We start from the raw sequence: 702,726 nt of genomic DNA, 5'->3' as shown, positions 1-702,726 counted from the left end.
CCACCACTTGGCTCACCACTTCCCCACCTTGCACGGCCACGGTGGAGGCGCTCATGGCCAGTTGGTTGGCCTGGCGGGCGTTGTCGGCGTTTTGTTTGACGGTGGAGCCCAGTTCTTCCATGCTGGACGCCGTTTCTTCCAGGGCGCTGGCTTGGCTTTCGGTGCGGCCCGAGAGGTCTTGGTTGCCTTGGGCAATTTGGTTGGAGGCGGTGGCCACGCCTTCCGAGCCTTGGCGCACCGAGGAGACCACGCGAATGAGGGCTTGCTGCATGCGTGCCAGCGAGGCCATCACGCTGGTGGTGTCTGTGGCAGAGACGTTCAGGCGTTCGCTCAGGTCACCGTCGGCCACTCGGCCCAGGGCGTCGGAGAGTTCGGAGGGCTCGGCGCCCAGTGCGCCCACCAGGCTTCGGGTGATCAAAGCCCCGGCCACCACGGCCACCACCAAGGACAACACGGCAATGCTGATGAGCAACGTGCGCTGGACGGCATACGACTCCTTGGCCTCGGCCACCAGCTTGCTGGCATTGGCGGTGCTCTGCGCCACGAACCCATCCACGGCGTTGTTCAGGGCCTTGAGCAGCGGTCGGCACTCGTCGTTCATCTTGGCGATGGCGGCCTCGTTCTGCCGGTTCAGGCCCAACTCCACGATGGCCTGGGCCACGGGGCCGTACTTTTGCTCCACCGCATCGATGTCGGCCACCAGGCGCTTGGCCTCGTCGCTCACCCCGGGTTGGGTGGCGATCATCTGCTTGAGTTGTGCCAGGTTCTTTCCGACACCTGCATGGGCCTTGGTCACGGCCTCTTTTTCGGCCTGCAAATCCTCGGGTTTGGTCACCAGCACGATGTTGCGTGCGGCAATGGCCCGGTCATTGACCACGTTCATCAGCTCGTTGGCGGTGGCCAGGCGGGCGTAAATGCCTTCCACAAAATTCTGGAACTCGTCATTGGCAACGCCCAATTGCCGAATGGCCATGCTGCCGATCAGCAGCACCATGGCGGCCAGTACGCCAAACGCCCACGTCAGTTTGGCTCGAACGGTCATGTTTTTCATCTTCATTGTCCCAATGAGTTTGGTTGATTCAACGCAGCATGTTCAGTATGGCCAGCGCCTGCGTATTTCTTTTGTCGATCGTCAACAAGTTTGACTTAAGGCAGGGCTAATGCCAAATCCAATGCCCCACGGATTCAGTGGGATGTAAGTCAACAGTCCAACGCCCTCTCCCCATCGACCAATCCCCCCTCAAGCCCCTCACAGCGAATCGGTTAGGCTAGCCGCCCTGTTTTGCACATTGCCTGATTGGAGACAGCCTTGAGTTCCCACCGCCTCGACAACCTTTCGCCTGCTGAACAGGCCCTGCGTGACGCCGCCTGCGACTACCACCGCAACCCGGTGCGCGGCAAGATCGCCGTCACCCCCACCAAGACCCTGTCCAACCAGCGCGACCTGTCGCTGGCCTACTCACCCGGCGTGGCCTACCCCTGCCTGGAAATTGCCGCAGACCCCTCCAAAGCCGCTGACTACACCAGCCGTGGCAACCTGGTGGCGGTGGTGACGAATGGCACAGCGGTGTTGGGCCTGGGCGACATCGGCCCGCTCGCCGGCAAACCGGTGATGGAAGGCAAGGGCTGCCTGTTCAAGAAATTTGCCGGTGTGGATGTGTTCGACATCGAGCTGGACGAGCGCGACCCCGACAAGCTGGTGGACATCATCGCCAGCCTGGAGCCCACACTGGGCGGCATCAACCTGGAAGACATCAAGGCGCCCGAGTGCTTCTACATCGAAAAGAAGCTGACCGAGCGCATGGGCATTCCCGTGTTCCACGACGACCAGCACGGCACGGCCATCATCTCCAGCGCCGCGCTGCTCAATGGCCTGGAACTGGTGGGCAAACAGATTGGCGACGTCAAGATTGCCGTCAGCGGTGCCGGGGCCGCCGCCCTGGCCTGCCTGGGCGTGATGGTGGGCCTGGGGGCCAACCCCAAGAACATCTACGTGTGTGACAGCAAGGGCGTGATCTACGAAGGCCGCCCCGGCGGTTACGACGAGTCCAAGGCCCGCTTTGCACAGGTGACCGAAGCCCGCACCCTGGCCGACGTGGTCAACGGTGCCGACGTGTTCCTGGGCTGCTCAGCCCCCGGCGTGCTGACCGCCGAGATGATGAAGACCATGGCCCCCAAGCCCATCGTGCTGGCCCTGGCCAACCCCGAGCCGGAAATCCGCCCCGAACTGGCCAAGGCCGTGCGCCCGGACTGCATCATCGCCACCGGCCGTTCGGACTACCCCAACCAGGTGAACAACGTCCTGTGCTTCCCGTACATCTTCCGCGGTGCACTGGACTGCGGGGCCACCAAGATCACCGAGGCCATGAAGCTGGCCTGCGTGCGCCAGATTGCCGACCTGGCCAAGGCCGAAACCAGCGACGAGGTGGCCGCCGCCTACGTGGGCAAGGAGCTGACCTTTGGCCCCGACTACCTGATTCCCACGCCGTTTGACACGCGCCTGATCCTTCGCATCGCCCCCGCCGTGGCCCAGGCTGCGGCAGACAGCGGTGTGGCGGCCCGCCCCATCACCGACATGGACGCCTACCGCGAAAGCCTGTCGCGCTTTGTGACGCAAACCGGCATCCTGATGCGGCCCATCTTCAACATCGCCAAAGCCGCCCCTGCCGACATCAAGCGCGTGGCCTATGCCGACGGCGAAGACGAGCGTGCCCTGCGTGCCGCCCAGATGGCCATCGACGACCACCTGGCCCGCCCCATCCTGATCGGCCGCCCCAGCGTGATTGCCGCCCGCATCGAAAAGGCCGGCCTGCGCATGCGCCTGGGGGTGGACGTGGAAAACGTCAACCCCGAAGACGACCCCCGTTTCCGCCAGTACTGGGAGACCTACCACCAGCTGATGAAGCGCAACGGAGCCAGCCCCGAGGTGGCCAAGGCAGCGGTGCGGCGCTCCAACACCATCATCGGTTCGTTGATGGTCAAGCTGGGCGATGCCGATGCCCTCATCTGCGGTCTGGGGGGGCTGTACACCACCCACCTGGAGCGCATCGACGCCGTGCTGGGCAAAGCACCGGGGGCCAACCTGTTTGCCGCCGTCAACGCACTGATGACCAACAACGGCCCGCTGTTCATCACCGACACCTACGTGAACGAAGACCCCACCGCCGAGCAGCTGGCCGACATTGCATGGATGTCCGCCCAGGAGGTGCAGAAGTTCGGCATCACGCCCAAGGTGGCGTTTTTGTCGCACTCCAGCTTCGGTTCGTCCAAGCGGGCGTCGGCGCGCAAGATGCGTGCGGCGCGCGACCTGTTCGTGGAACGCCACCCCGAGATTGAATGCGACGGCGAGTTGCACGGTGACGCCGCGTTGGACGAAGACATCCGCACCGCCTACAACGCCGACTCCACCCTGAGCGGCTCGGCCAACCTGCTGGTGTGCCCCAACCTGGATGCCGCCAACATCCTCTACAACGTGCTGAAAACCACCACCAGCGGCGGCGTGACCGTGGGCCCGGTGCTGATGGGTGCGGCCGCCACGGCCTACATCCTCACCCCCGCGGCCACGGTGCGGCGTGTGCTGAACATGACCGCCCTGGCCGTGGCCAGCCGGAGCCTGCAACGGCGCAGCCAAGCTGGCATTTAACTTGCTTAGCCCTTTATACCCCTGAGCGCAACCCAACCGCAGGAGCCCTCCATGTCCAAACGCCTTTTTCTCCAGTCTGCCGTGATGGCTGTGGCCCTGGCCACCCTGGGCACCGCCCAGGCACAGAGCAAGTCCATCAAATTCCAGCTGGATTGGCGTTTTGAAGGCCCTGCGGCCTTGTTCCTGCAGTCGGCGGCCAAGGGCTACTACAAGGACGCGGGACTGGACGTGGCCATCGACGCCGGCAACGGCTCGGGCGGCACGGTCACCCGCGTGGCCGCGGGCACCTACGACATGGGTTTTGCCGACATGGCGGCACTCATGGAGTTTCACGCCAACAACCCCGATGCGCCCAACAAGCCCGTGGCCGTGATGATGGTCTACAACAACACCCCGGCCGCGGTGTTGGCGCTCAAGAAGTCGGGCATCAGCAAACCCACCGACCTCAGTGGCAAGAAGCTGGGGGCACCGGTGTTCGACGCCGGGCGCAAGGGGTTCCCCATTTTTGAAAAGGCCAATGGCATCAGCAATGTGGCCTGGACGTCCATGGACCCGCCCCTGCGCGAAACCATGCTGGTGCGCGGCGACATCGATGCCATCACGGGTTTTTCGTTCACCTCGCTGCTCAACCTGGAGGCCCGAGGCGTCAAGGCCGAAGACGTGGTGGTCATGAACTTTGCCGACCACGGCGTGAGGCTGTACGGCAACGTCATCATCGCCTCGCCCAAGCTGCTCAAAGAGAACCCCACGGCCGTTCGGGCCTTCCTGGCTGCATTTGCCAAGGGCGCCAAGGAGGTCATGGCCAACCCTGAAGCCGCCATCGCCACCGTGAAGAACCGCGACGGCATCATCAACGTGCCACTGGAAACCCGGCGGCTGAAACTGGCCATCGACTCGGTGGTGGCCAGCCCCGATGCCCGCAAGGAAGGCTTCGGGCAGATCAACCCCTCCCGCATGGCGCTGATGGCCAGCCAGGTGTCCGACGCCTACAAAACCAAGAGCCGCATCGACGTGAACGCGGTGTGGACCTCGTCGGTGCTGCCCGACGCCAAGGATTTGGACATCCTGCCCAAAGCCAAGAAGTGAGTGGTCATGTCCCACCCCTTGGCCCCCGCTGAACGCCCCTTTGTCGAGTTCAAAAACGTCTGGCTGGCCTACAACGACGAGCTGTGGGCCAAAGGCCTGTTTGCGGTGGAGGACATCAACCTCTCGGTGGCCCAAGGGGAGTTCATTGCCATTGTGGGCCCCTCGGGCTGCGGCAAATCCACCTTCATGAAGCTGACCACCGGCCTCAAACGCCCCAGCAAGGGCTGCATCACGGTCGATGGCCAGCCGGTGGACGGCCCCTTGAAGATCTCGGGCATGGCCTTTCAGGCCCCCTCCCTGCTGCCATGGCGCACCACCCTGGACAACGTGCTGCTGCCCCTGGAAATCGTGGAGCCGCACCGCAGCCAGTTCAAGGCCAAACGCAAAGAATACGAAGCTCGGGCCTCGGCCCTGCTGGCCAGCGTGGGCTTGGCTGGCATGGAGAAAAAGTACCCCTGGCAGCTGTCGGGCGGCATGCAGCAGCGTGCCAGCATTTGCCGGGCCCTGATCCACGAGCCCAAGATGCTGCTGCTGGACGAACCCTTTGGTGCCCTGGACGCTTTCACCCGCGAAGAACTGTGGTGCACCCTGCGCGATTTGCAGGCGGCGCAGAAGTTCAACGTCATCCTGGTCACGCACGATCTGCGCGAAAGTGTGTTTCTGGCCGACACGGTGTATGTGATGAGCAAGGGGCCGGGGCGCTTTGTCGTCAAGCGCCACATCGACCTGCCCCGCCCCCGTGACCTGGAGGTGACCTACACCCCTGAGTTCACCGACATCGTGCACGAGCTGCGCGGCCACATCGGGGCCCTGCGCAAGACCGGGGCCTCCGCCGCCATCACGCAATGACGCCAGGAGCACGGTCTTGAACAAGAAACACATGGAACGCTGGGCCCCTTGGGTGCTGATGCTGTGCACCGTGGTGGTGTGGCAGGTGGTCTGCTCGGCCTTCAACGTGTCCGAGTTCATCTTCCCCAGCCCCTTGCGCATCTGGGAGCAGACGCTGGAACACGGCACCACCATCGCGGGCCATGCGTGGCGCACCTTCTGGGTAACCATGGCGGGGTTTGCCATTGCCATCGGAGTGGGGGTGTTGCTGGGCTTCCTGATCGGCAGCTCGCGCCTGGCCTATGCAGCCCTTTACCCACTGATGACCGCGTTCAACGCGCTGCCCAAGGCGGCCTTCGTGCCCATCCTGGTGGTGTGGTTCGGCATTGGTGTGGGGCCGGCGGTGCTGACGGCCTTCCTCATCAGCTTTTTCCCCATCATGGTCAACATCGCCACCGGGCTGGCCACGCTGGAGCCCGAGCTGGAAGACGTGCTGCGCGTGCTGGGTGCCCGCCGCTGGGACGTGCTGGTCAAGGTGGGGTTGCCACGCTCGCTGCCGTACTTCTACGGCTCCTTGAAGGTGTCCATCACCCTGGCGTTTGTGGGCACCACGGTGTCGGAGATGACCGCAGCCAACGAGGGCATTGGCTACCTGCTGATTTCTGCCGGGTCGTCCATGCAGATGGGCCTGGCCTTCAGCGGCCTGCTGGTGGTGGGCGCCATGGCCATGGCCATGTACGAACTGTTCAGCTTTGTGGAAAAACACACCACGGCCTGGGCACACCGGGGTTCCCACGGCGAATGAGCTGGCACGCCCGCCTTCAGCTGCACTACAGCCAGCGCGGGGGATCGTCCCCGGAACAGCCCTCGCGCACCGTGCTGGACTTTGAGCACGATGGCCCCTTGCGGGTGCTTCAAACCCTGTACCCCGAAGGCCCGCAGGTGTGCCACAACGTGCTGGTCCACCCCCCCGGGGGGCTGGTGGGTGGCGACACGCTGGACATCCATGTCCAGGTGGAACCCCATGCCCACGCGCTGGTGAGCACCCCCGGGGCCACCCGCTTTTACAAGACCGACACCGACTGGGCCACGCAGCGTGTGCACCTGAGCCTGGCCCCTGGCGCACGCCTGGAATGGCTGCCACTGGAGACCTTGGCCTACAACGGTTGCAAGGCCCGCAACCTGCTGAGCTTTGATTTGGCCGAAGGGGCGGAACTCATGGGCTGGGACATCACGGCCCTGGGGCTGCCCGCCACGGGACAGCCTTTTGCCTCGGGCTGCGTGGAACAGCAGCTGAGCTGGCCTAGCCACTGGTTGGAGCAGGCCCGGCTGGACGCCGCCGATGCCCGGCTGATGGACTCGCCCCTGGGCTTGGCAGGGCAACGCTGCCTGGGCACCTTCTGGCTGGCCAGCGGAACCCCATGGACCGCCGCGGAACGCCAACACCTGCTGGACGAGGTGCGGGCCGTGCTGCCCACCACCCTGCACTGCGCCGCCACCAGCCCCCATCCCCACCTGCTGGTGATCCGGTGCCTGGCCCCCATGACCGAGCCCGTGCTGACCGGGTTTCAGGCCGCCTGGAAGGTGTGGCGACACCAGGCCTGGCAGATGACATCCACCCCACCCCGCATCTGGCAGGTGTGACCCCATCAGCCCCAGTGCAGCGCTGATACCATGCCAGGCAATTCGGCATGCGCGGTCTTGGCGTCACAAGCCCACGCGCAGCCCGACAGACCACAAGGTTCGAGACACACATGCAGGTGTTGCACGCACGGATGGCGCGACCCGGGAGATGGACCTGGTTGCTGGGGTTGGTGCTGGCGTTCATGCTGGCACAGGCCCGTGCACAGGAGACGCCAGTCCATCCATCGTCCGCCCCCCATCGCGCGGACCGCCCCTACACCCTGGGTGTGTTTGCGTTTCGCCCCAAGCCGGTCATGCAGGAGCGGTACGGCGAGCTGGGCCGCTACCTGTCCCAGCACCTGGGTGGCGTGCCGGTGCGTGTCCTGCCCATGAGCGACGGAGAGTTGGAAGCCGGACTGGCCCGCCACGAACTGGACTTTGTGCTCACCAACCCCACGCACTACATCAAGCTGCGGGAGACGGGCCAGCTCTCCGGCGCACTGGCCACCGTGGTGGCCAAGCAGGGAGACCGCAGCGTGCACGGCATTGGCGGGGTCATTGTCCGGCGCGCGGACCGCAACGACCTCCAGAGCCTGAACGACCTGAGCCACAAACGCATTGCCATTGCCGGTCGCCACTACCTGGGAACCTTCATGGCCCCCGCCGCAGAGTTGTTGCGCCATGGGGTGGACCTGGACACCATCACCTGGGTGGAAACGCGGCAGCCAGTGGATCAGGTCATTTCCAGCGTGCAAGCGGGTCGGGCCGATGCCGGTTTTGTGCGCACCGGTGTGCTGGAAGACCTGGAGCGGGAAGGCGTGCTCCAACCCGATGAACTCAAGGTGGTTCAGCCCCTGCATCACCCGGGATTCCAGGACCGGGTGTCCACCCGCCTGTATCCGGAGTGGCCGTTTCTGGCCGTGGTGGACGTGGACCGGGACGCCAGCCAGAAGGTGGCCGCGGCCTTGCTGGCCCTGCGCCCTGCCGATGCGGCGGCGCGGGCCGCCGACATCCAGGGGTTCTCCATCCCCGCCGATTACTCATCGGTGGAACAGGCCATGCGTGACCTTCGCATGGAGCCTTTCCACAGCCTGCCCTCCTTGAGCTGGCAGGATGTGTGGCACCGATACCGGGTGTGGATCGTGGGTGTGCTGGCGCTCACCGGGGCAGCCCTGGTTCTGGCCCTGAACCTGCACCTGCAGCGCCGACGGCTGCTGCACACCCAGGCCAGGCTGGCCGCCGAGCACGACAAGCTGCAATCCACCACCAACCGCCTGAACCAGGTGATGGCGTCCAGCCCCGTCATGTTCTACACCTTGCGGGTGCAACGCCACATGACCGAACTCACCTGGTTCAGTGACAACACCCAGCATCTGTTGGGCTACACCGCCGAACAGACGTTTGAACGCACCTGGTGGCGTGCGCATGTGCACCCCGACGACCTGGGGCGCGCCGTTGAAGGCCTGCGGCAACTGCACCTGCTGGGCAACCTGCGCCAAACCTACCGTTTTGCCAACGTGGAAGGCCAGTACCGCTGGTTCGACACCGACGTGCGGCTGCTGCCGGGCACCCAATCAGGTGCCATGGAGGCGCTGGGGGTGTGGCGTGACATCACCAACGAAAAACTGCAACAAGACCAACTGCGCTTGGCCGCCAGCGTGTTTGCCAACAGTTACGACGGCGTCATCATCACCGATGCACAACACCGCATGCTGGACACCAACCCGGCGTTCACCCGCATCACCGGATGGGCCCACGATGCCGTGCAGCAGCGCCCCCTCACGGCGCTGCTGGCCCCGCTCCAAGCCCCCGAAGCCGACCCATGGCCGCCCCTGATCGACACCCTGGCCCGCCACGACCACTGGGCCGGGGAGTTGAGCTTGAAGGGCCCGGGCGACCGGGTGCTCAACTGCGCGGTGTCCATCACCGCCGTGCACAACACCGACCAGCAGATCACCCACCACGTGGTGGTGTTCACCGACATCAGCCACCTCAAGGCCCACCAGGCCGAACTGGACCGATTGGCCCACTACGACGCCCTGACCGGGGTGCCCAACCGCCGCATGCTGCTCGACCGGCTGGCCCAGGCCATCGAGCGGGCCCGGCGCCACCACCATTGGCTGGCCGTGTGTTACCTGGACCTGGACGACTTCAAACCCGTCAACGACCGCCTGGGCCATGCGGTGGGCGACCAGTTGCTCATCCGCATGACGGAGCGGCTGCACAGCGTGCTGCGCGCCCACGACACCCTGGCCCGGCTGGGGGGCGACGAGTTCGTGCTGCTGCTGACCGACATGACCCAGCCCGACGAGTGGCGAGGCATCGTTGACCGGGTGTTGCAGACCGTGCAGCAACCCGTGCAGTTGGATGCCGCCACGGCCCATGTGTCGGCCAGCGTGGGCATCACGGTGTTCCCCGACGATGAATCGGACGGTGATGCCCTGCTGCGCCACGCCGACCAGGCCATGTACCAGGCCAAGCAGGCCGGACGCAACCGGGTGCACCTGTTCGACCGCGCCCTGGACCGCGAGGTGCAGGCACAGCGGGAGCAGCTCTCCCGCCTGAAACAGGCCCTGGCCCAGCAGGAACTGCTGCTGTACTACCAACCCAAGGTGGACCTGGACACGGGCGCCATCGTCGGAGCCGAGGCGCTGATGCGCTGGCAGCACCCCGAGCTGGGCCTGCTGGCACCCGGGGCCTTCTTGTGGCAGGTGGCCGGCAGCGACTTCGAGGTGGAACTGGGCGAATGGGTGGTGCGCACCGCGCTGGCCCAGGTGGCAGCCTGGAAGGCCCAGGCCCTGCCGTTGGATGCCGAGTTCTGCGTCAGCGTCAACCTCAGTGGGCACCAGTTGCTCAAACCCGGGTTTGCCCTGTGGTTGCAGCAAACCCTGGCGCAACACCCGCAGGTGAGCCATGGCGAGCTGGAGCTGGAAATCCTGGAAAGCGCCGCCCTGGCCGACACCCGCCTGGCCGCCCGGGTGATGGCGGAATGCCGCACCTTTGGCGTGCGTTTTGCGCTGGACGACTTTGGCACCGGCTACTCGTCCCTGGCCTACTTCCGCACTCTGCCGGTGGACATGATCAAGATCGACCAGAGTTTTGTGCGCGACATGCTGCAAGACCCGGACGACGCCGGCATTGTGCAAAGCGTGGTGTACCTGGCCCACGCCTTCCACCGCCCCGTGATTGCCGAAGGCGTGGAAACCCTGCAGCACGCCCACGCCCTGCTGCGCCTGGGGTGCCACCTGGCGCAGGGCTATGGCATTGCGCACCCCATGCCCGCCGGGCAGTGGGCGCAGTGGGTGGGCGATTGGAACGAACGCAAGCCCTGGGAGAACTTCCGCCACGGCGTCGGCGGCTGAGCGCTGCGGCTCAACGCAGCGTGCGCCCCCTGGGCATGCTCTGCGTGGGCATGCCAATGTGGTAGCCCTGTACGTAGTCGATGCCCATGCCCTTCAGGGCGTCGTGGATGGCCTGGTTTTCGACAAACTCGGCCACGGTCTGGATGCCGATGTCGCCACACAGGCGCGACAGGTTGTGCACCAGCGCATGGTCGATCTTGGAGTTGAGGATGTTGCGGACAAACGCGCCGTCGATCTTCACGTACTCGAACCGAAGCTCGCGCAGGTAGTGGAAGGAGTTGTAGCCGCTGCCGAAATCGTCCAAGGCAAACGCAAAACCCTTTTCGCGCAGGTTGGCCAGGAACTTGCGCATGTTGGTCATGTCGCCAATGGCGTCCCGCTCCAGGATCTCGAACACCACGCTCTGCGGGGGAATGCCCAGCGCATTGCACAAGTCTTCGGCATACCCCAGCACCCCGCGCCCCTGGATTTCCTGGGCCGACAGGTTGAGGAACAGCTTCATGCCGCCCTGCCCCTGGGCCATGCGGTCCCGCAAAGCCTGGAAGGCCTTGCTGATGATGATGCGGTCCAGCTCCCGGCCCATGCCGTACTTTTCGATGGTTTCGATGAACTGCCCCGCGGGCAACACATCGCCATTGGGCTCCACCAGGCGGGCCAGGGTCTCGCAGGCAAACAGCTCACCCGTTTGGCAATGCACGATGCCGTGGAAATACGGTTGGATGCGGTCTTCCCGCAGCGCCTCGCGCAGCTTTTCCACGTAGTCGCGGGTGTGGCGCACGTTTTTGGCTTGTCCGTCAGGGGCATCCAGCGTGCAGGCACTGTCCTTGCCCATGCCCTTGGCCCGGTACATGGCCACATCGGCCCCGGTGAGCAGGTCTGCCTCGTTGGGCGCATCCAGCGGGTAGGTGGCAATGCCGATGGACACCGTCAGGTGAAAGTGCTTGCCGTCGGGGGCGGTGAACACCCGCTCGCGCAACATGCGCCCCAGGTTGTTGGCCACCACCAGCGCCCCCTCGCGCCCGGTTTCCATCAGCACCACGGCGAACTCGTCCCCGCCGATGCGGGCGGCCAGGTCCCCCTTGCGCAGGTTTTCCCGCAGGATTTCGGCCACGCCACACAGGGCGTCGTCGCCCGTGGGGTGACCGTAGGTGTCGTTGATGTCCTTGAAGTCGTCCAGGTCAAGCATGAGCAGCGAGAACTCGTGCTGGTGCCGCTCGGAACGCCCCGTTTCGTACTCCAGGATGTTGTTGAAGTGCCGCCGGTTGTACAGGCCCGTGAGCGGGTCGTGCATGGAGTAGTACTCCAGCTCGGACAGCGTGCGCGACAGCGCCTTGCTGGAGCCGACCACCATCACCATCACCGACAGGATGGAGCGCACCACGGCCTCCTCCTGCGGGCTGAGTTCACCCGTGGCCACGTAGGCCACACCCAGCAAACCCGCCAGCTTGGGCGTGTGCTCGGGCACCGCCACCGTGATCATGCGCACCGCGTCCATGCGCTCCACCGGCCCGCTGCGGCGAACGGTGAACTCCTCGATGTCCAGCAGCGCGTCGTGCGGCAGGTTGAGGTTGTTCAGCATCTGGCCCGAGAGCATGTCGCGGGCGTTCTTGCGAACCTCGTCGGAGTAGTCGCCCAGGTAATACAGGTAGAGCGACAGCCCATGCTCTTCGGCAAAGGCGATGTAGAAGAAGTTGAACGGGAAGATGTCGTGGAAGTCGCACAGGATTTCCTGCACAAACTCCTTCCACTGCGCCACATGCTCGTGCGACAGGATGATGCGCTCCAGCACCATGCTCTGGCGCTCGAACAGGTCCTTTTCCACCAGCGAGTGCGACAAGTCCTGCAGCGTGTCGTTGAACTCCTGCATGGTGGCGCGCACGTGGTTGCCGTTCAGGTACCACTGGCGCTGGCGCTCGTTGACCAACAGGTCCAGGGTGGCGTCCAGGCGCTCGCAGGTCTGCACCGCCTGCTGCAGGCGCTGGCCCAGGTTGGCCGCGCCGGGGTCTTCGGCCATCCGGCGCAAATCGGCGCTCAGTTCATGGTGGACCTCCCGGACCAAGCCGTTGAGGTTGTTGCCGAAGATGCGGGTGCGCGTCTGGCTTTCCAGCAGGGCCGCCATGCGGTCCATCGTGCGCAGGCGGGCGGTTTCCAGGTGAGGTGGCAGCGCGTCCATCATGAGGCGAACCGCCCGCCGGGCTGCAACAGGTCCACGCCGCAGGGCAAGTCGCGCAGCCAGTCCAGGAACTGGCGCACCGCCTCGCCCCGGAACACCGGGCCGTGCTGGGGCGCAATCATCTGGATGTCCAGGTCGGCAATGGTGTCCAGCCAGCAGCGAATGGCCTTGTTGGAGCACATGTAGCGGCGGTGAAAGCCTTCGATGAAGGGCACATGGCGCTCAAAATCGTCCACAAACGCCTGATCGTCGCCTTCGGGCATCAGGGCCGCGCCGATGTCGCCCGAGAACAGCACCTTGGAGATCGGGTCGTAGACGTTGATCTGCCCCTCGGAGTGCAGGAAATGCGCGGGCACCACCTTCAGGTGGAAGCCGGGGGCCACCTCGCAATCCAGCCCTTCGTCGGGCACACCCACGAACTGCGACATGTCCTTGAGGCCGTAGTGCGGCAAAAACCGCATCCAGATGCGCGAGATGTACACCGGCGCCTTGATCAGCTCCAGCCAGGTGGCCAGGCCGCCCACGATGTCCGGGTCCTGGTGGGACAGGAACACCGCCTGCACCTGGGCGGGCTGCACGTAGCGCAGCATCTCGGCCAGCACCCGGGGCATGACGCCAAAACCGCCCGGGTCCAGCAACACACCGGCCCCCTCGTGGCAGATCAGGTACTGATTGGAGCGGACCCCGCCCTCTTCGCCCTGATCGCTTTCATTGAGCAAGACGAACAGGTGGCCGTCTGCATCGAACAACTTGACGTTGCGCATATCACTGTCCAGCAGCTGTGGTGTTTGAAAAGGGAGGGAACCTCACCCAAATGCCCCCAAATGCAGCAGGGGGAAACGTTTGAGTGTAGAGCACCTGCCGCCCCCACCCTCAGATGGCCACCAGCTGCCGGATGCCCTTGGCTTGCATCTCGCTGCCCGGGCCGCGGGCGATGACTTCGCCGCGCTCCATCACCAGGTACTCGTCGGCCAGTTCTTCGGCAAAGTCGTAATACTGCTCGCACAACACAATGGCCATGCGCTGGCCGTTCAGGCCCACGTCGGCCAGCAGCCGCAGCACGCGGCCAATGTCCTTGATGATGCTGGGCTGTATGCCCTCGGTGGGTTCGTCCAGCACCAGCACTTTGGGCACCGGGGCCAGCGCCCGCGCAATGGCCAGCTGCTGCTGCTGGCCGCCCGACAGGTCGCCGCCGCGGCGGTGCAGCATTTGTTTCAGCACCGGAAACAGCTCGTACAACACCGGCGGCACCGGCGTGCTGCCTGGGCGGTAGGCCAGGCCCATGCGCAGGTTTTCTTCCACGGTGAGGCGGGCAAAAATCTCACGGCCCTGGGGCACGTACCCCATGCCGGCGCGGGCGCGGTCGTAGGGCGTGGCGCGGGCCATGTCGGTGCCGCCCAGCAGCACCTGGCCGGAGCGGATGGGCACCAGGCCCATCAGGCTTTTGAGCAGCGTGGTCTTGCCCACGCCGTTGCGCCCCAGCAGCACGGTGATCTTGCCCGGCGTGGCCGACAGGCTCACCCCACGCAGGATGTGGGAGCCGCCGTAGTACTGGTTGATGTCGCTAACGTCCAACATGGTTTAAAGCCTTTTCAGCCTCTAGCGCTTGTATATGAAGCGCAAGCAGCTATTGTTTTTGAAGTAAAAGCCACCCCCACGGTCAGCGGCCCAAATAGACCTCGATCACCCGTTCATCGGCCTGCACCTGGTCCAGCGTGCCCTCGGCCAGCACCGAGCCGTCGCACAGCACGGTGACCTTTTCGCTGATGGTCTTGATGAAGCCCATGTCGTGCTCCACCACCATGAGGCTGTGTTTGCCCTTGAGGGTGAGGAACAGCTCGGCGGTGCGGGCAGTTTCCTCGTCGGTCATGCCGGCCACGGGTTCGTCCAGCAGCAGCAGTTTGGGGTCTTGCATCAGCAGCATGCCGATTTCCAGCCACTGCTTCTGCCCGTGGCTCAACAGGCCCGCGGGGCGGTTGACCTGGTCGACCAGGTGGATGGTGTGCAGCACCTCGGCCAGGCGGTCCTTCTGGGCGCTGTCCAGGCGGAACACCATGGACGGCCACACACCCTTGTGGGTCTTGAGGGCGAGTTCGAGGTTCTCGAACACGGTGAGGGGCTCGAACACCGTGGGCTTTTGGAACTTGCGGCCAATGCCCATCTGGGCAATGTCGGCCTCGCGGTGGCGCAGCAGGTCGATGGTGGAGCCAAAGAACACGGTGCCACTGTCGGGCCGGGTCTTGCCGGTGATGATGTCCATCATCGTGGTCTTGCCCGCGCCGTTGGGGCCGATGATGCAGCGCAGCTCGCCGGGCGCAATGTCCAGGCTCAGGCCGTTGATGGCCTTGAAGCCGTCGAAGCTGACGTGCACGTCCTCCAGGTACAGGATGCGGCCATGCGTCACATCCACCTCGCCCGGCGTGTGCACGCGGCCAAAACCCGCGCTGCGCCCCCCGGATTCGGTCTGCCCTTGGGTAAGAACAGGCGCTTGCTTGGCCAGGCGCTGGGCACCGGCTTCCATCAGGTCCGGTGTCATGCTTTCGCTCCCTTCAATTTCTTCACCAGCCCCACCACGCCGTTGGGCAGGAACAGCGTCACCGCAATGAACAGTGCGCCCAGGAAATACAGCCAGAACTCGGGCGCGGTGACGGTGAGCCAACTCTTGGCCCCGTTGACCAGGAAAGCCCCCACGACCGGCCCCACCAGGGTGGCGCGACCTCCCACGGCGGCCCAGATGGCAATTTCGATGCTGTTGGCCACGCTCATTTCGCTGGGGTTGATGATGCCCACCTGCGGCACGTACAGCGCCCCAGCCACGCCGCACATCACGGCGGAAATGACCCAGATGGTGAGCTTGTAGGGCAGCGGGTTGTAGCCGCTGAACATGACGCGGCTTTCCGCGTCGCGGATGGCTTGCAGCACCCGCCCGAACTTGCTGGTCACCAGCCAGCGGCCAAACAGCACAAAGCCCAGCAGCGTGCAGCCGGTCAGCACAAACAGCGTCATGCGCATGTTCTGCGTCGCCAAGGGCATGCCCAGGATGCGCTTGAAGTCGGTGAAGCCGTTGTTGCCGCCAAACCCCGTCTCGTTGCGGAAGAACAGCAGCATGGCCGCGAACGTCATGGCCTGGGTGATGATGGAGAAGTACACCCCCTTGATGCGCGAGCGAAAGGCAAAGAAGCCGAACACCAGCGCCACCACACCGGGCACCAGCACCACCAGCGCCAGGGTGGCGGCAAAGCTGTCGCTCAAGGCCCAGTGCCAGGGCAGTTCCTTCCAGTCCAGGAACACCATGAAATCGGGCAGGTCGCTCTGGTAGTTGCCGTCGCGCCCGATCTGGCGCATCAGGTACATGCCCATGGCGTAACCGCCCAGCGCAAAGAACAGGCCGTGGCCCAGGCTCAAGATGCCGGTGTAGCCCCAGATCAGGTCCATGGCCAGCGCGCAGATGGCAAAACACATGATCTTGCCCACCAGCGCCACGCCGTAGTCGCTCAGGTGGAACAGGCTGCCCGCAGGCACCCAAAGGTTGAGGGCGGGGGCCACGGCGCACACCGCGACCAGGGCCACCCCAAAGCCCGCCCAGCCGCTGCGCGACAGCAGCGGCTGGCGTGCAGGCAAAGACACCATCGCATTCATGCTTCCCGTCCCTTCATCGCAAAAATCCCTTGGGGCCGCTTCTGGATGAACACGATGATGAACACCAGCACGGCAATCTTGGCCAGCACGGCGCCGGTCCAGCCCTCCAGCAGCTTGGCGGCCATGCCCAGCCCCAGCGCGGCGTACACCGCCCCGGCCAGCTGGCCCACACCGCCCACCACCACCACCATGAAGGCGTCAACGATGTAGTTCTGCCCCAGGTCCGGCCCCACGTTGCCCACCTGGCTCAGGGCGCAACCGGCCAGCCCGGCAATGCCGCTGCCCAGGGCAAAGGCGTAGGTGTCGATGCGGGCGGTGTTCACGCCCATGCAACTGGCCATGGGGCGGTTCTGCGTGACGCCGCGCACAAACAGGCCCAGCCGGGTGTGGCCAATCAACCAGGCCATGCCCAGCAGCACGGCCCCGGCAAACGCGATGATGACCAGCCGGTTGTAGGGCAGCGTCAGGTTGGCCAGCACCTGCACGCCGCCGCTCATCCAGCTGGGGTTTTCCACGCCCACGTTCTGCGCACCGAACAGGCTGCGCACGGCCTGCATCAGCATGAGGCTGATGCCCCAGGTGGCCAGCAGGGTTTCCAGCGGGCGGCCGTACAAGAAGCGCAGCACGCCACGCTCCAGCGCCGCACCCACCAGGGCCGAGGTGACAAAGGCCACCGGCAACGCGGCCACCAAATACCAATCGAACGCGCCCGGCAGGTAACTGCGAAACAGGCCCTGCACCACGTAGGTGGCGTAGGCACCAATCATCATCAGCTCGCCGTGCGCCATGTTGATCACGCCCATCAACCCGTAGGTGATGGCCAGGCCCAGCGCCACCAGCAGCAGCACCGAGCCCAGGCTGACGCCGGTGAACAACGTGCCCAGCACCTCGCCCAGTTTCAGGCCGTCGGTGATGGTCTTGAGGCTGGCCGACAGGGCGGACTTCACCGCCGGGTCGGTTTCTTGCGACAGGCGCTCGTTCAGCAGCAGCTGGGTGGCGGGGGTTTGGCTGTCGGCCAGCGCCTTGGCGGCGGCCAGGCGTTGGGTGGGGTCGTCGCTGCCCAGTTGGGCGGCGGCCTTGGCCAGCGCCAGCTGGGCCTTGATGGCGGCGTCGGTCTCGGCGGCCAGCGCCTTGTCCAGCAAGGGCAGCAGGGCGGGGTTGGGCTCCTTCAGCAGGGCTGCCACGGCGTCGCGGCGGGTGGCCACGTTGGGGGCCAGCAGCTTGAGGGCGGCCAGCGCGGTGTCCAGCTCGCCGCGCAGGCGGTTGTTGTTCATCACATCTTCGGCATCAGGGGGCACGGCCACGGGCTGGCCCGTCACCGGATCGGCGCCCTGCCCGTCCTTCACCACGAACACCTGCTCGCCCTTGAACTTGACGGCGTCGTCGGCCAGCGCCTGGATGAAGGCGGCGGTTTTGTCGTCAGGCTCGGCGGCCAGGGCCGCGGCGATGGCGGCAATGCGGTCGTCCGCTTCGCCAATTGACATGTTTTTTGCGGCCTCTGCGCTTAATCCATAAGCGTGAGCAGCTACAAAAAGTGAAGCTATCAACATCCCCAGCCGTTTCAGGCCGGGCCAACGCGTGTGCATGTGGTGGTTCCCCGTGGGTGCTTGGTGCGCCGATTCTGGGCAATGCACCAAAAACGGGAAATACGCCGGGTGGCGTATGGGCGGGTGGGCGCTCCAACCCCACTTTGCCCACGGCCCCTTGAGCCACGTGGCACTTGCACAAGCCCACGCCATGCACTTGGCCGATCACCTGTCGCACTTCGAAAGCCGCTAAAGTGGCCGAATGACCCCCTCCACCTCGCCGTCGGCCACCCGTGGTTTCCCTGCGAATTTCCAACCGTTCGCAGGCACGCTGCCCGACTGCGAGCGCTGCGCCCAGGCGGCGGGGCTGGATTTCCAGTTTGACTTTGCCTACCAGCCCATCGTCCGGCTGAGCACCGGCACCGTGTTTGCGCACGAAGCCCTGGTGCGCGGCCCTCAGGGCGAAAGCGCGGCCTCGGTGCTGGCCCACGTGAACCACGACAACCGCTACCGTTTTGACCAGGCCTGCCGCGTCAAAGCCATCAAAGGTGCCAGCGAACTGGGCTTGGCCGAGGCGGTGTCCATCAACTTCCTGCCCAACGCCATCTACCAGCCCGAAACCTGCATACGCACCACCCTGGCCGCGGCGCAGGCCCACGGGTTTCCGCTGGAGCGCATCATTTTTGAAGTGACCGAGGGCGAGCGTGTGGAAGACGGCCCCTGGTTCGCCCAAATCCTGCGGGAGTACAAGCGGCTGGGCTTCAAAACCGCCATCGACGACTTTGGTGCAGGCTACGCGGGCCTGAAGCTGCTGGCCGATTTCCAGCCCGACATCATCAAGATCGACATGGACCTGGTGCGCCATGTGGACCGCCACCCGGCACGCCAGGCCATCGTGTGCAACCTGGTGCGGCTGTGCGCCGACATGGGCATCCAGGTGATTGCCGAAGGCATCGAGACCGTGGCCGAGCGCGACTTCCTGCACCACGCGGGCATTGACCTGATGCAGGGCTACCTGTTTGCCAAACCCGCGTTCAAGGCGGCGGCCACACTTTCAGACGCACTCAGGCCGCCGTCAGCCCAAAGCGTGGCAGCAGCTCGTTGAGGATGTGCAGGCGGTGGATTTGCAGCGCGTCGTGAAAGTGCTTCCAGTCGCTGCTGAGGAAGCTGGCTTGGTAGGGGTAGGTGGCTGACACCACGTCCACCGCCTCGGTGGTGCCCAGGGCCTGGTGCTTCCACGACCCCACGCCCTTGGCCACGTAGCTGGGGCAATCGGTGAAGCCGTACACACCGGCCTTGAAGGCGGCCAGCCACTGGGCGTGGCGGTGGTCGCCGTTTTCGTCGGTGAAGCTGCGCAGGTGCTGGTCCAGTTGGTCAAACGCGGGCTGCGGCAGGGGGTAGTCGTGGGCAAACACCGCCTCACGCTGCTGGGGGTAGTCGCGGTAGCGCTTGAAGCACTGGAACAGCTGGCGCGCCGCCTCGGAAAAGTCGCGGGGGTTGTCGCGCTTGACCGCTTCGCCCAGGCCATTGGTGTACGACCACACCAGGCAGGGCTGGTCGGGAAACGACAGCACGGCCCCGTGCCCCAGGGGCAACACGTCGCCCACCACACGGCCCGCGATGTTGTCCACCACGTCGCCAAACAAGTCTTTCAAGCGCTCACGCAGCCCGTTGGCCCGTTCCGGCTGCGGGGTGCGGATGTTCTTGGCCTGGTTGCGCTTGTGTGGGTAGCCCACAAAACCCTGGTGGGCCCAGGTGTCCACGTACACATGGCTGGCAATGCCCAGGCGGTGCAGCGCGTAGGGGCGGTCTTGTCGGCGCAGCACGTCTTTCATCATTTCCTGGGCCACCGGGCTGTTGGGGCGGGTCACGCAGCGTTCCAGGTACTGCTCGGTGCTGAGGTTCTGCGGCGCGGCGGGCGCGGGCTCGCCGTTGTTGCCGGGCAGAAAGTGGAACGGCAGCCACACCAGGTGGTCGGCCAGGTCGTCCATGTTCTTGTAGTCCAGCATCTTGTGCGCCGAGGCGATGCGGGTGTACTGCGCCCCGTTGTCAAACTGGACGGTGCCGGCGTTGGTGGCGTCATCCACGTACTGGGCGCTGTGGGCAATGGTGGTGGCCTCTGGGGGGCCAAAACCCGCCAAGCGGGCCACCAGGTAAGTCACGGCGTGGTGAAAGTCGATTTGCATGCGGTCCGTCCCTGAAGTTGGTTGACACAAGGGCGGCCCTGCGGCCCGCCCATGCACCCCCGCCTGTCTGGTCGGCTCTGTCGGCCCGGGTGGCGCACCGCACGCATGCTACGGAGCCGGTGCGCGGGCGGCAAGCCTCCCAAACCCGGGGGATGGGTGGGACTGGAAACTATGTTTTTGATAGCTGCTTGCGATTGATTTGAAAGCGGTAGGGTCGGATTTTTCTTGCAAACGTTCCACCCCGTTTGCAAAACGAAACTTGAAACTTCGATTTGCAAGAAAACGGGGGATCCACGGCGGGCACAACACTGAGCTATCTTCACCACCCACCAACAAGCTTGAAGCGGAGGCATGCTTGAAACAACATCCCACGGGCCGCACCCTGGCCGAATTCAAACCACTGACACCGGCTGAGGTCCAGCTGCTTGACGCCTGCAAATCCGGCCTGCCTGCCAACCTTGGGGACAGCCGCCCGTCCGCCGAGTCGCATGCCAACACGGTGCGTGCCGACTTCCTCCGCTTCTTGGTGCTGGGCGGCAGCGACGAAGTGCCCATCCACGAGCGCGGCGTTCAACTGCGTGGGGGATGGGTGACGGGAGCGCTCGACCTGACGGATGCCACCGTACCCACCAGCTTGGCACTCGAACATGCCCACTTTGAAGCCAGCTTGGTGCTGGAACGTACACGGGTGACCGGTGCATTCAACCTGGCTGGCAGCCAGGTCCCCGGTCTGATCGCTGATGGACTCAAATGCCGCGATGACGTTTTTCTGGGCGACTGTTTCGTTGCCACCGGCAAGGTGCGCCTGCTGGGCGCACAGATTGGCGGAGATCTGGGATGCAGTGGCGCGAAACTGGACGGGAAAGGCGATGTCGCGCTGTCAGCCGACAGGGCTGTCATCAACGGCGGCGTGTTTCTGAACGAGGGGTTCACTGCCATCGGCAAGGTTTGCCTGCTGGGCGCGCAGATTGGCGGAGATTTGGCATGCAACGGCGCGAAACTTGACGGGGAAAACGGTGACGCGCTGTCAGCAGGAAAGGCTGTCATCAAAGGCAGCGTGTACTTAAACAACGGGTTCACCGCAACCGGCACGGTTCGCCTGCTGAGCGCACAGATTGGCAGCGTTCTGGAATGCAGTGGTGCGAAACTGGACGGGAAAGACGGTGATGCGCTGTGCGCTGACAGGGCTGTCATCAAAGGCAGCGTGTTTCTGAACAACGGGTTTACCGCCACCGGCAAAGTTCGCCTGCTGGGGGCTCAGATTGACGGAACCTTGAGCTGCGGGGGCGCGAAACTGAACGGGAAAGGCGGCGATGCGCTGTCCGCCGAAAGGGCTGCCATCAAAGGTAGCGTGTTTCTGAACAACGGGTTTACCGCCACCGGCAAAGTTCGCCTGCTGGGGGCTCAGATTGACGGAACCTTGGACTGCGGGGGTGCGAAACTGGACGGGAAAGACGGCGATGCGCTGTCCGCCGAAAGGGCTGCCATCAAAGGTAGCGTGTTTCTGAACAACGGGTTCACCACCACCAGCGCAGTTCGCCTGCTGGGCGCACAGATTGGCGGCAATCTGGCATGCCAAGGTGCCACGTTTCAAAGCAGCAAAGGCCTCTCTTTTGGAGCAGATGGTTTGGTGGTGAACGGCAGCTTCTTTTTCAGAAAGCTGACGCGACCCGCACACCATGTCAGCCTGGCCTCGGCCCGCGTGGGCCGGTTGAATGACGATGCCGACGCCTGGGGTGACGACGTGGTGTTGGACGGGTTTGTCTACGAGCACATTGGCGGCGGGGCCCCCACCGACGCCACCACACGGCTGGCGTGGCTGAACAAGCAACCAGAGGATCACCTCAGTGCCGCCAGCTTCCACCCCCAACCCTGGAGGCAACTGCAACAGGTGTTGCGCAACATGGGACACACCGAAGACGCCCGGCAAGTGGCCATTGCGCTGGAAGACCATTTGCGCGCCACCCACCTGATTGGGCAAACGCCCAAGGCTTGGCCTGGCTGGAAACGAGACCTGTACCGTTCCACCGCCCAAGGCATGCATGCGGCGTTTGGGCACTTGATGGGGTATGGCTACCGCCCCATGCGCCTGGGTGTTTGGATGGTGTGTGTGTGGCTGGTTTGCGCGGCGGTGTATTGGGCGGCGGCCCTGCAAGGGGTGATGGGGCCGAGCAACCCGCTGGTGTTCCAAAAATACCCATGCTGCAAAGACAATTGGTACCTGTGCGAAGACCTGCCCGAGGAGTACACCGGCTTCAGTCCGCTGATGTATTCACTGGATGTGCTGCTGCCGGTGGTGAATTTGCAGCAGGAACAGGACTGGGCCCCCCTGATCCCCACCCCCAAGGCCACCTGGGACGAGGAGCTTTTGGACCACTGGACGTTCAAGCACGTTGTGCGCCTGTTCGTCTGGTTCGAAATCATGTTTGGGTGGGTGGCCAGTTTGCTGCTGGTGGCCGTGCTCTCCGGCCTGACCAAACGCCGCGATGAGTGACCCCGCCGAGCAGGCGTTTTGCCCCCCTCAGCCCCCCGCAGGCGTGTCGATCAGCACCTCCCAGAACGCCGACGGAGCCGCTTGCCAGTGCCAGAAGCTGCACCCCACAAAGCCGTGGGCGTCCACCAGGCGCAGGAACTCCCGGGCGCGTTCTGCGCAGGCCGATGCGGAGGCGCATCCGCCGCCGTCGCCCAGCCACGCAGCGCCCACGGGCACAAACGGCAGGTCAAAGCCCGCATTGGCGGTGATGGCGCGGTCCAGCCGGTTGGCCACGCTGGGGCTGCCGCCGTAGTACACCTGGGGGGTGTTGAACTGCGCGTACTGCGCAAAGGTGGCAAACGGGTAGTTGGGGAAGTTGCTGGGAATGTCGTTGCCGCAAATGGCCAGGCCGCGGTTCTGCTGGCCCAGTTGGTCGGCCAGGCGCTCGGCGTAAGCCTGGGCCACCGTGGGGCCGCCGGTGAAGTAGCCTGCGCCGCCCTCGGCGTCCATGAGCATGCCGTCCAGGTCGAGCGAGGTGGCCAGACCGATCGCGCAATCGGCCTCGGCGGTGGCCTGGGCCACGGTCTTGCCGTAGGGCACCTGCCAGCCCCACACGCTGATGCCTGCGGCCCGCAGCGCGTCGCGCACCTGCACAAAGTCTTGCTGCGCCGCGGGTGTGGCCACGTTGGCAAACGGCTTGGCGGCGTCGGCCACCTTGATCCACACGCCGCTCAGGCCCGCAGCCTTGGCCTTGGCCACCAGGCCCTGAACGCCCAGCTCGGTCTTGAGGACCGGGGCCAGTTGCCAGATGAACATGCATCGGCCCGAAATTTGTTGGGTCATGTGTCGCTCCCTGAGTTGTGGTGGCACAAGCCTACGCCTGTTTCGTGATCGGTGCAGCCCCGACGTCAACGACGTGACGGGGAAAAGCGCGTTTGCAAGCGCCCCCCAGAACCTGACAAAAACGTAATGCTGACGTCATGTTGGCAGCGGCATCCGGCTCCTAAACTGCCGACACAGAGCGATTCAGAGGCAGAGGAGTGGTGACCGTTGTATGGGCTCTGTGCGGTTCATGGGGCTGGGTGGCTTGTGGTTGTGTCGCCCTTCGGCGCCAAGACAGGCGCAGTACCAGCCATGGCCCCATTCACTTTTGTTGCTCCGGGGCGGCAACATGGCATCGAAAGGAAGTTCATCATGCAATCCCGTGCTGTTGGTTTAACCGCATCGCGTCTGGTACTGGCCCTGTCGCTGGCGTTTGTCGGCACCGGTGCATGGGCACAGGACAGCAAGGCCGAAGACCATTCGGCCCACCATCCGGCCGAGGCAACCTCGGCCCCCCAGCCCGCACCCAAGCCCGCGGCCATGGACAAAGGCACGATGGAAAAAATGGGCCAGATGGATGCACAGATGAAGGCCATGCGGGAGATGCACCAGAAGTTCATGGCGGCCAAAACCCCCGAAGAACGCATGGCGCTGATGCCCGAGGCCATGAAGTCCATGCAGGACGCCATGTCCGTGATGGACGGCATGCGCGGTGGCATGGGCATGAAGGGTGGCGCCGACAAGGGCAGCATGATGGGCAAGATGCCCATGGACATGATGGCCCACCACCAGATGATGGAAAAGCGCATGGACATGATGCAGTCCATGATGCAGATGATGATGGACCGGATGCAGGCCCCCACCACCAAGTAGGGTGGTCACCATGGAAAAAAACCCGAACCGTTGCCGGTCCGGGTTTCGCTCTGACTCAACCCCAAATCACTTCTTCTCGGGCTCGTCCTTCTTCTTGTCGTTGCCTTCGATGAAGGGGCTCCAGGGCTGGGCCTTCACGGGGCCGGGGGTCTTCCACACCACGTTGAACTGGCCGTCGGCCTTCACTTCGCCAATGAACACGGGCTTGTGCAGGTGGTGGTTCTTTTCGTCCATCTTGGAGGTGAAGCCACCCGGGGCCTGGAAGGTCTGACCGGCCATGGCGGCGATGACCTTGTCCACGTCGGTGGTCTTGGCCTTTTCCACGGCCTGCTTCCACATGTGAATGCCGATGTAGGTGGCTTCCATGGGGTCGTTGGTCAGCGGCTTGTCCTTGTGGCCGGCAATGCCCTTGGCCTTGGCGTAGTCGCTCCACTTCTTGATGAACTCGGTGTTGGCCGGGTTCTTGATGCTCATGAAGTAGTTCCAGGCGGCCAGGTGGCCCACCAGGGGTTTGGTGTCCACGCCACGCAGTTCTTCTTCACCCACGGAGAAGGCCACCACCGGCACGTCCTTGGCCTTCAGGCCGGCGTTGCCCAGTTCCTTGTAGAAGGGCACGTTGGAGTCACCGTTGATGGTGGAGATCACCGCGGTCTTGCCACCGGCGCTGAACTTCTTGATGTCGGCCACGATGGTCTGGTAATCGCTGTGACCGAAGGGGGTGTACTTTTCGTCGATGTCGCTGTCCTTCACGCCCTTGCTTTTCAGGAAGGCGCGCAGGATCTTGTTGGTGGTGCGGGGGTACACGTAGTCGGTGCCCAGCAGCACAAAACGCTTGGCACCGCCGCCGTCCTTGCTCATCAGGTATTCCACGGCGGGAATGGCCTGCTGGTTGGGCGCGGCACCGGTGTAGAACACGTTTTTGCTGAGTTCTTCACCTTCGTATTGCACGGGGTAGAACAGCAGGCCGTTCATTTCCTCCACCACGGGCAGCACCGACTTGCGGCTCACGCTGGTCCAGCAACCGAAGATGACGGAGACCTTGTCCTGGCCCAGCAGTTGTTTGGTCTTTTCAGCGAACAGGGGCCAGTTGGAGGCCGGGTCCACCACCACGGGCTCCAGCTTCTTGCCCAGCACGCCGCCCTTGGCGTTGATTTCGTCAATGGCCATCAGCACCGTGTCTTTCAGCACGGTCTCGGAAATGGCCATGGTGCCCGACAGGCTGTGCAGCACGCCCACCTTGATGGTGTCGGCGGCGTGGGCGGACAGGCCGGTGGCCGACAGCAGGGCTGCGACGGACAAGGCCTTGAGGGTGAAGCGGCGGGACGCGTTGGAAGAGGCTTGCATGGTGCGGGGCTCCAAGGGTTGGTGAATCGGATGGCTCAATCCTCGGGAAAAGCCGCTGGAGCGTCTGTACGCCGCATGGCGTACTGGGCCGCCTCATACCCACTTCATACGCCGCATGGCGTACATGCCCCGGCTTGCTGGCATGATGCGGGGTTTTGTGACTTCGGGGCCGCCACGCGTTGCCCCCCATGCCATGACCGACAGCGCCTCCGCCCCCACCGATTCCACGCCCGAAACTGCGGCCCTTTCCGTTGCCGTTTCTGCAAGCGTCTCTGCTGCTGATTCCGCCCCCGCCTCCCCAGAGGCGCAGGCCCCAGCCAGCCCCACGCCCCCCGCCGCAGAGCAAGCCCCCCGTGGCCCGCGGCCCCAGGGCCGCCGTGGTGGCCCCCGTCCGGCAGGCCGTGGCCAGGGCAACGGGCGCCCCGCCGGTCCTCGCAACGGTCCCCAAAAGCCCGCCAAGCCCCAGCACCCGGTGCTGGCCCAGCTGGCCGAGCTGTACCCCGCGCTGTTCGGCCCCAAGCTGCTGCCGCTCAAGCGCGGCATCCTGCACGACCTGCTGGCCGCCCACCCCGAGCAACTCACCAAGGACGGCCTGAAGGAAGCCCTGGGCCTGCACACCCGCTCCACCCGCTACCTCACCGCCATGGCCTCGGGCCAGCCCCGCCACGACCTGAGCGGCACCGCGGTGGAAGCCGTGGCCCCCGAGCACCAGCACCACTCGCTGCTGGAGGTGTTCAAACGCAAACACCAGCGCACCGGGCAAGACGTGCGCGCCGAGCTGCGCAGCCGCATGGTGCAGGCCGCCGAAGCCTCCACCCTGGCCCCGCTGGACTACGCCCAACTGGTTCGCACCCGCGACGAAGACGCCAACGCCATCCTGGACGAGGCCATGGCCGACCTGGCCTCCCGCGTGGCCCGCGACCAGGCGCTGCTGCAAGCCTTCGAGGCCAGCGGCAAGACCGTGAACGAGTTTGCCGACATGTACGGCCTCCACCCCATCGAAGCCGCCGCCACACTCAACCGCGCCCGCGCGCGCACCGAAACCCCGCCCGCCACCCCCACCTGAGTGCACACCTGAGTGCACACCCAGGGGCGCGGTGTCTACACTGTGCCCATGAGCGTCAACATCACCTTCCTGGGTGGAGCCGGTACCGTCACCGGCTCCAAGTACCTCGTGCAACACGGAGGGCGGCAACTGCTGGTGGACTGTGGGCTGTTCCAGGGCTACAAACAGCTGCGCCTGCGCAACTGGCGGCCCCTGCCGGTGGAGCCCAACCATGTGGACGCCGTGGTCCTCACCCACGCCCACCTGGACCACAGCGGCTACGTGCCCCTGCTGGTGCGCGAGGGCTTCAAAGGCAAGGTGTGGTGCACCAGCGCCACGCGCGACCTGCTCCAGATCCTGCTGCCCGACAGCGGCCACATCCAGGAAGACGACGCCGCCTTTGCCAACCGCAAGGGCTTTTCCAAACACAACCCGGCCCTGCCGCTGTACACCGAGGACGACGCCCGGCGCAGCCTGAAGCACGTCAAGGCCACCCACTTGCATGAAAGCTTCGAGCCCATTCCCGGCTGGACCGCGCGCTTTCAGGGCGCAGGCCACATCCTGGGCGCCGCCAGCCTGCTGCTGGAGGTGGGCGGGCGGCGCATCCTGTTCTCGGGTGACCTGGGCCGCCCCGACGACGTGCTGATGCTTCCTCCCGAAACCCCGCCGCAGGCCGACACGGTGCTGCTGGAGTCCACCTACGGCGACCGCACCCACCCGGAGGAACACCTGGCCGAGGAACTGCTGCCCGCGCTGTTGCGCGTGGCCAACCGTGGCGGCACCGCCGTGGTGCCGGTGTTTGCCGTGGGCCGGGCACAGGCGCTGCTGCACACGCTGGCGCAACTCAAGGCCCAGGGGGCGCTGCCACGGCACCTGCCCCTCTACCTCGACAGCCCCATGGCCATCCACACCACCGGGCTGTACGGCCAGCACCTGGGCGAACACCGCCTCAGCGCCACCGAATGCCACGCCATGGAACACGCCGCCACCATGACGGCCACGGTGGATGAATCCAAAGCCATTGCCCAGCGCATGGGGCCCAAGGTCATCCTCTCGGCCAGCGGCATGGCCACCGGCGGGCGGGTGCTGCACCACCTGGCCCAGGCCCTGCCCGACCACCGCAACATGGTCATCCTCACCGGCTACCAGGCCCCGGGCACCCGCGGGGCCATCCTCGCGCAAGGCGCCCCCACCCTGCGCATGCACGGGCAAGACATCCCGGTGCGGGCCGAGTGCGTCACCCTGGCCTCGGCCTCGGCGCATGCCGACGCCTCGCAACTGCTGGCCTGGCTGAATGCCATGCCCCACCCACCGCAGCAGGTGTTTGTGGTGCACGGCGACCCGGAAGCGTCCGACCAGCTGCGCCAACGCATCCAGGCCGGCGGGGCCACCACCACCGTGACCGTGCCCGAACACGGTGCCACCTGGGCCGCCTGAGCCACGGCACAGGCACCCCGTCCGCACCGCGCCACCCACACGCTCTCGCCGCAAAACATCAAATTTCATAGCTGCTTGCGCTTTATATATAAGCGCTGGAAGCCAATTTTCCTTGTAAACATGCCTGCTTTGCTGCCCTCCTTCCGCCCCCGCCTGACCCGCCCATCCCTGCCCGCATGGGTGCTGCTGGGCCTGGCCTGCGCCGCCGCCGTGCCCGCGCAGGCCCAGACCTCCGCCAGCGCCACCACCTCAGCGTCCGCCTCATCCGCCCCCGCCGCGCTCAGCGACCGCGCCTGGACCGACTGCCTGCAACGCCTGCAACCCGTGGCCCAGCACAACGGCGTGCGCCCCGACACCTGGAGCCGCCTGCTGGCCGGGGTGCAGCCCGACCCCTCGGTGCTGGACAAACTGGACAACCAGCCCGAGTTCAAAACCCCCATCTGGGACTACATGGCCGCCCTGGTGGACGACGAGCGCGTGGCCGATGGCCGCCAGCGCCTGGCCGACCATGCCGACACCCTCCAGCGTGTGGAGCAAACCTACGGCGTCCCCGCCGCCACCGTGGTGGCGGTGTGGGGCGTGGAGAGCAACTTCGGCCAGGGTTTTGGCCGCTACCCGCTGGTGCAGGCGCTGGGCACGCTCAGTTGTGCGGGCCGCCGCCAAGCGTTCTTCCAGAAAGAACTGTTTGCCACCCTGCGCATTGCCCAGGCGGGCGACGTGGCCCCCGAGGCGCTGGTGGGCTCGTGGGCCGGGGCCTTTGGCCACACCCAGTTCATGCCCACCACCTACGAGCGGCTGGCCGTGGACTTTGACGGCGACGGCCGCCGCGACCTCACCGCCAGCGTGCCCGACGCCCTGGCCTCCACCGCCCACTTCCTCAAGCAAGCGGGCTGGACGCCCGGGCTGGCCTGGGGGGTGGAGGTGGTGTGGCCCCAGGCCAATGCCGCCAGCCTGCAAGGCGAAGGGCGCAAGACCAAACGCAGCGCCGCCACCTGGGCGGAACGCGGGCTGCGCACCGCCGACGGCAGGCCGCTGTCCGCCGTGTTCCCGCCCGACACCCCGCTGGGCCTGATGGCCCCCAAGGGACCACAGGGCGAGGTGGGGCCGTTGTTCCTGGTCAGCCGCAACTTCGACGCCATCTACAGCTACAACGCCGCCGAAAGCTACGGCCTGGCCATTGCCCACCTGGCCGACCGCATGCGCGGAGCCCCCGCCTTTGTCACACCCTGGCCCACCGACGACCTGGGCCTGTCCCGCGCCCAGCGGCGCGAGCTGCAAGCCCTGCTGCAACTGAAGGGCCACGACATCGGCACCATTGACGGCATGCTGGGCGACAAAAGCCGCGCCGCCATCCGGGCCGAACAGACCCGCCTGGGCCACGCGGTCACCGGGCGGGCCGGGCAACGCCTGCTGCAGGCCCTGAACGCCCGCTGACAGCCCCCTGAGCACCCGCAGGCGGCGGGTAAAATTCACAGGTTTGTCATACCGACACATTCCCGTCACGCCCCGACCCGGGCGACGGGCTGCATCACCCCCACTTTTTTCCGGAGCCCACCATGTTGTTTGGGAAGCTGTTGCCCAAAGAAGGCAATTTTTTTGAAATGTTCAACCAACATGCCACCCATGTGGTCGAGGCTGCACATGCCTTCTCGCAACTGGTGGCCAATTACGCAGATTCATCCCTGCGCGACAAACACGGCCAAGACGTGGACCGCGCCGAAAGCGCCGCCGACCGCATCACCATCGAGGTGAACCGCGCCATCCACACCACCTTCATCACCCCGATTGACCGCGAACAGATCCACGGCCTCATCAACACCATGGACGACGTGGTGGACATGATCCAGGACTGCGCCGAAACCATGGCCCTGTACGACGTGCACACCATGACCGAAGCCATGACGCGTCTGACCGAAATCAACGTCAAGTGCGCCGAGCGGGTCAAGAACGCCGTGGGCATGCTGGAAAAAATCGCCGACCCCGCCGTGGCCGAAGCCGCCCTGAAAACCTGCGACGAAATCGACCGCCTCGAATCCGACGCCGACCGCGTGATGCGCACCGCCATGAGCAAGCTGTTCCGCGAAGAGGCCGATGTGCGCGAGCTCATCAAGCTCAAGGCCATTTACGAGCTGCTGGAATCCGTCTCCGACAAGTGCGAGCTGGTGGCCGTGCAGATCGAAGGCATCGTGCTCGAAAACTCCTGATCCGAGGGCACCCATGTCAACCGTTCAGGTCGCTCTCTGGGTGGTGGTGCTGTTGGTCGCGCTGGCGTTGCTGTTCGATTTCATGAACGGCTTCCACGATGCGGCCAACTCCATCGCCACCGTCGTCTCCACCGGCGTGCTCAAACCGGCGCAAGCCGTGGTGTTTGCCGCCTTCTTCAACTTCGTCGCCATCTTCATCTTCAAGCTCAGCGTGGCCGCCACCGTGGGCAAGGGCATCGTGATGCCGGGGGTGGTGGATGTGCATGTGGTCTTCGGGGCCCTGGTGGGCGCCATCAGCTGGAACACCATCACCTGGTACTACGGCATCCCCAGCAGCTCGTCGCACGCGCTCATCGGGGGCATTGTGGGCTCGGTCATTGCCAAGTCGGGCGTGGGCTCGCTGGTGTCGGGCGGTGTGCTGAAAACCGTGGCCTTCATCTTCGTGTCGCCGCTGCTGGGCTTTGTGCTGGGCTCGCTGATGATGGTGGCCGTGGCCTGGATCTTCCGCCGCACCCGCCCGTCCAAGGTGGACCGCTGGTTCCGCCGCCTGCAACTGGTGTCAGCCGGGGCCTACAGCCTGGGCCACGGCGGCAACGACGCGCAAAAGACCATCGGCATCATCTGGATGCTGCTCATCGCCACCGGTTATGCCGAGGCGGGTGATTCCACCCCCCCCACCTGGACCATCATCAGCTGCTACGCGGCCATTGGCCTGGGCACCATGTTCGGGGGGTGGCGCATCGTCAAGACCATGGGCCAGAAGATCACCAAGCTCAAGCCCGTGGGCGGTTTCTGCGCCGAAACCGGCGGGGCCATGACGCTGTTCCTGGCCACGGCACTGGGCATTCCGGTTTCCACCACCCACACCATCACCGGGGCCATTGTGGGCGTGGGCTCCACCCAACGGGCCAGCGCCGTGCGCTGGGGTGTGGCGGGCAACATCGTGTGGGCCTGGATTTTCACCATCCCGGCCAGCGCCTTCGTGGCCGCCGTGGCCTACGGCCTGAGCATGCTGCTGTTCTGATCAGCCGTCGGGCCCCGCGTTGTCATCCGCCGCCGGGCTGTCGTGTTCCACGGCACGCCGCAGCGCCATGGGTTGCCAGTGCCGGGGCTGCTCGTCACGCCAGCAGTGCAGGCGCTCGGGTTGGTCGCTGCGCCAACGGGCGGCACCGCAGTCGGGGGAGGTTCGCCAGGGCACACCCTGGGCCTGGTACCGCGCCAGCACCTCGGGGGCCGGGTGGCCGTAGCGGTTGCGGTAACCCGCCTGCGCCACCACCCAGCGCGGCTGCACCGCCTGCAACAGCGCGGGGCTGGACGAGTGGCGGCTGCCGTGGTGCGGGGCCATCAACAGGTCGGCCTTCAAGTCAGCCGTCAGATCGGCCTTGGCACTGGCGCTTGAATCGCCACGGGGCTCGGCACCCTGGGCCGCCACCTGCCGGGCCACCAGCGCAGCCTCGTGTGCGGCGTCCAGGTCGCCGGTGAGCAGGGCCGCAGCGCCCTGCCCCTGCACGCGCAGCACACACGAGCGGTTGTTGGTGTCGCGCTCCGGCAGGTGCAGATCGGGGCTGGGGTGCAGCCATTCAAAACGCACGCCGTCCTGCGTCCAGCCCTGCCCCGCCCAGCAGGCTTGCCAGTGCGCGGGTGGGCTGGCGGGCCAATCGGCCACGCCCGCCAGGGCCTGGGGGGCAAAACTGGCCCACACCTGCAGCCGGGGCCAGGTGCGCAGCAGCGCAGGGGCACCGCCCACATGATCGGCGTCGCGGTGGCTCAGGACCAGGTGACTGGGCTGTTCGCCCAACGCCGTCAGCAGCGGCAGCAGCACGCGCTGACCGGCATCGCTGCCCGGGCCCCAACGCGGACCGGCGTCGTACAACACGCTGGCATGGGCGGTGCGGATGAGCACCGCGCTGCCCTGCCCCACGTCGGCGGCCAGCAGCTCGAACTGACCCCACGCCGGGCGCGGGGCCTGCCACACAACGGCGGGCAGCAGCGCCAGCAGGCCCAGCACGCGCACGCCCGGCGGCCAGGGCAACACGGCCACCCACGCCCCCAGCACCGCCAGCACGCCCCAGCCCAGCGGCGGCACGGCCCCTTGCACGCTGGCCCCCGGCCAGGTGGACAACCAGCCCAGGCCCGCCATGCCTGCCTCCAACACCCCGGCGGCCAGCGTCCACAGGCCGGACCACAGCACCCCGGCCAGCGCCAGCGGGGTGATGAACAACGTGACCGCCGGAATGGCCACCAGGTTGGCCAGCCAGCCCACCACCGACACCTGCCCGAACAGCAGCAGCGTGAGCGGGGCCAGCACCACGGTGAGGCGGGTCTGGGTGTGCACGCCGTCTTTCACCGCCTGCCAGCGCTGGGTCCATGGGCCTGGTGGGGCGGGCGCATCGAGGCCATCAAGGTCTGACATCGGCAGCATGGGGCGGGTGTCGGCGCTCATCAACACCGCCACTGCACCAAAGCTGAGCCAAAAACCCGCTTGCAGCACCGCCCAGGGGTCCCAGGCCAGCACCGCGGCCAGGGCGGTGAGCATCACCAAAGCCCCGGGCCAGCGCCGCGCACCTTGCCGCAGCAGGGTGGCCACCGCCAGCATCACCAGGGTGCGCTGGGCAGGCACGCCCCAACCGGCAAACGCCGCATAGGCTGCGGCCAGCGCCAACCCGCCCCAGGCCGCAGCGGTGGGCGCCGGGCAGCGCCACAGCAGGCGCACGCCCCAAACGGGTGCCCAACGGGGCAAGGCCCGCCACAGCCGCGCCACGGCCAAGGTCATCAACCACGCCCACAGCGTGATGTGCAGGCCCGACACACTCACCAAATGTCCCACGCCGGTGGCGCGGAACACGTCCCAATCGGCCTGCGCAATGGCGCTTTGGTCGCCCATGACCAGGGCCGACAACACCGCGGCCACCCGCAGGCGATCGGGCGTGGGGGCCTGCGCCGACGGAGGGTGGGCCGCAGCGTCGGGCGGACTGGATGGTTTGGGTGGGTCGGCCAACAGCGTGCGCTGGATGCGGTCGCGCACGGCTTCGCGCAGCGGTTGCAGCCCCCAGCCCGCCGCCTGTAGGCGCTGGGGCGGCGGGTCGGCACGGCCCTGGCGCACCGAGCCGGTGGCGGCCAGGCCCTGCTCCCACATCCACAACTCGCTGTCAAACCCATGCGGGTTGGCCAGCCCGTGGGGGCGGCGCAGGCGCACGCTCAGGCGCCACACCTCGTCGGCATGCGGGCCGGGGGTGGCGCCGGGGTCGGCAGGGGCCTGCGGCTTGGCGGCCACGGGCCAGAACAGCAGCACCCGCTCGGGCGTGGGCGCGCCGGGGGTGAGGATGCGCTGCACGTCCAGCAGCACCCGCCAGCCCAGGGGCGTGGCGGTGGGCACGGCGGCCACACGGCCTTCCAGTTGCAGGGTCTTTCCTTCCCAGGCCGGGGGCAACCACTGGGCCTGTTGCGTCAGTGCACGCTGCCCGGTCAGCCCGGCGGACCCCATCAGCATCAACCCCCAGGTGGCCACCAGCGCCACCCCACCCGGTTGCCAGGGCGCAGGGGAGCGCTGCCTGAAGACTCCCAAAACAAGAGCTGCCAGTGCAATCAGAAAAAGCGCTAGAAGCCAAAAAACCTTGTAAACATCAGCCACCCACAACTGGGGCTGCCACACCACCGCCACCGTGCCCAGCACCCACCCGCACAAGGCCGCAGGCCACAACCAGGCCAGCGGCAGCCCGGCGCGGGAAGCCTGTTTGACCCAGCGATGCGTCATGGCGCAGGACTTGCTACACACAAGACGTTCACAATGTGTTGACCCATTTGTTTCTCCCTCGCAGAAAGTCCCAGGCATGGCCATCCACGTCGCCCTGAACCACGTCACCCATTATTCCTACGACCGGCTGGTGAAGCTCGGCCCCCAGGTGGTGCGTCTGCGCCCTGCGCCGCACAGCCGCACCAAGGTGCTGTCGTACAGCCAACGCATCGAGCCGGGGGAGCACTTCATCAACTGGCAGCAAGACCCGTTTGCCAACTACCAGGCGCGGCTGGTGTTCCCCGAGGCCACGCGCGAGTTCAAGGTCACGGTGGACCTGGTGGTGGAAATGGCGGTGTACAACCCCTTCGACTTCTTCCTGGAGCCGCAGGCCGAGAACTTCCCCTTCGGCTACAGCGCCGACCAGCGCAAGGAACTGGCCCCCTACCTGGCCACCGAGCCGCTGACGCCCCGGGTGCAGGCCTACCTGGACGGCATTTCGCGTGAAAAGCGGCGCACCATCGACTTTCTGGTGGACATCAACCAGCGCCTGCAAGGCGACATTGGCTACACCATCCGCATGGAGCCGGGCGTGCAGACGCCCGAGGAAACGCTGACCCTGCGCACCGGCTCCTGCCGCGACAGTGGTTGGCTGTTGGTGCAGCTGCTGCGCCACATGGGGCTGGCGGCACGGTTTGTGTCGGGCTACCTGATCCAGCTCACGCCTGACGTGAAATCCATCGACGGCCCCAGCGGCCCCGAGGCCGACTTCACCGACCTGCACGCTTGGTGTGAGGTCTTCCTGCCTGGCGCGGGCTGGATCGGGCTGGACCCCACCAGCGGTCTGCTGGCCGGGGAAGGCCACATTCCGCTGGCCTGCACGCCGCAGCCCTCCAGCGCCGCACCCATCGAGGGCGGACTGGACGAGTGCGAGGTGAGCTTTGCCCACCACATGCAGGTCACGCGGGTGTACGAGTCGCCCCGCGTCACCGCGCCCTACTCTGACGCGCAGTGGCAGGCCATCACCGCCCTGGGCGAGACCGTGGACCAGCGCCTGGAGGCTGGCGACGTGCGCCTGACCATGGGGGGTGAACCCACGTTTGTGGCCACCTCCGACCGCGACGCCGCCGAATGGAACACCGATGCCCTGGGCCCCACCAAGCGCGGCTACGCCACCGAGCTGGTGCACCGCCTGCGGGCCGAGTACGGCGACGGCGGCTTCTTGCACCTGGGCCAGGGCAAGTGGTACCCGGGCGAGCAGCTGCCGCGCTGGGCCCTGTCGATCTTCTGGCGGGCCGACGGCCAGCCCACCTGGCACAACCCCGCGCTGTTTGCCGACGAGCGCGACCCGGCCCAGTACACCGCCGACGACGCCCGCCGCTTCACCCAGACGCTGGCGCGCAAGCTGGGCCTGTCCACCCAGTACATCACCCCCGGTTACGAGGACACCTGGTACTACCTGTGGCGCGAACGCAAGCTGCCGGTCAACGTGGACCCGTTCGACTCCAAGCTGGGCGACGAGCTGGAGCGCGTGCGCCTGCGCCGCGTGTTCAGCCAGGGGCTGGAGTCGGTGGTGGGTTATGTGCTGCCCGTCCAGGCCAACCAGGGCCAGGCCAACGCCAAACCGCGCCTGAGCGGCACGGTGTGGACCACCGGCCCCTGGTTCTTCCGCGACGAGCGCATGTACCTCATCCCCGGCGACTCGCCCATGGGCTACCGCCTGCCGCTGGACTCGCTGCCCTGGGTGTCGGCGGCGGACTACCCGTACCACATCGAACAAGACCCCAGCGCCCCGCGCGATGCCCTGCCCGAGGGCACGGCCATCAAGGCGCAATATGCCGGGTTGAACACGGGTGGCACGGCCTATCAGGCCCACACCGTGGGCGGTGGTTTTGCCGAAGGCGGCGTGGTGTCGCTGCAAGGCAGTGCCTATGTGCCAGCAGACCCCAGCCAGGCCCCGCCCGCCCAGGCCTACAACGGCGACGGCATGGGCAACGTGGCCACGCCGGGCCGCCCTGCTGAAGGCCGCTACCCGCAGCGCGGCGAATCGGCCGCCTGGCTCACCCGCACCGCCCTGTGTGTGGAAGCCCGCGACCCCCACCGCGCCAACGGCCCCAAGGCCGAGGTGAAACACGGCGGCAAAACCAGCCACCTGTACGTGTTCATGCCGCCGCTGGCCCGCCTGGAAGACTACCTGGACCTGCTGGCCGCCATCGAGGCCACCGCCGAGAAGCTGGGCGTGAAGGTGGTGCTGGAAGGCTACCCGCCCCCACGCGACCCGCGCCTGAAGATGCTGCAAGTCACCCCCGACCCGGGCGTGATCGAGGTCAACATCCACCCCGCGCACCACTGGGCCGAGCTGGTCGAACACACCGAGTTCCTGTACGACGCGGCCTTCCAGACGCGGCTGTGCGCCGAGAAGTTCATGACCGATGGCCGCCACACCGGCACCGGCGGCGGCAACCACTTCGTGATGGGCGGGGCCACCCCGGCCGACAGCCCCTTCCTGCGCAAACCCGAACTGCTGGGCAGCCTGGTGGCCTACTGGCACAACCACCCGTCCTTGAGCTATTTGTTCAGCGGCCTGTTCATCGGCCCCACCAGCCAGGCCCCCCGCGTGGACGAGGCGCGCAACGACCAGCTGTACGAGCTGGAAATTGCCCTCAACCAGATCGACGCCAACCGCCAGACCTACGGGCAGCAGATGCCACCCTGGATGGTGGACCGCACGCTGCGCAACATCCTGGTGGACGTGACCGGCAACACCCACCGCAGCGAGTTCTGCATCGACAAGCTGTTCTCCCCCGACGGTCCCACGGGCCGCCTGGGCCTGCTGGAGCTGCGCGCCTTTGAAATGCCGCCCCACGCCCGCATGAGCATCGCCCAACAGCTGCTGCTGCGCGCACTGGTGGCCAAGTTCTGGGAGCAACCCTGGCGCGGGCAGCTGAGCCGCTGGGGCACCGAGCTGCACGACCGCTTCCTGCTGCCCACGTTTGTGCGCATGGACTTTGAAGACGTGCTGGCCGACCTGAACCACGCCGGTTTCGCCTTCGACATGGCGTGGTTCGAGCCGCACTTCGAATTCCGCTTCCCGCTGGTGGGCCAGCTGGCCGTGCGCGGCATGGAGCTGACGCTGCGCAACGCGCTGGAGCCCTGGCACGTCATGGGTGAAGAAGGCTCGGTGGGCGGCACCGTGCGTTATGTGGACTCGTCGCTGGAGCGGCTGGAGGTGCATGTGTCCGGCTACAACGACCGCCGCTACGTGGTCACCTGCAATGGCCGCGCCGTGCCCTTGCAGCCCACGGGCGTGGCGGGGCAACACGTGGCCGGGGTGCGCTACAAGGCGTGGAACCCGCCGTCCAGCCTGCACCCCAGCATTGCCGCCCACGGGCCGCTGACCTTCGACATCGTGGACACCTGGAACCACCGCTCCCTGGGCGGCTGCCAGTACCACGTGGCCCACCCGGGCGGGCGCAACTACGACACCTTCCCCATCAACGCCTACGAGGCCGAAAGCCGCCGCCTGGCGCGCTTCTTCCAGATGGGGCACACCCCCGGCACGGTGCAGGTGCCCACGCCGCAGGTGAACCTGGAGTTCCCGTTCACGCTGGACCTGCGCAGCTGACGCGCCCCACGCCTGGCGGCCCAGCCCGGGCCCCAGGCCACCCCCAGCCCACCCGCCCAGTCGCGGGTGCTGGCGGGCGCACTGCTACAACATTAATAGCTGCTTGCGCTTATAAACAAAGCGCTGGACAGGTTTTTTACAATTGAGTGACAATGCACCCAAGCCCACGGCCACTGCCGTCCACAACCCCTGCCCTCCGGTGAACGAACCCGTCTTGCCTCTCTTTCCGCCGCATGCCCCCGCCGACCCGGTGGACCAAGCCCTGGAATGGGCGCACAGCGCCACGCCGGGGCACCTGGACGAGCTGCGCGAGGCCGATGGCCGCATGCGCCCGCACTGGGCATCGTTTTTCCAGAACGTGGGCATGGACGGCATGGGCGAACTCAACCGCCGCGCCCAGAGCCTGGCGCGCCAGATCCGTGACAACGGCGTCACCTACAACGTCTACGCCGACGACCACGGCACCCAACGCCCCTGGTCGCTGGACCTGTTCCCCATGGTGGTGTCGCCCGACTGCTGGGCCACCATCGAAGCTGGGGTGCTGCAACGCACCCGCTTGCTCAATGCCATGCTGGCCGACCTCTACGGCCCGCAGCAGCTGCTGAAAAAAGCCCTGCTGCCCCCGGCCCTGGTGCAAGGCCACCCGGGTTACCTGCGCCCCATGCAGGGCGTGCAGCCCCTGGGCGGCACCTGGCTGAACGTGGCCGCGTTTGACCTGGCCCGCGGCCCCGACGGCCAGTGGCGCGTGGTGTCGCAACGCACCCAGGCCCCCTCGGGGCTGGGCTACCTGCTGGAAAACCGCATCGCCATCGCCCGCCAGTTCCCCAAGGCCTTTGCAGGCATGAAGGTGCAGCGGCTGGCGGCCAGCTACCAGGCGCTGGTCAGCGGCATCCGCGCCATGGCCCCCAACGGACCCAACGCCCGCATTGCCCTGCTGACGCCCGGCCCCTACAACGAAACCTACTTCGAACACGCCTTCCTGGCCCGCTACCTCGGCCTGAGCCTGGTGGAGGGCAGCGACCTGACGGTGCGCGACCAGCGCCTGTACCTCAAGACCCTCACCGGCCTGGAGCCGGTGGACGCCCTCATCAAACGCCTGGACGACGAGTGGCTGGACCCGCTGGAACTGCGCAGCGATTCCGCCCTGGGCGTGCCCGGCCTGCTGCAGGTGGTGCGGGCGGGCAAGCTGCTGCTGGCCAATGCCCCGGGCTCGGCGCTGCTGGAGTCCAACGCCCTGCTGGGCTTTTTGCCCGCCATCTCGCGCGAGCTGCTGGGCCAGGAGCTCATCCTGCAAGCCCTGCCCACCTGGTGGTGCGGCGAACCAGCGGCGCTGCAACGGGTGCTGCCGCAGCTGCGCCACGGCGTCATCAAGCCCACCTACCCCAACTCGCCCTTGCAGACCCTGATGGGCCAGAGCCTGAGCGCCGACACGCTGGACCAGATGACCGGACGCATGGTGCAGCAGCCCGAGGACTACACCGTCCAGAGCTACCTGCCGCTGTCCGAAACCCCCACCTGGAGCGGTGACCAGATCACCCCCCGCGCCGCCATGCTGCGCGTCTACGCCCTGGCCGACGGCCCGCAGAGCTGGCGCGTGCTGCCCGGCGGCCTGGTGCGGCTGGCCCCGCGTGGGCAGCTCATGGCCTCCATGCAGCACGGCGGCAGCAGCGCCGACTGCTGGGTCATGACCGAAGGCGAGGTGGACCGCACCAGCCTGCTGCAAAGCGCCCCCACCACCCTGGCGCTGGCGCAAAGCCGCCGCCCCGTGACCAGCCGCGCCGCCGAAAACCTGTTCTGGCTGGGCCGCTACACCGAACGCGCCGAAAGCACCGTGCGCCTGGCCCAGGTCATCCTGCGCAACCTGCACGACGAAGAACCCTCCACCCGCCCGCTGCAAGCCTGGATGACCCAGCAGGCCCAGGCCCAGGCGCTGGTGTCGGCCCACGTGCCCGGCATGTCCGGTCCCGGGGCGCAGCGCGTGTTCGAGCGCTCGCTCATCGCTGCGCTGGCCGATGCCGATGGGGCCTACAGCGTGGGGTTCAACCTGCGGGCACTGCGCCTGGCCGCCGCCAACGTGCGCGAGCGCCTGAGCCAGGAGCAGCGCCACCTGATCGAGCAGGCCGAACTCAACTTCCTCGACCAATGCGGCGTGCTGGGGGCCGACACCGAATCGGCCGCGCAAGAAGCCCTCAACGCCCTGGAAGAAGCCAGTGAGGCCCTGGCCGGCATCACCGGCGCACAGACCGACCGCATGGTGCGCGACAACGGCTGGCGGTTGCTGTCCATTGGCCGCCACATCGAACGCCTGGCCACCCTGGCCCAGGCCATGCGGCAGGCCTTTGAAACCGGCAGCGTGCTGGACGCAGCGGGCTTTGAGGCCCTGGTGTCGCTGTTCGACAGCACCATCACCTTCCACTCGCACTACCAGCAACGGCGCGACGTGGTGGCCCTGCTGGACCTGCTGCTCATCAACCGCGACAACCCCCGCTCCCTGGCCTGGGTGCTGGACACCCTGCGCTCGCGCCTGCGCAAGCTGGAACAAGGCGACCCCGAATTTGCCCAGCGCCTGTTCGCCGACCTGCCCGACCCCAGCCAATGGGACCTGGCCCACCTGAGCACCCCCGACGCCGAAGGCCAGCATGCCGACCTGCTGGACGTGCTGGCCGCGTGCGAAACCTCGGCCTTCCAGCTGTCCGACGCCCTGAGCCAACAGCACTTCAGCCACGCCGAGCGGGACAACCGCAGCCTGCTGGCCTGAAGTGCCCCCACCCCGGCCCACGCCATGCTGCTGCGCATCGTCCACGACACCACCTACCGCTACGACCCGCCCGTGGTCACGGCCCTGCACCTGGCCCACCTGAGCCCGGTGGACCAACCGGGCCAGACGGTGCAACAGCACCGCCTGAGCATCACCCCGGCCCCCGCCCAGCGCAGCGACCGCGTGGACGCCTTCGGCAACCCCGCCTGCCACTTCACCCTGCCCGGCCCCCATGCCGAGTTGACCGTGCGGGCCGACAGCCTGGTGCACACCACCGTACCCGACACCCTGCCCCCCGGCGAACCCTGGGACACGGTGGCCGACGCCCTGCGCTACCGCGCCGGTGCCCCCTACGACCCTGCGGCTGAATTTGTGTTTGCCTCGCCCTACGTGCCGCGCCACCGCCTGCTGGCCGACTTTGCCCACCCGGTGTTCGAACCCGGCATGCCGCTGCTGGACGCCGCCACGGCGCTGATGCACCGCATCCACACCGAAATGACCTACGCCAGCGGCAGCACGGGCGTCAACACCCCCACGCTGGACGCACTCACCCAGCGCAAAGGCGTGTGCCAGGACTTTGCCCACATCATGATCGGCTGCCTGCGAAGCCTGGGCCTGCCCGCCCGCTACGTCAGCGGTTACATGCTCACGCAGCCGCCCCCGGGCAAACCGCGCCTGATCGGGGCCGACGCCTCCCATGCCTGGGTGCAGGTGTACGACCCCGAGGTGGGCTGGGCCGACTTCGACCCCACCAACGACCTGTGCGGCCTGGGCCGCCCCGCCGAAACCCACGTCACCCTGGCCCTGGGGCGCGACTTCGGCGACGTGTCGCCGCTGCGCGGCGTGATCCAGGGCGGCGGCAGCCCCCGCCTGTCGGTGGCGGTGACGGTGGCCCCGCCGGATGAGTTGGCGGCGGCGTTAAGCCGCTGACGCATCGGCCTGGTAACGGGCCAGCAGCGGAAGCAGCAGCTTTCGCTCTTCCACGGGCAGCTCCAGCAAAGCCTTTTCGCTTTTGCTTTCAAGCAGGGAAATGTAGGCAGCGAACATGCGAATCCAAACTGCCAACATCCTTTTTCCATTGACACTCGTAGACTTGGCGGAAATCAGATTCAACAACAGGGGAATCCACCGCTTACGAGCCTCTCGATCGGTATACATGGATGGATTTAATACACATGCAACAGCATGCGCTGGATACTTCGTGAGCAACAAAACAAAATTACTTTCAGCCTCATCCGACAAATGACACCCCAAATTAAAACAACCCAAATGAACAAACAACGCATTACGATATACATCAATAGCATTTTTCCGATTCACCGCTACCAACCCAACATTAACAGCCACCTCAAAAATAGACGCAAAACCAACCACATCATCTTCAATATATTGACAAAATTCAGGCCAACGCGCCCCCTGCATAAGCATTAATTTTCGAATAATTTCAGACGAAATATTTGATGATTTTGTGACTGCAACTTCTCGATATATTGCAAGCGCTTCATCTTTTCCATTGCATCGTTTCAGCTCAGCACGCTGAGCATTTAGCCTGGGATCAATAACTTGCTTCTTCAAACCTTCCAGCGCTTTTTCCACATAACGCAACTCAAACCCAGAAGACTCCTGTGGGGCATTGAGCCAGTCCTGCAGTTCTGACTCGCTGTACCAGATTTGCAGCATTTCCACAAACAAACCAATGGGCTCGCCGCGTTGTTGCTTGACCTCCATGCACAAGCGCATCAAGGGTTCACACAGTTCGTAGTAACTTTCCCGCCCCTGCTCAATGGCGCGAACGTAACGGCGCTCGCGCAACAATTTCAGCTGACTGGAACAGGTCTGCTGGGTGATGAAGCAGTTTTTGGCAATTTGCTTCACCGGAGCAGCCCCCCGGTAATTCACCAGATACTCCACGATTTTTCGTTGCTGCCCTGAAAGGTCCTTCATGCGGGCCTGGTAGTAGGGCGTGAGTTCGTCCAATGTGTGCATGAAGGCGGGCACCAAGGCGTCCAGCGCCTCTTTGCTCAAGAACTGGGCAAAGATGATGTAAATGCGCGGATTGCCTTCAGCCAAGTGGTGCACCGCGCGGATGCGGGAACGCCCTTCCGGGGTGGCGATGAAATCCGCCAACGCGGTGTCCCCCCGTTCAGTGGCCACCTTGTGGAGCAGTTGCACCACATCCTCAAAGTCGAGTTCCTTGAGCAGTTCAATGTCAAAAAAGCCGTAAAACGCCGACTTTTGCAGGCTCACCCCGGCAAACAGCGCAGGGCTGGTGCAGCACAAAATCAGCTTGTGGTGGTTTTGCAGGAAGGCCCGCAGTGCTTTTTGCCCCTTGTCGCCCAGTTGCTCAAACAAGTCGTCCAGGTTTTCCAGCAGCACCACCAAGCGCTTGTCGCCCAACACCTCCAGCAGCAGGGCCTCGGCTTCACGCTCTGCGGTCTTGAGCGGCATGTCCAAAATTGCCTCGGTGCGCGCCGGAATGTTCAACCCCGGGTGGGTCACGGCCAGCGTGCGCAACAAGCGCATGACCAGTTCAAAAAAGCTGGTCACCCCCCATTCCTCTTCGCGCATCCACGCAATCAGCGCCTTTTCCTGCACCAGCGGGGTTTGCAACAAACGGTGGTGAATAAGGGCAATGAGGTGGGTTTTGCCAATGCCACGCGGCCCCACAAACAAGGCATGGTGGGCGCTGCCACTGCACAAGCTGTCCACGATGTTGTCCACCCCCCGCGCCAACACGGGTTCGCGCTGCACCAGCATGGCCTCCAGCGTGTGGGGCGACATCATGCTGGGGGTGAAGTGGGACAGGTACAGCGCCCGGCCCGTAGCGGTGTTGGCCTCGTCCATGGGGCTTTCAGGGGCTGGCACGGCGGCTTTTTTCATGCTGCGGCTCCTGCAGAGGGTGTTGGCAAACCCCGGTGCCACAGCCACCAACGCTGCACCACCGAGAACTTGAACTGCAAGCAACCGTCTTCGGTTCGCAAAAAGTAGTGGTCTCGCTCCAGCAGACGGGCCAACTCCAGCCATTGCTGTTGGTCTGTGGCCGGATGGCTGGCCTTGGCGCGGTTGATGGCTTCCCTGTGCGTGAGCGGTTGGTCCGCGCTGGCCACCGCATCCAGCAAGGCCAAGGCCTGGTTCCGCTGGCTACCGTAGTAAGACTGGGTGCGCTCTTCGTAGTGCTGCAAGTCCCACGGGTTGTCGGCGGAATGGATGCCTTGGGTGATGACTTGGTCAATGTGCGCCCCCGCCAACGGGGACTGCGAAGGCCCTCCGGCTTTCAACAGGGCGGCCACCAGATGGTGGATGTAGTAGGGAAGGCAGTCCAGGCGGCGGGCGATGGCGTCAAAGTCATCGGGGTTGGCCATGCCCAGTTGGTTGTCGGCAAACAGGCGTTGGAGCAGGCCGCGGGCATCCGCCAGGTCCAGCGGGGGCACTTCCAGCGTAAACATGTCGTTCACGGGGGTGTTGTTGTAGCCCTTGGCCTTGAGCTCGCGCACGATGTGGTGCAAACCAAGGGAGCCGGTGAACACCATGCGCAGCTTGGTTCCCTGGCGTTGGCGCAGTGCACGCAAGGCATCCAGCAGCTCCATGGCGTCTTGGGCATTGGTTTGGGCAATGGCCTGGAGCATCCATGGCAGTTCATCCCACAAGAACACCACACACTTGGCTTTATCTTGCGCCTCAAGGTGGTCAACGGCGTCGCTCAACACCCGCTTCCAATGCTTGGGCGCAATGGTGGGAAGTTTGACGGGCCCCAGCTGCGCAGACCCCATTTGTTCACCCAGGCTTTGCAGCCAGTTGCGAAAGTTGGTTTGTGAATTCAGATGGGGGTACAGGTCCTCCATCACGTTCTGCACAAACTCTGCCGCAGAACGGATGGCCGCCATGTCGCGGTACACCACGATCCAATCCGCAGGTGCCTGGGCCTTGAACTTGTTCAGCACATGCGTCTTGCCCACCCGCCGCTCGGCAACCATGAGCACACTTTGCGCCTCCAGCGTGGTTTTGAGGGACTCGATCAGGGCGTCACGCCCCAGGATGTCGACCAACGCCAGCTGTCCACCGGGAATGGGTTTCATACCGCCTCCAAATACAACGAATTCATTGTACGTTGCTTTCTACGTATTTAATCCAACCCCACCCACCCCTTCAGACGCCCCCCGCCGGAGACTTGACGGTGTCCAGGCAGATGTACGACTGGGTGCTGAGGATGTCGGGGTGGCCGTTGAGTTCGTCCACCAGGAAGCGGGTGAACGCGGCCATGTTGCGGGCGCGCACCTGGGTCAGGAAATCCACGTCTCCGGTGATGCCGTGGCAGGTGACCACCGCGCTGTGGCTTTGCAGCAGGTGCATCACCCGCTCGCGGCTGCCCACCGTGCCTTTGCGGATGGTGATGACCACCCAGGCCGCGATGTCGTACCCCAGGCAGGCGTCGTCAATCAGGGCGGTGTAGCCGCGGATCACCCCGGCGTCTTCCAGCCGACGCACGCGGCGCAGGCACTGCGAGGGGGAGAGCCCCACCTGCGTCGCCAGTTCGAGGTTGCTGACCCGCCCATCGCGGCGCAACGCCGCGATGATCTTGCCGTCGAGGGCATCCAATGCCGTTGAATCCATGGATTTAGAAATTTCGTTGCACACAAGTGCCGCTTTATGCCTCAAATGAAAGCACATTGCGAGGCCGGATGCCTAAGATCAAGCCCTTCACACACCTCTGGGCATCCCCATGACCGTCACCCTCGACACCGAATTTGTGCGGCAGCAGTTCCCCGCATTCCAAGAACCCTCCTTGGCCGGGCAGGCCTTTTTTGACAACGCGGGCGGCTCCTACGCCTGCCAGCAGGTGATAACCCGGCTGACCCGCTACTACCGCGAAACCAAGCTGCAACCCTATGGCGTGCACCCCGCCTCGCAGGCCGCCGGGCAGGCCATGGACAGCGCCCACGAGCGTTTGGCCGCTTACCTGGGCGTGCGCCCGGAAGAAGTGCACCTGGGCCCCTCCACCTCACAGAACACCTACGTGCTGGCCCAGGCGTTTGCCCAGCGCCTGCAACCGGGGGATGAAATCATCGTCACCAACCAGGACCACGAGGCCAACAGCGGCGTGTGGCGACGGCTGGCCCGCCAGGGCATCGTGGTCAAGGAATGGTCCATGGACCCCACCACCGGCCAGCTGCACGTGGCCGCGCTGCAGCCGTTGCTGAGCGCCCGCACCAAGGTGGTGGCGTTCACCCACTGCTCCAACATCCTGGGGCAGATCAACCCGGTGGCCGAGGTGTGTGCCCTGGCACATGCGGTGGGGGCTCGCACCGTGGTGGACGGCGTGTCCTACGCCGGGCACGGTTTCCCGGACGTGCAGGCCCTGGGGGCCGACATCTACCTGTTTTCGCTGTACAAGACCTTTGGCCCCCACCAGGGCCTGATGGTGATTCGGGACGCCACGGCGCAGTACCTGGGCAACCAGGCCCATTACTTCAACGAGGCCCACATCCACAAGTGGTTTGTGCCCGCAGGCCCCGACCATGCCCAGGTGGCCGCCAGCGCCGGGGTGGTGGACTACTTTGACGCGCTGTACGCACACCACTTCCCCCACGGCAGCCCGGGGCAGGCACCCCGCGAGGCCGTGAACGCGCTGATGCAGTCCGCCGAACAACCCCTGCTGCAGACGCTGCTGGACTTTGCCCGGCAAGACCCCCGCGTGCGCCTGTTGGGCCCCGACCGCGCCAGCGAACGCGCGGCCACGGTGTCACTGCTGCCCCTGCGCCACTCGGTGGTGGATGTGGCCCAACGCCTGGCCCAGCACGGCATCATCAGCGGGGCCAGCCACTTCTACGCCGTGCGGCTGTTGGAGGGCCTGGGGCTCAACCCGCAGGCGGGGGTGCTGCGGCTTTCGTTTGTGCACTACACCCAGGCGGCGGAGATGTCGCAGCTGCTTCAGGCGCTGGACGCGGTGCTTTGAAGGTGGACGCGGTTGCGTCCCGCCGCCTTGGCCTGGTAGAGCGCCACGTCGGCCGCGGCGAGCAGATCGGTGGCGCTGCCCCCCGGTAGCCCCGGGTCCATCACGGCCACCCCCAGGCTGATGGTGACATGCCCGGTGGCGACCTCCGGGTGGGGCAAGGCCAAGGCCTCCACACCCTGGCGAATGCGCTCGGCCCAGGCCAGGGCCTGGGCGTCGGAGTGGCCGCTGGCCAGCACCGCAAACTCTTCCCCGCCGATGCGGGCGGCCAGTTCGCCCGCACGCTGGGTGTGTCGGCGCAGCACCTCGGCCAGTTGCTGCAGGCAGGCATCCCCCGCGGGGTGACCCAAGGCATCGTTGTAGGCCTTGAAGAAGTCCACATCCACCAGCACCAGCGCCAGGCTCTGCCCATGGCGGCGTGCGCGGGCCAGCTCCTGCGCCAGCACGGTGTCGAAATGGCGGCGGTTGTAGAGGCCGGTCAGGCCGTCGGTGGTGGACAGGCGGGCCAGTTCGTCGTTGGCCACGGCCAGTTGTTGCAGGCTGCGGCTCAAGCGGCGGTTGATGGACACCACGTACACCACCACGCCCCCACCCACCACCAGCAACAGGCCGCCCCACACCAGCAGGCGGGGCACCCAGGGGGGCAACGGACGTTCATGCCCAAACAGGAAGCCGTCCAGTTTGAAAGCCGCGGGGATCAGCCCGGTGTCGGCAAACACCTCCCCGATGCGTTGCCAGCGTTCAGGGCTCATGTAGCCCATCTCCACCACATCCGACTGGAACAACCCCAACATGGCATGCGCCTCCAACGCCAAGGTCGCCTTGTCCTTGCGAGAGCGGTACTGCTGGACGATGAGGTCCACCATCTCCGACGGATGCTGGTTGGCATGGAGCCACCCCCGCACCAACGCGTCACGCATGGCCGCCACCGCCAGGGGGTGCTGCCGGGCAAACGCCTTGGACGTGAACAGCGTGTCGCCATAGAAGTCGATGCCCAGGTCGCGGGGGTTGAAGATGCGGTAAGGCACGCCAAGCTGCTGCGCCTCCAGCGGCTCGGTGGACACATAGGCCGTCATGGCATCCACCCCGTTGGGGTCCGGGGCCACCAGGCTGCTGACGGTGGCGCTGTGGGGCACCTGGCGCACACGGTCCAGGTTCACGCCCGCCTTCTTGAGGTAGGCGGTCAGCTCGGCCGAATGGGCCTCGGCCATGAGGGTGCGGCCCTCCAGGTCCAACACGCTGCTCAACTTGGGATCGGTCCGCGCCAGGATGACAAAGGGCGAGTGCTGAAAAATGGCGGCCACCGCCACCACCGGACGCCCACGCTGAAAATCGATCAACAGCGAAGAGTTGCCCACGCCAAACTCGGCATCGCCACGGGAAACGATGTCGGCAGGGTCAATGTCCGGTCCGCCCTCCAGCAGTTCCACGTCCAGCCCGGCGTCGCGGAAATACCCTTGGTCCAGCGCGGCGTAAAAGCCTGCAAACTGGTACTGGTGAAACCACTTGAGCTGAACCCGCACCCGCAGCGGTGATTCATCCGCACGAGCAGGCGCGGCCCAGCCCAGGCCGCACACCCAGACCAGCACCGCCACTCCCAACCAATGGCGAAACCGTTTCATCACCCACCCGACCTGAACACACAGAACATGTCGGCAGTGTATGTCCCCATGCCCCGGGGGGGCATGTGTCACCACAAGGCGCAAGTGGTGCTGCCGTGGCACACGCTTTGGCGTGGTTTGAGGAAGCGGGTGTTGAGTGGCACCGTGGTCATGGGGGACGATGTCATGCGACGGCCTCGTACAACGTGACCACACAGGCCCCGCCCAAGCCCAGGTTGTGTTGCAGCGCCAGGCGGGCACCGGGCACCTGACGGGCCTCGGCCTGGCCACGCAGCTGCTGGACCAGTTCGGTGCACTGGGCCAGGCCGGTGGCCCCCAGCGGGTGCCCCTTGCTCAGCAGCCCGCCCGAGGGGTTGGTGACCACGGCACCGCCGTGGGTGTTGTCACCGTCCAGCACAAAACGCTCGGCCCCACCGGGTGGGCACAGGCCCAGGGCCTCGTAGGTGATGAGCTCGTTCTGCGCAAAACAATCGTGCAGTTCCACCACGTCCAGGTCTTGCGGGCCCACCCCGGCCTGCTCGTACACCTTTTGGGCCGCGCTGCGGGCCATGGAAAAACCCACCACCTCGCGCATGTCCCCGGCCTGGAACGTGGTCGAGGTGTCGGTGGTCATGGCCTGGGCCCGGATGCGCACTTGGCTGTTCAGCCCGTGGCGGCGGGCAAAGTCTTCGCTCACCAACACGGCCGCCGCCGCGCCACAGGTGGGCGGGCAGGCCATCAGCCGGGTCATGACGCCCTCCCACAACATGGGCGCGGCCATCACGTCGTCCACGGTGAGTTCCTTGCGCAGCAGGGCCACGGGGTTGCGGGCGGCGTGGCGGCTGGCCTTGGCGCGAATGGCGGCAAAGGTCTCCAGCCGGGTGCCGTGCTGCTGCATGTGGGCCAGCCCGGCCCCGCCAAAGTAGCGGATGGCCAGCGGAATGTCGTCGCGCCCCACCAGCTGGCGGGTGGCGTCGTCAAACGGGTCAAAGGGCGAAGGCCGGTCGGTGAACACGTTGCCCAGCGCCCCGGGGTTCATGTGCTCGAAACCCAGCGCCAGCACACAGTCCGCCGCACCGCTGGCCACGGCCTGACGGGCCAGGAACAGCGCCGTGGAACCGGTGGCGCAGTTGTTGTTGACGTTGACGATGGGAATGCCGCTCATGCCCACGCCGTACAGCGCCCGCTGCCCGGCGGTGGAGTCGCCGTACACATAACCCACATAGGCTTGCTGCAGGTCGATGTAGTCAAGTCCGGCATCGACCAAAGCGGCCCGAACCGCCTGCGCGGCCATGTCGGGATAGGGCGCATGGGCACCGGGCTTGGCAAAAGGTGTCATGCCGACACCGGCAACGCATACGGCAGAGGACATGGGCAGGCCACCTTCACAACAGGATGCTGCATTGTGAATCGGCGCAGACTTGGCTGAAGGAGTCTGCGGCTTAACATGGGCACCCCATGAACATCCGATGTGTCTCACGCTTCATTTTCGCGGCTGCATGGGGGCTGATGGCCTCATTGCCTTTGGCTGCGCAGCCCTTGGTGCACATGGGCTACATCCGCTTGGCACAACCTGACGGTGGAACCACGAGCGTTTTCTATCCCACCTTGGCCGAAGAAAAAGCCGTCAGCCAAGGTCCGTTTCAGCTGTCATGGGCCGCGGATGGCCTGCCCCTGCGGGGCAACGGAAGGCTGATTGTCATTTCCCACGGGTCTGGCGGGTCCCCTTGGGTGCACACCGATCTGGCGCGCGCCCTGGTGCAGCAGGGGTTTGTGGTGGCCCTGCCCCAACATGCTGGCGACAACCACCTCGATCCCTCGGAGCCCGGCCCAGCGAGCTGGAAGCGCCGACCTCACGAGGTGAGCCAAGCCATCGACCAGCTGAAGGCCGCTCCCAGCCTGGCCCCACTGCTGCAACTGGATGCCGTGGGGGTCTTCGGTGGATCGGCGGGTGGACACACCGCACTCACATTGGCGGGAGGAGAGTGGTCGGAGACCCAATTCCGCGACCACTGCCTGCAACACATCGAAAAGGATTTTTCGTCATGTGTCGGGTTCACCACCTTGTTGCGTGACAACTGGCTTGATGGCCTGAAATTGTGGCTCGCCAAACAAATCATCCAATGGCGGTTTGGTGACAGCACTGTTCAAAAGCACACCGATGACCGTGTCCGCTCCGTGGTGGCCATGGTGCCGTTTGCGGCGGATTTTTCACCCGTATCGTTGACCCATCCACGTGTTCCGCTGGGCCTGGTGATCGCCGAACAGGACATCAACCAGGTTCCCGAGTTCCATGTGAAAGCCATACAGACGGCCTGCCACCCACGGTGCGAGGTGCTGACCGATCTGGCAAATGCAGGCCATGGTGCGATGCTGTCCCCACTCCCGCCATTCCAGCCAGGGACCATCGCCCACACGCTGCTGAATGACCCTCCGGCATTCGATCGAACGCGCGAGGTCCCTGAGTTGAACAAAGCCATCGCGTTGTTCTTTGTTCGGACATTGGGCGCAACAACCACTGCAAACTGAGGCCATCCCCCCCACCCCTATGATGGCCGGATGACCGCATCCGCCCTCGCTCCCACCCTGACCGAAGCCATTGGCGCCCTGCTGTTCGCACTGGCCGTGGTGCACACGTTTTCCACCAAGTTCTTCGAGCACCTGGCCCACACCCAGCCCCGGCATGCCGGTCTGTGGCATTGGTTGGGCGAGGTGGAGGTGGTGTTTGGCTTCTGGGCCTTGGTGCTGGCCGTGTTCATGTTTGCCACGGGAGGGCAAAAGCAAGCCCTCGACTACCTGGAAACGCGCAACTTCACCGAGCCGCTGTTTGTGTTTGCCATCATGGTGATTGCGGCCACCCGCCCCATTTTGCAAAGCAGTGCGCGCCTGGTGGAGGCCCTCTCCGCCGCGCTGCCTTTGCCGTCTGGCGTGGCCATGTACTGGGTGGTGCTGGCGGTGGTGCCGTTGATGGGCTCGTTCATCACCGAACCGGCGGCCATGACGCTGGCGGCGCTGATGCTGCGCGACAGCCTGTTGCAGCACGACCTGAGCAACCGGGCGCGTTACGGCACGCTGGGGGTGCTGTTCGTCAACGTGTCCATCGGCGGCACGCTCACGCCCTTTGCCGCCCCGCCGGTGCTGATGGTGGCGGGGGTGTGGCAGTGGGACATGGCCTACATGCTCACGCACTTTGGTTGGAAAGCCGCCCTGGCAGTGGCCGTCAACGCCAGCGCCGCCGCGTGGTGGTTCCGCAAGGAAGTGGCCCGCATGGCCCCCCCTGACGCTGACGGCACGCCGCAGGCCCCGTGGGCGGTGGTGCTGGTGCATGCCGTGTTTCTGGTGGGCGTGGTGGTGTTCAGCCACCACCCAGTGGTGTTCATGGGGCTGTTTCTGTTCTTCATGGGTTTTGCCAGTGCCTACCCCCGCCACCAGGACCCGCTGATCCTGCGCGAGGCGCTGCTGGTGGCTTTTTTCCTGGCCGGGCTGGTGGTGCTGGGTGGGCAGCAGGCCTGGTGGCTCCAGCCCTTGTTGCTGAAGCTGGATGCCAACGCGGTGTTTTTCGGGGCCACGGCGCTCACGGCCATCACCGACAACGCGGCCCTGACCTACCTGGGCTCGCTGGTGGAGGGCCTGAGCGACGAGTTCAAGGTGGCGCTGGTGGCCGGTGCCGTGACGGGCGGCGGCCTGACGGTGATCGCCAACGCCCCCAACCCCGCCGGGGTGGCCATTCTGCGGAGCCGTTTTCACGAGCAGACCATCCACCCCCTGGGCCTGCTGCTGGCCGCCCTGCCCCCCACCCTGGTGGCGATGGCGGCCTTTCGGCTGCTCTGACCTGAGCAAAGCCTTGGCGCAACCATTGCAGCCCTTCGATAATCCCCGCCATGTCTGAACGCGTCATTCCGGTCGTGGACCACCGCATGCAAACCCTGGCGGCCCATGTGCCCCCTGAGGGCATTGCCGCCACCGGGCTGTTGTCCGATGCGCTGGGCCGCCCTTTGCGCGACCTGCGCATCAGCGTCACCGACCGTTGCAACTTCCGCTGCAACTACTGCATGCCCAAGGAGGTGTTCGACAAGGACTACCCCTACCTGCCGCACAGTTCGCTGCTGTCGTTCGAGGAAATCACCCGGGTGGCGCGCAGCTTCGTGGCCCACGGCGTGCAAAAAATCCGCCTCACCGGGGGCGAGCCGCTGCTGCGCAAAAACGTCGAAATCCTGGTGGACATGCTGGCACAGCTGCGCACGCCCGACGGTCAGCCGCTGGACCTCACCCTCACCACCAACGGCAGCCTGCTGAAAAAGAAGGCCCAGGCGCTGAAAGACGCCGGGCTCAACCGCGTGACCGTCAGCCTGGACGGGCTGGACGACGCGGTGTTTCGCCGCATGAACGACGTGGACTTTCCGGTGGCCGATGTGCTCGACGGCCTGGCCTCCGCGCAGGCCGTGGGGCTGGGTGCCGCCGCCGATGGCCGCCCCTCGGGCCTGAAGGTCAACATGGTGGTCAAGCGCGGCACCAACGACGACCAGATCCTGCCCATGGCCCGGCATTTCCGGGGCAGCGGCATCACCCTGCGCTTCATCGAGTACATGGACGTGGGCGCCACCAACGGCTGGCGCATGGACGAAGTGCTGCCCAGCGCCGAGGTGGTGCAGCGCATCCATGCCGAGCTGCCGCTGGTGCCCCTGGACCCGTCGGCCCCGGGCGAAACCGCCGAGCGCTGGGGTTATGCAGGACCCGACGGACAGCACGACCCCGCCCTGGGCGAAATCGGCGTCATCAGCAGCGTGACCCAGGCCTTTTGCGGTGACTGCAACCGCGCCCGCCTGTCCACCGAGGGCAAGCTGTTCCTGTGCCTGTTTGCCACCCAGGGGCACGACCTGCGCGAACTGCTGCGCGGCACCCACACCCACCCAGGCTCGCTGGCCCGCCCCGCCAGCGATGCCGAACTGGCCAGCGCCATTGCCGCCATCTGGCAGGGCCGCAGCGACCGCTACTCGCAACTGCGCGCCAGCCTGCCCCCCGACGTGGCCCAGGTGTCGGGACGGCGCATCGAGATGAGCTACATCGGCGGCTGATTTACTTCTTTATTTGTAGCAAATACATCAAACAAATAAAGCGATGGACATCAAAAACATTGAACAAATTGCAGCCGAACTCCAGGGGTACGACCCGCAAGCGTTGAGTGCCGACGCGGTGGGCGACTTCCTGGCCCGGCTGGTGCAGCCGCTGGGCGCCTGGGACACACCGATCCCTGCCACCGAAACCCTGCCGTTGATGCAGGCCCACCACCGCATCCTGGCGGCGGACATCGTGTCGCCCGTCAGCGTGCCGCCCCACGACAACTCGGCCATGGACGGTTACGCCTTCGACAGCCGGGTGTTCCAGACCCTGGCCCCAGGCCAGCCCCTGGTGCTGCGCCCGGTGGGGCCCACGGCCTTCGCAGGCAAGGCCTGGCAAGGCGAGGTGGACACCGTCAGCCGCCACGAGTGCGTGAAGATCATGACCGGGGCCATCATGCCCGCCGGGCTGGACACGGTGGTGCCGCAGGAGCTGACCCAACCCGGCCCCGACGGCACGGTGACCGTGCCCGCCGGGGTGGTGCAACCCGGTGACAACCGCCGCCTGATGGGCGAAGACCTGATGCAAGGCCGCCCTGCCCTGCACGCCGGACAGCGCCTCACCCCCGCGGCCCTGGGCCTGGCCGCCAGCCTGGGCCTGCCCACCGTGACCGTGTGGCGGCGGCTGAAGGTGGCCTACTTTTCCACGGGTGACGAAATCCTCAGCCTGGGCGAAGCCCCCCGCGAAGGCGCGGTGTACGACAGCAACCGCTACACCGTGTTCGGGCTGCTGCAACGCCTGGGCTGCGAGGTGCTGGATTTGGGCGTGGTCCGGGACGAACCCGGGGCCCTGGAAGCCACCTTCCGCCGGGCGGCGGCCGAGGCCGACGCCATCATCACCAGCGGCGGGGTCAGCGTGGGCGAGGCCGACCACACCAAGGCCGTCATGAAGCAGTTGGCCGCTGCCGACCCCAGCGGCCAGAGCGGCGTGGCCTTCTGGCGCATTGCCATGCGCCCGGGTCGCCCCATGGCCGTGGGCCGCTTTGGCCGCACCGTTCTGTTTGGCCTGCCGGGCAACCCGGTGGCAGTGATGGTCACCTTCCTGGCCTTTGTGCGCCCGGCGCTGCTGCGCATGATGGGTTGCCAAAGCTGCACCCCAGTGATGCTCAAGGCCCGCAGCCTGGAGCCCCTGCGCAAAAAGCCGGGCCGCACCGAATACCAACGCGGCACCGTGTCCACCGCCGCCGACGGCAGCCTGCAGGTGCGCACCACGGGCAACCAGGGCTCGGGGGTGTTGCGCTCCATGGTGGAAGCCAATGGCCTCATCGTGCTGCACCACCACCAAGGCAGCGTGCAGGTGGGCGACGAGGTGGACGTGATGATGTTCGAAGGGGCGCTGGGATGAGCCCCGGCCACACCCGGCCTCCTGACAGCGGCTGGACCCGGCCCCTGGACGACGCCACGCCGTCCAGCGGACTGGACCACTGGCGAGAGGACATGCTGCTGACCATGCTGGGTGTGGCGCTGCCCCTGGGCAGTTTCCTGGTGATGCTGGGCATTGCCGTGGCGCTCTACAAGAACGACCTGGTCATGGTGGTGACCGATGTGGTGGCCTGGGGCCTGTTGCTGGCGCTCCACCACTACCGCCACCTGTCACACCAGGTGCGCGCCAGTGGCGTGGTGCTGCTGGTCGCCGGGGTGGGGGTGTCGTTCATGGTGAGCCGCATCGGGGCCTATGGCCTGCTGTGGCTGTCCGCCGTTCCGGTCATGGCGGCCTTGTTCCTGGGGCGCTGGATGGCGCTGCGCCTGGTGGCCTTGATCGGCTTGGGGGTGTTTGGCTGGGCCTGGTGGGCCGACATCCCCCTGGAAGCCGAACCCCTGGTGGACGAACCCGCGCTGAAGTGGGGCCTGCTGGCCTTCAACTTCATCACCATCAACACCCTCATTGCCGTGTCAGCGGCGGTGTTGCTCAGGCGTTTGGATGCCGCCCTGGGCGAAGCCCGCGCAGCCCAGGAGGCCCACCGCCGATTGGCCGAAAGCGACAACCTCACCGGCTTGCCCAACCGGCGCATGCTGCACGACCAATTGCGCCACACCCTGCTGCGCAGCCGACAGGTGGGCGAAGCATCGGCCGTGCTGTTCATTGACGTGGACAACTTCAAGGACGTGAACGACACCTACGGCCACCTGGAAGGTGACCAGGTGCTCATCCAGGTGGCCCAGCGACTGACGGGCGAGGTGAGCGCCCCTTCCCTGGTGGCTCGCAGCGGAGGAGACGAATTCGTGGTGCTGTTCCGCCCCCCCCAGGACCCGGGGCAGGACATCCGCACCCAGGTGCTGCAGCTGACCCAGCGGCTGCGCCAGTGCTTGGAGCAACCCATGAACCTGGCCGGGGGCATCCACTACCACGTCAACACCTCCATTGGCGTCAGCCTGCTCAACCGGCCCCACATGACGGTGGACGACGTGATGCGCGAAGCCGACACCGCCATGTACCGTGCCAAGGCCCTGGGCCGCAACCAAGTGGCTTTTTTCGAGCCCGCCATGCGCGAAGCGCTGGTGGACCGCATGCAACTGGAACACGACCTGGGGCAGGCCATCCAGACCGGCGGTCTTCACATCGCCGTGCAATCCCAGGTCAATGCGCAGCACCAGGTGGTGGGGGCCGAAGTCCTGGTCCGCTGGACCCACCCCACCCGCGGACCGCTGTCGCCCGCCCGCTTCATCCCGCTGGCCGAACACAGCGGGCTGGTGCTCCCCCTGGGAGACTGGGTGCTGGAGCAAGCCTGCAAACTGGCGCAAGAACTGCAACAACGCGGCGTGACCTGCCCGCTGGCCATCAACATCAGTGCCAAGCAGTTCCACCAGCCAGGGTTCGACCAACACCTGCTGTCGGCCCTGAAACGGCACGGCGTGCCGCCCTCTTCGCTCATGCTGGAGGTGACCGAATCGCTGCTGGTGACCGACCAGACCGACACCATTGCCGCCATGAACCGCCTGGCAGACCAGGGCATCCGCTTCTCCATTGACGACTTCGGCACCGGCTATTCCAGCCTGAGCTACCTGAAAAAGCTGCCCCTGCACGAGCTGAAGATCGACCGCAGCTTTGTGGACGACTTGCCGCACGACGGCAACGACGTGGCCATCGTGGACACCATCCTCTCCATGGCGCGGGTGCTGGGGCTGGAGGTGGTGGCCGAAGGGGTCGAAACCCAAGACCAGGCCGACTTTCTGCTGGCCCACGGTTGCCATGGGCTGCAGGGCTTTTTGTTCAGCCGACCACAGCCCCCCGAGGACTGGCTGGCCAGCCTGCCCACCACGCGCCCAACACCCTGAGCGCCCTCAACACCGTCAACGCCCTCAACGACCTGAAGGCACGCCTTTGTTGGCCAGCTGGTCGGCCCGTTCGTTGCCCGGGTCCCCGGCATGGCCCTTGACCCAATGCCACTCGATGCGATGCCCGCCGCCGGACACCAGGGCATCCAGCTCGCGCCACAGATCGGCGTTCTTGACGGGCTGCTTGGCCGCGGTCACCCAGCCCTTGGCCTTCCAACCGTGAATCCATTCGGTGATGCCCTTGCGCACGTACTCGCTGTCCAGGTGCAGCTTGACCTGGCAGGGGCGTTTGAGGGCCTGGAGGGCCTGGATCACCGCCATCAACTCCATGCGGTTGTTGGTGGTGGCGGACTCACCGCCACACAGCTCTTTCTCGTGGGGACCGGAGCGCATCAGCACGCCCCAGCCACCGGGCCCGGGGTTGCCTTTGCAGGCCCCGTCCGTGTAAATGACAACCTGATTCAAATCTGACTTTCGTTCGAAGAATGGGCCGCCCCCCGTGGAGCCACGCTCACGCGCGGGCCCCGGGCGGCTGAATACGGTTTCCAGGCCGGCCCCAGCAGGCGCATGCCGCGCACACGCTTGACGGCCACCATGGCGTAACCGGCCCCGAGTATCGGCCACCAGCGGCGGCCCCCGCGGTCCATCCATTCGTAACGCTGCAACCAACGCTCCGACTGGACCGCCGGGTGGTACAGGCCAAAACGCACGGTGTCCACCTCCAGGCCCAGCAGCCGCATCCAGTCGCGCAGGCGCCAGTGCCCGATGAACTCGCCCGAGCGGGGCAGGAACAAGGCCCGCTGGGCCAGCCGCTGCAGCCCCAAGCGATCGTACAGGTGGGATCGATGCTGCCTCAGCCCCCACAGGCTGAGCGGGTTGAGGCCGGTGACCACCACCCGCCCTTCCGGGCGCAGCACACGCTCCACCTCCCGCAGCACCTCGTGCGGGTCGGCGCTTTGCTCCAGGGTGTGGGGCAGCACCAGCAGGTCCATGCTGTTCTCGGGCAGCGGCAGCGCGGCCGGGTCGCACACCAGCAGCGCGGGCATGGCCGGGACCACACCGGCCACCGGCATCACCCGCGCCGTGGCGGTGTGGGTGTGCACCATCCAGCGGTGCGGCATGCGGTTGGCGGCCAAGGCGTCCATTTCGGGAACGCCCAACTGGGCGGCGTTGAACCCGAACACATCCGCCAGCAACTCGGCCAGACAGGCTTGCTCCCACGCCAACAAGCGCTGCCCGGGGGCGGTCTGCCACCAATCGTCCAAACCTATAATTTCGCGCTGCATGTGCTGGCTGAACCTTTTGTCGTTCGGCGTATCCAGTGCGCATCATGCCGCAGAGTGCCGCCATGCACCGGGCAACCTCCATCTTCTGTCTGCTTTGCCCATGCAACTTGTCCCCCTGCCCGCATTTGCCGACAACTACATCTGGGTGCTCCACCACCAGGGCGAAGCGGTGGTGGTGGACCCGGGCGATGCATCGGTGGTGTCGGCGTGGCTGGCATCGCAGTCGGTTCGGCTGACCCACATCCTGGTCACCCACCACCATGCCGACCACACGGGCGGCGTGGCCGAGCTGCACAACCAGCACAACGCCACCGTGTGGGCCCCGGCCACCGAATGCCCGCAACTGGCCGCCCAACGTGTGGCCGACGGCCAAACCATGAACCTGCTGGGCCAGCGCTGGCAGGTGCTGGACGTGCCCGGCCACACCGCCGGGCACGTGGCCTACCACTGCACCGGTTCGCCCGGGTGGCTGTTTTGTGGCGACACCTTGTTTTCGGGCGGGTGTGGGCGTTTGTTCGAAGGGTCCCCCTCGCAAATGTGGGCTTCGCTGCAAAAGCTGGCCGCCCTGCCCGATGACACCTTGGTGTGCGCGGCCCACGAGTACACGCTGTCCAACCTGCGTTTTGCGCTGGCCACCGAGCCTGACAACGCCGAACTGGCCCACTGGATGCAACGCTGCCAACAACGGCGCGAAGCGGGCCAACCCACCCTGCCCACCACCGTGGGCACCGAAAACGCCATCAACCCCTTCCTGCGTGCCCATCGGCCTGCCTTGCAGGCCGCGGCACAGGCCTGGGCCCTTCAGCACCCGGAGGTGCTGGCGCGCCACGCCGGGTTGGATGCCCCCACGCGGTCGTTTGCACTGCTGCGTGAATGGAAAAACCTGTTCTGACCATGAATCAATCCTTTGTTGCCCGCGGCCCGTCGGGCACCTGGCGCCTGTGGCTGCTGAGCGTTTGCCTGTGTGGGTTGGCCCTGCTGAGCGGCTGCAACACCCTGCCCACAAACGGCGCTTCTGCGGGGTCCGGCTCGGGCATCCAAGTGGAAGCATCCTCCGGCACCGCGGCCCCGCAAGCGGATCGCAGCACACGCCGCAGCGCGGGTCCACTGTGGCCATCCGACACGCTGCAACCCATTCAACCCGGGTCGGCCTACAGCCTGACGGTGACCTCGCTCACCCCGCCGGCCGACCTCTGGGACCGCATCCGCCGTGGCTTTGCCATGCCCGACCTGGAAGGCGACCTCGTGCGCGACCGGGTGGACTGGTACACCAGCCGCCCCGACGATGTGTTCCGCATGACCGAACGGTCTCGCAAGTACCTCTTCCACATCGTCGAAGAGCTGGAGCGGCGCGACATGCCCACCGAACTGGCCTTGCTGCCCTTCATCGAAAGCGCCTTCAACCCCCAGGCCGTCTCCAGCGCCAAAGCGGCGGGCATGTGGCAGTTCATGCCCGCCACCGGCAAGGACTTTGACCTCAAGCAGAACATCTTCCGCGACGACCGGCGCGACGTGCTGGCCTCCACCCGGGCCGCGCTGGACTACCTGCAGATGCTTCACGACATGTTCAACGACTGGCACCTGGCGCTGGCCGCCTACAACTGGGGCCAGGGCAGCGTGAAAAAGGCCATCGAGCGCAACCAGAAGAAGGGCCTGCCCACCGGGTACGCCGACCTCAACATGCCCATGGAAACGCGCATGTACGTGCCCAAGCTGCAAGCGGTGAAGAACATCATTGCCAGCCCCGCCGAGCACAACGTGCGCCTGCCCCTGATCGAGAACCACCCGTTCTTCGACACCGTGGCGCTGGACCGTGACCTGGACGTGACGCTGGCGGCCCGGCTGGCCGAGCTGGACGAGGAGGACTTCCGCGCCCTCAACCCGTCCATTCACCGCCCGGTCATCCTGGCGGCAGGCACCCCCAACATCCTGCTGCCCTGGGAGAACGCGGCCATTTTCAAACGCAACCTGCAGTTCCACATGGGCCCGCTGGCCACCTGGACCGCCTGGGCCGTGCCCAGCAGCATGCGCACCGCCGACATTGCCAAACGCTTTGACATGCCGGAAAGCGATTTGCGCAGCCTGAACAAAATCCCGCCCGGCATGCTGGTCAAGGCCGGCTCCACCCTGCTGGTGCCCCGGCTGGGCCATGCACAGCAGGAAGTGCCCGAGCAACTGGCGGACAACGCCCGCCTCGATTTCCAGCCCGAAAAGGTGACCCGCAAAATCAGCATCCAGGCCAAGAAGGGCGACACCCTGGAAAGCCTGGCGCGGCGTCACCAGGTCAGCGCCGCCGACCTGGCCAGTTGGAACAAACTCGGCACCAAGACCAGCCTGAAGGCAGGCCAGAACCTGACCCTGCTGAAGGAAGTGCTGCTGGTCGCCGCCACCAAGTCCACCAGCAATGCGGCCAAACCAAACAACAACCGCACGACCGTGGCCCCCAAGCCCAGCCGACAGACGGCTCCTGCCAAGCCCGTGCGAAGCCCGGCCAAGCCCAAGGTGGCGCCCAAAGGCAAGTGAGCTCAGACCCGGAAGCGCTGCTTGGCCTTCAGGGCGTATTCGTTGGTGTAGGTTTCCGCCAGCACCGGGTGCAGGCGCGTGAAGCTGGTGTCCAGCCGCAGCATCGCCAGCAAGGCCGAGGCCGCCGCCGCGTCGGGCATGAGACCATCGGTGGACAGGCCGTCACGCGACTTTTCAAACGCCGCCAGGTACTGCGCCCGATCCGGCCCCAAAGCGGCTTCGGGCAACACACGGGCCAAGTCTGACGGGCCCGCCGTGCGCAGCCATTTGAGCGCCCGGACCACCGCGTGGGCCAGGGCCTGGCACACCGCTTCCTGGTGGGACAGGCTGTGCCGTTGCACACACACCGCCAGCCCGGGCACCGCGCCCCCCAGCACCTCGGTGGTTCCGCGCACCGTGCGGGTGTCGGCCACCAGCCGCACTTCGCCCCGCAGCTCCAGGCCCGACACCAGGGTGGAGTCGAGGCACAGGGCGTCAATGGCACCCTGTCGGTACTGATCCAGCACCTCTTGCGGTTCGGCCAAGGCCAGCACTGGCAGATCGGCCCCCGCCAACCCAGCCAGTTGCAGCGTGCGCTCGATGATCAACTGGCAGGCCAGGTCCGGCGGCACGCCCAGGCGACGCCCGCGAAGTTCCACCCCCGACTTGGCCACCCCCGCCGTCCCTCGGGGTTGCACGGCCAGCACGCGCAAGGGCGCTCGGGTCTGTAGCACCACGGCACACAGTTCAACCCCCCGGGCGCGCTGGGCCAGCACCTGGGTGTATTCAATGGCCGCGGCCTGCACCCGACCGCTCGCCAGGGCCTGGGCCGCCGCCACGTCGGACGCCACCGGCACCCACTGCACGTCCAAGCCCTCGGCGTCCAGGTAGCCCAAGTCACCGGCCAGCTGCAACGGCAGGCCGGCCACGGAGGCGGTGCGGGGCATCGCGATCTTGAGCACCGTTCGCCCCCGCGAATTCGAGGCCGCGGCCCACGTCGGCCCTGGTGCCCCGGCCACCCCTGCGGCCAATGCAGGCACCGCCAGACGCAGCAACGCCCGGCGGCTGAGCTCATCAGCCACCGGGCGAGAACACAAAAGCGTTGCATCGGCAGGCATGCCCCGAGCCTAGCGGGGACCTTGTCACCCAGCATCGGGAACACACCCGAGCGGGTTTCCCCTACGCAAGCGGGAGAACGCCCAACAGGGGCTCAAGCCCCCAGGAACAGAATGCCGATGTTGAGGAGCAAACCCACCGCCCAGGCCACGCTGCGGGGGGTGGGCAAATCGGCCACGTACAGGAAGATGTAGACGATGCGCGTGAACACAAACAGCAGGGCCAGCACATCCAGCTTCAGCTGCGGAGCTTGCAGCTGAAGGGCGATGAGCACCGCCCCGATGAAAAACGGCAGCGCCTCGAAGCTGTTGGCCTGGGCCGCATTGGCGCGGGCGCGCCAGTCGGTCTGACGGGCCAGCCAGGCCCGCGGCTGGTGGTTGTCATAACCACCGTCCTTGGGGGACCGCTTGAACTGGCCCCATTTGGCCAGCACAGCGCAGGCAAAAGGCAACAAGGCGGCCACCAGCACACAGGCGTGGGCCACGGTGAAATGCGGTTGAATCACGGTTCAGGGTCTTTCGAAAGTCGGCGCGTCAGCCCACGGCAGAGCGGCGGTCCACCAGGGCATGGGCGATGGTGCCCAAGTCCACGTACTCCAGCTCGCTGCCCACTGGCACGCCACGCGACAGCCGCGTGATCTGCATGCCGGTGTGCTTGAGCGCCTGGGCAATGATGTGGGCGGTGGACTCGCCCTCGGCCGTGAAGTTGGTGGCCAGGATGAGTTCACTCACCGCCGGAAAACTCACCGGCGGCGTGTCGAGTTCGGCCCCGTGGAGCCGGTCGAACAGGTATTGCAGGCCGATGTCGTGCGGCCCCACGTTGTCCAACGGGCTCAAGCGGCCCATCAGCACAAAAAACAGGCCCTTGTAGGCCCCGGTGCGCTCCAGCGCGGCCTGGTCGGCCGGGGTTTCCACCACGCACAGCTGCTGGCGGTTGCGCGCCGGGTCCAGGCAGGTGCTGCACACCACCTGTTCGGTGAAGGTGTGGCACAGCGCACAGTGGCGCACCGACTCCACCGCATGGCTGAGGGCGGCGGCAATCTGGATCGCCCCCGCCCGGTCGTGCTGCAACAGGTGGTAGGCCATGCGCGCGGCCGTCTTGGCCCCCACGCCGGGCAAGCGGCGCAAAGCGTCGGTCAGCGCATCCAGCGCATGGGCGTCGGCCACAGGGTGGGCTTCAGAACGGGAACTTCATGCCGCCCGGCAGCCCGGGCATGCCTGCGGTGATCTTGCCCATTTTTTCCTGGGAGGTTTCCTCGGCCTTGCGCACGGCGGCGTTGAAGGCGGCGGCCACCAGGTCTTCGAGCATGTCCTTGTCATCGGCCAGCAGCGAGGGGTCGATGGTGACGCGCTTGACGTCGTGCTTGCAGGTCATGACGACCTTGACCAGGCCTGCGCCCGACTCGCCCGTGACCTCGACCAGCCCCAGTTCGTCCTGGGCCTTCTTGAGGTTGTCTTGCATGGCCTGGGCTTGCTTCATCAGGCCGGCGAGCTGTCCTTTGTTGAACATGGAATTCCTTGTGTGTGAATGTGAAATCAGGCGGACAGAGGCCGCAACGTTCCGGGCACGATTTTGCCGCCAAAGTCGCGCATCATTTTTTGCACGAACGGGTCTTGCAGCACCGCCTGCTCGGCCTCGGCCTGCCGCTGTGCGGCGGCCGCGGCCAGACGGCGCGAGGGTGAGTCGCTGACCTTGCCCACCTCCACCACCAGGCGCACCGCATGCCCGTGGCGTTGCAGGGCCTGTTGCAGGCGGTCGCGGGCGTTGGCCTGGTTGAGCGAGGTGTTTTCCACCCGCAGCATCCAGTGTGCGGGGGTGTCGGTGTCGTCGCGGGCCACCAGTTGCGACTGCAAGGCCAACTCCCGCACCAGCGCCCCGATGGTTTCGGCGCGGATCATGTCCTGCACCAACGCAAACCAGAACTCGCCGTCGGCGGTGGCGGCCCCCTGCGGCATGGGCATAGGCATGGGCACGGGAATGGCGGGGGCCTCTGGCTCGGGCAGCTCCCGCACGGGAACCGCTACAACTTCAATAGCTGATCGCGCTTGATCTGAAAGCGCTAGACCCGAATTTTCCTTAAATCCAGAACCCAGCTCTGGGTCCACCTCCGCCGCACGGGCAACCCCCTCCCGCACCGGCAAGGCTGCCAGCGGGGCCACGGGCTGCACCACCGGCAGCGCTTCCAACGGGGGGGCGGCCACGGGTTGCGGCGGGGGGGAGGACGCCGCCACAGACGGCGGCGCGGCGTGAACCTCAGGGGCCACGGCCATTGGAGATGCAACAGGCTCCTCAGGCACCACCGCCACCACAGGCGGTGGCGCAGCGGGGCGCTCAGGCCGCGGGGTGCTGGTTTTCAGGCTTTTTTTTTCCGCTGCGCCGGGTTGGAAGGCCAGCAGGCGCAGCAGCACCATCAGCAAGGCGGCGTATTCGTCGGGGGCCAGGCCCAGTTCGGTGCGTCCGTTCAGGCACAGGTGGTACAGCAGCTGGGTCTGGTCGGGCGGCAACACCTCGGCCAGGCGAAGCACCTCGGGGCCTTCGGGGTCGGACGGGTCGGGTTGCACCGAGGTGAGCTGGGCCACGGCCATGCGTTGCAGCACCTGCGTCATGTCTTCCAGCGTGGAGGCGGCGCTGAAGCCCTGCAGGCGCAGCGCCTCGATGGTCTGCACCACCTGGGCGCCGTCGCTGTGGGCCAGGGCGTCGATCAGGGTGAACACATGGCTGCGGTCCACCGCCCCCAGCATCTGGCGCACGCCCGCTTCGGCCAAGCTGCCACCACCAAAGGCAATGGCCTGGTCGGTCAGGCTCAGGGCGTCGCGCATGGAGCCGCGAGCGGCCCGCGCCAGCAGGCGCAGGGCCGGGGCGTCGGCGGCCACGCCTTCGGCGGCCAGCACCCGGGTGAGGTGTTCGAACACCGTGTCGGGGGCCATGGGCCGCAGGTTGAATTGCAGGCAGCGGCTGAGCACGGTCACCGGCACCTTTTGCGGGTCGGTGGTGGCCAGCACGAACTTGAGGTACTCGGGCGGTTCTTCCAGCGTCTTCAACATGGCGTTGAACGCCGTGTTGGTGAGCATGTGCACCTCGTCGATCATGAAGACCTTGAAGCGTCCCTGCACCGGCTTGTAGACCGCCTGCTCCAGCAGGGCCTGGACCTCGTCCACGCCGCGGTTGCTGGCGGCGTCCAGCTCGGTGTAGTCGACAAACCGGCCACTGTCGATGTCGGTGCACGCGGGGCACACACCGCACGGCGTGGCGGTGATGCCGCCCTGCCCGTCCGGCCCCACGCAGTTGAGCGACTTGGCCAGAATGCGCGACACCGTGGTCTTGCCCACCCCGCGGGTGCCGGTGAACAGGTAGGCGTGGTGCAGCCGCTGCGTGGCCAGGGCATTGCCCAGGGCGGTGACAACGTGCTCCTGCCCGACCATCTCGGCAAAATTCTTGGGGCGGTATTTGCGGGCCAGGACGACGTAAGACATGGGGTGCGATTCTAGGCGGCTACAATTCGGGGTGACGGGCCTTCCCGCATGGTGAAGCGGCCAACCGGGTCAGGTGGGGAACCAAGCAGCCCTAACCGTGAATCCAGTGCCGGGGTCAAGGCTCGTCACCCCCCCTCTTCTCACAGTCCCAGCGACTGCCCCGCCCCCACCAGCACCGCCACGCCCAGCCCGGCAAACATCAGGGCCGCGATGGTGTGCACCAGCTTCATGGGGATCTTGCTGGCCAGCTTGTCCCCCACAAACACCGCCGGCACGTCGGCAATCAGCATGCCCAGGGTGGTGCCCATCACCACCATCACCGGGGCGGCGTAATGGGCCGTCATGGCCACGGTGGCAATTTGGGTTTTGTCGCCCATTTCGGCCAGGAAGAAGGTGACCAGCGTGGCGCCGAACACGCCCAGGCGGCTGGCGATCTGGGTTTCTTCGTCTTCGATCTTGTCGGGGATCAGCGTCCACACGGCCATGGCTATGAACGACAGGCCCAGCACCCAGCGCATCACACTGGGGCTGAGGGACGACACGATCCACGCCCCCAAGGCCCCGGCCAAGCCATGGTTGACGATGGTGGCCGCAAGAATGCCCAGGATGATGGGCAAAGGCTTTTTGAAGCGGGCCGCCAGCAAGAAGGCCAGCAGTTGGGTTTTGTCGCCGATTTCGGCCAAAGCCACCACGCCGGTGGACACAAACAGGGATTCCATGAACACATCCTTGGCCGGTGAACGCAGTTGACCACGGCGCATCCCCGGCCAGAAACGGAGGCGCTGTGGTCAAAGGTCTTGCCAGGTGCAGGGACTGCGGGTGCCATGTCCTACCCAGGACAAGTGTGTTGACACGCGCCACTTCAGCGGATGAAGTGCGGCTACTCCCCAATGACGGGGCGCATGATACCAGCCCTGCGCGGGCGGTCTGTCCTCGGACCTATACTGGTCGGTTCTTTTCCCCAACCCGCCCGGCCATGACGACCGCCACCCGCTCCACCTACGAAGACTTCATGCGCCATGTGCACACGAATGGCGTGTTCAAGGCCGACCGCACCGGCACCGGCACCACCAGCGTGTTCGGGTACCAGATGCGCTTTGACCTGAGCGAGGGCTTTCCGCTGGTCACCACCAAGAAGGTGCACCTGAAAAGCATCATCCTGGAGCTGCTGTGGTTCCTGCGCGGTGACCGCAACGTGAAGTGGCTGCAAGAGCGCGGCTGCACCATCTGGGACGAATGGGCGCGAGAAGATGGTGACCTGGGCCCGGTGTACGGCGTGCAATGGCGCAGCTGGCCCACCCCTGACGGTGGCCACATCGACCAGATGCAGCAGGTGCTGGACACCCTGCGCCGCAACCCGGACAGCCGCCGCATCATCGTCAGCGCCTGGAACGTGGCCGAGCTGGACCAGATGGCCTTGATGCCCTGCCATGCCTTCTTCCAGTTCTACGTGGCCCCCGCCACCGAGCCCGGTGGCCGTGGAAAACTGAGTTGCCAGCTGTACCAGCGCAGCGCCGACATCTTCCTGGGTGTGCCCTTCAACATCGCCAGCTATGCACTGCTGACCCACATGGTGGCCCAGCAGTGCAACCTGGACGTGGGCGACTTCATCTGGACCGGTGGCGACTGCCACATCTACAGCAACCACACCGAACAGGTGGCCCTGCAACTGAGCCGCGAACCCCGCCCCTGGCCCACGCTGCACATCAAGCGCCAGCCCGACAGCCTGTTCGACTACACGCTGGACGATTTCGAGGTGCAAGGCTACGACCCGCACCCGGCCATCAAGGCCCCCGTGGCCGTTTGACCCGCTGATGCTCAGCCGCAAACAACTGCTGGCCCTGGTGGCCCTCACGCTGATGTGGGGCGTCAACTGGCCCATGATGAAGCTGTCGCTTCGCGAGTTGTCGCCGCTGTACTTTCGCGCCATCACCATGACACTGGGCGCCACCTGGCTGTTCTTCTTTTTCCGCGCCCGCGGCTTGCGCATGTGGCCCGAGCGGGCTGAATGGCGCACGGTGGCCACCCTGGCCGTGCCCAACATGCTGGGCTGGCACACCATCTCCATCTTCGGGCTGAAGGAACTCAGCTCGGGCCGGGCCGCGGTGCTGGGCTTCACCATGCCCATCTGGACCGTGCTGCTGGGCGCGGCCTTCTTCGGCCAGAAGCTCAACCGCCGTGTGGTCTGGGCCACGCTGGCGGTGGGCGGGGCCATCGCCCTGCTGCTGGTGCACGAGCTGCAAAACCTGGCCGGGCGTCCGCAAGGCGTGTTGTGGATGGAACTGGCCGCGCTGACCTGGGCGCTGGGTACCCAACTGATGCGCCGCAGCCCCCTGACACTGCCCACCGAGGCCCTGGTGGTGTGGATGATGCTGCTCACCGGCGCCTGCGTGTGGGTGCTGGCCGGGGTGTTCGAACCCTGGCCCCGGTTCCAGTTCAGCCCGGCCATGTGGGGCAGTTTGGTGTTTGGCGTGTTCATCAACTACGGCGTGGCGCAGATCATCTGGTTCAGCCTGGCGCGCAAGCTGCCCCCGGCCACCAGTGCCATGAGCATCATGGCCATCCCCCTGATCGGCACGCTCAGCGCCACCGTCATCGTGGGGGAATGGCCGCATTGGCAGGACTTTGCCGCCGTGGCCCTGGTGATGGTGGCCATTGCCGCGGTGTTGTTGCCGCCGCGTGCCGCCAAAACCTGACCCCTGCCCACCCCAGTGAGCCTGCCATGCGACTGAACCTGATTTATGCCCGCGCCCGCAACGGCGTGATCGGGCGCGACAACACCCTGCCCTGGCACCTGCCCGAAGACCTGGCGCACTTCAAGGCCGCCACGCTGGGCTGCCCGGTGGTCATGGGGCGACGCACCTGGGACTCGCTGCCCCCGCGTTTTCGGCCCCTGCCCGGGCGCATCAACGTGGTGCTGACCCGCAACGCTGATTGGAACGAAAACGGCACCCTGCGCTTTTCAGACCTGGAAAGTGCGCTACAACATTTGAAAGACCAACCCGAGGTCTGGGTGATTGGCGGCGCCCAGGTGTACGCCCAGGCGTTGCCGCTGGCGCAGCGCGTGGTGGTCACCGAAATCGACGCCGACTTTGAAGGCGACGCCTTCGCCCCCACCTTGGGGCCCGGCTGGCACGAGACCGAACGCCACCGTCATGTGGCCGCCTCGGGCCTGGGCTACAGTTTTGTCACTCACTCACGCACACAGGAGTTTTGAATGTCCGGACACGGTTTTCACGTCCACGGTCCCCACGACCACGAACTGGAACACGCCCAACAAGGCGCCCACGGCGGCCATGGCCACGGCGACGATGGCAAAGGCATGACCAACCACATTGCGCTGTTCACCGCCATCCTGGCCACGGTGGGGGCCTTGTACGGCTACATGGGCGGTGCCACCCAGGCCAACGCCGGGCTGTACAAGAACAACGCCGCCATCAAGAAGACCGAAGCCTCCAACCAGTGGAATTACTTCCAGTCCAAGAGCACCAAGCAGTCGCTGGCCGAACTGGCCCGTGACCTGGCCCCCGAGGACAAGAAGGCCACCTACCAGGCCAAGGTGGAGCGCTACGACAAGGAAAAGAACGAGATCAAGGCCGTGGCCGACGGCCTGGAAGCCGAAGCCAAGGAGTGGGACACCAAGTCCGACGAGCAGATGCACCTGCACCACCGCTGGGCCCAGGCCACCACGGTGCTGCAAATCTCGATTGCGCTGGCCGCCATCGCCCTGCTGACCCGCAAACGCTGGCTGGAGTACGCCATGTACGTGGCCGGGGCCGCGGGTGGTGCCGTGGGCGTGCTGGCCATGCTTCACATTTGATAGCTTCTTTCGCTTTCTAAACAAGCGCCAGAGGCACTTTTTTTCTTGAAAACCATGAGACTCGCCACCTGGAACGTCAACTCCCTGGGCGTGCGCCTGCCGCAGGTGCTGGACTGGCTGGCCGCCCAGGCCAGCGGGCCCGGTGCGGTGGACGTGCTGGCCCTGCAAGAGCTCAAGCTCACCGACGACAAGTTCCCGGTGGCGGCCTTCACCGAGGCGGGCTACCACGCCCAGTGGTTCGGCCAGAAAACCTACAACGGCGTGGCCCTGATCAGCCGCGTGCCGTTGGTGGACGGGGTGAAAAACATCCCCGGCTTTGCCGACGAACAGTCGCGCCTGATCACGGCCACCCTGCCTTCGGCGCAGGGTGATGTGCGTGTCATCGGTGGCTACTTCCCCAACGGCCAGGCCCCGGGGTCTGACAAGTTCGCCTACAAGATGCAATGGCTGCAGGCCCTGCACGCCTGGGTGCGCGAGCAACAGGCCCTGTACCCGCGGCTGGTGCTGATGGGTGACTACAACATCACCTTCGACGACCTGGACGTGTGGGACCCCGAAGGCCTGCGCGAAACCATCCACTGCACCACGGAAGAACGCCAGCACCTGCAGGCGCTGATCGGGCTGGGCCTGCACGATGCGGTGCGGCTGTTCCCGCAGCCCGAGCGCAACTACAGCTGGTGGGACTACCGGGACTTTGCCTTCAAGCGCAAGCGCGGCCTGCGCATCGACCACATCCTGGTGTCGGACGCGGTTCGTGCCAGCGCCACCGCCTGCGCGGTGGACGTGGCCCCGCGCAAGAACGAACGCCCCAGCGACCACGCCCCGGTGGTGCTGACGCTGGCCTGATTCAAAATCAATAGCAAGCCTCCACCGCACATCAAGCGGTGGAGGCTTTTTTCACTCCAGATTCAACTCTTGAATCTTGCGGGTGATGGTGTTGCGGCCAATGCCCAGCTTGTGCGCCGCCTCGATGCGGCGGCCCCGGGTGTTGGCCAGCGCGGTCTGGATCAGCCGGGTTTCGAAGCGGCGGGTCAACACGTCCCACACGTCCAGGCGACCCGACTCCAGCAGGCTCTGGGCCTCGGCCTGCAAGCCTTGTTCCCAGCCGTCCAGGGCCGCCCCCCCGCCCACGGTGGCGTGTTCGGGTGCGGCGGTGGCGGTAGGCAGCGGGCTGGCAGCCACCGGCGCGGCCGGGGCCACCGTGTCCGCAGCACCGCTGTCAGACGCCACGGCCAGCACGGGCTCGGCAACCGCAGCCCCCGCCACCACGGGGCGGGACGACAACACCTCGGGCGGCAGGTCCTTTTCTTCAATGACCTGGGCCGGGGCCATCACCGTCAGCCAGTGGCACACGTTTTCCAGCTGGCGCACGTTGCCGGGAAAGTCGAAGGCCGCCATGCGCTGCAGGGCCGCCTCGGAAATGCGCTTGGGCTCCACGTCCAGCTGCTTGGCGCTTTGCACCAGGAAGTGCTTGGTCAGCATGGGCACGTCTTCGCGCCGCTCGCGCAGCGCGGGCAGGCGCAGGCGGATGACGTTGAGGCGGTGGAACAAGTCCTCGCGGAACACGCCTTCCTTGACGCGCTGTTCCAGGTTCTGGTGGGTGGCGGCGATGACGCGCACATTGGCCTTGACGGCGCTGTGCCCGCCCACACGGTAGAAGTGCCCGTCGGACAGCACCCGCAGCAAACGGGTTTGCAAGTCAAACGGCATGTCGCCGATTTCGTCCAGGAACAGCGTGCCGCCCTCGGCCTGCTCGAAGCGGCCACGGCGCATGCTCTGCGCGCCGGTGAACGCGCCGCGCTCGTGACCGAACAGTTCGCTCTCCAGCAGGTCCTTGGGGATGGCTGCGGTGTTGATGGCCACAAACGGCCCCGTGGCGCGCGGCGAATGTTTGTGCAGCGCCCGCGCCACCAGCTCCTTGCCCGAGCCGGATTCGCCAGTGATCATCACCGTCACGTTGCTCTGGCTGAGGCGGCCAATGGCGCGGAACACGTCCTGCATGGCCGGGGCCTGGCCCAGCATTTCGGGCGTGGCGGCCATGCGTTCCTCGGCCACCTCTTCACGTTGGCTTTCCTCCACCGCCCGACGGATCAGCTCCACCGCCTTGGGCAGGTCAAAGGGTTTGGGCAGGTACTCGAAAGCCCCGCCCTGGAAGGCCGACACGGCGCTGTCCAGGTCGGAGAACGCCGTCATGATGATGACGGGCAGCCCGGGCAGCTTCTTCTTCACCTTGTCCAGCAGGTCCAGGCCCGAGCCACCCGGCATGCGGATGTCGCTGACCAGCACCTGCGGGGCCATTTCGTCGTTGTCCTCGTCCAGCGCCGCCAGCACGTCTTGCGGGTTGATGAAGCTGCGGGTGGGCAGGTTCTCGCGCAACAGCGCCTTTTCCAGCACGAAGCGGATGGACTGATCGTCGTCCACGATCCAGATGGGTTTCATGCGCACGTTTCCTTTTGCCTCTTGTTCGATTCAGCCCCGCCCTCAATGCCAAGACCCAGGCACACCGGCCCGAGGGCTGCGTGCGCCGGACTTCAAGGCAGGGGAATCAGGATCTTGAAGTCGGTCCGGCCGGGCTGGCTGTCGCACTCGATCAGGCCATGGTGCTGCTGCACGAAGGTTTGCGCCAACGTCAGCCCCAGGCCAGACCCGCCTTCGCGCCCCGACACCAGGGGATAGAAGATGCGGTCCTTGATCGAGTCCGGCACGCCGGGCCCGTTGTCGATCACATGCAATTCCAGTGCCAACCGATAGCGCTGCTTGCCAAACGTGACCTGACGTGCCACCCGCGAGCGGAAAGTGATGCTCGCATCGCCTTGTGCAATGCGAGCGCCCAGGGCCTGGGCCGCGTTGTGGGCGATGTTGAGCACCGCCTGGATGAGCTGCTCGCGGTCGCCCCGGAACTCGGGCAGCGAGGTGTCATAGTCGCGCACCACGCGCAAGCCCTTGGGAAACTCGGCCAGGATGAGCGAGCGCACCCGCTCGCACACCTCGTGGATGTTGACGTCCCCCACCACATGCGGGCGGCGGTGCGGGGCCAGCAGCCGGTCCACCAGCGTTTGCAGGCGGTCGGCCTCGTGGATGATGACCTGGGTGTACTCGATGAGCTCGCGCGACTCCAGCTCCATTTGCAGCAACTGCGCCGCACCGCGGATGCCGCCGAGCGGGTTCTTGATTTCGTGGGCCAGGTTGCGGATCAACTCCTTGTTGGCCTGTGCCTGGCCAATGAGGCGGTCTTCCCGGTCCTGGCGGGATTGCTGCTCCAGCGGCAGCAGCTCGACGACGACTTCGCCTTCCACCTCGGTCTGCGCCACCACCACGTGCACGGGCAACGGGTCGCGGTGGTGCGAGCGCAGCCAGGCGTCATAGCGCAAGGCGGCAAACTCGTTGACCTTGACGCCTTCCAGCGCATTGGCCAGCTGTGCGGGTTCGGCAAAAAACTGGCTGAGCTGGGCTTCCGCCACGCTGCGGCGGGACAGGCCCAAGGCGTCTTCCAGCGCCGCATTCACGAACAGGATGGCCCCGTTCAAGTCCACCACCGCCACCAGCGTGGCCAACAGGTCCAGGGCATGGAATTTGGAGGCAACGGCCGCCCCCGAGTCAGATTGCGGCATGAACATTCAACGGCTGGCCGTGCCCATGCGTTGCAACTCACGGCGCAGGCCCACCACGTCGGCCTCGGCCCGAACAATGGAGGCCTTCAGCTCCGACACCCGCTCCTGGTAACGGGCCACGTTGCGCAGCTCTTCGCCCCGCTTTTCGGGCTGGCCGTTGTTGTACTCCTGCTGCAACGCGGCCAGCTTGCCCTCGGCCTTCTTGAGTTCGGCTTCGAGGATGGTGCGCGCATCGTTGTCGCGGGCTTTTTGCTGTTGTGGATCCACCCGCGGCTGCTGGTCGTTGGCGGGTGCTGGTTTGGATGCTCCGGCGCGCACAGCGGCCGCAGGCACCACGGTCACCCCGCTGCCTTCGATCAGCTTGCACTCTTTCTTCTGGGCCGGGGTGGGGCTGTTGGTGTACTCGTTGCCACAGCGGTAGATGGCGCTCTGGGCCTGGGCCATGGCGGTCAGGGCACCCAGCCCCAGGCAGGCCCAGCGCAGGCCCTGTTGCACACACGATTGGAGGTAACCCATGCGGTGAAGGCTCATGGAAAAAACTTGCAATGGAAACAATGGGGCAGTATGACGCAAACGGCGGCCACGAATTCCCGCCGCGCACACCCCACACCCGGTGGAAGCGAAAAAAAAGGACGGCGCAAGCCGTCCTTTTTGCGAAGGTCATCCGACCTCGACCTGCATCACAGGCTGTAGTACATGTCGAACTCGACCGGGTGGGGAATGGTGCGGAAGCGGGTCACTTCCTGCATCTTCAGGTCGATGTAGGCGTCCAGCATGCTGTCGGTGAACACACCGCCCTTGGTCAGGAACGCACGGTCCTTGTCCAGGTACTCCAGCGCCTGGTCCAGGCTGTGGCACACGGTGGGCACCAGCTTGTCTTCTTCGGGCGGCAGGTGGTACAGGTCCTTGGTGGCGGCTTCGCCCGGATGGATCTTGTTTTCCACGCCGTCCAGACCGGCCATCAGCAGGGCCGAGAAGCACAGGTAGGGGTTGGCGGAAGGATCGGGGAAGCGAGCCTCGATGCGACGGCCCTTGGGGTTGGCCACGAACGGGATGCGGATGGAAGCGGAACGGTTGCGGCTGGAGTAGGCCAGCTTCACCGGGGCTTCGAAGCCGGGCACCAGGCGCTTGTAGCTGTTGGTGCCGGGGTTGGTGATGGCGTTCAGGGCACGGGCGTGCTTGATGATGCCGCCGATGTAGTACAGGGCGTAGTCGCTCAGGCCGGCGTAGCCGTCACCGGCGAACAGGTTCTTGCCGTCTTTCCACACGGACTGGTGCACGTGCATGCCGGAACCGTTGTCACCGTGGTAGGGCTTGGGCATGAAGGTGGCGGTCTTGCCGTAGGCGTTGGCCACGTTCCAGACCACGTACTTCAGCACTTGGGTCCAGTCGGCGCGCTCAACCAGCGTGCTGAACTTGGTGCCGATTTCGTTTTGACCGGCGCCAGCCACTTCGTGGTGGAACACTTCGACGGGGATGCCCAGGCTTTCCAGGATCAGCACCATCTCGGAACGCATGTCTTGCGTGCTGTCGACCGGAGGCACGGGGAAGTAACCGCCCTTGGTGGTGGGACGGTGGCCGCGGTTGCCGCCTTCCATCTTGGAACCACTGTTCCAGGGGGCTTCGTATTCTTCGATTTCGCTGAACACGCGACCGGGTTCGTTGCTCCAACGCACGCCGTCGAAAATGAAGAATTCGGGTTCGGGACCGAAGTAGGCGGTGTCGCCCAGGCCAGACGCCTTCAGGTAGGCTTCGGCGCGCTTGGCGATGGAGCGGGGGTCACGGTCGTAGGCCTTGCCGTCGCTGGGTTCGACCACGTCACACTGCAGGAACAGGGTGGTTTCTTCGAAGAAGGGGTCGATGTTGGCGGTGCTGGGGTCGGGCATCAGCTGCATGTCGGAGGCTTCAATACCTTTCCAACCTGCCACGGAGGAGCCGTCAAACGCATGGCCAGAGGTGAACTTGTCTTCATCGAAGTGAGACACGGGCACGGTCACGTGCTGCTCTTTGCCACGGGTGTCGGTGAAACGGAAGTCAACGAACTTGACGTCGTTGTCTTTCACCAGTTGCATCACGTCTGCGACGGTCTTGGCCATCAAAATCTCCTAAGGATGACGGGTTGAAAATTCGATAACGGAAAGCATCAAGCAGCTTTTATGCCAGAGGCATGGTTCGGCACATCGACTGAAACCCAAGTATGCCCCAGCATCCATTGCACCAATGGAGTGCCATTTGCACCAAAATGGATTGGCACCAAGATAAGGCGCACTCAACGCACCATTTCGGGGCCCAACGGAACCCCCAACGCCTGCAAACCCTGCATCAGGTCCAGGTAGGCACGATCCGCCGCCGTCACCGGACCTTTGACCCCCAGGTCAATGTGCCGCCCATGTTCCGGGTGATCCACGCTGGGCAGGCTGAACACCTTCACCTCGGGGTGCTGCTGTTCAATGTCTTCCATGAGGGGCGTGAGCGTTGCTTCCAGCGTGCCGTACACCACCACAGATTTCTCCACACGGGCCCCACGCGAAAACCACGGCGCACACCGCTGCTCCAACACCCACTCGACCATGGGCCAGGCCATCACCGGAAACCCGGGCACAAAATGCACCCAGCCACCGGCGTGGCCCTGGCAGGCAAAACCGGGGATCTTGTTGTACGGGTTGGGAATGAGTGAGGCCGATGCGGGGAACATCCCCATCTCCAAGCGCCGCTGGCTGTCGGGGTGTGCCAGGTCGAGCACCGAGCCCTGCTGGGCGGCCATGTCCTGCATGCGCTCGGTGATCAGTGCCTTGGCCTCGGGGTGCAAAACCAAAGGCTGACCCAGTGCCGCCGCTGCGCATTGGCGGGTGTGGTCATCGGGGGTGGCACCGATGCCCCCGAATGAAAACACCCAGTCGCCACTGTCAAACGCCTGGCGAAGGTGCTGGGTGATCCGGGCGGGATCGTCCCCCAGGTTCACGGCGTAGGACAACTGCAATCCGCGGTCTCCCAGCAACTCGATCAACTTGGGCAGGTGTTTGTCCACCCGGCGCCCCGACAGGATTTCGTCACCGATGATGAGCGCACCAAACGTGGGCACAGGGGTTGCAAAGTCGGGCATGGATTCAGGGGGGCGGCAAGCGCCCAGAGTCAGGAGGGGTCACCGCATCAGGGGGCAACAGGGGCGCATCGGGCTCAGACACATCCACATCCACCACGACCGGGTGGACCTCCTGGACGGGACGAACAGTGGCCTCGTTCTGACGCCGCTGTGCCAAAGCCGACAGGCAAAAGTGCACAAACCACAGCGACGAAAACGCGAACACCAGGGTGTAGAGCCAGATGGCCAACGGCACCAGGATGGGCGCCATGGCAATGAACAAGGCCCCCGATGCCCACAACACGCTGGGCAAAGCCCCCAGGTAACCGGTCAGCACGCCCAGGGTCAACAAGGGCAGGCGATGTTGCTCGAACAGGGCACGACGCTCGTCAGCGCTGGCGTGGTCGGCCAAGGCGTCGTAGGCAAACACGCGGTAGGTGAGCCAACCCCAGATCAGTGGAGGCAGCACCATGACCAGCGGGGGAATCAGCCACAGCGGCAGCGATGCCACCATGGCCATCAAGGCCAAAGCGGTGGACACCAGCGACCAGGCCGCACTGCCCAGCCAGGACGCCCCCTTCTTGCGCTCCAAAAGGGGAAAACGGCGCTGCGCCACCAGCTCGACCAGCGCAGGCGTCATCACCAGCGACACCAGCAACAACGACATCACCACGATGACGGGCGTGGCCAGGAACAACACCACCAACGGCGCAAACACGGCCCGCAGCCGCCCCAAACCGACGGAATCCAGCCACCCCAGCGCCAGGGTCAGGAGTTCGCTGGCCTCCAGGCCCTGGGTCACCGCAGACACGGCATCTTCCCAGTAGAAGTAGCCCAGCCCGAAGGACAGCGCCACCATCACCACCAGAGGCAAAAAAGACAGTGCAATGACGCGGGGGTGCAGGCAATACACCACCGAGCGCCAGAAAGCATCAAAGATGAGGCCCATGCAAATCAGCATAACCGATGTGCATGAAGCCCCACCCGGGACCCTCCGCCCTCAGCGTGCGGGCTTGGCCTTCTGGCTCAGGGCGGCCACTTCTTCGGCGGTGAGCCAGCGCCAGGCCCCCACAGGCAAACGATCGTCCAGCACCAGCTCGCCAATGCGGCTGCGGTGCAACCCCTCCACCCGGTTGCTGACCGCGGCCAGCATGCGTTTGACCTGGTGGTATTTGCCCTCGGTCAGGGTGAGTTGCAGGTGACATTCGGCCACCCGCACCGCGGCGGCGGCTTTCACGGGCACCGGGCTGTCGTCCAGCACCACGCCTGCCAGCAGCTTGTCGATTTGCACGTCGGTCACGGGGTGTCGTGTGGTCACCTCGTACACCTTGGGCACGTGGTGCCGAGGGGACGTCAGCCGGTGGATGAACTGGCCGTCATCGCTCAGCAGCAGCAGGCCCGTGGTGTCCTGGTCCAGCCGCCCCACGGCCTGCACGCCCGCCGCGGCACCGCCGCCGCGCTGGCGCAAGGGCGCGGGCAGCAGGGTGTAGATGCTGGGGTACATGCCGGGCTTTTGCGAACACTCGTGCCCCGTGGGCTTGTGCAGCATCAGGTAGGCCCGTTCCACACACGGCCAAGCGGTGCCCTGCACGTCAAACGCGAAGTCGGTGGTTTCAAAGTCGGCCCACGGGTCGAGGACCACCTCGCCCGCCACCCGCACCATGCCCTGCTCGATCAGGCCCGAACACACCCGGCGGGTGCCAAAGCCTTGCGAAAACAGGATGTCGGCCAATGCCCGCTTCATGCTGCGCTCCTTGGGGTGTCGGTGGCCGCCTCGGCCTGCGGTGCCACGTCGGGCATGCGCAGGAAGTGGGTGCGGTAGTGCACCAGTTCGTCGATGGACTCGTGCACATCGGCCAAGGCTGTGTGCATCTGCTTCTTTTTGAAGGCCTTGAACACCTTCGGCTGCCAGCGCTTGGCCAGCTCCTTCAGGGTGCTGACGTCCAGGCAGCGGTAATGGAAATGGGCATCCAGCGCGGGCATGTAGCGCACCAGGAAACGCCGGTCCTGGTGCACGGTGTTGCCGCACAGCGGGGACACGCCCTTGGGCACAAAGCGCCGCACAAAGGCCAGCAGCTCGGCCTCGGCCTCGGCCTCGGTCACCGTGCTGACACGCACCTTTTCGGTCAAGCCGCTGCGGCCATGGGTGCCGCGGTTCCAGGCGTCCATGCCGCCCAGCACTTCGTCGGACTGGTGGATCACCATCACCGGCCCCTCCACCCGCGGGGTCAGGTCCGGCCCGGTGATGACCACGGCCACCTCCAGCAAACGGTCTTTTTCGGGGTCCAGGCCACTCATTTCGCAGTCCAGCCAGACCAGGTTGGCATCGCTCTTGGTCAACCCCGAGGGGTGTGGAGGGTAAGGCTCGTGGGTGTGGCGGCGGGGCGCGGCAAAAGAACTCATCCCCCGATTGTCCATGACGCGCCCGGTAGACTCGCCCCATGTTCGACGCCTCACTGACCTTCTCGCTGGTCTTCTCTGCTGCCTTGTTGCTGTCCACCGCACTGCGCCTGTGGCTGGTGCTCCGGCAGGTCCGCCACGTTCGCCAACACCGCGCCCAGGTGCCTTCGGCCTATGCCGGTCACATCGACCTGGCCGCCCACCACAAGGCGGCGGACTACACCGTGGCCAAGGCCAAGGTGGCGATGGTGGACATCGTGTTCGGGGCGGTGGTGCTGCTGGGTTGGACCCTGCTGGGCGGCTTGGATGCCCTTCAGCAATGGGTGTCTCACACCCTGGCCCCCTGGGTGGCGCCCGGCCTGGGGCAGCAACTGCCCCTGGTGGCGGCCTTTGCCGTGGTGGGCGGGGTGCTGGATGCACCGCTGTCGGCCTGGCAAACCTTCGGGGTGGAAACCCGCTTTGGGTTCAACCGCAGCACCTGGGGCATGTGGCTGGTCGATGGCCTCAAGGGTGTGGCGGTGTCGGCGCTGTTGGGCCTTCCGCTGTTGGCCGCGGTGCTCTGGCTGATGGAGCAGGCGGGCACCCTGTGGTGGCTGTGGGCCTGGGGTGTGTTCATGGGCTTCAACCTGCTGATGATGGTGCTCTACCCCACGCTCATCGCCCCCTTGTTCAACCGCTTCCAGCCCCTGCAAGACATGACGTTGGTTCAGCGGGTGCAGGCCCTGATGGCGCGTTGCGGCTTCAAGGCCAGTGGTTTGTTCGTGATGGATGGCAGCCGCCGCAGCGCCCACGCCAATGCCTATTTCACAGGCCTGGGGCAAGCCAAACGTGTGGTGTTGTACGACACGCTGATGCAGCAGCTCAGCCACGACGAATTGGAGGCGGTGCTGGCCCACGAGCTGGGCCACTTCCACCACAAACACATCGTGCGCCGGGTGGCCTGGGTGGCCTTGGGCACGCTGGCGGCCTTGGCCACGCTGGGGTACGCCTCCGGTCAATCCTGGTTCTACACCGGCCTGGGCGTGCAACCCAACCTGAACAGCACCAACAGCGCCTTGGCCTTGCTGCTGTTCGCCATGGTGGTGCCGGTGTTTTCGCTGTTCCTGGCCCCCCTGTCGTCGACCATGTCCCGCCGCCACGAGTTCGAGGCGGACGCCTACGCGGCAGCGCAGGTGCCGGCCCAGCACCTGCACAGCGCCTTGCTCAAGCTGTACCGGGACAATGCATCCACCCTCACCCCGGACCCGCTGTACGTGGCTTTTCACCACAGCCACCCCCCGGCCAGCCAACGCCTGAGCCGGCTGATGCCCTCTCCCGCCGGAGCCGCCGCATGAAGGGCCGTCATGCGCGCTCGCAGCGACCCGACACCAGCGCTGGAGATCGCCTGGATGGCTTGGTGGTGGCCACCCATGGGCGGCACGTGGTGGTGGAAACACCCGACGGCGAGCGCCGCATCTGCCACCCCCGCGGCAAACGCAACGAGGCGGTGGTGGGGGATCGGGTGTGGTGGATTCCCTCTGCCGACGAAGGCACCATCGAAGCCGTGCAGGCGCGTGAAAACCTGTTCTACCGGCAAGACGAGGTGCGCACCAAGTCGTTCGCGGCCAACCTCGACCAACTGCTGATCCTGGTGGCGGCAGAACCCGAGTTTTCCGAGCGCCAGTTGGCCCGCGCCCTGATTGCCGCCGAAGACGCGGGCATCACCCCGATGATCGGGCTGAACAAGCAGGACCTGACCGAACCGTTTGCTCGCGCCTGGGAGCGCCTGGCCCCTTACCGCGCCATGGGTTATGCCGTGCTGCCGCTCTGGCTCAAACCCGGGACGACGGGTGCTGACAACGCCACCCTGGTCCCGCTGGATCAACGGCTGCAAGGCCATCGCACGCTGGTGCTGGGCCCCTCGGGCGTGGGCAAAAGCACCCTCATCAACCACTGGGTGCCGCATGCACTGGCGCAGACGGGGGAAATCTCCACGGCCCTCAACTCCGGCAAACACACCACCACCAGCACCCTGTGGTACTGGACCGACGCCAGCCACCAGACGGCGTTGATCGACTCACCGGGGTTTCAGGAGTTTGGCCTGCACCACATCCAGGTGCAGCGGCTGGCGTGGCTGATGCCCGACATCCGTGCCCACCTGGGGCAATGCAAGTTCCAGAACTGCACCCACAGGCACGAACCCGGCTGCGGCGTCATTTCTGAAATGAAAAATGCCTCTAGCGCTTTATATATAAGCGCAAACCGCTATCAAATTTATTGCGAGCTGTACGAGGAGCTGGCCCAGATCAAGCACTGGACCTGAACAGACGTGAACGGGACCACAGGTCCCGAGCCATCACCCCAAAACATTGGCCAAGGTCAGCAGCGCCAGGAACAACATCCACAGCACCACACTGCGCCAAACCAGGCCGACCAGGCTGGTCAGGTGGGCCATCTCCGGGGGACGGCAGGTGGTGGAATCCAGCGCGGTCACGTCGCCCAGCTGCACGTTCAGGGCACCCGCAGCCGCGGCCAACACCACCGCATGGTTGGCGTCCTGGCCCGGCGCATGCGGAGCCCTCCAGGCGGCCACGGCCTCCTCGAAATTGCCCACAATGGCAAACGCCATGGCCGAACAACGGGCTGGCCAGTGGTTGATCCACCCCCACACCTGGCGGGCCACATCACACACCCCACCTTGAACCTCCACCGCAGTAAAGCCCGGAGGAGGCAGCTGAAGCACCGATCGGCGGCAGGCGCTGGACACATAGTCGGCCAACCGGAACAGCACCGCCCCCGCAGGCCCCAAACCCAGCACCCAAAACACCACAAACACCACCAGCACGCCCAGCACATGGCGGTGCACGGCCAAGATGGAGTACGACATCACCTCGCGCAACAGTTCCTGCCCGGAGGAAATGTCTTCCACCGGCACACGCCGCCAATGGGCCAATGCCTCACGGGCCTGCAGCTCTTCACCACGATCCAGCGCCCCACGGATTTCGGTGAAATGGTGGCTGAACTGCCGAAATCCCAAGGTCAGGTAGAGGACCAGCACCGCCCAGGCGAAGGTGAGAAACACGCTGTAGGACCACAACAACCAGTGGATGGCCGCGGTGAGCGCCGCAGGCAACGCCACGGCCAAGCTCCACACCAGCACCCCATGCCGCCGTTGCCCGGCATCCAGGCTGTGGCGCAACCAAGCGAACCATTCACGCAGCCCGGAATGCACCACATTGCCATGGGACAAGGGGTGTGCCTGCTCCAGCAACAAGGCAAACAACACGGCAAGAAAACTCATGGGTGGGATGATACCCAGCTGCGCAGCGTCAAACCCTCAGAAACGCGTACAGGTTTCGCAACATGCCTGCCGTGGCACCCCAGATGTAGCGCTCGGCCACACCGTCGTGATAGGGCATGGAGTACCACTCGCGCTGGACCCCCTGCCAGTTCACCCGATGGATGCGGTGATGGGCAGGGTTCATCAGGAAACGCAAGGGAACCTCAAACACCGCCTCCACCTCGTGCGGGTTGGGCACCACGGGGCAATCGGGCGGCAACAACGCCACCACCGGCGTCACCTGGTAGGCACTGCCCGTGGTGTAGACCGGCAGGGTTCCCAAGACGTCCACCACCGCCGGAGGAACCCCCACCTCTTCGTGCGCCTCCCTCAATGCGGTGGCGATGGGGTCCAGATCGCCCGCATCGGACTTCCCCCCCGGGAACGCCACCTGTCCGGAATGCGAACGCAAGTGGGCGGTGCGCTGGGTGAGCAGCACGGTGGGCTCCGGGCGTTGGACCAAGCCCACCAGGACCGCCGCCGGCCGCATGGGCTGGGCACTGAAGCGAGGCTCCCGCGACACATCGGGCTGCCACACAGGAGGCCGCTCAAACCGGGCTCGAAGCGCGTCCGGCATCCAGACCGCGTCTGGCACGACTGGTCCGGGTGGCACCGGATGACCTTCAACCGCACGGGGATCCATCAAAGCAAACTCCTGAAGCACCATGAAAAAAGCCGCTGCAAGCAGCGGCTTTGATGGTCAAGGCAATGACCCCAAGAAGGATCAAGCGCCCAGCTTTTCCTTGATGCGAGCAGACTTGCCGCTGCGCTGACGCAGGTAGTACAGCTTGGCACGACGGACGTCACCGCGACGCTTGACTTCGATCTTGGCGATCAAAGGGCTGTACAGGGGGAACGTACGCTCCACACCTTCGCCGTTGGAAATCTTGCGAACGATGAAGCTGCTGTTCAGACCACGGTTGCGGCGGGCGATGACCACACCTTCGTAGGCTTGCAGACGCTTGCGGTTGCCTTCGATCACGTTCACGCTGACGATCACGGTGTCGCCAGGAGCAAACGCGGGGATTTCCTTGTTCAGGCGAGCAATTTCTTCTTGCTCAAGGGCTTGGATGATGTTCATGGTTTTCACTTCTCGGTTCATGTCCACGCTACACAAGGGGCTTGGATTGCACTGCGTTTGCAGCACTCAAAGCGGCTGGCCAGAGGAACCAAAGCCCGCCATTATAACGGGCCCCAATGCCGCGTGAACAGCCTGCGACGTGGCTTGCAGATGTTTGGCCACGGCCTCGCCAACCCACTGCCCGCTGGACAGGCACGCAGTGAGCAGGTACCCACCGGTGGGCGCCTCCCAATCCAGCATTTCTCCCGCGCAAAAAACACCCGGCCACTGCCGCAGCATCAGCCCCGCATCCAGGGCATCAAACGCCACGCCCCCTGCCGTGCTGATGGCCTCGGCCAACGGACGGGGGCGGGCCAGCGTCACCCTCAAAGCCTTGAGGCTGCTTGACAACAACGCCGCGTCTTTGACGCCGGATTCACCCAGCACCTCGCGGACCAACCCGGCCTTGACGCCTTCCAGCCCCAATCGAGATTTCAAATGGGAGCTGAGGCTGCGACTGCCCCTGGGCGCACACACCGCGTCGCGCACACGCTGCTCAGACCAATCCGGCAGCAAATCCAGCTCAATGGTCACCTGCCCCTGGGCCAACACGGCATCTCGGATCCACGCGGATGCGGCATACACCAAGCTGCCTTCAAGGCCTGTCTGCGTCACCACACACTCGCCTTTGCGCTCAAAAGCCCAAGCCTGCCCCGCGTCGCCGTGCGGGGCTTCCGCCGACACCCGGAGCACCACCCCCTTCAGCGGCTGCCCCGCGAAGCGCTCGGAAAAATGTGCCGACCAGCCCTGGGCCACATCAAAGCCGCAATTGCTGGGCAACAGTGGCGAAAGGGCCACCCCGAGGCTTTGCAATCCGTCGAACCAACGGCCATCCGACCCCAGCTGAGGCCAACTGCCCCCGCCCAACGCCAGCACCACGCTGCGCGCTTTCACGGCTCGGACACCCTCTGGCGCTTGAAACAGCCACTCCTGCCGTTCGTTGCATCCCACCCACCGATGGCGGGTGTGAATGCGGATCGGAGAGCCCTGCACAGGGTGCCTGAGCGCATGCACCCAGGCCCTCAGCAAAGGCGCTGCCTTCATGTCGGTGGGAAAAACCCGACCTGAAGACCCCACAAAGGTGTCAACGCCCAGTTGGCCCGCCCATTCCTGCACCTGTGTGGCACCGAATTGCGCCAACACGGGTGACAAATGCTGGCTCGCTCCCCTGTAACGCGACAAAAAGGCATCCGCAGACTCGGAATGGGTCAGGTTCAGCCCGCCCTTGCCAGCCAACAGGAACTTGCGTCCGACGGAAGGCATGGCCTCCATCAGGTGCACCACATGTCCACGCTCCCCCAACACCTGCGCGGCCATCAACCCCGCAGGCCCACCCCCAATCACCAACACATCGGCGTCCAGAGGGCCGTCGCTGTCACATGTGCTTACGCCTTCGCCACGGGAAAGATTCATTTCTGTCACAATTTCAAGAACAACAAACTTGCGCATGTGCGCACTCACGGAAACCCACCATGGCCAGCGACCTGATCAAACACGTATCCGACGCCTCGTTCAACGCCGATGTCCTCCAGCAACCCGGTGCCGTTCTGGTTGACTTCTGGGCCGAGTGGTGCGGACCTTGCAAAATGATCGCGCCCATCTTGGACGAAGTCGCCTCCACCTACGAGGGCAAGCTGAGCGTGACCAAAATGAACGTGGATGAAAACCGTGCGGTCCCCGCGCAGTATGGCATCCGCGGCATCCCCACCCTGATGGTCTTCAAAGGAGGCCAGCTGGCCGCCACCAAAGTCGGCGCACTGAGCAAAGCCCAACTGACGGCCTTCATCGACCAGCAACTGGCCTGATGGAACCTCCCGGCCATTCCCTGAGAATGGCCGGACGCCAAACTTCTGCACCATCGCGCTCCGCTCCCCCTATAATTCAATTTCGTGCCGTTTTCGACGGCTCAAGGCCCTCAGGCCTGTTCAAGTCCCGGCTTCCGGGCAAATCCCCCTTCTTCTTATTGACTCCCCGCCGGGGTTGCCATGCACCTTTCCGAACTCAAAGCCCTCCATGTGTCCGAAGTGTTCAAGCAGGCCGAAGCGCTTGAAATCGAAAACACAGGGCGCATGCGCAAACAGGAGTTGATGTTTGCCATCATCAAGAAGCGCGCTCGCGCTGGCGAACAGGTGTTTGCCAACGGCGTGCTCGAAGTGCTGCCCGACGGCTTCGGGTTCCTGCGCGACCCGGACACCAGCTACAACGCGTCCACCGACGACATCTACATCTCCCCCAGCCAGATCCGCCGCTTCAACCTGCACACCGGCGACCTGATCGAAGGGGAAGTGCGCACCCCCAAGGACGGTGAGCGTTACTTTGCACTGACCAAACTCGACAAGATCAACGGCTTGCCCCCCGAGGACAACAAGCACAAGATCATGTTCGAAAACCTGACCCCGCTGTTCCCCAACCAGCAAATGAAGCTGGAGCGGGACATCAAGGGCGAAGAGAACATCACCGGGCGGGTGATCGACATCATTGCCCCCATTGGCAAGGGTCAGCGCGCCCTGATCGTGGCGCAACCCAAGTCCGGCAAAACGGTGATGATGCAGCACATCGCCCACGCCATCACCTCCAACTACCCTGACGTGGAGTTGATGGTGCTGCTGGTCGACGAGCGTCCTGAAGAAGTGACCGAAATGCAGCGCACCGTGCGCGGCGAAGTCATTGCCTCCACGTTTGACGAACCTGCCGCCCGCCATGTGCATGTGGCCGAAATGGTCATTGAACGCGCCAAGCGTTTGGTGGAGCTGAAAAAAGACGTGGTGATCCTGCTGGACTCCATCACCCGCCTGGCCCGCGCCTACAACAACGTGCTGCCCTCCTCCGGCAAGGTGTTGACGGGCGGCGTGGACGCCAACGCACTCCAACGACCCAAGCGTTTCTTCGGCGCGGCACGCAAGATCGAAGAAGGCGGCTCGCTCACCATCATCGCCACCGCGCTGATCGACACCGGCAGCCGCATGGACGAAGTGATCTTTGAAGAATTCAAGGGCACCGGCAACTGCGAAATCCACCTGGAGCGGCGCCTGTACGAAAAACGCGTGTTCCCCGCCATCCAGCTCAACCGCAGCGGCACCCGCCGTGAAGAGTTGCTGCTGGCACCGGAAATCCTGCAAAAAACCCGCATCCTGCGCCAATTCATGTACAACATGGATGAAATCGAGGCCATGGAGCTCATGCTCAAGAACATGAAGGCCACGAAGAACAACCACGAGTTCTTTGACATGATGCGCCGCGGGGGTTGACCCGCGCATTCATGCGATAATCGCAAGCTTTGCTGGTGTTCATACGTTGACCCGCAAAGTGTGCCGGGGTGAAAACCCCATTTTTGCGGCAAGTGCCACCCATGCATGGGCTCATCGGCGGCTGTCGCGCCTGAACCAAAGGAACTGAAATGAAAGAGGGCATTCACCCCAACTACCGTGAAGTGTGTTTCCTGGACCTGTCCAACGGGTTCAAGTTTGTGACGCGCTCCTGCGCCAACACCAAGGAAACCATCAAGATGGACGACGGTCGCGATCTGCCGCTGTTCAAGCTGGACACCTCCAGCGAATCCCATCCTTTCTACACCGGCACGCAAAAGAGCGTGGACACCATGGGTGGCCGCGTCGAGAAGTTCCGCAACCGCTTTGCCCGTGGTGCAGCCGCTGCAACCAAGTAAGCACTTCTGCGCTTGCCCCAAAAAGCCGACCTTGTCGGCTTTTTTTTCGCCGTAAAGTCGCGTTCTGTGACGCATTCCCCCCTGCAACATGTCTGAAGCCCGCCTGCCTTCCCCAGCCATCGTCAGTCAAACGGCTGTGGTGCGTCTGCCTCGTTGGGGTCTGTGGCTGCTGTGTCTGGCCTATGTGTTCCCTGGGTTCATCGGACGTGAACCTTGGAAAACCGCTGACGTTCGGTCCTTTGCCGCCATGCAAGAGATTGCAGTGGGAAGAACCAGTGCGTGGCAGCCCCTGTTGGCCGGGGAGCCCGTGGCCGATTTCGCCCCCCTGCCCCACTGGTTGGGGGCTTGGGCCATCCAGATGCTGCCCACGTCGGCTGAGCTGGCCTACCGCCTGCCCTCCTTGCTGGCGCTGGCCTTCACACTGAGCCTCACTTGGCATGCCATCTTCAGGTTTGCCCTGCTGCCGGGCGCACAACCGGTGGCGTTTGCCTTTGGGGGACAGGCCAACCCCATCGATTACGCACGGACGTTGGCGGACTCAGGCTTGCTGGCGTTGATGGCCTGTCTCGGGCTCGCTCAGATCTCCCACGAGGCCAGCCCCGCGGTGTTCTGGATGCTGTCGTTTGCCGGGTTGATGCACACGCTGGCACTCCGCGTCCCCGCAGAAAAAAAACGCCCATGGTATTTGTGGGGACCGCAGTGGCTGATCTGCCTCGTCACGCTGAGTCTGTCGGGTCAGCCCGTTGCAGCCGTGCTGGCGGCCATGGGGTTGCCCGCCATCATGCTGCTGACACGTTGCAACACCCACTTCGGTTCTTCGGAGGGGATGCAAAAGTCCCGACCATGGCTCACTTGGCTCGGAGGCCTGCTCCTGGCCTTGGTGGGCCTCTGGCTGACCCCCACCCTGGGCGCATGGGACGCGCCAGGCAGTGATGCCCATGGCTGGCTGGTGTTCCTCAAACAAATGACTTGGTTCGCCTGGCCTGCATGGCCCCTGGCCGCCTGGGCGTTGTGGCGATGGCGACATCACTGGCAAACCCCCCATGTGCTGCTGCCCAGCGGACTGGTGCTGCTCATCCTGCTGTCCAGCGTGTCGCAAGACGGCTCGGATCGGGTGATGATGTCGGCGCTCCCCCCGCTCGCAGGACTGGCCGCGTTTTCATTGCCAACCCTCAAACGAAGCTTTGGCGCCTGGGTAGATTGGTTCTCGCTGCTGTTTTTCACATTCTGCAGCTTGGCCGTCTGGGTGGTGTGGATCTCCCTCATGACCGGTGTCCCTGCGCAGCCTGCGCTGAACGTGGCCCGACTCGCCCCCGGCTATGTGCCCGAATTTCACACCTGGGCGTTTGTGCCCGCCCTTGCCGCCACCATCGCCTGGACGGCAGTGGTGTATTGGCGAGCCTCTCGACACCCCCCCGCCCTTTGGAAGAGCATGGTCATCCCCGCCACCGGCAGCGTGCTGTGCTGGCTGTTGCTGATGACGCTTTGGCTCCCTCTGCTGGACCACGCCCGCAGTTATGGGGGCTTGGCCCGGCGTTTGGCAGCCAACGTCTCGCCCACGGGATGCGTCATTGCATGGGAGTTACAACCTGCCCAGACGGCTGGCCTGGTCCATCAGGGTCATCTGCGATTGCTGCGGGGAAGCCCGGAATCCAAGGACTGCGAGCATCTGGTCACCCCCCCCAGCCGTGTGTCCGACGCAAGGCTTGCCGCTGAAGGCTGGATGCTGGTCACTCGCGTCAATCGGTTGACCGACAACAAAGAGGGGTTGATGCTGCTGGTTCGTCAGACACCCGGGCAAACCACCCTCGATGGCGAAGCGCCAGAACCTGTCAAAGCGGTCTCACCCGATCAGGCGGAAAACGGAGAGTGAATGTGGACCCGGCCCCCAACTGGCTCTGTATGAGCAGTTGCCCCCCGTGACGCTGGATCACATGTTTGACAATGGCCAAACCCAGTCCGGTTCCACCCGTTTCACGGGACCTGCTGCGGTCCACCCGATAAAAGCGCTCTGTCAAGCGGGGAATGTGCTCCGGTGCCACACCAGGCCCGGTGTCTGACACCCACAACTCCACCTCTCCGCTCTCCAATTGCCGCACCCCGACGGAAATGCTTCCGTGGCCAGGCGTGTAACGCACGGCATTGCCCAGCAGATTGCCGACCGCGCTGGTCAACTCATCCACATTGCCCAGCAACCACACATCGGCCTGCACGTGTTCGGCAAACTGATGCGCCCCTCTGGCCAGCGCGGCAGACAGCCCCTGGGCGTCGACCACACATTTGTCCAACAACTCGCGGGCCGACACCCGGCTTTGCCGGTTGGGTGAGGGACTGCCCTCCAGCTTGGACAAGGTCAGCAAATCACTGACCAGCGACTGCATGCGATTGGCCTGTTGCGCCATCAGCCCCAAATAGCGCTCGCGTTCGTCGGGCGCCAAAGGCAAGGTCTGCAAGGTTTCCACAAAACCGCTGAGCACCGTGAGCGGCGTGCGGATCTCGTGGGACACGTTGGCCACAAAATCGCGCCGCATGGCCTCGGCCTGCTGAACGGCCGTCACGTCACGCGACAGCATCAGCTTGCGGCCATAACCGTACTCGTGCACCCGGATGGCCAGCACCACCGGACGGGACACGCTGCTGCGCCCGCCAGGGATCTGAATCTCCTGGTCGTAACGCCCCCCGTGCAGGTAAGCGGTGAACATCGGTTCACGGATCAGGTTGGTCACGTGCTGCATCAGATCCCGCTCGGGGTTGATGCCCAGTTGATCCGCTGCCGTCTGGTTGCACCACTCAATGCGCTCACGGTGGTCCAGCAAGATCACGCCATTGGGAGAGGTCTGGATGGCCTCCAGAAACTCATGCAACCGGGTGTCGGCATCGTCCACCTCGGATTGCAGCACCTTGCGCGCCTTGCGGAAGCGTTCCACCAACTCACGCCAGGCGTGCGGAACACGCGGTTCGCGGGTGGCTTCCGGGCGTTGCAGCCACTGCATGACACGGTGCAGGTGCCAACCGTCCCACGTCAACCACACACACGCCCCGACGACACACCCCGCACACGCCAGGGCCCAAGACGACTCCAACCAGCCATACGCGGCCCCCAGGGCCATGGCAAACAGCAACTCAGCGTAACGGGCCGTCATGCAATCGCGTCGCCCCTCGCAGGCTGGCTGGGGCGAGACGGCGCCATGGCACTCAGGCGGTAACCGGCTCCTCGCACGGTTTCGATCATGGCCCCGGCATCGCCCAGGGCCTCGCGCAGGCGCTTGATGTGAACGTCCACCGTGCGTTCTTCGATGAACACATGGTCGCCCCACACCCGGTCCAGCAGCATGGCCCGCGAGTGCACCCGTTCGACATTCTTCATGAGGTAGTGCAGCAGCTTGAACTCGGTGGGTCCCACCTTCAACTCTTGCTGCCGGAACGTGACGCGGTACGTGGCGGCATCCAGCCGCAGATCAGCCACCTGCACGGCGTCCTCGGCCAGTTCAGGCGAACGGCGACGCAGCACCGCCCGGATGCGGGCCAGCAACTCCTTGGTGGAGAAGGGTTTGGTGATGTAGTCGTCAGCCCCTGCATCCAGCGCCTGAACCTTGTCGGCCTCGTCGGCCCGGGCCGTGAGCATCAGGATGGGCACTTGTTTGGTCCGTTCCGCCTGCCGCCAAGCTCGCGCCAGCGACGCGCCGCTTTCACCGGGCAACATCCAGTCCAGCAGAATCACGTCCGGAATCTGGGCGTCCACCTCGCGGCGGGCCGCCTCGGCGTCGAACACCAGGGTGGGGGCAAATCCGTTGTGACGCAGGTTGACGGCGATCAGCTCGGCAATGGCCGCCTCGTCTTCGACCACCAGCACTCGGGGCAGTTTTCTCATTGCACCACCGTGTCCATGGCGTTGGGGGCCATGTGGCGCACGTCCGTGCCCTTGGCCACGTAAATGGTGCTTTCGGCGATGTTCTTGGCATGGTCACCCACACGCTCGATGGCCTTGGCCAGGAAGAGCAGGTTGAGGCTGGCCGAAATGGTGCGGGGGTCTTCCATGATGTAGGTCATCAGCTTGCGCAGGAAACCATCGTACTCGTGGTCCAACTGGTCGTCTGCCTTGATGATGGCCAGCGCCGTTTCGGTGTCGAGCCGGGCAAAGGCATCCAGCGAGCGGCGCAGCAAGTCAGACGCCAGGTCAGCCGCCACATGCAGGTCGGAACTGGGCAAGGCCCGGGCCGAGCCGCTTTCGATGATGAGCTTGACCATGCGGGCCATGCGGCTCACCTCGTCTCCCGCCCGCTCCAGGTTGGCCGTGATCTTGGACATGGCCAGCAGCATGCGCAGGTCTCGGGCCGTGGGCTGACGGCGGCCGATGGTGGACGACACGTCGTGGTCGATGTCCACCTCCAGTTGGTTGACCAGCGCCTCGCGCTCCACCACCTGGTCCGCCACTTCGGCGCTGAATTCGGCAAAGGCGTAAATGGCATGGCGCAGCTGCGACTCGACCAACCCGCCCATTTCCATGACCTTGGCCGAAATGTTGTTCAGTTCAGCATCGAACTGGCTTGAAATGTGTTTGTCACCCATGTTGTTCAACCAAACCTTCCTGTGATGTAGTCCTCGGTCTCCGTGCGCTTGGGCTTGAAGAACAGCTCTTCGGTCACCCCCACTTCCATCAACTCGCCCAGGTACATGTAGGCGGTGTAGTCCGAGCAACGGGCTGCCTGCTGCATGTTGTGGGTGACGATGGCGATGGTGTAGTCGGTTTTCAGCTCGTGCACCAGCTCTTCCACCTTGGCGGTGGAAATCGGGTCCAGCGCCGAGGTGGGCTCGTCCAACAGCAGCACCGACGGTTTGACCGCCACGCTGCGCGCAATGCACAAACGCTGTTGCTGACCACCCGACAGGCTCAGGCCGCTTTGGTGCAGCTTGTCTTTCACCTCGGTCCACAGCGCGGCCTTGGTCAGCGCCCATTCCACGCGGTCGTCCATGTCGCTCTTGGACAGCGTTTCGTACAACTTCACCCCGAAGGCGATGTTGTCGTAAATCGTCATGGGAAACGGCGTGGGCTTCTGGAACACCATGCCCACACGGGCACGCAGCAGGTTCAAGTCCTGCTTGGGGTCCAGGATGTTCTGGCCGTACAGGTTGATTTCGCCTTCGGCACGTTGCCCGGGGTACAGGCTGTACATGCGGTTGAAGGTGCGCAGCAGCGTGGACTTGCCGCAGCCCGAGGGGCCGATGAAGGCGGTGACTTTGCGCTCGGGAATGTCGAGGTTGATGTTTTTCAGCCCCTGGAACTTGCCGTAGAAGAAGTTGAGGTTGCGCACCTCGATGGCGTTGGCAGGGGTCGGCTTGGCCGATGCAGAAGCGGTCATGGTCAAGGTCTCTGTGAAAGGTACTGGGGTGTCGTCGTTTGATGGGCGATGTGGCGGTCAACCGCTGGTCTTTTCGCGGAAGAACACCCGCGCCAGCACATTGAGCGCCAGCACCGCCAGCGTGATCAGCAGCGCGCCGCCCCAGGCCATGCGCACCCAGTTGTCATACGGGCTCATGGCAAACTGGAAGATCACCACCGGCAGGTTGGACATGGGGGCGTTCATGTTGGTGCTGAAGAACTGGTTGTTCAGAGCCGTGAACAGCAGCGGTGCCGTTTCACCGCTGATGCGCGCAATGGCCAGCAGCAAACCGGTGATGACACCGCTCTTGGCGGCCCGCAGGGTGACCATGCTGGCCACCTTCCAGCGCGGCGCCCCCAGGGCAAACGCGGCTTCGCGCAGGCTGCCGGGCACCAGGCGCAGCATGTTCTCGGTGGTGCGGACCACCACCGGAATGGCGATCAGCGACAGCGCCATGCTGCCCGCCCAACCCGAAAACGTGCCCAACGGTGCCACCACGATGGCGTAGACGAACAGACCGAGCACGATGGACGGGGCCGACAGCATGATGTCGGTCACGAAGCGGGTGAGTTCAGCGGTCTTGCTCTGGTCACCGTATTCGGCCAGGTACACCCCGGCAAAAATGCCGATGGGTGTGGACACCAGCACCGCAAAGCCCAACATCATCAGGCTGCCGACGATGGCGTTGGCCAAGCCACCGCCCTCCGACCCGGGCGCGGGGGTGGACTGGGTGAACAGGTTCCAGTCCAGCGCCGTGAAGCCGTTGTAGAACAGCACCGCCAAGATCCACAACAACACCACCAACCCCAGGCCCATGGCCCCCATGGACAAGGTCAGGCCGATGGTGTTGGCGCGCTGGCGGCGGTTGTAAAGGGCTTGATTGAAGTTCATACTTTTACAAATTTGATAGCAAAGAATGACGCCAATCAAGCGCCACGGCCTTTTTCAGACCTCAAAATCATGACCTTGGCCAGCGCCAGCACCACAAAGGTGATGACGAACAGCAGGAAGCCCAGGGCAAACAGCGCCGACACATGGAAATCGGCGGCTTCGCCAAACTCGTTGGCCAGGGTCGATGCGATGGACGTGCCGGGTGAAAACAACGAAGTGGGCAAGCGGTTGGCGTTGCCAATGACGAAGGTGACCGCCATGGTCTCGCCCAGGGCACGGCCCAGGCCCAGCATCACCCCACCCACCACACCTTTTTGCGTGTACGGCAGCACCACCTTGCGCACCACCTCCCAGGTGGTGCAACCCAGGCCATAGGCCGACTCGCGCAGGATGGGGGGCACGATTTCAAACACATCGCGCATCACCGCCGCAATGAAAGGCAGCACCATGAACGCCAGGATGATGCCCGCCGCCAAAATGCCGATGCCATTGGTGGCCCCGCCGAACAGTGGTCCGATCAAGGGCATTTGCCCCAGCGTGGACTGCAAGGCCGGTTGCCCGTACTGCGCAAACAGCGGGGCAAAGATGAACAAACCGAACATGCCGTAGATGATGGACGGCACCGCCGCCAGCAGCTCAATGGCCATGCCCAGCGGGCGGCGCAAGGTCACGGGACAGTTTTCGGTGAGGAAGAGTGCAATGCCAAACGCCAGGGGCACCGCGATCAGCAGGGCAATGGCCGCGCTGGCCAGCGTGCCAAAGATGGCAATGGCCGCACCAAACTCCTCGTTGATGATGTCCCACTCCACCCGCCAGATGAAGTGCAGACCAAACTTCTGGAACGTGGGCAGCGCGTTGACAAACAGGGAGCCGATGATGCCCAGAAGCGCCACCAGCACCAGCAGCGAAAACGCCTGCGTGATGCGATGGAAGAAAAAGTCCTGAATCCGCTGACGCCGGGCAATGGTCAGCATGTCGGGGTTGTCGACTTGCGCCGACGCGATGGGCATGTTCATGGGGGTTTCCAGTCGGGTCCCTGCGTTCATGTGCACTCCTGGTCAGGTTGAGCAAAGCCACGGCGCCCAATGTCAGGGGCCGTGGCTCTCAGATTCAGACCTTGAGGGTCACTTGGTGTTGACCTGGGTCCAGACCTTGGCGCGAATCTGGTCGGTCAGGCTGTCGGGCAGGGAAACGTAATCCAGGTCAGCGGCCATTTTCTTGCCGTTCTTGAAGGCCCAGTCAAAAAACTTCAGCACCTCGGCCGCCTCAGCCTTGTTGGCGGGTTCCTTGTACATCAGGATGAACGATGCGGTGCTGATGGGCCAGCTGGCATCGCCCTTGGCGTTGACCATGGACACGCCCATGCCGGGCACGCTGAACCAGTCGGCACCGGCGGCGGCGGCGGCAAAAGTGGCGTCATCAGGGCTGACGTACTTGCCGTTGGCGTTTTGCAGTTGCAAGAAGGTCATGTTGTTCTTCTTGACGTAGGCGTACTCCACGTAACCCAGCGCACCCTTGACGCGGTTGACGTTGGCGGCCACACCCTCGTTGCCCTTGCCACCCACCGACGACGGAGCAGGCCACTTGACGGCGGCACCCTTGCCCACCTTGTCCGCCCACTCTTTGCTGACGGCGCTCAGGTAATCGGTGAAGTTGAAGCTGGTGCCCGAGCCATCGGCGCGGTGCACGATGGTGATGGCCTGGTCAGGCAGGGTCTTGCCGGGGTTCAGGGCCACCAGCTTGGCGTCGTTCCACTTGGTGATGTTGCCCAGGTACATGTCGGCCAGCACCGGGCCGGTCACTTTCAGCTCGCCGGGCTTGAACCCGTCCAGGTTCACCACGGGCACCGTACCACCGATGATGGCGGGGAACTGCACCAGGCCATCCTTGTCCAGTTCTTCACCCTTGAGCGGGGCGTCCGACGCGCCAAAGGCCACGGTCTTGGCGCGAATCTGCTTGATGCCGCCCGACGAACCAATGGATTGGTAGTTCAGGCCCGTGCCGGTGGCGGCCTTGTAGGCTTCGGCCCACTTGGCGTACATGGGGAACGGAAAGGTGGCCCCCGCGCCGGTGATGTCAGCAGCCAACGCAGAAGCGCCAAATGCCAGGGCAGCCACGGAAGCGGCAACGGATTTCAGGAACAAGCGTTTCATCGAAGACCTTTCAGTCGGTTATGAATGGAATGGGGTGGACTGTAGGAAGCTTGTGTGACTGTTTTGTGACAACCATTTGACGCTCCGATCCCCAGGGGTGGCGCGTTGCATGCAGTGCTATGCTCCCGCGCCAAAGGTGGCCCCCTGCCCCAACACTGCCCCAGAACATCGATGAACAACGGCACCCTCCTCGCGGCTGTGGACATGGGCTCCAACAGCTTTCGGCTTGAAATTGGTCGCTTCGACCACGGTCACATCCAGCGGGTCGAGTACCTGAAGGAAATGGTTCGCCAAGGCGGCGGGCTGGGCGAAGACAAGAACCTGTCGGACGTGGCCATGCAACGCGGCTGGGACTGCCTGGCCCGGTTCGCCGAGCGGCTCAAGGGGTTCGACAAGGCCCAGGTCCGGGCCGTGGCCACCCAGACCCTGCGCGAAGCCCGCAACCGCGATGTGTTCATCGAACGGGCGCAGCAGATCCTCGGGTTTCCCATCGAAGTCATTTCCGGGCTGGAAGAAGCCCGCCTGATCTACCAGGGCGTGACCCGCCTGCTGCCCCAGTCCGACGAACGACGGCTGGTGGTGGACGTGGGGGGCCGATCCACCGAACTGATCATGGGCCAAGGCTTCCAGCCCAAGGCCATGGAGTCGTTCCGGCTGGGCAGCGTGTCGTGGTCAGCCCGCTACTTTGCCGACAACCAGTTCACCCCCCAGGCCTTCCAGACCGCGGAAATCGCCGCCAAGGCCGTGCTGGACGAAGCGCTGGACATCTTCCCCCGCAACCTGTGGGACGTGGCCTACGGTTCATCCGGCACGGTGGGGGCCATTGCCGATGCCCTGGCCGCCAACGGACGCGACGGCGACACCATCACCCGCGACAGCCTGGACTGGCTGCTGGAAAAACTGCTCAAGGCCCAAACCGCCGACAACGTGCGGCTGGAGGGCATCAAGGACGACCGCAAGCTGGTCATCGGCGGCGGTCTGTCGGTGCTGCGGGCCATTTTCGATTTGTTCAACATCGAGCACATGGTGGCCGCCCAGGGGGCATTGCGCCAAGGTGCGCTGTACGACCTGATCGACCGCGACAACGACGAAACCGACCTGCGCGAACGCACGGTGCAATGGCTCTCGCAGCGCTTTTCGGTGGATGCCGCCCAGGCGCGGCGGGTCAGCACCGTGGCGTCGGACCTGTTCTTCCAGATGGCCGAACCCAATGCCCACGACGAGCGGCATTCCCGCAAGCTCAACTGGGCGGCGCGGCTGCACGAGCTGGGCGTGCACATCTCCCACGACGACATGCACCACCACGGCGCCTACGTGCTGGAACATGTGGACGCGCCGGGCTTCTCCATGGCCGAGTTGCAGCGCATGAGCCTGCTGGTGCTGGGGCAGCGCGGCAAGTTGCGCAAGATCGAAGCCTGGCTGGCGCAGGACGAACTGCTGGTCAAGCAGCTCATGGCGCTGCGGCTGGCCGTCATCCTGTGCCACGCACGGCGCGATCCCGAGCACCAAGCCATCAGCCTGCAGTTCAAGCCACGGCAGGTGCGTCTGACCGCGCAGCGCGGCTGGGCACAACGCTTCCCTCAATCGGCCTGGCTGATCCAGGAAGAAGCCCTGGCCTGGACCAAGGTGGGCTGGCGGCTTTCGCACAGCCTGGACTGAGCCAGGCCCCGCGGCCCCTGGCCGACGGTCAGTCCTTTCGACCGTAACGGCTCATCAACACGGCCTGGGCCGACACACCGGCCCCCGCTGCCTTGCCCGCTTTCGAGCGCCCACTTTTGCCGCGGCTGACCGTGTCGGGTTGCGCCCGGGCGTAGGTGCCATCGGGTTGCAAGTCCCAGGCATCGAGGTTGTCGGCCAGGTAGAGGTCCAGGCATTCGTCCACCAGCCGCTGCTTCAACACCGGGTCGGTCACGGGCCAGGCCAGCTCCACCCGGCGCAGCATGTTGCGGTTCATCCAGTCGGCGCTGGACAGCCAGAGCTGGTCCTCGTCCCCGATCTGGAAATGGAACACCCGCGAATGCTCCAGCAACCGGCCGATGACCGAGCGCACGCGGATGCGATCGGTCACCCCCGGCACGCCTGCAGGCAGGGTGCATGCCCCGCGAATGATGAGGTCCACCTGCACCCCGCATTGCGAAGCGTGTGCCAACGCGCGGGCCAAGGGCTCGTCGGTCAGCGCATTCATCTTGAGCACGATGCGTGCACGCTGCCCCGCCACCGCGGCCCGGCTGGCCGCCGCAATCCACTCCAACATGGCCTTGTGCAGGTGGAAGGGCGCGATCATGGCCTTGTTGAGCTTGCCCAGCTTGTTCTGGCTGGCCAGGTGCAGGAACACCTGCTCCACGTCTTGCGTCAGGGCCGGGTCGGCCGTCAGGTGGCTGACATCGGTGTACAGCCGGGCCGTGCCCGGGTTGTAGTTGCCGGTGGACAGGTGGGCGTAGCGCACCAACTGCCGCCCCTCACGGCGGGTGACCAGCATCATCTTGGCGTGGGTTTTCAGGCCCACCACCCCGTACACCACCTGGGCCCCCACCGATTCCAGCCGCTCGGCGTAGTTGATGTTGGCTTCCTCGTCGAAGCGGGCTTTCAGCTCCACCACCGCGGTCACTTCCTTGCCGCGGCGCACAGCCTCGCGCAGCAACTCCATCAACTCGGAGCGAGCCCCGGTGCGGTAAATGGTCTGCTTGATGGCCAGCACCTGAGGGTCTTCCACCGCCTCGCGCAGAAAGGCCAGCACGGCGTCAAAGGTTTCGTAGGGCTGGTGGATGAGCACATCGCCCTGCTGCAAGCGCTCGAAAAACGGCTGCCCGGGCACCAACTGGCGGGGCCATGCAGGCCGGTGGGCCTCGAAACGCATGGCGGGTGCATCGATCAGGTCGATGAGCTGGTTGAGCCGCACCAGGTTGACCGGCCCCTGCGCCCGGTACAAGGCAGCCTCCGGCAAACCGAATTGCTGCAACAGGAAGTTGGACAGGAAGGCCGAGCAATCGGCCGACACCTCCAGCCGCACCGCCCGCCCGTAGTGGCGCTGCTGCAAGCCCTTGCGCAAGGCGGTGCGCAGGTTCTTGACCTCTTCCTCATCCACCGCCAAGTCGGAATGGCGGGTGACACGGAACTGCGAAAACTCCGTCACCTGCCGCCCGGGAAACAGGTCCACCAGGTGCGAGCGGATGATGCTGGAGATGGAGATGAACAACTGCTGGCGCGAGTTCTTGGCCGTGGGCATGCGCAGAAACCGAGGCAGGAAACGCGGCACCTTGACGATGGCCACCTCGTTCTCGCGCCCGAAGGCGTCGCGCCCACTCAGGCGCACGATGAAGGTCAGCGACTTGTTGGCCACCTGCGGAAACGGGTGGGCCGGGTCCAGCCCCACCGGAACCAGCAAGGGTTGGACCTCGCGCACAAAGTAGTCCCTCACCCAGCGCTTCTGGGCAGCATTGCGCTCGCCATGGGTCAGCAGCTTGACGCCACGCTTTTCCAGCAAGGGCAGCAGTTCGTCGTTGTAGAGGCGGTATTGCGACGCCACCACCTGGTGCACGCGCTCCGACAACGCGGCAAACGTGGCATCGGTGTAGGCCCCTTTTTGCTCGCCGCTCAGCTGGGCGGCCATGTGGGCGGCGGCACGCACTTCAAAGAACTCGTCCAGGTTGGACGACACGATGCACAGGTAGCGCAAGCGCTCCAGCAAGGGCACGTCGGGCCTGCGGGCCCAGTCCAGCACCCGCTCGTTGAACGACAGGATGCACAGGTCCCGGTCCAGCAAGGTCAGCTTGGCCGGTTCAGGCAGGGCCTGGGCCACTCGGGCCCGCCCCCGTGCGCCTGCCGAGCGGCTCGGGGCCGCTGGGGCATCGACCAGGGCCTGCGCCTGCCCCCCTGAATGGCGCGACGAGGCGGGTGGAGACGAAGGGAGAGAAGAGGGTTCGACGGTCATGGACATGAACAGCGCGGCCATGGGGCCGCTCAGCCGTCATTTTCCATGATGTTTTGAGCCCCTAGCGCTTCATATTGTTTAAATGTTTGCTCTCGGATTGGCAGCAAATCACTGTGCACCCAGAAAGTGCTTGCGGTAGCGGGCGGGCAGGTCCTGGATGCGCATCATCATGGGCAGGTCGGCGGCATTGAAGTCCGGGTCCCAGGCCGGTGCCCCCAGGATGCGTGCACCCAGGCGCAGGTAGCCTTTGATGAGGGCGGGCGGCTCCACGTCCAGGCTGGTGTCCAGGCGCTCCACCGGCAGCGGCAGGCGCGGACGCACGTGGTACTCCACCGAGGCCAGGTGCGTGTCCTTCAGGCGGTGCCAGATGCTGGCCGCTGCGTGGCCCCCACCCACACGGCCCATGGGGCCTTCGTGGTGCATGGGGATGGTGGCGCAACCGATCATGGTGTCCAGGCCGTTGCGCACCATGAAATCGGCCAAGGCCCCCCACAGCGCCATGATGACGCCGCCATGGCGGTGGTCGGCATGCACACAACTGCGGCCCAGTTCCACCATGCGCTCGCGCAGAAAACGCAGGCGGGTCAGGTCGAACTCGGTGTCGCTGTAGAAACTGCCCGCCCGGCGGGCCTGGGTGGGCGTCAGCACGCGGTAGGTGCCGACCACCTGATGGGTGACGGCGTCGCGCACCAGCAGGTGCTCGCAGAAGTCGTCAAACAGGTCGATGTCGTGGCCAGGCACGGGCGTGGGCAGCCGGGCCCCCATTTCCTCCACAAACACCTGGTGGCGCAGCGCCTGCGCCTCCCTCACCTCGTCGAGGTGCCGGGCCCAGGCCACCACCAGTGCAGGTCGTTCTGACGCGCCAGCGGCACCCGACGGCGCTTGCGCCAGGTTGAAACCAACCGATCGATGAAGTGACCCCCGAGGCAACATGTGGGGCGACAGGTCCAGGGTGGGGGTGGGCAGTTCTTTCATGGTGTGTCCTTCTTGGTGTTGCCCGGCATTCTGAAAACGCCGCGTGTCCACTTCGTGGCGAATCCATGAAACCTGCGTGACATCCCCGCCCCTGCGGCCCGACGGCCCGGCGCCACCGCCCCTACCATGCAGGGCATGACCGTCCCCACCCCACCCCTTGCCCAGCCCTCATCCCTTGCGCTGCAAGGCATGCACGTGGTCAGCCTGGCCTTGAACCTCCCAGGCCCCGCCGCGTTGATGCGCCTGCGTGTCCTCGGGGCCCACTGCACCAAGGTCGACCCACCCGCTGGCGATCCCATGGCGCAGTACTGCCCCCCAGCCCACACCGACCTGCACCAGGGCGTGAGCAGCGTGGTGCTGGACCTCAAGGACACCGAGGGGCAGCAGCGGCTGCACCAACTGCTGTCCCACGCCGATGTGCTGCTGACCTCGTTTCGCCCATCTGCGCTGAAAAAACTGGGCCTGTCCTGGGTTGACCTGCACCCCCGATACCCGCGGCTGGTGGTGGTTGACATCGTGGGGGCCCCGGGCGCCCGCGCCGAAGAGCCGGGGCACGACCTCACCTACCAAGCCGACCACGGCCTGGTGACCGATTTGGCGCTGCCCGCCACGCTGTACGCCGACATGGCCGGGGCGCTGTTGACCACCGAAGCCGTGCTGCGTGGCCTGATGCAACGCCAGCAAACGGGATGGGGTCAGCACCTTCAGGTGGCCCTGAGCGACGCGGCCGCCTGGTTGGCCCAGCCCCGCCACTGGGGACTGACCACCCCCGAAGGCGACGTGGGCGGTGGCCATGCGGGTTATCAGGTGTACCCCTGCCAGGACGGCCGGGTGGCCCTGGCGGCGCTGGAGCCCCACTTTGCCCGGCGGCTGTGCCAGGTGGCAGGCCTGCCCGAGAACACCCCCATGCGCAGCGACGACACCCGGCAGGCCTTGGCCCGGTTCTTCGCGTGCCAGAGCAGGGCCCAACTGCAAGCGCTGGCCACCGTGCACGACCTGCCCCTGAGCGTGTTGGCGTGACACAGGCTTGTGTGTGACATCTGTGGTGGGTGTGCGGCAATTTCTGCGCAGAAATCCGCACGGAATGGTCGTGTCGCTGTTCAGGCCGCCGTGCTGCCGCTATCCTTCGGGCTTGGTTCAAATGGGGGTTTTGGGATGAGTACTTTCTTGTTTTTGTGGTTTGCATTCGCGTGTGCCGTGGCCTTTCTGGCCAAGCAGCGCGGGCGCAACCCGTTCGTGTGGCTCATCGTCAGCGCCATCGCCTCACCCATCCTGGGTTTTGTGCTGCTGATGATGATGAAAGACCTGGCCCTGGCCGACGCGCTGGACACCGTCACCCACGACCTGGAGTTGACCCATGTGAAGTGTGTGCACTGCGCCGAATACATCCTGCCCGAGGCCTCGGTGTGCCCCTACTGCCGCAACACCGTCACCCCACAGCCGGAGTTCGTCAAACAGCGCCTGGCCGAAAAAGTGGCCGAAACCCAGGAGATTCAGGCTGGCAAACAGGGCAACTTCATCATCGGCATCGGCATCGTGGTGGGCATTTCGCTCATCGCGTGGTTGTTCACCTTCTTCCGCTGAAGGCGTGGCCCCCACGCAGCCCCCTCTCAGCGGGGCTTGCGCGACCGGCCTGACGCCCCCACCGAAGCACCCCCACCCGGGGTGCTTTTTTTTGCGCCACTCCGTCCCGCACCAGCCCCTGCCGCCGCACCGCCACCCGAGCCTGCCCGCGGCGGCAGCCCCGTGTGCTGGGTGAGCACCCGGCCCGGGGTGGGCGTGCTGTTCTTGCGTCGAGCGCTCTGGTAGCCGCCATCCGTCACCGGCTGGAAGGTGGGAATCAAATGGTGTTTGCCGTTGCCGATGAGGTCGGCACGGCCCATGGCCTTGAGCGCCTCACGCAGCAGCGGCCAGTTGTTGGGGTCGTGGTAGCGCAAAAAGGCCTTGTGCAGGCGGCGGCGCTTTTCGCCGCGCACCACGTCCACCGCCTCGTCGTCCCCCTGCACCTGCCGGTGCACCTTGCGCAGCGTGTTGCGCCCGCTGTGGTACATGGCCGTGGCCGTGGCCATGGGGCTGGGGTAGAAGGTCTGCACCTGGTCGGCCCGAAAACCGTTGCGCTTGAGCCAGACGGCCAAGTTCATCATGTCCTCGTCGCGCGTGCCCGGGTGGGCGGCGATGAAGTACGGGATGAGGAACTGCTTTTTGCCCGCTTCCTCGCTGAACTGGTCGAACATCTGCTTGAAGCGGTCGTAGGTGCCAATGCCCGGCTTCATCATCTTGGTGAGCGGCCCCGCTTCGGTGTGCTCGGGGGCAATCTTGAGGTAGCCGCCCACGTGGTGGCTGACCAGCTCCTTGACGTACTCGGGGCTTTTCACGGCCAGGTCGTAGCGCAGGCCCGAGCCGATGAGGATCTTCTTGACGCCCGGCAGTGCCCTCGCCCGCCGGTACATGTGGATCAGCGGGCCATGGTCGGTGTGCAGGTTCTGGCAGATGCCGGGGTACACGCAGCTGGGCTTGCGGCAGGCGGCCTCGATCTCGGGGCTGCGGCAGCCCAAGCGGTACATGTTGGCCGTGGGGCCGCCCAGGTCGGAAATGACGCCGGTGAAGCCCTGCACCTTGTCGCGGATGTCTTCCACCTCGTGGATGACCGAATCCTCGGAGCGGCTCTGGATGATGCGCCCCTCGTGCTCGGTGATGCTGCAAAACGTGCAGCCCCCGAAGCAGCCGCGCATGATGTTGACGCTGAAGCGGATCATCTCCCACGCCGGGATCTTGGTGGCCCCGTCGTGGCGGCCCTGCTCGTCGGCATAGGCCGGGTGCGGGCTGCGGGCGTAGGGCAGACCGAACACCAGGTCCATCTCGGCGGTGGTGAGGGGGATGGGCGGCGGGTTGATCCACACGTCGCGCGCCGTGGTGCCCTCGCCGTGGGCCTGCACCAGCGCACGGGCGTTGCCGGGGTTGGTTTCCAGGTGCAGCACGCGGTTGGCGTGGGCGTACAGCACCGGGTCGCTTTTCACCTGCTCGTAGCTGGGCAGGCGGATGACGGTGCGCTCCCGCGGCGGCAGGCGCTTGCCGGACACCAACCCTCGGGCCAGCGCGGGGTTGGGCACCAGGGCCACGGGCATGGCCAGTTCGTCCTGCCGGGCGTCGCCGTTGGACTCGCCGGGTTCAGCCGTGGCATCCGCTTCGGAGCGCGTGCAGGTGCTGTCGTTGGCCTTGGCCTGCTCGGCGGTGGTCAGGTAGGGGTTGATGTGGTCTTCCACCCGCCCCGGCTGGTCCACCTCGGTGGAGTCGATCTGGAACCAGCCTTCAGGCGTTTCGCGGCGCACAAAGGCCGTGCCCCGCACGTCGGTGATGGCCTCAACGGGCTGGCGTGCCGCCAGGCGGTGGGCGATTTCGACGATGGCCCGCTCGGCGTTGCCGTACAGCAGCAGGTCGCACTTGGCATCCACCACCACGCTGCGGCGCACCTTGTCGCTCCAGTAGTCGTAGTGGGCAATGCGGCGCAGGCTGCCCTCGATGCCGCCCAGCACGATGGGCACGTCGGGAAAGGCCTCGCGGCAGCGCTGGCTGTAGACGATGGCCGCACGGTCGGGCCGTTTGCCGCCCACGTCGCCCGGGGTGTAGGCGTCGTCGCTGCGGATCTTGCGGTCCGCCGTGTAGCGGTTGATCATGGAATCCATGTTCCCCGCGGTCACGCCCCAGAACAGGTTGGGTTTGCCCAGCGCCCGGAAGGGCTCGGCGCTGGTCCAGTCGGGCTGGGCGATGATGCCCACCCGAAAGCCCTGTTGCTCCAGCATGCGCCCGATCACGGCCATGCCAAAGCTGGGGTGGTCCACGTAGGCGTCGCCCGTCACCAGCACCACGTCGCAACTGTCCCAACCCAGCGCGGTCATTTCCTCCCGGCTCATGGGCAGGAAGGGGGCCGTCCCGAAGCGCTTGGCCCAGTAGGGGCGGTAGCTGCTCAGGGGTTTGGCATCGCGGGGGAATTGCGAAACATCGGTGTAGGCGGACATGCGGGCAGTGTACGGTTTTGACCCTGGGCACAAAGGTGACAGGGCCAATGAGGCGCCCCCTTCAGGCAGCAGGCCTCGGCGTTGACCTCAGGGAGAAATCACCCGTTTGGCCAACCTCAACAACTTGGAACTCAAGGTCAGTTCTGCCCGCTTCACGGGCGCCATGTTGACCTCAAACACCAATCGGCGGTTGTCCGACTCCAGGTAAATCATGGAGTCGGTTTGCTGCCGTTTGTCATCCGTCACGGTCAATGCGGATGTGCCGCTGAGGGTCGCCCAAAGTCGCTCCGCTCGCCTGGGCTCCAACTCACTCAAAAAAACCACTTGGCACTTTTGAGCGTCCTCCGGTTGGTTGAGATACACCACTTGAATGGGTTGGCGCCCCACCGACTTGCCCTGAAGCACCTCCAAGGCTGCGGCGTATTCGTCCTGCCCGAACACACACACATGGAACGGACCCGACAGGGCGCCCGGCCATGAGGTCAGCAGCGCGAAGTTGTACAGGTACGCGGCCTTCATCTCGTACTCGGGAACCGAGCGAAGCCCCTCGGCCATGCCGGTCAACGGCAGGCAGCCCAAGACCAGTCCCCCGAGACCACTGAAAAGGGATGCAACAAGCCGCTTCATTTGAAATCCCGGCCCAGTTGCAGCCAAACGCCGCGTCCTTCACCCGTGATGAAGTCGCTGTACCGGCGATTGAACAGGTTGCGCACCGACACACTGGCCTCCCATCCCGGCACAAGCCGGGAGGAAGACAGCGTCAGATGGGTCACGCTGTACCCACCGACAGCAATGCACGCATCGGTACTCTGCAGCCCAACGCATCGGCGGCTGACGGCCTGGGCCTCCACGCCCCACCGCACCCGGTCGTCCATCCATGGCGCGGAGAAGTTGAGTTTCAACAGATGATGCGGAGACAGGGGAATTTGCCGCCCCCCATCGTCCTTGGCGGTCTGCCACGCATAGCTGACCTTGAGTCGACGTCCGTCAATCCAGTTGTGCTCCCACTCCACGTCCGCCCCAGAGCTGACAATTCTTTGCTGCACCAGCTGGCTCAGGTCCCAATTGACGTAAGAACGGTCACGGGTGCGGTACCCGAACAGCGAGGCCATCAGGCGCGTCCTCGGCCCCAGTTGCTGCTCCCAGACCAGCTCGTTCAGGGTCACCTGCTCGGTCGGCAAGACATACCCTTCGGGCACGACGCCCCATGCGACCGAGCCATAGCTTTCGTAGGGCACAGGCTGTCGATTGGCCTTGCCGGACGACAGTTTGAGCACCGCCCCCTCCCAAGGCCGGTAAATCAACCCCATGCGAGGGCTGAGCGTCTGGCGACCTGTGTCGTGATGGTCCACACGAAGGCCGTAGTTCAGCTGCAGGTTGTCAAGGATGTCGTGGTTGTCGTAGACATAGGCGGCATCGGTCCGATGACGGGTGCGCATGTCATACCCAGCGCCCTCAAAGCGAAGCCGTTGTTCATGATCGTTGCGATGCTCGGTGCCGAACACCCAGGTGTGGCGATCAAACCAGGTGCCCACAAACTTCAGGTCCAGGCCGTACCAGCGCCCACGCGCAAAGTCAGTCCCACCAGGAGAATTCTGGTCAAAAAGGTATTGGCCCACGCTGGCCTGGGCCGACAGCTTCAGGTCAGGCCCCAGACGCCGGTCATGGGTCAAGGTCCAAAAAGCACTTTCGTCAGTCGCCTGCACCTCACCCAGGTTCATGGCACTGGGGTGCCTGGACCAAGAGCCTTCCAGCCCCCACCCTTCGAACGATCCCTTGACAAACAACCGTTGGTTTCGCTCCTTGTCCACCCGGTCGGGATAGCCATCGTAGGTGGTGGCAAACCGACCGCTGTTGCGGTAGGTGGAACCTGAAAGCAGCAAATCGAGGCCATTGTCGAATTGCTTTCCGTAGGTCAGGCGCGTTCGATTCCAATGGTTGGCACCAAACTCTTGGGACACTTGGACGCCACCGACGTCTTTGCCCTTTTTGGTGATGACGTTCACCACCCCAAGGAAGGCGCCATTTCCATGAATGGCCGAACCAGCCCCGGGGATGTATTCCACGCGCTCAATCAGTTCGACATCCAGAACGCCATCGGTGCCGAAATAGGACTGGCCAAACACATTGTCCGACACCCGGAGTCCGTCGATCAGCATGGTGACCCGGCCGGCATAGTCCTTGGAGCCCAAACCCCGGCCAGCCAGGTACGAATACCCGTCGTTGTTGCGCACCATCATGATGCCGCGCATGCTGTTCAGGATGTCGTGGATGGAACGGTAGCCGAGCGCCTTGATGTCATCCGCGGTCACGACACTGACCGCAGAAGCGGCCTCACTCACCTGCTTCACCAGCTTTTTGGCGGTGACGATGTCCGTGTCAAGCAACTGCTCAAACGGAACCTGCGTCAGATCCACCCGCGCCCCCGCCTCGGCCAGTACAACCGACGGGAACAGGCCCAAAAGGAACGCTGACGCAACAAGCCTGGGATGGGTCAACCGCATGAAGCAACGTATTCCACAGCAAATGCAGAAAAAAACGCCTGGGGCCAGGCCACAGGCGCTTTGTTTTTAATAGCTGCTACCGCTTGTAAATAAAGCGGCAGGTGCCAAAAAACCTTACAAAATCAGGCTTTGGCAGCGGCGGCCAAACCGTCGGTGATTTCCTTGTGGGCGGCTTCGATGCCATCCCAGCCTTGCACCTTGACCCACTTGCCGGCTTCCAGGTCCTTGTAGTGCTCGAAGAAGTGGGAGATGTTCTTCAGCACCTGCGGGTTCAGGTCTTCCAGGCTGTTGAGGTGGTCGTAGGCGGGCAGGATTTTCTTGGTGGGCACGGCCAGCAGCTTGGCGTCCACACCGCCTTCGTCTTCCATCTTCAGCATGCCGATGGCACGGCAGGGAATCACCACGCCGGGGGGCAGCGGAAAGGGGGTCAGCACCAGCACGTCCACCGGGTCGCCGTCGCCGGCCACGGTCTGGGGGATGTAACCATAGTTGGCGGGGTAGTGCATGGCCGTGCCCACAAAGCGGTCCACGAACAGCGCGCCGGACTCCTTGTCCACCTCGTACTTGATGGGGTCGGCGTTCTGAGAGATTTCGATGACGACGTTGAACTGCTCAGGGCACTTGGAACCGGGGGTGACGTTGGCAAGAGACATGGTGTTGGAAAGGTTGAGAAGGTGAACCGAAGATTGACGCCGATTTTACTGATGGCAGCCTGACAGCCCGGCGCGAGCGACGCACGGCACCGCAACGGTGCGGACGGTCAGTAAGATGGGCTGCCTTCCATTCAACGCATTGAACTGCATGGTTTCCCTCTTCACGGCCCGCCGCATGCGCTGTCGAGCCTGGTTTTCCCGAGCCACATGGCTTGCCCTGCTGTGGCTGGCGTGCGATCTGGGGGCGGCCCATGCAGCGCCCTACCAAATCCGCGTGGTCGGTGGGCTGGGCAACCTGGATCAGTACCGCAAGTTTGAAGAACCCTTCTGGACCCGCCAGCTGGCCGAACTCACCGATGGGCAAGCCGTGGGCACCATCGTGCCGTTCGACAAGGCCGGCATCCGCAACCACGAAGTGCTGCGACTGATGCAGCTGGGGGTGGTGCCGTTTGCCACCGTGCTGCTCAGTGGCATCGTGGCCACCGAACCCGAACTGGCCGCCATTGACCTGGCGGGGCTCAACCCGGACATGGCATCACTGCAAAAAACCGTGCAGGCCTACCGCCCGCACCTGGAGCGCACCATGCGTGAACGCCATGGCATTGAGGTGCTCGCGCTGTATGTGTACCCGCCCCAGGTCACCTTCTGCACCCAGCCCTTCAAAGGCTTGTCCGACCTGGCCGGGCGGCGGGTGCGCATCAGCAACCCCACGCAAGCGGACCTGATTCGGCCCTTCGGGGCCGTGGCGGTGCAGACGGCGTTTGCGGACATGGTGAGCAGCATCCGGGCCGGCAATGTGGACTGCGCCATCACCGGCGCCATGTCGGGCAATGCCATCGGGCTGCACGAAGTGACCACCCATTTGCACGCCAGCGCCACCACCTGGGGCGTGGCCATGTTCGGGGCCAACCTGGACGCGTGGAGTGCCCTACCGCCCAAAGTCAAAACCACGTTGGCCCGCCAACTGCCACAGTTGGAAAAGGTCATCTGGGCCGATGCCGAACGACAAACCCGCGACGGCGTGGCCTGCAACACCGGACGCAAAGACTGCATGGGCGGCAAACCCGGGCGCATGATCGAAGTGAAAGCCCTCCCCGACGACGAGCTGCGGCTGAGAGAGTCCTTTCGCACCAGCGTGTTGCCCGCTTGGTTGGAACGCTGTGGCAACGCGTGCGTCCCCGTCTGGAACCGGGTGATGGCCCCGGTCACCGGTGTCCACGCGGCCCCCCTGCCCCTCAAGCGCTGAAAGCCCCCCAGGATGCCCACCCCACCGCTGCAATCCTGGCACCGTGTCCGCTGGGCCATCGTGGCGGCGTGCAGTGCGCTGCTGCTCACCATTGCCGCACTGACCCTGTCGTTGATGACGACCAGCCGCGACGCAACCATCAAGACCGGGCAGGAGGAAGTCTCTCAGGTCGTCAACAGCACCGAGACCGAGCTGAACCGGGCCCTGGTGGGCATCGACATGTTCCTGGCCGAAATGGCCCGTTGGCTCGCCCTGGACGCGGCCCCCTCACCAGGTCGGCGCCCTGGGGGCCAAGCCCCTCTCGCCAACCACGCCCGTTCGCTGTTGCCCCGGTTGATGAACGCAACGCTCAACCAGAACCTGATGATCCGGGACCTGGCCGTCGTCAACGACCAGGGGCAAGTGCTGTACGGGGCGCAGAGCAGCACAGCACGGCTGGGGCTTTCGCTGCCCGAGGGCTTCCTCAAGTCGGTGCTGGAGCAGCCCTACCCCACCCTGTTGGTCAGTGCGCCGGTCACCCAGGCCCAGACTTCGGAGCGAGTCCTGTACCTGGCCCGCATGGTTCGACTGGACGATGGCACCAAGCTGGCCTCGGTGGCCGAACTCCACATGGCGGTGCTCACCGCCTTGCTGGATGCCGGACAGCGCCCCCGCCCCCTCACGGTGACGCTGGAACGGGCCAATGGTGAGCTGCTGGCCAGCCACCCCGAAGTGCTGAACCATGACCACCGTCCCCCCGCCCCCCCGCTGGAAACGCTGGACACACAAGGAGAGGCCCAGTTGGTGGCCGGGCGGATTCAGCCTGGGCAACGGTATTGGACCGCCGTGCGCCCCACGCTGTACCCCCAACTGCTGTTGTCCGTCGCAATGCCCGAGCAGGCGCTGATGCAAACCTGGCAACGACAGGAAAGGGACATCGCGGTGGTCGCCATCGGCCTGGCCGTGCTCACCCTGCTGGCGAGCGCCACAAGCTGGCGTTATGTGTCCGGCATCCAGCGGGCGCAGGACGAAGTGGCCCAGTCCAACGAGCGCTTGCGCACCTCCAACGCCCAGTTGGCCCACATGCTGTCTCTGGTGGAAGCGTCCATCGAGGCCACGGCCGATGCGCTGGTGGTGGTGGATCAGCACCAACACATCACCCGCTTCAATTCCGCCTTTCTGCGCATGGCCGGTCTGCAACCCAGCGACCTGCATGCCAACGACGTGGAGAGCTTTCGTCGCAAGTTCTACCCCCAACTGATCAACGCCGAGCAGGTGCTGGCCAACAGCGTGCAAGCGGTGACCGACCCGAACGGGGAAACGCAGGACCTGATCCATTTCAAAGACGGTCGGGTGTACACCCGCCATTCCTTCCCCCAGAGGCTCAACGACCAGACCATTGGGCGGGTGTGGACGTACCACGACATCACCGACCACAAGCGCGCCGAAGAGGCCCTGCGAGCCGAAAGGGCAACCGCCACCGCCGCCCATGCCAGCCTGGCCGCCACCTTGGGCGCCTTGCCCGACCTGCTGTTCGAAATGGACGAAGAAGGTCGCTACCTCGCCTGCCATGCCCGCCGTCCCGAACTGCTGGCTGTTCCTCCCGAACAGCTGCTGCAACACACGGTGGACGAGGTGATGCCGCCCGAGGCGGCCCAACAATCACACGCGGCGCTGGACGAAGCCCTCGAAAGCGGCCACTCCTACGGGCGACTGATCAAGCTTCCGATGGAAGGTGGTGACCGCTGGTTTGAGCTCTCGGTGGCCCTCAAACCTGGCCCTCCCCCCAACCCCCATGCCCCAAACCCCACGGAGACAGCGGGTGGGCGCACATCACTTCACCGGTTTGTGGTGATTTCCCGCGACGTGACCGAACGCAAGCGGGCCGAAGAGGAGCTGCGGCGGGCGGCGCTGGTCTACCAGACCAGCAGCGAGGGCATGGCCGTCATGAATGCCCAGGGAGACATCATCACCATCAACCCGGCGTTCACCCGCATCACCGGGTACACCCTGGACGAGGTCAAGGGGCACAACATCTCGCTGTTGAACTCCGGACGGCAAGGCCCCGAGTTTTACGACGGGCTGTGGCACACGCTCGACCAGAAAGGCCGCTGGCAAGGCGAGCTGTGGAACCGCCGCAAGGACGGTTCGCTGTACGCCGAGGCCCTGTCCATCAACACCATCTTCAACACCGATGGCACGCCCCACCAGCGGGTGGCGCTGTTTTCCGACATCACCCAGCGCAAGACCCACGAGGAGCTGATCTGGAACCAGGCCAACTACGACTCGCTGACCGGCTTGCCCAACCGCCGCATGTTCCGCGAGCACCTGGACCAAAGCCTGGCCACCGCCCGCGACACCGAACAACGCCTGGCCCTGCTGTTCCTGGACCTGGACCGGTTCAAGGAGATCAACGACACCCACGGCCACGATGCCGGGGACTTGCTGCTGCAAACCGCCGCGCAGCGGCTGCGCAGCTGCGTGCGCGAGTCCGACATGGTGGCACGCCTGGGCGGCGACGAGTTCACGCTGGTCATCACCCACTGGCATGACGAACACCGGGTGGAGGAACTGGCCCAGAACCTCATCAAACGACTGGCCGAACCCTTCCACATCGGCAAGGAGACCGAATACCTGTCGGCCAGCGTGGGCATCACCCTGTTCCCCCAGGACGGCGGGGACACCGAAACCCTGCTCAAACACGCCGACCAGGCCATGTACGCGGCCAAACGGCTGGGGCGCAACCGCTGGGAGCGTTTCACCCCAGCCATGCAAGAGGCGGCGCTCATGCGGTCTCGCATCGCCCGCGACCTGCGCACCGCCTTGGCCGATGGCCAGTTCTGGCTGGCTTACCAGCCCATCGTCAACCTGCGCACCGGGCACATCCACAAGGCGGAGGCCCTCATCCGCTGGCAACACCCCATCCATGGCCACATCAGCCCGGCCACCTTCATCCCCATTGCCGAAGAAGCCGGCACCATCCAGGACATCGGGCGCTGGGTGTTCGAAACCGCCGCCCACCAGGTGCAGGCATGGCAGACCAGCCTGCACCCCGACTTCCAGATCAGCGTGAACAAATCCCCGCTCCAGTTCCGGGATACCGCCCAGCGCGGCGAGTTGTGGGCACAGCGGCTGGAACGGATGGACCTGAGCACCCACAGCATCGTGCTGGAAATCACCGAAGGTTTGCTGATGGACGCCTCCGATGCCACCCGCGAGCACCTCCACCAGTTGCACGCCGCCGGGGTCCAGGTGGCACTGGACGACTTCGGCACCGGCTACTCGGCGCTGTCCTACCTGCATGAGTTTGAGCTGGACTACCTGAAGATCGACCAGTCCTTTGTGCGCCACCTGCACGGAGCCAGCAAAGATCTGGCGCTGTGCAAAGCCACCATCGTCATGGCCCATGAGCTGGGCATGAAAGTGGTGGCCGAGGGCATCGAAACCGAAGAACAGCGCCAGTTGCTGCGCCACGCCGGGTGCGACTACGGGCAAGGCTACCTGTTTGCCCGGCCCTTGCCCGCGGCGGAATTCCAGGCCCTGGCGCTGGCGCACAATCGCCTGGCCGACCTCCGGCACCATCGGCTGGGCGTCAGCACAGATTGATAGCAAACATCCCAATCGCCAAAAGCGGTAGCTTTCTTTTTCATTGAAAAAATGTCCAACGTCTACGACCAACTCCAAGCCCTGAACATCACCCTGCCGCCCGTGGCGGTGCCCGCCGCGGCCTATGTGCCCTTTGCGCAAACGGGCAAGACCGTGTTCCTGAGCGGCCACATCGCCAAGAAGGACGGCCAACCCTGGGTCGGTCAGCTGGGTCGCAACATGACCACCGAAGAAGCCAAGGGCGCGGCACGGGCCGTCGCCATCGACCTCATGGGCACACTGCACGCGGCCGCCCAAGCTGCGGGCACCGACCTCAACGGCGTCAAGCGCATTGTCAAAGTGCTCAGCCTGGTCAACTCCACCGGGGACTACACCGAGCAGCACCTGGTGACCAACGGCTGCAGCGAGTTGCTGGGCCAGGTGTTCGGCCCCACGGTGGGCGCCCACGCCCGCAGCGCCTTTGGCGTGGCCCAACTGCCCCTGGGGGCGTGTGTGGAAATCGAGCTGATCGCCGAACTGGCCTGACGCCCGTTCAACCGCCCGCCCCGGGGCTCACCCGCCCTTGCGCGGGCGGATCGCCACCTTGACCGTGCGAGACCGCGAGCCAAAGTAGCGTTGGATGTGTTGGATCAGGCGCGGGTCCAACGCATGGTCTGCCGCCAGCAGCAGCAGGCCCTCGTCGTTGACCAGATCGTTCACCAGCACATCACCGGGATGCAGCTCCAACAGCGCCACCTGCGGGTTGGATTCAGCGGTCCCACCCTTGGCCTCCAGCTGAACCCAGGCATCCACCACGTCAGGGTCGTAGCGGGTGCCTTTGAGGCCCTGTGCGCGGACAATGACCTGCTCCAGCGTCACCGGCTGCTCACTCAGCTGGCCTTGCAACAGGTTGTCCACCTCGTTGGCCAGGGCCAAGATGCGGGCCCCCAGCGGAATGCCCTCGCCGCTGAGCCCGTGCGGAAACCCCCGGCCATCAAAACGCTCGTGGTGGGCTCGGATCAGACGGGCGGCACCCTGGAATTCGGACAAGGGCATCAAGGCCTCTTCGGCCCGGGCCGGGTGCTTGCGGTAGTGCACCAGGTCGTCGGCGTTGAGCAGCCGGATGGGCTTGCGCAGCACGGCGTCGGGCAGGCCCATCTTGCCCAGGTCGTGCAGCAAACCCGCCAGGAACACGTCCTGGCAGTCGGAGGCGGGCAAGCCCATGGCCTGTGCAATGCGGCGGGCCGACGCGGCCACCCGGCGTCCATGCCCGGCCATGGAGCCATCGCGCAACTCCATCAGGCTGGTGAACATGGACACCGTGGCCAGCCAGTTGGCCTTGAGCTTTTCGTTGGCCTGCGCCAGGTCCTGGGTGCGGGCTTGCACCCGTTGCTCCAGTTCGGCGTTCAGGCGCGTGAGGTGCTCGTTCTGCTCACGGGTCAGGGCCTCCAGGCGGGCGCGCTCCAGCAGCAAGAAGCGGTGCTCCATGGCCTGTGCAATCACCAGGGGCAGTTCCACGTCGTTCCAGGGCTTGGAGACAAAACGGTGCACCCGCCCTTCGTTGATGGCGGCAATGGTGGACTGCATGTCCGCATACCCCGTCAGCAAAATGCGCGAGGTGTCGGGCCAAGCCTGGTACACCTTCTGCAACAACGTGGCCCCATCCATTTCGGGCATGCGCATGTCGGACAGCACCACGTCAAAGGGCTGCTGGGCCATGAGCTCCAACGCCTGGGCCCCAGACGAGGCAATGGTCACGTCCCAAGGGTGCCCCCTGAACAAGCGACGCAAGGCCGACAGGATGTTGGGTTCATCGTCCACACACAGCAAGCGCCCGCGAGGCACCGCGGGGGCCTCAGCGGCCGGTGGTGTGGCATCGGAAGCAGAAGGCAGATCGGGTGTCATGGCATGGAAGGGTGTTGAGCCTGAAGCAGCGGCAACCTGATGTGAAACGTGGTGCCCACCCCAGGTTGGCTGTCCACCGTCAGCGTGCCCCCGTGTTTCTGCACGATGCCATACGCGATGGACAAACCCAGCCCGGTGCCCTTGCCCACGGGTTTGGTGGTGAAAAACGGATCGAACACCCGCCCCAGCACCTCAGGCGGCATGCCACAACCGTTGTCCTGCACGTCAATGCAGGCCCATGGCCCCTCAACCCGGGTGCTGACACGGATGGTGCCCCGGCGGTCCGCGGGCATGGCCTGGGCGGCGTTGACCAGCAGGTTCATGAACACCTGGTTGAGCTGCGACAACACACACTCCACCAGGGGCAGCGCGCCATAGTCGCGCACCACGTCGGCGCGGTACTTGATTTCGTTGGCGGCAATGTTCAGGGTGGAGTCCAGGCCCTTGTGGATGTCGGACAGCACAAAATCGGTGTGGTTTTCGGCCCGCGAAAAGTCCTTCAGGTCCTGCACGATCTTCTTGACCCGCGCCGCGCCTTCCAGGCTCTCGTTGATGAGGTTAGGCAGGTCTTCCAGCAAAAAGTCCAGGTCCACCCGCTGGCGCAAATCGGCCAGGCGTTGGCGAACCGCGTCATCGGTCAGGTGGGACTCCGCCTCGCCATAGGCACGCAGCAGCTCGGCCACGTCCTTGGCGTACCCGGCCAGCGAAGACAGGTTGGAATACACATACCCAATGGGGTTGTTGATCTCGTGCGCCACCCCGGCCGACAACTGGCCGATGGAGGCCAGCTTCTCCGCCTGCACCAGTTGCTGGCGGGCATTGATCAGGTCGTGGTTGACCCGCGTCAGCTCGGCATTGCGGGCCACCAGCTCTTCGGTGCGGGCGGCCACCTGCCGCTCCAGCCCCACCTGCGCCTCCATCAGGCGCTGGCGGGCCAGGTTGCGTTCGGTGACGTCTTCCAGCGTCTCGATGGCCCCAATCGCGCGTCCCCGGGCATCACACATCAGCGCCGCGGTGAAGTGCAGCCAACGCCCGTGCGGGCCCAGCGTGGGGAAAAACTTCTCACACTCCATGGCCCCCGGCACCACCGGACTGGGCTGGCAATCGTCCCCATACAGCGCATGGATGCGTGCCATGGGCGACTGGTCCATCTGCAACATCAGGTTGGCCAGGATGGGTCGGGGTTCCGCGTAAAACCCCCGCCACGCCTCATTGGTGCCCACCACCGCATGCGCGGGCACCCCGGTGACCTGGGCGCACGCCCGGTTCCAGTACATCACCCGGTGGTCCACCCCGATCACCAGGGTGGCCACGGGTGCGCCCTCCACCACCTGCTCCAGCAAGGTTTCGGACGCGGCCAGGTCGATGTCGGCCGCCGTGATGGCCCCCACCCCTCGCGAAGCCGCCACCTGCACCGCCAGGTGACACTCGGTGTACGCCTGGGCCGGCGTGTGCCCCGCACGGATGGCCGTGAGCTGGCGCACCATGACCCGGTCATGCGCCACGATGTGCCCCACCAGCCAGTCCACCAGCAATTGCACCAGCGAGGCCACGTTCAAGTCCTCCACCGGCTTGGTTCGCAGGCTGCGGGCCTCCCGTTCGAACGCGCGGTGGGCGGCCACATGCATCAGCTGGTGCCGTCGGTCCACCCGCAGCAGGATCATTTCCTCCTCTTCGTGGGCGAAGTGGGTCTCGGAGTAACTCACCAACTCGTCCAGCAAGGCGCTGATCTCTGCGGGGTGAGAGGCCGCTGAATCCAGCACCTGCAAACGCCCGATCATGTCCACCAGCCGATGGTGCTCCTGGTCAAACACCGGGTGACCCACTTCATACGAAGCATCCCAAACCACCGCCTGCATCCGTTCACTCCTGGTGCGACACGGGCCGCGGCTTGAGCACGTACAAACTACCGGTGGGTTTGGTGCCCACGGTCAGCAACGCGCACTCCACCTGCAGCGCAGGCAACCCCTCGCGGAACATGGTGCACTCCCTCGCCGCCTGCAACTGAGCCAAGGTCGCTGCGTCCAACCACTGGTTGACCTCTGTGCCCAGCACCGGTGCATCGGGACTGCCCAGCAACGCCTCGGCCGCAGCGTTGGAAAACACCACCACGCCATCGATGTCGCAGCCCAGCACCGCCAAGGGCAGGCGATGCAGGATTTCGTGCGCCAGCTTCAGGCTGGCATCGTCGGCCTGCAACCAGCGCCGCTGCTCCTGCACCAGCGCCTCCAGGTGGACGTTGGCCTGGGCCAGCTTGGCGTTGGCCACCTCCAGGTCGCGGCGGAAGCGGCGGTTCTCGTCCTCCAAACGCTTGTACCGGATGGCCCCTGCCACTTGCGAGCGCAACTGCTCGTCTTCCCAAGGCTTGGTGAGGAACTTGTACACCGCCCCTTCGTTGATGGCGGCGGTGACCGACTCCAGCTCGGTGTAGCCCGACAGCACGATGCGCATGGCCTCGGGCCAGCGCGTCTTGACCTGCCGCAGGAACTCCACACCCGTCATGTCGGGCATGCGCTGGTCGGACATGACCAGGTCAAACGATTCATGCTCCAGCAACGCCAGCCCATCGTGGGGGCTGGTCACGGTCTGGATGTGGTACCCATCGACCCGCAGCAGCCGCTTGAGGGCATTGAGGATGTTGGGTTCGTCATCGACCAGCAGCACCCGGGCGGGTGGCTGGGCAACGGAAGAGCTTGCGTCCATGGGTCAACCAATGCCTTTCTGACACCGACACCCCGGCACGCCGTGGCCCAGGGTTCGCGGTCAAATTGATTGTGCCCCGTTTGGCCCGGTCTGAGCAGCTTTGTCCACGCGCTGCACCGCCTGCACACGGAAGCCAAAACTGCCGTCCTTGCCTTTGCGCCCGCGCGCTGCAGCCGCGTTGTTGAGGCTGCGGATCTCCAGCACCTCTTCCCGCGCCTTGCCGCCCCGCCCCGTGCCACTCAGGCGCACGCTGCGGGTGTAGGCCGCGGCGCCGCCCAGGCTGTCCTTGTCGTCCAAAGACAACAGCATCAGGCCCCGACCGCCTTTTTCCTGCACCTTGAGTTCGGCCAACGGGAAGGTGAGGATGCGCCCCGCCGCCGACACGCAGCACACGTGGGTGGCGGCGTCCACCCCGGGGCCTTGCACCAGCGATGGCGCACACACCGTCTCCCCCTCGGCCAAGGTGATGAACGACTTGCCGGCCTTCAGCCGCGACACCATGTGCTCCACCTGCGCCACAAAGCCATAACCCCCGCTGCCCGACAGCAGCAGCGTGGCCTGGGCCGCACCGGCAAAGTAGTGCTGGGGCTGGGTGCCCGCCTCCAACTCGATGAGGGTGGTGATGGGCTGGCCATCGCCCCGCGCACCGGGCAGGCTGGCCACCGGCACGCTGTACACACGCCCGTTGCTGCCGAAGACCACCAGGGTGTCCACCGTGCGGCACTCCCAGGTGCCGTGCAGGCCGTCACCGGCCTTGAAGGCAAACCCCGCCGGGTCGTGGCCATGGCCGGTGCGGGCCCGCACCCAGCCTTTGCTGGACACCACCACGGTCACCGGCTCGTCCACCACCTTGATTTCGGCCACGGCCCGCTTTTCGGCCTGGATGAGGGTGCGACGCGCATCGGCAAAGGCTTTGGCGTCGGCCTCGATCTCGCGGACCATCAGCTTCTTCAGGCTGTCGGGTTTGGCCAAAATCTCGGTCAAATCGGCCTTCTGCGCTTTCAGATCCTGAAGTTCTTGCTCTATTTTCAGGTACTCCAACCGGGCCAATTGGCGCAGGCGGATTTCCAGGATGTCTTCGGCCTGCCGGTCGCTCAGGGCAAAGCGCTCCATCAGCGCGGGCTTGGGCTCGTCGCTGTGGCGGATGATGGCAATCACCTCGTCGATGTGCAGCAGCACAATGTGCCGCCCCTCCAGGATGTGGATGCGGTCCTCCACCTTTTGCAGCCGATGCTGGCTGCGCCGGGTGATGGTGGTCTGGCGGAAGCTGATCCACTCGGTCAGCATCTGGCGCAGCGTTTTCTGCGTGGGCCGCCCATCCAGCCCCACCAGCGTGAGGTTGATGGGGGCCGAGGTTTCCAGGCTGGTGTGGGCCAGCAGCGCGGTGATGAGTTCGCTTTGTTCGATGGCGCGGGTCTTGGGCTCGAACACCAGGCGCACCGGGGCGTCTTTGCTGGATTCGTCGCGCACACCGTCCAGCACCGCCAGCATGCTGGCCTTGAGCTGGGTCTGCTCCTGCGTCAGGGCTTTTTTGCCGGCCTTGACCTTGGGGTTGGTGAGTTCCTCGATTTCCTCCAGCACCTTCTGGCTGCTGACGCCGGGCGGCAGTTCGTTGACCACCAGCTGCCACTGGCCGCGGGCCAGGTCTTCAATGCTCCAGCGCGCCCGCACCTTCAGGCTGCCGCGGCCCGTGCGGTAGGCGTCGGCGATGTCGGCGGCGCTGCTGATGATCTGGCCGCCGCCGGGGTAGTCCGGGCCGGGCAGGATGGCCAGCAACTCGTCCTCGGCCAGCGCCGGGTTTTTCACCAGGGCGATGCAGGCGTCGGCCACCTCGCGCAGGTTGTGGCTGGGGATTTCGGTGGCCAGGCCCACGGCAATGCCGCTGGCGCCGTTGAGCAGCGCAAACGGCAGGCGGGCGGGCAGTTGGGCAGGTTCGGTGGTGGAGCCGTCGTAGTTGGGCTGGAAGTCCACCGTGCCTTCGTCAATCTCGTCCAGCAGCAAGCGGGTGATCTTGGACAACCGGGCCTCGGTGTAGCGCATGGCGGCGGCGCCGTCACCGTCGCGGCTGCCGAAGTTGCCTTGGCCGTCGATCAGCGGGTAGCGCTGGGCAAAGTCCTGCGCCATGCGCACCAGCGCGTCGTAAGCCGCTTGGTCGCCGTGCGGGTGGAAGCGGCCCAGCACATCGCCCACCACGCGGGCGCTTTTGACCGGTTTGGCCGCGGTGTTGCCACCCGGGCCGCTGTAGCCCAGGCCCATGCGCTCCATGCTGTACAGGATGCGGCGCTGCACGGGTTTCTGGCCGTCGCAGATGTCGGGCAGCGCCCGGCCCTTGACCACGCTGAGCGCGTACTCCAGGTAGGCCCGTTGGGCGTAGCTGGCCAGGCTGTCGTCGTCCCCCGGCTGCAACACCACCACCGGCGGTTCGTCCGGGGGCAGGGGCGGCTGCGCCGGGTCTGTGGGCGTGCCGGGGGCCGAAGGCGGTGGGGCGTCGTCGGGGTTGAACAGGTCGGGATCGACAGGATCGGTCATGGTTGGCGGAATGGCGTGTGGCGGTCGCGCAGACGGGCTTGCTGCACCGCCTTGGGCGGCAGCAGGTCGCGGTACAGGCGCAACACGGTTTGAACGTATTGGCGGGTTTCGGGGATGTCGGGCACCTGGCGTCCGGCGCGGTGCACCGCACCCTCGCCCGCGTTGTAGGCGGCCACGATCAGATCCAACCGATCGGGAAACAGCGTGAACAGGCGGGCCAGCACCTTGGCCCCGGTGTGCAGGTTGATGTGCGGGTCAATCAGCAGGTCTTCCACGGCACGGCCCACGGGCACCTTCAGGCCCACTTCCTGCGCCGCAATGGGGGTGATTTGCATCAACCCCACCGCCCCACGGGGGCTGACGGCCTTGGCGTCAAAGCCCGACTCGGCCGCCACCATGGCCTGCAACAGCTCGGGGGCCAGGCCGTGCTGGTGGGCGGCATCGCGCAGGATGTGGCGCACCGCCTTGTAGTGCGGAGACACCTCGAAGTAGCTGAGCGAGCGGGCCTGAGCCTCGCCGCTGTGGAACAGCTCGTAACGCTCGTCAACCTGCTCGGGCGCGAAGTGAGCCACCCCGCGGTCGTCCACAAAACCCCAGACCTGGGCGCACGCGCCCGTGCTGGCGGCGGCCCAGGCCAGCGCCAGCAGCAGACCGGAGGCCCGGCGCAGCGGTGTCAAACGTCGATCTCCACCGAGTCGCCGTGCAGCTCCATCAGCTCGCGGCGGGCGGCGGCCTCCCCCTTGCCCATCAGCTTGGTGATGTGGCTTTCGGTGGCGGCAAAGTCGAAGGGGCCCAGCGCCACCGGCATCAGGCGGCGGGTGTCGGGGTTGAGGGTGGTGTCCCACAGCTGCTCGGCGTTCATTTCGCCCAGGCCTTTGAAGCGGCTGATGGTCCAGCTGCCTTCTTTCACGCCTTCCTTGCGCAACTTGTCCAGCGTGGCCTGCAACTCACCGTCGTCCAGCGCATAGGCTTTGGTGGCGGGCTTCTTGCCCCGGGCCGGGGCGTCCACGCGGAACAGCGGCGGGCGGGCCACAAACACATGCCCGGCCTCGATCAGCTTGGGGAAATGGCGGAAGAACAAGGTGAGCAGCAGCACCTGAATGTGCGAGCCGTCCACGTCGGCGTCAGAGAGGATGCAAATCTTGCCGTAGCGCAGGCCGCTCAAATCGGGGGAATCCATCGGGCCGTGCGGGTCCACGCCGATGGCCACCGAGATGTCGTGGATTTCGGTGTTGGCAAACAGGCGGTCGCGGTCCACCTCCCAGGTGTTGAGCACCTTGCCGCGCAGCGGCAGGATGGCCTGGGTTTCCTTGTCGCGGCCCATTTTGGCGCTGCCCCCGGCCGAGTCGCCCTCCACCAAAAACACCTCGTTGTGGGCGGTGTCGCGGCTTTCGCAGTCGGTCAGCTTGCCGGGCAGCACCGCCACGCCCGAGCCCTTGCGTTTTTCCACCTTCTGCCCGGCCTTCTGGCGGGTTTGCGCGGCCTTGATGGCCAGCTCGGCCAGTTTCTTGCCGTACTCCACATGCTGGTTGAGCCACAGCTCCAGCGCCGGGCGCACGAAGCTGGAGACCAGCCGCACCGCGTCGCGCGAGTTCAGCCGCTCCTTGATCTGGCCCTGGAACTGCGGGTCCAGCACCTTGGCACTCAGCACAAAGCTGGCGCGGGCGAACACGTCTTCGGGCATGAGCTTGACGCCCTTGGGCAGCAGCGCATGCAGCTCGATGAAGCTTTTCACCGCCTGGAACAGGCCGTCGCGCAGGCCGCTTTCGTGTGTGCCGCCCGCCGGGGTGGGAATGAGGTTGACGTAGCTCTCGCGCACCGGCGCGCCTTCTTCGGTGAAGGCCACGGCCCAGGCAGCACCCTCGCCTTCCGAAAAACTCTCGTCGCCCGAGCTGGCCGCGCCCTCGCCTTCGAACAGCGGGATGACGGGCTCGGTGCTCAGCGTCTGCTGCAGGTAGTCGCGCAGGCCGCCCTTGTATTGCCAGGTCTGGGTGTCCTTGGTTTTCTCGTTCACCAGGGTCACGGTGACGCCGGGCATCAGCACCGCCTTGCTGCGCAGCAGGTGGGTCAGCTCGCCCAGGGGCAGCTGGGCCGATTCAAAGTACTTGGCATCCGGCCACACCCGCACCGTGGTGCCTTGCTTGCGGTCGCGGGGAAGCTCGGGGTTGGCGTCGGAGCCCAGGTTGGCGGGGCGGACGGCCAAGGCCTCGGTCACATCGCCCCCGGCAAACACCAGGCGGGCCACCTGCGCTTCGCGGAAGCTGGTGACCTCCATGCGGGTGGACAGGGCGTTGGTCACGCTCACGCCCACGCCGTGCAGGCCGCCGGAGAAGCTGTAGGCCCCGCCCTTGCCCTTGTCGAACTTGCCGCCCGCGTGCAGGCGGGTGAACACCAGCTCGATGACCGGGGCTTTTTCCTCGGGGTGCATGCCAAAGGGGATGCCGCGGCCATCGTCCTCCACGCTGACCGAGCCATCGGCATGCAGCGTGACCTTGATCTTTTTGCCAAAGCCCGCAAGGGCTTCGTCGGCGGCGTTGTCCAACACCTCCTGCACGATGTGCAGGGGGTTGTCGGTGCGGGTGTACATGCCCGGACGTTGCTTGACGGGCTCCAGCCCTTTGAGCACACGGATGGACTGTTCGGAGTATTCGGCAGAGGTGGTGACAGGCGCGGGACGTTCCATGGGCGCGGATTGTAAGAGCCCCGCCTGCGCAAGCTGTACAAAACAACAGCCAACCACGCTGAAACCGTTTCACCCCTGCGCCGCACAGGGTGTTGGCGCTTGGGTACAGTGCACGCCCATGCATACCCCCGCCCCCAAACTGTCCATGGCCCAGGTGCTGGCCTGTGGCGCCGCCATCGTCACCTTGTCCATGGGCGTTCGCCATGGTTTTGGCCTGTGGCTGCAACCCATCACCCAGGCGCAGGGCTGGACGCGGGAGTCCTTCTCGTTCGCCATGGCCATCCAGAACCTGTCGTGGGGCGTGTTTGGCATTTTTGCGGGCATGCTGGCCGACCGTTTCGGGGCGTTTCGCGTGCTGGTGATGGGCGCCGTGCTCTACGCCCTGGGCTTGCTGGGCATGGCCCTGTCACCCACGGTGTGGCTGTTCACCCTGACCACCGGGGTGATGATCGGCGCCGCCCAGGCCGGCACCACCTATGCCGTGGTGTACGGGGTGATTGGCCGCAACGTCGCCCCCGAGCGCCGCTCGTGGGCCATGGGGGTGGCCGCTGCGGCGGGTTCATTCGGGCAGTTCCTGATGGTGCCCACCGAGGGCTGGCTGATCCAGTCGCTGGGCTGGCAACAGGCGCTGATGGCCTTGGCCCTGGCGGCGTTGCTGATCGTGCCCCTGGCCCTGGGCCTGCGCGAGCCCACCGCCCATGCCGCCCAGGCGCACCGTGACCAGACCATTGTGCAAGCGCTGCGCGAGGCGTTTGGCTACCGCAGCTTCCAGTTGCTGATGGCGGGTTACTTTGTCTGTGGTTTCCAGGTGGTGTTCATTGGCGTGCACATGCCCAGCTACCTGAAGGACCATGGGCTGGACCCGCAAGTGGCCAGCATCGCGCTGGCCCTCATCGGGCTGTTCAACGTGTTCGGCACCTACGCCGCGGGGGTGTTGGGCCAACGACTGGCCAAACGGCACATCCTGGCCACCATCTACCTGGCGCGGTCGGCAGCCATCACGGTGTTCCTGCTGGTGCCGCTGACGCCCTGGAGCGTGTACGTGTTTGCCGCCGTCATGGGCGTGCTGTGGCTGTCCACCGTGCCCCCCACCAACGCCGTGGTGGCGCAGGTGTTCGGGGTGGCGCACTTTTCCATGCTGGGCGGCTTTGTGTTCTTCAGCCACCAGATTGGCAGCTTCATGGGCGTGTGGCTGGGCGGCGTGTTGTACGACCGCACCGGCAGCTACGACGTGGTGTGGCTGATCGCCATCGCCCTCGGGGTGTTTGCGGCCCTGGTCAACCTGCCGGTGCGCGAAACCGCCATCGCCCGCGCCCCCGCCAGCCCTCGCCCTCAAACGGCATGACCGATCCCCGCCCGCCTGAACCCCCACGCGCCCCAGCCCGTGTCCCCGCATGGGCAGTGAGGGCAGCGGTGCTGGCCGTGTGCCTGGCGGTGTTTGCCCTGTACCTGCGCCCGGGGTTCCTGCTGACCCTGGCCAACCAGCTTTGGGCATGTTTCTGAGCTTCAAGCCTTTTTGGCACCCAGCGCTTTATAAGAAAGCGCAAGCAGCTATCAATTTAATAGTATGCACCTCCATACCCCCACCCCACCGTCCGAGTGGCTGCTGCGCTGGGCGCACCTGATCCGTCCGGGCGGGCGCGTGCTCGACTTGGCCTGCGGCCACGGGCGGCACGCCCACTGGCTGGCCTCCCAGGGGTTTGCGGTCACAGCCCTGGACCGGGACGCAGCGGCCCTGGCGGCCACCCGCCAGGGCTGGCCCGCCCACGGCCCCGAGGGCACCCTGCTGCAGGCCGACGTGGAAAACGGCCCCTGGCCGCTGCCCGAGGTGTGCCAGCCGGGCACCTGGGACGCCATCGTCATCACCCACTACCTGTGGCGACCGTTGTGGCCCGCGCTGCTGGACAGCCTGGCCCCCGGTGGCGTGTACCTGCACGAAACCTTTGCGCACGGCAACGCGTCGGTGGGCAAGCCCTCGCGGCCCGACTTCCTGCTGCAACCGGGCGAGTTGCTGCAGGCCTGTGCGCCCCTGCGCACCGTGGCCTACGAAGACGGCTTTGCCACCCAGCCGGAGCGCTACCTGCAACGCATCGTGGCCGTGCGCGAGGCGGTGCCCGCCGCCACGCTGATCCAACCGCCGCGCCACCCCCTGAAAGCACCGGGTTGAACCCGGCGCGCCGGGTCATGTCCACACCGTAGAATGGCTCGTTTTTTTCGCATTCCCCAGACCGCTCAACCCATGAAACCCATCACTGGCAGCATCGTCGCCCTGGTCACCCCCATGCTGGAGGACGGCAGCGTCGACTACCCCACCCTGCGCAAGCTGATCGACTGGCACATTGCCGAAGGCACCGACTGCATCGGCGTGGTCGGCACCACGGGCGAATCGCCCACGGTCAATGTGGAAGAGCACTGCGAGATCATCCGCGTGGCCGTCGAGCAGGCCGCCGGGCGTGCACCCATCATGGCCGGCTGCGGGGCCAACTCCACCGCCGAAGCCATCGAGCTGGCCCAGTTCGCCCGCAAAGTCGGTGCCGATTGCCAGCTGCAGGTGGTGCCCTACTACAACAAGCCCACGCAGGAAGGCCAGTACCTGCACTTCAAGGCCATTGCCGAGGCCACGGGCGACCTGCCCATCGTCCTGTACAACGTGCCGGGCCGCAGCGTGGCCGACATGCAGCACGCCACCGTGCTGCGCCTGGCCCAGGTGCCCGGCATCGTCGGCATCAAGGAAGCCACGGGCAACATCGAACGTGCGCAGTGGCTCATCAAGGAAGCACCCAAGGGCTTCGCCATCTATTCGGGTGACGACGCCACCTCCGTGGCCCTGATGCTGTGTGGCGGCCAAGGCAACATCAGCGTGTCCGCCAACATCGCGCCGCGGCTGATGCACGAGATGTGCATGGCCGCCATCGCCGGAGACGCCGCCAAGGCCATGGCCATCCAGTTGGAACTGCTGCCCATCCACAAGCACCTGTTCGTGGAAGCCAACCCCATCCCCGTCAAGTGGGCCATGAGCCGCCTGGGCCTTTGCGGCCCCACCCTGCGCCTGCCCATGACCCCGCTGGAACCGGCCAACGCCCCCGTGGTGGAAAACGCCCTGAAGGCCGTCGGCCTGCTGGCCTGACGCCCGCCCGGCGCCCTCTGCACTCCCCTCCAACCTGTTCAGCCGTCCACCGCGACGCCACCCCCATGAGCAACGTTCAACCTCAGTTGGCTTCGTCCCTGTCCACGCTGGCTCGGCGCAGTGTGGCGCTGGCCTGCCTGGCCAGCGTCGCCGCCTGCTCGACCTTTCAGGACGAAAAGGTGGACTACACCAGCGCCAAACGCACCAATGCGCTGGAAATCCCCCCGGACCTGACCCAACTGAACCGCGACACCCGCTTTGCCGTTCCCGGCACCGTGGTCACCGCCACGGGTTACCAGGCCAGCGTGCCCCAGAACACGGTGGCCACGGCGGCCAGCGAGATTGGCGACGTGCGGATCGAACGCGCGGGCAACGAGCGCTGGCTGGTGGTCAAGCGCCCGGCGGAAAAGCTCTGGCAACCCCTGCGGGACTTCTGGCAGGAAAACGGCTTTGTGCTGGTGGTGGACCAGGAGCGGCTGGGGTTGATCGAAACCGACTGGGCCGAGAACCGCGCCAAGCTGCCCCAGGACTTCATCCGCAACACCCTGGGCAAGCTGCTCGACAGCCTGTACTCCACCGGTGAGCGCGACAAGTTCCGCACCCGGCTTGAACGCAACGCCAACGGCGACACCGAGATCTACATCAGCCACCGCGGCATGATCGAGGTCTACTCCGACAGCCGCAAGGACCAGACCATCTGGCAACCGCGCCCGGCCGATGCTTCTTTGGAAGCCGAATTCCTGCGCCGCCTCATGGTCAAGCTGGGCGTGTCGGAACAAGCGGCCAAAGCACAAGCCAGCTCACCCGCCGCGCCCCCCAAGGCCAAGGTGGTCGCCGAAGGAACCGCCAACGCAGCCGTGGAGCTGGAAGAGAGCTTTGATCGCGCCTGGCGCCGCGTGGGTGTGGCGCTTGACCGCAGCGGATTCACCGTGGAAGACCGCGACCGCACCAAAGGCATCTACTTCGTGCGTTACGTGGAGCCGGTGGCCAACGACAAGGAGCCGGGCTTCTTTGGCAAACTGTTCGGTGCCAGCAAGAACGAAGCCAAACCCGCGCAGTACCGGGTGCAGTTGCAAGGCAGCGACCGTTTGACCCGCGTGACCGTGCTCAACGCCCAAGGCAGCAGCGAAAACTCGGCTTCGGTCCAGCGCATCCTGCAGTTGCTGGCCGCCGACCTTCAATGACCCCTGGCGGGTGTCTCGTTTGACCCCGCCATGAAAAAAGCCGCTGCAAGCAGCGGCTTTTTGTTCAGCTGAACGCCAATCAGGCGATCACTGCTTCTTTTCTTCGGGCTTTTGCTCGGCGGCCGGAGCGGCAGCGGCGGGAGCAGCAGCAGGGGCTTCGGCAGCGGGAGCGGCGGCAGGAGCAGCAGCTGCGGGGGCAGCAGCAGGTGCTTCAGCAGCGGGAGCGGGGGCAGCAGCGGGAGCCGGTGCGGGAGCAGGAGCGGCTTCTTCTTTTTTGCCACAGGCGGTCAGGGCAGCGGCAGCGATCAGGGCAGCCAGCAGAGCAGTTTTGGTCATGTCGTTCGAGTGTGAGTCCAATGGATGGTGACAAGGCTCCCTGCGCAGGGGAGCCAAGCGGTCGAACCGAGCAAGTCGGCTCGCGGGATTCTACTCAAAAACTGACACATTTCTGACTTGTCAAGAGAAAAAACCCTGATCAATTTCCGGGTTTTCGGTCAAAAGTCACAGTCCGAGGGTGGATGCCGGAAACGCGGGTGACGATCGAGCCCACAGCGCATCCAAGGATTGTCCCAGGCGGGTGCGCAAGCCGACGTCATCCCCACACACCACCACCCCGCGCTCCACATCCAGGCGCTGGAAAGCCCAGTCCCCCGACCACATCACCGACGGCGTGTCCGATGCCGCCAGGTGGCGGCAAGCCCTCGCCTCCACCAAGTGGTCCCAGGTCTGACGCCAGGCCACAAAGCGGGGATGGACACGCTGCAAGGTGCGGTAGTCGTGCGCCAGCAACCGCAACCGCCGCCCGCCCGCGGCCCATGCCTGCAGCGCCTCAATCACCCCGCGCTCCCCCAGAGGCCAATCGGCAAAATCGGCGTCACACCACCACCACACCGCCTGGGGTTGTTGCGGGCCATGGGCCAACGCCCAGCGCAGCATCGCATCAAACGACGAGCGCCCTTCCAGGCGACCGTGCGGTGGCAGCGCAGCGTCCGAAGCCCTGGTTTCTGCGTTCATGACTGGTGCAGCCAACCGGCGCAGAGCCACTCCGCCATCAACTCTTGCGCCTGGGCGCTGGCCTTGGCCACCTGGGTGGCCGACAACGCACGTCCATCGGCCAACTGGCGCATCAGGCGGGCATCCGCCCCACCGGCGCGAAAGCTGTCACCGTTGATGTACACGTGGCGGTCGTCGTACATCATGCGGGTGCGCCGATCCAGCTGAACCGCAACCCCAGCCCGCCAGGGCGTTTCGCACTCCTCGAACCACACCTTGGGCTTGGGCTCGGTCATCACCTCGCCCAGCGCACTGGCCAGGGCATCGCGCTCGGACAACATGCGCTCCAAGGCCTCACGGGCGAAGGCTTGCAACGTAGGGGGAATGGCTGCCGGTGTGGTGGTGGCGGGCTGCGCAGCGTCGCGGTACAGCGTGTCGTCTTCGTACACATCGGTCATGCGCAGCAGCAGCTCGCCCGCCAGGGCGGCCCGCTGCGGCACGCGGAACCCAATGGAGTAGGTCATGCAGCCGGTGTCTTCGGCAATGCCGTCGTGGGCCCAACCCGGGGGCAGGTAGAGCATGTCGCCCGGCTCCAGCACATGCTCTTCTTCGGGCTCGAAGTTGGTGAGGATTTTCAGCGGCACATCGGGCTGCAAGGCCGGGTCCTTCTGCCGACCAATGCGCCAACGCCGCCGCCCGGCTGCTTGCAGCAGGAACACGTCGTAACTGTCGAAATGGGGCCCCACCCCGCCCTGCTCGCTGGCCCAGGAAATCATCAGGTCGTCCAGACGGGCATCGGGCACGAAACGGAAGCGATTCATGAGGGCATGAACCCCGTCGTGGTGCAAGTCCACCCCCTGGACCAGCAAGGTCCACCCCGCCTGGCTTTGCGCAGGGAATGCACTTTTGGCAAACGGGCCGTGGCCCAGCGTCCACCCCGGGTCCGCTGCCCCACGGCGCTTGCGCGCCCCCGGTGCGGCCGCGGCCTGGAAGCGGGTCTGTACCACCAAACGGGACTCCACGTCATCGCGCTGCGCCAGCGCAAACAACTCGGCGCGGCTGAGCAGGGGCTGAAACCCGGGCACAGCCTGGCGCACGAGCAAGGGCTTTTTCTGCCAGTACCGACGCATGAACTGGGTGGCCGACAGCCCTCCCAGCAAGGTTTGCGGCACGTCCACCTCAGACGGGGACACACCAGACGGCGCACGGGGGCGGGAAGGGGTGTTGGCTTGGCTCATGGGACAATTGTCCGATGAAAATCTCCGAGCAATGCGTCGTTGCCCTGACCTGGACGCTGAAAGACACCCTGGGCGAAGTGCTGGACACCCTGGACGAACCGGTCGAATTTTTGGTGGGTGGCGAAGACCTCCTGGACAAAATCGAAGCCGCCCTGCAAGGCCACCAAGTCGGTGACGAAATGGAACTGCACCTGGAGCCGGAGCAAGCCTTTGGCGACTACCACGAGCAACTGGTGTTCCTGGAGCCCCGCACCCTGTTCCCTGCCGAGCTGGAAGAAGGCATGGCCTTTGAAGGCCTGCCCCCGGGCTGCAACCCCTCCGCCCCCACCGACCTGCTGTACTTTGTGTCGGAAATCTACCCGGAGCATGTGATCCTGGACGCCAACCACCCCCTGGCGGGCATTGCCATCCGCCTGGACCTGAAGGTGCACGCGGTGCGAGAAGCCTCCGTGGACGAAATCGGCAAGGGCACCCTGGGCACGGGCTTCTTCCGCCTGCAAGGCCCGGCTGACACCGACGCCACAGGCCCTGCCGGTCACCAGCACTTGCACTGAGCGCAGCCCGCCCGCCCCGCCAGGACTTTCCCTGGCGGCAACTCAGGCCACGCCTGTGGAGCCGTAGCCGCCCTCACCGCGCTGGCTGGCACCCTCAAACGACTCCACCAGCTTGAAGCTGGCCTGCACCACCGGCACCACCACCAATTGGGCCAGCCGCTCCATGGGCTGCAGGGTGTAGGGCACGTCGCTGCGGTTCCAGGCACTGACCATCAGCTGCCCCTGGTAATCGCTGTCGATCAGGCCCACCAGGTTGCCCAGCACAATGCCATGTTTGTGCCCCAAGCCTGAGCGCGGCAGGATCATGGCCGCGTAGCCAGGATCTTTGAGGTGGATGGCCATGCCGGTGGGCACCAGCTGCCAGGCGTTGGGCAGCAGGGTCAGCGGCTCCGTCAGGCAGGCCCGCAAGTCCAGCCCCGCGCTGCCCGGCGTGGCATAGGTGGGCAGGTTGTCGCGCAAGCGCTCGTCCAGAAGCTTCAGTTCAATTTGCATGTGCATGACGACAAGTGTGTGAATGACATGCCCCGCGTTGCGCGCATCAAGCAGGCAGCAGGCGGAAGCACAAGATGGCCACCACGGTGGGACCCAAAGCACCCAGGATCAGGCTGAGCGGGGAAATGGCCCCCTCGTGAAACGTGCTCTTCAGAATGGAGGCACCCGCCGGGTTGGGTGCGTTGGCGATGATGGTCAGCCCCCCACCCGTGACCGCTCCGGTCAGCACCGCATACTTGAACTCGGGGGTCAGCCCGTCCACCAGCGAGGCCAAATAAGTCAACGCCGCATTGTCGGTGATGGCGGTCAGCGCCGTGGCTCCGAAGTACACCGTGGTGTCGTTCATCTTCATCAGCAGGGGTTGCAGCCACCACTGCTGCATGCCCCCCAACACCACCAGTCCGCCCAAGAAGAAGGCCACCAGCAAGCCTTCGCGCAGGATCAGGCGATTCTCCTGAAATGCCGGATAGGCCTGGGCCACCCCCATGAACAGGAGGAAGATGGCCACGAATGCCGCGGGGTGGTGGGCAAACACCACGATGCCCACGAGAAACAACACATGCCCCCCCACCATCCAAGCGGGCACACCGCTGTAGGGCGACTGCGTGGCCAGCTTGAAGCGTTTGAGTTCAGTCGCAAACAAAGCCGTCAGCACTGCGGCATTGATGAACACCGCGACGGCGGCCTTCCAGCCCACATGGGTGATCATGTAGGCGATGTCCAGGTTCCATTTGGTGGCGACCATCAGCACCGGCGGCGCAGCAAACGGGGTGAGGGTGCCACCAATGGAAACGTTGACAAACAACACACCCAGCGCACCGTACTGCAATCGGCGCGAGGCCTTGGCAAAAATGGTGTCCTTCATCAACAAGGCCGCCAAGGTCATGGCAGCAGGCTCGGTGATGAAGGAGCCCAACAGAGGCACCACCGACAGCGCCACAAAGAAGAAGGCCATGTTGCGGTTGAGCGGCATGAGCCTGACCACACCCTGCACCGCCATGGACGACACCTGCAACACGGGCTTGCTGGCCGCCACGACCATGATGGCAAACACAAACAGTGGCTCGGTGAAATTGCGGGTGTCGAGGTAGTGAGTGGCCTCCTCAAAACCCAGCATGAAACCCATGGCGACCATGAAGACCATGCCCCAGACACCAAAAACGATCTCCACCTCGGCCAACAGGTGCCACACCCCCGCATGGGCGGGTCGGGTGTGGGCCAGGTGCTCAAAGAACTTGGTGGAAAACGTGTGGATCAGCGCCAGTGCAAACAGCACGGCGGCCACGATCTGAATCGAGGTCGGGTTCAAGCGGTCTCCTTCATCGAAATGGGGCCATGCGGCCCCAGCACCGGCATGTGGCCGGAGAAGCAATCAAAAAGTTTAAAGTAATTTCAGGCTCTAGCGCTTTTTATGATTGGATGTATTGCCATGAAAAACATAGCAAAACATCCACCTCATGTCGCCTCAGGGCTTGCCTTTGCTGGCCTCTTCAAGTGCCTTCATGGGGTCTTCTGGCTCCGAATCATTCGCTTTGCTGGCATCTTCCGCGTTTTCTTCGGGAGCCGGTTCATCCGCCTGCAAGTCGGTCATGTTGTTGAGCATGTTGTCCACGGTGGTCTGATCCACCTGAACCGCCTTCTCCAGGTTGCCCGTCACCAACCCCGGATACGCAATGACCGCGGCCACCATGATGAGCTGCAGCACGATGAAGGCGATGGAGCCCTTGTAGATCTGTGCCGTGGTCACCGCCGGGATGCGCTGTTTGGTCACTGCATCGGTGTAGTCGTTGCGGGCGGCCACGCTGCGCAGGTAGAACAGCGCAAAACCAAACGGCGGGGTGAGGAACGAGGTTTGCAGGTTCATCGCCAGGATGATGCCGAACCAGATCAGGTCAATGCCCATCTTCTCGGCCACTGGGGCCAGCAGCGGGATGACGATGAAGGCGATTTCAAAGAAGTCGATGAACATGCCCAGCACGAACACCAGCACGTTGACCACCAGCAAGAAGCCCAACTGTCCGCCAGGCATCTTGTCGAACAGGTGTTCCACCCAGATGTGGCCATCGGCCGCGTTGAAGGTGAAGCTGAACGCGGTGGAGCCGATCAGGATGAACAGCACAAAAATGGCCAGCTTGGTGGTGTTCTCCATGGCCTGATGCATCAAGCTGAAGCTCAGTCGACCACGGGACCCAGCCATGATGAGTGCACCCAGTGCCCCCATGGCCCCGCCTTCGGTGGGGGTGGCAATGCCCAGGAAAATGGTGCCCAGCACCAGGAAAATCAGCACCAGCGGAGGAATGAGCACAAAGGTGACCTGCTCGGCCAGCCGGGACAGCAAACCGATGCGCAGCACCCGGTTGACGATGGCCAGCGCCAGCGCCAGGAACGACGCCACGGTGATGGACATGATGAGGATTTCATCACCCGCCGCGGGCATTTCTCGTCCGATCCAGGGGCTGATGATGCTGTCATGCACCTGCGACCAGCTGTAGCCAGCGGCTGCACAAACCACCATCAACAGCCCCAAGGAACGGTGACCGCTGGCCCCATTGGGTTCGTTGTAGATCCGTGCCTCCGCAGGCAAAGCAGGCACCCAGTCGGGTTTGACAATGGCCACCACCGCAATGAAGGCCAAGTAAAGCCCCACCAGCAGCAACCCGGGAATCAGACCGCCGGCATACATGTCACCCACCGAGCGGCCCAATTGGTCGGCCAACACGATCAGCACCAGCGAAGGTGGAATGGCCTGCGCCAGTGTGCCCGACGCGGTGATGGTCCCCGTGGCAATGGTGCGGTTGTAGCCATATCGCAGCATGATGGGCAGCGAAATCAAGCCCATGGAAATGACCGCCGCAGCCACCACACCCGTGGTGGCTGCCAGCAGCGCACCCACCAGGATCACGGCCACGGCCAAGCCGCCACGCACCGGACCAAACACCTGACCCACCGTTTCCAACAGGTCTTCGGCCATTCGGCTGCGTTCCAGGATGATGCCCATGAACGTGAAGAATGGGATGGCCAGCAGGGTGTCGTTCTGCATGATGCCGAACACCCGCAGCGGCAGGGCCTGGAACAGGTTGGAGGGGAACAGGTTCAGTTCCATCCCCACAAAACCAAAGAACAGCCCGGTGGCCGCCAAGGCAAATGCCACGGGAAAGCCACTCAGCAGGAACACCAGCAGACCGCTGAACATTAGCGGCACAAAATTGGCAGTGAGAAATTCGATCATGTCAGTTCACCTTGGCGGCAGGCGTTGCACCCGATTGCTGTTCTTCCAGCAGGGCCTGGGCCAGTTTTTCTTCGTCCGATGGCTCCTCATGAGAGAGCGGATCGGGACCCGCACCAGTCAGGAAAGCCAGCCGTTTGATCAACTCGGAGACCGACTGCACGGCCAGCATCACAAACCCCACCGGGATGAGCAGGTACACCGGCCAGCGGACCAGCCCCCCCGCGTTGGAGGACACCTCACCAGAGGTCCAGGCATTGGCAAACACAGGCCAACTGAGCTTGACCATCAAGTAGCACAGCGGGAACACAAACAGCAGGATGCCCGCCACGTCCACGATGTTGCGACCCCGCGCACTGAACTTGCTGGAGACGAAGTCAATGCGCACGTGGGCGTTCTTCAAGAACGCGTAACCCGAGCCCAGCATGAACACTGCGGCAAACAGGTACCACTGGATCTCCAGCATGGCGTTGGAGCTGTTGTTGAAAATCTTGCGAAAAATCGCATTGCCAGCACTGATGAGCGTGGTGGAGAGAATCAGCCACATCATCAGCCGACCCACACGATCCGTGAGTCCGTCAATGAGGCGAGAGAGGTTTAACAACGAGGACATGGAGCCTCCAAGTGAACAAAAAAGTGCGCAGTCTAGAGGGGAAAGGCTGAGAAACGACTGACGACTTGAACACAACCAGGGCACAAAAAAACCCCGCCGGTGCGGGGCTGTTTGTGCGGTCACAGAAACCTTGCGTCAGAGCTTGGCGCTCTGCATGAAACGGTCGAACTGGGCTTCGGTGAAGCGGAACCACAGGTTCTGGTCTTTGCGGAACGCAGCGTAGTCGCTGTAGATTTTTTTCCAGTTGGGGTTCTTGTCACTGAGGTCGCTGTACAGCGCCATGGCTTGTTTGAAGGCCTCGTCCATCACCACTTTGGGGAACGGCAACACCTTGGCACCACCGGCCACCAAGCGCTTGAGTGCAGCTGGGTTGCGGGCGTCGTACATGGCCTGCATGGTGGTGTGGGCGTGGGACGCAGCACACTCCACGATGGCCTTGTTCTCGGGCGACAGGTCGTTGAACGCTTTTTTGTTGATGTAGAAGTCGAGCTGAGCACCACCTTCCCACCAGCCGGGGTAGTAGTAGTTCTTGGCCACTTTGTAGAAGCCCAGCTTTTCGTCGTCGTACGGCCCCACCCATTCGGTGGCGTCGATGGTGCCTTTTTCCAAGGCCTGGTAGATCTCCCCGCCCGGAATGTTCTGCGGCACCCCGCCCATGGCCGAGAACACCTTGCCCGCAAAGCCACCAATGCGCATCTTCATGCCCTTGATGTCGGCCAGGGTCTTGATTTCCTTGCGGTACCAGCCGCCCATCTGGGCCCCCGTGTTGCCGCCAGGGAAGTTGACGATGTTGTACTGGTCGTAGAACTCGCGGAACAGCTTGAGGCCGTTGCCGTCGTAATACCAGGCGGTCAGCTGACGGCTGTTCAGGCCAAAGGGAATGGCCGTGCCCAGGGCAAAGGTGTCGTCCTTGCCAAAGAAGTAGTACGGGGCAGTGTGGGCCATTTCCACCGTGCCCTGCTGCACGCCATCCACCACACCGAACGCGGGCATCAGCTCACCGCCGGGGTGCACCGACACTTCGAACTTGCCGCCCGACATGGCCTTGACCTGCTTGGCAAACACGTCCGCAGCACCAAAAATGGTGTCCAGCGCCTTGGGGAAGCTGGAGGCCAGGCGCCAGCGGATGGCCGCCTGGGCGTGCACGGCAGGGGCTGCACCGGCAGCCAGCACACCGGCGATGCCAGCGTGTTTGATGAGGGAACGACGATCCATAGGGGTTGACTCCGTGGTTATGAAACACATCCGCAACGTCGCTTCGAGGCGGGGTGCGGAGACTGAGCAGTCCGGGTCATTGTAGGAACGCCCCCCGAGCGGAATGCCCGGGTTTTCCCTTGAAGGGAAAGGCCCCTTCAGCTTCCTGCAAGCTTGGAAAAAAGGGCTCAGGTACGCCAGCGTTCAATGGAGGCTTGGATGCCCGCGGCATCCAAGCCCTGCAACGCGAGCAACTTGACCGGGTCGCCATGGTCAATGAACTCATCGGCCAGGCCCAACGACAACACACGCCGTGACAGGCCCAGGGCTTGCAGGGCTTCCAACACAGCGGAACCTGCCCCGCCCATGACACAGCCTTCTTCCAGCGTGACCAGCTCGGCATGGTCTTGGGCCACCTGACGCAACAGCTCCAGGTCCAAGGGTTTGGCCCAGCGCATGTTGACCACCGTGGCGTCCAAGGCCTCGCCCACGGCCAAGGCGGGGGCCAGCAAGGTTCCAAAAGCCAACAACGCGATGGACTTTCCGTGCCGACGCACCTCACCCTTGCCAAACGGCAACGGCTCCAGGTGTGAAGGCACCGCCACACCAGGCCCGGTGCCCCGGGGGTAACGCACCGCCACCGGCTGGTGTTGCTGGTAGGCGGTGGTCAGCAAGGCTCGGCATTCGGCCTCGTCAGCCGGGCAGGCCACCGCCATGTTGGGAATGCAGCGCAAGAAGGCAATGTCGTAAGCCCCCGCATGGGTGGCACCATCGGCCCCCACCAGCCCCGCGCGGTCCAGCGCAAACACCACCGGCAGGTTTTGCAGCGCCACGTCGTGGATGAGTTGGTCGTAGGCCCGCTGCAAGAAGGTGGAGTAAATGGCCACCACGGGTTTGAGACCTTCGCAAGCCAGCCCGCCTGCGAAGGTGACGGCATGCTGCTCGGCAATACCCACGTCGTGGTACCGCTCGGGGAAACGGCGGTGAAACTCCACCATGCCCGAGCCCTCGCGCATGGCGGGGGTGATGCCCACCAAGCGCGGGTCGGCCTCGGCCATGTCGCACAGCCATTGACCAAACACCTGCGTGAAGGTGGGCTGCGACGGTGCGGTGGGCTTGACCAAACCCACGGCGGGGTCGAACTTGCCCGGGCCGTGGTAGGCCACGGGATCGGCCTCGGCCAGCTTGTAACCCTGGCCCTTTTTGGTGACCACGTGCAGGAACTGCGGCCCCTTGAGGTGTTTGAGGTTTTCCAGCGTGGGAATCAGGCTGTCCAGGTCGTGGCCGTCGATGGGGCCCACGTAGTTGAACCCGAACTTCTCGAACAGCGTGGCCGGCACCACCATGCCCTTGGCGTGTTCTTCCAGGCGCTTGGCCAGCTCGAACAGCGGCGGGGCGTTCTTCAGCACCTGCTTGCCCACGTTTTTGGCGGCGGCGTAGAACTGCCCGCTCATCAACTGCGCCAGGTAGCGGTTGAGGGCCCCCACCGGCGGGGAAATGGACATGTCGTTGTCGTTGAGCACCACCAGCAGTTGCAGGTTGTCGTGCACCCCGGCGTTGTTCAGCGCCTCGAAGGCCATGCCCGCGGTCATGGCCCCGTCGCCAATCACGGCAATGGCGTGGCGTTGCTCGCCCTTTTGGTGGGCCGCCACGGCCATGCCCAGCGCCGCCGAGATGGAGGTGGACGAATGCGCCGTGCCAAAGGTGTCGTATTCGCTTTCGTCGCGCTTGGGAAAGCCGCTGATGCCCCCCAACTGCCGCAAGCTGTGCATGCGGTCACGCCGCCCGGTCAGGATCTTGTGCGGGTAGGTCTGGTGCCCCACGTCCCACACGATGCGGTCGTGCGGGGTGTTGAACACATGGTGCAGGGCAATGGTGAGCTCCACCGTGCCCAGGTTGGAGCTGAGGTGCCCGCCGGTTTTGGACACGCTGTCCAGCAGGAAATGGCGCAGCTCAGCGGCCAAGGCCGCCAGCTGAGGGCGGGTGAGCGACCGCAGATCGGCCGGTTGATCGATGGTGTGTAACAAAGCGGTCATGTCAATGGGAGCGTCCGCCCACCAGATCGGCCAATTCGTGCAAGGGCGCCGTGTGGGGCAGGCTGCTTGCATCCAGGCTGGCGTGGGCTCGGGCCAGCGCCTGCGCCGCGTAGGCACGGGCTCCGTCCAGGCCCAGCAGACTGACAAAAGTGGGTTTGTCGTTCAAGGCATCTTTGCCCGCGGTTTTGCCCAGGGTGGCGGTGTCGGCCACCACGTCGAGGATGTCGTCCACCACCTGGAACGCCAGCCCCAACTGCCAACCGTAGTCCGACAGCGCCTGGGCCGCTGAGCCTGACACGCCGCCACAGGCCGCCCCCATGGTCACGCTGGCGTGCAGCAGGGCGCCGGTCTTGAGGCGGTGCATCTGTTCCAGTTGCGTCTGATTGAGTTGCACCCCCACACTGGCCAGGTCAATGGCTTGCCCACCGGCCATGCCGTTGACGCCTGCGGCACACGCCAACTGGCGGCACAGCTGCACCGACAGGTCGGCCGACTGGCTGGCGTCGTCGGGCACCAGCAGCTCGAAGGCCAAGGCCTGCAAGGCATCACCGGCCAACAGGGCCGGTGCTTCGCCAAACTGCACGTGCACGGTGGGTTTGCCCCGGCGCAACACGTCGTTGTCCATGCACGGCAGGTCGTCGTGCACCAAGGAATAAGCGTGAATCAGTTCCACCGCGCAGGCCGCACGCAGCGTGGCCGTGGGGTGGGCACTGCCGCCCGCACGGGCAGCGGCCATGACCAGCAGCGGGCGCAAGCGCTTGCCGCCATCCAGCACGGCATAACGCATGGCCACGCCCAGCTGGGCCGGGCTGTCGGCCAACACCCAGCGCGACAGGGCTTGCTCGACCTCGGTCAGGCATTCGGTCATCCAGCCGCTCATGGCGCGGCCTCCCAGGGGCGGGATTCACCGTTGTCCATCACCTTGATCTGGCTTTCGATGGCCTGCAGCCGCTCTCGGCAGAAGGCCAGCAACTGCGCCCCTCGCTGGTAACGTGTCAGCAGCTGGTCCAGCGGCAACTGGCCGCTGTCGATCTGGCCCACCAGCTGTTCCAGCTCGGCCACGGCCTCCTCATACGTGCGGGGAAGCCCTGGGTCCGTCGGTTCGGCGGAGATGGAACGTGATCGGGTCATGGTGACGCAATGGGCCTGTGGCGGACAAAGAGCGAGATTTTAGGCCGCCCCAACCTTCGGCCAAGCCGCCAGCCCGCCAGCCCCCGGTTGTGCCCAGGGTCAATGGGGCCGGGGTACACTAGCCGCCCCTTTTTCAACCTGTCGGGGTTGCTCCAAGGAACGTTTCTCTTCCACCCTCCCGCGCTCTATCGATCTTCGTGACAGCGCTTACCCTGCCCCTTCATAGGGGGAGTCTTTAGGTCAGGACCTTCATGTCTGATTTGAGTCTTCAGCTTCAGCAGGCCGCAAGCCAACTTCCCGTTTCCAGCTATTTTGACGAGGCGCTGTTCCAGCGCGAGCTGGAGACCATCTTTCAGCGCGGGCCCCGCTACGTGGGGCACACCAACGCCGTTCCCAACCTGGGCGACTATTACGCACTCCCACAGGAAAACGAGGGCCGTGCCCTGATCCGCACCGCCAACGGCGTGGAACTGGTGTCCAACATTTGCCGCCACCGCCAGGCCGTCATGCTCAAGGGCCGTGGCAACCTGGGTGACAACGCCAAGGGCCATGCGGGCGGCAACATCATCTGCCCGCTGCACCGCTGGACCTACAGCGGCGGCTCGGGCCTGAGCAAAGTGGGTGAACTGGTGGGTGCACCCCACTTTGCGCAAGACCCCTGCCTCAACCTCACCCGCTACCCGCTGCGCGAGTGGAACGGCATGCTGTTCGAAGACAACGGCCGCGACATCCAGGCCGACCTGGCCGACATGGGCCCCGCCCACACCCTGAGCTTTGAAGGCATGGTGCTGGGCCATGTGGAACAACACGTCTGCAACTACAACTGGAAGACCTTCATCGAGGTCTACCTGGAGGACTACCACGTCGTGCCCTTCCACCCCGGACTGGGCAACTTCGTGACCTGCGACGACCTGAAGTGGGAATTCAAGCCCGAGTACTCGGTGCAGACCGTGGGCGTGCAGAAAACCCTGGAAGGCACCTTCGGCAGCCCCGTGTACCAGCGCTGGCAGGAGGTGCTGATGAAGTACCGCAACGGCGAACTGCCCGAGCGTGGGGCCGTGTGGCTGACCTACTACCCCCACATCATGGTGGAGTGGTACCCGCACGTGCTGACCGTGTCCACCATGCACCCCATCAGCATCGACAAGACGCTGAACCTGGTGGAGTTCTACTACCCCGAAGACATCGTGGCCTTCGAGCCGGAGTTCATTGAGGCCCAGCGTGCGGCCTACATGGAAACCTGCATCGAGGACGACGAAATTGCCGAACGCATGGACGCGGGCCGCAAGGCCCTGCTGATGCGCGGTGAAAACGAGGTGGGTCCCTACCAAAGCCCCACCGAAGACGGCATGCAGCACTTCCACGAGTGGTACCGCGCCCGCATGGGCCTGTGACCAGGCGACAAGCCCCTGCGGCTTGACCCCACCGAAGACCCGCCAACCGCTCTCCCACCAGCGCTGGCGGTTCTTTCATTTTGATAGCAAAGTGTTCAATCAAAAAAAGCGCTAGAGCACAAAAAAGCTCTCACTCCACATGCAAGCCCTCTGGATGTTGCTGGCCGCCCTGCTGTTTGCCACCATGGGGGTGTGCATCAAGTTCGCCTCGGCGTGGTTCAGCAGCTTTGAAATCGTGTTCTACCGGGGGCTGATCGGCCTGGCCTTCATGGCCGTGGTGATGCGCTGGCGGGGTGTGAGCATCGCCACCCCCGTGCCCATGATGCATTTCTGGCGCAGCGTGGTGGGCACCACGGCGCTGACCACCTGGTTTGTGTCCATTGCCATGCTGCCGCTGGCCACGGCCATGACGCTCAACTACATGAGCAGTGTGTGGATTGCCGCCTTCCTGGTGGGCGGGGCCTTGCTCATGCAAAAGCAAGGCGAAGTGCTGCGCGAACAAGGGCCGCTGATCCTCACCGTGCTGGCCGGTTTTGGTGGCGTGGCCCTGATGCTGCGCCCCACCATGGCCGATGGCCAGCTGTTCGGCGGCCTGCTGGGTCTGGTGTCCGGGGTGTTCTCGGCGCTGGCGTACCTGCAGGTGTCGGCCCTGTCCAAGGCGGGTGAACCGGAAAGCCGCACGGTGTTCTTCTTCTCCGCCGGGGCCACGCTGGTGGGCGCGGTGGGCATGGCCGTGGACGGCCCCCATGCCTGGGACGGCAGCCATGCGCTGTGGCTGGTGCCCATCGGACTCTTGGCGGTGCTGGGCCAGCTGTGCATGACCCGTGCCTACGCCAGCGGGGCCACCCTGCTGGTGGCCAACCTGCAGTACATGGGCATTGTGTTTGCGGGCGTCTACAGCGTGGTGATTTTTGACGACCGCCTGCCCCTGGTGGGCTGGGCGGGCATGGCCCTCATCATCGCCAGCGGCATCCTGGCCACGCTGCTGCGCAACCGCACCGTGCCGCAAGCCCCGCCCGAAGACCACGCCAGCTGACCCTCACCCCCTTTTTTTCTTCAACCAGCCCATCGCCATGCACACCACCCTCATCCAAGCCGCCGACCTGCAAGCCCTGCAACGCAGCGGGGCCGATCTGGCGCTGTTCGACGCCAGTTTTGACCTGTCCAACCCCACCGACGCCAGCCGGATGTTCGAATCGGTGCACATTGCCGGAGCACGCCGGGTGGACCTGGACCGCGACCTGTCCATCCACGGCGGCAGCGTGGCCGCGGGCACGTCGGCATCGGGCGGTCGCCACCCCCTGCCCACCCGCGAAGCCTTTGCCCGTTGGCTGGGCCAACAAGGGGTGCGCCCCAGCACCCAGGTGGTGGTGTACGACCGCAACGGCGTCAACTACGCCGGCCGCCTGTGGTGGATGTTGAAGTGGTGCGGCCACGAGGCCGTGGCGGTGCTGGACGGCGGCCTGCAACACTGGCAGGCCCAGGGAGGAGCCGTGGCCTCGGGCCCCGCAGACGCCCCCACCCCGACCGATGGCCCCTACCCGCTGGCCGCCCCGTTGGCCGAACTGGCCACGTTCGAGCAGGTGCGGGCCGCGGTGGACGCCCCGGGCCGCATGACGGTGGTGGACGCCCGTGGCGGCCCGCGCTACCGCGGCGAGGTGGAGCCGCTGGACCCGGTGGCCGGACACATCCCCGGCGCGCTCAACCGCCCCTTCAGCGAGAACCTGGGGGCCGATGGCCGCTTCAAACCCGCAGCCCAACTGCGCCAGGAGTTTGAAGCGGTGTTGGGCGCCAATGACCCCGCCACCGTGGTGCACCACTGCGGCAGCGGTGTGAGCGCCGTGCCCAACATCCTGGCCATGGAGCTGGCCGGTTGGGGCCGCCGCCCGCTGTACGCCGGCAGCTGGAGCGAGTGGTGCAACACCCCTGGCGCGCCCGTGGCCAAGGGGTGATGGCGGCGAGACTTCAGGCCACGCCGTGGGCCTTGAACCACGCCAGGGCGCGGTTCCAGCCGTCTTCGGCAGCGTCCTTGCGGTAGCTGGGCCGGTAGTCGGCGTGGAAGGCGTGAGGCGCGTCGGGGTAGACCACAAATTGCGAGGCCTTGGCCGCGGCATTGCCCTGGGCCAAGGCGGCTTTCATTTTTTCGACCGTGTCTTGGGCAATGCCGGTGTCGGCCCCGCCGTACAGGCCCAGCACCGGCCCGTGGAGCTGGGCGGCCACGTCCACCGGGTGTTTGGGCGTGAGGTCGGAGGCCGACCCCACCAGGCGGCCATACCAGGCCACCCCGGCCTTGATGCGGGGGTTGTGCGCGGCAAACAGCCAGGTCTGGCGACCACCCCAGCAAAAACCCGTCACCCCCACCCGTGACAGGTCGCCCCCGTTGGCCCCCGCCCAGTCCAGGGCGGCGTCCAAGTCGCCCATGACCTGGGCATCGGGCACCTTGGCAATGACTTCGGCCATCAGCTTGGCAATTTCGCCGTAGCCTTGGGCGTCGCCCTGGCGCACGAACAGCTCAGGGGCAATGGCCAGATAGCCCGCTTTGGCCAAGCGCCGGGCGACGTCGGCAATGTGTTCGTGCACGCCAAAAATCTCGGACAACACCAGCACCACCGGCAAACCGGTCTTGCCTGCCGGGGCCGCACGGTAGGCGGGCATCTTGAAGCCTTTGACGTCGATGCTGACCTCACCCGCCACCAGGCCATCGGCCGAGGTCTTGATGGCCGTCTGGGCCATGATGGGGCTGACCGCCGCCGCGTACCCCACCCCCAAGGCCGCCTTGAGGGCCGTGCGGCGGGTGGCCCCTCCGTCGGCCAGATGGCCAGAGAGCAAGGCCGCTCCATCCTGGAGCAGTTCGGGTCGATTCATGATCATCTCCTGGGTTGTTCATTGCGCCGCCAAGCCGGGGCGCGGCCATGGTAGACCGCGCCGAATAACCCACAGGCGCGTGCGCCCAAAGGGCCGCTCACTCCACCCAAACAGAGCCCGAGAAAGCCACCCAGGCTTGATCAACCCCATTGACGCATCTCTGATACCCTCACCCGTTCAGAAAGCCATCGAAGGGACTGCACATCATGTTCGACAAATTCCGTTTGATTCACCGTGTCTGGGCCATGGTGGTCCTGAGCTGGATCTTGCTGTCGGTGACCATGGGTTACGGCATCCACGGCATGAAGCGGGCCCAGAGTGCGATGGAGCAGGTTCACGACCACCACATGGCAGGCGTGACGGCAGCGGATGCCATGCGGCGTGGCAACCAGCTCAACCGCATGGAAATGCTGCTGATGTTCCAGCACGCCCCCGATTCCCCCCTGCTCGGCGTCCACGGCCACCCCATCACCGCCCACCTGGACAACATCGGCAAGCTCACCGAGCAGAACAACGCGGCCCAGCAGACCCTGGAAAAAATCTCCACCGACCCGCAAGAAAAAGCCCTGCTGGACCAAGCGCTGAGCCAACGCAAAGCGTGGCAGGTGAAGCGGGCTCAGATCATGGACGCCATCAAAGGCGGGGACTTTTCGCCCGCCACCATGAGCTTCACCCTGGTGGCCTTCCGCACCGAAGCCGCCGCGTACGAACAGGCGCTGCAGGCCGTGGCAGACCACCACGACCACCAGGCGCAAGTGGAGGCTGACCAGGCCCGCAGCCGCTACCACACCAGCCTGACGGTGTTCGTGCTGGTGCTGGTGCTGGGTGTGCTGCCCATGACCGGATTCACCCTGCTGACGCTGCGCCGCCTGCGCCTGGGCTTTGACCAAGCCGACACCGCCGCCAATGCCATCGCTGCGGGTGACCTGACCCACCGCATCGACCTCAGCGGGGGTGATGAAATCACCGAACTTCAACGCCAGATGGCGGCCATGCAGGACAACCTGCGCCAGTTGCTGGGCAAGGTGGTGTCGGGGGCCGACGCCATTGCCACCGCCTCGCACCAGGTGGCCACGGGCACCTTCGACCTGGCCGGGCGCACCGAGCAGCAGGCCAGCTCGCTGGAGGAAACCGCGTCGGCCACCGAAGAGCTCAACAGCACCGTCAAGCTCAATGCCGACAACGCCAAGCAGGCCAACGACATGGCCGAATCGGCCTCAGCGGTGGCGGTCAAGGGCGGTCATGTGGTGTCCCAGGTGGTGCACACCATGGACGAGATCAACACCAGTTCGCGCAAGATCGTGGACATCATCGCCGTGATCGACGGCATTGCCTTCCAGACCAACATCCTGGCCCTCAACGCGGCGGTGGAAGCGGCCCGCGCGGGCGAGGCCGGCCGGGGTTTTGCGGTGGTGGCCGCCGAAGTGCGTCAGCTGGCCCAGCGTTCGGGCACCGCGGCACGCGAAATCAAGGCCCTCATCGACGACTCGGTGAGCAAGGTGGACAGCGGCACCCGGCAGGTGGGCGAAGCGGGCCAGACCATGGAGGAAATCGTCTCCAGCATCGAGCGCGTGACGCAGATCATGAAAGACATCGCCTCGTCCAGCAACGAACAGGCCCTGGGCCTGTCGCAAATCAACCAGGCCGTGGCGCTGATGGACAGCGTGACCCAGCAGAACGCGGCCTTGGTGGAGCAGACCTCGGCGGCCTCGGCCTCGCTGCAAGAGCAGGCCCAGGTGCTCAAGCAGGAAGTCAGCGCCTTCAAGCTCTGAGCCACCCGGGCCGGGACGGAGGCCTCAACCCGTCACCAGGTGGCAGGCCACCCAGGCGTCGTTGACCGGGCGCAGCTCGGGCGTCTGCTCGCGGCAGCGCTCGGTGGCCAGCGGGCAGCGCGGGTGGAAGGCGCAGCCGCTGGGCGGGTTGAGCGGGCTGGGCAGCTCGCCCTGGATGGCCAGGCGCACCTTGCGCAACGAGGCGTTGGCCGCCGTGTTCAGCATGGGTGAAGCCGACAGCAGCGCCTGCGTGTAGGGGTGCTGGGGCTGGGCGTACAGCCGACGCTTGTCGCCCCGCTCCACCACCCGCCCCAGGTACATGACCAACACCTCGTCGGCCACGTGCTGCACCACCGCCAGGTTGTGCGAAATGAACACATAGGCCGTGCCCAGCTCCTGCTGCAAGTCCATGAACAGGTTGAGCACCTGGGCCTGGATGGACACGTCCAGCGCCGACGTGGGTTCGTCGGCCACCACCACCGGTGGGCGCAGCATCATGGCCCGGGCAATGGCAATGCGCTGACGCTGCCCGCCCGAGAACATGTGGGGGTAGCGCTGGTCGTGCTCGGGCCGCAGGCCCACGTGGGCCATCATGGCCTGCACCCGCTCGCGCTGCTCGGCCTTGCTCAAAGGGGTGTTGATGGCCAGGGGTTCGGCCAGCTGCTGAGCGATTTTCTGGCGCGGGTTGAGCGAGCCATAGGGGTTCTGGAACACCATCTGCACCTGGGTGCGCAGGTGCTTTTTCTGCTCGGGCGTGGCCTGGGCGGCGTCCACCCCGGCCAGCACCACATGGCCGCTGCTGGGCGGCTCGATCAACGTGAGCTGGCGCGCCAGGGTGGACTTGCCACACCCCGATTCGCCCACCACCGCCAGCGTGCGGCCCGCGGCCAGCTCGAAGCTGACGCCGTTGAGCGCCCGCACGGTGTGGGCCGGGCGCAGCCAGCCGCCTTTGACGCTGTAGTGGCGGTGCAAGTCCTGCACCCGCAGCACCGGTTGGGCCGCGACCGACCCGACATGGACCTCAGCATTCATGCCACAACTCCTGCCGCCTCGCCGGGGGCGTGGGCAAACTCGATGGGGAACAGACAGCGCACCGCCTTGGCCGCGCCGGCCTGCGGCTGGGGCACCAGCGCGGGGGGCTGCTGCCTGCACACGGCCTGCACCCGCGGGCAGCGCGGCGACAGCAGACAGCCCTGGGGCCGGTCGTGCTTGCCGGGCACGATGCCGGGCAAGGCCTTGAGGCGCTGGCCCTGGTTGTGCTCGGGCAGCGACTCCAACAGCGCGTGGGTGTAGGGGTGCATCGGGTGTTCGAACAGCTGGGGCACGGCGTCCTGCTCCACCACCTGCCCGGCGTACATCACCATCACCCGCTGGGCCACTTCGCTGACCACGGCCAGGTCGTGGGTGATCATGACCATGGCCATGCCCTGCTCGCGCTGCAGGCGTTGCAGCAGCGTCATGATCTGGGCCTGGATGGTCACGTCCAGCGCGGTGGTGGGTTCGTCGGCGATCAGCAGCTTGGGGTGGCAGGCCACGGCCATGGCGATCATCACCCGCTGGCTCATGCCGCCCGACAGCTGGTGCGGGTAGGCCTTGAGGCGGGTTTCGGGGGCGGGGATTTCCACCATCTCCAGCAGCTCCACCGAACGGCGGTGCAATGCCGCGCCCCGCAGCCCCAGGTGCACGCGCAGCGACTCCTGGATCTGGTAGCCCACCGTGAAGCTGGGGTTGAGGGCCGTCATCGGGTCCTGGAAGATCATGGCCATGTCCTTGCCCACGATCTGGCGCCGCTGGCGCGGGCTCAGGGTGAGCAAGGGGTGGCCGTCAAAGGTCAGCTCGTCGGCGGTGATGTGGGCGCTTTCGTCCAGCAGGCCCATGAGGGCCATCATGCTGACCGACTTGCCCGAGCCCGACTCGCCCACGATGCCCAGCATTTCACCGGCATCCACGTCCAGGGACACGCCGTCCACCGCCCGGAAGGGATGAGCCCCCCCGCCAAAGCGGACCGACAGATTGCGTATGCGCAACAAACTCATGTGGTGTGCTCCGTGCCGGTCAGGCCATGCGTTGCAGTTTGGGGTCGAGCGCGTCGCGCAGGCCGTCGCCCATCAGGTTGATGGACAGCACCGACAGCAAAATGGCCACACCCGGGAAGGTCAGCGCCCACCAGGCGGACTCCAGGTACTCGCGGGCCGATGCCAGCATGGTGCCCCACTCGGCATCGGGCGGCTGCACGCCCATGCCCAAAAAGCCCAGGGCCGCAATGTCCAGGATGGACGACGAAAAACACAGCGTGGAGTGCACGATGAGCGGGGCCATGCAGTTGGGCAGCACGGTCACGAACATCAAACGCCCCAGCCCGGCCCCGGCCACGCGGGACGAGGTGACGTAGTCCCGCCCCAGCTCGGCCATGGCCGACGCCCGGGCCAGGCGCACATAGCCCGGCAGGCTGACCACCGCAATGGCCAGCACCGCATTGGCCAGCCCCGGACCCAGCACAGCCATGACGGCCACGGCCAGCAGCAGCGAGGGCAGCGCCATCATCACGTCCATCACCCGCATGATCACCGCGCCCAGCCGCTGCGGGAAAAACGCCGCCAGCAGGCCCAGCACCACCCCAGGCAGCATGGCCGCCAGCACCGAGGCACCGGCCACCAGCAGCGACAGACGCCCACCCCAGATCAGGCGGGCCAGCATGTCGCGCCCGGCCTCGTCGGTGCCCAGCCAGTGGGCGGCCACCCCGCCCTCCTGCCAGGCCGGAGGGCGCAGCAGGTGGTCGCGGTACTGCATCAGCGGGTCGTGCGGTGACACCCACGGCGCCAGCACCGCCGCCAGCACCACCACGGCCATGAACACCAGGCCCCACACCGCCCCGCGGTTGCGGCTGAAGCTGTGCACGAATTCGCGCCAGGGCCCGGGGGGCAAAGCGGCCGCAGAACCATTGATAAAATCAGGCTCTACCGCTTTATTTGAAACAACAGTTTGCTCTGTCATGTATAGCACCCCTCAACCATGCCGCACCCGGGGGTTGACCACCCCGTAGAGCACGTCCACCACAAAGTTGGTGAAGATCACCAGCAGCGCCACCAGCAGGATGCCGTTCTGCACCACCGGGTAGTCGCGGCGGCTGATGGCGTCAATCAGCCACTTGCCGATGCCGGGCCACGAAAAGATGGTTTCGGTCAGCACCGCGCCGCCCATCAGCACGCCCACTTGCAGGCCGATGACGGTGATGACCGGCACCAGCGCGTTGCGCAAGGCATGCACCCCCACCACCCGCCACGGCGACAGGCCCTTGGCGCGGGCGGTGCGCACGTAGTCCTCGCGCAGCACCTCCAGCATGGACGAGCGTGTCATGCGTGCAATGACCGCCAGCGGGATGGTGCCCAGCGCCACCGAGGGCAGCACCAGGTGGCGCACGGCGTCCCAGAAGGCCCCGGCGTTGATCTCCGGGTCGGCCCGCTGCGCCAGCCAGGCGTCGATCAGCATGAAGCCGGTGTGCGGCGGCACGTCAAACGCGGTGCCGATGCGGCCCGACACCGGCGTCCAGCCCAGGTGCACCGAGAACACCAGAATCAGCAGCAGGCCCCACCAGAAAATGGGCATGGAATACCCGGTGAGGGCCGCACCCATCACGCCATGGTCCAGCACCGAGCCGCGCTTGACCGCGGCCACCATGCCCGCCGCCAAACCCAGCACCACCGCCAGCAGCATGGCGCACACCGCCAGCTCCAGCGTGGCGGGAAACAGCGCGGTGAACTCGTCCCACACCGAGGTTTTGGTGACCAGCGACAGGCCCAGGTCACCATGGGCCAACTGGCCCAGGTAGTTCAGGTACTGACGCCACAGGGGCTGGTCCAGCCCCAGGTTGGCCAGGGCGGCGGCATGCAGTTCAGGGCTGAGGTTGCGCTCGCCCATCATCACCTCGACCGGATCGCCGGGGATGAGCCGGATGAGTCCGAAGGTGAGCAGGGTCAGCCCCAGCACCGTGGGCAGCAGCAGGCCCAGACGCTTCAACACAAAAGTGAACATGGTTCACACGCTCCACAACAAACAACAAGCCGCCGCCATCGGCAAGATGGCAGCGGCTTGTCGGGAACACCACCGCAGCGGATTACTTCAGCGAGACGTACTTGAACTGGTTCAGGCCAAAGGGAATGACCTGGAAGTTCTGCACTTCCTTGCGGGCAGGCTGGTTGGTCACCGAGTGGGCGATGGTGGACCAGGGCATGTCCTTCTTGAAGATGCCGATGGCTTGGGTGTAGAGCTTGGCGCGCTCGGCTTCGTCACGCACGCCGCGGGCCTTGAGCACCAGGGCGTCAAAGTCCTTGCTGCAGTAGCGGGCGTAGTTGTTGCCGCCCACGGACGAGCAGATCAGCAGCGACAGGAAGTTGTCGGGGCTGGCGAAGTCACCGGTCCAGCCCATCATGCCGGAGTCGTGCTCGCCGTTCTTCATGCGCTTGATGTACTCACCCCACTCGTAGGACACGATCTTGGCCTTGACGCCGATCTTGGCCCAGTCGGACTGGATCATCTCGGCCATCAGCTTGGCGTTGGGGTTGTAGGGGCGCTGCACCGGCATGGCCCACAGGTTCAGCTCGAAACCATCGGGCAGACCGGCCTTGGCCAGCAGCTTCTTGGCTTCTTCGGGGTTGTAGGCGGGGTTCTTCAGGCCCTTGTCGTAGCCGTACAGCGAGGGCGGCATGGGGTTGGTGGCCGACACGGCGTAACCCTGGTACACCGCCTTGATGATGGCGTCGCGGTTGATGGCCATGTCCAGCGCACGGCGCACGTCAGCCGACTTGGTGTGGCCCTTCTCGGTGTTGTAGTTGACGTAACCGATGTTGAAGCCCGGGGCCTCCAGCACCTTCAATGCCGGGTTGGACTTCATGGCTGCCACGTCCGCCGGGGCGGGGTAGACGGAAATCTGGCACTCGTTGGCCTTGAGCTTCTGGAAGCGGACCGACGCGTCCTTGGTGATGGCGAACACCAGGTTGGCCACCTTGGGCAAACCGGCTTCCCAGTAGCTGCCGTTGGCCTTGTAGCGGATCTGCGCATCCTTCTGGTAGCGCACGAAGGTGAAGGGACCGGTGCCCACGGGCAGCTGGTTGATCTGGGCGGCCTTGCCTTCTTGCAGCAGCTTGGCGGTGTACTCGGCCGACTGGATGGAGGCAAACGGCATGGCCACCTTGGCCAGGAAGTCGAAATCGGCGGACTTGAGGTGGAAGGCCACCGTCATGGCGTCCACCTTCTCGACGGCGGCGATGTTGCTGTCCAGCCCGGTGTCGGCGGCATAGGGGAACTGCACCGGGTAGGCCTTGTTGAAGGGGTGGTCCTTGTTGACCATGCGCTCGAACGTGAAGACCACGTCGTCGGCATTGAACTCACGGCTGGGCGTGAAGTACTCGGTGGTGTGGAACTTGACGCCAGGGCGCAGGCGGAAGATCACGGTCTTGCCATCGGGCGACACCGTCCAGCTCTGGGCCAGGCTGGGAATCATCTCGGTGGTGCCAATCTTGAAGTCCACCAGGCGGTTGAACATGGCCTGGTCGGCGGCGTCGAAGGTGGTGCCAGTGGTGAATTGGGCGGTGTCAAAACCCTCGGGGCTGGCTTCGGAACAGTAGACCAGCGTGCCTTTGGCCTGGGCTTGGGCCAGGGCGGGCACTGCCAGAGAGCCCGACACGGCCAAGGCGGCCATCACCGCATGAGACAGAAAACGTTTGCGCATTGAGATCTCCTTACAAAATGGAGTCAAAACAGGGTGCCCAAGGGGCGAAACCCGCAATGTAGCCAGTCGCGCAAACGTTGTCTAACCAATACCTGACCGACAGGAACGTCTATTGACAAACCGCCCGGAAAAGCACTGGCCCCGGCGGCCCTGCCCACGCTCAGTGCGCCTGCTCCCAGGTGGGGCCCACGCCCACCTCGGCCAGCAGTGGCACCTTGAGCGCAGCCACCCCGGCCATGAGGCGGGGCACCTCGGTTTTCACCCAGTCCACCTCGGCCAGCGGCACCTCGAACACCAGTTCGTCATGCACCTGCATGATCATTCGCGTGCCCCGGGCTGGCCCATTTGTGCCCCCATCCAGGGCTTTTTGCACCGCCACCATGCTGAGTTTGATGAGATCGGCCGCCGTGCCCTGCATCGGTGCGTTGATGGCGGCGCGCTCGGCCCCCGCCCGCCGGGGGCCGTTGGGGCTGTTGATTTCGGGCAGCACCAGCCGCCGCCCGAACACGGTTTCCACGTGCCCCTGGGCCTTGGCCTGGGCGCGGGTGTCGTCCATGTACTGCTTGACGCCGGCAAACCGCTCGAAGTAGCGCTGGATGTAGTTCTTGGCCGCGGTGTTGTCGATGGACAACGCTTTGGCCAGGCCAAAACTGCTCATGCCGTAGATCAGGCCGAAGTTGATGGTCTTGGCGTAGCGCCGCTGCTCGGGCGTCACCTGGTCCAGCGCCACCCCGAACACCTCGGCGGCGGTGGCCCGGTGCACGTCCAGCCCGTCGGCAAAGGCCTTGAGCAGCGCCGGGTCGTTGCTGAGATGGGCCATGATGCGCAGCTCGATCTGACTGTAATCGGCGCTGGCGATCACGCAGCCCGGCGGGGCCACGAAGGCCTCGCGCACGCGGCGGCCTTCGGGGGTGCGAACGGGAATGTTCTGCAGGTTGGGGTCGTTGCTGGACAGGCGCCCCGTCACCGCCACCGCCTGGGCGTAGTGGGTGTGTACCCGGCCCGTGCGGGGGTTGGCCAACTGGGCCAGCTTGTCGGTGTAGGTGCCTTTGAGCTTGCTCAAGCTGCGGTGCTCCAGCAGCTTGGCGGGCAGCGGGTAGTCCTCGGCCAGTTTTTCCAGCACCTCCTCGTCGGTGCTGCGGGCACCGGTGGCGGTTTTCTTGACCACCGGCATGCCCAGCTTGTCAAAGAAGATTTCGCCCAGCTGCTTGGGGCTGGCCAGGTTGAAGGGCTGCCCGGCAATGGCGTAGGCGTCCTGCTCCAGCTGCACGATGCGCTGGCCCAGCTCGTGGCTTTGGGCGGCCAGGGTGGGCGCGTCGATCAGCACGCCGTTGCGCTCGATGCGGTACAGCACCTCGCTGCTGGCGATTTCCAGGCGGTAGATGAAGTCCAGCCCGTGCGCCGCGGCATCGGCGCTGGGCGCGGGGCCATTTGCTACATTATTAATAGCTACTTGCGCTTTTTCTGAAAGCGCAATAGCCGATTTTTCCTTGAGAATTTGAGGCCACAACACGCGGTGCACGGCCAGGGTTTGCTCGGCGTCTTCGGCGGCGTATTCAGCGGCCTTGGCCACCTCCACCTGGGCAAACGGAATCTGGTGTGCCCCTTTGCCACACAGGTCTTCGTAGCCGATGCCGTCGCGCCCCAGGTGGCGCAGCGCCAGGCTGGACAGGTTGTGGGGCTTGTGCACCTCCAGCACGTAGCTTTGCAGCATGGTGTCGTGGGTGTAGCCCTGCACTTCTATGCCGTGGTTGGCCAGCACATGCCGGTCGTACTTGATGTGCTGGCCCAGCTTGGGGGCCGCGGGGTTTTCCAGCCAGGGTTTGAGGCGGGCCAGCACCTCGTCGGCGGGCAGTTGCTGCACGCCTTCGCCGCCGGGCTGGGCCACGTCGGGGCCGTTGTGCGCCAGCGGGATGTAGGCGGCGCGCCCGGGCTCCACACACAGGCTGATGCCCACCACCTGGGCCACCATCTCGTCGAGCGAGGTGGTTTCGGTGTCCAGCGCGGTGAGTTCCGCCGCTTCGACGCGGGCCAGCCAGGCGTCGAAGGTGGGCCAGTCGGTCACGGTGTCCACCTTCACGGGCGTGGCTGTGGGTGCGGGGCTGGCTGGCGGCTCGGCCTGGGTGTCTTCCGGCGGTTCGCCAAACAAGTCGCCCGTGCCGCCCGCCGCGGGGGCGGCGTTGGATGCGGTCCCGCTGCGGGCAGGCGCGGTCGGCTTGGCGCGTTCGGTCAGCGAGCGGGCCAGGCCTTTGAAGCCGAACTCGGCATAAAAGTCGGCCAGACCACCGTCGTCCTCGGGCTTCACGGCGATGGCGTCGAGGGCGGGCAGGCCCGGCACATGGCCGTCCAGGTCGCAGTCGGTCTTGATGGTCACCAACTGCCGCCCGGTGGGCAGCCAGTCCAGGGCGTTGCGCAGGTTCTCACCCGCCACGCCCTTGACCTCGCCCGCCCGGGCCACCAGCGCGTCCAGGCTGCCGTATTCCTGCAACCACTTGGCGGCGGTCTTGGGGCCCACCTTGGGCACGCCGGGCACGTTGTCCACGGCGTCGCCCACCAGGGTCTGGAAGTCGATCATCAGCCTTGCGGGCACGCCGAATTCGGCCTCCACCCCGGCCAGGTCGCGGCGCTTGCCGTTCATGGTGTCGATGATGGTGATGCGCTCGGTCACCAGCTGCGCCAGGTCCTTGTCGCCGCTGGAAATCACCACGTCAAAGCCCTGCCGCTCTCCGGCCACCGCGAGGGTGCCAATCACGTCGTCAGCCTCCACCTCGGGCACGTTCAGCACCGTCCAGCCCAGCAGCTGCACCACGCGGTGGATGGGGGCAATCTGCGCCCGCAGGTCATCGGGCATGGGGGCGCGGTGGGCCTTGTAATCGGGGTACAGCGCGTCACGGAAGGTGGGGCCGGAGGCGTCGAACACGCAGGCCACATGCCCGGCAGGCACTTCCTTGCGCAGGCTTTGCAGCATGTTGACCATGCCGCGAATGGCCCCGGTGGGGGCGCTGGAGGGGTCTCCAGCCACAGCCCGCAGGTCGGGCATGGCATGAAAGGCACGGTACAGGTAGCTGGAACCGTCGACCAGCAGCAGGGTTTTCTTCTCGCTCATGCCCGGCATTGTGCGGCAGGCCCTCCTTACAATGTGGCATGCCCCAAGACACCCCTGCCCGCGCGTTGGCCCGCGCCATTCGCCCCGCGCTCATCCTGGCCCTGAGCACCGCCTGCGGCCTGAGCCTGGCACAGACCGCCCCGGCCCCCGCCACACCCGAACTGAGCGCCGAACGCGCCACCCCCAAGGTGGAACACATCGTGGTGGAAGACGGTGGCAGCCGTGTGGAAGAAACCCGCGTGGGCGGGGTGACCCGCCAGATCGAGGTGCAGACCAAGTCCGGCCTGCCCGCCTACCAGATCCAGCCCAGCCAGGTGCAAGGCCCGGCCACCTCGGCATCCGAACGCACAGGTCAACCCGGCGGTGCCGGACGCAGCAGCTGGCGCGTGCTGAGCTTCTGAGCCCCAGCGGTCAGCCCAGCCTTTCACCGTTTCGCCAACGCCAACCGCGTTTTCCTTTCTCCACGCCGCCCTCCCTCTGCCCGGCCACCGCGAGCCGGAGCCACGCGAACACCATGGCCGTCTTCACCCCCGTCACGCCCGCCGACGTCAACCCGCTGATGAACAAGCTGGGGCTGGGCACCGTCACCCACCTTCACGGCATTGTGGGTGGCATTGAAAACACCAACTACTTCGTCACCACCGAGCTGGACGGCTCCCCGACCGAACACGTGCTGACCCTGTTTGAACGCCTGAGCTTCGAACAGCTGCCGTTCTACCTGCACCTGATGAAGCACCTGGCCGGCAAAGGCATCCCGGTGCCCGACCCGGCGGCTGACGGCAAGGGCAACATCCTGCACAAGCTCAAGAACAAACCCACGGCGGTGGTCAACAAGCTGCGCGGCAAAAGCCAGCTGGCTCCCCAAGAGGTGCATTGCGCCGCGGTGGGGGCCATGCTGGCCCGCATGCACCTGGCCGGACAGGACTACGACCGCAGCCAGCCCAACCTGCGCGGCCTGGCCTGGTGGAACGACACCGTGCCCGTGGTGCTGCCGCATCTGGAGCCCGCCCAGGCCGACCTCATCCGCGCCGAACTGGCCTACCAGAACCATGTGGCCGCCAGCCCGACCTACGCCGCCCTGCCCCGCGGCCCGGTCCATGCCGACCTGTTCCGCGACAACGTGATGTTCGAGGGCGAGACCCTCACCGGCTTCTTCGACTTCTACTTTGCCGGGGTGGACACCTTTTTGTTCGACCTGGCCGTGTGCCTGAACGACTGGTGCATTGACCTGCCCACCGGCACCCACGACGCCCCCCGCGCCCAAGCCATGCTGGACGCCTACCAGTCCGAGCGCCCCCTGACCGGGCCGGAGCGCGAACTACTGCCCGCCATGCTGCGGGCCGGGGCCTTGCGCTTTTGGACCTCGCGCCTGTGGGACTGGCACCTGCCCCGCGAAGCCTCCATGCTTCAGCCGCACGACCCCACCCACTTCGAGCGGGTGCTGCGCCAGCGTGTGCAACACGCCGCCGACCACGCGCAATGGATTCGGGGCTGAGCACCGCATGAAACTCAACCGCGTTCCCGCCCTCAGAGGGCTGACCTGGGTCCGCCAAGGCATGCGCACCTTCTGGCGACAACCGCTGGCCATGAGTGGACTGTTCCTGATGTTCATGGGTCTGGTGACGGTGCTCATGTTCGTGCCGGTGGTGGGCAAGGTGCTGGCCCTGGGCCTGGTGCCCGCAGCCACCCTGGGCCTGATGACGGCGGCCCGCCTGTCCGAACAGGGCCGCTTTCCCATGCCCCATGTGTTGGGGGCCGCCTTTGCCGCAGGCCGTGAACGGGCGTTGGCCATGGGGGTGCTGGGGGCCCTGTACGTGGCGGGTGTGTTGCTGATGCTGGGGCTCACGGCCCTGGTCGATGGCGGTCAGTTCGCGCAGGCCTACATGGGCAGCACCGGTCTGGGCGAAGAACAACTCAACGACCCCGCGGTGGAAGCCGCCGCCTGGGTGGGCCTGGCAGGGTACACCCTGCTGTCGGCCCTGTTCTGGCATGCCCCGGCCCTGGTGCACTGGCATGGCGTGGCACCGGTCAAAAGCCTGTTTTTCAGCCTGCTGGGGTGCTGGCAGAACAAGGCCGCCCTGGCGGTGTACATGCTCGGGTGGACCGGGGTGTTCGTCATCGGGGCGGTGCTGATCAGCGTGGTGGTCGCCGCCCTCGGCGAAACCGGCATGGCCGCGGCCCTGGTGTTTCCGGTCATCCTCGTGATGGCGGCCATGTTTTTCTCGTCCATTCACTTCAGTTTTGACGACAGCTTCTTGACAGACCCTGCCGAGTCACCAGAATCGGCGGCCTGACCCTTTTTTGACGTCCCCCATGCACCAACACACCCTTTCTGGCCGCACCGAAACCGAGTTGCTGTGGTTCCAACGCCGACACGCCATGCAAGCCGCGGCCGCTTGGGTGGCCAGTGGCGGATGGCTGAGTGCTCAAGCCCAGCAACGCAGCAACATCGTGGAGCTGGAAGGCGACGCCACCCTCAACGGCAGCAAACTGCACCTGACTCAATCGGTGCAGACGGGCGATGTGGTGGAAACCGGGCCGCAGTCTCGGTTGGTGTTTGTGGTGGGCAATGCGGCCTTCCATGTTCGACAAAACTCCCGACTGGTGGTTGAGCGCGGCAGCAGCCTCAACGTGGTGAGCGTGCTCCGCCTGCTGACGGGTGCGGTGGTCAGCGTGTGGGGGCGAGGCACCCCGCGACGCATCACCACCCCCACCCTGACCGCCGGCATCCGCGGCACCGGGGTCTACACCGAGATTTTTGCCAACCAGGACAACCGCAGCTACCTGTGCAACTGTTACGGCACGGTGGACCTCGCCACCAACGCCGACCGGCGCACATCACAAACGGAATACCACCAGGCCTTCTGGGCCGACCGACGCGAGGAATCCGAAGTGGTGCTGACCCCCGCCAAGGCCATCAACCACACGGACGAAGAACTGGAATTTTTGGCCCGCCTGGTCAACCAGCGCACCGCCTGGCAAATCAGCGGAAAAAAGGGCGACAAGGAGTTGATGGGCTACTGATCCGCCATCCACGCCATCACAAGCGTGGCGGCAAGGTGACACCCAAGGTGTTTTCCCAACCGGATCAACAACCTATCGGCCATAATTTGAGTAGCTTGGCTCGACGCACCCAGAGACAGCATGTATTCACCCCACGGTGCACAAGGAGTACCCCTTTGAAACGATCATTCCTGACAGGTGGCAGCGCAACGCTGCTGATGGTGATGCTTGGCGGGTGTGCTCAGTCTCCCATTCCCGTCTCTGGCAACTTCGACCTGACCGAACAGAAGAAAGTTCGCTCGGCAGGCCATTGGCAAGTGGTTTCGCGCGACGCAGTCAAGGAAACCCTCAAGCTGCTGGACGACGCGGGTGTGGCCAGCAACGCCCGCTTGGCCGTGGTGCCTCCTGAAAAAAGCTCCGGCTTTGACAAGGTCTTCCACGAGATGCTCACCACCGAACTGGTGCGCTCCGGCCGCCGCGTGGCCCTCAGCGCCCAGAACGTGGTTCAGGTCAGCTACACCGTTCAATTGGTCGAACACAAGAGTGCACGCCCCCATTTCATTCCCGGCATCTACACCATGCTGACGGCAGGTGTGGGCGTGGTCTATGGCCTGCGCAACCAACACATCGACACCAAGATGGTGGGTGCACTGGGTGTTGCAGGCATTGCCGACTACGCCGCCAGCGTCAATTCCGGCGGCCCCACCCACACCGAACTGGTGCTGACCACCACGGCTGGCACGCCCGACCAAATCCTGTCGCGCAAGACCGACGTTTACTACATCGAAGACGCGGATGCCTCGCTGTTCAAAACCGCGCCCGAGTTCAAAGCCATGAAGGTGGTGAACCAATGATGCTCCCCACCCTTTCCCGCGTGGTCCTGCCCGTTGCGCTGGCCTGCACCGCCTTGCTGAGCGCCTGTTCCACCAACCAGAACGGCGTTTACACCAAGCCCGAACCCACCTACGAAGAAGCCAAAGCCAGCCCCTTCGTGGCGGCCAACCGCGACGCCATCAACGCGCTGTTGACGGGCATGGACCTGCAAGCCCTGTCCACCACGCCCATGCTGGTGGCCACGGTGGTCAACGTGAACGACCTGCGCAAAACCGCCCCGCTGGGTCGCACCCTGTCTGAGCAGTACGCGTCTTACATGGTGTCTCGCGGCCTGCTGGTCAAGGAACTGAAGCTGCGTGGCGACGTGTTCGTGCGCGAAACCACCGGTGAGCTGATGCTGTCGCGCGAGCTCAAAGACATCGCCAAGGTGCACAACGCGGGGGTGGTGCTTGTGGGCACCTATTCCGCAGCGGCCAACGCCACCTATGTCAGCATCAAGCTGGTCAACACCGAGTCGGGCCAAATCCTCAAGGGCCACGACTACGCCCTGCCCAACAACGCCGACGTGAAGCTGCTGCTGGGCGTCAAGTAAGCCACCAGGCCCTTTGCCTCTCCACAACGCCCCGCTGGCTGGACCACCGGGGCGTTTGTTTTGGCTCCATCACTTCAATAATTCAACTTTTGTTGTAATATTGATGCATGAACGAAACCGATGTTGTCCGCTCACTGGCGGCCCTGGCCCAAGACGTGCGCCTGCGCGTGTTCCGCGCCCTGGTGGTGGCTGGTCCGGATGGGCTGACCCCTGGTGACCTGTCCACCCAACTGAGCGTGCCGCCCAACGCCCTGTCTTTCCACCTGAAGGAGTTGAGCCACGCGGGGCTGGTCAGCCAGGAGCGCCAGGGCCGCAACCTGGTGTACCGCGCCTCGTTCGAACGCATGAACGCCCTGCTGGCCTACCTCACCCAGAACTGCTGCCAAGGCCAGCCTTGCGACGCCAACGCCGCGCCACCGTGCGCCTGTTGAGTCAGCCCCCCACCCTCTTCCCTGCCCCTTTGAAGGAACCTCGCCATGAAACGCTTCCACGTCCACCTGCACGTCACCGACCTGGCCCACAGCATTGCTTTTTATTCCCAGCTGTTTGCGGCTCAACCCACCCGAGTGGAAACCGACTACGCCAAGTGGATGCTGGACGACCCACGCATCAACTTCGCCATTTCCACACGGGGCCAGAAGCCGGGGCTGGACCACCTGGGCTTCCAGGTGGACAACGCAGCCGAGCTGGCCGACCTGAAGGCCCGTGCCCAAACGGCCGACATGGCCTTGCTGGACGAAGGGGCCACCACCTGCTGCTACGCCCGCAGCGAAAAGCACTGGATCACCGACCCCCAAGGCGTGGCGTGGGAGCACTTTCACACGTTGGAAAACATTCCCGTGTTCAATGAACAGCCCGCCCAAGGCGGTTGCTGTGTGCCCGCAGCTGCGGGTGCTGCAGCACCGGCAGCCTCTTGCTGTGCCCCGGCCCAGGCTGCGTCTGGCTGCTGTGGCGGCGGCTCCTCCAAAACGTCTTGCTGCTGAAAGCCTTCCATGACCACACCCCAACCCCTGAACGTGCTGTTTCTGTGCACCCACAACTCGGCCCGCAGCATCCTGGCCGAAGCCCTGCTCAACCACCTGGGCAAGGGCCGCTTCAAGGCCTACTCAGCGGGCAGCAGCCCGCGTGAGAACCAGCAACCCAACCCCTTGGGCTTGCAGGTGCTGCAAACCGCGGCCATTTCCACCGATGGCCTGCACAGCAAAAGCTGGGACGCGTTCTCCGGCCCCGACGCGCCCCACATGGACCTGATCATCACCGTGTGTGACAACGCCGCGGGTGAGGTCTGCCCCGTCTGGCCTGGCCACCCCGCCACGGCCCACTGGGGATATGCCGATCCCTCGGAAGGCACAGGCAGCGATGCCGAGAAGCTGGAGGCGTTTCGCAGCACCCTTTACGCCATGCGCCGCCGCCTGGAGCTGATGCTGAGCCTGCCCGCCGACAAGCTGGAAAAGGCCCTGCTGCAAACCACCGCCCGCGAACTGGCGAAGAGTTGACGCCATGAACCTGTTTGAACGTTACCTCACCCTCTGGGTGTTCCTGTGCATCGTGGCGGGCATTGGGGCCGGGCAACTGGCCCCGGAGCTGTTCCAGGCCGTGGGCCGCATGGAGGTGGCGCAGGTCAACCTGCCGGTGGGGCTGCTGATCTGGGTCATGGTCATCCCCATGCTGGTGAAGGTGGACTTTGGCGCGCTGGGCGAGGTGCGCAAACACGTCAAGGGCATTGGCGTGACGCTGTTCGTCAACTGGCTGGTCAAACCGTTTTCCATGGCGCTGCTGGGCTGGCTGTTCATCCGCCACCTGTTTGCACCGCTGCTGCCCGCCGACCAGTTGGACAGCTACATCGCCGGGCTGATCCTGCTGGCCGCCGCACCTTGCACCGCCATGGTGTTCGTCTGGAGCCGCCTGACCCGGGGTGACCCGCTGTTCACCCTGAGCCAGGTCGCGCTGAACGACAGCATCATGGTGGTGGCGTTTGCGCCGCTGGTGGCGCTGCTGCTGGGGGTGTCGTCCATCACCGTGCCGTGGGCCACGTTGCTGACCTCGGTGGTGCTGTACATCGTCATTCCCGTGGCACTGGCACAGTGGCTGCGCAAGGCGCTGCTGGCACGGGGGCAGGCGGCCTTTGACGCGGCCATGGACCGCATCGGCCCCTGGTCCATCACCGCACTGCTGCTGACGCTGGTGCTGTTGTTCGCCTTCCAGGGCGAAGCCATCCTGAAACAGCCGCTGGTGATTGCGCTGCTGGCCGTGCCCATCCTGATCCAGGTGTTTTTCAACTCGGCGCTGGCCTACTGGCTCAACCGCAAATTGGGCGAGCAGCACAATGTGGCCTGCCCGTCGGCCCTGATCGGGGCCAGCAACTTCTTTGAACTGGCGGTGGCCGCGGCCATCAGCCTGTTCGGCTTTCACTCCGGGGCGGCGCTGGCCACGGTGGTGGGCGTGCTGATCGAGGTGCCGGTGATGCTGCTGGTGGTGGCCATCGTCAACCGCAGCAAGGGCTGGTACGAACGGGGTATCGCTTGATTTGATTCAACTGTTTGCTATTTTTTCATGAGCAAAATCACCATCTACCACAACCCCAAGTGCGGCACCTCGCGCAACGTGTTGGCCCTGATCCGCAACAGCGGCGTCGAGCCCGAGGTGGTTGAATACCTCAAAACCCCGCCCACCCAAGCCCAACTGGCCGACATGGCGGCGGCCAACGGCCAGGGCGTGCGCGGCCTGCTGCGCGAAAAAGGCACGCCCTATGCCGAGCTGGACCTGGGCAACCCGCAATGGACCGATGAGCAGCTGCTGGACTTCATGGTGGCCCAGCCCATCCTGATCAACCGCCCCATCGTGGTCACGCCGCTGGGCACCCGCTTGTGCCGCCCGTCCGAGGCGGTGCTGGACATCCTGCCGCAACCCCAACAGGGTGCGTTTGCCAAGGAAGACGGCGAGCAGGTCATCGATGCCCAAGGCCAGCGCATCCGCTGACGCCAGCCCCTGCCTGATCTCAGCCTGGCGCCAGCACCAGGGTGAGGTGCTCGGCTGGCTGGCACGCCAGTTGGCCGACCGTGAAACCGCCCACGATCTGCTGCAGGACGTGTTCCTCGAGGCCCTGCGGCAAGGCCCGGCGTTTTGTGACGTGAACCACCCTCGGGCCTGGCTGTTCGAGGTGGCACGCAACACCCTGACCGACCACCACCGACGCCAGCCCCCGGTGGACGGCTGGAGCCCCGAACAACTGGACCAGTTGCCCCAGCCGGACGAATCCACCCCGGTGGTGGACCAACTCACCGGCTGCCTCTGCCGGGTGTTGGGCGAACTGGAGGCCACCGATGCCGACATCATCCGCCAGTGCGACCTGCACGGTGTGCGCCAGCAAGACTACGCCACCCAGCACGGCCTGAGCCTGCCCGCCACCAAGGCCCGGTTGCGCCGCGCCCGCGAGCGCTTGCGCGTGGCCATGACGCAGGGTTGCCAGATTCAGGCCTTGCCCGGTGGCGGCGTGAGCGACTTCGTGCCCCGCTGAGCGCCCGCCTGGGGCGCACCTTTGCTCAGGCGGTCCCAGTCTTTCAGCGTCTGCTGCAAGCGGTTCTTGGCGTTGGTGTGGCTGGCCCGGAAGGTGTGGGTCAGGCGTTTTCTCAGCGCTTCGTCCGGAGCCGGTTCGCCCGCTGCCTTCAGGTGATCGATCAACAACATCACCGCCTGGTAGTCGCCCGATTCAACCCCCAAAGCCAGCAGCACCTGAGCACCCAAGGGGTGGGCTTGCGGGTTGGCCCCCAGGCTCAGCATGTGCCGCAACAAGCCCGCCTTGCCGTGCTCGCAGGCCCAGGTGAGCGGGACCAGGCCACCTTCTTGCGCAGCGTTGAAATCGGTCCCTGCTGCCAGACTTGCAGGATCCAGCGGCCAGCCGGAGGCCTTGATCATTTGCTGCTGTTTCCAATCGGTCATGGGGGGCCTGTGTCTGGGTGAGGGAGGCCGATGGTACGCGTCAGCCGCCCTCGGGGAAGAAACCGCGCGACAAAAGGGTGGCGAAGGTGCATCCTTTTGACGCGCACAACGTCTTCAGCACCATGAACACCCCCACGGACTTTCCGGCCCCACCCCTTCCGCAGCGCTGGCACCTGCGGCACCCCACCGCCTTCCTGCTGCTGGCGGCCAGCGTGTGGTGGGGGCTGTATCAAACCCTGGTGCCCACCTCCGAATGGCTGGTGGCCCAACTGCCCGTTGAACGTGACAGCCACCTGGGCGGTGCGTTGCAGTTCTTCTTGTACGACACACCCAAGGTGCTGATGCTGCTGACCGGCGTGGTGTTCGTCATGGGCATGGTTAATAGCTATTTCACGCCCGAGCGCACCCGCGCCCTGCTGGCCGGGCGCAGCGAAGGGCTGGCGAATGTGATGGCGGCCACGCTGGGCATCGTCACCCCGTTTTGCAGTTGCTCGGCGGTGCCGCTGTTCATTGGCTTTGTGCAGGCAGGGGTGCCGCTGGGGGTGACGTTTTCCTTCCTCATCTCGGCCCCCATGGTCAACGAGGTGGCACTGACGCTGCTGTTTGGCATGTTTGGCTGGCAGGTGGCACTGCTGTACCTGGGGCTGGGCCTGAGCGTGGCCATCGTGTCGGGCTGGGTGATTGGCCGTCTGAAGATGGAAGCCCACCTGGAGGATTGGGTGCGCGACATGCCCAGGATGTCCGCCGACTTCGACCCCGGCCAAACCACCTTGGCCGATCGGATGCAGGCCGGGTTTGCCGCGGTGAAAGAGATTGTGGGCAAGGTGTGGCCCTACATCCTGGCGGGCATCGCCATTGGCGCGGGCATCCACGGCTATGCGCCCCAAGACCTGATGGCCAGCTTCATGGGCAAAGAGGCCTGGTGGTCGGTGCCCCTGGCGGTGCTGCTGGGCGTGCCGCTGTACACCAACGCGGCAGGGGTCATTCCCATCGTGCAGGCCTTGCTGGCCAAAGGCGCGGCGCTGGGCACGGTGCTGGCCTTCATGATGAGCGTGATTGCGCTCTCGCTGCCCGAGCTGATCATCCTGCGCAAGGTGCTGAAGCTGCGGCTCATTGCAACCTTTGTGGGCGTGGTGGCCACCGGCATCCTGCTGGTGGGCTTTGTGTTCAACGCCGTGTTGTGACCTCCAGGAGACCGATGGATGCAACGCCGCCCCCTGCTGCTCGCCCCCGGTGGGCACGCCTGCGTGGGCGACACCGGCAACCTGCTGAAGGCCTTGTGACCCACCGCACCCACCTGGAACTGGAGCCAGAGTGAAGCTCAAAATTCAAAGACTTATTGATCTTTACCGCTTTATACACGTCATTGTTTGCTATCGTTTTTAAACATACTGGAGATTGTCATGGACATCAAGGTACTCGGCACTGGCTGCGCCAACTGCAAAAACACCATCGCCCTCATTGACCAGGTGGCGCAGGCCAAGGGGGTGACCGTCCAGTTGGAAAAGGTGGAAGACCTCCGCGCCATCATGGGCTACGGGGTGATGAGCACGCCCGGCGTGGTCGTCGATGGCAAGGTGGTGCACGCCGGTGGCGTGCCCAGCCGCGACAAGATCGAGCAGTGGCTGAGCCATGGCAACGGCTGAGTGGGGGCATCCATGACGGCCTCCCCCACCACCAAGCTGAGCTTCCATGTGGAATCGGTGCGCCTGAGTGCCCATGCCAGCCAGAGCACCTGCAAACAAGCCACCATCACCCTGGACACCGACCTGGCGGGCAACCCCCATGCGTTCAACCCCGCTGAACTGCTGCTGGCCGCGCTGTCGGCTTGCATCATCAAGGGCATCGAGCGCGTGGCCCCCATCTTGAAGTTCGATCTGCGGGGTGTGAGCGTGACGGTGGACGGCGTTCGCCAGGATGTGCCCCCACGCATGGAAAGCATTCGTTACCTGATTGAGGTGGACACCGACGAACCGGACCCGCGGCTCAAGCTGCTCCACGACAACGTGAAGAAATTTGGCACCGTGTTCAACACCGTGGCACCCGGCACCGATTTGCAGGGCGAGCTGCGCCGCGCTCCCCCTGCGGTGGCCCCACCCACCCCTTGAAGCGGGGCGAAGGGCGCACCGGCGGGCGCTCCAACGGTCAGCGCCTGGCGGCCACCTGGGCCAGCACATGGTCGGCCATGTTGCGGGCCAGTTCCTGTTCGGCCACCCACGCGGCGGTCACGCCCTCCTGGCGGAGCAGGTCGGCCTCTTCGTCGCTGCGAGCACGCACCATCACCGACACACCGGGGTTCAGGGTGCGGGCCAACGTCATCACCTGGCGCAAGGCTTCCACCACCTCGCGGTTTTGATCGACCACCACCAGCGGCAACCCCGCCTCCCGCAAGTGCTGCGCCAGGCGCTGCCCCACGCGTCCGTGCCCCACCAGCACCACCGGGCGATTCAGAAGCTCCACGGGGGTGGATGCAGGCAGTTCGGCCAGACGGTCTGCGCGGTCCTGCAGGCGGCGGGCCCAAGCCCAGTGGGCCAGCAGCCAGGTGTGAACCGGCTCGATGGCGGCAAACATCAAGGCGTTGGCCGCGATGGACACCAGGGCAGCCGCCAGCACCAGGCTCTGCCCTTCGGCAGGCAACAGGCCCAGGCCCACGCCCAGACCGGCCAGGATGAACGAGAACTCGCCAATCTGCGCCAGGCTGGCCCCCACCGTCAGCCCGGTGTGCAGCGGGTAGCGGAACAGCAGCACCAGGCCCACGGCGGCCAGCGTCTTGCCCAGCACCACAATGGCCACCACCGCCAGCAGCTTGCCGGGGTGGGTCCAGAGCACCGCGGGGTCGAACAACATGCCCACCGACACAAAGAACAGCACCGCAAAGGCATCGCGCAGCGGCAGGGACTCGTCGGCGGCCCGGTGGCTGAACTCGGACTCGCGCATCATCATCCCGGCGAAGAAGGCCCCCAGCGCAAACGACACGTCGAACAGCTTGGCCGCCCCGAATGCCACCCCCACGGCAATGGCCACCACGCTCAGGGTGAACAGTTCGCGTGAGCCGGTACGGGCCACCAACCACAGCACCTTGGGCAACACGCGCCGCCCCACCAGCAGCATCAACACGATGAAGGCCACCACCTTGGCCAGGGTGATGGCGACCGTGATGCCCAGTCCACCGGCCGGCAACCCCACGCCCGACAACACCCCTGCCAACGCGGGTAGCAACACCAGCACCAGCACCATGACCAGGTCTTCCACCACCAGCCAGCCCACCGCAATCTGGCCGTGGATGGACTTCAGGATGCCCTGTGCCTCCAGCGCCCGCAACAGCACCACGGTGCTGGCCACCGACAGGCACAGCCCAAACACCACCGCGGCGCCCAGGCTCCAGCCCCACGCCTGCGCCAGCACCGTCCCCAGCGCCGTGGCCACGGCAATCTGCACCACCGCGCCGGGCACGGCGATGCGGCGCACCGCCATCAGGTCGTCCATGGAGAAATGCAGGCCCACGCCGAACATCAACAACATGACCCCGATTTCGGCCAGCTGACCCGCCAGACCCACGTCGGCCACAAAACCCGGCGTGGCCGGCCCCACCATCACCCCGGCCAGCAGGTAGCCCACCAGCGGCGGCATCTTCAGGCGCATGGCCAAGTAGCCCAGCACCAGGGCAAGGCCAAAGGCGGCGGCGATGGTGGCGATCAGGCTGACGTCGTGGGGCATGCGGGTGCAGTCCTTTCAGGATGGAACGGAAATGACCCGGGCTTGCGCACCCCGGTGTACCCGGTGGGAGCGCCCCAGCGCACAATGGTTCACCGGCCTGAAACGCTGCTGTCATCAAAAAACATCAGGGTTTACGCTAGCCTCGCCCGATCACCGACTTTCCCCACGGAACCCGCCATGCTCGCCATCAAGAAAGCCCGCAAACTCATCGCCGAAGACCCCACCAGCGCCGCCAGCCAAACCCTGGCCGATTTGGTGGTGGCCTTGGAAGCCCAGAAGGACTTCTCGCTGCATGCCTTGTACGAGCTGGACATGAAGCGTTTTGAGCTGGCGCTGGAGATCCTGAAGGAGTGGCGCCTGGACCGCTACTACGCCAGCAAATTGCGTCTGCTGGACGCCAGCGCCCAGGCCCTGGTGCTGGCACAGGCCGCCCATGCCGAGCCCCCCACAGAGCAGACACCCGGCTGAAAGCCACGCTTCAGGCACTTGTCACGGTCGTTTCACATGGATTCGCAACCATGGGGTTTTTCAACCTCTCCGAGCGAATCGAATGACCACCTCCCACGACACCTCCCGCCGCAACCTCCTGAAAATGCTCTCGGGCATGCCCATGCTGCCCATGGCCAGTACGCTGTCGGCCACCAGTGCGTTGCTGGCCGGTTGTGGCACCCTGACTGGCTGTGGCGGTGGTGACGCCATCACCGTCAGTGGCGTGAGCTTCAGCTCCATGGCGGCACCCACGCTGGCCAACCCTGCGGCCATGGCCACCACCACCGTGGGTTCGACCATGACAGTGAACTTCAGCGACAACACCAAGCTGGACTTCAAGCTGGCCTACCAGCCCTTCTTCATCACCGGCGACCTGGTGCCCAACGGCAAGGGTGGCACCACCCTGGCCGGCGGTTACTACGACATCAACAACCAGCCCATCCTGGACACCACGGTGCCCGGGGCCACCCGCCAGTTCTTCTCCGACTCGCCCGATGGCACCTCGCTGCTGAGCGTGGCCGGGGCCGACAAGGCCAAGCTGGGTGTGAGCGGCAACCCGGTGTTTGCCGTGGTGCAGTTCGAGTACACCACCTGGGCCCAGGACGGCAAGACCGACATGTACGGCAAGCTGCCCTCGCCCATCGCCGTGCTGACCCTGGACCAGAACCCCAACACCGGCAAGCTGACGCTGGTGAAGTACCACAACGTGGACACCTCCGCCGTCAACGGCCTGTGGATCACCTGCGGGGCCAGCCTGTCGCCCTGGGGCACCCACCTGTCCAGCGAAGAGTACGAGCCCGACGCCTTCACCGCCGCCTCCAACGCCCAGCTCAAGGCCTTCAGCAAGAACCTGTACGGGGACGAGACCAAGGCCAACCCCTACCACTATGGCCACCTGCCCGAAGTGACCGTCAATGCCGACGGCACCGGCTCCGTCAAGAAGCACTACTGCATGGGCCGCATCTCCCACGAACTGGTGCAGGTCATGCCCGACCAGCGCACCGTGTTCATGGGCGACGACGCCACCAACAGCGGCTACTTCGTCTTTGTGGCCGACAAGGAAAAAGACCTGTCCGCCGGCACGCTGTACGCCGCCAAGGTGGGCGCGGGCTTCTCGCTGAACCCCGCCGCCAGCCCGGCCCCGCTGACCTGGATCAAGCTGGGTTCGGCCACCAGCGCCGAAATCCGCGCCCTGGTGGACGGCGGCATCAAGGCCTCCGACATCTTCGACCTGCAAGCCGCCGACCCCAAGGACGCCAGCTACACCAAGGTCACCACCAACGGCAAGACCGAGTGGGTCAAGCTCAAGTCCGGCATGGCCAAGGCCGCCGCCTTCCTCGAAACCCACCGCTACGCCGCCTACCTGGGCGCCAGCCTGGGCTTCACCAAGATGGAAGGCACCACCGTCAACATCAAGGACAAGGTGGCCTACTCGGCCCTGCAGAACTGCCAAGACTCCATGGTCAAGGGCGGCAAGGGTTACACCGAAGGCAACGGCATTGCCCTGGACAAGGCCCTCAAGGCCGGTGCCGTGATGGCCCTCAACCTCAAGGGTGGCCAGAAGGACACCGCCGGTGCCGCCATCCACAGCGAATGGATGCCCGCCGACACCAAGGCGCTGCTGGTGGGTGAAGACATCGCCTCGGACGCCCTGGGCAACACCGCCAACCCCAACACCATCGGCAACCCCGACAACCTGAAGTTCTCGGAAAAGATGCGCACGCTGTTCATCGGCGAGGACAGCGGCCAGCACGTCAACAACTTCCTGTGGGCCTACAACGTGGACACCAAGGTGCTGTCGCGCATCATGTCCATCCCCGCCGGGGGTGAATCCACCGGCCTGCACGCCGTGGACGAACTCAACGGCTGGACCTACATCATGAGCAACTTCCAGCACGCAGGCGACTGGGGCAGCATCCACAACACCGTCAAGGCCACGCTGGACCCGTTGATCAAGGCCAACTACAAGAACAAGTTCGGCTCCGCCGTGGGCTACCTGACCGGTGAAGCCACCCAAGTCAAGCTGAGCCGCTGATCCCGCCCGTCACGCGGGGAACCACCCGAGCCGCAGCATCGTCTGCGGCTTTTTCGTCCGGATCGCCCACGTTCCACCGCTTGAAACCTTGTTGTTGATCCACAACGAAACACTGTGTTGCCGTGGAGCGTCACAACGGTTTCATTCAATTTGCTTTCAATCAGTCCACCCGACAGTTGTACGCTGCGGGTGCAGCACGCCGCAGGGCAACTGCTGCACTGAACCCACTCCCTGGAGAACCTACTCATGAACAAGAGCCTCATCGCTCTGGCCGTGCTGGCCGCCTCGTCGGCCGCCATGGCCCAATCCTCATCCTCCGTCACCCTGTACGGTCGCATCGACAACTCGGTGGGCAGCATCAAGGAACTGGGCAAGGGCAGCCAGTCCAAGATGTTCCATGGCGGCAACGGTGGTTTGACCACCTCCCGCTGGGGCCTGCGCGGCACCGAAGACCTGGGCGGCGGCCTCAATGCCGTCTTCAAGCTGGAGCAGCGCGTCAACACCGACACCGGTGAAATCCAGGCTCCCACGTTCAAGGCCGAAACCTCCGTGGGCCTGTCGGGCGGCTTCGGCAAGGTGGTGGCCGGTCGCATGACCACCGTGTACGACGACATCCGTGGCCTTGGCAACAGCAACAACCTGTGGGACTCGGCCTTCACCCCCGCTGCCAACGGCGTGTTCGGCTCCGGTGGTGATTACAGCAGCCGCTTCAACAGCCAGATCCGCTACGACACCCCGGTGATGGGCGGCGTCTACGGCGGCGTGTCTTACGCCTTCGAGCAGACCACGGGCAAGGGTGACAAGCTCGCCGCCCTGATGCTGGGCTACAAAGCCGGTCCCCTGAACGTGGCCCTGGCCTACCAGGACGAAAAGACCAAGGCCAAGTACACCACGCTGGCCGGTGCTTACGACTTTGGCGCGGCCGCCCTGTCGGCCGCCTACAACCACCGCAACGGTGCCACCGATGCCGCTGGCGACGACAACGAGTTCCAGATTGGTGTGAACGTGCCCGTGGGTGCCTTCAAGGTGTCGGCCGGCTATGCCAACAGCAAGACCAAAGTGTCCGGTGCCACCTCGGCCAAGGCCGATGGCTTCGCCCTGGGCGCCACCTACAGCCTGAGCAAGCGCACCACCCTGTACGCGGCCTACCGCACCCACAAGATCAAGAACGCCGTGGGCACCAAGACCGCCGACACGCAGCTGTACGCCGTGGGCATGCGCCACGACTTCTGATGCAACACTGAACGCCCCGCGGCAGCCTCGCCCGCCGCGGGCCACCCTGTTTCTCCAAGGTTGCACAGCCCTCTTGGGGGAGGTTGTGTTTTCCTTTTCAAGCCGTGACACCCGTCACGGCTTTTTTTACGCCTCACTCCACGGGCGTGAGCTTGGCCACCGCCAGCGCCAGCCACTTGACGCCGTGGCGCGGGAAGTTGATCTGAGCCCGGGCATCGGGCCCCGCGCCTTCCAGCGTCAGCACCTTGCCCTCGCCAAACTTGTTGTGGAACACCTTCTGTCCCACGGTGAAATCGGTGCCCCGCCCTTGCTTGGGCTCCAAGGCGGGGGCTGAAGATTCAGAAGAAAACTGACCTCTAGCGCTTGATGTACTTGAACTGTTAGCTCTTGAATAAGAAGCACCATACCCCCGACCTGCCGCGCCACCCGCGGCCCCACCGCCAGACCACCCACCCGCCCCCCCCCCAGCCGCCCAGGCCAGCGGAACCGCCCGGGCGCAGCCCGGCCAGTGCCCCGCCACTCTTGGGGGTGAGCCAGCGCAGGCATTCCTCAGGCAACTCGTCCAGAAAGCGGCTGCGCAGGTTGTAGCGCGTCTGCCCGTGCAGCAGACGGGTTTGCGAATGGGTGATGTACAGGCGCTGGCGGGCGCGGGTGATGGCCACGTACATCAGGCGGCGCTCTTCCTCCAGCCCGGCGCGGTCGGAGGCCGAGTTTTCGTGCGGGAACAGCCCCTCCTCCAGCCCGGTGATGAACACGCAATCGAACTCCAGCCCCTTGGCGGCGTGCACCGTCATCAACTGCACCGCGTCCTGTCCGGCCTGGGCCTGGTTGTCACCCGCCTCCAGCGCGGCGTGGGTGAGGAAGGCCACCAGGGGCGAGAGGGTTTCGCCGGTGTCCTCGGGCAAGGGAACCGGGGTCCCGTCGTCCCAGTTGCCCAGTTCGTCCCACGGGGCCTGTTGGGCTTGTTCGTTGGCCTCGGCCAGCGCGTCTTCGAAACTCAGGCCCTGACTGGCGGGGGACTGGCTCAGGGGTGGCCTCTGGGGCGGTTTTTGCCGCCCCGGGGCGGTGTCTTCCACCGGCAGGGCCACGGCGTCCCGGCCAAAGCCTTCCTGGGTGACAAAGGCTTCGGCGGCGTTGATCAGTTCCTCCAGGTTCTCCACCCGGTCGGCGCCGTCCCGGTCGTTGCGGAAATGCTCCAGCAGGCCCGATTGGTTCAGCACGGTCTGCACGATTTCGCGCAGGGTCTGGCCCTGGGTGGCCTCGCGCATCACGTCCAGCTTGGCCAGGAAGGCCGTGAGCCCGGCCCCCGCCCGCCCGGTGACGGCGCTGACCGCGTCCGACAGGGCGCAGCCGCTGCCGCGGGCCACGTCCTGCAACTGCTCGATGCTGCGCGCCCCGATGCCCCGGGGCGGGAAGTTGACCACGCGCAAGAAGCTGGTGTCGTCGCGCGGGTTCTCCAGCAGCCGCAGGTAGGCCAGGGCGTGCTTGATTTCGGCGCGCTCGAAAAAGCGCAGGCCGCCATACACCTTGTAGGGCACGCCGGCGTTCATCAGCGAGGTTTCCAACGCCCGGCTCTGGGCGTTGCTGCGGTAGAGCACCGCAATCTCCTTGCGGTCCAGCGGCGGGTATCCGCCCAGGCCGCGCACCAGCTGGCGGATTTCGTCCACCACCCAGCGGGCCTCGTCAAAGTCGGTGGGGCTTTCGAACACGCGGATGGGCTCGCCCGCGCCCTGGTCGGTGCGCAGGTTCTTGCCCAGGCGCTGGCTGTTGTGGGCAATGAGGTGGTTGGCCGAGTCCAGGATGTTGCTGTGGCTGCGGTAGTTCTGCTCCAGCTTGACCTGCTGCACCTGGGGAAACTCGCGCAGAAAGTCGGCCATGTTGCCCACCCGTGCGCCGCGGAAGGCGTAGATGCTCTGGTCGTCGTCCCCCACGGCCAGCACCGCGGTCTCGGGGCCCACCAGTTGCTTGAGCCAGGCGTATTGCAGCTTGTTGGTGTCCTGGAACTCGTCGACCAGGATGTGGCGGAAACGGCGCTGGTAATGCTCGCGGATGTCGGCGTGGTCGCGCAGCAGCTCGTAGCTGCGCAGCATCAGCTCGCCAAAGTCCACCACGCCTTCGCGCTGGCACTGGTCTTCGTAGAGCTGGTAGACCTCCACCTTTTTGCGCGTGTCGTCGTCGCGCACGGGCACGTCGGCAGGGCGCATGCCCTCTTCCTTGCACCCGGCAATGAACCACACCAGCTGCTTGGCCGGAAAACGTTCGTCGTCCACGTTGAACTGCTTGCACAGGCGCTTGACAGCGGACAGCTGGTCTTGGGTGTCCAGGATCTGGAAGGTTTGCGGCAGCCCGGCGGGTTTCCAGTGCGCGCGCAGCAGGCGGTTGCACAGGCCGTGGAAGGTGCCCACCCACATGCCGCGCACGTTGACGGGCAGCAGCGCCTGCAAGCGCACCAGCATTTCCTTGGCGGCCTTGTTGGTGAAGGTCACGGCCATCAGCCCGCCCGGGCCCACCATGCCCTGCTGCATCAGCCAGGCCATGCGGGTGGTCAGCACCCGGGTCTTGCCCGAGCCCGCCCCGGCCAGCACCAGCGCATGGGTCTGCCCCAGGGTGACGGCGGCCAGCTGCTCGGGGTTGAGGCCGCGCAACAGCCCCTCCCCATCAGCAGACGGGTGAGCTTGCAAGGGTGACGAGGGCGGGGAAAAAGAAGAAGGGTGGGAAGCCACTGGCGAGTGGCCGTCCTGGGCAGCGTGGGCGGTCATGCGCCGATTGTAGGAAGCCCCCCACCACTCACCACCACCCGGTTGCGGCCACCGGCCTTGGCCTGGTACATGGCCTCGTCGGCCTGCTGGCGCAGCAGCGGCAGGTTGGCGTCTGCCCCCCGCAGGGCGGCCACGCCGATGCTGGCCGTCACTGGCAGCCGCACGCCCCCGCCGATGTCGGGCTGGAGCCCCAGCACCCCCAGGCGCAGGGTTTCGGCCACCTGCTGGGCCCCCGCCAGGTCGGTGTCGGGCAGGAGGATGGCGAATTCCTCCCCACCCACCCGGCCCAGCACATCGGTCTGGCGCAGCTGGGCCGCCACCGCCTGGGCCACGGTGCGCAGCACCACGTCACCGGCGGCATGGCCGTGCTGGTCGTTGATGCGCTTGAAGTGGTCCAGGTCCACGAACAGCATGGCGCAATCCCCACCCTGGCGCTGCGCCAGGCGAATCAGCCGCTCGGCCTGGACCTCGAATGCGCGGGCGTTGAAGACGCCGGTCAGGTGGTCGTGCGAAGCCAGGTCGCGCAAGCGCTGGTTGGACTCGCGCATGCGCTGGTAGTACGACAGCGAGCGGTCCACGTACAGGTGGAAGAACACCGCCAGGTACAGCAAGGCCAGGCTGAGGGTGACCATGGCGGGGCCAGTGTAGGGCCGTGGGTTGAACGGGTTGCCCCACCACAGCAGCAACACGCTCACGCCCGTGGCCAGCGCCCCCACCCGCTGGCCCAACACGATGTAGACCCCCGGCACATTGACCATGAACCACAGCACCCGCAACTCGTCCTGCGGCACCCAGGCCCAGGCGGCCACGTACTCGGCCAGGGCGCAGGCCTGGTAAACCCAGGCCACGGGCATGAACAGGTGCTTGCGGCCACGCAACACCCCCCACAACACCAGAGACACCGTGGCAAACCCGGTCATGAAACCGATGTGCGGCCCTTGCAGCAGGTTGAACCCGGACACCACCCCCAGCAACACCAGCCACGTGACCACGGAGCCGGACAGCATCAGCCAGATCAGCAACCGGTACTGAAATTCGGCGTGCTCCTCGTCCGCGCTGAACCGCGGTGCGCCATACACCCAGCCCAACCCTCGTGTGTGTTTCACCAACGCTTGGCTCCTGTGTCAAACCCAAAACGTCCACTCTACGCCAGCGCACCTGGGCTGCATTGATGAAGATCACCCGGGCCCGGGCCGCTTCAGCCCCCGCCCGATCAGGAAACCCCACCCGAAAGCCAATGTGTATACAATCGCGCACCGGGCCCAAGTTTCTTGCGCCCGGTTTTTTTGTGCCGGGTCCAAGCCAAGCGCTCTTCAATTTTTGTAGCAGCTTGCGCTTTTCCATAAAGCGCCAAGTCCAACTTTGAGCGTGAAACCATGGAAATCTTCGACTACGACAACGTCCTGCTGCTGCCCCGCAAGTGCCGCGTGGAAAGCCGCGCCGAGTGCGATGCCAGCGTGGAACTGGGTGGCCGCCGCTTCCGCCTGCCCGCCGTGCCGGCCAACATGAAAACGGTGGTGGACGAGACCATCTGCACCTGGATGGCGCAGCACGGCTACTTCTACGTGATGCACCGCTTCGACCTGGACAACGTGGCCTTTGTGCGCCGCATGCAGGCGCAGGGTCTGTACGCCTCCATCTCGCTGGGCGTGAAGCAGCCCGACCGCGACACCGTGGACCGCCTGGTGGCCGAAGGCCTGGTGCCCGAGTACATCACCATCGACATTGCCCATGGCCATGCCGACAGCGTGAAGGCCATGATTGGCTACATCAAGGAACACCTGCCCGCCAGCTTTGTCATTGCGGGCAACGTGGGCACGCCCGAGGCGGTGATCGACCTCGAAAACTGGGGGGCGGACGCCACCAAGGTGGGCATCGGTCCCGGCAAGGTGTGCATCACCAAGCTGAAAACCGGCTTTGGCACCGGCGGCTGGCAGCTCAGCGCCGTGAAGTGGTGCTCGCGCGTGGCCACCAAGCCCATCATTGCCGACGGCGGCATCCGCAGCCACGGCGACATTGCCAAGAGCATCCGCTTCGGGGCCACCATGGTCATGGTGGGCTCGCTGTTTGCGGGCCACGAGGAAAGCCCGGGCAAGACGGTGGAAGTGGACGGCCAGCTGTACAAGGAGTACTACGGCTCGGCCAGCGACTTCAACAAGGGCGAATACAAACACGTGGAGGGCAAGCGCATCCTGGAGCCCATCAAGGGCAAGCTGGCGCACACCCTCATCGAAATGGAGCAGGACGTGCAAAGCTCCATCAGCTACAGCGGCGGCAAGAAGCTGATGGACATCCGCAAGGTCAACTACGTCATCCTGGGCGGCGACAACGCGGGTGAACACCTGCTGATGTGAGCCCCCGCTTTCCGCAGCACCCGTCAGGCCGCTCCATGCGGCCTTTTTTTTCGCCCCTGAAAGGCATGGCTCGCCCATCGGTGTATTCTGTATACAGAATCCAAAACACCATGACCGCCCCCCTCACCCGCCTCGACAGCAGCCCCGACCTGGTGGAACAGGTGCACCAGCGCCTGCTGGACGCCATCTGCGCCGGTCAACTGGCCCCGGGCACCCGACTGACGCAGGAAGAGCTGGCCGAGCAACTCTCGGTGTCACGCCAGCCCGTGATCCAGGCCTTGCGCCTGCTCAAGGCCGACGGGCTGGTGCAGGACGCCCCGGGGCTGCACGGCACCAAAGGCCGTGGCGTGCTGGTGGCCCCGCTGGACGCGGGCCTGATCAGGCACATCTACCAAGTGCGCAGCGCCCTGGATGCGCTGGCCGCCCGCCTGGCCGCTGAACGCCGCGTCGTGCTGGACCCGGCGCTGCTGGCCCAAGGCCGCCAGGCGGTGGCGCAAGCCGACGTGGCCGCCATGCTGAAAGCCGACCAGGCATTCCACCGCGCCATTTATGCCGCCAGCGGCAACCCGCTCATCGAGGGCAGCGCCATGCTGCACTGGACCCACATCCGCCGAGCCATGGGCCTGGTGCTGCAACATTCGTCGCTGCGCGCCTCGGTCTGGGACGAGCACGCGGCCATGGCCGACGCCATCGCCCGTGGCGATGTGCACGCCGTGACCCCGCTTGCCGTCCAGCATTGCGAACAGGCCGGTCAGCACCTGTGCGAGCAGATGTCGCACGTGCAGGTCCAGCCCGCCACCCCCCAGGTCAACTCCGTGGTTCCTTGAACCACTTGCACGCGGTCGCCCTGCCCGCGGGGCGACCGCCTTTTTACAAAACAAAATCGGCTCTACCGCTTGATTTGATTGAACAGTTTGCTATGTCTGAAGTAGTCAAAAACACCCCAGCCGACACCGTGGTGGCGGTGCTGGGCATCGGGCTGATGGGCCTGCCCATGGCACGCCGCTTGTGCGAAGCGGGTTACCGGGTGCGGGTGTGGAACCGCAGCCCGGCCAAGGCCCAGGCGCTGGTGGCGCATGGGGCCACCGTGTTCGACCACCCCGCCGATGCCGTGCGAAAGGCCGACGTGGTCATCACCATGCTGCAAGACGGTGCCGCTGTGCACGAGGTGTTGTTCCAGCGCGGCACCATCGACGGCCTGCGCCCGGGCACGCTGGTGGTGGACATGTCCTCCATCCAGCCCCGCGAGGCGCGGGACCACGCCTCGCGCTTGGCCGCTTTGCAGGTGGACTGCCTGGACGCCCCGGTGTCCGGCGGCACGGTGGGGGCCGAGGCGGGCACGCTGGCCATCATGGCCGGGGGCCGCAGCGCCGACTTTGAACGCGCCCGCCCCGTGCTGCAGGTGCTGGGTCGCCCCACCCACGTCGGGCCGCTGGGGGCTGGGCAGTTGGCCAAGCTGGCCAACCAAATGATTGTGGGCATCACCATCGGTGCGGTGGCCGAGGCCCTGCTGTTTGCCGCCCGTGGCGGGGCCGACATGGGCAAGGTGCGCGAGGCCATCACCGGCGGTTTTGCCGACAGCCGCATCCTGCAGGTGCACGGACAGCGCATGGTGGAACGCGACTTTGCCAAGCGCGCCGCCGTGACCGTGCAATTGAAAGACATGCGCAACGCCATGGCCACGGCCCAGGAAACCGGGTTTGACGCCCCCATCACCCAACTGTTTGCCCATCTGTTCGAACAGGCCACCGACCACGGCCTGGGCGACCTGGACCACTCTGCCCTGTTTGTGGAACTGGCCAGCCGCAACGGCATGACCTGAAACCGCCACCGTCCGTCAATGTCGTGGGGCCCCTGTGGGAAACGCCCATGGCGAGCAAGGGTATTTTTGATATGCTGCTCAAGACGTTGGGATGAATGCTGTCTGAACGCAATGCGCAGTGCAGCGCACAGAAAGGTGGACTTTGGCTGAACTGGATCCAGGCATCGCCGACTGTCGGGCTTTGGTGGTGGACGGCAACCCCACATCACGCAGTGTGATCGTGGCGCAGCTGCGTGACTTTGGCCTGGCCCAAGTCCAGCAGGCCAGCCGACCCAACGACGCGCGGCGCATGCTGGAGTTCCGCGAGTTCGACATCGTGTTGTGCGAACAACGCTTCCCCGACAGCAACTACTCGGGCCAAGAGCTGCTGGACGACTTGCGCCGGGCCCAGTTGCTGCCTTTCTCCACCGTGTTCGTGATGCTGACGGGCGAAGCCAGCTACGCCCAGGTGGCCGAAGCCGCCGAATCCGCCCTGGACAGCTACCTGCTCAAACCACACACCGCGGCCACCCTGGGGCAGCGCTTGCTGCACGCCCGCAAGCGCAAGCGCATCCTGGCCCCCATTTTCGAAGCCATTGAACAAAGCGACTTCGAAACCGCCGCCAAGATGTGCCTGGAGCGTTACAACGCTCGCCAGCACTATTGGTTGTACGCCGCCCGCATCGGGGCCGAATTGCTGCTGCGCCTCAACCGGGCCACCGAAGCCCAGCAACTGTTCGAAAGCATCCTGGCCCACAACGCCCTGCCCTGGGCCAAGCTGGGCGTGGCCCGTGCGGAGCTGGAAGAGGGGCACCCCACACAGGCCCTCATGACCCTGGAGGCCCTGTCGGCCGAACAACCGGGTTTTGCCGACGCCTACGACGTGATGGGCCGCATCCACGTGGACCAGGGCAACTTCGAACAAGCGCTCAAGGTGTTTCGCCAAGCCTGCGACGTCACCCCCAGCTCCATCGCCCGGCTGCAAAAGCGGGGCATGCTGGCCTTTTACATGGGCGAAAAGGAAGAAGCCGCCAAGGCGTTGGACCGCGCCACGCTGCTGGGCCTCACGTCCAAGATGTTCGACCACCAGTCGCTCATGCTGCTGACCTTTGCCCGCTACCAGATGCGGGACACGCAGGGCGTCAAGCGCTGCATCGACCAGCTGCAAACTGCCTTGGAGAAACGCGATTACCCGGTCCGGCTCAAGCGCTTCAAGACGGTGGCCGACACCCTGCTGCTGCTGATGAACCGCCAAGTGGCCGCCGTGGTGGCCCAGGTCAAGCAACAGGCCTCCGAACTGAAGTCACCCGACTTTGACGTGGAAGCCGCCTGCAACTTCATCTCGCTGATGACCGAGGTCACCCTGGCCGAGCTGTCGCTCGACCCCACCGTGGGTTGGCTGGAAACCCTGGCCGTGCGCTTCTGTTCCACCCGCAGCGTGACCGAGCTGATGGCCGGGGCCGCCGCACGGCATCCGCCTTTTGTGGAGCTGATGCACCAGGGCCACCAGAAAATTGGCGAGCTGGCCCAACAGTCCATGGCCCACGCCATTGCAGGCAACCCCCGGGCGGCGGTCAAGCTGCTCATCATGCACGGCGGCCAGACCCTCAACACCAAGCTGATGGACATTGCCCGCCTGACCGTGCAGCGCCACCACGCCCGCATCGAAGGGGCCGATGACCTGCAAGACATGGTGCAGACCCTGTTGAACAAATACGCCCCCTCGGCCACCACCCCGCCTCTGGGGCAGGCCAGTGGGCGCAGCGCCGGTGGGCTGTCGCTGCGCACCGCCGCCGAACAAGCCCAGGAACAAGCCGCCGCCGATCAGGCGGCCACCAACGAAACGGCCTGAAGCCGCTGCAACGCGACTTCAGGCCGAAGGGTGTGTGTGCATCAGTACCCCTCCCTCGGGGCACTGAGGTCAATCAACCGCGTGCGGGTGCACGGCGGCGGGGTGCCTCGAAACCGCTGCGCTCGCCTGCGGGCTTGCGGGGGCGGTGATCGGCACCAAAACCACGGCTGTCGCCACGGCCCTCGAAGCGCGAACCGGCAGGACGGCCTTGGCCCTCACCACGGCCTTCGAAACGGCCCTCAAAGCGCCCTTCGGGACGCCCCTCTGCACGGGCACCACCAGCGGCGGGGCGACGATCACCCGACGCGGCATGGTCGCCACCTGCACGCCAACCCTGGTGGGGGGCCTTGTCGGCACGGCCAAACCCGGCAAAGCCGCCGGGGCGGGCGGCACCGCGCTCGTGGTGGTGTGCTGGGCCATGGCCCACGCCGCGGCCATCACCGCGCACGTCGTGGCGGAAATCGGCACGGGGTTCGCCGCGGAAATCGCCACGCGGCTCGCCTCGCGGGGCGCCACGGCCTTCACCACGGAAATCACCGCGACCTTCGCCACGGCCCCCACGGTCGAAACCGCCGCGAGGAGCGCCGCGACCGGCAGGCGGACCACGACGGCCATCGCCCTGACCAAAGAACGAGCTGGGGAAGCGGCCCTTGGGCTCCAAGCCTTCCACCGTGGCCGTTTTCAGCGGCTGCTGGGTGTGGTGCTCGATGTCGGCAATGCGGCGACGGTCGCGGAACTCGGCAAAGGTGATGGCCAGGCCATCGCGACCGGCACGGCCGGTGCGGCCGATGCGGTGGGTGTAGTCCTCGGCCTTCATGGGCAGGCCGAAGTTGAACACGTGGGTGATGGTGGGCACATCAATGCCGCGGGCCGCCACGTCGGTGGCCACCAGGATCTGCACCCGACCATCGCGCAGCGCAGCCAGACGGCGGTTGCGCATGCCTTGGCTCAGGGCACCGTGCAAGGCCACGGCCGAGAAGCCGACTTGCTGCAGGTCCACGGCCAGTTCGTCGCACTCGACCTGGGTGCAGGCAAACACGATGGCCTGGTTGATGGTGGTGTCACGCAGCCAGTGGTCCAGCAGGGCCCGCTTGTGCTGCGGGGTGTCGGCCCAGTACAGGCTTTGGGTGATGTTGGCGTGTTTTTCCTGCGGGGTGGCGATTTCCACCTTCTTCACGTGGGCGCCGTTGTCGTGCATCACGCGCATGGCCAGTTGCTGGATGCGCGGCGCGAAGGTGGCGCTGAACATCATGGTCTGCTGGCGCTGGGCGGTCAGGCGGTTGATTTCGGCCAGGTCATCGGCAAAGCCCAGGTCAAGCATGCGGTCGGCTTCGTCCATCACCAGGAAGCGCACTTCGTTCAGCTTGAGCTGACCGGCACGCTCCAGGTCCAGCAGACGGCCCGGCGTGGCCACCACCAGGTTGGCGTTTTGCAGCTTGGCCACCTGCATCTGATAGGGCATGCCACCCACCACGTTGGCGATGCGCAGGCCGCGGCAGTGGCGCACCAGGTCGATGGCGTCGTTGGCCACCTGCTGAGCCAGTTCGCGGGTGGGGCACACCACCAACGCGCCCGGCACGGCGGGCTTGAAGTTGCGCGGGTCAATGGGGTTCTTGCGACGGGGACGCTTGGGGGCGGCTTCGCCCTTGGCGGCGGCTTCGGCGCAGGCTTTGTCAAACGCCTCTTTTTCGGCCCGGGCTTCTTCGTCCTGCATGGCCAGCAGGGTGTGCAGCACCGGCAGCAGGAAGGCGGCGGTCTTGCCGCTGCCGGTCTGGCTGGACACCATCAGGTCGGCGTAGCCTGAGCCCGTGGCGCCGCTGCGCTGCGAAGGATTCAGGGCAAAGGGGATGGTGGCGTTTTGAACGGCGGTGGGCTCGGTGAAGCCCAGGTCGGCCACCGCTTGCAGCAGCTCGGGCGCCAAACCCAGCAACTCGAAGCCGTTGGGGCCTGCGGGCGCTTCGGTGTCGCTCACGCTGGCGATTTCGGCCGCGGTGGGAATGGAAAAGTCGGCCTCGGGCAGTTCAGCGTCGATGGCAGGAGAAAAATCATTCATGGGTCAAATCCAAGTGCGCCTGTTGGGCGCACAGCATCCGAGCAAAGCGGATGGAAGTCCGAAAGAAAACCACCCCGTGCGCCAGCAAAAAAGGGCACAAAGGTGGACGGCACGCACAGGTCAGACAGACTTGCACGGCCAGAGGGCGGACCGCCGGAGCTTCGTTCGTGGTTCAAAAAACATCAACCACTCAACGAAATCGCACCAGAATCGGCGCCCCCTTGAATGGGGCCATGACGTGGCTCGCGATTGGCTGTTGCTGAACCGGGTCCACTGCGGAAAACCTTGTCACCAAGATTGCCGAAGGCCGGATCAGAAGCCGTAGATGTGAGGTAGATGCACAAAACTGTGCCTTTTGAGCACAGCCCGCTATTCTACATCGGAAGCAGCCCTTCAACATGAAAAACTTGAAACCTTGTCACCCACCCCGGCCCCTTCGCCGGTCTGGCGCGTGTTGGACAGGGAGCCCACCGCACTTCCCCGATTGACGTAACGTCAACGCACGCTAACCTCGCGGGTTTCGACCTTCCCGCAGGAACGCCTTTCATGCCCGGATATTCCGACCCCGGTTTCGACACCCTCACCCTCCACGCCGGGGCCGCCCCGGACCCCGCCACCGGCGCACGCGCCGTGCCCATCCACCTGACCACGTCGTTCGTGTTCGAGTCCAGCGACCAGGCCGCGTCGTTGTTCAACCTGGAGCGCGGCGGCCATGTGTACAGCCGCATCAGCAACCCCACCAACGCCGTGCTGGAGCAGCGCGTGGCGGCGCTGGAAGGCGGCATTGGCGCCCTCACCGTGGCCAGCGGCCAGGCCGCGCTGCACCTGAGCGTGGCCACGCTGATGGGCGCAGGCGGCCACATCGTGGCCAGCACCGCGCTGTACGGCGGCAGCCAGAACCTGCTGCACTACACGCTGCGCCGCTTTGGCATTGAAACCACCTTTGTGCAGCCCGGCGACATCGACGGCTGGAAGGCCGCCGTGCGCCCCAACACCCGGCTGTTTTTTGGCGAAACCGTGGGCAACCCCGGACTGGACGTGCTGGACATCCCCACCGTGGCGCAAATCGCCCACGAGGCCGGGGTGCCGCTGCTGGTGGACAGCACCCTCACCACGCCCTGGCACATGAAGCCGCTGGAGCTGGGGGCAGACTTGGTCTACCACTCGGCCACCAAGTTCCTCAGCGGGCACGGCACGGTGATTGGCGGCGTGGTGGTGGACAGCGGCAGCTTCGACTGGGCCGCGGCCCACGCCAAGACCGGCAAGTTCGAGGAACTGGCCGCACCCTACGACGGGTTTCACGGCATGAACTTCTCGGAAGAAAGCACCGTGGGTGCCTTCCTGCTGCGCGCCCGCCGCGAGGGCCTGCGCGACTTTGGTGCCTGCCTGTCGCCCCACAGCGCCTGGCTGATTCTGCAAGGGCTGGAAACCCTGCCGCTGCGCATGGAACGCCACATGCGCAACACCGAGCGTGTGGTGCAGTTCCTGGCCAGCCACCCGCTGGTGAGCCGCGTGGGCCACCCCCTGCTGGAAAGCCACCCCAGCCACGCCCTGGCCAACAAGCTGTTGCGCCATGGGGCGCTGGGCGCGGGTTCGGTGTTCAGCTTCGACATCCAGGGCAGCCGTGCCCAAGGCCGCGCCTTCATCGAGAACCTGAAGATCTTCAGCCACCTGGCCAACGTGGGCGATTGCCGCAGCCTGGTGATTCACCCCGCCAGCACCACCCACTTCCGCATGAGCGACGAGGCGCTGAAGGGTGCGGGCATTGGCCCCGGCACCATCCGCCTGTCCATCGGGCTGGAAGACGCCGACGACCTGATCGACGACCTCAAACGTGCGCTCAAGGCCGCAGAGAAAGCGGCAGACAAGGCCCCCGCCCCTGCCGCGCCCGCCGCGCCCAGCGCATGACGCCACACGGCCCCATGCACGCCCCCAAGAACACTTCAAAAATCATAGCTGCTTGCGCTTACATAAAAAGCGCCAGAGTCCAATTTCTCTTGTGAACCATGAACATCTCGCTCGGTGACCATTCGCTGTACGCCTACACCGGCGGCAAGCCCTTCAACCCGGCGCAGCCCACGGTGGTCTTCATCCACGGCGTGCTCAACGACCACAGCGTGTGGATCCTGCAAAGCCGCTTTTTCGCCCACCACGGCTGGAACGTGCTGGCCATCGACCAGCCCGGCCATGGCCGCAGCGGCGGCCCGGCCCCGAAAAGCGTGGCGGAAGCTAGCGCCGCCGTGGTGGCGCTGCTGGACGCGCTGGGGGTGAGCCAGGACGGCAAAAAGACGGCCTTGGTGGGCCACAGTTTTGGCTCGCTGATTGCGTTGCACACCGCGGCGCAACTGTCACAAACCGCACCAGACCGCGTGAGCCACCTGGTGATGGTGGGCACGGCGTTTCCCATGCGGGTGTCGCCCGCGCTGCTGGACGCGTCGCTGAATCAGCCGGAAAAGGCCATTGCCATGGTCAACACTTTTTCGCACAGCACGCTCAGCCCCCCACCTTCGGCCCTGGGGCCGGGCACCTGGCTGTACGGCGGCTCTCGGGCGCTGATGCGCCGCGTGCTGGCCAGCAACCCGGCCGAAAACGTGTTCCACACCGGCTTTTCAGCCTGCGACCGCTATGCCGACGGCGAGACCGACATGGCCCAGGTGCGCTGCCCGGTGCAGTTCATTCTGGGTGAACGCGACCAGATGACACCCCCCAAAGCCGCGCACAGCCTGGTCAAGGCCGCCCGGGCCGCGGGACTGAACGTGGACGTGGCCACCGTGCCCGCCGGCCATTCACTCATGACCGAAGCGCCGGAGGAAACCCTGGCGGCCCTGCGGCGGTTCCTGGGGGCCTGAGAGGCTGATCGGCCCCCGCCTCACAACACCCCGTGCAGCAGGGTGTCACGCCACAGGGCGCGGCCCCACAACTTGGACGTGACCGGCCCCTCGGGCAGCAGCAACCGCTCCACCAACGGGGCCAGCGGCGTGTGCAAGGGGTCGGTCAGCAGCACAAAACGCTGCTCGTCCTCGTCCAGCCGCCCCACCCAGTCCAGCGACAGCAGCACCTCCAGCGGCTCTTCCAGCTGCAGGTCGTCCACCTGCAACTGGCGCGACAGGGCTTCCAGCGTCAGGCCATGGCCGTCGGCCTGGCTGCGCCGGGCTTGCAGCGCCCCCACCACCTCCAGCGCCAGCTGGAACGACCAGCCGGGCGTGCCCCCCCGTCGCTTGACCCCCGCCAGCAGGCTGGGCAGGTAGGCGGTGATGACCGCCCCCAGCAGCACGATGACCCACATCAGGTAGATCCACACCAGCAGGATGGGCACCGTGGCAAACGCGCCGTACACCGCCGAGTAGGTGGGCACCTGCGCCACATACCAGCCCAGCAGGCGCTTGGCCAGCTCGATGCCCACGGCCACAAACACCCCGCCCATGGCCGCGTGTTTCCACTTGACGTGGGTGTTGGGCACCTGGCGGTACAGCAGGATCGTGCCAGCGGCCACCAGCACAAACTCCAGCAGATCGAACGCCAGCCGCACGCCCCCGGGCAAGGCCCCCACCAGGCCGCGGTTGGCCGAAATGGCGTACGAGGTCATGGACACGCTGGCCCCCAGCAGCAGCGGCCCCAGCGTCAGCACCGCCCAGTACACCAGCACCCGTTGCGCCAACGGGCGCGAGCGGCGCACGCGCCAGATGTCGTTGAGCTTGCGGTCGATGGTCAGGATCAGCGCCAGCGCCGTGAAGAGCAGCACCGCCGCGCCGGTCCAGCCCAGTTGGCCCGCCTTGCCGGCAAACTGGTTGAGGTAGGTCAGCACCGGCTTGGCGATGGTGTCGGGCACCAGGCTGTCCACCAGCCACTTCTGCAGCCCGGCCTGCATGCGCCCGAACATGGGAAACGCGCTGAAGATGGCCAGACCCACGGTGAACAGCGGCACCAGCGAGATGATGGTGGTGAAGGTCAGGCTGCTGGCGGTCACGCCCAGGCGGTCTTCGCGGAAGCGTTCGCGCAGGGTCAGGGCCGTGGTCAGCCAGGGAAACACCCGCAGCGCAGCCCACAGTTCCCGGGCCTTGTCGCTGGCCCGGCCCACGGCGCGGGGCAACCAGGGAGACTCGGGCGGGGGGTTGAGCAGCTTCATGCCGCTATCATGCCAGCGCCCTGCCACCCCGGCCTTTGCCGAGCACCGTCGTGCTCTGCCGTCTCTGTGGCCCGCTTTGTCCCATGTTGCCCCCTGCCCCGTCCACGCCCCCCGGCGCTTCGCCCCAGCCTTCTTCCGCGCCCCAGCCTGCGCCGCGCCACGCGCCGCCGCCCTCGGTGGGCTGGACCCGCGTGGCCGCGGTGGGCAGCCTGCTGGGCCTGATCGTGCTGGGCTTGGCGTGGGAGCTGTGGCTGGCCCCGGTGCGCCCCGGCGGCAGCTGGCTGGCCATCAAGGTGCTGCCACTGTGCATCCCGCTGACGGGCCTGCTCAAGCACCGCATGTACACCTACCGCTGGCTGAGCCTGCTGGTGTGGATCTACTTCACCGAAGGCGTGGTGCGCGCCTGGAGCGACCGCCCCCCCGGCCAATGGCTGGCCGGGCTGGAAGTTGCGCTGTGCCTGGTGTTGTTTGCCGCCTGTGCGGCCCACGTCAGGCTGCGACTTTTTCAAGCAAAAAATGCATCTAGCGCTTGATTTAAAAGCGCAAGCAGCTATCAAATCATGAGCAACCACCCCACCCCCTTGCTGTCCGAACTGATGCACTGCGTGGGCGTGGCCCATGTGCTCACCCACGACGACCCGGCCACCGACCTGTCGGCCTGGGAGCAGGACTGGCGCAAACGCCAGAAAGGCCGGGCGCTGGCGGTGGTTCGGCCGGGCAGCACCGCCGAGGTGGCGGCGGTGGTCAAGGCCTGTGCGGCGGCAGGCGTGTCCATCGTGCCGCAAGGTGGCAACACCGGCCTGGTGGTGGGCGGCGTGCCCGACCTCAGCGGCACCCAGGTGGTGCTGAGCCTGCAACGCCTGAACCGCATCCGCAGCCTGGACACGGCCAACCTCACGCTGGTGGCCGAAGCCGGTTGCGTGCTGCAAACCGTGCAAGAAGCCGCTGATGCCGCGGGCTTCCTCTTCCCCCTGAGCCTGGCCGCCGAGGGCAGCTGCACCATTGGCGGCAATTTGGCCACCAACGCCGGGGGCACCCAGGTGGTGCGTTACGGCAACGCCCGCGACCTGTGCCTGGGCCTGGAAGTCGTGACCGCCCAGGGCGAGGTGTGGGAGGGCCTGTCCGGCCTGCGCAAGGACAACACCGGCTACGACCTGCGCCACCTGTACCTGGGCAGCGAGGGCACGCTGGGCATCATCACCGCCGCCAGCCTGAAGCTGGTGCCCCGGCCCGCGGCGCAGCTCACGGCCTGGGCCGCGGTGCCCACGCTGGAATCCGCCGTGGCCCTGCTGGGCCTGGCGCACCAGCGGCTGGGCGCGGGCCTCACCGGCTTTGAAACCATGGGCCAGTTTGCCCTGGGCCTGGTGGACAAACACTTCAAACACCTGCGCGTGCCACTGTGGACAGACACGCCCTACTGCGTGCTGCTGGAAAACAGCGACCACGAAAGCGAAGCCCACGCCCGCACCCAGTTCGAAACCTTGCTGGAACACGCCTTTGAACATGGCCTGGTGACCGACGCCGTGGTGGCCGAGAACCTGAGCCAGGCCCACCAGCTGTGGCACATCCGCGAGAGCATTCCGCTGGCCCAGACCGAAGAGGGCCTGAACATCAAACACGACATTTCGGTGCCCATCTCGCGCATCCCGGCCTTTGTGACCCAGGCCACCCAGGCGCTGGAAGCCGCCATTGCGGGCGTGCGCCTCGTCAACTTCGGCCACCTGGGCGATGGCAACCTGCACTTCAACGTGCAGGCCCCCGAGGGGGAAGACCCCGCACGTTTCCTGCGCGAGCGCGAGGACGAGGTCAACCACATCGTTTACGACGCCGTGGCCGCCCACCACGGCAGCATCAGCGCCGAACATGGCATTGGCGGCCTGAAGGTGGACACCCTGCCCCGCTACAAGTCCGCCGTGGCGCTGGACCTGATGGCCCGCATCAAACAGGCGCTGGACCCGCAGGGCACGCTCAACCCCGGGCGGGTGGTGCGCACCCACCGCTGACGCCCTGCCACGCCTTGGCGCGGGCCGCACTGTGGAAACCCACAACCCCCGGTGTGGGTAGCCACACGCCCGGCGGCGTGTTCATTCCCTAGGCTACGGGTCTTTCTCCATGCCTTGAGGTCCCGATGTCCACACCCGCCTCCTCCCGCCGTCCTTTGTACAAATCGCTGTACGCCCAGGTGTTGTTCGCCGTGTCCATCGGCGTGTGCCTGGGGCATTTCTACCCCCAGCTGGGTGCCGACATGAAGCCGCTGGGCGATGGCTTCATCAAGCTCATCAAGATGATCATCGCCCCCATCATCTTCTGCACGGTGGTGGTGGGCATCGCTGGCATGGAGGACATGAAGAAGGTCGGCAAGACGGGCGGCCTGGCCCTGCTGTACTTTGAAGTGGTGAGCACCATTGCGCTGGTGGTGGGCCTGGTCATCGTCAACCTGGTGCAGCCCGGCAGCGGCATGCACGTGGACCCCGCCACGCTGGACACCAAGGGCATTGCCGCCTACACCGCGCCGGGAAAGATGCAAGGCACCGTGGACTTTCTGCTCAACGTGATTCCCACCTCGGTGGTGGACGCGTTTGCCAAGGGCGAGATCCTGCAGGTGCTGCTGTTCTCGGTGCTGTTCGGTTTTGCGCTGCACAAGTTCGGTGGCCGCGGCACGCTGGTGTTTGACTTCATCGAACGCTTTTCGCACGTGTTGTTCGACATCGTGGGCATCATCATGAAGGTGGCCCCCATCGGTGCCTTCGGGGCCATGGCCTTCACCATCGGCAAGTACGGCATCGGGTCGCTGTTCTCGCTGGGCAAGCTGATGGGCACCTTCTACCTGACCTGCCTGGTGTTCATCCTGGTGGTGCTGGGCATCATCAGCCGCCTGCATGGCTTCAGCGTGGTGAAGTTCATCAAGTACATCAAGGAAGAGCTGCTGATCGTGCTGGGTACCTCGTCATCGGAATCGGTGCTGCCCCGCATGATGGAAAAGCTGGAAAACCTGGGTGCCCGCAAATCGGTGGTGGGCCTGGTGATCCCCACCGGCTACTCGTTCAACCTGGACGGCACCTCCATCTACCTGACCATGGCCGCGGTGTTCATCGCCCAGGCCACCGACACGCCCATGACCTTGGTGCAGCAGCTCACGCTGCTGGCGGTGCTGCTGCTCACCTCCAAAGGCGCGGCAGGCATCACCGGCAGCGGGTTCATTGTGCTGGCGGCCACGCTGTCGGCCGTGGGAGGCATCCCGGTGGCGGGTCTGGCGTTGATTTTGGGCATTGACCGCTTCATGTCCGAGGCCCGCGCCCTCACCAACCTCATTGGCAACGGCGTGGCCACCCTGGTGGTGGCCAAATGGACGGGCGACCTCGACATGGAACGTCTGCAAAAAGGCCTGAACCAGGAAACCTGGGAAGAAGCCCAGGAGCCCGAAGTGCTGCTGGACCAGCAACAGACCACCATGGCCACGGGGTCGGCCCGCTGACAGGACTGAGCGCCCAGAAAAAAACCCAACCGCAAGCGGTTGGGTTTTTTTGTGTTTGGTGGAGCTGGGCGGAGTCGAACCGCCGTCCACAAGCCATTTTCGCGTGGTTCTACATGCGTAGTCGTCTGGTTTGGATCTCGTCAGGGACGACGCGCAGCGACACGCTTCGTCCCCAACCAGTTACCTTGAATCTCGCTGACCACCAAGTAACCCGATGGTCAGCCAGTCAATGAAGATTCCCTTGCAGCCGGGAGGCTTTGCAGCCCCCTTGCCCAGCCCACTGACAGGCTGTTGCAAGGCTCACCGGATTAAGCGGCGAGTGCGAAACGTTCGTCGTTTGCAGTTACTTTGTTTTCTGCGGTTTAACGAGGTGACAGAACCTCGGCATGCCCCACTGCGCGTCCGAACCCATGTCGAAACCAGTGCAGCCCCTGAGCCCGACAGTTTAAGCCAGTTCCAGGCATTTCAAGACCCCCAGGGGATCTTTCACCACATGATTGGCCTGCCACACCTGGATGTCGGTCTGCGCCCCCAGGTAGCCGTAACAAGCGGCCACCGTCCGCATGCCCGCGGCGCGTCCAGCCACGATGTCGCGCTCGTCATCGCCCACATACACGCAGTGTGTGGGGTCAACCCCCAGACGCCGTGCGGCTTCCAGCAGCGGTGCCGGGTGCGGCTTGGGATGGGGGGTGGTGTCCCCGCCCACCACCACCTGCGCCCCGCTCAACACCGGCAGCCAACGAACCAGGGGCAAGGTGAAGCGCTCCATCTTGTTGGTCACGATGCCCCAGGGCAGCCCCCGGGCTTGCAGGGCAGCCACCAATTCAGCCACGCCGTCAAACGCCTGGGTGTGGGTGGTCATGCCCAGCTCGTAGTTGCGCAGGAACTCGTCCTTGTGGGTTTCGTAGGCGGCATGCTCCGGGGTCATGTCAAAGGCAATGCCCAACATGCCCCGAGCCCCGGCCCCGGCCATGGGGCGGTAGGCCTCCACACCCAGCGGGGCCAGGCCACGGTCGGTGCGCATCTTGTCGGCGGCAGCCCCCAGGTCAGGGGCGCTGTCGATGAGGGTGCCATCCAGGTCAAACAAGACCGCAGCGGCGGTGCGGCGGCCCGTCATGCTGCAACCGGTCGCCGCGTGGCCACCATGTAGTTGACGGAGGTGTCGGCACTCAGCCAATACCGCCCCGTGAGGGGGTTGTGCTCCAGCCCCTTCATGCCGTCCACCACCAGCCCCGCGGCGCGGCAATGCGCGGTGAGTTCGCTGGGGCGAATCATCTTGCCGTATTCGTGTGTGCCTTTGGGCAGCATGCCCAGCACGTACTCGGCCCCCACAATGGCCAACAGGAACGACTTGGCGTTGCGGTTGATGGTGGAAAAGAACACCCACCCACCGGGCTTGACCAGGCGCTGACACGCCGCGACGACCGATGCGGGATCGGGCACGTGTTCCAGCATTTCCATGCAGGTGACCACATCAAACTGCCCGGCTTGCTCAGACGCCAGCTGTTCGGCACTGACTTCGCGGTAATTGACGTTGGGTGTACCCACTTCCAAGGCATGCAACCGGGCCACGCCCAGCGCCTTGGTGGACAAATCCACCCCCAGCACCTGGGCACCGGCTTTGGCCATGGCATCGGACAGGATGCCGCCGCCACAGCCAATGTCCACCACGTTCAAGCCGTTCAAGGGCACGTGTTGCTGAATCCAACCCAGGCGCAAGGGGTTGATTTGGTGCAGGGGCTTGAATTCGCTGTCCGGGTCCCACCAGCGGTGGGCCAGTTCGGAAAATTTGGCCACTTCAGCCGGATCGACATTGACGGTGTGAGACATGGCGGAATTGTGTCTGTGAGTGAAACGTACAGACAACAAAAAACCGCGCCGAAGCGCGGTTTTTTGTTGCGGTTGCAGACCGATCACTTGTTGGGACGGGTGCCCACCACTTCGATCTCAACGCGGCGGTTCTTGGCGCGACCAGCCTTGGTCTTGTTGTCGGCCACGGGCTGGGCTTCGCCCTTGCCTTCGGTGTAGACGCGGTTCTTTTCGATGCCCTTGGACACCAAGTAGGCCTTGACGGCTTCAGCGCGCTTGACAGACAGCTTCTGGTTGTAACCGTCAGCGCCCACGGAGTCGGTGTGGCCCACGGCGATCACGACTTCCAGGTTGATGCCCTTGACCTTGCCAACCAGATCGTCCAGCTTGGCTTTGCCTTCGGGCTTCAGCACGGCCTTGTCGAAGTCGAAGAAGGCGTCGGCGGCGTAGGTCACCTTGGAAGCGGCGGCAGGTGCAGCAGCGGGAGCGGCGGCGGCAGGAGCAGCAGCGGGAGCAGCAGCAGGCGCAGGAGCGGCAGCGGGTGCTTCAGCAGGCTTGGCCACGATGGCGCCGTCGCAGCCTTGGGCAGCGGTGGCAGGGGTCCAGAAGGCATCACGCCAGCACAGTTCGTTGGTGCCGTTTTTCCACACCAGCTCGTTGGAGCCGTTTTTCCAGTTGTCAACGGTTTGAGCACCGGCGGCCGATGCCAGAACGGCCGACGCGAACAGCACTGCCATTTTGTTCAGTTTTTTCATGGGATTCCTCTGTGTGAAAGCCGCAGACACCTGCGATGGATGATGAGTTCCGTACGTTCCAAGCCTCACCCCGGAACGATGCCATTCATTCTGCCACAAGCCCTGTGCCGCATCGGAACGCCCGGACACAGCGATTTACACAGCTGCAACACAGTCCGCAAACATGTTGCCACCAAGCAACAACCCGTGGTTTGACAGCCTCAGCCAAGTTTGGCAGCCCCCATGGGCCTGGAGCCCCAAAGTCGCCGACTAAAATGGTCGGTTGACCCAACCCGGGACGTCCCCCATGACCCAGTTCGCCAAAGAAACCCTGCCCATCAGCCTCGAAGAGGAGATGCGCCGCTCCTACCTCGATTACGCCATGAGCGTGATCGTGGGACGTGCCCTGCCCGATGCGCGTGATGGCCTGAAGCCCGTCCACCGCCGCGTGCTCTACGCGATGCACGAGCTCAACAACGACTGGAACCGCCCCTACAAGAAGTCGGCCCGCATCGTGGGTGACGTGATCGGTAAGTACCACCCCCACGGCGACACGGCGGTGTACGACACCATCGTGCGCATGGCGCAGGACTTCTCGCTGCGCCACATGCTGGTGGACGGTCAGGGCAACTTCGGCTCGGTGGACGGCGACAACGCCGCGGCCATGCGGTACACCGAAATCCGCATGTCGAAAATCGCCCACGAGATGCTGGCCGACATCGACAAGGAAACCGTCGATTTCGGACCCAACTACGACGGCAGCGAAAAAGAACCTCTGGTGCTGCCCACCCGGCTGCCCAACCTGCTGGTCAACGGATCCGGCGGCATTGCGGTGGGCATGGCCACCAACATTCCCCCGCACAACCTGAACGAGGTGGTGGACGCCTGCCTGCACCTGCTCAAGCACCCGGACGCCACCATCGACGACCTGATGGAGATCATCCCGGCCCCCGACTTCCCCACCGCCGGCATCATCTACGGCATCAATGGCGTGAAGGACGGCTACCGCACGGGCCGTGGCCGGGTGGTGATGCGGGCGCGCTGCCACTTCGAGGACATCGACAAGGGCCAGCGTCAGGCCATCATCGTCGACGAGCTGCCCTACCAGGTCAACAAGAAGACCCTGCAGGAGCGCATGGCCGAGCTGGTGCACGAGAAGAAGATCGAGGGCATCAGCCACATCCAGGACGAGTCCGACAAGTCGGGCATGCGCCTAGTGATCGAACTCAAGCGCGGCGAAGTGCCCGAGGTGGTGCTGAACAACCTGTACAAGCAGACGCAGCTGCAGGACACCTTCGGCATCAACATGGTGGCGCTGATCGATGGCCAGCCCCGCTTGTGCAACCTGAAGGACCTGGTGCAGGTGTTCCTGGAGCACCGCCGCGAAGTGGTGACCCGGCGCACGGTGTTCAACCTGCGCAAGGCCCGCGACCGCGGCCATGTGCTGGAAGGTCTGGCCGTGGCGCTGGCCAACATCGACGAGTTCATCCGCATCATCCGTGAATCGCCCACGCCCCCGGTGGCCAAGGCCGAGCTGATGACCCGCAGCTGGGACAGCAAGCTGGTGCGCGAGATGCTCACCCGCGCCAAGGCCGATGGCGGCGTGGTCAACGCCGACGACTACCGTCCCGAAGGGCTGGAACGCGAATTCGGCATGCAGGCCGATGGCCTGTACCGCCTGAGCGAAACCCAGGCCCAGGAAATCTTGCAGATGCGCCTGCAGCGCCTGACCGGGCTGGAGCAGGACAAGATCGTCGGCGAATACAAGGACGTGATGGCCGAGATCGACGACCTGCTCGACATCCTGGCCAAACCCGAGCGTGTCTCCACCATCATCGGCGACGAACTGGTGGCGGTGAAACAGGAGTTCGGCCAGACCAAACTGGGCGCACGCCGCAGCGAAATCGAGCACAGCGCGCAAGACCTCTCCACCGAAGACCTGATCACCCCCACCGACATGGTGGTGACGCTCAGCCACAGCGGCTACATCAAGAGCCAGCCGCTGAGCGAATACCGCGCCCAGAAGCGCGGTGGCCGCGGCAAGCAGGCCACCGCCACCAAGGAAGACGACTGGATCGACCAGCTCTTCATCGCCAACACGCACGACTACATCCTGTGCTTCAGCAACCGGGGCCGCCTGTACTGGCTCAAGGTGTGGGAAGTGCCCGCCGGCTCACGTGGCTCGCGTGGGCGGCCCATCGTCAACATGTTCCCGCTGCTGGAAGGCGAAAAAATCACCGTGGTGTTGCCGCTCACCGGTGAAATGCGCAAGTTCCCGTCCGACCACTACGTGTTCATGGGCACCAGCATGGGCACCGTCAAGAAGACGGCGCTGGACGAATTCTCCAACCCCCGCAAGGCCGGCATCATCGCCGTCAACCTGGACGAGGGCGACTACCTGATTGGCGCGGCGCTGACGGACGGCCAGCACGACGTGATGCTGTTCTCCGACGGCGGCAAGGCCGTGCGCTTTGACGAAAACGACGTGCGCCCGCTGGGCCGCAACGCCCGCGGCGTGCGCGGCATGATGCTGGACGACGGCCAGAGCGTGATCGCCATGCTGGTGGCCGAGGACGAGCAGCAAAGCGTGCTGACCGCCACCGAAAACGGCTATGGCAAGCGCACCCCCATTGGCGAATACACCCGCCATGGCCGGGGCACCAAGGGCATGATCGCCATCCAGCAGAGCGAGCGCAACGGCAAGGTGGTGGCCGCCACACTGGTGCACGCCGACGACGAAATCATGCTCATCACCGACACCGGTGTGCTGGTGCGCACCCGGGTGGGCGAAATCCGTGAACTGGGCCGGGCCACCCAAGGCGTGACGCTGATTGCGCTGGACGAGGGGGCCAAGCTCAGCGGGCTGCAACGCATCGTCGAAAACGACGCCAACAGCGATGCCGCCCCCGAAGCCGGGGCCGACGGCGAGCCAGGCGCGGACAGTGCCGAGGGCGCATCTGACACCTCCGAAAACTCCTGAATTCGCAGCTGAAAAGCCATACAGAAAAAGCGTTAAAGGCCCATTTGATGCCCAATTTGACACTCCAGCGCCCCTACAACTTTTCGGCCGGGCCTGCGGCCATGCCCGAGTCAGTGCTGGCACAGGCCGCCGCCGAAATGCTGGACTGGCACGGCTGCGGCATGGGCGTCATGGAAATGAGCCACCGGGGCAAGGAATTCATGTCCATTGCCCAGGACGCGCACGACACCCTGCGTGAACTGCTGGCCGTGCCGGACGAGTTCCATGTGCTGTTCATGCAAGGCGGCGGGCTGGGCGAAAACGCCATCGTCCCCATGAACCTGCTGGGCCCAGGCCCGCTGAACCCGCAGGCCACCGTGGACTTCGTCGTCACCGGCAGCTGGAGCCAGAAGTCGGCCAAGGAAGCCCGCCGCTACGGCCAGGTGAACGTGGCCGCCAGCAACGAGGCCCAAGGCCACCTGAGCATTCCAGCGGCGTCCGGCTGGCAGCTGTCGGCCAACGCCCGTTACGTGCACCTGTGCAGCAACGAAACCATCCACGGCGTGGAATTCCAGGAGCTGCCCGACCTCCAGGCCCTGGGCAGCAACGCCCCGCTGGTGGTGGACTGCTCCAGCCACATCGCCTCGCGCAGCATGGACTGGAGCCGCATCGGCCTGGCCTTCGCTGGCGCCCAGAAGAACCTGGGCCCTGCGGGCGTGACCCTGGTGTTCGTGCGTGACGACCTGCTGGACCTGGCGCTGGACATCTGCCCCAGCGCCTTCAACTACAAGACCGTAGCGGCCAACCAGTCCATGTTCAACACCCCGCCCACCTACGGCATCTACATGGCCGGGCTGGTGTTCCAGTGGATCAAGGCCCAGGGCGGCGTGGCCGCCATGGAGGCCCAGGCCATCGCCAAGGCACAGCTGCTGTACGACGCCATCGACCGCTCCAGCCTGTACACCAACCGGGTGGACCCGGCCTGCCGCTCGCGCATGAACGTGCCCTTCTTCCTGAAAGGTGACGACGGTCAGCCGCTGCTGGATGCCGAACACCCGCGCAACGCCGCCTTCCTGGCCGGGGCCAAGGCCCGTGGGCTGTTGCAGATCAAGGGCCACAAGTCGGTGGGTGGCATGCGCGCCAGCATCTACAACGCCATGCCCCTCGAAGGGGTGGCTGCGCTGGTGGACTACCTGCGCCATTTCGAGCAGCACCAGGCCTGACACCATGAACCCCGACACCAACCTGGCCGACCTGCGCCAACAAATCGACAGCATCGACCAGCAGTTGCTTTCCCTGCTCAACCAGCGCGCCAAGGTGGCTGAGAAGGTGGGCGAGGTCAAGCGCCGCGAGGGCACGCCCTTCTTCCGCCCCGACCGGGTGGCCCAGGTCATCCAGAAGATTGAAAACGCCAACCAGGGCCCGCTGCTCAACCAGCATGTGGGGGCCATCTGGCGCGAAATCATGTCGGCCTGCCTGGCCCTGGAAGCGCCGCAACGCGTGGCCGTGCTGGGTCCGCAGGGCACGTTCTGCGAACAGGCGGCCATCGAGTACTTTGGCAGCGCGGCCAACCTGATCTACTGCGCCAACTTCGACGAGGTGTTCCACGCCACCGCCGCAGGCACGGCCCAGTACGGCGTGGTGGGCATGGAAAACTCCACCGAAGGGGTGGTGGCCCGTTCGCTGGACCTGTTTTTGCGCTCGCCCGTGCATGTGGTGGGCGAGGTCAGCCTGCTGGTGCGCCACAACCTGCTGCGCCAGACCAACAGCCTGGACGGCATCGAGGTGGTGCTGGCCCATCCGCAGGCCCTGGCCCAGTGCCAAGGCTGGCTCACCCAGCACCTGCCCAACGCCGAGCGCCGTGCCGTGGCCAGCAATGCCGAGGGTGCCCGCCTGGCTGCCGCCAACCCCACGTGGGCAGGCCTGGCCAGCGAGCGCGCGGCGGCCCAATTCGGGCTGCACATCGTGGCCCACGCCATCCAGGACGAGGCCTACAACCGCACCCGCTTTGCCGTGATCTGCCTGCCGCAGACGCTGGCCACGCCCCCGGTGTCGAGCAAGGACTGCACCAGCCTGGTGGTGTCGGTGCCCAACCGCCCCGGTGCCGTGCACGACCTGCTGGTGCCGCTGAAGAACAACGGGGTGTCCATGACACGCTTTGAGTCGCGCCCCGCCAAGTCGGGCCAGTGGGAGTACTACTTCTACATCGACATCCAGGGCCACATCAGCCAACCCCACGTGGCCGCGGCGTTGAATGAGCTCAAGAGCCTGTGCGCTTTCTACAAGGTGCTGGGCTCCTACCCCACCACCGACTGACCCGCTGCGGAGCACCCCACACCATGTTTGAACAGTTGGGCCTGATCGGCTGCGGCCTGATGGGCGGTTCGTTTGCGCTGGCGCTCAAAAGGGCGGGGCTGGTCAAGCGCGTGGTGGGCTACAGCAAGTCGCCCTCCACCACCGAAAAAGCCCGGCAGATGGGCATCATCGACGTCGAAGCCCCCTCGGCCCTGCAGGCGGTTTCCGGGGCCGACCTGGTGCTGCTGGCCGTGCCCGTGGCCGCCACCGAGCCCACTTTCAAGGCCATCCGCCACCTCATCAAGCCGCACATGCTGCTGATGGACGTGGGCTCCACCAAACGCGACGTGGTGGATGCCGCCCGTCGTGTGCTGGGGCAGAACCTGGGCGGCTTTGTCCCGGCACACCCCATCGCTGGCAAGGAAATGGCGGGCGTGGAACATGCCGACGCCCACCTGTACCACGGCAAGCAGGTCATCCTGACGCCCATCGAACGCACCCTGACGGTCCAGCTGCAAAAGGCCGAAAAGGTCTGGAAGGCCCTGGGCTGCCATGTGCGCATGATGTCACCCGACGCCCACGACGCCGCCTACGCCGCCGTCAGCCACCTGCCCCACCTGCTGGCCTTTGCCTACATGAACGGCATCACCCAGCAGCCCCATGGGGCCGACTACCTGGAGCTGGCCGGACCGGGCTTTCGTGACTTCTCCCGCATTGCCGCCAGCGACCCCCAGGTCTGGCGCGACATCTTCAGCACCAACCGTGACGAACTGCTGAACCAGGCCCGCCATTTCCGGCAAGCCTTGCAGGCGCTGGAAGACGCCATCCAGCAGGGCTCGCCCGAGGCCCTCACCGCCCTGATCGACCAAGCCCGCCTGGCGCGCTCCCACTGGCATCCCGCCAAACACTGACGCCGCCCCACGCCCCCTGCCGCATGTACGCCACCGCATTCCTCGACCTCCCTCCGCTGACCTCTGCCGGAGGCACCGTCACCCTGCCCGGCTCCAAGAGCATTTCCAACCGGGTGCTGCTGTTGGCCGCGTTGTGCGAAGGCACCACCACCGTCCACGACCTGCTCGACTCTGACGACACCCGCGTGATGCTGGCCGCCCTGCGTGACCTGGGCTGCGCGGTGGAAGGCCGCCCAGGCCAGCCCTGGACCATCCAGGGCCTGGGCGGTCGCCTGCCCGTGAAGCAGGCCGACCTGTTCCTGGGCAACGCGGGCACGGCCATGCGCCCACTCACCGCGGCGCTGGCCCTGCTGGCCTCGGTGCACGGCGGAGAATTCATGTTGCGGGGCATCCCCCGCATGCACGAGCGTCCCATTGGCGATCTGGCCGACGCCCTGCGGGGCCTGGGTTGCCCGGTGGAACACACCGGCCAACCGGGCTACCCACCGCTGCGCATTGGCCACGGGCAAGCCGCCACGCTGGCGCTGGACCACCCCATCCGCGTGCGCGGTGACGTGTCCAGCCAGTTCCTGACCGCGCTGCTGCTGGCCCTGCCGCTGGTGGCCACCGAACGTGCCATCCACATCGACGTGGTGGGCGAGCTGATCTCCAAGCCCTACATCGACATCACCCTCAAGCTGCTGGCGCGTTTTGGCGTGCAGGTGGTGCGCGAGGATTGGCGCCGTTTCACCATCCCGGCCGGCAGCGCCTACCGCTCGCCGGGCAGCATCCACGTGGAAGGCGATGCCTCGTCTGCTAGCTATTTCATAGCTCTTGGCGCTTTATCTGAAAGCGCAGGAGGCCAAAAAGGCATCAGAATCCAAGGCGTGGGGGCCGACTCCATCCAGGGCGACATCCGTTTTGCCGAAGCCGCCGCCCAGATGGGGGCCCACATCACCAGCGGCCCCAACTGGCTGCAGGTGGAACGGGGCGCCTGGCCGCTGAAGGCCGTCACCCTGGACTGCAACCACATCCCCGACGCCGCCATGACCCTGGCCGTCATGGCGCTGTACGCTCAAGGCACCACGCGGCTGACCAACATCGCCAGTTGGCGCGTCAAGGAAACCGACCGCATCGCCGCCATGGCCTGCGAGTTGCGCAAGCTGGGGGCCACAGTGGAAGAAGGCCCTGACTTCATCACCGTCACCCCGCCCGCCACGCCCGCCGACTGGCGTGCGGCCAGCATCCACACCTACGACGACCACCGGGTGGCCATGTGCTTCTCGCTGGCGGCCTTCAACCCGGCGGGCGTGCCCGTGCGGATTGAAGACCCCAAGTGCGTGGCCAAAACCTTCCCCGACTATTTCGAGGCGCTGTTCAGCGTGACCCACACCGCGGCGGCGAACATCCCCGTCCTGTGCATCGACGGTCCCACCGCCTCCGGCAAGGGCACGCTGGCCCACGAGGTGGCGCAACGCCTGGGCTATCACGTGCTGGACTCCGGTGCGCTGTACCGGCTGGTGGGCATTGCCGCCCAGCAGGCCGGGCTGTCCACCGAGCCCACGGATTTGGCCGAGGCCAGTCACGCCGAGGCCTTGGCCACGCTGGCCCGCCAGATGGACGTTCGTTTTGCCGGCCAGCGCATCTGGCTGGGCGAGCAAGATGTGACCGACACCGTGCGCAGTGAATGGGCGGGCATGGCGGCCTCGCGCGTGTCGGCCCTGCCCGGCGTGCGCGACGCGCTGCTGCAACTGCAACGCGATTTCCGCCGCCTGCCCGGCCTGGTGGCCGACGGGCGCGACATGGGCACCGTGGTGTTTGCCGACGCCCACCTCAAGGTCTACCTGACCGCCAGCGCCAGCCAGCGCGCCCAGCGCCGCCATCAGCAATTGCTGGAGCGGGGCCAAAAAGCTATACTCCAAGACCTTTTGCAAGCGCTGGAGCAGCGTGATCGGCAGGACCAAACCCGCCAACATGCCCCGCTCAAGCCTGCCGAAGACGCCCGGTTGCTGGACAACTCCGCGCAAACCATCGAGGAATCGGTGGCGCAGGTGTTGGACTGGTGGCAGGGCAAACAGCCGTTCGGTACAGCCTACTGAACCCCACGGCCCCCTGGGCCCAGCCGGACCCGCCGCGTTTTCAAAGCACGCGCAGTCAGGGCTGGTTTCATCAACTGCAACCCCCCGCGGCCCTCTGGTCGCACCCAGCTGCCAACCCTGCGGTCTGATTTTTCCGGGACATCCCGGCTTCACCCTGACCGCAACGCAGCCAAGGAAACTCAATGTCTGAATCTTTTGCCGCCCTGTTTGAAGAATCCCTGAAGCGCGCCGAAATGCGCTCCGGCGAAGTCATCACCGCTGAAGTGGTCCGCATCGACCACAACCACGTGGTGGTCAACGCCGGACTCAAGTCCGAGGCCTATGTGCCCCTGGAAGAGTTCAAGAACGACCAGGGCGAACTGGAAGTGCAAGTCGGTGACTTCGTGTCCGTGGCCATCGACTCCGTCGAAAACGGCTTCGGCGACACCCTGCTGTCGCGCGACAAGGCCAAGCGCCTGGCCTCTTGGATGAGCCTGGAAAAGGCCCTGGAATCCGGCGAATTCGTCACCGGCACCACCTCTGGCAAGGTCAAGGGCGGCCTGACCGTGCTGGTCAACGGCATCCGCGCCTTCCTGCCCGGCTCCCTGGTAGACACCCGTCCCACCAAGGACCTGACCCCCTACGAGAACAAGACCCTGGAATTCAAGGTCATCAAGCTCGACCGCAAGCGCAACAACGTGGTGCTGAGCCGCCGCGCCGTGGTGGAAGCCTCCATGGGCGAAGAGCGCGCCAAGCTGATGGAAACCCTGCGCGAAGGCTCCATCGTGACCGGCGTGGTCAAGAACATCACCGAATACGGTGCGTTCGTGGACCTGGGCGGCATCGACGGCCTGCTGCACATCACCGACATGGCATGGCGCCGTGTGCGTCACCCCTCCGAGGTGGTGGCCGCTGGTCAGGAAATCACCGCCAAGGTTCTGAAGTTCGACACCGAGAAGCACCGCGTTTCCCTGGGTCTGAAGCAGATGGGCGACGACCCCTGGATGGGCGTGGCTCGCCGCTACCCCCAAGGCACCCGCATGTTCGGCAAGATCACCAACATCGCCGACTACGGCGCGTTTGTGGAACTGGAACCCGGCATCGAAGGTCTGGTGCACGTGTCCGAAATGGACTGGACCAACAAGAACGTGGCCCCCAACAAGCTGGTGTCGCTGGGTGACGAAGTCGAAGTCATGGTCCTCGAGATCGACGAAGACAAGCGCCGCATCTCCCTGGGCATGAAGCAGTGCCGTGCCAACCCCTGGCAAGAGTTCGCACAGAACACCAAGCGCGGCGACCGCGTGAAGGGCCCCATCAAGTCCATCACCGACTTCGGCGTGTTCGTGGGTCTGGCTGCCGGCATCGACGGCCTGGTGCACCTGTCCGACCTGTCCTGGAACGAAACCGGCGAAGCCGCCGTTCGCAACTACAAGAAGGGCCAGGAAGTCGAAGCCCTGGTGCTGGCCGTGGACGTGGACCGCGAACGCATCAGCCTGGGCATCAAGCAGCTGGACGCCGACCCCTTCACCACCTTCGTGTCGATCAACGACAAGGGCGCTGTGGTGACCGGCAAGGTCAAGACCGTGGATGCCAAGGGCGCTGAAATCGACCTGGGCGAAGACATCCTGGGCTACCTGCGCGCTTCTGAAATCAGCCGCGACCGCGTTGAAGACGCCCGCAACGTGCTGAAGGAAGGCGACGAAGTCACCGCCGTGGTGGTCAACGTGGATCGCAAGACCCGCAACATCCAGTTGTCCATCAAGGCCAAGGACGCCGCCGACCAGCAAGAAGCCATGGCCAGCCTGAACCAGCAGGCGTCCAGCGCCAACGCTGGCACCACCAGCCTGGGTGCCCTGCTGCGCGCCAAGCTCGACAGCAACAACTGATCGTTTGGGCCGTCAGGGGTCTTTTTCCCCGAGCCTTTTCAGCCCGTCGGCCCTTTCTGTGTTCGCACAGAAGCCCGGCGGGCTTTGTTTTTGTGGGACGATACACCCCATGACACGCAGCGATTTGGTGGAAGCCCTGGCCGAACGATTCGGCCAACTCACACAACGGGATGCCGACATTGCAGTCAAGGCCATCCTGGATGCCATGACCGAAGCCCTGGTGCGCGGTCACCGCATTGAACTCAGGGGGTTTGGCAGCTTCTCGGTCAGCCGACGCCCCCCCCGCCTGGGCCGCAACCCACGTTCGGGTGAACAGGTGGCCGTGCCCGAAAAGCGGGTGCCCCACTTCAAGCCCGGCAAAGCCTTGCGCGAAGCGGTGGACCGGAGTACCCCTTGAAATACTTGGCGTGGCTGCTCAAGGCAGTCATCTTCTTTGTGCTGTTTGCGTTTGCCCTCAACAACCAGGGGGCCGTGACCTTGCACTTCTTTTTCGGCAACCAGTGGCAGGCTCCGCTGGTTCTGGTGGTGCTGACCACCTTTGTGTTGGGGCTGCTGGCCGGCATGCTGGTCATGGTGCCGGTGTGGTTGACAGCCCGCAAACGGGCGGCCCAGCCCCCTGCCGCGACGCCCACACCGGACTTGCCCCCTCTTTGACCGGCTCCCTTTCCCATGGAATTTGACTTCACCTGGGCCCTGCTGGCCCTGCCCGTGGCCTTTGCGCTGGGCTGGCTGGCCTCTCGCCTGGACCTGCGCCAATGGCGAAAAGAGAACCGCCACACGCCCAAGCCGTTCTTTAAGGGGCTGAACCACCTGCTCAACGCCCAGGAAGACGAGGCCATCGACGCCTTCATCCAGGCCGTGCAGCAAGACCCCGAGGCCACCGAGCTCCACTTTGCCCTGGGTAACCTGTTTCGCAACCGGGGGGATTACGACCGCGCGGTGCGGGTCTACGACCACCTGATGCAGCGGGCCGACCTGCCCAAGGTGGACCACGAGCGGGCCTTGCATGCGCTGGCCCAGGTGTTCACCCGCGCCGGCATCCTGGACCGGGCAGAGGCCAGCCTGAAGCAGCTGGCGCAAACCAGTCACCGCGAAGACGCCCTGATCAGTCTGCTGAGCCTGTACGAGCGCACCAGCGAATGGCCCAAGGCCCTGGAGATTGCCCAGGCCCTGCAAGCCGATGGGCGATTGGATTTCCGCGACCGCATGGCGCACTACCTGTGCGAAATGGCCGCCGAGCGGCCCGCTGACGACCTGACCGGCATGGGCCAGCACCTGGACCAGGCCTTGTCGCTGTCCCCGCTGAGTGCCCGGGCCCACCTGGACAAGGCCACCTGGCTGGAACGCCAAGGCCGTGTGGGCGATGCCCTGGACTTGGTGTTGTCCCTGGTGAACCAGGTGCCCAACACCCTGCCGCTGGTGGCCCAACGCCTGGCCGACTGGGCGCGGCTCACCGCCCGCGAAGGCGACATCAAAACGCGCTTGCGCGCCGCACTGGAGGCCGAGCCCAGCCTGGACGTGCTGGAAGCCCTGGCCAGCCTGACCGCAAACGAGGGCGACACCCCCAAAGACCAGCTGTACCTGGCCCACTTGCAACGCGAGCCCTCGCTGGTGGCCGCGCAGGGCTGGCTGCAGCACGTGCATGGCGAGCATTCAGCCACGCCTTTGCCCAAGCCGGTCAGCCAGGCCCTCGCCCGGGCCAGTGCCCCGCTGCGGCGCTACCGCTGCGCCGCCTGCGGGTTCGAGACCAGCCGCCATTTCTGGCAATGCCCCGGCTGCCAGTCATGGGACAGCTACCCCATGCGCCGGGTGGACGAACTCTGATCGGGCTCAGAGCAGCGGCACACCCGTCTTGGACTGGATGTCCTCGCGGGTCACGCCGTCGGCCAGTTCCACCAGCTTCAGGCCCTCGGGCGTCACGTCCATCACACCCAGGTCGGTGATGATGCGGTCCACCACCCCCTTGCCGGTCAGCGGCAGGGTGCATTCGGGCAGGATCTTGAGGTCGATGGTGCCGTCCTTCTTCTTGGCGACGTGCTCCATCAGGACGATGACGCGCTTGACGCCGGCCACCAGGTCCATGGCACCGCCCATGCCCTTGACCATCTTGCCGGGGATCATCCAGTTGGCCAGGTCGCCCTGGGCGGTGACCTGCATGGCCCCCAGGATGGACAGGTTGATCTTGCCGCCGCGGATCATGGCAAAGCTCTCGTGGCTGCCAAAGATGCTGCTGCCCTTGATGGTGGTCACGGTCTGTTTGCCGGCGTTGATCAGGTCAGCGTCCACCTCGTCCTCGTAGGGGAAGGGGCCGATGCCCAGCATCCCGTTTTCGCTTTGCAGCCAGACCTCGATGTGGTCGGGCACGTGGTTGGCCACCAGCGTGGGGATGCCAATCCCCAGGTTCACGTAGAAGCCGTCTTGCAGTTCCTGGGCGGCACGGGCCGCCATCTGGTCTTGGGTCCAGGGCATGTTGAGCTCCTCAATCAAACTTTGCGGTCGCGGGTGGTGCGCTTTTCAATGCGCTTCTCGGGCGTGGGGTTGTGCACGATGCGGTGCACGTAGATGCCGGGCAGGTGCACGTCGTCGGGGGCGATTTGTCCCGTGGGCACGATGCGCTCCACCTCCACGATGCAGACCTTGCCCGCCATGGCCGCCGCCGGGTTGAAGTTGCGCGCCGTCTTGTTGAAGCGCAGGTTGCCGGACATGTCGGCCACGTCGGCCTTGACCAGGGCCACCTCGGGCACCAGGGCGCGCTCCATCACATAGGTTTCGCCGTCGAACTCGCGCAGCTCCTTGCCCTCGGCCACCAGGGTGCCCACGCCGGTCTTGGTGAAAAAGGCCGGGATGCCCGCACCACCGGCGCGCAGCTTCTCGGCCAGCGTGCCCTGGGGCGTGAATTCCAGCTCCAGCTCACCGGCCAGGAACTGGCGCTCGAACTCCTTGTTCTCGCCCACGTAGGAGGAAATCATTTTCTTGATCTGGCGGGTTTCCAGCAGCTTGCCCAGGCCGAAACCGTCCACTCCCGCGTTGTTGGAAATGACCGTCAGGTCCTTCACGCCGCTGTCGCGCAGCGCGTCGATCAGGGCTTCGGGAATGCCACACAGACCGAAACCGCCCACCGCCAGCATCTGGCCATCGCGCACCACGCCTTCCAGCGCAGCCGCGGCATTGGGATAAATCTTGTTCACACGCAACTCCTGAATGAGGGGAAAACACCGAACATCGGAACGCCGCACGATACTACGTATCCGATTACGTAGTTTGTCGTAGAGGTCAACCCGCATGCCCACGGCCAGCCCCACGCCCCCCACACGCGCCGCCACCGCACAGCCCGAGCCCATCGACTACCGCCTGGCCTTCGACCTGGCCCCGGTGGGCATGGTGCTCTCGCGCCACCGCACCATGGTGGACTGCAACCAGGCGGTGTGCGAGATGTTCGGCGCCAGCCGCGACCAACTGGTGGGCCAGAGTTTCCTGATCCTCTACCCCAGCGTGGACGAGTACGAACGCACCGGCCAACGCATCACCCCCATCCTCAACGCGCAAGGCCTGTACAGCGACGACCGGGTGATGCGCCGGGTGGACGGTCGCTTCAAGGGCGAAACCTTCTGGTGCCATGTGACGGGCCGGGCCCTCAACCGCCACGACCCGCACGAGGCGGGCATCTGGACCTTTGAGGACCTGAGTGCCCAGCGCCCCGTCAAGGCCGAACTGACGCCGCGTGAACGCGAGGTGGCCGCCCTGGTGACCGACGGGCTGACCGCCAAAGGCATTGCCAAACAGCTGGGCTTGAGCCACCGCACGGTGGAGATCTACCGCGCCAAGCTGATGCGCAAGTACCAGGCCAGCACCACCGCCGACCTGGTGCGAAAGCTCATGGGCGGGTGAGCTGTTGACACCGACCGTGTTGACGCCGATCGAATCGTGAACAGGCTCTCAGAGTTCGGTGCCCACACGCGAGACCCGAACGTCGATACCGCGCATGGGAATGCCAACCAGTCCGTTTACTGTGAGCCCGTTTTCAGAACGCAGGTGCAGGGCATCATGAATCCATTGAAGGTGAACATGCTGAGCCTGCGAACCTTCGGCCACGGCGATAACCGTGCTGTAGTCACCGCTCTGCAGATGAGGCATATCAAAAGAAAAAGCGACACGCACACAATCGCCAGCCTTCAGGGCATTGGTCTCCGAGAATTGAACCATGCGCGTGTTCTCGCCAAACAAGGCCTGACCAGTCCGGTCTTTGACCATGAAGCCGATCAAGGGACTGACAATGCACCTGTCAACTCCCACCTCAATAACGAGTGACACGGACTCACCCGCGGATACTCCATGCACTTCGATGCCATGGTAGTCTTGAAAGCCCACGCGGCGCACGGTTGCCCCCCCCAATCCAGCGCCGGTGTCCCGCAAGGGCATGGGCGAGAAGTACACCCTGCTGCCCGGGTCAACCCCTTGTACGGCAGGAGGCAGCGGCGCAGGCATATAGAGTCGCTGTTCATCTGTGGACGATTGGCTTGCTGATTCAGCAAGTCGTGTCATTTCAGCCTGACTCGACAGCAAATCGTCAAGATAGTCTTGGCAGACGTCTTTAGTGGGGCCATCCTGGATCACACGCCCTTTCTCTAGCCAGACCACTCGGTTGCACAAGGCCTTAATGGCTTCCGTGTCGTGACTGACCATTAGTACAGTACCCCGTTGCATGAAGCTGCGCAAAAAGCGCATGCATTTCTGCGTAAAGAAAGCATCGCCCACTGCCAGCGCCTCATCCACGACAAGAATGTCTGCATCCACATGTGCAATGACGGCAAAGGCCAGACGCACAGCCATGCCACTCGAATAGGTTTTGACCGGTTGATCCAGAAAATCCCCAATGTCAGCGAACGCAACGATGTCGGCGAAGCGGGTTAGGGTCTGCTCGCGACTGAGCCCCAGAACGCTGGCGTAGAGCAACACGTTTTCACGGCCTGAAAACTCCGGATTGAAGCCAGAGCCCAACTCCAGCAATGCGGCCACACGCCCATGGGCTTCGACAACCCCTTCGGACGGGCTGAGGGTTCCGCACAGCAACTGCAGCAGGGTCGACTTTCCTGATCCGTTGCGGCCGATGATGCCAACAGTCTCCCCTCTTCGCACTGTGAGACTGAGTCCTTGAAGGGCTGTAAACGAACGGTAGCGAGGTGCCAGTTGCCGTTTGGTCAAGGCATTCCACTGATCGATACCAAATTGCCAGAGCCGATCCACTGGCCGCGCATAAATCTGATAACGCTTACCCAGGTCGACCGCGCGAATCACAATTGATTCAGAGGACATCGGCAAATCCTTTGCGGGTCTTCTGAAAGAAGAAAAATCCAAGCCAAGCGACCAAGCCAGCGATCACGGTGTAGGTCGCCAGTCCTTCCCACTGTAGCGGCTGGGCCCAGATCAGGCATCGGCGGGCCTGTTCAATTACAAACGTCAACGGATTGAGTTGCAGCCACGGTTGCAGGTACGCGGGGGCTGCATCCATCGAATAGAACACCGGGGCCAGAAACATGAGTCCGGTACTGGCGAGTGCCGAGATGGATGAGAGGTCGCGCAGAAACACCCCCATGGCCGACAGAAGCCACGCAAGACCGAGAAGCAAAAGCACGAACGGTGCCAGGACCACGGGAAGTTGCAGCACATGCCAAGACAGATCTCCGCCCAAGAGCAACAAGGCGGCGACGAGCACACACAAGTTCAAAAGACACTGGAACAGGCCGGCAAGCAAAGGCACGATAGGAAGCACCTCCAATGGAAACATAACTTTCTTGACGTAACTGGTGTGCTCCGCGATCAGGCCGGGGGCACGGGTGGTGATCTCCGCCATCAGCCCATGCAGACTGATGCCCACAAAGAGCACGATCGCAAACAAGCCTTGGGTGTCCGTACGCCCGCCCCAGCGGGCGTTGAAGACCCCGGAAAAGACCAATGTGTAGACGCCCAGCATGAACAGAGGCGTCAGCAAGGACCACAACACCCCAAGGGCCGAGGCGCGGTACCGTTGACGGATCTCTCGCCAAGTCAGTTGAAGCAGAAGATGGCGATGACGCCAGATCATTTGGACAGCAGCCGCTGGCGAAGTCGGCGGAAAAGCGTGGGGGTTCATGATGGAGCCGGGTATGTGTTGCTATGCACCGAACTGGAGAACAAGCGGTGGGCCAAAAGTCTGCGCTCCGTCACGGAGTCCAGTCTGCGCCAGACAAGGACCTCGTCCAGATCAAAACACAGGGGCCATTGCCCGGCGACAGGGTTGGGCTCATAGTCCAGCGCATCGAACAGAGCGCACCAATGTGCGCCGAAGGCGTTGAACCATTCAATCTTCCAGGCACTGCGCCACTCGTACATCTGTCCACGTCGATTGAATTGGCGGGCCGACGGATCACTGAGTAACAAACGCTCCTCGACCTTCTGCAGGTGATCCACCTCGGAGGCAGCAGCAGCTTGGCTGACCGCAGCCGGGTCCGGACGGAGTCCCATCCATTGGCAGGCTTCGGTCAGTTGCTTTTTTGGTTCGGATTTCCAGTCTTCGAAGCGCAGCCGTTTGAAACTCGACGGACTCTCATCCCTCCAGACCAGCCAACTGCGCAGATGCAGCCAGAGCATGTCGATGTGGGAAATGGGCCCCCCGAAAAATGGCATTTTCAGGAAGACCTCAAATGGCGTCGCCTTGGCAATCTGGCTGTTGCGCAATTGCCGCTGCCACTCAGAGTACAGGGCGTCACGGGGGTCGCGCACGACGAAAATCGTGCGCTGGGTCAGATCGCATTGCCAGGGAAAGCCATGGCTAAACCGGGGCTGCAGTGCCAGATCGAACTCGTGTAGCCGTCCTGTTTGGAGGCTGGCCAGGGTCTGCTGCCACGGGCCGTAACCCGCTACATAGCGGTATTTGCCATCGCCTTGGCGCTCCCATTCAGATCGGGTATCAAAACCCCATAGCTCCCACAAGGGAACACCCAACTCGATCAAGGCATTGGCCAACCACGCCGCGCCACAAGGGAACTGTGGCGACACGATGTTCAGGTTGAAGCACGGGTGGGCCGTCATCCCCGCTCCATTGACTGTTTGAACAGGGTCTTCCACAACCCCAGGGTCTGCGCCAGGAGCAAGGACAAAGAGCCGTCGACGAAGTCTTGCTGCAGGATCAATTCCGCCTGTCTGGGGTATTCTGCAGCGACATCGATACCCACCACATGCAAGGCGGGAGGGCCGCCAGAGTGCCCATACAGAGAGGGTTTGCGCTGTCGCAGCAAATCAAGATCCGCCTGCAAAAAGACCTCGGCATAGGGGGTGGGACCAGCTCGACTCCACGCCTGCACCTCGTGACGCAAGGAAATGGTGGCCACGATGACAGGTATACCTTGAAGTGCAGCCCATCGCGCCATCCGGGCCATGCGCCACGCCCGGTGCAGCCGTTGCTCCGGACGATGGGACGACTGATCTTCTGGTGCCTCAAGCAGTTGACGCATCTCATCCCCGTCCAATACCAGTGGGCGTAGGCCCTCTTCCCTCAGGACGTCGGCAACAGCATGGGCCAGTGTCGATTTGCCGACGCCCGACAGTCCCGTGATCCACAAGATGGGGGCCACCTGCGGGCCCGGTGCTTCAAATTCTGAAGTCATGGCTGAACCCGGATTCAGACAAAGCGGCCTCGATCACGGCAACATCCTGCGGCGAGTCAATCTCAACCCAGCCGCCGGAAACCTCCACACAGGCGATCTTCCGGCCCACCTCGATGAGGTGTTGCAGCAAACTGGTCATGTCCAGGCGATCCACCATGGATTCGCCATGATTGGCGGCCAAACTGGCGAGCAAGGTGCTTATCCATCGCCATCCTGTCGGCGACGTTCTCAACAGCCCCATGTACTGGCCCTGTATGTCATCCAGCGAGGTGGCGCGAAATCCGATACGGGTGAGATATCCCTCCCGGGATTGCAGCACTTCAGCATCATCCAGTGGGTCCGCAAAGCGCCGCCGCCACAACGCCAGCCATTGGGTATCGACCGGCACGGTCAGGTCGGCCTGAGTACCTGTCAGGGCACTGTGGATCGCATCGGTGCCATAGGCACCGTCGCCATAGACCACCAGGGTGGGGGCACGCTCCAACCAATCTGCAGCCAGTTGAAGGCTGCAAACCATGTTGGCCTCATGCCATCGGGGGTTAAAACGCAGATGTGGTGACCAATCTGTCAAGCACTCGGACTGCCAACCAGTCACGATCAGCACACGCTCAATACCGTTCGCTTGCAGCGAGCGCAGAGTCCAACCTAGCAGAGGTTGACCTGCAAGTGGGATCAGGCACTTGGGAAGTGAGTCCGTCTGCTCCCCCATGCGGCTTCCACGGCCTGCTGCCAGTACAACGGCCTGGCGAACCTTGGATGAACTCATATGCGCGCCGTCCAGAGGCGACTGATGTAGGGCACCGCCAACACCTGATTCGAACCCAGCAGCTGTTCAATGCCAGTCAGGATTTCAGCCAGCTTGGTGCCAGCCTGCCGCCGCAACGTCGCGTGGGACTGCCATGCCTCCATCCACGCCAGCGTGCTGACCTCAACCACAAACCGTTCTTCGTCGGCACAGATGTCGTGCCAGCAGCCATGTGCCAGAAGATCAGGCTCTGGCGAATGCCGACGGCGTCCCAGCTCATAGCCCGGCAAATGCGCCCTGATAAGTGCCTCCACCTCGCACTGCAGTGGGTCGTCCAGATCACGGTGGTTCCAGATGGCAAGCCAATGACCGCCCGGCTTGAGAACCCGAGCGCACTCGGCGAGTGCCCGCTGAGCGGGCAACACATTGAAAGATGACCCGAACGCGACCAACTCACAACTCTGGCTTGTGACCGGCAACGCTTCTCCTCGAGCGGCAAGCCAGCGAGCACGACGATCCAGGCCTTTTGAGAAAGCGACCGCGCGCATGCGTTCGTTGGGTTCGAGTGCCGTTAAATCCAGGCCATGATCACACAACAAGGTGGTGAGTTTGCCCGTGCCAGCACCCACCTCGAGAGACGGAGTGCCCCCATGACATCCGATCCGAGACAGTGTGCGCCGGATCAATTCAGAGGAATAGTCGGCCCGCAGATCGTAGGTCTCTGCCAAGTCTGTGTAATCCCATTCAAGGGCATATGTCGATGTCATAGTGTCAAAATCCTCAGAAATCAGCGACTGGGAAAATCTGCCCCAGCCATGATCGGGTCAATTCAGCCCCCCCCTGCGGGCGCTCTGGGTGCCACATCAGGCCCAACCAGGGCAGATGCCGATGGCCCATGGCTTCCGCGCTGCCATCGGGGGCCACCGCGATGGCCTGCCAGCCCTCGGCGACCTCACGAATACCCCAGCGATGCCAGGAGTTCACAACCTTATCCTGAAGTGAAGTCTGCAAGCCATGCACTTGTCCGACGTGCCCATCGACGGGAACAAGTTCTCCGCCTGATTCTTTGTGCAGCATCTGCATGCCACGGCAAACGCCCAAGACCGGCCACCGCTGTCTGCGGGCATGCTGCAACAAGGTCTGTTCCAGCGCGTCCCTGACAGGGGAACTGCCCACGTCCTCACCACCGGTCAAGAGCAGGGCGTTGATCCCCCAGTCGGCCATCCAGCGGAAGGCTCGGTCCGGATCGGAAAAGTTGGGCAACGGGACGAACTGTGCCCATGCGGCGTTCTCGCAGAACCAGTCAGACCACTCGGCATCCAAGGCATCGCGTGCAACGCTTGTCGCACAGCTTGGCAGACGCCGCTGGGTCACCGCGACACGCCAACGTGCTGCCGATACCTGTTTCAGTTCAACCACAAGCCGCCCCCCGCAGGATCGATGGTGGCTTGACGGGCCTTGTGTGCCCTGACCAGCACATGCTCTCCACAACCGATGGCAGCAGCCAGTCCCCTCTCGGCACAACGGATTGCCATGTGGGAGTTGGCCCCCCCCCAGACGGTGATCAATCCAGCGATCTGATGGTTGAACAACCAATCAAAGCCTGGATCAGCCTGACGCAACAAGACAATAGCGTGCCTAAGCTCAGTCGCGGGGTGATCTGCCTGAGGTTCGATCACCAAATGCCCCTTTGCCATTTGCCAGCCTACAAAGTTTGGCAAGGTGTTGAAACTGTCTACCACGTGACGTTGGGCAGGATGCCATAACACCGGGCTCACCACCTGCATGGCCTCGCTGGCGTGGAGAGTTTGTGCCTCTTGCGCCCAGTCATTCCACAGTAGTCTGCGTTGCTGCGGATCCGCCGGGCTTGCCACCAACTGGTCTAGCCTGAGCCAGGAAGCAGCCTCGCGATCGAGACCAATGCCTTGAAATTCAGCGGCGATCAACTCCAAAGCAACAGACAGATCGGCAGTGAAGACATGCTTTGCCCATTCTCTTGCACTGGCCGTGGCCTGTACGAACTCAACCCATTCAGATGCAGTTAAGGGCAGTTCAGTCTCTCGCAACAGCAGTGTCAGAGCACGGTTTTCTTCCCGACTCAGGACAAAGGAGTGATGCTTGGCCTTGACATTGCACTGTCCCACACTGTGACTCGCTGGCACAGGCAGTTGCCTGATATCGAATGAGCTGGGGCGCTGGTACGCATCCCAATCGACTTGTCCCGCCCGAGCAGGTCCAGCGAATCGCTGGCGTGCCGCCCCTTTTACCAAGAGCACCCTGTCGGGGGACAGAGCACCGCGCTGGATGGCAGAACGAAGCTGGGCTTCACCAATGAAGGCAAGACGCGCGAGGGCCGCGAATGCATGACTTCCCAGTCGGCTTCGCTTTAGCCTCATGCGCCAATTGTGCAGATCCGGCGGTGTTATGGACAGTTGACAGATGTGCTCCCAATGCTGTCTAAATGGAGAATCAGCTGCCATGGAAGTCAGACGAATAGTCAAGTGGCCCAGCGCATCCTCCCATTGGTTCCAGGATTTAACACCAAGAACATCAGACCATTGTGCGGATAGATCTGATCGACACATAAAATCACGGGCAGTTCTGTAAATCTCGAATTCCACCTTATCGTGAAGCTCTGGGCGGGCTTTCAGCATCTCGATGAAATGATGAACCAGGCGAGTGCTGAGCTCGACTGGAAGATCGGCGGGCAGCAGAGAATTGGCACTACGACGCACATCGACCATTGGACGACCCAGCCAAACATGCAACAGCGAGATATTCGTCTTGGGGACATTCAAGTAGCCTAGTTCCGCTCGCGACTGCCACCAGACTCCATCTGAAATGAGGTGCTGGAAAAGCGACATCGCGAGCGGTCGTGGGTGCGCCCCCAGCAGTTCTGCAGGATTCCAATCGGACATCAAGGACAGTGCGGTTTGAGGGCCACAGACCTCCGAGCAAGGGTCTGGTTCCAATAGAAAATCCATATTGGGCAATGGCATTTGTCTTGGCTTGTGGCACCACTGTGACTGAACGATGGGACGTACCTGAAGCAAATAAACGAATGGCTTGACCGCTGTAACGTCACACGCTCCGAGAGCAAACTCGATTTCAAGCGGTTGCCCAAGATGGATCGCTTCGATCTCTCGTAACAGCTCCAGCGCCAGACGCACATCGGCTCTGATCTGTTGAAGAGTCTCGGGTTGGTCAACGGCATCGCGCAAGATGGCATGCAGCCGTCCGGTGGATCGCCCGGCAGTCACTGAAGCGCTGTCCCCATCGGAAATTTCAATGCAGTACCAGGGCGCTCCATCATGAATCCGGTGGGTCGAAGCCACGCCGGCCATCACAACATTCTCAACCATACGCTGAACCATTACCTGATCGTTTGGAACACCGGGCAAAGAATGAAACACATCTTCAATGGCAGTTTCCAATCGTTGCATGTCTACATTCAGATGGGTTCTGAAACGTCCTGCCTGCGATGAAAAATCTTGGTCTTCAGATGCCGCATCGCTACGAACGGCTAGCAATCCACCACCTAATTTTTCGCGACATTGGTGTAGAAAATACTGCCGAAACTCTTGCCATTCTTTGAGTGAAACCACCAAGAATTCAGGAATTTCAGCAAGGTAAAGCTGTGACTTCAGCCTGTACAAGCCAGCAGATTTTCCAAATGGACCCTGCGCAGGAAATATGGTATTCAACATGTAGATCGGGCGAATCCAGCGGGCTTCAGCTGCCTATACATCTGACCTCCCACCCTACGGGGCATATCTAACTTAATTCGTGAATAATCTGACAAACCCAGACATCTTGCCTTCCGAACCCAAAGGCGGAACATGCATATTATCTGGAGCACTCCTGATGAGTGTATCCTGAATCCGTGACCCAAAATTGCCAGATCCGGCACATTCGCTTTATTGCATAGATGTCGAGTCTTCGAAATTCTCTGCCATCCCTACGCCAGTTCGGGAGGTACAAACTCCAGATTCTCAAGATAGGTCTTTTTTCCGTCAGCCGTCTGCATAATGGCAGCAACTTTTTTCATGGATAGGGCCGCCTCATCGTCCATGCCCATCGCGTAGAGACATTTCGCCTGATACAGGTGGGAGAACAGGTCATTGTCTTTCTGTTCGCAACGCCGGTCATAGTAGTTCAGCGCGCGGCGATGCATCCCTTCCCGTATATTGACGTTGTTGGCGTAGTTATTGTGGTAATAGGTGCGCTTCCTGATTCGCGATATCTCTTCTCCGGAGATGCCGTTGAGCGCGAACGACCTGATTTCATAGTCGTGATTCCAATAATCAGGCGTATCTTTGATGATTCCATCTCTGCAAAGCAAACGGTAGAACTCAGATCCGGGCAGCGGCGCACAAACCTGAAGGTTGAGCCAGTCGGCCTCCAGGCTCTTGATGTATTCGATGGCGGCATCCAGGAGTTCGCGTGTCTCCCCGTAGTGCCCGATGATCATGCAGGCACAGGTTTCGATGCCCCGATCCCGAATGTAACGCGTTATGCGCTTGGCCTTGACCAAATCACAATTCTTGCCAATCTGCTTTTGTATCTCTTGAGTCCCGCCATCGATGGCGACGTTGCAAGTTGTAACGTTGGCTTGAACCATCAAGTCCACGACTTCCTCACTCAGCGCGCTGACAGCAAGCCCGTTTCGGATCGCAATCTTGATTCCCCTGTTGTCAACAGCCAGCGCCTTAAGCAAATGTAGCGAGCGCTCCGCTTTGGAGATGAACATGTCATCCTCCGGAATGAATCCGGTGACGCCGTACTTGTTTCTGAGCCACTCGATTTCCGCGATAACACGATCCACAGGTCTGTATCGCAGCTTGTTTCCGTAGGCATTGCTGGCAGCACAATAGGTGCACTGATAGGGGCAGCCTCGTGCGGTGACGATCTGGGCAAAGACGTCGCCACGAGAGCCAAGGAATCGAAAAGAATTATTCCCGCGCGTATAGCCTTCGGCGTCGACCAAGTCCCAATCGGGCATCTCGATGTCCTCGAAGTTGAACATCCTACCGATATCGCTTGCGGGTGTGTTCGATTTGGCCAGATCGAAGACACCCGGGATGGTGCACTCCTTACCAGAACCTAGTGCGTTGATCAGGTCGGAAAATGCATATTCACCCTCCCCGCGTACAACATAGTCGGCTAATCCCCCTTGAAGCACATGTTTGTACGCAAACGTTGCATGACCGCCGCCAACGACGATCGTGGCTTCTGGCAGATGTTCCCTGATCACACGGGAAATCTGGACGAAATAGCTCCAGCTTACGGAGAAGTTCAGGGTGATGCCAATCACGTCCGGCTTGAAGTCCGCCAGATGTTGCGTTATGGCGTTCTCGAATAAGGCGGCGTCAGCCAGCACGCGGCGATCCCGGTAGACGATGTCCATCAAGTCCAGCAGCTCAATCTCCCCGGCAAAGCCGCTCTTCTTGAGGTACGCGGAAATGTACATGAGCCCCAGCGGCGCACCCATCGCAATTTCCTCGGTGCCTGCCAGGATGCGTTCTACATGAGAAGGCGCCAAATATGGTGGGTAAACAAAAAGAATCTTAGTCATAATGAAAGTCCTCTGATTTCTATCTTTTTTCTCGATCTATGTCGATCACGTCGCGCCTGTGACCAATTATTCAGATGGAGCGACGCCATCGCTCTTAATCATCAATCATGTAGGTAGACAGCTTATGGTGCCATTGTTGCACAAGGGCTGGCTCGGTGAGATCGCGCCAAGCCAGGACTCGGTTCAAATCAAATGCAGGAACCACGGGGCCGAATCTTGAGGGCGGCGGGTAGCCTAGCGCTCGGTACACAGGTAGCCAATGTCGGCCGAGCGCTTTACTCCAATCTGTTTGCCATGCGATGCGCCACTCCTCTGGCTGCCCCAACCGATGGAACCGTCTGGCGTTTGGGTTCGCGCGCGCTAACTCTCCTTCGATGCGATGCAGGTTGCTCACGTCGGAGGCGGCTGCAGCACGAGCCAGCACGCTTTGGCCGCAGTCAAGCCCCATCCACCGTGTGACCGCTGTGAGCTCGCCGACCGGATCGCGTTTCCAGTCTTCGAATCGAAGCACATACACTTGCCGTGACTCATCCGTTCGCAGCGAAAGCCAGCTTCGCAAGTGCAACCACAGCATGTCGACGATCGATATCGGGCCACCGTAAAAGGGGCTAGCAAGATACTCAGTAAATGGAATCGACGGCGGATACTTTTCGTTGTGCTGTTGCCACTGCCAGATCGAGTACAGCGCGTCGCGCGGATCACGCACCATCAATACAATCTTGGAGCAGGGCTCGAGTTGCCAGGGATACAGATGTGAAAATCGGGGATGAATGTCCCGATGGAACTGAAAAGTTTTTCCGACGCGGAGGCTAGGCAGCGTCTGCCCCCACGGCAAGTGCTGGGCGATGTAACGCGAAACCCCGTTTGAACCATGTTCCCATTCGCCTGCTGTTTCGAAGCTCCACAGATGACGCAGCAACACCTGCATTTCCAGCAACGCATTAGCGAGCCAGGAAGAACCGCAAGGGAACTGGGGGGACACAATATCGACGGTGTAGGGTGCCGAATTAATGCTGGATTGGATTGGGCAAACGTCTGACATTGCCGGGGGTATTCTGGCTTTGTTGATGGGTTGGCGTCTATAGTAAATTCGTTGAATTGTATCGGGGGCTGGCCAAAAACACGGCGCAGTTGGGCTTTGCTGCACAAATCGGTGGACAGCGCTCTGATGTGCTCTTGAAGTGATAGCAAAAAATCCAACAAACCGGTCAAGAGGCAATACAAAACCACGAACTGGCGCGAGTACAACAAGGCCCTCAAAGCCAGAGGTGCGTGGACCGTCTGGCTGAACAAGGACATGCAGTGGTTTGCGCAGCCCACCGGTCAACGAGGCCGCCATCCGACGTTTTCGGATGCAGCCATCCAGTTCTGCCTGGCATCAAATGCCTGCTGGGCTTGGCGCCGCGCCAGACCTCGGGGCTGGTTCAAAGCCTGCTTCGTCTGGCGGACCTGCAATGGCCCGTGCCGGACTGCAGCACGCTGAGCCGTCGTCAAAATAAAGCACCGCATGTCCACTGCCGACAGACCCAGCGCCACGGCTCTGGATTTGCTGGTGGGCAGCACGTGCATCAAATTCCTGGGCGAAGGAGTCGCCCCTGATTTAGTCGCCCCTGATTTATTCATTTCAGGCGCAAACGGCGGTTGATGGTGCGTGTGAAGTTGGTGTCGACCCGGAGCGCGGCACCTGGAGCCAGTTCAGTGACACGTCCATAGCCGAGCACAGGCGCAAGTAAAGGCGCAGCAAGAAGCTCACCCCCTTCTTTGCGATCATGCGCAGCAGCCATTGGATGTTGTAACCCGCGGCGCACAGCACCGCATGCAGCCGGTCACCGGTTTCACCCTTCAAGTGACAGCGGTCCATGCGGTGATCGGCCTTGAGGTGGCCGATGATCGGCTCGATGGCCTGACGCCGCTTGAGCTGCTTCCTGTCTTGCTCGCTGATGCGCTTGGCTTTGCCCCAGTGCACGATGTGCACATCCGGGTTGTCTGCATCCCCCCCCCGGTAGCCCAGGTCCACAAACGCCGTTGATGGCTTGACTCTGCTGTCCTGCATCAGGATGCTCGCCTGCTCCAGTTGCTCGTTCAATGTGTGGCCGTCATACGGGTTGCCGTGGAACGCGCGGGCACCCACGATCAGGTTGTGTTTCAGCGTGCTGGCAATACTCACCTTCACGCCAAACTCGTAGGGTGTCCTGGCCTTGCCTTTGGAGATGCAGTCCACCTCCGGGGCGTGCCAAGCGTAGAGCTTGGGTTGTCCATCGGTGGCTTTGCGTTGGCCGCTCTGGGCAACGATGCGCTGGGCCTTGCTCAGGGTCTGGCCCAGTGCCTCCCGAACGGCAGCTCCGATGGTTTGCTTCAGTTCGATCCCGGCGTCCTTGGCCGCCTCCACCAGCTTGGTGCGTGCCGTCTCCAGCAAACGGCTGTCGGTGGGGTGGGCAATGGCCTTGTGCTGCACGGTGCTGTCCACGATCACGCGGGTGAGCTCCTGCGGCTGGATCAGCTTGAGTTGTACGGCCACATTGAGGGTCTGTGCCAGCAGCTCCTCCACGCCTTCTTCGCCCAGCAACTGGCGGAACTTGACCAGGGTGGTGGCGTCGCAGGGCTGGCGGTCTTCGTAGTACGCGCAGCCTGAGAAGAACTGCCAGCGAGGTGTGTCGGCCCAGCGCGCCACCACGCCCTCGTCGGATTCGTTGAAAGCGTGTTTGAGGTACAGCAGCGAGATCATGGTGCGCAGTGGCACACGTGGGCGCCCGGCGTTGCTGGACACCGCAGCGCGCTGCACTTGTTCACCGAAGAGGTCCAGGTCGGGCATGGCCACACCGGCGCGGCCTTTGCGGCTGAACACCTGGGCCACCCGTGCTTCGATCTCCTGCCAGGGCATGCGCGAAGACAACACGGCCAGCGGGTGGCGCAGGTCGATCATGTGGTCGATGCGTGAGCGAAAGAAATCGTCGGTGGCGGGGCAGGCAAACAGCACGGCAGAACTCCCAGAAAGCAGTGCCTATTGGAAATCAAACTGGGAGTTCTGCCACCACAGAATCACCCGCAAAACCAGCACTCATGCGGGTTCTCGGGGTTCTTCAGGGGTGACTAAGACGCATAGCGCCTCGCCTCCACATTCGCGTCAAGCGCCTTCACTTCGGTTTTGCGGGTACGCATTCACCGGTCATCGACACACTTGAGCAACAAATACACATAGACAGGGAGATACCACCGTGGACATATCAACGGCGTCTAGCCACGTCACTTCCAGCCCATCGCCATTGCTCCCCAGCAATGTGGAGCGCAGTGATTCATCGCTGGCAAGGTTCACAGCCCGTTTGCCGGGCGAGCACTTGGATTTGCCGGACCGCAGCCACCGCGCGCCTGACGACATGGGTGCATCCAGACGCATCGCCACCGCGACACTCGCTGCCGTGAGCACCGCCGCCACCAGCTTGGCAGATTTGCTGGGTAGGTCAGGTCGCACCACCCTGACCAGCGCCGGTGACATTGAGACAGGGAGCCTCCACAGCACGGGGTCGCCACAAACAAGTCTCGAATCAGTACAGCAAGCCAGTGGCCCCCAACGACCTGCAGCCGCAGTCATGGAACGGTTGCAAGCGGCCATCGAAGCTGCGGTGAACCGCACGATTGATGCGGCATCTGCGGCCACCCTGGTCAATGAGCTCAGGCGAGCAGCCCCCGGCAAGGTCATCAACCGCCCGACCACCAATGCCGACCTGATGAAAGGCGTCACCGACGAGAAAGTGGCTGCATGGTATGCAGCACAAGGCATGAATGAAGCCGACGTTCAAGCCTTGCGAAGTGCGGCTTTTCGATCGGGCCTGCCATACCCCACGGGCTCTTTCGTCAACAACGCCATCTTGTTCATTGCTTCGCCTTTTCTGGGTGCCGAAAAAGGCCCCTGGGCTGCTGCAGGGTTGAGCATGGCAGGGGCCGCCGTCGGTGCCCCCATGAACGCGTTTCAGCAAACCGCAGTGGTCAAACTGTGTGAATCCATCCGCGAACATGGCGGTCCGGTCATCGTTCCCGACAAGGCAAACATCAATGCCAAGCACCGCCTCCCCGATTTGGCGAAGAAGCTGGAAAACGACGTCAAGGAGCTTGCCAGCGCCCACGATGCCGTTCATTTGACGATGAACGAGATTGGGATCACACCGGACACACACCTGGAGTCAAAGCTCAAGAGCCTGGAGCCCGCTGCGCTGCAAAAACTGCGCGAACAAGTGGAACAGCTGATCGGTGCCGAAACAAAGCTGTACAGCACACAGCGCGATTTCATGATGACGCAAGGCCACCACGAACTCCAGTGGCAAGCCAATGCGCAACAAGCCATTCCCCGCACCTTGCGCGCCCCGGTGGCGGGCTACACCGGCCTTTTGGCCAAAATCACCACGAATGCACTGGTGTCCCCCACGGTGCAAACGGTCGCCTCCATGGTGCTGACGGCTGGGCAGCATGTGGCCGCAGCCTTCGACGAGCGCAACAAGCAGGAATACAACAACAAGCTCAACCTCATGTACGGCGATTTCTTCACCGCACAGGGCAACGACAAACTCCAAAAAGGTCAACCCATCGAGGCATCAGACATCGATGCCACCAAACTGCGCGGCTTCATCAGCACCCCGGCACAGTCACTGGTCAAGCATGTGTCTGACGAAATCAAGCGGCAAGTCGATGGGCTGGAAACACTGCTCAACGGATCCAATGCGCCTACGCGCTCTGCTGCAGACATCGCCAAAGACCAAGTTGCATTGCAAGCACTGAAAAATGATGCAGAGACGCTCAAAAGCGGCAAACTGACCGACTTGACCCCAGGCGGTCTGGCCGAATCGCTTCTGGTGGCGTCCGACAAGGCCGTGCTGTCGCCACAACTCTGGGCCGACGTCAAGGCCAAATACACGATGCTGGAGTTTTCGGCCCAGACCGGTCAACGGGTTGGGCAAATGTTCCATTTGGGGGTGTTTGGCAGTGCCGCATCTTCGGTCGTTGGCCGAATGACATCAGCGGCCACAGGGGGTGTCAAAAACGCCCCCCTCCACCAGGCGCTTACCGTTCCGGCGGTCTCTGGCTTCATGGCTTATGTTGGCGCCACGAGCCAACACACCGCCATTGCGGTAAAGGACAACCGACGCGAAGCAGCGGCTGACCCGGGCCTCATGTGGCAAATGAAGCGCGGCGTTGAGGGTGGCGTGGAAGAGTACCTGTCAAACCGTGCCGCCACCAATGCCAGCCATGGGGCCAACGAGTTGCTGGCGCAAGACGCCATTGGCAACACGCTGAAGTTTGCAAAAGACGTGCGCGAAGCGCTGGGCGCCTTACCCACACGCTTTGAAGTGCCACTGTCCACGCCCCCTCGCCCCGGCGATGCTTCGACCCCTGGAACCAAAGAAGTGGTCATCAACATTCCAGACTCGATGCGAGAAACGAAAACACCCAGCACCCACGCAGCGTGAGGCCATCGGTTCCGCCGTGAGTTTCATCAAAAACAATAGCTGATTACGCTTTATCCAAAAGCGATAGAACTGATTTTCTTTGACAATCCAACACCCTGCCACGGTCACGCGGCAGGGTGTTGGCGCTTTCGACGGGAAGAAAGAGCACTCCAAAAAAACGAACGGTCGTGCTATTACACGCGAACCACCACTAAAATCCATCGCACTGGCGTCAGCGGCCCTTGGCTGCGCAACGCACACTCCCCCACCAGAACCATCTGAGCGAGCCCATCATGACCCCTGAAGAGATCCTGGCGCAATACGGCCCCCGCGAGGCCATGGAATACGACGTGGTCGTGGTCGGCGGTGGCCCGGGCGGGCTGTCCACTGCCATCCGCCTGAAGCAGCTGGCCGCCGAAAAAGGCACCGACCTCTCGGTGGTCGTCCTCGAAAAAGGCGGTGAACCCGGCGCCCACATCCTGTCGGGCGCGGTGATGGACCCGATTGCGCTGAACGAACTCTTCCCCAACTGGAAAGAGATGGGCGCTCCGCTGCACCAGGAAGTGACGGGCGACGACGTGCTCTTCCTCTCGGAAACCGGCTCCACCCGCACGCCCGACTGGCTGCTGCCGCGCAACTTCCACAACCACGGCTGCTACGTGGTGCGTCTGGGCTTCCTCACCAAGTGGCTGGCCGAGCAGGCCGAAGCCCTGGGCGTGGAGATTTTCCCCGGTTTTGCCGCCGCTGAAGTGCTCTACAACGACGACGGTTCCGTCAAGGGCGTGGCCACCGGCAACATGGGCGTGGGCAAGGACGGCGTGCCCATGGACAGCTTCCAGATCGGCATGGAACTGCATGCCAAGTACACCGTTTTTGCCGAAGGGGCGCGTGGCCACCTGGGCAAGCAGGTGATCGCCAAGTACAAGCTGGACCAGGGCAAGGACCCGCAAGGCTATGCCATCGGCATCAAGGAACTGTGGGAAATCCCCGCCGACAAGGCCAAGCCCGGCCTGGTGGTGCACACCGCCGGTTGGCCCCTGGACGACCACACCTTTGGTGGCGGCTTCCTGTACCACCTGGAAGACAACAAGGTCACGCTGGGCTTTGTGGTGGGTCTGGACTACCAGAACCCCTGGATGAGCCCCTTCGAGGAGATGCAGCGCTGGAAGACGCACCCGGCCATCAAGGCCCACCTGGAGGGCGGCAAGCGCCTGTCCTACGGCGCACGGGCCATCAACAACGGCACGCCCCAGGCGTTACCGAAGCTGGTGTTCCCGGGCGGTGCGCTCATCGGCTGTGACGCGGGCTTCTTGAACGCCGCTCGCATCAAGGGCAGCCACGCGGCCATCAAGAGCGGCATGCTGGCCGCCGAAGCCGCCTACGACGCGGTCGTGGCAGGCCGCCAGCACGACGAGCTGAGCGCCTACCCCGCCGCATTTGAACAAAGCTGGCTGAACCAAGAGCTGCAACAGACGCGCAACTTCAAGAACTGGTTCAAGAAGGGCCCCACCGTGGGCAAGTTGATGACCGGCATCGAACAGTGGCTCATGCCCAAGCTGGGCATAGACACCCCGCCGTGGACCCTGCACCGCGACCAGCCCGACCACCTGTACCTGCGCCCGGCCGCGGAAATGCCGCAGATCAGCTACCCCAAACCCGACGGGGTGATCAGCTTCGACCGGCTCTCCAGCGTGTTCATCAGCAACACCAACCACGAAGAGCAGCAGCCCGCCCACCTCACGCTCAAAGACGCCAGCGTGCCCGTCAAGGTCAACCTGGCCAAGTTCGCGGGCCCCGAAAGCCGCTACTGCCCGGCCGGGGTGTACGAGTTCGTCAACAAGGACGGGGCCGACCAGCTGGTGATCAACGCGCAGAACTGCGTGCACTGCAAGACCTGCGACATCAAGGACCCCACGCAGAACATCGTCTGGGTCACCCCCGAAGGCGGTGGCGGCCCCACCTACGCCGGCATGTGACCGGGTGGGGGCACACCCCGCCCCCAAGGTGACGTCCGACGCCGATTGCGCTATAACCCGCTGGATGCCGACACCGTGTTCGGCAGCTTGCGGGGATTGCCATGATCGGTTCATCCATGTCACTGTCGGTGCTGTCGTCACAGCAACTGCAAGCCCAGCGTGACGCCCAGGCGGCACGCTCCCGGGCCGACCGCCTGCAGGAACTCAGCCGCCAGGCCCAGGACGAGGCCAGCCAGGCCACCGCCCGCTCGGAAGACCTGAACCGACAGTCCCAAACCTCCCGGCAGGACGCCGTCCAGGCCCAGCAGCGGGCAGACAAAACCCCCTCGCGCCAAACGATTCCAGCGCCCGAAGCGGCTGACACGGCCACAGACCCCAACCGACCCCAGTCCAACGGCCAAACCCCTTCCACGGTGCAGCGTGTGGGCCAGGACATCCTGGCGCAAGCCAGCGGCTACACCTCGTCGGCGGCGGCCAAGTCGGCCACCCAGGCCTACCAGCGCGTGCAGGCTGCGGTGAACCTGGCCGCGGCCTCGTCCGTGTCCCCTTCTGCCAACAACGCCACCACCGGCACAACCCTGAGCGCCGTGGTGTAGTTAGAATCCACCCCCGTCAGGAGAGAAACCCGCCGTTCACCATCGAATGCAGCGGGTTCGCCGAAGGCGCAGGAGGCCATCCGGAAACCCCGGTGGCCCTGAACGCTCAGGCAAAAGGACTGGCAACCACCGGCAAGGGCCACCACCCGAACCAGTGTTCCCCCTGGAGAGAGGCTGCACCCGATGCAGCCCACCGAAGGAGCAAGCCCGGCATCGCCCGGGTGAATCTCTCAGGTAAAGCGGACAGAGGGGCAGTGCACGGATCCCCGTGAACCACGTCCCGGACCGAGCCCCCACCAGGGCCGGGCCGGAACCCTCTGCCCCCACAGCCTTTGCGGCCTCTGCCATGTCCGAACACCTCGACGATCTGCTGACCACCCCCTTGCACGCCCTGCACCTGGAACTGGGTGCCCGCATGGTGCCCTTTGCCGGGTACAGCATGCCCGTGCAATACCCCGCTGGCCTGATGGCCGAACACCAACACACACGCAATGCCGCCGGGTTGTTCGACGTGTCGCACATGGGCCAGTTGCGCCTGGTGGGCGCCGACGCCGCCGCTGCGTTCGAAAGCCTGATGCCCGTGGACGTGATCGACCTGCCCGTGGGCAAGCAGCGCTACGGCCTGCTGCTGACCGACGAAGGCACCATCATCGACGACCTGATGTTCTTCCGCGAAGCCGCGGATTCCATCTTTGTCGTGGTCAACGGCGCTTGCAAGGTGGGCGACATCGCCCACATCCAGGCCCAAGTCCAGGGATGGGGTGGCCGCTGCCAGGTCACGCCCCTGCCCGAGCGTGCCCTGCTGGCCCTGCAAGGCCCGCAAGCCGTGACCGCGCTGGCCCGCCTGGTGCCCGGCGTCGAGGCCCTGGTGTTCATGACCGGCGGCAACTTCCAGTGGAACGGGGTGAACCTGTTCATCACCCGCAGCGGCTACACCGGCGAAGACGGTTTTGAGATTTCGGTGCCCAACACCGCCGCCGAAGCCCTGGCCCGCGCCCTGCTGGCCCAAGCCGAGGTCAAGCCCATCGGCCTGGGAGCCCGCAACTCGCTGCGCCTGGAAGCCGGGCTGTGCCTGTACGGCAACGACATCGACGTGACCACCACACCCGTGGAAGCCAGCCTGAACTGGGCCATGCAAAAGGTGCGCCGCAGCGGCGGTGCCCGGGCTGGCGGTTTCCCCGGTGCCGCCACCGTGCTGGGTCAGCTGGATGGCACCGTGCCCGTCACCAAGAAGCGCGTGGGCCTCAAGGCCCTGGACCGCGTGCCGGTGCGCGAACACACCGAGTTGACCGACGCCCAGGGCCAGCACATCGGTGAAGTGACCAGCGGCCTGTTGGGCCCCACCATCAACCAGCCCATCGCCATCGGCTACGTGACACCGGAACATGCGACCATCGGCAGCCGGGTGACCGCCGTGGTCCGCGGCAAGCCCGTGCCCATGGAAGTGGTGGCCACCCCCTTCGTGCCCAACCGCTACCACCGGGGTTGATTTCTTAAACTTTTTTGGCATCCAGCGCTTTATTTGAAAGCGCAAGCAGCTATCTTTTCAGGAGTAAATCATGTCTATCAAGTACACCCCCGACCACGAATGGATCCTGGTGGATGGCGACGTCGCCACCGTGGGCATCACCCACCACGCGCAAGACGCGCTGGGCGACGTGGTGTTTGTCGATCTGCCCGAAGTGGGCAAGGACCTGGCCCAGAAGGACGTGGCCGGTGTGGTCGAGTCCGTCAAGGCCGCGGCTGATGTCTACATGCCCGTCAGCGGCACCATCACCGAAGTGAACGAAGCCCTGCGCGACGACCCCTCGCTGGCCAACAGCGACCCGCTGGGCGCTGGCTGGTTCTTCAAGGTCAAGCTCAGCACCCCCGCCGAACTCGACGCCCTGCTCGACGAAACCGCCTACGCCAAGCTGGCCGCCTGATCTCGCGGCCCGACCGAGACCCTGCCCCATGACCACGCCCCAACAGTCCCTGGCCGCCCTGGAAAACACCAGCGAATTCATTGCCCGTCACATCGGTGTGAGCGAAGCCGACGAACAGCAGATGCTGGCCGTCATCGGCGAAGCCTCGCGCCGTGACCTGATCGACGGCATCGTGCCCCGCAGCATCGCCCGCAGCGCGGGCATGGACCTGCCCGCCCCCCTCACCGAGGCGGCGGCGCTGGCCGAGCTGAAAGCCATTGCGGCCCACAACAAACTGTTCAAGAGCTACATCGGGCAGGGCTACCACGGCACCCACACCCCGGGCGTGATCCTGCGCAACGTGCTGGAAAACCCCGCCTGGTACACCGCCTACACGCCCTACCAGGCCGAAATTTCGCAAGGCCGCATGGAAGCCCTGGTCAACTTCCAGACCATGGTGGCCGACCTGACCGGCATGGACATTGCCAACGCCTCCATGCTGGACGAAGCCACCGCCGCCGCCGAAGCCATGACGCTGGCCAAGCGCTCGGTCAAGGCCAAGGGCGACGTGTTCATCGTCAGCGGCGACTGCCATCCGCAGACCATTGAAGTCATCCAGACCCGCGCCAAGCCGCTGGGCATCACCGTCCAGGTGGTGCGCTCGGCCGATGAATGGCAAGCCGCCATCGCGCAGGACGACTACTTTGCCGCCCTCAACCAGTACCCCGGCTCCAGCGGCTGGCTGGCCGACTGGCAACTGAGCGCCGACCTCATCCACAGCAAGAAGGCCGCCCTCATCCTGGCCGCCGACCTGCTGGCCCTCACCGTGCTGAAAGCCCCGGGCGAAATGGGGGCCGACATCGCCATCGGCACCACCCAGCGCTTTGGCATGCCCATGGGTGCCGGTGGCCCGCACGCGGCCTACATGGCCTGCCGCGACGAGCACAAACGCTCCATGCCCGGCCGTCTGGTGGGCGTGAGCGTGGACGCCCACGGCAACCCCGCCTACCGCCTGGCCCTGCAAACCCGCGAGCAGCACATCCGCCGCGAAAAAGCCACCAGCAACATCTGCACCGCCCAGGTGCTGCCCGCCGTGGTGGCCAGCATGTACGCCGTGTACCACGGCCCCGAGGGCCTGAAGCGCATCGCCCAGCGCGTGGAACGCTACACCGCCATCCTGGCCGCGGGCCTGAAGCAACTGGGCGTCAAGCTGCTGCACGGCACCGCCTTCGACACCCTCACGCTGGATCTGGGCAGCGCCGAAGCCGCCCAGGCCGTCCACGCCAAGGCCGTGGCCGCGGGCATCAACCTGCGCCGCTTCACCGGTGGCCGCGCGGGTTTTGTGGGCATCAGCCTGGACGAAACCACCACCCGCGACGACCTGACCGGCCTGTGGACTCTGTTTGCCGCCCCCGGCGCGGCACTGCCCACGGTGCAGGCCCTGGAAGCCACGGCCACGCCCCTGGTGCCCGAGTCGCTGCGCCGCACCAGCGCCTACCTGACGCACCCGGTGTTCAACAGCTACCACTCGGAAACCGGCATGCTGCGCTACCTGCGCCTGCTGTCCGACAAGGACCTGGCACTGGACCGCAGCATGATCCCGCTGGGCAGCTGCACCATGAAGCTCAACGCCACGGCCGAGATGATCCCCATCACCTGGCCCGAGTTTGCGCAGCCCCACCCCTTTGCCCCCGCCGACCAGCTGGAAGGCTACCGCCTGCTGGACGAGCAGCTGCGCGCCTGGCTGTGCCAGGCCACAGGTTATGCAGGCATCAGCCTGCAGCCCAATGCGGGCAGCCAGGGTGAATACGCCGGTCTGCTGGTCATCAAGGCCTACCACGAAGCGCGGGGCGACGGCCACCGCAACATCTGCCTGATTCCCAGCAGCGCCCACGGCACCAACCCCGCCAGCGCCCAGATGGCCGGCATGACCGTGGTCGTCACCAAGTGCGACGACCAGGGCAACGTGGACCTGGCCGACCTGAAGGCCGCCTGCGAGAAGCACAGCGCCAACCTGGCCGCGGTGATGATCACCTACCCCAGCACCCACGGTGTGTTCGAGACGCAAGTGACCGAACTGTGCGCCCTGGTGCACAGCCACGGGGGCCGCGTGTACGTGGACGGCGCCAACATGAACGCCCTGGTGGGCGTGGCCGCCCCCGGCCAGTTCGGCGGCGACGTGAGCCACCTCAACCTGCACAAGACCTTCTGCATCCCCCACGGCGGTGGCGGTCCCGGTGTGGGCCCCGTGTGTGTGGTGGCCGACTTGGTCCCCTACCTGCCCGGCCACCAGGCCGCTGCGGCGGTGGGTGCCAGCGTGGGAGCCACGCCTGCGGCCACGGCAGTCAGCGCCATTTCAGCCGCCCCTTACGGCAACGCCGCGGTGCTGCCCATCAGCTGGATGTACATCCGCATGATGGGAGCCGATGGCCTGAAGCACGCCACCGAAACCGCCATCCTCAGCGCCAACTACATCAGCAAGCGCCTGGCCCCGCACTACCCCACGCTGTACGCATCGGCCAACGGCCATGTGGCGCACGAGTGCATCCTGGACCTGCGCGGCCTGAAGGAAACCAGCGGCGTCATGGCCGAAGACGTGGCCAAGCGCCTGATGGACTACGGCTTCCACGCCCCCACGCTGAGCTTCCCCGTGGCCAACACCCTGATGGTGGAGCCCACCGAGAGCGAAACCCTGGCCGAGCTGGACCGTTTCATTGACGCCATGATCGCCATCCGCGAAGAAGTGCGCCGCGTCGAGGCCGGTGAGTGGCCGCAGGACAACAACCCGCTCAAGAACGCCCCGCACACCGCCGCCAGCCTGCTGGAGGCCGAGTGGAACCGCCCCTACCCGCGCGAACTGGGGGCATTCCCCCTGGCCAGCCTGAAAGCGGTGAAATACTGGCCGCCCGTGGGCCGGGTGGACAACGTCTACGGCGACCGCAACCTGTTCTGCAGCTGCGTGCCCGTGGGTGAGGAGTGAACATGCCCACTGCCCACACCGCGCCACCCGAACACGCTCAGCAATTTGCCAGCGACAACTACGCTGGCATGTGTGCTGAGGCCATGCACTGGTTGACGCAAGCCAACGCCAACGGCCACCAACCGGCCTACGGCGATGACGTGTGGACCCAGCGGGCCAGCGACCGCATCCGCGACCTGTTCCAGACCGATTGCGACGTGTACTTCGTGTTCAACGGCACGGCGGCCAACTCGCTGGCGCTGGCGTCCATGTGCCAGAGCTACCACTCGGTCATCTGCACGCCGGTGGCGCACATCGAGACCGACGAATGCGGCGGACCCGAGTTCTTCTCCAACGGCTCCAAGCTGCTCATCACCGAGGGCGACAGCCCCGCGGGCAAGCTGGGCAAGCTCACGCCCGACGCCATCGAACAGCTGGTGACCAAGCGCAGCGACATCCACTACCCCAAGCCCAAGGTGGTCAGCATCACGCAGGCCACCGAGCTGGGCACGGTGTACACGGTGGAAGAGGTGCGGGCCATCAGCGCCATTGCCAAGCGCCGCAAGCTCAAGCTGCACATGGACGGTGCCCGGTTTGCCAACGCCGTGGCCACGCTGGGCTGCCACCCCAGCGAAATCACCTGGCGTGCCGGGGTGGACGTGTTGTGTTTCGGCGGCACCAAGAACGGCCTGCCCATTGGTGAGGCGGTGGTGTTTTTCGACCGCGACCTGTCGGAAGACTTTGCCTACCGCGTCAAGCAGGCCGGGCAGCTGGCCTCCAAGATGCGCTTCATCTCCGCCCCCTGGCTGGGCCTGCTGGAAAACAACGTTTGGCTGAACAACGCCGGCCACGCCAACACCATGGCGCAGCGGCTGTACCAGGGCATCCAGGGCGTGCCCGGGGTGAAGGCGGCGCATGCACCGCAAGCCAACTCGGTGTTCATGCACATGCCCCCGGCGGCGGTGCAGGCGCTGTACGCCAAGGGCTGGAAGTTCTACCAGTTCATCGCCGGAGGCGGCTGCCGCCTGATGTGCGCCTGGGACACCACCGAGGTCGCCGTGGACGCCTTCCTGGCCGATTTGCGTGAGGAGTGCGAACGCGTCGCCTGAACGCGACGGATGGACTTTTCCCGCATCGGGAGAGACTGGGGCCCCACCCGGGGCCTCAGCGCCGAAGGAGCAACCGCCCCGGAAACTCTCAGGCACCCAGGACCGATGCGTGGCCCGCCGGGCTCACCACCCGGCACACAACTCTGAAGAGCGGCTGCATCGGGTTCATGCAGTCCACCGCAGGAGCAAGCAGCCCGTCACCCGACGGGCGGCGAATCTCTCAGGTTTCAAACAGAGGGGGTCGTTCTTCCCGCACAGGGTGGGGAGAACGTCTTTCTTGTTTGCGGACCGTTGTCATCACGAGAGAAAAAAGGCCATGTCTTCCTCCCCTGCATCCCGTCAGCATGCCCATTTGGCCGTCATTGGCGGCGGCATCACCGGCGTGACCACCGCCTATGCCCTGGCCCGCCAAGGCCACCGCGTCACCCTGATCGAGCGCCACCGCTACGCCGGCATGGAAACCAGCCATGCCAATGGCGGGCAGCTGTCGGCCTCGAACGCCGAGGTGTGGACCCACCCCAGCACCCTGGTCAAGGGCCTGAAGTGGATGTTCACCCCCGACGCCCCGCTGCTGGTCAACCCCACCCCCACCTGGCACAAGCTGAGCTGGTTTGCCGAGTTCATGGCCGCCATCCCCAAGTACCGCCACAACACGGTGTTCACCGCCCAACTGGCCATTGCCGCGCGGGAACACCTGTTCCAGTGGGCAGCCGATGAGGGCATTGACTTCGACCACCGCCGCCAGGGCATCCTGCACATCTACCGCACCAAGGCCGACTTCGAGCACGCCGGGCGCGTGTCCGAGCTGCTGGCCGCGGGCGGCCTGCCGCGCCGCGCCGTCACGCCCGAGGAAATGCGGGCCATCGAGCCCACGCTGGCCGGGACCTACTTTGGCGGCTACTACACCGAGAGCGACAGCACCGGCGACATCCACAAATACACCCACGGCCTGAGCCTGGCCCTGCCCCGCCACGGCGTGGAGGTGCTGACGGGCTGCGAGGTGCTGGACGTGCGCGCCAACGGTCAGACGGCCAGCGTGCGGCTGCGCCATGCCAGCGCGGACGAACACGCCGCCACCGAGGTGCGCACGTTCGACGGCCTGGTGGTCTGCGCCGGGGTGCGCAGCCGGGCGCTGGCGGCCCAGTTGGGCGACCGGCTCAACGTCTACCCGGTCAAGGGCTATTCCATCACCGTGGACCTGGCCGACCAGGCCAGCCAGCAAGCCGCCCCGCAGGTCAGCCTGCTGGACGACGCCACCAAACTCGTGACCAGCCGCTTGGGGCAAGACCGCTTCCGCGTGGCGGGCACGGCTGAATTCAACGGCCACAACCTGGACATCCGCGCCGACCGCATCCGCCCGCTGGTGGACTGGGTGAACCAGTGCTTCCCCGGTGTGAGCACCCGCCGTGTGGAGCCCTGGGCCGGTCTGCGCCCCATGATGCCCGACATGCTGCCGCGCGTGGGCACTGGCAAATGCCCCAATGTGTTCTACAACACGGGGCACGGCCACCTGGGCTGGACGCTGTCGGCCATCACCGCCCACCAACTGGCCGGGCATGTGGCCGACTGGCAGGCCCGCACGGCCCCGGTGGGCATGGCGCTGCAAGCGGCCCACTGACCCTGTTGCTGCAACCCTTTACACCTCAAACGGAGACACCCCCATGGCCATTTCGGCGTTCGACCTGTTCAAAATCGGCATCGGCCCCAGCAGTTCCCACACCGTGGGCCCCATGCGGGCGGCCCGCCTGTTTGCCCAGGGGCTGGACAGCGCCGGGCTGCTGCCCCGGGTGGCCCGGGTGAGGTGCTGGTTGCATGGCTCGCTGGGGGCCACGGGCAAGGGCCACGGCAGCCACACGGCGGTGATGCTGGGCCTGTGCGGACACGACCCCGAAACCGTGCCCATCGAGGACATTGCGCCGCTGCTGGCCCAGATCCGTGCCCAGCAGCAACTGAACCTGCTGGGGCGACACACCGTGGCCTGGCACGAGGTGGACGACCTGCTGTTCATGCGTGCGCCGCTGGCCTTCCACGCCAACGGCATGCGCCTGGCCGCCTGGGATGCCGAGGACAACCTGCTGTCCGAACGCACCTACTACTCGGTGGGTGGGGGTTTTGTGGTCACCGAAGAAGTGGCCGCCGACGGGGCCAAGCAGAAGGTGATTGCGCCCGACGCCACCCAGCTGCCCATCCCCTTTCGCACCGGCGACGAGTTGCTGCAACGCTGCCGCGAACACGGCCTGAGCATTGCCGGGGTGATGCGGGTGAACGAGCGGCACTGGCGCACCGACGCCGAGGTGCACGCGGGGCTGATGCGCATCTGGGACGTGATGCAGGCCTGCGTGCAACGCGGTTGCGCCACCCCCGGCACGCTGCCCGGGGGCTTCAAGGTGCAGCGGCGCGCCCCGCTGCTGCACCGCGACCTGACCAGCCACCCCGAAAAGGCGCTGATGGACCCGCTGCAGGTGCTGGACTGGGTCAACCTGTACGCCCTGGCCGTGAACGAGGAAAACGCCGCCGGGAGCCGCGTGGTCACCGCGCCCACCAACGGGGCCGCGGGCATCGTGCCCGCGGTGCTGCACTACTACAGCCGCTTTGTGCCCGGGGCCACCGACGCCGGGGTGGTGGACTTTCTGCTCACCGCCGCCGCCATCGGCATTTTGTACAAGGAAAACGCCAGCATCAGCGGGGCCGAGGTGGGCTGCCAGGGCGAGGTGGGCGTGGCCTGCTCCATGGCGGCGGGTGCGCTGTGTGCGGTGCTGGGCGGCACCCCCGAACAGGTGGAAAACGCCGCCGAAATCGGCATGGAGCACCACCTGGGCCTGACCTGCGACCCCGTGGGCGGGCTGGTGCAAATCCCCTGCATCGAGCGCAACGCCATTGCCTCGGTCAAGGCCATCAACGCTGCACGCATGGCGCTGCGCGGCGACGGCACCCACCATGTGAGCCTGGACAAGGTCATCAAGACCATGCGCGAAACCGGGGCCGACATGAAGGTGAAGTACAAGGAAACCTCGCGCGGCGGGCTGGCCGTGAACATCGTGGAGTGCTGAGGTCCCGGCATCTTCAGCTTGCTTGATGCACGTCAAGCAATCGGGCGCATGGAGCCAAGGGAAAACCGATACCCCCACCTAGAATCCCTTCCCCATGAGCCTGGACAGCCTGCGTTCCCGCCCCCGGTGGATGGCACTTTTCAGCAGCATCGTCCTGGTGCTGGCTGCGATGGTGCCCACCGTGTCGCGTGCGCTGGCCGCACCGCCCGGCAACGGCTGGGTGGAGGTGTGTACCGCCACCGGCATGCAATGGGTGCAGACCGAGGCCGAGGCCAGCCCTGAACCCGGCACGCCGCCCGCCAGCGGCACCCTGTCGCTGGACCACTGCCCGCTGTGCCACCTGAGCACCGACAAGGTGTTTGTCCTGCCCCCGGCCCCGGCCACGGGCCTGCTGCTGGACCCTGACACCACGGCCCATGCCGTCCCCGAGTACCACCCGCCCTTTGTCCCCGCGGGCAGACGTTTCCTGCCCCTGCTGCGCGCCCCTCCTGCCGCGGCCTGATCGGCTGCCCGGCGCTGCGTCGGGCCTTCCGGTCCTCCATTCCCCCGTTCCTGCTGACCTGACCGTATCAGGCGTCATCGGCTTCATCGACATGGCCGCCGCTGACCGCGCCTGAACGTCCTTCCACCCCCTGGCGTTGACGCCTGCCTGTCTGCCTGCCGCGCCCCCGGTCGCACGGCGGGGCGGGTGCGTCTGCGCCCCACATCCTTGGGAAACGACTGTGAACCTTCTCGCGAAAAGAACCCTGGTGGCCTCGGCCGTGTCCGTCGCCTGCCTGCCCGCTGCCTGGGCCCAGCACACCGCCAGCCCGGCGGTGCAGACCCTGAACCAGATCACCGTGACCGGCTCCACCATCGACGACCGTTTTGGTGAAGACGTGCGCTCGCCCAGCAGCACCACGGTGATTTCGGGCAAGGACATCGAGGCCCAGCACGCCGAAAACCTGATCGACGTGCTCAAGGCCATCCCCGGCATCACCGCCGACACCCAGGGCGGCGACGAGCTGAAGATCAAGTTCCGCGGGGTGGACAACCAGCGTTACATGGGCGAAAAGCCCGGCGTGGCCATCGTCATCGACGGCGTGCCGGTGTTCGAGCGCACCGGCAAGGTCAACATCGACCTGGACAACATCGAAAGCATCAAGGTCATCAAGGGTGGCGCGTCCTACCTGTTCGGGGAAGATGCGTTGTCGGGCGCCATCATCATCACCACCAAAAAAGGCGCGGGCAACAAGGGCATGGCGGTGGAGATGGACCGCGGAGCCTACGGCTACCAGCGCGACCTGGCCCGCCTGGGCGCGGCGGGAGACCGCTGGTCGGCCCACCTGCAACTGTCGCGCCGCCAGGCCGACGACTGGCACTTCCAGTCCAACTACAAGGCCGAGGCCCTCACCGGCAACGTGCAGTGGATGCCCTCCGACCGCTCGGTGCTGACCTTCGGCTTTGAAAAGGAACAGCGCTTTCGCGACAAACACGGCACCGTCACCGGCGACACCCAGGCCTGGCTGGACCCCAAGGGCACCGAGGGCCGCGACTTTGCGCGCCACTTCGACGTGGACCTGGAGCGCCTGAACCTGACCTATTCCAACGACCTGACCGACACCTCCAACCTGCTGGCCAACGTCTACCAGTTCACCGACCACACGCGGTTCTGGTCGTCGCCACAGAAGTACTCGGCCACCGGGGCCCCGGTCACGGCCAGCGACGCCTATTCCACGCTGAACGACTACCACCAGACCCAGCGCGGCCTGAAGTCCGAATACCGCACCACCGCCGGGGCCACTGCCTTCATGCTGGGCGGGGAAATCAAGCGCAACGAGTACCGCAACCACACCTCGGCCCTCACCACCTACATGCAGGACCTGCGCACGCGCAAGGTCATTCCGGTGGGCACGGTGTTCACCGACGACCTGACCCGCGAAAACGTGGAAGCGCTGTACGGCGAAGTGAAGTGGACCCCCGCCAAGGACTGGGAGCTCACCGGCAACGCCCGCCACGACCGCGTGGGGCTGGACTACGTCAACAACCCGGTGACCACCAACACCGCCCAAACGGACTACGCCCCGCGCCGCTTCAGCGCCAACAGCTACCGCCTGGGCGTGGCCTGGAGCGGGGTGGAGAACACCACCTACTTTGCCAACGTGTCCACCGGCTTTCGGGTGCCCACCGTGGACCAGCTCTACCGCGGCAGCAACGGCCTGAACGGCCGCGTGGACAGCAACCCCAACCTGCGCCCCGAACAGGCCACCAATTTCGAAGTGGGCCAGCGCCGGACCTTCAAGCTGGCCGAGCGTGACGCGTCGTGGCAGGTCACGCTGTTCCAGATCGACCGCAAGGACTTCATCCTGGACACCAACGGCCAGTACGGCAGCAGCCTGGGCAACGTCAACTCGCGTTACGAGAACATTGGCGGGGCCCGCTCGCGCGGGGTGGAACTGGCGCTGAAGTCGTCCTTCACCCCCAGCTGGGACTGGGACCTGGCCTACACCTGGCTGGACTCCTTCTTCACCCGCTACGACCGTTTTGTGCAGACCCGCGGCAACCCCTACGGCAGCCCCTGCGCCGCAGGCAACCCCAACCCCAACTGGGCCAGTTGCTACCGGCTGGTGACCTACAACAACACCGGCAAGAAGGTGCCCCGCACGCCCCCGCATGTGCTCAACCTGCGCACCGCCTGGCACCCCGACGAGCACTGGAAGTTCAGCGCCGAAATGGACCACAAGGCCAGCTCGTGGGCCGACGAAATCAACCAGGAACGCTGGAAGGGCCGCACCCTGTTCAACCTGGGCGTGGACTACAGCCGCAAGCTGCCTGTCTCGTGGGGCAAGGGGGCCAAGCTCACCGCCTTCGTGCGGGTGGACAACGTGTTCAACCGCCGCTACTACACCATTGCCCGCGGCACCAACGACGCCCAAAGCTACGCCACCGGCAAGCAGTACGACGGCCTGTACAACGCCGAAGACCTGTCCATCACCGTCGATCCGGGCCGCGTCTGGCGCGCCGGCATCAGCGTCAAGTTCTGAGCGAGGGCCACCCCATGACCGACCTGAAACCCCTGGTGGAGTACGCCGTGTTTGGCGTGCTGCTGTTGCTCAGCGTGGCCGCCCTGGCCGTGGCGCTGGAGCGCTGGCGCTTTTTCAACGCGGTGGACGCCGGGGCCTACGCCAGCCGCGCCCGGCTGGAGCGCGACCTGACGCAGCGCCTCAACCTCATCAGCACCGTGGCCGCCAACGCGCCCTACATCGGCCTGCTGGGCACGGTGCTGGGCATCATGATGACCTTCCACACCCTGGGCGTGTCCGGGCAGATGGACGTGAAATCCATCATGACCGGCCTGGCCCTGGCCCTCAAGGCCACCGCGGCGGGCATTGGTGCCGCCATCCCCTGCGTCATGCTCAACAACTGGCTGCGTCGCCATGTGGCCGAACGTCTGGCCGACTTCGACGAGGCCCACGGGGGCTGAAAGGAGCACGGCCATGAACGAGATGGACGACATCAACATCGTGCCCCTGGTCGATGTGATGCTGGTGCTGCTGACCATTGTGCTGACCACGGCCACCTTCGTGGTCAACGGGCGCATCCCGGTGGACCTGGCCCAGTCGGCCGCGGCGGCCCCCGCCACCCCCGCCCCGCTGGTGCTGACGCTGACCGAGCACCACGTGCTCTACCTGAACGACCAGCCGGTGACCGACCTGGCCCAGGCCCTGCAAGCCCACCCCACGGCCACCCCCGTGGTGGTGCGGGCCGACGGGCGCACGGCGCTGGCCGAATTCGTGAAGGTGGTGGACCAGGTCAAGCTGCTCCACTTCCCCCACGTCAGCCTGGAAGTGAAACGGCTGTGAGCACGCTGACCCACCCCACCCGCGCCTGCAACCGCGCCTCCAACCGCACCCACAGCGCAGCGGCGACAGCGCTGGGTTGGCGCGACTGGGCCACCTCGGGCGGTGTGCACGGCCTGCTGGTGGCCGCCGCCACCTGGGGCATGGCCCAGGGCTGGACGCCGCCCCCGGCGCACACCCCGCTGGAACTGCCCATGCACTGGGTGGCGCCCCCCGCCGTCCCCGTGATGCCCACCGCGAGCCCCCCGCCGCCACGCCCGCCCGTGCAGCAGGCCCAGCCCACGCCACGGCCCCGCCCCCAGGCCCTGTCCACACCCTCCGCCCCCTCCGCACCCACGCCCCAACCGGCGCAGCCCGCACCCCGGACCGAGGCCGCGCCATCCACGCCGCTCGCCAGCGCCAGCGTGGCCACGGAAAATTCTGAACAAAAAGTGGCCTCTGCGCTTTCAAATAAAGCGCAAACAGCTACAAATTCAGAAGCAACCGAAGCCCCACGCCCTGCCGCTGCCGCCGCCCCCAAGGTGGATTGGCGCGGGCTGCTCAACACCTGGCTGGTCAAGCACAAGACCTACCCGCTGTCGGCGCGGCGCATGCGCCAGGAGGGCACGGTGGTGGTGCAGGCCGCCTTTGCCGCCGACGGCAGCCTGCTGGAGTGCAACGTGGCCGACAGCTCGGGCTTTGCGGCGCTGGACGCCGCCGCCCTGCAGCTGGTGCGCACCGCCGCCCACGCGGCCCTGGCCAGCGCCCCCCCCGGTGACCGGATGACGCTGCGCATCCCCATCGTCTACGAACTGAAGGACACCTGACATGACCCCCCTCCTTGGCCTGGCCTGCGGGCTGGCGCTGCTGCATGGCCTGGCGCTGGCGCAGCCCGCCCAGCCTGTCCGGCCCACCCAAACTCCCACCCCGCGCACCCGCAGCGACGAGTTGTGGCTGAGCGACCAGCCCCCCGCCCGCGGCCGCCCGGGAGCCCACAACGGGGCCTCGCGCAGCGGCCACGGCAGCATGATGGAAGCCATGGGCGATGGCCGCAAACCGCCCGTGCGCCGCCTGTGGCTGCAGCAAGGCAGCAGCCCCGCCCGAGGCAGCGCCGTGCAGGCCAGCGGCCCCGTGCTGCTGCTGGACCCCGGCCTGCAAACCAGCACCGTTCAACCCACGGCCAACGACGACGCCCAGGCCCCCTACGCCGTGGCGTTTGAAACGCCCACCCCGGGCCACTACAACGCCGCCTACGTGCGCCGCAGCACCACACCGCAGGGCGTGCACCTGGTCCAGGTGGCCAAGACGGTGCTGGCCCGCCCCGCGGGGCACGGCACGCGCGGCAACCAGGTGACGCACGTGCGGCGCACCGACGACCGCCTACCGCTGGAGATCGTCCGCGAGCCCGTGCCCGACGAGGGCCTGAACACCCGCCTCACCTATGGCGACGCCCTGGTGTACCAGGTGCTGCGCCAGGGCCAGCCGCTGGCGGGGGCGCAGGTCACGGTCATCACCGGCCAGGGTTGGCGCAACAGCCAGACCACCGACGACGAGGGCAAGGCCCGCTTCACCCTGATCCGCGACTACTTCCCGGCCAACTGGCTGGACTTTGACCGCGCTCACCGCGAACCGCTGCTGACCACCGCCACCTGGCAGCTGGACGAGGCGGGCCAGCACGAGGGCCAGGCCTACACCCAGGTGCGCTACGTGGCCTCGCTGAGCGAGGCCTACGCCCCCTCGGTGCGTGACTACAAGTCCTACGCCTGGGGCCTGGGCGTGAGCCTGGGCGTGGTGGTGCTGACCGGCTCGGCCATCTACCTGTACCGCCGCCGTCGGCTCAAGCCCTACCGCGAGGAGGTGTTCCGTGACTGACGCCGCCCCCACACGGCTGGCGCGGCTGCGCGCTGCCGTCAACCACGTCCACTTCAACCGCTTCCGGTTCTGGTTCCAACTGGCGGCGTTTGTGCTGCTGGTCTATGGCGGGTTTGCCGCCATCGACCTGGGCAACAGCCTGCCCGCCTTCAACTGCGGCTACAACCAGCAAGGCCGCGCCGGGGTGTGTTACCTGCTGCCCTTGCAGCACCAGCTCTCCCGCCCGTGGGCGGTGCTGGTGAGCTGGGCCTTCATGTCCCTGGCCACGGGGTTTGTGTTCTTTGTGCTGTGGTTTGTGGTGCTCAACAAGGGCTGGTGCGGCTTCATCTGCCCGCTGGGCACCTTGCAGGACTGGATCACCCTGCTGCGCCAGCGGCTGGGCTGGCGCGCCAGCGGCTACCGCGAGCAGCAGTTCAAGACCCTCAGCTGGGTGAAGTACGTGCTGCTGGCCTTGACGCTGCTGATTCCGCTGGCCATTGGCGGCGGCCTGCTGTCGCACAACTGGGGGGCACCGTTCTGCCAGGTCTGCCCGGGCCGCATGATCCTGCCGCTGTTCGCGGGCGACTTCTCGCAGTGGCAGATTGACTTTTCCAGCCCCGGGGCCATCGTGCTCACCACGCTGGGCATGGCGTTCACCGGGCTGTTCCTGGTGGGCAGCTTCGTGAAGAAGCGCTTCTTCTGCTTCTTCTGCCCCATGCTGGCCTTGCAGCACCTGGTGTCCAAACCAGCCTTGCTCAAGCTCAAGAAGGACGGCAGCAAGTGCACCCGCTGTGGCGACTGCTACACGGCCTGCGACATGGAGATTCGCCCCATCGCCGACGACGTGACCACCGTGCAAATCATGACGGACGACTGCACGCTGTGCCTCAAGTGCGTGGCCTCGTGCCCCGAGAACGGGGCGCTGCGGCTGGACTTTGCCCGCATCACCATTTTCGAATCCACCGAGCAGGGCTTTGTGCGCCGCATGCGCAAAGGCCTGCCCCCCGGCAACGCCCCGGAGAACACCCCATGAACCACCCCCTTCCCCCCCAAGCCAAGCCGAGCGATGCCCCACCCCCGGCCCAGCCGGTGGCCATGCCGTTCAACCGCGGCAAGCTGGCGCGTGAGGCCGAGCGCACGCTCAACCACATCACCGACGACTTCCTCGACAACCCGAGGGCCATGCAGTACTTCTACGACCTGTTTCGCCGCGTGTTCATCCAGGGCGAAGCGCTGGCGCACACCGGCCCCAAGGTGGGCGTGACCTGCATCCACGTGCCCGAGGAGCTGATCCACGCCGCCGGGGCCACCCCGGTGCGCCTGTGCAGCGGCAGCCACCAGTTCGACCAGGCGGGCGGTGACGCCATGCCCGCCAAATCCTGCCCGCTGGTCAAGGCCACGCTGGGGCGCTTGCAGGCCCCCAAGGCCGTGCCCGACGTGGGCAAGCTGGACCTGATCGTCAACCCCAGCAGCTGCGACCAGAAAACCAAGGCCGCCTCGCTCATGCGCGAACTGGGCTACCCGGTGCTGGACCTGGAGCTGCCCCGCGCCAAGGAAAGCGAGGCCGCGCGCGAGTTCTGGCGCCGCTCGGTGAAAAGCCTGGCCGTGGCGCTGGAAAAGACCACGGGACGCAAGATCACCCGCGCCCGGCTGAAAGCGGCCATGGCGCTCACGCACCGGGCGCAGGCGGCGTTTCGGCAGTTGCACGCCTTTCGCCGCCAGGCCCCGGCGCTGCTGCTGGGCAAGGACGTGTTCCTGGTGACCAACGCCTACTTCTTCGACGACGTGACGCGCTGGACCGAGGCGGTGGAGGCCCTCAACGCCGAGCTGGCCCAGCGGGCGGCCGAGGGCTTCCAGGCGGCCCAGGGCAAGGCCCCGCGCATCCTGTTCACCGGTTCGCCACCCATCTTCCCCAACCTCAAGCTGCCGCTGCTGATCGAGCAGGCCGGGGGCGTGGTGGTGGCCGACGAAACCTGCTCGGCCAACCGCATGCTCTACGACATGACGGCGGTGGACGAGTGGCTCACCAGCCACATGATCGAAAGCCTGGCCGACAAGTACCTCAAGCCCTGCACCTGCCCGGTGTTCACCCGCAACGACGACCGCATCCGCCGCCTGCTGGAACTGGCCCGCAGCTTCCAGGTGGACGGCGTGGTGTACCAGGCGTTTTCGGGCTGCCAGGTCTACGAAATGGAGCAACGCAGCGTGGCCCAGGCGCTGCAGCAGGCGGGCATTCCCATGATTTACGTGGAAACCGACTACAGCCCCGACGACCAGGGTCAGCTGAGCACCCGCATCGAGGCGTTTCTGGAAGCCCTCAAGGCCCGCAAGCGCCAGGCCCGCGCTGCCGCCAGCGCCACAAGCGCAACCACCGCCACCACCAGCACCCCGGCACCAGCCGCCCCCGCCACCGCACAGGAGACCGCATGAGCGCCCCCGCCTACTTCGCCGGCATTGACATCGGCTCGACCGCCATCAAGGTGGCCCTGGTGGACGGCCAGGGCCAGCTGGTGGGCGACCACGTGACCGACTCGGGCAGCCTGTTCCACAAGAACGCCCTGGCCGCCCTGCAGGCGTTGCTGGACCGCCAGGGCGTGCGCCGCGAACACACCCGCTACGTCATGGCCACGGGCTACGGGCGCAAGCTGTTCAAGGAGGCCGACGACTCCATCAGCGAGATCACCGCCAACGCCATCGGGGCGCATGCAGTGGGGCAGCAGCATGGGGGCATACGCACCATCATCAACATCGGCGGGCAGGACTCCAAGGCCATCGAGATCGACGACCACGGCCACGTCGTCAACTTCGCCATGAACGACAAGTGCGCCGCGGGCACGGGCCGCTTCCTGGACGTGGCCGCCCGCAACCTGGAATTGGACCTGGAGGACCTGGGCGACTGCCACTTCCAGGGCACCGGGGCGCCGCTGTCCATCAACAGCACCTGCACGGTGTTTGCCGAGTCGGAAATCATCGGCCTGCTGGCCAGCGGCCACGGCAAGAGCGACATCGTGGCCGGCATCCACTACTCCATTGCCAAACGCACCGCCCGGCTGGCGCGCCGCGTGGGGCTGGAGGGCAAGGTGTACATGGACGGCGGCCCCGCCCTCAACAAGGGGCTGGTGGCGGCCATTGCCGACGAGCTGGAGCGCGAGGTCATCGTGCCCCAATTCCCGCAAACCACCACCGCCTACGGGGCGGCCCTGCTGGCCCGGCAGGAGTACCTGGCCGACCCCGCCCAAGGCTGAACGCCATGCCCACCGACCTTCCGCCCATGATCGTGGGCCTGCCCATGGCGTTTGCCCTGGGGCTGGTGTTTGGCATGGGCCCCTGCCTGCTGAGCTGCCTGCCCTACCTGGGCCCGGTGTTCCTGGGGCTGGGCGACGGCGGCATGCGCCAGAGCTGGCGGGTGCTGCTGCCCCTGTCGCTGGGGCGGCTGTGTGCCTATGGGGCACTGGGCGCGGTGTCGGGCTGGTTCGGGCTGCAGGTGGCCGACCAGATGCACGCCCCCTCGGTCCAGTTGAGCCTGGGCTGCGCCCTCAGCATGGTGGGCTGGGTGCTGTGGCGGCGTGCCGGGCGCGGGGCCTGCGCCGCCCCCCGCCCGGCGGTGCAGCCCATCCGCTGGATGCCCCGGGCCACGCCACAGGCCACCCCCGCCAGCCTGCTGCCGAGCGGGCTGTTCCTGATGGGCCTGGGCATGACGCTCAACCCCTGCGCCCCCTTGGGCGTGGTGCTGTTTTCCGCCGCGGCCAGCGCCAGCGTGCTGGACGGCATGGGGTTGGGGCTGGGCTTTGGGCTGGGGGCCATCACCGTGCCCTCGCTCATCTACGGCGTGGGGGTGGCCTACATGGCCGCCCGGTTGCGCCAGCAACTGGGGCGCTGGCTGCCCTGGCTGGAGCGGGCCAGCGCGGCGTTGCTGTTGCTCACCGGACTGAAGCTGTTGGGGGTGTGGGGCCTGACCATGGGCCTGAATGGCGGAGCCTGAGGGCTAGAATATTTCAAATGTTTTTGGCCTCAACCGCTTTATATACAAGCACATGCAGCTACAATTTTTAGAGTTCACCCCTCATCCCGAAGGCGACACCCACACCACCTGGGAGGCCATGGCCAGCGTGCGTGCGCCGCAGCGCGAGGCCCTGCGGGCCGAACTGCAAGCCCTGTGGGAGGCCCTGCCCCGGTGGCTGGGCGGCTCCGCCGCCCCGCTGGACGACGGCGGCGACTGGGACCTGTGGGTTCAGCTGCAATGGGAGGGCCAAGCCCCCCAAACGCTGGCCTGGCCACCAGGGAATGAGGCCTGGCGGGCGTTTGATGAGGCACCCCGGGCCGAGTGGCTCACCCTCACCGTCACCCTGAGCGTGACCGAGGGCCTGGCCCCGGTGCTGGCGCAGCGCTGGGGAGACTGAAGGCGCAACTGAAGGCCCGACTCACGCCACCCGGAAGCGGGCAATTTCCTCCTGCAGCAACTCGGCGTCTTGCTTCAAGTCCGAGGCGGAGGCCGTGGTCTGCTCCACCACGGCGGCATTCTGCTGGGTGTGCTGGTCCAGGCTCTGGATGGATTCGCTCACCTGGCGCACCCCCACCGCCTGCTCCTTGGCCGAGGCGGCAATGCCGCTCAGGTAGGTGTTGATCTGGCGGGCGTTGTCCACCACGCTGTGCATGGTGTCGCCCGCCCCGCGAACGACTTTGGTGCCATGTTCGATCTGCGCCACGCTCGTGGAGATCAGGTCCTTGATCTCGTGGGCGGCCTGGGCACTGCGTTGGGCCAAGGCCCTCACCTCGCCCGCCACCACCGCAAACCCCCGCCCCTGCTCGCCCGCCCGGGCGGCTTCCACCGCGGCGTTGAGGGCCAGGATGTTGGTCTGGAAGGCAATGCCGTCGATCACCCCGATGATGTCGTGGATCTTGGCCGACGAGGCGTGGATGTCCTGCATGGTCTTGACCACGTCGGCAATCATCTGCCCGCCCTGTTCGGCCACGCGCTCGTTGTCCTGGGCAAACCGGGCAGCCTCCTCGGAGTGTTGTGCCGTTTGGCTGATGATGGAGCCGATCTGTTCTATGGCCGCGGATTGCTGCTCCAGGGCCGCGGCAGACGACTCGGTGCGCGCCGACAGGTCGGTGCTGGCCGTGGCGATGTTGTGGCTGGCGGTGTTCACCTCACCCACCCCCTGCTGGACCTTGGCCACCAGACCCCGCAAGGACTCGTAGAGCCGTTTCATTTCGCGCACCAGCTGGGCCGACTCATCCGAGCCCAGGGGGGCGGGCGGCTCGTGACGCAGGTCGCCCTCGGCCACCTCGCGCATGTGGGCGCTGACCAGCTCCAGGCCGTCCTTGTTGGCACGGTAGAAACCCACAAAGAAGTACACCGACACCATCAACCCCGCCACGGTGGCCAGTGCCGACCAGCCCAGGCGCTGGGTGCGGGCCACGCGCAGGTCATCGATGTAGATGCCCGACCCCACCATCCAGCCCCAGGGTTCAAAACCCTTCACGTAGGACAGCTTTTCCACCGGTTGGTCGCTGCCGGGCTTGGCCCACAGGTAGGGCACAAAACCCGCTCCATGCTGCTTGATCACATTCGCCATCGCCTGGCCAATCAGGAAACCCGTGGGGTCTTTCAGCGTGCTCGTGTCCTTCCCCTCCAGCTTGGGGTTCATGGGGTTCAAGACCACCACGAGCTGCATGTCGTTGATGAGGAAGTACCCAGTTTCGTCGTAGCGCAAGGTTTGGATGGCGCTCTTCGCCAGGGTTTGCGCTTGTGCCCGGTCCATCTGGCCGCTGGACTCCAGGCTGTATGCCCAAGCCAGCACCCCATGGGCCATTTCCACGTGCTGGCGCAAGGTGGCCTGTCGGTCGGCCATGGCGTTGCGCTCTTGCCCCCACAACAGGAAGCCCAGCATCAGCAGCATGGGAAGCAAAAAGGCCAGCAGGATGACCAGCGCCTTCATCCTGAACTTCAAATTGCGCATCAACACAACGGCGGGCGTCCACACGCCATGGGACACCCTCGTTTGCCTCGACACAACGCCTGGATTCATGACAGCACCTTTTCAACAAACCAAATGCCCCTGATGTTAGGAATCGGACAAAAACCCCGATTGACACGAATCAAGAATTGATACTTCGAATGATCGAAAAGTACACACACCTCAACGCAAGTGCAGGTCCAGCACCGGGGCCAAGGCCAGCGGCAGCACGGCCGCGGCCACCACCCACAGCCGGTGGCGTTGCTGGGCCGCAACTTCCAAGGTGGTGTTCACATGACGGCCTGAGCGCAGGTCCAAGGCCGCCCAGGGCTCGTCCAGCAGGGTCAATGCGGCACCGGACGCAAACGCCGCCGCCAGCCGCAGCTTGCGGCGCATGCCCATGGACAAGGCATACAGGGGCTTGTCCAGGTGCTCCACCAGTTGAAACGCCTGCAGGTGATCCTGGGCCTGGGCATCGTCCCAGCCCGGTTGGCGGTGTTGGTGGTGTGCCAGGTAGGCATGGGCGGTCAAACCATCGAGGGTGGTGGCGTCGGGGTCGCACCAGAACACATGGCGAGACCATTCAGCCTCCCCCGGCGTGAGGACCTGGCCCGGCAGGTGCAGGCTCACCGAAGCCCGGGGCACCACGCGCTCGCCCGCCAGCAGGCGCAACAGGGTGGATTTGCCGCAACCATCCGGACCGGTCACGCCCACACAGCCAGCCGGCCACCGAGCCGACAACGGCGCACGCGCCACACCATCGGAACCCATCAGGTCCAGACGCTGCAAAGACAGGGACAGAAAGTCAGAAGAATCGGTCATGGCCGCCGATGCTAGCGCCGCCCGGGTGCCTGTCGTGTGTGCGCAGACAAACTGCGCCCTGCCCTTGCACAATGCCACGGGTGAAACTTGGACATTTTTTTCAACTGGTGGGGCTGTCGGCCCTGTGGGGGGCATCGTTCCTGTTCATCCGGGTGGCCAGCCCCGCGCTGGGGCCGTGGGTGCTGGCGGGTTCCCGGGTGCTGCTGGCCTGCCTCACCCTGGGCCTGTTGCTGCGCTGGCTGCAGCAACGCCCGCCCTGGCCGCATTGGCGACAGCTGGCAGTGCTGGGGGTGGCGGCGGTGGCCCTGCCCTTTGTGCTGTACGCCTGGGCGGCGCTGACGCTGCCCGGCAGCTACATGGCCTTGCTCAACACCACGGCGGTGCTGTTCGGTGCGCTGTCCGCGGCCTGGCTGGGCGACGACCGCCTGACCCTGGCCAAGCTGTCGGGCTGTGTGCTGGGGCTGCTGGGCGTGGGACTGATCGTGCGACTGGGCCCCATGGTCCCCAGCACCCAGGTGCTTCAGGCGGCAGGGGCCAGCCTGCTGGCCGCCGCCTGTTACGGCCTGTGCACCCCCTGGATGAAGCGCACCACGCAACACATGGAGCCCCTCACCATCGCCCTGGGCATGAACCTGGCCGCCGGTGTGGCCCTGTGGCCCATGGCGGTGTGGCATGCACCGTCCGCCCAGTTCTCCACGGGGGTGTTGGCCTCGGTGGCGGTGTTGGGGGTGGGGTCGTCCGGTCTGGCCACCTGGTTGCACCTGCGGGTGATGCGCCATGTGTCGCCGGTGGCGGCCATGAGCCCGGCCTTCATGATTCCGCTGTTCGGGGTGGCCTGGGGCCACTGGGTGCTGGACGAGCCCCTGGGGCCAGGCCTGCTGATGGGTGGCTGCCTCATCCTGCTGGCCACCGCCCTGGTGACCGGCTTCAACCCGTTGCGCCGCCCGCTCGTCCCCGGTGGTGAATGGCCCAAACCTTGAATGCGCAGCCACAGGCCAGCACCGCCGCACCCGAGGCCACCCAGAACACCGAGGACAGGCCCCAGCGGGTGCTGACCCACCCGCCGCCCACGCCCCCCAGCACCCCGGGAATGCCGTAGCCCACCACGGTGTACAGCGCCTGCCCCCGCCCGCGCAGCCGCCCCGGGAAGTGGTGCGACAACAGCGCGATGCACACGGTGTGGTGGGTGGCAAAGGTCACGGCATGCAGCATCTGCGCCAGCACCAACAAGGGCCACACCGTGGCCCAGCCCGCCGTCAAACCCAGCCGAACCGCCGTCAACACCGCCGCCAGCCACAGCCAGGCCGACAGGCTCCAGCGGGGCAACCAGCGCCCCTGAAAGAAAAACCAGGCCACCTCGCACACCACCGACACGGCCCAGAGCGCACCAATGACCGTCTTGCTGTACCCCAGGCTGTCCAAGTACAGCGAAAAGAACACGTAAATGGCGATGTGGGCCAGCACGTGCCAGAACATGGCGGCAAACAGCCAGGCCACCGCGGGCTGGCGCAGCAGTTGCCAGACCTGACCCTTGGGCTCTTCGGTGTGGTGCGGGGCCTCCTTGTGGTCGGGCATCCACCACACGGACACGGTGACCGCCAGCAGCGTGGCCACCGCCCAGGCGGGGAAGGACGCCATGCCCCGCTGCTCGAACCAGGTGCCAGCGGCCATCACCGTGACCAGGAAGCCCAGCGAGCCCCACAGCCGCACACGCCCATACAGCCGGGCATTGAACTGCCCGCCTTGGCTGACCAGGTGGGCCATGGCGGCTTCGCTCATGGGCATCATGGAACTGGTGTGCACAAACATCAGCCCCAGCACCAGCAGCAAGCCGACAAAGCTCAGGTTGAACCACAGCCCCAAGGAGCACAGCAGCGCGGCGGTGGCCCCGTAACGCAGCAGCTTGACGCGCTCACCCGTCCGATCGCTCAGCCAGCCCCAGCCATAGGGCGCAAACAGCCGCGTGCCCGACTGCACCGACGTCAACACGCTGATGGCCAGCAGGCTCAGCCCCTGGTCCTTCAGCCACAAGGGCAGGTAAGGATTGAAAAACCCGATGTGCGCAAAATAACTGGCCGACAACGCGGCAAACGGGGCCAGTTTGGCGCGGTCAAGGGCCAAGGGCGTCAGACCCCCGCCTGCACCTGGGCGGCAATGGGCTCCACCGCCTGGCGCACATCACCACATTGGGCGCGGTGCTGCAACACATGCTCCATGACCACCAGGGCCAGCATGGCCTCGGCAATGGGCGTGGCCCGGATGCCCACACAGGGGTCGTGGCGGCCTTTGGTGATGACCTCGGTGGCGTGGCCTTCCGAGTCGATGGTGTGGCGCGGAATCAGGATGGAGCTGGTGGGCTTGATGGCGATGGACACTTCCAAGTCCTGCCCGCTGCTGATGCCCCCCAGCACGCCCCCGGCGTTGTTGCCCACAAACCCCTGGGGGGTGAGCGAATCGCCATGGGTGCTGCCCTTGGCCGCCACGCAGGCAAAACCCGCGCCGATTTCCACGCCCTTGACGGCGTTGATGCCCATCATGGCGTAGGCAATGTCGGCATCGAGCTTGTCAAACAGCGGTTGCCCCAGGCCCACGGGCATGCCGCGGGCCGTGACCCGCAGGCGGGCACCGCAGGAATCCCCGCTTTTGCGCAAGGCTTCCATGTAGGCCTCCAGCGCCGACACGTCGGCCACCGGGGCAAAAAACGGGTTGTGGGGCACGTGGTCCCAACTCTCGAAGGCAATGGGCAGTTCACCGATCTGCGTCATGCAGCCGTGGAAGGTGGTGCCGTGGGCCTGTGCCAGCCATTTCTTGGCCACCGCACCCGCGGCCACCATGGGCGCGGTGAGGCGGGCCGATGATCGACCGCCACCCCGGGGGTCGCGCACGCCGTATTTGTGCCAGTAAGCGTAGTCGGCATGCCCCGGGCGGAAGGTCTGCAGGATGTCGCCGTAGTCCTTGCTGCGCTGGTCGGTGTTGCGGATCAGCAGGCAGATGGGGGTGCCCGTGGTCTGGCCCTGGTAGACGCCGCTCAGGATCTCCACCGCGTCGGGCTCGTTGCGCTGGGTCACGAACTTGCTGGTGCCGGGGCGGCGGCGGTCCAGGTCGGGCTGGATGTCCACCTCGGACAGGGCCAGCCCCGGGGGGCAACCGTCGATCACGCAGCCGATGGCCGGACCGTGAGACTCGCCAAAATTGGTGACAGAAAACAGATTGCCAAAGGTGTTGCCGCTCATGCCCGTCATTATCCCCGACGGTCTGGCCCGACCGCCGGGGTGGCCTGCATCAGCCGATCAGGCTTGGGCGGGCTGGGCCTCGTCGGGCGCACCGTCCTGGGCAGGCCAGTCGCGGATGTAGGCCTTGAGCATGCGGTTTTCGAAGTTCTGGCTGTCCACCACGGCCTTGGCCACGTCGTAGAAGCTGATCACGCCCATGAGCATGCGGTTGTCCATGACCGGCATGTAGCGGGTGTGCCGCTCCAGCATCATGGGGCGCACCGCTTCCAGCTCGGTTTCGGGGGTGCAGCTCATGGGGTGGTCGTCCATCACCTTGCGCACGGTGTAGCTGCCCACCTGACCACCGTTCTTGGCGATGTGCTGGATCACCTCCCGGAAGGTCAGCATGCCCACCAGCTCGCCATGCTCCATCACGGCCAGGGAGCCGATGTCGAACTGCGCCATGGTCTCCACCGCGTGCACCAGCGCGTCGTCGGGCGTGGTGGTGTACAGGGTTCCGCCTTTGACGCGGAGGATGTCACTGACTTTCATGGAGGCTCCTCGTTCTGGGTCGTTGTTCAGTCATCCAGCAGGGACAGGTCGCGCACCGCGCCCTTGTCCGCCGACATGGCCAGCTTGGCGTAGGCCTTGAGCGCCGCAGACACCTTGCGGGGTCGGGGCTGCGCGGGCTTCCAGCCCTTGGCATCCTGCTCCACGCGGCGGGCGGCCAGCTCGTCGTCGGACAGCAGCACGTCGATGCGCCGGTTGGGAATGTCGATGCGGATGCGGTCGCCATTGCGCACCAGGCCAATGGCCCCGCCCGCTGCCGCCTCAGGCGACACGTGGCCGATGGACAGGCCCGAGGTCCCGCCCGAGAAGCGACCATCGGTCAACAAGGCGCAGGCCTTGCCCAACCCCTTGGACTTGATGTACGAGGTGGGGTACAGCATTTCCTGCATGCCCGGGCCGCCCTTGGGGCCTTCGTAGCGGACGATGACCACATCACCCGCCTTGACCTTGTCGGCCAGGATGTTGGCCACGGCCTCGTCTTGCGATTCGGTCACGTGGGCCGTGCCTTCAAACACCAGCAGGCTGTCGTCCACCCCGGCGGTTTTCACCACGCAACCGTTCTGGGCGATGTTGCCCACCAGCACGGCCAGGCCACCTTCCTTGGAGAAGGCATGGTCGGCCGAGCGGATGCAGCCTTCGCGCCGGTCCAAGTCCAAGCTGGGCCAGCGGGCGTTCTGCGAGAACGCCACTTGCGTGGGAATGCCACCGGGGCCCGCCTGGTAGAAGGTTTTGACCGCCTCGGAGGGGTTGCGGGCAATGTCCCACTGGTCCAGCGCATCCTTCAGGGTGGGGGCGTGCACCGTGGGCACGTCGGTGTGCAGCTTGCCGGCCCGCTCCAGCTCACCCAGGATGGCCATGATGCCACCGGCCCGGTGCACGTCTTCGATGTGGTACTTGTTGGTGTTGGGGGCCACCTTGCACAGCTGCGGCACGATGCGCGACATGCGGTCGATGTCGGCCATGGTGAAGTTGATCTCGGCCTCCTGCGCAATGGCCAGCAGGTGCAGGATGGTGTTGGTGGAGCCGCCCATGGCGATGTCCAGCGCAATGGCGTTCTCGAACGCCTTGAAGCCCACCGAGCGCGGCAGCACCGAGTGGTCGTCGCCCTCGTAGTGGCGCTTGCACAGCTCAACAATCAGGTGCCCTGCCCGCTTGAACAGCTGCTCGCGGTCGGCGTGGGTGGCCACCACCGTGCCATTGCCGGGCAAGGACAGGCCCAGGGCCTCGGTCAGGCAGTTCATGGAGTTGGCGGTGAACATGCCCGAGCACGAACCACAGGTGGGGCAGGCAGAGCGTTCGATCTCGGCCACATCGGCGTCCGACACTTTGCTGTCGGCGGCCATGACCATGGCGTCGATCAGGTCCAGCTTCTTGATCTCGATGGTTTGCGTGCCCGGCACCGCCAGCTTGGCCTTGCCAGCCTCCATGGGGCCACCGGACACAAACACCACCGGGATGTTGAGCCGCATGGCCGCCATGAGCATGCCGGGGGTGATCTTGTCGCAGTTGGAAATGCACACCAGCGCGTCGGCGCAGTGGGCATTGACCATGTACTCCACGCTGTCGGCAATGATGTCGCGGCTGGGCAGTGAATACAGCATGCCGTCATGCCCCATGGCGATGCCATCGTCCACCGCAATGGTGTTGAACTCCTTGGCCACACCGCCCGCAGCCTCGATTTCACGCGCCACCAGCTGCCCCAAATCCTTCAGGTGCACATGGCCGGGAACGAATTGGGTGAACGAGTTGGCAATGGCGATGATGGGCTTGCTGAAGTCGCCATCTTTCATGCCCGTGGCACGCCACAGAGAGCGGGCACCGGCCATGTTGCGTCCGGCAGTGGAGGTTTTGGAACGGTATGCAGGCATTGAGGTGTATCGCTGGCGTTGGTCGAATGGGCGCAAATTATCTCGCACCCACCCCGCCCACAACTGGGGAAAGGAAAAGCCGTCGGGCGGGCACCCTCAACGGGTGCCACATTCATTTTTTACGACGCGGCAGCATCCCCAGCTTTTCGCGCTGACGCTCGATCCGCGCCGCTTTGCGCTGGTTTTCCCGCTCCACGGCTTTGCGCTTGGTGTAACCCGTGGCGTCTGCCCAAGCCCACCAGGCCACCGCCAGCGCGAAGGGCGACAACACCCACCACCAGTCCCACGCCGCCACGGGCCCCATGGACTGCCACTTCATCACCAGGAGGATCAATCCCAAGCCCAAAAACCACATGCACAACTCCTTGTCAAGGCCCGCAACCACGAGTGAAACAAACGGTACGCCGCTGATGAAGATCAACGAAAACCGATAAAATCAGTGTCGGCTTATCAATGCCTGCTCTACACATTCTCAGGAGATTCTCCATGAAACGCGCTCTGATTGTTCTCGCTTCCGCCCTGGCTGTGGCCGCACCTGCCATGGCCGACGAAGCCCTGGCCAAGGCCAACAACTGCCTGGCTTGCCACGCCGTCGACAAGAAGGTGGTGGGTCCCGCCTACAAGGAAGTGGCCAAGAAGTACAACAACGACGCCTCCAAGGCCGACATGCTGGCCCAGAAGATCCTGAAGGGCGGCTCTGGCGTGTACGGCGCCATCCCCATGCCCGCCAACACCAAGGTGTCGGAAGCCGACGCCAAGAAACTGGCCACCTGGGTGCTGAGCCTGAAGTGAAAACGCCCATCGACGGCCTTCTTTGCTGAAGGCCGCGATCCGTTGACAACCCGCCACTGGCGGGTTTTTTCATGGTCTTTTTGGCCTCTAACGCTTATTCCAAAAGCGCGAGCAGCTATGAAAAAAGGGGCACAAGGCCCCTTTTTGATCCCGGATGAAACCGCTCAGTTGTTCTCGGACAACTGGTCCAGGATGGCCGGGTTTTCCAGCGTGGAGGTGTCCTGGGTGATGGCCTCACCCTTGGCGATGGAGCGCAGCAGGCGGCGCATGATCTTGCCGGAGCGGGTCTTGGGCAGGTTGTCACCAAAGCGGATGTCCTTGGGCTTGGCGATGGGACCAATTTCCTTGCCCACATGGTCGCGCAGCTGCTTGGCAATGGCCTTGGCCTCCTCCCCTGTGGGGCGGGGGCGCTTGAGCACCACAAAGGCCACCACGGCTTCGCCGGTGGTGTCGTCGGGGCGCCCCACCACGGCAGCCTCAGCCACCAGTTCGGTGCAGCTCACCAGCGCCGACTCGATTTCCATGGTGCCCATGCGGTGACCCGACACGTTCAGCACATCGTCGATGCGACCGGTGATGGTGAAGTAGCCGGTCTTTTCGTCGCGGATGGCACCGTCGCCAGCCAGGTAGTACTTGCCCTTGAAGTCTTCGGGGTAGTAGCTTTTCTTGAAGCGCTCGGGGTCGCCCCAGATGTTGCGAATCATCGACGGCCACGGGCGCTTGACCACCAGGATGCCACCCTGGCCATTGGGCACGTCCTTGCCGGTCTCGTCCACGATGGCAGCTTGGATGCCCGGGAACGGCAGCGTGCAGGAACCGGGCACCATGGGCGTCACACCGGGCAGCGGGGTGATCATGTGACCGCCAGTCTCGGTTTGCCAGAAGGTGTCGACGATGGGGCAACGGCTGCCGCCCACGTGTTTGTGGTACCACTCCCAGGCGGCGGGGTTGATGGGCTCGCCCACCGAACCCAGCAGGCGCAGGCTGGACAGGTCGTAACTCTTGGGGTGCACCGCATCGCTGGCTTCCGCTGCCTTGATCAGCGAGCGAATGGCCGTGGGGGCGGTGTAGAAGATGCTGACCTTGTGGTCCTGGATCATCTTCCAGAAGCGACCGGCATCCGGGTAGGTGGGAACACCTTCGAACACGATTTCAGTGCCGCCCAGGGCCAGCGGGCCGTAGGTGATGTAGGTGTGGCCGGTGACCCAACCGATGTCGGCCGTGCACCAGAACACGTCATCGCCCTTGAGGTCAAACGTCCACTTGGTGGTGAGGGCTGCGTGCAGCAGGTAGCCACCGGTGCTGTGCTGCACGCCCTTGGGCTTGCCGGTGGAGCCCGACGTGTACAGCAGGAACAGGGGGTGTTCGGCCTCGACCCATTCGGGTTCGCAGGTGATGGGCTGACCGGCGATGGCATCGGCCATCCACACGTCGCGCCCCGCGGCCATGGCGATGTCCGCACCGGAGCGCTTGACCACCAGCACGTTCTGGATGGTTTCGCAACCGCCCAGTGCCAGCGCCTCGTCCACGATGGACTTCAGGGGCAACTGCTTGCCCCCGCGGACCTGATGGTCGGCGGTGATGACCAGCTTGGCCCCGGTGTCCTGGATACGGTCGCGCAGCGACTGTGCCGAGAAACCGCCGAACACCACCGAGTGCGTGGCACCGATGCGAGCGCAAGCCTGCATGGCAGCCACGCCGTCGATGGACATGGCGATGTAGATCACCACGCGGTCACCCTTCTGGATGCCCATGGCCTTGAGCGCATTGGCCATCTGGCTGGTCTTTGCCAGCAGTTCCTTGTAGGTGACCTTGGTGACTTCGCCGCCGTCCGCCTCAAAAATGATGGCGGTCTTGTCGCCCAGACCACGTTCGATGTTGCGGTCCAGGCAGTTGTAGGAAGCGTTCAGCTTGCCGTCGGCAAACCATTTGAAGAAAGGCGCATTGCTTTCGTCCAGCACTTGCGTGAACGGGGTCTGCCAGCTGATGAGCTCACGCGCCTGACGGGCCCAGAAGCCCTCATAGTCGGTCTCGGCCTCTTTGCACAGGGCCTCGTAAGCCGCCATGCCGGACACGGTCGCATGCTTCACGAACTGTTCGCTGGGCTGGTAGATGGGCAGCGCGGTCGCGCCTTCGGTCGCACTCATGTAGTCTCCTCTATGGGTGAATAAGCGGCACCTAATGTGCGGGGGGGCTCTTACAAGGGTCTGACGCTGTCACCGACACAACCCTACAATTCGCCAGCATTGCACAAGCGCCCTCACCCGGCAACCCTCAGACTTGGCATTTGACCCGTCCATGTCCATCCCCACGCCCCAACCACCCCGTCTCCGCGCCCTCCCTCAGCTGATTTTTGCCAGCCGCTGGCTCCAGTTGCCGCTGTACCTGGGCTTGATTGCCGCTCAAGCCGTCTATGTCGTGCACTTCCTGCTGGAACTGCTGCACCTGGTGGAAGCGGCCTTTGGCAGCCAGACTGCCCTGCAAGCCCTGGTGAGCAGCATTGGCTACAAGTCGGATGTTGAAATTCACCACCTGAACGAGACCATCATCATGCTGGTGGTGCTGGCGCTCATCGACGTGGTGATGATCTCCAACCTGCTCATCATGGTCATTGTGGGTGGTTATGAAACCTTCGTGAGCCGCATGGACCTGGACGGACACCCCGATCAACCCGAGTGGCTGAGCCACGTGAATGCGTCGGTGCTCAAGGTCAAGCTGGCCACGGCCATCATCGGCATCTCGTCCATCCACCTGCTCAAAACGTTCATCAACGCTGCCAACTACGACGTCAAGGTGTTGATGTGGCAAACGCTGATCCACATCACCTTCCTGGCCAGTGCCATGGCCATCGCCTACACCGACAAGTTGCTGAACAGCTCGCACGCGTCATCCCAGCACTGAGTTCGCTGTCAGTTCTCCGCAGGGACGGTGCATAGAATCGTCCTGCCTCTTTCCCCGGTTGATTCCCCACGACACACCATGACCGCCATCCGCCAAGCCGACCTGATCGAATCCGTCGCAGCCGCGCTGCAGTACATCAGCTACTACCACCCGGCCGACTACATCGCCCACCTGGCCCGTGCCTACGAGCGCGAACAAAGCCCAGCGGCCAAAGACGCCATGGCGCAAATCCTGACCAACAGCAAGATGAGCGCCATGGGCCACCGCCCCATCTGCCAGGACACCGGCATCGTCAACGTGTTCCTGAAGGTCGGCATGGACGTGCGCTGGGAAGGGTTCAGCGGCAGCCTGGACGATGCCATCAACGAAGGCGTGCGCCAGGGTTACAACCACCCCGACAACATGCTGCGCGCCAGCGTGGTGGCCGACCCGCAGTTCGCCCGCAAGAACACCAAGGACAACACCCCTGCGGTGATCTTCACCGAAATCGTGCCCGGCAACACCGTGGAAGTGACCGTGGCCGCCAAGGGCGGCGGCTCTGAAAACAAGAGCAAGATGGTCATGCTCAACCCCGGCGACAGCGTGGTCGACTGGGTGCTGAAAACCGTGCCCACCATGGGCGCGGGCTGGTGCCCGCCCGGCATGCTGGGCATCGGCATCGGCGGCACCGCCGAGAAAGCGGTGCTGATGGCCAAGGAAAGCCTGATGGACGACCTGGACATGTACGAACTGCAAGCCAAGGCATCCAAAGGCGAAAAACTCTCCCAAGTGGAAGAGCTGCGTCTGGAGCTGTTCGAGAAAGTCAACGCCCTGGGCATTGGCGCCCAAGGCCTGGGTGGCCTGACCACGGTGCTGGACATCAAGATCAAGATGTACCCCACCCATGCCGCATCCAAACCTGTGGCCATGATCCCCAACTGCGCCGCCACCCGCCATGCCCACTTTGTGCTGGATGGCAGCGGCCCCGCCTACATCGACCCGCCCAGCCTGGACCTGTGGCCCAAGGTGGACTGGACGCCCAACACCCAAACCAGCAAACGTGTGGACCTCAACAGCCTCACCAAGGAAGAAGTGGCCAGCTGGAAACCCGGCGACACCCTGCTGCTCAACGGCAAGATGCTCACCGGCCGCGATGCCGCCCACAAGCGCATCCAGGACATGCTGGCCAAGGGTGAGCCCCTACCGGTGGACTTCACCAACCGCGTCATTTACTACGTGGGCCCGGTCGATCCGGTGCGTGACGAAGTGGTTGGCCCCGCAGGCCCCACCACCGCCACCCGCATGGACGGCTTCACCGACATGATGCTGGCCAAGACCGGGCTGATTGCCATGGTGGGCAAGGCCGAACGCGGTCCCGTGGCCATTGAAGCCATCAAGAACCACAAGTCAGCCTACCTGATGGCCGTGGGCGGTGCAGCCTACCTGGTGTCCAAGGCCATCAAGGCCGCCAAGGTGGTCGGGTTTGCCGACCTGGGCATGGAGGCCATTTACGAGTTTGACGTGGTCGACATGCCCGTGACCGTGGCCGTGGATGCGGGTGGCACCAGTGCCCACATCACCGGCCCCGAGCAGTGGCAAAAGCGCATTGCCACCGGCGAGTTCAAAGGCATTGCCATCGGTCAAGCCTGATTCTGAGGCCGCCCGTCGTGCTGTACCGCTTCAAATCCCGTGAAACATCCGACATCGTGATGCTGGCGGCCGATGCGGAGCGGTTGTTGGCCATCCTGGGCAAGACGGCCAAAGCGCCAGGCATCATCACCTGGCCCGAGATGGGGCATTGCCTGGAACTGCTGAAACAAGAGGCTGCACTGGATGCAGCGCAGAGAGATGCGTCTTCCCGCAGCGAGGAAGACGCCTTCGACGAGACTGATGAACGCCCTCCCGCTGACCAGCAAGGGGCACCCAGGTCACGCGTTTCCCTGGCTCAGCGGATCGCCCCCCTGACCCAGGCACTTGAACGCTGCCAGCGCGCCCAAGCGGACCTGATCTGGGACATCTGACGCCCTGCTGCACAGCGGGCGCCGGGTTGTGGATTTGCGTCAGTGCAGGTGGCGAGGCTTGCGCCCACCACCGTGCCCGCCACCGCCCGAACCTTTCGGTGGACGCCCCAGTTGCATGGAGCTGACCAGCGACTGGAACCGATCCGCAAACAGCTTGTCGATGGCCTGAACGACGGGGTCCAGTTCAGAAGCGTCGAAATGCCGCTCCATCATGTGCACAACATCCCGAACCATCATGTCCCGCTGCACCTGAAGGATGGCTGCAGGTGTCGGCCCCACAAAGCACATCATGAAATCATCGCGTGAGTCATCTTGTGCGGCTTCGTCGTCCTCATCGTACTGGGTGTCGTAAAACGACACCTCCAACGGTGCCCCCTCTGCGGCGATGTCGTTCAGGGCCATGCAGGCTTCTTCCATCACCTGACGGAAATCTTCGTCCCCTGTGACGGTCCAGCAAATCTGAAGCAGGTGCTCAGCGGCATTGAAGCGAATGCCCGGCTCTTCTTCGTAGGCACTCCGAGCGGCGGCAGCCAAGGATTTGGCGCCCGCGTACGTCCAAATGGGGCGAAGCGCCTCCTGAACCTGCGCCAGCACCACGTCAGCCCTCAAAGGAACGTCGCCGTGCACATGGATTTCAAATGGCTGCTCGTACATTCAACTCACTCCTGGGTGGTGGAAGTCGTCCACCATTTCGCGGGCCATTGACCATGGTGCCTCGGGCCGGGATCGAACCGGCACGCCGCCTATTCGGCAAGCGGCGGATTTTAAGTCCGCTGTGTCTACCCGTTTCACCACCGAGGCATTGGATGATTGTGGAACAAAAAAGCCCCGACAACAGACGCTGCGGGGCATGAGTCACCAGGGCTTTTTGGAGGCGCGGGCCGGAGTCGAACCGACCTACACGGATTTGCAATCCGGTGCATAACCGCTTTGCTACCGCGCCTTGTGCCTGAGGGCTCAGGTCAATAAAAAGGGAAGCAGAGCTTCCCTTTTCAAGAAAAATGGAGCGGGAAACGAGGCTCGAACTCGCGACCTCAACCTTGGCAAGGTTGCGCTCTACCAACTGAGCTATTCCCGCGTATCAGCGTTTCGCTGAAGCCATGATTATACAACGTTTTTTGTGTTGCAAGCAAGTTTTGAAAAAATCAGTGGGGCCGAACATCCACGGCAGGCACGTCAGAGGTCTTGACCTCGGCTTTGGCAACCACTGTGTCATCGGTCGTCAACGGCACCGGCTGCCGCTCCAGTGCGACTTCCAACACCTTGTCAAACCAGCGCACCGCAACGATGTTCAAGTCTGATTTGACGTTGTCGGGAATTTCAGCCAAGTCTTTGACGTTTTCCTCCGGAATCAACACCGTCTTGATGCCGCCACGAAGGGCCGCCAGCAGCTTCTCCTTCAAGCCCCCAATGGCAGTGATCTCGCCACGAAGGGTGATCTCCCCCGTCATGGCCACATCGCCTTTGACGGCAATGCCCGTGAGGGCCGACACCAATGCTGTGGCCATGGCCGCCCCGGCACTCGGACCGTCCTTGGGTGTTGCGCCATCCGGCACGTGAATGTGGATGTCTCGCTTTTCAAACAGCTCATCCGCAATGCCCAGCACCCGTGCACGGCTGCGAACCACCGTGCGAGCGGCTTCCACGGACTCTTTCATGACATCACCCAGCGAGCCTGTGCGCAGGATGTTCCCCTTACCGGGCATCAATGCTGCTTCGATGGTCAGCAAGTCTCCGCCCACTTCTGTCCACGCCAAGCCAACCACCTGGCCCACTTGGTTCTGCTCCTCTGCCCGTCCATAGGTGTACTTGCGAACACCCAGGTAGTCCGACAAGTTGTCGGCATCCACCTTGACCAGGGGTTTCAGGGTCTTGAGCAACAAGCCTTTGACGACCTTGCGGCAGATTTTGGACACCTCTCGCTCCAGGGAGCGAACACCGGCTTCCCGGGTGTAGTAGCGCACGATGTCCCGCAACGCGGCTTCCGAGACCGACAGTTCTTCAGCCTTGAGTCCGTTGTTGTTCAACTGTTTGGGCAACAGGTACTTGGTGGCAATGCTGACCTTCTCGTCTTCGGTGTAGCCACTCAGACGGATCACTTCCATCCGGTCCAGCAGCGCAGGCGGGATGTTCATCGAATTGGACGTGGCCACAAACATCACGTCGCTCAGATCGAAGTCCACCTCCACGTAATGGTCGCCGAACGTGTGGTTCTGCTCAGGATCCAGCACTTCAAGCAGGGCGCTGGATGGATCGCCTCTGAAATCCGTGCCCATCTTGTCAATTTCATCCAGCAGGAACAGCGGATTGCGAGTCCCCACCTTGGTCAGGCTTTGCAACACTTTGCCCGGCAGTGCCCCGATGTACGTGCGCCGGTGCCCACGAATTTCAGCCTCGTCACGCACACCACCCAGCGCCATGCGCACGTACTTGCGCCCCGTGGCCTTGGCAATCGATTGCCCCAAGGAGGTTTTGCCCACCCCAGGAGGCCCCACTAGACACAAAATGGGTGCCTTCACCTTGTCCACGCGTTGCTGAACCGCAAGGTATTCAAGGATGCGGTCTTTGACCCGCTCCAGCCCATGATGGTCTTGGTTGAGCACGTCCTCGGCCAAAGCCAAGTTGTGTTTGATCTTGGTTTTCTTGGCCCATGGCAAACCCGTCAACACATCGATGTAGTTCCGCACCACCGTGGCCTCGGCCGACATGGGGGACATGAGCTTGAGCTTCTTCAGCTCGCCTTCGGCCTTTTTCCGGGCCTCAGCGGGCATCTTGGCCAGCTTGATGCGCTTCTCGATTTCTTCGAGGTCCGCCCCATCTTCCCCTTCGCCCAGCTCTTTCTGGATGGCCTTGACCTGCTCGTTGAGGTAGAAATCGCGCTGATTCTTCTCCATTTGCCGCTTGACACGACCCCGAATGCGTTTGTCCACCGTGAGGATGTCCACCTCACGCTCCAGCTGGGCAAACAGATTGGTCAGGCGTTCCGTGACCGAGGCAATGTCCAACACCTCTTGTTTGGACTCCAGTTTCAGGGGCAAGTGAGCGGCGATGGTGTCGGCCAACCGCCCCGGGTCGTCGATGCTGGCGATGGAGGTCAGGATCTCGGAGGGGATTTTTTTGTTCAGTTTGACGTACTGATCAAACTGCTGCATCAGCGCTCGACGCAAGGCCTCGATCTCGGTGGAACGGGTCTTGTCGCCCGACTCTCCCTGTGCATCGACAGGGGTGACGGTGGCAGAAAAGTGACTGGTCTGGTCGGCCACAAGGTTCAAGCGGGCGCGCTGGCCACCTTCCACCAGCACCTTGACCGTGCCATCGGGCAATTTGAGCAACTGCAAGATGGTGGCCACACAGCCCATTTCGAACAGGTCTTCGGGGGACGGCTCGTCCTTGGCCGCCGCTTTTTGGGCCACCAGCACGATGCGGCGCTCGGCCTCCATGGCCACCTCCAGCGCCCGAATGCTCTTGGCTCGCCCCACAAACAGGGGAATGACCATGTGCGGGAACACCACCACATCGCGCAATGGCAACAGGGGCAGATCCACTTGGACAGGAGGCAGAGATTTGTTTCCTGACATGATGGTTTCTTTCTCAGGCCTGCTTGGCCTCTTCACGGTATACCAACAATGGCGGCTTGCCCTCGTCAATGGTGGACTCATCCACCACGACCTTCTGCACATTCTCAATGCTGGGCAGGTCGAACATGGTATCGATCAACGCATTTTCCAGAATGGAGCGCAGCCCACGCGCACCCGTTTTACGAGCCAGAGCCTTGCGTGCAATGGCCCGCAACGCGGCAGGACGGATGTCCAACTCGGCACCTTCCAGCGCGATCAGCTTGGCAAACTGTTTGACCACCGCGTTGCGGGGCTGGGTCAGGATGTCAATCAGGGCATCTTCAGTGAGTTCGGTCAGCGTGGCCACCACAGGCAAACGCCCCACCAGCTCAGGGATCAGGCCGAACTTGATCAGGTCTTCGGTCTCGATGTCCTTGAACGCCTCTGAAACGCTGCGCTGCTTCTTGCTGCGCACCGCTGCCCCAAAGCCGATGCCGGACGCTTCCGTCCGGTTTTCAATGATTTTTTCAATGCCTGCAAACGCACCACCACAAATGAACAGGATGTTGGTGGTGTCCACCTGCAGAAAATCCTGGTTGGGGTGTTTGCGCCCCCCCTGTGGCGGAATGGACGCCATGGTCCCCTCCACCAGTTTCAGCAGGGCCTGCTGAACGCCTTCGCCCGACACGTCGCGGGTGATGGATGGGTTGTCCGCCTTTCGGGTGATCTTGTCGATTTCGTCGATGTAAACAATGCCCTGCTGGGCCTTGGCCACATCGTAGTTGCAGGTCTGGAGAAGCTTGGCAATGATGTTTTCCACATCCTCGCCCACGTAACCCGCCTCGGTGAGGGTGGTTGCGTCGGCCATCACAAAGGGCACGTTCAACATGCGTGCCAACGTCTGTGCCAGCAGGGTCTTGCCCGATCCCGTGGGGCCCACCAACAGGATGTTGCTCTTGGCCAGTTCCACGTCGTCCTTGGGAGCCGCATCCTTGTGGCGAAGGCGCTTGTAGTGGTTGTACACCGCCACAGACAGCGCTCGCTTGGCCGAATCCTGACCAATGACGTAGTTGTCCAGGTTCTGCTTGAGTTCGGCGGGCGTGGGCAATCCGTCTTCCGACTTGCCGCCACCCGCCTTCAACGCGGCCACTTCATCACGAACGATGTCGTTGCAAAGGTCAATGCACTCGTCGCAAATGAACACAGAGGGTCCCGCGATGAGCTTTTTCACCTCATGCTGGCTCTTGCCGCAGAAAGAGCAATAGAGGTTTTTTTCTGACGTGGAGCCTTTTTTATCGGCCATCGTTTCATCCTACAAAAGACTAAAGCCCTGACCTGTTTCGGTCAGGGCTGCCATGTGTTCCCAGGACCACCCACACCCAGTGAAGGTGGTGCCTACAAGCCCAGCGTCAGCTCGTCGCCCCACGCTTGGCAATCACCTTGTCCACCAAACCATAGGCTTGGGCTTCAGCCGCGGACATGAAGTAGTCACGCTCGGTATCGCGCTCAATCTTCTCAAGCGGCTGTCCGGTCTGGTCGGCCAGGATCTGGTTCAACTCGCTGCGCAAACGCAGAATTTCGCGAGCATGGATCTCAATGTCCGTGGCCTGACCTTGAGCCCCACCCAGCGGTTGATGGATCATGACCCGCGAACTGGGCAGCGAGAAACGCTTGCCCTTGGCTCCGGCAGCCAACAGGAAAGCCCCCATGCTGGCCGCCATGCCGGTGCACAGGGTGGAGACATCGGGCTTGATGAAGTTCATGGTGTCGTAGATGGCCATGCCCGCGCTCACCGAGCCCCCCGGGGAGTTGATGTAGAGCGAAATGTCCTTGTCAGGGTTTTCGCTTTCCAGGAACAGCAACTGGGCCACCACGAGGTTGGCGGATTGGTCGTTGACCGGCCCCACCAGGAAGATCACCCGCTCCTTCAACAGGCGCGAATAGATGTCGTAGGCGCGTTCACCGCGCCCCGATTGTTCGATCACCATGGGCACCATGCCCAAGGCTTCAATGTCCTTTGCGCTCATCGAAACTCCGAATGTATAGACCGTGTACTGTACCCAAACCCGCGATGCACTCTGAAATGGGGACAAACACCCGATCTGCAAGCTGGGGAACAGAAAAAAGGGCGACCCGAAGATCGCCCTTGATGCTATTTGAGCCCTTTGCCACAGGCACAGGGCCAAGACGGGATCAGCCTTGAGCCATCAACTCTTCAAAACCGATGGACTTGGTGTTGACTTTGACCTTGCTCAGCACGAACTCGGTCACGTTGTTTTCAATCACCACGGCTTCGACTTCGGCCATGCGACGCTGGTCACCGGTGTACCAGCGCACCACGTCGGCAGGCTTTTCGTAGGAAGAGGCCAGCTCTTCGACGTGTGCCTGAATCTGCTCGGGTTTGGCTTCCAGGTTGTTGACCTTGACCAGCTCTGCCAGCACCAGACCGATGCGCACGCGGCGCTCAGCCTGAGGCACAAACATTTCTTCAGGGATGGGAGCGGTGTCGGCGTCCTTCATGCCACGCTGCTTGAGGTCAGCGCGGGCACCTTGAACCAGGCGCTCCACTTCAGCCTGGACGATGGCCTTGGGCAGGTCCAGTTCGGCCTTGGCCACCAGGGCGTCCATCACCGCGGTCTTGTTGCGCGCCTGCAGGCGGAACTTGACTTCGCGCTCCAGGTTCTTGCGGATGTCGGCACGCAGGCCTTCCACCGTGCCGTCGGCAATGCCCAGGGACTTGGCAAATGCCTCGTTCACTTCGGGCAGGTGAGCGGCTTCGATCTTGTGAACGGTGACCAGGAAATCAGCCGTCTTGCCAGCCACGTCCGCGCCGTGGTAGTCGGCAGGGAAGTTCAGGGGGAAGGTCTTGCTTTCTTCCACCTTCATGCCACGCACGGCGTCTTCAAATTCCTTCAGCATCTGGCCTTCGCCCACCAGGAACTGGAAGCCGTTGGCCTTGCCACCCGCGAAAGGTTCGCCGTCGATCTTGCCCTCGAAGTCGATGGTCACGCGGTCGCCGTCCTGGGCAGCGGCGTCCATGGCACGCTGGGCAAAGGTGCGACGCTGCTTGCGCAGGATGTCCACGGTCTTGTCGATGGCTTCTTCGCCCACTTCGGTGCTCAGACGCTCCACCTCGGCTTCCGACAGGTCGCCGATCTTCACTTCGGGATACACCTCGAACACGGCGTCGAACAGCAGTTCGCCGTCGGTGCCGCCTTCCTTCTCGGAGATGCGGGGCGCACCGGCCACGCGCAACTGCGCTTCGTTGGCGGCCACGGCAAACGCCTCACCCACCTTGTCGTTCATGACTTCGTACTGGACGGAGTAGCCATAACGCTGGGCAACCACGTTCATGGGCACTTTGCCCGGACGGAAACCGTCCATCTTGACCTGGCGGGCCAGGCGCTTGAGGCGGGTTTCCACCTCGTTGCTGATCACTTCCATGGGCAGCGAGAGCGTCATCTTGCGCTCGAGCTTCTCCAGGGTTTCAACGGTCACTGCCATAGGGTTCTCCTTGGAATGGATGCAAAAGCCGATTCAGGCCCCGGCCTGAAGGCTGGATTCGTGAACGGGGCTGGTGCGCGGGGGGGGACTCGAACCCCCACACCATTGCTGGCGTCAGGACCTAAACCTGGTGCGTCTACCAATTTCGCCACCCGCGCGGGCACCGTCAACTTGCGTTGGCGTGCACACGCCAAAGCCCAAGGGCTTCAGGTGCACACCATTTTTTCGGTCAACCCGAGATTCTAGCCGCTGACTCGGGCTTCACCCGGAACCAAGCGGCGTACATGGCTGGCAAGGCCAGCAAGGTGAGCGCCGTGGCCACGATCAACCCCCCCATGATGGCCACGGCCATGGGGCCCCAGAACACGCTGCGCGAGAGGGGAATCATGGCCAGCACCGCGGCTGCAGCGGTCAGCACGATGGGGCGCATGCGGCGCACAGCCGACTCCACAATCGCGTCCCAAGCGGGGATGCCCCGCGCACGCTCCTGCTCAATCTGATCGATCAGGATGACCGAGTTGCGCATGATCATGCCCATCAAGGCAATCACCCCCAGCAAGGCCACAAAACCAAAGGGACGGTTCAAGGCCAGCAGGGCTCCGGCCACACCGGCCATGCCCAATGGCCCTGTGAGGAACACCAGCATGGCTCGGCTGAAGCTGTGCAGCTGCAACATCAGCAAGGTGAAGGTGATGAACAGCATCAGCGGCATGCCCGCGGCAATGGACGACGAGCCTTTGCTGCTTTCTTCCACCGCACCGGCCACCTGGATGTCGTAACCCACCAGGCCCTGCTCTCGCCACTGCTGCTTGAGCTGATTCAGCCCCGGCAGCAGCTCGGTCGTGACGGTGGCCCCCTGCAAGCCTTCCACCACGTCGGACTGAACCGTGATGGCGTACTCGCGCCCCTCGCGCCACATCACCCCATGCTCCCAGCCGAACACCGGACGGGCGATCTGCATCAGCGGGATGCTCTTGCCACTGGCGGTGGGCAGGTAGGCGTTGCCCAGATCGCTGATGGCGTCGCGCTCGTCCAGCGGCTGGCGCAGCACGATGTCGATCAACTTGTCGCCATCGCGGTACTGCCCCACCGTCACCCCGCTGAGGATGGTGCGAGCCGCCTGGGCAATGGACTGGCTGGTAACCCCCAGTGCGCGGGCCTTGGCCTGATCCACCTCCAGCCGCAGGGTCTTGACCGACTCGTTCCAGTTGTCGTTGACGCCACGGGTGTTGGGGCTCTGGCGCATGTGCGCCTTCACGGCGTCGGCCAGACCCCGCAGCACAGTGGGGTCGCTGCCCACCACCCGGAACTGCACCGGATACGGCACCGGCGGCCCGTTGGGCAGCAGCTTGACGCGGCCCCGCACCTCGGGAAACTCCGCGGCCAGCAAGGCGGGCAGGGACTTGCGCAGCACCTCCCTCACCTGCAGATCCTGGGCCACCAGGATCATTTGAGACACGTTGGTCTGCGGAAACACCTGATCCAGCGGCAGGTAGAACCGGGGCACGCCCGACCCCACCCAGGTGCTGACCATTTGCACCCCCTTCTCCGACGCCAGACGGGCTTCCACCCGGCGGGTGACGGCCTCGTTCTCGGCCAGGCTGGTGCCTTCGGGGAACCACACATCCACCAGGATTTCGGGGCGGTTGGAGTCGGGAAAGAACTGCTGCTGCACCTTGGTCATCCCCACCAGGCCCAGCGCAAAAATCAGCACCGTGGCCCCGATGGTGAGCCAGCGGTGCTTCACACAGGCATTCACCAGGGCGCGGAAACGCAGGTAAAACGGGCCGTCGAACACCTCGTGACTCTCACCCAGGTTGGGTTTGACCTTGAGCAAGGTCACCCCCAGGTAGGGCACGAACACCACCGCCGCAAACCACGAAACGATGAGCGCAATCACCGTCACCGCAAAGATGGCAAAGGTGTACTCCCCCACCGACGACTGCGCCAGGCCGATGGGCAGGAAACCGGTGGCCGTGACGAGGGTGCCCGTGAGCATGGGCATGGCCGTGGCGTCCCAGGTGAAGGTGGCGGCGCGGAACATGGTGTAGCCCTCCTCCAGCTTGCGCACCATCATCTCGACGGCAATGATGGCGTCGTCCACCAGCAGGCCCAGCGCGATGATGAGCGAGCCCAGCGAGATCTTGTGCAACCCGATGCCCCAGTAGTGCATGCACAAAAAGGTGACCGCCAGCACCAGCGGGATGGTGATGAACACCACCAACCCGGGCCGCACATCCAGCGTGTAGCGGCGCCAGCCTGTGCCGTGGGGACTCTTGTGCAGGCCCAGCGACAAAAAGCTCACGCCCAGCACGATCACCACAGCCTCGATCAGCACCTTCACGAACTCATTCACCGAGCGGGTCACCGCTGCTGGCTGGTCCTGCACCTGCGCCAGCGACACACCCGCGGGCAAGTCCCGCTCGATGCGATCGGTGGCCACTTTGAGCGCCTTGCCCAGGGCCACGATGTCGCCTCCCTTGGTCATGGAAATGCCCAGCGCAATCACCTCCTGCCCCTGGTGGCGCACTTTGACCTGAGGTGGGTCGATCAGCCCCAGGCGCACATCGGCCAAGTCCGACAGGCGCATCTGCACCCCATTGGCGGCCCGGATGGGCATGGCCTTGAGCTGCTCCACCGAGTTGAAGGCCCCGGTCACCCGCACCTGCACCACGTCCAGCGGCGACTGCACCGCCCCCGCCGACTCCACGGCGTTCTGCTGACCCAGTTGCACCAGCACGGCGTTCATGTCCAGGCCCAAGGCCGCCAGACGGCGCTGGGACACCTCGATGTAGAGCTTTTCGTCCTGCACACCGAACAGCTCGACCTTGTTGACGTCCTTCACCGCCAGCAGGCGCTGGCGCACGTCGTCGGCCATGCGCTTGAGCTCCGGGGCGGTGTAACCCGGCCCTTGCAGCGCGTAGATGACGCCGAACACGTCCCCGAACTCATCGTTGTAGAACGGCCCCAGCACCCCTTGCGGCAAGGTGGAGCGCATGTCGCCGATCTTCTTGCGCACCGTGTACCAGGTCTGGCTCACGTCCGTGGGTTTGGTGCTGTCCTTCACCTGGAAGATGATGAGCGCCTCACCCGGCTTGGAGTAGCTGCGGATCTTGTCGGCGTAGGCCACCTCTTGCAGCGTTTTTTCCAGCTTGTCGGTCACCTGCTCGGCCACCTGCTGGGCCGTGGCCCCCGGCCAATAGGTTCGCACCACCATGGCCCGGAAAGTGAAAGGCGGGTCTTCGTCCTGCCCCAGCTGAAAGTACGACGCGATGCCCAGAAGCATCAGCACCACCATCAGGTAGCGCGTCAGCGGCTGGTGCTCCAGCGCCCAGCGCGACAGGTTGAAACCCGATGCGGGGGCCTGGGGTGCAGGAGAGGGGCTCATGGCTGCCCTTTCTGGGCAGACGCCGCGACTTCAGAATTTCCTGATTTGATAGCAGAAACACCTTCATTTGAAAGCGAAATACCCTGTTTTGATGCTTGCTTTTCGCGGTACACCACCACCTTTTGGCCCTCGGCCAGCACGTGCACACCGGCCACCACCACCTGCTCGCCCCCTTTGAGGCCCGAGGCAATCACCGCCTGGTTGCCATCGGCCGTGGCCACCACCACGGGCTGAGCCTTGACGGTGCTGCTGGCCGCGTCAAACACCCACACCGCCGACCCCTGCCCCTGGGCCCACAAGGCACTGGTGGGCAGTTTCAGGGGAACGGAGGCCACGGCAACGGCCCCCGCGGGCCGGGCCCAGCGAACATAGGCGGTGGCCCCCAATGGCGCTTCGGCAGCCCCGCCATCCAACGCCAACTTCACGGCAAAGGTGCGCGTGGCGGGATCGGCGGCGGCGGCCACTTCACGCACCGTGCCCTGGCGCTCCTGGTCGGACGCCCACAAGCGAACCACCGCCCGCGTGCCCACCTGGACACCGGCCAACTGGTGCTCGGGCAAGGCCACCACCACATCGCGCGGGCCGTCGTAGGCCACGCGCACCACCGGGGTGCCCGCCGCCAGCACCTGGCCAGGTTCGGCCTCCACGGCCACCACCACGCCCGATTTGTCGGCCTTCAGGGTGGCGTGGTCCTTCTGGTTGACCTGTCCCTGGTTCTGCGCCATGGCCTGGTCCAGCGACGCTTGCGCTGACTTGAGGGCGGCTTCACGGCGCTCCAGCTCCGCCCCGCTGATGAAGTTCTGCGCCTTCAGTTCGGCGTAGCGTTTCAGGTCTGCCGCGGCCAGATCCCGCTGCGTGCGGGCGGCTTGCACCTGCGCCTGGGCGGCGTTCGCCGCCAGCAGGTAGTCGGACGCGTCCAGCTGTGCCAGCACCTGTCCCGCCTGAACCCGTTGCCCCACCTCCACCGACCGCGCCAGCAGCTTGCCCGCCACCCGGAAGCCCAAGCGTGCTTCGCTGCGGGCACGCACGTCCCCGGCGTACTCGTGCTCAAACACCATCGGCTGTGGCCCCACGGTCATCAGCTTGACCGCCCGAACAGGCTCGGGCGCCGGTTCGGTTTTGGCACAGGCGGCCACCAGAACCACGGCCAAAACCAAACCTCCAACATGAAACAGACGGGGGATGCCCATGGGTGCAGTCTCCAAAATCGAATCCAAACGCCAGTTAATGACCAACTGGTCAGCAATTGGAACACAAACCCCAAAGGCCCCACAAGCGGGCAGCGACAATCTCCCCATGCAAACCGGTGTGGACCATGACGAAAACTTCCCCGTGGCCTCGTGGCTGTGCCCACCGCACCTGCGCCCGGTGATTGCCGCCATCTACCACTTCGCCCGCACCGCCGACGACCTGGCCGATGAAGGCGATGCCCTCCCCGCCCAGCGCCTGGCCGACTTGGCGGCCTACCGCCAGTGGCTGCACTGGGCCACGTTGCCGGGCGACCCACCCCCACCCAACTTGGGCCACGGGCTCAGCCCCTCGGCCCAGCGTTGGCCGGCCTTGTTCCAGACGCTGCGCGTGCACCTGCGCCAATGGGCCCTGCCCCCGCTGCACCTGCATGCGCTGCTCGACGCCTTTGAGCAGGACGTGCACCGCACCGCCCACCAACAGCCCTACGCCAGCGTGGACGAGCTGTTGGCCTATTGCGAAAAGTCGGCCAACCCCGTGGGCCGCCTGCTGCTGCACTTGTACGGCGTGACCGATCCCGCCCGCCTGGCACAAAGCGACGACATCTGCTCGGCGCTGCAACTCATCAACTTCTGGCAGGACATCAGCGTGGACTGGCCCCGCCAGCGGCATTACCTGCCCACCGACGTGCTGCAACATCACGGGCTGACACTGGCGGACTTTGCCCCCACCGCCGATGCACCCGTCCCCCGCACGGCAGCCTGCCGCGTCGCCGTGGCCGAGCTGGTGCAGGATGCCGTGGCGCGCATGCACCGCGGTGCCCCCCTGGCGGTGCACCTGCCCGGGCGCGTGGGCTGGGAGCTGCGGCTGGTGGTGCAAGGCGGCCTGCGCATTGCCGAACGCATTGCCGAGCTCAACCACCAAACCTGGCTGCACCGCCCCACCCTGCAAAAGACCGACCTGCTGCGGCTGCTGTGGCGGGCGGCGCGCATGCCACAAGGCCCGGCTGCATCCCCAAGGCTGGGGGATCGGTAAACTCGCCAGCCGCTCCAGCCCTCCTTCGCATGACCCCCCAGCAATACGTCCAACAAAAAGCCGTTGCCTCGGGCAGCAGCTTTTATTACGCCTTCCTGTTCCTGCCCGCGGCCCGGCGCGAAGCCATCACGGCCTTCTACGCCTTTTGCCGCGAGGTGGACGACGTGGTGGACGACGCCACCGACCTCAGCGTGGCCGCGCAGAAGCTGGCCTGGTGGCACGGCGAGGTTCGCCAGGCCTTTGCAGGCCAGCCCAGCCACCCGGTCATGCAGGCCCTGATGCCACACACTGCCACCTTCGGCATCACGGAGGCACCACTGCAGGCCATCATCGACGGCTGCCAGATGGACCTGGAGCAAACCCGTTACCTCGACTACCCGGGCCTGCAACGCTACTGCCACCTGGTGGCCGGTGTGGTGGGTGAGGTGTCGGCCCGCATTTTTGGCCAGACAGACCCCGACACCACCCGCTACGCCCACACGCTGGGCCTGGCGTTCCAGCTCACCAACATCATCCGCGACGTGGGTGAAGACGCCTTGCGGGGCCGCATCTACCTGCCGGTGAACGAGCTGCAACGGTTTGAGGTGAAGGCCAACGACATCCTCCAGCGCCAGCATTCCGAGCGCTTCGAGGCGCTGATGCGCTTCCAGACCGAACGTGCCCACGCCCTGTACGACCAGGCCTTTGCGCTGCTGCCCGCGGCCGACCGCCGCGCCCAGAAGCCCGGGCTGATGATGGCCAGCATCTACCGCACGCTGCTGCGCGAAATCGAGGCCGAGCGCTTCCAGGTGCTGCACCAGCGGGTGGCCCTCACGCCCCTGCGCAAGCTGTGGCTGGCCTGGAAGGTGCAAGCCCTGGGCCGGATGTGAACCCCTCGGCGCTCCAAGTGGCCGTGGTGGGTGGCGGCTGGGCCGGTCTGGCCGCGGCGGTGCGCGCCACGTTGGACGGCCATCGCGTCACGGTGTTCGAAGCCAGCCGACACTGGGGCGGGCGGGCCCGAACCGTGCAGGTGGACACCCCGCAAGGCCCCCTGGTCTTGGACAACGGCCAACACATCCTCATTGGGGCCTACACCTGCACCCTGGACCTGATGCGCCGGGTGGGGGCCGACCCCGACACCCTGCTGCTGCGCCTGCCACTGACGCTGCTCAACCCCCAGGGGGAGGGCCTGAAGCTGCCCGACTGGCCCGCGCCGTTGGACATGCTGGCCGGGGTGCTGGGTGCCCGCGGCTGGCGGCTGAGCGACAAACTGGCCCTGCTGGCCACCGCAGCACGGTGGCGCTGGCAGGGCTTTGATTGCCAAGCCTCCACCACCGTGGCGCAGCTGTGCCACGGCCTGCCCGAGCGCCTGATGCGCGGCTTCATCGACCCCCTGTGCGTGTCCGCCCTCAACACCCCCGCCGCCGACGCCAGTGGCCAGGTGTTCTTGCGGGTGCTGAAAGATGCGCTGTTCGCCGGTACCGGAGGCTCCAACCTGCTGCTGCCGCGGGTACCCCTGGGGACGCTGTGGCCCGAACCGGCCACCCAGTGGTTGACCGGGCAGGGAGCGCGACTCCACCTGGGCCAGCGCGTCACCGACGTGAAGCGCCAGGGCGACCGCTGGTGCCTGCACGGCCAGGTGTTTGACCGGGTGATCTGGTCAAATTCAACAAAAAATACGGCTCTACCGCTTTATTTGAAAGCGCAAGCAGCTATCAATTCAGAAGCAACCATCGCACCAGCGTGGCGGTACGAAGCCATTGCCACGGTGTACGCACAAGGCCCGGCTGACCACACCCGGTTGGCGCAGCCCATGCTGTCGCTGGCCGACAGCCCGCAACACCCAGCCCAGTTTGTGTTTGACCGCGGCCAGCTGGGCGGCCCGGCAGGCTTGCTGGCCTTCGTGGTGAGTGCCGCACACGGCAGCGCCGCCGACCTGCAGGCCCGCGTGGAGCAACAGGCCCACGCGCAGTTGGGGTTGACGGTGCAGCCGGTGCAAACCATCGTGGAAAAACACGCCACCTTTGCCTGCACCCCGGCACTGGCCCGCCCGCCCATGCGGCTGGCCCCCGGCCTGCTGCGGGCCGGTGACGATGTGGATGGCCCCTACCCCGCCACGCTGGAAGGGGCCATGCGCAGCGGCTGGGACGCCGCCGCGGCCCTGCTCACCCCTTGAACGCCCCCATCTGAGGGCTTTGCGCTTTCACCGCCAGCACCGCCAACCGCTGGACGCTCCCGACGCTGACTTCGTGCGGACGCAAGCGAAGCATGTTGTGAACCGCCTTCACGCCATCCAGCGCCTGCACACAGCGGGTGGCACCGTCTTTCTGGTACTGCCACTGCACCTCGCCGCTCAGGTGCACACATCCGTCGACCCAACGGACCTGGACCCGGTCGGGCTGGATGGCATAGCCGTCTTGCATGGCCCACAGCGCAGAGGCTTCGAAGTCCCCTTCAGACCTCGGCGGTGCCGTCAGGGGTCCAGACTTCACGGGGCGAGACGACTGGACAGGCGGGTCAATGGACTGTGCGGCGGTCGAGGCACGAAGCAACAGGCACGGGTTGGTTTTCATGGACAAGCTCCACAGACGTGATGAGGATGAGGACGCAGCCCACGGGGGCTGCACACCCAGATTACGTTGGGGACCTTGGCCGCTCTGTGCGGCAGACCACGTGGCGCCCGTGTCGTGCGCAACCGGTCACGCGGAAGGCCACTTCTCCGACATGACCTGTTCGTAAAACGCCAGGTCCTGCGCGTGACACGGGCACGAGGTGGCCTGCAACCCCGGGCGGTCCACAATGACCATGTGGCCCCGGCTGTGGCGGATCAGGTGACGTTTCTGAAAAGCCCCGGCCAGCATCGTCACGCTGGCGCGGCGCACGCCCATGACCCGTGCCAAGCCTTCGTGGGTCACCTCCAGGTCGGGCACGCGCATGCGGTCCTGGCACATCAGCAGCAGCCTGGCCAAGCGCTGCTCCAAGGCGTGGAACTGCCCGCAGGCCGCCAGCGCACCCATTTGCTCCAGTTGGATGTACAGGAAGCGAACCATCAGGACACTCAAGAACCGGCTGTGCAGGCATTGCCGCCGCAGCACCGCCAGCGGGATGCGCCAGGCCTGCCCGGCACCGGTCACCACGGCGTCGAAGGCGGAAGCGGTCACGCCCAGGGCGCTGCTGGCCCCCAGCACCCCTTCAAAGCCGATTTGCCCCACTTCGAAGGCGCGTGCCGCGGGTTGGGTGGTGAGCAGAGAAATCATGCAGTTGGTCGGAAAGTAGGCATGGGCCAACCCCTGCCCGGCCCGCACCAGCACCTGGGCACCGTCCAGTTCCACCAGCTCGGCATGGTCGAGCAGCAACGAGCGCTCGGCCTGCTGGAGTTTGGCCAGCAGGCGGTTGGCAAGGGCTTGGTCGATGCTGGGTGTCCAGTGTGGGTTGGCGGGGTCTGCCAAGCCATTCTGGGTGTCTGCACAAGCGGTTTCTGTCTGTTGCCGCACACACGGCTGGCGCTCCGGTGTCACGCGTTGGCGACACCGTCAAGGACCGCTCGGGTGCGGAGGTAAAAGCCCAGTTCATTGATGGTGACCAGGCTTCGGTTGGAGACAAAGGTCTTGTCGATCGCCGCCAGTTGACTGCGGGCCTGCGCCACCTGCCCCTGCAGCGCGGCCACATAGCCCAGCACCGCCCAGGGGAAGGGGTCGTAACGTCCGGTTTCCCAGCCCGGGGAATGGGCGTTCAGGTAGGCCCAACCAGCTGCAAACTGCGGGGCCAGTTCGGTCACGCCAAACGCCTGTGCGTAGACCTGGCAGGTGGTGTCGGGGTAGAACGCGGTGCCCGGTTGACGGCTTGCGTCACTGGCCACAAAGGCTTGGGGCTGGGCCTGGAACAGCAGGTTCTGAATGCCCTTGGCGGTGTTGGTCGCCAGCAGGTCGTGGTAGTTGGCGTCCCGGATTTCGCTGCGCGAGCGCAGCACGGCGGCAAAGTCGCGCAGGCCCCGGTAGCCCTCGCAGTTGTCCATCAGGTAGCCAATGGCGTTGGTCTGGCTGCGGGGTGCCTGGAACACCGCCGTCAAACCCGAGGGCTTGGCCGTGAGCGCCAGGTTGCGGTAGGCCATGGTTTTCAGCTGGGCTTTGTGCGCTTCCCACCAGGTCCAGTTGCCACTGGCCACCACGTAGCGCGACGCCAGCGACAGGAAGGTGGCGGCGTAGGCGTCATCGGAGTCAGAGGGCACCTTTTTGAACACCGTTGGGTTGGCCCGCCCGTAGGGCAGGTCGATGTCGGCAATGCTGCCATTGGGCTCCAGGTTGGCCAGGTACAGGTCCAGGTAGGTGCGGATGTGGGTGTCCAGCTCGGCAGGCGACAGCAAGCGCACCAGCGGCATGAGGCCCAGGTTCACAAAGTACCAGTTCAGCTTGCCGTTGGGGGCAAGTTCGTACCCGCCCTTGTACGGTCCCGACGGAATGCGCAACGCTTTGATTTCGGCCAGGGCATCGATGCCCCCGTCGGATGGGGGTGGCACACAGGTGACCTGAGCCACCGCGTTGGCACCCGTGGACAAACCCCAGGCCAGAGCAGGCGCTCCCAAAAGCCATTGGCGACGTTGCATACAAACCCTTGAGGTTGGCACGGAACCAGCGGTGCCCAAAAGGAGCACGCCGATCCGCTGATGCCGCACTGCACAGCCATCGGGAAAGCAGGCATCCCGAAGGCCAAGCCGTTGCGGCAGGCCGGATTCTCAAGACCTTGTGGCGGTTTATGCGTTTGCGTACGGTGCCGTACAGACAGGATGGGAATGGGGGTGAATGCGCCTCCTCAGGTGGTGGCCGACAACGGGGCCTTGCTGGCGGCCCAGGCGTACAGGGCCACAAAAACCATCATGTCGAACAGCGCCCCGAAACACAGGTAGAGCGTGGGCATGAACACCACCGACAGGTGCTGCAACACCACCAGGTGAACCAGCGCCTGCTGCGGAACCATGACGGCGAAGTACGCCCAGATCAGCACCGTGTGCCACAGCTTGGTGCCCAGCCCCAGGTTCAGCGCGTAGTAGCCCAGCCCCAGGAGCACCGGGATGGCCAGCATCAGCGTGTAGCCCACCTCCAGCACATTGACCACATGACCGAGCACCCCGTGGGGAAACGGGATGGGGACCCAGACAAAGTAGACCAACGACAAGGTTTGCACCACACACCCCGTGCGGATCAGGTACTTGATGGGCAACCACGCCCCACGCATGAACAGGGTGCCGATCCACGCCAACACCGTGATGGCCAAGCCCAGCCACAGCCCTTGGTCCACCGACAGGCCCACCCCGGGGGCGTCGGCCTGCCACACCAACCCCATCTGATCGCTCCGCTCCATGGCGGACGCCACACGCAAGGGCAAGTCCATTCGCTCCGCCCACCACAGCACATAGGCGCGCCAGAACCCGAACAGGGCGGTGTGCGTGCTGTACAAACCTGCGATCAGCAGTGCAGGCAACGCCACCATGTGGAGCAGCAGCCCTGGCCGCGCCACCACATGGCGGATGGCGCGGTGGGGTTTGGTGGCCAGGTGCGCACAGGGCGAGGCCGCCAGGGTGCGGCGAGCGGCTTCAAACGCGACCTCCCGCTCGTGGCTGGAGGGCAATGACGACGCGGGTTGGGTGGGGAACACAGACGACATGGCGGCCCCACTCGGTCACTGGAAACTGTGAAAAAACGCCACCGTCAAGCCATTGCGGCTGTAGTACGGGTTGCGGTAGTGCTCCAGGCTCAGCTGCACACCGCCTTGGGGCGTCACCCAATGCTTCCACATGAGCCCGGTCTGGTGGCTTCTGATGTTGACCAGCGCCGCCTGCGCTGCAATGGACTGGTAGCCCTCCCCCCCCCAGCCGTGGCGCAGGGTGAACAGGTCATGGCGGGCGCGGCCATAGGTGGCGGCCACAAAGCGCTGCTGGGTGTTGATCTGGCCCGGGTTGCTGCGGTTGAGCCGCAAACCGGCTTCGACCACCCAGGGCTGCTCGAAGTACCAGACACCGCCCAGGCTGAGCGAACGGTCGATGTGACCATCAGGGGCCCGGTAATACCCCAGCCCCACCGAGGTGACGAAGTTCTGAGCGGGGAGCCACTTCTTGTACACCGCCGCGTCTGCACGCACACGTGGCAGGTAGAACGCACCATCGCCCGCCCCCACCGACAGGCTTGTGTACCAATCCGGGCTCAGGGTGATGGTGTCGCCCACCCCCAAAAACAGGCCCGCTTGGCCAAACTCCCGCTTGGCGGCCAACTCCACCTGCCACACATGGGCACCCATCTCGTACACGCCGTTGAGCCGCACGTCGCGCCAATGGCCGTAGCCGTTGCTCAACTGGTGCCCGCCCACGCTGACGGTCACCTCGTTCAACGGCGCAGCCGTTGGGGGACTCGGGGGTTCCCCCGCCCATGTGGACGGGGCATCGGGCGCCCTGTCCTGCGCCCAAAGGGCCAGTGGGGCAAACATCGCCAGCCCACCGACGGCGAGACACCGGACGAAAAGGCATGGACGTTGCGAACTCAGTCGGACTGTGGAGCACATGGGGTTCATGGTGGGACCTCAAACGGTTGCAGTTGTGAAAGGCACCGGATGGGCGGACACGTGCACCGGAGGCGTCCCAGCCACGGTCGGCGCTTGCACCTGCGCCCACGGCCCCCCCGCCAGCGTGGTGGCAATGCGCTGAGCGGAATGCCCGTCGCCGAACGGGCTGCGCACCAGTTGCATGGCGCGGTAGGCCGCGCCATGGGTCAGCAGCGTGGTGGCGTGACGGTGAATGCCGTCCACATCGGTTCCCACCAGAACGGCCCCACCGGCCTGCACCAGCTCCTGGCGTTCGGTGCTGTGGCGGGCAATCAGCACCGGTTTGCCAAAGGCCGAGGCTTCCTCCTGGATACCGCCCGAATCGGTCAGCGCAAAGTGGCAGCGCAACAGCAGCGCGATCAACACCGGGTAGCCCAGCGGCTCGGTCAGGCAGATGCGCACGCGGACCGATGCCGGCAGGCTGTCCAGCACCGCCTCCACATCGGCCCGCACCGCCGGGTTGGGGTGCACGGGCCACACGGCCACCACATCGGGGTGCTGGGCCAGCGTGTTGGCCAGCGCCTGCGCAATGTGGCGGATGGGCTGCCCCCAGTTCTCGCGCCGATGGGCCGTCACCAGCACCAGGCGCTGGGTGAGGTGCCGGTGCATGAACCCCCTCAAGTCGGCGGGGCAGGTGGTCATCAGATCAAAATCCGCGCGGCTGATGCGCCCACTGGTCCACTGCGCCGCGTCGATCACGGTGTTGCCCACCTCCACGATCCGGTCCGCCGCCACCCCTTCGGTGCGCAGGTTGTGGGTGCACTGTGGGGTGGGGGTGAAGTGCCAGTGGGCCAACTGGGCGATCAACTGGCGGTTTTTTTCTTCGGGAAACGGTTCTCGCTCGCCCGTGCGCAACCCTGCCTCGATGTGGGCCACCGGCACATCGTTGTAGTAGCCCACCAACGCCCCCACCAGCGCGGAGCTGGTGTCACCCTGCACCAGCAGCACATCGGGCCGCAGGGTGTGCATGGCCTGCTCGATGCCGTTCATCAACGCCACCGACAGGTGCGCCAGCGACGGGGACTGGCGCTGCAAATCGATGCGGATGTCTGGCGGCATGCCGAAGAAGGTGTAGAGCTCGTCGGCCACGGCCCCGTGCTGGCCCGTGTGCAGCACCCGCACGTTGTGCCCATGGGCTTTGAGTCGGCGGTAGACCGGGGCCATCTTGATGATCTCGGGACGGGTGCCGATGCAAAACAGGTGCGTCTTGGGAAACATGAAGGACCTCTTGTGGATGGAGAACAAGAAAAAAAACGGCCAGCCCCCTCGTCACGCCAGGTGAGCGTGTTGGCGGGGCTCACTGGCATGCCACCCCCGGTGCGGCCGCCGCCACCCGGTGATGCAGCAACACCTGGCGGGCCACTTCGTCGGTGACGATCCAGTGCGAACTGCCCCGCGCTGCCGCGGTTTCGCGCAACCAGCACCCCGCCGATGTGGTGTCCTGGAACTTCAGTGCAATCAAGGCCACCAGGCCCCAGGCAAAGTCGGTGCGGGACTGCGCCAACCAGTTGCCCCGGTGGCGCTGCATCCATCGGCGGTAGTGCGCCCTTGGGTCGAGGTGGTGCAGCTTGAAATCGAACAGCAACGGGTACAGCTGCGTCACCTGCGCCGGGTAGAAGGCATCGGGCATGGCCTTTTGCTCGGGCTGGGTGGACACCAGAAACTGCTGCGCCGGGGCATCCCAGAACGCCCGGTGGATGTCCTGCGCCAAGCGGCTGTGGGCCGCCGTCGGCGCACAAGGCGGTTTGCACGGGGACTGGTACGACAAGACCTCCAAGTTGTCCATGAACAGGCCGTGCTGGTACACGGGCGACACCATGTAGATGCCGCGCACGGGGTCCCGCAACGCCGCCAGCGCCACGCCACTGGCCCGGTGGCTGGCCATCCAGCGTGGGTTGGCGGCCAACTCGGTGGGCATGGTGTCAAGCAGGCGCAGCCACAGGGCCAGCAGGGTGTCGTCCGCATCGGCGGTTTTGCAGGGGGCCCACACGGGGCCTGCCCGGCAGAAGCGATCAAACGTGGCGTCGGGCTTTTGCCGCAGCACCAGCCAGTTGGCCCAAGGCTGGGCATAGGGGCCAATGTCCAGCCCGAACTCACGCGCCAGCAGCAGCGCTTGCAGGGTGAAATACGGGTCCACGGTGTCACCCTGGTGTTGCACGCTGATGGCGCCATCGGCACCGGCATACCCCGTCAACACCAGCGGGCCAGCGGGCGCAGCGGCCCGAGCCCACGCACACAGCGCCAGCGAACACAGCGCCGCGGCAACCCGTCCAAGCACTCGGCGGCTCAAGCGGCCCATACCACCCCCCCTTCGCGCGCCCAGACGGTGCCATGTGCCATGGCGCCCGCTTCGGCCATGATGCTTTCGGCACTGACCGTGGTGGGCGCGTCGGGCAAACCCAGCCGGACCTGAACCCCCAACAGGATGACCGACTCCGACACCACCGGCCCCAGCACCCAGGCGTGCTCCAGCAGTTGGAGCTGCTGTTCGCTGCACAGGGCCCCGTGCACCCGCGCCCGCTCGCCCATGACCACGCCGCCATGGGCTTTGACATCGCCAAAAATTTCGGTGCCCGCCCCGATGGACAGCCGCCCGGTCACGACCAGCGACCCGTGGTAGCGGTGAAAACGCGGCAACTTGCAGTTGCCCCGCACCAGGGTGAGGATGGGTGTTTGCTGCAAGGCCCCGTCCAGCTGGTTGAACCCCGCGTCGATGAGGGGCTTGGGCGCACGCGCTGGGGGAGGCGTCGCAGCCACCCCCATGCGGATCAGGGGCGCTTGAAGGCGCTCGAAACAGCACCCGGTCTCCAGCTCCAGCGAGGTGGACGACGACAAACGCCGCCAGGCGGTGCAGTCCCGCCCCAGGTGCACCACCCCATCGCCATGCGCCCACTCGCGGACCTCCGACCCCGGCGCCAGGCGGATGGACCCCAGCGCCAGCAAGGCCCCGAACTGGCTGCGCACCGTGGCCTCCATGTCGCCATGGACAAACAGCGTGGCCGCGCCTTCAATGGCCCGCCGAGGCTTCACCGTGGTCAGACACACCACGGGGCGCAGCACCTGGCTCCAGTCCATGGTGTCCAGGTCATCGGGGGCAAAGTCGAACACGTCGGTGAAAGAGGCCAAGTCACCCGACAAGCGCCCCATCACTGCGGCCCTGAACTGGTCGGAGAAGTGGTCGATGTCGCTGGTGTAGTTGGGCAGGACCTGCAAGGGCTCCGTGTCCGTGGGGTGTCGCCATTCGGCCCACGCGGGGCGGAACGCCACCCCCAGCAAGCCCAAAGAAATAAGGATAAAAAACACCTCTGTCACTTGTATTTGGTTCATTCGATGCTCGGCTTTCTGTAGCGAACTGTTTTTTCCCACACCATGTCGCGCCGCCACAAACGGTCCATGAACAAATCCCAGACGGACACCGAGATGGCCACCAGGCTCACCACAAAGCCCAGCAGGCTGAAAGGCAGCAGACGCAGCCGGTTGCGCTTGCCGTCCAACAGCACCGCCACCGCAATTTCATGGAAGGCCGCAAAGTTGCCCAAGGTGCCGTAGGCCATGAGGGCGAACACGGAAATGAGCTGCGTGAGCAAGTCCCCGGCGTTGAAGAAGTACAGGCCGATGGCCAGCAGCCAGCCCAGCAGCAGCACGGGCGGCAGCACAAACACGAACAGCAGCAACAGGCCGTCCAGACGTTCACGCCAGCTCAGGAACGGGCTGGAGGCAAACCGGTAACCGTGGCGCAGCATCACTTGGTTGTGCCCCTTGGCCCAGCGCTTGACCTGCTTGATGCGCACGGACCAGTCCTCGGGCACTTCTTCGTAACACTCCGAGCGGTTGGTGTAGACCGTCTTCCAGCCGCTGAGCAGCAGGCGGTAGGTGATGTCGGTGTCCTCGGCCAGCGTGTCGTCGTGCCAGCCCCCCACGGCGGCCACGGCAGACAGTCGAACGCCCCCCACCGTGCCGCCGTACTGGGGCACCAGCCGCAGGTTCATGCGGGCCTGTTGATCGACTTGGTAGCCCCCCGCACGCTCCAGGTCGAGCATGCGCGTGAGCAGATTGGCCCCGGTGTTGAGGGGCACCACCCGCCCCATCACCGCCCCCACCTCGGGGTCGAAAAACGGGGCCACCAGTTGCTTGAGCAGGCCCCGACCCGGCATGTAATCGGCATCGAAGATGATGGCGATGTCGCCCTGCACATGCTGCAAGGCGTCTTTCAGCGCTGCCGCCTTGCCTGACTTGCCCGTGGTGCGGTGGAACGGGATGATGCGCCCGGGGTAACGGGCGCTCCACGCGTCGATGATGGCCCGGGTGCCGTCGCTGGAGCGGTCGTTGACCGGCACGATCTTCAACTGCGGCGGCGGGTAGTTGGAGTTGAGCAGCGCCTGCAAACAGCCCGCAATCACCTTTTCTTCGTTGTGCGCGGCGATGAACACCGTGATCAAGGGCCAGGTGGCCTGGTCGATGTCCAGGTAGGGGTGCCGTTGCCGACCCAGCAGGCGGTTGAGGGTCAGCACACCATGGCGAACCGCGTACACCGCCATCACCGCAATCACGGCGAACAACAGGGCCGCCACGGTGGACAAGGCGTGGTAGGCCCACGGCCCGGGCTGCCAGATGGGGGTGAGGTTCACATCCACAGCACATGCTCCCGGTTTTGTGCAGGCCTGCGGCCAGCCCGGGGGGGTTCACCCCAGGGCCGCGGCAAGGCCACCACCAGCACCAGGTAGCTGGCCACCCGATGGGCATGCAACAACGCCATGAGCTGCTGTTCGGCTTCGGCATCCGCCATCTGCCAGAAACACAGGGCCTGCGGTCGCCCTCGTCGAGAAGCCATCAGGACCTTCAAGTAGCGGATGGCACCGTAGGGCTTGCAGGTGGCCACCAGCTCGGTGGTCAGCGACTGCACGTCGGTGCATGCCTGCAGCCGTTTCTGTGACAAGTTCATGGCATTGCCTTGCGAGTTGAACCTCCCCCGGGTCACCAGGGTGCCGCGTGGCCCGTCGCATCCATCCCGGAAGCCGACCACGTGGACCGGACTTTGGAGGCCCGGCCCCGCCCCGTCCGTACGCCCCCGCACAGACCGTGAGTGCCCTTGCGCCTACAAACAGGCTCCATCCACCGGGAGCCCCCATGTCACAGGTCACACCCCAAGCCCCACGCTGGTACACCGCAAGCGCCGGTCGCACCGCCGACGTGTCCATCCCAGAACAATCCGCGCTGCAAAGTCACCTGGCGCTGTGCCGAATGCGGCACAGCCACCTGGCCATCCTGGGCAGTGGGGCGTCGACCATGCAAGGTTGGATGGCCACCCGGTTTGCGACGGTGACCCTGGCGTTGACCCTGTTGATCGTGGGCGGGCTGTGGCTGAGCTGAGGCATGCAAGCCCCCCACCGCTGGCGCCTCTGGACCGGGTGGAGCCCCAAGCTGGCGCCTGTGCTGGAGCGGACCCATGGCCTTGCCAGTGCGCCCATCCGGTCTGAAATCTTTGGCCTGGAGCGGTTTGCGCAGCACGGCATCAGCCTGGGACAAACCCACCATGCCGCCAAAGCGGTGTTCGGGCAGGCCACGTTTTATCCACGCCTGCGCCACAACATCCGCTTTCTGCAATCCGCCCATCGCTACATTGCCGAGCAAATCCACGAGGGCCATGGCCTCTCCCCTGCCGCCGACTGGCTGGTTGACAACTTCCATGTCATCGAAGACCAGTTGCGGGAAATACATGCAGGCCTGCCACGCCGCTTCTACCGCAGCCTGCCCGTTCTGCAACAAGAGCCCCTGGCGGGGCTGCCCCGCATCTACGGGGTGGCGTGGGCCTTTGTGGCGCACACCGACAGCGCCTTCGACGAAGCGCTGCTGGTCCACTTCCTGCAGGCGTACCAAACCCAGCGCGAACTGACGCAGGCCGAGTTGTGGGCCCTGCCCACCACCTTGCGGGTGGTGCTGGTGGAAAACCTGCGCCGCCTGGCCGACCGGCTGGCCGCGCACAAGGCGGCCAGCCTGTTGGCCCAGCACCATGCAGACCAGGGAGAGCGCATCGACCTGGACGCGATCCAGCGCACCGTGAGCGCGCTGGCGTTGCGGGGCGTGGAGCGGGTGTTCACCGCCCAGTTGGCCCAAGCCCTGGCGGGGCGACGAACCCTGGACCCTGGCTCGGCCCTGGCCCGGACCCGGTTGTGGCTGCAGGGACAGCTGCCGGACTTGGCCACAGCCCAGGCGCAACAACATGCCGATCAGGCCGCCGACAACCTCAGCATGGGCAATGCCGTCACCTCGCTGCGGTTGATGGGCTCCACCGACTGGCCCGACATCGTCACCCGCACCAGCCTGGTCATGCAAACGCTGCTGGCCTCCCCCGTGTTTTCGGCGGAAGATTTCGCCACACGGGACCACACCCTGCACGCCATCGAACGCCTGTCGGCCCGCTGCGCACAGGACGAATCGGCCGTGGCGGCCCGCCTGATGAACCACATGCAGGCCCACACCGGCCCCGAGGCCCTGGCCCAACACTGGCTCCATGGCCCCGGACGCGCCACGTTGGATGCCGAGCTGGGGCTGGATCGGCGGGCGGCGGGGGCGCTGCACACCCTGCGCACCCTCTCCCGCCTGCCCACCTACCTGCTCGCACTCCTGCTGGGAAGCGCCACCCTGGTGTGGATCACCCAGTCAAGCGCCCCGGCCCTGAACATGCTGGCCTGGGCCTTGTTGTGGTTCCCTGCTTCGGAAACCGTGGTGGCCGTGGTCAACCGCCTCGTCAGCGAGTCGGTGAAACCCACGCACTTGCCGCGTTATGAACTGGCACAGGGCATCCCGCCCGAGCAGCGCGTGCTGGTGGTCGTGCCCGCCCTGCTCAGCGATGCCGCCACCATCACCCAACTGGTGCACCGCCTGCACCTTCACCACCTGGCCAACCCCGAGGCCCATGCCCAGTTTGCCCTGTTGAGCGACTGGACCGACGCCGACCGTCCCAGCATGCCCACCGACGCGGACCTGCTGGCCACAGCCCAAAAGGCCATTGCAGAGCTGAACCGGCAACACCCGCCTTCAGATGTCGGCGGTTTCTCCCGCTTCCTGTTGCTGCACAGGGCTCGCAGCCCCTGTGAAACGCAGCAAAACTGGATGGGCTGGGAACGAAAGCGCGGCAAGCTCGAACAGCTGATGGCCACCCTGGCCACCGGTGCCCCCTCGCCCTTTCTGGCCCTGGGGGCCCTGAGCACCCCCGCACCGGGCGTCCGTCACCTCCTTACCTTGGACAGCGACACCCAGTTGCCCCCCGGCCAACTGCGGGCCTTGGTCGGGGTGGCGGCTCACCCACAAAACCACCCGCGGCTGGACAGCAGCGGGCGGCGTGTGGTGGCCGGGTACACCCTGCTGCAACCCCGTGTGCGGCCCCCCTTGCCCTCGCGAACGGAGAACACCCTCTACCACTGGCTGTTTGCCGGGGTGGGCGGGATCGACCCCTACAGCGCCATGTCGTCCGACGTCTACCAGGACCTGTTTGCCGAGGGCAGCTTCCACGGCAAGGGCTTGATCCATGTGGCCGCCGCGCACGCGGTGTTGGGCCGCGGGCGGCTGCCTGCGGAGCAGATCCTGAGCCACGATCTGCTGGAAGGGGCCTTGGCCCGCTGTGCCGTGCTCAGCGACGTCACCCTCATCGAGTCCGATCCCTCTCAGCCCGACGTGGCCAGTGAGCGCCTTCACCGCTGGACCCGGGGCGATTGGCAGCTGCTGCCCTTTGTGGTTTGGCCCAGCCGCTGGCCCATGGCGGGGATCAACCGCTGGAAGTTGATCGACAACCTTCGGCGATCGCTGTGGGTGCCGGCATCGGCGTTGTTGCTGCTGCTGTCCATGGTCGGCATCGGTGCCACACCACAGGCCACATTGGCCCTGGTGCTGTCGGCCCATTGGGCAGGCCCGGTGCTGGCCGCCGCGGCCGACTGGGTGCCTGCACAGGGCAGTTTTTCCTGGCGGCGGTGGTACGGACAGGCTGCGTTGGACATGACCCGGGCGTTGGCCGGGGGCCTGTGGCAGCTGAGTCAATTGCTGGTGCAGGCCCTGCGCCACACCGATGCGGTGGTCCGCACCCTGCACAGGCTGGCCATCAGTCGCCAGCAGCTGCTGGCCTGGCAGACCGCCGCCAGCCTGAGCACACCCACCGTCGGCCCCCAGATGGCCCGCCGGGTGCAACACCTGGCCCCTGCGGGTCTGGCCTTGGGCCTGTTGGCGGGCCTGTGGTGGATGCAGGCCCCGCTGGCATGGCCCGTGGTGAGCGTGCTGCTGGCCTGGGGGGCCGCGCCCGCGTTGTCGTGGGCCGCAGGCCAAAGGTTGCCGCGCCGCGCCACCCCCCTCAGCCCGGACGATCAGCGCACCCTGCACGGGGTGGCGCGGGACACATGGCGACTGTTCGAACGCACCGTGGACGCCAGCAGCCACCACCTGCCGCCGGACAACCTGCAAACCTCGCCAGTGGACATGGTGGCCACCCGCACCTCGCCCACCAACGTGGGGCTGTACCTGCTGAGTGCCGTGTGCGCCCGCCAATTTGGCTGGCTGGGCACGCAAGACCTGCTGGACCGGCTGGAGGCCACCTTGGCCACCCTCGACACCCTGACGCGCCACCGCGGCCACTTCATGAACTGGACGGACACCCACACCCTCCAGCCGCTGTACCCGCGCTATGTGTCCACCGTGGACAGTGGCAACCTCAGTGCCCACCTGCTCGCCACCGCCCAGGCCTGCCGCGAATGGGCCAAAGCCCCGTTCGACCCCAGACCCGGCGCTCAAGCCCTGCAGCGGTGCCATGCCCGGCTGCAACCGCCCGCTGCGCCCCGTTCGGGAGACGCACGGGCCCGATTGCAAGCGGACCTGCAAAGCACGCTGTCGTCGGCGCAGCGCGATGTCCTGGCCAGCCAAACGCCGGACGGTTCGGCGCGCGCATCCCAGCGGCTGAACGACGTGGCCAGCCACCTGGAGACACTGGCGTGGGCCCCCGACTACACATTTCTGTACCACCCCAAAAGGCACCTGTTCCACATCGGGTACCGGGTGGAAGAGCAGGCCTTGGACAGCGCCTTCTACGACCTGCTGGCCTCCGAGTCGCGCATGACCAGCCTGCTGGCCATCGCCAAAGGCGATGTCCCCGTCATCCATTGGGCGGCCCTGGGGCGGCCCTGCTTTGCGGTGGGCATGCGGGCCGGATTGCGCTCGTGGTCGGGGTCCATGTTCGAGTACCTCATGCCCGGCCTGATCCTGTCAGAGCCCCGTGGCAGCGCATTGCGTGAGGCGGGCCAGGCCGCCGTGACCGAGCAGGTGGCGTTCGTGCGCCACCTTCACATGCCCTGGGGCATGTCCGAGTGTGGTTACGCGGAGCGCGACACCTCCCTGGCCTACCAGTACGCGCCGCAAGGTGTGCCTCGCCTGGCCTTGCGCCGCACACCGGCCGCCGAACGGGTGGTGGCCCCCTATGCCACCGCGCTGGCCGCACAGGTGAACGCCCCGCTGGCCTGCGCCAACCTGCATGCGTTGGAAGCGCTGGCCGCCCGGGGGCCGTACGGCTTTTGCGAGGCGCTGGACTTCACCCCATCCCGCCAGACCGGTGGCAGACAGGTCATGCGTGTGCAAACGCACATGGCCCATCACCAAGGCATGACCATCGTGGCCTTGGCCAACGTGCTGCTGGAACAGGTGGCCCAGCGCTGGGGCATGGGCCATCCGGCCCTGGAGGCGGTGCAGTCACTGCTGCACGAGCGTGCCCCCCGCCAGGTGCCCGTGCTCCGGGCCCCGCCGCCCGGGCTGCCCGCGGCGGCGTCGCTTCGCCGACCGGCGGATCACACCCAATGGCTGGCACCGGGAGAAAGCGCCGTCCCCCCCACGCTGCTGCTCTCCAATGGACGCTACAGCCTGGGCTTGAGGCCCAATGGGGCCGGGCACAGCCGGTGGGGCGACACCGACATTCACCGCTGCCGCGACGATGTCCTTCGCGACACGTGGGGCCAGTTTCTGTACGTGCGCACCGATGCCACCCCGGGGCCTCGTTCGCTGACCCTGCACCCCGCACCAGACCCTCAGGCAACGTACCAATGTGAGTTTCACGCAGACCGTGTTCAGTTTTCCGCCCAGTGGCCTCACATGCGCGCCCAGGTCAGCGTGTGGATCAGCCCGGAAGACGACATCGAACTGCGCCGCGTGCTGCTGTGCAACACGGGCGATCAGGCCTTGGCGCTGGACTTGATGGCCGCGTTCGACGTGACGCTGACCTCCCGCCGGGCCGACGAAGCCCACCCCGCGTTTTCCAACCTGTTTGTGCAGGCCCACTGGCATGCAGCCACCCAGGCCTTGGTGTTTCAACGCACCCCCCGGCTGACCACCGAAAACCCCATGCATTGCGCCCACTTCGTGGCCCACACGGAGGGAGAAGTCCTGGGTGTGCAGCACCAGACGGACCGCCAGCTTTGGCTGGGGCGCAACCATGCGCCCAGTGGCCCCCAGTGCATCCTCCAGACGGCCTCACAGGCGTCAGGCCCGTTGACCACCGGGCTGGACCCGGTGTCGGTGCTGTCGGTGCGGGTGCGGGTGCCGCCGGGTGGGCAAGTGGTGGTCACGTTCGGCACCGCGGCCACCGACCACCACGCCACCTTGCTGGCCGTGTTGGACAAATACCGGCAACCCAGTTCGGTGGAGCGTTCCTCGGTGATGTCCGCCACGTTGGCGGACATCCGATCTGGCCCGCACCCCATGCGACCCGACTTCTGGCCCGTGCTGCAAACGCTGGTCACGGCGCTGCTGTTCACCTTGCCCAAACAAGCGTCCAACGCAGCCCCCGGACCCACCTGCGACCGCCGCCAGCTGTGGCCGTTGGCCCTGTCCGGTGACCAGCCCTTGCTGCTGGTGGAGATTTCCGTGCTGCAAGGGCTGGGTTTGCTGCGCACGTTGCTGCAAGTGCTTCGCGGTTGGGCCCGCTGTGGGCTGGCTTGCGACGTGGTGATTCTGAGCAGCGAGGCCCACTCGTACCACATGCCCTTGCACCTGGAACTGATGGCCCTGCGTGAAAGCTACATGGCGGACCAACGCGCCATGCCCTTGGGGTCGTCGACCCACTTGCACCTGCACCGCGCGCAAGACCTCACGGAAGGACAGCTGACCACCCTGGACGGTCTGGCCCGCATTCGCCTGCAAGCGGATGGCCGCCCCCTGCGCCACCATGTGCTGGCCTGGCTGGCGTGGCAGCGCGACAGCCGCCTGCCCGCCTTCGAAGGTCCAGGCCACTGGCCGGGCAGCGTGCCGGTCCGCATCCCCGCCAATCGCCCCGCCCTCCCCCCATCCACCTGCACCGGCCAGTTTGCCGATGGCGGTCGCAGCTTCACATTTGAAACAAGCGCTGACGGTCGCCCCGCGCGGCCCTGGGTGAACGTGCTGGCCAACCCGGAGTTTGGGGCCCTGGTGTCCGAGGCCGGGGGCGGCCACACCTGGGCACGCAACAGCCGCCTGCACCAGCTGACCCCCTGGGCCAACGACCCTGTGGCCGACCCACCTGGCGAGTGGTTGGTGCTGCAAGATCGGCGCAGCCAGGCGGTGTGGAGCCTGAGCCCCAGTGCCTGGGGCGATCCCCACGTGGCTTACCGAGTGTCCCACGGCATGGGCACCACCCGGGTGACACACCGGCGTGGGGATCTGGCCGTGAGCGTGGTGTGGTGTGTGGACCGCTTGGCCGCCGTCAAACATGTCCGCATCGAGCTGACCAACCACGGCGCCACGCGCCAACACCTGCGGCTGCTGGGCATGGTCGAGTGGCAAATGGGCGAGCACCGCACCGACCGTGCCACCACCGTCACCTCGCGAGCCCACCCCGCCACCGTGCTGCTGTGCACGCAGGCGGAAGAAGCCGCTGGCTTCGGCGGGAACACCGCGTTCTTTGCCATGCCCACCCCCGACGGCCCGCCCTTGCCAGAAACCGACCGCCCCGAGTGGACGTGCGACCGACGGGAGTTTGTGGATTCGCAAGGGCACATGGTGCTGCCCCATCGCCTGGGTGAGCACAGCGGATGGGGGCTGGACCCGTGTGCCGCCTGGGCGCGACGCCTCACGCTGCATCCCGGGCAACAGGTGAGCCAGGTGTTCCTCCTGGGCCACGCCACCACCCCGGCCGCAGCGGCAGCACTGGCCACACAAGCCCTGTTGAACCCGCCCACCGAGCGCGAACGGGCCACATCCAACGCGTGGGCGGATCTGCTGGGCACCTGCCAGGTGCAAACACCGGACCCGCTGTTTGACGCCCTGCTGAACCACTGGCTGCTGTACCAGACCGTGTCGTGCCGCTTGTGGGCCAAAGCTGGGTACTACCAGGCGGGTGGGGCCAGCGGGTTCCGCGACCAGTTGCAAGATGCCATGGCCCTCGCCTGGGCGCGCCCCGACATGCTGCGCGCGCAGATCCTGCTGGCCGCCTCACGCCAGTTCGAGGCGGGAGACGTGCAGCACTGGTGGCACAGCCCGGGCGGGGCCGGCGTGCGCACCCACTTCTCCGACGACCTGCTGTGGCTGCCGTTCGCCATCCACCATCACCAGCGCACCACGGGGGATGCCAGCTTGCTGGACGAGGCCGTCCCTTTCCTGCAGGGAGCCCCCATCCCCGAGGGGGCCGAGGACAGCTACACCACCCCCGTGGCCGGTGACACCCCCGCCAGCGTGTACGAGCATGCGGCACGGGCGTTGGACCACAGCCTGGGCACCGGAGCCCATGGCCTGCCCCTCATGGGAACGGGCGACTGGAACGACGGGATGAACCGCGTGGGCCATGGGGGCCGGGGCGAATCGGTGTGGCTGGCCTGGTTCTTGTGCGCCATCACCCCCGACTGGGTGACACTGGCCCGGAGCCGGGGGGACACCGCCAGGGCGGAGCGATGGGCACGGGCCCTGGTCGGCTGGCACGAAGCGCTGAACGGTGTCGAACCCCACGCACCGGACAGCGATGCCAGGGAGGGTGCCTGGGATGGGGCCTGGTACAAGCGGGCCTACTTTGACGACGGCAGTCCATTGGGGTCACACACCCAGCCCGAAGCCCGCATCGACCTGCTGGCTCAGGCCTGGGCCGTTTTGTCGGATGCAGCGCCGCCGCAGCGTCAACTGACGGCCATGACCAGCGCAGACAGGCTGTTGGTCAACCCGTCGTTCGGGCTCGTGCAGTTGTTGGCGCCACCGCTGGTCACGGCCCGACCTGACGCCGGGTACATCCAGGCCTACCCGCCGGGGGTGCGGGAAAACGGCGGCCAATACACCCACGCCGCGGTCTGGGCCCTGATGGCCAGTGCACAACTGGCACGCGAACAGGGGAGCGATGCCGAAACGCCGTACCGCTACTTCACGTACCTCAGCCCCGCCCACCGGGCTGCACACCCGGTTTGGGGTGCCACCTATGGCCTGGAGCCCTACGTGGCCGCGGGTGACGTGTACAGCCACCCCCCCTATGTGGGCCGAGGGGGCTGGAGCTGGTACACCGGCGCGGCGGGCTGGATGCACAGAGCGGGGGTGGAGTCCATCCTGGGCCTGCATTGGCAGGCGGACACCTTGCGACTGGAGCCCTGCCTGCCCAGCCATTGGCCACGTGCGCAGCTGACCCTGGTGCGAGACGCCCGCCGCCTGGTCTTCACCCTGCTGCGGGGCTCGCCAGCCGACGTCCATCAGGCACTCGCCGCAGGGCAGGCCCAATTGCTGTGGCCGGGCCAGCCCCTCGCGTGGGCGCCATTGACCGGTGAGCATCACTTTGTGGTTCCGCTGACACCGCCTGGCCGGTGACCCCCTTGCCCCATCACACAGAAACGGGGGCGACAACCGGGAAACGATGTGTACGGTAACGCACAGTTCTTCCAGCCAAACCACGTACAGTGAGCGGCAGACCCTCTCGCCACAACACGGGTCAGAGGACGGATCTGCCAAAGGAGGGAAACACATGAAACTGGCCCACGACCCCAGAGCCAACGATCTGCTCGCTTCACTGCCGGAGACCGATTGGGAACGCTGGCATTCGCAGCTGGAAAAAGTCGAGCTCAAGCTGGGGCAGGCGTTGTACGAGTCCGGCACCACCATGCACCATGTGTATTTCCCGACCAACGCCATCGTGTCCTTGCTGTACGTGATGGAAGATGGTTCGTCCGCCGAAATCGCCGTGGTCGGGCATGAAGGGGTGGTGGGCATTTCCATCTTCATGGGGGGCGGCTCCACCCCCAGTCGCGCCGTGGTGCAAAGCGCAGGGTGGGGCTTTCGCATGCGGTCGGCGGTGATCAAAGACGAGTTCGACCGTTCCAGCCCGGTCATGCACCTGATGCTGCGCTACACGCAGGCGCTCATCACCCAAATGGCCCAAACGGCCGTTTGCAACCGCCACCACAGCCTGGACCAGCAACTGTGCCGCTGGCTGCTTCTGAGCCTGGACCGCCTGACCGGCAACGAACTGGTCATGACACAGGAGCTGATTGCCAACATGCTGGGGGTGCGTCGGGAGGGGGTGACCGAAGGGGCCTTGAAACTCCAGAAAGCCGGCCTGATCAGCTATGCACGCGGGCACATCCATGTGCTCGACCGGGCGGGCCTGGAGCGGCGCACGTGCGAATGTTATGCCGTGGTCAAGAAGGAGTACGACCGCTTGCTGCCCCCCACCGAGGCGGTGTGACACGCGGGCTCCATGCGCCTTTCGCAGGGCATGCGTGCGCTGACAGACAGTCGAACGTTGGACACAAGGTTCCAATGGCTCCAGACGCAGCGCAACACCCCACCACAAGGAGCTCCCATGTCCCTCGGCAACATCCTGTTGATCGTCCTCATCCTGATGCTGGTGGGCGCACTCCCCACGTGGCCACACAGCAACCAGTGGGGCTATTGGCCCAGTGGCAGCATCGGCATTCTTCTGATCGTGCTCTTGGTTCTGGTTGTCTCAGGTCGGTTGTGAAACCCCGCACCCGCGGCGTTGTGAGAGTGCCAGATGAAGCACGACCATCCCCATGAAACGGGCCGTTTGTGGGTGCCACAAAGCCCCGAGGACAGCCCAACCACCCAAAGCCTGAAGGACTGCCTGCTCCGTTGCGAGCTCCTCCAGGCACAAGTGCTGACCGCACAGACCGCCCTGGCTGCCGTCCACCGGGAACTGGAGGGCACCCGCGCTGGCGAGCGCCGTGCACACCACCTGGCCATGCACGACGGTCTCACCCACTTGCCCAACCAAAGGCACTTCATGGCGCGTCTGACCCAAGTGCTGGCGGCCTGGGACGCACCCTCGCCCAAGGACACATCGGACATCCCCGCCCCTTGTGTGGTGTTCCTGGACCTGGATGGCTTCAAGAACGTGAACGACCAGCACGGACACGTGGTTGGCGACAGCCTGCTCAAGGCCGTGGCCACCCGGCTGTTGGCCGCGGTGCGGGCGGGCGATGTCGTTGCGCGTGTGGGTGGAGATGAGTTTGCATGCCTGCTGGAAGGCACTCAGACCGATCAGCAGCTGGCGCTGCTGGCTCACAAAATCCATGACAAGCTGGCCAGCCCGGTCACGTTGCCGTTGACGGGTGGCGGATGGGTCAAGCTGCGGGTGACCCCCAGCATTGGGCTGGCCCGTTGCCCCCAGGACGGCACGTCGCCGACGGCGCTGCTGGCCGCCGCCGACAGGGCCATGTACCAGGCCAAACGGGAACGCAGCCAGGTGGCCTTTGCCTCAGCCCTGCGGGACTGACCCTGGCGCGGCAAGCCCCCCTCAATGGGGCCTGTCTCCCCGGCGGCCCACCCAGTTCAGCACCACCACGGCCAGGGCACCCAGGGCCGCGGCCATCAATACCGCTTTCAGTGGCTGGGTTCGAACATATGCCGCGGTGCAGTCATTGGCGTGCTGCATCCTTTGGCGAACCTGCTGCGCGGTGTCCTGGACCGCATGCACCCCCTGCCGCGACAGATCCGCCACCTGTTCCGTCAAGTGCACAACCGAACGCTCAGCCGCTTGAAGGGCATGGGCCACAGGCGCTGTGTCAGCGTTGGATGTGGGGGGCGCAGGCAAAGGGGTGTGCGTGGTGGTCATGGTGGACTCGCTGATTCGGTGGAAGAACAAGGGGAATGGGCAGTGTCAGGGTCGGTGGAATGGGTGTCTGTTTGCTGACGCACAGACCCCGGACACGCGAGCCTCTAAGGTCACCCTACCCCGTCCAGATGTTCACGGGGACATTCCCTTCCTCCACTGAAAGCAACCCATGACCACCACTTCATTCCGCTCCATCGCACACCGTTCGCCCAGCAGCGCGGCCCTGTCGGTGATTGCGTTGACCTTCACGTTGTGGATGGCAGGCTGCTCGGGCATGACCCACCAGGAAAAGTCCACCGCGGTGGGCGCGGGGGTGGGTGCCATTGGGGGTGCCATCCTCACCGGCGGGAGCACCGCAGGCACCCTGGGCGGTGCCGCGGTGGGCGGTGTCATCGGGCACGAGGTTGACAAGCCCAAGTGAGGGCTCAGGGGCGCACGGCAATCTCGTTCTTCACGGCTTTGACGCCCTTGACCTCCCAGGTCAGCTTCTCGGCGGTGTTTCGCTCGTTGGTGCTTTTGGCAAATCCGGAAAGCATCACCGTGCCATTGAGCGTTTCCACGCTGATGGCGGTGCCGTCCACAAACCGGTTGTCAAAGAAGCGGCTCTTCACACGGGTGGTGATGCCACTGTCGTCGAGGTAGACCCCCATGGTTTCCTGCCCACGCTGCACGGCACAGCCCGACGCCAGCAGCAGCACGCCACTGGCCGCAGCAAGCAACAGGGTTTGCAGACCCTTGCGACGCACGCCACCGGGGTTGGACAGGGGAGCCGAAACATGGAACTGGATGTGGGTCATGAAAACTCTCCTTGAAGCGGATGGCCTGCCGGGACGGCAGCACAGATCCCCCAACCCAATGTAGGCAGCCCACACGCGCGGGTCTGTGCGCCCTCGCACAGACCCGCGCTGCCAGCCGTTCCACGATGAACGACCCACACACGGAGGATTCCATGCTCTACCGATTCAAGTCGCAGGCGGCGGCCGAACTCATCATGTTGCACAACGACGGCGAGGAAGTGCTGCGTCTTCTGGGCAAGGACATCACGCCCAAAGGGGTGATCACCGTCGCACAGATGCCCAACGCCATTCACGCCCTCCAAAAGGCCATGCAACCCTCGGAGACTCCGGAAGCCTCGTCGCAGCCGGAGACGGAAATTCGCCTGCTGGACGACACCGAAGACGCCGTCTCTCTGGCCCAGCGCTTGCGCCCCATGCTGGCACTTCTGCACGCCAGTGTCGCGGCGGGTCAGGACGTGGTGTGGGGTGTTTGACGCGGCGCTGAGTGTGTGCCACAGCACCGACAGGACGCGGCGGATGGCTCAGGCTCAACTCCCATCAACGGAGTCCCAACATGTCCATCCCCCACGCCAGCACCCGCCCAGCGCCCACCCCCCATGGCGACGCACCCCACCGACCCGTCCTCCAAAGGGGATGGCGGGGACTGTGGATCGTCACGCCAGCCTTGATCTGGGCCTGCGCCAGCAAGGTGCCCATCCCCTCCGAACCGCTGGCCATGGCCCAAGCCGCCGTGACCAGTGCGGCCAGCGCCGGTGCGGCAGAGTGGGCCCCGACTGAACTTCAGCTTGCCCGCGACAAGCTCTCACGGGCCAAAGTGGCGGCCACTGAGGAGCACAACCTGTATGCGACCCACCTCGCTCGAGAGTCGCATGCGGACGCCAACTTGGCGGAGGTGAAGGCGCGCAGCCTCAAGGCACAAAAAACAGCGGGGGAGCTGGGCGAAGGCAACCGCGTGCTGCGTGACGAGTTGCAGCGCTCTGTCAAACCATGAAAGCCCCTCCGCGCAACGCGCTCCCACTCCAAGGAATCACCATGCATGCCCGTACCCCATCCATCTGTTCCCTCACCCTGGCCCTGCTCGGGGTGTCCCTTCTGTCGGCCTGCAGCAGTGTGCCGACACCCAATGCGCAACTGGGCCAGGCCAAGGCCGATTACCAGGGTGCCGCGGCGGACCCACGGACCACTCGCTTGGCGGCCACCGAGCTGAAACGGGCTCAGGACGCACTGAATGAGGCCCAAGCGGCGTGGGACCGACAGGACACACCGGAAGACGTCAATCACCTGGCCTACCTGGCCCGGCAGCGTGTCGCCATTGCCCGAGAAACGGTGGCCTTGCGCAGCGCGGAACAAACAGCCGCCTCCACCGGTGCCACCCGCGCCAACATCCAGCTGGAGGCACGCACCCAGGAGGCCGATGCCGCACAGCGAAAGACGGATCAAGCGCTGGCCGAGGCCACTGCCGCCAAGCAACAGTCCGACAGGGTCCAGGCCCAGAACCAGGCGCTGCAAGAACGCCTGCGCGAACTCAACGCCCAACCCAGCCCCCGAGGTCTGGTGCTGACGCTGGGCGACGTGTTGTTTGACATTGACAAGGCACAGCTCAAGCCCGCGGGGCTGCGCCTGGTCCGCCAGCTCTCCATGGTGTTGACCGATTACCCGCAGCGACAGGTGCTGATCGAAGGGTTCACCGACAACACGGGCTCCACGGAACACAACTTGGGCCTGTCGGGGCAACGTGCCAACGCCGTGCGCACCGCGCTGTTGGGCGAAGGCATTTCAGCGGCGCGGGTGAGCACCCAAAGCCACGGCGAGGCCCGCCCCGTGGGCGACAACAACAGCGCCGATGGACGCCAGCTGAACCGCCGTGTGGAGATCGTGCTGTCTGACGAGCGTGGCCTGATTTCCGGACGCTGAGGCCCACGGCGCCCGTCTGGGCACCCGCCGTCAAACCTGCGATTTGAAGTAGCTGAACGAGTGCACGAACGCATCGCGCACCTTCTCCATCTCCGTCACCATCGCATCCCAGCGGTCTTCGCCGACGGATTTCAACTCTTCCATCTTGGCCCGGGCGTGAGCCGACTGCTCGCGCAGCTGCTCCATGTCCTTCTGGTAACTGGCACGCATGCTGGCTTGTGCTTCTGTCGCTGTGTTGCCCAGGCGTTCCATGCGGGCGTTGAGCTCGTCAAGCTGGGTTTTCATTTTTTCGATGTAGGCATCTCGGGTGGTCATGGATCGCACTCCTGGTGGTGGTTGGGTTCATTGGGGATCCACAGACTAGGCCCCCCGTCACACGCCGTCTGTGCGCCATCCCACCCGGACAGCGGCCCGGCGGTGCCACGTGGTGCCGCGGCAGGCACTTGTGGCTTGCGGGCGTGCCAACGCCCATGAGCGTTCGACAACGCACAGACCCCCGGCGGAGATCCGCCTAAGGTGGACTTCGGTCCCCACGGATCGGCCCGCAAGGCCGACAGCCTCACCCGTTGGGGGCCCGACCTTCCCTCCACCTTCGTCAGGAGAACCCATGACATCCAACTACGTCACTCGCGACAACTACGGCATGTACGCCCACAGCAGCAACGGGCCCGGCCCGACGCTGATGGGGGCTGACACGCTGCTGGGCAACGACGTCTGCAACAAGGACGGCGACAACCTGGGGGACATCAAGGAACTGATGATCGACATGACCTCCGGCAAGGTGGCCTATGCGGTGCTGTCTTTCGGTGGGCTGCTGGGCATGGGGAACAAGCTGTTTGCCGTGCCGTGGGAAGCACTGACGCTGGACACCCTCAACAAGCGATTCACCCTCAACGTCTCCAAAGATGCGCTCAAGGAAGCCCCAGGCTTCAGCAAGGAGCACTGGCCATCGATGTCGGACGCGACCTGGGCCGGTGGCGTGCACAAGTTCTACGGCACGCCGTACACCACAGCGCAATGAACATGCACACGCGCTGCAACCACCCCTTTCTCACCCTGAAAACGGAACCCATCATGAACAAAGAACAGTTGAAAGGTGCCCTCAAGGACGCCGCAGGCAAGGTCCAGGAGCAGGCCGGCAAAGTCACCGGCAGCGCGGAACAGCAGCGCAAGGGCCTGCACAAGCAGGTCGAGGGCAAGGCGCAGAAGGCCGTCGGCGATGTGAAGGAAATGGCCAAGGACATGGCCCACAAGTAGCCAACCCCTGGAGAGTGCCCCGGGGCCGCTGCCTGCATGGGCAGTCGCGGCCACGGGGCACGTTCATTGGTAGCCGACGCCCATCACGTAGTTGCGCAACAGTGCCTCCTGGTGGTTGCCTGCGGCCAGCAGCACACGCAGCCCATCGCGGGCATTCACAACCCCCAGCAAGGTGCCTTGCGCATTGACCAGCAGCACATGGATGAGGCCGCGCTGGTGCATCATGGTCATCACGTCAGACAGCAGGTCCTCGGGCGCACAGACCACAAACTCACGGGTCATCACGTCACCCGCCAACGTGGTGAAGAAATCGGACAGCCCCCAGCCCAGGCGCTGGATCAGCACGGTCTCGGTGAGGGTGCCCAGGGGTGCACCCGCCCCATTGCAAACCACCACCACGCTGATTTGGGCACTCGAGAGCAGTTCCGCCACTTCCGCCAGCACGCTGGTGACCGACACCGTGTGCAACCGTGAGCGGGCCACCGCCTCCATGCTGCCCACCAACAAGGGGGCCACGGTGCGGGCTTCCACCGCGAACACGGAGGGGCTTTCAGCCCCCAGCTCGGGCGGGTTCTGCTGGGGCGATGCGTCGGTCATTCGAAGGCATGGGAGGTTGCTGCTTGCGCACACGGTTGCTGGCGGCATGACGGTTCCTTGGAAGATGGAAGCCAAATGGTGCGGCCCCACGGCTTGAGCGTCTGTGCCCGAACCCACACAGCACGGCAACACCCCCCAGCTGGCCCACCCCCGCTCAGCCCGCCGCCCCGCCAGGGCTTGCCGGAAAGGTTCATCGCCCCAGGATCATTTCTTCCACTTCCCGTGCGCCTTGGGCGTAGAGCACGGCTTCGTCCGGGGCCAGCTCCTGCAGCAAACGCAGAAGCTCCCCGGCGTGAACCCGTTCCTCGTCTGCGATGTCCCGCAGCACCTGGGTCGCCAGCGGGTGGGCCGAGGCCTCGGCCAGCTGCACATACATCTGTGTGGCTTCGTATTCAGCGGCCACCAAAAAACGCACGGCGCGGATGAGCTCCGGCGCGCTGAGCGTGCGGCCCAGGGCCAAGCCTGAAAAGGCGGTTCCGAAGTCGGGCATCTGAAAGCTCCTGGTTGATGGAAAACATCCGCCCCACGGGGCCGGGTGAAACAAACCCATGCATCACTATTATTTTTATAGCTGCTAGCGCTTTTAAATAAAGCGCTAGGCATCAATTTTTCATAAATTTCAAACAAGCCTGCCCAGGCCCTCTGGCGCAGAGGGGCCCAGCATCCGCTCGGGGCGGACCCAGGCGTCAAACTGCGCCGCGGTGACCATGCCCAACGCCAACGCGGCCTCGCGCAAGCTGGTTTGGTGGGCTTGGGCATGTCCGACGATCTGCGCGGCGCGGTCGTAGCCCACGTGGGGAACCAGGGCGGTGACCAGCATCAGCGAGCTTTGCAACAGCGCATTCACCCGCTCCACATTGACCACCAAGCCCGACACGCAATGCCGCGCAAAGCTGCGCATGGCATCGGCCAGCAGGCGCTGGCTGTCCAGCGTGTTCAGGGCGATCAGGGGCTTGTAGGCGTTCAGTTCGAACTGCCCCTGACTGGCCGCCAGGCCCAGGGCCACGTCGTGCCCCATGACCTGGGCGCACACCATGGTCAGGGCCTCCACCTGGGTGGGATTGACCTTGCCGGGCATGATGGAACTGCCGGGCTCGTTGGGGGGCAGTGTCAACTCCCCCAAACCCGCCCGCGGCCCGCTGCCCATCAGGCGGATGTCGTTGGCCATCTTGGTCAAGGCGATGGCCAGCATCCGCAGCGCACCGTGAAACGCCACCAAGGCCTCGTGGCCGGCCATGGCGGCAAGCAGGTTGTCGGCCTGACGCAAGGGCAAATCCAGCCGCCACGCCAGCTTGGCGACCACCCGGGGCCCGAACTCGGGGTGGGTGTTGAGGCCCGTGCCGACCGCCGAGCCCCCGATGGCCAGTGCAAGCACACCTTCCAAGGCCGTCAGCAGGCTGTGTCGGCACAGCACCAACTGGGCACCATAGCCCCCCAGCTCCTGCCCCAGCGTGACGGGGGTGGCATCTTGCAGATGGGTGCGTCCCGTCTTGATCACCGGGGCAAAGGCCATGGCCTTGGCCGCCAGAGCCCTCAGCAGTTCGTCCAGCGCGGGCAACAGCGTGGCGCGGGCGTTCAGGCCCACCGCCAGGTGCATGGCGCTGGGAAACACGTCGTTGGACGACTGCCCCAGGTTCACATCGTCATGGGGGTGGACCGTGGTGCCCGCGAGCGCCCCCTGCGCCAGGGACTGGGTGGCCAAGGCGGCAATCACCTCGTTGACGTTCATGTGGCTTTGGGTGCCCGAACCGGTCTGCCAGACCGACAGGGGAAACTCGGCATCAAACTCGCCCGCGGCCACCCGCTCGGCAGCGCGTGCAATGGCCCCGGCCAACGCTGGCGGTTGCTGGTGCAGATCCTCGTGGACGCAGGCGGCCGCCCATTTGAGCCAGGCCATTGCGTGAATGATGTCCAAAGGCATGCGCTGTTCGCCAATGGCAAAAAACCGCAGGCTGCGCGCGGTGTGAGCCCCCCACAGCACGCCCGCAGGCAGGCTGACCGAGCCCCAGCCGTCGGCCGCCATGCGTTCCAGGGGAGGCACCGCGCTCGATGCAACAGTCTGTTCGGGTGGCAGGATATTCATGGGCATCCATGCTCGTGCCCAGGTTTCACACCGTCTGTTCGGCTCCGCACGGTGAGCCACGGGCTGCTGGCGCACCATCTCGGCACGATCTCCATCGCCTCGGTCGCGTTCACCTCAAACGCCTTGCCATGCCATGGATCCAACACAGGATGGACACCCCATGAACAACGCCATTCACCGCTTCAGCGATTTGTTTTCGCAGCTGGGGTTGCCCAACGACCCCGAGAGCATCGCCAACTTCCTGGCCGGAAACCATGGCATGGCCAACGGCATGCGGCTGCCTGAAGTCCCGTACTGGAATGTGGCGCAGGCCCAGTTTCTGAGCGAATCGCTGCTCCAGGACGCCGACTGGACCGACTGGGTGGACCGCCTCAGTCAGGCGCTGCAACACCGACCGTATTCCCCCATGGCTCCAGGGTCTGAAAACTGACCCCATCGGCAGACGAGGACCTCCCGGCACAGGGATCAGCGCCTGCTGTTCGCCCCTCTCCCGGTGCTTCGCAGGCCCTTTGCGGCGAAGGCACTCAGGCGAAGACCCCATTTCTTGTCACCCCCCAGAAAGCACCCATGAAAAACGCCCTTCTTGTCAGCGCCCTGCTCACCGCAGGCAGCCTAGCCCCCCTCGGGATGGCACAGGCCCAGGTGGCCGGTTCCACCACCACCGCCATCACCGTGACCGAGGCCACGCAGGTGGCCATGGGCTGGAGCGTGAAGAAGTCATTGATGGGCAAAACGATCTACAACGACGCAGGCGAAAAAATCGGCAAGGTCAGGGACCTGATCATTGACCCCGAGCGCAACGTGTCGTTCGTGATCGTGGGCGCCGGTGGGTTCATCGGCATCGGCAGTCACGACGTGGCCATTCCGGTCCAGCAGGTTCAAAACCGCAATGGCAAGCTGACCATTCCCGCGGCCACCAAAGGTTCCATCAAGGCCATGCCTGCTTTCAACTACAGCGACGACACGGCTCAGCGTGATCGGTTCATCGCCGACGTGGAGCGCGACATGGCCCGCGCCCGCAGCAAGTTGACCGAACTGAAACAACGGGCAGGGACTGCAACCGCCGAAGCCAAAGGCGCGATCGAGCAGGACATGGACCAACTGCAAATGGACCTGAACAGCACGCAGGAAAAACTCGATGACCTGAAGCAATCGGGTGCGGCGCGCTGGCACGACTTCGAATCGGCCGTGAACACCGCCCTCGCCAAATTGCGCAGGAAACTGGATGCGGTTTGAAGCCTTGGTTCGTGCCTGGCATGGAGGGTCAGGCCGCACGGCGAACGAAGCAAACCGAGTGAGGCCTCGTCTTCAGGCAAAAAAAATGGACCCTTACGGGTCCACTTTTTCTTTACCTGGCGGAGTGAGAGGGATTCGAACCCTCGATGAGGCTCTACACCCCATACTCCCTTAGCAGGGGAGCACCTTCGGCCACTCGGTCATCACTCCGGGAAACCAATATTATGCCTCAATCTGGCGACGTTTTTTTCTGACCACCCACACCCGTGGCATCGGGCACGTATTTCAGACCATCCCCCACCCGACACACCCGGCCCTGGGCCACCCTCAGCTCCAGGCGATGGCCTCGGGTGGTGGCCGCCAGCACCTGCTTCATCAACTGATCCAACTGCGCGGCAGACGGTCCCTTGGCCGAACAGCGTCGCAACCACAGGCGCAGGGCATTGGCCAATCGGTCCGAAGGCAAGGCCTGCAATGCCCGGAGTCTGGGGGGCTCCCCCGCCGCCAGCAAGTCGTCCGCCGCCAACGCGTCCAGCAGGCGACTGGCCTGGGCGCAATGCCTTGCCGTGCGAGACACCGTCTGGGCCATGGACGGAAACACCTCCCGCAGCACGGGCAGCACCTGCAACCGAATCCGGTTGCGGGTGAAACGCAAATCGGCATTGGTCGGGTCGACGATGTGAGGCAACCCGTGGGCTTCCACATGCGACTTCAGCGCAGCCCCCGGCAATGCCAGCCAGGGCCGGCCAAACCGCACGCCGTCCAACACCCAGCTCGACGGCATGGCGGCCAGCCCGGGCACACCAGCGCCACGGGACAGGGCCAGCAACAGGGTTTCCAACTGGTCGTCGGCATGGTGGGCCATCCACACCCCCGAGGCATTCAAGTCGCGAGCGGCTTCGGTCAATGCGGTGTAGCGATGCTCTCGCGCCACCGCTTCCACGCTGTCACCGGGTGACACCCGCACACACGGGCGCACCACCCGCAAAGGCAGCCCCCAGGCTGAGCACACCTGTTGGCAATGGCGCTCAAAATCGGCCGCTGCCGCCTGAAGCCCATGGTTGATGTGCACCGCGTGCACTGCACCGGGCCAGCACCGCTGTGCCACATGGAGCAAGGCCGTGGAGTCGGCCCCACCACTGAACGCCACCACCAAGGGGTGCAAGGCGGAGGGCGGGGCGGACTGCAGCACCACCCACTGCCGGGCCGCCAACACCAGGGGTTCGGTCACGGCAAGGCCCGGGAACTGCCAAGCGGCAGTGAAAAAGCGGCTCGGCTCAGCGGGCAGCCCGCTCGGCCTTGGTGTCCCCAAAACGGCCGTAGGACTGCAACCGTGCGTAGCGCCGGTCCAGCAGTTCCTTGGGTTTGAGGTCGGCCACCTGACGCCAGGCATCGCCCAACGCACGTTTGAGGTAGGCGGCCATCTGCTTGTGGTCGCGGTGGGCACCACCCACAGGCTCATTGACGATTTTGTCGATCAGCCCCAGCGCTTTCAGCCGATGGGCGGTGATGCCCAGGGCCTCAGCCGCGTCTTCGGCGCGGTCGCTGGTCTTCCACAAGATGGAAGCACAACCCTCGGGGCTGATGACCGAGTACACCGAGTACTGCAGCATCAGCACCTGGTCAGCCACGGAAATGGCCAGGGCACCGCCCGAGCCACCTTCACCGATGATGGTGCTGATGATGGGCACTTCCAGCTGGGCCATCTCAAAGATGTTGCGGCCAATGGCCTCCGACTGACCACGCTCTTCCGCATCCATGCCCGGGTAGGCGCCCGGGGTGTCCACGAAGGTGAACACCGGCAACTGGAATTTCTCGGCCAGCTTCATCAGGCGCAGGGCCTTGCGGTAACCCTCGGGCTTGGTCATGCCGAAGTTGCGCAACGTGCGCTCCTTGGTGTCTCGCCCCTTCTGGTGACCGACAACCATGCACGGCTGTCCGTTGAAGCGGGCCAGCCCGCCCACGATGCTCAGGTCGTCGGCAAAGTGGCGGTCGCCGTGCAACTCCACGAAGTGCGTGAAGATGTCGCGCACGTAGTCCAGCGTGTAGGGACGGTCCGCATGGCGGGCAATCTTGGTGATTTGCCAGGGACTCAGGTCACTGTAGATGTCTTTGGTGAGCTGCTGACTCTTTTTGGCCAACTGGTCGATTTCGGTCGAAATATCAACCGCCGACTCGGTTTGCACGTAACGCAGTTCTTCGATCTTGGATTCCAGTTCGGCAATGGGTTGCTCGAAATCCAGATAGGTTTTTTTCGCCAAGGTGTTGCTCCTTCGGTGGGGCGGGCGGTTGCTGAACGAAGGCTCAGAACCGCAGGAAGGCTGTGCTCAATACGTGACAGCCACCGGATCCAACGAGCGCCAAATATACCAAGTGGCCACCGTGCAGTACGGAGCCCACCCGGCGGCCACTTCTCGGATGTCGCTGCGGCTGACCGGCTCGCCCGAAAAATAGGCTTGGCTGACACCGTTGATCAGCCCCGCGTCGTCCAGCGGCAGCACGTTGGGTCGCATGAGGTGAAAAATCAGGAACATCTCCGCCGTCCAGCGACCAATGCCCCGAATGGCCACCAGCTCCTGGATGATGTCCTCGTCGGACATGTCGGGCCAATGGTCCACGTTCAAGCGCCCGGGCGAGGAAAAGTGCAGCGCCAAATCCACCAGGTATTCGACCTTGCGGGCGCTCAAGCCCGCCAGCCGCATGTCGTCCACCTTCAGGCGCAACAGGGCCTGGGGGGTCATGGTGTCGCACAACTGCTCGAAGCGGTTCCACACCGATTGAGCGGCCTTGGTGGAAATCTGCTGACCCACGATGCTGCGAGACAGGGTGGTGAAGGCATCGCCCCGGGTTTGCAACACCGTGCTGCCGTGCTGGGCCACCAGCTTTTTCATCACCCGGTCCTTGCGGGACAGGTGGCGGCAGGCCTCCGTCCAATAGGCCGGACCACCGGCCAGGGCCACGCCGGTCATTGACGCTCCCAGGTGGTGCCCGCAGGGCCATCCTTGAGCACCACACCTTGGGCGAGCAGCGTCTGGCGAATCTGGTCGGCCTTGGCGAAGTCCCGGGAGGCCTTGGCCTCGGCACGATCGGCAATCAAGGCCTGAATGGCCGCTTCATCCAACCCCGCCCCGGCCTGCAAAAACTGGTGTGGAGGCTGCTGCAACAGCCCCAACACCCCTCCCAGGGCCCGCAATTGGGCCGCCAGCTCGGGCGAACGCGTGCGGTTGACCTCCGACGCCAGCTCGAACAGCACGGCCACCGCCTCGGGCGTGCCAAAGTCTTCGTCCATGGCGGCGCGCAGGCGCTGCGCGTGCGGCTGGGACCAGTCCACGGCCACCTCGGGCACGGTGTCGCACACCGACAGGGCGGTGTAGAGCCGCTTGAGGGACTGACGCGCATCGTCCAGGTGGGCGTCGCTGTAGTTCAGGGAACTGCGGTAGTGCGCACGGATGATGAAGAAGCGCACCGTTTCCGCGTCGTACTTGGCCAGCACCTCGCGGATGGTGAAAAAGTTGCCCAGGCTTTTGGACATCTTTTCGTTGTCCACCCGCACAAAACCGTTGTGCATCCAGTAGCGGGCCAAGGGCTGACCCGTGGCGCCCTCGGATTGGGCGATCTCGTTTTCGTGGTGAGGGAATTGCAAATCGGCCCCACCCCCGTGGATGTCGAAGGTTTCGCCCAGCAGCTCGCAACTCATGGCCGAGCATTCGATGTGCCAGCCCGGGCGCCCCAAACCCCAAGGGCTTTCCCATTTGGCCTCGGCGGGCTCGTTCTCCTTGGCCGATTTCCACAGCACAAAGTCCAGCGGGTCTTGTTTGCCATCGGCCACCGCCACGCGTTCCCCGGCACGCAGTTCGTCCAGGCTCTTGCCACTGAGCTTGCCGTACCCCTCAAACCCGCGAACCGAGTAGTTCACGTCGCCGTCGCTGCCCTGGTAGGCCAAGCCTTTGGCCGCCAAGCGCCGGATGATGTCGAGCATGCCCGTCACATGGTCCATGGCGCGGGGCTCGTGGTCGGGCCGGGCGATGCCCAAGGCATCGGCATCCTGGTGCAAGGCGTCGATCATGCGATCGGTGAGGCTGCGAATGGTTTCACCGTTCTCGGCCGCCCGCTTGATGATCTTGTCGTCGATGTCGGTGATGTTTCGCACATACGTCACCCGATACCCCGTGGCCTTGAGCCAACGTTGAACCACATCAAACGCCACCATGGACCGGGCATGCCCCAAGTGGCACAGGTCGTACACGGTCATGCCGCACACGTACATGCGAACGTGCCCAGGCTCCAGAGAAACAAACGGTTCAAGCTGCCGTGACAGGCTGTTGTGGATGCGCAGGGACATCGGGAAAATGGAGTGAAGAAATCAGGAAAAAGCCACAGCGCGAACGGCTGGGCAGGAGGAGATGCCGCCCAGAGAATCTGGACCCCCTCAGCTACAATGAACCAGTATATCGGCACCCACCCCGTGGCCGGATTGCCTGCTTCGACGGTATAAACCGTCACCCGCCCTTCTCGACCACTCACGCCCTGTTGTTGCCATGAGTTCATTGTCCTTCGCCGTCCTGTCCAAACCCCTCAAGGCCCATGTGGTGCTTTGGTCCCTGGTGGGGAGCCTGTGGTCTGGGCACGCCTTGGCCGACGATTACGCCGATGTCAACCGCTTGATCAAGGCTGGGCAAAGCGCCGAAGCCCTCAACAAGGTGGATCAGTACCTGGCCAACAAGCCCCGCGATCCCCAGATGCGCTTTCTGAAGGGTGTGATCCTGGCTGAAACCGGCAAATCCACCGAAGCCATCGCCACCTTCGTCAAGCTGACCGAAGAATTCCCGGAACTGCCCGAGCCCTACAACAACCTGGCCGTGCTGTACGCATCGCAAAGCCAGTTTGACAAGGCACGGGTGGCCCTGGAAATGGCCATCCGAACCAACCCCAGCTACGCCACCGCCCACGAGAACCTGGGCGACGTGTACGCCAAGTTGGCCAGCCAGGCTTACAGCAAGGCGCTGCAACTCGACAGCACCAACGCCGGGGTGCCACCCAAGCTGGCCCTGATCCGCAACCTGTTTGCCCCCGAGGCCAAGGGCGTGCGCCCGGCCACCGCCCCGACTGCGGCGCCCGCCCCTGCCCCACAAGCCCAGGCACCGGCAGCCCCCGCCCCCGCCCCCGCGGTGCAGCCTGTGCCTGCCAAGGCAGCCGATGTCGGCAACACCAGCAAACCCGTGGCCGCACAACCGGCCACAGCCCCCGCCGAAGCAGAAGACGTGGTCGGCGCCGTGAAGGCCTGGGCCAAGGCCTGGTCTGCCAAGGACATGGACGGCTACCTGTCGGCCTACGGCAGCAAGTTCGACCCGGCGGGCAGCCGTTCGCGCAAAGACTGGGAACAAGAACGCAAAGCCCGCATCGTGTCCAAGGGCAGCATCTCCGTCGAGGTGTCCGACTTTGACGTCAAAGTGGCCGACACCAAGGCCACTGCCGTGTTCCGCCAACATTACAAGGCTGGTTCCCTGGTGTCCAACAGCCGCAAGACCTTGGAAATGGCCAAGGAAAATGGCCGCTGGGTCATCGTGCGTGAATCGACTGGCGGCTGAGTTTCCCGGGAACTCTCAACCTCCGTGCGGGGTCCTGCATGTCAGGTGGCGATGACGTTTTGCGCCACCCCTCCCATCCACAGTGACCCCGCAGGGTCACTTTTCTTTTGTCCGGATTGACGTTGAGCAGAAAAGCACTGACCGGCCTGACCGTCGGACTGTTGGTTGTCCTGGGATTCGCCCTGTTGGTGCTGGGCAAGCCGCATGGCGGGTGGCTGGCATCGGTCACGCCCAAAGCAGCACAGCAACCGACGCCAAGCCCGGCCCCGCAGCGCCCCCAACCGTCCGCCTCAGTCCAGGAAACGGCTCCTGCCACCGCCCCGTTGCACCCAAAAGCCCTTGCTCCCACGGAAGGGGCAACGGTTTCTGCCACCCAACTGCTGCAATCGGGCCACCTGCCGGAAGGACATCCGGAAAAGCGCCTGATTGAAATTTATGCCCTGATCGAAAGTGGCGACCTCTCCACCGCCTTGGACCGCTCGGGCAAGCTGGTGCACGACCACCCCAACTTCCAACTGGCGCAACTGGTTCACGGGGACCTGCTGCAGTTGCGCTACAAGCCCGCGCCCGACCCCGACAGCCTGGGCTTGACGGTGGGCGCCAGCGCCCAGATGGCCGCGTTGCGCGCCGAGTCCCGCATGCGTCTGGATGCGCTGCGCAACCGCCCCGCCCCGGGCAGCGTTCCCCGGCAATTGCTGGCGGTGTCCAGCCAGACGCGACACGCCATTGCCATCGATGCCTCCCGGGGGCGCTTGTACGTGTTTGAAAACCAGGGACCCAACGCCAACGATGGCTCGCCAAGGCTGAAGCTGCTGGCCGATGCCTTCATCTCGGTGGGCAAATCGGGCATTCGCAAACAGGTGGAAGGCGACGGACGCACCCCGCTGGGCAACTACTACATCACCTCGGTCCGGGACCGCAAAAGCCTGCCCGAGTTCTACGGGGCCGGGGCCCTGCCCATCAACTACCCCAACGCCTTTGACAACCACCGCGGCCGCACGGGCAGTGGCATCTGGTTGCATGGCACGCCCCCCAACCAGTTTGTGCGGGCCCCGCTGGCATCGGACGGCTGTGTGGTGCTGGCCAACCCCGACATGCAACGCCTGCTGGACATGGTGGCCCCCCGCTCCACCCCGGTGGTGATTGCGGAACAGCTGGAGTGGGCCAACCCTTCGGCCCTGGTGCCCGAGCGGCAAGCATTTGAAGCCGTGCTCCAACGTTGGCAGGGTGACCGCGGTCGTCTGACCCACCAGGAGCTGGCGCAAACCTACCAAGTGCCCGCCCAGGGCCTGCAACGCGTCAAGGCCACCGAAGCCGACTTGGCCGTGGACCCCTCGTTCCGCCTGGGGTTTGCCCAACTCTCGCTGCTGCAATCGCGCCAACCCGATGAAGGCATGGTGGTCACGTTCGAAGAAACGGTGAACGACCGCCCCTCTGGCGTGGTCCGCCGCCAGTACTGGTTGAAGCAGGACGACCAATGGAAGCTGCTGCAAGACAGCATCCTGTCGGGCACGCCGTCGGCACAGCTCAAGCGCCAGCCGCCCAAGCTGGAAGCGGCCGTCACCCCGTCCAAGCCCGACGCAACCACGGCACAGGCCAGCGTCGCAGCAACGCGCGGCACGCCTTCGGGCGACACGCCCACAGGACCACGGGGTCAGGACGCCGCGGTGCACCAGGCGGTGATGGCCTGGTCCAAGGCCTGGAGCCAGAAGAACATGCCGGCCTACCTCAAAGCCTATGACAGCAGCTTTGTGCCGCCGGGCGGTGCCTCGCGCAAGGCCTGGGAGAAGGACCGCATCGACCGCATCATCTACAAATCGTCCATCTCGCTGAAGCTGGCCAACCTGAAAGTCAGCACCCAGGGCGACCACGCCACCGTCACTTTTGTGCAGCACTACAAGGCCGACCAACTGCAGGTGTCTGGCCGCAAAACCCTCAAACTGGTGCGCCGAGGCAATGACTGGCGCATCACCCACGAAAGCGTGGGCTGACCCAAGGACTTTTGCATGACCTTCTCGCTGTTTTTCACCCCATGGCGGCACACCCGCCGCCACCTGTTGGCCCTGGGCGTCGGCATTGCCCTGAGTGGGGGCGCCTGGGCCGCCGATGCCCCAGCCCCCGTGCGGGTGAAGCTGGCCACGTCAGCGGGTGACATCGTGCTGGAGCTGTACCCACAGCACGCGCCCAAGACGGTGGAAAATTTTGTCCAGTACGTCAAGGACAAGCACTACGACGGCACGGTGTTCCACCGCGTGATCGACAACTTCATGGTCCAGGGCGGCGGCTTCGATGCCACCCTCACCCAGAAGAAAACCCGCGCCCCGGTGGTGCACGAAGGGCGTGAAGCCCTGGCCAGCGGCGGTCTGCGCAACACCGTGGGCACCGTGGCCATGGCGCGCACCAACGATCCGCAATCGGCCACCGCCCAGTTCTTCATCAACGTGAAGGACAACGCCTTCCTCGACCCCACCCCCATCCCCCCCGGCGACCCGGTGCCCCGCTTCGAGTACCAGGGCCGGGTGTACGAAAACACGCCACGGGCCACCCTGCTCAACGCCACGCAGCTGTACGGCTACACGGTGTTCGGCAAGGTGGTCAGCGGCATGGACGTGGTCAACAAGATCAAAACCACCCCCACCGGGGCGTCAGGCCCGTTCCCCTCGGACGTGCCCAAAACCCCCATCACCATCCTCAAGGCCACTCTGGAGAACTGACATGAGCCAACCCAAAGTTGAACTGCACATCGCCGACCACGGCGTCATCACACTGGAACTGGATGCTGAAAAAGCCCCCAAGTCCACCGCCAACTTCCTGGCCTACGTGGCCAAGGGCCACTACGACGGCACCATCTTCCACCGCGTGATGGACGGCTTCATGATCCAGGGCGGCGGCTTCGAGCCCGGCATGAAGCAAAAGCCCACCGACAAGCCCATCGAGAACGAGGCCAACAACGGCCTGAAGAACGACAACTACACCATCGCCATGGCGCGGACCAACGACCCGCACTCGGCCACGGCCCAGTTCTTCATCAACGTGACCGACAACGGCTTCCTGAACCACACCTCCCCCACCGCCAGCGGCTGGGGTTATGCCGTGTTCGGCAAGGTGGTTGCAGGCACCGAGGTGGTGGACGCCATCCGCAAGGTGCGCACCGGCCGCAGCGGTTTCCATGAAAACGTGCCCAAGGACGACGTGGTCATCACCAAGGCCGTGGCCGTCTGAGCCCTGCCATGACGCCCAGCCCCGGCCCCACAGCCCCGGTGCTGGAGGCGAGGGCCTCCTGGCAGACCTTGGCCTTCCTGTCGGACGTGCACCTTCAGCCGTCCGACCCGCTCACCCACCAGGCGTGGACCCACGCCCTGCACCACCTGCAGGCCGACGCGCTGTTCATCCTGGGCGACCTGTTCGAGGTGTGGGTGGGCGACGACGTGCTGGACGACCCCGAGCACGGCCCCTTCTGGCGCACCTGCGCCAACACCTTGGCCGCCACCGCCCGGCGCATGCCCGTGTACTTTGTGGCGGGCAACCGCGACTTTCTGGTGAGCCACCACTTTCTGGCCCGCACCGGCCTTCAGGCGCTGGATGACCCCACCGTGCTGCACTGGCAAGGCCAGCGCTGGTTGCTGTCGCACGGCGACCTGCTGTGCACCGACGACTTGCCGTACCAAGCCTTTCGCCAGCAGGTGCGCCAAGCCGACTGGCAGCACACCTTCCTGGCCCGCCCCCTGGCAGAGCGTCTGGCCGTGGCCCGCGGCATGCGGGACGCCAGCGAGCAGCACAAGACCCAAGCCACCACCCCGTGGGTGGACGTGAACCCCTCCACGGTGGACCAATGGATGGCCCACCATCACGCCCAGGTGCTGGTCCACGGGCACACCCACATGCCCGCCTGCCACGCCTTGCCAGAGGGGCGCGTGCGCTGGGTCTTGAGCGATTGGGATGCCACCGCCCAGCCGCCGCGTGTGCGGTGGCTGCAGGCCCAGACCAGCCCCACCGGCGCGGCGCCAAAGTTTCAAGAAAAATCAGCCCCTAACGCTTGATATCAAAGCGCAAGCAGCTCACTTTTCAATAGCAAAAGCAGATCAGCGGCAAACTGGCCAGACCCGGGCTCCCCGGCGCTTGGCCAGCCTGCTTGTGATGCGATCAGGCTTTGCGCACCAGCGCCTTCAGCGCGTGCTGCAAGCGGCGTGCGGCCTCGGCTTCCCAATCGGCGGCCAGCACCGTGGCGGCGTCTTGCGCCCAGGTTTGCACCGGCGCGGGGTCGTTGCGGCGGGTCAGCAGCTTGAGTTGCAAGGCCCGGCGGGCGTCCAGTTGGGCAGCGGGCGTGGGCACTTCGGCGGCCATTTCCAGGCGCAGCAGGGCTTCGTCGACCGAACCCTTGGCGGCGGCACCGAGGGCTTGCACCCAGCCCTGGCGCACGCCAGCGTTCACCCGGCCACCCAGTTCCTGGGCAGACGGCACGGCCTGCGGGTCGCGGGCCTTCCAGGCGTCCATCAACTGCGTGAGCGACTGGCCATGCGCCTGTGCTGCCAGCTTTTTCAGTGCACCTTGGGCCTGCTCGATGGCGTCGCGGCGGGCGCGGAACGCAGCGTCACCCAGGCGAGGACCGCGGGGGGCCGCATCGCGGTCGCCAAATCGGTCACCAAAGCGTCCCCCTTCACGACTGCCGTCGCGGCCATCGCGTCCACCATCACGTCCACCATCGCGGCGACCGGGGCCGCCACGGTCATCGCGTCCGGGGCGTGCCCCGGGGCGCGACGCGGCAGCCGGTTCGGCGCGCTTCATGCCCGGACGGTCATCACCCCGCACGGCCACCAGCTTGCGTGCCGGGGCCGCGGGCTTGGTTGCTCCTGAATCAGAAGCACCTTCCGCTTGTTCTTCAAGCGTGGGAGTGGATTTTTGTTCTGCATTTTGAGGCGCAGCGGCTTCACCGCTGTCGCGGCTGGCCTGTTCCACAACGACCATGGCGGCCTGGATGCGCTGGGCATCGTGGCTTTGGATGGCGTCTTGCAGCTCGCGCACGGCGTCCAACACCCGCTGGTCCACCGCATTGAGGGCCTGGGCCTGCTGGACACGGGCCGCGTCCTTGCGCTGGAAGGCCTGGTCGATGGGCTGGCGGAAGGCTTCCCACAGCTTTTGTTCCTGACGGCGGTCCAACGGCACGGCCTGGGCCAGGTGTTGCCATTCCTGCTGAATGGCACGGATTTCGTCCACCTTGAGCTGCGGGGCGGCACCCAGCTCGGTGGCGCGGGCGATCAGGGCCTGGCGCTGGGCCAGGTTGGCAGCCTGGGCGGCCTCCAGGGGCGCACGAGCCTTGTCCATGGCGGCTTTCCACTGGGGTTGCAGCTCGGCAAACTGCTTTTCGCTCAGGTGACCGGCGTGGCGCCAGGTTTCGGACAAGCGGTGCAGCTCGCGCACGTGCAAGCGCCAGTCGGTGTTGTTGGCATGGGCCGCGGCCCAGTCGTTCACGTCTTGAATCAGGGCCAAACGCTGGGCGCGGTGTTCGGTGGCTTCCTGGCGGATTTTGGTCAGCCACTCTTCCACCAGCTTGTGGGCACGGTTGCAGGCCTCATCAAAGCGTTTCCACAAAGCGTGGTTGGGGGCACCGCCCTGGTCGGTCTGCTTCCACGACTCGCGCAGGCCTCGCAGCACCTCTTGCATCTTGCGGCCACCCAGCCGCTGACCTTCGGGCGCGGTGGTCAGGGCTTCGGCCTTGGCCACCAGCTCCTGGCGCAACTGGTCGGCGCGCCAGCGCTGCCAGCCTTCCATGTCACCGGCCTGGGCCAGCAGCGCCTGGGCGGGACCTTCCACTTCCGGGGTGAGCCAACGGTGCTGCTCTTTCAACACCTGACGCAGCTCCTGGGACAAGCGGGGAATGACCTTGCTGTGGCCTTGCTCCAGCTCCTGCGCCAAGCGTTGGGCAGCGGCTTCGACCAGCTCGCGGGTCTTGGCACGGGCGGCCTCGATTTCTTCGCGGCTGGCCGATTGGGCGGCGGGCTCGGGCACGGCTTCACCACGGGCCTGGCGAATTTCGTCGGCCCATACGGGCACGGCTGGCAAGGGAGCGGCGGCATCGTCCTGAGCCGCCACGGCCAGGGCCAATGCAGCCTCAAAGGCATCCCACACCAGCGCCAGCTGGGTGCGCGCAGCCTCCAGCATGGACACGAACCGCTGCTCGATGCTGCCCCATTGGGGGTCCTGGGTCAGCGTTTCGGCCTGGGCTTGCCACTGCTGCACGTCCTGGCTCAGGCCGGTGTTGACCTGACGGGCGTCGGCCAACGGTTTGGTGGACAGCACTTCGATACGCTGGGCCAGCAGCACGGCGGCTTCGCGCGACACCTGGATGCGGTGCTGCAAATCGTCCACGGCCTTGATGCGTTCGGCCAATTGTTGTTTGAGCCCCGCCAAGGGCTCGCGCGACAGCGGGGCCCCGGCCTTGGCGGCGTCCCGCTGCCAGGCCATGGCGTCGGCGACGTTCAAACGGCTCAGGTCCAGCAGGCTCTGTGCCTTGACGGCCCACTCGCTCACCAGTCCTTCTTGCAGCCGGGCGCGCTTGAGTTCGTCCAGCTTGTCTTTCAGGGCACGGGCCGCGCCTTTGTCGCGGTTGGACAGTTCGCGGTGCACCTCGTTCATCAGGTCCACAGACGGGTCCGTGGCCAACCAGTCACGCACGCGGGCAGCACGCTCGCTGGAGGTGGGGGCGGTGAAGGCGCCCCCGGTGACTTGGTCCAGGGAAGCGATGTCCATGGCGGGGCGGGCTTGGGAAGGGGAACGTTCGGATTTCACGTCAGGCACTCTCGGTCATCCATGCAGCGGGCCCTGTAGGCCAGCGCCGGGTTCAGGCACAACCCTCTATTGTCTCAGCAGGGAACCGGGGTGGGCTGCGTTGGCTCAAAACTGACCGCAAAATCAGCCAAACATCAGACTCGTTAGTTATAACAAAATCAATTTATATGATTGACCAGTCATTTAACGCCCCATAGAATCCGCCAAATTCCTGACCCGGGGGTTTTCCCTCAATGCCGGGTCATCGTTCGCTCCACGCCTCTTCAGGCGTTTTCCGGTCCCTCAGGCACACCCACCGCCCTGAATCGGAGGTGCGCCTCAGCAGATAAGAAAGGACAACGAATGATTGCAAACGCAACCACTCCCCCTTTGCACGCCCGTTCCCTGGGCGCGCTCAAACGCAGCATCCAGTGGGCCGTTGGCCTGGTGATGGATGTCACCCACAGCGGCATTGCTTTTGTGGGCCTGACCATCGCCGGCTTGGCCTTGGCCCTGATGGTGCATGAACCCCTGCGCGACGCCGCCGAGCAGAAAGTGCTCACGTGGCTGCTGCAACGCCAAGAAGCCCGCAACGACGGCCTGCCCCTGATGCAAGAGCCCCAGGCCGCCGAGCGCGCCACGGCGGGGTCGCCCACAGCGCTGCCCAAGGCGCAAGCCAACGTGACCTTCTGGCTGTCACGCAAATACAGCGTGGCCCCCGAGCCCTTGAGCGTGCTGGTGGCCGAAGCCTTCAGCCTGGGGCAGAAGATCAAGTTGGACCCCACCCTCATCCTGGCCGTGATGGCCATTGAGTCGCGATTCAACCCGTTTTCTCAGAGCACATACGGCGCCCAAGGCCTGATGCAAGTGCTGACGCGGGTTCACACCGACAAATATGAAGACTTCGGCGGCACGCTGGCCGCGTTCGACCCGGTCACCAACCTGCGCGTGGGTGTGCAGGTGCTGGTGGAGTGCATCCGCCGTGCAGGCAGCATCGAAGGTGGCTTGGGCCTGTACGTCGGTGCGGTATCGGTGGACGCCACCGACTACATCACCAAAGTGATGGCCGAACATGTGCGCCTGAAAGACGTGGCCAATGGCAAGGCGGTGTCCGTGCTGGACAACCGGGTGCCCCCCCCCGCGTCCGCCCTGGCCCCGGCTGCGCCCTCCACCCCTTCCGCGGACCTCACCCAGGCGTTGCCGCCCACGGCAGCCGGAACTGCTGCCGAGCCCGCAGCGTCCTGACCCTGCCCAACAGACCTGCCCGGTTTGCCGAGGCTTGTGCCCAGGGCATCGCGTACACTCGCCGTCGCGCACGACTGGCGATACACCCTGCGGGTCCGATGTTCCGGCCCGCCGAGTGGACGTGGAACACCACTGGGAAGTGCGCCGCCTGCCACCGCTGAACCTCAGCGGACCGATTGGCAGTGCGATCGGCCGTTCGCCTGGGCAGTCCTTGTTCCCCCACCCTGCGGGTCAAGGTCCCTCGTCACTGAAAGACTGCCATGTACAACCGCAACATCCTGATTGAACAAACCGACCCCGAGCTGTTTGCCGCCATCCAGGCCGAAAACGCCCGCCAAGAGCACCACATCGAGCTGATCGCCAGCGAGAACTACGCCTCGCCCGCCGTCATGGCGGCCCAAGGCACGCAGCTCACCAACAAATACGCCGAAGGCTACCCCGGCAAGCGCTATTACGGCGGTTGCGAACACGTGGACGTGGCCGAGCAACTGGCCATCAACCGCGTGAAGGAGCTGTTCGGTGCCGACGCGGCCAACGTGCAGCCCCACTGCGGAGCCTCCGCCAACGAAGCCATCTTCCTGGCCTTCCTCAAACCCGGCGACACCATCATGGGCATGAGCCTGGCCGAAGGCGGCCACCTGACCCACGGCATGCCCCTGAACATGAGCGGCAAGTGGTTCAACGTCGTGTCCTACGGCCTGAACGACAAGGAAGAAATCGACTACGACGCCATGGAGCGCAAAGCCCATGAGTCCAAGCCCAAACTGATCGTGGCCGGCGCTTCGGCCTACAGCCTGCGCATCGACTTCGAGCGCTTTGCCAAGGTGGCCAAAGATGTCGGCGCCATCTTCATGGTGGACATGGCCCACTACGCGGGCCTGATCGCCGCCGGTGTGTACCCCAACCCCGTGCCCTTTGCCGACGTGGTCACCAGCACCACCCACAAGAGCCTGCGCGGCCCGCGCGGCGGCATCATCCTGATGAAGGCCGAGCACGAAAAGGCCATCAACAGCGCCATCTTCCCCGGCCTGCAAGGCGGCCCGCTGATGCACGTGATCGCAGCCAAGGCCGTGGCCTTCAAGGAAGCGCTGACGCCCGAATTCAAGGCTTACCAACAGCAAGTGGTCAAGAACGCCCAGATCGTGGCCGAAACCCTCACCCAGCGCGGCCTGCGCATCGTGTCGGGTCGCACCGAAAGCCATGTGATGCTGGTGGACCTGCGCGCCAAGGGCATCACCGGCAAGGAAGCCGAGGCCGTGCTGGGCAGCGCCCACATGACCATCAACAAAAACGCCATCCCCAACGACCCGGAAAAGCCCATGGTGACCAGCGGCATCCGCGTGGGCACCCCGGCCATGACCACCCGTGGCTTCAAGGACGAGGAAGCACGCCTGACCGCCAACCTGGTTGCCGACGTGCTGGACAACCCGCGCGACCCAGCCAACATCGAAGCGGTTCGCGCCAAGGTTCACGCCCTGACCAGCCGCTTCCCTGTTTATAGCAACTGAATCAGGCAGAACAAGCGGAGAGGCCACTTTTGATGCTCAATTTTGACCTCTCCCCCTGCCGCGGCCCGCGGACGGCACAACCATGAAGTGCCCGTTCTGTGGCCACAGCGACAGCCAGGTGATGGAAACACGCCTGGCTGAAGATGCCAGCTTCATCCGCCGCCGACGGCAGTGCCAGAAGTGCGACAAGCGCTTCACCACCTACGAACGACCTGAAGTCAGCTTCCCCGCCATCGTCAAGAAAGACGGGCGTCGCATCGACTACGACGCCGACAAACTCCGTGCCTCGTTTTCGCTCGCACTGCGCAAACGCCCGGTCAGCACCGAGCAGGTGGTGAGCGCCATTGAGCGCATCGAAGAAAAGCTGCTCAACCTGGGGGCCAGGGAAGTGCCCTCCAGCCAGTTGGGTGAAATGGTCATGCGTGAGCTGAAAAAGCTCGACCAGGTGGCCTACGTGCGGTTTGCCAGCGTCTACCGCAGTTTTGAAGACATCGACGAGTTCAAAAACCTGGTGGACGAAGTCCGCCGTTGACGCCCTTGGGCGTTGAGCCTGCCAGCACCGACCAACGATGCATTTCGGCTGACCAGCAGCATGCCGGACTCCGGCAAAGGCCCGATACTTGGCGGCATGAAATGCCTTCGCACACCCTCCTCCCAACCCTCGGTGCGCCATCGGTTTACGGCGGGTTTCACGCTGATTGAGCTGATGGTGACCATCGCGGTGCTGGCCATCCTGATGGCCATCGCCGTGCCCAGCATGCAAGACCTCATCCGAAGCAACAGCATGCGCAACCTGGGCAATGATTTCACCCTCTCCATTCAGCGTGCACGCGGTGAGGCCATGGCCCAAAACCAATGTGTGGCGCTGTGCAAATCAGCCGATCCCACAGCCGCGATTCCGGTGTGCGATACCGCCAATGACGATTGGGCCCGGGGTTGGATCGCCTATCGAACCCCCACGTGCAATGCCCCCACATCGGCAGCACAGGTCAACAACGACAGAGCCACGCTGCTGTTCATTCAAGAACCGTTTGCACCATCGTTCAGGATCATGACCACCAACTCGGTGCGAAGCATCGTGTTCACCCCGCGGGGCATGACCAGCCTGGGCAATGCAGGCCAATTCAACGTTTCGGACACCAATGCCAGCAGCGCCAAAAACACCCAATACGGGCGAACGGTCTGCGTTGACATGGTGGGCCGCACCCGAAACATCACCTTCTTGGCCAATTGTTGAACACCATGGCTTCACACACCACCCAACGCGGTGCCACCCTCATCGAGGTGCTGGTTTCCATCATGCTGATGACCTTCACCCTGGCCGGCATGGCCGGGCTGCTGGGCGTCGCCACGCGCACCCAGCTGGGTGTGGAGACCCGCTCCAACATCAACAGCGCCCTCAACGACTTGGCCAACCGCATCCGCGCCAACTTGAATACCACCAACCCGGCAGACCGCACCACCTGGGCGGCGCACTACACAGGATTGACAGTGGCATCTCAAAGCTGGGACGATCAACAGGGGACCTCCACCACGCCCAACAAAGACTGCCTGACTTCAACCTGCAGCCAAGATGAACTGGCCGATTTTGACGTGGCCGAAGTGCGTGCCCGTTTGGCTCGCACCATGGCACAACCAGCACTTCAACTCAGTGGCGACGCCTCCGCCGGAATCCGCGCCACCTTCATGTGGTTTGACAAGGACTTCACCACAGTCTCCAGTTCAGGTGTGACGCTGAACACCTCGCCCACCTGCTCCACAACCGCAGCCACCACCACCGGCCAGTGGCTGCAAGGCCAAACCTGCTGCCCCACCGCCGCTGGCGTGGCTTCCACCCCCGGTGTTCGCTGCCTGAACCTGATGTTTTTGCCATGAGCCTCTTTCAATCATCCCCCCGCCCACTTCGCTTGCAACGCGGCGTCACGCTGATTGAGCTGATGGTGTCTGTCACCATCGGCCTGCTGGTGGTGGCAGGCGCAGGTGCCATTTACCTGTACGCCAGCCAGACGCAACGAGTGCTCACAGAACGCCAAAACATGTTCGAAGGTGCCAAAGTCGCCCTGGACATCATTGGTCGGGACCTCGAAAACGCGGGCTACTACCCGGCAGAAAACAGCCCGGCCCTGAGTCCCACCACCGTAAAAGTGGTGGGTTATGGCAACCCCTGCGACAACCCGCGGCACGACACGGTTTCCTTGTGCGACTTTGCCAACCCCGGTGCCTTCAACACACCGGTTTTTGGTTGCAGCGGACAGAGGTTGGTGCGATCGGGTTCTGGCTCGTCGGTCACCTATGCCTGTGGCGCATTGAGTGGGGTTGCCGCCGCCAATGTCGACTCACTGGTGGTCAACTATTTCACCAACGACGCTGAATCGTTGACCACAGGGCAACGCGCAGACTGCCAGGGCCAAGACGTGGTGCGGGACGCCATCAACAGCCGCAACGGCGTCACCCCCACGGCTGGGGCCACCGCGGCAGACCCTCCCACCAACCCCAACCGCCTGACCTATTCACTGGATTACAGCACCTACAACACCCCGACCCAAAAAGTCAATCCCAGCAACATCTCCAAACGCAATGCAAGCAGCGATACCCAGGGGGGAACCAGCATTCCTGCCCTGCCATTGTTTGTCTCCAATCGGTACACCTTGGTGCCGGTGAACGGCAGCATTTCAACCGATGCCAGAAAAGAAATGATTGATGGTCAATTGGTCACCACATTCTCCATGGCCTGCGATGGCAATGGAAATGACAACGACGCCAATGCGGCATTGGCCAGTGTGGCCCAACCCATGGTATCAGGCCTTGAGCAACTCAAATTTCAGTATCTGATCAATGGTCAGTACCGAAATGCCCCCATCTTGGGCGCACCCGATTGGTCATTGGTGACTGCCGTGCGCGTCTGTATATTGGCACATACCTACCGTTCAGCGCAAGCTGCAGTTATCAAAGACTGCAATGGCAATGACACCCCCGACGACGGTCGACTGAGAAAGGTGTTCACTCAAGTGTTTGCATTGAAAAATGCACTGATGTGAGAATCTCATGTGCAAAAATATACATCCAAAATTCCACCCCACCGTTTCGACCATCAGACGCCATCACCAGCAAGGGATCTCTTTGGTGATGGTGTTGATTTTCATGCTAATCTTGTCAGGCTTGGCGGCCTTTGGCGTTCGAAATGTGACCCTACTGGAAAAACAGGCCCACAATGAATTGGAATACCAAGTCGCTCGACAAGCTGCTGAAGCTGCTTTGCGCGATGCCGAACTGGACCTTCGAATTCCTGAACCCGACGGGCTTTTCACGCTGACAGGTGCAAAATGCGGGCGGGAAGCCAGCCTGATGCGAACCAAAGGCATTGCATCTGCCACCGATTCCGCTGAGTTCACCAACAATTGTCTGGAGGGTCAGTGCGGCATCTCCTCGGCCACCAGATACGCCGTTCAATGGGATGACGCCACACCTGCCAACAAAGGCGCCCCCTGGTGGCCCAACAACAAAGGAGGTGATTGGGGCAACAATGTTAATGCAGACGGATCACCCAATTTCACCTGTGGGAGCGGCACCGGTGGTGTGCCACTGGGTACGTACACAGGCACCCCCTCCATGGTAGGCGTGGCCCGCCAGCCTGAATACCTGATTGAAATCATGTCCCCAGAAGCAATGGGGGCCGCAGCTGTCGAATCCAAATTTGAATGTACATCGCGCACGAGCTCAGGTGGATCCAGCAAAGCGTCTGCTGACGAACAAGGGCTTTCCCCAGGAAATGCCAAAGGAACATGTTATTTGTTCCGCATCACCGCCAGAGGTTTTGGTGCCTCATTGCAAGACACCGACATCGACGGAAAACCTAACCCAAAAGTTGAAGTTTTGCTGCAAAGCTATTTCCAATTGTTTGTGAAGTGAGACCACCATGCTGAAAACAACCTCCATTCACAGCAGAAATCTTGCAAAACATCTGAGTGCCTTGGCCTGTGTGGCCTGTTTGGTGACAACCCACGCAGCCCCACCCAACACATCCACGGCCATGTCACCCACCGTTCCACCCAACGTGGACACGGCAGGCAACAACAAGCCCATGATGATGTTGACCGCCAGCAAGGATCACACCTTGTTTGGCCCCATGTACACCGACTTTGAAGACCTTGATGGCGATGGCGTTCTCGACGTCACCTTCAAGCCCACCTTCAAGTATTACGGCTATTTCGACGCCACCAAGTGCTACACCTACAGCAGTGGCATGTTTTCCCCGTCGGCCAATGCGTCGATCAACGGGGGGCGATACGTTTGTGGAGGATCGGGCCAATGGGCAGGTAACTTTCTGAACTGGGCGTCCATGACACGCTTGGACATCATTCGAAAAATGTTGTACGGTGGTCAACGTTCCACCGATTCCACCACCGACACCGTGTTGCATGTGGCACGGCTGTCGCGGGACTCTCACTCGTTTGTGAAATATTACAACGGCACCGACATTCGGGATTACACACCCTTCACCACCGCAAACCTTACCAAATCCACGGGCACCAATGCCAACACCTACGCCGGTTTGACCATGTGCATCACCGGCAGCGCACAGGACACAGGTTCCTCCAGCACGGCGCAAATGCGGTTGGCCAAAGGCAACTATCGTTTATGGTCTGTGATTGAAGGCACTGTTTGCAACTTCAGAGACACAGACAACTACACCATCGCGTTTGATTTCAGGTCCAAGCTGAGTCGATATTACGCATCTTCTCAAAGTTATTACGGCGGCGGGTCGGTACCTCACGAAACCAACATTCCGTCTGCCAACACCGATGGTGCCACTTACAGCTCCATTGGCCCCATCCTTAACCTCAAGGTCAAAGTTTGTGTGGATGGCCAAATCGGAGAAGAGCGCTGCCAAGCCTACACCAATGGTTCCACCACGGTCCACAAGCCCATTGGGCTTTTGCAGAAATATGGTAGCGCGCCGTCGGGTACATTACCCTCCTCGGCCAGAGCGGAATTTGGCCTGATCACCGGGTCTTACGACTTGAATCTGAAGGCAGGTGCGCTCAGAAAGAACATTGGAGATCTTTCTGACGAAATCAACCGACTCACAGGGCAATTTTGTTTCAGCAGCGGCGCCAATTGCAGCGGCACCTTGACCGATGGAAGTGGTCGAAACTACACCTCCAGTGGCCTGATCAAAGCGCTCGACTCAATCATCTTGTTTGGCCGTGAATCAGGCAATTATGTTGGTAATGGATATGGAACCTACCCAGACTCTCTGACCAACGGCACCTTCCCGGCTTGGGGAAATCCCTTGGGTGAAATGCTGACACAGGCTTTGCAGTACTACGCCGGTTTGTCATCCACCAACCCGACAAGCACCAGCAATGACAGCGGCGTCGGCATGCCCATTGCCACGTGGAAGAACCCTCTGAGCTATGCCATCAATGTCACGGACAATGGCACCACCTTGGATTGGCGGAAAAAGAACTACGGTAAAGGGGTGTGCCGCCCCTTGAACATGCTGACAATCTCCAGCAGCGCCCTGAGCTACGACGGTGACGATGCTGAAAGCGCTTTTGCGACGCTGCCCAACCGCAGCAGAGGCAGCTTGAGTCAGTTCACCGACGTGATCGGAGTAGCCGAGGGCATTCAAGGAACACTGCGGTCAGTTGGCAACACCAGCTCAGGTTTTGGTGAGGAATGTTCCGCCAAAACCATTCCCTCCCTCAGTGCTGCGTCCGGCATCTGCCCTGTGGCTCCTGCATTGAAAGGGGGCTACAAGATTGCAGGTGCCGCCCTCTACGGAAACACCAACAAAGTCAGCACAGCAAGTCTCCCGTCAGACGCTCCTGCTCATGCCCTCAAAGTGAAGACCTATGCCGCCGCCATGGCTGGCGGGGTTCCACGCGTGGAAGTTCCCATTCCCGGGACATCCCCTCAAAAATACGTTTACATCACGCCGGAGTCCCTGTTCAACCACAATGGAACCCAAGCCATGCCGGGGGCCGTGTTGACTTTTTCGTCCATCAGCTCGTCTGCCACCCACGGTACGTTTGTGGCCACAGTCAATGACGTGCAGTTTGGGGGAGACTACGACGGTGACTTGGCAGGCTTCTTGCGGTATGACTTGATTGGTGGAAACCAAATCAAAATCACAACCGACATCATGGCGGGCATGGGTGGTGCCTCGGCTACCTTCGGATATTCCATCATTGGCACAACCAAAGATGGGCGTTACTTGACGCACGATTGGTTATCACCCGGCAACTATTTCGCCACCCGCACACCCAGCTCGCTCTGTGGATATGCGGGGTACAAGGCATCCACCAATTTGGCGACCGTTTCCCTGGCCTCTAACGGGGTTTTCCCCGGCATCGCGGCGGGGGCCATGGGCACGGGGCAAAGTGGCGTCAATGCGTGCGCGACCGCATCTTCCAACGTCAACACCGACTGTGGCTCGTGGGGTGTTCCCGGCTATCTGTGTGTGAAGAACCAGGACTCACCTGTCTCCATCACGTTTGACATGACTGGAGCTGCCTCAGTGACATTGGAAGATCCTTTGTGGTACGCCGCGAAATACGGCAGCTTCACCCCGGATAGCGAGAGCAGCACTGAGATGCCAGACGCATCTTCAAAGTGGGATGTTGAAAGCAACAACGGTGTCGCATGCAGTTCCAGCGCCTGTCCTGACGGCATTCCAGACGGTTATTTCCTGGCCCGCCGCCCGGACCTGCTGGAAAAGCGTCTGGATGCCCTGTTCGACAAAATCACCTCCAATTCCAACGCGGCACCGGCTGTGTCTTCGGCGCAACTCACCGCCGGAGGCTATGTGTACACCGCAACCTTCAGCAACGACCATCGCTGGGGAACGGTGCTGGCCTACAAGCTGAAGTCCGATGGCAGCTTCGAGACCAGCCCCACCTGGGACGGCTCCAAAACCCTGGCGCAAACGCCCGCCAGTTACCGTCAGGTGATCACCAACATCGGGACGTCGGGGGCTGTATTCACGAAATCTGGCTTGGGCGGCAACGCCGCCGCCCCCTATTTGGCCCTCAAGTCCACGGGAACCGAGACCGAAACGGACAGCCTGATCGATTACATCCGTGGCGACACGACTCACGAAAAAACCCCCGGCAGCACCGAACTCTGGCGTTACCGGGTGCAAGACACGTCATTGCCCGTCAGCTCCACCACCCGTTATCTGATGGGTGCCGTGATCAACTCATCCCCTTGGTTGCAATCCATCCCGGCAGCGCGGCAGTTGCCCAACTTCGGCGCAGAGCCGAAATACAGCACCTTCGTCACGGCTCAGCGCAACAGGCGGGACATCCTGTGGGTGGGCGCAGCCGATGGCATGCTGCACGGTTTTGCCGCTTCGGGAACCGGACTGGGCACACCCGTATTGTCTTATGTGCCTTCGCCCCTGCTGGGACAATTGCGCAGTTTGTCGCTGCCCACGCCCAGCACCGCGAAGAATGCAGGCCCCGGGATGGACGGCAGCCCATTCACCGCAGACGTTACGGTGGCCGGGGCTTGGAAGACGTATTTGTTCAGCAGCCTGGGCCGTGGCGGCAAAGCTGTTTTTGCATTAGATGTGACCAATACGTCCAGCCTGAATGAGTCCAATGCAGGCAGTGTGTTCAAGTGGATGTTCACCTCGAATGACGATGCCGATTTGGGTTATGTGCTTGGAGACGCCAAAACTCACCCGGACTCTGGCCAAGCCACACCCGTGGTTCGAATGCAAAATGGGAAATATGCCGTATTGATTCCCAACGGCGTCAATTCCACGAACGGCAAAGCCTACCTGTACATCTTGTTCGTTGACGGCCCCACAGGGGGCAGTTGGACGGCAGGAACGAACTACGTGAAGCTGGCCACGGACAACGAAACAGGCAACGGTTTGATGGGTGTCACCTGGGCAGACACCGACCGCGATGGCAAGGCGGACACCCTTTACGCCACTGACCTGCTGGGTCGGCTGTGGAAGTTCAATGTCAGCAGCAGCTCTCCTGCCTCGTGGGCGGCTGTGAATGGCAAACCCTTGATGGAAGCCAAATCAGGTGCCAGCCGCATACCTGTGACCACAGCCCCCGTGATCTCATTCCCCAGCGCAGGGGGGGTAATGGTCGGGTTTGGGACCGGCAAGGCCATTGGCACAAACGACTTTCCCGACAGCTCTCTACCTCAGCGGTTCTACAGTGTGTACGACGAAGGCACCACACGTTATACAGCCACAAACACCCCCATTCCTCTCACCAAGATGGTCAAGCGCACAGCCAAGCGTGTGGGCAATGTGACCTACATCGACATTGCGGCCGAAATATCGGGTTCGGTGAAGGTCTCTACCTTCAACAAGGCGTTGTACGACGGCTGGTACATTGAATTCCCACCGTTGTCCTCCTCGTCGTCGGCCACCAACGAGGTGCTCATCAGCACGCCTGAAATTGCGCTGGGCACCTTGTTTTTCACCACGGTTCGGGGAAGTTCAGGCACTGCTGACAAGTGTTTTGGCGATGCCCCGCTGACGGCATTCTGGGCAGTGGACCCTTACGTGGGCACACCCAAGGTGAACAATTTGGGCACCATCACCGTGGGAGGAGACCCGGTCAACATCGTCTCCGTCGACGGTGGTGGTAGCGGCGATCCGACACGCGGTGGTCCTGTGCAAAAGCGAACCGTGGGCATCATGGTGATCAACGGCAAGCGCGTGGTGGTCGGTTTGGGTGCGAAGGCAGATGGCGCTGGAGTGGACACACTCACAGGTGCCGACGTCACACCCTCCCGCAGCCACTGGCGCGAAATCCCCAACATGCGAACCTTGAACTGACATGCGTAACCGTCCCTCATCTGGAATCACCATGACTCAAGCACGCGCTTTCAAACCGGTCCATCAGCGGGGGTTCACGCTGATTGAACTCATGATCACGGTGGCCATCGTGGGCATCCTGGCCAGCATTGCCATCCCAAGTTATGCCGAATTCATTCGCAGAGGAAAGCGCGGCGACGTGCAAAAGCAATTGCTGAACGCACAGATGTGGATGGAAAAGTACTATTCGCAAAACTATCGCTACGACCAAACACCAGCCGGCGTTGCGGTGGTATTGCCCTTCACCCAGTCCCCCGAATCAGGCACGGCAAATTACACCATTGCCTTTGACACTCCGCCAACACGGAATGCCTATAAGCTGAAAGCCACCCGAGTAGGATCCATGGCCTCCGATGCCTGCGGCAACTTCACACTCACCAACACGGGCGTGAAAGACGTGGCAGGCGGCACCAAAACGAAAGACGAGTGCTGGAGCAAGTGAGTCCCCAACCTGCGACAATCGCAGGATGTTCACCGGAATCATCACCGGCGTCGGGCGCATCACCGCCCTTCGCCCTTTGGGCGACAGCGCCCAACATGGCAAACGCCTCACCATCACTGCACCGCCCGGGTACCTGAGCGATGTGAGCCTGGGCGACAGCATTGCGCTCAACGGCGCGTGCATGACGGTCACCACGCTCACCCCGGCCAGCGATCAGTTCACCATCGACATCTCCGCCGAGTCACTGGCCCGCACCAGCGGCTTGGCCGACGAAGGCCGACGGGTCAACCTCGAAAAAGCCCTGGCGGCGCACGAGCGCCTGGGTGGGCACATCGTCTCCGGGCATGTGGACGGGGTGGGCCAGGTCACCCGGTTTGCCCAGGTGGGCGAGAGCTGGGAGCTTCGCGTCCTGGCCCCGCAGGCCCTGGCACGCTTTCTGGCGTACAAGGGCTCGGTGGCCATCAATGGCGTGAGCCTCACCATCAACCAGGTGGTGGATCACGTGGCGGATGGCCCCCAAGGGTGCGAGTTCAGCATCAACCTCATCCCGCACACCGTTGAAAACACCACCCTGGGCGACCTCACCGAAGGTGCCCAGGTCAACCTCGAAATCGACACCGTGGCGCGCTACGTGGAACGCATGCTGCAATGCGGCGCGTTTCCCGCCACCCCCAAGGACATGGCATGACCGCTCCCACTCCCCTGAAACCCGTCCCCATCTCGCCGGTGGAAGACATCGTGGCCGACATGAAAGCCGGTCGCATCGTCATCCTGGTGGATGAGGAAGACCGCGAGAACGAAGGTGACCTGGTGCTGGCCGCCGACCATGTGTCGCCCGAAGCCATCAACTTCATGGCCCGTTATGGCCGGGGCCTGATCTGCCTGACCCTGACCCGCGAGCGTTGCGAACGCCTGCAACTGCCCCCCATGGTCCCGCGCAACGGCACCAAGATGGGCACGGCGTTCACCGTGTCCATCGAGGCCACCGAGGGCGTGACCACCGGCATTTCCGCCGCGGACCGTGCCCGCACCGTGGCCGCAGCGGTCGCCCCCAACGCCCAGGCGTCCGACCTGGTGCAACCTGGCCACATCTTCCCGCTGCAGGCGGTGGACGGCGGTGTGCTGATGCGCGCCGGTCACACCGAAGCCGGCTGTGACCTGGCCGCCATGGCCGGTTGCACGCCCGCCGCGGTGATTTGCGAGATCATGAAGGACGACGGGACCATGGCCCGCCTGCCTGACCTGCAACTGTTCGCCGCCGAACACGGGCTGAAGATCGGCACCATTGCCGACCTGATCGAACACCGCAGCCGCACCGAGTCGCTCATTGCCCCCGTGGGCCAGCGTCCTTTGCAAACTGCCTTTGGCACCTTCACCGCCCATGCCTTCCGCGACAAGCCCAGTGGTGCCTTGCACCTGGCCCTGGTCAAAGGGCAGTGGACTCCCGACACCGTGGTGCCGGTGCGGGTGCACGAGCCCCTGTCGGTGCTGGACACGCTGGAGGTGGGCCGCTCCATGCACTCGTGGAGCCTGGAGTCCAGCCTGCGCTACCTCGACGCCAAAGGCTGTGGCGTGGCCGTGCTGCTCAACTGCGGTGAGTCGGCCGAACAACTGCTGGCCCAGTTCCAGGGCACGGCACGTTCCGCCCAGGCGCCCGAACGGGGCCGCATGGACCTGCGGACCTACGGCGTGGGCGCGCAAATCCTGCGTGAATGCGGCGTGCACAAGATGGAATTGCTGAGCCAAGCCCGCCGCATGCCCAGCATGGCCGGGTATGGCCTGGAAGTGGTGGGTTTTGTCTCCAAGGAAATGAACTGAACATGTTTGGCGCAGAAAAAGGCAAAGCCGACCGCCTCGACGGCAAGGGACTCCGCATTGGCATCGTGCAGGCGCGGTTCAACGAATCCATCACCAACGCCCTGGCCGACGCCGTCACCGGCGAATTGAAGGCCCTGGGCGTGGCCGCCGACGACATCCAGTTGGTGAAGGTGCCCGGCGCCCTGGAAGTGCCCGTGGCCCTGCAGGCCATGGCCGACTCCGAGCAGTACGACGCCCTGGTGGCCCTGGGCTGCATCATCCGCGGCGAGACCTACCACTTTGAACTGGTGGCCAACGAATCCGGTGCCGGGGTGACCCGTGTGTCGCTGGACCACCAGTTGCCCATCGCCAACGCCATCCTGACCACCGAAAACCTCGAACAGGCCGTGGCCCGCCAGACCGAAAAAGGCGTGGACGCCGCCCGTGTGGCCGTGGAAATGGCCAACCTGCTGGAAGAACTGGGTTGAACGCATGACCGACACCACGCCCGACACCGCCTCCCCCTCCACCCCTGCCCCTCAAAGCAAGCGCCCCCGCAAGGCCGCCGACAAATCGGGCCGCACCCGCGCCCGCGAATTTGCGCTGCAAGCCCTGTACCAGCATTTGGTGGGCCGCAACGAAGCGAGCGACATCGACCTGTTCACCCGCGACCTGAGCGGCTTTCACAAGTGCGACAGCGCCCATTACGACGCGCTGCTGCACGGCTGCATTGCCCAGGCCACCGAGCTGGACACCGCCCTCACCCCGCTGCTGGACCGCCCCATGGTCGAGCTGTCGCCCATTGAGCACGGCGTGTTGTGGATCGGGGCCTACGAGCTGAAACACTGCCTGGACGTGCCGCTGCGCGTGGTCATCAACGAGTGCATCGAACTGGCCAAGTCCTTCGGCGGCACCGACGGACACAAGTACGTCAACGGCGTGCTGCACCAGTTGGGGCAGCAATGGCGCGCGCTGGAAGCCGCTGCGCAGCGCAACGGCAGCAAAGCCTGAACGCCCACGCAGCCAGACCGACACCCCATGAGGATTGCCCGCCGCGCCGAGCGCATCGACCCGTTTTACGTGATGGAAGTGGCCAAGGCCGCCAGCCAGATGGCGGCGGGCCTGGGTGCCGATGACGCACCCATGATCTTCCTGAACATCGGGGAACCCGACTTCACCGCCCCGCCCCTGGTGCAACAGGCCGCGGAGCGCGCCGTGCGCGACGGGCTCACCCAGTACACCCAGGCCACCGGCCTGCCCGCGCTGCGCCAGGCCATCAGCGACTGGTACGCCAGCCGCTTCGGGGCCCAGGTGGCCCCCGAACGCATCGTGCTGACCGCGGGTGCTTCCGCCGCGCTGCAGCTCGCCTGCCTGGCCTTGATCGACGCGGGCGACGAGGTGCTGATGCCCGACCCCAGCTACCCCTGCAACCGGCACTTTGTCAGCGCCGCCGAGGGCACGGCGGTGCTGCTGCCCTGCGGGCCGGAACAGCGTTTCCAGCTCAGTGCCGAGCAGGTGCAGGCCGCCTGGGGGGAGCGCACGCGCGGCGTGCTGCTGGCCTCGCCATCCAACCCCACCGGCACCTCCATCCACCCCGACGAGTTGCGCCGCATCGCCCAGGTGGTGCAGGCCCACGACGGGGTGACGCTGATCGACGAGATCTACCTGGGCCTGAGCTTTGACGACACCTACGGCCACACCGCGCTGGGACTGAAGGGTGACGACGGCTCCGCCCTGGGCGAGCACCTCATCAGCATCAACAGCTTTTCCAAGTACTTCAACATGACCGGCTGGCGCCTGGGCTGGCTGGTGGTGCCCACGGCCCTGGTGCCGGTGGTGGAGCGGCTGGCGCAAAACCTGTACATCTGCCCCAGCACCGTGAGCCAGCACGCCGCCCTGGCCTGTTTTGAAGCAGACAGCCTGGCCGAGTACGAGCGCCGCCGCGCCGAGTTCAAGGCCCGGCGCGACTACTTCATTCCCCAGCTCAACCGCCTGGGGCTGACCGTGCCCGTGATGCCCGATGGCGCGTTCTACGCCTGGGCCGACTGCACCGCCGCCTGCCAGGCCTGGGGCCTGCGCACCGACGGCGCCGCCCACGGCAGCTGGGACTTTGCGTTTGAGCTGATGCGACGCGCCCACCTGGCCGCCACGCCGGGGCGCGACTTCGGCACGGCCAACCCGCAGCGCTACATCCGCTTTTCCACCGCCAACAGCATGGCGCAATTGCAGGAAGCCGTGCATCGGCTGCAGCGGGTGCTGGGTTGAATTTCAAGCAAAAACTGCCTCTAGCGCTTATGAATAAAGCGCAAGCAGCTCCTGTTTTTGACATTCCTGTGCGCGTCTACTGGGAAGACACCGACGCCGGTGGCATCGTGTTCTACGCCAACTACCTGCGCTTTTTCGAGCGTGCCCGCACCGAGTGGTTGCGCCACCTGGGCCTGGGCCAGCAGGCCCTGAAAGACCAGCACGGCGGCATGTTCGTGGTGTCGCAGGTGGACATCCGCTACCTGCGCCCCGCCCGGCTGGACGACCGCCTGCGTGTCACCGCCCAACTGACCCAGGCGGGCCGCGCCAGCCTGGACCTGCACCAACAGGCCTGGTTGCTGCCCCCTGAAGACGCAGCCAACACTGCCCCCGTGCTGCTGAGCGAGGCCAAGGTGCGCGTGGGCTGGGTGGACACCCACAACCTGCGCCCCCAACGCATCCCCGCCTTTGTGCTCCGTCTGCTGTCGGCCTGCCAGCCCGGCTGAACTTTTTTGACCCAACACCCTCTGTCATCCCCATGAGCAACAACCTCTCCATCGTCCAATTGCTGATGCACGCGAGCTGGGTGGTGCAGGCCGTGGTGGCCTTGCTGATCCTGGGCTCCATCGCCAGCTGGGCCGTCATCTTCCGCAAACTGTTCGCCCTGAAGCGCGTGGTGAACCTGAACGACGAGTTCGAGCGCAACTTCTGGTCGGGCACCAGCCTGAACGAGCTGTTCGCCACCGCCAACGAAAGCGGGCGCAACGGCGGCCCCATGGAACGCATCTTTGCCAACGGCATGCGCGAGTACCAGAAGCTGCGTGAGCGCCGCATCACCGACCCCGGTGCCCTGCTCGACGGCGCCCGCCGCGCCATGCGGGCCAGCTTCCAGCGCGAGCTGGACACCATCGAAGCCAACCTGGCCTTCCTGGCCTCGGTCGGCTCGGTGTCGCCCTATGTGGGCCTGTTCGGCACGGTGTGGGGCATCATGCACGCCTTCACCGGGTTGGCCAGCATGCAGCAAGTCACCCTGGCCACCGTGGCCCCCGGCATTGCCGAGGCACTGGTGGCCACCGCCATCGGGCTGTTTGCCGCCATCCCGGCGGTGGTGGCCTACAACCGCTATTCACACGACATCGACCGCATTGCCAACGGGCTGGAAACCTTTCAGGAAGAGTTCTCCAACATCCTGCACCGCAGCCTGGGTGCCGCAGCCGCCAGCAGCCAGAGCCCCTCGGGCCGCTGAACCCGGAACCCCCCATGCCCGCCGTTGCATCCCGAGGCCGAGGCCGTGGCCGCCGCGCCATGGCCGACATCAACATGGTGCCCTTCATCGACGTGATGCTGGTGCTGCTCATCATTTTCATGGTGACCGCACCGCTCATTTCGCCCAGCGTCATCAACGTGCCCAGCGTGGGCAAGGCCGCCAAGGCCCCTGACCGTTTTGTGCAGGTGCAGATCGACAAGGACGAAAAACTCCAGGTCAAGGAAGGCACCACCAAGCGCACCGCCACCCTCACCTCGGTGGCCGAACAGGTCAAGGGCCTGATCCAGGACACCGGCCTGCCCAACACCGAGGTGCCGGTGATCATCGCCGCCGACAAGACGGTGAAGTACGAGGTGGTGGTCAAGGTCATGGACACCCTGCAACGCAACGGCGTGCAGCGCGTGGGCCTGTCGGTGCAGACCACCCCCTGAACACCCGCCCCATGACCCCCGCCGCCACGCCCGACAGCCTGCTGCCGCCCGACCCACGTCGCTGGGGCGGGCCCTTGCTGCTGGCCCTGGTGGCCCATGCGCTGCTGGTGGCGGCGTTGACCTGGGGCATTTCGTGGAACAAGGACACCCCCACCGTGGTGGCCCAGGCGGAACTGTGGTCCGCCGTGCCCCGCGTGGCCGCTCCGCGCCTGGTGGACGAGGCCCCCGAGCCCCCTCCGCCGCCGCCGCCCCCCGTGGACCGCACGCCACCGCCGCCTCCGCCCGTGGTGCAACCGCCTGCACGCCCCACACCGCCCACCCCCACCGTGGACGAGCGGGAGGCCGAAATCGCCATCGCCCAAAAGAAGAAGCGCGAGAAGCTGGAAAAGGAAGCGGCTGAAGCGGCACGGCTGAAGGCCGAGAAAGAAAAGGCGGATAAGGAAAAAGCCGAGCGCGAAAAAGCGGAAAAGGCCGAAAAGGACAAGGCCGCCAAGCTCAAGGCCGATCGGGAGCGCCAGGAGAAGGAGCGGGCAGACAAGGCCGCCAAGGACAAGGCGGACAAAGAGAAAGCGGAGCGCGACAAAGCCGCGAAAGAAAAGGCCGATAAAGCCGCCAAGGACAAAGCGGCGAAAGAGCTAGCAGCCAAGGAACAGGCCGCCAAAGACAAGGCTGACAAAGCGGCAAAGGACCAAGCCGCAAGCAACAAAGCGGACTACATGAAACGCATGGCCGGCATGGCCGGGGCCACGGGCGCGGCGGGCAGCACGGGCACCGACACCCAGTCCGGCGGACCGTCCGCGGGTTACGCCGGGCGCATCGTGGGTGCGGTGCGGCCCAACATCGTGTTCACCGACACACCGGTGGGCAACCCCGCAGCCGAGGTGGAGGTGCGCACCCTGCCCGACGGCACCATTGCCTCGCGCCGCATCGTCAAGAGCAGTGGCAACGCCGCCTGGGACGAGGCCGTGCTGAAGGCCCTGGACCGCACCGCCAAACTGCCCCGCGACACCGATGGCCGCGTGCCCGGCACCCTGAACATCACGTTCAAACCCAAAGACTGACCGGGGCCGCTTCCCGCGCCGCAGGCACCGTCATGGTGTGCCGCACCCTGTCGCGCGCACCGCTTTGCCCCCTGACGCGGAGATCACCCCGCCAACGGCACAAGCACGGTGCACCGATCTTGCATACAAGATTGGCATGCGGTTGGCACGGTTTTCGCAATCACGCAGGTCAGAGCGTGTTTCAACCTGACCGGCCCCCCGCGTGAACTCCACCGACATCGCCAACCGCATCGTCGAAGCCATCCTGGCGCAGCGCCTGCAGCCTGGGGCGCGGTTGGGTGAGCAAGCCTTGTCCATGCTGTTCGATTGCAGCCGCACCCTGGTGCGCGAGGCGCTGATGCAGCTGGCTGCACGCGGCATCGTCACCGTCAGCTCGCGCCGCGGCTGGTACGTGGTGCAGCCCTCGCAGGCCGAGGCCCGCGAGGCCTTTGAAGCCCGCCGGGTGATCGAAATGGGCTTGATCCGCAGCGCCGGGCGCATGGGCGGTGCTGCGCTGGACCGGTTGGACGCCCATGTGCGTGAAGAACAGGCCGCCCTGGACGGCGAGGACGTGGGCCAGCGCAGCTACCTGCTGGGCGATTTCCACGTCTGCCTGGCCGAATGCCTGGGCAACCAGCTGCTGGCCGACACGCTGCGCGACTTCACCGCCCGCACCACCCTCATTGCCATGCTGTACCAGTCCACCCACGACGCCCGCCAGTCGTGCGCCGAGCACGTGGCCATCGTTGCCGCACTGCGCCGGGGCGACCACGCCGAAGCCGAGCGGCTGATGGACGCCCACATCGGCCAGGTGCAGTCCGCCCTGAACGTGCAGGCCGACACCGACCCGCTGGCCAAGCTGCGCGCCGCCCTGAGCCCGGTGGACCGCCCGGTCCCACCAGCCGCCCCCCTCGCCGACACCACGGCGTCCGATTCCGCCCCTTCCACCCCCTCGACCTACCTAGGAGCCTTGTTATGACCGCCACCCTCTCCCGCACCAAACGCAGCCTGCTGGCCCTGGGCCTGTGCAGCGCCCTCGCCGCCTCCCTGGGCACGGCCCACGCCCAATCGGCGCTGGACGGCATCAACCACGCCAAGCTCATCAAGATCGCCATCCCCACCGACTTCCCGCCCTACGGCTTTGTGGGCGTGGACCTGCAACCCCAGGGCCTGGACGTGGACATGGCCAAGCTGATCGCCGACAAGATGGGCGTCAAGCTGGAGCTGGTGCCGGTGAGCAGCGCCAACCGCATCCCCTACCTGCAGACCAAAAAGGCCGATCTGGTCATTTCCACCCTGGGCAAGAACCCCGAGCGCGAGAAGGTCATCGACTTCACCTCGGCCTATTCGCCTTTCTTCCAGGCGGTGTTTGCGGCCAAGAGCCTCAGCATCAAGAGCTGGGCCGACCTGGGCGGCAAGACCGTGGCCGTGACCCGCGGCGCCATGGAAGACCAGGAGCTGGGCAAGGTGGCCCCGGCCAACACCGACATCAAGCGTTTTGAAGACAACAACGCCACGGTGTCCGCCTTTGTGTCGGGCCAGACGCAGCTGATCGCCACCGGCGCGTCGGTGGCGGGCAACCTGATGCAGAAGAACCCCCAGCTCAACGCCGAATACAAGCTGCTGCTGAAGGACAGCCCCAACTTCATCGGCGTGGCCAAGGGTGAGGATGCGCTGCGCACCAAGGTGAACGACGTGATTGCGGCGGCCAAGAAGTCGGGCGACCTCGACAAGCTGGCCCAGAAGTGGCTGGGTCGCCCTGCCGGCGACCTGCCCCAGTGAGCCTCCGCGCCTGATCCGCACGTTTGAGCACCCAAGACGGCATGGCCCTCTCGCTTGACTTTGCTGCGGTCACCGCCGAGTGGCCCTTGCTGCTGACCGGTGTGGCCTGGACGCTGGGCCTCACCGCCGTCTCAACCCTGCTGGGCCTGACCCTGGGCGTGTTGTGCGCCTGGGGCCGCACCCAGGGGCCCGCCCCCCTGCGCTGGGGGGTGGCCAGCTACGTGGAGTTGGTGCGCAACACCCCCTTCATCGTGCAGTTGTTCTTTGTGTTCTTTGGCCTGCCCGCGGCGGGTGTGAAGCTCACGCCCGAATGGGCCAGTGTGATCGCCATGGTGATCAACCTGGGGGCCTATGCCGCCGAGATCGTGCGCGCCGGGCTGGACGCCACGCCCAAGGGCCAGATCGAAGCCGCACAAAGCCTGGCCATGACCGAGCGCCAGACCTTTGTGCACGTGGTGCTGCCCCCCGCGCTGCGCAAGGTGTGGCCTGCGCTGGTGAGCCAGATCGTGATCGTCATGCTGGGCTCGGCGGTGTGCGGACAGATTTCCACGCCCGAGCTGTCCTACGCCGCCAACCTGATCCAGAGCCGCAACTTCCGTGCGTTCGAGGCCTTCATCATCGCCACGCTGGTGTACCTGGCCCTGGCCATCGCGGTGCGACAGGCGTTGAACTGGGCGGGCCCGCGTTTTCTGTTCGGAGGCCGCCGTGGTTGATTTTTCGCTGTGGGACATCGTCCGCAACCTGCTGCTGGCTGCCCGCTGGACGGTGGCGCTGTCGCTCATCGCCTTTGTGGGCGGTGGCCTGGTGGGCCTGGGCCTGCTGCTGGCCCGTGCCGCCGGGCTGCGCGGCGCACGCCGGGGCGTGGCCCTCTATGTGCAACTGTTTCAGGGCACACCGCTGCTGATGCAGCTGTTCCTGGCCTATTTCGGCATGGCGCTGCTGGGGGTGGACACCTCCGCCTGGACCGCCGCCGCCGTGGCGCTGACGCTGTACAGCAGCGCCTTCCTCACCGAAATCTGGCACGGCTGCGTGCAGTCGGTGCCCAAGGGCCAGTGGGAGGCCGGGCAAAGCCTGGCCCTGTCCACGGGGGAGCTGCTGCGCCATGTGGTGCTGCCGCAGGCCGCCCGGCTGGCGGTGGCACCCACGGTGGGGTTTCTGGTGCAGGTGGTCAAGGGCACGGCCCTGGCCTCGGTCATCGGGTTTGTGGAGTTGACCAAGGCCGGCACCATGATCACCAACGCCACCTTCAAGCCCTTTCTGGTCTATTCGTGCGTGGCGCTGATGTACTTTGCGCTGTGCTTCCCCATCAGCCTGTACGCCCGCTTCCTGGAGAAAAAGCTCAATGTCCGCCGTTGAAACCCCCTCCACAACCCACCCAGCCTCCGCCGCCACCCCAGCGGCCACCGCCCCTGCAGTGGCCATCCGCGAGTTGCGCAAGTCCTACGGCTCGCACGAGGTGCTCAAGGGCATCACCCTGGACGTTGCCCCTGGCGAGGTGGTGGCCATCATTGGCAAGAGCGGTTCGGGCAAAAGCACGCTGCTGCGTTGCATCAACGGGCTGGAGGTGTTCCAGCACGGCACGCTGACGGTGGACAGCCAGCCCCTGCTGCACGCCGACCCGGTGGCCATGCGCACCCTGCGCCAGCACGTGGGCATGATTTTTCAGCAATTCAACCTGTTCCCTCACCTCAGCGTGGGCCGCAACGTCATGCTGGCCCCGGGCCTGGTCAAGAAGACCGACGCCAAGGCCCTGGAGCAACGCGCCCGCCAGTTGCTGCAGCGTGTGGGCCTGGCCGACAAGTTCGACGCCTACCCCGACCAACTCTCCGGCGGCCAGCAGCAGCGCGTGGCCATTGCCCGCGCACTGGCCATGGACCCCGCCGTGCTGCTGTGCGACGAAATCACCTCGGCCCTGGACCCCGAGCTGGTGGGCGAGGTGCTGAGCGTGGTGGAAAGCCTGGCCGCCGAAGGCATGACGCTGCTGATGGTCACCCACGAAATGAACTTTGCCCGCAAGGTGAGCGACCGGGTGATCTTCATGCACCAAGGCCGGGTGCATGAAATGGGACCGCCTCAAGAGCTGTTTGGCCACCCGCAAACGCCGGAACTGCGGCAGTTCCTGGCGTCCATCCACGGCTGAACGCCGGGGGAAGCGCTCAGCGCGCCACGCCCACCAGGGCGGTGTAGGCGCGACGGGTGCCCTCAGACACCGCACCCAGCACCTGCTGATAGCTGGTCTTGTGGCGGGCCAGCAGGCGGGCGCTGGCGGTGTTTTTGCTGCGGCAAAACCATTGGCAGCTGTGCTGCATGAGGTAGAGCTCGGCGGTCAGGGTGTAGGCCTTGTCGCGCTGGCTGCGACCCGCCTGGTTGGCCACCACGTCGGCAATGCCGCGGGCGTGCAGGCCCAACAACTGGCGCAGGTCGATGGTGGCCTTGGGAAACAGCTGGGTGGCCCGGGGCAATGCAAACGGCAAGCGGCTGACCAGGGTGTGCCCGCCATACACCTTGGCAAAGGCTTCGGCAAAGGCCGAGAACTGGCGGCTCAACTCCTGCTCCATGGATTCCAGTGCGCCCCACAACTGGCGTCGGCGGTCGGCGTCGGTGGTGTCCAGCGCACGCAAATACCCTTCGGTGAGCTGGCCCATGAGGTTTTCCACATGGAAACGGCTGAGGTGCTGCGCCAGCAGGGCCACGCGCCCGGCCTGCTCCATGCGGTTGATGCCCTGCACCGCCAACACCACCAGCATCAACAAACCTAGCCATTCCATGGCGGCACCTCCAAAACTACATTTTTCATAGCAACAACCCCAACGATATAAAGCGCCAGATGCCAAAAAACCTCAAACCCTTCAGTCGTACACCAGCTCGGCCTTGAGCGGGTGGGCCTGTGCGGTCCACATGGCCAGGGCGGCGTCAGAGGGGAAAAACAGCGAGCGCTGGTCCAGCGCCAACTCGCAACGCAGGCCGGGCAGCTCCAGCGCCACCCGCACGGGCAGGCCGCGCAGCAGGTCGCGGGCGTCGTCGCTCCATTCTCCGGCCCCATCGTCGGGTTGGCGCTGCGGCGGGTGGGCGGCCACCAGCTCGGCCACCGGCAGTTCGCGGCCCTGAACCTGGGGGTTGACGCCCACGCGCAGGTACTTGCCAAAGCGGCAGCGGGCCTCGGGCAGGCTCCAGAGTTTTTGCACCTTGAAGCGCAGCCCGCCCGAGAAACGGTCGTTCTGCACCACGCCCTGGGCCAGCACCAGTTCGTCGTCCTTCAGCAGGTCGCGGTACTGGTTGAGCATGTTTTCGTCGGCGCTGGCCTCGATGGCACCGGACTTGTCGTCCAGCTTGAACAGGCCCAGCTTGCCGCGCTGGCCGTTGATGACGCGCAGCTCGGTCACGATGCCGGCCAGCAGCTGCGGGTCGCGGCTGTCGGCCACCTCGCCGATGCGGATGCGGGCAAAGCGGCGCACCTCGGCCTCGACCTCGTCGAACAAATGGCCCGAGAAGTAAAACCCGATGGCGGTTTTTTCGTGCCCCAGGCGTTCGCGCACGCCCCAGGGGGCGCACTCGGCCAGTGGCGGTTCGGCCTGGCTGCTGCCATGGGCGTCGCCGTCGTCGAACACGTCGAACAGCCCGCCCTGGTTGGCATTGGCGGCGGCGGCGGCGGCAAATTCAAACGCCACCTCCACGCTGGCCAGCAGGGCAGCGCGGTCCAGGTGGATGCTGTCAAACGCCCCGGCCTTGATCAGGGCTTCCACCGTGCGCTTGTTGACTCGGCCTTTGTCCACGCGCAGGCAGAAGTCGAACAGCGAGCTGAACGGCCCGCCCGCCTGACGTGCGGCCACGATGGTTTCGATGGCCTGCTCGCCCGTGCCCTTGATGGCCCCCAGCCCATAACGCACGCAGGTGTTGCTGACGGGCTCGAAGCGGTAGGCCCCGCGGTTGACATCGGGCGGCTCGAAGGAGATGCCGAAGGTGCCCGCGTCGGCGTGCAGCACCTTGAGCTTGTCGGTGTTGTCCATTTCCACCGTCATGTTGGCGGCGTAGAACTCGGCGGTGTAGTGGACCTTGAGCCAAGCGGTGTGGTACGCCAGCAGCGAGTAGGCGGCGGCGTGCGACTTGTTGAAGCCGTAGCCCGCGAACTTTTCCATCAGGTCAAAGACCTCGTCGGCCTTTTCCTCGCTGATGCCTTTTTCCGCCGCGCCCTTGCGGAAGATGGCCCGGTGTTCGGCCATTTCCTCGGCTTTCTTCTTGCCCATGGCGCGGCGCAGCATGTCGGCGCCGCCCAGGCTGTAGCCGCCCATGGCCTGGGCGGTCTGCATCACCTGCTCCTGGTAGACCATGATGCCGTAGGTCTCGGCCAGCACCTTCTCCACCAGCGGGTGGGGGTAGATCACCTCCTCGCGCCCGTGCTTGCGGGCCACGAAGCTGGGGATCAGGTCCATGGGGCCCGGGCGGTACAGGGCGTTGAGGGCGATCAGGTCTTCCAGGCGGCTGGGTTTGGCGTCGCGCAGCATGCCCTGCATGCCGCGGCTTTCAAACTGGAACACGGCCTCGGTGCGCCCCTCGGAAAACAGCTTGTAGGTGGCCCGGTCTTCCAGCGGCACGTTCTCGAACGCAAACTTCTCCTGCCCTGGGTGGCGCTTGCGGATGAACTCGGCAGCAATCTCCAGGATGGTGAGCGTGGCCAGGCCCAGGAAGTCGAACTTCACCAGGCCCACGGCCTCCACGTCGTCCTTGTCGTACTGGCTCACGGCCGATTCGCTGCCGGGCTGCTGGTACAGCGGGCAGAAGTCGGTGAGCTTGCCCGGGGCGATCAGCACGCCCCCGGCGTGCATGCCGATGTTGCGGGTCATGCCCTCCAGCTTCTGCGCCAGCTCGATGAGGGTTTTCACGTCCTCTTCCTGCACCAGCCGCTGGGCCAGCACCGGCTCCATGGCAATGGCGTAGTTGTTCTTGTCGCCGTCCACCGGCGGGTCGGGCGGGTATTGCAGCGTCACGCTCATGCCCGGCTTGTTGGGGATGAGCTTGGAAATGCCGTCGCAAAAGCCGTAGCTGAAGTCCAGCACCCGGCCCACGTCGCGGATGGCGGCACGGGCCGCCATGGTGCCGAAGGTGGCGATCTGGCTGACCGCGTCCTTGCCGTACTTGGCCTTCACGTAGTCGATCACCCGGTCGCGGTTGGACTGGCAGAAGTCGATGTCGAAGTCGGGCATGGACACCCGCTCCGGGTTCAGGAAACGTTCGAACAGCAGGTTGTACTTGAGCGGGTCCAGGTCGGTGATGAGCAGCGCATACGCCACCAGCGAACCCGCCCCGGAGCCCCGGCCCGGCCCCACGGGGCAGCCGTTTTCCTTGGCCCACTGGATGAAGTCCGACACGATGAGGAAGTAGCCCGGGAACCCCATCTTCAAGATGGTGTTCAGCTCGAACTCCAGCCGCTCCACGTAGCGCGGGCGCTCCTTCTCGCGCTCGGCCTCGTTGGGAAACAGGTGGATCAGGCGGCCCTTCAGCCCCTCGTGCGACACATGGCGGAAATAGTCTTCCACCGACATCACCACCCCATCGACCGGCGGAATGGGGAAATTGGGCAACTGGGGCTTGCCCAGCACCAGGGTCAGGCTGCAGCGTCGGGCAATTTCCACCGTGTTGGCGATGGCGCTGGGCACATCGGCAAACAGGGCCTCCATCTGGGCGCTGTCCTTCAGGTACTGCTCTCGGGTGAAGCGGCGCACGCGGCGGGTGTTGGCCAGGATTTCACCCTCGGAAATGCACACCCGGGCCTCGTGGGCCTCGTAGTCATCAGGTGTCAGGAACTGCGCCGGATGGGTGGCCACCACCGGCAGGCCCAGGCGGGCGGCCAGCGGCACGGTGGCCTGCACCAGGCGTTCGTCTTCCGGGTGGCCGGCGCGTTGCAACTCCAGGTAGAAGCGGTGGGTGAACACGCTGGCGGCCTGCAAGGCCACGTCGGCGGCGCGGCGCTCGTCACCGGCCAGCAGGGCCTGGCCCACCGGACCGCTGCCCGCACCACTGAGCATGATGAGGCCGCCGTTGAGCTCCTGCAGCCATTCCCAGGTGATGACGGCCTGCTCGCGGTGCACGTTGCGCGTCCAGCCCCGGGCCAGCAGCTCGCTCAGGTTGAGGTAGCCCTGGCGGTCCTGTACCAGCAGCAGCACCCGCGGCAAGGCCTGTGCCGACGGCGGCACCACCTGCCCGGGCAGCGGGGCCTCGGGCCCGCCCAGGCCCTGCACAAACACCTCGGTGCCCAGCACGGGCTTCACACCCGCGCCGCGTGCGGCCTTGTAGAACTTGATGGCCCCGAACATGTTGGACAGGTCGGTGATGGCCATGGCGGGCTGGCCATCGGCGGCGGCGGCGGCCACCGCATCGTCGATCCTCAGGGTGCCGTCGACGACGGAAAACTCGGTGTGCAGGCGCAAATGGGCAAACATGCGGTCGATTGTAGGAAGCCCGGCAAAAAGTCCTTCAGCGCCCCCGTTTTTGGCCGAAGTGATGGACAAGAATGCCACCGTTCAACCCAGGAGCCCCGATGTCCCGCCTTGCCTTTGTTTCCCTGACCGCCGTGGCCGCCTTGCTCCAGGGCTGCGCCCAGCGCCCCCTGACCATGCCCTACGCCACCGCCGCCACCAACGCCGCAGCCCCCGTGGTGGCCCCGGCCCCGACGGCCCCTGCGCCGACCGCGCCTGCCACGGTGCATGCCCAACCCACACCCCCTGTGGCACCGATGGTCGCGCCCATGCCCATGCACGCGTCAACCCCTTCGGGGGGGGGCGGCCACACCATGAATTGCGCCCCCATCACCGAGTCGCAGGTGGCCCAGCTGTTTGACCGCTGGAACGCCTCACTCATGACCCACGACCCGCGCAAGGTGGTGGAGAACTACGCCCCCCACTCCCTCCTGCTGCCCACGGTGTCCAACAAGCCGCGTTATTCGGTGGAGGACAAAATCGACTACTTCGTGCACTTTCTGCACGACGGCCCGGTGGGCAAGATCGACCAGCGCTTCATCCAGGTGGGTTGCAACACGGCGCTGGACGCCGGGCTGTACACCTTCACCTTCTTCAAGACGGGCAAGGTGGTCAACGCCCGCTACAGCTACACCTACGGTTACGTGAACGGGCAGTGGCTGATCACCAGCCACCACTCGTCGGGCATGCCCGAACCCGTGGCACCGCCCCCCGAGGCCGCCCCGGTCCACGCCCCCGCCGCGGACGCCCACACCCCGGCCCCCGCCAAGGCCGCCCCCAAGGCGGCGGCCAAAGCGCCCGCGCACTGAAGCCGCCACACCCGCCAACCCTGCCGATCCAAGCAAGGCACAGGTGGGCCGAGGCGCATTGGATTATTCATAAGAAAAATTGCCTCCAGCGCTTTCATTTAAAGCGCTGGCAGCTATCATTTTTAATGAACCACGCGTTGAAGGAAATGGTTCGTGCGAGCGCAGTGAGGCCCCCTTTCCCAGGCCTTTGACCTGCGCCCGGACGTCGCATTTCGACGCATTCGTTCGCCCACAACCCATGGATTGAAAACCCATGCTGCCCAATGGCTTTTCCTGCTTCTTGAGAGGGAAAGACGATGGGAAACACATGCGCCCGTGGTGTCGGCGGTTCTCATGCGCCCACGATCCGCGAAGACCCTTTGCAAAGGACGCCTCGCAACACCCCCGCACCGGGGCAATTGCCATGGCATGAGCTGAGCCGCCGCCCACCCCCCTCCTCAGCCGACAGTTCGACCGCCCCCCGTCGGTATGTGTCGCTGTCGAACGCCGACGATCCGCGCCTCGATGCGTTGTCGGCGGGGCGACATGGAAAAGAGGTCATGCAGGTGTCTGCCGAGACGTTCGACAGGATGTCTTTGGCGCACGACATTCTGTTGAAAACCGCCTTTGAAACCTTTCCGGATGGTCCGGGGAATCAAGCGGCCCATGTCTGGATGAGTGGCGGACGCAGTTGGATGCGCAAGGAAATGTGCCGCAGCCGTGTCGATGAACAAGCCAGCCAGGACCAACAGGTCAAGGCCACCAAGGAGACGGGTGGGGGCAATTGCGGTGAATTCGCCAGAATGGTCTTTGCGGAATTCCAGCGCCACCCACGGGACCAGCCGGTGCTCAAGGTGATGGAATCGGGCGAGCACAGCCTGGTGATCGTGGGGGATTGGCGTGCGCCGCAGGCCGGCGACCATGCCGTGGTGGTGGACCCCTGGCAAGGCCTGCCAAAAGTACACACCTATGGCGAGAGAAGCAACCCCACACAGCCTTTGATCACCGCGACCCAAGAACCCGGTGCGCCCCTGCGGGCTCCGGCCAAGCTGAAAGCCGCATTCGCCCTCAGCCCTGTCTCCAATGAAGCGGTGGATGCGGAAATCAGGAAGAAGTCCAATGTCGGTGTGGCCAGCGGCCCGCAATATGCACGCGAGGTGCTTCGTCAGCACAAACAGGTCCTGTTCGACAGCATCGCCAGCACCGAAAACCTGCACACGGTCTATCGAGATCCGAATGGGCGGGAGTCGGCTTTCAACAGCTTGCCACCCGCCTACCTTGAAAACTATTTGAGTGGCCGTGACGCCATTGTCAAAAAGTTTGGTTGAGTGGTTCCACGGCGAGGCCCAGCACAGGCCCTGCGTCTGGCGAGAGAAGCCGCTGGACTGCGTCGGCCAAATCCATCTATTTTTTGATATGTCAAGGTATTAAATCAATATTTGACGCATATCAATAATGGTTCATACCATGCGTCACTTTCCGGTGTCGTGTGGAGCCCCCTGCGGGCGTTTGATGTGGCAGCGGAACAGGTTGTGAAAGCGCAAGCGGGCGGCTTCACAAGGTCTTTTCTGCCCGCCGACAAACCCAACAGGAGACAACGCCATGACCCAGAACCGTCGCACGGTCCTCAACACACTGCTGGCCACTTCCGTGGCCGCCACCCTGCCCTTGCATGCCTTTGCACAGAAAAAAATCGTGCTGGGCTTCAGCCAGATCGGGGCCGAAAGCGAATGGCGCACCGCCAACACCAACTCCATCAAGGAAACCGCCGCCAAGGAAGGCATTGACCTGAAGTTTTCGGACGCGCAGCAAAAGCAGGAAAACCAGATCAAGGCGCTGCGCTCCTTCATCGCCCAGAAGGTGGACGTGATTGCGTTCGCGCCCGTGGTCGAGTCGGGCTGGGACACGGTGCTCAAGGAGATCAAGGCCGCCAAGATCCCGGTCATCCTCACCGACCGCTCAGTGGACTCCAAGGACACCTCGCTGTACGTCACCTTCATGGGCTCGGACTTCACCGAAGAAGGCCGCAAAGCCGGTCGCTGGTTGCTGGAGAAGGTGAAGAACACCCAGGGCGACATCAACGTGGTGGAGTTGCAAGGCACGGTGGGCTCGGGTCCGGCCATCGACCGCAAGAAGGGTTTTGAAGAAATCATCAAGGCCGAGCCGCGCATCAAGATCATCCGCTCGCAAACCGGTGACTTCACCCGCGCCAAGGGCAAGGAGGTGATGGAGGCCTTCCTGAAGGCCGAGGGCAAGAAAATCAACGTGCTGTACGCCCACAACGATGACATGGCCATTGGCGCCATCCAGGCCATTGAGGAAGCGGGGCTGAAGCCGGTGAAGGACATCACCATCATCTCCGTCGACGCGGTCAAGGGCGCCTTCGAGGCCATGATCGCCGGCAAGATGGACGTGTCGGTCGAGTGCAGCCCCCTGCTGGGCCCGCAGCTGATGGCCGCCGTCAAGGACCTGATGGCTGGCAAGACGCTGCCCCGCCGCATCGTGACGCAAGAAGGCATCTTCCCCATGGAAGTGGCGGCCAAAGAGTTCCCCAACCGCAAGTACTGATCGCCTTGACCCATCGGGCACGGTCCCGGCCCCGTGGCCGGGCGGCGATTGCACATGACGCGGCAGGAACGCCATGACACACCCTTCGGTGTCACCCCCCACAGCCCCCCGTCTGGTGCTGGAGCTGTCGGGCGTGGCCAAACAATTCGGACCCGTTCATGCCCTGCGAGGTGTGGATCTGCGCCTCTATGGCGGCGAAATCCACGCCCTGATGGGCCAGAACGGCGCAGGCAAATCCACCCTCATCAAGGTGTTGACCGGGGTCCATCCGGCGGACCAGGGCGAGATGCGGCTCAACGGGCAGGCCATCCGCGCCACCTCCACGCTGCAGGCGCAGCAACTGGGCATCAGCACGGTGTACCAGGAGGTCAACCTCTGCCCCAACCTGTCGGTGGCTGAAAACATCTTTGCCGGGCGCTTTCCCCGCCACAGCTGGCGGGGTGGCTGGGGCATTGACTGGGGGCGCATGCACCAGCAGGCCCGCGAGTTGCTGGCCCGCCTGAACCTGGACATTGACGTCACCCAAGCCCTGTCCACCCACTCGGTGGCCGTGCAGCAGATGGTGGCCATTGCGCGGGGGCTGGCCATTTCGGCCCAGGTGCTGATCCTGGACGAGCCCACCTCCAGCCTGGACGACGACGAGGTGGAACGCCTGTACGGCGTGTTGCGCCAGCTGCGTGCGCAGGGCATGGCCATCCTGTTTGTCACCCACTTCCTGGACCAGGTGTACGCCGTGAGCGACCGCATCACCGTGCTGCGCAACGGCGAACTGGTGGGTGAATACCCCGCCGCCGAGCTGGGCCACAACGCCCTGATTGCCGCCATGGTGGGCCGTGAACTGGCCCCCATGCCACACACCCCGGCCAGCCTGGACGCCGCCACCGCACAGCCCGCCACGGCCCCCGCCTGGTTGCAGGCCCAGGGGTTGAGCCGACGGGGCCATGTGAAACCCATGGACATGGACATCCGCCGCGGCGAGGTGGTGGGCCTGGGCGGGCTGCTGGGGTCGGGCCGCACCGAGCTGGCCCGCCTGCTGTTCGGCCTGGACCGCAGCGACGGCGGCAGTGTCCGCATTGACGGGCGCGAGGTGCACCTCGACTCTCCAGCCACCGCCATCCGACTGGGCTTGGGCCTGTGCCCGGAAGACCGCAAGGCCGAGGGCATCGTGGCCGAGTTGTCGGTGCGCGAGAACATCGTGCTGGCCCTTCAGGCCCGCCAGGGGCTGTGGCCCTGCATTGGCCGTGCGCAGCAAACGGCCTTGGCCGAGGGTTACGTGAAGGCGCTGGGCATCAAGACCGCCGACGTGGACACCCCCATGGGCCAACTCTCAGGGGGCAACCAGCAAAAGGCCGTGTTGGCGCGCTGGCTGGCCACGCGGCCCCAACTGCTGATCCTGGACGAACCCACCCGGGGCATCGACATCGCTGCCAAGCAAGAAATCATGAATGAAATCCTCTCGCTGGCCCAACAGGGCATGGCCGTGCTGTTCATCTCGTCAGAAATGGACGAGGTGGTGCGGGTGTCGGACCGCATCGTGGTGCTGCGCGACCGCGCCAAGGTGGGTGAACTGCCCGGCGACTCGGACGAACAAGCGGTGTACGCACTGATTGCGGGGCACGCATGAGCGCCGCCCCCCACGACACCCCATGGGCTCGCCTGCGGGCCCACCCGCTGCTGTGGCCCCTGCTCACCTTGAGCCTCATCCTCGTGGTCAACGCCAGCCTGAACCCCGGCTTTTGGATGCTGCAGTGGCGCGATGGGCATTTGTACGGCAGCGTCATCGACATCCTCAACCGCGCCGCCCCCTTGATGCTGGTGGCCATGGGCATGACCCTGGTGATTGCCACCCGCGGCATCGACATCTCGGTGGGTGCGGTGGTGGCCATCAGCGCCTCGGTGGCGGCGCTGATGATCGGGGGCACGCTGGTCATTCAAGACGGCGTGCCCACCCACGTCAGCCGCTTTCCCATGCCCCTGGCCATTGCGTGTGCGCTGCTGGTGGCGCTGGCCTGCGGCCTGTGGAACGGCCTGCTGGTGACGCGCATCGGCCTGCAACCCATCATCGCCACCTTGATCCTGATGGTGGCAGGGCGTGGCATTGCACAGCTCATCACCGGCGGACAGATCGTGACCGTGTACTACGCCCCCTACTTCTACGTGGGCAACGGCTACCTGTGGGGGCTGCCGTTTGCGCTGTTCATTGCGCTGGGGGTGTTCGGGGTGGTGCACCTGCTGGTGACGCGAACGGCCTTGGGCCTGTTCATCCAGGCCATTGGCATCAACCCCGCCGCGGCCCGGCTGGCCGGGGTGCGGGAGCGCCTCATCAGCCTGTGTGTGTACGCGTTTTGCGGCCTCACCGCAGGCATTGCAGGGCTGATCATCAGCTCCAACGTGAAGAGCGCCGACGGCAACAACGCCGGCAACCTGATGGAGCTGGACGCCATCCTGGCCGTCACCCTGGGGGGCACCTTGCTCACCGGCGGTCGCTTCAGCCTGGCGGGCAGCCTGGTGGGGGCGTTGATCATCCAGACCCTGACCTCCACCATCTATTCCATTGGCGTTCCGCCCGAAATCAACCTGGTGGTGAAGGCCGCCGTGGTGTTTGGGGTGATGCTGCTGCAATCGGCCGAGTTCCGCCGCGCGGTGCACGGCTGGGTGGTGCGCCCCCAACACACGGGAGGTGCCACATGAAGCCTCGCTTTGCCCACGCCAAATACCTGCCGCTGCTGGCCACGTTGACCCTGTTTGCGGCCATGGCCACCTTCGGCTCGGTGTCGTACACCGGTTTCTTTTCGGCGCAGGCGTTTTTGAACCTGCTCATCGACAACGCCTTCCTCATCATCGTGGCGGTGGGCATGACCTTTGTCATCCTGACCGGGGGCATTGACCTGTCGGTGGGCTCGGTGGTGGCACTGTCCACCATGGTGCTGGCCTCGCTGGTGGAAAAACACCACTGGAACCCCTGGCTGGCCACGGCGTTGGTGTTGCTGATGGGCACGGCGCTGGGCGCGTTCATGGGTTGGCTGATCCAGCGGTTCCGGCTGCAGCCCTTCATCGTCACGCTGGCGGGCATGTTCCTGGCCCGGGGCCTGTGTTACCTGATCAGCATCGACTCCATCAGCATCACCGACGAGGACTACACCGCCCTGGCGCAGGTGCGCATTGCGCTGTGGGACGATGCCGCGCTGTCCCTCAGCGCCTTGCTGGCCCTGGCGGTGCTGGCGGTGGCCCTGTACGTGGCCCATGCCACCGAGTTTGGCCGCACGGTGTACGCCATTGGCGGCAACGAACACTCGGCCACGCTCATGGGTTTGCCGGTGGCGCGCACCACGGTGCTGGTCTACACCTTCAGCGGCTTTTGCTCGGCGCTGGGCGGGGTGGTGTTCACGCTGTACATGCTGTCGGGTTATGGCCTGCACGCCCTGGGGCTGGAGTTGGACGCGATTGCCGCGGTGGTCATCGGCGGCACGCTGCTCAGCGGCGGCGTGGGTTATGTGTTTGGCACGCTGTTCGGGGTGCTGACGCTGGGCATGATCCAGACGCTGATCATGTTTGACGGCTCGCTCAGCTCGTGGTGGACCCGCATCGTCATCGGGGCCCTGCTGTTTGTGTTCTGCGTGCTGCAACGGGTGTTCGAAACAGGACACAAGGCGTCGGCCTGAGTCTCAAGAAAAAACAGCCTCTAGCGCTTTAACAATAAGCGTAAGAAGCTATAAATAATATAGCAACCCACTCAAACACGATCCCGCATCTGGCCAACCCGGCGCGGGGCCAGCCACATCCTGGCGGCGATCAGCCACCCACACGGAAACGCCATTGCGCCTGCAGCGTCAGGCTCTGGCCGGTGTGCAGCACCCGCAGCCCCGGCTGCTCGGGCTGGTGAAAGGCGTCGATGGGGTGGGTGACCGGCTCGAAACAAAACGCCGGGTTCACGCTCACGGGCGGACGGTACACCAGGCTGTAGCCATCGTGAGCACCCCGGTTGTGCACCTCGGGCACGGTCAGGGTGAGGGACAGCTGCCGCTCGGGCCAGTCGATGCGGCCCTGCCCCGACCACCCGGTGTACACATTGTCCATGGGTGCCCCGATGGCGGGCATGCCCTCACGGGGGTCCCATCCAGCGGGGAAGTCGGTGGTGTGCGCGGTGGGCATGGGGTCAGCCCCACTGAGCCACACCCCACCCACCTGGGTTTGCAGGCGGGTGTCCGCGGTACGCAAAAACCAGGGGTGCTGCCCCAGACCGTAGGGCAGCGAGCCGGGGCCGGTGTGGGTGACCGTCAAGGTCTGGTCCATGCCGCCCTCCAGCAGCACAAAACGCTGCACGGCCTGGTAGGCGTAGGGGTTGTCCTGGAAATGGCGGGACTCCAGGTGCATTTCCAGCGTGTCGGGCGAGGGTTGAACCACGCGCCAGGCTTGCAGCCAACCGTCGCCATGGATGGGGTACGGTTCGCCCGCACGGTTGAGGGCCACCGGGTGGAACACCCCGTCGTGTTCAAAACCTCCCTGCCCGATGCGGTTGGACCAGGGCACCATGGGGAACGAGGCCAGGGTGTAGCGGTCCGAGTCGCCCGCCCAGGGGCGCCACAGGTCCAGCCATTCGGCCGCCTGTGCGGCATCGGCAGCACGGGCCGCGCCTTGGCACTGCCAAGCGGCCACGCCCCCGCCCAGGGAAGGCACCACCCCCAGCCGCTGTCCGGCGTGCTCCAACCAGTGAATGGGATGAACGTCGTCGGCGCGAGGGTGTGTCATGGTTGTCTGGGTTCAGCGCGCGGCCAGGCGGAACACCGACACGGCGTCCACCAGGTCTTGCGCCTGGGTTCTGAGGCTGGCGGCTGCGGCGGAAATTTCTTCCACCATGGCCGCGTTGTGTTGCGTGGTCTGGTCCATTTGGCCGATGGCTTCGCCCACCTGGGCCACGCCCGTGGCCTGCTGAGAGCTGGCCGAGCTGATTTCGCCCACGATCTGGCTCACGCGCTGAATGGCGCTGACCACTTCTTCCATGGTGTGGCCCGCCCGATCCACCAGCGCCGTGCCCTGCTCCACCCGGGTGACGCTGACGTCGATCAGTTCCTTGATGTCCTTGGCCGCCGCCGCGCTGCGTTGGGCCAGCGAGCGCACCTCAGAGGCCACCACGGCAAAACCCCGGCCTTGTTCCCCGGCACGCGCCGCTTCCACCGCGGCGTTGAGCGCCAGGATGTTGGTCTGGAAGGCGATGCCGTCGATCAAACCGATGATGTCGGCAATCTGGCGGGACGCTTCGCTGATGCCCCGCATGGTCTGCACCACCTCACCCACCACCTGCCCACCCTGGTGCGCCACTTCGGAGGCGGTACGGGCCAGTTGGTTGGCCTGTACGGCACTTTCGGCATTCTGGTGGACCATGCCCCCCAACTCTTCCATGGACGCCGTGGTCTGTTGCAAGGCACTGGCCTGCTGCTCGGTGCGGGCCGACAGGTTGTGGTTGCCCTGGGCAATCTCGGCGCTGGCGGTGGCCACAAGCTCGGACCCGTCACGCACCTGCCCCACCACATTCACCAGGCTTTCCTGCATGTCCTTCAGGGCACTCAACAGCTGCCCGGTTTCGTTGCTGCTGGTGACCGTCACGGTCTGCGACAGGTCACCCTGGGCAATTTGCCGCGCCACCTGCACGGCCTGGTTCAACGGCCCGGAGACCGCCCGAACCAGCCACACCCCGGCCCCCACCGCCAGCGCCAGGCACAAGGCCAACACACCCAGCAGGGTGCCTTTGGCCGAGGCATAGGCCGCAGCACTGTTGGTGCTGGCCTGCTGGGCGCCTTGGTGGCTCAGCTCAGTGAGGCGTTGCAAGGCGGCGTTGACCTGCTCGAATTGCTTTTTCGACTCGCCCTCCAACAGCTTGCGGGCGGAGAACTTCTCGCGCTTGGTGGACATGTCCACGATCTGGCGGCTGGTGGTCAGGTAGCGCTGAAGCTCCGTCGCAAACGCATCGTGGCGCGCCCGGTCTTCGTCGGTGCGCAGGGTTTGCACAAACGCCTGGTGCCCGGTTTCGAATGCGGCCAAGGTCTCGCCGATGGCCTTTTCAACGTTGGCCATGGACCCGTCGTCGGTGTTGAGCACGTGTTGTGTTTCCTGGGTGCGCAAGGCCGACAGTCCATACCGCATGGCAGCCACCTGCTCCACCCCCGGCAACCAATGCTCGGTGATGTCCAAGGTGCCATCGTTCATGGATTTCATTTGCAACACGGCCACACCCACCACGGCGCACAACAACGCCGAAAGCAAGGCCAATGTGGCGGTCAACAGGGTGGAGATGCGGAGGTTTTGAAAATTCACACCAGGTTCCGAATGGCAAAAAGCGATCTTCCGCGTCAACCGGCAAACAGGTGTGCAGGTCGGCCCGGGCTGTCCAGGCGCACGGCAAACAGCCCCCCCGCCAGCGGTTGGGCTGCCAGTTGCTCAGGTGTGAGGCCCGTGTGCGCACTGGTGATGAACATTGTGCATAAATCTGCACCCCCAAACGCACAATTCGTGATGTGGCTGGTGGGCAAGTGGATGCGGGCCAATTCTTCGGCGCTGACGGGATCGTGGCAGGTGACGCAGGCCGCGCCCCAACGCGCCAACCACAGCCGCCCTTGGGCGTCGGTGGTCATGCCGTCAGGGAAACCATCCCCGTCGGCCAATTGCAGCCACAGCCGGGGACGGCTCAACGCCCCGGTGACGGGATCGAAATCGAAGGCGTGCACGCGGCCGCGCACCGTGTCGTTGAAATACAGGGTGCACCCGTCACGCGACCAGGTGGGGCCATTGGTGACCGCAAAGCCTCCGTGCATGCGGGTGCACTGGTCGCCCCCCTGGTAGCGGTACAGCGAGCCGGTGGGGTCGTGGCACGCAAAGTCCATGGTGCCGGCCCAGAACCGTCCCTGCGCGTCGCACTTGCCGTCGTTGAAGCGGTTGCCCGGCAAATGCGGTTCGGGTTGGTGCTGGCGTTGCAGCTCGCCGGTGGCCGGATTGAAAAAGGCCAGTTCGTGGCGCAGGCTCACCAACAAGCCGGGCCCCTGGGCTCGCTCGGCCACCGCCGAAATCTCTTCGTCAAACGGCCACGAACGGCAGTCGTCTGAAACCGGGTCATACCGATGCAGGCGGTGCCCCAGGATGTCCACCCAGTACAGCGCCTGTTCACGCACCGACCACAGCGTGCCCTCGCCCAGCTGCGCCTGCGCGGCCCACACGCAACGCGGGCCTTCCAGCACCTGTGGGGCGGGCATCAGTGGGAGTCCCGCGGCACGTCGGCGCCGCTTTTGCCCACCAAAAAGTCGAGGTCGGCCCCCAGGTGGGCCTGCTGCACATGGTCCACGTACAGCTTGTACCAGCCGCGCTTGGGCTTTTCCGGTGCTTGCCAGGCCGCCAGGCGGCGAGCCAGCTCTTCGTCGGAAATGTCCAGGTGCAACCGGCGCTCAGGCACGTTGAGTTCAATCATGTCGCCGTTTTGCACCACGGCCAGCGGGCCGCCTGCAGCGGCTTCGGGGCTGGTGTGCAGCACGGTGGTGCCGTAGGCGGTGCCGCTCATGCGGGCGTCGGAAATGCGCACCATGTCCTTGATGCCTTTTTGCAGCACCTTCGGGGGCAGGGGCATGTTGCCCACTTCGGCCATGCCGGGGTAACCGCGCGGGCCGCAGTTCTTGAGCACCATGACGCAGTTTTCGTCGATGTCGAGGTTGGGGTCGTCAATCTTGGCGTGGAATTCCTCGATGTTTTCAAACACCACGGCACGCCCACGGTGGGTCAGCAGGTGGGGCGAAGCCGCCGAAGGCTTGATGACCGCGCCGTCCGGAGCCAGGTTGCCGCGCACCACGGCAATGCCAGCCGCAGGCATGAAGGGCTCGGCCACGGTCTTGATGACTTCGCGGTTGTAGCAAGGGGCGTTTTCCACGTTCTCGCGCACGGTCTTGCCATTGACCGTGATGGCGTCGCCGTGCAGCAGCGGCAAGATTTCGCGCATGACGGCAGGCAGGCCCCCGGCGTAGCAGAAGTCTTCCATCAGGTACTTGCCCGAGGGTTGCAGGTTCAGGATGTTGTTGACCTGGGAACCGATCTTGTCCCAGTCTTCCAGCTTCAAGTCCACGCCAATGCGCCCGGCCAGGGCCAGCAGGTGGATCACGGCGTTGGTGGAGCCGCCAATGGCCGCATTGGTGCGGATGGCGTTCTCGAAGGCTTGGCGCGTCAGGATGCGGGACATGCGCATGTCTTCCTTCACCATGTCCACAATGCGCCGCCCCGTCAGTTGGGCCAGGCGCTTGCGGCGTGTGTCGGCGGCGGGGAAGGCGGCGTTTTCCGGCAGGGACATGCCCAGCGATTCGACCATGCAGGCCATGGTGGATGCCGTGCCCATGGTCATGCAGGTGCCGCTGGAGCGGTGCATGTCGCTTTCGCAGGACGTGAACTCTTCCATGGTCATTTCACCGGCACGCACCATTTCCGACATTTGCCACACGCCCGTGCCCGAGCCCACGTCCTTGCCACGGAACTTGCCGTTGAGCATGGGGCCACCCGACAGGCCGATGGTGGGGATGTCGCAGCTGGCGGCACCCATCAGCAGCGAAGGGGTGGTTTTGTCGCAGCCCATGAGCAGCACCACGCCGTCGATGGGGTTGCCACGGATGCTTTCCTCCACGTCCATGCTGGCCAGGTTGCGAAACAGCATGGCGGTGGGGCGCAACTGGGTTTCGCCCAAGGACATGACGGGGAATTCGAGCGGGAAACCGCCCGCTTCGTAGACACCGCGTTTGACGAACTCGGCCAGCTCACGGAAGTGGCCGTTGCACGGGGTCAGCTCGCTCCAGGTGTTGCAGATGCCGATGATGGGGCGACCATCCAGCAAGTCGTGGGGGTAGCCCTGGTTTTTGAGCCAGCTGCGGTGCATGAAGCCATCGCGGTCTTTGCCTCCGAACCAGGCTTGGCTGCGGCGAAACGGGTGCTTGGGGTCTTCCATGGATGGCTTGCCTTGTGGGGTGAGAGGTTGCCCTCGAATTCTTGACAAGGGGGATGCTAACCATGCATAGTGATAATAGAAAATGATTTTTTATTCACGCGACATATTAAATTTGCAATTGAAAAAAGGCAGCAAACCATGAGCACACCCGCAAACACCCTTCGCCAACTGGCCCAGTACCCCAGCCTGCGAGGTCGGCGGGTGTTCGTCACCGGCGGCGGCACCGGCATCGGCGCGGCCATCGTCGCAGCATTCGCACAGCAAGGCGCCCAGGTGGCCTTTGTGGACGTGGCGGAGCAGGCCAGCGCCGAACTGGCCGCACAACTGGCCAGCGAAGGACACCCGCCCGTGTGGTGGCGCACCTGCGACGTGCGCGATGTGCCCGCGTTGCAACAAACCCTGGCCGAGGCGGTTCAGGAATTGGGCGACTTTTTCGTGCTGGTCAACAACGTGGCCCGGGACGACCGCCACACACTGGAGTCGGTCACACCTGAATACTGGGACGAACGCATGGCCGTGAACCAGCGCCCAGCCTTTTTTGCGATCCAGTCCCTGGTGCCCGGCATGCGCCGCCTGGGTGGGGGCTCCATCATCAACCTGGGGTCCACCGGCTGGCAGACCAAGGGCAGTGGCTACCCGTGTTACGCGGTGGCCAAATCGTCGGTGAACGGCCTGACCCGTGGGCTGGCGGGCAGCCTGGGGGCCGATCGCATCCGCATCAACACCGTGTCCCCCGGCTGGGTGATGACGGAACGGCAAATCAAGATGTGGCTCAACGCCGAAGGTGAAGCCGAGATCAAACGCAACCAATGCCTGCCCGACAAGCTCCAGCCCTCGGACATTGCACGCATGGTGCTGTTCCTGGGCTCGGACGACAGTGCCATGTGCACCGCCCAGGAGTTCAAGGTCGACGCAGGCTGGAACTGATCCCACCCAGGGCGTCGTCCCCCTCGAACGTCTTGCCGTACACGGTGGTGGCCGACGCCTTCAACGCCCGCAGCATCACCAGGGCAGCCGGTGACAACAGGCGATCCCGGCGGGTGATGAACCCGAAGGGTTCCATGTCACACGGCAAGGACAACGGCAGGATGGACAGCAAACCATGGGCCTGGTAGTAACGGGCAACGTCGGCCGACATGATGCTGACCATGTCGCTTTGCTGCATCATTTTGGTGACGAACAGCAAGGCACTGGTCTCCACCCGGTTGACCGGCTGCGGCAGGTTCATTTCCTGGAACATCAGGTCAAACCGATGCCGCAGCACACTGCCCGCGGGCGGAACGATCCAGCCGCACTCCAGGGTGTCGGCCAACTGCAAGGGCGAACGCGTCAGCAGCGCATGCCCCGGACGCACCACGGCCGTGACCGGCTCCTCGCCCACCACCTCGTAGCGCAGGTCCGTCTGGTCGTGCTCGGCAGACAGCCGCCCCACCACCAAATCGAGCGTCCCTCGGTTGAGTTTGTCGATCAACACGTTGCTGGGGTCGATCTGGATGCTGATGTGCAGGTGCGGATGCGCCTGCTTCACCGCCGCCACCGTGGGGGGCAACAACGCCAGGCCAGGCGCGGTGATGGACCCCACCTGCACCTGACCAAACTGCCCCACCTTGGCCGCCTGCAACTCCTCGTTGGCCTGATTGAGGCTGGACAACGCCGCCCGCGCATGGCGGATCAGCGTGTCGCCGTACCACGTGGGGCGCATGCCGCGGGGCAAGCGCTCGAACAGCTGAACCCCCAGGGTGTCCTCCAAGTCCTTGAGCAATTTGGAGGCCGCCGGCTGCGTCATGTTCAGCACCTGAGCCGCACGGTGGATGTTGCCTTCTTCGGCCAACACCACCACCAGCAGAAGCTGACGGGTTTTGAGGCGCGCCCGAAGGAGCCAATGCGCAGAGACCGCCATATCGGGGTTTACTCCAATATTAATTTAGGTATCGAATACGGCTCAAACTATATTAGAAAACTATCCTTATTGTCCATATGATGCGGTATCTGTCCCGATGGGAAAAACCGTCGGCGAAGATGATCCTTGGCCTCATCAACTGGAGACTTATTTTGAAAGCACGTCGTACCGCATTGAAAGCACTGGCCGCCAGCATGGCGCTGGGTTTTGCCCTGGTTGCACCGGTGGCTCAGGCTCAGGACAAAGGGTTGGTGGGGGTGTCCATGCCCACCAAGAGCTCCACCCGCTGGATCAGCGACGGCAACAGCATGGTCACCGCCCTGGCCGCCAAAGGCTACAAGGCTGACCTGCAATACGCCGAAGACGACATCCCCAACCAGCTGGCACAGATCGAAAACATGATCACCAAAGGGGCCAAGGTCCTGGTGATTGCGGCCATCGATGGCACCACGCTGACCAACGCCCTGCAAAAGGCCGCGGACAAGGGCATCAAGATCATCGCTTACGACCGCCTGATCGTGGGCAGCAAGAACGTGGACTACTACGCCACGTTCGACAACTTCCAAGTGGGCGTGCTGCAAGCCCAGTCGCTGGAAAAGGCCCTGGGCCTGAAGGAAGGCAAGGGTCCGTTCAACATTGAACTGTTCGGTGGCTCCGCTGACGACAACAACGCCTTCTTCTTCTACGACGGTGCCATGTCGGTGCTGCAACCGTACATCGACAAGGGCAAGCTGGTGGTGCAGAGCAAGCAGACCGGCATGAGCAAGGTGTCCACCCTGCGTTGGGACGGTGCCGTGGCCCAGGCCCGCATGGAAAACCTGCTGTCCGCCTACTACGGCAAGGCCCGCGTGGACGCCGTGTTGTCTCCGTATGACGGCATCAGCATCGGCATCCTGTCCGCCCTGAAGGGTGTGGGCTACGGCTCTGCCTCGCAACCCATGCCTTATGTGTCTGGACAAGACGCCGAAGTGCCTTCCGTCAAGTCCATCCTGCGCAAGGAACAGTACTCCACCATCTTCAAGGACACGCGTGAACTGGCCAAGGTCACGGCCAACATGGTGGACGCCGTTCTGAGCGGCGGCAAGGTGGAAATCAACGACACCAAGACCTACAACAACAAGGTCAAGGTGGTGCCCTCCTACCTGCTCAAGCCGGTGAGCGTGGACCTGTCCAACTACAAGCAAGTGCTGGTGGACAGCGGGTACATCAAGGCTGAACAACTGAAGTAAGCCTTCGCTCCCTCCCGAGAGGCCCTGTGCCGACAAGCGCAGGGCCTTTTTCGTTTCCACAGCACGCAGAGGCCACATGACGAATCCCATTCTGGAGATGCGGGGAATCAAAAAGTCCTTCCATGGCGTGAAAGCACTCAGCGACGTCAACCTGACCGTTCAACCCGGTCAGATCCACGCCATCGTGGGCGAAAACGGCGCGGGCAAGTCCACGCTGATGAAGGTGCTCAGCGGGGTGTATCCCCATGGTGAGTACGAAGGCGAAATCCGTTTTCAAGGGCAACCGTGCCAGTTCGGGGGCATTGCGGACAGCGAGCACCTGGGCATCATCATCATCCACCAGGAACTGGCGCTGGTGCCCCTGCTGTCCATCACCGAGAACATTTTTCTGGGCAATGAGCAGGCCAAACATGGCGTGATCGACTGGAACGCGTCCTACGTCAAGACACAGGCGCTGCTGGACAAGGTGGGCCTGCACGAGTCGCCGTCCACCCTCATCACCAACATGGGGGTGGGCAAGCAGCAGTTGGTGGAAATTGCCAAGGCGCTGTCCAAGCAAGTCAAGCTGCTCATCCTGGACGAGCCCACCGCCAGCCTGAACGAAACCGACAGCGATGCGCTGATGAACCTGCTGCTGGACCTCAAGGCCCAGGGCATCGCCTGCATCCTCATTTCGCACAAGCTCAACGAGGTTTCCAAGGTGGCCGACGCCATCACGGTGCTGCGCGACGGCATGACCGTCACCTCGCTGGACTGCAAGGCCCAGGCGGTGAGCGAAGACCTGATCATCCGCCACATGGTGGGCCGGGAAATGGCCGACCGCTACCCGCGCCGCACCCCGAACATCGGCGAAAAGGTGTTCGAGGTCAGCAACTGGGTGGTTCACCATGAAGAGCACACCGAGCGCCAGGTCATCAAAGGGGTGAACCTGCATGTGCACCGCGGCGAAATCGTGGGCATTGCCGGCCTCATGGGCGCGGGCCGCACCGAACTGGCCATGAGCATTTTTGGCCGGACCTACGGACGCAACATCAGCGGTGAAGTGCGCCTGCATGGCAAGGTCATTGACACCAGCACGGTGCAAAAGGCCATCCACAACGGCATTGCCTACGTGACCGAAGACCGCAAGGGATATGGCCTGGTGCTGGAGGAAACCATCGCCTGGAACACCACGCTGGCCAACCTGGATGCGGTGTCCAGCCGCGCCGTGGTGAACGAAGGCCGCGAATTCGGTGTGGCCGAGGACTTCCGGAAAAAGCTCAACATCCGCAGCCCGCACGTGTATGCCCACACGGTCAACCTGTCGGGCGGCAACCAGCAAAAGGTGGTGCTGAGCAAATGGCTGTTCTCCAACCCCGAGGTGCTGATCCTCGACGAACCCACCCGCGGCATTGACGTGGGGGCCAAGTACGAGATCTACACCATCATCGCCCAGCTGGCGGCGCAAGGGAAATGCGTGCTGATGATTTCCTCTGAAATGCCCGAACTGCTGGGCATGTGCGACCGCATCTGCGTGCTCAACGAAGGCCGGTTCGTGGCCGAGTTCCCGGGGGCCGAAGCCACCCAGGAAAAAATCATGCGTTCCATCGTGACATCAGGAGTCCACTGACATGACCACCCCTCAGACGGTCGAACAGCCCCAGGCAAGCCGTGGCGGCCTGGCCTTTCTCAAGAACCACATGCGGGAATACGGGCTGCTGATTTCCCTGGTGGTCATCATGATCTTCTTCCAGATCAAGACCGATGGCACCCTGTTCCAGCCCCTCAACCTGACCAACCTCATCCTGCAAAACAGCTACATCATCGTGATGGCGCTGGGCATGCTGCTGGTCATCGTGGCCGGCCACATCGACCTCTCCGTGGGTTCGGTGTGCGGCTTCATCGGGGCGGTGGCCGCGGTGTTGATGGTCGAATACAACATGCACTTCGTGCTGGCCGCGGCCATCTGTCTGGTGCTGGGTGCCGTGATCGGAGCCGCCCAAGGGTATTGGGTGGCGTATTACAAGATCCCGTCCTTCATCGTGACGCTGGCGGGCATGCTGGTCTTCAAGGGGCTGGCCCTGGCTGTGCTGCAAGGCGCGTCGGTGGGTCCGTTCCCGCCCGAGTTCCAGCTGCTGAGCACCGGGTTCATTCCCGACCCCTTCGCGGGTGAAAACCTGCGGGTCGCCTCCCTGGTGCTGGGCCTGGTGGCCGCCGTCATCATGCTGGTGGCCAAGGTGCGTGGACGCGCCAACCGCAGCAAACACGGCATGGACAACGAGCCCGTGGTGTTCTTCATGCTCAAGAACCTGGTGTTCGTGGCCATGATCGTGCTGTTCAGCTACCTGCTGGCGTCGTACAAGGGCCTGCCCAACGTGCTCATCGTGATGATGGTGCTGATGCTGATCTACGACTTCATCACCTCGCGCACCACGCTGGGCCGTCGCATCTATGCCCTGGGTGGCAATGAAAAAGCCGCTCGCCTGTCCGGCATCAACACCCCGCGGCTGACCTTCTACACCTTCATCAACATGGGGGTGCTGGCCGCGCTGGCCGGGCTGATTTTTGCCGCCCGCCTCAACACCGCCACCCCCAAGGCGGGCCTGGGCTTTGAACTCGACGTGATCGCCGCCTGCTTCATCGGTGGCGCATCGGCCTCGGGTGGTGTGGGCAAGGTGCTGGGGGCCGTGATCGGCGCTTTCATCATGGGCGTCATGAACAACGGCATGTCCATCATGGGCATTGGCATCGACTGGCAACAGGTCATCAAGGGCCTGGTGCTGCTGGCCGCCGTGTGTGTGGACGTCTACAACAAACAGAAATGAGCGTGGCCATGTCTGCTGCAACCCCTGCCCGCTACCGGGGCGTGTTCCCGGTGGTGCCCACCACCTTCACCGAGTCCGGCGAGCTGGACCTGCCCAGCCAGAAGCGCTGCGTCGATTTCATGATCGACGCAGGCTCCAACGGCCTGTGCATCCTGGCCAACTTCTCCGAGCAGTTTGTGCTGTCGGACGCCGAGCGCGACGTGCTGACCCGCGAGATCCTGGCCCACGTGGCCGGGCGCGTGCCCGTCATCGTGACCACCACCCACTTCAGCACCCAGGTCTGCATCGAGCGCAGCCAGCAGGCCCAGGCCCTGGGGGCCGCCATGGTGATGGTGATGCCGCCCTACCACGGGGCCACCTTCCGCGTGTCGGAAGAGCAGGTTTACGCCTTCTACGCCCGCCTGTCCGACGCGATCAACATCCCCATCATGATCCAGGACGCACCGGTGGCGGGCACCCCGCTGTCGGCCGCCTTCCTGGCCCGCATGGCCCGCGAGATCGAACATGTGGCCTACTTCAAGATCGAGACGGCCGGGGCGGCTTCCAAGCTGCGCGAACTCATCCGCCTGGGCGGCAGCGCCATTGAAGGACCGTGGGATGGCGAAGAAGCCATCACCCTCATGCCCGACCTGGACGCCGGGGCCACCGGGGCCATGACGGGCGGGGCCTACCCCGACGGCATCCGCCGCATCGTGGACGCTTTTGCCGCCGGTCAGCGCGAAGAGGCCATGGCCCTGTACCAGCAGTGGCTGCCCCTCATCAACTACGAAAACCGCCAATGCGGTCTGCTGGCGGCCAAGTCGCTGATGCGCGAAGGCGGCATCATCGCCTGTGAAGCGCCGCGCCACCCCTTGCCCGCCATGCACCCGGACACCCGCGCCGGGCTGATCGACGTGGCCCGCCGCCTGGACCCCATGGTCCTGCGCTGGGGCCGTTGATCCCCTCCCTCGGCAGTCTCACTCCCCCACCTCCATGACCTCCCTCGCACAACACCCCAACCTGATCGGCGGCGAATGGGTTGGATCGGCCCAATGGGCCCCCAACATCAACCCGTCTAACCTGAACGACGTGATCGGCGAATACGCCCAGGCCGACGCCGCGCAGGTGGATGCGGCCGTGGCCGCCGCCCAGGCCGCTTTTGCCGCATGGTCGGTCAGCGGCATCCAGGCCCGCGCCGATGCACTGGACAAGATCGGCACCGAAATCCTGGCCCGCCGCGAGGAGCTGGGCACCCTGCTGGCCCGCGAAGAAGGCAAGACCAAGCCCGAAGGCATTGGCGAAGCCACCCGTGCGGGCAACATCTTCAAGTTCTTTGCGGGCGAATGCCTGCGCCAGGCGGGTGAAGTGCTGCCCTCGGTGCGTCCCGGCATCGGCGTGGAAGTCACCCGCGAGCCGCTGGGCGTGGTGGGCCTCATCACCCCGTGGAACTTCCCCATCGCCATCCCGGCGTGGAAGATTGCCCCAGCCCTGGCCTACGGCAACTGCGTGGTGTTCAAACCCGCCGACCTGGTGCCCGGCTGCGCCTGGGCCTTGGCCGACATCATCCACCGCAGCGGCATTGCGCCGGGCGTGTTCAACCTGGTCATGGGCCGGGGCAGCGTCATTGGCGACGCCCTGGTCAACCACCCCGGCATTGCCGCCATCAGCTTCACCGGCTCGGTGGGCGTGGGCCAGCGCATTGCCCAGGCCTGTGCCCAGGGCCTGAAAAAAGTGCAGCTGGAAATGGGCGGCAAGAACCCCCAGGTGGTGCTGGACGACGCCGACCTCCACACCGCCGTCGAGCTGTGTGTGCAAAGCGCCTTCTACTCCACCGGCCAGCGCTGCACCGCCTCCAGCCGCCTGATCGTGACCGAAGGCATCTACCCCCAATTCATCGAGGCCATGCAAACCCGCATGGCCCGCCTGAAGGTGGGCGACGCCTGCCAGGCCGGGGTGGACATCGGCCCCGTGGCCTCGCTGCCGCAGCTGGAACAAGACCTGTCCTACGTGGCCATTGGCCAGGCCGAAGGCGCCCGCCTGCTGGTGGGTGGCGAACGCCTGACCCTTGCCACCCCCGGCCACTACATGGCCCCGGCCCTGCTGGTGGACAGCACCCCGGGCATGCGCATCAACCGCGAAGAAATCTTCGGCCCCGTGGCCAGCGTCATCCGCGTCAAGGACTACGACGAAGCCCTGGCCGTGGCCAACGACACGCCCTTCGGCCTGTCCGCCGGCATTGCCACCACCTCGCTCAAACACGCCACCCACTTCAAGCGGCATGCCCAGGCGGGCATGGTCATGGTCAACCTGCCCACCGCCGGGGTGGACTACCACGTGCCCTTTGGCGGACGCAAAGGCTCCAGTTACGGCTCTCGCGAGCAAGGCCGCTACGCCCAGGAGTTTTTCACCACCGTCAAAACCGCCTACGTGCAGGCATGAGCGAAACCACACACACGCCGCCCCGCACGGGACTGGTGGGGGTGGACTGGGGCACCACCCACCGCCGGGCCTACGCGCTGGACGACCACGGAACGTGCACCGACACCTTGGCCGATGACCTGGGTGCCCTCCCCTGCCAAGGCCGGTTTGCCCCGGCGCTGGCCAGTGCCCTGCAGCAGTTGAAGGCCCAGCCCCGGCAGGTGGTGCTGTCGGGCATGGTGGGCAGTGCCCTGGGTTGGCACGAGGCCCCCTACCTCGACGCCAGCGTGCCCCTCACCGACCTGCCCCGTCACCTGGTGACCGTGCACGATGCCGACACGGGCGTGCCCACCGGCATCGTGCCCGGCTACTGCGTGCGCGACGCCCATGGCCAGCCCGACGTGATGCGCGGCGAAGAAACCCAGCTGCTGGGCGCTGTCGCCCTGGGGCACCACAGCGGCTGGTTTGTGCTGCCCGGCACCCACAGCAAGTGGGTCAAGCTGGAACAAGGCCGCATCGTCCACCTGCGCACCCACATGACCGGTGAACTGTTCGACCTGCTGGGCCAGCACGGCACCCTGGCCGCCGCCGCCCGACAGGCCGAGCCGGTGTGGAACGACGACGCCTTTGCCGCGGGCGTGCAGGCCGCCCGCCATGGCCCGCTGGGCCACCAGCTGTTTGGCTGCCGCGCCCGCGTGGTGTGCGGCGACATGCCCGCCGCCCACAGCCGCTCGTACCTGAGCGGGCTGCTGATCGGGGCCGAACTGGCCGACGTGCTCAGCCCCACGGTCGATCAGTGCCTGGGCCGCGCGTTTGCCGACGGCTTCAAGCTCATTGGCTCCCCGGCACTGGCGACCCGCTACCAGGCCGCCGCTGCGGTGCTGGGCTTTGCCTTCGCCCCCATTGACGCCCAGGCCGCCTACCTCGGTGCCCTGGCCCACTTCCAACAGGCAGGACGGCTGTCATGACCCTCGCCCTCGATCGGCTGGCCCAAGCCCGCCAATGCCCCCTGGTGGCCATCCTGCGTGGCCTGCAACCCCACGAGGCCCAGGCCGTGGGCGACGCCCTGTGGGAAAGCGGTTTTCGCACCCTGGAGGTGCCGCTGAACCGCCCGGGCGCGCTGGCCTGCATCGAAACCCTCACCCACCACCTACCCGCTGAAGCCCTGGTGGGCGGCGGCACCATGCTCACCCAAGCCGATGTGGACGCGGTGGTGGCCGCAGGTGGCCGCCTGATGGTGTCGCCCAACGCCGATGCGCAGGTGATTGCCCACGCCGCCGCCCGGGGCCTGCTGTGTGTGCCCGGCGTGGCCACGCCCACCGAGGCCTTTGCCGCGTTGAAAGCGGGGGCCCACGCCCTCAAGCTCTTCCCCGCCGAAATGGTGGGCCACGGTGGCTTGAAAGCCCTGAAATCGGTGCTGCCCGCGGGCACCGACGTGTGGCCTGTGGGCGGCGTGGAGCCGCACAGCATGGCCGCGTGGCGAGCCGCCGGGGCCACGGGCTTTGGCATTGGCAGCCGCCTGTACACCCCGGGCATGACCCCCGCCGAGGTGCTGGCCCGCGGGCGCGAGTACATGCAGGCCTGGCAAGCGTGCCAGCCGTAAACTCAAAAATGATAGCTGCTTGCGCTTTTAAATAAAGCGCTAGAGGCCATTTTTATGCATCATTTCTGACGCTCAATCCCGCAGCACGGCCAGCACGTCGGAATGGAACTCGCGCGAGTAGAGCACGCCCGCCACGCCCACCGTGCCCACCACCAGGGCCACCGGGGACACAAACCACGCCAGCAGCGCAAACGAGAAGTAGTAGGCGCGCAAACCGTCGTTGAAGGTTTCGGCCGCTGAGGCCACCAGGTTGGCCGCACGGTCCACATAGGCCGCCGCCTCACTGGGGTGGGCCTGGAAATGTTCGGGCGGGGGCATGGCCCCGATGGTCAGCGCCACAAAGGTGTACTGGCGCATGCTCCAGCTGAAACGGAAGAAGGCGTAGACAAACACGCCCAGCAAGGCCATGACCTTGAACTCGAACACCTGCACGCTGGTCATCTGCGTGAATGGAATGTCGCGCACCAGCTCGGCGGCCTTGTCGGTGGTGCCCAGCAGGGCCAGCAGGCCGCCGATGATCAGGATGGTGGTGGACGAGAAAAACGACGGCGTGCTCGACAGGTTCTGGGTGATCAGGCCGTCGAGCATGCGCGGGTCGCGCTGGGCCGCCTGCTGCATCCAGCGGCGGCGGTAGAGGTTGGTGGTCATCAGCAGCGAGCGCTGCCGCTGACCCCAATGTTTGGCAAACCAGGCGTAGCCCACCCACAGGCTGAAAAACAGCGCCAGGGCCAACCAGTCTTTCCAAGGCAGCAGTTCGAAGATTTTCATGCCCGCCACCTTAAACGAAGCTGCCCCGGACTGCGCCGGGGCAGGGTGTTGTCCAGGCGGTTTTCTCAGCGGGACAGGTCGATGGCGTAGACGCCCTGCCCCTTGCCCGAGCCGTCGTCGTCCTTGACCACGCTGATGTTGCCCAACCCACTGGCCAGCGCCAGCTTGCCGCTGCCCGACACAAAGGTGACCGGGCCTGCCGTGCTCACCTTGGTGAAGCGCCAGCTGCGGGCCGAGCCATCGGCGGCCAGGGTCAGGTTCTTGCGGGCCTTGATGTGGTCGATCAGCACGTCGCGGTTGGCATCGGGCGAGGCGTAGATGGTGTTGGCCGCCGTCAGGCCGAATGCCGTGCCGCTGGTGGCGCGGTAGTTGTTGGTGGCGATGATGAACTCCGCCGTGCTGCCGATGGCCGCGCCCTTGTACATCAGGTTCTTGATGCGGCTGCCCAGGGGTTGGGTCACGTCGATCTCGTAGCTGATGTCGGCTGAGGTGAACATGTCGAAGTTGTAGCCCGGGAAGCTGGACACCAGGGGCTGCGCGGTGGTCAGCGTGGGGTCGATGCGGTTGAACCGCTCTGCCGCCTTCTCCAACCAGGTCTTGATGCCCGCGCCCGTCACCTTCACTGCATACACGGTGTTGGGGTACAGGTACAGGTCGGCTGCGTTGTTGATGGCGATGGGGCCCTGCTTCACATCGGTGAAGTCGGTGCCCCCGGCAAAACCGCTCTTGAACGGTGCGCTCACCGACAGCACGGGCAGGCCTTTGTACTGCGGCAGGTTGGCGGCCACGTACTTGGCAACATAGTCGGCCTGGGCTGCGTTGACCACCTGGATGGCGGTCACGTCACCCACGTCGGCAAAGTAGCTGGCCAGGTTGAAGTCGGCACTGCCAATGGGCGTTTTCACGTAGGCAATGGCGGCTTCGTGTTCGGCCTTGACGGCGGTGGCAATGGTGGGATCCACCGCCACGTAGGTCTTGGTGGCGGCGTCCGTCAGCGCCTTGCGCAGGCTCACCTGGGTTTTGCCGCTGTCAATGGTCCACTTGCCGTTCTTCACCACCAGGCCGTAGTTGATGACCCCGATGGCCTTGCCCCAGTAGCTGGGCATGACGGCGGGCACCCCGAAGAAGGAGCCCTTGGTCTTGTCCACCCCTTCGGCGCTGCAAGCGGGGGTGCTGCAAGCGGCATTGGGAAACTCGCCGTGCGAATGGCCCATGAGGATGCCGTCGATGCCCGCCACCTTGGCCAGGTGGTAGTTGGCGTTTTCCATGGTGGGGGTGTAGGTGCTGGTGTCCCAGCCGCCGTGCGAGGCGGCGATGACGATGTCCGCCCCTTCGGCTCGGGCCTGGGGCACGTATTTTTGCGCGGTCTCCACCACACCTTGCACGTCCACCTTGCCGTCCAGCCAGCGTTTGTCCCAGTTGAGGATGGGGGGCGGGGCGAAACCGATCACCGCCACCTTGACCGTGCTCTCGATGGCCTTGCCATCCTTGTCCTTGCCCGCAATCTTCTTGGTCAGGATGGTGTAGGGCTTGTACAGCGTCTGCCCGTCCTTCTTGCTGGTCACGTTGGCCAGCACCAGCGGGAAGGCCGGCCCCGTGCAGGTGGGCTGGCTGGCCACGGCGGCCATGCCGTCCACATTGAACTTGGTGCCCGTCACTTGCGACAGGTAAGGCAAGCCGTAGTTGAACTCGTGGTTGCCCAACGTGCCCACGTCAAAACCGATGACGTCCATGGCCTTGTAGGTGGCCAGCTTCTGGTTGCAGGCCACAGGGTTCACCAGCGCCTGGTGGTCGGCCAAGGCGGTGCCCTGGATGGTGTCGCCGTTGTCGATCAGCAGGTGGTTGGGAAACTCGGTCCGCGCTTGTTTGATGACGGTGGCCGTGCGCTCCAGGCCCACGCTTTTGTCCTCGGCCAGCTTGAAGTAGTCGTAGCTGATGAGGTTGGCGTGCAGGTCGCTGGTTTCCAGGATGGCCAGTTGGGCGGTGGTGCCATCGGCCAGGGCCACGGGGTCATCGCCACTGCCCAGGCAGCCGGTCAGGCCCAGGCCCGTGGCCAGGAGCACGGCCACACGGACAGGGGTTGGGGCCAAGGCCCGGGAAAGTTCGAGGGTGAACATGAAGCGCTCCCGTTCGGTTGAAAGAACGGGAGCCTATGCAAACCCCATGACGCCCCGATGAAGCTTTCGGGACAACCGTGTTTCAGCCCAGCAGGCCCTCGGCCTTCATGGCGGCCTGCACGGCAGCCCGCCCCGCCACGCGCGCCCGGTAGGCGGCCAGGTGGGCCAGGCCGGAAATGTCCAGGCCCACAAACCCCGCCCAGTTGGTCACGGTGAACAGGTAGGCGTCGGCCACGGTGAAGGTGTTGCCCATGAGGTGGTTCCGGTCGGCCAGTTGCGTGTCCACCCAGGTCAGGCGTTGCAGCAGGCGCTCTTTGATGGCGGGCTTGAAGGTGTCGGGCGTGGCCGGGTTGAACAGGGGCGAAAAGCCCTTGTGCAACTCGCTGCTGATGAACGACAGCCACTCCTGCAGCTTGTAGCGCTCCCAGGTGCCCGCAGCAGGCGCCAGGCCGGTGGTCGGCACCTGGTCGGCGATGTACTGGCTGATGACCTGACCCTCGCGCAGCGTGCGGCCATCGTCCAGCACCAAAAACGGCACGTAGCCCAGCGGGTTGACGGCGTAATAGTCCGAGCCATCGGCCAACTGGTGCGTCTTGGTGCTGGCCAGCACGGCCTCGAACGGCACACCCGCTTCGTGCAGGACGATGTGGGGGGCCAGAGAGCATGCGCCTGGCGAATAGAACAGCTTCATGGGTTTGTCTCCGGCGGTGAGGGCTCTTCAGGCCTTGAACTGGGCGGCCACGGCGGCCACGCGTTGGCCGAACAGACGGGCGGTTTCCAGGTCGCCGGGCAGCATTTCCTGGGCACTGGCGTCCGACGGCGTGGTGGCCATGGCACCGGCGAACGAGGCCACGTAGTTGATGTCGTTGCGCTGTGCGGCCTTGGAGTTGGACGGCATCATGCCGGTGCCCACCCACACGCCGCTGTGCTGCATGGCCAGGGTGAACAGGTAGTGCAGGGTGGAGAGCTTGTCGCCGTTCATGGAGGCGCTGTTGGTGAAACCGGCAAACACCTTGTCCTTCCAGGCCTGGACGAACCACTTCTTGCTGGAAGCGTCGGCAAACTTCTTGAACTGCCAGCTCACGCTGCCCATGTAGGTGGGGCTGCCCATGATGATGGCGTCGGCCGCGTCCAGCGTGGCCCAGTCGGTGTCGGTCAGGTTGCCATCGGCATCAATGACCACCAGCTCGGCACCGGCCCCCTCGGCCACCGACTGCGCCATGCGCTGGGTGTGACCGTAACCCGAATGGAACACTACAACCACTTTTGCCATGATGAACTCCTTGGTTAAAAACAAGAGCAAACAAACACCGCCCAAAAAGCGGTAGACCTCAAAAAAACATTGAATTCAGGGGGCCAGATCAAACACCAGGGCCTCGGCCTCCTGCCCCTGGTCCAGCTGCACCCCGGTTTCGTCGGCCAGCAAGGCGGCATCCCCCGTCTGCAAGGCCTGACCGTTGACGCTCAGCGCCCCGCGCACCACCTGCACCCAGACCTTGCGCCCCGGGGCCAGGGCCAGGCGGGCCGACTCGGCCCCATCCAGCCGGGTGGCGTACAGGCGGGCGTCGGCATGCAGGGTGACCGAGCCCTCGGCCCCGTCGGGCGAGGCCACCAGACGCAGGCGGCCTTGCTTGTCGGCGATGTCAAAGGTCTTTTGCTCGTAGCCGGGCATGATGCCGCGCTCGTTGGGTTGGATCCAGATTTGCAGAAAGTGGGTTTCCGCGTCAGCCGCGTGGTTGAACTCGCTGTGCTGCACGCCGCGCCCGGCGCTCATGCGCTGCACGTCGCCGGGGGGAATGACCGTGCCGTTGCCCATGCTGTCCTGGTGGGCCAGCGAGCCCGACAACACGTAGCTGATGATCTCCATGTCGCGGTGCCCGTGGGTGCCAAAACCCGTGCCGGGGGCGATGCGGTCCTCGTTGATGACACGCAGGTTGCCCCAGCCCATCCACTCGGGGTCGAAGTACCCGGCAAACGAAAAACTGTGGTGGCTCTTGAGCCAGCCATGGTCGGCATAACCCCGCTGGCACGCACGGCGAATGGACAGCACAGCAATCTCCTGAAAGTGAAGCCCCGCAACGGGGCCATGACAGCCACTGTAGGCCGCCCACCCCGCCCGACGGACGCAGGAACTTGATGGCATCATTCGAACGGATTGAACGAAAGGTGGTCAAACCATGCAACCCACAGGGACTTCTTCGCGCCCAGGCCCGGTCCATGCCCGGGCCGTGTTGTCGCCCGACAACCTGGCCCTGATCGAAGCCGTGGCCCGCACCGGCAGCATGGCCGCCGCCGCCCGCGAACTGGGTCTGGTGCCCAGCGCCCTGACCTACCGCGTGCGCCAGGTGGAAGACGCGCTGGACGTGCTGCTGTTCGACCGCAGCGCCCGCCAAGCCCGCATCACCCCCGCGGGTGAAGAACTGCTGCACAGCGGCGAACACCTGCTGCACGAACTGGACGCCGTGGCCGAGCGGGTGAAACGCGTGGCCACCGGCTGGGAGCCGCAGCTCACCATCGTGGCCGACAACACCATGGCCCGCACCACCCTGTTCGAGCTGTGCGAAGCCTTCTTCGAGCTGGGTGCCCCCACCCGGCTGCGGCTGCGCAACGAAAACATGAGCGGCACCATGGAAGCCCTGCTGTCGGGCAGGGCCGACCTGGCCGTGGGCGTGGGCACCGACGCCAGCATCGGCCACCCCGGCATCCACATGGAAAAGCTGGGCGACCTGCCTTTTGTGTTTGCCGTGGCCCCCCACCACCCGCTGGCCAGCCAACCCGAGCCCTTGCCCGACAGTCAGATCGGCCAGCACCGCGCCGTGGCCGTGGCCGACACCACCCAGCGCGGCAGCGGCCTCACCTTCAACCTGCTGGCCGGGCAGGAAGTGTTCACCGTGCCCACCCTGCGCCACAAGCTGGAAGCCCAGCTGCGCGGCATGGGCTGCGGATTTCTGCCCCTGCCCATGGCCCAGCCCTACATCGAAGCCGGGCGGCTGGTGCAGAAGGAGGTGCAGCGGGGCGCCCGCGTGGCCCGCCTGGGTTACGCCTGGCGGGGCCAAAGCGGCAGCACCGCCCGCAGTGCGCCGGTGGCCTCGCAAGGCAAGGCCCTGCAGTGGTGGCTGGGCCAATTGGCCCACAGCCAGACCCGCGCCGCGCTGCTCAACCACCACACCATGACCTGAAGCGCCCGTGCGCTCCCCTTGAGCCCCATCAGCCCGCGCCGCCCACGGCGCTGCTACAGTGCCCGCCAGGAGACACCTGTCCATGACCACACCCTCTGCACCCCGCCGTTCTACCCGTCCATCCTCCTCCCGCCGCGCTGCGGCATCCCCCACCACACCGCAGCGCGTGGCCGTCATCGGGGCCGGCATGGCCGGTGTCACCTGCGCCCGCACCCTGGCCCAGGCCGGGTGGCACGTGACCCTGGTGGAAAAAAGCCGCGGCTTCGGGGGCCGCATGGCCACCCGCCAGACCGAATTCGGTGGTTTTGACCACGGTGCGCAGTACTTCACCGTGCGCGACGAGCGTTTTGCCCTGGCCCTGTCCACCACGCCCGACGTGGTGGTGCCCTGGAGCGCCAGCACCGTGCGTGTGCTTGACGCCCTGGGCCATGTGGTGGAAACCAACCCGCCCCCGCGCGAAGCCCACTACGTGGCCGTGCCCGGCATGAACGCCCTGGTGCACACCTGGGCCCAGCCCCTGGCCGACGCCACCCACCCGCAAGCCCCCCAGCAAGGGGCCGAGGTGCGCCTGAACACCCTGGTCAGCCGCATCACCCGCGACCCCATCCAGTCCGGCTGCTGGCAACTGCACACCGAAGACCAGACCACCACCGGGGCCCAGACCGTGCTGGGCGGCTTTGACCGCGTGGTGCTGGCCCTGCCCCACCTGCAGGCCCAGGACATCCTGCGCGCCTCCGGGCTGGAGCGCGGCGCGGGGGCCGACATCGCCACCGCCCTCTCCGGCGTGACCGTGGCCCCCTGCTGGACGCTGATGCTGGCCTTCCCCCAGGCCATGCAGCCCGGTCTGTCGCACCTGGGCCCGCAATGGAACGCCGCCCGCAGCACCCACCACCGCATCAGCTGGCTGGCCCGCGAAGGCAGCAAACCCCGGCGTGACCCCATCGAACGCTGGACCGTGCAGGCCAGCCCCGCCTGGTCCGCCGAACACCTGGAAGACGACGCCGAGCGCATCACCGCCAAGCTGCGCCGCGCCTTCTCCGAAGTGACCGGCATCCGCGCCGAACCCAGCCACGCCGTGGTGCACCGCTGGCGCTTTGCGCAGACGCAGACGCCGCTGGGCCGCTCCCACCTGTGGTCGCCCGAACTGGGCGTGGGCCTGTGCGGCGACTGGTGCCTGGGCCACCGCGTGGAAGACGCTTTCGTCTCCGGCCTGGAACTGGCCCTGGCCCTGCTGGGCTGAGGTCCGCCCCACCCAGCCCCACCGCTCGCCGCCCTGTGAGCCCGCTCCCGCACCACAGCAGCAGGCGGTACTGGCACCCCTGGTACAGCCGCTCCCGCCTGATGACGGGGGCCATCGTCGGCCTGGCGGTGTGGCTGGTCACACCCCCCGCGCTGGGTGCCAGCGTCTGTGCCCTGCTGGCCTGGTGCGCCGGGGCACTCACCTACCTGCTGCTGGCCTGGGTGATGATGGCCCATGCCACGGTGGACCACATGAAAGCCCTGGCCCGCACGGAAGACGACGGCGCCGCCGGCGTGCTGCTGCTGACCGTGGCCGCGGCGGTGGCCAGCCTGGTGGCCATCGTCGCGGAGCTGTATGGGCTGGATGGCACCTCCACCCTGAACGTGGGCCTGCGCCTGGGGCTGGCGGGGTTGGCCTTCGCGGTGTCATGGCTGCTGGTGCACACCGCGTTTGCCCTGCACTATGCCCACGCCTACTGGGCCGCCCCTCACGGTGCAGAGGGGCCTGCGCTGGCCTTTCCTGGCACCCCGGCCCCCATGTACACCGACTTTCTGTACTTTGCCAGCGTCATCGGCATGACGTCGCAAACCTCCGACGTGACCGTGTGCAACACCCGCATGCGCCGACTGGTCATGGCCCATGCCGGGGTCGCCTTCGTGTTCAACACCCTGTTGCTGGCCCTGGCCGTCAACACCGCGGCGGGTTTGCTGCATTAGCTTGGCGGGTCACATGGGGCATGGGTCAAGCTACCGGGGGCGTTTTGCCCCCTCACCCACCGGCCTGCTGCACGCCGGCTCGCTGGTGGCCGCGCTGGCCAGCTGGCTGGACGCCCGCGCCCACAGCGGCCAGTGGCAGGTGCGCATGGAAGACGTGGACACCCCCCGCTGCATTCCCGGTGCGGGGGAGCAAATCCTCCAGCAACTGGCCACCTGTGGCCTGCACCCTGACGGGCCGGTGCTGTGGCAGTCCCAGCGCCAGGCCGCCTACCAGCAGGCGCTGGACACGCTGGTGCAACGCGATCTGGCCTACCCCTGTGCCTGCACCCGCAAGGACATTGCCCAGGCGCTGGCCGCCCAGGGCCTGGCCCGCGACCGGCACGCCGAACTGCGCTACCCCGGCACCTGCCGCCAGGGCGTGGGCACTTCCACTGCATCCACCGCCAACGCCGCTCACCCCCCCCTGCGCCCTCCACGCCCTCAGCGCCCTGAACGCGCCTGGCGGCTGCGCACCCAGCAGGATTCATCAAAGAATTGGCCTCCTGCGCTTTATTTACTTGATGAGTTTGCTCCTGAATTCGATGCAAACACCCTCACCTGCCACTGGCACGACCGCCAGGCCGGTTGGCAACAGCAAGACGTGGACGCCACCGTGGGCGACTTTGTGCTGAAACGCGCCGATGGCCTGTGGGCCTACCAACTGGCCGTGGTGGTGGACGACGCGGCCCAGGGCATCACCCACGTGGTGCGCGGGGCCGACCTGCTGGACAACACCCCCCGCCAGCTGCTGCTGCAACGCGCCCTGGGCCTGCCCCACCCGGTCTACCTGCACACCCCGCTGGTGCTGGGGGCCAACGGCGAAAAACTCAGCAAACAAAACGGCGCGGCCCCGCTGGTGCTCGACAACCCCGCCGCGGTGCTGGCGGCCCTGAATGCCGCCGCCATCGCCCTGGGCCTGCCCCTCCACCCCGGGCCGGTGGCCGAGGCCCTGGGCGTGTGGGTCACGGCATGGCCGCACGCCGCCCCCTGACCCACGGGGCCACCAGCGCCTGGATGCCCGCCTGACGCTGGCGGCGGCGTTCGCGGGGGCGCAGCCGGTCTTGCCACCAATCGGGCAGCCGCAGGGCCAGGGGCGTGGGTTGGCGGGTCTGGCGGCTTTGGCGGGCCTGCCACCAGGCCCCGGCCCCATGGCGCAGCAACATGCCCAGGTTGGCCAGCACCAGCAAGGGCACTCCGATCCACAGCAGTTCCAGCTTCAGGCGCAACGAACCAAACAGCGGCACCCCACGCATGGGAATGGGCCGCCAATCCAGGCACAGCCGGTTGCCGTCCAGGGGCCACAGCCAGGCGTTGCAAACGCCCACGTCGATCAAACCATCCAGCAGCGGGTGCGACGCGGTGCACGCCATCAGGTACAGCGCCCGCCCCAGCCGCATGCGCCACCCGGCCCGGGTGGGCCACAAGGCCCCCAGCAGCGCCACCAGCAACGCAAACCCCAGCGAATGGGTGTAGCCCCGGTGGCCGTAGGGGCCGTTGTAGGCACCCCAGCCCAGGGTCACCCCAATCACGTCCAGGTCAGGCACCAGGGCGCTGAACATGCCCGCGCCCATCAAGCCCCAACCCACGCGCCGCGGGCCCACGGCCACAGCCAACGCCACCGCCGGTGCAAAGTGCAAATACGTGGCCATGTGTGCTCCTCAACCCGCCACCACGGCGGCTGCACCTGGCCCCGCCTTGGGCTCTGTGCGGCCCATGGCCGAGTACCAGTCCACCTTGCGGGTGGCCACCATCACCGCCGCCAGCACGCCAAACAGCAGCACCGAGCCCATGAGCAGCGCGTTGTCTTCCGACACCAGAATGCCGTACAGCACCCCGAACAGCGCCAGCAGCATTCCGCCCATGCGGCAGGCCACACCCCAGCCCCCCAGCACATGGCGCAGGTAGTGCGTCAACAGCGCCAGCGACGCGGTGGTGGCCACCGCATAGGCCGTCAAAAAGCCCGTGTGTTCGGACAGCGACAGCAACAACAGGAAAAACAGCACCAGCGCCGCCCCCACCAGCAGGTACTGCATGGGGTGGATGCGCCAGCCCTTCACGGTTTCCCACACAAAAAACGCCGCAAAGGTCAGCAGCACAAACATCAGCCCGTACTTGGACGCACGCTCCGACAACCGGTACGCATCCACCGGGTCGGCCAGGGTGACGCCCAGGTTCTCCAGCGAAGACGCTGACTCCCCCTTGCCCGGCGCAAGGAACTGCTGCTGGGCGTGGCTGGACAGGGACGACACGGCCCAACTGGCCTCAAAGCCATCCGCCGACACCGTGCGGCTGCGGGGCAGAAAGTCGCCATCAAAACTGGGGTGCGGCCACGACGAGGTGAGGGTGATGGTGTTGTCATCGGCCAGCGGCAGGTAACCCATGCGGCGGGTGCCCGCCAGCGCCAGCGTCAGCTTCACGTCCAGCACCGCGCCGGGGGTCAGCAGCGAGGCGGGCACCGCCGCCGCCAGGCCCAGCGGCAGGCCCAGCCCGGCGGGCGCAGCCACCACGTCCAGGGCCTGCCCGGCCAGTTCCAGGCGGGGGCGGCCGATCAGGCCGCGCACATCGCTCACGCCCACCATCAGCCAGGGCTGGCCCAGGGTGATGCGCCCCTCCTTCTCCTGCGGCGTGATCGCGGGCACCACCCAGCGGCCCGTGCTGTCGTGCCCGCTGGTGTAGACCGTCACGGGGAAGATGCCCCGCCAGCGCGTCTCGGTGTCCAGCTGGCTGCGCGTGTCCAGCACCTTGGGAAACACGGTCAGCTCGCGGTGCACCTGCACGGTTTCCTGGCGCTGGATGTGTTTGTCCACATCCGCCACCACCGTGCGCACAAAGGTTTCGGTGTAGGGCACATACAGCACCGGGCCGCTGAGCACCTGCGGCCCCGAGTGGGCGCGCGACACGTCCTGAATGGCGTCGTCGCGAAAGCGCATGCGGTCTTGAATGACCCCGGTCACCATGCCGAGGGGAATGAGCAAAAGCAGCATCAGAAAGCCGATGACGGCGGTCTTGCTCAACAGGGGAAAACGGTTCACGTCGTGCTCCTTGAAATGGGAAACACGATTGTTCAAAGCCCCTGTGCGCTGCTCACGCAGGCGGTGTGAAGCGGGTGTGAAATGGGCTGGGGTGGGAGCCGAATGCCAGAGATTTCAATAAAAATCAGGCTCTAGCGCTTGATTTGAAAGCGTGAGCAGCTATGGAATTTGAAGTATCCACTGGAACACAAAGCGGGTGTGCGTGAGGCGGCTGTGATGGGCTGATGGGATCATTGCGGTTGATCCTGCTGCACACCCGGTGTTGAACCTCTCGCCATGAAGCCCACGCTCACCTCCCTCGCCAAAACCGCCACACGGTGGCTGCTGGCTTTGCTCTTGCTGTCTTTGGCCTTGGGCGGCTGGGTAGGGTGGGACATGCATTGCGTTCGCACGTTTTGCGACCACGTCCAACCGGGAATGCCGATGACCGAACTGGTGGCCCTGGCGGAACAACATGGGCTGGACAGGCGCAGGGTTCAGGACCGCGGGGTGCCTGATGACCAATCCAAGGACTGGGTTTTGCTCGTGCCAGTCCAAGCGACGATGGGAGACATGGTCTGCGCCATACATCACGACCAAGAACAGGTGTCCTCAGCGACTGTCTGGGGGCCTTGATGGCGAAGTGGACACCATGAGTACCAACCGAATGAACACCATCAATCACCCAGGAATCGAAATGGACGACCACAGCTGGAAACTGTTTTTACAGACGTCTCGCCAAGTGCTTGGCAAGGGTCAATCCTTGGCTTGGGCCAGTCAATCTTGGTGTGCGTGGACAACGTTCTCCATGCTGGAGGACTGTCTCACGTATTGGGCGTGCGGTCTTCCCGAGGAGGACGAGCTTCTTCCGTCGTGCACGCAAGACGGGGGACTGTGGCGACAGTCGTTTCACTACAGTGACTTGGCCCACATCATCATTCCAGCCCGCTTCTCCTGGGAGAGATACATTGACAAGGCCTTTCACAGCGGGACCAAGGAGCAGGACATCGCCCGGCTTTCTCACGAGCTCAAGGCACTGAACATCCCTAATCGCACCACCGACTTGGTGTTGGAAATCAAGCTCTTTTGACGCCGCGCAGGCTTCAACCGCCCTCACCGCCCCGGCAACCACCACACCACCCGGCAGCCCACCGGGTCGGTCACGTTTTCCAGCCTGACCTCGCCGCCGTGCAGCTCGGTCACTTCCTTCACCAGGCACAGCCCCAGGCCTGAGCTTTTGTCCTGTGAATCGGGCCGCACCAGCGAGTAGAAGCGGTCAAACACCCGGGGCAGCGCGTAGTCGGGCACACCCGGGCCCTGGTCGCGCAGGGTCCAGGTCCAGCCCATGCCATCGCGCACCAGGGTCAGCGTCAAGGTGCCGCCCGGTGGCGAGAAGTCAATGGCGTTGTCCAGCAGGTTTTGCAGCGCCTGCGCCAGCAGGAAGCGGTCGCCCACCACGGTGGCGGGGCGCGGTGGGTCGGTGTCGGTCGGCGGCGGTGGGCCGTCTACCCGCAGGCCCTTTTGCTGCAGGCGGGGTTCGGCGGTGTGCAGGGCGTCGTGCGTCAGCGCCAGCAGGTCCACGGGTTCCAGGGTGCGCAGGTGGCGCATCTGTTCCACGTCGGCCAGGGCCAGCAGGCGGTCGATCAGCTGTTGCAGGCGTTCGGTCTGGCGCCGGATGTTGCCGGCAAAGCGCTGGCGATCGGCCTCGGGCAGGGGTTCTTCCAGCAGCTCCGACGCGCCGCGAATGGCCGCCAGCGGGCTTTTCAGCTCGTGCGTGAGGGTGTGCACATAGTTTTCGACGTAGGCCTTGTCTTCCAGGCGCAGGCGCATGTGCTCCACGGCCTGGGCCAGGTCGGCAAACTCGGTGTTGCCCGACAGGCGGCCCATGCGGGGCAGTTCGGCCCGCTGGCCCTGGGCCACGGCGGTGGCGTAGCGCCGCAGGCGCGAGAGGGAGCTGGCAATCCACCAGGTGAACAGCAGCCCCACCACCAGCGCCAGCGCCACCACGCCCCACGACCAGCGCAGGATGCGGTTGCGGCTGCGCTCGATGTACGGGGCCAGCGTGTGGTTGGGGCGCGAGACGGTCAGCACGCCGATGATGCGCTCGCCATCCCGGATGGGCGCGGCCACGTGCATCACGGTGCGATCCTGCTCGTAGGCGCTTTCGCCGCTGGAGCGGGCACCGTACTGGCCGCGCAGGGTGCGCAACACGTCGTTCCACTGCGAGTGGTCCTTGCCCACGTCCTGCCCGCGGCTGTCGAACACCACCAGGCCCTTGGCGTCGGTGACCGACACGCGGTAGTCGATGTGCGACTTCTCGAATCCCCAGATGTTGGCGCGTGGGTTTTCGCGGGACAGCGCGGTCATGGCCCGGGCAAAGTCGCTGCGGGGCAGCGTGCCGGCCTTCATGGGCGGGGCGGCCAGCAGGGCCAGGGCGTTGGCGGCGTCGACCAGGCTGTCTTCCATGGCCTGCTGGGTGCCGGGTTTGACTTCTTCCACAAACACCTGCAACACCACCACCAGGGCCAGGCCCAGCACCAGGAAAAACGCCAACAGCAACCGAAGACCAATGCGCATGCCGCACCATACCAAAGTGCCGCCGGGCAAGGCGCTAGACTGAAACCCACGCCACTCACCCGCCCTCCCCGCCTGCCCCATGAGCCAACGCCGCATCCTGCTGCTGGAAGACGAGCCCGCCATTGCCGACACCCTGCTGTACGTGCTGCGGGCCGAGGGTTTTGCCGTGACCCATGTGGGCCTGGCCCGCGACGCCTTGGCGGCGTTTGCACACGAGCCGCCCGACCTGGCCATCCTGGACGTGGGTGTGCCCGACGGCAACGGCTTTGACGTGTGCCGCACACTGCGCAAGACCAGCGAGCTGCCCATCGTGTTCCTGACCGCCCGGCACGAGGAGATTGACCGCATCCTGGGCCTGGAGCTGGGGGCCGACGATTACGTGAGCAAGCCGTTTTCGCCCCGCGAGGTGTGCGCCCGGGTCAAGGCCATCCTGCGGCGCACGGCGGCGGCCACGGCCCCTGCGCCCAGCCCCGCCACCAGTGCGGCAACCGCCCTGCGGCTGGACGAGCAACGCCAGCGCATCGAATGCCAGGGGCAATTCCTGCCGCTGACGCGTTACGAATACCTGCTGCTGGCCACGCTGTTGCGACGGCCCGGGCGCATCTACTCCCGCGCCGAACTCATGACCCAGGTGTGGGCCGACGCCCCCGACACCCAGGACCGCACGGTGGACGCCCACATCAAGCTGCTGCGGGCCAAACTGCGCGACGCGGGCCTGAGCGCCGAGTGGATCCAGACCCACCGGCACATGGGGTATGCGCTGCAAGAACCATAGGGCACTGCGGATGCGCGGCACACATCGACACCCTGCACATCCAAGCCCACCCCCTGAACCAGTACCAATTTGGGACTAAAATCCCACCATGCACGTGGTGGCCCTGCGCAATCTCGAATCGTTTTGGAAGCAACCCAACCGGGGCGATGCCGAGGGTGCGCTGAAAGCTTGGTTGGCTGAAGCCAGACAAGCACAGTGGACCTGTCCCCAGGATGTGAAAGACCAATACGCCCATGCCAGCATCGTTGGCAACAACCGGGTGGTGTTCAACATCAAGGGAAACAAGTACCGGCTGATCGTTGCCATGGCCTACCGCATGCAATACGTCTATGTGAAGTTCATTGGCACGCATGCCGAATACGACGCGGTCGATGCCGCCGTGGTAGATCAATTCAAAGGAGTTTGATCATGGAAATCAAAGCCATTCGCACCGAAGCCGATTACCTTGCGGCCCTGAGTGAGGTGTCTGCCCTGATCGACCTGGACCCGGCAGCAGACACCCCGCAAGGCGAACGGCTGGAGATTTTGGGCACGCTGGTGCAAGCCTACGAGGCCAAGCACTGCCCCATTGACCTGCCCGACCCCATCGAAGCCATCAAATTCCGCATGGAACAGTCTGGGCTGACCGTCAAAGACCTGGTGCCCTACGTTGGCCCCACCAACCGTGTGTATGAAGTGCTGGCCGGCAAACGTTCTCTGTCGCTGGGCATGATCCGGCGGCTGAGTGCCGGGCTGCACATTCCGGCAGAAGTGCTGATCCGCGAGCCCGAAGCTGCTGCGGCCTGAGCACCCCACGCCACCCCCTCCCCGCCTCCCTCTCATGACCACCGACACCCCCGAAACCCCGGCCACGCCCACCCCCAACCCCGCCAACCCCCGCGGCCACCAGCCGCCACCGGAGGGCGTGTACCTGCGCACCATCAAGAGTTACGTGCTGCGTGCCGGGCGCATGGGCACGGGTCAGGTCAAGGCGTTCGAGCTGTACGGGCCGCAGTTTTTGCTGCCCTTCACCCCGAACCAGGCGTTTGACGCCACCGCGGCCTTTGGCCGCAGCGCCTCGCTGATCCTGGAAATCGGCTTTGGCATGGGCGACGCCACCGCCAAGATTGCCCATGCCCGCCCGGCTGACAATTTTTTGTGCTGCGAGGTGCACGAACCCGGCGTGGGTGCGCTGCTCAAGCGCTGCGGCGAAGAGCACATTGGCAACATCCGCATCCTGCGCCACGACGCGGTGGAGGTGCTGGAGCACATGCTGCCCGCGGCTGACGCGCAGGGGCAAGGGGCGCTGCTGGACGGCGTGCACATCTTCTTCCCCGACCCCTGGCACAAGACCAAGCACCACAAGCGCCGCCTGATCCAGCCGCCGCTGGTGGCCCAACTGGCCGCCCGCCTCAAGCCCGGCGGCTACCTGCACTGCGCCACCGACTGGGAACCCTACGCCCAGCAAATGCTGGAGGTGCTGAGCGCCGAACCCCTGCTGGCCAACACCAGCACCGACGCGGCCCTGGGCGGCTACGCCCCCAAGCCCGACTACCGGCCCCTCACCAAGTTCGAAAACCGCGGTCTGAAACTGGGCCACGGCGTGTGGGACCTGGTGTTCCAGCGCAAGGGCAGCTGATCCCCAAGTAAAGCAATGCCGCATTGCTTTACCCATCAAGCCGCTTTACATTGTGGATTTTCAAGCACCTTTCGCCGCCCTGGAGCCCACCATGCAAGCCGACGCCATCGTTTCCAGCAAAGGCCAAGTCACCTTGCCCGCCGCCATGCGGGCCAAGCTGGGCATTGGCCCGGGCTCGCACATCCAGTTTGAATTGCGGGGGCAGGAACTGGTCATCAAGCCCGAACTGCCCATGAGCGCCTACTACGGCATGCTCAAACCCTACAACCTCGACCCGGCGGACCTGGAAATCGAAAAGGAAGTGGACAAGGACTTCGAATGACCCGGTGGAATGTGGTCGACTCCTCCGGCTGGATCGAGTTCTTCACCGCCGGGGCCAACGGCCCGGTGTTCAAACCCGTCATCGAACAACGCCAGGCACTCCTGGTCCCGGCCATCGCGCTGTTCGAAGTTCACCGCGTCCTCAGCCGAAAACTGCCCCCCGAGGTGGTGACCGCCTGCCTGAACGTGATGCGCCTGGGCCGCGTGCTCGACATCACGGCCCCCCGTGCGGTGGCAGGTGCCGAAGTGGCCCTTCGCCACAAACTGGCCATGGGTGACGCGCTGATGTACAGCCTGGCCCTGGAACACGGTGCCACGTTCTGGACCCAGGATGTGGATTACGACAACCTGCCGGGCGTGAAGTACTTTGCCAAACCCTCTCCCCATGCCCCACAACCTTGAGCCCGCCATCGAGTCCGCCCTGCAGGGCTTGGACACCCTGGCCGCCCAGTCCGAAGGGCTGAGCGAACCCAACCCCCGCGTGGCCTGCAAACTGCTGCTGGCCGATGGCCGGGTGTTCGACGGCCACACCCAGCAGGCCGGGGGGCCGCATGCCGAGGTGGTGGCCCTGCGCGCCGCCCAGGCCGCCGGGGCCAGCACCCAAGGGGCCACGGCCCTGGTGACGCTGGAGCCGTGCAGCCACCATGGCCGCACCCCGCCCTGCTGCGACGCGCTGGTGGCCGCCGGAGTGGCCCGCGTGGTGGTGGCGCAGACCGACCCCAACCCGTTGGTGAATGGCCAGGGCATCGCCCGCCTGCGGGCCGCCGGGGTGCAGGTGGAGGTGCTGCCTGCCCACCACCCGGTGGCGGTGGCGGCGTTGGAGCGCAACATCGGGTTTTTCACACGCATGCGCACCGGCCTGCCCTGGGTGCGGCTGAAGATGGCCTCGTCGCTCGACGGCACCACCGCCCTGGCCAACGGGGTCAGCCAGTGGATCACCAGCGCCCAGGCCCGCACCGACGGCCACGCCTGGCGCCGCCGCGCCGGGGCCGTGCTGACCGGCATGGGCACCGTGGCCGCCGACAACCCGCGGCTGGACGTGCGCCTGGTGGACACCGCCCACCAACCCCTGCGCGTGGTGGTGGACAGCCAGTTGGAGCTGTTGCCCAGCGCCCGCATCGTGCCCCCACCCGGTGCCGTGCTGGTGCTGACGGTGGCCGACCCGGTGGCCTCGACCGCCCGCCGCCAGGCCCTGGCCGACGCCGGGGTGGTGGTGCTGGACTGCCCGCCCCACACCTCCGGCCACGGCCCGGCCAAGGTGGACCTGGCCCAGGCGCTGCGCCTGCTGGGCGAGCGCGGCATCAACGAGCTGCACCTGGAAGCCGGGCACAAGCTCAGCGGCTCCTTCCTGCGCGAAGGGCTGGTGGACGAGCTGCTGCTCTACCTCGCCCCCACGCTGCTGGGCCCGGGTGCCGGGCTGGCCCGCATCGGCCCCTTCGAGTCGCTGGACCAGGGCCTGCCCTGGCAGTTTGTCGAGGCCACGCCTGTGGGGCCGGACCTGCGCATCCGCGCGCGGCGTCGGGCGGACTGACCCGCCGCGCCCGGCCATGTCGCGCCCGCCCAAGAACCCCCACATCCCCATGCGCGATGGGGTGTCGGCCAGCAGCCTGGCCCTGCCCTGCCTGCGGCGCATTCCCTGGGCCACGGTGCTCCAGGCCCTGACCGAGCTGCTGCCCGCGGTGTCCGCCGCAGAATGGGCCGAACGCATGGCCACCGGCCAGGTGTTGGACGAACAAGGCCAGTCGGTGCCGCCGGATTCCCCCTACGTCAAAGGCCAGCGCGTGTACTACTGGCGCGAGCTGCCCGACGAGCAACCCATTCCCTTCTCCCACACCGTGCTGCACCGCTGCGAGCACCTGGTGGTGGCCGACAAGCCACACTTCCTGCCCGTCACCCCCGGGGGCCGGTTTGTGAAGGAAACGCTGCTGGTGCGCCTGAAACGCGAGCTGGACCTGCCCACCCTCAGCCCCCTGCACCGCCTGGACCGCGAAACCGCCGGGGTGGTGGCCTTTTGCGTGCGCCCGCAAGACCGCGACGCCTACCAGCGCCTGTTCCGCGAGCGGCAAGTGCACAAGGTGTACGAGGCCGTGGCCCCCTGGCACCCGGGGCTGACGTTTCCCCTCACCCGCAGCAGCCACCTGCGCGAGGACCCCGAGCGCTTCTACCGCATGCAGGAGGTGCCCGCCGACGAAGCCGAACGCCTGGGCCTGGCCCCCAACAGCACCACCCGGGTGGAGCTGCTGCGCCACAGCGCCGACAACGCCCAGGCCTTGTACCGCCTGCACCCCATCAGTGGCAAGCGCCACCAGCTGCGGGTGCACATGGCCGCGCTGGGCCTGCCCATTGCCAACGACCAGTTCTACCCCGAGGTGCTCAAGGCACCGGGTGAATGGGAAGACTTCAACACCCCGCCGCTGCAACTGCTGGGCCGCGAGCTGGCCTTTGCCGACCCGGTGACGGGGGAGCCGCGGTGTTTTGTGAGCCAGCAGCAACTGACCGGGGGTTAGCGTCACACCCGCTCGGCCACCCAGGCTTGCACCGAGGCCAGGGCCTGGGGCACGGCGGCGGCGTTGGTGCCACCGGCCATGGCCATGTCGGGCTTGCCGCCACCTTTGCCGCCCACCTGCTGGGCCACGAAGTTGACCAGCTCACCGGCCTTGACCTTGCCCACCGTGTCGGCGGTGACGCCTGCGGCCAGCTGCACCTTGTCGCCGTCCACGGCGGCCAGCACGATGGCGGCGGTTTTCAGCTTGTCTTTGAGCTTGTCCAGGGTGTCGCGCAGGGTCTTGGCATCGGCACCGGGCAGAACCGCGGCCAGCACCTTCACGCCGTTGACGTCGGCGGCCTGGTTGACCAGCTCGTCGCCCTGGGCCGAGGCCAGCTTGCCCTTGAGGGCCGCCAGTTCTTTCTCCAGGTCGCGCACCTGACCCAGCAGGTTTTCCACCCGGGTGTGCACTTCGCTGGTGGACACCTTGAGGGTACCGGCCACGCCGCCCAGCAGGGTTTCCATGTTTTGCATGTAGGCCAGCGTGTTCAAGCCCGTGACCGCTTCCACCCGGCGCACGCCCGCGGCCACGCCCCCTTCAGCGGTGATGCTGAAGGCGCCGATGTCGCCCGTGCGCTGCACGTGGGTGCCGCCGCACAGTTCGCGGCTGGAGCCGATGTCCAGCACCCGCACGCTGTCGCCGTACTTTTCACCGAACAGCATCATGGCGCCGGTGGCCTTGGCGCCTTCAATGTCCATCACCCGCGCTTGTGTGGCGGCGTTGGCCAGGATTTCGGCGTTGACCAGGCGCTCCACCTCGCGGATCTGGCCGTCGGTCATGGGGGCGTTGTGCACAAAGTCGAAGCGGGTTTTCTCGGGATCGACCAGGCTGCCCTTTTGCTGCACGTGGCTGCCCAGCACTTCGCGCAGGGCCTTGTGCATCAGGTGGGTGACGCTGTGGTTGCGGGCGGTGGCGGCGCGGGCGGCGGTGTCCACCTGGGCGGTGACGGTGTCGCCCACGGCCAGCGTGCCCTCGGTCAGGGTGCCGTGGTGGCCGAACACGTCGGCCTTGATCTTTTGCGTGTCGGCCACGTCAAAGCAGGCGCTGCCAGCGCGGATGACGCCGCAGTCGCCCACCTGGCCGCCGCTTTCGGCGTAGAACGGGGTGGTGTCCAGCACCACCACGCCATTTTGACCATTCTTGAGGGCTGCCACGCTGACACCATCAGCGTAAAGCGCTACAACTTTTGCAGTGGTCTGCAGCTGTTCGTAACCCACAAAGGTGTTGCCTGCGCCGCTGTAGTCCAGCGCCTTGTCCATCTTGAACTTGCCAGCCGCACGGGCCTGGGCCTTCTGGCGCTCCATGGCGGCGTTGAAGCCCGCCTCGTCCACGCTCAGGCCGCGCTCGCGGCACACGTCGGCGCTCAGGTCCAGCGGGAAGCCGTAGGTGTCGTGCAGCTTGAAGGCCACGTCGCCCGGCAGCTGCTGGGCACCACCGCCCAGCGCGGACTCCAGGATTTCCATGCCGTTGGCCAGCGTCTCGTAGAAACGCTCTTCCTCGGCCTGCAGCACGTCGGCAATGCGTTGGGCGTTGGCGGCCAGGTTGGGGTAGGCGTCGCCCATCAGGGCCACCAGGTCGGGCACCAGCTTGTGGAAGAACGGGGTCTTCTGGCCCAGCTTGTAGCCGTGGCGGATGGCGCGGCGGATGATGCGGCGCTGCACGTAGCCGCGGCCTTCGTTGCTGGGGATGACGCCGTCGCTGATGAGGAACGAGGTGGCGCGGATGTGGTCGGCAATGACCTTGAGCGAGGGGTTGCTCAGGTCGCCATGCGCGGTTTCGCGGGCGGCGGCCTTGATGAGGCGGTCGAAGATGTCGATTTCGTAGTTGCTGTGCACGCCTTGCAGGATGGCGGCCAGCCGCTCCAGGCCCATGCCGGTGTCCACGCAGGGCGCGGGCAGCGGGGTGACAGAGCCGTCTTCATGCATTTCGAACTGCATGAACACGTTGTTCCAGATTTCAATGAAGCGGTCGCCGTCTTCCTCGGGGCTGCCGGGAGGGCCGCCGGGGATGTGGTCGCCGTGGTCGTAGAAGATTTCCGAGCAAGGGCCGCAGGGGCCAGTGTCGGCCATCATCCAGAAGTTATCGGACTTGTAGCGCCCGCCCTTGTTGTCACCGATGCGGATGACGCGGTCGGCGGGCAGGCCGATTTCCTTGGTCCAGATGTCGTAGGCCTCGTCGTCTTCGGCGTAGACGGTGGCCAGCAGGCGTTCCTTGGGCAGTTTGTAGACCTCGGTCAGCAGCTCCCAGGCCCACTTCAGGCTTTCGCGCTTGAAGTAGTCGCCAAAGCTCCAGTTGCCCAGCATTTCAAAGAAAGTGTGGTGGCGGGCGGTGTAGCCCACGTTCTCCAGGTCGTTGTGCTTGCCCCCGGCGCGCAGGCAGGCTTGCACGGAGGCGGCGCGCACGTAGCTGCGCTTGTCGGTGCCCAGGAACACGTCCTTGAACTGCACCATGCCGCTGTTGGTGAACATCAGCGTGGGGTCGTTGCCGGGCACCAGGGGGCTGGACGCCACCACCGTGTGGCCTTTGGAGGCAAAGAAGTCGAGGAAAGATTTTCGAATCTCGGCGACGGTGAAATGGGTCGTCATGGCGGATGGGGCTGTTCTGAACGGAGCCGCCGATTTTATCGGTGCCCTGGCGTCATCCCGTGCGCACAGGCAATTCGCCCAGGGCGCAAGGCTTGCCGTAGAGGTAACCCTGGTAGTGCAGGCAGCCATGGGTGGCCAGGCAATCGCGCTGCTCGCTGGTCTCCACCCCTTCGGCAATGACGTTGAGGCCCAGGCTTTCGGCCAGCGCCACCACGGTGCGGACGATGGCGGCGTCCTTGTCGTCGGTGGCCACGTCGTGCACAAACGACTGGTCGATCTTGAGCTGGTCCAGCGGCAAGCGCTTGAGGTAGGCCAGCGACGAATACCCCGTGCCGAAATCGTCCAGCGAAAACCCCACGCCGTGCGCCTTCAGGGCCGACATCTTGGCGATGGTGTCGTCCTTGTTGTCCAGCAGCAGGCTCTCGGTCAGCTCCAGCTTGAGCCGGTGGGCGGGGGCCTGGGTGACCGCCAGAACGTTGAGGATTTGCTGCACAAAGTCGGGCTGGCGCAACTGGCGCCCGCTGACGTTGACCGACAAGAACAGGTCAGCCGTGGCCGCCTGCCCGGCCCACTGGGCCAGGGCCTCGCAGGCGCTTTCCAGCACCCATTGGCCCATGGGCACGATCAGACCCGTGTCTTCCGCCAGCGGAATGAACTCGGACGGAGACACCATGCCGCGCTGCGGGTGCTGCCAGCGGATGAGGGCCTCCGCCCCCACCATCCGGCCCGCCCGGTTGAACTGAGGTTGGTACAGCAGCATGAGTTGGTTCAGCGCCATGGCCTGGCGCAAATCCTTGTCCAGCGCCATGTGGGCCATGACGGAGGCCTGCATGGCCGGGTCGAAAAAGCGCATCGCATTGCGCCCCTCGGCCTTGGCCTTGTACATGGCCAGGTCGGCCTGCTTCATCAGTTCGTCGGCGGTGCAGGTCTTCTCGCCGAACAGGGTCACCCCAATGCTGCACGAGCCCACGATGGTCTGCCCGGCAAGCAGGTAGGACTTGGAGATTTCGGCCAGGATCTTCTCGCCCAGGCGGCGGCAATGGGCGGCGGCCTCGTCGGAGCGGGGGGTCAGGTCTTCCAGCATCACCACGAACTCGTCGCCGCCCAGGCGAGCCACCGTGTCGCCTTCACGCAGCACCGACAACAAACGGCTGGCCACCTCCTGCAGCAACTCGTCGCCCTTGTCGTGCCCCAGCGTGTCGTTGACCAGTTTGAAGTTGTCCAGGTCAATGAACATCACCGCCCCCCGGTGCCCGCCCCGCTGGGCGGACGTCAGCGCCCGCTGCAAGCGGTCCATCAACAGCCGCCGGTTGGGCAGTTGCGTGAGGGGGTCGAAAAAGGCGAGGTTGCGGATCTCATCCTCCGCGGCCTTGCGCTGGGTGATGTCGGTCAGGGTGCTGACGTAGTGGGTGACATCGCCGGACCGTGACTTGACCGCCGTGATGGTCAGCCACTCCGGGAACACCTCGCCGTTCTTGCGGCGGTTCCAGATTTCGCCAGCCCAGTGTCCGTGTTCACGCAGGCTGTCATGCATGGCCTGGAAGAACGCCGCGTCGTGCCGCCCCGACGACAACAGGCTGGGCCGCTGGCCCACGGCCTCCTCGGCGCTGAACCCCGTGATGTGGGTGAACGACGGGTTGACCCGAAGGATGTGGTTCTGCGCGTCGGTGACAAAGATGCCCTCCTGCGCATCGAACGCCGTGGCCGCAATGCGCAGATCGGCCTCGGTTTTCTGCCGCTCGGCCCGGTAGCCTTCGATGAGGCGGTGCAGCCAGATGGAAAACGCCCACGAGCTCAGCACCCCCAGGCACAGCGCCAGCAGCACGGCCAGCGAGGTCTGGAAGTTGCGCTCCTGGCTGCCTTGCGCTTGCAGTTGCCGCTGTTGGGCCACGGTTTCGCGCAACTCGTCGTCAAACATGGTGACCAGCAGCACCCAGCCCCACGGCTCAAAGGCACGCACCAGCGCCGTTTTGGGGGCCATCTGCCCGGTCTTGGGGTGGGGCCACTGGTAGGCCATGAAGCCCCCACCGCCTTCGGCCAAGGCCTTGGCACGCGCCATCACCTCATGGGCATAGGCGGGCATGTCGGCCATTTCTCGACCTTCCAAGGCGGGTTCCGACGGGCTGTGCAGCAATCGCCCGTGCATGTCCATCACCCCGACACGTCCGCTTTGACCAAACTGCAACGCGCGCAGGCGGGCCATGGCCTCCTTCTTTTGCATCTCCTCCCACTCGTGGTTGTAGTCACCTGTGCCCACCAGCCAGTTGTAGGGGGCGAAGTGCCGCACATAGGCCAGTTTGTCGGCCATCACGGTGGGTTGGTCGGGGCGGTACCACCGGTAACGGGAGAACCCCTCGCCCACGGGTTGGCGTGCGGCGTCGATCAAGCCCTTCATGATGAAGTGGCCCGTGTCGTCCCGGTTGTTGATGCCGTCCTTGCCCTCGAATTTGGGAGCCGTGGGCAGCAGCAGAAAGCGCCCATCCATGCCGTCCACAAAGTAGTAGCCCCGGCCATCGAAAAACCGCATGGGGCGCAAGGCCTCCAGGATGGACCGCTGCACCTCGGCAACGGGCTTGCGATCCGACTCGCGGGCGTGGATGGCCTCCATCATCTGCACCGCGCTGTCCACCCGCTCCACCAGCGCCCGGCGCAGGATGGCGTCGGTCCGCGACCGCGTGAACGCCAGGTAGCCCAGCGCAGACGTCATTTCGGCATCCAACCGCGAACGTTGCTGGGTGCTGATGGCCTGGTCGATGCGGTCCAGCGACGCCGCCTGCTCGCGGGCGCTTTGCCACGAGAAAAAAACGGCCAGCGTCAAGGTGACGGCCAGCACCACCAGCACCGACCCCACCAGGTGCAGTCGGGGGAGCTTGGCTTCGTCTCTCAAAAAAGGCATGAAAAATGACTCTCGAAACAGAATCGCCATTGTCACCAATCCACCATCGGCAAAACCACCTTGCCTATCATCCCGGCCCATGAACACCTCAGCACCTGGACCGGAACTGAAACGCATCGCCATCGTGGGCATGGGGGCCATTGGCAGTGCCTTTGCCGCCTGGCTGGGCCAGCACCTGCCCGCGGGGCAGGTTCAACTCAGCGCCCTGGCGCGGGGGGACACGCTGCGGCAGCTGCGCACCCTGGGCCTGGCCTGGACCGACGCGCAGGGCACCCCCCAACACCTGCCGCCCCAGGCCCTGCACGCCAGCGACCAAGCTGCCGAGCTGGGGCCGCAAGACCTGATCGTCATCGCCGTCAAAGGCCCGGCCCTGGCCGCCGTGGCCCCCGCCGTGCAGGCCATGCGGGCCCCACACACCACCGTGCTGGTGGCCATGAACGGCCTGCCCTGGTGGTTCTTCCACGGCCTGCCGGGGGCGTGCGAAGGCATGGCACTGACATCGGTGGACCCGCAGGGCCGGATTGCCCAGGCCATCCCCGCCGCACACGTGCTGGGCTGCGTGGTGCACTTCAGCGCCTCGCAACCTGGGCCCGGCCAACTGGGGCCGGTGCGCAACAACCAGCTCATCGTGGGGGAACCGGGCGGGGGCACCAGCCCGCGCGCCCAGGCGGTGGCCGCGCTGCTCACGCAGGCGGGGTTTGCCGTCGCGGTGTCGGAGCGCATCCAGCGCGACATCTGGTTCAAGCTGTGGGGCAACATGACCATGAACCCCATTTCCGCCCTCACCGGCGCCACCTGCGACCGCATCCTGGACGACCCGCTGGTGCGCGGCTTTTGCAGCCACGTGATGCTGGAGGCCCAAGCCATCGGCCAGCGCATCGGGCTGGGCATTGACCAGTCGCCCGAAGACCGCCACGCCGTGACCCGCAAGCTGGGGGCCTTCAAGACCAGCATGCTGCAAGACGTGGAAGCCCACCGCCCCGTGGAACTGGACGCCCTGGTGGCCGCCGTGCGCGAGGTGGGCCAGCACCTGGGCCTGGCCACCCCCCACACCGACGCCCTGCTGGGCCTCACCCGCCTGATGGCCCAGACCCGCGGGTTGTATTAAAACAATAGCACCTTACGCTTTATTTGAAAGCGCTAGCTGCCATTTTCATTGATGATTTTTCAAGCGTACCGCAGGACAAACCATTGGGGTGGCATCTGGCTTAACCCCAACTGCGTGTCAGCAGCTCATCTAAGGCATCGGCAATCGCCTGCCCTTGGTCGACCAGGCTGCCCACACACGGCCCCAGTTGGTCGTGGGCCACGGAAACCATGTCCAGCGGGTGCAACACCACGTCTTGCCCGCACAGCGTGAATGCGGGATTCATGCGGGTACCCACGGTCTGGGAGCCTTTGGGCAAGGCCGAACGCAGGACCAAAGGCACCACCACCCGACGGCGGTAGCCGTCAAACAACGCCGACTGCACCACCACCACCATGGGCACCGCGGCCCGCATGGGGCCGGGGTTCAGGTGCACGTCATATTGGGCCATGTGCGCGGCTCACAGCATGGAATGGCCATCGGCGTATGAGCCCGCGGCGTCGTGCAACACGTTCCACTCTGCCACCACCTGCTGGGCTTGCTCGCGGTGCTGCTGGCGGGCCAACCGTTCCGATGCCACATACGCCTGCAACATCTCCTCCACCTTGGCAGACAGGTTGCCACAGTAGGCGCGGGACTCTTGCACCAGTGCCTCGTTGAGAGAGAGATTGACCGGTTTTTTGGCTGAGGTTTCGGCGGTGGGCATGGTCAGCACTCCGAGGACAAAAAAGGATGCGCACATTATGCGCATCACCCCCACCGCCCCGCCACGTTCTTCAACAACTGGTTGACCGCCACCAACTGGCGGTTGCGGGCGTCCAGCAGGCTGCGTTCGGCGGCCAGCACGGTGTTCTGGGCGGCCAGCACGTTGAGGTAGCCCACCGTGCCCGCCTTGTACTGGTTTTGCAGCACGGCCAGTGCCTGCTGCGCCGCCGCCAGCGCCTGGGCCTGAAGCTCGGCCGAGCGGCCCAGCTGGGTGGCGGCGGCCAGGTTGTCTTCCACCTCCTGCAAGGCGGTCAGCACGGTCTGGCGGTAGGTGGCCACGGCCTGCTGTTGGCTGGCCACGGCAGACGCCTTGGCCGCGGTGCGGGCCCCGCCATCGAACAGGCTGACGGCCACCGCCGTGCCCAGCGACCACAACGAATGCGGCGACTGGAACAGCCCCGACAGCTCGCTGCCCCGCACCCCGGCGGAGGCCGACAGCGTGAGCGCCGGGAAAAACGCCGCCTCCGCCGCGCCCACCTGGGCGTTGGCGGCGGCCACCTGGCGCTGGGCGGCGGCAATGTCGGGCCGCCGCTCCAGCAGTTGGGCGGGCAATTGCTCGGGCACGGGGGGCACCGCGGGCAGGTCGGCGGGCAAGGGGTTGGCCGCAAGCTCAAACGCCCCCGGGGGCTGCCCCAGCAGCAGCGCCAGCGCGTGGCGCAGCTGGGTGCCTTGCAGGCGGGCTTCTTCCAGCTGCGCCTGGGTGGACAGCCATTGCGAGCGGGCCTGCACCACGTCGGCCTGCGAGGCCACGCCGCCTTGGTGACGGTTTTGCACCAAGGCCAGCGACTGGGCGTAAGACGCCACGCTGTGGGTGAGGATGCGCTGCAAAGCCTCTGAGCTGCGCAGGCTGAAATAGGTTTGCACCAGCGTGGCCTGCACCGACAGGCGGGTGGCCGCCAGCGTGGCGCGGCTGGCCTGGTGGCGGGCGTCCGCGGCCTCCACGCCTGAGCGCACGCGGCCCCACAGGTCCAGCTCCCAGGTGGCCAGCACGCCCTGGGCGGTGTAGGCGGTGGCGGGGCTGCTGCCCGGGCTGGCGCTGCGGCTGGCTCCAGCACTCAAGCCCACGCTGGGCAGGGCCCCGGCGCGGCTGCTGGCCAGGGCGGCCTGGGCCGCGTCCACCGCCGCCGCCGCGGCCTGCAGGCTGAGGTTGCCCGCCAGCAGGCGGGTTTGCAGGTCGTCGAGCACCGGGTCTTGGAACAGCGTCCACCAGGCGTCGGGCACATCGGCGGCGGCGGGGTTGGCCTGGCAGAATGCCGCCGACTGGCTGAACTGCGCGGGCACGTCGGGCGGCTGAAGGGACGATGGGGGCGGCATCGGCGTGCTGCAGGCCGTCAGCCCGCCCGCCAACAGCATCAACAAGGCCCGTGCGGCGCTGGCACGGGTGGAAAACGGTGCAGGCAACGGAGAGGGCAACGGCAACAGGGGCATGGGGTGGTTCCGTGGGCTCAGGCGGGTTGGACGGCGGGGGCCGTGGCGCGGGGTGTGCGGCGCTTTCGCCCGCGCAGCCGGTCCATCAGCACATACACCACGGGCGTGGTGTACAGGGTGAGCAACTGGCTCAGCACCAGCCCGCCCACCACGGCAATGCCCAGCGGTTGGCGCAGCTCGGCCCCGTCGCCCCGGCCCAGGGCCAAGGGCACGGCCCCCAGGATGGCGGCGGCCGTGGTCATGAGGATGGGGCGCAGCCGCAACTGGCCCGCCCGGTAGATGGCCTGGGCGGCACTGGCGTCGGTGTGGCGTTGGTGGGCAATGGCGAAGTCGATCATCATGATGGCGTTCTTCTTCACGATGCCGATGAGCAGGATCACCCCGATCAGGGCGATCAGCGAAAACTCGGTCTTGAACGCCATGAGCGCCAGCAGCGCTCCCACCCCCGCCGACGGCAGGGTGGACAGGATGGTGATGGGGTGGATCAGGCTTTCGTACAGGATGCCCAGCACCAGGTAGATGGTGAGCAGCGCCGCCGCAATCAGCACCGGCTGGCTGCTGAGCGAGTCCTTGAAGCCCTTGGCCGTGCCCTCAAAGCTGCCCCGCACCGACACCGGGACGCCCAGGCCGGCCACCGCGTCGGTGATGGCGTCCGTCGCGGCAGACAGGGTGCCGCCCAGCGGCAGGTCGAAGCTGATGGTGGACGCCGGCGTGCCCGACTGGTGGTTGACCGACAGCGGGGCCACGGTCAGCAGGTTGCGCGACACGCTGGCCAGGGGCACGGCCTTGCCGTTGGCCATGAGGTGGAGGCTGCGCAGGGTGTCGGGGCCTTGCAGGAATTCGTCGGCCAGCTCCATCACCACCCGGTACTGGTTGAGGGGGTTGTAGATCACCCCCACCTGGCGCTGGCCGAAGGCGTTGTTCAGGGTGTTGTCGGCGTTGCGCACGGTCAGCCCCAAGCGGGCCATGGCGTCGCGGTCGTACACCAGGGTGGTTTGCAGGCCGCTGTCGGCGCGGTCGGTGTCCACGTCGGTGATCTCGGGCAGCTTCATCAGCGCCTGGCGGATGCGGGGCTCCCATTGGCGCAGGTCTTCCAGGTTGTCGGCCTGCAAGGTGTACTGGTAGCTGGAGCTGGACTGCCGCCCGCCAATGCGGATGTCCTGCTGCTGGAACATGAACAGCCGCGCCCCGGGCTCCTGGGCCAACTTCTGGCGCAGCCGGTCAATGACCTGTTCGGCGCTTTCCTGGCGCTGGCTGCGGGGCTTCAGGGTCATGAACATCATGGCGGTGTTGCGCTGCCCGCCGCCGGTGAAGCCGGTGACGTTGACCACCGCCGGATCGGCCTGCACCACGGCCAGAAACCGGTCCAGCCGCTGCTGCATGGCCTGGAAGGAGGTGGCCTGGTCGGCCCGGATGAAGCCGCCGATGCGCCCGGTGTCCTGCGTGGGAAAAAAACCCTTCTCAATGGCCCCGTACAGGTACACATTGAGCCCGATCACCCCTGCCAAAAACAGCATCACCACCGGCGGGTGGCGCAGGCCCCAGGCCAGGCTGTGGCGGTAACCGCGCAACAGCGCCGCCTGCACCCGCGCCGACCCTCTTGCCCACCACGAAAGCCACGCCAGTCGTGACGGTGCAGCGGCCTGGCGGGCCGGTGCCCGCAGCAGCGCCGCACACATCATGGGCGTGGTGGTGAGCGACACCACCATGGACACCAGGATGGCCGCTGACAGCACCACCGCAAACTCGCGGAACAAGCGGCCCACGATGCCGCCCATCAGCAAAATGGGGATGAACACCGCGATCAGCGACAGGCTGATGGACACCACGGTGAAGCCAATCTCCCGCGCCCCGTCCCGCGCCGCTTGCAGGGCCGTCTTGCCGCGCTCCATGTGGCGGGTGATGTTCTCCAGCACCACGATGGCGTCGTCCACCACAAAACCGGTGGCCACGGTGAGGGCCATGAGCGAGAGGTTGTCCAGCGTGTAGCCGCACAGGTACATCACACAAAAGGTGCCCGCCAGCGACACCGGCACCGCCACGCTGGGGATGACCGCCGCCCGCCCGTTGCGCAGGAACAAAAACACCACCAGGATGACCAGCCCCACCGACAGGGCCAGGGCGTTTTCCACCTCGCGCAGCGAGGCGCGGATGGTGGGGCTGCGGTCGGACACCACGTTCAGCGCAATGGCGGGCGGAATGCTGGCCTGCAACTGCGGCAGCAGCGCCCGCACCTTGTCCACCGATTCGATGATGTTGGCCCCCGGGGCCTTGAACAGCATGAGCAGGATGGCCGGTTGGCCGTTGGCCACGCCGTAGTTGCGCGAATCTTGAACCGAATCCACCACCTGAGCCACATCTGACAAGCGCAAGGCGCTTCCATTTTTGTAGCTAACGATCAGCGGCGCGTAGTCGGCGGCGGTGCGGGCCTGGTCGTTGGCGGTGATTTGCCAGGTGCGGCTGCCGTCGTCCAGCAAGCCCTTGGGGCGGTTGGCGTTGGCCGCGGTGACGGCCACCCGGATGTCCTCCAGCGCCAGCCCCTGCGCGGCCAGGCGGTTGGGGTCCAGCGCAATGCGCACCGCGGGCAGCGCCCCGCCGCCGATGTTGACCTGCCCGATGCCGTCCACCTGCGCCAGCCGCTGCGCCAGCACGGTGGAGGCGGCGTCGTACATCTGCCCGCGGGTGAGCGTGTCCGACGTGAGCGACAGGATCAGGATGGGTGCATCCGCCGGGTTCACCTTGCGGTACTGGGGCATGCTGGGCATGCCGGTGGGCAGCAGCGTGCGGGCGGCGTTGATGGCGGCCTGCACGTCGCGGGCGGCGCCGTTGATGTCGCGGTCCAGGTCAAACTGCAAGGTGATGCGGGTGTTGCCCTGCGATGAGCTGGAGGTGATTTCCGTCACCCCGGCAATGGCGCCCAGCGCCCGCTCCAGCGGCGTGGCCACGGTGGCCGCCATGGTTTCGGGGCTGGCCCCCGGCAGGCTGGCGGTGACCGACAGGGTGGGGAACTCCACCTGCGGCAGCGGGGCCACCGGCAGGCGGAAGAACGCCAGCACCCCGGCCAGGGCCAGGCCCAGCGTCAGCAGCCAGGTGGCCACCGGGCGGTGGATGAAGGTGGCCGACAGGTTCACCGCCGCCCCACCAGTCGGGAAAACAGCAGGTAGATCACCGGCGTGCTGAACAGCGTGAGCAACTGGCTGACGATCAGGCCGCCCACCAGCGTCACGCCCAACGGTTGGCGCAACTCGCTGCCCACGCCCTGCCCCAGCATCAGCGGCAAGGCCCCCAGCAGCGCGGCCAGCGTGGTCATGAGGATGGGGCGAAAGCGCAGCAGGCAGGCCTGGAAAATGGCTTGGCGCGGCGGCAGGCCCTGCTCTCGCTCGGCCTCCAGCGCAAAGTCGATCATCATGATGGCGTTCTTCTTCACGATGCCAATGAGCAGGATGACCCCGATCACGGCCATCAGCCCCAGCTCCATGCGCGCCACCAGCAGCGCCAGCAGCGCCCCCACCCCCGCCGACGGCAGCGTGGACAGGATGGTGACCGGGTGGATGGTGCTTTCGTACAGCACCCCCAGCACGATGTACATGGTGACCACCGCCGCCAGGATCAGCCACAGCGTGTTGGCCAGCGAGGCCTCGAACGCCAGCGCCGCGCCCTGAAACCGGGTGTCGATGCTGGCGGGCAGGCCCAGTTCGGCCTCGGCCGCCTGGATGGCCGCCACCGCGTCGCCCAGCGCCACGCCCGGCGCGGTGTTGAACGACACCGTGGCCGCCGGAAACTGCGCCACGTGGTTGACCACCAGGCTGGCCGGTTTTTCCACCACCCGCGCCACCGAGGTGAGGGGAATGGGCGTGCCCGTGCCGCCATTGAGCGTGCTGGGCACATACAACTGGCCCAGCATGCCGGGGCTGGTGCGCCAGGCCGGGTCGGCCTCCAACACCACCCGGTATTGGTTGGACTGGGTGAAGATGGTGGAGATCAGCCGCTGCCCAAAGGCGTTGTACAGCGCGTTGTCGATCGCCGTCACCGACACGCCCAACCGTGCGGCGGCGGCGCGGTCAATCTCCACATAGGCTTGCAGGCCGTCGTCCTGCAGGTCACTGCCCACGTCCACCAGCTGGGGCAGCTGTTGCAGGCGCGCCAGCAGTTGTGCGGTCCAGCGGCTCAGGGCTTCGCTGTCGGGGGAGCTCAGCAAGAACTGGTATTGCGTTTTGGCCACCCGGTCTTCAATGCTCAGGTCTTGCACGGGTTGCAGGTACAGCGCCATGCCCGGCACCCGGCCCGCCGCGCCGTCGGCCAGGCGGCGGATGACGGCTTGCACGTCGTGGTCTGCCGGGCTGCGTTCGCCCTTGGGCTTGAGGTTGAGCAGCATGCGCCCGGCGTTGAGCGTGGCGTTGGCCCCGTCCACCCCAATGAAGGAGGACAGGCTTTGCACCGCCGGGTCTTGCAGCAGCAGGTCGGCCATGCGCTGCTGGCGCTCGGCCATGGCGGCAAACGAGGTGGAGGCCGGGCCTTCGGTGATGACCTGCACCACCCCCGTGTCCTGCACCGGGAAAAAGCCCTTGGGCACCACGAGGTACAGCCCCACGGTGGCCGCCAGCGTCAGCCCGAACACCGCCAGCGTGAGCGGCTGGTGGTGGAGCACCGTGGTCAGCCAGCGGCCATACCCAGCAATGAGGGCGTCGAAAAACCGGCCCGTGGCCCGGTACAGCCGCCCGTGGGCGCTGTCGGGCGTGTGGCGCAGCAGGCGGGCGCACAGCATGGGCGTGAGCGTGAGCGACACCACCGCTGAAATGAGGATGGACACCGCCAGCGTGACCGCAAACTCGTGGAACAGCCGCCCCACCACATCGGCCATGAACAGCAGCGGGATCAGCACGGCAATGAGCGAGATGGTCAGCGAGACGATGGTGAAGCCGATCTGCTGCGCCCCTTTCAGCGCGGCCTGCAGGGGCGCTTCGCCCTCTTCCACGTAGCGGGCGATGTTTTCGATCATCACGATGGCGTCGTCCACCACAAAGCCGGTGGCCACCGTCAGCGCCATCAGCGTGAGGTTGTTGATGGAGTAGCCCAGCAGGTGCATCACGCCAAAGGTGCCCACCAGCGACAGCGGCACCGCCAGCGCCGGAATCAGCGTGGCCGACGGGCTGCGCAGGAACACAAAAATCACCGCCACCACCAGCGCCATGGCCAGCAGCAGCTCGTGCTGCACGTCGGTGACCGAGGCGCGGATGGTGGTGGTGCGGTCGGTCAGCACCTGCACGTCCAGCGAGGCGGGCAGCGTGCCCTGCAGCTTGGGCAACAACAGCTTGAGGCGGTCCACCGTCTCGATGACGTTGGCCCCCGGTTGGCGCTGGATGTTGAGGATCACGCCCGCCCGCTGCTGGCCGCCATAACCGGCCCAGGCCGAGAGGCGGTCGTTCTCGGGCGCGTCCACGATGGCGGCCACGTCTTTCAGCCGCACGGGGCTGCCGTTCTTGAAGGCCACGATCTGGTTGGCGTAGTCGGCGGCGGTGCGCAGCTGGTCGTTGGCGTCCAGCGTGGAGGCGCGGGCCGCACCGTCAAAACTGCCCTTGGCCTGGTTGACGTTGGCGTTGCCAATCGCGGTGCGCAGGTCCTCCAGGCTCATGCCCAGCGCGGCCAGCGCCGCCGGGTTGGCCTGGATGCGCACCGCCGGGCGTTGCCCACCGGCCACCGCCACCAGGCCCACGCCCGGCACCTGACTGAGTTTGGGGGCCAGGCGGTTTTCCACCAGGTCGTGCACCTTGATGACGGGCAGCGACGGCGAGGTGACCGCCAGCGTGAGCACCGGTGCATCGGCCGGGTTGACCTTGCTGTACAGCGGCGGCATGGGCAGGTCGTTGGGCAGCAGGTTGGCCCCGGCGTTGATGGCGGCCTGCACCTGCTGTTCGGCCACGTCCAGCGCCACATCCAGCGTGAAGCGCAGCGTGATGACCGACGCCCCGCCCGAGCTGGTGGACGACATCTGCGCCAGCCCCGGCATCTGCCCGAACTGGCGCTCCAGCGGCGCGGTGACCGACGAAGTGACCACCTCCGGGCTGGCCCCGGGGTAGAGCGTGGTGACCTGGATGGTGGGGTAGTCCACCTCGGGCAGGGCCGAAATGGGCAGCAGCCGGTACGCCAGCAGGCCGGTGATGAACAGGGCCACCATCAGCAGCGAAGTGGCCACGGGCCGCAGGATGAACAGGCGCGAGAGATTCATGGCAAATTCAGGACTGACCGCCCTGGGCTTCACGCGGGCGGCGGCGCTCGCGCGGCTCCGCGGACTGGGTCGGGGCAATCACGTCCACCTGCGCGCCTTCGCGCAGGCGGTCGGCACCGTCGGTCACCACGGTGTCGCCGGGGCTCAGCTCGCCGGAAACGGCCACCCAGTCGCCGTCGGTGGCCCCGGCGCGCACCCGGCGCACGGTCACGGTCTTGTCGGCCTGCACCAGGTACACATAGGCCCCCTGGGCCCCGCGCTGCAAGGCGGTGCCCGGGACGACCAGCGCCCCCTTGTCCACCGCCAGCGTCAGCCGCACGTTGACAAACTGGTTGGGGAACAGGCTGCCGTCGGCATTGGGGAACTCGGCCTTCACCTTGATGGTGCCGGTGCTGGCGTCGATGGCGTTGTCGAGGGTGGTCACCCGGCCCTGCCCCAGGCGGTTGCGGAACTCGCGGTCCCAGGCTTCCACCGCCATGGGCTCCTTGCCGCCCAGCTTGCTGCGCAGGCGCGGCAGCATGGCTTCGGGCACGGCAAACACCAGGGCCATGGGCTGGGTCTGGGTGATGGTGACCAGGCCATTGGCGTCGCTGCTGCGCACCATGCTGCCCAGGTCGGCCTGCTTCAGGCCCAGACGGCCCGAAATCGGCGCGGTGATGCGGGTGTACGACAGCTGCAGCTGCGCACTGTCCACCGCGGCCTGGTCGGTCTGCACCGTGCCCTTGAGTTGGCGCACCAGGGCCTCTTGCGTGTCCACCTGCTGGGCGGCGATGGAATCCTTGGCCAGCAAGTCCTTGTAGCGGGTCAGGTCCAGCTGGGCGTTGGTCAGTTGGGCCTGGTCCCGGGCCAGTTGGCCCTGGGCCTGCGCCAGCGCCACCTGCTGGCTGCGGTTGTCCAGCTCGGCCAGCAGTTGGCCCGCCCGCACCAGTTGCCCTTCCTGGAAGTGCAGGGTTTTCAGCTCGGCGTCCACCCGGGTGCGCACCACCGCGGTGTTGAGCGCCGCCATGTTGCCAATGGCCTGCACGGTCATGGCCATGTCGCGCTGCTGCACCGTGGCCACCGATACCGGCTGCACCCGGCTGCCCGGCGCAAACCGCTTGGGGGCAGTGGTCGCTCCGTCGGGCGCGGCTTCGGTCCCGCGCGCGCCGTACCACCACCATGCGCCCCCACCGATGGCCAGCACCAGCACGCCCATCAGCAGCCAAGGCACCACCCGACCTCGCTGACGGGCGCAAGGGGATGCCCGCCCCATGGGGTCAAGCAACAGGGAACAACGAACGTTTGCAAGAGTAAGCGGCATCGGGCACCTGGGCGAAACGGTGGGCGCGGTTGCGGACGGCTGTCCAGTCTGGACAACCATTGTGCGCACGCTGGATGAACGCTGTGTAAACCGGCCCCAGTCACCCTGCCCCGGCAGCGTCAATGCCCGGGGAAGGCGTTGCCGTCGGCCTGGGTGGCGGCCTTGCGGCCTTGTTCAATGCGCTGGGCCAGAAAGCGCCACAGCCGCTCGTCCTGGCTGAAGGCCACGTTGAAGCGCAGCCAACCCGTGGGCCGGGGCTCCACCAGGAACAGCTGGCCGGGACCGAGCATCATGCCCTCGGCCGTGCCCTGGAGGGACAGCTCGGCGCTGTCGGGCAGGTCGGGGTGGCGGGCCCAGAGGTACATGCCGGCCTCGGGCTCGTGGAACAGTTCAAACCCCAGGCTGTCGAGCTTGCGGCCCACCTGGCGGTGGGCTTCGCCCAGGCGGTCGCGCACCGACTTGAGGTGCTTGCGCCAGCGTCCGTCGGTCAACACGCCAAAAATCACGCGTTCGGCCAGGTCGGACGAGGTCAGACCCGCCACCATCTTGAGCTGCACAAACTCGGCCAGCCACTCGGGCCGCGCCAACAGGAAACCCACGCGCAGGTTGGGCGAAATGGTCTTGGAAAAGCTGCCCAGGTAGACCACGCGGCGCAACTGGTCCAGGCTGGCCAGCGAGGGGCGCTGGGTGAGGTCCAGGTCGGCGTACAGGTCGTTTTCGACCAGCACGAAGTCGTGCTGGTCGGCCAGCCGCAGCAGGCGGTGCAAATGCGCCACCGACGCCAGCGAGCCACTGGGGCTTTGCAGGCGCGGCTGGGTGAAGAAGGCCTTGGGTTTGTGCTGCGCCAGCAGGGCCTCCAGCGCGTCCAGGTCGTAGCCGGTGGGGGTGCGCGGCACGCCCACCACCTGGGTGCCCAGCAGGCGCAGCATGTGGTGCAGGTTGGGGTAGCCGGGGTCGTCCACCAGCACCACATCGCCCGCTTTCAACAGGCAGCGCGCCACCAGGTCCAGGGCCTGGCTGGAGCCGTGGGTGAGCAGCACCTGGTCGGCATCCACCGCAATCTGGTGCTCGGCCATGCTTTCGGCAATGAGCAGGCGCAGGGCCATGTGCCCACTGGGCAGGCCGTAGCCGTCCAGCTCCAGGCCGTCGGACGACAGCTGCCGCAGGCTGCGGCGCACGGCGTCGGCAAACAGCCAGTCGTGGGGCAACCAGCCGCAACCGGGCTTGAGCGGCAGGTTGCGGTTTTCAAAAATCTGCTTCAGGTACCAGCGGGTGTCAAAACGCGGGGCCTCGCGGGGCACCATTCCGGTGCCTGCCCCTTCGTCCCCCCGCCGTTTGACGAAAAACCCCGCGTTGGCCTTGGACACCAGCCACCCCTGGGCCACCAGTCGGTCGTAGGCCTCCACCACGGTGAACACGCTGACGCCATGGCTGGCGGCAAAGGAACGGATGGAAGGCAGCTTGGCCCCGGGTTTGAGCACCTGTGCGGTGATGAGGCCACGCAATCCGTCCACGATCTGGCTCACCAGGGGGGTTTGCAGGTCGGGGCTGAGTGAAAGCATCGGGCAAAAAGGCAAAGAGTTTGCACCTTGTGGGCGCGCACCAGATCAGGGAATCTGTGTACAGGATTCTAGACCTGCACAGTGTGCTGAAAACAGGTTCTGTGTGTACATGGACGGGGGTGGAAACGGTTTCTACAGTTCAGCCCGTTCCTTCACAACCGGCCCACCAACGGGCCCTGAACCGCATGTCACAAGACCTCGCCCCCACCAACGCCGCCCTGCTCGCCCGCCGCCACGCCGCCGTGGCCCGTGGGGTGGGCCAGGCGCATGATCTGTTCATCCAGTCGGCTCGCAACGCCGAGTTCACCGACGTGGAAGGCCGCCGCTTCATCGACTTTGCTGGCGGCATTGCCGTGCTCAACACTGGCCACCTGCACCCTGAAGTGATCGCCGCGGTCAAGGCCCAGCTGGACCTGTACACCCACACCTGCTTCCAGGTGGTGGCCTACGAACCCTATGTGGCCGTGTGCGAAAAACTCAACGCGCTGGCCCCCGGCCACTTCGCCAAGAAAAGCCTGCTGCTGACCACCGGCGCCGAGGCGGTGGAAAACGCCATCAAAATCGCCCGCTCGCACACCGGCCGCAGCGGTGTGATCGCCTTCACCGGCGGCTACCACGGCCGCACCCACTACACGCTGGGCCTGACCGGCAAGGTGGCCCCGTACAAAACCGGCTTTGGCCCCTTCCCGGCTGAAATCTTCCACGCGCTGTTCCCCAACGCGGTGCACGGCATCAGCGTGGACGACGCCATTGCCTCGGTGGAGCAGGTTTTCAAGAACGACATTGAAGCGTCCCGCGTGGCCGCTTTCATCGTCGAGCCGGTGCAAGGCGAAGGTGGCTTCAACATCGCCCCGCCCGAGTTCATCAGCCGCCTGAAAGAAATTGCCGACCGCCACGGCATTTTGCTGATTGCCGACGAGGTGCAGACCGGCGCAGGCCGCACCGGCACCTGGTTTGCCTGCGAGCAGTGGCCCGTGGCCCCCGACCTGATCACCACAGCCAAGTCGCTGGCGGGCGGTTTCCCGCTGTCGGGCGTGGTGGGCCGTGCCGAAGTGATCGACGCACCCGCCGCGGGTGGCCTGGGTGGCACCTACGCCGGTTCGCCGGTGGCCTGCGCCGCAGCCCTGGCCGTGATCAAGGCGTTTGACGACGAAAAACTGCTGGACCGCAGCAAGGCCCTGGGCCAACGCCTGGTCAGCGGCTTCAAGGCCATGGCCCAGACGCACAAGGCCATTGGCGACGTGCGCGGCCTGGGGGCCATGGTGGCCATCGAGCTGTTCGAAGGGGGCGATGTGCACCGCCCCGACGCCGCCCTGACCCGCAAGGTGGTGGCCGAGGCCGCCCGCCGCGGCCTGGTGCTGCTGTCCTGCGGCACCTACGGCAACGTGATTCGCGTGCTGGTGCCCCTGACCGCCTCCGATGCCCTGATCGATGAAGGCCTGGCCATCATCGAAGCCAGCTTTGCCGCGGTGGCCTGAGCCACCCCCACCCAGAGACACACACCATGCTCCCATCCGATCCCCTGGTCCGCTTTCAGGGCGTCCAAAAGACTTACGACGGCGAACAACTCGTGGTCCGGGACCTCAACCTGGACATCCAGCGCGGGGAGTTCCTGAGCCTGCTGGGCCCGTCGGGCTCTGGCAAGACCACCACGCTGATGATGCTGGCGGGCTTCGAGTCGCCCACCGCCGGTGAAATCGTGCTGGATGGCAAGCCCATCACCCGCACGCCGCCGCACAAGCGCAACTTCGGCATGGTGTTCCAGAACTACGCGCTGTTTCCCCACATGACCGTGGGCGAAAACGTGGCCTACCCGCTCACGGTGCGCAAGGTCTCCAAGGACGACCAGGCCCGCCGCGTGCAAAAGGCGCTGGACATGGTGCAACTGGGTGGCATGGCCGACCGCCTGCCCTCCCGCCTGTCGGGCGGGCAGCAGCAGCGTGTGGCCCTGGCCCGCGCCCTGGTGTTCGAACCCAAGCTGGTGCTGATGGACGAGCCCCTGGGTGCCCTGGACAAGCAGCTGCGCGAGCACATGCAGATCGAACTGAAGGAACTGCACCACCAACTGGGGCTGACCTTCGTGTACGTGACGCACGACCAGAGCGAAGCCCTGACCATGAGCGACCGCGTGGCCGTGTTCAACGACGGCGTGATCCAGCAACTGGCGGGCGTGGAAGACCTGTACGAAGCCCCCACCACCCGCTTTGTGGCCGGATTTGTGGGCGACAGCACGGTGCTGCGCGGCAAGCTGACCGCCGCCAACACCCTGACACTGACCGACGGGCGTGTGCTGCAAGGCGTCAACGTCACCCAGGCGGCGGTGGGTTCGCTGGCCGAGGCCTGTGTGCGCCCTGAGCGCATCGTCTGGCACCCCGAAGCCCGCGCCGACCACCCCAACTACCTGGCCGCCACCGTCACCCGCGTCATCTACCACGGTGACCACCTGCGCCTGCTGTGCGACCTGGGCCCCGGACAGCCGGAGGCCACCGTCAAGCTGCCCCTCACCCGCGAGGGTGCCAACCCCCATCCGCACCCCGGCGACGCCGTGGCGCTGGAGTTCCCCCCTGCCTCCACCCGGCTGTACGCCGTGTGAGACCAGGTTTTGTGTTTCCCCCTGTGCCAACCTCTCCAAGGAGAACCGTCCCATGAAAAAAACCCTCGTTGCCGCCGTGTGCACCCTGGCCGCCGGCCTGGCCAGCGCCCAGCAGCTGACCATCGTCAACTTCGGCGGTGCCAATGCCAACGCCCAGAAAGTGGCCTACTACGAGCCCTTCGAAAAGGCCACCGGCACCAAGGTGATCCCCGTTGAGTACAACGGCGAGCAGGCCAAGGTCAAGGCCATGGTGGAAACCAAGAAAGTCACCTGGGACGTGGTGGAAGTTGAATCGCCCGACGCCGTGCGCGGCTGCGACGAAGGCCTGTACGAAAAGCTGGACTACAGCAAGATCGGCAACAAGGCCGACTTCTTGCCCGCTGCCGTGACCGAATGCGGCATCGGCATCTTCGTGTGGTCCACCGTCATGGCCTACAACGGCGACAAGCTGAAAACCGCCCCCACCAGCTGGGCCGACTTCTTCGACACCAAGAAGATCCCTGGCAAGCGCGGCATGCGCAAGGGCGCCCGCTACAACCTCGAATTCGCCCTGATGGCCGACGGTGTCAAGCCCGCCGACGTGTACAAGGTGCTGGCCACCAAGGAAGGGGCTGACCGCGCCTTCAAGAAGCTGACCGAACTCAAGCCCAGCATCCAATGGTGGGAAGCCGGTGCCCAGGCGCCCCAGTTCCTGGTGGCCGGTGACGTGGTGCTGTCCACCGTGTACAACGGCCGCATCGACGCTGCCAACCGCGAAGGCCGCAACCTCAAGATCTACTGGCCCGGTGGCATCTATGACCTGGACTACTGGATGATCCCCAAGGGTGCCCCCAACAAGGACCTGGCCCTGAAGTTCATCGCCTTCGGTCTGACCGCCAACAACCAGGCCGTGTACGCCAAGAACATCGCCTACGGCCCCACCAACATGAAGGCCCTGGCCAGCCTGGACAAGAAGGTGCTGGACGACCTGCCCACCTCCGCCTCCAACGCCAAGGAAGCCATTCAGTTCAGCGTGAACTTCTGGGCCGACCAGGGTGAAGCGCTGGAGAAGCGCTTCGCCGCCTGGGCCACCCAGTAAGCGCAGCCCACTGACCCCCGTTCACGAAGAACCAAGCCCATGGCCTCACTTTCTGGTGTTTCTCCCGCCGTGCCGCTGGATGCCGGCGCGCTTCGCAAGTCCTTGGCCCGAGCCCAGGCCGGTCGGCAATGGAAGGCCTTTGGCCTGACCATGCCCCTGCTGGTCTTCTTGCTGATGACCCTGCTGGTGCCCATCGTCACGCTGCTGCAACGCGCCGTGGAAAACCCGGAAGTGGCCCGGGCCTTGCCCCGAACGGTGGTCGCGCTGGAAGGTTGGCGGGGGCAGGAAAGCCCCTCCCCCGCCGCCTACGCGGCGCTGGTGGCCGACCTGTCCCAGCTGCCCGACAGCTCCGATGCCGGTGCCCTGGCCCGCCGCCTCAACACCGAGGTGGCCGGTGCCCGCTCCCTCATCATGGGGGCCTACCGAAGCCTGCCCATCGAGGGCAGCCCCGAACACATCCGCGAGCGGCTCATCCAGGCCGACCCGCGCTGGGACCAGGTGCCGTTCTGGTCGGCCATTGCCAAGAACGGATCGCGCTGGACCCCCGACTACCTGCTGGCCTCCGTGGACCTGCGCCGTGACGTGCAAGGCCACATCGAACGCATGCCCGAAGACCAGCGGGCCTTTGGCGGCATCCTGATCCGCACCTTCCAGATCAGCCTGGTGGTGACCCTGTGCTGCCTCATCCTGGGCTACCCGCTGGCCTGGTGGCTGGCCAGCCTGAGCGACCGCGCCGCCAACGTGCTCATGATCCTGGTGCTGGTGCCCTTCTGGACCTCCATCCTGGTGCGCGTGGCCGCATGGATGGTGCTGTTGCAGTCCGAAGGCCTGGTCAACCGGGGGCTGATCGCCACCGGCCTGATCGACGCACCGCTGGAGCTGCTGTTCAACCGCACCGGCGTGGTCATTGCCATGGTGCACATCCTGCTGCCCTTCATGATCCTGCCGCTGTACAGCGTCATGAAAAGCGTGCCCCCCACCTACCAGCGCGCCGCCGTGTCGCTGGGCAGCACGCCCATGGCCGCCTTCTGGCGCGTGTACGTGCCTCAGACCTACCCCGGCATGGGCGCTGGCGCGCTGCTGGTGTTCATCCTGTCCATCGGCTACTACGTGACCCCCGCACTGGTGGGCGGTGCCGACGACCAGATGCTGAGCTACTACATCGCCCGCTACACCAACGTGGAAATCAACTGGGGCATGGCCTGCGCCCTGGGGGCCCTGCTGCTGACCGCCACCCTGGTGCTGTACGCCGTGTACCGCCGCTTCAGCCGCGCCGAACTCAGCCTGAGCTGACCCGACCATGAAACACCTGCTGCCCCAATTCCCCCTGTACACCTCGCTGCCCGAAAAAGCCATCTGGTGGGCGGTGCGCGCCCTGTGCGTGGCCGTGCTGGTGTACCTGCTCATCCCCATCCTGGTGATGATTCCGCTGTCGTTCTCCGACAGCTCCTTCCTGACCTACCCCATCCCAGGCTGGTCGCTGAAGTGGTACGACAACCTCTTCCATTCCGAAGAATGGGTGCGCGCCGCCAAGAACAGCTTCATCGTCGCCCCGGCGGCCACCGTCATCGCCACCGCGCTGGGCACCCTGGCCGCCGTGGGCCTGTCGCGGGCCGACTTCCCCTTCAAGGGCCTGCTGATGAGCGTGCTCATTGCGCCCATGGTGGTGCCCATCGTGGTGGTGGGCGTGGCCGCCTACCTGTTCTTTGCGCCGCTGGGCCTGGCCGACACCTACATCGGCCTCATCGTGGTGCACGCCGCGCTGGGCGCCCCCTTCGTGCTGACCACCGTGCTGGCCACGCTGACCGGCTTCAACCACAACCTGACCCGCGCCTCGCTCAGCCTGGGCGAAACGCCGCTGCGCACCTTCTTCCGCATCACCCTGCCGGTGATTGCCCCCGGTGTCATCTCCGGAGCACTGTTCGCCTTTGCCACCTCGTTCGACGAGGTGGTGGTCACCCTGTTCCTGGCCGGGGCCGACCAGACCACGCTGCCGCGCCAGATGTTCACCGGCATCCGCGAGAACATCTCCCCCACCATCGCCGCCGTGGCCACGCTGCTCATCCTGTTCACCACCAGCCTGCTGCTGGTGATGGAATGGCTGCGCGGACGCCGCAAGTGACCGCCATGGGTTTGTTCCCCCCCGTGCCGCCTGAGGCCATGCTGGCGCGTGGCCGCAGGCTGCGCGAACTGCACCGTCAAGGCACCTGGGTGATGCCCAACGCCTGGGACCCCGGCAGCGCACGGCTGCTGGAGGCGGAAGGTTTCCCCGCCCTGGGCACCACCAGCGCGGGCATTGCGTTCTCCATGGGGTGTCCTGATGGGGCCAATGCCCTCGGTCGTGACCAGATGCTGGACGCCATTCAACGGATCGCCCGTGCCGTTCGAATCCCCGTCAACGCCGACTTGGAATCGGGTTACGGCCACAACGCCACCGAGGTGGCCGACACCATCCGGCGGGTGATTCAAGCCGGAGCTTCAGGGGCCAACATCGAGGACGCCACAGGCCATGCCCATGCCCCGTTGTTCAGCCTCGATGAGGCGGCGCAACGGGTGGCTGCCGCCCGGCAGGCCGCCGATGCCACGGACACACCCTTCACCCTGACCGCCCGGTGCGACGCGTTCCTGGTCAAGCACCCCGACGCGTTGAACGAAAGCATTCGGCGCTGCCGCCAATACCGCGACGCGGGCGCGGATTGCCTGTTTGTGCCCGGTGTGAGTGACGAACACAGCATCACCACCCTGGTTCAGGCGGTTCAGCACCCCATCAATGTGGTCATGGGCCTCACCGGCTCGCTGCTGACCGTTGAGCAACTGGCCCGATGGGGTGTTCGCCGCATCAGCACGGGGGGCAGCCTGGCGCGCACTTGCCTGGGCGTGCTGCGAAGCGCAGGGCAGGAAATTCGAAACGCAGGCACGTTCAGCTACGCCGCGCAACAAATCCCCGACGACGAGCTGAGCGCCTTTTTTGCACAACCTGTCCATGACTGATCCAGCCTTCAACCAACCCCTGGGCGGCAACGACATGCCGCGCTTTGGCGGCATCGCCACCATGATGCGCCTGCCCCATGCCACCAGCCCTGAGGGGCTGGACGTGGGCTTCATCGGCATTCCGCTGGACATTGGCACCAGCCACCGCCCGGGCACCCGCTTCGGGCCACGGCAGATCCGGGCCGAGTCCTGCCTGATCCGCCCCTACAACATGGCCACCGGGGCGGCCCCGTTCGATTCCCTGCAGGTGGCCGACCTGGGCGACGTGCCCATCAACACCTACAACCTGGGCAAGTCGGTGGACATCATCACCGCGCACTACCGCGAGGTGCTGGCGGCGGGCTGCATCCCCCTCACCCTGGGCGGTGACCACACCATTGCCCTGCCCATCCTGCGGGCCCTGAGGGAAAAACACGGCCCGGTGGCGCTGATCCATGTGGACGCCCATGCCGACGTCAACCCCGACATGTTTGGCGAGCGCATCGCCCACGGCACCCCGTTTCGCCGTGCGGTGGAGGAAGGGCTGCTGATCGGCCACAAGGTGTGGCAGATCGGATTGCGCGGCAGCGGCTACAGCGCCGAAGACTTTGACTGGCCCCGCCAGCAAGGCTTCACCCTCGTGCCCGCGCACGAGGTGTGGTGGCAGTCGCTCAGCCCCTTGATGGCCCGCATCCGCGAGGCCATCGGCCCCGACACTCCCACCTACCTCAGCTTTGACATCGACGGCATCGACCCCGCCTACGCCGGGGGCACGGGCACGCCCGAAGTGGGCGGCCTGTCGGTGCTGCAGGCCCTGGAAATCGTGCGCGGCTGCCGCGGATTGAACCTGGTGGGTGCGGACCTGGTCGAAGTCTCGCCCCCCTATGACCCCAGCGGCAACACCGCCCTGCTGGGGGCCAACCTGCTGTTTGAAATGCTGTGCGCCCTGCCCGGCGTGACCCACCGGTAACGCCCCGGTCACACCACCCGGCCTACACTGAACCCGACCTCTACACCTCCACCCGAGAGACTCCCATGACCGCATCTCCCCTGTCCCTGCTGAAAGACCCCAGCCTGCTCAAGACCGACGCCCTGATCAACGGGCAATGGGTGGCCGGCACCAGCCGCTTTGCCGTGACCGACCCCGCCACCGGCGCCCACTTGGCCGACGTGGCCAACCTGGGCCCCGCCGACGCCGAAGCCGCCATTGCCGCCGCCAACGCAGCCTGGCCCGCATGGCGCAGCAAGACGGCCAAGGAGCGCAGCATCATCCTGCGCAAGTGGTTCGACCTGCTCATGGCCAACCAGGACGACCTGGGCCGCATCATGACCGCCGAACAAGGCAAGCCCCTGGCCGAAGCCAAGGGCGAAGTGGCCTACGGCGCCAGCTTTGTGGAGTGGTTTGCCGAAGAAGCCAAACGCGTCAACGGCGAAACCCTGCCCCAGTTCGACAACAACCGCCGCCTGCTGGTGCTGCGCCAGCCCATCGGCGTGTGCGCCGCCATCACGCCGTGGAACTTCCCGCTGGCCATGATCACCCGCAAGGTGGCCCCGGCCCTGGCCGCCGGATGCCCCGTCATCATCAAACCCGCCGAACTCACCCCGCTGACCGCGCTGGCCGCGGCCGAGCTGGCCATTCGCGCAGGCATTCCGGCGGGGGTGTTCAACCTCGTCACCGCCGATGCCAGCAACAGCATTGCCGTGGGCAAGGTGTTCTGCGCCAGTGATGTGGTGCGCCACATCAGCTTCACCGGCTCCACCGAAGTGGGCCGCATCCTCATGGCGCAAAGCGCGCCCACGGTCAAGAAGCTGTCGCTGGAGCTGGGCGGCAACGCGCCCTTCATCGTGTTTGACGACGCCGACATCGACAGCGCCGTGGAAGGTGCCTTTGCCAGCAAATACCGCAACGCCGGCCAGACCTGCGTGTGCAGCAACCGCCTGTACGTGCAAAGCGGCGTGTACGACGAGTTCGTGACCAAATTTGCCGCCAAAGTCAAAACCGCCAAGGTGGGCAACGGCTTTGAAGACGGCGTGAACCAGGGCCCGCTGATCGAAGAGGCTGCACTTCAAAAAGTAGAGCGCCATGTGTCCGACGCTGTTGCGAAGGGTGCCCGTTTGATGGTGGGTGGCAAGCGCCTGGAGGGTCAGTTCTTCGAACCCACCGTGGTGGCCGACGCCACCGCCGACATGCTGTGCGCCAAGGAGGAAACCTTTGGCCCCTTCGCCCCGGTGTTCAAGTTCGAGACCGAGCAGGAAGCCATTGACGCCGCCAACAACACCGAATTCGGCCTGGCCAGCTACTTCTACAGCCGCGACGTGGGCCGCATCTGGCGCGTGAGCGAGGCGCTGGAATACGGCATGGTGGGCGTGAACGTGGGCATTCTGGCCACCGAACACGTGCCCTTTGGCGGCGTGAAGCAATCCGGCCTGGGCCGCGAAGGCTCGCACCACGGCATGGACGACTACGTGGAAATCAAGTACGTCTGCGTGGGCGACATCCTCAAGTGATCCCCGGTCCCGGCGGGACCATCCAACCGGAACGAGGCCACCAGCGCATCCAGCTCGGTGGCCTCTTTTTTGAGGCTGAGCGTGGCGGCGGCGTTTTCTTCCACCAGCGCGGCGTTCTGCTGCGTCATCTGGTCGATGAGCGCCATGGCCTGGCTGATGTGCGTCAGCTCCTGCGACTGGCGTGCGCTGGCCTCGCTCAGGTGGCTCATGAGCTGATCCACCGACGCCACATGGGCCACGATGGCCTGCACCGTTTGCCCCGCGCCGTCGGCCATGGCCGTGACCCGCTCCACCGACGTGACCGCATCGGTGACCAGCAGCTTGATTTCGGCCGCCGCGGCTGCGCTGCGCTGGGCCAGCGTTCGCACCTCCTGCGCCACCACGGCAAACCCGCGGCCCTGCTCTCCGGCCCGCGCCGCCTCCACCGCCGCGTTGAGCGCCAGGATGTTGGTCTGGAACGCAATGCTGTCGATGACCGAGGTGATGTCGGTGATGCGCTGGCTGCGCTCGTGCACCGTGCCGATCTGCGCCACCAGGCGGCCCACCGCCTCGCCACTCTCCAGCGCCTGGTCTGACGCCTGCCGCGTGAGGCTGCGGGCCTGCTGGGTCACCTGCGCGTGCTGGTGGGTGCCCTGCAACAAACCTTCCAATGACGCATTGGCCTGCTGCAGGCTGGCGGCCTGCTGCTCGGTGCGGCGAGACAAGTCCCCCACCCCGTGGGAAATCTCCCCCGACCCATGGGCGATGAGCAGGCTGCCCTCCCGCACCTGGACCACGATCTCGGCCAGCCGATGGCGCATGCGGTCCAGGCACTGGCTCAGGCGGGCCATTTCGTCCTTGCCCACCTGCGCCGGAAAGCCCGTCAAATCGCCCTCCCCCACGCGGTTGGCCAGGGTGTCCACCCATGCCATGGGGTGGGTGATGGAGCGCGTCACGCCCCACGCCAAGCCCGCCCCCAGCAACACCCCAACCCCCAGCAGGCCCAGCACCAGCCGGGTGACGGCTTCGGACTGGTCCTTGGCGGCGGCATAGTCCTCACCGGCCTGGGCCACCTGCCGCTGCGTCAGCGCCAGGAGCGCCGTTTTCAGGGGCGCGGCCAGCGGCGTGATCTGGTTGAGGTAGATGAACTGCACCTCGTCAAAGTCCCCTTTTTCCATGGCCTCGCGGGCCTTGAGCAAACCGTCTTGCAGGTAGCGCTGGCGGGCGGTGTCGAAGTCGGCAAACAGCTGCTCCACATCGGGCGTGCGGGCAATCTCGCGGTAACGCGCCAGGGCCTGCTCGGCATCGGTGGTGTTGCGCGTGAACTCGGCCAGCAGGGTGTTGACGTTGGAGGTGCTGGGGTTGATCAGCATGTCCATCACCAGCACCCGGTTGCGCTGCAACAGGTCATTGAGGCGAAACACCAGCTCCACCGGAACGGCCCGCTCCTCGTACACCACCCGCAGGTTGTCGGCCATGTGCCTCACCGCCAGCAGCCCGGCTGCCGCCACCCCCAGCAGGATGAACAGCAGACACACAAAACACACCTGCAACCGGTGCCCGATGGAAAAACGTCTGAGCATCACACCCTCCTGGCCCACCCGCGGGCCAACGGGCGGCAGTGTGGCCAGCGGACGTGACACCCTGGCGACAGCGCGGTGTCAACACCATGGCAAGGCGACTGCGCCAGGGCGGTTGTCAAGGGCGCTACAATCCGCCCCGCTGCGGGTGTCGTTCAATGGTAGGACTCTTGCTTCCCAAGCAAATAACGTGGGTTCGATTCCCATCACCCGCTCCAGCATTCCAACCCGCTGCCCAGTGCCTGGTCAGCGGGTTTTTTGTTGGGCCTGCGCTGCTCTGAACTGCAGCCCGAAGACGAACAGCCCCCCCTGCCCCACCATGTCTGAGCCCGCCCAGCACCCAACCCGCCCGAGGGCATTGGCCTTTGCCGCTGCACTGCTGATGAACCATTCGTTTTTGCGCGCCGCAGTACTGGCCTTTGGCGTTGTCGGTTTGGCCTTGTTTGGCACGGCGTTCGTGGCGTCGCTCATCAGCCCGGGGTGGGTTGAGCACACCGCAAGGGAGCTGATACGCCTTCAGGTGGAAAAGAAGGTCCACCAGCAGATCGAATCGTTGGACAACAACGCGCTCATGAAGCGGGCCGAGCAAGCCACCCAGGAACATCGCGAAGAACTGGCCCAGGCGCAACGCCAGTTGTCAGCACATCTGCCCGAACACGTGGCCAAGGTCATTGCCGACATGCAAGACCTTGATTGCGAGTGCCGAAAGCCCATTGAGGACAGCATCCGCAAGGGTTACGAGTCGCAAATGGGCGCCGCATCCCAAGCGCAAGCCCGTTTGAACCAGCTGATTCGCGCCCGATACATGGAAACCGCCACCCAGCTGACACGGGAGTTCCGCATTTTCACGGCCACCCATGCGGCGGTGTTTGCCTTCCTCATGGCCGCCGTGCTGCTGCGGCGCAAAGCGGGGTTGCACCTGCTGCCGGTGGCTGGCGTGCTGATGGGGGCGTCGGGCCTGACGAGCTACCTTTACCTGTTCCAGCAAGACTGGCTCCACACCCTGCTGTTCAACGACTTTGCCGGGTGGGCCTATGTGGGCTACATGGCCCTGGTGTTTGCATTTTTGAGCGACCTTGTCTTCAACCAAGGCCGTGTCACCGCCGAGGTGCTCAGTCGGGTGTTCGAAGCCGTGGGCAGCGCCCTGAGCGTTGCCCCCTGCTGAAACCAGCCGGGGGCAAGTTGCATCAAATTTGATAGCTGCCAGCGCTTTCATTGAAAGCGCCAGGACCATTTTTTTCTTAAACCTCCGTCACGCCCCCAGCGTCATCAGGCTGGCGTTGCCGCCTGCTGCCGCCGTGTTGGTGCTGATGCTGCGTTCGGCCACCAGCCGGGCCAGGGGCACGGGGCTGCCGGGTGGCAGAGTGGTGAGGGTGACGATGGGGCCGGGGCGCTGGGCCAGGGCCTGGGCGGTGCGCAGGTGGTCGGCGGGGTGGCCGTGGCACAGCGCAGCATCCAACGGAACTTGCCGCTCGGCGCACAGCTGAATGCAGGCCTGCACCGCGGGCGGCAACTGCCGGTGCAGCGCCGCATGCGTGTCAGCCCACACGGCCTGGGCGCCCACCGCCAGCACGGCGGCGAGTTGGGCCAGCAGGTCGTCCTCTGCGCCAGGGTAAGGCCCCACCTCGCACCCCACGCGGTGGCGGGGCTGCACGCGGTACACGTTGCGCTCGCCCGTGGGGCCGGGCAGCACGGCCTCCAGCCCGGCAGGGTTGCAAGCGGCCAACCGGGCGCACTGGTGCGCCAGCGGCAGGCGGTGGTGCTGGGCGGCCCAATCGTGCAGGGCCTCCAAGGCCGGGGTGGGCTGGGGCAGGCCCACCGCGCCGCTGGCCTGCACGCTGCGCAGTGCGGCGTCGTCGGGGCTGTGGGCCAGCAGGCGCAGCAGGTACAGCGGCCCGCCCGCCTTGGGGCCGGTGCCCGACAGGCCCTCGCCGCCAAACGGTTGCACGCCCACCACCGCGCCCACCATGTTGCGGTTGACGTACACGTTGCCCGCGTGGGTGGCGGCCACCACCTGGGCAATGGTTTCGTCGATGCGCGAATGCACACCCAGCGTGAGGGCGTAGCCGGTGGCGTTGATCTGCGCCAGCAGCGCGGGCAGTTCGGCCCGGCGGTAACGCACCACGTGCAGCACGGGGCCAAACACCTCGCGGCCCAGTTCGGTGAGGCTTTGCAACTCGATGAGGGTGGGCAGCACATAGGTGCCGTCGCCCACGCTGGCGGGGTGGGCCATGCGGTGCACCTTGCGGCCTTGCTGGGCCATGCGCTGCACATGGGCTTCGATGGTGGCCTGGGCGCGGGCGTCGATCACCGGCCCCATGTCGGTGTGCAGTTGGGCCGGGGTGCCCATGCGGATTTCGGCCATGGCCCCTTTCAGCATGTGCAGCAGGCGGTCGGCCACGTCTTCTTGCACGCACAGCACGCGCAGGGCCGAGCAGCGCTGGCCTGCGGCCTCAAAGGCGGAGGCCACGGCGTCGGTGGCCACCTGCTCCAGCAGGGCGGACGAATCCACCACCATGCAGTTCTGCCCCCCGGTTTCAGCCACCAGCGGCACGGCCTGGCCATGGATGTTCAGGCGCTGGGCCAGCGTGGCCTGCAGGGCGCGGGCGGTTTCGGTGGAGCCGGTGAACAGCACGCCCTGGGTGCGTGGGTCGGCCACCAGTTGCTGGCCCACCTCCTTGCCCAGGCCGGGCAGCAGTTGCACCGCGGCGGGCGGCACCCCGGCCTGCCACAGCAGGCGCACGGCCAGTGCGGCAATGGCGGGGGTGGCCTCGGCGGGTTTGGCCAGCACGGTGTTGCCCGCGGCCAGCGCCGCGGCCACCTGGCCCATGAAAATGGCCAGCGGGAAATTCCACGGGCTGATGCACACCACCGCGCCCAGCGGGCGGTGGGTGGCGGGGTCGAAGTCGCGCCGCACCTGGGCGGCGTAGTAGCGTAAAAAGTCCACCGCCTCGCGCACCTCGGCCACGGCGTGCGCCCAGGTTTTGCCCGCCTCGCGCACCAGCAGGGCCATGGCACGGGGGGTGTCGGCCTGCAGCAGGTGGGCGGCTTGCTCCAGCACGGCGGCGCGCTGCGCCGAGGGCACGGCGGCCCAGGCCGCGGCATGGTCGGTGGCGGCTTGCAGGGCGGCCTCCACCTCGGGGGCCGATGCATACCGCACCGTGCCCAGCACGTCGGCATGGTCGGCGGGGTTGGTGATGGGCTGCGCAACCGCCATGGCGGGTGCAGGAACCGGTACCGCCAGCAGCGGCTCCACCTGCACCGGCGTGTTGCAGGCAGCCATTTGGGCGGCCAGGTGGCGCAGCGTGGGTTCGTGGGCCAGGTCCGGCCCGGTGGAGTTGGCACGGGCCGCGCCGTACAGCGCCGCAGGCAGCGGAATGTGCGGGTGCGGGTGGCCCAGGCCGCGTTCACCCTGAGCAGCCTCGGCATGCAGGCGCGCCACCGGGTCTTGCACCAGGTCGTCCACCGACACGGTTTCGTCGGCCATGCGGTTCACAAACGAGCTGTTGGCCCCGTTTTCCAGCAGGCGGCGCACCAGGTAGGCCAGCAGGGTTTCGTGGGTGCCCACCGGGGCGTAGATGCGGCAGGGGCGGTTGAGCAGGCTGCCCTCCCCCACCACCTGCAGGTACAGCGGCTCGCCCATGCCGTGCAGGCACTGGAACTCGTACTGCCCTGGGGCCCACGCGCCCAGCGCGGCCTCGGCCACGTGCACCACGGCGGCCAGGGTCTGGGCGTTGTGGGTGGCAAATTGGGGGTACACCGCATCGGGCGCGGCCAGCAGCTTCTTGGCGCAGGCCAGGTACGACACATCGGTGTGGTGCTTGCGGGTGTACACGGGGTAGTCGGCCTGCCCGTCGAGTTGGGCGCGTTTGACCTCGCTGTCCCAGTACGCGCCTTTCACCAGCCGGATCATCAGCCGGTGGCCGGTGCGCCGGGCCAGGTCCACCACCCAGTCGATCACAAAGGGGCAGCGCTTTTGGTAGGCCTGGATCACAAAGCCAATGCCCTGCCAGCCTTGCAAGGCGGGGGCCAGGCACAGGGCCTCCAGCAGGTCCAGCGAAATGTCGAGCCGGTCGGCCTCTTCGGCGTCGATGTTCAGGCCAATGTTGTGGTGCTGCGCCAGTTGGGCCAGGTGCAACACGCGGGGCAGCAGCTCGTTCAACACGCGCTGGTGCTGGGCGCGGCTGTAGCGTGGGTGCAAGGCCGACAGCTTGATGGAAATGCCCGCCCGCTCCACCACGCCCGCGCCCTGCGCACTGCGCCCGATGGCGTGAATGGCCTGCTCGTAGGCTTGCAGGTAACGCTGGGCGTCGTCTTCCGTGAGTGCGGCTTCGCCCAGCATGTCGTAGGAGTAGCGGAAGCCCTTGGCCTCCATCTCGCGGGCACGCTCCAGGGCCTGGGCAATGGTTTCACCGGTGACGAACTGCTCGCCCAGCATGCGCATGGCCAGGTCCACACCCTTGCGGATGAGCGGCTCGCCACTCTTGCCCAGCAGGCGGGTGAGCGAGTCCATCAGCGCCCCCTCGCGGTGGGTGGCCACCAGCTTGCCGGTGAGCAGCAGGCCCCACGAGGCAGCGTTGACAAACAGCGAATCGCTGCGGCCCAGGTGCTGCTGCCAGTCGCCATGGCCGATCTTGTCGCGGATGAGGGCGTCGCGCGTGGCCGCGTCGGGAATGCGCAGCAGCGCCTCGGCCAGGCACATCAGGGCCACACCTTCCTCGCTGGACAGGGCGTACTCCTGCATGAGGCTTTGCACCCGCCCGGCGCGCCCGCCCTGCGCGGGGCCGTGGCGCAGGCCCTGCACCAGTTGGCGGGCCAGTGCGTCGGTGCGCTGGGCCAGGGGGGCGTCCAGCTGCGCCAGCGCCACCAGCGGGGCCAGCGCCTCGGGCTCGGGCAGGCGGGTGGCGCGGGCCATGGCCTCGCGCAACGGGGTGCGGGCGGCCAGCGGGCCGCCGGGGGTGAAGTGGTTGCCGGGAGTGAGGGGGGTGGTTTGCGTGCTCATGACTCGCCATCATGCGAATTTCTGGCCGAGTTTTTCACCAAAATTGAATGGCATGGCCGAGTAATATTCAGCCATGAGCCCCACCACACTTCATTCCGCCCCCGACGGGCTGGACCGCATCGACCTGCGCATCTTGGACGTGCTGCAACGCGACGGCCGCATCAGCAACCTGAAGCTGGCCGAGGCGGTGGCGCTGTCGCCCACCGCCGTGCTGGCGCGGGTGCAGCGCCTCACGCGAGAGGGCTACATCCTGGGTTACGAGGCCCGGCTCAACCCCATCAAGCTGGGCGCGGGCATGCTGGTGTTTGTGGAGGTGCTGCTGGACCGCACCAGCCCCAACGTGTTCGAACAGTTCAAGGCCGCCGTGCAGGTGCGCCCCGAAATCCAGGAGTGCCACATGGTGGCCGGGGGTTTTGACTACCTCATCAAGACCCGCACCGCCGACATGAACAGCTACCGCGAATTTGCCGGCAACGTGCTGTGGCAACTGCCCGGCGTGCGCGAAACGCGCACGTATGCGGTGATGGAGGAGGTGAAGGTGTCGGCGCTGTTGGCGTTGTGAGGGGGGAATCGCGTCGGGAGCGACAACTTGCTGCGCGAATCCGAGCGCCAAGGTTTTGAGTCGCGTCAGGTGATTTCCACCCCGGATCGTCGCGCAGCCTCAACCACTGCGCCATGCAGAATGTCTGTGTCTGGCTTCACCAAAGGCCAAGCTTCAACAAAGGCCAGTTTCTTGACTCCTGCCTCAAACAGGCAAACACACTCATGGTGCGGATGCTGCACTGAGGAGTACAGGATGCCGTCATAGCTGCCCCCAAAACACTCCTCAGCAAATGCTTGCGTATGCTGAATACGCCGCGACTGCAACACCGGGTACTGCTCCTCAAGCCCTCGCAAATCCACCAGCCTCAAAGGCTTCTTGGATGTAAAAGTCGCCAACGCCTTCAACCGCAAATCCTCCAAGGCGACGAAAGCGATAAGTTCACGTCTGAAGACTGCCTCATACAACGCCGTTTCGGCACTGTCTGCCAGATACGCCGTCACCCCAGTCTCCAGACAAAACCGCCCCGCTTTGATGCCTGCTGGAGGCAGAATCATGCGATTGATTTTGACACTGCCCTTGCGTGGTGCAATGCGCTGCACGCGATGAAAAATCTGCCCAGCGGGCAATTCAATTTTTGGGACCTGTTTTTCCGAAATAATCATTTTTGAAGAACATCTATCTCAATGCCCTTCTGCCATCGCCAGTTGCAAGATACGCTCTGCAGATTCGCCCTGCTCCAACGCCACCAAAGGTGTCCGACGGTCAAGCGCCTCGTGAGAGTTTTCAAGGAACGCCAGCACGCTCCAGCCATCCGTAGTGCCCAGCGCTTCAAACAGAGGCTGAATCAACTCAAAGATCTGTGGCTCAAATTGCCATTTAGGCAGCTTGAAACCACGGCGCAGGTTAGCAATGCCAATGCAACGGTTTTGCTTGATCCAAGCATTAATCGTTACACGCGACACGCCAGTCAGCTCTGCAGCCTCTTCAGTCGTCAGCATGTCAGCTGCGGCAATCCGGTTTTTACGGAACTCCGCACCTGAGCGCAACACCGCAACAGACTGTGCGGCAGTGGCATACGGGTCAGCCTTGCCCGCTGCTTTGTTCTTGGCATCTGTCTTATACAGAGCAGAAAGATCAGTTAGTGAATTTGCCAACATTTAATTTATTTCCAGCACATTCATGGCGCATTTTTCATATTCTCCTTGAATGGAGAATAAAAACCACATCGCGCGAACGGCGCACCCCGACCACTCAGAACTAACGTCAGGAATGAAAAATTAGTAAATTTATTCAATTTACTAATTAACAAGGAAAATTTTAAAACCCAAATATATCTTAGCTTTTCACCAAAGGATTCGGACTCATATTTCGACAACAAATCCATGGCGCGACCAGCAATCACGGCAATTGCATAATCCAGATAAGATTTTCTCATCTCATCTAACATATCGCTACCCGCAGTAGCAATTGGAAGTGCTTTTTTATTGAGCTTATCTTTAAGTTTTTCGATACTGGAGTCAGGAACGATAGATCCATCTTGTATCAATCGTTCTCGCAGCGATTGCATCAGGTTGGGTGGTGATAGTGCATCGACGGCCATGGTGTGAGCTTTAGGTTAGGGGTGAAGCGGCTAGCGTCGGTTGTTGAGGTGCTCGGATTGTCGCAGCCCTCGAGAGTTTTGTCAATTTCGTTAAGTTGGTAGCTTTTGATAGGCTTGGCAAGTTCGCACTGTGTTGTTGGACAAACCAGTTCGTAGCAAGCGGCAGGTTTGCTATATCAGCCCCTGTGAGGCTCGTTGCCGCACCACCAACTGGAAGCAACACAACACTTCGCTGAGCGTCATTGGTTGGTTGACGGTCTGGCTGGGTAAGCACCTATCCTGGTTTGCCGCTGAAGCAGCTGTTCGACAGCAAGTCAACCCAGCCCCCTCACCCGCCCAGGGCACCCCCGAAATTCAGAAAAAAACAGCCTCCACCGCTTGATTTCAAAGGAAACATTGCTATCAATTTAATTTGATAGCAATCAACCCATATAGATCAAGCGGCAGAGCCATTTTTCACCTTAGACTGCCGCGATCCACCCACCCCCATCAGGAGCCACGCCATGACCCACACCATCCGCACCTGCCTGTGGTTCCGTGACGGTCGTGGCCGCGAGGCCGCCGCGTTTTACTGCACCCTGATTCCGGGCAGCCGGGTGGAGGCCACCTACGACATTGCGGGCGACGGGGCTTCGTGGTTGATCGACTTCACGCTGGGCGGGGTGCCCTACCAGATTCTGGATGCCGGGCCCATGTTCACGCTGACCGAGGCGGCGTCCATCTCGGTGGAAACAACTGACCAGGCCGAGACCGACCGGCTTTGGGCGGCCCTCACCGCCCATGGGGGTGAAGAAAGCCATTGCGGTTGGCTGAAAGACCGCTTTGGGGTGTCGTGGCAGGTGTTCCCCAAGCGGCTGACCGAGCTGACCCTGAAGGCAGACCCCGCAGTGCGCGCAAAGGCCATGGCGGCGATGATGAAGCAAAAGAAGATTGACTTGGCCGCCATTGAAGCGGCGGTTCGCGCCTGATCCCCCCTACACACACGCCCCATGACCACCGCCCTCCTCATCATCGACGTTCAGCAAGCCCTGTGTTCCGGCGAGCACGCCACCTTCGACGCCGCGGGCACCGTGGAGCGCATCAACCAGGTGTCGGCCCGGGCACGGGCGGCGGGGGTGCCGGTGGTGCTGATCCAGCACGAGACGGCCAGCGGCCCGTTTGTCCACGGTTCGCCCGGCTGGGCACTGGCGCAGGGGCTGGATGTGCAGCCCGCCGACTGGCGCGTGCGCAAGACCACGCCCGATTCTTTCCACCGCACCGACTTGCCCACCCTGCTGCAAAGCCACGGAGTGCGCCACTTGGTGGTGTGCGGCATGCAGAGCGACTTTTGTGTGGACACCACCACCCGCCGCGCCCTGGCGCTGGGCTACCCGGTGACGCTGGTGTCCGACGGCCACACCACGGTGGCCAACGGGGCGCTGAGCGCCGCCCAGATCACTGCCCACCACAACACCACGCTGGCCAACATCGGCAGCTTTGGCCCGCGGGTGACGCTGGTGCCCGCGGCGCAGGTGCAATTTGCGGCCTGAAGCTTCTTTTTTGATAGCTGCTTGCGCTTGATATAAAAGCACTATAGCCATTTTTTTATTCAAACTTTTACACCTCCACCTTCACGTTTGCCAAGGGCGAGGACGGCAACGCCTTTCATGCGCTGGACGCCACCATTGCCGAGGTGGCCCGCGCCATCCCCGGTTACCTGGGGGAAGAGGCGTGGGAGAACACCGCCACCGGGCTCATCAGCAACGTGTACTACTGGCACAGCATGGAAGCTTTGCAGCAACTCATGCACCACCCCGCGCACTTGGCGGCCAAGCAGGCGCAGGGCCGGTGGTTGCGGGGTTACCAGGTGGTGATTGCACAGGTGGTACACACCTACGGCGATGGCGGTGTGCCGCACCCGCTGGCCTCCCCACCCCAACATGCCATCCCCTTGTCACAGGGGCCTGGTTCAGCGTTGCCTTAACCCAGCCAGAACTTCAGCTCACGGGAGGCTGACGTGAGCTTGCGGCCCAGCCAGGCATCAGACTCCGCCAGGTAGCCCGTGAGCGATTGGGTGTCCTTCGTGGCCTGTTTGTCGCCGAGCAGCGCCAGCCAGCGATAGTGGTCATACACACCCATGATGTGTGCTGCGTAACTGGCCGCCAGCTCCTTGTTGCCGCGCACGATCACGAAGTTCTCATCATTCGCCGTGCTGGCGTTGCCGGAAAAGTTGTGGCTGCCGGTGATGACCACCGGGTGGGTGAACGGGTCGATCACGATCACCTTGGAGTGCACGATGGCAAAGCCGATGACGCCCCCCTGCATGGTCAGGAACTCGTTGCGCGCCACCGTGGCCGCCCCGTTGGCCAGCGCGTTGACACCGCGCGGCTGAACCACGTCCAGCGTCATCGCCCGCCGTTTCAGGTCGGCTTGGACATCGACATTGAGCACGCTTTTTTCATCGGTGGTGTCACTGGGCAGTGTGCTGACCACGCCACGCACATACAGCGCTGGATTGGCCTTGGCCATGTCGCGAATGGTCTTGAGCGCCCCGCTGCCGCCGGGCTGAAACATCAGGAACAGCACGCCGTCCTTGGCGCCGTTGATCGCATCGTCGATCGCGACAAGATCGACCTTGCCTTTGGTCCGGCTGAACCAGATGTCCGCTGACGATTTGTGGGTCCTGATCGGCTTGGCGGTGCTGTTGCTGGCCACCAGGTCTTTTGGAAACGTGCTGCCGGCGTCGCGCAGCCGTTCCCACTGGTCGAAATACGCCTGGGCAAAGCCGTGATGCGTCACCAGCAATCCGTTGTTGGTCTGGGTGCAAAGCCCGGTGCTCGTCCAATTGGTGCTGCCGGTCCACACCGCTTCGGGCTTGCCCTCCGGGGTGCAGACCACCAGAAACTTGTTGTGCCCCAGCGCGCCCGGTGAAATGAAGCGGTCATGCACCACCACACCGGCCTGGTTGAGCGCCTGCCTTGCTGGGGCGTTCTCATCGCGTTGCCGGGCCTGGTCCGTGGTTTCGGTCACCTTCTTGGTGATGGACCCGTTCGCCAGCACGATGTGGGCATTGGCCCCCAGCGCGCACAGGGCGTCGACCAGTTCATCGTCGGCCAACTCGTACAGCGCGCCATGGACCTGCTTGCCCTTGGCCTTGGCGTCCGCCAGAATGGCCAGCATCTCCGTCCTCAACGCACCCGCGAGGAATTTGCGAATGGGGAGCTCGTGCTCGTCGAGGCTGTCCTTGAACGCCTTCAGCGCTTCCTTGCGCGTGCCCAAGCCCTTGGAGACACGCAGCCGCTCCAGGTACCGCGCCATGAACTGAGAGATCACCAGGCCGCGGTTGAAATAGGCCGCATAACCATCCCGCTTGCCACCGGCCAACGTGGCCCAGGGGGTCCAGGTGCTGCGCTCCTTCACCAGCGGTTTGAGTTGGTCGCCGTCTTTCACGATTGGGGTAACGCGGTAGCGCACCGTGTCGCCCAGATTCACGTCATGGTCCGTCCACCACAGCCGCTGCAAGGGCCACTCGGTCGAAGGCCGGTGTTCGCCCGGTTGCGGCTTGTCAGCCTTGAAACCCATTCGGTTGTCGAGCACCTCTGTCTGGACCGAACCATCGGCCAGCTTCCGTTCCCGGTCGATCGCGAAGCCAAGGCATCCCGGAATCGGCGCCGCCACGCGCCAGAACAGCAGCGCATCGTCGCAATTGACAAGCAGGTTGGTCTTCACCGGCATGATGGTTCTCCCCTGTGTGGCGCGCGCCTTGGCGGCGTGGCGCAAGCAACGGGAACACAGTTTTGCCGAAAAATGTGACACGCGCAATCGCGAAGCCACGGGGCAACTCATAGCTATTTATTCAATAGCTACTTGCGCTTTCAAATAAAGCGCTAGATCCTGTTGAAGCCTGTCACCGCCCGCGCCGCCCGGCTGCCTTGCGCGACAGCGGGCTGGGGTGGGTGCGGCCTGCGCTCCCATCGGCTTGCAGTGCGACCAGCAGACGTGCCAGGCCCTGGTTGAGGGCTTGCTGTTCAGCAGGTCCGAGGGCGGCCAGAAGGCGGTGTTCGTTGGCCACGTGCTCGGTCACCACGCGGTCGATCAGCGCCAAGCCTTCAGGGCTCAAGGCCACCAATTGGCTGCGGGCGTCGGCAGGGTGGGCCTCGCGTTGCACCCAGCCAGCGGCTTCCAGGCGTTGCAGGCGGTGCGTCATGGTGCCCGAGCTGACCATCATGGACGAGAACAGCGCCGTGGGCGTCAGGGCATAGGGCGCGCCCGAGCGACGCAGGGTGGCCAGCACGTCAAATTCCCACCGGCCCAGGCCATGGGCGGCAAACACGGGCTCCAGGCCGCGCTGCAACAGCAACTCGCAGCGCTTGATGCGCCCGATCAGGCCCATGGGGCGGGTGTCCAGGTCAGGGCGCTCGCGCTGCCATTGGGCCAGGATGGCGTCGACCGCGTCCCCCTCCGCGGCGATGGGTTGTGGGTCGGGCGGTGGGGCTTTGGGCATGGGAAACGGGCACTTATCTCGAAATCAAGATGATAATGTCAGCCAATTATCTTGATTTCAAAACAACATGACGCCATCCCGTGTCCCCAACCATCGCCCTGAATCCGCCTGGCGCGATGTGCTGCTGACCGCGCTGGCACCGATGGTCTGGGGTTCCACCTACCTGGTGACCACGCAATGGCTGCCGCCCGACCGGCCCTGGACGGCGGCCTGCCTGCGGGCGCTGCCAGCCGGGTTGTTGCTGGTGCTGGCCACTCGGCACGGGCCGCAGCGGACACAGTGGCGGCGCTTGCTGATGCTGTCGGCATTGAACATCGGCGCCTTCCAAGCGTTGTTGTTCATGGCCGCGTATCGGCTGCCGGGCGGGCTGGCGGCGGTGCTGGGGGCGCTGGCTCCGCTGTTTGTGCTGGCGCTGGGTTGGGCGTGGGACGGCTTGCGGCCCCGCCCGGCCACGCTGGCCGCAGCGCTGCTGGGGGTGGTGGGCACGGCCTTGCTGCTGCTGTCGCCGCAGTCGCGTTGGGATGGCTGGGGCGTGCTGGCGGCGCTGGGGGGCATGGTCAGCATGTCCAGCGGCACCTATTTCACCCGCAAGTGGCAATTGGACATGCCGGTGCTGGCGTTGACGGGCTGGCAGTTGCTGCTGGGCGGGCTGATGTTGGTGCCCGCCGCACTGGCACTGGATGCGCCCTTGCCCGTGCTGCAACCCACACAGCTGGCGGCATATGGCTACCTGAGCCTGGTGGGGGCGCTGCTGTCGTACGCGCTGTGGTTCCGCGGGGTGGTGCGGCTGCCCTCGGTGGCGGTGGCGTCGCTGGGGCTGTTGAGCCCGCTGTGCGCGGTGCTGCTGGGCTGGGTGGTGCTGGGGCAGGCGTTTGGACCCACCGGTCTGCTGGGCATGGCCCTGGTACTGGGCAGCGTGCTGGCGGTGCAGCTCAGCAGTCGGCGGTAGTGCATCAATGTCCTGAATTGATCGATTCCCGTCCGTTGCCGAGCGGCGTCGGCAGAGCAAAAAGTGAAAAATCCACCCCATGTTCCACCCACCATGAGGTCTGAAAATGTCCGCCAGTGCCCTGATCGTGATCGACGTGCAAGAGTCTTTCCGCCACCGCCCCTATTCCACCGAGGCCGACATTCCCGCCTACCTGGCGGCCCAGAACGCCCTGATTGCGGGCTGCGTGGCCGCCGGGGTGCCGGTGGTGCGCGTGTTCCACACCGACGGCCCCGACGAACCCGGCAACCCCTTTGCCCCCGCCAGCGGCCTGGTGCGCCCGCTGGAAGGACTGACCAGCTTTGGCGCCGCCACCACCTTCACCAAACACCGCCACAGCGCCCTGGTGGGCACGGGGCTGGACGTGTGGCTGACGCAGCGCGGCATCGGGCGGCTGATCGTCAGCGGCATCCGCACCGAGCAGTGCTGCGAAACCACCACCCGCCACGCCTCCGACCTGGGCTGGACGGTGGACTACGTGACCAACGCCACCCTCACCTTCGACATGGTGCAGCCCGACGGCCAGGTGCTTTGCGCCGCCGACATCAAGACCCGCACCGCCACCGTGCTGGCCGGTCGCTTTGCCACGCTGTGCACGGTGGAACAGGCGCTGGCCCGCGCCCAGGACGCCGCATGAGCACGCCCGCCGCCCCCCGTTTCCAGGTGGTGCTGCTGGCCTTTGACCAGATGGAGGCACTGGACTTTGCCGGACCGTTCGAGGTGTTCACCACCGCGGCCCGGGTGGCGGCCCGCATGCAGGCCGAGGCGGGCCAACCCGCCCAGCCGCCGCTGTTCGGCGTGACCACCGTGGCCCGCAGCCTGAGCCCGGTGACCGCCCGAGCGGGCCTGCGGGTGCTGCCCGACCTGGACTTTGCCACCCACCTCGCCCAAGGCCCGCGCGTGGACCTGCTGGTGGTGCCCGGCGGCGTGGTGGACGCCGCCATGGCCTGCCCCCACACCCTGGACTGGGTGCGCCGCGTGCATGCGGCAGCGCCCTTCACCGCGTCGGTGTGCACGGGGGCCTTCATCCTGGCCGCCGCCGGGGTGCTGAAAGGCAAGGTCACCACCCACTGGGAAGACCAGGCCGAGCTGCGCCAGCGTTTTCCCGCGCTGGAGGTGGTGGGCGGCGTGCAGTGGGTGGACCAGGGCCGCGTCATCACCTCGGCCGGCATCAGCGCGGGCATGGGCATGAGCCTGCACCGCGTGGCCACGTTGGCCCAATCGGCCCAGTTGGTCGGACTGGACGGTTTGGCCCTGGCCCAGCGCACTGCCCGCCAAATGGAGTACGGTTGGCAGCCCCAACCGTGAACCAACCGAAACGCCCCGCTTGAACATGCCACCCTCGTCTGCCCCTGCCGTGTCTGCCGCCCCCTCGTCTGCACCGCCCGCATCGCCCGCATCACCCGCGTCCGCGGCGTCCATGTCCCTGCGCCAGTGGCTGATGGCCCTGGCGGTGGTGGGCATCTGGGGGTTGAACTTCGTGGTCATCAAAGTGGGGCTGAAGGGGGGCATTCCGCCGTTTTTGCTGGGGGCCTTGCGCTTCGGGCTGGTGCTGTTCCCGGCGGTGTTGTGGGTGCCGCGCCCGCGGGTGGACTGGCGCTGGCTGGTGGCCTATGGGCTCACCATCAGCCTGGGCCAGTTTGCCCTGCTGTTCTGGGCCATGGCGGTGGGCATGCCGGCGGGGCTGGCCTCGCTGGTGTTGCAGGTGCAGGTGGTGTTCACGCTGGGCTTGTCGCTGCTGATCTGGCCCGAACGCCTGCACGCCACCAACGTGCTGGGGCTGCTGACGGCGGGCCTGGGCCTGTGGTGGCTGGGCAGCCACAGCCTGGGGGCCAGTGGGGGCAGCCAGATGAGCCTGCCCGGCCTGCTGCTCACCCTGGGCGCGGCCTTCAGCTGGGCCTGCGGCAACGTCATCAGCAAACGCATGGCCACGCCCGACCTGCTGGGCGTGGTGGTGTGGAGCGCGGCGGTGCCGGTGCTGCCGTTCCTGGCGCTGTCGTGGGCGGTTGAAGGACCCGAGCGCATGGCCGCCGCCTGGGCCGGACTGGGCTGGGGCACCGTGGGGGCCGTGGCCTACCTGGCCTATGCCGCCACCGTGCTGGGCTACACGCTGTGGGGCACGCTGCTGTCGCGCCTGCCCACGTCCACGGTGGCCCCGCTGCCGCTGCTGGTGCCGGTGGTGGGCCTGAGCAGCGCCTGGCTGCTGCTGGGCGAGGACCTGTCGGCCATGCAACTGGCGGGTGCGGCCACCATCCTGGCCGGGTTGGCCGTGCACACCTTCGGTCGCCGGGTGCTGGCCCGCTGGAGGGGCGCGTGATCCACGTTCATTTTGTGCTGCTGCCCGGCAGCTTGGTGCTGGACTGGGCTGGCCCCGCCGAAGTGCTGCGCGTGGCCAACCGCTGCCTGCAAGCCCAGGGCCAGGCCGCGTTGTTTGACCTGCACTTTGTGGGGCCCGAGGCGCAAGCGGTGTCGTCGGTGGGGGCCCTGGTGTGCGGCCTGGAGCCACTGCCCGACCTGTCCGCCCCCCACGCGCCAGCCGACGTGCACTGGGTGGTGGTGGTGGGCCAGCCCGGCGACCGGGTGGACCTGTCCACCCCCGCCATGCGGGCTGCCCTGCACTGGCTGCGCGGCCTGAGGTTGCACACCGGGCGGGTGGAACTGCTGTGCGTGTGCGCGGGGGCCATCATCGCCGCCGAGGCCGGGCTGCTGACCGGGCGCCAGGCCACCACCCACCACCAGCACCTGGACGAATTGCGGCAGGTGGACCCACGCTGCCAAGTGCAAACCAACCGGGTGTTCGTGACCGACGGCCCGGTGTGCTGCAGCGCGGGCGTGACCACGGGCATCGACCTGTTCCTGCACCGCGTGGGCGGTGTGTGCGGGCCGGCGCTGGCCGCCGCCGTGGCCCAGACCCTGGTGGTGGCGCTGCGCCGGGGGCCGCAAGACCCCGAGTTGTCGCCCTTCCTGAACCACCGCCACCACCTGCAGCCCATGGTGCACCGGGTGCAGGACGCGGTGAGCCAGGCCCCGCGCACCGACTGGACCCTGCCCCGCCTGGCCGAGGTGGCCTGCACCTCACCGCGCCACCTCACACGCTTGTTCGTGGCCCACGCGGGCATTGCCCCGCAGCAGTACGTGCGGCAGATTCGGTTGGCGGTGGCGCAATCGGCCTTGCGCAGCGGTTTGAACGTGGGGCAGGCCGCCGACTTGGCAGGCTTCAGCTCCGACACGCAGTTGCGCCGGGCCTGGCATCAGGCCGGGTTGGCGGGCACGCCCTCGGCGGCCAGCGTCAGCCCGCCTGCTGGCTGAGCTCCACCAGGCGGTCTTTGACCACGTTCACGTCCAGCGCGTCGGGGGCCTGGCGAACGTAGGCACGCAAATCGTCAATGGCTTCGGCGGTGTGGCCCAGTTCGGCGCGCACCAGCCCGCGGTCGCGCAGTTCGTCGGCCACGTCGGGCAGCAACACCACCAAGCGCTCTTGCACGGCCAGCATGCGTGGCCAGTCTTCCGCCGTGCGGTGGATTTCCTTCAGGTTGCGCAGCATGCGGGCCACGATGTCGCGCCCCGGGCAGGGTTGCAGGTACAGGCCCAGCGGCACCTCGAAATCGCCCACCAGCCCTTGCGCCTGCTGAAAGGGCTCCAGGCGCTCCAGCAGGTCTTCGCGGCTGAGGGATTGGCCCGACAACGGGTCCACCACCACCTGCCCCTGGGGCAAGGCCACCTTCACCAGAAAGTGCCCCGGAAAACCCACCCCGTGGGCCTTGAGCTTGAGGCCCTGGGCCAGTTCCAACCACAACACGGCCAGGCTGACCGGGATGCCCCGGCGGGTGCGCAGCACCACGTTCAAATGGCTGTTGTCGGGGTCGTGAAAATGGTTGGCGTTGCCCGCAAAGCCCAGGTCGCGGAAGAAAAAACGGTTGAGCTGTTGCAGCCGTTGCAGGGCCGAGGCATCGGCACTCACGCGGCGGCGCAGGCGGGCCAGCAGTTGGTCCACCTCGCCCAGCACCTGTTGAACGTCCAGGTCAGGGTATTCGTCCTGGGCCAGGCTGGCGGCAGCCTCCAGCAGCGGAAACTGGTCGTCGTCCTGGGTCAGCGTGGCAAAGTAGCCCAGGGCGGTGGGCGGAGCAAACAAGAAAGACATGGCGGCACGTTACCCCATCTGCCGTCACACCGCACGGCGCAGCAAAGATCGCCACTGCAAGCCTGCGGCCACCAGCGCCCCCAGGTACACCACCGCCGCACCGGCCACCACCGCGGCCAGCAGCAGGGTGCGCTGCAACTTGGCCTGCCCCATGCCCAGCCAGTCGATCTGCTGGGCGCACACCATCAGGCCGATGGCCAGCAGCGCACTGCCCGCCACCACCTGCAAGATGAAGCGACCCCAACCCGGCTGGGGCTGGAACGAGCCGCGGCGGATCAACCCCACCAGCAGCCACCCGGCGTTGACCATGGCCCCCAGCCCGATGGACAGGGCCAACCCCGCATGCGCCAGCTGGGGCACAAACACCAGGTTCATGAGCTGGGTGAGCACCAGCACCACCACCGCAATGCGCACGGGGGTCTTGATGTCCTGGCGGGCGTAGTAGCCCGGGGCCAGCACCTTGATGGCCACCAGGCCCAACAGTCCCACGCCGTAACCGGCCAGGGCCGTGGCGGTCTGCTGCACGTCTTCGGGCTTGAAGGCGCCATGGTGGTACAGCACGGCCACCAGGGGCTGGGCAAACGTCAGCAAGGCCACGGCGCAGGGCACGGCCAGCACCACCACCAGGCGCAAGCCCCAGTCCAGCAGGTGGCTGTAGCGCTGCGTGTCGTCGGCGGAGCGTGCCGCCGACAACTGAGGCAGCAGCACCGAGCCCAGGGCCACGCCCAGCATGGCGGTGGGAAATTCCATCAGCAAATCGGCATACGACAGCCAGCTGACGCTGCCCGGCGCAAGGTGCGACGCAATTTGCGTGTTGATGAGCAGCGACACCTGCGCCACGCTCACCCCCAGCAGCGCGGGCAGCATGAGGCGGGTCACCCGCCGGGTGCCGGGGTGCTGCCATGCCGCCACCAACGCTGCCCAGCGCAGCGATGGCCGGGGCAACAAACCCAGGCGGAGCAGCACCGGAATCTGCACGCCCAACTGCAACACCCCACCCACCATGACGCCTGCGGCCATGGCGTAAATGGGCTCCACGCCCTGGGCCTTCAGCCAGGGCGCGCCCCACCAGGCGGCGGCGATCATGCTCAGGTTGAGCAGCACCGGTGTGGCGGCAGGCACGGCAAACCGCTTCCAGGTGTTGAGGATGCCGGCGGACAAGGCCACCAGCGACATGAAGCCGATGTAGGGAAACATCCAGCGCGTCATCAGCACCGCGGCGTCATAACCCTGCGGGTTTTGCTGCAGGCCGCTGGCCATGGCCCACACCAGCCAGGGCGAGCCCGCCACGCCCACCACACAGGTGGCCAGCAGCGCCCACACCAGCACGGTGGCAATCTGGTCGATCAGCAACTTGGTGGCCGCTTCGCCCTCTTTTTCCTTCATGCCCGCCAGCACGGGCACAAAAGCCTGGCTGAACGCGCCTTCGGCAAACAGGCGGCGCAGCATGTTGGGGATGCGGAAGGCGACGTTGAAGGCGTCGGTCATGGGACCGGCACCGAACATCGCCGCCATGAGCAGCTGGCGCACCAGCCCCGTGACGCGCGAGGCCAGGGTGAGCAGCGAGATGGTGGAGGCGGCTTTGAACAGGTTCACACGGCCAGTGTACGGGAGGTTACAATCGCGGGCTTTGCTGGCAACATCCCCAAACCCACAAGGACATTGAATCATGGCAACCAAGCCGAAGAAAAAGAACCCCCGCCTGGCCTCCGGTCGCAAACGCGCCCGCCAGGACGTCAAACTGAACGCCGCCAACACCTCGCTGCGTTCCAAGTACCGCACGTTCGTGAAGAACGTTGAAAAGGCCGTCGCTTCTGGCGACAAGGCCAAGGCCACCGAAGCCTTCGCCAAGATGCAATCCGTGGTGGACGCCGTTGCCGACAAGGGCATCTTCCACAAGAACAAGGCCGCTCGCGACAAGAGCCGCCTGAGCGCTCAGGTCAAAGCCCTGAACCTCGCAGCTGCCGCTGCCTAAACAGGCCACCCCGGCGCAGCAGCCTGCTGTCTGCGCCACTCAGCCCGGTGGGGGCTGGTGCAAGCCAACCCACACCGCCGTTTGAAACGGTGCGCTGCCAGCAAAAAAAGAGAAACCGCCTTGGCGCAAGCCCTGGCGGTTTTTTCTTGGGCGCTTCGCTTTTGAAGCGAGGCGCGTGGAGGCAAGGGTCGGAAGGGGGGAAGGGGGGATGGGGTCAGGCCTTGGGGGCGGTTTTGGCCGCTTCTTTGGGGGCGTCGGGCAGCAGACAACCCTCGGACACCTGAAGGTCGTTGTCGCGGGCGAAGTTCATGCAGAAGTCCCAGGCCATGGGCTCGAAATCGCGCAGGTCGCGGTGCACGATGACCACCTTGATGCCGTTGATCACCGTGGGCACACACCAGGGCGAATAGGAAATGTGGCTGCCCGGGTGCGAGCCCCCGGGACGGAATTGGCTCATCACGCCCGCCAGACGTTCGGCCCAATCGGAGGGACGGAAGGTGCGGCCACTTTTCGTGACCCCCTGAATGAACACCTGCTTGGAAGTGCTGGAGACCATGGGTGCGCGGGGCGTTGTCGGTGGGATTCGATGGAGACCGGCCGCAGGCAACCAGGATCACTGGTGCTGCATTGCAACAATTCTATCTTATATAAGACTTGGGCGGAAATGCAGGGTTGCCGCGGTGGGCCTCTGCCTGGGGTGACCCCGCGGGCGGGCTGTGGGTGGGGCTCCTTCGTAGGTGGCGAGGCGCACAGACCGCGGGGCGGGTGCGCGCCAGCGCACCTTCCACCTCTGACCCGTCGCGGTTGTCTGAACAGAGCTTTGCGCAGCAAAGCGGCGTGAGTTCCGCGACGCGCCCCGCGGTCGAGCACCGCAGCGCAGTCCGCGCAGCGGACCACCGGCGAGGAGCCCCACCCACAGCCCGCCCGCGGGGGTCGCCCCAGGCAGAGGCCCACCACGGCAGCGCCAAAATTTCAAGGAAAATCAGCCTCCAGCGCTTTCATGACAAGCGCAGACAGCTCTGATTTTTGAAGATTTTCACGCATGCCCCAAGCCAGCGCCTGCCAGCACTGTGGCGCTTGCTGTGCCCACTACCGGGTGCAGTTTGCGGTGTACGAACTGGATGAACTCGGTGGCACCGTGCCCAGCCACCTGACGGAGCCCGTGGGCGGTGTCACCTGCCGCATGAAGGGCACGGGCGAGGTGCCCATCCGCTGCGTGGCACTCACCGGCCAGGTGGGCCAGGCGGTGGGTTGCAACATCTACCTGCAACGGCCCCTGCCCTGCCGGGAGTTGACCGAAGGCACCGAGGGCTGCCGCAAGGCCCGCGCCCACCACGGGCTGCCACCGTTGTCCGCGTTGCTGCACGGCTGAGCCCGCGCCACCCCGAGGCCGTTCAGCGCCCGGTGCGGTGTTTGGGGGCGCAGCCGCCACCACAACCCGCGCAGCCGCCCCGTGCCGGACCACAGGCCCCGGAGCCCTCTGCCCCGGGGGCCGAGCCGCCCTGGTCCTCGCCCGCCTGGGGCAGGCTGGACAGCCGTCGCCAGGTGCGCCAGCTGCTGTACACGGCGGCCACGGCCACACACACGCCCACCACCACGGTTTGAACATCCATCGTCATGACAACACCCCACTGGCCACGCGGTAGGTCAACCACGCCATGCCATACGCCAAACCAAACAAATATGCCGTCAACCAGAACACCGGCCGCCAGCCGCCCGCCTCGCGCCGCACCGCCACCAGGGTGGAGATGCACTGGGGCGCGTACACATACCAGGCCAGCATGGCCAGGGCCATGGGCAGCGACCAGTCAGCCGCCAGCAGCGGCATGAGCTGATCGGCCACGTCCTCGCCCTGGGCCGACAGCGCGTACACCGTGCCCAGTGCGCCCACGGCCACCTCGCGCGCGGCCATGCCGGGCACCAGGGCCACCACGATCTGCCAGTTGAAGCCCAACGGTGCAAACAGCGGCTGCAGGGCCTGCCCCAGCTGCCCGGCCAGGCTGTACTGGATGGCCGGGCCGGTGGCCCCTTCGGGCGGGGCCGGGTAGGTGGACAGGAACCACAACACCACCATGATGGCCAGGATGATGGTGCCCACGCGCTGCACAAAAATCATGGCCCGTTCCCACAGGCCGCGCCACAGCGCCCGCAGGTTGGGCAGGCGGTAGGCGGGCAGCTCCATCAGCAGCGGGGTGGCGTGGGCATCGCCCCGCCACAGCTTGACCACCCCGGCCACCGCCATGGCCGACAGGATGCCGGCCACGTACAAGGCAAACATCACCAGGCCTTGCAGGTTGAACACGCCCAACACTGGGCGGCTGGGGATGAAGGCCCCGATCAGCAGCGCGTACACCGGCAAACGTGCCGAACAGGTCATCAGCGGGGCCACCACAATGGTCAGCCACCGGTCACGCCAGTGGGTGATGGTGCGCGTGGCCATGATGCCCGGCACCGCACACGCAAAACTGGACAGCAGCGGGATGAAGCTGCGGCCCGACAGGCCCACCGTGCCCATGACCCGGTCCAGCAAAAACGCGGCGCGGGGCAGGTAGCCGGAATCCTCCAACACCAGGATGAAGGCAAACAGAATGAGGATTTGCGGCAGGAACACCAGCACGCTGCCCACCCCGGCCACCACACCATCGATGAGCAGGCTGCGCAGCGGCCCTTCGGCCAGGTGGTCGCCCACCCAGCCGCCCAGGGCCTCCATGCCCGTCTTGATCAGGTCCATGGGGGCCGACGCCCAGCTGAACACGGCCTGGAACATCAGGAACAGCACCGCCGTCAGCAGCAGCATGCCCCACACCGGGTGCAGCACCACGCGGTCGATGGCGTCGTCGCGGGCCAGGGCCTGGGTGGGTTCACGCACTGCGGCGGCCACGATGCGGCGCACCTGCTGGTGGGTGGCCGTCACCTCTTCAGGTGTGGGGGCTTGCCAAGCACCGGCCACACCGGGCAACTCGGCCTGAGCAGGGGGCGGGGAGGCCCAGTCTTCCACCAGTGCCACCAGGTCGGACGCACCGTTGGGCTGGATGCTGACCACGGGCACCACCGGCATGTCCAACTCGGCGGACAGGCGGGGCAGGTCGATCTCCACGCCCTGCTCGCGGGCCACGTCCATCATGTTGAGCACCAACACCATGGGCAGGCCCAGTTGGCGGGCCTCCAGCACCAGGCGCAGGTTCAGGCGCAGGTGGGTGGCGTCGGCCACACACACCAGCAGGTCGGGCCGGGCCTCGCCGGGGCGGGCGCCGGTCACCACGTCGCGGGTCACGGCCTCGTCGTCGCTCAGGGGGTTGAGGCTGTAGGCACCGGGCAGGTCCAGCACACGCACGCGCCGCCCGCCGGGGGTGACCAGCAGGCCCTCCTTGCGCTCCACCGTCACACCGGCGTAGTTGGCCACCTTCTGGCGGCTGCCGGTCAGCAGGTTGAACAGCGCCGTCTTGCCGCAGTTGGGGTTGCCCAGCAGCGCCACGCGCAGGCTGGGGTGGCCAGGAGGTTGGTAGACGGTGGCGTTCATGCCGCCACCCCCACCTGAGCCACCTGGATCAACGCCGCCTCGTGTTTGCGCAGCGCAAAGGTGCTGCGCCCCACGCGCACCGCCAAGGGGTCGCCACCCAGCGAGCCCCGGGCCAGCGGGCGCACGGTTTCACCGGGCAGGAATCCGATTTCCATCAGCCGCAACAGCGTGTGGGCCTGCTCGGCATCGGCCGGGGTGGCCAGCGAAGCCACCTGGGCGTCAGTCTGCAACGGCCACTGATCCAGGCCACGGAACGAGGGGATGGGGTGGGTGGGAGTACTCATGATTGCGATAGATTCTCATTTACATGATACGCCACGTCCTTGACCAGGGTCAAACCTGCGGTGCGGCGCTATCCTTGCAGCCTGTCTTTTGCCCACTTCGGGCACCACCTCTTCCCAAGGGAGCTTTCACATGGAACGACGCGATCTGTTGGGCGCTTTTGCCGCCCTGGCTGCCACCGGGCTGACCGCCCACGCCCAGGCGGCGGACGAACACAGCCACCACCATCACCACGCCGCCGCGGCTCCCTATGCCGAGCTGCTGGCCGCCACCGCCGACTGCGTGGTCAAAGGTCAGGCCTGCCTGGCCCACTGCCTGGTGCTGCTGGGTCAGGGTGACAAGGCCATGGCCGCCTGCGCCCAGAACGTGAACCAAATGCTGGCCCTGTGCGGTGCCCTGCAAAACCTGGCCGCCCAGAACGCCAAACTCACCCCTGCCCTGGCCAAGGTGGCCCTGGACGCCTGCACCGCCTGCGAAGCCGAGTGCAAAAAGCACGAAAACCAGCACGCCGAATGCAAGGCCTGCCGCGAGTCGTGCACTGCCTGCATCAACGCCTGCAAGGCCGTGCTGGCCTGAGCCTGGGAGCACGCCCATGAGCACCCCGCCCCGCCCCTCCTTCCTGTCCGCCGCGCTGGCGGTGTGTGTGCTGTCGGTGGCCTGCACGGCGCAGGCCCAGGACGCCAAGGGTTGCAAAGATCCGGCCATGTTCCCCAAGCGCATCCCCAACTTCGTGATTGCCAGTTGCAAGACCGGCAACGACGCGCACGACTTCCGCTGGCCCGGTGGCCAGCACCAGGGCATGGGCGTCAAGACCGAGGTGGTCTACAAGGTGGCCAATCCGACGCAGGGCGCGTCACCCAAGTACATCGCGGGCAACTACGCCAACGCCATCGGGCAGATCGGCGGCACGCTGTTGCAAGACCCGGCCAAAAGCTCGCTGGGCGACCGCCTGACCGCCCGGGTCAACGTGGAAGGCAAGGACGTGTGGGTGCACCTCACCAGCGACTCGGCGGTGGTTGGGGGCAATTGGAGCAGCTACAAGCTGGTGGTGCTGCAGGAGGACGCGGCTGCCCAGGTCATTTCGGCGCAGAAGATGCTGGACGAACTCAGCAGCGCGGGCTTCATCACCCTCCACATCAACTTCGACACCGGCAAGTGGGACATCAAACCCGACTCCCGCGGGCTGGTCGCCGAGGTGAGCACCCTGCTCAAGAACAACCCCGGCCTCAAGGTGTCGATTGAAGGCCACACCGACAACGCGGGCACACCCGCGGCCAACAAAACCCTGTCGGAAAACCGCGCCAAGGCCGTTCTGGACGCCGTGGTGGCCAGCGGCATCGCTGCCGACCGCCTGCGCAGCGCCGGGTTCGGCCAGGAACGCCCCATTGCCGACAACCGCACCGAAGAAGGCCGCGCCAAAAACCGTCGCGTGGAACTGGTCAAACAATGAGTACCTCCCCTCCCCTGGCGCCCGGCGTGCTGCTGGACATTTCGCCCCCCGTCCACGCCACGTCGCCCGTGTTCCCGGGTGACACGGCCTACAGCCAGCAGTGGTCGGCCACGCTGGGGCCGGGCTGCCCGGTCAACGTGGCGGCCATCACCCTCTCGCCCCACGTGGGTGCGCATGCCGACGCTCCCCTGCATTACGACCCGCACGGCGCGGCCATTGGCGCGGTGAGCCTGGAGCCTTTCATCGGCCCCTGCCGCGTGGTGCATGCGCTGGGCTGCGGCCCGCTGGTGCGGCCCGAACACCTGGCCCACGCCATCCACGCCAGTGCCCCGCCGCCGCCCCGCGTGCTGGTGCGCGTGTATGCCCGCATGCCGCAGGACCGGTTCGACCCCGCCCTGCCCGCCTTTGCCGCCGAAACCGTGGACTGGCTGGCCAGCCTGGGCGTGCAACTGCTGGGCACCGACAGCGCCAGCGTGGACCCCGCCGACAGCAAGGACCTGCCCGCCCACCAGGCGCTGCGCCGCCACGGCCTGCGCGTGCTGGAAAACCTGGTGCTGGACCACGCCCCCGAGGGCGACTGCGAACTGATCGCCCTGCCCCTGAAGCTGATGACCGCCGACGCCAGCCCGGTGCGGGCGGTGCTGCGCGGGGTTTGAGGGGGCTGCGGCGTCAGCCCGCGGGGTGAAGGCCGCCCCCAGGGAACTACACTTTTGATAGCTGCTTGCGCTTGATAAAAAGCGCAAATCCGCTGCGCCGCAGAACATTCCCTGGGGCGCCAGCCCTATGTGACACATCCGACCACCTGCCGCCACGCGCCTCTGACGAAACTTGAATCCTGCTGCCTTCAGGAACACAGAGGAATTTGAACGATCCAGTCGGTGAAGAAATGAACCTGTTTCATTCACCTGAACACTCAATCCTGGGTCCGACCATCTGACCCGAACAATCAATGAAAATAAAGTTACCGAATTCATCTGAACAGCCGCACAGCACGACCAATCACAACGAAGAAATTGAGGTGCTGCGTGCTGTGGCTGTCTTGTTCGTGGTGGTGCATCACTATCCAGCGCTGCTGGGTGATTTTCAAATTCCATGGGGAATCAGCCTTGAGGGCCTTTGGTCAGGCGTTGACCTGTTTTTTTGCATTTCAGGATTTGTGATTGCCCGTGGCTTGATCCCTGATCTCATGCATGCCAGTGGCACAACATATTGGCGTGCCGTAGTGGCTTTTTGGATCAAGCGTTGGTACCGCATCATTCCAGCAGCATGGCTTTGGATCTTTTCACTGATCGCCTACAACGGCTTGAGCATACTGACAAAAAACTCAGATTTCATGTTTGACGCATTGGCCGCAATCCTGCATTACGCCAACATCAATTTCTACCTGTGCACCATCGGCGTCTCTCACCACTGCCAAAATCTGCATGTGTACTGGAGCCTTTCTCTGGAGGAGCAATTTTATTTATTGATTCCCTTGGTTATATTCATCACGAGAAGACACCTTGGAATCACGATGCTGATTCTGGCACTTGCACAGATGCTGATCACCCGGCACCACTGGTCTGGACTTTTATCATTCATCCGCACGGATGCCATTGCGCTGGGTGTGCTGCTGGCCGTCATTTCAAACCAAGCCCTGTACCAAAGAATTGAACCAAAGTGGTTGAATCACCGTGCAGGCCGCGCATTTGCAATGGCTTTGGTAACGGGGATTGCATGGATCCCCACCGCACAACCTGTTGAACGGTACATGGGTCTATTGGCATTCGCGTGTTTTTTGCTGGTCTGGCTGGCCTCATACAACCGTGGGTACGTCATGAAAACCTGCAAGGCAAGGCACTGGCTGACTGCTCTTGGCCAACGATCTTTCTCCATTTATCTGGCTCATATTGTTTCCTTCGCAACAGCAAAATCCATCGCAAACAGCAGCTGGTTTGCTCATTCAATTTTCAAAGAGCATTCCGTGGCATTGCTGATTGTGATGGGTTGCTTCGTGCTCGCCGTTTTTGTCGAATTGAGCTATCAACTGGTTGAAAAGCCCTGGCGAGCCCGCGGGCGCGTCGTCGCGCAACGGTTTGCACAAGGCAAAGAGGCCCTCACTTGCTGATCGGCCATGGCATCCGCAGCCCGCAATCGCCGCGTTGTATCGGCTGACCTGAGAAGCCACACCTTTTAAACCTGTGCGCCAGTGGCAACGCCTCTTCAAAACTACACTTTTGATAGCTGCTTGCGCTTGATAAAAAAGCGCCAGGTGCACTTTTTATTCTGAAATTTTGCCCTGCACGGTAGGCCGGGCGTGGCCCCGCTGCATCCGGCGGTGCATGCGGGCCCACACGCCCAAGCCCAACACCCCCAACAAGCCGCCCAGCACCAGCTTGCCGATGGCCGCCACGAGCACCGCGCCACTCACCAGCCCCACGGCAGCCAGCCCTTCCAGCAGCCACAGGCTGCCTTCCACCACCCGGCCAGCGCGGAACTTGAAGCGTGATTTGATGCCTGCAAACATCTGAATCCGAAACATGGGAGAGGGGTTGATTTTGCGCGGTGCGTGCAGAACGTCATGCCGAAAAAGGCGTGTTCTGCTTGAGTTTTTTTGCCGCCTGAAAAATATATCCAGACATGAATGCAAAAACAATGGCAGGACTAGGAGAGACAAACATTGCCACCCCCAACCATGCACTGCCAACATATCCAGAAAGACAAGCCAATCCAAGGGCATTGTGCCTTCTCTGAAACGCCACAACCCAAAGCACATACAGACAAAGAATACTCACAGGCCAGGCCACCCACAAATCTGCAGAGATCACGCGATATCCAGGAATGGGATTTGGGTGAACGCGCACATCCTGAACTGTTCCCCACACCGCAGAAAACAACCACGAAATGGCTGCAGCCCATGCCATCAGCTTTTCGCCTTTTGAGAACAGCGGGACTTCATTGAGCGATCCCTCCAAAAACAAATTGTCTGGTTTTTTATTCATGAAATCCCAACCAAAAAAATCAAAACCACAATCACCAGCAATACCAGCTGAACGCACTGAAAGCAATCAGAGAAAAAACACCCAATGACCAGAAGCCGGGAATTATGACCACGGCGTGTCTTGATGCCCATCCCCCATTTGGGGGAAGCGCCACGCCAACTTCCGGGTCTGGAAAGGTTTCAGGCCAGCGCCACACCCCCCCGCGTGCTCCCGCCAAAAGCACCCCGGAGAAACTACAAAAACAGTAGCTACTCGTGCTTTCAATTAAAGCGCCAGAGGCAATTTTCATCATCAAAATAACCCCACCCATCGGGCCTTCCAGATGCCGCAAACGGGTGCACACGCCCCTCACCCTGAAAGCACAAAACACCCCCACCCGGTGTCGCTATTAACCGACACCGCGGGCCAAAAGCCGGTGCTAACTTTCGCGGCCATGACTTCCATCAACACCCCCATCACCCAAGCGCACTGCAGTGCGCTGGACGCTGCCGACCCGCTGCGCGCCTTGCGCCAGCAGTTCTCCATCCCGCCCGGCACCCTGTACCTGGACGGCAACTCGCTGGGTGCCATGCCTGCGGCCACCCCGGCCCGCGTGGCCCAGGCCGTCACCGCGGAATGGGGCCGCGACCTCATCCAGAGCTGGAACACCGCGGGCTGGTTTGCCCTACCGCAAAAGGTGGGCGACCAGATCGCCCGCCTCATCGGGGCCGGCCCGGGTGAGGTGGTGGCCACCGACAGCACCTCGGTCAACCTGTTCAAGGTGCTGAGTGCGGCCCTGCACATCGCCGCGGACAACGCCGCAAAAGCCGGCACGCCCCAGCGCAAGGTGGTGTTGAGCGAACGCAGCAACTTCCCCACCGACCTCTACATTGCCGAAGGCCTGTGCCGCGAACGCGGGCTGGAGCTGCGGCTGATGGACCACGACGGCGCACCCGAGGCCGTGGCCGCGGACATTGCCACCGCCGGGTCTGACCTGGCCGTGCTGATGCTCACACACGTGAACTACCGCACCGGCGCCATGCACGACATGGCCGCCATCACCGCCGCCGCCCACGCCGTGGGCGCGCTCACCGTGTGGGACCTGGCCCACAGCGCCGGGGCCGTGCCCGTGGACCTGAGCGGTGCGCAGGCCGATTTTGCCGTGGGCTGCGGCTACAAGTACCTGAACGGCGGCCCCGGCGCCCCCGCCTTTGTGTGGGCTGCGCCCCGGCATGTGGACCGTTTCTGGCAACCGCTGTCCGGCTGGTGGGGCCATGCCTCGCCCTTCCAGTTCACGCCCGACTACCAGCCCGCCCCCGGCATCGCCCGCTACCAGTGCGGCACCCAGCCCATCCTCAGCCTCACCGCGCTGGAATGCGGTGTGCACACCCTGCTGGCCGCCGAACCCCTGGGCGGCATGGCCGCGCTGCGTGCCAAAAGCCTGGCGCTGACCGACCTGTTCATTGCCCTGGTGGAGCAGCGCTGCGCCGGGCACGGCCTGGCCCTGGTCACCCCGCGGGACCACGCCCGCCGCGGCTCGCAAGTGTGTTTAAGCCGAAGCTCCGGCGCCTACGCCATCGTGCAGGCGTTGATTGCCCGCGGCGTGGTGGGCGACTTCCGGGCGGGTGACGCCCAGCAGCCCGACATCCTGCGCTTTGGCTTCACCCCGCTGTACCTGGGCTTTGAAGACGTGTGGAACGCCGTGGAACACCTGCGCCAGGTGCTGGACAGCGGTGAATGGCAAGACCCCCGCTTCCACCAGAAACACGCCGTGACCTGAAAGGACGCCACCCCATGACCACCCCGCAATGCCCCATGCACGGCTCCGAAGCCATCGTCCACGCCGAAAACGCCAAGCTCGACTTCAGCCGCAGCATGAGCTACGGCGACTACCTGGGCCTGGACGCCATCCTCAGCGCCCAGCACCCGCTCAGCCCCAACCACAACGAAATGCTGTTCATCGTGCAGCACCAGACCAGCGAGTTGTGGATGAAGCTGCTGCTGCACGAACTGCACGCCGCCATGCGGCATGTGGCCGCCGACGACCTGCCCCCGGCGTTCAAGATGCTGTCGCGCGTGAGCAAGATCATGGAACAGCTGGTGCACGCCTGGGACGTGCTGGCCACCATGACACCGCCCGAGTACAGCGCCATCCGCCCCTACCTGGACAACTCCAGCGGCTTCCAAAGCCACCAGTACCGCTGCATCGAATTCAGCCTGGGCAACAAAAACGCCGCCATGCTGCGCCCCCATGCCCACCACCCCGACCGGCTGGCCGCGGTGCAGGCCACCTACCAAGCCCCGTCCATGTACGACCTGACGCTGCAACTCATGGCCCGCCAGGGCCTGAGCCTGCCCGCCAGCCACCTCAACCGCGACTGGACCCAGCCCTACACCGCCAGCAGCGAGGTGAAAGACGCCTGGCTGGTGGTCTACCGCGACCCCGAGCGCCACTGGGCGCTGTACCAGCTGGGCGAAAAGCTGGCCGACATTGAAGACGCCTTCCGCCTCTGGCGCTTCCGCCACGTGACCACGGTGGAACGCGTCATCGGCTTCAAGCGCGGCAGCGGCGGCACCAGCGGCGTGGACTACCTGCGCAAGATGCTGGACGTGGTGCTGTTCCCCGAGCTGTGGCAGCTGCGCACAGAGCTTTGAAAGCGCGCAAGGCGCGTTTACAGTGGCCTCCACGCGCTGCGTCCAGCGCAAGGAGACCACCATGCAAATCACCGTGACAACCCGGGTCGCCGCCCCCATCCAAGACGTGTGGGCGGCCTACACCACGCCCGCAGACATCCAACGCTGGAATGCCGCGTCCAACGACTGGCACACCACCGCCGCCACGGTGGACCTGCGCCCGGGTGGCACGTTTTGCTCGCGCATGGAGGCCAAGGACGGCTCCGCCGGTTTCGATTTCGCGGGCACCTACACCCGGGTGATTCCGCACCAGCTCATCGAATACACCTTTGGCGAGCGCAATGCCCGCGTCGAGTTCACGGACGAGGCCGATGGCGTCACGGTGCGCGTCACGTTCGACGCAGAAACCACCCACACCGAAGAACAGCAGCGCGACGGCTGGCAGGCCATCCTGGACAACTTTGGGCGGCATGTGAAGTCAATGTGCGGTCGCTGAGGCTGCGCAAGTCATGACAAGGGAGGACGCATGGACAAGGCAATGCTCAAGCAAGAAGCTGAAAAGTGGCGCGAATGGTTCCACAAAGGACAAAAGGGATGGAGCGTCGCGCACTACACCGCAACCTACGGGGCCATCCTTTGCAGCATTGCGGCGGGCGGGCTGTTGCAGCTGTCACCGACATCCGTGGGCTGGGCCGCGCTTCTCACCTCCTGTGCCGCCGCGTTGAGCAGCATCGCCGCGGCAGGTGGATTTCAACGAAAGTGGCGAAGCAACCGGCTCAGCCGAAGCCAAGTGGACGGGTTGCTTCTGGACATCGAAGCGGACGACGCCAACATTCCCGATTTGGCACGGCAACTGAAAGAACTCATTGCCGAACACGACCGGGAAGTCGTGAAGGATGAGTCAAAAAATCCGTCTCCAACCCGCAAAACAAATGGCGCTCATTGATGCGCCCGCTCCCAACCCTGCATTCGCAGTGTGATGCATCACTTCCCGGAGGTGTCCATTGAGTCCCAGTGATATTCGCTCCCTCGTTGACCGCTACATTGACGCGTACAACAGCAAGAATGTTGACGACATGCTCTTGTGTGTTCATCCGCAGGTGGAATTCAAGAACATTTCAGCCGGCGCAGTGAATGCGAGCACCAATGGAATGGACGAACTCAGAGCCCTTGCCCAGCAATCGTTATCGCTGTTCTCGGAGCGACATCAGCAGATAGCGTCTTTCGAGATTCAAGGCCCTGTGGCGGTTGCCACCATCGCGTTTCGGGCCGTTGTGGCGGCCGACCTGCCCAACGGGCTGAAAAAGGGGCAGGTTCTGAACTTCTCTGGCCGTTCGGAGTTCGAGTTCCAAGACGGAACCATCTCCAAAATCACGGACATCAGTTGAGCGTACCCGTGGGGTTCCAGGTGATCGCAAAGTTCGCGGCACTGATCTTTGCCATTGCTTCCAGTGTTGCAGTTCTTTTTCAGGTTGCCCTTGCACTGGGTGCTCCATGGGGCGAGTTCACACTCGGCGGACGCTGGAGAGGGCGCCTTCCCGGAGCGGTCAGGCTCATCCCTTTGGTGTCCATCGCGCTGCTGGGCTTGTTCTGCTGGGTCGTGCTTGCGCGAGCTGGATTTCAAGTTCTGATGCCTGGTGGGCTGCCGCCCTGGGTGGTTTGGGTCGCGGTGGCCTACTGTGCACTTGGCTGCATCGCCAATGCCATTTCACCCAGCCGTCGCGAGCGTCAACTCTGGCTTCCCATTGTCGCCACCATGTTGCTCACAAGCATCGTCGTTGCAGCCACGTGACCCCAAGCACCGCCATGCGTCCGGGATGCGACACATGGCCTGCATCTCTTGGCTGAGCTCCCATCCCCTCACCCCATCCTCAACACCCCCGCCACCTCCCCCACCGCTGTGGGGCGCACCACCCGGCCCACTTCCTGCCCGTCGCGCAGCAGCACCAGCGTGGGCCAGAGCTTGACGCGGAAGCTGCGGCCCAGGGCCTGGCCTGGCCCGTCTTCCACCTTGAGGTGGCGCAGGGGTGAATGAGCAGCCAGCGCCTGGGCCAGCGCGGGTTGGGCGGCGCGGCAGTGGCTGCACCAACTGGTGCCAAATTCCAGCAGGGTGAGGCCCGGCAGCGCGTCCACCTCGGCACGCGAGGGGGTTTCCATTTCGCTCAGGTAGGGCTGGGTTGAGGTGTTCATTAAAAATGGCCTCCAGCGCTTTTTACAACTGAGATCATTGCTACTGTTTTTATATCATCGCCAGGCGCACGGCAAACGCGGCGCTGGCGGTGGGGGTGGATGGGGTGCGCTGACGTGGCAGAGGACATGCCTGCCATTCTGGCGGACCGCATGGGCCAGGGAAGCCCGAAGAGCCCCACCCCGTGGATGCAGCGGGAGGACACCCGGGGGTGTCATCAAAACATCACGTTCGGCGGGCCTAATGAAAACGTTTCCACTTGGAGTGTTTTCGTGGGTATCAAGCAGCTGGCTGAACAGACCGGGGTGTCCATTGCCACCGTGTCACGGGTGTTCAATTTGCCTGAGAAGGTGAATGCCGAGACTCGGGCGGCCGTGCTCCGTGCGGCCAGCGCCATGGGCTACTTGCCCAACGGCAGCGCCCGCAGCTTGCGCATGCAAAAAAGCAAAGTGCTGGGCGTTGTGTTGCCCAGCCTGCTGAACCCGGTGTTTGCGGAGTGCCTGTCCGGCATTGCGTTGACGGCCCGAGCACATGGCTACGCCATCCTGCCCCTGACCACCGATTACGACCTGGCAAAGGAAGAGCAAGCGGTGCACCAACTGCTGGCGGCCAACGTCGATGGCGTGGTGCTGGTGGTGTCCGATCCATCGACATCGGCAGCCCTGGTGCGCCTGAAGTCCACGCAGTTGCCGTATGTGCTGGCCTACAACCGCCACCCCGACCACCCTTGCGTGTCCGTGGACAGCGAGTTGGCCATGCGCCAGTTGGTGGCGCATTTGGCCGGTTTGGGCCATCGGCGCATTGCGCTGATCACCGGGCATTTGGCGGTGTCAGACCGAGCGCAGCAACGGCGCATCGGCTTCCTGCGGGGCATGAAAGAGCGGGGGCTGGACGACTCGCTGTTCCTGGAGGTCCCGTTTGTGGAGACCGCCGTGGAGGAAATCTTGCAGTTTCTGCGTCAGGGCGATCGGCCCACGGCGCTGGTGTGCTCCAACGACTTGATTGCCATCCGGGCCATTCGGGCCGCCCGCAAGGCGGGTCTGCAAGTGCCTGCCGACATCAGCATCACGGGTTTTGACGGCATTGCCTTGGGAGAGGACCTCTTCCCCAAGCTGAGCACCGTGACCCAGCCCAACACCGACATGGGCAGCCTTTCTGTCGAACTGCTGGTCAATGCCTTGAGCGGTGGCCATCCCCTCCCAGCCAGCGCCAGCCGGTTGCTGGACTGCGGGTTTCGAGAGGGGGAATCGTGCGCATCGGCCACCCCCTAGTTCCCTGCTGTTTCCACCACAAGAAGCCACGTTTCCCCCGTCCCAATTCACTTCAACCGAAGGATTTTTTATGCGTACATCACTGAAAAGCCTGGCCCGTGCCGCCGTTCTGGCGCTGGGCATGGTGGGGGCAAGCGCGTTCGCGCAGAACGCCATTTGCTACAACTGCCCGCCCGAGTGGGCCGACTGGGCCAGCCAGCTCAAGGCCATCAAGGATAAAACCGGCATCACCGTACCGCCTGACAACAAGAACTCCGGTCAGTCCTTGGCGCAACTGGTGGCCGAAAAGGCCAGCCCGGTGGCCGATGTGACCTACCTGGGCGTGACCTTCGCCATCCAGGCGCAGAAAGAAGGGGTGGTCACCCCCTACAAGCCCGCCCACTGGGCAGACATTCCCGAGGGCTTGAAAGACCCGCAGGGCCACTGGTTCACCATCCATTCCGGCACCCTGGGCTTCATGGTGAATGTGGATGCCCTCAAGGGCAAGGCGGTGCCCAAGTCTTGGGCCGATCTGCTCAAACCCGAATACAAGGGACTGGTGGGTTACCTGGACCCGGCCTCTGCCTTTGTGGGGTATGTCGGTGCCGTGGCCGTGAACCAAGCCCGCGGTGGCAGTTTGGACAACTTCGAGCCGGCCATTGAGTACTTCAAACTGCTCAAGAAGAACGAACCCATCGTCCCCAAGCAAACGTCGTACGCCCGGGTGTTGTCGGGCGAAATTGCCATCCTGCTCGACTACGACTTCAACGCCTACCGCGCGAAGTACAAGGACAAGGCCAACGTTCAGTTCGTGATCCCTGCCGAAGGCACGCTGGTGGTGCCTTACGTGATGAGCAAGGTCGCCAACTCGCCCAATGCCGCCAATGCCAACAAGGTGTTGGACTTCGTGTTGACCGACGAGGGCCAGGCCATTTGGGCCAATGCCTACCTCCGTCCGGTGCGCGCCTCGGCCCTGTCCAAGGAGGCCCAGTCCCGCTTTTTGCCGGCCAGCGAATACGCCCGCGCCAAAAGCGTGGACTACAGCAAGATGGCCGCGGTGCAAAAAGGGTTCTCGGACCGTTACCTGAAAGACGTTCAGTGATCGGCCTGCAGGTGCCCGCATGACATCCCACTCACGCCTGTTGGGTGCCTGCTTGGCACCTGCTGTGGCCTTTTTCTTCGCGTTCTGGCTCTTGCCGGTGGCCCAGCTGTTTGTGCTGCCCGCCGCGCAAGGCTGGGGCACCTACTTCGCGGTGCTGACCCACGGCCGGTATCTGCACAGCCTGCTCAACACCCTGGGGCTGTCGCTGGCGGTGACCCTGGTCACCCTGGTGCTGGGGGGGCTGGTGGGCATCACGCTGGCGCGGCATCGGTTTGCGGGCAGGGCATTGCTGCTCTCGCTGCTGACGCTGCCGCTGTCCTTTCCCGGCGTGATCATTGGTTTTTTCATCATCTTGCTGGGAGGCCGCCAAGGCCTGGTGGCCGACTTGACCGAATGGTTGGGGTTGGGCCGGGTGACCTTTGCGTATGGGCTGACGGGGTTGTTCCTGGCCTACCTTTACTTCTCCCTGCCTCGCGCCATTTCCACGTACACCGCCGCGGCCAGTGCCATGGATGCCCAGCTGGAAGAAGCGGCCCGCTCCCTGGGTGCCACCCGCTGGCAAGTGGCCAAGGACGTGTGGATGCCCGAGCTGTCCAACACCTCCGTGGCCTGTGGCGCCATTGTGTTTGCGACCTCCATGGGTGCGTTTGGAACCGCGTTCACACTGGCCAGCACGTTTGAAGTGCTGCCCATCACCATCTACAACGAGTTCACCAACTACGCCAACTTTGCGTTGGCGGCCAGCTTGTCCATCACGCTGGGACTCATCACCTGGCTGAGCCTGTTCCTGGCACGCCGCGTGACAGGCCTGAACGCTGCAGGAGCTTGACGCCATGGGCCATTCACCACGTCAAGTTCCTGTGCTCTTGCTGGCCCTCACGGCGTTGGTCAGCCTCTTCATGCTCGCGCCCATCGGGCTGTCGGTGCTGGCGGGCTTGGTCAACAACTACAGCACGGGGCTGGCCAGCGGTCTGACCCTGCGTTGGTTGAGCGAGGTTCTGGACACGTACGGCAGCACCATCACCGCCTCGCTGTCGATTGCGCTGGCATGCGTTGTCGGTTGTCTGTTGGTGGGCGTGCCCGGGGCCTATGCGCTCGCCCGCAGCCCGTCTCGCTGGGCGCGGCTGTTTGAAGAGCTGCTGACATTGCCCGTTGCGGTGCCGGGTTTGGCCTCGGCCCTCGCGCTGGTGTTGGCGTACGGGCAGTTGCGCGGGTTCCGCCAGAGCTTTGGCTTTGTTCTGGTGGGGCACCTGGTGTTCACGCTGCCCTTCATGGTGCGCACGGTGGGGGCCGCATTCCGCCGCCACGAGCTGGTTGCGTTGGAAGAGGCTGCACGCTCGCTGGGGGCCACGTTCGGGCAGCGGTTCATGGGCGTGCTGATCCCGGCGGTGCTGCCCGCCCTTGTGGCCGGCAGCCTGATGGTGTTCACGCTGTCTGTGGGTGAGTTCAACCTGACGTGGATGCTGCACACCCCCCTCACCCGCACCCTGCCCGTGGGGCTGGCCGACAGCTATGCGTCCATGCGGATTGAAGTCGGCTCGGCCTACACCCTGGTTTTTTTGCTGGTGATCTTGCCCGTGTTGTGGGGCTTGCAGTGGATTGGGAATTGGATCGGACGACACCATGGAACTTGAACGAGCACGCGTGGACATTCACGATTGAGCCAAAACCTACGCGGACGGCACCCAGGGCCTGAAGCGGACCTCGCTGACCATTGCCCCCGGGGAAGTGCTGGCCCTGCTGGGCCCTTCCGGCTGCGGCAAGACCACGCTGCTGCGCTTGATCGCAGGGCTGGAGACCCCCGATGCGGGCAGTCGCATCCTGTTTGGTGGCCACGACGTCACGGCCATGGCCATCGAAAAGCGAAGCATCGGCATGATGTTTCAGAGCTATGCGCTGTTTCCGCAAATGTCCGTGCAGGCCAACATCGGCTACGGCCTGCGAATCCGGGGCGTTTCGAAAGATGAACAACGCCGCACGGTGGGCGAGCTGATGGACCTGGTCCGCCTGAAGGGGTTGGAAAACAAACGCCCCCACGAACTCTCCGGCGGGCAACGGCAGCGTGTGGCCCTGGCCCGTGCCGTGGCGGTGCGGCCCAAGGTGTTGCTGCTGGACGAGCCCCTGGCCGCCCTGGATGCCAAGCTCAAAGAGTCGTTGCGAGACGAACTGGCCGAGCTGCTGCGCAGGCTGCACATCACGGCGGTGTTTGTCACCCACGACCAGCAGGAAGCCCTGGCCATCGCCGATCGGCTGGCGGTGATGCAAGGCGGGCAGATCGTGCAGGTGGGCGATGGTGAAACGCTGTACCGAACGCCTGAACACCCGTTCGTGGCCACGTTCCTCGGGCGCGTCAACCGCCTGGAGCGGGACGATGCCGCACGCGCACGCCATGTCCTCCCGCTCGGGGGCCTGGAGCTGAGCTGTTCGCCCGCCTGGGGCCAGCACCAGGGCATTCTGGTTCGCCCCGAAGACATTGAAGTGGGCCCCCCCGTTGCCGGGTGGGGGCAGGCAACGGTCTCGCGGCGCAGCTTCCTGGGTGAGCGTGTCGAGTTGACGTTGACGCTGGCCGACCAGGCGCCCCTGAAAGCAGATGTGGTCCGCGACCACCCGGCCCGCGTGGGAGACCTGGTGGGTTTGCGCATCCAGCCAGACCGGTTTCTGCCTGGCCCTGAAGTCCTTTGAACCACACCCCCATGAACACCTTGTTGCTGCAACTGTCCGATCCACACATCCGCGAACCGGGTCGCCTGGCGTATGGCCGAATCGAGACCGCGCCCTACCTCCGGCAAGCCGTGAGCAGCATGGCCCGCCTGCCTCAACAGCCGGATGCCGTGGTGATCACCGGCGACCTGACCGACTTTGGGCGGGCGGCTGAATACGCCCATTTGCGGGCGCTTTTGGCCCCCATTTCAGTGCCCGTGTATTTGCTGCCCGGCAACCATGACGAACGTGACCAGCTGCGCCATAGTTTTCCCGATCACGCCTACCTCGGCGCCTCGGGTTTTGTGCAGTACAGCGTCTCCATTGGCCGCTTGCAACTGATTGCGCTGGACACGGTGGACCCTGGGGCCAGCGCTGGCCGCCTGTGCGCAGAGCGTCTGGATTGGTTGCACGACCAGCTTGGCAAGCATGCAGACCGCCCCGTGGTCGTGGCCATGCACCACCCACCGTTTGAAACCCTCATCGGCCACATGGACGACATTGGCCTGTTGGAAGGTGCCGCCGAACTGGAGTCACTGGTGTCCAAGTTTCCCAATGTGGAGCGCATCATCTGCGGCCACTTGCATCGGGCCATCCAGGTCCGTTTCGGCGGAACCGTGGCGGCCACGGCACCCTCCACCGCGCACCAAGTGTGTCTGGACGTGGCACCGGATGCCGCTTCCAGGTGGGTGCTGGAGCCACCGGGCTACTGCCTGCACGCACTGCCGCCAAAAGGCCGTTTGGTCACCCACAACGCCGCAAGCGGCACGTTCGAAGGGCCCTACCCCTTCCACATGGACGGGCAGTTGATCGATTGAGTGGCGGGCCCCTCCCCCATTCACCCCAACCCGTTCACCCCAGCACCTTCACCAGCAACCCCACCACCAGCACCGTGCTGACAGCGGCCACCACGGCCACCGCCAGCAGGTGGCGGCGCAGGCGGTCCAGCTGGGTGCGCTGGTCCTCCACCTGGGCCAGGGCGCGGGCCTGTTGTTCGGCCAGTTCCTGCAACAGTTGCTGGGTGTCGGTCAGTTGGGTGCGCAGCTGGGCGGTTTCGGTGCGGGCCGCGTGCAGTTGGGTGCTGAGTTCGGCCGGGGTGAGCGGCGTGGCCGCATCGGGCACCGGGACAGCCACCGTGGTGGTGCCCTCGCCAGCATCGCCCCCCGCGTGGTCGCCGGGTTTGCGTTTGAGCAACTTGCGCGCGGCGTTGACCACGGCGGGGGCGTGCTCAATCACATCAGACCAGGGCACCGCCTTGGCCAGGGTCCACCAGGGTACGGCCATGGGTCAGCCTTTCATTGGGCTTGGATGTTCTGCGAGCGGATGACGGTGGTCATTTGCGCGGTGTCCGCCTGGATGCGGTTGGCCAGCCCCTCGGGCGAGGTGCCCACCACCTGCCAGCCCTGGTTGAACAGGCGCTGGCGCATGTCGGGCTTGCGCACGATGTCCACCAATGCGCTGGCCACCTTGTGGATGTGGGCCTGGGGCATGCGGGCCGGGGCGGCCACGGCGTTCCAGATTTCCAGCTGAAAGCCCTTCAGCCCGTCCACGCCCGATTCGGCCAGCGTGGGCACGTCGGGCACCAGGCTGCTGCGCCCGGCCGATGTGACACCAATGGCATGCAAACGGCCCGCCTTGACCTGGGCCATGGCCAGCCCGGGGGGCAGCAGGGCCATGTGGGTCTGCCCGCCCAGCAAGCCGGTGATGACCTGCGGGTTGCCGGGGTAAGGCACGTGCACCGCACCCAGGCCGACGCGGGCCTTGAGCAGCTCGGTCCCCAAATGGGCCATGGTGCCCACGCCCGGGGTACCGTAATTCCACGCCCCACCGCCTTGGCGAGCGGCGGCAAAGAAGGCGGCGGCCCCGCTGGGCAGGTGGGCGGGCGCGGTCAGCACCAGCGGCGCGGTGGCCACCAGGGACACGGGGGCCAGGTCTTTCAAGGGGTCGTAAGGCACCTTGGGGTTGAGGACTTTGGCAATGGTGAGGTTGCCGTTGATCATCAGCCCCAGGGTGTGACCGTCGGTGGCTTGGGCCACCACGTTGGCCCCGATGTTGCCGCCCGCGCCGGGTTTGTTGTCCACCACCACGGGTTGGCCCAGGGCGTGCGACAAGGGCTCGGCCAGGGTGCGGGCGGTGATGTCGGGCGAGGAGCCGGGCGGAAAACCCACCACCAGCCGCAGCGGCTGGGTGGGCCACGGTGCCGTGGCGGCGCTGCCGGTGGCAGCAGGGGCGTCGGCGGCCTGGGCAGGCACGCACCACGGGGCGGCCAAACTCAGGGCGGCCAGGGCCAGCGTGCACGCTCGGCGGCACGATGAGGGGTATGCGGTCAAGGTCTTGTCTCCGAAAAACTTGAAACCAAATTGGCCTCTACCGCTTTCATTACAAGCGATGACTGCTATGAATTTCAGGGCTTTGGCGGCCCTTCGTACAGCCAGGGTTTGTCCAGCAGGCGGTCGCCCATCAAGGCCATGGTGGCGTTGCGGGCCAGGCGCATCCAGCCTTCGGCGTGGAATGCACGCCCGTTGCGGATGGAGTTGGACTGTACCCGCGCATTGCGACGCCAGCGCGCCTGGGCAAAACGCTGGAACAGCGCGGCCCAGTCCAGGGTGGAATCGGGCTGGCGGGCGTGGGCCTGCTCCAGCAGCTGGCCCAGGGTCCAGGCGTCTTCCAGCGCCATGGCCGCGCCTTGGGCCAGGTAGGGGCGCATGGGGTGGGCGGCATCACCGGCCAGGGCCACCTTGCCCTGGGCGTGTTCGTAGGGGCCAGTCATGGGTGGGCGGTCGTTCAAGGGCCACAGCTTCCACAGGTCCACCGCGTCCAACATGCCCGACAGCATGGGGTGCACCGGGCCCACGGCGCGCATGAGGTCGGCGCGGTTGGCCTCGTGCGACCAGCTTTGGGGGTTGCTGGTCTGCCGCCCTTCCACCACCGCCACGATGTTGACCAGCGCCCCGCGGCGCACCGGGTAGTGCACCACGTGCAGCCGCGGCCCCAGCCAGGCGGTGACCACGTGGGTGCGCAGGGCCTCGGGCAGGTCGGCCTGCTTGACCATGCCGCGGTAGGCCACATGGCCCGAGAAGCGGGGGGCGATGTCGATGGGTGGCTCACCACCCTGCACCAGGCCCTGCGGCCCGGCCATCACATGGCGGCGCACCACGCTCCACAGGCCGTCACAGCCCACCAGGGCACCGGCTTCGAGGTTGCGGCCCGACTCGGTGTGCACGGCCACGCCTTCGGGGGTTTCCCACACGCTGCGCACGCGCTCCTTGAGGTGCAGGGTGACGTTGCTTTGCTGTTTGACGGCCTGCACCAGCAGGTTGAGGGCGTCGGCACGGTGGATGGTGGCGTAGGGCTGGCCGTAGCGGGCGCGGGCCAGCTCACCCAGCAGCTTTTCGCCGAGCACGTTGCCGTCGTGGGCGTCGCGCACGCGCAAGGCGTTGGGAAAGGCCGCCACGGCCTTTAGGGGCTCCATCAGGCCCCAGTCGTCCAGCACACGCACGGCGTTGGGGCCCAGCTGGATGCCCGCCCCCACTTCGGAGAACTCGGCCGTCTGCTCCAGCAGATCGGTCTGGATTCCGTTGCGCGACGCGGCCAGCGCCAGCGCCATGCCCCCGATGCCACCCCCGGCAATCAACAGCTGTTTGTTCATGGGCGGGCATTCTGGCGCGAACCTGACAGCAAAGTCTTGACGACGGACAATACCGGGCATGAATGCCACCCCTGCCACCCCCGCCACCACCCCGACCCGTGCGCCCGAACTGCTGTTGCCCGCCGGTTCGCTGGCCAAGATGCGTGCCGCCTACGACTTCGGGGCCGACGCCGTGTACGCCGGTCAACCGCGCTACTCGCTGCGCGCCCGCAACAACGAGTTCCGCCTGGAGCAAATTGCCCAGGGCATCAACGAAGCCCACCAGCGCGGCAAGAAGTTCTTCCTCACCAGCAACCTGTTGCCGCACAACGACAAGGTGCGCACCTACCTGCGCGACATCGAGCCCATCGTGGCCATGAAGCCCGACGGCATCATCATGGCCGACCCCGGTCTGATCATGATGGTGCTGGACAAGATGCACAGCGGGGCCTGGGACCACGTGCCCATCCACCTCTCGGTGCAGGCCAACACCACCAACCACGCGGCAGTGAAGTTCTGGCAGAAGGTGGGGGTGACGCGCATCATCCTCTCGCGCGAACTCAGCCTGGACGAGATCGAAGCCATCCGCAACGAATGCCCCGACATGGAACTGGAGGTGTTTGTGCACGGCGCCTTGTGCATCGCCTACTCGGGCCGTTGCCTGCTGAGCGGCTACTTCAACCGCCGCGACGCCAACCAGGGCACCTGCACCAACGCTTGCCGCTGGGAATACAAACAAAGCGCCGCCCAGGAAACCGACAGCGGCGACGTGATGCCCGCCGCCGCCACGGCGCTGGGCCAGGACTTCAACTTTGCCGCCGAGCAGCAGCAGGCCGAAACCGCCTTTGCCGCCTGCGGAGGCAGCCCCCGCCACCCCGCAGCCGACCAGGTGTACCTGCTGGAAGAGGCTGAGCGCCCGGGGCAGCTGATGCCCATCATGGAAGACGAGCACGGCACCTACATCATGAACAGCAAGGACCTGCGTGCGGTGGAGCATGTGGCGCGGCTGGTGCAGATCGGGGTGGATTCACTCAAGGTGGAGGGCCGCACCAAGAGCCAGTACTACGTGACGCGCACGGCGCAGATCTACCGCCGCGCCATCGACGACGCGGTGGCGGGCAAGCCCTTCAACCCCGAGCTGGTTGCCCAGCTGGAAAGCCTGGCCAACCGGGGCTACACCAGCGGCTTTCTGGAACGCCGCCCCTCGCAGGACTACCAGAACTACGAAACCGGCGGCTCCCAGGCCCGGCACAGCCAGTACGTGGGCGAGGTGCTGAACGTGGCCGACGGCTGGGCCGAAATCGAAACCAAGAACCGCTTTGCCGTGGGCGACACGATTGAGGTGATCCACCCCAGCGGCAACCGCCTGGTGAAGCTGGACACCATGAAAAACGCCGACGGCGAGCCCGTGCAGGTGGCCGCAGGCAACCCCATGCGGGTGTGGATTCCCGTGCACGGCCAGGAAGACGCCACCCGCGGGGCGCTGGTGGCGCGGATTCTGTAAGCCCTCAGCCCTCCATCCTCAACGCGCCACCACCGACTGCCACGCCCGGTGCAGGCGCTGCACCAGCGAGGCCATCATGCCCTCAGGGGCCACGCCGTAGCCCAGCACCAGGCCGGTCTGCACCGGCCCGCTGGCCTCCGGCAAGGCGTAGCGGCTCAGGGGTGAGGCGCTCACGCCCAGGGCAGCGGCGGCTTCGGCCACGGCCACGTCGTCCACCGGCTGGGCAAACACCAGGGTGAGGTGCATGCCAGCGGCCCCGCCCCACACGGTGACGGCGGCACCAAAAGCTTGCGCCAGTTCGTGGCGCAACAGCTGCTGGCGGCGGGCGTACAGCGGGGCCATGCGCCGCAGGTGCCGGGCCATGCCCCCACTGGCAATGAAACGGGCCAATGCCCGCTGCTCCACCTGCTGGCCCGTGCGAAACACCCCACGCAGGCCTTGCGACATGGGCTCCACCGCCCAAGGCGGCACCACCAGGTAGCCCAGCCGCAGCCCCGGAGCCATGACCTTGCTGAAGGTGCCCACGTACACCACCGGCGCTTGCGGGTCCAGGCGTTGCAGCGGTGGCAGGGGCCGCCCGCTGTGCACAAACTCCCAGTCGTAGTCGTCCTCGATCACCCAGGCGTCGGTGCCACGCAGCAGCGCCAGCAGGGCCTGACGCCGTTGCAGCGACAGCACCGCCCCCATGGGGTACTGGTGCGAGGGCGACACAAACACCAGCCGGGGCGGCTGGCCGTGCCAGCGCTCGGGGTCCACCACCAGGCCGTCGGCATCCACCGGCACGGGCTGCAGGCGCAAGCCACCAGTGCGCAGCATGGCCGCCGCGGCGGGGTAGCCGGGGTGCTCCATCCACACGGTGTCGCCCGGGTCGGCCAGCATGCGGGCGCACAGGTCCAGCGCGGTCTGGGCACCTGAGGTCACCAACACCTGCTCGGGCGTGCAGTTCAGCCCTCGGCGGGCGCGAAGGTATTGGGCAATGGCCTGGCGCAACTCGGGGTCGCCCGCGTCCGAGGCATAGGCCAATTGGCGTGCCCCCACCTCGCCCCAGCCCTGCTGGACATGGCGCGCCCAGCTGCGCCAGGGAAAGGCGTGGAGGTCGGGCAACCCGGGGGCAAAGGGCAGAAACTCGCTGCCGCCCTCGCGCACCGGGGCCATGAGCGCCTGCGCCCGGCGGGAAAATCGGCCCGCCACACCGGGGGGAAGGCCCGACTGCGGGGGCTTGTCATCCTCAGCCAATGGCGAAAGCAGGGTCGTGTCCCTGGGGGCCACCACCGTGCCGCCGGGGCCGGGCAGCAGCCACCCCTCGGCCACCAGTTGCTGGTAGGCGTGCACCACGGTGTTGCGGGCCATGGCCTCGCGCTGCGCCAACTCGCGTGACGCTGGCAACCGCGTGCCCGCCGCCCAGCGCCCCTCGCGCAAGGCCTGGCGCAGCAGCTCCAGCAGACGCTGCTGACGGGGCACCCCACGCACCCGCCCGGCGGGCCCCAACGTGGCCAGCACACCGGACAGGTCGGCCACCGGGGCCACGACAATCAGTGGTTCCAAAACATGTTCCCTTCGTGGTTCCAAACCCCAGACGGCTGCACTTTAACCTTGAAGCTCCTTCCGCCCACTGGGTGCACGCGCATCCCCCACCGCCATGTACCTGCCCGCCCCCTTCGAAGAATCCCGCACCGAGGTCTTGCACGACCTGATGCGCCAACACCCCCTGGCCACCGTCATCACCCAACGCCCTGCGGCCAACGGAGCCACCGCCTGGCCCGACCTGGAGGCCAATCTGGTGCCCTTTGCCCTGGCGACCACGGACGCCGATGCCAACGCCGACGCGGGTACCGCCGCCGCAGCCCCGCTGGGCACCCTGCAAGCCCACGTGGCACGCAACAACCCCTGGGTGCAAGACCTGGAACAGGCCATGGCCCAGGACGCACGCGGCCTGCCGTGCCTGCTGGTGTTCCAGGGGCCGCAGCACTACATCAGCCCCTCGTGGTACGCCAGCAAGGCCGCGGGCGGGCGGGTGGTGCCCACCTGGAACTACGCCACCGTGCATGCCTGGGGCCGGGCCCGGCTGGTGAACGACGCCGACTGGCTGATGGCCCAGCTGAGCACCCTCACCCACGCCCAGGAACGCCACCAAGCCCATCCCTGGGCGGTGGCCGACGCCCCTGCCGATTACCTGAGCGGTTTGCTGCGGGCCATTGTGGGCGTGGAGGTGTGCGTGGAGCGGCTGCAAGGCAAATGGAAGGTCAGCCAGAACCGCCCGGTGGCCGACCGCCACACCGTGCACCAGGGCCTGCTGGCCCAGGTTTCACCCCACACCCACCCGGCCCAGGCCATGGCCAACCTCGTGGCCCAGCACCTGCCGTCCGCCTGACCCACCCCGTCCTTCACCCCTTGGCATTCACCATGACCCCACCCACCCCACCCGCCGTGACCATTCGCCCCGCCACCCCAGCCGACCAGGCCGCCTGGTGGCCGCTGTGGCAGGCGTATCTGACGTTTTACGAAACCACCTTGCCCGACGCGGTGTCGCACCTCACCTGGCAACGGCTGATGGACCCCGCCGAACCCATGCACGTGGCGCTGGCCGAGCAGGACGGTCCGAACGGTCGCACCGTGGTGGGGCTGGTGCATTACATCGAACACCGCAGTTGCTGGACAGAAGGCAACTACATGTACCTGCAAGACCTGTTTGCACACGAGTCGGTGCGCGGCCAGGGCGTGGGGCGGGCGTTGATTGAGCATGTGTACCAGGACGCACGCCAACGCGGCTGCGCCCGCGTGCACTGGCTCACCCAGGAGGGCAATGCCACGGCCCGGCAGCTGTACGACCGGGTGGCCATCCGCTCGGGCTTCATCCAGTACCGGCAACTGCTCTGAAACGGCGGGAGTGACGGGCAGGTTCAGTCCCCGGGCAAGGGGCCGCCGCGCAGGCGCTTGACGGCGCCACGCTGGGCTTTGCCTGCCAGGCGCCGCTGCTGCGACGCCCGGGTGGGCCGCGTGGCCCGCCGCACCCGGGGCACACGGGCGACGGACTGAACCAGGGCCTGCAGGCGTTCCAAAGCGTCCGCGCGGTTGAGGTCCTGGCTGCGATGGGCCTGGGCCTTGATGACCACCACACCCTCCTGGGAGATGCGGTGGTCCCGCAGGGCCAGCAGGCGCTGCTTCACGTCGTCGGGCAAGGTCGAGGCGTGCACATCAAAACGCAGGTGCACGGCGCTGGAGACCTTGTTGACGTTCTGCCCCCCAGCCCCCTGCGCACGCACGGCAGACACCTCCACCTCCTGGAGCAGGCGGGCCAACCAGCCCGACCACCATGCAGCAGGGCCTTCGGTCCGCGGCGGGGCCACGGACGCCGGACAGGCGGGGGCCAACGACTCAGGGGGCGGGATATCGGACATGCGCTGCATTGTCCGCGCCCGGCAGGTCAGCACGGGTGCCATGGCGCTCGGCCAGCAGTTGGATGGCCACCAGGACGGCGTCTCGCGCCACGCGGACCTCGGGCAGTTTGGCCTGGGCCTGGCGCACCAGGCCGTCGCGCCAGAGCCGGTCCATCTCGGCAGCCAGCGCATGCACGCGCTCGTGCGGCTCACGAATGGCGTGGAACACCGGGTCGGTGGCCAGGGCGGGAAAGGTGTGGGGCACCTGGTCGTACCAGCGACCAAAACGGCAGGTGTGGCTGTTGTCCAGGTGTTCGTGCGGTGGGGCCAGGTCGTGTTCGATGGCGTGGGCCAGGTGGGCCACCCAGCTGCGGTGTTCCACCTCGGCCAGCAGCATGGGGTACACGGCTTCGCCCCAGGTGCTCCGCCCCAGCCGCAACCACAACGAAGGGGGGTGCCAGGCGTCCAGCCAGGCCCGCAGGTGCTCGGCAGGCATGGCGGGGCCGATGCCGTCGCCCTGGGCCTGGTCACACCCCATTTGCAGCAGGGCACGGCCCTGGTCGGCGTCTTCCACGCCCTCGGCCACCACGTTGCGCAGCAACGAGCGGGCCAACTGCGTGACGCTGTGCACGATGACGAGGTTGTTGGGGTCTTTGAGCACCTCTTTCACAAAGCTCTTGTCGATCTTCACCGTCTGTGCGGGCAGGCGCTGGAGGTAGGTGAGCGACGAGTAGCCGGTGCCAAAGTCGTCAATGGCAAACGACACCCCCAGGCGGTGGCAGGCCTCCATGACCTCGGACACCTTGACCACGTCTTCCAGCCCGGTGGTTTCCAGGATTTCCAGCTCCAGGCAGGCAGGCGGCACATCGGGCTGCATGTCCAGGGCTTGCTGAAGGTCCTGGAGAAAGTCGGCCGACTGCAAATGGCGCCCCGAGATGTTGACGCTGACGTTCATCATCCAGCCGCTGTGCCGCCACTGCGCCAGCTGCCGCAGCGCCTGGCGGATGACCCAGTTGCCCAGACGGCAGCTGAGTTCGTCCGCCTCGATGTAGGGCAAAAAGTCCAGCGGCAGCAGCATGCCGCGTTCGGGGTGCTGCCATCGGATGAGGGCCTCGCACCCCACCAGCTTGCCGGTCTTGAGGCTGACCTTGGGTTGGTAGTACAGCACCAGCTCGCCTTCGTCCAGGGCCTGGTTCATGCGCTGAACCACGTCGTGCTGGGTGCGGGACTCGCGGTCGTGGTGGGCGTCGAACACATGGCTGCGGTTCTTGCCAAACTGCTTGGCCAGGTACATGGCCTGGTCGGCGTGGCGCAGCAGCTGGTCGGCATCGACGTTGTCCTGCGGGTAGAGGGTGACACCCAGGCTGGCCGACAGCTGCACCGGATCGGGCAGCACGGCCATGGGCTGGGAGACGGCATCCAGCACCCGCTGGCAGGCCACCTGGCTGTCATGGCCGCCCTCCAGCCCCAGGAACAGCACCACGAACTCGTCGCCCCCGATGCGGGCAGCGGTGTCCCCACCGCGCAGCACGCCTTTGAGGCGGCGGGCAATCTCCACCAGCACCTTGTCTCCGGCCTCGTGGCCCCAGGTGTCGTTGACGGGTTTGAAGCCATCCAGGTCGAGGTAGGCCACCGCCATGAGCTTGCCCGCGCGGCGGGTCTGCGCCATGCCTTGCGCCAGCCGGTCGGCCAGCAGCACGCGGTTGGGCAGATCGGTCAAGGCGTCGTAATACGCCATTTTGGTGAGCTGGCTTTCCTGGGCCTTGATGCGCCGGATGTCGGAAAACACCCCCACGTAGTGGGTGATGAGACCGGACTCATCGCGCACCGAGGAGATGGACAGCAGTTCGGGATAGATTTCGCCAAACTTGTTGCGGTTCCACACCTCACCCGACCAGGTGCCGGTGTGTCGGATGCTTTGCCACATGCTGACGTAGAACGCCTCGTCATGTCGTCCCGAGCGCAGCACACGGGGGTTGCGGCCCACCACCTCGCCACGGGCCCAGCCGGTGATGCGGGTGAACGCCGGGTTGACGTCCACGATCACCCCCTGCGAATTGGTGAGGATGATGCCGTCGTGCGAGTTGCGAAACGCCGTGGAATGCAGGCGCAACTGCATTTCGGTGGCGGCCTGGGCGCTGAGCCGTTCGCGGATTTCGTCGTGGGCCACCGCCAGCCGCTGCCGGGCGCGCTCCAGCCGGGAGAACATCACCCCCAGGTAGCCGGTGAGCACCAGACCCAACACGTACATGGCCCAGCGGTACAGCTTGACGCGGAGCAGGACACGGGCGTGCGCCTGGTCGTACGCCGCCCGCAAACGGTCCATGGCGTTCACGGTGCCCAGGTCGAAGCTGCGTCGCACCACGTCGTCAATCTGGGCCGAGCGGCGCACGATCTGGTCCCCGTGCAACACCAGGTGGGCCACCGCCGCCAGGGGCTCGCCCCCTGGGCCCAGCAGCGCCTGGCGGGCCTGCTCGGCCTGTGCCAGGCTGGCGGGCCCCGGGCTGTGGGCAAACACCAGGATGGCGCGGGCATAGCGCTCCACGGGTGTCCGCCACCGCGCCAACCGCCCCTCGGACTCCTGCGTCAGCCATTCGCCCACCGCCACCGGGAAGTACGCCAAGGAGTTGCGCAGCACCGCATGGTGCCGCTTGAACTCGTCAACCCACTGTCCCTTGTCACCCACCTTGGAAGCCAGCTCGCCCAAGGCCTTGTCCAGTGATTGGCGGACCTCCGCGTCCAGATGGTCGGGCCACGGGACCACGCGGTTCATCTGCGCTTGCAACTCGGCGTTCAAGCCGGTGAGGGTGTCGTAGTGACGGGACAGCTCCAGGCGGATGGCCAGCATTTCACGGTCGGTTCGCGCGTCCAGGTCCTGCACCTGGTGAATCCAGCGTTCGTGGGCCTCATGCTGCTCAGGATCAATGGCCTCGGCCTTGAAAAACACCCAGACCAACATCCCCGCCAGGCACACCAGCACGCCGACCATGCGCAACAGGCCCACAGGTCCAGCGGGGAAGATGGGGTGGAGTTTCACTGCAGTGGTTTACCCTGCCACTGGCCGGTGAGGGTGCGCAGAAAGGCCACCAGGTCGTCCACGGCCTGCCGCGGCAAATCGCGCCCGAGCTGGGCCTGGCCCATGACCCAGACCGCCTCTTCCAACGTGGCCACGCTGCCATCGTGGAAGTACGGTGCCGTCAGCGCCACGTTGCGCAGGCCGGGCACCTTGAACACCCCCCGATCACGCTCCAAGCCCGTGACAGCGTAACGCCCTGGGTTGTCCCCGCCATAACGGGCCAACGCCTGGGGGGTGAGCATCACGCCAAACGGTTGGAACAGGTTGCCCCCCAGGCCCCGGCCCTGATGGCAGCTGACGCAGCCCAGGTCCTGAAACCGCTGGTAGCCCCGCAATTCCTGCTCATTGAGCGCCTGACGCTCGCCCATCAGGTACTGGTCAAACCGGCTGTTGGGCGTGATGAGCGTGCGCTCGAATGCCGCCAGCGCCTGGGTGACCTGTGACTGCTGCGGGGTGGCGGTGCCAAACGCCGCCAGAAAGGCTTGGCGGTAGGAAGCATCGGCCGCCAGACGCTGAAGCACGTCGGGCCACTGTGCGGCCATTTCCGCCGGGTTGACGATGGGACCACCGGCTTGCTCGTCCAGGGTGGACACCCGCCCATCCCAGAACTGGGCCGCGTTGAACATGGCGTTGAACACCGTGGGGGCGTTGAACTTGCCCAAGGCCCCGTTGACGCCCACCGACACGCGACGCCCATCGGCCCCACCTCGCTCCAACGGGTGACAGCTGGCACACGACAGGGAACTGTCAGCCGACAGGCGAGGTTCGTGGAACAGTCGGCGTCCCAGCTCTTCCTTGGGACCCCAGGCAGGTGCTTGAACCGGCAGGGGCAGCACCGACGGTGCCGCTTGGCCCGCGAGTTCATTCACCGAACGTGCGGGAGACGCTGCGCCCACGGGGTACAACGATTCCCAGTCGTGAACCACATTCCGAAAACCGAATGCCGCCAACAACAACAAGGCCAGCCCGCCCACCACCCAGCGCCATGGCGAGCGGGAGGGACTCGCGCACGGATCACACAGGTGAGAGGAAACGGTGGTGCCCATGTAGTACGGCGAGAAGACCCAACGGCAGGACACATCCAGCCAAAGCCCCCAAGCCCAGGGAGGGCATTATGCGAACCCCTTAACCCATGGGCTTGATCCACCGCAACAACTGCGTGTGAACCGAAGCCAATTCACCACACTGTCCATGGAATTGGGGTGGGTTGTCCCCACCTTCCGCCAATAATGACGCCAGGGAGACAATTGGGAGGGGTTCACCCCACCATCACGCACATCAGCCACGAGAACGCATTCATGCGCAGCAGTTCCAATATCAAAATCTGGATGCAATTCCTGACCACCATCGCCATTGCGTTGGTGGTCGTCTGGACGGGCGTCATCATCTGGCAAGGTTATGTCGGTCGCCAGGCCGCCATCGAACAGGCCAAGGACTATTCCCTCAGCATGCACGACGCCACCATGGCGGGCCTGACAGGCATGATGGTCACAGGCACCGTGTCCGAGCGGCATGTGTTCCTCGACCAGATGAAGCAGCTCAACACCATCCGCGACGTGCAGGTGCTGCGCGGCCCGGCCGTGATCCAGGCCTTCGGCCCCGGCACCACCCAGGACGCCCACCAAGCCGACACCCATGAACAACAGGTGTTGAACACCGGCAAAGAGGTGTTCTACGTGGACAAGGACGACAAGGGCGAATACCTGCGGGTGATCCGCCCGGCGCTGGCCTCCAACAATTACCTGGGCAAAAATTGCCTGACCTGCCACCAAGTCCCCGAAAACAGCGTGCTGGGGGTGGTGAGCATGAAGGTGTCGCTCAACAAGGTGAATGCCGAACTGGCCGAGCAGCGTTGGAAGTCCATCCTGGTGGCGTTCATCACGGCCATTCCGGTGTTGGGCCTGATCTACCCCTTCATCACCCGCGTGGTCACCCGTCCGTTGTCGGAAGGCGTGAAAACCGCACAGGACATTGCCGAGGGGGACCTCACCGGCACCATCGCCGTGACCTCGCGCAACGAAATCGGCGAACTGCAGCAGGCCTTGCTGAACATGCGCGACAGCCTGGCGCGCACCGTGGGGCAGGTGCGAACGGGCACCGACACCATCTACAGCGCCTCGGCCGACATTGCCAATGGCAACAGCGACCTGTCCAACCGCACCGAGCAGCAGGCGTCCAGCCTGGAGCGCACCACCGCCTCCATGCAGGAGTTGACCGACGGTGTCAACCAAAGTGCCGACAACGCCCGCCACGCCAGCGAGCTGGCGGTGTCCGCCTCCGACGTGGCCGTGCAAGCCGGTCAGGTGGTCAAGCAGGTGGTGTCCACCATGGATGCCATCAACACCTCCTCGCAGCGCATCGGCGACATCATTGGCGTGATCGACGGCATCGCGTTCCAGACCAACATCCTGGCGCTGAACGCCGCCGTCGAAGCGGCCCGGGCCGGTGAACAGGGCCGCGGCTTTGCCGTGGTGGCCAGCGAGGTGCGCAGCCTGGCCCAGCGCTCGGCTGCCGCCGCCCAGGAGATCAAGGCGCTGATCGACGACTCGGTCGGCAAGATCGGTGACGGCAGCAAGCTGGTTCACCAAGCCGGTGCCACCATGACCGATGTGGTGGACAGCATCCGCAACGTGTCGTCCATCGTGGGGGAAATCGCCACCTCCGCGGCCGAACAGACCGATGGCATTGCCCGCGTCAACAGCGCCATTGGCGACATGAACGCCGCCACCCAGCAAAACGCAGCGCTGGTGGAACAGGCGGCCGCGGCGGCTCAGTCGTTGCAGGATCAGGCCGCGCACCTGGAACAGCTGGTACGCACCTTCAAGCTCAAGAACTCCTGATTCAATAGCAAACATCCCTTTGCCTGAAAGCGGAAGGGGTTAAAATTTCTTAAAAATCCAAGCGACCTTCGGGTCGCTTTTTCTTCTGGGGCCCGCGGCCCTGAAAGCACGGCATGCAAATCGGTCTGGTCTATGGTGCCCTGGCGTACGCCATGTGGGGGTTGTTTCCGCTGTTCTTCAAGCAACTGCACCACGTGGCCTCCACCGAGGTGGTGCTGCACCGCATGGTGTGGTCCCTGGCCTTTGTGCTGCTGGTGTTGACGGTGTTGCGGCGTTGGAGCTGGCTGGTCGAGCTCAAACGCCAGCCCCGGGTGCTGGGCATCTTTGCCGCCTCGGCCACGCTGCTGGCGGGCAACTGGCTGCTGTACATCTGGGCGGTCAACCATGACCATGTGCTGGACGCCAGCCTGGGCTACTTCATCCTGCCGCTGGTCAACGTGGCGCTGGGTTTTGTGTTCCTGCACGAACGCCCCCGCATGGCGCAGTGGCTGGCCTTCGGCATGGCGGCCTGCGGGGTGGTGTGGCTGGCGGTGCTGGCCGGGCACATGCCCTGGATTGCCCTGGGGCTGGCCTTGAGTTTTGGCGTGTACGGACTCATCCGCAAACTGGCGCCGCTGGGGGCCCTGGAAGGCATGTCGCTGGAAACGCTGTTGCTGGCCCCCCTGGCCCTGGCGGTGCTGGCCTGGGGCAGCCGCAGCGGTGACATTCCCGTGCACGACGGCCACACCTGGCTGCTGTTTGCCCTCAGCGGCCCGGTGACCGCCGTGCCGCTGCTGCTGTTTGCAGCCGGAGCGCGGCGGGTGCCGCTGTCCACCATGGGCATCCTGCAATACCTGTCGCCCAGCATCCTGCTGGGGCTGGGGGTGCTGCTGTACGGCGAGCCGTTTGCGGGCCCGCGGGTCGCGGGCTTTGCGCTCATCTGGCTGGCGCTGGCGGTCTACACGGTGGAAGGCTTGTGGGTCACCCGCGCCCCAAAAATTCAAGCATAAATCAGCACGTAGCGCTTAATTTGATTGGAATCATTGCAACCAATTCAATAGCACACCCAATCCCTGGGGCAGCCCGGCGGGCAGCGTCTGCAACAGCAGCAGCAACGCCGCCCAGAGCAGACCACCCCACCCTGGACGCCAGGCGGCTGGCTCAGGGGGGTTCAGCACCCCGGCGGTGAAGCGCCCTGCCCGCTGCCGACGGCACCACCCCAGCACCCAGGCCACCCGCACCACCGCCTCAGGCCCCAGCAGGCCGGGGGTCAAACGATGCACCAGGGCACCCGCCCCCACCGTGCAGGTGTACAGCGCCAAGTATGGTTTTTCGGAGGCACCACCGCCCACCACATACAACAGCTTGTGGAAAAGGTGATCCAACGCGGCCAAGGGAAGGATGCGGCTTCGGACCCACATCCACGAGGACACCTGCACCGTCACGCCCTGGTCAAACACCGCAAGCGTCCATCGCCGGGTGGCGGCATGCAACACGCCCGCACACAGCACCGCCAGAACCAGAAAGCGCCACCCACCCCATGCGCCACGGCGAACGGCCTCGGGCCACCATGCACTCAAGGCCCACAGCAGCAGCGCCCCCTGCATCCAGGCAAAAACACGCCACATGCGCTGGCCAAACTGCCATTGCCAGCCATCAGGACCTTCTCGCCCCACCATGTGGGCGGGCAGAGGGGGCGGCTGATCGCCGTGCAACCGGGGATCGGCGTCGTCCAGGGGGATGTGTTCCTCGTGGCGCCAGCGGGCGCGGGGGTCCGGGGCGTCCCAGGCCGTGTCGTGCGCGACTGGCCAGCGGGCGGCTTGCACCGGTACGTTGTGCGACGCCACCACCTGCCCCTTGGGGCCCAGGATCTCCAGGCGCCAGTCCACACGCTCTCCCGCCCGTCGCCCGCCGTGTTCCGGCGCGTCGGGGGGCAGCACGCCCTGTGCACGCCACTCCTCCCCTTCGTGAAGGGCGGGCCGTCGAGACAAGGCCAAGGGCACGGTGTGAACCAGCCGCTCTGACACGCCAGAGCCGCTGTCATCCACCCGGTACTGAACCAGGCGGACAGGGTTGGGAATGTCGGCCAGCACCGCCAGCGCCCGCAAGGGCACGGTCAGGGACACCACCACGTCCTCGCCCGCGCGTGGCTACGCCGGTTGGCAATGGACCCGGGTGGCGGCCATCCGCCAGGCCCACCACGCCTGCCGCAGGCTGTAGGTCAGCAGCGCCACACCCACCGCGAGAAACAGCAGACTGAACGCCTTGGTCGACCAGGGGGCTCCGTTGCTCCAGACGATCCCCACCAGGGGAAACGTCAGCCCGCACCAGAACACGGTGAACAGCCCCAGCCCCGCTGGTTGGCGACGAGCCAGCGCTGCCGGAGCGGCTTCGGGGTCGGCAGGGTTCAGGGCCTGCGCCCCTGGTCGCCAGCGCCAGCCCACCCGCCACGCTGCCCAGCCCAAGGAAAAAAACAGCACAACCCATGGCAGGCGGAACCACAGCATCGGCCACCGAAGGGTGGGGTCCAGCAAAGCTTGATCGGGTTGGCGGGGGTTGACCCAAGCGGTCACCGACTGACCTTGCGCCTGGGCCTGAGCCAGTCGGTCGTGCCACTGTTGGTGCCAGTCACCCAGGTTGTCACGCCCCGTGGAGGTTTCCAGACCCACGCGGGTGGCCTCGTGGGTCTGCCCCTGGTGGGTGTAGCGGTAGCGGGTCAGCACGCGGTAGGTGGTCACTTCGCCATCCCAGTGCTCGTCCAAGGCCACGGACACCACCTGTGCAGGCACCGCCACCCACTGCCGAACCGCCCATGCGGCGCTCAGTGTCCGGGCCAGGGGCAGCAGTCCGAAATGAACACCCAGCCCTCCCAAGGCCAGCGCCATCACCATGCTGAGGATCCACGCCGTCCAGCGCGTCGTTGGCCCTCCGGGAATGATGCTGTTTCGCATACCCCAGCATATCAAGCCAACATGACCAGCGGCCCATGAATCGCACCCTGGGCCTGATTCAGCACAGCGCCAGCGCCGTCAGGCCCCGGCGTTGGCGGCTGACGAAGCGCCCATGCCGCGCGCTGTGTGCCACACCAGCAGCTGGTCCAAGGGCATGGGATGCCCCACGGCGTAACCTTGGGCGTAATGCACGTCCAAGCCGCGCAACAACGCCAGAATGGCGGGGCTTTCCACAAACTCGGCCACCGTGGCCTTGCCCATCAGGCACCCGATCTCGTGAATGGAGCGAACCATGGCCAGGCTGACCGCATCGGTGGCGATGTCGCGCACAAACTGCCCGTCGATCTTGAGCACGTCCACGGGCAACGTGCGCAAGTAAGCAAATGACGACAAGCCGCTGCCAAAGTCATCCAGTGACAGCTTGCAACCCAGGCCCCGCAGCGTGGCAATGAAGCGCTGCGCGGTGTGCAGGTTGCCGATGGCGGCGGTTTCCGTGATTTCAAAACACAGCTTGTGGCAGGGCAGGCGGGTGTGGGCCAGGGTGTCCAGCACGTGGGTCATGAACATGTCGTCGCCCAAGGATTGGCCCGACAGGTTGATGGCCCCCAGCTCCATGACCTCGTGGTGCGCCTCCATCCATTGCAGGACACGGTTGAACACCCAGCGGTCCACACGGTGCGCCAGGTGGTAACGCTCCACCGCCGGCATGAACTGCCCCGGCAGCACCACGTTGCCTGCGTCATCGTGCATGCGCAACAGGAACTCGCAGTGCAGCCCCGCGGCAGACTGGGGGTGGATGGGCACGATGGGCTGGGCATACAACACAAAGCGATCCTGCTGCAGCGCCCGCTCGATGCGGCTGACCCATTCCATCACGCCATAACGCTGGGCCAAGGCCGGGTCGTCACTGGCGTACACATGGATGCGCCCCCGCCCGGCGTCTTTGGCCACGTAGCAGGCACTGTCTGCCGCTTGCAGCAGGGCACCCACGCTTTCGCTGCCGACGTCAAGAGCCACCATGCCAATGCTGACACCCACCCCGAAATTCTGGTCCCGCCAGGCAAAGCGGTAGGTGCTCAAGCGATGCTGCAAGCGCTCGGCCACGCGCAGGGCCTGCTCAACACTCAGGTCCAGCAGCACCATGCCGAACTCGTCCCCGCCAATGCGACAGAAATGGTCCTGGCTGTGCAACTCTTGCCGGAACAGCTGCGCCACCTGGCGCAACAACTCATCCCCGGCGGTGTGCCCACAGGTGTCGTTGACCACCTTGAACTCGTCCAGGTCGAGGTAACACACCACATGGCGGTGTGACGGTTGGGTGCGTACCTGGTCAAAACAGTGGGCCAGCGCCTGCTCAAAGGCGCGCCGGTTGCCCAGACCGGTGAGTTCGTCGTGCGTGGCCTGAAAGGCCACTTCCTGGCTCAGGCGCCGTTGCTCGGTCACGTCACGGAACACCAGCACCGCCCCTTGAACATCGCCATCGGCATCGCGGATGGGCGACACCGCGGCCTCCACCAGGCAATGCCCTTGCAATCGGTGAAACAGGCGCAACTGCGGGTAATGAAGGGTCTGCGCGGTGGCCATGGCCTGCGCCACCATGTCCGGGGCGTCGGCATCGACCTGCCCGTCCGCATCGAACGCAAACACCTCTTGGTAGGGACGCCCCACTGCGGCGGCCAAGTCCCACCCCGTCAACGCCTGGGCCACCGGGTTGATGTACTGCAGTTCGCCGTCAGCGTTGGTGGTGATGACCGCGTCACTGATGGAGTGCAGAGTGACCTGAAGACGCTCTTTTTCCTGGTACAGCGCGTCTTCAATGCGCTTGCGGGTCTGGAGAAACCGCACCCGATCCAGTGCCACCGCCACATGGCCTGCCAGCGTCTGCATGAATTCGAGTTGCCAGTCCGATGGAGGGCGAACACCTTCGGCATCCCCATAGGTCCCCATGCCCAAGGCCCCCAGGCACTCGTCGGCCAGCAGCAAGGGAACGTTGATGATGGTGCGGTTTTGCAACTGCGCCACCACTTTCTTGTTGGTGCGAGGATCGGTGCGGGCGTCGAGCACCACCACCACGTGATCGGCCTTCAGCAATTCTTCCAGCATGGGATCACCCGCCAACGGGATCTCCAGGGACTCCGCGGCGGCGTGGAACTGATCAAAACCGACCCGGGTGGTGGCCTGGCTGATGATGGAGACAAACCCCGGCCGGTCCCCCAACAATGCCAGCCACGCGTGGGGATAACCCAGCACCTGGTCCACCACGGGAGCCAGCGCGGCCAGGATGTCAGGCAAATTCCAAGCCCGCTCCAACCGCTTGCACAACTGCAACAAGGCTTTGGTGGAGTCCTGAGTCTCACTCAGAGCATGCGGATCAGCCATGAGGCACAGTGTAACGAGTCGCCATTGAACCGTTGGCACATGCACCCGACCAACAAAAACGGCCCCGAAGGGCCGTTTTCATTCAAACGCACCAGCGCGTCAGGCGGTCACGCCCTTGGCCACCTCTGCGTACTCTTCGATCTGGTCGAAGTTCATGTACTTGTAGATCTGGTCGGCCTTGGCGGTGATGACACCGGTGGCGGCCAGGTACTCGTCCTTGGTGGGCAGCTTGCCCAGTTTGGACGCCACGGCGGCCAGCTCGGCGGAGCCCAGGAACACGTTGGTGTTCTTGCCCAGGCGGTTGGGGAAGTTGCGGGTGGAGGTGGAAATCACTGTCGCACCTTCTCGCACCTGCGCCTGGTTGCCCATGCACAGCGAGCAGCCGGGCATTTCGGTGCGGGCACCGGCGGCACCGAAGTTGGCGTAGTGGCCTTCCTTCATCAGCTCGGCGGCGTCCATCTTGGTGGGCGGCGCCACCCACAGCTTGACAGGGATGTCACGGGCACCGCCCAGCACGGTGGCAGCGGCACGGAAGTGGCCGATGTTGGTCATGCAGGAGCCGATGAAGGCTTCATCGATCTTGGTACCGGCCACTTCGGACAGGGTCTTGGCATCGTCCGGGTCGTTGGGGCAGCAGACGATGGGCTCGGTGATCTCGGCCAGGTCGATTTCGATCACAGCCGCGTACTCGGCGTCGGCGTCACCTTCCAGCAGCTGCGGGTTGGCCAGCCACTGCTCCACCTTCTCGATGCGGCGGGCCAGGGTCTTGGCGTCGGCGTAGCCGTCGGCGATCATGTTCTTCATCAGCACGACGTTGGAACGCAGGTACTCGGCCACCGGCTCCTTGTTGAGCTTGATGGTGCAACCGGCGGCAGAACGCTCGGCAGACGCATCGGACAGTTCGAACGCCTGTTCCACCTTCAGGTCGGGCAGACCTTCGATTTCCAGGATGCGCCCGCTGAAGATGTTCTTCTTGCCGGCCTTGGCCACGGTCAGCAGACCGGCCTTGATGGCGTACAGGGGGATGGCATGCACCAGGTCACGCAGGGTGACACCGGGTTGCATCTGGCCCTTGAAGCGCACCAGCACCGACTCGGGCATGTCCAGGGGCATCACGCCGGTGGCGGCACCGAAGGCCACCAGACCGGAGCCTGCGGGGAAGGAAATGCCGATGGGGAAGCGGGTGTGCGAGTCGCCACCCGTGCCCACGGTATCGGGCAGCAGCAGGCGGTTGAGCCAGCTGTGGATCACACCGTCACCGGGACGCAGGGCCACGCCACCGCGGCTGCTGATGAAGGGAGGCAGCTCGCGGTGCATCTTGGCATCCACGGGCTTGGGGTAGGCGGCGGTGTGGCAGAAGGACTGCATCACCATGTCGGCGCTGAAACCCAGGCAGGCCAGGTCTTTCAGCTCGTCGCGGGTCATGGGGCCGGTGGTGTCCTGGGAACCCACGGTGGTCATCTTGGGCTCGCAGTAGGTGCCGGGGCGAACGCCCTGACCTTCGGGCAGACCGCAGGCGCGGCCGACCATCTTCTGCGCCAGGCTGAAGCCCTTGCCGCTGTCCTTGGGGGCCACCGGCAGGCGGAAGGTGGTGGAGGCGGGCAGGCCCAGGAACTCGCGGGCCTTGGCGGTCAGCGAACGGCCAATGATCAGGTTGATGCGGCCACCGGCGCGCACTTCGTCCAGCAGCACTTGGCTCTTGAGCGCGAACTCGGCCACGACTTCTTCACCATTTGGGCCGTTCTTGACGATCTTGCCGTCGTAGGGCAGCACGTCGATCACGTCGCCCATTTCCAGCTTGGACACGTCCACTTCAATGGGCAGCGAGCCCGAGTCTTCCTGGGTGTTGAAGAAGATGGGGGCGATCTTGCCGCCCAGGGTCACACCGCCGAAACGCTTGTTGGGCACGAAAGGGATGTCCTGGCCGGTGGCCCAGATCACGCTGTTGGTGGCCGACTTGCGGGAAGAACCGGTGCCGACCACGTCGCCCACGTAGGCCACGAGGTTGCCCTTCTTCTTCAGGTCTTCGATGAACTGCATGGGGCCGCGCTTGCCGTCTTCCTCGGGCTTGAAGGCCGCGTCGGGACGGGTGTTCTTCAGCATCGCCAAGTAGTGCATGGGGATGTCGGGGCGGCTCCAGGCGTCGGGCGCGGGAGAGAGGTCGTCGGTGTTGGTCTCGCCAGGCACCTTGAACACGGTGACGGTGATCTTCTTCTCGACTTCAGGGCGGGTGGTGAACCACTCGGCATCGGCCCAACTCTTCATGACTTCCTGGGCCTTGGCGTTGCCGGCTTTGGCCTTGTCGGCCACGTCGTTGAAGTAGTCGAACATCAACAGCGTCTTTTTCAGCGCTTCAGCCGCCACACCGGCCACTTCGGCGTCGTCCAGCAGCTCGATCAGGGGGTGGACGTTGTAGCCACCCACCATGGTGCCCAGCAGCTCGGTGGCCTTGGCCTTGGAAATCAGGGCCACTTTCACGTCGCCATGGGCGACGGCGGCCAGGAAGCTGGCCTTGACCTTGGCGGCGTCGTCCACGCCGGGGGGCACGCGGTGGGTCAGCAGGTCCAGCAGGAAGGCGTCTTCACCAGCGGGGGGGTTCTTGATCAGTTCGATCAGGGCCTCGACCTGCTTGGCATCCAGAGGCAGCGGCGGAATGCCGAGGGCGGCGCGCTCGGCGGCATGTTGGCGATAGGCTTGCAGCATGGAGTTCTCCAGAGTGGGTCAAGAAGAAAAAATATCAACAATTTCGGCGGGCAGCGCTTGTCCTGTATGCATTGCTCGCTCTAGTATTTGCCAGTAATAGCGGTAGCTGGCCCGGTCGTGCAGCGTGCCATTCACGGCCGTGGGACCCCAGTCTGCGGCCTTGGCCGCCAACACGATGTGCACCGCCTGGTCAACCTCGCCCGCGGAAGGGGTGAAGGCCGCGACGATGGGCCGGATCTGGTCGGGGTGGATGCTCCACATGCGGGTGTAACCCAGCTCGTTGCGGGCCTTCAAGGCCGCCGCGGTCAGGGCCGCCGCATCGCGGAACTCGGTCACCACGCAATGCGAGGGCACCTTGCCGTGCGCGTGCGCCGCGCTGGCCAAGGCCAGCTTGGCTTGCAACACCAAGGGGTGGGCAAACTGCCCTGCCACCCCCATGGCGTCGGCCGGGATGGCACCGCCATGGGCGGACACAAAGTCCATCAGGCCGAAGCTGAGCGACTGCACCCTCGGGTGGGCCGCGATGTCAAAGGCATGGTGAACGGCCAGCGGCGATTCAATCAGCACGTGCAGCGGCACGCCCTGCCCCCCCGCAGCGTCCATGGCCGACACCGCCTGTTGCACACAGGCCAGGGTTTCGACCTTGGGCACCATCAGGTAGGCCGGTTGAACCTGGCCACCCAACACGGCGGCCACATCGGCTTGGAAGGCGGGGTGGTCCACCGCATGCACGCGAACCCCCACCCGGCAGCCGGGCGAGACGTGGCCCAGCAGTTCGGCCACCAGGGCCGCATGTTCCGACTCTCCCCCCACCGGGGCCCCATCCTCGCAGTCGAGCGTGACGTCGAACACGCACGCCCCCAGCTCGGCAGTCCATTCGGCCTGCAGAGCCAGGCTCTTGCGCATGCGTGCGGGCACGCCGCTGTAATGGTCACAGACCGGGAGCGCGGCACTGGAGGCCTGCGCCCCCAGGAGGATGGTCCTGGGGTTCAAGGCGGGCACGAGGGGGAGTTACAAGCCGGTTACAAGCAAACTCACAGGAGATGGGCCACGCCGGCCTGCTCGTCCTGCAGTTCCTTCAGGGTCTTGTTGATGCATTCCTGGCTGAATGCATCGATGGGCAGACCTTCGACGATCTTGTATTCGCCGCCTTCGCAGGTGACGGGGTAGCCGAACATGACTTCCTTGGGAATGCCGTATTCGCCATTGGACGGAATGCCCATGGTGACCCACTTGCCGTTGGTGCCCAGGGCCCAGTCACGCATGTGGTCGATGGCAGCGTTGGCAGCAGAGGCGGCGGACGACACGCCACGGGCGGCGATGATGGCGGCGCCACGCTTGCCCACGGTGGGCAGGAACACGTCCTTGTTCCACACTTCGTCGTTGATCATGTCCTTGACGGACTGGCCATCAATGGTGGCGAAGCGGTAGTCGGCGTACATGGTGGGCGAGTGGTTGCCCCACACGGCCAGCTTCTCGATGGCGGCCACGGGCTTGCCGGTCTTGGCGGCGATCTGGCTGGCGGCACGGTTGTGGTCCAGGCGCAGCATGGCGGTGAAGTTGCCGGGCTTGAGGTCGGGGGCCGACTTCATGGCGATGTAAGCGTTGGTGTTGGCGGGGTTGCCGACCACCAGGACCTTGACGTTGCGGCTGGCCACGGCGTTCAGGGCCTTGCCCTGGGCGGTGAAGATCTGGGCATTGGCAGCCAGCAGGTCGGCACGTTCCATGCCGGGGCCACGGGGACGGGCGCCGACCAGCAGGGCGTAGTCGGTGTCCTTGAAGGCTTCCATCGGGTCGCTGTGGGCTTCAATGCCAGCCAGCAGAGGGAAGGCGCAGTCTTCCAGCTCCATGATCACGCCCTTCAGCGCTTCCTGGGCTTTTTCCATGGGCACTTCCAGCAATTGCAGGATCACCGGCTGGTCTTTGCCCAGCATTTCGCCAGAAGCAATGCGGAACAACAGGGCGTAACCGATCTGACCAGCAGCGCCGGTGACAGCAACACGAACGGGTTTCTTGGACATGGTGAGAACTCCAGGTAGGAAAGTGCGCAAGGATGATGTGCAAGCGTCAAGACCGAAACCCACACCACATGGATGAACAATGCGCGATGCGGGTTAGCCCTAGCCCGCGGAGTGTAACGCGGGCGACCGCACCAGTCAATTTGTCTTATGTCTTATATAAGATATGATTGCAACCACCACAGGCCTACCGCCCCATTCCACTCAGACACCCGGCCAGACCGCGATGAACACCCCCACATCCCCGGGAACACCCGCGTTCAGCCCGTTGTACCAGCAGATCAAGGCCTTGATCCTGCGCAGCCTGGAAGAAGGCGAATGGAAGCCGGGTGACGTGATCCCCAGCGAACAGGAGTTGGCCACCCGATTCAAGGTGAGCCAGGGCACGGTGCGCAAGGCCATTGACGAACTGGCCGCCGAAAACCTGGTGGTGCGCCGCCAAGGCAAGGGCACCTTTGTGGCCACCCACGCCGAACGCAACATCCAGTATCGGTTTCTGCGCCTGCAGTCCGATTCGGGCGAGGAGTTCCCCACCCAGCGCACCATCATCGAATGCAAGCGCCAGCGGGCCACCGCCGAAGTGGCCCGGCTGCTGGGCATCCGCAGCGCCGACCCGGTGGTCAGCATCCGCCGCGTCCTCAAATTCCAGGGGCAACCGGTCATCCTGGAAGACATCTGGCTGCCCGGCACGCCGTTCAAGGGCTTGTCCATCGAAGGCCTGGCCGCGGAACAAGGCCCCATGTACGCGTTTTTCGAGCGCGAGTTCGGGGTACGCATGGTCCGTGCCGAAGAAAAAATCAAGGCCGTGGCCGCCACCCCCGAGCACGCCGACCTGCTGGCACTGCCCCTGGGCTACCCCTTGCTCAGCGTGGAACGCGTCGCTTACACCTACAACGACGTGCCCATGGAGTTGCGTCGCGGCCTGTACCGCACCGATGACCACCACTACCAGAACCACCTCAGTTGAGGCCCGCAGTCTTGTACAAGGGTTGAAAGGTTCGTGAATGCTGCATTGCAATAGAATTTAAAGGTCTTCCCCGCACGGTTACCAGGGTGTTACAGCCTGACCGATCCAAAACCTGAAAGCTCCTCCATGACCCAGTTGAACACCAAGCGGCCTGAGTTCCGCAACATCAACTTCCTCAAGGACCTACCCACTTACCGGCTGCCGCTGGCGGGCTGGGTGTCCTTTATGCACCGCGTCAGCGGCCTGCTGATGTTCCTGTTGATGCCCTTCATTGTGTGGATGTTCGACGCATCCCTGAGCTCTGAAATTTCCTTTGGCAGCTTCACCGCCGTGTTCGCTGCCGGCGCGGGTTTCGTGCCTGGCTGGTTCTTCAAGCTGGTGGCCCTGGCCCTGATCTGGGCCTACCTGCACCACCTGCTCGCAGGGCTTCGCCACCTGTACATGGACGCCACCCACTCCGTCACCAAAGCCTTTGGCGCCAGCTCTGCCCAGGTGGTCCTGGTGCTGAGCCTGGGCCTGACCGTGGTGCTGGGTGCCAAGTTGTTCGGCCTGTACTGAAACCCGTTCATTCCTGAGGATAAGCAAACCATGTCTGTCAATTACGGATCCAAGCGCGTCGTTGTGGGCGCGCACTACGGCACGCGGGACTGGCTGGCCCAACGGGTCACGGCCGTGCTGATCGCCCTGCTCACCTTCATCGTGCTGCTGCAACTGGTGTTCTCCAGCGGCCCCATCGGCTACGAAACCTGGGCTGGCATTTTTTCCGCCCAATGGATGAAGGTGCTCACCTTCTCCGTGCTGGTCGGCCTGTTCTTCCACGCCTGGGTGGGCGTGCGCGACATTTGGATGGACTACGCCAAGCCCGCAAGCCTGCGTCTGGTCCTGCATGTTTTCACCATCGTCTGGCTCGTGGGTTGCATGGGCTGGGCCATTCAAGTTCTCTGGAGGCTCTGATTCATGACCACCACCGCATCTCTCCCCAAGCGCAAGTTCGACGTGGTCATCGTCGGAGCCGGTGGCTCCGGCATGCGAGCCTCCCTGCAACTGGCCCGCGCCGGTCTGAAAGTGGCCGTGCTGTCCAAGGTGTTCCCCACCCGCTCCCACACCGTGGCCGCCCAAGGTGGCGTGTCCGCATCGCTGGGCAACATGAGCGAGGACAGCTGGGAATACCACTTCTACGACACCGTCAAGGGCTCTGACTGGCTGGGTGACCAGGACGCCATCGAGTTCATGTGCCGTGAAGCCCCCAAGGTTGTGTACGAGCTGGAACACTTCGGCATGCCGTTCGACCGCAACCCTGACGGCACCATTTACCAGCGCCCCTTTGGCGGCCACACCGCCAACTACGGCGAAAAGCCCGTGCAACGCGCCTGCGCCGCCGCCGACCGCACCGGCCACGCCATGCTGCACACGCTGTACCAAGCCAACGTGTCGTCGCGCACCACGTTCTTCGTGGAGTGGATGGCCCTGGACCTGATCCGCGACGCCGACGGCGACGTGGTGGGCGTGACCGCCCTCGAAATGGAAACCGGCGACACCTACGTGCTGGAAGCCAAGACCGTGCTGCTGGCCACCGGCGGTGCCGGTCGCATTTTCCAGTCGTCCACCAACGCCTTCATCAACACGGGTGATGGTCTGGGCATGGCCGCCCGCGCTGGCATTGCGCTGCAAGACATGGAGTTCTGGCAGTTCCACCCCACCGGCGTGGCCGGTGCTGGCGTGCTGCTGACCGAAGGCTGCCGTGGCGAAGGTGCCATCCTGCTCAACAGCAATGGTGAACGTTTCATGGAGCGTTATGCGCCCACGCTGAAGGACTTGGCCCCGCGCGACTTCGTGTCCCGTTGCATGGGCCAGGAAATCCTGGAAGGCCGTGGCTGCGGTCCCAACAAGGACTACATCCACATGAAGCTGGACCACCTGGGTGCCGAAACGGTGCACAAGCGCCTGCCCTCGGTGTACGAAATCGGCGTCAACTTCGCCAACGTGGACGTGACCCGCGAGCCCATCCCCGTGGTGCCCACCATCCACTACCAGATGGGTGGCATCCCCACCAACATCCACGGACAAGTGGTGGAACGCTTCAACGGTGAAGACCGTCCGGTCAATGGCCTGTACGCCGTGGGCGAATGCTCCTGCGTGTCGGTGCACGGCGCCAACCGCCTGGGCACCAACTCCCTGCTGGACCTGCTGGTGTTCGGCAAGGCCGCGGGCAACCACATCATCGCCAACGTCAACCCCAAGCAGGAACACAAGGCCCTGCCCAAGGACGCTGCCGACCAGACCCTGGCCCGCCTGGCCCGCCTGGAAAGCGCCACCAACGGCGAATACGCCCAGGACGTGGCCAACGACATGCGCGGCATCATGCAGGCGCACGCTGGCGTGTTCCGCAGCCAGGACGTGATGAACGAAGGCGTCAAGAAGATTGCCGCCCTGCGCTCCCGCGTGGCCGCCATCGGCCTGAAGGACAACTCCAAGGTGTTCAACACCGCCCGCATCGAAGCGCTGGAAGTGGAGAACCTGATGGAAGCCGCCCAGGCCACCATGGAAAGCGCCGCCGCCCGCACCGAATGCCGTGGTGCCCACCTGGTGCGCGACTACGAACACGACGTGAGCCACCCCACCTGCCCGCTGGGCCGCAACGACGCCGAGTGGATGAAGCACACCCTCTGGTACAAGGATGGCAACCGCCTGGACTACAAGCCCGTGCGCATGAAGCCCCTGACCGCCGAAACGGTGCCTCCGAAGCCCCGTACCTTCTGACCGGCACGAGCCAGAACAAGGAACCTGAAAAATGGCACAACGCACTTTCAAGATCTACCGCTACGACCCGGACAAGGACGCCAAGCCCTACATGCAGACCATCCAGCTGGAGCTGGACGGCACCGAACGCATGCTGCTGGACGCGCTGGTCAAGCTCAAGGCCGTGGACTCCACGCTGTCTTTCCGTCGCTCTTGCCGCGAGGGTGTGTGTGGCTCCGACGCCATGAACATCAACGGCAAGAATGGTCTGGCCTGCCTGACCAACCTGAACACGCTCAAGGGCGACATCGTCCTCAAGCCGCTGCCCGGCCTGCCGGTGGTGCGCGACCTGATCGTGGACATGACGCTGTTCTTCAAGCAGTACCACAGCATCAAGCCCTACCTGATCAACGACACGCCCGCACCGGAACGTGAGCGTCTGCAGTCCCCCGAAGAGCGCGAAGAGCTCAACGGCCTGTACGAGTGCATCCTGTGCGCCAGCTGCTCGACCAGCTGCCCCAGCTTCTGGTGGAACCCCGACAAGTTCGTGGGCCCCGCCGGTCTGCTGCAGGCGTACCGCTTCATTGCCGACAGCCGCGACCAGGCCACCGCCGAGCGTCTGGACAACCTGGAAGACCCGTACCGCCTGTTCCGCTGCCACACCATCATGAACTGTGTGGATGTTTGCCCCAAGAGCCTGAACCCCACCAAGGCGATTGGCAAGATCAAGGAAATGATGGCGCTGCGTGCCATCTGATCCCCGATCCGAAATGGTCATGCAAGACAGCCCACTGCTCGGTGAACGTGCCCTCAGCAAACTCAAGTGGCGTTGCCGCCGGGGTTTGCTGGAGAACGACCTGTTCATCGCACGTTTTTTCGAGCGGCACGAGTCTGGCCTGACCGAGCGGCAAGCCGCAGGGCTGGAAGCCCTGATGGACCTCTCCGACAACGACCTGCTGGACCTGCTGCTGGGGCGCAAGCCCCTGCAAGGCGATCTGGATCGGCCCGAAGTCGCTGACGTCCTGGCCCTGCTCAAACATCCTCCGAGCTGATTCGCACATCAAACCCGCCAACCCGAGAAGGAAGTCACCATGAAACTTGCCGACAACAAAGCCACCCTGTCGTTCTCCAACGGCAGCCCGAGCATTGACCTGCCCGTCTACAGCGGCAACATCGGTCCCGACGTGATCGACATTCGCAAGCTGTACGGTCAAACCGGCATGTTCACCTACGACCCGGGCTTCCTGTCCACGGCGTCGTGCCAATCGGCCATCACCTACATCGATGGCGACAAAGGCGAGTTGCTGTACCGCGGCTACCCCATCGAACAGTTGGCCACCCAGTGCGATTACCTCGACACCTGCTACCTGCTGCTCAACGGCGAACTGCCCAACCCTGAGCAGCGCAAGGACTTCCACAAGCTCGTGATCAACCACACCATGGTTCACGAGCAAATGCAGTTCTTCCTGCGCGGCTTCCGCCGCGATGCCCACCCCATGGCCGTGTTGACCGGTCTGGTGGGTGCCATGTCGGCCTTCTACCACGACAGCACCGACATCAACAACCCGGAACACCGCCACGTGGCGGCCATCCGCCTGATCTCCAAGATGCCCACCCTGGTGGCCATGGCCTACAAGTACGGCATGGGTCAGCCCTTCATGTACCCCCGCAACGACCTGAGCTACGCAGGCAACTTCCTGCGCATGATGTTCGGCACGCCTTGCGAGGACTACAAGGTCAACCCCGTGATCGAACGTGCGATGGACCGCATCTTCATCCTGCACGCCGACCACGAACAAAACGCCTCCACCTCCACCGTGCGCCTGTGCGGTTCCTCCGGCACCAACCCGTTCGCCGCCATCGCGGCCGGTGTGGCCTGCCTGTGGGGCCCGGCCCACGGTGGTGCCAACGAAGCCTGCCTGAACATGCTGGAAGACATCCAGCGCAACGGCGGCGTGGCCAAGGTGGGTGAGTTCATGAACCAGGTCAAGGACAAGAACTCCGGCGTCAAGCTGATGGGCTTTGGCCACCGCGTGTACAAGAACTACGACCCCCGCGCCAAGCTCATGCAGGAAACCTGCAATGAAGTGCTGGCCGAGCTGGGTCTGGAAAACGACCCGCTGTTCAAGCTGGCCAAGGAACTGGAGAAGATCGCCCTGGAAGACGATTACTTCGTCCAACGCAAGCTCTACCCCAACGTGGACTTCTACTCCGGCATCGTGCAGCGCGCCATCGGCATCCCCGTGAGCCTGTTCACCGGCATCTTCGCCCTGGCCCGCACCGTGGGCTGGATCGCCCAACTGAACGAAATGCTGGCCGACCCCGAGTACAAGATTGGCCGTCCGCGTCAGCTGTTCACCGGCTCCCCCCGCCGCGACGTGCCCGCGTCCATGAAGGTCTGACGATCGTCTGCCCGGTGCCGCCCGCACCGGGCCTGACCTGCCAACCCGGCCAGCACCCCTGCTGCCCGGGTTTTTTCATCCGGGTCCGGCGTTCGCGTCCAGAATCGGTGGCCTCTAAAATCTCCGGTTCCACGAAAAAGCCCCAGCCCCGCACGCACCACAGGTAACACAACGATGGGACGCACCCTTTACGACAAGATCTGGGACGAGCACGTCGTCCACACCGAAGAAGACGGCACCGCCATCCTCTACATCGACCGGCACCTGGTGCACGAAGTCACCAGCCCCCAGGCCTTTGAAGGCCTGCGCCAGGCCGGTCGCCCGGTGTGGCGCGTCAGTTCCATCGTGGCCACCGCCGACCACAACACCCCCACCACGGGCTGGGAACGGGGCTACGACGGCATTGCCGACCCCATCAGCAAGGAACAGATCACCACCCTGGACGCCAACATCGCCGAGTACGGTGCGGCGGCCTTCTTCCCGTTCATGTCCAAGCGCCAGGGCATCGTCCACGTGGTGGGCCCGGAAAACGGTGCCACGCTGCCCGGCATGACCGTGGTCTGTGGCGACAGCCACACCTCCACCCACGGGGCATTCGGGGCCCTGGCCCATGGCATCGGCACCAGCGAGGTGGAGCACGTCATGGCCACCCAGACCCTGCTGGCCAAGAAGGCCAAGAACATGCTGGTCAAGGTGGAAGGCACGCTGCCCAAGGGTTGCGGTCCCAAGGACATCGTGCTGGCCATCATCGGCAAGATCGGCACGGCCGGTGGCACGGGTTACACCATCGAGTTTGCAGGTTCCGCCATCCGTGCCCTGAGCGTGGAAGGCCGCATGACCGTGTGCAACATGGCCATTGAAGGCGGCGCACGCGCCGGTCTGGTGGCCGTGGACGCCAAGACCATCGACTACGTCAAAGGCCGCCCCATGGCCCCCAACGGTGTGGAGTGGGACCAGGCCGTGGCCTACTGGCAGACCCTGCACTCCGACGCCGACGCCGTGTTCGACGCGGTGGTGGAGCTGGACGCCAGCCAGATCCTGCCGCAGGTGACCTGGGGCACCTCGCCCGAGATGGTGCTGGCCGTCACCGACCGCGTGCCCGACCCCGACAAGGAAAAAGACCCCAACAAGCGCGCCGCCATCGAACGCGCCCTGACCTACATGGCCTTGGAGCCGGGCAAGGCCCTGTCCGACCTGTACGTGGACAAGGTGTTCATCGGCTCCTGCACCAACAGCCGCATCGAAGACATGCGCGAGGCCGCCGCCGTGGTGAAGAAGCTGGGCCAGAAGGTGGCCAAGAACATCCGCCAGGCGCTGGTGGTGCCCGGCTCCGGCCTGGTGAAGGAGCAGGCCGAGCGCGAAGGCCTGCACGAGATCTTCAAGGCCGCCGGTTTCGAGTGGCGCGAGCCCGGCTGCAGCATGTGCCTGGCCATGAACGCTGACCGCCTGGAACCCGGCGAACGCTGCGCCAGCACCAGCAACCGCAATTTCGAAGGTCGGCAAGGCAACGGCGGGCGCACCCACCTGGTCAGCCCCGCCATGGCCGCCGCCGCCGCCATCCACGGCCATTTCGTCGACATCCGTCAATTTGCCTGATTCGACCGCTCTTCAGCAAAGCCGCCCTGTATGACCCTACCCGCCGCCACGTTTGACAAGCAAAAGTTCAAGGCGTACTACAACACGCTGAAGGTTGAACATGGGCTGGACTTCAACAAAGCGGAAGACCGGGCCAAGTACGTCCGCGGCCTGCACGGCGGCACACAGGCGGTGGACCGGCTTCAAAAGGCCATTGAGTTGCAGGAGGCGCAGGGGGTGTTCTTGTTCACCGGCCAGCGCGGCAGTGGCAAATCGACCGAGCTGCAACGGCTGAAACACCAGCTGGAGAACAATGCAGAGGAACCCTGCAAAGTGTTTTACCTGGACATGGAGCACTGGCTCAACCCCTCACGGGAAATTGAGTTGGGAGCCTTCATGCTGGCGGTGGTGGCCGCCTGGGTGGAGCAAGCCAACCTGGGGGCCATTGAGCGGACCTGGTTTGACCGGATCGCCGAGTTTCTGACGCGCACCCACATCAGCGTCGACAAACTGTCTTTGGGGGCTGACGTGGCGGTGGCCAAAACCTCGGTATCCCTGGCCCTGCGCACCGACGACTCGTTCCTGAGCCAATTGGCCAACCAGGTCAACGCCAACCGCAACGCCTTTGTGCGTGAGTTGCACCAGTTTGCGCAAGACTTCAAGCAGCAACTCTGCCCCCACGGTCAAAAATGCGTGCTGCTGATCGACTCCCTGGAAAAGCTGACCGGCGTGGCCGACAAGGCCGAGCAGGTGTACGAAAGCGTGCTGCAACTGTTTTCACAGCAAAGCGAGGCGCTGAAGCTGCCCTTGGTACACGTGGTGTATTCCATTGCCCCCTACGTGCTCAACCAAAACCGCCAGTTGCCCGCCCTGCTGGGCGGGGCCATTGCGGTGCAACTGCCCTCGGTGCATGTGTTCCAGCGCAACAGCTACGAGGTAGATGACGGCGTCGACCAGATCCTTGAACTGCTGAACAAACGCTGCCCCGATTGGCGCGAGTTTTTTGACGAAGCCGACGTGCGAGCCTTTGCCTGCGACAGCGGCGGTGACCTGCGCGACTTCATGCGCGGCCTGCAAGTCTGCATGACCGGCCTGAGCCCCCAAAAGCCCCGTGTGGACGGTGACGACTGGGCCTACGCCCGCTCCCAGATCAAACCCAACACCGCCATCGACCTGGAGCACATGCGCTGGATGGCCAAGGTGGACCAAAGCCATGCCGCGGAGCTGAGCAGCCCCATCACTCCCCTGGTGCTGGAGCGTTACCTCAGCACCAAGCATGTGTTGGCCTACCTCAATGGCGACACCTGGTATGGACTGCACCCGTTGATCCGCAACGACGTTCTGGCCCGCACAAAGGCCCCCGAGCATGCCAGCCCAGCGGCGCAGGCCTGACGAGGTTTTTCGTCAACTCCAACAGTGGTGGGAGCTGCACGAAGGCTTCGGCCTGGTTTTTGTGTTTTCCGCCGACCAGGTGGGAACCGCCTGGTTGGGCCGCCGACTGGATGAAGAACTGCAACACCGCGCCGCACAGCTGACGTTTTGTGGCTGGACCACCCAGCCACCGCAAGCGCTGTGGCACGGGCTGGCCCCGCAGCCCCGCAAGCTCCACTGGATTGCCCCCCAACCCAGCGCCGTGCCCGCCTGGTTGCAAGCGCTGAACCAGGGCCGCCAAGCGCTGATTGCCAGCGGCCATTTGTTCGTGATCTGGATTCCGCAAGACGACATCGGCCACATTGATGCGCTGGCACCCGACCTGTGGTCGGTGCGCAGTTGGGTCCTCAAACCCGCAACGCACCGCGCAGAATTTGCTGGGGTGATGCCCGCCGTCAGCGTCACCGCGACCGGGGGTCCAGCGCTGCCGCTTCAGGAACAAGCGCCACACACACCCAAAACCCCTGCACAACACGCATGGGACAGCGCCTATGCGGCCTGGAAAGCCGCCCCTCCTTCCGCCCGAAAGCGCCTGCCGCCGCATCTGGCGCGGCAAGCCGCCGAAGAAGCACAAAAACTGCGTGCCTTTGCCTACGCCCAAACGCTGCTGCGCCAAGCCATGGAGGTGGCGCAACAGCAAGGCCAAGGCTTGGAAGATGCACATGCACATTTGCTGTTGGGCAATTTGCAACGCCGTCTGGGCCAAATCGACGAAGCCGACTCCCTCTATACCCAGGCCATGGCCCTGTACGACCAAGAGCAATATGACGTGGGTCGTGCCAACACGCTCAAAGCTATGGGCGATTTACAACGTCGTGTGGGCCAGATTGACCAGGCCTATGCCCTCTACACGCAGGCCATCGCTCTGTTTGATAAAACGCACAGCGACCAGGGTCGTGCCAACACGCTCCGTGCCCTGGGCGATTTGCAACACCGTTTGGGCCAAATCAACGAGGCTCGAGCCACCTACACCCAGGCGATTGCTCTGTACGAAAATTTGCAAAACGACCAAGGTCGAGCCAACGCGCTCAACGCGTTGGGTGATTTGCAACACCGTCTGGGTCAATTGGACGAGGCCCATGCCCTCTACACCCAAGCCATCACTCTGTACGAAAAAGAGCAAGATGACCTGGGCCGAGCCAACACGCTCAGGGCTTTGGGCGAATTGCAACACCGTTTGGGCCGGATCGACGAGGCTCGCGTCCTCTACGCCCAGGCTTTGGACCTGTTTGGCAAAGAGCAACACGACTTGGGACGGGCCAACACGCTCAGAGCCCTGGGCGATTTGCAACGCCGCCAGGGCCACATTGCCGAGGCTGGAGACCTCTACACCCAAGCCATTGCCCTGTACGAAAAGGAGCAACACGACCTGGGACGAGCCAACACGCTCCAAGCCCTGGGCGAATTGCACAGCCACCTGGGTCACATGGCTGAGGCTCGCGCCCTCTACACCCAGGCCATGGCTCTGTTTGACAAAGAACAAGACGACCTGGGCCGGGCCAACACACTCCTGGCGCTGGGCAATCTGCAAAGTCGCCCGAGCCACATCGACGAAGCCCGAGCCCTCTACACCCAGGCCTTGTCCCTGTTTGACAAAGAGCAACACGACCTGGGCCGCGCCAACACACTCAAGGCTCTAGGACAGTTGCAACGCCACCTGGGCCACACCGACGAAGCCAGCGCCCTCTACACCCAAGCCATGGCCCTGTACGACAATGTGCAAGATGATCTGGGTCGCGCGCACGCGCTTCTGGCGCTGGGCCAGTTGCAACAGGACTTGGGCCGCGTCAACGAGGCCCGAGCCCTGTACACCCAGGCCCTGGCCCTGTTTGACAAAGAGCAGTCCCCAACGGGCGTTGAAGCTGCACAAACCCTGCTGACCCAACTCGATGAGACGCGGCCAGACCGCGCCGATTCACACACCGCCCTCCCCTGAAACCCCCTTTGCAAAGGAAGCACCATGAAACACCTGATCCATTGGATTTTGATGGCCACCGCCCTGACTTTCACCCTGTCGGCCTGCAACACCGTGCAAGGCATTGGCAAAGACGTCCAGAAGGGCGGCCAGGTCATCCAGGACGCCGCCAAGAAATGAACCCCTTCACCGTCCACCAAGGGTTGGTGGCACCGATGGACCGCGAGAACGTGGACACCGATGCCATCATCCCCAAGCAATTCCTGAAGTCCATCCGCAAGACGGGCTTTGGCCCCAACCTGTTTGACGAATGGCGTTACCTGGACCCGGGCCAGCCCGGCCAGGACCCCGCCAGCCGCAAACCCAACCCCGACTTCGTGCTGAACCAGCCGCGTTATGCCGGGGCCTCGGTGCTGTTGGCACGCAAGAACTTTGGCTGCGGCTCCAGCCGCGAACACGCGCCCTGGGCCATCGAGCAATACGGTTTCCGCGCCCTGATTGCCCCCAGCTACGCCGACATCTTCTTCAACAACTGCTTCAAGAACGGGCTGCTGCCCATCGTGCTGACCGAGGCACAGGTGGACCAACTGTTCAACGAGGTGATGGCCTTCCCGGGTTACCAGCTCACCATCGACCTGGCGCGCCAGGTCATCGTGAAGCCGCAGGGTGAAGAAATCCCGTTCGAGGTCAACGCCTTCCGCAAGTACTGCCTGCTCAACGGCTTTGACGACATCGGCCTGACCCTGCGCCATAAGGACAAGATCCAGGCGTATGAAGCCCAACGCCTGGCCACCAAGCCCTGGCTGGCGCACACCATGCTGCCCAACGCCTGAGGCGGCCAAAATCCTTCAAGGTTTTTTGACCCCTACCGCTTATTCCATATAGCCTTGTAGCTATCATTTTATGAAAATTGCAGTTCTCCCTGGTGACGGCATCGGCACCGAAATCGTGGCCGAAGCCGTCAAGGTGCTCAAGGCGCTGGACCTGTCGTTCGAGATGGAATCGGCCCTGGTGGGTGGTGCCGCCTACGAGGCCCACGGCCACCCCCTGCCCGAGTCCACCCTGAACCTGGCCAAGGCTGCCGACGCGGTGCTGTTCGGCGCCGTGGGCGACTGGAAATACGACAAGCTCGACCGCCCGCTGCGTCCCGAGCAGGCCATCCTGGGCCTGCGCAAGAACCTGGGCCTGTTTGCCAACTTCCGCCCCGCCATCTGTTACGAGCAGCTGGTGGGCGCGTCCAGCCTCAAGCCCGAGCTGATCGCCGGGTTGGACATCCTCATCATCCGCGAGCTGACCGGCGACATCTACTTCGGCCAGCCCCGTGGCCGCCGCACGGCGGTGGACGGCCACTTCCCCGGTGCGGAAGAAGCGTTTGACACCATGCGCTACAGCCGCCCCGAGGTGGAGCGCATTGCCCACGTGGCCTTCCAGGCCGCCCGCAAGCGCCACAAGAAGGTGACCAGCGTGGACAAGAACAACGTGCTGGAAACCTCCCAACTGTGGAAGGACGTGATGGTGGAAGTGGGCCAGCAGTACCCCGACGTGGAACTGCACCACATGCTGGTGGACAACGCGGCCATGCAGCTGGTCAAGGCCCCCAAGTCGTTCGACGTGGTGGTGACCGGCAACATGTTCGGCGACATCCTGAGCGACGAGGCCTCCATGCTCACCGGCTCCATCGGCATGCTGCCCTCGGCCAGCCTGAACAGTGCCAACCAGGGCCTGTACGAGCCCAGCCACGGCAGTGCCCCTGACATTGCCGGCAAGGGCGTGGCCAACCCGCTGGCCACCATCCTGTCGGCGGCCATGATGCTGCGCTTCAGCCTGAACCAGGAAGAAGCGGCCCAACGCATTGAAGCCGCGGTGCAAAAGGTGCTGACCCAGGGCCTGCGCACCCCCGACATCCACAGCGAAGGCACCACCAAGGTGGGCACGGCCCAGATGGGCGACGCGGTGGTGAAGGCGCTCTGACCGACCGGCACCCTGCCGTTCCCCCCTCAAAAAGGCAGTCCTCAAGGGCTGCCTTTTTTGTTTTTCAGCCCCCGCTGTCGTCCTTCCAGGGAAAACCCCTAGGTGTTTACAGGCTTGCTGACGCGTTCCGTAAGTAGTTGGTCAACCACCGTTCCTAGCATCCCCCTCAAGCCCTCGAACCGGGGGCGATGTTTTCAATCACTCTGAGGGACAAGCATGGAAACCGATCTGGTTCAACGCATCTCGACACACCCCAAGTACCTTGAGCTCAAGGCCAAACGCTCCCGCTTTGGCTGGTGGCTGACGGCCGCCATGATGGTCGTGTACTACGGCTTCATCCTGTTGGTGGCCTTCAACAAGGACCTGCTGGCCCAGAAGCTGGGCACGGGCGTCACCACCCTGGGCATGCCCATCGGGCTGTTCGTGATCGTGTTCACCGTGGTCATCACGGGCATTTACGTGCGTCGCGCCAACAGCGAGTTCGACGACCTGACCGAAGACATCAAGAAAGCCGTCCTGAAATGAAGCGCATCCACACCTCCCTCCTGGGCCTGGCCGCCCTGATGGTTTCCGCCGGGGCCTGGGCCGCCGGTGCCGACCTGGGCCAGGCCGAAAAGCAGGCCACCAACTGGACGGCCATCATCATGTTTGGCGTCTTCGTGGCGGCCACCATGTTCATCACCAAATGGGCGGCGGCCAAGACCAAGTCGGCCGCCGACTTCTACACCGGCGGTGGTGGCATCACCGGCTTCCAGAACGGCCTGGCCATTGCGGGTGACTACATGTCCGCCGCATCCTTCTTGGGCATTTCCGCCGCGGTGATGAGCAGCGGCTTTGACGGTCTGATCTACTCCATCGGCTTCCTGGTGGGCTGGCCCGTGGTCACCTTCCTCATGGCCGAGCGCCTGCGCAACCTGGGCAAGTTCACCTTTGCCGACGTGGCCGCCTTCCGTTTTGCCCAGACGCCCATCCGCATGTTTGCCGCCTCGGGCACGCTGGTGGTGGTGGCGTTCTACCTGATCGCCCAGATGGTGGGTGCCGGTCAGCTCATCAAGCTGCTGTTCGGGCTGGACTACATGTACGCCGTGATCATCGTCGGCGTGCTGATGATGGTGTACGTGCTGTTCGGTGGCATGACGGCCACGACCTGGGTGCAGATCATCAAGGCCTGCCTGCTGCTGGCGGGTGCATCGTTCATGGCCTTCATGGTGCTGGTGCAGTTCGGTTTCAGCCCCGAGGCCATGTTTGCCAAGGCCGTGGAGATCAAGGCCGGGCTGGCCACCGCCGCGGGCAAATCGCCTGAAGAGGCGGCCAAGGCCGGTTCGTCCATCATGGGACCGGGCTCGTTTGTGAAGGACCCCATCAGCGCCATCAGCTTCGGCATGGCCCTGATGTTCGGCACCGCCGGCCTGCCCCACATCCTGATGCGCTTCTTCACCGTGCCCAACGCCAAGGAAGCCCGCAAGTCCGTGTTGTGGGCCACCACCTGGATCGGCTACTTCTACATCCTGACCTTCATCATCGGCTTTGGCGCCATCGCCTTCGTGCTGACCAACCCCGAGTTCCTCGACGCCAAGGGTGCCCTGAAGGGCGGCGGCAACATGGCCGCCATCCACCTGGCCAACGCCGTGGGCGGCAACGTGTTCCTGGGCTTCATCTCGGCCGTGGCGTTTGCCACCATCCTGGCCGTGGTGGCGGGCTTGACGCTGTCGGGGGCCTCTGCCGTGTCGCACGACATCTACGCCACCGTGATCAAGAAGGGCAAGGTGGACAGCGCCTCCGAACTGAAGGTGTCCCGTGCCACCACCATCGCCCTGGGCATCATCGCCGTGGCGCTGGGCATTGCCTTCGAGAAGCAGAACATCGCCTTCATGGTGTCGCTGGCCTTCGCCATTGCCGCGTCGGCCAACTTCCCGGTGCTGTTCCTGTCGGTGCTGTGGAAAGACTGCACCACCCGCGGCGCGGTGATCGGCGGCTTTTTGGGCCTGGTGTCTTCCGTGGTGCTGACCGTGCTGTCCGACTCCGTGTGGGTGGCCGTGCTGGGCAACCCCAAAGGCAGTGCCCCCTTCCCCTACACCTCGCCCGCGCTGTTCTCCATGGCCATCGGTTTTGTCGGCATCTGGCTGTTCTCCATCCTGGACAAGAGCCCCCGCGCCGCCGAAGACCGTGCCGGCTTCCTGGCCCAGCAAGTGCGCTCTGAAACCGGCATTGGCGCGTCCTCGGCCTCTGGCCACTGATCGGCACGCCCCGCCCACCCCACCCGGACCATGCCCAGCGCCTTCGACTTTTCGAATGCCCCGTTCGACTGCCTGAGCGCAGACGAACGCCAGCTGGTCCGGGACACGGTGGACATTGCCTACTTCCGGCCCGGGGCCGTCATCCTCAGCCCCGACCTGCCCGCCACCCATGTGCATGTGGTCATCAAAGGCCATGTGCAGCATGTGGAGGCGGGAGAGGTGGTGTCGGTCTACGGCCCCGACGATTTTTTTGCCGCCCGCGCCGCCATGGCCGGGCGCACCACCAGCGTGTTGACCGCGCTGGACGAAGTCATCACCTACCTGCTGCCGCAGGCCACGCTGAAAGAGCTGGTGGCCCGCAACAGCGCCTTCAGCGCCATGCTGTTTGCCGACATGTCGCGGCGGCTGTCCGCCGTGTCCGAAGGCAACCGGCACCGTGAATTCCTCTCCCTGATGATGGTGAAGGTGCGCGACGCCTTCATCCGCAAACCCTTTTTTGTGGACGGCAGCACCGACCTGGTGAGCCTGTGCCGTCTGCTGTCCGAACGTGGGCTGACCAACGCGCTGGTGCGCGACACGGCCCCCGACGGCACGCCTCGCGCGGGCATGTTCACCACCACCGACCTGCGTGACGCCCTGCTGCGGCCCGAGCCGCCCCAGCAGCTGGCGGTGCGCGAGCTGGCGCGTTTCGACCTGATCGCCATTTCCCCCGACAGCGAGCTGTTCGACGCCCTGCTGGTCATGATCCGCCACCGGGTGCACCGCGTGCTGGTGCGCGATGGCGACACCATCCTGGGCGTGCTGAGCCAGCTGGACCTGATGAGCTTCATCTCCAACCACTCGCACCTCATTGCCCTGCAGGTGGAGCAGGCCACCAGCGTGGACGAGCTGCAAGCCGCCGCCCAGCAGATGGACGGCCTGATCGGTGTGCTGCACCAAGGCGGGGTGAAGATCGACGTGATCTCCACCCTGGTGAGCGAACTCAACAGCCAGATCTTTGCCAAGCTGTGGGGCTTCATCGCCCCTCAGGCCCTGCAAGACCACAGCTGCCTGCTGGTCATGGGCAGCGAAGGCCGCGGTGAGCAGGTGCTGAAAACCGACCAGGACAACGCCCTCATCCTGCGCGACAACTTCGACACCTCCACCCTGCCCGTGCCGCTGGACGAGGTGGCCCGCCAGTTCAACGACGCCCTGGCCCGCTTTGGCTACCCGCCCTGCCCCGGCGACATCATGCTCACCAACCCCGCCTGGCGTCAGCCCCTGGCCGGGCTGAAAACCACCATCACCGACTGGCTGATGGGCCCGCACGCCGACGGCCCCATGAACCTCGCCATCTTCATGGACGCCCGCGTGGTCGCGGGCGACGCCGGGCTGCTGACTGACGCCAGGACCCACCTGCACCAGCTTTTCACCGGCAACGACGCCCTGCTGGCCCGCTTTGCCGGGGCCATCGAGCAGTTCAGCGAACCCGGCAGCTGGTGGGACCGCCTGACCACCCTGCGCGGGCGCGAAGAGCAAAGCTTTGACCTGAAAAAGCTGGGCACCTTCCCCATCGTGCACGGCATCCGGGCGCTGGCCTTGCAGCACCGCATCGAAGCCCTGCGCACCAGCGAACGCATCCACCAGCTCACCACCCGTGACCACCTGGACGCCGCCCTGGCCCGCGACCTGACCGACGCCTTGCAGTTCCTGATGGACCTCAAGCTCAAACACAACCTGCGCCAGCGCCAGATGGGCCAAGCCGCCCACCACCAGGTGCACCTGTCGGAATTGGGCACCCTGGAGCGCGACCTGCTGAAAGACTCGCTCGCCATCATCCGCCGCTTCAAGCAGCACCTGCGCAGCCACTTCCGGCTGGACACCCTGTAGGCCCGCCCCCGCCATGGTCTGGCAACGCCTTCAACGCGCCTGGTACCGGCGCCAACTGCGCGACCCGGCCTATGCCCACCTGTTCGACCCGCCACCACCCCAGGAGTGGGTGAGCATCGACTGCGAAACCACCGGCCTGGACCGCGAGCGCGACCACATCGTGAGCGTGGGTGCGGTGCGTGTGGTGGGCGACCAGGTGCTGACCAGCCAACGCCTGGAGCTGCTGGTGCGCCCCGACGCCAGCCGCAGCCCCATGCAGGCCGAGGCGGTGCGCATCCACCAGCTGCGCGAAAGCGACCTGGCCGAACGCGGCCTGCCGCCCGACGAGGTGGCCCGGCGGGTGCTGGCCTTCATCGGCTCCCGCCCGCTGGTGGGCTACTACCTGGAATTTGACGTGGCCATGCTCAACCGGCTGGTGCGCCCGCTGCTGGGCATTCCGCTGCCGCAGCCGCAAATCGAGGTGTCCGGCATGTACTACGACCTGAAATACCAGCAAAACCCCGACGCCCACATCGACCTGCGGCTGGCGTCCATGATGAACGACCTGGGCCTGCCGCCCCGCCACGCCCACAACCCGGTCAACGACGCGACCATGGCCGCGCTGGCGTTCATCAAGTTGCGGGGGTTGTTGGGGCGGGACTGACCTGGCGCGGGGGCTGGCCTGGCGGATGGGCCGTGGGGTGGGTGCCTCGCCGGTGGTTCGCTGGCGCGAACTGCGCTGCGGTGCTCGACCGTGGGGCGTCGTCGCGGAACTCACTGCACGCCCTGCGGGCGTTCCGCTCAGACAGCCGCGACGAAGTCAGAGGTGGAGGGTGCGCTTCCGCGCACCCCGCCCCACGGTCTGTGCGCCTCGCCACCGGCGAAGGTGCCCACCCCCCGGCCCATCCGCCAGTCACTCCTATTTTTGTAGCATGTCACGCTTTTTAAATAAGCGCTAGAGGCCAAAATCGCTTGTAACTTCCATGACTGGTGACCGCCCTGACGTGGTCACCACGCCACCGGCGCCTGGCCGCCACCGATAATCCGGCATGACCTCTGTCCCTGCCCAGTCCACGCCCGTCGCGCCCGCCGCCCCCGTTTCCTCCGCTGACTTCAGCACCCTGCCCCTGTCGCCCGCCACCTTGGCCAACCTGGCCACGCTGGGCTACACGGCCATGACACCCATCCAGGCCGCCGCGCTGCCGCTGGCGTTGGCGGGTCAAGACCTGTTGGCCCAGGCCAAGACCGGCAGCGGCAAAACCGCCGCCTTTGGCTTGGCCCTGCTGGCCAACCTGAAGCTGGGCCGCGCCGCCTACACCGCCGCCGCACCGGGCACCGACAAGGACCCGCGTGCCCCCGGCACCGAGGACTACAGCAGCCTGCGTGTGCAAAGCCTGGTGCTGTGCCCCACGCGCGAGCTGGCCGAACAGGTCACCACCGAAATCCGCCGTCTGGCGCGGGCGCAGGACAACATCAAGGTCGTCACCCTGTGCGGGGGGGTGCCGTTGCGCGGCCAGTTGGCCAGCCTGGGGCATGGGGCCCACGTCGTGGTGGGCACGCCGGGGCGGGTCATGGACCACCTGGACCGGGCCAGCCTCAGCCTGGACTCGCTCAACACCCTGGTGCTGGACGAGGCCGACCGCATGCTGGACATGGGCTTTCTGGACGACATCGCCAAGGTGGCCGCCCAATGCCCCGCCCAGCGGCAGACCCTGCTGTTTTCGGCCACCTACCCCGAGGGCATTGCCCAGCTGGCCCGCCGCTTCATGCGCAACCCCGCCACCGTGACGGTGGAAACCCAGCACAGCGGCACCCACATCGAGCAGCGCTGGTACGAGGTGACCGAGGGCAACCGCCTGCACACCGTGGGCCGCTTGCTGGCGCACTTCCGCCCCGCCAGCACGCTGGCGTTCTGCAACACCAAGGCCCAGTGCCGCGACCTGGTGGAGGTGCTGCGCGCCGAAGGCCACAGCGCCCTGGCTCTGTTTGGCGAGCTGGAGCAGCGCGAGCGCGACCAGGTGCTGGTGCGCTTTGCCAACCGCAGCTGCTCGGTGCTGGTGGCCACCGACGTGGCCGCACGCGGGCTGGACATTGCCGCGCTGGCCTGCGTCATCAACGTGGACGTGACGCCCGACCCGGAGGTGCACATCCACCGCATCGGGCGCACCGGGCGGGCCGGTGAAGCCGGGCTGGCGCTCAACCTGGCCAGCCTGGACGAGATGGGCCATGTGGGCAAGATCGAGGTGCTGCAAAAGCAGGACACCCCCTGGAGCCCGCTGGCCGAGTTGACGCCCACCGGCCAAGGCCCGCTGGTGCCGCCCATGGTGACGCTGCACATCCAGGGCGGGCGCAAGGAAAAAATCCGCCCCGGCGATGTGCTGGGCGCCTTGACCGCCGACCTGGGCTACACCCGCGAGCAGGTGGGCAAGATCAACGTGAACGATTGGTCCACCTACGTGGCCGTGGACCGCGACATTGCCAGCCAAGCCGCCAGCCGACTGAATGCCGGGCGCATCAAGGGCAAAAGCGTGAAGGTGCGCGTGCTGGAGGACTGAGGCCGCAAGGCTCGGGGCGCGGTCAGGGGGCGTTGTCGTCGTCGCTCTGGGCCCAGGGGTAGTCGTCGTCGCGGTACTGGGCGGCGATGGCGGCAAACTGGTCCGCCACGCGCACCAGGGCGTCGATCACGTCGGGGTCGAAATGGGTGCCGCGCTCCAGCACCATGGAGCGGATGGAGCGGTCGTGCGGATAGGCGCTTTTGTACACGCGGCGGGTGGTGAGGGCGTCGTACACATCGGCCACGGCCATCAACCGGGCGCTCAAGGGAATGGCGTCGCCCTGGAGCTGGCGGGGGTAGCCGGTGCCGTCCCAGCGCTCGTGGTGGCCGTAGGCGATGTCGGCAGCGCAGCCCAGGAAGGCACCGTCGTCGTCGGTGAGTTCCCGCGCCGCGGTCACGATGGCCTTGTAGCCGTAGCCGCAGTGGCGTTTCATCACCAGCCACTCGTTGTCGGTGAGTTTGCCGGGCTTGAGCAGGATGGCGTCGGGGATGGCCACCTTGCCCACGTCATGCAGGGGGGCCGACTTGAACAGGGTCTGGATGAACGAGGGCTTGAGCCGCTGGCGGTAGCGGGGGTGGTCGCTGAGCTCTTCGGCCAGGGCCCGCACGTAGTTCTGGGTGCGGCGGATGTGGTTGCCGGTTTCGTTGTCGCGGGCCTCGGCCAGGGCACAGAAGGCGGTGATGGTGGCGCCCTGGGAGGCAATCAGCTGTTGGTCGCGGTGCATCACTTCGCGGGTGCGCTCGGCCACCAGGGTTTCCAGGTGGTCGTTGTGTCGCTTCAACTCCCGCTTGGCATTGGCCAGTTGAAGGTGGGTGCGCACCCGTGCCCGCACCACGGGCGGCGACACGGGTTTGTGGATGAAGTCTTCGGCCCCCAGCATGAGGCCGCGTTCTTCGTCCACGGCGCTGTCCAGGCTGGTGAGGAAGATGATGGGCACGTCGCGCGTGGCGGGGTCGGACTTGAGGCGGCGACACACCTCGAAGCCGTCCACCCCCGGCATCACCACGTCCAGCAGGATGAGGTCCACCGGGTACTGGGCCACCTGGTCCAGCGCGTCGCTGCCGCTGGTGGCAAAGCTGAGCTCGTGGTCGTTGCCCAGGATGGACACCAGCAGCTCGATGTTGGTGAGCGAGTCGTCCACGATCAGGATCTTGCTGGGGGCGGGCGGCGAGGTCATGAAGTCCACCTTTGTTGTTCCATCAACTTGAGCAGCGCCACGCGGGCCTGCTCAAAATGCAGTTGCCGCGTGGCTTGGGCCACCGCGGCAAACTCGGCGCCGAGCACGCTGCCGCGCAATCGGTCTTCCAGCGTGGCGGCCAGCGCCCGGGCACCCAGGTTGCGGGCCCGCAACTGGGCGTCCAGGTTCTTGAGCATCGGCAGCAGTTGGGCCTCGCCCAGCGCCGCCTGGCCCGAGCCCGCGGGATCGGGCGTGCTCGCGGCAGCGGGTGCATCGGCGGGGAGCGAGGCCAGCTGGGTCAGGGCGGCAGACAGGGCCTGGGCCAGGGCTTCCACGTCGGCCTGGAGGCCGTCGGTCCCGTCCTCCCCCCCGCTGCGCACGCGGTGGCACACCGCATCGGCCAGCGCAACCAGGGGCAAGCCCAGGTTGCCGCCCTCACCCTTGAGGTTGTGGGCCAGGTTGTAGAGGTCGTCCAACGGGCCTTGCTGCACGGCAATGCGAAGGTGCTGGGAGGAGTCCTGGTGACGCTCGGCAAACGACAGCAGCAGGCGCCGGTACAGCGCCACATTGCCGCCCAGGCGTTGCAGGCCCTCGGCCACCTGGAGGCCGGGCAGGGCCTGCACCAGATCCGCGGCTTGCGCCCCTTCTGGCTCGGGCACGGACGGGGGCGGTGGGGCGGTGGGTGGAGGCGGAGGCAGCGCCGCGTCGGGGGGGCACGCGGTGTCGGTCAGCTCGCGCTCGGGAATCCAGCGCACCAGGGTGTCCACCAGTTCTTGTGGGTCGATGGGTTTGGCGATGTGGGCGTTCATGCCCACGTCAATGCAGGCCGCGCGGTCCGAGGCCATGGCAGCGGCCGTCATGGCAATGATGGGGACGAACCGCCCCTGCGGCATGTCGCGGATGCGGCGGGTGGCCTCCAGGCCGTCCATCACCGGCATGTGCAGGTCCATCAGCACGGCATCGAAATCGACCCGGCGCACCCAGTCCAGGGCTTCCTGACCGTGGTTGGCCAGGGTGACACTCAACCCGCCTTTCAGCAAGAACTCGCGCGCCACCTGCTGGTTGAGTTCGTTGTCTTCCACCAGCAGCACGTGTGCACCGCGCACCCGGGCCAGCCGTTGCCAGCAGGCGTCCAACTCGCTCACCACGGTGGGCGGTCGCAGCGGCGCCTGGTGTTGCAGCTGCACCAGGGTGTCCATGAGGCCCGAGGGGGTGACGGGTTTGATGAGCACCGCATCCAGCTTCACATCTTGCGCCGCACGCAGCAGGTCCTCGCGGCGGCTGGAGGTGACCATGACCACCGTCAGCGGGGTGGCTTGCGCCCGGGCGGCTTGCTGCATGGTTTGAGCGGCTTGCAGGCCATCCATGCCCGGCATGCGCCAGTCCAGCAGCACCAACTCAAACGGGCGGCCCTGTGTCAGCGCGTCGCCAAACAGCTGGACGCCCTGCTCACCGTCCATGGCGGTGGTCACCTCGCATTGCCAGCTCTCCAGCAAGGTGCGCAGGATGAGCAGCGACGTGTCCTGGTCGTCCACCACCAGCACCCGCAAGCCCCGCACCGGCGCAGTGCCCGCCCCGGCGGAGGTTGGGCCGCCTTGGGCCAGCCGCAGTTGGGCGGTGAAGGAGAAGGTGCTGCCGACCCCTTCTGCACTGTCCACCGCCAGCGTTCCACCCATGAGCGTCACCAGGTGTTTGCTGATGGTCAGCCCCAGCCCGGTGCCACCGAACTTGCGGGTGATGCTGGCATCACCCTGCACAAAGGGCTGAAACAGACGCTCGCGCTGCTGCGCTGACATGCCCACCCCGGTGTCGCGAACCAGAAACCGCAGACACACCTGTGCGCCGTCCTGGCTGACCCGTTCCACCCGAAGGTGAACCTCCCCCTGCGGGGTGAACTTGACGGCGTTGCCCACCAGGTTGTTGATGACCTGCCCCAGGCGCATGGGATCGCCATGCAGGCGGGGGGGCACGTCGGGGGGCATGTCCACAAACAACTCCAGCCCTTTTTCCTCGGCCCGGGCCGAGAACAGGTCGGCGGTGGCACACAGCACCTCTTCCAGCACAAAGTCCACCTGCTCCAGGTCCATGCGCCCGGCTTCCACCTTGGAGTAGTCGAGGATGTCGTTCAAGATGCCCAGCAGCGCCTTGGACGAGCCCAGCACCTTGCCCAGGTAGTCGCGCTGCTGGGCGGTGAGCGACGTGTCCAGCGCCAGCTGGGTGAGCCCGATGATGGCGTTCATGGGCGTGCGGATTTCGTGGCTCATGTTGGCCAGGAAGGCCGACTTGGCCTGGTTGGCCGCATCGGCCTGCCGCCGGGCCTGTTGCAGCTCTTGCGTGCGGTCTTCCACCATGCGCTCCAGGTGTTGGTGGTACTGGGCCAGGTCCGCCTCGGCCTGCAGCTGGCGGCGCAGGCGCTGGCGGGAAATGGCGGCCAGTCCCCCTGAAGCCAGGGCAATGGCCAGCCCCGCCCCGCCATACCAGCGCAGGTGGGTGTGCCATTCGGCCAGGTAGTCCAGCTCTGCCACGGCGGCCATCACGTACAGCGGCAGATCGCCCACCTGCCGAAAGCTGTACATGCGCTGCACACCATCGGCCGGACTGATGTCGTTGTAACTGCCCGTGCGTTCGCCCCGGGCCACAAAGGCCCTGACCGGGTGGCCTGGCATGGGCTGGCCCATGTTGTTGGGCAAGCGGGGGTTGCGGGCCAGCAGGCGCATCTGCCCGTCCCGCATCAGCACGGCCCCCTCCCGCCCCATGTCCAGCGAGGCGTAGAACCACTCGAACACGTCCAGCTTGACCACCACCTGAACCACCCCGGCCAGTTGCCCATCGGGAGTGTCCAGGCGGCGGCTCAGGGTCATCACCCAAATGCCCCACACGGGCGACAGCACCGACTCCGACACCACCAGGCCGGGGTTGCGGTCGGCTTGCAGGAGGGGAAACTCCTTTTGATCCGAAGGTTCCGACACAGGCACGGGCTGCATGCTGCTGTGCACCACATGGCCTCGGGCGTCACTCACCAGGATGGCCGCTGCCTCAGGAACCCGCAGGAGCCGTGCGGCCAGGTCAGCCTGCAGACGTTCGGGCAACGGACCATTCACCCGTCCGGTGGCCTCAGAGCGCAAAAGGTCCAAGGCGTCGAGCAGCAGCACATCGACCTTGGTCACCGTGGCCATGGCGTGCGCTTCCAACACGCGGGCCATGTTCTGCGTCTCGATGGCGGCATGCCGCTCCACGCTGCGCTTTTCCTGATACAGGCTGAACCCCACCAGGCAGGCAAAGCCCACGATGCTGACCAGGCCGGCCAGCTCCGCCAGACGAAATGCAAACCCTTGGCGAGGCGGTGTGGTGTGGTGCGCGGGACTCATGGAAAGCGGCTCCATCCTGGCTCTTACAAGAACCCGACCCATGCCCGGTCAAGCGCTTTTCAGAGGACCGTTGCACCTTAGCTCAAACCGATGTGCAAAACAATGACGCACATCGCCCCTTGACATCACCCGCGTGGGTGGTGCTGCGCATGCAGCGTCTTGAGACGCTCCCGCGCCACGTGGGTGTAGATGGTGGTGGTGGAAATGTCGGCGTGGCCCAGCAACAGCTGCACCGCCCGCAAATCGGCCCCGTGGTTGAGCAAATGGGTGGCAAACGCGTGGCGCAAGGTGTGGGGCGACAGGGGTGTGACGATGCCCGCCGTGCGGGCATGCTTTTTCACGATCATCCAGAAGGCCACCCGTGTCATGCCCTGGCCGCGGGTGGTCACGAACAGGTCATCGGTCTGCTGCCCGGCCAGGATGTCGGGCCTGGCCTCGGCCAGGTAACGCCGCAGCCAGGCCGCCGCTTCCAGCCCGAAGGGCACCAGCCGCTCCTTGCTGCCTTTGCCAAAGGTGCGCAGCACATGGTCGCTCAGGCTGACCTGGTGGGCCTTGAGTCCCACCAGCTCGCTCACCCGCAGGCCGCTGGCGTACATCAGCTCCAGCATGGCCCGGTCTCGCAGGCCCAGCGGCTGCGCCAAGTCGGGGGCGGCCAACAAGGCCTCCACCTGGTGTTCGGTCAGGGTTTTGGGCACCCGCATGGGCTGCTTGGCCGACAGCAGCGGCAACGTGGGGTCGGCCTGGATCCGGTGCTCGCGCAACGCCCAGCGGAAATACCGCTTGAACACGGTCAAGCGCCGGTTGGACGAGGTGGCCTTGGCCCGATCGGTCTGCCCCCGGGTGTTGGGTGTGGTGCGGGGCCGAGCGCGGTGGGCGAAGTACTCGCGCAAATCCTGCGCGTCGGTCTGGTCCAGCGCCTTGCCGTTGTGTGCCTGCAGCCATTTGGCGTACAGCAACAGGTCCCCCCGGTAGGCGTCCAACGTCAGCCGCGCCAGCCCGGCCTCCATCCACACCGCATCCACAAACTGGTCGATGCTGGCGGAGGAGGCCCTCAGCACCTCCCCTGCCATCAGTTCAGCGACAGCTTTTGCTTGTCCACCACCGCCTTGTACACCTCAAACTCGGCCTTGATCTGTGCCGCAAATTGCTCGGGCGTGTTGCCGATGACCAGCGAGCCGGTGTCTTCGATGCGCTTTTTCACCGCCGGGTCGGTCAGCACTTGACGGACGGCATTGCCCACCTTGTCCACCACCTCTTTGGGCAGGCCTTTGGGACCCAGCACACCGTAGTAGGCCATGCGGTTGACGGGTTCCAACCCCACTTCCTTGAACGTGGGCACGTTGGGCAAGACCGCCAGCCGCTGCGGAGCCGCCACCACAATGGGGATGAGCTTGCCCGACTGGATGAAGGGCAAGGCCGAAGGCAGGTTGTCAAAAATGATGGGCACCTGCCCCCCCACCGTGTCGTTCAGGGCCGGACCCGCCCCCCGGTAGGGAATGTGGGTGATGAACACCCCCGCCAAGCTCTTGAACAGCTCGGTCTGCAAATGCCCGATGCCCCCCGTGCCCGAGGACGCATACGAGTACCGGCCCGGCGACCGTTTGAGCTCTTCGATGAACGCCTTGTAGTCCTTGGCCGGAAAGCTGGGGTGCACCGCGATCACATTGGGCGTGGCCGCGATGTTGACAATGGGGGTGAAGTCGGTGATGGGGTTGTACGGCGTCTTGGGGTTGATGGCCGGGTTGGCCGCCGTGGTGGACACCGTGGCCACACCCAGCGAATAACCGTCAGGGGCAGAACGCGAGGTGTCCAGCGCCCCCACCACCCCACCGCCACCGGCCTTGTTTTCCACAATGACCGACTGGCCCAGCGCCTTGCCCAGGGGATCGGCGATGGTGCGGGCCACGATGTCGGTGGTACCCCCTGCCGCAAACGGCACCACCAGCTTGATGACCTTGTTGGGGTAGGCCTGGGCCCACACCCCACCGGACAACAACATGGCCGTTGCAACGGCCCCCAGGCTGAACACACGACGACGCAGGCTCATGACACAACTCCTGTTGGAAGACGCTGGATGCGGCTGGCATGGTACTGCCACGCCGCGCACGCCGACGCATTCTGGACCGGACGCCGCCAGTGCCGGGTTGTGGTTAATGCATAAGTGCAAACCCGCAGTGGCGGGTCTCGGACAGACGCTTTTCGCAAGAACAGCATTCACTTCGCACACCGAAAGAACGGGCGCGACTCGCTTCATAGCATGGCATTGCAGCTGCAGTTGGGCGCTGCGCTCCGAACGCCACGGAAGTCTGGCGACAGGACTGAAAGCGAGTCAACATGAACAAAACAACGTCCGGCGCAACGGGCATTGACCTGGCCTTGTCGCCCAAGCGTCAACACTGCCTGAAAGACGCCGCCACGCTGCTCGGGGCCCCTGCAGAGGTGGCCCAGCAGTTTGCCGACATCGGCGCCACCGCCATCGAGGGCTTTGCCTTTCATGTGCTGCCCATGGGGCCCGCGGACGGTCCGTGGCTGGCCAGCGTCCAGTTTGCGCGCCCCCCCGAGGTGAGTGAACCGGTGTGGCTCGACGCGCTGCTGGTGGCCAACGGCCAGGCCATGCTGGTGGACGACATGGCGTTCAGCCTGGAAGAAAACGGCGACGGCGTGCTGCTCATGCGCCTGCCCCCCGAGCTGGACGACGGACGCTTCCTGGCGGCACGGCTGGAAGGCATGTTGTCCCTGTGCCGTGGCGTCTGTGCGGGCGCGGTGGCCTGCGCCCAAGTTCCCCAACGTGAAGGAGCATCGGCATGAGCGCGCTCCACGAACAGGTGCAGGAACAGGAACTGGAAGCACCGGACGAGGTGCTGACCCTGCTGCACGACACGGCCTTGCAGCTCGGCGCATCGGCCGAGCAGGCGAAGGAAGCTGCCCGCACCGGCGTCATTGACCTGGAATGCCGAAGCATCTCGGTCGGGTTTTCGGTCGACGAAACCGCCCTGGTGCTGAGCGCACCGCTGCCCGGCGCGTGGTTCAACGACCCCACCAACCGCCGCCGCGCCCTCATGACCTGCTCCTCGCTGATGCTGCAGTCGGGCGTGGCCTTCTGCCGCCCGTTCAGCGAGATCGCCTCTGGCGCCGCCCTGATCTGCCGCTGGCCCTTGGAAAAGGGCACCGCCGCCCGCCTGGCGGCATGGATCACCGAATTCGCCGCCATGGCAAACATGACTTGTCGCTTGATCGAGCAGGAGGCCGCATGACCATTTCCAACACCAACCGCGCCAACCTGGGTGGCAATCTGCAACTCGTTCCCGTCGGAGGGAACGACTCCACGGTGCGCCGGGCCGAAACCGACCTGGCCCACCGAAGCGCACCCATGGGGCACGACACGCTGGCCTCGCGCACGTTGACCATGCCACGCAATGACAACAACGCCCCCCCTCCTCCCCGCGCTGCGCTGACCGCGTTGCCTCCATTGCCCACATTCCCGAATGCAGGGGGAGGAGCCGAAGCCTCGCCCCCGCACACCGGTGGCACCCCCTTGCTCGACCTGTTCGAACTCTCGAGCCGACGCACGCCACACTTCCGCGACAACCAGGCACCCAACACACAAGCACAAGCCCCCGCCGGGCAGAGCTGGCGGGCCGCACTGGGTGCCGCGCTCGGTCATGCGGCCAGCGGTGTGGCCAAGGTGGCCATCGGTGCCAAGGACGAAGTGGCCGGCCAACTGTCAGCCCTGAAGTTGCTCAACCCGGGCACACGCCTGCCCGCAGCCGCCCTGGGCCACCTGATCCACCAGGCCGTGTCGGTGGGCGTGCCCACCTTTGCTCGGGAGATGATGGCCGAGGCCCTGATCCTGTCCATGCGGCACATGCCACCCACCCACGCGCTGGGGTTGCAACTGGGCGTCAGCGTCGTCAACGTCGGTGCCCAGGCTGTTCGCCGCATGCGGGAGGCACGCAATCCCGACGCTGCAGCACGGGGTTTCCATGCCATCAGCAAACAGCAGTGGGACCAACTCGCCCCGGCCGACCAGGACAAGCTGCGTGCGCAGCAGCAGCTGCATTCGCGCATGCTCACCAACATACAGGTGGCGGCCTCGCTCACCCACCTGACACTGGGCGCCCATGCAGCGATCACGCAGGACAAGGGCAACGAGACCGCCTCCAAGTTGTTCGTCAAGGACTTCAAGACCCTCGTCTATTCCGGCATGCGCGACTCGCTGCAAGCCAGTTTCCAAATGGTCAACCCCGGCAAAGACACCCAGGGCGTGAGCGGGACCCACATGACGGCCGCGGCCACCTTCTACGCCCTGGCCAACGCCGGTGGCAACTACGCCTTCAGCCACCTGCCGGGCATGGTGCCCAACGCCCAAGTGGCCGACCAGGTGCTGCGCGGCCAGAGCGACGCCATGTCCAGCAGCCAGGCCTGGCTCACCAAGGCCGGTGTGGCGGGCGTCAAGGCCGCCATCAACACCGTGGTGGAAGCGTCCGACTGGATGTCGGTGACGCAGCAGGAAGCCAACCAGGCTGGCACCAAGCAGAAATGGGAACCCGAGCTGAAGCTCAAGAGTGGCAATACCCCGGACTATGGCCGCCTGCTGGACCAGACGCCCGGACGCATTGCCGCCATCAGCGGAAGCAACGCCATCTTCAGCATCGTGGGTGCCGCCATGGAAAAGTCACCCCAATGGGCCCAGGACGCTGTGGGCAACCTCGCCAATGCCGCCTATGCAGGCCTGCAGTACAAGACGGTGGGCGGCACCTGGCAGGCCGACGGCGCGGTTCGCGCACAGCCCAACGAGGCAGCGGCCACGGCGCAGGCGCTGTTCCAGGACCTGGAGCGGGGCCGAACCCAGCAAACACAACCCCCGCCACAAACGCAAACCGCCTGAGGCCAGAAGCCTCCGCGCCGCATGACCCTCACCGTGCGGCGCGGAGCCCTCTGCCGCTATCCTTGCCCGGGTGAACTTCGCCCAACTCCTGTTCCCCGACTTCTCTCTCATCCTCATCGGCCACCTGCTGTGTCGGTTCACGGCGCTCAACCGGTCGGTGTGGGATGCCATTGACCGGCTGGTCTACCACTTCCTGTTTCCGGTGCTGCTGTTCCACTCCATCGTGCGCAACCCGCTGGAGGTGGAATCACTCTCTTCACTGGGGGCGGCGGGCCTGTGCCTGGCCGCGGCAGGCATTGGCATGGCGTACTCGCTGCCGTGGTGGCCGGGTGTGGGGCGGCACTGCGATGCCCGACTGCACGCCGCCAGTGCGCAGGTGGGGTTTCGCTTCAACTCCTTCATTGCCCTGGCCCTGGTGGGCAAGGTGGCTGGGCCCCAAGGCACGCAACTGGTGGCGGTGCTGATCGGGCTGTGTGTGCCCATTTTCAACATGGGCGCGGTGTGGCCCATGCACCGCCACCACCACAACCCGGGAGGTCGGGGCTTTGCCGCCGAGCTGGTGCGCAACCCGCTGATCCTGGCCACGGTCAGCGGTTTGGTGGCCAACCTGGCCGGGTTCCAGGTGCCCGGCTGGTTGGAGCCCACCGTGAGCCGCATCGGCGCGTCGTCGCTGGCGTTGGGGCTGATGGCTGCGGGTGCGGGCATGCAATTCGGGTCGCTGGCGCAGGCCAAATCGCTGGCTGTGGCGGTGCTGGGGCTCAAACACCTGGCGCTGCCGGTGGTGGCCTGGGGCCTGACCCAGGCGTTTGCGCTCAACGACGCCGAGGCCGCCGTGCTGCTGATGTTCTCGGCCCTGCCCACCGCGTCCAGTTGTTATGTGCTGGCCGCGCGCATGGGCTACAACGGCTCTTATGTGGCGGGTTTGGTGACGCTGTCCACCTTGCTGGGCATGGTCAGCCTGCCGTTTGCGCTGGGCGTGCTCAGGGGGTGGTGAGCGGGTTCAACACCCAGTCCATGCGCTGACGCAGCCGAAGGGCCAGCGCCGCATCGCCCGCCCGCTCGGCCCACTGGGCGTGCAAACCCAACCAGGCCAGCAAGGGACGCGACCAGCCTTGGGCCGACGCGGTGGCCGCAGCCTCGGCCATGACCGCCGGACCGGCCTGACCGCTGCGCCAGGCCACGGCAGCGGCCACCAAGCGTGACAAGGGGTCGGGCATGGCCCTCAAGGCGTCGGCCCAGCGGGCGTCGTCCAGCGCCGGGCTGGCGCTGCGCTCCCGCGCACCCTCGGCCCCGGCCTGCGGGGCGGCCAACAACCAGGGGGCCGTGGCCTGGTGCGCGGCAGGCAACAAGGCCACATCGGCGGCATGCGCCACCCGGCCTTGCAGGTAACGGCGGTAGGCCGCCAAGGCGGCAGACGGCTGGGCCTGAAGCCACACGTCGGCACGGGTGCAGGGTTCCGGCTCGGGCGAGAGTTGCAGGCTGGCCACCTGGGCCGCACATTGGGCCAGGGCCACACGCGCCATGGCCAAGGGGTCGCCGGTGCTGGCGGCGGCTTGGCGGGCACGTTGCCATTCAGTGTTGGCCACGCGGGTCTGACCGCTCAGGTGGGCCAGGTTGCCGCGTTCGGTGCCGTCACGGGCGGCCAAGGCCCATTCGGGGGTGGGAGGCTGGTGGCTGCACGCCACCAGGGCCATGCCCACACCCATCGTGACCAGGCCCCGCCACAAGGACATGACGGTCATGGCAGCACCACCTCGGGGTTGCGGGCCAAGGGCCAGCGGCTTTGCACGTCGGCCAGCAGGCGTTGCATGGCGCGCAGGCTGGTCTCGACCTCGGCTCGCAAGGCCCCCAGGTCGGCGGTGGCGCTGCGGGTGTTGGCGGCCACGGCCTGGGCATCGGCCAGCAGGGCATCGGCCTTGGCCAGGCTGCGCTGCACACTTTGCAAGGCCGTGCGCAGGTCTTGGGCCACGCCCTTGGCCTCTTGGACCAGGCTGGGGGACGCTCCGGCGGCCTCGGCCCCGGAACCAAACACCTGGGCATCGGCATGGGCCACCAGGGTGTCGGTGCGGCGGGCCAGTTGCTCCAGGCGGTCGATCAGGGTCTGGGCACGCGCCACGGTGTCCAGCAGGCGCTGGGCCGATGCGTCGCTGCCCACCAGGGCGGCCAGGGCACCCTGTCGCCCGGCAGCCCGTTCGGCCACGGTGGCGGTGTGGGTCAGGGTGCGGGCCAACGGGCCCTCGGGGTGGGTGAGGTGCTCCACATGGCCCAGGATGTCTTTGACCGATGTCATCAGCGCGGGCAGCTCGGCCAGCGCATCGCCCTTGAGCACGGTCAGGCTGGCCCCGGCGGGCAACGGCGGGTCGGTCAGCACCCCACTGAAGGCCCGCAGGCGCGAGCCCCCCACCAGGCTGCGCTCCAGCGTGACCACGCTGGACGTGCGCAGCCAGTGGGCGTTGCCGCGGGGCACGGCCACGGCAATGCGCACCACGGCATCAGACCCCAGTTCAATGCGCTCGACCCGCCCGATGGGGAACCCGGCAAACGTCAGGTCCATGCCCACCGACACGCCCTCGGCATCGTCCATCAACAGCACCAGGGTCTGCTTGGGCTCGAACACCCCGCGGGCGTACAACACATACCCCACGGCCACACCCACCACCAGCACCATCAACACCAACATGGCCAAGGCGCGGCGACGCAACTGGGCCAGGCTGGGCAATCCAGGGTCGGCAGGGCGGGGGGCGCTGGGCGGCATGCGGTCAATCATAGTGAGCCCACAGCGACAGCACCTCGCACACCAGCAACACGCCGGTCAGGCGGGCCAGGCCGGCCAGGTCGGTGGACCCGCGCAGCGCCTGGGTGGCCGCCACGTTGGCCATGGGCACCACCCCCACCGCCACGCTGAAGGCCAGGGTCTTGAGCAGGAACACCACCATCACCCCCGGCGTGAACACCCGCCCCACCATGTGGGCGAACGGTGCCGCCCCCCAAGGGGACCAGCCGTGCACCATGAGGTAGGCCAACACCAGCGCCAGCACCGCACTGACGGCCACCAACAGCCACACGGTGAACACCACCGCCAGCGTGCGGGGAAACACCGATTCCACCAGCCAGAGCAACCTGCGCTGGGCTGCATCGGTGGCGGACTCGGCGGTGGCCTCCACACCCCGCGGGTGGGCGGACATCAGCTCGGCCACCATGGGCAGGCTGCACCGCAGCGCCACAAACAACGCCGCCAGCAAGGGCAACAGCTCCAGGGCCAGCACGCGCACCACCACCTCCAGCGCGTAGCGGGACAGGCCATAACTGTCGGCCGTGACCAGCACGATGTGGATCAACACCACCCCCAACAAAGCCGCCAGGCCCACAAAGCCGGGCAGCTGCGGCCAGGTGTTGCGCCACAACTGCCGGGCCACCTCATCGCGCACCGTGCCCCGGTAGCTGCCCGGCCAGGTGAACAACGCCAGCAACTCCAGCGAGGTGAGGGCCACCTGCTGCGCCAGGCGAACCCGCTGAAGCCATGCCACGGCAAAGCGGTTCATGCCGCCCCCTCGGGCGCCGCCAGCGCCCAATGCAGGTGCTCCGCCACCACGCCATCAGGATGCGGCGACCAGGCCGCCAAGGCGGTGCGCAGCGTCTCGCGTTCGGCCTGGGTCAGGGCATCGGGCAGGCGCAGCGCATTGCCCGCGGCCACCGCCAGGTTGCGCAGCCAGCGCCGGTGGCCAATGCGGCGGATGGCGCTGCCCTCGGTGCGTTGCAAAAAAGTGGCCTCGGTCCACCCCAGCAGCAAGGCCAGCGGTTCGGCATGCAGGCCCGCACGCTCGTCAAAGTCAGGCAAGGGGCTGCGCTGGGCGAACTTGTTCCAGGGGCAGGCCAATTGGCAGTCGTCGCAGCCATAAATGCGGTTGCCCAGCAACGGACGCATTTCAACGGGAATGGGGCCATCGTGCTCGATGGTCAGGTAGGAAATGCAGCGCCGCGCATCCACCCGGTGCGGGGCCACGATGGCCTGGGTCGGGCACAGGTCCATGCACGCACTGCACTGCCCGCAATGGGCGCTGACCGGCGGCGTGGGCGGCAGGGCCAGGTCCACGTAAATTTCGCCCAGGAAGAACAACGAGCCCGCCTCGCGGTGCAGCACCAGCGTGTGTTTGCCGCGCCAGCCCAGGCCGCTGCGGCGGGCCAGTTCGGCCTCCAGCACCGGGGCCGAATCGGTGAACACACGGTGCCCCAGCGGCCCCACCTCGGCCACCAGGCGGTCGGCCAGCTTTTGCAGGCGCTGGCGCAGCACCTTGTGGTAGTCCCGCCCCCGGGCGTATTGCGACACCACGGCCCGCTGGGGCTGGCGCAGGTCGGCCCAGCCCTCGGCCTGCCAATCGGCGGGGCCCTGGCGGGGCAGGTAATCCATGCGGGCGGTGATGACACTCACCGTGCCCGGCACCAGCTCCGCCGGGCGGGCCCGTTTCAGGCCGTGCTGCGCCATGTAGCCCATGCTGCCGTGGAACCCGGCCTCCAGCCAGGCCATCAAACCCGGCTCGGCTTCGGACAGGTCCACACCGGCCACGCCGATTTGGGAGAATCCCAACTCGCGGGCCCAGCCCTGCAGCCGCAACACAATGTCGTTCAAAGCATGGTCCATTCGCAACCCATTGTAGGAAGCCCCTTCGCCCACCCCACCGCCCCGGTGGGCCTGAGTGCCCCGCTGGTGTGGGCCGACGAGACCCAGACCGCCACCTTTGCCCAACGCCTGGCCGCCTGCCCGCAGGCCCGCAACGCGGTGGTCACCCTGCACGGGGACCTGGGCATGGGCAAGACCACCCTGGTGCGCCACCTGCTGCGGGCCCTGGGCGTCACCGGCCGCGTGAAAAGCCCCACCTACGCGGTGGTGGAGCCGCACGAGGTGTCCGGGCCTGAGGGCACGCTGCACATCTGGCATTTTGACTTTTACCGGTTTGAAGACCCGCGCGAGTGGGAAGACGCGGGCTTTCGCGACCTGTTCGCCAGCCCGGGGCTGAAGCTGGTGGAGTGGCCGCAAAAGGTGGGGGCACAACTGCCGGTGGCCGACCTGGCCATCCACCTCCTGCCGCTGGACGACACCAGCCGCCGCGTGCGGGTGCAGGCCCACACCCTGCACGGGGCCGCCTGGCTGGGCGCTTGGGCAGCGCAGCCGATGCCCCGCACCGAGGCCACCGCATGAAGCGGCGCCACCTGCTGCGCGCCCTGCCCGCCACGCTGCCGCTCTGGGCCGGGCGGGGCAGCCTGGCCCTGTGGCTGGGCACCCACCAACTGGCAGGGGCCGCCCGCATCGTGGCCGTGCGCTTGTGGCCGGCACAGGACTACACCCGCATCACCATCGAGTCGGACGTGGCGCTGACCCCCCGCGTGCAGATGGTGGACAACCCGCCCCGGCTGGCGGTGGACATTGAGGGCATTGACCTGGTGCCCGAGCTGAAGGAGCTGGTGGGCCGCGTCAAGTCCGACGACCCCAACATTGCCGGTCTGCGCGTGGGGCAGTACGCGCCCAAGGTGGTGCGCCTGGTGGTGGACCTGAAAAACCCCAGCACGCCGCAGGTGTTCAGCCTGCAACCCGTGGCCGCGTACCGCCACCGCCTGGTGTTTGACCTGTACCCCGACAACCTGCCTGACCCGCTGGCCGACCTGATTGCCCAGCACGTGGCCGCCGCGCCCGCCGTCACACCTCCGTCGCCCGCCCCAGCCCCCACCCGGCCTGCTGCCGACGAGGTGGACCCCCTGGGGGCCTTGATTGCGCTGCACGAACGCAAGGACCGCAAGCCCGGGGCCGCGGCTGAAAGAACTCCTGAAATCGCAGCTGAAACCCCAAATGAAGAAAGCGCCAGAGGCCAAAAAGACAACAAGAATGACGGCCCCGCTTTCAGCCCCTCGCCCCCCCGCCCCTCGGGTTCGGCCCTGACCCAGGCCGGACGCGACCCCGCCGCCCTGCCCCCGCCCAAACCCGGCGGGGGTTCCCGCACCAAGCCACCGGCGGCGGAACCGGTGGCCACCGAGCGCCTCATCATCGTGGCGCTGGACCCCGGCCATGGGGGTGAAGACCCCGGTGCCATCGGCCCCGGCGGCACGCACGAAAAAACCGTGGTGCTGCAAATCGCCCGCAAACTGCGCGACCGCATCAACGCAACCAGCGTCAACGGCAACCCCATGCGGGCCTACCTCACGCGCGACGCCGACTTCTTCGTGCCCCTGCAAGTGCGGGTGGAAAAAGCCCGCCGCGTGCAGGCCGACCTGCTCATCAGCATCCATGCCGACGCCTTCCTCACGCCCGAGCCGCAAGGCGGCAGCGTGTTTGCCCTCAGCACCAAGGGGGCCAGCAGCGCCACCGCCCGCTGGATGGCCAACAAGGAAAACGCCGCCGACGTGGTGGGCGGCCTCAACGTGAAAGCCGCCGACGCCACCGTGCACCGCGCCCTGCTGGACATGAGCACCACCGCGCAAATCAAGGACAGCCTGCAACTGGGCGGCGCCATGCTGCGCGAAATGGGCCGGGTGGGCAAACTGCACAAACCGGCGGTGGAGCAGGCCGGTTTTGCCGTGCTCAAAGCCCCCGACATCCCCAGCGTGCTGGTGGAAACCGCTTTCATCAGCAACCCCGACGAAGAGGCCCGCCTGAACGACCCCGACCACCAGGACCGCCTGGCCGACGCCCTCATGCGTGGCATTGCCCGCTACTTCAAGGCCAACCCGCCGCTGGCCCGCAACCGCGCCACCTGAGGCCCCGCCATGCTTCTGCCCACCCCCGCCGCCGAACGCACGCCCCTGCACACCCGCACCCTCACCTTCCGCGGCTTTGCCCGGGCCGACGGCCTGTGGGACATGGAAGGGGAACTGCACGACAGCAAGCATTACAACCACCCGCACGAGTTCGGCACCCGCCTGGCCGGAGAGCCCATCCACCACCTGGCGGTGCGGGTGACCGTGGACGCCCAGTTCAAGATCCACGACATCGCCACCCGCATGGGCACCACCCCGTTTGGCGAATGCCACGTGGCCGACCAGCACATGCGCCGCTTTGTGGGCCTGACCATGGGCCGCGGCTGGCGCCAGACCATCGACCGCACCGTGGGCGGGCTGCAAGGCTGCACCCACCTCCGCGAGCTGATGTTCAACCTGGCCACCGCCGCCTTCCAGACCATTCCGCACGACATCGAAACCCGGCGCCTGGCCCGCGGCGAACCCCGCCATGCCGACGACGGCACGCCGCCCTTCTACATGGGCAAGTGCATGACCTGGGACCACAACGGCCCGGTGGTGGCCCGGCTGGCGCCGCAGTTTGTGGGTTGGGGTCGGGTGGAGAACTAGAATAGAAATCCGGGCTCCGGCACCGACAAATCGCAGCGGCGCTCATGGCGCAGCTCTTGACAAGCACCTTTGTAAATTGTCCTCACGATGTTGACACGACTGAGAATCCAGGGTTTCAAAAACATCGAGGATGCGGAGGTACGCTTCGGTCCCTTCACTTGTATTGCTGGGGCCAACGGCGCAGGAAAGTCCAACCTGTTTGACGCCATACAGTTCCTGCGTGACCTTACCGAGTTTTCTTTGATCGAGGCAGCGGCAAGAGTCCGAGATCCGCAAGGGAAATCTGGTGATATTCGAGCCATATTCACCCAACACTCATCTCGCACTGAGAAAAAACTGCGCTTTGAGGCGGATTTCATTGTACCCAAGGAAGTCAGAGATGACTTCAATCGTCTGACCCGCCCCACAGCTACGTTTTTGACCTACTCACTTGAGCTGGGTTATGCAGCGGCTACCGAACAGTCGCCAGAGCGCCTTGAGTTACTTCACGAAGATCTCACTTACATTCCAGCCAGTCTTGCAAAAAGGCGCTTAGCATTTTCATGCGCGCCCATTTTCAGAGACTCTGTTATTTCGAACGAACGGCGCGCACCCTACATTTCCACCGAAGTCGAAGAGGGTAAAGCTGTCATCAAGCTTCACCAAGATGGTGGTTCCCGAGGTCAGCCCATCAAAATCCCTGCCGAAGGCTCTCCAAAGACGCTTGTTGGAGGCAACAACACCAGCGACTATCCCACGGTGTTGGCGGCCCGGCGTGAAATGCAATCCTGGACGTTGCTCCAACTTGAACCATCCGCTATGCGTCAGCCAGATGCATTCTCTGCTGATCCACGTGTCGCCTCAAATGGTGCACACATGGCCGCCACATTGCAGCGTTTGGATGCTGGAACACACATTTCAAACAAACTGGCTCGATTGCTCGACGATGTGGCACAAGTTTCAGTCGACAAAGACAACAGCCGAAGAACATTGACACTGTTGGTCACAGGACGCAACGGTGTTTCGCACCCTGCCCGAGCATTGTCAGATGGCACACTGCGCTTTCTGGCATTGGCCATCTTGGCAGAAGACCCAGAATCAGGTCGAGTTCTGTGTTTGGAGGAGCCTGAAAATGGAATCCATCCATCACGGATACCCGCCATTCTTGAGCTTCTACGTAGCATGGCAGTTGATACTCGAGAAGCTGTTGATGGGGACAACCCACTCAAACAAGTCATCATCAACACTCACTCGCCGCTGGTGGTGGGCGAATTGGACATTGCTGACTTGGTCATGGTCAGTAGTGTGCGGCAAGCTGGTTCATATCAGGCATCGTTCGACTGCATTGCACAGACTTGGCGCGCCACGGCGCCCCCTGCAAGCACTGAATTACCTCCTCCCCACGCCATTGCGCTGGGAGACATCCGCGCATACATTGAATCTGTAGACACCTCCAGGACCAGCACAATTCCATCGCCGATAATTAGACCAAACCGAGCCACTACAGTTCACAGCTATGTGGCACAACAACTGAACCTTGAATTCATTCCTTCAGAAAGTGTGGATCCATGAGGTTGAGCTACACATTGCTAGCCGATGGATCATCTGATCGGACGTTGCAACCTCTGATCAACTGGCTTCTCGAACAAAGCCACCCGGACATCCAGATACGACCTCAATTTGCCCATCGAATTCAAGGTCATGACCTGCTCGACAGAGCTCTTCAAGCGATCAAACTATTCCCCTGTGATGTATTGTTCGTTCACCGTGATGCAGAAAAGTTACCATTTGAAGACCGCGTAAAAGAAATCGAAGTTGCACTAACACCCAGTCGAGTTAACTATGTTCCTGTGGTCCCCGTCCGAATGACCGAGGCTTGGCTGCTCTCCAATGAAGCAGCCATTCGACAAGCTGCGGGAAACCCCATGGGCAACATGGCACTAAATCTGCCTCCCGCCAAAAAGTGGGAAAAACTCGCTGATCCAAAAAACACCCTGTTCGAGGCCCTGCGTACGGCAAGCGGATTGACCGGTCGTCGCTTGCGGCAATTCAATCCTGAAGAGGCGCGACACCGAGTGGCAGAGATTCCCACTGATTTCACGAAGCTGCTTGCTTCACCTGCATTCGCTTCGTTGCAAATGAATATTCAACAACTGGTCGTGCGATTGACTGACAGTTGAATTTCTCCATCATCTTGGCCAGAGTTGGAGACACCTTGCCCAAACCTCACGCAGCCAGCCGCCACGCCTGTGCAATCAGCGCCTGGGCCGCCGGTGCCGGGGCCGCCTGGCTGTTGGACGGGCATGCCGACCTGGGCAGCCAGGCCCTGCCCCTGGTGCTGGCCGCTGCCCTGGCCAGCGTGTGGTGGCCCACCTGGGCCGCTGCCATGGCATGCGTGGGTGCGGCGGCGGCCTTCAACTGGCTGTTCGTGGCCCCACGCGGCACCTTTGAAGTCACGCTGTCGCGTGACGCCCTGCTGCTGTCCACCATGCTGGCCGTCAGCATGGGCATCACCCTGCTCATGGCCCGCCAGCGGCGCACCACGGCGCTGGCCCGTGTGCAGGCCCAGCGCATCGGGCAGCTGTACGCCCTGTCCGAACAGCTGCGCCAGGCCGACACCGCCCTGGCCGCCTGCGACGCCCTGGCCCGCGTGCTGCCCAGCACCCGCGTGGCCTGCCTGGTGGTCAACGGCCCCACACCGCGGGTGTGGGGCCCCCTGGACGCCAACCAGCGCGACGGCCTGAACCTGTGCTGCCGCGAAGGCAAACCCCTGGGCCGCGGCACGGGCCGTTACGACAACCAATCCGACTGGTACCTGCCCCTGCGGGGCGTGCACGCCGTGCAGGGTGCCGCGCTGCTGCACCCGCCCACCGAATGGTTGCCCCAACCGACCGAGCGCGAACACGCGCAAGCGCTGTGCGACCTGCTGGGCCAGACGCTGGAGCGCCTGCACGCCACCACCCTGGCCGCGCAAGCCGCCCGCGACGCCCAGGCCCACGCCCTGCGCAGCACCTTGCTCACGTCGGTGTCGCACGACCACCGCACCCCCCTGGCCGCCATCCTGGGCGCGGCCTCGTCGCTGGTGGACCAGGGCGACCGCCTCAGCCCCGAACAGCGCCAGCGCCTGGCCCGGGCCATCGTGGACGAAGCCAGCCACCTCAGCCGCCTGACCGACAACGCCTTGCAACTGGCCCGGCTGGACGCCACCACCGACGGCCTGCGGCGCGACTGGGAATCCATGGAAGAACTGGTGGGCGCGGTGCTGCAACGGGTGCGCGCCCGCGACCCAAGCCGCCGCATCCGCGCCCGCGTGGCCCCCAACCTGCCCCTGCTGCGCTGCGACGCCGTGCTGGTGGTGCAGATGCTGGAAAACCTCATCGACAACGCCCTGAAATACAGCCCGCCCGACACCCTGGTGGAGGTGCTGTGCAAAGCCCACCCCGAATCCGCAACCCCGCCTGCCGCGCCGCCCGCCGCCGTGTTGCTGGCCGTGCGCGACCGGGGGCCGGGCCTGCCCGCCGATGCCCCGCAGCGCCTGTTCACCGTGTTCGAGCGCGGCCAAGATGCCCGCACCGCCGCCATCCGCGGTGCCGGGGTGGGCCTGGCCCTGTGTGCTGCCGTGGCCCGTGCCCATGGCAGCACCCTCAGCGTGCGCCCACGCAAACACGGCGGCACCAGCATGGAGCTGCTGCTGCCAGTGGACCCCCAACCCTCCGCCCAACCCGCCCCACCTTCCGAGCCCGCCCATGAGCCTGCGCGTCCTGCTGGTTGAAGACGACCCCGAACTCCGCGCCACCCTGCGCAGCGTGCTGGAGGTGGAGGGCTACCGCGTGGCCCCCGCCGCCAGCGTGGCCGACGCCCTGGCGCAGGCCCAGCACGCCCAAGCCCACGACGCCTTTGACCTGGTGCTGCTGGACCTGGGCCTGCCCGACGGCGACGGTGCCACCGTGCTGGCCCGCCTGCGCCAGCAACACCGCTGGCCGGTGCTGGTCATCTCGGCCCGGCACGACGAGGGCCAGAAAATCGGCCTGCTCGACGCCGGAGCGGACGACTACCTGGTCAAACCCTTCAGCGCGGGCGAGCTGCTGGCCCGCATGCGCGTGGCCCTGCGCCACCGGGGCCGCACGGTGGAAGCCGCGCTCACCCACTACCAACGCGCCGGGGTGGTGGTGGACCTGAAGCGCCGCACCGTGACCCGCGACGGCCAACCCACCCACCTCACCCCCACCGAGTTCAACCTGCTGGCCCGCCTGGTGCGCAACGCCGGGCAGGTGGTGACCCACCGCCAACTGCTGGTGGACGTGTGGGGCGCCGAACACGCCCACGACACCCACTACCTGCGCCTGTACATGGGCCAGTTGCGGGCCAAGTTGGAAACCGACCCCACCGAACCGCAATGGCTGCTGACCGAGGCCGGCGTGGGCTACCGCCTGGCCGAGCCCGACGGGGGCTGAATCCCCTGTTCAGCGCCATCCTTATGCGTTCCTGATGGGGGCCTGGGCAGACTGCATCGCCATGTTCCACTCGGTCTGAGCGCCATGTCCCTGCCCGCCTCCACGTCAGCCCCTTCCACGCCCCCGCTGTCCACGCCGTCCGCCCCCGGTGCGCCGGACCTGGACGCCACCGCCACGCCCCACGCCGCCCGCCGCCACGGCCTGGCGGCCCTCACGTTGGGGGCCATTGGTGTGGTGTATGGCGACATCGGCACCAGCCCGCTGTACACGGTGAAAGAGGTGTTTGCCACCCACACCGGCGTGCCGCTGGACGCGGTCCACCTGGTGGGGGCCATTTCCACCATTTTCTGGGCGCTGATGCTGGTGGTCACCCTCAAGTACGTGGTGCTCATCCTGCGGGCCGACAACCACGGCGAAGGCGGTGGCCTGGCGCTCACGGCGCTAGCCGCTGCCGCCGTCAAGGCCCACCCCAGGCTGCGCCAGGGCCTGCTGCTGCTGGGCGTGGCCGGGGCCACGCTGTTTTATGGCGACAGCGTCATCACCCCTGCCATTTCGGTGCTGGGCGCCATGGAGGGTTTGCAGGTGATCGCCCCTGAGCTGACCCGCTGGGTGCTGCCCGCCTCGGTGTTGATCCTGGTGGGGCTGTTTGCCATGCAGCGCTTTGGCACGGGGCTGGTGGGCAAGTTCTTCGGGCCCGTCATCGTGCTGTGGTTCCTGACCCTGGCGGCCACCGGCGTGTGGCACATCGCCCAGCAGCCGGGCATTCTGGCCGCGCTCAACCCACTGCGGGCCTGGGAATTCGTCACCACCCGGGGCTGGCACCTGCTGGCCACGCTGGGGGCCATTGTGCTGGCGCTCACCGGGGCCGAGGCGCTCTACGCCGACATGGGCCACTTTGGCAAGAAGCCCATCCAGATCGCCTGGACCGGCCTGGTGCTGCCCAGCCTGGCCCTGAACTACATGGGCCAAGGGGCCTTGCTGCTGGCCGACCCCTCGGCCATCGAAAACCCCTTCTACCTGCTGTTCCCGGATGAGTGGTTGGTGCCCGCGCTGGTGCTGTCCAGCCTGGCGGCCATCATCGCCTCGCAAGCGGTGATTTCGGGGGCCTACTCCATGACCAAGCAGGCCATCCAGCTGGGCTTTCTGCCCCGCATGACCATCCGCTACACCTCGGCCAAGGAAGCGGGGCAGATCTACATGCCCGCCGTCAACTGGCTGCTGTTGCTGGCGGTGGTGGGGGTGGTGCTGGTGTTCAAGTCGTCGTCGGCGCTGGCGTCGGCCTACGGCATCGCGGTCACGCTGACCATGGCCATCACCACGGTGCTGACCTATTTTGTGGTGCGCCACGGCTGGCACCTGCCGCGCAGTGTGGCCGTGGGGGCCACCACCTTCTTCCTGCTGCTGGACCTGCTGCTGGTGGCGGGCTGCGCCGTCAAGTTCTTTGACGGGGGCTGGTTCCCGCTGGCGCTGGGCGGCCTGCTGTTCATCGGCATGAGCACCTGGGCACGCGGGCGCAAGCTGCTGTCCGACAGCATCCGCCGCGACGGGCTGGCGCTGCAACCCTTCATCGACGCGCTGGACCCGCGCAGCATGTTCCGCGTGGAGCGCACCGCCGTGTACCCGGTGGCCGACCCGACCATCGTGCCCCAGGCCTTGCTGCACAACCTCAAGCACAACCAGGTGCTGCACGAGCGCAACGTGATCCTGACAGTCAAGTTCCGCGACGTGCCCTGGGTGCCCATGGCCGAGCGTGTGGCCTTGCAAGCACTGGGCCACAGCTTCTGGCAGGTGACGCTGTACTACGGCTTCATGAACAGCCCCGACGTGCCCAAGGCGCTGGCGCTGGTGGAGTCGCAGGGCCTGCGCATCCCCACGTTCGAGACCACCTTCTTCCTCAGCCGCGAGACGGTGGTGCCCACCCACGGCTCGGGCATGGCGCACTGGCGCGAGGTGCTGTTTGCCACCCTCAGCCGCAACGCGGGCGGGGTGGTGGAATTCTTCCGCCTGCCCGACAACGCGGTGGTGGAGCTGGGCACGCGGGTGCAGATTTGAGATTGGGCCTGCGGTGGGCCTTCGGTGGGGTGGGGGCCGGGCTGCGGTGGGCCTCCTCGCCGTGGGTCCGCTGGCGCGGACTGCGCTGCGGTGCTCGGCCGTGGGGCGGCGTCGCGGAACTCGCTGCACGCCCTTGCGGGCGTTCCGCTCATACAGCCGCGACGAAGTCAGAGGTTGAAGGTGCGCTTTCGCGCACCCGCCCCACGGCCTGTGCGCCTCGCCCACGGCGAAGGTGGCCCACCGCAGCCCCGCCCCCACCCCACCAAAGGGCTCAATGTGCCCCCTGTCCCGTCATACCAATCGCTACGTTTTCAATAGCTGCTCACGCTTATTGAAAAAGCGGTAGAGGCCAATTTTTCATTGAATTCAAAACCCCAGCGCAGTCAGCATCTGCTGCCGCAGCGACTGGCACTGCGCCAGGGGGATTTCAGTGTTTGCGCTTCGGTGGGTTGAAACGGCGCACACGATGACCACGCAGAAAAGCACCGCCAGCCCTTCGGTGGAGCGGGTGCGCGGCCGAGCACCGCAGCGCAGTCCGCGCCAGCGGACCCACGGCGAGGTGGCCCACCGCCGCCCGGTGCCCGCCTCACCGAAGGGCTGGCCCCGGCGACAATCGCCGCATGCCCCAGTCCACCCCTTCGCCCCTGCGTTCCTTGCGCTACGCGGGCCGCGTGCTGTCGCTCATCCCGCCGATGACGCAGCTCAACACGCCCTACCCGTCCACCGCCTACCTCACCGGTTTTTTGCGCTCGCAAGGCGTGGACGCGGTGCAGGCCGACTTGGCCCTGGCGCTGGTGCTGCGGCTGCTGAGTGCCGACGGCCTGACCCGCGTGAAGGCCGCCGCCCTGGCGCAGCCGCCCAAGGCCCGCAGCGCCCAAGTGCAGCACTTCCTGGCCGAGTTCGACCGCTACCACGCCACCGTGGAGCGGGTGGTGGCCTTCTTGCAAGGGCGCGATAGCACCCTGGCCCACCGCATCGCCAACCGCAGCCTGTTGCCCGAGGGCCGCTGGTTTGCCACGCTGGACCAGCACCCCGACGATGGCAGCGGTGACCCGCTGGGTTGGGCCTTCGGTGCCCTGGGCCTGCACGACCGCGCCCGCCACCTGGCCACGCTGTACCTGAACGACCTGGCCGATGTGCTCAAGGACGCGGTCGATGCCCGCTTCGAGTTTGTGCGCTACGCCGAAAAACTGGCCGCCGCCCAGGCCAGCTTCGAACCGCTGGCCCAGGCGCTGGCGCAGGCCCAGGCCAGTCCCAACCTCATCGACACGCTGCTGATTGAAGAAACAAATCAGGCCCTGGCGCTTTTGGATAAAGCGCAAGCAGCTACAAATTCAGAAGCAAACTGCCCGCCCGTGGTGCTGCTGTCCGTGCCCTTCCCCGGCGCGGTGTTTGCGGCCTTCCGCATGGCGCAGGCCATCAAGGCGGCCCGCCCCCAGGTGGTCACCGTGCTGGGCGGGGGCTACGTCAACACCGAGCTGCGCGAGCTGGCCGAACCCCGGGTGTTCGACTTTTTCGACTACGTCACCTTGGACAGCGGCGAGCGCCCCCTGCTGGCCCTGCTGGAGCACCTGGCCGGCCAGCGCAGCCGCGACCGCCTGGTGCGCACCTTTGTGCGCAACGACGCGGGCCGCGTGCAATACATCCAATGGCCCGAGCCCGACGTGCCGTTTGAACACGTGGGCACCCCCACCTGGGACGGCCTGCCGCTGGACCGCTACCTGAGCCTGCTGGACCTGCTCAACCCCATGAACCGCCTGTGGAGCGATGGCCGCTGGAACAAGCTGACCGTGGCCCACGGCTGTTACTGGAAGAAGTGCAGCTTTTGCGACGTGGGGCTGGACTACATCGGCCGTTACGAAACCGCCACCGCCACCACCCTCGTGGACCGCATCGAGGCCATCGTGCGTGAAACGGGGCAGACCGGCTTCCACTTTGTGGACGAGGCCGCGCCGCCCAAGGTGCTGCGGGCGCTGGCCGAGGAACTCATCCGGCGGCAACTGGGCATCAGCTGGTGGGGCAACATCCGGTTTGAAAAGAGCTTTTCGCCCGAGCTGTGCGAGCTGCTGGCCGACAGCGGCTGCATCGCCGTCTCGGGTGGGCTGGAGGTGGCCTCCGACCGGCTGCTCAAGCTCATGAAAAAAGGCGTGGATGTGGCCCAGGTGGCCCGGGTGACCAAGGCCTTCACCGACGCCGGGGTGCTGGTGCACGCCTACCTGATGTACGGCTTTCCCACGCAAACGGTGCAGGACACGGTGGACGCGCTGGAGTACGTGCGCCAGCTGTTCGAGGCCGGGTGCATCCAGAGCGGCTTCTGGCACCGCTTCACCGCCACCGTGCACTCGCCCGTGGGGCAACACCCGGCGGACTACGGCATTCGGCTCCAGCCGCTGCCCGCCGCCCCCATGGGCCCCGAGGGCCGCCCGTTGACCTTTGCCCGCAACGACGTGGGCTTCACCGACCCCACCGGGGTGGACCACGACACCCTGGGCGCGGCGCTGAAAAAAGCCATCTACAACTACATGCACGGCATGTGTGTGGAGGACGACGTGCGCCGCTTCTTCAACACCAAGGTGCCCCGCCCCACCGTCAAGCGCGACTTCGTGGCGCGGGCGCTGGCATGATTTGCCCCATGTCCGAACCGCAAACCCCCGCCCACGAAGCCGCCAACCCCACGCTGCTTCGCTTGATTCCCAGCACCGCCGAACGGCTGATCGAGGTGGGCTGTTCTTCTGGGGCCCTGGCCAGGGATTTCAAAAAGACCCACCCGCAGGCGCACTACCGCGGCATCGAGATCGATCCGGGCTACACCGAACTGGCCAAGCGCCATTGCGACGAAGCCACGACGCTGGACATCCAGACCGCGCCCCCTGAGTTCTGGCAGGCCCAGCGCGACCGCGATTGCTGGGTGTTTGGTGATGTGCTGGAACACCTGGCCAACCCCTGGGCCATCCTGAAACAGGTGCGAGGCGTGATTCCACCCAACGGCTCGGTGGTGGCCTGCATCCCCAACATGCAACACTGGTCCATCCAGGCCAGGCTGAGCGTGGGGGACTTGCGCTACGAGGACAGTGGCCTGCTGGACCGCACCCACATCCGGTGGTTCACCCGGCAGACCATTGGCGAGCTGTTCAACCAGGCGGGCTTCACCATCGTCAGCGGAACGCCGCGCATCTTTGCCGAGCCCATGCGGGACCGGTTCATGCCCATCATCCGGGCCATGGCCCAGGCCGCGGGGGCCGACCCTCGTCAGGCCGAGGCCGATGCCGCCCCCCTGCAATACGTGGTGGTGGCCCAGCCCACCTGAGCGGGCCGAGCCACATCACCCTGCGCCGAGCTCAGACCTCGGTGACAAACTGCTCGCGCGGGCGGCGCACCTTGGTCAGGTTGACCAGCCAGTCCTTGTCGGACAGGCGGTAGCCCAGCGGCACGATGGCCACGCTGCGCAGGCCTCGGGCGCGCAGGTCGAGGATCTCGTCCAGCGCGTTGGGGTCGAAGCCTTCCATGGGGGTGCAGTCCACACCTTCAAACGCGGCGGCCATCAGCGCCGCGGTCATGCCGATGTAGGCCTGGCGGGCGGCGTGCTGGAAGTTCACTTCGGCGTCGCGCTGCGGGTAGTTGGCCAGCAGCATCTGGCGGTAGTTTTCCCAACCTTCGTTCTTGAAGCCGCGGATGGTGTTGGTCAGGTCGAACATGTGGTTGATGCGCTCGGCCGTGTAGTTGTCCCAGGCGGCAAACACCAGCAGGTGCGAGCCGTCGGTGATCTGGCCCTGGTTCCAGGCGATGGGCTTGATGCGCTCGCGCACCTCTTTGCTGGTGACCACCACCACTTCGAACGGCTGCAAGCCGCTGGACGTGGGGGCCAGGCGGGCGGCTTCCAGGATGCGCTCCACCACATCGGCAGGCACCGTTTGGTTGGGGTCCATGGCCTTGGTGGCATAACGCCATTGCAGTTGTTCGATCAGGGGATTGGGAGTGCTCATGCGTGGCCTTTTTGAAGGAAAGAAAAGGGTCAAGGCTCCACTGTACGCAGCCTTTGGTTGCCCCAGAAGATCCAATAAAGCAAAATCAGGTTGACTCAAAAGCAACAATAGCAACCATGCTGAACGCCCAACTGCTGACCACGTTTGCCACCATCGTTTCGGCGGGCAGCATCAGCGCCGCGGCGCAGCGGCTGGGGTGTGGCAAGTCGGTGGTGTCGCGCCAACTGGCCCGGCTGGAGGCCGACCTGGGTGCCCGCCTGATCCAGCGCACCACCCGCACCCTGACCCTGACCGAGGTGGGCAAAGCCGTGTGGACACAGGCCCAGCAGGTGGAACAGGCGCTGCGCAACGTGGCCGACATTTCCGGCCAGTTCCAGCTGGTGGTGCGTGGCCCGCTGCGGGTGGCCTGCCCACGCCCATTGGGCGAACGCCACCTGGTGCCGCTGGTGGCCGAGTTCATGCGCTTGCACCCCGAGGTGGAAATCACCCTGCTGGTGGAAGACCGCCTGGTTGACTTGGTGGCCGAGCACATCGACGTGGCCATTCGCGTGGCGCACCTGGACGACTCATCGCTGGTGGCCACCCAACTGGCCGACAACCCCCACATGTTGGTGGCGGCCCCGGCCTACCTGACCCGCGCAGGCACCCCCAACACCCCGCAAGACCTGCTGCAACACGACTGTGTGCTGTGGACCCGGCACCGACGCGTGTACAACGAATGGTCGTTCACCGACGACGCAGGCCACGCCACCCAGGTGCAGGTGCAGGGGCACTTCCACACCAACGACGGCATGGCCCTGGTGGCAGGAGCCTGCAACGGTGCGGGCATTGCGGTGGTGAGCCGCACCATGGTGGAGCAGGAACTCAGCCGGGGTGAACTGGTGCCGGTGCTGCCGCAATACCGCCTGCCGCCCGGCCCGCCCATCCACGCCGTCTACCCCGCACGGCAATGGCTGGCCCTGAACACCTCCACGTTTCTGGCGTTTTTGAAGGAGAAGTTCAGTGGGGGTCGAACGCAATGAAGGCCAAGGCCGCCGCAAACACCCCCACCATGACCACCAGCCCCCCCATCACCAGGGTGCCGTAGCGGCGGCCACCGCTCACGTAGGCCAGGATGGACTTGGCCAGCACACTGGCCGCCAGCACCCCGGCCAGCCCCCACGCGGCCACGGCGGGCGGCATGCTGCCGGTGGCACTCACCTGGGCAATGCCCGCCGCCGCGGCGTGGATCTCGGCCAGGGCCACCAAAATGGCGGCCACCAGCACCCCGGCGTCGCCGTACACCTGCCCCAGCCAGGCCGCCAGCAGCGACACACCGGCAATGACAGCAGCCAGCAGCAAGGCGTGCGAGATCTTGAACGCGTGTTCGGCCTGAGGGTGCTCACCGCCCTCCGACAAATCCACCTGACGCAGGTACAGCCAAGCCATCAGCGTCAGCGCCAGCAGGCACGCGGCCAGGGGCCAGAAAATCGCTTTCAGCAAGGAGGGCGATGCCGCGGCCACCACGGCCCCGAACAGCATGACCGACGCCACGTTGGACAGCAGCGCCGCCGACGCCGCCGGTGCGGCCAGTTCGGGCTGGGTTCGTGTGCGCTGCCCCATGCCCGCCACAGCGGCGGTGGACGACGCAAACCCCGAGAAGAACCCGGCAATCGGCAAGCCCCAACGCGCCCCCACCGCCCGCATGGCCACATGCCCCAGCATGCCCACGGCCATGACCAGCACCACAATGCGCCACAAGGTGTAGGGCTTGAGCCCCCCCCACGGGTCCAGGGCTCCCTGGGGCAGCAACGGCATGACCACCAGGACCGCCGCAGCCAGCATCAGGCCGTCCTGCATCTCGCGCTCGTTGATGAGGTCGCGGCTGAGGTGGTGCAGCGGCTGCTTGGCGTACAGCAAGATGGCACACACCACCCCCACCGCCACCGCCAGGTGGGCTTCCTGGAAGGCCAGGGCCCCCAGCACCATGGACAACAACAGGGCCACCTCGCCCGTCAGGCCCCGGTCCTTGTGGGCCGTGTTGAGGTAACCGGCCACGGTGAGCGCGCCCATCAGCGCCAAGGCCGCCACAAACACCGTGGACCCCAGGCCCCAGGCCACAAACCCCAGCACCGCGGTCAGCGCGTGGGTGCGGGTGCCGGCAATTTCTTCGTTGCCGCCGTGGCGTCGCTCGCGGATGACGCCGTTGAGCAAACCCAACCCCAATGCCGCCAGAAAGTTGTGCAGGATGGTGTTCCATTCCAAGGCCATGGTGGGTGCTCCTCAAAGGTCTGACGACAGGTTGCGCAGCGCCCGCCGTTCGATGGGGGTGCTGAAAATGATGGACGTGCGTGTTTCGCCCCAGGCGTTGATGTCGGCCAGAAAGCGCTCCAGATCGGGCAGGTCAGTGGCCACCACCAGCATCAGGTACGAGTCGTTGCCACTGACGTGGTGGCATTCCAGCACCCGGTGCTGTGCGGCCAGATGCGTCAAAAACGCCTGTTTGCCCGGCTGGGGCACGTTGATGCCCACCATGGCCCGCACCCCGTACCCGGCCGCATGGGCGTTGACGGTGGCGCTGTAACCAGTGACCACCCCGGCCTCTTCCAGGCGGCGCAAGCGCTCCTGCGTGGCGGGCACCGACAGGCCCGTGGCCTGGGCCAGCACCTTCAGCGGGGCGCGGGCATCGGCCTGCAAGGCCTGGAGCAGGCGCCAGGATTTGTCGTCAAGCGGCATGGCGGAATCCCTTCTTGGGCGCTGTACATACGGGTTCAGCACCCCAATCGCCGAAAAATTCGAAAGCGAAAGGCAGTTTTACCTGAATTTTCCACTCCCGGGTAGCCCGCTGTTTCCGTAGCATTCTGTGCATGATGACCGCTGCTGATGCCTCCCTCTTCCTCTCGGCCCTGGTGGTCGGCCTGTCCATTGCGGCACCGGTCGGCCCCATCGGTTTGTTGACCATCCAACGCACCCTGCACCAGGGCTTCGGGGCCGGGCTGGCCACCGGCCTGGGGGCAGCCACCGCCGACAGCCTGTACGGCGCGGTGGGGGCGTTTGGGGTGACCTGGGCCATTGCCTGGCTCACCGGGCTCAAGCTGCCCTTGGCCCTGGTCGGCGGTGCCTTGCTGCTGTGGCTGGCGTGGCAAACCTGGCGCTCGCCGTTGGCCGCGCAGTCGGCCACGGCGGTAGGACACAACCTGTGGGGCATGTTTGGCGGCACGCTGGTGCTGACGCTGTCCAACCCGGCCACCATCCTGTCGTTCATTGCCATCTTCGGGGCCCTGGGCGGCAGCATGGCGGGGCAGGCGTCGCCCTGGGTCATGGTGGCAGGCGTGTGGGTGGGCTCGGCCCTGTGGTGGCTGATGCTGGCCGGGGTGGTGTCGCGCACCCGGCATCAGTTTTCCGATGCGTGGCGGCAACGCATCAACACCGGTTCGGCGCTGTTCCTGGCGGCTTTTGCGTTGTGGCAGTGGGTTGGGGTGCTGCGCGGTTTGATCTGACGCAAACCCCCTGCAAGCTGTCACACCCCCGGGGGGATGGCTGTCCTACAGTGGGCATGGCGACCGGACGTGCCGGTGCCCCCACTGCAAGGACGAGCAATGAAATCCATCTCCCTCGACAAGGCCGTGGCCCTCATTCCCGATGGGGCCAGCCTGATGATCGGCGGCTTCATGGGCGTGGGCACGCCCGAGCCCCTCATGGACGAACTGGTGCGCCAGAACCGCCGGGGCCTCACCGTCATCGCCAACGACACCGCCATGCCCGGCGTGGGCATTGGCAAGCTCATCGCCGCAGGCTGCGTGGCCAAGGTGGTGGCCAGCCACATCGGCCTCAACCCCGAAACCCAGCAGAAGATGATTGCCGGTGAGATCGAGGTGGAACTGGTGCCCCAGGGCAGCCTGGCCGAGCGCATCCGCGCCGGGGGCCACGGGTTGGGCGGCATCCTCACCCCCACCGGCGTGGGCACCTTGGCCGCCGAGGGCAAACGCACCCTGGAGGTGGACGGCAAGACCTATTTGCTGGAGCTGCCCATCAAGGCCGACTTCGCCCTCATCAACGCCAAGGACGCCGACTACACCGGCAACCTGGCCTACGCCCTGACCGCCCGCAACTTCAACCCGCTGATGGCCATGGCCGCCCGCTGCGTGATGGTGCGCGCCGAAAACATCGTGCCCGTGGGCGTGATCCCGCCCGACCATGTGATGACCCCCGCCCCCGTGGTGGACTACATCATCGCCCACTGACCCCGCTGGAGCCCTGCACCATGGACGCACAGAACATCATCGCCCGCCGCATTGCCCAGGAGCTGAAAAGCGGCATGCTCGTCAACCTGGGCATTGGCATCCCCACCCTGGTGGCCAACCACCTGCCCGCCGGGGTGCATGTGTACTTCCAGTCCGAAAACGGGCTGATGGGCACCGGCCCCATGCCCGAGCGCGGCCTCAACCACCCCGACCTGACCGACGCCGGGGGCCGCCCCGTCACCGCCCTGCCCGGGGCCTGCACCTTCGACAGCGCCTTGTCGTTCGGGCTCATCCGCGGTGGCCACCTCGACATGACGGTGCTGGGGGGCCTGCAGGTCAGCCAGAGCGGCCAATTGGCCAACTGGATGATCCCCGGCAAGATGGTGCCCGGCATGGGCGGCGCCATGGACCTGGTGACCGGTGCCAAGCGGGTGGTGGTGGCCATGCAACACACCGCCAAGGGCCAGAGCAAGATCGTCAAGGCCGTGAGCCTGCCCCTCACCTCGGTGCGCCCCATCGACCTGCTGGTGACCGAAATGGCCGTCATCGCCTTCCCCAACGGCCAGGCCACACTGATGGAAACCGCGCCCGGCGTGTCCCCCGCCCAGGTGGTGGCCGCCACCGAAGCCGAGCTGGCCGTCTCACCCGACGTGAAGACCATGACACTCTGACCCCACGGGGGCGTCGGCGGACCGACACACTGCCTAGAATGCAGCGCCATGACCGCCCAGACCCCCGTGACTGCAGAGCCTTCCAGCGACTTTCCGCCCACCGAGCAGCTGCCGCACGGCCTGTCCACCGAAACCCTGTCGCTCATCGCCGGTGACCTGGGCGATGCGGCCTACCGCGTCGACAACTTTGCCGAAAGCCTGGATTGGGTGAGGCGCATCCAGCAATCCCAGCTGGCGGCCACCATGGTGGTCGTCAGCCCTGTGGGCCAAGGTGCGCCCGAAGTGCACCTGTCGTTCTCCGGCCGCATGCGCCGCGTCAGCGACGAACACCAGACCCTGGAGCTGGACCTGCCCCTGGCCAGCCCGCCCGTGGCCAAGGGGTTGACGCTGCGGGGATCGGTGCGCCTGCAGGGGGTGGTCATCACCTTCGAATGCGAAACCCTGGGGTCCGTGGAGGGAGACGAAGGCCAACCCACCGTGCTGCGTGCCCGGCTGCCTTTCAGGCTGTACCGCTTGCAACGGCGTGACAGCTTTCGCGTGCCGGTGCCGTCGTCACAGGGTGTGTTCATCACCCTCAAACCCGGCCTTCGCCACCTGGAAAACCTCAAGGCCCTGGACCTGAGCTGCGGTGGCGTGTCGGTATTGGTGCGTGCACCGCTGGAGGCCGTGCACCTGGGCAAACGTTTTCCGGGAGCCACGGTCAAGCTGGGGCCACACGCCACCAACGACCAGTTCAAGGTGGACATGCTCATCCGCCACGTGCGCCTGGCCCCGCCGGGCCTGAGCCAGCTGCTGGGCCCCTCGGCAGCGCCCGCCCCCAAGTTGCCCCCACTGCAAGCCAACCGCCACGGTGGCCCGGCCTCGCGCGAAGCGGCCCTGGCCGCCATGGGGGCGCTGCTTCAACCCGAGTTGTTGCAGCTGGGCATCGAGTTCGAGCGCATGCCCACCCAGCTGGAACGCAACCTGGCCCGCCTGGTCAACGAGCTGGGCGTCAACCTCATCACCCGCGTCAAGGACGACCTGTAGCCTGCTGCGTGCGTCGGGCGCGCCATGCGCCCCCCAGGGCCACCAAGCCCGGCACCAGGATCAGGCCCCAGATGATCTTGCTCAGGTTCGCCTGCACCCAGGGCAGGTTGCCAAACAGGTAGCCCGCCCCGCACAGCCCCACCACCCACAGCACCGCCCCGACCACGTTGTACGCCGTGAACTTGCGGCGCGTCATGTCGGCCACACCGGCCACAAACGGCGCAAAGGTGCGAATGAACGGCATGAACCGCGCCAAGACGATGGTGATGCCACCATGCCGCTCGTAAAACGCGTGGGCCTGGTCAAACGCCTGCCGGTTGAACCACCGCGAGTGCTCCCACTGGAACACCTTGGGCCCGAAATACCGGCCAATGGTGTAGTTGGTCTGGTCCCCCAGCACCGCCGCCACCAGCAACACCGCCACCGCCAGCGGCCAGTTCATCAGCCCGGCCCCCGACAACGCACCCACGATGAACAACAACGAATCGCCCGGCAGGAAGGGCATGACCACCAACCCGGTCTCCACGAACACGATGAGGAACAACAAGGCGTACACCCAGGCCCCGTAGGCCTGCACAAAGGCCTCCAGGTGCTGGTCCACGTGGAGGACGAAGTCGATGAGGAAAGAGATCAATTCCATGTCAGGGCATGTGGCAACAGCGACGCGGGATGATACGAGCCCTGCCTACAATCCTCCGGTGACCGCCTCCGCCCCCGCCTCCCCCCCTTCGCCCGCGCCCACCCAGCCACCCCAGCGCCGTCCCATCCTCGAACTGCCCGATGAGCTCATCAGCCAGATTGCCGCCGGTGAGGTGGTGGAGCGCCCGGCCTCGGTGGTGCGCGAGCTGGTGGACAACGCGCTGGACGCTGGCTCGCGCCACATCACCGTGCGGCTGCTGGCCGGCGGTGTGCGCCTGATTGCGGTGGAAGACGACGGCTGCGGCATCCTGCGCGACGAACTGCCGCTGGCCCTCAAACGCCACGCCACCAGCAAGATTGCCAACCTGGCGGAATTGGAGGCCGTGGGCACCATGGGCTTTCGGGGCGAGGCGCTGGCCGCCATCTGCTCCATTGCCGACGTGTCGCTGCTGACCCGCACCGAGCGCGACGACAGCACCCACGGCTGGCTGCTCAACGCCACCAGCGGCGAACTGCGCCCCGCACCCCGCACCCGCGGCACCACCGTGGAGGTGCGTGAACTGTTCTACGCCACCCCGGCCCGGCGCAAGTTCCTGAAAACCGACGCCACCGAGCTGGCCCACTGCCTGGAAGCGGTGCGCCGCCACGCCCTGGCCCGCCCCGACGTGGGCTTTGCCGTGTGGCACGAAGGCAAGCTGGTGGAACAGTGGCGCGCCCAGGGGCACGACGCCGACGCCCTGGGCCAACGCCTGGCCGACGTGCTGGGCAGCGACTTTCTGCCCCAGAGCGTGGGCGTGGACCATGGCAGCGCCCTCTCGGGCTGGGAAGGTGGCCCGCGCATCCGCGTGTGGGGCCGTGCCGGGTTGCCCGACGCCGCCCGCAGCCGCGCCGACCAGCAATTTGCCTATGTGAACGGGCGCTTTGTGCGCGACAAGGTCATCACCCACGCCGCCCGCGCTGCCTACGAGGACGTGCTGCACGGCCACCGCCAGCCGGTGTACGCGCTGTTCATCGAGATCGACCCCGCCCGGGTGGACGTGAACGTGCACCCCACCAAGATCGAGGTGCGCTTTCGCGACAGCCGCGAGGTGCACCAGGCCGTGCGCCGCGCGGTGGAGGCGGCCCTGGCCGCCCCCCGCGCCGCCGCCCTGGCCAGCGCTTCAACCGCCCCCCTCACACCCGCCCCGGCAGAGCCGCTGCCTTCGGCGTCTGCGACAACTCCCTCGATGGCCCACGCGGCTGCCGCTTCGGCCCACGCCGACCGCAGCCCGCCCCTTCAGGCCGCCCCCACAAACCCAACGCAGGCGGCGGAATTTCACAAGCCTTTTGGGGTTCTACCGCTTTCAAACAAAGCGCAAAGCGCTATTCATTTTGCAGATGCACCGGCCCGCGGCTCGGTGTTGTCGGTGCAAGACCTGCAACGCCTGTGGGCGCCTGCTCCGGCCACCCCAGCCACCCCGGCCTCAGCACCTGCACCCGCCGCAGCACCCACCCCGGCGGCAGCCCCGGAACAAGCCCCCGCCGTCTGGCCCCTGGGCCGGGCGCTGGCCCAGTTGCAGGGCGTGTACATCCTGGCCGAGAACGCCCAGGGCCTGGTGCTGGTGGACATGCACGCCGCGCACGAGCGCATCGTGTACGAGCGGCTCAAGGCCCAGTTGGCCGAGGGCGGGCACCGCATTGCCAGCCAACCGCTGCTGATCCCCGCCACGTTTGCCGCCACCCCCGCCGAAGTGGCCGTGGCCGAAACCCAGGCCGACACCCTGGCCCTGCTGGGGCTGGAAGTCACACCGTTTTCAACCCGCACCCTGGCCGTGCGGGCCGTGCCCGCCGCCCTGGCCCAGGCCGATGCCGCCGAGCTGGCCCGCAGCGTGCTGGCCGAGCTGGGCCAGCACGACGCCAGCACCGTGGTGCAACGCGCCCAGCACGAACTGCTGGCCACCATGGCCTGCCACGGCGCGGTGCGGGCCAACCGCCGCCTGACGCTGGACGAAATGAACGCCTTGCTGCGCCAGATGGAAGCCACCGAGCGCAGCGACCAATGCAACCACGGCCGCCCCACCTGGCGGCAGCTGACCATGAAAGAGCTGGACGGCCTGTTCCTTCGCGGGCGCTGAGTCCATCCCCGCCGTCCCCATCCCCCCATGAGCCCACCGCCAGCCCCCTCCCACGGCCCTGACGCGCCGCAGCCCCCCGCCACCGCCATGACGCCGGTGACGGTGGTGTTCATCCTGGCCATGCTGCTGGGCGTGCAACCCGTCACCACCGACCTGTACCTGCCCGCGCTGCCCGCCATCCGGCAGGACTTTGGCGGCAGCCTGTCGCAGGCGCAGTTGACGCTGTCGGGCCTGCTGCTGGCGTTTGGCCTGTCGCAACTGGTGTGGGGCCCGATGTCGGACCGCTGGGGCCGCCGCCCGGTGCTGCTGACGGGGCTGGGGCTGTACACCCTGGCCGCCGTGGGGGCGTTGATGGCCTCCAGCATGGGCTGGCTGGTGCTGTGGCGGGTGTTGCAGGGCGCAGCCATGGGCGCGGCGGTGATGGCCGGGCGGGCCATCGTGCGCGACCTGTACGTGCCCGAGCAAGGCGCACGGGTGCTGAGCAAGGCCCTCAGCGGCCTGGGGGTGATTGCCGCCCTGTGCGCCCCCGTGGGCAGTGCGCTGGCCAGCGCCTGGAACTGGCGGGCGGCCCTGGGGGCGTTGGCGGTGTTCGGCGGCGTCACCCTGGTGGTGGTGGCCTGGCGCTTCAAGGAAACCGTGCAGCACCCCAACCCGCGGGCACTGAACCCGGCGGCCCTGGCGGCCACCTGGGGCCAGATCCTTCGCCACCCCACGTTCTGGGCCTACGGGCTGCTGGCCACGGCGTCGTATGCCGGGCTGTTCACGTTCCTGGCGTCGTCATCCTTCGTGTTCATCGACGTGCTGGGCCTGTCGCGCCTGGTGTACGGCTGGGCCATGTTCGCCATGGCGGTGTCGTACCTGGTGGGCACCTTCCTGTGTCGGCGGCTGCTGGCGCGTTTCGGGGTGCAGCGCACGGTGCGGGTCGGCGGCTTCATCACCCTGCTCGGTGGCACGGTACTGGGCGTGCTGCCCTGGGTGGGGGTGATCCACCCGCTGGCCATCCTGGTACCGTTTTGCGTGTTCACGCTGGGCCACGGCATCCACCAGCCCTGCGGTCAGTCAGGGGCCGTGGGGCCATTTCCGCAGGCCGCGGGCGCAGCCTCGGCCCTCAGCGGGGTGCTGATGATGGTGGTGGCCTTTGCCGTTGGCAGTTGGCTGGGCTGGCGCATGGACGGCACGGTGTTTCCGCTGACCAACGGGGTGTGGTTCTGGGCCACCTTCCTCACCGGCACGGCCTGGACGCTGGTGCAGCGGCACGGGGGCTCGGGCACGTGTGCCGCGCCCGTGGCGGTGATGACATCTCCCCAGCCCAGGCCATGACCCCAACCTGACCTGCCCCAACCTGACCCGTCCCACCCCGACATGCCCACCCCAGGCCCCCACCCGACCGACCTGCCCCGCCCCATCGCCCTGGTGGGCCCCACCGCCTCGGGCAAGAGCGGCGTGGCCCTGTGGCTGGCCGACGAGCTGGCCCGCCTGTGGCAGCAAGAAACGCCGCTGGAAATCATCAGCGTCGATTCGGCCCTGGTGTACCGCGGCATGGACATCGGCACCGCCAAGCCCACGCCCGCCGAGCTGGCCCGCGTGCCCCACCACCTGATCGACATCCGCGACCCGGCCCAGGCCTACAGCGCCGCCGAATTCGCTGCCGACGCCCAGCGGCTGATCGCCGACATCCACGCCCGGGGCCGCCATGCACTGCTGGTGGGCGGCACCCTGCTGTACCTGAAGGCGCTGCTGGAGCCCATGGACGACCTGCCTCCCGCCCAGCCCGAGCTGCGCGCCGTGATCGACGCCCAGGCACGCGAACGGGGCTGGCCCGCGCTGCACGCCGAGCTGGCGCAGGTGGACCCGGTCACCGCCCAGCGCCTCAGCCCCAACGACAGCCAGCGCATCGGCCGGGCGCTGGAGGTGTACCGCGCCACCGGGCAGCCGCTGTCGGCCCTGCACACCCGCACAGCACGCACCGAGGCCGACGCACCGCCCGCCGAACTGCCCATGCCCGTCATCAGCCTGGAGCCCACCGACCGCGCCTGGCTGCACCAGCGCATTGCCCAGCGTTTTGAGCAGATGCTGGACCAGGGCCTGCTGGACGAGGTGCACACCCTGATGCAACGCCCCGACCTGCACGCCGACCTGCCCAGCATGCGCTGCGTGGGCTACCGCCAGGCGTGGGACGAAATGCAATGGTTTCAGGAGCACCCTGCGCTTTCAAATAAAGCGCTGGAGGCCAAAAACATTCGCAACATCCGAGACGCCGGAACCGCCGCCACCCGCCAACTGGCCAAGCGCCAGCTCACCTGGCTGCGCAGCATGCCCGGGCGCTGGGTGGAAGCCTGCGACCAACCCGACCTGCCCCAGCGCGTGCTGGCCCGCGTGCGCAGCGTGTGGGGATGAACCCCTTGCAAACCCTGCTCGACCACCCCTTTCATGACCAGCACACTGCGCCCTGCCCCCTGGGCGCCGACGGGCAGCCCGCACACGGCGAGGCGCTGCTGTGCGCCTTTGCCGGGGCCTCACCGGCCTGGGTGGATGGATTGATGGCCTTGCGCAACCGCGTGGTCAGCCGCCTGGGCCTGAAAACCGGCCCCATGCCGTCGGCCCCGGCCAACCCCGCCACGCTGGACCTGCGCGTGGGACAGACGCTGGGGCTGTTTCGCATCCTCCACACCGCGCCGGGCTGCGCCGTGATCGGTGAGAACGACCGCCACCTGGACTTTCGCATCGTCATCCAGCACCAGGCCCCGGCAGACGGGCCGCCCCGGCTGGTGGTGGGCACGGGGGTGCGCCCGCACAACGCCTGGGGTTGGGTCTACCTGGCCGCGGTGTGGCCCGCGCACTGGGTCATTTCCAAGGTGATGGTGCGCCGCGTGGCTCAGGCGCTGGGTGGGGTGATCCGCTCACCACTGGGCAGCTGAGCAAAGCGCCCCTGTTCACGCGGGTGGACCGGGTCAGGCGCGGGCCAGGGCCAACCGCCAAAACCCGTGCGTTGGTAATCGGCAAAGGTCTGGCGGATTTCGGCCTGGGTGTTCATGACGAATGGGCCGTACTGGGCCACCGGTTCACCAATGGGGCAGGCCTGCAACAGCAGCAGTTCCACCTCCTGCGGGCCGTTGACCAGCTCGCAGTCCACGGGGCCGTGCAGCTGGGCCACATGGCGGGCGGGCAGCGTGTGGCCGTCCACCTGCAGCTCACCCGGCCCCAGGCTGTAGAGCATGCGCAGGGTGTTTGCGCCCAGGCTGGCGGGCAGCGTCCAGCGGGCGTGGGGCTGCAGGCGCACGGTGGCCATGGCCACGTCGCCCTGAGGCTGGCTGGCCCAGGAGTCGGGCGGCGGTTCCAGGCCCTGCAACGCCCCCAGGCGTCCGGCCACACACACCACCTGGGTGTGGCGGCCTTCAGCGTCGGTCAGGGTGACGCGGGGCATGTGCTCGTGCCAGAACATGGTGAAGTGGGGCTTCACCATCTTGTGGCTGGCGGGCAGGTTGAGCCAGATCTGGAACAGCTCGGTGGTGTTGCCCGCCTCTTGGTTGAGCATGGGGAACATTTCGCAATGGACGATGCCCGCCCCCGCGGTGAGCCATTGCACATCGCCCTGCCCGTAACGGGCGGTGGCCCCCACCGAGTCGCTGTGGTCGATGTGGCCCTGGCGCACCAGGGTGACGGTTTCAAACCCGCGGTGCGGGTGGGCGGGAAAGCCCGGCACGTTGTCGCCGTGGTACAGGCTCCAGCCGTCACGGGCGCTGAAGTCGCTGCCCACGTTGCGCCCTTGCAGGCTGGCGGCCACGCCCAGGTCGGCCTTGCCCGCGGGGTAGGCGTCGTGGTGGTGCACGCAAAACAGGAAGGGGTCGATGGTGGGCCAGGGGCTGGGGCTGGGCGGCAGGGCCGCCATGGCCATCCAGGCGTTGGTGGGAGGGGTGGGGGTCGAGTGGGGCATGGTGTGTCCGATTGTCCCCGGCTTGGCGGCTGTCACGCCATCAATGGGGCTGAAGTCCATGGGGCTGAACCGGGGCTCCCAGCCCCTCGAACGCTGCGTTCACCGACAGGTGCACCTGCCCCTGCAACGCCTGCCACAGGGGGGTGCGCATCAGCCGGTCCTGCACCGGGCCCTTGACCTCGGCCAGGTGCAGCCGGATGCCACGCGCCAGCAGTTCACGGTGCAGGTCGGTCAGCACCTCCATGGCGGTGGTGTCCACCCGGTTGACGGCGCTCATGATCAACACCACGTCGTGGGTGTCGGGGGCGGCTGCCAGCTCGGCCCCCAAACGAGCCTCCACCGCGCTCAGGTTTCCGAAGAACAGGCTTTCGTCGATGCGCAGCAACAACACGCCGGGCAGGGTTTCCACCCCGTGGCGCTCCACGTTGCGGAAGTGTTCGGTCCCGGCAATGCGGCCAATCACCGCGATGTGGGGGGTACTCGCCCGCAACAGCAGGGTGGCCAGCGACAAGGCAATGCCCAGCACGATGCCCGCCTGCAAGCCCAGCACCAGCACGCCCAGGGCGGTGCCCAGCAGGGCCAGGGCGTCGGCGCGGTCGTAGCCCCAGGCCTGGCGCAAGGCCTTGAGGTCGATCATGCCGAATGCCGCCACCGAGATGGTGGCCGCCAGCACCACCAATGGCAGGTGGGCAAACCAGCGGGTGCCCGCCCACACCAGGCCCAGCATGGCCACGCCAGTGACCACGCTGGCCAGCGGTGTCTGCGCCCCGGCGGCCAGGTTGATGGCCGTGCGCGACATGCCCCCGCCCACCGGCATGCCCCCGCAGAACGCCGCCGCCACGTTGGAAGCCCCCAGGCCCACCAGCTCGCGGTTGGCATCCAGCCGTTCACGCCGCCGGATGGCCAGGGCCTGGGCCATGGTGATGTTCTGCACCATGCCGATGAAGGCCAGCACCAGGGCAGGGCCGGCCAGCCGCTGCACCTCGTCCCAGCCCGGCCAGAACGTGGTGAAGCCGCCCAGCCCCTCGGGCACCGGCCCCACCACGACCACGCCGTGCAGGGTGTCCAGGTCCAGCCCCACCACCAGCGCGGTGGACACGGCCACCACCCCCAGCGGCATGAAGCGTGTCACGCCGTCGGCCACGGCGCGAGAAAGCCCTGCAGCCACCAGCCGCCCCCCCAAGGCGCTGCGGGACAGCGCCAACACCGCCACAGCGCCCACGGCCAGGGCCACCGTGGGCAGGTGGGCCTGCGGCAGGCCCTGCCACAGCGCCAGCAGCACCGCCCACGAGGGACCGGACGGGGCCGGAACACCCAACAGGAACTTGCATTGGCTGAGGATGATGAGCGCCGCCGATCCCGAGATGAACCCGCTGACCACCGGGCGGCTGAGCAGCTGCGACAAAAAACCCAGCCGCAGCAGCCCGAAGGCCAGCACCAAGGCCCCCGACATCAGCGCCAGCGTGGCCGCCAGCGCCACGTACTGCGGTGTGCCGGGCTGCGCCAGCGGGGCCAGCACTGACGCCGTCATGATGGCGGTGATGGCCACCGGCCCCATGGACTGGGTGTTGCTGCTGCCCACCAGGGCATACACCACCACGGGCACGATGCTGGCGTACAGCCCCGCCTGGGGCGGCAAGCCCGCCAGCAGCGCATAGGCCAGGCTTTGCGGCACCACCAGCACCGCCACGATGAGACCGGCCAACACGTCGTCACGCAGGTGGTGGCGCGGGTAGTGGCGAATCCAGGCGGGCAACAGGGCGGCGGGCAGGCTCATGGGCGCCATGGTGCCACGGCCTGCCGCGCGTTTCACCCACAAACGACGCCAATCGCCGCACAGCCGGGGTTCCGCTTGCCCGGCCACCGGGGAGTCGCCCGCTCAGGCAGTGCGGTAGGTTTCCAGGTGGATGCTGGTCTCGGTGCTGCGGATGCCCTTGATCAGGCGGATGCGCTCCAGCACCTGCGACAGGTCCGACAGGTTGGCCGCCCGCAGCTCGGCCAGCAGGTCCCAGCGGCCATTGGTGTCGTGCAGGGTGGCCACCCCAGGTTCGCCCAGCAGCGATGCAATCACCACCCGGGTGGTGTTGCCCTCCACCGCAATGCTCATCCAGGCGCGGATGTCGTTGGGTTGCACGTCGGGCCGCAGGCGCACGGTGTAGCCCACGATGACGCCCTGGTCTTCCAGGCGCGCAATGCGGTTGGTGACCGTGCCCCGAGACACCTTCAGGCGGGTGGCCAGCGTGGCCACGGATTCGCGGGCGTTTTGCCGCAGCAGGGCAATCAGTTGCTGGTCCAGGTCGTCCATGGTTCAAAATGTCAGTTTTGTTTGCCATTTTGTTCAAGGTTTTGAACTTTTGACAACTTTCTGCTGATTTGATTTGGCAGCGCCGGATCGGACACTGACCACCAGCCCCCAACACCCTCGGTGACTGCCATGCGCCACGCCACATCCTCCGTACTCCCCATCCGTTTCCTGAGCCCTGCCGACGTGGCCACCCTGGTGGCCGACAAAGGCCTGGCCACCTGCCTGCGCGAGCTGGCCGACCACATCCAGGCCGACTTCCTGCGTTGGCCCGACTTCGACAAGACGGCCCGCGTGGCCGCCCACTCCGACGTGGGCGTGATCGAACTCATGCCCGTGGCTGACCAGGCGCAATACGCCTTCAAGTACGTGAACGGGCACCCGGGCAACACCCGGCACGGCCTGCCCACCGTCATGGCCTTTGGCGTGCTGGCCGATGTGCTCACCGGCACGCCTTTGCTGGTGAGCGAGCTGACGCTGACCACCGCCCTGCGCACCGCAGCCACCTCGGCCATGGCCGCCCGGGTGCTGGCCCGACCCGACAGCCGCACCATGGCGCTGATTGGCAACGGGGCGCAAAGCGAGTTCCAGGCCCTGGCCTTCCAGCACCTGGTGGGCATCACCCACTTGCGGTTGTTCGACGTGGACGCCAGCGCCACCGCCAAGCTGGTGGCCAACCTGCAAGACAGCGGCCTGCGCATCACGGTGTGCAGCAGCACCGCCGAGGCGGTGCAGGGCAGCGACATCGTGACCACCGTCACCGCGGACAAGACCAACGCCACCATCCTCACCGCCGACATGCTGTCCCTGGGCATGCACATCAACGCCGTGGGCGGCGACTGCCCCGGCAAGACCGAGCTGGACGCCCAGGTGCTGCACGCCGGGCCGGTGTTTGTGGAGTACGAGCCCCAAACCCGCCTGGAAGGCGAGCTGCAGCAAATGCCCGCCCACTTTGCCGTGACCGAGCTCTGGCGCGTGCTGTCGGGCCAAGCGGTGGGGCGCTCCAACCCGGGGCAGATCACCGTGTTCGACTCCGTCGGCTTTGCGCTGGAGGACTACAGCGCCCTGCGCTACCTCGCCCGCGAGGCCGCCGTCCTGGGCCTGGGCGAACCCCTGCCGCTCATCCCGGCCCTGGCCAACCCGCGGGACCTGTACGCCTTGGTGCGGGGACAGAACGCGCCAGCCGCCGCCCGCCCTTGTGCGGCGTTGACTTGAAGGCGGCATCGATGCCCCGTAAAGTCCGGCGTTCAAACAACACGCCTCAGGAAGGCCCCCACATGCCCAAGATCTTCAACCCCACCCGCCTCGGCCTCGCCACACGGGTCGTTCTGGCGGTGCTCGGACTGGGCACCGTGCTGGGGGTGTCCGGTCGCAGCCTGGCCCCCGACGTTGCCACCACCACATGGCTTTTTTGGTGTGCCTTGGGCGTGGCGGGCCTGGTGTTGACGCTCACGGTGGGCGTGGTCATCACCCTCCAAATCAACCAATGGGTGCTGCGCAACGGCGGCACCGATGTCCAGTGGCTGGCCTTCCCGTCCGACCCCAAGGGTTTGGTCCCGTTGCGCCAGAAGCCGCAAGCAGCCCCAGCATTTCCATTCCCTGAAGGGCCTCGCCCATGACCCTGCCCCCAGCGAACTTGCCCGGCGTGAGCCTCATCGGTGTTCCCACGGACGTGGGGGCCGGTACCCAGGGTGCGCGCATGGGCCCCGAGGCACTGCGGGTGGCTGGCCTGGGCCCTGCCCTGGCCGCCCAGGGCCACGACGTGAAAGACTGCGGCAACCTCTCCGGCCCCCCCAACCCCTGGCAGGCCGCGGTGGGTGGCTACCGACACCTGGCCGAAGTGGCCGCCTGGAACCGCAGCCTGCACGAGGCCACCCTGGCCGAGCTGCAAGCGCAGCGCCTGCCCATCATGCTCGGCGGTGACCATTGCCTGGCCATCGGCTCCATCAGCGCCGTGGCCCGGCACTGCAAGGCCGTGGGCAAGAAGCTGCGGGTGCTGTGGTTCGATGCCCATGCCGACTTCAACACCGCCACCCTCACGCCCAGCGGCAACATCCACGGCATGCCGGTGGCCTGCCTGTGCGGCCACGGCCCGGATGAACTGGTGGACCTGGGCGGCCCCGGCCACCGGCTCAACCCCAAGGACATCCGGCAGATCGGCATCCGCAGCGTGGACGCGGGCGAAAAGCGCCGGGTGGCCGAGATGGGCATCGAGGTGTACGACATGCGCTACATCGACGAGATGGGCATGCGCCACACCATGGAGCTGGCCCTGGCCCTGGTGGACGCAAACACCCACCTGCACGTGAGCCTGGACGTGGACTTTCTGGACCCCGACATCGCCCCGGGCGTGGGCACCACGGTGCGTGGCGGCCCCACCTACCGCGAAGCCCAGCTGTGCATGGAAATGATCGCGGACACCGGACGCTTGGCCTCGCTGGACATCGTGGAGCTCAACCCCGCGCTGGACGTGCGCAACCAGACCGCCGAACTGGCCGTGGACCTGATCGAAAGCCTGTTCGGCAAAAGCACGCTGATGCGGGCCCGCCCTGCCTGAACCCCGCCCCGACCCCGACTGGGGCAAACCCTCTACAAGTGGCCGAAAATCCTGGCCGCACCGGTGCTATGCTGGTCGGCTTGGTGGGCGTGCACGGGCTCAGCAAACGTTTGGCAGCGCGTCCACGGCATGCTTCTTGCAACAAGTGCCCACGCACCGAACGTCACCGACTGACGTTGCGCGTCTTTCTTGTTTCATTGTTGGAGTTCAACCCCATGCTGAAGAAGTCCCTGCTGATGGCCGCCCTGGCCCTGGGTGTTTCCCTGTCTGCCTCTGCCAAGGAGTGGAAGGAAATCCGCGTCGCCATCGACCCGACCTACAAGCCCTTCACCTTCAAGACCGCCGATGGCAAGCCCACCGGCTTCGATGTGGACATTGCCCAGGCGCTGTGTGACGAAGTCAAGGCCAAGTGTGTGTTCGTCGAACAGGTGTGGGACAGCATGATCCCCGGCCTGACCGCCAAGAAGTACGACACCATCATCTCCTCCATGTCCATCACCGAAGAGCGCAAGCGCCAGGTGGACTTCTCCTCCAAGTACTACAACACGCTGTCGCAAATCGTGGTCAAGAGCGACATCAAGACCGACGGCTCCCCCGCCAGCCTCAAGGGCAAGAAGATCGGCGTGCTCAAGGGTTCCACCCAAGAGAAGTACGCCATGGGCGAGCTGAAAAAGGCCGGCGTCACCGTGGTGCCTTACGAAGCGCAAGACCAGGTCTACCTGGACATCAAGTCCGGTCGCCTGGACGGCACCGTGGCCGACATCATGGAAGTCAAGGGCGGTTTCCTGGACACCCCCGACGGCAAGGGCTTCGGTTTTGTGGGCCAGCCGCTCAAGTTCCCCAAGTACTTTGGTGAAGGCGCCGGTGCCGCCGTGCGCAAGTCCGACAAGGACCTGAAGGAAGCCCTGACCAAAGCCATTGGCACCATCCGCGCCAACGGCAAGTGGCAACAGATCAGCGACACCTACTTCAAGGGCACCGACATCTGGGGTGACTGATCCCCACTCCGGCCCCCAACCCAGCGTTTGACTCCAGATCCGTACCGCCCATGAACGAATACCTGCCCGCCATCTTTCAAGGTGCCCTGTTGGCTTTGGAGGTGGCGTTGGGTTCCTTGGCGGTGTCGGTGGTGCTGGGGTTGGTGGGGGCGTTGGCCAAGTTGTCTGAGCACCGGGTGGCCTCGACCGCGGCAGGGGTGTACTCCACCCTGATCCGCGGCATCCCCGACCTGGTGCTGATGCTCCTCATCTTCTACGGCGGCCAGATCGGCTTGAACAAGTTGTTGGAGGGCATGGGCTACGAGGACTACGTGGAAATCGACCCCTTCATTGCCGGGGTGGTGACCATCGGATTCATCTACGGGGCCTACATGACCGAGGTGTTCCGCGGCGCCATCCTGGCCATTCCCAAAGGGCAGATGGAAGCCGGTCGGGCCTATGGCATGAGTGGCTGGCAGGTGTTTGCCCGCATCACCCTGCCGCAAATGGTGCGGCTGGCCTTGCCGGGGTTCACCAACATCTGGCTGGTGCTGCTCAAGGCCACGGCGCTGGTGTCGCTGCTGGGCCTGCAGGACATGACCTATGTGGCCAAGCAGGCCGGTGCGGCGGCCCGAGGCACCATCCCCAACGCGCCGCTGGTGTTCCTGGCCTTGGTGGGCCTCATTTACCTGGTGTTCACCAGCGTGTCGCTGGTGGGCTTGCGCTGGTTGGAACAGCGTTACTCGGTCGGCGTGCGCCGCGGACGGTTCTGACAAGCCATGGAATTCGACGTCATCTTCCGCCCTGAAAACCTGGAACTGTTCTGGGAAGGCACGCTCAACGCGCTGGCCTTGCTGCTGGCCTCGCTGGCGGTGGGTGGCGCGCTCGCCCTGCCGCTGTCGGTGGCGCGGGTGTCCAGCAACCGCTGGATCAGCGGCCCGGTGTGGCTGTTCACCTACGTGCTGCGGGGAACGCCCTTGTTGATTCAGGTCTACCTCATCTACTTCGGCCTGGCGCAACTGGACTGGATTCAGCAGCGTTGGGACGACCAGTGGCCCTGGACCTGGTTCAAACAACCCTTTTTCTGCGCGGTGTTGGCGTTTGCGCTCAACACCTGCGCCTACACCATCGAGCTGCTGGCGGGTGCCATCCGCGACACCGCCCATGGCGAGATCGAAGCCGCCCAGGCCTGCGGCTACAGCCGCTGGGGGGTGATGCGCCGCATCGTGCTGCCTTCGGCCCTGCGCCGCTGCCTGCCCGCCTACTCCAACGAGGTGATTCTGATGCTGCAGGCCACGTCGTTGGCCAGTGCGGTGCCCGCGTTGATGGACATCACCGGGGCGGCCCGCAGCATCTATTCGGACTTCTACCTGCCGTTCGAAGCCTTCATCACGGCCGGGGCCATCTACGCCATCCTGACCTTGACGCTGGTCGGCCTGTTCAAGCTGGCCGAACGCAAGTGGCTGGCCCACCTGAAGCCGCGCGTGCATTGACAAAAATTCAACACTTTTTTGGCACCTAGCGCTTTATTTACAACAACAGTTCGCTCTTGTTTTTGACATGCAAACCCGCGAACACCTTTTGATTCCCCAAGCCAGCGGCACCCAACGCCGACTCGTCAGCCATCACTTTGGTGCCCCCGGGGCACGCCCCAAGGTGGTGCTGCAGGCCAGCCTGCACGCCGACGAGTTGCCGGGCATGCTCACCCTCCATCATTTGCGGGCCCTGTTGCAACAGGCCGAAGCCGATGGGCTCATCCAAGGCGAGGTGGTGCTGGTGCCGGTGGCCAACCCCATCGGGCTGGACCAGACGGTGATGCACAGCCAGTTGGGCCGCTTTGAGCTGGCGACCGCCAGCAACTTCAACCGGCACTACCCCCGGTTTGCCGACTGGCTGACCGAGCCCGGGCACGAGGTCTGGCCCCAACTGGGACCCGACGCGGCGGCCAATGCCGCCACCATCCGCCGGGCCTTGCAAGCCGCCCTGGACCGCCACCCGCCCGTCACCGAACTGGACAGCCTGCGCCACACCCTGATGAGGCTGGCCCATGACGCCGATGTGGCCCTGGACCTGCACTGCGATTTCGAAGCCGCCGTGCACCTGTACCTGGAGCCCCCGTGCATGGGCACCCTGCTGCCCTTGGCGGCGCTGCTGGGTGCCCGTGCGGTGTTGGTGGCCGAAGGCTCGGGAGGCCATTGTTACGACGAAGCCCTGAGTGGAGTGTGGTGGCAATTGGCCCAACGCCTGCGCGAGCAGCACGGCCCCGAAGCCGACCAACGCCCCATCCCGCAGGGCTGTGCCAGCACCACGGTGGAGTTGCGGGGCCAGACCGACGTGACCCATGCCAACGCCCAGGCCGATGCCCAGGCGCTGTTGTCCTACCTGGTTCACCTGGGCGCAGTGGCAGGCCCGGCCCCTGCATTGCCCGAACTGGCCTGCCAACCCACCCCCCTGGCGGGCACGCAGGTGCTGCAAGCCCCCCACCCCGGCGTGCTGGTGTACCACCGCGCCCCCGGAGACACCCTGCAACCCGGCGATGCGGTCGCCGACATCATCGAACCCATGACGGGCCGCACCACCCCCCTGCACGCCGAAGTGCACGGGGTGCTGTACGCCCGCCACATCGTGCGCTGGGCCACCACCGGCCTGGAAGTGGCCAAGGTGTCCGGCCGGGAGCCCCGGCGCTCGGGGCCGCTGCTCAGCGCCTGACGCCCCCTGTTTTCTGCCCGCACGTCCCCCAATCCTTCCACGCCACGCTGCCATGAGCGACAAACTCGACGTCCAAGACATCCACAAGCGCTACGGCACCCACGAGGTGCTCAAGGGCGTTTCGCTCACCGCCCATGCGGGCGACGTGATCAGCATCATCGGCTCCAGCGGTTCGGGCAAAAGCACCTTCCTGCGCTGCATCAACCTGCTGGAACGCCCCCACACGGGTCGCATCCGCGTGGCGGGTGAAGAACTGGCCCTGGCCCCCGCCAAAGACGGCATGCTCCAGGCCACCGACCCCAAGCAACTGCAAGCCATGCGCTGCAAGCTGGCCATGGTGTTCCAGCACTTCAACCTGTGGAGCCACCTGACGGTGCTGGAAAACGTGATGGAAGCCCCCATTCACGTGCTGGGCCTGTCCAAGGCCGAGGCCGAAGAACGGGCACGCAAGTACCTGGCCAAGGTGGGGCTGGGGGGTGACGGCAAGGCCCACGTGGCGGGGCACTACCCCTCACACCTGTCGGGCGGCATGCAACAGCGCGTGGCCATTGCCCGCGCCCTGGCCATGGAGCCCGAGGTGATGCTGTTTGACGAGCCCACCTCTGCACTCGACCCCGAGCTGGTGGGCGAAGTGCTGCGGGTGATGAAGGCCCTGGCCGAAGAAGGCCGAACCATGGTGGTGGTGACTCATGAAATGGGCTTTGCCCGCGAGGTGTCCAACCACGTGATGTTCCTGCACCAAGGCGTGGTGGAGGAACAAGGCAACCCCCGCGAGGTTCTGAGCCGCCCCAGCAGCGAGCGCTTGCAGCAGTTCCTGTCCGGCAACCTCAAATGAGGGACGGGGCGGCCACCACGCCCGGCGGCGCTCGCCCCCAGGCCTTGCGAGGCCTCTGGCCCTTTCTGCGACCCTATCGGCTGCAGCTGTTGCTGGCTGCAGTCTTTCTGGTGCTGGCCGCGGCGGCCACGCTGGCCTTCCCGGCGGTGTTGCGGCAATTGATCGACCAGGGCGTGGTGCCCAACGACCGAGGCGCCCAGGCGCTGATGTTGCGCCACCACTTTGCCGGGCTGTTTGCGGTGGCGGTGGCCCTGGGTGTGTTTTCTGCGGCACGTTTTTACGTGGTGAGCTGGTTGGGCGAACGCGTCACCGCCGACCTGCGCCAGGCGGTGTACGAGCATGTGCTGCGCATGAGCCCCGAGTTCTTTGAAACCACCCAGACGGGTGAGGTGGTTTCACGCCTGACCACCGACACCACGCTGGTGCAGACCGTGGTGGGCTCCTCGCTGTCCCTGGGCTTGCGCAACGCCGTCATGGGTTTGGGGGCGTTGGTGGTGCTGGTCTGGTCACATCCCGTGGTCATGCTCCAGGTGGTGGCCGTGGTGGTGGCCGTGGTGCTGCCGGCCATGGCCTTTGGTCGGCGGGTTCGCCGCCTGTCCCGGGCCAGCCAGGATGGCGTGGCCCAGGTGGGCGCGGTGGCGGTGGAGGTGCTGAACGCCATCCCCACGGTGCAGAGCTTCACCGGGGAAGCGCGGGAGGCGCTGCGCTTTCGGCAGGCCACCCAGCAGGCGTTTGACGTGGCCACCCGACGCAGCCGGGCCCGTGCCCTGTTGGTGGCCTTCATCATCATTGCCAATGCAGCCTTGGTGCTGTGGGGCTTGTACCAGGGCACCCAAGCGGTGCTGGCCGGTCGGATGACCGCCGGGGAGCTGGGGCAGGCCAGCCTGTACGTGGTCATTTTTGCCGGAGCCGTGGCGGTGTTGGGTGAGGTGTACGGGGATTTGTTGCGCGCCGCCGGGGCCACAGAACGGTTGATGGAGTTGCTGGCCACTCCGTCTGCCGTGAAAGAGCCCACCATCCCGGTCCCATTGCCGCTGCACCCGCAAGGGGTGGCGCTCTCGCTGAAAGACTTGAGCTTCCACTACCCCTCCCGCCCGCAGACCGCGGCCCTGCAAGGTTTGAACGTCGACGTGCCCCCCGGCAAGACCGTGGCCTTGGTGGGACCCAGTGGTGCGGGCAAAAGCACACTCTTCGGGCTGCTGCTGCGCTTCCATGACCCGGCGCACGGGTGCATTGAGCTCAATGGCGTGCCCATCGATCAACTCACGCTGCACACCTTGCGAAGCCACATCGGTCTGGTGTCGCAAGACCCGGTCATTTTCTCGACCTCGGCACTCGAGAACATCCGCTACGGGCGGCCCGACGCCACCGATGACGAGGTCAAGGCCGCAGCCCGTGCAGCCTTTGCCGACGGCTTTTTGTCAGCGCTGCCCGAGGGTTACGACACCTTTTTGGGGGAGCGCGGGGTGCGCCTGTCCGGGGGCCAACGTCAGCGCATTGCCATTGCCCGCGCGTGGCTGAAAAACCCGCCGTTGCTGCTGCTCGACGAAGCCACCAGTGCGCTGGATGCAGAGAGCGAGCGCGTGGTCCAGCAAGCCTTGGAGGCGGCGATGGCGGGCCGCACCACCTTGGTGATTGCCCATCGCCTGGCCACCGTGCAACGGGCCAATGAAATCCTGGTGTTGGACCACGGTCGCCTGGTCGAGCGCGGCACACACGCCCAACTGGTGACCCGTGGCGGCCTGTATGCGCGGCTGGCTGCACTGCAGTTTCAGGGGTGAATCCGCCAACTATGCATTCGATGCATAGCCATGTGTTCATCCGGCCTTGGACGACAAGCCCGCCGATGCGTACAGTGCGCCGCACCGCAACCGCGGAATTTGATTCATCCAGCAGGAGACCCCTCACATGAACGGCCATGCACTGACCCCCAACGGGGCCGGTACTTCCCCCACACACGCACTTCCCTCCTACCTCCAGGCAGACAACCTGGGGCCTTGGGGCATCTACCTCCAACAGGTGGACCGTGTGACCCCCTACCTGGGCAACCTGGCCCGTTGGGTTGAAACCCTCAAGCGGCCCAAGCGTGCGCTGATCGTCGATGTGCCCATCGAACTCGACAACGGCACCATCGCCCACTTCGAAGGCTACCGCGTGCAGCACAACACCTCCCGCGGCCCGGGCAAGGGCGGTGTGCGTTTCCACCAGGACGTGACCTTGTCGGAAGTGATGGCGCTGTCGGCGTGGATGTCCGTCAAGAACGCGGCAGTGAACGTCCCTTACGGTGGCGCCAAGGGCGGCATCCGGGTCAACCCCAAAACCCTGTCACGTGGTGAGCTGGAGCGCATGACCCGTCGCTACACCAGCGAAATCGGCATCATCATCGGCCCCACCAAGGACATTCCGGCTCCGGACGTCAACACCAATGAGCAGGTGATGGCCTGGATGATGGACACGTACTCCATGAACGTGGGCAGCACCGCCACCGGCGTGGTCACCGGCAAACCGGTCGATCTGGGTGGTTCTCTGGGTCGCCGTGAAGCCACGGGACGCGGCGTGTTCACGGTGGGCTGCGAAGCGGCCAACCACATTGGCCTGAACATCGCGGGCGCCCGCATCGCCGTGCAAGGTTTCGGCAACGTGGGCGGCATTGCCGCCAAGCTGTTTGCCGCAGCCGGTGCACGGGTGGTTGCCGTTCAAGACCACGGCGGCACCATCTACCGCGAGGCCGGTCTGGACGTCACCGCATTGCTGGACCACGTGGCCCGCAACGGCTCCGTGGGGGGGTTCCCCGACGCCGAAGTGTTGCAGTCGGACGCCTTCTGGGACGTGCCCTGCGACATCCTGATTCCCGCCGCATTGGAAGGCCAGATCACCGCCGCCAACGCTGGCCGGATCCAGGCCCGCATGATCATCGAAGGTGCCAACGGCCCGACCACGCCCCAGGCCGACGACATCCTGCACGAACGCAACATCCTGGTGCTGCCCGACGTGATCGCCAATGCCGGCGGCGTGACGGTGAGCTACTTCGAATGGGTGCAGGACTTCTCCAGCTTCTTCTGGACCGAAGACGAAATCAACGCCCGCCTGGTTCGTGTCATGAAAGAAGCCTTTGCCGGTGTGTGGCAAGTGGCCGAGGAACATGGCGTGAGTCTGCGCACCGCCACCTTCATCGTGGCCTGCAAGCGCATCCTGCATTCGCGCGAAATGCGCGGCCTGTACCCCTGATGGGTCAGCCCCTCGGACACGAGGGGCGTTGAATCGGTGACGAGCCGCTGCGTTGACTCAATGCAGCGGCTCTTTCACACCGGGCAACAGCGGCAGAGGCAGGATGGGCACGCCTTCATCCAACAGCTCGCGGGCTTGGTCAACCGTGGTGTGCCCCCGAATGGCTTTGGGGGTGAGTTCCCCTTGGTGCATGGCCCGAGCCTGATCGGCAAAGAGGTCACCCACATCTTCGGTTTGGGCCACCACCGTGCGCAATGCCCGCATCAGGGCAGCCTGCTGCTGCTCCATGGAAATGGGCTCAACGGGTGGTGAATCATCCCCGCCCCCTTCGGTGCCCCCCTTCAAATTCAAGCGAGGCGCTGACGGTCGTTTTTGGATGTGAATGTCAGCGCACATGGGGCAGGACAGCAGCCCACGCGCCAGCTGAGACTGGAAGTCGTCTTCACTGGCAAACCAGCCCTCGAAGAGGTGCTGCTGCCCACAACACAGGTTGAAGACCTTCATGCCAACTGCGGGCAGCGAGGGCCCACGGGCTGTGGATGGGCACCATCACGCCCGTCATTGCCACGCCACGCCAAGGTCCAGGTTCCGTTGAGCACGTTTTGCAGCCAGAACGTGGCCACCAAGGTCTTGGCATCGGTCACGCGACCTTGGGCGCACCACCCGACCAATTCGGTGGGGGTGGCCGCAAACACGTCCAAGAACTCACCCACATCGAGATGCCGTTCGGTGTGCACCAAATCCCGGGCGAACCAAATGTCGATGTGCTCGGTGGAGTAGCTGATGACCGGATGCAGCACACCGGCATAAGCCCAGGACTGCGCCTGAAAGCCGGTTTCTTCCTGCAGTTCCCGCTTGGCGCAGCTGAGGCTGCCTTCACCCGCATCCAGCTTGCCTGCGGGGAATTCAATCATGGCCTCGCCCATGGGGTAGCGGAACTGACGCTCCAGCAACACACGCCCGTCATCCAGCAACGGCACCACCATCACAGCGCCAGGATGGATCACGTACTCGCGGGAGCCAACCGAGGCATCCGGCAACACCACCGTGTCCCGCACCACCTGAAGCATTTGTCCCTGAAGCAACGCGTCACGACGAACACCTTGCTCCCGAAGGTGCCCATCGGTCTGAGGGAGATCCCCCAGACAGGGCACTTGGTGGCGGGTCAACGGTCCGGACATCTGATCCCTTGATCCACGCATCAATGCCGAATCAGGTACCGAAAGACAAAGCCAGGAAATGCCAAGGTCACAAACAGCGCCAGGGTGGTGGCAAAAAATTCCCAGCGCTGGGGGTAGATCTGACCCAACGATTGCTCAAGCGACAGCGACGCAGCGCCCACCAGCAGGTAGAACACCAACAACTCGACCGCTCGCCACGCCAGCGACTTGCCCTTCCGAACGGGCCCAACCGCCAGCACGCGCTGGTTCACAAAAGGGAGATTGGCGGCCAACACGGCGAACACCATCACCGCCCAGACCGCTGCCGACATGGACACGCCAAAGCCCTTTCAGTGGATCAGCTGACGAATCGCATCCACACACAAGTTCATCAGGCCACCGGGCAACAGCCCCAGGGCCAGCACCGCCAAGCCGTTGACGGACAGCAACACCCGAGCGTCGGTGGGCGCGTCGATGGTTTCTGTCTGTATGGGTGCATCGAAATACATGACCTTGACGACCCGGAGGTAGTAGAAGGCACCAATCAAGGACATCAACACGGCCACGACGGCGAGTTTCAGCATCAACGGGCTGCCGGACGCCATCATGCCCTGGAGCACAGCCAACTTGGCATAAAAGCCCACCAGCGGAGGCACACCCGCCAACGAGAACATGCACAGAGCCATGATGCCCGCCATGGCCGGGCTGCGGCGGTTGAGCCCCGCCAAATCGGCAATTTCCTCGGACTCAAAGCCCTGTCGCGACAGCAGCAGGATGACACCAAACGTCCCCAGGGTGGTCAGCACGTAGGTGATGGCGTAGAACATGCCTGAGCTGTAAGCGTTCACCGCATTGCCCGGGTTGCCACCCTGGACACCTGCCACAAAGGCCAACAACAGGAAACCCATTTGAGAGATGGTGGAAAAAGCCAACATGCGCTTCAAGTTGGTTTGCGCAATGGCGGCCAAGTTACCGACCACCAAAGACGCAACCGCCAACACCGCCATCATTTGCTGCCAGTCCGCCGCCAGCGGCAACAGTCCCTCCACCATCAGGCGCATCACGATGGCGAAAGCAGCCAGTTTCGGTGCGCCACCGACCAACAGCGTCACCACCGTGGGGGCACCGTGGTAAATATCGGGAATCCACATGTGGAACGGAACGGCACCCAACTTGAACGCCAAGCCGGCCACCATGAACACCACACCCAGCATCAGAATCTGCTTGCTGTGCGACCCACTGGCCACCGACTTCATCACCGATGCAATGTCCAGCGAACCGGTCGCACCATACAGCATGGACATGCCGTACAGCAGAAAACCGCTGGCCAAGGCGCCCAGCACGAAGTACTTCATGGCGGCCTCGGTCGCGCGAGAGTCATCACGACGCAGGGCCACCAGCGCATAGCTGGACAGGGTCAGCATTTCCAACCCCAAGTAGATCACCAGGAAGTTGTGGCCGGAAATCATCACGTAAATGCCGAGCAGTGAGAACAGCGACAAGGTGAACAGTTCACCACCGCGCAGCATGTCCCGACCGCCAGCATAGGCACGTCCATACACCAGCGTGATCATCATCGCCAGCGTGGCAAAACACTTCAGCCACGCACCCATGGTGTCGACCACCACCATGCCGCCAAAGCCTGCCACGGAGGCACCCGTCCCGGCATAAAACGCCAGCAGCACCGCGAGCCCCGCCAAGGTCGCCAAGGTCAGGCCGTAAGTGGCACCGCGCAGGGGGGTTTTGACACCCAAGTCCACCAGCGCAATGACGCAGGCCATGACCAGCAGCAGAATTTCAGGGTATGCAACCACCCAGCTGATGTTGTCAATCATTGTTGTTCACGCAATCTGAAGGTCAGGGCAACTTGGACACGGCCACGTGCTGAAGCAGTTGAGAGACGGACGCGTTCATCACATCGGTGAACGGCTTGGGATGGATGCCCATGTAAAGCACCATCAACGCCAGCAGCGCCATCATGAAAAACTCGCGCCCGTTGATGTCGGTCAGTTCCTTGACGTGATCGTTACCCGGCGCTCCCAGGTAGACGCGCTTGAACATCCACAGGCTGTAAGCGGCACCAAAAATCAAGGCCGAAGCCGCCAGGAAGCCCACCCAGAAGTTGAACTTGACACTGGCCAGAATGACCATCCACTCGCCGACAAAGCCTGCGGTCGCGGGCAAGCCGCAGTTCGCCATGACGAACAGCAGCGCAAACGCGGAAAACTTGGGCATGACATTCACCACACCGCCGTAATCGGCGATTTCACGGGAATGCATGCGGTCATACAGCACACCGATGGAGAGGAACATCGCCGCGGACACAAAACCGTGCGAAATCATCTGAACGATGCCACCCGACACACCCAGGTCACTGAAGACAAAAAAGCCCAGGGTGACAAAGCCCATGTGCGCCACGGAAGAGTAGGCCACCAGCTTTTTCATGTCCTTCTGGACCATGGCCACCAAGCCCACGTAGACCACTGCGGTGAGCGACAGACCGATGATCAAGGCAGCCCATTTGTGCGACGCATCCGGGGCAATGGGAAGTGAAAAGCGCAGGAAACCATAGGCACCCAGCTTCAGCATGATGGCAGCCAGCACGGCAGAACCGCCCGTGGGGGCTTCCACGTGCACGTCGGGCAACCAGGTGTGCACCGGCCACATGGGCACCTTGACAGCAAAGGCTGCAAAGAAGGCGAAAAACAGCAGGCTTTGCGCGGTCATGCCCAAGGGCAGCTTGTGCCACGTGGAGATGTCAAAACTGCCACCGGAGGTGTGATACAGATAGATCAGCGCCACCAGCATCAACAGGGAGCCCAACAGCGTGTACAGGAAGAACTTGAACGCCGCGTAGATCTTGTTCGGACCACCCCAAACACCAATGATCAAGTACATGGGGATCAGGGTCGCTTCAAAGAACACGTAGAACAGCATGCCGTCCAACGCGCAGAAGACACCAATCATCAGCCCGGACAGGATGAGGAACGCCCCCATGTACTGGTTCACGCGCTCGGTGATGGCTTCCCATGCAGAGATGACCACAACCACCGTGATGAATGCAGTGAGGGGAACAAACCAGAGAGACAAACCATCCACACCCAGGTGGTAGTGGATGTTGAAGCGCTCGATCCACAGCACGTTTTCCACATGCTGCATGTCGGCGGAATCAATCACGAATCCGGTGTACACCGGAACGGTCACCAGCAGGCTGAACACCGCACCGGCCAACGCCATCCAGCGCACCGCATTGGCGTGTTCATCTTTCCCCAAAGCCAGCAGCAACGTGCCGAAGACGATGGGGGCCCAGATCGCAAGGCTCAACAAACCCATTGAAAAGTTCTCCTTATTTGGCGAGCCAGACGAAGTAAGACAGAAGCAGCAGCAACCCGCTGATCATGACCAGTGCGTAGTGGTACAAGAAACCACTCTGGATCAGGCGCACGCCTCGAGACACCAAGCCGACAATCTTCCAGCTGGCGTTGACCACGGCCCCTTCGATGAGCCCCTGATCTCCCCCCTTCCAGAAGCCGATGCCCAGGCCCCGAGCCGCCTTGGCCAGCACGTTTTCGTTGAACCAGTCCAAGTAATACTTGTTTTCCAGGATGGTGTAGATCGGACCAAAAGCGCGTTTGAGCGCAGCAGGCACTGCCGGATTGACCAAGTACATGTACCAGGCAGACACCACACCCGCCAACGCAAGCCAGAACGGAAGCGTGGAGAACGCATGCAGGGCCAGGGCCACAGGACCGTGGATGTCCTCTGCCAGTTTTTCCATGGCGGGGTGCAACTCCGTGTTGACGGTGATGGCATCTTTGAAGAAGTCACCGAACAGCAGCGGCATGAGGGTCAGGTACCCGATCACCACTGAAGGAATGGCCAACAGGACCAGCGGGACCGTGACCACCCAGGGGGACTCATGCGGCTTGTCGTGCCCATGGTGGTGGTCATCGTGATGACCGTCGTGGTGGGCATCAGGATTCTGGTCGTAGCGCTCCTTGCCGTGGAAAACCAGGAAGTACATGCGGAACGAGTAGAAAGCCGTGATGAACACACCCGCCAGCACAGCGAAGTGAGCAAAGCCAGCCGCAGGCAGACGGCTGAAGTGCACCGCCTCGATGATGCTGTCCTTGGAATAGAAGCCCGAGAACAACGGCGTGCCGATCAGCGCCAAGGAACCGATGAGAGAAGTCAGCCAAGTCACGGGCATGTACTTGCGCACGGCCCCCATCCAGCGGATGTCCTGGTTGTGGTGCATGCCCATGATCACCGAACCTGCGCCCAGGAACAGCAACGCCTTGAAGAACGCATGTGTCATCAGGTGGAAAACCGCCACTGAGTAAGCCGATGCACCCAGCGCAACGGTCATGTAGCCCAACTGGGACAGCGTGGAATAGGCCACCACACGCTTGATGTCGTTCTGGATGATGCCCAGAAAGCCCATGAACAAGGCCGTGATGGCTCCAATGACCAGGATGAAGTTCAGTGCGGTGTCGCTGAGTTCGAACAAGGGTGACATGCGGGCCACCATGAAAATGCCAGCGGTCACCATGGTCGCAGCGTGAATCAGCGCGGAGATCGGCGTGGGGCCTTCCATGGAGTCGGGCAGCCACACGTGCAGTGGGAACTGGGCCGACTTGCCCATGGCACCGATGAACAAGCAAATGCAGATGGCGGTGACCAGAGACCAATGCGTACCAGGGACCATCAGGCCCGAAATCTCGTTGGCCTTGGCAAACACTTCCGTGTAGCTCAGGGTGCCTGTGAATGCTGCAATCAATCCAATACCCAGAATGAAGCCAAAGTCACCCACGCGGTTGACCAGGAAGGCCTTCATGTTGGCAAAGATGGCTGTGGGCTTGTTGAACCAGAAGCCAATCAGCAGGTATGACACCAAACCCACGGCCTCCCAGCCGAAAAACAGCTGAAGCAGGTTGTTGCTCATGACGAGCATCAACATGGAGAACGTGAACAGGGAGATGTACGCGAAGAAACGGTTGTAACCGTCGTCTTCTTCCATGTAGCCGATGGTGTAGATGTGAACCATCAGGGACACAAAGGTCACCACACACATCATCATGGCGGTCAAGCCGTCCACCATGAACCCAACTTCCATTTTCAGGCCGCCAACGACCATCCACTGGTAAAGCGTTTCGTTGAAACGGGCGCCCTCCAAGGCAACCGACTTGAGGGTGATTGCTGAGAGCACAAAGGCGATGGCGACACCCAAGATGGTCAACACATGGGACAAGCGACGCCCGATCCAGTTCCCTCCCAGACGGGTACCAAAAATACCGGCGAGTGCAGAACCTGCCAGTGGCGCCAGGGGAATGGCCAACAGGGTGCTGGCAGACAAAGTCGAACTCATGTCATTGAATCCTGGATCAGCCCTTGAGCTCGTTCAGCTCACGGACATCGATGGAAGACTTGTTGCGGAACAACAGCACGAGGATGGCCAAACCGATGGCCGACTCCGCTGCCGCAACGGTCAGAATGAAAAACACAAAGACTTGCCCGTGCATGTCACCCAGGTAGTGGGAGAACGCCACAAAGTTCATGTTCACCGCCAACAGCATCAACTCGATCGCCATCAACAGCACGATGAGGTTCTTGCGGTTCAGAAAAATACCTGTGATGGAAATGGCAAACAGGATGGCCCCCAACCCCAGGAAGTGACCTAAATTCAACATCATTTGGCAACTCCTTCCTCTGCGGCCAGGGGATTGTTTTGGGTCGCGCCCGAGGCGGGCATCTTGACCACCACCAAGCGGTCCGCCGCCTTGACATGCACTTGCAGACTGGGGCTGATGGCTTTGCTGTCTTTGCGATGACGCAAGGTCAACGCAATGGCGGCGATCATGGCCACCAGCAAAATGACCGCGGCAGCTTGGATGGGGTAGAGGTATTGGGTGAACAACAGGACACCCAGCTGGTGGGTGTTGGAAGTCTTGAACTCACCACCGGTCGCAACCGACATTCCGCTGAATCCCATCCAGAGCACAGCGGCCAGTTCAAAGGCAATCAAACCGCCCAGCAACAGACCCAGAGGTGCATGCTTCCAGAAGCCCTCGCGAATCTTGTCGACGCGAATGTCCAGCATCATCACGACGAACAGGAACAACACCATCACTGCACCGAGGTACACCAGCACCAGTGTGAGCCCGAGGAACTCAGCTTTCAGAATCAGCCATACAGCTGCGGCCTGAGAAAAGGCCAGCATGAGAAACAGCACAGCGTGCACGGGATTTTTCGCCGTGATCACCCGCAACGAGGCAAACAGCAAAACCGCCGAAAAGAAGTAGAAGAAGCCAGCTTGGTAGTTCATGACATGTTCACATTGATTCAGCGGGCTTCAGCGGTACTTGGCATCTGCAGACTTGGTCTGGGCAATCTGGGCTTCGTATTTGTCGCCCACGGCCAGCAGCATGTCCTTGGTGAAGTACAGGTCGCCGCGCTTCTCACCGTGGTACTCCAGGATGTGCGTTTCAACGATGGAATCCACCGGGCAGCTCTCCTCACAGAAGCCGCAGAAAATGCACTTGGTCAGATCGATGTCATAGCGGGTGGTCCGACGGCTGCCATCGGCACGCACATCAGACTCGATGGTGATGGCCATCGCGGGACAAACGGCTTCACACAGTTTGCAGGCAATGCAGCGCTCCTCGCCGTTTTCATAGCGACGAAGGGCGTGCAACCCCCTGAACCGCGGAGACAGGGGCGTCTTCTCCTCGGGGTATTGCAAAGTGACTTTTCCACGGAACGCATAACGTCCCGTCAAGGCCATGCCCTTGAACAACTCAAGCAGCAGGAAACTCTTGAAAAAATCCCCAAAGGAAAATGGGGCGACATTGGCTGAGGTCATATGCGATTCGCCGTTTTATTTCCAGATGTTCCAGGGGGTCTGCATCAGTGCACCGACCAGCAACAACCAAATCAGGGTGACCGGAATGAACACCTTCCAACCCAGACGCATGATCTGGTCGTAACGGAACCGAGGGAACGTCGCACGAACCCACAAGAACAAAGACACCATGAAAAATGTCTTGGCACCCAACCAAATCCAACCGGGGACCCAGCTCAGCCAATCACCCCCAAAGGGAGACTGCCACCCCCCCAAGAACATCAACACGGCCAGGATGGACACCAGCCACATGCTGGCGTATTCAGCCAAGAAGAAGATGGCGAAGCCCATGCCGGAATACTCCACCATGTGGCCGGCCACAATTTCAGCCTCACCTTCCACCACGTCAAACGGGTGACGGTTGGTTTCTGCAATGCCGGAGATCACGTACACCACAAAGATGGGCAACAGCGGCAACCAGTTCCAGGAGAGGAAATTGAGGCCCATGCTGGCCCCCACACCCCGACTCTGCGATGCCACCACATCGGCGAGATTCAGACTTCCGGCAGTCATCACCACCACCAGGAAACAGAACCCGATGGCGATTTCATAACTCACCATCTGAGCAGATGCCCGCAATGCGCCCAGAAACGCGTACTTGGAGTTGGATGCCCAACCCGCAATGATCACGCCATACACCTCAATCGAGGTGATGGCCAGAATGACCAGCAAACCGGCATTGACATTGGCCAGCACCGTCTCAGGCCCGAACGGCACCGCGACCCATGCAGCCAAAGCAGGCATGATGGCCATGATCGGCCCCAGCACAAACAAGCCCTTGGCCGCCGCAGTGGGTTGAATCAGCTCTTTGGTCAGCAGCTTCAGTGCGTCGGCAATGGGTTGCAACAAGCCCATTGGCCCCACACGGTTGGGGCCCAGGCGCACCTGCATGAAGGCCAGCAGACGACGTTCCCACAACGTCAGGTAAGCCACAGCGCCCATCAGCGGGGCCAGCAGTACCACGATCTTCAACAACACCCAGATCGTGGGCCACGCACCGGTGGTCCACCAGTCCGATGCGCACACACCGAGGCCAGCGTTGTACAACGTATCAATCATGCGGAAACTCCCTCCAAACGTGTACCCGCACGACCATCGGCCGTGGCTTGCAACACGCTGGATCGGCGAACCAATGCATCCAGCTGGTAAATCGAAGCCACACATGGCGCCTGTCGGGCCGGGGCCAAGTCGATGCCCTCATCGGTGACATTGCTCAGCAAGTTGGCAGGCACTTTTTCACCCACGGACACGCCAGGCAGAGCGGACTTCAAGACCTGTTCCGAGCTGTCTTGGTTGAACCCGCTGATGCCAAGCATTTCACCCAGCGCACGCAGCACCTTCCAGGCGGGGCGGGTGTCGCCCAGCGGTTTGACGACCGCGTGAAAGGACTGAAGCAGCCCCTCTGCATTGACGAACGAGCCCGACGTCTCAGAGAAGGGAGAAATCGGCAGCAGCACATCACTGCACGCCAGATTGGTCTTGAATGGACTCAGGGTCACCACCATTTGCGACTTGGCCACACCGTCCATGGCCGATTGACCACCGCGGGTGTCCAAACCAGGCTCAACACCAAGCAGGATCAGGGCTTTGGCCTGGCCATCCAGCATTTGCGCAGCATTGAGACCGCTGACACCCGGCAGCGCCTTCACCAACTGGGCTCCCACTGTGTTGGCCGCTTCGGTGAGATAACCCACCGTTGCACCGACCTGCGACCCGATCCAGTTGGCCAGCGCCAGCAGGCTTCCAGCTTTCTCGTGATGAGCAGCGGCATTGCCCAACAGAATGGCCTTCTGATCGCCAGACAGCAGACTGCGCGCAACGATCTCGGCCGCCGCGTCACGGGCCACTGCCACAGGTGCAGACACGCCATTCAACTCAGCGACAGCGGATGCCACGCGAGCCATGGCCTCCACCCAGTCTTGGGCGTCCACCACGTTGGCAGTCGCCGGCAGTGCCCAATCCACCTCGGCGGCAACCAGGGCGTGAACTTGCGCACCCCGTTTGGTCGCCTGACGAATGCGCTGTGCAAACAGCGGGTGGTCTTTGCGCAGGTTGGACCCCACCACCCACACGCGTTCCAACTGGGACAGTGATTCTATGGTTCGCCCCAACCAGCGAACCTGGGTTTGAACCGGGTGCTGTGCATGGCGCAAACGGTGGTCCACGCTTTGTGACCCCAGGCCTCGCACCAATGCACTGGCCAAATGGGCTTCTTCCACTGTGGCATGGGGACTGACCAGGGCTCCGATGGAAGCAGCACCGTGCTCAGCACGGATCCCCGACAGGCCGTTGGCGACGTATTCAAGCGCGGCCGTCCAATCGACCACACGCCACTCACCGCCTTGCTTCACCATGGGCTGGGTCAGGCGATCAGCACCATTGAGGGCTTCATACGAAAAACGATCACGGTCGGCAATCCAGCATTCGTTGATGCTTTCGTTTTCGAACGGCAGCACGCGCATGACCTTGTGGTTCTTGACCTGCACCACCAGATTGGCTCCCGTCGAATCGTGCGGGCTGACGGACTTGCGACGCGACATTTCCCACGTGCGGGCGCTGTAGCGGAACGGTTTGCTGGTCAACGCACCAACCGGGCAAAGGTCGATCATGTTGCCCGACAACTCGGAGTCCACGGTCTTGCCCAGGAAGGTCTCGATTTCGGAATGCTCACCTCGATGAGACATGCCCAACTCCATCTGGCCGGCAATCTCCTGACCAAAACGGACGCATCGTGTGCAATGGATGCAGCGGCTCATTTCCTCCATGGAAATCAATGGACCGACATCCTTGTTCGGTACCACGCGCTTTTCTTCTCCGTAGCGCGATGAGCTGCCACCATAACCCACCGCCAAGTCCTGCAGCTGACATTCGCCGCCTTGGTCACAGATGGGGCAGTCCAGCGGGTGATTGATGAGCAGGAACTCCATCACCGACTGTTGAGCCTTGATCGCCTTGTCACTCTTGGTGCGAACCACCATCCCCTGGGTCACCGGGGTGGCGCAAGCCGGCATGGGCTTGGGGGCCTTTTCCACATCCACCAAGCACATGCGGCAGTTGGCGGCGATAGACAGTTTCTTGTGATAGCAAAAATGAGGAACGTAGACACCCGCTTTTTCAGCCGCATGCATCACCATGCTGCCCGGGGGCACGTCAACCTTCTTACCGTCCAGTTCGATTTCAACCATGTTGCAACTCGCTCTCAGGCAGACACCGGCTGGTCAGCCTTGATCATGGCCTCGAACTCGGGCCTGAAATGTTTCACCATGGCACGGACGGGCATGGCAGCCGCATCACCCAGCGCACAGATGGTGCGCCCCATGATGTTTTCGGCCACGTTGTCCAACAATGCCATGTCGCTGGGGCGACCTTCGCCCCGATGGATGCGGTCCACCAGACGCCACAGCCATCCGGTACCCTCGCGACAAGGGGTGCACTGACCGCAGCTTTCGTGCATGTAGAAGTACGACAGACGTTTCAGCGATTCCACCATGCAACGGGTGTCGTCCATCACGATCACCGCGCCGGAACCCAGCATGGACCCTGCCTTGGAGATGGAGTCGTAGTCCATCGTGCAGTCCATGATGATGTGCGCAGGCAGCACGGGCGAGGATGATCCACCCGGAATCACGGCCTTCAACTTGCGTCCGGAGCGAACACCACCGGCCAACTCCAGCAGGGTGCGGAATGGCGTACCCATGGGAATTTCGTAGTTGCCCGGACGTTCTACATCACCGCTGACGGAGAAAATCTTGGTGCCGCCGTTGTTGGGCTTGCCGCACTCCAGGTACGCCTGACCACCGTTGCGGATGATCCACGGCACCGCAGCAAACGTCTCGGTGTTGTTGATGGTCGTGGGCTTGCCGTAAAGGCCGAAGCTTGCGGGGAACGGTGGCTTGAAACGGGGTTGCCCCTTCTTGCCTTCCAACGACTCCAGCAATGCAGTTTCTTCACCGCAGATGTATGCACCAAAACCGTGGTGGGCATTCAACTGGAAGCTGAAGGAAGAACCCAAGATGTTGTTGCCCAGATACCCCGCTGCGCGAGCCTCTTCCAACGCGGCCTCGAAACGCTCGTAGACCTGGAAAATTTCACCGTGGATGTAGTTGTACCCGGCGGAGATGCCCATGGCATAGGCCGCGATCGCCATGCCTTCGATGACGATGTGCGGGTTGAACATCAGGATGTCGCGGTCCTTGCAAGTCCCAGGCTCACCTTCATCGGAGTTGCAGACCAAGTATTTTTGGCCAGGGAACTGACGAGGCATGAAGCTCCACTTCAAGCCAGTCGGGAAACCAGCCCCTCCGCGACCGCGCAAAGACGACTCTTTGACCGTGGCAATGACCTCGTCCTGGGTCAAACCCGGGCCGCCATCCACACCCAGGATCTTCTTCAATGCCTGGTATCCACCGCGGGCTTCATATTCCTTGATGGACCAATTGCTTCCGTTCAGATCCGCATAAATCTGCGGATTGATGTGTCGACCATGGAAACACGTTTCCTGCCCGTTGGAGGCGAAACGATTGAGGATGTCGGTGGGGCTCATGCCTGACCTCCCGTGGCCTTGAGGCCATCAATGAGCTCATCAAGCTTGGCATTGGACATGAAGCTGCACATGTGGCGATCGTTCACCAACATCACCGGGGCGTCAGCACACGCACCCAGGCATTCGCTCTGTTGCAGGGTGAACAGCCCATCGGCGGTGGTTTCACCCATGTGAACCCCCAGGCGTTTTTCCAAATGCTCCAACGCACCCTGACCATTGCGCAACTGGCAAGGCAAGTTGGTGCACACGTTCAACTTGAACCGCCCCACCGGGGCCTGGTTGTACATGTTGTAGAACGTGGTGACTTCGTGGACCGCCATGGCAGGAATGCCGAGGTATGCCGCAATCTCAGCCTCGCTCTCGGGGCTGACGTAACCTTGCTCCTGCTGCACGATGGACAGACAAGCCATCACCGCAGACTGCCTTTGTTCGGCAGGGTATTTCGCCGTCTCCCGGTCGAACCGGGCGCGGGTGGACTCTGAAATCATCGGTCGATTTCTCCAAAAACGATGTCCATGGTGCCGATGATGGCCACGGCGTCTGCCAGCATGTGGCCTTTTGACATTTCATCCATGGCAGCCAGATGCGGGAAACCTGGCGCCCGGATCTTCATGCGGAATGGCTTGTTGGCACCATCGCTCACCAAGTAGATGCCGAATTCACCCTTGGGGTGTTCCACCGCGGCATAAGCTTCGCCTTCGGGCACATGGAAGCCTTCAGAGAAGAGCTTGAAGTGGTGAATCAGCTCTTCCATGCTGGATTTCATGGATTCGCGCGAGGGCGGCGCCACCTTGTGGTTGCCAGTGATCACGGGCCCCGGGTTGGCACGCAACCAGTCCACGCATTGTTTGATGATGCGATTGGACTGCTTCATTTCCTCCATGCGCACCAGGTAACGGTCGTAGCAGTCACCGGTCTTGCCCACGGGAATGTCGAAGTCCATGGCGGCATAAGCGTCGTAGGGCTGCTTCTTGCGCAAATCCCATGCAATGCCAGAACCACGAATCATGGGACCGGTCATGCCCAGGCTGAGTGCACGCTCGGGGGTGACCACGCCAATGCCCACAGTTCGCTGCTTCCAAATTCGATTGTCCGTCAGCAGCGTGTGGTATTCGGCCAGGTAGGTTGGAAAGCGCTGGGTGAAGTCGTCGATGAAGTCGAGCAACGAGCCCTGACGGTTTTCATTGAGCTTGGCAATGGCACGCGTGTTGCGCACCTTGTTCGCCTGGTACTGCGGCATGGTGTCCGGCAGATCACGGTACACCCCGCCCGGACGGAAGTACGCCGCGTGCATGCGCGCTCCCGAAACCGCTTCGTACATGTCGAAGAGGTCTTCCCGTTCACGGAAGGCGTAAATCAGGATGGTGGAGCTTCCGCAGTCGTTGCCATGGGAACCCAGCCACATCAGGTGGTTCAGCAACCGAGTGATTTCAGAAAACATCACCCGGATGTATTGGGCACGCAGGGGAACATCGATGCCGAGCAGCCGCTCCACCGCCAGACAATACGCATGCTCGTTGCACATCATGGACACGTAGTCCAGACGATCCATGTACGGCAGCGATTGGATGAATGTCTTGTGCTCTGCAAGCTTCTCGGTGGCCCGGTGCAACAAACCGATGTGGGGGTCTGCACGTTGGACCACCTCACCATCCAGCTCCAACACCAGACGAAGCACGCCGTGGGCCGCAGGGTGCTGCGGACCGAAGTTCAATGTGTAGTTCTTGATTTCAGCCATGATTCACGCCCGAGCTTCGCTCAGTGGAGCCCCCCATAGTTGTCTTCGCGAACAATCCGAGGGGTGTTTTCGCGTGGCTCGATGCTGACCGGTTCGTACACCACACGCTGACGGGTGGCGTCGTACCGCATCTCGACATGCCCAGACAAAGGGAAGTCCTTGCGGAACGGATGCCCAATGAAGCCATAGTCCGTGAGAATCCGACGCAGATCTTCATGCCCTTCGAACACGATGCCGTACAAATCAAACGCTTCACGCTCGTACCAGTTGGCAGAAGACCAGAGGCTCACCACAGACTTCAGCACCGGGAACGCGTCGTCATCACAGAACACCTTGACACGGATGCGCTGGTTCAGCGTGACCGACAGCAGCTGAACGGCCACAGCAAAACGCGCAGGCATCTCTGCACTGCCTGCATAGCCCTCGTAATCCAAACCACAAAGGTCAATCAACTGTTCAAAACGAAGCTCTGGATGATCCCGAAGCAGGCTCATGGCCTCCCAGTAGCCACCAGCAGGCACGGTGATGGACCACTCGCCACGCGAGCAGTCAAGCTTGTGACTCCGGTCGCCAAAGGCGATCTGGACGCGCTGCGCAAAAGAAGACTCAGTCACGGGTGTTTCGCTCATGGTGACGGGGGCACTCAAGCCCGTGCGATCGTCTGGGTTCGACGGATTTTTTGCTGGAGCTGAATGATGCCGTACAGCAGGGCTTCAGCCGTGGGCGGACAGCCCGGCACGTACACATCCACAGGGACCACGCGGTCACAACCGCGCACCACCGAATAGCTGTAGTGGTAGTACCCGCCCCCGTTTGCACACGAACCCATGGACAGCACCCAACGAGGCTCTGCCATCTGGTCATACACCTTGCGAAGCGCAGGCGCCATCTTGTTGCACAGCGTGCCCGCCACGATCATCAAATCTGACTGACGCGGACTGGCACGGAACACTTCGGCACCGAAACGGGCAATGTCGTAGCGCGCCGTGGCCGCATGCATCATTTCGACCGCGCAACAGGCCAGACCAAACGTCATGGGCCACAAGGAGCCGGTTTTGGCCCAGTTCACCACCGCGTCATAGCTGGTGGTGGCAAAGCCCTCTTTGAAAACGCCTTCAATCATGCCAAAGCACTCCGTTCCTCATTCCCAGTCAAGGGCACCTTTTTTCCACTCGTAAGCAAACCCCACCACCAGGATGCCGAGGAAGACCACACCCGCCAGGAAGCCGGTGAGCCCGATGTCCGAGAACGCAACCGCCCAAGGAACCAGGAAGGCAATTTCAAGATCGAAAAGAATGAAGAGAATCGCCACCAAGTAGTAGCGAACATCGAACTTCATGCGAGCGTCTTCGAAAGCTTCAAAGCCGCATTCGTAAGGGGAGTTTTTTTCCGCATCAGGGCGATTGGGACCCAACACATAACCCAACGCCTGAGGAATCACACCGATGGCCAACCCGACCAGAATGAACAGGAGAACCGGAAAATACTGTTCAAGTTCCAATTGATGGCTCCAGCCGCCAAGGGCGCAAAGGTGTTCCAATTTGGTGCCGACGGCGAGACTCGAACTCGCACAGCTTTCGCCACTACCCCCTCAAGATAGCGTGTCTACCAATTTCACCACGTCGGCAATTTGACAGAGGAACCAGCGGTAACCGCTTCCGAACCTCAGCCTTGCATTGTAACTTGAATTCAGGGGTTACCCGGGTAAGAAGGCCGTCAGGATGACGCCTCTCTTACCCCCTTGGGTAACCTGGTTACTTGGCAGGAATTTGTCCCGCACCTTGCGCAGGTTCTGCGGGCTTCGCCTCACCCGAAGCAGGCGCCTGAACCGGAGCAGCCACACCTTCAAGCACACTGCCCGACGTTGGCTTGCGCTGCCCTCCAACCGCCGCCATCGCCAGCGTGCACACCAGAAACACCGTGGCCAAAATGGCGGTGGTTCTGGACAGGAAGTTCGCACTGCCACTGGCCCCGAACAAGCTGGCGGAGCCCGAGCCACCGCTACCGAATGCAGCACCCGCATCAGCCCCCTTGCCGTGCTGAACCAGGATGAGGCCGATCATGGCCACCGCGGAAACAACCTGAAGAACCAACAAAAGCGTAGACAGAAAATTCACAACAACTCCGTTTTCAAACAATCAACGACGGCTGGCCGCCGAAACGATGGACAGGAAGTCGGCGGCCTTCAACGAGGCCCCACCGATCAACCCGCCATCGATGTCCGGTTGGCACAACAACACTTCAGCGTTGGCGGCATTCATGCTGCCCCCATAAAGAATGCGCGGTGTTCGGCCTTCGGCACAGGCCGCTTGCAGTTGGTTGCGCAACACCGCATGAACCTCTTGAGCCTGCTCAGGCGTCGCGGTCTTGCCCGTGCCAATGGCCCACACAGGCTCATAAGCGACAACCACTTCAGTAATGCAATGGCCCACCGCGTGAATGACGGCTGCCAACTGACGCTTGACCACGTCCATGGTGGCGCCCGCCTCGCGCTCGGCCAGGGCTTCGCCCACACACACCACGGGCGTGATGCCGCAGGCCAACGCCCGCTGTGCCTTGGCCGCCACCACAGCATCGGTTTCACCGTGGTATTGGCGACGCTCGGAATGCCCCACCAGCACGTAACGGCACTGGAAGTCCCTGAGCATGGCACCACTGACCTCTCCGGTATAGGCACCCGCTTCGTGAGCCGACACATCCTGCGCACCCCACGCCACTGGCGAACCTTGCAGCTCCCCTCCGACTTGGGCCAGGTACACATGGGGCACACAGACCGCCACATCACAGGCGGGAGTCTCAGAAGACAAACCCGCCTTGATGGCCTGCAACAAGGCCTGATTGGCAGTCAGGCTGCCATTCATTTTCCAATTGCCTGCAATCAGCTTTTTCATTTTCTTTCCTCAATTCGCCTGAGCCGCCATGACGCCCCAGGAAAACACCAGCTTGCCCACGTGTGCGCTCGACTCCATCAGCGCATGCGCCTGGGCCGCCTGAGCGGGGGCAAACACACGGTGAACCACCGGTTTGACCACGCCACTGGCGTAAAGCGGCCAGACCCGGTCGCGCAAACTGCGCGCCACAGCGGCTTTGAAAGCCACCGACCGTGGACGCAAGGTCGAACCCGTGAGCGTCAAGCGACGGCGCAACACCAATCCGGCATCCACCTGAGCCTTCACCCCACCCTGAACGGCGATGACGACGCACCGACCATCCTCAGCCAAGGCCTGGATGTTGCGGGCCACGTAGTCGCCCGCCACCATGTCCAGGATCACATCGACGCCCCGTCCCTCGGTCAACTCAAGGGCGCGTGCGACAAAGTCATCCTGACGGTAGTCGATGGCATGGTCTGCACCCAGCGCCAGGCAGGCTGCAGCCTTGTCCGCGTTGCCCACCGTCACCAAAACCGGGCTTGCGCCCAACGCCTTGGCGAACTGGATGGCTGTGACCCCGATGCCGCTGGAGCCCCCGTGAATCAACAGCGACTCGCCGGGTTTCAGTGCTGCACGGTCGAACACATTGCTCCACACCGTGAACGCCGTTTCAGGCAACGATGCGGCTTCCACATCGGACAAGCCCTGCGGCACCGGCAAACACTGCGCGACGGGTGCCACACAGTACTCGGCGTAACCACCGCCAGCCACCAACGCACAGACACGGTCTCCCAGCGCGAATCCGGCGGCCTGAAGGTCTTCGGGCAGACCCTGAACGATGACCCCCGACACTTCCAGCCCTGGAATGTCCGACGCGCCGGGGGGCGGCGCGTAGTGCCCCTTGCGCTGGAGCACATCCGGGCGGTTGATGCCCGAGGCGCTGACGCGAATCAACACCTCGCCCACCGCAGGCTGAGGCACCGGGCGCTGCGCCACGCGCAGCACCTCCGGACCGCCGAAACCGGCGGTCTCAATGACCTGCATGAACGCCGGAACGGTCATGCGTGCTCCATCACTGCTGTTGCTGCTGGGCCTGCTCGGCACCACCGGCGTTGCGGTCGATCAGCGCCTTCATGGACAGCTTGATGCGACCCTTTTCGTCGGTCTCCAGCACCTTGACCTTGACGATCTGGCCTTCGCTCAGGTAGTCGGTCACCTTCTCGACGCGCTCGTGGGCGATCTGGCTGATGTGCAGCAGGCCGTCCTTGCCGGGCAGCAAGTTGATCAGGGCACCGAAGTCCAGGATCTTGGTGACCGGGCCTTCGTAGACCTTGCCGATTTCCACTTCGGCGGTGATCTGCTCGATGCGGCGCTTGGCTTCTTCGGCCTTGGCGCTGTCGGTGGAGGCGATGGTGATGGTGCCGTCTTCGGCGATGTCGATCTGGGTGCCGGTTTCTTCGGTCAGTGCACGGATGGTGGCACCGCCCTTGCCGATCACGTCACGGATCTTCTCGGGGTTGATCTTCAGGGTGTAGAGGCGGGGCGCGAAGTTGGACACCTCGGCCTTGGCCTCGCCCATGGCGTCCTGCATCTTGCCCAGGATGTGCATGCGGGCCTCCTTGGCCTGGGCCAGCGCGACCTGCATGATTTCCTTGGTGATGCCCTGGATCTTGATGTCCATCTGCAGCGCAGTCACGCCGTCGGTGGTCCCGGCCACCTTGAAGTCCATGTCGCCCAGGTGGTCTTCGTCACCCAGGATGTCGGTCAGCACGGCGAACTTGTTGCCTTCCTTGATCAGGCCCATGGCGATGCCGGCCACGTGGGCCTTCAGGGGCACGCCAGCGTCCATCAGCGACAGGCAGCCGCCGCACACGGAAGCCATGGACGAAGAACCATTGGACTCGGTGATTTCGCTGACCACACGCATGGTGTAGGGGAACTCGTCCTTGGCGGGCAGCACGGCCACCAGGGCACGCTTGGCCAGACGGCCGTGACCGATTTCGCGGCGCTTGGGGCTGCCCACGCGACCGGTTTCGCCAGTGGCGAACGGAGGCATGTTGTAGTGCAGCATGAAGCGGTCTTCGTAGTCGCCGCTCAGGGCGTCGATGCGCTGGGCGTCGCGCTCGGTACCCAGCGTGGCGATGACCAGGGCCTGGGTTTCGCCACGGGTGAACAGGGCAGAACCGTGGGTGCGGGGCAGCACGCCGTTGCGGATTTCGATGGGGCGCACGGTGCGGGTGTCGCGACCGTCGATGCGGGGCTCACCGGCCAGGATCTGGCCACGGACGATCTTGGCCTCGATGTCGAACAGCAGGCCTTCGACCTTGACGCTGTCAAACTCCACGCCCTGCTCTTTCAGACCCGCCATCACGGCGGCATAGGCTTCGCGGCAAGCCTGGGTGCGGGCTTGCTTGCTGCGGATCTGGTAAGCGGCTTCCAGCTTGGCTTGGCCCAGCTCGGCCACCTTGGCGATCAGCGCCTCGTCGCGGGCCGGGGCTTGCCAGTTCCACACCGGCTTGCCAGCGTCGCGCACCAGCTCGTGGATGGCGTTGATGGCCACTTGGCTTTGCTCGTGACCGAACACCACGGCACCCAGCATCACTTCTTCGCTCAGTTGCAGGGCTTCGGATTCCACCATCAGCACGGCTGCTTCGGTGCCAGCCACCACCAGGTCCATGGCGGAGTTGGTGCGGGCGGTCTTGCCGGGGTTGAGCACATATTCACCGTTGACATAACCCACGCGGGCGGCACCGATGGGGCCGTTGAACGGAATGCCACTGACCGACAGGGCGGCACTGGTGGCGATCATGGCGGCGATGTCGGCGTCCACTTCGGGGTTGAGCGACAGCGTGTGGATGACCACCTGCACTTCGTTGAAGAAGCCTTCGGGGAACAGCGGGCGGATGGGGCGATCGATCAGGCGGCTGGTCAGCGTCTCGAACTCGCTGGGGCGGCCTTCGCGCTTGAAGAAGCTGCCGGGGATCTTGCCGGCGGCGTAGGACTTTTCGAGGTAGTCCACGGTCAGCGGGAAGAAGTCCTGGCCCGCCTTGGCTTCGTTCTTTGCCACGACCGTGGCCAGCACCACGGTGCCGTCCATGTCGAGCAGCACGGCGCCGCTGGACTGGCGGGCGATTTCGCCGGTTTCCATGGTGACCGTGTGCTGGCCCCACTGGAAGGTTTTGGTGACTTTGTTGAACATGGTCATGTTGACTCCTGAGAGGAAAAGGAGGAGACACATTCGCCAGAACACGATGCCATTCCAACCGGACTCGGCCACCGGACAAACCCGGTTGGAATGACACAGCTTCGCTCTGCGCGGAACATTTCTCCAGGGAAACGAAAAGCGAAAAACGCCTGAGCCGGGCTGGACCTGACTCAGGCGTTCATCGAAGGGTTGCGTCCGAACTGGACAACCGAGCTTACTTGCGCAGGCCCAGCTTGGCGATCAGGGCCACGTAGCGGTCTGCGTCCTTGGCCTTGAGGTAGTCCAGCAGCTTGCGACGACGGCTCACCATGCGCAACAGGCCACGGCGACCGTGGTGGTCTTTGGCGTGGGTCTTGAAGTGGGGGGTCAGTTCGTTGATGCGAGCGGTCAGCAGCGCAACTTGAACTTCGGGGCTACCGGTGTCACCGGCGGCACGGGCGTTGGCCGCGACGACGTCGGCCTTGACAGATTTGGCGATCATTTGGATACCTTTGAAACAAGCGACCCGTCGCAGTCAGGGCACAGCGCCATTCAGCTCTCTGCGCCACCACAACGGGCGTGAAAAACTGCCCGCCAAAAGACGGACAGCCGCGCATTATATGCCGGGCTCAGGTGCGCAGGCGCTGCAAGCCCAGGTCGAACCGCACCCCGTCGGCCACGTTGCAGGCCGTGACCGTGCCGCCCATCTTGGCCATGTAGGTCCGCACCACGAACAGGCCCTGACCCCGGCTTTCGCCGCCCGGCTGGTCGGACACCCCGTACTCGAACATGCTGGCCAGCATCTGCGGCGCAATGTGGGGGCCCACGTTGTGGATGCCCACCGTGGCCGTGGCGTCGTCGGTCTGCAATGTCAGGGTGATGGGCGTGCCGGGCGCGCGGTGGCGCTCGGCATTGCGCAGGATGTGGGAGAACACGTCTTCCAGCGGGTACTCGTCGGCCCGCACCAGCACGGGCTCGGGCGGCACCTCGGCGCTCAGCCCGGCCACCCCGGCGTTGTCGGCCACATGGCGCACAAAGGCGGTCAGGTCCACCGCATCCAGCGTGAGGCGGGTGGATTCGAAGGCTTCACTCGGGCGGGCGGTGCCGTAGAGCACCCGCACCGCCTGCTGCATGCGCTGGATGTAGCGGTGGCTGCTGTCGTCCGGGCTGCCATGCAAGGCCAGCAGCGATTGCAGGGGCGACATGATTTCGTGGCCCACCGCGTGCCACATGTCCTTTTCCTGCTGGGCGCGGATGCGCTCGCGGCTGGCGTCCTCGCGCACGCGGTGCAGCAGCTCGTCCAACGCCGAGGCCAGCAGGCCCATCTCGTCGCGGCCCCGCAAATCGGTCAGGTCAAAACGCTCCAGCGCCCCGTCCGACTGCACGCTGCGCCCCAGGCCACGGGTGCGCCGCGTGAGGCGGGCCAGCGGACGGATCAACCACACCTCCATGGCCAGCCACACCCCGGCAATGGCCAGCAGCATGGCGCCCACAAACCACGACAAACGTGTGGCCACCTCCCCCAAGGCCCGGTTGACGCTGCGGGCGTCGCCGCTGAAGTTCAGCTCGAAGCGCCCGGACGGGGAGTCCAGCACGTCGGACACATGCACCGCCTCCACCGCGTCCATGGCCGCGCCCGCGCTCCACCACGGCGCACGTTGCACCGGCAACCACCCGATCAGGCGCAGCAGCAACGGGGAAGCCGGGGCCTGGGCCTGCTGGCCGGTCAAGGTGCGCCAGGGCTGGCCTTCGCGGGTGATGGCCAAGGACTCACCCGGCAGCAGCAGGGCCGACAAGTCGTGCAGCGTGAAGCGGCGCGTGCCCGGCGTGGCGGCACTGTCGAACAGCGCGGGTCCGTCGCCCGGGGGCAGCAGCTCCACCCGCACCCGGTGGCGCGACAGGTCGGTCGGGGGCCACGCCGGGCGCGCTTTCTGGAACAGCGCGTCCTGCCACACCTGCACGGGCAGCCGCAGCGACACCCAGGTGGTGTGCAGGCAGTCCGGCGAGGCGTCTGCCGGGGCACAGTCCAGCGCCTGCCAGCCCCAGCCCCGAAACTCGCGCACCGGCTTTTGCCCCTTGTAGTTGGCCCCTCCACCTCGGCATAACCCGTGAAGCGCCCGCGCTGGCTGCCCATGGCCGTGGCGGGCAGCGACTCGAACGGGGCCAGCCAGCGCACCGTCTGGGTGGGGGTGGTGAGGGTCACGCGCAGGCGGTGGGCACCGTCCAGGCGCTCGTCGCCCACGGTGTGCGGCACCAATGCGGGCACCGCCAGCCGACCCACGGTGTACACAAAACCGCCGGTCCACGGCGTGTTGCCCACGGCCACGCACCAGGGCGACTGCGCGGTGACACAGCCCGCCACCTCCACCGCGTTGCGCACCTTGTTCTGGTCGTCGAAGTCCAGCGCAGAATAGGGCAACAAAACAGGCTCCTGCGCTTTTTCTGAAAGCGCAGACAGCTCTGGATTCAATAGCGCCAGTTGCCCTGCCGGGTGGCGCAGGCGGGCGGCCATGTGCGCCAGGGTCTGCTCCGCCGAGGCGCGGTAGCGGTCGTGGCTGCGCTGCTTTTCGTCTTGCAGCACCACCACCGTCATGGCCAGCACCGTCAGGATCAGCGCCACAAAAGCGCCGCGAAACAGCAAGCGCAAGCGGAACGAGGCCAGCCAGTCGCGCATCACCGCCCCGGGTCTGCCCAGCGAAAGCCGCGCATGGGGATGTTTTCGATGGGGTCCAGCGTCGGCTCCAGCTCGCGGAAGGCCTCGCGGATGGTGCTGATGTGCTTGCGGATGTTGTCGCGGTTGCGCCCGCTCTTGACCACCTGGAACAACTCGTCGTACGACACCACCTCCCCCCGGCGCTGGTACAGGGTGGCCAGGATGCGCTGGGCCGTCAGCGGCAGGTTGACCCGCCGCCCCCGCCAGGTGGGGGCCGATTGGCGCAGCGGGTCCAGCGACAGCGCGTGGTCGGCCACCGCCGGGGGTGCGGCCTCGGGCTGGCGCTGGCGCGAGGCCCGCAGCATCTCCAGGAAGGTGTCGATGAAGTCCGACTCCTCGAACGTGGTCTTTTGCAGGTAGTCCCAGGCGTCCAGCGCCTTCATCACCCCGCGGTAGATGGCCGCAGGCATGGCCGACACCACCAGCACCGGCGTGCCCCGCCCGGTCTTGTTGATGGCGTTGATGATGGCCACGCCCGCATGGCGCTCGCGCCCCAGCTCAATGTCCAGCGTCACCACGTCGTAGGCCTCGCGGGCCATGGCCGCCTCGGCGTCGTCGCGGTTGAACCATTGGTCCACCACCACACCGGGACGCGCCGCCTCGATCCAGCCCCGCAGCTGCTGGCTGGTGGGCACATCGTCTTCGATGACGGCCACGCGGGGTGGCGGCGACGGCATGGCGGGTGAGGACATGGGGCAATGGCAACGGAGCAATGGCAATGGGGAGGGCAGGCCCCGAGTATCACCCCGCCACCCCCGCCGCAGGCAGCGGGCGGGTGTGAGTGTTTCTTCACGCCGCCGGAGCAAAGACACCCCGCCCCGGCATGGACCCTTCCGGCCCCTTGGGCAGACCATGACGTCACCCCAAACCACACCGGAGGAACGCACCATGAACCCCAAACTTCAAACCCTGACCCAACGCATCCTGTCCGCCCTGCGCCAACTGGGCGGGCGCACCGCCAGCGCCGCCCGCCACACCGCCCACACCACGGTGGACCTGGGCACCCGCCACGGCGGGGCCGCCGTGGGCGGCGTGTGGCGACACCGCGGCACCCTCGTCACCCTGGCGCTGCTGGGCGGCGCGGGTTACGGCCTGTACACCCACCCCCCGTTCGAAACCGTGGACAGCGGCGAAGTGGGCGTGCGCCACAACCAGATCACCGGCAGCCTGACCGAGGTGCGCGACGGCGCGGTGCTGGTCATCCCCGGCGTGCACCGGCTGCGCCGCTACTCGCTGCGCGAACAGATCTACCGCCCCGAAGGCGCGGGCAACGCCAACGGCAGCGCCCCCTTCCAGACCGTGGAGGGCCTGGCCATTGGCGTGGACATTGCCGTGCGCTACGCCCTGGACCCCAGCCGCATCGACAGCATTGCCCGCAACCTGCCCGACGACGTGGGCGGTCAGGTGATCGAACCCGCCACCCAGGCCGTGCTGTACCGCACGCTGGCCCGCTACTCGGTGCGCGAGATCTTTTCGGCCAAACGCCCCGACATCCAGCAGCAGATCGAGAGCGAACTCAAACCCCTGCTGGCCGCCGACGGCATCCGCCTGCAAGCCGTGATGATCGGCAAGGTGGACCTGCCCACCCACTTCAAGACCGGCATGGAAAAGCTGCTGGCCGAAGAACTGGCCACCGAGCAGATGCGCTTCACCCTGGAACGCAAGGACAAGGAAGTCAAGCAAAGCGAGCTGGAAGCCCAGGCCGAGAAGGTGCGCCGCGAAACCGCCGCCGAAGCCGCGGGTGCAGAGCAGGTGATTGCCGCCAAGGCCCAGGCCGAAGCCATGAAACACGTTCTGCCCTTCAAGCAAAAGCAGATCGAACAGCGCCAGCTGGAGGCCGAGGCCGACAAGATCGCCCGCATCAAGGCCGCCGAAGCCTCGTCCCAGGCCCGCCAGATCGAAGCCACCGGCGAAGCCGAAAGCCGCCGCAAACTGGCCGATGCCGAAGGCTACCGCCAGGAAAAACTGGGCAAGATCAGCAGCGAGCAACTGGCCCGCGACGGCGCGCTGATCCAGAAAAACCCGCTGCTCATCCAGAAGGCCATGGCCGACAAGCTGTCGGACAAGATCTCCGTCATCATCGCGCCGCCCCCGGCCAATGGCGGCTTCATCGGCGCCGCCCTGCTGGGCAGTGGCAAGGCCGGTACGGCCACCGCCACCAGCGGCCAAGGCACCGACACCGAGGAGCAATGAGCATGGCCGCCCTCACCGTCACCGCCTTGGCCGCACTCGCCATCGTCACCCAGGACCGCGTCGCCCTGCGCGCCGCCCCCCGCGACACCGCCGCCCAGCACGCCCTGCTGTGGCAAGGCGACAACCTGGAAATCCGCGGCACCAAAGGCGACTTTCTACAGGTGTACGACCACCGCCACGAACGCGCCGGCTACGTTCGCGCAGCCCAAGTGCGCCAGCCTGACCTGGCCCCCGCCCACGCCCCCGAACTCATGGCCGTGGTGCGTTTTCTGCGCGACACCCCCGGGGCCGAAACCCTGGGTCTGGCCCACGCAGCGGCCTACCTGCAAGCCGCACCTGCCGACGCCATCGACGGCGACGTGTTCGACGCCCTGGGCACCATGGCCGAACGCCTGGCCCAACGCGCCAACGACGCCAAGCCCGGCAACGAAGCCCAGGCCGCCACCGCCCACCTGGACGTGGCCGCCAGCTACGGCATCACCATGCTCACCGTGGCCACCCGCGACGACAGCACCCGCCTGTGTTACGACGGCGACGCCCACCGCCGCGTGCTGGCCCTGCCCGCCAGCGACGTGCAAAAGGCCCGTGCCGCCCTGGCGCTCACCCGGCACGAATGTGTGTCCAGCAGCCTGTCGCCCACCGAGCGCTATGCCCTGGACCAATGGCGTGCCGACGTGCTGGACCGCGCCCGCACCCACACCCTGCCCCCGGTGCTGGTCAATCGCCTGCACATGCGCAAGGCCGGCGTGTGGGCCAGCCTGGCCTGGCAGCGCGCCCGCCAAGCCGCCGCCCCCGACGCCGTGCGCGTGGCCGCCCAACGCGCCGTGGACGAACTGGCCGCCATCAACAAGGCCGAACTGGCCGACACCGACGCCACCAGCTACAACCTGGCCGCCATGCGCGTGGGGGCATCCCGCTGGGCCAGCGAAGCCGGGCTGCCCATCCCCAACCCACAGCAACCCGCCGCGACCGCCAAGGTCGCCCTGGCCGCAGAAGGCACGGGCAGCACGCCCACCACCGCCCGGGTCAAGCTGGTGCTGGAACCTGGCGAGCCGGGCGAAACCTGCATCCGCCTGCTGCCCGTGGCTGCAACCGCTGCCACAACCACGGCGGGGGCCGCCCCTGCGGCCAAGGGCCACGCCACCCCGGTGTTCAGCCGCTGCACCTACGGGCAGGTGTGGCCCGCCTCCGCCCAGTGGCACCCCCAAGGCCAGGCGCTGGCCCTGGCCGTGCAGCCCACCGACACCTGGCGTGAGCTGTGGCTGATTCGCCAAGACGCCGACGGCTGGCACGCCGACGTGGTGCCCCCCGCCGCCGAAGGCCCCGGCCTGGGCTACATCGACTGGGCCGGCTGGGTGCCCGGCAGCCCGCAACTGCTCACCGCCCGCGAAGCCAGCACCGAAGGCCCCTACCCCCAACGCTACGAAGTGCGCCGCCTGGACACCCTGGCCGTGCAAGCCCAGGCCGACAAACCCGGCAACCTGAGCCTGTTCTACCGCTGGCAAGCCCCGGCCTGGAAGGCGCGCACGGTGAGCTTGCGCTGAGATTTACAAGGAAAAATGGCCTCTACCGCTTTATTTGAAAGCATTAACAGCTATCAAAAACATACCAAACCACCCCAAGCCCTGCCAGGTGCGGTGGGCCCTGGAGCGGCCTTTGCGGCTGAACACTTGGGCCACCCGTGCTTCGATCTCCTGCCAGGGCATGCGCGAGGCCAGCACGGCCAGCGGATGGCGCAAGTCGATCATGTGGTCGATGCGCGAGCGAAAGAAATCGTCGGTGGCGGGGCAGGCAAACAGCACGGCAGAACTCCCAGAAAGCCGTGCCTATTGGAAATCAAACTGGGAGTTCTGCCACCACAGAATCACCCGCAAAACCAGCACTCATGCGGGTTCACGGGATTCTTCAGGGGTGACTATGTCACATCAGTAAAAATGTCTGCCAGCGAGTCAGGTGAGCTCAGAACTCTGGGCATCAAGTTTGCACATTCCAGTGATGCTGGAAAGAATTACAAGAACCCGGCCTTCATCAAGGCTGCCGGAAGCTCTTGGTTACCCTGCATGCGGTGGCCAAGGACAATCACTCGGCCGTCGATTTCCTCATCCAACGCAACGACTGAAAAAGCCAACCTATTTTGGGGCTGGCTTCTCCTTTCGCCTTATCGCTACAGGCTCAGGAGGTAGCCAATCAAGCCGGCGCCGACATCTCTGCCCATACAACAATGTGGAATAGACCACGTTGCCAAGTACATGAACCCCATAACAAAGAAAGCTTTGTTATGTGAAAACCTTAAACGTACGTCTTCTGAAAGAACGAGGCAAAAAATCAAAAAAACCAATATATATATCCATCGGCCATAGTCAATCGCCACGAAAAATAAGGGGGAGATAGTGACTACACCGACAATCATCAATAATATAGATTCTTTTCTGATCCATGTTGTAAAAAACAATGGCGCTATGGCAAGAAAAAGAAGAGCTGGCGCCCAAAGTGATTTTATTGAAATTGAATCTTTTACTATGTCAGTGGCTTTTTTGACATCTTCCTTTAACCAGCTTATTGCGCCATCGCAGATCGATTTGTGAAGATTTTTATCAGTCAAAGACAAGCAAATTTTGTCTGCCGATGCTGCATCTCCTTTGTATAGAGATGCAAATAGAAGCGCTGCCGCACTGATTGCAATTAACGTTACACCAAAGATAATTGCAGCCCTCGGTGTAATAAGACATTTTTTTGAACTGAGATACAACGTGTAAACAAAAAAAGGCCAAGTGAGAGAATTCAGCTCATGAGAAAATGCCGAAATTGCATAAGCAATAATGATAATGATAATATTTAAATTGGTGACATTATTTTTTGAATAAAAAAGACAAAACAACGAAAATGCCGCAAAGATCATTATCTCCTTTCTAAATCCGCCCTGAATGTCATAAAATGGGAATAGCAAAAATGCCGGGGAAAATAGAATTAACAGCCAGAACAGGGTTCGATCTTGGGCCTTGTAGAGCGCAAGTACAATCAGGAAAATTGCAAAATATATGGCAACCTGTATCGCATACGCAAGCCAGAGCAAAGAAATCAAATCGGATGAAAGAAACAAAATAAACTCACCCGTTACACCTCTTCGTATTGGCCCCGCACTGTAATTTATAAGCCAATCACCTGTTGTCCAGCCATCTCCTCCATTTTTAATTACTGCCGTGTAGTGAAAAATAAAATATGCAAAGAATGGCCATATTCCATATGGCGCATACTTTGCGACTATCAATCGAATGTCCGATTTTGCAAGAGATAATTCTTGCATATTATAAATCTAGTTTATTAAAAATAAATCCAGGCAAATGTCTGACTATCATCATAATCAGCCGCCATTTCCTTGGGGTATAAATGACCAGCATGCCGGATTCCACACCCTCAACAATCTGCTTCGCCACGTTTTCAACGGGTTCTAACTTGGCACCCCTAACCTTGAGGTGAGCCGTCATCGGGGTATCAGTCGGTCCCGGCTTGATCAGCACCACCTTGACCGCGCTACCCGCAAAACGGTGCTGCAACCCTTGGGCGTAGCGCGTAACAAGTCCTTTGGCAGCGCCGTAGACATAGTTGGACTTGCGTCCCCGATCGCCAGCGACAGAGCTGATCAATGCGATGGTGCCGTGGTTGGCTTTTTCCATCTCTATGGCAAAGGCCTCGGCATAGAGCACAGGGGAAATCCCATTGATCTCCAGTGCATCAAGGCAAGGCTGAAGTTTGTTCTGGCACTCGGTCTGATCGAGCAGTGATCCCTGTGCAATCAAAACGATATCTATGCGTCCCGATCTGACAATATCCCGAACTGTGGCGTTTATGGCTTCAGGGGCCAGAAACTCAGCCTGAACAACTCGAATCTCGGATTGCGGGCCACGCACCTTGAGGTCTGTTGCAGCCCGCTCAACTCGCTGGATATCGCGGCCCACTAGAGTTAGGTCGACCGGCTGCTTTCCCAGCCAGATCCTTGCACAGTGCTCGGCAATGGCCGAGGTGCCTCCAATGATGACAATTCTTTTCTTGTCGTTCATTCAACTTCCCATCAAACGGCGTGAAAGACCAGAACTGATGCCCGGGTCCCGGTACTTCATGAATTCAGCTAGGCGTGGATAGCCTGCTTCAAAGAGTTTCCTGGGCATTCGCGCATCCTTTGCCAAATAAATGCGGCCCTTGGCCTCAAGAACGATGGCATCGAGGCGTTCGAAAAGCTTGTGCGTGCGACCCCCTTGATTCGGAAAGTCCAGTGCAAGTGTCACCCCTGGCTGTGGGAAGCTCAGCATTCCCACCGGTTGGCGGTTGCCAAACGTCTTCAGTACAGCGAGGAATGAACCATCTCCCGCTCTGGCAATTTCTTTGAGCATGGCCTGAACTGCGTCTTGCCCGATTTCGCGTGGAACCACGCTCTGGTATTGGAAAAATCCCTTGGGGCCGTACATTCGATTCCACTCGAGCAGATTGTCTAACGGGTAGAAAAACGGCTCGTAGTGCGTGATGGTGCGCCCGGCTTGCCACTTCTTGAAGTGGTAGTAAGCCATGTTGAGCGGTCGGAGCGACAGCCGGTTTACCAAGGAGACCGGTGGCACCATCGGCATGGTCAGCTTGCGCCCCAGAGGTGCCGGGCGATTTACGACATGGGTGGGGTTGCCCCGCATGAACAAGCCGCGCCCGCGGCCTCCTGTAATGCAGTCAACCCATGACACCGCGTGTTCCCAGTTGGCCTCAGAACCATCTGCGAGAGCGAAGAACTCGTCTAGGTTGGCGTAAGGCAGGGTCTCTGTGTCCAACCACGGGCCGGACACACGGCGCAACTGGATCTCAGCTTGCGTGATGACACCCGTTAGGCCCAATCCTCCCACGGTGGCGGCGAACCAATCAGATCTCTCATGTGGTCCACACTGGATGACCTTGTTATCGGTCCGAACGAGAGTGAGGTTCTGAACGTGATCGCCGAAAGAGCCCAGTACGTGATGGTTTTTACCATGCACATCGTTGGCAATCGCCCCCCCAACGGTCACTAGCTGGGTACCAGGCGTCACTGGCAAAATCCAACCGTGCGGAATTACAAGTCGCTGGATGTCCCTTAGCAGCACACCAGCCTCACACACCAAGCAGCCGGTGCTGTCGTCGAAAGCGATGAAATGGTCGAGCCCGGTCGTGATCCAGAGCGTACCTTCCGGATTCAGGCAGACGTCACCATAGCTGCGCCCCATGCCATGGGCCACTCCCGAGGTGGCCCCATGACAAACCAGAGCCTTATCCCTGAAAGGGCCTTTCAGACCGACAACATGATGAGGATCGGCGCTCAGGCGCCCCCAGGAAGTGATTGTCTTCATACGGCCGCCGTACTGAAGACGTAACGCTTGTCGAGGTGGTACTTGGTTAGGTATCCAATACCAAGACCAATAGCGCCCCCCAAGTAGCGCATTTCCTTAGTCTCGAAGATGTGATGAAAACCGAATTCGAAACCCCAGAAGATCATTGTCGTGGCGAGGCCCATCACCGTATAAATGGCGAAGGTCTGTGTGTCGTGGGCGACGCTGCGTGCCCGGAAGCGGAAAATGTAACGCTTGTCGAGGGTGTACTTAACCACAAGACCGACGCCTGTCCCCACTACGACCGAGGCAAGCAGGTCAAAAGCGCCACTGTAGCTACGGATTACAAGATCTTGAGCGCCAATATTTGCAGCAGTTGCGATTAGTGCCAAAATGGCATAGTTAATCGCTAGTTTCATCGAAGCACACATTTAATAATATCACTGAGATTTGAAAATAATGAATGATAACGTAGCAGGCGGCTCACCTCATACGCACATATTGGGCTTACTCAAGCTGATGCGGCCAAAGCAGTGGGTTAAGAACGGCTTTGTTCTGGCGCCGCTGGTGTTTTCTGGGGCGTTTTTAGATGCTGGTGCCGTCAGTCATGCCATTTTGGCCGTGCTGCTGTTCTGCATCGGCTCGTCTGCGACCTACATCATTAACGACATGCACGACGTTGAGCGCGACCGTCGTCACCCCACGAAGTCCGATACTCGCCCCCTGGCGGCCGGGATCGTCTCGGTACCAGCTGCCCTGATCTTGCTCGCAGCCCTCTACGCCGTGCTGGTGTGGGGCTGGTTCGTTGCCCCAGAGGTGGTGATGGTGATCGCGGCCTATCTGGTGCTTAACCTAGCCTACACCCTCCTGCTCAAGCACCAGCCCGTGGTCGACATCTTCACCATTGCCATTGGTTTTGTTCTGCGAGTCTACGCAGGCGCTATGGCCTTGGACGTGCCCGTGTCCTCATGGATGTTTATTACGACCCTATGCTTGGCTCTGTATCTGGCCGCTATCAAACGCCGCCAAGAGATCAGCCAAAGTGGCACCGAGGGCCGCAAGGTACTAGAGAAGTACTCGGTTTCGCTGGTGGATCGGTACGCTGCGATGTCGGCAACCGGGGCGTTGCTTTTCTACAGTATGTTCGTGATGTCCTCGAAGCCCGAGTTGGTCATCACGGTCCCATTGGTCCTGTTCGGCCTGTTCCGCTACTGGTTCGTGGTGGAAGCCCTTGAGGGGGGCGAGTCGCCCACAGATGCACTGCTGGCTGATTGGCAGCTGTTACTTACCGTAGTGCTGTGGGTTGCTGCCTGCGGCTGGGCACTTTGGCCGGTTCAGGGGTGATTATGGATTTCACTTACGCCGTGACCCCATTTCTGGCTTGGCTCGTCGCCGGACTCTCAAAATTCATTCTCAACAGCATAAAGCTCAAGCAACTCGCGTTCGGCCTCATCGGCTATGGCGGGTTGCCCAGCAACCACAGCGCGATCGTCAGTAGCATGGCTACGCTCATTGGCCTCAAGGAGGGCATTGGACACCCGGCTTTCGGTGTGGCCATCTCCCTCGCGTTTATCGTGATGCTGGATGCCAATAGTCTGCGCCGGCAGGTGGGCAAACATGCCGTAGCCATTAACAAATTGGCGGTCGTGGCACCTGACCATCAGGCCCTGCGCGAACGCATGGGCCACACGCGCTTGGAAATTGCCGCCGGCATCGCAGTGGGCATGGCGGTTGCCGTCGCAGTGAACGTGATGTTGGCCTGATCCTCTCGTTAGTGAAAGTGTCAAGCGGCCCGTGCGCACTCCAAGGGCATCCCACGAAACCCGTTACAGGGCTTGGATGAGCCGTCCCGCGCCGCTCTTGGCGTGACCCGTGGGACCACTATGCTTTTGAAATCTACACGCCCTACTCTTGAGCTCTCTCCCGACTCCATCTTCCTCAGCCGCCCCGGTTTTGACCTCCACCTCCGGAATCGCAGCGGGACGGCCGAAGTTCATGGCCCAGCGCCAGCTGAAGGGCTGCGGCTCCAGAGGGGTGAACAAGGCGCGTCGGCCCTGCCAGTCGGCGTGGCGGGGATCGTCTTTCCTGATCACCTCGCCCGCCAGCAGCGCTTGCCGAAACGCCTGTTGTGCCCACATGTGCTCGTACAACGGGGCCACATGGCCTTGCTTCCAGGCTTGGCGCATCAGGTCGATCTGGCGCTTTTGCTCGGGCGTGTGGGCCTGGTGCTGCAAGTGGTCCAGGTACAGGGGGATTTCGATGGGGGCCAAGCCACTGCGTTCGTAGTGCGCCGCGTTGATTTCGACCCGCCGCTCCTCCGGGGCTTGCCAGCCCCAGTAGATCAGCATGTTGACCACGATCAGCAGCACGGTCATCCAGGGGGGTGAACGCCAGGTGGGTTTGTTGGCAAGGGGAATGGCAATGAACATGGCTCGTGTGACAGCGGGCGGTTAAAAAAATACATCACCTCAACTCAGCGGCTTCAACAACTCCCGCACATCGTCCTCGGTGAACAGCGGTTGCTTGCGCCCGGTGGCGCCGCTGTAGATCTCGTTGGCCAGTTCGGCTTTGCGGGCTTGCAGCGCCAGGATGCGCTCTTCGATGGTGCCCTGGGCCACCAGCTTGATGACCCACACGCTTTGCGTCTGGCCGATGCGGTGGGCGCGGTCGGTGGCTTGGTTTTCGGCGGCGGGGTTCCACCAGGGGTCGAAGTGGATCACCGTGTCGGCCTGCGGCAGGTTCAGCCCCACGCCACCGGCTTTCAGGCTGATGAGGAACACGGGCACCTGCCCGCTGGTGAAGCGCTCGATCACCTCGTCACGCTTCTGCGTCTGGCCGGTGAGCTTGACCCACTCGATCTTGGCCTTCTTCAGCTCGTCCTCGATCAGGCTGAGCATGCTGGTGAACTGCGAAAACAGCAGCACCCGGCGGCCTTCGGCCAGCATCTCGGGCAGCATCTCCATCAGTTGTTCCAGTTTGGCCGAGGTCTTGACCTTGGCCGCCGCTGGGGTCTTGACCAGGCGCGGGTCGCAGCACACCTGGCGCAGCTTGAGCAGTGCATCCAGAAACACGATTTGCGACTTGGCCAGCCCCTTGTCGGCAATGGCGTCGCGCACGGCCTTCTCCATGCTCAGGCGGATGGTTTCGTACAGGTCGGCCTGCTTGCCGTCCAACTCCACCGTCATGACCGACTCCACCTTGGGCGGCAGCTCGTGCGCCACCAGCTGTTTGGTGCGCCGCAGGATGAAGGGCGTGAGCCGTGCCCGCAGCTGGGCCAGCCGTTCGCTGTCGCCATGTTTTTCGATGGGGGTGCGAAAGCGCTGCTGAAACTTGGCCTGGCTGCCCAGGAAGCCGGGCATGAGGAAGTGGAACAGGCTCCACACCTCGCCCAGGTGGTTTTCGATGGGGGTGCCCGACAGGCACAACCGGTGGCGGGTGTTGAGCTCCGTCACCACCTGGGCGGCCTGGGTGTGGGCGTTCTTGATGTTCTGCGCCTCGTCCAGCACCACCAGGTGCCAGGGCTGGTGGAGCCAGCGCTCGCGGTCGCGGTGCAGCAGGGAATACGGGGCAATCACCAGGTGGGCATGGGCCATGTCGTCGGCCCGGTCGTGCCGATCGGAGCCGTGCAGCACCAGGGTGCGCAGCTCCGGGCAGAAGCGGGCGGCTTCGCGCTGCCAGTTGCCCATGAGGCTGACCGGGGCCACCACCAGCGCGGGGCGGTCCAGCCGACCGGCCTCTTTTTCAGCCTGGATGTGGGCCAGGGTTTGCAGGGTCTTGCCCAGCCCCATGTCGTCGGCCAGGATGCCGGCCAGACCGTGGGCCCGCAAGAACTGCAACCAGTCCAGCCCGTGCTGCTGGTAGGGCCGCATGTCGGCCACCAGCCCGGTGGGTTTGGGGGTGGCGGGCAACTCGGCCCGCCCTTGCAGCTGCTGCGCCAGTTGCCGCAGGTGCTGCGCACCGTCCCAGGTTGCGCCCTCGCCCAGGGCCACGCTGGTGCGCAAGGCGTCAAAACGCGACAGGCGCAGGCTGTCGGCTTGGAAGTCGGCGCGGAGGTCGTCAAACAACTCCAACAAGGCGAGCAACCAGGGTTGCAGCGGTGCCGTGGCCACGCGCACAAAGCCCTGGCCGTCGGGTGCAGGCAGGTAGATGTGGGGGGGCAGCAGGTCGGTCGCGTTCGGGTCCTGGGCGGTCCCGCTGCGCAGGCTTTGAATGAGTTGGGGCAACCACGGCAGCACGTTGATGCGTTGCCCATCCACCTCCAGCCCCAGCGACAGGTCGAACCAGTCGGACACGGCGGCGGCTTCGTCGTCATCCCCACCTTGCGGGGTGAAGTCCACCACCATGTCGCCCGCGTGGCGCACCCAGTGGTTCAGCTCGGCGTCCAGGGTGAGTTGAAAGCCCGCGTCCTTCAGCGGCTGAAACTGCGTGTCCGCCCACATCAGCCACTGGGTTTGCGACACCTCGGGTGCGAGGGCAAAAACGCCTTCGTCCCACTCCAGCAGGCCCAACTGTCGCAACTGGGTCACGGCGTGGGTTTCGCTGGTCACATCGCGCACCAGCAACACGCGTTCGCCTTCGTGGTTCAGCATCACCTGAGGCGGGGCATCGGCGGGCCACCAGCCTTGGTGGCCTTGGTAGTCAAAGTCCAGCTGGGCCGTCATCCAACCGGGCGCGGGCGCGTCGGGATGGGGCTGCGCATCCGGCACGCGAGACACATGCAAACGCCACAGCGGCGTGCCGCCCACCCGCTTGAAGTCGGACAGCACCGGCGGCATGGGGGCCACGGCCCCCAGGCGCCGCACCAACGCGCCCTGGTGGCGCAGCATGACGGATTGCGGCAAGGGGGGCGCTTGCAACAGCGGCAGGGCGGTGGCGTCGGCCACCACCTGGCCCACCCTGCCCGCGCTCAGGTTGACATACAGCAGCTGCGGCTGGTTGGTGCACAGCACGGTGTGCGCGTCGGGCAGCAGGGGTTGCAGTTGCCACAGCGGCTCGTCCATGGCGGGGCTGGTCTGCTGGGTCCACTGCCATTGCAATGGCACTTCAGGCCCCAGGGACAAGGCAGGCCCCAAACCCCCGCCGTCCTCCCGCCAGAACAAACGCCCGGTGGACGCTGCGCGGGTGAGCACCAGCCAGGCGGCCACGCCGTTCAGCAGTTTGTCGGTTTCCGAGCGGTAGCCGTATGCATCCATCCCCGTGGGCAAGGCCCCCAGCAAATCCAGCAGCTCATGGTCCACCGCCTCCAACTGTTGCGCCTTGCCGTTGTAGCGCATGTGCACGTCCCTGAAATGGTGGACCGACACCGCCCGGGGTTTGGACCAGCCGCCTTTCACCTTGGGACTGGACACGCCCAAACACACCCGCAACGGAGCCCAGCGTTCGTGGCTTTTGGACTGGTACAGCAAATACATCGGCGATTCGGTCTGCCTTGGGTCAGGCACCAGAACCTTGGCACCCAAAGGCCCCGCCCCTCCCACCAGCCCGGCCTGCAACCAACGCTCCGCCTGGTGAACCTGGGCCTGCCGCAGCCGTTGCTGCGCCGCCAAGGCTTCTTTCTGGGCTTTCTCGGCCTGCTGCTGCTTGCGTTCCTGCGGCGACAAGGCCACGGGGGCCGAAGCGCTCCCCGTCCCCTGCCCCTGGTACGCCGCCTTGATGAGCAAAGCCACCGCATGTTTGCACTGCAAACCCACAGGGCAGGAGCAGTGGCTGCGCCAACGGTCCACGGTGACGCCATCGGGCATGAGGGACAGCTCCACCTCGGTGCGGTAGGGCTGGCGCTCGGTCCCTTTCACCAGGCCGTTCAACGCCCAACGGTCGCCATCCAGGTGCTCCACGTCCAGCGCCAACACCATTTGCGCAAGAAACACCTGCAAACCCCGGGCGTAGGTGCCCGCATCGGACAAGGACACCAAAGACGGAACGGAAAACCACATGACGGTTGTACGGCAGCGCGTGAAATGGAAGAGCCGACATTGTGCGCACCTGCCCGCCCCGGCCAGGGCACCCCCGTGCCCACCCAGTCTTTGATTTGACTCAATCAGTCGGGTATACACCTCACTTAGGATGCCCTGGCGTCCTTCGGATGCCGTGCACGGCGTCCAGGCCTGCCCCTTTTTTGCACCCCGCATCAAAAGGGTTTGTTCAATCCATGTTCAAGGGATTCATCCACCATGAAAACACTCATCAAATACCTCATGCTGGTGGTGACGGCGCTCATGCTGTCAAGCACGGCCTGGGCGGCTGACAAAGGCTCGGCCGACGAAGCCATGGCCATGGTCAAGAAGGCGGTGGCCTACGTCAAGGCCAACGGCAAGGACAAGGCCTTTGCCGAGTTCAGCAACCAGAAAGGCGCGTTTGTGGACCGTGACCTGTACGTCATGGTGTACGACATGGAGGGCAACAACAAGGCCCATGGCTCCAACCCCAAGCTGATCGGCAAGAACCTGCTGGAAATCAAGGACGCCGATGGTGTCTTCATCGTCAAGGGCCTGATCGACACGGCCAAGAAAGGCGGCGGCTGGTTCGACTACAAGTGGCCCAACGCCACCACCAAGGCCGTGGAGCCCAAGTCCACCTATGTGGAAAAGGTGGAAGACGTCCTGATCGGCGTCGGCATCTACAAGTAAACCAGCGATACCCTGTGGGCCTGCCGGGAGGTGCGCCCACAGCGGGGAGGGACATCCATGAACTTGCAGAACATTCGCATTGGAACCCGCCTGAAGGCGGGTTTTGGCATCATCCTGGCGCTGTTGGTCACCGTGGTGCTGACCGACAACCTCAGCAGCGCCCACAACCGCCAGCAACTGTTTGACAACCTGGAGGCGGCCAAGACCAAGGTGGAACTGACCTCCACCCTGAAAAGCGAACTGCTGGAAGGCGTGATTGCCCTGCGCAGCATTGGGCTGCAGGCCGATGTGGCCGCCATGAACCGCGAAGAAGAACGCCTGCGCAACCACCGCAAGGGCTTTGCACAGGCCCGCGACCAGCTGATGGCCATGGGCACCACCGACGAAGAAAAGAAGATCTTCGACCAACTCTCCCAGCTGAACCAGAGCATGGAAACCCCGTCCACCGAAGCCATCGCCCAGGCGCTGGCGTTCAACACCGAGGGCATGGCCGAGATCATCGCCACCAAGGTGGACCCGCTCTACCGCCAGGTGCTGGAAGAAATCAACAAGCTGGTGAGCTTGCAGAACAACGCCCAGCAGGCGGTCATGACCGCCGCGGCCGCGTCGGCGCAACGCCTGAGCGTGCTGCTGTACCTGGGGGCCGCGCTGGCCGTGGCCGTGGGCAGTGCCCTGGCCTGGGCCATCACCCGCAGCATCACCGGGCCGTTGGGCCAGGCCGTGGCCGTGGCCCGCACCGTGGCGGGCGGGGATTTGTCGGGCCACATCGTGGTGGGCTCGTCCGATGAAACCGGCGAGCTGATGCAGGCCCTCAAGGACATGAACGCCAGCCTGCTGCACACGGTGCAGCAGGTGCGCAACGGCACAGACACCATTGCCACCGCGTCCAACGAAATTGCCTCCGGCAACCAGGACCTGTCGGGGCGCACCGAGCAGCAGGCCAGCTCGCTGGAGCAGACCGCCGCCTCCATGGAAGAGCTGACGGGCTCGGTCAAACAAAACGCCGACAACGCCCAACAGGCCAACCAGTTGGCCCAGGAGGCGGCCCAGGTGGCCACCCAGGGTGGCGAAGTGGTGGAACAGGTGGTACACACCATGGGTTCCATCCACACCTCGTCACGCAAGGTGGCGGACATCATCGGTGTCATTGACGGTATTGCCTTCCAGACCAACATCCTGGCCCTCAACGCCGCGGTGGAGGCTGCCCGCGCCGGAGAGCAAGGGCGCGGTTTTGCGGTGGTGGCCTCGGAAGTGCGGGGCCTGGCCCAGCGCAGTGCGCAGGCCGCCAAGGAAATCAAGGGGCTGATCGACGACTCGGTGGACAAGGTCGAAGCCGGTGCCAAGCTGGTGGAAGACGCCGGGCGCACCATGGAACAGGTGGTGGGCAGCATCCGCCGGGTGACCGACATCGTGGGCGCCATCACCGCCGCCAGCAGCGAGCAGCGCACGGGCATCGAGCAGGTCAACCAGGCCATTGCCCACATGGACTCGTCCACCCAGCAAAACGCCGGGCTGGTGCAACAGGCCACCGCCGCCGCCATGGCGCTGCGGGGCGAGGTGGAGCACCTGTCTCAGGTGGTCAGCCGCTTCAAGCTGTCCTGAGCACCGCCCTCAGGGGCGGACCATCTTGCAGCTGTGGGCCTGTTCGGCCTGGCTGGCGCTCACCACGCGCAGCGGCTTGAAGCCGTAGCCCGAGCCTTCCACGTCAAACCGCACGCCGGGCTGGCCTTGTTTGCCCATGACGGCCACCACCAGCGGTTGCTGGAACTGGTGGTCCGCCGCCCGCATGCGCCCGCTTTGCCCGGCCATGCTGACGTGGGCACTTTCCATCGCCCGGGCCAGGGCCACCACGTCCAGCGTGGCCGCCTTGGGGGCCAGGCCCACCTGGGCGGCGCGGGCCAACTGCTGCGGGCCGCTGGCCTCCAGCGCCTGGGCCAGGGCCTCCACCATCAGCTGCATGCGCACGTGCACGTAGTCGTCCTCCGGCTTGGGAAAGCGCTGGCGGAAGGACTGGTAGAACCCGGCGGACTCAGCCCCCTCCACGTTGGGGAACCACTCGGCCACCGCCACCACCTTGCCCACCCCGGCTTCGCCAATGGCCGCGGGTGCGCCCAGCGCATTGCCGTAGAAGGTGTAGAACTTGCCTTCAAACCCCACGTCGCGGGCGGCCTTGACCAGCAGCGTCAGGTCGTTGCCCCAGTTGCCCGTGAGCACCGCCTGGGCACCGCTGGCCTTGATCTTGGTGGCGTAGGGCAAAAAGTCCTTGATGCGGGCCATGGGGTGCAGCTCGTCGCCCACCACCCGCACGTCGGGGCGCAGGTCGGCCAGCTGGCGCTTGGCTTCGCGCAGCACGGCCTGACCAAAGCTGTAGTCCTGCCCGATGAGGTAGATGCTCTGCACCGCCTTGTCGTCCTTGAGCACGCTCATCAGCGCGGTCATGCGCATGTCGGCATGGGCGTCGAAGCGGAAGTGCCAGAAGCTGCATTTGTCGTTGGTGAGGCTGGGCTCCACCGCCGCGTAGTTGAGGAACAGCACCTGCCGAGCGGGCTCGCGCTCGTTGTGCTTGCCAATGGCATCGATCAGCGCCGCCGCCGTGGCCGACGAGTTGCCCTGCATCACCACCTGGATGCCGCTGTCGATGGCCGAACGCAGCGCCGACAGCGCTTCCTCGTTCTGGCCCTTGCTGTCGTAACGTTCCAGCGCCAGCAGGCGACGGCCATGGCCCCACGCAATGCCGCCGCGGGCGTTGACCCGCTCCACCGCCCACAGCAGGTTGCGGAACACCGCCTCGCCGGTGTTGGCAAACGGGCCAGACAAGCCTTCGATCAGCGCCACGCGAAGGGGCGGCAGCGCCGCCCCTTCGCCCTGGGCCTGCGCAGGCAGGTGCAGGGCCGCCCAGGGGGCCAGCGCCGCCAGCGGGGCCAGGGCCGACAGGGCCGCCGCCCAACGCCGACGGCCGGGGTTGATCACAGACGAGGACGCTCCCAATGGGTTCTTCATGCAAACGGTCTTTCTACAAAAAAAGTAGCTGCTCACGCTTATGGAAAAAGCGCTACATGGCAAAAAAGCTTACAAAAATAGCGCATCAGCGCCACTCCAGAGTCCGCGGATTTTGCCTTCTCAGCCTCCCCCATTTGAGGGATGGTGCAAACCGCTGAAACACGGCACATTCGTGCCCCTTCACCGTTTGTTCATTTGCAGTCGGCTTCTGCCGGATTCGCTCAAAGAAAAACCATGCATTTCACCCGTAGGGAACACGATGTTCTGCGCCTGCTGTCACAAGGCCTGAACAACAAAACCATGGCGTCCGTTCTGGGCATCAGCCCCCACACCGTGCGCGACCACATTTCATCCATGCTGCAGCGCACAGGCTGTGTCACTCGGACGCAATTGGCCATGCAGCACGGACAGCCAACAGCCAGCGCAGAGGCGCATCAGTCCCCTACACATGCAGGGCTACAGGTGTAGGGCTACATCTGCAGGATTGCCCACACAAGCCGCCAACGCCACACTGGCGGCATGAAATTGTTCAGGTAAGTGGTTCACCAAGCCCACTCGGCGCAATGGCCCGTGTCTTTTGCGGCGCTGGTTGTTTCCGCCTTGGGCGTGGTGCGGACGCTGGTGACCTTTGGCACTTGGGGCGAAGCGCGGACATGAACAATTTGCTTGTGATCAGCACACTGCTCGGTGCGTTGGCAGCCGGAGTCATCAGCCCGGGCCCCAGCTTTTTGATGGTTGCACAGACATCCGTCGCCAGCTCGCGCCGCGCCGGCATGGCCGCAGCGTTGGGCATGGGTGCGGCGGCAGCGCTGCTCGCCCTCATCGCCCTCGTCGGCCTGCATGCGGTGCTCTCAAGTTCTGCATGGCTGACCATGGCACTGCAGGTTTTTGGCGGTTGTTACCTGCTGTACCTGGCATCGAAAATCTGGCAGTCCGCCAGCACACCACTGGCATTGAGCAGCGAAGGGAACAGCGGCCCACGCAACGAAAAACAGTCTTTTGGACTCGCCTTCGTGACCATGCTCAGCAATCCGAAAGCAGCCGTCCAGTACGGCGTGATCTTCGCGGCACTCCTGCCGCACGAAATCTCGTTCAGTCTCTCGGCCAGCGTGGTGGCGCTGGTCTTTCTGCTCGAATCTGGCTGGTACGTGGTGGTGGCATTCGTGCTGTCGTCTCACGCCCCCAGAAGCGCCTATCTGGCGCACAAACCCACCATTGACCGCATCGCAGCAGTCGTCATGACCCTGCTGGGCCTTCGGCTGCTGGTGGCCGCTTTTCGATCAATTTGATCTCCCCCCCGCAACTCATACCCATGTCACATACCTTTCAAAATTCAGACACCCTGCAAACCCCCATACTCATCATTGGCAGTGGTTTGGCGGGCTTGACGGCCGCGTTGTCGCTGGCCGATGCACACGAGGTGCTGCTTGTGTGCAAAGGCAGCTTGCAAACTTCGGCGTCGTGGCAGGCCCAGGGGGGCATCTCCGCCGTGTTCGAGGCACCCGATTCCGAGGAATGCCATGTGCAAGACACCTTGCTGGCCGGTGCTTACCTCAACGACGAGCGGGCCACCCGCTTCATCGTGTCGCAGGGCCGAGCCGCCGCAGATTGGCTGATTGCGCAGGGCGTTCCCTTCAACCACGAAGACGGGCGCTACCACCTGACACGTGAAGGCGGCCACAGTGAGCGCCGCATCTTGCATGTGGACGACATGACCGGCCGGGCCATCCAGACCACGCTGTTGGAGCGGGTGTGCAACCACCCACGCATCCGCCTGCTGGAGCACCACACCGTGGTGCAACTACAGGCCAGCGGCCAGCCGAAACGCTGCACCGGGGCTTGGCTGCTGCCGCCGGGCGAGCAGGCCCAACCCCGGCTGGTGCGGGCCCAGGTCACCTTGCTGGCCACGGGCGGGGCAGGCCAGGTGTTCCAGCACGCCACGGCACCGGGCAGTTCCACCGGCGACGGCATGGCCCTGGCCTGGGACCTGGGTTGCCGGGTCGCCAACCTGGAGTTTTTGCAGTTTCACCCCACCTGCATGGTGTACCCACAGGGCACGCCCTTCCTGATCACCGAGGCGGTGCGCGGCGAAGGCGGGTATTTGCGCCTACCCGATGGCGAACGCTTCATGGCCCGTCACGACCCGCGCCTGGAATTGGCACCACGCGACGTGGTGTCGCGGGCCATTTATTCAGAAATGCAGCGACTGAATATTCCTGCGGTATTTTTGGATATCAGCCATCAGTCCCCTGAATTTGTAAAGGCGCATTTTCCAAACATCCACAAAACATGCCTGGAGCGGGGCATCGACATCACGCGCGACCCCATTCCGGTGGCGCCGGCATCGCACTACACCTGTGGCGGCGTGCTCACCGACGTGAGAGGCCGAACCGACGTGGCCCAGCTCTACGCGCTGGGAGAAACCGCTTGCTCGGGTCTGCACGGTGCCAACCGCTTGGCCTCCAACTCGCTGCTGGAATGCGTGGTGATGGCGCGGGCCGCCGCCCAAGACATCGCTCGACAGCCCTGGGCCGCGCCTGACGCCGTGGCGGCCCCCGCGTCGTGGCCCAGCGTGCGGCGGCTGACCGACCGGGAACGCACCGCCATCACCCAGACCCGCACCGAACTGCAACGGGTGATGTGGGACTACGTGGGCATCGTGCGCCACGACGCCAGCCTGCGTGCCGCCCAGCGCCGCGTGACCTGGTTGGCCGAAGAAACCCGCCTGGCCTACGCCGACGCCCTGCCCGAGCGTGCCTTGCTGGAGCTGCGGAGCCTGCTGACCACCGCTGGCCTGATCGTGCGCTGCGCCTTGCTGCGCCGCCACAGCCTGGGCTGCCATTTCAACGAAGACTGCCCCGCCCCTACCACACCGCCCCAAGCCACCGTGCTGGTGCCTGCACAGTCCGACACAGTGACGGCCAGTGATGTCCCGGCACCCGCCCTGGACCGTGAACTGGAAGCCGCATGACGGCGCGGCGCGAAGGAACAAACCATGAACGCCGTTGACTGGTTGGCCGGTGCCGGTACCCTGGTGCTGGGCTTGGTGTTGGGGGTGATGGCCGGGCTGCTGGGCACAGGTGGTGGCACCTTTGCCATCCCGGTGTTGGTGCTGTGGCTGGGGTTTGGGCAAAAGCTGGCCCAGGGCACCGCCTTGGTCATGGTGGTGAGCAACGTGTTCAAGGGTTTGCTGAAGTACCGGGGCCTGAGCGGCCTTGACCTGAAGCTGGCCAGCACACTGGCGCTGAGCGGCTGCCTGAGCACCGCCTTCAGTGCTGCCTGGGCGCTGACCCTGCCCGGCCCGGTGCTGCAACACCTGTATGGTGGCTTTTTGGTGCTGTTGGCAGCACTGGTGGCGCTGATGGCACGCCGCAAGGCACCGCCAGACCGCCCCGCTGCCGCCTGGTACTGGGCAGTGGTGCCAGGCTTGGTGGGGGGCTTGACGCTGGGCCTGTTTGGCGTGGGGGGCGCGATGCTGGCCGTGCCGCTGTTGGTGCGGTTCTTTGGCCAATCGCAGGTGCGCGCCCAGGGCCTGGGGCTGGCGCTGGCCTTGCCCGGCTGTAGCATCAGCTTGCTGCAGTACGCCGCCAGTGCACAGGTCAACTGGGTCTCGGGGGTGTTGCTGGCGGTGGGGGGGTTGGCCAGCGTGTCTTTGGGGGTGCGCTGGGCCCACCGCATCAGCGAACAGCGGCTCACGCAGCTGTTTTGCCTGTTCTTGCTGCTGGGGGGGGCGGTCATGCTGCTACGCTGATGACAGGAGAACCCGTTTGACTCAGACCACCGTGAACAGCTGGACCGAGCTGATGGACGCCTTGTACGACCACGGCTGGAACCCTCAGCTACAGCGCCACCGGCCACTCCACGCCTTTCGCGGCCGCAGCAGCCAAGACGACCACTTGCAGCCCGGCCTGCAACAGCTGGGACCACACTGGGCCGATGTGGAACCGCTGCTGCTGAAAAACTTTCGGCAATACGGCCGCCAGTACGCGCCCCTCGAAGGGCGCACGGGCGATTCGCTGTGGAACTGGTTGGCCCTGGCCCAGCACCACGGCCTGCCCACCCGGCTGCTGGACTGGACCTATTCGCCCTACGTGGCGCTGCACTTCACCACCCGCGACGTGGGTGCGGGTGGGCCGGTGACCGACGGCGTGGTCTGGCGCGTGGACTACGGCCAAACCAATCTGCACCTGCCCCTGGCGCTGCGCGACACCTTACAGGGCCTGCGCAAAAACGTGTTCTCGGTGGAGCTGCTGGACCAGCTGGTGCCCACGCTGGCGCGGTTTGACGCGCTGCAAGAGCAGCCGTTTCTGATCTTTCTGGAGCCTCCGTCGTTGGACGAACGCATCGTCAACCAAGTGGCGCTGTTCTCTGTGCTGTCACGCCCAGGCAACACGGGCCAAGCCCCCGCCAGCCGTGAACCCACCGCCAAGCTGTCAGACGTGCTGGCGGGCATGCAGGCTGGGCAATCCGAGGGCATGGCCCCGGTTTACAAAAAGATCATCATCCCGGCGGCCTTAAAGTGGGAGATCCGTGACAAGCTGGACCAAGCCAACGTCAACGAGCGGGTGCTTTTTCCGGGTCTGGACGGCCTGTGCGCCTGGTTGCGACGCCACTACGCCGCGCGCGATTGAACCGAAGGCAACGCTGAAAAATGGGTCGTTTCAGCGGTCAGGTGAGAGCCACAGCCCCACGCCGACAGCCGGGATTGATCACCGACACGACGCTTCCGATGGGCGCTTCATGCAAACGGTCCTTCTGCAAAAAAAGTAGCTGCTCTCGCTTTTGGCGAAAGCGCTACATGGCAAAAAAGCACTGAATTTTTGACGACAGCCTGATCAGGCGTCCAGCTGATCCAGCGGCCAGCGGGGCCGCACCTCGAAGCTGCCGGGGGCCTGCAGGGGCGGCTGCAAGCCGGCCCGGTGCCGCAGCGCGGCGGCCATGGCGATCATGGCGCCGTTGTCGGTGCACAGGTGCAGCTCGGGGTAGTGCACCCGCACGCCCTGGGCTTGGCAGGCGGCGTCCAGCTGCTGGCGCAGCGCCCGGTTGGCCCCCACGCCACCGGCCACCACCAGGCGTTTCAGGCCGGTCTGCTTCAGGGCCTTGAGGGACTTTTTCAGCAGCACCTCCACAATGGCCGCCTGGGCGCTGGCGGCCACGTCGGCCCGCAGCGCGTCGGGCAGGGCCAACGCCGCGTCGGCGGCCAGCGTGCCCGCCAAATCCTGCCCCAGCAGGCGCTTGACCTGGGTGAGCACCGCGGTCTTGAGGCCCGCGAACGAAAAATCCAGCTCGCCGTAGCCATGTCCGCCGTGCAGCAGCGGGCGCGGGAAGGCGTAGGCATCGGCGCGGCCCTGCTCGGCCAGTTGGGCCAGGTGGGGGCCACCGGGATAGGGCAGGCCCAGCAGCTTGGCGGACTTGTCAAAAGCCTCACCCGCCGCGTCGTCGATGGTTTCGCCCAGCAGGGTGTAGCGGCCCACGCCGTCCACCCGCATCAGCTGCGTGTGCCCGCCGGACACCAGCAGGGCCACAAAGGGGAAGGTCGGCGGATCGGCGCTGAGGAAGGGCGACAGCAAATGCCCCTCCAGGTGGTGCACCGGCCAGGTGGGTTTGCCCAGCGCCACGCCCAGCGACACGGCCACGCCCGCGCCCACCAGCAGCGCCCCGGCCAGCCCGGGGCCGCGGGTGTAGGCCACGGCGTCCACATCGGTGATGCGGCAGCCGGCCTGCGCCAGCACCTCGTCGGTCAGCGGCAGCACGCGGCGGATGTGGTCGCGGCTGGCCAGCTCGGGCACCACGCCGCCATAGGCCTGGTGCATGGCAATCTGGCTGTGCAACGCGTGCGCCAGCAGGCGGGGAACGGGGGTGCTGGCGTCCACCAGCGCCACGCCGGTTTCGTCACACGAGGATTCAATGCCCAGGATCAACATGGCGCGGGAGTGTAGTCGGCCCGGGCAGGCGCAGCTGCGCGTCGTGCCACCGCCCCAGCGTCAGCAGGGCCGTGCAACCGCCGATCAAGGCAAACAACATGTCCGACTGGGTGTCCCACGGGTCGCCCTGTGTGCCCAGGAATTCGTCCGCGCCCTGCCCCAGGGCCAGGGCCGCGCCCCACTCAATCAGTTCGTAACTGGCGCTGATGGCCAGCACCACACACACCACCAGAAACGCCAACATGCGCCGCCCCACCACATGCCCGCCGCGCAGCAGCAGCTCGCGGGCCACCAGGGCGGGCACAAAACCCTGCATGAAGTGCCCGATCTTGTCGTAGGGGTTGCGGTGCAGGCCCAGCACATCGGCCATCCAGAACCCCAGCGGCACCCGGGCGTAGGTGTAGGCCCCGCCCACCAGCAGCACCACGGCATGCAGCCAGATCAGGGCGTACAGCAACCGCGTGAGCGGAAAACGCCCGTGTGTGGCCACCATCACCGGCACTGCCACAAAAATGGGGGCCACCTCCATGACCCAGGTGGCGCGGTCGTACGGCTGCCAACCCGACCAGGCCAGCAAAGCGCACAGCGTTGCCAGCAACACCGCCAGGCCGCGGGGTGAACAGGTCTCTGGCACAGGGGTTGCAGTGGGGGCATGCATGGCTCAGCACTCCTTTTGAACCCGGATTGTCGCCCTGCCGATTGCGTATGCTTGCCCACCCATGAAAACCGCCCTTTGCTTCCTCCAGGCCGCCCGGCGGGCCGAAATGGCCGAGCTGGAGCGCCTGGCCCGCACCGCTGCGCTGGTGGACGCTGTCGGCGACCTGGTGCACGGTCTGCAACGCGAGCGGGGGCTGGCCAACCGCTACCTGGCCCTGCACCACCCGCCGCACACCCCGGCCACCGACAGCCTGGACGACCCCGCCCACCTGCCATGGACCACCCAGGCCCAGCACTGCCTGACGCTTGAGGCCCAGGTGCGCCAGGCGTTTGACGCCACGCCCGCGGCCCAGGCCGCGCAACTGGCCCAGAGCGCCCGCCTGTACGCCCGCATGGCCTACGCCCTGCAGGGGCTGGATGCGCTGCCGCAGCTGCGCTCGCTCATCAGCCAGCGCCAGCTGCACCACCGTCAGACCACCGAGGCCTACATCAAACTGATTGCCGGGCTGCTGGCCGTGGTGTTCGAAGCCGCCGACAGCGCCGCCGACCCCGCCATCTCCCGCCTGCTGGTGGCCCTGTTCAACCACATGCAGGGCAAGGAATGGGCCGGGCAGGAGCGTGCCGTGGGCACCGCCATGTGGGCCAGCGGCCAGGCCGATGCCGACACCCATCAGCGGCTGCAGCACCTCATCGAACTGCAAGACAAGTGCCTGCGCGTGTTTGCCGACTTTGCCCCGCCCGCGGTGCTTCAACTCACCGCCCGCCCGGCCCACACCCGCCACCAGACCGAGCTGGAGCACCTGCGCCAACAAGCCCTGGCCGCCCCCGACGGTTCGGCGCTGGACCCCGAACTCAACACCACCTGGTTTGACTGCTGCACCGCCCGCATCGACGACCTGAAGGTGGTGGAAGACCGGCTCACACAAGAGCTGGTCGCCCTGTGCCAACAGCGCATGACCCTGGCCCAGCAGGAGTTGGAGCGCCTGCAACGCTGGGCCCAGGGCCAGGGCGAAGACCAGCCCACCGCCTCAGCCCTGGCCTTCTTCGCCGCCACCCCTGCGCTGGAGCCCGCGCCGTTTGCGGGCGAGGCCAACCCCCACACCCCCCACCCGCGGCACGAGGTGGAGCGCTCCATCCTGGACCTGGTGCACGAGCAATCGCAACGGCTGCAAGCCATGGAAGCCGAGCTGGACACCGTGCGCGCCAGCTTGAACGAACGCAAACTGATTGAACGTGCCAAGGGCGTGCTGATGGCCCACCGCCGCCTGAGCGAAGAAGACGCCCACCGCTTCCTGCGTCAAACCGCCATGAGCCAGAACCGCCGCCTGGTGGACGTGGCCGACGCCCTGCTGTCCATGGCCGACGTGCTGCCGCCCGCCGCGGGCTGAGCGGCTTGCCACCGCGGCGCAAGCCTCACTGATCCGCCGCCGCGTTGCGCGCCTGCCCGGCCTGCAACGCCTGGTTCAGGTCTTTTTGAACCTTGTCCATCTGCGCCTTGGCCTGCTGGGCCTGTTGCGCTTGCAACTGGGCGGAAGTGGCCGCGGTGCTGGCCACATCGGCCCCGCACCCGGCCAGCAGGGAGGCGGCCAAGGCCAGCAAGGGCAGGGATTTGAACGGTGAACGCATGGGGGCCTCCAGACCGAAAACGCTTTGGAAAGCGCTTTTTATATCCCGCCCTTCACCCGGCCTCCCGTTCCGTCCGCACGGGCGTGGAGCGCACCCAAGCCGTGCACCCCATGCACACACACGCCCCACGCGGCCCCGGGCATGCACAACAACGCAGCATGCCCGTGGCCGCGATGGCCCGAAAACCGGCCCAAACCCCCATCCCCACGGGCTGGCACGCAACCTGCTTGTGCTGAAGCAACCCCACCGCGCACCAATGGCGGTGCACGGTGGGGAAAACGGACAACGGCGTCCATCCCCCGGCCTTCAGCGGTCGGGGTGATGGACGCCGTTTTTGTTTTTCCGGCCCCGGTTTTTTGTTCCAGGAGTTGACCATGCGCCCCACGACCAGCCCCCTGCCCCCTGCCGCAGCAGCGGACACCGCACGCCCCCTGGGCCAACCCGCAACCGCAGCAGCCCAGACAGCAGACACCGCCCCGGCCAGCGCCAGCCGCCGCAGCCTGCTCAAACAAGGCGCTGCCGTGGCCGGGGGGGCACTGTTTGGCGGCCTGGGTTACCAGCCGGTGTGGGCCGCGGGCTCGGATGCGCCCGAGAAGAAGGAAGTGAAGATCGGCTTCATCCCCCTGACCGACTGCGCCAGCGTGGTCATGGCCAGCGTGCTGGGCATTGACCAGAAGTACGGCGTGAAGATCATCCCCAGCAAGGAGGCCAGCTGGCCCGGCGTGCGCGACAAGCTGGTCAACGGCGAGCTGGACTTTGCCCATGTGTTGTACGGCCTGGTCTACGGCGTGCACCTGGGCGTGAGCGGCCCCAAGAAAGACATGGCCGTGCTGATGACGCTCAACCACAACGGCCAGGCCATCACCCTCAGCAAGAAGCTGGCCGACAAGGGCGCGGTGGACGGGGCCAGCCTGGCCAAGCTGATGCAGAGCGACAAGCGCGAATACACCTTTGCCCAGACCTTCCCCACCGGCACCCACGCCATGTGGCTGTACTACTGGCTGGCCACCCATGGCATCCACCCCATGAAGGACGCCAAGATCATCACCGTGCCCCCGCCGCAAATGGTGGCCAACATGCGCGTGGGCAACATGGACGGCTACTGCGTGGGCGAGCCCTGGGGCCACCGCGCCATCATGGACGGCATCGGCATCACCGGCACCACCACCCAGGACATCTGGCAAGACCACCCCGAAAAGGTGCTGGGCGCCACGGGTGAATACGCCAAAAAGTACCCCAACACCTGCCGTGCGGTGACCGCCGCCATCCTGGAAGCGGGCAAGTGGATCGACGCGGGCTTGCAGAACAAGCTGAAGATGGCCGAAACCATCGCCGACAAGGCCTATGTCAACACCGGGGTGGACGCCATCAACCAGCGCATCCTGGGCCGCTACCAGAACGGCCTGGGCAAGACCTGGGACGACCCCAACCACATGAAGTTCTACAACGACGGCGCGGTGAACTTCCCCTACCTGAGCGACGGCATGTGGTTCCTGACCCAGCACAAGCGCTGGGGCCTGCTGAAGGACCACCCCGACTACCTGGGTGTGGCCAAGGCCATCAACCAGATCGACCTGTACAAGGACGCCGCCGCCGCCAGCAAGACCCCGCTGCCCAAGAGCGACATGCGCAGCCACAAGCTGGTGGACGGCGTGGTGTGGGACGGCAAGGACCCCGCCAAGTACGCCGACGGCTTCAAGGTCAAGGTCTGAGGAGAAACACCATGGTCAGCGCCGTGTTCCACGGGCCGCTGGAGGGGGCTGCTGTCCCTTCCACCGGCCACCCCAAGCCCCCCAATGCAATGAATTCAGTAGCACACACACCAACTATTAAAAGCGCAGAAGGCCAAAAAAGCTTGAAGCCTGTGGCCAGCACCACTCGCGCCACCCCCTCGCGCTTTGACGGGCGCGAGCTGGCCCTGCGCATCCTCCCCCCGCTCATGGGCCTGGGCCTGCTGGTGGGCCTGTGGGCGCTGGTGTCCATCAGCACCGGCAGCGCCATCCCCAGCCCGCTGGAAACCTGGGGCCAAGCGGTGCAGGTGTTTGCCGACCCGTTCTACCGCAACGGCCCCAACGACCAGGGCGTGGGCTGGAACGTGTTGCAGTCGCTGCAGCGCGTGGCCGTGGGCTTCGGGCTGGCGGCACTGGTGGGCATTCCGGCGGGGTTTGCCATTGGGCGCTTTGAGTTTTTGAGCCGCATGTGCAATCCCATCATCAGCCTGCTGCGCCCGGTGTCACCGCTGGCCTGGCTGCCCATCGGGTTGCTGGTGTTCAAGGGGGCCAACCCGGCGGCCATCTGGACCATCTTCATCTGCTCTATCTGGCCCATGGTCATCAACACCGCGGTGGGCGTGCAGCGCGTGCCGCAGGACTACCTGAACGTGGCCCGGGTGCTCAACCTCAGCGAATGGAAGGTGCTCACCAAGATTTTGTTCCCCGCCGTGCTGCCCTACATGCTGACCGGGGTGCGTCTGGCCGTGGGCACGGCGTGGCTGGTGATCGTGGCCGCCGAAATGCTGACCGGCGGCGTGGGCATCGGCTTTTGGGTGTGGGACGAGTGGAACAACCTGAACGTCAAAAACATCATCGTGGCCATCTTCGTCATCGGCATCGTCGGCCTGGTGCTGGAGTTTGCGCTCATCAAGCTGGCTTCGGCCTTCACGTTCGACGAGGTGAAATCATGAACAACCCCAGCAAGTACATCGAAATCCAGGGCGTGGGCCAGACCTTCAAGACCAAGAAAGGCCCGTTCACCGCCCTGCGCGACATCGACCTGAGCATTGCCAAGGGCGAATTCGTGGCCCTCATCGGCCACTCGGGCTGCGGCAAGTCCACCCTGCTCAACCTGATTGCCGGACTCACCACCCCCACCTCCGGCACGCTGCTGTGCGCCAACCGCGAGATTGCCGGCCCCGGCCCTGAGCGGGCGGTGGTGTTCCAGAACCACTCGCTGCTGCCCTGGCTGACCTGTTTTGACAACGTCTACCTGGGCGTGGAGCGGGTGTTCGGCCAACGCAACCCCGGCGCGCCCGCCGAGACCAAGGCCCAGCTGATGGCCCGCACCGACGCCGCTCTGGCCCTGGTGGGCCTGACCCACGCGGCGCAAAAACGCCCCGGCGAAATCAGCGGCGGCATGAAGCAGCGCGTGGGCATTGCCCGCGCCCTGGCCATGGAGCCCAAGGTGCTGCTGATGGACGAGCCCTTTGGCGCACTGGACGCCCTCACCCGCGCCAAGCTGCAAGACGAGCTGCTGGACATCGTGGCCCGCACCCAAAGCACGGTGGTGATGGTGACGCACGACGTGGACGAGGCGGTGCTGCTGTCCGACAAGATCGTGATGATGACCAATGGTCCGGCAGCCACCATCGGCGAGGTGCTGCACGTGGACCTGCCCCGCCCCCGCAGCCGCGTGGCCCTGGCCGACAGCCCCGACTACCTGGGCTACCGCAAGGCCGTCATCGACTTCCTCTACACCCGCCAGGCCCACGTGGAAAAGGAGGCCGCATGACCGACCTGTCCACCCCCGGTGCCGCCGCCTTGCACGACGCCTCCCCCACAGCCACGGCCCCCGCCCGGCAACAGCTGGTGATGGTGGGCAACGGCATGGCCGGTGTGCGTGCGCTGGAAGAGCTGCTGAAGCTGGCCCCCGACCTGTACGACATCACCGTCTTCGGGGCCGAGCCGCACCCCAACTACAACCGCATCATGCTGTCGCCGGTGCTGGCGGGCGAACAGACGCTGGAGGAAATCGTCCTGAACGACTGGGCGTGGTACGAGCAGCACCACATCACCCTGCACGCGGGCTGGACGGTGACCGACGTGGACCGCACCCGCCGCGTGGTGCACGCCAGCGGGCCGGACGGGGCCACCCAGTCGGTGGCGTATGACCGGCTCATCCTGGCCACCGGCTCCAACGCCTTCATGCTGCCCGTGCCGGGCAAGGAGCTGGCCGGGGTGCTGGCCTACCGCGACATTGCCGACACCCAGGCCATGATCGACGCCGCCGCGCAGCACCAGCAGGCGGTGGTGATCGGCGGCGGCCTGCTGGGCCTGGAAGCCGCCAACGGCCTGATGAAACGCGGCATGGATGTGACCGTGGTGCACGTGGCCCCATGGCTGATGGAGCGCCAGCTGGACAAGACCGCCGCCGACCTGCTGCAGCAGTCGCTGGAGGCGCGGGGCATGAAGTTCCTGCTGGGGGCCCAGACCGAGGCACTGGTGGGGGGAGAAGACGGCCGGGTGGCCGCCATCCGCTTCAAACCAGGCACCGCACCGGAGCTGGAAATGCCCACCCAACTGGTGGTCATGGCCGTGGGCATCCGCCCCAACACCGCGCTGGCCGAGCGCATGCGCCTGCACGTCAACCGCGGCATCGTGGTCACCGACACGCTGCAGACCGTGACCGACCCGCGCATCTACGCCGTGGGTGAATGCGCCGCCCACCGCGGCATCGCCTACGGGCTGGTGGCCCCGCTGTTCGAGCAGGGCAAGGTGCTGGCCAACCACCTGGCGCAGTACGGCATTGCCCGCTACACCGGCAGCCAGGTGTCCACCAAGCTCAAGGTGACGGGCATCGACCTGTTCAGCGCGGGCAACTTCATGGGCGGCGAAGGCACCGAAACCATCCTGCTGTCCGACCCCGTGGGCGGTGTCTACAAGAAGCTGGTGCTGCAAGACGACAAGCTGGTGGGTGCCTGCCTGTATGGCGACACCGTGGACGGCAGCTGGTACTTCAAGCTGCTGCGCGACGGCCGGCCCGTGGCCGACATCCGCGACAAGCTCATGTTTGGCGAATCCAGCCTGGGCGACACCGGCCACCAGGGCCAGAACAAGGCGGGCTCACTAGCCGACACCGACGAGGTGTGCGGCTGCAACGGCGTGACCAAAGGCGCGATTTGCAAGGCCATCAAGGACAAAGGCCTGTTCACCCTGGACGAGGTGCGCAAACACACCAAGGCCAGCGCCAGCTGCGGCAGCTGCACCGGGCTGGTGGAGCAGATCCTGATGTTCACCGCCGGGGGCGACTACTCGGCCACCCCCAAGCTCAAGCCCCTGTGCGGCTGCACCAGCCACGGCCACCAGGCGGTGCGCGACGCCATCGCCACCGTGCGGCCCGACGGCAGCAAGCTGCTCACGCTGAACGACGTGTTCCAGGCGCTGGAGTGGCGCACGCCCAATGGGTGCGCCACCTGCCGCCCGGCCATCAACTACTATCTTCTGAGCACCTGGCCCAAGGAGGCGCTGGACGACCCGCAAAGCCGCTTCATCAACGAGCGCAGCCACGCCAACATTCAGAAAGACGGCACCTACAGCGTCATTCCCCGCATGTGGGGCGGCGAAACCAGCGCCGCCGAGCTGCGCCGCATTGCCGACGTGGTGGACAAGTACCAGATCCCCACCGTCAAGGTGACCGGCGGCCAACGCATCGACCTGCTGGGCGTGAAGAAGGAAGACCTGGTCAACGTCTGGAAAGACATCGGCATGCCCAGCGGCCATGCCTACGCCAAGGCGCTGCGCACCGTCAAGACCTGTGTGGGCAGCGAGTGGTGCCGCATGGGCACACAAGACAGCACCCAGATGGGCAAGGACCTGGAGCGCGCCTTTTTTGGCATGTACGCGCCGCACAAGGTCAAGTTCGCCGTCAGCGGCTGCCCGCGCAACTGCGCGGAATCGGGCATCAAGGACGTGGGCATCATCGGCGTGGACAGCGGCTGGGAGATGTACGTGGCCGGCAACGGCGGCATCAAGACCGAGGTGGCGCACTTCTTCGCCAAGCTCAAGACCGCCGAAGAGGTGATGGAGTACACCGGCGCCTTCATGCAGCTCTACCGCCTGGAAGGCTGGTACCTGGAGCGCACGGTGCACTACGTCAACCGCGTGGGGCTGGACCACGTGAAAAAACGCATCCTCGACGACGCCGAAGGCCGCAAGGCGCTGTGGGCGCAGTTGCAGTTCGCGCTGGACGGCGAGCCCGACCCCTGGTTCGAGTTCGACAAGGCGCGGGTGGATTTGCGGCAGTTCGCGCCGGTGAGGGTGGCATGAAACATCCTGGCGTGGGTTTGCGTGGCGACATTGGCCAGCGTGGCGGGGCGCAGGGTTTGGGGGCGGCGCTCCTGGCCCGGGGTCCGCTGCGCGGACTGCGCTGCGGTGCTCGGCCCTGGGGCGTCGCCGCGGAACTCACTCCGCGCCCGGCGGGCGCTGCGTTCAAACAGCCGCGGCGAAGTCAGACATGGAAGTGCGCTGCCGCGCACCCGCCCCACGGCCTGCGCGCCTCGCCCCGGACCAAGTCGCCCCGCCCCCAAACCCTGCGCCCCGCCACGCCAGCGGCTGGGTGGGTGCGCGAGGGCGTGGAACACCCGATTTCCGGGGCGTTGGTTGCGTGTTGGTCTGACGCCAAACACTATGAACTTTGTAGCTTCTTTTGCTTTTTGAACAAGCGCGAGAGGTATTTTTTGCCATTAACTTTCAAGCCAAACCCCTGGTGGTTTCAGGTGGGGGTGGGCTGGGCTGAGCCACGGCGCGCTGTGCCGGGGGGCTGGGTGGGCGGCTTGCATGCGCAGCCGAGACGCGCAGCCATGGGGTCGGCGGGCGATCCGCCCGCCTCCAGCCCTGACTTGCGGCGGCTGTCTGAACGGAGCGCCCACAGGGCGCGCAGTGAGTTCCGCCGCACCGACCCCATGGCGAGCATCGCAGGGCACCCCGAAGGGGCCAGCATCCAAGCCCCCACCCAGCCCCCCGGCGCAGCGCGCTGGGGCACAGCCCAACCCTCCCCCACCTGAAACCGCCCGCCCAGCCCGTGGCCTGCAAAAACCTCAAACCGCAACACAAGCACCATGACCACCCCCACCTGGACCCCCATCTGCACCGTTGACGACATCCCCGCCCTGGGCTCGCGCCGCGTGGCCCGGGCCCAGGGCCTGGACGTGGCCCTGTTCAAGGCGGCAGACGGCAACGTGTTCGCCCTGCTCGACCGCTGCCCGCACAAAGGCGGCCCGCTGAGCCAGGGCATCGTCTTCGGCCACAGCGTGGCCTGCCCGCTGCACAACTGGACCATCGCCCTGGACAACGGCCAGGCCGCCGCGCCCGACAACGGTTGCACCCCGCGTTTTGACGTGAAGGTGGACAACGGCCAGGTGTTCCTGGACGCCCAGCAACTGGCCAGCCACGCCACCGACCTCACCCGCCCCGTGGCCGGCCCCTCGCAACGCACCGCGGGCTGCCACGGCCTGACCCACGGCCACTGCCATGCCTGAAACCCGTTCCACCTGCCCGTACTGCGGCGTGGGCTGTGGTGTGCTCATCCAGCACGACGGCCAACGCGTGCTGGACGTGCGCGGCGACCCCGACCACCCCGCCAACCGCGGCCGCCTGTGCACCAAGGGCAGCACCCTGGCACTCACCGCCCGCGACGCCATCGCCCCCGGCACCCGCTTGCTGCACCCGCAGGTGCGCGCCCAACGCCCCGGCCCGTGGCAGCCGCTGGGCTGGGATGCCGCGCTTGACCTCGCCGCCCAGCGCATCGCCGACACCGTGCACACCCACGGGGCCGATGCCGTGGCCGTGTACGGCAGCGGCCAGTGGCTCACCGAGGACTACCACGCCTTCAACACGCTGGTCAAAGGCGTGCTGGGCACCCACCAGCTGGACACCAACTCCCGCCTGTGCATGAGCAGCGCCGTGGCCGGGTACAAGGCCACGCTGGGGGCCGACGCCCCGCCCGCCTGTTACGACGACCTGGACCACGCCCACACCCTGTTCATCAGCGGCAGCAACACCGCCTGGGCCCACCCCATCCTGTTTCGACGCATCGAAGACGCCAAGGCCGCCCGGCCCGGGCTGCGCCTGATCGTGGCCGACCCACGCCGCACCGAAACCGCCGCGTGCGCCGACCTGCACCTGCCCCTGCAACCCGGCACCGACGTGACGCTGTGCCACGGCCTGCTGCACATCATGCTGTGGGAGGGCTGGGTGGACAGCGCCTACATCGCCGCCCACACCACCGGCTTCGACGAGCTCAAGGCCCTGGTGCGCGACTTCACCCCCGCCCACGTGGCCCGCGTGTGCGGCCTGCCCGAGGCCGACCTGCACACCGCCGCCCGCTGGATCGCCGGGCTGGACACCGCCGCTGACGACCCCGCCACCACCACCGGCACCTTCACCGGCCAGGATGGCCGCCCACGCCGCCCCACCCTCAGCCTGTACTGCCAAGGCCTGAACCAGAGCAGCCACGGCACCGCCAACAACGCCGCCCTCATCCACCTGCACCTGGCCACCGGGCAGATCGGGCAGGTGGGCGCGGGTCCTTTCAGCCTCACCGGCCAGCCCAACGCCATGGGCGGGCGCGAGGTGGGCGGCATGGCCAACCTGCTGCCCGGCCACCGCGACCTGACCAACCCCCAGCACCGCGCCGAGGTGGAAGCCCTGTGGGGCCTGAACGCCCTGGGCCGCACCCTGGCCGCCCAACCGGGCCGCACCGCGGTGGAGATGTTCCAGGCCGCGGCGGACGGGCAGGTCAAGCTGCTGTGGATCGCCTGCACCAACCCCGCCCAAAGCCTGCCCGACCAGGCCACCGTGCGCCGGGCGCTGGAGCGGGCGGACTTTGTCATCGTGCAGGAGGCGTTTGCCCACACCGCCACCACCGCCCACGCCCACCTGCTGCTGCCCGCCACCACCTGGGCCGAAAAAGACGGCACCGTGACCAACAGCGAACGGCGCATCAGCCGCGTGCGCGCCGCCGTGCCCCCACCCGTGCACCCCGACCACCCGCACGACGGCCCGCGCCACGACTGGCGCATTGCCCGCGACGTGGGCCAGCGGCTGGAAGCCCTGCTCCACCCCACAGCGTCGGCCACGCCAACCGCCCCCCGCCTGATGGCCTGGGACGGCCCCGAGGCGCTGTGGAACCAGCACCGCGAAGCCACCCGCGGGCGCGACCTGGACATCACCGGCCTGAGCTACGCCACGCTGGAGCAACACGGCCCGCAGCAATGGCCCTACCCCGAGGGGGCCACCCAGGGCCAGGCCAGGCTGTACACCGATGGCCGCTTCCCCACGCCCGATGGCAAGGCCCGCTTTGCGGTGGCGCTGATGAACACAAACCCGGTGGCCGAAGCACGGTCCGCCCCCTACCCCTTTGCCCTGACCACGGGCCGCCTGCGCGACCAGTGGCACGGCATGAGCCGCACCGGCCTGCTGGGCCGCCTGTTCGGCCACGTGCCCGAGCCGGTGCTGCTGATGCACCCGCAGGACATGGCCCGCCGCCAGCTGCGCACCGGGCAACTGGTGCGGGTGAGCAGCCGCCGCGGCAGCGTGGTGGTGCCCGTGCAAGACAGCGCCGACCAGGGCCTGGGCCAGCTCTTCATGGCCATGCACTGGGGGCCGGAGTGCCTGAGCGGGCGCGACGCCCTGGGCCAGCCACGGCAAGGCGTCAACGCCCTCACCAACCCAGCGTTCTGCCCCAGCTCCAAGCAGCCGGAGCTGAAACACGCCGCCGTCAGCGTGGCCCCGGCGGAGCTGCCCTGGACCCTGCTGGCCCTGGCCTGGCTGCCCGAATCCCTGGCCCCCGCGACCCGCCAGGCCCTGGTGCAGCGTATGGCCGAGTTCGACTTTGCGGTGTGTGTGCCGTTTGGTCGCGAATCCAATGACCACAGCGATGGCCGCAGCGGCCTGCTGTTCCGCGCCGCCTGCGCCACGCCACCGCCCTCCGCCCTGCTGGACGAACTGGGCACCCTGCTGGGCCTTCACACCCCCGACACCCTGCGCTACGACGACGCCCGCCGCCACCAGCGCCGCGCCATCCGCCTGTGGCGCGACACAGCCACGGGCACCCCCCGGCTCGACGCCTTCCTGCTGGCCGGGGACACCCAGGCCGAGGGCTGGATCAAGACCCTGCTGCAAGACGAGCTGCCCGTGCAAGGCCCGCCGCACCGGCTGCTGCTGGCCTCAGCCCAGGCCCCGCAGCCCCTGGCCGCCACCAGCCCCCAGGTGTGCACCTGCCACAACGTGGGCGAAGCGGCCATCACCACCCAGCTGCGCCGCTGCCCCGGCAGCGCCAGCGAACGGCTGGCCGCGCTGCAAGCCACGCTGAAATGCGGCACCCAATGCGGCTCGTGCCTGCCCACCGTCAAGCGGCTGGTGGCCACCACCCCGGTGGACACCCCGCCTGAACCCACGGCTTCTGCGCTGGCCGAGGGTCAACTCATTGCCCAAAGTCATATCACCTGACCGAGAATGCGCGGCATGAGCATCAGCCCCTACATCAAAGAAATTGGCCGCGGCAAGGACGGCGCCCGCAGCCTCAGCCGCGAACAGGCCAACGACCTGATGGGCCAGGTGCTGGACGGCCAGGCCTCCGACCTGGAGGTGGGGGCCTTCTGCCTGTCCATGCGCATCAAGGGTGAAACGCCCGAGGAAATGGCGGGTTTTCTGGACGCCATCCACGCCCGCCTGCAGTGCGTGCCCACGGCCCCCGCCACACAGCCCCAGCGCCCCACCGTGGTGCTGCCCAGCTACAACGGTGCGCGCAAGCTGCCGGTGCTCACCCCGCTGCTGGCCTTGCTGCTGGCCCGCGAAGGGCTGGCCGTGCTGGTGCACGGTTGTGAGACCGAAGACCGCCGGATTTCGGCACAAAAAGTGGCTCTGGCGCTTTCAGAAAAAGCGCAAGCAGCTACAAATTTGATAGAGCCAGGTCGGGTGTGCTGGGTGCCCACGCCGCAGTTGCACGCGGGCCTGCACCGCCTGTTGGAGGTGCGCCGCGTGGTGGGCCTGCGCAACCCGGCGCACAGCCTGGTCAAGCTCATGCTGCCGGTGCAGGGGCCTGCGCTGCTGGTCAGCAGCTACACCCACCCCGAGTACCTGGCCAGCATGACCGCCACCCTCAGCCTGACCGGCACCCGCGCCCTGCTGCTGCGCGGCACCGAAGGCGAGCCCGTGGCCGACGCCCGCCGCTGCCCCGCCATGGACGCCTTTGCCCACGGCCAGGTCACCCGCGTGCAAGAACCCCAGGCCGGGGCCCTGGCCACCCTGCCCGACCTGCCCGCGCCCGACGCCGAGGCCACCGCCGCCTGGATCACCCGCGTGCTGGACGGCCAACTGCCCGTGCCCGAACCCATTGCCCTGCAGGTGCAGCACATCGTGCAACTGGCGCACAGCGCCTGACCCGCCCCGCACACGCCACCCCAAGCCCATCTCGCCCCCCAGCGCCCTGTTGCCCATGAACACACCGTCCGCCCCCTCCATCGCCGCCCAGCCCGCAGGAAGCTGCACCCTGGTGGGTGCAGGCCCCGGCGACCCGGAGCTGCTGACCGTGAAGGCCGTCAAGGCCATCCAGCAGGCCACCGTGCTGCTGGTGGACGATTTGGTGAGCGACGCCATCGTGGCCCTGGCCCCGGCCAGCGCCCGGGTGGTGCACGTGGGCAAGCGCGGCGGCTGCAAAAGCACACCGCAGGCCTTCATTGAAAAGCTGATGGTGCAGGCCGTGCAGGCGGGCGAACGGGTGGTGCGCCTCAAGGGTGGCGACCCCTTCGTGTTTGGCCGTGGCGGCGAGGAGGTGGAACACCTGCAAGCCCAGGGCGTGGCGGTGCAGGTGGTCAACGGCATCACCGCCGGGCTGGCGGCGGTCACCTCGCTGGGCGTGCCGCTCACGCACCGCGAACACGCCCACGGCGTGGTGTTCATCACCGGCCATGCCAAACCCGGCAGCACCGGGCCCGACTGGCGCACCCTGGCCGCCACCTGCCACAGCGCCCGGCTGACGCTGGTGGTCTACATGGGTGTGAGTGGGGCCGCCCACATCCAGGCCGAGCTGCTCACCGGTCTGCCCGCCCACACCCCTGTGGCGGTGGTGCAACACGCCAGCCTGCCGCAGCAACGCCACGCGGTGTGTGAACTGCAACACCTGCACGCCACCCTGCAACGCGAGGGGCTGGGCAGCCCCAGCGTCATCGTGGTGGGCGATGTCATGCAAGGGCTGCTGGCGCTGTCCAGCCGCACCGAGGCCCTGCAAGACGGCGCCTCTGCCCCGTCCGTGGCCGCCCGCGCGGTGGCGTGACCGCACCGCTTGTCAGACTTTCCTGACGGCAAAATCCACCTCCCCTGATAGCCCCGACCCCAGCAGCTGTGGGACCCTGCTCAGGCTCGGGTCTTCTTGTGCTCATGCTGTCAAGACGCCCGGCCCGCCCCCGATGAGCCGACGGAAGCCTTGAACGTGAACTTCGCCCCCACTGCCACCCCAGCCGGACGCGCTGACCCCGCGTGGTCCCGCCATGCCCCCAGCCTGCCAGGGGTGGTGTTCACCCTGAGGCGCGAGGCCAACGGCCACCTGTCCCTGCCCCTGGCCGCAGGTCGCCTGGACTGGCTGCCCGACCTCACGCCCGAGCAACTGGCCCAGGACCTGACGCCCCTGCTGCAGCGCTGCGACGCCACCGACGTGGCCCAGATGCGGGCCGCGCTGGACCTGTCTGCCCACACCACATCGCCTTGCCAGTTCAGCCTGCGGTCGCAGCACCCGGCCACCGGCCCGCGACTGTGGCAATTCCAAGCCAACCCGGCCCCGGCGGACAACGACCCCACGGCCCTGGAATGGCATGGTTTTTGGAGCGAAGCCCCCTGCCCGAGCGGGCGCACCCCGACACCCACCCCTTGTCAGTCCTGCGACCCCTACCTGCGCACGGTGCTGGACCACCTGCCGTTTGCCGTGTGGCTGAAAGACCCCGATGGTCGCCTGCGGGTGGTCAACCAGGCGTTTGCCGATTGGGTGGGAATGGACTCGCCCCGCAAGGTGGAAGGCCTGTTCGACGCCGACCTGTTCCCCCAGGAACTGGCCGACCGCTACCTGGCGGGCGACCGCGAGATGATGGCCACCGGGCAATCCATGCATTCACAGGAGCCCTTCGTCACCCCGCAGGGCGACAGCCGCTTCGTCGAGGCCTGGAAGACGCCCCTGCGTGTCAACGGGCACATCGTGGGCACCGTGGGCTTTCTGCGGGACATCACCGAACCCAAACAAACCGAACTGCGCTTGGCCGAAACCCACCAACGCCTGCGCAAGGTGCTGCACACGCTGCCCGACCTCGTCTGGCTCAAGGACCCGAACGGCACCTACCTGGGCTGCAACCACGCCTTTGAAGAGTTCTTTGGGGCCAAGGAGGCCGACATCGTCGGCAAGACCGACCACGATTTCGTCAACGCCGAACTGGCCGACTTCTTCCGCCACAAGGACCAGGAGGCCATCGAAGCCAACGACGTCTGCATCAACGAAGAGTGGGTGACCTACGCCACCACCGGCCAACGGGTGCTGCTGGAGACCCGCAAGGTGCCCATACACGACACCGACGGCACGGTCACCGGGGTGCTGGGCATCGCCCGGGACATCACCACCCGCAAGCAGACCGAACAACAGCTGGCCGACGCCCATTGGCTGCTGCACAGCGTGCTGCAAGGCATTCCCGACCCGGTGTGGATGAAGGACCCCCAAGGGGCCTTCATCATCTGCAATGCCGGGATGGAGCGGCTGTTGAACGCCAAGGAAAAAGACATCATCGGCAAAACCGATGCCGACTTCCTGGATGCCGAACTGGCCGAGCTGTTCCAATCCAAAGACCGCACCACGCTGGAATTGAACCAGCCCACCCTCAACGAAGAATGGTGGACGTTTGCCGACACCGGCGAACGCGCCCTGATGGAAACCCGCAAGGTCCCCGTGAAAAGCCACGACGGGCAGGTGCTGGGCGTGCTGGGCGTGGCCCGCGACATCACCCTGCGCAAACACATCGAGGAAACCCTGGCCAAGCGGGAAATGGAATACCGCAGTCTGGTGGAAAACACCCCGGACACCATTGCTCGCTTCGACCGCAACCTGCGGCGCACCTTTGCCAACCCGGCCCTGGCGGCGTTTTACGGGCAGAGCATTCCCAACCTGCTGGGCAAGAAGGCCATCCAACTGCCCGGCGGCTCGGTGGGTGAATACATCGAAACACAGCTGATGGCCATCCTGTCCACCGGCCAGCCCACGGAGTTTGAATACGCCTGGACCAACCAGGAGGGCGTTCAAACCCTCAACCTGGTCCGGGCCACCCCGGAATACAACCACCAGGGGGCCATCGAGAGCATCCTGACCGTCGGGCGTGACATCACGGAATTGCACCAATTCCGCCAGAAGATCCACCAGATGGCCTATTTCGACCACCTCACCGGCCTGCCCAACCGTTCGTTGTTCAACGAACGCCTGAAACTGGTGGTGACCGACGCCCTGCAACACGGTCGCAGCGCCGGGGTGATGATGATCGACATGGACCGCTTCAAGATGGTCAACGACACCATGGGCCACGGGGCGGGCGACGAACTGCTGCGCCAGGCCGCCCATCGGTTGACGCAAAGCGCCCGCAGCTACGACGTTGTGGCCCGCCTGGGCGGGGACGAATTTGCCATCCTGCTCCCCGAAATCCACACCGAAGCCGACCTGAGCCATGTGGCCGAAAAAATCCTCACCCTGTTCGGCGAGCGTTTTGTGCTGGAGGGCAAGGACATCTTCATTTCCTGCAGCATCGGCATTGCCCTGTGCCCCCACGACAGCCACACCGAGCGCGACCTGCTGAAGTACGCCGACTCGGCCATGTACCACGCCAAGAAGTCGGGCAAGAACACCTTCCGCTTCTACGACCGCAACCTGACCAAAGTGGCCCAATCCCGCCTGGCCATGGAATCGGACCTGCGCCAGGCCATGGCCAAGCGGGAACTGACCCTGCACTTCCAGCCCAAGGTGTGCCTGCAAACGGGCCACATCACGGGCTGCGAAGCCCTGATCCGCTGGCACCATGCCCACAACGGCATGGTCCCGCCCAACCAGTTCATTCCCATTGCCGAAGAGTCCGGGCTGATCGTGGACATGGGCCGCTGGGTGCTGCAGGAAAGCTGCCTGATGGCCGCGGCGCTCAACACCGCCGACACCCGCCCCTGCAAAGTGGCCATCAACCTGTCCCCGCGGCAGTTCCAGTCCCCCGACCTGCTGACCACCATCCGCGACACCCTCGCCGCCACCCAGTGCCAGCCCGCCTGGATCGAGCTGGAAATCACCGAAAGCCTGCTGCTGGAGGAAAGCACCGACATCCTCCACACCTTGGAGGCTTTGCGGGCCATGGGCATCACCATGGCCATTGACGACTTTGGCACCGGTTATTCGGCCCTGAGCTACCTCACCCGCTTCCCCATCGACACGCTGAAGATCGATCGCTCGTTCATCAACTCGGTCACCACCGACGCCTACCGCGCCGAGCTGGTCAAGGCCATCCTGTCCATTGCCCGCTGCCTGGGCCAGGAAGTGGTGGCCGAAGGCGTGGAAACGGTCGAACAAGCCAAGTTCCTGGCCGCCCACGGCTGCCAGACGGCCCAGGGCTACCTGTTCAGCCCGGCCATTCCCTCGGAGCAGTTCCTCCGCCTGCCCCCGCAGTTGCAGGCCTGCGTCGGCCAAAGGCACTGAAGCGTCAGACCTGGCGCGGCGCAGGCAAACGTGCCGGGGCGTCGTCCGATGTCCGGAACGAGGCCACGGTGGACACCAGGTCTTCGGCCAGCCCCTTCAGGCTGGCGGCTGACGCAGCAATTTCCTCCACCAGGGCGGCGTTTTGCTGGGTGGCATGGTCCATGCCCGACATGGCCTCGCACACCTGCCCCACCCCGGCACTTTGCTGGCTGCTGGCGGCACTGATGTTGGCCACGATGTCGGTCACATGGCGGATGGAGCCCACCAGCTCGGCCATGGTGGCCCCGGCTTGGTTGACCAGGGTGTTGCCCTGTTCCACCCGCTCGACGCTGGCGCTGATGAGGTCCTTGATTTCCTTGGCTGCACTGGCGCTGCGCTGGGCCAGGTTGCGCACCTCGCTGGCCACCACGGCAAAACCCCGGCCTTGATCACCCGCCCGCGCGGCCTCCACCGCGGCGTTGAGCGCCAGGATGTTGGTCTGGAACGCAATGCTGTCGATGACCTGGGTGATGTCTGAAATCTTGCGCGACGCGTCGTTGATTTCCTTCATCATGCCCACCACGCTTTCCATGACCACACCACCGCGCTGCGCCACCTGCGAAGCCGACTGGGCCATGTGGTTGGCTTCGCTGGCCCGCTGGGCGTTTTGCGCCACCGTCACTCCCAGCGCCTGGGTGGATGAGGTGGAGGCCATCAAGGCTCCGGCCTGCTGTTCGGTGCGAATGGACAGGTCGTTGTTGCCCTGTGCAATTTCGGCACACGACAGCTTGAGCGCATCGGCCGAACCGCGCACGCCACCAATCAGCGACTCCAGGCGCGCCACAAAGGTGTTGAAGAAGCGGGCAATGTCACCGAACTCGTTGGCGTCGGTCACGTCGATGCGGCGGGTCAGGTCGGCATCGCCACTGGAGATGGTGGCCAAGGCCTCGCGCACATGGTTGAGGGGGTTGAGCACGATGAGCTTCAGGCTCCACGACAGGATGGCCACCAGGATCAGGTTGGTCACCAGCACCTGCATCAGCAGCTCCACGATGCGGCTGCGCAGCATGGCCTCGATGTGCGCCCGATCCACATGCAAGGCCACGGCACCGATGGGTTTGACCTGTCCGCCATCGTTGTAGGTCAGTTCAGCGGTGCGGGGCACGCCGGGTGGTTTGGCATCGGCGGTGGCCATCACCGCCTGGCCGCTGGCATCGAGCACCATGCCGGTCACAAACGCCTGCTTGTCGTTGGTGACCACGATGCCCACCACGCCGGGCTGGTTGACCTCAGACGCCAGCACCACACCCAGGCGGGCCTGGTCGAAGTTCCACATCGGTTCCGGCAGGGCCGTCTGCAAACGGCGAACGGTGCGCGCCATCTGGTCATCCAGCTCGGCGTCCAGCCGGGTCTTGGTGCTGTGGTACGAGGCCACGCCAAAGGCCGTGAGCAGCGCCGTGACCACGATCAGAAAAATGAGGTTGAGCCTGACCCCAATGCGATCCAGAAATTTCACGGGCAGCCCCTGCAAGACGTCACTTGAAATGCTTGCGCATCACGTCGTCGACGTTCACCTTTTTCAAGCCCTGGTTGAACGCCTTGAGCGCAGCCTCCCCCTCGGGAGACTTCTTGAAGCACACGTACAGCTTCTTGTCCTCCAGGGTTTTGGCATTGACCTGCAACTGGTCGGCCACGGCCTTCACCGAGGGGTCGTTCTTGGCCAGGAAATGGAACACGTTGACGTCCACCACCGCCACGTCCAGCCGTCCGGCGGCCAGCTTGAGGATGTTCTTGGCATCGTCCGGGGCCACGTCGGCGGTGAGCGCCTTGCTGGCGATCTTGGCGTCCAGCTCCTCGGTGTTGACGTAGTCCTTGACCACCCCGATCTTCTTGCCCTTGAGGCTGTCGTAGGTGGTCCAGGTCACCGGGGCGGCCTTGCGTTCAACCAACACCAGCGGCCCGGTGCCGATGGGGTCGGAGTACAGGAAATCGGCCGCGTTTTCCTTGGAGTGGTACTCGGGAAAATACGCCACATAGGCCGGGTCCGATTTGGCCAGGTTCACCGTGCGGGACCATTGGTAGAACTCCACCTTCAGCCCGTGTCCGGCTGCCTTCATGGCCTCGGCCACCACCGCCGACGAAGCCCCCATGGCCGGCAACTTGTCACCCGTGTAAGGTGGCCAGTCCAGCGACGTCATCTTGTAGTCCGCCGCAGCGGCACCAGCCACCAGGACCAGTGAGGACACAGCCCCCACCCACAGCGAAACCAAGCGTTTTGAAGCGATGCGCATGTCAGTTCCTTTCGCGGAAAAACAACGTGGGAGGACGCAGCAAGCCATGCTTATACCGAATGAAATCGTCACCTTTTTTGACATACCGCATGCTTTCGCCATGAATCAGGCTTTTCTGACCCACAAATCAGCCAAGTCCGATGGACAACAGTGATTCACCGTGATGGCCATCGAAAGCCTGGCCCGGCATTTGCTAGTGACGCGGCCATGAACAGCCCGACACCCCAGCCCCCCGCCGCCCCTGCGTTGTCGCTTGTGAACCTGGCCGCTCGCCAGCGCATGCTGTCGCAACGCATGATCCTGCAAACCGTGCTGGCCGCCGACGGCAAGGACGGCATGCTGAGCGCGGCGCAGCAATCGTTCCAGACGTTTTGCGACAGCCACCGGCAGCTGGTGGCCACGGCCAACCACATGGAGGCTGAAGCGGCCCGGCAGGTGCGGGACACCTACAACGGCCCCCAGGGCGTGGGCTCCACCATCGACCACTTCATGCAGCTGATGCGCCGCACCCTGGACGGCGTGGCCCAAGGCAGCACCCGGGTGCAACAGGCGGTGGACGAGCTGGTGGCGTGCACCGACACGGTGCTGGCTGCACTGAACACGGCCACCACCACGTTCGACGGCATCACCAAGGCCAAGGAAGACCTGCTGATGCGCGAGCTGGTGACCATCGTGACCGACATCCAGTCGGTGGCCCGCGAGGCCAAGGTGGTGAGCTTCAATGCCCAGGTGCTGGCGGCCCGGGCGGGGGATCAGGGTCGGGGGTTTGCCGTGGTGGCCAATGTGCTGGCAGGCATCACCCAGAACATCGACATTCAGTCGCGCAAGGCCATGGAACTGACCGTGCGCAACCGCCAAGCCGCCTGAAGGGGCCGCCGCCCGCCCCGGCGAACCGTTCAGCCCTGCGTGGCGGGGCGAATGGCGTTTTTAGGGCGAAAGGCCTTCACCACCGCGTCGTGGGTCTCCAGGTAGGGCCCGCCGATGAGGTCGATGCAATACGGCACCGAGGCAAAGATGCCGTGCACCTTGGGGCTGCCGTCTTCGGCCTTCAGGCCCTCCAGCGTTTCGGCAATGCTCTTGGGCTGGCCCGGCAGGTTGATGATCAGGCTCTGGTGCCGGATCACCGCCACCTGGCGCGACAGGATGGCCGTGGGCACAAAGTTCAGGCTGATCTGGCGCATCTGTTCGCCAAAGCCCGGCATTTCCTTGTGGGCCACGGCCAGCGTGGCCTCGGGCGTCACGTCACGCAATGCCGGGCCGGTTCCGCCGGTGGTCAGCACCAAGGGGCAACCCACCTCGTCCACCAGCTCGATCAGCGTGGCGCTGATGGCGGCCTGCTCGTCGGGGATGAGCCGCTCCACAAAACGCACCGGGGTTTTCAGGGCGCGCTGCAGCCACTCGCGCAGGGCGGGCAGGCCCTTGTCTTCGTACTGGCCGCGGCTGGCGCGGTCGCTGATGCTGACGAGGCCGATCTGGATGTCGCTCATTTCAACGCTGCCTTGACGATCTGGAAGATTTCACGGTACGCCTTGCCATGGCGCTGGGCGGCCCCCAGGCTTTCGGGGGGCTGGCTTTGCTGGTCCTTGCGGGCCTGGCGGATGAGGGCCCGCAGGTGTTGGGGGTCGGACTCGATGCCCGCCTCGCGCTCGATGGCCAGCCACTCGGTCAGGGCGTCGTCATCGCTCAGCAGGCGGTCGCGCCATTGCTCGGCCAGGTGCAGCGACAGTTTTTCTTCCGCGCTGCCCTTGTGCTGGGTTTCCAGCGCCACACGGGCGGCTTCCAGGGTGTCTTCGGTCAGCAGGCGCATGAGCTTGCCGATGAACTGCATCTGGCGGCGGCGGCCCTCAAAGTTGGTGATGCGCTTGGCCTCGGCCATGGCGTCCAGCAGCTTGTCGGGCAGTTGCAGGCCGTCGAGCAGGTCGGCCCGCAGCGTCAGCAGGTCTTCACCCAGCGCCTGGATGCGGTCCATCTCGCGCTTGAGGTCGGTCTTGCTCAGTTCGGTGGTGCCTTTGAGCTCGGCTTTGAGTTCAAGATCCAGCTCGCTGCCTTCAGCAACGAAGTGGCCTTTGACGTAATAGCCGCGTTTGGGTTTTCGGGACATGACAGGGGGGCAGGTGGAGCGCAAAAGTATGATTGTCTCCGACATGAACACTTCCACCCCCCGCACCCCCGTCACCGATCAACCCCAAACCGGTTTCCAGTACAGCCGGGCGTTTTTCCAGGACCTGGTGGACACCGCCCTGACCCACGCCAAAAAACTGGGGGCCACCGACGCCGGGGCCGAGGCCAGCGAAGGCAGCGGGCTGTCGGTGTCGGTGCGCAAGGGCGAGCTGGAAAACGTGGAACGCAACCGCGACAAATCGCTGGGCGTCACCGTCTACCTGGGCACCCGCCGGGGCAATGCCTCCACGTCCGACTTCTCGGTGCAGGCCATCCGCCAGACGGTGCAGGCCGCCTACGACATCGCCCGCTTCACCGCCGAAGACCCCATGGCCGGCCTGCCCGACCCCGAGGACATGGCCACCAACCCGCCCGAGCTGGACCTGTTCCACCCCTGGGCCCTCACCTCCGAGCAGGCCCTGGCCCTGGCGCTGGAATGTGAAGCCGCCACCTTTGCCGTCAGCAAACAAATCACCAACAGCGAAGGCGCGGGCGTGTCGGCCCAGCAGTCGCACTTTTTTGCCGCGCACATGCGCTCAGGGACCTTCGACGTGGCCGGGGGCCTGCCCGGCGTGTTTGCGGGCGGGTACGCCAGCTCGCGCCACAGCCTGTCGGTGGCCCCCATCGCGGGCAAGGGTGCCAAGATGCAGCGTGACCACTGGTACACCAGCATGCGCGACGCCGCCGACATGGCCAGCCCCCAGGCCGTGGGCCGCTACGCCGCCGAACGTGCCCTGGCCCGCCTGAATGGCCGCAAGATCGCCACCACCGAATGCCCGGTGTTGTTCGAATCGCAGCTGGCCGCCGGACTGCTGGGCGCCTTTGTGCAGGCCATCAGCGGCGGGGCCCTGTACCGACGCAGCAGCTTCCTGCTCGACAGCCTGGGCAAGCAGGTGCTGGCCAAGCACATCGACATTGACGAAGACCCCCACGTCCTCAAAGGCAAGGGCAGCGCCCCGTTCGACGACGAAGGCGTTCGCACCACCAAGCGCAAGGTGGTGAGCGCGGGCAAGGTCAAGGGTTATTTCCTGGGCAGCTACTCGGCCCGCAAGCTGGGCATGAAGACCACCGGCAACGCCGGGGGCTCGCACAACCTCACCCTCAGCAGCCGCCTCACCCAGCCGGGAGACGACCTGCCCGCCATGCTGCGCAAGCTGGGCACCGGCCTGTTCGTCACCGAGCTGATGGGCCACGGCGTCAACGGCGTGACGGGCGACTACTCCCGCGGGGCCTCAGGCTACTGGGTGGAAAACGGCGTCATCGTCCATCCGGTGGAAGAAATCACCATCGCCGGCAACTTGAAGGACATGTTCAAGGCCATCGTGGCCGTGGGTGCCGACGTCTACAACTACGGTGCCAAGTCGGTGGGTTCGGTGCTGATCGAGCGCATGAAGGTGGCGGGCAACTGAGGGCTGTGGCCAGCCTGTGGCTGGTCTACCACCGCCAACCCGCGCCCGGGGCCTGGGCGGGGGCGCTGCTGACGGTGGTGGGCGGCGCCCTCATCCTCAGCCCGCCAACGCGGCCTTGATGGCGGCGGACACCAGGCCCATGTCGGCCTTGCCCGCCAGTTGGGTCTTGGCCGCGCCCATCAGCTTGCCCATGTCGGCCCCGGTGGGCACACGGCCCAGCTCGGTGGTGAGGTTTTGCACCAGCGCGGCCACGGCGGCGGAGATTTCGTCGGCGCTCAGCCGCGCGGGCAGGTAGGCCTGCAGCACGGCCATTTCAGCGGCTTCCTTGTCGGCCAGGTCTTGGCGGTCGGCCTTCAGGAAGGCTTCGATGCTGTCCTTGCGCTGCTTGATCAGCTTGTCCACGATGGCGACCACCATGGCGTCGTCCAGGGTGACGCGCTCGTCCACTTCCTTTTGTTTCATGGCGGCGGTCAGCAGACGGATGGTGCCCAGCTTGGCCATGTCTTTGGCGCGCATGGCGCTTTTCATGTCTTCGTTGATTTGGTCTTTGAGGCTCATGGTTTCTTGAATGAAATTGGCACCCAGCGCTTTATTTGAAAGCGCAAGGTGCTATGAAAACTGAAGTTTGCTTGCGTTTCAGGCACCCAACTCTAACGCCAGCAGCTCGTCCAGCGTCTGGCGGCGGCGGATCAGGCGGGCCGTGCCGCCCACCTCCACCAGCACCTCGGGGATGAGGGGGCGGCTGTTGTAGTTGCTGCTCATGCTGGCGCCGTAGGCCCCGGCGTCGTGGATGACCAGCAGGTCGCCCACCTGCGCGGCGGGCAGTTCGCGGGTCAGCACCACGCCACCCTCTTCCTGGGTGAACACGTCACCGCTCTCACACAACGGCCCGGCCACCACGGTGGGCTGGGTGAGGCGGGCGGGGCCGTCGGCGCGGGCGGGGACGAGGCTCATCTCGTGGTGTGCGCCGTACATGGCCGGGCGCATCAGGTCGGAGAACCCCGCGTCCACCAGCGTGAAGTGCTGGCCGCCCTGGTGCTTGGTGGCCCGCACCTCGGCCAGCAGCACGCCCGATTCGGCCACCAGGTAGCGGCCCGGCTCGATCTCCAGGTGCACCTCGTGCCCCAGGTGGGCGGCCACGGCCTTGCGGGCGGCGTCCCACAGGCCAAAGTAATGCGCGGTGTCGATGCGCGCGCCACCCGGACGGTAGGGAATGGACAGCCCGCCCCCGGCGGAAATGGCCTGCACGTCGGCCCCGGCGGCCTTGATCAGGTCCACCATGGCCTGGCACACCTGCTCCAGGTGGCCGTAGTCCACGCCCGAGCCAATGTGCATGTGCAGCCCAAACAGTTTCAACCCGTGTTGGCGGATGGCGGCCAGCGCCGCGGGCACCTCGGTGTGCCAGATGCCGTGTTTGGAATGCTCGCCCCCCGTGTTGGTCTTGTTGCTGTGGCCGTGGCCAAAACCGGGGTTGATGCGCAGCCACACCGGGTGCTGGCTGCCGGGCGCGGCCTGCCCCAGCTGGTGAAGCATGTCCACGCTGCCCGCGTTGACGGGAATGCCGTGCTCACGCACCAGCGCCAGGGTGTCGGCGGTCAGCAGGTCGGCGGTGAACACGATGCCGTGCGCCCCACCCCGCGCCTCCGTCGCCGCGGTGTAGCCCGCAGCCAGGGCGCGGCGGATTTCGCCGGGCGACACCGCGTCCACCGCCACGCCGTGCTGGCGCATCAGGCGCAGCAGGTGGATGTTGGAGTTGGCCTTCTGCGCGAAGCGCACGGTGTCGAACGCGCTCAGGTCCTGGATGCGGCGCACCACGGTGGCGGCGTCGTACACCCACAGCGGCGTGCCGTGCTGGCGGGCCAGGGTTTGCAGTTGGGGGGCGGTGAAAGGGGTGCGGGCAAGGTCGGTCATGGGCGGCATGGTGCCAGCGCTTGGGTATTTGGAAAAATGCTTTATTGTTGGCTGTTCATTCAAATTGGATATGCCATGGCCGCCCAAACCCGCCCAATCCAGCGCCTGACCCACCGACAGTTGGACGTGTTCCGCACCGTCATGCTGTGCGGCCAGGTCACCCGCGCCGCCGAGCTGCTGCACACCTCGCAACCCACCATCAGCCGCGAGCTGGCGCGGCTGGAGCAGGTGCTGGGCTACGCGCTGTTCGAGCGCACCAGCAGCCGCATGGGCCGCATGCGGCCCACCGCCCGAGCCCTGGCGCTGATGGAAGAGGTGGAGGCCAGCTACGTGGGGCTGGACCGCATCTCGGCCCACGCCGCCGCGCTGGCCCAGTACCGCCAAGGCCGCCTGCAACTGGCCTGCCTGCCCGCGCTGGCCCAGGCCCTGGTGCCCGACGCCGTGGCCCGCTTCGCCCAGCACGCCCCCGAGGCCAGCGTCAGCCTGGTGTCGCTGGAGTCCCCCTTGCTGGAAGCCGCCCTCACCGAACAACGCCACGACCTGGGCCTGGGCGAACAACCCGCCCCCGAGGGCTGCCACAGCCGCCTGCTGCTGGCCACGCACGAGGTGTGTGTGCTGCCCGCCGGCCACCCACTGGCCGCCAAGCCGCTGCTGGCCCCCACCGACTTCGATGGCCTGCCCTTCGTCAGCCTGGCCCCCACCGACCCCTACCGCCAGCGCATGGACCAGGTGTTTGCCGACGCGGGCGTGCAGCGGCGCTTGCAGGTGGAGTCGGGCAGCGCCGCCTCGGTGTGTGCGCTGGTGCAGGCGGGGGTGGGCGTGGCGCTGGTCAACCCGCTCACCGCCCTCAGCCTGGCCGACACCGGCCTGGTGCTGCGCCCCTTTGCCGTGCCCATCGCCTTTCAGGTGCACCTGAGCTGGCCGCAATGGCGCGTGGAACACCCGCTGCGGCCCGCGCTGGTGGATGCGCTGGTGGCTGCGGCGCAGCAGGTGCAGGGGCGGTTGGGCGTGGTGCTGGGGGCCACCCAAGGCCGGGGCGGGGGCTGAGGGGCGCTGGGGCTTGGATGCGCCGCCCCTGCGGGGTGCCCTCGGTGCTCGCCATGGGGTCGGTGCGGCGGAACTCGCTGCGTTTTGCCCGTGGCAAAACTCCGCTCAAACAACCGCCGCCAGTCAGACGTGGAAGCGGGCTGACCGCCCGCCCGACCCCACGTCTGTGCGCCTCGGCGGCGCATGCAAGCCCCCGCACCCCTCAGCCCCCACCCCGGCCTTGGGTGGCAGGTGGTTGGTGCACGGACTTCAAGTAAAAACAGCCTCTAGCGCTTGATTTGTAAGCGTGAGCAGCTATGGAAATTGAAGTGTATGCTTTGGGATGGGAGTTACGTTGTGCTGTGACGCAGGTGATGGGTTGCGGGTATCAGATGGCGGTTTGGGCGGGTATATTGAAGGGGACCCGTGCCGGGCTTGCTGGCAGATTTATCCGGCGGCGGTGACCACAATTCAACGGCAATCGGTTGAATCAAAAAGACCATCAGGAGGAAACCGTGACCAGAATATCCCGCATTGTCCGTTTTGTCCCGCAGGTTTTGCGGGACACATTTCGTTAGTGTCTTCAATGTCGCCTGAAGAGATTCGCCTTACCGTCGAAGCAGCAGTTCGTGAAGGGCTTCGTTTTCCGTGGTGGAGTTACATACTCGCTCTTCTGCTATCTATGGTCGGTGCATATTCCGGGGCCTACATAAAAAGGAAGGCGGAGGATCGTGCAACCCAAGAGAACTTTGACAAGTTACGTGAACAACTCCGAAAGACCACTCAAGACACGGAAGAAATAAAGGTAACTCTGTCACGTAAGAATTGGCTCACACAGCAGCAGTGGGCTATCCGTGAGCAGCACTATATGAGCCTGTTGGCACACCTGACGAAACTAAAGCTCTCGTTACAAGATCGTGACTCGTACTACATGGAACCCGGCTCCGAGCATGACGAGTCGCTCTCTGACGGAGCGCACTTCCAAAAGCTGACCCGAGTCGGCCATGAGTCTTATCAGGCAATTCGAGAGCTTATTGGTCCAGCTTCCGTATTTCTCTCCGGGAAAGCTATTGAGTCGCTCGAAAAACTCGTTCATGACCATTGGAGCGTTGCCGAATACAGCGTTTGCACCGCCGAATATCTGTCAGACGCACTCAAGCTGGTGGAAGCTGCACAGGCCGCCGTTCTTGAAGAGGCTCGCAACGAGCTCACCAAATAGTAGTCAGGCACCTAACCCCTGTGCCAAACGTCTTGCATAAAGCGTCGCAAGGCCAGTGAGTTCAGCCGTCGCACTCCCCGCCCCTCAATCCTCAAACACCGCCTGCACCCGCGCCAACACCTCGCCCTTCACCTCCCGGGGCACGTTTTCCACGTAGCGCCCGGCGCGGGCGGTCATGTCGATGGTTCGGGGTTGGTTGCACATCACCACACCTTGGGTTTCGGTGCCGCTGCCCATCAGCGTGACGGCAAATCCCGCAAAGCGGGATTGCTGGCCGCCTTGCGTGATGGGGCAGACCACGGTCAAGCCCAGGCGGTTGAACGCCGCGCTGGAAACCACCAGGACAGGGCGCAGCCCCTGTTGCTCCCGGCCTGACGTGGGGTTGAGCGACACCAGCCAAATGTCGCCGCGTGCGGGGGTTTTCATTGGGAGGCCCCTCAATCTTCCAACCCAGCGGACGGAGTATCCAGCCACGTTTGTTCGTCGTCCGTCAGGGGCTGAGTGGCATCGCACTGGGCCAGCAAGTCGGCCAGGGCGTAGCGCTTTTTCGGTTGAGGTTGAATCACCAGCCGACCATCTTCCGCGGTCACGTCCACTTCGGCACCGGCCTGGAGGTTGAGAAGGGCCAGCAGTGGCTTGGGAATTGCCATGACGACCGATCCGCCAACGGTTCTGAGGGTTGCAGTGGGCATGTGCGGCCTCCAACAAAGTTACACAATTGTATAACTTCGAATTTGCATGCTGTGGTGGTTTTGTGGGGGCATGTAGATTGCGTCCCTTTTGTTCAGACCCCCACCCCATAGACTCCCCCCCATGCAACCCATCTCCAACCCCTCCATCGCGTGGCTTGTCATCGCCCTGTCGGGTGCGCTGGAAGTCGCGTTTGCCTCGTCCATTCATCTGTCCAACGGGTTCACGCGCCTTTGGCCCACGGTGGGGGTGTTTGTGTTTGGGGCGCTCAGCGTCTACCTGATGAGCCTTTGCCTCAAGGTCATCCCCATTGGCACGGCCTACGCGGTGTGGGGCGGCATTGGGGCGGTGGGCACGGTCATCGTGGGGCTGGTGGCGTTTGGCGAGTCGGCGTCGCCGGGTCGCCTGGCCTGCATTGCGCTGGTGGTGGCGGGCGTCATTGGTTTGCAGCTGCAATAGTCGCCTGGGGCTGCGTTTTGGCGTGACCCCAAAAACAAAAACCCGCCTGGGCGTCCCACAGGCGGGTTTTTGTTGGGCCGGAGAGGCTGACGATCAGTACAGCTTCTTGGGCAGTTGCATGCTGCGCACGCGCTTGTAGTGGCGCTTGACGGCGGCGGCCTTTTTGCGCTTGCGCTCGGCAGTGGGCTTTTCGTAGAACTCGCGGGCGCGCAGGTCGGTCAGCAGGCCCAGTTTTTCGATGGTGCGCTTGAAGCGGCGCAGGGCGACTTCAAAAGGTTCGTTGTCTTTAACGCGTACGGTTGTCATCAGTGAACAATTTCCATGGATGCGCCGAGTTGAAAGTGCAAGGAAGATCGGGCCTCACACCCAAGGGTCGGCAAGGGTCCCCGTCTATCAGTTGATCAGGCCGACGGGGTTTTGCCAGCAAAGTCGAACATTATAACCATGCTGCGGCCAGCCGCCTAGCCACCTCTGCCGCTGGCTGGGCCACGGCCAGTGCGGCGGCCTGTCCTGCCCACAGCGGCGTGTGGTCGTCCAGGCCCTGGCGTTCGGACTCGGTGCGCAGCGCCGTCATGGCCGCCGTGGCCAGGGGGAATGGGGGGGCGTCGGCACTCAGCAGCCCCAGCTCGGCCATGGCGCGGTTGACCAGCCCGCGGGCCGGGCGCCCGGTGAACAGATTGGTCAAGGCCGTGGGCCGGTGGCTGGCCTGGGCCAGCGCGGCGCGGTGCAGGGGCGCGGTGGTGGCTTCGGGGGTGACCAGAAAGGCCGTGCCCACCTGCACGGCGCTGGCCCCCAGCGCCTGCGCGGCGGCCACGGCCTGGGGCGTGGTGATGCCGCCTGCGGCGATGACGGGCACGCCCACGGCCTGCACCACCTGGGGCAGCAGCGCCAGCAAGCCGGATTGCAGGCTGAGGTCAGGCGACAGGAAGTGGCCGCGGTGCCCCCCGGCTTCCAGCCCTTGGGCAATGACGGCGTCGGCCCCGTGTTGCACCAGCCAGCGGGCTTCGTCCACGGTGGTGGCGCTGGAGAGCACCACCGCCCCGGTGGCCTTCACCCGCGCCAGCAACTCGGGTGCGGGCAGGCCGAAGTGAAAACTCACCACCTCGGGGCGGTGTTGTTCCAGCACTGCGGCCACGTCGGCAGAAAACGGCAGCCGCCCTGCGCCACGCGGCAGGGCCTGCGGGTTCAGCCCCAGGCGCTGGGCGTGCGGGGCCAGGGTGGCTTCCCAGCGGTCCAGCGCGGCGGCCACGTCGGGCTGGGTGGGGTCTGGCGGTTGGTGGCAGAAGAAGTTGACGTTGAGCGGCGCGTCCACCGCCTGGCGGAAGGCGGTGATTTCTGCCGCCAGCGCCTCGGGGCTGAACATGGCCCCAGCCAGTGCGCCCAGCCCACCGGCGCGGGCCACGGCCACGGCCAGCCGGTGGTCTTGCGATCCGGCCATGGGCGCTTGCAGGATGGGCAGGGCCAGCCCGAAGCGTTGTTGCAGCCAGTGCGGGGCGGGGGTGTGCGGTGTGCTCATGCGGGGCTCCGGGCTTGCAGGGCCATGGCGCAGGCATGGGCGCTGGCCCAGGCCCATTGGAAGTTGTAGCCGCCCAGCCAGCCGGTGATGTCCACCACCTCGCCAATGAAGTGCAGGCCGGGCTGGCGTTTGGCTTCCAGGCTTTGTTGCGACAGTTCCGAGGTGTCCACACCGCCGGACATGGCTTCGGCCTTGCGGTAGCCCTCGGTGCCGTTGGGGGTGATGCGCCAGCGCTGCACCTGTTCGGCCAGGTGAACCAGCGCCTTGTCGGGCACTTCGTTGATGGCGCGGTCCAGCAGCGCGGCGCTGCCCGGGGGCAGGTTGCCCAGGGTGCCGTTGCAGCAGGCGTCGGCCAGGCGGGCGGGGAGCCAGCGGGCCAGTTCGTTGGCGGTGCGTTTTTTGGAGCTGCGTTTGGCCTGCTGCAGCTCGGCCAGCAGGTTGAAGTCAGGGGCGTCGGGCTGTTCGGGCAGCAGGTTCAGCTCCACGGCCTGCCCTTCCTGCCAGAAGCTGGAGATTTGCAGCACGCCGGGGCCGGAAAGGCCGCGGTGGGTGAACAACAGGTCTTCGTGGAATTCGGCGCGTTGCTTCTTTTCGCCCACGGCCAGTTGCACCGGCAGCGACAGCCCGGCCAGCGGCACCAGGGGTTGCCAGGCGGTTTCGTCGAAGGTGAGGGGCACCAGCGCGGGGCGGGTGGGCACGGTCTTCAGCCCGAACTGGCGGGCCAGGCGCAGGCCGAAGTCGGTGGCGCCGATCTTGGGCACCGCCAGCCCGCCGGTGGCCACCACCAGGGCGGGGGCGCACACGCGGCCCTGGTCGGTATCAATTTCATAGCTGCTCACGCTTTCAGATAAAGCGCCAGAGGCCGAAAAGGCCACATGTTTCACGGCACAGGGTTGCCAGCGCGTCACCTGCCCGCCGGCAGCCCCCGCCTCACATTCGCGCAGCAGCATCTGGATGATGTCGTCGGCGGAGTGGTCGCAGAACAGCTGGCCCTTGTGCTTTTCGTGGAAAGGGATGCGGTGGCGCTGCACCAGGGCCACAAAGTCGTGCGCGGTGTAGCGCGACAGGGCCGAGCGGGCGAACGTGGGGTTCTGGCCCACGTAGTGGCGCTGGGGGGCGCGGGGGTCCATGTCGCGGTTGGTGAAGTTGCAGCGCCCGCCGCCCGAGATGCGGATTTTTTCGGCCACACGCGGGCTGTGGTCGATGACCAAGACCCGCAGGCCCCGCTGCGCGGCCACCCCGGCGCAGAACAAGCCGGCAGCACCGGCCCCGATGACGATGGCGTCGAACGATTGCATGGGGGCCGAGTGTAGGCGGCGACACGCCCTTGGGCTGCACTACGATGGGCGGGGCAAGACAAGTGAACGAGGGGACTCCATGCAATTCATCGACGCGCTGGTGGCCAGCCGCTTTGGCATTCGCACCAAGTTGATTGCGCTGTTTGTGCTGATCAAGGTGCTGCCACTGGTGATGCTGGCCCTGTTGGCCTGGCAGGGCGTGAGCCAACTGGGCGGCGGCCTGGCCGACGAGACCGAAAAGCTGGCCACCGAGGTGCGCCAGACCGTGACCGAAATGGGGGGCACCTTCTCCAAGGCGTCGGTCAAGGCGCTGGACGACCGCGCCCGCGAAGAGCTGGAGCGCCTGACCACCGACACCGCCCGCGCCGTGGCCGATTTCCTCTACGAACGCGACCACGACGTGCTGCTGGCCGCCCGCCTGGCGCCGGAGCGGGCCCTGTACCAGGCGTTCATGGACACGCGCACGCGCCGGGTGGTGGACCCTGGCCAATGGGCGCTGGCGAAGGATGGCCAATCGTGGGAGCTGAAGGGACAGCCGCAGACCGAGCCCCAGCTGGCCGTGCCCAGCAACGCCGAGAACAAGCAGGACTTCCACTCCCGCCCGCCCGAGTCGGTGGTGCGCCGCATCCCCGCCCCGCTGTACCACGAGATGACCTTTGTGGGTCTGGATGGCCGGGAGCAGGTCAAGGTGTCGATGACCGATGTGCTGCCCAAGGAGTTGCGCGACGTGTCCCGCCGCGAGAACACCTGGGCCAAGGCGGAGACTTATTTTGAGCACCTGAAGGCGCTCAAGCCGGGCGAGATCCATGTGTCCGACGTGATCGGGCCGTATGTGCCCTCGCGCATCATCGGCCCGGTGGTGCCCGAAAAGGCCCTGAAGGCGGGCATGGCGTTCGAGCCCGAGAAAGAGGCCTACGCCGGGCGCGAAAACCCGGTGGGCCGCAAGTTCCAGGGGCTGGTGCGCTGGGCCACACCGGTGGTCAGGGGCGGCAAGGTGGTGGGTTACGTGACCCTGGCGCTGGACCACACCCACATCCGCAGCTTCACCGACCACCTGATGCCCACCGCCCAGCGCTACACCGCCATTTCGGACGCCTCCGACGGCAACTACGCCTTCATGTGGGACTACCTGGACCGCAGCATTGCGCACCCGCGGCACCACTCCATCGTGGGGTTTGACCCGGCCACGGGTGAGTACGCCACGCCCTGGCTGGAAGCCAGCATCCACGAGGGCTGGAAGGCCAGCGGCCTGCCGCTGAAAGACCATCTGGCCAAGGTGCCGGTGTTCGACGGCCAGAGCCGCGACAAGAAGCCCGCCACCGAACTCACCCAGGCCGGGCTGGTGGGCCTGGACTGCCGCTACCTCAACTTTGCGCCGCAATGCCAGGGCTGGCACGACCTGACCGAGCACGGCGGCTCGGGCTCCTTCCTCATCTTGTGGAGCGGGGTGTGGAAGCTGACCACCGCCGCCGCCATCCCCTACTTCACCGGCCCCTACGCCCGCACACCGCGCGGGTTTGGCTACGTGACCATTGGCGCCAACGTGGACGACTTCCACGCCCCGGCGGTGGCCACCTCCCAGCAGATGGACGCCCGGCTGGCCGAGTTTGCCGAGCGCCTCAAGGCCAAGAAAGCCAGCCTGCTGGACCTGATTGCCGACGCCATGAACCGCACGGCCTTCAACCTCACCTTCTCCACGCTGGTGATGCTGGGGCTGGTGGTGGTGGTGGCGGTGTGGCTGGCCTCGCTGCTGACGCGCCGCGTCACCGACCTGGTGGGGGGCCTGTCCCGCATGGAGCAGGGCGACCTGTCGTTCCGCTTTCCCGCCACCTCGCACGACGAGCTGGGGCAGCTCAACAACTCGCTCAACCACATGGCCGACAGCGTGCAGGCGTCGTTCCGCCAGAGTGAAGAGGCACGGGTGCAGGCCGAAGAGGCCAGCCGCATGAAAAGCGACTTTGTGGCCAACGTGTCGCACGAGCTGCGCACGCCGCTCAACGGCATCCTGGGGTTCTCGGAAATCATCCGCGACGACGCACCCACCGACGACATCCGCGACCACGCCCAGACCATCCACCAAAGCGGCCAGCACCTGCTGTCGGTGGTCAACGACATGCTGGACGTGGCCAAGATCGAGGCCGGGCACATGACGCTGGAGCCCCGCCCCTGCGACGTGCTGGGGCTGATGGACGAGCTGGCCCTGCTGCACGCCGGGGTGGCGCAACAAAAGGGGCTGGTGCTCAACACCGCGTTCGCCGACGACCTGCCCACCGCCTTCGTCACCGACCCCAAGCGCTTGCGCCAGGTCATCCACAACCTGCTGAGCAACGCCGTGAAGTTCACCCCCGAAGGCGGGGTGACGCTGTCGGCCTGGACCGAAAACGGCCGATTGACCGTGGGCGTGCGCGACAGCGGCCCGGGCATTGCCCCCAAGGTGCAGGCCCAGGTGTTCGAGCGCTTCCACCAGGCCACCGCCTTTGTCACCCGCGAACACGGCGGCACCGGGCTGGGGCTGGCCCTGGTGCGCGAGTTCGTGGGGCTGATGGGGGGCCAGGTGCGGCTGGAGTCCACACCCGGTCAAGGCTCGTACTTCGAATTCTGGGTGCCCGAGCTGACGGGCCGTGCGATGCTCAGTCCGGCAGCGCCCGCAGCAAATCCTGGGTGGTGATGGGTTTGAGCACCAGGTCGTCAAACCCCGCGCCCATGATGCGCTGGCGCTCACACTCCATGGCATGGGCGGTGTAGGCCACCACCCGCACCCCGGCCCACGCGGGGTTGGCGCGGATGCGGCGGCAGGTTTCCTCCCCATCCAGCACCGGCATGCTGATGTCCAGCAACACCGCGTCAAACGGCTGCACGGCCATCAGGTCCAGGGCCGCCTGCCCGTGCTCGGCCTCGGCCGTGGTCCAGCCCCGGCGCTTGAGCAAGGCCACCGCCAACTTGCGGTTGACGGCGTTGTCATCCACAACAAGGACGTGTTGACTCATTTGCCCACCAGATCGTTGAGTTTGTCGGCCTCGAAGTGCTCTTCGCGCTGGGCGTCGCAGGGCAGGCAGTCGGGCGGGGCGCAGGGGCGTTTGTCGGCCAGCTTCTCGATGGCCTGCCACAGCAGGGCAATCTGGTGCTCGTGGCCCGCGGCCCCGCTGATCAGGCCTTTGAGGGCCTGGCTCACCGGGTCGTCGTCCTGCGTGACGCCGTAGGCCACGAACTTGGGGGCCGCCGGGTGCTGGGTGTCGGTCACGTCGGGGCTGGCCCCTTCCTTGGACGGGATGATGCGCGCCGGGATGCCCACCGCCGTGGCCCCAGGGGGCACGGGTTTGATGACCACGGCGTTGCTGCCGATCTTGGCGCCGTCGCCCACCTCAAAGCCGCCCAACACCTTGGCCCCGGCGCTGACCACCACGTTGCGGCCCAGCGTGGGGTGGCGCTTGGCACCCTTGTACAGGCTGGTGCCGCCCAGGGTCACGCCCTGGTAGATGGTGCAGCCGTCGCCGATTTCGGCCGTCTCGCCCACCACGGTGCCCATGGCGTGGTCGAAGAACACGCGCTCGCCAATCTTGGCCCCTGGGTGGATTTCAATGCCGGTCAGAAAGCGCGACACATGCGAAATGAACCGCCCCAGCCAGCGCAGGCCGTGCGTCCAGCACCAGTGCGCCCGCCGGTGCAGGATGAGGGCATGCAGCCCGGGGTAACAGGTGAGCACCTCGAACCATGTGCGGGCCGCGGGGTCGCGGTCCAGGATGCATTGGATGTCGGTGCGCAGGCGTTTGAACAGCATGGGGATAAGGGTATCAGGCGGCACTGTCCCTGGAGACGTTGGGGGCGTGGGTTTGCAGCATGGCCTTGGCCACGCCGCGCAGGATGTGGATTTCCTCCTCGGTCAGGTCCGCCCGGTTGAACAGCTGGTTGAGCCGGGGCATGAGCTTTTTGGGCGCCGCCGGGTCCAGAAAACCGATGTGCGTGAGCGCCTGCTCCCAATGACCCAACATGCCCTGCACGGCCTGGGCGCTGGCCAGCCGCGGCTCCGGCGTGCCGGTGGGCGGCAACACAAAGCCGCCCAGGGCCTGACGCCACTCGTAGGCAATCAGCTGCACCGCCGCGGCCAGGTTGAGCGAGCCGAAGGTGGCCAGCGTGGGGATGCTCAGGCACACATGGCAGCGGTACACGTCTTCGTTGCGCATGCCAAAACGCTCGCTGCCAAACAGGAAACCCACGCCTTGCGGTGCCGCCACGGCAGAGGGCGCATCGAGAGTCGCTTCGGTGGCCTGGGCCGCCGCATCGGCCACCCTGAAAATGGAAGACTTTTTGGCATCCAGCGCTTCATTCAAAAGCGCATACTGCTTGCTTTTTGATAGCAACTCGAAATGCTCGCGCGGGCTGCGCGTGGGCGGGCCGAAGTCGCGGGGTGTCATGGCCGTGGCGCACAGGTGGCTCACGCCGTCGAGCGCCTCGTCCAGGGTTTCGACGATGCGGGCCTTGTCCAGCACGTCGTTGGCCCCGCTGGCGCGCTGGATGGTTTCTTCGCGCCGCAACACGTTGGGCCAACGCGGTGCCACCAGCACCAAATCGTCAAAACCCATGGTCTTCATGGCCCGGGCGGCGGCGCCCACGTTGCCAGCGTGGCTGGTCTGGATCAGGATGAATCGCGTGTGCATGCTTGGGCTGAGGTGGATGTGCACGTAAAATCGGGGGTTCCATTGTCGCCTCCCCCACCCGGGGCTGACCGACGCCCCCTCGGTTGCCATCGGGCACCGCCACCCCGCTCTTCACACAAGTCATGTCGTCCAACCTGCATCCCATGCTCAACGTGGCCATCAAGGCCGCCCGTGCTGCCGGTTCCATCATCAATCGCGCCGCGATGGATGTGGAGACCGTGCGCGTCAACGTCAAACAGACCAACGATTTCGTCACCGAGGTCGATCAGGCCGCCGAGCAGGCCATCATCGAGACCTTGCTGACCGCCTACCCCGACCACGGCATCCTGGCCGAAGAGTCCGGCGAAAAGCCCGGCAAACATGGCGGTGCAGACCATCAGTGGATCATCGACCCGCTGGACGGCACGACCAACTTCATCCACGGCTTCCCCGTCTATTGCGTCAGCATCGCGCTGGCCGTCAAAGGCAAGCTGGAGCAAGCCGTGGTGTACGACCCCACCCGCAACGACCTGTTCTGCGCCACCAAGGGCCGTGGGGCCTACCTGAACGAACGCCGCATCCGCGTGGCCAAGCGCACCCACCTGCGCGACACGCTGCTGAGCACCGGCTTCCCTTTCCGTCCCGGCGACGAAATGAAACCCTTCCTGGCCATGCTGGGCGACGTGATGCCCCGCTGCGCCGGTGTGCGCCGCCCCGGTTCCGCCGCACTCGACCTGGCCTATGTGGCCGCGGGTTTCGCCGACGGCTTCTTTGAAAAAGGCCTGTCGCCCTGGGACATGGCCGCTGGCGCGCTGCTGGTGACCGAGGCCGGGGGCCTGGTGGGCAACTTCACCGGTGAGGCTGATTTTTTGCACCAGCGCGAATGCCTGGCCGCCAACCCCCGCATCTACGGGCAGTTGGTCAGCGTGATCGGCAAGTACAGCAAGTTTGCCAGCGCGGGCGACAAGGCCGCCGTGCGCCAGGGACTGCAAACCAGCGCCGACGACGACCAGGCCCAGGCGCAAGCCACCCCGTCGGCGGCCAACGCGCCCCACGCAACGGACGCAGCGGCATCGGACGACGCGCCGTTCTGACCCAGGCCGCGGGCCAGCCCCACGCACCGTGCCGCCTGCCCCCTGCGGGGCAGGCTCATTCCCCGAACAGCGAGGGTTGGCGCGCCACAGAAGGGGGCTGGTCAGGGGAGGCCGGGGGCACAGGTTCGGGCATCAACGCGGGGTGTGCGGCCAGCGTGAACCAGAAGCAGGCCCCCTGCCCTGGGTGGGCATCGGCCCAGATGCGGCCCCCGTGCCGTTCGGCCACCCGGGCGGCCACCGCCAGCCCCAGCCCCGAACCTTCAAAGTCGGCAGGCACATGCAGGCGCTGGAACAGGCCAAACAGCTTTTGCGCATGCGCCATGTCAAAGCCCACGCCGTTGTCGCGCACAAACCAGGCATGAAGCTCGTCGTTCCAACCCACGGTGACCCGGGGTGAGTCGGCCTTGGCGGAGTATTTCAGGGCGTTGTCGATGAGGTTGCTCACCAGAATGCGCAGCAAGGCCGCGTCTCCCTGGGCGGGGGGAAGCGGCTCCACGTCGATGGCGGTGCGCGGGTAGGCCGCCGCCAGCGACCGCACCGCCTCCTGGGCCAGCGCGGCCACGTTCACCTCGGTGGGCACCAGGTCGGCACGGACCACTTTGAACAGTTGCAGCAGGTCGGTGATCATCACCCCCATGCGCCGCGAGGCTTCGGTGATGCGGGCAAACATCTCGCGCCCTTCGGGGCTGAGGCGATCGGCCTCTTCCGCGGCAATCAGCGCCGCAAACCCGTTGACCGCCCGCAGCGGCCCCCGCAGGTCGTGAGCGATGGAGTAGGACAGCGCCTCGATGTCGCTCATGCTGCGCTCCAGCTCCAGGGTGCGCTGGGCCACACGCTGCTCCAAGGTTTCGTTGAGGCGGCGGATTTCCTCGCCCCGTTCGCGGGCCGATTCCACCGCTTCAATGAACGGGGTCACGTCGGCAAAGGTGCGGATCACGCCACCGTCGGGCATGGGGTCGTTCTTGATTTCCAGGTAGCGGCCCTGTGGCGTGCGGCGCACGTACCGTTGGGGCCACTGCGTGAAGTTGGGGTCACCCACCGAGCGAACGAACAGGCGCGCCCCGGACTCCACGTAGCTGAAATCCGGCCCGAAGTCGCCGCGTTGCATTTGCCGCTGCACGATGTCCACCACCAGCGGCATGGTGGCCATGTAGCTGTCGGGCATGTCCAGGATGACGCAGGCCTGCTGGTTGTAGAGTTTGACGCGGCCTTCGGGGCTGATGACCAGCAGCCCCTTGCTCATGGCCTGAAGGGTGGCTTCCAGCGCCTTGGTGCGCTCGCGCAGCAGTTCGCTGGTGACGCGCAAGGCGTCTTCGGCGTGTTTGCTGTCGGTGATGTCGATGGTGGTGCCCGACATGACGGTGGGCCGTCCGCTGGCATCGCGCTGGTTGATGCGACCGCGCTCCAGCACCCAGATCCAATGGCCCTTGGCGTGACGGAAGCGGAACTGGCATTCGTACAAATCGGTTTCGCCGCGCAGGTGGCGCAGGTTGGCCTCGTGCAGCCGGTCTTCGTCGGCCGGGTGGAGCAACATTGCGTACAGGTCCTTGACCTTGCGGGGAAGGTCCTCGCGGCGATGGCCCACCAAGGAGGCGAAGCGCTCGTTCACCTCCACCTCGTCGGCGTCGATGTGCCATTCCCAGGTGCCCGCCCGGGTGCCGTCGACGATGGCCGCCAGCCGTTCGTGCGCCTGCACCAGCGCCTGTTGTTGCTGGTGCATGTCGGTCACGTCGGTGTAGGTGCTGACCTGCTCGCCACTGGGCAAGCCCCAGGTGCGCACCTCCAGCACGCGGCCATGCCGCGTGGTCCGCCGGAACGTGGGGGGCAGGTCGATCTGCGTGGCCGGGGTGGGGTTCTGGATGAACGCCCTGAGCTGCGGGTCCTGCACCCATTCGGCGTCGGGGCCAAAGTCCCCGCGGGCCTTCTGAAACAACAGCAGGTCCAGGCGGTGGGGCTGCGAGGCAAAGAAGTCGGCCTCCACTTCCAGCAGCGGCAACACCCGCTGGTTGAACAGCACGCAATGGCCCTTGGCATCGGTCATCAGCAGACCCTGGTCCATGGCGTCCAGGGTGGCTTGGAGCTTGCGCATCACGTCGGCCCGGTCACGCTCACCGCGCCGCGCCACCACCAGTTGGCCCAGGGTGTCCAGCAGGGGTTGCAGCCATTGCACATGGGCCGGGCTGTAACCGCCCGGGCGGTTGGCCAGGCCCACCATGGCCAGCAACTGCCCCGGCTGCCCCACCGGCAGGCCCAGGAAGGAGCGCAGCGCCGGATGCCCTTTGGGGTGGCCGCCCGATCGCGGGTCCGCCCCGGGCCGGTTGGTCAGCACCACCTCACCCGTGCGCAGCGCGGCACCAAACAAGGTGTCCAGGTTGCGAAGCGGCATGCCAGAGCCCTGGGCCTCGGCATGGGCCCGGCGCGAGGCGTCGTCCCAGGCCGTGTCGCTGAGCGCATGGACCTGCAGCCAGGGGCGGTCGGGGGCGTCGTAGAACACCTCCCCCACAAAACCGAAAGCGCTGTGGGTCAGGGCCAGCAGGTCGGTCAGCAGCGCCTGGAAGGCCTGCCGGTTGTCGGTGGACTGGATGAAATGGGCCTGCGCACGGCTGATGGCCCCCAGCACCTCATGCTGCTCGGCCAGGTGGCGGGCCGTTTCGCGGTGGCGCAGGCCACTGCGGATCTGCGCCAGCATGACGGTGCCAAAGCCCTCCCCCACCTGCTCGATGACGTAGTCGTCAAACCCGGCTTCCAGCGCACGGGCGGCCACTGCCTCCTGCCCCAGCTCGATGGACAGCACCCGAATGATGCCGTTGGCCAGCGGCAGCTCGCTGCCCAGGGCCTGGCCATCGGGCAACTGGTGGTGGATGAGCAGCAGATCGACCGTGTCGCGTGCCAAAGCCAGCCGGGCCTGGTTGAGCGTGCTCACGTGCACCAGACGCCAGGGCAAACCCTCCTGGGCAATGGTCTGGCGGATGCGATCGGCTGCGGCGGACAGCCCGCCGACTTTCAGGATGACGATCATGGCAATGGCAGGTCTGAATCGGGGCACCACGCCCCGGTGTTCACACGCAAGCGTACGCGAATGCGGCCTCGCGTGCAGGTCACGCCCAGCGGGCTTCAAGCAGGCGTTGGCGACACGGTTCACCGTCCAGCGCCGAGGTGGTGAACTCGGCCTGCAAAGCCCAGCCGCCCCCCACCCCCCGATGGAAGCCGCAGCGCACCCAGCCGTCGCCCTCCAGCGCCTGCGCGTCGATGCGCACCTGCCCCAAGCCCGCCGACAGCGTCACCTGCTCGGTGGCCAGCACCCCGGAGGCGGGCACGTTGGCAAAACGCATGGGGGCGTGCAAAGGGGGGGTGACGATGGCCACGGCGCTCAGCCCCGGCACGTCAAATTCCAGCGAGGCGAAAGCGGCGCAGTGATAGTCGCCCGACAACAGCACCACGCCATGCACCCGGTGGCGCACCAGCAGGTCAAACAGGCGCTGGCGCTCGGCCGGGAAGCTCTGCCAGGTGTCGCCGGTGCGGTCGGGGTTGGCCCCCGCCAGCTCACGCACACCGGGGGCCACCACCGAGCCGCAGGCCAGCACCTTGGGGTGGTTGCCCAGGGCCTGCTCGGTCACCAGCCAGCGCTCCAGCGCAGCCCACTGCGCCTCGGTCAGCAGGCGTCGGCGCACGCGGTCGCGGTGGATGCGGGTGTTGAGCCGGTAGCCGGCCACCCCGCCCCAACGGGTGCCCACGTCGTCGAACGTGGCCCCGCCGCTGGCGCTGTGGCTGCTCTGGAACACGCGGTAGGCCAGCCAGGCGTTGTCAAAGGCCAGGCGCTGGTGCGCCCCGGCGTCCAGGCGCTCCACGCTCCAGTTGTCGTCCAGCTCGTGGTCGTCCATCACCATCGTCAACGGCAGGTGCCGGGCCAGGGCGGCAAAGCCGTCGGCGTTGAAGGCGTTGCGGTACTTGGGCAGGAAGCGCTCCACGGGCGAGGCCGCATCGGCCAGGCCGCCGCTGGCGTCGGCGTAGATCTGGTCGCCCAGCATCCACATGAAGGCCGCGGGGCGCTGCTGCTGTTGCCGGGCCAAAGCGGCCAACTGCCGATCGCTGCGCCAAGTTTCCAAAGGCGTCAGCCCGGGGTGGTGGCAAGTGGCGGCCAGCATGTCCACCCGGTCCACCGCAGGCCGCCAGGTGGCGGGACGCAGGCGCACCCAGGCATCGCGCAGGTAGGCCACACGGCGCACTTGGCGCGACAGCGTGGCCGGGTCGGCCCCCAGCGCCCGCTGGCGCGAGGCCGCCAGGCTGGCCGCCAGCGGGCGCAGCAGGCTGTGGGCCTGGGCCAACGTGGGGCACACGGCAAAGGGCTGCACGCACTGGGGCGAGGTGGGGCTGTCGGCCTCCAGCGCCGTCCAGCGGCTGGCACGCTGCGCTGTGGCTGCGGTGGTCTCGACAGTGGCCAGGGCTGGCTGCGGCGCGGGGGTCCACAGCGGCGTGCGCCCACCGGCACCCAACGCCTCGTCCACCGTCATGGGCACGCCCCAACGGGCCAACCCGCGGTCGAGGGCCACATCGGCTTCCGCAAAACCGGGTGACGGGTGGGCCTCGCCGCCATCGCCATCGTGGTAGCGGTGCAGGCTGACGGCCAGCACGTTGACCGTGCCCTGGGCCGACAGGGGCCAGCTCAGGTCGGCCACGGCGTAGCGCAGCTGGAGGGACGACGGCGCGTGCTGCCCCCCCACCTCGGTGCCCAGGCGGGCGCGGCGCACGCGCCAGCACTGGGCCTGCGCCTGGCCGTTGACGTAGAGCACGGTCATCAGCGCCAGCGTGCGGTCGTTGTGCTGGTCGTCCACCTCGGCCCACAGGCGGGCCACCACACGGTCGCCCTCCACCCGCGTCCAGCCCACCAGGGGGCCGGTGCGTGGCAGCCGTGCCCGCAGCCGCCGGGCTTTGGGGGGCGGGAAGGCGGGCAGCCCATAGGCCTTGTTGAAAAACGCCAGCACCCGGGGGAACACCACCCGCGGGGCGTTTTTCCCGATGGTGACGTCAAAGTGCGCGTGGTCGGGCACCTTGAAGAACACGTCGGCCCCGGCGTCGCGGCGCTGGGCCGAGGCCACGCGCTGCAACTGGCGCTGGGTTTCGTCCAGCGATTCGTGGCTGAACAGGCGGTTGTCGGCCCCGTGCAGCACCATGACGGGCATGTCCAGGTGGCGCACCAGGCGTTCGGCGGTGGCGTACACGTCTTGCCCGTCGGCGTTGACCAGGCGTTCGGCCTCCACACATTTGGCCCCTTGGACAAACACGCCCAGGTTGGTGCGGCCAAAGTACTGGTCGAGCTTTTCGTGGGTGACGTCGTGCAGCTGGTGGTGGGCAAACAGCGGGCTCAACAGGCCAGCCATGCGTTTGCAGGTGGTGCCGTCGGGGTGGGGGTGGCCACGGTCGTCGTCGTGCGGGCAGGCGCGGTCCTGCTCGGGCGGGTAGTCCAGGCTGGAAAACAGCATGTCCACGGCGGCATGCAGGCCGTCGGGGGCCACATGGCCAGCGGCAAATTGCAGGTAATCCACCCCCATGCGGGTCAGCAGCGAGGCCACCTGCAGGCGCATTTGCGAGGTTTCGGACCCGATGACAAACGGCTGGAACTGCGAGAACAACACCCCGGCCAGCTTGGCGCTGCCGTCGTCATGCCGCAAGCGCCCGCCCAGCACCGACATGGCCAGCGCCGCCGATGCTACACAATGTGATAGCACGAACAGCTCACCCTGAAAGCGCTGGATGCCATTTTCTTCACACAACGTGGCCAGCACATGGTCCACCGCTGCGGGGATTTCGCCCGCGGCAATGTCGTCCATGGTCGAGTACTGGGCCGAGGCCCGCAGGAAGGGGCTGACGCGGTATTCAAACAGCCACACGTCCCAGCCCTGCTCGTACAGCAGGCAAGCCAGCGCGTCGGGGCCCAGCTCGTCGGCAATGAAGGGCAGCGTGTTCTGGGCAAAACCGTTCATCAGGATGATGCTGCGCCAACGTCGGCGGCCTTGTGCCGTTTCGCGGTGCTCCACCTGCGGCTGGCGGTAGCGGACCAGCCCGGTGCGGATGAGGGGCGAGGCGTCGGCCGCCGCGCCCACCAGCCCGGCCCGCAGGCGGGTGGGCACACACACGGGTTCCTGGGCGGCGACGCGGGTGCCGTCATGCAGCACCAGGTCGCGGTAGGCGTCACGGCGCAGTTCGAAGCGGCCATCGTCGGGTTGGACGGCCCAGTCGGTGGTGGGCAGGCCAGGCTTCTGGTCGGGGTAGCGGAAGTCCAGCACGCGGCTGTAGAGCAGGTGCCGCCCGATCAGCATGGGGTAGGACAGGAATGCCACCAGGGCCGACAGGGTGTCGGGCCCGAACTGGAGCTGCGGCACCACACGGCGCAGCATTTCCGGCACATCCATGCGGAATCGGCCTTGGCCCAACAACTGGGCACTGGCCTCGGCGGTGCAGTCCAGGTCCACCTCGGTCAGTTGCGCCCACACGCTGCGCCGTTGCAGCTTGGGCAGTTGCCCGGTGCGCCACCACTTCTTCAGCCAGTCGAGCATGGCCGAGGCACTGGCCACCGGCGTGATGTCCTTGCAGCCTTGCAGGCGCACGGGCACGCCCGCCATGTCCACCCGCAGATCGTAGGTGAAGCCCCGCACGCGGGCGGCGTGCCAGGCGCTTTGGACGGCGACGGTGACGGCGTCCAGGGTCTGCCGGAAGGTGCGCGGCGGTTGCCCGGGCGGTGGGGGCAGGCGGGCATCGGCCAGCAGGCGGTCCAGCGCGTAGGTGAACAGCACGGCCCCGGTGCGCCCCAGGCGGCGCCAGAAGCCATCGCCGCGGGGGTGGAACACCTGCACCTGCCCCTCCACCACGGGACACACCTGCATCCCCAGGCCGGGCACGTCCAGCACCAGGCGCGAGGCGGTGATGCGCTGTTCGGTGGCCGCGGGTGCATTCATGCCGGGCACCACCCTGGCTCGGTGCTGGGGGTCGGCCCACAGGCTGGCCCAGTCGGGCACGTCCATCTCCACAAACAGGCTGGCGGCCAGTGCGTCCGGCGCAGGCTGGGTCTGCGGGACGGCGGCACGCCAGTGGGGCAGGTGCTGCCACAGCGCGGGGGTCACGTTCAAGCGGCCCCGCAGCACCTCGTTGAGCCAAGCCCCGCGGAGCGGGGTGCCCGGGGCATCGGCCGCGGAGTTGCCCGCCACGTCGCCCGCCTCCCCCACCACCCGGGGATACGGAGCCAGGGGGGCGGCACGCAACACGCGGTCAGCGGCGCAAGCGTGGCCCCCGTCTCCCGCGCCGAGTGGCACCGCCAGTGCCAGCTCGCAGGCACGCTCTGCCAGCGCCGTGATGGTCAGGAACGGGTTGACGCCCAGCGAGGCGGGCACCACCGATCCGTCCATCACGTGCAGGCCGGCCAGCACCTGGCCGTTGTCGCCCCACACCTCGCAACGGTCATTGACCACGCCTTGGTCGGCGCTGTCGGCCATGCGGCAGCCGCCCAGCGGGTGGACGGTGATCCACGGCGCCCGGAAGTCCCCCTGGTCCATGACCCGGGCCAGGGCCTCGGGCATGACCCCCGAGGCGGGGTTGGGGATGTGCACGCCCCCCAGGTCGTTGATGGCGGACAGGCGCTGGCGGTGCAGGCGCAGCGAGGGGTCCAGCCCCTCTGCCGCGTCACGCCCGTCCACCCAGGACCAGGCCGTGCGCTCGGCCACGCCCGCCAGGGTGAGGCGTCCGGCGCAGCGGTCGTGCCCCATGCCCAGCAGGGCCAGGGAATGGTCGTCCACGCGAGGCCCCACGGCCAGCGGGTCGGACAGGCCGCCCCCCTTGAACCCCCACTGCGCCACCTGGTGCAGCGTGGCCAGCGTGGCCACCGTTTCACCCACCACGCCTTTCAGCAGCCCGGGCATGCCACCGTCTTCGGCGATGGTGCTGGCCAGTGGATCGGTGGCATGGCGAAACCGCACCACGCCGGTGATGGTGGGCCCCCGGTTGGGGGCGGTGGCGGGCATGGGGGTGGCGCTTTCGCCAAAGCCCTGCACAGGCTGGGGAAGCTGGGCGGCCATGCTCAGGTCATCCCCATTGCCGGACATGCACTGGCCCAGCCAGGTGCGGGCCACCCGCAGGCCCTGCTGGGCCGAGCGCAGCAGCAGCTCGGTGCTGCCCAGTGCCCCGGCGGCCAGCACCAGGCGGTCGCAATCCACGGTGAAGACAAGGCGGTCTGCGGGTGCGTTGGGCGCGGTGGAGTCCTGCGCATCGGCCCGCACGGTGTCGGCCCACAGGGCCCGTTCGGCGGTGCGCACGGCGTGCACGCGCCAGCCCCCCCCGTGCTCTGGGGCAATGGCCGACACCCACAGCGCCGACACGCCCGTGAACAGGCGTGCGCCCTGCTCCCGGGCGCGGGCCAGGTAGGTCTTGTCCAGGCTCAGCTTGGCGTGGTGGTTGCAGCCGCTGGCGCAGTTGCCACAGCCGTTGCAGGCCCGCGTGGGCACGGTGCCCGCAGGGAGCTGGCGCCGGAACTCGATGGCCAGGGGCACATCTTCCGCCGTCACCGCCACATCGGGTTCGGCCCGGGCGCGGGCGGCCCGGGCCAGGTCTTCCAGCCGTTGGCGCCGCAGGGTGGCCTGGGGTGGGTGGGTCGCGGCCCGCTGGGTGGCGCCGTCCTGCACGCCCAGGCCCTGGCGGGCGCGGTCGAAACAGTGCGACCACGACACGCCATCACGCAGGGCGGCGGGCCACTCAGGTCGGTCGAACACCCGCAGCTCGGGTTGCAGGGCCACGGCGGCGTTGATGAGGCTGCCGCCCCCCAGGCCATTGCCCAGCAGGGCCGCCCCGCCCTCGCCCACGCGAAAGTCGAACAGCCCCGATTCGTGGCCGATGGTCTGGGTCCCCAGCGGTCCGTCCATTTCGCAGCGAACATGGCCCGGGGCTTCGCCCACATCCTGCGGGAAGTCACCCGCCAGGTACTCGTTGCCGCGCTCCAGCAACCAGACCGACTGGCCCGCCTCGGCAAAGCGCTGGGCCGCCACCGCGCCCCCGTAACCCGAACCCACCACCAGCACCTGGGGCCTGCGCCCCTGGGCTGCGGCCTGTGCGGCACATTCAATCAAGGTCTCGGCGTTGTCTGACAACCAATGGCTCATGCGTTTTGTCTCCCTGGGGTTGAAACACGGATGGCTGACCCACACCCCAGTCAGGACGGGGGCGGTGCGGGTCGGAACGGCAGGTGTCGGGTGGCCCACTGGCGCAAGTCGTGGGCGGGCATGGGTTTGGCGGCAAACCAGCCCTGGGCCACGTCGCAGCCCAGGGTTTGCAGCAGGCGCCACTCGTGGATGGACTCGGCCCCTTCGGCCACCACCGTGAGGCCCAGCCGGTGGCCCATGGCGACGATGGATTCGAGCAAGACCACGGCGTCACCGCTGAGGTGGATGTCGCGCACAAAGGCGCGGTCCACCTTCAGCTCGGCCACCGGCATCTTCTGCAGGTGGGCCAGCGACGAGTAGCCGGTGCCAAAGTCGTCAATGGACAGCGAGAAGCCCGCGCTGTCCAGCGCCCCCATGACCGTGAGCGAGGTCTGGGGGTCTTGCATGGCGGCGCTTTCGGTCACCTCCAGCCGGATGTCCTGCGCCAGGGCGCCGGTGTCGGCCAGCAGGCGGCGCAGGCGTTCGGGCAGGTCGGCGTCGGACAGGTCGTGGGTGGACAGGTTGACGGCGATCTTGAGCGGCTGGCCCTGGGCACGCCAGTGCACGGTTTCCAGCATGGCCTGGCGCAACATCCACTGCGTGATGCTGGCAATGCGCCCCGTGCTTTCGGCAAAGGGCACGAAGTCGGACGGCGGCACCATGCCCCGCGTGGGGTGCTCCCAGCGCACCAGCGCCTCGGCCCCGCACAGCCGCCCGTCGGCCAAGCCGATCTTGGGTTGCAGGTACATGCGCAACTCGTTGTGTTGCACCGCCCGACGCAGGGCCGACAGCAGGTTGAGGTCCACCCGGCGGTGGTTTTCCAGGCCCGGGGTGTACAACAGCCAGGGGCGCTTCTGGGCACGGGCGTTGTCCAGCGCCACCTCGGCGTTGCGGATGAGGGTGGTCATGTCCTGCCCCTGCACCCACTGGGCGGTGCCGCAGACCATGGACAGGTCCACGATCTGCATGGCCACGTCGGCGGCGTCGGAGAAGGCGTCCTGCAACGCCAGGCGCACCCGCTCCGGGGCCGGGGCGTTTTCGAACATCAGGCAGAACTGGTCGGCGTGCATGCGGGCCAGGTGCCACGGCCCCACCGTGGCGGCACAGGCGGCCAGCCGACGCCCGGTTTCCTTCAGCACACGGTCACCCAATTCCATGCCCAGGGTCTCGTTGATGGCATGGAAGCGCTCGATGTTGGCCACCGTCACCGTGGGCGCATGCCCGTGGGCCATGAGGCGGTCGCCCAGGTCGCGCAGGCCCTCGCGGTTGAACAGGCCAGTGAGCGGATCGTGCGACAGCAGGTGGGTGGTTTCCCGCTGGGCGCTCAGGGTGCGCTCGGCCAGGCCCCAGCAAAACACCGCGGGCAACACCAGGGTGCGCACCAGGTCAAAGTGGGAGCCGAACTCCAGCACCTCCGGCGTGGGTTGGCGCAACACCACCACATACACCCCGTACACCAACCAATACACCGAAATGGGGGCCAGGCCCACCAGCAAGATGCCGCAGCTCCGTTCGCCGCGCCACCACCCCCGCAGGTTGCCCCACAAGGCCACGGCAAAGTGCAAAGGCAGCAGCACAAACACCGGCCACGCCACATGGCCCCAGCCCAGCCAGGGCAGCACGGTCAAGGCCAAAAAGCCCCCCATCACCCCGTAACCGGCCTTGGCCAACCAGGGGCTGTGCACCTCAAACCGCCCAAAACGCACATACAGCCATGCCGACAAGGCCGACACCACGTACTGCTGCAACGCGGCATTGACCCACCACCACTGACCCACGTCCAGGGCAAAGCCCAAACCGGTCTTGGAGAAGTGGGTGATGGCCTGCACCGTGGCATACAGCGCATAGATGCCGTAGTTGCTCTCCTTCAGCGCAAACAGAAAAAACAGCGCCACCAGGGCCGAGGTGAACAGGAACACCACCGCCCCCATGTTGACCAGATCGGTCCATTGGGCGTCCAGCGTGGCGGGTCCGGGGTCCACCCAGTCCACCACCAGGTGCGGGTCCACCCCCGGAAAGGGCAAGGAACCGGGCACCGGGCTGATCCGCGCATACAGCACCTGACCCGGTTGGGGTTGCGCCAGGAACAGCGCCTGCTGCCCGGACACCCAGGCTTCCACGGCCCCGCCCACACGCCGGGCCAGCCCCAGGGAATCGCCTTGGGCCGAGAGCAGCTCGATGTCCACCCGCTGCATGTGCAAACGGTCGAACTGCAAACGGAAGCGGGACGCCGGGGCCGACGCCTCCACCCGGACCCAGCACACCACATCCCGCTGTAAGACCGGCACCCGTCCGTCAGGGGCTGGCGTCCAGGCTGCGGTGGGCTGGGTGGGCAGGTCCGCCACGGGTGCCGTTGGTGCCGCCGGTGCGCAGTGGTACGCCACCGGCAAGGCGCGCACGCCTGCGGGCAGCGCCCCCAGCAGGAGCACGAACAGCAGCCAACACCAACCCCGTGCGTTCACGCAGCGCCTCCCCTGACAGTGGGCCCGCTTGCTGCAAGCCCGTTTTGACACACCCCACCCGCCACAAAATGTCAGAATTTCCTGACAACAGAATCATCATCCCCCGATACCCAGCTGTTGCGCAAGTCCCGAAGCTTGGAAGCACCGTTGCGAGCGCCCTCAAGCGGCTCGCCAACCGGGGACGACGTTGGGATTGAGCGCGTCAAGCCATGCAGACATGGGCACGAAGGCCGGTGGGCAACCCCCACCGGCCCGGATTGCCTACACTGTCCGCCCGCCCAGGACTCCCTACCCCGCTCCCGACATGAACCGCGCGCCCCAACACGCCTCCGTCCCCGCTTCCGGCACCGTTCCCTCCCCCGCCCCCACCGCCGCCGACTTCCTGGCCCAGGGCCACACGCCCATGATGGGCCAGTACCTGGCCGCCAAGGCCCAGCACCCGAACACGCTGCTGTTCTACCGGATGGGTGACTTCTACGAGATGTTCTGGGCCGACGCCGAAAAGGCCGCCCGGCTGCTGGACATCACCCTCACCACCCGCGGCCAGTCGGCAGGCCAGCCCGTGGTGATGGCGGGTGTGCCCTTCCACTCGGTGGAAACCTACCTGGGTCGACTGCTGAAAATGGGCGAATCCGTCGCCATCTGCGAACAGGTGGGCGAAGTCACCGGCAAGGGCCCGGTGGAACGCAAGGTGGTGCGCGTGGTCACCCCCGGCACCGTGACCGACGCCGAGCTGCTGGGCGACAAGACCGAAAACCTGCTGCTGTCCATCCACGTCGGCCCCCGCGCCACCCTGGGTCTGGCCTGGATGAGCCTCACCCAAGGCCTGATCCAGCTGGCCGAATGCCCCACCGACGAGCTGGCCGCCTGGGTGGCCCGCCTCGCCCCCACCGAGCTGCTGTACGGGGCCGACGTCACCCCCGCCTTTGAGCAACGCCTGCAGGCCCTGCCCGCGCTGCTGGCCGCCAGCACCGGCCCGGGGGCGCGGCTGTCGCTCACGCCCCGCCCGGCCTGGCAGTTCGACCCCGGCCTGGGCCGCCAGAAGCTACTGGCCCAGTTGCAGGCCGCCAGCCTGGCCGCCTGGGACGCCGAGGGCCTGAACCTGGCCCACGCCGCCGCCAGCGCCCTGCTGGACTTTGCCGAGCACACCCAAGGCCGCACCCTGGCCCACGCCACCCGGCTGAGCGTGGCCCGCCCGCAAGCGCTGGTGCACCTGCCCGCCACCACCCGGCGCAACCTGGAGCTGACCCACACCCTGCGTGGCGACACCGCCCCCACCCTGTTCAGCCTGCTGGACACCGCCCAGACCGGCATGGGCAGCCGCGCCCTCAAACACTGGCTGCTCAACCCCGAGCGCGACCGCCGCACCGCACTGGAGCGGCTGGCCGCCATCGGCTGGTTGCAAGGTTTTGGCACGGGACAGGGCTTGGCCGCCTTGCGCCAGGGCCTGCGCCACTGCGCCGACGCCGAACGCATTGCCGCCCGCACCGCCCTGCGCCAGGTGCGCCCGCGGGAACTGGTGGCCCTGGGGCAGACGTTGCAACGGTCGCTACACATTTCAGAGCTGCTTGCGCTTACAAATAAAGCGATAGAGGCCGATTTTTCTTCAATCCATGACGCCCCACCGCTGCTCCAGCGCCTGGGCACGGCCCTGTGGCAAACCTCGCTGGCCGACTGCGCCGCGCTGCTGCACGCCGCGCTGCTGCCCGAACCCGCGGCGCTGGTGCGCGACGGCGGCGTCATCAACCACGGTTTTGACGCCGAGCTGGACGAGCTGCGCGCCATCCAGACCAACTGCGACGGCTTCCTGCTGGACCTGGAAACCCGCGAACGCGCCCGCACCGGCATAACCAACCTGCGGGTGCAGTACAACAAGGTGCACGGTTTTTACATCGAGGTGACCCAAGGCCAGGTGGACAAGGTGCCCGACGACTACCGCCGCCGCCAGACCCTGAAGAACGCCGAACGCTTCATCACCCCCGAGCTGAAAGCCTTTGAGGACAAGGCTCTGAGCGCCCAGGAACGCGCCCTGGCCCGCGAAAAATGGCTGTACGACGAATTGCTGCAGGCCCTTCAACAGCATGTCCCCGCCCTCACCGAACTGGCGCAGAGCCTGGCCGCGCTGGACGCCCTGGGTGCCCTGGCCGAACGGGCGCTGGCACTGAACTGGTGTGCGCCCGAGTTCACCCAGCAGCCCGGCATCGAAATCCGTGGCGGGCGTCACCCGGTGGTGGAAGCCCGCCTGGCCGAGGCCAGCCGCGGCAGCTTCATCCCCAACGACACGGTGCTGCACGGCAAGGCCCGCATGCAAATCATCACCGGCCCCAACATGGGCGGTAAAAGCACCTACATGCGGCAGGTGGCCGTGATTGCGCTGCTGGCCAGCATGGGCAGCTTCGTGCCCGCGCAAAGCTGCCGCCTGGGGCCGCTGGACGCCATCCACACCCGCATTGGCGCGGCGGACGACCTGGCCAACGCCCAGTCCACCTTCATGCTGGAGATGACCGAGGCCGCGCAAATTTTGCACAGCGCCACCCGCGAAAGCCTGGTGCTGATGGACGAAATCGGCCGCGGCACCAGCACCTTCGACGGCCTGGCCCTGGCCAGCGCCATCGCCAAGCACCTGCACGACAAGGTGCAGGCCCTCACGCTGTTCGCCACCCACTACTTCGAGCTGACCGAGTTCCCGGCCCAGCACCACGCGGCGCAGAACGTGCACGTGAGCGCCGCCGAAAGCGGCAGCGACATCGTGTTTCTGCACCACATCGAGCCCGGCCCCGCCAGCCGCAGCTACGGCTTGCAGGTGGCCCGCCTGGCCGGGGTGCCGGGCACCGTGGTCAACCACGCCAAACACGCCCTGGCCGCGCTGGAAGACCACAGCGCCGCCGCCCAGACCCAGGTGGACCTGTTCGCCCCGCCCCCGCCCAGCGCCACCCCCGAACCCAGCGCCGTGGACCAGGCCCTGGCCACCATCGACCCCGACACCCTGACCCCGCGCGACGCCCTGGAAGCGCTGTACCGTTTGAAAAAGCTCTCTAAATCCTCATAGGGGGCATGGTTGTTGCGTGAAGGTTGGATGAATTCCTCACAAAGGAGACACCACCTTGAACGCAAGCACCCAAACGGTGCCCTCAGCGCAGCGCCTGCTGCGCTACATGCCCACCGTGGTGCAACAGCACCAGGAACTCCAGTTGGTGGAGGCCGCGTGGGACAACCTCTCGCTGCTGTCGGCGCTGTCGCGCCTGACCTCACAGGCCTCGTCCGGGGCCGACCTCAGCCGCGCCCGACGCGACTTTTCGGCCCTGTCGGCCGACATGGTGCGGGGCCTGTCGCAACAAGCCCTGGGCAATGCCCAGACCGAACTGGACAACAAGGCCCAGGTGGCCATCGACATCCTGGTGCGCAACCTGTTCGAACGCACCGCCGACATCGGCTTCCTGGCCAGCGACGAGGTGCTGACCGCTTTTGCCGCCCGGTTTGCCACCCCCGCCACAGACGACCCCACCCGTGACCACGCCCCCCCACGGGAGGCGGTGGAGCAGCGCCTGGGCAGCTATGTGTCGTTCTACTCGGTCTACCGCAGCGCCCTGCTGTTCGATGCAGACTTGAACCTCATTGCCCGCCACAGCACCGACCCGCACGCCCTCCCGCCGCAGGCCGCCGCCCATGAGGACGACCACGCCTGGCTGCGCGAGGCGCTGCACAGCAGCGCCCCCTACACCGAGCGATACGGGCGCTTGCCCAGCGTTCACCCCGAACGCCCCAGCCTGGTGTATGCCAAGGCATTGACCCAGCACGGCCAGACCGTGGGGCTGCTGTGCCTGGAGTTCAAGCTCGACGACGAACTGCCCGCCATCTTCCAGATGCTGCTGGGCGACGTGGAACAGTCCTGCACCGTTCTGGCCCTGTTGGACAGCCAGCACCGTGTGGTGGGCTCCAGCGACGCCCTGCAACTGCCCCCCGGCTGGCCCGTGCCCAAGATGGCCCAGGCCCGCAGCGGCGTGGTACGCCACATGGGGCGCGAATACCTGGTCAGCTGTCGCGTCGCCCAGCCGTTTGAGGGGTACGGCGGCCCGGGCTGGCAGGGCCTGGCGCTCATCCCGCTGGAGCTGGCCTTTGACCCCACGCAGGACAACGGTGCGGCCTCGCCGCTGATGAACGAGGTGGCCAGCCACCCCGAGTTCCTGCACGGTGAACTGCGGCAGATTCCCCCGCGCTCCACCGCCATCCGCACCGCGCTGGAGCGCTCGGTCTGGAACGGCCTGATCGACGTGATGCGGCTGCAAGGCCAGCCCGGCATCGGCCCCAGCGACGTGTTGTTTGCCCAGACCCTGTTGTCGGAAATCGGGGCCACCGCGCAAAAGACCGCCCGCGCCTTTGCCAGCGCCTTGCAAGACCTGCACCGCGCCGTCATCCAGGCCCGCATCCACAACGCGCAGCACCGCGCCACCGTGGCCCTGCAAATCCTGGACCGCAACCTGTACGAACGCGCCAACGACTGCCGCTGGTGGGCGCTCACCCCTTCGCTGGTGCGGGCGCTGGTGCAACCCGGTCCGGCCACCGCCGCCCTGGCCCATCAGGCGCTGGTGCGCATCAACGCGCTCTACACGGTGTACAGCGCGGTGGCGCTGTTCGATGCCCAAGGCCGCGTGGTGGCCACCTCCCGCCCCGACCTGCAAGACCGGGTGGGCCAACCCTGGCACGGCGAGTGGGTCAGCCGTTGCCTGCAACTGCCGCCTCACGCCTACTGTGTCAGCACCTGGGGACCCTCGGGCCTGCTGAACGCCGAGGCCGACCCCGCCACCTTCACCTATGCCGCGGCCCTGCACCCGACGGGCCCCGCAGGCGGGCACCCACCGCGCGCGGTCGGCGGCATCGGCCTGGTGTGGAGAGGCGACCAGCAAATGCAGGCCATGCTCGACGACAGCGCCCACGGCTGCGGCCCCCGGGACAGCCTGGCCTTTGTCAGTGCCCAAGGCGTGCCATTGGCCTGCGCAGGCGCCCCCCTCACGCCTGCTCAGGCCCACCAGGCCGTGCAAGCCGCCGCATCCGCCCAACACGAGGGGGTGACGGAGCTGGACGGACACCTGCACGGTGTGGGCTTGACCCGCGGCAGCGGCTACCGCGAATACCGCGCCCACGACCACGCCTACCAGCACCAGGTGCAAGCCCTGATGCTGGCCCACCTGTGCAGCCGCCAGGGGCTGGAGCCCGATGCCCGCTTGCGCCACCGTCCGGCCCGGCGCACCGCGCCTGCCGGACGCTCGGGCTGGACCCAGTTGGCCACCTTCTGGGTGGGCAACCATTGGCTGGCCATTCCGGCCACCTGGGTGCGCTTTGCCTCACCCGACACCACGGTGCTCAGCGCCGGGAAGCCGCGCCCCCCGCTGTCCGGGCTGGTGGAGCTGGCCGGGCAGGTGTACCCCGTGATCGACATGCAATTGGCCGTGCAGCCCCCGGGCCCCGGCCCTGCGGTGGACCGTGCCGTCAGCCCCCGCCGACAGCTGGTGGTGCTGGCCCTGGCCCCCGCGTCCCCGCCCCACCCATCGGGCGACCCCATGGAACTGGTGCTGCGCGTTGATGCACTGGACACCATCCTGGACGTGCCCGAGCAGGACATCAAACACCTGCATTCGGGCAACACCTCGCACGCCATGGTCCACCAGGTGGTGGGAATTCCGCTGGAACCCGCAGCCGACGCCCCCCAGGCCCCACCCCCGCAAGGCCTGCTGATGGTGTTGTCCCTCGCCTGGCTGGAGGATGCCTGGCGAGGACGGCCGGTGGACTGGGGTCTGCCCCCCGGGGGTTGACGGGCTCCCCTGAACCCGGTGGATCGTTCATTCCTGCCCGACCACCGCACCGACGCCGGGCCGGACCACATCAGCACCTTTCGCAAGATGCACGGAAAGCCGCCGGGTGGGAATTCGTGTTGCCCATGGTCGTCGGAGGACTGATCGGCAGCGAGGACATGCGGTTGCTCCTGATTTATTCACTGGGTAACTGTTACATGTCAAGTAACATTCAGCAACGCACAACTGCATATATCTCACTTGAACACCTCAAAGAAATTTACAGAAAAACAGAAATTATTTGTCAAGGGGGTTTACACACAGGAAAAACTCAATACTTACGCTACAATGAATTTCGCCAATTGAAGGCAAGAATGGCAAGAAGCGCGAGACTGTCATGCGCAAAACGTGTGTCATACTCGCCTTCAAACAGATGAACATCCCGTCCATCCAACGCAAGATTATTACGTGCGGATGTTTGTTCTATTTTTCCACAAAGGGAGAAAGTCATGAAAAAGATGTCTTGCGCCATATTGGCGCATGCTGTATTTGCTGTACACAGCGCTGTTTTTGTTGTGGGTGCATTGGGCCTGCAGGCCCAAGCCAGTGCGCAATCGCTGTCACCCCAAGCACAAAAGTACCAGCAGATGTGCCAGAACGTCGGCGGCTACTTTCAGACTGGCACCGTGAATGCACCGCCCAACAGCGACTACCCACAAGTCACCAACTACAAATCTGGCAAAAAGCTCAACGGGATTCCACTCTCACACACGCACATTGAAATCACATCAGCCCTTGATGGCAATGTGTACGACGTCGCCATAGACAACGTTTTTGCAAGCGACTACAGCCCCAAAAAATACAGCGTTCCAAGCTCGTATGTCAAAGGCATCCAAGGCGGAGCCAATCTGTATTTGTGCAGCGGCAATCCCAGCAAAGTCCCCTACTCAGAAAATGAGGGCATGGCCAGTCAGGGGTTTGACTGGGTGCATACCAACTGCGTACAAAGCGGGTACTCCAGCACATTTCAGAACGGGTTCATCTATAACGATCAGGGCGTGAACCTGACCAACAGTCAAACCTACTGCTATTTGTGGCCATCCAAATAAGCAGCGTCATCTGAATCCCGTCATCTTGCTGCAGAGCCGAGGCTCTGCAGCAGTTGCTGTCTTGATCACAGCGAAAATCAATTTATGAACACACGCACAAAAGTCATCATCGACACGGATGTCGATTTTGACGATTACATGGCCATTGTGTATCTGATGCTCAACCCTCAAATCGAGGTGGTGGCGATTTCCGTCACGGGTTGCGGCGCAGTGCATTTATCCAAGGGAGTGAAGAACGTCGCCAACTTGCTGACATTGTTCGGCAACAGCGCACTCAATCTGCCCGTTCTGCGCGGAGCATCAGCACCACTGAGCTATAGCAATGTCTTTCCGGCAGACGTGCGCAACGGCGCAGACATTCACTATGCAGCACCGTTCCCTGCGACGAATTCTTCTGCCGTTATTCACGACGCACAACGCTGGTTGCACGATTTTTTCATCCACAACGATGAACCCATCACCATCCTGTCCATTGGCGGCGGCACCAATTTCGGCACATTGTTTCGCACGGCCCAGCAAGACTCCACCCTCAAAGCGAAGCTGAAAAGCGGCATACAGCAAATCGTCATGATGGGCGGCAACATCCTGCCACGCTACATCACCCCAGGCGCAATGGGCAACATTGAGTCAGCCTTGGGCAACAATGTGATTTACCGCAACACGGTCGCGGAATGGAATATTTTCATTGATCCATTGGGTGCGCAGCTGATGTTTGAATTTGGCGTTCCACTGCGCTTGATTCCATTGAATGCCACCAATGATGTGCCCTTGGATCAGGGCTTTGTGAATGCGCTCAAAGCCATCGATACGCCTGCAGCCAAATTCCTCTGCGACGTGCTGGCATACCCCGACAACGCCGCAGGGATTGGCACCTATCTGTCGTTTTGGGACCCGCTGGCGGCCTGTGCAATTGGCGTTCCATCGCTGGTCAGCACCCAGGTGTTCCCATTGTCGGTCTGCCAAGAACTGAACGAAGAAGACGATCAGAGCGCCAGCCTGATGGTGGATGCGAAACACGGATCACCCATCGACGTTGCCATTTCAGCCAACAAGAACGCTGTTTACAGCGAATTTCTGCGCGTCATGCAACTGCCCAACACCTGACGCAATTGCGGGCGGCGCACCAATATATTTCCAACCAGAAAGGGAGAAAGCGAAATGCTCCAACGTTCCATTAAAACCTGCATGCAGTTCGGCTGCATTGCACTCGTGAGTGCATCAGCCAGCTCATTTGCGGCCGATGCACACAAACCTGCCAACACGTGCACGGGCACTTATCCAAGTTATTGGCAAGACATTGCGCCAAAATTCGCGGACATGTGGAAAGGCCAAACGGTCACCAATGCGCCAACTGGCGCATATTCCGGACCAATCTTCAAACTCTCCGACGATTATCCGCGTCAGCCTGTCAACGACAAAGCCCATCAACCTTGGCGTTCTTCCAAGTTCGATCCATTGTTCGACCCCGCCACCAACCCCAAAGTGAAAGAAAAACTGGCCAAAGAATACGGTTGGCTGGTTTACAACTACATTCTGGCAGGCAACATCAACCGCCGCGGACAAACAGACTTTGATGTTTGCGAAAATCCTGTCCGCCCGTGGTACCACATCGCCTTCCAAACCTATGATCCGCTCAGCGGACGCGAGTTTATTCACGGTTTGACACGCGAAGCCCCTGTCACGTTCTCGATCAAATCCGGCACCGGAACGGCGGCCACCACCATGTGGGCGGTTGCCATTTACAACGCCACCGCTGCCTACACCCTGGGAACGGTCTGGCAAAAAGACGGTACCGCCAAAATTCCGACGGCCAACATCCGCTTCGATGAAGGCGCTGTGATTGGCAAACCTTTGTTCAACACCGCAACGCTGGATCAACTCCCTGTGCTGGCCAACATGCCACGCTGGAATGCCAACATTTCTGACCCGACGTTCTGCCAAACACCGGACAACGCAACAATGGCGGAACAATCCAGCCTCTGCCCGCGCAGTTACGCCAAATGGAACGATGTCCGCCTGATGCAGTTCGACATCTCCGTCGCTGATTCCCGCGCAAAAAGCACGGGCTGGGTGTACGGCACTTTTGTGGCCGACGGCCTGCGCAAAGCCAAGGTCAAAGACGAGTGGCAGCGTGTCAGTTTGTTGGGCTTGATGTGGGGCAACGACACGCCGCCTGACGGCCAATTGGCATACAACTACCCCCCCAACCCGCGCAAAAACGGCTTCAAACAAGAAGTCATTTTCTGGGATGTGGTTGATGAACTGAACTCCCATGGCGGTACTGGCACCGTGCAGCGCATGGGGCATCTGGGCTCCAACCAACGCCTGAATGGCCCTGCCGACAATGCCAACAGCTCCTGCATGTCCTGCCACGGCACGGCTTCTGTGCCTGACTCCACCTACACAACCCCACCCCTGTTGGCTCAGTTCTCGGCCATGACCAAACAATCCGTGGCACCCGTCAACGGATTGACTGATGTGGGCCAGGATCGCAGCGGTGCAGCAGCCACCGTGCAAAATGAGGTGACGTTCAGCGAAATGGATGCCATCTATTTCGCCAATGTGATGGCTGGCACATCGTTCAACATGACCACCAAAGGTGGGAAGAATGTCATGGGCGAAGGTGTACCAGCCTATCCCAACCCGGCACAAAAACAATGGATTGCATTGGATTATTCCCTCCAACTCTCCATGTCACTGAAGCAGTGGATGCAGTGGAAAGCGGATCAAGCCGCTCAAACACCGCATGAAAAACGGAAATTCGTGAAAGCCCTGCGCCGCGCCGAATAATTCACTGTCCAGCGCTGACCTGAAACACCGGACAGCCACTGTCCGGTGTTGCTCCGTCAAGCCCCCGCATGGGGGGGTTTGACGGGCTCCCCTAAACTCGGCGGTTTTCCATTTCCTGCCCGGCACGGGCAGCCACCGCCCCCATGACTTACTGCGTCGCTGTCAAACTCAACGCCGGACTGGTGTTCCTGTCCGACTCCCGCACCAACGCCGGGCTGGACCAGATCAGCACCTTTCGCAAGATGATCGTCTACGAGAAGCCGGGCGATCGCTTCATGTGCCTGCTGTCGGCGGGCAACCTGAGCATTTCGCAGTCGGTGCGCGAAATCCTCCAGGTTGAAAAACTCAAGGACAACGACGAAGACGAACCCATCACCATCTGGAACGCCAAAAGCATGTTCGACGCCGTGCGCGTGCTGGGCTCGGCCGTGCGCCACGTGTACCAGCGTGATGGTGCCGCGCTCAAGGCTGCGGGGGTGGATTTCAACGTGTCCATGATCTTCGGCGGCCAGATCGGGAACGAGGGCATGCGGCTGTTCCTGGTGTACTCGGCGGGCAACTTCATCGAAGCCACGCCCGAAACCCCGTTTTTCCAGATTGGCGAAAGCAAATACGGCAAGCCCGTGCTGGACCGCGTCATCACCCCCCACACGCCGCTGGACGAAGCCGCCAAGTGTGTGCTGGTCAGCATGGACTCCACGCTCAAGTCCAACCTGTCGGTGGGCCTGCCGCTGGACCTGGCGGTGTACGAGGCCGGGGCCCTGCGCAGCGACAAGATCACCGTCATCGACGAGCAGAACCCTTACTTCCGCATGGTCCACACCACCTGGGGCCAGAAGCTGCGCGAGGTGTTCGACAGCATCGAAGACCCCACCTGGGACAACGCCCCCACCGAGGTGCCGCTCCTGTGTGACAGCGCCCGCAGCCAACCGCTGCGCAAAATCAGCAACGAGTCCGAAAAACTGATTTGAAAGGCCCTGCCCCGTGACCCCACGCCCCCTCGTCGTCTTCAGCCACGGCAACAGCTTTCCCGGGGGCACCTACACCCAGGTGCTCCGCGGCCTGCAAGGCCACGGCTTTGACACGGTGGCGGTGGACCGCTTCGGTCACGAGCCGCGTTATGCGGTCACCAGCAACTGGCCGAACCTGATCCAGCAACTGGCCGACCTGGCCGACCGCGCCATCCGCGCCCACCCCGGCCCGGTGTTCCTGTTGGGGCATTCGCTGGGGGGCATCGTCAGCCTGATGTGTGCGGCCCGCTTCCCCCAACTGGGTGGCCGGGGGGTCCAGGGCGTGGTCATGCTCGACTCCCCCGTGCTGGGCGGCTGGAAGGCGCAAGCGCTGGCCATGGCCAAGCACACCCAGGTGGTGGGTGCCCTGTCCCCCGGGGCGGTCAGCAAGAAGCGCCGCCACCAATGGCCCAGCGCCGCCGAGGCCCTGGCCCACTTCCAGCACAAAAAGGTGTTTGCGGCCTGGCACCCCCAGGTGCTGGCCGACTACATCACCCACGGCACGGAAGACGCGGCCCTGCCCGACGGCAGCACCCACCGCGTGCTGCGTTTCGACCGCGACGTGGAAACCGCCATCTACAACGGCCTGCCCCACCACCTGGACCGGCTGCTGCGAGAGCACCCGCTGACCTGCCCGGTGGCGTTTGTGGGCGGCACGCAGTCGGTGGAAATGCGCCAAGTGGGCATGGCCTTGACGCGCCAGCTGGTCAACCCGGAACAGCACCCCGAGCGGCTGCGGATGATCGAGGGCACCCACCTGTTCCCCATGGAAAAGCCGGTGGAAACCGCCGACGTGGTGGCCGACGTGCTGCGGGGGTTGATGGAGCGGTAAAACCGCGTCAGCGCAGCGCGGTCGGGTCGGTCAGCAACACATCCACCACCCCGTAACGCCCGGGCGACTCGTGGTAGGTGGACGGGTAGTCCCGCAGGGGGGCGTCCCCCATGCCGTCGGACAGCACACGCGCCACGACCTGCCGAACATGCTGGGCCAGGGCCTGGGCATCCCCTCGAGGCAGGCGCTCCTGAAGCAGGGCCTCGGGCAGCTGGGCCAGAAAGGTCTCGCGGTGTGAGGCCCAATGCGCCAGCACGGCGGCGGTGTCGAAACTGCCCGCCACCACCCGGATCAGGGGCACGGTGACCGTGACGGTTTCCTCGCCCAACTCACCGTCCACACGCACCTTGAAGGCGGTGGGGTGGGTGGTCAGGTTCCAGGTCCGGTTGAGCCGGTCGTTCGCCAACTCCCGGGCCACCACCGCGTCCAGCTCGGGGTTGGCCGCCAGCAGCGCCACCTTGCGCGCGTGCAGACGCTGGCGGGTGGCCTCGGCGGTGCCGGGGGCCGACATCTCCGAGCGGATGGACGCCAGCTCGGCCTGTGATGACGGCGCCGGTTTGAAGGCCATGGCCACCGCCACCCCCACGGCAATGGCCGCCACCGCCAGACCGACCGCCCCCCAGGGAAAGGCCTTGGACACCGAAGGCAAACGCGACGCGGCCCGGGGGGAACGGGTTGTTCGCACCGGTGCACGCCGGGCTGCGGGTGACGATGCGGCTGCGGGGGCTTGCTGCCGCCTCAGCTTGGCGTCGTAATCGGCCCGTTTGGCCGGGTCGGACAGCACCTCGTAAGCACTGGCCACCTGAGCCGCCTTGAGGGCGGCGGCCTCGTCGCCCGGGTGGCGATCCGGGTGGTGGCGCTGCATCAGGCTCTTGAACGCGGCGCGAATCACCTCCGGACTGGCCTTGGGGCTGACTTCCAATGTCTCGTAGTGGTTCACGACGCGGCCTTCAGTTCACGCGTTCAAAACGGGTCACCGAGCCATCGCGCTCACGCAGCTCAAAACGGGCTGGCGACACGCTCAGGATGGGGTTGGTGTCGTGCATCACCCCGGAGTCGGTCCGGAACGTCCACACCAGCGTGCGGTCCTGCAGGTGCCAGACGCCGTACTGGAGGGCCTCGGCCCCCGACTCGGAGCGGATCTCCCACTCACCATTGGCCAGCAGCTCGATGGGGCGCGTGGCCAGCCGGGTGGATTTCCAGCGCCCGACGAACTGATCCGCCGTCCAAGCCGGTTGGCGGGAACAACCCACCTGCCCCAGGGCCAGCACCAAGACCAGCGCGGCCCCGACCAGGCCCCACAGGCGGCGGCCCCTCATCGCCTCAGGATGGACTGCCAATGCTCCCTCTCCTTCTCCAAACGCCGTTGCTCGGCCTCTTCTTTGGCCCGTTCGATGGCCCTGAGGCGCTCGTCTTCGCGTTCGGCGCGCAGGCGGGCCTGTTCTTCGGCGCGCCGCAGGTCCTCGGCCACCTGCTCACCACGCCGCCGCGATTCCTCCAGGAAGCGGCGTTGTGCTTCTTCCGCCTTTTCCTTTTCCCATTGGGTGGTGCGCTGCTGGTTCTCGGCCTTGCGCCGTTCGGCCTCCAGCAATTCCATCTCGGCCACGTTGGCGGGGCGCACGCCGTGGGTGTTCTGGTAGTCCTGCAACGCGGCCTTTTCGCTGGCCTGGGACTCCATCTGCAGCCGGTCCACCTGGGTGCGCGAGGTCATGCACCGCGTCAGCGCAAAGGCACTGACGCCCACAATCACCAGCAAACCCACCGCCCGCGTGAACAGCTTGGCGTACTGCATGGCAGCAGGTTCCGCCGGCCGCGCCAACTGCGACTCCAACCCCGCCCGCAGCAGCATGGCGTCGGCCCGCAAGGCCAGGGCATCCGCCCGCAGCGACAAGGCCTCGGCCTGGACGCTGGCCGCATCGGCGGGCAACGGCGCCAGCGACAGCGCTTGCGCGGACGGAGGCGATGACGATGGTGTGCTGGCAGGACGGGACGCGGCCAGCTTGGCGTCGTAGCTCAGCCGGGCCGCCGCATCCGTCAGGGTGCTGAGCGCCAGGCGCAGCACCTGCAGACGGTCGTTGAACTGATCGCCCCCCAGCCGTTCCCGGGCCTGCTCCAGCTGGGTCAGCCGGTCCTGGTAGGCGTTCTGGATGTCTTCGACGGGGGCATCTTGCGCGATGCCCAGAATGTCATACAGCGACCGTTTGGTGGCCATGGTCTCACTCCCTTCTGCGTTTCACCGTGGCGCCTGTCACGCCCCTCAGGCCTTGAACACCCCGCTCAGCAACTCCGGCAGGCGCTCGGGCGGCATGCGAAATGCCGACGCCTGCGGGTGCCCCCCGCCGCCCATGCTTTGCGCCAGTGGAATGACGCTGTAGCCGCGCACCGAACGCAAGCCCACCTTCACCAAGCCCTTGCTGTTGAGCGTCCACACCACGGCAAAGCTGCCGCACTTTTCGCTGAGGATGTTGCCCACCAGGCTGTGGAAGTCGCTGTTGGCGTTGACCATCAGCCCCTGTTCATCGTTGAAGGTGATGGGCCGGGCGTCTTCGGCAATGGCCTGGGCCAGGGCCTTGAACTTCTGGTCCATGGCCTGCCCGCGGGTGACGAACAGCGCCAGCGCCTCGCCGTCCAGCCGGGCCACCTCGGACCAGCGCTCGAAGGTTTGGGGCTCCAAGTCCAGTGCCGACAGGTAGGCCGCGCTGTCGGGCAAGGCCCAGTGCCACAGGTCGCGGTCTTCGACCATGGCGGCCAGCAGGGGCACGTCCCGCTCGGGGAAGAAGAACTCCCAGGCCAGCCGGGCACCGCTTTTGCCCATGTCGAAATGCACCACGCCGCAACGGCAGGCAAAGCCGTGGAGCTGGTCGGCCGCGCTCTGGTGGTGGTCCAGCACCACCAGCCGGGCCGCACGCTCGTCGATGGCGCTCAGCAGCTCGGGCGGCAGCGCAAAGTCCAGCAGGTAGATGCTGCGGCCCGTCACGTCGGGCAAGTCGGCCAGGGAGCGCACATCGCCGTGGTCCAGGCCTTTGAACTCTGGCTGCACCCCATGGGCGGTGTAGTAGGTCCAGGCGGCCAGTGCGGCGGCAAACCCATCGGGGCAACCTTTGCCGTGAAACAGCACCAGGGGCTGGGGGTCGGTGGGGCTGGGGGCCACATGCAGACGCAGCGGCAACAGGGTAGAAGAAGACTTGCGCATGGGGGCCATTGTCGCTCGGGCCCACAACCCGCCGCCACCACACACCAGGCCCACACGCCAAAACGGATCACGGCGCACCGGAGCGGGGCTCCCCGTCCCCCACACGCCCCAACTTTGGACACAAAGCACCACTCAAATTGCATACAACCTGACAAATGCATTGAATTCAATGCTGGCATGGGCTTTGCAAGGCATGGGGCATGAGCCCCGCTGCCCCCACCTCCCCCGCGTCGCTGGAACTGGTGTCGCTGACCAAGCAATACGGCCCCGACGCCATCGCCGTGGACGGCATCAACCTTCGGGTGGCCCCCGGCAGCTACTGCTGCCTGCTGGGCCCCTCGGGTTGCGGCAAAAGCTCCACCCTGCGCATGGTGGCCGGGCACGAGAGCGTGTCGGAGGGCGACATCCTGCTGGGCGGGCGCAACATCACCGACCTGCCCGCCGCCCACCGTGGCACGGCCATGATGTTCCAGAGCTACGCGCTGTTCCCGCACCTCAGCGCCTTGGACAACGTGGCCTTCAGCCTCAAGGTGAAAGGCGTGGCCAAGGCCGAGCGCCTGGCCCGGGCCGACGAACTGCTGCAACGCGTGTCCCTGGGCCACCTGGCCCACCGCAAACCGGCGGAGCTGTCGGGCGGGCAGCAGCAGCGCGTGGCCCTGGCGCGAGCCCTCATCATGCAGCCGCAACTGCTGTTGCTGGACGAACCCCTGTCGGCCCTGGACCCGTTTTTGCGGGTGCAGATGCGCGCCGAACTGCGGCGCTGGCAACGCGAGCTGGGCCTGACCTTTGTGCACGTGACCCACTCCCAGGAAGAGGCCATGGCCCTGGCCGACCTGATGGTGGTGATGAACCATGGCCGCATCGAGCAGGCCGCGCCGCCGCAAGAGGTGTTCAACCGCCCGGCCACCGAGTTCGTGGCCCGCTTCATGGGCGGCCACAACGTGCTGGCCACGGCCCAGGGCAAGGTGGCCGTGCGCAACGACCGCATGGCCGTGACCCCCATCAGCAGCGCCACCCACACCGCGCCCAGCACGCCCCACCTGCCCGCCACGGTGACCGACATCGAGTACCAGGGCAGCTACGTGCTGCTGGGCCTGGCGGTGGACAACACCGCCTCGCAGCAGGTGAACGTGAGCCTGCCCGAAGCCACCTTCCTCCAGGCGCCAGTGGAACACGGTGCCGCGGTGCACCTGGGCTGGCGCGAGGCCGATGCCCACCCCCTGCCCGCCTGACCGGTTCCCCGTTTTCCAAGCCCTTTTTCCACCACCCGTTGCCTGACGGTTTCAGGTTTGTTCCCCCACCAGGAGTGTTCCCATGACGACCCCTCTGACCCCGAACGCCACCACCCCCATGGCTGCTGAATCCGTTGACGGCACCACGCGCCGCGGCCTGCTCAAGGGCACCGCCGCCATCCTGGCTGCGGGCGTGTTCCCGGCCATCCACGCCCAGGAAAAACTGGTGCTGCGCTACCTGGGCACCGCGGTGAACCAGGACAAGACCATTGCCGACAAGTTCAAGGCCGACACCGGCATCGAAATCCAGTACGTGGCCGTGACCACCGACGAGGTGACCAAACGCGCCATCACCCAGCCCAACAGCTTCGACCTGATCGACACCGAGTACTTCAGCCTGAAGAAGATCATCCCCACCGGCAACCTCAAGGGCATCGACGTCAAGCGCATCAAGAACGCCGACAAGATCACCCCCCTGTTCACCAAGGGTGAAGTGGCCGGCAAGGCCGTGGGCGACCAGGGCACCGCCCCCAAGAAGGTGATGTACCTCGACAAGCCCGACAGCAAGACCTTCAGCGCCGCGCCCACCCAGTTCATGACGCTGATCCCCACCGTGTACAACGCCGACACGCTGGGCATCCGCCCCGACCTGATCAAGCGCCCCATCGAGAGCTGGAAGGAACTGCTCAACCCCGAATTCAAGGGCAAGGCCGCCATCCTCAACATCCCGTCCATCGGCATCATGGACGCGGCCATGGTGGTGGAGGCCATGGGCATCCACAAGTACGCCGACAAGGGCAACATGACCAAGGCCGAAATCGACCTGACCATCAAGACCCTGATCGAAGCCAAGAAGGCCGGCCAGTTCCGCGCGCTGTGGAAGGACTTCAACGAATCGGTCAACCTGATGGCCTCGGGCGAGGTCGTCATCCAGTCCATGTGGAGCCCCGCCGTCACCGCCGTGCGCACCAAGGGCATTGACTGCGTGTTCCAGCCGCTGAAAGAGGGCTACCGCGCCTGGGCCGCCGGTTTTGGCGTGCCCAAGACCCTGTCGGGCAAGAAGCAGGACGCGGCCTACGAGTTCATCAACTGGTTCCTGGACGGCTGGGCCGGTGCCTACCTGAACCGCCAGGGCTACTACAGCGCCGTGCTGGACACCGCCAAGGCCAAGATGGAAGCCTACGAATGGGCCTACTGGATGGAAGGCAAGGAAGCCACCCAGGACATCAAGAGCCCCAACGGCGACGTGCTGGCCAAGAAGGGCGCCAAGCGCGACGGCGGCAGCTACGAAGCCCGCATGGGCGGCATCGCCTGCTGGAACGCCATCATGGACGAGAACGAGTACATGGTGCGCAAGTGGAACGAGTTCGTGGCCGCCTGATCGAGCGCCACGCCCGCTGTTGAGAGCCCCCCATGAGCACCTCCCAAGCCCCCCGCCACGGCCCCGCCCACGTGGTGTCGTCCGTCCACCCCTGGTGGCAGGCCCTGCCGCTGGCGGCGGTGTTTGCGGTGTTCTTCCTGGTCCCGCTGGGGCTGGTGCTCATGGTGAGTTTCTGGAACTTCAACGAGTACGAGTTGCTGCCCGACTTCACCTGGCGCAACTACCTCGCCATTTTTGAGGGGTGCAGCCAGCTCACCGACCACGGTGACCTGTGCGTGAGCCTCTCCACCTACCTGTCCACCCTGAAGTTCACCCTGCTCACCTGGGCCGTGACCCTGGTGCTGGGCTTCACGGTGGCGTATTTCCTGGCCTTTCACGTGCGCTCGGCGGGCATGCAGACGCTGCTGTTCGTGTTGTGCACCGTGCCCTTCTGGACCAGCAACGTCATCCGCATGATTTCCTGGGTACCGCTGCTGGGCCGCAACGGCCTGGTCAACCAGGGGCTGACGGGCCTGGGCCTGACCCACCAGCCCGTGGAATGGCTGCTGTTCTCGCCGTTTTCGGTGGTGCTGGCCTTTGTGCACCTGTACACCATGTTCATGATCGTGCCCATCTTCAACAGCATGGTTCGCATCGACCGCTCGCTGCTGGAGGCCGCGCAGGACGCCGGGGCCAGCGCCTGGCAGACGCTGTGGGGCGTGATCGTGCCGCTGTGCAAGACCGGCATCCTCATCGGCTCCATCTTCGTCATCACCATCGTCATGGGCGACTTCGTCACCGTGGGCGTGATGGGCGGGCAGCAGATCGCCTCGGTGGGCAAGATGATCCAGGTGCAGACCTCGTACCTGCAGTTCCCGCTGGCCGCGGCCAACGCGGTGATGCTGCTCATCACGGTGCTCATGATCATCTGGTCGCTCACCCGCCTGGTGGACATTCGCAAGGAACTCTGAACATGGCCCACCCCCCCTTCCGCGAACGCCGCGCCCCCGGGTTCTGGCCCCTGGCCGCCGTGTTCGGGCTGTTCGTGCTGTTCCTCTACGGGCCCATGCTCACCATCTTCGTGCTCAGCTTCCAGGGGCCGGAGGGCGGGCTGACCTTTCCCATGCAGGGCGTGTCGCTGCACTGGTACCACCAGCTGGCCCAGGGCCTGGGGGTGGTGGACATCGGGGCGGCCTTTCGCCGTTCGCTGGGCCTGGGCGCGGTGGTCATGGCGCTGACCGTGCTGTTCTCGCTGCTGGCGGGGCTGGCGTTTCGCAAGCGCCTGAAGGGGGCCGATGCGCTGTTCTACGTGACCGTGGCCAGCCTCATCATGCCGTCCATCATCGTGTCGCTGGGCATCGGGCTGATGTTCCGCCTGATCGACGGCGGCTGGCGGCAGCTGCTGGAGAGCCTGGAGGCCACCCACCTGCTGGAGAACTTCGGCACCTCCATGGGCCTGTTCAGCTCGGCGCTGGGGGCCCACCTCACCTGGACCCTGCCCTTTGGCCTGCTCATCATGTTTGCGGTGTTCAACCGCTTCAACCCAGCTTACGAAGAGGCCGCCCGCGACCTGGGGGCCACGCCCTGGCAAACCTTCCGGCATGTGGTGCTGCCGCTCATTGCGCCCTCGGTGGTGGGGGTCGGCATGTTCGGCTTCACCCTCAGCTGGGACGAAATCGCCCGCACCTCGCAGGCCATTGGCGACGTCAACACCCTGCCGCTGGAGTTGCAGGGCCTCACCACCACGGTGACCACCCCCGCCATCTACGCCCTGGGCACGCTGACCACACTGGTGTCGTTCGCGGTGATGGGCCTGGCCATCGGGCTCACCTGGGTGATGAAAGCCCCCCGCGCTGCGCGACACTGAACGGGTCTGACCGCCCCACCACCACCATGACCGAGACCAGCTCCCCCACCGATGCGGACATTTACGACCGCATCATCACCGCCATCCTGGGCCACCGGCTGCTGCCCGGCACCAAGCTGGTGGAAGACAAGCTGGCGCAGGCGTTTGGCGTCTCGCGCACGCGGGTGCGTCCGGCCCTGGTGCGGCTGGCCAACGAGAACATCGTCCTCCTGCGGCCCAACCGCGGCGCGGTGATTGCCGAGCCCACACCCGAACAGGCGCACGAGGTGTTCGAGGCCCGCCGCCTGATCGAACCCACCCTGGTGGCCAGTTTCCTGGCCGGGGCTGAAGCCGCCGACATTGCCCACCTGGCCGAACTGCTGCGCCAGGAAGAAGTCGCCCGGGCGGCGGGCCAGTTGCACCAGGCCATTCGCCTCTCGGGCGAGTTCCACCTGGCCATTGCCGACGGCTCCGGCAACCAGACGCTGGCGGGTTTTCTGCGCGATCTGGTGTCGCGCACCTCATTGATCCTGATGGCTTATGGCCCCTCGGCCACCGTGCCCCCCGCCGACGTGGCCGCCTGCGGCTGCCGCGAGCACCACGCCCTGCTGGACGCCATGCGCCTGCGTGACGCCCAGGAGGCCATGCGGCTGATGCGCGAGCACCTCAGCCGCATCGAATCCGACCTGGTGTTCGACCACACCGAGCCCGCCGAGGACGACCTGGCCGACCTCCTGGGCCTTTGAGTTCACCCCCCATGCAGCGCCTGCTCGTCATCAACCCCAACACCAGCGCCGCGGTCACGCAAGACCTGGCCGCCCAGGTGCGGCTGGCGCTGGGCCCGGGGGTGGACGTGCAGTTCACCACCGCCCGGTTCGGCGCCCCCTACATTGCCGACGAGCCCAGCTACGCCGTGGCCGTCCACGCCACGCTGGACGCCTGGGCCGAGCACACCCGCTTGCACCCCGAAACGCAAGGCCCCCGCGCGGGCGTGCTGGTCGGCTGTTTTGGCGACCCCGGGCTGCTGGCCGTTCGGGCCTGTGCGGCGGGCCCGGTCACCGGGCTGGCCGCCGCCTCGCTGGCCGAAACCGCCGCGCTGACCGACGACGGCCCCTGTGCCATCGTCACCGGCGGTCACGCCTGGGGGCCCATGCTGGAGCGCATCTGCCGCGAGTTGCCGCATGGCGAGCGGGTGCAAGGCATCGTCACCGTGGACATGACCGGCGGCGAAATGCGCGCCCACCCCGAACGCGCCCACCAACAACTGCTGCAGGCCTGCCACACCGCACGGCAGCGCCATCCGCAGGCCCAGGCCCTGATCGTGGGCGGGGCCGCGCTGGGCGGCTGGGCCGCCCGGCTGCAGGCACAAGTGGATGTGCCCCTGGTGGACAGCGTGCAAGCCGGTGCCCGCCAAGCGGCGCTGGCCCCTCAAGGGCTGGGGCAAGGCCGACCAGCCTGGATGTGAGCCGTTCCCAATTTAAGAAAAATCAGCCTCTAGCGCTTATAAATAAAGCGCAAGCAGCTACAAAATCAGGAGTCAGCCCAGGTCACCCAGCCGAAGTGGGCGGTGACCAGGATCAGCACGCCAAAGGCAATGCGGTAGTACGCAAAGCCCACAAAGCTGTGGCTGGCGATGTAACGCAACAACCAGCGGATGCACAACCAGGCGCTGACAAACGCAAACACCAGCCCCACGGCAAACACCGGCGCGTCGGCCCAGCTCAGCAGGGCACGTTCCTTGTACAGGCTGTACACCCCGGCCCCGATCAGCGTGGGAATGGCCAGGAAAAACGAAAAATGCGTGGCCGTCTGGCGGCTCAGGCCCAGCAGCATGCCGCCGATGATGGTGGCCCCGCTGCGGCTGGTGCCGGGGATCATGGCGAAACACTGCACCAACCCCACCTTGAGCGCGTCCAGCCCGCTCAGGTGGTCCACGTCCAGCACCCGCGGGGCGGTTTCGGCCTTGGCCTGCCGCGCCTCGGCCCACAAGATGATGAAGCCCCCAATGATGAAGGTGCTGGCCACCACCGTGGGCGTGAACAGATACGCCTTGATGGCCTTGCCGAACAGCAGCCCCAGCACCACCGCCGGGGTGAAGGCCATGAGGACGTTCAGCGCCAGCCGCTGCGCCGTCCATGAATGGGGAAGCGCCACCACCGTGCTGCGGATCTTTTCCCAATAGACCAGGATGACGGCAAAGATGGCCCCGGTCTGGATGGCGATGTCGAACACCTTGGCCTTGGCATCGGCAAAGTCCAACAGGCTGCCCGCCAGGATCAGGTGGCCGGTGCTGGAAATGGGCAGGAACTCGGTCAGCCCTTCCACGATGCCCATGAGGGCGGCTTTGATCAACAGTGCAATGTCCATGGCAAGGCGCAGGGAATGAAAGGCGGGAGTGTATGCGGCTCAGAACAAGGGCATCTGGGCCGCTGAGGCGGTGGGTTCGGGGGCTTGGGGTGCAGGGGGTGCATGCAGGGTGCCGGGTTCAGGCCGCCGGAACAGCGCCACCGACAGGGGCTGTCGCTCCCCGGTCAGGCCCAGGCGCTCGCAGGCCTTGTGAAAACGCTGGTGCAGCAGCTCCGCCCACAGGCCCTGGCCGGTCATGCGGGTGCCAAAGCGGGCGTCGTTGTCGCGGCCCCCGCGCAGGTCGCGCACACGCGCCAGCACCCGCTCGGCCCGCTCGGGCGCGTGCTGTTGCAACCAGGCCTTGAACAAGGGGGCCACCTCCCACGGCAGGCGCAGCGGGATGCAAAAGGCCCGGCTGGCCCCCGCCTGGGCCGCGGCGGCCAGCACCTGCTCCAGGTCGGTGTTGAGGAAGGGAATTTGCGGCGACAGGCTCACGCCCACCGGCACCCCGGCCTGCGCCAGCGCGGCCACCATGCGCAAGCGGCTGGCGGGGCTGGGGGCGCGGGGCTCCAGGCGGCGGGCCAGGTCGGCGTCCAGCGTGGTGATGGTGACGTAGACCACGGCCAAGCCGTCGCGGGCCAGGTCGGCCCACAGGTCCAGGTCGCGGGTGATGGCGCTGCCCTTGGTCACCGCCGCCACCGGGTGGCGGGCCTCGGCCAGCACGGTCAGGCAGGCCCGGGTGAGGCCCAGCTTGCGCTCCAGCGGTTGGTAGGCGTCGGTCACCGTGCCCAGGGCGATGCCGCTGGGCCGGTAGCGCGGGCGGGCCAGTTCGGCCCGCAGCAGCTCGGCCACGTTGCGCTTGGCCACCAGCCGGGTTTCGAAGTCCAGCCCCGGCGACAGGTCCAGGTATCCGTGCGTGGGCCGTGCATAGCAGTAGCTGCACCCGTGCTCGCAGCCGCGGTAGGGGTTGAGCGACAGGTCGAACGGGATGTCGGGCGACTGGTTGCGCGTCAGCGCACTGCGGGCGGTTTCCCAGCGCCATTGGGTGGGCTGCGGGGGGACGGTGCCTTGGCGGTCGGGATCGTCGGTGTCGGGGTCGCAGGCCGCCCAGCCGTCGTCCTCGGGCTGGCGCAGCACCTGGGCAAAGCGGTGGGCCATGGCGCTGCCCGTGCCCCGGCCCTTGGGCGCAGCGGGGAAGGCATGGGGCGGGTGGGGCAAAGGCAGGGCTGACATGACTGTATTTTCATACAGCCAACCATTCCCCTCAACCGGGTTTGTCGCACTGGTGCCCGCGTGGCCCCAGGCGCAGGCAGCGCGGCACCGGGTAGGGGCTGCCGGTGCGCACGGACTGGACCATCTCCACCAGGAGGTCGGTGGCGCGGGTGCCAAAGTAATAGTCGTGCACCTGGCCGTTGACGATGAGCGCACTTTGCGGCGAGCCAGCGCGGCCCGCGCTGGCCTCGTCCAGCTGGGCCTTGTGGGGCCGCACCTCGGGCGGCAGGGCCTCCAGCGCGGGCACACCGGAGCGAATGGGTTTGCGCACCTCGGTCACGCGGATGGACTGACCCTCGGGCGTGGCCATGAACTTGGGCAACTCCTGCCGCTTCCAGGCGGCGCAGGGCGGGCAGTCGTCACCGCCCATCCACACCAATTGAATGGCGGGGTTTGGAGGGCTGGGGTTGGCCGCAGGCTGCGCCCCGGCAATGCCCACGCCCGCGGCGGCCCCGGCAGCCCACAGGGCCGCCACCGCGATCCGGCCCACCCGTCGGCAGGTCGGCCCCCACCCACCCAACACGCGAAACAGGCGCAACACGCTCATCAGCAACACCCCATACCCCATGGCGTAAAGGCCAAAGAATACCCGCGCCCCAGGTGGTACCGCCATTCATCCGCCCTGGCGCGCCATTGGCGACGCGCAGCCGCAGCCTGTCGCAACCGGCTGGCCCGGGCAGCCATGCCGCCGCACACTGCCAGCCATCGAACACCCCGCCGCCCCTGGAGCCCCGCATGCCACTCACCCCCACCATCGCCATCCACATGACCGCCTCCCTGGGTGCCTTGGTGCTGGGGCCGTTGGCCATATGGGCCCGCCGCGGCAGCACCCAGCGCCCCATGCTGCACCGGGGGGCGGGCTACGCCTGGGTCACGCTGATGGTGATCAGTGCCGTGTCGGCCCTGTTCATCCGCGACTTCCGCCTGCCCAACGTGTGGGGCTACACCCCCATCCACCTGCTGGTACCGCTGACGCTGTCCGGCCTGACCATGGCCTTTGTGTTCCTGGCCCGCAAAAACCTGGCCGGGCACCGCAAGGCCATGCAGAACCTGTACTGGCAGGCCTGTGTGGGCGCGGGGGTGTTCACGCTGCTGCCCGGGCGCTACCTGGGCCAGTTGGTGTGGGGCCAGTGGCTGGGCCTGCTTGGATAATGGCCGCCATGACCGCCTCCGCCCCCCCGCCAGCCCGGTACACGCCGGGCTTTTGCTCACGCCGCAGTCTGTTGACGGGGCTGGGCATCACCCTGGGCGTCAACACCGTCATTGCCCTGATGCTGTGGCAATCGGGCCGCAGGGCGCTGGACGAACAATGGGTGTACTCGCAGGCCATTGGCCTGAGCATCTGGACCTTGACCAACCTGGGGGCGGCCTGGCTGTCGCGCCCATCGGACCCGGCGGGTTTCCCCCGCGGCTGGCGGCTGGTGTTGCTGGTGCCGGTCACCACGTGTGCGGGGGCGGTGCTGGGCCTGTGGCTGGGCGACTTCTACGCCCCGCGCAGCGCGTGGCTGCTCACCACCGACAACCCGGCGCTGCTGGGCAAGATCGTGCTCATGTCCATGGGGGTGGGCGTGGCCATGACGCTGTACTTCTACCTGCGGGGCCGCAGCGACCACCTGGAGGCCGAGTTGCAACGCGCCAAGGCCCAGCAGGCCGAGGCGCAGCTGCGCCTGCTGGAAAGCCAGCTGGAGCCGCACATGATGTTCAACACCCTGGCCAACCTGCGGGTGCTGATCGGCATGGACCCACCGCGCGCCCAGACCATGCTGGACCACCTGATCGCCTACCTGCGCAGCACGCTGGCGGCGTCGCGCACCGACGGGGCCTCGGGCCAGCACACCCTGGCCACCGAGTTCGACCGGCTCAACGACTTTCTGGCCCTCATGGCCATCCGCATGGGGCCACGGCTGCAGGTCAGCCTGAACCTGCCCGACGCCCTGCGCCCCCTGCCCGTGCCACCGCTGCTGTTGCAGCCCCTGGTGGAAAACGCCATCCGCCACGGGCTGGAGCCCCATGTGCAAGGCGGCAAGTTGCACGTCAGCGCCCGCTGCACCGACGACGAAGGCCGCCGCTGGCTGGTGCTGGACGTGCACGACAACGGCGCTGGACTGAACACCCCCACGCCCCTGCGCCCCCCCCACACTGGCAGCGGTTTTGGCCTGCAACAGGTGCGCGAGCGCCTGGCCACCGCCCACGGTCCACAAGCCTCGCTGACCCTGGGCACCGACGCCGACGGCTGGACCCTGGCGCGTGTGCGCATCCCCCTCTCCGTCCTGTGACCGGCCCCACCCCATGCCCACCGCCCTGATTGCCGAAGACGAACCCCTGCTGGCCGCCGCCCTGCAAGCCGACCTGGCCGCCGTGTGGCCCGAGCTGCAGGTGCTGGCCGTGGTGGGCGACGGCCTGAGCGCCGTGGAGCAGGCCCTGGCGCTGCAACCCGATGTGCTGTTCTTCGACATCCGCATGCCCGGCCAGACCGGCCTGGACGCTGCCGCCGAGCTGGCCGATGCCTGGCCCGCCCAAGGCCCCAAGCCGTTTCCGGCCCTGGTGTTCGTGACCGCTTACGACCAATACGCCCTGGCCGCCTTCGACACCCAGGCGGTGGACTACCTGGTCAAGCCCGTGCAGCGCCCACGGCTTGAAAAATGCAAGCAAAAAGTGCACCTAGCGCTTTCAAATAAAGCGCAAGCAGCTACAAATTCAGAAGCAGATCACAGCCCATCCGCCCTCCAGCTTCAGCAGCTGGCCGCGCTGCTGGCCCAGACCGGCCCCTGGGGCGGTGCCGCCCAACCCCACCCGACCCCGCCGCGCCTGAGCGTCATCCAGGCCAGCCACCAGACAGCACAAGGCAGCACCCTGGTGATGGTGCCGGTGGCCGAGGTGGTGTACTTTGAAGCCGCCGACAAATACGTGCGTGTGCTCACCCCACAGCGGGAGGTGCTGATCCGCACCCCGCTGAAAGAACTGCTGCCCCAGCTGGACCCGCAGCAGTTCTGGCAAGTGCACCGGGGCACCGTGGTGCGGGCCGACGCCATCGCCAGCGCCACCCGCGACGAGGCGGGCAAGCTCTGGCTTCACCTCCGCGCGGATTGCCAGCTTCCCGAGCGCCTGGCCGTCAGCCGCCTGTACGCCCACCGGTTCAAGGCCATGTGAGCGGGGGCGGTGGCACTGCCATTGCCATCCACCTTGGGCGACCAGGCAAAGATATCCTTACATAAAATAGGGATTTTCTGATAGCCTATTCCCAGCGTTCAACACCAAAACCGGGCCATTCGGCCCGCGCAACGTCCACTGAAGCCACTCTGGAAGGCGTGATTCATGGTCCATCGGCATCCCCGCCGTCACCGACGAAAACCGGGCGTCCCGGCCTGACGGCCGCACCAACACGCACCGGCCACCAGCCCGCACGGGGCTGCATCGCATTCTTTTTGGGGAGAACTCACCATGCTGTCCGGGTGGACCATCAAAACCAAACTGGTGTTGCTCAGCACCCTGCTCCTGACGTTTTTTGCCTTGAGCGGGCTCACCAGCGTCTATTTGCTGCAAGACGGTGACGACGACATGTCGTCGCTCTACGCTGACCGGCTGATTCCCCTGAAACAACTGAAAGCGGTGTCCGACGCCTACGCGGTGCAAATCGTGGACACCGCCCACAAGGCACGGGATGGGGCCCTGAGCGCCGAACAGGCCGCCCGGTCGATTGCCGAGGCCAAGGACATCATCCAGCGCGAGTGGAAGGCCTACACCGCCACCTTCCTGGTCGAAGAGGAAAAGCTGCTGGTGTCGCAAATGAACGCACTGATGGTCCCGGCCAACGCCGCGGTGGATGAACTGGCCCGGCTCGTCACCCAAGCCGACAAGGCTGTGCTGGCGGCCTTTGCCGCCCGCCAGATGTACCCGGCCTTCGACCCCATGCAGGACGTGCTGGGCAAGCTCATCCAGGTCCAGCTCGACGTGTCCCAACACACCGTGCAGGCGCATCAGCACAGCACCCGGGCGTTCACGGCCACCTTGGTGGTCACGTTGCTGGTGGCCGGCGCCGTGGGCTTGGGCGTGGCCTTGTGGATCAGCCGCAGCACGGTCGAGCCCCTGCGCGACGCCGTCCAGTTTGCCCACCAGGTGGCCCAGGGAGACCTCACCGCCAACGTGGATGCCCCCGGGTCGGACGAGGTGGCCCAGCTGCGCCACGCCTTGCGCGAGATGCAAGACGCCCTGGCCCACGTGGTGGCCCAGGTGCGCCAGCAGGCCGACCAACTGGCCGAGGCCGCCCAGGAGATTGCCGGGGGCAACCTCGACCTGAGCCAGCGCACCGAGGAACAGGCCAGCGCCCTGCAGCAGCAGGCCGCCTCCATGGAGCAGCTGGGGGCCGCTGTGCACCACAACGCCCACCATGCCGACCAGGCCAGCCGCATGGCGGCCCACGCCTCCGAAGTGGCCATCCGCGGCGGCGAGGTGGTGGCCGAGGTGGTCAGCACCATGCAGGGCATCACCGCCAGCTCCCGCAAGATCGGCGACATCATTGGCGTGATCGACGGCATTGCCTTCCAGACCAACATCCTGGCCCTCAATGCCGCGGTGGAGGCCGCACGCGCCGGGGACGCGGGCCGGGGGTTTGCCGTGGTGGCCACCGAAGTCCGCAACCTGGCCAGCCGCTCAGCCTCGGCGGCGCAGGAGATCAAAGCGCTGATTCACGACAGCCTGGCCCGGGTGGAATCGGGCAGCCAGCAGGTGGACGCGGCAGGGCACACCATGGGCGAAGTGGTGGAAGCCATCCACAAGGTCACCCAGCTGGTCAACGACATCGACGGTGCCAGCAACCAGCAAAGCACCGGCATGGACCAAGTGGGCAAGGCCATCACCCAGATCGACCAGGCCACGCAGATGAACGCCGCCCTGGTGGAGGAAATGGCCGCCGCCACCGAACGGCTCAAGGCTCAGGCCCAGGAGCTGGTGACCGCGGTGTCGGTGTTTCAGTTGCGCGGCGGCTGAAACACCTGGGGCCGTGTGCCCCGTTCATCCCGTTCAGCCCAGGTGCTGGCCGAAGAAGCGCAGGGTGCGGTCCCAGGCCATCTGGGCCCAGGCGGCGTCGTATTGCGTGCCCGGGTGCAGGCGGGTGGGTCCCTGGGCGGTGTCGTTGGCAAAGGCGTGGTGGGCCAGGTAGCGGTGGCACTGGAACGACACACCGGCCTCCCCCAGCTTGGCCTCCAGGCCATCGACCTGCTCGATGGGGAAGAACGCATCCTGCGTGGCAAAGTGGCCCATCAGCGGGGCCTGGATGCGGGACGCGTCGATGTACTCCAGCGGCGGGCAGCCGTACCACACCACCCCGGCGTCCAACTCGGGCACGTTGCAGGCGGCCAGCAGGGTGAGTGCACCGCCCATGCAGTAGCCGCTCACCCCCACGCGGGCTCCACCGGTCTTGAGGAACTGCACCGCCCCGCGGATGTCCTGGGCGGCGGCTTCACCGAAGTTCAGCCCGGTCATGAGGTGGTGGGCTTCTTCGGCCTCCACGGTGGACTGACCCCGGTACAGGTCGGGCACCAAGGCACGGTAGCCAGCCGCGGCCAGGCGATCGGCCACGCGCCGGATCTGGTCGTTCAGCCCCCACCATTCCTGGATGACCACCACGCCCGGGGTGGCGTCGGTGGCCCCGGCGGGCTGGGCCAGGTAACCCGACACACTCTGGCCGTCGGGGCGTTGAAAGTTCACGGTGCTTCCCATCAAAGTCTCCTGTGTCACTGGGGTTCGGGGTGGGGGTGGGGCAAACTGCGCCACGGCTGGTTGTGGTGCCATTGGGCCATCCACTCGGCCACGCGGGCACCGGGCATGGGCCGGGCAATGCCATACCCCTGGGCCAGGTGGCAGCCCAGGGCCATGAGGCGAGCGCCATGGTCCATGGTTTCCACGCCTTCGGCAATCACCTGCCGGTTGAAGGCCTTGGACAGCCGGACCACGCTGTCCACAATGCCAAAGTCGTTTTCGTCGAACAGCATGTCACGCACAAAACTCTGGTCGATCTTGACCATGTGCACCGGCAAGCGCCGGAAGTAGGCCAGTGACGAGTAGCCGGTGCCAAAGTCGTCCAGCGAACAGGCCACCCCCAGCGCCCGGCAGCGGGTCAGCACCTCCACGGCACGGTCCACATCGGCCAGTCCCACGGTTTCCAGGATTTCCAGCTCCAGCGCCACCGCGGGAGCGTCGAGTTGGCTCTGGAGCATCCAGTGCAGGTTGTCCACAAAGTCCGGGTGCAACAAGTGGGCCGCGCCGATGTTCACGCTGACGGCCAGCGGCAGGCCCGCACCGTGCCACTGCGCCATCTGGGCCAGCGCGGTGCGGATGACCCAATCGCCCACCAGGAACTCCAGTTCGGTGCCTTCCAGCAGCGGCATGAACTCGCCCGGCGACAACAGGCCGCGCTCGGGGTGCTGCCAGCGGATCAGCGCTTCCATGCCGATCACGTCGCCATTGTTCAAATCCACCTTGGGCTGGAAGTACAGCACCAATTCGTTGTTCTGATGGGCCTGGCGCAGCCGCGCCAAGCGCTCGCGGTGGGCCTGCACCTCGCGGTCGTGCACCGGATCGAACAGCACACAGCGGTTCTTGCCCGCGTCCTTGGCCAGGTACATGGCCTGATCGGCATGGCGCAGCAGGGTGTCGGCGTCGGACGCATCCTGGGGGTACAGGGTCAGGCCCAGGCTGGCCGACACGTTGAGCACCAGGCCCTCCAGCGCCACAGGCTCGGCAATGGTTTTCAGCACCTGCTCCGCCGCCGCCAGGCCCTCGGCCTGGGTGGACAGGTCGGACATCAGCAGCACGAACTCGTCTCCCCCCAGTCGGGCCAGGGTGTCATCGGCGCGCAGCGCCTGCTTGAGCCGCTCGGCCACCTGCACCAGCAAGCGGTCACCCACCGCGTGGCCGTGCACGTCGTTGATGCCCTTGAACCCGTCCAGGTCCAGGTAACACACGGCCAGCAGGTTGGCCTGGCGTTGCGCACGGGCCAAGGCCTGTGCCAGGCGGTCCCCCAGCAGCAGCCGGTTGGGCATGCCGGTGAGGGCATCGAAATGGGCAATGTTGTACAGCTCCACCTCATGGGCCTTGAGGCGGCTGATGTCCGAAAACACCCCCACGAAATGCTGCACCCGCCCCCGCTCGTCGCGGATGGCCGAGATGGACAGCAGCTCGGGGTAAATCTCGCCGTTCTTGCGTCGGTTCCAGATTTCGCCGTGCCAATGGCCCCGCTGGTCCAGCGAGTCCCACAGCGCCTGGTAGAACGCCGTGCCATGCCGCCCCGATGACAACATGCGCGGCGATTGGCCCACCACCTCGGCCGCCTCGTAACCCGTGATGCGCTGGAACGCCGGATTCACCCGCAGCACCTTGCGGTCCAGCCCCACCACCATCACGCCTTCGTACAGGCTGTCGAGCACGGTGGCCGACTCGGACGAGGCCAACCGGTAGCGCTTTTGCTCGGTGATGTCGGTGTGGGTGCCCGACATCATCTGGGGCACGCCCTCGGCATCCCGCGCCACGATGCGCCCGCGGGAATGGACCCAGCACCAGTCCCCGGTGGCGGTGCGCACCCGCATTTCCACGTCCAGTTCGGGCACCTCGCCACTGCTGTGGCGACGAATGGCCTCGGTCACATCGGGCACGTCGTCCGGGTGGATCACCTGCGACCAGGTGTGCGTGGTCAATTGCAGCGCACCAGGGGCATAGCCCAGCATGGTTTCAAAGCGGGGGCTCAGCTCGATGTGGCCGCTGACCATGTTCCAGTCCCAGTAACCCTGGTTGGAGCCTTCCAGCACCCGGGCCAGCCGTTGCTCGCGCTCTTGCAACTGGGCCAGCATGTCTTCCCGCTCGGTCACGTCGCGGGAAATGCCGAACAGGCCCACCACCTCGCCGTCGCCGTCACGCACCGGGCCTTTGGTGACCCAGAACACCATGCGACGGCCATCGCGGGCCTCCAGCCGCTCGGTATGGGTGCCAATGACGCCACGGGCCAGCACCTCGGCATCCTTGTGGCGAAGCACCTCGGCCGACTCGGGAGAGAACAGTGCACTGTCGTCCTTGCCCAGGATGTCGGCCGGCGGTTTACCGACAAAACCGGCTGCGGCCTGGTTGACCAGGATGTAACGGCCCGCCAGGTCTTTGACAAACACCGCGTCGGACGTGCCCTGGGCCACCACATCCAGCAAATGGGCGCTGGTGCGGGCCCTGTCCAGGGTGCGACGCACCAGTTCGCTGAGGAAGCTCACCACCACGCCGTTGATGCACAAGAACGCCCACTGGATCAGGTCGTGGCTGGAGTCGATGCGCAGGCTGCCCAGCGGTTTGATGGCCAACCAGTCAGCCCCCACGGCCATCACCGCGGTGGACAACAAGCCCGGCCCCAGGCCGCCGATGAGCGCACTCAGGATGATCGGGAACATGAACAGCATCAGCATGGGCCGATCGGGCGCCCCCTGGGCCATGCCCTGACGCACCGCCAGCATCAGCACCGAAATGCACAGGGCAAACACCCACACCAGCCCATGCGGGCGCCGACGCGACAGCACGGCGGTGGACTGCACCGCCACCCAACGCGCCGAGCCCCCCGATTCGGCAGACCCACGGCTGTCGGGCACAGCCCGCATCAGCAGGAAAAACACCCCTGCCGTGGTCACCACAAAAAACACGCCCTTGACGGTGGACAGCCAGATGACGGACTCCAGGTCCACGAACGAGCCCAGCAACCGATCGGACAGGAAGATCCAACCCAGAGCCAAGACCAGGTAGCCGACCGTGCTCAGCCAGATGAAACGTTGCCGCAAACGCATGCTCACCCTGAAGCGCTCCCTGAGGTTTTGGGCGCAGTATCCACTGCCCGCGCCAAAAGGCAAGCCAGCGCATCAGAACGACCATGTTCCCATCAGGTACACCTGCTGGCGCAGGGGCGCGTGTCGCACCCACGCGCGGGTGGGGCCTGCATTCAGCCGGGCACCACCCTCCCACTTGACCCGGTCGCCCTGCCACACCAGGCTGGCCGTCCACACCCGCCCCCCATCGGCAGGGTGGTACAGCACGTCCAGCGCGGGCTGCCAGGCCCCGGAAGTGCCGCTCAGGCGGGCGTACAGGTTGCGCCGGGGCGCACTGAACGGGGACTGGGTCAGCAAGCCGTCGTGCCAGGCTTCGACCAGCAGGCTGACCTGCTCCGGCCCCGTCCAGGTGCCGCCCACCAGGGCCTGGGCACCGCGGCCACCCAGCGTGGATGGGGAACCCACCACGCCATTCACGTCGTGGTGCTGAACGTGGCGCAGCGAGGCATGCAGCTCCAGCGCGTCATCGGCCACCCACGAGGCCGCCGCCCCCACGCTGCCCCCGGTTCGCACGCCCACACGGGCAAAGCCGTGCCAGTCCACCTCGCCCGCACGGTGGTAGACGCGCAGGGCCAGGGCGGGTTCGTCGGCCCCGGTGGCGGTGCGGGGCTTGGTGGGGTTGACCCACACCGCGCTCCAGGCCGTGCTGGCGTCAAAGTGCTCGGCCATGACCAGCGGGCGCCCCACCAGCGTGGCCGGGGCCAGGGTGCGCCGCACCTCCTGCTGCACCACGTCGTTGGGGCGAAAGGCATACCCCACGTCCCAGCTCACCACCTTTTTGCCCGCACTCCATTGCAGGCCCCCGGCAGCAGCGGACACCACGGCTTCATTGACCCAGGCATGGGTCTGGGAAGGCTGGCCCGTGGGCTGTTGCTGCTGCAAGGTCAGCGTGCCATGCCAGCCCAGCGGGCCGGTGTGGGCACTGGCCTTGAGTTCGGCCTGCAGCGTGGTGCCGACCCGCCGCTGCCACTGCGCCTGAACCTGGCCCGATGCCTCCACCCCCTGGGCAAACGCCCCCCAGGGCGCTGCCCCAACGCCCAACCCCAGCGCGGCCCACAGCACCCGCCACAGGCCGCCACCGCGGCCCGGACGGGTGAGCCCCGGCCCCGGCACGCCGAAGGGGCAGCCAGCGGTGCTCATGGCTGGGCCTCCAGCGCCGGGTTGTGGGCCAGAAACATGGGGTTGAGCCACTCGGCAGGCACGGTGCGTGCCTGCCGAGTCAGGTAGCTCACCCGGGTTTGCTTGCCGTTGCCCAGCTGGTCGGTCAGCAGCATGTCGGTCACCTGCGCGTCGCGGCTGCCGGGCTTGTCCAGCACAAAGCGGGCTTGCTTGGCCAGCTTGTCGGACTGCACGTACAAATCGGCCCGCACCGGCTCGTGGTGGGTTTTGCCCACCCACAGTTCGATGCGCTGGTAGGTCACGCCCTTGCGCACCGCAGTCATGCTGATTTGATAGCACCTTGCGCTTTCAGACAAAGCGCCAGAGGCACTTTTTTCTTGTGATTTTTGGTCTCCAACAGACAGGCAGGCACCCTCCCCCACCAGGGTGCCGACGTAGTCGCTGCTCCAGCTCAGGGTGGCAATGTCGCCGGTGGAGGCGTCACCCAGCAGCTTTTGCATGGGCGTGATGCGCAGGGGCCGCTGGCTGCTGGGCATGAGCAGCCAGAAGTCATCGCCCAGCATCAGCACCTTCTGGCCTTTTTCGGCGGGGCTTTGCATCAGCACCAGCGAGCGCCGGTCCGATTGGGCAAACACCGTGTAGCGGCGCTCCTTGTCGGGCGAGCCATCGGCCTTGAAGGTCTGCACCCGGGTGTCCACCTGCAGGTTGTCGGCGGTCATGCGGGTGCGGTCGGCGTCCTTGAGCAGGGTGGCCACGTCGGGGGCCGATGGAGGTTGAACCAGCGCCTGGGCGTGGACGGTGGAGGTAGCGGCCCAGCCCAGCAGGGCCAGCCCGGAAGCCAAACGCAAGAAACGGTGGGTTGTCATGAACATGCTCCGGGGTGAGGCGTCAGGTGTGGGCCAGGGCATCGACCACCGGCAGGTGCACCGTCTTGCGGGCCACCACCACCGAAGCCACCAGGGTCAGCAGCACCATGGCCACCATGGTCAGGGCGTACAGCGTGGGGTCGATGGAGACCAGCAGCGGGTAACTTTCCGAACGCCCGGGCGGCGGCGGCATGTCCACCGGCACCACGTACAGCAGCAGCGACAGGCCCAGCGCCAGCAGCGCCCCGGCCACCGTGCCCACACCGCCCAGCAGCATGCCCTCCAGCCCCAGGCTGCGCAGCAACTGGCCGGGCAAGGTGCCCAGGGCGCGCAGGGTGCCGATTTCGCGGGTGCGTTCGATGATGGCCATGGCCATGGCATTGGTCACCACAAACACCACGATGACGCCGATGATGAGCCCCAGCGCCCCGAAGATGCGGTTGTAGAGGTTGCGCACCGCACGGTAGAAAAAGGCCTGGTCTTCCCAGGTCTGCACCGTCAGGGCCGGGTGCTGGGCCGCCAGGCGGGCCTGCGCCCCTGGGGTGGACGCCATGCGGTCCAGAAACACCCCCAGGCTGGACACCTTGTCGGTCACCAGCAGGCGCTGGGCGGTGGACACGCTGGTGTAGACCATGCGTTTGTCCATTTCGGGCACGCCGGTGCTGAAGGTGCCGACCACCCGCACGTCCACGGCGTTCATGGCCCCTTCGGTGGTGGCGGCCAGCAGCGTGAGGCTGCTGCCGGGCGTGGCCTTGAGGCTGCGGGCCAGGTCGTGGCCCAGCATGACCTCGTCGGCCCCCGGCTCACCGCTCATCACATGGCCGCTCTTGATGGTGAGGAAGGGGCCCTTCACCGCGAACTCGGCGTCCGGGTCCACGCCAATGGCCATCATCACGGTGGACTTGTCGCCATTGCTGATGAGGCCGGCGTAGGTCACCTTGGGCAGCACCTGGCGCACCTGCGGGTCGGCCAGCAGGGCCTGGCGCAAGGCGTCCACGCCTTGCAGGCCGTGTTGCAGGGGCACGTCCTCGTCTTCGGTGAACTGGGCGGGCTGGCCCAGCACCAGGTGGCCGGTGTCGCGGGCGGCGGCCTGTGCCAGCGCCTCGTAGGTGTACAGCGCAAAGCCCCCGGCCAACAGAATGGCCGCGGTGCCCAGCGCTGCAATGGACGCCGTGACCGCCGAGCGGCGGCGGTTGCGCAGGGTGTTCTGGGCGGCAAATTTCAGCCAGGTCAGCCAGCCGCCTTGCAGGGTCGTGTTCATTGGATCCTCCCATCCAGCAGGGCCACCACGCGGTCGCAGCGTGCGGTCAGGCGGCTGTCGTGGGTGGCAATGACAAAGGCCGCACCTTCGGCGTGGCCGCGTTCGCGCATCAGGTCCAGCACCTGGTCGGCGGTGTGTGAATCGAGGCTGGCGGTGGGCTCGTCGGCAATCACCAGCCGGGGGCGTTTGACCAGCGCCCGGGCAATGGCCACGCGCTGGCGTTGGCCGCCGCTCAGGGCGTCGGGGCGGTGGCGGGCGTGGTCTTGCAGGCCCACGGCGGCCAGTTGGGCCGCCACCCGATTGCGCCGCTCGGCGGCGGGCACGCCGGTGAGGAACAGCGGGTAGTCCACGTTCTCGGCCACGGTCATCACCGGCACCAGGTTGAAGCTCTGGAACACAAAGCCCAGGGCGTCACGGCGCAACAGGGTGCGCCGGGTTTCGTCCAGCGCCACCACCGACTGGCCACCCAGCACGATGTCTCCGGCATCGGGCGAGTCGATCAGCCCGCACAGGTTGAGGATGGTGCTTTTGCCGCTGCCCGAAGGGCCGGTCAGCGCCAGCAACTCGCCGGGCTGCACCGCCAGGTCCACCCCTTGCAGGGCGGGAATGACGTGTTCACCCAGGCGGTAGGTTTTGCGCACGCCGCGCAGCTCGATCACCGGCGCGGTCATTGGGCGCCCCCGGTGCGTTGCCCTGCGCCCAGACCGGCACGACTGGCCGCGTCGGCCACGGCCTTCTGGAATTCAACTGGCGACTGGGCCAGCAAGGGACTGGCCAGCACGTCGTTCAACAGCTTCAGGCCCTTGTCCTTGCGGTTCATGAAGCCGGGCACCGCCAGGAAGGTGTTGGCGGCCACAAACTTGACCTCCAGCACCCCCGGGGTGCCGCGCTGCAGCGACGCGTTGTGGGCGGGTTGCAGCAGGCCCAGCGCCTTGTCCAACTGGGCCAGGCCGTCTTCGGCGTAGCCCATCTTTTTCCAGGGCAGCCAAGTGGTGTTGGCCCGCATGCTGGTGGCCGCCCCTGCATAGGCCAGCAACACCGGGTGGGTGGGCTCGGCCTTCAACAGGTCGGCAAACGCCTGCGCCGCGGGTTCAATGGCGGCGGTGTCGCCCGCCGCTGCACGGTTGAACTGTTCAAACGCGGGTTGGAACTGGGCATCGGTCGCGGCGTGCACGGCGGGTGCCAGCAGCAGCGCTGTCGCCAGCCAGGCTGCACGGGCAACAACGGAAAGCGGGAGGGGTTTCATCACAGCACCTTGAAAGTGAATCGGTGCCGTGAGTCTGCGAGGGGTGGCTCAGCGGTGCAGCCCCTGTGCGACGAAATGCGCCCCTGGTGCGCCAACGGCGGCCAGGGGCGATGGAGTGCAAAGCCTAAGGGGCGGAATCAGTAGCCGTAGCGGCCGTCGCGGTCACGGCGGTCCCAGCCGCGATCGTCGTGGTGGTGGTGGTGACGACGCCAGTGCGGGCGGCGGTCATCGTCCCAGTCGCGCACCACCACCGGCGGGCGGTACACCACTTGGGGAGGCGGGCTGTACGCCACACGAGGCGGCGTGTAGACCACGGGCGGGGCGTAGTACACCGGGGGGGCATAGGCCACGGGCGGCGCGTAGTACACCGGGGGTTGGTTGCCCACGCTGACCACAGCCCCAGGCGACACCAGCCCCACCGACCAATTGACCTGCCCAGCATGGGCGGGCTGCAGGATGACGGCGCTCACGCACACCATCAAACCGTAGGCCGCCAGTTGCAACCAGCGCGAGCCGCGCTGGCGGGCCGCGGCGGGGCGAACCTCAGGGGTGGCGGAAAAGCCGACTTCGGGCAGGCGTGACATGGTGAATCTCCTTGCTGTGGGCCTTGCTTGGCCCCGTGCCCGGATTTCACCGCCAAATGGTGTGCTTGCTCAGGCTTTGCGCGTGAAAAGCGTTGCCAAACGTAACCAGAACGACCCCATTTGTCCTTGCCAGCGGCGAATGGGCGTTTCCACCGCGTGGTGGAACAGGGCCCCGGCAGCCACGCACGCCAGCCAGGCCAGCGCCACGCCCACGGTCTGCACCCAGGGCACACCCCAGGCCCAGCGGGTGAAGGCGGCGTTGACCAACAGGCTGACGGGGAAATTCATCAGGAACACCCCGTAGGAAATGCGGCCCAGGTAGCCCAGCACCGCGCTGCGCGGCCAGGTGGACAACCACCCCTGCCGACGCGCCAGCCACAGCACCACCGCCACAGCCAGGGCCAACACCAGCCGCTCGCGGTATTGGAACTCCAGCGCCAGCACCGCCACCGCCACCCAGACCAGGGCGTACACCCCCATCCAGGTGGGGGCGTTGCGGTCGGCGGCCCAGTAGGCCAGCGCCCCGGCGGCAAACGCGCCAAAGAAATACAGGCCCCACACATCCCAGTCGGCGCTGAGGTTGAAGTACAGCATGGATGCCACGCCCAGCGCGGTGACCAGCGCCACGCTCAGCCAGGGGGCCGTGCCCCGGCCCACCCAGCGGCCCAGCCAGAGCAGCGCCACCAGCAGCACAAACAGCTGGAAGTCGATGGCCACGTACCACACGCCGGCCGACAGCGAATCGATGTCCAGCACACTGTGCAGCAGCAGGGCGTGCGCCAGCCATTGGCTGAAGGTGGCGGACTCGGGAATGCTGTCGTGCACCATCCACTGCCGTGCCACCGCACTGCACGCCATGGCCACACCCAGGGCCACCACATAGGGCAAGGCCACGCCCACATACCGTTTACCCAACGCCGCCAAGGGGTTGCGCAACTTCAGCACGCCTTGCGGGGCCAGCGAACCCACGGCCAGAAAACCGCTGATGACCAGAAACACCTGCACCGCCATGCGGGCATCCTGGCTCAGCCAGGTGACCAGGCGGGGCCACAAACGGTGGGTCCAATCGGTCATGGGCCCGTAAAAAGCCAAGTGGTGCAGCACGATGAGCTGCGAGGCCACGGCCTTGAATGCGTCGATCAGGGGCAAGCGCCCCCGTGCGGAAACCGTCATGCTTCTCTCTCTCTGGCCAGGGGCTGGAGCCCGCCTGGCAACCACTGCGACAGCGCAGCGTGCAATTCACGCTCGTGCCGCTGCCACCACACCCCCACCGCCACCAAACCCAGACCGAGCAGGGTGAGCGCAAACATGAAACCCAGCGAGTCGTGAAACACCCGCGAGGACAAATAACCCAGGTACACCATCACCCCGATGCCCCCGAACACGGTGAACACCCGGCGGTTGATGGCCACACCCCAGAACACCAGCGCCACGTTGATGGCGGCGTAACCGGCCTTGCCCCATTCGGAACCGCTGTCACGCAAGGACAGACCACACCAGAACATGAGGGTGCCAAAGATGTAGAGCCAGAACGCAAAGTCCTGCCGGTCCACAGGGTGGGCCGCCACGCGGGTGCGCAAGTCCACCCACACGGCCAGGGCCAGCGTGCCCAGGCCAAACACCGCCGACAGGTCGCGCACCAGCTTCCAGTCAAAGCCGTTGTTCTGCATCAGCAGGTGCGCCCAGTCCATGCTGGCGTACCACAGCACCACCGCCACGGGCATCACCATGAACGGCAAGCGGTAGTTGCGCAGCATGACCACCGCCGCGGCCAGCGTGGCCAGCTCCAGCATCACCCAACGCCAGTTGATCTGGGTGTGGAACGACCGGAACGACTGCGCCCCCCCGTCGGGCCACCACCCCAGGCCCACCTGCACGCTCCACACCAGCAAGGGCACCAGGGTCACCGCCAGCGTGGCCAGCACCCCGGCGGGAATGTTCAGTTCGCGGCGCAGCAAGTGGGTGGCCACCCGCAGCGCGGCCCACAGGTACAACGCCGTGAGCACCGCGCTGCCCCAAGGCCCGAACGCGGCCCAGCCCCAGGTCATGAACAGCGACATGGCCCCCATGGCCAGCAGACCGCCAAAGTAATACAGCACATGCGCCATGGAAAAGCGCGGCTTGTCCAGCGGCCCCCGGTCCACGTCGGTGGCGTGGTTGCGGTGCACCCGGCGCGGGTTGCCGGGGTCGGCCCAGTCGGCCCACAAGGCGTGGGCCTGGGCCGGGTCGATGGCCCCCCGACGCACCGCAGCCTCGATGTCGGTCCACGCCAGCTGGACCCGCACATGCGGCGCAAACACGTCGCCCACCCGGGTATCGAGCCAATGGGTGGACTCGGCGGTGATGACAGTGTCAGGGGCTTCTTGATTCATGGGCAGCTCGCTGGTCGACGACCGGACAGGGAGAACACGGACCCGAGGGATAACCCGCGATTATCCTGCTTCACCCCCCTCTGCATGCAAGCCCCGCATCACGCCCCCCCTGCGCAGGCATGAGCGGCGGGACTTTGCTTCCTAGAATCCCCGCCACCATGCCCAACACCGCATTCACCCCCGAAGCCCTGCCCACCGTGCTGGAGCGCATCCACTCCGAAGCACAGGCCCTGTATGGACTGGGACGGGTGGCCGACTACATCCCCGCGCTGGCCGAAGTGCCTCCACGCCAGTTCGGCATGGCCGTGGCGCTGGTCAACGGGCAGACCCACACCGTGGGTGACGCGCAGGTGCCGTTTTCGCTGCAAAGCATCACCAAGCTGTTCACCTTTGTGCTGGCCCTCAAGGCCCTGGGCAACGACCTGTGGCTGCGCGTGGGGCGCGAGCCCTCGGGGGCGGCGTTCAACTCCATCGTGCAGCTGGAAACCGAAAACGGCATTCCCCGCAACCCTTTCATCAACGCCGGGGCACTGGTCATCACCGACATCCTGACCAGCCGCTACGCCCACCTGGACTATGCCCTGCTGGGCACCCTGCGCCGCCTGGCCGACGAGCCCAACCTGCACTGGAACCCGCGCGTGGCCCGCAGCGAACGCGACACCGCCCACCGCAACATGGCCATGGCCTACTTCATGAAAAGCCATGGCAACTTCCACAACCCGCCCGAGCTGGTGCTGGACAACTACTGCCGCCAGTGCGCCACCGAAATGACCTGCGCCCAACTGGCCCAGGCCGCGCTGTTCCTGGCCAACGACGGGCGTGACCTGGGCCGCGATGGCCGCCCCGACGAGCAGCTGCTGACCGCCGACGAGGCCCGCCGCGTCAACGCCCTGATGCTGACCTGCGGCGCCTACGACGCCTCGGGCGACTTTGCCTACCGCATCGGCCTGCCCACCAAGACCGGCGTGGGTGGCGGCATCGTGGCCGTGGTGCCCGGCGTGGGGTCGGTGGTGGTGTGGTCGCCCGAGCTGGACGCCAAGGGCAACTCGGTGCTGGGGGCCTTTGCGCTGGAGCGGCTGGTGCAGCTCACCGGCTGGGGCCACAGCAGCCTGTGATCAAAACCCCCCGGTGAACTGGTAACGGCTGGCGGGGTGCCACATCACTGCCACCGAGGCCACCTGCTCCGCCGACCAGGTCTGGCGACGCAACACCAGGCAGGGTTCGGCATCGGCCATGGCCAGCATCTCGCGCACGGCGGGCGTGGGCGCACAGGCCTCAATGGTGAACTGCACCCGCTGCAACGGGGCCACCCGCATCAGGTAGGCGTTGGGCGTCTGGGTGGCAAAGTCCTGCGAGAGGTAGTCGGGCGCCACCGCCGGGTTGACGTGGCGGTCTTCCACCTGCAGGGGCCGCTCGTTCTCGAAATGCACCACCACCGAGTGGAACAGCCACGCCTCGGGCGGCACACCAAACCGGGCGGCCAGAGCCTCGCCCGCGCGCACCCGCTCCAGCCGGTGCAACTCGCTGCGGTGCACATGGCCACGCGCTTCAATTTCAGTAGCAATATTCTTAATATCCAAAAGCGTGGACTGGTATTTTTGTTCTGAAACAAAAGTGCCTGAACCCTGCACCCGTTCCACCAGCCCCTCGGCGCTGAGCTCGCGCATGGCCCGGTTGACCGTCATGCGCGACACGCCAAACGTCCGCGCCAGCGCCTCCTCGGTGGGGATGGCCTGGCCCGGTGGCCAACTGCCGTCGCGAATCTGCGCCTGCACATGGTTCTTCACCCGCTGGTAGGCCGGCAGCGGGGCCGGGGTGTCAGGCAGTGGCGGGTGGGCGCGGGTGGGCTTGCTCATGGCAAACACATTATCCCGGGCCAATTTGTATATACATTTACAAACTTTGAAGTTATATTTGTACATACATCAGGAGACCCCCATGCCCCTCACCCCCAACACCCGCCTGGACACCACCCGCACCGTCCGCGCGCCCCGTGGCACCACGCTGCACTGCAAGAACTGGCTCACCGAAGCGGCCTACCGCATGATCCAGAACAACCTCGACCCCGAAGTGGCCGAGAACCCCCAGGCCTTGGTGGTGTACGGCGGCATTGGCCGCGCCGCCCGCGACTGGGCCTGTTTTGACCAGATCCTGGCCTCGCTCAAAGACCTGAACGAGGACGAATCCCTGCTCATCCAGTCGGGCAAGCCCGTGGGCGTGTTCAAGACCCACGCCAACGCTCCGCGCGTGCTGCTGGCCAACAGCAACCTGGTGCCCAAGTGGGCCAACTGGGAACACTTCAACGAGCTGGACCGCAAGGGCCTGTTCATGTACGGCCAGATGACGGCGGGCAGCTGGATCTACATCGGCAGCCAAGGCATCGTGCAAGGCACGTTCGAAACCTTTGTGGAAGCGGGCCGCCAGCACTACGGCAACAGCCTGGCGGGCCGTTGGATCCTCACCGCCGGCCTGGGCGGCATGGGCGGTGCCCAGCCTCTGGCCGCCACGCTGGCCGGGGCCGTGTCGCTCAACATCGAGTGCCAGCAAAGCAGCATCGACTTTCGCCTGCGCACCCGCTACGTGGACAAGCAGGCGCGGGACATCGACCACGCCATCGAGCTGGTCCAAGAGCACACCGCCAAGAAGGAAGCCGTGTCCATCGCCCTGCTGGGCAATGCCGCCGAGGTGCTGCCCGAATTGGTGAAGCGTGCCCAAGCGGGTGGTGTGCGTCCGGACATCGTGACCGACCAGACCTCGGCCCACGACCTCATCCACGGCTACCTGCCCCTGGGCTGGACCGTGGCGCAGTGGAAAGCCGCACAGCAAGACCCCAGCCAGCACGCCGCCCTGAAAGCCGCTGCCGCCCACAGCTGCGCCGTGCATGTGCAGGCCATGCTGGACTTCCACGCCATGGGCGTGCCCACAGTGGACTACGGCAACAACATCCGCCAGGTGGCGTTTGACGAGGGTGTGAAAAACGCCTTTGACTTCCCCGGCTTTGTGCCCGCCTACATCCGCCCGCTGTTCTGCGAAGGCAAAGGCCCGTTCCGCTGGGTGGCACTCTCGGGCGACCCCGAGGACATTTACAAGACCGACGCCAAAATCAAAGAGCTGTTCCCCCACAACCACCACACCCACCGCTGGCTGGACATGGCACGGGAGCGCATCAGCTTTCAGGGCCTGCCCGCCCGCATTTGCTGGCTGGGCCTGGGCGAACGCCACCTGGCGGGCCTGGCCTTCAACGAGATGGTGAAACGCGGTGAGCTCAAGGCCCCCATCGTCATTGGCCGCGACCACCTGGACACCGGCAGCGTGGCCAGCCCCAACCGCGAGACCGAAGGCATGCGCGACGGCACCGACGCCGTGAGCGACTGGCCGCTGCTCAACGCCCTGCTCAACACCGCAGGCGGTGCCACCTGGGTCAGCCTGCACCATGGCGGCGGCGTGGGCATGGGTTATTCGCAACACTCGGGCATGGTCATCGTGGCCGACGGCACCGATGCCGCCGCCGAGCGCCTGGCCCGCGTGCTGGTGAACGACTGCGGCAGCGGCGTCATGCGCCATGCCGATGCCGGATACGAACTGGCCGTGACCACGGCCCAGAATTTCGGGCTGAAACTGCCCATGATTGCTGCATGAAAGCACCCCCCATGAGCCCCACCCCCTTCACCCTGAATCCCGGCCACATGACGCTGGCCGACCTGCGCCGCGTGTGGCAAGCCCCCGTGGCCGTGCAACTCACGCCCGAGGCCCAGGCCGCCATTGCCGAGTCTGCCGCCACCATCCACGGCATCGTGGCCAAGGGCGACGCCGCCTACGGCATCAACACCGGATTTGGCAAGCTGGCCAAAACCCGCATCCCCGACGCGCAGCTGGAGCAGTTGCAGCGCAACCTCATCCTGTCGCACTCGGTGGGCACGGGCGAACCCATGAGCGACGCCACCGTGCGCCTGGTCATGCTCATGAAAGCCGCCAGCCTGGCCCGCGGCTACTCGGGCGTGCGCCCGGTGGTGGTGGACACGCTGCGGGCCTTGCTCAACGCGGGCATCATGCCGGTCATTCCGGTCAAGGGCTCGGTGGGGGCTTCGGGTGACCTGGCCCCGCTGTCGCACATGACGCTGGCCCTCATGGGCGAAGGCCCGGTGCGCGTGAACGGCGTCACGCAAGACGCCAAAGCCGCCCTGCACGCCGCGGGCATCACCCCCATCAACCTGGCGGCCAAGGAAGGGCTGGCCCTCATCAACGGCACGCAGGTGTCCACCGCGCTGGCGCTGCACGGCCTGTTCATGGCCGAGCGGCTGCTGGAGGCCGGCACCGTGATCGGAGCCCTGTGTGTGGACGCCGCCAAGGGCAGCGACGCGCCGTTTGACCCGCGCATCCACGCCGTGCGCGGCCAACCCGGCCAGATGGCCGTGGCCGCCGCCACCCGCGCCCTGCTGGCGGGCAGCGCCATCCGCCTGTCGCACCTGGAGCACGACGAACGTGTGCAAGACCCCTACAGCCTGCGCTGCCAGCCGCAGGTGATGGGCGCTTGCCGCGACATCATCGCCAACGCCGCCCGCACCCTGCTGACCGAGGCCAACGCCGTCACCGACAACCCGCTGGTGTTCACCGACACGGGCGAGGTGCTCTCGGGTGGCAACTTCCACGCCGAACCGGTGGCCTTTGCCGCCGACACGCTGGCGCTGGCCATCAGCGAGATCGGCGCGATCTCTGAGCGCCGCATTGCCCTGCTGATCGACAGCAGCATCTCCGGTCTGCCGCCCTTCCTGGTGAACAACCCGGGGCTGAACAGCGGTTTCATGATTGCCCATGTGACCGCCGCCGCTTTGGCGTCTGAGAACAAATCGCACGCCCACCCCGCCAGCGTGGACAGCCTGCCCACCAGCGCCAACCAGGAAGACCACGTCAGCATGGCCACCTACGCGGGCCGCCGCCTGGCCGACATGGCCGACAACACCGCCACCATTTTGGGCATTGAATGGCTGGCCGCCGCGCAAGGCGTGGACTTCCACCGCCCGCTGCACACCAGCGCCGTGCTGGAGACCACCCACGCCAAGCTGCGCAGCCAGGTGGCGTTTTACGACCAGGACCGCCTGTTTGCCCCCGACATCGAAGCCGCCAAACAGCTGGTGATGCAGGGTGCCGCCAGCCAAGGCCTGGACGCCACGCTGCAAGGCCTGTGGACCTGATGCGCCCCCCGCCCACCACCCTGTGGCACAACGCCCGCGTGGCCACCCTGTGCGCGGGCGCGGCTGGCACGGCCCCGGACGACGGCTGGGGCCTGATTCCGCACGGCGCGGTGCTCACCCAAGGCGACGCCATCGCTTGGGTGGGCCCTGAAGCCGACCTGCCCCTTGCCCTGCCCGCCCTACCCCCCGTGCAGCACGAGGTGGACCTGGGCGGAGCCCTGCTCACCCCCGGCCTGGTGGACTGCCACACCCACCTGGTGTACGGCGGCGACCGCGCCGCCGAGTTCGACATGCGGCTGCGTGGCCTGAGCTACGAGGCCATTGCCCAGGCCGGGGGCGGCATCCGCTCCACCGTGCAGGCCACCCGCCAAGCCACCGAGGCCGAGCTGCTGACCCAGGCCAGCCGCCGCCTGCAAGCCCTGCTGGCCGAGGGCGTGACCACGGTGGAGATCAAATCCGGCTACGGCCTCAGCCTGGAGGCCGAGGCCCGCTGCCTGCGCGTGGCCCGCGCCCTGGCCCAGCACCACCGCGTGAGCGTGCGCACCACCTGCCTGGCCGCCCACGCCCTGCCGCCCGAGTACAGCGCCCCGGCCACCGCCCACGCGGGCGAACCCGCCGACCCTGCCGATCCACGCGACGCCTACATCCAGGCCGTGTGTGAGTGGCTGCCCCAGCTCCACGCCCAAGGACTGGTGGACGCGGTGGATGCGTTTTGCGAAACCATTGGCTTCAGCCCCGCGCAAACCCAGCGCGTGTTCGAAGCGGCGCAGGCCCTGGGCTTGCCCGTGAAGCTGCATGCCGAACAGCTCAGCAACCAGGAAGGGGCCGCGCTGGCCGCCCGCTTCGGGGCCTTGTCGTGCGACCACCTGGAGCACCTCAGCCCCGCAGGCGTGGCCGCCATGGCCGCCGCGGGCTCCGTGGCCGTGCTGCTGCCCGGGGCCTACTACACGCTGCGCGACACCCACCTGCCCCCCATCCAGGCGCTGCGCGACGCGGGCGTGCCCCTGGCCGTGTCCACCGACCACAACCCCGGCACCTCGCCCGCGCTGTCGCTGCTGCTCATGGTCAACATGGCCTGCACCCTGTTCCGCCTGACGCCGCTGGAGGCCGTGCAAGGCGTCACCGTGCACGCCGCCCGCGCCCTGGGCCTGACCGACCGGGGCCGCCTGGCCCCCGGCCAACGCGCCGACATGGCCGTTTGGCAACTGAACCACCCCCACGAACTGGCCTACTGGCTGGGCCACAACCCCTGCCTGCGGGTGGTGGTGGCCGGAGAGGAACGCGCATGAACACCCCCACCCCACCCACCCCCTTCGTCTGGCAAGGCCGCGTGGACCCTGAAGACAGCGGCCCCACCCCGCGCTGGCACCAGCACATGCAGCCCTTCACGCCCCAAACCCAGGGCGGCGTCACGCTGCTGGGTTTTGCGGTGGACGAAGGCGTGCGCCGCAACGGTGGCCGCCCCGGGGCCGCGCAAGGCCCGCAGGCCATTCGCCACATGCTGGCCAACCTGCCCGTGCTGGGCGAGCCCCCGCTGCACGACGGCGGCGATGTGTTTGCCCCCACCCAAGCCGAGCCGCTGAACGACCCCGCATTTGACCCACCGTTTGACCCCTTGGCCCACGCCCAAACCGCGCTGGCCCAGCGCGTGGCCCAGGTGTTGCGCCAAGGCAGCCTGCCCGTGGTGCTGGGCGGCGGGCACGAGGTGGCCTGGGGCAGCTTCCAGGGGCTTGTGCAGGCCCACCCCGAGTGGCAACGGGTGCTGGTGATCAACCTCGACGCCCACTTTGACCTGCGCGAAGCCGCCCAGGCCAACTCCGGCACGCCGTTTCGACAGGTGCACGACTGGTGCACCGCCCACCAACGCCCCTTTGTGTACCGCGTGCTGGGCATCAGCCGCTTTGGCAACACCCAGGCCCTGTTCGAGCGGGCCGAGCGCATGGGCGTGCGCCACTGGCTGGACGAAGCCCTGCAAACCCCCGCCGACGCCCATGCCGCCCTGAACGCCCTGCAGGCTGACCTGGACCAGGCCGACGCCGTCTACCTCACCGTGTGCTTGGACGTGCTGCCCGGCGGCCAGGCCCCGGGCGTGTCGGCCCCCTCGGCGCTGGGCGTGCCGCTGACGGTGGTGGAAACCTTGATCGACGGCATCGTGCGCCACGGCAAGGTGGCCTTGTGCGACGTGGCCGAACTCAACCCCACGCTGGACCGCGACCAACTCACCGCCCGCGTGGCCGCCCGGCTCGTGGCCCGCATGGCCCGCATGGCCCGCGGTCTGGCGGCCACCCGCCGCGGCTGACCCGGGGGCTTCAGCCGCTCAGGCCGCGTCTTCGGCCCACACCCACTGGTTGCGCCCGCGGGCCTTGGCCGCGTACAAGGCCATGTCGGCCCGGCGCATGTTGTGCACGGCGTCCAGCGCCGGGTCGAGCATGGCCACCCCGGCCGAGCAGGTGAAGCGGAAATCCGGCACCTCCGACAAGGGCTGGGCCGCCGCCACCTTGCTCAACACCCGGCCCACCGCCAAGGCCAGGGCCTGCGGCGTGACGTTGGGCAACAGCAGCATGAACTCCTCGCCCCCCAGGCGGCCAAAACCGTCGTCGCGGCGCAGCGTGGCTTCCACCAGGCGGGCAAACGCCGTCAGCACCAAATCGCCGCCCATGTGGCCGTGGGTGTCGTTGATGCGTTTGAAATGGTCCAAATCCAGCAGCACCAGCCCGCAGGGTTGGCCGTGCTGGCGCAACTGGTCCAGCCGCGTGTCCAACTGCTGCAACACATGGGCGCGGTTGCTGATGCCGGTGAGCACATCCACTTGGGCAGCGCGCAAAGCCCCGTCACGCGCCTGCCGCAGCGAGCGTTCACCCGCCCGCAGCTCCGAAATGTCGAAGCCGATGCACAGCATCCAGCCCTGCTCGTCCATGGTCTCGGTCATGCAGATCCAGCGGCCATCGCGCAAATCGGCCTCGAAGCTGCGAAACGGCAGCTTGCCACGCCGTGTGCGGGTGGACACCAGCCAGGCTTCGATGTCGGGGGCGGTCAACACCGCGCCCACCTGGTGGCGGTGGTTGTGGCGCATCAGGTCAGACCACGTGAGCAAGGTGCCCGGCTCCAGCCCGTGGGCGCTGTAGAACGCCGCGTTGCCGTAACACAGCATGTCCGACGGGTCGTACAGGCTCACCATCATCGGGCACCGCTCATACAGGCGAGCCATGTGCTCGGCATGTGGGTGCAACGAAGGGGGGGATGGGGACATGGGGGCGGTGGATGCGGGGCTCGGCCAAGGCGAAGCCACAGTGTAGGGCGCAGCCCCGCCCGCGTGCAGGGCTGCGCCCTAAAATCCCCGCATGAGCGCCCCCAACACCCCCAACAACGCAGCGGATTCCGCCAACGCCCCCCACGTCAGCAACTTCTTGCGCCAGATCATCGAAAAAGACCTGGCCCAAGGCACCCACGCCCAGCGCCACTGGGCAGGCACCCCCGGCGACGCCGCGCACCACGCCGCTGGCCCGCTGGACCCGGCCAAGATCCGCACCCGTTTTCCGCCCGAACCCAACGGCTACCTGCACGTGGGCCACGCCAAAAGCATCTGCCTGAACTTCGGCCTGGCGCGTGACTACGGCGGCGTGTGCCACCTGCGCTTTGACGACACCAACCCCGAGAAGGAAAGCCAGGAGTTTGTGGACTCCATCACCGACGCCGTGCGTTGGCTGGGCTTTACGTGGAACGGCAGCACCAGCCAAGCGGAACAGGTGCCCGCCTACTTCGCCAGCGACTACTTCGACTTCATGTACCGCGCCGCCGAGCACCTGATTGAGCGCGACCTGGCCTACGTGGACGAACAAACGCCCGAAGAAATGCGCGCCAACCGTGGCGACTTTGCCACCCCCGGCAAGAACAGCCCCTTCCGCAGCCGCACCCCCGCCGAAAATTTGGAACGTTTTCGGGAGATGGCGCTTGGTAAACATGCCGATGGCGCTATGGTTTTGCGTGCAAAAATCGACATGGCCAGCCCCAACATCAACCTGCGGGACCCGGCCATTTACCGCATTCGGCGCGCCACCCACCACAACACGGGCGACAAGTGGTGCATCTACCCCATGTACACCTTTGCGCACCCCATTGAGGACGCGCTGGAAAACATCACCCACAGCATTTGCACGCTGGAATTTGAAGACCAACGCCCGTTTTACGACTGGCTGATGGACCGCCTGGCCGAAGGCGGCCTGATCAACACCCCCCAGCCCCGCCAGTACGAGTTTGCGCGGCTGAACCTGACGTATGTGATCACCAGCAAACGCAAGCTGGCCCAACTGGTGACCGAAGGCAAGGTGAGCGGCTGGGACGACCCCCGCATGCCCACCATCGTGGGGCTGCGCCGCCGCGGCTACACGCCCGAAAGCATTCAACTGTTTGCCGAACGCATTGGCGTGACCAAGGCCGACAGCTGGATTGACTACAGCACCCTGGAAGGCTGCCTGCGCGAAGACCTGGAACACAAAGCCCACCGCGGCATGGCCGTGCTGGACCCGGTGAAACTGGTGCTGACCAACTGGGCCGAGGTGTTCGGCGCTGACGGCTACCTGGAACCCTGCACCCAACCCGCCCTGCCCCACTCGGCCATTGCCGAAGGCCAAACGCCGCCCCCAGACCGCCAATTCCAGATTGGCAACCAGGTGTGGATTGAGCGGGAAGACTTTGAAGAAGTGCCGCCCAAGGGCTACAAGCGCCTGTTCCCGGGCAACATCGTCCGGCTGAAAGGCGGCTACGTGATCGAATGCACCGGCTGCGCCAAAGACGCCAACGGCCAGGTGACCGAGGTGCACGCCAAGGTGATTGCCGGCACCAAGAGCGGCACCCCGGGTGCCGACAGCGTCAAGGCCAAGGCCGCCATCACCTGGGTGGGCGTGGCCGACGGCAGAGAAGCCGAAGTGCGCCTGTACGACCGCCTGTTTGCCGACCCGCAACCCGACGCAGGCGGCAAGGACTTTCTGGCTGCGCTGAACCCCAACAGCCTGAAGGTGGTGACGGCGTATGTGGAACCGTCACTGGCCGCCGCGCTGCCCGACCAGAAGTTCCAGTTCGAGCGCCATGGCTACTTTGTGGCCGACCGCAAGGACCATGGCGTGGGCGGGAAAGTGGTGTTCAACCGGGTGACGGGGTTGAAGGATTCTTGGGGTAAGTAAGCCCGCCCCGACTCAAAGATAAATCAAAAGGAGGAAACATGAGTACACCAGGACTAATAGATCAAGGTCTCCAGTGGTTTCAGGGACCAATCACTCAATCAATAAAATCCGTCTTTGATGGAATAAACACAGAAGTAGAGTCTCTCGATATTTTCAACCGCTATCACAATGCACATATTGAAACACTAAGACAAGAAGTTCAATATATCAAACTCCTTGGGATGAATCAACCATCCTTACTCAAGAATCTCTACAATCCAGCCCGCGTTTCCACGACCATCAGGCGTCGCTTGTTCACAGATGAATGGATTCCATCAACGCGAAACTCCCCAATTAAAGTAAACAGTACAAACCTGGTCCCTGGTGATGAATTCATTGAAGGGAAAGAGCGCATTGCCGTGCTAGGCGGCCCAGGCGCCGGGAAAACAACATTTTTAAAATTCCTAGCTCTCTCTTATTCAGACAAAGACATTTTCTCAACAACAAATCTCAAAACGTCTCTTATTCCATTCTTTGTCGCCCTACCCGTATTATCTCGAAGCAATAAAGAGCTATTTGATTTTTTACTTAATCCGATCAAGGAAAAAACAAATGAGTATTCGAACGATTATTTGAAACGCATTCTTTCGAAGGGCTATGCAGCCGTATTACTGGACTCATTGGATGAAGTACCTACATCACAACGCGCCCAACTTCTAGAAAAAATTCACTCATTTTGCTCAATTTACCCCAAAACCAAGGTGGTGATATCGTGCAGAACTGCAGACTATCAAGGTGATATGCTGGAGGCATTTCACGAAATTGAAATTGCAAAACTGGACAAGGCAGCAGTTAGAAAAATCACAAAAGCTTGGTTTACAGAAGAGCCTGAGAGGGCGCTAGAACTATTAACAATAATTGAGAACGATAACAGCATATCCAGCCTCACAGAAACACCGCTTTTACTCAGTCTCTTATGCATTCAGTTTAAGCATGACTTGGCTTTGCCGCGGCGGAAAGTAGAACTCTTCAATCGCTGCTCACAAACCCTTCTAAGAGAGTGGGATACCGCTAGACGCTTCCGGCGGGACACAGCATATCAATCACTTACCGACCAAGCCAAGGAACGCCTTTTCGAGGAAATAGCTTATCACTTCACAAAGGATGGTCTGACCTTCATTTTTCCTAAGGCAGCAACTATTGAAGTTGTATCCAATTTTTGCTCACGAGTCTCACTTGAACCGAGCGATGCCATTGGAATGCTGTCTGAAATAGATAGTCATCACGGCATTCTCGAACAGTTCTCCCAAGATCACTACGGATTCAGTCACACCTCTTTTCAGGACTTTTTTGCCGCACGCGCAATTTCGTCAAGAGGCCTTGGATTAAGGTACTTGCAAACAAACATCGACAATCCAGATTGGCATAGCATTTTCGAGTTCATTGCAGGCCTCGAACAAGATGCAGATCCTCTAATTCAGTTCCTGATAACCAAGAGCTCATTGAAGGGACTCACAAACTATCCGCCAATGGCAAAGAGAACTGACTGGCTCAGACTTCTTTACAGATGCCTAGCAACAGGTCCATATATTTCACCACCAACGCGTCGACAAGCACTTGATCACTTAGTGGCCTCTCAGTTCGAAATCGCAAGAATTTACAGTGAGGGAGGCGTTTATCCGCTATCTCAGCTAATTCCAGACGGAATTATGCACCCGTACGTTTATTTTCACAAGCGACCAAGCCTTTCCACCGCACTCCAACCGTTTAAGCAACTGTCAAATGAAATACTGCGCACCCCGATTCCAGGGTACGCGGAAACAGTGCTACGAAGTCTCCCAGAGATCGAGAACAAAAAAGGCATCGATCTATTGAAAGACGCCTTGCTATTAAATTTGGTGACACCACTAGTCTCAACCAGAGGCGCAGAAGTTAAAGATATTTTGACCAAAAAAATAGAGGCCAGAAAAAATACATCCACCGCCCGCATAGCTTCGATCACTCTCGGGAACATTGAAAAATTTTCCAAATCCTCTTGAGAAGGCGATCGGCACGCGCTGGCACCCAAGGGCCAAGAAGCGGGTGTGGAGTTCGTGGCCAAGTCCCGCTTTGGGCCCTACTTTCTGTGGCCGCAGGACTTTCATCCGGTTTGAACTGCATCCACCATGCCTGACACGCCCAAGCCTCCACCCCGCGTCGTTGTGTTTGCCGGCCCCAACGGCGCTGGCAAGTCAACGCACGCTGATGCCATTCTTGCGGCGCTGGGCATCGACACTTTTGTCAACGCCGACTACATCGCCCGAGGCTTGTCGGGCCGAAACACCGATGCAGTGGCGTTTGAGGCGGGCCGCATCATGCTCAAGCGGTTGCATCAGTTGGCTGACGCCAAGGCAGATTTCGCCTTTGAATCCACCCTGTCCAGCCGGACGTTTGCGGCCTTTTTGAGCACACTCAAGCTGTGCCTGCCGATGTGATTCGGCGGCGTTATGGTCGCAGCGTGATCAACTTCTTTACGCTCTACATGCCTCTGGCCGATGAGTGGACGCTGTTTGATAATTCCACCCCTCCGCTTGCGCGCACGGTCGCAGCCAAGCTGAATGGCCAACTCACAGTGACGGAGCCCACCACATGGCACAAACTGCAAAAACTCAGCCCAAACGCCTGACGCCGTCCCCCAAAGCGCTGCAAAAGGCCTTGGAGCAGTCGGCCAAACAGGCACAACGGCTGGCCGATGCCTATGGGGTGGTGGTGCCGGGCATCAAGCCCAAAGCTCCCATCGGTTCTCGCCCAGCAGGTTGATGCAACAAAATGGCATCCAGCGCTTGTTTTGAATGCGCAAACAGCTATTGTTTTTGATGTTCCGCAGGGACACCCTCAGCCCCCGACCCCATCGCACCCTCCCCCGCCAACGCATACCGCGTCCCCCGGCCCACGCCAGTTTTCACCAGCACGCCCAGCGCCACCAAGTCGGTCAGCTCCCGGTAGGCCGTGGCGCGTGACACTTGGGCGATGGACGTGTATTTCTCGGTGCTCAGGCCGTTGGCAAAACCGTCTGGGCCAAGGTCGTACAACTTGTTCAGCACCTTGCGCTGGCTGGCCGAAAGCTGGGGGTGGTGGGCTTGCAGCGTGGCCCAGAAGGCGGTTTTGCGTGCCGCGCCTTGCACCTGCGCCACGGTGGCCAGGCAGGCTTGTTCCACGCAGCCCACAAACCAACGCACCCAGGGGGTCACGTCCAGCACGGGCTGGCTGGTGGCGGCTTGCAGTTCGCGGTAGTAGCCCGCGCGGTCCAGCCACATTTGGCGCGACAAGCTGAACAGGCGCTGCCCACTGCGCATGTCTTGCGCCATGGCCAAGTCGGCCAGCGCACGGCCAACGCGGCCATTGCCGTCTTCAAAGGGGTGAATGGCCTCCAGCCAAAGGTGTGCCAGGGCGGCGCGCACCAGCCCGTCCAGGCGGTTGACCTCTGCGGGGTGGTTGAACCAGTCGATCAGCTGCGCCATGTGGGCGGGCACGTCGCCCGAGTCGGGCGCTTGGTAGTGCACCACGTCGGGCCGCCCCAGCCGTGGGGTGACGATTTGCATGGGCTCGGGGTGGTCGCGCCAGCCCCCCACCACGATGGGGGTGATGCCGCTGCGCCCGGTGGGAAACAGGGCGGCATGCCAGCCAAACAGGCGTTGGGCGCTCAGGGGTTCGGCCCAGTGTTGGACGGCGGCTTCCACCACGTCCAGCGTGGCTTCAACCCGCGGCTCGCGCTGGCGTTGCATGGCGCGGCTGCTTTGCGTGAGGCCCAGGCGGCGGGCGGCTGAAGCACGCACCGAGTTGAATTGCAGCGCCTCGCCCTCGATCTGCGCGGTGGCCACGGCTTCGTCAGCCCATTCGGCCAGTTGCAGGTCGCCCAGGTCCACCAGCTGCAAGCCGCTGACCACGCCCAGCATGCGCCCCTGCGCCAGCCGCGCTGCCGCCAGCGCAGGCTGTAGCGCCTGTGCGTCCACCTGAAAATTGGGCCACTCGGGGGCTTGCCAGATCCACATGAAGCGCATTTTAGGTTTTTACGCTTCAAGAATGAAGCGCAAATGGACTGTTTGCGCTTCACGGGGACGGTTTGATGTGCATCGCAGGAGCACAGGGCAACGCACAAATATCAAAAAAATCAGCCTCTAGCTCTTTATTGATAAGCGTAAGAAGCTATGAAATTTGACATTTCAGCCACACCACGACCTCAGCCCGCCAATCGGTGCTGAACCAGCACTTTTGCACGCGTGAGTCGATAGACTTTGAGCCGAGTTTCCGCATTTGCAACGCACTCAAGCGCCATGACGCCCCCCAAGCCTTCGGGATCAGCGCACCTACTATGTGAGCGACGAACGGCTGAAAGCCTTTGCACAGTTGACCCCCTTGCAACGCCTTCAATGGGTGGAGCAGTGCTCATACTTTGTACGGCTGGGGCAAATCGCCCGGCAAACACAACGCCCCCCAGACCAAGGCACTGATTGAGTGCCCACTGTCCATGACACCCCAGGCCATCCTCCACTTCTGGTTCACCGAACTCACGCCCGCCCAGCACTTCGCCAAGGACGCAGCCTTGGACGACACCATTGGCAACCGCTTTGGGACCGTGCTGGAAGCCGCTGCGCGGTGCGAGCTGTTTGGCTGGCGCACCACGCCCGAGGGGCGGCTGGCCGAGGTGTTGGTGCTGGACCAGTTTTCGCGCAACGTGTGGCGCGACACGCCCCGCGCCTTTGCGCAGGACGCGCTGGCCCTGGCCTTGGCGCAGGAGCTGGTGGCCACCGGGGCTGACCGCAGCCTGCCCGTGGCGCAGCGCCGCTTTGCCTACATGCCCTACATGCACAGCGAGTCGGCGCTGATTCACCAGCAGGCGGTGGCGCTGTTCTCGCAACCGGGGCTGGAAGACAACCTGCGCTTTGAGCGGGCGCACCAGGCCATCATCGAGCGCTTTGGGCGCTACCCGCACCGCAACGCGGTGCTGGGCCGCACGTCCACCCCGGAAGAACTGGCGTTTCTGCAGGAGCCGGGTTCGTCGTTCTGAGAGTCGCCCATGCCCCGCCCCCACCACCACGTGTACGTGATTGAGCTGCACCCCGACGTGCTGCTGGAGGCCAAGTTCCGCCGCTGCAACCCCGGTTACGTGGCGGGCAAGCCCTGCGTGTACGTGGGCATGACGGGGCTGGACCCCGACGTGCGGTTTGACAAGCACAAGGCAGGCATCCAGTCCAACACCTATGTGCGCAAGTACGGCCTGCGCCTGCTGCCCGACCTGTACGAGGGCTTCAACCCCATGCCCTACAAGGAGGCCCAGACGCGGGAGGTGGAGGTGGGCATCGACCTGCGCAGCGCCGGGTTTGGGGTTTGGCAGGCCTGAAGCACCGCTTTTCGAATGCCGCCAGAATGGCGCGCTTGCGTTTCCCCCCCACCCCAAGGAGACCCCATGCCCCAACTCACGCTGCATTACTTCGACTTCCACGGTGGCCGCGCCGAGCCTGCACGCATTGCGCTGCACATGGGCGGCATTGCCTTCACCGACCACCGCATTTCGTTCCCTGAATTCGCCGAGTTCCGCAAGCAGACGCCCTTTGGCCAAGTCCCCACGCTGGAGGTGGACGGCGTGCACGTCACGCAGTGCGATGCCATCAACCGCTACGTGGGCAAGCTGGCGGGCCTGTACCCCACCGACCCACTGCAGGCCCTGCTGTGCGACGAGGTGTCGTTTGTGGTGGAAGAGGCCAACGCACGCCTGGGCCCCACCTTCCGCATGACGGGCGAGGAGCAAAAAGCCGCCCGCCTGGCCCTGGTGAACGGCTCCATGCCCGTGTACCTGGCCTGGCTGCAGGCCCAGTTGCAGGCGCACGGCGGCGAGTACTTTGCCGACCACCGCCTGACCATGGCCGACCTGAAGGTGTTTGTGGATGTGCGCGGGCTCAATTCCGGGCGGCTGGACCATGTGCCCACCGACCTGGTGGCGCGCGTGGCCCCCGCGCTCAATGCCCACATGGAGCGCATCGCCAACCTGCCCGGCGTGCAGGCGTACTACGCGCAGTTTGCGGCGCGTTGATTCACCCGCCAGACGCCACCGGGGGCCGGGCGGGACGGGTTGTAAGAACTTGTGCGCCCGCGGTGGCAGTGGGGCAAAACGGGCCAGAATCCCAGCGCTGATGTCCGAGCGCCCCACAGCCCGCTCCCCCACCGCGAGAGGAAACCTCCGATGAAACGCACCCGGTCCCCCCTCCTGGCCCTGTCGGCCCTGTCCACCCTGCTGATGGGGGCCAACGCGCTGGCCCAGACCGACGAACAGCGCAGCACCCTGGCCGACCAGACGCAGGTGGCCGTCACCATCTACAACGAGAACCTGGCGCTGGTGAAAGACCAGCGCAAGCTGCAGCTCAAGACCGGCCCGCTGGCCTTGGCCTTTCGCGACGTGAGCGCCCGCATGCGGCCCGAAACCGCCCTGCTGCGCAGCGTGAGTGCGCCGGGCAGCCTGTACGTGCAGGAGCAGAACTTCGACTTCGACCTGCTCACCCCGCAAAAGCTGCTGGAAAAGTACGTGGGCCGCACCGTGCAACTGGTGCGCACCCACCCCACCACGGGGGCCGAAACCACCGAGCAGGCGCAGGTGCTGGCGGCCAACAACGGCATCGTGCTGCAGGTGGGCCCGCGCATTGAAACCGGCACACCCAATGGCCGCATCGTCTACAGCGACGTGCCCCCCAACCTGCGCGACCGGCCCACGCTGGTCATGTCGCTGGACAACAGCGGCACCACCCAGCAGGACGTGGAGCTGAGCTACCTGACCAGCGGCCTGGCCTGGAAGGCCGACTACGTGGTGGAGCTGAACGCCGCCGACACCGCGCTGGACCTGTCCGGCTGGGTGACGCTGACCAACACCAGCGGCGCCACCTACCGCAACGCCAAGCTGCAACTGGTGGCCGGTGACGTGAACCAGGTGGCCCCGGCCCTGCAGAACCTGGCCCGGGCACAGGTGTACCCGGCGGCGGCCCCCGCGCCCATGGCCAAGCGGGAAATGGCCGAGGAATCGCTGTTCGAATACCACCTGTACACCCTGCAACGCCCCACCACCATCGCCGAGAACCAGACCAAGCAGGTGGCCCTGCTGGCCGCCGCCGCCGTGCCCGCCCGCAAGGAGCTGCTGCTGCGGGGGGCCGACTACTACTACCGCAGCAGCTTTGGCGACCTGGGCCAAAAGCTCAAGGCCAGCGTGTACATGGAGTTCGACAACAAGGAAAGCGCCCACCTGGGCCAGCCGCTGCCCAAGGGCATCGTCCGCGTGTACAAGAAGGACAGTGCGGGCAACGCCCAGTTTGTGGGTGAAGACCGCATCGACCACACGCCCAAGAACGAAAAGGTGCGCCTGAAGCTGGGCGAAGCCTTTGACGTGACGGCGGACAAAAAGCAGACCGACTTCAAGAAGCTGCCCAACACCGAGCGCTACAACAACCAGTTTGAAACCGCCTTTGAGCTGGTGCTGAAAAACGCCAAGAAAGAGGCGGTGACGGTCACGGTGCAAGAGCCCATTCCCGGCGACTGGAAGATGCTGAGCGAAAACCACCCCTCCACCAAGGCCACCAGCAACACCGCGGTGTGGAAGGTCAACGTGCCCGCCGAGGGCAGCACCACCCTGAGCTACCGCGCACTGGTGCGGTACTGAGCCACCACCTGCAGCAGGTGGCTGACGTTGATGGGTTTGGTCACAAAGTCGTCCATGCCCGCGGCCAGGCAGGCGGTGCGGTCTTCGGCATAGGCGTTGGCCGTGAGGCCCACCACCGGCGTGTGGCGGGCGCCGGTCTGTGCTTCGTGCTGGCGGATGGTGCGGGTGGCTTCCAAGCCATCCATCACGGGCATTTGCACGTCCATCAGCACCAGCTGGATGTCGGCCTGGTGCGCCAGGTAGCACTCCACGCCCAGGGCACCGTTGTCGGCGTTGAGCACCCGGTAACCGGCCTTGAGCAGCAGCTTCTCCACCACCAGGCGGTTGGTGAGGTTGTCTTCCACCAGCAGCACACAGCCCCCCGTGGGCGTGGGCTCGGCTGACTCGGCCAGCGCCACCTGCCGCGGTGCGGTGGCGGGCCAAGCCCCCGCATGGCGTTTGAGCCGCACCTCGAACCAGAAGGTGGAGCCCTGGCCCAACACACTGTCCACGCCCACACGCCCGCCCATCTGCTCGGCCAGCGACCGCACGATGGACAAGCCCAGCCCCGAGCCGCCGAACTTGCGGGTGTCGGAGGCGTCCACCTGCGAAAACGGCTTGAACAGCTGGCCCAGCCGGTCCGGGGCGATGCCGATGCCGGTGTCTTGCACCGCAAAGCGCAGACAGACCCAGCCCCCCGATTCCGAACCTTCCACCTCGGTGCCCTGGATGTGGATGTGGCCTGTTTCGGTGAACTTGACGGCGTTGCCCATCAGGTTGGACAGCATTTGCCGCAGGCGGTAGGGGTCACCCAGCACCTGGCCGGGGCCGCCGGTCCAGGCCACCGTCCAGCCCAGGCCTTTGTCGGTGGCGTTCACCTCCATCAGCGCCGCGGCGTCGTGCAGCAGTTGGTCCGGAGAAAAGGCCAATGTTTCCAGCACCAGGCGACCGGCCTCGACCTTGGAGAGGTCGAGCACGTCGTTGAGCAGTGCCAGCAGCGTGGTGCCCGAGCTGAGGATGGTGCGCAGGTACTTCTGCTGGTCTTCGGGCGAGGTGGGGGCCATCAGCATGAGTTGCGTGAGGCCCAGCACCCCGTTGAGCGGGGTGCGGATTTCGTGGCTCATGGTGGCCAGAAAGCGGCTTTTGGCCACGCTGGCGGCCTGGGCGGCTTCGATGCTGTCACGCAAACGCGCCTGCGAGGTGGCAATGTCTTGCATGGCGGCGTCAAAGGCGCGGCCAAACTCGGCCAACTCGTCCTCGCCCGAGAGGTCGGCCCGCGCCTCGGTGTGGCCGGCCACAAAGGCCTCGGTGGCGTGCTTGAGGGCCTGGATGCGCTGCTCCACGGTGCGGATGAAGCCATGGAACAGCAGGTAGGCCAGCCCCAGCGACAGGCAGATGGACACCCCCTGCGCCACCAGCCACCCCGGCAACGCGCTTTCCCAGGGGGCGTTGGACATTTGCAGGCGCAGGGTGCCCAGCGTCTGCTTGCCGTAGCGCAAGGGCTGCTCGTACATCACGGGTGACCACTTGCCGGAGCGCTGTGCCCCCACCTGGACCAGTTGCACGCCGTCGGGCAGGGCAACCTGGATGTAGCCGATCTCCTTGGCGGCGACGGCGTCGCGGGCAATGTCGGCCACCTCGGCGTAGTTGGCCTCCAGCATGGGCCCGACGAGGGCGGTGGCCGCCAGCCGCCCGACGGACTCGACCTCGGCGTGTTCGTTGCGCTCGGCATCGCCCAGGAAGGCCAAGGTCATGCCCCCCACCAGGATGCAGTTGGTCAACACCACCAGCAACACCGCCAGGGCGGTGAGCTGGGTACGAAACGACCGTCTCAGCGGGGTCAGGAACGGCAAGGCACGCATGGACACACGGAAATGCAAGGGCAATGGAGCGGGCGGGCCGCTCAATCGGGGTTGTTGAGCTGTCGGTAGAACTCGACCACCAGGGGGTCGACCTGCGCCATTTCGCGCCCCGCCGGAACCAGCCCCTCGTGCCCGAGGGCCGCGATGAAGGCCTTGCCCACCGGGTCCTGGTTGGCAAACGCCAGCAAGCGTTGCGCCAAAGTCGGGGCCTGGGCCGCCAGCGCGGGCGACACGGTGTAGACCACGGCAGACAGGGCCTGGGGCAGCGCCATCACCAGCCGCATGCGCGACGCCAGCGGAACTTCAATCTGCTTGAGCGTGGTGCGCGACACGATGGCCGCGGCGGCCTCGCCGGCCAGCACCCGCTGGATGGCGTTGACGTGGCTGCCCGCCACCTTGATGGTCACGTCCTGGTCCGGTTGCAGGCCCTGATCGCGCAGGAAGCGCAGCCCCACCACAGTGAGTGTGGCCATGCGGTCGGACACCGCCACCGTCTGCCCGCGCAAGGCGGCCACCGAGGACAGGGCCTTGCCCTCCCCCATCACCAGGATGGGCTGAAGCGGCACCACGGTGCGGGCAAGGGGCACGTATCCCAGCTCGCGCTGGGCCAGCCGCGCAAAGGTCGGCGAGTCGGCCACCAAGTCGTAGGCCTGCTCGCGCAGGCGTTGCAGGTGCACGGTGTAGTCGGGGGCCGACGAAAACTGCACGGGTCGCGCCAACGTCTGTTCAAAGAAGTTGCGGGCGGGTTCGTACAGCGTGGCCAGGCGGCGTGCCGTCAGGTAGGGCACCACACCAAAGCGCAAGTTGGTGGCGGCATGCCCCCGTGCAACACCTGCGGCAAGGGCGGCCAGCAGGAGCCATTGGCGTCGTTGGAGGGTCATGGCAAGCAGGGGGCAGACAGGAAGAAGCGGGGCACGGCGAGCAGCGTAGCGTACCTCGGACGCAGACTACGATAGCCACCTCACGCCGTCCCCCCCCCCACGCCCCAGCATGCCCACCATCGCCGTCATCGACTTTGAAACCACCGGCATGTCGCCCGAGGTGGGTGCCCGCCCCACCGAAGTGGCCATTGTGCTCACCGAAAACGGCCACGTGGTGGACCGTTTCCAGAGCCTGATGAACCCGGGCGTGACCATTCCGCCCTTCATCGTGCAGCTCACGGGCATCACCAACGCCATGGTGCGCAGCGCACCGGCCGTGGAACAGGTCATGGCCGATGCCGCCCGCTTTGTGGGCACCACCCCGCTGGTGGCGCACAACGCCTCGTTCGACCGCAAGGTGTGGCAGACCGAGCTGGCCCGGCTGGCCCTGCCCGCCGACCAGCCCTTTGCCTGCACGGTGCTGTTGTCACGCCGCTTGTACCCCCAGGCCCCCAACCACAAATTGGGCACGCTGGCCCAGTACCTGGACCTGCCCACCACGGGCCGCGCCCACCGTGCCCTGGCTGACGCCGAAATGACCGCCGAACTGCTGCGCCACATGCTGGGCGTGCTGCGCCGCGAACACAGCCTGCACGCCCCCAGCCACCACCTGCTGACGCGCTTGCAACAATGCAGCAAGGCGCAACTGGCCCAGTGGCTGGCCCGCGAGGCGAGTGCGGCCACGGTCGCCGCCACCACGGTCGCCTCCACCGCCTGAATTCAAAGCTTTTTTCGCCTCCACCGCTTTATATACAAGCGCAACCAGCTATCAAAAATGAACTTCTCTGAACGCCTCAAACAACTCCCCTCCGTCAGCCACTTGGCCGCGTTGCGCGTGCTCGATGCCCAGGGCCAGGTGCTGGCCACCCTGGAAAACAAACCCGGCCAGGCGGGCTCTCTGGCCGTCTACCACGCACTGGCGGCGCTGTATGGCGGGCACATCACCCCCGCCGCCGCCACGCTGGGGCTGGAGTGGTACGCCGAGCACACCGCCGACGCCACCGCCCACCCCGGCAAACACCCCAACATCGACCGGCTTGCCGCCTGGGCCCAAGGCGGCACGGCCTACCGGGTGGAACTGGTGCAGGCCTGAGCATGTCCCGCATCACCTCCGTCGCCCAGCTTCGCGCCCTGTACGACCCGGTGCGCGAACGGTCGGCCAAGAAGGAAATCCCCGAGCTGGACGCGCACTGCCAGGCTTTTGTGGCCCGCTCGCCGCTGGTGGTGGTGGCCACACATTCGGTGGGCGTGGCAGTCCAGCCTGACACCGCCCCGCTGCTGAGCCCGGGCACCGACGCCTCGCCCCGCGGCGGCCAGCCCGGCTTTGTGAAAGTGCCCGACGCCCGCACCCTGCTGATTCCCGACGCACCCGGCAACAACCGGCTGGACACGCTGGAAAACATCGCCAGCGGCCAAGCCGAGGGTGTGGCCGGGCAAGCCTGGGTGGGCCTGCTGTTTTTGGTGCCGGGCGTGGACGAAACCCTGCGCGTCAACGGTCTGGCCACCCTCAGCACCGACCCGACCGACCTGGCCCTGTGCGCCGACGAGCGGCGCACGCCCAAGCTGACCATCCGCGTGGCCGTGCGTTCGGCCTACCTGCACTGCGCCAAGGCGCTGATGCGCGCCGAGCTGTGGAACCCCGCCCGCCACCTGCCACGCAGCCAACTGCCCAGCATGGCCGAGATGATGCGCGACCAGATCGCCCACTACCGCGGCGAAACCGTCGTGGCCGAAACGCAGGCCCAAATGCTGGAGCGGTACCGGCAGACGCTTTGAAAGCCCCTGACACGTGATCCACATCCCCACCCTGGACACCCCGCGGCTGCGGCTGCGTGCCTTTCGGCAGGCCGACTTCGAGGCCATGGCGGGCTTTTTTGCCCACCCGGTGTCGGCCACCTACGGCGGCCCCTGCCCGCGTGACGAGGCCTGGCGCAAGTTCGCGGTGTACTCGGGCCATTGGCTGCTGCGCGGTTATGGCCCCTGGGCCGTGGCCCACAGAGAAACCGACCACCTGGTGGGCGTGTGCGGGCTGTGGTTTCCCGAGGGCTGGCCCGAGCCCGAAATCACCTGGGCCCTGCTGCCCGACCAGCAAGGCAAGGGCTACGCCACCGAGGCCGCCCGCCGGGCCCTGCAAGCGGCACACGAGGTGTACGGGTGGACCACCGCGGTCAGCGTGGTGGCCCAGGGCAACACCGCCTCCGACGCGGTGGCCTTGCGCCTGGGGGCCCAAGTGGAAAGCCACATCCCGTTCCGGGGTGGCCTGGCCACGGTGTACCGCCACACCCCATTCACCGCCTGACAAGCCATTGGCTATCAGCCACATAAATTGAATTGACTGGATAAATACTTCCAGTCCACGCACCATCAGGGCTCTTCACCGAACAGGAGCCCCCGATGAGTGCACACGCCAACCCCGCCGCCCAGTGCCCCTTCCACGCCGCCACGGGCGCACGCACCACCCCCGCCCGTCAGTCCAACGCCGACTGGTGGCCCAACCAACTGAACCTGGCCATCCTGCACCAGCACACGCCCGCGTCCAGCCCCATGGACCCGGACTTTGACTACGCCCACGCCTTCGGCACGCTGGACCACGCGGCCCTCAAGGCCGACCTGGCCGCGCTGATGACCGACAGCCAGCCCTGGTGGCCGGCAGACTGGGGCCACTACGGCGGCCTGTTCATCCGCATGGCCTGGCACAGCGCGGGCACCTACCGCACCGCCGATGGCCGCGGCGGCGCAGGCACCGGCAACCAGCGCTTTGCCCCGCTCAACAGCTGGCCCGACAACGGCAACCTGGACAAGGCCCGCCGCCTGCTGTGGCCCATCAAGCAAAAGTACGGCAACGCCATTTCGTGGGCCGACCTGTTCATCCTGGCGGGCAACGTGGCCATGGAAACCATGGGTTTCAAGACCTTCGGGTTTGGCGGCGGGCGCGAAGACATCTGGGCGCCGGAAGAAGACATCTACTGGGGTGCGGAAAAAACCTGGCTGGCCACCAGCGACACCCCCCACAGCCGTTACAGCGCCAAACCCGGCGAACGCGACCTGGAAAACCCCCTGGCCGCCGTGCAGATGGGCCTGATCTATGTGAACCCCGAAGGCCCCGACGGCCACCCCGACCCCGTGGCCAGTGGCCGCGACGTGCGCGAAACCTTCGCCCGCATGGCCATGAACGACGAGGAGACCGTGGCCCTGGTGGCCGGTGGCCACACCTTTGGCAAGGCCCACGGTGCGGGCGACCCCAAGCTGGTGGGCCCCGAACCCGAAGCCGCGCCCATGGAAACCCTGGGCTTTGGCTGGATCAACGCCCTGGGCAAAGGCCACAGCGAGCACACCACCACCAGTGGCATTGAAGGCGCATGGAAGCCCAACCCCACCACCTGGGACATGGGTTACTTCAAGGTGCTGTTCAAGTACGAGTGGGAGCTGGTGAAAAGCCCTTCCGGTGCCCACCAGTGGCAGGCCAAGGACGTGGCCGAGGAAGACCTGATCCCCGACGCCCACGTGCCCGGCCTCAAGCACCGCCCCATGATGACCACGGCCGACCTGTCGCTGCGCTTTGACCCGGCCTACGAAAAGATCTCACGCCACTTCCTGGCCCACCCCGACGCGTTTGCCGACGCCTTCGCCCGTGCCTGGTTCAAATTGACCCACCGCGACATGGGCCCCAAGGCCCGCTACCTGGGCCCCGACGTGCCCGCTGAAGACCTGATCTGGCAAGACCCGCTGCCCCCGGTCACGCACAAGCTGATCGACGCCCGCGACGCCGCCGAACTCAAGGCCAAGGTGTTGGCCAGCGGGTTGACCGTGGCCGACCTGGTGTCCACCGCCTGGGCATCGGCCTCCACCTTCCGCGGGTCTGACAAGCGCGGCGGGGCCAACGGCGCCCGCATCCGCCTGGCCCCCCAGAAGGACTGGGCGGTGAACCAGCCCCAGCAACTGGCCCGCGTGCTGGCCACGTTGGACGTGATCCGCAACGGCTTCAACCAGGCCCACCCGGGCGCACAGCAGGTGTCCATGGCCGACCTCATCGTGCTGGCGGGCAACGCCGGGGTGGAAGCCGCCGCCAAGGCCGCAGGCCACACGGTGGACGTGCCCTTCACCCCGGGCCGCACCGACGCCACGCCCGAGCAGACCGATGCCGAATCCTTCGCCGTGCTGGAGCCCCAGGCCGACGGTTTCCGCAACTGGCGCAAGGCGGCCTACCGCGTCTCGCCCGAAGAGATGCTGTTGGACAAAGCGCAGCTGCTCACCCTCAGCGCCCCCGAGATGACGGTGCTGGTGGGCGGCCTGCGCGTGCTGGGGGCCAACCACGGCGGCAACCAGGCCGGGGTGTTCACCCACCGGCCTGGTCAACTCACACCCGACTTCTTCACGAACCTGGTGGACATGTCCACCGCGTGGACACCCACCGCCGACAACGCCTACGAAGGCCGCGACCGCCAAACGGGTGCGCTGAAGTGGACCGCCACCCGCGTGGACCTGGCGTTTGGCTCCAACTCGCAGTTGCGGGCCCTGGCCGAGGTGTACGCCCAGGCCGACAACGCGGGCAAGTTTGTGCGCGACTTCGTGAAAGCGTGGACCAAGGTGATGAACCTGGACCGGTTTGATGTGAAGTGAGCCGATCAGGCGTCCCCTTTTGGCAAGATGCAGGGGCTCGGCAACGAGCCCTTTTTTTCAACCCCTTGCAACACCCGTGATGAACAAGTTCTTGCACCTGCTGGCCGCCCTGGTGATGGCCGCGTCGGCCTCCGTGGCGTCGGCCAAAACCATCCACATTCCTGAAACCAAGCCGGTGGTGACGCTGGACATTCCCAATGCGTGGGAGCCCGAATTCACCGACCACGGCGTGGGTGCCGAGTCCCCCGACGAGGTGGTGACCATCTTTTTTGAAGTGGCCAAGTCCGAGAAGCAGATGAACAAGCTCATCGACGACTCGTTCTCGTGGCTGACCGAGGAACACAACCTCAAGATCAACCCCAACACCAAGGTTGAATCCAACGTGACCGTGGGCGGCACCCAGGCCAACAAGATCGAGTTCAACGCCCAAAGCAAGAAATACGGCCCGGCCAAGGTGGGCTTCATTTTTGCGCCGGTGGGCGAACGGGTGCTGGTCATCACCTACTGGGCCACGGCCAGCGAGTTCACGGCCAAACACCAGGCCGTGCTGAACCAGATTTACGACAGCGTGCGCCCCCGCTGAAGGCCGCCCGCGCCTTGCCCATGCGCCTGCCGGGCGGCCAGCGCCCCCAGGCACTGAAAAGCTTGCTCCATGTCCCGCCCCCAGGGGCGGCCAATGTTCAGGCGCAGGTGGTTGCCAAACCGCCCCATGCCCGAGAACAGGCTGCCCGGGGTGAACGCCACGCCCTGGCCCACGGCGTCGCGCAGCAGCGCCAGGGTGTCGGCGGGTTCGGGCAGGGCCAGCCACAGCCACCAGCCCCCGGCGGGGCTGACCACCTGTGTGCCCACCGGAAAATGCCGCCGCACCGCCTCCAGCGCCTTGGGCACGTTGGCCCCCAGCCGCTCGCGCAGCTTGCGCAAATGGGCGGGCAAGGCCCCGCTGGCCATGTACTCGGCCAGCACGGCCTGGTCAAACACCGGGGTGACCAGCGAGTGGCTCACCTTGAGCGACTCCACCCGGGTGTGGTGTTTTCCGGCTGAAATCCAGCCCACACGCAATCCCGGCGAGACACTCTTGCTACAGGAACCGCAGTAAATCACCTGCCCGTCCCGGTCCCAGGCCTTCACGGGTTGGGGGCGCTGCGGGCCCACGGCGGGGTCGGCGGTCACGTCCGGGGCCAGGTCGCCGAACACGTCGTCTTCGATCAACACCACGCCGTGGCGCTGCACCAGCCGCAGCAGCTCGCGCTTGCGGGCTTCGGGCATGGCGCAGCCCAGCGGGTTCTGGAAGCTGGGGCTGGCCACCACGGCGCGCACGCTGCCGTGGTGGGTGAGGGCATAGTCCAGCGCCTCCAGGCTGAGGCCGGATTCGGGCACACAAGGCACCTCAACCGCCTTCAGACCGAGGTTGTCCAGGATTTGCAGCAGCCCGAAGTACACGGGGGATTCCACCGCAATGGCGTCGCCCGGCTGGGCCACGGCCCGCAGGGCCAGGTTCAGCGCTTCGGTGCCGCCGTGGGTGACCAGCAGCTCTGACGGGCTCAGGTCCACCCCGTGGGTGGACAGGTGGCGCACCAGCTCGGCCTTGAAGGCGGGCCACCCCGTGCCCGTGGGGTAGACGGACATCAGCGCCGCATCGCGGCGCAGCACACGCTGGCCCACGCGGGCCAGGGCCTCGTGCGGGTACCACGCGGGCGCGGCCACGGCCAGGTGCAGGCCCTGGCGCAGCGGCTGTTGGGTCAGGGCGTAGAGCTGCGTCATGCGGTGTTGCAGCGACACCAGCTTGTCGTAGGCCACCGGGCTGACGGGGCCTGCCCCGTCCGCGCCCTCCGCACGAAGCTCGCGGTTCAGGGCTTCGCGCCCGGCTTGCAGGGCTTTCCAGTCGGCCACGTACATGCCCGACTTGGGGCGGGCCTGCACATAACCCAGCGCCTCCAGGTGGCGGTAGCAGCGGCTGGTGGTGGACACACTCACGCCCTGCGCCGCGGCGTAGTGGCGCACCGAGGGCAGGCGTTCGCCCGGGGCATAACGCTGGGCGCGGATGTCGGCCACCAGGCGGTCGGCCAAGGCCAGGTAACTGTGCTGCATGACAGATGGCGTTTTGTTGAATCTGTGCAGCATAAACGCCGCGCTGGCTGTGCACCTGGGCACGCCCTTTGCCCGCCACCATGGCAAGCATGAACACCACCACCCTCGCCCCCCCTCAGGCCCCGTCCGCCAACGCGGACGGCACACCCCCCACCGCGCCGCACACGCTGCACGAAACCCTGCCCGCCGTGCTGGCGGGCTTGATCGCGGTGCTCATTTCCTACGCCGGGCCGCTGCTGCTGGTGCTGCAGGCCGGGCAGGCGGCGCGGCTGTCGCCGGGGCAGATGGCCTCTTGGGTGTGGGCCATTTCCATCGGGGCCGGGGTGTGCGGGGTGTGGATGAGCTGGCGGCACCGCCAACCCGTCATCTGCGCGTGGAACACGCCGGGCGCGGCCTTGCTGGTGGGCGGGCTGGCGGCCGTGCCCTACAGCCAGGCGGTGGGGGCCTACCTGGTGGCCGCCGCGGTGATGGTGGGCATTGGCTGGAGCGGTGCCTTCGAACGGCTGATGCGCTGGATTCCGCAAAGCCTGTGCGCCGCCATGCTGGCGGGCATCCTGCTGCGCTTTGGCACCGCGGTGTTTGCCGGGGCCGGTTCCACCGAGGCGCATGCGCCCTGGTTGGTGGCGGCCATGTTTGCGGGTTACCTGGTGTTCAAACGCCGCAGCGCCCGCTACGCCATTGTGTTGACGCTGCTGTTGGGCACCACGCTGTGGCTGGTGCTGGGCTGGGGCAGCCCAATCGTGGCCACATCAGCAGCCACGTCAGCGGCCACGCCTGCCCCCCTGGGCTGGCACCTGCTGCAGCCCACGCTGCCGCAGTGGATCCCGCCCGAGCTGGACACCTCGGCCATCCTGAGCCTGGGCCTGCCGCTGCTGGTGCTGACCCTCACCGGGCAGCAAATGCCCGGCGTGGCGGTCATGCGCGCCGCCGGCTACACCCCGCCCACCAGCCAATTGGTGACGGGCACCGGCTGGGCCAGCCTGCTGATGGCCCCGTTCGGGGCCCACGGGGTGAACCTGGCGGCCATCACCGCGGCCATTTGCACCGGGCCCGAGGCGCACCCCCTGCCCTCGCGCCGCTGGGTGGCCGGCGTGGCCTGTGGGGCGTTCTACCTGCTGCTGGGCAGCTTTGCCGGGGGGCTCACGCAGGTGTTTGCCCTGCTGCCCCCGGCCCTGGTCAGCACGGTGGCGGGCCTGGCCCTGCTGGGGGCGATTCAGGGCGGGCTGGTCAACGCCATGGCCCAGCCGCACGAGCGGGAGGCGGCGCTGGTCACCTTCGTGGTCACCGCCTCCAACGTCACGCTGCTGGGCCTGGGGTCGGCCTGCTGGGGCATGGCGCTGGGGTGGGTGACGTGGTGGGCGCTGAAGAGCAAGTAAGGGGTTTCCAGCCCCTCACTCCCCCACGGAGACGCTGGCCACCTCAAACCCCACCACATTGCGCTCGGCCTTGCTGAACTCCACCCCGATGAGGTGAATGGGTTCGCCCCGGGCGCGGTACTTGTCGGCATACCCCTTGGCCTGGATTTGCGCCAGCGCCCGCCCCTCGGGCACCAGCTCCACCACCTTGAACTCGAACACGAACACCTGGCCGTTGAACAGCACCGCCATGTCGATGCGGCCCTTGTTGGTGGTGTCTTCCAGCCGGATGTCCAGCCCCAGTGCCGCAAAGTGGCTGTAGAAGATGCTGGCCCAGTAACCCTCGAACTGCGCAATGGGGCTGTTGCGGTACCAGTCGTGCGGGATGGTGGCAAAGAAAGCCTGGAACAGGGCTTTCAGGCCCTCAAAGTCCTGCGCTTGCAGCAGGCGGTACAGGCGGCCAATGTGCGGCCCCGGTGTAGATGCGTTGCCCACCAGGTGTTGCAGCAGGCTGTCGTTCAGGCTGGCCTGCACTTCCAGGTTGGGGTACTTCAGCGTGACCTCCATGCGCCCCGGGATTTGCCACACGCTGTCAATGGTGAGGTAGCCAGCCTGGA

Annotated in this window: 618 protein-coding genes, 7 tRNA genes, 2 other RNA genes, 4 pseudogenes and 6 riboswitches; of the genes and pseudogenes, 348 read left to right on the top strand and 283 right to left on the bottom strand. The window is 65.4% G+C overall.

The annotated features are described in order from the left end of the window. Positions 1-1,042, bottom strand: a 1,042-nt coding sequence (locus ACYVB7_RS03155) for a methyl-accepting chemotaxis protein (RefSeq protein ID WP_460505098.1), incomplete at its 3' end; no start/stop codon positions are given. Between the two features lie 267 nt (positions 1,043-1,309). Between ACYVB7_RS03155 and ACYVB7_RS03150 the strand changes: the two genes are divergently transcribed. The 6 genes from ACYVB7_RS03150 to ACYVB7_RS03125 all read left to right on the top strand — a co-directional run bounded on the left by ACYVB7_RS03150 (position 1,310) and on the right by ACYVB7_RS03125 (position 10,542). Beyond that, a complete protein-coding gene (locus ACYVB7_RS03150) occupies positions 1,310-3,643 on the top strand; it encodes an NADP-dependent malic enzyme (RefSeq protein ID WP_460505097.1) in 2,334 nt (777 codons plus the stop codon). Between the two features lie 51 nt (positions 3,644-3,694). Beyond that, on the top strand, positions 3,695-4,729 hold the full coding sequence (locus ACYVB7_RS03145; protein ID WP_460505096.1) for an ABC transporter substrate-binding protein: 1,035 nt from the start codon (positions 3,695-3,697) through the stop codon (positions 4,727-4,729). Positions 4,730-4,735: 6 nt separating this feature from the next. Further along, positions 4,736-5,578, top strand: a complete 843-nt coding sequence (locus ACYVB7_RS03140) for an ABC transporter ATP-binding protein (protein ID WP_460505095.1) — start codon at positions 4,736-4,738, stop codon at positions 5,576-5,578. Between the two features lie 16 nt (positions 5,579-5,594). Continuing rightward, a complete protein-coding gene (locus tag ACYVB7_RS03135; RefSeq protein WP_460505094.1) occupies positions 5,595-6,362 on the top strand; it encodes an ABC transporter permease in 768 nt (255 codons plus the stop codon). Beyond that, on the top strand, positions 6,359-7,201 hold the full coding sequence (locus ACYVB7_RS03130) for an urease accessory protein UreD (RefSeq protein ID WP_460505093.1): 843 nt from the start codon (positions 6,359-6,361) through the stop codon (positions 7,199-7,201). The genes ACYVB7_RS03135 and ACYVB7_RS03130 overlap by 4 nt, the downstream gene beginning before the upstream one ends. A gap of 110 nt (positions 7,202-7,311) precedes the next feature. Then, positions 7,312-10,542 carry an EAL domain-containing protein gene (locus ACYVB7_RS03125; protein WP_460505092.1) on the top strand — a complete coding sequence of 1,077 codons (3,231 nt, stop codon included), beginning with the start codon at positions 7,312-7,314 and terminating at the stop codon, positions 10,540-10,542. A 10-nt stretch (positions 10,543-10,552) separates the two neighbouring features. Here ACYVB7_RS03125 and ACYVB7_RS03120 read toward each other — a convergent pair whose 3' ends face one another. The 6 genes from ACYVB7_RS03120 to urtB form a co-directional block, all read right to left on the bottom strand. Continuing rightward, complete coding sequence (locus tag ACYVB7_RS03120) at positions 10,553-12,718, bottom strand: putative bifunctional diguanylate cyclase/phosphodiesterase (protein ID WP_460505091.1); 2,166 nt, start codon at positions 12,716-12,718, stop codon at positions 10,553-10,555. Next, on the bottom strand, positions 12,715-13,479 hold the full coding sequence (locus ACYVB7_RS03115) for an oxygen-binding di-iron domain-containing protein (RefSeq protein ID WP_460505090.1): 765 nt from the start codon (positions 13,477-13,479) through the stop codon (positions 12,715-12,717). Before ACYVB7_RS03115 ends, ACYVB7_RS03120 begins: the two co-directional genes overlap by 4 nt. Positions 13,480-13,588: 109 nt before the next feature. Beyond that, positions 13,589-14,293: an ABC transporter ATP-binding protein gene (gene urtE / locus ACYVB7_RS03110; protein WP_460505089.1), complete on the bottom strand. Its 705-nt coding sequence runs from the start codon at positions 14,291-14,293 to the stop codon at positions 13,589-13,591. A gap of 82 nt (positions 14,294-14,375) precedes the next feature. Beyond that, on the bottom strand, positions 14,376-15,251 hold the full coding sequence (gene urtD / locus ACYVB7_RS03105; RefSeq protein WP_460505088.1) for an ABC transporter ATP-binding protein: 876 nt from the start codon (positions 15,249-15,251) through the stop codon (positions 14,376-14,378). After that, entirely contained in the window at positions 15,248-16,354 is a 1,107-nt protein-coding gene (gene urtC / locus ACYVB7_RS03100) for an urea ABC transporter permease subunit UrtC (RefSeq protein WP_460505087.1), read from the bottom strand. The genes urtD and urtC overlap by 4 nt, the downstream gene beginning before the upstream one ends. Further along, positions 16,351-17,940 (bottom strand): urea ABC transporter permease subunit UrtB, encoded by a 1,590-nt coding sequence (gene urtB / locus ACYVB7_RS03095; protein ID WP_460505086.1) that lies wholly within the window; start codon positions 17,938-17,940, stop codon positions 16,351-16,353. The genes urtC and urtB overlap by 4 nt, the downstream gene beginning before the upstream one ends. Here urtB and ACYVB7_RS03090 point away from each other — a divergent pair. Together ACYVB7_RS03090 and ACYVB7_RS03085 are read left to right on the top strand one after the other, a co-directional pair. Further along, entirely contained in the window at positions 17,939-18,133 is a 195-nt protein-coding gene (locus ACYVB7_RS03090) for a DUF1569 domain-containing protein (RefSeq protein WP_460505085.1), read from the top strand. The genes urtB and ACYVB7_RS03090 overlap by 2 nt on opposite strands. Before the next feature lie 9 nt (positions 18,134-18,142). Further along, positions 18,143-18,985 carry an EAL domain-containing protein gene (locus ACYVB7_RS03085; RefSeq protein WP_460505084.1) on the top strand — a complete coding sequence of 281 codons (843 nt, stop codon included), beginning with the start codon at positions 18,143-18,145 and terminating at the stop codon, positions 18,983-18,985. Here the strand turns inward: ACYVB7_RS03085 and ACYVB7_RS03080 are convergent. Beyond that, a complete protein-coding gene (locus tag ACYVB7_RS03080) occupies positions 18,945-20,066 on the bottom strand; it encodes a DUF6765 family protein (RefSeq protein ID WP_460505083.1) in 1,122 nt (373 codons plus the stop codon). The genes ACYVB7_RS03085 and ACYVB7_RS03080 overlap by 41 nt on opposite strands. A 355-nt stretch (positions 20,067-20,421) precedes the next feature. Here ACYVB7_RS03080 and ACYVB7_RS03075 point away from each other — a divergent pair, with 355 nt between their 5' ends. Continuing rightward, positions 20,422-22,560, top strand: coding sequence for a hypothetical protein (locus ACYVB7_RS03075; protein WP_460505082.1), 2,139 nt, complete (start codon positions 20,422-20,424; stop codon positions 22,558-22,560). A gap of 27 nt (positions 22,561-22,587) precedes the next feature. Here the strand turns inward: ACYVB7_RS03075 and ACYVB7_RS03070 are convergent, their stop codons facing one another. Then, positions 22,588-23,382: a hypothetical protein gene (locus ACYVB7_RS03070; protein WP_460505081.1), complete on the bottom strand. Its 795-nt coding sequence runs from the start codon at positions 23,380-23,382 to the stop codon at positions 22,588-22,590. Between the two features lie 351 nt (positions 23,383-23,733). Between ACYVB7_RS03070 and ACYVB7_RS03065 the strand changes: the two genes are divergently transcribed. Next, positions 23,734-24,234 (top strand): hypothetical protein, encoded by a 501-nt coding sequence (locus tag ACYVB7_RS03065; protein ID WP_460505080.1) that lies wholly within the window; start codon positions 23,734-23,736, stop codon positions 24,232-24,234. A 66-nt stretch (positions 24,235-24,300) separates the two neighbouring features. On the opposite strand, the gene urtA is transcribed toward ACYVB7_RS03065, so the two are convergent. Then, positions 24,301-25,578, bottom strand: coding sequence for an urea ABC transporter substrate-binding protein (urtA, locus tag ACYVB7_RS03060; protein ID WP_460505079.1), 1,278 nt, complete (start codon positions 25,576-25,578; stop codon positions 24,301-24,303). 193 nt (positions 25,579-25,771) lie between these two features. On the opposite strand from urtA, the gene ACYVB7_RS03055 reads away from it, so the two are divergent. From ACYVB7_RS03055 to ACYVB7_RS03035, 5 genes are all read left to right on the top strand, one after another. Next, a complete protein-coding gene (locus ACYVB7_RS03055) occupies positions 25,772-26,644 on the top strand; it encodes a ProQ/FinO family protein (RefSeq protein ID WP_460505078.1) in 873 nt (290 codons plus the stop codon). 48 nt (positions 26,645-26,692) lie between these two features. Continuing rightward, on the top strand, positions 26,693-28,060 hold the full coding sequence (locus ACYVB7_RS03050; protein ID WP_460505077.1) for an MBL fold metallo-hydrolase: 1,368 nt from the start codon (positions 26,693-26,695) through the stop codon (positions 28,058-28,060). 120 nt (positions 28,061-28,180) lie between these two features. Continuing rightward, positions 28,181-29,494 carry a lytic murein transglycosylase gene (locus ACYVB7_RS03045; RefSeq protein WP_460505076.1) on the top strand — a complete coding sequence of 438 codons (1,314 nt, stop codon included), beginning with the start codon at positions 28,181-28,183 and terminating at the stop codon, positions 29,492-29,494. A 122-nt stretch (positions 29,495-29,616) separates the two neighbouring features. Further along, positions 29,617-30,264 carry a DUF47 domain-containing protein gene (locus ACYVB7_RS03040; protein WP_460505075.1) on the top strand — a complete coding sequence of 216 codons (648 nt, stop codon included), beginning with the start codon at positions 29,617-29,619 and terminating at the stop codon, positions 30,262-30,264. Positions 30,265-30,277: 13 nt separating this feature from the next. Then, positions 30,278-31,288, top strand: a complete 1,011-nt coding sequence (locus ACYVB7_RS03035) for an inorganic phosphate transporter (protein ID WP_460505074.1) — start codon at positions 30,278-30,280, stop codon at positions 31,286-31,288. Here the strand turns inward: ACYVB7_RS03035 and ACYVB7_RS03030 are convergent, their stop codons facing one another. Next, positions 31,289-34,018, bottom strand: coding sequence for a ComEC/Rec2 family competence protein (locus ACYVB7_RS03030; protein WP_460505073.1), 2,730 nt, complete (start codon positions 34,016-34,018; stop codon positions 31,289-31,291). 76 nt (positions 34,019-34,094) lie between these two features. On the opposite strand from ACYVB7_RS03030, the gene ACYVB7_RS03025 reads away from it, so the two are divergent. The 3 genes from ACYVB7_RS03025 (at position 34,095) to ACYVB7_RS03015 (ending at position 41,310) form a co-directional block, all read left to right on the top strand. Continuing rightward, on the top strand, positions 34,095-37,622 hold the full coding sequence (locus ACYVB7_RS03025) for a transglutaminase family protein (RefSeq protein WP_460505072.1): 3,528 nt from the start codon (positions 34,095-34,097) through the stop codon (positions 37,620-37,622). 199 nt (positions 37,623-37,821) lie between these two features. Beyond that, complete coding sequence (locus ACYVB7_RS03020; protein ID WP_460505071.1) at positions 37,822-40,380, top strand: circularly permuted type 2 ATP-grasp protein; 2,559 nt, start codon at positions 37,822-37,824, stop codon at positions 40,378-40,380. A 24-nt stretch (positions 40,381-40,404) separates the two neighbouring features. Further along, complete coding sequence (locus ACYVB7_RS03015; protein ID WP_460505070.1) at positions 40,405-41,310, top strand: transglutaminase family protein; 906 nt, start codon at positions 40,405-40,407, stop codon at positions 41,308-41,310. Here ACYVB7_RS03015 and ACYVB7_RS03010 read toward each other — a convergent pair. The 3 genes from ACYVB7_RS03010 to ACYVB7_RS03000 all read right to left on the bottom strand — a co-directional run bounded on the left by ACYVB7_RS03010 (position 41,299) and on the right by ACYVB7_RS03000 (position 44,991). Next, the gene (locus ACYVB7_RS03010) at positions 41,299-43,260 is read right to left on the bottom strand and encodes an ATP-binding protein (RefSeq protein ID WP_460505069.1); all 1,962 of its coding nucleotides are present in this window, start codon (positions 43,258-43,260) and stop codon (positions 41,299-41,301) included. The genes ACYVB7_RS03015 and ACYVB7_RS03010 overlap by 12 nt on opposite strands. After that, on the bottom strand, positions 43,257-44,456 hold the full coding sequence (locus ACYVB7_RS03005; protein WP_460505068.1) for an ATP-binding protein: 1,200 nt from the start codon (positions 44,454-44,456) through the stop codon (positions 43,257-43,259). Before ACYVB7_RS03005 ends, ACYVB7_RS03010 begins: the two co-directional genes overlap by 4 nt. A gap of 70 nt (positions 44,457-44,526) precedes the next feature. Further along, positions 44,527-44,991, bottom strand: a complete 465-nt coding sequence (locus ACYVB7_RS03000) for an Lrp/AsnC family transcriptional regulator (protein ID WP_460505067.1) — start codon at positions 44,989-44,991, stop codon at positions 44,527-44,529. Positions 44,992-45,100: 109 nt separating this feature from the next. Here ACYVB7_RS03000 and ACYVB7_RS02995 point away from each other — a divergent pair, with 109 nt between their 5' ends. Beyond that, positions 45,101-46,333, top strand: coding sequence for a PLP-dependent aminotransferase family protein (locus tag ACYVB7_RS02995; RefSeq protein WP_460505066.1), 1,233 nt, complete (start codon positions 45,101-45,103; stop codon positions 46,331-46,333). On the opposite strand, the gene ACYVB7_RS02990 is transcribed toward ACYVB7_RS02995, so the two are convergent. Continuing rightward, on the bottom strand, positions 46,309-47,952 hold the full coding sequence (locus ACYVB7_RS02990) for a diguanylate cyclase (RefSeq protein ID WP_460505065.1): 1,644 nt from the start codon (positions 47,950-47,952) through the stop codon (positions 46,309-46,311). The two genes, ACYVB7_RS02995 and ACYVB7_RS02990, sit on opposite strands and share 25 nt — an antisense overlap. Before the next feature lie 163 nt (positions 47,953-48,115). Then, on the bottom strand, positions 48,116-49,303 hold the full coding sequence (locus ACYVB7_RS02985) for a lipid-transfer protein (RefSeq protein WP_460505064.1): 1,188 nt from the start codon (positions 49,301-49,303) through the stop codon (positions 48,116-48,118). A gap of 176 nt (positions 49,304-49,479) precedes the next feature. Here ACYVB7_RS02985 and ACYVB7_RS02980 point away from each other — a divergent pair, with 176 nt between their 5' ends. From ACYVB7_RS02980 to ACYVB7_RS02960, 5 genes are read left to right on the top strand one after another with little or no spacing between them, the layout of a single operon-like run. Then, positions 49,480-50,460 (top strand): alpha/beta hydrolase family protein, encoded by a 981-nt coding sequence (locus tag ACYVB7_RS02980; protein ID WP_460505063.1) that lies wholly within the window; start codon positions 49,480-49,482, stop codon positions 50,458-50,460. 30 nt (positions 50,461-50,490) lie between these two features. Next, positions 50,491-51,762, top strand: a complete 1,272-nt coding sequence (locus tag ACYVB7_RS02975) for a putative Na+/H+ antiporter (protein WP_460505062.1) — start codon at positions 50,491-50,493, stop codon at positions 51,760-51,762. A gap of 50 nt (positions 51,763-51,812) precedes the next feature. Then, positions 51,813-53,006 (top strand): GTP 3',8-cyclase MoaA, encoded by a 1,194-nt coding sequence (gene moaA, locus ACYVB7_RS02970; protein WP_460505061.1) that lies wholly within the window; start codon positions 51,813-51,815, stop codon positions 53,004-53,006. Between the two features lie 49 nt (positions 53,007-53,055). Further along, positions 53,056-54,393, top strand: coding sequence for a molybdopterin molybdotransferase MoeA (moeA, locus tag ACYVB7_RS02965; RefSeq protein WP_460505116.1), 1,338 nt, complete (start codon positions 53,056-53,058; stop codon positions 54,391-54,393). Next, a complete protein-coding gene (locus tag ACYVB7_RS02960; protein WP_460505060.1) occupies positions 54,390-56,324 on the top strand; it encodes a putative bifunctional diguanylate cyclase/phosphodiesterase in 1,935 nt (644 codons plus the stop codon). The genes moeA and ACYVB7_RS02960 overlap by 4 nt, the downstream gene beginning before the upstream one ends. Positions 56,325-56,348: 24 nt before the next feature. Here the strand turns inward: ACYVB7_RS02960 and rnhA are convergent, their stop codons facing one another. Together rnhA and ACYVB7_RS02950 are read right to left on the bottom strand one after the other, a co-directional pair. Further along, on the bottom strand, positions 56,349-56,789 hold the full coding sequence (rnhA, locus tag ACYVB7_RS02955; RefSeq protein WP_460505059.1) for a ribonuclease H family protein: 441 nt from the start codon (positions 56,787-56,789) through the stop codon (positions 56,349-56,351). Next, complete coding sequence (locus tag ACYVB7_RS02950) at positions 56,786-57,610, bottom strand: class I SAM-dependent methyltransferase (protein ID WP_460505058.1); 825 nt, start codon at positions 57,608-57,610, stop codon at positions 56,786-56,788. The genes rnhA and ACYVB7_RS02950 overlap by 4 nt, the downstream gene beginning before the upstream one ends. Before the next feature lie 100 nt (positions 57,611-57,710). On the opposite strand from ACYVB7_RS02950, the gene gloB reads away from it, so the two are divergent. Together gloB and ACYVB7_RS02940 are read left to right on the top strand one after the other, a co-directional pair. Next, on the top strand, positions 57,711-58,502 hold the full coding sequence (gloB, locus tag ACYVB7_RS02945; RefSeq protein WP_460505057.1) for a hydroxyacylglutathione hydrolase: 792 nt from the start codon (positions 57,711-57,713) through the stop codon (positions 58,500-58,502). 2 nt (positions 58,503-58,504) lie between these two features. Further along, complete coding sequence (locus ACYVB7_RS02940) at positions 58,505-60,133, top strand: lytic transglycosylase domain-containing protein (protein WP_460505056.1); 1,629 nt, start codon at positions 58,505-58,507, stop codon at positions 60,131-60,133. A gap of 2 nt (positions 60,134-60,135) precedes the next feature. Here ACYVB7_RS02940 and ACYVB7_RS02935 read toward each other — a convergent pair whose 3' ends face one another. From ACYVB7_RS02935 to dnaX, 5 genes are all read right to left on the bottom strand, one after another. After that, entirely contained in the window at positions 60,136-61,194 is a 1,059-nt protein-coding gene (locus ACYVB7_RS02935) for an ABC transporter substrate-binding protein (RefSeq protein ID WP_460505055.1), read from the bottom strand. Between the two features lie 128 nt (positions 61,195-61,322). Then, a complete protein-coding gene (locus tag ACYVB7_RS02930) occupies positions 61,323-61,733 on the bottom strand; it encodes an MAPEG family protein (protein WP_460505054.1) in 411 nt (136 codons plus the stop codon). 28 nt (positions 61,734-61,761) lie between these two features. Then, positions 61,762-62,394: a recombination mediator RecR gene (gene recR / locus ACYVB7_RS02925; protein WP_460505053.1), complete on the bottom strand. Its 633-nt coding sequence runs from the start codon at positions 62,392-62,394 to the stop codon at positions 61,762-61,764. A gap of 10 nt (positions 62,395-62,404) precedes the next feature. Then, positions 62,405-62,737 (bottom strand): YbaB/EbfC family nucleoid-associated protein, encoded by a 333-nt coding sequence (locus ACYVB7_RS02920; RefSeq protein WP_460505052.1) that lies wholly within the window; start codon positions 62,735-62,737, stop codon positions 62,405-62,407. A gap of 26 nt (positions 62,738-62,763) precedes the next feature. Further along, on the bottom strand, positions 62,764-64,701 hold the full coding sequence (gene dnaX / locus ACYVB7_RS02915; protein WP_460505051.1) for a DNA polymerase III subunit gamma/tau: 1,938 nt from the start codon (positions 64,699-64,701) through the stop codon (positions 62,764-62,766). A gap of 33 nt (positions 64,702-64,734) precedes the next feature. Between dnaX and ffs the strand changes: the two genes are divergently transcribed. Then, positions 64,735-64,831: signal recognition particle sRNA small type (ffs, locus tag ACYVB7_RS02910), an RNA gene on the top strand. Positions 64,832-64,841: 10 nt separating this feature from the next. On the opposite strand, the gene ACYVB7_RS02905 is transcribed toward ffs, so the two are convergent. Continuing rightward, on the bottom strand, positions 64,842-65,420 hold the full coding sequence (locus ACYVB7_RS02905) for a TMEM165/GDT1 family protein (RefSeq protein ID WP_460505050.1): 579 nt from the start codon (positions 65,418-65,420) through the stop codon (positions 64,842-64,844). Between the two features lie 8 nt (positions 65,421-65,428). Beyond that, positions 65,429-65,602, bottom strand: a riboswitch (yybP-ykoY riboswitch). Between the two features lie 75 nt (positions 65,603-65,677). On the opposite strand from ACYVB7_RS02905, the gene ACYVB7_RS02900 reads away from it, so the two are divergent. Genes ACYVB7_RS02900 through xth form a run of 5 tightly spaced genes read left to right on the top strand, consistent with a single transcriptional unit; the run spans position 65,678 to position 69,367 of the window. Then, on the top strand, positions 65,678-66,508 hold the full coding sequence (locus tag ACYVB7_RS02900; RefSeq protein ID WP_460505049.1) for a thymidylate synthase: 831 nt from the start codon (positions 65,678-65,680) through the stop codon (positions 66,506-66,508). 7 nt (positions 66,509-66,515) lie between these two features. Then, positions 66,516-67,397, top strand: coding sequence for a DMT family transporter (locus ACYVB7_RS02895; RefSeq protein WP_460505048.1), 882 nt, complete (start codon positions 66,516-66,518; stop codon positions 67,395-67,397). 26 nt (positions 67,398-67,423) lie between these two features. Continuing rightward, entirely contained in the window at positions 67,424-67,918 is a 495-nt protein-coding gene (locus ACYVB7_RS02890) for a dihydrofolate reductase (RefSeq protein ID WP_460505047.1), read from the top strand. After that, a complete protein-coding gene (locus tag ACYVB7_RS02885) occupies positions 67,919-68,521 on the top strand; it encodes a DUF4337 domain-containing protein (RefSeq protein ID WP_460505046.1) in 603 nt (200 codons plus the stop codon). A gap of 54 nt (positions 68,522-68,575) precedes the next feature. Then, entirely contained in the window at positions 68,576-69,367 is a 792-nt protein-coding gene (gene xth / locus ACYVB7_RS02880; protein ID WP_460505045.1) for an exodeoxyribonuclease III, read from the top strand. A gap of 51 nt (positions 69,368-69,418) precedes the next feature. Here the strand turns inward: xth and ntrC are convergent, their stop codons facing one another. The 8 genes from ntrC to orn all read right to left on the bottom strand — a co-directional run bounded on the left by ntrC (position 69,419) and on the right by orn (position 77,617). Beyond that, complete coding sequence (gene ntrC, locus ACYVB7_RS02875; protein WP_460505044.1) at positions 69,419-70,960, bottom strand: nitrogen regulation protein NR(I); 1,542 nt, start codon at positions 70,958-70,960, stop codon at positions 69,419-69,421. A gap of 92 nt (positions 70,961-71,052) precedes the next feature. Then, positions 71,053-72,132, bottom strand: coding sequence for a nitrogen regulation protein NR(II) (gene glnL / locus ACYVB7_RS02870; RefSeq protein ID WP_460505043.1), 1,080 nt, complete (start codon positions 72,130-72,132; stop codon positions 71,053-71,055). Between the two features lie 6 nt (positions 72,133-72,138). Further along, the gene (locus ACYVB7_RS02865; RefSeq protein WP_460505042.1) at positions 72,139-72,663 is read right to left on the bottom strand and encodes a hypothetical protein; all 525 of its coding nucleotides are present in this window, start codon (positions 72,661-72,663) and stop codon (positions 72,139-72,141) included. 149 nt (positions 72,664-72,812) lie between these two features. Beyond that, on the bottom strand, positions 72,813-74,228 hold the full coding sequence (glnA, locus tag ACYVB7_RS02860; RefSeq protein WP_460505041.1) for a glutamine synthetase family protein: 1,416 nt from the start codon (positions 74,226-74,228) through the stop codon (positions 72,813-72,815). Positions 74,229-74,401: 173 nt separating this feature from the next. Further along, positions 74,402-75,235: a competence/damage-inducible protein A gene (locus ACYVB7_RS02855; RefSeq protein WP_460505040.1), complete on the bottom strand. Its 834-nt coding sequence runs from the start codon at positions 75,233-75,235 to the stop codon at positions 74,402-74,404. Between the two features lie 4 nt (positions 75,236-75,239). After that, on the bottom strand, positions 75,240-76,163 hold the full coding sequence (locus tag ACYVB7_RS02850) for an EI24 domain-containing protein (protein WP_460505039.1): 924 nt from the start codon (positions 76,161-76,163) through the stop codon (positions 75,240-75,242). A 51-nt stretch (positions 76,164-76,214) separates the two neighbouring features. Beyond that, the gene (locus ACYVB7_RS02845) at positions 76,215-76,958 is read right to left on the bottom strand and encodes a pseudouridine synthase (RefSeq protein WP_460505038.1); all 744 of its coding nucleotides are present in this window, start codon (positions 76,956-76,958) and stop codon (positions 76,215-76,217) included. Then, positions 76,955-77,617 carry an oligoribonuclease gene (orn, locus tag ACYVB7_RS02840; RefSeq protein WP_460505037.1) on the bottom strand — a complete coding sequence of 221 codons (663 nt, stop codon included), beginning with the start codon at positions 77,615-77,617 and terminating at the stop codon, positions 76,955-76,957. The genes ACYVB7_RS02845 and orn overlap by 4 nt, the downstream gene beginning before the upstream one ends. A gap of 38 nt (positions 77,618-77,655) precedes the next feature. Here orn and ACYVB7_RS02835 point away from each other — a divergent pair, with 38 nt between their 5' ends. Next, entirely contained in the window at positions 77,656-78,948 is a 1,293-nt protein-coding gene (locus tag ACYVB7_RS02835) for a M48 family metallopeptidase (RefSeq protein ID WP_460505036.1), read from the top strand. After that, positions 78,945-79,916: a ribosome small subunit-dependent GTPase A gene (gene rsgA / locus ACYVB7_RS02830; protein ID WP_460505035.1), complete on the top strand. Its 972-nt coding sequence runs from the start codon at positions 78,945-78,947 to the stop codon at positions 79,914-79,916. Before ACYVB7_RS02835 ends, rsgA begins: the two co-directional genes overlap by 4 nt. A 33-nt stretch (positions 79,917-79,949) precedes the next feature. Here the strand turns inward: rsgA and ACYVB7_RS02825 are convergent, their stop codons facing one another. The 4 genes from ACYVB7_RS02825 to ACYVB7_RS02810 form a co-directional block, all read right to left on the bottom strand. Further along, positions 79,950-80,894: a CobD/CbiB family protein gene (locus ACYVB7_RS02825; RefSeq protein WP_460505034.1), complete on the bottom strand. Its 945-nt coding sequence runs from the start codon at positions 80,892-80,894 to the stop codon at positions 79,950-79,952. Positions 80,895-80,922: 28 nt separating this feature from the next. Beyond that, entirely contained in the window at positions 80,923-81,576 is a 654-nt protein-coding gene (locus ACYVB7_RS02820) for a CoA pyrophosphatase (protein WP_460505033.1), read from the bottom strand. An 81-nt stretch (positions 81,577-81,657) separates the two neighbouring features. Continuing rightward, complete coding sequence (gene rplS / locus ACYVB7_RS02815) at positions 81,658-82,014, bottom strand: 50S ribosomal protein L19 (RefSeq protein WP_460505032.1); 357 nt, start codon at positions 82,012-82,014, stop codon at positions 81,658-81,660. Between the two features lie 66 nt (positions 82,015-82,080). Beyond that, on the bottom strand, positions 82,081-83,466 hold the full coding sequence (locus ACYVB7_RS02810; protein WP_460505031.1) for a BaiN/RdsA family NAD(P)/FAD-dependent oxidoreductase: 1,386 nt from the start codon (positions 83,464-83,466) through the stop codon (positions 82,081-82,083). A 59-nt stretch (positions 83,467-83,525) separates the two neighbouring features. Between ACYVB7_RS02810 and trxA the strand changes: the two genes are divergently transcribed. The 4 genes from trxA (at position 83,526) to ACYVB7_RS02790 (ending at position 87,590) form a co-directional block, all read left to right on the top strand. Beyond that, positions 83,526-83,858, top strand: coding sequence for a thioredoxin family protein (gene trxA, locus ACYVB7_RS02805; RefSeq protein ID WP_460505030.1), 333 nt, complete (start codon positions 83,526-83,528; stop codon positions 83,856-83,858). 180 nt (positions 83,859-84,038) lie between these two features. Continuing rightward, the gene (gene rho / locus ACYVB7_RS02800; protein WP_460505029.1) at positions 84,039-85,301 is read left to right on the top strand and encodes a transcription termination factor Rho; all 1,263 of its coding nucleotides are present in this window, start codon (positions 84,039-84,041) and stop codon (positions 85,299-85,301) included. Positions 85,302-85,450: 149 nt separating this feature from the next. Then, positions 85,451-85,717, top strand: coding sequence for a 50S ribosomal protein L31 (locus ACYVB7_RS02795; protein ID WP_460505028.1), 267 nt, complete (start codon positions 85,451-85,453; stop codon positions 85,715-85,717). Positions 85,718-85,805: 88 nt separating this feature from the next. After that, the gene (locus ACYVB7_RS02790) at positions 85,806-87,590 is read left to right on the top strand and encodes an ArnT family glycosyltransferase (protein WP_460505027.1); all 1,785 of its coding nucleotides are present in this window, start codon (positions 85,806-85,808) and stop codon (positions 87,588-87,590) included. Here the strand turns inward: ACYVB7_RS02790 and phoR are convergent. From phoR to pstS, 7 genes are all read right to left on the bottom strand, one after another. Beyond that, positions 87,550-88,860 (bottom strand): phosphate regulon sensor histidine kinase PhoR, encoded by a 1,311-nt coding sequence (gene phoR / locus ACYVB7_RS02785; protein ID WP_460505026.1) that lies wholly within the window; start codon positions 88,858-88,860, stop codon positions 87,550-87,552. The genes ACYVB7_RS02790 and phoR overlap by 41 nt on opposite strands. Continuing rightward, positions 88,857-89,588, bottom strand: a complete 732-nt coding sequence (gene phoB, locus ACYVB7_RS02780) for a response regulator (RefSeq protein ID WP_460505025.1) — start codon at positions 89,586-89,588, stop codon at positions 88,857-88,859. The genes phoR and phoB overlap by 4 nt, the downstream gene beginning before the upstream one ends. Further along, entirely contained in the window at positions 89,585-90,286 is a 702-nt protein-coding gene (gene phoU, locus ACYVB7_RS02775) for a phosphate signaling complex protein PhoU (RefSeq protein ID WP_460505024.1), read from the bottom strand. Before phoU ends, phoB begins: the two co-directional genes overlap by 4 nt. A gap of 5 nt (positions 90,287-90,291) precedes the next feature. Then, on the bottom strand, positions 90,292-91,077 hold the full coding sequence (pstB, locus tag ACYVB7_RS02770) for a phosphate ABC transporter ATP-binding protein (RefSeq protein ID WP_460505023.1): 786 nt from the start codon (positions 91,075-91,077) through the stop codon (positions 90,292-90,294). 57 nt (positions 91,078-91,134) lie between these two features. Beyond that, positions 91,135-91,989, bottom strand: a complete 855-nt coding sequence (gene pstA, locus ACYVB7_RS02765; RefSeq protein ID WP_460505022.1) for an ABC transporter permease family protein — start codon at positions 91,987-91,989, stop codon at positions 91,135-91,137. A 35-nt stretch (positions 91,990-92,024) separates the two neighbouring features. Beyond that, positions 92,025-93,005 (bottom strand): phosphate ABC transporter permease subunit PstC, encoded by a 981-nt coding sequence (gene pstC / locus ACYVB7_RS02760; protein ID WP_460505115.1) that lies wholly within the window; start codon positions 93,003-93,005, stop codon positions 92,025-92,027. Positions 93,006-93,113: 108 nt separating this feature from the next. Beyond that, positions 93,114-94,142: a type 2 periplasmic-binding domain-containing protein gene (pstS, locus tag ACYVB7_RS02755; protein WP_460505021.1), complete on the bottom strand. Its 1,029-nt coding sequence runs from the start codon at positions 94,140-94,142 to the stop codon at positions 93,114-93,116. 171 nt (positions 94,143-94,313) lie between these two features. Between pstS and ppx the strand changes: the two genes are divergently transcribed. Then, a complete protein-coding gene (gene ppx, locus ACYVB7_RS02750; RefSeq protein ID WP_460505020.1) occupies positions 94,314-95,801 on the top strand; it encodes an exopolyphosphatase in 1,488 nt (495 codons plus the stop codon). 28 nt (positions 95,802-95,829) lie between these two features. On the opposite strand, the gene ppk1 is transcribed toward ppx, so the two are convergent. Beyond that, positions 95,830-98,094 (bottom strand): polyphosphate kinase, encoded by a 2,265-nt coding sequence (ppk1, locus tag ACYVB7_RS02745; RefSeq protein WP_460505019.1) that lies wholly within the window; start codon positions 98,092-98,094, stop codon positions 95,830-95,832. A gap of 87 nt (positions 98,095-98,181) precedes the next feature. Next, entirely contained in the window at positions 98,182-99,048 is an 867-nt protein-coding gene (locus ACYVB7_RS02740; RefSeq protein ID WP_460505018.1) for a GNAT family N-acetyltransferase, read from the bottom strand. Between the two features lie 135 nt (positions 99,049-99,183). Between ACYVB7_RS02740 and ACYVB7_RS02735 the strand changes: the two genes are divergently transcribed. After that, positions 99,184-100,068: a CoA transferase gene (locus ACYVB7_RS02735; protein ID WP_460505017.1), complete on the top strand. Its 885-nt coding sequence runs from the start codon at positions 99,184-99,186 to the stop codon at positions 100,066-100,068. A 135-nt stretch (positions 100,069-100,203) separates the two neighbouring features. Continuing rightward, positions 100,204-100,632 carry a hypothetical protein gene (locus ACYVB7_RS02730; protein ID WP_460505016.1) on the top strand — a complete coding sequence of 143 codons (429 nt, stop codon included), beginning with the start codon at positions 100,204-100,206 and terminating at the stop codon, positions 100,630-100,632. 26 nt (positions 100,633-100,658) lie between these two features. Here the strand turns inward: ACYVB7_RS02730 and ACYVB7_RS02725 are convergent, their stop codons facing one another. From ACYVB7_RS02725 to ppa, 4 genes are all read right to left on the bottom strand, one after another. Then, positions 100,659-103,064: a YgiQ family radical SAM protein gene (locus tag ACYVB7_RS02725; protein ID WP_460505015.1), complete on the bottom strand. Its 2,406-nt coding sequence runs from the start codon at positions 103,062-103,064 to the stop codon at positions 100,659-100,661. Positions 103,065-103,151: 87 nt separating this feature from the next. Then, entirely contained in the window at positions 103,152-103,619 is a 468-nt protein-coding gene (locus tag ACYVB7_RS02720; RefSeq protein WP_460505014.1) for a YfiR family protein, read from the bottom strand. A 68-nt stretch (positions 103,620-103,687) separates the two neighbouring features. Next, on the bottom strand, positions 103,688-105,568 hold the full coding sequence (locus tag ACYVB7_RS02715) for a TonB-dependent receptor plug domain-containing protein (RefSeq protein WP_460505013.1): 1,881 nt from the start codon (positions 105,566-105,568) through the stop codon (positions 103,688-103,690). Between the two features lie 122 nt (positions 105,569-105,690). Then, positions 105,691-106,221 carry an inorganic diphosphatase gene (ppa, locus tag ACYVB7_RS02710; RefSeq protein WP_460505012.1) on the bottom strand — a complete coding sequence of 177 codons (531 nt, stop codon included), beginning with the start codon at positions 106,219-106,221 and terminating at the stop codon, positions 105,691-105,693. A gap of 148 nt (positions 106,222-106,369) precedes the next feature. On the opposite strand from ppa, the gene ACYVB7_RS02705 reads away from it, so the two are divergent. Genes ACYVB7_RS02705 through ACYVB7_RS02695 form a run of 3 tightly spaced genes read left to right on the top strand, consistent with a single transcriptional unit; the run spans position 106,370 to position 111,577 of the window. Next, a complete protein-coding gene (locus ACYVB7_RS02705; RefSeq protein WP_460505011.1) occupies positions 106,370-107,467 on the top strand; it encodes a TRAP transporter substrate-binding protein in 1,098 nt (365 codons plus the stop codon). A gap of 12 nt (positions 107,468-107,479) precedes the next feature. After that, complete coding sequence (locus ACYVB7_RS02700; protein WP_460505010.1) at positions 107,480-111,052, top strand: bifunctional diguanylate cyclase/phosphodiesterase; 3,573 nt, start codon at positions 107,480-107,482, stop codon at positions 111,050-111,052. Between the two features lie 51 nt (positions 111,053-111,103). Beyond that, a complete protein-coding gene (locus tag ACYVB7_RS02695) occupies positions 111,104-111,577 on the top strand; it encodes a RidA family protein (protein WP_460505009.1) in 474 nt (157 codons plus the stop codon). Positions 111,578-111,604: 27 nt separating this feature from the next. Here ACYVB7_RS02695 and ACYVB7_RS02690 read toward each other — a convergent pair whose 3' ends face one another. The 6 genes from ACYVB7_RS02690 to ACYVB7_RS02665 are packed head-to-tail and all read right to left on the bottom strand — an operon-like array spanning position 111,605 to position 120,851. Continuing rightward, positions 111,605-112,936, bottom strand: a complete 1,332-nt coding sequence (locus tag ACYVB7_RS02690) for an HD domain-containing phosphohydrolase (protein WP_460505008.1) — start codon at positions 112,934-112,936, stop codon at positions 111,605-111,607. Then, positions 112,933-114,795 (bottom strand): ATP-binding protein, encoded by a 1,863-nt coding sequence (locus tag ACYVB7_RS02685; RefSeq protein ID WP_460505007.1) that lies wholly within the window; start codon positions 114,793-114,795, stop codon positions 112,933-112,935. The genes ACYVB7_RS02690 and ACYVB7_RS02685 overlap by 4 nt, the downstream gene beginning before the upstream one ends. Positions 114,796-114,799: 4 nt before the next feature. Further along, positions 114,800-115,639, bottom strand: coding sequence for a response regulator (locus ACYVB7_RS02680; protein ID WP_460505006.1), 840 nt, complete (start codon positions 115,637-115,639; stop codon positions 114,800-114,802). Positions 115,640-115,699: 60 nt separating this feature from the next. Beyond that, on the bottom strand, positions 115,700-118,168 hold the full coding sequence (gene parC, locus ACYVB7_RS02675; protein ID WP_460505005.1) for a DNA topoisomerase IV subunit A: 2,469 nt from the start codon (positions 118,166-118,168) through the stop codon (positions 115,700-115,702). Next, a complete protein-coding gene (locus ACYVB7_RS02670; RefSeq protein ID WP_460505004.1) occupies positions 118,165-118,845 on the bottom strand; it encodes a lytic transglycosylase domain-containing protein in 681 nt (226 codons plus the stop codon). The genes parC and ACYVB7_RS02670 overlap by 4 nt, the downstream gene beginning before the upstream one ends. Continuing rightward, positions 118,842-120,851: a DNA topoisomerase IV subunit B gene (locus ACYVB7_RS02665; protein WP_460505003.1), complete on the bottom strand. Its 2,010-nt coding sequence runs from the start codon at positions 120,849-120,851 to the stop codon at positions 118,842-118,844. Before ACYVB7_RS02665 ends, ACYVB7_RS02670 begins: the two co-directional genes overlap by 4 nt. Before the next feature lie 118 nt (positions 120,852-120,969). Between ACYVB7_RS02665 and ACYVB7_RS02660 the strand changes: the two genes are divergently transcribed. From ACYVB7_RS02660 to bamC, 5 genes are all read left to right on the top strand, one after another. Then, on the top strand, positions 120,970-122,196 hold the full coding sequence (locus tag ACYVB7_RS02660; RefSeq protein ID WP_460505002.1) for an MFS transporter: 1,227 nt from the start codon (positions 120,970-120,972) through the stop codon (positions 122,194-122,196). Next, positions 122,193-122,354: a hypothetical protein gene (locus ACYVB7_RS02655; protein ID WP_460505001.1), complete on the top strand. Its 162-nt coding sequence runs from the start codon at positions 122,193-122,195 to the stop codon at positions 122,352-122,354. The genes ACYVB7_RS02660 and ACYVB7_RS02655 overlap by 4 nt, the downstream gene beginning before the upstream one ends. A 64-nt stretch (positions 122,355-122,418) precedes the next feature. Next, entirely contained in the window at positions 122,419-123,018 is a 600-nt protein-coding gene (locus ACYVB7_RS02650; protein WP_460505000.1) for a class I SAM-dependent methyltransferase, read from the top strand. Between the two features lie 33 nt (positions 123,019-123,051). Beyond that, on the top strand, positions 123,052-123,978 hold the full coding sequence (gene dapA, locus ACYVB7_RS02645; protein ID WP_460504999.1) for a 4-hydroxy-tetrahydrodipicolinate synthase family protein: 927 nt from the start codon (positions 123,052-123,054) through the stop codon (positions 123,976-123,978). Between the two features lie 65 nt (positions 123,979-124,043). Continuing rightward, positions 124,044-125,162, top strand: coding sequence for an outer membrane protein assembly factor BamC (bamC, locus tag ACYVB7_RS02640; RefSeq protein WP_460504998.1), 1,119 nt, complete (start codon positions 124,044-124,046; stop codon positions 125,160-125,162). A gap of 87 nt (positions 125,163-125,249) precedes the next feature. Here bamC and ACYVB7_RS02635 read toward each other — a convergent pair whose 3' ends face one another. The 3 genes from ACYVB7_RS02635 to ACYVB7_RS02625 all read right to left on the bottom strand — a co-directional run bounded on the left by ACYVB7_RS02635 (position 125,250) and on the right by ACYVB7_RS02625 (position 127,393). Then, the gene (locus tag ACYVB7_RS02635; RefSeq protein ID WP_460504997.1) at positions 125,250-125,498 is read right to left on the bottom strand and encodes a hypothetical protein; all 249 of its coding nucleotides are present in this window, start codon (positions 125,496-125,498) and stop codon (positions 125,250-125,252) included. A gap of 165 nt (positions 125,499-125,663) precedes the next feature. Next, a complete protein-coding gene (locus tag ACYVB7_RS02630; protein ID WP_460504996.1) occupies positions 125,664-126,176 on the bottom strand; it encodes a hypothetical protein in 513 nt (170 codons plus the stop codon). After that, on the bottom strand, positions 126,173-127,393 hold the full coding sequence (locus ACYVB7_RS02625; RefSeq protein WP_460504995.1) for a JmjC domain-containing protein: 1,221 nt from the start codon (positions 127,391-127,393) through the stop codon (positions 126,173-126,175). The genes ACYVB7_RS02630 and ACYVB7_RS02625 overlap by 4 nt, the downstream gene beginning before the upstream one ends. A gap of 14 nt (positions 127,394-127,407) precedes the next feature. On the opposite strand from ACYVB7_RS02625, the gene ACYVB7_RS02620 reads away from it, so the two are divergent. Next, positions 127,408-127,947, top strand: a complete 540-nt coding sequence (locus ACYVB7_RS02620) for an FKBP-type peptidyl-prolyl cis-trans isomerase (RefSeq protein WP_460504994.1) — start codon at positions 127,408-127,410, stop codon at positions 127,945-127,947. Between the two features lie 42 nt (positions 127,948-127,989). On the opposite strand, the gene dut is transcribed toward ACYVB7_RS02620, so the two are convergent. The 8 genes from dut to xseB form a co-directional block, all read right to left on the bottom strand. Further along, the gene (gene dut, locus ACYVB7_RS02615) at positions 127,990-128,439 is read right to left on the bottom strand and encodes a dUTP diphosphatase (RefSeq protein WP_460504993.1); all 450 of its coding nucleotides are present in this window, start codon (positions 128,437-128,439) and stop codon (positions 127,990-127,992) included. A gap of 46 nt (positions 128,440-128,485) precedes the next feature. Then, a complete protein-coding gene (locus ACYVB7_RS02610) occupies positions 128,486-129,748 on the bottom strand; it encodes a putative Na+/H+ antiporter (RefSeq protein ID WP_460504992.1) in 1,263 nt (420 codons plus the stop codon). A 156-nt stretch (positions 129,749-129,904) separates the two neighbouring features. Beyond that, positions 129,905-131,668: a TRAP transporter large permease gene (locus ACYVB7_RS02605; protein WP_460504991.1), complete on the bottom strand. Its 1,764-nt coding sequence runs from the start codon at positions 131,666-131,668 to the stop codon at positions 129,905-129,907. Position 131,669: 1 nt separating this feature from the next. Beyond that, complete coding sequence (locus ACYVB7_RS02600; RefSeq protein WP_460504990.1) at positions 131,670-132,278, bottom strand: TRAP transporter small permease subunit; 609 nt, start codon at positions 132,276-132,278, stop codon at positions 131,670-131,672. Between the two features lie 135 nt (positions 132,279-132,413). Continuing rightward, on the bottom strand, positions 132,414-133,493 hold the full coding sequence (locus tag ACYVB7_RS02595; RefSeq protein WP_460504989.1) for a TRAP transporter substrate-binding protein: 1,080 nt from the start codon (positions 133,491-133,493) through the stop codon (positions 132,414-132,416). A 167-nt stretch (positions 133,494-133,660) separates the two neighbouring features. After that, entirely contained in the window at positions 133,661-135,508 is a 1,848-nt protein-coding gene (gene dxs, locus ACYVB7_RS02590; protein WP_460504988.1) for a 1-deoxy-D-xylulose-5-phosphate synthase, read from the bottom strand. Between the two features lies 1 nt (position 135,509). Beyond that, positions 135,510-136,388, bottom strand: coding sequence for a polyprenyl synthetase family protein (locus tag ACYVB7_RS02585; protein ID WP_460504987.1), 879 nt, complete (start codon positions 136,386-136,388; stop codon positions 135,510-135,512). Continuing rightward, the gene (gene xseB / locus ACYVB7_RS02580; RefSeq protein WP_460504986.1) at positions 136,385-136,639 is read right to left on the bottom strand and encodes an exodeoxyribonuclease VII small subunit; all 255 of its coding nucleotides are present in this window, start codon (positions 136,637-136,639) and stop codon (positions 136,385-136,387) included. Before xseB ends, ACYVB7_RS02585 begins: the two co-directional genes overlap by 4 nt. Positions 136,640-136,890: 251 nt before the next feature. Here xseB and ACYVB7_RS02575 point away from each other — a divergent pair, with 251 nt between their 5' ends. From ACYVB7_RS02575 to ACYVB7_RS02565, 3 genes are all read left to right on the top strand, one after another. Next, on the top strand, positions 136,891-138,033 hold the full coding sequence (locus ACYVB7_RS02575; protein ID WP_460504985.1) for an aromatic ring-hydroxylating oxygenase subunit alpha: 1,143 nt from the start codon (positions 136,891-136,893) through the stop codon (positions 138,031-138,033). Positions 138,034-138,172: 139 nt separating this feature from the next. Continuing rightward, complete coding sequence (locus tag ACYVB7_RS02570) at positions 138,173-139,069, top strand: DMT family transporter (protein WP_460504984.1); 897 nt, start codon at positions 138,173-138,175, stop codon at positions 139,067-139,069. A 37-nt stretch (positions 139,070-139,106) separates the two neighbouring features. Beyond that, a complete protein-coding gene (locus ACYVB7_RS02565) occupies positions 139,107-139,985 on the top strand; it encodes a sulfurtransferase (protein WP_460504983.1) in 879 nt (292 codons plus the stop codon). Between the two features lie 13 nt (positions 139,986-139,998). On the opposite strand, the gene ACYVB7_RS02560 is transcribed toward ACYVB7_RS02565, so the two are convergent. Then, positions 139,999-140,898, bottom strand: coding sequence for a dienelactone hydrolase family protein (locus tag ACYVB7_RS02560; protein WP_460504982.1), 900 nt, complete (start codon positions 140,896-140,898; stop codon positions 139,999-140,001). Between the two features lie 206 nt (positions 140,899-141,104). On the opposite strand from ACYVB7_RS02560, the gene ACYVB7_RS02555 reads away from it, so the two are divergent. Continuing rightward, positions 141,105-142,670: a methyl-accepting chemotaxis protein gene (locus ACYVB7_RS02555; RefSeq protein ID WP_460504981.1), complete on the top strand. Its 1,566-nt coding sequence runs from the start codon at positions 141,105-141,107 to the stop codon at positions 142,668-142,670. Positions 142,671-142,694: 24 nt separating this feature from the next. Here the strand turns inward: ACYVB7_RS02555 and ACYVB7_RS02550 are convergent, their stop codons facing one another. The 6 genes from ACYVB7_RS02550 to polA form a co-directional block, all read right to left on the bottom strand. After that, positions 142,695-143,702 (bottom strand): P-loop NTPase family protein, encoded by a 1,008-nt coding sequence (locus ACYVB7_RS02550; protein WP_460504980.1) that lies wholly within the window; start codon positions 143,700-143,702, stop codon positions 142,695-142,697. After that, positions 143,699-144,706, bottom strand: coding sequence for an ABC transporter ATP-binding protein (locus ACYVB7_RS02545; protein ID WP_460504979.1), 1,008 nt, complete (start codon positions 144,704-144,706; stop codon positions 143,699-143,701). Before ACYVB7_RS02545 ends, ACYVB7_RS02550 begins: the two co-directional genes overlap by 4 nt. 19 nt (positions 144,707-144,725) lie before the next feature. Further along, positions 144,726-145,664, bottom strand: a complete 939-nt coding sequence (locus ACYVB7_RS02540; protein ID WP_460504978.1) for an ABC transporter permease subunit — start codon at positions 145,662-145,664, stop codon at positions 144,726-144,728. Positions 145,665-145,676: 12 nt separating this feature from the next. Next, a complete protein-coding gene (locus ACYVB7_RS02535) occupies positions 145,677-146,702 on the bottom strand; it encodes an ABC transporter permease (protein ID WP_460504977.1) in 1,026 nt (341 codons plus the stop codon). Positions 146,703-146,784: 82 nt separating this feature from the next. Next, entirely contained in the window at positions 146,785-148,398 is a 1,614-nt protein-coding gene (locus ACYVB7_RS02530; protein ID WP_460504976.1) for an ABC transporter substrate-binding protein, read from the bottom strand. Between the two features lie 160 nt (positions 148,399-148,558). Continuing rightward, entirely contained in the window at positions 148,559-151,504 is a 2,946-nt protein-coding gene (polA, locus tag ACYVB7_RS02525; protein WP_460504975.1) for a DNA polymerase I, read from the bottom strand. Positions 151,505-151,542: 38 nt separating this feature from the next. Here polA and ACYVB7_RS02520 point away from each other — a divergent pair, with 38 nt between their 5' ends. The 12 genes from ACYVB7_RS02520 (at position 151,543) to ACYVB7_RS02465 (ending at position 159,450) form a co-directional block, all read left to right on the top strand. Beyond that, the gene (locus ACYVB7_RS02520) at positions 151,543-151,905 is read left to right on the top strand and encodes a hypothetical protein (RefSeq protein WP_460504974.1); all 363 of its coding nucleotides are present in this window, start codon (positions 151,543-151,545) and stop codon (positions 151,903-151,905) included. Positions 151,906-152,018: 113 nt separating this feature from the next. Then, complete coding sequence (locus ACYVB7_RS02515; protein ID WP_460504973.1) at positions 152,019-152,999, top strand: homoserine kinase; 981 nt, start codon at positions 152,019-152,021, stop codon at positions 152,997-152,999. Between the two features lie 7 nt (positions 153,000-153,006). Continuing rightward, positions 153,007-153,798 (top strand): BPSS1780 family membrane protein, encoded by a 792-nt coding sequence (locus tag ACYVB7_RS02510; protein WP_460504972.1) that lies wholly within the window; start codon positions 153,007-153,009, stop codon positions 153,796-153,798. 19 nt (positions 153,799-153,817) lie between these two features. Next, positions 153,818-154,528: a FecR family protein gene (locus ACYVB7_RS02505; protein ID WP_460504971.1), complete on the top strand. Its 711-nt coding sequence runs from the start codon at positions 153,818-153,820 to the stop codon at positions 154,526-154,528. Positions 154,529-154,683: 155 nt separating this feature from the next. After that, positions 154,684-155,361 carry a hypothetical protein gene (locus tag ACYVB7_RS02500; RefSeq protein ID WP_460504970.1) on the top strand — a complete coding sequence of 226 codons (678 nt, stop codon included), beginning with the start codon at positions 154,684-154,686 and terminating at the stop codon, positions 155,359-155,361. After that, a complete protein-coding gene (locus ACYVB7_RS02495; RefSeq protein ID WP_460504969.1) occupies positions 155,361-155,933 on the top strand; it encodes a FlgO family outer membrane protein in 573 nt (190 codons plus the stop codon). Before ACYVB7_RS02500 ends, ACYVB7_RS02495 begins: the two co-directional genes overlap by 1 nt. Positions 155,934-156,040: 107 nt before the next feature. Then, positions 156,041-156,364 carry an ArsR/SmtB family transcription factor gene (locus tag ACYVB7_RS02490; protein ID WP_460504968.1) on the top strand — a complete coding sequence of 108 codons (324 nt, stop codon included), beginning with the start codon at positions 156,041-156,043 and terminating at the stop codon, positions 156,362-156,364. Positions 156,365-156,409: 45 nt separating this feature from the next. Next, positions 156,410-156,916: a glyoxalase/bleomycin resistance/dioxygenase family protein gene (locus ACYVB7_RS02485; protein ID WP_460504967.1), complete on the top strand. Its 507-nt coding sequence runs from the start codon at positions 156,410-156,412 to the stop codon at positions 156,914-156,916. Positions 156,917-156,925: 9 nt separating this feature from the next. Continuing rightward, complete coding sequence (locus ACYVB7_RS02480) at positions 156,926-157,429, top strand: arsenate reductase ArsC (RefSeq protein WP_460504966.1); 504 nt, start codon at positions 156,926-156,928, stop codon at positions 157,427-157,429. 4 nt (positions 157,430-157,433) lie between these two features. Beyond that, complete coding sequence (gene arsB / locus ACYVB7_RS02475) at positions 157,434-158,459, top strand: arsenic resistance protein (RefSeq protein ID WP_460504965.1); 1,026 nt, start codon at positions 157,434-157,436, stop codon at positions 158,457-158,459. A 27-nt stretch (positions 158,460-158,486) separates the two neighbouring features. Beyond that, positions 158,487-158,912, top strand: coding sequence for a thioredoxin domain-containing protein (gene arsC / locus ACYVB7_RS02470; RefSeq protein WP_460504964.1), 426 nt, complete (start codon positions 158,487-158,489; stop codon positions 158,910-158,912). Further along, positions 158,887-159,450, top strand: a complete 564-nt coding sequence (locus tag ACYVB7_RS02465; protein WP_460504963.1) for a sigma-70 family RNA polymerase sigma factor — start codon at positions 158,887-158,889, stop codon at positions 159,448-159,450. The genes arsC and ACYVB7_RS02465 overlap by 26 nt, the downstream gene beginning before the upstream one ends. Here the strand turns inward: ACYVB7_RS02465 and ACYVB7_RS02460 are convergent. Then, the gene (locus ACYVB7_RS02460; protein WP_460504962.1) at positions 159,405-159,872 is read right to left on the bottom strand and encodes a hypothetical protein; all 468 of its coding nucleotides are present in this window, start codon (positions 159,870-159,872) and stop codon (positions 159,405-159,407) included. The genes ACYVB7_RS02465 and ACYVB7_RS02460 overlap by 46 nt on opposite strands. A gap of 122 nt (positions 159,873-159,994) precedes the next feature. Here ACYVB7_RS02460 and ACYVB7_RS02455 point away from each other — a divergent pair, with 122 nt between their 5' ends. From ACYVB7_RS02455 to ACYVB7_RS02445, 3 genes are all read left to right on the top strand, one after another. After that, positions 159,995-161,056: a permease gene (locus ACYVB7_RS02455; RefSeq protein ID WP_460504961.1), complete on the top strand. Its 1,062-nt coding sequence runs from the start codon at positions 159,995-159,997 to the stop codon at positions 161,054-161,056. A gap of 219 nt (positions 161,057-161,275) precedes the next feature. Continuing rightward, the gene (locus tag ACYVB7_RS02450) at positions 161,276-161,518 is read left to right on the top strand and encodes a thioredoxin family protein (protein ID WP_460504960.1); all 243 of its coding nucleotides are present in this window, start codon (positions 161,276-161,278) and stop codon (positions 161,516-161,518) included. A 12-nt stretch (positions 161,519-161,530) separates the two neighbouring features. Beyond that, the gene (locus ACYVB7_RS02445; protein ID WP_460504959.1) at positions 161,531-161,980 is read left to right on the top strand and encodes an OsmC family protein; all 450 of its coding nucleotides are present in this window, start codon (positions 161,531-161,533) and stop codon (positions 161,978-161,980) included. A gap of 37 nt (positions 161,981-162,017) precedes the next feature. Here the strand turns inward: ACYVB7_RS02445 and ACYVB7_RS02440 are convergent, their stop codons facing one another. Continuing rightward, on the bottom strand, positions 162,018-163,589 hold the full coding sequence (locus ACYVB7_RS02440; protein WP_460504958.1) for a cation:proton antiporter domain-containing protein: 1,572 nt from the start codon (positions 163,587-163,589) through the stop codon (positions 162,018-162,020). A 177-nt stretch (positions 163,590-163,766) separates the two neighbouring features. Between ACYVB7_RS02440 and ACYVB7_RS02435 the strand changes: the two genes are divergently transcribed. From ACYVB7_RS02435 to ACYVB7_RS02425, 3 genes are all read left to right on the top strand, one after another. Continuing rightward, positions 163,767-164,057 (top strand): hypothetical protein, encoded by a 291-nt coding sequence (locus ACYVB7_RS02435; protein WP_460504957.1) that lies wholly within the window; start codon positions 163,767-163,769, stop codon positions 164,055-164,057. Positions 164,058-164,139: 82 nt separating this feature from the next. Continuing rightward, complete coding sequence (locus ACYVB7_RS02430; protein WP_460504956.1) at positions 164,140-166,113, top strand: PhoX family protein; 1,974 nt, start codon at positions 164,140-164,142, stop codon at positions 166,111-166,113. Positions 166,114-166,359: 246 nt separating this feature from the next. Then, positions 166,360-167,346 (top strand): porin, encoded by a 987-nt coding sequence (locus tag ACYVB7_RS02425; protein WP_460504955.1) that lies wholly within the window; start codon positions 166,360-166,362, stop codon positions 167,344-167,346. A 133-nt stretch (positions 167,347-167,479) separates the two neighbouring features. Here ACYVB7_RS02425 and ACYVB7_RS02420 read toward each other — a convergent pair. The 3 genes and pseudogenes from ACYVB7_RS02420 to ACYVB7_RS02410 form a co-directional block, all read right to left on the bottom strand. Beyond that, positions 167,480-167,632 (bottom strand): annotated as a pseudogene (locus tag ACYVB7_RS02420) (hypothetical protein); the annotation flags it as partial. 94 nt (positions 167,633-167,726) lie between these two features. Beyond that, a complete protein-coding gene (locus ACYVB7_RS02415) occupies positions 167,727-170,105 on the bottom strand; it encodes a UvrD-helicase domain-containing protein (RefSeq protein WP_460504954.1) in 2,379 nt (792 codons plus the stop codon). Next, entirely contained in the window at positions 170,102-171,211 is a 1,110-nt protein-coding gene (locus tag ACYVB7_RS02410) for a GGDEF domain-containing protein (protein ID WP_460504953.1), read from the bottom strand. The genes ACYVB7_RS02415 and ACYVB7_RS02410 overlap by 4 nt, the downstream gene beginning before the upstream one ends. Before the next feature lie 270 nt (positions 171,212-171,481). Between ACYVB7_RS02410 and ACYVB7_RS02405 the strand changes: the two genes are divergently transcribed. From ACYVB7_RS02405 to ACYVB7_RS02390, 4 genes are all read left to right on the top strand, one after another. Continuing rightward, the gene (locus tag ACYVB7_RS02405; protein WP_460504952.1) at positions 171,482-172,459 is read left to right on the top strand and encodes a guanosine monophosphate reductase; all 978 of its coding nucleotides are present in this window, start codon (positions 171,482-171,484) and stop codon (positions 172,457-172,459) included. Between the two features lie 110 nt (positions 172,460-172,569). Next, on the top strand, positions 172,570-173,286 hold the full coding sequence (locus tag ACYVB7_RS02400; protein WP_460504951.1) for a GntR family transcriptional regulator: 717 nt from the start codon (positions 172,570-172,572) through the stop codon (positions 173,284-173,286). A gap of 92 nt (positions 173,287-173,378) precedes the next feature. Further along, positions 173,379-174,281 (top strand): NAD(P)-dependent oxidoreductase, encoded by a 903-nt coding sequence (locus ACYVB7_RS02395; protein ID WP_460504950.1) that lies wholly within the window; start codon positions 173,379-173,381, stop codon positions 174,279-174,281. Positions 174,282-174,423: 142 nt separating this feature from the next. Continuing rightward, entirely contained in the window at positions 174,424-176,112 is a 1,689-nt protein-coding gene (locus tag ACYVB7_RS02390) for a response regulator (protein ID WP_460504949.1), read from the top strand. A 73-nt stretch (positions 176,113-176,185) separates the two neighbouring features. Here the strand turns inward: ACYVB7_RS02390 and ACYVB7_RS02385 are convergent, their stop codons facing one another. Then, on the bottom strand, positions 176,186-178,165 hold the full coding sequence (locus tag ACYVB7_RS02385; protein WP_460504948.1) for a DEAD/DEAH box helicase: 1,980 nt from the start codon (positions 178,163-178,165) through the stop codon (positions 176,186-176,188). A gap of 546 nt (positions 178,166-178,711) precedes the next feature. Between ACYVB7_RS02385 and ACYVB7_RS02380 the strand changes: the two genes are divergently transcribed. Both ACYVB7_RS02380 and ACYVB7_RS02375 read left to right on the top strand, forming a co-directional pair. Next, complete coding sequence (locus ACYVB7_RS02380; protein WP_460504947.1) at positions 178,712-180,073, top strand: O-acetylhomoserine aminocarboxypropyltransferase; 1,362 nt, start codon at positions 178,712-178,714, stop codon at positions 180,071-180,073. Positions 180,074-180,171: 98 nt separating this feature from the next. Next, complete coding sequence (locus ACYVB7_RS02375) at positions 180,172-181,014, top strand: alpha/beta fold hydrolase (RefSeq protein ID WP_460504946.1); 843 nt, start codon at positions 180,172-180,174, stop codon at positions 181,012-181,014. Between the two features lie 20 nt (positions 181,015-181,034). On the opposite strand, the gene ACYVB7_RS02370 is transcribed toward ACYVB7_RS02375, so the two are convergent. Further along, positions 181,035-182,291: a YihY family inner membrane protein gene (locus ACYVB7_RS02370; protein ID WP_460504945.1), complete on the bottom strand. Its 1,257-nt coding sequence runs from the start codon at positions 182,289-182,291 to the stop codon at positions 181,035-181,037. Positions 182,292-182,374: 83 nt separating this feature from the next. Between ACYVB7_RS02370 and ACYVB7_RS02365 the strand changes: the two genes are divergently transcribed. From ACYVB7_RS02365 to ACYVB7_RS02355, 3 genes are all read left to right on the top strand, one after another. Next, positions 182,375-182,824, top strand: coding sequence for a DUF2069 domain-containing protein (locus ACYVB7_RS02365; RefSeq protein WP_460504944.1), 450 nt, complete (start codon positions 182,375-182,377; stop codon positions 182,822-182,824). A gap of 27 nt (positions 182,825-182,851) precedes the next feature. Next, entirely contained in the window at positions 182,852-184,294 is a 1,443-nt protein-coding gene (locus ACYVB7_RS02360; protein ID WP_460504943.1) for an FAD-binding oxidoreductase, read from the top strand. Between the two features lie 125 nt (positions 184,295-184,419). Next, positions 184,420-185,766 (top strand): dicarboxylate/amino acid:cation symporter, encoded by a 1,347-nt coding sequence (locus ACYVB7_RS02355; protein WP_460504942.1) that lies wholly within the window; start codon positions 184,420-184,422, stop codon positions 185,764-185,766. Positions 185,767-185,822: 56 nt separating this feature from the next. Here the strand turns inward: ACYVB7_RS02355 and ssrA are convergent. The 4 genes from ssrA to ompA all read right to left on the bottom strand — a co-directional run bounded on the left by ssrA (position 185,823) and on the right by ompA (position 188,330). After that, positions 185,823-186,198, bottom strand: a transfer-messenger RNA (tmRNA) gene (gene ssrA, locus ACYVB7_RS02350). Between the two features lie 13 nt (positions 186,199-186,211). Then, positions 186,212-186,883, bottom strand: coding sequence for an HAD family hydrolase (gph, locus tag ACYVB7_RS02345; protein WP_460504941.1), 672 nt, complete (start codon positions 186,881-186,883; stop codon positions 186,212-186,214). Beyond that, positions 186,880-187,596, bottom strand: a complete 717-nt coding sequence (gene ubiG / locus ACYVB7_RS02340; RefSeq protein WP_460504940.1) for a bifunctional 2-polyprenyl-6-hydroxyphenol methylase/3-demethylubiquinol 3-O-methyltransferase UbiG — start codon at positions 187,594-187,596, stop codon at positions 186,880-186,882. The genes gph and ubiG overlap by 4 nt, the downstream gene beginning before the upstream one ends. Positions 187,597-187,679: 83 nt before the next feature. Beyond that, entirely contained in the window at positions 187,680-188,330 is a 651-nt protein-coding gene (gene ompA / locus ACYVB7_RS02335; RefSeq protein WP_460504939.1) for an OmpA family protein, read from the bottom strand. Between the two features lie 286 nt (positions 188,331-188,616). Between ompA and gyrA the strand changes: the two genes are divergently transcribed. From gyrA to ACYVB7_RS02290, 9 genes are all read left to right on the top strand, one after another. After that, a complete protein-coding gene (gyrA, locus tag ACYVB7_RS02330; protein WP_460504938.1) occupies positions 188,617-191,289 on the top strand; it encodes a DNA gyrase subunit A in 2,673 nt (890 codons plus the stop codon). Positions 191,290-191,336: 47 nt separating this feature from the next. Then, positions 191,337-192,491 carry a 3-phosphoserine/phosphohydroxythreonine transaminase gene (gene serC / locus ACYVB7_RS02325; RefSeq protein WP_460504937.1) on the top strand — a complete coding sequence of 385 codons (1,155 nt, stop codon included), beginning with the start codon at positions 191,337-191,339 and terminating at the stop codon, positions 192,489-192,491. A gap of 4 nt (positions 192,492-192,495) precedes the next feature. After that, positions 192,496-193,584: a bifunctional chorismate mutase/prephenate dehydratase gene (gene pheA, locus ACYVB7_RS02320; protein WP_460504936.1), complete on the top strand. Its 1,089-nt coding sequence runs from the start codon at positions 192,496-192,498 to the stop codon at positions 193,582-193,584. 23 nt (positions 193,585-193,607) lie between these two features. Then, positions 193,608-194,474: a prephenate dehydrogenase gene (locus ACYVB7_RS02315; RefSeq protein WP_460504935.1), complete on the top strand. Its 867-nt coding sequence runs from the start codon at positions 193,608-193,610 to the stop codon at positions 194,472-194,474. A 23-nt stretch (positions 194,475-194,497) separates the two neighbouring features. Further along, a complete protein-coding gene (locus ACYVB7_RS02310; protein ID WP_460504934.1) occupies positions 194,498-196,552 on the top strand; it encodes a bifunctional 3-phosphoshikimate 1-carboxyvinyltransferase/cytidylate kinase in 2,055 nt (684 codons plus the stop codon). Between the two features lie 182 nt (positions 196,553-196,734). Then, positions 196,735-198,417: a 30S ribosomal protein S1 gene (gene rpsA / locus ACYVB7_RS02305; protein ID WP_460504933.1), complete on the top strand. Its 1,683-nt coding sequence runs from the start codon at positions 196,735-196,737 to the stop codon at positions 198,415-198,417. A gap of 109 nt (positions 198,418-198,526) precedes the next feature. Then, positions 198,527-198,814 carry an HU family DNA-binding protein gene (locus tag ACYVB7_RS02300; protein ID WP_460504932.1) on the top strand — a complete coding sequence of 96 codons (288 nt, stop codon included), beginning with the start codon at positions 198,527-198,529 and terminating at the stop codon, positions 198,812-198,814. Then, entirely contained in the window at positions 198,811-199,071 is a 261-nt protein-coding gene (locus ACYVB7_RS02295; protein ID WP_460504931.1) for a LapA family protein, read from the top strand. Before ACYVB7_RS02300 ends, ACYVB7_RS02295 begins: the two co-directional genes overlap by 4 nt. 15 nt (positions 199,072-199,086) lie before the next feature. Further along, a complete protein-coding gene (locus ACYVB7_RS02290; protein ID WP_460504930.1) occupies positions 199,087-200,241 on the top strand; it encodes a tetratricopeptide repeat protein in 1,155 nt (384 codons plus the stop codon). Positions 200,242-200,247: 6 nt separating this feature from the next. Here the strand turns inward: ACYVB7_RS02290 and ACYVB7_RS02285 are convergent, their stop codons facing one another. Both ACYVB7_RS02285 and ACYVB7_RS02280 read right to left on the bottom strand, forming a co-directional pair. Then, positions 200,248-200,886, bottom strand: a complete 639-nt coding sequence (locus tag ACYVB7_RS02285; protein ID WP_460504929.1) for a CoA transferase subunit B — start codon at positions 200,884-200,886, stop codon at positions 200,248-200,250. 14 nt (positions 200,887-200,900) lie between these two features. Then, positions 200,901-201,605, bottom strand: coding sequence for a CoA transferase subunit A (locus ACYVB7_RS02280; protein ID WP_460504928.1), 705 nt, complete (start codon positions 201,603-201,605; stop codon positions 200,901-200,903). Between the two features lie 94 nt (positions 201,606-201,699). On the opposite strand from ACYVB7_RS02280, the gene ACYVB7_RS02275 reads away from it, so the two are divergent. Then, positions 201,700-202,305 (top strand): LuxR C-terminal-related transcriptional regulator, encoded by a 606-nt coding sequence (locus ACYVB7_RS02275; RefSeq protein WP_460504927.1) that lies wholly within the window; start codon positions 201,700-201,702, stop codon positions 202,303-202,305. Positions 202,306-202,353: 48 nt separating this feature from the next. On the opposite strand, the gene ACYVB7_RS02270 is transcribed toward ACYVB7_RS02275, so the two are convergent. The 10 genes from ACYVB7_RS02270 to ACYVB7_RS02225 all read right to left on the bottom strand — a co-directional run bounded on the left by ACYVB7_RS02270 (position 202,354) and on the right by ACYVB7_RS02225 (position 213,422). Next, positions 202,354-203,730 carry an ABC transporter ATP-binding protein gene (locus ACYVB7_RS02270; protein WP_460504926.1) on the bottom strand — a complete coding sequence of 459 codons (1,377 nt, stop codon included), beginning with the start codon at positions 203,728-203,730 and terminating at the stop codon, positions 202,354-202,356. Next, positions 203,720-204,499: an ABC transporter permease gene (locus tag ACYVB7_RS02265; protein ID WP_460505114.1), complete on the bottom strand. Its 780-nt coding sequence runs from the start codon at positions 204,497-204,499 to the stop codon at positions 203,720-203,722. Before ACYVB7_RS02265 ends, ACYVB7_RS02270 begins: the two co-directional genes overlap by 11 nt. Positions 204,500-204,543: 44 nt before the next feature. Next, positions 204,544-205,485, bottom strand: a complete 942-nt coding sequence (locus ACYVB7_RS02260) for a sulfotransferase family protein (protein WP_460504925.1) — start codon at positions 205,483-205,485, stop codon at positions 204,544-204,546. Beyond that, positions 205,482-206,060, bottom strand: coding sequence for a nucleoside/nucleotide kinase family protein (locus ACYVB7_RS02255; RefSeq protein WP_460504924.1), 579 nt, complete (start codon positions 206,058-206,060; stop codon positions 205,482-205,484). The genes ACYVB7_RS02260 and ACYVB7_RS02255 overlap by 4 nt, the downstream gene beginning before the upstream one ends. Beyond that, the gene (locus ACYVB7_RS02250; protein ID WP_460504923.1) at positions 206,044-206,826 is read right to left on the bottom strand and encodes a phosphocholine cytidylyltransferase family protein; all 783 of its coding nucleotides are present in this window, start codon (positions 206,824-206,826) and stop codon (positions 206,044-206,046) included. The genes ACYVB7_RS02255 and ACYVB7_RS02250 overlap by 17 nt, the downstream gene beginning before the upstream one ends. Further along, on the bottom strand, positions 206,823-207,533 hold the full coding sequence (locus tag ACYVB7_RS02245) for a class I SAM-dependent methyltransferase (RefSeq protein ID WP_460504922.1): 711 nt from the start codon (positions 207,531-207,533) through the stop codon (positions 206,823-206,825). The genes ACYVB7_RS02250 and ACYVB7_RS02245 overlap by 4 nt, the downstream gene beginning before the upstream one ends. Before the next feature lie 52 nt (positions 207,534-207,585). Continuing rightward, positions 207,586-208,224 (bottom strand): gamma-glutamyl-gamma-aminobutyrate hydrolase family protein, encoded by a 639-nt coding sequence (locus ACYVB7_RS02240; protein ID WP_460504921.1) that lies wholly within the window; start codon positions 208,222-208,224, stop codon positions 207,586-207,588. Then, a complete protein-coding gene (locus tag ACYVB7_RS02235; RefSeq protein ID WP_460504920.1) occupies positions 208,212-210,461 on the bottom strand; it encodes a PEP-utilizing enzyme in 2,250 nt (749 codons plus the stop codon). Before ACYVB7_RS02235 ends, ACYVB7_RS02240 begins: the two co-directional genes overlap by 13 nt. 302 nt (positions 210,462-210,763) lie before the next feature. After that, positions 210,764-212,380, bottom strand: coding sequence for a B12-binding domain-containing radical SAM protein (locus ACYVB7_RS02230; RefSeq protein WP_460504919.1), 1,617 nt, complete (start codon positions 212,378-212,380; stop codon positions 210,764-210,766). A 94-nt stretch (positions 212,381-212,474) separates the two neighbouring features. Further along, on the bottom strand, positions 212,475-213,422 hold the full coding sequence (locus tag ACYVB7_RS02225) for a sulfotransferase domain-containing protein (RefSeq protein WP_460504918.1): 948 nt from the start codon (positions 213,420-213,422) through the stop codon (positions 212,475-212,477). A gap of 168 nt (positions 213,423-213,590) precedes the next feature. Here ACYVB7_RS02225 and ACYVB7_RS02220 point away from each other — a divergent pair. After that, positions 213,591-213,968, top strand: a pseudogene (locus ACYVB7_RS02220) (transposase); the annotation flags it as partial. Positions 213,969-214,004: 36 nt separating this feature from the next. Here the strand turns inward: ACYVB7_RS02220 and ACYVB7_RS02215 are convergent. Further along, a complete protein-coding gene (locus ACYVB7_RS02215) occupies positions 214,005-215,303 on the bottom strand; it encodes a transposase (protein ID WP_460505113.1) in 1,299 nt (432 codons plus the stop codon). A gap of 493 nt (positions 215,304-215,796) precedes the next feature. Here ACYVB7_RS02215 and ACYVB7_RS02210 point away from each other — a divergent pair, with 493 nt between their 5' ends. The 20 genes from ACYVB7_RS02210 to ACYVB7_RS02115 all read left to right on the top strand — a co-directional run bounded on the left by ACYVB7_RS02210 (position 215,797) and on the right by ACYVB7_RS02115 (position 239,481). Beyond that, on the top strand, positions 215,797-217,839 hold the full coding sequence (locus ACYVB7_RS02210; protein ID WP_460504917.1) for a type III secretion system effector protein: 2,043 nt from the start codon (positions 215,797-215,799) through the stop codon (positions 217,837-217,839). A gap of 272 nt (positions 217,840-218,111) precedes the next feature. After that, complete coding sequence (locus ACYVB7_RS02205; protein WP_460504916.1) at positions 218,112-219,794, top strand: electron transfer flavoprotein-ubiquinone oxidoreductase; 1,683 nt, start codon at positions 218,112-218,114, stop codon at positions 219,792-219,794. 101 nt (positions 219,795-219,895) lie between these two features. Then, the gene (locus tag ACYVB7_RS02200) at positions 219,896-220,390 is read left to right on the top strand and encodes a hypothetical protein (RefSeq protein WP_460504915.1); all 495 of its coding nucleotides are present in this window, start codon (positions 219,896-219,898) and stop codon (positions 220,388-220,390) included. Positions 220,391-220,397: 7 nt separating this feature from the next. Further along, positions 220,398-220,522, top strand: a riboswitch (glycine riboswitch). 21 nt (positions 220,523-220,543) lie between these two features. Continuing rightward, positions 220,544-220,647: riboswitch (glycine riboswitch) on the top strand. Positions 220,648-220,736: 89 nt separating this feature from the next. Next, complete coding sequence (gene gcvT, locus ACYVB7_RS02195) at positions 220,737-221,879, top strand: aminomethyltransferase family protein (RefSeq protein ID WP_460504914.1); 1,143 nt, start codon at positions 220,737-220,739, stop codon at positions 221,877-221,879. A 70-nt stretch (positions 221,880-221,949) separates the two neighbouring features. Further along, positions 221,950-222,315 (top strand): glycine cleavage system protein H, encoded by a 366-nt coding sequence (gene gcvH, locus ACYVB7_RS02190; RefSeq protein WP_460504913.1) that lies wholly within the window; start codon positions 221,950-221,952, stop codon positions 222,313-222,315. Between the two features lie 28 nt (positions 222,316-222,343). Further along, on the top strand, positions 222,344-225,274 hold the full coding sequence (gene gcvP, locus ACYVB7_RS02185; protein ID WP_460504912.1) for an aminomethyl-transferring glycine dehydrogenase: 2,931 nt from the start codon (positions 222,344-222,346) through the stop codon (positions 225,272-225,274). Between the two features lie 2 nt (positions 225,275-225,276). Continuing rightward, complete coding sequence (locus tag ACYVB7_RS02180) at positions 225,277-226,362, top strand: threonine aldolase family protein (protein ID WP_460504911.1); 1,086 nt, start codon at positions 225,277-225,279, stop codon at positions 226,360-226,362. A gap of 16 nt (positions 226,363-226,378) precedes the next feature. After that, positions 226,379-226,477, top strand: a riboswitch (glycine riboswitch). Between the two features lie 18 nt (positions 226,478-226,495). Further along, a riboswitch (glycine riboswitch) is annotated at positions 226,496-226,607 on the top strand. Between the two features lie 71 nt (positions 226,608-226,678). Then, positions 226,679-227,980 (top strand): D-amino acid dehydrogenase, encoded by a 1,302-nt coding sequence (locus ACYVB7_RS02175; RefSeq protein WP_460504910.1) that lies wholly within the window; start codon positions 226,679-226,681, stop codon positions 227,978-227,980. A 43-nt stretch (positions 227,981-228,023) separates the two neighbouring features. Further along, positions 228,024-229,412, top strand: coding sequence for an L-serine ammonia-lyase (locus ACYVB7_RS02170; RefSeq protein ID WP_460504909.1), 1,389 nt, complete (start codon positions 228,024-228,026; stop codon positions 229,410-229,412). Positions 229,413-229,506: 94 nt separating this feature from the next. After that, positions 229,507-229,914 (top strand): DUF2946 family protein, encoded by a 408-nt coding sequence (locus ACYVB7_RS02165; RefSeq protein WP_460504908.1) that lies wholly within the window; start codon positions 229,507-229,509, stop codon positions 229,912-229,914. Between the two features lie 259 nt (positions 229,915-230,173). Beyond that, on the top strand, positions 230,174-232,435 hold the full coding sequence (locus ACYVB7_RS02160; protein ID WP_460504907.1) for a TonB-dependent receptor: 2,262 nt from the start codon (positions 230,174-230,176) through the stop codon (positions 232,433-232,435). A 14-nt stretch (positions 232,436-232,449) separates the two neighbouring features. Next, on the top strand, positions 232,450-232,875 hold the full coding sequence (gene exbB, locus ACYVB7_RS02155) for a MotA/TolQ/ExbB proton channel family protein (protein ID WP_460504906.1): 426 nt from the start codon (positions 232,450-232,452) through the stop codon (positions 232,873-232,875). A gap of 13 nt (positions 232,876-232,888) precedes the next feature. Then, positions 232,889-233,254, top strand: a complete 366-nt coding sequence (locus ACYVB7_RS02150; protein ID WP_460504905.1) for an ExbD/TolR family protein — start codon at positions 232,889-232,891, stop codon at positions 233,252-233,254. Further along, positions 233,251-234,057, top strand: a complete 807-nt coding sequence (locus ACYVB7_RS02145) for an energy transducer TonB (RefSeq protein WP_460504904.1) — start codon at positions 233,251-233,253, stop codon at positions 234,055-234,057. Before ACYVB7_RS02150 ends, ACYVB7_RS02145 begins: the two co-directional genes overlap by 4 nt. Position 234,058: 1 nt before the next feature. Further along, entirely contained in the window at positions 234,059-235,102 is a 1,044-nt protein-coding gene (locus ACYVB7_RS02140; RefSeq protein WP_460504903.1) for a hypothetical protein, read from the top strand. Then, positions 235,095-236,114 (top strand): 4Fe-4S binding protein, encoded by a 1,020-nt coding sequence (locus tag ACYVB7_RS02135; protein ID WP_460504902.1) that lies wholly within the window; start codon positions 235,095-235,097, stop codon positions 236,112-236,114. Before ACYVB7_RS02140 ends, ACYVB7_RS02135 begins: the two co-directional genes overlap by 8 nt. Further along, complete coding sequence (locus ACYVB7_RS02130; RefSeq protein WP_460504901.1) at positions 236,111-237,511, top strand: double-cubane-cluster-containing anaerobic reductase; 1,401 nt, start codon at positions 236,111-236,113, stop codon at positions 237,509-237,511. Before ACYVB7_RS02135 ends, ACYVB7_RS02130 begins: the two co-directional genes overlap by 4 nt. Further along, the gene (locus tag ACYVB7_RS02125; RefSeq protein ID WP_460504900.1) at positions 237,508-238,326 is read left to right on the top strand and encodes an acyl-CoA dehydratase activase; all 819 of its coding nucleotides are present in this window, start codon (positions 237,508-237,510) and stop codon (positions 238,324-238,326) included. The genes ACYVB7_RS02130 and ACYVB7_RS02125 overlap by 4 nt, the downstream gene beginning before the upstream one ends. Before the next feature lie 5 nt (positions 238,327-238,331). Beyond that, the gene (locus ACYVB7_RS02120; RefSeq protein ID WP_460504899.1) at positions 238,332-239,063 is read left to right on the top strand and encodes an urease accessory protein UreH domain-containing protein; all 732 of its coding nucleotides are present in this window, start codon (positions 238,332-238,334) and stop codon (positions 239,061-239,063) included. A gap of 52 nt (positions 239,064-239,115) precedes the next feature. Beyond that, entirely contained in the window at positions 239,116-239,481 is a 366-nt protein-coding gene (locus ACYVB7_RS02115; RefSeq protein ID WP_460504898.1) for a hypothetical protein, read from the top strand. A 21-nt stretch (positions 239,482-239,502) separates the two neighbouring features. Here ACYVB7_RS02115 and ACYVB7_RS02110 read toward each other — a convergent pair whose 3' ends face one another. Together ACYVB7_RS02110 and ACYVB7_RS02105 are read right to left on the bottom strand one after the other, a co-directional pair. Continuing rightward, positions 239,503-241,023 carry a methyl-accepting chemotaxis protein gene (locus ACYVB7_RS02110; RefSeq protein WP_460504897.1) on the bottom strand — a complete coding sequence of 507 codons (1,521 nt, stop codon included), beginning with the start codon at positions 241,021-241,023 and terminating at the stop codon, positions 239,503-239,505. A gap of 201 nt (positions 241,024-241,224) precedes the next feature. Then, positions 241,225-241,863: an ABC transporter ATP-binding protein gene (locus ACYVB7_RS02105; protein ID WP_460504896.1), complete on the bottom strand. Its 639-nt coding sequence runs from the start codon at positions 241,861-241,863 to the stop codon at positions 241,225-241,227. 71 nt (positions 241,864-241,934) lie between these two features. Between ACYVB7_RS02105 and ACYVB7_RS02100 the strand changes: the two genes are divergently transcribed. Then, positions 241,935-242,843, top strand: coding sequence for a DMT family transporter (locus tag ACYVB7_RS02100; RefSeq protein WP_460504895.1), 909 nt, complete (start codon positions 241,935-241,937; stop codon positions 242,841-242,843). Here ACYVB7_RS02100 and ACYVB7_RS02095 read toward each other — a convergent pair. From ACYVB7_RS02095 to ACYVB7_RS02075, 5 genes are all read right to left on the bottom strand, one after another. After that, a complete protein-coding gene (locus ACYVB7_RS02095; protein ID WP_460504894.1) occupies positions 242,791-243,984 on the bottom strand; it encodes an MFS transporter in 1,194 nt (397 codons plus the stop codon). The genes ACYVB7_RS02100 and ACYVB7_RS02095 overlap by 53 nt on opposite strands. Positions 243,985-243,989: 5 nt before the next feature. Continuing rightward, on the bottom strand, positions 243,990-245,096 hold the full coding sequence (gene aroC, locus ACYVB7_RS02090) for a chorismate synthase (RefSeq protein WP_460504893.1): 1,107 nt from the start codon (positions 245,094-245,096) through the stop codon (positions 243,990-243,992). Positions 245,097-245,153: 57 nt separating this feature from the next. After that, positions 245,154-245,627 carry a CBS domain-containing protein gene (locus ACYVB7_RS02085; RefSeq protein WP_460504892.1) on the bottom strand — a complete coding sequence of 158 codons (474 nt, stop codon included), beginning with the start codon at positions 245,625-245,627 and terminating at the stop codon, positions 245,154-245,156. A gap of 26 nt (positions 245,628-245,653) precedes the next feature. Beyond that, positions 245,654-247,513: a dihydroxy-acid dehydratase gene (ilvD, locus tag ACYVB7_RS02080; protein ID WP_460504891.1), complete on the bottom strand. Its 1,860-nt coding sequence runs from the start codon at positions 247,511-247,513 to the stop codon at positions 245,654-245,656. A 112-nt stretch (positions 247,514-247,625) separates the two neighbouring features. After that, positions 247,626-247,868: a TIGR04438 family Trp-rich protein gene (locus ACYVB7_RS02075; protein ID WP_460504890.1), complete on the bottom strand. Its 243-nt coding sequence runs from the start codon at positions 247,866-247,868 to the stop codon at positions 247,626-247,628. Positions 247,869-247,999: 131 nt separating this feature from the next. Here ACYVB7_RS02075 and ACYVB7_RS02070 point away from each other — a divergent pair, with 131 nt between their 5' ends. Continuing rightward, a complete protein-coding gene (locus tag ACYVB7_RS02070) occupies positions 248,000-248,305 on the top strand; it encodes a c-type cytochrome (protein ID WP_460504889.1) in 306 nt (101 codons plus the stop codon). A 164-nt stretch (positions 248,306-248,469) separates the two neighbouring features. Here the strand turns inward: ACYVB7_RS02070 and acs are convergent, their stop codons facing one another. Further along, positions 248,470-250,452 carry an acetate--CoA ligase gene (gene acs, locus ACYVB7_RS02065; protein ID WP_460504888.1) on the bottom strand — a complete coding sequence of 661 codons (1,983 nt, stop codon included), beginning with the start codon at positions 250,450-250,452 and terminating at the stop codon, positions 248,470-248,472. Positions 250,453-250,603: 151 nt separating this feature from the next. Between acs and ACYVB7_RS02060 the strand changes: the two genes are divergently transcribed. The 3 genes from ACYVB7_RS02060 to ACYVB7_RS02050 all read left to right on the top strand — a co-directional run bounded on the left by ACYVB7_RS02060 (position 250,604) and on the right by ACYVB7_RS02050 (position 253,206). Then, on the top strand, positions 250,604-251,206 hold the full coding sequence (locus tag ACYVB7_RS02060) for a YqhA family protein (protein ID WP_460504887.1): 603 nt from the start codon (positions 250,604-250,606) through the stop codon (positions 251,204-251,206). A gap of 78 nt (positions 251,207-251,284) precedes the next feature. After that, positions 251,285-252,835 carry a fumarate hydratase gene (locus ACYVB7_RS02055; protein ID WP_460504886.1) on the top strand — a complete coding sequence of 517 codons (1,551 nt, stop codon included), beginning with the start codon at positions 251,285-251,287 and terminating at the stop codon, positions 252,833-252,835. 17 nt (positions 252,836-252,852) lie between these two features. Next, a complete protein-coding gene (locus ACYVB7_RS02050; RefSeq protein ID WP_460504885.1) occupies positions 252,853-253,206 on the top strand; it encodes a DUF1840 domain-containing protein in 354 nt (117 codons plus the stop codon). A 39-nt stretch (positions 253,207-253,245) separates the two neighbouring features. On the opposite strand, the gene ACYVB7_RS02045 is transcribed toward ACYVB7_RS02050, so the two are convergent. The 11 genes from ACYVB7_RS02045 to ACYVB7_RS01995 all read right to left on the bottom strand — a co-directional run bounded on the left by ACYVB7_RS02045 (position 253,246) and on the right by ACYVB7_RS01995 (position 264,845). After that, positions 253,246-253,860 carry a DUF6806 family protein gene (locus ACYVB7_RS02045; RefSeq protein ID WP_460504884.1) on the bottom strand — a complete coding sequence of 205 codons (615 nt, stop codon included), beginning with the start codon at positions 253,858-253,860 and terminating at the stop codon, positions 253,246-253,248. Between the two features lie 54 nt (positions 253,861-253,914). Beyond that, positions 253,915-254,007, bottom strand: a tRNA-Leu gene (locus tag ACYVB7_RS02040). A 68-nt stretch (positions 254,008-254,075) separates the two neighbouring features. Beyond that, positions 254,076-254,149: transfer RNA gene (locus ACYVB7_RS02035), tRNA-Cys, on the bottom strand. 59 nt (positions 254,150-254,208) lie between these two features. Beyond that, positions 254,209-254,284, bottom strand: a tRNA-Gly gene (locus ACYVB7_RS02030). A gap of 67 nt (positions 254,285-254,351) precedes the next feature. Continuing rightward, positions 254,352-256,784, bottom strand: coding sequence for an endopeptidase La (gene lon, locus ACYVB7_RS02025; RefSeq protein WP_460504883.1), 2,433 nt, complete (start codon positions 256,782-256,784; stop codon positions 254,352-254,354). Positions 256,785-256,797: 13 nt separating this feature from the next. Then, a complete protein-coding gene (clpX, locus tag ACYVB7_RS02020; protein WP_460504882.1) occupies positions 256,798-258,066 on the bottom strand; it encodes an ATP-dependent Clp protease ATP-binding subunit ClpX in 1,269 nt (422 codons plus the stop codon). A 106-nt stretch (positions 258,067-258,172) separates the two neighbouring features. Then, the gene (gene clpP / locus ACYVB7_RS02015) at positions 258,173-258,790 is read right to left on the bottom strand and encodes an ATP-dependent Clp protease proteolytic subunit (RefSeq protein ID WP_460504881.1); all 618 of its coding nucleotides are present in this window, start codon (positions 258,788-258,790) and stop codon (positions 258,173-258,175) included. A gap of 166 nt (positions 258,791-258,956) precedes the next feature. Then, on the bottom strand, positions 258,957-260,267 hold the full coding sequence (gene tig, locus ACYVB7_RS02010) for a trigger factor (protein ID WP_460504880.1): 1,311 nt from the start codon (positions 260,265-260,267) through the stop codon (positions 258,957-258,959). A gap of 71 nt (positions 260,268-260,338) precedes the next feature. Beyond that, positions 260,339-260,425 (bottom strand) — tRNA-Leu (locus ACYVB7_RS02005). Positions 260,426-260,496: 71 nt separating this feature from the next. Then, entirely contained in the window at positions 260,497-263,655 is a 3,159-nt protein-coding gene (locus ACYVB7_RS02000) for an efflux RND transporter permease subunit (protein ID WP_460504879.1), read from the bottom strand. Beyond that, positions 263,652-264,845, bottom strand: coding sequence for an efflux RND transporter periplasmic adaptor subunit (locus ACYVB7_RS01995; RefSeq protein WP_460504878.1), 1,194 nt, complete (start codon positions 264,843-264,845; stop codon positions 263,652-263,654). Before ACYVB7_RS01995 ends, ACYVB7_RS02000 begins: the two co-directional genes overlap by 4 nt. A 106-nt stretch (positions 264,846-264,951) precedes the next feature. Here ACYVB7_RS01995 and hpnC point away from each other — a divergent pair, with 106 nt between their 5' ends. The 3 genes from hpnC to hpnE are packed head-to-tail and all read left to right on the top strand — an operon-like array spanning position 264,952 to position 268,033. Further along, entirely contained in the window at positions 264,952-265,878 is a 927-nt protein-coding gene (gene hpnC, locus ACYVB7_RS01990) for an isoprenoid biosynthesis enzyme family protein (protein WP_460504877.1), read from the top strand. 29 nt (positions 265,879-265,907) lie between these two features. Then, a complete protein-coding gene (hpnD, locus tag ACYVB7_RS01985; protein WP_460504876.1) occupies positions 265,908-266,747 on the top strand; it encodes a phytoene/squalene synthase family protein in 840 nt (279 codons plus the stop codon). Continuing rightward, positions 266,744-268,033: a hydroxysqualene dehydroxylase gene (gene hpnE / locus ACYVB7_RS01980; RefSeq protein ID WP_460504875.1), complete on the top strand. Its 1,290-nt coding sequence runs from the start codon at positions 266,744-266,746 to the stop codon at positions 268,031-268,033. The genes hpnD and hpnE overlap by 4 nt, the downstream gene beginning before the upstream one ends. Here the strand turns inward: hpnE and ACYVB7_RS01975 are convergent. From ACYVB7_RS01975 to ACYVB7_RS01930, 10 genes are all read right to left on the bottom strand, one after another. Further along, positions 268,023-268,430, bottom strand: a complete 408-nt coding sequence (locus tag ACYVB7_RS01975) for a BON domain-containing protein (protein WP_460504874.1) — start codon at positions 268,428-268,430, stop codon at positions 268,023-268,025. The two genes, hpnE and ACYVB7_RS01975, sit on opposite strands and share 11 nt — an antisense overlap. Before the next feature lie 126 nt (positions 268,431-268,556). Further along, positions 268,557-269,306 carry a Crp/Fnr family transcriptional regulator gene (locus tag ACYVB7_RS01970; protein ID WP_460504873.1) on the bottom strand — a complete coding sequence of 250 codons (750 nt, stop codon included), beginning with the start codon at positions 269,304-269,306 and terminating at the stop codon, positions 268,557-268,559. Positions 269,307-269,371: 65 nt separating this feature from the next. Beyond that, positions 269,372-270,460, bottom strand: a complete 1,089-nt coding sequence (locus ACYVB7_RS01965) for a hypothetical protein (RefSeq protein WP_460504872.1) — start codon at positions 270,458-270,460, stop codon at positions 269,372-269,374. Positions 270,461-270,666: 206 nt separating this feature from the next. Continuing rightward, positions 270,667-271,518 carry a hypothetical protein gene (locus tag ACYVB7_RS01960; RefSeq protein ID WP_460504871.1) on the bottom strand — a complete coding sequence of 284 codons (852 nt, stop codon included), beginning with the start codon at positions 271,516-271,518 and terminating at the stop codon, positions 270,667-270,669. A 15-nt stretch (positions 271,519-271,533) separates the two neighbouring features. After that, positions 271,534-272,229, bottom strand: coding sequence for a YaiO family outer membrane beta-barrel protein (locus tag ACYVB7_RS01955; RefSeq protein WP_460505112.1), 696 nt, complete (start codon positions 272,227-272,229; stop codon positions 271,534-271,536). 198 nt (positions 272,230-272,427) lie between these two features. Next, a complete protein-coding gene (wecB, locus tag ACYVB7_RS01950; RefSeq protein ID WP_460504870.1) occupies positions 272,428-273,666 on the bottom strand; it encodes a UDP-N-acetyl glucosamine 2-epimerase in 1,239 nt (412 codons plus the stop codon). Between the two features lie 79 nt (positions 273,667-273,745). Further along, a complete protein-coding gene (locus ACYVB7_RS01945) occupies positions 273,746-274,726 on the bottom strand; it encodes a hypothetical protein (protein WP_460504869.1) in 981 nt (326 codons plus the stop codon). Positions 274,727-274,734: 8 nt separating this feature from the next. Further along, the gene (locus ACYVB7_RS01940) at positions 274,735-275,751 is read right to left on the bottom strand and encodes a bactofilin family protein (protein ID WP_460504868.1); all 1,017 of its coding nucleotides are present in this window, start codon (positions 275,749-275,751) and stop codon (positions 274,735-274,737) included. Between the two features lie 20 nt (positions 275,752-275,771). Next, on the bottom strand, positions 275,772-277,076 hold the full coding sequence (locus tag ACYVB7_RS01935; RefSeq protein WP_460504867.1) for a glycosyltransferase family 2 protein: 1,305 nt from the start codon (positions 277,074-277,076) through the stop codon (positions 275,772-275,774). Continuing rightward, a complete protein-coding gene (locus ACYVB7_RS01930; protein ID WP_460504866.1) occupies positions 277,073-277,390 on the bottom strand; it encodes a hypothetical protein in 318 nt (105 codons plus the stop codon). Before ACYVB7_RS01930 ends, ACYVB7_RS01935 begins: the two co-directional genes overlap by 4 nt. 185 nt (positions 277,391-277,575) lie before the next feature. On the opposite strand from ACYVB7_RS01930, the gene ACYVB7_RS01925 reads away from it, so the two are divergent. The 5 genes from ACYVB7_RS01925 (at position 277,576) to ACYVB7_RS01905 (ending at position 288,154) form a co-directional block, all read left to right on the top strand. Continuing rightward, positions 277,576-277,818, top strand: a complete 243-nt coding sequence (locus ACYVB7_RS01925; protein WP_460504865.1) for a hypothetical protein — start codon at positions 277,576-277,578, stop codon at positions 277,816-277,818. Between the two features lie 3 nt (positions 277,819-277,821). Further along, positions 277,822-286,230, top strand: a complete 8,409-nt coding sequence (locus tag ACYVB7_RS01920) for a GH36-type glycosyl hydrolase domain-containing protein (RefSeq protein ID WP_460504864.1) — start codon at positions 277,822-277,824, stop codon at positions 286,228-286,230. A gap of 154 nt (positions 286,231-286,384) precedes the next feature. Continuing rightward, complete coding sequence (locus ACYVB7_RS01915) at positions 286,385-287,104, top strand: Crp/Fnr family transcriptional regulator (protein WP_460504863.1); 720 nt, start codon at positions 286,385-286,387, stop codon at positions 287,102-287,104. Between the two features lie 117 nt (positions 287,105-287,221). Next, positions 287,222-287,380, top strand: a complete 159-nt coding sequence (locus ACYVB7_RS01910) for a DUF3309 family protein (RefSeq protein ID WP_460504862.1) — start codon at positions 287,222-287,224, stop codon at positions 287,378-287,380. Between the two features lie 33 nt (positions 287,381-287,413). Further along, positions 287,414-288,154: a diguanylate cyclase gene (locus ACYVB7_RS01905; protein WP_460504861.1), complete on the top strand. Its 741-nt coding sequence runs from the start codon at positions 287,414-287,416 to the stop codon at positions 288,152-288,154. Between the two features lie 21 nt (positions 288,155-288,175). On the opposite strand, the gene ACYVB7_RS01900 is transcribed toward ACYVB7_RS01905, so the two are convergent. After that, entirely contained in the window at positions 288,176-288,493 is a 318-nt protein-coding gene (locus ACYVB7_RS01900) for a hypothetical protein (protein ID WP_460504860.1), read from the bottom strand. A 169-nt stretch (positions 288,494-288,662) separates the two neighbouring features. Here ACYVB7_RS01900 and ACYVB7_RS01895 point away from each other — a divergent pair, with 169 nt between their 5' ends. Further along, positions 288,663-288,914 carry a glycine zipper 2TM domain-containing protein gene (locus ACYVB7_RS01895; RefSeq protein ID WP_460504859.1) on the top strand — a complete coding sequence of 84 codons (252 nt, stop codon included), beginning with the start codon at positions 288,663-288,665 and terminating at the stop codon, positions 288,912-288,914. A gap of 4 nt (positions 288,915-288,918) precedes the next feature. On the opposite strand, the gene ACYVB7_RS01890 is transcribed toward ACYVB7_RS01895, so the two are convergent. Further along, complete coding sequence (locus ACYVB7_RS01890; protein WP_460504858.1) at positions 288,919-289,290, bottom strand: BON domain-containing protein; 372 nt, start codon at positions 289,288-289,290, stop codon at positions 288,919-288,921. Positions 289,291-289,442: 152 nt separating this feature from the next. Between ACYVB7_RS01890 and ACYVB7_RS01885 the strand changes: the two genes are divergently transcribed. The 3 genes from ACYVB7_RS01885 (at position 289,443) to ACYVB7_RS01875 (ending at position 291,204) form a co-directional block, all read left to right on the top strand. Then, positions 289,443-289,763: a DUF1840 domain-containing protein gene (locus tag ACYVB7_RS01885; protein WP_460504857.1), complete on the top strand. Its 321-nt coding sequence runs from the start codon at positions 289,443-289,445 to the stop codon at positions 289,761-289,763. An 80-nt stretch (positions 289,764-289,843) separates the two neighbouring features. After that, the gene (locus ACYVB7_RS01880; RefSeq protein WP_460504856.1) at positions 289,844-290,281 is read left to right on the top strand and encodes a DUF4398 domain-containing protein; all 438 of its coding nucleotides are present in this window, start codon (positions 289,844-289,846) and stop codon (positions 290,279-290,281) included. A 41-nt stretch (positions 290,282-290,322) separates the two neighbouring features. Next, the gene (locus tag ACYVB7_RS01875; RefSeq protein ID WP_460504855.1) at positions 290,323-291,204 is read left to right on the top strand and encodes an OmpA family protein; all 882 of its coding nucleotides are present in this window, start codon (positions 290,323-290,325) and stop codon (positions 291,202-291,204) included. A gap of 30 nt (positions 291,205-291,234) precedes the next feature. Here the strand turns inward: ACYVB7_RS01875 and ACYVB7_RS01870 are convergent, their stop codons facing one another. Beyond that, positions 291,235-291,519: a sll1863 family stress response protein gene (locus ACYVB7_RS01870; RefSeq protein WP_460504854.1), complete on the bottom strand. Its 285-nt coding sequence runs from the start codon at positions 291,517-291,519 to the stop codon at positions 291,235-291,237. A 292-nt stretch (positions 291,520-291,811) separates the two neighbouring features. Here ACYVB7_RS01870 and ACYVB7_RS01865 point away from each other — a divergent pair, with 292 nt between their 5' ends. Together ACYVB7_RS01865 and ACYVB7_RS01860 are read left to right on the top strand one after the other, a co-directional pair. Continuing rightward, complete coding sequence (locus ACYVB7_RS01865) at positions 291,812-292,225, top strand: PRC-barrel domain-containing protein (protein ID WP_460504853.1); 414 nt, start codon at positions 291,812-291,814, stop codon at positions 292,223-292,225. 53 nt (positions 292,226-292,278) lie between these two features. After that, complete coding sequence (locus tag ACYVB7_RS01860; protein ID WP_460504852.1) at positions 292,279-292,461, top strand: CsbD family protein; 183 nt, start codon at positions 292,279-292,281, stop codon at positions 292,459-292,461. Positions 292,462-292,524: 63 nt separating this feature from the next. Here the strand turns inward: ACYVB7_RS01860 and ACYVB7_RS01855 are convergent, their stop codons facing one another. From ACYVB7_RS01855 to ACYVB7_RS01845, 3 genes are all read right to left on the bottom strand, one after another. Next, positions 292,525-293,058, bottom strand: coding sequence for a CBS domain-containing protein (locus ACYVB7_RS01855; RefSeq protein ID WP_460504851.1), 534 nt, complete (start codon positions 293,056-293,058; stop codon positions 292,525-292,527). Positions 293,059-293,248: 190 nt separating this feature from the next. Next, positions 293,249-293,548, bottom strand: a complete 300-nt coding sequence (locus ACYVB7_RS01850; protein ID WP_460504850.1) for a ferritin family protein — start codon at positions 293,546-293,548, stop codon at positions 293,249-293,251. A gap of 129 nt (positions 293,549-293,677) precedes the next feature. Further along, positions 293,678-295,141 (bottom strand): class II fumarate hydratase, encoded by a 1,464-nt coding sequence (locus tag ACYVB7_RS01845; protein ID WP_460504849.1) that lies wholly within the window; start codon positions 295,139-295,141, stop codon positions 293,678-293,680. A gap of 160 nt (positions 295,142-295,301) precedes the next feature. Here ACYVB7_RS01845 and ACYVB7_RS01840 point away from each other — a divergent pair, with 160 nt between their 5' ends. Together ACYVB7_RS01840 and ACYVB7_RS01835 are read left to right on the top strand one after the other, a co-directional pair. Continuing rightward, on the top strand, positions 295,302-295,571 hold the full coding sequence (locus ACYVB7_RS01840) for a DUF2789 family protein (RefSeq protein WP_460504848.1): 270 nt from the start codon (positions 295,302-295,304) through the stop codon (positions 295,569-295,571). 137 nt (positions 295,572-295,708) lie between these two features. Further along, positions 295,709-296,377, top strand: coding sequence for a PRC-barrel domain-containing protein (locus ACYVB7_RS01835; protein WP_460504847.1), 669 nt, complete (start codon positions 295,709-295,711; stop codon positions 296,375-296,377). A gap of 117 nt (positions 296,378-296,494) precedes the next feature. Here the strand turns inward: ACYVB7_RS01835 and ACYVB7_RS01830 are convergent. The 5 genes from ACYVB7_RS01830 to cysS form a co-directional block, all read right to left on the bottom strand. Then, positions 296,495-296,587: transfer RNA gene (locus ACYVB7_RS01830), tRNA-Ser, on the bottom strand. A 19-nt stretch (positions 296,588-296,606) separates the two neighbouring features. After that, positions 296,607-297,608, bottom strand: a complete 1,002-nt coding sequence (gene tilS / locus ACYVB7_RS01825) for a tRNA lysidine(34) synthetase (RefSeq protein ID WP_460504846.1) — start codon at positions 297,606-297,608, stop codon at positions 296,607-296,609. A gap of 46 nt (positions 297,609-297,654) precedes the next feature. Continuing rightward, a complete protein-coding gene (locus ACYVB7_RS01820) occupies positions 297,655-298,638 on the bottom strand; it encodes an acetyl-CoA carboxylase carboxyltransferase subunit alpha (RefSeq protein WP_460504845.1) in 984 nt (327 codons plus the stop codon). A 66-nt stretch (positions 298,639-298,704) separates the two neighbouring features. Next, on the bottom strand, positions 298,705-299,346 hold the full coding sequence (locus ACYVB7_RS01815; protein ID WP_460504844.1) for a DNA-3-methyladenine glycosylase family protein: 642 nt from the start codon (positions 299,344-299,346) through the stop codon (positions 298,705-298,707). Next, entirely contained in the window at positions 299,343-300,719 is a 1,377-nt protein-coding gene (gene cysS / locus ACYVB7_RS01810; protein ID WP_460504843.1) for a cysteine--tRNA ligase, read from the bottom strand. The genes ACYVB7_RS01815 and cysS overlap by 4 nt, the downstream gene beginning before the upstream one ends. A 196-nt stretch (positions 300,720-300,915) precedes the next feature. Here cysS and ACYVB7_RS01805 point away from each other — a divergent pair, with 196 nt between their 5' ends. The 5 genes from ACYVB7_RS01805 (at position 300,916) to ACYVB7_RS01785 (ending at position 306,005) form a co-directional block, all read left to right on the top strand. Then, positions 300,916-301,965 carry a YybH family protein gene (locus ACYVB7_RS01805; RefSeq protein ID WP_460504842.1) on the top strand — a complete coding sequence of 350 codons (1,050 nt, stop codon included), beginning with the start codon at positions 300,916-300,918 and terminating at the stop codon, positions 301,963-301,965. 122 nt (positions 301,966-302,087) lie between these two features. Further along, on the top strand, positions 302,088-303,956 hold the full coding sequence (locus ACYVB7_RS01800; RefSeq protein ID WP_460504841.1) for a L,D-transpeptidase family protein: 1,869 nt from the start codon (positions 302,088-302,090) through the stop codon (positions 303,954-303,956). Between the two features lie 15 nt (positions 303,957-303,971). Next, positions 303,972-304,679, top strand: coding sequence for a peptidylprolyl isomerase (locus ACYVB7_RS01795; RefSeq protein ID WP_460504840.1), 708 nt, complete (start codon positions 303,972-303,974; stop codon positions 304,677-304,679). Position 304,680: 1 nt separating this feature from the next. Beyond that, entirely contained in the window at positions 304,681-305,187 is a 507-nt protein-coding gene (locus ACYVB7_RS01790; RefSeq protein WP_460504839.1) for a peptidylprolyl isomerase, read from the top strand. Positions 305,188-305,195: 8 nt separating this feature from the next. Continuing rightward, positions 305,196-306,005, top strand: a complete 810-nt coding sequence (locus ACYVB7_RS01785) for a metallophosphoesterase family protein (protein WP_460504838.1) — start codon at positions 305,196-305,198, stop codon at positions 306,003-306,005. 103 nt (positions 306,006-306,108) lie between these two features. Here the strand turns inward: ACYVB7_RS01785 and ACYVB7_RS01780 are convergent, their stop codons facing one another. After that, entirely contained in the window at positions 306,109-308,712 is a 2,604-nt protein-coding gene (locus tag ACYVB7_RS01780) for a DUF349 domain-containing protein (protein WP_460504837.1), read from the bottom strand. A gap of 381 nt (positions 308,713-309,093) precedes the next feature. Here ACYVB7_RS01780 and ACYVB7_RS01775 point away from each other — a divergent pair, with 381 nt between their 5' ends. From ACYVB7_RS01775 to ACYVB7_RS01665, 23 genes are all read left to right on the top strand, one after another. Then, positions 309,094-309,975: a lytic transglycosylase domain-containing protein gene (locus ACYVB7_RS01775; RefSeq protein WP_460504836.1), complete on the top strand. Its 882-nt coding sequence runs from the start codon at positions 309,094-309,096 to the stop codon at positions 309,973-309,975. A 60-nt stretch (positions 309,976-310,035) separates the two neighbouring features. Next, positions 310,036-310,188, top strand: a riboswitch (ZMP/ZTP riboswitch). Positions 310,189-310,235: 47 nt separating this feature from the next. Continuing rightward, entirely contained in the window at positions 310,236-311,483 is a 1,248-nt protein-coding gene (glyA, locus tag ACYVB7_RS01770) for a serine hydroxymethyltransferase (protein WP_460504835.1), read from the top strand. An 82-nt stretch (positions 311,484-311,565) separates the two neighbouring features. Next, positions 311,566-312,015 (top strand): transcriptional regulator NrdR, encoded by a 450-nt coding sequence (nrdR, locus tag ACYVB7_RS01765; protein WP_460504834.1) that lies wholly within the window; start codon positions 311,566-311,568, stop codon positions 312,013-312,015. A 96-nt stretch (positions 312,016-312,111) separates the two neighbouring features. After that, on the top strand, positions 312,112-312,720 hold the full coding sequence (locus ACYVB7_RS01760) for a GspH/FimT family pseudopilin (protein WP_460504833.1): 609 nt from the start codon (positions 312,112-312,114) through the stop codon (positions 312,718-312,720). A 5-nt stretch (positions 312,721-312,725) separates the two neighbouring features. Continuing rightward, positions 312,726-313,358, top strand: a complete 633-nt coding sequence (locus ACYVB7_RS01755) for a type IV pilus modification PilV family protein (protein WP_460504832.1) — start codon at positions 312,726-312,728, stop codon at positions 313,356-313,358. Then, entirely contained in the window at positions 313,355-314,521 is a 1,167-nt protein-coding gene (locus tag ACYVB7_RS01750; RefSeq protein WP_460504831.1) for a PilW family protein, read from the top strand. The genes ACYVB7_RS01755 and ACYVB7_RS01750 overlap by 4 nt, the downstream gene beginning before the upstream one ends. 7 nt (positions 314,522-314,528) lie before the next feature. Continuing rightward, on the top strand, positions 314,529-315,392 hold the full coding sequence (locus ACYVB7_RS01745; RefSeq protein ID WP_460504830.1) for a pilus assembly PilX family protein: 864 nt from the start codon (positions 314,529-314,531) through the stop codon (positions 315,390-315,392). A 7-nt stretch (positions 315,393-315,399) separates the two neighbouring features. Next, the gene (locus tag ACYVB7_RS01740; RefSeq protein WP_460504829.1) at positions 315,400-320,295 is read left to right on the top strand and encodes a pilus assembly protein; all 4,896 of its coding nucleotides are present in this window, start codon (positions 315,400-315,402) and stop codon (positions 320,293-320,295) included. A gap of 31 nt (positions 320,296-320,326) precedes the next feature. Beyond that, positions 320,327-320,776, top strand: a complete 450-nt coding sequence (locus tag ACYVB7_RS01735) for a type IV pilin protein (RefSeq protein WP_460504828.1) — start codon at positions 320,327-320,329, stop codon at positions 320,774-320,776. A gap of 25 nt (positions 320,777-320,801) precedes the next feature. Further along, positions 320,802-321,464, top strand: coding sequence for a riboflavin synthase (locus ACYVB7_RS01730; protein ID WP_460504827.1), 663 nt, complete (start codon positions 320,802-320,804; stop codon positions 321,462-321,464). Beyond that, positions 321,461-322,594 carry a bifunctional 3,4-dihydroxy-2-butanone-4-phosphate synthase/GTP cyclohydrolase II gene (ribBA, locus tag ACYVB7_RS01725; RefSeq protein WP_460504826.1) on the top strand — a complete coding sequence of 378 codons (1,134 nt, stop codon included), beginning with the start codon at positions 321,461-321,463 and terminating at the stop codon, positions 322,592-322,594. The genes ACYVB7_RS01730 and ribBA overlap by 4 nt, the downstream gene beginning before the upstream one ends. Before the next feature lie 2 nt (positions 322,595-322,596). Then, positions 322,597-323,061 carry a 6,7-dimethyl-8-ribityllumazine synthase gene (gene ribH / locus ACYVB7_RS01720; RefSeq protein WP_460504825.1) on the top strand — a complete coding sequence of 155 codons (465 nt, stop codon included), beginning with the start codon at positions 322,597-322,599 and terminating at the stop codon, positions 323,059-323,061. Between the two features lie 4 nt (positions 323,062-323,065). After that, positions 323,066-323,584 carry a transcription antitermination protein NusB gene (gene nusB, locus ACYVB7_RS01715; protein WP_460504824.1) on the top strand — a complete coding sequence of 173 codons (519 nt, stop codon included), beginning with the start codon at positions 323,066-323,068 and terminating at the stop codon, positions 323,582-323,584. A gap of 27 nt (positions 323,585-323,611) precedes the next feature. Continuing rightward, positions 323,612-324,838 (top strand): pyridoxal phosphate-dependent aminotransferase, encoded by a 1,227-nt coding sequence (locus ACYVB7_RS01710; protein ID WP_460504823.1) that lies wholly within the window; start codon positions 323,612-323,614, stop codon positions 324,836-324,838. A 29-nt stretch (positions 324,839-324,867) separates the two neighbouring features. Further along, a complete protein-coding gene (gene ybgC / locus ACYVB7_RS01705; RefSeq protein ID WP_460504822.1) occupies positions 324,868-325,323 on the top strand; it encodes a tol-pal system-associated acyl-CoA thioesterase in 456 nt (151 codons plus the stop codon). A 32-nt stretch (positions 325,324-325,355) separates the two neighbouring features. Then, complete coding sequence (gene tolQ / locus ACYVB7_RS01700; RefSeq protein ID WP_460504821.1) at positions 325,356-326,063, top strand: protein TolQ; 708 nt, start codon at positions 325,356-325,358, stop codon at positions 326,061-326,063. Between the two features lie 14 nt (positions 326,064-326,077). After that, entirely contained in the window at positions 326,078-326,515 is a 438-nt protein-coding gene (locus ACYVB7_RS01695; protein WP_460504820.1) for a biopolymer transporter ExbD, read from the top strand. 11 nt (positions 326,516-326,526) lie between these two features. Next, positions 326,527-327,576: a cell envelope integrity protein TolA gene (tolA, locus tag ACYVB7_RS01690; protein WP_460504819.1), complete on the top strand. Its 1,050-nt coding sequence runs from the start codon at positions 326,527-326,529 to the stop codon at positions 327,574-327,576. A 202-nt stretch (positions 327,577-327,778) separates the two neighbouring features. Then, on the top strand, positions 327,779-328,534 hold the full coding sequence (locus ACYVB7_RS01685; protein WP_460504818.1) for a GntR family transcriptional regulator: 756 nt from the start codon (positions 327,779-327,781) through the stop codon (positions 328,532-328,534). Next, on the top strand, positions 328,531-329,337 hold the full coding sequence (locus ACYVB7_RS01680; protein WP_460504817.1) for a transporter substrate-binding domain-containing protein: 807 nt from the start codon (positions 328,531-328,533) through the stop codon (positions 329,335-329,337). Before ACYVB7_RS01685 ends, ACYVB7_RS01680 begins: the two co-directional genes overlap by 4 nt. A 41-nt stretch (positions 329,338-329,378) precedes the next feature. Next, a complete protein-coding gene (locus ACYVB7_RS01675; RefSeq protein WP_460504816.1) occupies positions 329,379-330,050 on the top strand; it encodes an amino acid ABC transporter permease in 672 nt (223 codons plus the stop codon). Further along, complete coding sequence (locus tag ACYVB7_RS01670; protein ID WP_460504815.1) at positions 330,043-330,693, top strand: amino acid ABC transporter permease; 651 nt, start codon at positions 330,043-330,045, stop codon at positions 330,691-330,693. Before ACYVB7_RS01675 ends, ACYVB7_RS01670 begins: the two co-directional genes overlap by 8 nt. Next, positions 330,680-331,477, top strand: a complete 798-nt coding sequence (locus tag ACYVB7_RS01665) for an amino acid ABC transporter ATP-binding protein (protein WP_460504814.1) — start codon at positions 330,680-330,682, stop codon at positions 331,475-331,477. Before ACYVB7_RS01670 ends, ACYVB7_RS01665 begins: the two co-directional genes overlap by 14 nt. Positions 331,478-331,493: 16 nt before the next feature. On the opposite strand, the gene ACYVB7_RS01660 is transcribed toward ACYVB7_RS01665, so the two are convergent. Continuing rightward, a complete protein-coding gene (locus ACYVB7_RS01660) occupies positions 331,494-332,105 on the bottom strand; it encodes a hypothetical protein (protein WP_460504813.1) in 612 nt (203 codons plus the stop codon). A gap of 81 nt (positions 332,106-332,186) precedes the next feature. After that, the gene (gene dnaE, locus ACYVB7_RS01655) at positions 332,187-335,774 is read right to left on the bottom strand and encodes a DNA polymerase III subunit alpha (RefSeq protein WP_460504812.1); all 3,588 of its coding nucleotides are present in this window, start codon (positions 335,772-335,774) and stop codon (positions 332,187-332,189) included. Positions 335,775-336,124: 350 nt separating this feature from the next. Between dnaE and ACYVB7_RS01650 the strand changes: the two are divergent. The 6 genes and pseudogenes from ACYVB7_RS01650 to yjfF form a co-directional block, all read left to right on the top strand. Then, positions 336,125-336,505, top strand: a pseudogene (locus ACYVB7_RS01650) (DUF4440 domain-containing protein); the annotation flags it as partial. A 653-nt stretch (positions 336,506-337,158) separates the two neighbouring features. Beyond that, on the top strand, positions 337,159-337,926 hold the full coding sequence (locus ACYVB7_RS01645) for a hypothetical protein (protein ID WP_460504811.1): 768 nt from the start codon (positions 337,159-337,161) through the stop codon (positions 337,924-337,926). Positions 337,927-338,200: 274 nt separating this feature from the next. Then, a complete protein-coding gene (locus ACYVB7_RS01640) occupies positions 338,201-339,166 on the top strand; it encodes an ABC transporter substrate-binding protein (protein ID WP_460504810.1) in 966 nt (321 codons plus the stop codon). A gap of 73 nt (positions 339,167-339,239) precedes the next feature. Then, positions 339,240-340,790 carry a sugar ABC transporter ATP-binding protein gene (locus ACYVB7_RS01635; protein WP_460504809.1) on the top strand — a complete coding sequence of 517 codons (1,551 nt, stop codon included), beginning with the start codon at positions 339,240-339,242 and terminating at the stop codon, positions 340,788-340,790. Continuing rightward, positions 340,787-341,857 carry an ABC transporter permease gene (locus ACYVB7_RS01630; RefSeq protein ID WP_460504808.1) on the top strand — a complete coding sequence of 357 codons (1,071 nt, stop codon included), beginning with the start codon at positions 340,787-340,789 and terminating at the stop codon, positions 341,855-341,857. The genes ACYVB7_RS01635 and ACYVB7_RS01630 overlap by 4 nt, the downstream gene beginning before the upstream one ends. Next, positions 341,854-342,828 (top strand): sugar ABC transporter permease, encoded by a 975-nt coding sequence (gene yjfF, locus ACYVB7_RS01625; RefSeq protein ID WP_460504807.1) that lies wholly within the window; start codon positions 341,854-341,856, stop codon positions 342,826-342,828. The genes ACYVB7_RS01630 and yjfF overlap by 4 nt, the downstream gene beginning before the upstream one ends. A 130-nt stretch (positions 342,829-342,958) precedes the next feature. On the opposite strand, the gene ACYVB7_RS01620 is transcribed toward yjfF, so the two are convergent. From ACYVB7_RS01620 to ACYVB7_RS01605, 4 genes are read right to left on the bottom strand one after another with little or no spacing between them, the layout of a single operon-like run. Continuing rightward, positions 342,959-343,915, bottom strand: coding sequence for an aldose 1-epimerase (locus tag ACYVB7_RS01620; RefSeq protein WP_460504806.1), 957 nt, complete (start codon positions 343,913-343,915; stop codon positions 342,959-342,961). 12 nt (positions 343,916-343,927) lie between these two features. After that, positions 343,928-345,478, bottom strand: a complete 1,551-nt coding sequence (locus ACYVB7_RS01615) for a methyl-accepting chemotaxis protein (protein ID WP_460504805.1) — start codon at positions 345,476-345,478, stop codon at positions 343,928-343,930. Positions 345,479-345,513: 35 nt separating this feature from the next. Beyond that, on the bottom strand, positions 345,514-346,410 hold the full coding sequence (locus ACYVB7_RS01610) for an SMP-30/gluconolactonase/LRE family protein (protein ID WP_460504804.1): 897 nt from the start codon (positions 346,408-346,410) through the stop codon (positions 345,514-345,516). Next, positions 346,410-348,134, bottom strand: coding sequence for an IlvD/Edd family dehydratase (locus ACYVB7_RS01605; RefSeq protein WP_460504803.1), 1,725 nt, complete (start codon positions 348,132-348,134; stop codon positions 346,410-346,412). Before ACYVB7_RS01605 ends, ACYVB7_RS01610 begins: the two co-directional genes overlap by 1 nt. A gap of 138 nt (positions 348,135-348,272) precedes the next feature. Between ACYVB7_RS01605 and ACYVB7_RS01600 the strand changes: the two genes are divergently transcribed. Beyond that, the gene (locus ACYVB7_RS01600) at positions 348,273-349,061 is read left to right on the top strand and encodes an SDR family NAD(P)-dependent oxidoreductase (RefSeq protein ID WP_460504802.1); all 789 of its coding nucleotides are present in this window, start codon (positions 348,273-348,275) and stop codon (positions 349,059-349,061) included. Here ACYVB7_RS01600 and ACYVB7_RS01595 read toward each other — a convergent pair. Next, positions 349,036-350,034, bottom strand: a complete 999-nt coding sequence (locus ACYVB7_RS01595; RefSeq protein WP_460504801.1) for a LysR family transcriptional regulator — start codon at positions 350,032-350,034, stop codon at positions 349,036-349,038. The genes ACYVB7_RS01600 and ACYVB7_RS01595 overlap by 26 nt on opposite strands. Before the next feature lie 194 nt (positions 350,035-350,228). Between ACYVB7_RS01595 and chvE the strand changes: the two genes are divergently transcribed. The 7 genes from chvE (at position 350,229) to ACYVB7_RS01560 (ending at position 358,067) form a co-directional block, all read left to right on the top strand. Next, the gene (chvE, locus tag ACYVB7_RS01590; RefSeq protein WP_460505111.1) at positions 350,229-351,263 is read left to right on the top strand and encodes a multiple monosaccharide ABC transporter substrate-binding protein; all 1,035 of its coding nucleotides are present in this window, start codon (positions 350,229-350,231) and stop codon (positions 351,261-351,263) included. Between the two features lie 76 nt (positions 351,264-351,339). After that, positions 351,340-352,872 (top strand): multiple monosaccharide ABC transporter ATP-binding protein, encoded by a 1,533-nt coding sequence (gene mmsA, locus ACYVB7_RS01585; protein ID WP_460504800.1) that lies wholly within the window; start codon positions 351,340-351,342, stop codon positions 352,870-352,872. A gap of 1 nt (position 352,873) precedes the next feature. Continuing rightward, the gene (gene mmsB / locus ACYVB7_RS01580; RefSeq protein ID WP_460504799.1) at positions 352,874-354,067 is read left to right on the top strand and encodes a multiple monosaccharide ABC transporter permease; all 1,194 of its coding nucleotides are present in this window, start codon (positions 352,874-352,876) and stop codon (positions 354,065-354,067) included. An 8-nt stretch (positions 354,068-354,075) separates the two neighbouring features. Continuing rightward, on the top strand, positions 354,076-355,005 hold the full coding sequence (locus tag ACYVB7_RS01575; protein WP_460504798.1) for a dihydrodipicolinate synthase family protein: 930 nt from the start codon (positions 354,076-354,078) through the stop codon (positions 355,003-355,005). Positions 355,006-355,039: 34 nt separating this feature from the next. Continuing rightward, entirely contained in the window at positions 355,040-356,485 is a 1,446-nt protein-coding gene (locus ACYVB7_RS01570; protein ID WP_460504797.1) for an aldehyde dehydrogenase family protein, read from the top strand. Beyond that, positions 356,482-357,432 (top strand): 2-dehydro-3-deoxygalactonokinase, encoded by a 951-nt coding sequence (locus ACYVB7_RS01565; protein ID WP_460504796.1) that lies wholly within the window; start codon positions 356,482-356,484, stop codon positions 357,430-357,432. The genes ACYVB7_RS01570 and ACYVB7_RS01565 overlap by 4 nt, the downstream gene beginning before the upstream one ends. Next, positions 357,429-358,067 (top strand): 2-dehydro-3-deoxy-6-phosphogalactonate aldolase, encoded by a 639-nt coding sequence (locus ACYVB7_RS01560; protein ID WP_460504795.1) that lies wholly within the window; start codon positions 357,429-357,431, stop codon positions 358,065-358,067. The genes ACYVB7_RS01565 and ACYVB7_RS01560 overlap by 4 nt, the downstream gene beginning before the upstream one ends. 72 nt (positions 358,068-358,139) lie before the next feature. Here the strand turns inward: ACYVB7_RS01560 and ACYVB7_RS01555 are convergent, their stop codons facing one another. From ACYVB7_RS01555 to ACYVB7_RS01535, 5 genes are all read right to left on the bottom strand, one after another. Beyond that, positions 358,140-358,835, bottom strand: a complete 696-nt coding sequence (locus ACYVB7_RS01555) for a DUF599 domain-containing protein (protein WP_460504794.1) — start codon at positions 358,833-358,835, stop codon at positions 358,140-358,142. Positions 358,836-358,900: 65 nt separating this feature from the next. After that, positions 358,901-360,952, bottom strand: coding sequence for a bifunctional 2',3'-cyclic-nucleotide 2'-phosphodiesterase/3'-nucleotidase (locus tag ACYVB7_RS01550; protein WP_460504793.1), 2,052 nt, complete (start codon positions 360,950-360,952; stop codon positions 358,901-358,903). An 82-nt stretch (positions 360,953-361,034) separates the two neighbouring features. Beyond that, positions 361,035-361,643: a glutathione S-transferase family protein gene (gene gstA, locus ACYVB7_RS01545; RefSeq protein ID WP_460504792.1), complete on the bottom strand. Its 609-nt coding sequence runs from the start codon at positions 361,641-361,643 to the stop codon at positions 361,035-361,037. Positions 361,644-361,670: 27 nt separating this feature from the next. Next, positions 361,671-362,225 (bottom strand): flavodoxin family protein, encoded by a 555-nt coding sequence (locus ACYVB7_RS01540; RefSeq protein ID WP_460504791.1) that lies wholly within the window; start codon positions 362,223-362,225, stop codon positions 361,671-361,673. A gap of 75 nt (positions 362,226-362,300) precedes the next feature. Beyond that, a complete protein-coding gene (locus tag ACYVB7_RS01535; RefSeq protein ID WP_460504790.1) occupies positions 362,301-363,002 on the bottom strand; it encodes a pirin family protein in 702 nt (233 codons plus the stop codon). Positions 363,003-363,129: 127 nt separating this feature from the next. On the opposite strand from ACYVB7_RS01535, the gene ACYVB7_RS01530 reads away from it, so the two are divergent. The 4 genes from ACYVB7_RS01530 (at position 363,130) to gluQRS (ending at position 367,117) form a co-directional block, all read left to right on the top strand. Beyond that, positions 363,130-364,131 (top strand): LysR family transcriptional regulator, encoded by a 1,002-nt coding sequence (locus tag ACYVB7_RS01530; protein ID WP_460504789.1) that lies wholly within the window; start codon positions 363,130-363,132, stop codon positions 364,129-364,131. A gap of 82 nt (positions 364,132-364,213) precedes the next feature. Continuing rightward, on the top strand, positions 364,214-365,371 hold the full coding sequence (locus ACYVB7_RS01525; protein ID WP_460504788.1) for an NAD(P)/FAD-dependent oxidoreductase: 1,158 nt from the start codon (positions 364,214-364,216) through the stop codon (positions 365,369-365,371). Positions 365,372-365,406: 35 nt separating this feature from the next. After that, positions 365,407-366,087, top strand: a complete 681-nt coding sequence (locus ACYVB7_RS01520; RefSeq protein WP_460504787.1) for a DUF1345 domain-containing protein — start codon at positions 365,407-365,409, stop codon at positions 366,085-366,087. 13 nt (positions 366,088-366,100) lie between these two features. Next, positions 366,101-367,117, top strand: a complete 1,017-nt coding sequence (gene gluQRS / locus ACYVB7_RS01515) for a glutamyl-Q tRNA(Asp) synthetase (RefSeq protein WP_460504786.1) — start codon at positions 366,101-366,103, stop codon at positions 367,115-367,117. On the opposite strand, the gene ACYVB7_RS01510 is transcribed toward gluQRS, so the two are convergent. Next, positions 367,089-367,775 (bottom strand): metal-dependent hydrolase, encoded by a 687-nt coding sequence (locus ACYVB7_RS01510; protein ID WP_460504785.1) that lies wholly within the window; start codon positions 367,773-367,775, stop codon positions 367,089-367,091. The genes gluQRS and ACYVB7_RS01510 overlap by 29 nt on opposite strands. 9 nt (positions 367,776-367,784) lie before the next feature. Next, complete coding sequence (creD, locus tag ACYVB7_RS01505) at positions 367,785-369,158, bottom strand: cell envelope integrity protein CreD (RefSeq protein WP_460504784.1); 1,374 nt, start codon at positions 369,156-369,158, stop codon at positions 367,785-367,787. Positions 369,159-369,804: 646 nt separating this feature from the next. On the opposite strand from creD, the gene ACYVB7_RS01500 reads away from it, so the two are divergent. Next, the gene (locus ACYVB7_RS01500; protein ID WP_460504783.1) at positions 369,805-370,227 is read left to right on the top strand and encodes a hypothetical protein; all 423 of its coding nucleotides are present in this window, start codon (positions 369,805-369,807) and stop codon (positions 370,225-370,227) included. 23 nt (positions 370,228-370,250) lie between these two features. Here ACYVB7_RS01500 and creC read toward each other — a convergent pair whose 3' ends face one another. Next, entirely contained in the window at positions 370,251-371,714 is a 1,464-nt protein-coding gene (creC, locus tag ACYVB7_RS01495; protein WP_460504782.1) for a two-component system sensor histidine kinase CreC, read from the bottom strand. Between the two features lie 79 nt (positions 371,715-371,793). Between creC and creB the strand changes: the two genes are divergently transcribed. The 8 genes from creB (at position 371,794) to ACYVB7_RS01455 (ending at position 376,935) form a co-directional block, all read left to right on the top strand. Then, the gene (creB, locus tag ACYVB7_RS01490; RefSeq protein WP_460504781.1) at positions 371,794-372,489 is read left to right on the top strand and encodes a two-component system response regulator CreB; all 696 of its coding nucleotides are present in this window, start codon (positions 371,794-371,796) and stop codon (positions 372,487-372,489) included. 88 nt (positions 372,490-372,577) lie between these two features. Further along, positions 372,578-372,895: a type II toxin-antitoxin system HigB family toxin gene (locus ACYVB7_RS01485; RefSeq protein ID WP_460504780.1), complete on the top strand. Its 318-nt coding sequence runs from the start codon at positions 372,578-372,580 to the stop codon at positions 372,893-372,895. A gap of 2 nt (positions 372,896-372,897) precedes the next feature. Then, a complete protein-coding gene (locus tag ACYVB7_RS01480; RefSeq protein ID WP_460504779.1) occupies positions 372,898-373,275 on the top strand; it encodes a helix-turn-helix domain-containing protein in 378 nt (125 codons plus the stop codon). A 34-nt stretch (positions 373,276-373,309) separates the two neighbouring features. Next, positions 373,310-374,107: a tRNA (guanine(46)-N(7))-methyltransferase TrmB gene (gene trmB / locus ACYVB7_RS01475; RefSeq protein ID WP_460504778.1), complete on the top strand. Its 798-nt coding sequence runs from the start codon at positions 373,310-373,312 to the stop codon at positions 374,105-374,107. A gap of 91 nt (positions 374,108-374,198) precedes the next feature. After that, positions 374,199-374,429, top strand: a complete 231-nt coding sequence (locus tag ACYVB7_RS01470; RefSeq protein ID WP_460504777.1) for an AbrB/MazE/SpoVT family DNA-binding domain-containing protein — start codon at positions 374,199-374,201, stop codon at positions 374,427-374,429. Beyond that, positions 374,426-374,830 (top strand): type II toxin-antitoxin system VapC family toxin, encoded by a 405-nt coding sequence (locus tag ACYVB7_RS01465; RefSeq protein WP_460504776.1) that lies wholly within the window; start codon positions 374,426-374,428, stop codon positions 374,828-374,830. The genes ACYVB7_RS01470 and ACYVB7_RS01465 overlap by 4 nt, the downstream gene beginning before the upstream one ends. Then, positions 374,814-375,959 (top strand): bifunctional diaminohydroxyphosphoribosylaminopyrimidine deaminase/5-amino-6-(5-phosphoribosylamino)uracil reductase RibD, encoded by a 1,146-nt coding sequence (gene ribD, locus ACYVB7_RS01460; protein ID WP_460504775.1) that lies wholly within the window; start codon positions 374,814-374,816, stop codon positions 375,957-375,959. The genes ACYVB7_RS01465 and ribD overlap by 17 nt, the downstream gene beginning before the upstream one ends. Positions 375,960-375,975: 16 nt before the next feature. Further along, the gene (locus ACYVB7_RS01455) at positions 375,976-376,935 is read left to right on the top strand and encodes a pseudouridine synthase family protein (protein WP_460504774.1); all 960 of its coding nucleotides are present in this window, start codon (positions 375,976-375,978) and stop codon (positions 376,933-376,935) included. Between the two features lie 2 nt (positions 376,936-376,937). Here the strand turns inward: ACYVB7_RS01455 and alaS are convergent, their stop codons facing one another. Further along, positions 376,938-379,559 (bottom strand): alanine--tRNA ligase, encoded by a 2,622-nt coding sequence (alaS, locus tag ACYVB7_RS01450; protein ID WP_460504773.1) that lies wholly within the window; start codon positions 379,557-379,559, stop codon positions 376,938-376,940. Between the two features lie 52 nt (positions 379,560-379,611). Beyond that, positions 379,612-382,455, bottom strand: coding sequence for a bifunctional diguanylate cyclase/phosphodiesterase (locus ACYVB7_RS01445; protein WP_460504772.1), 2,844 nt, complete (start codon positions 382,453-382,455; stop codon positions 379,612-379,614). A gap of 79 nt (positions 382,456-382,534) precedes the next feature. On the opposite strand from ACYVB7_RS01445, the gene ACYVB7_RS01440 reads away from it, so the two are divergent. Next, positions 382,535-383,563 (top strand): 2-dehydropantoate 2-reductase, encoded by a 1,029-nt coding sequence (locus ACYVB7_RS01440; protein ID WP_460504771.1) that lies wholly within the window; start codon positions 382,535-382,537, stop codon positions 383,561-383,563. 100 nt (positions 383,564-383,663) lie between these two features. On the opposite strand, the gene ACYVB7_RS01435 is transcribed toward ACYVB7_RS01440, so the two are convergent. From ACYVB7_RS01435 to ACYVB7_RS01405, 7 genes are all read right to left on the bottom strand, one after another. Beyond that, complete coding sequence (locus ACYVB7_RS01435) at positions 383,664-383,993, bottom strand: CcdB family protein (RefSeq protein WP_460504770.1); 330 nt, start codon at positions 383,991-383,993, stop codon at positions 383,664-383,666. A gap of 9 nt (positions 383,994-384,002) precedes the next feature. Further along, positions 384,003-384,248: a type II toxin-antitoxin system CcdA family antitoxin gene (locus ACYVB7_RS01430; protein WP_460504769.1), complete on the bottom strand. Its 246-nt coding sequence runs from the start codon at positions 384,246-384,248 to the stop codon at positions 384,003-384,005. Positions 384,249-384,292: 44 nt separating this feature from the next. Continuing rightward, positions 384,293-385,735, bottom strand: coding sequence for an outer membrane factor lipoprotein domain-containing protein (locus ACYVB7_RS01425; protein WP_460504768.1), 1,443 nt, complete (start codon positions 385,733-385,735; stop codon positions 384,293-384,295). Positions 385,736-385,752: 17 nt separating this feature from the next. Beyond that, positions 385,753-388,866, bottom strand: a complete 3,114-nt coding sequence (locus ACYVB7_RS01420) for a multidrug efflux RND transporter permease subunit (RefSeq protein WP_460504767.1) — start codon at positions 388,864-388,866, stop codon at positions 385,753-385,755. Next, entirely contained in the window at positions 388,863-391,961 is a 3,099-nt protein-coding gene (locus ACYVB7_RS01415; RefSeq protein WP_460504766.1) for an MdtB/MuxB family multidrug efflux RND transporter permease subunit, read from the bottom strand. The genes ACYVB7_RS01420 and ACYVB7_RS01415 overlap by 4 nt, the downstream gene beginning before the upstream one ends. Before the next feature lie 7 nt (positions 391,962-391,968). Next, positions 391,969-393,213 carry an MdtA/MuxA family multidrug efflux RND transporter periplasmic adaptor subunit gene (locus ACYVB7_RS01410; RefSeq protein ID WP_460504765.1) on the bottom strand — a complete coding sequence of 415 codons (1,245 nt, stop codon included), beginning with the start codon at positions 393,211-393,213 and terminating at the stop codon, positions 391,969-391,971. Positions 393,214-393,380: 167 nt separating this feature from the next. Next, positions 393,381-394,823, bottom strand: a complete 1,443-nt coding sequence (locus ACYVB7_RS01405) for an aminotransferase-like domain-containing protein (protein WP_460504764.1) — start codon at positions 394,821-394,823, stop codon at positions 393,381-393,383. Positions 394,824-395,008: 185 nt separating this feature from the next. Here ACYVB7_RS01405 and gabT point away from each other — a divergent pair, with 185 nt between their 5' ends. The 8 genes from gabT to ACYVB7_RS01365 all read left to right on the top strand — a co-directional run bounded on the left by gabT (position 395,009) and on the right by ACYVB7_RS01365 (position 403,972). Beyond that, positions 395,009-396,301, top strand: coding sequence for a PLP-dependent aminotransferase family protein (gabT, locus tag ACYVB7_RS01400; RefSeq protein WP_460504763.1), 1,293 nt, complete (start codon positions 395,009-395,011; stop codon positions 396,299-396,301). Positions 396,302-396,327: 26 nt separating this feature from the next. Beyond that, positions 396,328-397,416 carry an ABC transporter ATP-binding protein gene (locus ACYVB7_RS01395; protein WP_460504762.1) on the top strand — a complete coding sequence of 363 codons (1,089 nt, stop codon included), beginning with the start codon at positions 396,328-396,330 and terminating at the stop codon, positions 397,414-397,416. 52 nt (positions 397,417-397,468) lie between these two features. Further along, positions 397,469-398,494 carry an ABC transporter substrate-binding protein gene (locus ACYVB7_RS01390; protein ID WP_460504761.1) on the top strand — a complete coding sequence of 342 codons (1,026 nt, stop codon included), beginning with the start codon at positions 397,469-397,471 and terminating at the stop codon, positions 398,492-398,494. 39 nt (positions 398,495-398,533) lie between these two features. After that, positions 398,534-399,787, top strand: a complete 1,254-nt coding sequence (locus ACYVB7_RS01385) for an ABC transporter permease (protein ID WP_460504760.1) — start codon at positions 398,534-398,536, stop codon at positions 399,785-399,787. Between the two features lie 7 nt (positions 399,788-399,794). Further along, positions 399,795-400,616, top strand: coding sequence for an ABC transporter permease (locus ACYVB7_RS01380; protein ID WP_460504759.1), 822 nt, complete (start codon positions 399,795-399,797; stop codon positions 400,614-400,616). Positions 400,617-400,621: 5 nt separating this feature from the next. Then, positions 400,622-401,485 carry an isocitrate lyase/PEP mutase family protein gene (locus tag ACYVB7_RS01375; protein WP_460504758.1) on the top strand — a complete coding sequence of 288 codons (864 nt, stop codon included), beginning with the start codon at positions 400,622-400,624 and terminating at the stop codon, positions 401,483-401,485. Further along, positions 401,478-402,434: an agmatinase gene (speB, locus tag ACYVB7_RS01370; protein ID WP_460504757.1), complete on the top strand. Its 957-nt coding sequence runs from the start codon at positions 401,478-401,480 to the stop codon at positions 402,432-402,434. The genes ACYVB7_RS01375 and speB overlap by 8 nt, the downstream gene beginning before the upstream one ends. Positions 402,435-402,499: 65 nt before the next feature. Next, positions 402,500-403,972: an NAD-dependent succinate-semialdehyde dehydrogenase gene (locus ACYVB7_RS01365; protein ID WP_460504756.1), complete on the top strand. Its 1,473-nt coding sequence runs from the start codon at positions 402,500-402,502 to the stop codon at positions 403,970-403,972. Here the strand turns inward: ACYVB7_RS01365 and ACYVB7_RS01360 are convergent. Next, the gene (locus tag ACYVB7_RS01360; RefSeq protein ID WP_460504755.1) at positions 403,927-405,534 is read right to left on the bottom strand and encodes a methyl-accepting chemotaxis protein; all 1,608 of its coding nucleotides are present in this window, start codon (positions 405,532-405,534) and stop codon (positions 403,927-403,929) included. The two genes, ACYVB7_RS01365 and ACYVB7_RS01360, sit on opposite strands and share 46 nt — an antisense overlap. Positions 405,535-405,675: 141 nt before the next feature. Between ACYVB7_RS01360 and ACYVB7_RS01355 the strand changes: the two genes are divergently transcribed. Both ACYVB7_RS01355 and ACYVB7_RS01350 read left to right on the top strand, forming a co-directional pair. Then, a tRNA-Gly gene (locus ACYVB7_RS01355) sits at positions 405,676-405,749 on the top strand. Between the two features lie 101 nt (positions 405,750-405,850). Further along, positions 405,851-406,696 carry a hypothetical protein gene (locus tag ACYVB7_RS01350; protein ID WP_460504754.1) on the top strand — a complete coding sequence of 282 codons (846 nt, stop codon included), beginning with the start codon at positions 405,851-405,853 and terminating at the stop codon, positions 406,694-406,696. A gap of 87 nt (positions 406,697-406,783) precedes the next feature. On the opposite strand, the gene putA is transcribed toward ACYVB7_RS01350, so the two are convergent. Continuing rightward, positions 406,784-410,533 (bottom strand): trifunctional transcriptional regulator/proline dehydrogenase/L-glutamate gamma-semialdehyde dehydrogenase, encoded by a 3,750-nt coding sequence (putA, locus tag ACYVB7_RS01345; protein WP_460504753.1) that lies wholly within the window; start codon positions 410,531-410,533, stop codon positions 406,784-406,786. Between the two features lie 73 nt (positions 410,534-410,606). Here putA and ACYVB7_RS01340 point away from each other — a divergent pair, with 73 nt between their 5' ends. Continuing rightward, positions 410,607-411,095 (top strand): Lrp/AsnC ligand binding domain-containing protein, encoded by a 489-nt coding sequence (locus ACYVB7_RS01340; protein WP_460504752.1) that lies wholly within the window; start codon positions 410,607-410,609, stop codon positions 411,093-411,095. Positions 411,096-411,160: 65 nt separating this feature from the next. Here ACYVB7_RS01340 and ACYVB7_RS01335 read toward each other — a convergent pair whose 3' ends face one another. From ACYVB7_RS01335 to ACYVB7_RS01325, 3 genes are read right to left on the bottom strand one after another with little or no spacing between them, the layout of a single operon-like run. Beyond that, a complete protein-coding gene (locus tag ACYVB7_RS01335; RefSeq protein ID WP_460504751.1) occupies positions 411,161-411,739 on the bottom strand; it encodes an RES family NAD+ phosphorylase in 579 nt (192 codons plus the stop codon). Positions 411,740-411,757: 18 nt separating this feature from the next. Beyond that, complete coding sequence (locus ACYVB7_RS01330) at positions 411,758-412,234, bottom strand: helix-turn-helix domain-containing protein (RefSeq protein ID WP_460504750.1); 477 nt, start codon at positions 412,232-412,234, stop codon at positions 411,758-411,760. Positions 412,235-412,254: 20 nt separating this feature from the next. Further along, positions 412,255-412,677, bottom strand: a complete 423-nt coding sequence (locus ACYVB7_RS01325; protein ID WP_460504749.1) for a hypothetical protein — start codon at positions 412,675-412,677, stop codon at positions 412,255-412,257. A 503-nt stretch (positions 412,678-413,180) separates the two neighbouring features. Between ACYVB7_RS01325 and ACYVB7_RS01320 the strand changes: the two genes are divergently transcribed. The 3 genes from ACYVB7_RS01320 to ACYVB7_RS01310 all read left to right on the top strand — a co-directional run bounded on the left by ACYVB7_RS01320 (position 413,181) and on the right by ACYVB7_RS01310 (position 414,640). Further along, positions 413,181-413,645, top strand: coding sequence for a VOC family protein (locus ACYVB7_RS01320; RefSeq protein ID WP_460504748.1), 465 nt, complete (start codon positions 413,181-413,183; stop codon positions 413,643-413,645). A gap of 21 nt (positions 413,646-413,666) precedes the next feature. Further along, a complete protein-coding gene (locus ACYVB7_RS01315) occupies positions 413,667-414,206 on the top strand; it encodes a cysteine hydrolase family protein (RefSeq protein WP_460504747.1) in 540 nt (179 codons plus the stop codon). 122 nt (positions 414,207-414,328) lie between these two features. Further along, complete coding sequence (locus ACYVB7_RS01310) at positions 414,329-414,640, top strand: antibiotic biosynthesis monooxygenase family protein (RefSeq protein WP_460505110.1); 312 nt, start codon at positions 414,329-414,331, stop codon at positions 414,638-414,640. On the opposite strand, the gene ACYVB7_RS01305 is transcribed toward ACYVB7_RS01310, so the two are convergent. Continuing rightward, positions 414,637-416,391, bottom strand: a complete 1,755-nt coding sequence (locus tag ACYVB7_RS01305; RefSeq protein WP_460504746.1) for a phospholipase D-like domain-containing protein — start codon at positions 416,389-416,391, stop codon at positions 414,637-414,639. The two genes, ACYVB7_RS01310 and ACYVB7_RS01305, sit on opposite strands and share 4 nt — an antisense overlap. Before the next feature lie 172 nt (positions 416,392-416,563). Then, positions 416,564-417,160: a MarR family winged helix-turn-helix transcriptional regulator gene (locus ACYVB7_RS01300; RefSeq protein WP_460504745.1), complete on the bottom strand. Its 597-nt coding sequence runs from the start codon at positions 417,158-417,160 to the stop codon at positions 416,564-416,566. 67 nt (positions 417,161-417,227) lie between these two features. Here ACYVB7_RS01300 and ACYVB7_RS01295 point away from each other — a divergent pair, with 67 nt between their 5' ends. The 5 genes from ACYVB7_RS01295 to ACYVB7_RS01275 all read left to right on the top strand — a co-directional run bounded on the left by ACYVB7_RS01295 (position 417,228) and on the right by ACYVB7_RS01275 (position 421,457). Continuing rightward, on the top strand, positions 417,228-418,109 hold the full coding sequence (locus ACYVB7_RS01295) for an EamA/DMT transporter family protein (protein ID WP_460504744.1): 882 nt from the start codon (positions 417,228-417,230) through the stop codon (positions 418,107-418,109). 106 nt (positions 418,110-418,215) lie between these two features. Continuing rightward, positions 418,216-418,785, top strand: a complete 570-nt coding sequence (locus ACYVB7_RS01290; RefSeq protein ID WP_460504743.1) for a cysteine hydrolase family protein — start codon at positions 418,216-418,218, stop codon at positions 418,783-418,785. Then, the gene (locus ACYVB7_RS01285) at positions 418,782-419,456 is read left to right on the top strand and encodes a DJ-1/PfpI family protein (RefSeq protein ID WP_460504742.1); all 675 of its coding nucleotides are present in this window, start codon (positions 418,782-418,784) and stop codon (positions 419,454-419,456) included. The genes ACYVB7_RS01290 and ACYVB7_RS01285 overlap by 4 nt, the downstream gene beginning before the upstream one ends. A gap of 112 nt (positions 419,457-419,568) precedes the next feature. Beyond that, positions 419,569-420,465 carry an EamA family transporter gene (locus ACYVB7_RS01280; protein WP_460505109.1) on the top strand — a complete coding sequence of 299 codons (897 nt, stop codon included), beginning with the start codon at positions 419,569-419,571 and terminating at the stop codon, positions 420,463-420,465. Continuing rightward, positions 420,465-421,457 (top strand): GlxA family transcriptional regulator, encoded by a 993-nt coding sequence (locus tag ACYVB7_RS01275; protein ID WP_460505108.1) that lies wholly within the window; start codon positions 420,465-420,467, stop codon positions 421,455-421,457. Before ACYVB7_RS01280 ends, ACYVB7_RS01275 begins: the two co-directional genes overlap by 1 nt. Here the strand turns inward: ACYVB7_RS01275 and ACYVB7_RS01270 are convergent. Continuing rightward, positions 421,438-422,289: a SirB1 family protein gene (locus tag ACYVB7_RS01270; RefSeq protein ID WP_460504741.1), complete on the bottom strand. Its 852-nt coding sequence runs from the start codon at positions 422,287-422,289 to the stop codon at positions 421,438-421,440. The two genes, ACYVB7_RS01275 and ACYVB7_RS01270, sit on opposite strands and share 20 nt — an antisense overlap. A 24-nt stretch (positions 422,290-422,313) precedes the next feature. After that, positions 422,314-423,885 carry a murein biosynthesis integral membrane protein MurJ gene (gene murJ / locus ACYVB7_RS01265; RefSeq protein ID WP_460504740.1) on the bottom strand — a complete coding sequence of 524 codons (1,572 nt, stop codon included), beginning with the start codon at positions 423,883-423,885 and terminating at the stop codon, positions 422,314-422,316. Positions 423,886-423,958: 73 nt separating this feature from the next. On the opposite strand from murJ, the gene rpsT reads away from it, so the two are divergent. Beyond that, positions 423,959-424,264: a 30S ribosomal protein S20 gene (rpsT, locus tag ACYVB7_RS01260; protein ID WP_460504739.1), complete on the top strand. Its 306-nt coding sequence runs from the start codon at positions 423,959-423,961 to the stop codon at positions 424,262-424,264. 214 nt (positions 424,265-424,478) lie between these two features. Here rpsT and ACYVB7_RS01255 read toward each other — a convergent pair whose 3' ends face one another. Beyond that, entirely contained in the window at positions 424,479-424,820 is a 342-nt protein-coding gene (locus ACYVB7_RS01255; RefSeq protein ID WP_460504738.1) for a DUF3579 domain-containing protein, read from the bottom strand. A gap of 486 nt (positions 424,821-425,306) precedes the next feature. On the opposite strand from ACYVB7_RS01255, the gene ACYVB7_RS01250 reads away from it, so the two are divergent. After that, complete coding sequence (locus ACYVB7_RS01250; RefSeq protein ID WP_460504737.1) at positions 425,307-425,636, top strand: YkgJ family cysteine cluster protein; 330 nt, start codon at positions 425,307-425,309, stop codon at positions 425,634-425,636. 22 nt (positions 425,637-425,658) lie between these two features. On the opposite strand, the gene ACYVB7_RS01245 is transcribed toward ACYVB7_RS01250, so the two are convergent. From ACYVB7_RS01245 to ACYVB7_RS01235, 3 genes are read right to left on the bottom strand one after another with little or no spacing between them, the layout of a single operon-like run. Beyond that, positions 425,659-425,883 (bottom strand): hypothetical protein, encoded by a 225-nt coding sequence (locus tag ACYVB7_RS01245; protein WP_460504736.1) that lies wholly within the window; start codon positions 425,881-425,883, stop codon positions 425,659-425,661. After that, complete coding sequence (gene feoB, locus ACYVB7_RS01240; protein WP_460504735.1) at positions 425,880-427,784, bottom strand: ferrous iron transporter B; 1,905 nt, start codon at positions 427,782-427,784, stop codon at positions 425,880-425,882. Before feoB ends, ACYVB7_RS01245 begins: the two co-directional genes overlap by 4 nt. Continuing rightward, positions 427,781-428,068 carry a FeoA family protein gene (locus ACYVB7_RS01235; RefSeq protein ID WP_460504734.1) on the bottom strand — a complete coding sequence of 96 codons (288 nt, stop codon included), beginning with the start codon at positions 428,066-428,068 and terminating at the stop codon, positions 427,781-427,783. The genes feoB and ACYVB7_RS01235 overlap by 4 nt, the downstream gene beginning before the upstream one ends. Before the next feature lie 130 nt (positions 428,069-428,198). On the opposite strand from ACYVB7_RS01235, the gene ACYVB7_RS01230 reads away from it, so the two are divergent. The 4 genes from ACYVB7_RS01230 (at position 428,199) to ACYVB7_RS01215 (ending at position 431,623) form a co-directional block, all read left to right on the top strand. After that, positions 428,199-428,642, top strand: a complete 444-nt coding sequence (locus tag ACYVB7_RS01230) for a four-helix bundle copper-binding protein (RefSeq protein ID WP_460504733.1) — start codon at positions 428,199-428,201, stop codon at positions 428,640-428,642. A gap of 16 nt (positions 428,643-428,658) precedes the next feature. Continuing rightward, the gene (locus ACYVB7_RS01225; RefSeq protein WP_460504732.1) at positions 428,659-429,516 is read left to right on the top strand and encodes an OmpA family protein; all 858 of its coding nucleotides are present in this window, start codon (positions 428,659-428,661) and stop codon (positions 429,514-429,516) included. Beyond that, the gene (kynB, locus tag ACYVB7_RS01220) at positions 429,513-430,172 is read left to right on the top strand and encodes a cyclase family protein (RefSeq protein ID WP_460504731.1); all 660 of its coding nucleotides are present in this window, start codon (positions 429,513-429,515) and stop codon (positions 430,170-430,172) included. Before ACYVB7_RS01225 ends, kynB begins: the two co-directional genes overlap by 4 nt. Positions 430,173-430,465: 293 nt before the next feature. Next, positions 430,466-431,623, top strand: a complete 1,158-nt coding sequence (locus tag ACYVB7_RS01215) for an acyltransferase family protein (protein WP_460504730.1) — start codon at positions 430,466-430,468, stop codon at positions 431,621-431,623. 153 nt (positions 431,624-431,776) lie between these two features. Here the strand turns inward: ACYVB7_RS01215 and ACYVB7_RS01210 are convergent, their stop codons facing one another. After that, complete coding sequence (locus tag ACYVB7_RS01210; protein ID WP_460504729.1) at positions 431,777-432,037, bottom strand: hypothetical protein; 261 nt, start codon at positions 432,035-432,037, stop codon at positions 431,777-431,779. 37 nt (positions 432,038-432,074) lie between these two features. Continuing rightward, positions 432,075-432,554: a hypothetical protein gene (locus ACYVB7_RS01205; protein WP_460504728.1), complete on the bottom strand. Its 480-nt coding sequence runs from the start codon at positions 432,552-432,554 to the stop codon at positions 432,075-432,077. A 376-nt stretch (positions 432,555-432,930) separates the two neighbouring features. Between ACYVB7_RS01205 and kynU the strand changes: the two genes are divergently transcribed. The 6 genes from kynU (at position 432,931) to ACYVB7_RS01175 (ending at position 436,902) form a co-directional block, all read left to right on the top strand. After that, positions 432,931-434,256 (top strand): kynureninase, encoded by a 1,326-nt coding sequence (gene kynU / locus ACYVB7_RS01200; protein ID WP_460504727.1) that lies wholly within the window; start codon positions 432,931-432,933, stop codon positions 434,254-434,256. Positions 434,257-434,270: 14 nt separating this feature from the next. Further along, positions 434,271-435,131, top strand: a complete 861-nt coding sequence (gene kynA, locus ACYVB7_RS01195; RefSeq protein WP_460504726.1) for a tryptophan 2,3-dioxygenase — start codon at positions 434,271-434,273, stop codon at positions 435,129-435,131. Between the two features lie 61 nt (positions 435,132-435,192). Continuing rightward, positions 435,193-435,606 (top strand): SRPBCC family protein, encoded by a 414-nt coding sequence (locus tag ACYVB7_RS01190; protein ID WP_460504725.1) that lies wholly within the window; start codon positions 435,193-435,195, stop codon positions 435,604-435,606. A gap of 30 nt (positions 435,607-435,636) precedes the next feature. Next, a complete protein-coding gene (locus ACYVB7_RS01185) occupies positions 435,637-436,056 on the top strand; it encodes a hypothetical protein (protein WP_460504724.1) in 420 nt (139 codons plus the stop codon). 58 nt (positions 436,057-436,114) lie between these two features. After that, positions 436,115-436,498, top strand: a complete 384-nt coding sequence (locus ACYVB7_RS01180) for a nuclear transport factor 2 family protein (protein WP_460504723.1) — start codon at positions 436,115-436,117, stop codon at positions 436,496-436,498. Continuing rightward, positions 436,495-436,902, top strand: coding sequence for a hypothetical protein (locus ACYVB7_RS01175; RefSeq protein WP_460504722.1), 408 nt, complete (start codon positions 436,495-436,497; stop codon positions 436,900-436,902). The genes ACYVB7_RS01180 and ACYVB7_RS01175 overlap by 4 nt, the downstream gene beginning before the upstream one ends. A 68-nt stretch (positions 436,903-436,970) precedes the next feature. Here ACYVB7_RS01175 and ACYVB7_RS01170 read toward each other — a convergent pair whose 3' ends face one another. Further along, positions 436,971-437,300, bottom strand: coding sequence for a thioredoxin family protein (locus ACYVB7_RS01170; protein WP_460504721.1), 330 nt, complete (start codon positions 437,298-437,300; stop codon positions 436,971-436,973). A 270-nt stretch (positions 437,301-437,570) separates the two neighbouring features. On the opposite strand from ACYVB7_RS01170, the gene ACYVB7_RS01165 reads away from it, so the two are divergent. From ACYVB7_RS01165 to ACYVB7_RS01140, 6 genes are all read left to right on the top strand, one after another. Then, entirely contained in the window at positions 437,571-438,569 is a 999-nt protein-coding gene (locus ACYVB7_RS01165) for a LacI family DNA-binding transcriptional regulator (protein ID WP_460504720.1), read from the top strand. A 70-nt stretch (positions 438,570-438,639) separates the two neighbouring features. After that, entirely contained in the window at positions 438,640-439,650 is a 1,011-nt protein-coding gene (locus ACYVB7_RS01160) for an ABC transporter substrate-binding protein (protein WP_460504719.1), read from the top strand. Between the two features lie 19 nt (positions 439,651-439,669). Beyond that, positions 439,670-440,479, top strand: coding sequence for an ABC transporter permease subunit (locus ACYVB7_RS01155; RefSeq protein ID WP_460504718.1), 810 nt, complete (start codon positions 439,670-439,672; stop codon positions 440,477-440,479). A 4-nt stretch (positions 440,480-440,483) separates the two neighbouring features. Then, positions 440,484-441,284 carry an ABC transporter permease gene (locus tag ACYVB7_RS01150; protein WP_460504717.1) on the top strand — a complete coding sequence of 267 codons (801 nt, stop codon included), beginning with the start codon at positions 440,484-440,486 and terminating at the stop codon, positions 441,282-441,284. 58 nt (positions 441,285-441,342) lie between these two features. Further along, a complete protein-coding gene (locus ACYVB7_RS01145; protein WP_460505107.1) occupies positions 441,343-442,332 on the top strand; it encodes an ABC transporter ATP-binding protein in 990 nt (329 codons plus the stop codon). An 11-nt stretch (positions 442,333-442,343) separates the two neighbouring features. After that, entirely contained in the window at positions 442,344-443,168 is an 825-nt protein-coding gene (locus ACYVB7_RS01140) for a phosphodiesterase (RefSeq protein WP_460504716.1), read from the top strand. A 34-nt stretch (positions 443,169-443,202) separates the two neighbouring features. Here the strand turns inward: ACYVB7_RS01140 and ACYVB7_RS01135 are convergent, their stop codons facing one another. The 3 genes from ACYVB7_RS01135 to ACYVB7_RS01125 form a co-directional block, all read right to left on the bottom strand. Continuing rightward, positions 443,203-443,634, bottom strand: a complete 432-nt coding sequence (locus ACYVB7_RS01135) for a hypothetical protein (protein WP_460504715.1) — start codon at positions 443,632-443,634, stop codon at positions 443,203-443,205. 11 nt (positions 443,635-443,645) lie between these two features. Next, positions 443,646-444,680, bottom strand: coding sequence for a Bug family tripartite tricarboxylate transporter substrate binding protein (locus ACYVB7_RS01130; protein WP_460504714.1), 1,035 nt, complete (start codon positions 444,678-444,680; stop codon positions 443,646-443,648). Between the two features lie 74 nt (positions 444,681-444,754). After that, the gene (locus ACYVB7_RS01125) at positions 444,755-445,999 is read right to left on the bottom strand and encodes an FAD-dependent monooxygenase (protein WP_460504713.1); all 1,245 of its coding nucleotides are present in this window, start codon (positions 445,997-445,999) and stop codon (positions 444,755-444,757) included. Between the two features lie 58 nt (positions 446,000-446,057). Between ACYVB7_RS01125 and trhP the strand changes: the two genes are divergently transcribed. Next, the gene (gene trhP, locus ACYVB7_RS01120; RefSeq protein ID WP_460504712.1) at positions 446,058-447,482 is read left to right on the top strand and encodes a peptidase U32 family protein; all 1,425 of its coding nucleotides are present in this window, start codon (positions 446,058-446,060) and stop codon (positions 447,480-447,482) included. A gap of 18 nt (positions 447,483-447,500) precedes the next feature. On the opposite strand, the gene pdxR is transcribed toward trhP, so the two are convergent. Beyond that, entirely contained in the window at positions 447,501-449,027 is a 1,527-nt protein-coding gene (pdxR, locus tag ACYVB7_RS01115) for an aminotransferase-like domain-containing protein (RefSeq protein ID WP_460504711.1), read from the bottom strand. A 94-nt stretch (positions 449,028-449,121) separates the two neighbouring features. Between pdxR and ACYVB7_RS01110 the strand changes: the two genes are divergently transcribed. Continuing rightward, positions 449,122-449,853, top strand: a complete 732-nt coding sequence (locus tag ACYVB7_RS01110) for an FMN-binding negative transcriptional regulator (RefSeq protein WP_460504710.1) — start codon at positions 449,122-449,124, stop codon at positions 449,851-449,853. A 32-nt stretch (positions 449,854-449,885) separates the two neighbouring features. Continuing rightward, positions 449,886-450,359, top strand: a complete 474-nt coding sequence (locus tag ACYVB7_RS01105) for a GNAT family N-acetyltransferase (RefSeq protein WP_460504709.1) — start codon at positions 449,886-449,888, stop codon at positions 450,357-450,359. A 23-nt stretch (positions 450,360-450,382) separates the two neighbouring features. On the opposite strand, the gene arfB is transcribed toward ACYVB7_RS01105, so the two are convergent. Genes arfB through ACYVB7_RS01090 form a run of 3 tightly spaced genes read right to left on the bottom strand, consistent with a single transcriptional unit; the run spans position 450,383 to position 454,981 of the window. Then, the gene (gene arfB / locus ACYVB7_RS01100; RefSeq protein ID WP_460504708.1) at positions 450,383-450,880 is read right to left on the bottom strand and encodes an alternative ribosome rescue aminoacyl-tRNA hydrolase ArfB; all 498 of its coding nucleotides are present in this window, start codon (positions 450,878-450,880) and stop codon (positions 450,383-450,385) included. After that, positions 450,858-453,896: an EAL domain-containing protein gene (locus tag ACYVB7_RS01095; RefSeq protein WP_460504707.1), complete on the bottom strand. Its 3,039-nt coding sequence runs from the start codon at positions 453,894-453,896 to the stop codon at positions 450,858-450,860. Before ACYVB7_RS01095 ends, arfB begins: the two co-directional genes overlap by 23 nt. Further along, on the bottom strand, positions 453,893-454,981 hold the full coding sequence (locus ACYVB7_RS01090; RefSeq protein WP_460504706.1) for a cytochrome-c peroxidase: 1,089 nt from the start codon (positions 454,979-454,981) through the stop codon (positions 453,893-453,895). The genes ACYVB7_RS01095 and ACYVB7_RS01090 overlap by 4 nt, the downstream gene beginning before the upstream one ends. A 282-nt stretch (positions 454,982-455,263) precedes the next feature. Here ACYVB7_RS01090 and ACYVB7_RS01085 point away from each other — a divergent pair, with 282 nt between their 5' ends. Together ACYVB7_RS01085 and rarD are read left to right on the top strand one after the other, a co-directional pair. Next, on the top strand, positions 455,264-456,775 hold the full coding sequence (locus tag ACYVB7_RS01085) for a methyl-accepting chemotaxis protein (RefSeq protein WP_460504705.1): 1,512 nt from the start codon (positions 455,264-455,266) through the stop codon (positions 456,773-456,775). Positions 456,776-456,888: 113 nt separating this feature from the next. Then, positions 456,889-457,764, top strand: coding sequence for an EamA family transporter (rarD, locus tag ACYVB7_RS01080; RefSeq protein ID WP_460504704.1), 876 nt, complete (start codon positions 456,889-456,891; stop codon positions 457,762-457,764). A gap of 30 nt (positions 457,765-457,794) precedes the next feature. Here the strand turns inward: rarD and ACYVB7_RS01075 are convergent, their stop codons facing one another. From ACYVB7_RS01075 to ACYVB7_RS01050, 6 genes are all read right to left on the bottom strand, one after another. Next, a complete protein-coding gene (locus ACYVB7_RS01075) occupies positions 457,795-458,880 on the bottom strand; it encodes a hypothetical protein (RefSeq protein ID WP_460504703.1) in 1,086 nt (361 codons plus the stop codon). Between the two features lie 24 nt (positions 458,881-458,904). Continuing rightward, positions 458,905-459,705 (bottom strand): DUF3592 domain-containing protein, encoded by an 801-nt coding sequence (locus ACYVB7_RS01070; protein WP_460504702.1) that lies wholly within the window; start codon positions 459,703-459,705, stop codon positions 458,905-458,907. A gap of 78 nt (positions 459,706-459,783) precedes the next feature. Beyond that, positions 459,784-462,084 (bottom strand): EAL domain-containing protein, encoded by a 2,301-nt coding sequence (locus ACYVB7_RS01065; protein WP_460504701.1) that lies wholly within the window; start codon positions 462,082-462,084, stop codon positions 459,784-459,786. Between the two features lie 99 nt (positions 462,085-462,183). Further along, positions 462,184-464,787 carry a bifunctional aconitate hydratase 2/2-methylisocitrate dehydratase gene (acnB, locus tag ACYVB7_RS01060; RefSeq protein ID WP_460504700.1) on the bottom strand — a complete coding sequence of 868 codons (2,604 nt, stop codon included), beginning with the start codon at positions 464,785-464,787 and terminating at the stop codon, positions 462,184-462,186. An 18-nt stretch (positions 464,788-464,805) separates the two neighbouring features. After that, the gene (locus ACYVB7_RS01055) at positions 464,806-465,789 is read right to left on the bottom strand and encodes an HpcH/HpaI aldolase/citrate lyase family protein (RefSeq protein ID WP_460504699.1); all 984 of its coding nucleotides are present in this window, start codon (positions 465,787-465,789) and stop codon (positions 464,806-464,808) included. Between the two features lie 32 nt (positions 465,790-465,821). Next, positions 465,822-466,808 carry a malate dehydrogenase gene (locus ACYVB7_RS01050; protein WP_460504698.1) on the bottom strand — a complete coding sequence of 329 codons (987 nt, stop codon included), beginning with the start codon at positions 466,806-466,808 and terminating at the stop codon, positions 465,822-465,824. A 223-nt stretch (positions 466,809-467,031) separates the two neighbouring features. Between ACYVB7_RS01050 and ACYVB7_RS01045 the strand changes: the two genes are divergently transcribed. The 18 genes from ACYVB7_RS01045 (at position 467,032) to dbpA (ending at position 486,445) form a co-directional block, all read left to right on the top strand. Next, on the top strand, positions 467,032-467,772 hold the full coding sequence (locus tag ACYVB7_RS01045; protein WP_460504697.1) for a GntR family transcriptional regulator: 741 nt from the start codon (positions 467,032-467,034) through the stop codon (positions 467,770-467,772). Between the two features lie 126 nt (positions 467,773-467,898). Beyond that, entirely contained in the window at positions 467,899-468,330 is a 432-nt protein-coding gene (gene sdhC / locus ACYVB7_RS01040) for a succinate dehydrogenase, cytochrome b556 subunit (RefSeq protein ID WP_460504696.1), read from the top strand. A gap of 30 nt (positions 468,331-468,360) precedes the next feature. Beyond that, positions 468,361-468,726, top strand: coding sequence for a succinate dehydrogenase, hydrophobic membrane anchor protein (sdhD, locus tag ACYVB7_RS01035; protein ID WP_460504695.1), 366 nt, complete (start codon positions 468,361-468,363; stop codon positions 468,724-468,726). Positions 468,727-468,729: 3 nt separating this feature from the next. Next, positions 468,730-470,532: a succinate dehydrogenase flavoprotein subunit gene (gene sdhA / locus ACYVB7_RS01030; protein WP_460504694.1), complete on the top strand. Its 1,803-nt coding sequence runs from the start codon at positions 468,730-468,732 to the stop codon at positions 470,530-470,532. Positions 470,533-470,563: 31 nt separating this feature from the next. Beyond that, positions 470,564-471,268 (top strand): succinate dehydrogenase iron-sulfur subunit, encoded by a 705-nt coding sequence (locus ACYVB7_RS01025; RefSeq protein WP_460504693.1) that lies wholly within the window; start codon positions 470,564-470,566, stop codon positions 471,266-471,268. A gap of 19 nt (positions 471,269-471,287) precedes the next feature. Continuing rightward, on the top strand, positions 471,288-471,563 hold the full coding sequence (locus ACYVB7_RS01020) for an FAD assembly factor SdhE (RefSeq protein WP_460504692.1): 276 nt from the start codon (positions 471,288-471,290) through the stop codon (positions 471,561-471,563). Between the two features lie 39 nt (positions 471,564-471,602). Continuing rightward, the gene (gene gltA, locus ACYVB7_RS01015; protein WP_460504691.1) at positions 471,603-472,913 is read left to right on the top strand and encodes a type II citrate synthase; all 1,311 of its coding nucleotides are present in this window, start codon (positions 471,603-471,605) and stop codon (positions 472,911-472,913) included. 174 nt (positions 472,914-473,087) lie between these two features. After that, the gene (gene leuC, locus ACYVB7_RS01010; RefSeq protein ID WP_460504690.1) at positions 473,088-474,509 is read left to right on the top strand and encodes a 3-isopropylmalate dehydratase large subunit; all 1,422 of its coding nucleotides are present in this window, start codon (positions 473,088-473,090) and stop codon (positions 474,507-474,509) included. A 30-nt stretch (positions 474,510-474,539) separates the two neighbouring features. Next, entirely contained in the window at positions 474,540-475,880 is a 1,341-nt protein-coding gene (locus ACYVB7_RS01005) for a hypothetical protein (protein ID WP_460504689.1), read from the top strand. Next, entirely contained in the window at positions 475,855-477,855 is a 2,001-nt protein-coding gene (locus ACYVB7_RS01000; protein ID WP_460504688.1) for a tetratricopeptide repeat protein, read from the top strand. The genes ACYVB7_RS01005 and ACYVB7_RS01000 overlap by 26 nt, the downstream gene beginning before the upstream one ends. Positions 477,856-477,879: 24 nt before the next feature. Then, positions 477,880-478,014 carry an entericidin A/B family lipoprotein gene (locus ACYVB7_RS00995; RefSeq protein ID WP_460504687.1) on the top strand — a complete coding sequence of 45 codons (135 nt, stop codon included), beginning with the start codon at positions 477,880-477,882 and terminating at the stop codon, positions 478,012-478,014. Continuing rightward, positions 478,011-478,667, top strand: coding sequence for a 3-isopropylmalate dehydratase small subunit (gene leuD / locus ACYVB7_RS00990; RefSeq protein WP_460504686.1), 657 nt, complete (start codon positions 478,011-478,013; stop codon positions 478,665-478,667). The genes ACYVB7_RS00995 and leuD overlap by 4 nt, the downstream gene beginning before the upstream one ends. A gap of 70 nt (positions 478,668-478,737) precedes the next feature. Beyond that, positions 478,738-479,805 carry a 3-isopropylmalate dehydrogenase gene (gene leuB / locus ACYVB7_RS00985; RefSeq protein WP_460504685.1) on the top strand — a complete coding sequence of 356 codons (1,068 nt, stop codon included), beginning with the start codon at positions 478,738-478,740 and terminating at the stop codon, positions 479,803-479,805. Positions 479,806-480,021: 216 nt separating this feature from the next. Next, positions 480,022-480,330 carry a DUF485 domain-containing protein gene (locus ACYVB7_RS00980; protein WP_460504684.1) on the top strand — a complete coding sequence of 103 codons (309 nt, stop codon included), beginning with the start codon at positions 480,022-480,024 and terminating at the stop codon, positions 480,328-480,330. Beyond that, on the top strand, positions 480,327-482,042 hold the full coding sequence (locus tag ACYVB7_RS00975) for a cation acetate symporter (protein ID WP_460504683.1): 1,716 nt from the start codon (positions 480,327-480,329) through the stop codon (positions 482,040-482,042). Before ACYVB7_RS00980 ends, ACYVB7_RS00975 begins: the two co-directional genes overlap by 4 nt. A 30-nt stretch (positions 482,043-482,072) precedes the next feature. Beyond that, a complete protein-coding gene (locus tag ACYVB7_RS00970) occupies positions 482,073-483,911 on the top strand; it encodes a putative nucleotidyltransferase substrate binding domain-containing protein (protein WP_460504682.1) in 1,839 nt (612 codons plus the stop codon). Between the two features lie 13 nt (positions 483,912-483,924). Next, positions 483,925-484,554, top strand: a complete 630-nt coding sequence (locus ACYVB7_RS00965) for a 3'-5' exonuclease (RefSeq protein WP_460504681.1) — start codon at positions 483,925-483,927, stop codon at positions 484,552-484,554. A gap of 385 nt (positions 484,555-484,939) precedes the next feature. Further along, a complete protein-coding gene (gene dbpA, locus ACYVB7_RS00960; protein WP_460504679.1) occupies positions 484,940-486,445 on the top strand; it encodes an ATP-dependent RNA helicase in 1,506 nt (501 codons plus the stop codon). A gap of 22 nt (positions 486,446-486,467) precedes the next feature. On the opposite strand, the gene ACYVB7_RS00955 is transcribed toward dbpA, so the two are convergent. The 4 genes from ACYVB7_RS00955 to ACYVB7_RS00940 form a co-directional block, all read right to left on the bottom strand. Continuing rightward, a complete protein-coding gene (locus ACYVB7_RS00955; protein WP_460504677.1) occupies positions 486,468-487,622 on the bottom strand; it encodes a response regulator in 1,155 nt (384 codons plus the stop codon). Further along, positions 487,619-490,990, bottom strand: coding sequence for a response regulator (locus ACYVB7_RS00950; RefSeq protein ID WP_460504675.1), 3,372 nt, complete (start codon positions 490,988-490,990; stop codon positions 487,619-487,621). Before ACYVB7_RS00950 ends, ACYVB7_RS00955 begins: the two co-directional genes overlap by 4 nt. A 125-nt stretch (positions 490,991-491,115) precedes the next feature. Continuing rightward, a complete protein-coding gene (xerD, locus tag ACYVB7_RS00945; protein WP_460504673.1) occupies positions 491,116-492,060 on the bottom strand; it encodes a site-specific tyrosine recombinase XerD in 945 nt (314 codons plus the stop codon). Beyond that, positions 492,060-492,989 (bottom strand): tripartite tricarboxylate transporter substrate binding protein BugE, encoded by a 930-nt coding sequence (locus ACYVB7_RS00940; RefSeq protein WP_460505106.1) that lies wholly within the window; start codon positions 492,987-492,989, stop codon positions 492,060-492,062. Before ACYVB7_RS00940 ends, xerD begins: the two co-directional genes overlap by 1 nt. A gap of 335 nt (positions 492,990-493,324) precedes the next feature. On the opposite strand from ACYVB7_RS00940, the gene ACYVB7_RS00935 reads away from it, so the two are divergent. The 4 genes from ACYVB7_RS00935 to ACYVB7_RS00920 all read left to right on the top strand — a co-directional run bounded on the left by ACYVB7_RS00935 (position 493,325) and on the right by ACYVB7_RS00920 (position 496,872). Continuing rightward, positions 493,325-493,798, top strand: coding sequence for a hypothetical protein (locus tag ACYVB7_RS00935; RefSeq protein WP_460504671.1), 474 nt, complete (start codon positions 493,325-493,327; stop codon positions 493,796-493,798). Beyond that, complete coding sequence (locus ACYVB7_RS00930) at positions 493,795-494,244, top strand: hypothetical protein (protein WP_460504669.1); 450 nt, start codon at positions 493,795-493,797, stop codon at positions 494,242-494,244. Before ACYVB7_RS00935 ends, ACYVB7_RS00930 begins: the two co-directional genes overlap by 4 nt. Then, entirely contained in the window at positions 494,241-495,878 is a 1,638-nt protein-coding gene (locus ACYVB7_RS00925; RefSeq protein WP_460504667.1) for a hypothetical protein, read from the top strand. Before ACYVB7_RS00930 ends, ACYVB7_RS00925 begins: the two co-directional genes overlap by 4 nt. A gap of 70 nt (positions 495,879-495,948) precedes the next feature. After that, complete coding sequence (locus tag ACYVB7_RS00920) at positions 495,949-496,872, top strand: AEC family transporter (RefSeq protein WP_460504665.1); 924 nt, start codon at positions 495,949-495,951, stop codon at positions 496,870-496,872. Here ACYVB7_RS00920 and ACYVB7_RS00915 read toward each other — a convergent pair. The 4 genes from ACYVB7_RS00915 to queG are packed head-to-tail and all read right to left on the bottom strand — an operon-like array spanning position 496,859 to position 500,517. Next, complete coding sequence (locus ACYVB7_RS00915; RefSeq protein WP_460504663.1) at positions 496,859-497,620, bottom strand: hypothetical protein; 762 nt, start codon at positions 497,618-497,620, stop codon at positions 496,859-496,861. The genes ACYVB7_RS00920 and ACYVB7_RS00915 overlap by 14 nt on opposite strands. After that, the gene (locus tag ACYVB7_RS00910; protein ID WP_460504661.1) at positions 497,617-498,633 is read right to left on the bottom strand and encodes an MlaD family protein; all 1,017 of its coding nucleotides are present in this window, start codon (positions 498,631-498,633) and stop codon (positions 497,617-497,619) included. The genes ACYVB7_RS00915 and ACYVB7_RS00910 overlap by 4 nt, the downstream gene beginning before the upstream one ends. A 4-nt stretch (positions 498,634-498,637) precedes the next feature. Beyond that, positions 498,638-499,420 (bottom strand): ABC transporter permease family protein, encoded by a 783-nt coding sequence (locus ACYVB7_RS00905; RefSeq protein WP_460504659.1) that lies wholly within the window; start codon positions 499,418-499,420, stop codon positions 498,638-498,640. Next, on the bottom strand, positions 499,417-500,517 hold the full coding sequence (queG, locus tag ACYVB7_RS00900) for a tRNA epoxyqueuosine(34) reductase QueG (RefSeq protein WP_460504657.1): 1,101 nt from the start codon (positions 500,515-500,517) through the stop codon (positions 499,417-499,419). The genes ACYVB7_RS00905 and queG overlap by 4 nt, the downstream gene beginning before the upstream one ends. Between queG and tsaE the strand changes: the two genes are divergently transcribed. From tsaE to ACYVB7_RS00850, 10 genes are all read left to right on the top strand, one after another. Further along, entirely contained in the window at positions 500,509-501,075 is a 567-nt protein-coding gene (gene tsaE, locus ACYVB7_RS00895; RefSeq protein ID WP_460504655.1) for a tRNA (adenosine(37)-N6)-threonylcarbamoyltransferase complex ATPase subunit type 1 TsaE, read from the top strand. The genes queG and tsaE overlap by 9 nt on opposite strands. After that, positions 501,072-502,625, top strand: a complete 1,554-nt coding sequence (locus tag ACYVB7_RS00890; protein WP_460504653.1) for an N-acetylmuramoyl-L-alanine amidase — start codon at positions 501,072-501,074, stop codon at positions 502,623-502,625. Before tsaE ends, ACYVB7_RS00890 begins: the two co-directional genes overlap by 4 nt. Before the next feature lie 9 nt (positions 502,626-502,634). Then, positions 502,635-503,213 carry a DUF2889 domain-containing protein gene (locus tag ACYVB7_RS00885; RefSeq protein ID WP_460504651.1) on the top strand — a complete coding sequence of 193 codons (579 nt, stop codon included), beginning with the start codon at positions 502,635-502,637 and terminating at the stop codon, positions 503,211-503,213. Positions 503,214-503,300: 87 nt separating this feature from the next. Beyond that, positions 503,301-504,764 (top strand): AAA family ATPase, encoded by a 1,464-nt coding sequence (locus ACYVB7_RS00880; RefSeq protein ID WP_460504649.1) that lies wholly within the window; start codon positions 503,301-503,303, stop codon positions 504,762-504,764. A gap of 2 nt (positions 504,765-504,766) precedes the next feature. Then, positions 504,767-505,372, top strand: a complete 606-nt coding sequence (locus ACYVB7_RS00875) for a hypothetical protein (protein WP_460504647.1) — start codon at positions 504,767-504,769, stop codon at positions 505,370-505,372. 35 nt (positions 505,373-505,407) lie between these two features. Next, positions 505,408-506,964 carry a sensor histidine kinase gene (locus tag ACYVB7_RS00870; RefSeq protein WP_460504645.1) on the top strand — a complete coding sequence of 519 codons (1,557 nt, stop codon included), beginning with the start codon at positions 505,408-505,410 and terminating at the stop codon, positions 506,962-506,964. Continuing rightward, on the top strand, positions 506,939-507,646 hold the full coding sequence (locus ACYVB7_RS00865; protein WP_460504643.1) for a response regulator transcription factor KdpE: 708 nt from the start codon (positions 506,939-506,941) through the stop codon (positions 507,644-507,646). The genes ACYVB7_RS00870 and ACYVB7_RS00865 overlap by 26 nt, the downstream gene beginning before the upstream one ends. 84 nt (positions 507,647-507,730) lie before the next feature. Beyond that, positions 507,731-509,698 (top strand): potassium transporter Kup, encoded by a 1,968-nt coding sequence (locus ACYVB7_RS00860; RefSeq protein ID WP_460504641.1) that lies wholly within the window; start codon positions 507,731-507,733, stop codon positions 509,696-509,698. A 620-nt stretch (positions 509,699-510,318) separates the two neighbouring features. Beyond that, entirely contained in the window at positions 510,319-512,322 is a 2,004-nt protein-coding gene (locus tag ACYVB7_RS00855; protein ID WP_460504639.1) for a B12-binding domain-containing radical SAM protein, read from the top strand. Positions 512,323-512,330: 8 nt separating this feature from the next. Then, positions 512,331-513,005, top strand: coding sequence for a class I SAM-dependent methyltransferase (locus ACYVB7_RS00850; protein WP_460504638.1), 675 nt, complete (start codon positions 512,331-512,333; stop codon positions 513,003-513,005). Positions 513,006-513,036: 31 nt separating this feature from the next. Here ACYVB7_RS00850 and ACYVB7_RS00845 read toward each other — a convergent pair whose 3' ends face one another. Next, positions 513,037-513,681, bottom strand: a complete 645-nt coding sequence (locus ACYVB7_RS00845) for an NAD(P)H-dependent oxidoreductase (protein WP_460504637.1) — start codon at positions 513,679-513,681, stop codon at positions 513,037-513,039. Positions 513,682-513,797: 116 nt separating this feature from the next. Here ACYVB7_RS00845 and ACYVB7_RS00840 point away from each other — a divergent pair, with 116 nt between their 5' ends. Continuing rightward, on the top strand, positions 513,798-514,703 hold the full coding sequence (locus ACYVB7_RS00840) for a LysR family transcriptional regulator (protein WP_460504636.1): 906 nt from the start codon (positions 513,798-513,800) through the stop codon (positions 514,701-514,703). On the opposite strand, the gene ACYVB7_RS00835 is transcribed toward ACYVB7_RS00840, so the two are convergent. Together ACYVB7_RS00835 and ACYVB7_RS00830 are read right to left on the bottom strand one after the other, a co-directional pair. Then, positions 514,681-515,931 (bottom strand): MgtC/SapB family protein, encoded by a 1,251-nt coding sequence (locus tag ACYVB7_RS00835; RefSeq protein WP_460504635.1) that lies wholly within the window; start codon positions 515,929-515,931, stop codon positions 514,681-514,683. The two genes, ACYVB7_RS00840 and ACYVB7_RS00835, sit on opposite strands and share 23 nt — an antisense overlap. Before the next feature lie 12 nt (positions 515,932-515,943). Then, positions 515,944-516,396 carry an Lrp/AsnC family transcriptional regulator gene (locus tag ACYVB7_RS00830; RefSeq protein WP_460504634.1) on the bottom strand — a complete coding sequence of 151 codons (453 nt, stop codon included), beginning with the start codon at positions 516,394-516,396 and terminating at the stop codon, positions 515,944-515,946. Positions 516,397-516,527: 131 nt separating this feature from the next. Here ACYVB7_RS00830 and ACYVB7_RS00825 point away from each other — a divergent pair, with 131 nt between their 5' ends. The 4 genes from ACYVB7_RS00825 to ACYVB7_RS00810 all read left to right on the top strand — a co-directional run bounded on the left by ACYVB7_RS00825 (position 516,528) and on the right by ACYVB7_RS00810 (position 519,601). Next, the gene (locus ACYVB7_RS00825) at positions 516,528-517,160 is read left to right on the top strand and encodes a LysE/ArgO family amino acid transporter (RefSeq protein ID WP_460504633.1); all 633 of its coding nucleotides are present in this window, start codon (positions 516,528-516,530) and stop codon (positions 517,158-517,160) included. Positions 517,161-517,259: 99 nt separating this feature from the next. Then, on the top strand, positions 517,260-517,904 hold the full coding sequence (locus ACYVB7_RS00820) for a CoA transferase subunit A (RefSeq protein WP_460504632.1): 645 nt from the start codon (positions 517,260-517,262) through the stop codon (positions 517,902-517,904). Positions 517,905-517,924: 20 nt separating this feature from the next. Further along, positions 517,925-518,575: a sugar phosphate isomerase family gene (locus ACYVB7_RS00815; RefSeq protein WP_460504631.1), complete on the top strand. Its 651-nt coding sequence runs from the start codon at positions 517,925-517,927 to the stop codon at positions 518,573-518,575. A 48-nt stretch (positions 518,576-518,623) separates the two neighbouring features. Continuing rightward, positions 518,624-519,601 (top strand): PilZ domain-containing protein, encoded by a 978-nt coding sequence (locus ACYVB7_RS00810; RefSeq protein ID WP_460504630.1) that lies wholly within the window; start codon positions 518,624-518,626, stop codon positions 519,599-519,601. Here the strand turns inward: ACYVB7_RS00810 and ACYVB7_RS00805 are convergent. Further along, a complete protein-coding gene (locus ACYVB7_RS00805; RefSeq protein WP_460504629.1) occupies positions 519,585-520,241 on the bottom strand; it encodes an SNARE-associated domain-containing protein in 657 nt (218 codons plus the stop codon). The genes ACYVB7_RS00810 and ACYVB7_RS00805 overlap by 17 nt on opposite strands. On the opposite strand from ACYVB7_RS00805, the gene mutL reads away from it, so the two are divergent. From mutL to ACYVB7_RS00785, 4 genes are read left to right on the top strand one after another with little or no spacing between them, the layout of a single operon-like run. Next, positions 520,240-522,354, top strand: coding sequence for a DNA mismatch repair endonuclease MutL (gene mutL / locus ACYVB7_RS00800; protein WP_460504628.1), 2,115 nt, complete (start codon positions 520,240-520,242; stop codon positions 522,352-522,354). The genes ACYVB7_RS00805 and mutL overlap by 2 nt on opposite strands. A 27-nt stretch (positions 522,355-522,381) precedes the next feature. Further along, positions 522,382-523,674, top strand: coding sequence for a multidrug effflux MFS transporter (locus ACYVB7_RS00795; protein WP_460504627.1), 1,293 nt, complete (start codon positions 522,382-522,384; stop codon positions 523,672-523,674). Between the two features lie 42 nt (positions 523,675-523,716). Then, positions 523,717-524,751 (top strand): tRNA (adenosine(37)-N6)-dimethylallyltransferase, encoded by a 1,035-nt coding sequence (gene miaA / locus ACYVB7_RS00790; protein ID WP_460504626.1) that lies wholly within the window; start codon positions 523,717-523,719, stop codon positions 524,749-524,751. Further along, positions 524,748-525,272 (top strand): DUF2867 domain-containing protein, encoded by a 525-nt coding sequence (locus tag ACYVB7_RS00785; protein ID WP_460504625.1) that lies wholly within the window; start codon positions 524,748-524,750, stop codon positions 525,270-525,272. Before miaA ends, ACYVB7_RS00785 begins: the two co-directional genes overlap by 4 nt. Here ACYVB7_RS00785 and ACYVB7_RS00780 read toward each other — a convergent pair. The 3 genes from ACYVB7_RS00780 to ACYVB7_RS00770 form a co-directional block, all read right to left on the bottom strand. Further along, positions 525,230-526,288, bottom strand: a complete 1,059-nt coding sequence (locus tag ACYVB7_RS00780; protein ID WP_460504624.1) for a pirin family protein — start codon at positions 526,286-526,288, stop codon at positions 525,230-525,232. The two genes, ACYVB7_RS00785 and ACYVB7_RS00780, sit on opposite strands and share 43 nt — an antisense overlap. Before the next feature lie 40 nt (positions 526,289-526,328). Next, positions 526,329-528,074 carry a SulP family inorganic anion transporter gene (locus tag ACYVB7_RS00775; RefSeq protein ID WP_460504623.1) on the bottom strand — a complete coding sequence of 582 codons (1,746 nt, stop codon included), beginning with the start codon at positions 528,072-528,074 and terminating at the stop codon, positions 526,329-526,331. 93 nt (positions 528,075-528,167) lie between these two features. Beyond that, complete coding sequence (locus ACYVB7_RS00770; protein WP_460504622.1) at positions 528,168-528,593, bottom strand: Lrp/AsnC family transcriptional regulator; 426 nt, start codon at positions 528,591-528,593, stop codon at positions 528,168-528,170. Positions 528,594-528,722: 129 nt separating this feature from the next. On the opposite strand from ACYVB7_RS00770, the gene ACYVB7_RS00765 reads away from it, so the two are divergent. The 10 genes from ACYVB7_RS00765 (at position 528,723) to ACYVB7_RS00720 (ending at position 538,896) form a co-directional block, all read left to right on the top strand. Next, complete coding sequence (locus tag ACYVB7_RS00765; RefSeq protein WP_460504621.1) at positions 528,723-529,805, top strand: ornithine cyclodeaminase; 1,083 nt, start codon at positions 528,723-528,725, stop codon at positions 529,803-529,805. Between the two features lie 62 nt (positions 529,806-529,867). Beyond that, complete coding sequence (locus tag ACYVB7_RS00760; protein ID WP_460504620.1) at positions 529,868-530,209, top strand: hypothetical protein; 342 nt, start codon at positions 529,868-529,870, stop codon at positions 530,207-530,209. Next, positions 530,206-531,147 (top strand): arginase, encoded by a 942-nt coding sequence (rocF, locus tag ACYVB7_RS00755; RefSeq protein WP_460504619.1) that lies wholly within the window; start codon positions 530,206-530,208, stop codon positions 531,145-531,147. The genes ACYVB7_RS00760 and rocF overlap by 4 nt, the downstream gene beginning before the upstream one ends. Before the next feature lie 215 nt (positions 531,148-531,362). Then, positions 531,363-532,145: a type 2 periplasmic-binding domain-containing protein gene (locus ACYVB7_RS00750; protein ID WP_460504617.1), complete on the top strand. Its 783-nt coding sequence runs from the start codon at positions 531,363-531,365 to the stop codon at positions 532,143-532,145. A gap of 50 nt (positions 532,146-532,195) precedes the next feature. Beyond that, positions 532,196-532,897: an ABC transporter permease gene (locus ACYVB7_RS00745; protein WP_460504615.1), complete on the top strand. Its 702-nt coding sequence runs from the start codon at positions 532,196-532,198 to the stop codon at positions 532,895-532,897. Between the two features lie 6 nt (positions 532,898-532,903). Next, the gene (locus ACYVB7_RS00740) at positions 532,904-533,617 is read left to right on the top strand and encodes an ABC transporter permease (protein ID WP_460504614.1); all 714 of its coding nucleotides are present in this window, start codon (positions 532,904-532,906) and stop codon (positions 533,615-533,617) included. Positions 533,618-533,684: 67 nt separating this feature from the next. Next, positions 533,685-534,833: a succinylglutamate desuccinylase/aspartoacylase family protein gene (locus ACYVB7_RS00735; protein WP_460504613.1), complete on the top strand. Its 1,149-nt coding sequence runs from the start codon at positions 533,685-533,687 to the stop codon at positions 534,831-534,833. Between the two features lie 52 nt (positions 534,834-534,885). After that, the gene (locus ACYVB7_RS00730) at positions 534,886-535,668 is read left to right on the top strand and encodes an ABC transporter ATP-binding protein (protein WP_460504612.1); all 783 of its coding nucleotides are present in this window, start codon (positions 534,886-534,888) and stop codon (positions 535,666-535,668) included. After that, positions 535,665-537,449: an ABC transporter ATP-binding protein/permease gene (locus ACYVB7_RS00725; protein WP_460504611.1), complete on the top strand. Its 1,785-nt coding sequence runs from the start codon at positions 535,665-535,667 to the stop codon at positions 537,447-537,449. The genes ACYVB7_RS00730 and ACYVB7_RS00725 overlap by 4 nt, the downstream gene beginning before the upstream one ends. A 127-nt stretch (positions 537,450-537,576) precedes the next feature. After that, positions 537,577-538,896, top strand: coding sequence for a Glu/Leu/Phe/Val family dehydrogenase (locus tag ACYVB7_RS00720; protein ID WP_460504609.1), 1,320 nt, complete (start codon positions 537,577-537,579; stop codon positions 538,894-538,896). Positions 538,897-538,953: 57 nt separating this feature from the next. On the opposite strand, the gene ACYVB7_RS00715 is transcribed toward ACYVB7_RS00720, so the two are convergent. From ACYVB7_RS00715 to ACYVB7_RS00600, 24 genes are all read right to left on the bottom strand, one after another. Then, a complete protein-coding gene (locus tag ACYVB7_RS00715) occupies positions 538,954-539,400 on the bottom strand; it encodes a DUF1178 family protein (protein ID WP_460504608.1) in 447 nt (148 codons plus the stop codon). Further along, complete coding sequence (locus tag ACYVB7_RS00710; protein ID WP_460504607.1) at positions 539,397-540,077, bottom strand: NUDIX domain-containing protein; 681 nt, start codon at positions 540,075-540,077, stop codon at positions 539,397-539,399. Before ACYVB7_RS00710 ends, ACYVB7_RS00715 begins: the two co-directional genes overlap by 4 nt. A gap of 20 nt (positions 540,078-540,097) precedes the next feature. Further along, the gene (locus tag ACYVB7_RS00705; RefSeq protein WP_460504606.1) at positions 540,098-540,394 is read right to left on the bottom strand and encodes a DUF2818 family protein; all 297 of its coding nucleotides are present in this window, start codon (positions 540,392-540,394) and stop codon (positions 540,098-540,100) included. A gap of 12 nt (positions 540,395-540,406) precedes the next feature. Continuing rightward, positions 540,407-541,891 carry an NADH-quinone oxidoreductase subunit N gene (gene nuoN / locus ACYVB7_RS00700; protein WP_460504605.1) on the bottom strand — a complete coding sequence of 495 codons (1,485 nt, stop codon included), beginning with the start codon at positions 541,889-541,891 and terminating at the stop codon, positions 540,407-540,409. Between the two features lie 22 nt (positions 541,892-541,913). Then, complete coding sequence (locus tag ACYVB7_RS00695; protein ID WP_460504604.1) at positions 541,914-543,389, bottom strand: NADH-quinone oxidoreductase subunit M; 1,476 nt, start codon at positions 543,387-543,389, stop codon at positions 541,914-541,916. 13 nt (positions 543,390-543,402) lie between these two features. Further along, complete coding sequence (gene nuoL / locus ACYVB7_RS00690; protein WP_460504603.1) at positions 543,403-545,424, bottom strand: NADH-quinone oxidoreductase subunit L; 2,022 nt, start codon at positions 545,422-545,424, stop codon at positions 543,403-543,405. Positions 545,425-545,440: 16 nt separating this feature from the next. Next, positions 545,441-545,749 carry an NADH-quinone/ubiquinone oxidoreductase subunit 4L family protein gene (nuoK, locus tag ACYVB7_RS00685; protein WP_460504602.1) on the bottom strand — a complete coding sequence of 103 codons (309 nt, stop codon included), beginning with the start codon at positions 545,747-545,749 and terminating at the stop codon, positions 545,441-545,443. Next, positions 545,746-546,381 (bottom strand): NADH-quinone oxidoreductase subunit J, encoded by a 636-nt coding sequence (locus ACYVB7_RS00680; protein WP_460504601.1) that lies wholly within the window; start codon positions 546,379-546,381, stop codon positions 545,746-545,748. The genes nuoK and ACYVB7_RS00680 overlap by 4 nt, the downstream gene beginning before the upstream one ends. Positions 546,382-546,408: 27 nt before the next feature. Next, positions 546,409-546,918 (bottom strand): NuoI/complex I 23 kDa subunit family protein, encoded by a 510-nt coding sequence (gene nuoI, locus ACYVB7_RS00675; RefSeq protein WP_460504600.1) that lies wholly within the window; start codon positions 546,916-546,918, stop codon positions 546,409-546,411. 15 nt (positions 546,919-546,933) lie between these two features. After that, positions 546,934-548,016, bottom strand: a complete 1,083-nt coding sequence (gene nuoH, locus ACYVB7_RS00670) for a complex I subunit 1/NuoH family protein (protein WP_460504599.1) — start codon at positions 548,014-548,016, stop codon at positions 546,934-546,936. Continuing rightward, positions 548,013-550,142: an NADH-quinone oxidoreductase subunit NuoG gene (nuoG, locus tag ACYVB7_RS00665; protein ID WP_460504598.1), complete on the bottom strand. Its 2,130-nt coding sequence runs from the start codon at positions 550,140-550,142 to the stop codon at positions 548,013-548,015. Before nuoG ends, nuoH begins: the two co-directional genes overlap by 4 nt. A gap of 14 nt (positions 550,143-550,156) precedes the next feature. Continuing rightward, positions 550,157-551,500 (bottom strand): complex I 51 kDa subunit family protein, encoded by a 1,344-nt coding sequence (gene nuoF, locus ACYVB7_RS00660; RefSeq protein ID WP_460504597.1) that lies wholly within the window; start codon positions 551,498-551,500, stop codon positions 550,157-550,159. Continuing rightward, positions 551,497-551,988, bottom strand: a complete 492-nt coding sequence (nuoE, locus tag ACYVB7_RS00655) for an NADH-quinone oxidoreductase subunit NuoE family protein (RefSeq protein WP_460504596.1) — start codon at positions 551,986-551,988, stop codon at positions 551,497-551,499. Before nuoE ends, nuoF begins: the two co-directional genes overlap by 4 nt. After that, complete coding sequence (locus ACYVB7_RS00650; RefSeq protein WP_460504595.1) at positions 551,985-553,238, bottom strand: NADH-quinone oxidoreductase subunit D; 1,254 nt, start codon at positions 553,236-553,238, stop codon at positions 551,985-551,987. Before ACYVB7_RS00650 ends, nuoE begins: the two co-directional genes overlap by 4 nt. A gap of 20 nt (positions 553,239-553,258) precedes the next feature. Continuing rightward, entirely contained in the window at positions 553,259-553,867 is a 609-nt protein-coding gene (locus ACYVB7_RS00645; RefSeq protein WP_460504594.1) for an NADH-quinone oxidoreductase subunit C, read from the bottom strand. A gap of 14 nt (positions 553,868-553,881) precedes the next feature. Beyond that, the gene (locus ACYVB7_RS00640; RefSeq protein WP_460504593.1) at positions 553,882-554,361 is read right to left on the bottom strand and encodes a NuoB/complex I 20 kDa subunit family protein; all 480 of its coding nucleotides are present in this window, start codon (positions 554,359-554,361) and stop codon (positions 553,882-553,884) included. Positions 554,362-554,379: 18 nt separating this feature from the next. Continuing rightward, complete coding sequence (locus ACYVB7_RS00635; RefSeq protein WP_460504592.1) at positions 554,380-554,739, bottom strand: NADH-quinone oxidoreductase subunit A; 360 nt, start codon at positions 554,737-554,739, stop codon at positions 554,380-554,382. Between the two features lie 41 nt (positions 554,740-554,780). Then, positions 554,781-554,865, bottom strand: a tRNA-Leu gene (locus tag ACYVB7_RS00630). Positions 554,866-554,992: 127 nt separating this feature from the next. Next, complete coding sequence (gene secG / locus ACYVB7_RS00625) at positions 554,993-555,355, bottom strand: preprotein translocase subunit SecG (RefSeq protein ID WP_460505105.1); 363 nt, start codon at positions 555,353-555,355, stop codon at positions 554,993-554,995. Between the two features lie 21 nt (positions 555,356-555,376). Continuing rightward, positions 555,377-556,129: a triose-phosphate isomerase family protein gene (tpiA, locus tag ACYVB7_RS00620; RefSeq protein ID WP_460504591.1), complete on the bottom strand. Its 753-nt coding sequence runs from the start codon at positions 556,127-556,129 to the stop codon at positions 555,377-555,379. A 9-nt stretch (positions 556,130-556,138) separates the two neighbouring features. Then, positions 556,139-557,152 (bottom strand): NAD(P)H-quinone oxidoreductase, encoded by a 1,014-nt coding sequence (locus ACYVB7_RS00615; protein WP_460505104.1) that lies wholly within the window; start codon positions 557,150-557,152, stop codon positions 556,139-556,141. 28 nt (positions 557,153-557,180) lie between these two features. Continuing rightward, entirely contained in the window at positions 557,181-559,313 is a 2,133-nt protein-coding gene (pnp, locus tag ACYVB7_RS00610) for a polyribonucleotide nucleotidyltransferase (RefSeq protein ID WP_460504590.1), read from the bottom strand. A gap of 214 nt (positions 559,314-559,527) precedes the next feature. After that, entirely contained in the window at positions 559,528-559,794 is a 267-nt protein-coding gene (gene rpsO, locus ACYVB7_RS00605) for a 30S ribosomal protein S15 (RefSeq protein WP_460504589.1), read from the bottom strand. A gap of 127 nt (positions 559,795-559,921) precedes the next feature. Beyond that, a complete protein-coding gene (locus ACYVB7_RS00600; protein ID WP_460504588.1) occupies positions 559,922-561,355 on the bottom strand; it encodes a sensor histidine kinase in 1,434 nt (477 codons plus the stop codon). Between the two features lie 45 nt (positions 561,356-561,400). On the opposite strand from ACYVB7_RS00600, the gene ACYVB7_RS00595 reads away from it, so the two are divergent. After that, positions 561,401-561,706: a hypothetical protein gene (locus ACYVB7_RS00595; RefSeq protein ID WP_460504587.1), complete on the top strand. Its 306-nt coding sequence runs from the start codon at positions 561,401-561,403 to the stop codon at positions 561,704-561,706. 259 nt (positions 561,707-561,965) lie between these two features. Here ACYVB7_RS00595 and ACYVB7_RS00590 read toward each other — a convergent pair whose 3' ends face one another. Next, positions 561,966-562,697, bottom strand: coding sequence for a response regulator transcription factor (locus ACYVB7_RS00590; protein WP_460504586.1), 732 nt, complete (start codon positions 562,695-562,697; stop codon positions 561,966-561,968). A 196-nt stretch (positions 562,698-562,893) separates the two neighbouring features. Between ACYVB7_RS00590 and ACYVB7_RS00585 the strand changes: the two genes are divergently transcribed. Together ACYVB7_RS00585 and ACYVB7_RS00580 are read left to right on the top strand one after the other, a co-directional pair. Continuing rightward, on the top strand, positions 562,894-564,198 hold the full coding sequence (locus tag ACYVB7_RS00585; RefSeq protein WP_460504585.1) for a prohibitin family protein: 1,305 nt from the start codon (positions 562,894-562,896) through the stop codon (positions 564,196-564,198). A 2-nt stretch (positions 564,199-564,200) separates the two neighbouring features. Next, the gene (locus tag ACYVB7_RS00580) at positions 564,201-565,742 is read left to right on the top strand and encodes a hypothetical protein (protein WP_460504584.1); all 1,542 of its coding nucleotides are present in this window, start codon (positions 564,201-564,203) and stop codon (positions 565,740-565,742) included. Between the two features lie 102 nt (positions 565,743-565,844). Here ACYVB7_RS00580 and ACYVB7_RS00575 read toward each other — a convergent pair. The 5 genes and pseudogenes from ACYVB7_RS00575 to ACYVB7_RS00555 form a co-directional block, all read right to left on the bottom strand. Continuing rightward, positions 565,845-566,000, bottom strand: a pseudogene (locus ACYVB7_RS00575) (IS5/IS1182 family transposase); the annotation flags it as partial. Positions 566,001-566,362: 362 nt separating this feature from the next. Beyond that, positions 566,363-567,502, bottom strand: coding sequence for a hypothetical protein (locus tag ACYVB7_RS00570; RefSeq protein ID WP_460504583.1), 1,140 nt, complete (start codon positions 567,500-567,502; stop codon positions 566,363-566,365). Position 567,503: 1 nt separating this feature from the next. Beyond that, positions 567,504-568,256 (bottom strand): SDR family NAD(P)-dependent oxidoreductase, encoded by a 753-nt coding sequence (locus tag ACYVB7_RS00565; RefSeq protein ID WP_460504582.1) that lies wholly within the window; start codon positions 568,254-568,256, stop codon positions 567,504-567,506. Beyond that, complete coding sequence (locus tag ACYVB7_RS00560) at positions 568,257-569,558, bottom strand: FAD-binding oxidoreductase (RefSeq protein ID WP_460504581.1); 1,302 nt, start codon at positions 569,556-569,558, stop codon at positions 568,257-568,259. Further along, positions 569,555-569,956, bottom strand: coding sequence for a GtrA family protein (locus ACYVB7_RS00555; protein ID WP_460504579.1), 402 nt, complete (start codon positions 569,954-569,956; stop codon positions 569,555-569,557). The genes ACYVB7_RS00560 and ACYVB7_RS00555 overlap by 4 nt, the downstream gene beginning before the upstream one ends. A gap of 40 nt (positions 569,957-569,996) precedes the next feature. Between ACYVB7_RS00555 and ACYVB7_RS00550 the strand changes: the two genes are divergently transcribed. Together ACYVB7_RS00550 and ACYVB7_RS00545 are read left to right on the top strand one after the other, a co-directional pair. Then, positions 569,997-570,881: a decaprenyl-phosphate phosphoribosyltransferase gene (locus ACYVB7_RS00550; RefSeq protein WP_460504578.1), complete on the top strand. Its 885-nt coding sequence runs from the start codon at positions 569,997-569,999 to the stop codon at positions 570,879-570,881. Between the two features lie 2 nt (positions 570,882-570,883). Continuing rightward, a complete protein-coding gene (locus tag ACYVB7_RS00545) occupies positions 570,884-571,300 on the top strand; it encodes a divergent PAP2 family protein (RefSeq protein WP_460504577.1) in 417 nt (138 codons plus the stop codon). A 63-nt stretch (positions 571,301-571,363) separates the two neighbouring features. On the opposite strand, the gene ACYVB7_RS00540 is transcribed toward ACYVB7_RS00545, so the two are convergent. Next, positions 571,364-571,966, bottom strand: coding sequence for a hypothetical protein (locus tag ACYVB7_RS00540; RefSeq protein ID WP_460504576.1), 603 nt, complete (start codon positions 571,964-571,966; stop codon positions 571,364-571,366). A gap of 39 nt (positions 571,967-572,005) precedes the next feature. Next, positions 572,006-575,470, bottom strand: a complete 3,465-nt coding sequence (locus tag ACYVB7_RS00535) for a DEAD/DEAH box helicase (RefSeq protein WP_460504575.1) — start codon at positions 575,468-575,470, stop codon at positions 572,006-572,008. Positions 575,471-575,707: 237 nt separating this feature from the next. On the opposite strand from ACYVB7_RS00535, the gene ACYVB7_RS00530 reads away from it, so the two are divergent. Together ACYVB7_RS00530 and ACYVB7_RS00525 are read left to right on the top strand one after the other, a co-directional pair. Further along, positions 575,708-576,163, top strand: coding sequence for a cache domain-containing protein (locus ACYVB7_RS00530; RefSeq protein ID WP_460504574.1), 456 nt, complete (start codon positions 575,708-575,710; stop codon positions 576,161-576,163). Positions 576,164-576,220: 57 nt separating this feature from the next. Beyond that, entirely contained in the window at positions 576,221-577,765 is a 1,545-nt protein-coding gene (locus ACYVB7_RS00525; RefSeq protein ID WP_460504573.1) for a methyl-accepting chemotaxis protein, read from the top strand. 9 nt (positions 577,766-577,774) lie between these two features. Here the strand turns inward: ACYVB7_RS00525 and ACYVB7_RS00520 are convergent, their stop codons facing one another. Then, positions 577,775-579,163 (bottom strand): branched-chain amino acid ABC transporter substrate-binding protein, encoded by a 1,389-nt coding sequence (locus ACYVB7_RS00520; RefSeq protein ID WP_460504572.1) that lies wholly within the window; start codon positions 579,161-579,163, stop codon positions 577,775-577,777. 141 nt (positions 579,164-579,304) lie between these two features. Here ACYVB7_RS00520 and ACYVB7_RS00515 point away from each other — a divergent pair, with 141 nt between their 5' ends. From ACYVB7_RS00515 to ACYVB7_RS00495, 5 genes are all read left to right on the top strand, one after another. Next, complete coding sequence (locus ACYVB7_RS00515; RefSeq protein ID WP_460504571.1) at positions 579,305-579,631, top strand: response regulator transcription factor; 327 nt, start codon at positions 579,305-579,307, stop codon at positions 579,629-579,631. A 185-nt stretch (positions 579,632-579,816) separates the two neighbouring features. Continuing rightward, positions 579,817-580,452, top strand: coding sequence for a LysE family translocator (locus tag ACYVB7_RS00510; RefSeq protein ID WP_460504570.1), 636 nt, complete (start codon positions 579,817-579,819; stop codon positions 580,450-580,452). A 53-nt stretch (positions 580,453-580,505) separates the two neighbouring features. Then, on the top strand, positions 580,506-582,134 hold the full coding sequence (nadB, locus tag ACYVB7_RS00505; RefSeq protein WP_460505103.1) for an L-aspartate oxidase: 1,629 nt from the start codon (positions 580,506-580,508) through the stop codon (positions 582,132-582,134). 24 nt (positions 582,135-582,158) lie between these two features. Then, positions 582,159-582,914 (top strand): sulfite exporter TauE/SafE family protein, encoded by a 756-nt coding sequence (locus ACYVB7_RS00500; RefSeq protein ID WP_460504569.1) that lies wholly within the window; start codon positions 582,159-582,161, stop codon positions 582,912-582,914. Between the two features lie 16 nt (positions 582,915-582,930). Continuing rightward, positions 582,931-583,794 carry an FRG domain-containing protein gene (locus ACYVB7_RS00495; RefSeq protein ID WP_460504568.1) on the top strand — a complete coding sequence of 288 codons (864 nt, stop codon included), beginning with the start codon at positions 582,931-582,933 and terminating at the stop codon, positions 583,792-583,794. A gap of 204 nt (positions 583,795-583,998) precedes the next feature. On the opposite strand, the gene tsaD is transcribed toward ACYVB7_RS00495, so the two are convergent. Next, positions 583,999-585,087: a tRNA (adenosine(37)-N6)-threonylcarbamoyltransferase complex transferase subunit TsaD gene (tsaD, locus tag ACYVB7_RS00490; RefSeq protein ID WP_460504567.1), complete on the bottom strand. Its 1,089-nt coding sequence runs from the start codon at positions 585,085-585,087 to the stop codon at positions 583,999-584,001. Beyond that, positions 585,068-585,745: a DUF2238 domain-containing protein gene (locus ACYVB7_RS00485; RefSeq protein ID WP_460504566.1), complete on the bottom strand. Its 678-nt coding sequence runs from the start codon at positions 585,743-585,745 to the stop codon at positions 585,068-585,070. The genes tsaD and ACYVB7_RS00485 overlap by 20 nt, the downstream gene beginning before the upstream one ends. Positions 585,746-585,806: 61 nt before the next feature. Between ACYVB7_RS00485 and ACYVB7_RS00480 the strand changes: the two genes are divergently transcribed. Beyond that, entirely contained in the window at positions 585,807-587,132 is a 1,326-nt protein-coding gene (locus ACYVB7_RS00480; protein ID WP_460504565.1) for a nitrate- and nitrite sensing domain-containing protein, read from the top strand. Between the two features lie 25 nt (positions 587,133-587,157). On the opposite strand, the gene ACYVB7_RS00475 is transcribed toward ACYVB7_RS00480, so the two are convergent. Beyond that, positions 587,158-587,370 carry a hypothetical protein gene (locus ACYVB7_RS00475; protein WP_460504564.1) on the bottom strand — a complete coding sequence of 71 codons (213 nt, stop codon included), beginning with the start codon at positions 587,368-587,370 and terminating at the stop codon, positions 587,158-587,160. 374 nt (positions 587,371-587,744) lie between these two features. On the opposite strand from ACYVB7_RS00475, the gene ACYVB7_RS00470 reads away from it, so the two are divergent. From ACYVB7_RS00470 to ACYVB7_RS00430, 9 genes are all read left to right on the top strand, one after another. Further along, a complete protein-coding gene (locus ACYVB7_RS00470) occupies positions 587,745-589,082 on the top strand; it encodes a CmpA/NrtA family ABC transporter substrate-binding protein (RefSeq protein WP_460504563.1) in 1,338 nt (445 codons plus the stop codon). An 11-nt stretch (positions 589,083-589,093) separates the two neighbouring features. Beyond that, positions 589,094-590,053 (top strand): ABC transporter permease, encoded by a 960-nt coding sequence (gene ntrB, locus ACYVB7_RS00465; RefSeq protein ID WP_460504562.1) that lies wholly within the window; start codon positions 589,094-589,096, stop codon positions 590,051-590,053. Continuing rightward, entirely contained in the window at positions 590,050-590,877 is an 828-nt protein-coding gene (locus ACYVB7_RS00460; RefSeq protein ID WP_460504561.1) for an ABC transporter ATP-binding protein, read from the top strand. Before ntrB ends, ACYVB7_RS00460 begins: the two co-directional genes overlap by 4 nt. An 80-nt stretch (positions 590,878-590,957) precedes the next feature. Further along, on the top strand, positions 590,958-593,411 hold the full coding sequence (gene nirB / locus ACYVB7_RS00455; protein ID WP_460505102.1) for a nitrite reductase large subunit NirB: 2,454 nt from the start codon (positions 590,958-590,960) through the stop codon (positions 593,409-593,411). Positions 593,412-594,202: 791 nt separating this feature from the next. Further along, the gene (gene nirD, locus ACYVB7_RS00450) at positions 594,203-594,622 is read left to right on the top strand and encodes a nitrite reductase (NAD(P)H) small subunit (protein WP_460504560.1); all 420 of its coding nucleotides are present in this window, start codon (positions 594,203-594,205) and stop codon (positions 594,620-594,622) included. After that, positions 594,615-597,593, top strand: a complete 2,979-nt coding sequence (locus ACYVB7_RS00445; RefSeq protein WP_460504559.1) for a nitrate reductase — start codon at positions 594,615-594,617, stop codon at positions 597,591-597,593. Before nirD ends, ACYVB7_RS00445 begins: the two co-directional genes overlap by 8 nt. Positions 597,594-597,608: 15 nt before the next feature. Continuing rightward, complete coding sequence (ybiB, locus tag ACYVB7_RS00440) at positions 597,609-598,526, top strand: DNA-binding protein YbiB (RefSeq protein ID WP_460504558.1); 918 nt, start codon at positions 597,609-597,611, stop codon at positions 598,524-598,526. A 55-nt stretch (positions 598,527-598,581) separates the two neighbouring features. Beyond that, positions 598,582-599,418 carry a uroporphyrinogen-III C-methyltransferase gene (gene cobA, locus ACYVB7_RS00435; RefSeq protein ID WP_460504557.1) on the top strand — a complete coding sequence of 279 codons (837 nt, stop codon included), beginning with the start codon at positions 598,582-598,584 and terminating at the stop codon, positions 599,416-599,418. A gap of 156 nt (positions 599,419-599,574) precedes the next feature. Then, complete coding sequence (locus tag ACYVB7_RS00430; RefSeq protein ID WP_460504556.1) at positions 599,575-602,844, top strand: PAS domain-containing protein; 3,270 nt, start codon at positions 599,575-599,577, stop codon at positions 602,842-602,844. Between the two features lie 4 nt (positions 602,845-602,848). On the opposite strand, the gene ACYVB7_RS00425 is transcribed toward ACYVB7_RS00430, so the two are convergent. Both ACYVB7_RS00425 and ACYVB7_RS00420 read right to left on the bottom strand, forming a co-directional pair. Next, on the bottom strand, positions 602,849-604,339 hold the full coding sequence (locus tag ACYVB7_RS00425) for a methyl-accepting chemotaxis protein (RefSeq protein WP_460504555.1): 1,491 nt from the start codon (positions 604,337-604,339) through the stop codon (positions 602,849-602,851). A gap of 19 nt (positions 604,340-604,358) precedes the next feature. Then, complete coding sequence (locus ACYVB7_RS00420; RefSeq protein ID WP_460504554.1) at positions 604,359-605,114, bottom strand: substrate-binding periplasmic protein; 756 nt, start codon at positions 605,112-605,114, stop codon at positions 604,359-604,361. Positions 605,115-605,321: 207 nt separating this feature from the next. On the opposite strand from ACYVB7_RS00420, the gene ACYVB7_RS00415 reads away from it, so the two are divergent. Next, complete coding sequence (locus ACYVB7_RS00415; protein ID WP_460504553.1) at positions 605,322-605,981, top strand: methyl-accepting chemotaxis protein; 660 nt, start codon at positions 605,322-605,324, stop codon at positions 605,979-605,981. A 29-nt stretch (positions 605,982-606,010) separates the two neighbouring features. Here the strand turns inward: ACYVB7_RS00415 and mog are convergent, their stop codons facing one another. Together mog and yjgA are read right to left on the bottom strand one after the other, a co-directional pair. After that, positions 606,011-606,601, bottom strand: coding sequence for a molybdopterin adenylyltransferase (mog, locus tag ACYVB7_RS00410; RefSeq protein WP_460504552.1), 591 nt, complete (start codon positions 606,599-606,601; stop codon positions 606,011-606,013). Next, positions 606,598-607,215: a DarP family protein gene (yjgA, locus tag ACYVB7_RS00405; protein ID WP_460504551.1), complete on the bottom strand. Its 618-nt coding sequence runs from the start codon at positions 607,213-607,215 to the stop codon at positions 606,598-606,600. The genes mog and yjgA overlap by 4 nt, the downstream gene beginning before the upstream one ends. Positions 607,216-607,258: 43 nt before the next feature. On the opposite strand from yjgA, the gene pmbA reads away from it, so the two are divergent. Continuing rightward, positions 607,259-608,683 carry a metalloprotease PmbA gene (pmbA, locus tag ACYVB7_RS00400; protein WP_460504550.1) on the top strand — a complete coding sequence of 475 codons (1,425 nt, stop codon included), beginning with the start codon at positions 607,259-607,261 and terminating at the stop codon, positions 608,681-608,683. A 96-nt stretch (positions 608,684-608,779) separates the two neighbouring features. On the opposite strand, the gene ACYVB7_RS00395 is transcribed toward pmbA, so the two are convergent. Continuing rightward, entirely contained in the window at positions 608,780-609,241 is a 462-nt protein-coding gene (locus tag ACYVB7_RS00395) for a GatB/YqeY domain-containing protein (RefSeq protein ID WP_460504549.1), read from the bottom strand. Positions 609,242-609,319: 78 nt separating this feature from the next. After that, a complete protein-coding gene (gene lysA, locus ACYVB7_RS00390; protein WP_460504548.1) occupies positions 609,320-610,594 on the bottom strand; it encodes a diaminopimelate decarboxylase family protein in 1,275 nt (424 codons plus the stop codon). 75 nt (positions 610,595-610,669) lie between these two features. Here lysA and ACYVB7_RS00385 point away from each other — a divergent pair, with 75 nt between their 5' ends. Together ACYVB7_RS00385 and ACYVB7_RS00380 are read left to right on the top strand one after the other, a co-directional pair. After that, a complete protein-coding gene (locus ACYVB7_RS00385; protein WP_460504547.1) occupies positions 610,670-611,641 on the top strand; it encodes a LysR family transcriptional regulator in 972 nt (323 codons plus the stop codon). A 439-nt stretch (positions 611,642-612,080) separates the two neighbouring features. Continuing rightward, positions 612,081-612,839: a hypothetical protein gene (locus tag ACYVB7_RS00380; RefSeq protein WP_460504546.1), complete on the top strand. Its 759-nt coding sequence runs from the start codon at positions 612,081-612,083 to the stop codon at positions 612,837-612,839. Between the two features lie 84 nt (positions 612,840-612,923). On the opposite strand, the gene ACYVB7_RS00375 is transcribed toward ACYVB7_RS00380, so the two are convergent. Beyond that, positions 612,924-613,265 carry a type II toxin-antitoxin system ChpB family toxin gene (locus tag ACYVB7_RS00375; RefSeq protein ID WP_460504545.1) on the bottom strand — a complete coding sequence of 114 codons (342 nt, stop codon included), beginning with the start codon at positions 613,263-613,265 and terminating at the stop codon, positions 612,924-612,926. Between the two features lie 11 nt (positions 613,266-613,276). Next, complete coding sequence (locus ACYVB7_RS00370; protein ID WP_460504544.1) at positions 613,277-613,531, bottom strand: AbrB/MazE/SpoVT family DNA-binding domain-containing protein; 255 nt, start codon at positions 613,529-613,531, stop codon at positions 613,277-613,279. A gap of 121 nt (positions 613,532-613,652) precedes the next feature. Between ACYVB7_RS00370 and ACYVB7_RS00365 the strand changes: the two genes are divergently transcribed. Further along, positions 613,653-613,988, top strand: coding sequence for a DMT family transporter (locus tag ACYVB7_RS00365; protein ID WP_460504543.1), 336 nt, complete (start codon positions 613,653-613,655; stop codon positions 613,986-613,988). Between the two features lie 93 nt (positions 613,989-614,081). On the opposite strand, the gene rpsU is transcribed toward ACYVB7_RS00365, so the two are convergent. The 3 genes from rpsU to ACYVB7_RS00350 form a co-directional block, all read right to left on the bottom strand. Then, complete coding sequence (gene rpsU / locus ACYVB7_RS00360; protein ID WP_460504542.1) at positions 614,082-614,294, bottom strand: small ribosomal subunit protein bS21; 213 nt, start codon at positions 614,292-614,294, stop codon at positions 614,082-614,084. 130 nt (positions 614,295-614,424) lie between these two features. Further along, positions 614,425-615,504, bottom strand: coding sequence for an NAD(P)H-dependent flavin oxidoreductase (locus ACYVB7_RS00355; RefSeq protein ID WP_460504541.1), 1,080 nt, complete (start codon positions 615,502-615,504; stop codon positions 614,425-614,427). Beyond that, positions 615,501-616,802 (bottom strand): BaiN/RdsA family NAD(P)/FAD-dependent oxidoreductase, encoded by a 1,302-nt coding sequence (locus ACYVB7_RS00350; protein ID WP_460504540.1) that lies wholly within the window; start codon positions 616,800-616,802, stop codon positions 615,501-615,503. The genes ACYVB7_RS00355 and ACYVB7_RS00350 overlap by 4 nt, the downstream gene beginning before the upstream one ends. 79 nt (positions 616,803-616,881) lie before the next feature. Between ACYVB7_RS00350 and ACYVB7_RS00345 the strand changes: the two genes are divergently transcribed. After that, on the top strand, positions 616,882-619,470 hold the full coding sequence (locus ACYVB7_RS00345) for a sensor histidine kinase (RefSeq protein WP_460504539.1): 2,589 nt from the start codon (positions 616,882-616,884) through the stop codon (positions 619,468-619,470). On the opposite strand, the gene ACYVB7_RS00340 is transcribed toward ACYVB7_RS00345, so the two are convergent. From ACYVB7_RS00340 to ACYVB7_RS00330, 3 genes are read right to left on the bottom strand one after another with little or no spacing between them, the layout of a single operon-like run. Then, positions 619,433-619,789, bottom strand: a complete 357-nt coding sequence (locus ACYVB7_RS00340) for a response regulator (RefSeq protein WP_460504538.1) — start codon at positions 619,787-619,789, stop codon at positions 619,433-619,435. The genes ACYVB7_RS00345 and ACYVB7_RS00340 overlap by 38 nt on opposite strands. Then, positions 619,786-620,577 (bottom strand): serine O-acetyltransferase, encoded by a 792-nt coding sequence (cysE, locus tag ACYVB7_RS00335; RefSeq protein ID WP_460505101.1) that lies wholly within the window; start codon positions 620,575-620,577, stop codon positions 619,786-619,788. Before cysE ends, ACYVB7_RS00340 begins: the two co-directional genes overlap by 4 nt. A 16-nt stretch (positions 620,578-620,593) precedes the next feature. Beyond that, positions 620,594-621,457, bottom strand: a complete 864-nt coding sequence (locus ACYVB7_RS00330; RefSeq protein WP_460504537.1) for an RNA methyltransferase — start codon at positions 621,455-621,457, stop codon at positions 620,594-620,596. A 122-nt stretch (positions 621,458-621,579) separates the two neighbouring features. On the opposite strand from ACYVB7_RS00330, the gene ACYVB7_RS00325 reads away from it, so the two are divergent. After that, entirely contained in the window at positions 621,580-622,530 is a 951-nt protein-coding gene (locus ACYVB7_RS00325; protein WP_460504536.1) for an inositol monophosphatase family protein, read from the top strand. 55 nt (positions 622,531-622,585) lie between these two features. Here the strand turns inward: ACYVB7_RS00325 and ACYVB7_RS00320 are convergent, their stop codons facing one another. From ACYVB7_RS00320 to ACYVB7_RS00310, 3 genes are all read right to left on the bottom strand, one after another. Then, on the bottom strand, positions 622,586-625,549 hold the full coding sequence (locus tag ACYVB7_RS00320; protein WP_460504535.1) for a PAS-domain containing protein: 2,964 nt from the start codon (positions 625,547-625,549) through the stop codon (positions 622,586-622,588). A 79-nt stretch (positions 625,550-625,628) separates the two neighbouring features. After that, complete coding sequence (locus tag ACYVB7_RS00315; protein ID WP_460504533.1) at positions 625,629-631,673, bottom strand: alkaline phosphatase D family protein; 6,045 nt, start codon at positions 631,671-631,673, stop codon at positions 625,629-625,631. 50 nt (positions 631,674-631,723) lie between these two features. After that, positions 631,724-634,174: a putative bifunctional diguanylate cyclase/phosphodiesterase gene (locus tag ACYVB7_RS00310; protein ID WP_460504532.1), complete on the bottom strand. Its 2,451-nt coding sequence runs from the start codon at positions 634,172-634,174 to the stop codon at positions 631,724-631,726. A gap of 403 nt (positions 634,175-634,577) precedes the next feature. Between ACYVB7_RS00310 and mutS the strand changes: the two genes are divergently transcribed. From mutS to ACYVB7_RS00275, 7 genes are all read left to right on the top strand, one after another. Continuing rightward, complete coding sequence (gene mutS, locus ACYVB7_RS00305) at positions 634,578-637,223, top strand: DNA mismatch repair protein MutS (RefSeq protein ID WP_460505100.1); 2,646 nt, start codon at positions 634,578-634,580, stop codon at positions 637,221-637,223. 55 nt (positions 637,224-637,278) lie between these two features. Beyond that, positions 637,279-639,984: a chemotaxis protein CheW gene (locus ACYVB7_RS00300; RefSeq protein WP_460504531.1), complete on the top strand. Its 2,706-nt coding sequence runs from the start codon at positions 637,279-637,281 to the stop codon at positions 639,982-639,984. A gap of 488 nt (positions 639,985-640,472) precedes the next feature. Continuing rightward, the gene (locus ACYVB7_RS00295) at positions 640,473-641,072 is read left to right on the top strand and encodes a hypothetical protein (protein WP_460504530.1); all 600 of its coding nucleotides are present in this window, start codon (positions 640,473-640,475) and stop codon (positions 641,070-641,072) included. Between the two features lie 84 nt (positions 641,073-641,156). After that, positions 641,157-642,176, top strand: a complete 1,020-nt coding sequence (locus ACYVB7_RS00290) for a nucleoside hydrolase (RefSeq protein WP_460504529.1) — start codon at positions 641,157-641,159, stop codon at positions 642,174-642,176. Positions 642,177-642,230: 54 nt separating this feature from the next. After that, the gene (locus ACYVB7_RS00285; protein ID WP_460504528.1) at positions 642,231-643,862 is read left to right on the top strand and encodes a hypothetical protein; all 1,632 of its coding nucleotides are present in this window, start codon (positions 642,231-642,233) and stop codon (positions 643,860-643,862) included. A 143-nt stretch (positions 643,863-644,005) separates the two neighbouring features. Continuing rightward, positions 644,006-644,833, top strand: coding sequence for a peptidase (locus tag ACYVB7_RS00280; RefSeq protein ID WP_460504526.1), 828 nt, complete (start codon positions 644,006-644,008; stop codon positions 644,831-644,833). Between the two features lie 13 nt (positions 644,834-644,846). Then, a complete protein-coding gene (locus tag ACYVB7_RS00275) occupies positions 644,847-645,704 on the top strand; it encodes an alpha/beta hydrolase (protein WP_460504525.1) in 858 nt (285 codons plus the stop codon). Between the two features lie 7 nt (positions 645,705-645,711). Here the strand turns inward: ACYVB7_RS00275 and ACYVB7_RS00270 are convergent, their stop codons facing one another. Genes ACYVB7_RS00270 through ACYVB7_RS00255 form a run of 4 tightly spaced genes read right to left on the bottom strand, consistent with a single transcriptional unit; the run spans position 645,712 to position 648,897 of the window. Further along, positions 645,712-646,644, bottom strand: a complete 933-nt coding sequence (locus ACYVB7_RS00270; RefSeq protein WP_460504524.1) for a J domain-containing protein — start codon at positions 646,642-646,644, stop codon at positions 645,712-645,714. A gap of 10 nt (positions 646,645-646,654) precedes the next feature. Then, entirely contained in the window at positions 646,655-647,044 is a 390-nt protein-coding gene (locus ACYVB7_RS00265) for a hypothetical protein (RefSeq protein ID WP_460504523.1), read from the bottom strand. Continuing rightward, positions 647,020-647,916, bottom strand: coding sequence for a hypothetical protein (locus ACYVB7_RS00260; protein WP_460504522.1), 897 nt, complete (start codon positions 647,914-647,916; stop codon positions 647,020-647,022). Before ACYVB7_RS00260 ends, ACYVB7_RS00265 begins: the two co-directional genes overlap by 25 nt. Before the next feature lie 45 nt (positions 647,917-647,961). Next, on the bottom strand, positions 647,962-648,897 hold the full coding sequence (locus ACYVB7_RS00255; protein WP_460504521.1) for a DHH family phosphoesterase: 936 nt from the start codon (positions 648,895-648,897) through the stop codon (positions 647,962-647,964). Positions 648,898-649,097: 200 nt separating this feature from the next. Here ACYVB7_RS00255 and ACYVB7_RS00250 point away from each other — a divergent pair, with 200 nt between their 5' ends. The 6 genes from ACYVB7_RS00250 (at position 649,098) to ACYVB7_RS00225 (ending at position 654,800) form a co-directional block, all read left to right on the top strand. After that, positions 649,098-650,129 (top strand): ABC transporter ATP-binding protein, encoded by a 1,032-nt coding sequence (locus tag ACYVB7_RS00250; RefSeq protein ID WP_460504520.1) that lies wholly within the window; start codon positions 649,098-649,100, stop codon positions 650,127-650,129. 118 nt (positions 650,130-650,247) lie between these two features. Beyond that, positions 650,248-651,510: an ABC transporter substrate-binding protein gene (locus ACYVB7_RS00245; RefSeq protein WP_460505099.1), complete on the top strand. Its 1,263-nt coding sequence runs from the start codon at positions 650,248-650,250 to the stop codon at positions 651,508-651,510. A 32-nt stretch (positions 651,511-651,542) separates the two neighbouring features. Continuing rightward, positions 651,543-652,460: an ABC transporter permease gene (locus ACYVB7_RS00240; protein WP_460504519.1), complete on the top strand. Its 918-nt coding sequence runs from the start codon at positions 651,543-651,545 to the stop codon at positions 652,458-652,460. A gap of 2 nt (positions 652,461-652,462) precedes the next feature. Then, positions 652,463-653,356 carry an ABC transporter permease gene (locus ACYVB7_RS00235; RefSeq protein ID WP_460504518.1) on the top strand — a complete coding sequence of 298 codons (894 nt, stop codon included), beginning with the start codon at positions 652,463-652,465 and terminating at the stop codon, positions 653,354-653,356. Between the two features lie 26 nt (positions 653,357-653,382). Beyond that, a complete protein-coding gene (locus ACYVB7_RS00230) occupies positions 653,383-654,081 on the top strand; it encodes a GntR family transcriptional regulator (RefSeq protein ID WP_460504517.1) in 699 nt (232 codons plus the stop codon). Positions 654,082-654,092: 11 nt separating this feature from the next. Further along, on the top strand, positions 654,093-654,800 hold the full coding sequence (locus tag ACYVB7_RS00225; RefSeq protein WP_460504516.1) for an aspartate/glutamate racemase family protein: 708 nt from the start codon (positions 654,093-654,095) through the stop codon (positions 654,798-654,800). Between the two features lie 65 nt (positions 654,801-654,865). Here the strand turns inward: ACYVB7_RS00225 and ACYVB7_RS00220 are convergent, their stop codons facing one another. From ACYVB7_RS00220 to ACYVB7_RS00210, 3 genes are read right to left on the bottom strand one after another with little or no spacing between them, the layout of a single operon-like run. Continuing rightward, positions 654,866-655,702: an undecaprenyl-diphosphate phosphatase gene (locus ACYVB7_RS00220; protein WP_460504515.1), complete on the bottom strand. Its 837-nt coding sequence runs from the start codon at positions 655,700-655,702 to the stop codon at positions 654,866-654,868. A gap of 39 nt (positions 655,703-655,741) precedes the next feature. Continuing rightward, entirely contained in the window at positions 655,742-656,914 is a 1,173-nt protein-coding gene (locus ACYVB7_RS00215; RefSeq protein ID WP_460504514.1) for a radical SAM family protein, read from the bottom strand. A gap of 31 nt (positions 656,915-656,945) precedes the next feature. Further along, on the bottom strand, positions 656,946-657,566 hold the full coding sequence (locus ACYVB7_RS00210) for a hypothetical protein (RefSeq protein WP_460504513.1): 621 nt from the start codon (positions 657,564-657,566) through the stop codon (positions 656,946-656,948). A 122-nt stretch (positions 657,567-657,688) separates the two neighbouring features. On the opposite strand from ACYVB7_RS00210, the gene ACYVB7_RS00205 reads away from it, so the two are divergent. From ACYVB7_RS00205 to ACYVB7_RS00190, 4 genes are all read left to right on the top strand, one after another. Next, complete coding sequence (locus ACYVB7_RS00205) at positions 657,689-658,105, top strand: DUF2306 domain-containing protein (RefSeq protein ID WP_460504512.1); 417 nt, start codon at positions 657,689-657,691, stop codon at positions 658,103-658,105. An 8-nt stretch (positions 658,106-658,113) separates the two neighbouring features. After that, positions 658,114-659,229 (top strand): sensor histidine kinase, encoded by a 1,116-nt coding sequence (locus ACYVB7_RS00200; RefSeq protein WP_460504511.1) that lies wholly within the window; start codon positions 658,114-658,116, stop codon positions 659,227-659,229. A gap of 13 nt (positions 659,230-659,242) precedes the next feature. Next, entirely contained in the window at positions 659,243-660,103 is an 861-nt protein-coding gene (locus ACYVB7_RS00195; RefSeq protein WP_460504510.1) for a LytR/AlgR family response regulator transcription factor, read from the top strand. A 291-nt stretch (positions 660,104-660,394) separates the two neighbouring features. Continuing rightward, positions 660,395-661,939: a methyl-accepting chemotaxis protein gene (locus ACYVB7_RS00190; RefSeq protein WP_460504509.1), complete on the top strand. Its 1,545-nt coding sequence runs from the start codon at positions 660,395-660,397 to the stop codon at positions 661,937-661,939. Between the two features lie 33 nt (positions 661,940-661,972). Here the strand turns inward: ACYVB7_RS00190 and ACYVB7_RS00185 are convergent, their stop codons facing one another. The 10 genes from ACYVB7_RS00185 to ACYVB7_RS00140 all read right to left on the bottom strand — a co-directional run bounded on the left by ACYVB7_RS00185 (position 661,973) and on the right by ACYVB7_RS00140 (position 673,253). After that, a complete protein-coding gene (locus ACYVB7_RS00185; RefSeq protein ID WP_460504508.1) occupies positions 661,973-662,671 on the bottom strand; it encodes a dienelactone hydrolase family protein in 699 nt (232 codons plus the stop codon). Between the two features lie 14 nt (positions 662,672-662,685). Beyond that, positions 662,686-665,766 (bottom strand): EAL domain-containing protein, encoded by a 3,081-nt coding sequence (locus tag ACYVB7_RS00180; protein ID WP_460504507.1) that lies wholly within the window; start codon positions 665,764-665,766, stop codon positions 662,686-662,688. 72 nt (positions 665,767-665,838) lie between these two features. Continuing rightward, positions 665,839-666,945, bottom strand: a complete 1,107-nt coding sequence (locus ACYVB7_RS00175) for a hypothetical protein (RefSeq protein WP_460504506.1) — start codon at positions 666,943-666,945, stop codon at positions 665,839-665,841. Beyond that, a complete protein-coding gene (locus tag ACYVB7_RS00170; protein WP_460504505.1) occupies positions 666,942-667,790 on the bottom strand; it encodes an outer membrane lipoprotein-sorting protein in 849 nt (282 codons plus the stop codon). Before ACYVB7_RS00170 ends, ACYVB7_RS00175 begins: the two co-directional genes overlap by 4 nt. A gap of 22 nt (positions 667,791-667,812) precedes the next feature. Further along, the gene (locus ACYVB7_RS00165; RefSeq protein ID WP_460504504.1) at positions 667,813-669,051 is read right to left on the bottom strand and encodes an ABC transporter permease; all 1,239 of its coding nucleotides are present in this window, start codon (positions 669,049-669,051) and stop codon (positions 667,813-667,815) included. Beyond that, positions 669,048-669,722, bottom strand: coding sequence for an ABC transporter ATP-binding protein (locus tag ACYVB7_RS00160; RefSeq protein WP_460504503.1), 675 nt, complete (start codon positions 669,720-669,722; stop codon positions 669,048-669,050). Before ACYVB7_RS00160 ends, ACYVB7_RS00165 begins: the two co-directional genes overlap by 4 nt. Next, entirely contained in the window at positions 669,719-670,297 is a 579-nt protein-coding gene (locus ACYVB7_RS00155; RefSeq protein WP_460504502.1) for a hypothetical protein, read from the bottom strand. Before ACYVB7_RS00155 ends, ACYVB7_RS00160 begins: the two co-directional genes overlap by 4 nt. A 137-nt stretch (positions 670,298-670,434) precedes the next feature. Next, entirely contained in the window at positions 670,435-670,881 is a 447-nt protein-coding gene (locus ACYVB7_RS00150) for a hypothetical protein (protein WP_460504501.1), read from the bottom strand. 69 nt (positions 670,882-670,950) lie between these two features. After that, positions 670,951-672,054, bottom strand: a complete 1,104-nt coding sequence (locus tag ACYVB7_RS00145) for an acyltransferase family protein (protein WP_460504500.1) — start codon at positions 672,052-672,054, stop codon at positions 670,951-670,953. Beyond that, positions 672,051-673,253 carry a DUF2157 domain-containing protein gene (locus ACYVB7_RS00140; protein WP_460504499.1) on the bottom strand — a complete coding sequence of 401 codons (1,203 nt, stop codon included), beginning with the start codon at positions 673,251-673,253 and terminating at the stop codon, positions 672,051-672,053. Before ACYVB7_RS00140 ends, ACYVB7_RS00145 begins: the two co-directional genes overlap by 4 nt. A 158-nt stretch (positions 673,254-673,411) precedes the next feature. Here ACYVB7_RS00140 and ACYVB7_RS00135 point away from each other — a divergent pair, with 158 nt between their 5' ends. Next, the gene (locus ACYVB7_RS00135) at positions 673,412-674,368 is read left to right on the top strand and encodes a glutaminase (protein WP_460504498.1); all 957 of its coding nucleotides are present in this window, start codon (positions 673,412-673,414) and stop codon (positions 674,366-674,368) included. Here ACYVB7_RS00135 and hutC read toward each other — a convergent pair whose 3' ends face one another. Next, the gene (gene hutC / locus ACYVB7_RS00130) at positions 674,369-675,109 is read right to left on the bottom strand and encodes a histidine utilization repressor (protein WP_460504497.1); all 741 of its coding nucleotides are present in this window, start codon (positions 675,107-675,109) and stop codon (positions 674,369-674,371) included. An 82-nt stretch (positions 675,110-675,191) separates the two neighbouring features. On the opposite strand from hutC, the gene hutU reads away from it, so the two are divergent. From hutU to hutG, 4 genes are read left to right on the top strand one after another with little or no spacing between them, the layout of a single operon-like run. Further along, positions 675,192-676,892, top strand: a complete 1,701-nt coding sequence (hutU, locus tag ACYVB7_RS00125) for a urocanate hydratase (RefSeq protein ID WP_460504496.1) — start codon at positions 675,192-675,194, stop codon at positions 676,890-676,892. Further along, on the top strand, positions 676,889-678,445 hold the full coding sequence (hutH, locus tag ACYVB7_RS00120; protein WP_460504495.1) for a histidine ammonia-lyase: 1,557 nt from the start codon (positions 676,889-676,891) through the stop codon (positions 678,443-678,445). The genes hutU and hutH overlap by 4 nt, the downstream gene beginning before the upstream one ends. Then, a complete protein-coding gene (gene hutI / locus ACYVB7_RS00115; protein WP_460504493.1) occupies positions 678,445-679,734 on the top strand; it encodes an amidohydrolase family protein in 1,290 nt (429 codons plus the stop codon). The genes hutH and hutI overlap by 1 nt, the downstream gene beginning before the upstream one ends. Further along, the gene (gene hutG, locus ACYVB7_RS00110) at positions 679,731-680,744 is read left to right on the top strand and encodes a formimidoylglutamase (RefSeq protein WP_460504492.1); all 1,014 of its coding nucleotides are present in this window, start codon (positions 679,731-679,733) and stop codon (positions 680,742-680,744) included. The genes hutI and hutG overlap by 4 nt, the downstream gene beginning before the upstream one ends. An 18-nt stretch (positions 680,745-680,762) precedes the next feature. Here the strand turns inward: hutG and ACYVB7_RS00105 are convergent, their stop codons facing one another. Next, positions 680,763-681,695 (bottom strand): GGDEF domain-containing protein, encoded by a 933-nt coding sequence (locus tag ACYVB7_RS00105; RefSeq protein WP_460504490.1) that lies wholly within the window; start codon positions 681,693-681,695, stop codon positions 680,763-680,765. A gap of 91 nt (positions 681,696-681,786) precedes the next feature. Here ACYVB7_RS00105 and ACYVB7_RS00100 point away from each other — a divergent pair, with 91 nt between their 5' ends. From ACYVB7_RS00100 to ACYVB7_RS00085, 4 genes are all read left to right on the top strand, one after another. Then, positions 681,787-683,625: a glutamine--tRNA ligase gene (locus ACYVB7_RS00100; RefSeq protein ID WP_460504489.1), complete on the top strand. Its 1,839-nt coding sequence runs from the start codon at positions 681,787-681,789 to the stop codon at positions 683,623-683,625. Positions 683,626-683,663: 38 nt separating this feature from the next. Further along, positions 683,664-685,643 (top strand): NACHT domain-containing protein, encoded by a 1,980-nt coding sequence (locus ACYVB7_RS00095; RefSeq protein WP_460504488.1) that lies wholly within the window; start codon positions 683,664-683,666, stop codon positions 685,641-685,643. 126 nt (positions 685,644-685,769) lie between these two features. Next, entirely contained in the window at positions 685,770-686,078 is a 309-nt protein-coding gene (locus tag ACYVB7_RS00090; RefSeq protein WP_460504487.1) for an AAA family ATPase, read from the top strand. A gap of 154 nt (positions 686,079-686,232) precedes the next feature. Continuing rightward, positions 686,233-686,403, top strand: a complete 171-nt coding sequence (locus ACYVB7_RS00085; protein ID WP_460504486.1) for a hypothetical protein — start codon at positions 686,233-686,235, stop codon at positions 686,401-686,403. Positions 686,404-686,447: 44 nt separating this feature from the next. Here ACYVB7_RS00085 and ACYVB7_RS00080 read toward each other — a convergent pair whose 3' ends face one another. After that, positions 686,448-687,635 (bottom strand): DUF4172 domain-containing protein, encoded by a 1,188-nt coding sequence (locus ACYVB7_RS00080; protein ID WP_460504485.1) that lies wholly within the window; start codon positions 687,633-687,635, stop codon positions 686,448-686,450. A gap of 476 nt (positions 687,636-688,111) precedes the next feature. Here ACYVB7_RS00080 and ACYVB7_RS00075 point away from each other — a divergent pair, with 476 nt between their 5' ends. The 4 genes from ACYVB7_RS00075 to ACYVB7_RS00060 all read left to right on the top strand — a co-directional run bounded on the left by ACYVB7_RS00075 (position 688,112) and on the right by ACYVB7_RS00060 (position 691,285). Then, positions 688,112-688,651: a DUF924 family protein gene (locus tag ACYVB7_RS00075; RefSeq protein WP_460504484.1), complete on the top strand. Its 540-nt coding sequence runs from the start codon at positions 688,112-688,114 to the stop codon at positions 688,649-688,651. 9 nt (positions 688,652-688,660) lie between these two features. After that, on the top strand, positions 688,661-688,984 hold the full coding sequence (locus ACYVB7_RS00070; RefSeq protein WP_460504483.1) for a hypothetical protein: 324 nt from the start codon (positions 688,661-688,663) through the stop codon (positions 688,982-688,984). A gap of 66 nt (positions 688,985-689,050) precedes the next feature. Continuing rightward, positions 689,051-689,674, top strand: a complete 624-nt coding sequence (locus ACYVB7_RS00065; protein WP_460504482.1) for a glutathione S-transferase family protein — start codon at positions 689,051-689,053, stop codon at positions 689,672-689,674. A gap of 150 nt (positions 689,675-689,824) precedes the next feature. Continuing rightward, a complete protein-coding gene (locus ACYVB7_RS00060; protein ID WP_460504481.1) occupies positions 689,825-691,285 on the top strand; it encodes a DUF4139 domain-containing protein in 1,461 nt (486 codons plus the stop codon). On the opposite strand, the gene ACYVB7_RS00055 is transcribed toward ACYVB7_RS00060, so the two are convergent. Together ACYVB7_RS00055 and ACYVB7_RS00050 are read right to left on the bottom strand one after the other, a co-directional pair. Then, positions 691,261-693,126 carry an ATP-binding protein gene (locus tag ACYVB7_RS00055; protein WP_460504480.1) on the bottom strand — a complete coding sequence of 622 codons (1,866 nt, stop codon included), beginning with the start codon at positions 693,124-693,126 and terminating at the stop codon, positions 691,261-691,263. The genes ACYVB7_RS00060 and ACYVB7_RS00055 overlap by 25 nt on opposite strands. 41 nt (positions 693,127-693,167) lie before the next feature. After that, entirely contained in the window at positions 693,168-694,007 is an 840-nt protein-coding gene (locus tag ACYVB7_RS00050; RefSeq protein ID WP_460504478.1) for a phosphate/phosphite/phosphonate ABC transporter substrate-binding protein, read from the bottom strand. 109 nt (positions 694,008-694,116) lie between these two features. Here ACYVB7_RS00050 and ACYVB7_RS00045 point away from each other — a divergent pair, with 109 nt between their 5' ends. From ACYVB7_RS00045 to ACYVB7_RS00020, 6 genes are all read left to right on the top strand, one after another. Further along, entirely contained in the window at positions 694,117-694,764 is a 648-nt protein-coding gene (locus ACYVB7_RS00045) for a 3'-5' exonuclease (RefSeq protein ID WP_460504477.1), read from the top strand. A gap of 57 nt (positions 694,765-694,821) precedes the next feature. Next, positions 694,822-695,139 carry a DUF2322 family protein gene (locus tag ACYVB7_RS00040; protein ID WP_460504476.1) on the top strand — a complete coding sequence of 106 codons (318 nt, stop codon included), beginning with the start codon at positions 694,822-694,824 and terminating at the stop codon, positions 695,137-695,139. A 2-nt stretch (positions 695,140-695,141) separates the two neighbouring features. Then, positions 695,142-695,822, top strand: a complete 681-nt coding sequence (locus ACYVB7_RS00035) for a PNPOx family protein (RefSeq protein WP_460504474.1) — start codon at positions 695,142-695,144, stop codon at positions 695,820-695,822. Between the two features lie 13 nt (positions 695,823-695,835). Next, positions 695,836-696,345, top strand: coding sequence for a GNAT family N-acetyltransferase (locus tag ACYVB7_RS00030; RefSeq protein ID WP_460504473.1), 510 nt, complete (start codon positions 695,836-695,838; stop codon positions 696,343-696,345). A 95-nt stretch (positions 696,346-696,440) separates the two neighbouring features. Continuing rightward, positions 696,441-698,666, top strand: coding sequence for a catalase/peroxidase (katG, locus tag ACYVB7_RS00025; protein WP_460504472.1), 2,226 nt, complete (start codon positions 696,441-696,443; stop codon positions 698,664-698,666). Positions 698,667-698,745: 79 nt separating this feature from the next. Beyond that, positions 698,746-699,249 (top strand): hypothetical protein, encoded by a 504-nt coding sequence (locus tag ACYVB7_RS00020; protein WP_460504471.1) that lies wholly within the window; start codon positions 698,746-698,748, stop codon positions 699,247-699,249. Here the strand turns inward: ACYVB7_RS00020 and ACYVB7_RS00015 are convergent. Then, positions 699,225-700,754 carry an aminotransferase-like domain-containing protein gene (locus ACYVB7_RS00015; protein WP_460504470.1) on the bottom strand — a complete coding sequence of 510 codons (1,530 nt, stop codon included), beginning with the start codon at positions 700,752-700,754 and terminating at the stop codon, positions 699,225-699,227. The two genes, ACYVB7_RS00020 and ACYVB7_RS00015, sit on opposite strands and share 25 nt — an antisense overlap. Before the next feature lie 80 nt (positions 700,755-700,834). Between ACYVB7_RS00015 and ACYVB7_RS00010 the strand changes: the two genes are divergently transcribed. Then, a complete protein-coding gene (locus ACYVB7_RS00010) occupies positions 700,835-702,130 on the top strand; it encodes a benzoate/H(+) symporter BenE family transporter (protein WP_460504469.1) in 1,296 nt (431 codons plus the stop codon). A gap of 15 nt (positions 702,131-702,145) precedes the next feature. Here the strand turns inward: ACYVB7_RS00010 and ACYVB7_RS00005 are convergent. Continuing rightward, positions 702,146-702,726 (bottom strand): PD-(D/E)XK nuclease domain-containing protein (locus ACYVB7_RS00005; RefSeq protein ID WP_460504468.1); only part of this gene is annotated, 581 nt, incomplete at its 5' end.

This window comes from Hydrogenophaga soli, assembly GCF_054777695.1.
Note: the sequence above shows the minus strand (reverse complement) of the source record. Positions and strands in the feature narration are given on the sequence as shown.

What these genes read in the sequence shown, in the direction of transcription:
- ACYVB7_RS03145 (WP_460505096.1), top strand. Translation starts at nt 3,695, where the DNA reads ATGTCCAAACGCCTTTTTCTCCAGTCTGCCGTGATGGCTGTGGCCCTG.
- ACYVB7_RS03140 (WP_460505095.1), top strand. Translation starts at nt 4,736, where the DNA reads ATGTCCCACCCCTTGGCCCCCGCTGAACGCCCCTTTGTCGAGTTCAAA.
- ACYVB7_RS03130 (WP_460505093.1), top strand. Translation starts at nt 6,359, where the DNA reads ATGAGCTGGCACGCCCGCCTTCAGCTGCACTACAGCCAGCGCGGGGGA.
- ACYVB7_RS03125 (WP_460505092.1), top strand. Translation starts at nt 7,312, where the DNA reads ATGCAGGTGTTGCACGCACGGATGGCGCGACCCGGGAGATGGACCTGG.
- ACYVB7_RS03120 (WP_460505091.1), bottom strand. Translation starts at nt 12,718, where the DNA reads ATGATGGACGCGCTGCCACCTCACCTGGAAACCGCCCGCCTGCGCACG.
- ACYVB7_RS03115 (WP_460505090.1), bottom strand. Translation starts at nt 13,479, where the DNA reads ATGCGCAACGTCAAGTTGTTCGATGCAGACGGCCACCTGTTCGTCTTG.
- urtE (WP_460505089.1), bottom strand. Translation starts at nt 14,293, where the DNA reads ATGTTGGACGTTAGCGACATCAACCAGTACTACGGCGGCTCCCACATC.
- urtD (WP_460505088.1), bottom strand. Translation starts at nt 15,251, where the DNA reads ATGACACCGGACCTGATGGAAGCCGGTGCCCAGCGCCTGGCCAAGCAA.
- urtC (WP_460505087.1), bottom strand. Translation starts at nt 16,354, where the DNA reads ATGAATGCGATGGTGTCTTTGCCTGCACGCCAGCCGCTGCTGTCGCGC.
- ACYVB7_RS03090 (WP_460505085.1), top strand. Translation starts at nt 17,939, where the DNA reads ATGTGGTGGTTCCCCGTGGGTGCTTGGTGCGCCGATTCTGGGCAATGC.
- urtB (WP_460505086.1), bottom strand. Translation starts at nt 17,940, where the DNA reads ATGCACACGCGTTGGCCCGGCCTGAAACGGCTGGGGATGTTGATAGCT.
- ACYVB7_RS03085 (WP_460505084.1), top strand. Translation starts at nt 18,143, where the DNA reads ATGACCCCCTCCACCTCGCCGTCGGCCACCCGTGGTTTCCCTGCGAAT.
- ACYVB7_RS03080 (WP_460505083.1), bottom strand. Translation starts at nt 20,066, where the DNA reads ATGCAAATCGACTTTCACCACGCCGTGACTTACCTGGTGGCCCGCTTG.
- ACYVB7_RS03070 (WP_460505081.1), bottom strand. Translation starts at nt 23,382, where the DNA reads ATGACCCAACAAATTTCGGGCCGATGCATGTTCATCTGGCAACTGGCC.
- ACYVB7_RS03065 (WP_460505080.1), top strand. Translation starts at nt 23,734, where the DNA reads ATGCAATCCCGTGCTGTTGGTTTAACCGCATCGCGTCTGGTACTGGCC.
- urtA (WP_460505079.1), bottom strand. Translation starts at nt 25,578, where the DNA reads ATGCAAGCCTCTTCCAACGCGTCCCGCCGCTTCACCCTCAAGGCCTTG.
- ACYVB7_RS03055 (WP_460505078.1), top strand. Translation starts at nt 25,772, where the DNA reads ATGACCGACAGCGCCTCCGCCCCCACCGATTCCACGCCCGAAACTGCG.
- ACYVB7_RS03050 (WP_460505077.1), top strand. Translation starts at nt 26,693, where the DNA reads ATGAGCGTCAACATCACCTTCCTGGGTGGAGCCGGTACCGTCACCGGC.
- ACYVB7_RS03045 (WP_460505076.1), top strand. Translation starts at nt 28,181, where the DNA reads ATGCCTGCTTTGCTGCCCTCCTTCCGCCCCCGCCTGACCCGCCCATCC.
- ACYVB7_RS03040 (WP_460505075.1), top strand. Translation starts at nt 29,617, where the DNA reads ATGTTGTTTGGGAAGCTGTTGCCCAAAGAAGGCAATTTTTTTGAAATG.
- ACYVB7_RS03035 (WP_460505074.1), top strand. Translation starts at nt 30,278, where the DNA reads ATGTCAACCGTTCAGGTCGCTCTCTGGGTGGTGGTGCTGTTGGTCGCG.
- ACYVB7_RS03030 (WP_460505073.1), bottom strand. Translation starts at nt 34,018, where the DNA reads ATGACGCATCGCTGGGTCAAACAGGCTTCCCGCGCCGGGCTGCCGCTG.
- ACYVB7_RS03025 (WP_460505072.1), top strand. Translation starts at nt 34,095, where the DNA reads ATGGCCATCCACGTCGCCCTGAACCACGTCACCCATTATTCCTACGAC.
- ACYVB7_RS03015 (WP_460505070.1), top strand. Translation starts at nt 40,405, where the DNA reads ATGCTGCTGCGCATCGTCCACGACACCACCTACCGCTACGACCCGCCC.
- ACYVB7_RS03010 (WP_460505069.1), bottom strand. Translation starts at nt 43,260, where the DNA reads ATGAAAAAAGCCGCCGTGCCAGCCCCTGAAAGCCCCATGGACGAGGCC.
- ACYVB7_RS03005 (WP_460505068.1), bottom strand. Translation starts at nt 44,456, where the DNA reads ATGAAACCCATTCCCGGTGGACAGCTGGCGTTGGTCGACATCCTGGGG.
- ACYVB7_RS03000 (WP_460505067.1), bottom strand. Translation starts at nt 44,991, where the DNA reads ATGGATTCAACGGCATTGGATGCCCTCGACGGCAAGATCATCGCGGCG.
- ACYVB7_RS02995 (WP_460505066.1), top strand. Translation starts at nt 45,101, where the DNA reads ATGACCGTCACCCTCGACACCGAATTTGTGCGGCAGCAGTTCCCCGCA.
- ACYVB7_RS02990 (WP_460505065.1), bottom strand. Translation starts at nt 47,952, where the DNA reads ATGAAACGGTTTCGCCATTGGTTGGGAGTGGCGGTGCTGGTCTGGGTG.
- ACYVB7_RS02985 (WP_460505064.1), bottom strand. Translation starts at nt 49,303, where the DNA reads ATGTCCTCTGCCGTATGCGTTGCCGGTGTCGGCATGACACCTTTTGCC.
- ACYVB7_RS02980 (WP_460505063.1), top strand. Translation starts at nt 49,480, where the DNA reads ATGGGCTACATCCGCTTGGCACAACCTGACGGTGGAACCACGAGCGTT.
- ACYVB7_RS02975 (WP_460505062.1), top strand. Translation starts at nt 50,491, where the DNA reads ATGACCGCATCCGCCCTCGCTCCCACCCTGACCGAAGCCATTGGCGCC.
- moaA (WP_460505061.1), top strand. Translation starts at nt 51,813, where the DNA reads ATGTCTGAACGCGTCATTCCGGTCGTGGACCACCGCATGCAAACCCTG.
- ACYVB7_RS02960 (WP_460505060.1), top strand. Translation starts at nt 54,390, where the DNA reads ATGAGCCCCGGCCACACCCGGCCTCCTGACAGCGGCTGGACCCGGCCC.
- ACYVB7_RS02950 (WP_460505058.1), bottom strand. Translation starts at nt 57,610, where the DNA reads ATGCAGCGCGAAATTATAGGTTTGGACGATTGGTGGCAGACCGCCCCC.
- gloB (WP_460505057.1), top strand. Translation starts at nt 57,711, where the DNA reads ATGCAACTTGTCCCCCTGCCCGCATTTGCCGACAACTACATCTGGGTG.
- ACYVB7_RS02940 (WP_460505056.1), top strand. Translation starts at nt 58,505, where the DNA reads ATGAATCAATCCTTTGTTGCCCGCGGCCCGTCGGGCACCTGGCGCCTG.
- ACYVB7_RS02920 (WP_460505052.1), bottom strand. Translation starts at nt 62,737, where the DNA reads ATGTTCAACAAAGGACAGCTCGCCGGCCTGATGAAGCAAGCCCAGGCC.
- dnaX (WP_460505051.1), bottom strand. Translation starts at nt 64,701, where the DNA reads ATGTCTTACGTCGTCCTGGCCCGCAAATACCGCCCCAAGAATTTTGCC.
- ACYVB7_RS02905 (WP_460505050.1), bottom strand. Translation starts at nt 65,420, where the DNA reads ATGGAATCCCTGTTTGTGTCCACCGGCGTGGTGGCTTTGGCCGAAATC.
- ACYVB7_RS02900 (WP_460505049.1), top strand. Translation starts at nt 65,678, where the DNA reads ATGACGACCGCCACCCGCTCCACCTACGAAGACTTCATGCGCCATGTG.
- ACYVB7_RS02895 (WP_460505048.1), top strand. Translation starts at nt 66,516, where the DNA reads ATGCTCAGCCGCAAACAACTGCTGGCCCTGGTGGCCCTCACGCTGATG.
- ACYVB7_RS02890 (WP_460505047.1), top strand. Translation starts at nt 67,424, where the DNA reads ATGCGACTGAACCTGATTTATGCCCGCGCCCGCAACGGCGTGATCGGG.
- ACYVB7_RS02885 (WP_460505046.1), top strand. Translation starts at nt 67,919, where the DNA reads ATGTCCGGACACGGTTTTCACGTCCACGGTCCCCACGACCACGAACTG.
- xth (WP_460505045.1), top strand. Translation starts at nt 68,576, where the DNA reads ATGAGACTCGCCACCTGGAACGTCAACTCCCTGGGCGTGCGCCTGCCG.
- ntrC (WP_460505044.1), bottom strand. Translation starts at nt 70,960, where the DNA reads ATGAAACCCATCTGGATCGTGGACGACGATCAGTCCATCCGCTTCGTG.
- glnL (WP_460505043.1), bottom strand. Translation starts at nt 72,132, where the DNA reads ATGCCGCAATCTGACTCGGGGGCGGCCGTTGCCTCCAAATTCCATGCC.
- ACYVB7_RS02865 (WP_460505042.1), bottom strand. Translation starts at nt 72,663, where the DNA reads ATGAGCCTTCACCGCATGGGTTACCTCCAATCGTGTGTGCAACAGGGC.
- glnA (WP_460505041.1), bottom strand. Translation starts at nt 74,228, where the DNA reads ATGGCCAAGACCGTCGCAGACGTGATGCAACTGGTGAAAGACAACGAC.
- ACYVB7_RS02855 (WP_460505040.1), bottom strand. Translation starts at nt 75,235, where the DNA reads ATGCCCGACTTTGCAACCCCTGTGCCCACGTTTGGTGCGCTCATCATC.
- ACYVB7_RS02850 (WP_460505039.1), bottom strand. Translation starts at nt 76,163, where the DNA reads ATGGGCCTCATCTTTGATGCTTTCTGGCGCTCGGTGGTGTATTGCCTG.
- ACYVB7_RS02845 (WP_460505038.1), bottom strand. Translation starts at nt 76,958, where the DNA reads ATGAAGCGGGCATTGGCCGACATCCTGTTTTCGCAAGGCTTTGGCACC.
- orn (WP_460505037.1), bottom strand. Translation starts at nt 77,617, where the DNA reads ATGAGTTCTTTTGCCGCGCCCCGCCGCCACACCCACGAGCCTTACCCT.
- ACYVB7_RS02835 (WP_460505036.1), top strand. Translation starts at nt 77,656, where the DNA reads ATGTTCGACGCCTCACTGACCTTCTCGCTGGTCTTCTCTGCTGCCTTG.
- rsgA (WP_460505035.1), top strand. Translation starts at nt 78,945, where the DNA reads ATGAAGGGCCGTCATGCGCGCTCGCAGCGACCCGACACCAGCGCTGGA.
- ACYVB7_RS02825 (WP_460505034.1), bottom strand. Translation starts at nt 80,894, where the DNA reads ATGAGTTTTCTTGCCGTGTTGTTTGCCTTGTTGCTGGAGCAGGCACAC.
- ACYVB7_RS02820 (WP_460505033.1), bottom strand. Translation starts at nt 81,576, where the DNA reads ATGGATCCCCGTGCGGTTGAAGGTCATCCGGTGCCACCCGGACCAGTC.
- rplS (WP_460505032.1), bottom strand. Translation starts at nt 82,014, where the DNA reads ATGAACATCATCCAAGCCCTTGAGCAAGAAGAAATTGCTCGCCTGAAC.
- ACYVB7_RS02810 (WP_460505031.1), bottom strand. Translation starts at nt 83,466, where the DNA reads ATGAATCTTTCCCGTGGCGAAGGCGTAAGCACATGTGACAGCGACGGC.
- trxA (WP_460505030.1), top strand. Translation starts at nt 83,526, where the DNA reads ATGGCCAGCGACCTGATCAAACACGTATCCGACGCCTCGTTCAACGCC.
- rho (WP_460505029.1), top strand. Translation starts at nt 84,039, where the DNA reads ATGCACCTTTCCGAACTCAAAGCCCTCCATGTGTCCGAAGTGTTCAAG.
- ACYVB7_RS02795 (WP_460505028.1), top strand. Translation starts at nt 85,451, where the DNA reads ATGAAAGAGGGCATTCACCCCAACTACCGTGAAGTGTGTTTCCTGGAC.
- ACYVB7_RS02790 (WP_460505027.1), top strand. Translation starts at nt 85,806, where the DNA reads ATGTCTGAAGCCCGCCTGCCTTCCCCAGCCATCGTCAGTCAAACGGCT.
- phoR (WP_460505026.1), bottom strand. Translation starts at nt 88,860, where the DNA reads ATGACGGCCCGTTACGCTGAGTTGCTGTTTGCCATGGCCCTGGGGGCC.
- phoB (WP_460505025.1), bottom strand. Translation starts at nt 89,588, where the DNA reads ATGAGAAAACTGCCCCGAGTGCTGGTGGTCGAAGACGAGGCGGCCATT.
- phoU (WP_460505024.1), bottom strand. Translation starts at nt 90,286, where the DNA reads ATGGGTGACAAACACATTTCAAGCCAGTTCGATGCTGAACTGAACAAC.
- pstB (WP_460505023.1), bottom strand. Translation starts at nt 91,077, where the DNA reads ATGACCGCTTCTGCATCGGCCAAGCCGACCCCTGCCAACGCCATCGAG.
- pstA (WP_460505022.1), bottom strand. Translation starts at nt 91,989, where the DNA reads ATGAACTTCAATCAAGCCCTTTACAACCGCCGCCAGCGCGCCAACACC.
- pstC (WP_460505115.1), bottom strand. Translation starts at nt 93,005, where the DNA reads ATGAACATGCCCATCGCGTCGGCGCAAGTCGACAACCCCGACATGCTG.
- pstS (WP_460505021.1), bottom strand. Translation starts at nt 94,142, where the DNA reads ATGAAACGCTTGTTCCTGAAATCCGTTGCCGCTTCCGTGGCTGCCCTG.
- ppx (WP_460505020.1), top strand. Translation starts at nt 94,314, where the DNA reads ATGAACAACGGCACCCTCCTCGCGGCTGTGGACATGGGCTCCAACAGC.
- ppk1 (WP_460505019.1), bottom strand. Translation starts at nt 98,094, where the DNA reads ATGGCCGCGCTGTTCATGTCCATGACCGTCGAACCCTCTTCTCTCCCT.
- ACYVB7_RS02740 (WP_460505018.1), bottom strand. Translation starts at nt 99,048, where the DNA reads ATGAAAGAACTGCCCACCCCCACCCTGGACCTGTCGCCCCACATGTTG.
- ACYVB7_RS02735 (WP_460505017.1), top strand. Translation starts at nt 99,184, where the DNA reads ATGACCGTCCCCACCCCACCCCTTGCCCAGCCCTCATCCCTTGCGCTG.
- ACYVB7_RS02730 (WP_460505016.1), top strand. Translation starts at nt 100,204, where the DNA reads ATGAGTACTTTCTTGTTTTTGTGGTTTGCATTCGCGTGTGCCGTGGCC.
- ACYVB7_RS02725 (WP_460505015.1), bottom strand. Translation starts at nt 103,064, where the DNA reads ATGTCCGCCTACACCGATGTTTCGCAATTCCCCCGCGATGCCAAACCC.
- ACYVB7_RS02720 (WP_460505014.1), bottom strand. Translation starts at nt 103,619, where the DNA reads ATGGCCGAGGGGCTTCGCTCGGTTCCCGAGTACGAGATGAAGGCCGCG.
- ACYVB7_RS02715 (WP_460505013.1), bottom strand. Translation starts at nt 105,568, where the DNA reads ATGCGGTTGACCCATCCCAGGCTTGTTGCGTCAGCGTTCCTTTTGGGC.
- ppa (WP_460505012.1), bottom strand. Translation starts at nt 106,221, where the DNA reads ATGTCTCTTGCCAACGTCACCCCCGGTTCCAAGTGCCCTGAGCAGTTC.
- ACYVB7_RS02705 (WP_460505011.1), top strand. Translation starts at nt 106,370, where the DNA reads ATGGTTTCCCTCTTCACGGCCCGCCGCATGCGCTGTCGAGCCTGGTTT.
- ACYVB7_RS02700 (WP_460505010.1), top strand. Translation starts at nt 107,480, where the DNA reads ATGCCCACCCCACCGCTGCAATCCTGGCACCGTGTCCGCTGGGCCATC.
- ACYVB7_RS02695 (WP_460505009.1), top strand. Translation starts at nt 111,104, where the DNA reads ATGTCCAACGTCTACGACCAACTCCAAGCCCTGAACATCACCCTGCCG.
- ACYVB7_RS02690 (WP_460505008.1), bottom strand. Translation starts at nt 112,936, where the DNA reads ATGACACCCGATCTGCCTTCTGCTTCCGATGCCACACCACCGGCCGCT.
- ACYVB7_RS02685 (WP_460505007.1), bottom strand. Translation starts at nt 114,795, where the DNA reads ATGCAGGCGGTGGTTTGGGATGCTTCGTATGAAGTGGGTCACCCGGTG.
- ACYVB7_RS02680 (WP_460505006.1), bottom strand. Translation starts at nt 115,639, where the DNA reads ATGGACGCAAGCTCTTCCGTTGCCCAGCCACCCGCCCGGGTGCTGCTG.
- parC (WP_460505005.1), bottom strand. Translation starts at nt 118,168, where the DNA reads ATGACCGATCCTGTCGATCCCGACCTGTTCAACCCCGACGACGCCCCA.
- ACYVB7_RS02665 (WP_460505003.1), bottom strand. Translation starts at nt 120,851, where the DNA reads ATGGAACGTCCCGCGCCTGTCACCACCTCTGCCGAATACTCCGAACAG.
- ACYVB7_RS02660 (WP_460505002.1), top strand. Translation starts at nt 120,970, where the DNA reads ATGCATACCCCCGCCCCCAAACTGTCCATGGCCCAGGTGCTGGCCTGT.
- ACYVB7_RS02655 (WP_460505001.1), top strand. Translation starts at nt 122,193, where the DNA reads ATGACCGATCCCCGCCCGCCTGAACCCCCACGCGCCCCAGCCCGTGTC.
- ACYVB7_RS02650 (WP_460505000.1), top strand. Translation starts at nt 122,419, where the DNA reads ATGCACCTCCATACCCCCACCCCACCGTCCGAGTGGCTGCTGCGCTGG.
- dapA (WP_460504999.1), top strand. Translation starts at nt 123,052, where the DNA reads ATGGCTCGTTTTTTTCGCATTCCCCAGACCGCTCAACCCATGAAACCC.
- bamC (WP_460504998.1), top strand. Translation starts at nt 124,044, where the DNA reads ATGAGCAACGTTCAACCTCAGTTGGCTTCGTCCCTGTCCACGCTGGCT.
- ACYVB7_RS02635 (WP_460504997.1), bottom strand. Translation starts at nt 125,498, where the DNA reads ATGACCAAAACTGCTCTGCTGGCTGCCCTGATCGCTGCCGCTGCCCTG.
- ACYVB7_RS02630 (WP_460504996.1), bottom strand. Translation starts at nt 126,176, where the DNA reads ATGAACGCAGAAACCAGGGCTTCGGACGCTGCGCTGCCACCGCACGGT.
- ACYVB7_RS02625 (WP_460504995.1), bottom strand. Translation starts at nt 127,393, where the DNA reads ATGAGCCAAGCCAACACCCCTTCCCGCCCCCGTGCGCCGTCTGGTGTG.
- ACYVB7_RS02620 (WP_460504994.1), top strand. Translation starts at nt 127,408, where the DNA reads ATGAAAATCTCCGAGCAATGCGTCGTTGCCCTGACCTGGACGCTGAAA.
- dut (WP_460504993.1), bottom strand. Translation starts at nt 128,439, where the DNA reads ATGCAAATTGAACTGAAGCTTCTGGACGAGCGCTTGCGCGACAACCTG.
- ACYVB7_RS02605 (WP_460504991.1), bottom strand. Translation starts at nt 131,668, where the DNA reads ATGATCGAATTTCTCACTGCCAATTTTGTGCCGCTAATGTTCAGCGGT.
- ACYVB7_RS02600 (WP_460504990.1), bottom strand. Translation starts at nt 132,278, where the DNA reads ATGTCCTCGTTGTTAAACCTCTCTCGCCTCATTGACGGACTCACGGAT.
- ACYVB7_RS02595 (WP_460504989.1), bottom strand. Translation starts at nt 133,493, where the DNA reads ATGGATCGTCGTTCCCTCATCAAACACGCTGGCATCGCCGGTGTGCTG.
- dxs (WP_460504988.1), bottom strand. Translation starts at nt 135,508, where the DNA reads ATGACCGCTTTGTTACACACCATCGATCAACCGGCCGATCTGCGGTCG.
- ACYVB7_RS02585 (WP_460504987.1), bottom strand. Translation starts at nt 136,388, where the DNA reads ATGAGCGGCTGGATGACCGAATGCCTGACCGAGGTCGAGCAAGCCCTG.
- xseB (WP_460504986.1), bottom strand. Translation starts at nt 136,639, where the DNA reads ATGACCCGATCACGTTCCATCTCCGCCGAACCGACGGACCCAGGGCTT.
- ACYVB7_RS02575 (WP_460504985.1), top strand. Translation starts at nt 136,891, where the DNA reads ATGTCTGATTTGAGTCTTCAGCTTCAGCAGGCCGCAAGCCAACTTCCC.
- ACYVB7_RS02570 (WP_460504984.1), top strand. Translation starts at nt 138,173, where the DNA reads ATGCAAGCCCTCTGGATGTTGCTGGCCGCCCTGCTGTTTGCCACCATG.
- ACYVB7_RS02565 (WP_460504983.1), top strand. Translation starts at nt 139,107, where the DNA reads ATGCACACCACCCTCATCCAAGCCGCCGACCTGCAAGCCCTGCAACGC.
- ACYVB7_RS02560 (WP_460504982.1), bottom strand. Translation starts at nt 140,898, where the DNA reads ATGAATCGACCCGAACTGCTCCAGGATGGAGCGGCCTTGCTCTCTGGC.
- ACYVB7_RS02555 (WP_460504981.1), top strand. Translation starts at nt 141,105, where the DNA reads ATGTTCGACAAATTCCGTTTGATTCACCGTGTCTGGGCCATGGTGGTC.
- ACYVB7_RS02550 (WP_460504980.1), bottom strand. Translation starts at nt 143,702, where the DNA reads ATGAATGCTGAGGTCCATGTCGGGTCGGTCGCGGCCCAACCGGTGCTG.
- ACYVB7_RS02545 (WP_460504979.1), bottom strand. Translation starts at nt 144,706, where the DNA reads ATGAGTTTGTTGCGCATACGCAATCTGTCGGTCCGCTTTGGCGGGGGG.
- ACYVB7_RS02540 (WP_460504978.1), bottom strand. Translation starts at nt 145,664, where the DNA reads ATGACAGAGCAAACTGTTGTTTCAAATAAAGCGGTAGAGCCTGATTTT.
- ACYVB7_RS02535 (WP_460504977.1), bottom strand. Translation starts at nt 146,702, where the DNA reads ATGTTCACTTTTGTGTTGAAGCGTCTGGGCCTGCTGCTGCCCACGGTG.
- ACYVB7_RS02530 (WP_460504976.1), bottom strand. Translation starts at nt 148,398, where the DNA reads ATGCGCAAACGTTTTCTGTCTCATGCGGTGATGGCCGCCTTGGCCGTG.
- polA (WP_460504975.1), bottom strand. Translation starts at nt 151,504, where the DNA reads ATGAGCGAGAAGAAAACCCTGCTGCTGGTCGACGGTTCCAGCTACCTG.
- ACYVB7_RS02520 (WP_460504974.1), top strand. Translation starts at nt 151,543, where the DNA reads ATGCCCCAAGACACCCCTGCCCGCGCGTTGGCCCGCGCCATTCGCCCC.
- ACYVB7_RS02515 (WP_460504973.1), top strand. Translation starts at nt 152,019, where the DNA reads ATGGCCGTCTTCACCCCCGTCACGCCCGCCGACGTCAACCCGCTGATG.
- ACYVB7_RS02510 (WP_460504972.1), top strand. Translation starts at nt 153,007, where the DNA reads ATGAAACTCAACCGCGTTCCCGCCCTCAGAGGGCTGACCTGGGTCCGC.
- ACYVB7_RS02505 (WP_460504971.1), top strand. Translation starts at nt 153,818, where the DNA reads ATGCACCAACACACCCTTTCTGGCCGCACCGAAACCGAGTTGCTGTGG.
- ACYVB7_RS02495 (WP_460504969.1), top strand. Translation starts at nt 155,361, where the DNA reads ATGCTCCCCACCCTTTCCCGCGTGGTCCTGCCCGTTGCGCTGGCCTGC.
- ACYVB7_RS02490 (WP_460504968.1), top strand. Translation starts at nt 156,041, where the DNA reads ATGAACGAAACCGATGTTGTCCGCTCACTGGCGGCCCTGGCCCAAGAC.
- ACYVB7_RS02485 (WP_460504967.1), top strand. Translation starts at nt 156,410, where the DNA reads ATGAAACGCTTCCACGTCCACCTGCACGTCACCGACCTGGCCCACAGC.
- ACYVB7_RS02480 (WP_460504966.1), top strand. Translation starts at nt 156,926, where the DNA reads ATGACCACACCCCAACCCCTGAACGTGCTGTTTCTGTGCACCCACAAC.
- arsB (WP_460504965.1), top strand. Translation starts at nt 157,434, where the DNA reads ATGAACCTGTTTGAACGTTACCTCACCCTCTGGGTGTTCCTGTGCATC.
- arsC (WP_460504964.1), top strand. Translation starts at nt 158,487, where the DNA reads ATGAGCAAAATCACCATCTACCACAACCCCAAGTGCGGCACCTCGCGC.
- ACYVB7_RS02465 (WP_460504963.1), top strand. Translation starts at nt 158,887, where the DNA reads ATGCCCAAGGCCAGCGCATCCGCTGACGCCAGCCCCTGCCTGATCTCA.
- ACYVB7_RS02460 (WP_460504962.1), bottom strand. Translation starts at nt 159,872, where the DNA reads ATGACCGATTGGAAACAGCAGCAAATGATCAAGGCCTCCGGCTGGCCG.
- ACYVB7_RS02455 (WP_460504961.1), top strand. Translation starts at nt 159,995, where the DNA reads ATGAACACCCCCACGGACTTTCCGGCCCCACCCCTTCCGCAGCGCTGG.
- ACYVB7_RS02450 (WP_460504960.1), top strand. Translation starts at nt 161,276, where the DNA reads ATGGACATCAAGGTACTCGGCACTGGCTGCGCCAACTGCAAAAACACC.
- ACYVB7_RS02445 (WP_460504959.1), top strand. Translation starts at nt 161,531, where the DNA reads ATGACGGCCTCCCCCACCACCAAGCTGAGCTTCCATGTGGAATCGGTG.
- ACYVB7_RS02440 (WP_460504958.1), bottom strand. Translation starts at nt 163,589, where the DNA reads ATGCCCCACGACGTCAGCCTGATCGCCACCATCGCCGCCGCCTTTGGC.
- ACYVB7_RS02435 (WP_460504957.1), top strand. Translation starts at nt 163,767, where the DNA reads ATGCTCGCCATCAAGAAAGCCCGCAAACTCATCGCCGAAGACCCCACC.
- ACYVB7_RS02430 (WP_460504956.1), top strand. Translation starts at nt 164,140, where the DNA reads ATGACCACCTCCCACGACACCTCCCGCCGCAACCTCCTGAAAATGCTC.
- ACYVB7_RS02425 (WP_460504955.1), top strand. Translation starts at nt 166,360, where the DNA reads ATGAACAAGAGCCTCATCGCTCTGGCCGTGCTGGCCGCCTCGTCGGCC.
- ACYVB7_RS02415 (WP_460504954.1), bottom strand. Translation starts at nt 170,105, where the DNA reads ATGACCGCCCACGCTGCCCAGGACGGCCACTCGCCAGTGGCTTCCCAC.
- ACYVB7_RS02405 (WP_460504952.1), top strand. Translation starts at nt 171,482, where the DNA reads ATGGAAATCTTCGACTACGACAACGTCCTGCTGCTGCCCCGCAAGTGC.
- ACYVB7_RS02400 (WP_460504951.1), top strand. Translation starts at nt 172,570, where the DNA reads ATGACCGCCCCCCTCACCCGCCTCGACAGCAGCCCCGACCTGGTGGAA.
- ACYVB7_RS02395 (WP_460504950.1), top strand. Translation starts at nt 173,379, where the DNA reads ATGTCTGAAGTAGTCAAAAACACCCCAGCCGACACCGTGGTGGCGGTG.
- ACYVB7_RS02385 (WP_460504948.1), bottom strand. Translation starts at nt 178,165, where the DNA reads ATGAATGATTTTTCTCCTGCCATCGACGCTGAACTGCCCGAGGCCGAC.
- ACYVB7_RS02380 (WP_460504947.1), top strand. Translation starts at nt 178,712, where the DNA reads ATGCCCGGATATTCCGACCCCGGTTTCGACACCCTCACCCTCCACGCC.
- ACYVB7_RS02375 (WP_460504946.1), top strand. Translation starts at nt 180,172, where the DNA reads ATGAACATCTCGCTCGGTGACCATTCGCTGTACGCCTACACCGGCGGC.
- ACYVB7_RS02370 (WP_460504945.1), bottom strand. Translation starts at nt 182,291, where the DNA reads ATGAAGCTGCTCAACCCCCCGCCCGAGTCTCCCTGGTTGCCCCGCGCC.
- ACYVB7_RS02365 (WP_460504944.1), top strand. Translation starts at nt 182,375, where the DNA reads ATGTTGCCCCCTGCCCCGTCCACGCCCCCCGGCGCTTCGCCCCAGCCT.
- ACYVB7_RS02360 (WP_460504943.1), top strand. Translation starts at nt 182,852, where the DNA reads ATGAGCAACCACCCCACCCCCTTGCTGTCCGAACTGATGCACTGCGTG.
- ACYVB7_RS02355 (WP_460504942.1), top strand. Translation starts at nt 184,420, where the DNA reads ATGTCCACACCCGCCTCCTCCCGCCGTCCTTTGTACAAATCGCTGTAC.
- gph (WP_460504941.1), bottom strand. Translation starts at nt 186,883, where the DNA reads ATGACGGGCCGCCGCACCGCCGCTGCGGTCTTGTTTGACCTGGATGGC.
- ubiG (WP_460504940.1), bottom strand. Translation starts at nt 187,596, where the DNA reads ATGTCTCACACCGTCAATGTCGATCCGGCTGAAGTGGCCAAATTTTCC.
- ompA (WP_460504939.1), bottom strand. Translation starts at nt 188,330, where the DNA reads ATGAAAAAACTGAACAAAATGGCAGTGCTGTTCGCGTCGGCCGTTCTG.
- gyrA (WP_460504938.1), top strand. Translation starts at nt 188,617, where the DNA reads ATGACCCAGTTCGCCAAAGAAACCCTGCCCATCAGCCTCGAAGAGGAG.
- serC (WP_460504937.1), top strand. Translation starts at nt 191,337, where the DNA reads ATGCCCAATTTGACACTCCAGCGCCCCTACAACTTTTCGGCCGGGCCT.
- pheA (WP_460504936.1), top strand. Translation starts at nt 192,496, where the DNA reads ATGAACCCCGACACCAACCTGGCCGACCTGCGCCAACAAATCGACAGC.
- ACYVB7_RS02315 (WP_460504935.1), top strand. Translation starts at nt 193,608, where the DNA reads ATGTTTGAACAGTTGGGCCTGATCGGCTGCGGCCTGATGGGCGGTTCG.
- ACYVB7_RS02310 (WP_460504934.1), top strand. Translation starts at nt 194,498, where the DNA reads ATGTACGCCACCGCATTCCTCGACCTCCCTCCGCTGACCTCTGCCGGA.
- rpsA (WP_460504933.1), top strand. Translation starts at nt 196,735, where the DNA reads ATGTCTGAATCTTTTGCCGCCCTGTTTGAAGAATCCCTGAAGCGCGCC.
- ACYVB7_RS02300 (WP_460504932.1), top strand. Translation starts at nt 198,527, where the DNA reads ATGACACGCAGCGATTTGGTGGAAGCCCTGGCCGAACGATTCGGCCAA.
- ACYVB7_RS02290 (WP_460504930.1), top strand. Translation starts at nt 199,087, where the DNA reads ATGGAATTTGACTTCACCTGGGCCCTGCTGGCCCTGCCCGTGGCCTTT.
- ACYVB7_RS02285 (WP_460504929.1), bottom strand. Translation starts at nt 200,886, where the DNA reads ATGCCCTGGACCCAAGACCAGATGGCGGCCCGTGCCGCCCAGGAACTG.
- ACYVB7_RS02275 (WP_460504927.1), top strand. Translation starts at nt 201,700, where the DNA reads ATGCCCACGGCCAGCCCCACGCCCCCCACACGCGCCGCCACCGCACAG.
- ACYVB7_RS02270 (WP_460504926.1), bottom strand. Translation starts at nt 203,730, where the DNA reads ATGTCCTCTGAATCAATTGTGATTCGCGCGGTCGACCTGGGTAAGCGT.
- ACYVB7_RS02265 (WP_460505114.1), bottom strand. Translation starts at nt 204,499, where the DNA reads ATGATCTGGCGTCATCGCCATCTTCTGCTTCAACTGACTTGGCGAGAG.
- ACYVB7_RS02260 (WP_460504925.1), bottom strand. Translation starts at nt 205,485, where the DNA reads ATGACGGCCCACCCGTGCTTCAACCTGAACATCGTGTCGCCACAGTTC.
- ACYVB7_RS02255 (WP_460504924.1), bottom strand. Translation starts at nt 206,060, where the DNA reads ATGACTTCAGAATTTGAAGCACCGGGCCCGCAGGTGGCCCCCATCTTG.
- ACYVB7_RS02250 (WP_460504923.1), bottom strand. Translation starts at nt 206,826, where the DNA reads ATGAGTTCATCCAAGGTTCGCCAGGCCGTTGTACTGGCAGCAGGCCGT.
- ACYVB7_RS02230 (WP_460504919.1), bottom strand. Translation starts at nt 212,380, where the DNA reads ATGACTAAGATTCTTTTTGTTTACCCACCATATTTGGCGCCTTCTCAT.
- ACYVB7_RS02225 (WP_460504918.1), bottom strand. Translation starts at nt 213,422, where the DNA reads ATGTCAGACGTTTGCCCAATCCAATCCAGCATTAATTCGGCACCCTAC.
- ACYVB7_RS02215 (WP_460505113.1), bottom strand. Translation starts at nt 215,303, where the DNA reads ATGATCGACCTGCGCCACCCGCTGGCCGTGTTGTCTTCGCGCATGCCC.
- ACYVB7_RS02205 (WP_460504916.1), top strand. Translation starts at nt 218,112, where the DNA reads ATGACCCCTGAAGAGATCCTGGCGCAATACGGCCCCCGCGAGGCCATG.
- ACYVB7_RS02200 (WP_460504915.1), top strand. Translation starts at nt 219,896, where the DNA reads ATGATCGGTTCATCCATGTCACTGTCGGTGCTGTCGTCACAGCAACTG.
- gcvT (WP_460504914.1), top strand. Translation starts at nt 220,737, where the DNA reads ATGTCCGAACACCTCGACGATCTGCTGACCACCCCCTTGCACGCCCTG.
- gcvH (WP_460504913.1), top strand. Translation starts at nt 221,950, where the DNA reads ATGTCTATCAAGTACACCCCCGACCACGAATGGATCCTGGTGGATGGC.
- gcvP (WP_460504912.1), top strand. Translation starts at nt 222,344, where the DNA reads ATGACCACGCCCCAACAGTCCCTGGCCGCCCTGGAAAACACCAGCGAA.
- ACYVB7_RS02180 (WP_460504911.1), top strand. Translation starts at nt 225,277, where the DNA reads ATGCCCACTGCCCACACCGCGCCACCCGAACACGCTCAGCAATTTGCC.
- ACYVB7_RS02175 (WP_460504910.1), top strand. Translation starts at nt 226,679, where the DNA reads ATGTCTTCCTCCCCTGCATCCCGTCAGCATGCCCATTTGGCCGTCATT.
- ACYVB7_RS02170 (WP_460504909.1), top strand. Translation starts at nt 228,024, where the DNA reads ATGGCCATTTCGGCGTTCGACCTGTTCAAAATCGGCATCGGCCCCAGC.
- ACYVB7_RS02165 (WP_460504908.1), top strand. Translation starts at nt 229,507, where the DNA reads ATGAGCCTGGACAGCCTGCGTTCCCGCCCCCGGTGGATGGCACTTTTC.
- exbB (WP_460504906.1), top strand. Translation starts at nt 232,450, where the DNA reads ATGACCGACCTGAAACCCCTGGTGGAGTACGCCGTGTTTGGCGTGCTG.
- ACYVB7_RS02150 (WP_460504905.1), top strand. Translation starts at nt 232,889, where the DNA reads ATGAACGAGATGGACGACATCAACATCGTGCCCCTGGTCGATGTGATG.
- ACYVB7_RS02140 (WP_460504903.1), top strand. Translation starts at nt 234,059, where the DNA reads ATGACCCCCCTCCTTGGCCTGGCCTGCGGGCTGGCGCTGCTGCATGGC.
- ACYVB7_RS02130 (WP_460504901.1), top strand. Translation starts at nt 236,111, where the DNA reads ATGAACCACCCCCTTCCCCCCCAAGCCAAGCCGAGCGATGCCCCACCC.
- ACYVB7_RS02125 (WP_460504900.1), top strand. Translation starts at nt 237,508, where the DNA reads ATGAGCGCCCCCGCCTACTTCGCCGGCATTGACATCGGCTCGACCGCC.
- ACYVB7_RS02120 (WP_460504899.1), top strand. Translation starts at nt 238,332, where the DNA reads ATGCCCACCGACCTTCCGCCCATGATCGTGGGCCTGCCCATGGCGTTT.
- ACYVB7_RS02115 (WP_460504898.1), top strand. Translation starts at nt 239,116, where the DNA reads ATGCAGCTACAATTTTTAGAGTTCACCCCTCATCCCGAAGGCGACACC.
- ACYVB7_RS02110 (WP_460504897.1), bottom strand. Translation starts at nt 241,023, where the DNA reads ATGAAGGCGCTGGTCATCCTGCTGGCCTTTTTGCTTCCCATGCTGCTG.
- ACYVB7_RS02105 (WP_460504896.1), bottom strand. Translation starts at nt 241,863, where the DNA reads ATGACCGATTCTTCTGACTTTCTGTCCCTGTCTTTGCAGCGTCTGGAC.
- ACYVB7_RS02100 (WP_460504895.1), top strand. Translation starts at nt 241,935, where the DNA reads ATGCCACGGGTGAAACTTGGACATTTTTTTCAACTGGTGGGGCTGTCG.
- aroC (WP_460504893.1), bottom strand. Translation starts at nt 245,096, where the DNA reads ATGAGCGGCAACACCTTTGGCAATCTGTTTTCTGTCACCAATTTTGGC.
- ACYVB7_RS02085 (WP_460504892.1), bottom strand. Translation starts at nt 245,627, where the DNA reads ATGAAAGTCAGTGACATCCTCCGCGTCAAAGGCGGAACCCTGTACACC.
- ilvD (WP_460504891.1), bottom strand. Translation starts at nt 247,513, where the DNA reads ATGCCTGCATACCGTTCCAAAACCTCCACTGCCGGACGCAACATGGCC.
- ACYVB7_RS02075 (WP_460504890.1), bottom strand. Translation starts at nt 247,868, where the DNA reads ATGTGGTTTTTGGGCTTGGGATTGATCCTCCTGGTGATGAAGTGGCAG.
- ACYVB7_RS02070 (WP_460504889.1), top strand. Translation starts at nt 248,000, where the DNA reads ATGAAACGCGCTCTGATTGTTCTCGCTTCCGCCCTGGCTGTGGCCGCA.
- acs (WP_460504888.1), bottom strand. Translation starts at nt 250,452, where the DNA reads ATGAGTGCGACCGAAGGCGCGACCGCGCTGCCCATCTACCAGCCCAGC.
- ACYVB7_RS02060 (WP_460504887.1), top strand. Translation starts at nt 250,604, where the DNA reads ATGTCCATCCCCACGCCCCAACCACCCCGTCTCCGCGCCCTCCCTCAG.
- ACYVB7_RS02055 (WP_460504886.1), top strand. Translation starts at nt 251,285, where the DNA reads ATGACCGCCATCCGCCAAGCCGACCTGATCGAATCCGTCGCAGCCGCG.
- ACYVB7_RS02045 (WP_460504884.1), bottom strand. Translation starts at nt 253,860, where the DNA reads ATGTACGAGCAGCCATTTGAAATCCATGTGCACGGCGACGTTCCTTTG.
- lon (WP_460504883.1), bottom strand. Translation starts at nt 256,784, where the DNA reads ATGTCAGGAAACAAATCTCTGCCTCCTGTCCAAGTGGATCTGCCCCTG.
- clpX (WP_460504882.1), bottom strand. Translation starts at nt 258,066, where the DNA reads ATGGCCGATAAAAAAGGCTCCACGTCAGAAAAAAACCTCTATTGCTCT.
- clpP (WP_460504881.1), bottom strand. Translation starts at nt 258,790, where the DNA reads ATGAGCGCAAAGGACATTGAAGCCTTGGGCATGGTGCCCATGGTGATC.
- tig (WP_460504880.1), bottom strand. Translation starts at nt 260,267, where the DNA reads ATGGCAGTGACCGTTGAAACCCTGGAGAAGCTCGAGCGCAAGATGACG.
- ACYVB7_RS02000 (WP_460504879.1), bottom strand. Translation starts at nt 263,655, where the DNA reads ATGAGCCCCTCTCCTGCACCCCAGGCCCCCGCATCGGGTTTCAACCTG.
- ACYVB7_RS01995 (WP_460504878.1), bottom strand. Translation starts at nt 264,845, where the DNA reads ATGGGCATCCCCCGTCTGTTTCATGTTGGAGGTTTGGTTTTGGCCGTG.
- hpnC (WP_460504877.1), top strand. Translation starts at nt 264,952, where the DNA reads ATGCAAACCGGTGTGGACCATGACGAAAACTTCCCCGTGGCCTCGTGG.
- hpnD (WP_460504876.1), top strand. Translation starts at nt 265,908, where the DNA reads ATGACCCCCCAGCAATACGTCCAACAAAAAGCCGTTGCCTCGGGCAGC.
- ACYVB7_RS01975 (WP_460504874.1), bottom strand. Translation starts at nt 268,430, where the DNA reads ATGAAAACCAACCCGTGCCTGTTGCTTCGTGCCTCGACCGCCGCACAG.
- ACYVB7_RS01965 (WP_460504872.1), bottom strand. Translation starts at nt 270,460, where the DNA reads ATGCAACGTCGCCAATGGCTTTTGGGAGCGCCTGCTCTGGCCTGGGGT.
- ACYVB7_RS01960 (WP_460504871.1), bottom strand. Translation starts at nt 271,518, where the DNA reads ATGTCGTCTGTGTTCCCCACCCAACCCGCGTCGTCATTGCCCTCCAGC.
- wecB (WP_460504870.1), bottom strand. Translation starts at nt 273,666, where the DNA reads ATGTTTCCCAAGACGCACCTGTTTTGCATCGGCACCCGTCCCGAGATC.
- ACYVB7_RS01930 (WP_460504866.1), bottom strand. Translation starts at nt 277,390, where the DNA reads ATGAACTTGTCACAGAAACGGCTGCAGGCATGCACCGACGTGCAGTCG.
- ACYVB7_RS01925 (WP_460504865.1), top strand. Translation starts at nt 277,576, where the DNA reads ATGTCACAGGTCACACCCCAAGCCCCACGCTGGTACACCGCAAGCGCC.
- ACYVB7_RS01920 (WP_460504864.1), top strand. Translation starts at nt 277,822, where the DNA reads ATGCAAGCCCCCCACCGCTGGCGCCTCTGGACCGGGTGGAGCCCCAAG.
- ACYVB7_RS01915 (WP_460504863.1), top strand. Translation starts at nt 286,385, where the DNA reads ATGAAACTGGCCCACGACCCCAGAGCCAACGATCTGCTCGCTTCACTG.
- ACYVB7_RS01910 (WP_460504862.1), top strand. Translation starts at nt 287,222, where the DNA reads ATGTCCCTCGGCAACATCCTGTTGATCGTCCTCATCCTGATGCTGGTG.
- ACYVB7_RS01905 (WP_460504861.1), top strand. Translation starts at nt 287,414, where the DNA reads ATGAAGCACGACCATCCCCATGAAACGGGCCGTTTGTGGGTGCCACAA.
- ACYVB7_RS01900 (WP_460504860.1), bottom strand. Translation starts at nt 288,493, where the DNA reads ATGACCACCACGCACACCCCTTTGCCTGCGCCCCCCACATCCAACGCT.
- ACYVB7_RS01895 (WP_460504859.1), top strand. Translation starts at nt 288,663, where the DNA reads ATGACCACCACTTCATTCCGCTCCATCGCACACCGTTCGCCCAGCAGC.
- ACYVB7_RS01890 (WP_460504858.1), bottom strand. Translation starts at nt 289,290, where the DNA reads ATGACCCACATCCAGTTCCATGTTTCGGCTCCCCTGTCCAACCCCGGT.
- ACYVB7_RS01885 (WP_460504857.1), top strand. Translation starts at nt 289,443, where the DNA reads ATGCTCTACCGATTCAAGTCGCAGGCGGCGGCCGAACTCATCATGTTG.
- ACYVB7_RS01880 (WP_460504856.1), top strand. Translation starts at nt 289,844, where the DNA reads ATGTCCATCCCCCACGCCAGCACCCGCCCAGCGCCCACCCCCCATGGC.
- ACYVB7_RS01875 (WP_460504855.1), top strand. Translation starts at nt 290,323, where the DNA reads ATGCATGCCCGTACCCCATCCATCTGTTCCCTCACCCTGGCCCTGCTC.
- ACYVB7_RS01870 (WP_460504854.1), bottom strand. Translation starts at nt 291,519, where the DNA reads ATGACCACCCGAGATGCCTACATCGAAAAAATGAAAACCCAGCTTGAC.
- ACYVB7_RS01865 (WP_460504853.1), top strand. Translation starts at nt 291,812, where the DNA reads ATGACATCCAACTACGTCACTCGCGACAACTACGGCATGTACGCCCAC.
- ACYVB7_RS01860 (WP_460504852.1), top strand. Translation starts at nt 292,279, where the DNA reads ATGAACAAAGAACAGTTGAAAGGTGCCCTCAAGGACGCCGCAGGCAAG.
- ACYVB7_RS01855 (WP_460504851.1), bottom strand. Translation starts at nt 293,058, where the DNA reads ATGACCGACGCATCGCCCCAGCAGAACCCGCCCGAGCTGGGGGCTGAA.
- ACYVB7_RS01850 (WP_460504850.1), bottom strand. Translation starts at nt 293,548, where the DNA reads ATGCCCGACTTCGGAACCGCCTTTTCAGGCTTGGCCCTGGGCCGCACG.
- ACYVB7_RS01845 (WP_460504849.1), bottom strand. Translation starts at nt 295,141, where the DNA reads ATGAATATCCTGCCACCCGAACAGACTGTTGCATCGAGCGCGGTGCCT.
- ACYVB7_RS01840 (WP_460504848.1), top strand. Translation starts at nt 295,302, where the DNA reads ATGAACAACGCCATTCACCGCTTCAGCGATTTGTTTTCGCAGCTGGGG.
- ACYVB7_RS01835 (WP_460504847.1), top strand. Translation starts at nt 295,709, where the DNA reads ATGAAAAACGCCCTTCTTGTCAGCGCCCTGCTCACCGCAGGCAGCCTA.
- ACYVB7_RS01815 (WP_460504844.1), bottom strand. Translation starts at nt 299,346, where the DNA reads ATGACCGGCGTGGCCCTGGCCGGTGGTCCGGCCTATTGGACGGAGGCC.
- cysS (WP_460504843.1), bottom strand. Translation starts at nt 300,719, where the DNA reads ATGTCCCTGCGCATCCACAACAGCCTGTCACGGCAGCTTGAACCGTTT.
- ACYVB7_RS01805 (WP_460504842.1), top strand. Translation starts at nt 300,916, where the DNA reads ATGAGTTCATTGTCCTTCGCCGTCCTGTCCAAACCCCTCAAGGCCCAT.
- ACYVB7_RS01795 (WP_460504840.1), top strand. Translation starts at nt 303,972, where the DNA reads ATGACCTTCTCGCTGTTTTTCACCCCATGGCGGCACACCCGCCGCCAC.
- ACYVB7_RS01790 (WP_460504839.1), top strand. Translation starts at nt 304,681, where the DNA reads ATGAGCCAACCCAAAGTTGAACTGCACATCGCCGACCACGGCGTCATC.
- ACYVB7_RS01785 (WP_460504838.1), top strand. Translation starts at nt 305,196, where the DNA reads ATGACGCCCAGCCCCGGCCCCACAGCCCCGGTGCTGGAGGCGAGGGCC.
- ACYVB7_RS01780 (WP_460504837.1), bottom strand. Translation starts at nt 308,712, where the DNA reads ATGGACATCGCTTCCCTGGACCAAGTCACCGGGGGCGCCTTCACCGCC.
- ACYVB7_RS01775 (WP_460504836.1), top strand. Translation starts at nt 309,094, where the DNA reads ATGATTGCAAACGCAACCACTCCCCCTTTGCACGCCCGTTCCCTGGGC.
- glyA (WP_460504835.1), top strand. Translation starts at nt 310,236, where the DNA reads ATGTACAACCGCAACATCCTGATTGAACAAACCGACCCCGAGCTGTTT.
- nrdR (WP_460504834.1), top strand. Translation starts at nt 311,566, where the DNA reads ATGAAGTGCCCGTTCTGTGGCCACAGCGACAGCCAGGTGATGGAAACA.
- ACYVB7_RS01760 (WP_460504833.1), top strand. Translation starts at nt 312,112, where the DNA reads ATGAAATGCCTTCGCACACCCTCCTCCCAACCCTCGGTGCGCCATCGG.
- ACYVB7_RS01755 (WP_460504832.1), top strand. Translation starts at nt 312,726, where the DNA reads ATGGCTTCACACACCACCCAACGCGGTGCCACCCTCATCGAGGTGCTG.
- ACYVB7_RS01750 (WP_460504831.1), top strand. Translation starts at nt 313,355, where the DNA reads ATGAGCCTCTTTCAATCATCCCCCCGCCCACTTCGCTTGCAACGCGGC.
- ACYVB7_RS01745 (WP_460504830.1), top strand. Translation starts at nt 314,529, where the DNA reads ATGTGCAAAAATATACATCCAAAATTCCACCCCACCGTTTCGACCATC.
- ACYVB7_RS01740 (WP_460504829.1), top strand. Translation starts at nt 315,400, where the DNA reads ATGCTGAAAACAACCTCCATTCACAGCAGAAATCTTGCAAAACATCTG.
- ACYVB7_RS01735 (WP_460504828.1), top strand. Translation starts at nt 320,327, where the DNA reads ATGACTCAAGCACGCGCTTTCAAACCGGTCCATCAGCGGGGGTTCACG.
- ACYVB7_RS01730 (WP_460504827.1), top strand. Translation starts at nt 320,802, where the DNA reads ATGTTCACCGGAATCATCACCGGCGTCGGGCGCATCACCGCCCTTCGC.
- ribBA (WP_460504826.1), top strand. Translation starts at nt 321,461, where the DNA reads ATGACCGCTCCCACTCCCCTGAAACCCGTCCCCATCTCGCCGGTGGAA.
- ribH (WP_460504825.1), top strand. Translation starts at nt 322,597, where the DNA reads ATGTTTGGCGCAGAAAAAGGCAAAGCCGACCGCCTCGACGGCAAGGGA.
- nusB (WP_460504824.1), top strand. Translation starts at nt 323,066, where the DNA reads ATGACCGACACCACGCCCGACACCGCCTCCCCCTCCACCCCTGCCCCT.
- ACYVB7_RS01710 (WP_460504823.1), top strand. Translation starts at nt 323,612, where the DNA reads ATGAGGATTGCCCGCCGCGCCGAGCGCATCGACCCGTTTTACGTGATG.
- ybgC (WP_460504822.1), top strand. Translation starts at nt 324,868, where the DNA reads ATGAATAAAGCGCAAGCAGCTCCTGTTTTTGACATTCCTGTGCGCGTC.
- tolQ (WP_460504821.1), top strand. Translation starts at nt 325,356, where the DNA reads ATGAGCAACAACCTCTCCATCGTCCAATTGCTGATGCACGCGAGCTGG.
- ACYVB7_RS01695 (WP_460504820.1), top strand. Translation starts at nt 326,078, where the DNA reads ATGCCCGCCGTTGCATCCCGAGGCCGAGGCCGTGGCCGCCGCGCCATG.
- tolA (WP_460504819.1), top strand. Translation starts at nt 326,527, where the DNA reads ATGACCCCCGCCGCCACGCCCGACAGCCTGCTGCCGCCCGACCCACGT.
- ACYVB7_RS01680 (WP_460504817.1), top strand. Translation starts at nt 328,531, where the DNA reads ATGACCGCCACCCTCTCCCGCACCAAACGCAGCCTGCTGGCCCTGGGC.
- ACYVB7_RS01675 (WP_460504816.1), top strand. Translation starts at nt 329,379, where the DNA reads ATGGCCCTCTCGCTTGACTTTGCTGCGGTCACCGCCGAGTGGCCCTTG.
- ACYVB7_RS01665 (WP_460504814.1), top strand. Translation starts at nt 330,680, where the DNA reads ATGTCCGCCGTTGAAACCCCCTCCACAACCCACCCAGCCTCCGCCGCC.
- ACYVB7_RS01660 (WP_460504813.1), bottom strand. Translation starts at nt 332,105, where the DNA reads ATGGAATGGCTAGGTTTGTTGATGCTGGTGGTGTTGGCGGTGCAGGGC.
- dnaE (WP_460504812.1), bottom strand. Translation starts at nt 335,774, where the DNA reads ATGTTTGCCCATTTGCGCCTGCACACCGAGTTTTCCGTCGTCGACGGC.
- ACYVB7_RS01645 (WP_460504811.1), top strand. Translation starts at nt 337,159, where the DNA reads ATGCAGGTGTCTGCCGAGACGTTCGACAGGATGTCTTTGGCGCACGAC.
- ACYVB7_RS01640 (WP_460504810.1), top strand. Translation starts at nt 338,201, where the DNA reads ATGACCCAGAACCGTCGCACGGTCCTCAACACACTGCTGGCCACTTCC.
- ACYVB7_RS01635 (WP_460504809.1), top strand. Translation starts at nt 339,240, where the DNA reads ATGACACACCCTTCGGTGTCACCCCCCACAGCCCCCCGTCTGGTGCTG.
- ACYVB7_RS01630 (WP_460504808.1), top strand. Translation starts at nt 340,787, where the DNA reads ATGAGCGCCGCCCCCCACGACACCCCATGGGCTCGCCTGCGGGCCCAC.
- yjfF (WP_460504807.1), top strand. Translation starts at nt 341,854, where the DNA reads ATGAAGCCTCGCTTTGCCCACGCCAAATACCTGCCGCTGCTGGCCACG.
- ACYVB7_RS01620 (WP_460504806.1), bottom strand. Translation starts at nt 343,915, where the DNA reads ATGACACACCCTCGCGCCGACGACGTTCATCCCATTCACTGGTTGGAG.
- ACYVB7_RS01610 (WP_460504804.1), bottom strand. Translation starts at nt 346,410, where the DNA reads ATGCCCGCCCCACAGGTGCTGGAAGGCCCGCGTTGCGTGTGGGCCGCG.
- ACYVB7_RS01605 (WP_460504803.1), bottom strand. Translation starts at nt 348,134, where the DNA reads ATGGAAGACCCCAAGCACCCGTTTCGCCGCAGCCAAGCCTGGTTCGGA.
- ACYVB7_RS01600 (WP_460504802.1), top strand. Translation starts at nt 348,273, where the DNA reads ATGAGCACACCCGCAAACACCCTTCGCCAACTGGCCCAGTACCCCAGC.
- ACYVB7_RS01595 (WP_460504801.1), bottom strand. Translation starts at nt 350,034, where the DNA reads ATGGCGGTCTCTGCGCATTGGCTCCTTCGGGCGCGCCTCAAAACCCGT.
- chvE (WP_460505111.1), top strand. Translation starts at nt 350,229, where the DNA reads ATGGCGCTGGGTTTTGCCCTGGTTGCACCGGTGGCTCAGGCTCAGGAC.
- mmsA (WP_460504800.1), top strand. Translation starts at nt 351,340, where the DNA reads ATGACGAATCCCATTCTGGAGATGCGGGGAATCAAAAAGTCCTTCCAT.
- mmsB (WP_460504799.1), top strand. Translation starts at nt 352,874, where the DNA reads ATGACCACCCCTCAGACGGTCGAACAGCCCCAGGCAAGCCGTGGCGGC.
- ACYVB7_RS01575 (WP_460504798.1), top strand. Translation starts at nt 354,076, where the DNA reads ATGTCTGCTGCAACCCCTGCCCGCTACCGGGGCGTGTTCCCGGTGGTG.
- ACYVB7_RS01570 (WP_460504797.1), top strand. Translation starts at nt 355,040, where the DNA reads ATGACCTCCCTCGCACAACACCCCAACCTGATCGGCGGCGAATGGGTT.
- ACYVB7_RS01565 (WP_460504796.1), top strand. Translation starts at nt 356,482, where the DNA reads ATGAGCGAAACCACACACACGCCGCCCCGCACGGGACTGGTGGGGGTG.
- ACYVB7_RS01560 (WP_460504795.1), top strand. Translation starts at nt 357,429, where the DNA reads ATGACCCTCGCCCTCGATCGGCTGGCCCAAGCCCGCCAATGCCCCCTG.
- ACYVB7_RS01555 (WP_460504794.1), bottom strand. Translation starts at nt 358,835, where the DNA reads ATGAAAATCTTCGAACTGCTGCCTTGGAAAGACTGGTTGGCCCTGGCG.
- ACYVB7_RS01550 (WP_460504793.1), bottom strand. Translation starts at nt 360,952, where the DNA reads ATGTTCACCCTCGAACTTTCCCGGGCCTTGGCCCCAACCCCTGTCCGT.
- gstA (WP_460504792.1), bottom strand. Translation starts at nt 361,643, where the DNA reads ATGAAGCTGTTCTATTCGCCAGGCGCATGCTCTCTGGCCCCCCACATC.
- ACYVB7_RS01540 (WP_460504791.1), bottom strand. Translation starts at nt 362,225, where the DNA reads ATGGCAAAAGTGGTTGTAGTGTTCCATTCGGGTTACGGTCACACCCAG.
- ACYVB7_RS01530 (WP_460504789.1), top strand. Translation starts at nt 363,130, where the DNA reads ATGCAACCCACAGGGACTTCTTCGCGCCCAGGCCCGGTCCATGCCCGG.
- ACYVB7_RS01525 (WP_460504788.1), top strand. Translation starts at nt 364,214, where the DNA reads ATGACCACACCCTCTGCACCCCGCCGTTCTACCCGTCCATCCTCCTCC.
- gluQRS (WP_460504786.1), top strand. Translation starts at nt 366,101, where the DNA reads ATGGGGCATGGGTCAAGCTACCGGGGGCGTTTTGCCCCCTCACCCACC.
- ACYVB7_RS01510 (WP_460504785.1), bottom strand. Translation starts at nt 367,775, where the DNA reads ATGGCCACGTATTTGCACTTTGCACCGGCGGTGGCGTTGGCTGTGGCC.
- ACYVB7_RS01500 (WP_460504783.1), top strand. Translation starts at nt 369,805, where the DNA reads ATGAACACCATCAATCACCCAGGAATCGAAATGGACGACCACAGCTGG.
- creC (WP_460504782.1), bottom strand. Translation starts at nt 371,714, where the DNA reads ATGCGCATTGGTCTTCGGTTGCTGTTGGCGTTTTTCCTGGTGCTGGGC.
- creB (WP_460504781.1), top strand. Translation starts at nt 371,794, where the DNA reads ATGAGCCAACGCCGCATCCTGCTGCTGGAAGACGAGCCCGCCATTGCC.
- ACYVB7_RS01485 (WP_460504780.1), top strand. Translation starts at nt 372,578, where the DNA reads ATGCACGTGGTGGCCCTGCGCAATCTCGAATCGTTTTGGAAGCAACCC.
- ACYVB7_RS01480 (WP_460504779.1), top strand. Translation starts at nt 372,898, where the DNA reads ATGGAAATCAAAGCCATTCGCACCGAAGCCGATTACCTTGCGGCCCTG.
- trmB (WP_460504778.1), top strand. Translation starts at nt 373,310, where the DNA reads ATGACCACCGACACCCCCGAAACCCCGGCCACGCCCACCCCCAACCCC.
- ACYVB7_RS01470 (WP_460504777.1), top strand. Translation starts at nt 374,199, where the DNA reads ATGCAAGCCGACGCCATCGTTTCCAGCAAAGGCCAAGTCACCTTGCCC.
- ACYVB7_RS01465 (WP_460504776.1), top strand. Translation starts at nt 374,426, where the DNA reads ATGACCCGGTGGAATGTGGTCGACTCCTCCGGCTGGATCGAGTTCTTC.
- ribD (WP_460504775.1), top strand. Translation starts at nt 374,814, where the DNA reads ATGCCCCACAACCTTGAGCCCGCCATCGAGTCCGCCCTGCAGGGCTTG.
- ACYVB7_RS01455 (WP_460504774.1), top strand. Translation starts at nt 375,976, where the DNA reads ATGTCGCGCCCGCCCAAGAACCCCCACATCCCCATGCGCGATGGGGTG.
- alaS (WP_460504773.1), bottom strand. Translation starts at nt 379,559, where the DNA reads ATGACGACCCATTTCACCGTCGCCGAGATTCGAAAATCTTTCCTCGAC.
- ACYVB7_RS01445 (WP_460504772.1), bottom strand. Translation starts at nt 382,455, where the DNA reads ATGCCTTTTTTGAGAGACGAAGCCAAGCTCCCCCGACTGCACCTGGTG.
- ACYVB7_RS01440 (WP_460504771.1), top strand. Translation starts at nt 382,535, where the DNA reads ATGAACACCTCAGCACCTGGACCGGAACTGAAACGCATCGCCATCGTG.
- ACYVB7_RS01435 (WP_460504770.1), bottom strand. Translation starts at nt 383,993, where the DNA reads ATGGCCCAATATGACGTGCACCTGAACCCCGGCCCCATGCGGGCCGCG.
- ACYVB7_RS01430 (WP_460504769.1), bottom strand. Translation starts at nt 384,248, where the DNA reads ATGCCCACCGCCGAAACCTCAGCCAAAAAACCGGTCAATCTCTCTCTC.
- ACYVB7_RS01425 (WP_460504768.1), bottom strand. Translation starts at nt 385,735, where the DNA reads ATGCCCCTGTTGCCGTTGCCCTCTCCGTTGCCTGCACCGTTTTCCACC.
- ACYVB7_RS01415 (WP_460504766.1), bottom strand. Translation starts at nt 391,961, where the DNA reads ATGAATCTCTCGCGCCTGTTCATCCTGCGGCCCGTGGCCACTTCGCTG.
- ACYVB7_RS01410 (WP_460504765.1), bottom strand. Translation starts at nt 393,213, where the DNA reads ATGGGGCGGGCATCCCCTTGCGCCCGTCAGCGAGGTCGGGTGGTGCCT.
- ACYVB7_RS01405 (WP_460504764.1), bottom strand. Translation starts at nt 394,823, where the DNA reads ATGCTTTCACTCAGCCCCGACCTGCAAACCCCCCTGGTGAGCCAGATC.
- gabT (WP_460504763.1), top strand. Translation starts at nt 395,009, where the DNA reads ATGTCACAAGACCTCGCCCCCACCAACGCCGCCCTGCTCGCCCGCCGC.
- ACYVB7_RS01395 (WP_460504762.1), top strand. Translation starts at nt 396,328, where the DNA reads ATGCTCCCATCCGATCCCCTGGTCCGCTTTCAGGGCGTCCAAAAGACT.
- ACYVB7_RS01390 (WP_460504761.1), top strand. Translation starts at nt 397,469, where the DNA reads ATGAAAAAAACCCTCGTTGCCGCCGTGTGCACCCTGGCCGCCGGCCTG.
- ACYVB7_RS01385 (WP_460504760.1), top strand. Translation starts at nt 398,534, where the DNA reads ATGGCCTCACTTTCTGGTGTTTCTCCCGCCGTGCCGCTGGATGCCGGC.
- ACYVB7_RS01380 (WP_460504759.1), top strand. Translation starts at nt 399,795, where the DNA reads ATGAAACACCTGCTGCCCCAATTCCCCCTGTACACCTCGCTGCCCGAA.
- ACYVB7_RS01375 (WP_460504758.1), top strand. Translation starts at nt 400,622, where the DNA reads ATGGGTTTGTTCCCCCCCGTGCCGCCTGAGGCCATGCTGGCGCGTGGC.
- speB (WP_460504757.1), top strand. Translation starts at nt 401,478, where the DNA reads ATGACTGATCCAGCCTTCAACCAACCCCTGGGCGGCAACGACATGCCG.
- ACYVB7_RS01365 (WP_460504756.1), top strand. Translation starts at nt 402,500, where the DNA reads ATGACCGCATCTCCCCTGTCCCTGCTGAAAGACCCCAGCCTGCTCAAG.
- ACYVB7_RS01360 (WP_460504755.1), bottom strand. Translation starts at nt 405,534, where the DNA reads ATGCTCAGACGTTTTTCCATCGGGCACCGGTTGCAGGTGTGTTTTGTG.
- ACYVB7_RS01350 (WP_460504754.1), top strand. Translation starts at nt 405,851, where the DNA reads ATGTCTGAGCCCGCCCAGCACCCAACCCGCCCGAGGGCATTGGCCTTT.
- putA (WP_460504753.1), bottom strand. Translation starts at nt 410,533, where the DNA reads ATGAGCACGCAAACCACCCCCCTCACTCCCGGCAACCACTTCACCCCC.
- ACYVB7_RS01340 (WP_460504752.1), top strand. Translation starts at nt 410,607, where the DNA reads ATGAGCCCCACCACACTTCATTCCGCCCCCGACGGGCTGGACCGCATC.
- ACYVB7_RS01335 (WP_460504751.1), bottom strand. Translation starts at nt 411,739, where the DNA reads ATGATTATTTCGGAAAAACAGGTCCCAAAAATTGAATTGCCCGCTGGG.
- ACYVB7_RS01330 (WP_460504750.1), bottom strand. Translation starts at nt 412,234, where the DNA reads ATGTTGGCAAATTCACTAACTGATCTTTCTGCTCTGTATAAGACAGAT.
- ACYVB7_RS01325 (WP_460504749.1), bottom strand. Translation starts at nt 412,677, where the DNA reads ATGGCCGTCGATGCACTATCACCACCCAACCTGATGCAATCGCTGCGA.
- ACYVB7_RS01320 (WP_460504748.1), top strand. Translation starts at nt 413,181, where the DNA reads ATGACCCACACCATCCGCACCTGCCTGTGGTTCCGTGACGGTCGTGGC.
- ACYVB7_RS01315 (WP_460504747.1), top strand. Translation starts at nt 413,667, where the DNA reads ATGACCACCGCCCTCCTCATCATCGACGTTCAGCAAGCCCTGTGTTCC.
- ACYVB7_RS01305 (WP_460504746.1), bottom strand. Translation starts at nt 416,391, where the DNA reads ATGCCGGTGAAGACCAACCTGCTTGTCAATTGCGACGATGCGCTGCTG.
- ACYVB7_RS01300 (WP_460504745.1), bottom strand. Translation starts at nt 417,160, where the DNA reads ATGCCCAAAGCCCCACCGCCCGACCCACAACCCATCGCCGCGGAGGGG.
- ACYVB7_RS01295 (WP_460504744.1), top strand. Translation starts at nt 417,228, where the DNA reads ATGACGCCATCCCGTGTCCCCAACCATCGCCCTGAATCCGCCTGGCGC.
- ACYVB7_RS01290 (WP_460504743.1), top strand. Translation starts at nt 418,216, where the DNA reads ATGTCCGCCAGTGCCCTGATCGTGATCGACGTGCAAGAGTCTTTCCGC.
- ACYVB7_RS01285 (WP_460504742.1), top strand. Translation starts at nt 418,782, where the DNA reads ATGAGCACGCCCGCCGCCCCCCGTTTCCAGGTGGTGCTGCTGGCCTTT.
- ACYVB7_RS01280 (WP_460505109.1), top strand. Translation starts at nt 419,569, where the DNA reads ATGTCCCTGCGCCAGTGGCTGATGGCCCTGGCGGTGGTGGGCATCTGG.
- ACYVB7_RS01270 (WP_460504741.1), bottom strand. Translation starts at nt 422,289, where the DNA reads ATGTCTTTCTTGTTTGCTCCGCCCACCGCCCTGGGCTACTTTGCCACG.
- rpsT (WP_460504739.1), top strand. Translation starts at nt 423,959, where the DNA reads ATGGCAACCAAGCCGAAGAAAAAGAACCCCCGCCTGGCCTCCGGTCGC.
- ACYVB7_RS01255 (WP_460504738.1), bottom strand. Translation starts at nt 424,820, where the DNA reads ATGGTCTCCAGCACTTCCAAGCAGGTGTTCATTCAGGGGGTCACGAAA.
- ACYVB7_RS01250 (WP_460504737.1), top strand. Translation starts at nt 425,307, where the DNA reads ATGCCCCAAGCCAGCGCCTGCCAGCACTGTGGCGCTTGCTGTGCCCAC.
- ACYVB7_RS01245 (WP_460504736.1), bottom strand. Translation starts at nt 425,883, where the DNA reads ATGACGATGGATGTTCAAACCGTGGTGGTGGGCGTGTGTGTGGCCGTG.
- feoB (WP_460504735.1), bottom strand. Translation starts at nt 427,784, where the DNA reads ATGAACGCCACCGTCTACCAACCTCCTGGCCACCCCAGCCTGCGCGTG.
- ACYVB7_RS01235 (WP_460504734.1), bottom strand. Translation starts at nt 428,068, where the DNA reads ATGAGTACTCCCACCCACCCCATCCCCTCGTTCCGTGGCCTGGATCAG.
- ACYVB7_RS01230 (WP_460504733.1), top strand. Translation starts at nt 428,199, where the DNA reads ATGGAACGACGCGATCTGTTGGGCGCTTTTGCCGCCCTGGCTGCCACC.
- ACYVB7_RS01225 (WP_460504732.1), top strand. Translation starts at nt 428,659, where the DNA reads ATGAGCACCCCGCCCCGCCCCTCCTTCCTGTCCGCCGCGCTGGCGGTG.
- kynB (WP_460504731.1), top strand. Translation starts at nt 429,513, where the DNA reads ATGAGTACCTCCCCTCCCCTGGCGCCCGGCGTGCTGCTGGACATTTCG.
- ACYVB7_RS01215 (WP_460504730.1), top strand. Translation starts at nt 430,466, where the DNA reads ATGAAAATAAAGTTACCGAATTCATCTGAACAGCCGCACAGCACGACC.
- ACYVB7_RS01210 (WP_460504729.1), bottom strand. Translation starts at nt 432,037, where the DNA reads ATGTTTCGGATTCAGATGTTTGCAGGCATCAAATCACGCTTCAAGTTC.
- kynU (WP_460504727.1), top strand. Translation starts at nt 432,931, where the DNA reads ATGACTTCCATCAACACCCCCATCACCCAAGCGCACTGCAGTGCGCTG.
- kynA (WP_460504726.1), top strand. Translation starts at nt 434,271, where the DNA reads ATGACCACCCCGCAATGCCCCATGCACGGCTCCGAAGCCATCGTCCAC.
- ACYVB7_RS01190 (WP_460504725.1), top strand. Translation starts at nt 435,193, where the DNA reads ATGCAAATCACCGTGACAACCCGGGTCGCCGCCCCCATCCAAGACGTG.
- ACYVB7_RS01185 (WP_460504724.1), top strand. Translation starts at nt 435,637, where the DNA reads ATGGACAAGGCAATGCTCAAGCAAGAAGCTGAAAAGTGGCGCGAATGG.
- ACYVB7_RS01170 (WP_460504721.1), bottom strand. Translation starts at nt 437,300, where the DNA reads ATGAACACCTCAACCCAGCCCTACCTGAGCGAAATGGAAACCCCCTCG.
- ACYVB7_RS01160 (WP_460504719.1), top strand. Translation starts at nt 438,640, where the DNA reads ATGCGTACATCACTGAAAAGCCTGGCCCGTGCCGCCGTTCTGGCGCTG.
- ACYVB7_RS01155 (WP_460504718.1), top strand. Translation starts at nt 439,670, where the DNA reads ATGACATCCCACTCACGCCTGTTGGGTGCCTGCTTGGCACCTGCTGTG.
- ACYVB7_RS01150 (WP_460504717.1), top strand. Translation starts at nt 440,484, where the DNA reads ATGGGCCATTCACCACGTCAAGTTCCTGTGCTCTTGCTGGCCCTCACG.
- ACYVB7_RS01140 (WP_460504716.1), top strand. Translation starts at nt 442,344, where the DNA reads ATGAACACCTTGTTGCTGCAACTGTCCGATCCACACATCCGCGAACCG.
- ACYVB7_RS01135 (WP_460504715.1), bottom strand. Translation starts at nt 443,634, where the DNA reads ATGGCCGTACCCTGGTGGACCCTGGCCAAGGCGGTGCCCTGGTCTGAT.
- ACYVB7_RS01125 (WP_460504713.1), bottom strand. Translation starts at nt 445,999, where the DNA reads ATGAACAAACAGCTGTTGATTGCCGGGGGTGGCATCGGGGGCATGGCG.
- trhP (WP_460504712.1), top strand. Translation starts at nt 446,058, where the DNA reads ATGAATGCCACCCCTGCCACCCCCGCCACCACCCCGACCCGTGCGCCC.
- ACYVB7_RS01110 (WP_460504710.1), top strand. Translation starts at nt 449,122, where the DNA reads ATGTACCTGCCCGCCCCCTTCGAAGAATCCCGCACCGAGGTCTTGCAC.
- ACYVB7_RS01105 (WP_460504709.1), top strand. Translation starts at nt 449,886, where the DNA reads ATGACCCCACCCACCCCACCCGCCGTGACCATTCGCCCCGCCACCCCA.
- arfB (WP_460504708.1), bottom strand. Translation starts at nt 450,880, where the DNA reads ATGTCCGATATCCCGCCCCCTGAGTCGTTGGCCCCCGCCTGTCCGGCG.
- ACYVB7_RS01090 (WP_460504706.1), bottom strand. Translation starts at nt 454,981, where the DNA reads ATGGGCACCACCGTTTCCTCTCACCTGTGTGATCCGTGCGCGAGTCCC.
- ACYVB7_RS01085 (WP_460504705.1), top strand. Translation starts at nt 455,264, where the DNA reads ATGCAATTCCTGACCACCATCGCCATTGCGTTGGTGGTCGTCTGGACG.
- rarD (WP_460504704.1), top strand. Translation starts at nt 456,889, where the DNA reads ATGCAAATCGGTCTGGTCTATGGTGCCCTGGCGTACGCCATGTGGGGG.
- ACYVB7_RS01070 (WP_460504702.1), bottom strand. Translation starts at nt 459,705, where the DNA reads ATGCGAAACAGCATCATTCCCGGAGGGCCAACGACGCGCTGGACGGCG.
- ACYVB7_RS01065 (WP_460504701.1), bottom strand. Translation starts at nt 462,084, where the DNA reads ATGGCTGATCCGCATGCTCTGAGTGAGACTCAGGACTCCACCAAAGCC.
- acnB (WP_460504700.1), bottom strand. Translation starts at nt 464,787, where the DNA reads ATGCTGCAAGCCTATCGCCAACATGCCGCCGAGCGCGCCGCCCTCGGC.
- ACYVB7_RS01050 (WP_460504698.1), bottom strand. Translation starts at nt 466,808, where the DNA reads ATGTCCAAGAAACCCGTTCGTGTTGCTGTCACCGGCGCTGCTGGTCAG.
- ACYVB7_RS01045 (WP_460504697.1), top strand. Translation starts at nt 467,032, where the DNA reads ATGAACACCCCCACATCCCCGGGAACACCCGCGTTCAGCCCGTTGTAC.
- sdhC (WP_460504696.1), top strand. Translation starts at nt 467,899, where the DNA reads ATGACCCAGTTGAACACCAAGCGGCCTGAGTTCCGCAACATCAACTTC.
- sdhD (WP_460504695.1), top strand. Translation starts at nt 468,361, where the DNA reads ATGTCTGTCAATTACGGATCCAAGCGCGTCGTTGTGGGCGCGCACTAC.
- sdhA (WP_460504694.1), top strand. Translation starts at nt 468,730, where the DNA reads ATGACCACCACCGCATCTCTCCCCAAGCGCAAGTTCGACGTGGTCATC.
- ACYVB7_RS01025 (WP_460504693.1), top strand. Translation starts at nt 470,564, where the DNA reads ATGGCACAACGCACTTTCAAGATCTACCGCTACGACCCGGACAAGGAC.
- ACYVB7_RS01020 (WP_460504692.1), top strand. Translation starts at nt 471,288, where the DNA reads ATGCAAGACAGCCCACTGCTCGGTGAACGTGCCCTCAGCAAACTCAAG.
- gltA (WP_460504691.1), top strand. Translation starts at nt 471,603, where the DNA reads ATGAAACTTGCCGACAACAAAGCCACCCTGTCGTTCTCCAACGGCAGC.
- leuC (WP_460504690.1), top strand. Translation starts at nt 473,088, where the DNA reads ATGGGACGCACCCTTTACGACAAGATCTGGGACGAGCACGTCGTCCAC.
- ACYVB7_RS01005 (WP_460504689.1), top strand. Translation starts at nt 474,540, where the DNA reads ATGACCCTACCCGCCGCCACGTTTGACAAGCAAAAGTTCAAGGCGTAC.
- ACYVB7_RS01000 (WP_460504688.1), top strand. Translation starts at nt 475,855, where the DNA reads ATGCCAGCCCAGCGGCGCAGGCCTGACGAGGTTTTTCGTCAACTCCAA.
- ACYVB7_RS00995 (WP_460504687.1), top strand. Translation starts at nt 477,880, where the DNA reads ATGAAACACCTGATCCATTGGATTTTGATGGCCACCGCCCTGACTTTC.
- leuD (WP_460504686.1), top strand. Translation starts at nt 478,011, where the DNA reads ATGAACCCCTTCACCGTCCACCAAGGGTTGGTGGCACCGATGGACCGC.
- leuB (WP_460504685.1), top strand. Translation starts at nt 478,738, where the DNA reads ATGAAAATTGCAGTTCTCCCTGGTGACGGCATCGGCACCGAAATCGTG.
- ACYVB7_RS00980 (WP_460504684.1), top strand. Translation starts at nt 480,022, where the DNA reads ATGGAAACCGATCTGGTTCAACGCATCTCGACACACCCCAAGTACCTT.
- ACYVB7_RS00975 (WP_460504683.1), top strand. Translation starts at nt 480,327, where the DNA reads ATGAAGCGCATCCACACCTCCCTCCTGGGCCTGGCCGCCCTGATGGTT.
- ACYVB7_RS00970 (WP_460504682.1), top strand. Translation starts at nt 482,073, where the DNA reads ATGCCCAGCGCCTTCGACTTTTCGAATGCCCCGTTCGACTGCCTGAGC.
- ACYVB7_RS00965 (WP_460504681.1), top strand. Translation starts at nt 483,925, where the DNA reads ATGGTCTGGCAACGCCTTCAACGCGCCTGGTACCGGCGCCAACTGCGC.
- dbpA (WP_460504679.1), top strand. Translation starts at nt 484,940, where the DNA reads ATGACCTCTGTCCCTGCCCAGTCCACGCCCGTCGCGCCCGCCGCCCCC.
- ACYVB7_RS00955 (WP_460504677.1), bottom strand. Translation starts at nt 487,622, where the DNA reads ATGACCTCGCCGCCCGCCCCCAGCAAGATCCTGATCGTGGACGACTCG.
- ACYVB7_RS00950 (WP_460504675.1), bottom strand. Translation starts at nt 490,990, where the DNA reads ATGAGTCCCGCGCACCACACCACACCGCCTCGCCAAGGGTTTGCATTT.
- xerD (WP_460504673.1), bottom strand. Translation starts at nt 492,060, where the DNA reads ATGGCAGGGGAGGTGCTGAGGGCCTCCTCCGCCAGCATCGACCAGTTT.
- ACYVB7_RS00940 (WP_460505106.1), bottom strand. Translation starts at nt 492,989, where the DNA reads ATGTTGTTGTCCGGTGGGGTGTGGGCCCAGGCCTACCCCAACAAGGTC.
- ACYVB7_RS00935 (WP_460504671.1), top strand. Translation starts at nt 493,325, where the DNA reads ATGAACAAAACAACGTCCGGCGCAACGGGCATTGACCTGGCCTTGTCG.
- ACYVB7_RS00930 (WP_460504669.1), top strand. Translation starts at nt 493,795, where the DNA reads ATGAGCGCGCTCCACGAACAGGTGCAGGAACAGGAACTGGAAGCACCG.
- ACYVB7_RS00925 (WP_460504667.1), top strand. Translation starts at nt 494,241, where the DNA reads ATGACCATTTCCAACACCAACCGCGCCAACCTGGGTGGCAATCTGCAA.
- ACYVB7_RS00915 (WP_460504663.1), bottom strand. Translation starts at nt 497,620, where the DNA reads ATGACCGTCATGTCCTTGTGGCGGGGCCTGGTCACGATGGGTGTGGGC.
- ACYVB7_RS00910 (WP_460504661.1), bottom strand. Translation starts at nt 498,633, where the DNA reads ATGCCGCCCAGCGCCCCCCGCCCTGCCGACCCTGGATTGCCCAGCCTG.
- ACYVB7_RS00905 (WP_460504659.1), bottom strand. Translation starts at nt 499,420, where the DNA reads ATGAACCGCTTTGCCGTGGCATGGCTTCAGCGGGTTCGCCTGGCGCAG.
- tsaE (WP_460504655.1), top strand. Translation starts at nt 500,509, where the DNA reads ATGGTCCATTCGCAACCCATTGTAGGAAGCCCCTTCGCCCACCCCACC.
- queG (WP_460504657.1), bottom strand. Translation starts at nt 500,517, where the DNA reads ATGGACCATGCTTTGAACGACATTGTGTTGCGGCTGCAGGGCTGGGCC.
- ACYVB7_RS00890 (WP_460504653.1), top strand. Translation starts at nt 501,072, where the DNA reads ATGAAGCGGCGCCACCTGCTGCGCGCCCTGCCCGCCACGCTGCCGCTC.
- ACYVB7_RS00885 (WP_460504651.1), top strand. Translation starts at nt 502,635, where the DNA reads ATGCTTCTGCCCACCCCCGCCGCCGAACGCACGCCCCTGCACACCCGC.
- ACYVB7_RS00880 (WP_460504649.1), top strand. Translation starts at nt 503,301, where the DNA reads ATGTTGACACGACTGAGAATCCAGGGTTTCAAAAACATCGAGGATGCG.
- ACYVB7_RS00865 (WP_460504643.1), top strand. Translation starts at nt 506,939, where the DNA reads ATGAGCCTGCGCGTCCTGCTGGTTGAAGACGACCCCGAACTCCGCGCC.
- ACYVB7_RS00860 (WP_460504641.1), top strand. Translation starts at nt 507,731, where the DNA reads ATGTCCCTGCCCGCCTCCACGTCAGCCCCTTCCACGCCCCCGCTGTCC.
- ACYVB7_RS00855 (WP_460504639.1), top strand. Translation starts at nt 510,319, where the DNA reads ATGCCCCAGTCCACCCCTTCGCCCCTGCGTTCCTTGCGCTACGCGGGC.
- ACYVB7_RS00850 (WP_460504638.1), top strand. Translation starts at nt 512,331, where the DNA reads ATGTCCGAACCGCAAACCCCCGCCCACGAAGCCGCCAACCCCACGCTG.
- ACYVB7_RS00845 (WP_460504637.1), bottom strand. Translation starts at nt 513,681, where the DNA reads ATGAGCACTCCCAATCCCCTGATCGAACAACTGCAATGGCGTTATGCC.
- ACYVB7_RS00840 (WP_460504636.1), top strand. Translation starts at nt 513,798, where the DNA reads ATGCTGAACGCCCAACTGCTGACCACGTTTGCCACCATCGTTTCGGCG.
- ACYVB7_RS00835 (WP_460504635.1), bottom strand. Translation starts at nt 515,931, where the DNA reads ATGGCCTTGGAATGGAACACCATCCTGCACAACTTTCTGGCGGCATTG.
- ACYVB7_RS00830 (WP_460504634.1), bottom strand. Translation starts at nt 516,396, where the DNA reads ATGCCGCTTGACGACAAATCCTGGCGCCTGCTCCAGGCCTTGCAGGCC.
- ACYVB7_RS00825 (WP_460504633.1), top strand. Translation starts at nt 516,528, where the DNA reads ATGATGACCGCTGCTGATGCCTCCCTCTTCCTCTCGGCCCTGGTGGTC.
- ACYVB7_RS00820 (WP_460504632.1), top strand. Translation starts at nt 517,260, where the DNA reads ATGAAATCCATCTCCCTCGACAAGGCCGTGGCCCTCATTCCCGATGGG.
- ACYVB7_RS00815 (WP_460504631.1), top strand. Translation starts at nt 517,925, where the DNA reads ATGGACGCACAGAACATCATCGCCCGCCGCATTGCCCAGGAGCTGAAA.
- ACYVB7_RS00810 (WP_460504630.1), top strand. Translation starts at nt 518,624, where the DNA reads ATGACCGCCCAGACCCCCGTGACTGCAGAGCCTTCCAGCGACTTTCCG.
- mutL (WP_460504628.1), top strand. Translation starts at nt 520,240, where the DNA reads ATGTCAGGGCATGTGGCAACAGCGACGCGGGATGATACGAGCCCTGCC.
- ACYVB7_RS00805 (WP_460504629.1), bottom strand. Translation starts at nt 520,241, where the DNA reads ATGGAATTGATCTCTTTCCTCATCGACTTCGTCCTCCACGTGGACCAG.
- ACYVB7_RS00795 (WP_460504627.1), top strand. Translation starts at nt 522,382, where the DNA reads ATGAGCCCACCGCCAGCCCCCTCCCACGGCCCTGACGCGCCGCAGCCC.
- miaA (WP_460504626.1), top strand. Translation starts at nt 523,717, where the DNA reads ATGCCCACCCCAGGCCCCCACCCGACCGACCTGCCCCGCCCCATCGCC.
- ACYVB7_RS00785 (WP_460504625.1), top strand. Translation starts at nt 524,748, where the DNA reads ATGAACCCCTTGCAAACCCTGCTCGACCACCCCTTTCATGACCAGCAC.
- ACYVB7_RS00780 (WP_460504624.1), bottom strand. Translation starts at nt 526,288, where the DNA reads ATGCCCCACTCGACCCCCACCCCTCCCACCAACGCCTGGATGGCCATG.
- ACYVB7_RS00775 (WP_460504623.1), bottom strand. Translation starts at nt 528,074, where the DNA reads ATGGCGCCCATGAGCCTGCCCGCCGCCCTGTTGCCCGCCTGGATTCGC.
- ACYVB7_RS00770 (WP_460504622.1), bottom strand. Translation starts at nt 528,593, where the DNA reads ATGGACGACCTGGACCAGCAACTGATTGCCCTGCTGCGGCAAAACGCC.
- ACYVB7_RS00765 (WP_460504621.1), top strand. Translation starts at nt 528,723, where the DNA reads ATGCGCCACGCCACATCCTCCGTACTCCCCATCCGTTTCCTGAGCCCT.
- ACYVB7_RS00760 (WP_460504620.1), top strand. Translation starts at nt 529,868, where the DNA reads ATGCCCAAGATCTTCAACCCCACCCGCCTCGGCCTCGCCACACGGGTC.
- rocF (WP_460504619.1), top strand. Translation starts at nt 530,206, where the DNA reads ATGACCCTGCCCCCAGCGAACTTGCCCGGCGTGAGCCTCATCGGTGTT.
- ACYVB7_RS00750 (WP_460504617.1), top strand. Translation starts at nt 531,363, where the DNA reads ATGCTGAAGAAGTCCCTGCTGATGGCCGCCCTGGCCCTGGGTGTTTCC.
- ACYVB7_RS00745 (WP_460504615.1), top strand. Translation starts at nt 532,196, where the DNA reads ATGAACGAATACCTGCCCGCCATCTTTCAAGGTGCCCTGTTGGCTTTG.
- ACYVB7_RS00740 (WP_460504614.1), top strand. Translation starts at nt 532,904, where the DNA reads ATGGAATTCGACGTCATCTTCCGCCCTGAAAACCTGGAACTGTTCTGG.
- ACYVB7_RS00735 (WP_460504613.1), top strand. Translation starts at nt 533,685, where the DNA reads ATGCAAACCCGCGAACACCTTTTGATTCCCCAAGCCAGCGGCACCCAA.
- ACYVB7_RS00730 (WP_460504612.1), top strand. Translation starts at nt 534,886, where the DNA reads ATGAGCGACAAACTCGACGTCCAAGACATCCACAAGCGCTACGGCACC.
- ACYVB7_RS00725 (WP_460504611.1), top strand. Translation starts at nt 535,665, where the DNA reads ATGAGGGACGGGGCGGCCACCACGCCCGGCGGCGCTCGCCCCCAGGCC.
- ACYVB7_RS00720 (WP_460504609.1), top strand. Translation starts at nt 537,577, where the DNA reads ATGAACGGCCATGCACTGACCCCCAACGGGGCCGGTACTTCCCCCACA.
- ACYVB7_RS00715 (WP_460504608.1), bottom strand. Translation starts at nt 539,400, where the DNA reads ATGAAGGTCTTCAACCTGTGTTGTGGGCAGCAGCACCTCTTCGAGGGC.
- ACYVB7_RS00710 (WP_460504607.1), bottom strand. Translation starts at nt 540,077, where the DNA reads ATGTCCGGACCGTTGACCCGCCACCAAGTGCCCTGTCTGGGGGATCTC.
- nuoN (WP_460504605.1), bottom strand. Translation starts at nt 541,891, where the DNA reads ATGATTGACAACATCAGCTGGGTGGTTGCATACCCTGAAATTCTGCTG.
- ACYVB7_RS00695 (WP_460504604.1), bottom strand. Translation starts at nt 543,389, where the DNA reads ATGGGTTTGTTGAGCCTTGCGATCTGGGCCCCCATCGTCTTCGGCACG.
- nuoL (WP_460504603.1), bottom strand. Translation starts at nt 545,424, where the DNA reads ATGAGTTCGACTTTGTCTGCCAGCACCCTGTTGGCCATTCCCCTGGCG.
- nuoK (WP_460504602.1), bottom strand. Translation starts at nt 545,749, where the DNA reads ATGATGTTGAATTTAGGTCACTTCCTGGGGTTGGGGGCCATCCTGTTT.
- ACYVB7_RS00680 (WP_460504601.1), bottom strand. Translation starts at nt 546,381, where the DNA reads ATGAACTACCAAGCTGGCTTCTTCTACTTCTTTTCGGCGGTTTTGCTG.
- nuoI (WP_460504600.1), bottom strand. Translation starts at nt 546,918, where the DNA reads ATGACCTCAGCCAATGTCGCCCCATTTTCCTTTGGGGATTTTTTCAAG.
- nuoH (WP_460504599.1), bottom strand. Translation starts at nt 548,016, where the DNA reads ATGATTGATACGTTGTACAACGCTGGCCTCGGTGTGTGCGCATCGGAC.
- nuoG (WP_460504598.1), bottom strand. Translation starts at nt 550,142, where the DNA reads ATGGTTGAAATCGAACTGGACGGTAAGAAGGTTGACGTGCCCCCGGGC.
- nuoF (WP_460504597.1), bottom strand. Translation starts at nt 551,500, where the DNA reads ATGAGCCCCACCGACATCCTCAATCGTTTCGCCTCCAACGGGCAGGAA.
- nuoE (WP_460504596.1), bottom strand. Translation starts at nt 551,988, where the DNA reads ATGATTTCAGAGTCCACCCGCGCCCGGTTCGACCGGGAGACGGCGAAA.
- ACYVB7_RS00650 (WP_460504595.1), bottom strand. Translation starts at nt 553,238, where the DNA reads ATGGCTGAAATCAAGAACTACACATTGAACTTCGGTCCGCAGCACCCT.
- ACYVB7_RS00645 (WP_460504594.1), bottom strand. Translation starts at nt 553,867, where the DNA reads ATGAGCGAAACACCCGTGACTGAGTCTTCTTTTGCGCAGCGCGTCCAG.
- ACYVB7_RS00640 (WP_460504593.1), bottom strand. Translation starts at nt 554,361, where the DNA reads ATGATTGAAGGCGTTTTCAAAGAGGGCTTTGCCACCACCAGCTATGAC.
- tpiA (WP_460504591.1), bottom strand. Translation starts at nt 556,129, where the DNA reads ATGAAAAAGCTGATTGCAGGCAATTGGAAAATGAATGGCAGCCTGACT.
- ACYVB7_RS00615 (WP_460505104.1), bottom strand. Translation starts at nt 557,152, where the DNA reads ATGCAGGTCATTGAGACCGCCGGTTTCGGCGGTCCGGAGGTGCTGCGC.
- pnp (WP_460504590.1), bottom strand. Translation starts at nt 559,313, where the DNA reads ATGACCATGTTCAACAAAGTCACCAAAACCTTCCAGTGGGGCCAGCAC.
- rpsO (WP_460504589.1), bottom strand. Translation starts at nt 559,794, where the DNA reads ATGATCGCCAAATCTGTCAAGGCCGACGTCGTCGCGGCCAACGCCCGT.
- ACYVB7_RS00590 (WP_460504586.1), bottom strand. Translation starts at nt 562,697, where the DNA reads ATGTCCTCACCCGCCATGCCGTCGCCGCCACCCCGCGTGGCCGTCATC.
- ACYVB7_RS00585 (WP_460504585.1), top strand. Translation starts at nt 562,894, where the DNA reads ATGAACCCCAAACTTCAAACCCTGACCCAACGCATCCTGTCCGCCCTG.
- ACYVB7_RS00580 (WP_460504584.1), top strand. Translation starts at nt 564,201, where the DNA reads ATGGCCGCCCTCACCGTCACCGCCTTGGCCGCACTCGCCATCGTCACC.
- ACYVB7_RS00570 (WP_460504583.1), bottom strand. Translation starts at nt 567,502, where the DNA reads ATGCAAGAATTATCTCTTGCAAAATCGGACATTCGATTGATAGTCGCA.
- ACYVB7_RS00565 (WP_460504582.1), bottom strand. Translation starts at nt 568,256, where the DNA reads ATGAACGACAAGAAAAGAATTGTCATCATTGGAGGCACCTCGGCCATT.
- ACYVB7_RS00560 (WP_460504581.1), bottom strand. Translation starts at nt 569,558, where the DNA reads ATGAAGACAATCACTTCCTGGGGGCGCCTGAGCGCCGATCCTCATCAT.
- ACYVB7_RS00555 (WP_460504579.1), bottom strand. Translation starts at nt 569,956, where the DNA reads ATGAAACTAGCGATTAACTATGCCATTTTGGCACTAATCGCAACTGCT.
- ACYVB7_RS00550 (WP_460504578.1), top strand. Translation starts at nt 569,997, where the DNA reads ATGAATGATAACGTAGCAGGCGGCTCACCTCATACGCACATATTGGGC.
- ACYVB7_RS00545 (WP_460504577.1), top strand. Translation starts at nt 570,884, where the DNA reads ATGGATTTCACTTACGCCGTGACCCCATTTCTGGCTTGGCTCGTCGCC.
- ACYVB7_RS00540 (WP_460504576.1), bottom strand. Translation starts at nt 571,966, where the DNA reads ATGTTCATTGCCATTCCCCTTGCCAACAAACCCACCTGGCGTTCACCC.
- ACYVB7_RS00535 (WP_460504575.1), bottom strand. Translation starts at nt 575,470, where the DNA reads ATGTGGTTTTCCGTTCCGTCTTTGGTGTCCTTGTCCGATGCGGGCACC.
- ACYVB7_RS00530 (WP_460504574.1), top strand. Translation starts at nt 575,708, where the DNA reads ATGAAAACACTCATCAAATACCTCATGCTGGTGGTGACGGCGCTCATG.
- ACYVB7_RS00525 (WP_460504573.1), top strand. Translation starts at nt 576,221, where the DNA reads ATGAACTTGCAGAACATTCGCATTGGAACCCGCCTGAAGGCGGGTTTT.
- ACYVB7_RS00520 (WP_460504572.1), bottom strand. Translation starts at nt 579,163, where the DNA reads ATGAAGAACCCATTGGGAGCGTCCTCGTCTGTGATCAACCCCGGCCGT.
- ACYVB7_RS00515 (WP_460504571.1), top strand. Translation starts at nt 579,305, where the DNA reads ATGGTGCAAACCGCTGAAACACGGCACATTCGTGCCCCTTCACCGTTT.
- ACYVB7_RS00510 (WP_460504570.1), top strand. Translation starts at nt 579,817, where the DNA reads ATGAACAATTTGCTTGTGATCAGCACACTGCTCGGTGCGTTGGCAGCC.
- ACYVB7_RS00500 (WP_460504569.1), top strand. Translation starts at nt 582,159, where the DNA reads ATGAACGCCGTTGACTGGTTGGCCGGTGCCGGTACCCTGGTGCTGGGC.
- tsaD (WP_460504567.1), bottom strand. Translation starts at nt 585,087, where the DNA reads ATGTTGATCCTGGGCATTGAATCCTCGTGTGACGAAACCGGCGTGGCG.
- ACYVB7_RS00485 (WP_460504566.1), bottom strand. Translation starts at nt 585,745, where the DNA reads ATGCATGCCCCCACTGCAACCCCTGTGCCAGAGACCTGTTCACCCCGC.
- ACYVB7_RS00480 (WP_460504565.1), top strand. Translation starts at nt 585,807, where the DNA reads ATGAAAACCGCCCTTTGCTTCCTCCAGGCCGCCCGGCGGGCCGAAATG.
- ACYVB7_RS00475 (WP_460504564.1), bottom strand. Translation starts at nt 587,370, where the DNA reads ATGCGTTCACCGTTCAAATCCCTGCCCTTGCTGGCCTTGGCCGCCTCC.
- ACYVB7_RS00470 (WP_460504563.1), top strand. Translation starts at nt 587,745, where the DNA reads ATGCGCCCCACGACCAGCCCCCTGCCCCCTGCCGCAGCAGCGGACACC.
- ntrB (WP_460504562.1), top strand. Translation starts at nt 589,094, where the DNA reads ATGGTCAGCGCCGTGTTCCACGGGCCGCTGGAGGGGGCTGCTGTCCCT.
- ACYVB7_RS00460 (WP_460504561.1), top strand. Translation starts at nt 590,050, where the DNA reads ATGAACAACCCCAGCAAGTACATCGAAATCCAGGGCGTGGGCCAGACC.
- nirB (WP_460505102.1), top strand. Translation starts at nt 590,958, where the DNA reads ATGGTGGGCAACGGCATGGCCGGTGTGCGTGCGCTGGAAGAGCTGCTG.
- nirD (WP_460504560.1), top strand. Translation starts at nt 594,203, where the DNA reads ATGACCACCCCCACCTGGACCCCCATCTGCACCGTTGACGACATCCCC.
- ACYVB7_RS00445 (WP_460504559.1), top strand. Translation starts at nt 594,615, where the DNA reads ATGCCTGAAACCCGTTCCACCTGCCCGTACTGCGGCGTGGGCTGTGGT.
- ybiB (WP_460504558.1), top strand. Translation starts at nt 597,609, where the DNA reads ATGAGCATCAGCCCCTACATCAAAGAAATTGGCCGCGGCAAGGACGGC.
- cobA (WP_460504557.1), top strand. Translation starts at nt 598,582, where the DNA reads ATGAACACACCGTCCGCCCCCTCCATCGCCGCCCAGCCCGCAGGAAGC.
- ACYVB7_RS00420 (WP_460504554.1), bottom strand. Translation starts at nt 605,114, where the DNA reads ATGCGCATCGCTTCAAAACGCTTGGTTTCGCTGTGGGTGGGGGCTGTG.
- ACYVB7_RS00415 (WP_460504553.1), top strand. Translation starts at nt 605,322, where the DNA reads ATGAACAGCCCGACACCCCAGCCCCCCGCCGCCCCTGCGTTGTCGCTT.
- mog (WP_460504552.1), bottom strand. Translation starts at nt 606,601, where the DNA reads ATGAGCGACATCCAGATCGGCCTCGTCAGCATCAGCGACCGCGCCAGC.
- yjgA (WP_460504551.1), bottom strand. Translation starts at nt 607,215, where the DNA reads ATGTCCCGAAAACCCAAACGCGGCTATTACGTCAAAGGCCACTTCGTT.
- pmbA (WP_460504550.1), top strand. Translation starts at nt 607,259, where the DNA reads ATGAACACTTCCACCCCCCGCACCCCCGTCACCGATCAACCCCAAACC.
- ACYVB7_RS00395 (WP_460504549.1), bottom strand. Translation starts at nt 609,241, where the DNA reads ATGAGCCTCAAAGACCAAATCAACGAAGACATGAAAAGCGCCATGCGC.
- lysA (WP_460504548.1), bottom strand. Translation starts at nt 610,594, where the DNA reads ATGACCGACCTTGCCCGCACCCCTTTCACCGCCCCCCAACTGCAAACC.
- ACYVB7_RS00385 (WP_460504547.1), top strand. Translation starts at nt 610,670, where the DNA reads ATGGCCGCCCAAACCCGCCCAATCCAGCGCCTGACCCACCGACAGTTG.
- ACYVB7_RS00375 (WP_460504545.1), bottom strand. Translation starts at nt 613,265, where the DNA reads ATGAAAACCCCCGCACGCGGCGACATTTGGCTGGTGTCGCTCAACCCC.
- ACYVB7_RS00370 (WP_460504544.1), bottom strand. Translation starts at nt 613,531, where the DNA reads ATGCCCACTGCAACCCTCAGAACCGTTGGCGGATCGGTCGTCATGGCA.
- ACYVB7_RS00365 (WP_460504543.1), top strand. Translation starts at nt 613,653, where the DNA reads ATGCAACCCATCTCCAACCCCTCCATCGCGTGGCTTGTCATCGCCCTG.
- rpsU (WP_460504542.1), bottom strand. Translation starts at nt 614,294, where the DNA reads ATGACAACCGTACGCGTTAAAGACAACGAACCTTTTGAAGTCGCCCTG.
- ACYVB7_RS00355 (WP_460504541.1), bottom strand. Translation starts at nt 615,504, where the DNA reads ATGAGCACACCGCACACCCCCGCCCCGCACTGGCTGCAACAACGCTTC.
- ACYVB7_RS00350 (WP_460504540.1), bottom strand. Translation starts at nt 616,802, where the DNA reads ATGCAATCGTTCGACGCCATCGTCATCGGGGCCGGTGCTGCCGGCTTG.
- ACYVB7_RS00345 (WP_460504539.1), top strand. Translation starts at nt 616,882, where the DNA reads ATGCAATTCATCGACGCGCTGGTGGCCAGCCGCTTTGGCATTCGCACC.
- ACYVB7_RS00340 (WP_460504538.1), bottom strand. Translation starts at nt 619,789, where the DNA reads ATGAGTCAACACGTCCTTGTTGTGGATGACAACGCCGTCAACCGCAAG.
- ACYVB7_RS00330 (WP_460504537.1), bottom strand. Translation starts at nt 621,457, where the DNA reads ATGCACACGCGATTCATCCTGATCCAGACCAGCCACGCTGGCAACGTG.
- ACYVB7_RS00325 (WP_460504536.1), top strand. Translation starts at nt 621,580, where the DNA reads ATGTCGTCCAACCTGCATCCCATGCTCAACGTGGCCATCAAGGCCGCC.
- ACYVB7_RS00320 (WP_460504535.1), bottom strand. Translation starts at nt 625,549, where the DNA reads ATGATCGTCATCCTGAAAGTCGGCGGGCTGTCCGCCGCAGCCGATCGC.
- ACYVB7_RS00315 (WP_460504533.1), bottom strand. Translation starts at nt 631,673, where the DNA reads ATGAGCCATTGGTTGTCAGACAACGCCGAGACCTTGATTGAATGTGCC.
- mutS (WP_460505100.1), top strand. Translation starts at nt 634,578, where the DNA reads ATGATGGGCCAGTACCTGGCCGCCAAGGCCCAGCACCCGAACACGCTG.
- ACYVB7_RS00295 (WP_460504530.1), top strand. Translation starts at nt 640,473, where the DNA reads ATGAAAAAGATGTCTTGCGCCATATTGGCGCATGCTGTATTTGCTGTA.
- ACYVB7_RS00290 (WP_460504529.1), top strand. Translation starts at nt 641,157, where the DNA reads ATGAACACACGCACAAAAGTCATCATCGACACGGATGTCGATTTTGAC.
- ACYVB7_RS00285 (WP_460504528.1), top strand. Translation starts at nt 642,231, where the DNA reads ATGCTCCAACGTTCCATTAAAACCTGCATGCAGTTCGGCTGCATTGCA.
- ACYVB7_RS00280 (WP_460504526.1), top strand. Translation starts at nt 644,006, where the DNA reads ATGACTTACTGCGTCGCTGTCAAACTCAACGCCGGACTGGTGTTCCTG.
- ACYVB7_RS00260 (WP_460504522.1), bottom strand. Translation starts at nt 647,916, where the DNA reads ATGGCCACCAAACGGTCGCTGTATGACATTCTGGGCATCGCGCAAGAT.
- ACYVB7_RS00255 (WP_460504521.1), bottom strand. Translation starts at nt 648,897, where the DNA reads ATGCGCAAGTCTTCTTCTACCCTGTTGCCGCTGCGTCTGCATGTGGCC.
- ACYVB7_RS00250 (WP_460504520.1), top strand. Translation starts at nt 649,098, where the DNA reads ATGAGCCCCGCTGCCCCCACCTCCCCCGCGTCGCTGGAACTGGTGTCG.
- ACYVB7_RS00245 (WP_460505099.1), top strand. Translation starts at nt 650,248, where the DNA reads ATGGCTGCTGAATCCGTTGACGGCACCACGCGCCGCGGCCTGCTCAAG.
- ACYVB7_RS00240 (WP_460504519.1), top strand. Translation starts at nt 651,543, where the DNA reads ATGAGCACCTCCCAAGCCCCCCGCCACGGCCCCGCCCACGTGGTGTCG.
- ACYVB7_RS00235 (WP_460504518.1), top strand. Translation starts at nt 652,463, where the DNA reads ATGGCCCACCCCCCCTTCCGCGAACGCCGCGCCCCCGGGTTCTGGCCC.
- ACYVB7_RS00230 (WP_460504517.1), top strand. Translation starts at nt 653,383, where the DNA reads ATGACCGAGACCAGCTCCCCCACCGATGCGGACATTTACGACCGCATC.
- ACYVB7_RS00225 (WP_460504516.1), top strand. Translation starts at nt 654,093, where the DNA reads ATGCAGCGCCTGCTCGTCATCAACCCCAACACCAGCGCCGCGGTCACG.
- ACYVB7_RS00220 (WP_460504515.1), bottom strand. Translation starts at nt 655,702, where the DNA reads ATGGACATTGCACTGTTGATCAAAGCCGCCCTCATGGGCATCGTGGAA.
- ACYVB7_RS00215 (WP_460504514.1), bottom strand. Translation starts at nt 656,914, where the DNA reads ATGTCAGCCCTGCCTTTGCCCCACCCGCCCCATGCCTTCCCCGCTGCG.
- ACYVB7_RS00210 (WP_460504513.1), bottom strand. Translation starts at nt 657,566, where the DNA reads ATGGCGGTACCACCTGGGGCGCGGGTATTCTTTGGCCTTTACGCCATG.
- ACYVB7_RS00205 (WP_460504512.1), top strand. Translation starts at nt 657,689, where the DNA reads ATGCCACTCACCCCCACCATCGCCATCCACATGACCGCCTCCCTGGGT.
- ACYVB7_RS00200 (WP_460504511.1), top strand. Translation starts at nt 658,114, where the DNA reads ATGACCGCCTCCGCCCCCCCGCCAGCCCGGTACACGCCGGGCTTTTGC.
- ACYVB7_RS00195 (WP_460504510.1), top strand. Translation starts at nt 659,243, where the DNA reads ATGCCCACCGCCCTGATTGCCGAAGACGAACCCCTGCTGGCCGCCGCC.
- ACYVB7_RS00190 (WP_460504509.1), top strand. Translation starts at nt 660,395, where the DNA reads ATGCTGTCCGGGTGGACCATCAAAACCAAACTGGTGTTGCTCAGCACC.
- ACYVB7_RS00185 (WP_460504508.1), bottom strand. Translation starts at nt 662,671, where the DNA reads ATGGGAAGCACCGTGAACTTTCAACGCCCCGACGGCCAGAGTGTGTCG.
- ACYVB7_RS00180 (WP_460504507.1), bottom strand. Translation starts at nt 665,766, where the DNA reads ATGCGTTTGCGGCAACGTTTCATCTGGCTGAGCACGGTCGGCTACCTG.
- ACYVB7_RS00175 (WP_460504506.1), bottom strand. Translation starts at nt 666,945, where the DNA reads ATGAGCACCGCTGGCTGCCCCTTCGGCGTGCCGGGGCCGGGGCTCACC.
- ACYVB7_RS00170 (WP_460504505.1), bottom strand. Translation starts at nt 667,790, where the DNA reads ATGACAACCCACCGTTTCTTGCGTTTGGCTTCCGGGCTGGCCCTGCTG.
- ACYVB7_RS00165 (WP_460504504.1), bottom strand. Translation starts at nt 669,051, where the DNA reads ATGAACACGACCCTGCAAGGCGGCTGGCTGACCTGGCTGAAATTTGCC.
- ACYVB7_RS00160 (WP_460504503.1), bottom strand. Translation starts at nt 669,722, where the DNA reads ATGACCGCGCCGGTGATCGAGCTGCGCGGCGTGCGCAAAACCTACCGC.
- ACYVB7_RS00155 (WP_460504502.1), bottom strand. Translation starts at nt 670,297, where the DNA reads ATGAAACCCCTCCCGCTTTCCGTTGTTGCCCGTGCAGCCTGGCTGGCG.
- ACYVB7_RS00150 (WP_460504501.1), bottom strand. Translation starts at nt 670,881, where the DNA reads ATGTCACGCCTGCCCGAAGTCGGCTTTTCCGCCACCCCTGAGGTTCGC.
- ACYVB7_RS00145 (WP_460504500.1), bottom strand. Translation starts at nt 672,054, where the DNA reads ATGACGGTTTCCGCACGGGGGCGCTTGCCCCTGATCGACGCATTCAAG.
- ACYVB7_RS00140 (WP_460504499.1), bottom strand. Translation starts at nt 673,253, where the DNA reads ATGAATCAAGAAGCCCCTGACACTGTCATCACCGCCGAGTCCACCCAT.
- ACYVB7_RS00135 (WP_460504498.1), top strand. Translation starts at nt 673,412, where the DNA reads ATGCCCAACACCGCATTCACCCCCGAAGCCCTGCCCACCGTGCTGGAG.
- hutC (WP_460504497.1), bottom strand. Translation starts at nt 675,109, where the DNA reads ATGAGCAAGCCCACCCGCGCCCACCCGCCACTGCCTGACACCCCGGCC.
- hutU (WP_460504496.1), top strand. Translation starts at nt 675,192, where the DNA reads ATGCCCCTCACCCCCAACACCCGCCTGGACACCACCCGCACCGTCCGC.
- hutH (WP_460504495.1), top strand. Translation starts at nt 676,889, where the DNA reads ATGAAAGCACCCCCCATGAGCCCCACCCCCTTCACCCTGAATCCCGGC.
- hutI (WP_460504493.1), top strand. Translation starts at nt 678,445, where the DNA reads ATGCGCCCCCCGCCCACCACCCTGTGGCACAACGCCCGCGTGGCCACC.
- hutG (WP_460504492.1), top strand. Translation starts at nt 679,731, where the DNA reads ATGAACACCCCCACCCCACCCACCCCCTTCGTCTGGCAAGGCCGCGTG.
- ACYVB7_RS00105 (WP_460504490.1), bottom strand. Translation starts at nt 681,695, where the DNA reads ATGTCCCCATCCCCCCCTTCGTTGCACCCACATGCCGAGCACATGGCT.
- ACYVB7_RS00100 (WP_460504489.1), top strand. Translation starts at nt 681,787, where the DNA reads ATGAGCGCCCCCAACACCCCCAACAACGCAGCGGATTCCGCCAACGCC.
- ACYVB7_RS00095 (WP_460504488.1), top strand. Translation starts at nt 683,664, where the DNA reads ATGAGTACACCAGGACTAATAGATCAAGGTCTCCAGTGGTTTCAGGGA.
- ACYVB7_RS00090 (WP_460504487.1), top strand. Translation starts at nt 685,770, where the DNA reads ATGCCTGACACGCCCAAGCCTCCACCCCGCGTCGTTGTGTTTGCCGGC.
- ACYVB7_RS00085 (WP_460504486.1), top strand. Translation starts at nt 686,233, where the DNA reads ATGGCACAAACTGCAAAAACTCAGCCCAAACGCCTGACGCCGTCCCCC.
- ACYVB7_RS00080 (WP_460504485.1), bottom strand. Translation starts at nt 687,635, where the DNA reads ATGTGGATCTGGCAAGCCCCCGAGTGGCCCAATTTTCAGGTGGACGCA.
- ACYVB7_RS00075 (WP_460504484.1), top strand. Translation starts at nt 688,112, where the DNA reads ATGACACCCCAGGCCATCCTCCACTTCTGGTTCACCGAACTCACGCCC.
- ACYVB7_RS00070 (WP_460504483.1), top strand. Translation starts at nt 688,661, where the DNA reads ATGCCCCGCCCCCACCACCACGTGTACGTGATTGAGCTGCACCCCGAC.
- ACYVB7_RS00065 (WP_460504482.1), top strand. Translation starts at nt 689,051, where the DNA reads ATGCCCCAACTCACGCTGCATTACTTCGACTTCCACGGTGGCCGCGCC.
- ACYVB7_RS00060 (WP_460504481.1), top strand. Translation starts at nt 689,825, where the DNA reads ATGAAACGCACCCGGTCCCCCCTCCTGGCCCTGTCGGCCCTGTCCACC.
- ACYVB7_RS00055 (WP_460504480.1), bottom strand. Translation starts at nt 693,126, where the DNA reads ATGCGTGCCTTGCCGTTCCTGACCCCGCTGAGACGGTCGTTTCGTACC.
- ACYVB7_RS00050 (WP_460504478.1), bottom strand. Translation starts at nt 694,007, where the DNA reads ATGACCCTCCAACGACGCCAATGGCTCCTGCTGGCCGCCCTTGCCGCA.
- ACYVB7_RS00045 (WP_460504477.1), top strand. Translation starts at nt 694,117, where the DNA reads ATGCCCACCATCGCCGTCATCGACTTTGAAACCACCGGCATGTCGCCC.
- ACYVB7_RS00040 (WP_460504476.1), top strand. Translation starts at nt 694,822, where the DNA reads ATGAACTTCTCTGAACGCCTCAAACAACTCCCCTCCGTCAGCCACTTG.
- ACYVB7_RS00035 (WP_460504474.1), top strand. Translation starts at nt 695,142, where the DNA reads ATGTCCCGCATCACCTCCGTCGCCCAGCTTCGCGCCCTGTACGACCCG.
- katG (WP_460504472.1), top strand. Translation starts at nt 696,441, where the DNA reads ATGAGTGCACACGCCAACCCCGCCGCCCAGTGCCCCTTCCACGCCGCC.
- ACYVB7_RS00020 (WP_460504471.1), top strand. Translation starts at nt 698,746, where the DNA reads ATGAACAAGTTCTTGCACCTGCTGGCCGCCCTGGTGATGGCCGCGTCG.
- ACYVB7_RS00015 (WP_460504470.1), bottom strand. Translation starts at nt 700,754, where the DNA reads ATGCAGCACAGTTACCTGGCCTTGGCCGACCGCCTGGTGGCCGACATC.
- ACYVB7_RS00010 (WP_460504469.1), top strand. Translation starts at nt 700,835, where the DNA reads ATGGCAAGCATGAACACCACCACCCTCGCCCCCCCTCAGGCCCCGTCC.